This is a genomic window from Williamsia phyllosphaerae (assembly GCF_014635305.1).
In the GTDB taxonomy this organism is placed as follows: Bacteria; Actinomycetota; Actinomycetes; order Mycobacteriales; family Mycobacteriaceae; genus Williamsia_A; species Williamsia_A phyllosphaerae.
Map to the genome: position 1 here is coordinate 1 of NZ_BMCS01000003.1, position 822,799 is coordinate 822,799.

General features: G+C 68.3%; 762 protein-coding genes, 12 tRNA genes, 4 pseudogenes and 3 riboswitches. Of the genes and pseudogenes, 497 read left to right on the forward strand and 281 right to left on the reverse strand.

The features are described 5' to 3' along the window. The first annotated feature begins 138 nt into the window (after window positions 1-138). Window positions 139-1,548, forward strand: a complete 1,410-nt coding sequence (glsA, locus tag IEV93_RS18505; protein ID WP_188493149.1) for a glutaminase A — start codon at window positions 139-141, stop codon at window positions 1,546-1,548. On the opposite strand, the gene IEV93_RS18510 is transcribed toward glsA, so the two are convergent. After that, the gene (locus tag IEV93_RS18510) at window positions 1,523-2,080 is read right to left on the reverse strand and encodes an NUDIX domain-containing protein (RefSeq protein WP_188491798.1); all 558 of its coding nucleotides are present in this window, start codon (window positions 2,078-2,080) and stop codon (window positions 1,523-1,525) included. The genes glsA and IEV93_RS18510 overlap by 26 nt on opposite strands. A 59-nt stretch (window positions 2,081-2,139) precedes the next feature. Between IEV93_RS18510 and nucS the strand changes: the two genes are divergently transcribed. Next, window positions 2,140-2,823: an endonuclease NucS gene (nucS, locus tag IEV93_RS18515; RefSeq protein ID WP_188491800.1), complete on the forward strand. Its 684-nt coding sequence runs from the start codon at window positions 2,140-2,142 to the stop codon at window positions 2,821-2,823. A gap of 7 nt (window positions 2,824-2,830) precedes the next feature. Further along, entirely contained in the window at window positions 2,831-3,121 is a 291-nt protein-coding gene (locus IEV93_RS18520) for an Rv1322 family protein (RefSeq protein ID WP_188491803.1), read from the forward strand. A 7-nt stretch (window positions 3,122-3,128) separates the two neighbouring features. Here IEV93_RS18520 and IEV93_RS18525 read toward each other — a convergent pair whose 3' ends face one another. Both IEV93_RS18525 and mce read right to left on the reverse strand, forming a co-directional pair. Next, on the reverse strand, window positions 3,129-4,241 hold the full coding sequence (locus tag IEV93_RS18525) for a coiled-coil domain-containing protein (protein ID WP_188491805.1): 1,113 nt from the start codon (window positions 4,239-4,241) through the stop codon (window positions 3,129-3,131). 72 nt (window positions 4,242-4,313) lie between these two features. Further along, window positions 4,314-4,808, reverse strand: a complete 495-nt coding sequence (gene mce, locus IEV93_RS18530; RefSeq protein WP_188491808.1) for a methylmalonyl-CoA epimerase — start codon at window positions 4,806-4,808, stop codon at window positions 4,314-4,316. Between the two features lie 95 nt (window positions 4,809-4,903). Here mce and IEV93_RS18535 point away from each other — a divergent pair, with 95 nt between their 5' ends. The 5 genes from IEV93_RS18535 (at window position 4,904) to IEV93_RS18555 (ending at window position 9,113) form a co-directional block, all read left to right on the forward strand. Further along, window positions 4,904-6,091, forward strand: coding sequence for an acetyl-CoA C-acetyltransferase (locus tag IEV93_RS18535; protein WP_188491810.1), 1,188 nt, complete (start codon window positions 4,904-4,906; stop codon window positions 6,089-6,091). 46 nt (window positions 6,092-6,137) lie between these two features. Further along, window positions 6,138-6,530 carry a DUF3817 domain-containing protein gene (locus tag IEV93_RS18540; protein ID WP_371873885.1) on the forward strand — a complete coding sequence of 131 codons (393 nt, stop codon included), beginning with the start codon at window positions 6,138-6,140 and terminating at the stop codon, window positions 6,528-6,530. A gap of 65 nt (window positions 6,531-6,595) precedes the next feature. Beyond that, window positions 6,596-6,901: an MTH1187 family thiamine-binding protein gene (locus IEV93_RS18545; RefSeq protein WP_188491812.1), complete on the forward strand. Its 306-nt coding sequence runs from the start codon at window positions 6,596-6,598 to the stop codon at window positions 6,899-6,901. After that, window positions 6,898-8,142: an MFS transporter gene (locus IEV93_RS18550; RefSeq protein ID WP_188491814.1), complete on the forward strand. Its 1,245-nt coding sequence runs from the start codon at window positions 6,898-6,900 to the stop codon at window positions 8,140-8,142. The genes IEV93_RS18545 and IEV93_RS18550 overlap by 4 nt, the downstream gene beginning before the upstream one ends. Window positions 8,143-8,192: 50 nt before the next feature. After that, entirely contained in the window at window positions 8,193-9,113 is a 921-nt protein-coding gene (locus IEV93_RS18555; RefSeq protein WP_188493153.1) for a tetratricopeptide repeat protein, read from the forward strand. A gap of 39 nt (window positions 9,114-9,152) precedes the next feature. On the opposite strand, the gene glgB is transcribed toward IEV93_RS18555, so the two are convergent. The 4 genes from glgB to IEV93_RS18575 form a co-directional block, all read right to left on the reverse strand. Further along, window positions 9,153-11,363: a 1,4-alpha-glucan branching protein GlgB gene (gene glgB / locus IEV93_RS18560; RefSeq protein ID WP_188491816.1), complete on the reverse strand. Its 2,211-nt coding sequence runs from the start codon at window positions 11,361-11,363 to the stop codon at window positions 9,153-9,155. Next, entirely contained in the window at window positions 11,360-13,378 is a 2,019-nt protein-coding gene (locus tag IEV93_RS18565) for a maltotransferase domain-containing protein (protein WP_188491818.1), read from the reverse strand. Before IEV93_RS18565 ends, glgB begins: the two co-directional genes overlap by 4 nt. 138 nt (window positions 13,379-13,516) lie before the next feature. After that, on the reverse strand, window positions 13,517-15,571 hold the full coding sequence (locus IEV93_RS18570) for an ATP-dependent DNA helicase (protein ID WP_229705327.1): 2,055 nt from the start codon (window positions 15,569-15,571) through the stop codon (window positions 13,517-13,519). Further along, window positions 15,568-16,872, reverse strand: a complete 1,305-nt coding sequence (locus IEV93_RS18575) for a nicotinate phosphoribosyltransferase (RefSeq protein ID WP_188491820.1) — start codon at window positions 16,870-16,872, stop codon at window positions 15,568-15,570. Before IEV93_RS18575 ends, IEV93_RS18570 begins: the two co-directional genes overlap by 4 nt. Before the next feature lie 31 nt (window positions 16,873-16,903). Here IEV93_RS18575 and clpS point away from each other — a divergent pair, with 31 nt between their 5' ends. The 8 genes from clpS to IEV93_RS18615 all read left to right on the forward strand — a co-directional run bounded on the left by clpS (window position 16,904) and on the right by IEV93_RS18615 (window position 22,803). Next, window positions 16,904-17,293, forward strand: a complete 390-nt coding sequence (gene clpS / locus IEV93_RS18580; RefSeq protein WP_371873886.1) for an ATP-dependent Clp protease adapter ClpS — start codon at window positions 16,904-16,906, stop codon at window positions 17,291-17,293. A 4-nt stretch (window positions 17,294-17,297) separates the two neighbouring features. Further along, complete coding sequence (gene aosR, locus IEV93_RS18585) at window positions 17,298-17,879, forward strand: oxidative stress transcriptional regulator AosR (RefSeq protein ID WP_188491824.1); 582 nt, start codon at window positions 17,298-17,300, stop codon at window positions 17,877-17,879. A gap of 5 nt (window positions 17,880-17,884) precedes the next feature. Next, window positions 17,885-18,985, forward strand: coding sequence for a P1 family peptidase (locus IEV93_RS18590; RefSeq protein ID WP_188493155.1), 1,101 nt, complete (start codon window positions 17,885-17,887; stop codon window positions 18,983-18,985). 80 nt (window positions 18,986-19,065) lie between these two features. Further along, complete coding sequence (locus IEV93_RS18595) at window positions 19,066-19,740, forward strand: rhomboid family intramembrane serine protease (RefSeq protein WP_188491826.1); 675 nt, start codon at window positions 19,066-19,068, stop codon at window positions 19,738-19,740. Next, window positions 19,737-20,540, forward strand: coding sequence for a glutamate racemase (gene murI / locus IEV93_RS18600; protein ID WP_188491828.1), 804 nt, complete (start codon window positions 19,737-19,739; stop codon window positions 20,538-20,540). Before IEV93_RS18595 ends, murI begins: the two co-directional genes overlap by 4 nt. Window positions 20,541-20,589: 49 nt before the next feature. Beyond that, entirely contained in the window at window positions 20,590-21,354 is a 765-nt protein-coding gene (locus tag IEV93_RS18605) for a cyclic nucleotide-degrading phosphodiesterase (RefSeq protein WP_188491830.1), read from the forward strand. A gap of 43 nt (window positions 21,355-21,397) precedes the next feature. Beyond that, window positions 21,398-22,159 carry a ribonuclease PH gene (rph, locus tag IEV93_RS18610; protein WP_188491832.1) on the forward strand — a complete coding sequence of 254 codons (762 nt, stop codon included), beginning with the start codon at window positions 21,398-21,400 and terminating at the stop codon, window positions 22,157-22,159. Beyond that, window positions 22,159-22,803: a non-canonical purine NTP pyrophosphatase gene (locus IEV93_RS18615; RefSeq protein WP_188491834.1), complete on the forward strand. Its 645-nt coding sequence runs from the start codon at window positions 22,159-22,161 to the stop codon at window positions 22,801-22,803. The genes rph and IEV93_RS18615 overlap by 1 nt, the downstream gene beginning before the upstream one ends. A gap of 10 nt (window positions 22,804-22,813) precedes the next feature. Here the strand turns inward: IEV93_RS18615 and IEV93_RS18620 are convergent, their stop codons facing one another. Together IEV93_RS18620 and IEV93_RS18625 are read right to left on the reverse strand one after the other, a co-directional pair. Then, a complete protein-coding gene (locus IEV93_RS18620; RefSeq protein ID WP_229705328.1) occupies window positions 22,814-23,170 on the reverse strand; it encodes a DUF3817 domain-containing protein in 357 nt (118 codons plus the stop codon). After that, window positions 23,167-23,583: a transcriptional regulator gene (locus IEV93_RS18625; protein ID WP_188491836.1), complete on the reverse strand. Its 417-nt coding sequence runs from the start codon at window positions 23,581-23,583 to the stop codon at window positions 23,167-23,169. Before IEV93_RS18625 ends, IEV93_RS18620 begins: the two co-directional genes overlap by 4 nt. 61 nt (window positions 23,584-23,644) lie before the next feature. Here IEV93_RS18625 and IEV93_RS18630 point away from each other — a divergent pair. From IEV93_RS18630 to IEV93_RS18640, 3 genes are all read left to right on the forward strand, one after another. Continuing rightward, a tRNA-Leu gene (locus IEV93_RS18630) sits at window positions 23,645-23,727 on the forward strand. Window positions 23,728-23,761: 34 nt separating this feature from the next. Beyond that, window positions 23,762-25,147 carry an NAD(P)/FAD-dependent oxidoreductase gene (locus IEV93_RS18635; RefSeq protein WP_229705329.1) on the forward strand — a complete coding sequence of 462 codons (1,386 nt, stop codon included), beginning with the start codon at window positions 23,762-23,764 and terminating at the stop codon, window positions 25,145-25,147. Between the two features lie 64 nt (window positions 25,148-25,211). Next, entirely contained in the window at window positions 25,212-26,189 is a 978-nt protein-coding gene (locus IEV93_RS18640) for an isopenicillin N synthase family dioxygenase (RefSeq protein ID WP_188491838.1), read from the forward strand. 9 nt (window positions 26,190-26,198) lie between these two features. Here IEV93_RS18640 and IEV93_RS18645 read toward each other — a convergent pair whose 3' ends face one another. From IEV93_RS18645 to IEV93_RS18660, 4 genes are all read right to left on the reverse strand, one after another. Next, window positions 26,199-26,519: a putative quinol monooxygenase gene (locus tag IEV93_RS18645; protein WP_188491840.1), complete on the reverse strand. Its 321-nt coding sequence runs from the start codon at window positions 26,517-26,519 to the stop codon at window positions 26,199-26,201. Window positions 26,520-26,592: 73 nt separating this feature from the next. Beyond that, complete coding sequence (locus tag IEV93_RS18650; protein ID WP_188493158.1) at window positions 26,593-27,618, reverse strand: NAD(P)-dependent alcohol dehydrogenase; 1,026 nt, start codon at window positions 27,616-27,618, stop codon at window positions 26,593-26,595. A gap of 46 nt (window positions 27,619-27,664) precedes the next feature. After that, a complete protein-coding gene (locus IEV93_RS18655; protein WP_188493174.1) occupies window positions 27,665-28,435 on the reverse strand; it encodes a metal-sulfur cluster assembly factor in 771 nt (256 codons plus the stop codon). Window position 28,436: 1 nt separating this feature from the next. Beyond that, window positions 28,437-29,474: an amidohydrolase family protein gene (locus tag IEV93_RS18660; protein ID WP_188491842.1), complete on the reverse strand. Its 1,038-nt coding sequence runs from the start codon at window positions 29,472-29,474 to the stop codon at window positions 28,437-28,439. A gap of 188 nt (window positions 29,475-29,662) precedes the next feature. Between IEV93_RS18660 and IEV93_RS18665 the strand changes: the two genes are divergently transcribed. The 4 genes from IEV93_RS18665 (at window position 29,663) to IEV93_RS18680 (ending at window position 35,072) form a co-directional block, all read left to right on the forward strand. Continuing rightward, complete coding sequence (locus tag IEV93_RS18665) at window positions 29,663-31,141, forward strand: AAA-type ATPase lid domain-containing protein (RefSeq protein ID WP_229705330.1); 1,479 nt, start codon at window positions 29,663-29,665, stop codon at window positions 31,139-31,141. 102 nt (window positions 31,142-31,243) lie between these two features. Beyond that, window positions 31,244-32,569 (forward strand): cytochrome P450, encoded by a 1,326-nt coding sequence (locus tag IEV93_RS18670; RefSeq protein ID WP_188491844.1) that lies wholly within the window; start codon window positions 31,244-31,246, stop codon window positions 32,567-32,569. Window positions 32,570-32,664: 95 nt separating this feature from the next. Then, entirely contained in the window at window positions 32,665-34,158 is a 1,494-nt protein-coding gene (locus IEV93_RS18675; protein WP_188491846.1) for a flavin-containing monooxygenase, read from the forward strand. Between the two features lie 11 nt (window positions 34,159-34,169). Continuing rightward, the gene (locus IEV93_RS18680) at window positions 34,170-35,072 is read left to right on the forward strand and encodes an alpha/beta fold hydrolase (RefSeq protein ID WP_188491847.1); all 903 of its coding nucleotides are present in this window, start codon (window positions 34,170-34,172) and stop codon (window positions 35,070-35,072) included. 8 nt (window positions 35,073-35,080) lie between these two features. On the opposite strand, the gene opgC is transcribed toward IEV93_RS18680, so the two are convergent. Both opgC and IEV93_RS18690 read right to left on the reverse strand, forming a co-directional pair. After that, window positions 35,081-36,190: an OpgC domain-containing protein gene (gene opgC, locus IEV93_RS18685; protein WP_188491849.1), complete on the reverse strand. Its 1,110-nt coding sequence runs from the start codon at window positions 36,188-36,190 to the stop codon at window positions 35,081-35,083. A gap of 13 nt (window positions 36,191-36,203) precedes the next feature. After that, entirely contained in the window at window positions 36,204-38,009 is a 1,806-nt protein-coding gene (locus IEV93_RS18690; RefSeq protein ID WP_188491852.1) for an AMP-dependent synthetase/ligase, read from the reverse strand. Between the two features lie 283 nt (window positions 38,010-38,292). Between IEV93_RS18690 and IEV93_RS18695 the strand changes: the two genes are divergently transcribed. The 3 genes from IEV93_RS18695 (at window position 38,293) to IEV93_RS18705 (ending at window position 44,897) form a co-directional block, all read left to right on the forward strand. Then, on the forward strand, window positions 38,293-40,023 hold the full coding sequence (locus IEV93_RS18695) for a DEAD/DEAH box helicase (protein WP_229705407.1): 1,731 nt from the start codon (window positions 38,293-38,295) through the stop codon (window positions 40,021-40,023). Between the two features lie 167 nt (window positions 40,024-40,190). Continuing rightward, complete coding sequence (locus IEV93_RS18700; RefSeq protein WP_188493178.1) at window positions 40,191-40,526, forward strand: rhodanese-like domain-containing protein; 336 nt, start codon at window positions 40,191-40,193, stop codon at window positions 40,524-40,526. 204 nt (window positions 40,527-40,730) lie between these two features. Beyond that, the gene (locus tag IEV93_RS18705; protein WP_188491856.1) at window positions 40,731-44,897 is read left to right on the forward strand and encodes a PDDEXK-like endonuclease domain-containing protein; all 4,167 of its coding nucleotides are present in this window, start codon (window positions 40,731-40,733) and stop codon (window positions 44,895-44,897) included. 39 nt (window positions 44,898-44,936) lie between these two features. On the opposite strand, the gene IEV93_RS18710 is transcribed toward IEV93_RS18705, so the two are convergent. After that, entirely contained in the window at window positions 44,937-45,359 is a 423-nt protein-coding gene (locus IEV93_RS18710; protein ID WP_188491858.1) for an HIT family protein, read from the reverse strand. A 532-nt stretch (window positions 45,360-45,891) separates the two neighbouring features. On the opposite strand from IEV93_RS18710, the gene IEV93_RS18715 reads away from it, so the two are divergent. Continuing rightward, window positions 45,892-55,140 carry a type I polyketide synthase gene (locus IEV93_RS18715; protein ID WP_188491860.1) on the forward strand — a complete coding sequence of 3,083 codons (9,249 nt, stop codon included), beginning with the start codon at window positions 45,892-45,894 and terminating at the stop codon, window positions 55,138-55,140. Next, window positions 55,137-55,541 carry a holo-ACP synthase AcpS gene (gene acpS / locus IEV93_RS18720; protein ID WP_188491863.1) on the forward strand — a complete coding sequence of 135 codons (405 nt, stop codon included), beginning with the start codon at window positions 55,137-55,139 and terminating at the stop codon, window positions 55,539-55,541. Before IEV93_RS18715 ends, acpS begins: the two co-directional genes overlap by 4 nt. 1 nt (window position 55,542) lies before the next feature. On the opposite strand, the gene IEV93_RS18725 is transcribed toward acpS, so the two are convergent. Beyond that, window positions 55,543-56,220 (reverse strand): TetR/AcrR family transcriptional regulator, encoded by a 678-nt coding sequence (locus tag IEV93_RS18725; RefSeq protein WP_188491865.1) that lies wholly within the window; start codon window positions 56,218-56,220, stop codon window positions 55,543-55,545. A 19-nt stretch (window positions 56,221-56,239) separates the two neighbouring features. Beyond that, complete coding sequence (gene bcp / locus IEV93_RS18730) at window positions 56,240-56,713, reverse strand: thioredoxin-dependent thiol peroxidase (protein ID WP_188491867.1); 474 nt, start codon at window positions 56,711-56,713, stop codon at window positions 56,240-56,242. 120 nt (window positions 56,714-56,833) lie between these two features. On the opposite strand from bcp, the gene IEV93_RS18735 reads away from it, so the two are divergent. Next, on the forward strand, window positions 56,834-57,055 hold the full coding sequence (locus IEV93_RS18735; RefSeq protein ID WP_188491868.1) for a DUF3618 domain-containing protein: 222 nt from the start codon (window positions 56,834-56,836) through the stop codon (window positions 57,053-57,055). 86 nt (window positions 57,056-57,141) lie between these two features. On the opposite strand, the gene IEV93_RS18740 is transcribed toward IEV93_RS18735, so the two are convergent. Further along, window positions 57,142-57,217: transfer RNA gene (locus tag IEV93_RS18740), tRNA-Lys, on the reverse strand. Window positions 57,218-57,503: 286 nt separating this feature from the next. Here IEV93_RS18740 and IEV93_RS18745 point away from each other — a divergent pair. Together IEV93_RS18745 and IEV93_RS18750 are read left to right on the forward strand one after the other, a co-directional pair. Beyond that, window positions 57,504-58,694, forward strand: a complete 1,191-nt coding sequence (locus IEV93_RS18745; RefSeq protein WP_229705331.1) for a L,D-transpeptidase — start codon at window positions 57,504-57,506, stop codon at window positions 58,692-58,694. 145 nt (window positions 58,695-58,839) lie between these two features. Next, window positions 58,840-59,982 (forward strand): acyl-CoA dehydrogenase family protein, encoded by a 1,143-nt coding sequence (locus IEV93_RS18750; RefSeq protein ID WP_188491872.1) that lies wholly within the window; start codon window positions 58,840-58,842, stop codon window positions 59,980-59,982. Between the two features lie 82 nt (window positions 59,983-60,064). Here the strand turns inward: IEV93_RS18750 and IEV93_RS18755 are convergent. Next, window positions 60,065-60,140: transfer RNA gene (locus tag IEV93_RS18755), tRNA-His, on the reverse strand. A 117-nt stretch (window positions 60,141-60,257) separates the two neighbouring features. Further along, on the reverse strand, window positions 60,258-60,857 hold the full coding sequence (orn, locus tag IEV93_RS18760; protein ID WP_188491874.1) for an oligoribonuclease: 600 nt from the start codon (window positions 60,855-60,857) through the stop codon (window positions 60,258-60,260). Window positions 60,858-60,971: 114 nt separating this feature from the next. Between orn and IEV93_RS18765 the strand changes: the two genes are divergently transcribed. After that, window positions 60,972-62,552 carry a helicase HerA-like domain-containing protein gene (locus IEV93_RS18765; protein WP_188491876.1) on the forward strand — a complete coding sequence of 527 codons (1,581 nt, stop codon included), beginning with the start codon at window positions 60,972-60,974 and terminating at the stop codon, window positions 62,550-62,552. Between the two features lie 10 nt (window positions 62,553-62,562). Here IEV93_RS18765 and cmrA read toward each other — a convergent pair whose 3' ends face one another. The 5 genes from cmrA to IEV93_RS18790 all read right to left on the reverse strand — a co-directional run bounded on the left by cmrA (window position 62,563) and on the right by IEV93_RS18790 (window position 68,174). Further along, window positions 62,563-63,366 carry a mycolate reductase gene (gene cmrA, locus IEV93_RS18770; protein ID WP_188491878.1) on the reverse strand — a complete coding sequence of 268 codons (804 nt, stop codon included), beginning with the start codon at window positions 63,364-63,366 and terminating at the stop codon, window positions 62,563-62,565. A 61-nt stretch (window positions 63,367-63,427) separates the two neighbouring features. Continuing rightward, window positions 63,428-65,152, reverse strand: a complete 1,725-nt coding sequence (locus tag IEV93_RS18775) for an HNH endonuclease signature motif containing protein (RefSeq protein WP_188491881.1) — start codon at window positions 65,150-65,152, stop codon at window positions 63,428-63,430. 189 nt (window positions 65,153-65,341) lie between these two features. Further along, window positions 65,342-67,375, reverse strand: a complete 2,034-nt coding sequence (locus IEV93_RS18780; protein WP_188491882.1) for an NADPH-dependent 2,4-dienoyl-CoA reductase — start codon at window positions 67,373-67,375, stop codon at window positions 65,342-65,344. Then, window positions 67,372-67,965 (reverse strand): PadR family transcriptional regulator, encoded by a 594-nt coding sequence (locus IEV93_RS18785; RefSeq protein WP_188491884.1) that lies wholly within the window; start codon window positions 67,963-67,965, stop codon window positions 67,372-67,374. The genes IEV93_RS18780 and IEV93_RS18785 overlap by 4 nt, the downstream gene beginning before the upstream one ends. A 132-nt stretch (window positions 67,966-68,097) precedes the next feature. Continuing rightward, window positions 68,098-68,174: transfer RNA gene (locus tag IEV93_RS18790), tRNA-Arg, on the reverse strand. A 226-nt stretch (window positions 68,175-68,400) separates the two neighbouring features. Between IEV93_RS18790 and IEV93_RS18795 the strand changes: the two genes are divergently transcribed. The 6 genes from IEV93_RS18795 to IEV93_RS18820 all read left to right on the forward strand — a co-directional run bounded on the left by IEV93_RS18795 (window position 68,401) and on the right by IEV93_RS18820 (window position 78,801). Next, window positions 68,401-68,892 carry a cupin domain-containing protein gene (locus tag IEV93_RS18795; protein WP_188491886.1) on the forward strand — a complete coding sequence of 164 codons (492 nt, stop codon included), beginning with the start codon at window positions 68,401-68,403 and terminating at the stop codon, window positions 68,890-68,892. Between the two features lie 57 nt (window positions 68,893-68,949). Beyond that, a complete protein-coding gene (locus IEV93_RS18800; protein ID WP_188491888.1) occupies window positions 68,950-71,037 on the forward strand; it encodes a bifunctional copper resistance protein CopD/cytochrome c oxidase assembly protein in 2,088 nt (695 codons plus the stop codon). A gap of 138 nt (window positions 71,038-71,175) precedes the next feature. Further along, window positions 71,176-72,849 (forward strand): energy-dependent translational throttle protein EttA, encoded by a 1,674-nt coding sequence (gene ettA, locus IEV93_RS18805; protein ID WP_188491891.1) that lies wholly within the window; start codon window positions 71,176-71,178, stop codon window positions 72,847-72,849. Between the two features lie 9 nt (window positions 72,850-72,858). After that, complete coding sequence (locus IEV93_RS18810) at window positions 72,859-77,565, forward strand: NAD-glutamate dehydrogenase (protein WP_188491893.1); 4,707 nt, start codon at window positions 72,859-72,861, stop codon at window positions 77,563-77,565. Between the two features lie 58 nt (window positions 77,566-77,623). Continuing rightward, the gene (locus tag IEV93_RS18815) at window positions 77,624-78,115 is read left to right on the forward strand and encodes an acyl-CoA thioesterase (protein ID WP_188491895.1); all 492 of its coding nucleotides are present in this window, start codon (window positions 77,624-77,626) and stop codon (window positions 78,113-78,115) included. Continuing rightward, a complete protein-coding gene (locus IEV93_RS18820; protein WP_188491897.1) occupies window positions 78,112-78,801 on the forward strand; it encodes a DUF8185 domain-containing protein in 690 nt (229 codons plus the stop codon). The genes IEV93_RS18815 and IEV93_RS18820 overlap by 4 nt, the downstream gene beginning before the upstream one ends. On the opposite strand, the gene IEV93_RS18825 is transcribed toward IEV93_RS18820, so the two are convergent. Then, window positions 78,802-80,544 carry a glycoside hydrolase family 13 protein gene (locus IEV93_RS18825; RefSeq protein WP_188491899.1) on the reverse strand — a complete coding sequence of 581 codons (1,743 nt, stop codon included), beginning with the start codon at window positions 80,542-80,544 and terminating at the stop codon, window positions 78,802-78,804. Between the two features lie 63 nt (window positions 80,545-80,607). After that, window positions 80,608-81,021 carry a globin gene (locus tag IEV93_RS18830; RefSeq protein WP_188491901.1) on the reverse strand — a complete coding sequence of 138 codons (414 nt, stop codon included), beginning with the start codon at window positions 81,019-81,021 and terminating at the stop codon, window positions 80,608-80,610. A 136-nt stretch (window positions 81,022-81,157) separates the two neighbouring features. Here IEV93_RS18830 and IEV93_RS18835 point away from each other — a divergent pair, with 136 nt between their 5' ends. From IEV93_RS18835 to IEV93_RS18845, 3 genes are all read left to right on the forward strand, one after another. After that, window positions 81,158-81,781 carry an HNH endonuclease gene (locus IEV93_RS18835; RefSeq protein WP_188491903.1) on the forward strand — a complete coding sequence of 208 codons (624 nt, stop codon included), beginning with the start codon at window positions 81,158-81,160 and terminating at the stop codon, window positions 81,779-81,781. Between the two features lie 104 nt (window positions 81,782-81,885). After that, window positions 81,886-82,137 carry an aa3-type cytochrome oxidase subunit CtaJ gene (gene ctaJ, locus IEV93_RS18840; protein ID WP_188491905.1) on the forward strand — a complete coding sequence of 84 codons (252 nt, stop codon included), beginning with the start codon at window positions 81,886-81,888 and terminating at the stop codon, window positions 82,135-82,137. Beyond that, window positions 82,124-82,594 (forward strand): DUF5130 domain-containing protein, encoded by a 471-nt coding sequence (locus IEV93_RS18845; protein WP_188491907.1) that lies wholly within the window; start codon window positions 82,124-82,126, stop codon window positions 82,592-82,594. Before ctaJ ends, IEV93_RS18845 begins: the two co-directional genes overlap by 14 nt. Before the next feature lie 90 nt (window positions 82,595-82,684). On the opposite strand, the gene pepN is transcribed toward IEV93_RS18845, so the two are convergent. Further along, window positions 82,685-85,270: an aminopeptidase N gene (pepN, locus tag IEV93_RS18850; RefSeq protein ID WP_188491909.1), complete on the reverse strand. Its 2,586-nt coding sequence runs from the start codon at window positions 85,268-85,270 to the stop codon at window positions 82,685-82,687. A gap of 172 nt (window positions 85,271-85,442) precedes the next feature. On the opposite strand from pepN, the gene IEV93_RS18855 reads away from it, so the two are divergent. From IEV93_RS18855 to sthA, 5 genes are all read left to right on the forward strand, one after another. After that, a complete protein-coding gene (locus IEV93_RS18855) occupies window positions 85,443-86,090 on the forward strand; it encodes a mycothiol-dependent nitroreductase Rv2466c family protein (RefSeq protein ID WP_188491911.1) in 648 nt (215 codons plus the stop codon). Between the two features lie 46 nt (window positions 86,091-86,136). Next, entirely contained in the window at window positions 86,137-86,610 is a 474-nt protein-coding gene (locus IEV93_RS18860) for a ribose-5-phosphate isomerase (RefSeq protein WP_188491914.1), read from the forward strand. A 6-nt stretch (window positions 86,611-86,616) separates the two neighbouring features. Further along, window positions 86,617-87,411, forward strand: a complete 795-nt coding sequence (locus tag IEV93_RS18865; RefSeq protein WP_188491916.1) for an Fpg/Nei family DNA glycosylase — start codon at window positions 86,617-86,619, stop codon at window positions 87,409-87,411. An 80-nt stretch (window positions 87,412-87,491) separates the two neighbouring features. Continuing rightward, a complete protein-coding gene (locus IEV93_RS18870) occupies window positions 87,492-88,358 on the forward strand; it encodes a PE-PPE domain-containing protein (protein ID WP_188491918.1) in 867 nt (288 codons plus the stop codon). Window positions 88,359-88,480: 122 nt separating this feature from the next. After that, window positions 88,481-89,914 carry a Si-specific NAD(P)(+) transhydrogenase gene (gene sthA, locus IEV93_RS18875; RefSeq protein WP_188491920.1) on the forward strand — a complete coding sequence of 478 codons (1,434 nt, stop codon included), beginning with the start codon at window positions 88,481-88,483 and terminating at the stop codon, window positions 89,912-89,914. A 73-nt stretch (window positions 89,915-89,987) separates the two neighbouring features. Here the strand turns inward: sthA and IEV93_RS18880 are convergent, their stop codons facing one another. Together IEV93_RS18880 and IEV93_RS18885 are read right to left on the reverse strand one after the other, a co-directional pair. Next, a complete protein-coding gene (locus IEV93_RS18880; RefSeq protein WP_371873866.1) occupies window positions 89,988-90,686 on the reverse strand; it encodes a L,D-transpeptidase in 699 nt (232 codons plus the stop codon). Between the two features lie 205 nt (window positions 90,687-90,891). After that, a complete protein-coding gene (locus IEV93_RS18885; RefSeq protein WP_188491922.1) occupies window positions 90,892-91,194 on the reverse strand; it encodes a putative quinol monooxygenase in 303 nt (100 codons plus the stop codon). Between the two features lie 291 nt (window positions 91,195-91,485). On the opposite strand from IEV93_RS18885, the gene IEV93_RS18890 reads away from it, so the two are divergent. Then, entirely contained in the window at window positions 91,486-92,685 is a 1,200-nt protein-coding gene (locus IEV93_RS18890; protein WP_188491924.1) for a site-specific integrase, read from the forward strand. Between the two features lie 332 nt (window positions 92,686-93,017). Here the strand turns inward: IEV93_RS18890 and IEV93_RS18895 are convergent, their stop codons facing one another. Further along, window positions 93,018-93,539: a hypothetical protein gene (locus IEV93_RS18895; protein ID WP_188491926.1), complete on the reverse strand. Its 522-nt coding sequence runs from the start codon at window positions 93,537-93,539 to the stop codon at window positions 93,018-93,020. 343 nt (window positions 93,540-93,882) lie between these two features. Between IEV93_RS18895 and IEV93_RS18900 the strand changes: the two genes are divergently transcribed. The 40 genes from IEV93_RS18900 to IEV93_RS19100 all read left to right on the forward strand — a co-directional run bounded on the left by IEV93_RS18900 (window position 93,883) and on the right by IEV93_RS19100 (window position 116,949). Further along, the gene (locus tag IEV93_RS18900; RefSeq protein ID WP_229705409.1) at window positions 93,883-94,083 is read left to right on the forward strand and encodes a helix-turn-helix domain-containing protein; all 201 of its coding nucleotides are present in this window, start codon (window positions 93,883-93,885) and stop codon (window positions 94,081-94,083) included. A gap of 64 nt (window positions 94,084-94,147) precedes the next feature. Further along, window positions 94,148-94,660, forward strand: a complete 513-nt coding sequence (locus IEV93_RS18905) for a hypothetical protein (RefSeq protein ID WP_229705333.1) — start codon at window positions 94,148-94,150, stop codon at window positions 94,658-94,660. 140 nt (window positions 94,661-94,800) lie between these two features. Continuing rightward, the gene (gene tas, locus IEV93_RS18910; protein ID WP_229705334.1) at window positions 94,801-96,018 is read left to right on the forward strand and encodes a TIGR-Tas system RNA-guided endonuclease; all 1,218 of its coding nucleotides are present in this window, start codon (window positions 94,801-94,803) and stop codon (window positions 96,016-96,018) included. 922 nt (window positions 96,019-96,940) lie between these two features. Next, window positions 96,941-97,132 carry a hypothetical protein gene (locus tag IEV93_RS18920; RefSeq protein WP_188491934.1) on the forward strand — a complete coding sequence of 64 codons (192 nt, stop codon included), beginning with the start codon at window positions 96,941-96,943 and terminating at the stop codon, window positions 97,130-97,132. After that, window positions 97,129-97,347, forward strand: coding sequence for a hypothetical protein (locus IEV93_RS18925; protein ID WP_188491936.1), 219 nt, complete (start codon window positions 97,129-97,131; stop codon window positions 97,345-97,347). Before IEV93_RS18920 ends, IEV93_RS18925 begins: the two co-directional genes overlap by 4 nt. Continuing rightward, entirely contained in the window at window positions 97,344-97,604 is a 261-nt protein-coding gene (locus IEV93_RS18930; protein WP_188491937.1) for a hypothetical protein, read from the forward strand. Before IEV93_RS18925 ends, IEV93_RS18930 begins: the two co-directional genes overlap by 4 nt. After that, window positions 97,601-97,813, forward strand: a complete 213-nt coding sequence (locus IEV93_RS18935) for a hypothetical protein (protein WP_188491938.1) — start codon at window positions 97,601-97,603, stop codon at window positions 97,811-97,813. The genes IEV93_RS18930 and IEV93_RS18935 overlap by 4 nt, the downstream gene beginning before the upstream one ends. Before the next feature lie 142 nt (window positions 97,814-97,955). Beyond that, window positions 97,956-98,354 carry a WhiB family transcriptional regulator gene (locus IEV93_RS18940; protein ID WP_188491939.1) on the forward strand — a complete coding sequence of 133 codons (399 nt, stop codon included), beginning with the start codon at window positions 97,956-97,958 and terminating at the stop codon, window positions 98,352-98,354. Window positions 98,355-98,591: 237 nt separating this feature from the next. Then, window positions 98,592-99,272, forward strand: coding sequence for a lambda exonuclease family protein (locus IEV93_RS18945; RefSeq protein ID WP_188491941.1), 681 nt, complete (start codon window positions 98,592-98,594; stop codon window positions 99,270-99,272). Continuing rightward, complete coding sequence (locus IEV93_RS22725; RefSeq protein ID WP_188491942.1) at window positions 99,269-99,814, forward strand: NUMOD4 domain-containing protein; 546 nt, start codon at window positions 99,269-99,271, stop codon at window positions 99,812-99,814. The genes IEV93_RS18945 and IEV93_RS22725 overlap by 4 nt, the downstream gene beginning before the upstream one ends. Further along, window positions 99,811-100,386 (forward strand): hypothetical protein, encoded by a 576-nt coding sequence (locus IEV93_RS18955; RefSeq protein ID WP_188491944.1) that lies wholly within the window; start codon window positions 99,811-99,813, stop codon window positions 100,384-100,386. The genes IEV93_RS22725 and IEV93_RS18955 overlap by 4 nt, the downstream gene beginning before the upstream one ends. Then, window positions 100,383-100,652 carry a hypothetical protein gene (locus IEV93_RS18960; protein ID WP_188491945.1) on the forward strand — a complete coding sequence of 90 codons (270 nt, stop codon included), beginning with the start codon at window positions 100,383-100,385 and terminating at the stop codon, window positions 100,650-100,652. Before IEV93_RS18955 ends, IEV93_RS18960 begins: the two co-directional genes overlap by 4 nt. Continuing rightward, window positions 100,649-101,644, forward strand: coding sequence for a DNA cytosine methyltransferase (locus IEV93_RS22730; protein WP_188491947.1), 996 nt, complete (start codon window positions 100,649-100,651; stop codon window positions 101,642-101,644). The genes IEV93_RS18960 and IEV93_RS22730 overlap by 4 nt, the downstream gene beginning before the upstream one ends. A 503-nt stretch (window positions 101,645-102,147) precedes the next feature. Beyond that, window positions 102,148-102,528, forward strand: a complete 381-nt coding sequence (locus tag IEV93_RS18970; protein WP_188491948.1) for a hypothetical protein — start codon at window positions 102,148-102,150, stop codon at window positions 102,526-102,528. Next, a complete protein-coding gene (locus tag IEV93_RS18975) occupies window positions 102,525-102,821 on the forward strand; it encodes a hypothetical protein (protein ID WP_188491949.1) in 297 nt (98 codons plus the stop codon). Before IEV93_RS18970 ends, IEV93_RS18975 begins: the two co-directional genes overlap by 4 nt. Window positions 102,822-102,847: 26 nt before the next feature. Continuing rightward, window positions 102,848-103,846, forward strand: a complete 999-nt coding sequence (locus tag IEV93_RS18980; protein WP_188491950.1) for a hypothetical protein — start codon at window positions 102,848-102,850, stop codon at window positions 103,844-103,846. Further along, window positions 103,843-104,178, forward strand: coding sequence for a hypothetical protein (locus IEV93_RS18985; RefSeq protein WP_188491953.1), 336 nt, complete (start codon window positions 103,843-103,845; stop codon window positions 104,176-104,178). Before IEV93_RS18980 ends, IEV93_RS18985 begins: the two co-directional genes overlap by 4 nt. Then, entirely contained in the window at window positions 104,175-104,606 is a 432-nt protein-coding gene (locus tag IEV93_RS18990; RefSeq protein ID WP_229705335.1) for a RusA family crossover junction endodeoxyribonuclease, read from the forward strand. The genes IEV93_RS18985 and IEV93_RS18990 overlap by 4 nt, the downstream gene beginning before the upstream one ends. After that, complete coding sequence (locus IEV93_RS18995; RefSeq protein ID WP_188491955.1) at window positions 104,603-104,968, forward strand: hypothetical protein; 366 nt, start codon at window positions 104,603-104,605, stop codon at window positions 104,966-104,968. The genes IEV93_RS18990 and IEV93_RS18995 overlap by 4 nt, the downstream gene beginning before the upstream one ends. Then, window positions 104,968-105,156 (forward strand): hypothetical protein, encoded by a 189-nt coding sequence (locus tag IEV93_RS19000; RefSeq protein ID WP_188491959.1) that lies wholly within the window; start codon window positions 104,968-104,970, stop codon window positions 105,154-105,156. The genes IEV93_RS18995 and IEV93_RS19000 overlap by 1 nt, the downstream gene beginning before the upstream one ends. 172 nt (window positions 105,157-105,328) lie before the next feature. Beyond that, window positions 105,329-105,517 carry a hypothetical protein gene (locus IEV93_RS19005; RefSeq protein ID WP_188491961.1) on the forward strand — a complete coding sequence of 63 codons (189 nt, stop codon included), beginning with the start codon at window positions 105,329-105,331 and terminating at the stop codon, window positions 105,515-105,517. After that, complete coding sequence (locus IEV93_RS19010) at window positions 105,514-105,855, forward strand: hypothetical protein (protein ID WP_188491964.1); 342 nt, start codon at window positions 105,514-105,516, stop codon at window positions 105,853-105,855. The genes IEV93_RS19005 and IEV93_RS19010 overlap by 4 nt, the downstream gene beginning before the upstream one ends. Next, on the forward strand, window positions 105,852-106,523 hold the full coding sequence (locus IEV93_RS19015; protein WP_188491967.1) for a hypothetical protein: 672 nt from the start codon (window positions 105,852-105,854) through the stop codon (window positions 106,521-106,523). The genes IEV93_RS19010 and IEV93_RS19015 overlap by 4 nt, the downstream gene beginning before the upstream one ends. Before the next feature lie 457 nt (window positions 106,524-106,980). Further along, the gene (locus IEV93_RS19020; protein WP_188491970.1) at window positions 106,981-107,199 is read left to right on the forward strand and encodes a hypothetical protein; all 219 of its coding nucleotides are present in this window, start codon (window positions 106,981-106,983) and stop codon (window positions 107,197-107,199) included. Between the two features lie 298 nt (window positions 107,200-107,497). Beyond that, the gene (locus IEV93_RS19025) at window positions 107,498-107,731 is read left to right on the forward strand and encodes a hypothetical protein (protein WP_188491972.1); all 234 of its coding nucleotides are present in this window, start codon (window positions 107,498-107,500) and stop codon (window positions 107,729-107,731) included. A gap of 150 nt (window positions 107,732-107,881) precedes the next feature. Then, complete coding sequence (locus IEV93_RS22735) at window positions 107,882-108,172, forward strand: HNH endonuclease (RefSeq protein WP_188491981.1); 291 nt, start codon at window positions 107,882-107,884, stop codon at window positions 108,170-108,172. A 112-nt stretch (window positions 108,173-108,284) separates the two neighbouring features. Continuing rightward, entirely contained in the window at window positions 108,285-108,590 is a 306-nt protein-coding gene (locus IEV93_RS19035) for a hypothetical protein (protein ID WP_188491983.1), read from the forward strand. A gap of 43 nt (window positions 108,591-108,633) precedes the next feature. Then, window positions 108,634-109,992: a terminase gene (locus IEV93_RS19040; protein ID WP_188491985.1), complete on the forward strand. Its 1,359-nt coding sequence runs from the start codon at window positions 108,634-108,636 to the stop codon at window positions 109,990-109,992. Then, on the forward strand, window positions 109,989-111,443 hold the full coding sequence (locus IEV93_RS19045; protein WP_188491987.1) for a phage portal protein: 1,455 nt from the start codon (window positions 109,989-109,991) through the stop codon (window positions 111,441-111,443). The genes IEV93_RS19040 and IEV93_RS19045 overlap by 4 nt, the downstream gene beginning before the upstream one ends. After that, the gene (locus tag IEV93_RS19050; RefSeq protein ID WP_188491989.1) at window positions 111,424-112,032 is read left to right on the forward strand and encodes a VG15 protein; all 609 of its coding nucleotides are present in this window, start codon (window positions 111,424-111,426) and stop codon (window positions 112,030-112,032) included. Before IEV93_RS19045 ends, IEV93_RS19050 begins: the two co-directional genes overlap by 20 nt. A gap of 55 nt (window positions 112,033-112,087) precedes the next feature. Then, complete coding sequence (locus IEV93_RS19055) at window positions 112,088-112,585, forward strand: hypothetical protein (RefSeq protein ID WP_188491991.1); 498 nt, start codon at window positions 112,088-112,090, stop codon at window positions 112,583-112,585. A gap of 32 nt (window positions 112,586-112,617) precedes the next feature. After that, window positions 112,618-113,541 (forward strand): phage major capsid protein, encoded by a 924-nt coding sequence (locus tag IEV93_RS19060; RefSeq protein WP_188491993.1) that lies wholly within the window; start codon window positions 112,618-112,620, stop codon window positions 113,539-113,541. Between the two features lie 171 nt (window positions 113,542-113,712). After that, window positions 113,713-114,093: a hypothetical protein gene (locus IEV93_RS19065; protein ID WP_188491995.1), complete on the forward strand. Its 381-nt coding sequence runs from the start codon at window positions 113,713-113,715 to the stop codon at window positions 114,091-114,093. After that, complete coding sequence (locus tag IEV93_RS19070; protein ID WP_188491997.1) at window positions 114,090-114,434, forward strand: hypothetical protein; 345 nt, start codon at window positions 114,090-114,092, stop codon at window positions 114,432-114,434. The genes IEV93_RS19065 and IEV93_RS19070 overlap by 4 nt, the downstream gene beginning before the upstream one ends. Window positions 114,435-114,457: 23 nt before the next feature. Continuing rightward, window positions 114,458-114,622, forward strand: coding sequence for a hypothetical protein (locus tag IEV93_RS19075; RefSeq protein WP_188491999.1), 165 nt, complete (start codon window positions 114,458-114,460; stop codon window positions 114,620-114,622). Continuing rightward, the gene (locus IEV93_RS19080) at window positions 114,603-114,863 is read left to right on the forward strand and encodes a hypothetical protein (protein WP_229705336.1); all 261 of its coding nucleotides are present in this window, start codon (window positions 114,603-114,605) and stop codon (window positions 114,861-114,863) included. Before IEV93_RS19075 ends, IEV93_RS19080 begins: the two co-directional genes overlap by 20 nt. Beyond that, window positions 114,863-115,249, forward strand: a complete 387-nt coding sequence (locus IEV93_RS19085) for a hypothetical protein (protein ID WP_188492002.1) — start codon at window positions 114,863-114,865, stop codon at window positions 115,247-115,249. Before IEV93_RS19080 ends, IEV93_RS19085 begins: the two co-directional genes overlap by 1 nt. A 61-nt stretch (window positions 115,250-115,310) precedes the next feature. Next, the gene (locus tag IEV93_RS19090; RefSeq protein WP_188492004.1) at window positions 115,311-115,916 is read left to right on the forward strand and encodes a hypothetical protein; all 606 of its coding nucleotides are present in this window, start codon (window positions 115,311-115,313) and stop codon (window positions 115,914-115,916) included. A 158-nt stretch (window positions 115,917-116,074) separates the two neighbouring features. Then, window positions 116,075-116,542, forward strand: a complete 468-nt coding sequence (locus IEV93_RS19095; RefSeq protein ID WP_188492006.1) for a hypothetical protein — start codon at window positions 116,075-116,077, stop codon at window positions 116,540-116,542. Window positions 116,543-116,676: 134 nt separating this feature from the next. Then, window positions 116,677-116,949, forward strand: a complete 273-nt coding sequence (locus IEV93_RS19100) for a hypothetical protein (protein WP_188492008.1) — start codon at window positions 116,677-116,679, stop codon at window positions 116,947-116,949. Here the strand turns inward: IEV93_RS19100 and IEV93_RS19105 are convergent. Continuing rightward, the gene (locus IEV93_RS19105; RefSeq protein WP_188492010.1) at window positions 116,946-117,377 is read right to left on the reverse strand and encodes an Rv1352/Rv1906c domain-containing protein; all 432 of its coding nucleotides are present in this window, start codon (window positions 117,375-117,377) and stop codon (window positions 116,946-116,948) included. The genes IEV93_RS19100 and IEV93_RS19105 overlap by 4 nt on opposite strands. Window positions 117,378-117,438: 61 nt before the next feature. On the opposite strand from IEV93_RS19105, the gene IEV93_RS19110 reads away from it, so the two are divergent. From IEV93_RS19110 to IEV93_RS19170, 14 genes are all read left to right on the forward strand, one after another. Next, window positions 117,439-122,463: a phage tail tape measure protein gene (locus tag IEV93_RS19110; protein ID WP_188492019.1), complete on the forward strand. Its 5,025-nt coding sequence runs from the start codon at window positions 117,439-117,441 to the stop codon at window positions 122,461-122,463. Window positions 122,464-122,474: 11 nt separating this feature from the next. Further along, window positions 122,475-123,365 (forward strand): hypothetical protein, encoded by an 891-nt coding sequence (locus IEV93_RS19115; protein WP_188492021.1) that lies wholly within the window; start codon window positions 122,475-122,477, stop codon window positions 123,363-123,365. After that, a complete protein-coding gene (locus tag IEV93_RS19120; RefSeq protein WP_229705337.1) occupies window positions 123,362-125,086 on the forward strand; it encodes a Gp37-like protein in 1,725 nt (574 codons plus the stop codon). The genes IEV93_RS19115 and IEV93_RS19120 overlap by 4 nt, the downstream gene beginning before the upstream one ends. A gap of 8 nt (window positions 125,087-125,094) precedes the next feature. Beyond that, window positions 125,095-125,478: a hypothetical protein gene (locus IEV93_RS19125; RefSeq protein ID WP_188492023.1), complete on the forward strand. Its 384-nt coding sequence runs from the start codon at window positions 125,095-125,097 to the stop codon at window positions 125,476-125,478. Between the two features lie 50 nt (window positions 125,479-125,528). After that, complete coding sequence (locus tag IEV93_RS19130) at window positions 125,529-127,763, forward strand: hypothetical protein (RefSeq protein ID WP_188492025.1); 2,235 nt, start codon at window positions 125,529-125,531, stop codon at window positions 127,761-127,763. Window positions 127,764-127,772: 9 nt separating this feature from the next. Further along, the gene (locus tag IEV93_RS19135) at window positions 127,773-127,982 is read left to right on the forward strand and encodes a hypothetical protein (protein ID WP_188492027.1); all 210 of its coding nucleotides are present in this window, start codon (window positions 127,773-127,775) and stop codon (window positions 127,980-127,982) included. A gap of 38 nt (window positions 127,983-128,020) precedes the next feature. Further along, complete coding sequence (locus IEV93_RS19140; protein ID WP_188492029.1) at window positions 128,021-129,046, forward strand: N-acetylmuramoyl-L-alanine amidase; 1,026 nt, start codon at window positions 128,021-128,023, stop codon at window positions 129,044-129,046. Beyond that, window positions 129,043-129,291, forward strand: a complete 249-nt coding sequence (locus IEV93_RS19145) for a holin (RefSeq protein ID WP_229705338.1) — start codon at window positions 129,043-129,045, stop codon at window positions 129,289-129,291. The genes IEV93_RS19140 and IEV93_RS19145 overlap by 4 nt, the downstream gene beginning before the upstream one ends. A gap of 49 nt (window positions 129,292-129,340) precedes the next feature. After that, on the forward strand, window positions 129,341-129,628 hold the full coding sequence (locus IEV93_RS19150; protein WP_188492031.1) for a hypothetical protein: 288 nt from the start codon (window positions 129,341-129,343) through the stop codon (window positions 129,626-129,628). Further along, the gene (locus tag IEV93_RS19155; RefSeq protein ID WP_188492034.1) at window positions 129,612-130,205 is read left to right on the forward strand and encodes a hypothetical protein; all 594 of its coding nucleotides are present in this window, start codon (window positions 129,612-129,614) and stop codon (window positions 130,203-130,205) included. Before IEV93_RS19150 ends, IEV93_RS19155 begins: the two co-directional genes overlap by 17 nt. A 62-nt stretch (window positions 130,206-130,267) precedes the next feature. Next, a complete protein-coding gene (locus tag IEV93_RS19160) occupies window positions 130,268-130,900 on the forward strand; it encodes a hypothetical protein (RefSeq protein WP_188492035.1) in 633 nt (210 codons plus the stop codon). 19 nt (window positions 130,901-130,919) lie between these two features. Next, window positions 130,920-131,267, forward strand: a complete 348-nt coding sequence (locus IEV93_RS19165) for an LtfC-like domain-containing protein (RefSeq protein WP_188492037.1) — start codon at window positions 130,920-130,922, stop codon at window positions 131,265-131,267. Beyond that, a complete protein-coding gene (locus IEV93_RS22625; protein ID WP_268237513.1) occupies window positions 131,264-131,386 on the forward strand; it encodes a hypothetical protein in 123 nt (40 codons plus the stop codon). The genes IEV93_RS19165 and IEV93_RS22625 overlap by 4 nt, the downstream gene beginning before the upstream one ends. 1 nt (window position 131,387) lies before the next feature. Next, window positions 131,388-131,732, forward strand: coding sequence for a phage tail fiber protein (locus tag IEV93_RS19170; RefSeq protein WP_229705339.1), 345 nt, complete (start codon window positions 131,388-131,390; stop codon window positions 131,730-131,732). Here IEV93_RS19170 and IEV93_RS19175 read toward each other — a convergent pair. Then, on the reverse strand, window positions 131,719-132,072 hold the full coding sequence (locus IEV93_RS19175) for a hypothetical protein (RefSeq protein ID WP_188492039.1): 354 nt from the start codon (window positions 132,070-132,072) through the stop codon (window positions 131,719-131,721). The genes IEV93_RS19170 and IEV93_RS19175 overlap by 14 nt on opposite strands. 55 nt (window positions 132,073-132,127) lie before the next feature. On the opposite strand from IEV93_RS19175, the gene IEV93_RS19180 reads away from it, so the two are divergent. Next, the gene (locus IEV93_RS19180) at window positions 132,128-133,357 is read left to right on the forward strand and encodes a hypothetical protein (protein WP_188492041.1); all 1,230 of its coding nucleotides are present in this window, start codon (window positions 132,128-132,130) and stop codon (window positions 133,355-133,357) included. 195 nt (window positions 133,358-133,552) lie between these two features. On the opposite strand, the gene IEV93_RS19185 is transcribed toward IEV93_RS19180, so the two are convergent. Further along, window positions 133,553-133,705 (reverse strand): hypothetical protein, encoded by a 153-nt coding sequence (locus IEV93_RS19185; RefSeq protein ID WP_188492043.1) that lies wholly within the window; start codon window positions 133,703-133,705, stop codon window positions 133,553-133,555. Between the two features lie 162 nt (window positions 133,706-133,867). Continuing rightward, window positions 133,868-134,026, reverse strand: coding sequence for a hypothetical protein (locus tag IEV93_RS19190; protein WP_188492045.1), 159 nt, complete (start codon window positions 134,024-134,026; stop codon window positions 133,868-133,870). Between the two features lie 873 nt (window positions 134,027-134,899). On the opposite strand from IEV93_RS19190, the gene IEV93_RS19195 reads away from it, so the two are divergent. Further along, window positions 134,900-135,382, forward strand: a complete 483-nt coding sequence (locus IEV93_RS19195) for an HNH endonuclease (RefSeq protein ID WP_188492047.1) — start codon at window positions 134,900-134,902, stop codon at window positions 135,380-135,382. Window positions 135,383-135,426: 44 nt separating this feature from the next. On the opposite strand, the gene IEV93_RS19200 is transcribed toward IEV93_RS19195, so the two are convergent. Continuing rightward, window positions 135,427-135,500 (reverse strand) — tRNA-Gly (locus IEV93_RS19200). Between the two features lie 200 nt (window positions 135,501-135,700). Between IEV93_RS19200 and IEV93_RS19205 the strand changes: the two genes are divergently transcribed. From IEV93_RS19205 to IEV93_RS19230, 6 genes are all read left to right on the forward strand, one after another. Beyond that, window positions 135,701-135,777, forward strand: a tRNA-Pro gene (locus IEV93_RS19205). A 90-nt stretch (window positions 135,778-135,867) separates the two neighbouring features. Further along, window positions 135,868-137,295 carry a trigger factor gene (gene tig / locus IEV93_RS19210; protein ID WP_188492049.1) on the forward strand — a complete coding sequence of 476 codons (1,428 nt, stop codon included), beginning with the start codon at window positions 135,868-135,870 and terminating at the stop codon, window positions 137,293-137,295. Between the two features lie 154 nt (window positions 137,296-137,449). Next, window positions 137,450-138,043 (forward strand): ATP-dependent Clp protease proteolytic subunit, encoded by a 594-nt coding sequence (locus IEV93_RS19215; RefSeq protein ID WP_296388031.1) that lies wholly within the window; start codon window positions 137,450-137,452, stop codon window positions 138,041-138,043. Window positions 138,044-138,114: 71 nt separating this feature from the next. Then, window positions 138,115-138,786, forward strand: a complete 672-nt coding sequence (locus IEV93_RS19220) for an ATP-dependent Clp protease proteolytic subunit (RefSeq protein ID WP_229705410.1) — start codon at window positions 138,115-138,117, stop codon at window positions 138,784-138,786. A gap of 254 nt (window positions 138,787-139,040) precedes the next feature. Continuing rightward, complete coding sequence (gene clpX / locus IEV93_RS19225; protein WP_188492053.1) at window positions 139,041-140,321, forward strand: ATP-dependent Clp protease ATP-binding subunit ClpX; 1,281 nt, start codon at window positions 139,041-139,043, stop codon at window positions 140,319-140,321. An 84-nt stretch (window positions 140,322-140,405) separates the two neighbouring features. Further along, window positions 140,406-142,382 carry an alpha/beta fold hydrolase gene (locus tag IEV93_RS19230; RefSeq protein ID WP_188493194.1) on the forward strand — a complete coding sequence of 659 codons (1,977 nt, stop codon included), beginning with the start codon at window positions 140,406-140,408 and terminating at the stop codon, window positions 142,380-142,382. Here IEV93_RS19230 and fdhD read toward each other — a convergent pair. Both fdhD and IEV93_RS19240 read right to left on the reverse strand, forming a co-directional pair. Continuing rightward, complete coding sequence (gene fdhD, locus IEV93_RS19235; protein ID WP_188492055.1) at window positions 142,335-143,222, reverse strand: formate dehydrogenase accessory sulfurtransferase FdhD; 888 nt, start codon at window positions 143,220-143,222, stop codon at window positions 142,335-142,337. The two genes, IEV93_RS19230 and fdhD, sit on opposite strands and share 48 nt — an antisense overlap. Then, entirely contained in the window at window positions 143,222-145,567 is a 2,346-nt protein-coding gene (locus IEV93_RS19240; protein ID WP_188492057.1) for an FdhF/YdeP family oxidoreductase, read from the reverse strand. Before IEV93_RS19240 ends, fdhD begins: the two co-directional genes overlap by 1 nt. 49 nt (window positions 145,568-145,616) lie before the next feature. On the opposite strand from IEV93_RS19240, the gene mobA reads away from it, so the two are divergent. The 11 genes from mobA (at window position 145,617) to proB (ending at window position 159,315) form a co-directional block, all read left to right on the forward strand. After that, the gene (gene mobA, locus IEV93_RS19245) at window positions 145,617-146,270 is read left to right on the forward strand and encodes a molybdenum cofactor guanylyltransferase (protein WP_188492059.1); all 654 of its coding nucleotides are present in this window, start codon (window positions 145,617-145,619) and stop codon (window positions 146,268-146,270) included. A gap of 9 nt (window positions 146,271-146,279) precedes the next feature. After that, the gene (locus IEV93_RS19250) at window positions 146,280-148,943 is read left to right on the forward strand and encodes a valine--tRNA ligase (RefSeq protein ID WP_188492061.1); all 2,664 of its coding nucleotides are present in this window, start codon (window positions 146,280-146,282) and stop codon (window positions 148,941-148,943) included. After that, window positions 148,940-150,367 (forward strand): bifunctional tetrahydrofolate synthase/dihydrofolate synthase, encoded by a 1,428-nt coding sequence (folC, locus tag IEV93_RS19255; protein WP_188492063.1) that lies wholly within the window; start codon window positions 148,940-148,942, stop codon window positions 150,365-150,367. The genes IEV93_RS19250 and folC overlap by 4 nt, the downstream gene beginning before the upstream one ends. Window positions 150,368-150,477: 110 nt before the next feature. After that, window positions 150,478-150,834, forward strand: a complete 357-nt coding sequence (locus tag IEV93_RS19260; protein WP_229705411.1) for a DUF4233 domain-containing protein — start codon at window positions 150,478-150,480, stop codon at window positions 150,832-150,834. Window positions 150,835-150,976: 142 nt separating this feature from the next. Next, the gene (locus IEV93_RS19265) at window positions 150,977-151,393 is read left to right on the forward strand and encodes a hypothetical protein (RefSeq protein ID WP_188493196.1); all 417 of its coding nucleotides are present in this window, start codon (window positions 150,977-150,979) and stop codon (window positions 151,391-151,393) included. Window positions 151,394-151,435: 42 nt separating this feature from the next. Beyond that, the gene (gene ndk, locus IEV93_RS19270; protein ID WP_188492068.1) at window positions 151,436-151,849 is read left to right on the forward strand and encodes a nucleoside-diphosphate kinase; all 414 of its coding nucleotides are present in this window, start codon (window positions 151,436-151,438) and stop codon (window positions 151,847-151,849) included. A 457-nt stretch (window positions 151,850-152,306) separates the two neighbouring features. Beyond that, window positions 152,307-155,651 (forward strand): translation initiation factor IF-2 N-terminal domain-containing protein, encoded by a 3,345-nt coding sequence (locus IEV93_RS19275; protein WP_229705340.1) that lies wholly within the window; start codon window positions 152,307-152,309, stop codon window positions 155,649-155,651. A gap of 257 nt (window positions 155,652-155,908) precedes the next feature. Next, window positions 155,909-156,220 (forward strand): 50S ribosomal protein L21, encoded by a 312-nt coding sequence (rplU, locus tag IEV93_RS19280; RefSeq protein WP_188492070.1) that lies wholly within the window; start codon window positions 155,909-155,911, stop codon window positions 156,218-156,220. A 25-nt stretch (window positions 156,221-156,245) separates the two neighbouring features. Next, a complete protein-coding gene (gene rpmA / locus IEV93_RS19285) occupies window positions 156,246-156,512 on the forward strand; it encodes a 50S ribosomal protein L27 (protein WP_188492072.1) in 267 nt (88 codons plus the stop codon). A 141-nt stretch (window positions 156,513-156,653) separates the two neighbouring features. Further along, on the forward strand, window positions 156,654-158,195 hold the full coding sequence (gene obgE, locus IEV93_RS19290) for a GTPase ObgE (protein WP_188492074.1): 1,542 nt from the start codon (window positions 156,654-156,656) through the stop codon (window positions 158,193-158,195). Further along, window positions 158,185-159,315 (forward strand): glutamate 5-kinase, encoded by a 1,131-nt coding sequence (proB, locus tag IEV93_RS19295; RefSeq protein WP_188492076.1) that lies wholly within the window; start codon window positions 158,185-158,187, stop codon window positions 159,313-159,315. Before obgE ends, proB begins: the two co-directional genes overlap by 11 nt. 51 nt (window positions 159,316-159,366) lie before the next feature. Here the strand turns inward: proB and IEV93_RS19300 are convergent, their stop codons facing one another. Further along, window positions 159,367-160,248: a Sir2 family NAD-dependent protein deacetylase gene (locus tag IEV93_RS19300; protein WP_188492078.1), complete on the reverse strand. Its 882-nt coding sequence runs from the start codon at window positions 160,246-160,248 to the stop codon at window positions 159,367-159,369. A 78-nt stretch (window positions 160,249-160,326) separates the two neighbouring features. Then, window positions 160,327-160,875 (reverse strand): TetR/AcrR family transcriptional regulator, encoded by a 549-nt coding sequence (locus tag IEV93_RS19305; protein ID WP_188492080.1) that lies wholly within the window; start codon window positions 160,873-160,875, stop codon window positions 160,327-160,329. Window positions 160,876-160,977: 102 nt separating this feature from the next. Here IEV93_RS19305 and IEV93_RS19310 point away from each other — a divergent pair, with 102 nt between their 5' ends. After that, window positions 160,978-161,730: an SDR family oxidoreductase gene (locus tag IEV93_RS19310; protein WP_188492082.1), complete on the forward strand. Its 753-nt coding sequence runs from the start codon at window positions 160,978-160,980 to the stop codon at window positions 161,728-161,730. Window positions 161,731-161,743: 13 nt separating this feature from the next. On the opposite strand, the gene IEV93_RS19315 is transcribed toward IEV93_RS19310, so the two are convergent. The 4 genes from IEV93_RS19315 to ectA all read right to left on the reverse strand — a co-directional run bounded on the left by IEV93_RS19315 (window position 161,744) and on the right by ectA (window position 165,031). Next, a complete protein-coding gene (locus IEV93_RS19315; RefSeq protein ID WP_188492084.1) occupies window positions 161,744-162,670 on the reverse strand; it encodes a D-isomer specific 2-hydroxyacid dehydrogenase family protein in 927 nt (308 codons plus the stop codon). Between the two features lie 8 nt (window positions 162,671-162,678). Continuing rightward, window positions 162,679-163,077, reverse strand: a complete 399-nt coding sequence (locus tag IEV93_RS19320; RefSeq protein ID WP_188492086.1) for an ectoine synthase — start codon at window positions 163,075-163,077, stop codon at window positions 162,679-162,681. 53 nt (window positions 163,078-163,130) lie between these two features. After that, window positions 163,131-164,384 carry a diaminobutyrate--2-oxoglutarate transaminase gene (gene ectB, locus IEV93_RS19325; protein WP_188492088.1) on the reverse strand — a complete coding sequence of 418 codons (1,254 nt, stop codon included), beginning with the start codon at window positions 164,382-164,384 and terminating at the stop codon, window positions 163,131-163,133. Between the two features lie 128 nt (window positions 164,385-164,512). Then, window positions 164,513-165,031 (reverse strand): diaminobutyrate acetyltransferase, encoded by a 519-nt coding sequence (ectA, locus tag IEV93_RS19330; RefSeq protein WP_188492090.1) that lies wholly within the window; start codon window positions 165,029-165,031, stop codon window positions 164,513-164,515. A gap of 170 nt (window positions 165,032-165,201) precedes the next feature. Here ectA and rsmD point away from each other — a divergent pair, with 170 nt between their 5' ends. From rsmD to IEV93_RS19480, 30 genes are all read left to right on the forward strand, one after another. After that, on the forward strand, window positions 165,202-165,759 hold the full coding sequence (gene rsmD / locus IEV93_RS19335; protein WP_371873867.1) for a 16S rRNA (guanine(966)-N(2))-methyltransferase RsmD: 558 nt from the start codon (window positions 165,202-165,204) through the stop codon (window positions 165,757-165,759). A 49-nt stretch (window positions 165,760-165,808) separates the two neighbouring features. Beyond that, entirely contained in the window at window positions 165,809-166,285 is a 477-nt protein-coding gene (gene coaD, locus IEV93_RS19340; protein WP_188492094.1) for a pantetheine-phosphate adenylyltransferase, read from the forward strand. Between the two features lie 156 nt (window positions 166,286-166,441). Next, the gene (locus IEV93_RS19345) at window positions 166,442-167,218 is read left to right on the forward strand and encodes a DivIVA domain-containing protein (RefSeq protein WP_188492096.1); all 777 of its coding nucleotides are present in this window, start codon (window positions 166,442-166,444) and stop codon (window positions 167,216-167,218) included. 76 nt (window positions 167,219-167,294) lie between these two features. Then, on the forward strand, window positions 167,295-167,912 hold the full coding sequence (locus tag IEV93_RS19350; protein WP_229705341.1) for a YceD family protein: 618 nt from the start codon (window positions 167,295-167,297) through the stop codon (window positions 167,910-167,912). Window positions 167,913-168,006: 94 nt separating this feature from the next. After that, window positions 168,007-168,714, forward strand: coding sequence for a ribonuclease III (gene rnc / locus IEV93_RS19355; protein ID WP_188493202.1), 708 nt, complete (start codon window positions 168,007-168,009; stop codon window positions 168,712-168,714). Between the two features lie 36 nt (window positions 168,715-168,750). Continuing rightward, a complete protein-coding gene (gene mutM, locus IEV93_RS19360; protein ID WP_188492098.1) occupies window positions 168,751-169,686 on the forward strand; it encodes a bifunctional DNA-formamidopyrimidine glycosylase/DNA-(apurinic or apyrimidinic site) lyase in 936 nt (311 codons plus the stop codon). Between the two features lie 285 nt (window positions 169,687-169,971). After that, window positions 169,972-170,070 carry a potassium-transporting ATPase subunit F gene (locus IEV93_RS19365; protein ID WP_188492100.1) on the forward strand — a complete coding sequence of 33 codons (99 nt, stop codon included), beginning with the start codon at window positions 169,972-169,974 and terminating at the stop codon, window positions 170,068-170,070. Then, entirely contained in the window at window positions 170,070-171,755 is a 1,686-nt protein-coding gene (kdpA, locus tag IEV93_RS19370) for a potassium-transporting ATPase subunit KdpA (RefSeq protein ID WP_188492102.1), read from the forward strand. Before IEV93_RS19365 ends, kdpA begins: the two co-directional genes overlap by 1 nt. Further along, window positions 171,752-173,857 carry a potassium-transporting ATPase subunit KdpB gene (kdpB, locus tag IEV93_RS19375; protein WP_188492104.1) on the forward strand — a complete coding sequence of 702 codons (2,106 nt, stop codon included), beginning with the start codon at window positions 171,752-171,754 and terminating at the stop codon, window positions 173,855-173,857. Before kdpA ends, kdpB begins: the two co-directional genes overlap by 4 nt. 3 nt (window positions 173,858-173,860) lie before the next feature. Then, a complete protein-coding gene (locus IEV93_RS19380) occupies window positions 173,861-174,487 on the forward strand; it encodes a potassium-transporting ATPase subunit C (RefSeq protein ID WP_229705342.1) in 627 nt (208 codons plus the stop codon). A gap of 33 nt (window positions 174,488-174,520) precedes the next feature. Continuing rightward, on the forward strand, window positions 174,521-177,121 hold the full coding sequence (locus tag IEV93_RS19385; protein WP_229705413.1) for a DUF4118 domain-containing protein: 2,601 nt from the start codon (window positions 174,521-174,523) through the stop codon (window positions 177,119-177,121). A gap of 4 nt (window positions 177,122-177,125) precedes the next feature. Then, entirely contained in the window at window positions 177,126-177,806 is a 681-nt protein-coding gene (locus tag IEV93_RS19390; RefSeq protein WP_188493206.1) for a response regulator, read from the forward strand. A gap of 46 nt (window positions 177,807-177,852) precedes the next feature. Beyond that, window positions 177,853-178,341 carry an OsmC family protein gene (locus IEV93_RS19395; protein ID WP_188492108.1) on the forward strand — a complete coding sequence of 163 codons (489 nt, stop codon included), beginning with the start codon at window positions 177,853-177,855 and terminating at the stop codon, window positions 178,339-178,341. Between the two features lie 44 nt (window positions 178,342-178,385). Beyond that, entirely contained in the window at window positions 178,386-178,655 is a 270-nt protein-coding gene (locus IEV93_RS19400; RefSeq protein WP_188492110.1) for an acylphosphatase, read from the forward strand. 85 nt (window positions 178,656-178,740) lie between these two features. After that, on the forward strand, window positions 178,741-182,343 hold the full coding sequence (gene smc / locus IEV93_RS19405; protein ID WP_188492112.1) for a chromosome segregation protein SMC: 3,603 nt from the start codon (window positions 178,741-178,743) through the stop codon (window positions 182,341-182,343). Window positions 182,344-182,355: 12 nt separating this feature from the next. Continuing rightward, window positions 182,356-183,786, forward strand: coding sequence for a signal recognition particle-docking protein FtsY (gene ftsY / locus IEV93_RS19410; protein WP_188492114.1), 1,431 nt, complete (start codon window positions 182,356-182,358; stop codon window positions 183,784-183,786). Between the two features lie 225 nt (window positions 183,787-184,011). Further along, on the forward strand, window positions 184,012-185,394 hold the full coding sequence (locus tag IEV93_RS19415) for an ammonium transporter (protein WP_188493208.1): 1,383 nt from the start codon (window positions 184,012-184,014) through the stop codon (window positions 185,392-185,394). Between the two features lie 4 nt (window positions 185,395-185,398). Beyond that, window positions 185,399-185,737, forward strand: coding sequence for a P-II family nitrogen regulator (locus tag IEV93_RS19420; protein ID WP_188492116.1), 339 nt, complete (start codon window positions 185,399-185,401; stop codon window positions 185,735-185,737). 14 nt (window positions 185,738-185,751) lie between these two features. After that, window positions 185,752-188,352, forward strand: coding sequence for a [protein-PII] uridylyltransferase (locus IEV93_RS19425; RefSeq protein ID WP_188492119.1), 2,601 nt, complete (start codon window positions 185,752-185,754; stop codon window positions 188,350-188,352). Between the two features lie 4 nt (window positions 188,353-188,356). Further along, window positions 188,357-189,904, forward strand: coding sequence for a signal recognition particle protein (ffh, locus tag IEV93_RS19430; protein WP_188492121.1), 1,548 nt, complete (start codon window positions 188,357-188,359; stop codon window positions 189,902-189,904). A 17-nt stretch (window positions 189,905-189,921) separates the two neighbouring features. Beyond that, window positions 189,922-191,010: an amidohydrolase family protein gene (locus IEV93_RS19435; protein WP_188492123.1), complete on the forward strand. Its 1,089-nt coding sequence runs from the start codon at window positions 189,922-189,924 to the stop codon at window positions 191,008-191,010. A gap of 160 nt (window positions 191,011-191,170) precedes the next feature. Further along, entirely contained in the window at window positions 191,171-191,665 is a 495-nt protein-coding gene (gene rpsP, locus IEV93_RS19440) for a 30S ribosomal protein S16 (RefSeq protein WP_188492125.1), read from the forward strand. Continuing rightward, entirely contained in the window at window positions 191,662-191,904 is a 243-nt protein-coding gene (locus IEV93_RS19445; protein WP_188492127.1) for an RNA-binding protein, read from the forward strand. The genes rpsP and IEV93_RS19445 overlap by 4 nt, the downstream gene beginning before the upstream one ends. A gap of 13 nt (window positions 191,905-191,917) precedes the next feature. After that, a complete protein-coding gene (gene rimM / locus IEV93_RS19450; RefSeq protein WP_188492129.1) occupies window positions 191,918-192,433 on the forward strand; it encodes a ribosome maturation factor RimM in 516 nt (171 codons plus the stop codon). A gap of 35 nt (window positions 192,434-192,468) precedes the next feature. Beyond that, window positions 192,469-193,170 (forward strand): tRNA (guanosine(37)-N1)-methyltransferase TrmD, encoded by a 702-nt coding sequence (gene trmD, locus IEV93_RS19455; protein WP_188493210.1) that lies wholly within the window; start codon window positions 192,469-192,471, stop codon window positions 193,168-193,170. Between the two features lie 9 nt (window positions 193,171-193,179). After that, complete coding sequence (locus IEV93_RS19460; RefSeq protein ID WP_188492131.1) at window positions 193,180-194,112, forward strand: hypothetical protein; 933 nt, start codon at window positions 193,180-193,182, stop codon at window positions 194,110-194,112. Between the two features lie 77 nt (window positions 194,113-194,189). Then, entirely contained in the window at window positions 194,190-194,531 is a 342-nt protein-coding gene (rplS, locus tag IEV93_RS19465) for a 50S ribosomal protein L19 (RefSeq protein ID WP_188492134.1), read from the forward strand. Between the two features lie 72 nt (window positions 194,532-194,603). Beyond that, complete coding sequence (lepB, locus tag IEV93_RS19470) at window positions 194,604-195,479, forward strand: signal peptidase I (RefSeq protein ID WP_188492136.1); 876 nt, start codon at window positions 194,604-194,606, stop codon at window positions 195,477-195,479. Between the two features lie 13 nt (window positions 195,480-195,492). Continuing rightward, complete coding sequence (locus IEV93_RS19475) at window positions 195,493-196,203, forward strand: ribonuclease HII (protein ID WP_188492138.1); 711 nt, start codon at window positions 195,493-195,495, stop codon at window positions 196,201-196,203. Window positions 196,204-196,213: 10 nt separating this feature from the next. Continuing rightward, window positions 196,214-196,537: a DUF2469 domain-containing protein gene (locus tag IEV93_RS19480; protein ID WP_188492140.1), complete on the forward strand. Its 324-nt coding sequence runs from the start codon at window positions 196,214-196,216 to the stop codon at window positions 196,535-196,537. A 16-nt stretch (window positions 196,538-196,553) separates the two neighbouring features. On the opposite strand, the gene IEV93_RS19485 is transcribed toward IEV93_RS19480, so the two are convergent. Further along, window positions 196,554-198,446: a DHA2 family efflux MFS transporter permease subunit gene (locus IEV93_RS19485; protein ID WP_229705343.1), complete on the reverse strand. Its 1,893-nt coding sequence runs from the start codon at window positions 198,444-198,446 to the stop codon at window positions 196,554-196,556. Between the two features lie 9 nt (window positions 198,447-198,455). Next, the gene (locus IEV93_RS19490; RefSeq protein ID WP_188492142.1) at window positions 198,456-199,877 is read right to left on the reverse strand and encodes a condensation domain-containing protein; all 1,422 of its coding nucleotides are present in this window, start codon (window positions 199,875-199,877) and stop codon (window positions 198,456-198,458) included. A gap of 493 nt (window positions 199,878-200,370) precedes the next feature. On the opposite strand from IEV93_RS19490, the gene IEV93_RS19495 reads away from it, so the two are divergent. The 9 genes from IEV93_RS19495 (at window position 200,371) to IEV93_RS19535 (ending at window position 209,202) form a co-directional block, all read left to right on the forward strand. Continuing rightward, a complete protein-coding gene (locus IEV93_RS19495; RefSeq protein WP_188493214.1) occupies window positions 200,371-201,342 on the forward strand; it encodes an alpha/beta hydrolase in 972 nt (323 codons plus the stop codon). Then, window positions 201,309-202,268: a glycosyltransferase gene (locus IEV93_RS19500; protein ID WP_188492144.1), complete on the forward strand. Its 960-nt coding sequence runs from the start codon at window positions 201,309-201,311 to the stop codon at window positions 202,266-202,268. The genes IEV93_RS19495 and IEV93_RS19500 overlap by 34 nt, the downstream gene beginning before the upstream one ends. Window positions 202,269-202,386: 118 nt before the next feature. Next, window positions 202,387-202,764 carry a YraN family protein gene (locus IEV93_RS19505; RefSeq protein WP_188492146.1) on the forward strand — a complete coding sequence of 126 codons (378 nt, stop codon included), beginning with the start codon at window positions 202,387-202,389 and terminating at the stop codon, window positions 202,762-202,764. After that, window positions 202,764-204,275 carry a YifB family Mg chelatase-like AAA ATPase gene (locus IEV93_RS19510; protein WP_188492148.1) on the forward strand — a complete coding sequence of 504 codons (1,512 nt, stop codon included), beginning with the start codon at window positions 202,764-202,766 and terminating at the stop codon, window positions 204,273-204,275. Before IEV93_RS19505 ends, IEV93_RS19510 begins: the two co-directional genes overlap by 1 nt. Then, window positions 204,275-205,405 carry a DNA-processing protein DprA gene (dprA, locus tag IEV93_RS19515; RefSeq protein ID WP_188492150.1) on the forward strand — a complete coding sequence of 377 codons (1,131 nt, stop codon included), beginning with the start codon at window positions 204,275-204,277 and terminating at the stop codon, window positions 205,403-205,405. The genes IEV93_RS19510 and dprA overlap by 1 nt, the downstream gene beginning before the upstream one ends. A gap of 74 nt (window positions 205,406-205,479) precedes the next feature. Beyond that, window positions 205,480-205,992 carry a hypothetical protein gene (locus IEV93_RS19520; RefSeq protein WP_188492152.1) on the forward strand — a complete coding sequence of 171 codons (513 nt, stop codon included), beginning with the start codon at window positions 205,480-205,482 and terminating at the stop codon, window positions 205,990-205,992. A gap of 40 nt (window positions 205,993-206,032) precedes the next feature. Further along, complete coding sequence (locus tag IEV93_RS19525) at window positions 206,033-207,313, forward strand: saccharopine dehydrogenase family protein (RefSeq protein WP_188492154.1); 1,281 nt, start codon at window positions 206,033-206,035, stop codon at window positions 207,311-207,313. 52 nt (window positions 207,314-207,365) lie between these two features. After that, window positions 207,366-208,214, forward strand: coding sequence for a siderophore-interacting protein (locus tag IEV93_RS19530; protein WP_188492157.1), 849 nt, complete (start codon window positions 207,366-207,368; stop codon window positions 208,212-208,214). Between the two features lie 88 nt (window positions 208,215-208,302). Further along, window positions 208,303-209,202, forward strand: coding sequence for a tyrosine recombinase XerC (locus tag IEV93_RS19535; protein WP_188492159.1), 900 nt, complete (start codon window positions 208,303-208,305; stop codon window positions 209,200-209,202). A gap of 98 nt (window positions 209,203-209,300) precedes the next feature. Here IEV93_RS19535 and IEV93_RS19540 read toward each other — a convergent pair whose 3' ends face one another. Then, entirely contained in the window at window positions 209,301-209,816 is a 516-nt protein-coding gene (locus IEV93_RS19540; protein WP_371873868.1) for a murein hydrolase activator EnvC family protein, read from the reverse strand. Between the two features lie 314 nt (window positions 209,817-210,130). Here IEV93_RS19540 and rpsB point away from each other — a divergent pair, with 314 nt between their 5' ends. The 5 genes from rpsB to IEV93_RS19565 all read left to right on the forward strand — a co-directional run bounded on the left by rpsB (window position 210,131) and on the right by IEV93_RS19565 (window position 214,492). Beyond that, complete coding sequence (rpsB, locus tag IEV93_RS19545; RefSeq protein WP_188492161.1) at window positions 210,131-211,006, forward strand: 30S ribosomal protein S2; 876 nt, start codon at window positions 210,131-210,133, stop codon at window positions 211,004-211,006. A gap of 202 nt (window positions 211,007-211,208) precedes the next feature. Beyond that, window positions 211,209-212,033, forward strand: coding sequence for a translation elongation factor Ts (gene tsf, locus IEV93_RS19550; RefSeq protein ID WP_188492162.1), 825 nt, complete (start codon window positions 211,209-211,211; stop codon window positions 212,031-212,033). A 207-nt stretch (window positions 212,034-212,240) separates the two neighbouring features. Then, window positions 212,241-212,975 carry a UMP kinase gene (gene pyrH / locus IEV93_RS19555; RefSeq protein ID WP_188493218.1) on the forward strand — a complete coding sequence of 245 codons (735 nt, stop codon included), beginning with the start codon at window positions 212,241-212,243 and terminating at the stop codon, window positions 212,973-212,975. A 13-nt stretch (window positions 212,976-212,988) separates the two neighbouring features. After that, window positions 212,989-213,546, forward strand: a complete 558-nt coding sequence (gene frr / locus IEV93_RS19560) for a ribosome recycling factor (protein WP_188492163.1) — start codon at window positions 212,989-212,991, stop codon at window positions 213,544-213,546. 22 nt (window positions 213,547-213,568) lie between these two features. Next, window positions 213,569-214,492 carry a phosphatidate cytidylyltransferase gene (locus IEV93_RS19565; protein WP_188492164.1) on the forward strand — a complete coding sequence of 308 codons (924 nt, stop codon included), beginning with the start codon at window positions 213,569-213,571 and terminating at the stop codon, window positions 214,490-214,492. A 47-nt stretch (window positions 214,493-214,539) separates the two neighbouring features. On the opposite strand, the gene IEV93_RS19570 is transcribed toward IEV93_RS19565, so the two are convergent. Continuing rightward, window positions 214,540-214,902, reverse strand: coding sequence for a LapA family protein (locus IEV93_RS19570; protein ID WP_188492165.1), 363 nt, complete (start codon window positions 214,900-214,902; stop codon window positions 214,540-214,542). A gap of 98 nt (window positions 214,903-215,000) precedes the next feature. On the opposite strand from IEV93_RS19570, the gene rlmN reads away from it, so the two are divergent. Continuing rightward, a complete protein-coding gene (gene rlmN, locus IEV93_RS19575) occupies window positions 215,001-216,110 on the forward strand; it encodes a dual-specificity RNA methyltransferase RlmN (protein WP_188492166.1) in 1,110 nt (369 codons plus the stop codon). Window positions 216,111-216,128: 18 nt separating this feature from the next. Here rlmN and IEV93_RS19580 read toward each other — a convergent pair whose 3' ends face one another. Next, a complete protein-coding gene (locus IEV93_RS19580) occupies window positions 216,129-216,413 on the reverse strand; it encodes a DUF2631 domain-containing protein (protein WP_188492167.1) in 285 nt (94 codons plus the stop codon). Between the two features lie 168 nt (window positions 216,414-216,581). Here IEV93_RS19580 and puuE point away from each other — a divergent pair, with 168 nt between their 5' ends. From puuE to IEV93_RS19630, 10 genes are all read left to right on the forward strand, one after another. Next, window positions 216,582-217,493: an allantoinase PuuE gene (puuE, locus tag IEV93_RS19585; protein ID WP_188493220.1), complete on the forward strand. Its 912-nt coding sequence runs from the start codon at window positions 216,582-216,584 to the stop codon at window positions 217,491-217,493. Continuing rightward, window positions 217,454-218,656 (forward strand): 1-deoxy-D-xylulose-5-phosphate reductoisomerase, encoded by a 1,203-nt coding sequence (gene dxr / locus IEV93_RS19590; RefSeq protein WP_371873869.1) that lies wholly within the window; start codon window positions 217,454-217,456, stop codon window positions 218,654-218,656. The genes puuE and dxr overlap by 40 nt, the downstream gene beginning before the upstream one ends. 8 nt (window positions 218,657-218,664) lie before the next feature. After that, on the forward strand, window positions 218,665-219,879 hold the full coding sequence (locus IEV93_RS19595; RefSeq protein WP_188493222.1) for a M50 family metallopeptidase: 1,215 nt from the start codon (window positions 218,665-218,667) through the stop codon (window positions 219,877-219,879). 12 nt (window positions 219,880-219,891) lie between these two features. Further along, entirely contained in the window at window positions 219,892-221,079 is a 1,188-nt protein-coding gene (ispG, locus tag IEV93_RS19600; protein ID WP_188492169.1) for a flavodoxin-dependent (E)-4-hydroxy-3-methylbut-2-enyl-diphosphate synthase, read from the forward strand. Window positions 221,080-221,172: 93 nt separating this feature from the next. Beyond that, window positions 221,173-222,009 carry a GNAT family N-acetyltransferase gene (locus IEV93_RS19605; RefSeq protein ID WP_188492170.1) on the forward strand — a complete coding sequence of 279 codons (837 nt, stop codon included), beginning with the start codon at window positions 221,173-221,175 and terminating at the stop codon, window positions 222,007-222,009. Window positions 222,010-222,113: 104 nt separating this feature from the next. Continuing rightward, window positions 222,114-223,940 carry a penicillin-binding transpeptidase domain-containing protein gene (locus IEV93_RS19610; RefSeq protein WP_188492171.1) on the forward strand — a complete coding sequence of 609 codons (1,827 nt, stop codon included), beginning with the start codon at window positions 222,114-222,116 and terminating at the stop codon, window positions 223,938-223,940. A 55-nt stretch (window positions 223,941-223,995) separates the two neighbouring features. Then, window positions 223,996-224,874, forward strand: a complete 879-nt coding sequence (map, locus tag IEV93_RS19615) for a type I methionyl aminopeptidase (RefSeq protein WP_188492172.1) — start codon at window positions 223,996-223,998, stop codon at window positions 224,872-224,874. 6 nt (window positions 224,875-224,880) lie between these two features. Then, complete coding sequence (locus IEV93_RS19620; protein WP_229705345.1) at window positions 224,881-226,437, forward strand: cobyric acid synthase; 1,557 nt, start codon at window positions 224,881-224,883, stop codon at window positions 226,435-226,437. Between the two features lie 10 nt (window positions 226,438-226,447). Further along, the gene (locus tag IEV93_RS19625; protein ID WP_188492173.1) at window positions 226,448-227,272 is read left to right on the forward strand and encodes an alpha/beta fold hydrolase; all 825 of its coding nucleotides are present in this window, start codon (window positions 226,448-226,450) and stop codon (window positions 227,270-227,272) included. A 55-nt stretch (window positions 227,273-227,327) separates the two neighbouring features. Next, on the forward strand, window positions 227,328-227,663 hold the full coding sequence (locus tag IEV93_RS19630) for a PLD nuclease N-terminal domain-containing protein (RefSeq protein ID WP_188492174.1): 336 nt from the start codon (window positions 227,328-227,330) through the stop codon (window positions 227,661-227,663). A 131-nt stretch (window positions 227,664-227,794) separates the two neighbouring features. On the opposite strand, the gene mtr is transcribed toward IEV93_RS19630, so the two are convergent. Together mtr and IEV93_RS19640 are read right to left on the reverse strand one after the other, a co-directional pair. Continuing rightward, window positions 227,795-229,183, reverse strand: a complete 1,389-nt coding sequence (gene mtr, locus IEV93_RS19635; protein ID WP_188492175.1) for a mycothione reductase — start codon at window positions 229,181-229,183, stop codon at window positions 227,795-227,797. Continuing rightward, window positions 229,180-230,301 carry an alpha/beta hydrolase gene (locus IEV93_RS19640; RefSeq protein WP_371873870.1) on the reverse strand — a complete coding sequence of 374 codons (1,122 nt, stop codon included), beginning with the start codon at window positions 230,299-230,301 and terminating at the stop codon, window positions 229,180-229,182. Before IEV93_RS19640 ends, mtr begins: the two co-directional genes overlap by 4 nt. Window positions 230,302-230,433: 132 nt before the next feature. Between IEV93_RS19640 and mqo the strand changes: the two genes are divergently transcribed. The 6 genes from mqo to cobA are packed head-to-tail and all read left to right on the forward strand — an operon-like array spanning window position 230,434 to window position 237,901. Next, on the forward strand, window positions 230,434-231,978 hold the full coding sequence (mqo, locus tag IEV93_RS19645) for a malate dehydrogenase (quinone) (protein ID WP_188492176.1): 1,545 nt from the start codon (window positions 230,434-230,436) through the stop codon (window positions 231,976-231,978). A gap of 13 nt (window positions 231,979-231,991) precedes the next feature. Next, window positions 231,992-232,462, forward strand: a complete 471-nt coding sequence (locus IEV93_RS19650) for a GNAT family N-acetyltransferase (protein ID WP_188492177.1) — start codon at window positions 231,992-231,994, stop codon at window positions 232,460-232,462. Continuing rightward, window positions 232,459-234,492: a VWA domain-containing protein gene (locus IEV93_RS19655; RefSeq protein WP_188492179.1), complete on the forward strand. Its 2,034-nt coding sequence runs from the start codon at window positions 232,459-232,461 to the stop codon at window positions 234,490-234,492. Before IEV93_RS19650 ends, IEV93_RS19655 begins: the two co-directional genes overlap by 4 nt. Window positions 234,493-234,538: 46 nt before the next feature. Continuing rightward, window positions 234,539-235,153, forward strand: a complete 615-nt coding sequence (gene cobO, locus IEV93_RS19660; protein WP_188492181.1) for a cob(I)yrinic acid a,c-diamide adenosyltransferase — start codon at window positions 234,539-234,541, stop codon at window positions 235,151-235,153. Then, window positions 235,147-236,652 carry a cobyrinic acid a,c-diamide synthase CobB gene (locus IEV93_RS19665; protein WP_188492183.1) on the forward strand — a complete coding sequence of 502 codons (1,506 nt, stop codon included), beginning with the start codon at window positions 235,147-235,149 and terminating at the stop codon, window positions 236,650-236,652. Before cobO ends, IEV93_RS19665 begins: the two co-directional genes overlap by 7 nt. Next, window positions 236,633-237,901 carry a uroporphyrinogen-III C-methyltransferase gene (gene cobA / locus IEV93_RS19670; RefSeq protein ID WP_188492185.1) on the forward strand — a complete coding sequence of 423 codons (1,269 nt, stop codon included), beginning with the start codon at window positions 236,633-236,635 and terminating at the stop codon, window positions 237,899-237,901. Before IEV93_RS19665 ends, cobA begins: the two co-directional genes overlap by 20 nt. 27 nt (window positions 237,902-237,928) lie before the next feature. Here cobA and yaaA read toward each other — a convergent pair whose 3' ends face one another. Then, entirely contained in the window at window positions 237,929-238,672 is a 744-nt protein-coding gene (gene yaaA / locus IEV93_RS19675) for a peroxide stress protein YaaA (RefSeq protein ID WP_188492187.1), read from the reverse strand. 90 nt (window positions 238,673-238,762) lie between these two features. On the opposite strand from yaaA, the gene IEV93_RS19680 reads away from it, so the two are divergent. After that, window positions 238,763-240,499: a proline--tRNA ligase gene (locus IEV93_RS19680; RefSeq protein WP_188492189.1), complete on the forward strand. Its 1,737-nt coding sequence runs from the start codon at window positions 238,763-238,765 to the stop codon at window positions 240,497-240,499. Here IEV93_RS19680 and IEV93_RS19685 read toward each other — a convergent pair. Together IEV93_RS19685 and IEV93_RS19690 are read right to left on the reverse strand one after the other, a co-directional pair. Then, complete coding sequence (locus IEV93_RS19685) at window positions 240,476-240,913, reverse strand: ferritin-like domain-containing protein (protein WP_188492191.1); 438 nt, start codon at window positions 240,911-240,913, stop codon at window positions 240,476-240,478. The two genes, IEV93_RS19680 and IEV93_RS19685, sit on opposite strands and share 24 nt — an antisense overlap. Further along, window positions 240,910-241,512, reverse strand: coding sequence for a hypothetical protein (locus IEV93_RS19690; RefSeq protein WP_188492194.1), 603 nt, complete (start codon window positions 241,510-241,512; stop codon window positions 240,910-240,912). The genes IEV93_RS19685 and IEV93_RS19690 overlap by 4 nt, the downstream gene beginning before the upstream one ends. A 207-nt stretch (window positions 241,513-241,719) precedes the next feature. On the opposite strand from IEV93_RS19690, the gene rimP reads away from it, so the two are divergent. The 10 genes from rimP (at window position 241,720) to truB (ending at window position 252,412) form a co-directional block, all read left to right on the forward strand. Further along, entirely contained in the window at window positions 241,720-242,277 is a 558-nt protein-coding gene (rimP, locus tag IEV93_RS19695; protein ID WP_188492196.1) for a ribosome maturation factor RimP, read from the forward strand. Continuing rightward, entirely contained in the window at window positions 242,274-243,302 is a 1,029-nt protein-coding gene (nusA, locus tag IEV93_RS19700) for a transcription termination factor NusA (protein WP_188492198.1), read from the forward strand. Before rimP ends, nusA begins: the two co-directional genes overlap by 4 nt. 76 nt (window positions 243,303-243,378) lie before the next feature. Then, complete coding sequence (locus tag IEV93_RS19705) at window positions 243,379-243,681, forward strand: YlxR family protein (RefSeq protein WP_188492200.1); 303 nt, start codon at window positions 243,379-243,381, stop codon at window positions 243,679-243,681. Between the two features lie 195 nt (window positions 243,682-243,876). After that, window positions 243,877-246,747, forward strand: coding sequence for a translation initiation factor IF-2 (infB, locus tag IEV93_RS19710; protein WP_188492202.1), 2,871 nt, complete (start codon window positions 243,877-243,879; stop codon window positions 246,745-246,747). 119 nt (window positions 246,748-246,866) lie between these two features. Next, window positions 246,867-247,337 carry a 30S ribosome-binding factor RbfA gene (gene rbfA / locus IEV93_RS19715; RefSeq protein ID WP_188492204.1) on the forward strand — a complete coding sequence of 157 codons (471 nt, stop codon included), beginning with the start codon at window positions 246,867-246,869 and terminating at the stop codon, window positions 247,335-247,337. A gap of 66 nt (window positions 247,338-247,403) precedes the next feature. Beyond that, a complete protein-coding gene (locus IEV93_RS19720; protein ID WP_188492206.1) occupies window positions 247,404-248,369 on the forward strand; it encodes a DHH family phosphoesterase in 966 nt (321 codons plus the stop codon). Continuing rightward, a complete protein-coding gene (locus tag IEV93_RS19725) occupies window positions 248,366-249,715 on the forward strand; it encodes an MATE family efflux transporter (RefSeq protein ID WP_229705347.1) in 1,350 nt (449 codons plus the stop codon). Before IEV93_RS19720 ends, IEV93_RS19725 begins: the two co-directional genes overlap by 4 nt. Window positions 249,716-249,822: 107 nt before the next feature. Beyond that, entirely contained in the window at window positions 249,823-250,797 is a 975-nt protein-coding gene (locus tag IEV93_RS19730) for a metallophosphoesterase family protein (protein WP_188492208.1), read from the forward strand. After that, complete coding sequence (locus IEV93_RS19735; protein ID WP_188492210.1) at window positions 250,794-251,447, forward strand: 4'-phosphopantetheinyl transferase family protein; 654 nt, start codon at window positions 250,794-250,796, stop codon at window positions 251,445-251,447. Before IEV93_RS19730 ends, IEV93_RS19735 begins: the two co-directional genes overlap by 4 nt. Before the next feature lie 14 nt (window positions 251,448-251,461). Further along, window positions 251,462-252,412, forward strand: coding sequence for a tRNA pseudouridine(55) synthase TruB (gene truB, locus IEV93_RS19740; protein WP_188493231.1), 951 nt, complete (start codon window positions 251,462-251,464; stop codon window positions 252,410-252,412). A 16-nt stretch (window positions 252,413-252,428) separates the two neighbouring features. On the opposite strand, the gene IEV93_RS19745 is transcribed toward truB, so the two are convergent. Next, window positions 252,429-253,163, reverse strand: a complete 735-nt coding sequence (locus IEV93_RS19745) for a metal-dependent transcriptional regulator (protein ID WP_188492212.1) — start codon at window positions 253,161-253,163, stop codon at window positions 252,429-252,431. Window positions 253,164-253,258: 95 nt separating this feature from the next. On the opposite strand from IEV93_RS19745, the gene IEV93_RS19750 reads away from it, so the two are divergent. The 5 genes from IEV93_RS19750 (at window position 253,259) to IEV93_RS19770 (ending at window position 261,402) form a co-directional block, all read left to right on the forward strand. After that, window positions 253,259-254,251 carry a bifunctional riboflavin kinase/FAD synthetase gene (locus tag IEV93_RS19750; protein WP_188492214.1) on the forward strand — a complete coding sequence of 331 codons (993 nt, stop codon included), beginning with the start codon at window positions 253,259-253,261 and terminating at the stop codon, window positions 254,249-254,251. A 153-nt stretch (window positions 254,252-254,404) separates the two neighbouring features. Further along, complete coding sequence (gene rpsO / locus IEV93_RS19755) at window positions 254,405-254,674, forward strand: 30S ribosomal protein S15 (RefSeq protein WP_188492216.1); 270 nt, start codon at window positions 254,405-254,407, stop codon at window positions 254,672-254,674. A gap of 416 nt (window positions 254,675-255,090) precedes the next feature. Beyond that, on the forward strand, window positions 255,091-257,361 hold the full coding sequence (locus IEV93_RS19760; RefSeq protein ID WP_188492219.1) for a polyribonucleotide nucleotidyltransferase: 2,271 nt from the start codon (window positions 255,091-255,093) through the stop codon (window positions 257,359-257,361). A 20-nt stretch (window positions 257,362-257,381) separates the two neighbouring features. Further along, a complete protein-coding gene (locus tag IEV93_RS19765) occupies window positions 257,382-258,707 on the forward strand; it encodes a M16 family metallopeptidase (protein ID WP_188493233.1) in 1,326 nt (441 codons plus the stop codon). Between the two features lie 106 nt (window positions 258,708-258,813). Beyond that, window positions 258,814-261,402, forward strand: coding sequence for an AMP-binding protein (locus IEV93_RS19770; RefSeq protein WP_188492220.1), 2,589 nt, complete (start codon window positions 258,814-258,816; stop codon window positions 261,400-261,402). 58 nt (window positions 261,403-261,460) lie between these two features. Here IEV93_RS19770 and IEV93_RS19775 read toward each other — a convergent pair whose 3' ends face one another. Then, the gene (locus tag IEV93_RS19775; protein WP_188492222.1) at window positions 261,461-262,957 is read right to left on the reverse strand and encodes an amino acid permease; all 1,497 of its coding nucleotides are present in this window, start codon (window positions 262,955-262,957) and stop codon (window positions 261,461-261,463) included. Between the two features lie 224 nt (window positions 262,958-263,181). Between IEV93_RS19775 and IEV93_RS19780 the strand changes: the two genes are divergently transcribed. After that, the gene (locus tag IEV93_RS19780) at window positions 263,182-265,014 is read left to right on the forward strand and encodes a DUF294 nucleotidyltransferase-like domain-containing protein (RefSeq protein ID WP_188492224.1); all 1,833 of its coding nucleotides are present in this window, start codon (window positions 263,182-263,184) and stop codon (window positions 265,012-265,014) included. Between the two features lie 84 nt (window positions 265,015-265,098). On the opposite strand, the gene ald is transcribed toward IEV93_RS19780, so the two are convergent. Next, a complete protein-coding gene (gene ald / locus IEV93_RS19785; protein ID WP_188492226.1) occupies window positions 265,099-266,208 on the reverse strand; it encodes an alanine dehydrogenase in 1,110 nt (369 codons plus the stop codon). A 137-nt stretch (window positions 266,209-266,345) separates the two neighbouring features. Here ald and IEV93_RS19790 point away from each other — a divergent pair, with 137 nt between their 5' ends. Beyond that, window positions 266,346-266,840 carry an Lrp/AsnC family transcriptional regulator gene (locus tag IEV93_RS19790; protein WP_188492228.1) on the forward strand — a complete coding sequence of 165 codons (495 nt, stop codon included), beginning with the start codon at window positions 266,346-266,348 and terminating at the stop codon, window positions 266,838-266,840. A gap of 25 nt (window positions 266,841-266,865) precedes the next feature. Here the strand turns inward: IEV93_RS19790 and IEV93_RS19795 are convergent, their stop codons facing one another. After that, complete coding sequence (locus tag IEV93_RS19795) at window positions 266,866-268,068, reverse strand: NAD(P)/FAD-dependent oxidoreductase (protein ID WP_188492230.1); 1,203 nt, start codon at window positions 268,066-268,068, stop codon at window positions 266,866-266,868. After that, window positions 268,065-268,445 (reverse strand): bifunctional 3-phenylpropionate/cinnamic acid dioxygenase ferredoxin subunit, encoded by a 381-nt coding sequence (locus tag IEV93_RS19800; RefSeq protein ID WP_371873872.1) that lies wholly within the window; start codon window positions 268,443-268,445, stop codon window positions 268,065-268,067. Before IEV93_RS19800 ends, IEV93_RS19795 begins: the two co-directional genes overlap by 4 nt. 165 nt (window positions 268,446-268,610) lie before the next feature. On the opposite strand from IEV93_RS19800, the gene IEV93_RS19805 reads away from it, so the two are divergent. From IEV93_RS19805 to IEV93_RS19900, 20 genes are all read left to right on the forward strand, one after another. Further along, entirely contained in the window at window positions 268,611-269,417 is an 807-nt protein-coding gene (locus IEV93_RS19805; RefSeq protein ID WP_188492232.1) for an IclR family transcriptional regulator, read from the forward strand. Window positions 269,418-269,562: 145 nt separating this feature from the next. Then, the gene (locus IEV93_RS19810) at window positions 269,563-272,028 is read left to right on the forward strand and encodes a GcvT family protein (RefSeq protein WP_188492234.1); all 2,466 of its coding nucleotides are present in this window, start codon (window positions 269,563-269,565) and stop codon (window positions 272,026-272,028) included. Further along, window positions 272,025-273,197 carry an N-methyl-L-tryptophan oxidase gene (gene solA, locus IEV93_RS19815; protein WP_188492236.1) on the forward strand — a complete coding sequence of 391 codons (1,173 nt, stop codon included), beginning with the start codon at window positions 272,025-272,027 and terminating at the stop codon, window positions 273,195-273,197. The genes IEV93_RS19810 and solA overlap by 4 nt, the downstream gene beginning before the upstream one ends. Next, entirely contained in the window at window positions 273,194-274,363 is a 1,170-nt protein-coding gene (locus IEV93_RS19820) for an aromatic ring-hydroxylating oxygenase subunit alpha (protein ID WP_188492238.1), read from the forward strand. Before solA ends, IEV93_RS19820 begins: the two co-directional genes overlap by 4 nt. Window positions 274,364-274,434: 71 nt before the next feature. After that, window positions 274,435-275,922 (forward strand): aldehyde dehydrogenase family protein, encoded by a 1,488-nt coding sequence (locus IEV93_RS19825; RefSeq protein ID WP_229705349.1) that lies wholly within the window; start codon window positions 274,435-274,437, stop codon window positions 275,920-275,922. A gap of 98 nt (window positions 275,923-276,020) precedes the next feature. Beyond that, window positions 276,021-277,589, forward strand: coding sequence for an APC family permease (locus IEV93_RS19830; protein ID WP_188492240.1), 1,569 nt, complete (start codon window positions 276,021-276,023; stop codon window positions 277,587-277,589). Between the two features lie 7 nt (window positions 277,590-277,596). Further along, window positions 277,597-279,180 (forward strand): GMC family oxidoreductase, encoded by a 1,584-nt coding sequence (locus IEV93_RS19835; RefSeq protein ID WP_188492242.1) that lies wholly within the window; start codon window positions 277,597-277,599, stop codon window positions 279,178-279,180. Between the two features lie 113 nt (window positions 279,181-279,293). Continuing rightward, the gene (gene dapB, locus IEV93_RS19840; protein ID WP_188493239.1) at window positions 279,294-280,046 is read left to right on the forward strand and encodes a 4-hydroxy-tetrahydrodipicolinate reductase; all 753 of its coding nucleotides are present in this window, start codon (window positions 279,294-279,296) and stop codon (window positions 280,044-280,046) included. A 17-nt stretch (window positions 280,047-280,063) separates the two neighbouring features. Further along, complete coding sequence (locus IEV93_RS19845) at window positions 280,064-280,552, forward strand: hypothetical protein (RefSeq protein WP_188492244.1); 489 nt, start codon at window positions 280,064-280,066, stop codon at window positions 280,550-280,552. A gap of 3 nt (window positions 280,553-280,555) precedes the next feature. After that, a complete protein-coding gene (locus IEV93_RS19850; protein ID WP_188492246.1) occupies window positions 280,556-281,008 on the forward strand; it encodes a flavodoxin family protein in 453 nt (150 codons plus the stop codon). Window positions 281,009-281,086: 78 nt separating this feature from the next. Further along, a complete protein-coding gene (locus IEV93_RS19855; protein WP_371873874.1) occupies window positions 281,087-281,905 on the forward strand; it encodes a thymidylate synthase in 819 nt (272 codons plus the stop codon). Then, entirely contained in the window at window positions 281,902-282,408 is a 507-nt protein-coding gene (locus IEV93_RS19860; protein ID WP_188492250.1) for a dihydrofolate reductase, read from the forward strand. Before IEV93_RS19855 ends, IEV93_RS19860 begins: the two co-directional genes overlap by 4 nt. Further along, on the forward strand, window positions 282,408-283,649 hold the full coding sequence (locus tag IEV93_RS19865; protein ID WP_188492252.1) for a winged helix-turn-helix domain-containing protein: 1,242 nt from the start codon (window positions 282,408-282,410) through the stop codon (window positions 283,647-283,649). Before IEV93_RS19860 ends, IEV93_RS19865 begins: the two co-directional genes overlap by 1 nt. Before the next feature lie 206 nt (window positions 283,650-283,855). Next, entirely contained in the window at window positions 283,856-284,347 is a 492-nt protein-coding gene (locus IEV93_RS19870) for a hypothetical protein (RefSeq protein WP_188492254.1), read from the forward strand. Window positions 284,348-284,484: 137 nt separating this feature from the next. Continuing rightward, window positions 284,485-285,237, forward strand: a complete 753-nt coding sequence (gene thyX, locus IEV93_RS19875; protein ID WP_188492256.1) for an FAD-dependent thymidylate synthase — start codon at window positions 284,485-284,487, stop codon at window positions 285,235-285,237. A 37-nt stretch (window positions 285,238-285,274) separates the two neighbouring features. After that, window positions 285,275-286,180 (forward strand): 4-hydroxy-tetrahydrodipicolinate synthase, encoded by a 906-nt coding sequence (gene dapA, locus IEV93_RS19880; protein ID WP_188492258.1) that lies wholly within the window; start codon window positions 285,275-285,277, stop codon window positions 286,178-286,180. Beyond that, on the forward strand, window positions 286,177-288,276 hold the full coding sequence (locus IEV93_RS19885) for a ribonuclease J (RefSeq protein WP_188492260.1): 2,100 nt from the start codon (window positions 286,177-286,179) through the stop codon (window positions 288,274-288,276). Before dapA ends, IEV93_RS19885 begins: the two co-directional genes overlap by 4 nt. A gap of 55 nt (window positions 288,277-288,331) precedes the next feature. Then, complete coding sequence (locus IEV93_RS19890) at window positions 288,332-288,952, forward strand: TIGR03085 family metal-binding protein (protein ID WP_188492263.1); 621 nt, start codon at window positions 288,332-288,334, stop codon at window positions 288,950-288,952. Between the two features lie 85 nt (window positions 288,953-289,037). Next, window positions 289,038-291,878: a DNA translocase FtsK gene (locus tag IEV93_RS19895; RefSeq protein WP_188492264.1), complete on the forward strand. Its 2,841-nt coding sequence runs from the start codon at window positions 289,038-289,040 to the stop codon at window positions 291,876-291,878. 252 nt (window positions 291,879-292,130) lie between these two features. Next, on the forward strand, window positions 292,131-293,135 hold the full coding sequence (locus IEV93_RS19900) for a TerC family protein (RefSeq protein ID WP_188492267.1): 1,005 nt from the start codon (window positions 292,131-292,133) through the stop codon (window positions 293,133-293,135). Between the two features lie 62 nt (window positions 293,136-293,197). Here IEV93_RS19900 and IEV93_RS19905 read toward each other — a convergent pair whose 3' ends face one another. After that, window positions 293,198-293,482, reverse strand: coding sequence for a YciI family protein (locus tag IEV93_RS19905; protein WP_188492269.1), 285 nt, complete (start codon window positions 293,480-293,482; stop codon window positions 293,198-293,200). 46 nt (window positions 293,483-293,528) lie between these two features. Further along, window positions 293,529-294,047, reverse strand: a complete 519-nt coding sequence (locus tag IEV93_RS19910; RefSeq protein WP_188492271.1) for an amino-acid N-acetyltransferase — start codon at window positions 294,045-294,047, stop codon at window positions 293,529-293,531. Between the two features lie 181 nt (window positions 294,048-294,228). On the opposite strand from IEV93_RS19910, the gene pgsA (IEV93_RS19915) reads away from it, so the two are divergent. The 8 genes from pgsA (IEV93_RS19915) (at window position 294,229) to IEV93_RS19950 (ending at window position 300,035) form a co-directional block, all read left to right on the forward strand. Then, a complete protein-coding gene (pgsA, locus tag IEV93_RS19915; protein ID WP_188492273.1) occupies window positions 294,229-294,867 on the forward strand; it encodes a CDP-diacylglycerol--glycerol-3-phosphate 3-phosphatidyltransferase in 639 nt (212 codons plus the stop codon). 153 nt (window positions 294,868-295,020) lie between these two features. Beyond that, on the forward strand, window positions 295,021-295,326 hold the full coding sequence (locus IEV93_RS19920; RefSeq protein ID WP_188492275.1) for a helix-turn-helix domain-containing protein: 306 nt from the start codon (window positions 295,021-295,023) through the stop codon (window positions 295,324-295,326). A gap of 177 nt (window positions 295,327-295,503) precedes the next feature. Further along, window positions 295,504-296,307: a PspA/IM30 family protein gene (locus IEV93_RS19925; protein WP_188492277.1), complete on the forward strand. Its 804-nt coding sequence runs from the start codon at window positions 295,504-295,506 to the stop codon at window positions 296,305-296,307. 138 nt (window positions 296,308-296,445) lie between these two features. Further along, window positions 296,446-296,634, forward strand: a complete 189-nt coding sequence (locus IEV93_RS19930) for a hypothetical protein (protein ID WP_188492279.1) — start codon at window positions 296,446-296,448, stop codon at window positions 296,632-296,634. A 26-nt stretch (window positions 296,635-296,660) separates the two neighbouring features. Continuing rightward, complete coding sequence (locus IEV93_RS19935) at window positions 296,661-297,839, forward strand: glycosyltransferase (RefSeq protein ID WP_188492281.1); 1,179 nt, start codon at window positions 296,661-296,663, stop codon at window positions 297,837-297,839. Between the two features lie 11 nt (window positions 297,840-297,850). Further along, window positions 297,851-298,045 (forward strand): DUF3046 domain-containing protein, encoded by a 195-nt coding sequence (locus IEV93_RS19940; RefSeq protein WP_188492283.1) that lies wholly within the window; start codon window positions 297,851-297,853, stop codon window positions 298,043-298,045. A 311-nt stretch (window positions 298,046-298,356) separates the two neighbouring features. After that, window positions 298,357-299,403, forward strand: a complete 1,047-nt coding sequence (gene recA, locus IEV93_RS19945; protein WP_188492285.1) for a recombinase RecA — start codon at window positions 298,357-298,359, stop codon at window positions 299,401-299,403. A gap of 14 nt (window positions 299,404-299,417) precedes the next feature. Continuing rightward, window positions 299,418-300,035 carry a regulatory protein RecX gene (locus IEV93_RS19950; protein WP_188492288.1) on the forward strand — a complete coding sequence of 206 codons (618 nt, stop codon included), beginning with the start codon at window positions 299,418-299,420 and terminating at the stop codon, window positions 300,033-300,035. Between the two features lie 10 nt (window positions 300,036-300,045). Here IEV93_RS19950 and IEV93_RS19955 read toward each other — a convergent pair whose 3' ends face one another. Genes IEV93_RS19955 through IEV93_RS19970 form a run of 4 tightly spaced genes read right to left on the reverse strand, consistent with a single transcriptional unit; the run spans window position 300,046 to window position 303,360 of the window. Further along, window positions 300,046-300,924, reverse strand: a complete 879-nt coding sequence (locus IEV93_RS19955) for an amino acid ABC transporter permease (protein ID WP_188492290.1) — start codon at window positions 300,922-300,924, stop codon at window positions 300,046-300,048. After that, window positions 300,921-301,604 carry an amino acid ABC transporter permease gene (locus IEV93_RS19960; protein WP_188492292.1) on the reverse strand — a complete coding sequence of 228 codons (684 nt, stop codon included), beginning with the start codon at window positions 301,602-301,604 and terminating at the stop codon, window positions 300,921-300,923. The genes IEV93_RS19955 and IEV93_RS19960 overlap by 4 nt, the downstream gene beginning before the upstream one ends. Further along, a complete protein-coding gene (locus tag IEV93_RS19965; protein WP_188492294.1) occupies window positions 301,601-302,632 on the reverse strand; it encodes a glutamate ABC transporter substrate-binding protein in 1,032 nt (343 codons plus the stop codon). Before IEV93_RS19965 ends, IEV93_RS19960 begins: the two co-directional genes overlap by 4 nt. Then, on the reverse strand, window positions 302,632-303,360 hold the full coding sequence (locus tag IEV93_RS19970) for an amino acid ABC transporter ATP-binding protein (protein ID WP_188493241.1): 729 nt from the start codon (window positions 303,358-303,360) through the stop codon (window positions 302,632-302,634). Before IEV93_RS19970 ends, IEV93_RS19965 begins: the two co-directional genes overlap by 1 nt. A gap of 193 nt (window positions 303,361-303,553) precedes the next feature. Here IEV93_RS19970 and miaB point away from each other — a divergent pair, with 193 nt between their 5' ends. Continuing rightward, on the forward strand, window positions 303,554-305,152 hold the full coding sequence (gene miaB / locus IEV93_RS19975) for a tRNA (N6-isopentenyl adenosine(37)-C2)-methylthiotransferase MiaB (RefSeq protein ID WP_371873888.1): 1,599 nt from the start codon (window positions 303,554-303,556) through the stop codon (window positions 305,150-305,152). Then, window positions 305,149-305,826 carry an Rv2732c family membrane protein gene (locus tag IEV93_RS19980; RefSeq protein ID WP_188492298.1) on the forward strand — a complete coding sequence of 226 codons (678 nt, stop codon included), beginning with the start codon at window positions 305,149-305,151 and terminating at the stop codon, window positions 305,824-305,826. Before miaB ends, IEV93_RS19980 begins: the two co-directional genes overlap by 4 nt. A 17-nt stretch (window positions 305,827-305,843) precedes the next feature. Here the strand turns inward: IEV93_RS19980 and IEV93_RS19985 are convergent, their stop codons facing one another. Then, a complete protein-coding gene (locus IEV93_RS19985; protein ID WP_188492301.1) occupies window positions 305,844-307,232 on the reverse strand; it encodes a DUF349 domain-containing protein in 1,389 nt (462 codons plus the stop codon). Between the two features lie 186 nt (window positions 307,233-307,418). Here IEV93_RS19985 and IEV93_RS19990 point away from each other — a divergent pair, with 186 nt between their 5' ends. The 4 genes from IEV93_RS19990 (at window position 307,419) to hflX (ending at window position 311,647) form a co-directional block, all read left to right on the forward strand. Beyond that, the gene (locus tag IEV93_RS19990) at window positions 307,419-308,147 is read left to right on the forward strand and encodes a class III extradiol ring-cleavage dioxygenase family protein (protein WP_188492303.1); all 729 of its coding nucleotides are present in this window, start codon (window positions 307,419-307,421) and stop codon (window positions 308,145-308,147) included. Continuing rightward, window positions 308,144-309,058: a tRNA (adenosine(37)-N6)-dimethylallyltransferase MiaA gene (miaA, locus tag IEV93_RS19995; RefSeq protein WP_188492305.1), complete on the forward strand. Its 915-nt coding sequence runs from the start codon at window positions 308,144-308,146 to the stop codon at window positions 309,056-309,058. The genes IEV93_RS19990 and miaA overlap by 4 nt, the downstream gene beginning before the upstream one ends. 9 nt (window positions 309,059-309,067) lie before the next feature. Next, on the forward strand, window positions 309,068-309,982 hold the full coding sequence (gene dapF, locus IEV93_RS20000) for a diaminopimelate epimerase (protein WP_229705351.1): 915 nt from the start codon (window positions 309,068-309,070) through the stop codon (window positions 309,980-309,982). A gap of 252 nt (window positions 309,983-310,234) precedes the next feature. Further along, window positions 310,235-311,647, forward strand: a complete 1,413-nt coding sequence (hflX, locus tag IEV93_RS20005) for a GTPase HflX (RefSeq protein ID WP_229705421.1) — start codon at window positions 310,235-310,237, stop codon at window positions 311,645-311,647. An 88-nt stretch (window positions 311,648-311,735) separates the two neighbouring features. On the opposite strand, the gene IEV93_RS20010 is transcribed toward hflX, so the two are convergent. The 4 genes from IEV93_RS20010 to IEV93_RS20025 form a co-directional block, all read right to left on the reverse strand. Then, window positions 311,736-311,996 (reverse strand): HPr family phosphocarrier protein, encoded by a 261-nt coding sequence (locus tag IEV93_RS20010; RefSeq protein ID WP_188492307.1) that lies wholly within the window; start codon window positions 311,994-311,996, stop codon window positions 311,736-311,738. Window positions 311,997-312,038: 42 nt separating this feature from the next. Next, on the reverse strand, window positions 312,039-314,138 hold the full coding sequence (locus tag IEV93_RS20015) for a PTS fructose transporter subunit IIABC (RefSeq protein WP_188492309.1): 2,100 nt from the start codon (window positions 314,136-314,138) through the stop codon (window positions 312,039-312,041). Between the two features lie 73 nt (window positions 314,139-314,211). Beyond that, the gene (locus tag IEV93_RS20020) at window positions 314,212-315,183 is read right to left on the reverse strand and encodes a 1-phosphofructokinase family hexose kinase (protein WP_188492311.1); all 972 of its coding nucleotides are present in this window, start codon (window positions 315,181-315,183) and stop codon (window positions 314,212-314,214) included. Continuing rightward, on the reverse strand, window positions 315,180-315,947 hold the full coding sequence (locus tag IEV93_RS20025; RefSeq protein ID WP_188492313.1) for a DeoR/GlpR family DNA-binding transcription regulator: 768 nt from the start codon (window positions 315,945-315,947) through the stop codon (window positions 315,180-315,182). The genes IEV93_RS20020 and IEV93_RS20025 overlap by 4 nt, the downstream gene beginning before the upstream one ends. 108 nt (window positions 315,948-316,055) lie before the next feature. On the opposite strand from IEV93_RS20025, the gene IEV93_RS20030 reads away from it, so the two are divergent. Together IEV93_RS20030 and IEV93_RS20035 are read left to right on the forward strand one after the other, a co-directional pair. Beyond that, window positions 316,056-317,792, forward strand: coding sequence for a phosphoenolpyruvate--protein phosphotransferase (locus IEV93_RS20030; RefSeq protein ID WP_229705352.1), 1,737 nt, complete (start codon window positions 316,056-316,058; stop codon window positions 317,790-317,792). Between the two features lie 119 nt (window positions 317,793-317,911). After that, complete coding sequence (locus IEV93_RS20035; protein WP_229705353.1) at window positions 317,912-318,550, forward strand: TetR/AcrR family transcriptional regulator; 639 nt, start codon at window positions 317,912-317,914, stop codon at window positions 318,548-318,550. 28 nt (window positions 318,551-318,578) lie between these two features. On the opposite strand, the gene IEV93_RS20040 is transcribed toward IEV93_RS20035, so the two are convergent. Then, on the reverse strand, window positions 318,579-319,448 hold the full coding sequence (locus IEV93_RS20040; protein ID WP_188492318.1) for an SDR family NAD(P)-dependent oxidoreductase: 870 nt from the start codon (window positions 319,446-319,448) through the stop codon (window positions 318,579-318,581). Between the two features lie 58 nt (window positions 319,449-319,506). Then, a complete protein-coding gene (gene lexA, locus IEV93_RS20045; protein ID WP_188492320.1) occupies window positions 319,507-320,184 on the reverse strand; it encodes a transcriptional repressor LexA in 678 nt (225 codons plus the stop codon). A gap of 201 nt (window positions 320,185-320,385) precedes the next feature. Here lexA and IEV93_RS22565 point away from each other — a divergent pair, with 201 nt between their 5' ends. Both IEV93_RS22565 and nrdR read left to right on the forward strand, forming a co-directional pair. Further along, complete coding sequence (locus IEV93_RS22565; RefSeq protein WP_229705354.1) at window positions 320,386-320,907, forward strand: LysM peptidoglycan-binding domain-containing protein; 522 nt, start codon at window positions 320,386-320,388, stop codon at window positions 320,905-320,907. 192 nt (window positions 320,908-321,099) lie between these two features. Continuing rightward, window positions 321,100-321,606, forward strand: coding sequence for a transcriptional regulator NrdR (nrdR, locus tag IEV93_RS20055; protein WP_188493252.1), 507 nt, complete (start codon window positions 321,100-321,102; stop codon window positions 321,604-321,606). On the opposite strand, the gene hrpA is transcribed toward nrdR, so the two are convergent. Further along, a complete protein-coding gene (gene hrpA / locus IEV93_RS20060) occupies window positions 321,577-325,545 on the reverse strand; it encodes an ATP-dependent RNA helicase HrpA (protein WP_188493253.1) in 3,969 nt (1,322 codons plus the stop codon). The genes nrdR and hrpA overlap by 30 nt on opposite strands. A gap of 87 nt (window positions 325,546-325,632) precedes the next feature. On the opposite strand from hrpA, the gene IEV93_RS20065 reads away from it, so the two are divergent. The 3 genes from IEV93_RS20065 to IEV93_RS20075 all read left to right on the forward strand — a co-directional run bounded on the left by IEV93_RS20065 (window position 325,633) and on the right by IEV93_RS20075 (window position 330,686). Beyond that, entirely contained in the window at window positions 325,633-326,871 is a 1,239-nt protein-coding gene (locus IEV93_RS20065) for an aminotransferase family protein (protein ID WP_188492322.1), read from the forward strand. A gap of 32 nt (window positions 326,872-326,903) precedes the next feature. Beyond that, window positions 326,904-328,046, forward strand: a complete 1,143-nt coding sequence (locus IEV93_RS20070; RefSeq protein WP_229705356.1) for a GDSL-type esterase/lipase family protein — start codon at window positions 326,904-326,906, stop codon at window positions 328,044-328,046. A gap of 138 nt (window positions 328,047-328,184) precedes the next feature. Beyond that, window positions 328,185-330,686, forward strand: a complete 2,502-nt coding sequence (locus tag IEV93_RS20075) for an alpha/beta fold hydrolase (RefSeq protein ID WP_188492326.1) — start codon at window positions 328,185-328,187, stop codon at window positions 330,684-330,686. 10 nt (window positions 330,687-330,696) lie between these two features. Here the strand turns inward: IEV93_RS20075 and IEV93_RS20080 are convergent, their stop codons facing one another. Both IEV93_RS20080 and IEV93_RS20085 read right to left on the reverse strand, forming a co-directional pair. Then, window positions 330,697-333,192 (reverse strand): DEAD/DEAH box helicase, encoded by a 2,496-nt coding sequence (locus IEV93_RS20080; protein WP_229705357.1) that lies wholly within the window; start codon window positions 333,190-333,192, stop codon window positions 330,697-330,699. A gap of 3 nt (window positions 333,193-333,195) precedes the next feature. Next, window positions 333,196-334,230 carry a proteasome assembly chaperone family protein gene (locus IEV93_RS20085; protein WP_188492328.1) on the reverse strand — a complete coding sequence of 345 codons (1,035 nt, stop codon included), beginning with the start codon at window positions 334,228-334,230 and terminating at the stop codon, window positions 333,196-333,198. Between the two features lie 261 nt (window positions 334,231-334,491). Between IEV93_RS20085 and IEV93_RS20090 the strand changes: the two genes are divergently transcribed. The 4 genes from IEV93_RS20090 (at window position 334,492) to IEV93_RS20105 (ending at window position 338,159) form a co-directional block, all read left to right on the forward strand. Next, on the forward strand, window positions 334,492-335,580 hold the full coding sequence (locus tag IEV93_RS20090) for an S-(hydroxymethyl)mycothiol dehydrogenase (RefSeq protein WP_188492331.1): 1,089 nt from the start codon (window positions 334,492-334,494) through the stop codon (window positions 335,578-335,580). After that, a complete protein-coding gene (locus IEV93_RS20095) occupies window positions 335,577-336,203 on the forward strand; it encodes an MBL fold metallo-hydrolase (protein WP_188492333.1) in 627 nt (208 codons plus the stop codon). Before IEV93_RS20090 ends, IEV93_RS20095 begins: the two co-directional genes overlap by 4 nt. Window positions 336,204-336,261: 58 nt before the next feature. Next, window positions 336,262-337,002 carry a DUF5642 family protein gene (locus IEV93_RS20100; protein WP_188492334.1) on the forward strand — a complete coding sequence of 247 codons (741 nt, stop codon included), beginning with the start codon at window positions 336,262-336,264 and terminating at the stop codon, window positions 337,000-337,002. Window positions 337,003-337,097: 95 nt separating this feature from the next. Beyond that, entirely contained in the window at window positions 337,098-338,159 is a 1,062-nt protein-coding gene (locus IEV93_RS20105; RefSeq protein WP_188492336.1) for a DUF4192 domain-containing protein, read from the forward strand. 46 nt (window positions 338,160-338,205) lie between these two features. Here the strand turns inward: IEV93_RS20105 and galE are convergent, their stop codons facing one another. Together galE and IEV93_RS20115 are read right to left on the reverse strand one after the other, a co-directional pair. After that, window positions 338,206-339,189, reverse strand: a complete 984-nt coding sequence (gene galE / locus IEV93_RS20110) for a UDP-glucose 4-epimerase GalE (protein ID WP_188492338.1) — start codon at window positions 339,187-339,189, stop codon at window positions 338,206-338,208. Between the two features lie 5 nt (window positions 339,190-339,194). Then, a complete protein-coding gene (locus IEV93_RS20115) occupies window positions 339,195-339,878 on the reverse strand; it encodes an iron-dependent transcriptional repressor DtxR (protein WP_188492340.1) in 684 nt (227 codons plus the stop codon). Window positions 339,879-339,979: 101 nt separating this feature from the next. Between IEV93_RS20115 and IEV93_RS20120 the strand changes: the two genes are divergently transcribed. Together IEV93_RS20120 and IEV93_RS20125 are read left to right on the forward strand one after the other, a co-directional pair. Beyond that, window positions 339,980-341,287, forward strand: a complete 1,308-nt coding sequence (locus IEV93_RS20120; RefSeq protein ID WP_188492342.1) for an acetoin utilization protein AcuC — start codon at window positions 339,980-339,982, stop codon at window positions 341,285-341,287. Continuing rightward, a complete protein-coding gene (locus IEV93_RS20125) occupies window positions 341,280-344,009 on the forward strand; it encodes a bifunctional acetate--CoA ligase family protein/GNAT family N-acetyltransferase (RefSeq protein WP_188492344.1) in 2,730 nt (909 codons plus the stop codon). Before IEV93_RS20120 ends, IEV93_RS20125 begins: the two co-directional genes overlap by 8 nt. 65 nt (window positions 344,010-344,074) lie before the next feature. On the opposite strand, the gene IEV93_RS20130 is transcribed toward IEV93_RS20125, so the two are convergent. The 3 genes from IEV93_RS20130 to IEV93_RS20140 form a co-directional block, all read right to left on the reverse strand. Then, complete coding sequence (locus IEV93_RS20130; RefSeq protein WP_188492346.1) at window positions 344,075-345,067, reverse strand: sigma-70 family RNA polymerase sigma factor; 993 nt, start codon at window positions 345,065-345,067, stop codon at window positions 344,075-344,077. 207 nt (window positions 345,068-345,274) lie between these two features. Beyond that, window positions 345,275-346,786: a DUF7782 domain-containing protein gene (locus IEV93_RS20135; protein WP_188492348.1), complete on the reverse strand. Its 1,512-nt coding sequence runs from the start codon at window positions 346,784-346,786 to the stop codon at window positions 345,275-345,277. 32 nt (window positions 346,787-346,818) lie between these two features. After that, window positions 346,819-347,169, reverse strand: coding sequence for a DUF3099 domain-containing protein (locus IEV93_RS20140; RefSeq protein ID WP_188492350.1), 351 nt, complete (start codon window positions 347,167-347,169; stop codon window positions 346,819-346,821). 83 nt (window positions 347,170-347,252) lie between these two features. Here IEV93_RS20140 and IEV93_RS20145 point away from each other — a divergent pair, with 83 nt between their 5' ends. Beyond that, window positions 347,253-347,489, forward strand: a complete 237-nt coding sequence (locus IEV93_RS20145; RefSeq protein WP_188492352.1) for a DUF3039 domain-containing protein — start codon at window positions 347,253-347,255, stop codon at window positions 347,487-347,489. 13 nt (window positions 347,490-347,502) lie between these two features. On the opposite strand, the gene IEV93_RS20150 is transcribed toward IEV93_RS20145, so the two are convergent. Beyond that, on the reverse strand, window positions 347,503-348,480 hold the full coding sequence (locus IEV93_RS20150) for a YihY/virulence factor BrkB family protein (RefSeq protein ID WP_188492354.1): 978 nt from the start codon (window positions 348,478-348,480) through the stop codon (window positions 347,503-347,505). 240 nt (window positions 348,481-348,720) lie between these two features. On the opposite strand from IEV93_RS20150, the gene IEV93_RS20155 reads away from it, so the two are divergent. Continuing rightward, a complete protein-coding gene (locus IEV93_RS20155; RefSeq protein WP_188492356.1) occupies window positions 348,721-350,415 on the forward strand; it encodes a DEAD/DEAH box helicase in 1,695 nt (564 codons plus the stop codon). Window positions 350,416-350,526: 111 nt separating this feature from the next. Here IEV93_RS20155 and IEV93_RS20160 read toward each other — a convergent pair whose 3' ends face one another. Then, the gene (locus IEV93_RS20160; RefSeq protein WP_188492358.1) at window positions 350,527-350,733 is read right to left on the reverse strand and encodes a DUF7455 domain-containing protein; all 207 of its coding nucleotides are present in this window, start codon (window positions 350,731-350,733) and stop codon (window positions 350,527-350,529) included. Window positions 350,734-350,895: 162 nt separating this feature from the next. On the opposite strand from IEV93_RS20160, the gene IEV93_RS20165 reads away from it, so the two are divergent. Both IEV93_RS20165 and IEV93_RS20170 read left to right on the forward strand, forming a co-directional pair. Then, a complete protein-coding gene (locus IEV93_RS20165) occupies window positions 350,896-351,843 on the forward strand; it encodes an EamA family transporter (RefSeq protein WP_229705359.1) in 948 nt (315 codons plus the stop codon). Window positions 351,844-351,862: 19 nt separating this feature from the next. Continuing rightward, window positions 351,863-352,294, forward strand: a complete 432-nt coding sequence (locus IEV93_RS20170; RefSeq protein ID WP_188492362.1) for a DUF952 domain-containing protein — start codon at window positions 351,863-351,865, stop codon at window positions 352,292-352,294. A 13-nt stretch (window positions 352,295-352,307) separates the two neighbouring features. On the opposite strand, the gene IEV93_RS20175 is transcribed toward IEV93_RS20170, so the two are convergent. After that, complete coding sequence (locus IEV93_RS20175; protein WP_188492364.1) at window positions 352,308-352,955, reverse strand: response regulator; 648 nt, start codon at window positions 352,953-352,955, stop codon at window positions 352,308-352,310. Continuing rightward, window positions 352,952-354,232 carry a sensor histidine kinase gene (locus tag IEV93_RS20180; protein ID WP_188492366.1) on the reverse strand — a complete coding sequence of 427 codons (1,281 nt, stop codon included), beginning with the start codon at window positions 354,230-354,232 and terminating at the stop codon, window positions 352,952-352,954. Before IEV93_RS20180 ends, IEV93_RS20175 begins: the two co-directional genes overlap by 4 nt. 110 nt (window positions 354,233-354,342) lie before the next feature. On the opposite strand from IEV93_RS20180, the gene IEV93_RS20185 reads away from it, so the two are divergent. The 6 genes and pseudogenes from IEV93_RS20185 to IEV93_RS20210 all read left to right on the forward strand — a co-directional run bounded on the left by IEV93_RS20185 (window position 354,343) and on the right by IEV93_RS20210 (window position 358,325). Then, window positions 354,343-354,894 carry a hypothetical protein gene (locus IEV93_RS20185; protein ID WP_188492368.1) on the forward strand — a complete coding sequence of 184 codons (552 nt, stop codon included), beginning with the start codon at window positions 354,343-354,345 and terminating at the stop codon, window positions 354,892-354,894. A gap of 118 nt (window positions 354,895-355,012) precedes the next feature. Continuing rightward, complete coding sequence (locus IEV93_RS20190; protein WP_188492371.1) at window positions 355,013-355,399, forward strand: ArsR/SmtB family transcription factor; 387 nt, start codon at window positions 355,013-355,015, stop codon at window positions 355,397-355,399. Further along, window positions 355,396-356,499, forward strand: a complete 1,104-nt coding sequence (arsB, locus tag IEV93_RS20195; protein WP_188492373.1) for an ACR3 family arsenite efflux transporter — start codon at window positions 355,396-355,398, stop codon at window positions 356,497-356,499. Before IEV93_RS20190 ends, arsB begins: the two co-directional genes overlap by 4 nt. Window positions 356,500-356,665: 166 nt before the next feature. Continuing rightward, window positions 356,666-356,836, forward strand: a pseudogene (locus IEV93_RS20200) (arsenate reductase/protein-tyrosine-phosphatase family protein); the annotation flags it as partial. Window positions 356,837-356,859: 23 nt separating this feature from the next. Then, a complete protein-coding gene (locus IEV93_RS20205) occupies window positions 356,860-357,270 on the forward strand; it encodes an arsenate-mycothiol transferase ArsC (RefSeq protein WP_188492375.1) in 411 nt (136 codons plus the stop codon). Then, window positions 357,267-358,325, forward strand: coding sequence for an ArsO family NAD(P)H-dependent flavin-containing monooxygenase (locus tag IEV93_RS20210; protein WP_188492377.1), 1,059 nt, complete (start codon window positions 357,267-357,269; stop codon window positions 358,323-358,325). Before IEV93_RS20205 ends, IEV93_RS20210 begins: the two co-directional genes overlap by 4 nt. Window positions 358,326-358,463: 138 nt before the next feature. On the opposite strand, the gene IEV93_RS20215 is transcribed toward IEV93_RS20210, so the two are convergent. Together IEV93_RS20215 and ppgK are read right to left on the reverse strand one after the other, a co-directional pair. Next, window positions 358,464-359,834, reverse strand: a complete 1,371-nt coding sequence (locus IEV93_RS20215) for an RNA polymerase sigma factor (RefSeq protein ID WP_229705360.1) — start codon at window positions 359,832-359,834, stop codon at window positions 358,464-358,466. A 185-nt stretch (window positions 359,835-360,019) separates the two neighbouring features. Further along, a complete protein-coding gene (ppgK, locus tag IEV93_RS20220; protein ID WP_188492382.1) occupies window positions 360,020-360,817 on the reverse strand; it encodes a polyphosphate--glucose phosphotransferase in 798 nt (265 codons plus the stop codon). A gap of 159 nt (window positions 360,818-360,976) precedes the next feature. Here ppgK and IEV93_RS20225 point away from each other — a divergent pair, with 159 nt between their 5' ends. Continuing rightward, window positions 360,977-361,825, forward strand: coding sequence for an inositol monophosphatase family protein (locus IEV93_RS20225; protein ID WP_188492384.1), 849 nt, complete (start codon window positions 360,977-360,979; stop codon window positions 361,823-361,825). A 25-nt stretch (window positions 361,826-361,850) separates the two neighbouring features. Here the strand turns inward: IEV93_RS20225 and cei are convergent, their stop codons facing one another. After that, the gene (gene cei, locus IEV93_RS20230; RefSeq protein WP_188492386.1) at window positions 361,851-362,549 is read right to left on the reverse strand and encodes an envelope integrity protein Cei; all 699 of its coding nucleotides are present in this window, start codon (window positions 362,547-362,549) and stop codon (window positions 361,851-361,853) included. 394 nt (window positions 362,550-362,943) lie between these two features. Here cei and IEV93_RS20235 point away from each other — a divergent pair, with 394 nt between their 5' ends. After that, window positions 362,944-363,243 carry a DUF4193 domain-containing protein gene (locus tag IEV93_RS20235; RefSeq protein ID WP_188492388.1) on the forward strand — a complete coding sequence of 100 codons (300 nt, stop codon included), beginning with the start codon at window positions 362,944-362,946 and terminating at the stop codon, window positions 363,241-363,243. A gap of 70 nt (window positions 363,244-363,313) precedes the next feature. On the opposite strand, the gene IEV93_RS20240 is transcribed toward IEV93_RS20235, so the two are convergent. Further along, window positions 363,314-363,829, reverse strand: coding sequence for a DUF3093 domain-containing protein (locus tag IEV93_RS20240; RefSeq protein WP_188492390.1), 516 nt, complete (start codon window positions 363,827-363,829; stop codon window positions 363,314-363,316). Between the two features lie 22 nt (window positions 363,830-363,851). On the opposite strand from IEV93_RS20240, the gene dut reads away from it, so the two are divergent. Beyond that, complete coding sequence (gene dut / locus IEV93_RS20245; RefSeq protein WP_229705361.1) at window positions 363,852-364,352, forward strand: dUTP diphosphatase; 501 nt, start codon at window positions 363,852-363,854, stop codon at window positions 364,350-364,352. Between the two features lie 6 nt (window positions 364,353-364,358). Next, entirely contained in the window at window positions 364,359-365,252 is an 894-nt protein-coding gene (locus IEV93_RS20250) for a DUF3710 domain-containing protein (RefSeq protein WP_188492392.1), read from the forward strand. On the opposite strand, the gene IEV93_RS20255 is transcribed toward IEV93_RS20250, so the two are convergent. Then, on the reverse strand, window positions 365,240-365,998 hold the full coding sequence (locus IEV93_RS20255) for an alpha/beta hydrolase (RefSeq protein WP_188492394.1): 759 nt from the start codon (window positions 365,996-365,998) through the stop codon (window positions 365,240-365,242). The two genes, IEV93_RS20250 and IEV93_RS20255, sit on opposite strands and share 13 nt — an antisense overlap. A gap of 102 nt (window positions 365,999-366,100) precedes the next feature. Between IEV93_RS20255 and IEV93_RS20260 the strand changes: the two genes are divergently transcribed. Then, window positions 366,101-366,472, forward strand: a complete 372-nt coding sequence (locus tag IEV93_RS20260) for an OB-fold nucleic acid binding domain-containing protein (protein WP_188492396.1) — start codon at window positions 366,101-366,103, stop codon at window positions 366,470-366,472. Then, window positions 366,462-367,169 carry a DUF3159 domain-containing protein gene (locus tag IEV93_RS20265; RefSeq protein WP_229705362.1) on the forward strand — a complete coding sequence of 236 codons (708 nt, stop codon included), beginning with the start codon at window positions 366,462-366,464 and terminating at the stop codon, window positions 367,167-367,169. The genes IEV93_RS20260 and IEV93_RS20265 overlap by 11 nt, the downstream gene beginning before the upstream one ends. Here the strand turns inward: IEV93_RS20265 and IEV93_RS20270 are convergent. Both IEV93_RS20270 and IEV93_RS20275 read right to left on the reverse strand, forming a co-directional pair. After that, a complete protein-coding gene (locus IEV93_RS20270; RefSeq protein WP_188492398.1) occupies window positions 367,159-367,818 on the reverse strand; it encodes a potassium channel family protein in 660 nt (219 codons plus the stop codon). The two genes, IEV93_RS20265 and IEV93_RS20270, sit on opposite strands and share 11 nt — an antisense overlap. 82 nt (window positions 367,819-367,900) lie before the next feature. After that, window positions 367,901-368,566: a potassium channel family protein gene (locus IEV93_RS20275; protein ID WP_188492399.1), complete on the reverse strand. Its 666-nt coding sequence runs from the start codon at window positions 368,564-368,566 to the stop codon at window positions 367,901-367,903. 90 nt (window positions 368,567-368,656) lie between these two features. Here IEV93_RS20275 and IEV93_RS20280 point away from each other — a divergent pair, with 90 nt between their 5' ends. The 3 genes from IEV93_RS20280 (at window position 368,657) to dxs (ending at window position 374,081) form a co-directional block, all read left to right on the forward strand. Beyond that, window positions 368,657-370,684, forward strand: a complete 2,028-nt coding sequence (locus tag IEV93_RS20280) for an APC family permease (RefSeq protein WP_188492400.1) — start codon at window positions 368,657-368,659, stop codon at window positions 370,682-370,684. Beyond that, window positions 370,681-372,015, forward strand: coding sequence for a class I SAM-dependent RNA methyltransferase (locus IEV93_RS20285; RefSeq protein WP_188492401.1), 1,335 nt, complete (start codon window positions 370,681-370,683; stop codon window positions 372,013-372,015). Before IEV93_RS20280 ends, IEV93_RS20285 begins: the two co-directional genes overlap by 4 nt. Before the next feature lie 92 nt (window positions 372,016-372,107). Further along, window positions 372,108-374,081 (forward strand): 1-deoxy-D-xylulose-5-phosphate synthase, encoded by a 1,974-nt coding sequence (dxs, locus tag IEV93_RS20290; protein WP_188492402.1) that lies wholly within the window; start codon window positions 372,108-372,110, stop codon window positions 374,079-374,081. Between the two features lie 4 nt (window positions 374,082-374,085). On the opposite strand, the gene IEV93_RS20295 is transcribed toward dxs, so the two are convergent. Together IEV93_RS20295 and IEV93_RS20300 are read right to left on the reverse strand one after the other, a co-directional pair. Beyond that, entirely contained in the window at window positions 374,086-375,387 is a 1,302-nt protein-coding gene (locus IEV93_RS20295; protein ID WP_188492403.1) for an HRDC domain-containing protein, read from the reverse strand. 12 nt (window positions 375,388-375,399) lie between these two features. Further along, a complete protein-coding gene (locus tag IEV93_RS20300; protein ID WP_188492404.1) occupies window positions 375,400-375,993 on the reverse strand; it encodes a DUF3000 domain-containing protein in 594 nt (197 codons plus the stop codon). A gap of 73 nt (window positions 375,994-376,066) precedes the next feature. Between IEV93_RS20300 and hemE the strand changes: the two genes are divergently transcribed. The 3 genes from hemE to hemQ are packed head-to-tail and all read left to right on the forward strand — an operon-like array spanning window position 376,067 to window position 379,233. Then, entirely contained in the window at window positions 376,067-377,107 is a 1,041-nt protein-coding gene (gene hemE / locus IEV93_RS20305; RefSeq protein ID WP_188492406.1) for a uroporphyrinogen decarboxylase, read from the forward strand. A 27-nt stretch (window positions 377,108-377,134) separates the two neighbouring features. Next, window positions 377,135-378,541: an FAD-dependent oxidoreductase gene (locus IEV93_RS20310; RefSeq protein ID WP_188492408.1), complete on the forward strand. Its 1,407-nt coding sequence runs from the start codon at window positions 377,135-377,137 to the stop codon at window positions 378,539-378,541. Continuing rightward, the gene (gene hemQ / locus IEV93_RS20315) at window positions 378,538-379,233 is read left to right on the forward strand and encodes a hydrogen peroxide-dependent heme synthase (RefSeq protein ID WP_188492410.1); all 696 of its coding nucleotides are present in this window, start codon (window positions 378,538-378,540) and stop codon (window positions 379,231-379,233) included. The genes IEV93_RS20310 and hemQ overlap by 4 nt, the downstream gene beginning before the upstream one ends. A gap of 9 nt (window positions 379,234-379,242) precedes the next feature. Here the strand turns inward: hemQ and msrB are convergent, their stop codons facing one another. The 4 genes from msrB to IEV93_RS20335 all read right to left on the reverse strand — a co-directional run bounded on the left by msrB (window position 379,243) and on the right by IEV93_RS20335 (window position 383,254). Continuing rightward, window positions 379,243-379,665 (reverse strand): peptide-methionine (R)-S-oxide reductase MsrB, encoded by a 423-nt coding sequence (gene msrB, locus IEV93_RS20320; protein WP_188492412.1) that lies wholly within the window; start codon window positions 379,663-379,665, stop codon window positions 379,243-379,245. After that, window positions 379,662-380,822 (reverse strand): glycosyltransferase family 87 protein, encoded by a 1,161-nt coding sequence (locus tag IEV93_RS20325; RefSeq protein ID WP_371873877.1) that lies wholly within the window; start codon window positions 380,820-380,822, stop codon window positions 379,662-379,664. Before IEV93_RS20325 ends, msrB begins: the two co-directional genes overlap by 4 nt. Before the next feature lie 84 nt (window positions 380,823-380,906). Then, window positions 380,907-382,481, reverse strand: coding sequence for an alpha/beta hydrolase (locus IEV93_RS20330; protein WP_188492416.1), 1,575 nt, complete (start codon window positions 382,479-382,481; stop codon window positions 380,907-380,909). 50 nt (window positions 382,482-382,531) lie between these two features. After that, window positions 382,532-383,254: a pyrimidine reductase family protein gene (locus tag IEV93_RS20335; protein ID WP_188492418.1), complete on the reverse strand. Its 723-nt coding sequence runs from the start codon at window positions 383,252-383,254 to the stop codon at window positions 382,532-382,534. A 34-nt stretch (window positions 383,255-383,288) separates the two neighbouring features. Between IEV93_RS20335 and zapE the strand changes: the two genes are divergently transcribed. Beyond that, window positions 383,289-384,302, forward strand: a complete 1,014-nt coding sequence (zapE, locus tag IEV93_RS20340; protein WP_188492420.1) for a cell division protein ZapE — start codon at window positions 383,289-383,291, stop codon at window positions 384,300-384,302. Here the strand turns inward: zapE and IEV93_RS20345 are convergent. Then, window positions 384,299-384,847: a GNAT family N-acetyltransferase gene (locus IEV93_RS20345; RefSeq protein WP_308691330.1), complete on the reverse strand. Its 549-nt coding sequence runs from the start codon at window positions 384,845-384,847 to the stop codon at window positions 384,299-384,301. The two genes, zapE and IEV93_RS20345, sit on opposite strands and share 4 nt — an antisense overlap. Before the next feature lie 145 nt (window positions 384,848-384,992). Here IEV93_RS20345 and IEV93_RS20350 point away from each other — a divergent pair, with 145 nt between their 5' ends. After that, complete coding sequence (locus IEV93_RS20350) at window positions 384,993-385,454, forward strand: hypothetical protein (RefSeq protein ID WP_188492424.1); 462 nt, start codon at window positions 384,993-384,995, stop codon at window positions 385,452-385,454. Window positions 385,455-385,472: 18 nt separating this feature from the next. Here IEV93_RS20350 and IEV93_RS20355 read toward each other — a convergent pair whose 3' ends face one another. From IEV93_RS20355 to IEV93_RS20375, 5 genes are all read right to left on the reverse strand, one after another. Continuing rightward, on the reverse strand, window positions 385,473-386,624 hold the full coding sequence (locus IEV93_RS20355) for a GTP-binding protein (RefSeq protein ID WP_188492426.1): 1,152 nt from the start codon (window positions 386,622-386,624) through the stop codon (window positions 385,473-385,475). 49 nt (window positions 386,625-386,673) lie between these two features. After that, entirely contained in the window at window positions 386,674-387,183 is a 510-nt protein-coding gene (locus IEV93_RS20360) for a protein-tyrosine phosphatase family protein (RefSeq protein WP_188492428.1), read from the reverse strand. A 74-nt stretch (window positions 387,184-387,257) separates the two neighbouring features. Then, window positions 387,258-387,332: transfer RNA gene (locus IEV93_RS20365), tRNA-Val, on the reverse strand. A gap of 25 nt (window positions 387,333-387,357) precedes the next feature. Beyond that, window positions 387,358-387,431 (reverse strand) — tRNA-Cys (locus tag IEV93_RS20370). 18 nt (window positions 387,432-387,449) lie between these two features. Beyond that, window positions 387,450-387,522: transfer RNA gene (locus IEV93_RS20375), tRNA-Gly, on the reverse strand. A 232-nt stretch (window positions 387,523-387,754) separates the two neighbouring features. On the opposite strand from IEV93_RS20375, the gene IEV93_RS20380 reads away from it, so the two are divergent. The 13 genes and pseudogenes from IEV93_RS20380 to IEV93_RS20440 all read left to right on the forward strand — a co-directional run bounded on the left by IEV93_RS20380 (window position 387,755) and on the right by IEV93_RS20440 (window position 398,942). Continuing rightward, window positions 387,755-387,826, forward strand: a tRNA-Val gene (locus IEV93_RS20380). Between the two features lie 121 nt (window positions 387,827-387,947). Further along, window positions 387,948-388,412 carry a TIGR02611 family protein gene (locus IEV93_RS20385; protein ID WP_188492430.1) on the forward strand — a complete coding sequence of 155 codons (465 nt, stop codon included), beginning with the start codon at window positions 387,948-387,950 and terminating at the stop codon, window positions 388,410-388,412. Window positions 388,413-388,557: 145 nt separating this feature from the next. After that, the gene (thrS, locus tag IEV93_RS20390) at window positions 388,558-390,642 is read left to right on the forward strand and encodes a threonine--tRNA ligase (RefSeq protein ID WP_188492432.1); all 2,085 of its coding nucleotides are present in this window, start codon (window positions 388,558-388,560) and stop codon (window positions 390,640-390,642) included. Next, window positions 390,639-391,196 (forward strand): ATP adenylyltransferase, encoded by a 558-nt coding sequence (locus tag IEV93_RS20395; protein ID WP_229705363.1) that lies wholly within the window; start codon window positions 390,639-390,641, stop codon window positions 391,194-391,196. Before thrS ends, IEV93_RS20395 begins: the two co-directional genes overlap by 4 nt. A gap of 1 nt (window position 391,197) precedes the next feature. Then, window positions 391,198-391,884, forward strand: a complete 687-nt coding sequence (gene pgsA, locus IEV93_RS20400; RefSeq protein WP_188492436.1) for a phosphatidylinositol phosphate synthase — start codon at window positions 391,198-391,200, stop codon at window positions 391,882-391,884. Beyond that, window positions 391,881-392,792 (forward strand): phosphatidylinositol mannoside acyltransferase, encoded by a 912-nt coding sequence (locus IEV93_RS20405; protein ID WP_188492438.1) that lies wholly within the window; start codon window positions 391,881-391,883, stop codon window positions 392,790-392,792. The genes pgsA (IEV93_RS20400) and IEV93_RS20405 overlap by 4 nt, the downstream gene beginning before the upstream one ends. Next, the gene (locus IEV93_RS20410) at window positions 392,789-393,913 is read left to right on the forward strand and encodes a glycosyltransferase family 4 protein (RefSeq protein ID WP_188492440.1); all 1,125 of its coding nucleotides are present in this window, start codon (window positions 392,789-392,791) and stop codon (window positions 393,911-393,913) included. The genes IEV93_RS20405 and IEV93_RS20410 overlap by 4 nt, the downstream gene beginning before the upstream one ends. A 65-nt stretch (window positions 393,914-393,978) precedes the next feature. Continuing rightward, a pseudogene (locus IEV93_RS20415) lies at window positions 393,979-394,467 on the forward strand (exopolyphosphatase); the annotation flags it as partial. Window positions 394,468-394,665: 198 nt separating this feature from the next. Next, entirely contained in the window at window positions 394,666-395,583 is a 918-nt protein-coding gene (gene pdxS / locus IEV93_RS20420; RefSeq protein ID WP_188492444.1) for a pyridoxal 5'-phosphate synthase lyase subunit PdxS, read from the forward strand. A gap of 75 nt (window positions 395,584-395,658) precedes the next feature. Continuing rightward, window positions 395,659-396,441, forward strand: coding sequence for a PP2C family protein-serine/threonine phosphatase (locus tag IEV93_RS20425; protein WP_188492446.1), 783 nt, complete (start codon window positions 395,659-395,661; stop codon window positions 396,439-396,441). 103 nt (window positions 396,442-396,544) lie between these two features. Continuing rightward, window positions 396,545-397,405 (forward strand): acyl-CoA thioesterase, encoded by an 861-nt coding sequence (locus IEV93_RS20430; protein ID WP_188492449.1) that lies wholly within the window; start codon window positions 396,545-396,547, stop codon window positions 397,403-397,405. Window positions 397,406-397,415: 10 nt separating this feature from the next. After that, entirely contained in the window at window positions 397,416-398,018 is a 603-nt protein-coding gene (gene pdxT / locus IEV93_RS20435) for a pyridoxal 5'-phosphate synthase glutaminase subunit PdxT (RefSeq protein WP_188492451.1), read from the forward strand. A gap of 168 nt (window positions 398,019-398,186) precedes the next feature. Further along, on the forward strand, window positions 398,187-398,942 hold the full coding sequence (locus tag IEV93_RS20440) for a YebC/PmpR family DNA-binding transcriptional regulator (protein ID WP_188492453.1): 756 nt from the start codon (window positions 398,187-398,189) through the stop codon (window positions 398,940-398,942). 80 nt (window positions 398,943-399,022) lie between these two features. Here the strand turns inward: IEV93_RS20440 and IEV93_RS20445 are convergent, their stop codons facing one another. Beyond that, window positions 399,023-399,634, reverse strand: a complete 612-nt coding sequence (locus IEV93_RS20445; protein ID WP_188492455.1) for a nucleoside/nucleotide kinase family protein — start codon at window positions 399,632-399,634, stop codon at window positions 399,023-399,025. Window positions 399,635-399,724: 90 nt separating this feature from the next. On the opposite strand from IEV93_RS20445, the gene ruvC reads away from it, so the two are divergent. The 9 genes from ruvC (at window position 399,725) to IEV93_RS20490 (ending at window position 410,309) form a co-directional block, all read left to right on the forward strand. Then, window positions 399,725-400,306: a crossover junction endodeoxyribonuclease RuvC gene (gene ruvC, locus IEV93_RS20450; protein ID WP_188492457.1), complete on the forward strand. Its 582-nt coding sequence runs from the start codon at window positions 399,725-399,727 to the stop codon at window positions 400,304-400,306. Continuing rightward, window positions 400,303-400,905 carry a Holliday junction branch migration protein RuvA gene (gene ruvA, locus IEV93_RS20455; protein WP_188492459.1) on the forward strand — a complete coding sequence of 201 codons (603 nt, stop codon included), beginning with the start codon at window positions 400,303-400,305 and terminating at the stop codon, window positions 400,903-400,905. The genes ruvC and ruvA overlap by 4 nt, the downstream gene beginning before the upstream one ends. Then, complete coding sequence (gene ruvB, locus IEV93_RS20460) at window positions 400,902-402,014, forward strand: Holliday junction branch migration DNA helicase RuvB (RefSeq protein ID WP_188492461.1); 1,113 nt, start codon at window positions 400,902-400,904, stop codon at window positions 402,012-402,014. Before ruvA ends, ruvB begins: the two co-directional genes overlap by 4 nt. A gap of 152 nt (window positions 402,015-402,166) precedes the next feature. After that, complete coding sequence (gene yajC, locus IEV93_RS20465) at window positions 402,167-402,565, forward strand: preprotein translocase subunit YajC (protein WP_188492463.1); 399 nt, start codon at window positions 402,167-402,169, stop codon at window positions 402,563-402,565. 212 nt (window positions 402,566-402,777) lie between these two features. After that, window positions 402,778-404,310 carry a protein translocase subunit SecD gene (gene secD / locus IEV93_RS20470; RefSeq protein WP_188493261.1) on the forward strand — a complete coding sequence of 511 codons (1,533 nt, stop codon included), beginning with the start codon at window positions 402,778-402,780 and terminating at the stop codon, window positions 404,308-404,310. Next, window positions 404,310-405,536 carry a protein translocase subunit SecF gene (secF, locus tag IEV93_RS20475; protein WP_188492465.1) on the forward strand — a complete coding sequence of 409 codons (1,227 nt, stop codon included), beginning with the start codon at window positions 404,310-404,312 and terminating at the stop codon, window positions 405,534-405,536. Before secD ends, secF begins: the two co-directional genes overlap by 1 nt. A 19-nt stretch (window positions 405,537-405,555) precedes the next feature. Next, window positions 405,556-407,238, forward strand: coding sequence for an ABC transporter substrate-binding protein (locus tag IEV93_RS20480; RefSeq protein WP_188492467.1), 1,683 nt, complete (start codon window positions 405,556-405,558; stop codon window positions 407,236-407,238). A gap of 58 nt (window positions 407,239-407,296) precedes the next feature. Next, window positions 407,297-407,860: an adenine phosphoribosyltransferase gene (locus tag IEV93_RS20485; RefSeq protein ID WP_188492469.1), complete on the forward strand. Its 564-nt coding sequence runs from the start codon at window positions 407,297-407,299 to the stop codon at window positions 407,858-407,860. Between the two features lie 82 nt (window positions 407,861-407,942). Further along, on the forward strand, window positions 407,943-410,309 hold the full coding sequence (locus IEV93_RS20490; protein WP_188492471.1) for a RelA/SpoT family protein: 2,367 nt from the start codon (window positions 407,943-407,945) through the stop codon (window positions 410,307-410,309). Between the two features lie 76 nt (window positions 410,310-410,385). On the opposite strand, the gene IEV93_RS20495 is transcribed toward IEV93_RS20490, so the two are convergent. Then, window positions 410,386-411,408: a peptidylprolyl isomerase gene (locus IEV93_RS20495; RefSeq protein WP_229705364.1), complete on the reverse strand. Its 1,023-nt coding sequence runs from the start codon at window positions 411,406-411,408 to the stop codon at window positions 410,386-410,388. 206 nt (window positions 411,409-411,614) lie between these two features. Between IEV93_RS20495 and IEV93_RS20500 the strand changes: the two genes are divergently transcribed. Further along, complete coding sequence (locus IEV93_RS20500) at window positions 411,615-412,337, forward strand: MBL fold metallo-hydrolase (protein WP_188492473.1); 723 nt, start codon at window positions 411,615-411,617, stop codon at window positions 412,335-412,337. Continuing rightward, a complete protein-coding gene (hisS, locus tag IEV93_RS20505) occupies window positions 412,334-413,602 on the forward strand; it encodes a histidine--tRNA ligase (protein WP_188492476.1) in 1,269 nt (422 codons plus the stop codon). The genes IEV93_RS20500 and hisS overlap by 4 nt, the downstream gene beginning before the upstream one ends. Window positions 413,603-413,605: 3 nt before the next feature. Here hisS and IEV93_RS20510 read toward each other — a convergent pair whose 3' ends face one another. Both IEV93_RS20510 and ypfJ read right to left on the reverse strand, forming a co-directional pair. Beyond that, entirely contained in the window at window positions 413,606-415,270 is a 1,665-nt protein-coding gene (locus tag IEV93_RS20510) for a DUF885 domain-containing protein (RefSeq protein ID WP_188492478.1), read from the reverse strand. A gap of 209 nt (window positions 415,271-415,479) precedes the next feature. Next, the gene (gene ypfJ, locus IEV93_RS20515) at window positions 415,480-416,346 is read right to left on the reverse strand and encodes a KPN_02809 family neutral zinc metallopeptidase (RefSeq protein ID WP_188492481.1); all 867 of its coding nucleotides are present in this window, start codon (window positions 416,344-416,346) and stop codon (window positions 415,480-415,482) included. 130 nt (window positions 416,347-416,476) lie between these two features. Here ypfJ and aspS point away from each other — a divergent pair, with 130 nt between their 5' ends. From aspS to aroB, 15 genes are all read left to right on the forward strand, one after another. Then, window positions 416,477-418,297: an aspartate--tRNA ligase gene (gene aspS / locus IEV93_RS20520; protein ID WP_188492482.1), complete on the forward strand. Its 1,821-nt coding sequence runs from the start codon at window positions 416,477-416,479 to the stop codon at window positions 418,295-418,297. An 8-nt stretch (window positions 418,298-418,305) separates the two neighbouring features. After that, window positions 418,306-419,241, forward strand: a complete 936-nt coding sequence (locus IEV93_RS20525) for a DUF389 domain-containing protein (protein ID WP_188492485.1) — start codon at window positions 418,306-418,308, stop codon at window positions 419,239-419,241. A 57-nt stretch (window positions 419,242-419,298) separates the two neighbouring features. Next, entirely contained in the window at window positions 419,299-422,775 is a 3,477-nt protein-coding gene (locus IEV93_RS20530; protein WP_188493266.1) for a transglutaminase family protein, read from the forward strand. Then, window positions 422,772-425,474: a circularly permuted type 2 ATP-grasp protein gene (locus tag IEV93_RS20535; protein ID WP_229705365.1), complete on the forward strand. Its 2,703-nt coding sequence runs from the start codon at window positions 422,772-422,774 to the stop codon at window positions 425,472-425,474. The genes IEV93_RS20530 and IEV93_RS20535 overlap by 4 nt, the downstream gene beginning before the upstream one ends. Next, window positions 425,471-426,436: a transglutaminase family protein gene (locus IEV93_RS20540; protein WP_188492487.1), complete on the forward strand. Its 966-nt coding sequence runs from the start codon at window positions 425,471-425,473 to the stop codon at window positions 426,434-426,436. Before IEV93_RS20535 ends, IEV93_RS20540 begins: the two co-directional genes overlap by 4 nt. A 166-nt stretch (window positions 426,437-426,602) precedes the next feature. Then, window positions 426,603-427,736, forward strand: coding sequence for a phosphotransferase (locus tag IEV93_RS20545; protein ID WP_188492489.1), 1,134 nt, complete (start codon window positions 426,603-426,605; stop codon window positions 427,734-427,736). Continuing rightward, window positions 427,733-429,133 (forward strand): replication-associated recombination protein A, encoded by a 1,401-nt coding sequence (locus tag IEV93_RS20550; RefSeq protein ID WP_229705366.1) that lies wholly within the window; start codon window positions 427,733-427,735, stop codon window positions 429,131-429,133. The genes IEV93_RS20545 and IEV93_RS20550 overlap by 4 nt, the downstream gene beginning before the upstream one ends. 160 nt (window positions 429,134-429,293) lie before the next feature. Then, on the forward strand, window positions 429,294-431,975 hold the full coding sequence (gene alaS, locus IEV93_RS20555; RefSeq protein WP_188492491.1) for an alanine--tRNA ligase: 2,682 nt from the start codon (window positions 429,294-429,296) through the stop codon (window positions 431,973-431,975). Further along, window positions 431,972-432,439 (forward strand): Holliday junction resolvase RuvX, encoded by a 468-nt coding sequence (gene ruvX / locus IEV93_RS20560; protein WP_188492492.1) that lies wholly within the window; start codon window positions 431,972-431,974, stop codon window positions 432,437-432,439. Before alaS ends, ruvX begins: the two co-directional genes overlap by 4 nt. Then, window positions 432,432-434,132, forward strand: a complete 1,701-nt coding sequence (locus tag IEV93_RS20565; RefSeq protein WP_229705367.1) for an endolytic transglycosylase MltG — start codon at window positions 432,432-432,434, stop codon at window positions 434,130-434,132. The genes ruvX and IEV93_RS20565 overlap by 8 nt, the downstream gene beginning before the upstream one ends. Continuing rightward, window positions 434,123-434,971, forward strand: coding sequence for a shikimate dehydrogenase (locus tag IEV93_RS20570; protein WP_188492494.1), 849 nt, complete (start codon window positions 434,123-434,125; stop codon window positions 434,969-434,971). Before IEV93_RS20565 ends, IEV93_RS20570 begins: the two co-directional genes overlap by 10 nt. A gap of 155 nt (window positions 434,972-435,126) precedes the next feature. After that, complete coding sequence (locus IEV93_RS20575; RefSeq protein WP_188492496.1) at window positions 435,127-435,525, forward strand: A24 family peptidase; 399 nt, start codon at window positions 435,127-435,129, stop codon at window positions 435,523-435,525. Between the two features lie 49 nt (window positions 435,526-435,574). After that, window positions 435,575-436,783, forward strand: a complete 1,209-nt coding sequence (gene aroC, locus IEV93_RS20580) for a chorismate synthase (RefSeq protein ID WP_188492498.1) — start codon at window positions 435,575-435,577, stop codon at window positions 436,781-436,783. Between the two features lie 50 nt (window positions 436,784-436,833). Continuing rightward, a complete protein-coding gene (locus tag IEV93_RS20585; RefSeq protein WP_188493274.1) occupies window positions 436,834-437,370 on the forward strand; it encodes a shikimate kinase in 537 nt (178 codons plus the stop codon). Then, window positions 437,367-438,473, forward strand: a complete 1,107-nt coding sequence (aroB, locus tag IEV93_RS20590; protein WP_188492501.1) for a 3-dehydroquinate synthase — start codon at window positions 437,367-437,369, stop codon at window positions 438,471-438,473. Before IEV93_RS20585 ends, aroB begins: the two co-directional genes overlap by 4 nt. Before the next feature lie 24 nt (window positions 438,474-438,497). Here the strand turns inward: aroB and IEV93_RS20595 are convergent, their stop codons facing one another. Beyond that, a complete protein-coding gene (locus IEV93_RS20595; RefSeq protein ID WP_188492503.1) occupies window positions 438,498-438,974 on the reverse strand; it encodes a B-4DMT family transporter in 477 nt (158 codons plus the stop codon). A 71-nt stretch (window positions 438,975-439,045) separates the two neighbouring features. On the opposite strand from IEV93_RS20595, the gene IEV93_RS20600 reads away from it, so the two are divergent. From IEV93_RS20600 to IEV93_RS20720, 25 genes are all read left to right on the forward strand, one after another. Then, a complete protein-coding gene (locus tag IEV93_RS20600) occupies window positions 439,046-440,173 on the forward strand; it encodes a M24 family metallopeptidase (protein ID WP_188492505.1) in 1,128 nt (375 codons plus the stop codon). Window positions 440,174-440,259: 86 nt separating this feature from the next. Then, entirely contained in the window at window positions 440,260-440,823 is a 564-nt protein-coding gene (gene efp / locus IEV93_RS20605; RefSeq protein ID WP_188492507.1) for an elongation factor P, read from the forward strand. Between the two features lie 58 nt (window positions 440,824-440,881). After that, window positions 440,882-441,358 (forward strand): transcription antitermination factor NusB, encoded by a 477-nt coding sequence (gene nusB, locus IEV93_RS20610; protein WP_188493275.1) that lies wholly within the window; start codon window positions 440,882-440,884, stop codon window positions 441,356-441,358. Window positions 441,359-441,459: 101 nt separating this feature from the next. After that, window positions 441,460-442,041, forward strand: coding sequence for a bifunctional pyr operon transcriptional regulator/uracil phosphoribosyltransferase PyrR (gene pyrR, locus IEV93_RS20615; protein WP_188492509.1), 582 nt, complete (start codon window positions 441,460-441,462; stop codon window positions 442,039-442,041). Further along, the gene (locus IEV93_RS20620) at window positions 442,041-442,991 is read left to right on the forward strand and encodes an aspartate carbamoyltransferase catalytic subunit (RefSeq protein ID WP_188492511.1); all 951 of its coding nucleotides are present in this window, start codon (window positions 442,041-442,043) and stop codon (window positions 442,989-442,991) included. The genes pyrR and IEV93_RS20620 overlap by 1 nt, the downstream gene beginning before the upstream one ends. Further along, window positions 442,988-444,313 carry a dihydroorotase gene (locus tag IEV93_RS20625; RefSeq protein WP_188492513.1) on the forward strand — a complete coding sequence of 442 codons (1,326 nt, stop codon included), beginning with the start codon at window positions 442,988-442,990 and terminating at the stop codon, window positions 444,311-444,313. Before IEV93_RS20620 ends, IEV93_RS20625 begins: the two co-directional genes overlap by 4 nt. Window positions 444,314-444,369: 56 nt before the next feature. Next, window positions 444,370-444,894, forward strand: coding sequence for a PH-like domain-containing protein (locus IEV93_RS20630; RefSeq protein WP_229705427.1), 525 nt, complete (start codon window positions 444,370-444,372; stop codon window positions 444,892-444,894). Then, window positions 444,894-446,015 (forward strand): glutamine-hydrolyzing carbamoyl-phosphate synthase small subunit, encoded by a 1,122-nt coding sequence (gene carA / locus IEV93_RS20635; protein WP_188492515.1) that lies wholly within the window; start codon window positions 444,894-444,896, stop codon window positions 446,013-446,015. The genes IEV93_RS20630 and carA overlap by 1 nt, the downstream gene beginning before the upstream one ends. Next, the gene (gene carB / locus IEV93_RS20640) at window positions 446,015-449,341 is read left to right on the forward strand and encodes a carbamoyl-phosphate synthase large subunit (protein WP_188492517.1); all 3,327 of its coding nucleotides are present in this window, start codon (window positions 446,015-446,017) and stop codon (window positions 449,339-449,341) included. Before carA ends, carB begins: the two co-directional genes overlap by 1 nt. Next, entirely contained in the window at window positions 449,338-450,174 is an 837-nt protein-coding gene (gene pyrF, locus IEV93_RS20645) for an orotidine-5'-phosphate decarboxylase (RefSeq protein ID WP_188492519.1), read from the forward strand. Before carB ends, pyrF begins: the two co-directional genes overlap by 4 nt. A 374-nt stretch (window positions 450,175-450,548) precedes the next feature. Continuing rightward, a complete protein-coding gene (mihF, locus tag IEV93_RS20650; RefSeq protein WP_188492521.1) occupies window positions 450,549-450,866 on the forward strand; it encodes an integration host factor, actinobacterial type in 318 nt (105 codons plus the stop codon). After that, window positions 450,863-451,462 (forward strand): guanylate kinase, encoded by a 600-nt coding sequence (gmk, locus tag IEV93_RS20655; protein WP_229705428.1) that lies wholly within the window; start codon window positions 450,863-450,865, stop codon window positions 451,460-451,462. Before mihF ends, gmk begins: the two co-directional genes overlap by 4 nt. Before the next feature lie 82 nt (window positions 451,463-451,544). After that, window positions 451,545-451,844, forward strand: coding sequence for a DNA-directed RNA polymerase subunit omega (gene rpoZ / locus IEV93_RS20660; RefSeq protein WP_188492523.1), 300 nt, complete (start codon window positions 451,545-451,547; stop codon window positions 451,842-451,844). A 30-nt stretch (window positions 451,845-451,874) separates the two neighbouring features. Beyond that, window positions 451,875-453,131 (forward strand): bifunctional phosphopantothenoylcysteine decarboxylase/phosphopantothenate--cysteine ligase CoaBC, encoded by a 1,257-nt coding sequence (gene coaBC, locus IEV93_RS20665; protein ID WP_188492525.1) that lies wholly within the window; start codon window positions 451,875-451,877, stop codon window positions 453,129-453,131. Between the two features lie 151 nt (window positions 453,132-453,282). Next, a complete protein-coding gene (gene metK / locus IEV93_RS20670) occupies window positions 453,283-454,512 on the forward strand; it encodes a methionine adenosyltransferase (protein ID WP_188492527.1) in 1,230 nt (409 codons plus the stop codon). Window positions 454,513-454,570: 58 nt separating this feature from the next. Next, entirely contained in the window at window positions 454,571-456,613 is a 2,043-nt protein-coding gene (locus IEV93_RS20675) for a primosomal protein N' (RefSeq protein ID WP_188492529.1), read from the forward strand. Window positions 456,614-456,717: 104 nt separating this feature from the next. Then, entirely contained in the window at window positions 456,718-457,308 is a 591-nt protein-coding gene (gene def, locus IEV93_RS20680; protein ID WP_188492531.1) for a peptide deformylase, read from the forward strand. A 52-nt stretch (window positions 457,309-457,360) separates the two neighbouring features. Next, window positions 457,361-458,287, forward strand: a complete 927-nt coding sequence (fmt, locus tag IEV93_RS20685) for a methionyl-tRNA formyltransferase (RefSeq protein WP_188492533.1) — start codon at window positions 457,361-457,363, stop codon at window positions 458,285-458,287. Between the two features lie 55 nt (window positions 458,288-458,342). Next, window positions 458,343-459,722 carry an RsmB/NOP family class I SAM-dependent RNA methyltransferase gene (locus IEV93_RS20690; RefSeq protein ID WP_188492535.1) on the forward strand — a complete coding sequence of 460 codons (1,380 nt, stop codon included), beginning with the start codon at window positions 458,343-458,345 and terminating at the stop codon, window positions 459,720-459,722. A gap of 72 nt (window positions 459,723-459,794) precedes the next feature. After that, entirely contained in the window at window positions 459,795-460,475 is a 681-nt protein-coding gene (gene rpe / locus IEV93_RS20695; protein ID WP_188492537.1) for a ribulose-phosphate 3-epimerase, read from the forward strand. 2 nt (window positions 460,476-460,477) lie between these two features. Then, window positions 460,478-461,500 (forward strand): bifunctional diaminohydroxyphosphoribosylaminopyrimidine deaminase/5-amino-6-(5-phosphoribosylamino)uracil reductase RibD, encoded by a 1,023-nt coding sequence (gene ribD, locus IEV93_RS20700; protein ID WP_229705368.1) that lies wholly within the window; start codon window positions 460,478-460,480, stop codon window positions 461,498-461,500. Between the two features lie 62 nt (window positions 461,501-461,562). Continuing rightward, a riboswitch (FMN riboswitch) is annotated at window positions 461,563-461,727 on the forward strand. Window positions 461,728-461,782: 55 nt separating this feature from the next. Beyond that, complete coding sequence (locus tag IEV93_RS20705) at window positions 461,783-462,433, forward strand: riboflavin synthase (protein WP_188492540.1); 651 nt, start codon at window positions 461,783-461,785, stop codon at window positions 462,431-462,433. Next, a complete protein-coding gene (locus IEV93_RS20710) occupies window positions 462,430-463,704 on the forward strand; it encodes a bifunctional 3,4-dihydroxy-2-butanone-4-phosphate synthase/GTP cyclohydrolase II (protein WP_188492542.1) in 1,275 nt (424 codons plus the stop codon). Before IEV93_RS20705 ends, IEV93_RS20710 begins: the two co-directional genes overlap by 4 nt. Beyond that, window positions 463,701-464,186, forward strand: coding sequence for a 6,7-dimethyl-8-ribityllumazine synthase (ribH, locus tag IEV93_RS20715; protein WP_188492544.1), 486 nt, complete (start codon window positions 463,701-463,703; stop codon window positions 464,184-464,186). The genes IEV93_RS20710 and ribH overlap by 4 nt, the downstream gene beginning before the upstream one ends. Window positions 464,187-464,194: 8 nt before the next feature. Further along, window positions 464,195-464,647, forward strand: coding sequence for a PH domain-containing protein (locus IEV93_RS20720; RefSeq protein WP_188492546.1), 453 nt, complete (start codon window positions 464,195-464,197; stop codon window positions 464,645-464,647). A gap of 30 nt (window positions 464,648-464,677) precedes the next feature. Here the strand turns inward: IEV93_RS20720 and IEV93_RS20725 are convergent, their stop codons facing one another. Continuing rightward, entirely contained in the window at window positions 464,678-466,636 is a 1,959-nt protein-coding gene (locus IEV93_RS20725) for a gamma-glutamyltransferase family protein (RefSeq protein WP_188492548.1), read from the reverse strand. A 52-nt stretch (window positions 466,637-466,688) separates the two neighbouring features. Here IEV93_RS20725 and uvrC point away from each other — a divergent pair, with 52 nt between their 5' ends. The 9 genes from uvrC (at window position 466,689) to ppc (ending at window position 478,320) form a co-directional block, all read left to right on the forward strand. Then, window positions 466,689-468,827 carry an excinuclease ABC subunit UvrC gene (gene uvrC / locus IEV93_RS20730; protein ID WP_188492550.1) on the forward strand — a complete coding sequence of 713 codons (2,139 nt, stop codon included), beginning with the start codon at window positions 466,689-466,691 and terminating at the stop codon, window positions 468,825-468,827. Then, window positions 468,820-469,806, forward strand: coding sequence for an RNase adapter RapZ (gene rapZ, locus IEV93_RS20735; RefSeq protein WP_371873878.1), 987 nt, complete (start codon window positions 468,820-468,822; stop codon window positions 469,804-469,806). Before uvrC ends, rapZ begins: the two co-directional genes overlap by 8 nt. Continuing rightward, the gene (locus IEV93_RS20740; RefSeq protein ID WP_188492552.1) at window positions 469,803-470,831 is read left to right on the forward strand and encodes a gluconeogenesis factor YvcK family protein; all 1,029 of its coding nucleotides are present in this window, start codon (window positions 469,803-469,805) and stop codon (window positions 470,829-470,831) included. The genes rapZ and IEV93_RS20740 overlap by 4 nt, the downstream gene beginning before the upstream one ends. A gap of 135 nt (window positions 470,832-470,966) precedes the next feature. Continuing rightward, complete coding sequence (whiA, locus tag IEV93_RS20745; protein WP_188492554.1) at window positions 470,967-471,944, forward strand: DNA-binding protein WhiA; 978 nt, start codon at window positions 470,967-470,969, stop codon at window positions 471,942-471,944. A gap of 114 nt (window positions 471,945-472,058) precedes the next feature. Beyond that, window positions 472,059-473,078 carry a type I glyceraldehyde-3-phosphate dehydrogenase gene (gene gap / locus IEV93_RS20750; RefSeq protein ID WP_188492556.1) on the forward strand — a complete coding sequence of 340 codons (1,020 nt, stop codon included), beginning with the start codon at window positions 472,059-472,061 and terminating at the stop codon, window positions 473,076-473,078. 20 nt (window positions 473,079-473,098) lie between these two features. Beyond that, a complete protein-coding gene (locus IEV93_RS20755; protein WP_188492558.1) occupies window positions 473,099-474,310 on the forward strand; it encodes a phosphoglycerate kinase in 1,212 nt (403 codons plus the stop codon). 5 nt (window positions 474,311-474,315) lie between these two features. Then, on the forward strand, window positions 474,316-475,104 hold the full coding sequence (tpiA, locus tag IEV93_RS20760) for a triose-phosphate isomerase (RefSeq protein WP_188492560.1): 789 nt from the start codon (window positions 474,316-474,318) through the stop codon (window positions 475,102-475,104). 65 nt (window positions 475,105-475,169) lie between these two features. Then, entirely contained in the window at window positions 475,170-475,403 is a 234-nt protein-coding gene (gene secG / locus IEV93_RS20765) for a preprotein translocase subunit SecG (protein ID WP_188492562.1), read from the forward strand. Between the two features lie 43 nt (window positions 475,404-475,446). Beyond that, window positions 475,447-478,320: a phosphoenolpyruvate carboxylase gene (gene ppc / locus IEV93_RS20770; RefSeq protein ID WP_188492564.1), complete on the forward strand. Its 2,874-nt coding sequence runs from the start codon at window positions 475,447-475,449 to the stop codon at window positions 478,318-478,320. Between the two features lie 24 nt (window positions 478,321-478,344). Here ppc and IEV93_RS20775 read toward each other — a convergent pair whose 3' ends face one another. The 6 genes from IEV93_RS20775 to tkt form a co-directional block, all read right to left on the reverse strand. Continuing rightward, window positions 478,345-478,950, reverse strand: a complete 606-nt coding sequence (locus tag IEV93_RS20775) for a TetR/AcrR family transcriptional regulator (RefSeq protein WP_188492566.1) — start codon at window positions 478,948-478,950, stop codon at window positions 478,345-478,347. A 258-nt stretch (window positions 478,951-479,208) separates the two neighbouring features. Continuing rightward, on the reverse strand, window positions 479,209-479,952 hold the full coding sequence (gene pgl / locus IEV93_RS20780) for a 6-phosphogluconolactonase (RefSeq protein WP_188492568.1): 744 nt from the start codon (window positions 479,950-479,952) through the stop codon (window positions 479,209-479,211). Further along, the gene (opcA, locus tag IEV93_RS20785) at window positions 479,949-480,872 is read right to left on the reverse strand and encodes a glucose-6-phosphate dehydrogenase assembly protein OpcA (RefSeq protein WP_188492570.1); all 924 of its coding nucleotides are present in this window, start codon (window positions 480,870-480,872) and stop codon (window positions 479,949-479,951) included. The genes pgl and opcA overlap by 4 nt, the downstream gene beginning before the upstream one ends. A gap of 48 nt (window positions 480,873-480,920) precedes the next feature. Then, window positions 480,921-482,483 carry a glucose-6-phosphate dehydrogenase gene (zwf, locus tag IEV93_RS20790; RefSeq protein ID WP_188492572.1) on the reverse strand — a complete coding sequence of 521 codons (1,563 nt, stop codon included), beginning with the start codon at window positions 482,481-482,483 and terminating at the stop codon, window positions 480,921-480,923. Window positions 482,484-482,488: 5 nt separating this feature from the next. Beyond that, window positions 482,489-483,610 carry a transaldolase gene (gene tal / locus IEV93_RS20795; RefSeq protein ID WP_188492575.1) on the reverse strand — a complete coding sequence of 374 codons (1,122 nt, stop codon included), beginning with the start codon at window positions 483,608-483,610 and terminating at the stop codon, window positions 482,489-482,491. Between the two features lie 5 nt (window positions 483,611-483,615). Further along, window positions 483,616-485,715, reverse strand: coding sequence for a transketolase (tkt, locus tag IEV93_RS20800; RefSeq protein WP_188492577.1), 2,100 nt, complete (start codon window positions 485,713-485,715; stop codon window positions 483,616-483,618). Between the two features lie 366 nt (window positions 485,716-486,081). Here tkt and IEV93_RS20805 point away from each other — a divergent pair, with 366 nt between their 5' ends. Then, complete coding sequence (locus IEV93_RS20805) at window positions 486,082-487,095, forward strand: heme o synthase (protein WP_188492579.1); 1,014 nt, start codon at window positions 486,082-486,084, stop codon at window positions 487,093-487,095. Between the two features lie 3 nt (window positions 487,096-487,098). Here IEV93_RS20805 and IEV93_RS20810 read toward each other — a convergent pair whose 3' ends face one another. Beyond that, window positions 487,099-488,082: a quinone oxidoreductase family protein gene (locus tag IEV93_RS20810; RefSeq protein ID WP_188492581.1), complete on the reverse strand. Its 984-nt coding sequence runs from the start codon at window positions 488,080-488,082 to the stop codon at window positions 487,099-487,101. Between the two features lie 63 nt (window positions 488,083-488,145). Between IEV93_RS20810 and IEV93_RS20815 the strand changes: the two genes are divergently transcribed. Next, window positions 488,146-488,496 carry a hypothetical protein gene (locus IEV93_RS20815; protein ID WP_188492583.1) on the forward strand — a complete coding sequence of 117 codons (351 nt, stop codon included), beginning with the start codon at window positions 488,146-488,148 and terminating at the stop codon, window positions 488,494-488,496. A 4-nt stretch (window positions 488,497-488,500) separates the two neighbouring features. On the opposite strand, the gene IEV93_RS20820 is transcribed toward IEV93_RS20815, so the two are convergent. From IEV93_RS20820 to mptB, 4 genes are all read right to left on the reverse strand, one after another. Beyond that, window positions 488,501-489,493, reverse strand: coding sequence for a COX15/CtaA family protein (locus tag IEV93_RS20820; protein WP_371873890.1), 993 nt, complete (start codon window positions 489,491-489,493; stop codon window positions 488,501-488,503). A gap of 80 nt (window positions 489,494-489,573) precedes the next feature. Continuing rightward, complete coding sequence (locus IEV93_RS20825) at window positions 489,574-490,368, reverse strand: ABC transporter permease (protein ID WP_188492585.1); 795 nt, start codon at window positions 490,366-490,368, stop codon at window positions 489,574-489,576. Beyond that, window positions 490,365-491,273 carry an ABC transporter ATP-binding protein gene (locus IEV93_RS20830; protein WP_229705430.1) on the reverse strand — a complete coding sequence of 303 codons (909 nt, stop codon included), beginning with the start codon at window positions 491,271-491,273 and terminating at the stop codon, window positions 490,365-490,367. The genes IEV93_RS20825 and IEV93_RS20830 overlap by 4 nt, the downstream gene beginning before the upstream one ends. A gap of 159 nt (window positions 491,274-491,432) precedes the next feature. Continuing rightward, window positions 491,433-493,250 (reverse strand): polyprenol phosphomannose-dependent alpha 1,6 mannosyltransferase MptB, encoded by a 1,818-nt coding sequence (gene mptB, locus IEV93_RS20835; RefSeq protein WP_229705431.1) that lies wholly within the window; start codon window positions 493,248-493,250, stop codon window positions 491,433-491,435. 276 nt (window positions 493,251-493,526) lie between these two features. Here mptB and IEV93_RS20840 point away from each other — a divergent pair, with 276 nt between their 5' ends. The 10 genes from IEV93_RS20840 to IEV93_RS20885 all read left to right on the forward strand — a co-directional run bounded on the left by IEV93_RS20840 (window position 493,527) and on the right by IEV93_RS20885 (window position 501,776). Next, window positions 493,527-494,339, forward strand: a complete 813-nt coding sequence (locus tag IEV93_RS20840; protein ID WP_229705432.1) for a helix-turn-helix transcriptional regulator — start codon at window positions 493,527-493,529, stop codon at window positions 494,337-494,339. Beyond that, entirely contained in the window at window positions 494,336-495,808 is a 1,473-nt protein-coding gene (gene sufB / locus IEV93_RS20845; protein WP_188492591.1) for a Fe-S cluster assembly protein SufB, read from the forward strand. Before IEV93_RS20840 ends, sufB begins: the two co-directional genes overlap by 4 nt. 35 nt (window positions 495,809-495,843) lie before the next feature. After that, a complete protein-coding gene (gene sufD / locus IEV93_RS20850; protein ID WP_229705433.1) occupies window positions 495,844-497,016 on the forward strand; it encodes a Fe-S cluster assembly protein SufD in 1,173 nt (390 codons plus the stop codon). Window positions 497,017-497,088: 72 nt separating this feature from the next. Beyond that, entirely contained in the window at window positions 497,089-497,862 is a 774-nt protein-coding gene (gene sufC, locus IEV93_RS20855; RefSeq protein WP_188492592.1) for a Fe-S cluster assembly ATPase SufC, read from the forward strand. 46 nt (window positions 497,863-497,908) lie between these two features. Beyond that, a complete protein-coding gene (locus IEV93_RS20860; protein WP_188492594.1) occupies window positions 497,909-499,213 on the forward strand; it encodes a SufS family cysteine desulfurase in 1,305 nt (434 codons plus the stop codon). After that, complete coding sequence (gene sufU / locus IEV93_RS20865; protein ID WP_188492596.1) at window positions 499,210-499,671, forward strand: Fe-S cluster assembly sulfur transfer protein SufU; 462 nt, start codon at window positions 499,210-499,212, stop codon at window positions 499,669-499,671. The genes IEV93_RS20860 and sufU overlap by 4 nt, the downstream gene beginning before the upstream one ends. A 1-nt stretch (window position 499,672) precedes the next feature. Then, window positions 499,673-500,029, forward strand: a complete 357-nt coding sequence (locus tag IEV93_RS20870; protein ID WP_188492598.1) for a metal-sulfur cluster assembly factor — start codon at window positions 499,673-499,675, stop codon at window positions 500,027-500,029. A 61-nt stretch (window positions 500,030-500,090) separates the two neighbouring features. Then, window positions 500,091-500,549, forward strand: a complete 459-nt coding sequence (locus IEV93_RS20875; protein ID WP_229705371.1) for a DnaJ family domain-containing protein — start codon at window positions 500,091-500,093, stop codon at window positions 500,547-500,549. 61 nt (window positions 500,550-500,610) lie between these two features. Then, complete coding sequence (locus IEV93_RS20880; protein WP_188492602.1) at window positions 500,611-501,339, forward strand: SDR family oxidoreductase; 729 nt, start codon at window positions 500,611-500,613, stop codon at window positions 501,337-501,339. Continuing rightward, window positions 501,336-501,776: a MarR family winged helix-turn-helix transcriptional regulator gene (locus IEV93_RS20885; protein ID WP_229705372.1), complete on the forward strand. Its 441-nt coding sequence runs from the start codon at window positions 501,336-501,338 to the stop codon at window positions 501,774-501,776. Before IEV93_RS20880 ends, IEV93_RS20885 begins: the two co-directional genes overlap by 4 nt. Window positions 501,777-501,779: 3 nt before the next feature. Here the strand turns inward: IEV93_RS20885 and IEV93_RS20890 are convergent, their stop codons facing one another. Both IEV93_RS20890 and IEV93_RS20895 read right to left on the reverse strand, forming a co-directional pair. Continuing rightward, window positions 501,780-502,925, reverse strand: a complete 1,146-nt coding sequence (locus IEV93_RS20890; RefSeq protein WP_188492604.1) for a lycopene cyclase family protein — start codon at window positions 502,923-502,925, stop codon at window positions 501,780-501,782. 7 nt (window positions 502,926-502,932) lie between these two features. After that, window positions 502,933-503,727, reverse strand: coding sequence for an SDR family oxidoreductase (locus IEV93_RS20895; protein ID WP_188492606.1), 795 nt, complete (start codon window positions 503,725-503,727; stop codon window positions 502,933-502,935). Window positions 503,728-503,813: 86 nt separating this feature from the next. Between IEV93_RS20895 and IEV93_RS20900 the strand changes: the two genes are divergently transcribed. Further along, on the forward strand, window positions 503,814-505,445 hold the full coding sequence (locus tag IEV93_RS20900) for an ABC-F family ATP-binding cassette domain-containing protein (RefSeq protein ID WP_188492608.1): 1,632 nt from the start codon (window positions 503,814-503,816) through the stop codon (window positions 505,443-505,445). Here IEV93_RS20900 and IEV93_RS20905 read toward each other — a convergent pair whose 3' ends face one another. The 4 genes from IEV93_RS20905 to IEV93_RS20920 form a co-directional block, all read right to left on the reverse strand. Beyond that, complete coding sequence (locus IEV93_RS20905) at window positions 505,446-506,972, reverse strand: acyl-CoA synthetase (RefSeq protein WP_188492610.1); 1,527 nt, start codon at window positions 506,970-506,972, stop codon at window positions 505,446-505,448. A gap of 110 nt (window positions 506,973-507,082) precedes the next feature. Continuing rightward, on the reverse strand, window positions 507,083-507,817 hold the full coding sequence (locus IEV93_RS20910) for an aminoglycoside 3'-phosphotransferase (RefSeq protein WP_188492612.1): 735 nt from the start codon (window positions 507,815-507,817) through the stop codon (window positions 507,083-507,085). Continuing rightward, window positions 507,814-508,386, reverse strand: a complete 573-nt coding sequence (locus tag IEV93_RS20915) for a TetR/AcrR family transcriptional regulator (RefSeq protein WP_188492614.1) — start codon at window positions 508,384-508,386, stop codon at window positions 507,814-507,816. The genes IEV93_RS20910 and IEV93_RS20915 overlap by 4 nt, the downstream gene beginning before the upstream one ends. 101 nt (window positions 508,387-508,487) lie before the next feature. After that, complete coding sequence (locus tag IEV93_RS20920; protein ID WP_188492616.1) at window positions 508,488-511,292, reverse strand: aconitate hydratase; 2,805 nt, start codon at window positions 511,290-511,292, stop codon at window positions 508,488-508,490. Between the two features lie 326 nt (window positions 511,293-511,618). Between IEV93_RS20920 and IEV93_RS20925 the strand changes: the two genes are divergently transcribed. From IEV93_RS20925 to IEV93_RS20960, 8 genes are all read left to right on the forward strand, one after another. Continuing rightward, window positions 511,619-512,254, forward strand: a complete 636-nt coding sequence (locus IEV93_RS20925; RefSeq protein ID WP_188492618.1) for an Rv1476 family membrane protein — start codon at window positions 511,619-511,621, stop codon at window positions 512,252-512,254. A 472-nt stretch (window positions 512,255-512,726) separates the two neighbouring features. Then, on the forward strand, window positions 512,727-514,226 hold the full coding sequence (locus IEV93_RS20930; protein WP_229705373.1) for an NlpC/P60 family protein: 1,500 nt from the start codon (window positions 512,727-512,729) through the stop codon (window positions 514,224-514,226). A 150-nt stretch (window positions 514,227-514,376) separates the two neighbouring features. Further along, window positions 514,377-515,609: an AAA family ATPase gene (locus tag IEV93_RS20935; protein WP_229705374.1), complete on the forward strand. Its 1,233-nt coding sequence runs from the start codon at window positions 514,377-514,379 to the stop codon at window positions 515,607-515,609. Beyond that, window positions 515,596-516,537 (forward strand): DUF58 domain-containing protein, encoded by a 942-nt coding sequence (locus IEV93_RS20940; protein ID WP_188492620.1) that lies wholly within the window; start codon window positions 515,596-515,598, stop codon window positions 516,535-516,537. Before IEV93_RS20935 ends, IEV93_RS20940 begins: the two co-directional genes overlap by 14 nt. Window positions 516,538-516,542: 5 nt before the next feature. Continuing rightward, a complete protein-coding gene (locus IEV93_RS20945; protein WP_188492622.1) occupies window positions 516,543-517,517 on the forward strand; it encodes a VWA domain-containing protein in 975 nt (324 codons plus the stop codon). A 94-nt stretch (window positions 517,518-517,611) separates the two neighbouring features. Then, the gene (gene fabG1 / locus IEV93_RS20950) at window positions 517,612-518,367 is read left to right on the forward strand and encodes a 3-oxoacyl-ACP reductase FabG1 (protein WP_188492624.1); all 756 of its coding nucleotides are present in this window, start codon (window positions 517,612-517,614) and stop codon (window positions 518,365-518,367) included. 58 nt (window positions 518,368-518,425) lie between these two features. Beyond that, window positions 518,426-519,262, forward strand: coding sequence for an NADH-dependent enoyl-ACP reductase InhA (inhA, locus tag IEV93_RS20955; RefSeq protein WP_188492626.1), 837 nt, complete (start codon window positions 518,426-518,428; stop codon window positions 519,260-519,262). Next, entirely contained in the window at window positions 519,259-520,329 is a 1,071-nt protein-coding gene (locus IEV93_RS20960) for a ferrochelatase (protein ID WP_188492628.1), read from the forward strand. The genes inhA and IEV93_RS20960 overlap by 4 nt, the downstream gene beginning before the upstream one ends. A gap of 31 nt (window positions 520,330-520,360) precedes the next feature. On the opposite strand, the gene IEV93_RS20965 is transcribed toward IEV93_RS20960, so the two are convergent. Beyond that, window positions 520,361-521,203 (reverse strand): Rv1486c family protein, encoded by an 843-nt coding sequence (locus IEV93_RS20965; RefSeq protein WP_188492629.1) that lies wholly within the window; start codon window positions 521,201-521,203, stop codon window positions 520,361-520,363. Window positions 521,204-521,316: 113 nt separating this feature from the next. Here IEV93_RS20965 and IEV93_RS20970 point away from each other — a divergent pair, with 113 nt between their 5' ends. The 3 genes from IEV93_RS20970 to IEV93_RS20980 are packed head-to-tail and all read left to right on the forward strand — an operon-like array spanning window position 521,317 to window position 523,863. Next, window positions 521,317-522,162, forward strand: a complete 846-nt coding sequence (locus IEV93_RS20970; protein WP_229705375.1) for a DUF3097 domain-containing protein — start codon at window positions 521,317-521,319, stop codon at window positions 522,160-522,162. A 52-nt stretch (window positions 522,163-522,214) separates the two neighbouring features. Next, entirely contained in the window at window positions 522,215-522,643 is a 429-nt protein-coding gene (locus IEV93_RS20975) for an NfeD family protein (protein ID WP_188492634.1), read from the forward strand. A gap of 8 nt (window positions 522,644-522,651) precedes the next feature. Then, complete coding sequence (locus tag IEV93_RS20980; RefSeq protein WP_188492636.1) at window positions 522,652-523,863, forward strand: SPFH domain-containing protein; 1,212 nt, start codon at window positions 522,652-522,654, stop codon at window positions 523,861-523,863. Between the two features lie 33 nt (window positions 523,864-523,896). Here the strand turns inward: IEV93_RS20980 and IEV93_RS20985 are convergent, their stop codons facing one another. From IEV93_RS20985 to IEV93_RS20995, 3 genes are all read right to left on the reverse strand, one after another. Further along, window positions 523,897-524,490 (reverse strand): hypothetical protein, encoded by a 594-nt coding sequence (locus IEV93_RS20985; RefSeq protein ID WP_188492638.1) that lies wholly within the window; start codon window positions 524,488-524,490, stop codon window positions 523,897-523,899. Next, on the reverse strand, window positions 524,487-525,089 hold the full coding sequence (locus tag IEV93_RS20990) for a hypothetical protein (RefSeq protein ID WP_188492641.1): 603 nt from the start codon (window positions 525,087-525,089) through the stop codon (window positions 524,487-524,489). Before IEV93_RS20990 ends, IEV93_RS20985 begins: the two co-directional genes overlap by 4 nt. A 73-nt stretch (window positions 525,090-525,162) precedes the next feature. After that, entirely contained in the window at window positions 525,163-525,897 is a 735-nt protein-coding gene (locus IEV93_RS20995) for a TVP38/TMEM64 family protein (protein WP_229705376.1), read from the reverse strand. Between the two features lie 165 nt (window positions 525,898-526,062). Between IEV93_RS20995 and IEV93_RS21000 the strand changes: the two genes are divergently transcribed. The 12 genes from IEV93_RS21000 to IEV93_RS21055 all read left to right on the forward strand — a co-directional run bounded on the left by IEV93_RS21000 (window position 526,063) and on the right by IEV93_RS21055 (window position 540,618). Then, the gene (locus IEV93_RS21000; protein ID WP_188493295.1) at window positions 526,063-528,027 is read left to right on the forward strand and encodes a methylmalonyl-CoA mutase family protein; all 1,965 of its coding nucleotides are present in this window, start codon (window positions 526,063-526,065) and stop codon (window positions 528,025-528,027) included. A gap of 8 nt (window positions 528,028-528,035) precedes the next feature. Further along, on the forward strand, window positions 528,036-530,288 hold the full coding sequence (gene scpA / locus IEV93_RS21005) for a methylmalonyl-CoA mutase (protein WP_188492643.1): 2,253 nt from the start codon (window positions 528,036-528,038) through the stop codon (window positions 530,286-530,288). A gap of 16 nt (window positions 530,289-530,304) precedes the next feature. After that, window positions 530,305-531,294: a methylmalonyl Co-A mutase-associated GTPase MeaB gene (gene meaB, locus IEV93_RS21010; protein ID WP_188492645.1), complete on the forward strand. Its 990-nt coding sequence runs from the start codon at window positions 530,305-530,307 to the stop codon at window positions 531,292-531,294. A 136-nt stretch (window positions 531,295-531,430) separates the two neighbouring features. Beyond that, entirely contained in the window at window positions 531,431-532,324 is an 894-nt protein-coding gene (locus IEV93_RS21015; protein WP_188492647.1) for a carbon-nitrogen hydrolase family protein, read from the forward strand. Then, window positions 532,317-532,604, forward strand: a complete 288-nt coding sequence (locus IEV93_RS21020; protein ID WP_188492649.1) for an MSMEG_0570 family nitrogen starvation response protein — start codon at window positions 532,317-532,319, stop codon at window positions 532,602-532,604. Before IEV93_RS21015 ends, IEV93_RS21020 begins: the two co-directional genes overlap by 8 nt. A gap of 45 nt (window positions 532,605-532,649) precedes the next feature. Next, on the forward strand, window positions 532,650-533,957 hold the full coding sequence (locus IEV93_RS21025; RefSeq protein WP_188492651.1) for an MSMEG_0569 family flavin-dependent oxidoreductase: 1,308 nt from the start codon (window positions 532,650-532,652) through the stop codon (window positions 533,955-533,957). Window positions 533,958-533,961: 4 nt separating this feature from the next. After that, window positions 533,962-535,437, forward strand: a complete 1,476-nt coding sequence (locus tag IEV93_RS21030) for an AMP-binding protein (protein WP_268237536.1) — start codon at window positions 533,962-533,964, stop codon at window positions 535,435-535,437. 119 nt (window positions 535,438-535,556) lie between these two features. Continuing rightward, window positions 535,557-536,081, forward strand: coding sequence for an MSMEG_0572/Sll0783 family nitrogen starvation response protein (locus IEV93_RS21035; protein WP_188492655.1), 525 nt, complete (start codon window positions 535,557-535,559; stop codon window positions 536,079-536,081). A 9-nt stretch (window positions 536,082-536,090) separates the two neighbouring features. Next, entirely contained in the window at window positions 536,091-537,146 is a 1,056-nt protein-coding gene (locus IEV93_RS21040; protein WP_188492657.1) for an MSMEG_0568 family radical SAM protein, read from the forward strand. 43 nt (window positions 537,147-537,189) lie between these two features. Further along, a complete protein-coding gene (locus tag IEV93_RS21045) occupies window positions 537,190-538,599 on the forward strand; it encodes an MSMEG_0567/sll0787 family protein (protein WP_188493297.1) in 1,410 nt (469 codons plus the stop codon). 56 nt (window positions 538,600-538,655) lie between these two features. Then, entirely contained in the window at window positions 538,656-539,507 is an 852-nt protein-coding gene (locus tag IEV93_RS21050; protein ID WP_188492659.1) for a carbon-nitrogen hydrolase family protein, read from the forward strand. Between the two features lie 10 nt (window positions 539,508-539,517). Continuing rightward, on the forward strand, window positions 539,518-540,618 hold the full coding sequence (locus IEV93_RS21055) for an MSMEG_0565 family glycosyltransferase (RefSeq protein ID WP_188492661.1): 1,101 nt from the start codon (window positions 539,518-539,520) through the stop codon (window positions 540,616-540,618). Between the two features lie 27 nt (window positions 540,619-540,645). Here IEV93_RS21055 and IEV93_RS21060 read toward each other — a convergent pair whose 3' ends face one another. The 4 genes from IEV93_RS21060 to IEV93_RS21075 form a co-directional block, all read right to left on the reverse strand. Next, window positions 540,646-542,052: an HNH endonuclease gene (locus IEV93_RS21060; RefSeq protein ID WP_188492663.1), complete on the reverse strand. Its 1,407-nt coding sequence runs from the start codon at window positions 542,050-542,052 to the stop codon at window positions 540,646-540,648. Between the two features lie 152 nt (window positions 542,053-542,204). Next, complete coding sequence (locus IEV93_RS21065) at window positions 542,205-543,230, reverse strand: nucleoside hydrolase (protein ID WP_188492665.1); 1,026 nt, start codon at window positions 543,228-543,230, stop codon at window positions 542,205-542,207. A 10-nt stretch (window positions 543,231-543,240) separates the two neighbouring features. Next, a complete protein-coding gene (locus tag IEV93_RS21070) occupies window positions 543,241-543,717 on the reverse strand; it encodes a DinB family protein (RefSeq protein WP_229705378.1) in 477 nt (158 codons plus the stop codon). Next, window positions 543,711-545,108: an SDR family NAD(P)-dependent oxidoreductase gene (locus IEV93_RS21075; protein WP_188493301.1), complete on the reverse strand. Its 1,398-nt coding sequence runs from the start codon at window positions 545,106-545,108 to the stop codon at window positions 543,711-543,713. Before IEV93_RS21075 ends, IEV93_RS21070 begins: the two co-directional genes overlap by 7 nt. 90 nt (window positions 545,109-545,198) lie before the next feature. Between IEV93_RS21075 and IEV93_RS21080 the strand changes: the two genes are divergently transcribed. Continuing rightward, on the forward strand, window positions 545,199-545,723 hold the full coding sequence (locus tag IEV93_RS21080; RefSeq protein WP_188492667.1) for a gluconokinase: 525 nt from the start codon (window positions 545,199-545,201) through the stop codon (window positions 545,721-545,723). 27 nt (window positions 545,724-545,750) lie between these two features. Here the strand turns inward: IEV93_RS21080 and IEV93_RS21085 are convergent. Beyond that, window positions 545,751-545,836 (reverse strand) — tRNA-Leu (locus IEV93_RS21085). A 109-nt stretch (window positions 545,837-545,945) separates the two neighbouring features. Here IEV93_RS21085 and IEV93_RS21090 point away from each other — a divergent pair. The 3 genes from IEV93_RS21090 (at window position 545,946) to IEV93_RS21100 (ending at window position 548,586) form a co-directional block, all read left to right on the forward strand. Further along, window positions 545,946-547,286 carry a M20/M25/M40 family metallo-hydrolase gene (locus IEV93_RS21090; RefSeq protein ID WP_229705379.1) on the forward strand — a complete coding sequence of 447 codons (1,341 nt, stop codon included), beginning with the start codon at window positions 545,946-545,948 and terminating at the stop codon, window positions 547,284-547,286. Between the two features lie 118 nt (window positions 547,287-547,404). Then, window positions 547,405-547,926, forward strand: coding sequence for a hypothetical protein (locus IEV93_RS21095; protein ID WP_188492671.1), 522 nt, complete (start codon window positions 547,405-547,407; stop codon window positions 547,924-547,926). Between the two features lie 120 nt (window positions 547,927-548,046). Continuing rightward, on the forward strand, window positions 548,047-548,586 hold the full coding sequence (locus IEV93_RS21100; RefSeq protein WP_188492674.1) for a YbhB/YbcL family Raf kinase inhibitor-like protein: 540 nt from the start codon (window positions 548,047-548,049) through the stop codon (window positions 548,584-548,586). 34 nt (window positions 548,587-548,620) lie between these two features. On the opposite strand, the gene IEV93_RS21105 is transcribed toward IEV93_RS21100, so the two are convergent. The 3 genes from IEV93_RS21105 to IEV93_RS21115 are packed head-to-tail and all read right to left on the reverse strand — an operon-like array spanning window position 548,621 to window position 551,114. After that, on the reverse strand, window positions 548,621-549,748 hold the full coding sequence (locus IEV93_RS21105) for a quinone-dependent dihydroorotate dehydrogenase (RefSeq protein ID WP_188493303.1): 1,128 nt from the start codon (window positions 549,746-549,748) through the stop codon (window positions 548,621-548,623). 38 nt (window positions 549,749-549,786) lie between these two features. Beyond that, the gene (locus tag IEV93_RS21110; protein WP_188492676.1) at window positions 549,787-550,050 is read right to left on the reverse strand and encodes a DUF5703 family protein; all 264 of its coding nucleotides are present in this window, start codon (window positions 550,048-550,050) and stop codon (window positions 549,787-549,789) included. Between the two features lie 23 nt (window positions 550,051-550,073). Then, entirely contained in the window at window positions 550,074-551,114 is a 1,041-nt protein-coding gene (locus IEV93_RS21115; RefSeq protein WP_188492678.1) for an NHL repeat-containing protein, read from the reverse strand. A 91-nt stretch (window positions 551,115-551,205) separates the two neighbouring features. On the opposite strand from IEV93_RS21115, the gene IEV93_RS21120 reads away from it, so the two are divergent. From IEV93_RS21120 to IEV93_RS21145, 6 genes are all read left to right on the forward strand, one after another. Then, window positions 551,206-552,048: an undecaprenyl-diphosphate phosphatase gene (locus IEV93_RS21120; protein ID WP_188492680.1), complete on the forward strand. Its 843-nt coding sequence runs from the start codon at window positions 551,206-551,208 to the stop codon at window positions 552,046-552,048. Window positions 552,049-552,079: 31 nt separating this feature from the next. Further along, window positions 552,080-552,817 carry a histidine phosphatase family protein gene (locus IEV93_RS21125; protein ID WP_188492682.1) on the forward strand — a complete coding sequence of 246 codons (738 nt, stop codon included), beginning with the start codon at window positions 552,080-552,082 and terminating at the stop codon, window positions 552,815-552,817. A 63-nt stretch (window positions 552,818-552,880) separates the two neighbouring features. After that, the gene (locus IEV93_RS21130; RefSeq protein WP_188492684.1) at window positions 552,881-553,564 is read left to right on the forward strand and encodes a DUF3090 domain-containing protein; all 684 of its coding nucleotides are present in this window, start codon (window positions 552,881-552,883) and stop codon (window positions 553,562-553,564) included. Between the two features lie 4 nt (window positions 553,565-553,568). Continuing rightward, window positions 553,569-554,423 (forward strand): SCO1664 family protein, encoded by an 855-nt coding sequence (locus IEV93_RS21135; RefSeq protein ID WP_188492686.1) that lies wholly within the window; start codon window positions 553,569-553,571, stop codon window positions 554,421-554,423. A 76-nt stretch (window positions 554,424-554,499) separates the two neighbouring features. Further along, window positions 554,500-555,738, forward strand: coding sequence for a cysteine--1-D-myo-inosityl 2-amino-2-deoxy-alpha-D-glucopyranoside ligase (mshC, locus tag IEV93_RS21140; protein ID WP_188492688.1), 1,239 nt, complete (start codon window positions 554,500-554,502; stop codon window positions 555,736-555,738). A gap of 75 nt (window positions 555,739-555,813) precedes the next feature. After that, window positions 555,814-556,122, forward strand: coding sequence for a hypothetical protein (locus tag IEV93_RS21145; RefSeq protein ID WP_188492690.1), 309 nt, complete (start codon window positions 555,814-555,816; stop codon window positions 556,120-556,122). 9 nt (window positions 556,123-556,131) lie between these two features. Here the strand turns inward: IEV93_RS21145 and IEV93_RS21150 are convergent, their stop codons facing one another. The 4 genes from IEV93_RS21150 to IEV93_RS21165 form a co-directional block, all read right to left on the reverse strand. Next, window positions 556,132-556,467: a Rieske (2Fe-2S) protein gene (locus IEV93_RS21150; RefSeq protein ID WP_188492692.1), complete on the reverse strand. Its 336-nt coding sequence runs from the start codon at window positions 556,465-556,467 to the stop codon at window positions 556,132-556,134. Further along, the gene (gene nirB, locus IEV93_RS21155; RefSeq protein ID WP_268237523.1) at window positions 556,464-558,992 is read right to left on the reverse strand and encodes a nitrite reductase large subunit NirB; all 2,529 of its coding nucleotides are present in this window, start codon (window positions 558,990-558,992) and stop codon (window positions 556,464-556,466) included. Before nirB ends, IEV93_RS21150 begins: the two co-directional genes overlap by 4 nt. Continuing rightward, window positions 558,989-559,336, reverse strand: coding sequence for a molybdopterin oxidoreductase (locus tag IEV93_RS21160; protein ID WP_188492694.1), 348 nt, complete (start codon window positions 559,334-559,336; stop codon window positions 558,989-558,991). The genes nirB and IEV93_RS21160 overlap by 4 nt, the downstream gene beginning before the upstream one ends. A 94-nt stretch (window positions 559,337-559,430) precedes the next feature. Next, the gene (locus tag IEV93_RS21165; protein WP_188492696.1) at window positions 559,431-560,309 is read right to left on the reverse strand and encodes a PAC2 family protein; all 879 of its coding nucleotides are present in this window, start codon (window positions 560,307-560,309) and stop codon (window positions 559,431-559,433) included. Between the two features lie 51 nt (window positions 560,310-560,360). Here IEV93_RS21165 and metH point away from each other — a divergent pair, with 51 nt between their 5' ends. The 4 genes from metH to hisG are packed head-to-tail and all read left to right on the forward strand — an operon-like array spanning window position 560,361 to window position 565,847. Continuing rightward, window positions 560,361-563,969 carry a methionine synthase gene (gene metH, locus IEV93_RS21170; protein WP_188492698.1) on the forward strand — a complete coding sequence of 1,203 codons (3,609 nt, stop codon included), beginning with the start codon at window positions 560,361-560,363 and terminating at the stop codon, window positions 563,967-563,969. Window positions 563,970-563,975: 6 nt separating this feature from the next. Further along, window positions 563,976-564,713 (forward strand): HAD family hydrolase, encoded by a 738-nt coding sequence (locus IEV93_RS21175; RefSeq protein ID WP_268237524.1) that lies wholly within the window; start codon window positions 563,976-563,978, stop codon window positions 564,711-564,713. 6 nt (window positions 564,714-564,719) lie between these two features. Next, the gene (locus tag IEV93_RS21180) at window positions 564,720-564,983 is read left to right on the forward strand and encodes a phosphoribosyl-ATP diphosphatase (protein ID WP_188492700.1); all 264 of its coding nucleotides are present in this window, start codon (window positions 564,720-564,722) and stop codon (window positions 564,981-564,983) included. Window positions 564,984-565,001: 18 nt separating this feature from the next. Further along, window positions 565,002-565,847 carry an ATP phosphoribosyltransferase gene (gene hisG / locus IEV93_RS21185; RefSeq protein WP_188492702.1) on the forward strand — a complete coding sequence of 282 codons (846 nt, stop codon included), beginning with the start codon at window positions 565,002-565,004 and terminating at the stop codon, window positions 565,845-565,847. A 12-nt stretch (window positions 565,848-565,859) separates the two neighbouring features. On the opposite strand, the gene IEV93_RS21190 is transcribed toward hisG, so the two are convergent. Together IEV93_RS21190 and IEV93_RS21195 are read right to left on the reverse strand one after the other, a co-directional pair. Beyond that, window positions 565,860-566,690, reverse strand: a complete 831-nt coding sequence (locus tag IEV93_RS21190) for a thioesterase family protein (protein WP_229705380.1) — start codon at window positions 566,688-566,690, stop codon at window positions 565,860-565,862. Continuing rightward, on the reverse strand, window positions 566,687-567,574 hold the full coding sequence (locus tag IEV93_RS21195) for a RecB family exonuclease (protein ID WP_371873879.1): 888 nt from the start codon (window positions 567,572-567,574) through the stop codon (window positions 566,687-566,689). Before IEV93_RS21195 ends, IEV93_RS21190 begins: the two co-directional genes overlap by 4 nt. 51 nt (window positions 567,575-567,625) lie before the next feature. Here IEV93_RS21195 and IEV93_RS21200 point away from each other — a divergent pair, with 51 nt between their 5' ends. The 13 genes from IEV93_RS21200 to IEV93_RS22630 all read left to right on the forward strand — a co-directional run bounded on the left by IEV93_RS21200 (window position 567,626) and on the right by IEV93_RS22630 (window position 582,495). Continuing rightward, on the forward strand, window positions 567,626-568,468 hold the full coding sequence (locus IEV93_RS21200; RefSeq protein WP_188492708.1) for a tRNA (adenine-N1)-methyltransferase: 843 nt from the start codon (window positions 567,626-567,628) through the stop codon (window positions 568,466-568,468). A 153-nt stretch (window positions 568,469-568,621) separates the two neighbouring features. Next, window positions 568,622-570,394 (forward strand): proteasome ATPase, encoded by a 1,773-nt coding sequence (arc, locus tag IEV93_RS21205; RefSeq protein ID WP_188492710.1) that lies wholly within the window; start codon window positions 568,622-568,624, stop codon window positions 570,392-570,394. Window positions 570,395-570,460: 66 nt separating this feature from the next. Further along, window positions 570,461-571,960: a depupylase/deamidase Dop gene (gene dop / locus IEV93_RS21210; protein WP_188492712.1), complete on the forward strand. Its 1,500-nt coding sequence runs from the start codon at window positions 570,461-570,463 to the stop codon at window positions 571,958-571,960. Between the two features lie 127 nt (window positions 571,961-572,087). Then, window positions 572,088-572,282, forward strand: a complete 195-nt coding sequence (locus tag IEV93_RS21215; RefSeq protein WP_188492714.1) for a ubiquitin-like protein Pup — start codon at window positions 572,088-572,090, stop codon at window positions 572,280-572,282. After that, a complete protein-coding gene (prcB, locus tag IEV93_RS21220) occupies window positions 572,279-573,127 on the forward strand; it encodes a proteasome subunit beta (protein WP_188492716.1) in 849 nt (282 codons plus the stop codon). The genes IEV93_RS21215 and prcB overlap by 4 nt, the downstream gene beginning before the upstream one ends. After that, window positions 573,124-573,909, forward strand: a complete 786-nt coding sequence (prcA, locus tag IEV93_RS21225) for a proteasome subunit alpha (RefSeq protein WP_188492718.1) — start codon at window positions 573,124-573,126, stop codon at window positions 573,907-573,909. Before prcB ends, prcA begins: the two co-directional genes overlap by 4 nt. Window positions 573,910-573,980: 71 nt before the next feature. Then, entirely contained in the window at window positions 573,981-575,339 is a 1,359-nt protein-coding gene (pafA, locus tag IEV93_RS21230) for a Pup--protein ligase (protein ID WP_188492720.1), read from the forward strand. A 26-nt stretch (window positions 575,340-575,365) separates the two neighbouring features. Then, window positions 575,366-576,361, forward strand: a complete 996-nt coding sequence (locus IEV93_RS21235; RefSeq protein WP_188492722.1) for a helix-turn-helix transcriptional regulator — start codon at window positions 575,366-575,368, stop codon at window positions 576,359-576,361. Beyond that, entirely contained in the window at window positions 576,358-577,368 is a 1,011-nt protein-coding gene (locus IEV93_RS21240; RefSeq protein WP_188492724.1) for a helix-turn-helix transcriptional regulator, read from the forward strand. The genes IEV93_RS21235 and IEV93_RS21240 overlap by 4 nt, the downstream gene beginning before the upstream one ends. 82 nt (window positions 577,369-577,450) lie before the next feature. Continuing rightward, window positions 577,451-577,717 carry a Sec-independent protein translocase subunit TatA gene (gene tatA, locus IEV93_RS21245; protein WP_188492726.1) on the forward strand — a complete coding sequence of 89 codons (267 nt, stop codon included), beginning with the start codon at window positions 577,451-577,453 and terminating at the stop codon, window positions 577,715-577,717. A 54-nt stretch (window positions 577,718-577,771) separates the two neighbouring features. Next, on the forward strand, window positions 577,772-578,731 hold the full coding sequence (gene tatC, locus IEV93_RS21250) for a twin-arginine translocase subunit TatC (RefSeq protein WP_188492728.1): 960 nt from the start codon (window positions 577,772-577,774) through the stop codon (window positions 578,729-578,731). Further along, complete coding sequence (locus IEV93_RS21255; RefSeq protein ID WP_188492730.1) at window positions 578,718-581,546, forward strand: DEAD/DEAH box helicase; 2,829 nt, start codon at window positions 578,718-578,720, stop codon at window positions 581,544-581,546. Before tatC ends, IEV93_RS21255 begins: the two co-directional genes overlap by 14 nt. 124 nt (window positions 581,547-581,670) lie before the next feature. Further along, window positions 581,671-582,495, forward strand: coding sequence for a DUF4333 domain-containing protein (locus tag IEV93_RS22630; RefSeq protein WP_188492732.1), 825 nt, complete (start codon window positions 581,671-581,673; stop codon window positions 582,493-582,495). Window positions 582,496-582,508: 13 nt separating this feature from the next. Here IEV93_RS22630 and IEV93_RS21265 read toward each other — a convergent pair whose 3' ends face one another. Then, the gene (locus IEV93_RS21265) at window positions 582,509-583,447 is read right to left on the reverse strand and encodes a 5'-3' exonuclease (RefSeq protein WP_188493309.1); all 939 of its coding nucleotides are present in this window, start codon (window positions 583,445-583,447) and stop codon (window positions 582,509-582,511) included. A 68-nt stretch (window positions 583,448-583,515) separates the two neighbouring features. Here IEV93_RS21265 and IEV93_RS21270 point away from each other — a divergent pair, with 68 nt between their 5' ends. Then, window positions 583,516-584,631: a M24 family metallopeptidase gene (locus IEV93_RS21270; protein ID WP_188492734.1), complete on the forward strand. Its 1,116-nt coding sequence runs from the start codon at window positions 583,516-583,518 to the stop codon at window positions 584,629-584,631. A 7-nt stretch (window positions 584,632-584,638) separates the two neighbouring features. Here IEV93_RS21270 and IEV93_RS21275 read toward each other — a convergent pair whose 3' ends face one another. Then, window positions 584,639-585,019 carry a hypothetical protein gene (locus IEV93_RS21275; RefSeq protein ID WP_188492736.1) on the reverse strand — a complete coding sequence of 127 codons (381 nt, stop codon included), beginning with the start codon at window positions 585,017-585,019 and terminating at the stop codon, window positions 584,639-584,641. 4 nt (window positions 585,020-585,023) lie between these two features. Then, entirely contained in the window at window positions 585,024-585,434 is a 411-nt protein-coding gene (locus IEV93_RS21280) for a pyridoxamine 5'-phosphate oxidase family protein (RefSeq protein WP_188492738.1), read from the reverse strand. Between the two features lie 300 nt (window positions 585,435-585,734). Here IEV93_RS21280 and dprE2 point away from each other — a divergent pair, with 300 nt between their 5' ends. The 4 genes from dprE2 to IEV93_RS21300 are packed head-to-tail and all read left to right on the forward strand — an operon-like array spanning window position 585,735 to window position 589,258. Next, window positions 585,735-586,523, forward strand: coding sequence for a decaprenylphospho-beta-D-erythro-pentofuranosid-2-ulose 2-reductase (gene dprE2 / locus IEV93_RS21285; protein ID WP_188492741.1), 789 nt, complete (start codon window positions 585,735-585,737; stop codon window positions 586,521-586,523). A 7-nt stretch (window positions 586,524-586,530) separates the two neighbouring features. Further along, complete coding sequence (gene cbiE, locus IEV93_RS21290) at window positions 586,531-587,736, forward strand: precorrin-6y C5,15-methyltransferase (decarboxylating) subunit CbiE (RefSeq protein ID WP_188492743.1); 1,206 nt, start codon at window positions 586,531-586,533, stop codon at window positions 587,734-587,736. Next, a complete protein-coding gene (gene cobM, locus IEV93_RS21295; protein ID WP_188492745.1) occupies window positions 587,733-588,506 on the forward strand; it encodes a precorrin-4 C(11)-methyltransferase in 774 nt (257 codons plus the stop codon). Before cbiE ends, cobM begins: the two co-directional genes overlap by 4 nt. Continuing rightward, a complete protein-coding gene (locus IEV93_RS21300) occupies window positions 588,503-589,258 on the forward strand; it encodes a cobalt-precorrin-6A reductase (protein ID WP_188492747.1) in 756 nt (251 codons plus the stop codon). Before cobM ends, IEV93_RS21300 begins: the two co-directional genes overlap by 4 nt. Here IEV93_RS21300 and cobJ read toward each other — a convergent pair. From cobJ to cobG, 3 genes are read right to left on the reverse strand one after another with little or no spacing between them, the layout of a single operon-like run. Beyond that, window positions 589,224-590,756 (reverse strand): precorrin-3B C(17)-methyltransferase, encoded by a 1,533-nt coding sequence (cobJ, locus tag IEV93_RS21305; RefSeq protein WP_188492750.1) that lies wholly within the window; start codon window positions 590,754-590,756, stop codon window positions 589,224-589,226. The genes IEV93_RS21300 and cobJ overlap by 35 nt on opposite strands. Continuing rightward, window positions 590,753-591,376 (reverse strand): precorrin-8X methylmutase, encoded by a 624-nt coding sequence (locus IEV93_RS21310; protein WP_188493311.1) that lies wholly within the window; start codon window positions 591,374-591,376, stop codon window positions 590,753-590,755. Before IEV93_RS21310 ends, cobJ begins: the two co-directional genes overlap by 4 nt. A gap of 8 nt (window positions 591,377-591,384) precedes the next feature. Continuing rightward, a complete protein-coding gene (gene cobG / locus IEV93_RS21315) occupies window positions 591,385-592,548 on the reverse strand; it encodes a precorrin-3B synthase (RefSeq protein WP_188492752.1) in 1,164 nt (387 codons plus the stop codon). Window positions 592,549-592,735: 187 nt separating this feature from the next. Between cobG and cobN the strand changes: the two genes are divergently transcribed. The 5 genes from cobN to IEV93_RS21340 all read left to right on the forward strand — a co-directional run bounded on the left by cobN (window position 592,736) and on the right by IEV93_RS21340 (window position 601,056). Next, window positions 592,736-596,359 carry a cobaltochelatase subunit CobN gene (cobN, locus tag IEV93_RS21320; protein WP_188492754.1) on the forward strand — a complete coding sequence of 1,208 codons (3,624 nt, stop codon included), beginning with the start codon at window positions 592,736-592,738 and terminating at the stop codon, window positions 596,357-596,359. Window positions 596,360-596,447: 88 nt separating this feature from the next. After that, complete coding sequence (locus IEV93_RS21325; RefSeq protein WP_188492756.1) at window positions 596,448-596,912, forward strand: FxsA family protein; 465 nt, start codon at window positions 596,448-596,450, stop codon at window positions 596,910-596,912. Between the two features lie 73 nt (window positions 596,913-596,985). Continuing rightward, window positions 596,986-598,596 carry an amidohydrolase gene (locus tag IEV93_RS21330; protein WP_188492758.1) on the forward strand — a complete coding sequence of 537 codons (1,611 nt, stop codon included), beginning with the start codon at window positions 596,986-596,988 and terminating at the stop codon, window positions 598,594-598,596. Window positions 598,597-598,676: 80 nt separating this feature from the next. Next, the gene (lnt, locus tag IEV93_RS21335) at window positions 598,677-600,272 is read left to right on the forward strand and encodes an apolipoprotein N-acyltransferase (RefSeq protein ID WP_188493313.1); all 1,596 of its coding nucleotides are present in this window, start codon (window positions 598,677-598,679) and stop codon (window positions 600,270-600,272) included. After that, window positions 600,253-601,056 (forward strand): polyprenol monophosphomannose synthase, encoded by an 804-nt coding sequence (locus tag IEV93_RS21340; protein WP_188492760.1) that lies wholly within the window; start codon window positions 600,253-600,255, stop codon window positions 601,054-601,056. The genes lnt and IEV93_RS21340 overlap by 20 nt, the downstream gene beginning before the upstream one ends. A gap of 74 nt (window positions 601,057-601,130) precedes the next feature. Here IEV93_RS21340 and IEV93_RS21345 read toward each other — a convergent pair whose 3' ends face one another. After that, window positions 601,131-601,475 (reverse strand): RNA polymerase-binding protein RbpA, encoded by a 345-nt coding sequence (locus IEV93_RS21345; protein ID WP_188492762.1) that lies wholly within the window; start codon window positions 601,473-601,475, stop codon window positions 601,131-601,133. A gap of 209 nt (window positions 601,476-601,684) precedes the next feature. Between IEV93_RS21345 and IEV93_RS21350 the strand changes: the two genes are divergently transcribed. Then, window positions 601,685-602,020, forward strand: a complete 336-nt coding sequence (locus IEV93_RS21350; RefSeq protein WP_188492764.1) for a hypothetical protein — start codon at window positions 601,685-601,687, stop codon at window positions 602,018-602,020. Window positions 602,021-602,035: 15 nt separating this feature from the next. Here IEV93_RS21350 and IEV93_RS21355 read toward each other — a convergent pair whose 3' ends face one another. The 6 genes from IEV93_RS21355 to IEV93_RS21380 are packed head-to-tail and all read right to left on the reverse strand — an operon-like array spanning window position 602,036 to window position 609,040. Then, window positions 602,036-603,280, reverse strand: coding sequence for a TerD family protein (locus IEV93_RS21355; protein WP_188492766.1), 1,245 nt, complete (start codon window positions 603,278-603,280; stop codon window positions 602,036-602,038). Window positions 603,281-603,330: 50 nt separating this feature from the next. After that, window positions 603,331-604,188 carry an HAD family hydrolase gene (locus IEV93_RS21360; protein ID WP_188492769.1) on the reverse strand — a complete coding sequence of 286 codons (858 nt, stop codon included), beginning with the start codon at window positions 604,186-604,188 and terminating at the stop codon, window positions 603,331-603,333. Window positions 604,189-604,201: 13 nt separating this feature from the next. Continuing rightward, window positions 604,202-605,317, reverse strand: coding sequence for a cysteine protease StiP family protein (locus tag IEV93_RS21365; protein WP_188492770.1), 1,116 nt, complete (start codon window positions 605,315-605,317; stop codon window positions 604,202-604,204). Next, complete coding sequence (locus tag IEV93_RS21370; RefSeq protein ID WP_229705382.1) at window positions 605,314-606,555, reverse strand: phosphoribosyltransferase family protein; 1,242 nt, start codon at window positions 606,553-606,555, stop codon at window positions 605,314-605,316. The genes IEV93_RS21365 and IEV93_RS21370 overlap by 4 nt, the downstream gene beginning before the upstream one ends. Window positions 606,556-606,605: 50 nt before the next feature. Continuing rightward, window positions 606,606-607,820, reverse strand: coding sequence for an HpcH/HpaI aldolase/citrate lyase family protein (locus tag IEV93_RS21375; protein WP_188492774.1), 1,215 nt, complete (start codon window positions 607,818-607,820; stop codon window positions 606,606-606,608). Further along, on the reverse strand, window positions 607,817-609,040 hold the full coding sequence (locus IEV93_RS21380; protein ID WP_188492776.1) for a hypothetical protein: 1,224 nt from the start codon (window positions 609,038-609,040) through the stop codon (window positions 607,817-607,819). The genes IEV93_RS21375 and IEV93_RS21380 overlap by 4 nt, the downstream gene beginning before the upstream one ends. Window positions 609,041-609,208: 168 nt before the next feature. Here IEV93_RS21380 and IEV93_RS21385 point away from each other — a divergent pair, with 168 nt between their 5' ends. The 4 genes from IEV93_RS21385 (at window position 609,209) to IEV93_RS21400 (ending at window position 613,032) form a co-directional block, all read left to right on the forward strand. Then, window positions 609,209-609,784, forward strand: coding sequence for a TerD family protein (locus tag IEV93_RS21385; RefSeq protein WP_188492778.1), 576 nt, complete (start codon window positions 609,209-609,211; stop codon window positions 609,782-609,784). A gap of 117 nt (window positions 609,785-609,901) precedes the next feature. Continuing rightward, window positions 609,902-611,050 carry a DUF475 domain-containing protein gene (locus IEV93_RS21390; RefSeq protein WP_188492780.1) on the forward strand — a complete coding sequence of 383 codons (1,149 nt, stop codon included), beginning with the start codon at window positions 609,902-609,904 and terminating at the stop codon, window positions 611,048-611,050. Between the two features lie 14 nt (window positions 611,051-611,064). Continuing rightward, window positions 611,065-612,174, forward strand: coding sequence for a ferredoxin reductase (locus IEV93_RS21395; protein ID WP_188492782.1), 1,110 nt, complete (start codon window positions 611,065-611,067; stop codon window positions 612,172-612,174). Between the two features lie 33 nt (window positions 612,175-612,207). Further along, window positions 612,208-613,032 carry an adenylate/guanylate cyclase domain-containing protein gene (locus IEV93_RS21400; protein ID WP_188492784.1) on the forward strand — a complete coding sequence of 275 codons (825 nt, stop codon included), beginning with the start codon at window positions 612,208-612,210 and terminating at the stop codon, window positions 613,030-613,032. 10 nt (window positions 613,033-613,042) lie between these two features. Here the strand turns inward: IEV93_RS21400 and IEV93_RS21405 are convergent, their stop codons facing one another. Then, the gene (locus tag IEV93_RS21405; RefSeq protein ID WP_188492786.1) at window positions 613,043-613,720 is read right to left on the reverse strand and encodes a YoaK family protein; all 678 of its coding nucleotides are present in this window, start codon (window positions 613,718-613,720) and stop codon (window positions 613,043-613,045) included. Between the two features lie 154 nt (window positions 613,721-613,874). On the opposite strand from IEV93_RS21405, the gene IEV93_RS21410 reads away from it, so the two are divergent. Beyond that, on the forward strand, window positions 613,875-614,975 hold the full coding sequence (locus IEV93_RS21410; RefSeq protein WP_188492788.1) for a glycosyltransferase: 1,101 nt from the start codon (window positions 613,875-613,877) through the stop codon (window positions 614,973-614,975). A gap of 1 nt (window position 614,976) precedes the next feature. Here IEV93_RS21410 and IEV93_RS21415 read toward each other — a convergent pair whose 3' ends face one another. After that, entirely contained in the window at window positions 614,977-615,840 is an 864-nt protein-coding gene (locus tag IEV93_RS21415; protein WP_188492790.1) for a cyclopropane mycolic acid synthase family methyltransferase, read from the reverse strand. Between the two features lie 262 nt (window positions 615,841-616,102). Between IEV93_RS21415 and IEV93_RS21420 the strand changes: the two genes are divergently transcribed. The 5 genes from IEV93_RS21420 to IEV93_RS21440 are packed head-to-tail and all read left to right on the forward strand — an operon-like array spanning window position 616,103 to window position 621,445. Continuing rightward, entirely contained in the window at window positions 616,103-616,534 is a 432-nt protein-coding gene (locus IEV93_RS21420) for a type II toxin-antitoxin system Rv0910 family toxin (protein ID WP_188492792.1), read from the forward strand. A 24-nt stretch (window positions 616,535-616,558) separates the two neighbouring features. Beyond that, a complete protein-coding gene (locus tag IEV93_RS21425; protein ID WP_188492794.1) occupies window positions 616,559-618,637 on the forward strand; it encodes an MMPL family transporter in 2,079 nt (692 codons plus the stop codon). Beyond that, complete coding sequence (locus IEV93_RS21430) at window positions 618,634-619,500, forward strand: alpha/beta fold hydrolase (RefSeq protein ID WP_188492796.1); 867 nt, start codon at window positions 618,634-618,636, stop codon at window positions 619,498-619,500. Before IEV93_RS21425 ends, IEV93_RS21430 begins: the two co-directional genes overlap by 4 nt. Before the next feature lie 13 nt (window positions 619,501-619,513). Beyond that, complete coding sequence (locus IEV93_RS21435) at window positions 619,514-619,981, forward strand: nitroreductase family deazaflavin-dependent oxidoreductase (protein WP_188492798.1); 468 nt, start codon at window positions 619,514-619,516, stop codon at window positions 619,979-619,981. A gap of 45 nt (window positions 619,982-620,026) precedes the next feature. After that, window positions 620,027-621,445 carry a glucose-6-phosphate dehydrogenase gene (locus IEV93_RS21440; RefSeq protein WP_188492800.1) on the forward strand — a complete coding sequence of 473 codons (1,419 nt, stop codon included), beginning with the start codon at window positions 620,027-620,029 and terminating at the stop codon, window positions 621,443-621,445. A gap of 19 nt (window positions 621,446-621,464) precedes the next feature. On the opposite strand, the gene cynS is transcribed toward IEV93_RS21440, so the two are convergent. Then, window positions 621,465-621,917 (reverse strand): cyanase, encoded by a 453-nt coding sequence (gene cynS, locus IEV93_RS21445; protein ID WP_188492803.1) that lies wholly within the window; start codon window positions 621,915-621,917, stop codon window positions 621,465-621,467. Between the two features lie 94 nt (window positions 621,918-622,011). On the opposite strand from cynS, the gene IEV93_RS21450 reads away from it, so the two are divergent. Further along, window positions 622,012-622,929, forward strand: a complete 918-nt coding sequence (locus IEV93_RS21450; RefSeq protein ID WP_188492805.1) for an alpha/beta fold hydrolase — start codon at window positions 622,012-622,014, stop codon at window positions 622,927-622,929. 6 nt (window positions 622,930-622,935) lie between these two features. Here IEV93_RS21450 and IEV93_RS21455 read toward each other — a convergent pair whose 3' ends face one another. The 3 genes from IEV93_RS21455 to IEV93_RS21465 are packed head-to-tail and all read right to left on the reverse strand — an operon-like array spanning window position 622,936 to window position 626,616. Then, a complete protein-coding gene (locus IEV93_RS21455) occupies window positions 622,936-624,795 on the reverse strand; it encodes a glycoside hydrolase family 15 protein (RefSeq protein ID WP_188492807.1) in 1,860 nt (619 codons plus the stop codon). A 28-nt stretch (window positions 624,796-624,823) separates the two neighbouring features. After that, window positions 624,824-625,315 carry a CoA-binding protein gene (locus tag IEV93_RS21460; RefSeq protein WP_188492809.1) on the reverse strand — a complete coding sequence of 164 codons (492 nt, stop codon included), beginning with the start codon at window positions 625,313-625,315 and terminating at the stop codon, window positions 624,824-624,826. Then, window positions 625,312-626,616, reverse strand: a complete 1,305-nt coding sequence (locus tag IEV93_RS21465) for an O-acetylhomoserine aminocarboxypropyltransferase/cysteine synthase family protein (protein WP_188492811.1) — start codon at window positions 626,614-626,616, stop codon at window positions 625,312-625,314. The genes IEV93_RS21460 and IEV93_RS21465 overlap by 4 nt, the downstream gene beginning before the upstream one ends. Before the next feature lie 192 nt (window positions 626,617-626,808). Here IEV93_RS21465 and IEV93_RS21470 point away from each other — a divergent pair, with 192 nt between their 5' ends. Then, window positions 626,809-630,942: a bifunctional nitrate reductase/sulfite reductase flavoprotein subunit alpha gene (locus tag IEV93_RS21470; RefSeq protein ID WP_188492813.1), complete on the forward strand. Its 4,134-nt coding sequence runs from the start codon at window positions 626,809-626,811 to the stop codon at window positions 630,940-630,942. Between the two features lie 39 nt (window positions 630,943-630,981). After that, the gene (locus IEV93_RS21475) at window positions 630,982-631,392 is read left to right on the forward strand and encodes a hypothetical protein (protein ID WP_188492815.1); all 411 of its coding nucleotides are present in this window, start codon (window positions 630,982-630,984) and stop codon (window positions 631,390-631,392) included. Window positions 631,393-631,396: 4 nt separating this feature from the next. Here IEV93_RS21475 and IEV93_RS21480 read toward each other — a convergent pair whose 3' ends face one another. Together IEV93_RS21480 and IEV93_RS21485 are read right to left on the reverse strand one after the other, a co-directional pair. Beyond that, a complete protein-coding gene (locus IEV93_RS21480) occupies window positions 631,397-631,876 on the reverse strand; it encodes a carboxymuconolactone decarboxylase family protein (RefSeq protein ID WP_188492817.1) in 480 nt (159 codons plus the stop codon). Next, a complete protein-coding gene (locus tag IEV93_RS21485; protein ID WP_188492819.1) occupies window positions 631,873-632,970 on the reverse strand; it encodes an NAD(P)H-dependent amine dehydrogenase family protein in 1,098 nt (365 codons plus the stop codon). Before IEV93_RS21485 ends, IEV93_RS21480 begins: the two co-directional genes overlap by 4 nt. A gap of 198 nt (window positions 632,971-633,168) precedes the next feature. Here IEV93_RS21485 and IEV93_RS21490 point away from each other — a divergent pair, with 198 nt between their 5' ends. Together IEV93_RS21490 and IEV93_RS21495 are read left to right on the forward strand one after the other, a co-directional pair. After that, the gene (locus IEV93_RS21490) at window positions 633,169-634,149 is read left to right on the forward strand and encodes a sensor domain-containing diguanylate cyclase (RefSeq protein WP_188492821.1); all 981 of its coding nucleotides are present in this window, start codon (window positions 633,169-633,171) and stop codon (window positions 634,147-634,149) included. Window positions 634,150-634,248: 99 nt separating this feature from the next. Then, a complete protein-coding gene (locus IEV93_RS21495) occupies window positions 634,249-634,752 on the forward strand; it encodes a hypothetical protein (protein WP_188492823.1) in 504 nt (167 codons plus the stop codon). 24 nt (window positions 634,753-634,776) lie between these two features. Here IEV93_RS21495 and IEV93_RS21500 read toward each other — a convergent pair whose 3' ends face one another. The 4 genes from IEV93_RS21500 to IEV93_RS21515 form a co-directional block, all read right to left on the reverse strand. Beyond that, window positions 634,777-635,556, reverse strand: a complete 780-nt coding sequence (locus IEV93_RS21500) for a GAF domain-containing protein (protein ID WP_188492825.1) — start codon at window positions 635,554-635,556, stop codon at window positions 634,777-634,779. Between the two features lie 28 nt (window positions 635,557-635,584). Further along, on the reverse strand, window positions 635,585-636,328 hold the full coding sequence (locus IEV93_RS21505; RefSeq protein ID WP_188492827.1) for a GAF and ANTAR domain-containing protein: 744 nt from the start codon (window positions 636,326-636,328) through the stop codon (window positions 635,585-635,587). Window positions 636,329-636,504: 176 nt separating this feature from the next. Next, window positions 636,505-637,812 (reverse strand): cytochrome P450, encoded by a 1,308-nt coding sequence (locus IEV93_RS21510; RefSeq protein ID WP_188493315.1) that lies wholly within the window; start codon window positions 637,810-637,812, stop codon window positions 636,505-636,507. Between the two features lie 52 nt (window positions 637,813-637,864). Further along, window positions 637,865-638,443 carry a TetR/AcrR family transcriptional regulator gene (locus IEV93_RS21515; RefSeq protein WP_188492829.1) on the reverse strand — a complete coding sequence of 193 codons (579 nt, stop codon included), beginning with the start codon at window positions 638,441-638,443 and terminating at the stop codon, window positions 637,865-637,867. Window positions 638,444-638,559: 116 nt separating this feature from the next. Between IEV93_RS21515 and IEV93_RS21520 the strand changes: the two genes are divergently transcribed. Continuing rightward, window positions 638,560-639,603 carry an NAD(P)-dependent alcohol dehydrogenase gene (locus IEV93_RS21520; RefSeq protein WP_188492831.1) on the forward strand — a complete coding sequence of 348 codons (1,044 nt, stop codon included), beginning with the start codon at window positions 638,560-638,562 and terminating at the stop codon, window positions 639,601-639,603. Between the two features lie 39 nt (window positions 639,604-639,642). After that, window positions 639,643-640,266, forward strand: a complete 624-nt coding sequence (locus IEV93_RS21525; protein ID WP_188492833.1) for a luciferase domain-containing protein — start codon at window positions 639,643-639,645, stop codon at window positions 640,264-640,266. 11 nt (window positions 640,267-640,277) lie between these two features. Here the strand turns inward: IEV93_RS21525 and IEV93_RS22745 are convergent. The 3 genes and pseudogenes from IEV93_RS22745 to IEV93_RS21540 all read right to left on the reverse strand — a co-directional run. Continuing rightward, window positions 640,278-640,406 (reverse strand): annotated as a pseudogene (locus tag IEV93_RS22745) (fumarylacetoacetate hydrolase family protein); the annotation flags it as partial. 55 nt (window positions 640,407-640,461) lie between these two features. Next, the gene (locus IEV93_RS21535) at window positions 640,462-641,265 is read right to left on the reverse strand and encodes a fumarylacetoacetate hydrolase family protein (RefSeq protein ID WP_188492835.1); all 804 of its coding nucleotides are present in this window, start codon (window positions 641,263-641,265) and stop codon (window positions 640,462-640,464) included. A gap of 109 nt (window positions 641,266-641,374) precedes the next feature. Beyond that, entirely contained in the window at window positions 641,375-642,250 is an 876-nt protein-coding gene (locus IEV93_RS21540; protein WP_188492837.1) for an aldo/keto reductase family oxidoreductase, read from the reverse strand. 159 nt (window positions 642,251-642,409) lie between these two features. Here IEV93_RS21540 and IEV93_RS21545 point away from each other — a divergent pair, with 159 nt between their 5' ends. Together IEV93_RS21545 and IEV93_RS21550 are read left to right on the forward strand one after the other, a co-directional pair. Further along, entirely contained in the window at window positions 642,410-643,291 is an 882-nt protein-coding gene (locus IEV93_RS21545; protein WP_188492839.1) for a DUF1295 domain-containing protein, read from the forward strand. Further along, window positions 643,288-644,463 carry an FAD-dependent oxidoreductase gene (locus tag IEV93_RS21550; RefSeq protein ID WP_188492841.1) on the forward strand — a complete coding sequence of 392 codons (1,176 nt, stop codon included), beginning with the start codon at window positions 643,288-643,290 and terminating at the stop codon, window positions 644,461-644,463. Before IEV93_RS21545 ends, IEV93_RS21550 begins: the two co-directional genes overlap by 4 nt. Here IEV93_RS21550 and IEV93_RS21555 read toward each other — a convergent pair. After that, window positions 644,426-644,911 (reverse strand): polyketide cyclase, encoded by a 486-nt coding sequence (locus tag IEV93_RS21555; RefSeq protein ID WP_229705384.1) that lies wholly within the window; start codon window positions 644,909-644,911, stop codon window positions 644,426-644,428. The genes IEV93_RS21550 and IEV93_RS21555 overlap by 38 nt on opposite strands. A gap of 164 nt (window positions 644,912-645,075) precedes the next feature. On the opposite strand from IEV93_RS21555, the gene IEV93_RS21560 reads away from it, so the two are divergent. Next, complete coding sequence (locus IEV93_RS21560; protein WP_188492845.1) at window positions 645,076-646,575, forward strand: FAD-binding oxidoreductase; 1,500 nt, start codon at window positions 645,076-645,078, stop codon at window positions 646,573-646,575. Here the strand turns inward: IEV93_RS21560 and IEV93_RS21565 are convergent. From IEV93_RS21565 to IEV93_RS21585, 5 genes are all read right to left on the reverse strand, one after another. Next, window positions 646,503-647,966, reverse strand: coding sequence for a condensation domain-containing protein (locus IEV93_RS21565; protein ID WP_188492847.1), 1,464 nt, complete (start codon window positions 647,964-647,966; stop codon window positions 646,503-646,505). The two genes, IEV93_RS21560 and IEV93_RS21565, sit on opposite strands and share 73 nt — an antisense overlap. Window positions 647,967-648,206: 240 nt before the next feature. Next, entirely contained in the window at window positions 648,207-649,904 is a 1,698-nt protein-coding gene (locus IEV93_RS21570) for an alpha/beta hydrolase (protein WP_188492849.1), read from the reverse strand. Between the two features lie 11 nt (window positions 649,905-649,915). After that, window positions 649,916-650,221 carry a hypothetical protein gene (locus tag IEV93_RS21575; RefSeq protein WP_188492851.1) on the reverse strand — a complete coding sequence of 102 codons (306 nt, stop codon included), beginning with the start codon at window positions 650,219-650,221 and terminating at the stop codon, window positions 649,916-649,918. A gap of 121 nt (window positions 650,222-650,342) precedes the next feature. Then, window positions 650,343-650,897, reverse strand: coding sequence for a YceI family protein (locus IEV93_RS21580; protein WP_188492853.1), 555 nt, complete (start codon window positions 650,895-650,897; stop codon window positions 650,343-650,345). Continuing rightward, window positions 650,894-652,345 (reverse strand): acyltransferase, encoded by a 1,452-nt coding sequence (locus tag IEV93_RS21585; RefSeq protein ID WP_229705385.1) that lies wholly within the window; start codon window positions 652,343-652,345, stop codon window positions 650,894-650,896. The genes IEV93_RS21580 and IEV93_RS21585 overlap by 4 nt, the downstream gene beginning before the upstream one ends. A gap of 308 nt (window positions 652,346-652,653) precedes the next feature. On the opposite strand from IEV93_RS21585, the gene IEV93_RS21590 reads away from it, so the two are divergent. Beyond that, on the forward strand, window positions 652,654-653,061 hold the full coding sequence (locus IEV93_RS21590; RefSeq protein ID WP_188492857.1) for a YciI family protein: 408 nt from the start codon (window positions 652,654-652,656) through the stop codon (window positions 653,059-653,061). 25 nt (window positions 653,062-653,086) lie between these two features. After that, window positions 653,087-654,232, forward strand: a complete 1,146-nt coding sequence (locus IEV93_RS21595; protein WP_188493317.1) for an RNA polymerase sigma factor — start codon at window positions 653,087-653,089, stop codon at window positions 654,230-654,232. A 49-nt stretch (window positions 654,233-654,281) separates the two neighbouring features. Here IEV93_RS21595 and IEV93_RS21600 read toward each other — a convergent pair whose 3' ends face one another. Further along, complete coding sequence (locus IEV93_RS21600) at window positions 654,282-654,947, reverse strand: TetR/AcrR family transcriptional regulator (RefSeq protein WP_229705386.1); 666 nt, start codon at window positions 654,945-654,947, stop codon at window positions 654,282-654,284. Window positions 654,948-655,021: 74 nt separating this feature from the next. On the opposite strand from IEV93_RS21600, the gene IEV93_RS21605 reads away from it, so the two are divergent. Next, the gene (locus IEV93_RS21605) at window positions 655,022-656,167 is read left to right on the forward strand and encodes an FAD-dependent oxidoreductase (RefSeq protein WP_188492861.1); all 1,146 of its coding nucleotides are present in this window, start codon (window positions 655,022-655,024) and stop codon (window positions 656,165-656,167) included. Window positions 656,168-656,172: 5 nt separating this feature from the next. Here IEV93_RS21605 and IEV93_RS21610 read toward each other — a convergent pair whose 3' ends face one another. The 3 genes from IEV93_RS21610 to IEV93_RS21620 all read right to left on the reverse strand — a co-directional run bounded on the left by IEV93_RS21610 (window position 656,173) and on the right by IEV93_RS21620 (window position 658,933). Then, on the reverse strand, window positions 656,173-657,690 hold the full coding sequence (locus IEV93_RS21610; protein WP_188492864.1) for an APC family permease: 1,518 nt from the start codon (window positions 657,688-657,690) through the stop codon (window positions 656,173-656,175). 76 nt (window positions 657,691-657,766) lie between these two features. After that, window positions 657,767-658,123, reverse strand: coding sequence for a hypothetical protein (locus IEV93_RS21615; RefSeq protein ID WP_188492866.1), 357 nt, complete (start codon window positions 658,121-658,123; stop codon window positions 657,767-657,769). Between the two features lie 48 nt (window positions 658,124-658,171). Further along, the gene (locus tag IEV93_RS21620) at window positions 658,172-658,933 is read right to left on the reverse strand and encodes an SDR family NAD(P)-dependent oxidoreductase (RefSeq protein ID WP_188492868.1); all 762 of its coding nucleotides are present in this window, start codon (window positions 658,931-658,933) and stop codon (window positions 658,172-658,174) included. A 116-nt stretch (window positions 658,934-659,049) separates the two neighbouring features. On the opposite strand from IEV93_RS21620, the gene IEV93_RS21625 reads away from it, so the two are divergent. Then, window positions 659,050-659,613 (forward strand): dihydrofolate reductase family protein, encoded by a 564-nt coding sequence (locus IEV93_RS21625; RefSeq protein ID WP_188492870.1) that lies wholly within the window; start codon window positions 659,050-659,052, stop codon window positions 659,611-659,613. Between the two features lie 35 nt (window positions 659,614-659,648). Here IEV93_RS21625 and IEV93_RS21630 read toward each other — a convergent pair whose 3' ends face one another. Then, a complete protein-coding gene (locus tag IEV93_RS21630) occupies window positions 659,649-660,011 on the reverse strand; it encodes a VOC family protein (protein WP_188492872.1) in 363 nt (120 codons plus the stop codon). A 112-nt stretch (window positions 660,012-660,123) separates the two neighbouring features. Between IEV93_RS21630 and IEV93_RS21635 the strand changes: the two genes are divergently transcribed. Next, on the forward strand, window positions 660,124-660,693 hold the full coding sequence (locus IEV93_RS21635) for a pyridoxamine 5'-phosphate oxidase family protein (RefSeq protein ID WP_188492874.1): 570 nt from the start codon (window positions 660,124-660,126) through the stop codon (window positions 660,691-660,693). Here IEV93_RS21635 and IEV93_RS21640 read toward each other — a convergent pair. Next, a complete protein-coding gene (locus IEV93_RS21640) occupies window positions 660,690-661,763 on the reverse strand; it encodes a hypothetical protein (protein ID WP_188492876.1) in 1,074 nt (357 codons plus the stop codon). The genes IEV93_RS21635 and IEV93_RS21640 overlap by 4 nt on opposite strands. A gap of 87 nt (window positions 661,764-661,850) precedes the next feature. Here IEV93_RS21640 and IEV93_RS21645 point away from each other — a divergent pair, with 87 nt between their 5' ends. Both IEV93_RS21645 and IEV93_RS21650 read left to right on the forward strand, forming a co-directional pair. Then, on the forward strand, window positions 661,851-662,381 hold the full coding sequence (locus IEV93_RS21645; RefSeq protein ID WP_188492878.1) for a TetR/AcrR family transcriptional regulator: 531 nt from the start codon (window positions 661,851-661,853) through the stop codon (window positions 662,379-662,381). 4 nt (window positions 662,382-662,385) lie between these two features. After that, window positions 662,386-663,171 (forward strand): sulfite exporter TauE/SafE family protein, encoded by a 786-nt coding sequence (locus tag IEV93_RS21650; protein WP_188492880.1) that lies wholly within the window; start codon window positions 662,386-662,388, stop codon window positions 663,169-663,171. Window positions 663,172-663,242: 71 nt separating this feature from the next. Here the strand turns inward: IEV93_RS21650 and IEV93_RS21655 are convergent, their stop codons facing one another. Continuing rightward, a complete protein-coding gene (locus tag IEV93_RS21655; RefSeq protein WP_188492882.1) occupies window positions 663,243-664,436 on the reverse strand; it encodes a PQQ-dependent sugar dehydrogenase in 1,194 nt (397 codons plus the stop codon). Between the two features lie 153 nt (window positions 664,437-664,589). On the opposite strand from IEV93_RS21655, the gene IEV93_RS21660 reads away from it, so the two are divergent. Beyond that, window positions 664,590-665,486 (forward strand): oxygenase MpaB family protein, encoded by an 897-nt coding sequence (locus IEV93_RS21660; RefSeq protein ID WP_188492884.1) that lies wholly within the window; start codon window positions 664,590-664,592, stop codon window positions 665,484-665,486. 24 nt (window positions 665,487-665,510) lie between these two features. Here the strand turns inward: IEV93_RS21660 and IEV93_RS21665 are convergent, their stop codons facing one another. After that, window positions 665,511-666,116 (reverse strand): TetR family transcriptional regulator, encoded by a 606-nt coding sequence (locus IEV93_RS21665; protein WP_188492886.1) that lies wholly within the window; start codon window positions 666,114-666,116, stop codon window positions 665,511-665,513. A 50-nt stretch (window positions 666,117-666,166) separates the two neighbouring features. On the opposite strand from IEV93_RS21665, the gene IEV93_RS21670 reads away from it, so the two are divergent. From IEV93_RS21670 to IEV93_RS21700, 7 genes and pseudogenes are all read left to right on the forward strand, one after another. Further along, window positions 666,167-667,297: an Rv3169 family protein gene (locus IEV93_RS21670; protein ID WP_188492888.1), complete on the forward strand. Its 1,131-nt coding sequence runs from the start codon at window positions 666,167-666,169 to the stop codon at window positions 667,295-667,297. After that, entirely contained in the window at window positions 667,294-668,292 is a 999-nt protein-coding gene (locus IEV93_RS21675; RefSeq protein ID WP_188492891.1) for a TIGR03617 family F420-dependent LLM class oxidoreductase, read from the forward strand. Before IEV93_RS21670 ends, IEV93_RS21675 begins: the two co-directional genes overlap by 4 nt. Further along, entirely contained in the window at window positions 668,289-670,664 is a 2,376-nt protein-coding gene (locus IEV93_RS21680; protein WP_188492893.1) for a PEP/pyruvate-binding domain-containing protein, read from the forward strand. The genes IEV93_RS21675 and IEV93_RS21680 overlap by 4 nt, the downstream gene beginning before the upstream one ends. A gap of 202 nt (window positions 670,665-670,866) precedes the next feature. Beyond that, window positions 670,867-671,256 carry a DapH/DapD/GlmU-related protein gene (locus IEV93_RS21685; RefSeq protein ID WP_308691331.1) on the forward strand — a complete coding sequence of 130 codons (390 nt, stop codon included), beginning with the start codon at window positions 670,867-670,869 and terminating at the stop codon, window positions 671,254-671,256. 123 nt (window positions 671,257-671,379) lie between these two features. After that, window positions 671,380-671,796 carry a pyridoxamine 5'-phosphate oxidase family protein gene (locus IEV93_RS21690; RefSeq protein ID WP_188492897.1) on the forward strand — a complete coding sequence of 139 codons (417 nt, stop codon included), beginning with the start codon at window positions 671,380-671,382 and terminating at the stop codon, window positions 671,794-671,796. Window positions 671,797-671,883: 87 nt separating this feature from the next. After that, window positions 671,884-672,297, forward strand: a pseudogene (locus IEV93_RS21695) (SDR family NAD(P)-dependent oxidoreductase); the annotation flags it as partial. A 114-nt stretch (window positions 672,298-672,411) separates the two neighbouring features. Beyond that, on the forward strand, window positions 672,412-673,077 hold the full coding sequence (locus tag IEV93_RS21700) for a hypothetical protein (protein WP_229705388.1): 666 nt from the start codon (window positions 672,412-672,414) through the stop codon (window positions 673,075-673,077). Window positions 673,078-673,163: 86 nt separating this feature from the next. On the opposite strand, the gene IEV93_RS21705 is transcribed toward IEV93_RS21700, so the two are convergent. After that, complete coding sequence (locus IEV93_RS21705) at window positions 673,164-673,364, reverse strand: hypothetical protein (protein WP_188492901.1); 201 nt, start codon at window positions 673,362-673,364, stop codon at window positions 673,164-673,166. A gap of 1,087 nt (window positions 673,365-674,451) precedes the next feature. Here IEV93_RS21705 and IEV93_RS21710 point away from each other — a divergent pair. Continuing rightward, window positions 674,452-675,048 carry an ArsR/SmtB family transcription factor gene (locus IEV93_RS21710; protein WP_229705389.1) on the forward strand — a complete coding sequence of 199 codons (597 nt, stop codon included), beginning with the start codon at window positions 674,452-674,454 and terminating at the stop codon, window positions 675,046-675,048. 399 nt (window positions 675,049-675,447) lie between these two features. On the opposite strand, the gene IEV93_RS21715 is transcribed toward IEV93_RS21710, so the two are convergent. The 4 genes from IEV93_RS21715 to IEV93_RS21730 form a co-directional block, all read right to left on the reverse strand. Beyond that, complete coding sequence (locus IEV93_RS21715) at window positions 675,448-675,801, reverse strand: hypothetical protein (protein ID WP_188492903.1); 354 nt, start codon at window positions 675,799-675,801, stop codon at window positions 675,448-675,450. Window positions 675,802-675,929: 128 nt separating this feature from the next. Continuing rightward, window positions 675,930-676,769 (reverse strand): DNA-3-methyladenine glycosylase family protein, encoded by an 840-nt coding sequence (locus IEV93_RS21720; protein ID WP_188492905.1) that lies wholly within the window; start codon window positions 676,767-676,769, stop codon window positions 675,930-675,932. 3 nt (window positions 676,770-676,772) lie between these two features. After that, complete coding sequence (locus tag IEV93_RS21725; RefSeq protein WP_188492907.1) at window positions 676,773-677,459, reverse strand: hypothetical protein; 687 nt, start codon at window positions 677,457-677,459, stop codon at window positions 676,773-676,775. 1 nt (window position 677,460) lies between these two features. Then, entirely contained in the window at window positions 677,461-678,051 is a 591-nt protein-coding gene (locus IEV93_RS21730; RefSeq protein ID WP_188492909.1) for a YceI family protein, read from the reverse strand. A gap of 573 nt (window positions 678,052-678,624) precedes the next feature. Here IEV93_RS21730 and IEV93_RS21735 point away from each other — a divergent pair. Further along, on the forward strand, window positions 678,625-679,029 hold the full coding sequence (locus tag IEV93_RS21735; RefSeq protein WP_188492911.1) for a VOC family protein: 405 nt from the start codon (window positions 678,625-678,627) through the stop codon (window positions 679,027-679,029). A gap of 19 nt (window positions 679,030-679,048) precedes the next feature. Here IEV93_RS21735 and IEV93_RS21740 read toward each other — a convergent pair whose 3' ends face one another. From IEV93_RS21740 to IEV93_RS21755, 4 genes are read right to left on the reverse strand one after another with little or no spacing between them, the layout of a single operon-like run. Next, on the reverse strand, window positions 679,049-679,225 hold the full coding sequence (locus IEV93_RS21740; RefSeq protein WP_188492913.1) for a hypothetical protein: 177 nt from the start codon (window positions 679,223-679,225) through the stop codon (window positions 679,049-679,051). 10 nt (window positions 679,226-679,235) lie between these two features. Beyond that, a complete protein-coding gene (locus IEV93_RS21745) occupies window positions 679,236-680,078 on the reverse strand; it encodes an alpha/beta fold hydrolase (protein ID WP_229705390.1) in 843 nt (280 codons plus the stop codon). A 43-nt stretch (window positions 680,079-680,121) separates the two neighbouring features. Beyond that, entirely contained in the window at window positions 680,122-681,108 is a 987-nt protein-coding gene (locus IEV93_RS21750) for a phytanoyl-CoA dioxygenase family protein (protein WP_188492917.1), read from the reverse strand. Next, window positions 681,099-681,911 carry a class I SAM-dependent methyltransferase gene (locus IEV93_RS21755; RefSeq protein ID WP_188492919.1) on the reverse strand — a complete coding sequence of 271 codons (813 nt, stop codon included), beginning with the start codon at window positions 681,909-681,911 and terminating at the stop codon, window positions 681,099-681,101. The genes IEV93_RS21750 and IEV93_RS21755 overlap by 10 nt, the downstream gene beginning before the upstream one ends. Window positions 681,912-681,980: 69 nt before the next feature. Between IEV93_RS21755 and IEV93_RS21760 the strand changes: the two genes are divergently transcribed. Further along, a complete protein-coding gene (locus IEV93_RS21760) occupies window positions 681,981-682,841 on the forward strand; it encodes a class I SAM-dependent methyltransferase (RefSeq protein WP_188492921.1) in 861 nt (286 codons plus the stop codon). Window positions 682,842-682,865: 24 nt separating this feature from the next. On the opposite strand, the gene IEV93_RS21765 is transcribed toward IEV93_RS21760, so the two are convergent. Next, on the reverse strand, window positions 682,866-684,455 hold the full coding sequence (locus tag IEV93_RS21765; protein ID WP_188492923.1) for a GMC family oxidoreductase: 1,590 nt from the start codon (window positions 684,453-684,455) through the stop codon (window positions 682,866-682,868). A 12-nt stretch (window positions 684,456-684,467) separates the two neighbouring features. Next, window positions 684,468-686,132, reverse strand: coding sequence for an aldehyde dehydrogenase family protein (locus IEV93_RS21770; protein WP_188493321.1), 1,665 nt, complete (start codon window positions 686,130-686,132; stop codon window positions 684,468-684,470). A 199-nt stretch (window positions 686,133-686,331) separates the two neighbouring features. Between IEV93_RS21770 and IEV93_RS21775 the strand changes: the two genes are divergently transcribed. After that, the gene (locus IEV93_RS21775; RefSeq protein WP_188492925.1) at window positions 686,332-686,814 is read left to right on the forward strand and encodes a nucleoside deaminase; all 483 of its coding nucleotides are present in this window, start codon (window positions 686,332-686,334) and stop codon (window positions 686,812-686,814) included. A 22-nt stretch (window positions 686,815-686,836) separates the two neighbouring features. Here the strand turns inward: IEV93_RS21775 and IEV93_RS21780 are convergent, their stop codons facing one another. Next, entirely contained in the window at window positions 686,837-687,814 is a 978-nt protein-coding gene (locus tag IEV93_RS21780; RefSeq protein WP_188492927.1) for a tripartite tricarboxylate transporter substrate binding protein, read from the reverse strand. A 45-nt stretch (window positions 687,815-687,859) separates the two neighbouring features. Between IEV93_RS21780 and IEV93_RS21785 the strand changes: the two genes are divergently transcribed. Then, a complete protein-coding gene (locus IEV93_RS21785; protein ID WP_229705391.1) occupies window positions 687,860-688,555 on the forward strand; it encodes a dienelactone hydrolase family protein in 696 nt (231 codons plus the stop codon). Window positions 688,556-688,772: 217 nt separating this feature from the next. On the opposite strand, the gene IEV93_RS21790 is transcribed toward IEV93_RS21785, so the two are convergent. The 5 genes from IEV93_RS21790 to IEV93_RS21810 all read right to left on the reverse strand — a co-directional run bounded on the left by IEV93_RS21790 (window position 688,773) and on the right by IEV93_RS21810 (window position 692,183). Next, window positions 688,773-689,576: an MBL fold metallo-hydrolase gene (locus IEV93_RS21790; RefSeq protein ID WP_188492929.1), complete on the reverse strand. Its 804-nt coding sequence runs from the start codon at window positions 689,574-689,576 to the stop codon at window positions 688,773-688,775. Between the two features lie 33 nt (window positions 689,577-689,609). Further along, the gene (locus tag IEV93_RS21795; RefSeq protein ID WP_229705392.1) at window positions 689,610-690,158 is read right to left on the reverse strand and encodes a TIGR03086 family metal-binding protein; all 549 of its coding nucleotides are present in this window, start codon (window positions 690,156-690,158) and stop codon (window positions 689,610-689,612) included. Window positions 690,159-690,231: 73 nt separating this feature from the next. Further along, entirely contained in the window at window positions 690,232-690,639 is a 408-nt protein-coding gene (locus IEV93_RS21800; RefSeq protein WP_188492931.1) for a VOC family protein, read from the reverse strand. A gap of 61 nt (window positions 690,640-690,700) precedes the next feature. Beyond that, window positions 690,701-690,916: a hypothetical protein gene (locus IEV93_RS21805; protein WP_229705393.1), complete on the reverse strand. Its 216-nt coding sequence runs from the start codon at window positions 690,914-690,916 to the stop codon at window positions 690,701-690,703. 58 nt (window positions 690,917-690,974) lie between these two features. After that, the gene (locus IEV93_RS21810; protein ID WP_188492935.1) at window positions 690,975-692,183 is read right to left on the reverse strand and encodes a cysteine desulfurase-like protein; all 1,209 of its coding nucleotides are present in this window, start codon (window positions 692,181-692,183) and stop codon (window positions 690,975-690,977) included. Between the two features lie 91 nt (window positions 692,184-692,274). Between IEV93_RS21810 and IEV93_RS21815 the strand changes: the two genes are divergently transcribed. Beyond that, the gene (locus tag IEV93_RS21815; RefSeq protein WP_188492937.1) at window positions 692,275-693,390 is read left to right on the forward strand and encodes an alpha/beta hydrolase; all 1,116 of its coding nucleotides are present in this window, start codon (window positions 692,275-692,277) and stop codon (window positions 693,388-693,390) included. A 22-nt stretch (window positions 693,391-693,412) separates the two neighbouring features. On the opposite strand, the gene IEV93_RS21820 is transcribed toward IEV93_RS21815, so the two are convergent. Both IEV93_RS21820 and IEV93_RS21825 read right to left on the reverse strand, forming a co-directional pair. Then, complete coding sequence (locus IEV93_RS21820; RefSeq protein ID WP_229705394.1) at window positions 693,413-693,787, reverse strand: YidH family protein; 375 nt, start codon at window positions 693,785-693,787, stop codon at window positions 693,413-693,415. A gap of 66 nt (window positions 693,788-693,853) precedes the next feature. After that, complete coding sequence (locus IEV93_RS21825) at window positions 693,854-694,729, reverse strand: TIGR03854 family LLM class F420-dependent oxidoreductase (protein ID WP_188492941.1); 876 nt, start codon at window positions 694,727-694,729, stop codon at window positions 693,854-693,856. A gap of 69 nt (window positions 694,730-694,798) precedes the next feature. On the opposite strand from IEV93_RS21825, the gene IEV93_RS21830 reads away from it, so the two are divergent. Further along, entirely contained in the window at window positions 694,799-695,182 is a 384-nt protein-coding gene (locus IEV93_RS21830; protein ID WP_188492943.1) for a VOC family protein, read from the forward strand. A 6-nt stretch (window positions 695,183-695,188) separates the two neighbouring features. On the opposite strand, the gene IEV93_RS21835 is transcribed toward IEV93_RS21830, so the two are convergent. Next, window positions 695,189-695,707 (reverse strand): Rv2253 family sensor-like surface protein, encoded by a 519-nt coding sequence (locus IEV93_RS21835; protein WP_188492945.1) that lies wholly within the window; start codon window positions 695,705-695,707, stop codon window positions 695,189-695,191. Between the two features lie 40 nt (window positions 695,708-695,747). After that, window positions 695,748-698,132: an ATP-binding cassette domain-containing protein gene (locus IEV93_RS21840; protein WP_188492947.1), complete on the reverse strand. Its 2,385-nt coding sequence runs from the start codon at window positions 698,130-698,132 to the stop codon at window positions 695,748-695,750. A gap of 126 nt (window positions 698,133-698,258) precedes the next feature. Between IEV93_RS21840 and IEV93_RS21845 the strand changes: the two genes are divergently transcribed. The 3 genes from IEV93_RS21845 to IEV93_RS21855 are packed head-to-tail and all read left to right on the forward strand — an operon-like array spanning window position 698,259 to window position 700,016. Beyond that, the gene (locus IEV93_RS21845; protein ID WP_188492949.1) at window positions 698,259-698,621 is read left to right on the forward strand and encodes a UBP-type zinc finger domain-containing protein; all 363 of its coding nucleotides are present in this window, start codon (window positions 698,259-698,261) and stop codon (window positions 698,619-698,621) included. Between the two features lie 54 nt (window positions 698,622-698,675). Then, window positions 698,676-699,275 (forward strand): sulfite oxidase-like oxidoreductase, encoded by a 600-nt coding sequence (locus tag IEV93_RS21850; protein ID WP_188492951.1) that lies wholly within the window; start codon window positions 698,676-698,678, stop codon window positions 699,273-699,275. A gap of 12 nt (window positions 699,276-699,287) precedes the next feature. Next, window positions 699,288-700,016, forward strand: coding sequence for an FAD-binding oxidoreductase (locus IEV93_RS21855; protein ID WP_188492953.1), 729 nt, complete (start codon window positions 699,288-699,290; stop codon window positions 700,014-700,016). An 18-nt stretch (window positions 700,017-700,034) separates the two neighbouring features. On the opposite strand, the gene IEV93_RS21860 is transcribed toward IEV93_RS21855, so the two are convergent. Continuing rightward, window positions 700,035-701,699, reverse strand: a complete 1,665-nt coding sequence (locus IEV93_RS21860; RefSeq protein ID WP_188492955.1) for an FAD-binding dehydrogenase — start codon at window positions 701,697-701,699, stop codon at window positions 700,035-700,037. A 127-nt stretch (window positions 701,700-701,826) separates the two neighbouring features. Between IEV93_RS21860 and IEV93_RS21865 the strand changes: the two genes are divergently transcribed. Beyond that, window positions 701,827-703,041, forward strand: coding sequence for a PucR family transcriptional regulator (locus IEV93_RS21865; protein ID WP_188492957.1), 1,215 nt, complete (start codon window positions 701,827-701,829; stop codon window positions 703,039-703,041). On the opposite strand, the gene IEV93_RS21870 is transcribed toward IEV93_RS21865, so the two are convergent. Continuing rightward, window positions 703,028-703,663, reverse strand: a complete 636-nt coding sequence (locus IEV93_RS21870) for a pyridoxamine 5'-phosphate oxidase family protein (protein ID WP_229705395.1) — start codon at window positions 703,661-703,663, stop codon at window positions 703,028-703,030. The genes IEV93_RS21865 and IEV93_RS21870 overlap by 14 nt on opposite strands. Before the next feature lie 133 nt (window positions 703,664-703,796). On the opposite strand from IEV93_RS21870, the gene IEV93_RS21875 reads away from it, so the two are divergent. Then, window positions 703,797-704,255, forward strand: a complete 459-nt coding sequence (locus IEV93_RS21875) for a VOC family protein (protein WP_188492960.1) — start codon at window positions 703,797-703,799, stop codon at window positions 704,253-704,255. Window positions 704,256-704,266: 11 nt separating this feature from the next. Here the strand turns inward: IEV93_RS21875 and IEV93_RS21880 are convergent, their stop codons facing one another. After that, a complete protein-coding gene (locus IEV93_RS21880; RefSeq protein ID WP_188492962.1) occupies window positions 704,267-705,157 on the reverse strand; it encodes an alpha/beta hydrolase fold domain-containing protein in 891 nt (296 codons plus the stop codon). Between the two features lie 4 nt (window positions 705,158-705,161). Further along, window positions 705,162-706,301 carry an acyl-CoA dehydrogenase family protein gene (locus IEV93_RS21885; RefSeq protein WP_188492964.1) on the reverse strand — a complete coding sequence of 380 codons (1,140 nt, stop codon included), beginning with the start codon at window positions 706,299-706,301 and terminating at the stop codon, window positions 705,162-705,164. 168 nt (window positions 706,302-706,469) lie between these two features. Between IEV93_RS21885 and IEV93_RS21890 the strand changes: the two genes are divergently transcribed. Next, window positions 706,470-707,675: an acyl-CoA dehydrogenase family protein gene (locus IEV93_RS21890; RefSeq protein WP_188492966.1), complete on the forward strand. Its 1,206-nt coding sequence runs from the start codon at window positions 706,470-706,472 to the stop codon at window positions 707,673-707,675. Between the two features lie 9 nt (window positions 707,676-707,684). Here IEV93_RS21890 and IEV93_RS21895 read toward each other — a convergent pair whose 3' ends face one another. Genes IEV93_RS21895 through IEV93_RS21905 form a run of 3 tightly spaced genes read right to left on the reverse strand, consistent with a single transcriptional unit; the run spans window position 707,685 to window position 711,078 of the window. Beyond that, on the reverse strand, window positions 707,685-709,241 hold the full coding sequence (locus IEV93_RS21895; protein ID WP_188492968.1) for an acetolactate synthase large subunit: 1,557 nt from the start codon (window positions 709,239-709,241) through the stop codon (window positions 707,685-707,687). After that, window positions 709,238-710,644 (reverse strand): FAD-binding oxidoreductase, encoded by a 1,407-nt coding sequence (locus IEV93_RS21900; RefSeq protein ID WP_188492970.1) that lies wholly within the window; start codon window positions 710,642-710,644, stop codon window positions 709,238-709,240. The genes IEV93_RS21895 and IEV93_RS21900 overlap by 4 nt, the downstream gene beginning before the upstream one ends. 2 nt (window positions 710,645-710,646) lie before the next feature. Then, entirely contained in the window at window positions 710,647-711,078 is a 432-nt protein-coding gene (locus IEV93_RS21905; protein ID WP_188492972.1) for a VOC family protein, read from the reverse strand. 129 nt (window positions 711,079-711,207) lie between these two features. Here IEV93_RS21905 and IEV93_RS21910 point away from each other — a divergent pair, with 129 nt between their 5' ends. Next, window positions 711,208-712,257, forward strand: a complete 1,050-nt coding sequence (locus IEV93_RS21910) for a YncE family protein (RefSeq protein WP_188492974.1) — start codon at window positions 711,208-711,210, stop codon at window positions 712,255-712,257. A gap of 74 nt (window positions 712,258-712,331) precedes the next feature. Here IEV93_RS21910 and IEV93_RS21915 read toward each other — a convergent pair whose 3' ends face one another. The 4 genes from IEV93_RS21915 to htpG form a co-directional block, all read right to left on the reverse strand. Continuing rightward, a complete protein-coding gene (locus IEV93_RS21915; protein ID WP_188492976.1) occupies window positions 712,332-713,006 on the reverse strand; it encodes an MspA family porin in 675 nt (224 codons plus the stop codon). Between the two features lie 42 nt (window positions 713,007-713,048). Continuing rightward, the gene (locus IEV93_RS21920; RefSeq protein ID WP_188492978.1) at window positions 713,049-713,756 is read right to left on the reverse strand and encodes an MspA family porin; all 708 of its coding nucleotides are present in this window, start codon (window positions 713,754-713,756) and stop codon (window positions 713,049-713,051) included. Between the two features lie 354 nt (window positions 713,757-714,110). After that, window positions 714,111-715,439 carry an ammonium transporter gene (locus IEV93_RS21925; protein ID WP_371873881.1) on the reverse strand — a complete coding sequence of 443 codons (1,329 nt, stop codon included), beginning with the start codon at window positions 715,437-715,439 and terminating at the stop codon, window positions 714,111-714,113. Window positions 715,440-715,514: 75 nt separating this feature from the next. After that, window positions 715,515-717,494 carry a molecular chaperone HtpG gene (gene htpG / locus IEV93_RS21930; protein WP_188492979.1) on the reverse strand — a complete coding sequence of 660 codons (1,980 nt, stop codon included), beginning with the start codon at window positions 717,492-717,494 and terminating at the stop codon, window positions 715,515-715,517. A gap of 197 nt (window positions 717,495-717,691) precedes the next feature. Here htpG and gad point away from each other — a divergent pair, with 197 nt between their 5' ends. Together gad and IEV93_RS21940 are read left to right on the forward strand one after the other, a co-directional pair. Further along, window positions 717,692-719,065 (forward strand): glutamate decarboxylase, encoded by a 1,374-nt coding sequence (gad, locus tag IEV93_RS21935; RefSeq protein WP_229705437.1) that lies wholly within the window; start codon window positions 717,692-717,694, stop codon window positions 719,063-719,065. A 105-nt stretch (window positions 719,066-719,170) separates the two neighbouring features. Further along, window positions 719,171-719,929 carry a PIG-L family deacetylase gene (locus IEV93_RS21940; protein ID WP_188492983.1) on the forward strand — a complete coding sequence of 253 codons (759 nt, stop codon included), beginning with the start codon at window positions 719,171-719,173 and terminating at the stop codon, window positions 719,927-719,929. Window positions 719,930-719,938: 9 nt separating this feature from the next. On the opposite strand, the gene recD is transcribed toward IEV93_RS21940, so the two are convergent. The 7 genes from recD to IEV93_RS21975 all read right to left on the reverse strand — a co-directional run bounded on the left by recD (window position 719,939) and on the right by IEV93_RS21975 (window position 732,269). Beyond that, entirely contained in the window at window positions 719,939-721,822 is a 1,884-nt protein-coding gene (gene recD / locus IEV93_RS21945; RefSeq protein ID WP_188492985.1) for an exodeoxyribonuclease V subunit alpha, read from the reverse strand. Beyond that, on the reverse strand, window positions 721,819-725,148 hold the full coding sequence (locus tag IEV93_RS21950; RefSeq protein ID WP_188492987.1) for a UvrD-helicase domain-containing protein: 3,330 nt from the start codon (window positions 725,146-725,148) through the stop codon (window positions 721,819-721,821). Before IEV93_RS21950 ends, recD begins: the two co-directional genes overlap by 4 nt. After that, window positions 725,145-728,450, reverse strand: coding sequence for an exodeoxyribonuclease V subunit gamma (gene recC, locus IEV93_RS21955; RefSeq protein ID WP_188492989.1), 3,306 nt, complete (start codon window positions 728,448-728,450; stop codon window positions 725,145-725,147). The genes IEV93_RS21950 and recC overlap by 4 nt, the downstream gene beginning before the upstream one ends. A 66-nt stretch (window positions 728,451-728,516) precedes the next feature. Beyond that, window positions 728,517-728,975 carry an acyl-CoA thioesterase gene (locus IEV93_RS21960; RefSeq protein WP_188492991.1) on the reverse strand — a complete coding sequence of 153 codons (459 nt, stop codon included), beginning with the start codon at window positions 728,973-728,975 and terminating at the stop codon, window positions 728,517-728,519. Between the two features lie 43 nt (window positions 728,976-729,018). Continuing rightward, window positions 729,019-730,257: an SAM-dependent methyltransferase gene (locus IEV93_RS21965; protein WP_188492994.1), complete on the reverse strand. Its 1,239-nt coding sequence runs from the start codon at window positions 730,255-730,257 to the stop codon at window positions 729,019-729,021. A 4-nt stretch (window positions 730,258-730,261) separates the two neighbouring features. Further along, the gene (locus IEV93_RS21970) at window positions 730,262-731,023 is read right to left on the reverse strand and encodes a DUF1365 domain-containing protein (RefSeq protein WP_188492996.1); all 762 of its coding nucleotides are present in this window, start codon (window positions 731,021-731,023) and stop codon (window positions 730,262-730,264) included. A gap of 4 nt (window positions 731,024-731,027) precedes the next feature. Continuing rightward, window positions 731,028-732,269 (reverse strand): NAD(P)/FAD-dependent oxidoreductase, encoded by a 1,242-nt coding sequence (locus IEV93_RS21975; RefSeq protein WP_308691332.1) that lies wholly within the window; start codon window positions 732,267-732,269, stop codon window positions 731,028-731,030. A gap of 218 nt (window positions 732,270-732,487) precedes the next feature. On the opposite strand from IEV93_RS21975, the gene IEV93_RS21980 reads away from it, so the two are divergent. From IEV93_RS21980 to IEV93_RS21990, 3 genes are all read left to right on the forward strand, one after another. Then, window positions 732,488-733,831: a TIGR01777 family oxidoreductase gene (locus IEV93_RS21980; protein ID WP_188492999.1), complete on the forward strand. Its 1,344-nt coding sequence runs from the start codon at window positions 732,488-732,490 to the stop codon at window positions 733,829-733,831. 85 nt (window positions 733,832-733,916) lie between these two features. Then, on the forward strand, window positions 733,917-734,513 hold the full coding sequence (locus tag IEV93_RS21985; RefSeq protein ID WP_188493001.1) for a GNAT family N-acetyltransferase: 597 nt from the start codon (window positions 733,917-733,919) through the stop codon (window positions 734,511-734,513). Between the two features lie 150 nt (window positions 734,514-734,663). Next, on the forward strand, window positions 734,664-736,196 hold the full coding sequence (locus IEV93_RS21990; RefSeq protein ID WP_188493003.1) for an NAD(P)/FAD-dependent oxidoreductase: 1,533 nt from the start codon (window positions 734,664-734,666) through the stop codon (window positions 736,194-736,196). Between the two features lies 1 nt (window position 736,197). Here IEV93_RS21990 and IEV93_RS21995 read toward each other — a convergent pair whose 3' ends face one another. The 8 genes from IEV93_RS21995 to IEV93_RS22030 form a co-directional block, all read right to left on the reverse strand. Continuing rightward, on the reverse strand, window positions 736,198-736,872 hold the full coding sequence (locus IEV93_RS21995; protein WP_188493005.1) for an urease accessory protein UreD: 675 nt from the start codon (window positions 736,870-736,872) through the stop codon (window positions 736,198-736,200). A 4-nt stretch (window positions 736,873-736,876) separates the two neighbouring features. Beyond that, the gene (ureG, locus tag IEV93_RS22000) at window positions 736,877-737,566 is read right to left on the reverse strand and encodes an urease accessory protein UreG (protein ID WP_188493007.1); all 690 of its coding nucleotides are present in this window, start codon (window positions 737,564-737,566) and stop codon (window positions 736,877-736,879) included. 23 nt (window positions 737,567-737,589) lie between these two features. Continuing rightward, on the reverse strand, window positions 737,590-738,258 hold the full coding sequence (locus IEV93_RS22005; RefSeq protein ID WP_229705396.1) for an urease accessory protein UreF: 669 nt from the start codon (window positions 738,256-738,258) through the stop codon (window positions 737,590-737,592). Window position 738,259: 1 nt separating this feature from the next. Continuing rightward, window positions 738,260-739,981: an urease subunit alpha gene (locus IEV93_RS22010; protein WP_188493009.1), complete on the reverse strand. Its 1,722-nt coding sequence runs from the start codon at window positions 739,979-739,981 to the stop codon at window positions 738,260-738,262. Between the two features lies 1 nt (window position 739,982). Beyond that, on the reverse strand, window positions 739,983-740,327 hold the full coding sequence (locus IEV93_RS22015) for an urease subunit beta (RefSeq protein ID WP_188493011.1): 345 nt from the start codon (window positions 740,325-740,327) through the stop codon (window positions 739,983-739,985). Then, window positions 740,324-740,626 carry an urease subunit gamma gene (locus IEV93_RS22020; protein WP_188493013.1) on the reverse strand — a complete coding sequence of 101 codons (303 nt, stop codon included), beginning with the start codon at window positions 740,624-740,626 and terminating at the stop codon, window positions 740,324-740,326. The genes IEV93_RS22015 and IEV93_RS22020 overlap by 4 nt, the downstream gene beginning before the upstream one ends. A gap of 83 nt (window positions 740,627-740,709) precedes the next feature. Then, window positions 740,710-741,972, reverse strand: a complete 1,263-nt coding sequence (locus IEV93_RS22025) for a DUF6986 family protein (protein WP_188493015.1) — start codon at window positions 741,970-741,972, stop codon at window positions 740,710-740,712. Between the two features lie 7 nt (window positions 741,973-741,979). Then, entirely contained in the window at window positions 741,980-742,399 is a 420-nt protein-coding gene (locus tag IEV93_RS22030) for a PaaI family thioesterase (RefSeq protein ID WP_229705397.1), read from the reverse strand. A gap of 290 nt (window positions 742,400-742,689) precedes the next feature. Here IEV93_RS22030 and IEV93_RS22035 point away from each other — a divergent pair, with 290 nt between their 5' ends. The 9 genes from IEV93_RS22035 (at window position 742,690) to IEV93_RS22075 (ending at window position 754,092) form a co-directional block, all read left to right on the forward strand. Further along, window positions 742,690-743,079, forward strand: coding sequence for a BlaI/MecI/CopY family transcriptional regulator (locus tag IEV93_RS22035; RefSeq protein ID WP_188493017.1), 390 nt, complete (start codon window positions 742,690-742,692; stop codon window positions 743,077-743,079). A gap of 108 nt (window positions 743,080-743,187) precedes the next feature. Then, a complete protein-coding gene (locus IEV93_RS22040) occupies window positions 743,188-744,138 on the forward strand; it encodes a M56 family metallopeptidase (RefSeq protein ID WP_188493019.1) in 951 nt (316 codons plus the stop codon). 59 nt (window positions 744,139-744,197) lie between these two features. Beyond that, window positions 744,198-745,664, forward strand: a complete 1,467-nt coding sequence (gene gnd, locus IEV93_RS22045; protein WP_188493021.1) for an NADP-dependent phosphogluconate dehydrogenase — start codon at window positions 744,198-744,200, stop codon at window positions 745,662-745,664. Between the two features lie 16 nt (window positions 745,665-745,680). Then, the gene (gene guaB1, locus IEV93_RS22050; RefSeq protein WP_188493023.1) at window positions 745,681-747,123 is read left to right on the forward strand and encodes a GMP reductase; all 1,443 of its coding nucleotides are present in this window, start codon (window positions 745,681-745,683) and stop codon (window positions 747,121-747,123) included. A gap of 158 nt (window positions 747,124-747,281) precedes the next feature. Then, complete coding sequence (locus IEV93_RS22055; RefSeq protein ID WP_188493025.1) at window positions 747,282-748,700, forward strand: hemolysin family protein; 1,419 nt, start codon at window positions 747,282-747,284, stop codon at window positions 748,698-748,700. After that, window positions 748,697-749,773 (forward strand): hemolysin family protein, encoded by a 1,077-nt coding sequence (locus IEV93_RS22060; protein ID WP_188493027.1) that lies wholly within the window; start codon window positions 748,697-748,699, stop codon window positions 749,771-749,773. Before IEV93_RS22055 ends, IEV93_RS22060 begins: the two co-directional genes overlap by 4 nt. Before the next feature lie 20 nt (window positions 749,774-749,793). After that, window positions 749,794-750,663, forward strand: a complete 870-nt coding sequence (locus tag IEV93_RS22065) for a 3-methyladenine DNA glycosylase (protein WP_188493029.1) — start codon at window positions 749,794-749,796, stop codon at window positions 750,661-750,663. Window positions 750,664-750,732: 69 nt separating this feature from the next. Beyond that, window positions 750,733-752,895: a malate synthase G gene (locus IEV93_RS22070; protein WP_188493031.1), complete on the forward strand. Its 2,163-nt coding sequence runs from the start codon at window positions 750,733-750,735 to the stop codon at window positions 752,893-752,895. 24 nt (window positions 752,896-752,919) lie between these two features. Beyond that, window positions 752,920-754,092, forward strand: a complete 1,173-nt coding sequence (locus tag IEV93_RS22075) for a substrate-binding domain-containing protein (protein WP_188493034.1) — start codon at window positions 752,920-752,922, stop codon at window positions 754,090-754,092. Window positions 754,093-754,250: 158 nt separating this feature from the next. Here IEV93_RS22075 and gcvP read toward each other — a convergent pair whose 3' ends face one another. The 8 genes from gcvP to secA2 all read right to left on the reverse strand — a co-directional run bounded on the left by gcvP (window position 754,251) and on the right by secA2 (window position 763,897). Next, entirely contained in the window at window positions 754,251-757,088 is a 2,838-nt protein-coding gene (gene gcvP, locus IEV93_RS22080; RefSeq protein WP_371873882.1) for an aminomethyl-transferring glycine dehydrogenase, read from the reverse strand. A 177-nt stretch (window positions 757,089-757,265) separates the two neighbouring features. After that, window positions 757,266-757,370, reverse strand: a riboswitch (glycine riboswitch). Between the two features lie 13 nt (window positions 757,371-757,383). Then, complete coding sequence (locus IEV93_RS22085; protein ID WP_188493335.1) at window positions 757,384-758,025, reverse strand: MerR family transcriptional regulator; 642 nt, start codon at window positions 758,023-758,025, stop codon at window positions 757,384-757,386. Between the two features lie 264 nt (window positions 758,026-758,289). Further along, window positions 758,290-758,790 carry a bifunctional nuclease family protein gene (locus IEV93_RS22090; RefSeq protein WP_188493038.1) on the reverse strand — a complete coding sequence of 167 codons (501 nt, stop codon included), beginning with the start codon at window positions 758,788-758,790 and terminating at the stop codon, window positions 758,290-758,292. A gap of 127 nt (window positions 758,791-758,917) precedes the next feature. Beyond that, complete coding sequence (gene ftsR / locus IEV93_RS22095) at window positions 758,918-759,640, reverse strand: transcriptional regulator FtsR (protein WP_188493039.1); 723 nt, start codon at window positions 759,638-759,640, stop codon at window positions 758,918-758,920. Between the two features lie 3 nt (window positions 759,641-759,643). Further along, window positions 759,644-760,099: a glycogen accumulation regulator GarA gene (gene garA, locus IEV93_RS22100; RefSeq protein WP_188493041.1), complete on the reverse strand. Its 456-nt coding sequence runs from the start codon at window positions 760,097-760,099 to the stop codon at window positions 759,644-759,646. Between the two features lie 280 nt (window positions 760,100-760,379). Continuing rightward, the gene (gene gcvH / locus IEV93_RS22105) at window positions 760,380-760,784 is read right to left on the reverse strand and encodes a glycine cleavage system protein GcvH (protein WP_188493043.1); all 405 of its coding nucleotides are present in this window, start codon (window positions 760,782-760,784) and stop codon (window positions 760,380-760,382) included. A gap of 10 nt (window positions 760,785-760,794) precedes the next feature. Beyond that, window positions 760,795-761,409 carry a CDP-alcohol phosphatidyltransferase family protein gene (locus IEV93_RS22110; RefSeq protein WP_188493045.1) on the reverse strand — a complete coding sequence of 205 codons (615 nt, stop codon included), beginning with the start codon at window positions 761,407-761,409 and terminating at the stop codon, window positions 760,795-760,797. Window positions 761,410-761,437: 28 nt separating this feature from the next. Next, window positions 761,438-763,897: an accessory Sec system translocase SecA2 gene (gene secA2 / locus IEV93_RS22115; RefSeq protein ID WP_188493047.1), complete on the reverse strand. Its 2,460-nt coding sequence runs from the start codon at window positions 763,895-763,897 to the stop codon at window positions 761,438-761,440. Window positions 763,898-763,963: 66 nt separating this feature from the next. Here secA2 and IEV93_RS22120 point away from each other — a divergent pair, with 66 nt between their 5' ends. Further along, a complete protein-coding gene (locus tag IEV93_RS22120; RefSeq protein ID WP_188493049.1) occupies window positions 763,964-765,457 on the forward strand; it encodes a hypothetical protein in 1,494 nt (497 codons plus the stop codon). A gap of 2 nt (window positions 765,458-765,459) precedes the next feature. On the opposite strand, the gene IEV93_RS22125 is transcribed toward IEV93_RS22120, so the two are convergent. The 4 genes from IEV93_RS22125 to IEV93_RS22140 all read right to left on the reverse strand — a co-directional run bounded on the left by IEV93_RS22125 (window position 765,460) and on the right by IEV93_RS22140 (window position 768,481). Further along, a complete protein-coding gene (locus IEV93_RS22125) occupies window positions 765,460-766,347 on the reverse strand; it encodes a hypothetical protein (protein ID WP_188493051.1) in 888 nt (295 codons plus the stop codon). Window positions 766,348-766,353: 6 nt separating this feature from the next. After that, complete coding sequence (locus IEV93_RS22130; protein WP_188493053.1) at window positions 766,354-767,262, reverse strand: alpha/beta hydrolase; 909 nt, start codon at window positions 767,260-767,262, stop codon at window positions 766,354-766,356. 69 nt (window positions 767,263-767,331) lie between these two features. Next, window positions 767,332-767,889, reverse strand: a complete 558-nt coding sequence (locus IEV93_RS22135) for a DUF1990 domain-containing protein (RefSeq protein ID WP_188493055.1) — start codon at window positions 767,887-767,889, stop codon at window positions 767,332-767,334. Between the two features lie 19 nt (window positions 767,890-767,908). Beyond that, the gene (locus IEV93_RS22140; protein WP_188493057.1) at window positions 767,909-768,481 is read right to left on the reverse strand and encodes a mismatch-specific DNA-glycosylase; all 573 of its coding nucleotides are present in this window, start codon (window positions 768,479-768,481) and stop codon (window positions 767,909-767,911) included. A gap of 33 nt (window positions 768,482-768,514) precedes the next feature. Between IEV93_RS22140 and IEV93_RS22145 the strand changes: the two genes are divergently transcribed. Further along, entirely contained in the window at window positions 768,515-768,946 is a 432-nt protein-coding gene (locus tag IEV93_RS22145; protein ID WP_188493059.1) for a VOC family protein, read from the forward strand. Between the two features lies 1 nt (window position 768,947). On the opposite strand, the gene IEV93_RS22150 is transcribed toward IEV93_RS22145, so the two are convergent. Continuing rightward, window positions 768,948-769,295: a VOC family protein gene (locus IEV93_RS22150; RefSeq protein ID WP_188493061.1), complete on the reverse strand. Its 348-nt coding sequence runs from the start codon at window positions 769,293-769,295 to the stop codon at window positions 768,948-768,950. 11 nt (window positions 769,296-769,306) lie between these two features. Then, on the reverse strand, window positions 769,307-769,795 hold the full coding sequence (locus IEV93_RS22155; RefSeq protein WP_188493062.1) for a phospholipase A2: 489 nt from the start codon (window positions 769,793-769,795) through the stop codon (window positions 769,307-769,309). A gap of 161 nt (window positions 769,796-769,956) precedes the next feature. On the opposite strand from IEV93_RS22155, the gene IEV93_RS22160 reads away from it, so the two are divergent. Continuing rightward, on the forward strand, window positions 769,957-770,781 hold the full coding sequence (locus IEV93_RS22160; protein ID WP_188493064.1) for an SDR family oxidoreductase: 825 nt from the start codon (window positions 769,957-769,959) through the stop codon (window positions 770,779-770,781). 18 nt (window positions 770,782-770,799) lie between these two features. On the opposite strand, the gene IEV93_RS22165 is transcribed toward IEV93_RS22160, so the two are convergent. From IEV93_RS22165 to IEV93_RS22175, 3 genes are read right to left on the reverse strand one after another with little or no spacing between them, the layout of a single operon-like run. Further along, the gene (locus IEV93_RS22165) at window positions 770,800-771,957 is read right to left on the reverse strand and encodes an endonuclease/exonuclease/phosphatase family protein (protein WP_188493066.1); all 1,158 of its coding nucleotides are present in this window, start codon (window positions 771,955-771,957) and stop codon (window positions 770,800-770,802) included. Between the two features lie 5 nt (window positions 771,958-771,962). Continuing rightward, window positions 771,963-772,265: a Dabb family protein gene (locus IEV93_RS22170; RefSeq protein WP_188493068.1), complete on the reverse strand. Its 303-nt coding sequence runs from the start codon at window positions 772,263-772,265 to the stop codon at window positions 771,963-771,965. Window positions 772,266-772,291: 26 nt separating this feature from the next. Further along, a complete protein-coding gene (locus IEV93_RS22175; protein ID WP_188493070.1) occupies window positions 772,292-773,299 on the reverse strand; it encodes an alcohol dehydrogenase catalytic domain-containing protein in 1,008 nt (335 codons plus the stop codon). A gap of 51 nt (window positions 773,300-773,350) precedes the next feature. Here IEV93_RS22175 and IEV93_RS22180 point away from each other — a divergent pair, with 51 nt between their 5' ends. After that, window positions 773,351-773,647 (forward strand): DUF503 domain-containing protein, encoded by a 297-nt coding sequence (locus tag IEV93_RS22180; RefSeq protein ID WP_188493072.1) that lies wholly within the window; start codon window positions 773,351-773,353, stop codon window positions 773,645-773,647. A gap of 15 nt (window positions 773,648-773,662) precedes the next feature. Here the strand turns inward: IEV93_RS22180 and IEV93_RS22185 are convergent, their stop codons facing one another. The 3 genes from IEV93_RS22185 to IEV93_RS22195 all read right to left on the reverse strand — a co-directional run bounded on the left by IEV93_RS22185 (window position 773,663) and on the right by IEV93_RS22195 (window position 779,401). Next, window positions 773,663-777,190, reverse strand: a complete 3,528-nt coding sequence (locus IEV93_RS22185; protein WP_188493075.1) for an ATP-binding cassette domain-containing protein — start codon at window positions 777,188-777,190, stop codon at window positions 773,663-773,665. Window positions 777,191-777,257: 67 nt separating this feature from the next. Next, window positions 777,258-777,731: an OsmC family protein gene (locus IEV93_RS22190; RefSeq protein WP_188493077.1), complete on the reverse strand. Its 474-nt coding sequence runs from the start codon at window positions 777,729-777,731 to the stop codon at window positions 777,258-777,260. A 122-nt stretch (window positions 777,732-777,853) separates the two neighbouring features. Beyond that, window positions 777,854-779,401: a carboxylesterase/lipase family protein gene (locus tag IEV93_RS22195; RefSeq protein ID WP_188493079.1), complete on the reverse strand. Its 1,548-nt coding sequence runs from the start codon at window positions 779,399-779,401 to the stop codon at window positions 777,854-777,856. Between the two features lie 62 nt (window positions 779,402-779,463). Between IEV93_RS22195 and IEV93_RS22200 the strand changes: the two genes are divergently transcribed. Both IEV93_RS22200 and IEV93_RS22205 read left to right on the forward strand, forming a co-directional pair. Further along, window positions 779,464-780,726, forward strand: a complete 1,263-nt coding sequence (locus tag IEV93_RS22200; protein ID WP_188493081.1) for a GNAT family N-acetyltransferase — start codon at window positions 779,464-779,466, stop codon at window positions 780,724-780,726. 102 nt (window positions 780,727-780,828) lie between these two features. Continuing rightward, window positions 780,829-781,824 carry a poly(ethylene terephthalate) hydrolase family protein gene (locus IEV93_RS22205; protein WP_188493083.1) on the forward strand — a complete coding sequence of 332 codons (996 nt, stop codon included), beginning with the start codon at window positions 780,829-780,831 and terminating at the stop codon, window positions 781,822-781,824. A gap of 6 nt (window positions 781,825-781,830) precedes the next feature. Here IEV93_RS22205 and IEV93_RS22210 read toward each other — a convergent pair whose 3' ends face one another. Next, entirely contained in the window at window positions 781,831-782,802 is a 972-nt protein-coding gene (locus IEV93_RS22210; protein WP_188493084.1) for an aldo/keto reductase, read from the reverse strand. A gap of 147 nt (window positions 782,803-782,949) precedes the next feature. Between IEV93_RS22210 and IEV93_RS22215 the strand changes: the two genes are divergently transcribed. After that, complete coding sequence (locus tag IEV93_RS22215; protein WP_188493086.1) at window positions 782,950-784,476, forward strand: SIR2 family protein; 1,527 nt, start codon at window positions 782,950-782,952, stop codon at window positions 784,474-784,476. 15 nt (window positions 784,477-784,491) lie between these two features. On the opposite strand, the gene IEV93_RS22220 is transcribed toward IEV93_RS22215, so the two are convergent. Further along, a complete protein-coding gene (locus IEV93_RS22220) occupies window positions 784,492-785,514 on the reverse strand; it encodes an LLM class flavin-dependent oxidoreductase (protein ID WP_188493088.1) in 1,023 nt (340 codons plus the stop codon). Window positions 785,515-785,543: 29 nt separating this feature from the next. Then, a complete protein-coding gene (locus IEV93_RS22225) occupies window positions 785,544-786,359 on the reverse strand; it encodes a shikimate 5-dehydrogenase (protein ID WP_188493090.1) in 816 nt (271 codons plus the stop codon). Window positions 786,360-786,523: 164 nt separating this feature from the next. Between IEV93_RS22225 and IEV93_RS22230 the strand changes: the two genes are divergently transcribed. The 4 genes from IEV93_RS22230 to IEV93_RS22245 all read left to right on the forward strand — a co-directional run bounded on the left by IEV93_RS22230 (window position 786,524) and on the right by IEV93_RS22245 (window position 791,116). Then, window positions 786,524-787,915 carry an ABC1 kinase family protein gene (locus tag IEV93_RS22230; RefSeq protein WP_188493092.1) on the forward strand — a complete coding sequence of 464 codons (1,392 nt, stop codon included), beginning with the start codon at window positions 786,524-786,526 and terminating at the stop codon, window positions 787,913-787,915. A 38-nt stretch (window positions 787,916-787,953) separates the two neighbouring features. Continuing rightward, window positions 787,954-788,167, forward strand: a riboswitch (cobalamin riboswitch). 137 nt (window positions 788,168-788,304) lie between these two features. Then, window positions 788,305-789,312, forward strand: coding sequence for a FecCD family ABC transporter permease (locus IEV93_RS22235; RefSeq protein ID WP_188493337.1), 1,008 nt, complete (start codon window positions 788,305-788,307; stop codon window positions 789,310-789,312). Further along, window positions 789,309-790,103 carry an ABC transporter ATP-binding protein gene (locus IEV93_RS22240; protein ID WP_188493094.1) on the forward strand — a complete coding sequence of 265 codons (795 nt, stop codon included), beginning with the start codon at window positions 789,309-789,311 and terminating at the stop codon, window positions 790,101-790,103. Before IEV93_RS22235 ends, IEV93_RS22240 begins: the two co-directional genes overlap by 4 nt. Continuing rightward, window positions 790,100-791,116 carry an ABC transporter substrate-binding protein gene (locus IEV93_RS22245; protein WP_188493096.1) on the forward strand — a complete coding sequence of 339 codons (1,017 nt, stop codon included), beginning with the start codon at window positions 790,100-790,102 and terminating at the stop codon, window positions 791,114-791,116. The genes IEV93_RS22240 and IEV93_RS22245 overlap by 4 nt, the downstream gene beginning before the upstream one ends. A gap of 10 nt (window positions 791,117-791,126) precedes the next feature. Here IEV93_RS22245 and IEV93_RS22250 read toward each other — a convergent pair whose 3' ends face one another. Continuing rightward, entirely contained in the window at window positions 791,127-791,537 is a 411-nt protein-coding gene (locus IEV93_RS22250) for a RidA family protein (protein WP_188493098.1), read from the reverse strand. 80 nt (window positions 791,538-791,617) lie between these two features. On the opposite strand from IEV93_RS22250, the gene IEV93_RS22255 reads away from it, so the two are divergent. Beyond that, the gene (locus tag IEV93_RS22255) at window positions 791,618-791,986 is read left to right on the forward strand and encodes a winged helix-turn-helix transcriptional regulator (protein WP_188493100.1); all 369 of its coding nucleotides are present in this window, start codon (window positions 791,618-791,620) and stop codon (window positions 791,984-791,986) included. 47 nt (window positions 791,987-792,033) lie between these two features. On the opposite strand, the gene IEV93_RS22260 is transcribed toward IEV93_RS22255, so the two are convergent. Continuing rightward, on the reverse strand, window positions 792,034-794,406 hold the full coding sequence (locus tag IEV93_RS22260) for a Tex family protein (protein ID WP_188493102.1): 2,373 nt from the start codon (window positions 794,404-794,406) through the stop codon (window positions 792,034-792,036). Next, window positions 794,403-794,960, reverse strand: coding sequence for a hypothetical protein (locus IEV93_RS22265; protein ID WP_188493104.1), 558 nt, complete (start codon window positions 794,958-794,960; stop codon window positions 794,403-794,405). The genes IEV93_RS22260 and IEV93_RS22265 overlap by 4 nt, the downstream gene beginning before the upstream one ends. Before the next feature lie 29 nt (window positions 794,961-794,989). On the opposite strand from IEV93_RS22265, the gene IEV93_RS22270 reads away from it, so the two are divergent. The 3 genes from IEV93_RS22270 (at window position 794,990) to IEV93_RS22280 (ending at window position 797,178) form a co-directional block, all read left to right on the forward strand. Continuing rightward, window positions 794,990-795,571: a TetR/AcrR family transcriptional regulator gene (locus IEV93_RS22270; protein WP_188493106.1), complete on the forward strand. Its 582-nt coding sequence runs from the start codon at window positions 794,990-794,992 to the stop codon at window positions 795,569-795,571. 106 nt (window positions 795,572-795,677) lie between these two features. Next, the gene (locus IEV93_RS22275) at window positions 795,678-796,358 is read left to right on the forward strand and encodes a DedA family protein (RefSeq protein WP_229705399.1); all 681 of its coding nucleotides are present in this window, start codon (window positions 795,678-795,680) and stop codon (window positions 796,356-796,358) included. Window position 796,359: 1 nt separating this feature from the next. Beyond that, window positions 796,360-797,178, forward strand: coding sequence for an Fpg/Nei family DNA glycosylase (locus IEV93_RS22280; RefSeq protein ID WP_188493111.1), 819 nt, complete (start codon window positions 796,360-796,362; stop codon window positions 797,176-797,178). Window positions 797,179-797,188: 10 nt separating this feature from the next. On the opposite strand, the gene IEV93_RS22285 is transcribed toward IEV93_RS22280, so the two are convergent. The 21 genes from IEV93_RS22285 to IEV93_RS22385 all read right to left on the reverse strand — a co-directional run bounded on the left by IEV93_RS22285 (window position 797,189) and on the right by IEV93_RS22385 (window position 820,655). Beyond that, window positions 797,189-798,841: an alpha/beta hydrolase-fold protein gene (locus tag IEV93_RS22285; RefSeq protein WP_188493113.1), complete on the reverse strand. Its 1,653-nt coding sequence runs from the start codon at window positions 798,839-798,841 to the stop codon at window positions 797,189-797,191. Between the two features lie 230 nt (window positions 798,842-799,071). Continuing rightward, window positions 799,072-799,145: transfer RNA gene (locus IEV93_RS22290), tRNA-Pro, on the reverse strand. Between the two features lie 100 nt (window positions 799,146-799,245). Then, window positions 799,246-799,974: an SHOCT domain-containing protein gene (locus tag IEV93_RS22295; RefSeq protein WP_188493115.1), complete on the reverse strand. Its 729-nt coding sequence runs from the start codon at window positions 799,972-799,974 to the stop codon at window positions 799,246-799,248. A gap of 52 nt (window positions 799,975-800,026) precedes the next feature. Then, window positions 800,027-801,508, reverse strand: a complete 1,482-nt coding sequence (gene phoA / locus IEV93_RS22300) for an alkaline phosphatase (protein WP_229705439.1) — start codon at window positions 801,506-801,508, stop codon at window positions 800,027-800,029. A 168-nt stretch (window positions 801,509-801,676) separates the two neighbouring features. Further along, a complete protein-coding gene (gene der / locus IEV93_RS22305) occupies window positions 801,677-803,104 on the reverse strand; it encodes a ribosome biogenesis GTPase Der (protein ID WP_188493120.1) in 1,428 nt (475 codons plus the stop codon). Beyond that, on the reverse strand, window positions 803,101-803,793 hold the full coding sequence (cmk, locus tag IEV93_RS22310; protein WP_188493122.1) for a (d)CMP kinase: 693 nt from the start codon (window positions 803,791-803,793) through the stop codon (window positions 803,101-803,103). Before cmk ends, der begins: the two co-directional genes overlap by 4 nt. Then, a complete protein-coding gene (locus tag IEV93_RS22315; protein WP_188493124.1) occupies window positions 803,790-804,767 on the reverse strand; it encodes a pseudouridine synthase in 978 nt (325 codons plus the stop codon). Before IEV93_RS22315 ends, cmk begins: the two co-directional genes overlap by 4 nt. A 31-nt stretch (window positions 804,768-804,798) precedes the next feature. Next, window positions 804,799-805,554 (reverse strand): SMC-Scp complex subunit ScpB, encoded by a 756-nt coding sequence (gene scpB, locus IEV93_RS22320; protein ID WP_371873891.1) that lies wholly within the window; start codon window positions 805,552-805,554, stop codon window positions 804,799-804,801. Between the two features lie 41 nt (window positions 805,555-805,595). Beyond that, entirely contained in the window at window positions 805,596-806,420 is an 825-nt protein-coding gene (locus IEV93_RS22325; protein WP_188493126.1) for a segregation and condensation protein A, read from the reverse strand. Next, complete coding sequence (locus tag IEV93_RS22330; RefSeq protein ID WP_229705440.1) at window positions 806,417-807,313, reverse strand: ParA family protein; 897 nt, start codon at window positions 807,311-807,313, stop codon at window positions 806,417-806,419. Before IEV93_RS22330 ends, IEV93_RS22325 begins: the two co-directional genes overlap by 4 nt. Window positions 807,314-807,477: 164 nt before the next feature. Continuing rightward, window positions 807,478-808,422, reverse strand: a complete 945-nt coding sequence (gene xerD / locus IEV93_RS22335; protein WP_188493128.1) for a site-specific tyrosine recombinase XerD — start codon at window positions 808,420-808,422, stop codon at window positions 807,478-807,480. Further along, window positions 808,419-809,081, reverse strand: coding sequence for an NUDIX domain-containing protein (locus tag IEV93_RS22340; protein ID WP_229705401.1), 663 nt, complete (start codon window positions 809,079-809,081; stop codon window positions 808,419-808,421). The genes xerD and IEV93_RS22340 overlap by 4 nt, the downstream gene beginning before the upstream one ends. Further along, complete coding sequence (gene pyrG, locus IEV93_RS22345) at window positions 809,078-810,823, reverse strand: CTP synthase (RefSeq protein WP_229705402.1); 1,746 nt, start codon at window positions 810,821-810,823, stop codon at window positions 809,078-809,080. The genes IEV93_RS22340 and pyrG overlap by 4 nt, the downstream gene beginning before the upstream one ends. A gap of 84 nt (window positions 810,824-810,907) precedes the next feature. Beyond that, entirely contained in the window at window positions 810,908-811,819 is a 912-nt protein-coding gene (locus IEV93_RS22350; RefSeq protein ID WP_188493132.1) for a copper transporter, read from the reverse strand. Between the two features lie 3 nt (window positions 811,820-811,822). Then, the gene (steA, locus tag IEV93_RS22355) at window positions 811,823-813,010 is read right to left on the reverse strand and encodes a putative cytokinetic ring protein SteA (RefSeq protein ID WP_188493134.1); all 1,188 of its coding nucleotides are present in this window, start codon (window positions 813,008-813,010) and stop codon (window positions 811,823-811,825) included. An 84-nt stretch (window positions 813,011-813,094) separates the two neighbouring features. After that, complete coding sequence (recN, locus tag IEV93_RS22360) at window positions 813,095-814,858, reverse strand: DNA repair protein RecN (protein WP_188493136.1); 1,764 nt, start codon at window positions 814,856-814,858, stop codon at window positions 813,095-813,097. Window position 814,859: 1 nt separating this feature from the next. Next, the gene (locus IEV93_RS22365; RefSeq protein ID WP_188493346.1) at window positions 814,860-815,831 is read right to left on the reverse strand and encodes an NAD kinase; all 972 of its coding nucleotides are present in this window, start codon (window positions 815,829-815,831) and stop codon (window positions 814,860-814,862) included. 1 nt (window position 815,832) lies between these two features. Beyond that, entirely contained in the window at window positions 815,833-816,735 is a 903-nt protein-coding gene (locus tag IEV93_RS22370) for a TlyA family RNA methyltransferase (RefSeq protein ID WP_188493138.1), read from the reverse strand. A 6-nt stretch (window positions 816,736-816,741) separates the two neighbouring features. Further along, the gene (locus IEV93_RS22375; RefSeq protein ID WP_188493140.1) at window positions 816,742-817,014 is read right to left on the reverse strand and encodes a hypothetical protein; all 273 of its coding nucleotides are present in this window, start codon (window positions 817,012-817,014) and stop codon (window positions 816,742-816,744) included. Then, window positions 817,011-819,230, reverse strand: a complete 2,220-nt coding sequence (locus IEV93_RS22380) for an HAD-IIA family hydrolase (RefSeq protein WP_188493142.1) — start codon at window positions 819,228-819,230, stop codon at window positions 817,011-817,013. Before IEV93_RS22380 ends, IEV93_RS22375 begins: the two co-directional genes overlap by 4 nt. Before the next feature lie 132 nt (window positions 819,231-819,362). Continuing rightward, window positions 819,363-820,655, reverse strand: a complete 1,293-nt coding sequence (locus IEV93_RS22385) for a helix-turn-helix domain-containing protein (protein ID WP_188493144.1) — start codon at window positions 820,653-820,655, stop codon at window positions 819,363-819,365. Between the two features lie 160 nt (window positions 820,656-820,815). Between IEV93_RS22385 and IEV93_RS22390 the strand changes: the two genes are divergently transcribed. After that, window positions 820,816-822,672 carry a flavin-containing monooxygenase gene (locus IEV93_RS22390; RefSeq protein WP_188493146.1) on the forward strand — a complete coding sequence of 619 codons (1,857 nt, stop codon included), beginning with the start codon at window positions 820,816-820,818 and terminating at the stop codon, window positions 822,670-822,672. Window positions 822,673-822,799: the final 127 nt, after the last annotated feature.

Here is an 822,799-nt window from a genome sequence, read left to right on the forward strand (position 1 = left end):
CTCCAGCGCCAATGGTACTGCACCCTAATCAGTGTGGGAGAGTAGGACACCGCCGAACACAACTTACTGAAGCCTCGGAAACCCTCATCGGTTTCCGGGGCTTCAGTCATTTCCGGACCGTCTGCTTTGATGGGCATCATGGTGTCCGTCGTGGTCGACTATCTGCGTCATATCGAGACCGACTGCGTGGTGAACAACGTCGGAGAACTGGCCGACTACATCCCGGAACTCGCGGCGGTTGATCCGGACCGGTTCGCGGTGTCGGTCGCCGTGCACGACGGGCACGTCTACTCGATCGGTGATTCGTCCCTCGAGTTCACCATCCAGTCCATATCGAAGGCCCTCACCTACGCTCTGGCCCTGTCCAGACGGGGTGTCGAGACCGTGGACGCACACATCGGTGTCGAGCCGTCCGGTGAGGCGTTCAACGAGATCAGCGTGGATGCGCGGACGCGCAATCCGAAGAACCCGATGATCAACGCCGGCGCCATCACCGCGGCGGCGCTCCTCCTCGATGCCGGCCATGACGGTGACACCGACACCGGGGACGTCGACGAGGCCTTCACCCGGTTACTGGACTTCTACTCGGGGTGTGCGGGTCGGCGGCTGTCGATGGACGAGGCGGTGTACCGGTCCGAGACGGCCAGCGGGTCACGGAACCGGGCGATCGCCTACATGCTCGAGAGTTACGGCGTCATGCCTGCAGATCCCGAAGACGCGGTGGATCTGTACTTCCGGCAGTGTTCGGTGCGCGTCACCACCGACGATCTCGCGGTGATCGGCTCCACCCTGGCCAACGGCGGCGTGAATCCCCGCACGGGCCGACGGATGTTGGATCAGGTTGTTGTACGACGCGTCCTGAGCGTGATGACCACCTGCGGCATGTACGACGGTGCCGGCGACTGGGTGACGTCGGTGGGCCTACCGGCGAAGAGTGGCGTCGGTGGGGGCATTCTCGCCGTCCTGCCCGGGCAGCTCGGCATCGGCGTCTACTCGCCGCGCCTCGACGAACACGGGAACAGTGTCCGGGGTGTGCGGGCGTGCCGGCATCTGTCGGCGGATCTGGGCCTGCACATGTTCAACGTCGCCCGGGAGAGCAGGGTGACGATCCGCTCCACCTACGACGGTCATGAGCTCGACGTGGGCGCGGACCGCAGCACGGTCGACCAGGTCTACCTCCGTGCCCATCGGGAACGTATCCGGGTACTGGAGCTCCAGGGGGACCTGACCTTCTCCGGAACCGAGAGTGTGGTCCGTCGCGTCGAGTCGATCCGCACTGACGCGGATGTGATCATCGTGGGACTGCAACGGGTCGGCATGATCGACGAGGTGTCCCGACGCATGTTGATCGGGTTACGTCGCTCGCTCCGCGAGGACGGCAAGGAATGGGTGATCGTGGACCCCGACGGCATCCTCGTGGGCAAGAACCGGCGATCCCAGGAGCGACTGCCGTCGAACCCGGCGGAGGCGGCGATCACCTCGACGATGGCCGAGGCGGTCACGGTGGCCGAGGACGTCCTGCTCAAACAGGCCGCGAACCGCGACTGATGACGCAGGCCCAGGCGGCCATCGTCTGAGCGTCGCAGATCTCTCCCGTCTCGATCGCGACGGCGATCTCCGATCGATCCCACCAGCGACCGAGCATGTCCTGCTCCTCGTGCTCTCGGTCCGGTTCACCTTCGATCAGTTCCTCGGCCAGCACGACCGCCGATCGTTGGGCACAGAACCCCGGGGCCACGTCGATGGTGGCGAGATGGGTGAGACTGCGGGCGACGAGTCCGGTCTCCTCCCGCAGTTCGCGGGCGGCGAGTGCGACGGCGTCCAGGGTCACGCCGTCGGGGGCCGTCCCGGCCGGGAACTCCCACCGTCGGGCGCCGACGGGATAGCGGAACTGCTCCACCAGGTAGATCTCCTCGCCACCGGACACGGGGCGCCGAGCGACCACGACGACGCCGAGTGGACGGTCCACGACCCCGTAGATCCCGACACTGCCGTCGGTCCGCCGGATGTCGTCCTCACGTACCGACATCCACGCGTTGCGGTACACGGTTCTCGACGACAGCCGGCTCACATCGGTCACCTGCCCAGCATCGTCGGGTGGGTCCGTCCCGACAACCCGTCGACCCCTAAGGTGGGAGAGTGCGTTTGGTGATCGCGGAGTGCCAGGTGGATTACGTGGGCCGGTTGACGGCTCATCTGCCGATGGCCCGTCGCCTGCTGCTGGTGAAGAACGACGGGTCGGTGAGCGTGCACGCCGACGACCGTGCCTACAAGCCGCTGAACTGGATGAGTCCGCCCTGTTGGCTCACCGAGCAACCGATCCCCGACGGAGCCGCGGGCACGGCCCTGTGGGTGGTGACCAACAAGGCAGGCGAGGAACTCCGCATCCTGCTCGGCGAGGTCGAGCACGACTCCTCGCACGAACTGGGAATCGATCCGGGGTTGGTCAAAGACGGGGTCGAGGCGCATCTGCAGGAACTGTTGGCCGAGCACGTACAGACCCTCGGGCCCGGATACACCCTCGTTCGTCGCGAGTACATGACTGCCATCGGACCGGTCGACCTCCTGTGCCGTGACGCCACCGGTGGGTCGGTCGCGGTCGAGATCAAACGCCGTGGCGAGATCGACGGGGTCGAGCAGCTGACGCGCTACCTCGAACTGATGAACCGCGACACGACGCTGGCCCCGGTCTCTGGTGTGTTCGCGGCGCAGTTGATCAAGCCGCAGGCGCGAACCCTTGCCGAGGACCGCGGGATCCGTTGCCTCATACTCGATTACGATGCGCTGCGGGGAACCGAGAGCACCGAGTTCCGGCTGTTCTGAGGCCGAGATGCCCCGTCACAACAGGCGAGATCGTCCACCGCCGCGAGCGGCGTCGGCCGGACCACTGCACCGGGTGGAGAGCGGACCCGCAGGGTATGAGGTGGACCACCACGTCCGACCCATCTCCGGGACGGCCGCGACCAAGACCTACCTGTGCCCGGGCTGCAACCACTCCATCGTCCCCGGGACCGCGCACGTCGTCGCCTGGCCGGTCGACGATCGTGGCGGCGAGGACCGTCGGCACTGGCACACCGGGTGCTGGCGCGGACGCGCCGGCCGGACCGGATACCGGTCCTGACAAGTCCTCAGCGGTAGGACTGGCTCATCGGCGTCGTGCGGTCCGATGCCTGATCGTCCCGGTCGTCGGCGCCCGACTCGGCAGCGCCGGGGGAGCGTCCGTCGGTCGACCGGGAGATCTTGGCGTGTTCGGCCAGCCCGGAGTTCAGCAGGTCCGTGCTGTCGGTGTCGACGAGTTCTTTCTCCTCCTCCAGTTCGGCGAGCAGGCGGGGCAGGTCGTCGAGCTGGGTACGCACCTCAGTGAGCTGCGCCAACATCCGAGATCGCAACTGACGTGCGCTCTGCACCAACTCCGACGAGCGCGTGACCCGGTCGGTGGCGATCGAATGCGAGTGGGCGAGAAGTCGATCGGACTCGGCGGACGCGTTGTCGATGAGGTCGCGTGCGGTCGCCTCCGAGGACAGCTCGAGTTCCTTGACCGCGGTGACGGCCTTGTCGCGGCGCGCCGCCATCGTGACGTCGAAGTCCTCCTGGACGCGTTCGCGGTTGCGCTGCGCCTGGACGTCGATCTCCTCGGCCTCGGCGCGCGCGTTGGCCACGATCCGCTCGGCCTCCTGCTTGGCGGCAGCCATGGTCCGCTTGTGTTCGGTCTCCATCGCCGCCGTGCGGTCGGCGATGAAGGTCGCGTTGTCGTCCGAGCGCTTCCGGGCGTCGGCCTCCAGGCGGGACGCCTCGGTACGCAGTCGCTGCGACTCCACGTTGGCCGCGGCCAGTGTCGAGGACGCCTCCTCGGCGGCGTCGGCCCGCAGTGCCGCCGCCTCCTGGCGCGCCACCGAGAGCAACTCGGCCGCCTCTGACTGGGCGGTGGCCCGCATCTCGGAGGCCTCGTCGGCCGCGAGCTGCAGCATGCGGGAGATGCGGTCGCTCATGCCCTGGGCGGTGCTGACCGGGACCGACAACGAGTCGACGTCGCGGCGGAGCTGCTCGATCTCGTCGCGCGCGTCGTCGAGGTGCTCGGCGAGCTCGCGCGCATTGGATGCCGCCGCATCGCGATCGGCGGCGATGACCCGCATCTCCGCGTCCGAGCGTTTGAAGAACTCGCTGACCTGTTCTCGGTCGTAGCCACGCATGGCGATGGCGAACGGGAGGCCGGACTGCGAGGCGTGATCGTGTTCGGACATGGCGCAGAGTTTACTCGGTGGAGCCGACTTCACTGAGTCGACTCCACCATCGGACGGACATCCGGGCCGAACTCAGTGGGACGCGGGTTCCACCAGCTCGAGGAGCACGCCACCAGCGTCTTTGGGATGGACGAAGTTGATCCGCGAGTCGGCGGTACCGCGTCGCGCCTCGGGGTAGAGCACGCGCACGCCGTTGGCGGTCAGTCGACGCACGACCTCGTCGACGTCGACAACCCGCACGGCGAGCTGCTGCAGGCCGGGGCCCTTGCGATCGAGGAACTTGGCGATGGTCGAGGAGTCGTCCAGGGGCGCCAGCAGCTGTATCTGCGCGCTGCCGGTGATCTGCGCGTCGGCCGGGCCCACCATCGCCTCGATGACGCCCTGATCGGTGTTGGTCTCCTCGTGCAGGCACACGAACCCGAGGTTGTCGGCGTACCAGGCCTTGGTCGCCTCGAGGTCGCTCACCGCGATGCCCACGTGATCGATCGCGGTGACCAGATCGCCGATGAGCGCAGTGGGGCCGGACGCGGGGTCGGGCGCGGAGGGCGACTCTGCAAACGCTGTCATGTCGGCAACGGTAGCGTTGGGCCCGAAAACGTCGCCACTCGACGGTCGTCGGAGCGCACACCAGCGTCTTCGCCCGTCACACACCGGAGGTCCCCATGTCATCGGTCATCGTCGCCGGAGCCCGCACCCCGATCGGTCGCCTGATGGGGTCCCTCAAGGACGTCAGCGCCGTCGATCTCGGCGCCATCGCGATCCGCGGAGCCCTCGAGAAGGCCGGCGTGCCCGCCTCGGCGGTCGAGTACGTGATCATGGGCCAGGTCCTCACCGCGGGTGCCGGTCAGATGCCGGCGCGCCAGGCCTCGGTGAAAGCCGGGATCGGCTGGGACGTCGCCGCCCTGACCATCAACAAGATGTGTCTGTCCGGCATCGACGCCATCGCACTGGCCGACCAGCTGATCCGTGCGGGCGAGTTCGACTGCATCGTCGCGGGCGGCCAGGAGTCGATGACGCAGGCACCGCACCTGCTGCCCGGCAGCCGCGGCGGCTTCAAATACGGCAACACCGAGCTCGTCGACCACATGGCGTTCGACGGTCTGTACGACCCGTTCACCGATCAGCCGATGGGCGCGCTCACCGAGCAGGAGAACGACCGCGTCTTCTACTCGCGTGAGCAGCAGGACGAGTTCGCCGCCCGCTCGCACCAGCGCGCCGCCGCAGCATGGAAGAACGGGCTGTTCGCCGACGAGGTCGTCCCCGTCTCCATCCCGCAGCGCAAGGGTGACCCGATCGAGTTCACCGAGGACGAGGGGATCCGGGCCGACACGACGGTCGACTCGCTGGGGCGGCTGCGGCCCGCGTTCCGCAAGGACGGCACCGTCACCGCGGGCAACGCCTCGCAGATCTCCGACGGCGCCGCGGCGGTCGTCGTCATGAGCAAGGAGAAGGCGACCGAGCTGGGCCTCGAGTGGCTCGCCGAGATCGGTCCGCACGGTGTGGTGGCCGGGCCCGACTCGACCCTGCAGGCGCAGCCCGCCAACGCCATCGCCAAGGCCTGTGCACGCGCGGGGATCACCCCGACCGACCTGGACCTCATCGAGATCAACGAGGCGTTCTCCGCGGTGGGTCTGGCCTCGACCGAGCAGCTCGGCGTCGATCCGGAGATCGTGAACGTCAACGGCGGGGCCATCGCCGTCGGGCACCCGATCGGCATCTCCGGGGCCCGTATCGCGCTGCATCTGGCGCTCGAACTCGCACGTCGTGGCGGCGGGACCGGCGCGGCCGCACTCTGCGGGGCAGGCGGTCAGGGCGACGCGCTCATCCTCACGGTCCCCAAGCGCGACTGAGAGTCCTACTACACGTAGTAGTAACCCGATGTCGCAGTCGGGCACAATGGTCGCCATGGGCAACTTCTTCGACCTGCGGACCACCGCCAAGCGGTTCCGCTTCATCGCGGTACTCGAGGCCATCACCTGGCTGGCGCTGTTGATCGCCATGTTCTTCAAGTGGGTCCTCGGGCACACCGAGGCCGTGGCCGTCCCCGGCATGGTGCACGGCATCGTGTTCGTCGTGTTCGTGATCGTCTCGATCGTCACCTCGATCGCGCTGAAGTGGCAGACCTCCACACCTCTGACCCTCGGCTCGCGGGAGGTCCGGGTGCCGGTGGTGGTGCTGGCACTGATCTCGAGCATCCCGCCGTTCGGGACGATCGTCTTCGAGCGGTGGGCCGCGCGCAACGGGCACCTGGCCGAGCTCTCCGAGACGACGACCACAAAGCTCGCCTGAGGGCGATCGGCCCGCCGGGGTCGCGTCGGTTGCGGTCGACACCTCGCACGTGTGACCGTTGAAACATGATCGTCGCCTTCAGCGTTGCCCCGTCCGGTGCCGACTCGGTGGACGCCGACGGCGGCATGAGCGAGGCCGTCGCCGCGGCCGTGCGTGTCGTGCGCGAGTCCGGGGTCAGTCATCAGACCACCGCGATGTTCACCTACCTCGAGGGCGAATGGGATGAGGTGATGGCGGTGGTCAAGGCGGCCACCGACGCCGTCGCCGCTCTCGCGCCCCGGGTCTCGCTGGTCCTCAAGGCCGACATCCGGCCGGGATTCGACGATCAGCTGACCGCCAAGGTCGAACGCGTCGACCGACACCTCGAATGACCTCGACCACCACGGCACCACCGGTGACGCGTCGGCTGAGTGGACAACGGATCTCGGCGTCGGCGGTGTTCGGCATCAACGGACTGTTGGCGTCGATGTGGGTGTCACACATCCCGGTCATCTCTGATCGGACCGGCGTCGACCACACCACACTCGGTGGCCTGCTGCTGATCCTCGGCGGCTCGGCGTTCGTGGGTATGCAGCTCTGTGGCCCCCTGATCGACCGGTGGGGCTCACGCGGACTGACCATCGCAGGCGCCCTGCTGCTCGCGGTGGGCACGCTGGGTCCCGTCTTCGCCGACACCGCCCTGCAACTGGCCCTCGCGCTGGCGTTGTTCGGCTTCGGCAACGGTGCACTCGACGTCTCGATGAACTCCCAGGCCGTGGTGATCGAACAGGCCTACGGCCGTCCCGTCATGTCGTCGTTCCACGCCTATTTCTCCGTCGGGGGGATGGTGGGGTCCGGGATCGCGGCGGTCGGCCTGTTCCTCGACGTCCCGGTGGCCGCGACCGTCGCAACGGTCGCGGCGGTGTCCACGATCGCGGTGATCGCCACTCGACCGTTCCTGGTCGCCGGCCGCGCGGGCAACGGCGCCGATCCGGTCCCGTCCGGCGATCCGATCTCGCGCAAACGGTTCCCGCCGGGCCTGCGCGGACGGATCGTGCTGATGGCCCTGGTCGCGTTCGCGTTGATGCTGGCCGAGGGCACCGCCTACGACTGGAGCGCGCTGCACCTCGTCGAGCGATTCGGGACCTCCGACGCCGCGGGGGCCGTCGCGTTCGGGGCCTTCAGCGCCACGATGCTCATCGGTCGGTTCGCCGCCGACGCGGTGACCGCCCGTTTCGGACCGGTCGCAGTCGTCCGCGGAGGTGCCGCCACCGCGGTCGTCGGCATGACCGTGGTGATCTGTGCGCCGGTACCCGCCGTTGCCATCGGCGGGTGGGCGCTGTTCGGTATCGGGGTCGCGGGCGGCGTCCCACAGCTGTTCACCGCGGCGGGCAACGTGACCGCCCAGCCCAGCGGTCGGGTCATATCGACGGTGGTCGGCAGCGGCTATCTGGGCATGCTGGCCGGACCGGCACTGATCGGTCCGATCAGCCACACCTTCACCCTGGGCACAGCCCTGTGGCTCGCCGCCGCGGCCATGGCGTTCGGCGCCGCCGCGGCCGGCGTCGTGCGTACCAGCGGGCGCGCTCCGCGTGGATCCGATGCCACCGCGCGTGCCAAACTGGATGTGTGAGCCGACCCCAGCAACGTCCTCCCGCCGGTGCCGTCGCCCGCGCGGCCGCCATGACCGGCGCAGTTGACCTGTCCGTACTCAAAGAGCGAGCCGATGCGGCGCGCACGCGGCCCGCGGCCCCGTCGCGTCCGGCCGGTGCGGGTCCCACCGACCCCGATGCAGCTGCGACGTCGAGCGTCCCCGCGGTCGTCGAGGTGTCGGAGGCGACCTTCGAGACCGAGGTGCTCGCCCGATCCGAGCAGGTCCTCGTGCTCGTCGACCTCTGGGCGACCTGGTGTGAACCGTGCAAGCAGCTCTCTCCGCTGCTGGAGCGGCTCGCGACCGAGGCGAACGGCTCGTGGATCCTCGCGAAGATCGACATCGACGCCAATCCCCGGATCGCCCAGGCGTTCGGTGTGCAGTCGGTCCCGACCGTGGTCGCGATCGCGCTCGGGCAGCCGGTCGCCGCGTTCCAGGGTGTACAGCCGGCGGCGCAGATCACCGCCTGGGTCGACGAGATCATGACAAAGGTGGGTGATCAGCTCACCGGACTGCCCGCGGCCGAGCCCACCGAACCGGAGGAGGTCGAGGACCCCGGCATGGTCGCGGCCGAGGCACTTCTCGACGACGGTGATCTCGAGGGGGCCGTGGCCGCGTATCGTGCACTCGCCGAAGCGGATCCGAGCAACGTCGAGGCGGCATCCGCGGCGCGCAACGTCGAGTTCGTGATCCGCGCGCAGAGCCACGACCCCGCCGTGGTCGACTCGGCCCAGCCCGGCGACATCGAGGCGCAGTTCGCCGCCGCCGACGTGTTGCTGCTCGCCCAGCGACCCGACGACGCCTTCGACAGGCTCATCGCACTCGTCCGGGCGACCAGCGGCGACGAGCGGTCGCAGGTCCGCACCCGACTGCTGTCGCTGTTCGAGTTGTTCGACCCCGCCGAGACGTACGTGGTCTCGGCGCGGCGCAAACTCGCCAGCGCCCTGTACTGATCGCCCTGTACTGATCGCGCCGCCGGCGGCGAACGTCGTCTAGGTGGCGAGACCCGTCCCCGGGGCGAACCAGATCGCCCCGTTGGCGGGCAGGGTCATCCGCGCGGAGGCGGGACGGCCGTGCCACGGGTCACCGTCGGCCTCGACCGCACCCATGTTGCCCTCGCCCGACCCCGCGTAGTGCGGCGAGTCGGTGTTGAGGACCTCCACCCACGTCCCCGAGACCGGCAGTCCCACACGGTAATCGGTGCGGGTCACGCCCGAGAAGTTGAACAGGCACGCGACGACGCTGCCGTCGGAACCGAACCGCAGGAAGCTGATGATGTTGCCCGCGGTGTCGTTGGCGTCGATCCAGGAGTAGCCGTTGGGTGAGGTGTCCTGGGAGTAGAGGGCCGGGGTCGCCCGGTAGACGCGGTTGAGATCGGCCACCAGGGACTCGATGCCGGTGTGCAGCTCGCCCTCCCAACCGGTGCGCTGATCCCAGTCGAGGCTGCGCTCCTCGGACCACTCGGCGACCTGGCCGAAATCCTGGCCCATGAACAGCAGTTGCTTACCCGGGTGAGCCCACATGTAGGCCAGCGCCACGCGCACGCCCGCGGCCTTGGCGTGCGAGTCCCCGGGCATCCGACTCCACAGCGTCCCCTTGCCGTGCACGACCTCGTCGTGGCTGATCGGCAGGACGAAGTTCTCACTCCACGCGTACATCAACGAGAAGGTGATCTCGTGGTGATGATGGCTGCGGTGCACCTGATCCCGGCCGAGGAAGCCCAACGTGTCGTGCATCCAGCCCATGTTCCACTTCATGGAGAAACCCAGGCCGCCGAGGTTCGTCGTGCGCGTGACGCCGGGCCACGACGTCGACTCCTCGGCCACGGTCACCACGCCGGGGTGGTACTTGTGGACGGTTGCGTTCATCTCCTGGAGGAACTGCACCGCCTCGAGGTTCTCCCGGCCGCCGTAGATGTTGGGCGTCCACCCGCCGTCGGGACGGGAGTAGTCCAGGTAGAGCATCGACGCGACCGCGTCGACCCGCAGACCGTCGATGTGGAACTGGTCGAACCAGAACAGCGCGTTGGCGACGAGGAAGTTGCGCACCTCGCTGCGGCCGAAGTCGAACACGTAGGTGCCCCAGTCGAGTTGCTCACCGCGGGTGGGATCCCCGTGTTCGTAGAGGGGCTGACCGTCGAACCGCGCCAGCGCCCACTCGTCCTTCGGGAAGTGTGCGGGCACCCAGTCGACGAGCACGCCGATCCCGAGCGCGTGCAGGTGATCGACGAAGTGTCGGAAGTCGTCCGGGCTGCCGAAGCGCGACGTCGGTGCGTAGTACGACGTGACCTGATAGCCCCACGACCCGCCGAACGGGAACTCGGCGACCGGCAGCAGCTCGACGTGGGTGTAGCCCATCGCGACGACGTAGTCGCCGAGCTCGACAGCCAGTTGGCGGTAGTCGAGCCCCTGCCGCCAGGACCCGAGATGTACCTCGTAGACGCTCATCGCCTCGTCGGTCGGGTCGAGCTGAGCCCGCGCCTCGATCCACGCGGCGTCGTCCCAGACGTGATCGGTGTCGTCGACGATCGACGCCGTCGCCGGCGGCAGTTCGGTGCGCCGCGCCATCGGGTCGGCCTTCTCCCGGGTCACGCCGTCGCTGCCGTGGATGCGGAACTTGTAGCGGGTCCCCGCTCCGATGTCGGGGACGAAGATCTCCCAGACGCCGCTGGAGCCGAGTGAGCGCATCGGGGTGCTCCGACCCGCCCAGCCGTCGAACGAGCCGATCAGGGTGATGCCCCGGGCGTTGGGCGCCCACACCGCGAACGAGGTGCCGGTGACGGTCCCGTCGGGGGTGTCGTAGCTGCGCAGGTGCGCGCCGAGGATGTCCCAGAGGCGCTCGTGACGGCCCTCGCCGAACAGGTGCAGATCGAGTTCGCCGAGGCTGGGCAGGAACCGGTAGCCGTCGGCGACGACGTAATCGGTGGTGGTGCCGTCGGCGGCCGGATAGCTGACGCGGTAGCGGTAATCGATGAGGTCGGCGTAGGGCACGGCGACGACGAACAACCCGTCGGCCTGCCGTTGCATCGGGTGGTCCTCGCCGCCGATGACCGCGACGACGGCGCTCGCGTCCGGACGCAGGGTCCGCAGGATGGTGTGGCCCGGGACGGGGTGCGCGCCGAGCACCGAATGCGGATCGTGATGGGTGCCGACCCGCAACCGGTGGAGGTCCTGGGCCGGCATGGCCGCGTCGATGGTGCTCATGAGCTCGCTTGCCTCTCGGGGAGTCGGAACGCCAGTCGGGCGGCGGCGTCCGGGGTGATCGGTTGCAACGCGACGATGTGCGCGACCTGGCGCCACGGTTCCAGGCGCACGTAGTTGGCCTGACCCCAGTGGAAGTTCTCCCCGGTCACCTCGTCGACGCCGGAGAACCGGTCGGACCAGTCGTGGCCGATCGCGGGCATGTCGAGCCACAGCGTCGACTCCTCCGCGCCGAACGGATTGAGGTTGACGACGACCACGACGAGATCGCCGGTGGCCGGGTCGAACTTCGAATACGCGATCAGCGCGTCGTTCTCGACGTGGTGGAAGGTGATGTTGCGCAACTGTCGGAGTGCGGGGTGACGGCGCCGGATCGCGTTGAGCGAGGTGATCCACGGTTCGAGTGAATCACCGCGCGAGGACGCCGCCTTGTAGTCGCGGGGTCGCAGCTCGTACTTCTCGGAGTCGAGGTACTCCTCGCTGCCGGGATGGACCGCGTCGCCCTCGAACAGCTCGTACCCGCTGTAGACGCCCCACGTCGGCGACAGCGTCGCCGCGAGAGCTGCACGCAGAGCGAACATCCCGGGCCCGCCGTACTGCAGCGTCTCGTGCAGGATGTCCGGCGTGTTGACGAACAGGTTCGGTCGGGCGACGTCGGCGTGCTCGGCGATCTCGGTCCCGAACTCGGTCAGCTCCCACTTCGCGACGCGCCAGGTGAAGTACGTGTACGACTGCGTGAAGCCGAGCTTGGCCAGTCCGTAGAGTCGGGCCGGGCGGGTGAACGCCTCCGACAGGAACAGCACGTCGCGATCGCGCTTCTTGACCTCGGAGATCAGCCACTCCCAGAAGTCGCCGGGTTTGGTGTGCGGGTTGTCCACGCGGAAGATCTTGACGCCCAACGACACCCAGTGCAGGACCACGCCGAGCACGGCGCGGTAGATGCCCGCGCGATCGTCGTCGAAGTTGAGTGGGTAGATGTCCTGATACTTCTTCGGCGGGTTCTCGGCGAACGCGATCGTGCCGTCGTGCTGCACATAGAACCAATCCGGATGTTCCAGGGCCCACGGGTGATCGGGCGCGCACTGCAGGGCCAGGTCGATGGCCACCTCCATGCCCAGCTCGGCGGCCCGGGACAGGAACCAACCGAAGTCCTCTTCCGTGCCCAACTGCGGGTGGATGGCGTCGTGCCCGCCGTGCGCCGATCCGATGGCCCACGGCGAGCCGGGGTCGTCGGGTCCCGGGGTGAGGGTGTTGTTGGGTCCCTTGCGGTTCATCTCGCCGATGGGGTGGATCGGCGGCAGGTACACGACGTCGAAACCCATGTCGGCGATCCGAGGCAGATCCTGTGCGGCCGTGTGGAATGTGCCGTGCACGGGACGGCCGTCGTTGTCCCAGCCGCCGGTGGAGCGCGGGAACATCTCGTACCAGGACCCGAACAGCGCGCGGGTGCGGTCCACCCACACCCGGAACGAACGGCTCTTCGTGACCAGGTCGCGGACCGGGTACTCGCCGAGCAGTCGCACGACCTCCGGGGCGAGCGCGGGACGGACGCGGACGGCGAGATCGTGGTCGGACCGCAACGCCTGCACCGCGTCGGTGAGCAGTTGCCGGTCGCCGGGAGGAACACCGTCGGCCGCCCGCTCGAGCAGCCGTGCGCCGGACTCGAGGTCGTTGGCCAGTTCGGCCGCGTCCTGACCGGCGTCGAGCTTCTTGGTGACCGCGCTGTTCCACGTCGTGTACGGGTCGCTCCAGGCGTCGATACGAAACGACCAGTAGCCGGGTGCGTCCGGGATGAACGCGCCGTTGTAGGTGTCGGGCTCGTGGGCGGGGAACATCGGCGACTCGAGGACCGAACCGCGCACCGGGCCCTCGACGTGCAGGGTGGCCGCGACCGCGTCGTGCCCCTCGCGCCACACCGTCGCGCTGACCGGGAAATATTCGCCGACAACGGCTTTGGCCGCGAACTGTCCCGCGGATATCACCGGCTCGATGTCATCTATGCCGATGCGCCCAATCACCCGTTCGCCACCCTTCGACTCGCCGTCTGCTGCCCGGTGCCGTCGGCGGGGTCAGCGTCGACCGACTTCGCATCGGCCCCACTCAACCGTAGGGGATGACCGGGACTTTGGCGGGAGGACGGTCGGTTGGGCACCGGGTCAGGCGTTCGAGGCCGACGTGTGCAGCCGGGTCAGCGCGGCGCGGACCACGGCCGGGTCGCTGGTCTGCCAGAACGGTGGCAGCGACGCGCGGAGATATCCGCCGTAGCGGGCGGTCACCAGGCGGGGATCGAGGACGGCGACCACGCCGCGGTCGTCGGTGGCACGCAGCAGTCGGCCCGCGCCCTGCGCGAGGAGCAGCGCGGCGTGGTTGGCGGCCACGGCGAGGAAGCCGTTGCCGCCCCGGGCGGCGACCGCGGCCTGGCGTGCGATGAGCAGCGGGTCGTCGGGGCGTGGAAACGGCACCCGGTCGATCAGTACGAGACTCAACGACGGGCCGGGTACGTCGACGCCCTGCCACAGCGACAATGTCCCGAACAAGCAGGTGGACTCGTCGGCGGCGAACTGCGAGATCAGCGTGCCCGTGGCGTTCTCGCCCTGACACAGCACGGGGTGGTCGATGCGTTCGCGGACCAGTGCGGCGGCCTCCTTGGCGGCGCGGATCGACGAGAACAGCCCGAGGGTGCGTCCGCCCGCGCTCTCGATCAGGTCCACCATCTCGTCGATGGTCGCCGGCGCGATCCCGGCACGCCCCGGCGGGTCGAGGTGAGCGGCGACGTAGAGGATCGCCGAGGTCCGGTAGTTGAACGGCGACCCGACATCGACGCCCTGCCACCGGAACGTGTCGCCGTCGGCGGGCACCGGGGTGCCGGTCGCGGTGAGGTCGGACAGCGGCGCGGTGGTGTCGGCGCCGCGCCCGGAGATCGGCAGTCCCCAGTTGGCGGCCAGGCTGTCGAACGTGCCGCCGATGGTCAGGGTCGCGGAGGTGAGGATCGCGGTGGTCTCGTTGAACAACGACGACCGCAGCAACCCGCCGACCGACAGCGGCGCGATGCGGATGACCGGCCGACGTTCGTCGCGGACGAGGTCCTCGGCGGTCCACACGACGTCCCGGCGCTTCGACTCGTCGGGCTCGTCGAAGGCGCCGAGGAGGCGGACCGCGTTGTCGTGCAGGTCGTCGAGCGCGGTGATGGCGGCCGAGCGGGCGGCCGCGCCGTCGGGATCGGCGTTCCCGCGGGCGGGGCCGATCGCCGATCGTGCGCGCCACAGTCGGTCGCGCAGACCGGCGAAGGTCTCGGCCGCGCCGTCGGGCAGCCGGGTCCAGCGACCGGGCGGCGTCACGTCGAGCAACTGTGCGACGAGCTCACCCGCGCCTGCGATGTCGTCGGCGAGTTCTTCGTCGATCAGCTTCCCGCAGCGGCGCGCGACCCCGGCGACGGTGCCGGGGGAGATCTCCGCGGTCGCCACCGAGGTGATCCGGTCCACCAGCTCGTGTGCCTCGTCGACGATGACCACGTCGTGCTCGGGCAGGACGTTGAATCCGCTCATCGCGTCGATCGCGAGCATCGCGTGGTTGGTGACGACCACGTCGGCCGATCCCGCCTCGGCCCGCGCCAGTTCGGCGAAGCAGTCCGTGCCGTAGGTGCAGTTCGTCGCGCCCAGGCACTCACGGGCGCTGACGCTGATCTGCTTCCAGGAGCGGTCGAGGACGGCGAGTGGGAGTTCGTCCCGATCGCCGCTCTCGGTGTCGCTCACCCATTCACGCAACCGGACCACCTCGCGCCCCACCCGGGACATGGTGAACGCGTCGAACAGCTCGTCGGTCTGTTCCTCGGCCTCGCCGCTGTGCACCTTGTTCAGGCACACGTAGTTCGACCGGCCCTTGAGGATGGCGAAGGTCGGCGCCCGGCCCAGCGGCTTGGTCAGCGCCTTGGCCAGTCGTGGCAGGTCGCGCTCGATGAGCTGGCGCTGCAGGGCGATCGTCGCGGTGGAGACGACCACCGTGGTGCCCGAGTCGACCGCGTGGCGCAGCGCGGGGACCAGGTAGGCCAGCGACTTACCGGTACCGGTTCCGGCCTGGACCGCGAGGTGCTCGCCGGTGTCGATCGCGGTGGACACCGCCGACGCCATCCGCACCTGGCCGTCGCGGTGCGCTCCGCCGAGTGCGGACACGGCGGATTCGAGGAGGGTGGTGACCGGGGGCAGCTGGGTCACGGCAGGGCGAAGCGGGTGGGGATGGCGGGTTCGCCGCGCGAGAGGCCCAATCCCTCCCACGGCAGGCTGACGAGCGCGTCGGCGAGATGGTCGCGGCCCTCGGTGAGGGTGGGCAGGCCGTCGACGGGTTCGCCGTCGCGGACCAGTGGGATCTGCAGGTCGGTCGTGGCCAGACCGCCGGTGTCCGGGACCGCACCGCCCGCCGGGTAGATGATCTCCTCGACGATGGTCCCGGTCGAGCGCGCCGACCGTGCCGCGGCCTTCGCGCCGCCGCGTGACTCCTTGTGGCTGGACCGCTTGGCGACACCGATGCCGTCGACCTCGACCAGTTTGTAGACCATGCCCGCGGTGGGAGCGCCGCTGCCGGTGACCAGCGAGGTCCCGACCCCGTACGCGTCGACGGGCTCCGCGCGCAGTGCGGCGATCGCGTACTCGTCGAGGTCGCCGGAGACCACGATGCGGGTGTCGTGCGCGCCGAGATCGTCGAGTTGCGCGCGCACCTGACGGGCCAGCACCCCGAGATCGCCGGAGTCGATGCGGACACCGCCGAGTCCGGTGCCGGCGACCTCGATCGCGTTGATCACGCCCTGGGTGATGTCGTAGGTGTCCACGAGCAGAGTCGTCCCGACACCGAGCGCGTCAACCTGCGCGGCGAACGCCGCGCGCTCGTCGGGGCCGTCCGGCCCGGTGTGGGCGAGGGTGAACGAATGGGCACTGGTGCCGGCGCCGGGGACCCCGTAGCGTCGCGTCGCCTCGAGGTTCGACGTCGAGGCCATCCCGGCCAGGTACGCCGCGCGTGCGCTCGCCACCGCCGCCGACTCGTGGGTCCGACGTGACCCCATCTCGATGATCGGCCGGTTCCCCGCCGCGGTCACCATGCGGGCCGCGGCCGAGGCGATGGCGCTGTCGTGGTTCAGCACCGACAGCACCAGCGTCTCGAGCAGCACCGCCTCGGCGAAGGTGGATCGGACGCTGAGGATGGGGGAGCCCGGGAAGAACAGCTCGCCCTCGCGATAGCCGTCGATCGAGCCGCCGAAGCGGTAGTCGCGCAACCAGTCGAGGGTGTCGGCATCGACGGAATCGGCCAGCGCGCGCAGTTGCTCGTCGCCGAACCGGAATCCGGCGAGGGCATCGATGACACGGCCGGTACCGGCCACGACGCCGAAACGACGACCGTCGGGGAGGCGGCGGGCGAACACCTCGAACGTGCACGACCGATGAGCGGTGCCGTCCCGTAGGGCGGCCGACACCATCGTCAGTTCATACCGATCGGTGAACATCGCTGTGTTCTCGGCGCTCACAATCACCTACCCTGGGGCCATGCGCGGACTGATGACGACCGCACGCGTACGCACCGCAGCAGGGCCGGTTGATCGCCGGACCGAGGCCAGATCGGAGCGTCGGATCACGCTCGACGGTCAGGATGAGGCTACCCCGGCGGGTACCGCGGTGGCCGAACCCGACACGGCCGATGCCGGCACCGCGATCGACCGTCCGTGGGTCACGATCGTGTGGGACGACCCGGTCAACCTGATGCGCTACGTGACGTTCGTGTTCCAGAAGGTGTTCGGCTACTCCGAGACACGGGCGTCGCAGCTGATGATGCTCGTGCACACCGAGGGCAAGGCGGTGGTCTCCAGCGGGGACCGCGACAAGATGGAGATCGACGTGCGCAAACTCCAGTCCGCCGGCCTGTGGGCGACCATGCAGCGGGACACCTGAGCGGGTGCAGAACTGGAGACGACGGGGCCGCGGCAGCTCGATCCGGATCACCACGCGGCTGGACGCCCACGAGAGTGAGCTCATCGCGTCGTTGGTGACGTCGATGACCGAGCTGCTCGACGAGCGATCCGACAGCGCCCCCACCGATGATCTGTCCGCGATCACCGGTATCGAGACCGGGCACTCGACCCCACCCGACGACGCCACCCTGGGACGGCTGCTGCCGGATTTCCATCGGCCCGATCAGGATCGCGAACTCGGCGCCGACACCGTCAACGGAGATCTCAACGGTGCCCTGCGCAGCGTGCACGAGCCACACATCATCGCCGCCAAATCCGAAGCGGCACAGACGGTCCTGGCGACCCTGCCGCCCGGGGGCGGTGACGTGTCGCTGACTCCGGCGCAGGCCGAGCAGTGGCTGACCGCCGTGAACGACGTGCGCCTGGCCCTCGGCGCCATGCTCGGTGTCACCGAGAACACCCCCGACCAACTCCCGTCCGACGACCCCCAGGCCGCCCACCTCGACGTCTACCACTGGCTGACCGTCGTGCAGGAGCTGCTCGTCGTCGCCCTGATGGGCAAGTGACCTCGATGATCGGGTTCCGCACCAGCCCGACCGACTCGCTCGGGGACGTCGAAGGGATCACCGTCGGGCACGCCGACCGGCTCGACGACGACGTGCGAGTCGCCACCGACGACGTGCCCGGGGTGGGTTGGGCGACCGGTGTCACCGTGGTGTTGCTGCCCACGGGTGCGATCGCCGCGGTGGACGTGCGCGGCGGCGGTCCGGGAACCCGCGAGACCGATCTGCTCGATCCGTCGAACACGGTGCAGACCGCGCACGCGATCGTCCTGTCCGGCGGCAGCGCGTACGGACTGGCGGCGGCCGACGGCGTCATGACCGAACTCGGTTCGGCCGGAGTCGGACTGGCGATGAACCCGTTCGGGGACGTGGTGCCGATCGTGCCCGCCGCGGTCATCTTCGACCTTCCCGTCGGTGCGTGGACGGCACGACCCGACGCCGACTTCGGCGCGCGTGCGGTCCGCGCGGCCGACCGTCGCTTCGCCGTCGGGTCGGTGGGCGCGGGCACCGGTGCGCGCGCCGGGGTCCTCAAAGGCGGTGTCGGGACCGCGGGCGTCGTCCTGGACACGCCGGCCGCCCCGGGCGTGACGGTGTCGGCGCTGATGGTGGCGAACCCGGTGGGTGATGTGCTGGACCCGACGACCGGTCTGCCGTGGGGCGCCACCGACGCCGACCTCGACCACCATCGGTTGCGCAGCCCCGACGACGCCGAGCTCGACGCCTACCGGGCGCTGCGTGCCAAGTCCACGGTCCTCAACACCACCATCGGTGTCGTCGCCACCGACGCCCGTCTCGACGCCGCGTCCACCCGGCGCGTCGCGATGGCCGCGCACGACGGCATCGCCCACGCCATCCGTCCGGCCCACTCGCCGTTGGACGGCGACACCGTCTTCGCGGTCGCCACCGGTGAGCGGGTCGTGCCACCGCGACCCGAGGTCCCGGCGGGCATGAACCCCGACGTCGCGGTGCTCGCGGCCGTGTGTGAGGCCGCCGCGGTGGTGGTCCGTCGCGCCATCGTCGCCGCGGTCCTCGCCGCCGACCCCGTCGCCGCAATACCGTCTCTGGGCACGACGCTGCCCTCGGCCTGCTCTCCATCAGGCCGGATCTGATCGATCGCAGCCGGTACCCTCGAGGAGGCAGAGGCCGCGCCGCAGGGTCGGCTCTGGGCGTGAGGCGAGGAGCCGAGAACATGACCGGATACGACGCACCGACCGTGGACGCGACGGGTCGCCGCCCGCTCTGGATCCGCTCGGCGGTCGTCATGGCCGTCATCATCGCGACGCTGTACGTCGTCGAGGCCATCGACACCGCCATGAACAACCGGCTCGACGCCGACGGGATCGTCTCCCGCGACGCCGACGGACTGGTCGGCATCGTGTTCTCGCCGTTCCTGCACGACGGGTTCGCGCACCTGACCTCGAACGCCGTTCCGGGCGCGGTACTCGGGTTCCTGTTGTTGCTCGCGCGTCGGTTCGTGATCGCGACCGCGGTGGTGTGGATCGTCTCGGGCGTCGGGGTGTGGCTGTTCGGCCCCGCCGGTGCCATCACCATCGGCGCGTCCGGGATCATCTTCGGGTGGCTGGCCTTCCTGCTGGTCCGCGGACTGTTCAACCGTTCGCCGCTGCAGATCCTCCTCGGCGTCCTGCTGTTCCTCGTGTACGGCTCGGTACTGTTGGGTGTGCTCCCGAACAACAACGGCGTGTCCTGGCAGGCACATCTGTTCGGCGCGATCGGTGGGGTCCTGGCGGCTTCACTGCTCGCCGGCCGCGACCGTCGCAGCCGACAGCGTGATCCCGCGGCGGCGTCGACTCAGCTGTTCGGCGGGGACCCGACCACCTCGCCCCGTGGGACACTGCCTCGGTGACCGAGGGAAACATCGACGCACCGATCGGCATCTTCGATTCCGGTGTCGGCGGGCTCACCGTGGCCCGGGCCATCGTCGACCAACTCCCCGACGAGGACATCCTCTACGTCGGCGACACCGGCAACGGGCCCTACGGGCCGCTGACGATCCCCGACATCCGCGCGCACGCGCTGGCGATCGGTGACGACCTCGTCGAGCGAGGGGTCAAGGCGTTGGTGATCGCCTGCAACACAGCGTCATCGGCCTGCCTGCGCGATGCCCGGGAGCGGTATCCGGTGCCGGTGATCGAGGTCATCCTGCCCGCGGTCCGCCGGGCCGTCGCCACCACGAGGTCGGGTCGGATCGGGGTCATCGGAACCTCGGCCACCGTGGCGTCACGCGCCTACGACGACGCCTTCGCCGCCGCCCCCCATGCCGAGATCACCTCGGTCGCGTGTCCGCGGTTCGTCGATTTCGTCGAGCGCGGCATCACGTCGGGACGGCAGATCCTCGGCCTCGCCGAGGGATACCTCGAACCGCTGCAGCAGGCGCGCGTCGACACCGTCGTGCTGGGCTGCACCCACTACCCGCTGCTGTCGGGGGTCATCCAACTGGCGATGGGCGACGAGGTGACGCTCGTGTCCAGCGCCGAGGAGACCGCCAAGGACGTGGTGCGGGTGCTGACCCGCAACGACCTGCTGCACCCGCACACCGACCGCCAGGCGCAGCGCGTGTTCACCGCGACGGGGGACCCGGTGTCGTTCGCGCGTCTGTCCACCCGATTCCTCGGACCGTCCATCGGGCAGATCCAACACGCATAAAGCGCCATCGTCGGTGCTGTGTGGCGCGTCACGTGGCACAGTGAACGACATGCGACTGACCGTCCTGGGGAGCTCCGGCAGTGTTGCCGGGCCGGATTCACCGGCCTCGGGGTACCTCCTCACCGTGCCCGGCGAACAGCCCGTCGTGCTCGATTTCGGGCCCGGCGTACTGGGTGCGCTGCAACAGCACTCCGACCCCAACGCCGTCGCGGTGATGCTCAGTCATCTGCACGCGGATCACTGCCTGGATCTGCCCGGCATGCTGGTCTGGCGCCGCTACCATCCGGTGCCCGCCACCGCCCGCGCGCCGATGTACGGGCCCGGCGGGACCGCGATCCGGATCGGCGCGGCCTCCTCGGAGTTCGCGGGTGCGGTCGACGACATCACCGACACCTTCGACGTCCGTACCTGGGTCGACGGCGAGGCCGTCGAGATCGGCGGCATGACCGTTCTCCCGCGCCGGGTCCTGCACCCGCCGGAGACGTACGGGCTGCGGATCACCGGGCCGGCGGGGGAGGTGCTGGCGTTCAGTGGCGACAGCGCCGTGTGCGACACCCTCGTGACGCTGGCCGCCGACGCCGACGTCTTCCTCTGCGAGGCCTCCTGGACCCACGCACCGTCCGAGCGTCCGCCGGAGCTGCACCTGTCGGGTACCGAGGCCGGCGACATCGCTCGGCGTGCAGGAGTGAAATCGCTGCTGCTGACCCACATCCCGCCGTGGACGAGCACCGAGGACGTGCTCGCCGAGGCCCGCGCCGCGTACTCGGGTCCGGTCAGTGTCGCGCGGCCCGGGCTGGTCGTCGACGTCGCATGACCGAGCCGTCCGGCCACACCGGGGTGTCGTTAGAGTTGATTCCGTGAGCAGACGCGCAGACGGCAGAGCAGACGACGAGATGCGGGCGGTCCGCATCACCCGAGGATTCACCAACCACCCGGCGGGCTCGGTGCTCGTGGAGTTCGGGCAGACGCGGGTGATGTGCACGGCCAGCGTGGAAGAAGGCGTCCCCCGCTGGCGCCGCGGGTCGGGACTGGGTTGGCTGACCGCCGAGTACTCGATGCTGCCCGCCGCCACGCACAGTCGGTCCCAGCGTGAATCGGTCAAGGGCAAGATCGGTGGTCGCACCCACGAGATCAGTCGACTCATCGGCCGGTCGTTGCGTGCCTGCATCGATCTCGCGGCGCTGGGGGAGAACACCATCGCCCTCGACTGCGATGTGCTGCAGGCCGACGGCGGGACCCGGACCGCCGCCATCACCGGTGCCTATGTGGCCCTCGTCGACGCGGTGGCGTTCCTCAACGCCCGCGGCAAACTGGCCGACCCCCAGCCGATCTCGTGCGCCATCGCGGCGGTCAGTGTCGGTGTCGTGGACGGCCGCGTCCGACTCGACCTGCCCTACGAGGAGGACTCGCGCGCCGAGGTCGACATGAACGTCGTCACCACCGACGCGGGGACCCTCGTGGAGATCCAGGGCACCGGCGAGGGCGCGACGTTCGCGCGAGCGACCCTGGACAAGATGCTCGACCTCGCCGCGATCGGCACCGAGCGCCTGTTCGAGGCGCAGCGTGCGGCCCTCGACGCCCCGCGGCCCACGAGCACCGCCGAGCCCGTCGCGGACTGATGCCGACGACCCTGCTGCTGGCCAGCCGCAACGCCAAGAAGCTCGCCGAGCTGAAGCGACTGATGGTGACCGAGGCGATCGAGGGCATCGACGTCGTGGGACTCGACGAGGTGCCGCCGTTCGACGAGGCGCCCGAGATCGGCGCGACGTTCGAGGCCAACGCGCTCGCGAAGGCGGTCGACGGGTGCGCCGCGACCGGGTTGGCGTGCCTGGCCGACGACTCCGGTCTCGAGGTCGACGCCCTGCGCGGGATGCCGGGGGTGCTCTCGGCGCGGTGGTCGGGCCGCCACGGCGACGATCAGGCGAACGTCGACCTGCTTCTCGGTCAGATGACGGACGTGCCGGACGAGCGCAGGGGAGGTGCCTTCGTCTCCGCCTGCGCGGTGGTCACGCCCGACGGTGCACAGACCGTCGTCCGCGGGGAATGGCGCGGGCATGTGGCGCGCGCCCCGCTGGGGGACAACGGATTCGGTTACGACCCGATCTTCGTGCCCGACGACGACGCCGACCGTGGGGCGGGAACCGTCGCCGGCCGTACGGCCGCACAGCTGTCCGCCGCCGAGAAGGACGCGCTCAGTCACCGCTCCCGGGCGCTCGAACAGCTCATCCCGTTGCTGCGGGAGCTCGGATCTCTCGGCGGCTGAACCGCGGCCCTCAGACCGAGAACTGGGACTTGATCTCCCGGGTCCGGACATGCTCGACGTAGAACGACAGGAACGGGATCGTGCCGGCCAGCAGCGTGAACGCAGCCTTGCCGACGGGCCACCGGACCTTGATGGCCAGATCGAGCGCCATGATCAGGTACACGAAGTAGACCCAGCCGTGCACGATGGGCACGAAATCCAACGCGGCGACATCGAATCCGTACTTGAGCACCAACTCGACGACCAGCAGCAGCAGCCACAGACCAGTGATCCACGCCATCACCCGGTAGCGCAGCAGTGCGCTGCGTATCTTGTCCGGGGTGGCGGTCGCCTTCGACGCCAGCGACGGCTCGGGTGATGAGGTCACGGGTTCTCCTGCTGTGCGGGGCCGGGCTCGCTGCTCGCGAGTTCGGACAGATAACGGTTGTACTCGGCCAGGTCGCGGATCTCGGGCGGGGAGTCGTCGTCAGCGGTGACGCGGGCCGCGGTCCCGGGGCGCGGGGGGAGCAGATCGGCGGGTATCTCGGTCGCGCCCTGTGTCCGGGGCGAGAGCTTCGCGACCTCGTCGGGGTCGCTCTCGAGGACCACGAACCGGCGGTACGCGTAGATGAACATGACCCCGAACGCCGGCCACTGCAGCGCGTATCCGAGGTTCTGACCGCTACCCGAGGACGACTCGAACCGGCTCCACTGCCACCAGGCGAGCCCGAGGCAGGCGACGGCCGCGACGACGACCAGCACGATCAGTGCAGGCCTGTGTCGACGTTTCCCTTCTGGCATGGGATCGACGGTACCTGCAGCCCGAATCCGGCAGGTCAACCGGTAACGTGACGATGCACACGCGCGAGTGGCGGAATGGCAGACGCGCTGGATTTAGGTTCCAGTGTCCGACAGGACGTGGGGGTTCAAGTCCCCCCTCGCGCACGGAAGTCCCAGAACCGCGACGTTCGGAGAACCCGTGAGCATCGATGTCGACTATCTCGTGATCGGTGCCGGCGCGATGGGCATGGCCTTCGTCGACGTGATCCTCACCGAGACCGATGCCACCGTCGCTCTCGTCGACCGGTACGACCGCCCGGGCGGACACTGGACGCTCGCGTACCCGTACGTCCGCCTACATCAGCCGTCGGCGTTCTACGGGATCAACTCGCGTCGGCTCGGAGTCGACCGTGTCGACACCGTCGGTCCGAACAGTGGTCACTACGAACTCGCATCGGGCGCCGAGGTGGTCGCCTACTTCGACCAGATCATCAGCCAGCAGTTCCTTCCGACCGGACGTTTCCACTACCTGCCGATGAGCGAGAGCACCGACGACGGCGTCGTCACCTCTGTCCTCACCGGCGCGCGACAGGAGGTCCGGGCGCGAACCGTCGTGGACGCGACCTACAGCCGCGTCACCGTCCCGTCGATGCGTGCGCCCGCGTTCCCGGTGAGCCCGGAGGTGCGCTGGATGGCGCCCAACGAACTCCCCGAGATCACGCGGCCGGCCGACGGGTACGTGGTCGTCGGTGCGGGCAAGACCGGGATCGACGCGTGTCTGTGGCTGCTGGGTCGAGGGGTGGAGCCCGACGACATCCGGTGGGTCGTGCCGCGCGACTCGTGGTTGCTGGACCGCAAGAACATCCAGCCGGTCGAGGGTTTCTTCGACAGCACCGTCGGCGGATACGCGCTGCAACTGGAGGCGTCGGCGGAGGCGGAATCGGTCGACGACCTCTTCGACCGGCTCGAGGCGACCGGACAGCTCCTGCGCGTGGACCCGCAGATCCGCCCGACGATGTACCGCTGCGCGACGGTGTCGGTGGCCGAACTGCACGAACTGCGCCGAATCACCGGGGTGATCCGACTCGGGCGCGTCCGTTCGGTGGACGACGACACGATCCACCTCGACGACGGCGACGTCGAAACCACGGTGAACACGGTCCACATCGACTGCACTGCCGACGGACTGCAGCGCCGCCCCGAGACGCCGGTGTTCGCGGACAACCGCATCACCCTGCAGAGCATCAGGACGTGTCAACAGGTGTTCAGCGCAGCGCTCATCGCGCACATCGAGGCGAGCGGTTCCGACGACGAGCACAAGAACTCGCTCTGCGCGGTGATCGCGCACCCCGACTCCGACATCGACTGGCTGCGAACCACTCTCGCGAACACCCGGTCCCTCACTCGGTGGGCGCGCGAACCCGGACTCGGTGAATGGCTCGAGGCGTCTCGCTTGAACAGCATGCGCATCGGCGACGCGAGCAAGCTCACGCCCGAGCAGATGGAGGTGTCCATGCGCGTGCTGCGGAACTTGGGTCGCGCCATCCGTAACCTCGATCGATTGCTCGAGGGGTCCCCGGCGTAGTGGCCTTGCGTTCTCCGTGAGTCGGAGAGTGGACGATCGGGCTGTCCGCGGCCAGCATGGAGGCATGCTCCCCGTCCTGGACCTGTCGACCGCCGACGCCGACCCGGATGCGTTCCGAACCGCTGTCCGCGAGGCCGCGCACACCCACGGGTTCTTCTATCTCGTCGGCCACGGGTTCGGTTCTGACCGTTTCGACGAGGTGCTCAGCCTGGCCCGGCAGTTCTTCGCGCTGCCTGCCGAGGAGAAGGACGAGATCAGCCAGCTCGAGAGCCCGCACTTCCGGGGCTGGTCGCGACTCGGTGGCGAGCTGACCAACGGCGCGGTGGACTGGCGCGAACAGATCGACATCGGACCGCAGCGTCCGGCCGTCGTCGACGCCGAGGGGTACTGGAACCTGCAGGGTCCCAACCTGTGGCCGACCAACCCACCGGGGTTCCGGCGCGCGTTCGAACGGTGGTCCGACGACCTTGCCGAGGTGGGGATGCGACTGCTGCGCCAGTGGGCCGTGTCCCTGGGTGCCACCGAGGACCACTTCGACGCCGCGTTCGCGGACGCGCCCGCGACCCTGATGAAGGTCGTGCGCTACCCGGGCAGCGCCGAGCACCCACAGGGGGTGGGCGCGCACAAGGACTCCGGGGTGCTGACCCTGCTGCTGGTGGAACCGGGGTCGACCGGTCTTCAGGTGCAGACCGGCGACGACAGATGGATCGACGCCCCGCCGCTGGAGGGGGCGTTCATCGTCAACACCGGTGAGCTGCTCGAGGTGGCGTCCGGCGGCTACCTGCGGGCCACCCGTCATCGGGTCCTCGCGCCCCGGCCGGGCACCGACCGGATCTCGATCCCGTACTTCTTCAACCCGGCCCTCGACGCCGTGATCGACATCATCGATTTGCCCGAAGGACTGGCCGACCTCGCGCACGGCGTCGAGGCGGATCCGGACAACCCGATCTTCTCCACCTACGGGGAGAACGCCTGGAAATCACGCACGCGGGCGCACCCGGATGTCGCGGAACGACATCACGGGATTCCGCCCGCGCGCTGATGACTCGGGTCAGTCGACCTGCATCTCGCCCATCGGACCCCAGCCCTCTGCGCCGATCTTCTCGCTGATGATCTTCGGTGTGTGCGCCAGGTACTGCGGCAGCTCGGAGACGGCCTTCTGGAAATGATCGCTACCGACGTGTGCCTCGGCGGCGTCGTCGGCGAAGCCCTCGGTGAGGACGTATTCGTTCGGGTTGTCGAGGCTGCGCGCCCAGTCGAAGAACAGGTTGCCCTCCTCGCCGCGGGTGTTCGCGGTGAACTCGGCGACCAGCTCGGGCCACCGGTCCGTGAACTCGGGCTTCGTCTCGAATTTCACGACGATCAAAATCATGGATGCGCTCCTGGGATGTGGTGAACGGTTCCCTGCCACGGTACGTGGCGGACTCGATCGGTCGACCGGATCTTCACGGGGTGAGGATGGCGCGACCACGGACGTTGCCGGCGTCGAGATCGTCGATCGCACTCTGGAAGTCGTCGAGCGAGTATTTCGCGGTGTGGAGGTTCACCGCGCCGCGCGCCGCCAGCTGCATCAGGTCGCACAGATCGTTGTACGAGCCGACCAGGTTGCCCACGATGTTCTTCTCGGCCGAGATCAGATCGATGGACGGGACGTCGATGTTCTCGCCGTACCCGACGATGTGATAATCGCCCGCTGGCCGTGTCATCGCCAGACCCTCTGCGGTCGTTCCGTTTTCGCCGACGAAGTCGATCACGACCTCGGCACCGTTCCCGCCCGTCATCTCCAGGATCTGCTCCACCTGGGTGCCGTCGGCCACGATCCCTCGGTCGGCGCCGATGGATTCCGCCAACTTCAGCGCCTGTTCGTTGCGGTCGACGACGATCAGTTCGGCGGGAGTCAGAGCTTTGAGAACCTGGATCCCGATGTGCCCCAGTCCTCCTGCGCCGATCACCACGCATTTGTCGCGAGGGGTGAGCCGCTTCGCGGCCTTGGCCGCCGCGTGGTACGCGGTGAGCCCGGCATCTGCGAGCGCCGCCACATCAGCGGGCTCGAGTGCGTCGTCGATTTTGACGACACTGCGTGCCGAGGTCTTGATGTACTCCGCGTAGCCACCGTTGGTGTCGATCCCGGGGAACTGGTTGACCTCGCAGTGCACGTCGTCGCCGGACCGGCAGGCCCGGCACAGGCCGCACGTGATGAGCGGGTGCAGGATCACCTTGTCGCCCTCGGCCACGTTGGTGACCGCAGAGCCGACCGCTGCGACCCAGCCGGCGTTCTCGTGTCCGATCGTGTACGGGAGCGTCACCTGGGATTTCTCGGCCCACTGGCCCTCGAGGATGTGCAGATCGGTACGGCAGACGCCGGCCCCTCCGATCTTCACCACCACGTCGAACGGTCCGCTCGGGGTGGGGATCGGGAGCTCGGTCATCTCGAGTTTCTGGTGGTAGCCGACCACCTGGACGGCGCGCATCGTGCTCATGGGGTGTTCCTTGTCTTCACAGGTTCGGGTGGGGGAGTCAGGCGGGCATGGTGAGCGCGGACAGCGGGACGAAGGTCCCGGTGTCGGACGGGGTGTCGCCCGCGGTGCGCGGACCGACCGCGTCGTCGCCGTAGCGGGTCCGGAGCAGACCGCGACAGAAGTGTGCGTTGCCGTCGATGGAGATGCGGGTCGAGCGTGCGCGTCGCAGGGCCATCGGAACGGCGTCCGGTGCGTACCCGACGCCGCGGTGATCGACCATCACCAGATCGTCTGCCTCGGTCGACAATCCGATGCTACGACGTCTCCGTAACAACGACTCGGTGATGTCGTCGGCGGGCAGGGCGTCGAGACGCACCGCCCCCAGCTCCGAGACGTCGAACTCGCGATCACACCGCAGGATCGCAGTGAGGCAACGCTCCATCGCGGCGGTGTGTGCCTTGCGGAGAAACGTCTCGCGGAGTTCGGACAGATCGTCGAGGGCCTCGTGCCGAAAGGTACCGCGGTAGCCGGCGTCGGCCGCCAGTCCGGTGTTGATGATGTCGGAGTCGTGGTGATCGTCGAGTTCCACCGTGACCGAGCCCGTCCACTCCAACGCCGTCAGTACGTCTTTGGCGTCCGACGCCATCAGATACGCGAAGTTCGGTGCACAGAACGACGTCGGCAGACGCAGGTGCACCGACACCGCGCCGTCGGCGGAGACCTCGAGGGACCGGACGAACCCGAGGTCGGTGATGGGCTCGTCGAGTTCGGGATCGATCACCACGTCGAGCGCATGCCACGCCGAGTCGCGTCGTTGCTGATCGTCCATCTCACGCACCGACCATCTCGTCGGCGCCCCGCGGTCCGACCGACGTCTCGTCGGCGGCGGCGACCTGCAGTTCGGCAGGCACCGGGATGTCGTACATCGCAGCGGCATTGAGGCCGAGGATCTTCTTCTTCTGATCCGTGGTCAGCTGCGGGTACTCACCCAACTCGTCGGGGATCTGGAAATCGACGAACGACTCGATCAGCCACCGCGGCGTCCAGATGGCGTAGTCGGAGGAGAACTGGATGCGATCCTCTCCGATCCAGTAGAGGAGTTCGCCGAGGATCTGGGCGAAGTACTTCGGTCGGCTGTGGATGAACGGCATCGCGACCGCCAACCCGGCGTGGACGTTCGGTTCCTGGGTGGCGATCCAGCAGAAGTCCTCCAGTCGCGGCAGACCGCAGTGTTCGACCACGAAGTTGAGGTCGGTGAAGTCCGACGCCACGTGGTCGACATCGGCGACATCGAACGCATCGCGGTCGAGCGGTCGGATGGTGGGGCCCTTGTGCACGTGGATGTTGCGGATGCCGAGTTCGCGACAGGCCTGGAAGTAGCGGTAGGCCCACGGGTCGTCGAGCTTGTAGCCGCGGGAGTCGCCGTGCCATTCGGCGGTGTACAGCTTCACGCCCTTGAGGTGGTACTTCTCTGCGTCGAGACGCAGTTGGTCGAGTCCCTGCTCGCCGTTGCGGGGATCGAAGTGGTGGTTGTAGGTCAGCTTGTCGGGGTGCTCGGCGGCGAGCTCGGACGCCTCATCGGTCTGCCCGAAACCCTTGTAGTAGAACTCGCCGAGGTGCGCCGGCTGAAAGATGGCGTGGTCGACGTAGCCGTCGGCGAACAGGTCCTTCATCAGGCGCTCACCGCCCTGGTAGAGGTAGTCGTCGTAGTCCCAGACCTCGCTCTCCGGCGAGAGGTTGCGGTGGTAGTCGTAGAAGCAGTCGATGAACTGCTTGCCGTGGATGTTGCGCTGGTTCTCCTCGCGCGCATCCCAGAGTGCGACGTGCGCGTCGACGATGAAGTACTTCTCGCCGTTCTTCTCGTACATGGGGGTCCCTCCTGGTTTGTGACTGGTGTCACAGGCTGTGGAGTCGACATTAGGAGGCCGATATGGCCGAACCCTGTGGTCGGTGTCTCAATCTGAGACGCGCCACCGCCGTCAGCCGCGGCGTCGCCGTGGTCCCCTCTTGTAACGTGGATCACATCGGGTGATGCGCCCGTGGTGGAGGTGTGGCGGTGTCCGAGAGGTTGCCGGAGCGGGCGAGGCAGGGTGCCGTCGTGTTCGGGTCCGCCGCGGACGTGCCACGTCGTCTGCTCGCGTCGTGGCAGCGCAGCGAGGAGTACGGGGTCTCGCTCGACTCGGTCGAACCGGTGTTCACCGGTACCGACGACCTCGGATCGCTGTTCTTCGAATGTGGCAACGAAGTCCTCATGGACCTGCACCGGACGCTGGCCACCGAGCCGGTCAGCATGATGCTCACCGACGCCGACGGTGTCGTGCTGAGCCGGATGAGTGGCGACCACTCGTTGCTGCGCGCTCTCGACGACGTCCATCTCGCACCGGGTTTCGCCTACTCCGAACGGGAGGTGGGCACGAACGGTCTGGGGCTGGCCCTGGCCGACCGTGTCCCGACCCTGGTCAGGGCCGATCAGCACTACGCGCAGAACCTGTGCTCGTTCACGTGCGCGGCGGTGCCGGTCATCGAACCCGTGTCCGGGCGTCTCGAGGGCAGCGTCAATCTCACGACGTGGTCGAGGTCGTCGAGCGAGCTGCTCCTGGCGTTGGCCCGGTCGGCGGCGAGCACCACCGCGGCGCTGATGCTCGCGCGGACCTCCGGCCGGACATCGCGCCCGACGCCGCGCGGCCGTGTGTTCCGGGTCGAGGTCCCGCGCCTCGAACCCGGTTCGGGAACCGTCCACTCGCTGTCCGACGCGTGGAACGAAGCGGTCTCGGCCGCCGAGGGGGCGATGTCGACGGGCAACGTCGTCGCGGCCATCGGCGAGCCCGGCGCAGGCAGGTCGACAGCGCTCGCACAGGCCGCCCGCCATGTGCACCCCCGGGATCGGATCCTCTCGGCCGAGGCCCCGGCGCCGTCGGATCTGCAGACCTGGCTCGGCCTGTGGACACCCGAACTGGGCAAGTCGCACACCGCGGTCATCGTGCGAGACGTGGACTCGCTGCCCATCTGGGTCGCCGATCAGCTGGCCGAACTCGTTGTGCGATCGCGGACCCAGTCGGTACTGCCGTTCGCGATGAGCGCCGAGCGTTTCGAGGACATCCCGCCACCGCTGGCCGCTCTGGTCGACACGGTGGTCGCGATCCCACCGTTGCGCGAGCGCAGCGCCGACGTGCTTCCGCTGGCGCACCACATGGCGACCAGGGCGCGCGGTCGTGATGTCGTCATCGCGCCCGCGGCGGGGCGGGCCCTGCAGGGCTTCGACTGGCCCGGCAACGTCGCTCAGTTGACGCGGGTGATCTCGCATGCAACGAGTCGTGCCGACGTGATCGACGTGTCGGGCCTGCCGCACGAGGTCCTCGCCGGGTCGGCGCGGCACCTGTCGCGGATCGAGGCGTTCGAACGGGGCGAGATCATCCGGGTCCTCGCCACCGGCAACCCGACCATGGCCGACGCGGCCCACGAACTGGGGATGAGTCGGGCGACCCTCTACCGCAAGGTCGGTCAGTACAACATCCGCGTCGCGCGCGACCGATAAATCGTTCCCGCTCCCGAGAGCAGGTTCCGAAATTCGCTCTTGCCCTCGTCGGTACATGTACGTACCGTGGGCCCGGTACAAACGTGTACCAAGGGAGGCGCGATGAGCACGCGAACGATCGGCGCAGCGGACGACACCGTGGTGCTGCCGCCGGGCACGGCGATGCCCGGTCTCCTGCAGGGGATCTCGGCGCTCCGTGACCGCCGCGCCGCGCTGATGCGATTGCGGGATCGTGTCGGTCCCGACTTCACCATCAAGCTGCCGACCTTCGGGACCGTCGTGGTCATCAGCGAGCCGGACGAGGTCCGCCAGATCTTCAAGACGCGGCCCGAGGATCTCGATCAGATCGAGGCGAATCTCGGCCGCGTCCTGGGCCCGAACTCGTTGTTCGCGCTCGAGGGCCGCCGGCACAAGGATCAGCGCAAGCTGTTGGTCCCGCCCTTCCACGGTCGCCGACTGGCGGGCTACGAATCGGTGATGGTCGACGAGGCGTCGCGGGAGTTCGCGGCCTGGCCGCAGGGTCGCGAGCGCAGCGTCCTCGACCCGATGATGTCGATCACGCTGAACATCATCCTGCGGGCCGTGTTCGGCGCCCAGGGCGCCGAGTTCGCCCGGTTGCGTGCCGTGATCCCGCCGATGGTCGAACTCGGCTCGAAACTGATCGTAATACCCGTGCCCACCTGGGACCTCGGCCGCTTCAGTCCGTGGGGACGGCTGAACCGGTACCGCCGCGAGTACGACGCGATCGTCGACGGACTGATCGCCACGGCCGGCGCCGATCCCGATCTCGCCGATCGCAACGACGTGCTCGCGATGATGGTCCAGAGTCGTTACGACGACGGCTCGGCGATGAGCAACGCCGAGATCTCCGACCAGTTGCTCACCCTGTTGACCGCCGGACACGAGACCACCGCGACCACGCTGGCGTGGGCGATCGAGCGGTTACGACGCCATCCGGCGATCCTCGATCGCCTGGTCGCCGAGGTGGACGCGGGTGTCGACGATCTGCTGACCGCGGTGATCCTCGAGGTGCAACGCACACGTCCGGTCATCGACTCGACGTTTCGCCAGGTGAAGGCCCCGAGCTACGCGCTCGGGCCGTGGGTGTTGCCCCGGGGGCAGAACATCATGGTCGGTATCGACCTGGTCCACACCGACGACGCCGTGTTCGTCGACGCCGCGCGCTTCGACCCCGACCGGTTCCTGGGCTCGCGACCCGACCCGCACGAGTGGATCCCGTTCGGAGGTGGCGTCCGGCGTTGCATAGGCGCCGCGTTCGCGACGATGGAACTGCACACCGTACTGCGCACGCTCCTCACCGGTTGGACCATCGAGCCGACCGCGGCACCGGACGAGAGTTGGCATTCGCGGGGTGTCGCGTTCGCGCCCGGATCGGGCGGGCGGGTCGTGGTCCGCAGACGGACCTGAGCGATCCGGCTGCCCGCCGATGCCAACCGTGCTCAACAGGTGTTGTCAACAGTCACTATTGCGTGGATCACACCGTGTTGGCGACACTTGGTCAGATGACATCGACGCAGCCGGAGTGTGTGGACGTGGTCGTCGTCGGCGCCGGGTTGTCCGGCGTCGGGGCCGCGCACCACGTTCGCGAGGCGTTTCCCGACGGGTCCTGCGTCGTCCTCGAGGCGCGTGAACGCATCGGGGGGACGTGGGATCTGTTCCGCTATCCCGGGGTGCGGTGTGACTCGGACATGCAGAGCCTCAGCTATCGCTTCCGTCCCTGGTCCTCGTCCGACTCGATCGTCTCCGGCGCCGACATCCGTGAGTACATCGAGCAGACCGCTGCCGACGACGGCACCGACGCTCGGATCCGCTTCGGTCACAAGGTGATCCGGGCGGACTTCTGCACCGAGACCGCCACCTGGACGGTCGTGGCCCTGCGCGGTCACACCGCCGTCGAGTTCACCTGCCGGTTCCTCTACCTGTGCACCGGCTATTACGACTACGAGCGCGGGCACACCCCGGAGTTACCCGGTCAGTCCGAGTTCACCGGCCCGGTGGTCCATCCGCAACAGTGGCCCGCCGACCTCGACCACGCGGGTAAGCGGGTGGTGGTGATCGGCAGCGGCGCCACCGCGATCACACTCGTGCCCGCGCTCGCGGAGACCGCCGCACACGTGGTCATGCTCCAACGATCGCCGACGTACGTGATGGCGTTCCCGCGCCGGGACACACTCGACGAGAGGCTCGGTCGCGTCATCGGGCCGCGGCGCGCCGCAGGGCTGACGCGATGGAAGAACATCGCGATCGACACCGCGCTGTACCACTCGTGCAAGCGCTGGCCGACCTACATGCGCTCGGTCATCCGCAAGGAGAACGCCGCCCAACTGCCGTCCGACTTCGACCTCGACCGACACTTCACCCCGCGTTACGACCCATGGGATCAGCGGATGTGCCTCGCCCCCGACGGCGACATCTTCGCCGTATTGTCGGACGGACGCGCCTCGATCGTCACCGACGTGATCGATGAGATCACCTCCGACGGAGTCGCATTGGCCTCGGGTGAGCACCTCGACGCCGACATCCTCGTCACCGCGACCGGATTGCAGATGCTGGCGTTCGGCGCCATCGACATCGCCGTCGACGGTGCGGCGGTGGCTCCGTCGGAGACCCTGACCTACAAGGGGATGATGCTCAGCGGGGTACCGAATCTCGTGTTCACGATCGGCTACACGAACGCCTCCTGGACGCTCAAGGCCGATCTCGTGGGGGAGCACTTCCGGCGGATGGTCGCCCACATGGACGCGCGCGGTTTCGACCATTTCGTCCCCGTCCGCCCGGACGACATGGCCGAGGAACCGTTGCTCGACTGCGAGGCCAACTACATCCTGCGGTCGATCGACACCTTCCCCCGCGCCGGTACCAGGTCGCCGTGGCAGCTGGGGATGAGCTACTTCCACGACATCGTCGCCCTGCGGTACGCCCGTCTCGGGGACCCGGCCATGCGATTCGCACGCAGTGCGCGCGCAAGCGGCCGCATCGGGAGCGTTCCTTCGTAGAATCGGTTCTCGTGACCGACACATCGCCACCGAGAACGCTGCGCATCGAGCTGCCCGAACTCACGATCACCGCCTTGACCTGGGGTCCCGACGACGGTCCGCTGGCCATCGCGCTACACGGTTATCCCGATTCGGCGTGGTCCTGGCGGCATCTCGGGCCCGCGCTGGCCGAACGTGGGTATCGCGTCGTCGCACCGTTCACCCGCGGGTACGCACCCACCGACATACCGGCCGACGGCGACTTCCACATCGGAGCGCTGATGCACGACGCCATCGGCGTGCACCATGCACTGGGCGGGGGAAGGGACGCGGTGCTGATCGGACACGACTGGGGTGCGCTGACGGCCAACGCGATCGGCGCCCACCGGAAGTCACCGTTTCGGGCCGTGGTGTCGATGTCGGTGCCGCCGGTCCCGGCGATGACGAGGTCGGATCTCGATCCGCGCACACGATTCGGTCTCCTACGCCGTCAGGCGCGCATGAGTTGGTACATCTTCTTCAACCAGATCCCGGTCGTGTCCGAGCGTTCCCTGGACCGCTTGATCCCGAAACTGTGGCGGGACTGGTCGCCCGGCCACGATGCCACCGAGGATGTCGCGCACGTGTTCGACGCGCTGCCCACGCTCGAGAACCGCAGGGCGGCACTGCAGTACTACCGGTCGGTGGCAGGCCCCGGCCGTCCCGCGGCCCGGTATCGCGAACTCCACGACTCGTGGCGGCGGGCACCGAGGGTTCCGACGCTGTACCTGCACGGCGCGGACGACGGATGCATGCGGGTCGAGCTCGTCTCGTCGGTGCGCGAGATCCTTCCCGAGGGGAGTCGGGTGGCGATCATCGACGGGGCGGGCCACTTCCTGCAGGTGGAACAGCCCGAGGCCGTGAACGCCGCGATCCTCGACTTCCTGGGCGGCTGAGACGTCCGTCAGCGTGTGACGTCCGACCGGCGGCGGGCCATCCTGACCGCGAGGACGGGCGCGCGATGCAGTTTGTCCAGCCCGACGTGACGTCGGAACTCCGCCCACGCCCAACAGAGGCCGAACACGCCCAGCGCGATACCGGTGGCGACACCGTCGGACCACGGGGCGATGACGATGATCGGTAGCACCATCAGCAGAACCGACTGGAGCACATAGGAATCGAGGCTGCGCGAGCCCACCTGACACAGCGGACGCAGCCAGTCCCGACGCCACCACCCGATCATGATGTGCAGGACGGCATACACCGCGGGGACCATGGTCCACGCCGCGACGGCGCGACCGGGACCGAAGTCGAGTTTGTCGACCAGCAGTGCGTCCGTGGTGGCCGCGGTATCGGCGGTGTGCAGCGCGATCGACACCGCGGCCCCGAGGGCGGCCACGAGCACCACCGGTATGGCTGCGCGGACCAGCAGCGGGCCCAGTTGCCGCTCGTGCCACAGCCATCCGACCACGAGGGCGGGGACGAAGATGATCTGCCACATCGCCCAGTTCTGGATCTCGGGCTGCTCGGCGGTACTCGAGATGTAGAACCACGCAGGCGAATCGACGAGTGCGACCGCGTACAGCGCGAGCGACGCGGCGAGGACCACCGGCCACGCGCCCCGTCGCAGCAGCGGCAGAACCAGAGCCGTGATCGCGATGAGGACCAGGTACAGCACCAGGATGTTGCCGCCGCCAGGGAGATACCGCAGCGTCAGCGCCCACCAGAGTCCCTGCGACCAATCGGCCACGGGCAGAAGGAACGTCAGCTCGGTGTGGCCGCCCAGCGACACCGCGACGGCCGTGAGCGCGAGCAGTACCTGACACAGGTAGATGACCGCGGCGCGGCAGATGATCCGCCGCCATGACTCGCGCAGCGACCCGGTCCGGTCCGACCAACCGCGGTGCACGATCCCCAGCAGCAGCCCCGACAGGAGCACGAAAGCCGACGCACCGTCCGCATAGGGGAACACGTGCGTCGGCTTCGCGAGATCGGTACCGAGCGCGAAATGACCGCTGACCATGCTGAAGATGGCCAGACCGCGCGTGGCGTCGATCGCACGGTCCCGGGTCATCTCGGGTGGAACGTTACCGCTTGGTGTACAGCTCCTCGATCTCGTCCCCGTGCGCCTGATGGATGACGTTGCGCTTCAGCTTCATCGTCGGGGTGATCTCGCCCGACTCGATGGTGAAGTCGGTGTCGAGGATGGTGAACTTCTTGATGGCCTCGGCCTTGGACACCTTGTTGTTCGCCGTCTTCACCGCGCCGTCGATCTCCGCGAGGAGCGTCTCGTTGTGGGTGAGGTCGGCGATCGGGGTGTCGGCGGGCAGGTTGTTGCGCTCGAGCCAGCCGGGCACGGCCTCGGGGTCGAGCGTGACCAGAGCCGCGATGAACGGCTTGTTGTCACCCACCACGAGGCACTGGCTCACCATCGGGTGCGCTCGGATCGAGTCCTCCAGCGGCGCGGGGGAGACGTTCTTGCCACCCGCGGTGACGATGAGTTCCTTCTTGCGGCCGGTGATCGAGAGGTACCCGTCGTCGAGCGCACCGATGTCGCCGGTGCGGAACCATCCGTCGACGATCGCGTCGGCGGTCGCCTCGGGGTTGTGCCAGTAGCCCTCGAACACCATGGGGCCCTTGAGCAACACCTCGCCGTCCTCGGCGATCCGGACCGAGGCCCCCGCGACCGGCCGGCCGACGGTGCCTACCTTCTGCGCGGTGGGAGTGTTCACCGTCACCGCGGCGGCGGTCTCGGACAGGCCGTAGCCCTCGTAGACGGGGATGCCCACGCCACGGAAGAAGTGACCGAGGCGATCACCGAGCGGTGCGCCGCCGGAGATGGCGTCGGTGCACTTGCCGCCGAGCGCGGCGCGGAGCTTGGAGTAGACCAGGACGTCGAACAGCTTGTGCTTGGCCTTGAGGGCGATGCCCGCGGAGCCGGTCTCCTGGCTGCGGCTGTACTCGATCGCGGTGTCGGCGGCGCGATCGAAGATCTTGCCCTTGCCGCCGTCGTAGGCCTTCTGCTTGGCGCTGTTGTAGACCTTCTCGAACACCCGGGGCACCGACAGGATGTAGCTCGGCTGGAATTTCTCGAAGTCGCTGAGCAGGTTCGTGATGTCGTTGGTGTGGCCGAGCACGACGCCGTTCTCCACCGACGCGACCGCCACGACGCGGGCGAAGATGTGGGCGAGCGGCAGGAACAGCAGCGTGGAGCGGCCCTCGGACATCATGTCGCCGATGACCTCTCGGACGCTCTTGCACTCGGCCAGGAAGTTCTCGTGCGTCAGCGCGACGCCCTTGGGGTTGCCCGTGGTACCCGAGGTGTAGACGAGCGTGGCCATGTCCGAGGACTTGATACCGCTGCGTCGTGCGTCGAGCTCGTCGTCGGCGACGTCGGCACCGCGGGCGGCCAGCGCGTCGAGGATGCCGTCCTCGATGACGAGGGTCTCCCGCAGCGACCCCGACGCCGCGTCGATGACGTCGGCGTGGGCGCTGCGCTGCGACTGGTTCTCCACGATGAGCAGCGACGTGCCCGAGTCGGAGAGGATGTACTTCACCTGATCCGACGCCGAGGTCTCGTAGATCGCGACCGTGGACGCACCCGCACGCCAGATCGCGTAGTCGAGCACCGTCCACTCGTAGCGGGTGGACGACAGGATGGCCACGCGGTCACCCGCCGCCACGCCGGCGCCGATGAGGCCCTTGGCCGCGGAATCGATCTGGTCGGCGAACTCGCGAGCCTTGACCGTCGTCCAGGTGTCGCCGGAGCGACGACGGAACAGCTCCAGGTCGGGACGCTCGCTCCGGTAGCGCAGTGGTGCGTCGATGATCGATGCATCGTCGGCGACGACGAACTTCGCGGGAGTGGTCGCTTCCAGCACGGGGGCCTCCATTTTTCCAATCGTGTCCCTGCGTCGAGAATCGGACAATTCCGACTGACGGGACGACTGTGACACAGATTACCTGTGCCACCGGTGAAGGAAACCGTAGCAACGAGCATTGAGACGGTCGTCGGCGCACGCGCCGAGTGGGCATGTTTCTCGAATAACGATCTGCCTCCTCCGGCGGCTAGAGTGCTGTGCAATGACAGATCAATCCCCGCAGCACGACGAGGACCGGGGTACCACCCACGGCCAGGTGCCGGGAAGAGCCGGAGAAGCAGTGAGCGACAGCGGGATGGAGACCACCACATCGGTCTCGTTCGCAGACCTCGACATCGAACCCCGCGTGATGCAGGCGCTCAACGATGTCGGTTACGAGACACCGTCGCCGATCCAGGCGGAGACCATCCCGCCCTTGATGGCGGGTCGCGACGTCGTCGGTTTGGCGCAGACCGGAACCGGCAAGACCGCCGCCTTCGCGATCCCGGTCCTCTCGAAGATCGCCGGTGGTGGCAAGAAGCCCCGCGCCCTCGTCCTCGCGCCGACCCGTGAGCTCGCGCTCCAGGTCGCCGAGGCGTTCGGCAAGTACGCCGCACATCTGCCCGACATCCGCGTCCTGCCGATCTACGGCGGCCAGAGCTACGGCGTCCAGCTCTCCGGTCTCCGTCGTGGTGCGCAGATCGTGGTCGGCACGCCCGGCCGCGTCATCGACCACCTCGACAAGGGCACCCTCGACATCTCCGAGCTCGACTTCCTCGTCCTCGACGAGGCCGACGAGATGCTGACGATGGGTTTCGCCGAGGACGTGGAGCGGATCCTGCGCGACACCCCGGACAGCAAGCAGGTCGCACTGTTCTCGGCGACGATGCCCAAGGCGATCGGTCGGCTGGCGCAGAAGTACCTGAAGAGCCCGGTCGAGATCACCGTCAAGGCCAAGACGCAGACCGCGCAGAACACGACGCAGCGCTACCTGCAGGTCTCGCACCAGCGCAAGCTCGACGCGTTGACGCGCGTGCTCGAGGTCGAGTCGTTCGACGCGATGATCATCTTCGTCCGCACCAAGTCGGCCACCGAGGAACTCGCCGAGAAGCTGCGCTCCCGTGGGTTCTCCGCGGTGGCCATCAACGGCGACATCGTGCAGGCCCAACGTGAGCGGACCATCGCGTCGCTGCGCAGCGGCAGCCTCGACATCCTCGTGGCGACCGACGTCGCCGCCCGTGGTCTCGACGTCGAACGCATCTCGCACGTCGTCAACTACGACATCCCGCACGACACCGAGTCCTACGTCCACCGCATCGGTCGTACCGGTCGCGCAGGTCGGTCGGGCAACGCGCTGCTGTTCATCACCCCGCGCGAGCGGCATCTGCTGCGGTCGATCGAGAAGGCGACCCGTCAGCCGATCACCGAGATCGGTCTGCCGAGCGTCGACGACGTCAACGCCCAGCGCGTGGCCAAGTTCGGTGAGTCGATCACCGAGAACCTGGGTTCGGACAACATCGCGATGTTCCGTCGTCTGATCGAGAACTACGCGCAGGAGAACGACGTCGCGATGGCCGACATCGCCGCGGCGCTCGCACTCGAGACGCGCGACGGTGGCTTCCTGCTCAGCCCCGATCCGCCGGCGAGCGAGCGGTCGAAGGGGCCGGACCGCCCCGAGCGCAAGCAGCGGGACGGCGGCACCAACTTCGCGACGTACCGCATCGCGGTCGGCAAGAAGGACCGTGTCACCCCGGGTGCCATCGTCGGCGCGATCGCCAACGAGGGCGGTCTGACCCGTGGCGACTTCGGGCACATCAGCATCCGTAACGACTACAGCCTCGTCGAGCTGCCCGATGATCTCGGCCGCGAGACGCTGACGCTGTTGCGCGGGACGAAGATCTCCAACGTCCCGATCAACATCACCCGTGATGAGGGCGGACCGCGTGGTCGGTCGGCCGCACGCAACGGCGGAGGGCGCGGCGGACCGCGCGATTTCGGTGGTCGTCGGGGTGCGCAACCTCGTGTCGCCGGTCGCGGCCGGAGCTGAGACCCGACCGAGACTTCCACCCTCGGCCACCGACGAAACTTTCCCGTAACATCTTGGCGTTGCCCGACGACACACCCGTCACGGGAGTCCGCGCAACATCGTGGTCGTTCGAATCGGCTTCCGCGACAGACAAGATCAATTCGGTAACAGGATCGGTGGAATCCCCGGTGTCAGTGGTGGATCGTATCTCGGCTACAGAAGCGGCCGAGCACACGCAGCAAGGCAGTGCAGTGGTGGTGGACATGCGTCCCCAGGTGGTTCGCCATCAGGGGAGCCTGCCCGGAGCGGTGGTCGTCGAGCCCGCTGACCTCACCGCCGCGTTCACCCCGACCTCGCCGCGCCGTGTCGCGTGCATCCACGATCTGAACATCGAGATCGCGATCGTCTCGGTCCAGGCGCAGGCGCGCCGGATCGCCGAACAGATCGCCGCCCTCGGATACACCAACGTCCGCTATGTCGACGGTGGTTTCCCCGCGTTCCGCTCGGCCCTGCTCGCCGGCTGAACCACCCGGGCTCATCCTTCCGGCACCGCGATCTGCGGTCGCCCACACCCCGGCCGGGTTGTCCAATAGTGTGATCACCCATGAATGTGATGGTCACCGCCCGACCGGGTAGCGTTCTTCTCACACAGGTCGCGTGTCGACCTGAGGTAGACGTGCAGAGCACTCCGACCCTCGACCGGCGATCGTGTGGGTGAAAAGGACCTGATGACCGAACCGATGTCCGGCGACGACCGTCGCGCCCGGGTGTTACGACTCCTGCAGTTCCTGCACGAGCTGATCCGGGCGCGGTCCACGGTGGTCCGACACGTCGACGACCACGAGGCGACCGTCTGGTTGGGCGACGATCTCGGCGCCCCGGTACGCACCAAGGCGGCGCCGGGGGAGCGGTGCGTCGAACTGACCGCCACGGGTGGCGCGGCGACCGCGTTCGGGCAGGTCGCGCGCATGCTCGACGACCTCGCCGAGCGACCCGAGTCGCTCGAACTCGTCATCGGTACCGGGTTGCTGACCGTGACGTCGTCCGACGGCACCACCTCGGTCAACGAACACCTCGTCACCCAGGCCGTCGTCGCCGAACACGATCACTCGACCGGCGTCATCACCATCGGTCTCGCGGGTGACTCGGTCCCCGAACTGCAGGACAGTCATCTGCTCACCGGCATCGACGGTTTCGACCTGAGCCGGTCGTCTCCGATCGCCGTCGCGCTGGGCAGCCAGCCGTCCGCGCTCGCCGCGCCGGTGGCCGAGCTCCTCGAGCAGTGGGCGGCGGAGGTACCGGCCGACCCGTCGACGGTGTCGGTGCAACCGCGTCCGGCGCTGATCCTGCGCAACCGCGGCTCGGGTGCGGTGCTGAGTTACTACGAGGCGATGATCTCGGCGCTACGCGACGAGTCGGTCGACATCCCGATCGGGTTGGCACAGCTCGTCGAGCCGATCGAATCCGCGGAGCGCGTCGAGCGTCTCGCCGCGGCCGGCGCGATGTCGGCGGGCGAACTCGTCGAGGACGCGCTCTATCCGCTGCCGTCGAACGTCGAACAGCGCGACATCCTGGCTCAACTCGGACTCGACAGCGGTGTCGTCGTCGAGGGGCCCCCGGGTACCGGTAAGACCCACACCATCGCCAACCTGATGTCGGCGCTGCTGGCCAAGGGTCAGCGCGTCCTCGTGGTGAGCGAGAAGGCCCAGGCGCTGCAGGTCCTTCGCGACAAGCTCCCCCCGGAGCTGCGCGAGTTGGCCGTCGCCATCACCGACGTCACCAAGGACGGCTCGACGTCGCTGGTGGAGAGCGTCGGGTCGATCGCCGCCCGCAAGGGGACCTTTCAGTCGCGCGTGGTGACCTCGGAGATCAAGAACCTCCGATCCAAGCGTGACCAGGCCCGGGCCAAGCGCGAACAGACACTGCGCGAGATCTGGCAGCTGCGCGAGTCGGAGACCGAGAAGCACGAGTGGGTCGCCGCCGGCTACAGCGGGACCGCCGCGCAGATCGTCCGCGCCTGCCGCGAGGTGGAGTCGCGGTACGACTGGCTGCCCGGTCCGTTGGAGTCGGCGCTGCCGCCCCTCGACGGCGACGAGATGGAACGTCTGCTGATCCTGCTGCGCGAACGCGACGACACCTGGGCCAGCCGACTCGCCCAACGTCTACCCGACCTCGACAGCTTCCTGCCCGACTCGGTGGAGATCGATCGCATCTGCGCGCGCATCTCAGAACAGCCCACCGAGAAGATGACCGGCAACGGATCACTGCTGGCGATCCTCGCCGACGTCGACAGCGCGCGACTGCTCGCGATCAAGAACCAGTGCGACCACCTCGGCGGCGCCGTCCGCGAGGTGCGGACGTTCGAACCCCACATGCAGCAGATGGCGCAGCGGCTGTTGTCCGGTGAGGCGGCGTACCTCTGGAACCGGATCACCCAGATCTCGGCGATAATCGACGAGGCCACCCGCCGGGACGCCGACATCGGCACCCACGACGTGGTGGTCGACGGCGCCGCACAGGGCGCCGCATCGGTGTACTCCGAGGCGGCGCAACACCTTCGGTCCGACGGTGTGTGGCGCGGACGGTTCCGCAAGTCGCCGCAGCAGCGTGCGGTCGAGGCGGCCGGCGTGACCGCGACCGTCGACGGTCGCGAGCCCCGGGACGCGGAGACGTTGCAGCTGGTGGCCGACCACCTCTCCGTCCTCGAGGCGGTGGGCCGGGTGCAGACCATCCTGGCCGATGTCGATGTCCCGGTGGACACCTCCGGTTCACGGTCGTCGCAGCTCAACCAGCTGGTGCGTCTCGACGATCAGCTCGGGTGGATCTCGGAACTGCTCACCGGCCGCGACGCGCTGGTGCGACAGCTCGAGTCGATCAGCCCCGGCGGACCCCGTCCCAAGAGCGTCGACGAGGTCGCCGACGTCGCGGAACAGACCGGCGCCATCGCGGCGACCAACGACGGCGTGCTGGCGCGCCGCGAGCTGGACGAGTGCGCGCGGAAGTTGGCGGCCGAGGTCGACGCCGGACCGTCGGCCGAGGGCGAGGCGCTGTTGGCCGCCCTCGTCGCCGCGGACGCCGACGCGGTCAAACTGGCCCGCCGAGGCTGGAATCAGGCTCGCGCACAACGTGATCAGCAGGGATCGTTGGATCTGCTGGAGCTGCGCCTGAAGCAGAAGGCGCCCGAACTGCACCGGGTCCTCCGCGACACCGCCGACGAGCAGGTCTGGGACGCGCGTCTGCGTGAGCTGACCGACGCCTGGTCGTGGCGCCGCGCCTACGCGTGGGCCGAGAACCGCAGCGACCCGGGCCGCGAGTCGCGGCTGGAGTCCGACCTCGACGCGGTCGAGGCCGACATCGCCCACTTCACCGCCGGACTCGCCGCGGCGTGTGCGTGGCGGGAGTGCCTGGAGCACATGACGGTGTCGCAGGTACAGGCGCTGCAGTCCTACCGCGATCACATCACCAACCTCGGCAAGGGCTCGGGCAAGCACGCCGAGCGTTTCCGGCGCGCGGCCCGGTCGGCGATGAACCAGGCGCAGGGCGCGGTGCCCGCGTGGATCATGCCGATCTCGCAGGTGCTGTCGTCGATCGCGCCGGAGCAGAACTCCTTCGACGTGGTGATCGTCGACGAGGCGTCGCAGGCCGACATCACGAGTCTGTTCCTGCTCTGGCTGGCGCCCCGCGTGATCGTGGTGGGTGACGATCGTCAGTGTGCACCGGGTAATTTCGCCGGCGCCGGTCTCGACGACGTCTTCGCCAAGCTCGACACCTACCTCCCCGACATCCCGCAGTACATGCGCGACAGTCTGACCCCGCGCTCGAGTCTCTTCTCGATGCTGCGCACCCGGTTCGGTCATGTCGTCCGGTTGCGGGAGCACTTTCGGTCGATGCCCGAGATCATCGAGTACTCGTCGCGGCAGTTCTATCCCGATTCACCGCTCGTGCCCGTGCGCCAGTTCGGCGCCGACCGCCTGCCGCCACTGCGGACGGTGTTCGTGCCCGACGCGGTGGCCTCCGGCGACAGTTCCGCGCTGACCAACAGCGTCGAGGCGCAGGCCCTCGTCGACGAGGTGGTCCGCTGTGCGTCCGATCCCGCCTACGCGGGGATGACGTTCGGTGTGGTCGTCCTGCAGGGGCAGCGACAGGTCGACCTCATCACGCAGTTGCTCCGGTCCGCCCTCGACGACGAGCAGTGGCACGATCGCGCGCTGCGCATCGGCACACCGCCGGACTTCCAGGGCGACGAGCGCCACGTGGTGTTCCTGTCGATGGTCGTCTCGCGGGACCGTAACCCGGTGTCGCTCACACGAAGTGAGTCGCAGCGCAGGTTCAACGTCGCCGCGTCGCGCGCGATGGAACAGCTGTGGCTGTTCCACTCGGTGTCGTCGGACGACCTCAAGCCCAACGACCTGCGGTTCTCGCTGTTGTCGTACATGGAGCGCACGCAGGGTGCCCTGGTGGCTCCGATGCCGACCGACGTCGGTGTCGCCGAGCGGTGCGAGCCGTTCGAGAGCATCTTCGAACAGCAGATCTTCCTCGACGTCACCGCACGCGGCTTCCACGTCAATCCCAAGGTGCTGGTGAACAACCGGGTCATCGACCTAGTGGTCACCGGATCCGATGCCCGGTTGGCCGTCGAGTGCGACGGCGACGAGTTCACCTCGACGCCGGAGCAGGCCCGTGCCGACATGGAGCGTGAGCGCGAACTGCGTCGGTGCGGATGGCGGTTCTGGCGCGTGCGTGAGTCGGAGTACCTCCTCGACGCCGACCGCGCGCTCGACGGGCTGTGGCGCGAACTCGCGGTCCGTGGCGTGACGCCGGAGTCGGTGGACCCCGATCTGGTGGCGGCCCCGGTGGCCGAATGGGCGCCGATCGATCTTTCCGGCAACGACTGACCCCGGCCGGGCGGATCCGTGCCCGGCCGGACAAGCGGATCAGGTCGGTGCGATCACCTCGCGGATCGCATCCGCCGTCGCGTCGGCCTCGGGATCCCGGCGGACGACGAGTCCCTTGGCGAGCGTGATGCGGTCACCGGTGTGCCGGGGGACCACGTGGACGTGGGTGTGGAACACGGTCTGAAAGGCGGCACGGCCGTCGTTGATCATCACGTTCACGCCGTCGGCGGCGATGCTCGACGCGCGCAGCGCTGCCCCCACCGTGCGCGCGCCGTCGAACAGGCGCGCGCCCACATCGCTGCTCACCCCGGCGAGATCCGGGATGTGCTCCCGCGGGATCACCTGGGTGTGCCCCGGACGTACCGGCCGGATGTCGAGGAACGCGACGACGTGCTCGTCGGAGTAGACGATCCGGGCCGGCGCGGAGCCGGTGACGATCGCGCAGAACACACAGTCGCTCATGACCGACACCCTACGAACCGGGCGTCCGTCACGACGCGCGGCACGGCGCCACGCGCCGGTGTAACGATTCGATAACGAACCGCGGATGTTGTCCCATCGCCCGATGGCGAGTGGAAAACCGCCCGTGACATGCGGTTCGCGACCTCGCGCGGGGGACCGGCGGAGACAGCCGGTTTGTTACCCGCGGGGTTACTGGCGGGTATACCCACGGGTCACCACAGAACATGAGGAAACCCTCATTTTCGTGTGCGAACATGTGTGAGTTGCCTTGAGATGAGGCGTCAGGCGAGTACCACCGACTCGACCCGGACGATCATTGCGCGACAACCGAACTCGACCCGCTCACCGATGAGCTGCGGCCGCCGGGAGTGGACGAGCGTCGTCGATGACGCCGTGACCGCCCCGGTCGCGTAAGCGGTCGTGCGTTCTCGGCGACCCCACCACCTCCGATGGCGATGACGCCACCGATGTTCACGACACAACCACACCAGTGCACCCAGCCATTCGGCTGACACCACGAGGAGACCCATCAGTGACCGTCCATCAGTTCCGCAGTGGCCCCGGCGATTCCACGGCGGCCCGCCGCCCCGACGACACCTTGATCCAGCGTCTGCGCAACGGTGACCCGTACGCGATCAGCTTCGGTGGTCAGGGCGTCCCGTGGTTGCCGGCGCTGGCCGAACTGGTGGTCGACGCAGAACTCGACCGGAGCATCGCGCAGATCGTCGACGCCGCCGAGCGCCTGCTCGCGCCCGTCGCCGACGAACTCGTCGCAGCCCGTCCCGACGGCTTCCATCCGTTGTCCTGGGTGCACGCCCTCGGCGCCGACGAGCCCGTGCCCACCGCACAGACCCTCCAGAGCTCCGCCCAGTCGGTACCCGGCATCCTGCTGACCCAACTCGCCGCGATCGCCGCACTGCGTAAGCAGGGACTCGACACGACCGAACTCGCGCCGACCGCCATCGTCGGACACTCGCAGGGCGTCCTCGCCATCGACGCGGTCACCGGCGACGCGGAGAACTCCACGGGCGGCGACGGGGCGCTGCTCGCGCTCGCGCACCTCATCGGGGCGGCCGGTGCCGTCGTGGGTCGACGCACCGGACTCGTCCCCACCGCCGACGGCACGCCGATGCTGTCGGTCACCAACGTCGACCCCGCGCGTATCGCCGACCTCGTCGCCGAGTTCCGCTCCGCCCTGCAGGGCCCCGACCTGGAGAACGCGCCGGTCGTCGGGATCCGCAACGGGCGGCGGTCGGTCGTCCTGTCCGGATCGCCACGTCACCTGCGGGCGTTCGAACAATTCTGCGACACCGTCTCCGCGGCGGAGACCGCCGCCCGCAAGGACAAGGTCGCAGGCGGCGCCCCGTTCGCGCCGGTCTTCGATCCGCTGGGTGTCGGCATCGCCTTCCATCACGAGGGGCTGAGCAGGGCCCGCGACCTGGTGGGCGAGTGGGCCGGTCGCTGTGGCCTCGACGTCTCCTGGGCCATCGCACGGGCCGACGCCGTTCTCGTCGCCCCGGTCGACTGGGTGGCCGCGCTCGACGGGGTTGCCGAGCAGGGCGCCTCGTGGCTGCTCGACCTCGGTCCCGGTGACGTCGCGACGCGACTGTCGGTACCGGTGCTGCGTGGTCGCGGCGTCGGATGCATCTCGGCCAGCCTGCGCGGCGGCCAGCGGAACCTGTTCGCCCCCGGTGGCATCCCCGAGGTCGGTCGCCCCTGGACCCAGTACGCCCCGACCCTGGCCACACTTCCCAGCGGACGACAGGTCGTCGAGACCTCCTTCACCCGGCTGACCGGCCGCTCACCGATGCTGCTGGCCGGCATGACGCCGACCACGGTCGACCCGGCCATCGTCGCCGCGGCCGCCAACGCCGGCCACTGGGCCGAGCTCGCCGGCGGCGGACAGGTCACCGAGGCGATCTTCGCCGACAACGTCGCGCGACTGACCGAGCTGCTCGAGCCGGGCCGTCAGGCGCAGTTCAACGCCCTGTTCCTCGACCCCTACCTGTGGAAGCTGCAGCTGGGCGGAAAGCGTCTCGTGCAGAAGGCCCGCGCCGCCGGCGCCCCGATCGACGGCGTCGTCGTCTCGGCCGGACTGCCCGAACTCGAGGACGCGGTCGCGCTGGTCGAGGAACTGGCCGAGGCCGGGATCGCCCACGTCTCGTTCAAGCCGGGCACGGTCGAGCAGATCCGCTCCGTCGTCCGCATCGCCGCCGAGGTACCCGGTCACGCGATCATCGTGCACATCGAGGGTGGTCGCGCGGGTGGGCATCACTCGTGGGAGGACCTCGACGACCTGCTCCTCGCGACCTACGCCGAGCTGCGCGCACGGCCCAACGCGGTCATCTGTGTCGGTGGCGGCATCGGCAGCCCCGAGCGCGCCAGCGACTACCTCACCGGGACCTGGGCGCACGCACACGGTTACCCGACGATGCCGGTCGACGGGATCCTGCTGGGAACCGTCACCATGGCCGTGCTGGAGGCGACCACGTCGCCGGACGTCAAGCAGCTGCTCGTCGACACCCCCGGGTGTGACGCCTGGATCGGAGCGGGGCATTCCAGTGACGGAATGGCCTCGGGCCGTAGCCAACTCGGCGCCGACATCCACGAGATCGACAACGCCGCCTCCCGGTGTGGCCGTCTGCTCGACGAGGTCGCCGGCGACGGCGACGCCGTGGCCGACCGCCGCGACGAGATCGTCGCCGCACTCGAGCGCACCGCCAAGCCGTACTTCGGCGACGTCACCACCATGACCTACCGCCAGTGGCTCACGCGATACGCCGACCTCGCCGTGGGCGCGGACGCCGGCGTCGAGGCGCAGTGGGCCGACATCACCTGGCGCGAGCGGTTCGCGGAGATGTTGCAGCGCACCGAGGCCCGGATGAACCCCGCCGACCGTGGCGAGATCGTCACCCTGTTCGGCGAGACGTCGTCCACCGACAACGCACACGCCGCGATCGACGCCCTCGGTGGCGTCTACCCCGAGATCGACTCCGACATCCTGCATCCCGCCGACGTCGCGTTCTTCCTGGGCCTGTGCAAGACCCCCGGCAAGCCGGTGAACTTCGTTCCCGTCGTCGACAAGGACGTGCGTCGGTGGTGGCGCAGCGATTCGCTGTGGCAGGCCCACGATGCGCGCTACAGCGCCGATGAGGTCTGCATCATCCCGGGACCCGTCGCCGTCGCAGGCATCACGCGCGTCGACGAGCCGGTCGGTGATCTGCTCGACCGCTTCGAGGCGCAGGTGGTCACCGACCTGACCGCCCGTGGTGTCGAACCCGTCGAGGTCACCAGCCGCCATCGCGCCGGTCTCGTCGACGGCTCCGGTGTGCTCGTCGACGTCATCGAGTCCGACTCGATCCTGTGGGCCGGTCGCATCGTGGGCAACCCGATCGCGCTTCTCGGCGACCGTGACGCCTGGACCCTGCCGCACGCCGATCGTGCCGAGCACGAGCCGACCGGGTCGGTCCTCGAACGCGACGGCGACACCGTCGTGTTGACCGTCCCCATCGCGGCGTCGGCGGTCTCGATCGCCATGACCGTCGACGCGAGCATCGTCGACGGAGGGTCGCCGAAGGTGACCCTGGACGCCGCGTCGGATGCGATGCGGTCGATCCTCGCCGTCGCCGCGGGCGGATCGACTGCGCAGGTGCTCGACGGTGTCGCCACCAGTTCCGCGACGTGGACCGCCGACCTCGCGGCCGATCACTCCGCGGTCACCGCCTACACGCTCCCGGAACGTCTGAGCGCGACCATCCCGGCCGGGACGACCGGCTTCGCCATTCCCGACACCCTCGTCGGGCTGTGCTGGCCGAGCGTGTTCAGCGTCATCGGCGCCGCGCACACCGCCGACGGCACCCCGGTGGTCGAGGGGTTGCTCGACCTGGTCCACCTCGACCACGCCATCGCGCCGGCCGGTCTGCTCCCACGGACCGACACCGAGTTGTCGATCACCGCGACCCTGGGGGCCGTCCACGACACCGACCTCGGTCGCGTCGTGGAGGTCGACGTGACGATCGACGACGTCGACGGCACCCGCATCGCCACCCTCGCCGAGCGTTTCGCGATCCGCGGCCGCCTCGGAGACGGCGCGCTGGCCGATCCGGTGCGCGCCGGTGGCGCCATCACCGACGAGACCGACGCCACCCGCAAGCTGCTCCGCCAGGCCACCATCACCGCCCCGACCCGGATGCACGGGTTCGCGCTCGTGTCCGGTGACCGCAACCCGATCCACACCGACTCCTGCGCCGCCCGCCTCGCGGGCCTCGGGGAGCCGATCGTGCACGGCATGTGGCTCTCGGCGGCCGCCCAGCACGTGGTGACCGCGACCGACGCCAAGAACCCGATCCCGGCGCCCCGCCCGATCCTGGGCTGGACCACCCGCTTCATGGGCATGGTCCGCACCGGCGACGAGATCACCGTGCGCGCCGACCGGGTCGGACTCGACCACGGCTGCGAGGTCGTCGAGGTGACCTGCAAGGTCGGCGACGACCTGGTCATGACCGCGACCGCTCGCCTGGCCGCGCCCCGCACCGTCTACGCCTTCCCCGGCCAGGGCATCCAGAGCACCGGGATGGGCCTCGACGCCCGGTCGCGTTCCAAGGCCGCCCGCGAGATCTGGGACCGCGCGGACAAGCACACCCGCTCCGCGCTCGGCTTCTCCATCCTGGCCGTGGTCCGGGACAACCCCACGACCCTGGTCGCCCGCGGCACCACCTACCAGCACCCCGACGGCGTGCTGTTCCTCACCCAGTTCACCCAGGTCGCCATGGCCGTCCTCGGGGTGGCGCAGATCGCCGAGCTCAAGGAGTCCGGCGGCTTCGTCGAGAACGCCATCACCTGCGGTCACTCGGTCGGCGAGTACAACGCCCTCGCCGCCTGCGCCGGGGTGTTGCCGCTCGAGGCCGTCCTCGAGGTCGTGTTCCAGCGCGGCGAGGCCATGCACCACCTCGTACCGCGAGATGAGCTGGGTCGCAGCAACTATCGACTCGCCGCCATCCGGCCCAGCCAGTTCGATCTGGCCGACGCCGAGGTCACCGACTTCGTCACCTCCGTCGGCATGGCGTCGGGGGAGTTCCTCGAGGTCGTCAACCTCAACCTGTTGGGGTCGCAGTACGCCATCGCGGGCACCGTCCTCGGACTCGAACACCTCGAGGCCGAGATCGACCGGCGTCGCGCCCTCGTCGGCGGCAAGCGCGCCTTCATCCTGATCCCCGGGATCGACGTCCCGTTCCACTCGACCGTCCTGCGCGACGGCGTCCCGGAGTTCCGGCACCGTCTCGAGGAGCTCCTGCCCGAGTCGTTCGACCCGGCGATCCTCATCGGCCACTACATCCCCAACCTCGTCCCGAGGATGTTCAGCCTCGAGCGCGAGTTCGTCGCCGAGATCGCCGCGCTCGTGCCGTCGGATCCGCTCGACGCCGTGCTCGCCGACTGGGACACCGTCGCCGCCGACCCGGCCCGCCTGGCGCGCATCGTCCTCATCGAGCTCCTCGCATGGCAGTTCGCCAGCCCGGTCCGCTGGATCGAGACGCAGGAACTCCTCTTCGCGACACCGGATCTCGGTGGTCTCGGCATCGAGCGGTTCGTCGAGATCGGCGTGAAGTCGGCGCCGACGCTGTCCGGTCTCGCGACCAACACCCTGAAGCTGGACGGCTACGCCCGCTCGGCGGTGCAGGTGCTCAACCTCGAACGCGACAGCCTGGTCGTCCTCTCGCAGGGCGCCGATGTCGAGATCGACGAGCCCGAGGACGCCACCGCCACGACCGAGACGCCGGCCGCGGACCCCGTGCCCACCGCCGCGGCACCGGCACCGACCGTCGCCGCCGCACCCGCGGGTGGTCCGCGACCCGACGATCTCGCCTTCGCGCCCGCCGACGCAGTGCGTTCGGTGATCGCCCTGTGGACCAAGATGCGCACCGACCAGATCGGTACCGCCGACACCATCGAGGCGCTGTGCGACGGTGTCTCCTCACGTCGTAACCAGTTGCTGCTCGACATCGGCGGCGAGCTCGGACTGGGCGCCATCGACGGCGCCGCCGAGGCCGACATGGCGGCGCTGGCGTCGACGGTCAACAGCCTCGCCCGCGGTTACAAGCCGTTCGGCGCGGTGCTGACCGACGCGATCAACGATCAGATCCGCAAGGTGTTCGGCCCGGTCAACAAGCGGCCGTCCTACATCGGTGACCGACTGTCGTCGGTTTGGCAGCTCGGCCCCGGCTGGGTCCTGCACGCCACCGTCGCCGTCGCCCTGGGCAGCCGTGAGGGTGTCAGCGTGCGCGGGGGAGACCTCGGCGGACTGCTGACCGCCCCGGTGAGCAACGCCGACGGGCTCGACGCACTCATCGACGCCGCGGTCTCCGCGGTCGGTGCCGAGCGAGGCGTCGCGGTGTCGAAGCCGGCGGCCGAGAGTGCCTCCGGTGGAACCGTCGACGTGGCCGCACTCGGTGAGCTGACCGAACAGTTCACCGGCCGGACCGGTGCGCTCGCCAGCGCCGCCCGCGTCATCCTGACCAAGCTGGGACTTGACGACGAGATCGCCGGCATCGCCGCGGCGGAGTCCGACGACACCCAGGCCGTGGTGGACCGCGTCAGCGCCGAACTCGGCGCCGACTGGTTCCGCACCGTGGCCCCGGCGTTCGACGAGCGTCGCACGGTCCTCGTCGACGACCGGTGGGCCACCGCCCGTGAGGATCTCGCGCGGATCTGGGTGGAGGACGAGCACGACCTGCACGATCGTTTCGACCACGTGGCACCCCGCTTCGCGGGGGCGGGCGACACCGTCGCCCATCACGCGACCTGGTGGCAGGGCAAGGCGCTGGCCGCCGGCCACCCGGTGCACGCGCGGACCTACGAGGCCATCGCCCATGCGGCGCAGGATCCGGCCCGCGGGATCTGGGAGTCCGAGGTCGCCGTGGTCACCGGTGCGAGTGCCGGCTCCATCGCGGCTGCGGTCGCCGGACGTCTGCTCGCCGGCGGTGCCACGGTCATCGCGACCAGTTCGCGACTCGACGACACCCGGATCGCGTTCTTCAAGAAGCTCTACCGAGAGAACGCCCGTGCCGGTGCGTCGCTCTGGCTCGCCTCGGCGAACATGAGCTCGTACACCGATGTCGACGACCTCGTCGAGTGGATCGGCGGCGAGCAGACCGAGAATCTCGGTGGCACCACCGGCGTCGTGAAGCCGGCCCTCAAGCCCACTCTGCTGTTCCCGTTCGCCGCTCCGCGGGTCGCCGGTGACCTCACCGACGCGGGCAGTCGCGCCGAGCTGGAGATGAAGGTCCTGCTGTGGTCGGTCGAACGACTGATCGCGGGTCTCGGATCCATCGCGGCCGACCACGATCTGGAGGCACGACTGCACGTGGTCCTGCCCGGGTCGCCCAACCGCGGGATGTTCGGCGGTGACGGTGCCTACGGCGAGAGCAAGGCCGCCCTCGACGCACTCGTCACCCGATGGGGTGCCGAGGACTCGTGGAACAGCACGGTCACCCTCGCCCACGCGTTGATCGGATGGGTTCGCGGAACCGGACTCATGGGCCACAACGACGGCATGGTCGCCGCCGTGGAGGCCGCGGGCGTGCGTACCTGGACCACCGACGAGATGGCCGACGAATTGCTGGGGCTGTGCTCGGCGCAGATGCGCGCCGATGCCCGCATCCGGCCCGTCGACGCCGACTTCACGGCGGGACTCGACCCGGCGACCCTGGATCTCAAGGCGCTCGCCGCGGTCGCGGCCGAGACCGCAGGCGCCGACCTCGACGAGCCGGCCGCGCAGGCAACCGTTGCGGCGCTGCCGTTCCCGGCGCGCCCGGCGGTGACGACCGTGCCGTCCTGGCCGACTCTCGACGTCGCGCCGGAGGACCTCGTGGTCATCGTCGGCACCGGCGAACTGGGACCGTACGGCAGTGCACGTACCCGCTTCGAGATGGAGGTCGACGAGAAGCTCTCGGCGGCGGGCGTTCTCGAGCTCGCGTGGAACACCGGACTGATCCTGTGGGAAGAGACCCCGAAGCCGGGCTGGTACGACGCGGAGACCGGTGACCCGGTCGCCGAGAGCGACATCGCCGATCGGTACCACGACGCGGTGGTCGAACGCTGCGGCATCCGTCGCTACGACGACGCCGGCGCCATGGTCGACAACTCGGCACCGCTGCTGCAGTCGGTGTTCCTCGACGAGGACCTGTCGTTCTCGGTGAACTCCGAGGACGAGGCCCGTGCCTTCGCGGCCGCAGATCCGGAGAAGACGCGCATCGTCGCCAACGCCGAGACCGGGGAGTGGCAGGTGACCCGTCGTGCGGGCACCGAGATCCGCGTACCGCGTCGCTTCGAGCTCACCCGCACGGTCGGTGGGCAGATCCCGACCGGATTCGATCCCACCCGCTGGGGGATCTCGGCCGACATGGCCGAGTCCGTCGACCGGGTCGGACTGTGGAACCTCGTCGCCACGGTGGACGCGTTCCTGTCCTCGGGCTTCGAGCCGTCGGAACTCATGCGCTGGGTGCATCCCGGCCTGGTGGCCAACACCCAGGGCACCGGCATGGGCGGCATGGAATCGATGCGCTCGCTCTACATCGACACCCTCCTCGGCGAGTCCAAGGCGAACGACATTTTGCAGGAAGCGCTCCCGAACGTGATCGCCGCGCACGTGGTGCAGTCCTACATCGGCAGCTACGGCGCGATGATCCATCCGGTCGCGGCCTGCGCCACCGCCGCGGTGTCGGTGGAGGAGGGCGTCGACAAGATCAAGCTCGGCAAGGCGCTGTTCGCCGTGGCCGGCGGTTTCGACGACCTCGGCATCGAGGGGATCGTGGGCTTCGGCGACATGTCGGCCACCGCCGACTCGGCGAAGATGTCCGCCCGCGGAATCGATCCGCGCCGGTTCTCCCGGGCCAACGATCGCCGTCGTGGCGGGTTCGTCGAGTCGCAGGGCGGCGGCACCGTGCTGCTGGCCCGTGGTGACGTGGCCGCCGAGATGGGGCTGCCGGTCCTCGGTGTCGTCGCCTGGGCGCAGAGCTTCGGCGACGGCGTCCACACGTCGATCCCCGCCCCGGGTATCGGTGCGCTGGGTGCGGCACGCGGCAGGCAGGACTCGGGTCTGGCCCGGTCGCTGTCGGCCCTGGGCGTCAGTGCCGACGACGTCGCGCTGGTCTCCAAGCACGACACCTCGACCAAGGCCAACGATCCCAACGAGGCGGACCTGCACGAGCGTCTCGCCGGCGCGCTGGGTCGCAACGACGGAGCACCGCTGTTCGTCGTCTCCCAGAAGTCGCTGACCGGGCACTCCAAGGGCGGTGCGGCCGCGTTCCAGCTCATCGGCCTGTGCCAGATGCTCCGCGACGGGGTCATCCCACCCAACCGCAGCCTGGACTGTGTCGACGAGGTGATGGCCGAACACGAGCACCTGGTGTGGGTCACCGAGCCGCTGCGACTGGGTTCGCGGTTCCCGCTCAAGGCGGGTCTGCTGACCAGTCTCGGGTTCGGCCACGTGTCGGGTCTGATCGCGGTCGTGCACCCGGAAGCCTTTGTGCAGGCTCTCGATCCGGCTGCGCGCGACACCTACCGGAAGGCCGCGGCGGATCGAGCTCGTCTGGGCAACCAGCGGATGCTCGAGGCGATGTGTGGGGGAGCGCCGCTCTACCAGCGCCCGCCGAACCGTCGTCTCGGCGACACCAACACCGACACCGAGCGTGAGGCCGCGCTGCTGCTCGATCCGTCGGCACGTCTCGACCGCGCGGGCAGCTACCCCGCGGTGTCGGCCGACGCCTCGGTCCCGACCGCGTGAGCGTGATCGGTGTGGGCATCGACGTGGTGTCGATCCCGGAGTTCGCCGATCAGCTCAAGGTGCCCGGAACGTCGTTCGCGCAACGGTTCACCGTGGGCGAGCGGCGGGACGCGGCGTCGGGGACGGCCGAGGACGCACGGCATCTCGCGGGGCGGTGGGCCGCGAAAGAGGCCGTCATCAAGGCGTGGTCGGTGAGCCGGTTCGCCCGCTCGCCTGCCCTGCCACTGATCCGCCACAGCGACATCGAGGTCGTCACCGACACCTGGGGGCGGCCGGCGATCCGGTTGGCCGGCGAGATCGGTGAGCACCTGCGTGACGCCACCGTGCACATCTCGCTGACGCACGACGGGGCCATCGCCGCGGCGGTGGCGATCCTCGAGGACGCACCGGCGGCGAGCTGACTCAGTGTGAGCCGAGGTGGTCGGTGTCCTCGAGCATGAGGTAGCCGCCCATCATCCGCTTGAGTTCGGCGACGGTCTCGGGGTGGTTCTGCCCCTCCTGGACCGAGAAGCTAAGCAACGAATAGACGGTGTGCACCAACACCTCCGACATCATCGCCCGTCGTGGACGCTGACTCGGGGTGAGTGGGGCGATGATCCGCGCGACCTGCTCGGCGAGTGCGCGCTCGTGCACCGTCGCGGTCGCCCGGGTGGCCGGCGTCGACTGGACGGCGAGCCACACCGCGCGTCGCGACGGGTCGTCCTGCCATAGCCGCGCGAGGTGATCGATGAACTTCTCGAGCAGTCGTGGCCAGTCCAGCGACGGGATCTCGGCGCCGAACGCGGCGACGGCGTTCTGCACGCCCGCAGCGTCCTGTCGATCGAGTTCGCAGACGATGACGTACTTGTTCGCGAAGTACTGATAAAGCGTGCCGATGGGGACGTCGGCACGGGCGGCGATCTCCTCACACGTCAGTGACTCGAAGCCGACCTCGATGAGCAGTTCCCGCGCCTCGGTGAGCATGGCGTCGAACTTGCGCCTGCTGCGTTCCTGGGTGGGCCGTTTCCGCGGCACCAGCGGTTCGGGCGACGACAGACGCCGCGCGTTCGCGCCGCGCTGGGTGTCGCTCGTGGTTGCCATCGAGTTCGACGACGTCGGATCAGACCGAGAGGTCGCGACGGAGTTTTGCGACGTGGCCGGTCGCCCGCACGTTGTACTGCGCGACGGCGATGGTGCCGTCGGCGTCGACGAGGAAGGTCGATCGGATGACACCGGTGACCGTCTTGCCGTACATGGTCTTCTCGCCGAACGCGGCCCACTCGGTGAGCACGGTCTTCTCGGGGTCCGAGAGCAGCGGGAAGGTGAGGCCCTCGGCGTCGCGGAACTTCGCCAGCTTGGCGGGCTTGTCGGGCGACACCCCGAGGACCGCGATACCCGCTCCGTCGAGTTCGGCCAGGTTGTCGCGGAAGTCGCAGGCCTGCTTGGTGCAGCCCGGTGTGGACGCGGCCGGATAGAAGTAGACGATGACCTGCTTGCCGGCGTAATCGCTCAACGACACCGGGTTGCCGTCGGCGTCGGGAAGGGTGAACGCAGGCGCCCGGTCACCGGGCTCGAGTCGTTTGGTGGTGGTCACCGGAGTCACGGTAGTCGAGGCGATCGGGGTGCACGGCAGGTGTCGCGAGCGTTCTGAACTACCGTGGGGGGCACAACCCGCTGAAAGATCATCTTTCGGTTCGACCCAGATGGAGGACACGTGGCACGGGACACCGACAGCATCGAACGTGACATCGCCCGTGCTCGCGAGGAACTCGCCGCGACGCTGGACAACCTGGCGGTTCGTGCGAACCCGCAACGGCTGGCCGACGACGCGAAGAACGGCCTCCTCGCGACCCTGAACAAGCCAGCGGTGAAGTTTCCGCTGATCGGTGTCGGGGTGTTGGCACTGGCTCTGACGGTGAAGAAGCTCGTCAGCTGAAACACACAGCGAAGCGCCCGGATTCGAGAGAATCCGGGCGTTTTGCGTATCGGCTGTGCCTCGACGAGGCGGAACGTCCAAGCGTGTGGTGCGCCATCAGGGACTCGAACCCCGAACCCGCTGATTAAGAGTCAGCTGCTCTGCCAATTGAGCTAATGGCGCTTGGATCGTGCGAGATGGAACATTAACAGGTCCGCACCGCTGGGCAAAAATCGTCCCCCGGTGGGCCGATCTGCCGCGACATGCCGCAGGGCGCGCGCGGCATTCGGTGCGAAGTGGTGTACGTCTCGTACACTGATGACACCCTCAGGGCTCGACGTGCAGAGCGGCATTCCGACACAGCCCGTGGTGAGTGAACATGCAGTCCGATCAATCGCGCGAGGCGCGCTGAAGTTTTTCTGGGAGCAAAATGGGGTTGGGTCTTCTCGGTCGTCGAACGCGTGGCGCGATGTCACTGGTGGTGACGATCCTCGCGGTGGGAACTCTCGCGGCGTGCTCGGCAGGCACGGCCGCGCCGACGTACAGCGATCAGGTGAACACCAACACCGGATTCGACGATCTGATGCGTCCCTCGGTGTCGATCACCACGTTCAACGGTCAACCGCTGCGTGACCGCGCCGCGGGCATCCAGCCGGGCGCGCCGCTGAAGGTCGTGGCCAGGTCCGGCGAGCTGACCGACGTCCGGATCCCCAAGCAGACCGGCGGGAACATCGCGGGCGCCTACAACTCCGACCGCACCGAGTGGACGAGCACCGAGCCGTTCGGCTTCGACAAGACCTACACGGTCGCCGCCGACGTGCAGGGGATCTCGGGCACCAACTCGAGCAAGATGTCGTTCACCACGCGCGCTCCCAACAACCTCACCGACGCCTACCTGCTGCCGGAGAACAACTCGACCGTCGGTGTCGGACAGCCTGTGGCCATCCGCTTCGACGAGCCGATCACCGACAAGCGCACCGCGCAGAACGCGATCACCGTGACCACCGATCCGCCGGTCGCGGGGGCCTTCTACTGGCTGAGCGACTCCGAGCTGCGGTGGCGTCCCCAGAACTACTGGAAGCCGGGGACCAAGGTCTCGGTCAAGGTGAACACCTACGGCATCGATCTCGGCGGCGGAGTTTTCGGTCAGCAGAACAAGACGCTGAACTTCACCATCGGTCGGTCGTTCATCGCGACCGCCGACGACCGCACCAAGCAGGTCTCGGTGGCCATCGACGGCAAGGTCGTCCGCACCATCCCGACGTCGATGGGCAAGGACTCCACGCCCACCAACCGGGGCACCTACATCGTCGGCGACCGTGTGCCGAGCATCGTGATGGATTCGTCGACCTACGGCGTTCCGGTGAACTCGCCGGAGGGCTACAAGGAGACGGTGTACTTCGACACCCAGATGTCCTACAGCGGCATCTACCTCCACGCCGCCCCGTGGTCGATCTACGCGCAGGGCAACTCCAACGTCAGCAACGGCTGTCTCAACGTCAGCCCCGAGAACGCCGAGTGGTTCATGAACACGGCGCTGCGCGGCGACATCGTCCAGGTCAAGAACACCGTCGGCGACGTGCTGCCGGGCACTGACGGCCTCGGTGACTGGAACATCCCGTGGGACGTGTGGAAGCGCGGTAACGCAGGCAACGCCTGATCCCTGACCCCTGGGCGGCCGGCCCGGCCAGGGGTGCGGGAGGGCCGCCTCGCGACGGAGGGAAGCGATACTGCCATCGTCAAGTGTTACGCTCGACGTTGACAATGTTCGCAGACCTCATCTGTCGAGGAAGGCTCCACTCACCATGACCACTGCTTCCCCCTGGGCGACCGACGACCTGGACGACCTGCGCGGTCTGGTCCGATCGTTCTTCGAGAAGACCGTCGCCCCCAACGTCGACAAGTACATCGACCAGCACCACGTCGACCGCGACCTGTGGAACCAGGCCGGCGAGCTCGGCCTGCTGTGCATGTCGATCCCCGAGGAGTACGGCGGCGGTGGCGGTACCTTCGCCCACGAGTCGGTGCTGATCGAGGAGCAGGCCCGGATCGGTGACTCGTCGTGGGGCGTCAGCCTGCACAACGGCATCATCGCGCACTACCTGCTCGCCTACGGCACCGAGGAGCAGAAGCAGCAGTGGCTCCCCAAGATGGCCTCCGGTGAGGTCGTCGGTGCCATCGCCATGACCGAACCGGGCACCGGATCAGATCTGCAGAGCATCAAGACCAAGGCGATCCGCGACGGCGACGACTACGTCATCGACGGTTCGAAGACGTTCATCACCAACGGTTCTCAGGCCGACCTCATCGTCGTCGTGGTCAAGACCGACACCAAAGAGGGCGCCAAGGGCATCTCGCTGGTCCTCGTCGAGGGTGACCGGGAGGGCTTCCGCCGTGGACGCGTGCTGGACAAGATCGGCCAGCGCGGCCAGGACACCTCGGAACTGTTCTTCGACAGCGTCCGCGTCCCGGTCGCCAACCTCCTCGGCAGCGAGGAGGGGCAGGGTTTCATCCAGCTGATGCAGCAGCTCCCGCAGGAGCGGCTCATCATCGCCGTCGCCTCGGTGGCCGGCATGGAATCGGCTGTGGCGCAGACCATCGCCTACACCAAGGATCGTCAGGCGTTCGGACGTCCGGTCTTCGGTTTCCAGAACACCAAGTTCAAGCTCGCCGAGGCCGCCACCGAGACCCGCATCGCGCGCGTCTTCGTCGACGACTGCATAGTCAAGCACCTCACCGGTGACCTCGACATCCCGACCGTCGCGATGGCCAAGTGGTGGACCACCGACCGCGCGATGGCGGTTCTCGACGAGTGCGTCCAGCTCTTCGGTGGCTACGGATACATGAGCGAGTACCCGATCGGACGCATGTGGGCCGACGGCCGTGTGCAGAAGATCTACGCGGGCACCAACGAGATCATGAAGGAGATCATCGCCCGGTCGCTGTAGCGCGACCCAGGCGCCGACTCCGACAGGCCCAACGACGACCGAAGGCCCACCCGATCGAGATCGGGTGGGCCTTCGGCGTTGCTGGGGTGGATGACGGGACTCGAACCCGCGACAGCCAGGATCACAACCTGGTGCTCTACCAACTGAACTACACCCACCATGTGGTTCTGAACCAACCAGAACCGCAGAGCACACTCTATCTGGTGGCCCGCGCCGAGTGCCAATCGGTTGTTCGATACGCGTGTGACAGCAGGGACGATGCGGTGCCGGGGGAGCTAGGCGTCGCCGAGGTCGGTGACGATCTGCGCGATGGTGTCGGTGTCCGGGCCGGGCTGGGCGACGAACGCCGTCTGGCGGTAGTACTTCAGCTCACGGATCGACTCGCGGATGTCGGCCAGCGCGCGGTGTGCGAGTCCCTTCTCCGGCTGGCCGAAGTAGATCTTCGGATACCAGCGCCTGCTCAGCTCCTTGATGGAGCTCACGTCGATCATCCGGTAGTGCAGGTAGGTGTCGAGCGCGGTCATGTCACGGGCGATGAAGCCGCGGTCGGTGGCGATGGAGTTACCCGCGAGCGGCGCCGCGCCTGCCGACTTCACGTGCTTGCGGACGTAGTCGAGGACCATCTGCTCGGCCTCGGGGACGGTGACCGTCGACGCTCGCACCTCCTCGGTGAGCCCGGAGGCGGCGTGCATCTTCTTCACCACGTCGGGCATCGCCTCGAGGTCGGCGTCGTCGGCGTGGATGACCACGTCGACGCCCTCGCCGAGGATGTTGAGATCGCTGTCGGTGACCAACGCCGCGATCTCGATCAGTTTGTCGGTGTCCAATCGCAGACCGGTCATCTCGCAATCGATCCACACAAGTTTGTCCTGCACCCGACAACCTTAGCCAACGACCCGCGCGGCGCTAATGTGTTGCCGGACGCGCCGGGGGAGCACCGGCGCCACTGACGTGCCGGCGGGGGCCGGCGACGACCGGGAGGACCACACGTGACCGAACCGACGCAAGCCCAGACGCCGGCGCAGCAGATCGCCGCGGGGTACCGATTCGAGGGCCCGGCGCTGGAACTCGGGGCGGTCAGCGTCGACAGTGTGATCGACCCGGCCGCCCAGGTGCGCATCCCGCTGGCGATGATGAACCGCCACGGTCTGGTCGCCGGGGCCACCGGCACCGGGAAGACCAAGACGCTGCAGGTGATCGCCGAACAGCTGTCGGCCGCCGGTGTGCCGGTGGTGCTCGCCGACGTCAAGGGCGATCTGTCCGGACTCAGCTCACCCGGTGTGGCGGGGGACAAGATCGCCAAGCGCGCCACCGAGATCGGCGACACGTGGGCGCCGGCCACCCACCCGTGTGAGTTCGTCTCCCTGGGTACCGAGGGGATCGGCGTCCCGATCCGGGCGACCATCACCTCCTTCGGCCCCATCCTGCTCAGCAAGGTCCTGGGGCTCAACGCAACTCAGGAGTCGACGCTCGGTCTGATCTTCCACTGGGCCGACGGCAGGGGCCTCGCGCTCCTCGATCTCAAGGATCTGCGAGAGGTGATCGCCCACCTGACGAGCGACGAGGGCAAGGCGGACCTCAAGGGCATCGGCGGGGTGTCGTCGGCGACCGCGGGGGTCATCCTGCGAGCACTGTCGAACCTCGAGGCCGAGGGCGGTGACACCTTCTTCGGTGAGCCCGAGATCGAACCCGGCGACCTCATCCGTATCGACCCCAGCGGGGCGGGCATCATCACGCTCTTCGAACTGGGCAAGCAGGCCGCCCGACCCGCGCTGTTCTCCACGTTCCTGATGTGGATCCTGGCCGACCTGTTCGAGTTCCTGCCCGAGGCCGGCGACGTCGACAAGCCCAAGCTGGTGTTCATCTTCGACGAGGCGCATCTGCTGTTCAGCGACTCGTCGAAGGCGTTCGTCGAGCAGGTGGAACAGACGGTCAAGCTGATCCGCTCGAAGGGGGTCGGGGTGTTCTTCTGTTCGCAGTTGCCCACCGACATCCCCAACGAGGTGCTCTCCCAGCTCGGCGCACGCATCCAGCACGCGCTGCGCGCCTTCACCCCGGACGACCAGAAGGCGCTGTCGAAGACGGTGAAGACCTACCCGACCTCGACCGCCTACGACCTGGAGAAGGCGTTGACGTCGTTGGGGATCGGCGAGGCCGTCGTCACGGTCCTCTCGGAGCGGGGCGCCCCGACCCCGGTCGCGTGGACGGTCATCCGTCCGCCGCGGTCGTTGATGGACACCATCGGCGAGGAGGCGATCACCGCGGCCGCGTTGCTGAGCCCGCTGCACCAGAAGTACGGGCAGTCGATCGACCGCGAGTCCGCCTACGAGATCCTGACCGCGAAAGTCGTCGCACCCGAGGCGTCGCCGACGCAGGCGGCACCCCAGTCGGCGCCCGCCCCGACCGCTCCGACACCGCAGGCCCCGGCGCCGAAGGCGAAGGACGAGCCCGGTGTGGTGTCCGAGGTGCTCGGGAACGCCGCGGTGAAGAGCTTCCTGCGCTCGGCGGCGTCGGCGGCCGGTCGGGAGATCACCCGGTCGTTGTTCGGCGCGGGCAAACGACGCCGCTGAGCGGTCTCGGTCAGTCGCCGAGCTTCTTGTAGAAGCCGCCGACGATCGGCGCCACGATGCTGCGCGGCGTGTACCCGCCGGCCACCGACATCGCCTTCGACAGCATGCCGGGGACGACGCGCATCTTGTTGCGTGCCAACGCATCCAGGCTCATCCGTGCGACACCCGCGCTGTCGTCCCACAGGAACCCCGGAACCATCTTGTCGACGATGCTCGCGTCCTCGGGGGACGGATCCTCGGTGCGGACGGGCCCCGGGGCCAGCAGCGTGATGTTGACCCCCTTCGAGGCCACCTCGCCGCGCAGGGACTCGCTGAACGTGTTCACGAACGCCTTCGACGCCGCGTAGGTCGCGTTGTTCGGGATCGGCATGTTGCCCGCGGCCGACCCGACCATGAGGATGCCGCCGGAGCCGCGCTTCACCATCTGCGGCAACACCGCCAGCGTGAGGTCGTGGACCGCGGTGGCGTTGAGTCGGAGCTGAGCGCGTTCGTATTCGTGGTCGAGATCGACGATGGCGCCGAAGGTCGCGATGCCCGCGTTGTTGCACAGGATCGAGATCTCGCGGTCGGCGAGTTCGGCGCACAGCACGTCGAGGGAGCGCAGGTCCGACAGGTCGGTGGGTCGCACCTCGACGGAGATGCCGTGGTCGGCGCGCATCTTCTCGGCGGTGATCTCGAGGATCTCGCCGCGACGGGCCACCAGGATCAGCGAGTGCCCACGCCGGGCGAGCTCCCAGGCGAGCGCCTCGCCGATACCGGAGGAGGCGCCGGTGACGACGGCGCGGGACGTTGCGGTGGGTGCTGGTACGGCCATGCCCCGGATCGTATCGGTGCCACGTCGGACGTGGACGGTGCCCTTGGTACAGAAGCAGGCATCAGGCGGCCCGGTCAGCCGGCCAGGTGACATCGAAGCGCGACGGTAGGGGGTCGCGCTCGAGGATGAGCCGTACCAATCGATGCTCGATGCCGACGTCTGCCGGCGTGTCGACATCCGGCTCGGTCGCGTCGGTGGCGTCGTCCCGGTGGCCGTCGATCGGGTCGGGGTGCTCGACAGGTTCTGTGTTGTCGACGGATTCGGTCCAGGGGTCGTCGGGTGCGGTGTGGAGATCTGCAGGCTCCTCGGGTGGCACGGGCTCACCCCATGGGTCATCGACCGTTACCGTTTCGGCCCGCGCGGTGGATTCGCCCCATGGGCCCAGTGCGGCGCGGCGGTGTCGGTCGATGAGTTCATCGACGAGGTGCAGATGGTTGGTACGGATTTCACCGGGTGGGTCGGTGTTGCGACGCCAGCCGTAGCGGCCTCGATCGGGTCCCTCGGTGATTTTCACCGTTTCCCACTGGTGGGGTTTGGTACCTACGGATCGGTTGTGCGGTCCGCAGGCGGGTGCCATGTGATCGGCGTCGGTCTTTCCGCCATCGGCCCAGTCGGTTTCGGCGTGGTGCATTTCGGTGTGCGCGAATGGTGTGGGGCAGTCGGTGCGGCTGCAGCCGCCGTACTTGGAGAACGCGATGAACCGTTGTGCTCGGGAGGCGAGACGGTGCGCGCGGCCGAGGAACAGGGGTTCGCCGGTGTGCTCGTCGAATACCGCGAGGTGCATCTGTGCCCGTGCCGCCATCTGCAGAACGTCAGAGATGGGGAGGTCGGTGCCGGTGGCGGTGTGGGCGATGCCGGCGCGCTCACGAAGTTTGTCCTCGGTGATGGAGATGATGACGTGCGGCGGTAGTCCGCGGTGCGAGGCACCGTGCAAGCCGCCATCAGCGGCAGCCTGCAGCAGGGCTCTCAACGCATCGTGGTTGCGTTGACCGACCGACCGGGTGTCCCGGTCGGCGGCTTCGCGCAACTGCTCGGGGTCGACGTCGGTGGTGTCACCGCGTGGTGACCGATCGTCGTCAGGGTTGTTCATCCCGGGTGCCGCCCAGACGGCGAGCATCACCTCGAACAAGGCGCGCGTGGTGGGATCCAATGTCGCGAAGACCTTCGACATCAACTGGGTGTCCTGGCAGCTCAACGACAGTCGGCGTTGCCTCGCCCGGTCCCGGTCATCGGTCAGGTGCCCGTCGGGGTCGAGGTGGGCCAGGACCCGGACTCCGGCTTTCGTGATCTCGCGGGGGCTCAACGTTCGGGCGTGCTCGGCCAACAGTTCCTCTGCCGCGGCCCGGTCGTCGGGGCCGACGGCGGCAGGGATCTTACGCATCACATCGAGGATCGCGTCGACGTGATCGGCACCGATCGCACCTGACGCCAACGCGTCAGCCGTGTTGGGGCATGTCGGTGGCAATTTCTCACCGGTCATCGCATGCATCGACTGCAACTGCGCGACTGCCCGTAAACGATTCCTGGGGTTGGTGATCCGCAGTTCGATGCGCAGGAACTCACCCAGCTTCTGACACCCCACCGACCGGTGGGCGTCACGGTCGGAGACATCGAGGATCCTGCGGTTGCCGATCGATTCCATCCGTCGTACGGCCCGTTCATGGCGGATGGCCAGATCGGCGACCACTGCATCAGTGCAGGGGTCTGATGGTGCAGCAGCAATCTTGTCCAGAAGGTGTTCGAGCGCAGCGTAATCCGACTCCAGATCAGACATGGTGTCGGTCATGATGCACTCCTCCCCAGGCGCGGTGACTGAGGCCAGATTAGCACATGTGTTCGAACCGGGCAATCATTCAATATGGTGAATGATGTTGAACGTCAGCAAAGTTCGCTGGATCGTCCTCCGCCGCGATGGCGTGGACCTGCGTGTGGTGGATGGGGGGCTCACGGCCACGGTCGGCGCCGAGGAGTGCTGTCAGAGGGCGGCGGCGACCTCGGTGCCCTGACGGATGGCGCGCTTGGCGTCGAGCTCCTCGGCGATGTCTGCGCCACCGATCACATGGGTGCGGATGCCTGCGACGGTCAACGGGTCGATGAGGTCGCGCACGGACTCCTGGCCTGCGCACACCACGACGGTGTCCACGTCGAGTACCCGCGGCGCGCGGTCGTCGTCGTCGTCGAAGTGCAGGTGCAGACCGGCGTCGTCGATGCGGTCGTAGCGCGCACCCGAGATCTGTTCCACACCTTTCATCTTCACCGACGCGCGGTGGACCCACCCGGTGGTCTTGCCCAGTCCACGGCCCTGCCCGCCGGACTTACGCTGGACGAGATAGACGGTACGGACGGCGGGTGTGGGACGGGGTGTGGTGACAAATCCCGGGATCGAGGTGTCCTCCGAGACGCCCCACTCCTGTTCCCATTCCTTGAGGTCGAGCGTGGGGGAGTCCTCGACGGTGAGGAACTCGGTGATGTCGAATCCGATGCCGCCCGCGCCGATCACGGCGACGGTGGAGCCGATTTCCCGATGTCCGAGAACGGCATCGGCGTAGGTGACCACCTTCGGGTGGTCGATCCCCGGGATGTCGGGGATGCGGGGAACCACGCCGGTCGCGATGATCACCTCGTCGAACTTCTCGGCGATCAGGTGTTCGGCGCCGGCCCAGGTGTTCAGGTGGACGGTCACGCCGCCGACCTCGAGTTGGCGGGTGTAATAGCGGATCGTCTCGGAGAACTCCTCCTTGCCCGGGATCCTGGCAGCGATCGCGAACTGCCCGCCGATCGAGGATCCGGCCTCGAACAGCTCCACGCGGTGACCGCACTCGGCCGCGGCGACCGCGGCGGACAGACCGGCCGGTCCCGCACCGATGACGGCGACGCGTTTGGCGTGCCGGGTCGGGGACAGGGTGAGGACGGTCTCGCGTCCGGCGCGCGGGTTGAGGAGGCAGGACACCTTCTTCCCCACGAACGCGTGATCGAGGCATGCCTGGTTGCAACCGATGCAGGTGTTGATCTCGTCGGCGCGTCCCTGCTGTGCCTTGTTCGGCAGGTCCGGGTCGGCCAACAGCGGCCGCGCCATCGACACCGCGTCGACGCGACCGCATCGCAGGATCTCCTCGGCGATCTCCGGGGTGTTGATGCGGTTCGACGCGATGAGCGGGATGGACACCTCGTCGCGGAGTCGTTCGGTGAACTTCACGAACGCCGCGCGCGGCACCGAGGTGACGATCGTCGGGACCTTGGCCTCGTGCCACCCGATGTCGGTGTTGATCGCGTCGACGCCGTGCGCCTCCAGCGCACGGGACAGCTGGGCGATCTCGTCCCAGGTCTGCCCGCCCTCGACGAGGTCGGCGATGGACTGTCGAATGATGACCAGGAAATCGTCGCCGACGCGCTTGCGGATCCGATCGACGATCTCCAGGACGATGCGCTGACGGTTCTCGGTCGATCCGCCCCAGCGGTCGGTCCGGGTGTTGGTGCGCGGACACAGGAACGTGTTGAGGAGATAGCCCTCGCCGCCCATGATCTCGATGCCGTCGTAGCCGGCCTCCTTCGCGAGCTTCGCGCATCGACCGTAGGAGTAGATGGTCTGACGGATGATCGCCTCGTTCATCCTGATCGGCTGGAACGGGTGGATCGGCGACTTCTCCCGACCGACACTCACTTTCAGCGGCGTGTAGCCGTAGCGACCGGCGTGCAGGATCTGCAGCGCGATCTTGCCGCCCTCGTTGTGCACCGCGTCGGTGAGGACCCGGTGCCGGCGGACGTCGATCTTGTTGGTCAGCTTGCCGCCGAACGGCAGCAGCAGGCCCAGACGGGTCGGGGCGATCCCGCCGGTGATGATCAGTGCCGCACCACCCCGGGCCCGCATCGCGTAGTAGGCCGCCAATTTCTTGGTGTCCCAGGCCCGTTCCTCGAGGCCGGTGTGCATCGACCCCATGATGATCCGGTTGCGCAGGGTGACCGAACCGAGCTCCAGGGGCTCGAACAGGTGGGGATAGGGGGTGTTCATCGCGAGACCTTCTCCTGTGTGGGGGATGTGCCGGGCTGTGCGGGGCTGGTGGACATCTCGTGTTCGAGGGCGGTGACGACCTCGTCGAGCCAGTCGACGAAGCCCTCCTCGATGCGGATCCCGCCGCGGAGCACCAGATACTGGTGCAGACGTCGGCCGGTCGTGGCCGCGGCATCGGGGTGGTCGCGGTCGGCGAAGGCCCGATAGAGAGCGAGCTGTTCGGTGTGGATGTCTCGGTGGCGGCGCATCTCGGCGACCAGGTCGGTGAGGTCGCCGTGTTCGGCCGCCCGCAGTTTCACGCTGAGTTCGTCCCGTAGGCGCGGAACCGGGGCGCGATCGGACACCCATGCGCGCAGGGCATCTCGTCCGGAATCGGACAGCGTGTAGACCTTCTTGTCCGGGCGGGCGTCCTGGGCGACGGACTCGAACGCGACGAGCCCGTCGTCGTGCAGCTTCTTCAACGTGCGATAGATCTGCTGGTGGGTGGCCGACCAGAAGTAACCGATCGACCGGTCGAACTGTCGGCCGATCTCGTAGCCGGTGCCGGGACGCTCCGCCAACGACACCATGATCGCGTGTTCGAGGGCCATGACGGCAGGCTAATACGCAATCACGCACTGTGCAACAAGGTGCATAGGCGGGCATCGCTAGCTGCAGTACCCGCTGAGTTGGAACGTCGGCTATCCGCCGGGAAACGATTGACGGCCGACATCGGCGAATGATGGTGCCCCCGGCAGGACTCGAACCTGCGACCTAGAGATTAGAAGGCTCTTGCTCTATCCACCTGAGCTACGGAGGCGCGCCCGTTCACGGCCGGTGTGTCGGCGGTGAACGATCTGCGCGCGAAGTATATCCGTCACCCGAGCGCCGGTGAGGGACGGTCACGGGCCCGCCGAAACCGGACGGGTGCTGTGAATCCGAACGTACGAATTGCCGCCCGGAGAGTTGCGCCGCCGTTCTCTTTACGTCATCTTTACTTTTGCCCGACGATGTCGGGCTGGGGGTTCGACGAAGGGGAGCGTTGAGTGGACGGCATCAGAACTCTGGACTTCACCGGCGGCGCGGCGGTCGACTCGCCGATCCGGCCGGAATGGGTTGTGGAGGGCGACCCGGTGGCCAGGATTCACGAATGGACGATCAGTTCCGATCTGCTGTCGACCACGGCGATCTGGAGTTGCACCGCGGGCACGTTCCGGTGGTACGCCGAGGCCGAGGAGTTGGTACACATCCTCGAGGGCGCGGTGATCGTGACCGACGAGTCCGGGCAGTCGGTGGAGCTGACCCCGGGCCGGGCCGCGGTGCTGACCGCGGGCGAGTGGACCACCTGGACCATCGACGATCACGTCAAGAAGCACGCCGTCTGGAAGACCGCGGTACCGACGCCGGTGCGCCTGTTCTGGCGTGCGTTGTCGGCTCTGCGCCGTATCGCCCGACGCGCCCGGATCGTCCGTCGGGGATCCACACCCGACGCGCAACCCGCCTCGGCCACCCCGTTCGGAATCCGCACAGCCGCCTGAGCCGCAGCTCATCGCCACACTTTCCCGGCTCCGGCGCGTGTTGCCTAGAGTGCAGTCATGAGCGTGACCACTGCTGATTCGATCGACCTGCGCCGCAGCGCGGCTGCCGGCCTCGGTTGGGTCGTCGCGTGGGTGACCGCAATCGTCGCGATCATCGTCACGGCGATGTCGGCCTCGCAGTTCTCGGAACTGACCGGGATCCCGGATCCGGGATGGATCACCACCTACGGCCTGCCCGCGGTGCAGGGTATCGGCGAGATCGGTGCGGCCATCGCGGTCGGCTCGGCGTTGTTCGCGGCGTTCCTCGTACCGCCGCAGGCCGACGGCGTACTCGATGTCGGTGGCTACCGTGCGGTGCGGTGGGCCGCGGTCGGCGCGTTGGTCTGGGGCATCACGTCGTTGATGATGATCCCGCTGACCCTGTCGAACGTGTCGGGCCGGCCGCTGTCGGAATCGTTGCAGCCGTCGAACCTCGTCACCGCGGTCGATCAGGTGGCCGACGCCCGATCCTGGCTGTGGACCGCACTCTTCGCACTGGTGACCGCGGCGTTTGCCCGGGTCGCGTTGCGCTGGTGGTGGACTGTGGTCATCTTCGGCCTGGCGCTGCTGAGCCTGATGCCGCTCGCCCTGAGTGGGCACTCCTCGGCCGGCGGCAGCCACGATTACGCCACCAACAGCCTCATCCTGCACATCGTGTTCGCGACCGTCTGGCTCGGCGGCCTGTTCGCGGTACTCGTCTATGCCCGTGGACTCGGGACCCACACCGGACTCGCGGTGGCCCGCTTTTCCCGGGTCGCGCTGTGGTGCATCGTCGTCGTCGGCGCCAGCGGTGTGATCAACGCGCTGATCCGCGTCGAGTTGTCCGACCTGTTCACCGACACCTACGGCCGCATCGTGCTGCTCAAGACGGTGGCTCTGATCGTGCTCGGCGGGCTGGGGGCGATCCACCGACGACGTACCGTCACCGCTCTGCAGTCCGACCCCGACGATCGGGCGGCGTTCATCCGGTTCGGTCTCGTCGAGGTCGTGGTCTTCGCGGTGACCTTCGGTCTGGCCGTGGGGCTGTCGCGGACGCCGCCGCCTGCCGAGGACACCTCGAAACTGTCGGTGACCGAGGTCGAACTCGGCTACAACCTGCCCGGTCCGCCCACCGCCCTGCGGATCCTGACCGAGTGGCGTTTCGACCTGCTGTTCGGAACTCTCGCAATCGTTCTCGCCGTGGTCTACCTCCGGGGCATCCTGCGCCTTCGTCGACGTGGCGACGCCTGGCCGGTGGGGCGGACGATCAGCTGGTTCGCCGGGTGCGCGATCCTGCTATTCACCTCGTCGTCGGGTCTGGGCAGCTACTCGCCCGCGATGTTCAGCATGCACATGATCGCGCACATGCTGATGTCGATGCTGATCCCGGTGTTGTTCGTCCTGGGTGGACCGATCACCCTCGCTCTGCGGGCCCTGCGACCCGCCGGCCGTACCGCCCCGCCCGGACCGCGGGAGTGGATCCTCGCGGTACTGCACAGCCCGGTGTCGCGGTTCCTCACCCACCCGGTCGTGGCGTTCGTACTTTTCGTCGGGAGCTTCTACGCGCTCTACCTCGGTGGGCTGTTCGACGCGGTCGCCACCTACCACGCGGGACACGTGCTGATGAACCTGCACTTCCTGCTCAGCGGATACCTCTTCTACTGGGTGGTGATCGGCATCGACCCCGCACCGCGGCAGGTGGCGCCGTTGGCGAAGGTGGGCATGGTCTTCGGTGCCCTGCCGTTCCACGCGTTCTTCGGGGTGGCCCTCATGTCGATGAACTCCGTCATCGCCCTGGACTACTTCCGCGGCCTGAGACTGCCGTTCGGCGTCGATCTCATGTCCGACCAGCGAGTCGGCGGCGGCATCGCCTGGGCGGCCGGCGAGGTCCCACTCGTCATCGTGATGCTGGCCCTGCTGATCCAGTGGACTCGCCAGGACCGGCGCGTCGCCAAGCGGTACGACCGTCGTGAAGATCGCGACAACGACTCCGAACTGGCCGGATACAACGCCATGTTGGCCGAACTGTCCGGGACGGGCGGGACGGACGCTCGTGGGGCGGACAGCGACACATCTGCGGCACCGGATCCCGTCGGCGGGTCCCGTCCGGGTGGCGACGCCTCGTAAATCGGGTCGCCCGGGCAGCTAAGGTTGGTGTCGACCTCGTCCGGCCGGGTCGTCCCGCAGCCGTAGGGCACCAGCCCACATGCGCACCCGCCGGACGCCTCGAGTCGTAGTGCACATGTTGCGTGGAAGGTGATACGAGTGCCCGAATTTATCTACACCATGAAGAAGGTGCGTAAAGCGCACGGCGACAAGGTGATCCTGGACGACGTCACGATGTCGTTCTACCCAGGCGCGAAGATCGGCGTCGTGGGTCCCAACGGCGCGGGTAAGTCGTCGATCCTCAAGATCATGGCCGGCATCGATCAGCCGTCCAACGGCGAGGCGTTCCTCGACCCGGGCGCCTCGGTCGGCATCCTCATGCAGGAGCCCGTGCTCAACGAGGAGAAGACCGTTCGACAGAACGTCGAAGAGGGTATGGGCAAGGTCAAGGAAGACCTCGACCGCTTCAACGAGATCGCCGAGCTCATGGCCACGGAGTACTCCGACGAGCTGATGGACGAGATGGGCAAGCTGCAGGAGGCCCTGGACCACGCCGACGCGTGGGATCTCGACTCCCAGCTCGAGCAGGCGATGGACGCACTGCGCTGCCCGCCGGCCGACGAGCCCGTCACCCACCTCTCCGGTGGTGAGAAGCGCCGCGTCGCGCTGTGCAAGTTGCTGCTGTCCAAGCCCGACCTGCTGCTTCTCGACGAGCCGACGAACCACCTCGACGCCGAGAGTGTGCTGTGGCTCGAGCAGTTCCTGGCCTCGTACGCGGGCGCCGTCCTCGCGGTCACCCACGACCGGTACTTCCTCGATCATGTGGCGCAGTGGATCTGCGAGGTCGACCGCGGCAAGCTGCACCCCTACGAGGGCAACTACTCGACCTACCTGGAGAAGAAGGCCGCGCGCCTCGAGGTCCAGGGCAAGAAGGACCAGAAGCTGCAGCGTCGCCTCAAGGAGGAGCTCGCCTGGGTCCGCTCCGGCTCCAAGGCCCGCCAGACCAAGAACAAGGCGCGTCTGGGGCGCTACGAGGAGATGGCCGCCGAGGCCGACAAGATGCGCAAGCTCGACTTCGAGGAGATCCAGATCCCGACGCCGCCGCGCTTGGGCGACGTGGTGGTCGAGGTCAAGAACCTCGACAAGGGTTTCGACGGTCGCGTGCTGATCAAGGACCTGTCGTTCACGTTGCCGCGCAACGGCATCGTCGGCGTGATCGGTCCCAACGGTGTCGGTAAGACGACCCTGTTCAAGACCATCGTCGGTCTCGAGAACGCCGACTCGGGCACGGTGAAGGTGGGCGACACGGTCAAGCTCAGCTACGTCGACCAGAATCGCGCGAACATCGACCCCAAGAAGAACGTGTGGGAGGTCGTCTCCGAGGGACTCGACTTCATCGAGGTCGGCCAGAACGAGATGCCCTCGCGCGCCTACGTCAGCGCGTTCGGCTTCAAGGGGCCCGATCAGCAGAAGAAGGCTGAGGTCCTCTCCGGTGGTGAGCGCAACCGTCTGAACCTCGCGCTGACCCTCAAGGAGGGTGGCAACCTGATCCTGCTCGACGAGCCCACCAACGACCTCGACGTCGAGACCCTCGGTTCGCTGGAGAACGCGCTCGACACGTTCCCGGGTTGTGCCGTCGTCATTTCTCACGACCGGTGGTTCCTCGACCGCACCTGCACCCACATCCTCGCGTGGGAGGGCAACGTCTCCGAGGGGCAGTGGTTCTGGTTCGAGGGCAACTTCGAGGCCTACGAGGCCAACAAGATCGAACGCCTCGGTGCCGACGCCGCACGGCCGCACTCGGTCACCCACCGCAAGCTCACCAGGGACTGATCCCCACCCATGGGCACGGCATCGTCGACGACACCCACGCCCGCCGCGGTCGCGCGTAGCTACTTCGCGCGACCCGGTCAGGCTTTCTCCGACGATGCCGTGGGGGGCGGTGGCACGGCCGATCTGGACCAGGTCGAACGACATCTGGCTCTCGCCCGTGTCCGTCCGCCCGGGCAACCGGTCGTCGAGGTCGTCGAGACCGACGGCGCCGTGCGGTCGGTCTACATCGTGGTCGACGACCAGGCTCTGCTCGTGGAGGCGGCCGTGGTCGTCGTCGAGCAGGCCGGACTCGCCGTCCGACGCGTCGATCACCCGATCTTCGCTGCCGTCCGCGACGACGCCGGCGTACTGGTCGCACTGACCGCGGCCGGCTCACCCGATGCCGACGCCGCTGCGGTGGCCGAGTCGTGGATCGGTCTGCAGGTCTCACCGGCCCGCGGGTCGATCGACGCCGACGACGTCGGCGCCCGTCTCACCCAGGTCATCGAACGAATCGGCGCGGTCCACGCGGACGCCCACACGATGCTCGCCGAACTGGCCGCGCTCGCCGACGTCGTGCGCGACGGCGGCGGCAACGAACAGGCCGACCTGCTCACCTGGTTGTCCGACGGACACTTCCTCGCCCTGGGGTCGCTGGTGTCCGGTCCCGGGGACACCGGATGGTCCGCCGCCACCGGTGTTTTCGTGCAAGCCTCGGTTCCGCGGCCGGGTGACCCCGCACGCGTCCCCGACACGGCCGTCTCGATCGGACGGGTCCATCTGCCCACCGGGGTCATCCGCACCGAGTACCCGACCGCGGTCCGCGTCGTCGAGCCCGGCCCGGCCGGCCGGACCCACCTGTTCATCGGGATCCTGACGTCGGCGGCGCTGCACACCGACGTCCTGGCGGTCCCCGTCCTGCGGGGGGTCGCGGGGACGGTCCTCGCGCAGGCCGGGGTCGGCGGCGACTCCTACGCCGGTGCCACCCTGCTCGAACTGCTGCAGAACCAGTCACGCGCCGAACTGTTCGGTGCCGCGCCCGAGGATCTCGCCGCGACCCTGATCGACGTGCTCGACGCCATCGCCGGTCGCGAGGTCCGCGTCTACCTGCGTGCCGATCCCGCCTCGGAGATCGTCACCGCCCGCATCTACCTCCCGCGCGACCGGTACACCACTCGTCTGCGGGAACAGATGCAGACGCTCCTCGTCGAGCGTCTCGGCGGCAGGTCACTCGAGTACACCGCCCGCATCAGCGATTCGCCGCTGGCGTTCGTCCACGTGATCATGCGGGTGGACCGCGGCACCTGTGAACTGTTGGCCGGGATGGCCCCCGCCGACCCGCGCCGCGCCGAGATCCAGACCGACATCGCCGCCGCCGCGCGCAGCTGGGACGACGACCTGCGGGCCATCGCAGGCGGTGCCATCGACGCCGACCTCGTCGGTGCCTACGCGGCGGCGATCCCACAGGCCTACAAGAACGAGCGGGATCCGCGCGCAGCGCTGACCGACGTCGTGGTCCTCGCCGGCCTCGCCGACGGCGACCATCACGTCCGACTGCGCCCGCACTCCGCCGAACCCGACGACCGCTGGACCTTCGGCCTCTACCTGTGCGGGCGATCCGCGTCGCTGACGTCGATCCTGCCGATGCTGCAGAGTCTGGGTGTCGACGTCCTCGACGAACACCCCTTCGCGGTCACCCGGCCCGACGGGATCGCCTGCTGGATCTACGAGTTCACCATCGTGCCGGCCGCGGGGGTCGGCGTCGCCCCGGATTCCACGAGCGACCTGCAGACGCGTTTCACCGACGCCTTCTCCCGACTGTGGACCGGGGTCGCCGACGTCGACCCGTTCAACGAGTTGGTGTTGCGATGCGGGTTGAACTGGCGCGAGGTCGTGATGCTCCGCGCCTACTCTCGATACCTCCGACAGTGCGGGTTCTCCTCCGGCGCACGGCATGTGACCGGTGTACTCGGCGACCACCCGGAGATCACCGCGGCACTCGGGGAACTCTTCGCGGTGTCGTTCGACCCCGACCGGGTCGACGACGACGCCAGGGCGGGCGTGATCAACCGACTCGACCTGCTGGCCGCCGACGTGCTCAGCCTGGACGCCGACCGGATCATCTCGGCCTTCGTCTCGGTCGTCAAGGCGACCTCCCGCACGAACTTCTACTCACCGGACGCCGGTGCCGCGCTGGCGTTCAAGCTGCGCCCGCGGGAGATCCCGCAGACCCCGCAACCCCGGCCGCTGCACGAGATCTTCGTGTACTCCCCGCGGGTCGAGGGAGTGCACCTCCGGTTCGGGTCGGTGGCCCGCGGTGGCCTCCGTTGGTCGGATCGCCGGGAGGACTTCCGCACCGAGATCCTCGGGCTGGTCAAGGCGCAGGCGGTCAAGAACGCGGTCATCGTGCCGGTCGGGGCCAAGGGCGGTTTCGTCGTCCGGCAGCCACCGACCCCCACCGGCGATCCGGCGGCCGACCGGGACGCGACCCGCGCGGCGGGAGTCGGGGCATACCGCGAGTTCATCTCGGCGCTGCTCGACCTCACCGACAACCTCGACGTCGGTGACGGCACCGGTACCGCCGAGGTCGTCCCGGCCCCCGGTGTCGTCCGTCGCGACGGCGACGACACCTACCTCGTGGTGGCCGCCGACAAGGGGACCGCCACGTTCTCCGACATCGCCAACTCCGTCGCCGCCGAGTACGGGTTCTGGCTGGGCGACGCATTCGCCTCGGGGGGATCGGTCGGATACGACCACAAGGCCATGGGCATCACCGCTCGCGGCGCGTGGGAGTCGGTGACGCGCCACTTCCGGGAGATGGGCACCGATGTCGCGTCCGACGACTTCACCGTCGTCGGCGTGGGCGACATGAGCGGCGACGTGTTCGGCAACGGGATGCTGCTCTCCGAGCACATCCGTCTGGTGGCGGCGTTCGACCACCGCCACATCTTCGTCGACCCCGATCCCGATGCCGCCGGCTCGTTCTCCGAGCGCCGCCGACTGTTCGACCTGCCGCGGTCGTCGTGGGCCGACTACGACACGACCCTGATCTCTGATGGCGGCGGTGTGTGGTCGCGGGAGAGCAAGTCCATCCCGATCGCCGACAGCGTGCGCGCCGCACTCGGCCTCACGGCGGGCGTCGAGAGCCTCTCACCCCCGGAACTGATGCGCGCGATCCTGCTGGCTCCGGTCGACCTGCTCTGGAACGGCGGCATCGGCACCTACGTCAAGGCCTCCACTGAGAGCCACGCCGATGTGGGCGACAAGGCGAACGACGGTATCCGCGTGGACGGGAACGCCGTGCGCGCGAGGGTGATCGGTGAGGGTGGCAACCTCGGGGTCACCGAACACGGACGGATCGAGTTCGACATGTCCGGCGGTCGTGTCAACACCGATGCCATGGACAACTCGGCCGGGGTGGACTGCTCCGACCACGAGGTGAACATCAAGATCCTGCTGGACTCGCAGGTCGCCTCCGGCGCGCTCGCCCCGGATGACCGCAACCGGCTGCTCGAGTCGATGACCGACGAGGTCGGTCGACTCGTCCTGGCCGACAACATCTCCCAGAACTCCGAGCTGGGCACCTCCCGCGGACTCGCGGCGCAGATGCGCGACGTGCACGCGCGGTTGCTCGGCCGCCTCGCCACCGACCACGGTGTGGACCTCGAGCTCGAGGCCCTGCCGCACCCCGACGACCTGGTGGCGCGTGACCGCGGCGCCGGCCTCACCTCGCCGGAGCTGGCCACGATGATGGCGCACGTCAAGCTGGCACTCAAGGACGATCTGCTCGCCGGCGACCTGCCCGACAACGACGCGTTCGACGATCGTCTCATCGCGTACTTCCCGCAGGCGCTGCAGGATTCGTACCCTGTCGGCATCGCGGCACATCCGCTGCGGCGTCAGATCGTGACCACCACGCTGGTCAATGACCTCGTCGACACCTCGGGGATCGAGCACGTCTTCGCACTCGGCGAGAGCACAGGCGCGTCGTCGACCGACGCCGCCCGGGCCTTCGTGGTGGTGGCCGAGACGTTCGGGCTGTCCGGGTTGCGCTCGAGGATCGTCGCCGCACCGGGGGAGATAACCGCGATCGACGAGATGCTCGTCCACTCGCGACGTCTGCTGTTCCGCGCGTCACGGTGGTTCGTCGCCACCCGACCCCAGCCGATGGCCATCGCCGCCGAGATCACCCGCTACGCCGATCGGGTGGCCGCGCTGGACCAGCACCTTCCGGAATGGTTGGGGGACAGTTCGCGCGCCGACATCGACGCCCACGCGGCGCGGTGGGTCTCCGCCGGGATCCCCGCCGAGATCGCGCACGATGTCGCCGGGTGTCTGCACCGGTTCTGCCTGCTCGACATCATCGACGCGGCGGAGATCTCCGACCGTGACATCGGAGAGGTCGGCGCCCTGTACGGCACGCTCCTCGACCATCTCGGCGTCGAGCAACTCCTCACTGCCGTGTCGGACCTGGAGTCGGGGGACCGGTGGCAGTCGCTGGCCCGACTCGCGTTGCGCGACGACCTGTTCGCGGTCCTGCGGGCGATGACCCTGGCGGTCCTCGAGGTCGGCGAACCGGAGGAGTCGCCGCGCGAGAAGATCGCGGAGTGGGAGTTGCACAACGCATCCCGCCTGTCGCGGGCCCGGGCCACTCTCGACGAGATCGCCCAGTCGGGGCATCGGGACCTCGCGACCCTGTCGGTCGCGGCCCGGCAACTCCGGAGTGTGATCCGCTGAGATCGGTGAGCGCGATCCCCACCGACGACGACCGCAGCACCGAGCAGGGAGGCAGGCCATGTCTGACGCAGGCAACCATCGGGACGAGTCACACCGGGACGACTCACTCGGGGGCGACGACGGCCACCGCGTCGACGCCGGATACCTGGTGACGGTGCCGGTGCGCTGGTCGGACATGGACGTGTTCCAACACATCAACCACGCCCGGATGGTGACCCTCCTCGAAGAGGCCCGCATCCCGTGGTTGTTCTACGACGAGCGGCCCACGGTCGGCCTGCGCAACGGGTGCCTGGTGGCCGACCTGCACGTCAAGTACCAGGGCCAGGTACGCCACGACGAGTCGCCGATCGAGGTCACCATGTTCACCACCCGCGTCCGTGCGGTCGACTTCTTCGTCGGCTACGAGGTGCGCCCCAAAGGTGCCGCGCCCGACAGCCGTCCGGCCGTCGTCGCGTCGACGCAACTCGTGTCGTTCGATGTCGACACCCAGCGCCCGCGCCGGATGACCGCGCAGGAGAAGGACTACCTCACGAGTTTCCTGCGCGCATGATCGGTTTCGCGACGCCCGCCGACCGCAACGACCTCACCGCGTTCGTGATGCGCGCATGCCGTGTCGACGAACTGGCGGTGATCCGACTGCGCCGCCGCGGTGACGGGGCGGTCGGGGCCTGGGTGATGAGCGGGTTCGACGTCCTCGCCGGCCGGGTCATCCGCGCCGAACTCGAAGCATCCGACGTCGTGCACGACGGTTCGCAGCTGTTGGCCGCGTTACGTGCCGATCCGTCCGCGTCGACCGTGGATCCCGGGTTCTCCATCGACAGCGCGTGGCAGGCGGGGGCACTGCCGCCGGAGAGCGGCTTCGGCCACGTCGACGACGTACCCGCCCGCACGATCGTCGAGTTGTCCCGTGAGGGCGCCCGTCTCGCCCGTAGCGAGGCCGGTCCGCTGGGTCCGCCCGCGTCGCTGCTCGAGCAGACCGTGATCGAGGTCGACGACCCGCGAGCGCCCGGTGCCGGTACGGTGGCCGTCCCGATGCGTGCGGTGTTCGCGCTGACCGCGATGGGGTTCGTCCGCACCGTCGACGGCGATCAGGTCACCGAGACCTCGCCGATCGAGGCGATCGCGGCCGACGAACCGGTGCGGATCCGCGCCACCGGGGTGTGGGCACGCCTCGACGCCCGATACGGCTCGGTACATGTCCGACGGACCGCCGCGTTGGCGGTCACGCCGACCTGATCAGACGAGCCAGGCGGCCGCGTTCGGCGGGAGCTTCCCGTCACGTAGCGGCGCACTACTCAGCAGGATCTCGCCTCCGGGCAGCCCCACCGGCTCGTCGCCGGTGTTGACCGCACAGATCAGGCGACCTTCGGACCGTCGATAGGCGATGCAGCCCTCCGGCGCTCCGTACCACTCGATGTCGACGCCGGCGAACTCCGGTCGGGTCTTGCGCAGTTCGATGGCCAACCGGTACAGCGACAGCGTGGAGTCGACGTCCTCGAGCTGGTGCTCGGCCGTGAGGCCCTTCCAGTCGTCGGGCATCGGCAGCCAGGTGTCCGGCGTGCTGCTGAACCCGTAGGGCGGGGTGTCGCCCTGCCACGGCAGCGGGACGCGGCAGCCGTCGCGACCCCGCATGGTGTGCCCGGAGCGTTCCCAGACCGGATCCTGCAGTGCCTCGTCGGGCAGTTCGGTGTTCGGCAGACCGAGCTCGGCGCCGTTGTAGATGAAGATCGTCCCGGGCAGTCCCAGCTCCACGAGCAGCATCGCCCGCGCACGGTCGAGACCGGCGTCGGGGGTGGTGCCCTCGGCGTACCGGGTGACCTCGCGTTCGACGTCGTGGTTGGACAGCGTCCACGTCGGGTTGCCCTGCACCGAGTCGACGGCCTCGAGTGAGTTCTCGATCGCCTCACGGATCGAGTCGGCGGTGAAGTCGGCCTCGGCGAGGCGGAAGTTGAAACCGAGGTGCAACTCGTCGGGGCGGATGTACTCGGCGAACCGTGAGTTCTCGCGAACCCAGATCTCGCCGACGGTGACCGCGTCGGGGTACTCGTTCATCACCGTGCGGATCTTGCGGTGGATCTCGTGCACCCCGGGGTTGTTGAACCGGGGATCGTCGTCGTCGTTGATCAGCAGTCCGGTGCGCATGTCGGTCATGTCCGGCAGGCCCGGTGGCTTGGCCATCCCGTGCGCGACGTCGATGCGGAAGCCGTCGACACCGCGGTCCAGCCAGAACCGGAGGGTGGTGGCGAGATCCTCGAAGACCTCGGGGTTCTCCCAGTTCAGGTCGGGTTGTTCGGGTGCGAAGATGTGCAGGTACCACTGCCCGGGGGAGCCGTCGGCCTCGGTGACGCGCGTCCACGCCGGCCCGCCGAAGATGCTCGGCCAGTTGTTCGGCGGCTGGTCGCCGTCGTCACCGAGCCCGTCGCGGAAGATGTACCGATCCCGTGCCGCGCTGCCCGGCTCGGCGGCCAGCGCCTCGACGAACCAGGCGTGCTGATCGCTGGTGTGGTTGGGGACGAGATCCATCGTCACCTTGATGTCGCGGGCGTGCGCCTCCTCGATCAACGCGTCGAGGGCGCCGATCCCGCCGAACAGCGGATCGATGTCGCGCGGATCGGAGACGTCGTACCCGTGGTCGGCCATCGGTGAACGCATCACCGGGCTGATCCACAACGCGTCGACGCCGAGCAGCTCGAGATAACCGAGTTTGTCGATGACCCCGTTGAGATCACCGACCCCGTCACCGTCGCTGTCGGAGAACGACCGCGGGTAGATCTGATAGAAGATCGCCGAGGTCCACCAGTGCTCGTCCCGGCTGTCCCCGGGGGCGTCCGCCGCGGTCGTCGTGGTCTGCGTGACGTCCCGGTGGGACAGCCGATCGTCCTCCGCGACAACGGTATCGGCTGTCTCGTCCCGATCGGACGGGGTGGGTCGTTCGGCGTCGGTGTTCAGCTCGGCGGCACCTGTTGACTCGTCATTCACAGATCCATCTTGCCTCACGTACCGGAGCGGACGCCCCGTACGCCGCGCCGGGGGTGGCGTCGCTCACATCGGCGCGTTCACCATCGACTGCGCCGCCATCTCCATGTAGCCGACGAGGGCCGCACGGTGCTCGTCGTCGAGTCGGTCGGGACCGATCGAGGCGATCGCGGTGTGCATGCACCGCAGCCAGGCGTCGCGTTCCAGCGGGCCGATCCGGAACGGGTTGTGTCGCATCCGCAGGCGAGGGTGTCCGCGCTCGTCGGAGTACGTCCGCGGGCCGCCCCAGTACTGCTCGAGGAACATCCGCAGGCGCCGTTCCGCGCCTTCGAGGTCGTCCTCGGGGTACAGGGGGCGCAGCACCTCGTCCCTGGCCACCTCGGCGTAGAACCGGCTCGTCAGGTCGTCGAAGGTCTGCGCGCCGCCGACCGCGTCGTAGAAGGTCTGTGCGCCGTCATTCACCCCTCCAGTGTTCCCCATCGCGCGTTGTTCACTTCCACGTCGCCCCGATTCACCCGATGGACCCCGGTCGGGAGCGATTAATGCCGTGCATTCGACGCCATTCCGTGATGCACTGAATCGTTCCCACTCGAGATCAGTAGTGCGGGGAGGCCGGATGGCGCGCATGAGGAAGCAGTCGACCACGGTGACCTCGCTTGCCTCCGTGCCGCCGGATCCGCCGACCGAGGACATCCGCGAGCCCGTCGTCGGGAACTCCGCGGTCTGGGGAAAGCACCGGGTACTGCTGCTCAACGCGACCTACGAGCCGCTCACGGCCATCTCCATCCGTCGCGCCGTGGTCCTGGTCCTGCGCGAGCGCGCCGACATCGTGCACACCGACGAACTCGGTCCGCAGATCCACTCCGCCGACCTCGCGATGCCGCTGCCGTCGGTGATCCGGCTGCGGACCTACGTACGCGTGCCGTATCGGGCCAAGATCCCGATGACCAGGGCCGCCCTCATGCACCGCGACCGGTTCCGCTGCGGGTACTGCGGCGCGAAGGCCAACACGATCGACCATGTCGTGCCCCGTAGTCGCGGGGGAGCCCACAACTGGGAGAACTGTGTGGCCTGCTGCGCGAACTGCAATCACAAGAAGGCCGACCGGCTGCTCTCCGAACTCGGATGGACCCTGCAGGCGTCGCTGACCCCGCCCAAGGGCAGGCACTGGCGACTGCTCGCGACGGTCAAGGAGATCGACCCGGCCTGGTCGCGGTACATCGACGTGGGTGCGGCCTGAGCCGTCGACAACGACAGCGTGTCGTACCCAGGTGTCCACGTCCGGGAGAGTTCGGCTAGATTTTCATCCTGAGCGCAACTCCCGACTGTCGAAGGGTATTTCGGATGGATGGACTCATTGTCGCGATCGGACTGCCCGTCACGATCGTCTGCATCATTGCTGTGGTGGCCTGCGTGGTGTCGATGGCCTGGGCTTTCGGTGCGAAGTACCCCAAGACCGAGAACTACACGCTGAGCAAGCAGTGGAAGCGTGAGCCGCTGCTGCTGAGCGCAACCGAGGTGTCGCCGGTTTCTGCGGCCCATCACGACGCGAGTGTCGACGATCTGATCGGAGGGTCCGCAAGTGGCAAGTGGTGAGATCAAGCACGTCGTCGACCCCGACTCGCTGCCGCTGGGCACCGTCGTCACGACGAGCGGTCGCATCTCGGCGGCCCGGATGCCCGGCTACGCCGCGGACACCCCGCCGTTCGCCCGCGACGAGCTGGTGGCCCTCGACGAGGCCCTGACCTACGCGACCGAACTGGTCAACATCCGTTTCTCGATCTACATCGGTGACCTGGGCGACGATCCGTTCGCCGGTGCGACCGCGGTGCTCCCGACCGTCCCCGAGCCAGCGCACGCCACGGTCATCGCCGTGTCCCCGGACTCGCACGACGTCGTCGTGGTGTCGGGTCGCGCCGTGTCCGACCGTGTCAACGACCGCGTGGCCCAGCTCGGCGTCACCGCCGCGATCGCCAGCTTCCGCAACGGCGACCTGATCGACGGTCTGATCGCCGCGCTGCGGGTCATGGCCACGGCTGTCGCCCGCTCCTAGTACCGACCCGCTCGGGCTCCTCCACCACCACCACGAACGCCGCGCCCCCTCTCGGGGACGCGGCGTTCGTGCGTCGGTGTGTCCGGACGGTCAGGCGTTGCCCGCGTCGAACGCCCGGATCCGCAGGGAGCGCGCGACGGTGTCGCGTCCCTCCAGGATGAGACGCCGCAACGCCGGCGGGTGGTCGCCCTCGAGGAACCGGTCGGCGAGGGCGAGGGACTCCTCGTCCACCGAGAAGCCCGGGTACAGCCCGATGACGACGCTCTGCGCCACCTCGCTGGACCGCCGGCGCCACACATCGGGCACTGCCTCGAAGTAGCGCTCGACGTACGGGGCGAGCAGTTCACCCTGCCCCGGCCGCGCGAAGCCGCCGATGACCGATCGCGCGAAGGTGTTCGACAGCGTGTCGTCCTCGACCGCCTGTTCCCACGCCCACTGCTTCGCCTCGGCGAGCGGACGGGCGGCCTTGGCGCCCGCGGCCTTGCGGGCACCCGCGGAGGTGTTGTCGCGCTTTGCCTCGGCGTCGATGACCGGTGTGGAGTCCGGATCGGTGTCGATCGCCCCGGCGGTGGCCAGTGCGGTGACGATGCTCCACCGCAGGTCGGTGTCCACGACGAGTCCCGACAGGCCGTGCTCGGCCGGGTCATCGCCGTCGAGCAGGGCCTTCAGCGTGGTGACGACGTCGTCGCCGACCGAACCGCCGAGCAGGGCGCCGACGAATGCGAGCTGGTGGTCGGAACCGGGTTCGGCGGCCTGGGCCAACTCCAGCAGGCGCGCGCTGAACCTCGGCCACCCGGTGCTCGCCGCCCACTCGGGGTCGCTGTATCGGTCGACCGCGGTCTGCGCCTGCATCAGCACGCGCTGGACCACGCCGATCTCGGTCTCGGCGCCGATCCCACGTTCGACCAGCTCGACGAAGTCGCGGGCGCGCATGGTCGCGCCGCGGGTCATCTCCCACGCGGCCGACCACACCATGGTCCGGGGGAGTGACTCGGTGATGTCGGCGATGCGCTGCGTCGCCGTGGCCAGCGAGTGATCGTCGAGTGCCACCGTGCAGTAGGTCAGGTCGTCGTCGTTGACGAGGATCAGCGCGCCGCGGTCGACACCGACCAGCTCGCCGACCTCGGTCCGCTCGCCCTCGACGTCGAGCTCGACCCGCTGTACACGGACCAACTTGCCGTCGGCGTCGTCGTCGTAGATGCCGACGGCGATCCGGTGGGTGCGCAGCTCGCCGGCACCCGGGGTGGCCCCCTCCTGGACGACCTCGAACCGGGTGAACTTCCCCGACTCGTCGACGTCGAAGTCGGCGCGCAGGACGTTGATGCCGGTGGTCCGCAGCCACTGATCACCCCAGTCCGACAGGTCGCGACCCGACGACTTCTCCAGCGCCCCCAGCAGATCGGAGAACGTCGCGTTGCCGAACTTGTGGGCGGCGAAGTAGTCGCGGAGGCCGGCGAGGAAGTCCTCCAGACCGACGTAGGCGACGAGCTGCTTGAGCACCGAGGCGCCCTTGGCGTAGGTGATGCCGTCGAAGTTGACCTCGACCGCGGCGATGTCGGGGATGTCCGCGGCGACCGGGTGTGTGGAGGGCAGCTGGTCCTGGCGGTACGCCCACGACTTGTCGACCGTCGCGAACGTGGTCCAGGCGCTCTCGTACTCGGTGGCCTCGGACTGGCACAGGACCGACGCGAACGTCGCGAAGGACTCGTTGAGCCACAGGTCATCCCACCACTTCATGGTGACCAGGTCGCCGAACCACATGTGCGCCATCTCGTGCAGCACCGTCTCGGCGCGACGTTCGTAGAGCGCCTTGGTCACCTTGGACCGGAAGACGTAGTCCTCCAGATAGGTGACGGCACCGGCGTTCTCCATCGCGCCGGCGTTGAACTCGGGGACGAACAGCTGGTCGTACTTGCCGAAGGCGTACGGGACACCGAAGTTCCGGTGATAGAAGTCGAATCCCTGCTTGGTCTCGGTGAACAGACGCTCGGGGTCCATGAACTCACCCAGCGACGCCCGGCAGTAGATGCCGAGGTCGATCGACCCGTGATCGTCGGTGTAGGTGTCGGTCCACTGCGCGTACGGTCCGGCGATCAGCGCGACCAGGTAGGTGCTCAGCAACTCGGTGGTGACGAAGGAATGTCTGCCGTCGGCCCCCGAGTTCTCGTCGGCGGCGCCGTTGGAGATGACCTTCCAGTCGGCGGGCGCGGTGACGGTGACGGTGAAGGTGCCCTTGAGATCCGGCTGGTCGAAGCAGGCGAACATCCGCTTGGCGTCGGCCGTCTCGAACTGCGAATACAGGTACACCGATTCGTCGGTGGGGTCGACGAACCGGTGCAGACCCTCGCCGGTGTTCGAGTAGATGCAGTCGGCGACGACGGTCAGCTCGTTGTGCTCGGCCAGGTCACCGAGCGCGAGTCCGGCCTCCTCGGTGTAATCCGAGACGTCGATGTCGGTGCCGTTGAGCGTCGCCGAGTGGATGGTCCTCGCGATCACGTCGACGAAGGTCGACGCGCCCGGCGTCGCGTCGAAGGTGACCGTGCTGGTCGACCGGAAGGTCTCGACACCGGGTTTCCCGTTGCCGTCGGTCAGATCGAGATCGATTGTGTAGGTGTGGACCGAGATTGTCGCCGATCGTTCGGCGGCCTGGTCGCGGGTCAGATTGGGTGCGCTCACGATGTTTCCCCTGGTCGTGTCTGGTGTCAGCCGTGTCTGGTGTCCCCACACACTTACCGCATCTGATCCGGAGGGGAATTACCGAGGCCGACGTAGGTTGTAACCGGAGAGCAGCGCCCGCCGTCCGCGGTGGGCATCGACAACTCACCATTCGCCGAGCGAGGAGTCATCCATGACCGCGACAGCCGACCAGACCACCACGACCGGGACCGACAGCACACGCGACCGCGTCGACTTCTGGCTCGATCCCCTGTGCCCGTGGTGCTGGATCACCTCGCGATGGATCCTCGAGGTCGAGAAGGTCCGCGACATCGACGTCGAATTCCACATCATGAGCCTGGCCGTTCTCAACGAGGGCAAGGACATCCCGGCCTCGTACGCGGAGAAGCTCAAGGATGCGTGGCGCCCGGTGCGCGTGCTGCAGGCCGCGGTGGACGCCCACGGCCACGAGGTTCTCGACCCGCTGTACACCGCGATGGGCACCCAGATCCACAACAACGGCGTCGAGGACTTCGACGAGGCCATCGCCGCCTCGCTGTCCGAGGCCGGACTGCCCGCCGAGCTGGCGAAGGCCGCGGACTCCACCGAGTTCGACGAGACCATCCGCGCCAGCCACCACGAGGGCATGGACAAGGTCGGCGACGACGTCGGCACCCCGACCATCCACATCAACAACGTCGCGTTCTTCGGACCGGTGCTGTCGCGCATCCCGCGCGGTGACGACGCCGGACGGGTCTGGGACGGCGCGGTGCTGCTCTCGAGCTACCCTCACTTCTACGAGCTCAAGCGCAGCCGCAACGAGAACCCGCAGTTCGACTGAGCACCGCACAGGCCGACGCGCATGACGAGATGACAGAATGGTCGTCATGCGCGTTTACCTGGGTGCCGACCACGCCGGCTTTGAACTCAAGAACCTGATCGCCGACCACCTGAAGGCGGCGGGACACGACGTCACCGACTGTGGTGCCCATGCCTACGACGCACTCGACGACTACCCGGCGTTCTGCGTCGCCGCCGCCGCCGCGACGGTGGCCGATCCCGGCAGCCTGGGAATCGTGTTGGGCGGCAGCGGGAACGGCGAACAGATCGCGGCCAACAAGGTCCCGGGCGCCCGCTGCGCGCTCGCGTGGAGTGTAGAGACCGCGCAACTCGCGCGGCAGCACAACAACGCGCAGCTGATCGGTATCGGCGGGCGGATGCACACCACCGAGCAGGCCCTGGCCATCGTCGACGCGTTCTTGTCGACCGCGTGGTCCGACGAGCCGCGCCACCAGCGCCGCATCGACATCCTCGCCGAGTACGAGCGAACGGGACAGGCCCCCGCCCTGCCCGCGAACTGAGGGCGGATGCCCGAGGGTCACACGATCCACCGACTGGCTCGACTGCACCACCGCCGCTATCGCGGACAGGCGCTGCGCGTCAGCAGTCCCCAGGGTCGTTTCGTCGACGAGGCGAGCGCCCTCGACGGTCAGGTGTTCCGCGCCGCGGAGGCCTGGGGCAAGCATCTGCTGCATCACTACGATTCCGGTGCGATGGTGCACATCCACCTCGGGTTGTACGGCAAGTTCTCCGACGTGAAGGCGCCGATGCCCGCGCCGGTGGGTCAGGTGCGGTTGCGGATCGAGGGCGACGATCACGGCGGTGACCTCCGTGGGCCGACCGCCTGCGAGATGTACACCCCGGAGGATCTCGACGCATTGGTCGCCCGCCTCGGCCCGGACCCGTTGCGCAAAGACGCCGATCCGGACAAGGCCTTTCGGCGGATCCACAAGTCCAAGCGCGCCCTGGGCGCGATGCTCATGGATCAGAAGATCGTCGCCGGGATCGGCAACGTGTACCGCGCCGAGGTCCTCTTCCGCGCGGGAGTGCACCCGATGCGGATCGGCACCGCAGTCGACCACGATGTGTGGCAACGGATGTGGCGCGACACCGTCGAACTGATGGATGTGGGCGTCCGCAAGGGGAAGATCATCACGATCCGCCCGGACGACGACCACGGCGTGCGGGGACCGCGTGGGCGACCGCGAAGCTACGTCTATCGGCGGCGCGGTGAGCCGTGTCGGGTCTGCGGGAACACGATCCTCGGGGAGATCATGGAGGGACGCAATCTCTTCTGGTGTCCCAGCTGCCAACCCGACTGACACCTCCCCGCCGCGGTTTCGCAGAGAATCCTCAGGGTTGCGGCCGTCGATCTCTCAGGTACACGGGCGATGATCGGGCCATGACCACAGTGACCGTTCTGGCCGTCGGCGGGACCGGCGAGTCCTTCCCCGACGACCCCCGCACCGACGTCACCGGTCTGCTCGCCGGTGTGACCGACCGGCTCGACGACCGCTTCTGGAGTCGGTGGGTGGGGTATCCGTCCAGCTACGGCCCGGTGCCCGTACGCCAGGGCATGAGCTTCGCCGCCAGCGTCGCGGTGGGCGCGGCCGAGCTGCTATCGGTGATCGCGGAGACACCGGGACCGATCATGCTGATCGGGTACTCCCAGGGCTGCGTCGTCGTCCGGGAGGCGCTGGACGCGGACGGTGTCGATCCCTCGGACGTCGCCCGGGTGATCGGGATCGGTCTCGTCGCCGACCCGCACCAGCCGCCGGGCGTCGTGGACGGGTGCGCGGGCTCCGGTGTCGCGGGTCCGGGACGAGACCTCCCCGACGGGGTCGCCACGCTGTGGATCGCCGATCCCGCAGACATGATCTGCAATGCCGACGCCGACTCGCTGGTGCGCGACGTCGCCGACCTGACCGGGGCGTTGTCGCTCGGCGACCTCGTCGGATGGCTGCGCCGAACCTGGGAGACCCTGCGACGCAACGCCTTCCAGAACGCCGCCCGTACCTCGATCCGACCCCGGCAGTGGCGGCGCGACCTCACCCGGTTGCGGCGACTGGTGCTCGACGTCCTCGGCTACCTGCCCGCCCTGATCGTGATCGGGGGATTGCGGGTCCGCAACCGCCGCGGCGGCCGTCACACCGCGTACGCGTCCGAACCGCTGGGCGGCCGCGGTGACCACCCCGGCGTGGTCGTACTCGCCAAGTGGCTCCAGGTGCAGGCCACGTTCGCCACCGGTATGACGTCCGACGCCGCCTGAGGGCTGCGGATCGGCGCACTGGCGTATCCGCCGGAATTCACCCGCTCGACATGTGCGCATGTCCGGCGTGGGTGAGACTGATGCCAGTTGCGCCGATGTCGCGCGGGAAGCGGAGTTGAACTGTGGATCATTACGACCTGGTTGTGATCGGTTCGGGCCCGGCCGGGCAGAAAGCGGCCATCGCGGCCGCCAAACTCGGCAAGAGCGCGGCCGTGGTGGAACGACGGGACATGGTGGGCGGGGTGTGCATCAACACCGGCACCGTCCCGTCGAAGACGATGCGCGAGGCCGTGCTCTACCTGACCGGCCTGAGTCAGCGAGAGCTCTACGGTCAGTCCTACCGACTCAAGCACGACATCACCGTCACCGACCTGTCGGCGCGCACCGCGCACGTGGTCAACAAGGAGATCGACGTCATCCAGAGCCAACTCACCCGCAACCGGGTGGCGTTGCTGATCGGTAGCGCCAGATTCACCGGCTCGCACGAGATCTCGATCGACGGTCCGGACGGCGAGCGCAAGGTCATCACCGCCGACCACATCGTGATCGCCGTCGGGACCCGCCCGGCGCGACCGTCCTCGGTGGAGTTCGACGGCGCGACCATCGTCGACTCCGACCAGATCCTGGGGATGAGTCACGTCCCGCAGTCGATGGTGGTCGTGGGCGCCGGCGTCATCGGGATCGAGTACGCGTCGATGTTCGCCGCCCTCGGTACCAAGGTGACCGTGGTCGAGAAGCGCGCGAACATGTTGGAGTTCTGCGACCGTGAGATCGTCGAGGCCCTGCAGTACCAACTGCGCGAACGCGGTGTGACGTTCCGCTTCTCCGAGTCGGTCAAGACCGTGGAGAAACACCCCGGGGGAACCCTCACGATCCTCGAGTCGGGCAAGAAGATCCCGGCCGACACCGTCTTGTATTCCGCAGGCCGACAGGGGGTCACCGACGAACTCGACGTCGCGAAGGCAGGACTGCAGGGCAACGAGCGCGGACGCCTCGAGGTCAACGAGAACTTCCAGACCGAGGTCGAACACATCTACGCCGTCGGCGACGTCATCGGGTTCCCGGCGCTGGCCGCGACATCGATGGAACAGGGCCGCCGCGCTGCCTATCACGCGTTCGGCGAACCCGCGGGCGACGTCGACCCCATCCAGCCCATCGGGATCTACGCGATCCCGGAGGTGAGCTTCGTGGGCAAGACCGAGGACGAGCTGACCGCGGAGAACGTGCCCTTCGAAGTGGGGGTGGCCCGCTATCGGGAGCTCGCTCGGGGCGCCATCATGGGCGACTCGTACGGGATGCTCAAGCTGCTGGTCCACGCCACCGACCGGAGCCTGCTGGGGGTTCACGTGTTCGGCAGCAACGCAGCCGAACTGGTACACATCGGCCAGACCGTGATGGGGTGCGGCGGCACCGTCGACTACCTGGTGGGCGCGGTCTTCAACTACCCGACACTCGCCGAGGGCTACAAGGTCGCCGCCCTGGACGCGGTGAACAAGATGCGCGCGATCTCGCGGGTCACCGGTGCTGGCAACGGACACGACCTGGGGGCCGAGTGACCGGGTAGGGCACAACAAAAATCCGGGCGGACCGCGTGTGCGGCCCGCCCGGATCTTGCTGTGTCAGTAGGGGTCAGCTGCCCTGGACGTACTGGCCGCCGACGGTCCCGCGCACCACGATCGGGGTGCCGGTGGGGAAGTTGTCGAACGCCCACTTGCCGTTCTCGGTGCTCACGTTGATGCAGCCGTGGCTCACGTTGGACTTGCCCTGCTGCGCCACCGACCACGGTGCCGCGTGCAGGAAGATGCCGTCGAAGCTCATCCGGATGGCGTACTCGACGTAGGTGCGGTAGCCCTCCGCGGAGTCGACCGGGACGCCGTACGTGGACGAATCCATGTACATGTCGCGGTACTTCTCCTTGGTGAAGTACGTGCCGTTCGGCGTCGGGTGATCGTTCGACCCCATCGAGATGGGCATCTTGCGCACGATCTTGCCGTTGTGCCAGACGGTCAGCTCTTTGGTGGCGTCGTCGGCCAGGGCGACCCAGCCGGTCTTCGTGGCCACCGGCGGAGCCGGCTCGACCGGGACCGGTACCGGAGCGGGCTCCGGGGTGGTCTTCGGCGCGGGTGCGGGGGGAAGGATGGGCTTGAGGAAGTCCGGGACCGGCACACCCGGCAGGCCGGGGATGGTGGGCTGCGGGGCCACGGGGGCGGCGCTCGCAGCGGACGGGACGGCCACGATGGCGAGCACGACGCCGAACATGACCATGAGAAGACGCGTCATCAGACGCGGACGCCCTGCGGCGCTACGGGTGGACTTGGGAGTCAGCACGAGTTCGTGACCTAACCTTCGCTCAGGGAACAACGGACAGCGCGAGACCCCACGCGCTGTTACATCGTGACACGGGTACGGGGGTGCTCCAAGCCGAATCGTGACCGTTTTGTGGCTCAAGTGTATTTGTGTGGCTGAAGTCACCGTGTGTGGTGCCGGATTGGTACGGCCGGCGGGGAGACCCCGATCACATGAACGGCCGGATCTACAGAGACAGCGGGATCGTCCTCGAGTAGATCGTCTTGACCGGTGCCTCGGTGACGATGTCTCCGAGTCCGCTGCGGCCCTCGGGGGTGAGGCGCCACTGCGCGTAGGCGTCGTGGTCGGCGGTGGTGGACCACTGCTCGACGATGATCACGTGTGCCGGGTCGGCGTCGTCGACGATCGCCTCGAGTCCGAGATTGCCCGGCCATGCCCGCGTCGCGGTCAGGGTCTCGCTGAGGATGTCGGCGATGCGGTCGAGCGCAGCGGGATCGATGTGGAGGTCGAGGAGCACGGTTGTCGTCATGCTCGCCTCAACGCCGGGGACGGGAGGCCATTCCCGCATCGGTCTGTCCGACGAGAAGACCCCGACCGCGCCGGGCGCAATCGGGGTCTTCTCCTCATCGGTGAGCGGGTGACGGGAATCGAACCCGCGTAGCTAGTTTGGAAGATACCCGCAAGTGGTATGCTGAAGCAGGTCAGGAACACAAACCCGCAGGTCAGAACTGCTGGCGTGGAATGGGTCTACACATTCGTGAGTGAGATAGTGTGTACTTATTGTGTGTACTGATTCGCGAACGGTGACCAGGAGGCGGCAATGGCGAAGCGCAGAGCCAAAGGTGAAGGCGGCATCTTTCAACGCGCCAACGGCCTCTGGGTAGGGACCGTCGAACTGGGCTACAAAGACGGCAAGCGGCAGACCAAAACGATCACGTCGATGGACTACAAGACCCTCGTCGAGAAACACCGCACCCTGACCCGTGCGATCGAAGACGGACTCATGCCCGTCACCGACAAGACCACCCTCGATGCGTGGCTCACCCGGTGGTTGGACGAGATCATCAGCCGTGAGGTCAAGCCCGGAACGTTGAAGACCTACCGCACCGTCGTCACCAACCAGATCGTCCCGCACCTCGGCACCAAGAAGCTGAACAAGCTGCAGCCCGCCGACATCCGCGCCATGACCGTCAACATCGTGCAGAAGGACGGCAAGTCCACCGGCACCTCACTGCAGGCATACCGGGTGCTCTCCAAGTCCCTTGTCGACGCGATGCGGGAAGGTCTGATCCGAGACAACCCGTGCGACCGAGTCAAACCGCCCCGCGTTGTCCGTGCTGACCGCGGCTCCCACGACCTCGAGCAAGTGAAGAACGCTTTCGCTCACCTATTGGAATGCAACGACCCGATGTTGTCGCGGTGGGCCATGTCCTGGATGACGGGCGCCCGACAAGCTGAGTGCCTGGGGTTGGAGTGGGACAGGGTCAGCTTCGACACCGACACCATCGACATTTCGTGGAGCTTGCAGTGGCTTCCACTGAAGGACCGCTACCGCCGGCAACCGACCGAGCTGTACCCGAAAGAACTGTTTGCGGTTGATCCCGGCTTTGACTTCCGGCCTATCTGGCGAACGGCGTGTTTGGTGCCGCCGAAGACTGCGCGGTCAACGCGCGTCGTGCCTATGATCCCGCCGCTGCGGGCTGTCATGCTCGCCCGCTGGGAGATGGCGGGACAGCCGACAAGCGGCCTCGTGTGGACACGTGACGGCGGCAAGCCGTACCGCAAGATCGACGACAGTAATGAGTGGCACGCGATGCTGGCTCGAGCCGGAGTTCCCGACCTCACGTTGCACTCTGCCCGCCACACCGTCGCGACGCTGCTGCAGGCCGGTGGTGTTGAAGAACAGGTGCGGATGGCGCTGATGGGCCATTCGTCGGTCGCCGCCCATCGCGGGTACGCGCACGTTGACCAGGCGTTGTCGCGTCAGGCGCTCGGCACGCTCGACCAGCTCATGGGCTGACGATCTCATGGTGAACCGCCACAAACTGGGTTATGTCCAGTCGTGGCGTGGTACATATTTGTGCATGTGAACCCCGCGCTTGAAGTCTCAAACCCCATGTTTGCTCTAACGAATGTACGATTACTGGATGAAAATGTCCGACCCTTCAGGCAACATCGAAGGAGTAACGGCGTCGTAGGGGTCGCGGATACGTTGCGCAACAACAGGTTCCAACTATTCGGGGTATATCTATGTCTATTGCACCATCGCTCGACACCACCCGCGACGAGTGGCTAGAAATGGCCGGCCACCTCATCGGCGGACTACACGCTGACGACCTGTCCACGTCGGACCTAGCTGCCATCGTGTTCTTGCTCGACAGACTTGCCCAGCAACGCGGCCCCTGTCGATGCAGTAATCGCGTCGAACGTCGAAGCCGCAGCACTCTGCGGCTCGTCTAGGTTCTTCTCACCTTCACTCGCTTCGCCCGATGCTGCCGGTTCCGCTTCAGCTTCCACTGCATTGCTCTGCTCCGTAATGGATCGCACGAGGGTCACTATCGCGTCTCGCTGCACCTCGTTCAGCCGGTCCGATGTGGACGGCAACCGTGCGGCGAGGTCGGACTGCGCCCCTCGTTGGACGTTGAGCCCCAGTGACCGCGCCGCGGCGAGCACGACCTCTGCAACGTCGGCGTCAAGCGCCTTAGACATTGCCTCGAGCGTGGCTGGTTCTGGGAACTCTTTGATGCGCACACCCGTCCCGAGTTGCTGCCAGCGTTGCCGCGTGATGACTGCGCCGGCGCGGGTTTCTAGGTCCGCGTAGGAGAAGCCACGCAAGCGTTTCCGCTCGGCTATCAACTCGCTCAGGGTGGGCACTCCTGAAGCGTGGCTGTTTGTCGTCCTGGTCCGCAACGCGTCCCCATCTCATGGTGCCTAGCCCTAAAGCGACCAGGCTGGGCAAATGCCCGCCTACTACTTGGTGCCCGCCATTGTGCAACAAACCTGCAGGCTGCGGAAACACACGCATGTAACTTGCTTGACAGCCGCCTAGTGCTAGGCACATACTTGCCAAGTAATGCTTGACAGATAGGCACCTAGCACGCAGGATGGAGTCAGCCGAATGGCAACCAGGTACAAGCGCCGACCGAAGGGGACGTGGATGAAGCTCCGCAGCCCGCAGCTACTGCGAGCGTTCGTCGGGCCTGAGTCCGACAAGAAGATGAGTGGGCGTCAGCTAGCTCGGTTCGTGGACGTACACCCCAGTTTCATCAATCACTTGACCGCGGGGCGGTCGTCAAGCTGCACGCCCAAAGTTGCTGACCGCATCGCGAGCGCGCTGGGTGTGCCGACCGATGTTCTTTTTGAGGAGCGACTGACAAGTAGTGAGCGCCAGTCCGCCCAGCCCAAGACTGCTGCCTGAACAAAAGAAGAACCCCGCCGCGGCCAGGCGACGGGGTCCGAGAAGGAACTAGTAAGGAGTCCCTTTGAACACCAATCGTACGACACACGCTGAGCTGAGAGCAGCGGTGCGTGAGTTCGCGGCCAACAGCAATCTGTCGGATCCTGCCGAGATTGCGGACGCCATGTTGTTGGGCGTCACAGCCGCTACTCGCAAGGCGTGGCTCGCGGAAGCGTTGCCGGTCGTCGTCTCGCACGTTCTGTCGTCGCAGCGGAACACGGTTCTCAACCAGGCGTTCCGGTCGCCGCGTCGGATGCCATCCAAGTCTGCGAAGGTTGCCGGCGTCCGCGATTGGTGGTCGCAACTGATGGACCAGCGCATCGCCATCGGCGCTGAGTGGAAGCCGCTTGGTGATTGCACTGCCGACAACTTGGTGCAGATCGTGGCGTTGCGGCGTGAGCGAGCCGCTCAGGTCAACTCCCAGGCCGACAAGTACGACACGCTACTCGGCTTGCTGTCGACGTACCGCGTGGCGACTGTCCGCGAACTTCCCGCCGATGCCGTGCAGTCCGCTGGCATTGAGGGGTTGGCGGCATGACCACCACAGAACTTCCCGGGGCCAAAGCAGATTCGGACGCCCATAGTGGGTGTGCCCCGGGATCAAACTTGCCCGCGACCATTGAAGTGGCGCACACCGTAAGAGCATCGTCGCGGGCACCCAAACTTCCAGACACGGCCATGGACGTTGCGCTGAACCAAGCCATTGGCGCCGTGTCTGGATCCAACTTCACCGACAGCCAAGAATGTGGCGCACCCCGAAGTATCAGCGCTGTCGGTGATTCAACCTCCCCACCCACCAAACAGTCCGCGCACAACCAAGTGGCCCCTGCGGGTGGGGACTCAAACTCCGCTGACGACCAATGTTCCGACGGCTTCCAAAGAAGCTGCGTCGACAGCGGCCCAACTTCCGATGCAGCCACGCCACGGGCGAGCGACCAATGTACCACCGCTGCATCGGATTCAACTTCCACCGGGGGCCAAGCCAGCGCCGCTGCGCAAGTCCTTTGTGCCCCCGGTGGGTTCCTTCGCGACCCCGTGATCGGTGTCCTGGCCGACGTACTGGACGACCTCGAGAAGGTGAGGATCGCCAACGCCAACCGCGTTCGCGTTCTCACCAAGACCGAGGCCGACGACGACGGTGAGATGCGCGGGTTCGGTCTCACCGCCGATCACCCCGAGGTCAAGAAACTCATCATGACGGTCGAGGCAATGGGCGCGGCCGAGCACGACGCGATCCTCAACCTGCAACGCGCACTCCGCAAGCACCCGTTCAACGCATTCCAGAAGCGATATCGCGGGCTAGGGGAGAAGCAGTTCGCCCGCCTCATCGCCACCATCGGCGACCCGTACTGGAACGACCTCCACGAACGACCGCGAACCGTGTCCGAACTATGGGCATACACCGGATTCCACGTCGTCAAATCTTCCGGCAGCCATTACGCACTCGGTGCCCACAAAAGCAACGCTGCCGGATCCACGTCCACCCCAGCGGCCACGGATCCTGTGAATCGCCAAAGGAGTTCCGCCGCTGGGGTGGCACCCAAACGTCAACGAGGCCAGCAATCCAACTGGTCCGAAGACGCACGCAAACGCGCCTGGGTGATCGCCGCATCGCTCATCAAGGGCGGGCGCATGGTCGACGACAAACGCGGTCCACAGGATCCGATCGCCGACCACTACCGCGTGGTCTACGACGAGGCCAAGCGGAAGTATGCAGGCTCGCTACATCCCGCCGTATGCGTTCGCTGCGGCCCCGCCGGCAAACCCGCCCAGGTCGGATCACCCAGGTCTGACGCGCACGTGCACGCGATGGCGCTGCGCCTGGTCTCCAAAACCCTCCTCAAGGATTTGTGGCTCGAAGCCCGCGACCTCTACGCACAGAACGGATGGCAATGACTGAGCCGATCAGCTTGACTCTGAAAGACGCTGCAGCCCTTGTGGGTGCAACGCCTAGGCATTTGCTGGACGAGTTCAGATCGTCGCGGATCCTGTTGAAGAACAAGAACCGTTCGGGTACGAAGCCGGCGTATGTCGTGGAGTACGCGGAGTTGAAGCGTTGGGTGGCTGATTTGCCTGACGCTGTGCCGAATCAGCGTGCGTCGTGATGCGCCCCCGTTTGAAGCATGTCGCAGCGGTCGTGTGGGTGTTTGTGTTTGTGGTGTTGGGTTCGTCGTTGGTGGTGGCGTCGTTCATCCCGGGCACGGAGACGATCGCATGAGCGGGGCAGAGACGCCTGAGGAACTGTTCGCAGAACTCAGACGCCTGGGGGTAGTGGCGCAGAAGTTGGAACTATACGACGCCGCGCTTCACATCTCACGTGCTGCGTGTAGCCGCGAGCAGGGTCCACGTCGGATCCCCAACCTGATTCGAAGCGCCTCATGACTCGTCGTCGTCCTTTGCGTCGCCCGTTCAACGTGGACTTGTTGCCGCATACGGGCGCAACCCACGCAGCGAACATTCCGTGCACCCGGTGTTGGCGACAGTCCCCGAACTTGATGGTGCACATCAATTTTGGTGTGTGCGTGAACTGTGCACCCCACCTGTCTATGTCTTCCTGATTGGAGTCTTTTGATGCTTCATTTGTTGCAGAACGTGATCGTGTTGGGGCTGGCCTTGTTGGTCGGTCTGTCGTTGCTCATCTTCGGTCGCGGCTTGTTCCTCGACCTGTCCGATGGGGAGCAGTGATGAGCTTTTTCCCTGCTCCTTCCGTGCGTGATTCGCGTGGTGACGGCGACATTTTCGTGGCGCTGTGGGTCGCGATCCCCGCGTCCATCGCAGTCGAGGTGCTCACTGTACTCGCTGCCTGGTGGTGGATCGCATGAGCGACAAAGCGTTCGCCAAGTACCGCCTCATCGCAGTCGTCCGGTCCTACGAGTTCATCTGTGAATTCGCCACTGGCAAGGCCGCGTTCGAAGCGCTGGACTTGCTTGACAACGAGCCAGGCTTCGGACACCGGATCGTCGCCCTACAGGGTTTCGATCACGAGGTGGGGCAGTGGGTGACGGCATGAGTGAAACCGAAAGCAGCACCCAGATCGAGGACATCGCGGCGCGGCTTTACCTTTCCGACCCTGACCAAGGCATGGGACACGGAGCTTGGGCTAAGCCGGGAATGCTATCCGACGCGATCAAAGAGCACTACCGAACAATGGCTGCAAGATTCCTGCAGCCATGCCCCAAGTGCGGGCCGCTCCAAATCAACGTGCTTGCTGGTGATCAGTCGTGAGCGCCCCGGATCGCACGGTCGCATCCCTCGATGACTACCGCACCGACGCCGGCTCCCTACTACGGCGACTGATGGCCGAGTCACGACGACTGAACCTGATGGTCGAGGTGACGTATGCGCCTGTCTCAGATCGTGTTTGCGTCACCGTCTATGCCGCGTCGATTGATCTGAATACCGAACCCGCGACGGTCTACGTAGACCACCCCGCCGTTGAGGCCGCGATGACCGCAGCCCTCGAAGAAATGGAAATGCTATGAGCGCGGCGTTCATGCAGACCCTCTGCAACTGGCAGCACTTCGTTGAACACGCAGACGACGCCGGCCTCACCTGGTCGCTACTCCACAACAGCGGCTTCTACGAGTTGCGGCTGTTCGACAACACGCACGCCCTCCCATTCGACATGCTCACCGGCACCTACACCGAAGTCGCTGAACAAGCACTGCACGCACTGGCGGTGGGCAGATGACTCGTTGCGCGTGCGGCATGAAACCACCCACCCAACCCACCACTTACGTCGCGAAACGCAGCTACAACAGCGTCCTCCGATGGGAACTCGCATACGCCCTATTCCGCGAGCAGCACACCCACTGCGCACAGGCGGTCGCAGCATGAAAATCATCAACATCTGCAACACCGAACCGTGGACCGAACACGCACCATGCCGCGGCAAACACGAACTGTTCGACCCACGCGGCACCAAACGACGCGCCGAATACGCCGAAGCCCTCGCCATCTGCGCCACCTGCCCATTCACCCAAGAATGCTGGGAGTACGCCAACCGCAACGACACCCGCGGCGGCGTATGGGGTGGCGTCATCTTCAACGAACACCACAAGTTCGAAGGCGGACAAACAGGTAAGGGCCGCGAACCCATCACCCACGGCACACCCAGCGGCTACAAGCAACACACCCGCCGTGGTGAACCAGCCTGCACCGAATGCCGACTCGCGAACAACCGCTACGCCGCCGACAAGCGCAACGCCCGCACGAAAGGGCTCACCGCATGAGCGACGACGAAGCACCGGACCCCGATCCCGAAACCCTGTGCACCGTCTGCGACAACGACACCCCAACCGTGCGGTGCTGCGGACAAGACCTCTCATACGAGCGCCTAGGAGATTACTGATGCAGCAGCAGGAACCCGACTACGAGACCAGACACCAGGACCGAGCAGAGGCGCGGTACTTCCCAACCGCCGAACAACTCGAAGACCGCTACGTGCGAATGCTGGAGAGGGACAACAGATGACACTCAGAACATTTGACCACCTCGAACAAGGCTCCGAGGAATGGTTGGCGGCACGCTGCGGACTCATCACCGCCTCAGTCGTCGGGAAGCTCATCACCGAGAAGACCGTCAAACCAGCCAGCAATCCCGAGTCACGCGGCCTCACAGCCCAGCTCGCAGCCGAACGCATCACCGGCTGGACCGAACCCACCTACGTCAACTTCGACATGCAGCGCGGCCTCGACGACGAACCCGTAGCCCGAGCCAAGTATGCCGAGCACTATGCCCCCGTCACCGAGGTTGGCTTCATGGTCGAGGACAAATGGGGATTCCAGATCGGCTACTCACCCGATGGACTCGTCGGTGATGACGGGCTCATCGAGATCAAGTCGCGCCGTCAGAAGACGCAACTCACCACCGTCCTCAACGACCACCCACCCATCGAGAACATGGCCCAACTGCAGTGCGGGCTACTCGTCACCGGGCGGCAATGGATCGACTACGTGTCGTTCTGCGGGGGACTGCCCCTCTACGTCAAACGGGCCTACCCGCAACCCAACTGGTTCGACGCGATCATCCAAGCCTGCCGCAACTTCGAAGACAACGCCGCCGAGATGATCGCCACCTTCAAAGAGTCCGTCGAAGGACTCCCCACCACCGAACGCAACATCTTCGACCAGGAGATCTCCTTCTCATGAACATCACCGAAGACGACACGGCAGAGGTGTGGCGTCCCATACCCGGCTACGAGAACGCCTACGACGCATCCAACCTTGGCCGAGTCCGGTCCCGTGACCGAGTTACCGACCGCGGTCGGAAGTGGAGTGGGCGCGTTCTCCGTCAGCCGACCATGAAGAACGGCTACCGCATTGTCACTCTGTGGCGAGGTGGCAGCCAGAAGTCCCACCTGGTCCATCGCCTAGTACTTGCAGCGTTTAACGGATGGCCTGAGAGCGGCGCGGAAGGTCGGCACCTCGATGGCGACCAGACCAATAACGCTCTCGCGAACCTGGCCTGGGGAAGCCACTCGGACAACCAGTTCGACCAGGTCGCGCATGGCATGCATTCAAATGCCGCTAAGACTCACTGCCCTCTCGGGCATCCGTACAACGAGATGAACACCTACGTGTACCCAGGCAAGCCGCATCGGATGTGCCGGACATGTCGAACGAATTACCAACGGACGTATCAGCGGAACCTCCGCGCCGCGCGCCGCACAGCTAAGGAGAACGCAGCATGAGCACCCAAGAGGTCGACCTTCTCACGGCCGCAGCAGCCAACTCTGACCAGATCGAAGCCGGAGACTTCCTGACCGGGCCACGGATCGTGACGATCGAATCGGTGAGTCGCGGCTCCGCGGAGCAGCCAGTGAACATCCACCTGGTCGAGTTTCCCGGTCGAGCCTTCCGCCCCTGTAAATCCATGATCCGCGTCCTGCTCGCAGCGTGGGGAGAGAAGGCGCAGACCTACGTCGGTAGACGTATGCAGCTCTACAGGGACCCGAAGGTTGTCTTCGGGGGCAAGGAAGTCGGCGGGGTCCGTATCAGCGCGCTCTCGCACATCGAGAAGTCCTGCACCGTGCAACTGATGGTCACCCGCGGCCGACGTGCCCCCTTCACTGTCGAACCCCTCGCCGAGCAGCCGTCCAAGATCCGCCTCGACGAAGCCAAGATTGCCGCATCCACCCTCGAACAGTGCGGTAAGGCACGCGACTACCTCACCAAGTTCAAGGCCAGCGAACCCGAACGCGCCACGGAACTGCTCGCCCTCGTCGCCAAGCGCGAAACCGAACTCGCAGGGGACACAGCATGAGCAGCAAAGACATGCGTGCCCTCGCTGACAGCATCAGTGCCGCAGCCGACACCATCACCGCCCTCAACGTCAGCAACGGACACGGACGCGACCTCGCCTGGAAATCACGCGACCTCCACAGCCACGCATTCGCACTCCGCATCGAAGCCGACGAACTCGACAACCGCGACGACGAACCCGACAACCCCGAATACGACTGCATCGACTGTGGCGCCCCCGAGTTCGCGCGACACCACCACACATGCCGGCACGGGGCAGACGAATGAGCGGGCCACGTATTGGCTCGCTGTGCTCCGGTTACGGCGGCATCGATCTGGCGGTCGAGCAGTTCTTCGGCGCTAGGACGGCGTGGCATTGCGAGTACGAGCCCGGGCCGTCCAAGATCCTTGCCCACCACTGGGACGTACCCAACCACCATGACCTCACCGCTGTCGACTGGGACACGGTCGAACCCGTCGACATCCTCACCGCAGGCTGGCCGTGCCAGCCCTGGTCTGTCGCCGGCGCACAGAAAGGCATCGAAGATGAGCGAGCAATCTGGCCTGGAGTCGCGGATGCCATTCGCCGTCTACGACCGAGACACGTCGTGCTGGAGAACGTGCCAGCCATCGTTGTTCTCGGAGAGCTTGCCCGAGCAGTCGGCGACCTGGCCTCGCTCGGGTATGACTCGCAGTGGCAATGCCTTCGAGCGTCCGACATCGGGGCACCACACCGGCGTGAGCGGTGCTTCATCCTTGCTAGCGACACCGACAGCCTGGCTAGGGCGGAGGGGGTCACACTCAGTGGGCGATCCGCGGCGATGGGTGAACCCGGAGCGATCCAACGAGTTGTCGGATCAGATGGCGCACATGCTGTTACCGACCCCGAACACCCCTTCGGGTGGACAGGGAATCAGAGACGATGCGGACTGGCGCGGCAACACCCCGTACAGGCCTGGCACCACATCAAAGATTCAAGTGCACCTGGGAGCGATCGACAAGCTGCTGATGTCAACTGGGGGCCTTATCGTGCCGCCATCGAACGCTGGGAGGCAGCCCTCGGTCGACCAGCACCAGCCCCAACTGAACCAGGACGCAACGGACAGCGCCTCTCGCCTCTTCTAGTTGAGTGGATGATGGGGCTGCCCGCCGGCTGGGTCACTGACCCCGCCATTGGGCTGACTCGTAACGAGCAGTTGAAGGCGCTGGGAAATGGAGTCGTGCCGCAGCAAGCGTTGGCGGCGCTGGACTTGCTGTCAGACGTGGAGATCGCAGCATGACCGCGGACCTCGACCCCCTGCAGCCCACCTTGTTCCCCGACCCACCTGTCTTTTGTTGGGTGTGTGCCCGGATGATGGGTGCGCGTCCTGTGGGGTGCGGTTCGTGGTGTGTGGGGGACGAAGCGTGACCCGCGCATGGTCGGGTCCACGCTGCCCCGAATGCCGTTCGCCGGTGAACTCTTGGTCGGTGCGTGCGTGCATGAACTGTGTTGTGGCGCAACAACAAAACGGTGTTGTCGCTGGTAGAATAGACGAAACCGGCCGTGTTGTTGACGCAACCCGACCGGCTTCTAACCGCACCATTTCTGAGTCAACCAGAAAGGAGGGCTAGTGATGAATTCTAGCCCCTGGAAAGTTTTCGGTCCCCGCCCGCTTCACTGCTGGGAGGACAACGACGACAGCACCGCTACGTGCATGTTGTTCGACGCCCATGACGGGCCACACCACTTCGTCCCCGACGCAGACATCTCCGTGTCGTTCGCGCCTGCTGACGAGGCGGACGCATGACACTCACGATCATCTTCGTCGCCGGGGTTGCCACCCCGTTCGCCCTCTATGGTCTCGGGTTGCTGGCCTGGTCCGCATACGACTACCTGACCGCAAAGTGGACCGCATCACGTGACTTCACCACGGCGTCCGCAAGCGCTCGCCGATTCCTGATCATCAACATGGTCGAAGAACTGATGCAGGCATCCCACGCAAGGGCCTTTCGATTCCCCGGCAATCGGGTCTTCCTGATCCGCTCCACGCCTCGGCACGAGTTCGACCCTGTGGCAAACGGATACATCCTCATCACCGGCAAGTACGACAAAACCTCGCGTCTGATGAACGGGGTATTCGACGAGATTGGGTTTGCCGTTCCGGATGAGGTGGAGGAGCCGTGACCAGTAAGCGATTGAGAGTCGCCCCCACGCCGTCAGCGACACCACTGACCGTTGACGAGGTGCAGCAGAACGGGAACGTCCTCGCAAAGAAGATCCGCCGCGACATCCTCAGCGCGCTGTTCCACTCATCGAACGTCGGTGCGGCTGGCGCATTCAATGAGAAGTACACGCCCTACAACATTCGAGCGATCCGCAACGAGGCTCGCCAAGCGATCGATGCCTGGCAAGAAGTCGAGGCCGCAGCAACGGAACTGTTGGATCAGGCCAAGCGTATGCGGTCCGGTGGTGCCTGATGCCTAAGGCAAGAGATCACGCCCGGATGCACACCGACATCTGGGGCAACGACGACTGGCTTGACCTCACCGTCGACGCCCAAAACCTGTACATGATGCTCTACACCAGCCCCGCTCTGTCGCTCTGCGGTGCCGCTGACTGGCATGTTGGCAGGCTCTGCAACCGGGCCGCGGACTGGACGCCGGCGAAGATCGAACGCGCCGCCGAGGAACTGTCCGAACGCCTGTTTCTCATCATCGACACCGAGACGGACGAGTGCCTGCTGCGGTCATGGGTGAAGCATGACGGACTGTGGCGCACCCCCAACATGGCCGTCTCCGTCACCAACGCACGGGCCGATCTCGCATCCCGTACGTTGCGTGGCGTCATCGTCCACGAGGTCCGAAAGTTGCGTGATGCGGAGCCTGAATCGACGTCGTGGGAGAAGGACGCGGTGAAGGGGATGCTGCGTCAAAACGCAGTCGACCCTGAGGAACTGCCCCCGTTTAAGGGTGCTTCTAACCCTGGCTCTAAGGGTGCCTCTAACCCTTACGTTAACCCCGGCTCTAAGGGTGGGCTTGAAGAAGATCTAAGGGATGGGGTTAAGGGTGCCTCCAACGGTGGCCCTACTACCTCTACCTCTATTACTACTACCTCTACCAAAAGCTCTAGTGCACGAGCGCGCCGCGAACCCCACCCAATTCCCGACTCCTGGCAGCCCACCGACATGCATCGCGCGAAGGTCGGGTCGACCGTCAAAGCCGGTGTCGATGTCGACTTCGAAGCCGAGCAATTTCGCAACCACGCAATCGCCAATGACAGACGGCAAGCGAACTGGGATGCCTCGTTCGCGACGTGGCTCGGTAGATCCGAACCACGCAAGCAAGACGCCAGACGGGCACCCGATGGCCGAGAGCTCACCAAACGCGAACGCCAGTTCCTCGACCTCGAGCTCAAGAAAGACAACCCCAACCCTGCCGTCCTCGCGCAGTTCGGCATGACACCCAACAACCACCTCCGAGCAGTCCAGGGCGGCACAGCATGACCAGAGACCAGATCATCGAACTCCTGCAAGTGATCCAAAGCTACGACTCACGCACCATCGACGAGTTGGCCATCCACACGTGGGGCAAAGCGGCTGAGATCGGACGGTGGGCGCCAGAACCCGCCGCGGCAGCAGTTCATGCCCACTACGCCGATACGACGGCCTGGTTGATGCCAGGGCACATCACGCAGGCAATCCGGTCAGCGGCACGACAGCCCGCACCTGTCGACGAGGTGGTGTTCGCGTTGGACAAGCCTGTTGCGTCTCCTGAGCGTCGAGCCGAGTTGATGGCGCAGATCCGGCAGCTCGGCGACAAGAAGGCTGTGCGGTGAGCGACCTAACCACATCGACGACCCTGTTCGTCCCGGGCCATCCAGCCGCGCAAGGTTCGAAGGCGTTCAAGGGGATGCGCAACGGGAAGCCGATCCTGGTGGAGCAGTCGGGTCGCGTTGCCCCGTGGCGGCAATCGGTGGCAACAGCAGCGAGGTTCGTCCACCCCGATCTGGTGACGGGTCCTGTGTCGGTGCGCCTGGAGTTTGTGATGCCGCGCCCGAAGTCAGCTAAGCGCGACGTGGTGGTGCCGGCGACGAAACGCACGGGTGATTTGGACAAACTTTCTAGGGCCGTTTTCGACGCACTCTCCGGATCAGCATTCGTCGATGACGCACAAGTCACCGAACTCCACGCCACCAAACGGGTCGCACTCACCGATGAGGCACCCGGAGTACGCATCACCCTCACCACTAGGGAGCAGCAATGAGCGAGACCGTGCGCGAAGCACTCAACGTTGTCGACGACACCATGTCGTTCTCTAGCCGCGATTGGGGCGCATCAGCCGATCTCGCAATCCTCTGGGCGGTGTTCTGCGGATGGGACGACGAGGACAACCCGACCGAATCCGCCTACCCGGAACTCGCTGAACGGTTCGGTTGGGCGGCTGAGGATGTCGCCAAGTTCCGACAGTTCCACGCAGCGATCCAGTCGGCACGCAGCGAGACCCCCGCTAACCCGTCTGATTCGCTTCGTGCCCGCCTAACAGCCTTCGCCCGCGACTGCACCCTGAACGGCGACATGACACCCGCTGCAGAACGAATGCTGCGGCAGATATTGGAGGAAAGCTGATGAGACTGTTCAATCACACCCGGCCCCCACGCGTACGGATCTTCGACAGCAACGGGCAACAAATCCTGATCGGCACCAACGAACTCGTAGACGTCATCGTCCGAGAAGGCTCCGTGCACAGCTACACCAGCACATCCGACGACGGATCCATTGGCGGCGCATTCATAAACGCGGAAGTGGCGCGATGACGGCACCGCTAATGCCAACCCGGTGCAGGTTCGGGATACACCGCTGGACCGTCTGGTCAATCGGCGGCATCACGACCGTCACCGATGACTGGGGTGGCGTGACCGAGAAGCGCCGCCACTACAAGGACTGCGTCCTTTGCAGAAAATCCAAATGCAAACTCAGGAGGGGCTAATGAGCACCGAACAGCAGAAGTGCCCGCACTGCGGTAACCCGATCGCACGCACATCCCGCAGCAGCAACACCGAGTGGCAAGCGACGCCCAACAGCCTGGTCAAAATCGGGAAGCTGATTTACGGCGGCGGCGGCAAAAGCGGACCCAATGGTGGCACAACCTACTTCGACCCTCCGGAGACCCGATGACTGACACGACCATGCAGTCCCTGCTCGACGTCCACCGCACCGAACTCAACACACGCGACACAACGATCGAGCGGATGAAGTTCGACGCCGAGAAGACGAAGAACTACAACGACATGCGCGTCGGCGAGTTGGAACGCGATCGAGAGAAGCGGGCCGCACGAGCAGCGCAACTCGAACGCGAAAACAAAGAGTTCGTGAAGATCATCGACGACCGTGACGCTCAGATCGCAAAGCTGCAGCAGGCTACCGAATCGCTCAACCAACTCCTCACATCCGAACGGTCCGCGTTCTCCGCATACCGCGACACACACCCAGACACCAACGGAGACGACGCATGACCGACGACCAGTTCTTCATGCCGCGGGATCAGCAGGACGCGCTCGTTGAGTCGCTGCATCAGGTTCCCAAGATTGCCGAGGACATCGCGGTCACGTTGGCTCGCATGGATCGTGTCGCCAAGCAGGAGGGCACATCGAGACGCAGCAAGCGGGGGAGTGTGCCTGATGGCGTGAACATCGCTGCACTCGACGACTGGACGCAGCTGCACGCTGTGCTTGTGTCCTGGGTGCGGATGGTGTGCGAGGAACGTCACCTCATGCCGCCGGCCGATGCGCTGCTGTCGTTGGCGTCGTGGTTGCGGCACCACATCGAAGACCTCGCGATGTGCGAAGGATGCGAGGAGTCGGTTGATGAGGTCGCGAAACTGGTGGACCGTTGCCAGTCATGCATCGATCTGCCCTGGGAAGACCCAACTGTGCGCTCAGACGATCCACGGGTTTTGCTGGCGCGTAGGCAGGCTGAGACGGTGCATGTCACGTACACGACGATCGAAGCCGTGTGCCGCACGATGGATGTGGACCCGATGATCAACGAGCAGCGGATGAAGTACGTGGTTCGGCGGGCCAGCATCGACCACAGCGGCAAGGATCCGGTGACGCGCACCAAGTTCTGGCGGCTGGCGGACATCATCGACGCGGACACGGAGATGCGTAAGGACGCTGCTTGACGTCCGATCGCACGGTGGGCGTGGTACTCTTCGCGTTAGCGAGGACCGTCCCCATCGGACGCCTCGCTTTCGTCGTCTCTACCCCCGTTCTTTCCCGTCGCTAGCCAGCGCAGGGAATCGTCTCCACCCCCGGAGATCGCCGCCTATCGCGGCCACACAACGCAGGGAGCGCGTCTGCGTGTGGGATCCGAGCATCCCGCAGCTCGTCCATTAACCAACGCGCTTCTACTTCCCGAGAGATCAACTTCCCCGGTTACTGCCGCACACCCCCAAGTGCTGCGCTCTCGGGAACCTTCTTCACGGAGGTCCACATGGTCACACGCCAAGCCGTCGAGGACATGTTGCGTGATGCCGTAGTCGACTCACTCGAACCATGCGAACCCCGAGAACGAGCTGCACGGTTCGCTCGCGTCGACACGCTCCGCAACAAACTGGCGACGATGAAGGAGACCGTGGCGTGAGCGACGAGAACGACACGCAGGGAATCGAAACCAGCTACATCACGATCACCCGCACGTTCTACCCCGACCGAGACGCCAACAGTGGCGACGTGATCGACGTTGAAACGTCGGACGGACTACTCATGGTCGAATCACTCGGACTGCTGGAGTTCGCCAAAGCGCACCTCATCGCTCCACTGATCATGGACCCACCGCCCGAGAGCGACGACGAATGATCACAGTCCTCTGCGTGTGGTGCAGCAAGACACGACACGCGCCATGCAGCCAGGTATGCAAGCTCGCCACACAGGCTGTCGCAGTAGACGACAAGCCCACACCCAAACCCACACCTTGACGCAATGCGTGTACTCGCCGCCGTTGTCTGGCCCATCGCAACACTCGACCGCTACCTCACCGACCGGCGTGTACGAGCAGCCGAAACCGAACGCGCATCCTGCCTCGCCATCGCAGCATCAGCACGACGCGGCGAATACTTCCGACAAACCTTGGCTGACGACATGGAACGAGACTGCGATGACTGAAGTCCAGATCACGCACGACCATCCCGAGTACGACAACGTGACCCGCGTCCTCGGCGACCTTGCGCGCTGGGTACCTGACGAGCGCTGCTGGATCATCGACAACGGCATCGAACGACACCTTGAGGTCGAGACATTCGTGCGTGGTGCGGACGGCAACTACGTAGTCAACGAAGCCAATGACGACGTGCTCATCAACGACGAACGCACCATCATCTCGCTCGACTGACATGGATCCTCTCGACCTACTCCTAGCCCGGGCAGCAACCATCGCAGCCAACCAATCACAAGGGCTACCCGCAGCACGCACCCTCGTCAACGAAGCCATGCAAACACAGCAATGGGACTGGATGTACAGGCAGCCGGCACGACACAGGGCATGAGCACAGGCGCTAACCCGCGATACGCCAACGGTTCCAGGCGCAGAGCACTACGGGCACGCATCCTCGCAACCGAGACACACTGCGGCATCTGCGGCGAACCAGTCGACACCACCATCCCAACACCACACCCAGACTCACCCGAGATAGACGAGATCCACCCACTAAGCAAGGGCGGCGATCCACTCTCTCGCAGCAACTGTCAACTGACCCACAGGCGATGCAACAGGGCCAAGAGCGACACAACACCAGGCGATCACCGACAGTTCGAGACCGACAGAACCTGGTGAAACGACGGGGCAGCGGGTATCCCCTCCCCCCAACGGCCCCGGCGACCTAAAGGCATAGCGCCGATCTATCTATTACGTTTTTTGTTTCACCGTGAAGTGAAAGGAGGCCCCGATGGCTGTGAAGCGTTCGCATGTTCGGGTGGTTGCTCCTGGTGAGCAGGCGGTTCCGGCGAAGGTTTTGTCGCTGAATGAGGCGATTGAGTCGGGGGATTACCTCGAGATTCTGCGTGCTCAGCGGCGTGACATTGTGTCGTCTTTGCCTGATGAGCGTGGCCCTGCGAAGGCTGCGTTGCATCGTCAGTTGGCGTTGATCTCGAAGGAGATTCAGGCGTTGGAGGCAAGGGGCGCCCAGGCTGCGAGGGAGGACGCCGAGGGTGTCGCCGTCGATGATGAAGCCTGGGACGCCGAAGCTCTCTGAGGTAGCTCGTAAGGTTTCGGCGCCGACTGGGATCGTTTCGACGATGTGGCCGGCGGTGGAGGAAACCTGTCGGTCGAAGCTGGGGATTTTGTTTGATCCGTGGCAGAACCAGTCTGGTCGGTTGGCGTTGGCTCGTCGTGCTGATGGGCGGATGGCGGCGACTGTCGATGGTGTTGGGATGTCGATTTGTCGGCAGGCCGGTAAGACGCACTGGATGACCGGGTTGATCTTCGGGTTGAGCATTATTCGGCCGGGGACGTCGACGGTGTGGTCGGCGCATCATGCGCGGACTCATGGCGAGACGTTCCTATCGATGGCTGCGTTCGCTGAGCGTCTGCGTGTGGCTCCGTACATCGAGCAGGTGTTCCGCGGTTCGGGTGAGGAAGAGATCCGTTTCGCGAACGGATCTCGGATCTTGTTCGGTGCGCGTGAGCGTGGGTTTGGTCGCGGTATCCCGGGCGTGGATGTGATCGTTGCTGATGAGGCGCAGATCATGTCGGAGAACGCTGTTGATGCGATGACGGCGACCATGAACACGTCGAAGTTTGGTTTGGCGTTCTACATCGGCACTCCGCCGAAGCCTGCTGATCCGAGCGAGGCGTTCACTCGGATGCGGGATGAGGCGTGGGCCGGGACGTTGGCTGACGGTGTGTGGATCGAGTTCGGTGTCGATACTGGTGCGGATCCAAACGCTGCTTCGACGTGGGCGCGCGCTAACCCGTCGTACCCGCATAGGACGCCTGCGGAGTCAATGAAGCGGCTGCAACGGAAGCTGAGCCCCGAGTCGTTCCTGCGTGAAGGCCTGGGCATCTGGGACGTTGGGGGCGGTTCGGCAATCGTGCCGGCGCACCAGTGGACGCAGTTGGTTGCTCCTGGTCCCGCACTCGGTAAGGCTCCGGATTCGTTTGGTGTCGCCGCCCACGACAACCAGTTTTCAGTTGTGGCGTGTTGGGTTGGTGGGGAGTCCCGCCATGTTGAGGAAGTGTTCGCGAATCCTCGCCTCGACCTGGTTGCTGATTTTCTTGCTGCTCGAGCTGGTCGGCGTGCCCCGATCTTGGTGCCGAATTATGGTGCTGCGGCTCCGTTGCAGCCGATGTTGCAGGCGAAGCGTGTGAATGCGCGGTCGGCGTCGACTGGTGATGTTGGTCGTGGCTGCGAGTTGCTGGTTGAGGGGTGTGAGGCGGGTTGGTTGTCGCACGCCGATCAGGTGCAGTTGGCTGATTCGTTGGCTGCGGCGCGGAAAAAGTTTGGTCGTGATGGTGCGGCGTGGACGTTCGATTTGAAGTTGTCGACGTTGAATGCCCCGATCATGGCGACGGTGCTGGCTCTTGCTGGTGCCACGAAAACACGAACCACAAACAGTGGTGAGCGGTCGACTCGGAAGGTGAGGGTGACGAATTGATCCCACGTCTCGCCATTCCTGGCCTCGACGATGCGGACGCGCAGACGTTGGCGACGCTGATGAACCAGTTGGATGCGAAGTCGATCCGGAACGTGTTGCGTACCGACTACTACGAGTCGCGGTACCGCTTCCGGGATTTGATGATTTCGACGCCTCCGCAGCTTCGGGACAAGATCGAGGCGGTGTTGGATTGGCCGGCGAAGTCGGTGGATCTGTTGTCGCAGCGGGTGATGATCGACGGGTTTGTGTCGTCGGATGCGTCGCCTGCCGATCTGGGTGTCGATGAGTTGTGGCGGTCGAACAATCTTGATGTGCGTGCCCCGCAGGCCCACGATTCGGCCCTGATCCATGCGTGCGCGTTTGTGTGTGTGACGTTGGGTGATGTGGCGTCGGGGGAGCCGCCGGTGATCATGTCGCCTGTGTCTGCGTTGAATGGTACGGCGTTGTGGGATGTGCGTCGTCAGCGATTGTCCGCGGCGTTGGAGATTGTGGACCGTGCTGTCGATGGTGGTCAGCCGACTGTGATGGTGATGTATCTGCCGGATCGGGTGGTCACCCTTGAGCAGCAGCGTGTCGGTGGTAATTGGAATGTGACGACCCGCCCGCATCGTTTGGGCCGGGTTCCTGTTGAGCCGATGCCGTATCGCCCGCATCTGGATCGTCCGTTCGGTCGGTCTCGTATTTCGCGGCCGATCATGTCGATCACAGATTCGGCGTTGCGGACGGTTGTGCGTTCGGAGATCGGTGCAGAGTTTTTCGCGGCGCCCCGGTTGGCGGCGTTGAACATGCCGAAGGATGCGTTTGAAGACGGCGGCTGGAATGCGCTGTTGTCGCGCGCCCTGGTGGTTGATGCCCCAGCGCAGGACGACCTTGATGCGGACCCGAACTTTCAGCCCAGCATTCAGCAGTTGCAGCAAATTTCGATGCAGCCGCATGTGGAGCAGTTGCGGATGTTCGCGACCTTGTTTGCGTCTGCGGCGTCGTTGCCGCTGGATGCGGTGGGGATTGTGCAGGACAATCCGTCGTCGGCTGAGGCGATTGAGAAGGCCGAGAAGAATCTGACGTTGGAGGCTGAGCGGACGGGCTCGATGTTCGCGTCGGCGTGGACTCGGGCGATGCAGACGGCGTACATGATGGCGAATGATCGGCCGGATGCGCCGGAGGTTGCGTCGTTGCGTGCGAAGCCGCGTGATCCTCGGATGACGTCGAAGGCTGCTGCGGCGGACACGATGTTGAAGCAGATCGCGGTGATCCCGTGGCTTGCTGAGACTGAGGTTGCGTTGGAGCAGTTGGGTTATGACCGGCCGACGATTGATCGTTTGTTGGCTGAGCGTCGTCGCGCGAATGGCGGTTCGGTTCTTGAGCGTCTTCGTCAGCAGTCTCCTGTGGTGGTGAGTAATGCCAGCAACGACGACGGAGCTACGCAGCCTGTTGATCAGCCTCAGCGATAACGCGGAGGCTGATCTAGCGGCCTTGTGGGCGCAGCTCGACGCGGCATCCGTCCGCGATGGACTGTTCGACGTGCTGCCCGCGCTGGTCGGTGACTACGGGGACGCGGCGGCGACGTTGACGGCCGAGTGGTACGACGAGCACCGCGCCGACCTGAACGTCCGCGGCTCGTTCGTCGCCGACGTTCCCGCGAACTCGCAACTGGGTGTGGAAGCACTCGCCGGTTGGGGATCCTCACTCGCGGCGCAGAACCCAGAGACGGCGCTACAACTGCTGTCCGGTGGCCTCGTGAAGCGTGTGTTCACCGCTAGCCGAGACACCTTGACCATTGCGACAGACCGCGATCCGCAAGCCCGTGGATGGCAGCGCGCCGGCCGCGGGGAGTGCGAATTCTGCCGAATGTTGATCGGGCGCGGCGTTGTCTACACACGCTCGAGCGTCAACTTCGGCGCCCACGACAACTGCAAATGCGTGGCCGTCCCCGCTTTCGGTGGCCGCGAACTTCCGGTCAAACCGTTCCAGGGGACCGAACGCAACATCAGCGACGCCGACCGTGCCCGCGTCCGGGCATGGATCGCCGCGAACCAATAGACCACCTTCCGAGCGTGATGCCCGGAAGGCATACCCCCGCGATGGAGGAACCCCCATGTCCGACGAGAGCACAACCACACCCGATGACGCTCAGGAGACGACCGACACCACGCAGGGCGACCCTGCTGATCTTGGTGACGGCGGCAAGAAGGCGTTGGTGGCTGAACGCCGCCGCGCCAACAGTGCCGAACGTGAACTGAAAGACATCAAGGCGCAGCTCGAACAGATCGAGGCAGCGAAACTGTCCGATCTCGAGAAGGCCCAGAAGCTCGCCGCCGAAGCCCAGGCTGAGGCGGTACAGGTTCGGGCGGAAGCGCTGCGGTACAGGATCGCCGCGAAGCACTCAATCACCGATGAGGACGCTGAACTGTTCCTCACCGGCGGCGACGAGGAGACCCTGACCCGTCAGGCCCTTCGACTCGCTGAGCGCAACGCTGAGACGTCACCCAAAGCGGGTGTGTACGTGCCCCAGTCCGGACAGACACCGAGCGCACCAGCGCTCAACGGAGACGACCTCGAACAGTCGCTCCGCCGAAAACTCGGCATCGGCTAGGGCCGGTTCCACACTCGTAGAAAGGATTTGCAATGGCCCAGTCCAATGCAACCAACACGAGCGACTTTTCCGGATTCCTTCGCCCGGATGTCGCCCAGAACTACTTCGAGCAGGCACGCAAGTCATCTTCGGTGATGCAGCTTGCCCGCCAGATCCCTCTTGGCATCAACGGCCAGGAGATCCCGTACAGCACCAGCAAGGCAACTGCCTCGTGGGTGTCTGAGGGTGGCCTGAAGCCGACCACCGAGTCGGGTATCGCACTGAAGTCGATCAAGCCCCACAAGATCGCTGCGATCTCCGTGGTGTCGGCTGAGGTTGTGCGCGCCAACCCGGGCAACTACATGCAGATCCTGCGTGACGACATCTCCGAGTCGTTCGCCGTCGCTTTCGATGCGGCTGCACTGCACGGAACGTCGACCCCGTTCGGGGCCTACATCGACCAGTCGACCAAGGCTGTCGAGTTGGGGAGCACCGCCAAGGCAAACGGTGGCGTGTTCGGTGACGTTGTCGCCGGCCTCAAGACCCTCACCGACGCGAACAAGAAGCTGACCGGCTTCGCGTTCGACCGCAAGGTTGAGCCGACGTTCCTCGGTGCTGTCGACAACAACGGTCGCCCCCTGTTCGTCGAGACCCCGCTCGCCGAGACCACCAACATGATCACCCCCGGTCGCCTCATCGGCCGTCCCGCGTTCCTCGGTGACGGACTGTCGACCGCAACCGTGTCCGGAACCCCCAACACCGGCGGCATCGTCGGCTACGGCGGCGACTGGAACCAGGTCGTGTGGGGTGCTGTCGGCGGCATCTCCTACAAGGTGTCGACCGAGGCGACCGTCACCATCGGCGGCACCTTGACGTCGCTGTTCGAGCACAACCTCGTCGCGATCCTCGCTGAGGCCGAGTACGGGCTGCTCATCAACGACGTCGATGCGTTCGTCAAGTTCACGGACAACACCTGATGCCTCGCCTGAAGCACCCCGACCTCGGGACTTTGCTCGAGGTGGGTGACGACCTGGCTGATCTGTATGCATCGCGTGGGTTTGTGTCGGCTGACGCGGACGAGAAGCCTCGACGGACTCGCCGCAAGACCGCCGCTGACAGCGACGACGACAACTGAAGTGGGGTGACTCGTGCCGGCAGTAGTGTTCACCGCTGATGATGATTTGAAGCCGTTCGTCTCGATTGATGGGGCGAAGGCGGACATCATGATCAGGGATGCGCTGGCCCTGGCGGCACGAGTCGCGCCCTGCATCCTCGACGACGACTTCCCCAGCCCCGACGCTGCCAAGGCGATCATTCGTGGAGCGATTCTGCGGTGGAACGATGCGGGCTCGGGTTCGGTGACGCAGAAGACTGCGGGACCGTACGGCGTCACTGTCGATTCGGGTCGCAAGTCCATGTTTTGGCCGTCTGAGATCAAGGATCTGCAGCGGTTGTGCCCTGGTTCGTCTACGGGCGGTCGGGGTCGCGCCCACATGGTCGACATGTTCACTGATCCGGATGTCGCATGAGTGACTTCCCCCTCCTGTTCACGGTTGAGCATCTGAGTTATTCGGATGGTGTGGATAACGGTTGGGGTGATCCGACTGAGGGTTGGTCTGATCCGATTGTGAAGCCGGTGTATGGCTGGGGCGCTCCTGGTGGCAATGAGCCGAAGCTTGCTGGTGATGACCGGGTGTTGGTTGATACGGAGTTGTTGGTGCCGCCGGGTTTCGAGTGTTCGCCGCGTGATCGCATGGTTTTGGATGGCGACGAGTTCGAGGTTGTGGGGCCGGTTCAACGGTATGACCACAATCCGTTCGGTTGGAATCCTGGTGGTGTCGTCAGTCTGCGGCGCGTGACTGTCCGGTGAGGACTTTGCATGTTGTCGTCGGCGTGATCGCCGGCGATGAGCAGTGGCACGAGTTCAAGTCGGAACATGCGACGTGGATGACTGAGCCGTCTGGGGTACTCAACATTTTCCGTAAGCCGAACGACCAGTGGGCGTCGTATGCGCCGGGGGAGTGGAAGGCGGTGCGTGATGCCAGCGGTCAGGATTGATTTTGATCGGCAGGAGTTCTACAATATTCGCCGCGATCCGGCGGTTGTGGCGCTCGAGGAACAGGTCGCTCAGGGGATCGCTGATCGTGCGAACGATTGGGGCAAGGGCACGTTCGTCGTTGGGTCTCAGCAGGGCCGCCGTAACCCCCAAGGTCGGTGGCGCACCAGTGTGGTGACGGCCGACGCGAAGGCTATGGCGTCGAATGCGAAACACAACATCCTGATCCGGTCGATGCCCTGATGGCTGTCTCTGTCATCGCCGCCGCCCGTGCTGTCCTCGTGGCTGCATTGCCCGGTGTGAACGTGTCCTACAAGATCCCGGAGCCGTTGACGCAACGGTTCATTCGGATCTCGCGGGCTGGTGGTCCTCGTGGCCGCGACATCGACTCACCCCGGATCATCGTCGAGTGTTACGCCTCCACCGCCGCGAAAGCTGCGGACGGTCCCCGGGCTGAACTCGACGCATACGCCGCGGCCGACGCGCTACGTGTCGCCGCTTCTGGTGGTCCGTGGGCTGGCGGATGGATCACGGGCTGGGAACAGAACAACATCCTCGACTTCCCTGACCCCTCACAAACCCAACACGCCCGGTGGCAGTTCACCGGAACGCTGTACCTCCTCACCTGATCTGTAACTGCACAACCCTTTCTGCGGCTCCTGGTCACAATGCCTGAAAGGGGCACCCATCATGGGAAACGTCAATCATTCGTTCGTTGCGCAGTCCATTCAGGGCGGCGTTGTTTTCGCCGGCCCGTCCGGAGTCCTCACGCTCCCCACCACCGCATCTGATGCGGCGCTGACCACCCAGTGGAAGGCGCTCGACCTCGGCACTCTCGCTGAGGATGGTCTGTCGATCTCGTACCAGCGGTCGTCGACCAAGGTGAAGGACTTCGACGGCACCACCTACCGGAGCCTGCAGGACGACTTCATGGACGGGTTCAAGGCGACGTTCCTCGACGCCGACAACCTGAACCTCGTGAAGTCGGTGTTCGGTTCGGCGAACGTCTCCACCTCGGCTGCGACCTCCACGCATGGCGAGCAGATGACGATCTTCCACGCGCCGGAGCAGCTTCCGTTCCAGCAGGCTGTCGTGGCGGTGAAGTCGGGCACGAAGCGCAAGGTGTACGTCGCCGAGATTTGCCAGGTGTCGGAGATCGCGGAGATCAAGGACGTGTACAACGACGTCACCAAGTACGAGGTGACGTGGGATGTGTACCGCGGCAGCGACGGCTACTTCCTCAAGGAGTACCGCGACAACGGTGTTCTCGTCACTTCCGGCGGCGGCGGCTCGTAACTAGCTCACCCGGGCGGGGTGCCCTCTCACCCCCGCCCGGGTGCTCGACTCGGCCTGGCGATTGGGTGTCCCAATTCCCTGACCAGGAGCCGCGCCTTGATCGCCAGGCCGGGGCTTGCTCCTGATCAAATCAACACAATGAAAGAAGGCTCCTGGTCATGTCTGTTCCCGAGGGTTACGCCCTCGCTCCCACGTCGTCTGATCACCTCGTCAAGATCGCAGTTCCCATTCCGGGGCGTGATCCGATCCTGATCGAGGCGCCGAAGCTGGCGTGGATGCTGCCGTCTGATGTTGAGCAGTACGAGAAGTTCGCGCAAGAGCATGTCGAGGCCGCGAATAAGATCGACGCATGGCACCGCGACAACGATGACCTGCCCGAAGCGGATCGTTCGCCGTACCCGCAGGAGGCAGACGACCTGACGGGCGCGAGCGATTCGGAGCGCAGCCATCAGGTGATGCGGGAACTTCGGTTGCGGTGGATCAAGCCGCACGTGAAGCCGGCGGACTACAAGATCCTGCTGACTTCGAAGAAGGTTCCTGAACGCACCTTGCAGTGGATCATCGACGAGCTGTCGAAGCCTGACACCATCACGGCGGGGGAATCCGTGGCCTCCACCGACTCCTAACCGAGCACGGGGAGGCCGTCGAATACGACCTCATTGAGCGTGGGCTGCGGCTCCGCGATCTCGGTAACCCACGGGCGAATTTCAACTGGACTGATCTGCGGGCGATCGTAAACCGCGCCGAGACGGATCCTTCTATGGAACTGCACCGGCGGATGAATCCTGAGTGGCGGTTCGCGGAACCGAACACTTTCCTTTTGGCCGAGATCGCAAACATTCAGTCGTGGATGCGGTACTTCGAATTGTCGTCGCGCGTGGAGCGTGCCGACGACGTGCCGGTCATGTTTCGGCCCGCCCAGTACGGTCCTGTACGCGAAGATCCAGCACCATCGAAGCCTGCTGACGATCCGGCGGCTGCAGATGCTGCGCGGTCTGTTGCCGCCGATCTCAGAGCTGAACTTGTCGCCTAGGGCTGCAGCGTCCAGTTGCAATTGATGGTCTGTACGACCTGACCATCTGCGACTTCCATGTACCCGGGTCCGAAGAATGTGTTGCCGCCCGTCGCCTCAGTCAACGAGGCGCCGCGACGGGGCAGAAACGTGTAGGCACATCCGGCTGAGGAGTCGGACGGCCCGGTCGTTTGGTACGTGCCAGCCGCCACATCTGTCCCCACCACGAACGTCCCGCTACCCATTGAGGTGGCGATTGCGGGCGTCGAAGACGTCTCCGGTGCAGGTATCGGCTCCGGTGTAGTCGCCACCTGAGTTTCGGTCTCCGTCGAGATGACGGTGACGGTCGAGGGCTCAGCCTTTTCCGTGTCGTTCGATGAGCATCCGGTCGCGACGAAAAGCGCCAGCAATCCGGCGCCAACCATTCCAGCGAGTTTCAACTTTTCCATTGCTTAATCGTAATGCGCCAGGAGGTGTGTCATCGCGGAGTTAGCAACTGCATACATCAGTGTGGTCGCCGAGACGTCGGGCATTCCTCGTCAGATCCGTAGTGCTTTCGGTTCGGCTCAGCGGGACGCCGATAGCGCGGGCCGTAACAGCGGTCGGTCGTTCGCGTCGTCGTTTGGCTCGTCTCTGAAAGGGCTCGGTGCTGCCGCTGGCGTGACCGGCGGAATCGCGGCGGTCGCGGGTGCCATGAAGTCGGCGATCTCGTCGGGCATGGATTTCACGACCAGCTTGAACACGATGCAGGCGGTGGCTGGTGCGTCGGCGGATCAGGTGGCGCGCGTGGGTCAGATGGCCCGCCAGCTCGGTACTGACAACTCCCTCGCTGCGACGTCGAGTGTCGATGCGGCGCAGGCGATGCTTGAACTCGCTAAGGGCGGGTTCACGGTCGATCAGTCGATGCAGGCCGCTCGGGGAACCCTGCAGTTGGCGGCTGCCGCTCAGATCAGTGCCGGTGAGGCGGCGACGATTCAGTCGCAGGCGCTGCAGGCATTCGGGCAGAACGCTTCCTTCGCTGGCACGGCCTCGGACATTTTGGCGAACTCGGCGAACGCTTCGTCGGCTGAGATCACCGACGTTGCGCAGGCGTTGCAGCAGTCGGGCACGGTCGCGAACCAGTTCGGTATTTCGATGAACGATACGGCCGCGGCGATCTCGTTGATGGCGAACTCGGGCATCAAGGGTTCTGACGCCGGCACCCTACTCAAGTCGGCGCTGTTGGCGTTGACCGATCAGGGCAAGCCCGCGCAGTCCGCGATGGAAGAACTTGGGATCACTGCGTATGACGCGCAGGGCAAGTTCGTTGGGTTGTCGTCGCTGTTTGGTCAGTTGCAGACGGCGTCGAAGGGCATGTCGGCTGAGCAGTATCAGGCGGCGACTTCGGTGCTGTTCGGTTCGGACGCTATGCGTATCGCTGGTATCGCGGCGCAGCAGGGTAAGACCGGCTTCGATCAGATGTCGGCGGCTATGGGTCGGCAGGGTGCTGCCGCCGATGTTGCTGCGGCGAAGATGCAGGGTTTGCCGGGTGCGTGGGAGAAGTTGAAGAACGAGGCGCAGGACGCGGGCCTGGCGTTCTACGACTTGGTGAAGGGGCCGTTGACGGCGGCTGCAAACAGTGTGTCGTCGGGTATCGGTGGCGCAGTTGACGCTATCGGGCGTCTTGGTGGCGAGGGGCTGGACAAGCTTCGCGATCTGGGGTTCTTGTCGCAGGCTGGCACAACGTTCGAGAAGTTGCGGGATGCGGTGGTGGCTGCGGCTCCGGGGCTAGGGCAGATCGCGAAGTCGTTGGCGGAGGCTGCTGCAGTTATTGGCGGTGCGACGTGGCTTGCGTTCTCGGGTGCTCTGCAGGTAGCGGCGGGTGCGCTACAGGTGATCGCCCCGCTCCTTGAGTCGGTTGGCGACTTGATGCAGGGCAACCAAACTCTCGTCACCGCACTGCTGGGGGCTTACCTCGCTTTTAAAATCATCCCAGGCATCGTAGGCCGTATCGGGTCTGCGTTCTCGCCGATCACTAGCCGTATATCGGCCACGACCTCATCGGTCGGAAGTTTTAACGACCAAGTTCGTCGACTGCAAACCGTGTCGGCGACCACTGGAACTTCGGTTGGTCGGCTCGGTGCTCAGATGGCAATCCTGGGCAGTAATTCGCCTGCGATCGGTCGTATGCGGCAGGCGTTTGTTGACGCTTCCTCGGCGGCGTCACGTATGCCGCGCACGGTGGGCACAGCGGCTGGTGCACTGTCGGGGCTGCGCACGGGTATCGGCGCGGTGTCGGGTGCTATGGGTGGCCCTTTGGGTATCGCCCTCGCTGCGGGAACTATAGCGATGGGTGTATGGGGCAAGAGCCAGGCAGACGCTGCCAGGGACGCCGCAGAGAATAAGCGGCAGATTGATGAACTGTCGCAAGCGATCAACTTTCAGACAGGTGCGCTTGACGCTCAAGGCAAGAAGAAGGTGTTCGATAAACTCTCGGGCGAGGGCGTATTTGACACCGTTGATAAGAACCCGCAACTCGGGGTATCGGCGGCACAGGTTCAGTCTGCCGCCGAGGGGCAGAAGTCGGCCATAGATACGGTCAACGCGGCTCTTGATCGCCAGGCCGCCAAGTCAATTGAGAACTCGAAGTACTGGCAGACCAACGGCAAGGACTATGCCAAGGCCGGCGTGTCCATGCAAGAACTGACCGCTGCTGTTCGTGGGAACGGTGACGCGCAGGAGGCGGTCAAGAGCAAGCTGCAGGCTGCTGGTTGGGAGAACTACGACTCGGCGGTCGGTCGTGCCCGGAACGGCCTGGATAGTGCCGGTCAGTCTGCCGTCGCCTTGGGCGAGAAGATTGGGTCGACTAACGAGACCCTTGGCAAGTCGCAGGAACGCGCCCGGCAAGAGGCCGAGGCGTTGGGGTTGGTGTCGCAGCGGTTCGAGGAGATTGCGAAGCAGTTCGCGACCCCGGGAACGACGTCGATCCAGGTTGATACCAGCCAGATCGCCGGCGCTGAGGACCGACTGAAGTCTCTCGGGTTCACGACGCGGTCGCTGCCGAACGGCAAGGTTGAGATCACCGCGAACGATGAGGCTGCGCGTGCTCGGCTGCAGTTCGTGTCGACCAACGTCAACCTGTTGAACGCGTTGACGGCGAACCCGAAGATCGGGCTGAACGACGATGCGTTCTCGCTGGGCGATCAGAAGGCGCGCAACACGTTGCGTGATCTGTCGGGTCAGATTGCGGACCCGAAGGCGAAGCTGACGATCACCGATCTAATCAACGGTAAAGCCGTTTCGCTGGCTGAGTTGCAGCAGCTGGATCAGACGATCAGTAACCCGCAGGTGCGTGCGGATGTCACTAAGGCGCTGCAGAACATCGACGCGGTGAACAAGGCGTTGGATCAGGCTGCCCGCACCCGTATAGCGAACATCACTGCCCAGGTGCAGGGTCTCGACTTTGGTGAGCGCACTCAGAGTGGGCGTGTGTTCCGTGGTCCGGGGTTGGCGCAGAACGCTGATGGTTCGATCCGTCAGTATGCGAATGGCGGCATCAACGCGCTCGAGTCGTATGCGAACGGAAAACTCCCTACGCAGGCGGTGATTCAGAAGGCGCAACCGAATTCGTTGGTGCAGTGGGCTGAGCCTGAGACGGGTGGCGAGGCGTTTATCCCGTTGGCGCAGGGTAAGCGTGGCCGGTCTACGAGCATCTTGACGGCGGTTGCTCAGATGTTTGGCTTCGATCTGGTGCCGCAGGGCAATCTTTCGGGGACTGTGTCGGGGATGGCTGGTGCGTTGTCGGGTGGCGCTGTGTCGGGTCTGTTGGCTCGCACTGGTTTGGATCGGATGTACAAGTTCGCGGCTGGTGGTGTGACGGCTGAGGGTTTGAAGGCGTTGGCGCAGGGGACTGGTGCGTCTCGTCCGTTGACTGGTGCCCCGTATGTGTGGGGTGGCACGAACTGGGGTGATTGCTCGGGTGCGATGAGCGCGTTTGCTCGGTTCGCTGCAGGTTTGGATCCGTTCGGTGGCCGGTTCTCGACGGCGACGATGGGCGCCCAGTTGCAGCAGATGGGTTTCTCAATGGGCCGCGGCACGTCGGGTGATCTGCGGTTCGGGTGGCACAACGGTGGTCCGGGTGGCGGTCATACGTCGGGCACATTGCCTGACGGGACTGCTATCGAGATGGGTGGCGGTAACGGCGGCGGCATGTTGGGTGGTGGTGCTGCGAACGCTGATGATCCGCAGCACAACGAGCACGCCTACATGACGATCGGCCCGGCGTACACGGATGCGGGTGCGGATCCTGGCGGGTTTGTGGTGCGTCCTGATGGGACGATCGCGTTCAATCCGGGTAACGGAAACTTTTCGGCCGGCGGTTCGTCGGCGGGCTCGAGTGCGGGTAGCGCTGAGTCGGGTGGCACGTCGTTGTCGACGCGGCTGGGTTCGGCGGCTGGGTCGTTCATTGAGGGCCAGATTGCGTCGATGTTGTCGGTGTTGTCGGTGAATGATTCGCCGGGTGCGTTGGCTGCGATCGCCGAGTATGAGAACCAGGTGAAGTCGTCTAAGAGTGGTTCGGGTTCGGGTTCTGCGGTTGATCCTGCTGCGTTGAAGACTTCGTATGAGACGGCTAAGGCTGAGGCGGACAAGCGGTATGAGGCCGAGGTGTTGCGCCGTAAGCAGGAGTATGAGGCTGAGCGGAAGAAGCTGCAGGATCAGCAGAAGGCGACGAAGGATGTCGCGAAGAAGGCTGAGCTGGATCGTAAGCTCGCTGATCTGAAAACCAAGTATGAGAACGATTCGTTGGCGGCGAAGCAGAAGCATGATGATGCGGCGTTGCAGGCGAAGCAGAAGTTCGATGAGGTCAAGAAGACTGGCGCGTCTGCTAATTCGGCTGCGTCGGCTCAGCAGTCTGCGGTCACTGATCCGGGTTCGACGGTCCCGAAGAAGGGTGAGGATCTGGGTGTCCGGGCTGGTGTGTCCGGTGGCGGGATCAAGGAGGCGTTCAAGTCGGGTCTGCGGGATGCGTGGCGTGTTGGTCAGCCGTGGACCGACTCCGAGTGGATCGTCAACAAGGAGTCGTCGTGGAACCCGGCGGCGAAGAACGGCAAATACTTTGGGCTGATTCAGGCTGGCCCCGAGGTGTATCAGGCGGCGGGTAAGTCGCCGACGACGACGGATCCGCGTGAGCAGGGGCAGGTGTTCGACAAGTATGTCGGGGACCGTTACCAGGATCCGATGCGTGCGCGTGCTCATCATCAGGCGAACAACTGGTACGACCAGGGTGGTGCCGCGATTGGTACGGGGTTGATGGCGAAGAACGTGATCGCCCCCGAGCGCGTCCTGTCGCCACGTCAGACTGCGGCTTTCGAAAGCATGGTGCAGCGCGATTTCCAGGCGGGCGGCGGTACGGGTGCGCTCGAGGAGAAGTTCGACCGCCTCATCGATCTGATGTCGAAGCGTCCACCTTTGATGCCTGTGGTTGTTCCTGACGAGGCTGGTCGTCGTCGTGTCGAGCGGGATAGGACGGTGCAGCGTCACTTGGTGAGCAAATGAGCGTCTATGACATGGCGAAGATTGAACTCGTCGCCGATGACGATTCGGCGGTCATCTCGGGTGGCGGGTTCGATCGACGCGACATCAAACTCAGTGTCGACCCCGACGACCTGTTCTCCGACGAACTTGATCTCAAGATCATCGAGTCGGCATTCGCGCCGGGTGGCATGGCTGGTGCCGAGGAGTACCCGGTACGCACGTTGACGTTGCCGTTCAACCTGTACGACACGGGTGACGGTATCGAGGCAGCGGTGTCGCGGTTCCGCAAACTGTGGCGGTCGGGGCGCACCCTGCAGTGGCAGGTCACGACGGGTGAGTCGGGGCTGCGGTTGCTGTTGTTGCGTCGGTCGCAGGGCATCAAGTTTTCGCCGTCGCAGGACTGGAACCTTGTCGGGTATGCGAAGGCCGTCGTTACCGCGGTAGCGCTGAATCCGTTCTATGAGTCGGCGCCGTTGACGATGACGGTCACGAACCCGACGAGCGGGCAGAACACGTTCTGGTTGCCGGTGACGAACCCAACCGACCGTCGCGGCTGGCCCGAGTTCTCACTCGAACCCAACGGCGCACCAACCATCTTCTCGTTCCCCGATTTCAGTTTCGGCAACGAGCAGGAGATCGACCCGAAGTGGACACCGGGACAGTTCGCGACCCGCATGATCGTCACCCCGTCGATCAGCCAGCGGTGGTCGGTGATGTCGGACCCCCTGATGGACACCTACCTCGCTGCTGACTTGTCGAACGCGAACGGTCAGATGGGTGCGATCGAACCACTGTTTTGGGTGCCGCCCTACACAGGTCTCGATGCCCCGGTGATGTTGCCGGTCGTGATCAATGGGCCGGCGGGGTCGAAGGTGAAGTTCACGATGCGGCGTTGGTGGTCGGCGGAATCGGGTTTGGAGTGACGGCGAACGTCGTTCCGTTCGCGGGGTCGAACCTTGATGACTTCGCGATGTGGGCTCGGGAGATTCGTGAGACGCGGATCGCCAGGATCGCTAAGCCGCCCCGCATCACGTTGTATGACGGGAACTGGAACTACCGCGGTGTGTGCGCGAACTTGATGGCGGATGGTTCGTCGGTTGAGTTGAAGTACAACGACACGGGCGCCATCCACCTTGAGCTGCCGATCAGCCTGGACTCTGCGGAGGCGAAGCGGTCGACGTTTCTGGCGCATTGGGCGTTGGATCAGGAGTCCCGCGGCACCAGCAACATTCACGTCATTGTTGAGAAGGATGGTGCGCGGATCGGTGGGCGGACGGACCCTGAGAAGGGTGTCACGCTCATCCGGTCGAAGGATGGCGACAAGGTTGTTCTCGAGTTTTTGGAGGACACCCAGGAGTTGAAGCACGTCCACATGGCGGCGTCCCCGTTCTTGCCCGTGTCGCTGGTGCAGCAGCCGAAGGAACAGTTCCTGTGGGCGCCCGTCGACTGGGGCGGTTTGTCGACCCTCGGCTGGAACATGCTGCGGGTGCAGGGCACAAACTTTAACGTCAACTTTGACCTGCTGGATCCGTCGACGCATTCGAATGGGTTGTGGGCGCAGACACAGATTGTGCCGATGCCGAAGCCGATCGGTTCGTCGGTGGCTCCAACGACGATCATCACCGGCAACATCAAGCAGTCGTGGTTCGACGTGATGGCGCCGATTCTTGAGGACGCCGAGTTGATGATCAAGACGCGGCGGTTCTTGAAGGGCGACCCGGAGCCGTGGCCTGGTGCGGGCACGAACTGGCGGCAGGGCACCTTGTTCGTCGACATCGTGGACAAGTCGGGGTGGCAGGCGGGTACGTCTCTGGGCGGCAACCTGGCGACGGGTTTGTTGCGGTCGATTGCGAACGTGACCAGCAACTATGTCGAGGACTCGTACGACCTGATTACTGGCGCCCCTGTAGACACGACGGGTTACAAGTTGCCGGGTGTGTTGGGTACGCAGCCGCCGCATCCGTATGTGGTGTACCGCGACGGCGACGTGACCGGCGTCCAGGATTTCCAGTTGACGCGTGGTGCTGGCGGTCCGTGCCGCATCACTGCGGGCGGTCAGTCGATGCCGGGTGTGAATGAACTGTTCGAGGCCGCGATCGGGTATGCGGGTGACGTGATCGGCGACAACATCAACATCGCCGGCTACGGCGTGGGTTCGTTGGGCGGGATCCTGAATGCGTTCCTGATGCCGATCATCAAGAACTCGGTGTTGGCGTACATGAGTGTCCCGTTGATTGGTCGTGCGGCTCAGCAGGGTTGGGGCCACTACATCGAAACGTCGGCGACGAACGTGACGCAGGCATATACCCCGACGGCGATCATGGATCTGCGTAAGCGGCGGCGTGAGACGGACCCGGATACGGCGTTCAGTTTCACGGTGGCGTCGGGGATTCCGTGGCTGATTGGCGATAACGGTCAGGGTCATTGGTGGCTTGGTGACCGCGTGGGTGCGACGACGAAGTATCTGGGTGCGCGTGTGTATGTGACGCGGTGCCGGTCGATGACGTTGCCCATTTCGCGTGAGGAGCCTGCTGTGTGGCAGGCGAAGTTCGGTGATTTGCGCACTCAGCAGGATGCGTTGGAGAAGCTGGTCGGTCTGGTTGGGACGACCGCGACCGCTTTGAACGCGATCGGTATCGGTTAGGAGACTGCATGACTGACAATGAGACGGCGTCGTCTGATCCGGTGAGGGCTGCCCGGGTTGAGCAGTTGACGCAGGCGTTGGTGTTTGCGTTGTTGACGGCGAATGAGCAGCCGTATCCGTTGGCTGTGCCTGCTGCCCGCAAGGTTGCGGAGATGTTGGATGACTGTGGTGTCCGGCAGACGGGTGAGCAGGTCACTGAGATTGAGTTGCCGGGGTGGATGTCTGAGCGGGTGCGTGAGGATGCTGCGCCGACGCCTGTTGAGCCGGATCATTTTGCGGTGCAGGAGACGCGGCATGTGGTGGATGCGCCTGCACCGCCGTCTCGGATCGCGAAGAAGTATCTGGCTGAGCCGTCTGAGGATGCGTCGTTTGGTGGGGTCGTCAGCCTGTGACAACACCTAACCTTCCAATCGGAACTGATCCGGCGAACCTTCCTCAGGGTGTGATCACGCCTACTCAGGCGGGGACGGCGCTGCAGGACCAGACGCAGGGCAAGTACACCAATGTGGCTGCGTCGAAGTTCCCGGACATCGCGTCGAACACTCTGGCGGGGTCGCCGTCTGGCGGCGGGGCGATGGGGTTCGTTGTTGACCAGTTCTCTCGGATCACGTCGAACATCGCAAATGCGGATCCGGCTACGATCAACGGTCCCAACGACATCGTCTCCAGGGCGACCAGCTTCTTCAAGGGCAATTCCGTTCTTGACTCGATCATCAACTTGTTGTTTCACCGTGACACGTCGCTAGCGTCTCGGGTTTCGGCGATCGAGGGGAAGATCGCGACGGGCGCCGAGTTCTTCGACAACTTCAACCGTGGCGACACCTCGAGCGCACTCGGTGGCGGGTGGACGCAGGGCGGCAACGGTCAGCCGCTAGGTATTCACGACCAGGCGGCGCAGATCACGGTCGGTGGCGTGGTTGCAACTCCGGGCCGGCAGTGGGCGAAGGCGCCAACGGATGCGTCGGGGGATGACTTCACCGTCAGCATGGTCACTCATCCGGTGCAGGTGTCGGATACGGCGCCGACGTCGTTGATTGCGCGCGCTAATGCTGCGTTCACCGAGGGTCTGTCGGTCAACATGTTCCGCGGGAAGTGTTACCTGTCGCGGTGGACGCGGTCGGGGAACACGTGGACGTATACCGACATCACCAACAATTTATCTCGGTCGTATAGCGGGTCGGCGACGGTGGAGTTCAAGGGTTCGGGCACGTCGCTGCAGGTGATCATCGATTCGATTGTGGTTATGACCGCTACGGACAGTGCCCACGCGATCGATGCTTCGCACCGCGCTACTGGATTTTCGCTCGTCACGACGACTGCCGCTCTCGGGTTGGCGCCTTCTTACTCGGGCGGGTTGGCGTCGTACAGCGTCAAATCGGTGGCTGCGTTGGCGTCGGTCTCTGAGACGGCGGGTGCGGTTGCGAACGTGATTGTTGCCCCCGTAGCGACGCAGGCGCAAGCTGCATCGACTGCGGCGGCTACAGCGGCGGCAGACGCAGCGACGGCATCCGGCCTGGCAACCACCGCGACGGCACTAGGTGTGGCGGCACAGAACCAGGCGGCATCGTCGGCTGCGGTGCAGAACGCCGGATCGGCGCTCGGCATCTCGGCGTCGGTCCTATTCTCCGGCGCGGACGGCGAGACGTTGTCCACGGTCGACTTCACCGACGACGGGTCGGGGAACCTCGCGATCCGCGCACCACTCGGATACATCGGCATCAAGGTCGGCGCCGCTGACGGGGTCTACGGAACCCGTCTGAACACACCGACCGCGACAGACAACCAGTCGGCGACGATCGTAGTCGGTGACAGCGCCAACCGTGATCAGAAGACTCGACTCCTGCTGCGGTGCGACACGAGCCTCACGCGGGGCGCGTTCCTGGAGTTCGCCGACAACTCGACGATCCGGCTCGGACAGTGGACGCGTTCGGGCGGATCGTGGGACTTCTCCACCGTGTGGTCGTCGGCTGCGGTCGACGTGAACACAGGCCAGCGCGTGGAGTTCCGGGCGGTCGGCTCGACGTACATCGCTTTCGCCGACGGCATCCCGAAGCTGAACTACACCGACACAGGCGGCGCACTCACCGTCGGCGCGGCGTTCCGCTGGGTCGGGTTCGCGATGCAACGGCAGACCATCAACAGCAACAGCGGGTTTCCGTTCTTCACCCCGATCACAACAATTTACGACTCGTACCGGATTGCGTCGCTGGCGATCTCGGACATGAAAGCACCAGGAGCGGTCGTGGGGATTGGCTGGAAGTTCTATCGCGCAGCAGGAACTATGGGGATGTCCACCCTGGGCACCAGCAGTTTCGCCAAGGTTCCGGCGAACCTGTACGACAACACCACCAATTTGTCGCAGGTGACGGTGACCAACCAGGGCCAGGGCGTCGTGACGATCCAACGGTCGGGCTACTACTCGATCGTGGCCGCACACAGCCTGTTCATCAACGGCACTGACCAGTCGGCCGGTGCGCGCTGGTGCGCTTACGTCAACGGCACGCTCCTCGCGACCGGCGCCGTGGCACTGGGCGTTCCGACCTTCGTGTACCTGGCCGAGGGCGACACCATCCAACCCGGGATGTTCATTGGTCGTGATGGCGGAAGCAATCTCAGCGCCAACCAGATCGGCGGGTCGTGCAACTTCGCCGGATATCTGATGCAGACCGCGAACTAGGAGACCCCCATGCCCGAACCCGACTACACCCCCGTCGCCACATTCACGGTCGCCGACATCGAATACACCGTCACCGCAGGCGAACTCCAACTCGCCGACGACCGCGAACTCATCGGCCCCGTCGCCGCCGGACACATCAACATCGTCGGCCGCGAACCCGACGGCACCATCGTCGCCAACACCGGCTGGAACCCCGCACGCCGCACCCCGGACGCCTAACCAACTCCCACTCCCTGCACGACCTCTGGAGAACAAACATGTCTGATCCCACCTGGCTCCCCGAAATACTCCGCGCAGAAGGACTCACCGTCCGCGAAATCGCAGGCTGGCGCGACCGCGGCCACGGCGACTTCGGCAACATCTGGGGCATCGTCTGCCACCACACCGGCAGCAACAACGCCTCCGCCAACAGCATCGCCTTCCATCCCGACCTGGGACTCGCCTCCCAACTCCACCTCTCCCGCGACGGCATCTACACCGTGTGTGGCGCAGGGGTTGCTTGGCATGCAGGGCAAGGGTCGTGGCCCGGCATCCAGACGAACAACGCCAACCAGGTCACCATCGGAATCGAGGCAGCGTCCGCCGGCCAAGACTGGCCCCCCGCGCAGTACAACGCCTACGTGCGTGGAGTCGCAGCGATCCTCCGCAAACTCGGACAGCCCGCCTCCCACGCCATCGGGCACAAGGAGTGGGGCGCCATCCAGGGCAAGTGGGATCCCGGTGCGATCGACATGAACAAGTTCCGCCGCGACGTGCAGGCAGTCATCGACCGCAAAGCGCCCGTCGTCGTGGTCAACGAAATCAACGAGACCGCGAAGCGCGCAACGTGGCTCGGTAAGCGCGGCACCGCAGGCGAAACCTCGGTCGGCAAAGACGGCAAGGGCCGCATGGTGGCGTTCGAGAACGGTCACGTCTACTTCTATCCCGGCCTCGGTGCACACGCCATCCCACACGGTGGACTGTTTGAAGCGTTCGCCGACTACGGATACGAACGCGGCGCACTCGGCTACCCCGTCCGCGACTTCACCAAGCTCGACCACGGTGCAGTGCAAGCGTTCCAGGGCGGCGTCCTTTACCGCCAAGATGGAGCCGCTAAAGGCTTCTACGTGACCGGCGACATCGGTAAACGCTACGCCGACACCGGCTACGAGAAGGGGCCGTGGGGCTATCCGACCTCGAACGAGTTCGTCGACAGCGACGGCAACCGCGTCCAGACCTTTGAGCACACCGTTGCTCGCTGGCATTCAAGCCACGTCGTGGCAACCACCGCAGGGAAGGCATGACCATGTTCACCGTCAAGTTCTGGAAAGACGCAGCAGAGCGTCTGATCAAGACCGCGGCGCAGGCTGCTCTCGGCGTTGTCGTAACGGCCCCGGTCGCTGACCTCGCGGGCATTGACTGGAAGGCGACACTGTCGCTGATCCTGGTCCCGGCCGTCGCGTCCCTGTTGACGTCGGTCATCTCCAGCGGCAAGGGCAACCCCGAGAGCGCATCGCTCGTCCAACCCGCCACCGGCCGCGATCTCTGACCGACAACGGTGTGCCGGACGTGGTGCGCAGTGATGAGAGGCGGGCGAGGTGACACCCGAACCAGACGACGACCACAAGCCGTTGCGGGACTACTACGGGGCCGACAAGGACGAGCCGTCCAGTGGCGGGTTCTCGGTGCCGCAGTGGGTGATCGTGACGCTCGTGTCGATCGTGACCGTTGTGTGGGCGGGGTCGCTGATCCTCGACGCTTTCGTCAAGTCCTACGACCCACCGGCAACGATCAGCCTCGCATTCATGGCAGTCGTGTCGGCGCTGTTGGGGTCGGGCGTCGTGCGATCGCTGCCTCGCAGGAAAGGCCGTGACGATGAAAACTGACCGCCTGTTGACCGTCCTGTACGGCGTCCTTATTGCGTTGGCCGCGATCTCGCTGATCGTCGAGTTCCCCAGGGTGGGAATGTCTGCGATCTCCGTCTCCATCGTCAGCTTCTTCCTCGGGTTCGCTACGAAGGCTGGCTACCTGCGAGTGCAGGGACAGCGCGTGCGAGTCCCCATCATCGAGCGGTCCCGCGTCAGCTTCTCCATGCTCGTGGTGGTGATGCTGTCGCTGTCGCTGGCAACGATTTTCCAGGTGCAGGGCGTCATCAGTTCGTCCGAGGACTGCAACCGCCAGTTCCGCACAGCTCTGACCTACAACGCCGACATCAACACCGAGCAACGCAATTTGGCGAACCGGGCGCAGGACATCTCCGGTGACCGCCGCGTACTTCTCGACGCACTGGTCGCTGAGATCGGTCGCGACATCTCAAAGCCTGGTGCGGTGATGGTGGCGATCGACACCTACAACGCGAAGGCGTCGAAGCTGTCGGCGGAGTACGACGCGCTCATCAAGGAACGCCAGAACATCGACAAGAATCGGAAGCCGTACGCCGCTCCGTCGTGTGGTTCCGAATGACCCGAATCATTCGGGTCCGTGGCATCGGCGAAAACCCGAAAGCGGCGAACATGTTGCGGGGCGTGACGGACATGTGCCCCGGGTTCTACGTCTCGGAGTTGCCGTGGTCCGCGTCCTATGGCGTCGTGCCGCTTCCGTTCGGGCAGTCGTTCGCGGCATCGGTCGCGCAAGGTGAACTGCTGCTTCGTCGCGAACTCGACAACAACGGTCCCGCGATCATCCTCGGATACAGCGGGGGAGCAGCAGTCGCAGGCAACGTCGCCGACCAGGGGCACCGAAACATCATCGCGGTCGGTCTCATCGCCGACCCGTTCCAACCCGAGTCTGTTACCCGCAACGGCAAGTTCGGCGTCGCAGGGTCACGCGAAATCCGCAACACCAAGCACGTCAAGTGGGTGTGGAATCCGCGGGACATGATCTGCCAAGCCGACCGCAACAGCCCGATCCGCACGGTCGCAGATGCCACTGCACGCATGTCGCTGAAGAACCCCGACGAGTGGAAGAACGACCTACTCACTCGGATCACCAAGCGGAAGTGGCAAGAGATTCGACGCCACCCGTTGGACTTTCGTGCGCTTGTGGCCGATGCACTGCAGGCGAAAGAAGACGTCGAAAGCTACCTCGACGGCGCTCAACATCAGACCGCCTACTACAACCGCCGCGCAGACCTCGCCCACTGGGTGATGACGCAATGACCCAACGCAAGGAGACCTGATGCCAGACCTCGGATGGGATCCCATCACCACCGCCTCGGTAATCCTCTCCAAAGGCGCCGACCTCGTATTCAACCTCCCCGCAACCGACGCATCAGGCAACACCGTCACCTGGCCGGTCGGCTCAACCTCCACCATCACCTTCTACAACAAGGCGAAAACAGCGGTCCTCACCAAAGCGGGCGTCGTCACACCCAACCGCATCGACTACATCGTGCAATCCGAAGACCTCGCACCGATCCTGTCGACCGCCTCCACCTTCGACCTACTCATCACGTTGCCGCAGTCCCCGACACAGGAATTCATGCTCTACACCGGCAGCGTCAAACGGAAGGACGGCGCCAAGTGAAGCAGTGGATAGACGACAACGGCACCGTGCATTGGCTCGACACCGACGGCCGCGAACACGTCGAACTCGACGCCACCCAAAACCTCAAACTCACCATCGACCTGACAGAAGGAAACTGACATGGCACTCGCAACCGACACGATGAAGACCGCCCTCCTCAACGCCTACAAAGCGCAGGGCTCGTACCTGTCGCTGCACACCGGCTCCCCGGGATCGACCGGCGCCAACGAATCCACCGGAGGCAGCCCCGCCTACTCCCGTCAGCAAACCACTTGGGGCACCCCGTCCGCCGGCACCCTCACCGGGTCGCAGGTGTCGATTCCCGTCCCCGCATCCACCATCACCGCAGCCGGAGTGTGGACCGCGGCAACCGGCGGCACATTCCTAGACGCACTCGCCGTCACCTCGACCACCGTCTCCGGCAACGCCACCATCCAGGTCACCCCGAGCATCACCATCTCGTGATCCTTTCCGGGACTGTCCCCACTCGAGTCCCGGAACCTTCGACGACACCGACCCGTCTCCCGGGTTCGGCGACCACTGCGACCCGGCTGCCCGGTTCGGTGTCGGTGGTGGTTGTCCAGCCCGGGTCGGCGGTTGTGCCGTCGCGGGTTCCGGGGTCGGTCGCGGTGTCGACTGTCCGGCCTCCAACGACTGAACGCATCCTCGCGATGCAGTCGGTCACGGTGGCCGGGTCTGCGTTGCTGCGGGCGATCATCGCGATCGCTGCTGAGCAGAACACGGTCGGTGTTGGGGCGGCGTGGTTTGCGATGCCGACGTGGGGCAGCAACACCACGTCGGTCACGGGGACTGCCGTCGTCTCCGCCACCTACAGCCGTGGCGCGTCACAAGCTGTCACAGTGACAGGTACCGCGGTCCTCGCTGTCCGCTACACCCGGCCCGCCACCCAAGCATCAACCGTCACCGCGACCGCAACCCTCGCCGTCCGCTACACACTCCCCGCCATACAGGCCATCACCACCACATCGGCGGGTGACGTTCGGGCATCCATCGACACCGACGCCGTCAACGACATCACCACCACAAGCAACGGGGTCAGCCGAGTCGACGGCGGCACCTCCGTCGTCACCGCCTACGGGATCGCAGAGATCAACGGCGCCGCAGCATTGGCCGAGATCCGCACCGCAGCCGCAACCCAGACCACAACCGTGACGGGCAGTGTGTCCGTGACGGGCGTCCTCATCGGCCGCACCGCCACCGGCACAGCGACCGTGACCGGAGCCGCCACACTGCGAGCTTTCTACACCCGCGCCGCCACCCAGGCCATTGCCGTCACCGAGACCGGAGCCGTGGGCGTACGCCTCACTGCCACCAACAGCATCGCGACATCGAGCACCGCCGACGCTCGCGCCGCCTACCCGCTCGCCGCGACCAATAGCATCGGCGTTACAGCTACCGCCGCCGTCAACACCCTGCCCGCTGTCACGGCGACAACCCTGGGCACATCGTCGGGATCACCCATGACGATCACCGTCCCCCCGGGGAACCCCGGTGACACGCTGCTGCTGATCCTGAACCAACGCTCATCCACAACGTTCGCTTCGGCGCTGACCACCCAGCTCGCGGACTGGACCCGTCTGCACGAAAGCATCCGCCAGAACAACTCGAACCGGTTCCTGCTCGCCGCGCTTACGCGTACCAGCGGTACACCATCCAGCTACACCCTGACGATGAACAGCACCAGCACCCACGCGGCGATCATGTTGAACGTGACCAGCCTCAGCGCTGACCTCGCGAACCTGATCGACGTCATGTCGATCGCCGACGGCGGATCGGGCGCCGGCACGACCGCGGTGACGCCGTCTGTCACCACAACCCAGCCGCGTGACCTGATTCTGCGGTACACCTGCATCACCGACACCACCACAACCGCAATACCGACGGCGTCGTTCCCCGGCACCCCGCCGACAATCGTCCAGCAGGGTGGATTGAGTAACCCGGGCTACAACACCGTCATGGCCGCCGCTGACGCCCAGGCAGCCGCGGGAGTGGCAGCGGCGGCCACGGCCACCTGGACCCGATCCGGATATCGGACGTGGGCGACGTTCGCATTGAAGGGTGCGGCGTGACGTAGGACCTCGGAACCGTTCACCCCCGGCCGCCGTCCAACCGCAGTGATCGACACCATCATCTGGACTGTGTTCCTCGTGACCCTGCTCGTGTGGCTCGGGGTGCGTGATCCATAGTTTTAAAACTTATGGTCATCACGCCGGCGTGTGCAGCTCGTTTCATAGCGGCCTCATAACCGTGTGGCTCGGGGTGCGTCAGTCGTTGTAGATGGCGGCGTCGCACACCTTGCAGATCCAGTAGCGGCAGGGAACGTCGCGCGTGTTGCACCATCCCGCAAGAAACTTGCCCTTGCTCCATCTGTGTCCGTTGGGGCACTCATCCGGCACCCACTCCACCAACATCGCCATGTGCATCCTCGACCCGCGACGAGTGGGTTGAGTCTAGAACGCTGCACAGACAAACAGAGCCGCACCCGTGGACCTTCCAAGTCCTCTGGGTGCGGCTCTATTTGTCGTTGCGGATCGGCTTCCCTCCGACCCGCGTTGATCGTAGGGGAGTGGTCCGACAGGTCAGGTGTCGCGCTTGTGGCGCCGCGTGTAATTCACAAGCGCTTTCTTCACCACGTCGGTCACTGTTTCGCCGTTCGCCTCAGCCGCGGCCTTCGCTGGACCATAAACGTCATCCGGTATGCGGAACGTCCGTAGCGGCGTCTTGGGCTTGTTGGGCACAGACGGAACAGTAGCGGGTGTCATTACGCGTCCACCTTGCATCCGCACAGTTCCCCAAACCCAGCAGCGCCAACACCCCACGCGCTGACCTTGACCCCGCAGCCGTGACACCGTTGCTCAAACATGGTTCCGTGTGGGCACGACCAGGCAACCACCTCCACGCAGTCCAAGGCGTAGTCGGCGTGCCACCCCTTCGTCACGCTCCGAAACTCCATGCCGCATTCCCAGCAGTCGGGGCCTTGGTCGCAGCGTTCGTAGAACCATGTTCGCCACGGTCGGCCGCACTTTTGGCAGCGCGTCGGTACGCGTGGTGTTGGTGCGCTCACGACGGATCCCCTCGTATGGCCATTATTGTTGGGCATGGCCACGGACCGTGGCATGAGCACTCGACGAACCCGCACCCATCACCGAGTGGGCAATTGGGATTGCCGCACGTCGGCTGGTGTAGCGCCTCAACCCGCCCGACCGCCTGGTGCATCTCGAGGTGCTTTGCGTGCCCATCCTCTGACGTGAACACCTCCATGCACATGCACTCCACAAACGGCGGGATGGATCTGTAGACCGCGTGCAGACCGGCGATCTCGTCGGGGCTATTCATTCGGCTCGCACCAAGGGTGTTCAGACTCCATCTCTCGCGCGATCTCACGTAGACGCTGCGACGAGTACACGATCAGATGCGGTTTGCATTCGCAGGATTGATGGCGTGAAACGACTTTGAGTGAGTCCAGTACCGCCGCAGCGGCTCGAACCTGATCCGGTGTCATTACACCAGGGTATCACGGTGTCATTACACCAATGATAGACTGAGCGCACGAAAAGGCCCCGCGACGGCTGGAACCATCCGGGGCTGCGACCGACTAACAAGGAGTCGATATGACCAAGCCTACGACCAAGCGCAAGAGACGACCCAAAGGACTCGGCTCGGTCCACATGCGATCCCGCGACAACCTCTGGATCGGGTCGTTCGAGGTGCCGTCGAAAACGGGAGCCAAGCGCGGGCGCAAGAGCGTCACGTCCATGCAGTACTGCCAACTGCAACTCAAGATGCGAGACCTTCGCAACGAACTGGGTATCGGAATGGCGCCAATCGCACACGCTAGACCGCTCACGGCAATCGAGGTGTCGAACGACAAGGGCACGCACACCCGTAAAGAGTGGGTCGACCTCCTGCGCAGCGTTCAGGGCATCTGCCACTACTGCGGCGAGCTTGCTCTACCGCCCACAAAGGACCACATGATCCCGGTAGCCCTCGGCGGCACCAGTGCCATCGAGAACATCGCCGTGTCGTGCGAGCCGTGCAACTGGTCCAAAGGCGCACTCACCGCAGAGCAATTCATGGCTCGCCGAGTGGCTTAGTGTGCCATTGAGTGTGCAGTTTCGTTTGCATACTGTGTCTGACCTGGAGCGGGTGACGGGAATCGAACCCGCGTAGCTAGTTTGGAAGACTAGGGCTCTACCATTGAGCTACACCCGCGAGCACACCGCGCCGAGTGGGATCGCCACCGACGCCGCGTGCGGAAGCGACTGTACCGCGTCGCGGGCACGGACCGAAATCACCACCGACGCCGCCGTGGTCGGCCACCGATTCACGCCGGTCACCACCCGACACGTAGTATTTGCGGCTGGTGTCTGCGTGGGTCGGAAATCGCCCTGCGGTCGTTCGGGTGCCTGGTGCGGGATGTGGCGCAGCTTGGTAGCGCATCCGCTTTGGGAGCGGAGGGTCGCAGGTTCGAATCCTGTCATCCCGACCACGAGGACCGACGGAAATGGCGTTGTCGGTCGCCGACAACCCAGGCCGGCATCAATTCGCTGCCGGTCGTTCTACATAAGGAGTCAAGTTCGTGAAGAGCACCGTCGAGCAGCTCAGCCCGACGCGGGTCAAACTCAATGTCGAGGTCCCGTTCGAGGAACTCGAGAAAGAGTTCGCCCGCGCCTACAAGTCGCTGGCGCAGCAGATCCGTATCCCCGGCTTCCGTCCCGGCAAGGCGCCGGCCAAGTTGATCGAGGCACGCGTCGGTCGTGACTCCGTCCTGGCCCAGGTCGTCAACGACGCGCTGCCCGGCAAGTACAGCGAGGCCGTCGCCGAGACCGAGACCAAGGCCATCGGCCAGCCCGACATCGACCTCGCCGAGCTCGAGTACGGCAAGTCGATCACCTTCACCGCCGAGGTCGACGTCCGTCCCGAGATCACCATCCCCGCGTTCGACACCCTCGCCGTCGAGGTCGAGCCGATCGCGGTCGACGACGACGCGGTCGCCGAGCAGTTCGAGGCGCTACGGGCCCGGTTCGGCACCCTGACCGGTGTCGACCGCCCCGCGAAGGACGGGGACTTCGTGTCCATTGACCTGGCCGCGTCGGTCAACGGCGAAGCGGTCGAGGAGGCCTCGACCACCGGTCTGTCGCACGAGGTCGGTTCCGGCCAGCTGATCGACGGACTCGACGAGGCGCTCGTCGGCATGACCGCCGGCTCCGACAAGACCTTCACCACCACCCTCGTCGCCGGTGCACATGCCGGTGAGGAGGCGGAGGTGGCCGTGACGGTCAACACCGTCAAGGAGCGTGAGCTGCCCGAGCCCGACGACGAGTTCGCGCAGATGGCCAGCGAATTCGACACCATCGACGAGCTCAAGGCCGACCTGCGCGAGCGGGTCGGACAGTCCAAGAAGATGGAGCAGGCGAGCGCGATCCGCGACGCCGTTCTCGAGAAGCTCCTCGAGACCGTGGAGATCCCGCTGCCGCAGGGCATCGTCGACGCCGAGGTCGAGAACCAGGTGCACGAGGTCCTGCACGGCCTCGACCACGACGAGGAGCAGTTCGCGAAGCTGCTCGAGGCGCAGGGCACCACCCGCGAGGAGTTCGAGGGGCAGGCCCGCGAGTCGGCCGAGAAGTCGGTCCGGACCCAGCTGCTCCTCGACGCCATCGCCGAGGACCAGGAGACGGTCGTCAGCCAGGACGAGCTGACCCAGCAGATCCTGTTCCAGGCGCAGCGCTACGGCATGTCGCCGCAGGACTTCATCGGTCAGCTGCAGCAGGCGAACCAGGTCGGCGCCGTGTACGCCGACGTCCGTCGCAGCAAGGCCCTCGCCGGCCTCATCGGTGAGGTCACCGTCACCGACACCACCGGCGCCACCGTCGACACCGCCGAGTTCTTCGGCTCCGGCGAGGACGACGCAGCGCTCGAGGCCCCGGCCGCCGACGACGCGGCCGAGTCGGCCGACGACGCGACCACCGACGACGCGACCACCGAGGACGCGAAGCCGGCCGGCTAGACGATCTGCGACGGCGGACGGGCAATCGTTCCGCTGTCAGCGAATAGAGGCGGCGCCGCGACTGCGGCGGCGCCTCTATTCGTTAGGGTCGAGGACAGGAACATCGCACCGGACCCCTCCAGGGGTCCTCGTAGAGAAGTCGAAGGTAGGAACTGTGACCGAGTCGAACATCCATACACCCGCGATGAGTTCGGGTGTCGCCGGGCTGAATCTGAGCGATTCGGTGTTCGAGCGGCTGCTCCGTGAGCGGATCATCTTCCTGGGCAGCCAGGTCGACGACGACATCGCCAACCGGCTCTGCGCGCAGATCCTGCTGCTGGCCGCCGAGGACAGCAGCAAGGACATCAGCCTCTACATCAACTCGCCGGGTGGTTCGGTGACCGCCGGTATGGCCATCTTCGACACGATGCAGCTCGCACCGTGCGACGTGGCGACCTATGCGATGGGCATGGCGGCCTCGATGGGCCAGTTCCTGCTCGCCGCCGGCGCACCGGGCAAGCGCCACGCGCTGCCGCACGCGCGGATCATGATGCACCAGCCGTCGGCGGGTATCGGTGGCACCGCCGCCGACATCGCCATCCAGGCCGAGCAGTTCGCGCAGACCAAGAAAGAGATGAACCGGCTCAACGCCGAGTTCTCCGGCCAGCCGCTGGAGAAGATCGAGGCCGACGCCGATCGCGACAAGTGGTTCACGGCCGAGGAGGCCAAGGACTACGGCCTCGTCGACCACGTGATCGCCCGCGCCTGAGTCACCCCGCCGATTCCCTCGATCCCATCCGCCGCACGGCGCACACTTTTCGGAGACATCACATGACGAACATGTTCGGATCCACCCCCGGCCAGGCCGGCCCGTCCGGTCTGGCGCCTGCCGGACCGCAGAGCCGGTACATCCTTCCGTCGTTCATCGAGCACACGCCCAACGGGATGCGCGAGTACAACCCGTACGCGAAGCTCTTCGAGGAGCGCATCGTCTTCCTCGGCACCCCGATCGACGAGACCGTGGCCAACGACATCATGGCGCAGCTGCTGGTGCTGGAGTCGCAGGATCCCGACCGCGACATCACCATCTACATCAACTCGCCCGGTGGCAGCGTCACCGCGATGCTCGCGATCTACGACACCATGCAGTACGTCCACTGCGACATCGCCACGATGTGCCCGGGTGAGGCCGCGTCGGCCGCCGCCATCCTGCTGGCCGGCGGTACCCCCGGCAAGCGTGGCGCCCTGCCCAACGCGTCGGTCCTGATCCACCAGCCCCGCACCGGTGGCGCCTACCAGGGTCAGGTCTCCGACCTGGAGATCCAGGCCGCCGAGATCGAGCGCATCCGTCGTCGTCTCGACGAGATCCTCTCTATTCACACCGGTCAGGACGCCGAGAAGATCCGTCGCGACACCGACCGCGACAACATCCTCACCGCCGAGCAGGCGAAGGAATACGGGATCATCGACCAGGTCTTCGAGTACCGCAAGAAGTCGGCCCGCCGGAGCTGATCGGCGCCCCGAACCGGTGTGACGCATCGCGACACGCCGGGGTCGTCGAGATGATCGACGCGACGGTGCGCAGGGGCGATCCTGTAGCCCTGTGACCAGTGTGGGACGAGGGGTTCCACGAGGTCTGACATTGCTTTTATCGGTCGAAGTTCGGCCTGCTCGCGGGTACGGTCAGTAATACTGGCGAGCAGGTCGGTCCGCCCCGTGTGAATCGTGAGTTCGCACAGGTGCACAAGGAAGAGGTACAGCACACGATGGCTCGAATCGGAGACGGCGGCGATCTGCTGAAGTGCTCTTTCTGCGGAAAGAGTCAGAAGCAGGTCAAGAAGCTCATCGCGGGCCCCGGCGTGTACATCTGCGACGAGTGCATCGACCTGTGCAACGAGATCATCGAGGAAGAACTCGCCGAATCGAGCGACGTCAAACTCGACGAGCTGCCCAAGCCGACCGAGATCCGCGACTTCCTCGAGAAGTACGTCATCGGTCAGGACACGGCCAAGCGCACCCTGGCCGTCGCCGTCTACAACCACTACAAGCGCATCCAGGCGGGCGACCGCAAGGACGCCCGCGGTGGCGAGGTCGTCGAGTTGGCCAAGTCCAACATCCTCATGCTCGGCCCCACCGGCTGCGGCAAGACCTACCTCGCCCAGACGCTCGCGAAGATGCTGAACGTCCCGTTCGCCATCGCCGACGCCACCGCGCTGACCGAGGCCGGCTACGTCGGTGAGGACGTCGAGAACATCCTTCTCAAGCTCATCCAGGCCGCCGACTACGACGTCAAGCGCGCCGAGACCGGGATCATCTACATCGACGAGGTCGACAAGATCGCCCGCAAGAGCGAGAACCCGTCGATCACCCGCGACGTCAGCGGCGAGGGTGTGCAGCAGGCGCTGCTGAAGATCCTCGAGGGAACCCAGGCCTCGGTGCCCCCGCAGGGTGGACGCAAGCACCCGCACCAGGAGTTCATCCAGATCGACACCACCAACGTGCTGTTCATCGTCGCGGGTGCGTTCGCGGGGCTCGAGAAGATCGTCTCCGACCGAATCGGCAAGCGCGGCATCGGTTTCGGTACCGAGGTCGCCAGCAAGAACGACGTCGACACCGTCGATCACTTCGCCGAGGTCATGCCCGAGGACCTCATCAAGTTCGGCCTGATCCCCGAGTTCATCGGCCGTCTGCCCATGATCGCCTCGGTCACCAACCTCGACAAGGAGTCATTGGTCTCCATCCTCTCGACTCCGAAGAACGCGCTGGTGAAGCAGTACGTCCGGCTGTTCGACATGGATGGTGTGGAACTCGAGTTCACCGATGAGGCTCTCGAGGCGGTGGCCGACCAGGCCATTCATCGAGGCACCGGCGCCCGCGGACTGCGCGCCATCATGGAGGAAGTCCTCCTCCCGGTGATGTACGACATCCCCAGCCGCGACGATGTCGCCAAGGTCGTCGTGACCGAGGAAACCGTGCGCGACAACGTCTTGCCGACGATCGTCCCGCGCAAGCCGCGTCGCGACGAACGACGCGACAAGACCGCGTAGTCTCGCGGCGTGACGCACGCCGAGAACACCGACTTCCACGACCTCGACCGCTACATCGCGACCCCCCGCGTCAGCGGGTTGGCCATGTCGCCCGACGGTCGTCGGTTGATCACCACGGTGGCCACGCTCGACGAGAAGTCGACCGGCCACACGACCGCGCTGTGGGAGATCGATCCGACAGGTCACCTCCCGGCCGCGCGCCTCACCCAGGGTCCCGACAGCGCGTCCGCCCCGACCTTCGACGGCTCCGGCGCCCTGTGGTTCATCCGAAAATCTGCACCTGGGCCCGACGAGAACCCGACCGCCGCGGTCTGGCGACTGCCGACCGTCGGTGAGGCGCAACGTGTCGTCGCCCGTCCCGGCGGGGTGAACTCGCTCGTCACCGCACGCGCCGCGGACACCGTGCTCGCGCTCGCCGACGTGTTGGGCGGATCGGCAGAGGCCGACCACGCGCTTCGCGCGAAGCGGAAGACCGCGGCCGTCTCGGCGATCCTGCACGACCGCTACCCGGTTCGCCTGTGGGACAGTGACCTCGGCCCCGGCCGGCCGTTCCTCTTCGACCTGGCCCCGTCCGGGGAGCTGGCCGCGGTGGTCGAGAACCCGGGACCGGCGTTACGCGAAGCGGGGGTCGGCGTCGCGCCGGACGGCTCGTTCGCGATCACCACCTGGCGCGTGGGTGCACCGCAGGCCTCGACCCGAACGACGCTGGTGCGCATCGGATTCGGCGACGCCGGCCCGGGGGAGCGCGTCACCCTGCTCGCCGATCCCGACCACGACTTCTTCGCCCCCACCGTCTCGCCGGACGGTCGGCGGGTCGCGTTCCTGCGCGAATCGGTCACCACCCCGACCGACGCACCGGTGATCACCGCCCACACCTACGACCTCGCCAACGGCAGCGTCACCGACTGGGCGACCGGCTGGGACAGGTGGCCCAGCTCGGTCGCGTGGTCGGCGGAGGGCACCGAACTCATCGTCACCGCCGACGACGACGGTCGCGGCCAGGTCTTCGTACTCGGAGACCCCGCCGTCGCGACGTCGAGTGCGGTTCGGGCCGTGACCGCCACCGACCACTGCTACACCGACGTCGCGGTCCACCCGGACGCGGAACACCTGTTCGCACTGCGCAGTTCGCCGGCCGAACCCCCGCACGTCGTCCGGGTGGACCTGCGATCCGGTGAGGTCACCGCGTTGCGCGGACCGGTGGCGCTCCCCGAACTGCCCGGGACCCTCGAGGACCTGCGCACCGAGGCGATCGACGGCACGCCGTTGCGCGCGTGGCTGGCGCTGCCCCACGGTGCCTCCGACAGCTCGCCGGTGCCGCTCCTGCTGTGGGTGCACGGCGGTCCGTTGGGGTCCTGGAACGCGTGGTCGTGGCGCTGGAACCCGTGGATCGCGGTGGCCGCGGGCTATGCGGTCGTACTCCCTGATCCGGCGCTGTCGACCGGATACGGCCAGAATTTCATCCGACGGGGCTGGGGCAGCTGGGGTTTCGAGCCCTACACCGATCTGATGGCGGTGACCGACGCCGCCGAGGCGGATCGGCGCATCGCGTCCGGCCGCACCGCGATCATGGGCGGATCGTTCGGCGGGTACATGGCGAACTGGATCGCCGGGCACACCGACCGGTTCCGCGCCGTCGTCACCCACGCCAGTCTGTGGGCTCTCGACCAGTTCGGACCGACCACCGATGGCGCCGACTACTGGGCGCGGGAGATGTCACCGGAGATGGCCGTGGAGAACTCGCCGCACCTCTACGTCGCCGACATCGTGACACCGATGCTGGTCATCCACGGCGACAAGGATTATCGCGTCCCCATCGGGGAGGGGCTGCGCCTCTGGTACGAGTTGCTCTCGGAGTCGGGCCTGCCCGCCGCCGACGACGGTTCGACGGTGCACCGGTTCCTGTACTTCCCGGACGAGAACCACTGGATCCTCAAGCCGCAGAACGCGATCATCTGGTACCGGGTCGTACTCGCGTTCCTGTCGCAGCACGTGCTCGACCGACCGGCGGAGCTACCCGACATCCTCGGTGACGTGACGATCGCCGCGGCGCAGGACTGACCGGTCTGTCGACCCGGCCGGGTGGCCGACCACGCGTTCGGGGGCGGAGTAGATGTTCATCGACTCGCCGCGCAGGAACCCGATGACGGTCAGTCCCGTCTCGTCGCCGAGCGAGGCGGCCAGCGACGACGGCGCCGACACCGCCGCGAGGATCGGGATGCCGGCCATCACGGCCTTCTGGACCAGTTCGAACGACACCCGACTCGACACCATCAGCACGGTGTCACGCAACGGGATCCGACCCTCGCGGACCGCCCAACCGATCACCTTGTCGACGGCGTTGTGCCGCCCTACGTCCTCGCGCACCACGAGCAGTGTGCCGTCCGTGGAGAACAGGGCGGCGCCGTGCGTGCCGCCGGTGCCCGCGAACGTCTTCTGCTCGGCCCGGAGCCGGTCGGGGAGCGCGATCAACACATCGGTGTCCACCGTCGAGTGGTCGTCGCGTAGGTCGAACCGTGAGGTGGCGCGTAGCTCGTCGATCGACGACTTGCCGCACACCCCGCACGCCGACGTCGTGATGAACGCCCGTCTGGGCGCGGTCAGCGTCACGCCGGGCGCCGAGGCGACGTCGAGGACGTTGTAGGTGTTCTGGCCGTCGGCGTCGACCCCGTCGCAGTACCGGATGGTGTCGATGTCGTCGGCGCCGGCGATGAGGCCCTCCGACAACAGGAACCCGTGCACCAGGTCGATGTCGGCGCCGGGGGTGCGCATCGTCATCGTCAACGGTGCACCGGCGATGCGGATCTCGAGGGGTTCCTCCACCGCCAGGGTGTCCGGTCGGGTGGCGTCGCCGTGCAGTCGTATGCGGCGCACCGGGATCCGTGTGGTGACCCGTCCCATCAGGGAGCTGCGACCAGCCGCACGGTGATCCCCTTCGACACCGGCGTGTTCGACTTCGTCGCCACGTGGTCGAGCGGGACCAGTGGATTGGTCTCGGGGTAGTAGGCCGCGGCGTTGCCGCGCGGGGTCGGATACGACACCACCCGGAAATCATCGATTCGGCGTTCCTCGAGTCCGTCGGCGCCCTCGAACTCCGAGACGATCGAGACCGGCTGATCGTCGACGAGACCCAGCTCGGCCAGATCGTCGGGGTTGACCATGATGATCCGTCGGTTGCCCTTGATGCCGCGGTAACGGTCGTCGTGCCCGTAGATCGTGGTGTTGTACTGGTCGTGACTGCGCAGCGTCTGCAGGATCAGGCGCCCCTGCGGTGTCGGCAGCCACTCGAGGTCGTTGACCGTCAACACGGCTCTGCCGCTCTCGGTGGGGAACTCGCGGCTGTCGCGCGGCGGGTGGGGGAGCAGGAACCCGTCCGGCTGGCGCACCCGGTCGTTGAAGTTCTCGAATCCCGGCACGACGGCCGCGACGTGGTCGCGGATGCGGTCGTAGTCGGAGGCCAGTCCCGACCAGTTCACGGCGTGGTCGGATCCGAGCACCGTCTCGGCCAGCTCGCAGATGATGCCGACCTCGCTGCGCATGCAGTCACTCGACGGTGTGAGCGATCCGCGGGACAGATGGACCGAACCCATCGAGTCCTCGACGGTGACCAGTTGTCGCTTGCCGTCCCGGATGTCGCGGTCGGTGCGGCCCAGGGTGGGCAGGATCAACGCCACGCTGCCCGTCGCGAGATGCGACGCGTTGAGTTTGGTGCTGACCTGCACCGTGAGCCGGCAACGGGCCATCGCCGCCTTGGTGACCTCGGTGTCGGGGGTCGCCGAGACGAAATTGCCGCCCATCGACATGAAGATGCCGATCTTGCCGTCGCGCATCGCGCGCAGCGCGTCGACGACGTCGTAGCCGACCCGACGCGGGCTGGTGATGCCGAACTCGGAATCGACAGCGGCGAGGAAGGATTCGGGCATCTGCTCCCAGATGCCCATCGTGCGGTCGCCCTGCACGTTGGAGTGTCCACGCACAGGGCAGACACCGGCCCCCGGCTTGCCGATCATGCCGCTGAGCAACAGGGTGTTGGTGACCTCCTCGATGGTGGCCACCGCGTGCTTGTGCTGCGTGAGCCCCATGGCCCAGCAGACGATGGTCTTGTCGGAGGAGATCCACAGCCGGGCCAACGTCTCGAGCTCGGCCAGGCGCAGACCGGTGGCCTCGCAGATCTCGTCCATGTCGGTGTCGGCGACCAGGGCGAGGTAGTCCTCGACACCCGAGCAGTAGGTCTCGAGGAAGTCGTGATCGAACACGGTGCCCGGGTCGGCGTTCTCGGCGCGCAGCAGCAGCGCGGCCAGCCCGCGGAACAGGGCCATGTCGCCGCCGAGTCGGACCTGCAGGAACTCGTCGGCCAGTGTGGTGCCCGCGCCGAGGATGTCGCCGGGACGCTGCGGGTCGCGGAACCGCATCAGCCCGGCTTCGGGCAGCGGGTTGATCGCGACGATCTTCGCGCCGTTGCGCTTCGCGTCGCCGAGTATGGAGAGCATCCGCGGGTGGTTGGTCCCCGGGTTCTGGCCGGCGATCAGGATCAGGTCGGCGTTCTCCACGTCGAGGACCGAGACCGACCCCTTGCCGATGCCGATCGTGGTCGACAACGCGTGCCCGGACGACTCGTGGCACATGTTCGAACAGTCGGGCAGGTTGTTGGTGCCGAGGCTGCGGGCGAACAACTGGTAGACGAACGCGGCCTCGTTGCTGGTGCGGCCCGAGGTGTAGAACACCGCGTCGTCGGGGGAGTCGAGAGCGGCGAGTTCGTCGGAGATCAGTCGGTAGGCGTCGGCCCAGTCGATCGGCTCGTAGTGGGTCGCGCCGTCGCGCAACAACATCGGATGGGTGATCCGTCCCTGCTGCGACAGCCAGTACTCCGACCGCTCGCGCAGTTCCGCCACGCTGTGGGTGGCGAAGAAATCCGGGGTCACGCGGCGTCGCGTGGCCTCCTCGGCGACCGCCTTGGCCCCGTTCTCGCAGAACTCGGCGGGCTTGCGTCCGCCGGGCTTCTCCGGCCAGGCGCACCCGGGGCAGTCGAACCCGTGCCGCTGGTTGAGCTCGAGCAACGTCCTCGCGGTACGTACGGGGCCCATCTGGGTGAAACCACGCTTCATGGAGACCGCGACCGCGGGGACTCCCGCCGCGTAGGTCTTGGGGTGCGAGGTGTCGGTCCGTGTCGGTTCGTCGACGGCGGTCTCGGACGCCTCTGGAGAACCGGGCGCAGAGGCGGACCGATCCGATTCGGTGGAAGTCATTCCTCCATAGTGGCCTCGCCGGGGCAGTCCGTCACGCGATACTGGCCCCATGAGCGATGTGGTGGCGGATATGGCGTTGGCGGGCGTGGTTCTGGCGGGAGGCGCATCGAGACGGATGGGCTCGGACAAGGCCGGACTGGACTGGAACGGCCAACCGATGTTGGCACGCATCGTCGGAGAGGTCGGTCGTCGCTGCGATCCCGTCTCGGTGGTGGCGGCCGCCTCGTCGGCCGCCTACCGCACCCTGCAGGGCAGCGGCGGACCCGAGGCGCACTGGGTCACCGACGAGAAGGCGGGCACCGGCCCGCTCGGGGCGCTCGCGGCGGGTCTGGCCGACGCGGCCGCGGCCGGACGTGAGGTCGCCTTCGTCTGCGCCACCGACATGCCGTTGATCAGCACCGACCTGATCGACGAACTGCTGCTCGGCCTCCGGGACAACGACGACGCGGCCATCGCGGTCGACGCGACCAGGGCGCACCCGTTCGCGGCCATCTACCGGACCGCGTGCGCGGGTCGGATCCGCGACCTCGCCGCCACCGGTGAGCGACGCATGTTGGCGGCCATCGACACCCTCGTGGTCAACCGCGTCTCGATCAGCAATCCCGACTGGCTGGTCAACGTCAACGCCCCCGAGGACCTGCATCGGCTCCGCATCACCGCCGGGGGCGTTCCCGGGCAACCCGGGGCGATCACCGTTCCCTAGAATCGAACGGTGACCGAACTCCCAGCACCTGCCGTCTCGCTGCCCAAGTCCTGGGAACCCGCCGCCCACGAGTCCGCGATCTATCAGCGCTGGATCGACGGCGGGTACTTCACCGCCGATGCGGCCGGCGACAAGCCCCCGTTCTCCATCGTCATACCGCCGCCCAACGTCAACGGTTCGTTGCACATGGGCCACGCTTTCGAGCACGTCCTGATGGACACGCTCTCCCGCCGTCGCCGGATGCAGGGCTACGAGGTGCTGTGGCTGCCCGGTATGGACCACGCCGCCATCGCGATGCAGGCCATGGTCGAGAAGCGCCTGGCCGCACAGGGCATCGCCCGCGACGCGCTGGGCCGCGAGGCGTTCATCGACAAGGTGTGGGAGGCCAAGGCCGAGATCAGCGGCGACATCGGCGGCCAGATGCGCCGGCTCGGGGACAGCGTCGACTGGTCCCGTGAACGTTTCACCATGGACGAGGGGCTGTCCCGCGCCGTGCACACGGTGTTCAAGCGCATGTTCGACGACGGCCTGATCTACCGCGCCGAGCGGCTCGTCAACTGGTCGCCGACCCTGCAGACCGCGATCAGCGACATCGAGGTGACCTACGACGACGTCGAGGGCGAGCTCGTCAGCTTCCGGTACGGGGCGATGGACGACGCCGAGCCGCACGTCGTCGTGGCCACCACCCGACTGGAGACGATGCTGGGCGACACCGCGATCGCGGTGCATCCCGACGACGAGCGCTACGCCCACCTGGTGGGCACCGAACTCCCGCACCCGTTCCTCGAGCGGTCCATCCCGGTCGTCGCCGACGACTACGTCGATCCCGAGTTCGGCACCGGCGCGGTCAAGATCACCCCGGCGCACGACCCCAACGACTTCGCGCTCGGCCGGCGTCACGGGTTGGCGATGCCCACGATCATGGACACCTCCGCCCACATCTGCGACACCGGAACACAGTTCGACGGACTCGACCGGTTCGCCGCCCGCGTCGCGGTGCGCGAGGCGCTCGCCGAGCAGGGCCGCATCGTCAAGGAGGTGCGCCCCTACCTGCACAGCGTCGGACACTCCGAGCGCAGCGGCGAGGCCATCGAGCCGCGGCTGAGCATGCAGTGGTGGGTGCGGGTCGAGACGTTGGCGAAATCGGCCGGTGACGCGGTCCGCAACGGGGACACCGTGATCCACCCGGCGTCGATGGAGCCGCGCTGGTTCGGCTGGGTCGACGACATGCACGACTGGTGCATCTCGCGTCAGCTGTGGTGGGGACACCGGATCCCCATCTTCTACGGCCCCGACGGCGATGTGGTCTGCGTCGGGCCGGGGGAGGAGCCGCCCGCCGGGTACGAGCAGGATCCCGACGTCCTCGACACGTGGTTCTCGTCGGGCCTCTGGCCGTTCTCGACGATGGGATGGCCGGACCAGACGGCCGATCTGGCCAAGTTCTATCCGACCAGCGTCCTGGTCACCGGGTACGACATCCTGTTCTTCTGGGTGGCCCGGATGATGATGTTCGGCACCTACGTCGGCGCCACGATGGACGGCGACAACGGCGTCCCGTTCCGGGATCTGTTCCTGCACGGACTGGTCCGCGACGAACACGGCCGCAAGATGTCGAAGTCGAAGGGCAACGGCATCGACCCGCTCGACTGGGTCGACCGGTTCGGCGCCGACGCCCTGCGGTTCACCCTGGCCCGCGGCGCCACCCCCGGCGGCGACCTGTCCGTCGGCGACGACCACGCCGAGGCATCGCGCAACTTCGCCACCAAGATGTTCAACGCCACCAAGTTCGCGCTGATGAACGGAGCGCGTCTGGGCGAGCTACCGGACCGCGCCACGCTGACCGACGCCGACCGGTGGATCCTCGGCCGCCTCGACGAGGTGCTTCGCGACGCCGACGCCGGGTTCGAGTCGTACGAGTTCGCGAAGGCGTGCGAGGCGCTCTACCACTTCGCGCGCGACGAGTTCTGCGACTGGTACGTCGAATTGGCGAAGGTCCAGGTCTACGCGGGCGCCGACGGCGTCGTCGACACCGACCGTGCGCAGGCCACGGCCATCGTGCTCGGCACGGTGCTCGACTCGATCCTGCGGATGCTGCACCCGGTCATGCCGTTCGTCACCGAGGTGCTGTGGACCACGCTGACGGGTGAGGAGACCCTGGTCACCGCGTCGTGGCCCACGGCCATCGGCGACACGGCCGATGCGCAGGCCGCCCAACGCATCTCCGACACCCAGCGACTCGTCACCGAGGTCCGACGGTTCCGCGGCGACCAGGGGATCGCCGACAACAAGCGCGTCCCCACCCGCCTCGACGGCATCGACGCCGCCGGGCTGGGGTCGGTGCGCCCCTACGTCGACTCGCTGGCGAAGCTCTCGGCCGCCGGCGACGACTTCTCGGCGACCGCGACCATCGACGTGCGGTTGAGTTCGGCGACGATCCGGGTCGAACTCGACACCTCCGAGTCGATCGACGTCGACGCCGAGAAGCGCCGGCTGGCCAAGGATCTCGCTGCTGCGGAGAAGGAGCTGGCGCAGACCACCGGCAAGCTCGGCAACGAGCAGTTCCTGGCCAAGGCGCCCGAACCGGTCGTGGAGAAGATCAGGAACCGTCAGCGCATCGCCACCGAGGAGGTCGAGCGCATCCGCGCGAAGCTCGACGAGCTGGGTGGGGCGTGAGCACCCCGCAGAACGCCCTCGGTGTCCCGACCGCCGACGACCTCGCCGAGTTCGCCGAGGTCGAGGCCGAACTCGACGACCGCTGGCCGGAGACGAAGATCGAGCCGTCCCTGACCCGGATGGTCGCACTGATGGACGTCCTCGGCTCGCCGCAGAAGGGGTACGCGTCGATCCACATCGCCGGCACCAACGGCAAGACGTCGGTCACCCGGATGATCGACTCGTTGCTCACCGCGCTGCACCGCCGGACCGGTCGGATCACGAGCCCGCACCTGCAGCTCGCGACCGAACGCATCTCGGTCGACGGGGCACCGATCTCCCCGCGGCTCTACGTCGACACCTACCGCGAACTCGAACCGTTCATCACCATGGTCGACGACTCGTCGATCGCCCAGGGTGGTCCGCGGATGAGCAAGTTCGAGGTGCTCACCGCGATGGCGTACGCGGTGTTCGCCGAGGCGCCGGTGGATGTCGCCGTCGTCGAGACCGGCCTCGGCGGCACCTGGGACGCCACCAACGTCATCGAACCGTCGGTCGCGGTCATCACCCCGATCGCCATGGACCACGCGGACTACCTCGGCGACACGCTCACGGCGATCGCGGGGGAGAAGGCGGGCATCATCAAGCCCGCCAACCCCGACGACATCGTGCCGGTCGATCCCGTCACGATCCTCGCCGCCCAGGACCCCGAGGCCGGCAGTGTCCTCATGGCCCGCGTCGCCGAGGCCGAGACACTGGTCGCGCGGCAGGACTCCGAGTTCCGGGTCCTTGAGCGGCGCACCGCCGTCGGCGGTCAGATGCTCGAACTGCAGGGGCTCGGCGGCGTCTACTCCGAGATCTTCCTGCCGGTCCACGGTGGGCACCAGGCGAACAACGCGGTGCTCGCGCTCGCGGCGGTCGAGGCCTTCTTCGGTGCCGGCGCCGACCGGCAACTCGACATCGACGCCGTTCGCGCGGGATTCGCCGCCGTGACCACCCCCGGGCGCCTCGAGCGCGTACGCACGGCACCGTCGGTGTTCCTCGACGCGGCCCACAACCCCCACGGGGCGGCCGCACTCGCCCGCAGCCTGGTCGAGGAGTTCGACTTCCGTCGTCTCATCGCGGTCGTCGGTGTCATGCGGGACAAGGACGCCGTCGGACTGCTGACCGCCCTGGAACCCGTCGTGGACTCGGTGGTGCTCACCAACAACGGGTCGCCCCGCGCGATGGACACGACCGATCTCGCCGACCTGGCCCTGCCGATCTTCGGCGAGGACCGGGTCGACGTGCGACCGTTCCTGCCCGAGGCGGTCGAGGCCGCGGTGGCCGCCGCAGAGGAGACCGGCGACGAGCTGGATCAGATGTCCGGCGCAGGCGTGGTGATCACCGGCTCGGTGGTGACCGCGGGTGCGGCCCGCACGTTGTTCGGAAAGGACCCCTCATGACATCCGCCACCGGGAGCGATGCGAGCGGGCCGGAGGACATTGGACCCGACGCGGTCGGTGGCCGTTTCACCCCACCGGTGAACGATCCGTGGAAGGGCCTGCGCGGGATCATGGCCGGGACGCTGATCCTCGAGTTCATCGTCGTCCTGCTGGCCCTGCCCATCGTGGCCCGGGTCGGCGGCGGTCTGACGTGGGTGTCGGGCGTCTACCTGGTCGTCCTGGCGCTGCTCATGGTCCTGGGCGCCGGTGTGCAGGGACGTCCGTGGGCCCTGCAGTTCGATCTCGCCCTGCAGGTCCTTCTCATCGTCGGCGTGGTCTTCCACTGGTCGATCGCGGCGGTCGGCATCGTCTTCGGGCTGGTCTGGCTGTACATCGCCTACATCAAGCGCGACGTCCGACTGCGGATCGAGCGGGGACTGCTACCCGGTCAGGAGCCGATCGGGGACGCGGGCGCCGATCCGGCTTGAGCCCCGAGACCCCGGGTCCGTGTCCGATTCGTTATCTTTGCGGCCGCAATTCGGGATGACGTGAGCGCCCCCGACTGACACCATGCGAGGGTCGCCGCGGGCGCCCGCCCGCGATCTCACCCGTCGAAAGGCCCATCACCTCATGCGTCGTCTCAGCACCCGTTCCTCCGTTGCCGTGATCTCGTGCGCACTCGCGGCGGGCATCTCGACGATGGGCGTGGGTGCTGCCTCCGCGGATGAACCCGTCGCCGGCGCGGTCGAGGTGCTGCCCGCGGGCGAGCCGGTACCGGTCTCGCCGTCGGAGTTCGGCTACGTCGCCACGCACGACCTGACCGTGCGTGCCTCGCGGATCGACCTCGCCGAGTTCGTCGCGTCGATCCCGGTGCCCAACCAGTACCGCGCCGCGAATCTGGCGCTGGCCGCGCGTTTCGACGCGACCGTCGCCGAGGCGCTGAAGTCCCCGGGTGGATGTGTCCAGGTCGTCGTCGACCCCCGCGCGACCTCGGGGAACCTGTTCAACTACGGCTTCTTCGCCATCGAGGGCAAGTTCTGCGACTGAGCCGTCCGCGGCGTCGCCACGGGGCATGACTACGCTGTCGTCGTGACCGAACGCACCCTGATCCTGATCAAGCCCGACGGCGTCGCCCGGGCAGTGGTCGGCGAGATCATCAGCCGAATCGAACGCAAGGGCCTGTCCCTGGTGGCCCTCGAACTGCGGACCGCGAGCGACGACGTCGCTCGCGGCCATTACGCCGAGCACGAGGACAAACCGTTCTTCGGATCGCTGCTGGAGTTCATCACCTCCGGGCCACTGGTGGCCGCGGTCGTCGAGGGCCCACGGGCGATCGCCGCGTTCCGGCAACTCGCCGGTGGCACGGACCCGGTCGAGAAGGCCGTCCCCGGCACGATCCGGGGCGACCTCGCGCTGAACACGCAGAACAATCTGGTGCACGGATCCGACTCGCCCGAGTCGGCCGAGCGCGAGATCGCACTCTGGTTCCCCGGACTGTCCTGACCCACCTCGTCCATCGGTGTGCCCGCCCCGGAAACGACCGGGTCGCGCACCCCTCCGGCCCGTCCCGTGCGCCCGCGCACAGGGCGGGCCGTCTTCGTTGCCACCAGCCGAACCGCGGGTGAACCGCAGTGGTGCGCCGTCCCGCGGCGGCCGTGTGGGATACTGCAGGGGTCGCTGCCGACACCGTCGGTGATGACACCCGATGACCCGCCGATTTCCTTCGGTCCCCGCTTGGCGTTGATCACAACAACGCGATGTGTCGATCACAACGACGCACGCGCGGTGTGGACCGCTCGGACTCCGGTGGTGCCATCAGCCCAATGCGTTGCGCGAACACGGCACAACCGCTGTCCGCCGGCGCGAGACCATACAAACTCGGACCGTTCGCGGTCCGACACACAGCACAGCCCTCGCGAGGCCGCGTCGAGACGATGCGCCCGGGGGCCTAGGAGAACACGTGGCCGACAATGGCTCGTCCGAAGACTTGAACACCGCCGACTCGAACGCCGAATCCACCCCGGCGCAGGAGTTCCCACACAAGCTGAGGGTGCACGCGCTCGCCCGGATACTGGGCATCCCCAGCCGGGAGGTGCTCGTACACCTCGCCGAACTCGGCATCGTGGCCCGCAGCCCTCAGTCGAGCATCGATCGCAGTGCCGCGGTGCAGGTCCGCGACCGTATCGCCGAGCCCGCCGCAGCAGACCCCGAGGCCACTCCGGGTGCCCCCGCGCCGGTCGATGTACCCGCGGCCGATCCCGCACCCGAGGCCCCCGTCGAGTCGGCCCGTGCCGCATCGGCACCGGCCGACGTGTCATCGGAGTCGACGACTCCGTCGTTGTTCTCCGCGGTCGAGGCCGTCGAACCCACCACGAAGGCGGACGCCGGCGACTCGTCGCAGGGGCCGCTGTTCCTGCAGCCGCAGGCCCCGGAGCCGAGTACGCGTCGACGCACGCAACGCGCCGACAAGCCCGCTCCGGCCGACGACGTCGCCACCACCCCGTCCGACGATGACGCCACCTCCACCCGCTCCGAGTCCCCGGCCGCCACCGCGGAGGATTCCGACGGCTCCACCGACGGCGCCGACAACGACAGCGGCGGCGACAACGACGGTGACGGCTCCGGCTCGGGCTCCCGCCGCCGGCGTCGCGGACGTCGTGGTCGCGGCCGTGGTCGTGGTGATCAGGTGGCCGGTGAGCAGAACTCCGACCTCGACGACTCCTCGGACGACGAGTCCACCGGCTCGTCCGACGACTCCGGCACCGACAGCGCTGCCGCCGACTCCCGGCCCGATGACGCCGAGCAGTCCGACACGACCACCACCGAGCCCCGTTCGGGCCGCCGCGGTGGCGGACGGCGCGGGTCGGGCGCGAAGAACGCCGACGCGACCGCAGGCAACGCCGACGACACCGCAGGCGAGAAGCCCGACGATCAGAAGTCCGGTCAGAACACCTCCGCCGGGGACAAGTCGGACGGGAAATCGTCCGACGGGGACGACACGTCGACGAAGGACACCGGGTCCGACGAGGCCGACACCCGCGATGACGACTCCGACGACGACGACTCGTCGGCGAACAATCGCCGCCGCCGCCGTCGCCGTCGTCGCAAGGGTGGCGCCGACGGAGACGACCAGCCGAGCGACGATCCGCCGAACACCGTGGTCCACGAGCGCGAGCCACGAGCCAAGTCGCGCTCGTCGTCCTCGTCCTCCACGCGTGACCGCGACGAGGTCCAGGGCATCTCCGGATCCACCCGTCTCGAGGCCAAGCGTCAGCGCCGCCGTGACGGCCGCGACGCCGGCCGCCGCCGTCCGCCGATCCTCACCGAGTCCGAGTTCCTGGCCCGTCGGGAGGCTGTCGACCGGGTGATGGTCGTCCGGGAGCGCTCGGCCAACGTCGGTCTGTCCGACGACTCCGACCAGACGACCGCGCCGACCGAGGACTACACCCAGGTCGCGGTCCTCGAGGACGGCGTGCTCGTCGAACACTTCGTCACGACCTCGACCTCGTCGTCGATGGTCGGCAACATCTTCCTCGGCCGGGTGCAGAACGTCCTGCCCGGCATGGAGGCGGCGTTCGTCGACATCGGCCGGGGACGCAACGGCGTGCTCTACGCCGGTGAGGTCAACTGGGACGCGGCCGGACTCGACGGCGGTAGCCGCAAGATCGAGCAGGCGCTGCGGCCCGGCGACCCGGTTGTCGTCCAGGTCAGCAAGGACCCCGTGGGACACAAGGGTGCGCGACTGACGACCCAGATCTCCCTCGCCGGCCGCTACCTCGTGTACGTGCCCGGTGGTTCGTCGACCGGCATCAGCCGCAAGCTGCCCGACGTCGAACGCAAGCGACTCAAGCAGATCCTCTCGAAGTTGGTCCCGGCCGAGGCCGGCGTGATCATCCGGACGGCGTCCGAGGGCGTCAGCGCCGAGGAACTGTCCGCCGACATCGACCGTCTCAAGGCGCAGTGGGCCCAGATCGAAGAGGCCACCGCGGGAGCGGGCAAGGCCAAGGGTGCCTCGCCGCAGGCGCTCTACGAGGAGCCCGACCTGCTCGTGAAGGTCGTCCGCGACCTGTTCAACGAGGACTTCAAGAAGCTTGTCGTCGACGGCGACTCCGCCTGGGACCATGTCCAGGGTTACGTCGAGTCGGTCGCCCCCGACCTCGCCGACCGGCTCGTGAAGTTCACCAAGCCGCACGCGGACTCACCGGATGCGTTCGTCGTGCACCGCATCGACGAACAACTCGCCAAGGCGCTCGAGCGCAAGGTGTGGCTGCCCTCGGGCGGAACGCTGATCATCGAGCACACCGAGGCGATGACCGTGGTCGACGTCAACACCGGGAAGTTCACCGGTTCCGGTGGAAACCTGGAGGAGACGGTCACCCGGAACAACCTCGAGGCGGCCGAGGAGATCGTCCGCCAGATGCGCCTGCGGGACATCGGCGGGATGATCATCGTCGACTTCATCGACATGGTCCTCGAATCCAATCGCGACCTCGTTCTGCGCCGTCTGACCGAGGCCCTCTCGCGCGACCGCACCCGGCACCAGGTGTCCGAGGTGACGTCCCTCGGACTGGTCCAGATGACCCGTAAGCGGCTGGGAACCGGTCTGCTGGAAGCGTTCTCGTCGACCTGCACCTGCTGCTCCGGTCGTGGGATCATCGTCCACGCCAACCCGGTCGAGGTGACCGGCGCCGGCGACGACGCACCGCGTCAGGAGAGTTCCAAGCGCTCCCGTCGTGGCGGCAAGAAGAAGGCGGACGCCCCGACCGAGGCCAAGCCCGCCCACAACCCGTCCGAGCACCCGATGTTCCGTGCGATGGCGTCGCACCCCGAGGGCGAGGAGCCGTCGGGTCCGGATGTCGAGGACTCGGCCGCCGACGCCGCACCCGCTTCCGACGGTGACCCGACCGCGCCCGACCGTGACAGCGATCCGGTGGAGGTCGCCACCGAGGCGGTCGCCGCCGTCGCGCCCGATCCCGCTCCGGAGGCGTCGGTCGCCGAGGACGTCGTCGAGACCGGACCGGCTGCCGAGCCCCAGCCTGTCGTCGACACCGCAGCCGCCGATCCCGAGCCGCCGCGCAAGCGTCGTCGCGCGGCCCGTCGTCCGGCGGCGGCACCCGCGGCTGCCACCGAGCAGGTCTCGGCCGCCGTGGAGGCACCGCCCGTCGCCACCGTCGCTCCCGCCGACGCCGCACCGGTCACCACCGTGGGCGCGGCGGCAGTGGTCGACGAACCGGTGGTCGCCGCCAAACGGCGGACTCGTCGACGAGCGGCCGGTCGGCCTGCCGGTCCGCCGCAGGAGGACTGATGGCGACGACACCGCAACACGGCGCTGACCACGGTTTGACCCGGCGAGTGACACTCCCGTAACCTCGGTTAGTCGCCTTCAGGCGAGCAAGGTAGCGCTGTGTCCGAAACCAGCGTGTCGCGTCCCTCCACCGGAGACGACGCCCTCGTTCACCGCAGGCAGGTCGGACTCACACGAGACCGACTGAACACGACGTAAGACGGCCCCGCACACCCTGCGGGCGCACCGGACAACAGACAGTAAGAGGTAGTGCTCCGATGGCAACGTACGCGATCGTCAAGACCGGCGGTAAGCAGTACAAGGTCGCTGAAGGCGACCTGGTGAAGGTCGAGAAGATCGACGGACCGGTCGGCTCCACGGTGCCGCTGCCCGTCACCCTCGTCGTCGACGGCTCGACGCTGACCACCGACTCCGACGCGCTGGCCAAGGCCGCCGTCACCGGTGAGGTCGTCGAGCACGTCAAGGGCCCGAAGATCCGCATCCACAAGTTCAAGAACAAGACCGGCTACCACAAGCGCCAGGGCCACCGTCAGAAGCTGACGGTGCTCAAGGTCACCGGTATCAAGTAACGCGTCGTCGAGAAGGAGTTAAGACATGGCACACAAGAAGGGTGCATCCAGCTCGCGCAACGGTCGCGACTCGAATGCACAACGACTCGGCGTCAAGCGATTCGGTGGCCAGGTGGTCAGCGCGGGCGAGATCCTGGTCCGTCAGCGCGGAACCCATTTCCACCCCGGCGTGAACGTCGGACGCGGTGGCGACGACACCCTGTTCGCCCTGTCGGCAGGCGCGGTGGAGTTCGGCCAGAAGCGTGGACGCAAGACGATCAACATCGTCGTCGCGGACACAGTTCAGGTCTGACGCACGACGCCTCGATTTCTCGAGAGCTCCGCGAGGGGCGGGCCAGGGTCTTTCGACACCCGGCCCGCCCCTCGTCTCTTTTCGCATCACCGGGCCCGTCGCACCTGACGAGCCCATCACATCACCGAGAAAGGCTGGGAAATGTCGAGATTCGTCGACCGCGTGACCATTCACGCAACGGCGGGCAACGGCGGTCACGGCTGCTCGTCGGTGCATCGTGAGAAGTTCAAACCGCTCGGCGGACCCGACGGCGGCAACGGGGGCAACGGCGGCAGCGTCACCCTCGTGGTCGACCCACAGGTGCACACGCTGCTCGATTTCCACTTCCGGCCGCACGCCAGCGCCCAGAACGGCCGACCGGGTGCTGGTTCCAACCGCGACGGCGCCGACGGAGACGACCTGATCCTGCCGGTGCCCGACGGAACGGTGGTGCTCGACGCCAACGGCAAGATCGTCGCCGACATGGTCGGCGCGGGAACGACCTACGCCGCCGCGGCCGGCGGCCGTGGCGGGCTCGGCAACGCCTCGTTGGCCTCCCGTGCCCGCAAGGCACCCGGATTCGCCCTCCTCGGCGAGGAGGGTGAGGTCAACGAACTCGTCCTGGAGCTGAAGTCGGTCGCCGACGTCGGTCTGGTGGGTTTCCCGTCGGCGGGCAAGTCCTCGCTGGTGTCGGTCCTCTCGGCGGCCAAGCCGAAGATCGCCGATTACCCGTTCACCACGCTGGTGCCCAATCTCGGTGTCGTGACCGCGGGTTCGGACATCTTCACCATCGCCGACGTGCCGGGCCTGATCCCGGGGGCGTCGGCGGGCAAGGGGCTCGGCCTCGAGTTCCTCCGTCACCTCGAACGGTGTGCCGTCCTCGCCCACGTCGTGGACTGTGCGACCCTCGATCCCGGTCGGGATCCGTTGTCCGACATCGACGCACTCGAGGCGGAACTCGCCGCCTACACGCCTGCGCTGTCGTCCGACCACGGTCTCACCGACCTCGCCGACCGTCCCCGTGTGGTCATTCTCAACAAGATCGACGTCCCCGACGCCGCCGATCTGGCCGAACTGGTGACCGCCGAGGTCGCGGAGCGCGGCTGGCCTGTCTACGCCATCTCGGCGGTCAGCCATGCCGGGCTGACCGAATTGACCTATGCGCTGGCCGAACTCGTACGTCGCCATCGCACGGAGAACCCGCCGCCGGTCCCGCGCCGCGCGGTCATCCGTCCCAAGGCGGTCGACGACACCGGCTTCACCGTCGTGCCCGACCCGGCGACCCCGGGTGGGTTCATCGTCCGCGGTACGCGTCCGGAACGCTGGATCAAGCAGACCCAGTTCGACAACGACGAGGCCGTCGGCTACCTGGCCGACCGGTTGAGTCGCCTGGGCGTGGAGGCCGAACTCACCAAACAGGGTGCGGTGGCCGGTGCCCCCGTGACCATCGGCGACGTCAGCTTCGACTGGGATCCGCAGGTACCCAGCGGCGAGGACGTGCCCATCCAGGGACGCGGCAGCGACGTCCGACTCGATCGCCCCGATCGCATCGGTGCCGCCGACCGCAAGGTCGCGCGCAAGGCGCGCCGCCACCACGCCGACGATTTCGGTTCTGCGCCGGTCGATCTCGGTGCGGAGGCCTTCGCCGACGCCGGGATGTCGGACGACGGGTTGAGCGACGACCTGCACGACGATGACCGCTGAGCTCAGATCACCGGTACGCACCCAGATCTCGGGCGCACGCAGCATCGTCGTGAAGATCGGCTCGTCGGCGCTGGTGAAGTCGTCGCCGACCGACATCTCCGACGGTCTGGACCTCGAGCGCCTCGATGCGTTGGCCGACGCGCTGGAGTCCCGGATGGCGTCGGGGACCGACGTCATCGTCGTCTCGTCGGGTGCGATCGGCGCGGGTATCGGGCCGCTGGGACTGAAGAAGCGACCCACCGACCTGGCCACGAAGCAGGCGGCCGCAAGCGTGGGCCAGCTGGCACTGGCACACGCGTGGGGGACCTCGTTCGCGCGATACGGACGCACCGTCGGTCAGGTTCTCCTGACGGCACACGACATCTCGATGCGCGCCCAGCACGCCAACGCCCAACGGACCCTCGACCGACTCCGCACATTGGGGGCGGTGGCGGTGGTCAACGAGAACGACACCGTCGCCACCGACGAGATCCGGTTCGGTGACAACGACCGTCTCGCCGCGCTCGTCGCGCACCTGGCCGGAGCCGACGCCCTGGTCCTGCTGTCCGACGTCGCCGGTCTCTATGACGGGGACCCGCGCAAGGGCGGTGCCCGGATGATCGCCGAGGTGGCCGGCGCCGCCGACCTCGACGGGGTCATCGCCGGATCCGGTGGGGCGCTGGGCACCGGCGGGATGGCGTCGAAGTTGTCGGCGGCACGCCTGGCCGCCGACGCCGGCGTACCTGTCCTGCTCGCCGCGGCATCCGACGCCGCCGCCGCCCTGGCCGACGCGGGTGTCGGGACCGCGTTCGCGGCCCGGGACACCCGCATGTCGGCCCGGAACTTCTGGGTCCGCCACGCCGCCGAGACACGCGGCCGCATCGTCGTCGACGACGGCGCCGCAGCCGCGATCGCCCGTCGCAAGTCCCTGCTCCCGGCCGGGGTGGTCGGGGTCGAGGGTCGCTTCCTCGGTGGCGACGTCGTCGACGTCGTCGGTGCCGACGGAGCCGTGCGGGCACGTGGGGTCATCGCCTACGAGGCCGCAGAGGTCGCGGAGATGATCGGCCGCTCCACCGCCGACCTACCGCCGGGCCTGCGCCGTCCGGTGGTCCACGCCGACGACCTGGTCCTGCGCTCCTGACCGTCCGGCCGAGGCCGAGCAGCCCCGGCGCCGATGCTGCGCGATGAGGACCTAGCTCTGCTGCGCCAGTCGGGTGAGGACCTCGGCGCAGCGGTGGTCGATCTTGAGGTCGGCGATGTCGTCGCCGCGGGTGTGGCCCCGGTTCACGATCACGACGGTCTTTCCCGTGCGGTGCGCGTGCCGGACGAAGCGCAGTCCGGACATGACCGTGAGCGAAGATCCGAGGACGAGGACGGCATCGGCGTCGTCGATCATCGAATAGCCGCGCGCGACAGTCGGTTTGGGAACACTCTCGCCGAAGTAGACGATGGCCGGTTTGAGCGCACCACCGCACTCGGGACAGTCGATCATCGCGAAGTCCCCGGTGTCGGACACCGCGACGTCGGCGTCGGGGGCGACCTCGATCGCACCCCGACTGCGGATCCGTGCGGAGAAGTCGGCGTTGAGCGGTTCCAGGATCGTCGCGAGTCGGTGGCGGGAGATCTGCCAGCCGCAGTCGACGCAGCAGACGCGGCCGTAACAACCATGCAGTTCGAGCACCGGCGCGTTGCCCGCCTTGATGTGCAGCATGTCGACGTTCTGGGTGATCACGCCCGACACCATCCCCTGACGCTGGAGTTCGGTGATGGCGAGGTGTCCGCGGTTGGGTAGTGCGGCGTCCATGTGTCGCCAGCCGAGGTGGTTGCGGGCCCAGTAGTGCCGACGAAAGTCGGTCGACGACAGGAACATGTCGATGGTCATCGGTGCGCGGGGGACGGCGTTCGGGCTGCGGTAGTCGGGGATACCCGAGTCGGTGGACATCCCGGCCCCGGTCATCGCCACGACACGACGGCCGCTCAGCAGCGCCCGGGCCCGATCGATCCGTTCGTCGAGATCGTCGTCGACCTCGGTGGGTTCGCCGGGAACCCAGGCCAGCTGACTACGAGTGCGCACCACTCCAGGGTAGCGAGATCGTGGCGGGTGCGACGGTGGCGAACCGACGATGGCGAACCGACGGTGGCGCCGACCGGGTCAGTTCGGTGTCCGCAGGCCGTCGAGGACGACACCGAGCAGATGGCGGGCACGCCACTCCCACTCCTCGTCGTCGAGCCGTGTCAGATAACCGATGAGCAGGATCACATCGCGTGCATCGACATCGCGACGGATGGTGCCGTCCGCACGACCGGCGGCGAGCAGGGTCGACACCGCGTCACCGATCGGTCCGATGCTGTGCGCCGACAGGGCACGCCACACGCCCGCCTCGACGGCGGCGAACACCCCGCGCTTGATCTGCGCGTAGTCGGCGACCCGCTCGAACCACAGTGCCAGCGCCTCGATCGGCGGGTGGTCGGCCAGCAGCGTGGGGGCGGCCGCGACGAGGACGTCGACGTCACCGCGGTAGACCTCGGCGAGCAGGTCCTCGCGGGTCGGGAAATGGCGGTACAGGGTGCCCTGGCCGACACCCGCGTCCTTGGCGATGGCGTTGAGTCTGACCTCGTCCGATGCCGCGATCGCCGCCCGTGCCGCGGCGACGATCCGCTCGCGGTTCTCGAGGGCGTCGGCCCGTCGCGGCGTCGTCATCGACCCACCGAGGACCGCGCGGACTGGTCAAGCGGACACGTGTCCGTTACTGTCGGAGGATAAGCGGACATGTGTCCACACTAGACCCCGGAGGTACTGACCATGGCTGACATCCTCGACAAGGTCGTCGCGATCACGGGAGCGAGCAGCGGCATCGGCGAGGCCACCGCGCGAGTACTGGCCGCGCGCGGCGCCGCGGTCGTGCTCGGCGCACGCCGGACCGACCGTCTCGATCAGGTCGCACGCGACATCGTCGACGGCGGCGGTCGGGCGGAGGTCTACGCGACCGACGTGACCCGTCGGGAGGATGTGCAGGGGCTCGTCGACGCGGCCGTGACGCGTTTCGGTCGGCTCGACGTACTGGTGAACAACGCCGGTATCGCGCACCTGGGTCTGATGGACGGTCTCGACGTCGACGGCTGGTCGGCGATGATCGACGTGAACGTCGGTGGAGTGCTCAACGGGATCGCCGCCGCCCTGCCGGTCTTCCGCTCGCAGGGTCACGGCCATCTCGTCACCACCCTGTCCACGTCGGGGCTGAAGATCACCCCGATGCAGGCGGTCTACGCGGGCACCAAGAATGCTGTCCGGACCCTCCTCGAGGGGCTACGCCAGGAGTCGACCGACGGCGTCCTGCGAACCACGTCGATCTCACCGGGCATGGTCCACACGGAGTTCTCCGACCGCATCGCCGAGTCCTGGTCGGACCGGGAGGCGGGCGAGGCGCTCACCGGCGCCGTGGCCGATCTGGGTTTGGACCCCGACGCGGTCGCGCGGGCGATCGCGTTCGCCATCGAACAACCGGCGGACGTGGAGGTCGGGGACATCACCATCCGGCCCACCCGGCAGGGCTGACGCCGCGTCGATCTCAGTAGGTGCTGCCGGGCGTGATGGTGGACAGCAGCGGCCGGCCGGCGCGGAACCGACGAAGGTTCTCCGCGATCCACGGCGCGAGCGTGCGGGTGAGTCCCGACGACGGGTTCGCCACGTGCGGGGTGACGATGATCCGGGGCTCGTCCCAGATCGGGTCGTCGGCGGCCGGGGGCTCGGGATCGGTGACATCGATTGCGGCACCGGCGATCTGACCGTCACGCACGGCGGCCAGCAGTGCGCGTTGGTCGATGAGCGAACCGCGGGCGACGTTGACGATCCAGGCGTGATCAGGGAGCGCGGCCAGCACCGACGCGTCGATCAGATGGCGGGTCTGCGCCGTCGAGGGCGCAGCGACGACGACATGATCACAGCGCGACCACACCTCGCCGACGCGGTCGGCGGGCAGGGTCTCACGGGCGCCGTCGACGGGCCGACCGGACCGGTTGACCGCGATCACCTCGGCGCCGCAGGCGGACAGACGCGGGATCAGCGATCGAGCGATACCGCCCGCCCCGACGATCGCCACGGTCGAGCCGTGCAGTGATCGGATGGAGGTGTCGATGGCGTCCTTGTCCCATCGCGATCGCACGGCCGCGGGGATCTGGCGGAGGCCGGCGAGCAGGAGGGCGAGGGCGTGCTCGGCCACGTTCTCGGCGTAGAACCCGGACGCGTTGGTCCAGATCCGGCGGTCGTCGATCAACCCGGCCGACATGAACTCCTCGATGCCCGCGAGCTTGAGTGCGACCCACTCGATCGAGTCGGGCAGTTCGCGCGGGAAGTCGTCGACACCGCCTGCCCACACCAACACACGCGCGTCGGACAGAGCAACGAGCACCCCACCCGCGGATTCGATCGCCGCGGCGAGGTGCTCGTCGTGTCCGGGCGTCAGGGCAACCGGCGTGCGTTCGTCCTGATCGGCCATCACAGATGTCAGTCGTCGACGGTGACCAGCGGGTAGACGCCGTTCTCGTCATGCGTCTCGTTGCCCACCACCGGCGGGTTGAACACGCAGTACATGCGCAGTTCGGTCTTCGCGGTGACGGTGTGGCGCTCGTGGCCGTTGAGCAGGTACATCGTGTCGGGTCCCAGCGGGTACTCCTGGCCGGTCTCCCGGTCGAGGAGCGTGCCCTCGCCGGAGATCAGCCACACGGCCTCGACGTGGTTCGCGTAGTGGAACTCGTTGACCGACCCGGCCTTGATGACGGTCTCGTGCAACGAGAAACCGACCTTGTCGCCGCCGAGGATGATTCGCTTGGAGCGCCAGTTGCCGTTCTCCGAGACGATGTCGCGATCGGTGTCGGTGATCTCGGTCGTGGTGCGGACGATCATTTTTCGTTCCTCTCGTTGTGCGGTCGTGAGGCGGTTCGGCGTCGAACGGCGGGTCAGCTGACCTGTGCGGTCGCCGTCGCCAGGATGTCGAGACCCTGCTCGAGCTCGTCGTGGGTGATGGTCAGCGGCGGGAGCAGCTTGACCACCTGGTCGGACGGGCCGGCGGTCTCGGTCAGGAGGTGGTTGTCGAACGCGAGCTGGCAGACCTTGCCCGCCTGGCCCGGCGCCTCGAAGACGAGACCCTGGGCCATACCGCGGCCTCGGGTGCTGACGCCCTCGTGCTTGTTCGACAGCTCGGTGAACACCTCGTGGATGCGGTTGCCCTTGGCGATCGTCTCCTTCTCGAAGGCGTCGTCGGACCAGAAATGGTCGACCGCGGCCTTCGCCGTGACGAACGACGGGTTGTTGCCGCGGAAGGTGCCGTTGTGCTCGGCCGGCTCCCAGATGTCGAGGTCACGCCTGAACAGGGTGAGTGCCATCGGCAGGCCGTAGCCACCGATCGACTTCGACAGCGTGACGATGTCGGGGGTGATGCCGGCGATCTCGAACGAGAAGAACGGTCCGGTACGGCCACAGCCCATCTGCACGTCGTCGACGATGAGCAGGATGTCGTGCCGCTTGCACAGGTCGGCGAGACCACGCAGCCACTCGGCGCGGGCGACATTGACGCCACCTTCGCCCTGCACGGTCTCCACGATGACGCCGGCCGGCTTGTTGAAACCGCTGCCGGAGTCCTCGAGCACCCGCTCGAACCAGCCGAAGTCCTGCATCTCGCCGTCGAAGTAGTCGTCGTAGGGCATCGGGGTGGTGTGCACCAGCGGCACACCGGCACCCGCACGCTTGAACGCGTTGCCGGTGACCGACAGGGCGCCGAGCGTCATCCCGTGAAAGGCGTTGGTGAAGTTGATGATCGCCTCGCGGCCGGTCACCTTGCGGGCCAGCTTCAGCGCGGCCTCGACGGTGTTGGTGCCGGTGGGGCCGGGGAACATCACCTTGTAGTCGAGATTGCGCGGCATCAGGATCGTGTCCTGGAACGTTTGCAGGAACTCACCCTTGGCGATGGTCGACATGTCGAGCCCGTGGGTGATGCCGTCGCCCGCCATGTATTCGAGGAGGGCCTCTTTGAGCACCGGGTGGTTGTGCCCGTAGTTCAGGGCTCCGGCGCCTGCGAAGAAGTCGAGGTATTTGTGGCCGTCACGGTCGGTGAGCCACGAACCGGAGGCGGTGGCGAACACGGCCGGCCAGCCGCGGCTGTAACTGCGGACCTCGGACTCGCGCTCGGCGAAGATGCTGTCGGAAAAAGTCATGGTGAATCCCTGGGTCGAGAGGCGGGGGAGCGGCGTTGCGTGCTCGGTCCCGTGGAAGTGTGCGGACGGGTCATGGTCGGCGACGGTGCTCGACGGTGACCGCACACGGGCTGTGACGTACGGAGAGGTCAGGTCCGGGGCGCGATGGTGTACAGATCCTCGGGCTCGTGCGAGTCCGGGAAGACCTCGGGTGCGAAGTAGTCGCGACGGGTGATCGTCATGCCGCGACGCTCGGCGAACCGGGTGAACAGTGCCTGCGACGCGTCGTTGTCGGGGCTGATCGTGGTCTGCATCCGCGTGATCGCGTCGCCCTCGACCCGGTCCATCAGCGCGGTCAACATGCGGCCGGCGAGGCCGAGTCCGCGCTGGTCGGCATCGACGGCGACCTGCCAGACCATCACGGTGTCGGGCGCCTGCGGACGGACGTACCCGGTGACGAAACCGACCACCTTCCCATCGACCTCGGCGACGACCGAGGTGCGCGAGTAATCCTGGCACCACAGCACGTAGGAGTAGCTCGAGTTGAGGTCCAGGACCTCCGAGTCACGGGCGATCTCCCAGAGGCGGACGCCGTCGGAGACGTCGGGCGCACGGAAGGTCACCTCGGGTGAAGGGGTCAGGGTCGCACTCATCTGTGTGGGGGTCATGTCATCAATGAAGTTAACAACGGGTCACAGCGATGTCACCCAGGATCGGATATTTGCAGGTAAAAGCGCTACTAAGGGCCAGTACAACACGTCTTTGTGAGTCCCGTCACCTTTGCGTCCGTCCGGGGCCGCCGACGTGTCCGTGTTCGACACGTACGACAATGACCGGCGTGAGGATCATCGCGGGTCTGGCCGGTGGACGCGTCATCGCCGCACCGCCTGCGGGCACCCGTCCCACGTCGGATCGCGTCCGCGAGTCGCTCTTCGGGATCCTCGACTCCCGGGTCGGGTTGGACGGCCTGCGGGTTCTCGATCTCTACGCGGGTTCGGGTGCTCTCGGTCTCGAGGCGGTGTCCCGAGGGGCCGCGCACGCGACCCTGGTCGAATCCGACGCCCGGGCGGCCTCGACCATCGCCTCGAACGTGACCGCGACCGCGCTGCCGTCCGCGGCGTTCTCCGTCCTGCGGCGTCGGGTCGAGATCGTGGTGGGGTCGCAGGCGCCCGACGCCTTCGACGTCGTGCTGCTCGATCCGCCCTATGCGCTCGACGGCGCGGCGGTCTCGGCGAATCTGTCCGGACTGCTCGCCCACGGGTGGTTGTCGTCGGACGCGGTCGTCGTCGTCGAGCGCTCGGCGCGGTCGGCGCCGACCGAGTGGCCGGCCGGGCTGGAGTCCTATCTGTCCCGGACCTACGGCGAGACCCGGGTCGACATCGCCACCGTCACCTAGCTGACGTCGACGGGTCGGGTCGCCGCCGACCTCCTGCTAGCTTGACCCCATGCCTGGCGCCGTCTGCCCCGGATCGTTCGACCCGCTCACGCGCGGCCACCTCTACGTGATCGAGCGGTGCGCCGCCCGCTTCTCCGAGCTCGTCGTCACGGTGACGATCAACCCCGCGAAGAAGGGGATGTTCAGCATCGACGAGCGGGTCTCGTTGATCGAGGAGTGCACAGCCCATCTGCCCACGGTCCGGGTGGACCGCTGGGAGGGGTTGCTCGTCGACCATCTGCGTGAGAACGACCTCGGCACGATCGTCAAGGGTCTGCGCAGCACGGTCGACTTCTCCTACGAAGTGCCGATGGCCCAGATGAACCGAGATCTGACCGACGTCGAGACCTTCTTCATGTTGACCGATCCGCAGTGGTCGCACGTGTCGAGTTCGCTGGTAAAGGAGGTCGCCCGTCTCGGCGGCGATGTCCAGCCGTTCCTGCCGCCCCCGGTGTACGCCGCGCTGCGCGCCAAGCTCGATTCCTGACCGGCGACGACGCCGAGCCGACCGCGCACGGTCGGCAGCTCCCGACACGCCCGGTGAGATGCCGCGAAAATCGAGTAACAGTGGGCACACTGGTCACAGAAACAACACCAATCACTCGAGTAGGGGTTCAACCCCGAGCGGGAAACAGAGGTAGCTGTGTATCGAGTATTCGAAGCTCTGGACGAACTGGGTGCGATCGTCGAGGAGGCGCGTGGCGTCCCGATGACCGCCGGCTGCGTCGTCCCACGCGGTGACGTGCTGGAACTCCTCGACGACGTGAAGGACTCGATCCCCGCGGAACTCGACGACGCCCAGGACGTCCTCGATCAGCGCGACAAGCTGGTCGGCGACGCCCGTGATCACGCCGAGAGCGCGATCACGGAGGCGACCTCGCAGGCCGACGCCATGGTGTCGCACGCCCGCGCCGAGGCCGACCGGATCCTGTCCGAGGCGAAGTCGCAGGCCGACCGCATGGTCGCCGAGGCACAGGCCCACTCCACCGATGTGGTCTCCGAGGCCAACGCCGACGCCCAGCGCACCGCCGCGGGCGCCGCTCGCGAGTTCGAGGCCGTCACCGGTCGCGCACGCGCCGAGGCCGCTCGCATGATCGAGTCCGGCAACAGCAGCTACGAGAAGTCGGTCGCCGACGGCATCGCCGAGCAGCAGCGACTCGTCTCCGAGACCGAGGTCGTCGCGGCCGCCAAGTCCGAGGCCGACCGCATCATCGACGCCGCCCACGCCGAGTCCGATCGTCTGCGCGGCGAGTGCGACGTCTACGTCGACAACAAGCTGGCCGACTTCGAAGAGGTCCTCACCGGCACGATGCGTTCGGTCAACCGTGGTCGTCAGCAGCTGCGCACGGGTGCGGGTGTACACGACTACAACGAGCACCCGCGCGCCGGGATGGAGTTCCCGACCGGAGTGGCGGTCTGACCGCTCGTCTCGTGTCGAGCACCGACGGATCGGGTGGGTTCGTCTGTCCTGGCCCATCGGCGTACCGTGGTGATTCGTGTCCGATCAGCGTCTTCGTACCCATTCCGCGGTGACCCCCTTCGTGCTCGACATCCGGTCCCTGGGCCGGCGTGCCGGGTCGATGGCGCAGGTGCACCGGACCGTCTCGGTCGATCGTTCCATCGGGCTGGATCTGATCGCGATCCCGTCCGACAGTGACATCGACCTCGACCTGCGTCTCGAGGCCGTCGCCGAGGGCGTGCTCGTCACCGGGACGGTGAGCGGCGACACCGCCGGCCAGTGCGCGCGATGTCTCGAACCGCTCGGCGGCACGGTCAACGTGTTCCTGACCGAGCTGTTCGCCTATCCCGACAGCGTCACCGATCAGACCACCGACGCCGACGACATCCACCGCATCTCCGACGATCAGCTCGATCTCGAGCAGGCGGTCATCGATGCCGTCGGTCTCGACCTCCCGATGGTGCCGCTGTGCCGCGACGACTGTCGCGGACTGTGCCCCGACTGCGGGGTGCGGCTGGACAACGCCGATCCCGAGCACCATCACGAGAAGATCGACCCGCGATGGGCCGCCCTGCAGGATCTCGTGACCGACGGCGACCCTGCCACCGACGGCGACGCGGCCGCCACCGACACCGGCCCGGACACGTCGCGATGACGGGACGGGTGGAGTGACCCGGAATGCTCCCGTGACCGCCGGCGAACCGCGCCCCATCGGCGACGCGCAGTCGGCCCCGGCGCCGGCGGCCCCTGTGCTCGTCGTCGATCCCGCGCCCCTGCTCGAGGCGGTCGGGGTGTCGATCCGGCACGATCTGCTCGTGCTGGCGTTGACCCACCGTTCCTACGCCTACGAGAACGGCGGACTGCCCACCAACGAGCGTCTCGAGTTCCTCGGCGACTCGGTACTCGGTGTGGTCATCACCGAGGAGCTCTACCTCACCCACCCCGATCGTCCCGAGGGGGAGCTGGCCAAGATCCGGGCCAGCGTCGTCAACATGTACGCCCTCGCCGACATCGCGCGGGGGCTGGGCGAGGGTGGCCTCGGACGCCATCTGCTGCTGGGTCGCGGTGAGGAACTCACCGGCGGCCGCGACAAGGCGAGCATCCTGGCCGACGGGATGGAGTCCATCCTGGGTGCGGTCTACCTCGACCACGGCTTCGAGACTGCGCGTCAAGTGGTCTCGGCGTTGTTCGCGGCATCGATGCAGCGCGCGGCGATGATGGGCGCCGGACTGGACTGGAAGACCTCCCTGCAGGAGCTCACCGCGGCTCGCGGACTCGGCGTCCCGACCTACCAGATCACCTCGATCGGGCCCGATCACAGCAAGGAGTTCACCGCCACCGCGCTCGTCGCGGGCGATGCTCTGGGCGTCGGTGTCGGGCGGACGAAGAAAGAAGCCGAGCAGAAGGCGGCCGCCACCTCCTGGCAGGCGATCACCGAGTCGGGTTCTGCCACCTAGTGGTCGTCATCGCCTCCCGCTCCATCGCAGGCGGACATGCCTGAACTTCCCGAGGTCGAGGTCGTACGTCGCGGACTCGACTCGCACGCCGTCGGGCGCACCATCGATTCGGTCACCGTGCTCCACCCCCGCGCGGTCCGCCGTCACCTGCCCGGCGCCGACGACCTGTCCGGGGTGTTGGCCGGCGCCACCATCCGCGCCGCGCGCCGTCGTGGCAAGTATCTGTGGCTCGACCTGCACCGACCGGATGTGGCCCAGAGGGCCTCTGTCCCGGTCGATTCCGCGGTCCCCGACCCGCCCGCCGACTCCTCCGACCTGGCGCTGGTGATCCATCTCGGCATGAGCGGTCAGATGCTGGTGACCTCACCGGACGCCCCGGACCCCGTGCACCTGCGGGTGCGGGCGCAGCTCGGCGACGGGATGGAACTCCGGTTCGTCGACCAACGGACCTTCGGTGGCTGGTTCCTCGACGCCTACTCCGACGACCCGGATCCGGCGCTCGCCGACATCCCGACCACCATCGCCCACATCGGCGCCGATCCCTTCGACCCGCTCTTCGATCCCGCCTCGGTGGTGGCCGCATGGCGGACGAAGCACACCGAGATCAAGCGCGCGCTCCTCGACCAGACCCTGGTCAGTGGCGTCGGCAACATCTATGCCGACGAGGCGTTGTGGCGCAGCAAGATCCATGGCGCACGGATGACCGACGAGCTCGGTCCGCGCAAGCTGCGGTCGCTGCTCGACGCCGCGCGGCAGGTGATGTCGGAGGCGTTGGAGTCGGGGGGCACCTCGTTCGACGCGCTCTACGTCAACGTCAACGGGCAGTCCGGCTACTTCGAACGGTCGCTCAACGCCTACGGGCGTGAGGGGCAGCCGTGTCGGCGGTGCGGTCGGTTGATGCGTCGCGAGCAGTTCATGAACCGCAGCTCGTTCAGTTGCCCGAAGTGTCAGGTTCGTCCCCGAGGGGTGTGATCGCGACGCGCCATGTTTTTCGCATGGCGAACGATACGCGACGATCGGGTTCGTCGGCGTATGGATGTCGTCAAGACCGCAGGTGAGCGCGTCGAGAGCGCGTTAACGCGGCCTGCTGCGCCCGATCGGTGAGACACGATCGGACTCGCGAACCGGACCATCGCGGGTCCGGCGCTCGAGTCGACTGGGAGATCGCGTGACGGACCTGATTTTCGTGCTCATCATCCTCGGGATGTTCGGTGCCTGCGCGCTCGTGCTGCGCGCGGTGTCGAGCCGGGTCTCGCGATGACCGCCTCCGGGACGGTCAACGTCATCCTGCTGGTGATCGCCGTCGTCGTCGCGCTGTACCTGCTCACCGCGCTCGTGTTCCCCGAGAAGTTCTGATGAATCCTGCTCTTGCAGCGGCACTGCAGATCGCGGCGGTGGTGGTCGTCCTGGCGCTGGCCTACGTACCGCTCGGCGATTACATGGCCCGCGTGTTCACCAGCACCCACGATGTCGCGCCGGAACGCTGGTTCTACCGCATCGTGCGGGTCGACCCCGGTCGCAAGCAGACGTGGGTTGCCTATGCCGCCGCGTTGCTCGGCTTCTCACTCGTCAGTGTGCTGTTCCTGTATGTCCTGCAGCGCATCCAAAGTCATCTGCCGATGTCCGGCGGGCGGCCTGCGGTGCCGAGTTCGATGGCGTTCAACACCGCGGTCTCGTTCGTCACCAACACCAACTGGCAGTCCTACTCGCCCGAGGCGGTGATGGGGAACCTGACCCAGGCCGGTGGGCTCGCGGTGCAGAACTTCCTCTCGGCCGCCGTCGGACTCGCGGTCGCCGTCGCCCTGGTGCGCGGCATCGTCTCGAAGGTCAGCACCGGTGAGATCGGCAACTTCTGGGTCGACCTCGTCCGCGGCAGCATCCGGATCCTGTTGCCGCTCAGTGTCCTGTTCGCGATCCTGTTCCTCACCCAGGGGGTCGTGCAGTCGTTCCACTCCGGATTCGACTTCACCGGGCTCGACGGCAACCGGGGTCACGGGGTGCTCGGTCCGTTCGCCTCCCAGGAGGCCATCAAGGAACTCGGCACGAACGGCGGTGGCTCGCTGGCCACCAACTCCGCGCACCCGTTCGAGAACCCGACGCCGTTGAGCAACATCGCCCAGATCATCGCCATCCTGATCATCCCGGTCTGCCTGACCCGCACCTACGCGACGATGGTGGGCGACCGTCGCCAGGGCTTCACCATCCTCGGCGTCATGGCCACACTGTTCGCGATCATCCTGTCGATCACCTGGGCCTTCGAGGAGCGCACCAACGGTGTCGCCGCACGGGCGGCCGGGGCGATGATGGAAGGCAAGGAGCAGCGCTTCGGGATACCTGCCTCGGTGCTCTACGCAGTGGCGACCACCGGTACCTCGACCGGAGCCGTCAACTCCCAGCACGACAGTTTCTCCGCCGCCGGCGGCGGGGCGCTCATCTGGAACATGCTGCTCGGCGAGGTCGCACCCGGCGGAGTGGGCACGGGGCTGTACGGGATGTTGGTGCTGGCCATCATCGCGGTGTTCGTCGGCGGGCTGCTCGTGGGCCGCACCCCGGAATTCCTCGGCAAGAAGATCGGTCAACTCGAGATCACCATGGCCGCACTGTCGATCCTGGTGATGCCCGCACTCGTCCTCGTCGGCACCGCGATCACCGCGATCCTCCCGTCGACCACCTCGTTCCAGGGCAACGGCGGTGACCCGGGTTCCCCGGGCTCGATCCACGGCTACTCGGAGATCCTCTACGCCTTCGCCTCGGCGTCGAACAACAACGGCAGCGCGTTCGGCGGATTGACCGTCACCAGCGACTGGTTCCAGATCGCGCTGGGTGTGGCGATGCTGTTCGGTCGATTCCTGCCGATCATCTTCACTCTCGCGCTGGCCGGACTGCTGGCCCGCCAGAAGGCCAAGCCGATCTCCACGGCCACCCTGCCCACCCACGGCCCGCTGTACGGAGGCCTGCTGACCGGCACCGTCCTGCTGGTCGCCGGACTTACGTTCTTCCCGGCGCTCGCGCTGGGCCCGATCGCGGAGGCGCTCGCATGACCATCACCGATTCCCCGACGCCGGAGACGGCGGTGTCGTCGGCCCCGTCCGACGACATGGCGGGCAGCGGGGCGTTCTCGCCCACCCAACTCGTCCGGGCCGTCCCGGACGCGCTGCGCAAGTTCACCCCGCGCGACCAGGCCCGCAACCCGGTCATGTTCGTGGTCTACCTGGGGGCGATCGTCACCACCGTGCTGGCCGTCGCGGAACCGTCCTGGTTCTCGTGGGCCATCGCGTTCTGGCTCTGGTTCACCTCGCTGTTCGCCAACCTCGCCGAGGCCGTCGCCGAGGGGCGCGGCAAGGCGCAGGCGGCGAGCCTGCGGAAGGTCAAGCAGGACACGACCGCCCGGCGGCTCGGTGCCGACGACGAGATCACCGAGATCTCCGGGGCGGACCTGGTGATCGGCGACCGCATCGTGGTCGAGGCCGGTGAGGTGATCGCCGGCGACGGCGACGTCGTCGAGGGGATCGCGACGGTGGACGAGTCGGCGATCACCGGCGAATCCGCACCGGTGATCCGTGAGTCCGGCGGCGACCGGTGCGCGGTGACCGGTGGGACCGTGGTGCTCTCGGACCGGATCGTCGTGAAGATCACCACCTCACCGGGGGAGTCCTTCGTCGACCGGATGATCGCACTCGTCGAGGGCGCGTCGCGCAAGAAGACACCCAACGAGATCGCCCTGGACATCCTGCTGGCGAGCCTCACGGTCATCTTCCTGCTGGCGGTGGTCGCCGTCGGACCGTTGCAGCAGTACGCCGGTTCGACACCGGATCCGGTGAAGTTGATCGCGCTCCTGGTGTGTCTGATCCCGACCACGATCGGCGCCCTGCTGTCGTCCATCGGCATCGCGGGCATGGACCGGTTGGTGCAACGCAACGTGCTCGCGATGTCGGGTCGTGCCGTGGAGGCGGCCGGCGACATCGACACCCTGCTGATGGACAAGACCGGGACGATCACGTTCGGCAACCGGCGGGCCACCGCGCTGGTCCACGCCCCGGGTGTGTCCGTCGACGAGATCGCCGCCGCGGCATGCCGATCCAGCCTGGGTGACGACACCCCCGAGGGGCGCAGCATCATCGACCTGTGTCGTGAGCGCTATGGCGTCGACGTCGAGTCCGTGCGACCCGCGCCGGGCTCGGCGACCATCGTGCCGTTCACCGCACAGACCCGCATGAGCGGTCTCGACATCCCCGAGGAGGGCGACCTCGCCATCCGCAAGGGGGCCGCCGACGCCGCGATCCGGTGGGCCCGCGAGGGCGGCACCGCCGTCGACGACGCGGTGACCGCAGCGGTGGACGAGATCGCCGCCGGCGGCGGGACCCCGCTGGTCGTGGCCGACCGCCTCGGTGACGCGCCGGTACGCATCCTGGGTGTCATCGCGCTGTCCGACGTCGTCAAACCCGGTATCGCCGAACGCTTCGCGCAACTGCGGGCGATGGGCATCCGGACGGTGATGGTCACCGGTGACAACCCGAGGACCGCGGCTGCCATCGCCGCCGAGGCCGGCGTCGACGACTTCATCTCCGAGGCCACCCCCGAGGACAAGCTCGCGCTGATCAAGACCGAGCAGTCCGGTGGGCGCCTCGTGGCCATGACCGGCGACGGCACCAACGACGCCCCCGCGCTCGCGCAGGCGGATGTGGGGTTGGCGATGAACACCGGCACGTCGGCGGCCAAGGAGGCGGGCAACATGGTCGACCTCGACTCCGACCCGACCAAGTTGATCGACGTCGTCGCGATCGGCAAGCAGCTGTTGATCACGCGTGGTGCGTTGACGACCTTCTCGCTGGCCAACGATCTCGCCAAGTACTTCGCGATCCTGCCCGCACTGTTCAGCGGCATCTATCCGCAGCTCGACGACCTCAACGTGATGCGTCTGCACTCGGCGGCCTCGGCCATCACCTCGGCCGTCATCTTCAACGCGCTGATCATCATCGCGCTGATCCCGCTGTCGTTGAAGGGCGTCCGCTACCGACCGAGTTCGGCGTCGAAGCTGCTGGGCCGCAACCTCGCGGTCTACGGCCTCGGCGGGGTCGTGTCCCCGTTCGTCGGCATCTGGCTCATCGACCTCGTCGTCCGTTTTCTCCCGGGAATGGGGTAGCACGTGCTCATCATCAAACAGGTTCTGCGACAGTCGATCGTCGGTCTCGCCGTGCTCGTGGGACTCACCGTCGTGCTCGGTGCGGCCTATCCCGCGGCGGTGTGGGGCATCTCCCGGATCGGCAGTGCGTCGGCCGAGGGATCGACGGTCACCGACGCCCGCGGGTGCGTCGTCGGTTCGTCGTTGCTCGGCGTCGACCTCACGGCGCCGGCGGGACGCCCGGACCCCTACCTGCACTCACGGGTGGTCGGATCGGCCGATGACCCGTTCGCCCCGGGTGACCCGTCGGCGTCCGCGGCGAGCCAGCAGGGACCCAACAGTGAACTCCTCGCGAAGAACATCGACGCCCGGCGCGATGCCATCGCCGTCCGTGAGGGCGTCGCCCCCTCCGCGGTCCCGGTCGACGCGGTGACGGGGTCGGGTTCCGGTGTCGACCCGGACATCAGCGAGGCCTATGCGGCACTGCAGGTCCCGCGGTTGGCGCGGGTCAACGGCCGGTCGGTCGCCGACGTCGAGGCCATCGTCGCGCGGCACACCTCCGATCGGCAGTTGGGGTTCCTCGGGCAGGCGCGGGTCAACGTCCTCGAGGTCAACATCGACCTCGGCCTGCTGGCACCGAGGTGCGGGTAGCGGGTCGTCGTGGGGCAGGAGAAAGATCAGGTGGTGTCCACCCGATCAACAGATCCGTCGCCACCGGCGGCACGCGGCGCCGGTGAGCCGGCCGAGAAGCGCGGGACGTTGCAGATATTCCTCGGCTGCGCGCCCGGCGTGGGCAAGACCTACGAGATGCTGGCGCAGGCGGCCACGCTGGCGGTCGAGGGCGCCGACGTCGTCGCGGCGATCGTCGAGACCCACGGTCGTAGCGGTACCGCCCGGATGCTCGAGGGCATCGAGACCGTCCCGACCACCCCGGTGCACTACCGCGGCACCGTGCTCGACGAACTCGATCTGCCCGCGGTCCTCGAGCGGGCGCCCGACGTCGTGCTCGTCGACGAACTCGCGCATTCCAACGCCCCCGGCGGCGCCAACGCCAAGCGCTGGGAGGACATCCGCGACATCCTCGACGCGGGGATCGACGTGCTGTCGACGGTCAACATCCAGCATCTCGAGAGTCTGAACGACGTCGTCGCCCAGATCACCGGGGTGACGCAACGCGAGACCGTTCCCGACGACGTGGTCCGGGCCGCCGATCAGGTCGAACTGGTCGACATCGCGCCCGAGGCGCTGCGCCGGCGTCTGTCGGCGGGCAAGGTCTACCCCGGCGAACGCATCCAGGGCGCACTGGTCAACTACTTCCGGCAGGGCAACCTGACGGCGCTGCGCGAACTCGCCCTGCTGTGGCTCGCCGACCGCGTCGACGACTCGCTCGCCGACTACCGCGCCGAGCACGCCATCACCGACACCTGGGAGACCCGCGAACGGGTGGTCGTGGCCGTCACCGGTGGGCCGGAGTCGGCGACCCTGCTGCGGCGGGCCAGCCGCATCGCCTCACGGTCGAGCGCGGAGCTGATCGCGGTGCACGTCATCCGCGGCGACGGCCTGCTCGACCGGTTGTCCGGCGAGCTCCCGTCGCTGTCGGATCTCGCCGCCGGGTTCAACGCCCGGATCCACACCGTGGTCGGCGACTCGATCCCGGAGACCCTCCTGGACTTCGCCCGGGGAGTGAACGCCACCCAGCTCGTGATGGGGACGTCGCGACGATCGCGGTGGCAGCGCCTCGTCGACGAGGGGACCGGTGCGGGCGTGGTGCGGATGTCGGGGAAGATCGACGTCCACATGGTGACCCACGATCAGGAGCGGCAACGCAACCCGCTCGACATCCGAGAGACCCGCTTCCACCGCCCCCTGAGCTGGATGCTGGCGGTGGTGGTGCCGTGCGCGGCCGCCGCGGCGCTGTTCGGGCTCGACCGGTGGCTCGGCTTCGCCAGCGAGACCGCCGTGTTCTTCGTCGTCGTGCTCGCCATCTCGATGCTCGGCGGTGTCGGGCCCGCGGCGCTGACGGCGATCGCGTCGGGGCTGCTGCTCAACTTCTTCTTCACCGATCCGCGCTACACGTTCACCATCGACAGCGTCGAGAACCTCTCCACCATCGTGGTGATGTTGCTGATCGCCATCGCGGTCGCCGCACTCGTCGATTCCGCGACGGTGCGTCGACGTGAGGCCACCCGTGCGGCGGGGGAGGCCGAACTGCTCGCCACGTTCGCGGGCGCGGTGCTCAGCGGACAGAGCCTCGACAAGCTGTTGGAGTTGGTCCGCGAGACCTTCGACCAGCAGTCGGTGTCGGTCGTGCGGATCGACGACGGGTCGTCGGTGCCGGTGGTCGAGAACGCCGTCGGCGTCGACCCCGCCACGACACCGTCCGAGGCCGACACGGTCTGCACGGTGCCGTCCGGCCCCTTCGTCCTGCTGCTGCGGGGGCCCGCGGTCGGTGGACGGGATCGTCGCGTGCTGACCGCTGTGGCCTCGCAGGCCGCCGGCGTCGTCGAACGCAGGCGCCTCGCCGAGGAGGCCTCGAGTGCCAAGGCCCTGGCCGAGACCGACCGGCTGCGTCGCGCACTGTTGTCGGCGGTGAGCCACGACCTGCGGACCCCGCTCGCCGCGGTGAAGGCGGCCGCCTCGAGCCTGCGCAGCACCGACGTCTCGTTCTCCGCCGAGGACACCGCGGAACTGCTCGCCACGATCGAGGAGTCGACCGACCACCTGTCGGCGCTGGTCGGCAACCTGTTGGACTCCTCGCGGCTGGCCGCCGGGGTGGTGCGTCCGCAGATGCGGACGGTCTACCTCGCCGAGGTCGTCGGTCGAGTCCTGGTCGGGATGTCGACGTATGACATCCGCCAGGTCAACCGCGTCGAGATCGGCGTCCGCGACATCGCCGTACACGCCGATTCTGTTCTGCTCGAACGCGTCCTGGCCAACCTCATCGACAACGGTCTGCGCCACGGCGGCGACGGGCCGGTGCAGGTGACCGCGGAGATCACCGCCGCCGACCCCCGGCGCGTCCTGATCGGGGTCGTCGACCACGGCGAGGGGATCCGACCGCACGACCGTGAACAGATCTTCGCGGCCTTCCACCGGCTCGGTGATCAGAACACGAGTTCCGGTGTCGGGCTGGGACTGTCGGTGGCCCAAGGGTTCACCGAGGCCATGGGGGGAGCGCTCGACGCGCACGACACCCCCGGCGGCGGGTTGACCCTGGTGGTCGACCTCCCCGCCGACCCCGATCCCATCGAAGGAGCCGACGGTGTCGCAACCACAGACCGATGAGCACGTGCGGGTTCTCGTCGTCGACGACGAACCGCAGATCCTGCGCGCGCTGCGGATCAATCTCAAGGCCCGCGGTTTCGAGGTGACCACCGCATCGACCGGCGCGGGTGCGCTACGCGCCGCCGCCCAGACCAACCCGCAGGTCGTCGTCCTCGATCTCGGGTTGCCCGACATCGACGGGTTCGAGGTGCTCTCCGGCCTGCGCGGGTGGACCACCGTGCCGGTGATCGTGCTGTCGGCCCGCACCGACGCAGCCGACAAGGTGCAGGCCCTCGACGCCGGTGCCGATGACTACGTCACCAAACCCTTTGGCATGGAGGAACTCCTGGCGCGACTGCGGGCGGCGGTGCGTCGCGCGAGTGCGCCGACGCCGGGCCTGGAGGAGCCTGTCGTCGACGCGGGGTCGTTCGTGGTCGACCTGCGGGCCAAGCGCGTGCGGCGCGACGGTACCGACGTCCACCTCACCCCGACCGAGTGGGGAGTGCTGGAGATGCTGGTCCGCAACGAGGGCAAGCTCGTCGGGCAGCGCGAGCTCCTGCACGAGGTGTGGGGACCGTCCTACGACTCGCAGACCCATTATCTGCGTGTCTATCTCGCCGGACTGCGCCGCAAGCTGGAGTCCGATCCCGCCCACCCGACGCACCTGCTCACCGAGGCGGGCATGGGATACCGCTTCGTCCGCTGAGCGGTACGACGGAATGCGGTCACCGGCCGCGGTGTTCAATCGTCGTATGACGACGAGCCCAGACAGCACCGACCCGACTGCTCCGGACACCGCCGGGGCGACGCGGCTGTGGGTCGAGCGCACCGGCACCCGCCGATACATCGGGCGGAGCTCCCGCGGCGCGGAGGTGCTCGTGGGTTCGGAGGGCGTCGAGGGGGTCTTCACCCCCGGCGAGCTGCTGAAGATCGCGCTCGGTGCGTGCACGGGCATGAGTTCCGACGCCCCCCTGTCGCGCCGCCTCGGCGACGACTACGACGCGACGGTGCGCGTCAGCGGAGCCGCGGACCGCGACAACGAGGTCTACCCCCGTCTCGAGGAGGTCCTCGAACTCGATCTGTCCGCTCTCGACGCCGACACCGCCAAGCGATTGCTGGTGGTGGTCGAACGCGCCGTCGACGCGGCCTGCACGGTGGGTCGCACCCTCAAGGCGGGCACCGAGGTCGGCCTCACGATCGAGCCCGGCTCCTCCGGCATGATCCGGAGGGTCGCCGAGTGAGAATCGAGCGGAGCGAGGATCGGAGCGAGAGCGGGCCCTCCGGCATGTCACGCTTGACGGCCTGGGTGCACGGACACGTCCAAGGCGTCGGCTTCCGGTGGTGGACGCGATCGCGAGCGCTCGAACTCGGACTGGTCGGCTACGCCGCGAACCAGGCGGACGGACGCGTCCTGGTCGTCGCCGAGGGGACCGAGACGAACGTGCACCGCCTGCTCGACCTGCTGCGCTCTGACACCACACCGGGCACGGTCGACCTCGTGGTCGAGGAGTTCGGCGCGCCCGTGGGCGACCTGACGGGGTTTGCGGAACGCTGAGCGACACCGCGGTGAACACCGCGGCAACACCCGCGCGACCACGAGTGATGATGACCGTCGCACCACATGGGTAATCTCTACCGTCGTGCACCTCAAGAGCCTGACGCTGAAGGGATTCAAGTCCTTCGCGTCGGCCACCACCCTGAAGTTCGAACCGGGGATCACCTGTGTCGTCGGACCGAACGGTTCCGGCAAGTCCAACGTGGTGGACGCGCTGAGCTGGGTGATGGGTGAGCAGGGCGCCAAGGCGCTGCGCGGCGGCAAGATGGACGACGTCATCTTCGCAGGCACCTCCGGTCGCCCTCCGCTGGGTCGGGCCGAGGTCACGCTGACCATCGACAACGCCGACGGTGCGCTGCCCATCGACTACTCCGAGGTCTCGGTCACCCGCCGCATGTTCCGCGACGGCGCCGGCGAATACGAGATCAACGGCAGCTCGTGCCGCCTGATGGACGTGCAGGAACTGCTCAGCGACTCCGGTATCGGCCGAGAGATGCACGTCATCGTCGGCCAGGGACGTCTCTCGGCCATCCTCGAGTCCCGTCCCGAGGACCGCCGCGCGTTCATCGAGGAGGCCGCGGGCGTCCTCAAACACCGCAAACGCAAAGAAAAGGCGGTCCGCAAACTCGAGTCGATGCAGGCCAACCTCGCCCGCCTCGGTGACCTCACCGACGAACTCCGCCGCCAGCTCAAACCCCTCGGACGGCAGGCCGAGGTCGCCCGCCGGGCGCAGACGGTCCAGGCCGACCTCCGCGACGCCCGCCTGCGCCTCGCCGCCGACGATCTCGTCACCCTGCGCAGCGCCATGGCCGATCAGAGCGCCGTCGAGGCCGCCATCCGTGAGCAGTCCGACCTCGTGGCCGCCGAGCTCGACACCGCGACCGCGGAGATGAACCGGCACGAGGCCGACGTCGCCGCGATCGTGCCCGCCGCCCAGTCCGCGGCCGCGTCCTGGTTCCGGCTGTCGGCGCTGGCCGAGCGCGTCGACGCCACCCGCCGGGTCGCCGCCGAACGCACCCGACACCTCTCGCAGCCGGTCGTCGGCGGGGACGGGCGCGACCCCGACGAGATGGAGATGCAGGCCGAGGCGGCCGCCGAACAGGAGGCCATGCTCGACGAGGCCGTCGTGACCGCCGACGCAGCCCTCGAGGCCACCCGCGGCGCGCTCGTGGGTGCCGAATCCGCCGCCGCCGCCGCGGAGAAGGCGCACATGGACGCCGTGCGTGCGGTGGCCGACCGACGTGAGGGCCTCGTCCGCCTCGAGGGTCAGGTCACCAATCTCACGACCCGCGCCGAGTCCACCGACGCCGAAGCCGCCCGCCTGTCGGCCGCGATCGCCGACGCCACCCTGCGGGCCGAGGAGGCCCAGGCGGAGTTCGACGCCGTCTCGGCGACCGTCGCCGACCTCGACGCCGGCGAACTCGGCCTCGACGAACACCACGAGCGCAGCGTCACCGCGCTCAACCACGCCAACGAGCGGGTCGCCGAACTGCAGGCCGCCGAACGCACCGGTGAACAACGGGTCGCCTCGCTGACCGCGCGGATCGAGGCACTCACGACGGGGCTGCACCGCAAGGACGGCGGCGCGTGGCTGCTGTCCAACGGTGTCGACGGACTGCTGGGCACGCTGGTCGATCTGCTGCGTGTCGACGCCGGATTCGAGGCCGCCATCGCCGCCGCGCTGGGGCCCGCCGTCGACGCGGTCGCCGCGAAGGACCTCTCGACCGCACGAACGGCGTTGTCGGCGTTGAAGTCCGCCGACGGCGGCCGCGCCGCACTGATGATCGGCGGTCTGACCGCACCCACCCCCGCCGATCGGGACACCCTGCCCCCCGGTGCGCGGTGGGCGTCGCAGGTCCTCTCGGCCCCCGACGACCTGCGTGGCGCGGTGTCGCTGCTGCTCGCCGAGACCGTCGTCGCCGACGACGAGAGGATCGCCGAGGCGGTCGCCCGCGAAGCCCGGGAACGAGGGCGTCGCCTCGACGTGGTCACCCTCGACGGCGATGTCCTGGGCCCGGGGTGGATCAGCGGTGGCTCCGATCGTCGTCCGTCGACCCTCGAGGTGCAGGCCGACATCGACTCGGCGAAAGCCGATCTGGTGATCGAGCAACACAAACGCGAACAGGTCGGGGCCGCGTTGTCGGGGGCGCTCGCCGAGCAGGAGAGCCGACGCCAGTCCGCCGACGACGCGCTGGCCGCCCTGCACGAGTCCGATGCCGCCGTCGGAGCGGTCTACGAACAGCTCGCCCGCCTCGGGCAGACCGCCCGCGCGGCCCACGACGAGGCGACGCGCCTCACCGGTCAACGCGCGGGAGTCGAAGCAGGGCGCGCGGCGACGCTCGCCGAGCTCCAGGAGATGGAGGACCGGCTGCGCGCGGCCCGCGCCCGGCCCGACGACTCCGACGACGGCGACGAGGGCGCCGACACCGAGCGCGTGGCCGCGGCCGCCGCGGTGTCGATGGCCCGCGCGGCCGAGACCGATGCGCGTCTGACCCTGCGGACCGCGGAGGAGCGCCTCGCGTCGGTCCGCGGGCGTGCCGACTCGCTGCGCCGTGCCGCGGCGGCGGAACGCGAATCCCGGGCCCGCGCCGAACGACAGAACCGCGCACGCGCCCACGCCGCCGAGGTCGCCCACGCGGTGGTCGCCGCGGCCGACGAGATCTCCGAACGGCTCGTCGACGCCGTCGCGCAGGCGCAGACCGCCCGCGACGAACTCGAGGCCGCACGCACGCACCGATCGGCCCAGCTCGACGCCGTCCGCAGACAGGTCGCCGAGCTGACCACGACGATGGCCCGCCTGCGTGACGAACTCCACCGCGACGAGGTCGCGGGGGCGCAGGCCGCTCTGCGGGTCGAGCAGCTCGAGGAGCAGATCTCGTCGACCTACGCGATCGGTCTGGAGGACCTGGTCACCGAATACGGTCCGGACGTCGAGATGCCGCCCAGCGACCTCGAGATGACCGAGTACCACCAGGCGGTCGAGCGTGGCGAGATCGTCGTCGCCCCCACACCTCTGCGCTACCACCGAGCCACGCAGGAGGCGCGCGCCAAGCGTGCGCAGCGCGACCTGAACACCCTGGGCAAGGTCAACCCCCTGGCCCTGGAGGAGTTCGCCGCTCTCGAGGAGCGCTACACCTTCCTGTCCACCCAGCTCGAGGACGTCCGCAGCGCCCGTCGGGACCTGCTCGAGGTCGTCGAGGACGTCGACGCGAAGATCCTGCAGGTGTTCAGCGAGGCCTACGCCGACGTCGAGCGTGAGTTCGCGGAGGTCTTCACGACCCTGTTCCCCGGCGGCGAGGGACGGCTGTTCCTGACCGACCCGGCCAACATGCTCACCACCGGCATCGAGGTGGAGGCGCGGCCGCCGGGCAAGAAGGTCAAACGACTGTCGCTGCTCTCCGGAGGCGAGAAGTCGCTGACCGCGGTGGCGATGCTGGTCGCCATCTTCCGGGCCCGGCCGTCACCGTTCTACGTGATGGACGAGGTCGAGGCCGCGCTGGACGACACCAACCTGAGGCGCCTCATCCGGCTGTTCGAGCAGCTGCGGGAGCGGTCGCAGCTGATCGTCATCACCCACCAGAAGCCCACCATGGAGATCGCCGATGCTCTGTACGGCGTGAGCATGCAGGGAGACGGCATCACCACGGTGATCTCGCAGCGGCTGCGAGGCGTCGACGTCACCTCCTGACAGACTGTTGGGGTGAACACCGAAATCATCATCGGCATCGTCGTGGCCGTCGTCGTGGTCGCGCTGCTCGTCCTCGTCGTCGGCCTCGTCCGTGCCCGTCGCAGGCGTATCTCGCTGCGTGACACCGCAGGCGATCCCACACAGACCGGCCCGCGCGAGGTCGACCGGTCCGGCGGCTACACCGCGGGCGGCGGGTTCAGCTTCAGCCAGGGTGGCGGCGCGACGGCGACACCGACCGCACCGGCCCCCGGTGAGAAGCCCACGACCCCCGACCGCGGCGAGTGGGCGGACCTGCCCGAGCGCACCGAGACCGACGGCCAACCCGGTGTCGGTGACGATGCCGCCATCCCACGGGATTCCGCACAGCGCGGCATGACCGACCTGTCGCTGCCCGACCCCGACCTGTACGACCCGCCCGCGACCCCGCAGGACCCCGACACCGAGGTCGACGACGGCACCACCGCGCCCGATGACCTCTCCGGCCTCACCGAGGCGCCGGCACCGGTCCGGATCGACGAGATCGCCCCGGTCGACGGCCGCCTGCACCGCCTACGGGGACGTCTCGCGCGGTCGCAGGGCGTGTTCGGCAAGGGCGTGCTCGGACTGCTCGGTGGTGGCGACCTCGACGAGGACTCGTGGGAGGAGGTGGAGGACACCCTGCTCTCGGCCGACCTCGGCAGCGCGACCACGACCGCCGTCGTCGACCGCCTGCGCGCCGAACTGGCCACCGCGAGCGTCCGCAGCGCGGCCGAGGTCCGCGAACTCCTGCGCTCGGTGCTCGTCGCCGCACTGCTGCCCGACCTGGACCGGTCGGTGCACGCCCTGCCGCACGCCGACACCCCCGCGGTGTTGCTGGTGGTCGGTGTCAACGGCACCGGCAAGACCACCACGGTCGGCAAGCTCGCCCGCGTGTTGGTCGCCGACGGTCGCCGCGTCGTCCTCGGTGCGGCGGACACGTTCCGTGCCGCCGCGGCCGATCAGCTGCAGACCTGGGGCGAACGCGTCGGCGCGACCGTCGTGCGCGGACGCGAGGGTGCCGACCCGGCCTCGGTGGCGTTCGACGCCGTGGCCGCGGGAGTCGCCGACGGCGTCGACGTGGTCGTCATCGACACCGCGGGCCGACTGCACACCAAGACCGGTCTGATGGACGAGCTCGGCAAGGTCAAGCGCGTCATCGAGAAGAAGACGAAGGTCGACGAGGTGTTGCTGGTCCTCGACGCCACCACCGGACAGAACGGCATGGCGCAGGCCAAGGTGTTCGCCGACGTCGTCGACATCACCGGCGTGGTCCTGACGAAGCTCGACGGCACCGCCAAGGGCGGCATCGTCTTCCACGTCCAACACGAGCTCGGTGTGCCGGTGAAACTGGTGGGACTGGGGGAGGGCGCCGACGACCTCGCGCCCTTCGAACCGGGCGCGTTCGTCGACGCCCTGCTGGGCTGAACCCTTCTGTCCGATTCGCCCGGATCATGGTGATTTGCGCTGCGAACGGGTTTTCCCACCTGGGGGGATACGTGGACGAAATATATGAAGCGGTTCCGTTCACGCTCGCGAAACATGTAATCGCCATCGCTGAAACATCCGGATAGGAACCTTCTCGCAGATCGAAGCCGCGGCGCCTCGTCGCGGTGCACACATCGAGGAGGATTTAGGGTGGCTTACCCCGTAATGGGTGTCCCGGATACCGGTGACACCGCCTGGATGCTCGCGAGCGCTGCGCTCGTGTTGCTGATGACCCCGGGACTGGCGTTCTTCTACGGCGGCATGGTCCGCGCGAAGAACGTCCTCAACATGATCATGATGAGCGTCACCGCCATGGGCATCGTGACCGTGCTCTGGGCGCTGTACGGCTTCTCGTTCGCCTTCGGCGACGACAAGGGTGGCGTGATCGGTGATCCCGGACAGTACCTCGGGCTCAAGGGTGTGATCGGCGGGAACGGCGCCGCAGCCGTGGCTGCAGACGCGGCGAGCGGGACCGAGGCGTCGGATGCCGTCAACATCCCGCTGTTCGGCACCCTGCCTCTCTCGGTGTTCGTGGTCTTCCAGCTCATGTTCGCGATCATCACCGTGGCCCTCGTGTCCGGAGCGGTCGCCGACCGCATGAAGTTCAGTGCGTGGGCGGCCTTCACGGTCCTGTGGTCGACCATCGTCTACTTCCCGGTCGCCCACTGGGTCTTCGCCTTCGACGGTTACACGGGCGAGCACGGCGGCTGGATCGCCAACAAGCTCAAAGCGATCGACTTCGCGGGTGGTACCGCGGTCCACATCAATGCCGGTGTCGCCGGCCTGGTGCTCGCGATCATCCTCGGCAAGCGTCGGGGTTGGCCCAAGACGGCGATGCGACCGCACAACCTCCCGTTCGTGATGCTCGGCGCGGGTCTCCTGTGGTTCGGCTGGTACGGCTTCAACGCAGGCTCGGCGACATCGTCCAACGGCACCGCGGGCACCACCTTCCTCACCACCACGGTGGCCACCGCGGCCGCGATGCTCGCCTGGCTGGTCGTCGAGGTCATCCGTGACGGTCACGCGACCTCGCTCGGCGGTGCATCCGGTGTCGTCGCCGGCCTGGTCGCCATCACCCCGTCGTGTTCCTCGGTGAACGTGCTCGGCGCCCTGATCATCGGTGTCGTCGCCGGCGCGATCTGCGCCCTGGCGGTCGGACTGAAGTTCAAGCTCGGCTTCGACGATTCGCTCGACGTCGTCGGCGTCCACCTCGTCGGCGGTCTGATCGGCACGCTGATGGTAGGACTCGTTGCGACACACCAGGCCCCGGCTGCGGTCGACGGCCTGTTCTACGGCGGCGGAGTCGATCAACTGTGGCGCCAGGCGGTCGGTGCTTTCGCCGTGCTCGGCTACTCCGCGGTCGCTACTGCCATAATTGCCTTGATCATCAAGTACACCATCGGTCTCCGTATCGATCCCGAGGGTGAGGCCGAAGGTGCAGACGAGTCGCAACACGCCGAATCCGCTTACGACTTCGCTGCTCTGGGTGGTAGTTCCGGAAGTAGCGCATTGAGCCAGAGCACCGTCGCTGTTGGCAAGGAGGGATGAGCAAGTGAAGCTGATCACAGCAATCGTCAAGCCGTTCACGTTGGAGGACGTCAAGGCCGGGCTCGAGCAGGCCGGTGTCCTCGGTATGACGGTCAGCGAGGTCCAGGGCTACGGCCGGCAGAAGGGCCACACCGAGGTCTACCGCGGTGCGGAGTACTCGGTCGACTTCGTGCCCAAGGTCCGCGTCGAGGTCGTCGTCGACGACGGTGCCGTGGACAAGGTCGTCGACGTGATCGTCGAGGCCGCACGGACCGGCAAGATCGGTGACGGCAAGGTCTGGGTGTCGCCGGTGGACTCGGTCGTCCGCGTCCGTACCGGCGAGCGCGGCTCGGACGCGCTGTAGAGACGAAAGCACCTGTGCCCTTCGTCACCAGCGGGAACGATTCATCCGGTGAATCTCGCAGGGGAGGCCCCGCGTCCGACGCCACGTCGAGCGCGGGGCCTCCGCCGTCCGCGACAACACCGCCGTCCCGAACAACTCCCACGGCCGCAACCGATCTCGTCGCGGCACGGAAACAACTCCTGCGCCGCACCGACGGCGCCAAACGCACCGACGCACCGGCCCTGCGTCAGGTCATGGTCGACCTGCACGACTTCTGGCTGACCACCAAGGGTGCTGAGCTCGGGGTGCGACCCGACAGCGGCTTCGCCATCGTCGCGGTCGGTGGCCTGGGCCGAGGAGAGTTGCTCCCGCACTCCGATCTCGACCTGATCCTGCTGCACGACGACATGGATCCCGCGGTGGTCTCCGAGGTCGCCGACGGTCTCTGGTACCCGCTGTGGGACGCCCACATCAAGCTCGACCACAGCGTGCGCACCGTTCCGCAGGCGCTACAGGTCGCGGCCACCGACATGAGCGCGGCACTCGGCCTGCTCGAGGCGCGTCACATCGCGGGCGACGAATCGCTCACCGAACTGCTCATCACCGGCGTCCGTCGGCAGTGGCGGGCCGACATCCGCAACCGGTTCGTCGAGCTGGTCGATCAGGCGGGGGACCGGTGGCGCCGTGGCGGCGACATCGCGCACCGGGCCGAGCCGGACCTGAAGAACGGTCGGGGCGGACTGCGCGACGTGCAGATGCTCGGTGCGTTGGCGATCGCCCAGCTCACCGACGGCATGGCCAATCTGCGTCCGGACTCGCCGGGCGCCGGTCTGCAGGTCGCCTACACCCGGCTGCTCGACATCCGCACCGAGCTGCACCGCATCGCCGGCCGACCCCGCGAACAACTGCGGGCGCAGGACGCCGACGAGATCGGCGCGGCCCTGCGCATCGGGGACCGTTTCGACCTCGCTCGGGTGATCAGTGACAGCGCCCGCACCATCAGCTACTCCGTCGACGTCGGCCTGCGGACCGCGGGCAACGCCCTGCCGCGGCGGGGCCTGGCCATGCTGCGCCGTCCGCCCGTGCGGCGTCCCCTCGACGAGGGGGTCGTCGAGCACTCCGGCGAGGTGGTGTTGGCGCGCAACGCGATACCGAGCAAGGACCCCGGCCTGATCCTGCGGGTGGCCTCGGCCTCGGCGCGCACGGGCCTGCCGATCAGTGCCTCGACCCTCAGTCGCCTCGCCGACTACGCCCCCGAACTGCGGGAGCCGTGGCCGTCGGAGGCGCTCAGCGATCTGCTCGTGCTGCTGGGCACCGGTCGACACATGGTCGCCCCGATCGAGGCCCTCGACCGCACCGGACTGTGGGGTCGACTCCTGCCCGAGTGGGGAGCGGTCCGCGACCTCCCGCCGCGCGACGCGATCCACACCTGGACCGTCGATCGCCACCTCGTCGAGACCGCGGCCAACGCCTCGCGCATGACCACACGGGTCGCGCGTCCGGACCTGCTGGTGCTCGGTGCCCTGATCCACGACCTGGGCAAGGGGCGCGGCGCCGACCACAGCGTGGTCGGGGCGGAGCTGGCCACGCAGATCGGCAACCGCTTCGGCCTGTGGCCCGACGACGTCGCGACCCTCTCGGCGATGGTCCGTCACCACCTGCTGCTGCCGGCGACCGCAACCCGCCGCGACCTCGACGACCCGGCCACCACCCGCGACGTCGTCGACGCCCTCGGTGGCGACCGGTTGCTGCTGGAGTTGCTGGCCGCGTTGGCCGAGGCCGACTCCCTGGCCACCGGACCCGGCGTGTGGGGCGACTGGAAGGCGTCGCTGATCGGTGAACTCGTCCGTCGCTGCCTGCGCGTCATGGACGGTGAGGAGCTGCCCACCCCCGAACCGCTCACCGACGACCAGCGCGCGCGGGCCGAGGCCGGTGGCGTGTTCGTCGACATCAGACCCACCGAGAACGCGCACACCCACCTGGTCACCATGATCGCCCCCGACTCCGACGGCGCCCTGTCGAAGATGGCCGGGGTGTTGGCGCTCAACGGATTGCGCTGCCACAGCGCCACCGCCCAGTCGCACGCGGGCAGTGTCGTCGACACGTTCATGGTCATCCCCGCGTTCGGTGATCCCCCCGACGCCGGGCTGCTGCGTCAGCAGTTGCTGCAGGCCACCGCGGGCACCATCGACGTCCTCGCGCGGATCGACGCCCGGGAGCGGGAATCGCCCATCCCCACCGCGCCGCCGCCGGTCAACGACCCCGACGGCGCACCCGTGGCGGTGCCGGCACTGTTCGCCCTCGCCCCGCCTCGGGTGCTGTGGATCGACCCCACCCCGTCGCCCTCGCAGGCCGACGGCGCACCGCGCACCGTCCTGGAACTGCGCGCGGCGGACCGCTCGGGACTGCTCAGTCGCGTGTCGGCGGTCATCGAGGCGCACGGCGTGGCCATCGAGTGGGCCACGGTCGCCACCATGGGCGGGACGGTCGTCGACACCTTCGGTCTGCGGTTGACCGAGGACTCCGCCGATCTGCGGTCGCGACTGTCCGACGCCGTCATCGCGGTGGTGCCACCCCCGGAGCCGCCGCGGGAGACCGACGACGAGCAGGGATCGTCCGGCGTGCCGATAGGGTAGGTCCATGTTCGATTCGCTGTCCGACCGGTTGACCGGGGCACTCAAAGACCTACGCGGCAAGGGCAAGCTGTCCGACGCCGACATCGACCGCACCTGCCGGGAGATCCGGCTCGCACTGCTCGACGCCGACGTGTCGCTGCCGGTGGTGCGTGGCTTCATCGCCCGGATCAAAGAGCGTGCCAAGGGTTCGGAGGTGTCGGGGGCACTCAACCCGGCGCAGCAGATCGTCAAGATCGTCAACGAGGAGCTCGTCGGGATCCTCGGTGGCGAGACGCGGCGCATCAACTTCGCCAAGACCCCGCCCACGGTCATCATGCTCGCCGGCCTGCAGGGTGCCGGTAAGACGACTCTCGCGGGCAAGCTGTCGGCGTGGCTCAAGAAGCAGGGACACACCCCGCTGCTGGTGGCCTGCGACCTGCAGCGCCCCGGTGCGGTCAGCCAGCTGCAGATCGTCGGTGAGCGCGCGAACACCCCGGTGTTCGCGCCGCACCCGGGGACGTCCATCGGGGGTGAGGGCGAGCTCGGGGTCAGCGCTGCCGATCCCGTCGAGGTGGCCCGCGCCGGTATCGCCGAGGCCCGCTCGAAGCAGCACGACATCGTCATCGTCGACACCGCAGGCCGTCTCGGCATCGACACCGAGCTGATGGCCCAGGCCGCGGGGATCCGCGACGCCGTGCAGCCCGACGAGATCCTGTTCGTCGTCGACGCGATGATCGGTCAGGACGCCGTCACCACCGCCGAGGCGTTCGCCGAGGGTGTCGGGTTCACCGGCGTCGTGCTGACCAAGCTCGACGGTGACGCGCGCGGTGGTGCCGCGCTGTCGGTCCGCGAGGTCACCGGCCGACCCATCATGTTCGCGTCGTCGGGCGAGAAGCTCGACGAGTTCGACACCTTCCACCCCGACCGCATGGCCAGCCGTATCCTCGGCATGGGCGACGTGCTCTCGCTGATCGAGCAGGCCGAGGAACACTGGGACGTCGCGCAGGCCGAGGCGACCGCGGCCAAGATCACCCAGGGTGAGCTGACCCTCGAGGACTTCCTCGAGCAGATGCTGATGATCCGCAAGATGGGGCCGATCGGGAACCTGCTCGGCATGCTGCCCGGTGCCGGTCAGATGAAGGACGCCCTGTCCCAGGTCGATGACAAACAACTCGACCGGGTCCAGGCGATCATCCGCGGCATGACCCCCGCCGAGCGCGACAACCCCAAGATCATCAACGCCTCACGCCGCCTGCGGATCGCGAACGGTTCCGGTGTCGCGGTCAGCGAGGTCAACCAACTCGTCGACCGGTTCTACGACGCCCGCAAGATGATGTCGCAGATGTCGGGCCGCATGGGCATGCCCGGCGGCAACCGGAACAACCGCAAGAAGGGCAAGAAGGGGAAGAAGGGTGGCCGCGGTCCCACGCCGCCCAAGAACCGCACCGGCATGCCGGGCATGCCCGCGGGCTTCCCGGACCTGTCGAACATGCCCGCCGGACTCGACCAGATCCCGCCCGGTCTCGAGGGGATCGACATCTCGCAGTTCCAGCCGCCGAAGAAGCGCGGCTGAGTCGTCATGCGGCGCCGATGACCTCGGACGTTCTGCACGTCCGGGGGCGGATCCCGGGAGTCGACGGGACCTCCGACGACCGTGAGGTCGACCTGTGGACCGTCGACGGACGAATCGTCGACGGCCCCGTCGCCGACGCGCAGACCGTCACGGGCGGGTGGATCGTCCCTGGGCTCGTCGACGCGCACAACCATGTCGGTATCGCGCCCGGCCTCGGTGTCACCATCGAGCGGGCACGCGGGTTCGCGCACGCCGACGCGAAGGCGGGCGCGCTGCTGATCCGGGAGGTCGGGTCACCGCTGGACACCCACCCGCTCGACAGCGATCCGCGCAGCCCGCAGTTCATCCGGGCGGGACGACACATCGCCCGACCCAAGCGGTACCTCCGCGGCTACGGGGTCGACCTCGACGACCCCGACCACCTGCCCGACGAGGTGCGCAGGCAGGCCCGCGACGGTGACGGCTGGGTCAAGATCGTGGGGGACTGGATCGACCGAGAGGTCGGCGACCTCGCCCCGCTGTGGACCGACCGCCAACTCGCCGACGCCGTGGCCGCCGCGCACGACGAGGGCGCCCGGGTGACCGCGCACGTCTTCGGCACCGACGCCCTGCCCGGGCTGCTCGACGCCGGGGTCGACTGCATCGAACACGGCACCGGTCTCACCGACGAGCTCATCGCGACCATGGCGCAGCGGGGGATCGGTCTGGTGCCGACGCTCATCCAGGTGGACAACTTCCCGGGCATCGCCGAGGGCGCGGACCGCTTCCCGACCTATCAGGCCCACATGCGCGCTCTGCACGACGGCGCCCGCGAGGTGTTCTCCGCCGCCCATGAGGCGGGGGTGCCCATCTTCGCGGGAACCGACGCGGGCGGGTTCGTCGAACACGGCCGCATCGTCGACGAGGTGGTCGCGTTGCAGCGCGTCGGATTCGACGCCGCCGGCGCGCTGGCCGCGGCCACCGACCTACCGCGGGCATGGCTCGGGGCGGGGATCCTGAACGTGGGCGACCGCGCCGATTTCCTGGTCCTCCGGGACGACCCCCGGACCGATCTGGAGACGCTTCGCGATCCGGTCGCGGTCATCTGCGGCGGCATCGTCCTGTAGACGGATTTCGCCGCGGGTTCACCGTCTGGCAGAATGGCCTGCTGGTTCGTCGGACGCGGTCATGGCCGCCCGACGGTCACACCATTCGACATCGCAAAACCGGGCCCACCACACCGGGTGGGTCGCTGAATTGCATCGTGACCACGCAGAAAGAGAACACATGTCTGTCAAGATCAAGCTCACCCGCCTCGGCAAGATCCGCAACCCGCAGTACCGCATCGTCGTCGCCGATGCCCGCACCCGTCGCAACGGTCGTGCGATCGAGACCATCGGCAAGTACCACCCCAAGGAAGAGCCCAGCCTCATCGAGGTCGACTCCGAGCGCGCGCAGTACTGGCTGGGTGTCGGCGCACAGCCGACCGAGCCGGTCGAGGCCATCCTGAAGATCACCGGCGACTGGCAGAAGCACAAGGGCCTGCCGGGCACCGAGGGCACCCTCAAGGTCAAGGAGCCCAAGACCAGCAAGCTCGACCTGTTCAACGCGGCGCTGGCCGCCGCCGACAGCGAGCCGGCCGCCGAGGCCACCACCCCCAAGAAGAAGGCCGCCAAGAAGGCCGACACCGCTGACGACGCGGCCGCCACCGAGGCGCCCGCAGCCGAGGCGACCGACGCTCCCGCAGCCGACGCCGGAGACGCCGCCAAGGCCGACGCGTGAGCGCTGTCGTCGCCGACGCCATCGAGCACCTGGTCCGCGGAATCGTCGCGAACCCGGACGAGGTCCGCGTGGACATGATCACGGGCCGCCGGGGCCGTCTCGTCGAGGTGCACGTGCACCCCGAGGATCTCGGCAAGGTCATCGGCCGCGGCGGACGTACCGCCACGGCTCTGCGCACCCTGGTCACCGGCATCGGTGGACGCGGTCTGCGCCTGGACATCGTCGACACCGATCGCTGATCGCATCCCCTCGATGGATCTCGTCGTCGGCAGGGTCGTCAAGGCCCATGGCGTCCGCGGCGAACTGGTCGTCGACGTCCGCACGGACGATCCCGACGACCGGTTCGCCGACGGCGCCACGTTGCGTGGCCGTCTGCCCAAGGGGCGGGGCGACCGCGACTTCACGGTCACCGGCGCACGCGAGCACTCCGGTCGCCTGCTGCTGACCCTCGACGGGGTCGACGACCGGTCGGCCGCCGACGACCTGCGCGGCGTGCTCTTCCTGATCGACAGCGCCACAGTCGATTCCGGCTCCGACCCCGACGAGTTCTACGATCACGAACTCGAAGGGGTCGGCGTCCGGACCGTCACCGGCGACGACATCGGCATCCTCTCGGAGATCCTGCACCTCCCCGGCGGCGACACCCTCGTGGTCCGCACCCAGGGGGGCCGGGAGATCCTCGTGCCGTTCGTGACCGACATCGTCCCGACCGTCTCGCCCGACGGCATCGAGATCGATCCGCCCGACGGCCTGCTCGACCTGCAGTGACCGGTCCTGCTCGGACGTCCGACACGGCGCCGACGCTGCGCATCGACGTCGTCTCGATCTTTCCCGAATACCTGACGCCGCTGCGCGCGGCCCTGCTCGGACGCGCCATCGACCGGGGCATCATCTCCGTCGACGTCCACGACCTGCGCGACTGGACCCACGACGTCCACCGCGGTGTGGACGACTCGCCCTACGGTGGCGGCCCCGGCATGGTCATGAAGCCCGAGGTGTGGGGTCCGTGCCTCGACGACGTCTGTCCCGACGACGCCCTGCTCGTCGTCCCCACTCCCGCAGGCGTGCCGTTCACCCAGGCGATGGCCGAGGAGTTCAGCCGCGAGCGACACGTGGTGTTCGCGTGTGGACGCTACGAGGGCATCGATCAACGGGTGGTCGACGACGTCGCGCGGCGGACACGCGTGCTCGAGGTGTCCATCGGCGACTTCGTCCTCATCGGCGGCGAGGTCGCGACCATCGCGATGGTCGAGGCCACCGTCCGACTCATCGACGGCGTACTCGGCAACGCCGCGTCGCACCAACAGGATTCGTTCTCCGACGGCCTGCTCGAGGGGCCGAGCTACACCCGCCCCGAGGTCTGGCGCGGACTCGCCGTACCCGCCGTCCTGCGCAGCGGTGACCACGCGCGGATCGAGGCCTGGCGACGCGAGGAGTCACTGCGCCGCACCAGGGAGCGCCGACCCGATCTGCTGGGGACCGACGACCCGGTCGAACCGGACTAGCCTGACACCGTGCATCACTGGTTCACGCACGACATCGTCGACGGTGGCCGACTCCCGCTGTTCCTCTTCTTCATCGGATTCGTCGTCGGGTTCGTCTGTACCCGCGTCAGCGTGCGCCTCATCCGCGCTCAGGTCCGGTGGTGGTTCGGCAACATGAGCACGGGGGAGACCCACGTCCACCACATGGTGTTCGGCGTGGTGCTCGTGCTCGTCTCCGGCGTGGCCCTGATCGCGGTCTCGCTCACCGGGTCGCAGACGACGGCGTCGGTGCTGGCCTGCCTGTTCGGGGTGGGGGCGGCGCTGGTCCTCGACGAGTTCGCGCTGATCTTCTACCTGCGCGATGTGTACTGGGCCGAGGAGGGGCGGGCCTCGGTGGACGCGGTGTGGGCGGTCCTCGGAGCCACCGGGATGGTGTTGCTCGGTTTCCGTCCGCTGGAGCTGTTCCAGACCTCCATCTTCGCCGACGACGCGAGCGTGGCCGAGATCGTCGTGGAACTCGCCGTCGCCGCGGCGAGCCTGGGGCTCGCGGTGATCGTCCTGCTCAAGGGCAAGATCTGGACGGCGCTGATCGGCATCTTCGCGTGGCCGTTGCTGCTCGTCGGTGCCCTCCGGCTCGCCCGTCCCGGATCACCCTGGGCGCGCTGGCGCTACACGCGGCGTCCCAGACGGATGGCGCGGGCGATGAACCGCGAGCGGAAGCTGCGGCGCCCACCCATCCGGGCGAAGATCTACCTCCAGGACCTGATGGCGGGACGTCCGGACGTCCCCCGCGCGTTCTCCGAGGCCGAGTCGGTGCTCGACGAGGTGGTCCACGCCGCGCCGGCGCCGGACCCGGCGACATCGATTTCGTCCCGGCGGGGTCGCTCTGGCACAATGGTCGGGTTGCCGTTCGAGGGTCGCTCGACCATGTCGAGCCCCCGTTCCGGCGATCCACACGACTAGAGCACGAACCGGTCGAACCGCTCACGCGGCCGCCAGGTTCCTCTGCTCCCAGTGAACGCCCATGATTGGACCACCTGATGAACACCTTGGACTTCCTCGACAAGCGGTCGATGCGCGACGACATCCCCGACTTCCGGCCCGGCGACACCCTTGACGTCCACGTCAAGGTCATCGAGGGCTCGAAGGAGCGCGTCCAGGTCTTCAAGGGTGTCGTCATCCGTCGCCAGGGCGGTGGCCTGCAGGAGACGTTCACCGTCCGCAAGGTCTCGTTCGGCGTCGGTGTGGAGCGCACCTTCCCGGTGCACAGCCCCACCTTGGCCAAGGTCGACGTCGTCACCCGTGGTGACGTCCGTCGCGCCAAGCTGTACTACCTCCGCGATCTGCGTGGCAAGGCCGCCAAGATCAAGGAAAAGCGCTGACATCAGCGTTCGGCGGGCCGGTCCCCGACCGGATCCGTCGCCACGCCGTCGCGGTCCACTAGGCTGAGCGGCGTGCCCGATACCCCCCGCCACGGCAGCCCGACCGACGACGATCTCGGTGCCGATCGCCCGGATCGCAACGACTTTCGGGAACCCGAGGCCACCGAGTCGTCGAATCGCCCGTGGCGGTCGCGCGCAGATGCGGCGCCGGCCAAGAAGCGCTCGGTGCTGCGCGAAACCGTCATCATCGTCATCAGCGTTCTCGTCCTGACCTGGATCCTGCAGACCTTCATCGGTCGCCAGTACGTGATCCCGTCGGAGTCGATGGAGAACACGCTGCACGGATGCGCCGGATGCACCAACGACCGCATCGTGATCGACAAGCTGTCCTATCGCTTCGGCGATCCCGAACCCGGCGACGTCGTTGTCTTCAAGGGGCCCACGTCCTCATGGGACGAGGGCTGGACGTCTCCCCGGTCGTCGAACACGGTCGTCCGCGGACTCCAGGACGGACTGTCCTGGTTCGGATTCGCCCCGCCGGACGAGAACGATCTGGTCAAACGCGTCGTCGCCGTCGGCGGTCAGACCGTGCAGTGCCGCAACGCGGACAAGGTCGGCGTCACCGTGAACGGCAAGCCGCTGTCCGAGCCGTACGTGGATCGTTCTCTGCAACAACAGGACACGACCATCAACCCCGGTCTGCTCGACGATCAGGACGGGTCGACGCTGAACAGCTGCCTCGGCGCGGACTTCGGGCCGATCACCATCCCCGAGGGCAACGTCTGGGTGATGGGCGACAACCGCGGCAACTCCGCGGATTCGCGCTTCCACATCACCGACGAACTCCGGGGCACGGTGCCGATCTCCGACATCCGCGGCAAGGTCCGGTTCATCATCTATCCGTTCTCGCGCATAGGTGGGGTCGGCTCCGACAACCCGCAGAAGTAGCGGGCGTGCGTCGATGAGTCGGTGGCCACCCCGTTCGCCGATCCGGCGGGCGGCCAGTCTGCGCACCTACGAGTTCGCATTGCACAACAGCGGTCTCGGCCCCGTGGCCGGTGTCGACGAGGCCGGTCGAGGCGCATGCGCCGGTCCACTCGTGGTCGCGGCGTGCGTCCTCAAACCGACACAGCTGGTGTCGCTGGCCGACCTCGACGACTCGAAGAAGCTCAGCCCGGCCGTCCGGGAGAAGCTCTACCGTTCGGTCGTCAAACACGCACTGAGCTGCAGTGTGGTCATCGTCGACGCAGCCGAGGTCGATCGCATCGGTATTCACGTCGCGAACATCGAGGGGATGCGCCGCGCGGTCGCCACCCTGACCGTCCCGCCCGGCTACGTGCTGTCGGACGGGTTCGTCGTCCCCGGGCTCACCGTGCCGTCGCTGCCGGTGATCGGGGGAGACGGCGCCGCGGCCTGCATCGCGGCCGCGAGCATCCTGGCCAAGGTCACCCGCGACCGGATCATGGTCCAGATGGAGCGCGACCTGCCCGGCTACGCCTTCGACATCCACAAGGGCTACAGCACCGAGCTGCACATGTCGGCGCTCGACCGGCTCGGTCCGTCACCGCAGCATCGGATGTCCTACCGCAATGTCCGTGAGCGGGTGCGGCCCGTCGGCGAACCCGTCGCCCTCGACGCATCCGCTGCGAACCCGGCGTCACGAAACCACTAGGCTGGACCGCATGAGTGCTGAGGATCTCGAGAAGTACGAGACCGAGATGGAACTCTCCCTGTACCGCGAGTACAAGGACGTGGTCGGCCAGTTCACCTACGTCGTGGAGACCGAACGGCGCTTCTACCTCGCGAACTCCGTCGAGATGGTGCCCCGCAACGCCGACGGCGAGGTGTACTTCGAACTCCGGATGTCCGACGCCTGGGTGTGGGACATGTACCGGCCCGCCCGCTTCGTCAAGCAGGTCCGGGTCATCACGTTCAAAGACGTCAACATCGAGGAACTCGAGAAGTCCGAGCTGCGCCTGCCCGAGGACGGCGCGCTGCCCGACTGATCTGCCCCTGGGAGGGTCAGGACCGCAGCCGGTGCCGGCCCGTCGCCGACACCCGGGGATCGTCGTCGGTCACGACCGGGATCTCCGCTGACGTCGCGACCATCTCGGGCGGACGTTTACGCAGCCCGAGGCTCAGCAGCGCCAAACCGAGTGCGGTTCCGGCGATCGTCCACATGATGACGACGAACGCCCCGAGGAACGAGTGTGCGGCGACATCACGACCCGCCTCGCGGATCGCCGGCGCGGCCTGACGGGCGATCGTCGACCGCATGTCGGTCCCGTTCGACGGAGCCGAGGCGGTGCCCGCGCATCCCGGCGGCACCACCTCGGGTCGGGCCGAGGCCAACTGCTCCCGCGCGCACCGGGTGAACTCGTCGACGACGAACTGCTGCACCGATCCCGGTACCTCGGTGGTCGTCAGCCGCTGCGTCAGGACCTGACCGCCGTCGCGCACGGCCGGAACCGACTGGTCGGCGACCTGGTTGAAGAAGAAGATGCCGATCACGGCCAGACCGATCGACGCGCCGACCTGTTGGACGGTCGGGATGGAGCCCGACGCCGAACCGACGGTGGCCGTCGAGGTCCCGGACAGGATCGTGGCCTGCAGCGGCGCCACGAACAAACCCGTCCCCATCCCGCCGATCGCCAACGGGATGAGGACCGAGGCGATGTCGAGGGTCCGGGCCGACGGGTCGATGAGCAGCGCGACCCACCCGACCGACACCGCGAAGAACACCATTCCGACCGCGAGGGTGCGGGCTCCGATGCGGTTGACCAGCAACGGCGAGGTCAGCGACCCGATGGCCGCACCGACGGCGAACGGCAAGGTGATCAGCCCGGTCCGCAACGCGGAGTACCCCAGTCCGAACTGGGTGGTGATCGACACCGCGAAGAAGAACGCCGCGAACACACCGAAGAACAGCAGCGACAGCGTGGCCCCGACGGCGAAGGCCCGGTTGCCGAACAGGTCCAGCCGCAACAGTGGGTTACCGCCGCGTCGGAGCAGACGGCGCTCGTAGATCACGAACGCGACGAGCAGGACGATCGACACCGCCAACAGGCCCAGCAGCCAGGTGGGCCATCCCTGCTCACGACCCACCGCGAGGGGATAGATGAGGGCGAACAACCCCGCCGAGGACAGGATCGCGCCCACCACGTCGAGCGGCTCGTGCTCGGCGGAACGGATCGACGGCAGGTAGCGGAACGCCATCGCGCACGCCACGACGCCCAGCGGCAGATTGACCAGGAAGATGGTGCGCCACCCGAGGCCGAGCACGTCACCCGATATGAGGGCGCCGCCCAGGACCGGACCCAGCATGGCGGCGATACCCGCCGTCGCGCCGTAGAGTCCGAACACCGCGCCGTGCCGAGACCGCGGGAACATCGCCGAGATGATCGCGATCGTCTGCGCCGACGCGCAGGCGGCGGACACGCCCTGCAGACCACGCAACACGATCAACTCGGTTGCGCCCGTTGCAGTCCCGCAGAGCACCGAGGTCACGGTGAAGCCGATCAACGCGCCCAGGAAGACCCGGCGTCGTCCCCACAGCTCGCCCAGTCGCGATGCCGTCATCAGGGTGCACGCGAAGGCCAGGGTGTAGACGGTCAGCACCAGCAACTGGTTCGACGACGTGGCGCCGAGATCGGTGGACAGGCTGGGCAGGGCGATGTTGACGATGGTCGTGTCGACCATCTGCATGAACACCGCGATCAGGCAGGCGCTGAGGGCCAGCCAGCTCCGCGCCGACGGCTCCGCGGTACCCGGTGGATCCGCGAAGGACATGCCGTCGAGCGCGCCGAGGGCACGGATGGCCCGGTGGTCGATGGGTCGGGTGTCGCCGTCGGCGAAGGCCGGCAGACGGATCGGCGAGGTGTCGTCGATCGAGAAGGTCGAATGCCGGCCGGCCATCAGCGGCCCCTACTTCGCGAGCACGGCCACCGAGGGGACGTAGTCACCGGTCGCTGCGATGGTTGAGAAGATCTCGAGCATACGGTCGACGTAGAGCTTGATCGACGTCTCGGCTTCGTCGGTACGTGGGTAGAGGAAGCTCATCTTGGTGCCCTCCGGGAAGCGGTTCACCCAGATGAACACCTCTTCGGAGCTACCGCGGTTGCCGAACACCGAGAAGTTGACCTTGTCGAACATGTCGCCGCCGGGGAGTTTGCGTACGTCGAGGTAGCTGACCATCGGGACCGACCAGCCGGCCGGGATGCTGATGGTCGAGTCCTGCGGCACCAGTTCGAGCACGCGGTGCAGCGACACCTCCGACATGGTCTTGCCCTCGTTGAACGACTGCTGTGTGGCCTCGACGATCGAGGTGAAGCTCGAGCCGTCGGTGATGTCGACGCACACCGGGATCAGGTTGGTGAACCACCCGACGGAGGCGAACTCGCTCGCGGTCGAGCGGGTGTTCTTCGGGGTGAAGCCGAAGTACTTGGTGCGGTTGGTGAACTCGTGACTGACCAGTCCTGCGATGGCCAGGACGCCGGCGGCGAACCCCGCGCCGTTCGCGTGGCAGGCGATGTCGACCCGCTCGGCCTGCTCGGGGGTCATCAGATCGACGGTCGTGAACGCGCTGCGGTTGTAGTCCGCGGTGGACAACCCGAGATCGAGCGGGAAGTGGGGGAGTTCGCCGTCGTTCTCCTCGAGCAGCTCGATCCACTTGCGGACCTGGGGGGTTTCCAGGGTGAGTTCGCGTGAGATGTCCCGTTCGCGGCGGCAGAAGTCGATGTAGCTGCCGACGGGCATGAGTTCCGGTGCGTCGGTGGATATCTCGCGCTGGTAGGCCGACATCAGGTCGACACACGACAGGGCCTGTGAGATGCCGTCGGAGTTGAGGTGATCGGCGGCGAGGTAGACGACGAAACGCCCGTCGTGCTCGATGGTGCCCAGGGTGAAGCAGTCCCAGTTGAACGGGCCGGGCGTCTGCGCCTCGACATGCTCACGGATGTCCTGGCTGCTGGAGATGTAGGTGGAGTCGGTGGGGACGAAGTCGACGATGCTCGGGTCGATGACGTGGCGGGTGATCTCGTCGTCGTCCATCGAGAACCAGCTCAGAAAGGTGTCATGGCGACGGAGGAACACGTTGATCGCGCGGGTCATCGCCTCGACGTCGAGTTCACCCTGGATCTCGAACGCCAGCAGGCACAGACGACCGAAACGAAAGCCTGCGTCCTCGTGGCGCTGAGCGGCGCGGAGATAAGCTTCCTGCTGGTAGGAGGGGCCGACGGGGTGTGTCGGGGCATGTCCGGCCGCGGCGACCGAGGCCAGCGACGCGACCCAACTCGTGACCCTGCCCGGAGACGGTTCCCACTCGTCGATCAAACCGAAGTTGATCATGATTTTTTCTCCCCTCGCGAACCCCTGGCCGTGCACCACGTCGAGTAGCGTTCCCCCGCACCGCGTCGTGATCAGGCTCACTGGTTGTATCACGAGTCGATGTGCATCCGAAAACATCAGCGATCATTGATGACGGCCGAATGCGAGAAGCAGTGTCCGCGTTGAATACTCGCACGGTTCCCCTCCCGTACGATAGTTATGGAGGGTACCGTGGGTGGTTCACAGCGGCAACCGATGCGGTTCGTGACGTGTGACATCCGGGCCACGTCTGTGATGTGTCCCATGTCGCGCGAATCCCGACTGTGGTCCGAGCCAGCGCGCTGCGGCGTGGTCGATCGGTGTGACCCACGTCAACTATTGTGGCCTCAGTCAGGCCGCGAGGGCGTGCCGACTTCTCAAGGGGAGGATTGCCGGGGTGAGAGGTTTTCTCTCTGCGGGTACGCGACGACGAGGTCGTCGGTGGTTGAGTGTGTCGACTCTGGGTGCACTGTCGATGGCGGTCGTGGCGACCGCACCGATGCTGGTGGCGGCGCCCGCGGCGGCGGCACCGCTGTCGATCGGTGGAGCGACGATCACCCGGACCGTGGCTCAGGCCGACGGCGTCCGCGACGTCTACGTCCGATCGACCGCCATGAAGGCGGAGATGCTGGTGAAGGTGCTCCCCTCGCGGGTGAACGCAGCCACGTCACCGACGCTGTACCTGCTCAACGGCGCCGCCGGCGGCTACAACGGCAGCAGCTGGTTCGACCAGACCGACGTCATCAAGTTCTTCGCGGACAAGAACGTCAACCTCGTCGTGCCGGTGGGTGGGGTGGCGAGTTACTTCACCGACTGGCGTCGTGACGACCCCAAGCTCGGTCATCTCAAGTGGTCGACCTACCTCACCAAGGAACTCCCACCGCTGATGGATGCGGCCTACAAGGGCAGCGGCCGCAACGCCATCGCGGGCATCTCGATGGCGGGCACCTCGGTGTTCCAGCTGTCGCTCGACGCCCCCGACCTCTACCAGGGGATCGGCGCCTACAGCGGATGCGCGATGACCAGCGACCCCATCGGGCAGGCGTTCGTGAAGCTGACCGTGGCCCGTGGTGGCGGCAACACGCTGAACATGTGGGGACCGTCGACCGATCCGGAGTGGGTGCGCAAGGACCCCTACGTCAACGCCGAGAAGCTGCGCGGTAAGGCCATCTACGTGGCCGCGGGCACCGGTGTCCCCGGGCAGTACGACAACATCAACGCGCCCGGGATCAAGGGGAACGTGACCGCACTCGCCGAGCGGATCGCGGCAGGCGCGGTCATCGAGAGCGCGACCAACTACTGCACCCAGCGCATGCAGACCCGTCTGCGTTCACTGAACATCCCGGCGACCTTCCGACTCAACTACCCCGGCACGCACAGCTGGCCCTACTGGCAGGACGACCTGCACAATTCGTGGCCGATGTTCTCGACGGCACTGAACCGGTGACCGCAGGCGGCGCGGTCGGCGACGGGTTCGTCGCTGTCGGCCGCCTCGCCGCCAGGTCGTGGGTCCACCCCGACTGGTCGGTGGCCGATCTGGTCGCCGCCAAGGGTGACCGATCGGTGTCGGTGGTCGTGCCGACGCGTGATCACGCCGATGTCGTCGCCGATGCGCTGCACGGCATCCTCCCGCTGGTGGGCACGCTCGTCGACGAGGTGGTCGTGGTGGACGCGGGGTCGACCGACGCCACGATCGACCGCGCGGAGTCCCGTGGGGTGCGGGTCGAGACGTGCACTGCTCGCGACGCAGGAGACAGGTCCGGCCGCGGCGAGGCCATCTGGCGATCGCTCGAGGTCACCGACGGCGACATCCTGGTGTTCGTCGACCCACGACTCGACGCCCCGGTGGCCGCGCTCATCGGACCACTGCTCACCGACGACCGGTTGTCGCTGGTCAAGGGCTTCCGGAGACGGCCCACGCCACGGGTCGGCGAGGTGGACAACGGCGCCGGCCGACTCACCGAACTGCTGATCCGGCCGCTGCTCGCCTCGCTGCGCCCGCAGTTGATCGACATCGTGTCCCCACTCGGCCGCGAATTCGCCGCGTCGCGTGCGCTCCTGACCACGCTGCCGATCGCGCCGGGTCCGTCGGCGGACATCGGGATCCTCCTCGACGCTCTGGGTACCCGGGGGATCGAGTCGATCGCTCAGGTCGGGCTGGAGGAGGCGCAGGAGCACGATCCGGCTCTGACCGAGCTCGGACCCATCGGACGGCAGATCGTCGCAACGCTGATGGATCGGTCCGGTGTCGTCGATTCCGGAGCGCCCCTGACCTCCTATCGCGCGTCCGAGGGAGGATTCGAGGCCCACCGGGCCCATCCCACCCTGCGTGATCTGCCGCCCATGTCGACGACGAATCTGACCGTCCGCTGAGTTCGCGCCCGGCTGCCCGGGGACCGGTTTCTGCACAGATCGGGTCGCCTCCGCAGATCGGTGTCGTGCGGGGCGTCGTCGCGTCGGTGGGGTCGGCCGGTGCGGTCATGGTTGGTCGGTGGCTACAGCGAAGCGGGGGCGCAATCGGCGCCAGGTGATCGGGCAGCGCGGCGAGGATGTCGCGGTCGAGTATCTGTCCGGTGCGGGGTGGTCGGTGCTCGACCGCAATTGGCGGTGTCGGTACGGCGAGATCGATGTGATCGCCGTCGACGGGACCGATCTGGTGATCGTCGAGGTGAAGACGCGTACGGGGTCGTTGTACGCCGACCCGGCCGAGGCGGTGACGTATGAGAAGTACCGCCGCCTGCGTCGTCTGGCCGGGCTGTGGTTGGCCGATCAGGAACGCGGGTGGCCGGTCATCCGGTTCGATGTCATTGCCGTGCAGATCGATTCGGCCGGGACACCGGGTATCCGTCACCTGCGTGGGGTGTTCTGATGTCGCTGGGGTGTGTGCGCTCGGTTGCGATCAGCGGGGTCGAGGGTGTGATGGTGGAGATCGAGGCGTTCATCGGTCAGGGGTTGCCGGGGGTGCAGCTGGTGGGTCTGGCCGACGCGTCGCTCAAGGAGTCGAAGGATCGGGTCCGGGCGGCGATCACCAACAGCGGGAAGAAGTGGCCCGATGGTCGGATCACCTTGAGTCTGTCGCCGGCCACGCTGCCCAAGTCGGGGTCGAATTACGATGTGGCGCTTGCGTTGGCGGTGTTGGCGGCGAAGGATCTGGTGCCGACGCACCATCTGGAGAAGACGGTCTTCATCGGGGAGTTGGCGCTCGACGGTCGGATCCGGGGAGTGCGTGGGGTGTTGCCCGCGGTGGTCGCGGCACGGCGGGCGGGGTTCACCCATGTGGTGGTGCCGTTGGCGAACGTGGCGGAGGCGGCGTTGGTGTCGGGGATCGATGTCGGTGGGGCTGGTCATCTGTCGGATGTGTTGGGGTGGTTGTCCGGTGAGCGGGTGCTCGACACCGTCGGTGACGAGGCGGGTGCGGTGGAGTCGGCGCCGGTTCCCGATCTGGCCGATGTGGTGGGGCAGGAGGAGGCGCGCTACGCGCTCGAGATCGCCGCGGCCGGGGCCCATCACCTGTTCATGACCGGTCCGCCGGGGATCGGCAAGACGATGTTGGCCCGGCGACTGCCGGGGATCCTGCCGCCGCTGACCGAGCTGGAGTCGTTGGAGGTCACCGCGATCCACTCGATCGCCGGGACGCTGCCCGCGGGGCGGCCGTTGGTGACCGAGCCGCCGTTCATCGCGCCGCATCACTCGGCGTCGTCGACCGCGCTGGTCGGCGGCGGTACCGGGATGGCCCGACCCGGTGCGGCCTCCCGCGCACACCGCGGAGTCCTGTTCCTCGACGAGTGCGCGGAGCTCGGCGTCAAGGCGCTGGAGTCGCTGCGCACCCCGCTCGAGGACGGTGAGACCCGGGTCATGCGCCGCGACGGGGTCGCGGTGATGCCGGCCCGATTCCAGCTGATCCTCTCGGCAAACCCGTGCCCGTGTGCACCCGCCAACGACGTCGACTGTGTGTGCTCGGCGCAGGTCCGGCGCCGCTATCTCGGCAAGCTGTCGGGTCCGCTGATGGATCGGGTCGACATCCGCGTCCGGATGGACCCACCCGGTAACGCCGCACTGATGAACCCGTCCGGTGAGAACAGCGCCGATGTCCGTGCACGGGTGACCTTCGCGAGGGAGGCGGCGCGGGCCCGGTGGGCGGAACGGGGGTGGCAGACGAACAGTGAGGTCCCGGGATCGGCCCTGCGACAGGACTTTCGTCTCCCGGCAGCGGTCACCCGTCCGATCGAGTTGTTCCTCCGCGACGGCCGGGTCACCGCCCGGGGTGCCGACCGCGCGTTGCGGCTCGCGTGGACACTGACCGATCTGCGAGGCGGGGTGTCGCCGACCGAGGACGAGGTGGCGCAGGCGTTGCTGTTCCGCGATCGGGGGTATGCGTGATGGATGCTCGCGAGAGACTCGCCTGGGCCTACCTGGCCGCGGTGTCCGAACCCCCGTCGGCCGCGGTGATCCGACTTGTCGACGCCGTGGGCGTCGTCGACGCCGCGCAGGCCGTCGCCACCCGATGCGTGCCGGAGGGGCATCAGGGCGTTCTTCGCCCGACGGCCGCACGATACGAGAAGGACACCGCACGAACCGATCTCGAGACCGCCGAGCGGATGAACGGTCGGTTGGTGACGCCCGTCGACGACGAGTGGCCGGGGTGGGCGTTACACGCGTTGACGATGTCGGACACGGCGCCACGCGGCGGTCCGCCGTTGGCGCTGTGGGTCCGTGGTGGCGGGCGACTCGACGCCATCACCGACCGCGCGGTCGCCGTGGTGGGGTCGCGCGCATCGACCGGATACGGCCAACACATCACGTCGAAGATGGTCACCGGACTCATCGGATCGGGCCGCGGCGTCGTCTCCGGCGGGGCGTACGGCATCGACGGCAGCGCGCACCGCGCCGCGCTTGCCTCCGACGGGCTGACCGCGGCGGTCCTGGCGTGCGGTTTCGACATCGACTACCCGACCGGCCACACGCAGCTGTTCGCCGGCATCGTCGCCGACGGCGTGGTGGTCAGCGAGTACCCACCGGGCACATCGGCCGGACGACACCGGTTCCTGACCCGCAACCGGCTGGTGGCGGCACTGTCCAAGGCGGTTGTCGTGATGGAGGCGGGCCGACGAAGTGGGTCGCTGAACACCGCGGCGTGGGCGGTGAAGTGCGGTGTGCCGGTGGGCGCCGTGCCGGGGCCGGTGACGTCGGCCATGTCGGTGGGATGTCACCGGATGATCCGCGACGGCCAGGCCCAGCTGGTCATGGACGCCGACGACATCGAGCACCTCATCACCCCGGACGGTGTGGACGACGCGGCGGGAACCACGCGCCGTCCGGATGAGCGGACCCTCGACGACGTCCAGAGCAGGGTCCGCGACGCGATACCCGGCCGTGGTTCGGCCACCATCGCCGAGATCGCCTTCGCGGCGGGGATCGAGGTCGCGCGGACCCGGTCCGCGCTGGCAATGCTCGAGACCTACGGCTTGGTCGCCTCCGACGGATCGGGCTGGCGCCTGCCGGCGCGCTGATGTCGGGCGACACCGATACCGTCGAGTCGACAGCACTGCGCGTCGTCGATTTACGCGGGGAGGAGGACGAGACCATGGAGGCAGCCGGAGACGGCCCGCTCGACGCCGCGGCACACGCCGCGTTCGAGGTGTTCTTCTCCGACCTCGACGCGGGGACGTTGACCCGGGACGAGGCGATCGACGGCTTCACCGCGTTGATGTCGATCACGGCGTCGCCCTCGGACGAGCCGACGCTACCACCGGACTCCGACCTCGAGATCCTGCGCAACACCCCTCGAGACGCGGTGCTCGTGGCGTTGCTGCCGATCGGCGGTTGGGTCGTGCCCGACATCGATTCGCCGGACGGTTTCGTCGGACGGATCAGCGTGGAACTCAGCGAGCTCTCCGGAATCGTCCGCGACTTCCGACACCACATCGTGGTGGCCGGGCTGGCCGACCCGGGTGAGCTCGTCGGTCACTTTCTCATCGTGCGCACCGCACGCGGCGAGACCGTGGTGCGCGAGTTCGCGACCGGTGTGATGCTCGACGACGCCTACCGGAACACCGCTGCGGTCTGGGCGAGTGGCCGCTCCGGACCGGTGCTCTAGAACCGACGCCTGCCGCCGATGCGCTGACTAGGCTGGCCCGATGCGCATCCTGCTGATCGGTGCCGGTGGTGTCGGCGACGCCATCGCGAAAATCGCCGCCCGCCGCGATTTCTTCGAACTCTGCGTGGTGGCGGACTTCGACCCGGCGCGCGCCGAGCGGACGGTGGCGGCGATCGCGGAGCGCACCGGAGCGGAGTCCGCGCGCCGTTTCGCCGCCGCGCAGATCGACGCCTCGGACGCCGACGCGGTGACGGCGTTGGCACTCGAGCACCGCGTCACCCACGTGATGAACGCCGTCGAACCGTCGTTCGTACCGACGGTGTTCGCCGGCGCGTTCGCGGCCGGGGCCGACTATCTCGACATGGCTATGAGTCTGAGCTCGCCCCATCCGACCGATCCCTACGCGCAGACCGGTGTGATGTTGGGGGAGCAGCAGTTCGCCGCGCACGACGAGTGGGAGTCGGCCTCTCGGCTCGCGCTCGTCGGCATGGGCGTGGAGCCGGGCCTGTCGGATGTGTTCGCGCGCTACGCCTGTGACGAACTCTTCGACACCGTCGACGAGCTCGGGACGCGGGACGGTGCCAACCTCGTCGTCCGCGACGAGTCCGGGAACGAGATCTTCGCGCCGTCGTTCAGCATCTGGACCACGATCGAGGAGTGTCTGAACCCGCCGGTGATCTACGAGTCCGGCCGCGGGTGGTTCACCACCCCGCCGTTCTCCGAGCCCGAGGTCTTCGACTTCCCCGACGGCATCGGCGAGGTCGAGTGCGTCAACGTCGAACACGAAGAGGTGCTGCTCATGCCGCGCTGGCTCGACGCGCAGCGGGTGACGTTCAAGTACGGCCTCGGCGCCGAGTTCATCGGGGTGCTCAAGACGCTGCACACGCTGGGCCTCGACTCCACCGCACCCATCCGTGTCCGATCGGCCGATGGTCCGGTGTCGGTCGCACCGCGCGATGTGGTCGCGGCCGCGCTGCCCGATCCCGCCGGGATCGGACCGATCATGACCGGTAAGACCTGCGCCGGGATGTATGTCACCGGCACCAAGGACGGCGCTCCTCGTGCGGTGTACCTCTACCACGTCAGCGACAACGAATGGACGATGCGTGAGTACGGGACCCAGTGCGTGGTGTGGCAGACCGCTCTGGGACCCGTTGTCGCGCTGGAACTCCTGGCCGCCGGGACGTGGACGGGTGCCGGGGTGCTCGGTCCCGAGGCGTTCCCGGCCGGTCCGTTCCTCGAGCTGATGGCGCGTCCCGAGGCCGACGGCGGCTTCGGGCAGACGTGGGGGCTGCGCGAGGAGACGCCGGCGACAACTTAGGGTGCCCTTTGCTGGCGTGTACGCTCGGGAACGACAGCAAGGAGAAACACCTGTGGCCAGGAAGCTCAACACGATGGTCGTCACCCGCACCGAGTGGATCACCGCGCACATGGTTCGCGTGCACCTCGGCGGACCCGGGTTCGCCGAGTTCGACGCCAGCGACGACACCGATTCCTACATCAAGATCATCTTCGGCCGACCGGGGGTCGACTACCCGGAGCCGTTCGACCTCGAGCGCATCCGTAGCGAGTTCGCGGCCGATGACCAACCCGCCGTCCGCACCTACACGGTGCGGTCGGTCGACACCGAACGGCAAGAAATCGCAGTCGATTTCGTCGTGCACGGAGAATCCGGCATCGCCGGCCCGTGGGCCGCGTCCGCCCGGCCCGGCGACGTCGTGCGGTTCAACGGGCCGGGCAGCGGGTACCGACCCGACCCCGCCGCGCCCTGGCATCTGATGGCCTCCGACGAGGCGGGTCTCCCCGCACTCGCGTCGGCGCTGGAGGCATTGCCCGACACCGCGATCGCCAAGGTGTTCATCGAGGTCGCCGGCCCTGACGACGAGCTGACGCTGGTGGCTCCCTCCGGCGCGGACATCACCTGGATCCACCGCGGCGCCGGATCGGACGAGGCCGACGACGCCGTGGCCGGGGACAACGCACCGGTCATCGCAGCCGTGCGCGCCGCGGAATGGCTCGATGGCGAACCACAGGTCTTCATCCACGGTGAGGCGCAGGCGGTCATGCACAACCTGCGGCGCTACGTCCGCAGAGAGCGCGGTGTCTCGGCCAAGAACGCGTCGATCTCGGGGTACTGGCGTCGCGGACGCACCGAGGACGGTTTCCGTCAGTGGAAGGCGGAGTTGCGCAAGGAAGAAGAGAAGGCGGGCAGCGCCCTGTAGGACGATCTCTGCTCGTCGCCCGGGCACGCTTTGGTCACGGAGTGCGTGTGGGCTTGCCCCGTCGGCGGTTTCCACGTGAGGTGACGACGTGACCACTTCCACCCGGCTCGGTGAGTTCGAGGACTTCCTGCGCTACGAGCGCGGGAGCAGCGAGAACACCATCCGTGCCTATGTGGGCGACGTCCGTGCGTTGATCTCGTTCGCCGGTGTCCGCAAGCGTGCGATCACCGACCTCGACCTCGCCCTGCTGCGGGCCTGGCTGGGGGAGTCGACCCGTCGCGGCGCCGCCCGCACGACCATCGCCCGGCAGGTGTCCTCGGTCAAGACGTTCTGCGCCTGGGCAACGCGCGAGGGCCTGTTGGGTTCGGACGTGTCGATCCGCCTGCAGGCCCCGCGGGCGCACCGCACCCTCCCGCCCGTGCTGACCGCCGATCAGGCCCGCCGGGTCGTCGACGACCCGGTGCGCTCGGACAGTGACGCCCCCATGGCCATCCGCGACCGGGTGATCGTCGAGCTGTTGTACGCCACCGGCATTCGTGTCGGCGAGCTGTGTGGACTGGATGTCGGCGACGTCGACGACAACCGCCGCGTCCTGCGCGTCATCGGCAAGGGGGACAAGGAACGGACGGTCCCGTTCGGGGTCCCGGCGGCGCAGGCCGTGGACCGGTGGTTGCGCCTCGGGCGGCCCGCGCTCGCGACGCCGCGATCCGGAGCGGCCCTGCTGCTGGGAGCCAAGGGCGGCCGACTCGATCCGCGGATGGCACGAAGCGTCGTGCACGCCGCGACGCAGTCGGTCGAGGGGGCGCCCGATCTCGGTCCCCACGGTCTACGCCACTCCGCAGCCACCCACCTGCTCGAGGGCGGGGCGGATCTCCGCGTCGTCCAGGAGTTGCTGGGCCATTCCTCGCTGGCGACCACGCAGCTCTACACCCATGTCGGTGTCGAACGGCTGCGCGCGGTCCACCGCCAGGCGCATCCGCGCGCCTGACCGAGCCCGACCCGGGCAAACGAGGGCCCAACCCGCGTCGACGAAGGCCCAACGCGACGAACAACGGCCCAACCGCGGTGAGCGAGGGCGCGACACGGTCAGGCGTCGCCGGGCTGGAGGGGTTTGAGCCGGACACGGACAACCCCGAGGAGCGCCAGGGGATCGAGGTAACGGGCGGCCGATCCCGCACCGCGGCGCGCACCCCAGTGCAGACACACACCGACGCAGCCGGCGTGACCGGCGACGAGTGTCCCGAGCGGGTCGCCGCGCGACACCGCCTGACCGGCCGTCACCTGGGGCTCCACCGGTTCGTAGGTGGTGAGGATGCCGTCGGGATGGCGCACCGACACCACCTGTTTGCCGGCCACCTCGCCCGCGAAGTTCACGACGCCGCCACCCGCCGACCGGACCACCGCCCCGACGGTGGACGCCAGGTCGACCCCGCGATGACCGGGCATCCACCGCTGTTCGGGCGGATCGAACCCGCGGACCACCGATGGCCGCGGCGCCAACGGCCAGCCGTACTCGCCGGTGGCCGCCGACCCGTCGGAGGTGGTGAGGCCCGTCCCCACGAGCCCCACCACCACCGACGCCGTGATCAGACGCGTCGCCACACGGTGAAACCTCCCGCGACGGCGCCTGTCCACAGTGCTCAGACGTGCCCCGTGACCTCGTGGTTCCACCTCGTCGCGACGGATTTCGCCTGCACCCGTCGGCGTGCGTAGACTGGCCGATGCGCTTCACCCGGTGGGTGGAGTGACTTCGCACGCCTGCGAAACCGTCTGCACCCCGTCATCGGGGATCGCGGCCGGTGCCACCGACCAGGCGGTCCCGAACTCAGATGAGTCCGGGTTCTGGTCGGCGTCAGGCGTCAGGGTCGGTCGCACCTGCGGCCGACGAGAAACTGCACACAGGAGAGAACACACACATGGCAGTCGTGACCATGAAGCAGCTGCTCGACAGCGGCGCTCATTTCGGGCATCAGACCCGTCGTTGGAATCCCAAGATGAAGCGATTCATCTTCACCGATCGCAACGGCATCTACATCATCGATCTGCAGCAGACGCTGACCTACATCGACAAGGCCTACGAGTTCGTCAAGGAGACCGTCGCCCACGGCGGCACCGTTCTCTTCGTCGGCACCAAGAAGCAGGCGCAGGAGTCCATCGCGTCCGAGGCGCTGCGCGTCGGGATGCCGTACGTGAACCAGCGCTGGCTCGGTGGCATGCTCACCAACTTCTCCACCGTCCACAAGCGTCTCCAGCGCCTCAAGGAGCTCGAGACCATGGAGCAGACCGGTGGCTTCGAGGGTCGGACCAAGAAGGAAATCCTCATGCTCACGCGTGAGATGACCAAGCTCGACCGCACCCTCGGTGGTATCCGAGACATGGCCCGCGTGCCATCTGCCGTGTGGATCGTGGACACCAACAAAGAGCACATTGCTGTCGGTGAGGCCCGCAAACTGAACATCCCGGTCATCGCGATCCTGGACACCAACTGCGATCCCGACCTGGTCGACTACCCGATCCCGGGCAACGACGACGCGATCCGCAGCGCTGCGCTGCTGACCCGCGTGGTCGCGTCGGCCGTCGCCGAGGGCGTCCAGGCACGTGCCGGTTCCAACACCGACAGCGACACCAAGCCCGAGGCGGGCGCCGGTGAGCCGCTGGCGGAGTGGGAGCAGGAGCTGCTGACGCAGGCCACCGCCCCCACCGGCACCGAGGCTGCCGCCCCGGCTGCCGAAGCCGCACCGGCGGAGGCCCCGGCCACCGCGACCGAGGCACCCGCGGCCCCGCAGGCCTGACCACCTGTCGACGAGCCCACCCGCTCGTCGTCATCGACGCGTACGCCGTCGCCGAGGTGACCACCTCGGCGGCGCGCACGCCGGGACTCGACTCGCGAGGCGTTCTCCCACATCGCCGCCCGCGACATCCGACACGGCGGTGTGCCGCGCGGTCACCCGCGTTGTCCATCGCCCACCGAAGATCTAAGGAGGCTCGCCACCGATGGCGAACTACACTGCCGCTGACGTGAAGCGGCTCCGCGAACTGACCGGCTCGGGAATGCTCGACTGCAAGAACGCGCTGGCCGACAACGACGGCGATTTCGACAAGGCCGTCGAGCAGCTCCGCATCAAGGGCGCCAAGGACGTCGGCAAGCGTGCCGAGCGGTCCACCGCGGAGGGCCTCGTGGCCACCCGCGACGGCGTGATGATCGAGATCAACTGCGAGACCGACTTCGTCGCCAAGAACGAGGAGTTCCAGAAGCTCGCCGACCGCATCGTCACCGTGGCCGCCGAGCAGAAGACCGCCGACCTCGACGCCCTGGGCGCCGCGAAGCTCGACGACAAGACCGTCGCCGACGCCGTCGCGGAACTCTCGGCCAAGATCGGCGAGAAGCTCGAACTGCGTCGCGTCGTGTCCTACGACGGACCGGTTGCGAGCTACCTCCACAAGCGCGCCTCGGACCTGCCGCCCGCCGTTGGTGTGCTGGTGTCCTACACCGGTGACGGCCCCGAGGCGGCCGAGGCCGCTCGCGGTGCCGCCATGCAGGTCGCCGCGCTCAAGGCGAAGTACGCGACGCGCGACGAGGTCCCCGCCGACGTCATCGAGAGCGAGCGTCGCATCGCCGAGCAGACCGCTCGCGAGGAGGGCAAGCCCGAACAGGCCCTCACCAAGATCGTCGAGGGCCGCGTGACCGGCTACTACAAGGACGTCGTCCTCATCGACCAGGCGTCGGTGCAGGACTCGAAGAAGACGGTGAAGTCCGTGCTCGACGCCGCAGGCGTCACGGTCGTGGCGTTCACCCGCTTCGAGGTCGGCCAGGCCTGATCGCACACACTGACAACCCCGGTGAGCATGAAGTCGCTCGCCGGGGTTGTTCGTGTCCGGGCGCAATCGTCGATCCCGCCCGGGTGGTGCACCGGGGATTGCGATCGCGATGCCCGGCACCGCATAGGATCACCGAGGGCGAACCTCTGCGTCTCGCTCCGGCGTGGGACAGATGCGAGGACAACGAAAGGTGTCGCAGTGACCGAAGTGGGTGACCCGGGATCCACCGGTGACCGTCCGGGCTTTCGTCGAGTGGTTCTCAAGCTCGGTGGCGAGATGTTCGGTGGCGGCAAGGTCGGACTCGACCCCGATGTCGTGGCCACCGTCGCCGCCCAGATCGCCGAGGTCGTCCGCAGTGGCGTCGAGATCGCGGTGGTCATCGGTGGCGGCAACTTCTTCCGCGGTGCCGAACTCCAGCAGCGCGGTCTCGAGCGGTCCCGCTCGGACTACATGGGCATGCTCGGAACCGTGATGAACTGCCTTGCCCTGCAGGACTTCCTGGAGAAGCTGGGTATCGTCACCCGCGTGCAGACCGCCATCACCATGGGCCAGGTCGCCGAGCCGTACATCCCGTTGCGCGCCCAGCGCCACCTCGAGAAGGGGCGCGTGGTCATCTTCGGTGCCGGCATGGGCATGCCGTACTTCTCCACCGACACCACCGCCGCGCAGCGCGCCCTGGAGATCAAGGCCGAGGCCGTGTTGATGGCCAAGGGAGTCGACGGCGTCTACTCCGCCGACCCCCGCATCGACCCGAACGCGACGCTCTACCGCGAGATCACCCACCGCGAGGTGATCGAGAAGGGGTTGGCCGTGGCCGACTCCACCGCGTTCAGCCTCTGCATGGACAACAAGATGCCGATGCTGGTGTTCAACCTCCTGGTGGAGGGCAACATCGCCCGAGCGGTCGCGGGTGAGAAAATCGGAACCCTGGTGACCACGTGATGGAGGAGAAGTCGTGATCGACGAAGCAATGTTCGACGCCGAGGAAAAGATGGAGAAGGCGGTCAGCGTCGCCAAGGACGACATGGGCGGTATCCGTACCGGTCGTGCGAATCCCTCGATGTTCAACCGCATCGTCATCGACTACTACGGTGCGACCACACCCATCACGCAGGTCTCGTCGATCAGCACCCCCGAGCCGCGCATGGTCATCATCAAGCCGTACGAGGCGGGCACGCTCAACGACATCGAGACGGCCATCCGCAACTCCGACCTCGGCGTCAACCCGACCAACGACGGCAACATCATCCGGGTCTCGATCCCGCAGCTCACCGAGGAGCGTCGACGCGAGCTGGTCAAGCAGGTGAAGTCGAAGGGCGAGGACGCCAAGATCTCGATCCGCAACGTCCGCCGTAAGGCCGTCGACGAGCTCAAGCGCATCCAGAAGGACGGCGAGGCGGGGGAGGACGAGGTCGGTCGCGCCGAGAAGGATCTCGACAAGACCACCGCGGGCTACGTTCATCAGATCGACGAACTCGTCAAGCACAAGGAGGGCGAGCTCCTCGAGGTGTGAGACCCCGGGCGACTCGATACGAATGGACAGACAGGACCGACCAGTGACGGACACGGACCCGACGGCAGGAACGCCGTCGTCACCCCCGGTGGCGACCGGCGGTGATGCCGCGGCCCCGGAGCCCAAGCGCTCCCGCGCCGGTCGTGACCTCCCGGCCGCGATCGCGGTCGGTGGGTCGCTGGGCGTCGGGGTCATCCTGGTCCTGGTCTTCATCCCCAAGGTCTGGATCGGCGTGGTCGCGGTCTCGCTCGCGGTCGCCATGTGGGAGGTCATCAAGCGGCTGCGTGCGGGCGGTTATGACGTCGGCGTGATCCCGCTGCTCGTCGGCGGCCAGGCCATCATGTGGACCAGCTGGCCCTACGGCACCAACGGCGCGCTCGTGTCGTTCGTCGCCACGGTTCTCGTCGCGATGATCTGGAAGTTGTTGTCCCAGGGCGTCACCGACCCGCCGGTGAACTACCTCCGCGATCTCGCGGTGACCGTCCTGGTGCTCGCGTGGCTCCCGTTGCTCGCGTCGTTCGCGATCATGATGGTGCTGCAGAGCCATGGGTGGGCACGCGTGCTGACCCTGATGATCGTCGTCGTGTGTTCCGACATCGGCGGGTACGCCGCCGGGGTGCTCTTCGGCCGACACCCCATGGTCCCCGCCATCAGTCCCAAGAAGTCATGGGAGGGGATGGCCGGCTCGTTGGTCTTCGGCACCGTCGGCGCCGTACTCGTGGTCACCTACCTGGTCGACGCGCACTGGTGGATCGGACTGGTCCTCGGACCCGTCCTGGTCGTCTGCGCGACCCTCGGAGACCTCGTCGAGTCGCAGGTGAAACGCGATCTCGGCATCAAGGACATGGGCACACTGCTGCCCGGCCACGGCGGCATCATGGACCGACTCGACTCGATCCTGCCGTGTGCGTTCGTGGTGTGGGCGATCCTGGGCGCCCTGCTCTAGCCGCCACGTCGCCGGTGAGCGGGCCGCGCGGCCCGCCCACCGATGGGTCAGGCCTTGCGGACGGCCCGACGGATCTGGAACATCCGCGCCCCGCCGACCACCGCGGTGATCAACGCGCCCGCGATGGCCGCGATCAGCAGACTCACGCCCTGGGGGAGGTTGACCTCCCAGAAGAACAACTGGATCGACCGGCTGTCGAGGTTCTGCACGATGAAGACCAGCAGCAGGATCAGGATGATCGCCCCGACGATCACGCCGACCCACGCCGACTTGGTCCGCGTGTGCTGGACGTCGCTGAGCGCCTGTTTGACCGAATCGCGGTGATCGGCCGCGGGCAAACCCGCGTCGCTGGAGCCGCTGGTCTCGACCGGCTGTGGATCCCTGCCCGCCACGGGTTCTTGGTTCGTCATGGACACATCATCGTCGATGTGGCGTCCGGAGAGGGAACGATTCCTCGCGCGTCGGGAGTCGATTGGATTTCCGTCCCGAACTGCGAGACCGTTGACCCATGCCTGGTCCCGACCTCCCGTTGGTGTTCGACGCCCCCAAGCGGGGGCGTCCGCCGACCCACCTCGCGGACCTCGACCGCGCGCAGCGCACCGAGGCCGTGCGCAAGCTCGGTCTGCCCGCGTTCCGCGCCGACCAACTCGCGCGCCAGTACTACGGCCGGCTCGAGGCCGACCCCACCGCGATGACCGACCTGCCCGCGGCGGTCCGCGCGACGGTGGGGCAGGAACTGTTCCCGACCCTGATGACGCCCATCCGGCACATCGCCTGCGACGACGGGACCACCCGCAAGACACTGTGGCGTCTGCACGACGGCACCATGCTCGAGTCGGTTCTGATGGGCTACCGCGACCGCACCACGGTGTGCGTCTCGAGTCAGGCCGGGTGCGGCATGGCGTGCCCGTTCTGTGCGACCGGGCAGGGTGGTCTGGACCGCAACCTGTCGACCGCCGAGATCGTCGACCAGGTCCGTGCGGCCGCACGCGCGGTGGCCGACGGTCAGCTCCCCGGCGCCCGGCGTCTGTCCAACGTGGTCTTCATGGGGATGGGTGAGCCGCTGGCGAACTACAACCGCGTCCGGGACGCGGTGCTGCGCATAACCTCACCGGCGCCCGAGGGCCTCGGTATCTCCCAGCGCTCGGTGACCGTGTCCACGGTGGGTCTCGCGCCGGCGATCCGTCGGCTCGCCGACGAGAAGATGCAGGTCCGCCTGGCGGTGTCGCTGCACACTCCCGACGACGAACTGCGCGACACCCTGGTCCCGGTCAACAACCGGTGGTCGGTGGAGGAAGTGCTCTCTGCCGCACGGTATTACGCGGACGTGTCCGGTCGGCGTGTGTCGATCGAGTACGCGCTCATCCGCGACATCAACGACCAGCCGTGGCGTGCGGACCTGCTGGCGAAACGACTCCGCCAGCACCTCGGGCACCTGGCGCACGTGAACGTGATCCCGCTGAACCCGACACCGGGCAGCGAGTGGGACGCCGCGCCCAAGCCGGTCGAGCGCGAGTTCGTCCGCCGGGTCAACGAGGGTGGGGTGCCGTGCACCGTCCGCGACACCCGTGGTTCGGAGATCGCCGCGGCCTGCGGTCAGCTCGCGGCCGAGGGCTGAACGCGAAGGGTCGAGAGCTCAGTTCTTCCACTTGCGGCGACCGAGGTACAGGTCGCGCAGAAGGATGAACCACAGTGCCGCGGTGAAACCGATCAGGTAGAGATCCTCGACGCGGCTCTCGTGGTTGCCGATGATCATGGCCAGCAGCAGGATCCCGCTGAGCCATCCACCGATCCGCATCGCGGTCTTCGATTCCCCGTGCCACCCGAAACGGGCCGACGGTGCATCGGCGGGCTCGTGGGCCCATCCGGTGGCGACGACCTCGGAGTGGGACTTCGAGTGCTCGACCTCGCTGCTTGCCACTGGCGTTCTCCTCATTTCCGACGTCGCGCCGCTCGCGTGGGCGTCAACGATGGCGCGTAGTAGGCACAGCATATCGCCGTCGTGTCGGGGGCTGCAGCCGAGGATGGCCGGTGTGAGAATGGCCGGGTGTCGTTGTCGAGATATCGGTCCGAGAACTATCCCCGCGACATGGTCGGGTACGGCCAGCACCCACCCGACCCGAAGTGGCCCGACGGTGCCGCGATCGCGGTGCAGTTCGTCCTCAACTACGAGGAGGGGTCGGAGAACAACGTCCTCGAGGGCGACCGGGGGAGTGAGACGTTTCTCTCCGAGATGTCGGGCGCGGCGTCCTATCCGAACCGGCACCTGAGCATGGAATCGCTCTACGAGTACGGCTCCCGCGCCGGTGTGTGGCGTCTGCTGCGGGTGTTCGAGCGCCGGGGGATACCGCTGACCGTGTTCGCCGTCGCCCAGGCCATGGCCCGTAACCCCGAGGTCGTCGCGGCGTTCGCCGAGCGCGGCGACGAGATCGCCGCGCACGGTTTTCGCTGGCTGAACTACCAGCTGATAAACCCGACCGTCGAGCGCGCGCACATGACCGAGGCGATCGACCTGCTCACCGAGATCACCGGTCACCGACCGCTGGGGTGGTACACCGGTCGCGATTCCCCCAACACGCGTCGCCTGGTCGTCGAGCAGGGCGGATTCGCCTACGACGCCGACAGCTACGCCGACGACCTCCCGTATTGGGTGTCGGTCCCCGACGGTCGTGGCACCGACGTCGATCACCTGGTCGTGCCGTACACCCTCGACACCAACGACATGAAGTTCGCCTCGCCCATCGGTTTCGCGACCGGCGACGATTTCCACACCTACATCCGGGACGCGTTCGACGTCCTCTACGCCGAAGGCGTCGCGGGTGCGCCGAAGATGCTGTCGATCGGCCTGCACTGCCGCCTCGTCGGTCGTCCCGCCCGCATCGCCGCCCTGGAACGGTTGTGTGATCACATCCAGTCCCACGAGCGGGTGTGGATCACCCGGCGCATCGACATAGCCCGGCATTGGCACGCCCATCACCCGCCGACCACAATGGACGGGTGACCATCCGCGTACTGATCCTCGGTTCCACCGGGTCCATCGGAGTCCAGGCCCTCGAGGTCATCGCCGAGCACCCGGACCGATTCGAGGTGGTCGGCCTCGGAGCGGGTGGCTCGAACATCGACGCCCTCGCACAGCAGATCACCGCGTTCGGGATCGCGTCGTCGGCGGTGGCCGTCGCCGATCCGGCCGGTGCGGAGGAACTCGAGCGGGTCCTCGACATCGGCGGGGTCCTGCGGGGTGACGACGCGATGTGCGCCCTCATCGAATCGGTCGAGGCCGACGTCGTGCTCAACGCCGTCGTCGGGTCGTTGGGCCTGCGGCCCACCCTGGCCGCGTTGAAGTCGGGCGCCCGACTGGCCCTGGCGAACAAGGAGTCCCTTGTCGCCGGTGGTCCGCTCGTGCTCGCCGCGGCGGCGCCGGGGCAGCTCGTGCCGGTCGACTCGGAGCACTCGGCCATCGCGCAGTGCCTGCGCGGGGGTAGCGCCGCCGAGGTCGACCGTCTCGTGCTGACGGCCTCGGGCGGCCCCTTCCGAGGACGGACCGCCGCCGAACTCGTCGACGTCACGCCCGAGCAGGCGGGCAAACACCCCACGTGGGCGATGGGGCCGATGATCACCCTGAACTCGGCGACATTGGTCAACAAGGCCCTCGAGGTCATCGAGGCGCACCTGCTCTTCGACGTCGCCTACGACCACATCGACGTCACCGTGCACCCGCAGTCGATCGTGCACTCGATGGTCACCTTCGTCGACGGTGCCACCATCGCCAAGGCGTCGCCCCCGTCGATGAAGCTCCCCATCGCGCTGGCCCTGGGATGGCCCGACCGGGTCCCGGGCGCATCGAGCGCCTGCGACTTCTCCACGGCGTCGGCGTGGACGTTCGAACCGGTCGACAACGACGTGTTCCCGGCGATCGACCTCGCCCGCGCGGCCGGAACCCGAGGCGGATCGCTGACCGCGGTGTTCAACGCGGCCAACGAGGCCGCGGCCGACGGCTTCTTCGCCGGGGCGATCACGTTCCCGCGCATCGTGGGCATCATCGGTGACGTCCTCGCGCAGGCGGACGAGTGGGCCGCGACCCCGGGTACCGTGGAGGAGGTTCTCGCCGCCGACGACTGGGCTCGTCGGCGGGCCGCTGAACTCGTCATTCGGTCAGAGAGGTAATGGCTCCGGTGGTCTTCGTTGTCGGTGTGCTGCTGTTCGCGCTGGGATTGTTGCTGTCCATCGCGTGGCATGAGTGTGGTCACATGTGGGCTGCGCAACGTACCGGCATGCTCGTGCGGCGGTACTTCATCGGTTTCGGCCCCACCATCTGGTCGTTCCGACGCGGCGAGACCGAGTACGGCATCAAGGCGCTGCCACTGGGCGGTTTCTGCGACATCGCCGGCATGACCACCTACGACGAGATCGCGCCGGAGCAGGCCCATCGGGCGATGTACCTCCAGAAGGCGTGGAAGCGCTTCGTGGTGATGATCGCCGGACCGATGCAGAACTTCATCCTCGGGTTCGTGCTGATCGTGATCATGGCGCTGAGCGTGGGCCTGCCCGACCTCAGTCCGCCGCCCACACCATCGAGGGTCGGTGGCACCGACTGCGTGAGCGCCACCATCGCATCCGACGGCACCTCGTCGCCGTGTACCGGAACCGGTCCCGCTGCGGCCGCCGGCCTGCGGGCCGGTGACGAGATCGTCGCCGTCGGCGGTCAACCGGTGAGCACCGCGTCCGAGCTGAGCCCGGTCATCCAGAAGAGCACCGGTCCGGTCGTGCTGACCGTGCTGCGTGACGGTGCCCGCTTCGACGTCACGGTCACCCCGCAGCCGGTGACCGTCCCGGACACCGAGGCCGGTGCGGGTGCGACGAAAACGGTGAACCAGATCGGCATCGCGTACCCGCGCACGTCGGGCTACACCCAGTACTCGGTGCTCGGTGCCGTCCCCGGCGCGGTGATGTTCACCGGTTCGCTCGCCCACGCCACGTGGGACTCGTTGCTGTCGCTGCCGTCGAAGGTCGGTGCGCTGTGGACCTCGGTCACCGGTGGTGAACGTGCCGCCGACACCCCGGTCAGCGTCTACGGTGCCAGCGTCATCGGCGGCGACCTGGCCGAGCGGGGTCAGTGGGCCGCGGTCCTCCTGCTGCTGATCAGCATCAATTTCTTCCTCGGTCTGTTCAACCTGGTCCCGCTGCTGCCGCTCGACGGCGGCCACATCGCGATCATCGGATACGAGAAGGCCCGCAACACGATCCGTGCCCGCCTGGGCAAGGTGGCCAAAGGCCCGGTCGATTACATCAAGCTGATGCCGGCGACGTACGTGGTGCTCGCGATCATGGGCAGCTACATGGTCCTGACCCTCACCGCCGACATCATCAACCCGATCAAACTCTTCTAGGAAGCGACAGCCATGAGCAGCGACTCCACATCCGGCCCGATGTCGATCGGCCTCGGCATGCCCGCGGCACCGCCGCCGGTGCTCGCACCCCGACGCAAGACCCGCCAGATCCAGGTCGGAAAGGTCGGTGTCGGCAGCGACCACCCGATCTCGGTGCAGTCGATGACCACCACCAAGACCCACGACATCAACGCCACGCTCCAGCAGATCGCCGAGCTGACCGCCTCGGGCTGCGACATCGTGCGGGTGGCCTGCCCGCGGCAGGAGGACGCCGACGCGCTCGCGATCATCGCCAAGAAGAGTCAGATCCCGGTCATCGCCGACATCCACTTCCAGCCGCGCTACATCTTCGCTGCCATCGACGCCGGGTGCGCCGCCGTGCGCGTCAACCCCGGCAACATCAAGGAGTTCGACGGACGCGTCAAGGACGTGGCCCTGGCCGCCAAGGACGCGAACATCCCGATCCGCATCGGCGTCAACGCCGGATCGCTCGACCCACGACTGCTCGCCAAGTACGGCAAGGCGACCCCGGAGGCTCTCGTCGAGTCCGCGCTGTGGGAGGCCGGCCTGTTCGAGGAGCACGGCTTCGGTGACATCAAGATCTCGGTCAAGCACAACGACCCGGTGATCATGGTCGAGGCCTACCGGCAGCTCGCCGCGCAGTCGGACTACCCGTTGCACCTCGGTGTCACCGAGGCCGGCCCGGCGTTCCAGGGCACGATCAAGTCCGCCGTCGCCTTCGGGGCGCTGCTGTCGGAGGGCATCGGCGACACCATCCGCGTGTCGCTGTCCGCGCCGCCCGCCGAAGAGATCAAGGTCGGCGACCAGATCCTGCAGTCGTTCAACCTGCGGCCGCGCAAGCTCGAGATCGTGTCCTGCCCGTCGTGTGGTCGCGCACAGGTCGACGTCTACAAGCTCGCCGACGCGGTGAGCGCGGGTCTCGAGGGCATGGAGGTCCCGCTGCGCGTCGCGGTCATGGGATGTGTCGTCAACGGACCCGGTGAGGCACGCGAGGCCGACCTCGGTGTCGCGTCGGGCAACGGCCGCGGACAGATCTTCGTCAAGGGCGAGGTCATCAAGACGGTGCCCGAGGCCGAGATCGTCGAGACCCTGATCGAAGAAGCGCTACGCATTGCGGCCGAATCGGGGGAGACTGGGCCTGAGGCAACCACCGGATCGCCGGTCGTCAGCGTCGGGTGACCGTCCGCTGCACCGGACGGGACCCGGTGAGCGTCCACCGCGGCTCGTCGCCCGACGGGTTGCGCCACCTCCTCTGAGGAGCCAGGAGCAATCGTGCTGAAGCTGCTGGGCGACAAGCCACTCGGCGCTCGAGACGCCGAGGCGGTCGCACATGCGCTCGAACTCGACCCGGTCGGGATGTGCATGGTGGCCGCGCGTGTCGAGGAACAGGGGATCAACCCCCGGATGCTCGGCGGCGAGCTCTGGAGCAACGGCGATCCCGCGTCCGCGTTGTGCTTCTCCGGCGCGAACCTGATCCCCATGCTCGGCGACGAGGAGGACATCGCGGCGTTCGCCGCACGCGCGGTGCGTAATCCGCGCCTGTGTTCGTCGGTGGTCGGGCGCGCGCAGCACGTCATCCCGTTCTGGGAACTGGCCACCGTCCACTGGGGTCCCGCCCGCGAGATCCGGGACGACCAGCCGCTGCTGGCGATGTCGGGGCCACCGGAGCTGCGCCCCGACCCCCTCGTCCGACGTGTCCGCATCGAGGAGCTCGACGCATACCTGCCCGCGGCGATCGAGATGTTCGTCGGCGAGGTGGGTGTCGACCCGTGCGCCGGCGACGGCGGCCGGTCCTACCGACGGCGGATCGCCGCTCTGATCAGCACCGGCCGCGCCTTCGCCCGCTTCGAGGACGGCGTGGTCGTGTTCAAGGCCGAGATCGGGTCGATGTCGCGGAGGGTCGGCCAGATCCAGGGGGTCTGGGTCTCGCCCGAACGACGTGGCCACGGCCTGGGGGCCGCGGGCACCGCCGCGGTGGTCGCCGCCATCGCCGCCGACGGGCGTATGTCGAGCCTCTACGTCAACGGCTTCAACCACCCCGCGCGCCAGGCCTACGAGCGGGTCGGTTTCCGCGAGGTCGGCCGCTTCGCCACCATCCTGGTGGACTGAGACACCCCAGCCCGATCACGCCGCGGATTCCTCGGCGAATTCTCAGGCAGACGCGCTGCGTGGCGCGGCAGCCGTGCGGGTGCGCCGACCTAGTATCGGACCCGATGAGAGTGGACCCGAAGGCGACGCGACACCTGGTGTCCCTCGCGATCGTAGGAGTCGTCGTCGTGGCCGGGACGGCCTGCACCGGTGGCGGCGACGACGGACCGCGCGCCGCGGCAGGCAACTTCCTCTCCGTGTTCGGCGCCCACCGCACCGACGAGGCCGCGCGCCGCACCGACTCCCCGCAGCGCGCCGCCACCGACATCGACGCCGCGTTCTCCGGCCTGCGGGCAACCGGTATGACCGCGACGACGGGCCGGTCCCAGGTGACCGGCGACACCGCCACCGTGGACGTGACCTACCAGTGGGCCCTGCCGCGCAAGCAGACGTGGCGCTACGACGCGAAGCTGGCCATGTCACGCACCGACGCCGGGTGGCAGGTCCGGTGGGATTCCACTGACATCCACCCCGAACTCGGTGCGACACAGCGGATGTCGTTGCAGGACGTCCCCGCTCCGGTCGGCTCGGTCAACGAGAGCGACGGCTCGACGGTGCTCGAGCCGGGCACCGTGATGCGGGTCGGGCTCGACGCGACGACCGCGGCGAGAACCGGCTCGGTCTCCGACGCCGCCACGCGGCTCGCGGAGATACTCGGACGGTTCACCCCCGGACTCAGCGCGCAGGCCATCGCCGAGGGCGCGACCGCGGTCTCGGGCAACTACGTCATCGCCACCATCAACCGGGGCCAGTACGACCAGGTCAGCGATCTCCTCGCGGCCGTGCCCGGCGCGACGACGTCGGATCAGGCAGATCTGGTGCCCACCGACCCGACGTTCGCGCCCGACCTGGTCGGTCAGGTCAAGAAGCAGGTGGCGACCGATCTCGAGGGCAAGGCCGGGTGGCGGGTGCTCTCCCTCAACCCCAACGGTGCCACCGCCGGCGTCCTCGCGGAGGTCGACCCCGCACCCTCGCCGTCGGTCGACATCAGCCTGTCCCGCAGTGTGCAGGAGGCCGCTCAGCGCGCGGTCAACGCGGCGTCGCGTTTCCAGACCATGATGGTGGTCATCCAGCCCTCGACCGGCCGTCTGCTCGCCGTCGCCCAGAACGCGTTGGCCGACAAGGTCGGTCCGCTCGCCACGACGGGTCTCTACCCGCCCGGGTCGACGTTCAAGATGGTCACCTCGGCCGCGGCCATCGGGACCGGCCTGGCCAAGCCGTCGACCCAGGTCGGGTGTCCCGGCGAGGTCACGATCGGTGAACGAACGATCCCGAACTACAACAACTTCTCCCTCGGAGAGGTGTCGATGCAGAAGGCGTTCGCGCGATCCTGCAACACCACGTTCGCCAAACTCGCCAGCGAGATGGGTCCGTCCGACCTCGCCTCGGCCGCTGCCTCGATGGGCATCGGCACCGATTTCGACGTCCCCGGCATCCCCGTCGACTCGGGCTCGGTGCCGATCGAGCCGGCGCTGATCGCCCGCACGGAGGACGGCTTCGGACAGGGCAAGGTCCTCACCAGTCCGTTCGGGCTCGCCATGGTCGCGGCCACCGTCGCCCACGGATCGACGCCGGTCCCGCAACTCATCCTGGATCGGGCCACGACGGTGTCGGGACCGCACCCCGACATCGACCCGGCTGTCGTCCGGCAGCTGCGGCCGATGATGCGGGAGGTGATCGTCGACGGCACCGCCGACCGGATCAAGGATCAGGGCGAGGTGTTCGGCAAGACCGGTGAGGCCGAGGTCCCGGGCGGATCGCACGCCTGGTTCGCGGGCTACCGCGGCGACCTCGCGTTCGCGACCCTCGTCGTGCTCGGCGCGAGTTCGGACAATGCCGTCGGCGTGACCCGTGACTTCTTCACGGCGTTGCCGCCGGACTTCCTCGACTGATCGCCGCCGTCCCGCGGGCGACGGACCCGCCACCGTGAGCGGATATGGTGGATGGATGTCTGTACGTACAGCTCTGGAGCCGGGTGTCGTCTCGCCGACGTTGGCCGTCCCGTCGTCGATCGAGCGCCCGGAATACGTCTGGAAGCCCAGCGCGAACGAGGGGCACGAACCCTGGGTGCAGACGCCGGAGACCATCGAGAAGATGCGCGTCGCCGGCCGGATCGCGGCCGACGCCCTCGCCGAGGCGGGCAAGGCGGTCCAACCCGGTGTCACCACCGACGCGCTCGACCGGATCGCGCACGAGTACATGATCGATCACGGCGCCTACCCCTCGACGCTCGGATACCGCGGGTTCCCCAAGTCGTGCTGCACCTCGCTGAACGAGGTGATCTGCCACGGGATCCCGGACTCGACGGTGATCGCCGACGGCGACATCGTCAACATCGACGTCACCGCCTACATCGACGGCGTGCACGGCGACACCAACGCCACCTTCCTCGCGGGCGACGTCTCGCAGGAGGTGGCCGACCTGGTCGAGCGCACCCACACCGCGACCATGCGGGCGATCAAGGCGGTACGGGCCGGACGTGAGCTCAACGTCGTCGGTCGTGTCATCGAGGCCTACGCGAATCGGTTCGGCTACAGCGTGGTCCGCGACTTCACCGGCCACGGGATCGGCGAGACGTTCCACAACGGACTCGTGGTCCTGCACTACGACCAGCCGAACGTCGACACCGTCCTCGAACCCGGGATGGTGTTCACCATCGAACCGATGATCAACCTCGGCGGACTCGCCTACGACGTGTGGGATGACGGCTGGACCGTCGTGACCCGCGACCGCAGGTGGACCGCCCAGTTCGAGCACACCCTCGTCGTCACTGACGACGGCGTCGAGGTCCTGACCCTTCCTCCCGCCTCTGCCGCGGCGCAGTAGACCGGCGTGCGAGGCGCGCTGCTGATCGGCGGCACGAGCTCAGACGCGGGCAAGAGCCTGCTGGTCGCCGGCCTGTGCCGCGCACTGCACCGGCGGGGGGTCGCGGTGGCGCCCTTCAAGGCGCAGAACATGTCCAACAACTCGGTGGTCACCGTCGACGGCGGCGAGATCGGCCGGGCGCAGGGCATGCAGGCGCTGGCGTGTGGACTCGAACCGTCCACACGGTTCAACCCGGTCCTGCTCAAGCCCGGTTCCGACCGTCGCTCGCAGGTCGTGGTGCGCGGTCGGCCCGACGGGTGGATCTCCGCGACCGACTACCACAGCCGTCGCGTGGCCCTCGCGGAGATCGTCGACGCCGAATTGGCCTCGCTACGTGCGGATTTCGACGTGGTCATCTGCGAGGGCGCCGGGTCGATCGCGGAGATCAACCTCCGGGAATCCGACATCGCGAACATGGGGCTGGCCGAGGCGGCCGACATCCCCGTCCTCGTGGTCGGTGACATCGACCGCGGGGGAGTGCTGGCGCATCTGCTCGGGACCGTCGCGGCGCTCGGTGCGCAGGACCAATCCCGGGTGGCGGGGTTCGTGGTCAACAAGTTCCGTGGGGCGCAGTCGATCCTCGACCCGGGACTCGAGCAACTCCGGGTCCTGTCCGGCCGGCCCACGTTGGGCGTCGTGCCCTACGAGCCCGATCTGTGGCTCGACGCCGAGGACTCGCTGTCGTCGCCCATCGGACGCACCCTGGGACTGTCGACGCCGGGGATCGGGACCGATCGTCTGTCCGTCGCCGCCATCCGACTCCCGCGGTTGTCCAACTCGACCGACCTCGAGGCATTGGCCTGTGAACCGGGTGTCGACGTGCGCTGGGTCGCCGACATCGCCAGTGTCGCCGGCGCCGACCTCGTCGTCCTGCCGGGCACCCGGGCCACCGTCTCCGATCTCGCCTGGTTGCGGGAACGGGGACTCGACCGTGCGCTGGTCGAGCGCGCCGGGCGCGGCCAGGCCATCATCGGCGTCTGCGGGGGTTACCAGATGCTCGGCACCTCGATCCTCGACGAGGTCGAATCGACGTCGGGGGAGTCCGGTCCGGTCGAGGGACTGGGGATCCTGGACCTGCGGGTCGAGTTCGCGGTCGCGAAGACGGTGCGCCCGGTCCGCGGCAGCTGCGGGGGGCAGCGGGCGCAGGGGTACGAGATCCACCACGGCCAGGTGGTCGCGACGGCGGCCGACCCGTGGGTCGTCGACGACGATCACGGACCCGAGGGGACGGTCGCGGGTGCGATCCGCGGTACCCACTGGCACGGATTGCTCGCGAACGACGCCGTCCGCCGGGATGTCCTGGGCGACGTGGCGCGTGCGGCGGGAAAGACCGGTTTCGTGGTCGCACCCGACACCGATTTCACCGCCATCCGGATGGCGCAGATCGATCGGATGGCCGACCTCGTCGACGGACATCTCGACATGGCCTCGATCATCGCGCTGATCGAGTCGGGCGCCCCTGGTGATCTGCCCACGGTGGGCATCACCCTCGAAGCCGGTGGCCGGGGCGGAGCGCGCACGTAAGCTGGTGTTAATGAATGTCGACACCACGACCGTCGCCGTCGGCGACCTCGAGTTCACCGTACGGGTAGGCGGTCCCGAGAACGGTCCCGTCGTCCTGCTGTTGCACGGATTCCCCAGCAGCGGAACCTGCTTCGACGAGATCGTCCCCCGGCTGCACGAGTCCGGGCTGCGGACCGTGGTACCCGATCAGCGCGGGTACTCGCCGGGCGCGCGCCCGCCGAACGTCGAGGACTACCGCATCGAGCACCTGGTGTCCGACGCGGTCGGGATCCTCGACGGGCTCGGCATCAACTATGCGTTGGTCGTCGGCCACGACTGGGGTGCCATCGTGGCGTGGCATCTGGCCGGCCGACACCCCGGCCGCCTGACCGGGCTCGTCGCCGTCAGCGTGGGGCACCCGTCGGCGATCGCCGGGGCGCTGTCGCAGAGCACGGACCAACGCGAACGGTCGTCGTACATCCCGATGCTGATCGATCCGGCCTCGGAGGACCGACTGCTCGCCGACGACGCCGCGTTCCTGCGCGGGCTGCTGCCCGACGACTCGTGCGCCCCGCTGCTCGAACGGGCCGGACTCACCGGTGCGACCAACTGGTACCGCGCGAACTTCAGCGGTGACATCGCGGCCAACATGGCCTGCGCGCCCGTGGAGGTCCCGACCACGATGGTGTGGAGTGACGGCGACACCGCACTGGGCCGTGAACAGGCCGAGGCCAGTTCACGCTTCGTCTACGCCGACTACCGCTTCTGCGAGTTGCCCGGCGTCGACCACTGGATCCCGCAGAACGCGGCGCCCGCGCTCGCGAGTGAGATCGCGTTGCGATCCGCGGTGTTCTGATCCGTGGAGTTCTGATCCACAGCTTTCCCGTACCGATCGACGAGAGGAGACCACGATGCCGTTTCTGGCCGTGATCTACGTCCTCATCATCGTGGTCGTCCTGGTCGACATCGTGTTCACCGACGGCCGCACGGTGCGCGGCGTCCCGAAACCGGTGTGGGCGTTGCTGTCGATGGCGCTACCGCTGGTCGGGCCCATCGCGTGGCTCGCCCTCGGGCGGCCCCAAAAAGATGACGCAGAGACCGATGCTGCGCCGACCGAGAAGCCTCGTGTGACACCGGGTTCGGCCCCGTCGACGGACGCCGACACGCAGGCCGCCCTGTTCGCCGCCCAGGTGCGTGAACGGGCCGAACAGCAACGCCGCATCGCCCGCGAGCAACGCGACCACTAGACGGGACGCTGCGCCGCCGGGGCGTTCAGGCGCACGACCAGATCATCCACCCGCGCTGCGGTGTCGTCGCGGACCAGACTTCAGTCTGTGTTGATGGTCGTCGAATCACCCGTCGAACCCGGCGCGGTCCCTCAGATGTCGAGACCCAGCAGCGCGTTCTCCAGGACCTCGGGCATACCCGGGTGAATCCAGTACTGGCCCGTGGCCATCGACCTCGCGTCGAGCCCGAAGTGCAGGGCCTGGATGACCGGTTGGATGACCGTCGGCGCCTGCGGGCCGATGATGTGGGCTCCGAGGAGTCGGCCGGTCCCGCGTTCGGCGACGATCTTGCAGAGCCCGGTCTTGTCCTCCATGGCCCAGCCGTAGGCGACGTCGCCGTAGTCCTGCACCTTCACCGTGATGTCGAGGCCCTGCTCGCGTGCCTCCGACTCGGTGAGACCCACCGACGCGATCTGCGGGTGGGTGAAGACCGCGGCCGGGACGAAGCGGTGGTCGAACGCCTCGAGTTCGTCGGAGTCCCACGCGCGCAGGAGGTTCGCCTGAACCTTGCGGGCCTCGTGGTTCGCGACGTGCTTGAGCTGGTACGGCGAGCTGACGTCGCCGAGCGTCCAGACGTTCTCGGCTGCCGTGCGTCCGAACTCGTCGCACTCGACGCGGCCCTGGTCGTCGAGCGACACCCCGATGGTGTCGAGATCGAGCCCGTCGCCGTTCGGTTTACGGCCGGTGGCGACCAGCAGGGCGTCGCCGACGAGGGTCGTCCCGTCGGACAACTCGAGTTCGACGGTGCCGCCGGTGCCGGTACGTGCCGCGGTCACCGACGCGCTCAGACGCACGTCCCACGTGTTCTGCGCGATCTCGGTGAACCGATCCGAGATGTCGCTGTCGAGGTGGCGCAGCAGGTGATCGCCGCGCGCGACGATGGTGACCTCGCTGCCGAGGGAGCCGAAGACGTGCGCGAACTCCGCCGCGATGTACCCGCCGCCCACGATCAGCAACCGACGCGGCAGCTCCGCGAGTCGCATCACGTCGTCGTTGGTGTGGAACGGCACGCCGGCGTCGGAGATGGCCTCGGGGATCACCGGTCGCGAGCCCGCCGCGATGACGACCTTGGCCGCGGTGACCTCGTCACCGTCGTCGGTCCGGAGTCGGTAGCGGCCGTCCTCGGTGCGTCCGGTGAAACGGACGTGCGAGTGGTAGACGGTGATGTTGTCGCACTTGTCCTCCCGGTAGGACAGGCCGCCCGCCGAGATCGGATCGATCCGACCGAAGATGCGGCCGACGACATCACGCCACCGCACGTCGTCGATGTGGCTGTCGACGCCGTACTGCACGGACTCCGTGATCGTCTTCGCCACCTCGGCGGCGTAGACGAACATCTTGGTCGGGATGCACCCGACGTTGAGGCAGGTGCCGCCGTAGACGCCCTTCTCGAACATCGCGATGCTCATGTCGTCGAAACGATCGTCGGGAATCGAGTTCCCGCTGCCGGATCCGATGATGGCCAGGTCTACGTCGGTCATGTACGTGCTCCTCGTGCCGGGACGGTGCCCGGGTTCGGTGGGTGGATCTCACGGCGGGTGGACAGCGTGGGGGTGTTCTCCGACAGCCATCGGGACAGTTCGGCGTAGGCGGCGGCGCGGGGCTGCGCACGCGACAGGAACACGTCATGGCGTGCGCCCTCGATCGGGACCGCGGTGACCCGGTTGCCGAGGCACCCGCTCCAGCGGGCGATCTGTGCGGTGTCGAGGACGTTGTCGGCGGTGTCGACGGCCGGTCGGTACGGACCGCCGAGAGCGCTGCGCGCCGACCGCAGCACCAGCGACGGCACGCCGACGTCGAGTCCTCGGTGCAGACGGGCGTGTCCGCGGCGTACGGCGGAGAGGAACCCGAAGGTCACCGGGAACCCCGAGAGGGGTTTGAGTCGCAGGTCGTAATCCCATTCGCCGTGGGCGGAGCTGTGCAGACTCTGCCCGTACCCGCCGGGCAGTGTGCGCGGGATCACCCGCAGGCCGCCCAGTTTCGCGACGGCGTTGACGAACACCGTTCCGTACGACCGCAATCCGGGTGGGCCCTGGAGGTCGAACCACGGACTGTTGAGGACCAGGCCGGTGACCCGGTTGTGCCGCTGCGGATCGCGGGTCCGGAGGCGGTCGAGCCACAGCGGGGTGATCAGACCGCCGGTCGAGTGTGCAGCCACCACGATCGGTGTCCCCGGGTGCGCGGCGTCGATGACGTCGAGCGCGGCGTCGAGTTCGGCGTCGTAGAGCGCGAGGTCGGAGATGTAGTGCGGCGTGTGCCCGTCGCGTAATGACCGGCCGCATTTGCGCAGGTCCAGCGCATGGAAGTCGTATCCGGCCGCGGCGAAGGCGTCGGCGAGCGCGACCTGGAAGAAGTAGTCGGTGAAGCCGTGGACATAGAGGACGGACGGTCGCACGCCCACGGTGTCGTCGGGTTCGCTGGTCCGGCGGTGTCGGACCAGCGTGGCGTCGATCGGGGCCTGTCCGTCCGGGTCGTCGCCGAGGTCGATCGTCAGCGCCTCGAAACCGTCGCCGAGCAGATCTGGACCCCACCGCGCGGACCCCGCCGCGAGGGATGTGTCAGAGGTGGGGGGCACGGGTGTGTGCGGGGTGGAAGCCACCGCCCAACTGTACTGAGCGGCCGGTGCGCTTTCCCACACCGACGTTTCGATCGGTGCTCTGATGGGGGACAATGAACAAGAGATGTTCCCGGACCAATCGGCCCGGAGTACGACAAGGGAGTTGAGCGTCAAGTGTCTTCATCGTCTGCGGTCGTCAAAACCGACGTCGTCCTGGTCGGAGCGGGAATCATGAGCGCCACCCTGGGTGTGCTCATCCGATCGCTGCAGCCGGACTGGTCGGTCAGTGTCTTCGAGCGCCTCGACGCGGCGGCCGCCGAGAGCAGCGACCCGTGGAACAACGCGGGCACCGGGCACTCCGCTCTGTGTGAGCTGAACTACACCCCGCAGACGGCGGACGGTGGTGTCGACATCACCAAGGCGATCACCATCAACGAGCAGTTCCAGGTGTCGCGGCAGTTCTGGGCGCACGCCATCGAGAACGGCATCCTCAACAACCCCAGCGAGTTCATCAACCCGATCCCGCACGTGAGCTTCACCCACGGCGCGGACGGGGTGGACTACCTGCGCAAGCGCTACGACGCGCTCGCCGGGCATCCCCTCTTCAAGGGCATGGAGTACATCGACGACCCGTCCGAGTTCACCAAGCGGCTGCCGCTGATGTCGACCGGCCGTGACTTCTCCGACCCGGTGGCGCTGAACTGGTTCGAAGGTGGCACCGACGTCGACTTCGGCGCCCTGACCCAGAAGCTGCTCAACACCGTCGCCGACGGCGGCAACGTCAACTTCGGACACTCGGTCACCGACCTGAAGAAGCAGTCCGACGGCAGCTGGATGGTCAAGGTCGTCAACCTGCGGACCAAGCAGAAGACCACCGTGCACGCCGGCTTCGTTTTCGTCGGCGCCGGCGGTGGCGCCATCCACCTGCTGCAGAAGTCCGGCATCAAGGAAGCCCGTCAGTTCGGTGGGTTCCCGGTCAGTGGTGCGTTCTTCCGCTGCACGAACGCCGAACTGATCGACGAGCACCACGCGAAGGTCTACGGACGCGCCGCGGTGGGTGCGCCGCCGATGTCGGTGCCGCACCTCGACACCCGCGTCATCAACCACAAGCCGGGCCTGCTCTTCGGCCCGTACGCGGGCTGGTCGCCGAAGTTCCTCAAGGAGGGCAGCAACCTCGACCTGCTCAAGTCGGTGACGCCCTTCAATGCGTTCCCGATCGCGAGCATCGCCCCCAAGGAGTTCGGGCTGCTGAAGTACCTCATCAGCGAGCTAGCGGCCAACTCGAACGACCGGGTGAAGACCCTGCAGGAGTTCGTCCCGCGGGCACTCGGCGCCGACTGGGAGCTCATCACCGCCGGGCAGCGTGTCCAGGTCATCCGCAAGAACGGCGCCATGAGCGGTGCCCTCGAGTTCGGTACCGCCGTGGTCAATTCCGAGGACGGCACCATGGCCGGCCTGCTGGGCGCATCGCCCGGCGCGTCGACCGCCGTGCCCGCGATGCTCGACGTCCTCGAGCGTTGTTTCCCGCGGCATTTCGAGGCCTGGAAGCCGGCGCTCGCCGAGATGATCCCGTCCTTCGGGCACAAGCTGTCCGAGAACGAGACGCTGTTCGGTGAGGTGTGGGACTGGACGTCGAAGGTGCTCGAACTGTCGAGCACCCCCGCCGACGACTCGGTCGCCGACGACGAGCGCCGCGTGGCAGCTCCCACCCCCGTGTGATAGTCACAACCACATGACTGCCACCGCGACGTTGCACCGGAGTTGGGCCCAGGACCTCGACACCGCTCTGATGTACAAGATCCTGAAGTTGCGGGTGGACGTGTTCGTCGTCGAGCAGTCCTGCCCCTACGCAGAACTCGACGGGCGCGACCTCGACCAGGACACGCGGCACCTCTGGTTGCAGCAGGAGGGCGAGATCGTCTGCACGCTGCGTCTGCTCGAGGAGCACGACGACGGCAAGTCGTTCCGCATCGGGCGGTTGTGCACCGAACGCGGTCACCGCGGACAGGGACACACCACGCGCCTGCTGCGGACCGCGCTGGCCGAGGTCGGGTCACACGCGTGCCGCATCGACGCGCAGACCTACCTGGTGGACATGTACGCCAAGCACGGTTTCGCACCCGAGGGTCCCGAGTACCTGCTCGACGGCATCCCGCACGTGCCGATGCGTCGTGGCGGCGGGGAGCCCTGGCAGGCCTCGTGACCCACTCCTCCCACCCCGATCCCGACCCCACCGACCGTCCTCTCGCCCCGTACCCGTTCACCGCGGTGGTGGGTCAGGACGCGCTCAAGCTCGCTCTCATCCTCTGCGCGATCGCACCGTCGATCGGTGGGGTGCTGATCCGCGGCGAGAAGGGCACGGCCAAGTCGACGATCGTGCGCGCCCTCGCGCCGCTGCTGCCGGCCGAGGTCCACACCGGCGCGGCCGGACGCGTCGTCGAACTGCCGATCGGTGCCACCGAGGACCGGGTCGTCGGATCACTCGACGTGCAGAAGGTCCTGCGCGACGGCGACGCGTCGTTCACGCCGGGACTGCTCGCGGCGGCCGACGGGGGCGTGCTCTACATCGACGAGGTGAACCTGCTCGCCGACCACCTCGTCGACGTACTCCTCGACGCCGCCGCGATGGGACGGGTGACCGTCGAGCGCGACTCGGTGTCGCGCAGCTATGCCTCCCGTTTCGTCCTCGTGGGCACCATGAATCCCGAAGAGGGAGAACTGCGTCCGCAGCTGCTCGACCGGTTCGGCCTGACCGTCGCGGTCACCGCACCCCGCGACGTCGACGACCGGGTCGAGGTCATCACCCGCCGGATGGACTACGACGCCGACCCGACGGTGTTCGCCGACCGCTGGCGCGCCGCCGATGAATCGATCGCGGCATCGATCGCCACCGCGCGGGCCGCGGTCGGATCGGTCCGGCTGCCCACCTCGGAGATGCGTCGTATCGCCGCCATCTGCACCCAGCTCGACGTCGACGGTCTCCGCGGCGACATCGTCGTCGCCCGGACCGCCCGCGCCCATGCCGCCTGGCGGGGGGCCGACGAGGTCGACGAGACCGACGTGCGGGCCGCCGCGGAGCTCGCGTTGCCGCACCGTCGCCGCCGGGACCCCTTCGACGACACCGACATGAGCCGCGACGACCTCGACTCGGCCATGGACTCCGCTGCCGAATCGGCGCAGCAGGACTCCGACCGCGACAACGGTGACGGCGACGCCGACGGACCGACCGATCCCACCGACGGCGGGGGCGATCCCGACCGGGACCCGACCGATCCCGGGCCCGACGACGACCCGGGATCGGGGTCGCCCGCCCCGGACTCATCGCCGCCCACCGGCGGACCCGCCGAGTCGAGCGATCCGTCGCCCACCGACACCGATGACGCGACACCGCGGCGCGATCCGATCCCGGTCGGGCCACCGCCGTCGAACCTCGCTCTCTCGCAGACCGCCTCGGTCACCCGCACGCTGCGGGTCGCCGGTGTCGGCGACGGCGACCCCGGCCGGCGATCGCCGGCGCGCAGCAGGCGCGGACACACGGTCGGATCGACCACGACGGTCGACGGATCCGGCCTGCACCTGCACGCCACCGTGTTGGCGGCGGCGGCCGGTCACGGCGAGCGCGGCGGAGGGCCACGACTCCAGGTCACACCCGCGGACCTGCGGGGAGCGGTACGCATCGGTCGCGAGGGAAACCTCGTCGTGTTCACCGTCGACCTGTCCGGATCGATGACCGCACGCCGACGGCTCGACGCGGTCAGCGGCGCTTGCGCGGCGCTGCTGCGCGACTCCTACCAGCGCCGCGACCGCGTCGCGGTGGTCGTGCTGCGCGGATCGAGCGCCACCGTCGTCGTCCCACCGACCCGATCGGTGAGCATCGCGTTGCGCGGTCTGTCCGGGGTGTCCATCGGCGGCCGCACACCACTCGCCGAGGGACTGATCGAGGCCACCGCCCTGGTCGAACGCGCACGACACACCGACCCACGCCGCCGACCGTTGGTCGTGGTCCTCACCGACGGCCGCGCCACCAGCGGTCCCGACGCGGTCGGACGCTCCGCATCCGCCGCCGCCCGACTGCGTACCCGCGGCGTCGACAGCGTGGTGGTGGACTGCGAACAGGGCATGATCCGTCTGGGGCTGGCCCGTACGCTGGCCGGACACCTCGGTGGCGGCTACGTGGCGATCGACGAGATCACCGCCGACGCCGTGACCGGCGCAGTCCGAGCCGCAGCCTGATCACACCGCAGTTCACGACCGGACACCGATCGAGAGGAGTGCGACTGTGCCGCAAGGAGTCCCCGCCGTCGTACCCGACGACGGCCTGACCACCCGCCAGCGTCGCAACAGCGCGCTGCTGGCCGTCCACACCGGCGACGGCAAGGGGAAGTCGACCGCCGCGTTCGGCATGGCGATGCGCGCCTGGAACGCCGGTCTCGACATCGGCGTGTTCCAGTTCGTCAAGAACGCCAAGTGGAAGGTCGGCGAGGAGACCGCGATGACCGCGCTCGGCGAACTGCACGACCGGACCGGACAGGGTGGCCCGGTGCAGTGGCACAAGATGGGTTCGGGCTGGTCGTGGATCCGGCACGGTGACGCCGAGACCGATCATGCCGCGCAGGCCCGGGAGGGGTGGACCGAGATCGCCCGCCGACTGCGCGAGGAGACACACGACTTCTACGTCCTCGACGAGTTCACCTACCCGCTCGGCTGGGGCTGGATCGAACTCGACGAGGTGCTCGACGCCCTCGCCGAGCGCCCTGGCAAGCAACACGTCGTCATCACCGGTCGCCGAGCGCCCGAGGGCCTCGTGGCCGCCGCGGATCTCGTCACCGACATGACCAAGACCAAGCATCCGATGGACGCAGGACGCAAGGGACAGAAGGGAATCGAATGGTGAACCCCGCGATCCCCACCGTGGTCATCGCCGCGCCCTCGTCGGGCAGCGGCAAGACCACCGTCGCGACCGGACTGATCGGGGCGCTGACGGGTGCCGGGCACCGGGTGGCCCCGTTCAAGGTGGGCCCCGACTTCATCGACCCCGGCTACCACGCGGTCGCGGCCGGCCGGCCGGGACGCAATCTCGATCCCAACCTCGTCGGCCCCGATCGCGTCGCACCGTTGTTCGCCGCCGGGTGCGCCGGTGCCGACTTCGCCGTCGTCGAGGGCGTCATGGGTCTGTTCGACGGGCGCATAACCGACGACGACCTGCAGGGCGGCGGTCCCGGCGGCGGTGGCTTCGACGGCAGTGGTCCGGCCATGGGCTCCACCGCGCACGTGGCCGCGCTCATCGGCGCCCCCGTCATCGTCGTCGTCGACGCATCCGGGCACAGCCAGACGCTCGCCGCGATCCTGCACGGTCTGCGCAGCTTCGACCCGTCGGTCGACATCTGCGGCGTCATCCTCAACCGTGTGGGCTCACCCCGTCACGAACACGTCCTGCGGCAGGCGTGCGACCGCGTCGGTCTGCCGGTCTTCGCCGTACTGGGCCGCGCCACCGAACTCGTCGTGCCCTCACGCCACCTCGGGCTGATCCCGGCCGTCGAACACGGGGGAGCGGCGCGGACCGCCGTCGAGGCGATGGCGCAACTGGTCTCCGCGACCGCGGATCTCGGCGCCGTGGTGGCCGCGGGTCGCACCCGCCGCGCGATGTCGGGGCCGGTGTGGTCGGCCGCCGAGGAGGTCGCCGTCGCGCGGGCGCGCGCCGACGTCCGTGCACCGAAGCGACCCATGCGGGTCGCGGTCGCCGGGGGCGCCGCGTTCACCTTCAGCTACGCCGAGCACGCCGAACTCCTGGCCGCCGCCGGGGCCGAGGTCGTCTCCTTCGATCCGCTGCAGGACCCTCTGCCCGAGGCCTCGGATGCGGTCATCGTCGGTGGGGGTTTCCCCGAGGAGCACGTGCACACCCTCGCCGCCAATGTCGAACTGCTCGACCAGCTCCGGGCGCACGCGGATGCGGGCCGACCGATCCACGCCGAGTGCGCGGGACTGCTCTATCTGGCCCGCGACCTCGACGGCCACACCATGGCCGACGTGCTCCCGGTACGCGGCCACTTCGGTCCGTCCCTGACGCTGGGCTACCGCGACGCGGTCGCGCTCGCGGACTCCTCGGTGTTCACCGCGGGCACCCGGATCACCGGCCACGAGTTCCACCGCAGCACCGTCGAACCGATCGGGTCCGCGCAGGCCGCCTGGGGATGGCGACGGGTCGGCACCTCGCTGACCGACGGCGTCATCGCCGGGTCGGTGCACGCCTCCTACCTGCACACCCACCCGGCAGGTGCGCCCGAGTCCGTTGTCCGACTGGTCGATTCCGCCGCAGCGGCGACCGCCGATGCGGAATTGGTACCCGGACACACCTCGTCGGTACGGTCTACGCATGTCCGCACCCACCCCTGACGACCCGGCCGTGGCCGATGGGTCCGGCGACGACCACTATCTGGTCGGCCTCGACCTGCGCGGGCGACGCGTCGTGCTCATCGGCGGGGGATCGGTCGTCACCCGCCGACTCGGCACCCTCTCGGCCAGCGGCGCCGACATCCACGTCATCGCGATCGACCCGACACCGACCGTCGAGTCGTTCCCCGGCATCACCGTGGAGCGTCGCGCCTACCGCGACGGCGATCTCGACGGCGCCTGGTACGCGCTCGCCTGCACCGACGACGCCGAGGTGAACGCCGCGGTGGTCGCCGAGGCCGAGCGCCGACGGATCTTCTGTGTGCGCGCCGACGACGCCCGCCACGGCAGCGCCGTCACCCCGGCGTCGATCCAGCACGACCGCCTGAACATCGGGGTGCTCGCATCGGGTGATCACCGCCGGTCGGCCCGTATCCGGTCGGAGATCGGCCAGGGGCTCATCGACGGGACCCTGGGCACCGCGGTCCCGGGCACCTATCCGGCCGGTGTCGCCCTCGTCGGCGGCGGTCCGGGTGACCCGGAACTGATCACCGTCCGCGGCCGCCGGCTCCTCGCCGCGGCCGACGTGGTCGTCGCCGACCGCCTCGCCCCGCCCGCCCTGCTCGCCGAGCTGGCGCCGTGGGTGGAGATCATCGACGCGGCCAAGGTGCCCTACGGCCGCGCCATGAAGCAGGAGGCGATCAACCAGGCGTTGATCGACCACGCGCGCGCCGGGAAGTTCGTGGTCCGCCTCAAGGGCGGTGACCCCTACGTCTACGGCCGCGGTTTCGAGGAACTGGCGGCGTGCGTGCAGGCCGGTGTCGCGGTGACGGTGGTGCCCGGCATCACCAGCGCCATCGCCGCCCCCGCCGCCGCAGGTATCCCGGTCACCCATCGCGGGGTCACCCACGAGGTCGTCATCGTCTCCGGTCACCTCCGGCCCGGACACCCCGACTCGCTCATCGACTGGCCCGCCCTGGCACGACTGCGGGGCACCATCGTGCTCATGATGGCCGTCGAACGACTCGAGGAGTTCACCACCGCGCTCGTCGAGGGTGGTCGAGACCCGCAGACCCCGGTCGCGATCATCGAACACGCCTCGATGCCCACCCAGCGCAGCGTCACCGCCGACCTCGCCACGGCGGGCGAGGTCGCCCGGGCGCAGGATATCCGCCCGCCGGCGATCGTCGTGATCGGCGAGGTCGCCGCGTTCGACGCACTCACCGGATCGCTGGGACGGGTCACGGCCTGATCGTCGCCGGCGGCGGCCACACCGACCTCAGTCGGTGAGGATGATCAGTTCGGTCGCCGACGCGATCTCGGTGCGCTGCCCACCGTCGGACACCACCGCGGCGAGCGAGTCGATGTCGCGCACCCGCTTGCGGGTCGTCACCAACGACCGCGCCATCACACCCTTGTGGTGCTTGTTGAAATGGCTGACCACGCTGCGTGATCCGTCCGCGGCCTCGGTCAGCACCGTCACGTCCATCGCGCCGGCGATCGGCCCCAACGCGCGGTAGCCACCCGACCGCAGATCGACGACCACCTCGTCGTCGAGTCCGGTCAGCGCATCGGTCAGGTCGGGCTTCCACTGCGCGGCCAGCGTCCCCATGCCGGGCAGCTTCGATCCCGACGAGAGGCGGTAGGCCGGGATCTGGTCGCGGGCGCGCACGACCCCGAACAGCGCGGATCCCACCGCCAGCCTCTCGTCGGCCTTGGTGCGCGACGCCCGGGTCAGGTCACCGACGCCGAGGGCGTCGTAGAGCACCCCGGTGTACCGCTCGATGGCCGGTCGGGTCGGTGAGGTCCACAGCGCCGCGTTGCGGTCGACCTCGGCGAGTTGCCGCTGACCGAGACCCAGGACCGTCGCGCTGCGGGCCGGGTCGGCGGCCAACTCCACCAGTGCCGTCGCGATGCGCTCGCGCACCGCGGTCAGTGACGGGAACGACAGCGTCGCCAGGTCCAGCGGGGCGCCACGCCCGCCGTCGGACTTGGTCTCCGAGGGCGGCAGAACGATGAGCACAGACGTTGACGGTAATGCGCCCGTCCCCACGGCCCCCACCCGAGGGACGGCGGGGGACGACAGGGCAGCCGACCACTAGGGTTGGCGTTCGTGATCACCCGCATGTCGAACCTGTTCGTCCGCACCCTCCGTGACGATCCCGCGGACGCCGAGCTGCCCAGTCACAAGCTGTTGGTGCGCGCCGGCTACATCCGCCGCGTCGCCCCCGGCGTCTACAGCTGGTTGCCGCTGGGACTCAAGGTGTTGCGTCGTGTCGAGGCGGTGGTGCGCGAGGAGATGGACGCCATGGGCGGCCAGGAGATCTCGCTGCCCGCACTGCTCCCGCGTGATCCGTACGAGGTGACCCATCGGTGGTCGGACTACGGCGACGACCTGTTCCGCCTCAAGGACCGTCGCGGCGTGGACATGCTGCTCGGGCCCACCCACGAGGAGCTGTTCGCCCTGTTGGTCAAGGGGGAGTACACCTCCTACAAGGACCTGCCCGTCACGCTGTATCAGATCCAGAACAAGTACCGGGACGAGGCGCGGCCCCGCGCCGGCATCCTGCGTGGTCGCGAGTTCCTCATGAAGGACTCCTATTCGTTCGACCTCGACGAGGCCGGCGCCAAGGTGTCCTACGCGAGCCACCGCGACGCCTACCAGCGCATCTTCGCCCGCCTGGGTATCCGCTACGTCATCGTCGCGGCGACGTCGGGTGCGATGGGCGGCAGCGCGTCCGAGGAGTTCCTGGCCGAGAGCAGCAACGGCGAGGACACCTACGTCCGGTCCACCGAGTCGGGTTACGCGGCCAACGTGGAGGCGGTCCTGACTCCCGCGCCTGCGCCCGTGCCGACTGACGGACTGCCCGCCGCCACCGTGCACGAGACGGGAGCGACACCCACCATCGCGACGCTCGTCGACTGGGCGAACTCCGCGCTCGACCACCCGGTCACCGCCGCCGACACCCTGAAGAACATCCTGGTCAAGGTGCACCACCCGGCGGGGGAGACCGAGATCGTCGGGATCGGGATCCCCGGTGACCGCGACGTCGACATGAAGCGCCTCGAGGCCTCCTTCGAACCCGCCACCGTCGAGCTGCTCGAGCAGGCCGACTTCGACGCCAACCCGTTCCTCGTCAAGGGCTACATCGGTCCGAACGGGTTGTTGCACAACGGCGCCCGCTACCTCGTCGACCCGCGCGTGGCCGACGGCACCACGTGGATCACCGGCGCCGACGAGGCGGGCAAGCACGTGGTCGGTCTGGTCGCGGGCCGCGACTTCGTCGCCGACGGCACCATCGAGGCCGCCGAGGTCCGCGACGGCGATCCCTCACCCGACGGCAAGGGCACCCTGGTGGCCGCCCGCGGCATCGAGATCGGTCACATCTTCGCCCTCGGTACCAAGTACACCGACGCGTTCGGCGTCGACGTCCTCGGCGAGAACGGGAAACCGGTCCGACTGATCCAGGGGTCCTACGGCGTCGGGGTGTCCCGACTGGTCGGTGTCATCGCCGAGCAGACCCTCGACGACAAGGGGTTGGCGTGGCCGAGGTCGGTCGCCCCGTTCGATGTCCACGTCGTCATCGCGAACAAGGACGCAGGCGCCGCCGACGGTGCGCTGGAGATCGCGCAGGACCTCGACGCGTCCGGCCTGGCGGTGCTGCTCGACGACCGCAAGGCGTCACCGGGGGTGAAGTTCAAGGACTCCGAACTGCTGGGCATGCCCACCGTGGTCGTCGTGGGCCGCGGCTTCGCCGACGGACTGGTCGAGGTGCGCGACCGCGCCACCGGTGAGGTGACCGAGGTCGCACTCGACGCCGTCGGATCAGCGATTGCCGGTACCCGGTAGCGCCACGGTGGACGGGGAGACCCGCAGCACCAGCCGCCACGACGCCGCCCGACGCGCGCTGTCGGTGAGCCCGCCGAGCCCGGCCCGCCGCTGTGCGTCGGAGTCGGCCCGCTCGAGCAACGAGCGGTAGGCCCGGGCGCAGTCCTCCTCGGCGACCAGTACGGCCCGGATCGCGGTGACCGCGTCGGTGACCGCCACCGGGATGACGTACCCCGGTGCGGGTGCGGGGGCGGTACCGTCGGCCGCGACGATCAGCCCCTCGAGTTCGTCACGCCGCGAACGGTGTTCGGCGGTGAAATCGTCGATGTCGGAACGCCGCGTAGTCGATGCGTAGGCCACGGCCACGCCGTAGACGAACACGGCGGCGTTCTCGGAGTCGATCGCGGCACCCAGACCGTCGGTGGCGGTGCTCATCCGAGCTGCACCTGCACCTGGGCGTTGCACGCGGCGGCGATGGAGCCGAGCATCCCGGCGCGATAGCCGCTCATGCTCACGGCCAGGTCCCCGGTCGACGACGCGGTCGAGGCCAACCGCTCACGCAACTGCTCGACCGTGGTCACCGTGGGTGCGGCGGGCGCACCGGAGGTCGGCGGCGCGCCGGACGGCTGCGCGGACGGCGCCGCGACCCCGGATGACGTGCTCGGTCGCGCGAGATCGGGAGCAAGACGGGCGATCTCGTCGTTGATGGTCGTGGCGTGCGTCTCACGTTCGGTGGCGATCACGGCCAGAGCCGCGGCCCTGTCGGGATTGCGCGCGCGCAGCGTGCGTGCCGCGACCGCGTCGTCGGAGGCGGCGAGCGACAGGGGGGCGAGTTGTTCGGCGATGCGGGTCGACTCGCTGATCCCGGCGTCGCCGCCACAGGCCGCGAGCACCGTGCCGGTCGCGGCGACACCACCGGTCACGGCCACGGTGCGCACCAGCATCGACCGGCGACTGATGGGTCGCGCGAGGAGGGGGCCGCGACGGGGATGGGCCGCGGCGGTGGGCCCGGGGCGTGGCTGCGCGATGGTCACAGGCGCAATAGTGCCACCGCGCGCCTGCGTCGTTCGCGTCAGGCGACATCGTTGTCGCGTCGTGGCCGGTCGCCGATGGCGGAATCGGGTTCGCGCGGGGGGTAAACTCACTCGCGCACCGCAGCAGCCCGCGGCGAGGGAGATCCGATCCGATCGGGTCGTCCACGCGGCGAGCACCGTGAGACAACTACAGACGAGGAGGCCCAGATGTCCGGCGACACCGAGGCGATCACCGTCCTGATCTCACCCGTCGTCGCAGCACAGGGTTTCGACCTCGAAGAGGTCATCGTCCACCGATCCGGCGACCGCAGTGTGGTCCGCATCCTGGTCGACCGGGACAACGGAGCCGAACTGGACGTCCTGGCCGACCTGAGTCGCGAGATCTCCGACGTCGTCGACAACGCGCCCGAGCCGATCCTGGGGGCGCTGGCCTACACCCTCGAGGTCACCTCGCCGGGAGTGGACCGTCCGTTGACCGCACCCCGGCACTGGCGACGGGCCCACGGCCGCAAGGTCATCGTCCAGATCGCCGCAGCCGGGTCGCCCGATGCCCCGACCGAGAAGGTCGCCGGTCGTATCGGCCGACTGAACGACGACGAGACGAGCGTCGACGTGGTCCTCACCCACGGTGGACGCAGCGATGTCCGCCCGGTGGAACTGGCCGACGTCGCGTCGGCGGTGGTGCAGGTGGACTTCGGAGGGCCCAGTGCCGACGAACGCGAGCTGTGCGGACTGCCCGAGAAGAACGTGAGAGGAAACACATGAACATCGACATCGCCGCACTGCGGATGATCGAGGCCGACAAGGGCATCCCGGCCGACACGGTCATCACGGCGATCGAGACCGCCCTGATCACCGCCTACCGCCACACCGACGGCTACGCGCCGCATGCGCGGATCGACGTCAACCGCAAGTCGGGGGAGGTGCGCGTGATGGCGCAGTCCCGCGACGAGAACGACCAGCTCATCTCCGAATGGGACGACACCCCCGAGGGCTTCGGACGCATCGCCGCCACCACCGCCCGCCAGGTCATCCTGCAGCGGCTGCGGGACGCGGAGAACGAGAAGAACTTCGGCGACTTCGTCACCCACGAGGGCGAGATCGTGGGCGGTGTGGTGCAGCAGGATTCGCGCGCCAACGCCCGCGGCCTGATCATCGTCCGCATCGGCAGCGAGGCGACCGGCACCGAAGGGGTGCTCCCGTCGGCCGAGCAGGTCCCGGGGGAGCGCTACGTCCACGGCGATCGGATCAAGTGCTACGTCGTCGGTGTCGCACGAGGCGCCCGCGGTCCGCAGATCACACTCTCGCGCACGCACCCGAACCTGGTGCGCAAGCTGTTCTCGCTGGAGGTCCCCGAGATCGAGGACGGCTCGGTCGAGATCGTCGCGGTCGCCCGCGAGGCCGGGCACCGGTCGAAGATCGCGGTGCACACGCGGGTGTCCGGACTGAACGCCAAGGGTGCGTGCATCGGCCCGATGGGTCAGCGGGTCCGCAACGTGATGCGCGAACTCAGCGACGAGAAGATCGACATCATCGACTACGCCCCGGACCCCGCGGTGTTCGTCGGCAACGCGCTGTCGCCGTCGAAGGTGGTCTCGGTGACGGTCATCGATCCCGTCGCCAAGGCCGCGCGCGTCGTCGTCCCCGACTACCAGCTGTCGCTCGCGATCGGCAAGGAAGGGCAGAACGCCCGGCTGGCGGCGCGACTGACCGGCTGGCGGATCGACATCCGGTCCGACGCCGAGGCCCCGGTGGACGCATCCGCCGACGCGGCGGAGAGTCCCTCCTGAACCGGCGGCACCGTGGGGCGACACGGCCCGGCAGAGTCTTGTCGTCGGCGATTTGCGGTGGGCGGTAGACTCTCCGATGGTAGAAAAAGCGCTGACGACCACCGGTCCCGTGCGAACGTGCATCGGCTGTCGGCAACGTGCCGCGATCGCAGATCTCGTGCGGGTCGCGGCGGCAGCAGAGCACGGTGCGACGGTCGCCACGATCGACCGCACCTCGACCATGCCGGGTCGGGGCGCCTGGCTGCATCACGACCCCGATTGTCTGCGGGCCGCGATGCGGCGGAAGGCGTTCGGTCCGGCGCTCAGGGTGCCAGGACTCGTGGTGGACGCCGACGATCTCGAACGTGAGATGTCGGACGGACATCCTCCGGGCGCGTAGGAAACCGATCGCGATGCGATCGGAGTGTGAGCCGGTCACAGACGTGACCGGTCGAGAGCGGGGGACTTATGAGTCCCTCCGCAGAACGGGTGGCAGAAGACATGAGCACACCGTGAAGTTCCCACGATGAGCACGTTTCTAACGTAATCCGAGGTCGCAGCGGGCAGCCCGCTCGACCTCCAAGTGAGGAGAGCAGTGGCAGGCAAGGCCCGCGTGCACGAGTTGGCAAAAGAACTCGGCGTCACGAGCAAAGAAGTCCTGGCTCGATTGAGCGAGCAAGGCGAATTCGTCAAGTCGGCATCGTCGACGGTGGAGGCCCCGGTCGCACGACGACTGCGTGAGTCCTACCCCGCCGAGAAGGCCGCCGCACCCGCGTCGGCATCGCCGGCACCCGCATCCAACGGTTCGACCGCCGCGGCGCCCACCCCGGGTGGCCCGCGTCCGACGTCGGCCAAACCCGGTGCGCGCAAGCCCGCGGCACCGGCGGCACCGACCCCGGCTGCGCCCACACCGAGCGCACCGACCCCGGCCGCACCCGCGGCCCCCGCCCCGTCGGCTCCGACCCCGGCGGCCGCCGAGTCGGCCCCCGCACCGGCGCCGAGCGCTCCCGCGCCGACGCCCGCACCGGCCACTCCGGCCCCGCAGGCACCTGCGGCCTCGGCGGATGCACCGGCCGCGCCCACCCCGGGTGCAGCCCGTCCCGGCCCCGCCGGTCCGAAGCCGGGTCCCAAGCCGCCCCGCGTGGGCAACAACCCGTACTCGTCGGCGCCCGCGCCCCGTCCTGCTGCCCGACCCGCTCCGGGCCAGGGTGCCGCCCCGGCGCGACCGGGTACCGGCCGCCCGGCCGCAGGCCCCGGCGGTCCGCGTCCGGCCCCCGGTGCCGGCGGACCCCGTCCCAGCCCGGGCAGCATGCCTCCCCGCCCCAACCCCGGTGCGATGCCGTCGCGTTCGGCTCGTCCCGCACCCGGTGCGGGCGGTCCCGGTCGCCCCGGCGCCCGCGGTGGCCCCGGCGGTGCCGGTGGTGGCCGTCCCGGTGGCGGTGGCGGCGGATACCGCGGTGGCGGTGCCCCCGGCGGCGCCCCCACGGGTGGTCCTCCCGGTGGTTTCCGTGGCCGTCCCGGTGGCGGCGGAGTCCGTCGCGGTGGCGGTGCCGCGGGTGCGTTCGGTCGCCCCGGTGGTGCTCCCCGCAAGGGCCGCAAGTCCAAGCGCCAGAAGCGCCAGGAATACGACTCGATGCAGGCGCCCGCCGTCGGCGGCGTCCGGTTGCCCCACGGCGACGGTCAGACGATCCGACTGGCGCGCGGTGCGTCGCTGGTCGACTTCGCCGACAAGATCGACGCCAACCCGGCCGCCCTGGTCCAGGCCCTGTTCAACCTCGGCGAGATGGTCACGGCCACCGAGTCGGTGAACGACGAGACGCTGGAACTGCTCGGCGGCGAGATGAACTACGTCGTCCAGGTCGTCAGCCCGGAGGACGAGGACCGCGAGCTGCTCGACAGCTTCGACCTCACCTACGGCGAGGACGAGGGTGGCGAGGACGATCTCGAGCAGCGTCCGCCGGTGGTGACCGTCATGGGTCACGTCGATCACGGTAAGACCCGACTGCTCGACTCGATCCGTAACGCCACCGTCCGTGAGGGCGAGGCCGGCGGCATCACGCAGCACATCGGTGCCTACCAGGTGCTCACCGAGCTCGACGGCAACGAGCGTCTGGTCACGTTCATCGACACCCCCGGTCACGAGGCGTTCACCGCCATGCGTGCCCGTGGTGCGAAGGCCACCGACATCGCGATCCTGGTGGTCGCGGCCGACGACGGCGTCATGCCGCAGACGGTGGAGGCCATCAACCACGCGCAGGCGGCCGACGTGCCGATCGTCGTGGCGGTCAACAAGATCGACAAGGAGGGTGCGGATCCGCAGAAGATCCGTGCTCAGCTGACCGAGTACGGCCTGGTGGCCGAGGACTTCGGTGGCGAGACCATGTTCGTCGACATCTCCGCCAAGCAGGGCACGAACATCAACGCCCTACTCGAGGCGGTGCTGCTGACCGCGGACGCGGCGCTCGATCTGCGTGCCAACCCCGACATGGACGCCCAGGGTGTCGCCATCGAGGCGCACCTCGACCGCGGCCGTGGCCCGGTGGCCACCGTGCTGGTGCAGCGCGGAACGCTGCGGGTCGGCGACTCGATCGTCGCGGGCGACGCCTACGGGCGCGTCCGACGCATGGTCGACGAGCACGGTGCCGACGTCACCGAGGGCCTGCCCTCGCGTCCGGTCCAGGTCATCGGTTTCACCTCGGTGCCCGGTGCCGGCGACAACCTGTTGGTCGTCGACGAGGACCGGATCGCCCGTCAGATCGCCGATCGACGCAACGCCCGCAAGCGCAACGCGCTCGCCGCGCGCAGCCGCAAGCGGATCAGCCTCGAGGATCTCGATTCGGCTCTGAAGGAGACCTCGCAGCTGAACCTCATCCTCAAGGGTGACAACTCCGGAACCGTGGAGGCCCTGGAGGAGGCGCTGATCAACATCGACATCGGCGACGAGGTGACGCTGCGCGTCATCGACCGCGGTGTCGGTGGCGTGACCGAGACCAACGTCAACCTGGCGTCGGCGTCGAACGCGATCATCATCGGGTTCAACGTCCGCGCCGAGGGCAAGGCCACCGAGCTCGCCAACCGCGAGGGTGTCGACATCCGGTACTACTCGGTGATCTACCAGGCGATCGACGAGATCGAGAAGGCCCTCAAGGGCATGCTCAAGCCGATCTACGAAGAGGTCGAGCTGGGCCGCGCGGACATCCGTGCGATCTTCCGGTCGTCCAAGGTCGGCAACATCGCCGGTTGCCTGGTCACGTCGGGCATCATGCGACGCAACGCCAAGGCGCGTCTGCTGCGTGACAACGTCGTGGTCGCCGAGAACCTCACGATCTCGTCGCTCAAGCGCGAGAAGGACGATGCGACCGAGGTGCGCGACGGCTACGAATGTGGTCTGACCATCACCTACGGTGACATCAAGGTCGACGACGTCATCGAGACGTACGAACTGGTCGAGAAGGCGCGTAGCTGATCCACCCGTTCGACAGCCCGACGCCCGACCGCCCCGGTTCACCCGGGCCGGTCGGGTGTTTGGTTCACCCAGTGTTCTCGGACAGGAGTCCGGGGCCGACGAGAGACAGGTGGTTTGCGATGGCAGATCCAGCACGTGCACAACGGTTGGCCAAGCGGATCTCGGCGATCGTCGCGTCTGCCATCGCCACCGATATCAAGGACCCGCGGCTCAACGGGGTCACGATCACCGACACCCGGGTGACCGGCGACCTGCACGACGCGACGGTCTTCTACACGGTGATGGGGGAGTCGCTCTCGGTCCCACCGGACTACGTGGCCGCGGCCGCAGGGCTGCATCGCGCGACCGGGATCCTGCGGTCGAAGGTCGGTGCGGGAACCGGTGTCCGGTTCACGCCGACCCTGGCGTTCCAGCTCGACACCGTCCTCGACACCGCCCGCGACATGGAGGAGCTCCTCGAACGGACCCGTCTGGCCGACGAGGCGTTGGCCCAGCAGGCCCGCGACGCCGTGCCCGCGGGTGACCCCGACCCCTACAAGGAGCCCGAGTCGCGCGGTCACGATGACCACGGATCCACCGGAGAACGCTGACGCCGTGCCAGGATTCGGAGATGAGTGGCGTGGAGCACACCCCGTGAGCGCGAACGGGGCTCGTCGATGAGTCGGGCCGTGGCGGGTCCACGGGCGCAGGTCGCGAAGATCCTGCGTGCGGCGGATGCGGTCACCGTCCTGTGTCATGTGCGTCCCGACGCCGACACCATCGGCAGCGGATTGGCGCTCGCGTTGGCGCTGGACCGCGCCGGTGTCGAGGTGGAGGTCGGGTTCCCCGGGCCGTGGTCCCTGCCGGATGCGCTCGGCGCGCTCCCGGGCGCGAAGCTGATCGTCGATCCCGCCGATCTGGTGGGTCATCGTGTCGCGATCGCCATGGACTGCGCCTCGACGTCGCGGCTGGGTGATCTCGCCGAGCTGATCGAACGCGCCGACCACGGCGTCGTCATCGACCACCACGCCTCCAACCGTGGCTTCGGTGACATCAACGTCATCGACCCGTCGGCGGACTGCACCGCCGAACTCGTACTGGAGTTGCTCGACGAACTCGAACTGCCCATCGACAGCGACATCGCCACCTGTCTGTTCGCCGGCCTCGTCACCGACACCGGGTCGTTCCGCTGGGCGCGCGCGGGTGCGCACGAGGTGGCCGCACGGCTGCTCGAGACCGGTGTCGACGGCCCTGCGTGGACCCGTCTGCTCCTCGACACCCACCAGTTCGGCTGGCTGACGATGGTGTCCGAGGCGCTGCAGTCGGCGGTGCTCGTCCCCGAGGCGTTCTCGGGTGCGGGCCTCGTCTACGCACTGGTCGGCCACGAGTGTTCCAGACAGATCGACTGGGCCGAGGCGGAGAGTGTCATCGACCTCGTCCGTACGGTCGGCGACGCCGAGGTGGCGGTCGTGTTCAAGGAGTCCGAGCCCGGGGAGTGGACGGTGTCGATGCGGTCGCGCTCCGACGTCGACCTCGTCCCACTGGCCCGGACACAGGGCGGTGGCGGACACCGGCACGCCGCCGGGTTCAGCATCACCGGCTCGGCCACCGAGGTCGTCGAGAAGCTGCTCGCCTCGGTGTGAGCAGCCCCGCGACCGACGAGAGCATCGATCCGTCGGCGGTCCCGAGCGTGCGGACCATCCTGCACCTGTCCGTCTCGGCGCTGGCGGTCCTGGTCGCCGAACCGCTGTACCTCATGGAGGATCTCGCGGTCGTCGGCCGCCTCGGTGCCGTCGCGCTGGCCGCACTCGGTGTCGGTTCGCTGATCCTCGGCGTGGTCAGCACCCAGCTCACCTTCCTCTCCTACGGGACGACGGCCCGCTCGTCCCGACTGTTCGGGCGCGGCGACCGTACGGGTGCGGTCGCCGAGGGGATCGCGGCCAGCTGGATCGCCGTCGTCGTCGGACTCGTGATCGTCGGCGTCATGCAGGTCATCGCGCCCTGGGTGGTCGGGGTCATCGCGCCGTCCGGCGGGGTGTCGGGGGAGGCGACCGGCTGGGTGCGGATCGCGGTGTGCGGTGTCCCGCTGATCCTGTTGTCGATGGCGGGCAACGGCTGGATGCGCGGCGTGCAGGACACGCGACGTCCGGTCGTCTACGTCGCGGTCGGACTCGGCGTCAGCGCCGTCATCTGCCCACTGCTGGTGCACGGGCTGCTCGGCTTCCCGGACATGGGGCTACACGGCAGTGCGGTGGCCAACCTCGTCGGCCAGTCCATCAGCGGTCTGCTCTTCGCACAGCGCCTCCTCGCCGAGAGGAGTTCGACCGGTCTGCGGCCGCGCTGGGCGACCATCCGCGCGCAGCTCGCCCTCGCCCGAGACCTCATCGTGCGCAGCCTGTCGTTCCAGGTCTGCTTCCTCTCCGCCGCCGCGGTGGCCGCGCGATTCGGCGTCGCGTCGCTCGCCGCGCACCAGCTGGTCCTGCAGCTGTGGAACTTCGTGTCGTTGCTGCTCGACTCGCTGGCCATCGCGGCGCAGTCGCTGGTCGGTGCCGCGCTGGGCGCGAAGGCGATCCCCGGCGCGATCGGTGTGGCCCGCAGGGTGACGGTGCTGTCGGTCGCCGCATCCCTGGGGCTGGTGGCGCTCTTCGCGGCCGGGCAGCCCGTACTCGCCCGGATCTTCACCGACGACCGTGACGTGCTCGACGCCGTGGTCACGCCGTGGTGGTTCTTCGTCGCCATGTTGCCGGTAGCCGGTGTGGTGTTCGCCCTCGACGGGGTCCTGTTGGGTGGTGGGGACGCGGCCTATCTGCGGACCACCACCGTCGTGTGTGCGCTGGTCGGCTTCCTGCCGATGATCTGGGCGTCGCTGGCGTTCGACTGGGGACTCGCGGGCATCTGGACCGGCCTGTGCCTGTTCATGCTGTTCCGGCTCGTCGCTCTCGTCGCGCGCATGTCCACCGGCCGGTGGACGGCGATCGAACTGCGCTGAGGCCGTGCGCGTGCCGGGGCGGTCGGCCCCGCCCGGACCGGCCGATACAGTTGACGCCGACGGTGACGGCCCATCCGGGTCGGCCGGCACGGCTGGGAAGGAGACCGGTGGCCACGCTCTGGGCGATCAGCGACCTGCATGTCGGGCATCGCGGGAACGAGGCGATCCTCGACAAGATCCGACCGGAGGGCGACGACGACTGGCTCATCGTGGCCGGTGACGTCGCCGAGCGCACCGACGAGATCGCCGAGACCCTGCGGCGGCTCAAGCAGCGTTTCTCCACCGTCATCTGGACGCCCGGTAACCACGAGCTCTACACCACCGCGAAGGACCCGCTGCAGATCCACGGTGTCGCCCGCTACGACTACCTCGTCGCGAGCTGCCGCGAACTGCACGTCATCACCCCGGAGGACATCTATCCGCTGTTCGATCCCGGTGACGGCACACCGCCGGTCCGGGTCGTCCCGATGTTCCTGCTCTACGACTACACCTTCCGGCCGGCCGGGACGACGAACAAGATCCAGGCGCTCGCGGTGGCGCGGGAGAACAACGTGGTCGCGACCGACGAGTTCCTGCTCTCACCCGAACCCTTCGGGACGCGCGACGCGTGGGGTCGTGACCGGGTCGAGCGGACCCGTAGACGACTCCACGCCCTCGACCCGAGTGAGCAGACAGTCCTGATCAACCACTGGCCGCTGCGTCGTGAGCCCACCGACACGCTGATGTACCCCGAGTTCGCGCTGTGGTGCGGCACCGAGCTCACCCACGACTGGCACACCCGCTACAACGCGGCCTGCTGTGTCTACGGCCACCTCCACATCCCGCGAACCACCTGGTACGACGACGTCCGGTTCGAAGAGGTCTCCGTCGGCTATCCGCGCGAGTGGCAACGCCGCGGACTCCCGGATCCGTTGCTGCGCAGGATCACCCCGGACCAGGGCCTGCGTCCCGACGACCTGCCCGAACACGGCGCGCGCTTCGAGCTCCCGCCCGACTACCGCGAACGCGCGGCGGAGTTCAAGGCGAACATCGAGGCGAAACGAGCCGAGGCGAAGGCCAAGCGGGACGGCGGTTCCCGATGATCGAGCAGGTCCTCCCGAGTGCGGTGGTGGCGGCCGAGGCGTTCGGCGACGAGGCCGACGGCGCACTGTTGCCCGCCGAGGAGTCGTTGGTCGCCCGAGCGGTCGACAAGCGGCGGTCGGAGTTCACCACCGCCCGGACGCTGGCGCGTCGCGCACTCGGTGAACTGGGGGTCGAGCCGGTGCCGATCCTGCGTGGTGACAAGGGCCAACCGTTGTGGCCGCGCGGTGTCGTCGGGAGCCTGACCCACTGCGACGGGTATCGGGCCGCGGTGGTGGCCCACAAGCTCGCGCAACGTTCCCTGGGAATCGACGCCGAGCCACACGGCGACCTCCCCGAGGGGGTCCTCGACCACGTCAGCCTGCCCGCCGAGCGGGACGTGCTCGCGACCCGACCCGACGGCCTGCACTGGGACCGACTGTTGTTCTGCGCCAAGGAGGCCACCTACAAGGCCTGGTTCCCGCTCACCGAGCGGTGGCTGGGATTCGAGGACGCGCACATCACCTTCACCCCGACCGGTCCGGACTCCGGGACGTTCCGCTCGCAGATCCTGATCGACGGCTCGGTCATCGACGGCGGCCCACCGCTTTCGATGCTCGACGGGCGGTGGCGGGTCGAGCGCGGTCTCGTCGTCACCACCATCAGCCTGTGAACGAGCGCGCGGAGATGGACGCCGACAACACCAGCACCGACCACACGAGCACCCAGAACACGGGCGGCGAGAACCGCAGCATCGCGACGGCCGGACTCGTCGTGGTCGACAAACCCGGGGGCATCACCAGCCACGACGTCGTCGCCCGATGCCGAAAGGCGTTCAAGACCCGACGCATCGGCCACGCGGGAACCCTGGATCCGATGGCCACCGGGGTGCTCGTGCTCGGGGTCGAGCGTGCCACCAAACTCCTCGGCCTCCTGTCGCTGACCACGAAGTCGTACGAGGCCACGATCCGGCTCGGAGCGTCGTCCGACACCGACGACGCCGAGGGCGTGGTCTCCGGGCGTGCCGACATCACCGGCCTGACCCCGGAGCAGGTGACCGACGCGATCGGCGCGTTCGTCGGCGAGATCGATCAGGTCCCGGCCACGGTCAGCGCGATCAAGGTCGACGGACAGCGTGCGCACGCGCTGGCGCGGCAGGGGACCGAGTTCGAACTGAACTCCCGTCGGGTGACGGTGACCCGATTCGATGTCGTCGACCACCGGATCGCCGACGGATGGTTCGACCTCGACGTGGTCGTCGACTGCTCGTCGGGCACCTACATCCGTTCGCTCGCACGGGATCTCGGGTCGTCGCTCGGTGTCGGTGGGCACCTCACCGCACTGCGGCGCACCGCGGTCGGACCGTTCGACCTCGACCAGGCCACCCCGCTCGAGCAGATCGAGCAGCACGGTGAGCTGACCTTCGACATCGACCGGGCGGTCGCGGTGGCGTTCCCGCACCGCGTCATCGGCCCCGACGAATCCGAGGCCATCAGCCAGGGCCGTTGGCTCGAACCGGTCGGCATCAAGGGGGTCCACGCCGCCATCGACGAGAACGGCCGCGCGATCGCGCTGCTGCAGGAGAAGGGCAAGCGGGCCGGATCGGTGATGGTGGTCCGGCCGGCGACGCTGCGCTGAGCTGACGGGGTCGCGGTCAGGCGCTGTGGCCGGCGACCGGATCGAGCCAGATGGCGCGGGTGGCGATATCGCCGAGGTCGATGGGTTCGGCGCCCTCCACCGCGACGGCGACGGTGCCCGCGAACGGACGCTGCTCGACCACCTCGATGTGGCGGTCGAGCGCGATGCCGACGGAGTCGAAGTAGCGCAACATGTCCGGGTCGGTGTCGGCGATGCGAGCGACCCGACCGAGAGCGCCGGGACCGAAGTCCGCGAGCTGACGGGCACTGGACTCGGGGACCGTCCCGTGCAGGTCGGGGATGGGATCGCCGTGCGGGTCACGGGTCGGGTTGCCCAGTTTGGTGTCGAGGCGTTCCATCAGGCGTTCGGAGACCGCGTGCTCGAGGACCTCGGCCTCGTCGTGCACCTCGTCCCAGCCGTATCCGAGTTCACGGACGAGGAACGTCTCTATCAAGCGGTGTCGGCGGACCATCAGCACCGCGGCCGACCGGCCGATCTCGGTGAGCGTCACCGACCCGTACCGCTCGTGCGACACCAGCCCCTGATCGGCGAGTTTGCGGACGGCCTCCGACACCGTCGACGGTGAGACCGCGAGCTTCTCGGCCAGGAGTTTCGTGGTCACCTTCGTCTCCGACCACTCCTGCGCCGTCCAGATGACCTTCAGATAGTCCTGTGCGACAGCGGACAGTTCGGCGACCGGGATCGTTGCCGCCGGTGCATGAGTGCTCGGCGCGCCGTCGGGGGAAGGCATTGTCTGAGCTTAGGTCAGCCTGGCCGTTCCCCGAAGTACCGGTGCTGACACGGGGAGGTCTGGTCCGGTTCACCGCGCACCCGTAGGCTTGCCCCGTGTTGCGATGGCGAGGGTTGGAGGATATCCCCGCGGGTTGGGGCCGATGTGTCGTCACCATCGGGGTGTTCGACGGCGTGCACCGCGGTCACGCGCAGTTGATCAAGACCGCGACCTCGGCCGCGGCCGAGCGCGGTGTCCCCGCGGTGCTCATGACCTTCGACCCGCATCCCGCCGAGGTCGTCCGACCGGGTAGCCACCCGCCGCAGCTGTCGACGCTGACCCGACGCGCGGAGCTCGCCGAGGAACTCGGCATCGACGTGTTCTGCGTGATGCCGTTCACCCCGGTGCTGGCGGCGCAGAGCCCCAAGGACTTCGCCCACGGGGTGCTGGTCGAGGGACTGCACGCCGCCGACGTGGTCGTCGGCGCGAACTTCACCTTCGGCAAGAAGGCGGCGGGCACGGTCGAGGTGCTGACCGACCTCGGCCGCAAATTCGGTTTCGACGTGCAGGCGGTGTCGTTGCTCGGGGAGGACGGCGCCGACGGATCGACCAAGTCCACCGTCACCTTCTCCTCCACCTACATCCGGTCCTGCGTCGCCGCCGGCGACGTCGAGGCCGCGGCCGAGGCGCTGGGCCGGCCCCACCGTGTCGAGGGTGTCGTCGTCCGGGGTGACGGGCGCGGACGTGAGCTCGGGTACCCGACCGCCAACGTGGCCCCGCCGATGTACTCGGCCATCCCGTCCGACGGCGTGTACGCCGCCTGGTTCACCGTGCTCGGTGCCGGGCCGGTCGTGGGACAGGTCGTGCCGGGGGAGAGCTACCGTGCGGCGGTGTCGGTGGGGTCCAACCCCACGTTCTCCGGACGGACCCGCACGGTCGAGGCGTTCGTGCTCGACACCAAGGCCGACCTGTACGGCCAGCACGTGGCCGTCGACTTCGTCGGGCGTGTCCGCGGCATGGAGAAGTTCGACTCGGTCGACGCTCTGATCGAGCAGATGGACGACGACGTCGTCGCGACGCGCGCGGTGTTGGCCGACCCCGTCGTCTGACCTGCGCCCGCTGATTTGGGTGGGTTCGCTCTGCGCTGGTAGATTCGTCGGTTGGCGCGCGCTGCGGTTCGCGGTGGCCACGCCCGGGACGTCCGACCATGTCGGTCGGCGTCATCCATCAGGACGCGAACATCATCACCAGGAGAATCACACGTGGCACTGACCGTCGACCAGAAGAAGACGATCCTCTCCGAGTACGGCCTCCACGAGACCGACACCGGATCCCCCGAGGCGCAGATCGCGATGCTCACCAAGCGCATCAGCGACCTGACCGAGCACCTCAAGACCCACAAGCACGATCACCACAGCCGTCGCGGACTGCTGCTGATGGTCGGCCGTCGTCGTCGCCTGCTCAAGTACGTCGCGAAGGTCGACGTCGCACGCTACCGCGCCCTGATCGAGCGCCTGGGCCTGCGTCGCTGACCTCGTCGCACCGGCTCGACCCATGTTCTTCACCGCGGACCGCGGCACTCCTCGAGTGTCGCGGTCCGCGTCGTTCGCCCCGCGTGCCGCGCGGCGATCAGGTCCTCCGATGCCCAGGTGATACCCTCGGCGACGGACTAGATGCCACGAGATGACGATCTCCGCACGCGTGCCCTGCGTTCGCGATCGGTCTTCGGTAGTGGCTGCCGGAACCCATGGGTTTGCCCACACGGTTCCGACCGCTTCGATCGACGGCCGTCGCCGAACCTCCTCCGCCTCCTCTGCGCGGACATTCGCACCTGCGGCGATTTCATTCCTCGGGCATCGACCCACAGCTCCCGTCCACCTGGACAGGCGCTGATACACCGATGCGCAGCGATCACTCGCGCGCATCGAACGAGAGGAATCATCCACACATGACCGATGTGACAAACGCGCCCGCAGAAGCGGACTTCGACGACGACGTCACCGAAGCCACCGCCGTCATCGACAACGGCAGTTTCGGCACGCGCACCATCCGCTTCGAGACCGGACGTCTCGCGCAGCAGGCCGCCGGCGCCGTCGTCGCCTACCTCGACGACGAGAACATGCTGCTCTCGGCGACCAGCGCCGGGAAGCACCCCAAGGACAACTTCGACTTCTTCCCCCTCACGATCGACGTCGAGGAGCGGATGTACGCCGCCGGCCGCATCCCCGGATCGTTCTTCCGTCGCGAGGGCCGCCCCTCGACCGACGCGATCCTGACCTGCCGCCTGATCGACCGGCCGCTGCGCCCGTCCTTCGTCGACGGACTCCGCAACGAGATCCAGGTCGTCATCACCGTCCTGTCGCTCGACCCCAACGACCTCTACGACGTCGTCGCCATCAACGCCGCCTCGGCGTCCACCCAGCTCGCCGGCCTGCCGTTCTCCGGCCCGGTCGGTGGCGTGCGCGTCGCACTCATCCCGACCGAGTCCAACCGCGCGGGCCAGTGGGTCGCGTTCCCGACCGTCGAGCAGCTCGAGGGTGCGGTGTTCGACATGGTCGTCGCCGGTCGCATCGTCGGCGAGGGTGACACCGCCGACGTCGCGATCATGATGGTCGAGGCCGAGGCCACCGACAACGTCATCGAGCTCATCGACGGCGGTGCGCAGGCCCCCACCGAGGCGATCGTCGCCGAGGGCCTCGAGGCCGCCAAGCCGTTCATCGCCGCGCTGTGTGAGGCGCAGAAGAGCCTCGCCGCCCAGGCTGCCAAGGCCACCGGCGAGTTCCCCCTGTTCCCGGCCTACCAGGACGACGTCTACTCCGCCGTCGAGTCGTCGGGCAAGGATCGTCTCTCGGAGATCCTGACCATCGCAGGCAAGACCGAGCGCGATGACAAGACCGACGAGCTCAAGGCCGACATCCTCGCCTCGCTCGGCGAGCAGTTCGCCGGACGTGAGAAGGAGATCGGCGCGGCGTACCGCTCGCTGACCAAGAAGCTCGTGCGTCAGCGCATCCTGACCGACCACTTCCGCATCGACGGTCGCGGCATCACCGACATCCGGTCGCTCTCGGCCGAGGTCGCGCTGATCCCGCGTGCCCACGGCAGCGCGTTGTTCGAGCGTGGCGAGACCCAGATCATGGGCGTCACCACCCTGGACATGGTCAAGATGGCCCAGCAGATCGACTCGCTGGGACCCGAGACGTCCAAGCGCTACATGCATCACTACAACTTCCCGCCGTACTCGACCGGTGAGACCGGTCGCGTCGGTTCGCCCAAGCGCCGCGAGATCGGCCACGGAGCGCTCGCCGAGCGCGCGCTCATGCCGGTCCTGCCCAGCGTCGAGGAGTTCCCGTACGCGATCCGCCAGGTCTCCGAGGCGTTGAGCTCCAACGGCTCGACCTCGATGGGTTCGGTTTGTGCCTCGACGATGTCGCTGCTCAACGCCGGTGTGCCGCTGAAGGCCCCGGTCGCCGGTATCGCCATGGGTCTGGTCTCCGACCAGGTCGACGGTGAGACCCGCTATGTCGCGCTGACCGACATCCTCGGCGCCGAGGACGCGTTCGGCGACATGGACTTCAAGGTCGCGGGCACCAAGGACTTCGTGACCGCCCTGCAGCTCGACACCAAGCTCGACGGCATCCCGTCGGCCGTGTTGGCCGGTGCGCTCGCGCAGGCCAAGGACGCCCGGACCACCATCCTCGAGGTGATGGCCGAGGCGATCGACGAGCCCGACGAGATGAGCCCCTTCGCTCCTCGCGTCACCACCGTCAAGGTGCCGATCGACAAGATCGGTGAGCTGATCGGGCCCAAGGGCAAGAACATCAACGCCATCACCGAGGAGACCGGCGCCAACATCTCCATCGAGGACGACGGCACCGTGTTCGTCGGTGCCACCGATGGCGTCAAGGCGCAGGCCGCGATCGATCGCATCAACGCGATCGCGAACCCGCAGCTGCCCAAGGTCGGCGAGCGTTTCCTCGGAACCGTCGTCAAGACAACGGCATTCGGCGCGTTCGTCTCGCTGCTGCCGGGCCGTGACGGTCTGGTCCACATCTCCAAGCTGGGCCAGGGCAAGCGCGTCAACAAGGTCGAGGACGTGGTCAACGTCGGCAGCAAGCTCCGTGTGGAGATCGCCGACATCGACGATCGCGGCAAGATCAGCCTCGTGCCGGTCGCCGACACCGAGTCCGACGACGCGGCCCCGGCCACGGTCGACGCGTAACCACGCAGGTAACGAACACACTGAGTAAGAACTCCGTACGCACGCAGCCCACCGGGACCACGGACGCCGTCAGGCGATCGGTCCTCCCCGGTGGGCTGCGTGTCGTCACCGAGCAGGTTCCCGGTGTCCGGTCGGTGTCGGTCGGTCTGTGGGTCGGCGTCGGCTCCCGTGACGAGAAGCCGTCGGTCGCCGGTGCCGCGCACTTCCTCGAACACCTGCTGTTCAAGGCGACACCGACCCGCACCGCCGCGTCGATCGCGCAGGACATGGACGCCGTCGGCGGCGAACTCAACGCCTTCACCTCGAAGGAACACACCTGCTTCTACGCGCATGTGCTCGACGAGCATGCCGACATGGCGATCGACATGCTCGCCGACGTCGTGTTGCGCGGTCGTTGCGCGACCTCCGACGTCGACACCGAGCGCGATGTCGTGCTCGAGGAGATCGCGATGCGCGACGACGACCACGAGGACCTGCTGGCCGACGCGTTCATGACCGCCATGTTCGGCGATCATCCCATCGGCCGACCGGTCATCGGTTCGGCCGAGTCGATCACGGCCATGTCACGCAGGCAGATCCACTCGTTCCACACGCGTCGGTACACCCCGGACACGATGGTGCTCGCGGTGGCGGGCAACATCACCCACGCGGCGGTGCTGGCGCAGGTGCGCACCTCGTTCGGCGCCCATCTACAGCAGGGCATCCCGGCCGCCGGCGTCCGTTCCTCGGGCACCGCACCCCGTGCGGGAGCCGGGCTCGAGTTCATCCATCGCGACACCGAGCAGACCCATCTGTTGTTCGGCATGCCCAGCCCGGGCGTCGGCCACCCCGACCGCTTCGCGCTGTCGGTGCTCAACGCCGCCATCGGTGGCGGTCTGAGTTCCCGCCTGTTCCAACAGATCCGAGAGGAACGTGGATTGGCCTACTCGGTCTACTCGTCGGTCGACAGCTTCAGTGACGTGGGTACGTTCTCCGTCTACGCGGGCTGTTCACCCGATCGCGTGGCCGACGTCGCCGAGGTCGCGATGAGCGTCCTGCGCGACGTCGCCGAGAACGGGATCACCGACGCCGAGTGCACCCGCGCCCAGGGGGCATTGCGCGGTTCGCTGCTCCTGGGCCTCGAGGACACCCAGTCCCGGATGCACCGACTCGGCAGCGCCGAACTCGATTTCGGTCGGCGCCGTCCGGTGAGCCGGTCGCTGACCCAGATCGAGGCGGTCCGTCCCTCGCAGGTGCGTGCCGTCGCCCGCCGGGTCCTCGGGCAGCGACCCGCGGTGGCGGTGGTGGGCCCGTACCGACGTGCTCGCGACCTTCCGAGATCGGTACGGGCCCTGACCGACGGGTGATCGACCCGCGCCCACGTGGGTGCTTGCTAGTGTCGAAGAGAGGCCGGGGGGCCTCATGTCATGCTCAGTTCTTCCGGGGGGTCCGGTGTCCGATTCAGTTTCTGCCGTGTCAGTGTCACGCTCGTTCCATGAACGGCGGTCGCCCGATCGTCTCGACGCCTGGAGATTCGAGTCCCTGGCCCAGGCGATCGCGATGCATGCGTTCGTCCGTCCACACGATGTCGCGGTGGCGACGGAGTCGTCCTCGATCACTTCCGAGGAACTGTATGCGCAGGTCGTACGGCTGCTGCCGGCGATCGGTGACCTGGGTGGACCGGACCGACGGCCTCTCGCGGTCGAGATGGACGGCTCTGTCGAGTCGGTGATCATGGCGATCGCGGTCCTGGCGTCCTCGGTGCCACTCGTCCCGGTGGACCGGCACCAACCGGATGCGCGTCGGACCCTGATCTCGGAACTGACGGGTGCGACGGTCGTCGACCACCACTCATTGCTCGCGGCGTCCGCACCGACCACGACGCTCCGGACGCCTCCCGGTCCGAGCCCCATTGCCGATCCGGACCCCGACGACGTGGCGATGATCCTCATGACATCCGGGTCGACGGGGACGCCGAAGGGTGTGCTGCTCAGCCATCGGATGTGTCTCGGCAAGGCCTACGACGTGATCGGTCCGCTGGTCCTGACACCGGCCGACCGGCTGGGCAACGTCCTGCCATTGGGATTCGGGGCCGGGATGAACACACTGATCGCCGGACTGCTGGCGGGCGTGCCGGTGCTGAATCGGGACCCGCGCTCGACAGACCCGGCGGCATTGCGACACTGGCTGCGCGACAACGGTGCCACGACTTTGCACTGTTCGGCGGCACTGGGGCGCGCGTTGACCACCACCGGAGTCGTCGCGACCGATTCGATCGAACTCCCGGGTCTGCGAGTGGTGGTCTACTACGGGGAGGCGCTGCAGGGTTCGGACCTGCGGACGATGCGGGCCGGGCTGGCACCGCGCGCGACCGTCGTGAACTGGTACGCGTGCACCGAATGCGGGGTGGTCGCGTTCCGCTCCTTCGCGCCTGATGAGGCGGTGCCCGACGGCCGTCTGGCGGCCGGACGGGCCGTGCGGGGACGCCGGATCATGATCGTCGACGATCGGCGTCGTCCGGTGGAGGCCGGGGAAGTCGGTGAGATCTGGATCCGCGGTGGCGATTTCGCGGCGGGGTATCTCGGGGGAGCGACCCTGCCGACCACGCGGACCGCCGACGGCGAGCAGTGGTACCAGACCGGAGACCGTGGACGTGTCGACGACGATCGCGTCGTACACGTCGTCGGTCGGGTCGGCTCGTCGGTCAAGATCCGCGGATATTTCGTGGAACCTGCGGAGGTGGAGTCGGCGCTGCGACGGGTGTCCGGTGTGGTCGACGCCCACGTCGCGGGAGTCGAGGTCGAGGGACAGACCGAACTGCTGGCGCACGTCGAGACCGACGACTCCGAGAACGCACCGGCCGCCGATGCGCGCTCGGTGCGCGCACTCGTTCGGCGCGACCTACCGGATTGGATGGTCCCGCGATTCATCGAGATCTATGACCGGATCCCGCGCACCGATCGGGGCAAGATCGATCGAGAGCGACTCCGCGCGCCCGGCGACCTCGTCGCCGGATCCGCAGCGGCGCTGCGTACCTCCGACCTCACGGTGCTGGGAGTGGCCGAGATGGTTCGAACGGTCATGGGGCGTGATGACATCGGTGTCGATGACGACCTGATCGAACTGGGGGCCGACTCCCTCGCGCTCACCACCATCCTGGCCCGTGTCACCGCAAATTTTCACGTGCGCGTCGAGGTCGCGCGAGTCGCGGCCGACCCGACCATCGCGACCATCGCCGCGCTCGCACGCGTCGAGGTCGCGGCCGACGCGCGTACGCGAGAGGGGCTGTCGGTGCTGGTGCCCCTGCGCGACGGCGGCGACCGGACCCCACTGTTCGTCGTCGCGGGTGCAGGCGCCCCGGCGGTGTCGCTGATCCCCACGTCCCGGCACCTCGCCCCCGACCGCCCGGTCTTCGGACTCCAGGCGTGGGGTCTGGAGAACCGTGGACGGCCGGATCGGTCGGTGGCGGCCGCGGCACGGCGGAACATCGCCGCCGTCGTCGGCGTCGCGCCGCGTGGACCCCTTCTGCTCGCGGGTCACTCCATGGGCGCACACGTCGCCTGGGAGATGGCGGCCCAGTTGAGAGAATCCGGACGCGAGGTGGCGGCGGTCATCCTGATCGACCCCCATCTGACCGAGGACATGCTGACCGATCTGCGCGGCGGCACCGCGATCGTGGGGGCGGAGGTGGAGGAGGCAACCCGGTCGGAACTGCACACCGGTGCGGCGTTGGACATCGGGTTACGCCGCCTGATCGCGGTGCGATTGAAGATGGCGGTTGCCGGTCTGATCCAGTTCGATCCGCTCACGCAGTGGCTGCTGTTCTACAACCTGGGGATGGCGACCCTGCGCAAGCATCGTCCCCGCCCGCTCGACGTCCCGGCCGCGGTCCTGCGCACGGCGGACAACCTGCACGGACAGGTGCACTGGTCTCTGATGGCGCGTGGACCCCTCCACATCGAGGACGTCCCCGGTGGCCACACCGATCTGCTCCGCGAGCCCAACGTGTCCTCGGTCGCCGCGGCGATCGACACCTCGATCAGGATGCTCGACGCGGAATGACGAGCGCGGCGCCGCGCACACGGAGGTGTGCTCGGCGCCGCGAGTCGTGCGTGTCCGCCTAGTCGGTCGTGGCGGTGTGCTCGCGTTCCTTGGCCGCCCACGCCGATTCGATCTTGCCGTTGGTGTTGGTCTTCACGTCGTCGCGGATGAGGAACCATCCGCCGACGAGTAGCGCGGCGATGAACGGTATCCCGATGACGACGACGTAGAAGTCGACGCGGCCGCCCTCCTTGTCCAGCCACCCCGACACCCCGAGACCGACGATGACCGCGACGAGGAACACCAGTCCGAATATCGACGTGTAGGGATGCCCCGGCGCCTGGAACTTGCTCTTCGGGATGATGCCCTTGTTCACCAGGGATCTCAGTTTGAGCTGACACGCGAAGATCGTGCCCCAGGTGAACACGATGCCCAGCGACGCGGCCTCCAGGGCGATGTCGAACGCGCGCCCGGGCACCAGGACGTTGAGGATCACGCCCATCACGTAGACGACGGTGGTCATGGCGATACCGGCCCAGGGCACACCTCCGTTGCTCATCCTGGTCGTGAAACCCGGTGCCTGCTTGCTCATCCCGAGACTGCGCAGCACGCGACCGGTGGAGTAGAGCCCGGAGTTCAGACTCGACATGGCGGCGACGATGAGGACCACCTGGATGACGTCACCCATCCATCCGAATCCGAGCTTGTTGAACACCGTGACGAACGGGGAGGTCCCGGAGGTGTACGACGTGGTCGGCAGCATCGCGCACAGCAGCAGGATCGAACCGATGTAGAACACGGCGATGCGGAAGATGACCGCGTTCACCGCGCGGGGGACCTCCTTGTCGGAGTCCTCCATCTCGCCGGCGGCGACACCGACCATCTCGATGGCGGCGTAGGCGAAGACGACGCCCGACATCACCAGGATGGGGCCGTACCAGTTGTAGGCACCGCTGGTGGGCCAGAAACCGCCCGGGTTGTCCCAGAGGTTGGAGAACCCGGCCTGGTGGTCGCCGACGTGGACAGCGCCGACGACGACCACGAGCCCGACGATGAGGAACAGCACGATCGCGCCGACCTTGAGGATCGAGGCCCAGAACTCGAACTCGCCGAAAGCCTTGGCGCTGAGCAGGTTCACGGCGAGGACCACGACGAGCGCGATCAGTGCCGACGCCCAGTTGGGCATGGACGGGAAGTTGTTGTTGACGTACACGCCGACCGCCGACAGCTCGGCGATGCCGGTCAGGGCCCAGTTCAGCCAGTACATCCAGCCGGTCACGTAGGCGGCCTTCTCGCCGAAGAACTCGCGCATGTAGGAGACGAACGCACCGCTGGTGGACCGGTGCAGGACGAGTTCGCCGAGAGCGCGCATCAGGAAGTAGGCGACCAGACCGGCGATGGCGTAACTGATCAGGAGGGCGGGACCGTTGGCGTTGAGTCGCGAGGCCGACCCGAGGAACAATCCGGTACCGATGGCGCCGCCGATGGCGATCATCTGCACCTGACGACGACCGAGTGACTGCTTGTAGCCGACCTGCTCGGCGTCGAGGTGTGAGGTGTCCGGTGGTGCTGTCATGTCTGCTCCAAAGTGCCGAAGGTGCCGCGGTGATCGTTTGGTTTCCGGATCCCACAGTCGCCGCAATGTCTTTGGGGCCTGCCCGGAATTGGCCAGTATCTCGGCGATTCGTTGCGCTCGTATTACGTTTGGCCATACCAATATTTCGCAAAGCCGTAAAGCGGACAAAGGCCCCCACCGATGGCGACGTGGCGCATACGGAGCCGACTTGCGAAGATGATCCGATGACCGCGGTCGCGCAGTTCCTGGGGCTCCATCCGCCGTTCGATGCCCTCGATCCCGCGGCGCTCGAGCGATTGGCCGCCCGGGCCACGGTCGGTGAGTTCGCCGCGGGAGCCGAGATCTTCGACGGCTTCCGCGACACCGTCGAGGAGTTGGCCGTGGTGATCACCGGTGAGGTGGGTCTGTGGAGTCTCCCCGACCATCTCGACGGTGAACCCGACGAGATCCTCGGCCCGGGCGGCGTGTTCGGCTATTTCTCGTTGTTGACCAATGCCGCTCGTGGCCCACGCGCGGTCGCCATGGCGGTGAGCACGATCTGCCGAATCCCCAGTGACTCGGTCCACGCGGTCTTCTCCAGCATGGCCGGTGCGCGCTTTCTCGCGGGGCAGTTGCGGCTGCCTCGACGGACGGAGTCCGTGCGACCGCGCGGGGGCATCGTCGACGAGCTGATCCGGACCGCGCCGGTCACGGGTACACCGTCGATGTCGGTGAGCGAGGCGGCGCGATTGATGACGGCACGATCGCGTGACTACGTGGTGATCCCGGCGGGCGACGGAACCGTCGGGGTCCTGACCGATTCCGACATCCGGTCGCGTGTGGTCGCGGCGGGCGAGTCCGGTGACATCCCGGTGAGCCGCGTGGTCACTCCGCGTGCGCGCACCGTGGTCACCGGTACCCCCGCAGCCGACGCTCTCCTGCAGATCCTCGAGCACGGATTGGGTTGTCTCCCCGTCGTCGACCCCGGGGGACGTGTGATCGGTGTCGTCGGTCCCGGCGACTTCGTCTCCGCCCCAGGCGGTGCGAGCGTGTCCCTTCGACACCAGATCGGCCGCGCCCGGTCGGTGGAGACCCTCTCCGAACAAGCGCAACGGATGCCCTACGTGGTCGCCGACCTCGTCCGACAGGGGCAGCCCTCACACGAGGTGACCGCGATGTTGTCGCTGGTCCACGACGCCGTCGTCCGGCGGGCCCTGGAACTGGTTCTCGAGCGTCACGACGAGGTGGATCCCGACAAGCTGACCTGGCTCTCCCTGGGCAGCAACGCTCGTCGTGAGGCCGTGTTGAGTTCCGATGTCGACAGCGCGGTGGCGCTGGACGAATCGGTGTCGACGCCCGAACAGATCGCTGTCTACCGGGTTGCGTTCGCGGAGGTGGACGAGATCCTGCGCCGATGCGGACTGGCCATCGACACCAACGGCGCGGTCGCCTCCTCGACGTTGTTCACCCGGACCCATACGCAGTGGCGGACCGCTGCGGATCAGTGGTTGGCGGCACCGTTGGAGAACAAGGGCATGATCATGACGTCGCTGATGCTCGACGGGCGACCGATCTGGGGCGACCGTGGGCTGTCCGGTGTCGCCGAGGTGTTCGGCGACCTGCGGTCCCATCCGGGGACCCTGCGCCTGCTGTTGGCGGAATCGCTGTCGACCAAGGCGCGTATCCGTTCGATGCGCGACGTGCTCGCCCGTCGGGGTGGGACGTTCGACATCAAGGCGCATGCGCTCACCCCGCTCGTCAACATCGCACGATGGGCGTCGCTGAGCGTCGAGTCCCTCGAACTCGACACCCGGTCGCGTCTGCGGGTGGCGGCGGGCAGTCCGATGCTGACCGAGGACAACGCCCGGGTGCTCATCGAGGTGTTCGACGTGTTGCAGAAGATCCGGATCGACCATCAGGTGGCGCAACTCGATCAGCGCGAGGCGGCGAGCGACGTCCTCACGATGCGCCGACTCTCGCCGCTCGATCGCAGCCTGGTCGCCCAGGGAGTGCGCGAGGTGTCGGCCATCCAGCGGCGCATGGCCAACCTCTCGCACTACACACCGGTCGGGGAGTGAACCGCTGCGCGGACATGACGCGAGCCCTCACCGACGTGGGGGCGGTGAGGGCTCGTGTCGTCTCGGGGAGGACCGGATCGGGCCTCAGTGCAGCGGTGAGCGACCCAGCGGGAGGTCGAGAGCGGTCGCGACGGTGGGGCAGAGCAGCTCGCCCGCATGGGTGCTGAGACCGGCCGCGAGGCTGGGGTCGGCCTGGCAGGCGGCCTGGAAGCCCTTGTCGGCCAACGCGACGACGTAGGGCAGCGTCGCACCGGTGAGTGCGGAGGTGGAGGTCCGGGCCACCGATCCGGGCATGTTCGCGACGCAGTAGAAGACCGAGTCGTGGACGGTGAAGATCGGGTCGTCGTGCGTGGTGGGACGTGAGTCCTCGAAGCAGCCGCCCTGGTCGATCGCGATGTCGACGAGCACCGAGCCCGGCTTCATCTGTGCGACGAGGTTGTTGGAGACGACGATCGGGGCCTTGGCACCCGGTACGAGCACCGCACCGATGACGAGGTCGGCTCGTTTGACGGCCTCCTCGAGCGCGAGGGCGGTGCTGTAGCGGGTGTGCACTCGGCCGCCGAAACGGGCGTCGATGGCCCTGAGCTTGGTGATGTCGAGGTCGAAGACGGTGACCTGCGCGCCCATGCCCATCGCGATGGTCGCGGCGTTGACACCGCTGACGCCACCGCCGATGACCACGACGTCGGCCGGTTCGGTCCCGGGGACGCCGCCCATCAGGACACCGCGCCCGCCGGCCGACCGCATGAGGTGGTAGGCGCCGACCTGAGGTGCGAGACGCCCGGCGACCTCGCTCATCGGTGCCAGCAGCGGCAGCGAGCGATCCGGCGCCTGGACGGTCTCGTACGCGATGGAGGTGATCCCGGACGCGAGGAGGGCGTCGGTGCACGCGCGGCTGGCGGCGAGGTGCAGGTAGGTGAACAGCGTCTGCCCGTCGCGCATCCGGTGGTACTCGTCGGCGATGGGCTCCTTCACCTTGAGAACGAGGTCGGCCTGCTGCCACACCTGGTCGGCGGTGGAGAGGATCTGCGCGCCTGCGGCCTTGAAGTCGTTGTCCTCGATCGACGAACCGAGGCCGGCACCGGCCTCGATGACGACCTCGTGGCCGCGTCGGCTCAGTTCGGAGACACCGGCGGGGGTGATCGCGACCCGGAACTCGTTGTTCTTGATCTCGCGGGGGATTCCGATGCGCATGAGATGTCCAATCGTGGTCGTCGGGTGGGCTCGGCGTTGGTCCAAGCGTGAACACCATTCGGTCGGTCCGCAAGATCGATGAAGATAATTCTCTCAGCTGCACAATTTGTGATGTTCATACGAGATACGGTGTCGGGATGACCACTGAGTCGAAGATCGTTCGGACGCCGCCGGCGTCATCGGGGCTCGACGACATCGATGCCGCGCTGTTGCGTCTTCTGCAGACCGATGCGCGCATGCCCAACCGTGAGCTCGCCGATCGTGTGGGCATCGCGGCCTCGACCTGTCACGGACGGGTCCGACGCCTCATCGATCTCGGTGTCATCCGGGGCTTCTTCGCCGACATCGACCCGGCCACGGTCGGTCGGACGCTACGCGCCATGGTCGCGGTCAGTCTGCAATCGGACGCACGGGGACAGATCCGGCACTTCGTCGGTCAGATCGGAGTCCGCGACGAGATCATCGACGTGTTCTTCCTCGCCGGTACCGACGACTACCTCCTGCACGTGGCGGTGGCCGACACCGAGGAACTCCGGGGGTTCGTCGAGATGCTCAACGCGCGTCCCGAGGTGGCGGGGACCACGACGTCGCTGGTGTTCGAGCACGTCCGTGGGTCGGCCCCGATCTACTGAGACCGGTTCACGCCGACGGTGTCGATCAGGAGTCGGCGAACGCGGCACGCTCGCGGGAGAACGCGGCGTCCATCGCCTTGCGTGCGCGCATGAACGTGCGGGGACTGTCCACCGCGGCGACGGCCACCGGGTCGGCCGGATCGCCGAAGACGGCCACGAAACGATCCTGTGCGACATCGCCGTCGACCACGGTGGGGGACAGGCCGACCGGGATCTCGCCGCAGACCTGGATCCGGTGCCCGTACTGGTCGCTCCAGAAGTAGCGTGCCCGCAGCGCGGGCGCGGGTACGCCCATGATGCGGTGGGCCGCGCGCCGCCCCTGATCGACCGCTGCGCTCCAGTGTTGATGTCGCACATGCAGTCCGGTGCGCACGTCGAGCGGTCGGGCGCAGTCCCCGATGGCGTAGACGTCGGGCATCGAGGTGGCGCCGTCGGCGTCGGCGACGAACCCGTCGTCGATGGCGATTCCGGAATCCGCGGCCCACTCGGTGTTCGGGACCGAGCCGATGCCGATGATCACGAGGTCGGCGGGCAGCACCGTGCCGTCGCCGAGGGTTACCGACGCGACGTGGTCGTCGCCGTCGATGGTGTCGACCGCGGCACCGGTGATCAGGTCCACCCCGGCGCGGCTGTGCAGCGTGGCCGCCCACCGCGCGATGTCGGGGCCGAGGGTGTTCGCGGCCGGGACCGCGGCCGCCTCGACGATGGTGACGTGCTTACCCAGAGCGATTGCGGTCGAGGCGATCTCGGCCCCGATGAACCCCGCGCCGATGATCACGACGGTGCGCGCGGTGGTGAGGGTGGAACGTACTGCCCTGGTGTGGTCGACGGTGCGCAGCACGTGGACACCGTCGAGGTGGTCACCGATCAACGATCGTGGTCGGGCGCCGGTGGCGACGATCAGCTGATCGGCTGCGGGGAGATCGATCCCGGGGCTGGTGTGCACGCGATACCCGTCCGCGGCCGATTGCAGGCCATGGGCCCGGACCCCGAGGTGCCAGGAGAAGTTCTGGTCCTCGCCCTCGGTCAGCAGCCCCGTCGTGCCCGCGTGCGGAGCGATCGCCGACCCGACGGTCTCGTCGGTCAGCGCGTCCTTCGACAGCGGCGGGCGGTCATACGGAAACCACGGTTCCTCACCGATCAGCGTGATCTCGACGTCCGACCCCAGCGACCTCAGCTCACGGGCTGCGGTCAGACCCGCGAGCGAGGCGCCGACGATGGTGATCACGCGGCATCGGTGGCGTCCTGCGCAGAGGGATTCGACACCGACGCACCACGGGCGAGCAGCACGTAGACGAGACCGTCGACCACCGACACCGGGTGGGTGGCGACCGCACGGGTCGCGGGCGGCCCCTGGGGGATCCCGGTACGCAGGTCGAAGCAGGTCTCGTGCAGTGGGCACTCGATGGCGCAGTTCTCCACCCATCCGTCGGACAGCGACGTGTCCTGGTGGGTGCAGGTGTCGTCGATGGCGAACACGCCGTCGTCGGTACGCACCACGGTGATGGCGGGGTGGTGCTCGGGTGCGCAGCGCACCGGGGTGTCGAGTTCCATCTCGGACAGGACGGAGACGAAGTAGGACGTCGTGTCGGACAGCGTGGTCATGGGTCACCTCGGGAGAGAACGGGCGTCGTCGAGTCACATCGCTTCGTTGCGTTCAGTGCAACACTGTGCGACTTGCGCAACAGAGTGACATCCGTGGCGGGTCACGTCAAGCGTGCGCGTCGGTGCGCCGACGACACGGTTGTGGACAACTAAGCTGAACGGGATATGGACATCAACGACAACGTGGCCGATGACCGACCCGACGGCGGTCGAGCGCGGACCGCGTCCATCCAGTCCGTCGACCGCGCACTCGAGGTCCTCGAGATCCTGGCCCGTCACGGTGAGGGCGGAGTCTCCGACATCGCCGACACCCTCGGGGTCCACAAATCGACGATCTCGCGGCTGGTCTCGGTCCTGGAGCGTCGTGGGTTCGTCGAACAGGTCGCCGATCGCGGCAAGTACCGACTCGGTTTCACCATCGTGCGTCTGGCCGGCGCGACCATGGCGACCCGCGATCTGGCGCGGGAGAGCCGTGACATCTGTCAGCCGCTGGCCGACGAGGTCGGCGAGACGGTCAACCTCGCCGTTCTCGACAACGGCCGGGCCGTGAACGTGACCGAGGCCAGCGGGTCGGCCGGTATCGGTTTGCGGACGTGGGTCGGGCAGAGCTGTCCGGCGCACGCCACCTCCAGTGGCAAGGTGTTGCTCGCCGGTCTGCCCAAGGACGACCTCGAGCCCTACGTCGCCACGCCGCTCGACCGCTTCACCGACGACACGATCACCGAACCGGATCTCGTCCGCGCCGAACTCGACGACATCCGAGGCCGCGGATGGGCGCTGGCCCGACAGGAACTCGAAGAGGGGCTCAACGCCGTCGCGGCGCCGGTGCGCGACCAGACCGGTGAGGTCGTCGCCGCGCTCAGTGTGTCCGGCCCGACCTTCCGTCTCGACGACGACCGCATGCGTGAACTCGTCGGCCGCGTCACCGATGCCGCCGACCGCATCAGCATGCGACTGGGCCACTCCGGCTGACCCGCCCCGGGGCAGCCGCTCTCCGTACATCCCTCCCTGCCGCGCCGCTGCGCGCGCCGAGTTGACTCTGCGCGCCCAACGTCCCACGATGTGTTGCACATGCGACATCACGTTGCATAAAGCGCAACAAAGTCAGGAGCGGCGGATGACCAACCCGCGCGTCGTGATCATCGGTGCCGGCATCGTCGGCACCTCCCTCGCGGACGAACTCGCACTGCGCGGTTGGACCGACGTCACCGTCGTCGATCGCGGACCGTTGCCCGCCACCGGCGGATCGAGCTCGCACGCCCCCGGCCTCGTCTTCGCGACCAACGCCTGCGAGACCCTGTCGGGATTCGCGCAGTACACCATCGACAAGCTGGTCTCGCTGTCGACGCCGGATCGGTTGTGCTTCAACCAGGTCGGTGGTCTCGAGGTCGCCGTGACGCAGGCCCGGATGGACGATCTGCACCGGAAGGCGGGGTGGGCCCGCGCCTGGGGAGTCGCCGCGGAGGTCGTCGACGCCAAGCGGTGCGCGCAGCTGCATCCACTGATCGACGCGTCGCGGATCCTCGGCGGACTGCACACCCCGGACGACGGTCTCGCCGACGCCCAGGCCACCTGCGACAGCCAGCGCGAGCGGGCGGCGGCGGCGGGGGTGGTGTTCCGGGGGAACGAACAGGTCCTGGGCATCGAGACACTCGGCGACCGGGTGACCGGGGTCCGCACCGCGACCGGGACGCTACCCGCCGAGATCGTCGTGTCCTGCGCCGGGTTCTGGGGTGTCGAGGTGGGGGCCATGGTCGGGCTGGCCGTACCGCTAGTGGCGATGGGCCACCAGTACGTCACGACCGGCGCCGTCGACGACATGGGCGGTTTCGTCGACGAGCGGCCGGGCAAGGCCGCGGCGGCGCTGCCGATCCTGCGTCATCAGGACGCGGATCTGTACTACCGCCAACACGGGGAGCGGATCGGCATCGGCTACTACGGTCACCGCGCCATGCCCGTCGCGATGGACGACCTCTACCGCGACACCGCCGGACAGCCGATGCCCTCGATGCTCCCGTTCACGCCCGACGATTTCGATCCTGCGTGGACCGAGTCCACGCGACTGTTGCCCGCGCTCAACCGAACCCACGTCACCGAGGGCTTCAACGGGATCTTCTCGTTCACCCCGGACGGCAGTCCGCTGCTCGGCGCGCACCCGGGACTCGACGGGTTCTGGATCGCCGAGGCGGTGTGGGTGACACAGTCCGCGGGCGTCGGTCGGACGATGGCGCAGTGGATCACCACCGGTACGCCCGACGTCGACGTGTCCGGGTGCGACATCACCCGGTTCTCCGTCCACGAGGTCGAGCGCGACCACGTCGACGTGCTCAGCGCGCGCGCCTTCGACGAGGTGTACGACATCTCCCACCCCCGGGAGCAGCACACCGTCGCGCGCGACCGACTGATCAGCCCGATGCACGCCGGTCACCTCGCCCGAGGAGCGCACTTCGTCACCTCGCACGGGTGGGAACGCCCCGCGTGGTTCGACGCGAACGACGTTGTCCCGACCGGGGATCGAGATGATGGCCCGGGCGACGACTGGTTCCGCCGACACTGGTCTCCGACCGTCCTCGACGAGGCGACCGCGACCCGTTCGGCGGTGGGTCTCTACGACATGACCTCGCTGATGCGTGTCGAGGTCACCGGGGCCGACGCCGCGGCGTTCCTCGCCCCGATGCTGACCCGTAACCCCGACCGGCCCGTCGGCACGGTGCTCTACGCGTTGATCCTCGATGACACCGGTGGGATCCGCAGCGACGTGACCGTCGCTCGTACCGCCACCGACCGCTTCCAGATCGGCGTGAACGGTCCGATCGACATCGCGTGGTTGACCGCGCACGCGCGCCGTGCGCGGGCCGACGGCATGTCGGTGTCGGTACACGAGACCACCACCGAGACGAGTTGTCTGGGCGTGTGGGGTCCGTGTGCCGAGTCCGTCGTCGCGCCGCTGACGTCGACGGCCGTCGACGCGGCGTCCCTGCCCTTCTATCGGTGCGCGCCGGCGACGGTGGCCGGGGTCGAGGTGTTGCTGATGCGGGTGTCCTACGTCGGCGAGTTCGGGTGGGAGATCTACGCCGACGGCGCCGACGGCGCGGAACTCGCCGACCGGATCACCGAGGCCGCGCAACCCCTCGGGGGAGTGTGGGCCGGCCGAGGTGCTCTGGACTGTCTGCGGATCGAGAAGGGCTTCCGGTCGTGGGGGACCGACATGAGCGCCGTCGACTCGCCCGACGAGGCCGGACTGGCGTTCGCGGTGGCCAAGAACCACGAGTTCACCGGCCGCACAGCGATGCTCGAGCGACCGGTGCGGCGTCGACTGCACACCGTGATCGCCGATGACCCCGCCACCGTGCTGATGGGATCGGAACCGGTGTCCACCGCGGACGGCCCCGTCGGACACATCACGTCGGCGGCGTTCTCCCCGACGATCGGACGGACGATCGCCTACGCCTGGGGACCCGCGGACCTGCGTACCGGTGACCGGGTCGACGTCGACTGGTTCGACACGACGGCGTCGTTCACCGTCTCGCCGACCACCACCGTGGACCCGGAGAACGCTCGGATCAAGGGAAGGTACCGATGAGCTCATCGCAGCGATACGACGTCATCGTCGTCGGACTCGGGGGCATGGGTTCGGCCGCGGCCTACCACCTCGCGACGCGCGGACAGCGCGTCCTGGGTCTCGAGCGGTTCACACCGGCGCACGACCGGGGGTCCTCGCACGGGGGGTCGCGGATCATCCGCCAGTCGTACTTCGAGGACCCGGCCTATGTGCCCCTCCTGCTGCGCGCCTACGAGCTGTGGGAGCAACTCGCCCGCGACTCGGGTCGCGACGTCTACCGCATCACCGGCGGCCTGTTCGTGGGTCCACCGACCTGCGCGACGGTGTCGGGGTCGCGCCACGCGGCGCAACTGTGGGGGCTGCCGCACGAGGTGCTCACCGCCGAGGAGGTCCGCGAGCGGTTCCCTGCGTTCGCGCCCGCGCCGGGGCAGGTGGCGGTCTACGAGCCGATGGCCGGGTTCGCCCGGCCCGAGGAGACGGTCTCCGCGCACATCGAGCTCGCCGACCGTGCCGGCGCCGACCTGCGTTTCGGCGAGACCGTCACGGGGTGGACGGATTCCGACGACGGCGTCGAGGTGACCACCACCTCGGGGGTCTTCGCCGCCGACCGTCTCGTGGTCTGTCCCGGGGCGTGGGCCCCGGAGATGCTCGCCGACCTCGGTGTGCCCATCGAGATCGAACGACAGGTCATGTACTGGTTCGAGACCGAACCGGCCCCCGACGTCGGCGGTGTCCCGATGGACGACATCCCGATCTACATCCACGAGACCGACGCGGTCGAACAGATCTACGGGTTCCCGGCCATCGACGGGCCCGGCGGTGGCGTCAAGGTGGCCTTCTTCCGTAAGGGTCAGACGTGTTCGCCCGACACCATCGACCGCGTGGTGGGACAGGACGAGACCGCGCAGATGCTCGATCGCGTCCGACAGCTGCTCCCCGGTGTGCGCGGACCGGCACTGGACGCGGCGACCTGCATGTACTCGACCACGCGCGACCACAACTTCGTCATCGCCGAACACCCCGCCCAGCGCAATGTGGTGGTGGCGTGCGGCTTCTCCGGCCACGGGTTCAAGTTCGTGCCGGTGGTCGGGGAGATCCTCGCCGATCTCGTGATCGACGGCTCGACCCGGCACCCGATCGACATCTTCGATCCACGCCGGGCCTCGGTGACCACGGTCGACGCACGATGACGGCCATCGATCCGGACACCCGGCCGTCGAACACCGAGACGGTGGTCGCGGGCGACCTGCCGCCGACCCTGCTGCGCACCCTGCCCGGCAGCAGCTACACCGATCCCGGGTTCTTCGCGACCGAACAGGCGCGGATCCTGGAGCGGCGCTGGATGTGTGCCGTGCGCGTCGCCGACCACCCGAACGCCGGACAGTTCGCCACCGTGCACGTCGGTCGGGAGAGCGTGCTGGTGGTGCGCGGTCGCGACGGGGGACTGCGGGCGTTCCTCAACAGCTGCCGCCATCGCGGCGCACTGATCTGCACCGAGGACACCGGCGCGGTCCGGCGGAACCTGCAGTGCCCCTACCACGCCTGGACCTACGGCCTCGACGGGAAGCTGGTGGCCGCGCCCAATCTGAGCAGCCTCGGCGACATCGACCGCAGCGCCTACGGGCTCATCCCGGTGGCCTCCCGGGAGTGGCTCGGATACCTCTGGGTCTGCCTCGACGACGACCCGCCGTCGTTCGACGACACCGTGATCGGCGCGGTCGTCGAGCGCCTGGGCGACGCCGCGATGATCGACAACTACCGGGTCGGTGACCTCGCGCTGGCGCACCGGGAGACCTATCGGGTCGCGGCGAACTGGAAGCTCATCGTGGAGAACTTCATGGAGTGCTACCACTGCGCCACCATCCACCCCGAGCTCACCGAGGTGCTGCCGGAATTCGCCGACGGCCTCGCCGCGCAGTACTACGTCGGCCACGGTGCCGAATTCGCGACGGAGGCGAGCGGATTCACCGTCGACGGGTCGGCGGGTTTCGACCGGCTGCCCGAGCTCGCCCCCGAGCAGGACCGCCGGTACTACGCCATCACGGTCAACCCGACCGTGTTCATCAACCTGGTGCCCGACCACGTCATCGTCCACCGGATGTTCCCGGTGTCGGTCGACGAGACCCTCGTGGTCTGCGACTGGTTGTTCCATCCCGACGTCGTCGCGGCCGGCGCCGACGTCGGGGCCGGGGTCGAGCTGTTCCACCGCGTGAACCAGCAGGACTTCGAGGCGTGCGAACGCACCCAGCCGGCGATGGGTTCGCGGGCCTATCGCCGGGGTGGGGTCCTCGTCCCGGCCGAGCACCACATCACCACGTTCCACGATTGGATCACCGAAATGTGCTCCGAGGGGTAAGGATGGGACCGTGCAGAGCGACGCCGTGAGGTCGTCGTCCGTGTTCGACGATCCGTGAGACGAGGGTGCCGGTGACCGCTGACCTGTTCATCGACGGCAGCTGGACCGATTCGTCCACCGGCGCACGACGCGACTGCATCGACCCGGCCGACGGCACCGTGATCCGCTCGGTGTCCGAGGCGTCACCCGACGATGCGCTCGCCGCGGTGGCCGCGGCCCGTGCGGCGTTCGACCGCGCGGAATGGCGGGAGACCACCATCGCCGACCGCTCCGATCTCCTGCGCCGCGTCGCCGACCTGCTGATGCGCGATCGCGAGGAGATCGCACTCATCGAGACCCGGGACACCGGGAAGACCCTGGTGGAGAGCCGGATCGACATCGACGACGTGGTGTCGGTGTTCCGGTACTACGCCGACCTCGCGACCACCACCGCCGATCGTCTCGTCGATGTCGGCAACCCGGCGGTCATCAGCCGCGTCGTCGCCGAACCCATCGGGGTCTGCGTGATGATCGCCCCGTGGAACTACCCGCTGCTGCAGATCTCGTGGAAGATCGCCCCCGCCCTGGCCGCGGGCGCCACGATGGTGCTCAAACCCAGTGAGGTGACGCCGCTCTCGACGATCGCGTTGACCGAGCTCCTGATCGAGGCAGGGGTGCCGCGCGGCGTGGTCAACCTGCTGCTGGGCAGCGGGGCCGATCTCGGCCCGGCGCTCACCGACAATCCCGACGTCGACCTGATCTCGTTCACCGGCGGCCTCGCCACCGGCAGGATCATCGCCGAGACCGCGGCCAAGCACGTCACCCGCGTCCTCGTCGAACTCGGCGGCAAGAACCCGCATGTCGTGTTCGCCGATGCCTGCAGCACGACCGAGTCGTTCGACGCCACTGTCGACCAGGTCCTCACCGGCGTGTTCCTGCACTCGGGTCAGGTCTGTTCGGCGGGTACGCGTCTGATCGTCGAGGAATCGGTCGCCGATGACGTCGTCGCCGCCCTGGCCGACCGGGCCGGTCGCATCGTGATGGGGCCCGGCACCGACCCGGCCAGCCTGACCGGTCCACTCGTGTCGGCGGCGCAGCTGTCCAAGATCACCGACTACGTCGCACTGGGCGTCGACGAGGGCGCCGAACTGGTGGTCGGCGGGGAGCAGCCGTCCGATCCCGATCTCGCCGACGGCTACTTCTTCCTACCCACGATCTTCGATCGGTGCGACCGCTCGATGCGGATCGTCATCGACGAGACCTTCGGACCGATCCTTACCGTCGAACGTTTCGACACCGAGGCGCTGGCGCTGGAGTTGGCCAACGACACCGACTACGGGCTCGCCGCCGGCGTCCGTACCTCCGACGCGGCGGTCGCCGAACGGATGGCGCGGGGACTGCGACACGGCACCGTCTGGATCAACGACTTCGGGTACTACACACCGGCGGCCGAGTGGGGTGGTTTCGGCCGGTCCGGCAACGGCCGAGAGCTCGGACCCTCGGGACTCGCCGAATACCAGGAGCAGAAGCACATCTGGAACAACACCGCCGCACCACCGGCGGGGTGGTTCCCGCCCTGAGCGGAGCGCGGGACCGTTCCACCGCGTCACGAGTTCGTCGAATCTCACCGTAGAGAGCAGTCGTCGCCACATCTGTCACACCATTGCCAGGAGCCCACATGACCATCGAGAAGAGCGCCGATCCCGACAACGGGATGGAACACTTCGGCTACAAGGAGAGTCTCGATCGCAGCATCGGGAAATTCGCCAGCTTCGCCGCGGGCGTCAGCTACATATCCATCCTGACCGGCACGTTCCAGCTGTTCTACTTCGGCTTCGGCACCGCGGGTGCGGCTTATCTGTGGTCGTGGCCGATCGTGTTCATCGGACAGTTCGCGGTGGCACTGTGCTTCATGGAACTCGCCGCGAAATACCCGATCGCCGGGTCGGTCTACAACTGGGCGAAGATCCTGGGCAACAAGGTCGTCGGCTGGTTCTCCGGCTGGATGATGCTCACCGCATCGATCGTCACGATGTCGGCGGTGGTGCTCGCCATCGACTCGACGCTGCCCAAGATATGGGGTGGCTTCCGCCTCATCGGGTCCGAGGATCTGGCCGTGGTCTCACCGTCGAACGCCGTTCTGCTGGGGTCGATCCTGGTGGTGGTCACCACGGCGATCAATGCCTTCGGCGTCCGCCTGATGTCCATCATCAACAGCACCGGGGTGTTCATCGAACTCATCGCCGCGGTCCTCATCGCGGTGATCCTCGCCTTCAACATCGAGCGCACGCCCGCGGTGTTCTTCTCGACCAACGGATACGGGGCGGGCGAGAGCGGCGGGTACCTCAGTGCCTTCCTGATCGCATCTCTCGCATCGGGTTACGTCATGTACGGCTTCGACACCGCCTCGTCGCTCGGTGAGGAGACGGTCAACCCGCGCAAGACCGCGCCGACGGCGATCCTGCGCGCCATCCTGGCGTCGTTCGTCATCGGCGGCGCCATCCTCGTCTTCGCCATCCTGGCCGCACCCAACCTGTCCGATCCGGCTCTGGGCGTGCAGGGTGGGTTGCAGCAGATCGTCCTCGACGTGATGTACGGCCCGGTCGGCAAGATCTTCCTGATGTGCATCGTCGTCGCGGTGTTCGTGTGCACGCTCGCCGTGCACACCGCGGCCATCCGCCTGACGTTCGCGATGGCGCGTGACAACGCACTGCCGTTCGGCGAGTCACTCGCCAAGGTGCACCCGAAGACCCAGGCACCGGTCATCCCGGCCGTCCTGATCGGTGTGCTGTCGATCCTCATCCTGGTCATCAACATCAACCAGCCGACGATCTTCCTGCTGCTGACCTCGGTGGCGATCATCATGATCTACATCGCCTACCTGATGATCACCGGACCGCTGCTCCTCAAGCGACTCAAGGGCGAGTGGCCGCCCAAGGACCTGAAGGAGGGCGGCTACTTCACGATGGGTCGGTGGGGCCTGCCGGTGAACATCGTCGCCGTGGTGTGGGGCATCGGGATGGCGCTGAACCTCGCCTGGCCGCGCACCGAGGTCTACGGATTCGGTTGGTACAACACCTGGGCGGCGTTCCTCTACATCGGCGTCATCGGAGGCGTCGGGTTGCTCTGGTACCTCGTCAAGGGCAGCCGCGGCATGGGTACGCTGAAATCCCATGCGTCGGAATCGAAAGCAGACGCAGCCGCGGCCGACGCGGCGCGACCGTCCCCGGGACCCGAAGGAGTCTGAAGAGCCCATGGCAGATCCGTTGCGCGACGACGCAGTGACCGCAGGAACGTTCGACTACGTCATCGTCGGCGGTGGGACCGCGGGGTGCGCACTGGCGGCTCGGCTCACCGAGGACCCGGAGGTGACCGTCTGCGTCCTCGAGGCCGGCCCCACCGACGTCGGCAACGACGACATCCTGGTGCTCAGCGAGTGGATGCACCTGCTCGACTCCGGGTACGACTGGGACTACCCGATCGAGCCGCAGGAACGCGGTAACGACTTCATGCGGCACGCCCGCGCCAAGGTGCTCGGCGGATGTTCCTCGCACAACTCCTGTATCGCCTTCTGGCCGCCCGCGGAGTACCTCGACGAGTGGGAACGATCCGGACTCACCGGGTGGGGTGCGGCCGACATCCATCCCCTGACCCGCCGGTTGGAGAACAACGACGCCCCCGGCGACCACGGGCACGACGGCCCGGTGCGCCTTCGCGACGTCCCGCCGCTCGATCCCTGTGGCGCAGCGATTCTCGAGGCCGCCGCCGCGGCCGGACTCCCGACGGTCGGCTTCAACCGCGGCGAGACGGTCCGCAACGGCGCCGGCTGGTTCCAGATCAACGCGGGTGAGGACGGCCTGCGCATGTCGACCTCGCACGCCTATCTGCACCCGATCATCGGGCAACGACCCAACCTCGAGGTCCGGACCGGGTGCTGGGCGCAGGGCATCACGTTCGACGGCGTCACCGCGACCGGCGCGCGATACCAACGCCCCGATCTGACCGGCTTCGACGTCGTCGGTGCACGCCGCGAGGTCATCGTGACCGCCGGTGCGATCGACACCCCGAAGTTGTTGATGCTGTCCGGGATCGGACCGGCCGCACAGCTGCGCGAGTTCGGGATCGATGTCCGGGTCGACCTGCCCGGTGTCGGGGAGAACCTCGACGACCACGTCGAGGGGCTGGTGTTCTGGGAGGCCGCGCAGCCCATGGTCACCGAGTCGAGCCAGTGGTGGGAGATCGGCGTGTTCGCCACCACGAAGGACGGCCTCGAGATCCCGGACGTGATGATGCACTTCGGGAGCGTCCCGTTCGACATGAACACCCTGCGGTGGGGATATCCGACCACCGACAACGGCTTCTGCCTCACGCCCAACGTCACCCAGGGGCTCTCGAGGGGCACGGTGAAACTCCGGAGCCCGGACTTCCGCGACCGCCCGCGCGTCGACCCGCGGTACTTCACCGACCCCGACCACCACGACGAGACCACCATGCTCGCGGGGCTCCGCCTGGCCCGCGACATCGCCGCGCAGACGCCGATGAAGCCCTGGGTGGCAGCCGAACTCGCCCCCGGACCCGACGCGGTGACCGACGACGAGTTGATCGACTACATGCACAAGACGCACAACACCGTCTATCACCCGGCCGCGACGGCGAAGATGGGTGTCGACTCCGACCCGATGGCGGTGCTCGATCCGCAACTGCGGGTCCGCGGCGCACAGCGTCTCCGGGTCGTCGACGCCTCGGCCATGCCCAAGCTGCCGTCGGTCAACCCCAACATCACGGTCATGACGATGGCCGAGAAGTGTGCCGATCTGCTCAAGGCGACCTACGCCTGAGGCCGACCGCGCCCGCCGGCGTCGCCGACCCGCACCGATAGAATCGCCTGACGTCCTCGGCGGTTGCCGCGGGACCTTCGACGACGAGGAGTCTGTGCGTGAGCAACGGCACTGTGGGTGACCGGATCCGGGTCGGCGTACTCGGCAGCGGCGGCAAGGTCGGGCAGGCCATCGTCGATGCGGTGTCCGCCTCCGACGACCTCGAGTTCACCGTCGGGATCGACAAGGACGACGACCGTGCCGCACTCGTCGACGCCGGCACGCAGGTCGTCGTGGACTTCACCCATCCGTCGGTCGTCATGGGCAACCTCGAGTTCCTGATCGCCAACGGGATCCACGCCGTGGTCGGCACCACCGGGTTCGACGACGACCGCCTCGACACCGTGCGCGGATGGTTGGGCGAGCAGCCGGGCGTCGGCGTCCTCATCGCCCCCAACTTCGCGATCGGTGCCGTGCTGAGCATGCGGTTCGCCGCGGCGGCCGCGCGTTTCTACGACTCGGTCGAGGTCGTCGAGCTGCACCACCCGCACAAGGCCGACGCCCCCTCGGGCACCGCGTTCCGGACCGCACGGCTGATCGCCGAGTCCCGGGCGCAGGCCGGATGTGCGCCGATGCCCGACGCCACCACCAGCTCGCTCGACGGTGCCCGCGGCGCCGACGTCGAGGGTGTCCGGGTGCACTCGGTACGACTCGCAGGCCTGGTCGCCCACCAGGAGGTGCTGCTCGGGACCGAGGGGGAGACCCTGACCATCCGCCACGACTCACTCGACCGCACCTCGTTCGCACCGGGTGTACTGCTCGGCGTGCGCCAGATCGCCGGTCGCCCCGGCCTGACGGTGGGGCTCGACGAGCTCCTGGACCTCTAGGCCGAGATGGACCTGCGATGAGCGGCGGCAAGCGCGACTTCTACACCCGCGACTCCCGACCGATCGTGCTGGTGATCGTGTTGATCGTCATCGCGCTGATCTTCTACATCGGGCTCCTCGGCTACCGCGGCATCGAACTGATCCAGGACGGATCGGTGGTCGGCATCGGACTAGGGGTCGGTGTCCTGCTGCTCCCGCTGTTGGGCATCTGGATGCTGGTCGCGACCCTGCGGGCCGGGATCACCCACCAGCGCCTCGGTCGTCGTATGCGGGAGGAGGGGCGGGAACTCGATGTCTCCTCGCTGCCTCGGCGTCCGTCCGGGCGGCTCGAACGCGACGCCGCCGACGAGCTCTTCGCCACCGTGCGCACCGAATGGGAAGCCGACCCGGACAACTGGCGCAACACCTACCGGATCTCGCGGGCCTACGACTACGCCGGCGACCGCACCCGTGCTCGCGCGATGATGAAACGTGCTGTCGCCCAGGAGAAAGCCGAGAGCTCCTGAGACATGGCCACCCTGCTGATCGTGCACCACACGCCGTCGCCGCACTGCCATGAGATGTTCTCCGCCGTCGTCGCCGGCGCGACCGACCCCGATATCGAGGGGGTCGACGTGCTGCGGCGGCCTGCGTTGACCGTCTCGCCCGCGGAGATGCTCGCCGCGGACGGGTATCTGCTCGGTACCCCGGCCAACCTCGGCTACATCAGCGGCGCGTTGAAGCACGCGTTCGACACCGCCTACTACCAGCTCCTCGACTCGACGCGGGGACGTCCGTTCGGGCTGTACCTGCACGGCAACGAGGGCACCGAGGGCGCACAGCGCGCGGTCGACTCGATCACCACCGGGCTCGGCTGGACCCGCGGCGCCGCCGACGTTATCGTCTCGGGCAGACCGACCAAGGACGATCTCGAGGCCTGCTGGAACCTCGGTGCCACGGTGGCGGCGGCGTTGATGTCCTGAGTCGTCCACGGCGGCGCCGGCGACATGTCCGCCGAGTCGCGACACCGGTCGACGCACCGCGGTTCTAGACTCTCAGGCGTGACCGTGTCCCACAGCGCAGCCGTCCCCACCCCGTACGAGGACCTGCTCGCGCTGGTCCTGCGTGACGGGGTCGCGAAGTCCGACCGCACCGGAACCGGCACGCGAAGCCTGTTCGGCCACCAGCTCCGGTACGACCTCAACGACGGCTTCCCACTGATCACCACCAAGCGCGTGCACCTCAAGTCGATCCTGTACGAGCTGCTGTGGTTCCTGCGGGGCGACTCCAACGTGCGGTGGCTGCAGGAGCGGGGCGTGACGATCTGGGACGAGTGGGCGGACGAGGCCGGTGAACTGGGCCCCGTCTACGGCGTCCAGTGGCGCAGTTGGCCGACACCGTCCGGCGACCACATCGACCAGATCTCGAACGCGCTCGCCCTGCTGAAGTCCGACCCGGACTCGCGACGCAACATCGTCTCCGCCTGGAACGTGGGGGAGATCCCGCAGATGGCGCTGCCGCCCTGCCATGCGTTCTTCCAGTTCTACGTCGCCGATGGCAAACTGTCGTGTCAGCTGTACCAGCGCAGCGCCGACCTGTTCCTCGGCGTCCCGTTCAACATCGCGTCCTACGCGCTGCTCACCCACATGATGGCCGCACAGGCTGGGCTGCAGGTCGGTGAGTTCGTCTGGACCGGCGGCGACTGCCACATCTACGACAACCACGTCGAGCAGGTCGAACTCCAGCTGTCCCGCGAGCCGTACCCCTATCCGACGCTGCGGCTCGCCGAGCGGTCCTCACTGTTCGATTACGAGTTCACCGACATCGAGGTCGTCGACTACCAGCACCACCCGGGTATCAAGGCGCCCGTCGCGGTATGACCGTCGCGCTCATCTGGGCACAGGGCAACGACAGGGTCATCGGGCGGGACAACACCATCCCCTGGCGCGTCCCCGAGGACGCCCGCCACTTCCGTGAACGCACCACCGGACATCCGGTGGTGATGGGTCGCCGGACCTGGGACTCGCTGCCGGATCGGTTCCGACCTCTCCCGAACCGGATGAACGTGGTGCTGACGACCGACGAGTCGTGGACCGCCGAGGGTGCGGTCGTCGCGCATGACCTCACCGACGCACTGCGTCGTGCCGTCGCCGCGGACCCGGAACTGACCGTCGTCATGGGAGGCGCGCAGATCTACGCCGCGGCGATGCCGTCGGCCGATCTGCTGATCGTCACCGAGATCGACGTCGACGTACCCGGCGGGGATGCGTTCGCCCCCGAGATCGACCCCTCGGTGTGGCAGCCGGACGACCTGGGCCAGTGGACGACGTCGGAGAAGGGGCCGCGTTACCGGTTCTGCGATTACCGCAGGATCGGTCGCTGATGGCCCGGATCGGTGAACGGCTGTCCATCGAGCGCGCGCGACGGATCGCTTTGGCTGCACAGGGTTTCACCGACCCACTCCCGTCCGGCCCCGCCACCCGTCGTCATCTGCAGCGGGTGCTCGCACGCACGCAGTTCCTACAGATGGACTCGGTCAGCATCGCCGTCCGTGCGCACTACATGCCGTTGTTCAGCCGACTCGGGCCCTACGATCGCACCCTGCTCGACCGGGCCGCCGGTGAGTCGACGGTGCGGGCGCCGCGACTGTTGGCCGAGTACTGGGCGCACGAGGCCGCACTGATACCGGTGGATGACTGGCCACTGTTCGGGTGGCGGATGGCCGATTACCGGTTCGGCCGCTACGGCTCGGCCGTCGACGAACCGCCCGAACGCACCGCGCTGCGTGTCGAGATCGCCAGGGCCATCGATGATCTGGGTCCGTCCACGGGCGGCGAGTTGGAGGAGTACCTCGGACGCCGCCGACAGGGACCGCGCCGCGGGACCTGGTGGGATCGCAGCGAGGTCAAGCATGTCTGCGAGGTGATGCTGGCCGCGGGGGAGCTCTCGGCCATCCGCCGCGGCGGCTTCAACCGTCATTACGACCTGGCCGCGAACATCGTGGGTCCGGAGATCGCGGCGACCGTGATCGACCGTTACGTGGCCATCCGCGCGCTGGTGGGCAAGGCCGCCGGCGCCCTCGGCGTCGCCACCGAGACCGATCTGCGCGACTACTACCGGCTCCCGGTCTCCGACGCCCGGTCGGCCGTCGCCGACCTCGTCGACTCCGGGGACCTCGTGCCGGTGGAGGTCGACGGCTGGGACCGACCGGCCTTCGTCGATCCGGGTGCGCGGGTTCCCCGACGGGTGGAGCGATCGGCGTTGCTGGCGCCCTTCGACCCGCTGGTGTTCTTCCGTCCCCGCCTGCTGCGTCTGTTCGACACCCACTACCGCATCGAGATCTACGTCCCCGAACACAAGCGGGTCCACGGGTATTACGTGTTCCCGTACCTGCTCGACGAGACCATCTGCGCCCGTGTCGATCTCAAGGCCGAACGCGCCGACGGGGTGCTGGCCGTCCTCGGCGCGTTCGCCGAGGAGGGGGTCGATCGCGGACACGTCGCGTCGTGTCTGGCCGCAGATCTCGTGTCGATGGCGACGTGGCTGGGCCTCGACGGTGTGCGCGTCGGGACCCGGGGTGATCTCGCAGCCGGGTTGCGCGCGGCCCTGCGCAGCCTCAATTGAGCCCGGGGTGGAGGCCATCCCCGCGATCGGGCGGTCCTCGCCGATTAGCTCGTGACATTCACTAACTGTTTGCCATCCGTATTCCCCTGCGCCCCATCGGAGATGGCGCGAGTTGCTACTGGCGCAACGCCGGTGTCGTAGGGCACAATCATCGCGTTGGTACTGCAGGGGACCAGGGAGTACCACGGAAGACCAGGGGGAAACACATGCGTTTTGTGCCGGCGGCTTCGCGTCGCACCACACCCGTTCCGGCCGCGACACCGGCCACCCACACCGGCGAGACCCGCGAGGCACTCATCGCGCACGCTGCCGCACACGGATGGGATGTCGTGGGGCACCGGTGGCTGCGGATGACCCGGGGCACCGTCGTCGTCGAGGTGTGGTTCGCCGACATCTCGTCGCGAGTCGTCCGCGCGCGCCACACGATCGGCGACGTACAGATCCGCGAGATCGACATCGTCCACAACCGTGAGTACCGGATGTCGCTGGGCGCCCTGGTCATGCAGTGGCTCGGGGTCCGCGATCCGGAGACCAGCCCGGCCCGCCCCTCGTCGCGGCGCGGCCCGGCCGCGCAGTCGTCGGAGTTCGAGGCCATCAGCGCGACCCTGGCCGGTCGGCCCGGCGCGTCGGCGCCCGTGATCCGCGGGCTCGCGCCGCGCGCCTCGAACTGGGTGCGCACCGACCTCAGCCCCGCCTGAACGACTCCACGGCGGACGCGGACCCGGGGGCGGCGACAGCCGGTCGCGGTCGGCGCGGGACAATCGACTCCTGCGCCGTGTGGCTGTGCTCGGTGAGCGCGGCGGCGGTGCCGCCGATCTGATCCGAGGAGTCGAAGGTGTCGCAGTTGGTCCCGTTGCAGGTGCACATGATCGCGCACACGCAGTTCCACGCCCCGGCGGAGGTCGACTGGTCGACCGATGTCGACGGCGGCGAGGCGCTCGTCGAGTTCGCCGGACGGGCCTGCTATCAGAGTTGGGACAAGCCGAACCCCCGCACCGCGACCAACGCCGCCTACCTCCGCCACATCCTCGAGGTCGGGCATCTGTCGCTCCTCGAACACGCGTCGGTGACGTTCTACATCACCGGGATCTCCCGATCCTGCACGCACGAGCTGATCCGTCACCGCCACTTCTCGTACTCGCAGCTGTCACAACGCTTCGTACCCGAGCATGATTCGAACGTGGTGTGCCCACCGGCAATTCGGGGCGACGAGGAACTCGAGGCACTGTTCGTCACGGCCACCGACGCCGCCCGCGCCGCCTACGTCGAGCTGCTGGCCGCGTTGGAGGCCAAGTTCGCCGATGTGCCCAACGCGATCCTGCGCCGCAAGCAGGCCCGCCAGGCCGCCCGCTCGGTCCTGCCCAACGCCACCGAGACGAAGATCGTCGTGTCGGGCAACTACCGGGCGTGGCGCCACTTCGTCGGTATGCGCGCGACCGAGCATGCCGACGTCGAGATCCGGCAGCTCGCAATCGAATGTCTGCGTCAGTTGTCGACTCTGGCACCCACGGTTTTCGGCGATTTCGAGATCGGGACGCTCGCCGACGGCACCGAGGTCGCGACTTCTCCGTTCGTCATCGAGGGTTGAGGGGGATGCGATGTCGTCGGACGGTAGCCTGACCACCATGAACAGCGGCCATACGCAGCACGGGCTGCATCCGTTCGGAACCGTGGGTGTCGCGATGGTGACCCCGTTCGCGCCGGACGGCAGCCTCGACATCGGCAAGGCCGTCGAACTCGCGACGCACCTCGTCGATCGCGGAGTCGACGGGCTCGTCGTGTCCGGTACGACCGGCGAGTCGCCGACGACCACCGTCGACGAGAAGCTCGACCTGCTCAGCGCGGTGCTCGACGCAGTGGGCGATCGTGCCCGCATCACCCAGGGCGCGGGTAGTTACGACACCGCCGAGAGCGTCCGCTTCGCGATCGAGGCCGCCGCGCGGGGGGCCCACGGTCTGCTCGTGGTCACGCCGTACTACTCACGGCCGCCGCAGACCGGGTTGCTCGCGCATTTCACCGCGATCGCCGACGCCACCGAGCTCCCGGTGCTGCTCTACGACATCCCGCCCCGGTCGGTCGTGCCCATCGAGCACCGCACGCTGCTCGAGCTCGCACGCCACCGTCACATCGTCGGCGTCAAGGACGCCAAGGGAGACCTCAACTCGGCCGCCGCACTGATGGCCGACGCGGGTCTGGAATATCTGTCCGGTGAGGACGCCCTCAACCTGCCATGGTTGGCGGTCGGCGCATCCGGATTCGTCTCGGTGATCGGCCATCTCGTGCCCGATCGCCTTCGTGAGCTGCTCGAATCGGTCGACAAAGGCGACATGGTCCGAGCCCGCGAGATCAACCTGTCACTGATCCCTCTCGTGAATGCGATGGGTCGCCTCGGAGGAGTCACCATGGTCAAGGCCGCACTGCGCATCATCGGACTGGACGTGGGTGATCCGCGGTTGCCGCAGATGCCTGCGACCGGACCGCAGATCGAAGCTCTCATCGCCGATTTGCGTGCAGCGCAGGTTCTTTCGTGACCGAGACCCCGAACGCCGGACGCCGCCCCCGACGCGCTGCCACTCGTCGCAGCGGCCCGCCCGAACCCACCCCCGAGGTCACCGAGACCGCGGCGCCGGCCGCGAAGGCCGAGCCGGTGGTCGCCGATGCACCGGTGGAGACTCAGTCGTCGTCCTCGGCCCCGGCCGAGCAGTCCTCGGCCCCGTCGAGGTCACGGCGTCAGAAGTCCGCGTCGGCGAAGACCGCGCCCGAGAAGTCGGCGCCCGGTAAGTCGGCGCCCGCGAAGGGATCCGGTGACCGGGCCCCGGCGAAGTCGTCGCGATCGGACAACCGCAAGGGCGGCGGCAACCGCCGGTCCGAGCCCGGCCGCGACCGCTCACCCCGCGCGGCGTCGCAGCCGATCGGTGACGCCACCGACCGCCTCGGTCTGCCGAACAAGCTGCCGCGCGGCGGCCTGCGCGTGGTCGCGCTCGGTGGCATCGGTGAGATCGGCCGGAACATGACCGTCTTCGAGTTCGACGGCAAACTGCTCATCGTCGACTGCGGCGTGCTGTTCCCCGAGGACCAGCAGCCCGGCGTGGACCTGATCCTGCCCGACTTCCGCTACATCGAGGACCGGATGGACGACGTCGTCGCCATCGTCCTCACCCACGGTCACGAGGACCACATCGGTGCGGTCCCGTTCCTGCTCCGCCTACGCGCCGACATCCCGGTGATCGGCTCGCGCTTCACCCTCGCCCTGCTCGCCGCCAAGTGCCGCGAGCACCGCCAGCGTCCGAAGCTGGTGCAGGTCACCGAGGGTGAGACGTCGAAGTACGGGCCGTTCGCGCTCGAGTACTTCGCGGTCAACCACTCCATCCCGGACGCACTCGCGATCGCCATCCGCACCCCGGCCGGCCTCGTCCTGCACACCGGCGACATCAAGCTCGACCAGCTGCCCCTCGACGGCCGGTTGACCGACCTCGCCGGCTTCAGTCGCCTCGGCGACGAGGGCGTGGACCTGTTCCTGGTGGACTCCACCAACGCCGAGGTCCCCGGGTTCGTCACCCCCGAGCGCAACATCGGCACCGTTCTGGACCAGGTCATCGGCAAGGCCAAGCAGCGCGTGATCGTCGCGTCGTTCGCCAGCCACGTGCACCGCATCCAGCAGGTCGTCGACGTCGCGGCGGCCCACGACCGCAAGGTCTGCTTCGTCGGGCGGTCGATGGTGCGCAACATGCAGATCGCCCAGGAACTCGACTACCTCCGCGTGCCCGACGGCGTGGTCGTCGAGATGGACGCCGCGGCATCGCTTCCCGACCACCGGGTCGTGTTGGTCTCCACCGGCTCCCAGGGCGAGCCGCTCTCGGCCCTGTCGCGGATGGCGCGCGGCGAACACCGCCAGATCAACATCCGGGCCGACGATCTCGTCGTGCTCGCGTCGTCGCTGATCCCCGGCAACGAGAACTCGGTCTTCGCGGTCGTCAACGGTCTCGCCAAGCGCGGTGCCACCGTGGTCACCCAGCAGAGCGCCAAGGTGCACGTCTCCGGACACGCATCGGCCGGCGAGCTGCTCTACCTCTACAACGCGGTCCGCCCGTCCAACGCGATGCCGGTACACGGCGAATGGCGCCACCTGCGTGCCAATGCCGCGCTGGCCGAGGCCACCGGCGTCGACCCGGATCGGGTCGTGCTCGCCGAGGACGGCGTCGTCGTCGACCTGGTCGACGGCCGCGCGAGCATCGTCGGACGGGTTCCGGTCGGGTTCGTCTTCGTCGACGGCCTGTCGGTCGGCGACGTGGGGGAGTCGACCCTGTCGGAGCGTCTGGTCCTCGGCGAGGGCGGCTTCATCGCCATCACCGTGGTGATCGACGCCGCGGACGGAACGCTGGTCAGCACCCCCGAGGTCTCCGGCCGCGGCTTCTCCGACGATCCGGCGGCGCTGAAGGAGGCCTCCGACATGATCCACACGTCGCTGTCGGAACTCGCGGCCGAGGGCGTCACCGACACCCACCGCATCGCGCAGATGATCCGACGCTCGGTGGGTCGTTGGGTGGCCGACACCTACCGCCGTCGCCCGATGATCGTGCCCACCGTGCTGTCGGTCAACACCGATCCGGCCAAGAAGAAGCGCTGAGACGACCGCACGGTTCGCCCGATGGGACGGGCCGTGCGGACGTTAGGGTCGACAGATGACCGCTGCACGCGCCGAACGCGCCGCTCTCGTCGAGACCCTGCGCCTGTCCGGGCCGGACGCACCCACCCTGTGTGAGGGGTGGGCCACCCGGGACATCACCGCGCACATGGTGATCCGCGAGGCACGGCTCGACGCCGCCCCGGGGATCCTCCTGCCGCCGTTGGCGGGATACACCGAACGGGTCCAGAAGGGGTACGCCCGGCGAGACTGGACCGGTCTGGTCGACCAGCTCGCGGCGGGACCGCCCTGGTACTCGCCGCTGCGTCCGCTGGACCGATTCGTCAACGCCGCGGAGATGTTCGTCCACCACGAGGACGTCCGCCGGGCGGTCGCCGGCTGGACGGTCCGACCGTTGGACCCCGACCTGACCGCCGCCCTGCGACGTCCCCTGCCGTTGATCGCGAGGAAGAGCCTGGGTTCGGCGCCCGCACGGGTGGAGTTGCGCACCCCAGACGGCGCCACGGTCACCACGGTGGGTTCCGGCCCGACGGTCACCGTCACCGGGGAGCCGGGTGAGTTGTTGCTGTTCGCATTCGGTCGCGACGAGGTCGCCTGCGAATTCGCCGGGGACGAGGACGCGATCGCCGCGGTGAAGGCCTCCGACCGCAGTGCCTAGTGTCCGGGTCACAAAAGGGACACGCCCCCGGTAACCAGTGAGGCGCACGAGGCTTATGTGACGGATGCGGTTTATCCTGAGCGGCATGAGCCCCAAGTCCTCGGCCCGCGGTTCCACTGCGGCCGCGAAACGCACCTCGTCGGGGTCGTCGACTCGCCGCGCCGCCGGAAAGCCCAGTTCAACTGCTTCGTCGACCCGTGCACGGTCGGCCTCTGCGGCCGGTAGCCGATCCTCCGGTTCCCGCGGGGCCGCCACACGCGCAACCGGGCGTACCGCTGCGAAGCGGGCACCGGCATCGACCCGTCCCACCGGCAGGTCCCAGACCGCCCGCACGGCCGCGATCGCGCCGACCGACGAGGCCCCTCGCGGCTCGGTCGTCCGATCGGTCGGTCGCGGTGTCGGAGCCGGGTGGCTGATGATGGCCCGCGGCGTGGGCGGCATGGCCCGGGTCGGATCCGCTCCGCGCAGCGGGCGACCGACGAGCCGTGCCGACGTCGACGACCGGTACGACGACCTCGAGATCCCCGATCTCGACTTCGACGACGACGATCTCGCCCCCGATGTCGCGACGCCGTCACCCGAACACACCCACCGTCGCGACGGGGTCGCGCTGGCGCTGATCGCCGCCGCCATCCTGATCGGTGCCGGAGTCTGGTTCCACGCCGCCGGTCCGATCGGTGCCTTCGTCGACACCGCCGTCCGCTCGATCGTCGGGCAGGCCGCGTTGCTGGTGCCGGTGGCGGCCGCGGGTCTGGGCGTCGCGCTGATGCGTCGCGGTCCCAATCCGGAACAGCGCGGACGCCGCATCGGCACCGCACTGCTGATCGGTCTCCCCGTGTTGGGCCTCTGGCATCTGGTGGCCGGTGCGCCCGTGGCGTTCGACGGGCGTCTGCAGGCCGGTGGCTTCCTCGGTTTCGCCGCCGCGGGACCGCTCACGAGCGGGCTGACCGTCTGGGTGTCGATCCCGATCCTGCTGCTGTGCATCGTGTTCGGCGTGCTGCTCGGGCTGCGGCTGACCGTGCGCGAGGCGGTCGACCGTTCGCGGGACTACCTGGGGATCGGTCGTCTGCGTGACGACCTCGACGACCTCGACGAGCTGGGGCCGGAGCGTTACGACGACGACCGGCACGACGATCTCGCCGAGGCCCCCTACGGCGGGGACCCGTACGCCAACTACCCACCGGACGACACGGTCGACGACATCGCGCCGACCACGCGGTTGCGTCGACGCAGCGGCGTCACCGCCGGCGACGCCCTGACCGAACCGCTCATCGACGACGGTGTCCGCGCCGCGCCGCCCGCGGAGGCCGCGCAGCCCACCGAGGCGGTCACCCGTCGACCCAGGCGTGCCGCCGCCGCCCCGAAGAAGGCGGCCCCGGCACCGGTCGTGCCGGCCGCCGACGAGATGGAGGAACTCGTCGAGCGCGCCGTCGAGGGCGACTACCGGTTGCCGCCCGCGTCGCTGCTGATCGACGGTGACCCGCCGAAGATGGGCAGCGCCGCCAACGACGACATGATCGACCGGATCACCGCGGTGCTCGAACAGTTCAAGATCGATGCCGCGGTCACCGGCTTCACCCGGGGCCCCACGGTCACCCGGTACGAGGTCGAGCTCGGCCCCGGTGTGAAGGTCGAGAAGATCACCGCGCTGGCCCGCAACATCGCCTACGCGGCGGCCACCGACAACGTCCGTCTGTTGGCCCCGATCCCGGGCAAGTCGGCCGTGGGCATCGAGGTCCCCAACAGCGACCGCGAGATGGTCCGTCTCGCCGACGTGCTCAAGGACCCCTCAACCCGCAAGGACTCGCACCCGCTGGTCATCGGTCTGGGCAAGAACATCGAGGGCGAGTTCGTCAGCGCCAACCTGGCGAAGATGCCGCACCTGCTGGTGGCCGGTTCGACAGGCTCGGGCAAGTCCAGCTTCGTGAACTCGATGTTGGTGTCGCTGCTGACCCGTGCGACACCCGACGACGTCCGGATGATCCTCATCGACCCCAAGATGGTGGAACTGACGCCCTACGAGGGCATCCCGCACCTGATCACGCCCATCATCACCGAGCCGAAGAAGGCCGCCGCCGCACTGGCCTGGCTGGTGGAGGAGATGGAGCAGCGCTACCAGGACATGAAGGCCTCACGGGTCCGCCACATCGACGACTTCAACTCCAAGGTGCGCTCCGGCGAGATCAGCACGCCGTTGGGATCGGAGCGGGTCTACCGTCCCTACCCCTACATCCTCGCGATCGTCGACGAGCTCGCCGACCTGATGATGACCGCACCCAAGGACGTCGAGGACGCGATCGTCCGCATCACCCAGAAGGCCCGCGCCGCGGGCATCCACCTCGTGTTGGCCACGCAGCGACCATCGGTCGACGTCGTCACCGGTCTGATCAAGACCAACGTCCCCTCGCGTCTGGCGTTCGCGACCTCGTCGCTGACCGACTCGCGCGTCATCCTCGACCAGCCGGGCGCGGAGAAGCTGATCGGCATGGGTGACGGGCTGTTCATCCCGATGGGCGCCAACCGTGCGATCCGTATGCAGGGTGCGTTCATCACCGACGAGGAGATCTCCGCGGTCGTGGAGTTCGCCAAGGAACAGGGCGACCCGCAGTACCAGGAGGGCGTCACGGCACAGAAGGTCGCCGACTCCAAGGACATCGACGGCGACATCGGAGGCGACCTCGACGATCTGCTGCAGGCCATCGAACTCGTCGTGAGCAGCCAGTTCGGATCGACGTCCATGCTGCAGCGCAAACTGCGGGTCGGATTCGCCAAGGCGGGCCGGCTGATGGACCTGATGGAGACCCGCGGGGTCGTCGGCCCGAGCGAGGGATCGAAGGCGCGCGAGGTGTTGGTGAAGCCGGAGGATCTCGCCGGTGTCATCGCCTCGATCAACGGTGGCGTGGCGGGCGGCGGCGACGCCGACTGATCACCCCGTGACGGATTTGCCCGAACCCGAAAGCCTCTGACCTGTGCATGTGGCAGCACCGTCGGGCCAAAGGTAAAGTAAATTTTGCTTTCGAGGGGAGTATCCCTGTCGCGGCGATCTCGTCAATACGTTCGTCACCGGACCGGTGCCATCACCGGCTCCATGTGACGTTCCGGGACGTCGGCCGAGTGGTCAACCACCGGCGGGAGAGACCTCTGGCACCCGTGTTCGGTCAGCTGGAGGAATTTCTGTATGAACGTGTCCGCAACAACCTGGATCATCACCCTCGTGGTGATCCTCGGGTTGTTCATCTTCGACTTCTTCGCCCACGTACGCACGCCACACGCCCCGTCGCTCAAGGAGTCCGGAGCGTGGTCGGCGGTCTACATCACCATTGCCCTGATCTTCGGTGGCTTCGTCTGGTGGCAGTGGGGTGGGACCTACGGCGGTGAGTACTACGCCGGATTCATCACCGAGAAGGCGCTGTCGGTCGACAACCTGTTCGTGTTCGTCATCATCATGGCGAAGTTCGCGGTCCCCCGTGAGTACCAGCAGAAGGTGTTGCTCCTCGGCATCGTGATGGCCCTGGTCATGCGTGGTGGCTTCATCGCCGTCGGTGCCGCCGCCATCAACGCCTACAGCTGGGTCTTCTACCTGTTCGGTGCGTTCCTCATCTACACCGCCGTCAAGCTGATCCGTGAGGCCACGGCGTCCGAGGACGACGAGGAGGAAGGCGACAGCGCGATCATGCGCTTCGTCAAGCGGTACCTGCGCACCACCGACGAGTACAACAGCGACAAGCTGTTCACCAAGGTCAACGGCAAGCGCCTGGCGACCCCGATGCTCATGGTCCTCATCGTCATCGGCTTCACCGACGTGCTCTTCGCGCTGGACTCGATCCCCGCGATCTACGGCCTGACCACCGAGCCGTACATCGTCTTCACCGCGAACGCGTTCGCCCTGATGGGTCTGCGTCAGCTGTTCTTCCTGCTCGACGGACTGCTCGATCGCCTGGTGTACCTGTCGTGGGGCCTGTCGATCATCCTCGGCTTCATCGGTGTGAAGCTCGTGCTGCACGCGCTGCACGAGAACACGCTGCCGTTCCTCAACGGTGGCGAGCACATCAAGGTGCCGGAGATCTCGACCGGACTGTCGCTGAGCATCATCGTCGGCGTCCTGGTGATCACCACGGTGGCCAGCCTCATCAAGGCCAAGTCGAACGACAAGAAAGAACAACAGGAGGTCTCGAGCACCTGATCTGGTGCCCGGATCGCCCCGCGGACCCCGCCCACCTCACGGTGGCGCGGGGTTCGCCCGTTTCAGGAGGCGAGCGGTCCGAACAGCGGCTTCCACTCGGTGACCCGTGTGCCCGAGATGGCGTCGACGCCGTGGAAGGGGTCCCGGGTCAGGATCGTCGCGAGCGCATCGGCGTCGTCGGCGCGGAAGATCAACAGGGCGCCGCTGCCGTCGGGATAGGGGCCGGACTCGAGGACGGTGCCCTCGTCGACGAGCCGGGCCAGCCACGCGCGGTGGTCGGCGCGGTGCTCGTCGCGCAGGTCGGTGGTGCTCTCGGAGTATCGGTACTCCACTGCGAACACGGTCATCGTGGTCTCCGTTCCCCGGCGGTGGCCGGTGGTTGGGCCGAGAGGGTCAGAGCGCGGCGATCATGCGGGTGTTGCCGAGGGTGTTGGGCTTGACGTAGCTCAGGTCGAGGAACTCCGCGACGCCGGCGTCGTACGAGCGGCACATCTCCTCGTAGACCTCGGAGGTCACCGGGGTGCCGTCGATCTCGGTGAACCCGTGCCGGGCGAAGAAGTGTGTCTCGAACGTCAACACGAAGACCCGGGTCAGTTGCAGTTCGCGCGCCACGTCCATCAGTCGGGCGACGAGTCGGTGTCCGATGCCGCGGCCGGCGTAGGAGGTGTCCACGGCCACGGTGCGCACCTCGCCGAGGTCGGACCACAACACGTGCAGCGCACCGCATCCCACGATCCGACCGTCGATCTCGGCGACCCAGAACTCCTGAACGGCCTCGTACAACGTGACGAGGTTCTTCTCCAACAGGATCCGACCCGCGTACTGGTCGATGACCTCTTTGATGCGCGGGACGTCGGAGGTACGAGCCCGCCGGATCACCATGTGGGTACCGGCGGAGTCATCGTCTGCCATGCGAGCACAGTAGTACGGTCGCACCGGTCACAGACACGTGACCACGCGCAGGTGGACCTGCGCGGTCGGGCGGGGCGCCACACCGATATTCTGACCGGGTGGGTGATCTGCGACGCATGGACGCGCGACCGCGATGTCGTGACGCCGCGGCATCGGTGGCTCCCGACGGCAGGTGCCCGCGATGACCGATCGCCTGCGGAACTCGATGAAACCGACCGAGCCGGACCCGATCGCCGATCCGGTCAGCAACGTCCCGATCGTGAACATCGCCAACATCCTCACCGTCTTCCGCATCGTGCTGGTGCCGGTCTTTTTGGCGGCGCTGTTCGCCGACGGCGGGCACAACCCGTGGTGGCGGGTGGCGGCGTGGGCCGTGTTCGCACTGGCGGCGATCACCGATCGCTACGACGGGCGGATCGCCCGGCAACGGGGCCTGATCACCGACTTCGGCAAGATGGCCGACCCCATCGCGGACAAGGCCCTCATCGGCTCGGCCCTGGTGGCGTTGTCGCTGCTGGGTGATCTGAACTGGTGGATCACGGCGGTGATCATCGCCCGCGAGGTCGGGGTGACGCTGCTGCGGTTCTGGGTATTGCGCCACGGGGTGATCCCGGCCAGCCGCGGCGGCAAGCTCAAGACGCTGCTGCAGGTGGTGGCGATCGGGCTCTACATCCTGCCGCTGCCCGGTCCGCTGCACTGGGTGGCCGTCGCGGTGATGGTGGCGGCGATCGTGGCCACGGTCATCACCGGCTTCGACTACGTCTGGCGCGCGATCCGACTGCGGGCCGAGGGCTCCGCAAGGGCACGACGCGACCGATGAGCGCGGTCGGCCGCGGCGAACCTCCGGTCGCGCCCATCCGGGCGACCCCGCCGACATTCCACTAATCTCGGCAGCACCGAGTGAGCCGGACGGGGATCGGGAACTGTATCGACCGCCGCCGCGTTGAACCCGGAGTACGTGAGGAGGACTCAAATGGCCGTGCTACTTCGTGAGGCTCTGGGTGGCAGTCTGCGCCGGGTCCGGACGGATCAGGGGCGCACGCTGCGCGAGGTGTCCAGCAACGCCCGGGTGAGCCTCGGGTATCTCTCCGAGATCGAGCGTGGACAGAAGGAGGCGTCGAGCGAACTGCTCGCCGCCATCTGCGACGCGCTCGACGTGGAGATCGCCGAGGTGCTGCTCGACGTCGGCAACTCGCTCAAGCTGCGCACGACCATCGCCGAGGACACGCGCGTCGTGATCCCGGCCCCCACCGACTCCTCCACCCTCACCGCGGCCTGACGGCTGCGGGACGGCACCGCCGGAGATCGCCGTACCCCGAGTCCGTTCGCGGGTGCGTGCGTGCGTGTGTCGGTCACGGCCACGCCCGGGTGACGAGCGGCTAGATTGGTGCCAAGCAGATCCGTCCGTGGATCGGGGCGGGGCCTCCGATCCGGTAATCGAGAGATCGAGGAACCAATGGCAAACCCATTCGTGAAGGCCTGGCGGTACATGATGGCGTACGGCAACGCCACGATCGACGAGAAGGCCGACCCCAAGATCCAGATCCAGCAGGCCATCGAGGACGCGCAGCGCCAGCACCAGGCCCTGTCGCAGCAGGCCGCCGCCGTGATCGGCAACCAGCGCCAGCTCGAGATGAAGCTGAACCGGCAGCTGGGCGAGGTCGAGAAGCTCGGTGCCAACACCCGTCAGGCCATCACGCTGGCCGATCAGGCGACCGCCAACGGCGACACCGCCAAGTCACTCGAGTACAGCAACGCCGCCGAGGCGTTCGCCGCGCAGCTGGTGACCGCCGAGCAGAGCGTCGAGGATCTCAAGAACCTGCACGATCAGTCCCTGCAGGCGGCGACGCAGGCGAAGAAGGCCGTCGAGCAGAACTCGATGATGTTGCAGCAGAAGCTCGCCGAGCGCACCAAGCTCCTCAGTCAGCTCGAGCAGGCGAAGATGCAGGAGCAGGTGTCGTCCTCGCTGCAGCAGATGAGTGAGCTCTCGGCTCCGGGCAACACCCCGAATCTCGAGCAGGTCCGCGAGAAGATCGAGCGACGCTACGCGACTGCCCTCGGGTCGGCGGAGTTGTCGCGCAACACCGTCGGTGGCCGGATGATGGAGGTCCAGCAGGCGACGGTTCAGATGGCGGGGCACTCGCGGCTCGAGGAGATCCGCGCGAAGATGGCGAACGAGGCGATCGCGGGTCCGAGTGCCTCGACCCCGGCCGTCGAGCAGGGCAACCCGGATCTGCGCAAGCGCCCCGAGCAGGCCTGACGCACCTCGTCGACCCCCGTCAGGGTCATCCCTGATCTTTCCCCCGTCTTCGCCGCGCAGCGGTGACGCGGTGCGTCTGCGCTGTCACGCTGGATGCATCGGGCCGGTATCGGATCGGCGCGGGCAAGGAGAGATGTCATGTGGTGGAAGATCGCACTCGCAATCCTGGTGCTGTGGTTGTTCTTCGGGCTCATCGTGGCGGCGGTGAAGGGTGTCGTCGCGATCGCGGTCGTCGGCCTGATCGCCGTCGGCGCGTTCACCGTGGTGAAGTGGTTCGGTCGGTCGACGCAGTCGTCCGACACGGTGTCGGGGCCGCCGACGATCTAGCGGGACCTCTCGGAAGGAACGCATCGGTGCGGATCGCGATCGTCGCAGGACCTGATGCGGGCCATGCCATCCCGGCGATCGCGCTGGCCGAACGCCTCGTCGCGGCAGGGGAGACGGTCACGGTGTTCACGGGGACGGCCTGGCTCCCCGGCGCCGGACCGACGCGGCCGATCCCGGACGGCGTCACGATGGCCGAACTACCCGGCCTCGACGTCCTCGACTCCGAGGACGACTCCGATGCCGGCGAGAAGCTCAGTGTCCGCGCGGCACGGATGTGCACCGAGCTCATCCCGGTCCTGCGGGCCGATCCGGTCGACCTGGTGGTCTGCGACGTCATCACCGTCTGCGGTGGGTGGGCCGCCGAGCATCTCGGCATCCCGTGGATCGAGTTGTCCCCCCACCCGCTCTACGAACCGTCGGTCGGTCTGCCGCCGATCGGCAGCGGTCTGACCCCGGGGACCGGACTGTCGGGCCGACTCCGGGATCGCCTCATGCGTGCGGCGACGACGCGCTCACGGGCACAGGGGGATCGCCAGCGGGGATCGGCCCGCGCATCGATAGGTCTGCCCGCCGCGTCCCCCGGACCGGCGGCGCGACTCGTCGCCACACTCCCCGCGCTCGAGGTGCCACGCCCGGACTGGCCCGCCGGCGCACACGTCGTCGGACCGCTGCTGTGGGAGCCGACCCGGGAGGTGTTCACCCCGCCGGCGGGATCGGGCCCGGTGGTCGTCGTCGCGCCGTCCACCGCCACGACCGGGGTCGCCGACCTCGTCGACACCGCACTCGAGGCCCTCGATCCCGCCCGCACCGGAACCGACGTCCGCGTGGTCGTCTCCGCGCTGCGACATCGCAGTCGGACGCTGCCGCCCTGGGCGGTCGCCGGGACGGGCCGCCAGGACGACCTCCTCGCGCACGCCGATCTCGTCGTCTGTGGTGGGGGACACGGGATGCTGGCCAAGTCGTTGCTCGCCGGCGTTCCGGTGGTGACCGTCCCGGGCGGCGGCGACCAGTGGGAGCTCGCCAACCGGGTGGTCCGCCAGGGCAGCGGCGTGCTCGTCCGACCGTTGGGCGTCGAGGCACTGCGGGCGTCGTGCCTGGCCGTCCTGGCCGATCCCGGCTTCGCGACCGCGGCGCGCCGTGCCGCCGACGGGGCGGCCGATCTCGCCGACCCGGTCGCGGTGTGCCGATCGACGGTCGGCGACTAGCCTCGACGGCGATGCGTCTCACCGAGTTCTCCGAGCTGATGCAGACCGAGTTCGGCAACCTCACCGCCGACTCGATGCTGCGCGACCACGTCCTGATCGACTTCGGCGGCCGCACGGGTGCCGAGGCACTCGAGGCCGGCATCGATCCCAAGCAGGTCTGGATCGCCCTGTGCCGGGAGTTCGACGTTCCCCGCGAACGCTGGTGACGACCGCCGGCCGTCCCTCGTCGGTCGGATCGCCGACCGACCGGCGTGTCACGGCGCCACGTGCTTGCATCGAACAGATGTTCGCCTAGTCTGGGGTTTGTTCGAACACGTGACCTCCACCGAGGTGACCGCCGGATCTCTCCACAGATGCTGTTCATCCACAGCACGGCGTGAGGATTTTCCGCCGCTGTCGGTGGTCCGGTTTAGCGTGACGCACACCGACGATCGCAGTGGCGATCCGCAGGCCACCTCATGCCGATGACCATCGGTGGAGAACAACCACCGATGAACCGATGATCAGGAGACACCCCATGGCAGGATCGCAGGATCGCGAGAAGGCGCTGGATCTGGCGCTGGCGCAGATCGACAAGAACTTCGGCAAGGGCTCGGTCATGCGCCTCGGCGACGAGGTCCGTGCGCCGATCGAGGTGATCCCCACGGGGTCGATCGCCCTCGACGTCGCGCTGGGCATCGGCGGGCTGCCCCGCGGCCGTGTCGTGGAGATCTACGGCCCGGAGTCCTCGGGTAAGACCACCGTCGCGCTGCACGCGGTGGCCAACGCGCAGGCCAACGGCGGCATCGCCGCCTTCATCGACGCCGAGCACGCGCTCGACCCCGACTACGCGCAGAAGCTCGGTGTCGACACCGACGCACTGCTGGTGTCACAGCCCGACACCGGTGAGCAGGCCCTCGAGATCGCCGACATGCTGATCCGTTCCGGCGCGCTGGACATCCTGGTCATCGACTCCGTCGCGGCGCTCGTGCCCCGCGCCGAGATCGAGGGCGAGATGGGCGACAGCCATGTCGGCCTGCAGGCACGTCTGATGAGCCAGGCGCTGCGCAAGATCACCGGCGCCATGAGCAATTCCGGCACCACGGTGATCTTCATCAACCAGCTGCGCGAGAAGATCGGCGTCATGTTCGGTTCGCCGGAGACCACCACGGGCGGTAAGGCGTTGAAGTTCTACGCGTCGGTGCGTCTGGACATCCGTCGTATCGAGACCCTCAAGGACGGCACCGACGCCGTGGGCAACCGCACCCGCGTCAAGGTCGTCAAGAACAAGGTGTCGCCGCCGTTCAAGCAGGCCGAGTTCGACATCCTGTACGGGCACGGGATCAGCAAGGAGGGCTCGCTGATCGATCTCGGCGTCACCGAGGGATTCATCCGCAAGTCCGGCTCGTGGTTCACCTATGAGGGGGACCAGCTCGGACAGGGCAAGGAGAACGCCCGCAAGTTCTTGCTCGAGAACATCGACGTCCGTGACGAGATCGAGAAGAAGATCAAGGAGAAGCTGGGAATCGGCGCGGTCCTGACCGCAGACGACACGGTCCCGGCTCCTGCGCCCATCGACTTCTGATCCTGGGCCACACCATGACGGACCCGGATGTCCGAGCGCGTCTCGACGACGCGACCCGCGAGATCCTCGCCCGTACCGAGCAGACCCCCCTGCCGACGACGCCGAGCCCGGCGCCGTCGGCAGGGCCGTCTCCCGGTGCGCAGACCGGCGGAGCGACCGCCTACGACAGCGCCCTGCGGTTGCTCGGTGTGCGGGCCCGTAGTCGGCACGAGCTCCGAACCCGACTGATCGGCAAGGACTTCGAGCCCACCGAAGTCGACTCGGTGCTCGATCGGCTCGCCGGTGTCGGTCTCGTCGACGACCGCGAGTTCGCCCACCAGTGGGTGCGGGCCCGGCACACCTACAGCGCCAAGGGGCGAACGGCTCTGAGCCACGAACTACGCACCAAGGGAGTCGATCCCGGCATCATCGCCGACGCGGTCGGCACCATCGACGACGAGGACGAGCGCAGCCGCGCCGCGGAGTTGCTCGACAAGAAGATCGGCCGCGTTCCGGTCGACGCACTCGACGATCCAGCCGAGCGCGACAAGCATCTCCGGCGACTCGTCGGCATGCTCGCCCGACGCGGTTACGGTCCGGGCATCTCGGTCGAGTTGGTCCGCACCGCGCTCGACGAGCGCCGCCGTAGCTGAGGGTCGCCCCTCACTTCTCGATGGCCACACCCGGTATCGCCGACTGGTCGGCGGGCTGGTCCTCGGACTTGGCCCGCTTGCCCTCGCGGAGTCGGCGTTCGACGTTCGTGGCCAGCGTCGAGAGGGTGAAGTTGATGATGATCATCACGATTGCCACCACGACCAGCGCCGGCAGGTAGTTGCCGTAGTACGACGCCGACTGGATGCCGGACCGGACCACCTCGATATAGCCGATGGCGTACCCCAGGGCGCTGTCCTTCAACGCGATGACCATCTGCGAGATGAGCGCGGGCAGCATCGCGGTGACGGCCTGGGGGAGAAGGATCAGACGCATCAGCTGTGACTTGCGCAGACCCAACGAGTTCGCGGCCTCGGCCTGTCCCGAGGGCAGCGAGTTGATACCCGACCGGATGATCTCGGCGATGACCGAACCGTTGTAGAGCGTGAGGCCTGTGACCACGGCGGCGAGCGCCAATTGCTCCGACGGGAACACCGCGTACTGGGCGAACAGGTAATAGGCGAAGATCATCAGGATCAGCACGGGGATGGCCCGGAAGAACTCCACGACACCGCCGGAGAGCAATCGCACGCCCCGATGGTCGGACAGTCGACCGATACCGAGCACGGCTCCGAGGATCAGCGCGAACACGATCGACAGGGCCGCCGCCTTGAGAGTGCCCCAGAGTCCGGGCAGCAGGTAGGTCGTCCAGGTGTTGGCCTCGACGAACGGCTTCCACTTCTCCGAGGTCAGCTGGTCGTTGCTCGCCAGGGTGATGATGACGAACGAGAGGACCGCGAGGATGACGACACCGAAGACCACCGCGATACCGAGGTTTCGCCGTCGGGCGCGGGGCCCGGGCGCGTCGTAGAGAACCGTTGCGCCGCTCATCGTTTCACTGCCAATCTCTTCGCCAGGTAGCCGAAGACGTAGCCCTCGAGCAGGGTGATGATCATGAACCCGATCGCGATGATGATGAAGATCGCGACGATCTGATCAGCGTGGTTCTCGATCTGTTCCTTCATCAACAGCGAGGCCTCGGCCACACCGATGGCCGAGGCGATCGTCGTGTTCTTGGTGAGTGCGATCAGCACGCTGCCCATCGGGCCGATCACCGATCGCGTCGCCTGGGGCAGGACGATGGTGCCGAACACCCGGCTGAAGCCCAGCCCCAACGAGCGGGCGGCCTCGGCCTGTCCGAGCGGGACGGTGTTGAAGCCGGACCGCAACGTCTCGCAGACGAAGGTGGACGTGTAGATCACGAAGCCCAACACCGCGAGCCAGAAGTTGTTGTTCTCGATGAAGTTCTCGTTCTCCGGCGCAAGCGTGAGACCGAGGTTCTGGTACAGCCCGATCGAGCAGAAGATGATGATCAGGGTCAGCGGGGTGTTGCGGACGACGTTGACATACGACGTACCGAACAGCCGCATCACCGGTACCGGGGACACGCGCATACCGGCGAGGATCGTGCCCCACACCAGCGAGCCGATCGCGGCGAAGAACGTCAGCTTGATCGTCACCCAGTAGGCGGGCCACAACTCCGGACCGATGTCGTTCCACAGTTCGTTCATGACAGACCCGCCGGGCACGGGGTCGACTTCGAGTCGAGGAACGACAGATCGCCGGGCTTGGGGGTGAACGTGAACGGCGAGTCCGGCGCATCGGCGCGCTTCATCAGCGTCTCGACCTCCTCGGCACCGACCGACTCGCGCAGTGCGCGCTCCCACGGCGACGACCCCGAACCGTCCGGGGTGAGCATCTTGTCCAGCGCCTTGTTGGCGGCGGTGACGTTGGCCGGATAGTTCTTGGGCATGCCGATGCCGTATCGCTCGGTGGAGAACGGCGCGCCCTCCTTGCGGAGCACCTTCTTGCCGGAGGAGGTGACGCACGCGTCCTTCGGGTACGTCATGTCGACGATCTTGAACTGGTCGTCGTAGATGTCGAAGTTCGCGAATCCGGCGAGGATGACCTCGTCGGTGGTCAGCGCGTCGATCTTCTTCAACCTCAGCGCCTCCACACAACCGGAGTAGGAGTCGTACTCCTGCAGCTGGATACGGGGGAGTTGCGCCTTGACGTTCTGCGCCGACGTCGACCCGGTCACCGAGCAGAGCTTCTTGCCCTTGTCGAGGTCGGTGAGGGTGCTGATGCTGTCGTCGTCCTGGCGGACCAGCAGGCCCTGGTAGTTCACCAGGTAGGGACCGGCGAAGGAGACGCGCTCCGAGCGCGCGGCGTTGATGGAGTAGGTGGCGGCGATCATGTCGACCTCGCCGTTCTCGATGAGCGTCTCGCGCTGGGCGGACGGTGTCTCGCGCCACGTGATCTCCGGGTGCTTGACGCCGAGGTCGTCCGCGATCGAGTCGACCACGTATCGCGAGACGAGCGTGTCGAAGCCGGTGAAGTCCCGGTCGGGTTCACGGAGTCCGAGCCCGGGCTGGTCGTATTTGGTGCCGAGGATGACCGACCCGCTCTTGATGGAGCTGATCAGATCCCGCGGGTTGGTGTTGCCACAGGCGGTCAGCGATGCCGCGGTGACGGCGAGCGTCATGGTCAGGATCCCGAAGGTCGACCATCGACGCCGGCGAGGATGTCTCGTCGTCATCAGTGGCCCAGGATCTTGCCGAGGAAGTCACGGGCGCGGTCCGACTCGGGCCGGGTGAAGAAGCTCTCCGGATCAGTGTCCTCGACGACCGCACCGTCGGCCATGAAGATGACGCGATCGGCGGCCTTGCGGGCGAAGCCCATCTCGTGGGTCACCACCACCATCGTCATGCCCTCCTTGGCCAACGAGACCATGACGTCGAGCACCTCGTTGACCATCTCCGGGTCGAGCGCGGAGGTGGGCTCGTCGAACAGCATCACCTTCGGGTCCATGGCCAGCGACCGCGCGATGGCGACGCGTTGCTGCTGACCGCCGGACAGCTGCGCGGGGTACTTGTCCTTCTGGGTGGCGATACCGACACGCTCGAGCAGCTCCATCGCACGCGTGCGGGCGTCGTCCTTGCTCTTGCGACGCACCTTGATCGGCGCCAGCGTGACGTTGTCGAGGATCGTCTTGTGGGCGAAGAGGTTGAACGACTGGAAGACCATGCCGACCTCGGCGCGCAGCGCGGCGAGGCCTTTGCCCTCGGACGGGAGCAGTTCACCGTCGATGCGGATCTCGCCGTTGTCGATCGGCTCGAGCCGGTTGATGGTGCGACACAGGGTCGATTTGCCCGATCCCGACGGACCCAGCACCACGATCACCTGGCCGGCGGGTACCTCCAGGTTGATGTCCTTGAGAACATGGAGTTCGCCGAAGTGCTTGTCGACTCCCCGCAGCGAGATCATCGGCGGTCTGTCGGTCTGCGGCGCCGGCGCGGCGGATCCGGGTTGCGAAGCGGTCATGGGTGGCAACCTTACGTTTGCGAGTACCGGAATCGGCGCACAATCAGCGCCTTGGGTAACGAAAACTTTACTGTGTCGCCCCCGATCCCGCCGGGCTGCGCGCCCGTCAACGCCCACCTCCGATCCGCTGAGTACCCTGGTCACGATGAGTGCCACCGCCACACACAGCCCTCGCGGCGCCGAACGCCCGGCGCCGGCGACCGGTGTCGCCGGATCCCCGCGCAGCTACCAGGTCCGCACCTACGGCTGCCAGATGAACGTGCATGATTCCGAGCGCATCTCGGGTCTGCTCGAGGACGCCGGATACGTCCGTGCGACCGACGGATCCGACGCCGACCTGGTGGTCTTCAACACCTGCGCGGTCCGCGAGAACGCCGACAACAAGCTCTACGGCAACCTCTCGCATCTGGCGCCGATCAAGGAACAACGTCCGGACATGCAGATCGCCGTCGGTGGCTGCCTCGCGCAGAAGGACCGCGCGACGGTCGTGGACAAGGCGCCGTGGGTCGACGTGGTGTTCGGCACCCACAATCTCGGGTCCCTGCCCGCCCTGCTCGACCGGGCACGGCACAACGAGACCGCCCAGGTGGAGATCCTCGAGTCGCTACAGGAGTTCCCGTCCACGCTCCCCGCACGACGGGAGTCGTCCTACGCCGGATGGGTGTCGGTCTCGGTGGGCTGCAACAACACCTGCACGTTCTGCATCGTGCCCGCGCTGCGCGGCAAGGAGGTCGACCGACGTCCCGGTGACGTGTTGGCCGAGGTCAAGGCCCTCGTGGACCAGGGTGTCGTCGAGGTCACCCTGCTCGGTCAGAACGTCAACGCCTACGGCATGTCGTTCGCCGACCCCGAGCTGGGGCGCTCCCGCTCGGCGTTCGCCGACCTGCTGCGCGCGTGCGGCGACATCGACGGCCTCGAGCGGGTGCGGTTCACCTCGCCGCACCCCGCGGAGTTCACCACCGACGTCATCGACGCAATGGTCGAGACGCCCAACGTCTGCCCGCAGCTGCACATGCCACTGCAGTCCGGGTCCGACCGGATCCTCAAGTCGATGCGCCGCAGCTACCGCCGCACGAAGTTCCTCGCCATCCTCGACGAGGTGCGCGATCGTCTGCCCGACGCCGCCATCACCACCGACATCATCGTCGGGTTCCCGGGGGAGACCGAGGAGGACTTCGAGCAGACCCTCGACCTCGTCGCGCGTGCCCGGTTCACCTCCGCGTTCACGTTCCAGTACTCGCCCCGCCCCGGTACACCCGCCGCGACGATGGCCGACCAGGTGCCGAAAGCGGTTGTCACCGAACGGTATCTGCGGCTGACCGCCCTGCAGGACGAGATCTGCCTCGAGGAGAACCGTCGCCGGATCGGCTCGACGGTGGAGTTGCTCGTCGTCGCCGACACCGACGGCAAGAACGGTGGTCGCAAGAACTCCGAGACCAACCGGATCTCCGGTCGGGCCAGGGACGGGCGGCTCGTGCACTTCGTGGGCGACCGTGCGCAGGTCCGGGCAGGCGATGTCGTCGAGACCGTGGTCACCGGAGCCCTGCCGCACTACCTGCTCGCCGACGGCCCGCTGCGATCGCACCGCCGTACCCGCGCCGGGGACGAGTCGCAGGCGGGTCGCACCGCCCAGACACCGCCGATCGGTGTCGGGCTGGGCATGCCGACGATCGGCCGAATCGATCCGCAGGCCGCAGTCGCGGTCGGCGGCTGTGCAGGAGGATGTGACGTATGACCGAAGGAACGAACCGATCGTCGGCGGACGGTGCCGACGGGTTCTCCCAGTTCGAGGGTGATCTGCGCCGTGCCGAGCGCAAGGTGGCCGGCGAGATCGACCCGGGTGCGCGGGCGGTGGTGGTCGCGGCCGCCGTGCTCGTCGCGATCCTGTCGATGATTCTGCCGCACACCGGATCCGCCAACGGGATCGATGTCCTGACCTTCGCTGCCGACGCGTCGACCGAACGGGTGACCATCACCTCGCGTGTCTTCGTGTTCCTCGTGGTGATCTTCGGGATCGGGTTCTCCATGCTCGCGCTGGTGACCCGCCGGTGGTTCCTGGCCTGGATCGCGTTGTGCGGCAGTGCCGTCGGATGCGTCGCGGGAATGCTGGCCTGGTGGTCGCGCAACACCCCCGGCGTCGACGGGATCGCGCCGCCGCACGGTGTCGGGGTCGGCCTCGGTCTGGGCTGGCTGGCGATGTTCGTCATCACCTTCCACTGGGCACGGGTCGTGTGGGCGCGCACCAACTACCAGCTCGCCCTCGAGGAGCGCCGCCGGGAGGACGCCGCGGCCGCCGAGGACCGGGCCCGTGCGCTGCAGCGCAAGGTCACCCGCACCGCAGCCGACTCTCGCCCCGCTCCCGAGGCCCGATCTGCTCCCGACGATCTGGCCGGACCGGCTTCCTCGTGAGCTGAGCGGGTGGGGGACTAGCGGTCGGAGACGGCGCTCGCCGCCGCCTGCGCCCACTCCCGCCACTGCTGGGCCTGTGCCCGTAGATCGGCCGCCTCACGGTCCCGGCCGCGCGCGTCGGCCTTGTCGGCCTGCTCCTCGAGCTGCGCCACACGGGCCTCGAACTGCTTCGCGCGGGCGATGACCTCGGGATCGGTGGAGCGCCAGTGCTTCTCCTCCGCGTCGGAGATCCGCTTCTCGATGGCGCGCATGCGCTTCTCGAGGCTCTGCATGTGCTCACGGGGCACCTTGCCGATGGCGTCCCACTGCTCGCGGATGGTGCGGAACTCGCGACGGGCGGCCTCCAGATCGGTGGCCGGGTCGACCGTCTTCTCGGCCGTGACCAGCAGCTCGCGCTTGGCGGCGGCATTGGCGTCGAACTCGGCGTCGCGTTCGCTGCCCGCGGCGTTGCGCGCGGCGAAGAAGACGTCCTGGGCGCCCTTGAACCGTTCCCACAGTGCGTCGTCCTGATCGCGCGGGGCGCGTCCGGCCGCCTTCCAGTCGGTCAGCAGATCCCGGAACTTCCCGGCGGTCGGGCCCCAGTCGGTCGATCCCGACAGCGCCTCGGCGGCCGCGATCAGTTCCTCCTTGCGGGACTTGGCCCCCGCGCGTTCACGGTCGAGGTCGGCGAAGTGCGCCCCGCGCCGACGGTTGAAGGCGTCGCGTGCCTTCGCGTAGCGCTTCCACAGGACGTCGTCGGTCTTGCGGTCGACCCCTTTGATGGTCTTCCACTCGTCGAGGATCGCGCGGAGGCGGTCGCCCGCGGACTTCCACTGCGTGGTCTCCGCACCGATCTGTTCGGCCTCGGCGGCGAGTTCCTCCTTGCGGGCGATCGCCGCGGCGCGCGAGGCGTCACGCTCGCGGGTGCGCTTCTCGGCCACCGAGTCCGCGTCGTCGATGATCGCGGTCAGCCGTGCCTCGAGTGCGGTTACGTCGCCGAGGACGGCGGCGGTGGGCAGGGTCTCGCGCAGCGCCACGGCGGCGGTCTTGGTCTTTCGCGGGTCGCCGGTGCCCGCGGCGAGACGCTCCTCGAGGATCTCGACCTCGGTCGCCATGTCGTCGAACCGGCGCCCGAAATGGGCCAGGCCCTCCTCGGGCGCGCCGGCCTGCCAGGAACCGACCTGCCGTCGGATCTCCCCGACCTCCAACCACACCGCGCCGTCGGCATCGATGTGGCCGAACCTGCTCGGATCGGTCTGCGGCTGGTGATGCGCGTGCACGACGACCTCGGGGGCCGCAGGCGCATGTGGTCGCGGTCCCGGGCGGGGACCGGGCTTGGGCGGGCCCGGCGTGGGTCGCGGCGGCGCCGGAACCTCGGATGCGGTGGGCTCGACGGCCTGCGCGTCGTGCGGTGTCGGATCGGTCATGTGGGTGTCCTCGTCCCTGCCGCGCGTCACGGCTGCCGTGTGCTCCTGAGCGGATGCGCCCGACCCGAGGGCCGGTTGCGGTGTCCATTCAAACAGGTGGGCGCAGTTTTCGTGTGCACTCGTCACAGGACGCGGTGGCGTCCCGCGGGCATCGGGGGACCACACGGTCGGCTAGCGTTGCGAACTGTGTTGACCGCAGCCGCTTTCGTGCCCGGAGCCCCACTGGTGGTGCCGGCCCTGGCGGGCCCCGGTGCCACCGACGTCGCCGATCTGCGTACCGCGGTCCTCGAGGTGACCCGGCGCCTGTCGGACACGGCGCACCGGTGGGTCGCGATCGGGGTGGGCGATCCCGGCACCGCCGACCTCACCCGGGGCACGTTCGCCGGCTTCGGCGTCGACGAGACCGTCTCGTTGCGACCCGGTGGCGGCGACGAGCCCGCGTCGGCCGTGATGGCCACCCCGATGCTCGTCGCCGGCTGGCTGCGGGGACAGATCGCCCCCTCGGTGTCGGTGTGCCCGTCGCTGGTGGACGCCTCGACCAGCCCACGGGACTGCGCCCGGATCGGCACCGAACTGGGTGCCCGCATCGCCGACACCGACGAGGCCGTCGGTCTGCTCGTGGTGGCGGACGGTTCTTTCGGTCTGTCACCCACGGCGCCCGGCGGGGAGATCGTCGGCGCCGGAGCCGTCCAGGATCGCCTCGACGCGGCCGTCGCAGCCGGCGATCTCGACGCCATCGAGGCGTTCGGCGTCACCGAGGCGGCCGAGGCGGGGATCGTCGGCCGTGCCGCGTGGCAGGTGGCCGTGGCGGTGTGGCGTGCCGCGGCCCCCGGCGACTTCTCGACCGAATCCCCCTACTGCGCCGCACCGTTCGGCGTCGGCTACCAGGTGGCCTGGTGGGGTCGACGCGCGTGAGGACGCCGGTCGCGGTGATCGGGCCCACCGGGACCGGGAAATCCGACCTCGCGCTCGATCTGGCCGAGCGATTCGACGGCGAGATCGTCAACGTCGACGCCATGGCGCAGTACCGCGGGATGGACATCGGCACCGCGAAACCCCCACCGGCACAGCGTCGCGGGATCCCGCACCACCAGCTCGACGTCCTCGACGTGTCGGAGACGGCGACCGTGGCCCGCTATCAGCAGGCGGCGCGCGCCGACGTGGAGAACGTGCTCGCCGCAGGGCGCCTTCCGGTCATCGTCGGGGGCTCCATGATGTACATCCAGTCGCTGCTCGACGACTGGAACTTCCCGGCGACCGACGCGGGCGTGCGGGCGCGTCTCGAGGCGGAGCTCGCCGACGTCGGGGTCACCGAGATGCACCGGCGTCTCGGTGCGGTGGACCCGGCGGCGGCAACGACCATCCTCGACACCGACGGCCGCCGGATCGTCCGTGCGCTGGAGGTCGTGGAGCTGACCGGCGAGCCGTTCGCCGCGTCGGCGCCGCAGAAGGGGACCCCTCGATGGTCGACCGCGATCGTCGCGCTCGACCGGGAGACCGACGTGCTGGACGACCGTCTGCGCGCCCGGACCGACGCGATGTTCGACGCCGGACTGGTGGACGAGGTCATCGGACTGATCGACCGCGGCCTCCGCGACGGACTGACCGCGTCCCGTGCGATCGGCTACGCGCAGGTGCTCGAGGTCATCGACGGCGACCTCGACCTCGACACCGCCCGCGAGCTGACGTTCACCGGGACCCGCCGCTACGTCCGCAGGCAACGTTCGTGGTTCCGGCGCGACGATCGCATCCGCTGGTTCGACGCCGCGCAGGACCGACTGCTCGACCGCGTCACGGCCCACCTTCGCGACGTCGATGTCCGGTAACCTGGGCGGATGCGCAGCAGTGGGCGGTCGGTAACCGAGTCCCTCGATGCCGCCGGGATCGAGTTCCTCAAGGGGCACGGGACGCAGAACGACTTCGTGCTGCTCCCCGATCCCACCGCGTCGATCGATCTGACCGCGGAACTCGTGCAGGCTCTCTGCGACCGGCAGCGCGGCATCGGCGCCGACGGCGTCCTCCGTGTCGCGCGGGCCGACGCGTTGTGCGCCACCGGCGTGCTGTCGGAACTGCCCGCCGGGGTCCGTACCACCGACTGGTTCATGGACTACCGCAACGCCGACGGCTCCGTGGCCGAGATGTGCGGCAACGGTGTCCGCGTGTTCGCGCACTTCCTCGCATCCTCCGGCGCGGTCTCGGAACCGGGGTTCACCGTGGGCAGCCGGGCGGGTGGCCGGCGCGTCGAGGTCCACCACGCCGACGAGACCACCGCCGACGTCAGCGTCGAGATGGGCGCGGTGACCACCGGGGTGGAGAGCAAGGCCGTCCTCGGTGACACCACGGTCGCCGGACTCGCCGTCGACGTCGGCAATCCCCACCTCGCCTGTGTCGTCGGGGGTCTGGATGTGGCGGCGCTGGCCGGTTTCGACCTCGCCCACGGCGCTGACTTCGACCCCGCCGTGTTCCCGGACGGTGTGAACATCGAGATCATCACGCCGATGGCCAACGGATCGGTCGACATGCGGGTGCTCGAACGCGGTGTCGGTGAGACACGCAGCTGCGGCACCGGTACCGTCGCCGCGGCCGCGGCCGCACTGCGCGCGAGCACGGGCACCCAGGTGGGCACAGTCGATGTCCGCGTTCCCGGCGGTCGCGTCACGGTGCGCATCGACGAGAGCGGTGCGGTGCTGCGCGGGCCGTCGGTCCTGGTGGCCTCGGGCACCCTGCGCGCCGGCTGGAACACCCCGTGAACGGGACGCCGACGGAAATACACATGCGCGGTACACGGTTTGCATGAGATACATGAGTGAGACCCCGCGAGGCCCCGGCACCAGCCGGTGAGTGCTCTCGAGACAGATCAGGAGAACACCTTCATCTTCGATACACACACCTCAGATGACGCGACCGCCACCGACCTGACCGACGCGTTCCCCGACACCGACGCGATCGATTCCGACGCACTGGACCCCGGGGCGCTCGACGACGACGAACTCGACACCGACGTGCCGGTCGCCCGGGTGCCGTGGCGTTCCCCGACCACCGGCGAGTTCCAACTCGACGAGCGGTCGTCCCTGCAGCGTGTGCCCGGTCTGTCCACCGAGCTCGAGGACGTCACCGAGGTCGAGTACCGCCAGCTGCGGCTCGAGCGGGTAGTCCTCGTCGGCGTCTCACTCGACGCCTCGGTGACGACCGCGAACGCCCGGATGGCCGAACTGGCCGCGCTGGCCGAGACCGCGGGGTCGGAGATCCTCGACGCCGTGATGCAGCGTCGCGACAAGCCCGACCCGGCGACCTACATCGGCTCGGGCAAGGCCCACGAGCTGCGTGAGGTCGTCCTGGCGACCGGGGCCGACACCGTCATCTGCGACGGCGAGCTCACACCCGCGCAGCTCAACGCGCTGGAGAAGGTCGTCAAGGTCAAGGTCATCGACCGCACGGCGCTGATCCTCGACATCTTCGCCCAGCATGCCACCTCCCGCGAGGGCAAGGCGCAGGTCGCGCTGGCACAGATGGAGTACATGATCCCCCGGCTACGCGGCTGGGGTGAGTCGATGTCCCGGCAGGCCGGTGGTCGCGCGGGCAGCAACGGCGGTGTGGGTCTGCGCGGTCCCGGTGAGACGAAGATCGAGACCGACCGACGGCGTATCCGCGAGCGGATGGCCAAGCTCCGTCGCGAGATCCGACAGATGAAGACCTCGCGGAACACCAAGCGCAGCAGGCGTCGCGACTCGTCGGTGCCGTCGGTGACCATCGCCGGCTACACCAACGCGGGCAAGTCCAGCCTCATCAACGCCATGACCGGCGCGGGTGTGCTGGTCCAGAACGCGCTGTTCGCCACGTTGGACCCGACCACCCGCCGCGCCACCCTCGACGACGGTCGCGAACTCGTGCTGACCGACACCGTGGGATTCGTCCGACACCTGCCGACCCAGCTCGTCGAGGCGTTCCGCTCGACGCTCGAGGAGGTGGTCGACGCCGACCTCGTGCTGCACGTGGTCGACGCATCGGATCCGCTTCCCATGGAGCAGATCTCGACCGTGCGGACCGTGATCGACGACGTCGTCCGCGCCGAGAACGCCACGGCGCCGCCGGAGGTGTTGGTGATCAACAAGATCGACGCCGCCGACCCGACCACGTTGACCGCGCTGCGCAGCGAGTTCCCCGACGCGGTGTTCGTCTCCGCGCTCACCGGGGCCGGACTCGAGGAGTTGTTCGACCGCGTTCGTGACGTGGTCGGTCGCGATGACGTCGAGCTGTCCGTCGAGGTGCCGTACTCACGCGGGGATCTGGTGTCGCGCATCCACGCCCAGGGTGACGTGTTGTCCACCGAACACCGGACCGAGGGGACGTTCATGCGCGTCAAGGTGCCCGCGGCACTGGCCGGGGAGCTGGCCGGACTCGCGCACAGCGGCTGACCGAGGGCGCCGAGACCGCAGGCGCCACCACAGCGACGAACGCCCCGGGGACATCGTCCCCGGGGCGTTCGTCGTGCTCGATCAATGCCTACTCGGCGTCGAGATCCTTCGCGACGAGACCCGCGATGGAGTCCAAGGTCTCCTGATCGTCGGCGCTGACCACGACCGCGGTGCCCTTCTCGGCACCGAGGGTCATGATCATCAGGGCCGAACCGGCGTCGACCGGCTCGCCGCCCTCGACGGCGAGGGTGACCGCTGATCCGGCGGCGGCGACCGCCTCGGCGATGATGGTCGCCGGTCGGGCGTGCAGGCCGACCGCGGATCCGACGGCGATGGTGGTGCTGGGCATATCAATTCCTCCTGGTTGTGGGGTCTGGTGGTACGAGCTTGATCAGGCTGCGACCGGCTGGGCCGCGACGGTCGCCGAGGTGGCGACGACGGGCTTGCTGCGCAGCTGCTTGGCGGCGACCACCAGAACCGCTCCGACCACTGTGCCCGCCGCGAGCGCGATCAGGAAGCCCAACACGTTGGTCATCGCGAAGAACACGAAGATGCCGCCGTGCGGGGCGCGCAGCCCCACGTCGAAGGCCATCGTCAGGGCGCCGGTCACGGCGCCGCCGGCCATCATCGAGGGGATGACCCGCAGGGGGTCGGCCGCCGCGAACGGGATGGCGCCCTCGGAGATGAACGACGCTCCCAGCAGCCAGGCCGCCTTGCCGTTCTCCCGCTCGGGCTCGGTGAAGAGCTTCGGGCGGATGGTGGTGGCCAGGGCCATCGCCAGCGGTGGGACCATGCCCGCGCACATCACGGTGGCCATGATGCGCAGGTCCGCGGACCCGCCGATCGCCAGTCCCTGGACCGCGAAGGCGTAGGCCGCCTTGTTGACCGGGCCGCCGAGGTCGAAGCACATCATCAGGCCGAGGATGACGCCGAGGATGATCACCGAACTGCCCGACATCGACGACAGGGCGTCCTGCAGCGAGGTGGTGATCCACTTGAGGGGACGACCGAGCACCATGAGCATCAATGCGCCGGTGATGAGGGTGGCCAGCAGCGGGATGATCACCACCGGCATCAGGCCACGTGCCCACTGCGGGAGCGGGATACGGCTGATCCAGAGGGCGACGAAACCGGCGATCAGACCACCGACGAGGCCGCCGATGAAGCCCGCGCCCACAACCGAGGCGATGTAGCCGGCGGTGAAACCGGGAGCCAGACCGGGCCGGTCGGCGATCGCGAAGGCGATGTAGCCGGCGAGGGCGGGAACCAGGAAGAAGAAGGCGAGCGAACCGATCTCGAAGAACACGCCACCGAGGTATTGCATGAAGCCGCCCGAGGGCAGATTGGTCAGGCTGTTGGTGAGCGCGATGGTGGCGCCGAGCGGGTCGGTGGCGCCGTTGGGCTTGAGCGCCATCTCGTAGCCGCCGAACAGGAAGCCCAGCGCGATCAGCAGACCGCCCGCCGCGACGAACGGGATCATGTAGCTGACGCCGGTCAGCAGGATCTGCCGTGTCCGGACGCCCCAGCCGAGCTCGCTCGAGCCCGACGACGCGTCGGTCGCCGTCGACGCCGATCCGCCGACCTTCTTGGCGTTCGGGTTCTTCGACGCCGCAACGGCTTCGGAGATCATCACGTCCGGCTCGTTGATGGCGCGCTTGGTGCCCGACTCGATCACGGGCTTGCCCGCGAACCGCTCGCGGCCCTTGACGCCCACGTCGGTGGCGAAGATGACCGCACCCGCCCGGGCGATGACGGCCGGATCGATCGGGGTGGTCTTCGACGATCCCTGGGTCTCGACGACGAAATCGACATCGGCGCGCTCGGCGGCGTAGGTGAGCGAGTCCGCGGCCATGTAGGTGTGCGCGATCCCGGTGGGGCAGGCGGTGATCGCCACCACGGTCGGACGCTCGGCGGCCGTCGTGTCCGCGACCGGCGGCGGGGTCACCGCGTCGGTGGTGGCCGCGGGTGCGCTGGGCGCTGCCGGAGCCGGTGAGACGACGCCCTGCACCAGTTCGACGATGGTCGCCGCGTCCTTCGCCGAGCGCAACTGCGCGACGAAGTCGGGGCGGACCAGCGCGCGGGCCAGGGAGCTGAGCAGCTTCATGTGCTCGGAGCCGCCGGATGCCGGTGCGGCGATGAGGAAGACGATGTCGGCCGGTGCGTCCTTGGCGCCGAAGTCGACCTTGGGGGACAGGCGCGCGAAGGCGAGGCTGGCGCGCTGGGCGGCCTCGGCACGGCAATGCGGGATCGCGATCCCACCGGGGAGTCCGGTGGCCGACTGCGCCTCGCGGGCCATCGCGGGTGTGACGAGACCCTCGACGTCGGTGGCCCGACCCGCGGCGACGAGCCGCTGGGCGAGGTAGGTGATGACGGCCTGGTTGTCGCGGCCGGCGTCGACGTCGAGTGCGACCGTGTCGACCTCGATGATCTGGGTGGGATCCGGATCCTGCGCACCCCCGTGCGCGGTGCCGGCGGTATGTGTATCGGACATCGTTGTGCCTTTTTTCGATGGATGGATGACGCTGTGGAGAGTTCTGGGTGGGGAAGACGAGCGCGGGTGGCGCTCAGACCGCGTGGGTCGCGACCTCGCTCACGTGCACCGCGGCGAGTGCGAGGTCCGAGGGAGTCGGTGGTTGCGTCCCGGCCAGCGCCGCTGCGGCCGATCCGTAGGCGACCGCGCGGCGCAGACGCTCCGCCGGTGTCGCCTCGTCGAGGGTGGCGAGCAGGTAGCCCGCCAGGGTTGCGTCGCCCGCGCCGACCGTGCTGACCGGGACGATGGGGGGTGGCGTCGCGAGCCACCCGCCCTCGGCGGTCACCAGCAGCGCACCGGCGGCGCCGAGCGTCGCCAGCACCGCGCACCCGGCGAGCTGCTGCAGGGAGCGGGCGGTGTCGAGTGTGGGCCCGAAGTCGCCGGCATCCGCGGACCGTTCCAGCAGATCGAGGTCGGCGCCGGTCATCTCGCACAGCTCCTCGACGTTGGGCTTGATCACGTCGACGGCCACATCGGGCATCGCGGCGCGGATCGCGGTCAGCGGGGCGCCGGAGGTGTCCACGGCCACCCGGCAGCTCAACGGTGCGAGCAGGGACGCCAGGTCCGCATACCAGGAGTCGGGCACGCCCGGCGGCAGGGATCCGCACAGGGCCACCCAGGTCGCCGTGGCGGCCGATTCGACGATCAGCGCGGTCAGCGCAGACAGATCGGCGGGGCTCATCGGGTTGCCGGGCAGGTTGAGCTTGGTGGTGGTGCCGTCCGGCTCGGTGACGGTGAGGTTGCTGCGCACATCGGCGGTGACGTCGACGGTGCGGTAACGCAGTCCGACGGCGTCGAGTCCGGTCAGCAGGGGGTCGCCGGAACGGGCGGGCAACAGCGCGGTGGTGGGCATCCCGGCCATCTGCACGGCGCGGGAGACGTTGACGCCCTTGCCGCCGGGCTCGGCGCGCGAGGCGAGCGCGCGGGTGACCGATCCGCGGACCAGTGGCCCGGGCAGGGTGACGGTGCGGTCGACACTCGGGTTGGCGGTGACGGTGACGATCATGCGATCACCACCTCCACCCCGCGCGCGGAGAGCCGCGCGGAGAAGCCGGCGTCGATGCCGCCGTCGGTGATCAACACGTCGATGCGGGACAGATCGGCGAAACCGGTCATGTCTTCCTTTCCGAGCTTCGAGGAATCCGCCAGGACGACAACGCGATTGGCGGCACTGATCATGGCCGACTTCATCGCGCCCTCGTCGGGGTCCGGCGTGGACAGTCCGTGGCGTTCGGTGATCCCGTTGGTGCCGATGAACGCGACATCGACCCGGTAGTTGGACAGGGCCGCGATCGGCGCGGCCCCGACGGAGGCCTGGGTGAGACCGCGGATGCGGCCACCGAGGAAGTGCAGGTGCGCGCTCGGGTGGTCGGCGACGGTCGACGCCACGGGCAGCGAGTTGGTGAACACGGTGATGGTCCGGTCGCGGGGGAGGCAGGCCGCGGCCTGGATGGTGGTGGTACCGGCGTCGATGACGAGGCTGCCTCCCTCGGAGGGGACGAAGCGGCAGGCCGCCATGCCGATGCGGATCTTCTCGTCCGGACGAGCGGTCGCGCGCTCGGCGACGCCGAGCTCGGTCACCCGCACCGCGTCGACGGGTACCGCGCCACCGTGTACCCGTCGGAGGAACCCGGCGCGTTCGAGGAAGGCGAGGTCGCGACGCACGGTCTCGCTGGTGACGTCGAACTCCTCGGCCAGCGCGGCCACCGACGCGCGACCGTGCTGGTGCACCTGGTCTGCGATGGCCTGCTGGCGCTCTTCGGCGTACATGGGAGAACGTCCCCGTTTCGGTTGGAATGTGTTGCTTTTGATGTTGATATGAGTCTGTTTACGCCCGGATGTGTTGACAAGTCAAGCTTTTCTTGTAATTTGGATCACATGCCACCGCAGAATGACGTTCAGCTCGCTCACCGCACCCCGTCGACGGACACGTCGTCCGAGTCGACGTCCGTGCTGTCCGGGACCCCGGTCGTCGCCGGCGTCGCCTACGCGCCGGTGATGTGGCCCGGCCCGCGACCCGAACTGCCCGGTCCGGGCGAGCCGCCCGCCGACGTCGAGGCCGAGTGCGACCGCTTCGCCGCGGCGACGGTGATCGTGGCCGATCGACTGCGGGTGCGGGCCTCGGCCGGTACCGGCGTCGCCTCGGAGGTGTTGTCGGCGACCGCCGCACTCGCCGAGGACCGCGGCTGGGTCGGCGCCGCGCAGAAGCTGATCCGGGCCGGCTCGCCCGCCCCGAACGCGGCGGTCGACGCCACCGAGCAGTTCGCCGCGGTCTTCACCAAGCTCGGCGGATTGATGGCCGAGCGCGTCACCGACCTCATGGACGTCCGCGACCGCGTGCTCGCCGAACTCGCCGGTGATCCCGAGCCCGGGCTGGCACAACCGACGTCGGAGGTGATCCTCTTCGCCGACGATCTCGCCCCCGCCGACACCTCCGGCCTCGACCCGTCGATGGTGCGGGGCCTGGCCACCCGTTTCGGTGGACCCACCAGCCACACCGCGATCATCGCCCGTCAGCTGGGCATCCCGTGTGTGGTCGCCGTCGCCGATCTCACGGCGGTGCCCGCGGGTACCCCGGTGATGCTCGACGGCACCGCCGGCACGGTGACCCTCGGGTGTGACGCCGACGACGCACGCGCGCAGGTCGCCGAGTCACTCCGGCAGTCCGAACTGGTGTCGCGATGGACCGGCCCCGGACGGACCGCCGACGGCGTCGAGGTCTCGATCCTCGCCAACGTCCAGGACGGCGCGTCGGCTCGCACCGCGACCGATTTCCCCGTGGCCGGCATCGGGCTGTTCCGTACCGAGCTCGCGTTCCTCGATCGCGCCGCGGAACCGACGGTCGCCGAACAGACCACCCTCTACCGGGAGGTCGTCGACGCCTTCGCCTCGGACTCGGGTGCCCACACCGCGAAGGTCGTCATCCGCACCCTGGACGCGGGCTCGGACAAGCCGTTGCTGTTCGCCGATCAGGGGACCGAGGCGAATCCTGCGCTCGGCGTCCGAGGTCTTCGCATCGCCTTCGCCGACCCCGGCCTGCTCGACCGTCAGCTCGACGCGATCGCGCTGGCCGCCCAGGCGACCGGGGGCTCACCCTGGGTGATGGCGCCGATGGTGGCGACCGCGGCCGAGGCGAGGGGCTTCGCGGCCAAGGTGCGTGAACGCGGTCTGACCGCGGGCGTGATGATCGAGATCCCCTCGGCGGCGCTGCTGGCGCCCGCGATCCTGGCCGAGGTGGACTTCGTGTCCATCGGCACCAACGACCTGACCCAGTACACGATGGCCGCCGACCGGATGTCGTCGGAGTTGGCCGGTCTGACCGACCCGTGGCAGCCCGCGGTCCTGACCCTCATCGACCGCGTCGCGTCCTCCGGTGCGCAGGTGGGCAAGTCGGTGGGGGTCTGCGGTGAGGCCGCCGCCGACCCGCTGCTGTCGTGTGTCCTGGTGGGCATGGGGGTCACCTCGCTCTCGAGCGCACCCGCCGCGGCCGCAGGGGTGGGCGCCGCCCTCGCCGACGTCACGCTCGCGCAGTGTCAGGCCGCCGCCCGCGCGGCCCTGGCCACGGCCGATCCGGCCGCTGCGCGTCTCGCGGCCGCAGAGGCGTTGCACGCCTGACGTTCTCGACGCGAACCGTGTGACATCGCCGGTCCCGGCTGCTGCGCTCACCGAGGCGCGAGGGGGATCTCGCCACATGGGCACTACAGTCGTGGGGCGAGTGCGAGGAGGATGTCGAGGTGGCCGAGGAGACAGGCCGGCGCTACGCCGGGCGGGACCCGGCGACTCGTCGTGCGGCGCGGCGTGACCAGTTGATGGCCGCCGGTCTCGAACTGTTCGCCACCCAGGGCTACACGCGGGTGTCGGTCAAGCAGGTGTGCGACTCCGCGAAGCTGACCCAGCGCTACTTCTACGAATCGTTCGTCGACCGCGAGGATCTCCTTCTCGGTGTGTACGACGCCGTCGTCGCCGAGACCCGCCATCAGGTCGATCGTGCGCTCGCCCAGAGTGCCACCGACGTGGTCGATCTCGCGCAGTCGGCCCTCGGGGCCTTCATCGGACACCTCACCGACGACCCGCGGCTCGCCCGCATCATGCTGCTCGAGGTCGTCGGGGTCAGCCCGCGACTCGAGGATCGCCGCTATCGCGTCATCCACGACTTCGCCGACCTCATCCTGGCCGCCGGGATGACGTCGTCGCAGATCGAGGACACCTCGGCGCCGGAGTTCCGCCTGGTGGCGGTCGGGCTCGTGGGTGCTGTCAACCAGTTGCTGGTCGACTGGGTCCTGGGCAACGGCTCGCACGATCCCGACGCGATCCTGTCGGTGTGCACCGGTCTGTTCGCCGCATCGTTCGAACGGTTCTACGACCGCGCCTGATCGGGGTCCGGTCGAACTCGACTGCGCGTCAGCGCAATCGACGGCCCGACCGCGTCTCGACCTGTCGGACGAGATCGATCAGCGTCGTATCGCGACGCAGTGAGCGGTCCAGCAACGGGTTGATGATGCCCCGCAGCGTCGCGACCGGGATCCAGCGGCGCGGGATCTGTACGCGCGCGGCACGTCGTTCGATGCCGGCGGCGACCGCACGCCCCACCCGCTCCGGGGCGATGGGGGTGCGCAGCGGGGCCGGGAACGCCCGGGCCACCAGTGCGGTCGCGAGGTCGTCCTTGCCGAAGGCGACGTCGGCGATCGGTGTCGCCACCCACCCCGGGTACAGGACGCCCGCGGAGGCGCCGTGTGCCGCCAGCTCGACGCGCAGCGCACGGCCGATCTGTTCGACCGCGGCCTTGGTCGCCGCGTAGGGCGCGTTGACCATGCCGTTGAGGTACGCGTACGTCGAGGACGTGATCAGCACGTGCCCCTGCGACTCGACGATGTGCGGGAGGGCGGCACGGACGGTGTTCCACACCCCGGCGAGGTTCACCGCGATCACGCGTTCGAAGGTGCCGTCGGCGACGCTGAGCACCGTGTCGGCGGACTCCCCGCTGGAGATGCCTGCGTTCGCGTGCACCACGTCGATGCGGCCGAAACGAGCGGCGGCGGTGTCCATCACGTGACGCAGATCGTCGGGGGAGGTGACGTCGGCCCGCAGGGCCAGCGTCCGTGCGGGGCCGAGTTCGCCGGCCACCGCATCGACCGAGGCCTGGTCCAGATCGACCAGGACGACGATCCCGCCCCGGGCGTGCAGTTCGCGCGCCACCGCCCGACCGATCCCGCCTGCGGCCCCGGTGATGACGACGACCGCACCGGACAGGTCGATCTTCTTCTCGCTCATGGGGTCATTGTGACACGCCGTCGGGTCAGATCGGCGGGTCGAGGTCGGCCGTGACGCCTCAGATGCGCCGCATGACGGTGACGACCTTGCCCAGGATCGCGGCCTCGTCACCGGGGATGGGGTCGAACAGCGGGTTGTGCGGCATCAGCCACACCGTGCCGTTCGTGCGTTTGAACGTCTTGACCGTGGCCTCACCGTCGATCATCGCGGCCACGATGTCGCCGTTGTCGGCGACGTTCTGCTGACGCACGACGACCCAGTCGCCGTCGCAGATGGCGGCGTCGATCATGGACTCACCCACCACCTTGAGCATGAACAGGGCGCCGTCTCCGACCAGCTCACGGGGGAGTGGGAACACCTCCTCGACGGCCTGCTCGGCGAGGATCGGACCACCCGCGGCGATCCGTCCGAGGACCGGCACGTAGGTCGGTGTCGGCAGGGCGTCGGTCTCCGGCGTGATGTCGGCGGGATCCTGGTCCTGGACGTTGACCGCGCGAGGGCGGTTGTGGTCGCGCTTGAGGAAGCCCTTGCGCTCGAGTGTGCGCAACTGGTGGGCGACCGACGACGTGGACGTGAGGCCGACGGCATCGCCGATCTCGCGGATGCTCGGTGGGTAACCGCGCTCGCGAACCGACGCGCGGATGACCTCGAGGACCTTCGCCTGCCGTGAGGTCAGATCGGCCTCACTGATGGGTCCCTCGGCGGCCTCGGTGGTGCTGACGGTGGTGTCGGACACGGTGTCCCTCCTGTCGCGGCCCGCCGTCGACGGGCCTGTGGGGCCTGTTCGAGAAGCGCGCGGACCTGCTGTCACCTGGGACAGTAGAGGACTTGATAACAACTTTCAAACATTTGTTCGATCGTGTCGGGACTTTGTCGGACCCCCGTGTTCTAATCGAACATACGTTCATTCGAACGTCTGGTCGATGAGGAGAACGTCATGAATCAGACTCTCACGCGTCACACGAGCACCACGGTCACTGCGCCGGTCCGTACGTCTGACACCGTCCGCCGAACCGCGGTGCACGGCGCTCCCGCGCGTCGTCGCGCCACCACCGGCGGTCTGCGCCCCGACGTCCGCCGTCCCGCGGGTCGCCGTCCGGAGGTCGCCCGCCCGCGGACCGGCGCGGCGTGCGGAGACGCCCGGCGGCAGGCCCCGCCGGCGCTGCGGCCCGCCCCGATCGGTTGGGCGGTAGCCGTCGTCGTGGGCATCGGGCTCGCGATCGTGATGTGGATGATGGTCGTCAGCGGTTCGGTGTTCGCCGACTCCACCGCGCCTGCGGTCAGTGGTACCGAGCTGGTGCACGTGCGCGGAGGCGAGTCACTGGGTGAGTTGGCCGGGCGGGTCGCGCCGGATCAGCCGATGTCGTCGGTCGTCGCCACCATCAAGGACCTCAATCACCTGAGCGGATCGGCGATCACCGCCGGCCAGCCGCTGCTCGCCCCGACCTACCTGCGCTGAGTCGTCCCGGTGATGTTCGAGGACAGTCGGCGGGTGCGTCGACCACCCGAGGTCACCGCGACCGTTCACGCCGTGTCCGGGCTCGGATACGCACCGGTATCCTGGTCACCAGGGGTTCGTCTCGGACTCCGCGTCGACGCCGAGGGTGTGCCCCCGTCGTCGCGCCCACGGATCCGGCTCGAGGACACACCGATGCATTGCCCCTTCTGCAAGAACGAGGACACCCGCGTGGTCGACTCGCGTGTTGCCGACGAGGGCCAGGCGATCCGCCGGCGCCGCTCCTGTTCGGAGTGTGGTCGCCGCTTCACGACGGTCGAGAGTGCGGTGCTCGCGGTGGTGAAGCGAAACGGCGTCACCGAACCCTTCAGTCGCGAGAAGGTCATGCTGGGCGTTCGACGGGCGTGCCAGGGCCGTCAGGTCGACGAGGACAGTCTGAGACAACTCGCCCAGCAGGTCGAGGACTCGGTGCGGGCGTCGGGATCGGCCGAGATCCCCAGCAACGAGGTGGGTTTGGCGATCCTGCAGCCCCTTCGTGAACTGGACGAGGTCGCGTACCTTCGTTTCGCGTCGGTCTACCGTTCGTTCGAGTCGGTCGAGGACTTCCAGCGCGAGATCGACGATCTCCGTGCGCTCCCGTCACGCGCCGCGAACGCCCACGCGACGGCCGGTTCAGCCGCGGAGGGCGTCGATCGCCCGTAGTATCCGTTTCTCCGACACCGGGTATGCCGTTCCGATCCGCTCGGCGAACAGCCCGATCCGGAGTTCCTCGACCATCCAGTGGATCTGCTCGTTGATCGCCGCCTGCCGTGCGGGTGTGGCCCGGGCGACCGCGGAATTCCATCGTGCGGTCACGGTGTCGACGGCGCTCATGGCGCGCGCGTCCTGTGCCAAGGCCGCGGGAAGTTTTCCCAGCCGTACGACGATGGCGTCGAGGTAGGCAGGTAGTCGCAGCAGGTGGTCGAATCCCGTGTCGGCGATGAACCCCTGGTAGACGAGGTGGTCGAGTTGCTCGGTGATGTCGTCGAACACCGGGCCGGGACCGACTCGGTCCAGTTCTGTTCGGATCGGTGCCATCCGTGTCATCGCGTCTCCGACGGCGGCGAGCACGCGTCGCGCCGACTGCGGGACGTCACGGGCCACCTGCGCCCGCAGGGCCGCGTACCGGGCGCTGTCGGTGACGTCGTCGGTGGGTCCGAGCGCGCCGCGGATCGCCGCGCCGGTGCAGTCCCGCAGCAGCGCCTCGGTGCTCGCGTACGGGCTCTGGGACAACGCGATCCGGTCGCCGACGGGCAGTTGTGCCACGGCACTGGGTTTGAGCTGTGGGATGGACAACTCGAGCAGCGCGATGATGCCCTGACGCGTCTGGGCGCGTGCCTGCGCCGGCGACGACGCCATGTCGAGGACCACACCATTCGGTACCGCGCGCAGTGACGGGTGGCTGGTGACCCGTTGGCCGGCGATGGTGTCGACGACCGAGTCGGCCAGGGTTCCGATGGTGGTCGGTGTCCACTCTGTCACCGGTGTCGAGATCGGCTGCGGCGCAACGCGATCAGCGCTCGGTACGGTTCTCGAGCCGCGCGGGGACGTCCGTCGGTTCGTCGCGGGTTCGACGGCGGCCATGCGCGGTCGGTCGACGGCCGCGACAGCCGTGACGAGTTCGGTCAGCGACGACGCGTCCGCGACGGTTGTACCGTCGTCGGTCTCGGCGACGTAGGTCATCCGCAGGTGATCGGGTAGACCGGTCGGGTCGAAGTCGGTGGGTGCGATCACCACTCCGGTCCGACGGGTCAGTTCGCGCGCGAGGCCGGTCGCGATGGGCTCGCTGCGGGGGGTGAGCGCCGCGAGTGCGGGACCCGCGGCGTCCGCGGCCGGCGGCAGCCGACGACGGATCGCCTTGGGCAGGGTCCGGACCAAGGCGACCGCGAGTTCGGCACGCAATCCCGGTACCAGCCAGTCGAAGCCGGACGGTCGTACGCGGGGGAGCAGGGCCACGGGGATGTGCACGGTGACACCGTCGCGGTCGGTACCGGGTCGGAACTCGTACGTCAGGGCCAACCGGGCCTCGCCCTGCTGCCAGTGGTCGGGGTACTCGGTCGCCGAGATCGCGTCGGGGTCGGCGACGGCGTCGGCCGTCAGATCGAGGAGGTCGGGATCGGCGGCGCGTGCGGTCTTCCACCAGGTGTCGAAGTGCGCACCGGAGACCACCTCCTCCCCGATGCGTTCGTCGTAGAAATCGAACAGCTGGTCGTCGTCGATGACGAGATCACCGCGCCGGGCGCGGTGTTCGAGATCGCGGGCGTCGTCGAGCAATGCCCGGTTGCGTTCGAAGAACGGGTGACGGGTCCGCCACTCGCCTTCGACGAGGGCGTGGCGGATGAACAGCTCCCGAGACACCTCGGGGTCGATCCGCCCGAACGGGACCGGCCGGTTGACCACGAGTGGTACCCCGTAGAGCGTGACCCGCTCGTAGGCCATGGCGCACGCGCGCTTGATGGACCAGTGCGGTTCGCTGTACTGGCGTTTGGCCAGGGGCCCGGCGATCTTCTCCGCCCACTCGGGTTCGATCCCCGCGGCGGTACGCGCGAACAGCCGTGAGGTCTCGACGATCTCGGCGGCCATCACGAACCGAGGCGGCTTCTTCGCCAGGGGCGACCCGGGGAACACGACGAATCGGGTACCGCGGGCGCCGAGGAACTCCCGTGCCTCGCCCTCCCGGATCCCGAGGTGTCCCAGCAGGCCGGCGAGCAGCGACTGGTGTACCGACGCGGGCGCCGCCGCCGTGGAGTTCGGCGACCACCCCTTGTCGGCGGTGATGCGCTCGAGCTGACGATGCAGTTCGCGCCACTCGCGGATCCGCAGCCAGTGCAGGAACTCCCGCTCGCACTGCCGACGGAACTGGTTGTTCGACAGGTCGCGGCGGGCCTCCTCGAGGTGATCCCACAGCGCGAGGATCGACAGGAAGTCCGATCCGGCGACCGAGTACTTCTTGTGTGCCTCGTCGGCGGCCTGACGGTGCTCGGCCGGACGCTCACGGACATCGGGCAGCGACAGCGCGGAGACGATGACGAGTACCTCGGCCAGTGCACCGTTGTCGCGGGCGGCCACCAGCATCCGCGCCCACCGGGGATCGACCGGCAGGTCGGAGAGGTCGCGGCCGACGGGGGTCAACGTCCGTTGCGCACCCTGGCCCTGCACGGCGCCGAGCTCGTCGAGGAGTCCGACGCCGTCCCGGATCGAGCGCGCGTCCGGGGCCTCGACGAACGGGAACGCGGCGATGTCGCCGAGTCCGAGTGCGGTCATCGTGAGGATCACCGAGGCGAGGTTGGTGCGCAGGATCTCCGGTTCGGTGAACTCCGGGCGTGCGTCGAAGTCGTCCTCGCCGTAGAGCCGGATGCAGATACCGTCGGCGACACGGCCGCAACGCCCGGCCCGCTGTCGGGCACTCGCCTGCGAGACGGGTTCGATCGGTAGTCGCTGGACCTTGGTGCGCAGCGAGTACCGGGAGATCCGGGCGGTGCCGACGTCGACGACGTAGCGGATGCCGGGCACCGTCAGCGAGGTCTCGGCGATGTTGGTGGACAGGATGATCCGTCGCTGAGTCGACGTGGTGAAGACCTCGTGTTGAGCCGCGGTCGACAGACGCGAAAACAGCTGGAGGATCTTCACGCCCGAATCGGCGAGGCCCCGCAGGGCGTCGGCGGTGTCGCGGATCTCGCGTTCGGTCGCGAGGAAGACCAGGATGTCGCCCGGGCCGTCCCGGCTGAGCTCGTCGATCGCCGCGCGGATCGCTTGGATCTGGTCGAGGTCCTCGTGATCGTGTTCCGGGTCGTCGGAGTCGGCCGACAACGGGCGGTACCTGACCTCGACCGGATAGGTGCGACCGGATACCGCGATGATCGGCACCGGGTTCCCGGGCGTCGCGAAGTGCTCGGCGAAGCGTCCGGGATCGATGGTCGCCGAGGTGATGACGACCTTGAGATCGGGGCGGCGGGGGAGCAGCTGCTTGAGGAAGCCGAGGATGAAGTCGATGTTGAGGCTCCGCTCGTGGGCCTCGTCGACGATGATCGTGTCGTAGGCACGCAGCAGCGGGTCGCGTCCGATCTCGCGGAGCAGGATGCCGTCGGTCATCACCTTGACCAGCGTGTCGTCGCCGGACTTGTCGTCGAAGCGGACCGAGAACCCCACGGTGTGGCCGAGTTCGGTGTCGGTCTCCTCGGCGATGCGGGCGGCGACCGCGCGGGCGGCGATGCGCCGGGGCTGGGTGTGCCCGATCGTCCCGCGGACCCCGCGCCCGAGTTCGAGGCAGATCTTGGGCAGCTGGGTCGTCTTGCCCGACCCGGTCTCCCCGGCGACGACGATCACCTGGTGGTCGGCCAGTGCCGTGGCGATCTCCTCCCGCGCGCCCGAGATGGGCAGTTCGGGCGGATAGTCCAGGGTCGGGACGGACTCCCGACGGCGGACGAGGCGTGCCTGCGCGGACCGCAGGGCGCCGGTGAAACGATTCCGGTCGGTGTCCGTGCGCAGGCGCGACCGGCGGCGTCGCAGCCGGTATTCGTCGGCGATCGAGACCTCGTCCCAGGCGATCGCCGCGCCGTCGGGGTCGGCGCTCGGACGGGGCCGACGGGTCTGGTTGGACATGATGCTCCCCAGGATATTCGTCATCGACCGGACGGTGCCGGTGGCGTCGGAATCGGCGGGTGCCGACCGACAGGCATGATGTGTGCCATGACATCGACGTTGTGGCATGGATTCGCCGACATGGGCGCAGTGAGCGCGAACGGCCCGTTCGCCATCGCACGGGGCGAGGGCGTCCACATCTGGGACACCGAGGGCAAGCAATACCTCGACTCCACCGCGGGACTCTGGTTCACCAACGTCGGACACGGCCGGACCGAGATCGGCGACGCCGTCGGACGCCAGCTCGGCACGCTCGCGCACTACTCGGGCTTCGGCGACATCGCCCCGGCGATCACCATCGAGCTCGCGGAGCGTCTCGGTGAGATCGCCCCGGTGCCCGGCAGCAAGGTGTTCTTCACCTCCGGCGGCAGCGACTCCATCGACACCGCCGCCAAGCTGGCCCGACGGTATTGGCACGAGAAGGGCCTGCCCGACAAGAAGCTGATCGTCGGCCGGACCAAGGCGTATCACGGGATGCACGTCGCGGGCACCGCGTTGTCCGGGCTGCCGCCGAACCGCGACGGGTACGGCGAGCTGATGGCCGACGCCGCCACGATCGACTGGGACGACGCCAAGAGTCTGCTCGGCCTCATCGAGCGTGTGGGCGCCGATTCGGTGGCCGCATTCTTCTGCGAGCCGGTGATCGGTGCGGGCGGCGTCTACCTCCCGCCGGATGGATACCTCTCCGAGATACGCCAGATCTGCCGTGACCACGATGTCCTGTTCGTGGCCGACGAGGTCGTCACCGGATTCGGTCGGATCGGTGGGTCCTGGTTCGCATCACAGCGATTCGATCTCGCGCCGGACATGGTGACCACGGCCAAGGGCCTGACGTCGGGGTACGTCCCGATGGGCGCGGTGTTCATCGCGCCACACATCGCCGAGCCGTTCTACTCCGGTGGCGTCTGGTGGCGCCACGGCTACACCTACGGCGGTCACGCCGGCGCCGCGGCGGCGGCCATGGCCAACCTCGACATCATCGAGCGCGAGGGCCTCGTCGGTGAGGCGAAGCGCATCGAGTCCGATCTGCACACCGCACTCGCACCGTTGGCCGACCACGCCGCGGTCTCCGAGATCCGCAGTGGCATCGGCGCGATCGCCGCGGTCCAGCTCGCCGACCCCGCCACGGCGCCCGCCGCGGTCGCCGCTCTGCGCGCCCACGGGGTCAGTGGTCGTGCCGCCGGCCAGGGGGCACTGCAGATCTCGCCGGCGTTCGTGATGACGACCGAGCAGGTCCACGAGCTGGCTCAGCGCATCGGTGATGCGCTCGATCACCTGGTCTCCTGACGCCCGGGGTGAGCGGCTGGTTCGACATACCGGTGTCAGAGCGGACCGTCCGCGGAGCCATCGAGCTCGAGGAGACCGATTCCGGGACACTGCCGCACCGACTACCGCGGTGGGCCCTCGAGCAGGTCGGCGACGACCGTCTGAGCATGTCCGAGACCCAACCCGCCGGGGTGCGGATCGCGTTCCGTTCGGCCGCCACGGCCGTCGAGGTCGACGTCCGGGCGACCAGGGTCGTCTACCCGGGTCTTCCACCGCGGCCGGTGGGGCTCCACGATCTGCTCGTCGACGGTCGGCTCGTGGCACAGGCGAGTGCGGGAACGGCCACGACGATGTCGGTCGACATGGCCACCGGGAGGGTGGACACCGAGGCGGGTGAGATGGCCACGCTGCGGTTCGACGGGCTACCCGGGCGTGCCGAGGACATCGAGGTCTGGTTGCCGCACAACGAGACCACCGAGATCGTCGCGATCCGCGCAGACGCCGCGATCGAACCCGTGGACCTCTCCGGCCGCCGCAGGTGGCTCCACCACGGCAGCTCCATCAGTCAGGGATCGAACGCCGGCAGCCCGTCGCTGACGTGGCCCGCCCGCACCGCCACCGCCACCGGCGTCGAGCTGACCAACCTCGGCTTCGGCGGCAACGCGTTGCTCGACCCGTGCGTCGCCCGGGTCATGCGCGACACCCCGGCCGACCTGATCAGCGTCGAGATCGGTATCAACCTGGTCAACGCCGACCTGATGCGCCTGCGCGCGTTCGGTCCGGCCGTCCACGGATTCCTCGACACCATCCGCGACGGACACCCCGACACCCCGCTGACGGTCGTGTCGTCGATCTGTTGTCCGATCCACGAACAGACCCCGGGCCCCGGTGCGTTCGATCTCGCCGCACTGGCCGTCGGGGAGGTCCGGTTCCGGGCGACCGGCGATCCCGCCGAGACCAGCGCGGGAAAGCTGACGCTGCAGGTGATCCGGGATCGTCTGGCCGACATCGTCGCGCAACGCCGCCGCCACGACCCGGCACTGCACCACGTGAACGGTCTCGACCTCTACGGTCCCGCGGACGTCGCCGAACTCCCGTTGCCGGATGCGTTGCACCCGGATGCGGCGGGTCACCGACGGATCGCCGAGCGCTTCGGTGCGCTGGCCTTCGGTCCCGGCGGGCCGTTCGCGGGATGATCGGATCGGTCGTCCACCAGGACGGCGGTCACACGTTCGGTTGACGTCGGAGGCCCGGTCTCGCTCCGCGCTGCGAGGTCCGGCGAGGTCTGGCGAGGTCTGGTTAAATCCCGGCAAATGCGGCAGAGACTCGATTCGGTGCGTACAGCGGAGAGCGTGGACACGGTCGGCGATCTCCTCGAGCGCGCGGCGCGTTCGGTTCCGGAGACTGTCGCGGTCGTCACCGTGACCGGTCGGATGAGCTACCACGACCTGCACACGGCCGCAGACGGGTACGCCCGCCTGCTGCGTCGCGGGGACGAGCGGTCGCCGGTGGTCGTCGGACAGGACGGGACCGTCGATGCGGTGGCGCGATCGCTCGGCGTGATGATGTCAGGCCGCGCACTGGTCGCGATCGACACGGGCCTGCCCGCCGACCGGGTCACCCGCATCGTGAACGCGTGCGGGGCGTCGACCATGACGCCGAACGTGACACCCGCCCCGGCGGTCCGCGACGTCGAAACCGGCGACCCGGTGGATCCCGACGGGATCGCGATGATCTGCTACACGTCGGGGTCGACGGGAGATCCCAAGGGGGTCATGCTCGCTCACCGAACCGTGGTGGCGAAGGTGCGCGACATCGTCGACGGCCAGCAGCTGCGTCCTGACGATCGACTCGCCGATCTGCTGCCGCTCGGTTTCAGTGCGGGCATGAACACCGTGCTCGCCGGGATCGCCTGCGGCGCAACGGTTGTATGTACCGATCCCCGTGACACCGATCTGGATTCACTCGCCACCTGGCTGCGATCGGAGTCCGTGACGACCCTGCACAGCTCGGTCGTGGCGGCCCGGGCACTCGGTGCGGCCGTGGGGTCGCGGACTGTCGGTCCCATCCCGACGGTTCGCCAGGTCGCCTACTACGGCGAGGCCGCCACCGGATCCGATGTGGCACAGACGCGTCACATCGCGACCCCGGCACCGACCATCGTGAACTGGTACGCCGCCACCGAGGTGGGGATGGTCGGCCACTGGGTCCTCACCGCTCGTGACGAGCCGCCGGTCGGGCGGATCCCCGCGGGGCACCCGCCCTCGGGCCGCACCGTCCACATCGTCGACGAGCACGGGGACCGGGTCGGCGACGGCTCGATCGGCGAGGTGGTCGTCGTCGGAGGCCCGGTCGCCGACGGATATCTCGGGCGGTCGTCGTCGCGCTTCTTCACCGACGACACCGGGGTCGGCGGATACCGCACCGGCGATCGTGGGCATCTCGACGCCGACGGGACCCTGCACCTGGCCGGACGGATGGACGACGCGGTCAAGATCCGGGGCTATCTTGTCGAACCCAGCGAGGTGGAATCGGCGCTGCACATACACACCGGTGTGCACGAGGCCGCTGTCTGCGCCACCGACGCCGATGGCGACATCCACCTGGTCGCCTACATCAGCGGCCCGATCACCTCGGAGGCCGACACCGATCGCCGCATCCGCGATCACCTACGTTCGACGCTGCCCGAATGGATGGTGCCGCGACACGTCGTCGGCCTGGCGGCGCTGCCGAGAACCGAACGCGGCAAACTCGATCGGGCCGCACTGCCCGCTCCCGGCGTCCGCGACACCGCACGCAGGCGTCGGCAGGCCCCCGACATCGTCGAATCGGTCGCTCGCTTCGCGGTCACGCTGGCGATGGGTGTCGACGACATCGACTCCGATCAGGACCTGATGGCACTGGGGGCCGATTCGTTGGCCCTCGCGCGGATTGCGACGACGGTTCGTCAACGCATCAACGGCGACATCGATTTCGCCGAGTTCACCACCACCCCCACGATCGCGACGTTGGCGGCGAGCATCCGCGACCACTATCGCAACGGCGGCGGAATACGTACGGGCAACGGCGTCCTCGTTCCGATCCGCGCCGCGTCACCCGAGACGACGCAGGCGACCCCGCTCTTCGTGGTCGCCGGCGCCGGTGGCCCGGCGTCGTCGCTCATGGCGATGGCCCGACACCTCGCACCCGGCCGGGCGGTCCACGGCCTGCAGGCACTCGGACTCGAGCGGACCGGACGGCCGGATCGCAGTGTCACCGCGATGGCGCGCCGCTACGTGGAGCTGATCACCACCGTGCAGCCGCACGGGCCGTATCTGCTGGCCGGACACTCGATGGGTGGCGTCGTGGCCCTGGAGATGTCGGCGCAGCTCGCCGACCGGGGTGAGCAGACCCGACACCTCATCGCGATCGACACGTCCCTGTCGGAGAACCTGATCGCCGATCTCGACCCCGACGACCCTGCGGCCGCAGAGCCGGGCGAGACCGACGAACCCGATGTGCCGTATCAACCCGACGTGTCGGTATCGAAGCGACAACTGGTGGCGTTGGTGGCCAAGATCCCGTTGGCCGGACGGGTGATCTTCGATCCGGTGACGCAGTGGATCATCTTCTACCGCCTCGGCGGACGCCTCACCGACCGACACCGACTCCGTCGGGTCGACACCCCGATCACCGTTCTCGCCGCGCCCGGTACCCGGCATCGTCGTCACTGGTGGCAGGCCGTGACTCGCGGCGAGGTCGACATCCGACCGGTGCGTGGCGGACACGTCGAACTGCTGCACGAGCCGCACGTGGCCGAGGTGGCGGGGATCGTCGACGACGTGCTCGGCACCTGACGTCGGTGGGTCAGCCGGGGTGGATCTCCATGTCCGTCATACGGATTCGGTCGGACTCGTCGACGTCCGGGTCGGTTTCGATCTGCACCTGCGCGGTCAACGACCACCCGTGGTCGCCCTGCGGGTCGTCGAAGGTCTGCCGGACCCGCCACACATCGTCGCTCCCGTCGAGGGCGAACAGCTGCGGACTGCGGGCCTGCGGGCCGGCGTCGAGATCGCCGTACTCGTCGAAGTACTCGGCGAGTTCCTCGCTCCACGCGACGTCGGGGTGGGTCCGGTACAGCGTGGGCCAGTCGCGCCGTGAGATCGCGCTGATCATCGCGAACATGTGATTGCGCACCTGCACGCGGCACGCTCGCAGGTTGGGTCCGGTGGTCGGTGGGCGCGCGTCGGTGGGTGCACCGTCCTCGGGGTGGGTGAGCTGCTCCCACTCGTCGATCAGGCTCGAGTCCACCCGGCGCACGAGGTCGCCCAGCCACTCGATCAGGTCGTCGAGTTCGGGGGTGTGCTGGGCGGTCGGCAGCCCATGGCGGGCCGAGCGGTAGACGTCGGTCAGGTAGCGCAGGACCACGCCCTCGCTGCGGGCGAGTTTGTAGCGGGCCACGAAGTCGTTGAACCCCATGGCCTGTTCGACCATCTCGCGGACGATCGACTTCGGTGACGGGGGAGTGCCGGAGACCCACGGATGTCCGCGACGGTAGATGTCGAACGAGCCCTCCAGGAGGTCGAAGAGCGGCATGGGCCACGTGATCTCCTCCAGCAGCTCCATCCGCTCGTCGTATTCGATGCCGTCGGACTTCATCTCCGCGATGGCGACATCGCGTGCGGCGCTGCGTTGGGCACGCAGGATCGGGCGGGGGTCCTCGATGGTCGACTCGATGACCGACAGCGCATCGAGCGCGTAGCCGGGATCCTCGGTGTCGAGGATCTCGCACGCCGCGATCGCGAACGAGGACAACGGGTTCGACAACGCGAAGTTCGCCGGGAGGTCGGTGGTCAGCCGTACGGCCTTGCCGGAGGCGTCCGGCTCCATCGATTCGACGAGTCCTGCGGTGCGCAGTCCCCGGTAGATCTCGATCGCCCGCAGGATGTGCTTCCGCTGCCGCTCGCGCGGTTCGTGGTTGTCCTCGAGGAGATGGCGCATCGAGGTGAAACAGTTGGCGGGGCGGGCGATCACGTCGATCACCATGGAGGTGGTGACCTTGAAGTGTGACCGCAGAGGCTCGGGCGGCGCCGCGATGAGTCGTTCGAAGGTCGGCTCGCCCCACGAGACGAAACCCTCCGGCGCCTTCTTGCGTTGGATCTTCTTGAGCTTCTTCGGATCGTCGCCGGCTTTCGCGGTCGCCCGCGCGTTCTCGACGTCGTGTTCGGGCGCCTGGGCGACGACGAAACCGCGGGTGTCGTAGCCCGCCCGGCCGGCACGACCGACGATCTGGTGGAACTCGCGTGCCTGCAGATGGCGCGTCTTGACGCCGTCGTATTTGGTCAGGCCGGTGAGCAGCACCGTGCGGATCGGGACGTTGATCCCGACGCCGAGGGTGTCGGTACCGGCCACCACCTTGAGGAGTCCCTGCTGCGCAAGGCGTTCGACGAGTCGTCGGTAGCGGGGGAGCATGCCGGCGTGGTGCACGCCGATCCCGGCGCGGACCAGTTTCGACAGCGTGTTGCCGAACCCGGAGGTGAACCGGAAGTCGCCGATCGCGACCGCGATCGCGTCACGCTGCTCCCGGCTGCAGATGTTCGCGCTCAGCAGGGCCTGGGCGCGTTCGACCGCGGAGGCCTGCGTGAAGTGCACGACGTAGACCGGTGCCCGGTCGGCCTCGATCAACCGCTCGATGGTGTCGTGCACCGAGGTCAGGACGTAGGAGTAGTCGAGGGGGACCGGCCGTTGGGTGCCGGTGATCGACGCGGTCTCCCGGCCGGTGCGGCGCCGGAGGTCGTCGGCGAAGAAGGTGACGTCACCGAGGGTGGCTGACATCAGCAGGAACTGCGCGCGCGGCAGTTCGACGATCGGGACCTGCCAGGCCCAGCCGCGTTCGGTGTCGCCGTAGTAGTGGAACTCGTCCATGACGATCAGTCCCACGTCGGCGTCGGCGCCGGTGCGCAACGCGAGGTTGGCGAGCACCTCGGCGGTCGCGCAGATGATCGGTGCACCGGCGTTGACGGTGGCGTCGCCGGTCATCATGCCGACCGAGTCGGCGCCGAACTGCGCGCACAGGTCGAAGAACTTCTCGCTGACCAGCGCCTTGATGGGCGCGGTGTAGAAGGTGCGCTGACCGCGTCCCAGGGCGAACGACGTCGCGCCCGCCGCGACCAGGGACTTACCCGACCCGGTGGGGGTGGACAGGATCACGTTGGCCCCGGAGACCAACTCGATCAGGGCCTCTTCCTGCGCGGGGTAGAAGGTCAGTCCCCGCGACTCCGCCCAGCGGGAGAACTCGTCGTACAGCTCGTCGGGGTCCGACGTCCCCGAGGGGATGAAGGTGGCCGGTGCGTCACCGCTCACGCATCACCCGGCTGAACCCGGCTGCGCATCGTCGTCGGAGTCGTCGTCGGAGGTCTGGTCAGCCCGCTCTGCCGACGTGTCGGACTGATCGGTCGTCGACATGTCGGGCTGATCGGCCGTCGACGTGTCGACCTGATCAGCGAGGAAGCGTTCGAGCTCGGCGCCGAGTTCGTCCGGGGACGGCAGCGCCTCCTCGGCGGCGAGGAGCGAGGCCTTCTCGGTCTGCGCGGTGTTGAACGCGTCGTACTGGTTCTCCAGCGCCGAGACGACCGACTCGACCTCGGAGTTGCCCGAGACCTCTGCGTCGACCTGTGTGCGCACCTTCGCCGCAGCGTTCTCGAGTGCTGCCACCGGCAGGTCCAGCCCGGTGACCTGGGCCAGCGACTGGATCAAGGTGGCCGATGCGCCCGGGTACTGAGCCTGTGAGAGGTAGTGCGGTACGTGCACCGACAGCCCCGCGGTGTCGTACCCGCTCTGGGCCATCCGCAGCTCGACGAGCATCGAGGCGCTGGCCGGGATCTTCAGTTCGCTGCCCCACCGCGGCAGGTCGCCGAGCATCTCCTGGTCGGATCCGTGCGCGGTGATCGACGACGGGCGGGTGTGCGGGATGGCCATGGGGATCGCGTTCAGGCCGACCACCGACGACACCTGGAAGTGATCGGACAGTCGTCGCACGGCCTCGACGAAACGCTCCCATCGCAGATCGGGTTCGGCGCCCGCGAGCAGGAGGAACGGTCGACCGGCGTTGTCGCGGATCGCGTGGATCGTCAGGGTGGGCATCTCGACGTCGGTGAATTCCTGGCCGGAGAACTCCATGGTCGGACGACGCGATCGGTAGTCGATCAGCTCGTCGGTGGAGAACGTGGCGACGAGCTCGGACTCGAGGCTGTCGCGGAGATGCTCGGCTGCCAACGCCACCGCGTGCCCCGCGTCGGCGAAACCCTCCATGGCGTGGACCAGAACAGGGCCATTGCCCTCGTCGCCGGTCACCTGGGGTACGGGAAACTCCAGCTCGTACAACGTGGATTTCTCGTCCATCGTGGCCTCCTTGTCGGCGCAATTGTCGCCCACCGCCGTGTCGACGGCCAAATGCTCCGCGGCCGGGGCCGAGAGGACTCGTGTGGGGACGTTCGCCTCTGTGCAACGACCGCGACGGGGTCGGGTGTTCCCCGCGACTCAGGTATGCCCGTTCGCGCATGACAAACTCGGAGATGCACGACACACTGGTCGCGAGACGTTCTGGACAGGTGTCCATCGACCGGATGTGCCCGACAGATGTCACGAAAGGGCGGAAAACGCATGCCACAGCAGGTTCGCGGGGTTGTCTCGATGAGCAAGGGGGCGCCGACCGAGGTGGTCACGATCACCCTGCCCGATCCCGGCCCGCGCGACGTGATCGTCGACATCGCCGCATGCGGGGTCTGTCACACCGACCTCGCCTACCGCGAGGGCGGGATCAACGACGAGTACCCGTTCCTGCTGGGCCATGAGGCGGCCGGCGTCGTCGAGCAGGTCGGTGATGAGGTCACCCACGTCGCGGTCGGGGACTTCGTCGTCCTCAACTGGCGCGCGGTGTGCGGCCAGTGTCGAGCGTGCAAGCGTGGTCGTCCCTGGTACTGCTTCGACACGTTCAACGCCAGCGTTCCCATGACCCTGGAGGACGGAACAGAACTCACCCCGGCGCTGGGGATCGGCGCGTTCGCCGACAAGACACTCGTCCACGAGGGGCAGTGCACCAAGGTCGCCCCGGACGCCGACCCCGCCGTGGTCGGTCTGCTCGGGTGCGGAGTGATGGCCGGACTCGGCGCCGCGATGAACACCGGTGAGGTGGGTCGCGGCGACAGCGTCGCGGTCATCGGGTGCGGTGGTGTCGGCGACGCGGCGATCGCGGGTGCGCGCCTGGCCGGTGCGACGACGATCATCGCCGTCGACCGGGATCAGCGGAAACTGGACTGGGCCACCGACCTCGGGGCCACCCACACCATCGACGGGTCGCAGGTCGACGACGTCGTCGCCGCGATCCAGGAACTCACCGACGGCAACGGCGCCGACGTGGTCATCGACGCGGTCGGTCGTCCCGAGACCTACGAGACCGCGTTCTACGCGCGCGACCTCGCCGGTGTCGTGGTGCTGGTCGGGGTGCCGACCCCGGAGATGAAGCTCGAGTTGCCGCTGGTCGACTTCTTCTCCCGCGGAGGCGCGCTGAAGTCGTCCTGGTACGGCGACTGCCTGCCCGAACGCGACTTCCCGATGCTGGTCGACCTGTATCAACAGGGTCGACTGCCGCTGGAGAAGTTCGTCACCGAACGGATCGGGCTCGACGACATCGAGTCGGCGTTCCACAAGATGGAGGCCGGCGAGGTCCTGCGTTCGGTGGTCCTGCTGTGAGCCTGCGCATCGACCACGTCGTCACCTCCGGCACATTCGAACTCGACGGCGGTAGCTGGGACGTCGACAACAACATCTGGATCGTCGGTGACGACCACGAGGTCGTCATCATCGACGCGGCGCACTCCGCGGACCCGATCGTGGAGGCCGTGGCCGGGCGGACGGTGCGCGCGATCGTCGCGACGCACGGCCACAACGACCACATCACCGTCGCCCCGGAACTGCGCGACCGCCTCGACGCGCCGATCCTGCTGCACCCCGGTGACGACATGCTGTGGCGCGACACCCATCCCGACGTCGACCACGGCGACATCGAAGACGGCCAGCGGATCTCGGTCGCGGGCACCGAGCTGATCCTGATCAACACGCCGGGTCACTCGCCTGGATCGTGCTGTCTCTACGCGCCCGAGGCGGGTGTCCTGTTCAGCGGCGACACGCTGTTCTCCGGCGGGCCGGGGGCCACGGGGCGGTCGTTCTCGAGCTTCCCGACCATCATCGAGTCGATCCGCGACAAGATCTTCACCCTCGATCCGGAGACGTCGGTGCGTACCGGGCACGGCGATTCCACGTCGGTGTCGGAGGAGGCCCCGCACCTCGAGGAATGGATCGCGCGCGGGAACTGATTGTCGCGTGATCGTGTCGGTCACGTCCCGGACCGTGCTCCGGTGGCACAGTGGCGGCGTGACATCCGTGCCTCGCCGCCCCGGCGTCCGTCCTCCCCGACGGTCGTGGGTGCGGTCGTCGGCGACTGTCGGCGCCCTGGCGCTGTGTGTGCTGCTGACGGTGGCCGGATGCGCCGACGGCGTCGACGGCGACCCGGTGGCCGCATCCGGCGCCCCGTCGGGATCGGACGGTTCATCGGCTCGACTCGACCGGGTGTCGTTGAGCCCGTCGGACTTCCCGGCGTCCTACCCCGCCACCCGGTTGCGCAGCGAACAGGCCGGTCAGGCGCTCGCCGACCTCAGCGGCCACGCCCCGGGCATGACGGTGACCCCGTCGGAGTGCGAGCCCCCGCAGATCCCGTCGGGCGACGGCGAATCGGTGGTACTGGTCGGCATGTCCGACACCGGTGGCGCACTGACCGTCGTGACCACGACCTCGCAGACACCGTTGTCGGACCTCGCCGATCAGATCCGCCGGTGCGGGTCGTACTCCACCGACATCGGTGGTGTCACCGCTCAGGTGAGTGCAGAGGTGCTGCCGCCGTCACCCATCGAGTCGCAGGAGTCGCTGGCCTACCGCCGGGTCGTGCGCTCCGGTCAGTCGCCGGTCACCCTGACCCAGTCGACGACCGTCCTCGCGGCCCAGAACGACGGGGTGCGGGTGTTCGCGAGCTATCTCTCGTTCTCCGGCTCACGACCCGACGGGGCCGCGCTCGACGCGATCTTCACCAAGGCCGTGCAGAAGTCCCGTTCGGGCTGACTGAATCTGTGGGTGTCGGCCGTCATGTGCACAACGTGACCGTCGTGCCCTTCCGTGGCCCGGCGGTGTCGCTGTCGGGACGCACAGTGGCTTACATGACCACAGACCCGCGCACCGTCACCTTCCGCGACCCCGGTGACCTCATCGCCGCCGTTCCCGCCATGGTGGGCTTCATCCCCGAACGATCCCTGGTCCTGCTGGTGTTCGACGCGAGCGGCACCAGGATCGGCGTGACCATGCGACACGATCTCGACCTCGACTCCGACGGCATCGCCACCGAGGCGATGGAGGTTATGGTCGCTCACCTGTGCGAGATATGTCTACGCGACAACACATCCGGGGTCATCGCCCTCGTCATCGACGATCGTTTCGACATCGGCGCCCCGTGCTGGGATCACCTCTTCGCCCTGATCGACTCCGGTCTCGAGGACGTGGGTCTGTACACCGGGTTCGTGGTCGCGGACATGGCTCTGGGCCAACCATGGCTGAATCGGTGGGGTGCGATGGGCACCCACGGTGACCGAGGCATCCTCGACGATCCGCGGTCGAGCGCGATGGCCGTGGCGCATGCGGTCACCACCGGCCGCGTCGTGCTCCGATCACGCGGCGAGATGGTCGACTCGACGGCCCGCACGACGCATTGCGCCGACCCCGTGTGCACCTACGCCGTCGACTCACGAACGAAAACCGCGGCCATCGGTGTCGACGACAGCGAATTGCTGCGACGAGTGCTCGACGTCGTCCTACACGGGCTGGACACCCACGTCGACTGCACGCAACTGCGGATCCTGGAGGCGGCGATCCGCCGACCACCGGTGCGCGATGCGCTGCTGGCCCTGGCGGTCTCCGACGTCGCCGACGCGGCCGAGGCGGTGTGGGCCGAGCTGACCCGCCGGTTTCGCGGGGGCGGCCGGGCCTGTGCAGCAACGCTGTTGGGTCATCTGCACTATGTGCGCGGAGACGGGGCGATGGCGGGCGTCGCCCTCGACTGTGCACTCGACTCCGACGTGGGCTGTTCGCTCGCAGCGCTTCTCGACCGGTCGCTGCGGGCGGGACTGCGGCCGTCGACCCTCCACGAACTGCTCCCGACCAGCTACGCCGCCGCGGACAAACTCGGCGTCATCATGCCCGCACCCGCCGAGCGCGTGGCCGGCTGAGGCGATCGGACGGGGGATCGGGCCGAGCGGATCAGGCGGGGGCGGATCAGGCGGGGGCGGAGTGTGCGCGGTCGCCGAGGGCGCGGGTGTACTCCCAGGCGTCGGCCACGATGGTGGGCAGCGCGGTGTTGGTCGGCTCCCAACCGAGGTCGCCGATGGCCTTGTCGCTCGAGGCGATCAGCACGGCCGGATCGCCCGCACGGCGAGGCGCGTGCACGACCGGGATGTCGAGACCGGTCACCTCCGCACACGTGTCGATGACCTGACGTACGGAGAACCCGGAGCCACTGCCGAGGTTGTAGATCGCGTGACGACCGCTGATCGCGGCCTCGAGCGCCAGGGCGTGGGCACGAGCCAGGTCGTAGACGTGGATGTAGTCGCGGACCGCGGTGCCGTCGTCGGTGTGGTAGTCGGTGCCGAAGATCTTCACCGACTCGCGGTGCCCCATGGCCGCCTGCAGCACGATAGGGATGAGATGCGTCTCGACCCGGCGGTTCTCGCCGGCTCCGCCGTAGGCGCCGGCGACGTTGAAGTACCGCAGGCTGATCGCAGCCAGTCCGTGTGCGGTCGCGTACGAGGTGATGGCGTGGTCGATGGCCAACTTGGTCGCGCCGTACGGATTCGTCGGCCGGGTCGGTGACGACTCCACGATGGGCACCGCGTCGGGCTCGCCGTAGGTGGCGGCGGTCGAGGAGAACACGAGTCGGGGGGTGCCGGTGGTGCGGATCGCCTCGAGCAGCTTCAACGACTCGACGACGTTGCCCTGCCAGTACTTCTCGGGCTGTTCGACCGACTCGCCGACCAACGACTGCGCCGCGAAGTGCAGCACTCCGTCGAAGGACGCACCGTCGAGGATCTCCGGTGCGAGCGCGCCCACGTCCCCCTCGACGAAGGCGGCGGCCTCGGGCACCGCATCGCGGTTGCCGGTGGTCAGGTTGTCGACGACGGTGACGTCGTGCCCGGCGTCGATCATGACGCGGGCACAGACGCTTCCGACGTAACCGGCGCCGCCGGTCACCAGGAGCTTCACTCTTCTCAGACCTTCTCGACGTGCACCGAGTGGGCCATCTCCGACGACAGTCGCAGTCCGGCGTGTCCGGGGGTGTTGATCGTCACCGACCCCGGATCGCTGGTCACGGTCACGCGCGCGTTCGGGACCACCCCGGCCTCACGGAGTGCCGCGATCAGGGTCGGGTCGTCCTGGGCGTGCTCGGAGAGTCGGCGGATGATCACCGCGACCGGTTCACCCTCGGGGAGGTCGGACAGCCGCGTGGCGTCGCCGACCGCCGGGCCGCTCTCGACACCGAGCAGTTCGAGGCCGGGGATCGGGTTGCCGTAGGGCGAGGTCGTGGGGTGCTCGAGGACCTCGATCAGTCGGCGCTCGACGTTCTCGCTCATCACGTGCTCCCAGCGGCACGCCTCGGCGTGTACGTCCTCCCAGGGCATCCCGATCACGTCGACGAGGAGGCGTTCGGCGAGCCGGTGCTTGCGCATCACCGAGATGGCCAGGGTGCGGCCGTGCTCGGTGAGCTCGAGCTGCCGGTCACCCGCGACGCGGAGCAGGCCGTCCCGCTCCATCCGCGCGACCGTCTGCGACACCGTCGGCCCGCTCTGGTCGAGACGCTCGGCGATCCGCGCGCGCAGGGGGACGATGCCCTCTTCTTCCAGGTCATAGATCGTGCGTAGGTACATCTCGGTGGTGTCCACCAGATCGTTCACAGTGCCAACCCTCCGTCATCCGGCCTGTCCATCGAGCCGGTGACCAGATTACCCGTATCCGACCCACATCTTTCACAGCCGCGGACCACTACGTTGGGGCCATGAGTTCTGACACGGTCGCGAGCACCGGCAGCGGTCCCGCGGCGGAGGACTCGCTCATCGTGTGGAGCGAGGACTTCCTGCGCTACCGGTGGGGGGAGGCGCACCCGATGAACCCGATCCGACTGGCGCTGACCATGTCCCTGGCGCACGGTCTCGGGGTCCTCGACGGCGTCGAGATGCGGGCACCCGTCGCGGCCGACGACGCCCTGCTCGAGACCGTGCACCGGCGGGAGTACATCGCCGCGGTGCGGGCGGCGGGGGAGATGGCCGCAGGCGGATCGGTGGCGGGCTTCTCGCCGGCGCTGGCCGAACGGATCTTCGGGCTCGGCAGTGTCGACAACCCGGTGTTCCCCGGGATGCACGAGGCCTCGGCCCTGCTCGTGGGGGGCACGGTGGCGGCTGCGGACGCGATCGCGACCGGGGCGGTGCGCCGCGCGGTCAACATCGGCGGTGGGATGCACCACGCCCTGCCGGCACGCGCATCGGGGTTCTGCGTCTACAACGACTGCGCCGTGGCGATCGCGCACCTGCTGGACAGCGGATTCGACCGGATCGCCTACATCGACATCGACGCCCATCACGGTGACGGCGTCCAGAACCGGTTCTCCGGTGACCCGCGGGTGCTGACGGTGTCGGTCCACCAGCACCCGGCGACACTCTGGCCGGGCACCGGGTACCCCGAGGACATCGGACCGGACACCGGACACGGGACCACCGTGAACCTCGCACTGCCCCCGCACACACCGGATCGGTTGTGGCTGCGAGCCTTCCACGCCGTGGTGCCGTCGCTGGTGGGGAGTTTCCGACCCCAGGTGATCGTCAGCCAGTGCGGTGCCGACAGTCACCGCGCCGATCCGCTCACCGACCTCGGGCTCACCATCGACGGCCAACGGGCCGCCATCCTCGCCATGCGCGACCTCGCCGACACCCATTGCGACGGACGGTGGCTCGCGGTCGGCGGCGGCGGGTACGGCGTCGCCGACGTGGTGCCCCGCATCTGGACCCACCTGATGGCCGCAGCCCTGGGACGCGACGTCGACCCCTCGACCCCGACCGGCGACGACTGGTGCGACACCGCCGCCCTCGCCGCGCGCACCGTGCACCCCGACTTCGTCACCGAGGTCCCCGCACACACCATGTCCGACGGTGGGGACACCGGATTCCACGCGTGGGAGGGCAACTGGGGCCAGGAGGCCCCCGACGGGATCTCGGCACACCTGCACCAGTCCACCGACGCAGCCATCCTCGCCACCCGGTCCGCGGTGTTCCCGCTGCACGGACTCGACCCGGCCGATCCCCGTGACTGACGGCGATCCGGACGCGGGCGCGGTCGAGTCGGCGGTCACCGGTCCGATCGAGACCGGTGGCGGCCCATGGGACTTCCCCCGGCACTGGATCGCCGACGTGCTCGCCTCCGACGGAGGTGCCGTGCACCTGCGACCGATCGTCCCGGCCGACGCCGACCGCATCGTCGCATTCCACTCGAAGCTCTCCGAGCGCACGCGCTACATGCGCTATTTCGGCCCCTACCCGGTCATGTCGCCCCGCGACGTCGTCCACATGACCACCCTCGATCACCGCACCCGCGTCGCGCTCGTCGCGCTGCTCGGCGGGGAGATCATCGCGGTCGGCATCTACGAGGGACTCGCCAGTCTGGGGCGTCCGGAGTCGGCCGAGGTGGCGTTCGTCGTCGCCGACGACCACCAGGGTCGCGGTCTGGGCACCGTGCTGCTCGAACACCTCGCCGGCGCGGCCGCGGAGAACGACTTCACCCGGTTCGAGGCCGAGGTCCTCACCGAGAACCGCGCCATGCTGTCGGTGTTCCGCGACGCCGGCTATCAACTGACCCGCAGCTTCGACGGGTCGACGGTGCACGTCGAGTTCCTCATCGACCCGACCGACGCCCTGCGCACCGTGCGCAACGCCCGCGAGCTCGGTTCGGAATCACGCAGTGTCGCGAACCTGCTGCGACCGTCGTCGGTGGCGATCATCGGTGCCTCGACCGACCCGAGCAAGGTCGGGAACGCGTTGTTGGCCAACGTGATCAGCGGGGGGTTCACCGGACCGGTGTTCCCGGTCAACGCCGAGGCCCGTGCGGTCCGCGGGATCCGCGCCTATCCCTCGGTCCGCGACATCCCCGACCCCGTCGACCTCGCGATCGTCGCGGTGCCCGCCGACACTGTCGGCGACGTCCTGCAGGACTGTCTGACCAAGCGGGTCAAGACGATGGTCGTGGTGTCGGCCGGGTTCGCCGAGTCCGGCGACGTCGGTGCCCTCGCCGAGCGGACGTTGGTCCACGAGATCCGCGCCCACGGGATGCGCCTGGTCGGACCCAACGCGTTGGGCGTGATCAACACCAGCCCCGACGTCGCGTTGAACGCGACCCTGGCACCGCGGGTCCCGGGCCGCGGCCGTATCGGGTTCTTCTGCCAGTCCGGTGCCCTCGGGATCGCGATCCTCGACACCGCCGCACGCCGACAACTGGGCCTGTCGACGTTCGTCTCCGCGGGCAACCGCGCCGACCTGTCGGGCAACGACCTGTTGCAGTACTGGGACACCGACCCCCAGACCGACGTCATCCTGCTGTATCTGGAGAGCTTCGGTAATCCCCGCAAGTTCTCCCGGCTCGCGCGGCGGGTGTCGCGCAACAAGCCCATCGTCGCGGTGAAGTCGGGACGATCCTCGGTGGCGCCGTCGCAGGTGCGCCGAGACTCCACCCTCGACGACGCGAGCGCGCGGGCGGTGCTCGAACAGTCCGGCGTCATCCAGGTCGACACGATCGCCGACCTCTTCGACTGCGCCACCGTGCTCGCCTATCAACCCCTCCCGCGCGGTCCCCGCGTCGGGATCGTCGGCAACTCCACGGTGCTCGGGGTCCTCGCGGCCACCGCGGGGGAGCGTTTCGGTCTGCGCGTGGTCGAACAGATCGATCTGGGCGCGTCCGCCGGCGCCGACGAGTTCGCGCAGGCGCTGCACCGCGTGATCGCCGATGACGGCGTCGACGCGGTCATCGCGGTGTTCGTCCCGCCGGTCGCGGTCGCCGCCGACACCTACGCGCGGGCGTTGACCGAGGCGACCGCCGGCGCCGACAAGACCGTGGTGTCGACGTTCCTCGCCGTCGAGGGCATCCCGGACAACCTGACCGTGCGCGACGAGTCCGGGGTGCCGACGTGGGGGTCGATCCCGTCGTATCCCGCGCCCGAACGGGCCGCGTCCGCGCTGGGCCAGGCGTGGCGGTACGCCCGATGGCGGGCCACACCGGAATCGGAGGTCATCCGCCCGGCCGACGTCGACCCCGACACCGCGCGCGAGATGGTGCGATCCGCGATCGTCTCGACTCGGGTGGGGACCGACGAGACGCTGGCCTTCGACGAGGCGGACTCGGCGCGGCTGCTGGCGCGTTACGGCGTGCACGTCACCGACTTCGCCGAGGTGTCCGACGCCGACGCGGCCGCCGACGCCGCGCAGTCCCTCGGCTTCCCGGTCGCGGTCAAGGCGGTCTCGTCGCGCTGGCGGGGTCGCCTCGACGGGGAGGGCGCCCGTCTCGACCTGTCGGGACCGGGCACCGTCCGGGCGGCGTTCGACGAGCTCGTTGCGCTGACCGGGGACCGACGCCTGCACGTGCAGCGCATGGCCCCGCGCGGTGTCGCGACGGTGATCCGGGTGCGCGACGACCCGTCGTTCGGGTCGCTGATCGCGTTCGGTCTGGCCGGGGCGACATTCGATCTGCTGGGCGATCACGCCTACCGGGCCATCCCGCTCACCGAGGCCGACGCCCGCGATCTCGTGGCCGCGCCACGGTCGGCGCCGTTGCTGGCCGGCTACCGGGGCGAACCCGCAGTGGACACCGACGCCCTGGTGGATCTGTTGGTGCGGGTCTCGACGCTCGTCGACGACATCCCCGAGGTGCGTGAACTGGTGCTCGATCCCGTGCTGGCGTCGGGCTCGGGTGCCGTCGTGCTCTCCGGCCGCGTCCGGGTCGGTCCGGTGCCGTCGCGCCGCGATGCGGGACCGCGCCGACTGAGCTGACCGGCTGTCACACGACGACGGCCCCCGATCTGGTGATCGGGGGCCGTCGTGTCGGAACTCAGAACTCAGCTGGCGTAGGCGCGCAACCGCTCGGCGCGATCGCCCTGACGCAGCTTGGCCATCACCTCGCGCTCGATCTGGCGGACGCGCTCACGGGACAGCCCGAAGAGTCGGCCGATCTGATCGAGGGTGCGCGGCTGACCGTCGTCGAGACCGAAACGCAGGCGGATGACCTGCTGCTCGCGCTCGTCGAGGGTCGAGAGCACGCTGCGGACGTCGGTGTGCAGCAGACCGGCGATGACGGCGCTCTCGGCCGAGGTGGCCTCGGCGTCCTCGATGAAGTCGCCCAGGGGCGCCTCCTCGTCGCTGCCCACCGGCATGTCCAGGCTCACCGGGTCGCGGCTGTGATCGAGCAGATCGGCGATCTTCTCCGCCGGGATGCCGGACTCGGCGGCCAGTTCGTCGTCGGTCGCCTCCCGCCCGAGCTGCTGATGCAGCTCACGCTTGATGCGGGCGAGCTTGTTGACCTGCTCCACGAGATGGACGGGGAGACGGATGGTGCGGCTCTGATCGGCCATGCCACGGGTGATCGCCTGACGGATCCACCAGGTCGCGTAGGTCGAGAACTTGAAGCCCTTGGCGTAGTCGAACTTCTCCATCGCGCGGATCAGACCGAGGTTGCCCTCCTGGATCAGGTCCAGCAGCGGCATGCCGCGACCGGTGTAGCGCTTGGCCAGCGAGACGACGAGACGCAGGTTTGCCTCGAGCAGATGCGACCGCGCGGACTCGCCCTCGCGGATGAGCTGCGCGAGGTCACGCTTCTTCGTCGGTGACAGCCGCTTCTTGGTGGCCAACACGTGCTTGGCGTACAGGCCGACCTCGATTGCCTTCGCGAGCTCGACCTCCTGCTCGGCGTTGAGGAGAGCGGTGCGACCGATCCCGTTGAGGTACACCCGGACAAGGTCTGCAGCCGGGCTCTGGGCATCGAGATCCGCATCGGTCATCTGCGGCCGCACGGTGTCTGCGGGCCTTGTCGTGGTGGCGGTGGTGATGGTCATATCGGCCTCCTCGCGAGCGTGTGTCTTCATAGGGTCCAACGGTTCGCCGTCCGCGAATAGTTCCTTCGCCCGTTCCCCCGGTACCCGTGCTGACCTGCGCGGATGCGTTATGCGTTCTGAGAAGATGCTGAGAACCCGTGAGACACCCCCATATCGGGAACCAGAGAGACGCCCGTCACGCCCGCAGGAGGGGGTTCGTGCCCGGTCTCAGCGGGCAGGCCGGAGCAGTCCGTGGCGGACCAGGGCCGCGACGAAATCGTCGATGGCACCGGGTTCGGGTTCTCCGGTCGCGGCGGACAACAATTCGGTCACGTCACCCAGCGTCAGCCCGTCGGAGCGCAGGCCGGCGACCAGCGACCGACCCCAGGAGTCGATCTCGTGGGTCCACCGCGGGCCGTCGGTGCGGTGTAGGCGCGCGACGACCTCGCCCCAGCCCACGCCGTCGGCGGCCGATCCCGCGGACAGGGTCGAGATCTGCTCCAGCGCAACACCGTCGGCGGCGGAGAACCGGGACGCCTGCAGGTCGGCCGTGCGCAGCCACCCGACCCGGTCGAGGTAGTCCGACGCCTCGCGACCGAGTGGGTCGTCGAGGGCATGGCTGAGTTCCTCGGCCAGCAGGTCGGTGGGTTCGCCGGTGGAGCGGAGGAACACGAAGCCGAAACCGATGCCCTCGACGCCGGATCGTTCGAAATGCGCCAGCCACTCGTCGGCGAGTGCAGCCCCGGCACCGGAGCGCGGGTCGTACCCGGCATCGCGCAGCCAGGTGCCGACGTAGAGCGCCGGATCGGCGACATCGCGCTGCACGACCCACGCGTCGACACCGTGGTCGGGGATCCACGACGCGACCCGGTCGCGCCAGTCGCCGCCGGTGATGACCCAGGAGGCGAGCATGCACGCGGTCCCACCGTCGGCCAGGTGTTCGGCCGCACCGGACACCACGAGTTCGCTGGCGCCGTCGAGGTCCAGTCCGGAGTCGCGATAACTGTGCGTCACGGTCGGTGGTCCCACCACGAACGGCGGGTTGGCCACGATTCGGTCGAACCGCTGTGATCCGGCCGGCGCGAACCAGGGACCGGACCGCAGGTCGTACCGGTCGGGCGAGATGCCGTTGATCGCCAGTCCCGCCCGGGTCATCGCCAGCGACCGCGCCGTGATGTCGGTGGCGGTGACGTGGTCGGCCGACGACAGCGCGTGGACCGCCTGCACCCCGCACCCGGTTCCCAGATCCAGGACGCGCCCGGCCGGTTCGACCGTCGCCCGTAGCAGCGACAGCGACGCCTGCCCGACCCCGAGGACGTGGTCGGGAGCGATCGTCGTCGGCCGCATCGCGCCGTCGAGGTCGGAGAACAGCCAGCGGGTGCCGTGACCGGAGTCGAGCGGACGGACGTCGATCGCGGCGCGGACGTCGTCGCCGTCGGAGTGCAGCAGACCCACCGCGACGGCCGCGTCGAGGTCCACCGTCGCCAGTGCCGCGGCCACCTCGGACCGTGGGCACGGGTCGTCGAGAAGCAGCAGTCGGATCAGGGTGCCGAGCTCGCCCGCGTCGCGGCAGGCGCGCCGGACCGGGACCGGTTCGGCCCGTCCGAGTGCGGCGTGGGCGTCGGCCCCGAGGAGGTCGAGCACCCCGTCCGCGTCGTAGCGGTGCGCCTCGAAGGCCTCACGGAGGCCGGGGGTGATGGTGTGCAGGTCATCGACCGGGGTGATCGGCGGTGAGGTCATGGGGGATCAGGGTGCCACGGATGGCCACGAGATCAGCCGTCGTGACCCTTCAGCTGTCGGAAATGGGTCGCCTCGACCGCGGGAGGGTTGGCGTCGCCGGACCACTTGTACCGGGGGATCTCGCCCTTCTCGCGGGGCGGCCGGTCGTTGGCGATCAGCACCGCGACCCACGGGATCGGGATCGACAGGGCGATGACCGCCAGCGCGAGCAGACCCGAACCCGTCATCCCGTAGACGATCCCGGCGAGGACGAGCGCGGGCACACGGAAGGCCATCAGCGTCAGATATCGCCGCACCCGGGCCTTGTGCTGGTCGTCCTGGGAGACCTGCGCCTGGGTGATGAGAATCGCTTCACGTGCCTCTTCATGTGCCACGTCCTCCACTGTTGCACTTTTTGTTCAGTAATGCATCGGTGCAGCTCAGATGAACGTGTTGGGACCCTGAGACATCGGGCACAATGACTGCCATGGACACCCAGACGATCGAGCGCCCCGACGTCGACACCGATGAGACGACCGACGACGACACACCCAAGTTCTTCCACTACGTCAAGAAACACAAGATCGCCGAGAGTGCCGTCATGGGCAGTCACGTGGTGGCGTTGTGCGGCGAGGTCTTCCCGGTGACCCGGTCGCCGAAACCGGGTTCGCCGGTGTGCCCCAAGTGCAAGAAGATCTACGAGAAGATGAAGAAGGACGAGTGAGCGCGACCGCAGGTCACTGCGGCGGGCGGGTCTGCTTGCGGATGGGTCCGGTCTGCATGCGCTTGGGCATCGACTTCAACTGATCGGTGAGGTCGGTGGTCTGCTGGGAGACCCAGTCCTTGACCTGCTCGACGTGGGTCGGCGCGAGACTGGGCCAGGTCGCCTGGATGGCGGCGTTGAACTGGGCGCCGATCACGATGGCGAACCCCAGGAAGAACGTGAACAGCAGGAACGCGATGGGTGTGGCGAGCGCGCCGTAGGAGTAGCCCGTCTTGGTGATCGTCCCGAGGTAGACGCGCAGCACCGCGCTGGCGCACCAGAACACCACCGCGGCCAGCACCGCGCCCGCGACCAGTCGGTGCCACGGCAGCGGCTTGGGCAGCGAGATCCGGTAGAGCGTGGTGAGCGCGACGATCAGCAGCACGCCCACGGCGGGGTAGTAGCCGAAATCGATCAGGTTCGTGCTCACGGGGTGCCACGAGTCCGGGATGATGTCGTTGATGTAGGTCGGTCCGAGCGCGACCAACGGCAACATGAAGATCGAGACGACCAGGAACGCGATGTAGAGGTTGAGCGCGAACACGCGCTGCCACACCGCGTTTCGCACGTCGTGCTGATCGTGGGCCTTGTTGATCGAGTCGACGAAGCTCGACATCGCCGATGATCCCGACCACAGCGACAGCAGGAATCCCAGTGAGATCAACTCGCCGCGGCCCCGCGCCAGGACGTCGTTGACCGTCGGCGTGATGATCTCGTCGACGACGTTGTCGCTGAAAACCCCGCCCGCGAACTCGATGATCCCGCTGCGGATCGTCTCGAGGGTGTCGGGGCCGAACCATCCGCCGACGTAGCCGAGGCTGCCGAGCAGGCCCAGCAACAACGGCGGCAGCGACAGCGTCTGCCAGAACGCGGCCTGGGCCGACATTCCGAAAATCGAGTCGTCCCAGGCCTTGACGATGGTGCGCCAGAACAATCGGGGCAGGCTGCGCATCACGGGCGGACCGCTCCGGGACGTGGAACGCCCAGGACCCGTCTCGTCAACATCACCGGTGGCATCGATGTCATCAGCATCCCCGATCGGGTCCGCGGATGGGCGACCCGGGCCACTCGCGTGTCGGTGGGACCTCGCCCGGGCGGGGTACGATCATGCACGGCCCACGAGCCGCCGAAGCGGCCGTTTCACGCCTGTCACAAGCCGCTGTACGTCGAGGAGTTGTCGATTTCCGAGGTTATGGTTCCGGGCGCGTCCGCGTCGCTCCGGACATGGCAACGCCGCGCTCTGACGAAGTACCTGGCCACCGCGCCGAGGGACTTCCTCGCCGTTGCGACGCCGGGCGCAGGCAAGACGACCTTCGGCCTACGGATCGCCAGCGAGCTCATCCGCGACCGCACCGTCGAGCAGATCACCGTGGTCGCGCCCACCGAACACCTCAAGTACCAGTGGGCGCAGGCCGCGGCGCGGGTCGGTATCGCGCTCGACGCGCGGTTCAGCAACTCCGCCGGCGCCACCAGCGCCGACTACGACGGTGTCGTGGTCACCTACGCGCAGGTCGCGGCCCACCCCTTCCGGCACCGCGTGCGTACCGAGAACCGCAAGACCCTCGTGATCATGGACGAGATCCACCACGGCGGCGACGCCAAGAGCTGGGGCGACGGCATCGCCGAGGCGTTCTCCGACGCGACGCGTCGGGTGGCGCTCACCGGGACACCGTTCCGCTCCGACGACTCCCAGATCCCGTTCGTCACCTACGAGCCCGACGGTGACGGCGCGCTGCGCTCGAAGCCCGACCACAGCTACGGCTACGCCGACGCCCTCGCCGACGGTGTGGTGCGCCCCGTGGTCTTCCTGGCCTACTCGGGGCAGGCGAGCTGGCGGACCAACGCGGGCGAGGAGTTCTCCGCCCGTCTCGGCGAGCCGTTGTCGGCCGAGCACACCGCCCGCGCCTGGCGCACCGCTCTGGATCCGCACGGCGACTGGATCCCGGCGGTGCTCACCGCGGCCAACACCCGCCTCGGTCAGCTCCGCGCAGGCGGGGTGCCCGACGCCGGAGGTCTGGTCATCGCAACGGATCAGAAGACCGCCCGCGACTACGCCGAGCTGCTCGAGGAGATCTCGGGATCGCCGGTCACCCTCGTGCTGTCCGACGATCCGAGCTCGTCGTCACGGATCGACGAGTTCGGTGCGTCCGACGACCGGTGGATGGTCGCGGTCCGCATGGTCTCCGAGGGCGTCGACGTGCCGCGTCTCGCGGTGGGCGTCTACGCCACCTCCGCCTCGACCCCGCTGTACTTCGCGCAGGCCATCGGCCGCTTCGTGCGATCGCGGCGGGCGGGGGAGACGGCCAGCGTGTTCCTGCCGTCGGTGCCGGTGCTGCTGCGTCTCGCCAGCGAACTCGAGGCGCAGCGCGACCATGTGCTGGGCAAGCCACACCGCGAGCAGGAGGGTTTCGACGATCAGCTGCTCGCGGAGGCCAACAAGGTCGCCGACGAGCCGGGCGACGACGAGCCGGCCTTCATCTCGCTGCACGCCGACGCCGAACTCGATCAGGTGATCTACGACGGCTCCTCGTTCGGCACCGCGACGTTCGCGGGCAGCGACGAGGAATCGGACTATCTGGGTCTGCCCGGACTGCTCGACGCCGACCAGGTCCGGGATCTGCTGCGCAAGCGCCAGACCCAGCAGGTCGCGGCACGATCGGCGGAACCGGTCGCCCCCACGCCCCGGCCCGATGTGGGCACGGGTCCACAGCTGGCGGCGCTACGCCGGGAACTCAACGGACTGGTCGCCATGCACCACCATCGGACCGGCAAACCTCACGGTCTGGTGCACAACGAACTGCGATCACGACTCGGTGGGCCGCCGACGGCGATGGCCACCGTCGAGCAGCTCAAGGAACGCATCAGCGCGCTCCGTCAGTGGAAATGACGCGAGGTCTCCGCGTCACCGGATCCGGATCGGACGCGACGAACCGAGCGGCCCCGGATAGCACTGACCTCCGGCACCCGTGAGGGACACCGGAGGTCAGTGGGTATCAGGTCAGACCAGTTCTTCTTCGGAACGGGTCACTGTGGCACCGAGGTCCGCCAGGCGCGCCTCGTGCTCGTTGTAGTGGTGACGGCAGAACAACAGTTCGCCGCCCGCGGGAAGGTTGGCGCGTACGCGTGCTGCTGCCCCGCAACGGTCACAACGGTCGGCAGCGGTGAGGGGCATGGAGATCGAGGTGGTGGTGATGACATCTGACATGGTTCCTCCGTCCCGGGCGAGCGCGAACGCTTCCCTTCGCGAGCTGACCCACCAGGAATGGTGGGCTTCTCTCACTCTCTCAGACGATTCGCGTCCCCGTATTGTTCCCGCGCCCGGGGAGTCGTCGCGTCATGCACACGTAACACGTGGTCGGACCGCGTGGTGAGAGCGCTCACGTCCCGCACCGGTCGGCGGCCTGGGGGTGATCCGGTCCGGTTCGTCTGGGTGCTCTTCGTCGTCAGTGCGGTGTGTCAGTACCTCGGTGCGGGCATCGCGGTGCCCCTGTTCGACCACACCGATCCGGCGGTCATCGCGTGGCTGCGCACCGTCACCGGAGGGATCGTGCTCGTCGCCATCACCCGACCGGTCTGGGTGGTGCGTGACCGACGACGACTGCTGCGCGCGACGATGTTCGGTCTGGTCACCACCGGGATGAACGTCGCGTTCTACGTGGCCATTTCCGACATCGATCTGGGCGTGGCGGTGGCCATCGAGTTCATCGGGCCGACCGCCGTCGCGGCTGTGTCGACCCGTGGACCACGCGGTGTCGCGGCGATCGTCGCGGTGGTGGCCGGCGTCGTCCTGGCCAGTGGTGCGTCGCCGAGCGGGTCGGTGTTCGGGGTGTCGTTCGCGATCCTGGCCGGCGTCCTGTGGGCGGGCTACATCGTCCTCGGCGCGCGGGTGTCGGGCGCGACGGCGACCGAGCTCGGCGGTCCGAGACGGTGGCGGACCGGGGTGGAGGACCTCGGCGTGGGACTCGCGGTCGCCGGCCTGGTGAGCGCACCCGTGGTCCTCGGCGTGAGCGAGATCACAGGGTCGGCCGGTCTCTCGATCGGTGTGGTGGCTGCGGTCGCAGCCGTCGGAGTGCTCTCCAGCGTCATCCCCTACGTCCTCGACCAGGTGGTGCTCACCCGAATCGGGCGCGGGCGTTTCGCGCTCATGCTGGCCTTGCTGCCCGCCACCGCGGTGCTCGTCGGGGCGGTCGTGCTGGCGCAGGTCCCCACGATCACCGAACTCGCGGGCATCGCGCTGGTCATCGTCGCGATCACCCTGTCCGCGGGCTCCGACCGCGCCGACGGGACGGGTTCTGCGCCCGCGGTGCCGGGCTGATGTGGCACCGTGGACGGTGATGACCGATCCCACCCGATCTCCCGCCGACCCGTCACCCTCGTCCGCGTCGCCGTCGTCGCAGTCGCACCCGGAGACGCCGCTGGTGCACCTGTGCGCCAAGCCGGACTGGGTTCGGGCGCACGCGTACGGACGGCTCGCACCCGACTCCCTCGATCAGGTGGGTTTCATCCACCTGTCGGCACTCGAGCAGGTGCACATCCCCGCCAACGCGATATTCCGGGACCGCACCGATCTGGTGCTGCTCGAGATCGATCCGGCGCGGGTGCCCGCCGACATCGTGTGGGAGGACGGCGATCCGCCGCACCCCGACGGGATCCAGTTCCCGCACCTGTACGGCCCGCTCCCGGTCACCGCGGTGTCCCGGGTACACGACTACCTCCCCGAGTCGGACGGCACCTTCGCGGCACGCACGACGTTTCACCACCCCTGACCCGGCGCCGACGTCACCGGGACTCCCGCGCGAGGATCGCCGCCTGCACCCGCGACTGCAGGTCGAGCTTGGTCAGGATGTGCGACACGTGTGTCTTCACCGTGGTCTGCGAGATGAACAGGGCCCGGGCGATCTCGGCGTTCGACAGACCTTCGCCGAGGCAGTCGAGGACGCCGCGCTCGCGGTCGGTGAGCACCGCGAGATCGACGCTCGGTGAGGGTGTGGGTCGACGGGGTGTGGCCGACTCGGACACCCGGGCGATGACCCGGCGCGTCACCTCCGGAGCGAGTACCGCGTCGCCGCGGGACACGGCACGGATGGCGTCGATGATGTCCTCGGTCTCCGCGGTCTTGAGCAGGAAGCCGCTCGCCCCCGCGCGCAGCGCGTCGAAGACGTTGTCGTCCACGTCGAACGAGGTGAGGACGAGTACGGCGGCGGCGCCCGCGCGGGTGATCGCCGCGGTCGCGGCGATTCCGTCGGTGCCGGGCATGCGGATGTCCATGAGAACCACGTCCGGCCGCAGTCTGGCGACCGTCTCGATCGCCTCGTCGCCGTCACAGGCCTGACCGACGATCTCGATGTCGTCGATCTGCCCGAGCAGCAGCGCGAGGCCGGAACGGATGGCCGCGTGATCGTCGGCGATCACCAGGCTGATGCTCACAGTGATCCGCCCGGGGCGTCGACGACCTGCGCGGGACTCGCAGGTGCGCGTTCGGGTCGCAGGGGGAGCGACGCATCGACCACCCAGTGGTCGCCGCACGGTGCTCCCGAGCAGTCACCGCCGACCGACTCGGCCCGCAGCGCCATGTTCGCCAGCCCGTGCGACCCCCGCCCGTCGCCGGGTGGATGGTGCCCGGCGGGGAGTGGGTTGCGCACCGTCACGGTCAGGTCGGTGTCGGTCGCGCCGAGGCGGATCGAGATCGGTTCCGCGGGCGCGTGTCTGGTCGCGTTGGTGAGCGCCTCGGCCACGATCCGGTAGGCGCAGACGTCGACCGACGGAGGGAGCTCGGGAGGTGCCTCGCCGCTCACGGTCACCGGTGACCCCGCGGTGCGCGCGGTGGTCACCAGGCGGTCCAGGCGGCGCAGGGACGCCGTGCGACGGCTCTGCTCCTGATTCCCGGTCCCGGTCTCGGTGTCTGTGCCGCCGAGGACCTCGATCATGGTCCTCATCTCACCCAACGCCTCCACGCTGTTGCTGCGCACCGAGGCGAGCACCTCGGCGGTGATGGGCGAGCCGGGCCCGGCCCGCAGTGCCGCGGCCGACTGCAGCGCGATACCGGAGAGGTGTCCCGCGACGATGTCGTGCAGATCGCGGGCCAGTCGGCGGCGTTCGTCGGCGACGGCGTCGGCGCGATCACGCGCGGCGAGCTGCGCCACGGCCAGCGACCGTTCTCGCTCACTCTGCGCGGCCAACCGGTGCTCGGCGATGGCTCGCCCGTACCCGATGGGGGAGATGACCAACGCCAGCAGCCACAGCAGGATCAGCAGCACCGAACGCCAGCTGCCGTCGACGGCGATCACCGACGCGACCGCGAGGACGGTGATGGCCACGACCGTCGCGTACATCACGTGCACGGTGCGGCGGCCGGCGTACAGCGCGACCGCATAGGCGACGTCGGACAACACCAACCACACCGAGATCGACTGTGCCACCGCGACATCGACACCGACGACGACCAGACACAGGGCGAACGACAACCCGGGCGCGGTGGACCGCAACGACTGGACCGCGCACGCGGTGACCAGGGTGACCAGGGCGAACCAGCGCGGCAGGTCGAACGGTGATCCGGAATTGCCGCCGATGACGGTCAGATCGGCGGCGTAGAGGACGAGACCGAGCGCGAGGAACGCGAGGCACACGGCGACGTCGCGCAGACGCGGCCGTTCGGCCACCCGACTCCACATCCTCGCCGCCTCCTTCTCGTCGGACCGACTCATCACACCACGCGCGACACCGTCGGCGGATCGTCCGAAGTGATGACGGGGCCGATGTGATCTCGTGCTCGCGGCCGATGTGGGCGCCGGTTGCTCGGAGAAGTCTGAGGGGCATGGAATCCCCCGTGCTCCTCGTCATCATCGGTTGTGAGATCGGCTTCTGGGTCGTCGTGTTCGCCGGACTCGCGGTGCGGTACGGCCTCCGGGCTCCCCGCGCGTCGACGATCATCCTGCGCATGGTGCCGGTGGTCGATGTGGTGCTGCTCGTGGCGGTCGCCCTCGACCTGCATTCCGGCGCGGCGGTGGAACAGATCCACCGGATCGCGGGCGTCTATCTCGGGGTGACGGTCGCGTTCGGGCACTCGATGATCCGGTGGGCCGATGTGCGATGTGCGCACTGGTTCTTCGGTGGGCCCGCGCCGACGCCGCGACCGAAGCGCGGTCCGGAGGCGGTGCGTCAGGAGGTGATCGGCTTCGCGCGGTGGCTGCTCGCCGCCGGTGTGGCCGGAGCCGCCATCCTGGGCCTGGCCGTCACGGTCGCCGACTCCGACCAGGCTCACGACCTGTACGGCATCTTCCCGCTGTTGGGGATCATCACCGTGATCTGGTTCGCCACCGGCCCGGCGTGGGCGTGGTTCGACCAGGGGAGCCGCGTGCGCTCGTGACCGGTCCACGCGACGACGCAGCCGGCTGTGGGTGCCCGCTCGGTGTGGTGGCCAGGTGCCGGCATGGTCGCGCCCTGTTCACTTGACGGTGTGATTAGGCGCCGGTCAATATAGACGTATGTCGAAACAGGGCCTGCACGTCGAGGCCGCGGGCGAGTGCTGCTCGCCGTTGATCCGGGAACCGTTGAGCGCTGATCGGGCGGGCGATCTGGCCCACATGTTCAAGGCAATCGGGGATCCGGTCCGACTGCGGTTGTTGAGTCTGGTGGCGAGCCACGAGAACGGTGAAGCGTGTGTCTGCGACATCTCCGATGGGTTCGCCTTGTCGCAGCCGACCATCTCGCATCACCTCAAGGTGCTGCGCAGTGCTGGTCTGCTCGACTGCGAACGCCGCGGGACCTGGGTGTACTACTGGGTGATTCCAGCTGCGTTGCAGCAGTTGTCGGCGGTGTTGAGTAGCGCGGATTCATCCGCAGCTGACGCCGCGATGGCGGTGAACGCATGAGCACCTCGACAGATAGGGCGGATGCCCCCGCAGTGGTGGGCAAGCTGTCGACGCTCGACCGGTTCCTGCCGGTATGGATCGGCGTCGCGATGGTTGCCGGCTTGCTGCTCGGCCGCGGGATCCCCGGCCTCGATGACGCACTGTCGAAGATCTCGGTCGACGGGGTTTCCCTGCCGATCGCGATCGGACTGCTGATCATGATGTACCCGGTACTGGCGAAGGTCCGCTACGACCGGCTCGACTCGGTCACCGGCGACAAGAAGCTCCTTCTCGGGTCTTTGGCCCTGAACTGGATTCTCGGTCCTGCGTTGATGTTCGCCCTCGCGTGGCTGTTCCTGCCCGACCTGCCCGAATACCGCACCGGCCTGATCATCGTCGGCCTCGCACGGTGCATCGCGATGGTGATCATCTGGAACGACCTCGCCTGCGGCGACCGAGAGGCGGCCGCCGTGCTGGTGGCGATCAACTCGGTCTTCCAGGTCGTGATGTTCGCTGTCCTGGGCTGGTTCTACCTGTCGGTCCTCCCGGGCTGGCTGGGGCTCGAGCAGGCCGAGATCTCCACTTCGGCATGGCAGATCGCGAAGTCGGTCCTGATCTTCCTCGGCATCCCGCTCGTCGCGGGATACCTGTCGCGCCGGTTCGGCGAGAAGGCCAAGGGCCGCGACTGGTACGAGAGCACGTTCATTCCCCGCATCGGGCCGTGGGCGCTCTACGGGCTGCTGTTCACCATCGTGATTCTCTTCGCGTTGCAGGGCGATCAGATAACTTCCAGGCCGCTCGACGTCGTGCGGATCGCGCTGCCGCTGCTGGTGTACTTCGCCGTCATGTGGGGCGGCGGGTACGCATTCGGTGCCGCGATGGGACTCGGCTACGAGCGGACGACGACGCTGGCGTTCACCGCTGCGGGCAACAACTTCGAACTCGCCATCGCCGTCGCGATCGCCACCTACGGGGCGACGTCCGGGCAGGCACTGGCCGGGGTCGTCGGGCCGTTGATCGAGGTCCCGGTGCTTGTCGGGCTGGTCTACGTATCGCTGGCGTTGCGGAAGCGGTTCAGTGCCCGAACGCCCGCCGCGGCGGTCTCGAGTATCAAGGGGTAGCGATGGCCGAGACGCACCGTCGGCGTTCGTGAACGCATCGGGCAACGCGACGGCCGATGGCGTGATGTGCAGATGATCGCGCGCCGCAGCACGACGGTTGGCACCTGAGAAAAGGATTTGCCATCCTCCAGTTCCCGCACGCTTCTAGTCAGAAGGGTTTCCCCAGATGTCTGACACACCCAGTGTCCTGTTCGTGTGCGTCCACAACGCCGGCCGATCCCAGATGGCTGCCGGGTTCCTCACCACACTCGCCGGGGATTCGATTGAGGTCCGCTCCGCGGGCAGCGCACCCGCCGCCTCCGTCAACTCCGCGGCGGTGGAGGCGATGGCCGAGCTCCTGCCGGTGCAGGCGGGCCCCCGATGAGTACGCCGAGTGTGTTGTTCGTGTGCGTGAAGAACGGTGGCAAATCTCAGATGGCTGCCGGCCTCATGGCCAAGGAGGCCGGTGACACCGTCGAGGTGCATTCCGCGGGAACGAAACCCGGCACCGCGGTCAACGCACAGTCGGCGGAGTCGCTACTCGAGGTCGGCGTCGACATCACCACAGAGCAGCCGAAGCCGATAGATCCGGAGCTGTTGGCACGAATGGACTACGTGATCACCCTCGGTCGCGAAGCCCGGGTCGAGGAGGTCGCTGGACCGGTCTACGAGAACTGGGACACCGATGAGCCCTCGAACCGGGGGATCGAGGGGATGGAGCGGATGCGGCTGGTCCGCGACGACATCGCCACCCGGGTCCGCGACCTGCACGCTCGCCTCACCGCCGGGTGAGCAGCAACGCCACCCATTCGGCTGACGTCGTGGTCATCGGCGGCGGCCAGGCGGGCCTGGCCGCCGGTTACTACCTACGTAGAACCGGTCTCGATTTCGTCATCCTCGACGACAACCCCTACCCGGGCGGCTCGTGGCAGCACTACTGGCAGTCGCTGACCCTGTTCTCGCCCGCCGAGTACTCGTCGCTGCCCGGGTGGCCGATGCCGCCCTACCCCAACGGGTTTCCACCGGCGACGCACGTCGTGGACTACCTGACCCGATACGAACATCGTTATGAGCTGCCCATCCGGCGCCCCGTATCCGTCACCGAGGTCACGCGCACAGATCACGGTTTCCACGTCCACAGCGACGACGGTGGTTGGGATGCGCGGCGGGTCATCAATGCCACCGGCTCATGGCGGCAACCTTTCTGGCCGCTGTACCCCGGCATCAGCGAGTTCGCCGGGCGTCAGCTCCACACCGTTGACTACCGCTCTCCCGAGCCGTTCGCCGGGCAACGGGTGGCGGTGGTGGGGGGCGGTAACTCCGCCGCCCAGATCGTCGCGGACCTTTCCGCTGTGGCGGAGCCCCTGTGGTGCACGCCCCGCCCGCCCCGGTACCTGCCCGACGACGTCGACGGCCGGGTGTTGTTCACCGTGGCCTCCGAGCACGCCGCTGCGGTCGCCGCCGGCCGGCCATCGGACGGGGGTGTCGGTGGGCTGGGTGACATCGTGGCCGTGCCGTCGGTGCGCGCTGCCCGCGACCGCGGCCAGCTCACCGCCCATCCGATGTTCACCCACCTCACCGCCGGCGGCGTCGTCATCGACGGCGTCGAGGAACAGGTCGATGCGATCATCTGGTGCACCGGGTTCCGGCCCGCCCTGCGACACCTCCACGGGCTGGTCCGAACGAGGGGCGATCACCATCCGGTCGTCGACAACCATCTGGTCGATGACCCCGCGATGATGTTCCTCGGGTACGGCGACTGGACCGGACCGGCCTCGGCCACCCTCATCGGGGTCGGGCGCACCGCTCGCTCCCTGCTTGCCCCAGCCCGGCGCAGGCCGCGCTAGGTCGCACGTGCACACTTCGCCGGCCTCGGTCGAGATCGGGACCACCTGCTGCGTCGCCACCCTTGAGAGCCTCGCCGAACAACAACGCAGCCGCCCCGGAGGATCTCCGGGGCGGCTGCGTCGTCTGGACGGGTGTGACTAGTCGAGGTAGTCGCGCAGCACCTGCGAGCGCGACGGGTGGCGCAGCTTCGACATCGTCTTCGACTCGATCTGACGGATGCGCTCACGCGTCACGCCGTAGACCTGGCCGATCTCGTCGAGCGTGCGCGGCTGGCCGTCGGTGAGACCGAACCGCAGACGCACCACGCCCGCCTCGCGCTCGGACAGCGTCTCGAGCACCGACTGCAGCTGATCCTGCAGCAGGGTGAACGACACGGCGTCGACGGCCACGACGGCCTCGGAGTCCTCGATGAAGTCACCGAGCTGGCTGTCGCCCTCGTCGCCGATGGTCTGATCGAGCGAGATGGGCTCACGCGCGTACTGCTGGATCTCCAGCACCTTCTCGGGCGTGATGTCCATCTCCTTGGCGAGCTCCTCGGGGGTGGGCTCGCGGCCCAGGTCCTGGAGGAGTTCGCGCTGGATGCGACCGAGCTTGTTGATGACCTCGACCATGTGCACCGGGATGCGGATGGTGCGGGCCTGGTCGGCCATGGCGCGGGTGATGGCCTGACGGATCCACCAGGTGGCGTACGTCGAGAACTTGTACCCCTTGGTGTAGTCGAACTTCTCGACCGCGCGGATCAGACCGAGGTTGCCCTCCTGGATGAGGTCCAGGAACGCCATGCCGCGACCGGTGTAGCGCTTGGCCAGCGACACCACGAGTCGCAGGTTGGCCTCGAGCAGGTGGTTCTTGGCGCGGTTGCCGTCACGGGAGATCCAGGACAGATCGCGACGCTGGGCCACGGTCAGCTTCTCGCCGGCGTCGGCGATGCGACGCATCCGCTCGGTGGCGAAGAGTCCGGCCTCGATGCGCTTGGCGAGTTCGACCTCCTCCTCGGCGTTGAGGAGGGCGACCTTGCCGATCTGCTTCAGGTAGGCGCGGACCGAGTCGGCCGAGGCGGTGAGCTCGGCGTCCTTGCGCGCCTGGCGCAGGGCCTCGGACTCGTCCTCGTCCCAGACGAAGTCGCCGGACTTCTTGTCTTCCTCGGTCGGCTCCTCGATCTCCTCGGCGTCGGCCTTCGCGGCCGGCTTCACCTTGGCGGTCGCGGTGTCGTCGTCGTCATCGACCTCGACATCGTCGACGACGATCTCTTCGGCATCGATCTCACCCTCGGGTGCGTCGATGTCGTCGATGGTCGAGGCGTCGGCCTCGTCGGGCGCCGAGCCGTCGGCCGCCTTGGCGGGCGCCTTCTTCGCGACGGCCTTGCGCGCGGCCTTCTTGGCCGGGGCCTTCTTCGCGGGTGCCTTCTTGGCGGCGACCTTGCGGGCCGAGGTCTTCTTCGCCGGCACCGGTGCGGTCACGTCCTGTGACTCGCTCTCGGTTTCCTGGCGAGTTTTGGTGGCTGCCACGTACGACCTTTCACAGACTTCAAACATGTGGCTTCACACCGAGCGATCACCTCGGCGGAGCGGGGACTTGAGGGCCGGCAACGGGTGCCGACTGACACATTGTAACGATTCCCGGGCCACTCGGTCTCCACACCACGCCCGCCGACCCCGGCCGACGCCGTCGACCTGCGTGGATCGGGTGAGGGTCAGACCCTCAGGCGGGCGTTGACGGCCATCGCGGCACCGACGATCCCAGCGGTGTTCTGCAGCGTGGCCGGCACCACCGGGGTGCGGTTCGACAGGTGCGGGATCCACTTGTGGGCCTTGCGGCTGATGCCGCCGCCCGCGATGAACAGATCAGGCCAGAATAGGTTCTCGTAGGCCGTGAGCACCGTCGACACGTGCCCGGCCCACTTCTCGTAGGACCAGTCGTTGTCCTCTTTGATCTTCGACGACGCCTGGTGCTCGGCCTCCTTGCCGCCGACCTCCATGTGTCCGAGTTCGGTGTTGGGCAGCAGCTTGCCGTGGAACAGGATCGCCGAACCGATGCCGGTCCCGAAGGTCAGCAGCATGACCATGCCCTTGGCGTCTTTGCCCGCGCCGTAGGCGTCCTCGGCCATGCCGGCGGCGTCGGCGTCGTTGAGGACCGCGAGCGGACGGTCGCCGAGCACACCGGCCAGCAGGGCGTAGGGGTCGCTGTCGATCCAGCCCTTGTCGATGTTCGCGGCGGTCTTCACGACACCCCCGGACACGACGCTGGGCAGCGTGACCCCGACCGGGCCGTCCCAGGAGAAGTGGTCGACGACCTCCTTGATGCCGCCGGCGACCGCGGCCGGGGTGGACGGCTGTGGGGTGAGCACCTTGAACCGGTCACCGACGAGTTCACCGGTGTCGAGATCGACGATGCCGCCCTTGATGCCGGACCCGCCCACGTCCACGCCGAAGGCGCGTCCGAGCGTGTCGGTGATGGGTGCGTCCGCACCCGGACTGGCGGCTTGCGACATGACGTGGGTCCTCCATGCGATCGTCCGACTCCGGTACGCGCTCAAGGCTAGTCATGCCGTCGGCGCACCGCTCGCTGTCGGCGATACGGCCCACCCGCAGCGGACGGTCCGCACCGGGCGGCGGCGACACCGCGGTGCATCGTGTGTTGAGGTTGTCCGGTGACATCCGCCGCGGAACTGACCGCCATCGCCATCGAGATCGCCGAGACCGCCGCCGACCACGCCCGCGTCCGCCGGGGCGAGTTGTTCGACGACGCCGGGGCCCCGCCACAGTCGTCGTCGGTGAGCACCAAGAGCACCCCGACCGACCCGGTCACCGTGGCCGACACAGAGACCGAGACCCTGATCCGCGCGGCGCTGACCCGCCTGCGACCCGACGACACCGTCCTGGGCGAGGAGGACGGCGGCACGCTGGAGGTGCCCGAGGGGGTGCGCTGGGTGGTCGACCCTATCGACGGCACGGTCAACTTCCTCTACGGGATCCCTGCGTATGCGGTGTCGGTGGGCGCGCAGGTCGACGGCGTCTCGGTCGCCGGTGCCGTGGTCGACGTGGCCCGTCGGGTCACCTACTCGGCGACGCGGGGTGCGGGTGCGTTCCGCGACGACGGATCGGGACCGACCCGGTTGCGCTGCACCGACGTCTCCTCGGTGGCACTGGCGTTGGTGGCGACCGGGTTCGGCTATGACGAGGATCGTCGGCGCGCGCAGGGTGCGGTCATCGCCGAACTGCTCCCACGGGTTCGCGACCTGCGGCGTGTCGGATCCGCCGCACTCGACCTGTGCATGGTTGCGTCGGGGTCGGTGGACGCGCACTTCGAACACGGACTCAACCCGTGGGACTGGGCCGCCGGCGCGCTGATCGCCGAGGAGGCGGGGGCCGTCGTGACGGTGCCCGGGCCCGAGACGAGGGGATACGACGGTGCGGTGACCATGGCGGTCGCACCCGGCATCGCCACCGAGTTCACCGACCTGCTCGAACGTATCGGCGCGCTGGGCTCGCTGCCCTGAACCGCGTCGTGGGACGACGCCGTGGTCAGCAGGACGAGTTGTGCACCGCGCGCACCAGGGCCGGATCGGCGCCGGTCTTGGGGTTCTTGGGGTCGGCCGACCGCAGCGACTCGAGGGCGGCCTGGGCGTCCTGAGACTGTTCCTTGCTGGTGAACCCGGTGCCGAGCACCAGATCGACGACCGCGCCGCTGCGACCGTCGTCGATCAGCTCGGCGCACGGTTCGGCCAGCCACAGCGCGGCGGCGGCGGCACGACTGGCCTGCCCGAAGCGGATCTGTCCCACACACGCGAGGTTCTGGTCGTAGACCGTGTCGTCGGCGTACGGGGTGTCGGTGGCGGGGGTGAACCCCTGCGAGGTGAGGTCGTCGAGCACGGTTCGTGCCTGACCCCGCTGTGCCGACGCGTTGAGCACCCGCACCTGGAAGGTGGACAGCGCACCGGGGGCCACGTCGATCAGGTCGGCCGCAGGGACGGTCGTCAGTGACGGGGCGGCGGCCGCGGAGCTCGGGGCCCCCGACGCCGAGGGTGCGGCCGAGGGTGCCGGCGGCTGATTGCAGGCGGTGATCACCGACGAGTCGTCCCCGTCGGCCAGCGCGCTCGCCCAGATGATGATGCCCGCGACGAGCAGCACGACCGTCGCGATGGCGAACGGTATGTAGCGGCGACGTCGGAACGGCCGTCCGTGATCGTCGGTGGGGAATCCGGTGGTGATCTGCGAAACCACGGGTCTGACATCCTTCCGGAAGAGTCGGCCGCGCCCGCGACGTCGTCGTGGCCGACATCGTCGTGTCGACACCTTCCGGGGCAGCGCATCACACTCTAAACGCCACGTGCTCCGCACCACCCTGCGACTCGCTGTTGACCCTGCGAATCCATTGCGCTACGCTTCGCCCGCTCCCCGGGTTCCAGCCACAGAAACACGGTTTCGCCGGGTGTGGCAGACATCACTGAAGTTCCGCTCCGCCGGGGCAACAAAATGCCCATAACCGTCGTTGTGTTGGGGCAGAGCGGCCGACTCGAAGAAACCGGGTCGACGGCAGTGATGGCGCCGTCGGACGCGAAGCGAATTGTCCGAGCGGCAGCGCGAGTCGGAAGTATTGAAGTTAAGGCGGAAACCCATGGCAACTGATTACGACGCCCCACGTCGCACCGAGACCGAGGACCTCAGCGAGGACTCCCTCGAGGAATTGAAGGCACGTCGCAGCGAGGCTCAGGCCGCGTCGGTCGACGTCGACGAAGCCGACACCGCCGAGTCGTTCGAACTGCCGGGAGCAGATCTCTCCGGCGAAGAACTCTCGGTGCGTGTCGTCCCCAAGCAGGCCGACGAGTTCACCTGTACGAGTTGCTTTCTCGTGTACCACCGCAGCCGTCTGGCTCGGGAGAACGGCAACTCACGCATCTGCGTCGACTGCGCCTGATCGACTCACCGGTGATGCGCCGATCCGCCCACGGGCGGGTCGGCGCATCGTCGTTTCCGCGGGTCGGACGTCAGGCCTCGTCGGTCGCCGCGGCGTCGGGCATCCCGAGCGCGGCGATGAGTTCGCCCGGGCGACGGGTGCTGACCAGCCAGTAGGGGGTCGGGTCGTCCGGGTCGTCGAGGACGAGCAGGACCATTGTCTTCACCCACGCGCGATGCATCATGAACGCGGCCGGGTCGAGCTGCCGTCCGAGCGCCGAACTCTTGGCGGTCGCCGGGATGGTGGCCGCCCGCGTGATCACCGTGGCGGGCAGATGCGCCTTGTGCGCGAACAGTTCACCGTCCGGGCTCACCCGGATCTGCGCCCGTCCCATCGACCACAGCATCCAGGCGCCGAGCACGGCCAGGATCACGTAGACGACGGCACTCCACGACGCCTTGTGCAGCGAGAGTTGCAACTCGTACCCGAACACGCCGACGACGACGGCCCCGGCCAACCACCACCACCACGGGACACGCAGACGCTCGTTGAAACGGTCGGTGACCGGCGGGGAATTCCTCGCGTCGGTCGATGAAAACGAAGCCACCGCTCCAGCGTAGTCTGCGTTCGTGGCAGTCGATGTGCAGGTGGGGACGGTTGCGTTCAGGCGACTCGATCCCACGATCCCCGTCCCCGTGCGCGCCCATCCCGGTGATGCGGGTGTCGACCTGTGCAGTGCCGTCGACACCGTCCTGGCGCCGGGAACTCGTGCGTTGGTGCCCACGGGCATCGCGATCTCGCTGCCGGCGGGGACGGTCGGACTGATTCATCCCCGCTCCGGTCTCGCGGCCCGCGCGGGACTGTCGATCGTGAACACCCCGGGGACCGTGGACGCCGGCTACCGGGGCGAGATCAAGGTGTGTCTGATCAATCTCGACCCGAGCGAGCCGATCTCGATCGCCCGAGGCGACCGGATCGCGCAGCTGCTCGTGCAGCGGGTCGAGTTACCGGAATTCGTCGAGGTGGATTCACTCGACGAGACCAGCAGGGGAGCAGGCGGTTACGGTTCCAGTGGCGGACATGCGCTGCTGTCGGGGACCGACCGACCCGCCCCGGACGAAGAAGGCTGAGGAGATATGGCCGCGCGACGCGGATCCCGTTCCAAGGACACCACCGACGTCGAGCCCGCTGCGGGTTCGGCTTCCGGACCCGCCGAGGAGATCGGCGCCGGACGCGGTCCCTACGACATCGAGGACCTCGCGTCCGAGATCGACCTGGGCAACTCCCATCTCGATCTGGGGTCCGTGCTCGTCCCGGTGGTCGAGGGCGGACAGGTGACCGTGGAGATGACCGCAGACCACCAGCCGCAGGCGGTGTACCTCGTGACGCCGCACGGACGGATCAGCGTCGCCGCCTTCGCCGCACCACGGTCGCCGGGCATGTGGCGTGAGGTCGTGGGTGAACTCGTCGAGTCGCTGCGGACCGAAGGGGCCGAGACCGCGATCGAGGACGGGCACTGGGGCCGCGAGGTCGTCGCGGCCGTCCCCGGGGCGGTGCACCGCTTCATCGGAGTCGACGGACCACGGTGGATGGTGCGCTGCGTGTGCAGCGGTCCGCCCGAGTCCGCCGACGACCTGGCCCCGGTCGCCCGTGCCGTTCTCAGCGAGTCGGTCGTGCGCCGCGGCTCCGACCCGCACCCCCCGCGCGACGCGTTGCCGGTCATCCTGCCTCCGGTGTTGGCCGAGCAGGTGGCCGCGGCCCAGGAGCACATGGCCGGCGAGACCGACGACTCCTCGGCGGAGGCGTCGGGCGTGGAGGAGCCGACGCCCGCCGACGAGCTGGTCATCGATTCGCTGACCGAGGGTGAGGGTGCGCGTGAGCAGATCGCCCGCGCCCAGGTGATCGCCGAGCCCGATCCGGACGCCGAGCCCGTCGCGGAGGTCGAGCCGGAACCCGAACCCGATCCGGAGCCGACTCGTCGCTCCTCCGGATCGGCTCTTCAGCGCCTGCGTCGTCGTCAGGGGCGCTGAGGCCGCGGGGCGCTCGAGCCCTCGGTGACGGCGAGCCACCCCAGGACGCTCTCGCGTCCGAGGATCGACGCGTCGGCACCCCACTGCTCGAGGGTCACCGACCGCAGCACCGCATTCGGCGCATGATGCGCCCACCGCCGGGCCACCGCGATCGGGTGCACCGGGTCGTCGGCGGCTGCGGTGACGATCAACGGCACCCGCAGCGCGGCGATCCGGTCGCGGGTCGGGATGGTCAGGCCCGCGGCCTCGTCGAGGTGGGCGCGTAACGCCGGGCCGATCGCCGACCACGACCGACCCAGTTCCGCACCGAGCCATGCGGGACTGCCCGCCACCATGTGGGCGATCGCACCGTCGAGGCCGAGGCGGTCGATGAGCTCGGCGGTGACCCGCGCGCTGTGTGACGCCGGGGCGCCGCGAGCGGAGTCCAGCCACGGTGGCAGCGCCGCGAACACACCCACGCATCGGTCGTCGTCGACGGCCCAGTCCAGCGCCACGCACGCCCCGATCGACACCCCGCCGACCAGTAGGTGTCGGTGCTGCGCGGCCGCGGTGTCGAGTGCGCGCCGGTACCCCGCCTCGATGCCGTCGGCCGCCGGGTCCACCGCGATCAACTCGACCCCGAGCGACTGCGCGGCCGGCGCGAAGGCCCGCCGGGCATAGTCGGCGTCGGATCCCGTCCCCGGCAGCGCGACCAGGGCAGATGGCCTCGGACCGGTGGCCGCGGACACGGTGTCGGAGTCGGTCATACCGCGATCCTGCCCCGCAGGTGGTGGGTTGCGTGGGCGGGGGTTACGCTGGCGCAAGAGGGGCACCGCAGCCCCAGTGCCGAAGGCACCGAAAGGGTGGAGATGACCGCAGCCGGATACCTCAAACGCCTCACCAAGAGGCTCACCGAGGATCTCGAGCAGCTCGACGCCGAGAAGATCTCCGAGGAGTCGCAGGCGACCGGAGCCCAGCGTGCGTGTGACTGCGCGCGCGGTGAAGAGGTCAGCATGCTCGGCGAGCTCCGTTCCGTGCAGACCTGTTCCAAGGCAGCCAAGACCGGTGTGGTCGCCGAGTTCTTCGACGGCACCGACGTGGTGAACCTCAAATGGATCGGGCGCAACCGCATCCCGGGCATCGAGCCCGGCCGCAAGCTCACCGTGCGCGGTCGTCTGGGCGAGAAGGACGGCGCGAAGGTGATCTACAACCCGTACTACGAGCTTCTCGGTGACGACTGATCCCGAGCCCGACCCGACGGTGACGACGGAGGTCGAACGGGTCGCCCCGACCCTGCTCGAACAGATGGGCGGCATCGCCGGTCTGATCTACTCGACGGTTCCGATCGTCGTGTTCGTCACGGTCAACTCGATCTTCGATCTCACCCCGGCCATCGTTGCGGCCGTCGCGGTTGCCGTCGTGGTCCTCGCGTTCCGACTAGTCCGTCGGGAGCCGATCCAACCGGCGGTGTCCGGACTCTTCGGTGTCGCGATCTGTGTGTTCATCGCGCATCGCACCGGCGATGCCAAGGGCTTCTTCCTGTTCGGCATCTGGACGTCGCTGCTGTACGCGGGTGTGTTCGTCGTGTCCATCGTGGTGCGGTGGCCGTTGGTCGGCGTGATCTGGAACGTGGTGAACGCCAACGGCACCGCCTGGCGCAAGCACCGCCGGACGCTGATCGCCTACGACATCGCGACCGCCATCTGGGCCGCGTTGTTCGGGGTGCGGTACCTGGTCCAGTCCTTCCTCTACGACTCGGACCAGACCGGCCTACTCGCCGCGGCGCGCATCGGGATGGGCTGGCCGCTGACCGCGTTGGCGGCACTGGCGACGGTGCTACTGGTGCGCCGGGCCGAACGCATCGAGGAGTCGGTGCGCGCCCCCGAGGCCATCGACGCCGATTCCGAGCCGAGCGGCGAGATCGCCTCTAGAGATTGAGGATCGCCTCGCGCAGGGCTTCCTCGACGTCGGCGGGCGCGATGAACACGAGCTCGTCGTTCCCCTCGACCGGATCGTCGGACTGCGGCACGATCACGCGTCCGCCCCGCAGAATCGCCACCAGGGCGGCGTCCCGCGGGAGGTCCAACTTGCGCACGGGTTTGCCCGCGAACGGCGTGTTGGGCGGCAGCGTCATCTCGACCAGGTTGGCCTGACCCTGTCGGAAGGTCATCAGCCGCACCAGGTCACCCACCGACACCGCCTCCTCGACGAGTGACGCCAGGATGCGGGGGGTGGACACCGCTACGTCGACGCCCCAGGCCTCGTCGAAGAGCCACTCGTTGCGGGGGTCGTTGACGCGGGCCACCACGCGTCCCACGGCGAACTCGGTCTTGGCCAGCAGGCTGACGACGAGGTTCGCCTTGTCGTCACCGGTCGCGGCGACCATCACGTCGTAGGTCTGCAGCTGTGCCTGTTCGAGGTTGTCGAGCTCGCACGCGTCGGCGTTGACCCAACTCGCACCCGGAACGGCCGAGGGGTCGATGTGGTCGAGCTGACGCTCGAGGAGCATCACCTCGTGGGAGTTGCTCAGCAGTTCGCGGGCGATCGAGCGTCCGACCGCTCCGGCTCCGGCGATGGCCACCTTCATCGACGTGTTCTTTCGGTTGGGGCGTTGCCGCGTACGGACGGACGGATCGACCGGGTGCCGCGCACCCGGGTCTCACAGATGTTCACGCGCCGGCGTCCCGCTGCGCGCCTGCGATCGCCGAGGCGTTGTCGCGGTTGTCGCGCAGCACCGCGACGAAGACGTTGTCGTCCTGCTGCAACACCGTGCGGGGCTCGGGGAGCAGGGCGTTGCCGAGCCGGTTGATGAAGGCCACCCGGGCGCCGGTCTCCTCCTGGAAGGCCTTGACCGTCTGGCCGATCCAGGACTCGTGGAAGGCCATCAGTGTGACGATCACCGAGCCCGACGGGTCCTTCCACGCGTTGGCGGGGCTGCCCTCGCCGAGGGCGGCGACGAACCGCTGGGTGGTCCAGGGGACGGTGGCGACGGTCGGGATGCCCAGACGCTCATAGACCGCGGCGCGCTTGGCGTCGTAGATCCGGGCGACGACCTTCTCGACACCGAAGGTCTCGCGGGCCACCCGCGCGGCGATGATGTTCGAGTTGTCGCCGGAGGAGACCGCGGCGAACGCGTCGGCCTCGGCGATGCCCGCCGACCGGAGGATGTCCTGGTCGAAGCCCACCCCACGCACCGTCGTCCCGCGAAACCCGGGACCGAGACGACGGAACGCCGACTCGTCACGATCGACGACGGCGATCGAATGTCCCTTGTCCTCGAGAGCGAGGGCCAGTGACGATCCGACCCGCCCGCACCCCATGATCACAACCCGCACCTGCGGCCTCCTCGGTAGGCGCTTCGACCTGCGCATCGAACCGTACCGCCCCGCGTCGCCCGGGGACTCACCACGCCCTATGGTTGCCACGTGTCCCGAATGTCGAAGGTGTCCGTCGCAACGAAGCGGATGGTTCTGGGTACCCCGTTCCGCAGCGACAAACTCGGACACACGCTGTTGCCGAAGCGCATCGCGCTACCGGTGTTCGCCTCGGACGCGATGTCCTCGGTGGCCTACGCGCCGCAGGAGATCTTCCTGGTCCTCTCGGTCGCGGGACTCTCGGCCTACACCTACACGCCGTGGATCGGTCTGGCCGTCGCGGTGGTGATGGTCGTCGTGGTCGCCAGCTATCGGCAGAACGTGCACGCCTACCCCTCGGGCGGCGGTGACTACGAGGTCGCGACAGTCAACCTCGGGCCCCGAGCCGGCCTGACCGTGGGCAGTGCCCTGCTGGTGGATTACATTCTCACCGTTGCGGTCTCGATCTCCTCGGCCGCGGAGAACATCGGTTCGGCGATCCCGTTCGTCGAGCAGCACCGCGTGCTGTTCTGCATCGCGGCCATCGTGTTGATCACGAGCATCAACCTGCGTGGCATCCGCGAGTCGGGCACCGCGTTCGCCATCCCCACCTACGCGTTCATCGCAGGCATGGTGGTCATGCTCATCTGGGGCTTCGTCCAGATCTTCATCCTGGGCACCGACGTGTCCTCCGACACCGCCGATTTCGGCGTGAAGGCCGAGAACTCCCACCTCGTCGGCATCGCGTTCGTGTTCCTGATCGCACGTGCCTTCTCGTCCGGATGTGCGGCACTGACCGGTGTCGAGGCCATCAGCAACGGCGTCCCCGCCTTCGAGAAGCCCAAGTCGCGCAACGCCGCGACCACCCTGCTGCTGCTCGGTGGGATCGCCGTCGTCCTGCTGATGGGCATCATCGTGCTCGCACAGAAGATCGGTGCGAAGTACGTGGAGAACCCGGCCAAGGACCTGACCGGTGCGCCAGCCGACTACCAACAGAAGTCGCTCGTGGCGCAGCTCGCGCACGCCGTGTTCCGCGATTTCACGCCCGGCTTCTACTTCATCACCATCGTCACCGCCCTCATCCTCGTGCTCGCCGCGAACACCGCGTTCAACGGTTTCCCGGTCCTCGGCTCGGTGCTGGCGCAGGACCGCTACCTGCCGCGCCAGCTGCACACCCGCGGCGACCGGCTGGCGTTCAGCAACGGCATCCTGTTCCTCGCCATCGCGGCCATCATCTTCGTCGCGGCCTTCGGAGCCCAGGTCACCGCGCTGATCCAGCTCTACATCGTGGGCGTGTTCGTGTCGTTCACCCTCAGCCAGATCGGCATGGTCCGGCACTGGACCCGACACCTGCGCACCGAGACCGACCCGAGCGCGCGCAACCGCATGCAGCGATCAAGGGTCATCAACTCGATTGGTCTGATGATGACCGGCACGGTGCTGATCATCGTGCTCATCACCAAGTTCCTGGCCGGTGCGTGGATCGCGATCGTCACGATGGTCGCCATCTACATCCTGATGCAGCTCATCCACCGGCACTACGCGTCGGTGCAGACCGAGCTCGACAACACCGACTTCGAGACAATCCTGCCCAGCCGGACGCACTCGGTGGTGCTGGTGTCCAAGCTGCACCTACCGACCAAGCGGGCCCTGGCCTACGCGCGGGCGACCCGTCCGGACAATCTCGAGGCCATCACCGTCAACGTCGACGACCGGGACACCCGGCGTCTGGTCGCCGAGTGGGAGGGCAGCGACATCTCCATCCCGCTCAAGGTGATCGCCTCGCCGTACCGCGAGATCACCCGTCCGGTCATCGATTACGTGCGTCGCCTACGGCGTGAATCGCCCCGCGACGTCATCACCGTGTTCATCCCCGAGTACGTCGTCGGCCACTGGTGGGAGCAGATCCTGCACAACCAGTCGGCGCTGCGACTCAAGGGCCGGTTGCTGTTCGAGCCGGGCGTGATGGTGACCTCGGTGCCGTGGCAGCTCAGTTCGTCGGACCGTCGCAAGAACCGTGATCGCGTCTACAACGCACCCGGCGACACCCGCCGCGGAGTGGTTCCCGGCGACCGTCCCTCCGGACCGGCCGACACATGAGCGAGCAGCGGCCGCAGGCAACGGTCACCGCGGGGGACCGGTTCGAGATCGACGGCCTGCGCGCGGCGCACGGCGGCGTGGTGGTCGGACGCCACGACGGACGCGCGGTGTTCGTGCGCAACGCACTCCCGGACGAGCGTGTGCTCGTCGAGGTGACTGACGCGCGCAAACCGTCCTTCTGCCACGCCCGCGTGATCGAGATCCTCGATCCCTCACCCCACCGCATCGATCCGCTCTGTCCCGCCGCCGCCGCCGGCGCGGGGTGCTGCGACCTGTCGTTCGTCGACGACACCCACGCCCGGTCGATGAAGAGCCTTGTCGTCGGTGATCTGCTCGAACGCGTCGGCGGATTCGAGACCGGGCAGTTCGAGGTCCCGGTCCGCTCGCTCGGCGCACCCTCCGGGTGGCGCACCCGGGTCCGGATGGGCGTCGACGCCACCGGCACCCCCGGCACGCACGTGCACGCCTCCGACGCGATCGTCGTCGGCGTCGACTGCGCGCAACCGGTCGACGGGCTGCTCGCCGACCTCACCGCCCACCGGTACCGTCCCGGCTCCGAGCTCGTCGTCGTCCTCGACGCCGATGGGGCGCGGCATCTCACCGAGATCACCGCGTCGGGGCCGCCCGAGCCCACCGACCGTCGGTCTCGCGACCGTCAGGGACGTCGACGCAGCAACCGGTCCTACAGCGGCGATCGCGGCCGCGCCCAACGCTCGCGTGCGGTGCGACCCCGCAGCGTCGAGACGGTCATCGCCGGTGACGCGATGGCCGTGCACCGTGTGGGCGACCGGCGCTGGGATCTGCCGGTCACCGCGTTCTGGCAGGCCCACCGCGAGGCACCCACCCGGTACGGGGCCACCGTCGTCTCGATGGCGCAGGCCTACGCGCCGTCCGCGCGCGTCGCCTGGGATCTCTACGGCGGTGTCGGTGTGTTCGCCGGGCAGCTCGTCGACGAACTCGACGGTCTCGATCGGGTCCTGGTCGTCGAGGCCGACACGGCCGCGGTGACCGCGGCCGAGGCCACGTTCGCCGGCGACGACCGGGTGCGGATCGTCCGGGCACCCGTCGCCGACGCCCTCGACACCCTCGACGCGCCCGACATCGTCGTGGTCGACCCGCCGCGCTCGGGCGCCGGGCGCGGGGTCGTCGGCACCATCTGTGCCGCGGAGCCCGAACTGGTCGTCCACATCGGCTGCGACGCCGCCACCTTCGCCCGCGACCTCGGTACCTATCGCGAGCTCGGGTACCGACCGGTCGAGATCGAGGGCTTCGACGCCTTCCCCATGACCCATCACGTCGAGGCGATCGCGGCACTCGTCCCGGTGCGGTGAACTCCGCCACGGTGGGCCACGACACGTGACGGCGGAGCCGCGGGGACCCCTGCTTTCCGTAGACTGGGCAGACGCACGTGGAAGGAGCGTCGATGGGTGTGTTGGATCGGATCGATTCGCCGCAGGACCTCAAGGACCTGTCGGCCGCTGAGTGCGTCGATCTGGCCGGCGAGATCCGCGCGTTTCTCATCGACAAGGTCGCGGCCACCGGGGGACACCTCGGCCCGAACCTCGGTGTGGTCGAGCTGACTCTCGCGATCCACCGGATCTTCGAGTCCCCGTCGGACGCAGTCATCTTCGACACCGGTCATCAGTCGTACGTGCACAAGATCGTCACCGGCCGACGTGACCAGTTCGACACGTTGCGCCAGCGTGGCGGTCTGACCGGCTACCAGGAGCGCGCCGAGAGCGAGCACGACTGGGTCGAGTCGTCGCACGCGTCGGCGTCGCTGTCCTACGCCGACGGACTGTCCAAGGCGTTCGAGCTCCGCGACGAGCAGCGGCATGTCGTCGCGGTGGTCGGCGACGGCGCGCTCACCGGTGGCATGTGCTGGGAGGCGCTCAACAACATCGCCGCCGGCGATCGTCCGCTGGTCGTCGTGGTCAACGACAACGGCCGCTCCTACGCCCCGACGATCGGTGGCCTAGCCAGCCACCTGGCCGGTCTGCGTCTGCAGCCGGGTTACGAGAAGCTCCTCGACGACGGCCGCCGCATGCTGACCGGGGTGCCGATGGTCGGGTCGCTGGCCTATGCGGTGCTGCACAGCATGAAGAGCGGCATCAAAGATTTCCTGGCCCCGCAGGCCATGTTCACCGACCTCGGCGTCAAGTACGTCGGACCCGTCGACGGCCACGACCTCGAGGCGCTCGAGACCGCCCTCGCCCACGCCAAGTCGTTCGGCGGACCGGTCATCGTGCACACCGTGACCCGCAAGGGCATGGGGTACGCCCCCGCCGAGGCCGACGTGGCCGACCAGATGCACGCCATCGGTATCAGCGACCCGCTCACCGGGCGCGCCACCAGCGTCCCGCCCCAGGACTGGACGTCGGTGTTCTCCGCCGCACTGGTCGAGGCGGGTGCGCGCCGCGACGACATCGTCGCGATCACCGCGGCCATGGCCGGTCCCACCGGGCTGGCGCCGTTCGGCGAGCGTTTCCCGGATCGTCTGTTCGACGTCGGCATCGCCGAGCAGCACGCGCTGACCTCGGCCGCGGGCCTGGCGCTGGGTGGCATGCATCCCGTCGTCGCCATCTACTCGACGTTCCTCAACCGCGCCTTCGACCAGTTGCTCATGGACGTCGCACTGCTGAAGCAGCCGGTGACCCTGGTGCTCGACCGCGCGGGCGTGACCGGGCCGGACGGCCCGAGTCACCACGGCATGTGGGACCTGTCGCTGATGGCGTTGGTCCCCGGACTCCGGGTCGCCGCACCCCGCGACGCGGTCCGCTTGCGCGAGGAACTCGGCGAGGCACTCGACACCGACACCGGTCCCACCGCCCTGCGCTACTCCAAAGGCGCCGTGCCCGAGGACATCCGCTCGGTCGAACGGCTCGCCGACGGAACCGACATCCTCTACCGCTCGAGCCCGCAGGCCGCCGACGTCCTCATCGTCGGCGTCGGGGCGTTCTGTGCCCTGGCCGTCGACACCGCCGAGCGTCTCGCCCGGCAGGGGATCGAGTCCACGGTCGTCGACCCGCGCTGGGTGCTCCCGGTCGCCGACTCGATCGTCGACGTCGCCCGGAACCACCGACTGGTGGTCACGGTCGAGGACAGCGGTGTGCACGGTGGTGTCGGATCGGCCATCGGCGACCGGCTGCGCACCGCCGGGCTGGACGTGCCGGTCCACAATCTCGGCATCGCGCAGGAGTTCCTGACCCACGGCAGTCGTGGCGAGCTGCTCGGTGATCTGGGTCTGACCGCGCAGGACATAGCTCGGACCATCACCTCGACGGTCTCGACGATGCAGTCGTCGTCGCCGGTCGACGACGTGACCGACCCGAAGCCCGCCGATTCCCGACCCGCCGACCCGCAGCGCACCGCCCGCCGCCGCGCCGAACAGCAGTAGTCGCTCAGGCCTCCGAGGAGGAGTCTTCCTCGGGTGGTGCGGTGAATGCGGCCAGCAGCAGCGGCGTGCACAGTTCGCGTTGCCACGGCCGGGCGCCGCCCAGCGCGAGTCGCTCGTCGATCGCCTCGGCCGTGATGGGCTCGGCCACGCCGTCCCAGCAGATCTGTCGCAGCAGGTCGGGCTGCAGCAGGTTCTCCACCGGGGTCCCCACCCGATCCGATGTCTCGGCGAGCGCGGTGCGCACCGCCGAGAGGCGTTGCGCAGCTTCGGGATTGCGTCCGGCCCACCGGTTCACCGCAGGCAGACCCACACCGCCGGCCGAGCGCGGTGGGAGCTCGGAATCCGGCAACCGTCGGGCACGCTCGAGCGCGTCGAGCCAGCGTCGCGCCTGACGGCGCTGTCGGTGCCCGCCGAACACCGGGAGAGCGGTCAGGTCGTCGACGCTGCGCGGAGCGGCCAGCGCCGCGGCGACGATCGCCGAATCGGGTAGCACCCGACCCGGCGCGATGTCGCGGCTGACCGCGATCTCCTCACGCGCGGTCCACAACTCACGAACCGCGGCGAGCGCACGTATCGACTTCACCGTGTGCAACGACGACGTCCGACGCCACCGATCCACCCGTGGCGCGGGATCGGGCTTGGTCCGCACGTGGTCGAACTCCTGCGCGGCCCAGGTGTCCTTGCCCGTCGCGACGAGCTCGGCGGCCACCGCGTCGCGCAGTTCCACCAGCACCTCGACGTCGAGCGCGGCATAGTTCAGCCAGTCGTCGGGCAGCGGGCGGCGGGACCAGTCGGCGGCCCCGTGGCCCTTGGCCAGCCCGAGTCCGAGGTGGTGGGCCACCATCGCCGCCAGGTTCACGCGCGGGATGCCGAGCAGGCGACCGCCGAGTTCGGTGTCGAAGAGGTCGGCACAGACGAACCCGAGTTCGCGCAGACACGGCAGGTCCTGGTCGGCGGCGTGCAGGACCCACTGCGGGCCGTCGAGCGCCTCGATGACCGGGCCGAGGGCGTCGGGGTGGTCGATCGGGTCGATCAACAGCGACCCGGTGCCGCGTCGTCGGATCTGGATCAGGTAGGCCCGACCGGAGTAGCGGAAACCCGAGGCCCGCTCGGTGTCCAGGGCGATGGGGCCCTCACCGGCCGCGAGGCGGGCACCGGCGTCGGCGAACTCCGCGGGCGTGCTCAGTACGGGCGGGACACCCTCGGCCGGTTCGGTGAGCGGCGTGATCTCTGGTTCCGCGACGTCGGGCGTCGCGAGATCGGAAGTGGGGTCGTCGGAGTCGACGGGGGGACCGGGTTCGGTCATCGGGTGCCTTGTCTACGGGGCGGTGGTGCCGACGCCGAGGTTGGTGACCCCGGTCGGCGGAAGCCCCGCTGCGGACGAGAGGACCTCACAGAATGCCTCGACATGTCCGGCGAGGGCGATTCCGGTGGCCGTCCACGACGCGCGGAGTTCGAGTTGATGCGCGCGGGGCGGACCGGAGATGTCGCCGTACCGGACCGAGGTGGTCGATGTGACGGTACCCCCGAGCGCGGTGATCTCGGTGTCGGCGAGGGCCTCGGCCAGCCAACTCCACGCCACCTCGGGCAGCAGCGGATCGGTGGCCAGCGCGGCCTCGACCTCGGCCTGGACGAAGGCCACGAGACGCATCGTCCCGTTCCAGGCCTCGTGGCCGTCGGGATCGTGCAGCAAGATCAGGCGGCCGAAGGCGCTGCCCTCGGAATCGGTGGGCACCTCACCGTCGGGTTCGGGCTGGCGGACCTCGGCGCCGAGCGCATGGCTGTAGGGGGCCAGGCGCTGCGGCGGTCGGATGCTGCCGACCTCGATCTCCGGACGGATACGGGCCTGATGCATCGAGTCGACAGCGCTACGGAAATCGACAGGCTCCGCGCAAGCCCCGGGTGAGGTCACACGAGCGACCGTAGGCGGCGCGGACGGCCGGAGGTAGGAGGCGCGCCGCAGCCGTGGCAGCATTGAGACCGTGATGACCCAGCTCCGGAAGCCGTTGATCGCCGCCGCCACCGGAGAGCGACCCAGTCGTCGCCCGGTGTGGTTCATGAGGCAGGCGGGACGTTCGTTGCCCGAATACCGCGCCCTGCGGTCCGGTCGCGGGATGCTGGAGTCCTGCTTCGACCCCGACCTGGTGGCCGAGATCACGATGCAGCCGGTCCGCAGGCACGACGTCGACGCGGCCATCCTGTTCTCCGACATCGTCGTCCCCCTCAAGGCTGCGGGTATCGACCTCGACATCGTGACCGGCACCGGACCGGTCATCGCCGAACCGATCCGTGACCGCGCCGCAGTGCGCGCGTTGCCGCGGTTGGTCCCGGAGGCCGTGGGGTCCATCGGTCACGCGATCGGTGCCATCCGCGAGCAGCTCGACGACGAATGTGCGCTCATCGGCTTCGCCGGCGCGCCGTTCACCCTCGCGTCGTATCTCGTCGAGGGTGGTCCGAGCCGCAACTACGAGCGCACCAAGGCACTGATGCACGGCGAGCCCGACACCTGGCACGAGCTGGTCGGTGCGCTGGCCGACATCACGATCACCTTCCTGCGCGTGCAGCTCGAGGCCGGTGTGGACGCGGTGCAGCTGTTCGACTCCTGGGCGGGCATGCTGTCGCTGGCCGACTACGAGCACTTCGTGGCCCCGCACAGCAGGCGGGTGCTCGCCGAGGTGGCCGACTTCGGTCGTCCGCGCATCCACTTCGGGGTCGGGACCGGTGAGCTGCTCCACGCCATGGGTGACGTCGGCGCCGACGTGGTCGGTGTCGACTGGCGGATCCCGCTCGACGTGGCCGGTCGTCGCGTCGGTGGCGGGAAGGCGTTGCAGGGCAATCTCGATCCCGCGATGCTCAATGCCTCCTGGGACACCGTCGCCGCGTCGGTGCGCCGCATCGTCGCCGAGGGGGACCGGGCGGTCGCCGCCGGTGCCGGAGGGCACATCTTCAACCTCGGCCACGGTGTCCTGCCGGCCACCGATCCCGATGTCCTGACCAAGATCGTCGAGCTGGTCCACTCCCTGTGATCTCGTGTCCCGTGATCCCCGTGCGCGATGAGTGAGTCCGATCCGCGGGTCGCGGTGATCGGCGGTGGGGTGTCCGGGCTGGTCGCCGCGCTGCGTCTGCGACAGCGTCTGGGGTCGCGGGCGGTCATCGATGTCTTCGAGGCATCGTCGGCACCCGGCGGGCTGCTCGCGTCGCAGCGGGTCGACGGTCTACTGCTGGACTCCGGCGCCGAGTCGTTCATCGTGCGCAGACCGGAGGCGGTCGCTCTCATCGACGAGCTGGGTCTGACCGATCACGTGGTCACGCCCACGACCCGTCGGCCCGCGGTGCTGGCCGGAGGCCGACTCCATCCACTGCCCCGGCCCACCCTGATGGGTATTCCCGCCGACGTGTCGTCGGTGGGCGAGCTCATCGTCCCGACCGATCGGGAGCTCATGCTCGGCGAGGCGTCCCGCCCGTTGGACTGGTCGTCCGAGGGTGACGTCTCGATCGGGGAGTTCGTGGCCGACCGTTTCGGTCGCTCGGTCGTCGACCGCAGCGTGGACCCCATGCTGTCAGGGGTGTACTCCAGCCGATCCGACGACATCGGTCTGCGGGCGGCGCTGCCGCAATTGGCCGCGCGGCTCGACGCCGGCGCGGGCAGCCTCGGCGCCGCGGTCACGTCGCTGCTGCCGCCGTCCTCGAGCGCACCGGTGTTCGGCGCCCTGGACGGGGGATACCGGCTTCTCGTCGACCGCCTCATCGAGAGATCGGGGGCGCGTGTACATCTGGACCACCCGGTCGGCACGCTGGCCCCGGACGGTCGTGGATGGGCCGTCGACGAGGAGTTCTTCGATGCGGTGGTCGTGGCGTTGCCCGCCCCGGCGGCGGCCGGCCTGCTCGCCGACGGTGCGCCCGCACTCGCGGAACCGCTGCGACGCATCGAGACCGCGAGCTCGGCCCTGGTCCTGCTGGCCATCGCGCCCGGTGTCGAACTGCCCGACCATTCCGGGGTGCTCGTGGCCACCGGTGAGGCGACCACGGCGAAGGCCATCACCCTGTCGTCGCGCAAGTGGTCGCACCTGTCGGCCGGACCCGGACTCGTGCGGGCATCGTTCGGTCGGTTCGGCGATCCCGTGGACGACACGTCCGATCAGGCCCTCGTCGACGCGGCGATCACCGATCTGGGCGCCGTCGTCGAACTGAGTGGCTCAGAAGTGGCGTTGACGCCGGGCGATGTGATCGACGCCGCCGTTCAACGCTGGCCGGTCGGCCTGCCGCGCTATGCCCCCGGCCACCGCACCCTTGTCGCCGAGTTGGCCGCGCACCGCCCGACGGGGCTGGCCCTGTGTGGGTCGGCCTACGACGGGGTCGGGGTCCCGGCCTGCATCGCGCGGGCCGGGGTGGCCGTCGGACAGGTGGTGACCGATCTCGCGATCACGGGCGCGGGTCCCGATGGCACGATGGAGCCATGACCCGCCTCGACTACGCCGAACTCAACTCGACGGTCCGCTACCTGATGTTCTCGGTTTTCTCGGTTCGCCCCGGCGAGCTGCCGGAGCAGCGCGACGACCTGATCGCCGACACCCGCACGTTCTTCGAGAAGCTCGAGACCACCGGCGTGGTCGTCCGCGGCCTCTACGACATCGCCGGACTGCGGGCCGACGCCGACTTCATGATCTGGTGGCACGCCGAGGACGTGGAGGATCTCCAGCGCGCGTACGCGGATTTCCGACGCACCACCGCCCTCGGTCGGGCGAGCAACGCCGTGTGGAGCAACGTCGCCCTGCATCGTCCCGCCGAGTTCAACAAGAGCCACCTGCCTGCCTTCATCACGGGCGAGGAACCGGGCCGATACATCTGCGTCTACCCGTTCGTCCGCTCCTACGAGTGGTATCTGCTGCCCGACGCCGACCGCCGCAAGATGCTCGCCGACCACGGCATGGCCGCCCGCGAGTACAAGGACGTCCGCGCCAACACGGTGTCGTCGTTCGCCCTGGGCGACTACGAGTGGTTGCTGGCCTTCGAGGCGCCGGAACTGCACCGAATCGTCGACCTCATGCGCGATCTGCGCGCGACCGAGGCGCGGATGCATGTCCGCGAGGAGACGCCGTTCTTCACCGGACCGCGGGTCGAGGTCGAGCAGCTGGTCAGCGCGCTGCCCTGACCGGGTGCGTCAGGCCTCTTCGAGCCGCATGGAGACGGAGTTGATGCAGTACCGCAGGTCGGTGGGGGTGTCGTAGCCCTCGCCCTCGAAGACGTGTCCGAGGTGGCTGCCGCAGTTCGCGCACAGCACCTCGGTGCGCTTCATGCCCATCGAGCGGTCGACCTTCTCGATGATCGCCTCACCGGCGAGCGGGCTGAAGAACGACGGCCATCCGCAGTGCGATTCGAACTTCTGGTCGCTGCGGAACAGCTCGGCGTCACACGCACGGCAGCGGTAGACGCCGGTGGTCGTGGTGTCGGTGTACTCGCCGACGAAGGGCGCCTCGGTGCCCGCCTGCCGCAGGACGCGGTACTCCTCGGGGGTCAGCTTCTCGCGCCACTGCTCGTCGGTCAGTTCGGTCCCGGTCTTGCCCGCTTCGGACTCTGTGCTCATACCTCTACGGTAGCGCGCTCGCGCCGCAGGTCCAGATACCGGAAGAGCAGCACGCAGAACACGACGATCATCAACAGCGACCAGCCCCAGGTCACCTTGTTGTATTCGAGAGCACGCCCGAACGCCGCCCAGCGCGTGGAGTAGAAGGCGTCGAAAGTCATGCAGCCGTACACGCCGAGCCACGCGGGCCAGTTGCGCATCACCGATCCGGGACGCACCACCGTCATCAGGAGCGGGAACAGCAACATCGAGTAGTAGCCCTGGCCGAGTCCGAGGACCAGGAACGACGTCCCGAGCAGGACGCCCGACGACGTCGCCATCCAGAGCAGCTCATCGACTTTGCGGTAGTGCTTGTGGAGGAACCAGAGGCTGAAGACGGCCATCAGCACGAACGCGATGCGCAGGACGTAGATCAGCCACGACTGCACCCCGAAGTAGGCACCGTTGCCCGCGATCGAGCTGTTGTAGTAGTCGCGCGCCTCGGTCAGGTAGGGCACGGTCCGCTTGACGAACGACATCGGGTCGACGCTCAACGGCCACGCCAGCGCGGTCAGCACCAGGGGGACCCCGACGGCGCCGACGAAGACCTTCCACTGACGGTTCAGCAGCGGCAGCAGGAGCAGCACCGCGAGTACGGGTTTGACCGCGAACGTGATGCCCAGTGGGACACCGGCCCACAGGTCGCGTCGGCGCAGGGCCAGCAACATGAACGCCAACTCGCCGACCAACACGAACGAGTTGAAGTTGGTGAAGATCAGCGTGTGCGCGACCGTCTCGGTGCTGAAGAAGAAGAACAGCACGGCCGGGAACGCCACCGACGACACCGCGAAACCGAAGAGCTTCACCAACAACCACGCCGAGACGATCAGGGCGACGACCGAGACCCCGATGAACAGCCATCGGGCTCGCTCGGGGTCGATGTAGGCGAACGGCGCCATGAGCAGCGTGCCCGAGGGTGGATACAGGTAGTGCGGATCGACGGTGTTGTAGTTCTCGGCGTACACCGGCTGATCGCGCAGGAACCGCAGCGCGGCGTTGTAGACCGGGGTGAAGTCATCGGTCCGATCGCCGTTGACCCCGAGAATGATCGACCGCTGGAGGATCAGGAGTACGGAGATCGGCCACAGGACCACGGACGCGATCCGTGATACGTCCATGGTCGGGAACAGACGTCTGTCGGCAACCGGCACCCGCGAACCGTACTACGGCCCGCGCCCGATCTGCCCGCGGCACCCCGAGGATCAGGAGGGGCAGGCGCCGGTGTCCGGCACGGTTCCGGTGTTCGCGTAGCGCCCGACGATGTCGGCCGCGCAGTCGGAATGTGCGGCGACCGAATACCCCAGGCCGTCCCAGGTGACGGTGCTCGAGGTTCCCCTGGCCGCGAGGATGAGCGGCTCGACCGCGCCGACGCCGGTGGCGCCGTTGATCGTGTCGGTGCCGCCGTTGAGGACGAGCACGGCGACATCGAACCCGGCGGGTCGCGGCGCGGCCGGTCCGGCGGGCCAGCCGTTGCAGCGAAGAAGTGACAGGGCGGTGTCCGCCCCGGTCAGCGGGTACTGCTGTGTCCACGACGTCACCAGATCGCCGATCTCGTTCTGACCCACCGGTTGCGAGGTGTCGTTGCAGCGTGACAGGAGCTGGCCGTCGCTGCCGCGGATCGCCCGGGCGCGTGCGACCGCCGCGGTCAGCGGGGCCACGTCACCGGTGATGGCCGACTGCAGCAGGGTCGCGACGCGCGTCACGGTCGCGGCGCGGTCGGCGGTGGTCAGGGCCAGCTCGGTGGTGAGGGCACTGAGCACGTCGGCGTCCGACAGCGTCGCCAGGCGCCCCTGCGCGGCCTGGTCGATCAGGCCGTCGATGGCGCGGCGCGGGTCCGATCCCAGCGCGCAGCGCGCGGCGGCACAAAGGGTGGCGAACTGGGCCAGTGCTGCGTCGGTACCCGCGGCGAGTTGCTGCCCGCGTACCCGGGCCGAGGCCAGGTAGGGGGTGGGGGTGTCGAGGACGATGCGACCCACGCGATTGCGGTAGAGGCCGGAGTAGGCGAGCGCGACATCGGCCCCGGATCCGACGCCGAGCAACCCGATCCGATCGACCTTCCAGATGGTGCGGAGCCGTTCGATGTCGCTCGCGGCGTTCGCGGCGGTGAACGCCACCTGGTACGGACTGATCGTCTCCGAGCACCCGTCGGCGGCCTCGGCTGCGGTCGAGATCAGGCGCTGCTGGCGGGACGCGGTACCGCCGGCGACATCACTGCTGTCGAATCCGTTGTCGAGCAGCGCGTTGCGCTCACGAACGGTGAGACAGTCCAGCGGCGAGCTCTCCCCGATCCCGCGGCGATCGACGGCGACGATCGGGTGGTCGGCGAGCAGCGAGCGACCGGGCGCGGACGCGAGCAGCATCGCGGTCAACGCCGACGGCACATCGGTGCCGGAGGTCAGCACCAGAGGCGCGGCCGTGGCGGGGGTCGCGGCGAGCCGCACACGGACGGCGGAGACGACGACCGCGTCGACGGTGGCCACGCCCGGGGTGATGCTCGACTGGTAGTCGGCGCAGTCGACCAGTACCCCCGCGGGTACCGCGGGCAGACCGAAACGCGCGGTGACCGGGCTCGCGCACGGTTTCCAGGCCAGGTCTGCGTTCGGTGCGGTCAGTTGCGGCGGCGGGGGAGGGCCCGCACTCGAGGCCGGTCCGTCGCCGTCGTTGCCGTTGTCGATGACCAGCGCCGGTCCGGTGTCCGGGCCGACGGCACATCCGGTGGCCAGCGCCGCGACCACCGACAGTGCGCACAGCAGTCGAACCGGCAAGACAGAGCGCATGCCGCGAGCCTAGTGGCTCGGTCGCCGGTGCCGGCGGGGGCGCACGTGCACTACGCGCGGACCCATTTCGTGAACAGGTAGCCCTCGTCGTCGGCGAGCACGTGGGCTCGGCGCATCTGTCGGGCCGGTGCACCGTCGGGACCGTGCGTGATGCGGCCGGCAGAGCCGCCGACGACGGCCGGCCCGATGGTGACGCAGAGCGAGTCGACCAGGTCGGCGGCGTACAGGTTCGCCAGGAGGCCCGGCCCGCCTTCGCACAGCACCCGGGTGCGGCCCCGGTCGGCGAGTGCGGACAGGACCAGGGGCAGTTCGACCTCGGTCTCGCCGCAGTCGACGAGCGTCGCACCGGCGTCGAGCAGGCGACGACGGTTCTCCTCGGGGGCCGACGCGCAGGTCATGATCACGGTCGTGGGTGCGGCCACGCTGCCCTGGGCCGGGTCGATGCTCAACGACCCCGACACCATGGCCAGCCGGGGTGCGGTGTCGGTGTCGGAATCACCGCCGATCGGTCCGTAGTCCTCGCCGATGACGGTGCCCGACCCCACCAACACCACATCGCACAGTTCGCGCAGCAGTTCGAAGATCTCGTGGTCACCGTCGCCGCCGAGCGCCCCCGAGACCCCGCCGACCATGGCGGCACCGTCGAGGGAGGTCACCATGTTCGCGACGAGGTGGCACCGCCCGTCGAGGCCCGGGGCCGGCGGGTACGCATAGAGGTCGGTCAGCGTCGAGCGGTCGACTGTGAGCTGGGTCGCTTTATCCAAGAGGTACACGAGATCATTCTTACGGCCTGGCTACTGTCGGGACATGACGGCACGGTTGAGCGATCGCACTCCCCAGGTGCCGCCCGAGGCGCTGGTCGACGAGATGGTCCCGCCATCGATGTTCGACGAGGTCAGCTTCGAGAGCTACATCCCCGACCCGAACGAACCGAGCCAGGCCGCCGCGGTCGACGCCGGGCGCGAGTTCGTGACCAAGGCGCGCAAGGCGCGTGAGGGCAAACGCAGCATGCTCGGCAAGCGCAGCCCCAGCCAGGGCGTCGGCATCTACCTCGACGGCGGCTTCGGTGTGGGTAAGACCCACCTGCTGGCCTCGATCTACCACCTCATGCCCGAGCCGAAGGCGTTCGCGACGTTCGTCGAGGTGACACATGTCGTCGGGGCACTCGGGTTCACCGCGTCCGTCGAGCGGCTGTCGAAGCACAGCGTGATCTGTATCGACGAGTTCGAGCTCGACGATCCCGGCGACACCATGCTGGTGTCGCGACTGCTGACCGAGCTCACCGCGCAGGGCGTGTCGATCGCGGCCACGTCGAACACGCTGCCCGGGCAGCTCGGCGAGGGACGTTTCGCCGCGCAGGACTTCCTCCGCGAGATCCGCAAGCTCTCCGGTGTGTTCGACACGATCCGGGTCGACGGACCCGACTACCGCCACCGCGACCTCCCGCCGGCACCCGACCCGGCCTCTGAGGAGGAGCTGCGCGCGTTGGCCGAGAAGACCGAGGGTGCGACGCTCGACGATTTCGACGAGCTGTGTGCCCATCTCGCCAAGCTGCATCCGTCGAAGTACAAGGCACTCGTCGACGGGGTCACGCTGGTGTGTGTGTCCAACGTGCACCCGGCGTCGGATCAGACCGTCGCATTGCGGATGGTCGTCCTCGCCGACCGGCTCTACGACGCGGGCATCCCGCTGATGGTCTCCGGGTGCAAGCTCGACGAGATCTTCACCGAGGAGATGCTGGCCGGCGGATACCGTAAGAAGTACCTGCGCGCCACGTCACGGTTGCTGGCGCTGTCCCGGTTCGCCGAGAAGGCCAATTAATCCATCGGTCGAAGCATGACGAAGTCGCGCTGCTCGTCGCCGTTGAGCCAGAACGATTTGTGGCCCACCTGGGTGAACCCCATCTTGGAGTAGAACCGCTGGGCGCGCAGGTTCACGTTGCTGACGCCCAACCACGTTGCGACACTGCCGTGTTCGCGCGCCGATCTCAGGGACTCGGCCATCAACGCGTGCGACGCGCCGGTGCCGTGGGCCTGGGGCAGCACATACATCTTCGACACCTCCGAGACCGGACTCGCGGTCACCAGGGCGCACACCTCGGGGTCGGTGGGCTCTGCGTGCACGACGAGCGCATATCCGACCAGGACCCCGTCGATGCGTGCGGCGAGGACGTCGTGGTCCGGCGAGGCGAGGTACTCACGGAACCGTGCGGCGGTCAGGTGTCGGGCGATGTGTTCGGCCGTGTCGGCCTCGGTGGTGCCGGGCGGACACGCCAGCGGGAACGTGACCGCGGCGACCGCGGCGAAGTCGTCGGCGAGGTCGGCGTCGGTGTCGATGGTGACGATCAGGTCTGCGGGCACGGTCACTGATTTCAGCACATGTGTGCCGGCGATCGCCCAACGGTCGATCTCACATCGCATCCGGGGTGGATGTCAAACGCTCTGTCCACAGGAAAGCTGCCTGTGGACAACATCTTTGGCCTATCGGCGCCATCGGAGCACAGTGCTCGGCATGACATCACAGCCCACACCCACGTCCGATCCCATCCCGAACATCGCCACGGCCTCGGAGGCCTTCCACTCCGGCGACGAACTGCGCGAGCGGTGGCGGGCCCTGATGGGGCCGCTGGGGTTCTCCGAGAGGCTGCTGTGGTTCGCGTTCGTCGACACGAGCGGACACATCCTGCCCGCGCTGAACCAGTTGCCACTCGACGGACCGCCCGAGCCCTACCTGGCCGATCTGCTGATGTATCGCCTGTCCGACGTGATCGACGGACGCGATGTGGTGAGTGTCGCGATGCTGATCACCCGACCCGGGGCCGACGCGATCACTCCGTGGGATCGCGGATGGGCCCGTCTGCTCACCACGGCCGCCGACCTCTCCGGGGTGAGGATCGAGCCGATCTTCCGGGCGAATTCCGTCGACCTCGTCGAGGTACGGGACAGCCGCTCCGCCGGCCGGTCGGTCGCCTGACACCGAGGTGGGGCCGCGTCAGTGATGATGCGGCATGGGGCCCCAGGCGGGCAGGGGATCGTCGTAGCCGCGCCAGGCGGCCTCACCCGCGGCGACCTCGTCGTCGGTCAGCAGCGCGGGATCGAGCAGGTCTGCGATCGCACCCGGTTCGAGATGGACGCCGATGAACACGATCTCCTGGCCGGGGGACTCGTCGGGGACGGCCGACCACAGGGCGGCGGGCTCGATGACCAGGTTCGGTCCCGCCTGCGACCAGATCGCGACCACGTCGGCGCGCGAGGCCACCCAGCAGAAGCCCTTGCTGCGCAGGACGCCCCGCAGCTCGCCGAGCGCCGCCGCGAGACGGGCGGGGTGGAACGGGCGGCCGGCCCGGTAGGTGATCGACGAGATGCCGTATTCCTCGGTCTCGGGTGTGTGGCCGCCCGCGAGTTCGGTTGCCCAGTCCGGATGGTCCGCGGCGAGGTCGGGGTCGTAGAGCCCCGTCTCGAGGACCCGGTCCAGCTCGACCACGCCGCTTCGGGCTCGGATGAGCTGCGCTCGCGGGTTCAGTCGCCGCAGGGTCGCCTCGACCGCGCCCACGACGGCATCGCCGACCAGATCGATCTTGTTCACGACGATGACGTCGGCGAACTCGACCTGATCGACGAGCAGGTCGGAGATCGTCCGTTCATCGCCGTCGGCGGCCTGCAGGGATCGGCGTTCCAGGGTGTCGCCGGCGGCGATCTCGCGCAGAATCGTCGATGCATCGACCAGGGTCACCATCGTGTCGAGTCGGGCGATGTCGCCGAGGCGGGTGCCGTTCTCGAACTCCCAGTCGAAGGTGGCCGCGACGGGCATCGGCTCGGAGATCCCGGTGGACTCGATGATCAGCTGGTCGAACCGCCCCTGCGCGGCAAGGGCTCCCACCGACTCGACGAGATCTGAGCGCAGGGTGCAGCAGATGCATCCGTTGGTCAGCTCGACGAGTTTCTCCTCGGTGCGGTCGAGGTGGCTTTTTCCGCGCGGACCGTCGATGAGCGCGGCGTCGATGTTGACCTCGCTCATGTCGTTGACGATGACGGCCACGCGGCGTCCCTCTCGGTTCGCCAGGACGTGGTTGAGCAGTGTCGTCTTCCCGGCGCCGAGGAAGCCGGACAGGACCGTGACGGGAAGGAGAGGGGCTGTGGTCATCGCTAGATGATAACCATTGTCATTAAGCAGGGTGCCGCGCCCTGGCGGATCAGCGCGACGTGTCGAACCGGGTCTCGACCAACCGACGCTGGACGCCGGTCTCCAGGCACCGTCGGTGGCTTTTGCGCGTACCCGACCGCAGTTCGTCGATGCGGTCCAGGGTGCTCTGCAGATCGAGCCCCTGTGTCCCGAGCCAACACGCGACGACGGTGCTCGTCCGCCCCACGCCTCCCCAGCAGTGCACGTAGACCCGTCCGCCGCGGTCGATCTCGTCGCCGATGTGCGCCAGGATCGCGTCGTAACCGGCATTGTCGATCACCCCAAGATCCGGGATGGGGAACGACGTGTGGGCGATGCTGTCGGGCAGGTGCTCGGCGTAGGGGAGCAGGGGGTCGTCCGGTGTCGTCAGGTCGACGATCGCGGTGATCCCCGCATCGGAGAGCAGATCGATCTTGGCGCGTGCGGCGTCGGATCTCGTGTCGCCGGGGTATTCACCGGCGAGCAGATTCGGTGAGACCCACCATGCGTGCAGTGTGCGGTCGTGCGGCCATCTGTCCACACCGACGATGATCGGCCCACCGACCAGGGAAAACAAGAAAGGCACCCGAGTCGGGTGCCTGACCTGTTGAAACCTGGTGCGCGATACTGGGATTGAACCAGTGACCTCTTCCGTGTCAGGGAAGCGCTCTCCCACTGAGCTAATCGCGCGGGTATGTAGTTGGAAAACAGTTCGTGGAGGCGGCGACGGGAATCGAACCCGTGTGCACGGCTTTGCAGGCCGTTGCCTCACCACTCGGCCACACCGCCACGGTGACATCTTCTCCGAGCGGACGACGGGATTCGAACCCGCGACCCCAACCTTGGCAAGGTTGTGCGCTACCAGCTGCGCCACGTCCGCGTGCTCCGCGCTGCCGTAAACGGCTTCGCGGTGCGATGTGGAACATTATCCGAATCGATGGCTACCCAACAAATCCGCAGGTCACAAGCGAAGCTGAGGTGAAAGTCCGGTGAATCCGTCGTCGCGGGTCGAGGACGTCGCCCTCGCGCTCGCCCCGGAGGCGATTTGGGGCGTGGGTGCACTCGCGTGATAATGTTCGGCGGTCGTCGGCGCGTTGGTATTTCGCCGCAACGGTCCCGTGGCTCAGTGGAAGAGCGTCCCGTTCACACCGGGAAGGTCGCTGGTTCGATCCCAGCCGGGACCACCGCCTCGCACCGCGAGTTCCATCTTCCGAACGATTCCTGCCGGTGACCGCTGACCGTAGGGTTGAACTCGACATATCCGCCGCACGTGCGGATCGGCACCGAGTGAGGACCACGCCTGCGATGACTGACCAATCGGAGTCCACCGCCCGTCCCGATGCCGACTCACCGTCCGACGATCCCGGTGGCCTGCTGCCCGACGCGCTGCAGCGCCGACGGGACAAGATCGCCGAGAAGCCCACGCTCAACCTGGTCTACCGGATCGGCGTCGGCGTCATCGGTACCGCAGTACTCGTCGTCGGCATCATCGCGATCCCTTATCCGGGCCCCGGCTGGCTGATCGTCTTCGCCGGCCTCGGCATTCTCGCGACCGAGTTCTCCTGGGCGCACCGGCTGCTGATCTTCGCCCGCGCCAAGTACGACGCGTTCGCCGACTGGCTCAAGAAGCAGCACTGGTCGGTGCAGCTGCTCTTCGGTGTGTTCACCTTCGCGATCGTCGTCGCGACCCTGTGGCTCCTGGGCGCTCTGAAGCTCGCCGGGGGTTGGGTCGGCATCGAGTGGAGTTGGCTCCAGAGCCCCATCTTCTGATCCGCGACACCCGACCGGGGTCGGCGCGCGCGGAAAGCGGTGGCCGGGGCCGATACCATCATGGGGTTGATTGCCGCGGCCGGTCGCCGCGGTGGTCGATTTTGTCTGTGATCACCGAGGTCACCACATCTGAGGAGCTGTCACCGTGCCCGAGAATTCCGTAGTCGCCAGTCCAGCCACGATTCGTGTGCCGGCCGGGACCACGGCGGGCACCGCGCTACGCGAGGCCGGCGCCGAGAACAAGGGGCCGGGCGCGGTCGTGGTCGTCCGTGATCCCGACGGCGCGCTGCGCGACCTCTCGTGGACCCCGGACGCCGACGTCGACGTCGAACCGGTGATCGCGGCCAGCGACGCGGGTCGCAGCGTCATCCGGCACTCGGCGGCGCACGTGCTGGCCCAGGCCGTCCAGGAACTGTTCCCCGACGCCAAGCTCGGCATCGGGCCGCCCATCACCGACGGCTTCTACTACGACTTCGACGTGAAGGACCCGTTCACGCCGGACGATCTCGTCGCGCTCGAGAAGAAGATGAAGCAGATCATCAAGTCGGGCCAGCGGTTCTCCCGACGGGTCTACGACTCACTCGACGCGGCCAAGGCCGAACTGTCCGACGAGCCGTACAAGCTCGAACTCGTCGACGACAAGGGGTCGGCGGACGACCCCGAGGTGATGGAGGTCGGGGGCGGTGAGCTCACCGCATACGACAACCTCAATCCCCGTACCGGCGAACTGATCTGGTGCGACCTGTGTCGCGGACCGCACGTCCCGACCACCAAGTACATCGCCGCGTTCAAGATCACCCGAAGCTCCGCCGCCTACTGGCGCGGCGATCAGTCGAACGCAGGCCTGCAGCGCATCTACGGCACGGCGTGGGAGTCGACCGAGGCGCAGGACGCCTACCTCGAGTTGCTCGCCGAGGCCGAGCGCCGCGATCATCGTCGCCTCGGTGTGGAACTGGACCTGTTCAGCTTCCCCGACGAGCTCGGCTCCGGACTGCCGGTGTTCCACCCCAAGGGCGGGATCATCCGCAAGGAGCTCGAGGACTACTCGCGGGCCCGCCACTCCGCGGCCGGCTACGAGTTCGTCAACACCCCGCACATCACCAAGGGACACCTGTTCGAGGTCTCCGGGCACTTGGACTGGTACCGGGACGGCATGTTCCCGGCGATGCACGTCGACGAGGAGTTGAACGACGACGGGACCATCCGCAAGCCCGGCCAGGACTACTTCCTCAAGCCGATGAACTGCCCGATGCACAACCTGATCTTCCGGGCACGCGGACGCTCCTACCGCGAACTGCCGTTGCGGCTCTTCGAGTTCGGGTCGGTCTACCGGTACGAGAAGTCCGGCGTCATCCACGGCTTGACCCGCGTCCGAGGCATGACCCAGGACGACGCGCACATCTACTGCACCCGCGACCAGATGGCGGGGGAGCTGACCTCACTGCTCACCTTCGTCCTCGACCTGCTCAAGGACTACGGACTCGACGACTTCTACCTCGAGTTGTCCACCCGCAACCCGGAGAAGTCGGTCGGTTCCGACGAGGTCTGGGAAGAGGCGACCGCGACGCTCGCGGCGGTCGCGGCCGACTCGGGTCTGACGCTCGTACCCGATCCCGGGGGCGCGGCGTTCTACGGGCCGAAGATCTCGGTGCAGGTCAAAGACGCGCTGGGTCGCTACTGGCAGATGTCGACCATCCAGCTCGACTTCAACCTGCCCGACCGCTTCGAGCTCGAGTACACCGGCAACGACGGTGCCAAGCACCGACCGGTGATGATCCACCGCGCGCTGTTCGGGTCGATCGAACGCTTCTTCGGAGTGCTCACCGAGCACTACGCCGGTGCGTTCCCGGCCTGGCTGTCCCCGGTCCAGGTCGTCGGCATCCCGGTCGCCGAGGACTACGCCGCGCACCTGCAGGGCGTCGTCGAGAAGCTGCGCACCGCCGGTATCCGCGCCGAGGTGGACCACTCCGAGGACCGCATGCAGAAGAAGATCCGCAACCACACGACCGGTAAGGTCCCGTTCATGATGCTCGCCGGCGACCGCGATCTGCAGGCCGACGCCGTCAGTTTCCGCTTCCGGGACGGCACCCAGGTCAACGGTGTGCCCTTCGACCGGGCGGTCGCCGCGGTGACCGAATGGGTGTCGGCGCGACGCAACGAGTCGCCGACCGCGGAGTTCTTCTCCCACCTGGCCGACACCGAGACCACGAGCGGCGCCGGAGCACAGTGACCGAGGAGCAGATCCGCGACAGCGGCGCCGGCGAACCCGACCGGCTCTCGCGGCTGTGGAGTCCGCACCGGATGTCCTACATCACCTCCGCGGTCAAGGGGTCCGACTCCGGGTCGGCGGCGTCGACCCATCCGTTCCTCGACATCCCCCGACTGTCCGACGAGGACGGTCTCGTCGTGGCGCGCGGGGAGTCGGTGTACGCAGTGCTCAACCTGTACCCCTACAACCCGGGGCACTCGATGATCGTGCCGTATCGGCAGGTCGCCGACCTGGAGGATCTGACGCCGGCGGAGAGCGCCGAGTTGATGGCCTTCACCCAGAGGCTGATCCGGGCCATCAAGACGGTGTCGCGGCCGCACGCGTTCAACGTAGGACTGAACCTGGGGACCGCAGCGGGCGGGTCGCTCGCCGAACACCTGCATCAACACGTCGTCCCGCGGTGGGGCGGCGACGCCAATTTCATCACGGTGATCAGCGAGACCAAGGTGATGCCGCAGTTGCTGCGCGACACCCGGGCGCTGCTCGCCGACGCGTGGACGGCACTCGGGGACTGACATGGCACGTTTTCTGAGCATCACCGGTCGGGCAGGGATGTCCAAGATCACCGTTCCCATCGCACGGAGCCTCCTCAAGATCGGGCTGACCCCGGACGCCATGACGATCATCGGCACCGTGGCGTCGGTCGCGGCCGCGGTCACCCTGTTCCCGATGGGCTATCTGCTGGCCGGTGCGCTGGTCATCTGGCTGTTCGTCATGTTCGACATGATCGACGGCGCCATGGCCCGCGCCCGGGGTGGCGGAACGCGTTTCGGCGCCGTGCTCGACGCCACCTGCGACCGCATCGCCGACGGGGCCATCTTCGCCGGACTCGGCTGGTGGGCGGTCGTGCACTCCGACCACAAGATCCTGTTCATCGGGCTGATGATCTGCCTGGTGACCTCGCAGGTGATCTCCTACGCCAAGGCCAGGGCCGAGGCGAGCGGGCTCGACGGCAACGGCGGACTCATCGAGCGGCCCGAGCGGCTCATCATCATCCTGGTCGGCGCCGGACTCAGCGAACTCGGCATGCCGTGGCTGGTCCACGTCGCGGTGTGGGCGCTCGCCGCGGGCAGCGTCGTCACCGTCGGCCAACGCATGCTGTCGATCTCCAACTCCCCGGGAGCCCGCGACCTGCTGCCGATCGAGACGAAGCCGGATCAGACCGCCACCGAGCAGACCAGCGAATCCGAGCCGCCCAGGTGAGTCTCGGCGGACGGGTGGCCGATTGGGGCTACGGCGCAGGGTGGTCGATGGTGCGTCGCCTCCCGGAACGGACCGCACGTCGCGCGTTCGACACCGTCGGGGCGCGCGTCGGGTCACGCGGCGGCCCGGACCAACTGCGACGCAACCTCTCCCGAGTGTTGGGTGTCGCGCCCGACGAGGTCCCGACCGATCTGATGCGCGACGCCATGCGGTCCTACGCCCGCTACTGGTGCGAGGCGTTCCGACTGCCCGCCATGGACTTCGCGACCGCGGCGTCGCGGGTGTACGTGGCACCGCCCGACCTCGCGAACTTCGAGACCGCCTACGCCAAGGGCAAAGGCGTGGTGTTCGCGCTGCCGCACAGCGGCAACTGGGACATGGCCGGAGTGTGGCTGGTCCAACAGACCGGACAGTTCGCGACGGTGGCCGAGCGACTCGAGCCCGAGTCGCTGTTCCGCAAGTTCGTCGCCTTCCGCGAGAGCCTGGGGTTCGAGATCTTCCCGCTCTCCGGCGGCGAACGCCCACCGTATGAGCAACTGGCGCAACGGCTCCGCGACGGCGGTGTGGTCTGCCTGCTCGGCGAACGAGACCTCGCCAAACACGGTGTCCCGGTGGAGTTCTTCGGCGAGCCGACGCGCATGCCCGCAGGCGCGGCCAAACTGGCCATCGACACCGGCGCCGCCCTGATGCCGGTCCACCACTTCTTCACCGACGGCCCGAACTCGCAGATCCTGTGCGACCCGCCGATCGACGTCTCGGTCGGTGTCGGGCCGGCCACCCAGGCCGTCGCCGACGCCTTCGCCCGCAACATCGCCGCGCACCCCCAGGACTGGCACATGCTCCAGCCGTTGTGGGAGGCGGACTGGTCCGACGAACGACGTGCCCGTCTCGGGGGTACCGGCCGATGAGGATCGGGATGATCTGCCCCTACTCGTTCGACACCCCGGGCGGGGTCCAGGCGCACGTCGTCGAACTCGCCCAGGTGTTCATCGAACGCGGGCACACGGTGAGCGTCCTCGCGCCCGCGAGCGACGACACGACGCTGCCGGACTACGTCGTGTCGGTGGGCCCGGCGTTGGCCGTCCCCTACAACGGGTCGATCTCCCGGGTGAACTTCGGACCCAAGGCCTACGCCCGTACCCGGGAGTGGTTGCGCGACGGGGAGTTCGATGTCCTGCACGTACACGAACCGAACGCCCCGAGCATCTCGATGCTGTCGTTGATGGTGGCCCAGGGGCCCATCGTGGCCACCTTCCACACGTCGACGACGAAATCATGGTGGCTGAGCACCTTCCAGGGCATCCTGCGGCCGTACCACGAACGGATCGTCGGCAAGATCGCCGTCTCCGAGCTCGCCCGCCGCTGGCAGATGGAGTCGCTGGGGTCGGACGCGGTCGAGATCCCCAACGGCATCCACGTGTCCGCCTTCGCCGAGGCGACCCCGCTCGAGGGGTTCCCACGCGACGGGCGGACGGTGCTGTTCCTCGGCCGATACGACGAGCCCCGCAAGGGCATCGACGTGTTGATGCGCGCACTACCTGCGATCGTCGCGCGGTTCCCCGACATCACCGTCCTCGTCGTCGGCGGCGGCAACGAGTGGGCGCTGCGACGACGCGCGGGCACGCTCGCCGATCACCTGGTCATCCTCGGTCAGGTCGACGACGCGATGAAGGCGCGCGCGCTGGCGTCGGCCGACGTGTACTGCGCGCCCAACCTCGGTGGCGAGAGCTTCGGGATCGTGCTGGTGGAGGCCATGGCCGCGGGGGCTGCCATCGTCGCCAGCGAACTCGACGCATTTCGTCGTGTCCTCGACGACGGCCGGTCGGGACGTCTGGTCACCACCGGCAACGGGCAGGCTCTCGCGGCGGGCGTCATCGACCTCCTCTCCGACGACGCCGCCCGCTCCGAGCTCACCGCCCGGGCGTTCGAACGCGCCCAGCGCTTCGACTGGTCGCGCATCGCCGACCAGATCCTGCAGGTCTACGAGACCGTCACCGTGGGCGCGGACCCGGTGTTCGTGAGCGACTGACCTCGTACACCGACTTCTGCGCGACCTGATCGAAGAACCGACGAGACCGGCCAAGGGAAGAGAAGATGACTGTTTCGGCCTTGACGATCCTCATCATCGGCATCGTCGTCCTGGTGGCGGTGATCGTCCTCGGATGGATGTACAAGACCGCGAACCGACTCGACCGACTGCACGTCCGCGTCGACCTGGCCTGGCAGTCCCTCGACGCCGCGCTGGCGCGTCGCGCCGTGGTGGCCCGGACGATCGGTTCCGGACTCGGCGCCGACGGGCGAGAACTGATCAGCGCGGCCGACCGTGCCGAACGGGCCGACCGGACCGCCCGGGAGTCCGCGGAGAACCAGGTGTCGTCACATCTCGCGCAGGTCGACACCTCCACGTTGCGCGCACAGGTGGTCGCCGAGCTCGCCGACGCCGACGCCCGGGTGATGATCTCGCGACGCTTCTACAACGACGCGGTGCGTGACACCCTCGCGCTGCGCGGCCGTCGCCCGGTGCGGTGGCTGCAGCTCGGCGGGACCGCGGAGATGCCGCGATACCTGGAGATCGTCGAACGCGTTGTGATCTGAGTCATCCCGGGGAGAACCCGCGTTGGGAGACCTCATCGAACGACGCGGCCCTGCGCAGGTCAGCCGTTGCCGGGGGCCTAGAATCGAGGCGACACCCGGTGTTGTCCGGCCACGCAGCGGTCGAACATCGGAGAACACGGCAAGTAGATCGTCGCGCCTGTGGGCGTGCGTCAGGAGAACATGACAATGAGCAACAGCCTCGAGAACGAGACCTCCCAGCCGACCGGTCCGGGCACAGCCCGGGTCAAGCGTGGCATGGCGGAGATGCTCAAGGGTGGCGTGATCATGGACGTGGTCACCGCCGAACAGGCCAAGATCGCCGAGGACGCGGGTGCGGTCGCGGTGATGGCGCTCGAGCGGGTCCCCGCCGACATCCGCGCCGAGGGCGGCGTGTCGCGGATGAGCGATCCCGACATGATCGACTCGATCATCGCGTCCGTCTCGATCCCGGTCATGGCGAAAGCTCGCATCGGCCACTTCGTCGAGGCGCAGATCATCCAGAGCCTGGGCGTCGACTACATCGACGAGTCCGAAGTCCTCACCCCCGCCGACTACAGCCACCACATCGACAAGTGGAAGTTCACCGTGCCGTTCGTGTGCGGAGCCACCAACCTGGGCGAGGCGCTGCGGCGTATCTCCGAGGGGGCGGCGATGATCCGCTCCAAGGGTGAGGCCGGCACCGGCGACGTCTCCAACGCCACCACCCACATGCGGACCATCGGCGGGGAGATCCGTCGACTCACGTCGCTCTCGCCCGACGAGCTCTACGTCGCGGCCAAGGAACTGCAGGCGCCGTACGACCTCGTCGTCGAGGTGGCTCGACTCGGCCGCCTGCCCGTCACCCTGTTCACCGCAGGCGGCATCGCCACCCCGGCCGACGCGGCGATGATGATGCAGCTCGGAGCGGACGGCGTGTTCGTCGGCTCGGGCATCTTCAAGTCCGGCAACCCGGCCGAGCGCGCCGTCGCGATCGTGCAGGCCACCACCTTCCACGACGACCCCGACGTGCTGGCCAAGGTGTCGCGCGGTCTCGGCGAGGCCATGGTCGGCATCAACGTCGAACAGCTCCCGGTGGATCACCGCCTGTCCGAGCGCGGCTGGTAACGGCGACATGGGGCGGGGGCCTGTGAACGTGCGTGTGATCTCGACGGTCGTCTCCGATCGGACGGGGAAGCGGCGATGACCGGCGAACCGTCGGCGACGGTGCGCAACGCGTCGACCTCGGGGACACACGATTTCGTCGGCCGACAGATCGCTTGGGCCGCGGTCAGCGATCGGGGCCTGGTACGTGAGGCCAACGAGGACGCCGCCCTGGTGACGAACCTGTCGTATCTGCTCGCCGACGGCATGGGCGGGCACGACGCGGGCGAGATCGCCAGCGAGGCAGCGCTGCACGCCCTCGGTGCGGTGCATCCCACCGACCGGTCGAGCACAAGAGCGGCGGTGCTCGACGCCCTCGTCACCGCCCGCCGCGACATCGAGGACATCGATTCCAGCCACGGCCGTCGTGCCGGCACCACGGTGAGCGGCGCGCTGCTGGTGACCTTCGACGACCAACCCCACTGGTTGGTCCTCAACATCGGCGACTCGCGCACCTACCGCTGGTCGGAGTCGGAGATCGAACAGGTCACCACCGACCACTCGCAGGTCCAGGAGCTGATCGACGCCGGCCACCTGACCCCCGAGGCGGCCCGTGTCGACCCGCGGCGCAACGTGATCACCCGCGCGCTGGGCGCCGGGATGGACGCCGACGCCGACTTCTTCACCTTCCCGGTCGTCTCCGGCGACGTGGTCCTGGTGTGCTCGGACGGCCTCACCGGCGAGCTCCCGGACGCCGAGATCGCGCAGATCATCGCCGACACCACGCCGGACGCGGGCGCGATCGCGGCCGAGCTCGTCTCGGCGGCGTTGTCGCTGGGCGCGCGGGACAACGTGACCGTCGTCGTCGCCGTCGTGCACTGAGATCGGGTATGGCGGACATCACCGCATCCGTCGGGTGACACACTGGGCCGTTGAAAAGCCACGTGACCATCCGCGTGCGCGTGCATGAGGAGGAGTCACACCCATGGCGACCATCGAGGAGATCCTGCAACTCGAGACGATCGATGCGGACATCTATCGCGGCGGCGCACACGCGAGTCAGCTGCAGCGCACGTTCGGCGGACAGGTCGCGGGACAGGCGCTCGTGTCGGCGACCCACACCGTCGACCCGTCCTACCGGGTCCATTCGTTGCACGGATACTTCCTCCGCCCGGGCAACCCCGATCAGCCGACGATCTTCCTGGTCGACCGTGTCCGCGACGGACGGTCGTTCTGCACGCGACGCGTCACCGGCATGCAGGGCGGTGAGGCCATCTTCTCGATGTCGGCGTCGTTCGGCATCCCGTCGGACGGGCTGGTGCACCAGGACGAGATGCCGCCCGCTCCGGACCCGGAGAGCATCGCCGATCCGTTCCTCGCCCGGACCGAGGCCCAGAAGTCGGTGTTCCGGGAGTGGGAGAACTTCGACATCCGGATCGTGCCGCACGAGCAGATGGTCCGCTACGAGCGGTTCGCCGCGCAGCAGCGTGTGTGGTTCCGCTACCGGCACCGCCTGCCCGACGACCAGGTCTTCCACGTCTGCACCCTCGCCTACATGAGCGACATGACGTTGCTCGGTTCGGCGAAGGTCGCCCACCCCGACGCCAACCCGCAGAGCGCCTCGCTCGATCACGCGATGTGGTTCCTCCGGCCGTTCCGCGCCGACGAGTGGTTGCTCTACGACCAGACCTCACCCTCGGCGGCCGACGGACGCGCCCTGACCCAGGGCCGCATCTTCGACGCCGACGGCCGCATGGTGGCGGCGGTGACCCAGGAGGGTCTCGCGCGCGTCGGGCGCGAGATGCCCGTCGACCAGCACGCCAAGCGCGATCAGGACACGAAATGACCGACGCACGGTGACACCGACCGTCGGCGTGCTCGCCCTGCAGGGCGACGTGCGCGAACACATCGCTGCCCTCGACGAGGTGGGTGCGCGTGGGGTCCTGGTCCGTCGCCCCGCCGAACTCGCTGCGGTCGACGGCATCGTCATCCCCGGCGGCGAGTCCACCACGATGAGCCGACTCCTCGAACTGCTCGAACTCCTCGACCCCCTGCGCGCACAGTTGGCGCAGGGACTGCCCGCCTACGGATCCTGTGCGGGGATGATCCTGCTCGCGTCGACCGTCCTCGACACCCGTCCCGATGCCCATCACCTCGATGCCCTCGACATCACGGTGCGGCGCAACGCATTCGGGCGTCAGGTGCAGTCGTTCGAGACCGATCTGGAGCTGTCCGGGATCGCGGGCGGGCCGATGCGGGCGGTCTTCATCCGCGCGCCGTGGGTGGAGGAGACCGGCGAGGGGGTCGAGATCCTGGCGCGGGTACCGAACGGCCCGGCCGCCGGACGCGTGGTCGCGGTGCGCCAGGGACAGGTGCTGGCCACCTCGTTCCATCCCGAGGTGACCGGCGACCGGCGCGTCCACCGTCACTTCGTGGAGATGATCACCCGGTCGGCGTGACGGGAGTGAATGCGTGGTGGCGCAGGGGTGTCCGGGTAGGATCGCTTCGGCACCGACGCCCCTGCGCGCCCCGATGACGACGGGCGCGGTGTGGTCGCGGCGATGCGAGACGACGCGAAGAAACCCCGACACGCCGCGGCGTGATCGGGTGAGAAAGGGGCACCTGCGATGAGCGGCCATTCCAAGTGGGCCACCACCAAGCACAAGAAGGCGGTGGTGGACGCCAAGCGCAGCAAGATGTTCGCGAAGCTGGTGAAGAACATCGAGGTCGCGGCGCGGACCGGCGGCGGCGACCCCGTCGGCAACCCGACCCTGTTCGACGCGATCCAGAAGGCCAAGAAGTCCTCGGTGCCCAACGAGAACATCGAGCGGGCCCGCAAACGGGGCGGCGGCGAAGAGGCCGGCGGCGCCGACTGGCAGAACATCACCTACGAGGGCTACGGGCCCAACGGCGTCGCGCTGCTCATCGAGTGCCTCACCGACAACCGCAACCGCGCCGCCGGCGAGGTCCGCACCGCGATGACCCGCAACGGCGGCAACATGGCCGATCCCGGATCGGTCGCCTACCTGTTCACCCGCAAGGGCGTGGTGACGTTGGAGAAGTCGGATCAGTCCGAGGACGACGTGCTCGACGCGGTCCTCGAGGCCGGCGCCGAGGAGATCACCGACCTCGGCGACTCCTTCGAGATCATCAGCGAGCCGACCGATCTCGTCGCGGTCCGCTCCGCCCTGCAGAGCTCCGGCATCGACTACGACTCGGCCGAGGCCAGCTTCCGCGCATCGGTGGAGGTGCCGGTGGACGCCGACGGCGCCCGCAAGGTGTTCAAGCTGATCGACGCACTCGAGGACTCCGACGACGTGCAGAACGTCTACAGCAATGTCGACATCAGCGACGATGTACTCGCGGAACTCGACGAGGACTGACGAACCGCTCGCGCGAACGTGACGTGTCGATTCCCGCGACTCGATGTCACTGCAGAGCTCGACGAGGACTGAGGGCGCGCCTACCCGGCTGTCCTGATCGCCGGCCGATCCGCGTGCTCGTAGCGCACCGTCACATCGGACTCGGCGGCAGTTCGAGCATGGTCGACGACGGCGTCCACGGTCCACGCGGCGTCGGTCGGGGTGGTCCGTCGTAACGCGGCCTCGCTCATCGTCAGTGTGACGGTCGGGGAGAGGTCCAACCCACGCCCCGACAGCATCGGGCCCGCCACGATCACGACCTGATCGGGTGCTGCCGAGACCGGTCGGTCGCGCGGGGAGCGATCGGTGCGCTCGTCCCAGAGTCGGGGGAGCCACACGCCGGTGTCCCGGAGCGCGGTGACCACCTCCCGGTCGAGGGCGTCGTAGTCGAACCACGCCGTCCGGTAGCTCTCGGTGTCGGTGCGGCCGAACTCCATCCGCACCGAGGCGGGTCGGATGTAGTCGACGACGCGTACGACCGCGGCCGGTCGTCCGGAGGCCCGCAACGCCGCCGCCACGTCGTCGGCGAGCCGGTCGGGATGCGCCGCGTCCGCACCCTCTATCCCCCCGACGACCCGGCCGGGGCGCTCGGCGAACACCGCGACACACGCCTCCACGAGTCCGGCAGGGGTGGTCGGTCGGTACGTAGGCATCGGTGCCGATTCTCCCGTGTTGCTGCCGGGCCGCTGTCACGGACCCCGCTAGACTCTCGAACAACTGTTCGCTTCTCCCCGGAGGTACGAGTGCGCGTCATGGGTGTCGACCCCGGTCTGACCAGGTGCGGTATCGCACTGGTCGAGTCCGGATCCGGACGGTCGGTGACCGCACTCGACGTCGACGTGGTGCGGACGCCCGCAGACATGGACCTCGCCGAGCGGCTCCTCGCGATCCACACCGCGGCCGTGCACTGGCTCGACACCCACCTCCCCGACGTCGTCGCCGTGGAGCGGGTGTTCGCGCAGAACCAGGTGAGCACCGCGATGGGCACCGCCCAGGCCGCGGGCGTCATCGCGCTCGCGGCCGCACAGCGGGGCGTACCCGTCCGATTCCACACCCCCAGTGAGGTGAAGGCCGCCGTGACCGGCAGTGGACGTGCAGACAAGGCCCAGGTCACCACCATGATCACCCGCATCTTGGGGATGCAGGAGAAGCCCAAACCCGCAGACGCCGCCGATGCACTGGCCTTGGCGATCTGTCACTGCTGGCGCGGTCCCGCCGCCGAACGCCTCGCGCAGGCCGAGGCGCGCGCCGCCGCGATCACCGCGTCGCGACTCGCCGCGGCGAAGGCCGCGGGCACGCCCGTCCGGGCACGGGTGCGCCGATGATCGCGTCGCTGCGAGGCCCGGTGTTGCACATCGCGCTCGACCACCTGGTCATCGAGTGTGCCGGCGTGGGCTACCGCGTCCTGGCGACGCCGTCGACGCTGGCCGCTGTCAACCGCGACTCGGAGACGACGCTGCTCACGACGATGATCGTCCGCGAGGACTCGATGACCCTCTACGGGTTCACCGAGCCCGACGCGCGGGAGTTGTTCGCGCTGCTGCAGACGGTGACGGGCGTGGGCCCGCGCCTGGCGATGGCGACCCTGGCCGTTCTCGAACCCGACTCGCTACGGATGGCGTTGGCCGACTCCGACATCAAGGCCCTGTGCACGGTTCCGGGAATCGGTAAACGTGTCGCCGAGCGGCTCGCGGTCGAGTTGCGCGACAAGGTCGACCGCCCGCACGCGGGACCGCGTGCGCACGAGGGCGCCGGCGCACCGATGGGCGTCGGTGACCAGGTCGTCGAGGCCCTCACCGGACTCGGGTTCGGGCTGCCCGCGGCCGAACGGGCGGTGGCGAGTGTGCTCGCCGACGAACCGGACGCGGATTCGGCGAGGGCGCTGCGGGCGAGTCTCGCCCTGCTCGGGAAGGGCACGCGATGACCGACGGCGCTGATCAGTACCCCGGTACCGATGCATTCGACGAGCCCGACGACCGCGACGTGAGTCCGTTCTCGGTGACCGGTGACGGTGACTTCGACACCAACCTGCGGCCGCGGAGCCTGGGTGACTTCATCGGCCAGCCCCGGGTGTGCGAGCAACTCGAACTCGTCCTGGCCGGGGCCCGCGGTCGTGGCGGCACGCCCGACCACATTCTGCTGTCCGGTCCGCCCGGACTCGGCAAGACCTCGCTGGCGATGATCATCGCCGGTGAGATGGGGGCGGCGATCCGCGTGACGTCGGGCCCTGCGCTCGAGCGGGCCGGCGACCTCGCGGCGATGCTCTCCAACCTCGTCGAGGGCGATGTGCTGTTCATCGACGAGATCCACCGGATCGCCCGCCCGGCCGAGGAGATGCTGTACCTCGCCATGGAGGACTACCGCGTCGACGTCGTCGTCGGCAAGGGGCCGGGTGCGACATCGATCCCACTGGACGTGGCCCCGTTCACCCTGGTCGGGGCGACCACGCGCTCGGGCTCGCTCACCGGTCCGCTCCGCGACCGTTTCGGGTTCACCGCCCACATGGAGTTCTACGAGGCGTCGGAACTGCTGCAGGTCATCACCCGTTCAGCCGGGATCCTGGGCATCTCGATGAACCACGATGCCGGCGCCGAGATCGCCGGTCGGTCGCGGGGGACACCCCGCATCGCCAACCGACTGCTGCGCCGCGTCCGCGACTACGCCGAGGTCCGCGGCGACGGCGTGGTCACCCTCGACGTCGCCCGGGCCGCGTTGCGCGTCTACGACGTCGACGAACTCGGCTTCGACCGCCTCGATCGTGCGGTGCTCAACGCCCTGGTCCGGGGTTTCGGCGGGGGACCGGTCGGCGTGTCGACGATCGCCGTGGCGGTCGGTGAGGAACCGGCCACCGTCGAGGAGGTGTGCGAACCGTTCCTGGTCCGGGCCGGGATGATCGCGCGCACGCCGCGCGGCCGGATCGCGACCGCCGCGGCGTGGCACCACCTCGACCTGACCCCGCCCGCAGGCGCCCTCAACGCGTCGTTCGGGGTCCGCGTGCGCGACGACGACACCCTGTTCGGCCCCGACCTCTAGACGCGATCGTGCGAGGTCACCCGGCGGATTCTGGACGTGCCGCGAGAAGGTGGCACACTGGTACCTCAGCGTGACCCATGTCGCGTTCTTTCGATGCACCACCCGAGACGACCGCATTTCCCAGACAACCCTGACGAGGACTGAACGACACCATGGAATTCCTGTTCCCGATCCTGCTGATCTTCCTGGTCGGCTTCATGTTCCTGTCCGTTCGGCGCCAGAAGAAGGCCGCCACCGCCGCGCAGGAGATGCAGGATTCCCTGCAGCCGGGCGCGCGGGTCCAGACCACCTCGGGCACCTACGCGACCGTGGTCGGACTCGCCGACGGCGTCGTCGACCTGGAACTGGCCCCCGGCGTGGTCTCCCGCTGGAACCGGTTGGCCGTCCGTGAGGTCGTGCACGCCGACGACCTCGCCGCGTCGTTCCCCGGTGCATCCACCGATCACTTCGACGCCGACGACGAGCTCGAGGCGCACGACGATTTCGCACCGGCCGATCACGACGCCGACGACACCGTGACCCTCGACAAGAGGGCCGACAGCGACAAGTGACGCAGTGGCCGCGACCATCGGTGTCGCGGCCATCGCCACGTCCGACAGGGCTACGTACCCGGTTCGCGAGACCGGGCACGTAGCCTGTCGTGCGGGCCGACGACTCTTCATCCGTCGTCGGTGAGTGGATCCAGCCCGGGTCGGCACTTCAGTTCATACGAGGAGACGTAAGCAGCGTGGCATCGTCCAATCGCGAGATCCCGCCCGTGCGGATGTTGACCATCTTCTTCCTGTTGATGGCCATCGTGTTCGGGCTGGTGTTCTTCACCGGCGGCGGCAAACCGGAACCGAAGCTCGGCATCGACCTGCAGGGCGGCACCCGGGTGACGCTCACCGCGCGCACCCCGGACGGGAGCGCGCCGGCCAAGGACCAGCTCGACAAGGCCAAGCAGATCATCGAGCAGCGTGTCAACGGGCTCGGCGTCGGCGGGTCCGAGGTCATCACCGACGGTAACAACCTCGTGATCACCGTTCCGGGTACCGACGGACGGCAGGCCCGCTCGCTCGGTCAGACCGCGCGTCTCTACGTCCGCCCGGTCGAGACCGTGCAGCCGGCCACGCCGCAGCAACCGACCACCCCGCCCGCGGATCAGACCGCGGCCCAGGCGATCGCCGCGGCGAAAGCTGTGCGTCAGGCCCCGGCCGGTGACGCCGCGACGAATCAGGCGGCGGTCGCGAAACTGACCCCGCAGCTGGCCAAGACCGACTGCAGCGCCGGTGCCACCGACCCGCTGCAGGGCAACGACGACCCCTCCCAGTACCTCGTGTCGTGCAGCCAGGACGGTACCCAGGTCTACCTGCTCGGCCCGCAGATCATCGACGGCCGCGACATCGCCGACGCGAGCGCCACCACCAGCTCGCAGGGTGGTGCGTGGATCGTCAACGTCGAGTTCCGCAACCGGGCCAAGGACTTCTGGCCGCAGTACACCGGCGCCAACATCGGCAAGCAGACCGCGTTCACCCTCGACTCCCGTGTCGTCAGCGCCCCCCAGATCCAGGGCGCCATCAACACCCCGAGCACCGAGATCAGCGGAAACTTCAACCAGTCCGGTGCCAAGGACCTCGCGAACGTGCTCAAGTACGGGTCGCTGCCACTGTCGTTCAGCTCGTCTGATGCCGAGACCGTCTCCGCCACACTGGGACTGGCCTCGCTGCGAGCCGGACTGATCGCCGGCGCGATCGGACTCATCGCCGTCCTCGCCTACGCGCTGCTGTACTACCGCATGCTCGGCTTCCTCACGATGCTGTCGCTGATCGTGGCCGGGATGATGGTCTACGGGATCATGGTGCTGCTCGGCCGCTACATCGGCTTCACCCTCGACCTGTCCGGCATCGCCGGTCTGATCATCGGTATCGGCATGACCGCCGACTCGTTCGTCGTCTACTTCGAACGAATAAAGGACGAGATGCGCGAGGGCCGAAGTTTCCGGTCCGCGGTGCCCAGGGGCTGGGTGCGGGCGCGGAGAACGATCTGGTCGGGCAACGCGGTCAGTTTCATCGCTGCCGCTGCGATCTACTTCCTGGCCATCGGTGAGGTCCGCGGCTTCGCGTTCACCCTCGGCCTGACCACCATCCTCGACATCGTCGTGGTGTTCCTCGTGACCCATCCTCTGGTGGCGCTCGCGAGCCGGTCGTCGTTCCTGTCCAAGCCCTCGGTCAACGGCCTCGGTGCCGTCACCGACGTGGCCAAGGAACGCCGTCAGGCGGCCGCCGACGCGGCCTCGTTGCAGAAGGAGACCGTCTGATGGCCAGAGAGACCTCAGGGCGCGACGACTCGGGTCGCGAGGACACCGGGCGCACCGTCCGCGACGAGACCCCTGTCTTCGATCAGACCACCGAGGACCGTAACCGCGCCGTCGCGCAGAAGCACTCGCTGCTGTCGCGCCTCTACACCGGGACCGGTGCCTTCGAGATCGTCGGCAAACGGAAGATGTGGTACCTCGTCAGCGCGGTGATCATCGCGATCTGCCTTATCAGCATCGCCGTCCGCGGCTTCACCCTCGGCATCGACTTCGAGGGCGGCACCCAGATCTCGTTCAAGTCCACCAGCCAGACCTCGGTCTCGGCGGTGGAGGACACGTTCTCCGAGGCCATGGGCGACGACCCGCAGACGGTGCAGACCGCCGGGTCGGGATCGTCGAAGACCGTCCAGATCCGCACCGAGACACTCAACCAGGCCGAGACGGAGAAGATCACCGCGGCACTGGCGCAGCGATTCGGTCCGGAGCTCACCCCCAACGACATCAATTCCTCCGACGTCAGCTCCACGTGGGGCGGCGAGATCACCGAGAAGGCGCTCCTCGCGTTGGCCGTGTTCCTGGTGATCGTCCTGATCTACATCGCGGTGCGCTTCGACAAGGAGATGTCGGTCGCGGCGATGGCGTCGCTGATCTTCGACATCGTCTGTACCGCGGGTGTGTACTCGCTGGTCGGTTTCGAGGTCACCCCGGCCACGGTCATCGGACTGCTCACGATCCTGGGCTTCTCGCTCTACGACACCGTCGTCGTCTTCGACAAGGTCGAGGAGAACGTCCGTGCCGTGTTGCACACGACCCGAAGAACCTACGGCGAGCAGGCCAACCTCGCCATCAACCAGACGCTGATGCGGTCGATCAACACGACCATCATCTCGGTGTTGCCGATCATCGCCCTGATGATCATCGCGGTCTGGTTGCTCGGTGTGGGCACACTCAAGGACCTCGGGCTGATCCAGCTCGTCGGTGTCGTGGTCGGTGCGTACTCGTCGATCTTCTTCGCGACGCCGCTGCTGGTCACGCTCAAGGAGCGTCGCTCCGACATCAAGAAGCACACGGCGAAGGTGCTGGCCCGCCGCTCCGGGTCTGACGTCGAACCGGTCCCGGCCGGCGTCGGCGCGGGCTCGGGAACGCGTCGCTCGGCCGCGGTGGACACCACCAAGCGATCCACCGCCGACGACGTGCGTCCGTCCGGCAAACGCCGCCGCAGCAACTGACCCGCGCCGCACGGTGGGCATGGTGACCCCGATCCGACTCGCACGACGTCCCGTCGTCGTCGCGATCCTCGTCATCGCGGGCCTGATCGCCACCCTGACCGCGTGCTCGGGGGCGAAGGAACCCGACGGGATCGACTACGTCACCGACGCCACCCTGAGCACCTACAACCCCGCGACCGTGGCGGGCTCGTCCGGCGGCGCCCTGATGGCGTTCACCCGGACCCTCGGCGGGTTCAGCTATCTCGGCCCGGACGGGCGCGTCGTACCCGATACCGACGTCGGCACAGCCACCGTGGTGCCGGGCGACACCGACCGACTCGTGGTGCGCTACGAGTTCAACCCCGCCGCGACCTTCTCCGACGGCTCGGCGCTCGACTGCGACGACCTCGTGCTGACGTGGGCGGCGAACAGCGGGCGGTTCCCCGGGTTCGCGCCGGCCACGACCGCCGGCTATCGCGACATCGACACCGTGGACTGCGCCGACGGGCAGCGCTCGGCGACGGTGACCTTCGCCGCGGATCGCCCCTATCGCGACTGGGCCGCCCTGTTCGGCATGGGCACGTTGATGCCCGCGCACGTCGCCGCCCGTGCGGCCGGGGTCGGCTCGGTCATCGCGCCCATCCGCGCCCGGTCGAGTGGCCCGCTCGGTGCGATCGCCCGATTCTGGAACACCGGATGGGACCTCAAGGCGGGCTCGGTCGACGAGAAAGTGTTCCCCTCGGTGGGGCCCTATCGGTTGACGTCGGTGAACAGCGACGGAGCGGTGCGTCTCGAGGCGAACCCGCGGTGGTGGGGCGAGGCGCCCCAGGAGGATTCCATCACGGTCTGGCCGCGTGGTTCGGCCGGAGCGTCGGTGTTGACCGACGACGACGCCGAGGTCGTCGACGTGGCCACCGGTACCTACGAGACCACCGAGGGCGCGTCCGGGCCGACGGCGCAACCGACCGTGGGTCGCCCACCCACGCAACAGGATCCGGGACCCGCGGTCGACCAACTCGTGTTCGCGACCACCGGGGTGTTCGCGGATCCGGCCACCCGGCGGGCCGTGGCGGCCTGCGTGCCCCGCGACCGGCTCGCCGCCGACTTCGGGTACGGCGCGGACCCGTGGAACCTGCATCTGATCGGACCGGGCGATGTCGCGGCCGCGGAACTCAACACGCAGTACGGTTCCGACTTCGCCCGCGTCGACATCCCCCGGGCCCGCGGTGCCCTCGGCCGGGAGATCACGGTGCGCATCGGCTTCGTCGAACCCGACGCCCGCCGCGGCGCGATGATCGCCGCCATCGCCGAGTCGTGTTCGGCGGCAGGAGTGCGGGTGCAGGCGGTCCCGCAGGCCCGACCCACGTTCGACCGGGGCACCGATGCGCTCATCCTGACCACCGGATCGTCGACCGCGGCGTCGGGTGCCCTGGACCCGACGCGCGACAGCTACGCCTTCGTCGCCGGCGACCCCGCCGACATCGACCGGTTCGTCGATCCACAGGTGTCGGCGGCGATCAGCCGCCTCGCGGTCAGCGACGACGAGGAGCTGCGGCTCAACCTCGTTCGGTCGGTCGAGAACGCCCTGTGGACCAAGCTGCCCGCGCTCCCGCTGTTCGCCACCCCGCGCACCCGGGGTGGCAGCGCCGCGATGACGGCCGTGGTGCCGGGCGTCGCGCGCAGCGGTACCGGCTGGAACATGGACCGGTGGAGCCGCAACTGATGCGCCCGTACCCCGACACCCGACCGATTCCCCCACCCACCGCATCACCGGAGGCCTGATGACCGACACCCAGATCACCGACGCCGCCGACCGGGCCCGGGCGGCCATCGCCCGACACACCCGCCTCGTCCCGGACTTCCCGAGTCCGGGCATCGCGTTCAAGGACCTCACCCCGGTCCTCGCCGACGCCGAGGGCCTGTCCGCGGTGACGACTGCGCTCGCCCAGGCCGGCGGTGACATCGACCTCGTCGCGGGCATCGACGCGCGCGGGTTCCTGCTCGGCGGCGCGATCGCCCTGCAACTCGGCGTCGGGGTGCTGGCCATCCGCAAGGCCGGCAAACTGCCGCCGCCGGTGCGCAGCGCCGACTACGACCTCGAATACGGCACCGCCAGCCTCGAGGTGCCCGCGGACGGAGTCGATCTGCACGGCCGGCGGGTGCTGGTCGTCGACGACGTGCTCGCCACCGGCGGAACACTCAACGCAGCCATCGGGTTGCTGGAGGCGGCGGGTGCGGTGGTGCCCACCGCCGTGGTGGTCATGGAGATCGACGGACTGCCGGGGCGCGACGCGGTCGAGTCCGCGCACCGCGACCTCGTCCTGACCAGTCTCGCGGCTGGGTGAGGACTACGATCGCGAGGAAGTCCGACAGTCCGGTCCGGCCCGACCGACGAGCAGTTCACGACCCCGTGGCGAGGAGGTGCGCATGACCGAGCCCCCGACGGTCCGCGAATCGAACGAGTCGTCGCCGACCGAGGCGTCCGGCGAGAACGGGACCGCCGAGTCGTCCGGCCTGCGATCGACGGTCGCGTCGTCGTCCTCGACCTCGCGCCGGGTACGGGCCCGCCTGGCCCGGCGGATGACCGCCACCCGCAACCCGATCCGGCCGGTTCTCGAGCCGCTCGTCGCCCTGCACCGCGACCTCTACCCCAAGGCCGACGTGGTGGTGCTCCAGCGCGCCTACGACGTCGCCGACCAGTACCACGAGGGTCAGTTCCGCAAGTCCGGTGACCCCTACATCACCCACCCGCTGGCCGTCGCGTCGATCCTCGCCGATCTCGGCATGGACACCACGACGCTGACCGCGGCCCTGCTGCACGACACCGTCGAGGACACCGGATACAGCCTCGACGCCCTGGCCGCCGACTTCGGCGACGAGGTGGCCCATCTCGTCGACGGTGTCACCAAGCTCGACAAGGTCGCGTTGGGCAACGCGGCCGAGGCCGAGACCATCCGCAAGATGATCATCGCGATGGCCCGCGATCCCCGTGTGCTGGTGATCAAGGTCGCCGACCGGCTGCACAACATGCGGACGATGCGCTTCCTGCCGCCGGAGAAGCAGGCCCGCAAGGCCCGCGAGACACTGGAAGTGATTGCGCCGCTGGCCCATCGGTTGGGTATGGCCACGGTCAAGTGGGAGCTCGAGGACCTGTCGTTCGCGATCCTGCACCCCAAGCGCTACGAGGAGATCGTGCGCCTGGTGGCCGATCGGGCGCCGTCGCGCGACACCTATCTCGCCAAGGTGCGCACCGAGATCACCAAGGCGCTCGACGGGTCCCGGATCGACGCCACCGTCGAGGGTCGTCCCAAGCACTACTGGTCGATCTATCAGAAGATGATCGTCAAGGGCCGCGAGTTCGACGACATCCACGATCTGGTCGGCATGCGGATCCTGTGTGAGCAGATCCGCGACTGCTACGCCGCGGTCGGCGTCGTGCACTCGCTGTGGCAGCCCATGGCCGGCCGGTTCAAGGACTACATCGCCCAGCCGCGTTTCGGCGTCTACCAGTCACTCCACACCACCGTCATCGGACCCGAGGGCAAGCCGCTCGAGGTGCAGATCCGCACCCGTGACATGCACCGCACCGCCGAGTTCGGGATCGCCGCGCACTGGCGATACAAGGAGACGCGGGGTCGCAACGGCGGCAAGACCGACGACGCCAACGAGATCGACGACATGGCCTGGATGCGACAGCTGCTCGACTGGCAGCGGGAGGCCGCCGACCCGGGGGAGTTCCTCGAGTCGCTGCGCTACGACCTCGCGGTCAAGGAGATCTTCGCGTTCACCCCCAAGGGCGACGTCATCACGCTGCCTGCGGGTTCCACGCCCGTGGACTTCGCCTACGCCGTGCACACCGAGGTCGGACACCGGTGCATCGGTGCCCGGGTCAACGGTCGACTGGTCGCCCTCGAACGCACGTTGGAGAACGGCGAGGTGGTCGAGGTGTTCACCTCCAAGGCCCCCAACGCCGGGCCGTCACGCGACTGGGCGACGTTCGTGGTGTCACCGCGGGCCAAGACCAAGATCCGTCAGTGGTTCGCCAAGGAGCGTCGCGAGGAGGCGCTGGAGAACGGCAAGGACGCGATCACCAAGGAGGTCCGCCGAGGCGGACTACCGTTGCAGCGCTTGATGAGTGCCGAATCCATGGGTTCCATCGCCACCGAGCTGCGTTACGCCGACGTGTCCGCGCTCTACACCGCGATCGGTGAGGGACACGTCTCCGCCCGCCACGTCGTGGGCCGGTTGGTCGCCGCACTGGGCGGACTGGAGGACGCCGAAGAGGAACTGGCCGAACGGTCGACGCCGTCGACGATGCCGACCCGTCCCCGTCAGACCGGTGACGCCGGTGTCGTGATCCCGGGGGCCGACGGGGTGCTGGCCAAGTTGGCGAAGTGCTGCACACCGGTGCCCGGGGACGAGATCCTCGGGTTCGTCACCCGCGGCGGCGGCATCAGCGTGCACCGCACCGACTGCACCAATGCCGATGCGCTACAGGAACAGTCCGAACGCATCATCGAGGTCAAGTGGGCCCCGTCGCCGTCGTCGGTGTTCCTCGTGGCCATCCAGGTCGAGGCCCTCGACCGTTCCCGGCTGCTCTCGGATGTGACGCGGGTGCTGGCCGACGAACGGGTGAACATCCTCTCGGCGTCGGTGACGACGAGCCGGGACCGGGTGGCCATCAGCAAGTTCACCTTCGAGATGGGCGACCCCAAGCATCTCGGTCACGTACTGAACGTGGTGCGCAACGTCGAGGGCGTCTACGACGTCTATCGGGTCACGTCGGCGTCCTGACCGGACCCGGGGAAATTCGGGAGAGACCGGCCACCGGCCCGACCGCACCGGATCGGTGCGGCCGGGCCGATCGGCGTCAGCTGACGGTGGCCGTCTTGATCTCGACGGGCAGTTTCGGCGCCCCGTCACCCGGGGTGGGTGCGTAGGTCACGGCGCCGGTGTTCGGGTCCTGGCTCGGACGGACGCCGGGGTCGATACCGCCCTTGTAGACGGTGTCGAGCACTTTGAGGCTGTTCTCGTCGACCTTGCCCACGACGCTGTAGTTCGGCGGGAGCTCACTGTCGTTGATCACCAGGAACATCTGCGCCGAACCGGTGTTCGTGCCGCTGGCCTGCCCACCCTGTCCGGGCTGGTAGCTGTTGGCGATGGCGACCGTCCCCCGCGGATAGATCGCCGAGTTGGGCAGTCCCATCGCGGCGAGCTGCTGACTCTGCGGGATCACCTTGAGGTCGGTGGGGAACTCGTCGGGGCTGCTCCATCCCGGAGCGCCCGCACCGGTCCCGGTGGGATCACCGCACTGCAGGACCGCGATCTTGCCCGTTCCGCCCTCGGTCATGCGGTGACACGTGGTGTTGTCGTAGTACTTCTGCCTGATCAGCGTGGCCACCGCGGCCACGTTGCAGGGGGCCGAGGACCGGTCGAGGGTCATGGTGATCGGGCCCTGGCTGGTGGTGAACTCGGCGGTGAGTTCGCCCTTCTTCAGTTCACGGTCGGCGGGGATCTCCGCGGTGCGCTGCTTGGACTTGCCCGCGGTGAAGTTGTCGACGAACTCCTTGGCCAGCACCTGCTGGGCGGGGGGAAGGTTCGGCGGGACCTGCGGCGCCTGGGCGAACGGGTTCGCGTCCGCGGGGGTCGGCGTGTACGCGCAGGCGGTGTAGCGGGCCTTCTCGCGGTCGTCGAGCACCTTGTTGACCACCAGGGTGGTCACCGCCGCGGCGACGACCAACACCACGATCACCGACGACGACACGATGATGATCTTGCGCTTGCGCGCGGCGGCCTGTTGCGTCTCCAGACGCTGTTCGAGCTTGCGTTTCGCGTCCTGGCGCCGCTGCTCGTTCGTGGGCTGGTCGTTGCTGGGTTGCTCGTTGCTGGGCAAGCCGCGATCCCTCCATCGACAGATGCGGAACGCATCGCGCATTCCGATCGTCGAACTCGTAGATGAGGCGCCGGTGGCACCACTGCCGGTGAAAGTGTGCCAGGACACCCTGTGAACATCCTCAGTGGGCACCGGCGGGTCGCCCCGGACGGCACCGCCACGAATGTTTGCGATGATGTACCCCGACCAACCCGAAGGAGCGCTCGATGCTGATCACCGGTTTCGCCGCCGGCATGTTCGCGACCAACTGCTACGTGGTCGCCGAGCAGCCGGGCTCCGAAGCCGTCATCATCGATCCCGGACAGGATTCGGCCGCCCAGGTGCGGTCGATCCTCGCCGAGCACTCGCTGACGCCGGTTGCGGTTCTGCTGACCCACGGTCATCTCGATCACACCTGGGACGCCGCGGATCTGTGTGACGAGTACTCGATCCCGGTCTACATCCATCCCGAGGACCGCCCGATGCTCGCCGATCCCGCCTCCGGGATCGGGCCCGCCCTGGGATCGGTCATCGGCGGCATGGTGTTCCGCGAACCGGAGAAGGTCGTCGACTTCGTCGACGGCGAGGACGTCGAACTCGGCGGCATCGGCTTCGACGTGACCGCGGCTCCCGGACACTCACGCGGATCGGTCCTGCTGACCATCGACGTCGCCACCGAGGACGCGACACTGCCGGTGTGCTTCTCCGGCGACGTGTTGTTCGCCGGCTCGATCGGACGGACCGACCTGCCCGGTGGCGACCACGAACAACTCCTGACCAGCATCGCCACCACGCTGCTGCGACGTACCGACGACACCCAGGTGCTGCCCGGCCACGGTCCGCAGACGACGGTCGGACAGGAGCGGGCCACGAACCCGTTCCTCGTCGGACTCCCCGGGGTCTCCGACGCCGCGGCCTCCTCACCCACGAAAGGACGTCACGGACTGTGACTGCGCAATTCCAGGCGCCCCGAGGGATTCCCGACTACATCCCGCCGTCGTCGTCGCGATTCGTCGCCGTCCGAGACGAACTGACACGTGCGGCGCGACTGGCCGGTTACGCGCACATCGAGCTGCCGATCTTCGAGGACACCGCGCTGTTCGCGCGTGGGGTCGGGGAGTCGACCGACGTCGTCTCGAAGGAGATGTACACCTTCGCCGACCGCGGTGACCGCTCGGTCACCCTGCGGCCCGAGGGGACCGCAGGCGTCATGCGCGCGGTCTTGCAGCACGGACTCGATCGCGGCGCGCTGCCGGTGAAGCTGAGCTACGCGGGCCCGTTCTTCCGGTACGAGAAGCCGCAGACCGGTCGTTACCGGCAGCTCCAGCAGGTCGGTGTCGAGGCCATCGGTGTCGACGACCCCGCACTCGACGCGGAGGTCATCGCCATCGCCGACGAGGGATTCCGTCGGTGCGGACTGACCGGCTACCGCCTGGAGATCACCACCCTGGGCGACGACACCTGCCGCCCGGCCTACCGGGAGGCTCTGCAGGCGTTCCTGTTCGGTCTCGACCTCGACGACGAGACCCGGCGACGCGCCGAGATCAACCCGCTGCGCGTCCTCGACGACAAACGACCGGAGATCAAGGCCGCCACCGCCGACGCGCCGCTGATGATCGACTTCCTGTCGGACTCGGTCCGCGAGAACTTCGAGTCCGTCCGCGGACACCTCGACCGACTGGGCGTCGCCTACGAGGTCAACCCGCGCCTGGTCCGTGGGCTCGACTATTACACCAAGACCACGTTCGAGTTCGTCCACGACGGACTCGGTGCCCAGTCCGGCATCGGTGGCGGTGGTCGCTACGACGGGCTGATGAGTCAGCTCGGCGGCAAACAGGAACTGTCCGGCATCGGTTTCGGACTAGGCGTCGACCGCACCGTCCTCGCGCTCGAGGCCGAGGAGGTCGCCGATCTCGGGGCGGCCCGCTGCCAGGTCTACGGGGTGCCGATGGGTGCCGCGGCCCTCGACCGTCTGGTGGTCCTCGCCGGCGAACTGCGCGCGCAGGGTGTCAGCACCGACCTCGCCTACGGCGGTAGGGGACTCAAGGGCGCCATGAAGGGCGCCGACCGGTCCGGGGCTCGGTTCGCCCTGGTCCTCGGTGACCGCGAGCTCGATGCCGGTCAGATCGAGGTCAAAGATCTGGCCGACGGGTCGCAACGCACGGTCGCGCTCGACGCGGTCGTCGCCGACGTCGCGGCCGCCCTGCACGGGTAGCGCTCACGTCCTCGAGATCAGCTCCCCGCGCAACACGTCGAGGCTGACGCCGCCCAGGCGCAGCGCCCGGGAGTGGAAGTCCTTGAGGTCGTTGCCCGGGTGGGTACGCAGGAACTCCGCGCGCGCCTGCTCCCAGACCCGTTGTCCGAGCGCGTACGACGGCGCCTGCCCGGGCCATCCGAGGTAGCGGTTGAGCTCGAAGCGCAGCACCGACCGGTCCATCGCGACCGCGTCACACAGGAACGTCCAGGCCTTGTCCGCATCCCAGGTCCCGCCACCGACGGAGTCGGGGGCGCGCAGACCGCAGTGCACGCCGATGTCGACGACGACGCGCGCGGCCCGGAGTCGTTGTGAGTCCAGCATTCCCATCCGGTCACCGATGTCGTCGAGCCAACCGAGTTCGGACATCAGCCGCTCGGCGTAGAGCGCCCAGCCCTCGCCGTGACCGGAGGTGAACGACGCGAGTTTGCGCCACCGGTTCAGTTCCGGACTGGTCATCGCCTGCCCGAGCTGCAGGTGATGTCCGGGCACGCCCTCGTGGAAGACCGTGGTGGTCTCCTGCCAGGTGTGGAAGACCGTCTGCTCCGGCGGCACCGACCACCACATGCGGCCGGGACGGCTCAGGTCCTCGCTGGGCATCGTGTAGTAGATGGTCCCGGTCGCCGAGGGTGCGAGCCGGCACTCGATGCTGGTCAGGGCGGCGGGGATGTCGAAGTGGGTGCCTGCGAGTCCGGTCGTCGCCCGGTCGGACAGCTCCTGCATCCAGGCGACGAAGGCGTCCCGGTCGGTCATCTGGTAGCGGGGGTCGGCGTCGAGAGCGGCCAGCGCACCGGCCACGCCCGCTCCCGGCGCGATCTGTTCGGCCAGGGTCGTCTGCTCAGCCACGATCGACTCGAGGTGGTCGAGGCCCCACGAATAGGCCTCGTCCGGGTCGATGTCGGTACCGACGAACTCCGCCGAGTGCAGTCGGTAGCGGTCGCGTCCCACCCCGTCGGCCTCGGTCGCCGACGGCAGCACCTCGTCGGTGAGCACGGCGCGCAGTCGGTCGAATGCGGCGCCCGCACGGCTGTGGCCGGCGGCGAAGTCACTCGAATACGTCGAGTCGGTGTCGAGGGCGCGGTCGATGTTGCTCAGCAGCGCGTCCGCTGCGTCCGCTGCCTGGGCGGCCACCAGCTCGACCTGGCGGCGCGCGGGTGCCGGCCCGGCGGTGATCCGGTGCCGCAGGCCCTCGATGATCGAGTCCACGCTCTCGGGGACGGCACGGACCCGGGCGAGCATCGTCGAACGATCCTCGTCGGTGTCGGTGGGCATGAGATCGAACACATCCCGGATCGCCTGCAGCGGGGACTCGATCACGTTGACCTCGCCGGTCCGGAGACCGGCCTCGTCCACGGCGAGTCCGCGACCGAGCTGGTCGGTCATCGTCGCCACGGTGACGCGGTCGACGTCGTCGGTAGGGGTGGCGGAGGCCAACGCGCGCAGGGTGTCCCGGGTCAGAGCGGCGCGGTCGTCGATGGCGCCGGGGGAGTAGTCGGTCAGCGCGTGGTCGTTGCCGCTCACCCCGGTCAGCGTCGAGAACACCGGATCGGCGACACACGCCCGGGTGAGGAAGTCGTCGGCGATCGCGTCGATGGCGGTGGGGGTACGCGCGGGGTCAGGACCGGTCATGGATCCATGCAATCAGATGGTCATGCCGGATGCATCGCCGATCGCCGTCGCGCGGTGGGCCCTGGCGTTCGCATGCTGGGCCCTCGTTCCCGCGTGTTGGGCTCTTGTTGTCGTGTACTGGGCTGCGGCGTCCAACACAGCGAAACAATGGCCCAACCCGGAGCAACGACGGCCCAACCCGGCGAGACGATGGTCCAACAGCGGGAGGGTCAAAGGCGATTGGTGGAAAAGGTGTCGCAACTCGCGGGGTCGCCGGACCGGTAGCCGGTGGTGAACCACCTCGTGCGCTGCGCCGCCGACCCGTGCGTCCACCCCTCGGAATCGTTCTTGCCCGACAGGGTGTCGTCACCGATGGCCTTCGCGGTGGTGATCACGTCGCCGATCTGCTGTTGGGTCAGCGGTTCGAGCATCGCGTCCGGTCCCTTGTCGGCGTGCTCGGCCCAGACGCCGGCGTAGCAGTCGGCCTGCAGCTCGAGGCGCACCGATCCCGATGTCGCGCCGCGCGATCCGAGCTTCTGCGCCTTGTCCATCGTGCCCATCAGGTTCTGCACGTGGTGGCCGAACTCGTGGGCCACCACGTACTCCTGCGCCAGCGGTGCGTCGCTGCCGCCGAGCTGATCGGCCAGCGTCGTGAAGAAGGTCGGGTCGAAGTAGGCCGTCTGGTCGCCCGGGCAGTAGAACGGCCCGACCGATGATGTCGCCGAGCCGCACCCGCCGGTGTCGATCGCGTCGGCGAAGATGACGGTCTTCGGTTTGGTGTAGTCCGGCATCAGGGTGGGCCACACCTTGTCGAGGCTGTTCGTCGTGGCGACGATGCGACAGACGGTGTCGGTGTTGGCCTTCGCGATGGTGCAGCTGTCGATCTGCGACTGGATCGCGCTGTTGGGCGCACCGGCGTTCGACCCCGACGTGCCGCCGTCGCCGCCGAGGATGTCGCCGGGGTTGACCCCGAACAGGATCGCCACGATCGCGACCACGAGACCGGCGCCACCGCCGAGCGCCATCCGCCCGCGGCCGCCTCCGCCGCCCCCGGAGACACCGCTGGTGTCCAACGGCCCGTTGCCCTGGAACGTCATGACTCTCCTGTTCGACGACAACGCATTCGTGATGGGTTCCTCATGCTACGTAGGATGACCCTCGTCCCGTACCCAAGACCCAAGCATTCACATCGGCGATCGCCACGGCGACGCCATCGGAAGGACTCTCGTGCTGCGCACCCATTTCGCCGGATCACTGCGAGCCGACAACGCCGGTGACACCGTCACCGTCGTCGGCTGGGTGGCGCGTCGCCGTGATCACGGCGGGGTGATCTTCATCGACCTGCGCGACAGCTCGGGTCTGCTGCAGGTGGTCTTCCGCGACGAGCAGGTCGCGCAGGCGGCCCACCGACTGCGCGCCGAGTACTGCGTGCAGGTGACCGGCACGATCGAGGCACGTCCCGAGGGCAGCGAGAACCCGAACCTGGAGTCGGGTTCGGTCGAGCTGAACGCCGGGGACCTGGTGGTGCTCAACGAGTCCGCGCCCCTGCCCTTCCAGCTCGACGAGAAGCCGGGCGAGGAGGCGCGCCTGCGCTACCGCTACCTCGACCTGCGACGTGAGGGCCCGGGCAAGGCCCTGCGCCTGCGCTCGAAGGCGAACGCGGCCGCACGGTCGGTGCTCGCCGGCCACGACTTCGTCGAGGTCGAGACCCCGACGCTGACCCGGTCGACCCCCGAGGGTGCCCGTGACTTCCTCGTCCCCGCCCGCCTCCGACCCGGGTCGTTCTACGCGCTGCCGCAGAGTCCGCAGCTGTTCAAGCAGCTGCTGATGGTCGGTGGGCTCGAGCGGTACTACCAGATCGCCCGCTGCTACCGCGACGAGGACTTCCGCGCCGATCGACAGCCCGAGTTCACCCAGCTCGACGTGGAGATGAGCTTCGTCGACCAGGACGACATCATCGCCCTCGCCGAGCAGATCCTCGTGGCCCTGTGGGACCTCGTCGGCTACCAGGTGCCCACGCCGCTACCGCGGATCACCTACGCCGAGGCGATGCGTCGTTACGGCAGCGACAAACCCGACCTGCGCTTCGACCTCGAACTCGTCGAGTGCACCGAGTTCTTCGCCGACACCCCGTTCCGCGTGTTCCAGGCCGACTACGTCGGCGCCGTCGTCATGCCCGGCGGGGCGAGCCAGCCCCGACGCCAGCTCGACGCCTGGCAGGAATGGGCCAAGCAGCGCGGCGCCCGCGGTCTCGCCTACGTCCTGGTGCAGGAGGACGGTTCCCTCGGCGGCCCGGTGGCCAAGAACCTGTCCGACGCCGAACGCGACGGACTCGTCGCCCACGTCGGCGCCGCTCCCGGTGACTGTGTGTTCTTCGCCGCGGGCCCGGTCAAGGCACAGCGCGCGCTGCTCGGCGCCGCACGCGGCGAGATCGCCGCGCGACTGGGCCTCATCGACGAGAACGCCTGGGCCTTCACCTGGGTCGTCGACGCCCCGCTGTTCGAGCCGGTGGCCGATGCGACCGCGGGTGGCGACATCGCCGTCGGGTCGGGCGCCTGGACCGCGGTGCACCACGCATTCACCGCACCCAAGCCGGAGTCCCTCGACACGCTGGAGTCCGATCCCGGGTCGGCGCTGGCCTTCGCCTACGACATCGTCTGCAACGGCAACGAGATCGGCGGCGGCAGCATCCGTATCCACCGTCGCGACGTGCAGGAGCGGGTGTTCGCGATCATGGGCATCGACAACGCCGAGGCGCAGGAGAAGTTCGGCTTCCTGCTCGACGCGTTCGCCTTCGGTGCACCGCCGCACGGCGGCATCGCCTTCGGCTGGGACCGCATCACCGCCCTGCTCGCGGGTGAGGGTTCGATCCGAGAGGTCATCGCGTTCCCCAAGTCCGGCGGCGGCGTCGACCCGCTGACCGACGCGCCCGCTCCCATCACCCCGGCGCAGCGCAAGGAGTCCGGTATCGACGCAGTGGCCAAAACGGGTCCCGCAGACCGGTCGCCGACACCGGAGGCCGTCGCCGGCTCGACTCCGGAGGCCTGACCGCCCAGGTGTTGCACCTCCGGATCGTCGCACCCACCGAGCGGGGGACCGCGGTGGTCGACCTGCTCCGTGAGGCGGTCGGTGTCACCCACCTCATCGTGCATCCCGGCGCCGCACTCGAACCCGCCGGTGATCTCGTGGAGGCCGACATCACCCGTGAGGCGGTCAACGACGTTCTCGCCGGCCTCCTCGCCCTCGGTCTCGTCCACGACGGTGCCATCACCATGGAGCCGCTCGACACGGTCATCTCCGACGCCGCGGTGCGAGCCGAGAAGGATGCGCCCGGCGACCCCGACGACTCCATCGTCTGGGAGGAACTCACACGTCGAACACGTGAGGACGCGACGCTGAGCATCACGTTCGTCACATTCCTGGTCCTGGCGTGTCTGCTCGCCGCGGTCGGCGTGATCACCGACTCCCCGGTCACCGTGGTCGGCGCGATGGTGGTCGGCCCCGAGTTCGGGCCGCTCGCGGGGATCGCGGTCGGACTGGTGCGGCGTCGGTTCGACCTCGCGCGCAGGTCGGTGTACGCGTTGATCATCGGGTTCCCGACGGCAATGGTGGTCACCGGTGTCGCCGCCGTCCTCGGAGAGGCCACCGGGACCGTCGACATCACCGACGTCACCGCGGCCGACCAGGTGGATTTCATCTATCAGGTGGGCCCGTTCTCCCTCGTGGTCGCGGTCCTGGCCGGGGCCGCGGGCATGCTGTCGCTGGTGTCGGCCAAGTCGGCGGCGCTGGTCGGTGTGTTCATCTCGGTGACGACCGTGCCCGCGGCCGGATACGCGGTGGTGGCCGCGACCCTGGGCCAGTGGCAGGTGGCGGCGGAGTCGACGGCGCAGCTCGCGGTGAACATGGTCGGCATCGTGGTGTCCGGCGTCGGTGTCCTCGCCGTGCACCGGCTGCTCGCCCGTCGGCGCGCGGCGACCCCCGCCCATCTGTGATGGGATCGGTGGGCGTCCGATCGTGGCGTGTCAGGCGATGAACAGGGGTACGTGGCGTTGACCATCAAGGTGGCACTGGAACACCGGACCAGCTATTCCTTCGACCGCCCGGTCAAGGTGTACCCACACGTCGTCCGGCTCCGGCCGGCCCCGCACTCGCGGACCCCGATCGAGGCGTACACGCTCACCGTCGAGCCGTCGGGCCACTTCGTCAACTGGCAGCAGGACGCGTTCAGCAACTACCAGGCACGCCTTGTGTTCCCGGAACCGACGACGTCGCTGTCGATCACCGTCGGCCTCGTCGCCGACCTCACCTCGATCAACCCGTTCGACTTCTTCATCGAGGACTGGGCCGAGAACTACGGTTTCGCCTACCCCGAGCAGATGCGCACCGACCTCGAGGCCTACCTGCGACCGATCGGGGGTGAGGGCGGCGGCCGGCACTCGTCCGGCGAGGAGGACGACAGCTCGCTCGTCGCCGACTGGGTCGAGCGCCATCGTCCCGCCCACGGCGCCCGCATCATCGACACCCTGGTGGCACTGAACCAGGCGGTCCGGGACGACGTCGGCTACACCGTCCGTCTCGAGGCCGGTGTCCAGTCGCCCGAGTACACGCTGTCGAGTGCGATCGGCTCGTGTCGTGACTCGGCGTGGTTGCTCGTCGCCATCCTGCGCAGGCTCGGGCTCGCCGCCCGGTTCGTCTCGGGGTACCTGGTGCAACTGACCTCCGACGTCGCCTCGCTCGACGGTCCGTCGGGACCGTCGGCGGACTTCACCGACCTCCACGCCTGGACCGAGGTGTTCCTCCCCGGCGCCGGCTGGGTCGGCATGGATCCCACCTCGGGCCTGTTCGCCGGGGAAGGACACATCCCGCTGGCCGCGACTCCACAGCCGGGTGGCGCGGCGCCGATCACCGGCGCGACCGGTCCGTGTCACGCGACCATGGACTTCTCCAACACCGTCACCCGTTTCCACGAGGACCCGCGAGTGACGTTGCCCTACACCGACAGCCAGTGGTCGGAGGTCGTCGATCTCGGTGCCCTGGTGGATCGTCGGATGGCCGAGCGTGACGTCCGACTGACCATGGGTGGTGAACCCACGTTCGTCTCGATCGACAACCAGACCGCGCCGGAGTGGTCGACCACCGCCGACGGCGGCCACAAACGCCGACTGGCCTCGACGCTCGCCGAACGTCTGCGCACCATCTACGCGCCGTCGGGTCTGGTGCAGCGCAGCCAGGGCAAGTGGTACCCCGGGGAACCGTTGCCGCGCTGGCAGATCGGTCTGTTGTGGCGCGTCGACGGCGAAGCCCTGTGGCAGCGTCCGGAACTGTTGGCCGATCCCTGGGCCGACGACGCGAGCGCCGCTGCGTCCATGGACACCCCGTCGGCGGTGGCGACCGCCGACTCCGCGGCCCGCAGCGCCGCGTTCCTCACCGCGTTCGCCGGCGCACTGGGTCTGCCGTCCACGACCGTCACCCCGGCCTACGAGGACCCGGTGCTCCGGTTGGCCGAACTGTTGCGCTCACCGCCGGGGGAGCCGACCGCCGAATCCACCCCGGACGTCGACGACGAGGACGATCCCACCGCGGGCCGACGCGGTCGCGGCCCGGACCTGACACCCGAACAGGACACGGTGGCGGCGCGCAAGGCGTTGCTGGCGCGACTCGACGAACCGGTCACCGACGCGACCGCGCACGTGCTGCCGGTCAGCCGCACCGACGACGACACCGCGTGGCGCAGCGTCGGATGGTTCACCCGCCGTGGGCGTCTCGTCCTGACCGCGGGCACGTCTCCAGCGGGGCTCCGGCTGCCACTGGACTCGCTGTCCTGGGGGCCCGCTCCGGTGGTCCACGAGACCGACCCCACCGCCTCCACCCGGCCGTTGCGCGCCCCACTGGCCGCCGTCCCCGGCCCCGATGACGCGACCGACACCCGGGAGCCGGACACCGAGGGGGAGGCCACCGAACTGTTCGACGGCCCGGTTCCACGCACCGCCGTGGTCGCCGAGGTGCGCGCCGACATCCTGCACGTGTTCCTGCCGCCGACCGAGCGACTCGAGGACTACGTCGAACTCGTCGAGACCACCGAGGCGGCCGCGGCCGCCGTGGGCACGGCGGTCATCGTCGAAGGCTATGGGCCGCCCGCGGATTCGCGCCTGCAGTCGCTCACGGTGACACCCGACCCCGGCGTCATCGAGGTCAACATCCAGCCGACGGCCTCGTTCGCCGAGCAGTCCGATCTGCTCGAGACGCTCTACCACGAGGCCCGCGTCGCACGTCTGGGCACCGAGTCGTTCGACCTCGACGGCAGCCACGGCGGTACCGGCGGCGGCAATCACATCACCCTCGGCGGCATCACGCCGTCGGAGTCACCAATGCTGCGCCGACCCGACCTGCTCGTGTCGATGCTGAGCTACTGGCAGCGACACCCGTCCCTGTCGTACCTGTTCTCCGGGCGCTTCATCGGGACGACCTCGCAGGCCCCCCGCGCCGACGAAGGACGCGAGAGCGCCCTCTACGAACTCGAGATCGCGTTCGCCGAGATCGACCGACTCTCGGCCGAGGGGGCCGAGGCCGGCCCGTGGATGATCGACCGTGCACTGCGCCACTTGCTCACCGACATCACCGGGAACACCCACCGCGCCGAGTTCTGCATCGACAAGCTCTACAGCCCGGGGGCGGCCCGCGGGCGGCTCGGCATCCTCGAACTCCGGGCGTTCGAGATGCCGCCGCACCACCGGATGGCGATGGTGCAGTCGCTGCTCGTGCGCAGTCTGGTGTCGTGGTTCTGGGACAAGCCCTTCCGCGGACGGCTGCTGCGTCACGGCGCGGATCTCCACGGCAAACACCTGCTGCCGCACCACGTCATCAACGACATCGCCGAGGTGGCCGAGGATCTGCGCGAGGCCGGATATGACTTCGACACCGCCTGGCTCGACCCGTTCACCGAGTTCCGGTTCCCGCGTCTGGGCACCGTGGCCATCCGGGACCAGGAGATCGAACTGCGCGGCGCCATCGAGCCGTGGAACGTGCTGGGGGAGGAGTCCACCGCCGGCGGTACCGCCCGCTACGTCGACTCATCGATCGAGCGCGTACAGGTACGGGTGCAGGGCAGCGACGACGATCGATACCTGTTGACCTGCAACGGGTATCCGCTACCCCTGACGCCGACCGGCCGCCCCGGGGAACGGGTCGCGGGCATCCGGTTCCGGGCCTGGCAGCCCCCGAGCGCCCTGCACCCGTCGATCGGTATCGACTCCCCGCTGGTGTTCGACATGGTCGACACCGCCAACGGCCGATCGGTCGGCGGGGCGACCTACCACGTCGTGCATCCCGGCGGCCGCGCCTACGAGCGGCCCCCGGTCAACGCCGTCGAGGCCGAATCGCGACGCAACGGCCGGTTCGAGGCCATCGGTCACACCCCCGGCGTCGTCGACGTCGCGGGACTGCGGGAGATGCAGGCCCGGCTGGCGACAGACCTCGGGGTGCCGACGATCCTCGACCTACGGCGGGCACGTACGGTTCTTCGGTGACGTCGCCCACCCCCACACCTGCGGAGACGCCGTCCGCGGTGGTGGACCGGTATCGGTCGGATCGCTTCGCGCTGTTCGACATCGACGGTCCGCAGGCGGCCTCGCCGCGCTACGACGAGATGATCGACGCCGACGGTGCCATCCGTCCCCAGTGGGCCGACCTGGTGGCCGGGTACGCCCGCGCCGGGACGGTCGGGATGGCCCGCACGGCCATGCGCCTGCGGACGATGATCGCCGACGAGGGCATCACCTACAACCTGACCGGTGACCGCGTCGCGAGCGGTGACGCGGAGGTCGCCGACACCACGCGCCTGTGGGAGCTCGACAGTGTCCCGCTGGTGGTCGACGGCGACGCCTGGGCGGCGGTGGAGGCCGGCATCGCACAACGGTGTCTGCTCCTCGACGCCCTGCTCGTCGACCTCTACGGGGAGCGCCGCACGATCACCGAGGGCCTGGTCCCGCCCGAGATGGTCTACGGCCATCCCGGATACGTGCGCAAGGCGGGCGGGATGGGCATCGCCGGACCGCACGCCCTCTTCTGTCACGCCGCCGACATCGGCCGCACCGCCGACGGTCACTTCGCCCTGTGGGGTGACTCCACCCAGGCGCCGTCGGGCATCGGATACGCCATCGCCGACCGACGCCTGACCTCGCGTGCGGCGTCCGCGCTCTTCGGTGCGGTCGGTCCGCGCCCGATGACGACGTTCGCGGGCACCCTGCGACTGGCCCTGTTCGACTACGCACCCCCCGGCGCCGACGACCCGACGGTGGTGGTCCTGAGTCCGGGCAACCTGTCGGAGACCGCGTTCGACCAGGCCTACCTCGCGTCGGTCCTCGGCTTCCCGCTCGTCGAATCCGCCGACCTGCTCGTCCGCGACGGCGCGGTGTACATGCGCTCCCTGGGTAGTTTCAAACGGGTCGACGTCATCCTGCGGCGGGTCGATGCGGCGTTCTGCGACCCGCTCGACCTGCGTTCGGACTCCCGGCTCGGGGTGGCCGGTCTGGTGGAGGCCGTCGCGCGGGGCGCGGTCACCGTCGTCAACACCCTCGGTAGCGGTGTCATCGAGAACCCGGCGCTGCACACCGTCGCGGCGCGGCTCGCGCCCGCACTGATCGACGAGGAGTTGGCGCTACCGACGGTCGAGACCTACTGGGGCGGTGCGGACTCCGAGCGCACCAAGATCGTCGCCGACCTCGCCGGACTGGTTCTCGACAACTTCCGGACCGGCGAACAGTTCATCGGGGCCACGCTCTCGCGGGCTGACCTCGAGACGCTGCGTCGACGTGTCGAGACCGACCCGTGGCAGTGGGTGGGTCGGCGTCCGGGACAGTTCTCCCTCGCCCCGTCGATGACGCCCGCCCACGCGGGTGCGGCGGCCCGGTTGCGTGCGGCGCCGGTCGGTATCCGTACGTTCGCCGTCGCCCAGGGAGCGGCCTACGCCGTGATGCCCGGCGGCATGGGGCAGGTCCTCGCCACCGGCGCCGAGGGGGCGGCGATGGGTGCGATCGCCGCGAAGGACGTCTGGGTGGCGAACACCGAGGCGGTCGGCGACACCACCCGCGTGGCGGAGTCGGTCTCGTCGTTCGTCTCACCCACGCTCAGCGCGTCCGATCGGTCGGCCGCGTCGCCGCGCGTGTTGGCCGACCTGTTCTGGCTCGGTCGCCACGGTGAGCGCGCCGAACTGACCGTCCGGATGGTGAAGGTCGCCCGCGAGCGCTACCAGGACCGCGACCGACTGTGGATGTCGGGAACCGGCTCGCTACCGCTGTTCCTCGCCGGCATCGCCGCGACCACGGCCACGACCGACCACGTGGGCGTACTGCCCGACGCCGCGACCGCCGACAACGGCGCCGCGGTGGCGCTCGCGGCCATCGGTCGGCTGACGATGTCGCGGTCGGTGCCCGGGACCGTGGCCCACTCGGTCGATCGACTGGTCGCCTCGGCCCGCGCGGTGCGCGACCAGATGTCGACGAGCACCTGGATGGTGTTGGGCACCATCGAGCGCGCCTTCGCCGACCTCGCCCACACCGTCGCCGAGTCCGCCCCGGACACCGGTCCGCGGGCCGGGGCGAACGCGGCCGTCGACACCGTCGACGTCGACGAACTCGCCCGGGCGCACGAGTCGATCCTGCGCGGACTGCTCGCGCTGGCCGGCCTGCAGGCCGAATCGATGGTGCACGACCCGGCCTGGCTGTTCATGGACGTCGGCCGTCGGATCGAGCGGGCGGTCATGCTCGCCGACCTGACCCGTTCGGTCCTCGTCGATCGCCACGAACTCGACGTCGAACAGGGGCTCATCGAGGCCTACCTGGTGGCGAACGAGTCCGCGGTCATCTACCGCCGCCGCAACCGCGGACTACATCGACTGCGCCCGGTGATCATGCTGGCCATGTTCGACGAGACCAACCCGCGGTCGATGATCTACCAGCTGGCGCGTCTGCGCTCGGATCTGTCGGCCATGCCCGACGAGATCCGTTCCGCCGCCGCCGAACGCGTCGTCGAGGAGATGATCGCCGAGCTGCGCCGCGTCGATCCGACCGACCTGACCACCGTCGGCGACACCGACCGCCGCGACGAGCTCGCCGAGTTGATGACCACCCTGGCGACCGGTGCGCGCGAGGTCTCGGATGTGTTGGGGCGGACCCGTTTCGCGCCACCGCGCGACATACAACCGCTGTGGGGCGGTGGCAGCCGATGACCGGCGGCACCGCGACCGACGTGGCCACCACGCGTCGCTACCGCGTCACCCATCGCACCACCTACGACTACGACGACGTCGTGAGCGCGTCGTTCGGTCGATGCTTCCTCACGCCGAGAGACCTACCGGGGCAACGTGTCTCCGAAGCCGCGATCGTCGTCGACCCGGAACCGGCCGACCGGTCCACCGGCACCGACATCTTCGGCAACACCGACACCTACTTCCATGTCCGGACGCCGCATCACCGTCTCGAGGTGACCGGGACGTCGTTGGTCGACGTCGATCCTCTCGACCCCGGTCTCCTCACCTGCGCTGCGGCGACCGCGCCGTGGGAGGCTGCCCGCCCGTCGCGACCGGCCGACGCCCGCGAGGTCGAGTACGTGCTCGATCTCTACCCACCGGAGATCACCGAGGCGGTCCGTGAGTACGCCGCAACCGTTTTCCGACCCGGTGTCGCGCTGCTCGACGTGATCGTCGAGCTGACGACGCGCATCCACACCGATTTCACCTACCGATCCGGGTCGACCGCGATCAGCACCAGGGTCGACACGGTCATGTCGCGGCGCGAGGGCGTCTGCCAGGATTTCGCGCGTGTCGCGATCGCGTGCCTCCGGTCCCAGGGTCTCGCGGCGCGGTACGTGTCGGGGTACCTCGCGACCGAGCCTCCGCCCGGTCGCGAGCGCGTGATCGGCGCCGATGCGTCGCACGCATGGGCCGCGGTGTGGCTCCCGGGCAATCGGTGGCTGCCGTTCGACCCCACCAACGACAAGCTGGTGGACGAGAGGCACGTCACACTGGCCTGGGGACGTGACTATGATGATGTACCGCCGCTACGTGGAGTCATCTACACCGAATCGACCACGAGCAAGATCACCGTCTCCGTCGACGTGGCGCCGCAGGAACTGCCGACCGTGTCGCAAGAAGTGCCGATCACGTCGAACGAGTCCGCACCGGGCTCGTGAGTCGCCGCAGTTCATCGTAGGGATCGCCCCGACCGGCGTAACAGCGTGCCGGCCGCGCGACCTGCATGAATGTCCTCCGGGACGTCGCCCGCGCACGACTCGCATCGCGATCGGACCGGGCGTGACACGTGCCACCTGTGGGTGGCGTTGGGTAGGTTTACACGTAATGACTGTCATCGCCGAGAACCGCATGTCGGGTGCGGTCCGGGCCGCCGAGCAGGTTCTGTCCTCTCGTGCGGGCGCCCGGGTGACCCTGGCCGACCCGGTGGAGTTGGGTGGCAGCGGCCGCACCGACGTCGTGCGGGCACGGGTTGCCCAGAACCCGCTGTCGTTGGACCGGAGTCTGGTCATCAAGGTGGTCCCCACCGACGAGCCGGCCGACGCGTTCGCCCGCGAGCTGGCGTCCTACAAGTACGCGAACGCGCTGCCGATGCACTCCCGGCCCGGTCCGCAGCTCATCGCCTTCGACAACACCGCCCGACTCATCGTCCTGAGCGACCTCGGTCACGGTCGCTCGATGAGTGATCTGCTCGGCAGTCCCGAGTGGGCCGACCCGAGCCACGCGATCAGCGCGTGGGGACAGGCCCTGGGCCGGATGCACGCAGCCACCGTCGGCGGGGAGGGCGATTTCGACGCCCTGCTGCGTCGCGGTCCCGGGGGCGGCTCGGTCGAGGTGCTCCCCGCGCAGGCGCGCATGGCCGTCGACCTCGCCCCCGAGGTGATGACCCGGTACCTCGGTCTGCCCGTACACGACGAGTTCCTCGCTCTGCTGCGTCGCGGCGAGGCGTTGTTCGCCGAGGGTGATCACCGCGCCTTCAGCCCGTCCGACGTCGGTCCGCCCAACATCCTCATCAATGACGATGGCGTGCAGTTCATGGACTACGAGTGGGGTGGTTTCCGCGACGCCTCCCTCGACATCGCCTACGCGATCGTCACCTTCACCCCCGACCTCGCCCCGCGCTGGACCGACCGCCGCACCGACCTCGAGACCGCGCTGGTCGACGGGTGGCGCTCGGAGATCCAGGCCATCTGGCCCGCCCTCGGGCACGACGGTGAACTCCACCGCAAGGTCCTGACCGCCCGTGCGCTGTGGGTGTGGATGAGCACCGTGTGGATGTTGCCGGTCGATCTCGAGGTCGACCCGCAGTCACACGGCCTGGCGCTGCACACCACCGATCCCACGATCGTTGTCGGGCGGTGGACCGACCTCGCCGCCGCGGCCACCCGCGCCGGACTGACCGACATCGCGGACTTCGGCGTCGCCGCCGCATCGGCGCTGGACGCGGCCTGGCTGCGGTGACCTTCGCGCCCGGCGGGGACGGGCTGTTCGATCCGCCGGCCCCACCCCCGACGTCGGGGTCGTTCACCCAGACGCAGACACGGTCGGCCACCTCCGGGCCGCTGGCGGTCCGCATGCGACCGCGCAGCCTCGACGAGATCGTCGGCCAGCAACACCTGCTGGCCGCCGGTTCACCGCTGCGCCGACTCATCGAGGGCTCCGGAGCGGCGTCGGTGATGCTCTACGGCCCACCCGGCACCGGCAAGACGACGATGGCGTCACTGATCTCGACCGCCACCGGGGGTCGGTTCGAGGCCCTCTCGGCGTTGTCGTCCGGCGTCAAGGAGGTGCGGTCGGTCATCGAGGTCGCCCGACGCGCCCTCATCGACGGCAGGCAGACCGTGTTGTTCATCGACGAGGTGCACCGGTTCTCCAAGACGCAGCAGGACGCGTTGCTCGACGCCGTGGAGAACCGCATCGTGCTGCTGGTCGCCGCGACCACCGAGAACCCGTCCTTCTCGGTGGTGTCGCCGCTGCTGTCGCGATCGCTGGTGCTGCAGTTGCAGCCGCTGTCCGACGACGACATCCGCGAGGTGCTCACCCGAGCGGTGGTCGACGACCGTGGACTCGCAGGGTCGGTCGAGATCGCCGACGAGGCCCTCGACCACATCGTCGCGTTGTCCGGCGGCGACGCACGTCGCGGCCTGACAGCGCTCGAGGTGGCCGCCGGAGCCGCACTGGGTCGCGACGGCGACCCGACGACATCGGTGCCGACGATCGGGTTGACCGACGTCGAGTCGGCGGTCAACCGCGCGGCGGTCCGCTACGACCGCGACGGGGACCAGCACTACGACGTCATCAGTGCGTTCATCAAATCCATCCGCGGGTCGGACGTGGACGCCGCGGTGCACTACCTCGCCCGGATGATCACCGCGGGGGAGGACCCCCGGTTCATCGCGCGTCGACTGATGATCCACGCCAGCGAGGACGTCGGCATGGCCGACCCGACGGCGATCGGTGTCGCGGTCGCGGCGGCTCAGGTGGTGGCTCTCGTCGGGATGCCCGAGGCCAGACTGGCCCTCACGCAGGCCACCATCCACCTCGCCAGCGCACCCAAGTCCGGTGCGGTCGTCGCGGCGATCGGTGCGGCCATGGCCGACGTGGCCGCGGGCAAGGCCGGAGCCGTCCCGCCCCATCTGCGTGACGGGCACTACCCGGGCGCGGCCGCCCTCGGCAACGCCCAGGGATACCGGTATCCGCACGACGACCCCGACGGTGTCGTCACCCAGCAGTACCCGCCCGACGAACTGGTCGGCACCGACTACTACGAACCGACCGACCACGGCCACGAGCGCGAGATCTCGGCCCGTCTCGGGAGGCTGCGCTCCATCGTCCGCAGGGCCACCGCCCGACGCTGATCGCCCACGGCGTCGCCTGCCCGGAGCCATCGCACCCACCCGGTAGGGTGGACTCGCCCCGACCCGGCCAGGCGCACCCCCTGGTGCGCGCGTCGCGACGAGGTGGACCAGGGTGCTGTCAGGCCATGACAGTTTCCGCGAATCGGCGTGAGGACATCAGGTGCAGACCCATGAGATCAGGAAGCGATTCCTCGATCACTTCATCCGTGCCGGTCACACCGAGATCCCCAGCGCGTCGCTGATCCTCGACGATCCGAACCTGCTGTTCGTGAACGCGGGGATGGTCCCGTTCAAGCCGTACTTCCTCGGTGAGCAGACACCGCCGTCCGAGCGCGCCACCAGCATCCAGAAATGTGTCCGCACCCTCGACATCGAGGAGGTGGGCATCACCACTCGTCACAACACCTTCTTCCAGATGGCGGGCAACTTCTCCTTCGGCGACTACTTCAAGCGCGAGGCCATCGGCTTCGCGTGGTCGCTGCTCACCGACTCGGTCGACGACGGCGGGTTCGGGATCGAACCGACCCGCCTGTGGCCGACGGTGTACCTCGACGACGACGAGGCCGAGGCCATCTGGCGCGACGAGATCGGTGTCCCCGCCGAGCGCATCCAGCGCCGCGGGATGGCCGACAACTACTGGTCGATGGGTGTCCCCGGGCCCTGCGGCCCCTGCTCGGAGATCTTCTACGACCGCGGACCCGACTACGGCGTCGAAGGCGGACCCGAAGCCGACGAGGACCGCTACATCGAGATCTGGAATCTCGTCTTCATGCAGAACCAGCGCGGACCGGGTATCGGCAAGGACAACTACGAGATCCTCGGCCCGCTGCCGCGTCAGAACATCGACACCGGCATGGGCATCGAGCGCGTCGCCTGCATCCTCCAGGACGTCGACAACGTCTACGAGACCGATCTCCTCAAGCCGGTCATCGACGTCGCCGCCCGCCTGACCGGCCGCTCCTACAACTCCTCGGCCGCCGACGACGTGCGGTTCCGCGTCATCGCCGACCACACCCGGACCGCGGTCATGCTCATCTCCGACGGTGTGCTGCCGGGCAACGACGGCCGGGGTTACGTGTTGCGCCGCCTGCTGCGCCGCATCGTGCGGTCGGCCCGCCTGCTCGGTGCCACCGAGGCCACCATGGGCGAGTTCGTGGACACGGTGCTCGCGACGATGGCGCAGTCCTACCCGGTGCTGACCGACGACGCCGATCGCATCCGGGCGGTCGCGGTGCGCGAGGAGGACGCCTTCCTCGCCACCCTGTCGGCCGGATCGAAACTGTTCGACGACGCGGCCGCGTCGACCGCGGGTGCCGGGCGGACCCAGATCTCCGGGCGTGACGCCTTCGCGCTGCACGACACCTACGGGTTCCCGATCGACCTGACGCTCGAGATGGCCGCCGAGGCCGGACTGTCGGTCGACGAGCAGGGCTTCGCCGACCTCATGGCCGAGCAGCGACAGCGGGCCAAGGCCGACGCGAACGCCAACAAGAAGTCGCACGCCGACCTCTCCGTGTACCGGGAGTTCCTCGACCGCGGCCCCACCGAGTTCACCGGATTCGACGAACTGGTGTCCGAGGCACGTGTTCTCGGGATCGTCGACGGCGGGGTGAGTCTGCCCGTGGCCGGTGTCGGACGCGACGTGGAGATCATCCTCGACCGCAGCCCGCTCTACGCCGAATCGGGTGGACAGACCGCCGACGTCGGGGCCATCACCACGAGCTCGGGAATGCGTGCGCGGGTCACCGATGTGCAGAAGATCGCCAAATCCGTGTGGAGCCATGCCGTCACGATCGAGTCCGGGGAGATCACCGTCGGCGACGACGTGATCGCCCAGGTCGACTCGCAGTGGCGACGCGGCGCCACCCAGGGACACTCCGGCACCCACCTCGTCGGTGCCGCACTGCGTCAGGTCCTCGGATCCGATGCGACACAGGCCGGTTCGCTCAACCGCCCCGGCTACCTCCGGTTCGACTTCCGCGCGCAGGGCCCGGTCACCGACTCCCAGCGCGACGAGATCGAGGAGATCGCCAACACCGCGGTCGAGTCCGACTTCCCCGTCCACACCTTCGAGACCGGTCTCGACGAGGCCAGGGCGATGGGTGCGATGGCGCTGTTCGGAGAGAACTACGGCGACATCGTCCGCGTAGTGGAGATCGGCGGACCGTTCTCGATGGAACTGTGCGGCGGAACGCATGTCGGTTCGTCGGCGCAGGTCGGGCCGGTCACCCTGCTCGGTGAGTCGTCGGTCGGGTCGGGGATCCGCCGTGTCGAGGCCTACGTCGGTCTCGACTCCTACCGGTACCTCGCCAAGGAGCGGGCGCTGCTCGGGGCGTTGTCGTCGTCGCTGAAGGTGCCCAGCGACCAGGTGCCCGACCGCGTCGCCAACATCGTCGAACGACTGCGTGACGCCGAGAAGCAGATCGAGAGGATGCGGGCCGAGTCGGCACGTGCATCGGCGGCGTCGCTGATCGATGACGCGCAGCGGATCGGCGCGGTCCTCGTGGTCGCGGCCCGCCTCCCGGACGGCCTGGCCGCGGGCGATCTGCGTGCCCTGGCCACCGATCTGCGTGGTCGTGTCGCGGCCGAACCGGCGCTCGTCGCACTGTTCTCGGTCGCCGACGACAAGGTGCCGTTCGTCGTCGCCGTGACCGACGCGGCCCGCCACGCCGGTGTCGCGGCGGGGGCCGTCGTGAAGGAGATCGCACCCCTGGTCGGGGGTCGCGGCGGTGGCAAACCCGATCTCGCCCAGGGCTCGGGCAGCGACGCAGCCGGCATCGAGGCAGCACTCGCCCGGATCCGCGAGCTCGCCGCCGTCACCCGAGCCGGGGCAGGCGGGTGAGCGGGCTCGTCCCGCGCGGCCGTCGACTCGCCGTCGATGTCGGGAGCGTGCGGATCGGCGTCGCCTCGTGTGATCCTGACGGCATGCTGGCCACCCCCGTCGAGACCGTCGCGCGTGCCTCTGACGGCCGGGACATCACCCGCATCGCCGACTTGGTCGCCGAGTACGAGGCGATCGAGGTGATCGTCGGACTGCCGACCACGCTGCGCGGCGAGCACGGTGCCGCCGCCGACGCGGCCACCGGTTTCGGTGCCCGGATCGCCAAGCGCATCGACCCGGTGCCCGTGGTCTTCCACGACGAGAGGCTGACCACCGTCGCCGCCACGCAGATGTTGCGCGCGAGCGGACGGTCCACGCGCACCCACAAGTCGGTCATCGATCAGGCGGCCGCCGTCGCCATCCTGCAGTCGTGGTTGGACCGACGCGCCCGGCAGCACTCGGTCAGTGGGTCCGCCGGTGAGTGACCAACCGAATCGGCATCGTCGCCGAGCCCCGGGAGAGGACCAGACCCCGGAGGAGGCAGACCGCCTGCGTCGACTCCTCGAGAACGGTGGCGGAGCACCACAACGGCATCGCCGCGCCGGCCGCGGACGACCCGACGACTCCGGCGTGCTCCCGCGGATTCCCCGCGACGCCCCCCGTCCCGGCGGCGACAGCGCGTGGCAGGAACCCGATCGCCGCGCGCGCCCGCGCGTCATCCCGCCCGCCGCACCCGGACAGGTGCCACCCGGTCCGCCCGCCCCGCCGTCGGCCGGTGACACCCGACGGGACCCGTACCCGGGCGAGAACCCGCCGCCCGCGCCGCGTCGGCTGCCACCCGACCCCCGTCGATACGAGACGCCCCCGGCGCCGTCGTACGTCGACCCGCCGCTCTCGCCGCCCGCCGAGGAACAGACCACGTTCATCGCGCGTCCGGAACCCACGACCGACCCGGATGCCGGTCCCGACGAGCGCCGCACGCGGCGCACCGCTCCCGGACGCGCACGCGGATCGCGGTCGAGCGCCCACATGACCCGACGCAAGCGACGGCGGCGTATCACCCTCGCCTTCGTCCTGGTATTCATGGTCGCGGTCGTGGGTGCGCTCGGTTACACCGGGCTGCGGATGACCGGCTACTTCGTCAACGACGACAACTACTCGAACGCATCGGGTACCGGTGACGTCCTCGTCCAGATACCGCAGGACTCGTCGCTGACCCAGTTCGGGCAGATCCTGCAGGAGAAGGGCGTCGTCGCGAGCGTGCGTGCGTTCACCGACGCAGCGGGCAACGCGCCGATCTCGGCCGGCTTCTACAAACTGCGTACCGGCATCCCGGCCTCGACGGCGGTGTCGATGCTCGGCGGCGACAGCAATCGGGTGGGGCGGCTCGTGATCCCCCCGGGCCGTCAGCTCGACACCAAGCAGACCGCCGACGGGTCCCCGAGCATCGGCATCTTCGAGATGTTGGCGCAGGCGACCACCGTGACCATCAACGGACAGCGCGACGGCGTCACCGCCGAGGAACTCGCGCAGGCTGCGGCCACTGCCTCGCCGGCCGACCTGGGTGTCCCGTCCTGGGCGACCGACGCCGTCTCGGCGCTCGACGGGGACCATCGACGCATCGAGGGACTCATCGCGCCGGTGGCCTGGGAGGCCATCGACCCATCGCTCACCCCGGTACAGATGCTGCGCTACCTGATCTCCGGGAGTGCCGACATGTTCTCGCAGTGGGGTCTGACCGAGCCCAACCAGACCGGCCTCACCCCGTATCAGACGCTGGTCTCGGCGTCGGTGGTCGAGAAGGAGGTCGCCGATCCCGGCGACTACGGCAAGGTGGCCCGGGTCATCGTGAACCGGTTGGGCAAGAACCAACGACTCGAGATGGACTCGACCGCCAACTACACCGCGGCCGTGGTCAACATCGACGTCTCCGGGGACGCCTACACCGCGCCGACCAAGTGGAACACCTACCAGGTCCGCGGTCTGCCGGTGACGCCGATCGGATCGGTGGGCAAGGAGCCGCTCATCGCCACCGAGGCGCCGCCGGAGGGCAACTGGATCTACTTCGTCGCCGTCGACTCCCAGGGCACGACGCTGTTCACCGACAACTACGAGGAGCATCTGCGCAACCGGCAGAAGGCCTGCGACAACAAGGTCCTCGCGGTCGGATGTCGTTGACGGCGGACCCTCGGTCCGCGCAGATTCGCCGCGCCGCGGTCCTCGGGTCACCGATCGGGCACTCCCGCTCACCGGATCTGCACCTCGCCGCCTATCGCGCGCTCGGTCTCGAGCACTGGACCTACGAGCGGATCGAGTGCACCGCGGAGACCCTGCCCGCGCTCGTCGACGGTCTCGACGAGAGCTACATCGGACTCTCGGTCACGATGCCCGCCAAGGTGGCCGCGCTGCGGCACGCCACCACGGTCACCGATCGTGCCCGTCTCGTCGGCTCGGCGAACACGTTGGTGCGCACCGACTCCGGTCGCTGGCACGCCGACTGCACCGACATCGACGGCGTGACCGGCGCCCTGGCCGAACTCGACGCCGACGACCTGGCGGGGGAGTCGGTCGTGCTGATCGGGGCCGGTGGCACCGCCCGACCGGCCCTGGCCGCGTTGGCGTCCGCCGGGGCCGGTGCGGTCACGGTCGTCGTCCGAGACGCCTCCCGAGCCGACGGGTTGCGCCGGCTCGCAGCCGAACTGCGCATCGACCTGGACACCCGCGCATTCGAGTCGTCGGCGGACCTCACCGCGGTCTGCGCGCGCTCCTCGGTCGTCGTCAGCACGGTCCCGGCCGAGGCGGCCGGTCGTCTCGCCGCGTCGATCGCGGCCGCCCCCCGACTCCTCGACGCGATCTATCACCCGTGGCCCACGCCGGCCGCCGCTGCGGTCGCCGACGCCGGCGGACGCGTGATCGGTGGTCTGGTGATGTTGCTCAACCAGGCCGTCACCCAGGTCGAGTCGTTCACCGGACTGTCCGCGCCGCGCGCGCAGATGGCCGCCGCCCTCGCCGACTGAGCGGCGCACACCTACGCCGTCGGCGACCCGGTGTCACCCGGGCCGGCCGCGGGATGGGGACAACCCGCCGAGATCGCTGCGGTCCTCGTTTTTCTGCACAGGTCGTTCGTGGGCAGTCGCGTGCGGCGCCGACGGACGACCACGATGGTTCGGTGATGATCGTCTCGTTCGCGGTGGTGTCCTGGTTGATCGTCCTGTGCGTACACGATCTACGTGCCCATGTCCTGCCGAACCGGCTGACGGTGCCCGCCGGGGCGGCTGCAGTGGCGATGGGCGTCACCGATCCGCACGTCGGGTTCTCGATTGTGGTCCTGGCCGCGCCGTATCTCGTCGGCGTGAGCCTCGGAGCCTGTGGCGGAGGTGATCTGAAGCTCGCCGTCGGTCTCGGCGGGGTGGTCGCGGATCCGGTGCTCTCACTCCTGGTCGTCGTGGCGGCCGCGCTGACGACGCTCGCGGTGGCCACGGTGCGGGGTCGGCGGACGCGGGGAGCGGGTGTGGCGCACGGTCCCGCGCTCGCGGGTGCGGCCGTCGCGCTCGGTGGTGTCTGGGTCTGAGGCGCCGCGCGTTCGGGGCACGGTGCACCACGTGGAAGAATAGGAACTCGTGTTGCGCTGGATAACTGCCGGAGAATCCCACGGCCCCGCCCTGGTCGCCCTCGTCGAAGGGATGATCGCCGGGGTCGAGGTCACGACGGACGACATATCGTCCCAACTCGCACGTCGCCGCCTCGGCTACGGGCGCGGTGCGCGGATGAAATTCGAGGCCGACAAGGTCACCGTGCTCGGCGGCGTCCGGCACGGCCGCACGCAGGGCGGACCGGTCGCGATCGAGATCGCGAACACCGAGTGGCCCAAGTGGGAGACCGTCATGTCGGCCGACCCGGTGGACCCCGCCGAACTCGCCGACGTCGCGCGCAACGCGCCGCTGACCCGCCCCCGCCCCGGCCACGCCGACTACTCCGGGATGCTCAAGTACGACTTCGACGACGCACGTCCGGTGCTCGAGCGCGCCAGTGCCCGCGAGACCGCGGCCCGCGTCGCCGCCGCGACCGTGGCGCGCAACTTCCTCGCCCAGGTGCTCGACGCGCACGTGGTGTCCCACGTGATCTCCATCGGCGCATCCGAACCCTTCGACGGCGCCACTCCCGGCCCCGACGACCTCGACCGCATCGACGCCAGCCCCGTACGGGCGGCGTCGGCCGAGGCCGAGGCGTCGATGATCGCCGAGATCGAGGCGGCCAAGAAGGCGGGCGACACCCTCGGCGGAGTCGTCGAGGTCGTCGTGACCGGCCTGCCCGTGGGCCTCGGGTCCCACGTCAGCGGCGAGACCCGTCTCGACGCACGCCTGGCCGGTGCCCTGATGGGCATCCAGGCGATGAAGGGCGTGGAGATCGGCGACGGCTTCCTCACCGCACGGCGGCGCGGGAGCCAGGCCCACGACGAGATGGTCCCCGGACCCGACGGCGTCCTGCGTTCGACCAACCGCGCGGGCGGACTCGAGGGCGGCATGACCAATGGTGAGGCCCTGCGCGTGCGGGTGGCCATGAAGCCGATCTCGACGGTGCCCAAGGCGCTCTCGACCGTGGACATGTCCACCGGCGAACAGGCCAGTGCCATCCACCAGCGTTCCGACGTCTGCGCGGTGCCCGCAGCAGGCGTCGTGGCCGAGGCCATGGTCGCGCTCGTCGTCGCGCAGGCCGCACTCGACAAGTTCGGCGGGGACTCGGTCACCGAGACCGCCGACAACGTGCGCCGGTACCGCGAGCGTGCCGCCGCGCGACTCCCCGGCGCGGACCACACCGCGACACCGTGACCGTCGAGCCCGTGTCGGATCACGCCCCGGTGGCCGTCCTCATCGGGTTCATGGGCGCGGGCAAGTCGACCGTCGGTGTCGCGTTGGCCGACCTGTTGGGCGTCGGGTTCTGCGACACCGACCACGAGATCGAGGCCCGCGCCGGCCGCAGTGTCGCCGAGATCTTCGCCGACGAGGGCGAGCAGTTCTTCCGCACGATGGAGGCGCAGGTGGTGGCCGACGTGCTCGCGACCCACCTCGGGGTGATCGCGCTCGGCGGCGGAGCAGTCATGACCCCCGCGGTACGGGCGAGCCTCGCCGGGCACCGCGTGGTCCATCTCGCGGTCACACCCGAGGCGGGCTTCGCGCGCGTCCGATCCTCGCAACGCCCCCTGCTGCGTCCGGGGCCGGTCGCCGGAACCGCCGAGGCCACCCCCGAGGACCGATACCGCGCGCTGCTCACCGAGCGCGCCACGACCTATCACCAGGTCGCCGACATCACCACCGACACCACCGGCCGTGCCCCCGCGGTACTGGCCGACGAGATCGCGCGTGTGCTCGGGGTACGCCCCGCGTCGGCGCCCCGAGACGAAGGACTCCCGCAATGACCGAGCCCATCCGCATCCACGTCGCCACCGAGCGTCCCTACGACGTCGTCATCGGGCGGGGACTGCTCACCGACGTCGTCGAGGCAGCCGCGGGCGCCGACTCGATCGCGATCCTCTATCAGCCGCCGCTGATGGCCACGGCCGAGGCGGTCCGCGAGGCCCTCGCCGCCGCCGGGTTCGACGCGCACCGCATCGAGATCCCCGACGCAGAGGCAGGCAAGGACCTCTCGGTCGCCGCCTTCTGCTGGGAGGTGTTCGGGCGGATCGGCATGAAACGCAACGACATCGTCATCGGCCTGGGCGGGGGAGCGGCCACCGACCTCGCCGGGTTCGTCGCGGCGACCTGGATGCGCGGGGTGCCGGTGATCAACATCCCGACCACCCTGCTCGGCATGGTCGACGCAGCCGTCGGCGGCAAGACGGGCATCAACACCGATGCGGGCAAGAACCTCGTCGGGTCGTTCCACGAGCCCCGCGCGGTGCTCATCGACACCGCGACGCTGGAGACGGTCCCGCCCAACGAGATCATCGCCGGACTCGCCGAGGTCATCAAGACCGGTTTCATCGCCGACCCCGAGATCCTGACGCTCATCGAGGCCGATCCGGCCGCCGCCCGCGACCCCCTCGGCGCGGTGCTCCCCGAACTGATCCGCCGCTCGGTGCAGGTCAAGGCCGACGTCGTAGCCGCGGACCTGCGGGAGTCGTCACTGCGGGAGATCCTGAACTACGGCCACACGCTGGCCCACGCCATCGAGCGACGTGAACAGTACCGCTGGCGTCACGGCGCGGCGGTGTCGGTGGGATTGGTCTACGCCGCCGAACTGGGACGGCTGGCGGGACGGCTCGACGACGCGACCGCGGATCGGCACCGGGAGATCCTGGAGTCGGTCGGCCTGCCCACCGGCTACGACGACGACGCGTTCGGCGACCTGCTCAAGACGATGTCGGGGGACAAGAAGAACCGGTCGGGGGTACTGCGATTCGTCGTCCTCGACGGACTGGCGAAGCCCGGACGACTCGAAGGACCCGACCCGAGCCTGCTGGTCGCGGCGTACGGGGCCATCGCGCGAACCGCGTCGCCGTCGGGCCCCATCCTGCTCTGACCCCAGGGGGTCCGGAGCAGTCGATCAGGCGGTCTGGTGCTCGCGGGTGTCGTCCTGCGCGTTGCGTGCGTCCTTGCGGGACTGGCGATGGGCCAGGAAACGGCCGACCCCCACGCCTGCGAGGGCGGGCACGAAGATCAGCAGCGCGGTGAACGAACCGCCGGCGAAGAGCTCGACGAAAAAGCTGTTCTGCCCCATGCCGCCGAACACGTAGTTGCTCAGCGCCCACGACACGATGCCGGACACCACACCGGCGAGGACACCGGCCTTGAGCCACATGACGGTGAGGTCGGCGTAGTCATCGGGATCGTCGTGCGCGCGTCCGTCGATGATGCCGTCGACGCCACCCCAGATGAGGGCGAGCAACACGACCGCGGCGACCGCAGCCGTCTTCCACAACGTCCCGTGCAACGGGGAGTGAACGATCGCCATACCGAGCAGAACTCGGGCGACGATGTGCACGGCCGACATGGACAGACCGCGAAGCAACCACGAAACCATGGGCGAAGCGTACCCAACGGGCGCTCGGACATGTGCGCCAACACACACTTGGCGACGGTAGCGTGGTCCCGATGACCGCACTGACGCCTTCGGTGACCGATCCACACGCCGCCCACCAGGCACGACGCGACCTTCTGCGCGTGCACATCGCGACACTCGGGGCCGACGCCGCGGTGATCGGCGACCTCGTCAACGTGCGCTATCTGACCGGTTTCACCGGATCCAACGCCGCGCTGCTCGTCTCGGCGTCGGCCGAGGGCGACCGGATCTGCACCGACGGTCGCTACGTGACCCAGGTCGGCGAGCAGGTCCCCGATGTCGAGGCCGTGATCGGGCGCGACTGTCCGGGCACCCTGCTCGACCTCGTCGCGCCGTCGGGCCCCACGGTCGCCGTCGAGGAACACGCGCTCACGGTCACCGCGTGGCGGGCCCTGACCGAGCGCACCGAGGGAGCGCAGCCGCCGGTCCGGCTCGTCGCGCTCGGGCGGGCGGTGGAGAACCTGCGGATGGTGAAGGACGACGGCGAGGTCGAACTGCTGCGCCAGGCCTGCCAGGCCGCCGACGTCGCGCTCGCCACGATCATCGAGCGGGGTGTCATCGCCCCCGGACAGACCGAGCGGCAGGTGGCGCGCAGCCTCGAGTGGGAGATGTACGCGTGCGGCGCCGACGACATCTCGTTCGAGACGATCGTCGCGGCCGGCGCGAACTCGGCCGTCCCGCATCACCGCCCCACCGATGCGATCCTCGCCACCGGCGACTTCGTCAAGATCGACTTCGGTGCCGTCGTCGGGGGGTACCACTCCGACATGACCCGCACCTACGTGCTGGGGTCGGCCGCGGACTGGCAGCACGAGATCTACGAACTCGTCGCCGCCGCCCAGGCGGCCGGGCGGGCCGCGCTGAGCCCCGACGCCCCGGTGGTGGAGGTGGACGCCGCGGCGCGATCGGTGATCGACGACGCCGGCTACGGGGAGAACTACGTGCACGGACTCGGCCACGGCGTCGGTCTGGAGATCCACGAAGCGCCGGGAATCGGCAAGTTGGGGACGGGTACACTGCCATGCGGTGCGGCAGTCACCGTCGAACCCGGTGTCTATCTGCCCGGCAGAGGCGGCGTCCGTATCGAGGACACGCTGGTGGTCCGTGCCGGCGCTCCCGAGCTCCTGACCACCACCGACAAGACATTTTCTGTCATCTAGGCGCGCCCCGGCGCGCCTGGTCGACTTCAAGACGCGCTCGCGCGCGGACCGTGCGCCCGATGTTCGGGTGAGAGGAAGAGACACACGTGGCAAGCACCGCAGATTTCAAGAACGGCCTCGTTCTCCGGATGGACGACCAGCTGTGGCAGATCCAGGAGTTCCAGCACGTCAAGCCCGGCAAGGGGCCGGCCTTCGTGCGCACCAAGATCAAGAACGTGCTCTCGGGCAAGACCGTCGACAAGACGTTCAACGCCGGCGTGAAGGTGGAGACCGCGACGGTCGACCGTCGCGACATGACCTACCTGTACAACGACGGCAGCGACTTCGTCTTCATGGACGCCGAGAACTACGAGCAGGTCTCGATCTCGCCGCAGACCATGGGTGAGGAGTCCCGGTTCCTGCTCGAGGAGATGCGGGTGCAGGTCGCCATGCACGAGGGCAACCCGCTCTACGTCGAGCTGCCGGTCACCGTCGAGCTGCTCGTCTCGCACACCGATCCCGGCGTCCAGGGTGACCGCTCCACCGGCGGCACCAAGCCGGCGACGCTGGAGACCGGCGCGGAGATCGCGGTGCCGCTGTTCATCAACACCGGCGACAAGCTCAAGGTCGACTCGCGCGACGGCAACTATCTGGGGCGCGTGAACTCGTGACCGGTGCGGCAACCCCGGGGTGGGTGCGACCGGTGCGCTGCGCCCGACCCGTGATCCGGTGAAGCAGCCCGGAACACGGCACAAGGCACGCCAGCGCGCCGTCGACCTGCTGTTCGAGGCGGAGGCGAAAAACGTCGCCGCGCTCGATCTCGTCGCGCAGCGGCGCGAGCTCGTCGTCGACGACGAGAGCATCGGGATGATCCACCCGTACACCGCGCGCGTCATCGAGGGCCTGGCCACCGACCGCGCGCAGATCGACGCGGTGCTCGAGTCCCACCTGCGTGAGTGGACGCTGCCACGGCTGCCCGCCGTGGACCGCGCGATCCTGCGACTGGCCGCGTGGGAACTGTTCAACACCCACGACGTGCCGCCGGTCGTGGTGGTCGACGAGGCCGTGGAGCTGGCCAAGGAGCTGTCCACCGACGAGTCGCCCGCGTTCGTCAACGGCGTCCTCGGCCGCATCGTCGAGCTCGCGCCGCAGGTGCGCGCCGCGGCCCAGGCCACCGCGCCCGCCGCCGATCCCGACCGGGAGTGATCCACCTCGCACGATCCGGGCTCCACACGGCCCGACTGCTAGGGTTCTCGGCGACAGACATCCTTTAACGATCCGTCCAGTGAGGCGGAGAAGGAGGTCGGTTGGTGACACCGACTGACGGCGCTCCCAGCACCTCTCGAGTTCTGCTCGACGCCGGGGACGTGACCCGAACCATCGCTCGCATGGCGCATCAGGTGATCGAGAAGACCGCCGTCGACGCCCCCGACGCCCCGCGGGTCATCCTCATCGGGATCCCCACCCGCGGAACCAGTCTCGCGCGGCGCCTCGCGGCCCGTGTCCAGGAGTTCTCCGGAGTCGACATCCCGGTCGGATTCCTCGACATCACCCTCTACCGCGACGACCTGCGGGCCAAGCCGCACCGTCCACTCGAGCGGACGTCGGTCCCGCCGGGCGGCGTCGACTCCGCGCTGGTCATCCTGGTCGACGACGTCCTCTACTCCGGCCGCACCATCCGCGCCGCCCTCGACGCGCTCCGCGACCTCGGTCGTCCCGCCGCGGTGCAACTGGCCGTGCTCATCGACCGCGGACACCGCGAACTGCCGTTCCGGGCCGACTACGTCGGCAAGAACATCCCGACCTCCCGCTCGGAGGACGTGTCGGTGCAGCTCGACGAACACGACGGCATCGATCAGGTCGTCCTGGCCGAACGGCAGGGCGTCTGATGCGCCACCTGCTGTCGGTCACCGACCTCGACGTGTCCGAGGCCGTCGGTCTGCTCGACGAGGCCGAGCGTTTCGAACAGGCCCTCGTCGGCCGCGAGGTCCGCAAGCTGCCCACCCTGCGCGGACGCACCGTGATGACCATGTTCTACGAGAACTCCACCCGCACCCGGGTGTCGTTCGAGGTCGCAGGCAAGTGGATGAGCGCCGACGTGATCAACGTCAGCGCGTCGACGTCGTCGGTGGGCAAGGGGGAGTCGCTGCGTGACACGGCCAAGACCCTGCACGCCGCGGGCGCCGACGCACTGATCATCCGACACCCCGCCTCGGGCGCGGCCCATCAGATCGCCCGATGGACCGACACCGACGGGGACGGTCCGGCCGTCATCAACGCGGGTGACGGGACGCACGAACACCCGACCCAGGCCCTGCTCGACGCGCTCACGCTGCGCCAACGACTCGGATCGCTCGACGGCGCGCGCGTGGCCATCGTCGGGGACATCCTCCACTCGCGGGTCGCGCGGTCCAACGCGCACCTGCTCGCGATGCTCGGCGTGCACGTGGTGCTCGTCGCGCCGCCCACCCTGCTGCCGGTCGGGGTCGAGACGTGGCCGGTCGAGGTGTCGCATCATCTCGACGCCGTGCTGCCCGGACTCGACGCGGTCATGGTGCTGCGGGTGCAGGCCGAACGCATGAACGGTGGGTTCTTCCCGTCGGCCCGCGAGTACTCGATCCGCTACGGACTCAGCGACAAACGGATGGCGATGCTCGACGACCACGCGGTGGTGCTGCATCCCGGACCGATGTTGCGCGGCATGGAGATCGGGTACTCGGTGGCCGATTCACCGCGCGCCACGGTGCTGCAACAGGTGAGCAACGGCGTGCACATGCGGATGGCGGTGCTGTTCCGACTCCTCGTCGGGACCGATGATTCAGGAGGTGGCGGGATATGACGCGCGCGACGGGTGCCGCGAGCAGCTCGCTGCTCATCACCGACGTCCGGCTCTACGGCGAGGGCGATCCGGTCGACGTCCGCGTCGTGGGCGGCGACATCGCCGAGATCGGCGCGGGTCTCGCCGCTGCCGACGAGACCACACAGACCGTCGACGGTCGCGGCGGCGTGCTGCTGCCCGGCTTCGTCGACCTGCACACCCACCTGCGCGAACCCGGTCGTGAGGACACCGAGACCATCGAGACGGGTTCGGCCGCAGCAGCTCTCGGCGGGTACACCGCCGTGTTCGCGATGGCCAACACCGATCCGGTCGCCGACACCGCGGTGCTCACCGACCACGTCTGGCGGCGCGGTCAGGCCGTCGGACTGGTCGATGTGCACCCGGTGGGCGCGGTGACCGTCGGACTGCAGGGCACCCAGCTCGCCGAGCTCGGGGCCATGGCCGACGGCGACGCACACGTGAAGATGTTCAGCGACGACGGCAAATGCGTGCACGACCCGCTGCTGATGCGTCGTGCCCTGGAGTACGCACGCGGGCTCGGTGTCCTGATCGCCCAGCACGCCGAGGAACCCCGCCTGACCGTGGGCGCGATCGCCCACGAGGGGCCGAACGCGGCACGGCTCGGATTGGCCGGCTGGCCCCGCTCGGCCGAGGAGTCCATCGTCGCCCGGGACGCGATCCTGGCCCGCGATGCCGGTGGTCGGGTGCACATCTGCCACGCCTCCACGGCAGGCACGGTGGAGTTGCTGCGGTGGGCCAAGGCGCAGGGCATCGCCATCACCGCCGAGGTCACCCCTCACCACCTGCTGCTCGACGACTCGCGACTGCAGACCTACGACGCCGTGAACAAGGTCAACCCACCGCTGCGCGAGGACTCCGACTGCGTCGCCCTGCGGGCTGCGCTGGCCGAGGGTGTCATCGACTGCGTCGCCACCGACCACGCGCCGCACGCCGAACAGGAGAAGTGCTGCGAGTTCGCCGCCGCGCGCCCGGGCATGCTCGGTCTGCAGACGGCGCTGTCGGTGATCGCGGCGACCATGGTCGCCGACGGCGCCCTCGACTGGCGTGGCGTCGCCCGCGTCATGAGCGAACGGCCCGCCGAGATCGTCGGACTGCCCGACCAGGGCCGCCCGATCGCGATCGGCGAACCCGCCAACCTGACCGTCGTCGACCCGGACGCCACCTGGACGGTGGACGCGTCGGCACTGGCGAGCCGCTCGGCGAACACGCCGTTCGACTCGATGACCCTGCCCGCGCGGGTGGTCGCGACCGTTCTCCGCGGACGGGTCACCGCGATCGACGGAGAGGTGCGTGCCCTGTGAACTCCATCGTGATCATCGCGATCGTGATCGTGGCGTGGGGCGGCATCGTCGGTCTGATGCTGCTCGGTTGGCGTAACCGCGGACGACGCCAGCAGGATGTCATCGGCGCCTTCCCGGACGTCCCGACCGACCCGGGTGCCCTCCTGCTCGGCCCCGACACCGGCGTCTACGTCGGGTCGACGGTCGCACCGAGCTGGCAGGACCGTGTCGCGGTCGGTGACTACGGCGACCGTGCGTCGGCGGAGTTCTCGAACTTCGAACTCGGCATCCTGATCAGCCGGTCCGGAGCGAACCCCATCTGGATCCCACGCGAGTCCATCACCGCGATCCGCACCGAACGCGGGCTCGCAGGCAAGGTGATGACCGCCGACGGCGTGCTCGTCATCCGCTGGACACTGCCCTCGGGCACCGAGATCGACTCGGGTCTGCGGGGCGACAACAAACTGCGTTACCCAGACTGGACGGCGCTCGACCCCCGCGCGGCGGAGGTCCCGGGCGCGACGCCCACCGAATCCGACATCCCCACAACCGGCGACGCGGCCGCCCCGACCGCCGACGAGACACCGAAGGACGACCACTGATGACCTCCGCCCTACTGATCCTGGAGAACGGGCAGGTGTTCACCGGGCAGGCCTACGGTGCCACCGGTCAGACCCTGGGTGAGGCCGTGTTCTGCACCGCGATGACCGGGTACCAGGAGACGCTGACCGATCCCAGCTACCACCGCCAGATCGTGGTCGCGACCGCACCGCAGATCGGCAACACCGGCTGGAACACCGACGACGACGAGAGCCGCGGCGGCAAGATCTGGGTCGCCGGATACGCCGTGCGCAACCCGACCCGTCGCGTGTCGAGCTGGCGCGCCACCAGCACCCTCGACGAGGAGCTGGTGCGGCAGGAGATCGTCGGGATCTCCGGCATCGACACCCGCGCGCTGACCCGGGTGCTGCGTGACCACGGTTCGATGCGGGCCGGTGTCTTCTCCGGGGATGCCCTCGCCGAGACCGACGTCCTGCTCGAGCGGGTCCGCACGGCGCCGTCGATGGCCGGCGCCGATCTCGCCGGCGAGGTCAGCACCGACGCCGACTACGTCGTCGAGCCCGAGGGTGAGCACCGGTTCACCGTCGCCGCCATCGACCTCGGCATCAAGACCAACACCCCGCGGATGTTCGCCCAGCGCGGCATCCGGGTGCACGTGTTCCCCTCGACCGTCGACCCGCAGGCCGTCATCGACCTCGCGCCGGACGGGGTGTTCCTGTCCAACGGACCGGGGGACCCGGCTACCGCCGACGGCGCCGTCGCCCTGACCCGCAGTGTCCTCGAGCAGCGGATCCCGTTGCTGGGCATCTGTTTCGGCAACCAGATCCTCGGCCGAGCGCTCGGCCGAGGGACGTACAAGATGAAATTCGGTCACCGCGGCATCAACATCCCGGTCATCGACCACACCACCGGTCTGGTCTCGATCACCGCGCAGAACCACGGCTTCGCCCTCGAGGGCGAGGCGGGCGAGGAGTTCGACACCGACTTCGGGCGCGCCCGCGTGAGCCACACCTGCGCCAACGACGGCACCGTGGAGGGCGTGGAACTCCTCGACGGGCAGGCGTTCTCGGTGCAGTACCACCCCGAGGCCGCGGCCGGTCCGCATGACGCCGCCTACCTCTTCGACCGTTTCTCCACCGTGATGCAAGGAGCCCGTGCCTGATGCCCCGCCGCACCGACATCTCCCACGTCCTGGTGATCGGGTCGGGTCCGATCGTCATCGGACAGGCCTGCGAGTTCGACTACTCCGGCACCCAGGCGTGCCGCGTCCTGCGCGCCGAGGGGCTGCGCGTCAGCCTGGTGAACTCGAACCCGGCCACGATCATGACCGACCCAGAGTTCGCCGACGCCACCTACATCGAGCCGATCACCGCCGAGTACGTCGAGAAGGTGATCACCACCGAGCGTGACGCCGGCCATCCCATCGACGCCGTCCTGGCCACCCTCGGCGGACAGACCGCGCTGAACTGCGCTGTCGCACTGCATGAGCAGGGCATCCTCGAGCGCTACGACATCGAGCTCATCGGCGCCGACTTCGAGGCCATCCAGCGCGGCGAGGACCGGCAGAAGTTCAAGGACATCGTCGCCAAGGTCGGCGGCGAGAGCGCCCGTTCGCGGGTCTGTTTCACCATGGCCGAGTGCCACGACACCGTCGCCGAACTCGGCTACCCCGTCGTGGTCCGGCCGTCATTCACCATGGGCGGTCTGGGGTCGGGCATGGCCTATGACGCGGCCGACCTCGAGCGCATCGCGGGCGGCGGACTCGCCGCGTCTCCGACGGCCAACGTGCTGATCGAGGAGTCCATCCTCGGGTGGAAGGAATACGAGCTCGAGCTGATGCGCGACGGCAAGGACAACGTCGTCGTGGTCTGCTCCATCGAGAACGTCGACCCGGTCGGCGTGCACACCGGCGACTCGGTGACCGTCGCGCCCGCGATGACGCTGACCGACCGCGAGTACCAGATCATGCGTGACCTCTCCATCGACATCCTGCGGGAGGTCGGGGTCGACACCGGCGGCTGCAACATCCAGTTCGCCATGGACCCCGCCGACGGCCGACTCGTCGTCATCGAGATGAACCCGCGCGTCTCCCGGTCGTCGGCGCTCGCGTCGAAGGCGACCGGCTTCCCGATCGCGAAGATCGCCGCGAAGCTCGCCGTCGGTTACCGACTCGACGAGATCGTCAACGACATCACCGGCGAGACCCCCGCGTGTTTCGAGCCCACGTTGGACTACGTCGTCGTCAAGGCGCCGCGGTTCGCGTTCGAGAAGTTCCCCGGCGCCGACGACACGCTGACCACCACCATGAAGTCGGTGGGCGAGGGGATGTCGTTGGGCCGCAGCTTCGCCGAGGCACTCGGCAAGGTCATGCGGTCGATGGAGACCAAGGCGGGCGGGTTCTGGACCGACGCGGGCACCGACGACTCCCTCGAGGAGATCCTCACCGACATCGCCACCCCGCGCGACGGCCGGCTCTACAAGATCATGGCCGCGTTCGATCTGGGCGCAACCGTCGAGCAGCTCTTCGACGCGACCAAGATCGACCCGTGGTTCCTGGCCGAGATCGAGGCCGTCGGCGAACTCGGACGTCGCGTCCGCGCGGCCGACTCCCTCGACGCCGAGTTGCTGCGCGAGGCGAAGTCCACCGGACTGTCCGATCGTCAGATCGCGGCGCTGCGCGGCGATTTCGCCGACGACGCGGCCGTGGCCGCGCACCGGCGCGCACTCGGTGTCCGGCCGGTCTACAAGACGGTCGACACCTGCGCGGCCGAGTTCGAGGCGAAGACGCCGTACCACTACTCGACCTATGAGATCGATCCCGCGGCGACCAGTGAGATCGCACCGCAGACCGAGCGGGGCAAGGTCCTGATCCTCGGATCCGGCCCCAACCGCATCGGTCAGGGCATCGAGTTCGACTACTCGTGCGTGCACGCCGCGACGACGCTGTCGGAGGCCGGGTACGAGACCGTGATGGTCAACTGCAACCCCGAGACCGTCTCGACCGACTACGACACCGCCGACCGCCTGTACTTCGAGCCGCTGACCTTCGAGGACGTCGTCGAGGTCTACGACGCCGAGAGCGCATCGGGAACCGTGGTGGGCGTCATCGTCCAGCTGGGCGGCCAGACCCCGCTCGGGTTGGCGCGCCGCCTCGAGGAGGCCGGCATCCCGATCGTCGGGACGAGCCCGGCGGCCATCGACCTCGCCGAGGACCGCGGCGAGTTCGGCAAGGTGCTCGACGCGGCCGGGTTGCCCGCCGCGAAGTACGGCATGGCCACGACATTCCCCGAGGCCCGCGCGATCGCGGCCGACATCGGCTACCCGGTGCTGGTCCGACCGTCCTACGTCCTCGGTGGACGCGGCATGGAGATCGTCTACGACGAGCCGTCGCTGGAGGGCTACATCTCGCGGGCGACCGAACTCACCGCAGAGCACCCGGTGCTCGTGGACCGTTTCCTCGAGGACGCGGTCGAGATCGACGTCGACGCGCTGTGCGACGGCACCGAGGTCTACATCGGCGGCGTCATGGAACACATCGAGGAGGCCGGTATCCACTCCGGCGACTCGGCGTGCGCCCTGCCGCCGGTGGCCCTGGGCCGTGCCGACGTCGCCGCTGTGCGCCGCTCCACCGAGGCGCTGGCCAAGGGGATCGGCGTCAAGGGACTGCTCAACGTCCAGTACGCGCTCAAGGACGACATCCTCTACGTGCTCGAGGCCAACCCGCGCGCGAGCCGCACCGTGCCGTTCGTGTCGAAGGCGACCGCGGTGCCGCTGGCCAAGGCGTGTGCCCGGGTGATGCTGGGGGAGACGATCGCCGAACTGCGCGAGCAGGGACTGTTGCCCGCCACCGGCGACGGTGGCGATCTACCGGTGGGTGCGCCCATCGCGGTCAAGGAGGCGGTGCTGCCGTTCAACCGGTTCCGCCGTGCCGACGGCAGCGGGGTCGACTCGCTGCTGAGCCCGGAGATGAAGTCCACCGGCGAGGTCATGGGGATCGACGCCGACTTCGGCCGGTCCTTCGCCAAGTCGCAGACCGCGGCGTACGGCTCCCTGCCCACCTCCGGCGCGATCTTCGTCTCGGTGGCCAACAAGGACAAGCGCGCGCTCATCTTCCCGGTGAAGCGGCTCGCGGCACTCGGGTTCGAGGTGCTCGCGACCGAGGGCACCGCCGATGTGTTGCGCCGCAACGGAATCGCGTGCACGCAGGTGTACAAGCACTCGGACACCGGGTTGCCCGAGGGGGCGCGCACGATCGTCGAGACCATCCGCGCCGGGGAGGTGTCGATGGTCATCAACACCCCGTTCGGCAACTCCGGTCCCCGCATCGACGGCTATGAGATCCGCAGCGCCGCGGTGTCGGTGAACATCCCGTGCATCACCACCGTGCAGGGTGCCAGCGCGGCCGTGCAGGGCATCGAGGCCGCCATCGAAGGCGACATCGGCGTCATGTCGCTGCAGGAACGTCACCGCGCCATGCGCACCCCGTGAGCGCCGACGCGCCCACCGACTTCGCGTCCCGCCACCGGGCCGCGGTCGCCGACCGGGGTCGACTGTGCGTCGGGATCGACCCGCATCCGGGTCTTCTCGACGCCTGGGGGCTGACCGACGACGTCGACGGGCTGCGCCGGTTCGCCGAGATCGCCGTCGCGGCCCTCGCGCCGGTCGCCGCGTCGATCAAGCCGCAGGTGGCGTTGTTCGAACGGTTCGGCTCGGCGGGGTTCGCGGTGCTCGAGCAGACCATCGCGGGCATCGGCGCGGGCGGATCGTTGGTCGTGGCCGACGCCAAGCGCGGTGACATCGGATCCACGATGGACGCGTACGCGAGCGCGTGGCTCCGTGACGGCTCACCGCTGTGCTCGGACTCGGTGACGGTCTCGCCCTACCTCGGGTTCGGATCGCTCGACCCGGCCGTACGGGCCGCCCAGGACAGTGGACGTGGGGTGTTCGTCCTCGCACGGACGTCCAACCCCGAGGGCGCCGCGCTCCAGACCGCGCACGCCGACGGCAGCAGCGTCGCGCAGGCGATCGTCGACGCCGCCGCCGAGACCAACCGCACCGGCCCGTCCGCGGTGGGTCTGGTCGTCGGGGCCACCCGTGCCCACGGACTCGACCTCGGGGCCGTCGGGGGCCCGATCCTCGCGCCGGGGGTGGGGGCACAGGGGGGCACCGCCGCCGATGTCGCCGCGATCTTCGCCGGTGTGCACGAATGGGTGCTGCCCGCCGTGTCGCGGGAGATCCTCCGCCACGGCCCCGACCGCACCGCGCTGTCCGACGCGGTGGCCCGCATGCGCGACGACATCGAGTCCCACCTGCGCGGGTGAACCGGGGGCTCTCGCCCTCCGACGCAGCTCAGCACGTCAAACGACACGCTCGACGGCACGACGAGAATCCCTGGGGTGGGTCGCGGCACACCCGTCACATGCGTCACGTCAGCACCCTGCGCGGGTCACCACCGCGGTGCCGACCGCCGAAGCGGTGTTCCCCTGTCGCACAAAGTCTCTCGTGGTGATATCGGCAGATCCGGGTGCGGGGCCCGAAAAATTCGTCCCGTCGCGGCCCGTGCACGTACAACACCGTCCGTACTGCACAAATGCCGGGGTGGGACTCGCAAATCCCTGTTCACGTCGGTACGGTCGCAGACGCTGCGGAAACGCAGCTCCGACAAGACTCATGTTCTACGAATACGGAGGAACCCGTGGCCCTTCCCCAGTTGACCCCTGAACAGCGCGCTGCTGCTCTGGAGAAGGCGGCTGCCGCTCGCCGTGTGCGCGCGGAGCTCAAGGAGCGGCTCAAGCGTGGCGGCACCGATCTGCAGCAGGTGCTCAAGGACGCAGAGTCCGACGAGATCCTGGGCAAGATGAAGGTGTCTGCCCTGCTCGAGGCCCTGCCCAAGGTCGGCAAGGTCAAGGCTCAGGAGATCATGACCGAGCTCGAGATCGCACCGACCCGCCGCCTGCGCGGCCTGGGCGACCGTCAGCGCAAGGCGCTGCTCGCCAAGTTCGACCAGGGCTGAACGCCCTGAGCTCAGACGTTCGGAGGGGTCGACTGGTTGTTTTGGTCGGCCCCTCCGCCGTCGGCAAGTCCAGCGTCGTGCGACGTCTCCGCGAGCTGATGCCCGATCTCGTGTTCAGCGTCTCGGCCACCACCCGCGCCCCGCGCGCCGGCGAGGTCGACGGTCGCGACTACGACTTCGTCGGCGCCGATCGCTTCGCCGAGATGATCGCCGACGGAGACCTGCTGGAGTGGGCCGAGATCCACGGCGGCCTGCAGCGGTCGGGGACACCCGCGCGACCGGTGTTCGACGCCCTCGAGGCCGGCTCATCCGTCCTGGTCGAGGTCGACATCGCGGGTGCGCGCGCCGTTCAGGCCCGACTCGCCGACGCCATCACGGTGTTCCTGACCCCGCCCAGCTGGGAGGTCCTGGTCGAACGCCTGACCGGACGGGGCACCGAGACCGCCGAGGTCATCGAACGCCGACTCGAGACCGCACGGGCCGAACTGGCCATCGCCCACGAGTTCGACCACGTCATCGTCAACGACGATGTCGACCGGGTGGCGCAAAACTTGGTAAGCTTGCTGGTCGGGCGTGAGGATTCCCGGACGCCGTGATCGGCGACCGTCGTGTACACCCGCCTGAACAGTGCGTTTCGACCGACGAGATGTCACAGACAGTACGAAGTGAGGACTTTGCGTGAGCAGTCAGACCAGCGTCGAACCGACCGACATCGCCGACGCCCCGGCCTACGACACCCCGTTGGGCATCACCAACCCGCCCATCGATGAGTTGCTCGAGCGTGCCTCCTCGAAGTACGCCCTGGTGATCTACGCGGCCAAGCGCGCCCGGCAGATCAACGACTACTACAACCAGCTCGGCGACGGCATCCTCGAATACGTGGGTCCCCTGGTCGAGCCGGGCATGCAGGAGAAGCCGCTCTCGATCGCCATGCGCGAGATCCACGCCGATCTGCTCGAGCACACCGAAGGCGAGTAGTCCCATTCGCGGTGAGCGGGACGAGGCGGCGTGAGCGGTAGCGGCACGTCGCGGCGAGTCGTCGTCGGGATAGGCGGCGGGATCGCCGCCTACAAGACCTGTTCGGTCATCCGCCACTTCACCGAGGCGGGGCACGACGTCCGGGTCATCCCGACGCGTTCCGCGCTCGAGTTCATCGGGGCCGCCACGCTCGAGGCGCTGAGCGGCAACCCGGTCAGCGCCGAGGTGTTCGACGACGTCGAGCACGTCCCGCACGTCCGCATCGGCCAACAGGCCGACCTGGTGATCGTGGCGCCGGCGACCGCGGACCTGATGGCCCGCACGGCCACCGGCCGTGCCGACGACCTCCTCAGCGCAACCCTGCTCACCGCCCGGTGCCCGGTGCTCTACGCCCCGGCGATGCACACCGAGATGTGGGAGCACCCGGCCACCCAGCACAACGTCGAGACGATCCGTTCGCGGGGAGGCGTCGTGATGACCCCGGCGTCGGGACGACTCACCGGCAAGGACACCGGCGCCGGGCGACTGCCCGACCCGTCGGAGATCGCCCTGATGGGCGAGGTGCTGCTCAGTGACCCGGACGCCTTGACCTACGACCTGCGTGGCACGCGGGTCCTGATCACCGCCGGCGGCACCCGCGAACCGTTGGACCCGGTCCGCTACCTCGGCAACCGCAGCTCCGGCAAGCAGGGGTTCGCGCTCGCCCGCGCGGCGTCGCACCGCGGCGCCACGGTGACGTTGATCGCGGGCGCCACGGCTGAACTGGCCGTCCCGTCCGGCGTCGAGCTGATCCCGGTGGTGACCGCGGCGCAGATGTCCGAGGAGATCGCCAAGCGATCCGACGAGGCCGACGTCGTCATCATGGCGGCCGCGGTCGCCGACTTCCGTCCGGTCAGCGTCGCGGACTCCAAGATCAAGAAGGGTTCGGCCGGTCCGGCCCCGATCGAACTCACCACCAATCCCGACATCCTGCGCTCGCTCGTCGCCGCTCGCACCGCGGGTGAGGTCGCCGCGTCGACCGTCATCGTCGGGTTCGCCGCCGAGACCGGCGACGCCACCGGGGGAGTGCTCGACCACGGCCGGGAGAAGTTGGCGCGCAAGGGATGTGACCTGCTGGTGGTGAACGCGGTCGGTGACGGAAAGGCGTTCGGCACCGACGACAACACCGGCTGGTTGCTCGCGGCGACCGGAACCGAGACCGCGTTGCCGCTCGGATCGAAAACACTCATGGCGAGCCGAATACTGGACGCCGTCACCGATCTACTACCCGTGGATCGATGTAGCTGAGGAACGCAGTCACACCGGCTGGCCAGGTCACCGATCGACCGCCGGTATGTGTACCTTGAGAAATCGTTACTCGGGGGACACACGAACACCTGCGGGTACACACCTGCCGTCTCCACCACTGACCACTCCCGTGCAATCTCGAGAGGAAATGATGACCAGTTCTGGCCACCGTCTCACCGGAGCCTCCCGGCTCTTCACCAGCGAATCGGTCACCGAGGGCCATCCGGACAAGATCTGCGATGCCATCAGTGACTCGATCCTCGACGCGCTGCTCGAGCAGGACAAGCACTCCCGCGTCGCCGTGGAGACGCTGGTCACCACCGGCCAGGTCCACGTCGCCGGTGAGGTCACCACCTCGGCCTACGCCGACATCCCGAAGATCGTGCGCGACAAGGTGCTCGAGATCGGCTACGACTCGTCCTCCAAGGGCTTCGACGGCGCCTCGTGCGGCGTCAACGTCGCGATCGGCGCGCAGTCGCCCGACATCGCGCAGGGTGTCGACAACGCCTACGAGGCGCGGGTCGACGGCGAGACCGACGAGATCGACAAGCAGGGCGCCGGCGACCAGGGCCTGATGTTCGGCTACGCCACCGTCGAGACCCCCGAGTACATGCCGGTCCCGATCGCGCTGGCCCACCGCCTGTCGCGTCGCCTCACCGAGGTCCGCAAGAACGGCACGCTGCCGTACCTGCGTCCCGACGGCAAGACCCAGGTCACCATCGAGTACAACGGCGACCAGCCGGTCCGTCTCGACACCGTCGTCCTGTCGACCCAGCACGCGGCCGACATCGACCTCATCAAGATGCTCACCCCCGACATCAAGACCCACGTCGTCGACACCGTGCTGGCCGATCTGGACCTGCCGACGCTCGACACCTCCGACGTGCGTCTGCTGGTCAACCCGACCGGCAAGTTCGTGCTCGGTGGACCCATGGGCGACGCCGGGCTCACCGGCCGCAAGATCATCGTCGACACCTACGGCGGCATGGCCCGCCACGGTGGCGGCGCGTTCTCCGGCAAGGACCCGTCGAAGGTCGACCGCAGCGCGGCGTACGCGATGCGGTGGGTGGCCAAGAACGCCGTCGCCGCCGGCCTCGCACAGCGCATCGAGGTCCAGGTCGCCTACGCCATCGGCAAGGCCGCCCCGGTCGGTCTGTTCGTCGAGACGTTCGGCACCGAGACCGTCGACCCGTCCAAGATCCAGGCCGCGATCGCCGAGGTCTTCGACCTGCGTCCCGGCGCGATCATCCGCGACCTCGACCTGCTGCGGCCGATCTACGCGCCGACCGCGGCCTACGGTCACTTCGGCCGCACCGACGTCGACCTCCCGTGGGAGAACACCGACCGCGCCGACAAGCTGAAGGCGGCCGCCGGCCTGTGACGACCCGGACCGTCACGACGGTCCGTCTGAGCACCATCCACACAGACGCCACCGATCGATGAGCGCACGCGCTGCCACACGCACGCCCGCTGCTCATCGGCCGGTGGCGTCCGTGTTGCCCATGTTGGGTCTCGCCCACCTCGATCGGCCGTTCGACTACCAGGTCGACGCCGATCAGGACGAGGCCGCCGTCCCCGGCGCCCGCGTACGAGTCCGGTTCTCCGGGCGCCTCGTCGACGGTTTCGTCCTCGACCGCCTCGAGGCGAGTGAGCACCCGGGCAAGTTGGGGTGGCTCGATCGGGTGGTCTCGCCCGAACCCGTACTGACCCCCGAGGTCGCGGCCCTCTGCCGCGCGGTCGCCGACCGGTACGCGGGCACCATGACCGACGTCCTGCGTCTGGCCATCCCCCCGCGGCACGGCCGGACCGAACAGGCTCCCGACACCACCACGGACACCACGGTGGCACCCGAGACGATCCCCGATGCGCCCGATCCCGCCGGGTGGGCCCGCTACCGCAACGCCGAGTCCTTCACCGGTGTGGTCGGTGCCGGCGGGCCCGGCCGAGCCGCCTGGCAGGCCCTGCCGGGCGAGGACTGGTCGCTGCGACTGGCCGAGCTGGCCACCCACGCGGTGCGCTCCGGGCACGGCGTCCTGATCGTGGTCCCCGACCAACGCGACCTCGACCGCGTCGAGCGGGCATGCCGCGAGGTCCTCGGCGACACCGTCGTCGCACTGTCGGCCGGTCTCGGGCCCGCCGCGCGCTACCGCCGGTGGTTGCGGGTGCTGCGCGGGACGGCCATGGTCGTCGTCGGCACCCGCAGCACCGCCTTCGCCCCCGTCCACCGCCTCGGGCTGATGGTCGTCTGGGACGACGGCGACGACAGCCTCACCGAACCCCGCGCGCCCTACCCGCACCCGCGGGAGGTGGCCGTCCTGCGCGCCGCGGAGAGCGGGTGCGCACTCGTGATCGGCGGTCTGACCCGTACCGCCGAGACACAGACCCTCGTCGACTCCGGCTGGATGCACGACCTCGTCGCCGACCGGGCGACGGTCCGCGCCCATGCGCCGCGGATACTCGCGATCAGCGACGAGGACCGCCGCGTCGCCCGCGACCCCAACGCCCGGATCGTGCGCATCCCGGAGATCGCCTTCGACGCCGCCCGTGCCGCGCTGGCCGCGCAGACGCCGGTGCTGATCAGTGTGCCGCGACGCGGCTATCACCCGTCGCTGGCCTGCGAACGCTGCCGCACCCGCGTCCGCTGTCGGCGCTGCCGCGGACCGATGTACGCCGACGGTCCCACCGCCCGCGGCGAACCCGTGCGTATCACCTGCCGATGGTGCGGACATCACGAGTCGTCCTTCCGGTGTGCCGAGTGCGGCGACACCCACCTGCGCGCCCTCACCTCCGGTTCGCGACGCACCGCCGAGGAACTGGGCAAGGCGTTCTCGGGTGTGCCGGTGATCACCTCCGGTGGCGACCACATGGTCGACACCGTCCCCGCCGGTGCGCGCGTGGTCGTCTCGACCCCGGGGGCCGAACCGGTCGCCGAGGGCGGGTACGGCGCCGCGGTGCTGCTCGACACCTGGGCGCAGATGGACCGGCCCGATCTCCGTGCCGGCGAGCAGACCCTGCGCCGCTGGTTCGCCGCGATCACCCTGGTCCGTTCGGCGGCCGACAGCGGGACCGCAGTCATCGTGGCCGACGCCGGGATCCCGGTGGTGCAGGCCGCCATCAGGTTCGACGCGGTCGGTTTCGCGAAGGACGAGGTCGCACAGCGCGCCGAGCTCGGACTGCCCCCCGCGGTGACGATGGCGTCGGTGGACGGAACGGCGACGTCGATCGCCGCGTTCGCGGACTCGGTGGCCCTGCCCACGACCGGCGAGGTGCTCGGACCGGTCGACCTCCCGCCCGACGCCCGGCCACCGGCGGGCAGCGACCGCGCAGGCGACGGTGGTGACATCGCGCGGATCCTGTTACGCGTCAACCGTTCCGAGGGGCGGGAGCTGGTCCGTGCGCTGCGGGACGCGCAGATCGCGCGCACCACCCACCACGATGCCGGGGCGTTACGGGTGCAGGTCGACCCGCCGACGATCGGCTGACGTCGGCAGCGGGACGATCGGCGTCGATCCGCGGCCGGACGAGCCCATAGACTCGTACGCGCCCCGGTGCACCACGGTGCCGGGCAGGACGAGAGGACGCAGACGTGTCGGTGGTGCCCATCCGGTTGTTCGGTGATCCGGTGCTGCGCACCCGCGCGGCTGAGGTCACCGACTTCGGTCCCGAGCTCGGTCGCCTGATCGACGACATGTTCGAGACCATGGACCGGCACAACGGTGCGGGCCTCGCCGCGACGCAGATCGGTGTCGAGTCCCGGGTCTTCGTCTTCAACTGCGGGGGGATGCGCGGACACATCGTCAACCCGGTCTTCACGGTCGAGGGCGACGACACCCAGACCGGTCCGGAGGGCTGCCTGTCGATCCCGGGGATCCAGGCGTCCTGCACCCGTGCGGCGGTCGTGACGGTCAGCGGCGTCAACCGCGACGGCGTCCCGCTGCACTTCACCGCCGAGGACATCGTCGCCCGCGCGATCCAGCACGAGACCGACCATCTCGACGGTGTGCTCTTCCTGCAGCGCCTCGAGCCCACGATCCGCAAGGGCGCGATGCGCGCGGTCCGGGAATCGGAGTGGTTCGCCGCGGGTGTCACCAGCAGCGACGACCCCGGCGCGTACCCGACGACGTGGGTACACGAGCCCGACGAGGCCGGTATGACGCCCAGCAGGGTCGCCGAGTGAGAATCGAGCGGAGCGAGGCTCGGAGCGAGAGCGGGCCCTGCGAGATGACACTGTGAGGATCGTGTTCGCCGGGACGCCGGAACCTGCGGTGGCATCGCTGCGGCGTCTGATCGACTCACCCGATCACGAGGTCGTCGGTGTCATCACCCGCCCCGACGCCGAGTCCGGCCGTGGTCGCAAGGTCCTGCGGTCACCGGTGGGAACGTTGGCCGACGGGGCGGGCGTCGAGGTGATCACGCCACGTCGGCTGTCCGAGCCGGAGGCGGTCGCGACGCTGACCGCATGGGCGCCGGACTGCTGCGCGGTCGTCGCCTACGGTGCGTTGGTACCGAAGGCGCTGCTCGACCTGCCGCAGCACGGATGGATCAACCTGCACTTCTCGCTGCTGCCGGCCTGGCGCGGCGCCGCCCCGGTCCAGGCGGCCATCGCCGCGGGCGACGAGATCACCGGCGCCAGCACCTTTCAGATCGAGGCCGGCCTCGACACCGGCCCGGTGTTCGGCACGCTCACCGAACGGATCCGACCCACCGACACCAGTGGTGATCTCCTCGATCGACTGGCCGAACACGGATCGCACCTGCTGGTCTCGACCCTCGACGGGATCGAGCGCGGTGAGCTCGTCGGGGTGCCGCAGCCCTCGGACGGGGTCAGCCTCGCCCCCAAGGTCGATGTCGCCGACGCGCGCGTCCGCTGGGATCGTCCCGCACACATCGTCGACCGCCAGATTCGTTCGGCCACACCGGCTCCCGGAAGCTGGACCGAGTTGGGAGAAGTCCGTTTGAAGATCGGCCCGGTCACCATGACCGACGATGAACCGCTGCCCGCGGGCGAGCTCGCGGTGTCGAAGAAGTCTGTCCTGGTGGGGACCGGTTCCGCGCCGGTCCGGCTGAGCACGGTGCAACCCCCCGGGAAGAAGCCGATGGCCGCAGCCGACTGGGCCCGCGGCGCACATCTCGACACCGGCGCGGTGCTCTCATGATTTACCACGACTGTGCGTTCGCTCTGCAGTCCGGACCGGTCGGCGGTGGGGTCCGATGACTCGCCCGGCACACATTCGGGACAAGGCCGTCGACCCGGTCCGCAAGGCTGCGCGCGACGTGCTGCGCGCGGTGCGCGAGCGGGATTCCTACGCGAACCTCGTGCTGCCCAAACTTCTCCGCGAGCGGGGCATCACCGGCCGCGACGCCGCGCTGGCCACCGAACTCGCCTACGGCACGTGCCGGGCGACCGGGGTGCTCGACGCGATCATCGCGTCGGCGGCAGGTCGGGCGGTCGACGAGATCGACGGGCCGGTACTCGACGTCCTCCGGCTCGGCGCGTATCAGCTGCTGCGCACCCGCATCGGCGCCCACGCGGCGGTGTCGACCTCGGTCGACCTGATCCGCAGCGAGGCGGGTCAGGGCCCGGCCGGGTTCTGCAACGCGGTGCTGCGCAAGATCTCCCAGCGCGACGAGGAACTCTGGACCGACGAACTCGCACCGTCGATGGCCGACGACGTGGTCGGTCACCTGGCCTTCCGGTACGCCCACCCGCGCTGGATCGCCCAGGTGTTCGCCGACGCCCTGGCCGGTCCGGACGGTGGGGTCCGCGCCGGTGAGCTGCAGTCGGCGCTCGCGGCCGACGACGAACGACCGATCGTGCACCTCGCCGCACGTCCGGGTCTGATCAGCGCCGAAGAACTCGCGCTGGCGACCGGGGGAGAGGTCGGGGCGTTCTCGCCGTACTGCGTCTACCTGCCCGGCGGCGACCCCGGCAAGCTCGACGCCGTCCGCGACGGGATGGCAGGCGTCCAGGACGAGGGCAGCCAACTGGTGGCCCGCGCGGTCACCGTCGCGCCCCTGGAGGGGGACGACACCGGGCGCTGGCTCGACCTGTGTGCCGGTCCCGGCGGCAAGGCCGCCATGATGGGCGCCCTCGCCGAGATCGACGCCGCCGCCCTCGACGCCGTCGAACCCTCCGAGCACCGTGCCGAACTGGTCCGGACATCGGTGAAGGGTCTGCCGGTCACCGTGCACGTCGCCGACGGCCGCGACAGCGGCCTGAGCACCGGATACGACCGTGTCCTCGTCGACGCCCCGTGCACCGGACTGGGCTCGCTGCGTCGACGCCCGGAGGCCCGCTGGCGACGCACGCCGTCCGACGTTCCCGAACTCGTGGCGCTGCAACGCCAACTGCTCGTCGCCGCACTGGAACTCGTGCGGCCCGGTGGTGTGGTCGTCTACTCGACCTGCTCACCGCACCCGGCCGAGACCGTCGGCGTAGTCGAGTCGGTGGTCGCCGACGGACTGGCTCGCACCCTCGATGCTCGGCCCCTGGTGCCGGTCGACGACCTCGGAGACGGTCCCTACGTGCAGCTCTGGCCGCACGTCCACGGCACCGACGCGATGTTCCTGGCGGCGCTGACCCGACCGTGACACAGCGGGGGGACACGGCGCGGACACGCGGGGGTGGGCTTCGGCGCGGGGTCGATGCATAGACTTCCCGCCATGTCTTCCGACCGTCCGGCCCAGCCGATGATCGCGCCGTCCATCCTCTCCGCCGACTTCGCCAACCTGGCCGCCGAGGCCAACTCGGTCGGCGACTCCGACTGGCTGCACGTCGACGTGATGGACGCGCACTTCGTCCCGAACCTCACCCTGGGGCTGCCCGTGGTGCAGAGCCTGCTCAAGGCCACCGAGATCCCGATCGACTGCCACCTCATGATCGAGGACCCGGCTCGGTGGGCGCCGCCGTACGCCGAGGCCGGCGCCCACAACGTCACCTTCCACGCCGAGGCCACCGACGATCCGATCGCCGTCGCCAAGGACATCCGCGCCGCTGGGGCGAAGGCGGGTCTGAGTCTCAAGCCGGGTACCGACCTCGAGCCGTACCTGGAGATCCTCGCCGAGTTCGACACGCTGCTGGTGATGAGTGTGGAGCCCGGCTTCGGTGGTCAGTCCTTCATGCCCGAGGTGCTCGAGAAGGTCCGCACCATCCGCCGTCGGATCGACTCCGGTGCCCTGCGACTGCTCGTGGAGATCGACGGCGGCATCAACGCGGACACCATCGAACAGGCCGCCGAGGCCGGGGTCGACTGCTTCGTGGCCGGTTCCGCGGTCTACGGCGCCGCCGATCCCGCTCTCGCGGTGTCGAAACTGCGCGCGCAGGCGCTCGCGGCGCGCGGCTGAGGATGACCACCGGCGGGCCACGACGCCACGAGGCGGCGATGCGCGAGGCCATCGCCGAATCACTGCGGGCGCGGGGACACAGCTCACCCAATCCGCCGGTCGGAGCGGTCATCGTCGACGACGCGGGCCAACTGGTCGGACGTGGACACACCCAACCCGTCGGCGGACCGCACGCCGAGGTCATGGCCCTGCGCGACGCGGGCGACCGCGCCCGGGGCGCCACGGCGGTGGTGACCCTCGAGCCGTGCGATCACACCGGACGCACCGGTCCGTGTACGCGGGCGCTGCTCGCCGCGGGCGTGACGCGCGTCGTCTACGCGGTGGACGACCCGAATCCCGGTGCGGGCGGGGGAGCGACGACACTGCGCGGCGCCGGGGTGCAGGTCGAGGCGGGGTTGCTGGACGATGACGTCTCGCGTGGCCCGTTGCGGGAGTGGCTGTTCCGGCAGCGGATGGGCCGACCGCACGTGACGGCCAAGATCGCGGCGACCCTGGACGGGCGCATCGCGGCACCGGACGGGACCAGTCAGTGGATCACCGGCTCCGAGGCACGCAAGCGAGTCCATGTCGATCGCGGCGAACTCGACGCGATCGTGGTGGGCACCGGCACGGTCCTGCGCGACGACCCGACGCTGACCGCGCGATTACCCGACGGAACTCTGCGCGATCACCAGCCGGTCCGGGTGGTCCTGGGCGACCGGCCCATCCCGCCCGGCGCGCGCATTTTGGGCCCCGACGCTCCGACCGTCATCGTCCCCGGTCATGATCCCGCAGCGGTCCTTCGGGCCCTCGACGACGCACTGCACGTGCAGGTCGAGGGAGGGCCGACCATCCTGGGCGCGTTCTTCGCCGCGGGTCTCGTCGACCGCGTCCAGGTCTATCTCGCGCCGACCATCCTGGGGGCCGGGGCCGCCGCGGTCGACGACCGATCGGTGCAGACGTTGACCGACGCGCACCGTTTCGTCCGTTCCGGCGTGGAGATCCTGGGTGATGACGTTCTGCTCACCCTGACCTCAACCCCCTGACCGGCGTTTTCGCCGGTCGAGGGCGCGCGGTGCGCAGTGCGCGCTGTGCTAGCGTCGATATCAGAAGTTCTCAGGGCGGGGTGTGATTCCCCACCGGCGGTGACGACGAGAAATCGGCGAAGCCCGCGAGCGCCCGGACCACCGACCGACCGGTCGGAGGGACGGGGTCAGCAGATCCGGTGTGACTCCGGAGCCGACGGTCATAGTCCGGATGAGAGAGAACGCACCGCGGTGGATTCCGCGTTCGTATCGCCCTGAGTCGTGACGACTCGAGGAGCATTGGTGTTCACCGGAATTGTCGAAGAGCGCGGGACCGTCGTCGCGCGCGAAGACCTCGTGGATGCGGCGCGATTCACCGTGCGCGGCCCCCTGGTCACCAGCGACGCCGGACACGGGGACTCGATCTCCGTCAACGGCGTGTGCCTGACCGTGGTCGACCAGCCCACCCCCGACGACTTCACCGTCGACGTGATGGCCGAGACCCTGCGCCGCAGCAGCCTCGCGTCGCTGGATGCCGGTGCGCCAGTCAACCTGGAGCGGGCCATGGCCGCGGGCGGGCGATTCGGCGGTCACATCGTGCAGGGCCACGTCGACGGCGTCGGTCATGTGGTGTCGGTCGACCCGTCGGAGAACTGGACGGTCATCCGCATCGGCATCGACGCCGCCACCTCTCGCTACATCGTGGAGAAGGGATCGATCACCGTCGACGGTGTCTCCCTGACCGTCTCGGGCATATCCGAGCCCGGAGCGGAGTTGTCGTGGTTCGAGATCTCGCTGATCCCGACCACCCTGTCGATGACCACGCTCGGCACCGTGACCGTCGACACCGTGGTGAACCTCGAGGTCGACGTGATCGCCAAATACGTCGAGCGGCTCACGGCGACCCAGAACCACTCCACCGACCCCCACCAGAACGACGAGGTTGCATCGTGACGATCTTCGACACCGTCGAGCGCGCAGTCGCCGACATCGCAGCGGGCAAGGCCGTCGTCGTGGTCGACGACGAGGACCGCGAGAACGAGGGCGATCTGATCTTCGCCGCCGAGAAGGCGACCCCCGAACTGGTCGCGTTCATGGTCCGGTACACCTCGGGTTATCTGTGTGTGCCGCTCGACGGTGCCGACTGCGACCGCCTCGGCCTGCCGCCGATGTACTCGGTCAACCAGGACAAGCACGGGACCGCCTACACCGTCACCGTCGACGCCCGCGAAGGCATCGGCACCGGCATCAGCGCCTCGGACCGGGCCGCGACCATGCGTCTGCTCGCCTCGTCGGAGAGCACCGCGGGCGACTTCACCCGACCCGGCCACGTCGTCCCGTTGCGCGCCAAGGAGGGCGGGGTGCTGCGGCGTCCCGGCCACACCGAGGCCGCGGTCGACCTCGCCCGGATGGCCGACCTGGCGCCCGCGGGCGTCATCTGCGAGATCGTCAGCCAGAAGGACGTCGGCGCGATGGCCCAGACCGACGAACTGCGGGTCTTCGCCGACGAACACGACCTCGCGCTGATCTCGATCGCCGACCTCATCTCGTGGCGGCGGCGACACGAGAAGCACGTCGTGCGGGTGGCCGACGCGCGTATCCCGACCGGGCACGGCACCTTCCGCGCCGTCGGCTACACCAGCATCTACGACGAGGTCGAGCACATCGCGCTCGTCCTCGGCGACATCCCCGGACCCGACGGCGAGGGCAACGACGTCCTGGTGCGCGTGCACTCGGAGTGTCTGACCGGTGACGTCTTCGGCTCGCTGCGGTGCGATTGTGGGCCGCAGCTCGATGCGGCGATGGAGATGGTGGCCGCCGAGGGTCGCGGCATCGTGCTCTACATGCGTGGACACGAGGGCCGTGGGATCGGCCTGCTGCACAAGCTGCAGGCCTACCAGCTCCAGGACAGCGGGTCGGACACGGTCGACGCGAACCTCGAGCTCGGTCTGCCCGCCGACGCCCGCGACTACGGACTCGGCGCGCAGATCCTCGTCGATCTCGGCGTCAGCTCCATGCGCCTGCTCACCAACAACCCGGCCAAGCGGGTCGGGCTCGACGGATACGGACTCCACATCACCGAGCGGGTCCCGATGCCGGTCCGTCCCAACGCCGAGAACCTGCGATACCTGCGCACGAAGCGTGACCGGATGGGCCATGACCTCGTCGGCCTCGACGATCTCGGATCGGGTTCGGCCGCCAACGCCGGCGGGACGTCGGCGTGAGCGGGGCGGGCGAACCGACCGTCGAGCTCGCCGCCGCGTCGGATCTGACGCTGGCGATCGTGGCGTCGCAGTGGCACGCCACCATCTGCACCGCGTTGCTCGACGGTGCCCTGCGCGTCGCCGAGACGGCCCAGATCGCGTCGCCGACGGTGGTGCGGGTGGCCGGGGCGATCGAGCTCCCGGTCGTGGTCCAGGCCCTGGCCCGGACGCACGACGCGGTGGTGGCCCTCGGTGTCGTCATCCGTGGTGAGACTCCGCATTTCGAGTACGTCTGTGACGCGGTGACCGCGGGACTGACCCGGGTCTCGCTCGACGAGAGCACCCCGGTGGGCAACGGCGTGCTCACCACGCTCAACGAACAGCAGGCGCTCGACCGGGCCGGTCTGCCGGACTCATTCGAGGACAAGGGCGCGCAGGCGGCCACTGCGGCGCTGGCCTCGGCCATCACCCTCGGTGAGCTGGCGAAGCTCGCACCCCGGTGACCCGCCCGATGGATGCCTCGACCTCGACCGAATGGGACTTCGTCTATCGGAGTCGGCGCACCGCGCGCTACGCGACGTTCGTGGCGGCGTTGTTCGTCATCGCGCATGTGGCCGTGGGGATCCTGTTGCGTGTGTCCGACACCGGCGTCCGCTTCCGAATTACCGATCAGATCGGTCTGGCGATGATCGGGGTCGTGCTCGGCGGCGCCATCATGACCCTGACGTTGCCCCGGATCCGGGTCGGCCGCTCGGGCGTGGCGGTGCGGAACATCCTGGGGGAGCGTGTTTTCGACTGGGCCGACGTCGAGGGCATCTGGTATCCCGATTCGGGGCACTGGGCCCGACTCGAACTGCCTGCCTACGAAAACGTCCCGGTGATGGCCATCCAGGCCAACGACGGCCTGCGCGCCGTCGAGGCCATGGACACCGTTCGTGAACTCCTCGAGAGATATCGCGCCTAGAGGGCTCCGTGGAGCCACGCCGGGTGTGTCTCAGCGGGTGTCGCCCATGACCTCGCCTTCGCGGCGGGGGTCGGCTCCACCGATCCACCCGTCGCCGTCCCGGACGACCGCGGCCAGTCCGGACGACTGGTCGGCGACCGACACCTGATGCCCCATCTTCCGTAGCGCGGCGACCAACGGATCGCGGTCACCGTTGTCGGTCGGGTCGATGTCGGGGTGCTCTCCGCCGACGTTCGTGGTCGGGGTGTTGGCCGCGCCGAAGTCGACGCCTGACACCGCCTGTTGCGGATCGAGGCCCCAGTCGAGGATCCCGACCAGGGTCTTGATGACGAACTGGATGATCACCGACCCACCGGGCGAGCCCACCGCGGCCGTCAGATCCCCGCGGCCGCCGTCGGCGGTGTCGAAGACCAGGGTCGGCGACATCGAGCTCCGCGGTCGCTTGCCCGGCGCCACCCGGTTGGCCACCGGCGCACCGGATTCGTCGACCGGGGTGGCGGAGAAGTCGGTGAGCTGGTTGTTCAGGATGAACCCGTCGACCATGTGGAACGACCCGAACGCGGACTCGACCGTCGTCGTCATCGACGCCGCGTCCCCCTTCTTGTCGATGATCACGATCTGGCTGGTCCCGTGCTCCGGGGTCGGCACCACGCCCGCCGGCACCGGCCCGAAGTCGCCTGCCTGCGCCTCGCCCATCGAGCGGTTCGGATCGATGAGTGAGGCACGCTTCTTCAGATAGGCGGGGTCGGTGAGCGCCGCGGGTGAACCGCCCGGCAGGGGAACGAAATCGGTGTCGGCGACGTACTTGTCGCGATCGGCGTAGGCGAGCCGCTCGGCCTCGGAGATCAGGTGCACCGCCTGTGCGCTCGGCACGCCGCCGTTGCGGTCCTTCTCACGCGGACCCATCGAGGCCAGGTCGAAGTTCGACAGGATGCCCATGGCCGAGGCGACGGTGATGCCGCCGGACGACGGTGGCGGCATGCCGCACAGGACGTGACTGCGGTAGGTGGTGCACAGCGACTCCCGTTTGCGGGCGCGGTAGCCGGCCAGGTCGTCGAGGGTGGTCAGTCCGGGCGTCATCCCGCCGGCGGTCGAACCGACCTTCGCGACGATGTCGCGGGCGATCGCACCGGTGTAGAACGCGTCGGGTCCCTCGCTCGCGATCGCGCCGAGCGATTTGGCGTACGCCGGGTTGTTCAGCGTCGTGCCCTCGGCCTTCGGGGTCCCGTCCGGGTTGAGGAAGTAGGCCTTCGCCTCCGGATCGGCCTGGAGATCGGTACTGCTGTCGGCGATCGCGGCCGCCATGCGCGGGCTGATGGCGAACCCGTCGTCGGCCAACCGCACCGCGGGGGAGAACAGATCACCCCACTTCTTCACGCCGTGATCCGACTGCGCCATCTCCAGCATCCGCAGCACGCCCGGCGTGCCGATGGACCGCCCGCTCGCGCGCGCCGAGGGGACGGGTTCGGTGCGATCGGTGTCGCTGACGTAGCGGAGATAGTCGCCGGTCGCCGCGGCCGGTGCGGTCTCGCGACCGTCGTAGGCCTGCACCGATCTCGACGCCGCGTCGTAGTAGACGAGGAACGCGCCTCCGCCGATCCCGGTGGCCTGCGGCTCCACCAGGCCGAGCACGGCCTGCGCGGCGACGAGCCCGTCCGCGGCGCTGCCACCGTCGCGGACGACATCGCAGGCGGCCTTCGTCGCGAGGGGGTTCGCGGTCACCACTGAGTACGACCCGGTACGTACCGGTGTCATCAGCGTCCGATAGCCGGTGGCGACTTCGGGATTGGTGGCGATGTCGCGGCTCGCCGGGGACCCCGAGGTCGCCGACGCCGCCGCGACCGGTGTCCCGTTGGCCACATTCGTACACGTCCCCGAATCGGGCCCGGCGGCGGTGGAACCGTCGTCGCCGCATGCGGCCGAGGTCAGGGCGATGGCGGCGACGGCGAGGACGGCCACGCTGCGGACGGGGCGGGGGTGCAGCTGCATCCGCCGACGCTAACAAGTCGGGCCCGTCTGTGGGCCGTACTAACCTGGACGCGTGCCCGATCCGACCACGTACCGCCCGGCGCCGGGGAGCATTCCGGTCCATCCCGGCGTCTACAAGTTCCGGGACACCTATGGCCGCGTCATCTACGTCGGCAAGGCGAAGAACCTCCGATCGCGACTCACCTCGTACTTCGCCGATCTGTCCACGCTGCACCCGCGGACCCGGCGGATGGTCACCACCGCCGCATCCGTCGAGTGGACTGTGGTCGGTACCGAGGTCGAGGCGCTGCAGCTCGAATACAACTGGATCAAGGAGTTCGACCCGCGGTTCAACGTCCGCTACCGCGACGACAAGACCTACCCGATGCTCGCGGTCACGCTGAACGAGGAGTACCCGCGGCTGTTCGTCTACCGCGGACCGCGGCGCAAGGGGGTGCGCTATTTCGGCCCGTACTCGCACGCCTGGGCCATCCGCGAGACCCTGGATCTGTTGACCCGCGTGTTCCCGGCCCGGACGTGCTCGGCCGGTGTCTTCAAACGCCACCGGCAGATCGACCGGCCGTGTCTGCTGGGCTACATCGACAAGTGCGCCGCACCGTGTGTGGGACGGGTCGACGCGGTCGAACACCGCGAGATCGTCCAGGACTTCTGCGACTTCCTCGCCGGCCGAACCGACCGGATGATCAAGCACCTCGACAATCAGATGGCCGCTGCGGCAGCCGATCTCGACTTCGAGCGCGCCGCACGTCTGCGCGATGACGTCGGCGCGCTTCGTCGCGCACTGGAGAAGCAGGCGGTCGTCCTCGGCGACGGCACCGACGCCGACGTGGTCGCCATGGTGGCCGATCAGCTCGAGGTGTCGGTCCAGATCTTCCACGTCCGCGGCGGTCGCGTCCGCGGTGAGCGCGGGTGGGTGGTCGAACGTACCGACGTGCTCAACGCGACCACCGATTCCGACGACGACACCCCCGACCTCGCCGAGCAGGTGGGACAATTCCTCACCCAGTTCTACGGCGCCCAGGTCGACCAGGACGCGACGATCAGCGTCGACTCCGACCACGAGGGCGCCGAGCCGGTACCCCGCGAGGTCCTGGTTCCGGTGCTGCCGCCGGACGCGCCCGAGTTCACGCGGTGGCTGTCGGGGCTGCGCGGATCGAACGTCGATCTGCGCGTGCCGCAGCGCGGCGACAAGAAGGCGTTGTTCGAGACCGTCGAGCGCAACGCGGGCGAGGCGCTGACCCAGCACAAACTGCGGCGGGCAGGCGACCTCACGACCCGATCGGCGGCCCTCACCGAGATCCAGGAGACCCTCGGACTCGACATCGCGCCGCTGCGAATCGAGTGCATCGACATCTCGCACGTGCAGGGCACCGACGTCGTCGCGTCGCTGGTCGTCTTCGAGGACGGTCTGCCCCGTAAGTCCGACTACCGGCACTACGCGATCAAAGAGGCTGCGGGTGACGGACGTTCGGACGACGTCGCATCGATCGCCGAGGTGACCCGGCGCCGGTTCCTGCGCTATCGCTCCGACGCGGAGCCGGACCCCGGCGTGGTGCTCCAGAGTGGTCCGGTACCCGCGCCCGGCGCGTCCGACGACAACGGCGGCGACCTCGCACCCGAGGCGTCGATCGATCCCGCGACCGGCCGACCCCGCCGCTTCGCGTACCCCCCGAACCTGTTCGTCGTCGACGGTGGCGGCCCGCAGGTCCGGGCCGCGGCACAGGTGTTGTCCGAGCTCGGCGTCACCGATGTCGCGGTGATCGGGTTGGCCAAACGCCTCGAGGAGGTCTGGGTCCCCGACGACGACGACCCGGTCATCTTCCCGCGCACCAGCGAGGCGTTGTTCCTCCTGCAGCGGGTCCGCGACGAGGCACACCGGTTCGCGATCACCTTCCACCGCAGCAAGCGCAGCAAGCGGATGACGGCGTCGGTTCTCGACGGCGTACCCGGGCTCGGCCAGACCCGCCGGGCGGCACTGGTGTCGCACTTCGGTTCGGTCGCCCGGCTGCGGGACGCGTCGATCGAGGAGATCGCGACCGTGCCGGGGATCGGACAGTCCACCGCGAAGGCCGTGCAGATGGCCCTGGCCGGTCCGGTCGTCGAGGCCTCGTCCGATGCGCCGGAGCCGCACGGGGCAGGATCGACCGAACGGACACACGATCCGCGAACAGATGGGAACAGCGATGGCTGACCGGGATCCCGCGACCGACACCGACATGGTGCCCGGTGCGACGACCGGACGACAGATCGACGTCCTGCTCGTCACCGGGATGTCCGGAGCCGGTCGCGGCACGGTGGCGAAGCTGCTCGAGGACCTCGGCTGGTACGTCGCCGACAACGTCCCGGCGTCGCTGATCACCAGCATGGTCGGAGTGGCGCAGAGCGATGACCCGTCGATCACCCGGCTGGCGATGGTCATGCGGGCGGGCGCCGAGTCGTTCAGTGCCGAGGTGTCCGAGGTCCGAGAGGAGCTCGAGGCCCTCGGGCAGCACCCGCGGTTGCTGTTCCTCGACGCCGGCGACGCCGCGCTGGTGCGTCGTTTCGAGCAGGTACGACGCTCACATCCCCTGCAGGACAACGGGACCCTGATCGAGGCGATCGCCCGAGAGCGCGCCGTGCTCGCGAAGGTGTCGGAGACGGCCGATCTGGTCGTCGACACCTCCGACCTGTCGGTCACCGCGTTGCGACGGATTGTCGACAACGCCTTCGCCCAGCCGTCGACCACCGAGGTGCGGATCGCGTTCCAGTCGTTCGGTTTCAAGTACGGCCTGCCGATCGACGCCGATCTCGTCGCCGATGTCCGTTTCCTGCCCAACCCGTACTGGGTGCCTGAGCTGCGCGATCACAACGGCCTGGAGTCGCCGGTCTCGGACTACGTCCTCGGTCAGCCCGGTGCATCGGACTACCTCGACGCGTTCGAACGCGTGATCCGTCTCACGGCACGGGGGTACGAGCGAGAGGGCAAGCGCTACATGACCGTCGCCGTCGGCTGCACCGGCGGCAAGCACCGCAGCGTGGCGATGGCCGAACAGCTTCGGGCGCGGCTCTCGGTCGCCACCGCGGACGCCGCGGACGGCCCGGACGCCGACGCGGGGACCGATGTCCCCGACACCGCAGAGGGCCGTGCGTTCGCCGTCCGGGTGGTCCACCGCGACCTGGGGCGCGAATGAGCCGCGGGGTCGGCAAGATCGTCGCACTCGGCGGCGGACACGGTCTACACGCGACCCTGACGGCCATGCGTCGACTCAGCGACGAGGTGACCGCGGTGGTCACGGTCGCCGACGACGGCGGGTCGTCGGGCCGACTGCGCTCGGAACTCGGGGTCATCCCGCCCGGCGATCTGCGGATGGCGATCGCCGCGCTGATGTCAGCAGGTGGCGAGCACGAGCCGGCCGGTGGCCGGGACCGTTGGGTGACGCTGCTGCAGCACCGTTTCGGTGGACGCGGCGCGCTGGCCGGACACCCGGTGGGCAACCTGCTGCTCGCGGGCCTCACCGAGGAACTCGGTGACCCGGTCGCAGCGCTCGACGCCGTGATGGAGCTGTTCGGCGTTCCCGGTCGGGTGCTGCCCATGTCGGCGGTACCGCTGAACATCGAGGCCGAGGTCTCCGGGCTCGAGGCCGACCCGCGGATCAGCCGGAGCATCGCCGGGCAGGTGGCCGTCGCCACGACCCCGGGTACCGTCCGCCGGGTCCGCCTCCTCCCGCCCGATCCACCCGCCTGCCCCGAGGCGCTCGACGCGATCGCCGCCGCGGATCTCGTGGTGCTCGGACCCGGATCGTGGTTCTCCAGCGTCATCCCGCACGTGCTCGTGCCCGAACAGCTCGCCGCCCTCAAGTCGACCGCCGCCCGGCGGATGCTGTTCGTCAACCTGGCGCCGGAACCCGGTGAGACAAGCGGTTTCTCGGTCGAACGGCACCTGCACGTGCTGCACGCCCACGCAGACGACTTCCGCATCGACGACGTCATCGTCGACGCCGGTTCGGCCCCGGCGGGGCGGGAACGCGACCACGTCGAGCGTGCCGCGGGGCTCTTCGGCGCCCGATTGCACGTGGGTGACCTCGCGCAGCCGGGCACCCATGTACACGATCCGGAGAAATTGGCCTCCATGGTGCTTACGCTGTGCGAGGAACAGGGCGATGGCTACGCTGTCGGGGCAGTCGACAGACCGCCGTCGGCAGACCGGCTCGGGTAGCCCCGCCGCCGCGAGCACGACGGGCGATGTCGTCGACACCCGCGATCACGGGGGAGCAGCGACGAGTCGGCGGAGCGCCGAGGAAACTACGCGTCTGGGGGGCGACCCCCGGCAGGAGGACAGCAACCGGTGGCGATGACAGCAGCCGTCAAGGACGAGCTGAGTCGGCTCGTGGTGACTCAGACGAGTTGCCGCAAGGCCGAGGTGTCGGCGTTACTGCGCTTCGCGGGCGGCCTGCACATCGTCGCCGGACGCGTCGTCGTCGAGGCCGAGGTCGACCTCGGCAACGTCGCCCGCCGACTCCGCAAGGAGATCTTCGACCTCTACGGCTACAACTCCGAGGTCCATGTCCTGCGCAGCGGAGGGATCCGCAAGAGCGCCCGCTACATCGTCCGCGTCACCAAGGACGGTGAGGCCCTGGCCCGCCAGACCGGTCTGCTGGACATGCGGGGTCGTCCGGTGCGCGGCCTGCCCGCGCAGGTCGTCGGCGGCGGTGTCGCCGACGCCGAAGCCGCCTGGCGTGGAGCCTTTCTCGCGCACGGGTCACTCACCGAACCGGGTCGCTCGTCGGCCCTGGAGGTCAGTTGCCCTGGCCCCGAGGCCGCGCTGGCGTTGGTCGGTGCCGCGCGGCGACTGGGGGTCTCGGCCAAGGCCAGGGAGGTCCGTGGGGCCGACCGCGTCGTCATCCGCGATGGTGAGGCCATCGGCGCCCTGCTGACCCGCATGGGCGCACAGGACACCCGCCTCACGTGGGAGGAACGCCGGATGCGCCGCGAGGTGCGGGCCACGGCGAACCGGCTCGCCAACTTCGACGACGCGAACCTGCGCCGCTCGGCGCGGGCCGCGGTGGCCGCGGCCGCCCGGGTGGAGCGCGCCCTCGACATCCTCGGCGACACCGTCCCCGACCACCTGGTCGCGGCCGGGCGGCTGCGGGTGACCCACCGTCAGGCGTCGTTGGAGGAGCTGGGACAGCTCGCCGATCCGCCGATGACCAAGGACGCGGTCGCCGGCCGGATCCGCCGATTGCTGTCGATGGCGGACAAGAAGGCCCGCACCGACGGCATCCCGGACACCGAGTCGGCGGTCACCTCCGAACTGCTCGACGAGGCCTGAGCACACGCTGCACGTACTGCGGCGAAGGCGTCGCCTTCACCTGCGGGAGCCCGGCAGATTAGGCTGGCCGTACCGCGACAGATCGATCCACACCCCACAGCTGAGGAGCTCATTGTGACCGTTCGGGTAGGCGTCAACGGATTCGGCCGGATCGGCCGCAACTTCTTCCGTGCCGTCGAGGCGCAGAAAGCGCTGGGCACCACCGACATCGAGATCGTCGCCGTCAACGACCTGACCGACAACGCGGCCCTCGCGCACCTGCTGAAGTTCGACTCGATCCTGGGTCGTCTGGATGCGGATGTGTCGCTCGAGGGTGACGACACCATCGTCATCGGTGACCACAAGCTCAAGAGCCTGTCGATCAAGCAGGGCCCCGCCGCACTCCCGTGGGGCGACCTGGGTGTCGACGTCGTCGTCGAGTCGACGGGCATCTTCACCAAGCGGGACAAGGCGCAGGGCCACCTCGACGCCGGCGCCAAGAAGGTCATCATCTCCGCCCCCGCCTCCGACGAGGACATCACCATCGTGATGGGCGTGAACCACGACAAGTACGACGGCAGCCAGAACATCATCTCCAACGCGTCGTGCACCACGAACTGCCTCGGCCCGATCGCCAAGGTCCTCAACGACGAGTTCGGCATCGTCAAGGGCCTGATGACGACGGTCCACGCCTACACCCAGGACCAGAACCTGCAGGACGGGCCGCACTCCGATCTGCGCCGCGCCCGCGCCGCCGCGATCAACGTGGTCCCGACCTCGACCGGTGCCGCCAAGGCCATCGGCCTGGTGATGCCCGAACTGAAGGGCAAGCTGGACGGTTACGCCCTGCGCGTGCCGATCCCGACCGGCTCGGTCACCGACCTCACCGCGCACCTGCGCAAGGCCGCCACGGTCGAGGAGATCAACGCCGCCATGAAGGCCGCCGCCGAGGGACCGCTCAAGGGCATCCTCAAGTACTACGACGCGCCGATCGTCTCGTCCGACATCGTCACCGACCCGCACAGCTCGCTGTTCGACGCCGGCCTGACCAAGGTGATCGACGACCAGGCCAAGATCGTCTCCTGGTACGACAACGAGTGGGGCTACTCGAACCGCCTCGTGGACCTCATCGGTCTCGTCGGCAAGTCGCTGTAAAGGGCGGTCGATCTCCTCTCATGGCACTTGCATCGCTGAAAGACCTGCTCGACACGGGAGTGTCCGGTCGCATCGTCCTGGTGCGTTCGGACCTCAACGTCCCCCTGGACGGCGAGACCATCACCGACGCCGGGCGGATCATCGCCTCGGCGCCCACCATCGCGGCCCTGGCCGACGCGGGCGCCTCGGTGATCGTCACCGCGCATCTCGGACGCCCCAAGGGTGAGCCGGACCCGAAGTTCTCCCTGGCTCCGGTCGCGGCCCGCCTCGGCGAGGAGCTCGGACGCAACGTCCAGCTCGCGTCCGACGTCGTCGGCACCGACGCGCTCGCACGCGCCGAGGGACTGACCGACGGTGACGTCCTGCTCCTGGAGAACATCCGGTTCGACCCGCGGGAGACCTCGAAGGACTCGTCTGAGCGCGAGGCGCTGGCCAAGGCCCTCGTCGAGCTCGTCGGTGACGACGGTGCGTTCGTATCCGACGGTTTCGGCGTGGTCCACCGAGAGCAGGCGTCGGTCTACGACGTGGCGAAGTTGTTGCCGCACTACGCCGGTGGGCTCGTCGAGTCCGAGGTGAAGGTCCTGCAGAAGCTGACCGCCGACGTCGCACGGCCGTATGCGGTCGTGCTCGGCGGGTCGAAGGTGTCCGACAAGCTCGGCGTCATCGAGGCCCTCGCCCCGAAGGTCGACACGCTCGTCATCGGCGGCGGCATGGCGTTCACCTTCCTCGTCGCCCAGGGGTTGTCCGTCGGCACGTCGCTCTTGCAGGACGATCAGGTCGCGGTCTGCAAGGACCTGCTCGATCGGTTCGGCGACGTCATCCATCTGCCGGTCGACGTGGTCGTCGCCGACTCGTTCTCCGCCGACGCCGCCACCCAGACCGTCTCGGTGCGCGACATCCCGGACGGGTGGATGGGACTCGACATCGGCCCGGAATCGGTGAAGCGATTCGCCGCCGTGCTGGCCGAGGCGCAGACCATCTTCTGGAACGGCCCGGCCGGTGTGTTCGAGTTCGACGCCTTCGCGGCGGGCACCAAGGGGGTGGCCGAGGCCATCGCCGGTGCCACCGCATCGGGTGCGTTCAGTGTCGTCGGTGGCGGTGACTCCGCCGCGGCGGTGCGCCACCTCGGTCTGTCCGACGACGCGTTCTCGCACATCTCCACCGGTGGTGGCGCCTCGCTGGAATACCTCGAGGGCAAAGAGCTCCCGGGGCTGAAGGTCCTGGAGGACTGAGAACCGTGGCAAACCGCAAGCCGCTGATCGCGGGCAACTGGAAGTGCAACCTCAATCATCTCGAGGCCATCGCACTCGTCCAGAAGATCGCTTTCGCGCTCCCCGCGAAGTACTTCGACAAGGTCGACGTGACGGTGATCCCGCCGTTCACCGACATCCGCAGCGTCCAGACCGTCATCGACGGCGACAAGCTCTTGGTGACCTATGGCGCGCAGGACCTCTCCGAGCACGATTCAGGTGCCTACACCGGTGAGATCAGCGGGGCGTTCCTCGCCAAGCTGGGCTGCACCTTCGTCGTGGTCGGGCACTCCGAGCGCCGGACCCTGCACGCCGAGACCGACGAGGTCGTGCTCGGCAAGACGACAGCGGCACTGCGGCACGGGCTGACGCCCATCGTCTGCATCGGCGAGGGACTCGAGGTCCGTGAGGCGGGGGATCACGTCGCCTACAACGTCGCGCAGCTCAAGGGCTCGCTCGCCGGACTGTCGTCCGACGAGATCGCGAAGATCGTCATCGCCTACGAGCCCGTCTGGGCGATCGGCACCGGTCGGGTCGCGAGTGCGGCCGACGCCCAGGAGGTCTGCGCAGCGATCCGTGCGACGCTGGCCGAACTGGCCGACGCCTCGGTCGCCGCGTCCGTGCGGGTCCTCTACGGCGGCTCGGTGAGCTCGAAGAACGTCGGCGAGATCGTCGGTCAGACCGACGTCGACGGCGCCCTGGTGGGCGGCGCGTCGCTCAAGTCCGACGAGTTCGCGACCCTGTCCGCGATCGCCGCTGGTGGACCGCTGCCCTGACCGAGGGGTGGACCACGTAGACTCGCCGGGAGTTTGCGTCGCGACAACGAAAAGGATCACCGTCAGTGAAGTTCGTCTTGGACATCGGATTGGTCATCACCAGCGTTCTGATGGTGATCCTCGTGCTGCTGCATCGCGGTAAGGGCGGTGGCCTGTCCTCGCTGTTCGGTGGTGGCGTCCAGTCGAGCCTGTCCGGGTCCAGCGTCGTCGAGCGCAACCTCGACCGACTGACCATCTTCGTCGGCGTCATCTGGTTCATCTTCATCCTCGGTATCGGTCTGGACATCAAGCTGTCCTGACGCCCGAGATGCCGCCGGTCGCATTGGGCGGGATACTGGACCGATGACGGAACAGTCCACGGCAGCAAGCAGTCCCGCGTCCGATCACTCCACCTCCGGCCACGGTGCGGACGAGAGCTTCGTCGCTCCCTCGGACGTCCGGGTCACCTCGACCGCCACCGGCAGGCAGGCGACCGAACCCCTCCGTGAGGACATCCGTCTCCTCGGCGGCCTGCTCGGCGACATCGTCCGCGAACACGCGGGCGAGGAGATCTTCGACCTGGTCGAACGGGCGCGGGTCGAGTCCTTCCGGGTACGTCGCTCCGAGATCGACCGCGGCGAGCTCGCCGAGACCCTCGCCGGCCTGGGCGTGGCGCAGGCAACCCCCGTCATCCGGGCCTTCAGCCACTTCGCGCTGCTGGCCAACCTGGCCGAGGACATCCACCGCGAACGCCGACGCGCAATTCATGTCCGGGCGGGCGACCCGCCCGTGGACTCCAGCCTGACCGCGACCTACGCCAAACTCGCCGCGGCCGGTCTGTCCGACGACGAGGTGGGTCGGGCACTCGAAGACGCCGTGGTCGTCCCGGTGATCACCGCCCATCCCACCGAGACGCGCCGCCGCACCGTCTTCGAGGCGCAACGCCGCATCACCGACCTCATGCGCTTCCGCGGGCGGACCGAGCTGACCCCCGACGAGGACGCCGACGTCACCGCCGCCCTGCGCAGGCAGGTGCTGACGCTGTGGCAGACCGCGTTGATCCGCCTCGAGCGTCTGCGCATCGAGGACGAGATCGAGGTGGGGCTGCGCTACTACGACGCCGCGTTCTTCTCGGTCATCCCCACCATCAACGCTGCCCTGCGGGACCAGCTGCGCGAGCAGTACCCCGACGCAGGGTTGACCGACGAGCCGATCCTGCGGATGGGGTCGTGGATCGGTGGCGACCGCGACGGCAATCCGTTCGTCACCGACGAGATCGTCGCCATGGCCACCGGGCGGGCCGCGCAGACCGCGGTGACCCACCATCTCGAACAGCTCACCGTGCTGGCCCAGGAGCTGAGCATGTCCTCGCGGTTGGTCACCGTCAGCGACGAGCTCGTCGCACTCGGTGGGGTCGACGATCCCGAGGACACCGCGAACGACGAACCGTACCGGCTCGCGTTGCGGCACATCCGTTCGCGACTGATGTCGACCGCCCACGACCGCTTCGGACCCCAGACGCAGGCGTTGGTCGACGCGTTCGTCGACACCGAGGCACAGCCGTACGCGACCGCCGCGGAACTGCTCGCCGACCTCGATGTCGTCGATGCGTCGCTACGCGCGAACCACGACGGTCCACTGGCCGACGACCGCCTGCTCACGCTGCGCGAGGCGGTCCGGGCCTTCGGGTTCCATCTGTCCGGCCTCGACATGCGGCAGAACTCCGACGTGCACGAGGAGGTCGTCGCCGAGCTGCTCGCGTGGTCGGGGGTGCACGACGACTACTGCTCGCTCGACGAGGCCGACCGGGTGGCGTTGCTGACCCGCGAGCTCGCCGACCGCCGACCGCTGGTGCGTCCGGGCGCACAGCTCGGGGAGCTGGCCGCGAAAGAGCTCGCGATCGTGACCGCCGGCGCCCGCGCCGTCGCCGACTACGGTCCGGAATCGGTCCCGAACTACATCATCAGCATGTGCACCTCGGTCAGCGACATGCTCGAGGCGTTGATCATGCTCAAGGAGGCCGAACTCTTCGATCCCGGTTCGGCGCAAGAGGACCCGCGCTGCACGGTGCGCGTCGTACCGCTGTTCGAGACCATCGAAGACCTGCAGCAGGGTGCCGCGACGCTGCTGGCCGCGCTCGATGTCCCGCTGTACCGAGCGCTGGTGTCGGCGCAGGGCGACATCCAGGAGGTCATGCTCGGCTACTCCGACTCCAACAAGGACGGCGGCTACCTCGCGGCGAACTGGGCTCTCTACCGCGCCGAACTCGACCTGGTCGAGGCGTCGGAGAAAGCCGGGATCCGTCTGCGGTTGTTCCACGGTCGTGGCGGAACCGTCGGTCGCGGAGGCGGCCCCTCCTACGACGCGATCCTGGCCCAGCCCCCGGGCGCCGTGCAGGGATCGCTGCGCATCACCGAACAGGGTGAGGTCATCGCGGCGAAGTACGCCGAACCGGTGCTCGCCCGGCGCAACCTGGAGACGCTGCTGGCCGCCACCATCGAGTCGACCCTGCTCGACACCGAGGGCCTCGGCGACGAGGCCGAGGCCGCGTACGTCGTGCTCGACGAGCTCGCCGCCCTGGCCCGCGGCGCCTACAGCGCGCTGGTCCACGACACCCCGGGATTCGTGGAGTACTTCACCTCGTCGACACCGCTGTCGGAGATCGGCGCCCTCAACATCGGCAGCCGACCGGCGTCGCGCAAGCAGACCGAGAAGATCTCCGACCTCCGTGCCATCCCGTGGGTGCTCTCGTGGACGCAGTCGCGGGTGATGTTGCCGGGTTGGTACGGCACCGGGTCGGCGTTCGAGAAGTGGATCGACGGTGATCCCGAGCGGCTGGAGACGTTGCGCGGCTACTACCGCAGCTGGCCGTTCTTCCGGACCGTGATGTCGAACATGGCCCAGGTGATGGCCAAGTCGGATCTCGGACTGGCTGAGCGGTACTCGCGCCTGGTCACCGACGAGTCGTTGCGCGAGCGTGTGTTCGGGATGATCACCGACGAGCACCGTCGCACGGTGCAGATGTACTTCGACATCACCGAGAGCACCGATCTGCTCGCCGACAACGCGTCGCTGGCGAGGTCGGTGTTCAACCGGTTCCCCTACCTCGAGCCGCTCAACCTGCTGCAACTCGAACTGCTCAAGCGCTTCCGTTCCGGCGACGACTCGCCGCAGGTGCGGCGCGGCATCCAGCTGACCATGAACGGACTGGCCACCGCGCTGCGCAACAGCGGGTAGGCGCGGGCGGTCGGAGGCCGGCGATCAGATGTCGGGGCGCACGGTGATGATCCGGAACATCGACCGGATCTCCTGCGGGGTGGGCGTGTCGAGACTGTCGCGCGCATGCATGAACCCGATGCCCGCGTAGACGAGGGCGCCGGCGCGAAGGCGCGCCTCGGCCGGGTCGAAACCCAACTCCAACAGGGCTTCCTGGACGACGGAGAACACCAACCGGTCGAGGCGTCGGACGGTGTCGGCGACGATCACATTGGTGCGGGCCCATTCGCGGATCGCGTTCTCCACCGCCGGGGAGTGGTCGCCGACGAGCGCGGCGGTCATCGTGTCGAGACGTTCGCGCGGCGCCATCGAGCCGAGTTCGACCAGCGCGCGCATCGAGTCGTTCTGGGTGTCACACCAGTGGTCGGCCACCGCCTCCAGCAGCCCGTTGATGTCGGTGAAGTGCCAGTAGAAGCTGCCCTTGGTGACGTGCAGTTCCTCGCACAGTCGCGAGATGCGGACCGCCGCGACGCCGTCGCGGACGAGGAGGTCCAGTGCAGCGCGCACCCAGGCGTCGACGGACAACCGCCCGGTGCGCCGTCGGGTCTCGAACTCCTCCGGCGGCGTCGGGCTCGCTTCGCTGATGGTCATGGCGTGACGCCGCACGCAGGGGGTGCGGGGGCGGGGTGCGCTGCGTGGGTGGACAAGATGGATCCGCAATCCTCGTGACGAGTGCCGGTGATGGCCGACGAGCGCGCCCGTGCGGCGTCTCGACGGTGATGCGATGACCCGGTCCGACCACCCGACGTCGGACTGTTGACCCACCGTCCACACTACCGAGGTCTGTGAGAGTTCACAGATCCATCGCGGAATTCATGGCGATGTCACATCACGTGACACGCTCGGACGTCACAACGCGGCGGCTGCTCCACGGTCGACGAACCACACCGTCGCCGCCGACCCGTGCGCGCCCGCGCACGGCCATTCGACGGGGTCGCCGCCGGTGACCCCGGCGGCCACGGCGTCGGCCTTGTCCTCGCCGGCCACCAGGAACCACACCTGCGCGGAGCGGTTGACCGCGGGCAGCGTCAGGGTGATGCGACGGGGCGGGGGCTTGGGGGAGTCCGTGACGGCAACGACAGCCGCGGTTTGTTCGGCTCGGGCGTCAGTGTGCGGGAAGAGCGAGTTGATGTGGCCCTCACCGCCCATCCCGAGCAGGTGCACGTCGAAGACGGGACTGTCCGCGCCGTCGGCGTGTTCACGCAGGATCCGGGCGTAGTCGGCGGCGGCGGCGTCGATGTCGTCGCCGAAACGCCCGTCGGACGGCTCCATGACGAACACCCGTGCGGGGTCGAGGTCGACGTGGTCGAGCAGTGCCCGAGCGGCCTGGCCGTGATTGCGCTCGTCGTCGTCGCGCGGGACGAAACGGTCGTCTCCGAAGTAGACGTCGACCGCACGCCAGTCGACGTCCTCGGAGTGGGCGCGCAGCCATTCGAGGATCGCGATGCCGTTGCTGCCACCGGTCAGGACGATCGAGGCCGCGCCGCGGTCACGCTGCGCTGACACGATGACGTAGACGAGACGTTGTCCTGCCTGCGCGATCAGTGCGGTGGTGTCGTCGGCGACGACGATCTCCGGTTCCGGTGTGCTCACGACTGTGCCTCCGCGGTGGGTCGGGTGATGCGTGACGCCCCCTGCAGGGCGAGGTGGTAGATCTCGTCGGGGTCGAGGCGGCGCAACTCCTCGGCGATGCAGTCGCGGACGCCACGAGCGCTCATCGCGACCTTGCCGTCGGGCTTGCCGGGGTTGCTGAGCACGGCGTTGTTGTTCTGGTCGACAGCGAGCACCAGCGGACCGGTCGTGCGCTCGAGCCGGACCTCGAAACTGCCCGAGTGTCGTTCGGTGGGGACGCCCAGCTGTGCCTGCAGCCAGCCGGCCAGCAGATCGATCGACGGCGACCGCCCCGGCCCGGTCACGACGACCCGGTCGACGGGTTCGAACGGGGGACGGTCCAGGGCCGCGGTCAGGATCGCACGCCAGTAGGTGATCTGGGCCCACGCGAGGTCGGAATCGCCGGGCGCATAGGTGGCCAGACGGTGCGCGAGCGCCTCGTCGGGATCGGCAGCCCTCGTCGAGTCGGTGATGCGTCGGGTTCCCAGGCGCCCGACGGGATCCTGCGCCGGGTTCTCCGGAGCCTCGCCGGGCCACCAGGTCACCACCGGGGTGTCGGGGAGCAGGAACGGGACCACGACGCTCTCGGCATGACCGGCGAGTTCGCCGTAGAGCCGCAGCACCACGACCTCGGATGCGCCGGCGTCACCGCCCACCCGTATCTGGGCGTCGAGTCGGGACGCCGCCGCGCTGTTGCCCAGCGACACCACGATGACGCGACACGGGTGTTCGCGGCTGGCCTCGTTGGCCGCCTCGATCGCACCCTCGGTGGGTTCGCCCTCGTCGGCGCAGACCACCAGGGTCAGCACCCGACCGAGGGTCACCGCGCCGCCCGACTCGCGCATCTTGACGAGTTTCTTGCTGACCTTCTCGGTCGTGGTGGCGGGCAGATCCAAGATCATCGGAGACGTTCCTTCGCTGGGGGAGCAGGGGTCACGGTCGGCATCCGGTCACGGACGGCGCCACACCCGCCCGACGCGGGTCATCATGTCCTCGGCCGACCGCGGTCCCCACATCCCGGACTCGTAGGTGTCGGGCCTGCCCTCGGCGGCCCACGCCTGCAGTACGGGATCGAGTATGCGCCAAGACAATTCGACCTCTGCGTTGACCGGGAACAGTGACGGTTCGCCGAGCAGCACGTCGAGGATGAGCCGTTCGTAGGCCTCCGGGGACGACTCGGTGAAGGCCTGGCCGTAGCTGAAGTCCATGTTGACGTCGCGGACCTGCATGCTCGAGCCGGGCACCTTGGAACCGAACCGGAGCGTGATGCCCTCGTCCGGCTGGACCCGGATCACCAGCGCGTTCTCGCCCAGTTCCTCGGTCATCGTCTTGTCGAACGGCAGATGCGGTGCCTTCTTGAACACCAGGGCGATCTCGGTGACGCGCCGACCCAGGCGCTTGCCGGTGCGGAGATAAAACGGCACACCGGCCCACCGGCGGCTGTCGACCTCCACCGCGATCGCGGCGAACGTCTCGGTCGTCGAGTCCGCGGAGAAGCCTTCCTCGTCGACCAGACCGGGAACCGGGTGACTGCCCTGCCACCCCGGGCCGTACTGGCCGCGGGCGGTGTTGAGGTCCAGCGGCAGGATGTTGCGCGTCGCCGAGAGGACCTTGATCTTCTCCGCCTGCAGTTCCCGGGGCTCGAAGGAGACGGGTTCCTCCATCGCCACCAGTGCGAGCAGCTGCAGCAGGTGGTTCTGGATGACGTCGCGTGCCGCCCCGATCCCGTCGTAGTACCCCGCCCGACCGCCGAGACCGATGTCCTCGGCCATGGTGATCTGCACGTGGTCGACGTAGTGCGAACTCCACAGCGGATCGAACAGCTGGTTCGCGAACCGCAGGGCGAGGATGTTCTGGACGGTCTCCTTGCCCAGATAGTGGTCGATGCGGAACACCGAGTCCTCGGGGAAGACCCCGTTGACGACCGCGTTGAGCTCCTTGGCACTCGCGAGGTCGTGTCCGAAGGGCTTCTCGATGACCACCCGGCGCCACCGCTCCGCGGGCAGCCCATCGCCGTCCCCGCCCGGGACAGCGAGACCGGACCGCTGCAACTGCTCGCAGACGGTCGGGAACGCTCCCGGCGGGATCGACAGGTAGAACGCGTGGTTGCCGTCGGTGCCGCGCTCGGCGTCGAGCTCGGCCAGCGTGGTGCGCAGCTGATCGAACGCGGCGTCGTCGTCGAAGGCGCCCTGCACGAAGCGGAACCCCTCGGCCAGCCGTTCCCACACGTCCTCGCGGAACGGGGTGCGGGAGTGCTCGCGCACCGCGTCGTGGACGACCTGACCGAAGTCCTGGTCGTCCCAGTCGCGGCGGGCGAACCCCACCAGGGCGAAGCTCGGCGGGAGCAGACCACGGTTGGCGAGGTCGTACACCGCAGGCATCAGCTTGCGCTTGGCGAGGTCACCGGTGACGCCGAAAATCACCAGGCTGCAGGGACCCGCGATCCGGGGCAGCCGCTTGTCACGGCTGTCCCGGAGCGGGTTGATCCACGTCGTGTCGGCGGCGGCCGTCACGCGCCTCAGCCCTTGGACGCTGCGTCGAGCTGCTTCTGCGTCGCGTCGAGCAACTCGCCCCACGACGCCTCGAACTTGTCGACACCCTCGTTCTCGAGGGTGAGGAACACCTCGTCGAGGTCGATGCCGATGTCGGACAACGCCGTGAAGACCTCTTCGGACTCGGGTCCGCGACCCACCAGCGACGCGGTGTCGGCGGTGCCGTGATCGGCGAAGGCGTCCATCGTCTTCTCCGGCATGGTGTTCACCGTGTTCGGCGCCACCAGGTCCGAGACGTAGAGCGTGTCCGAGTAATCGGGGTTCTTGACGCCGGTCGAAGCCCACAGCGGACGCTGCGGAAGTGCGCCGTCGGACACCAGGCCCTGGAAGCGCGACTCGACCTCGAAGACCTGCTGGTAGGCGACGTACGCCAGACGCGCGTTGGCCAGCGCGGCCTTGCCCTTGAGGGCGGTGGCGTCCGGGGTGCCGATGGCGTCGAGCCGCTTGTCGATCTCGGTGTCGACGCGGGAGACGAAGAACGACGCCACCGAGTGGATCTTCGAGATGTCGTGGCCGGCGGCCTTGGCCGCCTCGATGCCGTCGAGGTAGGCGCCCATCACCAGTCGGTAGCGCTCGACCGAGAAGATCAGGGTCACGTTGACGCTGATGCCCTCGGCCAGGGTCTTGGCGATCGCGGGCAGACCGTCCTCGGTCGCCGGGATCTTGATGAGCAGGTTCGGACGGTCGACGATCTTCCACAGCTCGATCGCCTGCGCCGCGGTCTTGTCCGCGTCGTGGGCCAGTCGGGGATCGACCTCGATCGACACCCGCCCGTCGACGCCGTTGCTGGCCTCCCACACCGGGGTGAAGATGTCGCACGCGTTGCGGACGTCGTCGGTGGTCACCGTGCGGATGGTGGCGTCGACGTCGGCGCCCTGGGCGGCGAGTTCGCGGACCTGCGGGTCGTAGCTGTCCCCGGCAGACAGTGCGGCCTGGAAGATCGACGGGTTCGTGGTGACACCGACGACCGACTTCGTCTCGATCAGCTCGGCGAGGTTGCCCGAAGAGATGCGCTCGCGCGACAGGTCGTCGAGCCAGACCGATACGCCGGCCTCGGACAGGTTCTGGAGATTCTTGTTCTGGGTCATGCTGGTCATCCCTTCGCGTTCGTGATGGAGCGCTGAGCAGCCGCGACGACGGCGTCGGCGGTGAAGCCGTACTCGCGGAACAGGGTCTCGGCGTCTGCGGACTCGCCGAAGTGCTCCAGCGAGATGATCTCGCCGGCGTCGCCGACGATCTTGTACCAGGGCATCGCGATGCCGGCCTCGATGGACACGCGGGCCTTCACGGTCGGCGGGATCACCTGGTCGCGGTAGTTCTGGTCCTGGTCTTCGAACCACTCCACACAGGGCATGGACACGACGCGCGCGGCGATCCCCTGCTCCTCGAGCTTCTTTCGACCCTCGACGGCGTACTGCACCTCGGACCCGGTGGCGATGATGACCACCTCCGGCGCCCTGTTCGCCGCGTCGGCCAGGATGTACCCGCCCTTCGCGACGCCCTCGGCGCTGGTGCCCTCGAGGATCGGGACACCCTGTCGGGTGAGGGCGAGGCCGACCGGACCGCTGCTCGACGAGCGCGCGATCACCGACTTCCAGGCAAAGGCGGTCTCGTTGGCGTCACCGGGGCGCACCACCGACAGGTTGGGGATCGCACGCAGTGCCGCGAGGTGCTCGACCGGCTGATGCGTCGGACCGTCCTCGCCGAGGCCGATCGAGTCGTGGGTCCACACATAGATCGGGTCGATGTCCATCAGCGACGCGATCCGGACCGCGGGCCGCATGTAGTCGGCGAACTGCATGAACGTACCGCCGTAGACGCGGGTCGGACCGTGCAGCACGATGCCGTTGAGGATCGACCCCATCGCGTGCTCGCGGATGCCGAAATGCAGTGTGCGACCGTAGGGTTCGGCATCCCAGTCGTCGGTGGAGATCGACTTCGGGCCGAAGGACTTCTCGCCGTCCATGGTGGTGTTGTTCGATCCGGCGAGGTCGGCCGACCCACCCCACAGCTCGGGCAGCACCGGGGCGAGTGCGGTGAGCACCTTGCCGGAGGCGGCGCGCGTGGCCGGACCCTTGTCGCCGACCTCCCACGTCGGCAGGACGTCGGCCCAGCCGTCGGGGAGCTCGTCGGCGGTGAGCCGATCCAGCAGCTTCTTGCGCTCGGGGTTGGCGGTCGCCCAGGCGTCGAAGTCCTTGCTCCACTGCGCGTGGTCGTCGCGACCACGCGCGACGAGCTCGCGGGTGTGGGCGATCACGTCGTCGGCGACGTCGAACGTCTTCTCGGGATCGAACCCGAGGATCTTCTTGGTCGCGGCGACCTCGTCGCTGCCCAGGGCCGAACCGTGTACGCCGCCGGTGTTCATCTTGGTCGGTGCGGGGAACCCGATGATCGTGCGCAACAGGATGATCGACGGCTTGTCGGTCACGGCTTTCGCCTCGGTGACCGCCTTCTCGATACCCGCGACGTTCTCGCCGCTCTCGACGACCTGCACGTGCCAGCCGTAGGCCTCGTACCGCTTGGCGGTGTCCTCCGACAGGGCGATGTCGGTGTTGTGCTCGATGGAGATCTTGTTCTCGTCGTAGAACAGGATCAGGTTGCCCAGCTGTTGGGTGCCTGCGAGCGAGGAGGCCTCCGAGGTGACGCCCTCCTCGATGTCGCCGTCGGAGGCGACGCAGTAGATGTGGTGGTCGAAGATGCTCTCGCCGATCGCGGGCTCGGGATCGAAGAGTCCCCGTTCGCGGCGCGCGGCCATCGCCATGCCGACCGCCGACGCCAGGCCCTGGCCGAGCGGGCCGGTGGTGATCTCGACGCCACGGGTGTGGCGGAACTCCGGATGCCCCGGGGTCTTGGACTTGAAGGTGCGCAGCGCCTCGAGGTCGGCGATCTCTAGGCCGAAGCCTCCGAGGTACAGCTGGATGTAGAGGGTGAGGCTCGAGTGGCCACACGAGAGGACGAAGCGGTCGCGGCCGAGCCACGCCGTGTCCTCGGGGTCGTGACGCATCACACGCTGGAAGAGGGTGTAGGCGAGCGGGGCCAGGCTCATGGCGGTGCCGGGGTGGCCGGATCCGCACTTCTCGACGGCATCGGCGGCGAGGACGCGCACCGTGTCGACGGCTCTGGTGTCGAGATCGCTCCAGTCGTCGGGGTAGGACGCCTTGGTGAGGGACTGGATCTCATCTGTAACTGCCACGATGGGGAATTCTCCTGTGTCGGTCGCATCGAGCGGGGAAGAGTCGGTCGGTGTCCCGACGGTGCGCGCCCGGTGTCGATCGTGACGGTTCGACCCGATCGCCGGCAGCTCGCATCATCCGACTCCTGGCCCCAACCCTAGTCGGCCCGCACGGCGCCGGGGCGCATCGGTAAATGATCCGATAGGCGCAGTTCCTCCGGGGCGCGCGAGACGTCCAATTGTCGATCGGTGGGCCCCGCCGTCTACCATGCCCTGTAGTAGATGTCGGCGTTCTCGACGACGGTCTCGACGAGGTGTCACCTCGCGGCCACCGCAACCCGTATCCCGTTCAGCGCCTCGGGACACGACACGCGACGACACGACACGATGAGTGCAGCGGAATCAGGAGAGCACGTGGAGATCGGGCACAGCGGTGGGGGACACGGAGCCGCCACGACCCGTCCCGTGCGGTCCCCCGACGAGACCCCGGGAACCTCCGGCGCGAGCCGTCTGCGGACCACCGTCCTCGCCTACATCGCGCTGACCAAGCCGCGTGTCATCGAGCTGCTGCTCGTGGCCACCGTGCCCGTGATGCTGCTGGCCGACCGCGGGTCGGTCGACATCGGCCTGATCGCGATCACCCTGGTCGGCGGATGGCTGGGTGCGGCGAGCGCCAACACGCTGAACATGGTCATCGACCACGACATCGACCAGAAGATGAAGCGCACCGAACGGCGCCCTCTGGCCCGTCATGCGGTGTCGCGTCTCAATGCCCTGATCTTCGGTCTCGTCCTCGGCGCCGCCTCGTTCGCGGTCCTGTGGAGCTTCGCCAACCTGCTCAGTGCCCTGCTCGTGATGGCCACGATCGCGTTCTACGTACTCGTCTACACGATGGTCCTCAAGCGTCGGACCTGGCAGAACGTCGTGTGGGGCGGCGCCGCGGGATGCATGCCGACCCTCGTCGGCTGGGCCGCGGTCACGGGGTCGATCAGCTGGCAGCCGGTGGTGCTGTTCCTGATCATCTTCTTCTGGACGCCGCCGCACACCTGGGCGCTGGCGATGCGCTACAAGGAGGACTACCGGGCCGCCGGCGTCCCGATGCTGCCGGTGATCGCCACCGAGGTACAGGTCGCACGACAGATGGTTTTCTATACCTGGGCCACCGTTCTCGCGACGCTCGCGTTGATCGCCGCCACCGGCTGGATCTACGCCGTGGTCGCCGTCGGCGCCGGCGCGTGGTTCCTGCGGGCCGTGCACAAGCTGCTCACCACGACCCGCAACGGCGGCGAGATCGCCCCCCTCAAGGTGTTCCTGCAGTCCAACGAGTACCTGGCCATCGTGTTCTGCGGCCTCGCCGTCGACTCCGTCGTCCACTTGCCGACGGTCGCCAGCCTCTTCTGAGCCCTACGGGACCAGCACGATCGAACCCGTGGTCGCACGCGCCTCGAGGTCGCGGTGCGCCTGCTCGGCGTCGGCCAACGCGTAGCTGTTGCCCACCCGGACCTCGACCCGCCCCTGCGCCACCGCTGACATGACCTCGGAGCTACGCCAGGCGAACTCGGCAGGATCGGAGACGAAATCGGCCAGCGTCGGACGGGTCACGCTCAGCGATCCGAGTCCGTTGAGCCGCTGCAGGTCGAACGGCGGTACCGGACCGCTGGCGGCACCGAAGAGCACGACCGTGCCGCGCACGCGCGTGCTCCGCAGACTCTGTTCGAACGTGTCGGCCCCGACACCGTCATAGACCACCGCGACACCCACGCCGTCGGTGAGTTCGCGCACCTTCTCGGCGACGTGGCCGCCGTAGCGCAGCACCTCCGATGCCCCCGCGGCACGGGAGAGCGCCTCCTTGGCGTCGGTGGACACCGTCGTGATCACCCGGATGCCCCGTGCGGCCGCCATCTGGGTCAGCACCAGCCCGACACCGCCGGCCCCCGCGTGCACCAGGATCGTGTCGCCGGGAGTGTCGTCGCCGGGTCCCTGGGGGTGGGCGCTGCCGTCGAGCAGATAGTGCGCGGTCAGTCCCTGCAGCAGGGCACTGGCGGCGACCGGGTCGTCGACCCCGTCCGGAACCGGCACCGCGCGGGCGGCGGTGACCAGCGCGATCTCGGCGTAGCTGCCGGGCGCGTCCGACCATGCGACCCGCGATCCGACGAGCTCGGCGTCGACGCCGTCGCCGACCGCGATGACGGTGCCCGCGCCCTCGGACCCCGGGACGTAGGGGGTCTGCGACGGGTAGAGCCCCGAGCGCAGGTAGGTGTCGATGAAGTTGATCCCGACCGCGCCCACCCGCACGGCCAGCTGACCGGGCCCCGGGGTCGGATCGTCGATCTCGACGCTGCGGAGTACTTCGGGTCCGCCGTGAGCGGTGACGTGGATGGCCTTCATGCCCACCGTTGTACCGCGAGCCGTCCGATCGCACATCGCAGGCCCACCGATATGCTTGCGTTCATGGCCGATACCTCCGAAGACCAGGGCGCCGTCGAGCAGGACGAGAACGCTCGGTCGATCCGCATCCCGCGCGGCACGCTCGCCGCGGTCACCCGTTTCGTCCGCAGCAACGGCGGCTCCGCCAGCGCCGTCATCGAGCCGGTGGGCACGTCCGGTGTGCGGGTGCTGATGGTCGGCTCAGAGAACGGCGTGCTGGGTGATCAGGTCGTCGCCGACGTGGAGACCGCGAAGGCTCTCGTGGGCGCCGTGGACGGTCTCGAACTCGCCGAGTGGGACCGCGAACTGAGTGCCGCCGCGACGCCGCGACCCGGCCACTGGGCCAAGATGGCCGGGTGGGTCGCGCGCACCTGATCTCTCAGGCGCGCAGACCCGGCGCCTCGGTCGGCGAGGCCACCTCGTCGGCCGCCGTCACCGACATCGCCTGACGGGGTCGCATCGCGACCCACAGGGCCGCGGTCGCCGCGACACACGCCCCGGCGCCGGCCACGTGCATGACCACCAACACCTCGGGGACCCCGGTGAGGTACTGCGTGAGCCCGATGAGTCCCTGGGCCAGCACGAGTGCGACCAGGACGTAGAGACGGCGTCGCAGGCGTGCCGGTGCACCGACCGCCGCGAGCCCGAATCCCAGTGCGACCACCAGGGCCAGGTACGCGATCATCAACTCGGCGTGCGCGTGGACCAGCGTGGTGATCTCGATCGCCAGCCGGGGGACCGGCTTCTCGACGCTCTTGTCGCCGGCGTGGGGCCCGGCTCCGGTGACCATCGTCCCGGCCACCAGGAGAGCACTCATCACCGCGGCACTGAGCGCGGTCAGCCAGCGCAGCGGATCGGGCACTTGCCTGAGCGCCTCGCCGTCGTCGGGTTCACGGACCTTCTCCAGCAGCAGCACCGACAACCAGACCATGCCCATCGACACCAGCAGGTGGATCGCCACCGTCCACCACAGCAGACCGGTCAACACCGTCAGCCCGCCGAGCACGGCCTGCAGGACCGTCGACAGCGGCATCAGCCAGGCGTAGAACCGCACCTCGCGACGACGCCCGGCGCGGGTGACCGCGAGAACGATCAGGGCCGCGGTGAGCACCACCGCGAACGTCAGCAACCGGTTGCCGAACTCAACGGCGGTGTGGATGGCGGCCACCGACGCGTGCGGCTCGGGGGTGAAACTCCCCGGGAAGCACTGCGGCCAGGTGGGGCAGCCGAGACCCGACGACGTGACCCGCACGATCGACCCGGTGACGGCAATGCCCGCCTGCGAGAGCATCACCGCGATGGCGATGCCGACCTGCACGCGTCGGGAGGGGAGGGGGAGGTGATTCACCAGCCGGACGAAACCGCGATACAACACGACTCCGATGCTATAGACCCCGGTGAGAGCGGATCGCCAACCCGTCGGTGTGCTCACGTGATCCTGGCCACGCGGCCTCAGATGAAGCGGAAGTACCGCACCGCCGCGGCCCCGGCGACGACGCCCCAGACGATCAGCACACCGAAACCGACGTAGTCGACGGACTGCTCACCCGCGCGGTGCAGGACCTCGCTGAGCGCTCCGGACGGCGTGCATCGAGCGATCCAGCGGACGGCGTCGGGGACGCCGTCACCGATCACGACGAGGCTGCCGACGCCGATGAGCACGAACCAGATCACGTTGGCCAGTGCGAGCACGATCTCGGCGCGCAACGTACCGCCCAGCAGCAATCCCAGCGCGGAGAACGCCATGGTGCCGATGGCGATGGCCACGGCGCCGAGGAGCAGCCCCGACACCGACCAGTTCCACCCGAACGCGACACCGATCAGGCCGATGATGACGGCCTGCAGGACCACGACTATCGCGACGGCGATCGATTTGCCCGCGATCACACCCCAGCGCGGCAGCGGGGTCGCGCCGAGTCGCTTGAGCGCGCCGTAGCGGCGGTCGAAGCCGACCGCGATCGCCTGCCCGGTGAACGCGGTCGACATCACCGCGACGGTCATGATCGCAGGGACGAACCGATCGGCGCGGTTCTCCTCGAAGGTGCCGATCGGCAGCAGACAGAGCCCGATCAACAGGGTGACCGGGATGAAGAGCGTGAGCAGCAGCTGCTCGCCGTTGCGCAGCAGCAGGATCAGCTCGATCCGGGACTGCGCGAGCAACATCCGCAGCACCGGAGCCGGGCGCGGATCGGGGGTGAACTGGCCCGGGGTGAAGTGCGAGGCCTGTGCGGCGGCGGGGGTGGTCATCCGCGCAACTCCCGTCCGGTCAGGTCGAGGAATACGTCCTCGAGGCTGCGTGTCTCCACGCGGAGGTCGGTGGCGAGCACGTTGATCTTCGCGCACCACCCGGTCACGGCGGCGAGCACCTGAGGGGTCACCTCGCCCGCCACGAGGTAGGTGCCGGGATTGACCTCGGACACCCGGTACCCCTCGGCGAGGATGGACACCAGCAGGGTCAGATCGAGCCCGCGGGGCGCGCGGAACCGCAGCTCATTCTCGGCACCGCGACTGGTGACCTCGGCGGGCGTCCCGTGTGCGACGACGCGCCCCTTGTCGATGATGATCAGGTCGTCGGCGAGCTGTTCGGCCTCGTCCATCAGGTGGGTGGTCAGCAGCACCGACACCCCGTCGGCCCGCAGCCGATCGATCAACTCCCACACCAGGATCCGCGCCGCCGCGTCCAGGCCCGCGGTCGGTTCGTCGAGGAACACCAGTTCCGGGCGTCCGACGATGGCACACGCCAGGGCCAGTCGCTGCTGCTGTCCGCCGGAAAGGCGACGGTAGGAGGTACGCGCGGCGTCGACGAGCCCGAGGGTGCGCAGCAGCCAGTCGGGGTCGATCGGGTTGGCCGAGTAGGCGGCGCACAGCCGCAGCATCTCGCCGGCGCGGGCGCCGGGGTAGGCGCCGCCGCCCTGGAGCATGACCCCGATGCGGGTGCGCAGGTGATCGTTGTCGGCGACCGGGTCGAGACCCAGCACGCGGACCTCGCCGGCGTCGGGGACGCCGAACCCCTCACAGATCTCCACCGTGGTTGTCTTGCCCGCACCGTTGGGACCGAGCAGGGCGAGAACCTGTCCGCGCTGCAGGTCGAGGTCGAGACCGTCGACCGCGGTGAGGTCGCCATATCGTTTGACCAGCCCGCGGATCTGCAATGCGGGTGCCTCGGACCCAGGGCCGGAGCGCGCGGGATCGCTCCCGTCGGCGGGCGGCGCGGCGGCCGGGCGACCGAGGGGACTCTTCACAGCTCCCAACACTATTCGTCGGCGCCCTCGAGTCGCCAAACGGACCTGCGTGGACGACGGTCTCGCCGATCAGTCCCGGGAGGTCGCGGCCGCCGGCTCGCGGGACGGCGCGGGCTCGGTGGGCTCGGACGGCGGTGGTGCGTCGTCGTCGCGTTCGGCGGCCTGCGGGTGGTCACCGGCCCTCTGCCAGGGCATCTTCTCGAAGAACACGGCGGTCAGCACGGCGGTCAGGAAGATCGACGCGACGATCGCCTCCGCGAGCTGGAAGCCGCGGGTGCCCGCACCTGTGGGCAACACCACCACGGCGATGATCGCCGAGACGGCGATCGCGACGAGACGGAACCACCGGCCGGTCGCCCACGCCGCGAGCGGGATGACCGCCCAGAGCAGGTACCAGGCCTGCACGAACGGGAACAGCAGCACGAACGTCGCCATCGCGATACCGAGGGCGCCGAGTGGGTGGAGCCGGCCCGCCAGGGCGGCGAGCAGCCAGCGGACGATGAACAGGCCGGCGATGACCTGGCCGATGGGGCGCGCCACGTCGAGCATCGCCTGGGTGTGATCACCCAGCCCCATGAACACACCGACGCGACCGCCGGTCACCGACAGCAGCGTGGGCATCGACATCCAGGACCGGACGACGCCGCCCGTGCTCAGCGTCGACGTCCAACCGAAGCCCAGGCCGGTACCGAGGCAGATCGACACCACCACGACGACGAGGACGGTGAGCAGCACCCCGGCGGACGCGGCCAGCGCGAACACCGACTGCCGCGACCGTGCCCACCACTGTGACCGCGGTGCGTGACGCAGCGCGGGCAGCGTGGCTCCCCAGCGCAGGGCGAGGGCGATGCCGACGAAACCGAGGGCCAGCAGCGAACTGATCTTGACCATCGCCGAGGCGGCGATGATCGCCGTCCCCGCGATCAGCAACCAGCCGCTGGGACTCGGCAGGATCGTGCCCGTCCGCCGCAGTCGGTGTGTGCCGTAGATCGCCCGGAAGCACAGTTCGAGCCCGGCGAGCATGAGCCCCAGCATCAGGGCCTCGTTGTGGATACCGCCGACCAGATGCAGGATCAGCAGCGGGTTCAGGGCACCGAGCCAGAGGGCGGCGGTCGGCGACACCCCGCAGCGCCGGGCCAGGCGGGGCAGCGCCCAGACGATGAGTGCGACACCCACCAGCGCGAGTACCCGGTGCAGCAGGATCGCGGTGGTGAGGTTGTCGCCCGTGATGGCGGTGATGTTCTTGCCCAACCACAGGAACAGCGGCCCGTACGGCGCGGGGGTGTCGCGCCATAGGTTGGGTACCGATCGCGTCAGCACATCACCGACGCCCAGTCCGCGGACCGGGCTGACCTTGTACGGGTCCATCCCGCGGTACGCGATCGCGCTCTGCGCCAGATACGAGTAGATGTCCTTGCTCAGCAGCGGCGGCGCCAGGATGATCGGCGTGATCCACAGCAGCAGCGTGCGGTCGGCCTGCCGCTGCGACATACGGCGTCGCGGTGTGGTGCCGCCCCTGACCTCGACGTTGAGCCGACCGACCGCGAAGCGCCCGAGCAACAGCCAGGCGAGCACCAGGATGAGGGTGCCGCCGATCGACAGCGTCAACGCGACCGGCCACATCCGCGAGGGCAGGGAGAGCAGCCGCACCCCGGCGATGGGATTCTGCAGCACCGGGACGGCGCCGGTGCCCAGGGAACCGATCAGGATCAGGATCGACCCGACGGCGCCGAAGATGCGGACCCGGTTGAGTCGGCGGTTCTCGTCCGGCTCGAGGTCACCGACCTCGGGCTCGTCGCCGTGCAGACGGGCCATGGTGACGCCGTAGTCGCCGGTGTCGTCGACCGCGCGCGTCGTCGACCGCCGCCGTAACCCCAGGTAGGTCAGCGCGGCGCGGACGCGGCCCCGGGCGCCGGTGGCGGCGTCGGGATCGACGGTGTCGACGTCCCCTGCGTGCACAGGGAGCTCCGCGCTGGGTGTGGGATCGGGCACAAGACAAGACTGTAATGGTCTTCGGTGTCGTGGGTGGTCGGGCGCGTGTGCAGGTCTTTCCGCGGTGATCGGCCGACACTGGTCGTGGGCTCCCGACCGTGGTCAGAGCAGGATAGGTAACCCTTGCTGGCATGCGGTGTCCAATTAGGTGACACTTGTGTTGTGAAATCCATCCAGGACGGTTCTGCCGTGTCCGCCGACGCCGGTGTCCCACCGGTGTCGGTGTCGCACGACGGTCAGACCCGCACCGCGGTGGTGGCCTTTCTCGTCGAGCACGGACCGGCCACCGCCGGTGACATCGGCGAGGAGCTGGGCATGAGCGCGGCCGGCGTGCGCAGGCACCTCGATGCTCTCATCGCCGGCGGCGAGATCCGGGCGTCGGCGGTGTCGGCGCGCTACGCGCGTCGCGGCCGAGGCCGTCCGGCCAAGCAGTTCCAGCTCACCGCCGTCGGACGCGGCAAGCTGCACCACGCCTACGACGATCTCGCCGGAGCAGCGATGCGTCGGCTGCGTGACGTCGCGGGCGACCAGGCGGTCCGCGACTTCGCGGCCGACCGGATCGACGCGATCGTCGCCGACGTACCCGCCAACACCGAGGGCGATTCCGATCCCGACGCGGTGATCCAGACCGCCGACCGGATCGCGGTCGCACTGACCGCCGCCGGGTTCTCCGCCAACACCCGTCGTGTCGGCGCCGGCGTGCAGATCTGCCAACACCACTGCCCGGTCGCCCACGTGGCCACCGAGTTCCCCGAACTGTGCGAGGCCGAGACCGCCCGGTTCACCGACCTCCTCGGCACGCACGTGCAGCGCCTGGCGACCATCGCCAACGGTGACTGTGCCTGCACCACCCACGTGCCGCTCGCGGTGGCGTCGCCGGTCCAACCGGCCGACGACGACTCCCGCAGCACGATCGACAGCCCGTCGGGGTCCGATGCACAGCTCGCATCGGCCACCGGCACCAAACGAGAGGATTCTCGATGACAGTCACCGATCCCCAGACCGCCGCGACGGCGACGACCGTGCTGCCCACCGGCACCCCGGCGCTGACGCAGGAGGAGACGATCGACTCGTTCGGCTCCTACGGGTACGGCTGGTCCGACTCCGACGTCGCGGGTGCGAGCGCCAAGCGCGGCATCAACGAGGCCGTCGTCGCCGACATCTCGGCCCGCAAGAGCGAGCCCGAGTGGATGCTGGCCGCCCGCCTGAAGGCCCTGCAGACCTTCGGCAAGAAGCCCATGCCCACCTGGGGTTCGAACCTCGACGGCATCGACTTCGACAACATCAAGTACTTCGTGCGCTCCAGCGAGAAGCAGGCCGCCACGTGGGACGACCTGCCCGCCGACATCAAGAACACCTACGACAAGCTCGGCATCCCCGAGGCCGAGAAGCAGCGGCTCGTCTCCGGAGTCGCAGCGCAGTACGAGTCCGAGGTCGTCTACCACTCGATCCGCGAGGATCTCGAGGCCCAGGGCGTGTTGTTCCTCGACACCGACACCGCGCTGAAGGAGCAGCCCGAGCTGTTCCGCGAGTACTTCGGCACCGTCATCCCCGCCGGTGACAACAAGTTCTCCGCGCTGAACACCGCCGTGTGGTCGGGTGGCTCGTTCATCTACGTCCCGCCGGGTGTCCACGTCGACATCCCGCTGCAGGCGTACTTCCGCATCAACACCGAGAACATGGGTCAGTTCGAGCGGACACTGATCATCGTCGACGAGGGTGCCTACGTGCACTACGTCGAGGGCTGCACCGCCCCGATCTACAAGACCGACTCGCTGCATTCCGCGGTCGTCGAGATCATCGTGAAGAAGGGTGGTCGCTGCCGCTACACAACCATCCAGAACTGGTCGAACAACGTCTACAACCTGGTCACCAAGCGCGCCAAGGCCGAGGCCGGCGCGACCATGGAGTGGGTCGACGGCAACATCGGTTCCAAGGTCACCATGAAGTACCCCGCGGTGTGGATGACCGGTGAGCACGCCAAGGGCGAGGTGCTCTCGGTCGCGTTCGCCGGCCCCGGCCAGCACCAGGACACCGGCTCGAAGATGGTCCACCTCGCGCCCAACACGTCGAGCAACATCGTCTCGAAGTCGGTCGCCCGCGGTGGCGGTCGCGCGTCATACCGCGGCCTGGTCCAGATCAACAAGGGTGCCCACGGGTCACGCTCGACGGTCAAGTGTGACGCCCTGCTGGTCGACCAGATCAGCCGCAGCGACACCTACCCCTACGTCGACATCCGTGAGGACGACGTGACGATGGGCCACGAGGCCACCGTCTCCAAGGTCAGCGACGAGCAGCTGTTCTACCTGATGAGCCGCGGACTGACCGAGGACGAGGCCATGGCCATGGTGGTCCGCGGGTTCGTCGAGCCGATCGCCAAGGAACTGCCGATGGAGTACGCCCTCGAGCTGAACCGGCTCATCGAGCTGCAGATGGAAGGATCCGTCGGTTGAGTTCCGAGAAGATCATCTCCGACGACGCGACCGGCGTGGTCGCCGCCGTCACCGGCGAGAACGTCCACCCCGTCGCCAACAAGGGTGAGCTGTTCACCTCGTTCGACGTCGACGCCTTCGAGGTCCCCGGATCCCGCGACGAGGCATGGCGTTTCACGCCGTTCCGCCGGCTGCGAGGTCTGCACAACGGTGAGGCGACCGCGAGCGGTACCGCCGACGTCACGGTCGAGGGTGTCTCCGACGGCGTGACCGTCGAGACCGTCGGCCGTGACGACACGCGGCTCGGCGACGGCGGCGTCCCGTTCGACCGGATCGCCGCGCAGGCGTTCTCCTCGTTCACCGAGGCGACCGTGATCACCGTCGCCCGCGAGGTGGAGGTGGCCGATCCGGTCACCGTCACCATCACGGGTCCCGGTGAGGGCCAGGTCGCCTTCGGCCACACCCAGATCCGAGTCGAGAGGTTCGGCCGGGCCGTGGTCGTCATCGATCAGGCAGGCAGCGGGACCTACGCCGAGAACATCGAGTTCGTGGTCGCCGACGGCGCGCACCTGACCGTCGTCAACCTGCACGACTGGGCCGACGACACCGTGCACGTCGCCGCGCACCACGTCCGGCTCGGACGCGACGCGACCATCCGGCACTTCGCGGTCAGCCTCGGCGGCGACCTCATCCGTCTGTCCCCGCTGGTGCACTACGACGGTCCGGGCGGCGACGCCGAGATGTGGGGCCTGTACTTCGCCGACGCCGGACAGCATCTCGAGCAGCGTCTGCTGGTGGACCACTCGCAGCCCAACTGCAAGTCCAACGTCGTCTACAAGGGCGCGCTGCAGGGTGACGCGAGCAACCGTGCCCGCGAGGCACACACGGTGTGGGTCGGCGACGTGCTGATCCGCGCGGAGGCCGAGGGCACCGAGACGTTCGAGGTCAACCGGAACCTGCTGCTCACCGACGGCGCGCGCGCCGACTCGGTGCCGAACCTGGAGATCGAGACCGGCGAGATCGTCGGTGCCGGCCATGCCAGCGCGACAGGACGTTTCGACGACGAGCAGCTGTTCTACCTGCAGGCTCGGGGCATCCCCGAGGATCAGGCACGACGACTGGTGGTGCGTGGCTTCTTCGGCGAGGTCATCGCCAAGATCGGCGTGCCCGAGATCCGCGAACGACTCGAGGCGGCCGTCGAGGCCGAACTCCAGATCGCCGGTGCCTGAGATGCATCGGGCCTGACGGGTTCCGCGCCCGCACACACTTCGTACGACTACGACCAAGAGGACTGAAATACCGTGGCAACACTCGAAATCCGTGACCTGCACGTCAACGTCACGCCCAAGGACTCCGACGCGGAGCCCATCGTCATCCTCAAGGGTGTCGACCTGACCGTCGAGTCCGGTCAGACCCACGCGATCATGGGGCCCAACGGCTCCGGCAAGTCGACGCTGTCGTACGCGATCGCCGGTCACCCGAAATACCAGGTGACCCAGGGCACGATCACCCTCGACGGTGAGGACGTCCTGGCGATGACCGTCGACGAGCGTGCGCGCGCCGGACTGTTCCTGGCCATGCAATACCCGGTCGAGGTCCCCGGGGTCTCCATGTCGAACTTCCTGCGCACCGCGGCCACCGCGGTCCGCGGCGAGGCGCCGAAGCTGCGCCACTGGGTCAAAGAGGTCAAGGAATCCCTGAACGAATTGGAGATCGATCCCTCGTTCGTCGAGCGGTCGGTCAACGAGGGCTTCTCCGGCGGCGAGAAGAAGCGTCACGAGATCCTGCAGCTGGGCATGCTCAAGCCGAAGATCGCGATCCTCGACGAGACCGACTCCGGCCTCGATGTCGACGCGCTGCGGGTCGTCTCGCAGGGTGTCAACAACTACCGGGAGCGCGAGAACGGCGGCGTGCTGCTGATCACGCACTACACGCGGATCCTGCGCTACATCAAGCCCGAGTTCGTCCACGTGTTCGTCAACGGCCGTGTCGTCGAGTCCGGCGGCCCCGAACTCGCCGACGAGCTCGAGGAGAACGGCTACGTCAAGTTCACCAGCGCGGCCGCGGGCGCCTGAGCGGCTCGCCCCACGGACCGCTCGCATTTTCTCGGGAGGTGATCGCATGACCACAACCGTCACGACCCAGTCGCCGGTCGATGCCCTCGACGTGGAGCGCCTCCGGGCCGACTTCCCGATCCTGGCGCGGACCGTGCGTGACTCGAAGCCCCTGGTCTACCTCGACTCCGGGGCGACCTCGCAGCGTCCGCTGCAGGTGCTCGACGCCGAGCGGGAATTCCTGACCACCTGCAACGCGGCCGTGCACCGGGGGGCCCACCAGCTGGCCGAGGAGGCCACCGATGCCTACGAGGACGCCCGCGAGATCATCGCCGGTTTCGTGGGTGCCGAGACCGACGAGATCGTGTTCACCAAGAACGCGACCGAGTCGCTCAACCTCGTCGCCTACACCCTCGGCGACGATCGGTCGGGTGCCCTGTTCGGCGGGAGGCCCCTCGGACCCGGTGACACCATCGTCGTCACCGAACTCGAGCACCACGCCAATCTCGTCCCGTGGCAGGAACTGTGCCGCCGAACCGGGGCGACCCTGCGCTGGTACGGGGTCACCGGCGACGGTCGCATCGATCTGACCTCGCTCGACCTCGACGACTCGGTCAAGGTCCTGGCCTTCACCCATCAGTCCAACGTGACCGGCGCGGTCGCCGACGTCGCGGAGATGGTGCGTCGTGCCCGCGCGGTCGGTGCGCTCGTCGTGCTCGATGCGTGCCAGTCGGTCCCGCACATGCCGGTCGACTTCGCCGCCTCCGACGTCGATTTCGCCGCGTTCTCCGGGCACAAGATGTTCGGCCCCTCGGGTGTCGGTGTGCTGTACGGCAAGCGTGCGCTGCTGGCGGAGCTGCCTCCCTTCATCACCGGTGGATCGATGATCGAGACGGTGTCGATGGAGGTGTCGACCTACGCCGACCCGCCACAGCGCTTCGAGGCCGGCGTGCCGATGACGTCGCAGGTCGTCGGGCTCGGCGCGGCCGTCCGATATCTGCAGGCCATCGGCATGGAGGCCATCGCCGAGCACGAGCGCGTACTCGTCGGACACGCACTGGCGGTACTCGGGGCCATCCCGGGCGTCCGGATCATCGGTCCCACCGACACCACCGATCGTGGGGGAGCGGTCGCGTTCGGAGTGGACGGCCTCCACGCCCACGATCTCGGTCAGGTTCTCGACGACGAGGGTGTCGCCATCCGCGTCGGGCATCACTGCGCGTGGCCGCTGCACAAGCGTCTCGGCGTGGCCGCCAGTGCGCGTGCGTCATTCGCCGCCTACAACACGACGGCCGAGGTCGACGCGCTCGCCGCGGCGATCGTCACCGCGCAGGAGTTCTTCGGTGTGGCTGCGGGAACGGAGCAGCGGTGAGAATGGAACAGATGTACCAGGAGGTGATCCTGGATCACTACAAGCACCCGCACGGTCGCGGTCTTCGTGAGCCCTTCGGCGCCGAGGTGCATCACGTCAACCCCACGTGCGGTGACGAGATCACCCTGCGCGTCACGCTCTCCGACGACGGGTCGGCGGTCACCGACATCTCCTACGACGGTCAGGGATGCTCGATCTCGCAGGCCTCGACGTCGGTGCTCTACGACCAGGTGGTCGGCATGGGCATCGCCGATGCGTTGGCCACGGTCGCGTCGTTCAACGACATGATGACCTCACGCGGGAAGGACGAGGGCGACGAGAACGTCGTGGGTGACGGCATCGCCTTCGTCGGTGTCAGCAAGTACCCGGCCCGCGTCAAGTGCGCGCTGCTGGGCTGGCTGGCCTTCAAAGACGCTCTCGCACAGACCGTTGCACTGCAGTCCGCGGAAAGGAACTGACATGAGTGAGACAACAACACCGACCGGCGAGGTCACGACCTCCCTGCCGAGCCTCGACGACGTCGAGGAGGCCATGCGCGACGTGGTCGACCCCGAGCTGGGCATCAATGTCGTCGACCTCGGCCTGATCTACGGCATCGATGTCGACGCCGAGGCCGTGGCGAAGATCGACATGACCCTGACCTCGGCGGCCTGCCCGCTGACCGACGTCATCGAGGACCAGTCGCGTGCCGCGGTCGTCGGGAGCGGGCTGTGCACCGAACTGGTGATCAACTGGGTCTGGCTGCCGCCGTGGGGGCCGGACAAGATCACCGACGACGGACGCGAACAGCTCCGCGCGCTGGGCTTCACCGTCTGAACCTCGTCGATCGGCGATGGATCCACACACCGGCCCCGAGCGGCCGGTCCATTCTGACGAGGTGTCGGAGCCTGATGCGGCGCCGGATCTCGACAGCAGGCGTGCGCGCCGCCGTCGACGCTGGCAGCAGCCGCCGGTGCCGGAAACCCGCGTCGACCGACTGATCCGGGAGGCTCGCGAGCGCGGCGATTTCGACGACCTGCCCGGCCTCGGCCAACCGCTCGATCTGCGCGGTCTCGACGACCCCGAGTGGTGGGCCAAGAAGAAGATCCGCGACGAGGGGCTCGACTCGTCGGCGTTGCTGCCGGCCACGTTGCAGTTGCGACGCGAACGACAGGAGTACCCGGAGTCGCTGCGCGACATACGCAGTGAGGAGTCGGTCCGCCGAATTCTCGTCGATTTCAACCGCCGGGTGAAGCGGGAACGGCTGGCGCCGTCCCTCGGTCCGGCCTCGCGCATCGTCGTGCCCACCATCGACATCGAAGACATGGTCGAGCGTTGGCGGGCACTACCGCGTTAGACCCTGCAGCAGCCCGTCCCATCCTGGCGCGATATCAGTTGTAGAGACTACAATGGTTGTTATGACTACAACTGTTGAACGCGAAGACGCATTCGAACGATCCCTCGACCGTGTCCTGCTGATCGGGGCCTCGCGCGGTCTCGGCCTCGCCCTGGCCGACGAATGGTCCGGACTCGGCAGACAGGTGGTGGCCACCGTGCGCGGTTCTTCTCGGACGCCGCTGCACGACCTCGCCGACCACGATGGCCGGGAGATCGAGATCGAGACCGTCGACATCACCGAGCCCGACCAGATCGCCGCACTCCGCGAGCGGTTGGACGGCCGCACCTTCGACCTGTTGTTCGTCAACGCGGGCGTGACCAACGAACCCGAGGGGACAGTCGCCGAGACCAGCGACGAGGAGTTCACCCGGGTGATGATCACCAACGCGCTGAGCCCGTTGCGCGTCATCGAGGCGCTGGCGGATCTCGTGGAACCCGATGGCACCATCGGGGTGATGTCGTCGGGGCAGGGGAGTGTCGCCAACAATGTGAACGGCGGCCACGAGGTGTACCGCGGGAGCAAGGCAGCACTGAACACGTACGTGCGGAGCTACGCAGCGCGGCATGCAGGCGGCCGACGCTCGCTGGTGCTGATGGCGCCGGGGTGGGTGCAGACCGATCTCGGTGGCAGCGAGGCACGTCTGACCGTCGACGACTCCATCCCGAACGTCGTCACGACGCTGGACTCCCTCTCCGGATCCACCGATCTGCGATACGTCGACTACCTCGGACGTACGGTGCCCTGGTGAGCGACCCCACCCGCCAGGATCACGGTGCCTGGGAACGGATGTACCGCTACGTCGAGGCGCAGAACCGCCGGGGCGAACTCGCCGACGCCCTCGGGTTCCGCCTCGGTGGTGGGCGGGGCAAGGTCCTGTTCCAGCTGCGCGATCGACCGATGACGTTGCGCGAACTCGCCGAGGCCAACAACGTCGACGCACCGTACGCGACGCTGATCGTCGACAAACTAGAAGCGCATGGACTCGTCGAGCGTCGCCCGCACCCCGACGACAGACGCCGCAAGCTGGTCACACTCACCTCAGAGGGTCACGACGCCATCGCGACGGCCGACGCCATCCTCCTGCGGCCGCCGCCGTCGGTGTCCGCGCTCACCGACGACGAACTCCGGACGCTGGCCGAACTCCTGGGCCGCATGCTCGACGCGGACGACACCGCCGGAGGCTGACGGTCACCAGCGGGTCGGCGCCGCCGCTCCGCGAGCCACCGCGATCCCGACCCCCGGGTCGGCGACCCGCATCATCGTGAGCATCGCCGCCATCACCCCGCGTGGATCATCTCGGCCCGAGAGGTAGGCGCGCTGACGGTCGGGCGGCAGGGTGAAGAAGGCGTCGAAGAACTCGACGGTCGTCTCGGCGTCGAGGCCCAGCAGCGCGTTGAGTCCTCGCCGACGCAGGGTGTGCACGAGTCGCGCTCGTGCCGTCCACAGGGCCGAACCGGGATCGCCGTTGCGCTCGATCGCCGCGACTACGTCGTCGGCGCACCGCATCGAGGTGGCGACGCTGTAGCCGGTCGCCGGGTGCATGAGACCGCCGGCCGCGCCGAACGTCGTGGGGCGCGACGTCCACGGACGTCCGCCACCCCCGGTCACCGCGAAATGGACCCGCTCGATGTCGTCGCCGTCGACGTCGATCGCATGACCGAGACGATTCATCCTGGTGCGCAGGCGTTCTCGTAGCGTGCCGACCGACAGTGCCGGGTGCCCGACCAGGCAGGTCTCCTCGACGAGTACGCGATCGGGCGACACCGGGACCGTGTACAGAAAGCTCGGGACGCGTGGTTGCCGGTCGGAGCCGTCGAACGTTCGCCAGTCCATCAGGACGGCCGGGTCGTCACCCAGGATCGGGGTGGCTGATTCGGCGGGGACGAACACGCCGTACGCGGTCTGCGCCGGACCGGTCGTCGAGATCGACCCGCGTGCGTCGACGACGACCTGTGCGTGCACGGTGGTGCCGGTGCTCACCGACACCGACCGCGCGTCAGCGGTCATGGCCGTCCCGCCGACCACGCGGACCCCGTCCAGATTCAGGCTGCGCTGCAGGGTCGGGGTGTCGAGCACCGTGTAGCCACGGCGCAGGGTGTGCTGCCCGGGGGAGTACACCGCCACCGAATCGACCTGGTGCGCGATGGCGGTCGCGTCGACCCACGACGGGAGTTCGTCGGTCCAGGTGGCGTAGGTCGAGCGCCACACCCGATCGGGGTCGCGGTCGACGAGCACGACGTCGATGCCGGCCACCGCGGCTCGGTGGGCCAGCGACCGCCCGGCCGGTCCCGCTCCGACGACGGCCAGGGTGCACCGGAGGTCGGTGTCGACCACGGTGGTCCTAGCTGCCGGCGGCGAGCATGCCGCCGTCGATTCGGATCGTCTCGCCGGTGATCCAGCTGGACTCGTCACCGGCGAGGAAGGCCACCACCTGCGCGACATCGGTCGGCACGCCCACCCGCTTGAGCGGATAGCGCGACGCCACGACGTCCTCGCCGGCGGTGAGCAGTCCCTCGGCGAACTGTGTCTTCACCACGGCGGGGGCGACCGCGTTCACCCGGATGCCGGGCCCGAGCTCGGCCGCGAGCTCCTCGGTCAACCGGATCAGCGCGGCCTTCGACGCACCGTAGGCGGCGATGACCCCGGTGGACGACAGTCCGGCCACGCTGGCGATGTTGACGACGGTCCCGCCGTGGGACCCCATGCCGGCGCGATGGCACTCCTGGATGAACCCGAGTGCGGCGACGACGTTGACGTCGAAGATCTTGCGGACGGCATCGAGGTCGGCCGACATCAGCGGCCCGAAGATCGGATTGATCCCGGTGTTGTTGACGAGGATGTCGACGGTGCCGGTCGACGCGGCCGCGGTGGCGACCGCGCGGGCGCGGTCCTCGGGCGATCCCGCGTTGCCGGGTTCGGCCGCGACGACGGCACCCGGGACGGCAGCTCGGATGGACTCCGCGGCCTGCTCCAACGGCTCCGGTTTGCGCGCGGTGATGGTGACGGCCGCACCGCGACGGGCGAGCTCGGTGGCGATCGACAGGCCGATGCCCCGGCTCGCGCCGGTCACCAGGGCCGAGCGTCCGGCGAGCGATCGGAGGTCGGATCCGGCGGGTGCGTCTGTTGGTTCGGTCACATCCTGCACCGTAACGAAGCACCTCCGGCGCCCGCCGCGCGGTCATGGCGAAAAGCAATGGTCATGAGCGCGTAAACTCAAGCGTCGTGATCACGGCAACCGACCTCGAGGTGCGCGCAGGCGTCCGCACCCTTCTCAATGTTCCGGGGCCGGGTATCCGCATTCAGCCCGGCGACCGGATCGGACTGGTCGGCCGTAACGGTGCCGGCAAGACGACCACCCTGCGCATCCTGGCCGGTGAGGGCGAGCCGTACGCCGGCTCCGTCAGCACCATCGGCGAGGTCGGGTACCTCCCGCAGGACCCCAAAGAGGGCGATCTGAACGTCCTCGCCAAGGACCGGGTGCTCTCCGCGCGAGGTCTCGACACCCTGCTGCGCGACCTGGAGAAGCAGCAGGCGCTGATGGCCGAGGTCGCCGATCCGGTGGCCCAGGACAAGGCGGTCCGCCGCTACGGAGAACTGGAGGACCGTTTCTCCTCGCTCGGCGGGTACGTCGCCGAGTCCGAGGCCGCCCGCATCTGCAACAGCCTGAGCCTGCCCGACCGTGTTCTCGAGCAACCACTCAAGACGCTCTCGGGCGGTCAGCGCCGTCGCATCGAGCTGGCCCGGATCCTGTTCGCCGCGGCCGACGGCAGCGGCGGCAAGTCCAACACCACCCTGTTGCTCGACGAACCCACCAACCACCTCGACGCCGACTCCATCGGCTGGCTGCGCGCGTTCCTGCACAACCACGACGGCGGCCTCGTCGTGATCAGCCACGACGTGGATCTGCTGGCCGACGTCGTCAACCGCGTCTGGTTCCTCGACGCCGTCCGCAGCGAGGTCGACGTCTACAACATGACGTGGAAGAAGTACCTCGACGCCCGCGCCAGCGACGAGCAGCGCCGCAAACGGGAACGCGCCAACGCCGAGAAGAAGGCGGGTGCGCTGCGCGTGCAGGCCGCGAAGATGGGCGCCAAGGCCACCAAGGCCGTCGCAGCGCAGAACATGCTCAAACGGGCCGATCGGATGCTGGACGAACTCGACGCCGAGCGGGTCTCCGACAAGACCGCCAAGATCCGTTTCCCCGAGCCCGCATCGTGTGGCAAGACGCCGTTGATGGCGTCCAACCTCACCAAGATGTACGGCTCGCTGGAGATCTTCACCGGCGTCGACCTCGCCATCGACAAGGGCAGTCGGGTGGTGATCCTCGGGCTCAACGGCGCGGGTAAGACCACGCTGCTGCGCCTGCTCGCCGGTGTGGAGAAGCCCGACACCGGAACCCTCGAACCCGGGTTCGGGCTGAAGGTGGGGTACTTCGCGCAGGAACACGACACCCTCGACGACCGCGCCTCGGTGTGGGAGAACATCCGCCACGCCGCACCCGATGCGGGCGAGCAGGACCTCCGCGGTCTCCTGGGTGCGTTCATGTTCACCGGGCCGCAACTCGAGCAGCCGGCCGGGACGCTGTCCGGCGGTGAGAAGACCCGCCTCGCATTGGCCGGTCTGGTGTCGTCGGCGGCGAACGTCCTGCTGCTCGACGAGCCGACCAACAACCTGGACCCCATCTCCCGCGAGCAGGTGCTCGACGCGCTGCGCACCTACTCCGGTGCCGTCGTGCTGGTCACGCACGATCCGGGTGCCGCCGCCGCGTTGGAGCCCGAGCGGGTCATCCTCCTGCCCGACGGTACCGAGGACCACTGGAGCGACGAGTATCAGGAGCTCATCGAGCTCGCCTGATCACCGATACTGCTTCTGCAGTTGACCTTTCACCAGCTTGCCGGTGGCGGTCCGGGGTAGTTCGTCGACGAAGTCGACGGTGCACGGAACCTTGTAGGCGGCGAGCGCCTCGCGGGTGAACGCGATGAGTTCGGCGGCGAGTTCCTCGGACGCCGAGGCGCCGGCCTCGAGCTGCACGCAGGCCTTGACCTCCTCGCCCAGTTCGTCGTTCGGCACCCCGATCACCGCGACGTCGAACACGGCGGGGTGACCGATCAGGATGTTCTCGGCCTCCTGCGGGTAGATGTTCACGCCACCGGAGATGATCATGAAGGCCTTGCGGTCGGTCAGGTAGAGGAAGCCGTCGTCGTCGACGTGCCCGATGTCGCCGGTGGTGGCCCATAGGGGATGGTCGGGATGCTGTGCGGCACGGGTCTTCTCAGGGTCGTTGTGATAAGAGAAGGTCTGCGCCTCACGCTCGAAGAACACGGTCCCGGTCTCGCCGGTGGCCAACTCGGTCCCGTCGTCGTCGCAGACGTGGATGACCCCGAGCAGCGGCTTGCCGACCGACCCCGGATGCGCGAGAGCCTCCTCGCTGTTGATGAAGGTGGCCCCGACCGCCTCGGTCGACGAGTAGTACTCCTGGATGACCGGACCCCACCACTCGATCATCGCGCGTTTGACGTGCACCGGACACGGTGCTGCGGCGTGGATGGCGACCTTCATCGACGAGACGTCGTAGGAGTCGCGGGTCTGCGCGGGGAGCTTGAGCATGCGGATGAACATGGTGGGCACCCACTGGCTGTGCGTGGCCCCGTACTTCTCGATCAGTCGCAACGCCTCCTCCGCGTCGAACCGGTCCATCATCACCACGGTTCCGCCCACCGACTGGGTCATGCCGCAATACCTCAGCGGCGCAGCGTGATACAGCGGGGCGGGCGAGAGGTAGACGGTGTTCTCGTCGAACCCGTACATGGGCGCGAAGATCGCCGTGTAGACGTCCGGGATCTCGTCGACCTGCCCCTCGGGCAGAGCCGGTTTGATCCCCTTGGGGCGTCCGGTCGTCCCCGACGAGTAGAGCATGTCGTGCCCGCGTGGTTGGGTCGCCGGACGTAGCGGTGACGCCTCGGCGAGGGCCGCGTCGTAGGAGTCGAACCCGCCGATGCCCGCGCCCCAGGCGAAGCGACGTTCGATGGTCGGGACCTCATCGCTGGCCGAGACCGCATCGGCGGAGGCGGTGCTGGCGAACAGGACGCGCGCACCACAATCACCGAGGATGAAGTTCGTCTCCGCAGCGGTCAGATGATAGTTGACCGGTGTGATGTACAACCCCGAACGCAGTGCGGCCCAGTAGACCTCGAACATCCGGAGGTCGTTGGTCGACACGAGTGCGATGCAGTCGCCTCGGCGTAATCCCAGTTCGTGCAGCAGATTCGCCAGGCGGGTCGATCGCTCGTCGAGTTCGCGGTAGGTGAGTTGCTCACCGGTGGCGGGCGAGATCGCGGCCGGCTTGTCGGGCGTCGTCGCCGCGAACACTCCTGGGAACATGTGTGTGGCCGAACCTTCCGCTGACGTCATCGCGTGTGGGTCCGATGCTATCGATCGAGAACGATCCCGGAGGGCGAATAACTCAACTTACGGCGGCGGCCGGGAAGTCGTCAGGTGTTGTCCCACAGGCGCTGGTAGTAGTCCATCCGAACTGCATCCGGCGCCACCCCATAGGCGGCGAGGAGATGGTCCGACCAGCCCGGACCGTAGTTCCACAGGGTGCTCATGGCCGCCACCGTGATGTCCGCCCAGCGATCGGCGACGCCGAGCGACCCCAGATCGACGTGCCCGGCCACGTTCCCGTCGTCGCCGAGAAGGGTGTTGGGGCAGCAGGGGTCGCCGTGGCACACCACTAGTCGGTCGACGCTCGGTGCGCTCTCGAGATCGGCGGGTACCCGGATTCCGCGATCCCGCGCCTGCTCGATCCGTTCGGCGGGTGCCCACGACCATGGGCACTGCGCCACCGGCAGCGCCTCGTGAAGTGCGCGCAGGCCCCGTCCCACCGCCGCGACGGCGACGGCCGGTCGGGCGATCCATTCGTCGGCAACCGCACTGCGCGCCGGGATGGCCGTGGTCACCAGCCACTGTCCGTCCGTATCCGATCCGTGGGACACGACCTCTGGCACGGTGAGAAAGCCGACCGCCCATCGCATTCGGATGGCTTCGTCGCGCAGCGATATCTCCGCGGAGTGCGGTTGCCACTTGACGAAGCGGGGTGAGCGGGCATCGTCGACGACGTAGGTGACGCCGCCGGCGTCGTTGAGCCAGACGGGTGTCACGGTGGCGCCGGATGCCTCCGCAAGAACGACCGGTGGGATCGGTCCCGGGGGCACCGCCGCGGTCATCGCGACCGGGGACGCCGCACCGACTCCTCGACGAGGTCGAGGACGGCGTGCAGGTCGCCGCTTCGATGACCCGACGCGAGCCGGGTGATCATGCCGTCGAGGACCAGGTCCAGGTACTGCACGATGACCGCGGTCGGGATGTCGTCGCGCAGGCGGCCTGCGCTGCGCTGGCGCTCCAGTCGGGCCAGGGTCGCGGTCTCGAGATCGACCGACCGCGCCAACCACTCGGTGCGGAACGCGGCGTCGGTGCGCAGTTTGCGCGCGATCTCCAGGCGGGTCCCAAGCCAGTCGAAATCCTCGGGGTGGTCGAGCATGTCGCGCATGACCTGGACGAGCCCCTGTTCGGCGGCGACGTCGGCCATCCGTTCGGCGTCCTCGTGGGCCAGGGCCAGGAACAACGCTTCCTTGTCCCGGAAGTGGTGGAAGATCGCGCCGCGGGAGAGTTCGGTCGCCTCCTCGAGGCGACGGACGGTGGCACCGTCGTAGCCGTACTCGGCGAAGCACCGCCGTGCCCCGTCGAGGATCTCGCGACGACGCGCGGCGAGATGGTCCTCGCTGACCTTGGGCACGGTGTTGACCTCTGATTCATGGCGTGCTCACCCACGGTGGACCCGGGAACGGGTCCACCGTGGGATGAACGACTTCGGTACTGCGGTACTGCGGTACTGCGTCAGTCCTTGATCATGTTGCGCAGCACGTACTGCAGGATGCCGCCGTTGCGGTAGTAGTCCGCCTCACCGGGGGTGTCGATGCGCACGACCGCGTCGAACTCGACGGTGGAGCCGTCGGTCTTGGTCGCGACGACCTTCACGGTCGACGGGACACCACCGTTGTTGAGCTCCTCGATACCGCTGATGTCGAACGTCTCGGTGCCGTCGAGCTTCAGCGACCCGTGCGACTCGCCCTCGGGGAACTGCAGCGGGATGACGCCCATGCCGATGAGGTTCGAGCGGTGGATGCGCTCGAAGCTCTCGGTGATGACGGCCTTGACGCCCAGCAGGCTGGTGCCCTTCGCGGCCCAGTCGCGCGACGACCCGGTGCCGTACTCCTTGCCACCGAGCACCACGAGCGGGGTGCCCGCCGCGGCGTAGTTCTGCGCGGCGTCGTAGATGAACGACTGCGGCGCATCATCCTGGGTGAAGTCGCGGGTGTATCCACCCGAGACACCGTCGAGCAGCTGGTTCTGCAACCGGATGTTGCCGAACGTCGACCGGATCATCACCTCGTGGTTGCCGCGACGGGCACCCAGCGAGTTGTAGTCCTTGCGCTCCACACCGTTGGCGTCGAGGTACTGCGCGGCGGGGGTACCCGGCTTGATCGTCGAGGCGGGGGAGATGTGGTCGGTCGTGACCGAGTCACCCAGCTTCGCGAGGACGCGCGCGCCGGTGATGTCCTTCACCGGAGCCGGCTCACGCTGCATGCCCTCGAAGTACGGGGGCTTGCGCACGTAGGTGGACTTCTCGTCCCACTCGAACGTCTTGCCGTCCGGGGTGGGCAGTCCGCGCCAGCGCTCGTCGCCCTTGAACACGTCGGCGTAGTCGGCCGCGTACTGCTCCGGCGAGATCGACTCCGAGATCGTCTTCTCGATCTCCTCACCCGACGGCCAGATGTCCTTCAGGAAGACGTCGTTGCCGTCGGTGTCCTGGCCCAGCGGGTCGGACTCGAAGTCGAAGTCCATGGTGCCTGCGAGGGCGTAGGCGATGACCAGCGGCGGCGAGGCCAGGTAGTTCATCTTCACATCGGGGTTGATGCGTCCCTCGAAGTTGCGGTTGCCCGAGAGCACCGCGGTCGCGGTCAGGTCGTGCTCGTTGATCGCCTTGGAGATCTCCTCCGGCAGCGGGCCCGAGTTGCCGATGCAGGTGGTGCAGCCGTACCCGACAAGGAAGAAGCCCAGCTTCTCCAGGTACGGCCACAGGCCGGCCTTCTCGTAGTAGCCGGTGACGACCTGCGAACCGGGGGCCATCGAGGTCTTCACCCACGGCTTGGAGGTCAGGCCGCGGTCGACGGCGTTGCGGGCCAACAGTCCGGCGCCGATCATGACCGACGGGTTGGAGGTGTTGGTGCAGCTGGTGATCGACGCGATCGAGACGATGCCGTGGTCGAGGATCATCGAGCCGAGCTCGTCGGAGTCGACACGGACCGGCTTGGTCGGGCGACCGGTCGCGTTGCGCGCGGCGGAGTGCAGCGGTGCGGCGTCGTCGTCGGCGAAGGACAGAGCGGCCGGATCCGAGGCCGGGAAGGTGTCCTCGACGGCGTCGTCGAGCTTGGTGTGCTCGGCGGAGTTGCCATTCTCCACGTAGTTGTGGATGTCCTTGCGGAACGCGTTCTTCGCGTCCCACAGCTCGATGCGGTCCTGCGGACGCTTCGGTCCGGCGATCGAGGGGACGACCTGGGCCAGGTCGAGCTCGAGGTACTCGGAGTACACCGACTCCTTTTCGCCGTCGTGCCACATGCCCTGCTCTTTGGCGTAGGCCTCGACCAGCGCGAGCTGCTCCTCGCTGCGACCGGTCAGACGGAGGTACTTCACCGTCTCCTCGTCGATGGGGAACATCGCGCAGGTGGAACCGAACTCGGGGCTCATGTTGCCGATGGTCGCGCGGTTGGCCAGCGGCACCGCCGCCACGCCCTTGCCGTAGAACTCGACGAACTTGCCGACGACGCCGTGCTTGCGCAGCATCTCGGTGATGGTGAGGACCACGTCAGTCGCGGTCACGCCCGCCTTGGTCTCGCCGGACAGCTTGAAGCCGACGACGCGGGGGATGAGCATCGAGATCGGCTGGCCGAGCATCGCGGCCTCGGCCTCGATGCCGCCGACGCCCCAGCCCAGGACACCCAGACCGTTCTCCATCGTGGTGTGCGAGTCGGTGCCGACGCAGGTGTCGGGGTAGGCCTGTCCGTCGCGGACCATGATCGACCGGGCGAGGTGCTCGATGTTGACCTGGTGGACGATGCCGGTGCCCGGGGGGACGACCTTGAAGTCGTCGAACGCGCCCTGGCCCCAACGGAGGAACTGGTAACGCTCCTCGTTGCGCTGGTACTCGATGTCGACGTTGCGCTCGAACGCCTGGGCGTTGCCGAAGGCCTCGATGATGACCGAGTGGTCGATGACCATCTCGGCGGGCGCCAGCGGGTTGACCTTGTCCGGGTCGCCGCCGAGCTCCTGCACGGCCTCACGCATCGTGGCGAGGTCGACGATGCAGGGCACGCCGGTGAAGTCCTGCATGATCACGCGCGCAGGCGTGAACTGGATCTCGATGCTCGGATCCGCGGACGGGTCCCAGTCGGCGATCGCGCGGATGTGGTCGGCGGTGATGTTCGCGCCGTCCTCGGTGCGCAGCAGGTTCTCGGCGAGAACCTTCAGCGCGTAGGGAAGCTTGTCGGCACCCTCGACTGCGCTGAGACGGAAGATCTCGTACGAGTTCTCGCCGACCTCCAACGTCCCCTTGGCACCATATGTATCGATACTCGAGCTCACAGAACACTCCACTCTCGCTGTGTCGACGGGGCGGCGCCGACGTTTGTCACCGGCGGGCTGGCCGGCGCTGTTGCGGGCACCCGAGGCAGATCGGATGCGTGGGACAAGTCTAGCAGTACGCGCGTACTGGTTAAATCACCACCGGGTGACGGGGTGTCGCGCACACGGTGAACATCGCGTGTCCCCGACCCGCGCGAGCGGGCCGCGACATCGCGGTTCGATCACCGCGGGTCAATTGTGTCGTACTGTGCCTGTGGATGTGACCCCTATGGAGGGTCTTGGCGGGGGTGAGTCATCGACCCCGGACCGGAAGGCAGCGACACGACATGGCCCCCACCGCGAGCACCTGGGTGCAGAGTCCGGCGATGTCGATCATCCCCGCGAACGTCGACCTGACGGCGATAGAGGCCGATCTGGCCGACGACCACGTCGCCGCACCCGCCGACATCGCGCCGCGCCTGACCTCGGTGGTGTCGCAGGCCAGGGACAAGGGTCACGACATGTACTTCGTGGTGCTGTCGGAATCGCAGCCGAAGTTCACCTACTTCCGCGACATCGCCACCGCGCTGCAGGAGGAGACCGGGGGAACGGTCGTCGTGTTCGGCCCCGGGACCGTCGGTTCGGCGTCCGACGACTTCAGCCGGGTGCAGCTCGAGCAGGCACAGGACAATCTGTCGACCAGCAATCCGCCGGTCGCCGCGCAGCAGCTGCTCGACCGGATGACCGATCAGACGCAGGTCCCGTGGACCGTCGTCACCATCGCGTTGATCGTCGTGGTGGCCCTGGGTGCGGTCGCGGCCCGGATCCTGGGACGTCGCCGCGCCGGCGCCGCCACCTCGACCAACCCGACGGAATCGGCCTCGGTCGTACCGACGGAGTCGGCCTCGGTCATACCGACGGAGTCCGAGGAGACCAGCGGGTCCGTATCCGGCGACGGCGAGCAGGACCGCTCGATCCGCTAGAGCGCGTCGGCAAATCCGCCGTTTGCCACCTTTAATGAATTACCTCCGTGTCATTCACGAGATATATCCGTGATGACGCGCAGTTCACCGCATAAATGCAGGTAATCACCCCTTTGTAATTTGTGACTCATGTTTCGCTCGGGGCATTTGTGGCGTACGGTTCGACATGTCATTGGTGGTGTTGATGGGGAAGTTGACACCTGCCGGGACACAAGTTGGCGGTGGTGATCAGTGATCGTGTCGTATCCGGCGGTGTCGGAATCGACCGGATTGCGGTGTCGCCGGACGATCGGGCGTCCACCAGCCGCACGTCAGTTCTGCGAGGGAGTCATCAGTGCGACGTATCGTTCCCGTCGGCCGAGCACGCGCAGCGCGCGGTTCGCACCGTCGGCCACACGCCGCTCCGGGTCAACACGATCCGGGTCGAAACCACCACACCGAATCACCCGGGACCCGCGACCGCGGGCCTCGGATGACTGCGGTCGCCACGATGGCCCTGGTGGTGATCATCGCCATGCTGGGCATGGGCGCAGGCCCGTCCGTAGCGGCCCCGTCCGCGGGTGATTCGCCGCGGAGTCCCGGCGGCATCGCCGAGCTGATCAACCAGATCGCCGGTACCGACCAACATCTGGCCGATCTCGACAACACCGTCGCGCTCAAGCGGGAGTCGGTGAACCGCACTCTCGTCGACCTGCAGAACGCCCGCGATCAGGAACGCCTCGCGTCCATCGCGATGAAGGGGTCGCAGGACGCGCTCGGCAAGGCCACCGCGGCCATCAGCACGGCGCAGCGCGGCTTCGACGACTTCGTGCGCAACCTCTATCGCCAGGGCAGCTCGCAGAGTTCGATGACGAACTACCTGTCCACCTCCGACCCGGGTGCGGTTCTCGACCGCGCCGGGATCCTGGATCGGCTCACCAAGGAACAGAAGGCCTCGATCGATCGACTGAAGGTCGCCCGCAACGAGCAGGCGAACCGGGTCGCGACCGCAGCGGTCACCCGGAAGCAGGCGTCGTTCGCCACGAAGTCGGCGGCGGCGCGCAAGAATGATGCGCTGCAAGCGATTCAGGACGCGATGGCCGCGGTCCGGACCGAATCGGCGCGACGCGTCGAACTGACCGCCGCCCGTGATCAGGCGCAGGCCCAGCTCGACGCACTGCGTGGCCGCGCCGCGGCGGCTGCGGCCGCTGTGGTCCCGGGTCAGGTGCAGGCCGCCGCTCCGGCTCAGGCCCCGGCTGCCGGCGCGCCTGCGGGTCAGGCACCGGCAGCCCAGGCTCCGTCGGCGCAGGCTCCGGCCATCCCCGGACGCGTTCCGGCCGCCGCACCGGTCAACCCGATGCAGAATGCGATCGCCACCGCCGCGCAGTCGGCGCTGAAGGTCGCCGCGGAGGCTGCCGCGAAGCTCGCGGTCGACGCGGCGCAGCAGGTGTTGGCGTCGGTCGTCGCATCGATCCAGCGTCCGCACACCGATCTCAACGGGACCGATCAGGGCACCACCGCCACCCCGGGGACCGGCGGTTCCACCTCGGTCACACCCGGCGTCACCGGATCGGCTGCGGTGGAGATCGTGGTCAACCGTGCCCTCTCGCAGCTCGGCGTCACCTACGCGTGGGGCGGTGGCAACGCCAACGGACCCACCAAGGGCATCCGGGACGGCGGCGTCGCCGACAGCTACGGCGACTACAACAAGTCCGGTTTCGACTGCTCGGGTCTGATGATCTACGCGTTCGCCGGCATCGGGATCTCGTTGCCGCACTACACCGGCTACCAGTACACCTCCGGTAAGAAGGTCCCGCTGTCGCAGATGCAGCGCGGCGACATGATCTTCTACGGCCCCAACGCGAGCGAGCACGTCGCGCTCGTCCTGGGCAACAACCAGATGGTGGAGGCACCGCAGTCCGGGTCGGTCGTCAAGATCTCGCCCCTGCGGACCAGCGGCGCCATGCCGTACGTCATCCGCCTCACGGGGTAGCCACCCGGTTTCGTCAGTCGGCGACCTCGACACCTTCGGCGTCGCCGGTGAGCAGCGCGTTCGCACGCATCCGACCCTCGGGTGCGTGCGACCGCTACTCTCGGTGAGGTCAAGTCCCCCCACTACCGGCTCTCAATCGGAGGATCACGCGTGTCCGCAACGCACGACGGCAATGACCAGGGCGGCGAGTTCGCACTCACCGACGCGGACGTGAAGCTCCTGGAGCGCGCGATGTTCGAGGTCAAGCGCGTCATCGTCGGGCAGGATCAGCTCATCGAGCGGATCCTGGTCGGTCTGCTGGCGCGCGGCCACATCCTCCTCGAAGGTGTCCCCGGGGTCGCCAAGACCCTCGCGGTCGAGACCTACGCGCACGTCATCGGCGGCAGCTTCTCGCGTGTGCAGTTCACGCCCGACCTCGTGCCCACCGACCTCATCGGCACCCGCATCTACCGGCAGGGCCGCGAGGAGTTCGACACCGAACTCGGGCCGGTCGTGGCCAACTTCCTGCTCGCCGACGAGATCAACCGCGCGCCGGCCAAGGTGCAGTCGGCGTTGCTCGAGGTGATGGCCGAGCGCCATCTCTCCATCGGTGGGACGACCTATCCGATGCCCGATCCGTTCCTGGTCATGGCGACGCAGAACCCGATCGAGAACGAGGGTGTCTACCCGCTGCCCGAGGCGCAGCGCGACCGCTTCCTGTTCAAGATCCTCGTCGACTACCCCTCGGTGGAGGAGGAGCGCGAGATCGTCTACCGCATGGGCACCCGGGTCCCGACCGCGGGCCAGATCCTCGACCCCGAGTCGACGGTCCGTCTGCAGAAGGTCGCCGCGAACGTCTTCGTCCACCATGCGCTGGTGGACTACGTGGTCCGGGTGATCACCGCGACCCGCCGCCCGGCCGACTTCGGCATGAACGACGTCGCGAGCTGGCTGTCCTACGGCGCGTCTCCGCGCGCCACGCTGGGTATCGTCGCGGCCGCCCGTGCGCTCGCCCTGGTCCGAGGTCGCGACTACGTGATCCCCTCCGACGTCGTCGAGATAATCCCTGACGTCCTGCGTCATCGTCTGGTGCTCAGCTACGACGCGCTCGCCGACGAGATCGACGCGGACCAGGTGATCACCCGCGTGCTGCAGACCGTGGGACTGCCCCAGGTCAGTGCCCAGCCGATCCAGGGCGGGCCCGCACCGCAGTCCGCACCGGCCGGGCCCCAGCAGGGTGCACCTCAGCAGGGCGTACCTCAGCACGGTGTGCCCCAGCCCCCCAACGGCGCGCCGGTGGGCATGGCCAAGCCCCAGCAGTCGGCTCCCGGCCAGGCACCGGATCCGCGCGTCGCCGGCGCCCACCCGGCGCCGACGCACGGCCGCATCGATGGCGGACGCTGACCGCCTGCCGTCGTTCGGCGCGGGCACCCTCGACGACCCGACGCTGACCGCGGCACTGAAGACGCTCGAGATCACGGTGCGCCGCAAGCTCGACGGCGTCCTGCAGGGTGATCACATGGGACTGATCCCCGGTCCCGGCTCCGAGCCCGGTGAGGCTCGTATGTACCAACCGGGCGACGACGTGCGTCGGATGGACTGGTCGGTCACCGCACGGACGACCCATGCCCACGTCCGCCAGATGGTCGCCGACCGCGAGCTCGAGACCTGGCTGGTCGTGGACATGTCGGCGAGTCTGGACTTCGGCACGGTCAACGGGACCAAGCGCGATCTGTCGGTCGCCGCGTGCGCCGCGATCACTCATCTCACCCTCGGCGGCGGCAACCGGATCGGCGCGATCGTCGCCACCGGCGACACCATCGTGCGGATCCCCGCCCGCAGCGGGCGGGCGCACGCGCTGAACCTCCTCAAGACCATCGCGACGACCCGTCGCAGTTCCGACGGGGTCCGCGGAGACCTCAACGCCGGCATCGACGCGTTGCGCCGCCCCGAGCGCCGCCGCGGACTCGCCGTGGTCGTCAGCGACTTCCTCGGTCCCATCGACTGGGACCGCCCACTGCGTGCCGTCGGTGGCCACCACGAACTCCTCGGCGTCGAGGTCCTCGATCCCCGGGACATGGCCCTGCCCGACGTCGGGGAAGTGGTCCTGCGTGACGCCGAGAGTGGTCAGGTCCGTGAGATCACCGTGACCGACCGTGTCCGCGACGACTTCGCGCGCGCGGCGCGAGCCCATCAGTCCGACGTCCATCGGACGTTGCGCACGTGTGGCGCACCTACTCTGACGTTGAGCACCGACCGTGACTGGATCTCCGACGTGGTGCGTTTCGTGGTGCGTCGCCGCCGCGGTCTCGGCGCCGGATCGGGACGGTAGCGGCCATGTTCGATCTCGCGACCCCCTGGTGGCTGCTGATCCTGCTGCTCGTCGTCGGACTCGGCGTCGGCTACGTCTACATGCAGAGGCGCAGGCACAACCGCGCACTGAGATTCGCCAATCTGGAGCTGCTGAACTCCGTCGTCCCGACCCAGCGCAACCGGTTTCGCCACGTGCCGATCGCGGTCATGCTGGTCGGCCTGATCCTGCTGACCGTGGCGTTGGCCGGCCCGCAGGCCGACCGCCGCATCCCGCGGAACAAGGCGACGGTCATCCTGGTGATCGACGTGTCCCGGTCGATGAACGCGACCGACGTCGCACCCTCGCGCATCAAGGCTGCTCAGCAGGCGGCCAAGAAGTTCGCCGACGACCTCACCGACGGAATCAACCTCGGTCTGATCTCCTACGCGGGCACCGCCGCGACCCTGGTCTCGCCGACCCCGGACCACAACGCGACCAAGGTCGCCGTCGACAAACTCCAACTCGAGGACAAGACGGCCACCGGCGAGGGCATCTTCGCGGCCATCCAGCAGATCAAGACCCTCAACGCCGTACTCGGCGGGGACAAAGGCGCGCCGCCCGCCCGGATCGTGCTCGAGTCTGACGGCAAAGAGACGGTGCCCGACGACCCGGACGATCCCCGCGGCGCGTTCACCGCGGCCCGCAAGGCCAAAGAGGAACGCATCCCGGTCAACACCATCTCGTTCGGTACCTCGACGGGGTCGGTGGACCTCGAGGGCGACCGGATCCCGGTGCCGGTCGACGACGAGTCGCTGAACAAGATCGCCAGCCTGTCCGGCGGCGAGTTCTTCACCGCGTCGAGCCTCGACGAGCTCACCAAGGTCTACGACACCCTGCAACAACAGATCGGGTACGAGACACGCAAGGGCGACAACTCACGTCCGTGGTTGATCGCGGGCACGATCCTGGTGCTGCTGGCCGCTGTGGGTGCCGTGGCACTCAATCGGCGCCTACCGTGACCCGTCACAACACCGGATCGCCGAGCCGCCCACTGCCCACCCGGGATTCGACCTGCTCCACGTCGCGCCACGCGCGGACGATAGGTTGACCTCCATGGCAGACACCACGACATCGACAGACGAGTCCACAGCCGCGGGGGGCCGGATCTCCCGCTCGGTACTGGTGACCGGCGGCAACCGCGGTATCGGACTGGCCATCGCACAGCGCCTGGCCGCCGACGGACACAAGGTCGCGGTGACCCACCGCGGCTCCGGCGTGCCCGACGGTCTGTTCGGCGTCGTGTGCGACGTGACCGACGCCGAGTCCATCACCACGGCCTTCGCCGAGGTCGAGAAGCATCAGGGCCCCGTCGAGGTCCTGGTCTCCAACGCGGGCGTCACCGACGACACGCTGCTGATGCGGATGAGCGAGGAGCAGTTCTCCAAGGTCATCGACGCCAACCTCACCGGATCGTTCCGCGTCGCCAAGGCCGCGTGTCGATCGATGCTGCGCAAGCGATTCGGGCGGTTCATCTTCATCGGCTCGGTGGTCGCCACCATGGGTACCCCCGGCCAGATCAACTACGCCTCGTCCAAGGCCGGTCTGATCGGCATGGCGCGGTCGCTGACCCGCGAGCTCGGGTCGCGCTCGATCACCGCCAACGTCGTCGCCCCCGGCTTCATCGACACCGAGATGACCGCTGCGCTGCCCGAGAACTACCAGGAGCAGGCGCTGCAGTTGATCCCGGCGCAGCGCATGGGCCGGACCGACGAGGTCGCGGCGGTCGTCAGTTGGCTCGCCTCGGACGATTCGTCGTACGTGTCGGGGGCGGTCATCCCCGTCGACGGCGGCCTCGGCATGGGCCACTGAGGCACACCACATCACCCGCACGACCACCACAGCAACAGCCACAGCCAGGAGGACACACGTGAGCGGACTGCTCGAGGGCAAGACCATCTTGATCACCGGCATCATCACCGATTCGTCGATCGCGTTCCACGCCGCGGCGATGGCGCAGAACGAGGGCGCCAAGGTCATCATCACCGGCATCCCCGAGCGTCTGCGCTTGATCGACCGCATCGCGCGCCGACTCCCGACCGAGGTCCCGGCGGCCATCGGTCTCGATGTCACCAACGAGGAGAACCTCGGCGAACTCGCCGACAAGGTTCGTGAGCTGGCCCCCGAGGGGGTCGACGGCGTCCTGCACTCGATCGCGATGGCACCCAAGAACCTGATGGGTCCCGATGCGGTGCCGTTCCTCGACGCCCCCGGACCCGATGCGGCCAAGTCGTTCGAGATCTCCGCCTGGAGCTACGCCGCGCTGGCCCGCGCCGTGCTGCCTGCGATGAACGAGGGTGGCTCCATCGTGGGCATGGACTTCGACCCGCGTACCGCCATGCCGTACTACAACTGGATGGGTGTGGCCAAGGCCGCACTCGAGTCGGTGAACCGTTACGTGGCACGGGAAGTCGGTGCCGCCAAGCGGATCCGGTCCAACCTCGTCGCCGCCGGGCCGATCAAGACGCTCGCTGCCAAGGCGATCGCGGGTACCGCGACCGACGACGCCAAACAGCTCAACATGCTCAACGAGTACTGGGACGGTGCGTCGCCGATCGGGTGGAATGTCGACGACCCCACCGTGGTCGCGAAGTCGATCTGTGCGCTGCTCTCGGACTGGTTGCCCGGCACCACCGGGTCGATCGTCTACGTCGACGGTGGCGCGAGCCACAACACCTGGTTCCCCGAGGGTTTCACCGGTTCATGAGCACTTCCTTCGACTCCATCCTGGTGCTGTCGTTCGGTGGTCCCGACGGGCCCGACGACGTCCGTCCGTTCCTGGAGAACGTCACGCGGGGTCGAGGGGTGCCACCGGAGCGGCTCGACGAGGTCGCCGAGCACTACCTGCACTTCGGTGGTGTCTCGCCGATCAACCGCCTCAATCTGGACATCATCGACCACCTCCGGGCCGGCCTGGACGCGGCCGGGATCGACCTCCCGGTGTACTTCGGGAACCGGAACTGGCATCCGATGATCGAGGACACGGTGTCGGCGATGTACGACGACGAACGCCGCCACGCCCTGGTGTTCCCGACCTCGGCGTGGGGTGGGTACTCCGGCTGCGCGCAGTACCACGAGGACATCCGACGGGCTCTGGATGCCTTGTCGGACAAGCATGGTCAGCCCGGCACGGATCTGATGGACCTGCGCAAGCTGCCGCACTACTGGGACCGTCCGGAGATGACGGCGGCCTGCGCCGACGCCATCACCGCGGCCCGTGACAGACTCCCGGCCGATCGTCGTGGCGACGCCCGCCTCGTGTTCACCGCGCACTCGATCCCGTCCGCGGCCGACAAGGCCGCAGGTCCACCGGCGCAGGGCGGGCATCTCTACAGCCGTCAGGTGGCCGCTGCGTCCGAACGTGCCGCCGCTGCGGCCGGTTTCGCCGCCCACGACCTGGTGTGGCAGTCGCGATCGGGACCGCCGCAGATCCCGTGGCTCGAGCCCGACATCTGCGATCACCTCGAAACCCTTGCCGCACAGAACCTCGACCCGGTGATCGTGTGCCCGATCGGATTCGTCTCCGACCACCTCGAGGTGGTCTGGGATCTCGACACCGAGGCGGTGGAGGTCGCCGAACGACTCGACCTGCCGATGGAACGCGCCGGCACGGTGGGTGTCGATCCGCGGTTCACCGACATGATCGTGTCGCTGATCTCGGCGCAGCTCCAGGGACTCGACACCGACGCCGCGGGGATGGGGTGTACCGAGAACGGCGCCCGCTGCGCGGTGGGATGCTGTGTCTCGCAGCGCCCCTCACGCCCGGCCGCCTGAGTCGGCCGCCGGGACGAACCACCGGGTCGCGTTACCGCAGGCTCTGCTCGGACTCGCTGATGATCGTGTTGACCGCGGTCATCCGCGCCAGTCGCGTCAGCGACCGCAATCTCTCCACCGCGTGGTCGCCGCTCGACTGGGTCCCCGAGGTCAGTCCGAACGCCGGGCTCCGCTCGAGCACCAGATCGACGATCGCCGCCACCTGGGTCGCCTGGTCGATCACGCGGATGACGCGTTCGGAGGTGTGCGGCGGTAGATCGATGTGCGAGCGCGCGGTGAGTTCGGTGAGCCGCGTGCGCAGATCGGGCGCACCCGCGGCGGTCGACGGCGCATCCATCGACCCCAACTGTGTGAACAGTTCGGCGGCCGATCGGATGCCCTGTCGCAGCTCGTATTCGACGGTGGCGAGGCTCTCCACCGGTCGGGGGGTGACCCGGCCGAGGTGATGTGCGGTCCAGGTGACGGTGTCCGTCGCGACCGTGCGCGCGACGAGTCCGTAGGCGTCGTCACTGCCGGGGTCGGACGCTGTCGGCCACAGCACCAGGATCTCCCCGGTGTCGAGAGCGCCGCGCAGAGCAGGGGACGCCACGATGCCGCAGGTGTCGCCCGGCGACGGCATCAGCAGTCGGATGCACCGGGAGTTGCGGATCATCCGCAGCAGGCTCCCGGTGCCGGTCTCCGCGGCGCCCAGCGACAACGCCTGCGCCGCCGCGGGGTCGGCGGCGGTGATGCGGTGGCTGTCGGCGGCGTCGGACAGCGCGTCGACGATGTCGTCGGGTGCGCACTGCCCGCTGCGCCACCGCGCACCCCACGTGGCGAGGCTGGTGAGGGCGCGGAGGCTGCCGGTCGGTGGTTGGTGGGTGGTCTCGGTCATCGATCGCCACGATAGCGGTCCGCCCCGACCCGCATCGGATTCACCGTCGCCGCACCGACCCACCTCGGCGTGGCTCCGCGACGGGCCCCACGCCGATCCCTACGGTGGTCGGAGTGAGCGCATTCTCCGGCACCGATCCTTACGGAACCGACATCCTCGCCGGTGGCGGCCACCGACGCCGCCCGGTCGTTCCCGAGGTGCCCGCCGACCCCGGCACGGTGGTCGAGGACGCCGCAACCGGTTTCTGCGGCGCGGTCGTCGGGTTCGAGAAGGGCTACGACGGCGACTACGTCCGCCTCGAGGACCGCAGGGGAGCCACCCGGATCTTCGGGATGCGACCGTCGGCCTTCCTCATCGACGGCGCCACGGTGACCCTGACCAAGCCGGTGGCCCCGGCCGCAGGCCGCACGCTGACCGCCTCGGGATCCGTCGCGGCGCCCACCCGGCGGGCACGGACTGCACGGGCCAGCCGGATCTTCGTCGAGGGCGTGCACGACGCGGCGCTCGTCGAGCGTGTCTGGGGCGACGACCTGCGCGCCGAGGGTGTGGTGGTGGAGAGCCTCGACGGACTCGACAACCTCGACGCCGTCCTCGACGAGTTCGCACCGGCCCCGCATCGTCGGGCCGGCGTACTCGTCGATCACCTCGTCGCGAACTCGAAGGAGTCGCGCCTCACCGCCGAGGTCGGGCCGGACGTCCTCGTCTGCGGACATCCCTTCATCGATGTCTGGGAGGCGGTCAAACCGGAGCGGATGGGGATCGCGCACTGGCCGCGGGTGCCGCGCGGAGAAGAGTGGAAGGCCGGCGTGTGCCGCCGGTTGGGCTGGGGCACACCGAAAGACGGGTGGCGACGGATCTACGGCCAGGTGCACGACTACCGCGACATCCGTGTCGAACTGATGCGCAGCGTCGAGGAACTCATCGATTTCGTCACCGCAGGCGAGGACGGACAGGCCTGAGGTTCCTGTACGGATCAACCGGCAGGATGCCGAATTCTGGCACTATGGACCCATGGCGGCTCTGGTGTGGTTGGCCGCGGCGCTCGTACTCCTGGGCGTCGAGGCACTCAGTGGTGAACTGATCCTGCTCATGTTGGCGGGTGGCGCACTCGCCGCGTCCGGGAGCGCATTCTTCTTCGATCTGCCGATCGTCATCGACGGCGTCATCTTCGCCGTGACATCGGTTCTCCTGTTGACCGCGGCTCGTCCCGTGGCCAAGCGACATCTCATGCGCCGCCCTGCTCTGGCCACCAATGCCGAAGCGTTACAAGGAAAAACCGCCGTGGTGACCGCCGAGGTCACCGGGCGGGGCGGGCAGGTCCGACTCGACGGGGACACCTGGTCGGCGCGGGCCATGCACGACGCCGACGTGTACGAGACAGGCCAGGACGTGATGGTCATGGCGATCGACGGAGCTACCGCGGTCGTGTGGAAGGGGTAGGTGCGCTGATGATTGCCGGACTCGTCGTGGTGGTGGTGCTGGTTCTGCTGGCGTCGATCATCCTGTTCCGATCGGTTGCGTTGATACCGCAGGCCGAGGCCGCCGTTATCGAACGACTGGGGCGCTACACGAAGACGGTGTCGGGGCAGCTCACCCTGCTCATCCCGTTCGTCGATCGCATCCGTGCCCGCGTCGACCTCCGCGAGCAGGTCGTCTCCTTCCCGCCCCAGCCGGTCATCACCGAGGACAACCTGACCCTGTCCATCGACACCGTCGTGTACTTCCAGGTGACGGTGCCGCAGTCGGCGGTCTACGAGATCAACGACTACATCATCGGTGTCGAGCAGCTCGCGACCACGACACTGCGCAACGTGGTCGGCGGCATGACGCTCGAGGAGACCCTGACCTCGCGTGACTCCATCAACGCCCAGCTGCGTGGCGTTCTCGACGAGGCCACCGGACGGTGGGGACTCCGTGTCGCCCGCGTCGAGCTCAAGAGCATCATGCCGCCGCCGTCGATCCAGGAGTCGATGGAGAAGCAGATGAAGGCCGACCGCGAGAAGCGCGCCATGATCCTCACCGCGGAAGGCCAGCGGGAGTCGTCGATCAAGACCGCCGAGGGCAACAAGCAGAGTCAGATCCTCTCCGCCGAGGGCGCCAAGCAGGCCGCCATCCTCGCCGCCGAGGCCGACCGGCAGTCGCGGATCCTCAGCGCGCAGGGTGAGCGCGCGGCGCAGTACCTGTACGCGCAGGGTGAGGCCAAGTCGATCGAGAAGGTGTTCGCCGCGATCAAGGCGGGCAAGCCGACACCGGAGCTCCTGGCCTACCAGTACCTGCAGAAACTGCCGGAAATGGCCGCAGGCGAGGGGAACTCGGTGTGGGTCGTGCCGTCGGACTTCGGGTCGGCGCTCCAGGGCTTCGCGAAGTCGTTCGGCGCGCAGGGGGACGACGGCGTGTTCCGCTACGAGTCCTCCGACCACGACGTGCCGCCCACGGTCGACGATTCCGATGTCGAGGACTGGTTCGACCTCGCGTCGGACCCGAAGGTCGCACAGGCGGTCGCCGAGGCCGAGGCCGTCGCCCGCAAGCCGGTGGCCGAGCCGCTCACGTCGCGATCGCAGTCGTCGGCTCCGGAGACGGTGCTCGGTGGCCGCGACCGCGGGTACCCCGATGCCGATCAGGGCGAGATCTCACCGGGCGAGGACACCGACCGCACCTGAGTTCGCCGGCGGCCGCCCATCGCGGGCAGGCAGTCAACTGACGATGAGGTGTGCGGTGCCCGCCACGGCGACGGCGTAGAGCACCGAACCGAACGTGCCGATGATGAACTGCTCACCGGCGTGCGCCTCGCGGAGTTCGGGATACCGGGCCAGTCCCTTCACGGCGAGGATGATCGCGAGCCCCTCCGGCCAGCCGAGGATGAGGGTCACCGCGACCGCCCCGCGCTCGAGGAAGCCGATGACGCGGCCACCGCGCAGTGGCGGTGCGGCAAGCGGCTCGGCCGAGTCGGGGTCATCGGGTGTTGCCGAGACCGGGGACATCGACTCGTCGGTCGACATCGGGGTGTCCGACCGCCAGGGGTCGACACCACCGAGGATCAGGACCGATCGGACCACCGCGCCACCGCCGGTCATCGCGGCGATGACCGCCGCGCACTGGGCGATCCGGGCGCCCACACCGTCGGCCGGTCCGGCGATGCCGGCGACGACAGCGGTCACCGCGAGCAGCACCAGCGTCACCGATGCCGCGAACAGCACCGGGGTCACGCGGTGTGTGCGGGCGATCGGGTGCAGTGCTGCGGGCAGTACCGCGAGTGCCACGAGCAGTGAGACGGCGGTGATCGTCATCCGATGGGCTCCTGTTCCGGGGTCTGCGCTCGTCTCAGCATCTCGGTGACCAGAGCGTGGGTGTCGGCGTCGATGTCCCAGCGCGCGCTGCGGAGTCGTTGCGACATCGCCTGTGGGGTGATCCCGAGTGTGGCAGCAGCCTCTGACTGACTGGGCGCCGCACGCATCGCGTCGACCGCGGCGGCCCCGGGTTCGCTGCGCCCGAGCACGAGGTCCCCGAGCAGTCGGGCCGCGGTCTGCGCGAGTCGACATCCGTCGTCGTCGGGACCGCGAACGGCCACCGGGACACGTGATCGTTTGGCCCCGTCCACCGCCTCGCGTGCGTACTCGAACGCGGGCCCACGTCCGGCCCGGGTGGTACGCGGCAGCGGGGTGTCGACCGGACCGGTTCCCACGCCGACACTCCAGTGGCCGGTCCGTACGAGTTCGGCGATCAGGCGGGTGACCTCGGCGGGATCGTCGAGGACACCTTGGATCTCGTCGCCTGCCGTGCGTTCGAAAGGGCGGACGGTGATCGCGCCCGCGAGCACGTCGAGGACGAACCCGACACGGTCGACGTCGCGGCGACTGTTCCGCTGGTCGACAGTCATCACGAACACGGCAACCTCCGTAAGGCTTCTGACTTGATTCAACAAAATCAAGTATGGACCCTTTACTGAGAAGAATCCAGTCTCACGACTTGATGACGGGGGAGGAGTGATCCGCGGTGGACTCGGACGGGACCACCCGGTCGCGTCGGTCCAATGCGATGTCGGCGGCCAGGCCACCGATCCCCACCAGGAAGAACGTGGCGCTGAACGCCAGTGTGATCGGGTTCAACCGGCCGGTGAGCGCATCCCCGACGAACACGATGGACGCGGTTCCGGGCGCCATGCCGACCACCGAACCGAGCAGGTACGACCGCAGCGGCACCGATGACAGGCCCGAACAGTAGTTGACGACCGAGAACGGGCAGGCCGCGATCAGACGCAGGGAACCCACCGCCAACCATCCGCGGCGACGCAACCGGTGTTCGATGCTCGCGACGATCGGACGGTCCACGAACCGCTGGACGCGTCGTCGGCCGAGTCGACGCGCCAGGAGAAAGGCGAGCGCCGCGGCGACGGTGGAGGCGACCATCGCGCCGACGAAGCCGACCATCGGTCCGAACAGCAGACCCGACGAGACGGTGAACGCCGTACGCGGGATGGGGCCGACGGTGACGAGCGCGTAGGCGCAGAAGAACAGGGCCACGAACCCCGGACCGACCGAGTCGGCCCAGGTCCGCAGATATCCCACCGACGGGAGCGGGACCACATAGGCCAGCGCGATCACCGCGATGACGACCAGTCCGGCCAGCGCCGCGGTCACCAGGGTGCGCACCGGAGAGCGCTCGACCGCGTCGTCGGGTCGTTCGGGTGCGGTCACCCGTCGAGCATACGAACCCGATCACGATGTGGCGTGGATCGCACTGCCGGGGTGACGGCCCGAGCGATCGATCGGCTAGTGTCGGTTCACCGATGGACCGCCGGGCAGATCGCCCTCGAATACGTCCTCACGCTGCGGCGGGTTCGGGCGAGGAAGGCAGGCGCGATGTCCGACGGTGACACCTCGAATGCGGACACCACGACTGCAGACGACCCCACGACCGCGGCCTCCGGCTCGGCATTGCACGACACGTACGAGCAGTGGTCGCGCTCGGCCGCCGCGGTTCTCGCGAAGTCGCGCCGGGTGTCGGTCGACGAACTGCCGGGCACTCCCGAGGAGCTCCTGGCCACGGATCTCCCGGGGTCGCTGACCGTCAAGCCGCTCTACACCCGACGCGACGAACTCCCGGAGTCCTCGTTGCCGGGTCAGTTCCCGTTCGTACGGGGCAGCGACGCCGACCGGGACCCGATCATGGGGTGGCGCGTCACCGAACGGTTCGGGGATCCGAGTTCGCCGAACGACCCCGGCGCGATCAACGACGCCATCATCGATGCTCTGGAGAACGGTGCCAGCGGCCTGTGGTTGTCGGTCGGCGCCGACGGGATCGCGCTCGACGACCTCGCCGCGGCCCTCGACGGCGTCCTGTTCGACCTGGTGCCGGTCACGATCGACGCCGGAGTCGACGGCATCGCCGCGGCGCAGACACTGCTCGATCTGCTGCCCGACGATCACCGACCGAGCGTGTCGACCGTCATCAACCTCGGACTCGCCCCGCTCACCTCGGCCTATTCGACGCGTCCCGACGTCGACCTCGCGGCCGCGGTGGACATCGCCCACCGGGCCGGGACCCGCGCCCGCGCGCTGCGCGTCGACGGCACCGATTTCGCCGCGGCGGGCGCCACCGACGTCGCGGAATTGGCGTTCTCTGTCGCCGCCGGAGTCGACTACCTGCGCGCCCTCACCGACTCCGGGCTGTCGCCCGAGCAGGCACTGGGTCAACTCACCTTCGCCCTCGGCGCGTCCGACGACCAGTTCCTCTCGATCGCGAAATTCCGTGCGCTGCGCCGACTCTGGGCGCGTGTCGCCGACGTGGTCGGTGCGCCGAACGCCGGCGGCGCCGTCACTCACGCCGTCACCACGATCGGGATGTTCTCCCAGCGCGACGCGTGGGTGAACATGCTGCGGTCGACAGTGGCCGCGTTCGGGGCCGGGGTGGGCGGAGCCGACCAGGTGACCGTGCTCGGTTTCGACGCCGCCCTCCCGCTCGAGGCACGCACCTCGAGTCCCGCCTTCTCCCGCCGCATGGCCCGCAACACCCAGCTCCTCCTGCTGGAGGAGTCGAATCTGGGTCGCGTTCTCGACCCCGCGGGCGGCTCGTGGTTCGTCGAGTCGCTCACCGACGACGTCGCGCATGCGGCGTGGGCCCTGTTCCAGACGGTGGAGGGACACGGCGGTTACCGGGCCGCGCTCGAGAGCGGGTTCATCGCCGACCAGATCGCCGAGTCGCTGGCCGAGCGGGACCGCGCCGTCGCCCACCGCACCGTCCCGCTGACCGGGATCAGCGAGTTCCCGAACCTCGACGAGAGGCCACTCGTCGAGTCCGGGTCCGCCACGTCGGCGAACACGCCGGTCGCGCCGGCGCCACCCAACCTGGTCCGTACGGCACACCAGTTCGAGGAACTGCGTGACGCCTCCGACCGTGCACTGGCCGAGTCCGGCGCACGACCCACGATCGTGCTGATCCCGCTGGGTCCTGTCGCCGAGCACAACGGCCGCACCACCTTCGTCGCGAACCTGCTGGCCGCGGGCGGCATCGCCGCGATCAACCCCGGTCCGCTGCGCCCCGAGCAGATCGCCGATGCGGTGGCCGCGGCCGGTGACCCGTCCGTCGCGGTCCTGTGTGCCGCGAACCCCCGCTATCGCGAGGAGGGCGCCGCGGCACTCGACGCAGTGCGCGGCGCCGGGGTGCGGACGGTCCACGTCGCCGGTCCGGCCTCGGCGTGGCCCTCGGAGGCGCCCGCCCCCGACGATTTCGTCGGCATCGGTGTCGATGCGATCGACACGTTGACGTCCCTGCAGCAACTCCTCGGTGTCGGTGCCCGTTCGGGCTCCGGGGCCGCCAACCGATAGGACGCGCGGTGACCACCACCCGATCCACGATCGCCACCTTCGCCGACGTCGCGCTCGACCCCGAGACACCGTCGGAGACGACCCCGACGGCACCCGTCGCCGCATCGGCCCAGCCCGAGGCGGCCTGGACCACGCCCGAGCAGATCGACGTGGCACCGGTCTTCGGACGGGCCGACCGCGACGCGGTCGCCGACGACGCCGGTGAGCATCCCTACCCGCTCGACTCGGTTCCCGGGGCGGCACCGTTCCTGCGGGGCCCGTACCCGACGATGTACGTCAACCAGCCGTGGACCATCCGGCAGTACGCCGGGTTCTCCACTGCCGCCGAGTCGAACGCCTTCTACCGCCGCAACCTCGCGGCCGGGCAGAAGGGGCTGTCGGTCGCCTTCGATCTCGCGACCCACCGCGGCTACGACTCCGACCACCCGCGGGTGCAGGGCGACGTCGGCATGGCCGGTGTCGCGATCGACTCGATCCTCGACATGCGCCAACTCTTCGACGGCATCGATCTGGGGTCGGTGTCGGTGTCGATGACCATGAACGGCGCCGTGCTGCCGATCCTGGCGCTCTACGTGGCCGCCGCCGAGGAGCAGGGCGTCGGACCGGAGAAGCTGGCCGGGACGATCCAGAACGACATCCTCAAAGAGTTCATGGTCCGCAACACCTACATCTATCCGCCGAAGCCGTCGATGCGGATCATCTCCGACATCTTCGCCTACACCAGCGAGCGGATGCCGCGGTACAACTCGATCTCGATCTCCGGCTATCACATCCAGGAAGCCGGTGCCACAGCCGATCTCGAGCTGGCCTACACCCTCGCCGACGGGGTCGAGTACATCCGCGCAGGACTGGCCGCGGGCATGGACATCGACTCGTTCGCGCCCCGGCTGTCCTTCTTCTGGGGCATCGGGATGAACTTCTTCATGGAGGTCGCCAAACTGCGTGCGGCCCGACTCATCTGGAGCGAGCTCGTCGCCCAGTTCGAACCGAAGAACCCGAAATCGCGCTCGCTGCGCACACATTCGCAGACCTCGGGATGGTCACTCACCGCACAGGACCCGTTCAACAACGTCGCCCGCACCTGTATCGAGGCGATGGCCGCCACCCAGGGGCACACCCAGTCCCTGCACACCAACGCCCTCGACGAGGCCCTCGCACTGCCCACCGACTTCTCCGCCCGCATCGCACGCAACACACAGCTGTTGCTGCAGCAGGAGTCGGGCACCACGCGACCCATCGACCCCTGGGGCGGTTCGTACTACGTGGAATGGTTGACCCACCAGCTCGCCCAGCGCACCCGCGAGCACATCGCCGAGGTCGAGGAGGCCGGCGGCATGGCGCAGGCCATCAACGAGGGCATCCCGAAGCTGCGTATCGAGGAGGCCGCGGCCCGCACCCAGGCCCGGATCGACTCGGGGCGCCAACCCGTCATCGGCATCAACAAGTACCGCGTCGACTCCGACCAGGAGGTCGAGGTCCTCAAGGTCGAGAACAGTCGCGTGCAGTCCGAGCAGCTCGAGAAGCTGGCCTCGCTGCGGGCCTCGCGCGACACTGCGAAGGTCGAGGCGGCCCTGGCCGATCTGACCCGCGCCGCGGCCGACATCTCCGGCGGGATGGGCAACAACCTGATGGCACTGGCCATCGAGGCCGCCCGCCACCAGGCGACGGTCGGGGAGATCTCCGAGGCGATGGAGAAGGTCTACGGTCGGCATCAGGCCGAGATCAAGACCATCAGCGGGGTGTATCGGGATGAGGCGGGACAGGTGAGCAACATCGACGCCGCGATCGAGATCGTGCATCAGTTCGCCGAGGCGGAGGGACGTCGTCCCCGCGTGCTCGTCGCGAAGATGGGTCAGGACGGCCACGACCGCGGGCAGAAGGTCATCGCGACCGCCTTCGCCGACCTCGGTTTCGACGTGGACGTGGGCCCGCTGTTCCAGACCCCGGACGAGGTGGCGCAGCAGGCGGCGGACAACGACGTGCACGTGGTGGGCGTGAGCTCACTCGCCGCCGGTCACCTCACACTGGTGCCCGCACTCAGGGCGGCACTGGCCGCGGTCGGCCGCGAGGACATCATGATCGTGGTCGGCGGCGTCATCCCGCCCGGCGACTTCGACGAGTTGTACGCCGCGGGTGCGGCCGCGATCTTCCCGCCGGGCACCGTGATCGCCGACAGCGCGGTGGAACTCATCACCAAGCTGGCCGCCGAACTGGGCCACGACCTGTCGGGTGCAGTCCCCGCGGACCCGGCAGTGCAGTGAGTCCGACCCTCATCTGATGCCACGTCAACCCATCGACCCGCAGGCCCTGGCCGAGGCGGTCCGATCCGACAGCCGACCGCAGCTCGCGCGGGCGATCACCCTGATCGAGTCGACGCGCGCCGACCACCGTGCGCTGGCGCAGGAGTTGCTGCTCGACCTCACCCCCGACTCAGGGCGCTCGTACCGTGTCGGCATCACCGGCGTCCCCGGCGTGGGCAAGTCCACCGCCATCGAGGCGCTGGGGATGTACCTCATCGAGCAGGGTCACAAGGTCGCGGTGCTCGCGGTCGATCCGTCGTCGACGCGTACCGGGGGCTCGATCCTGGGGGACAAGACCCGCATGGGACGGCTGTCGGTCGCACCGCAGGCCTACATCCGGCCGTCGCCGACGTCGGGCACGCTCGGGGGAGTCGCAAAGGCCACCCGCGAGACCATCGTGCTGCTCGAGGCCGCCGGTTTCGACGTCGTCCTCGTCGAGACCGTCGGCGTCGGGCAGTCCGAGGTCACCGTCGCCAACATGGTCGACAGCTTCTGCTTCCTCACCCTCGCGCGCACCGGCGACTCGTTGCAGGGCATCAAGAAGGGTGTCCTCGAACTCGCCGACATCGTCGTGGTAAACAAGGCCGACGGCAAGCACGAACGCGAGGCCCGCTCGGCCGCACGCGAACTCGGTGGTGCGATCCGACTGCTCTACCCGCACGACGCGCTGTGGCTGCCCCCGGTGCTGACGATGAGCGCACTGGAGAACGTCGGCGTGGACGATTTCTGGCAGACGGTGCTGCGGCACAAGAAGGTGCTCGCCGACGCGGGTCGATTCGAGTCACGGCGCGCCCAGCAACAGGTCGACTGGATGTGGGCGATGGTCAACGACCAGCTCATGCATCGTCTCGACACCGACCCGACCGTGCGGTCCACCCGCAGGCGGGTCGAGCAGGAGGTTCGCGCGGGAACGCTGACGCCGGCCCTCGCCGCCACCGCCATCGTCGAGGCGTTCGACCAGAGCTGATCGCGCACTGCACATTTCGATCGTGTGAACCGCGTGAGGGCAATGACCCATGTCATTGTTCTCCGCGTAACCATCGGGAAACACCTCGGGAGTCAACTGGGTCACAGGAGAAATCGACCCCACCGAAGGACAACCGATGACAACCATCGCAGCGGTCGCCGCCAACTTCACCCGCGACCTCGAGCAGAATTATGCACTGATCCAGACGCTCACCACGCAGGCCCGCGAGAAGGGCGTCGAGTTCCTCGTCTTCCCCGAGGCGGCGATCGGCGGCTACCTGTCGTCGCTGGGCAACCACGGCGACACGGTCAAGAACACCGATCGCTCACTGCCGCCGGCGATCTCCCTCGACGGTCCGGAGATCCGCCGGGTCCAGCAGATCGTCGGCGATCTCGTCGTCGCCATCGGATTCTGTGAGCTGGACCGCGACGGTGAGACCCGGTACAACGCCGCGGCCGTGCTCGACGGCCACCGCATCTACGGCAGTTACCGCAAGGTGCATCAGCCGCTCGGCGAGAACATGTCGTACTCCGCCGGCTCGGAGTACCCGGTCTTCGACACCCCGGTCGGCCGCGTCGGTCTCCAGATCTGTTACGACAAGGCCTTTCCCGAGGCCGCGCGGTCGATGGCACTCGACGGCGCCGAGATCATCGCCAGCCTGTCGGCGTGGCCGGCCGCGCGGACCGCGACCGCGACCGACCTGCAGGAGGACCGCTGGACCTACCGGTTCAACCTGTTCGACATGGCCCGGGCGTTGGACAACCAGGTGTTCTGGGTGGCGTCCAACCAGTCGGGCACCTTCGGGTCGCTCAACTACGTGGGCAACGCGAAAGTGGTCGATCCCGGCGGGAACGTCCTGGCCACCACGCTCCTGGGCAGCGGGATGGCGGTCGCCGACATCGACATCGAGGGCACCTTCCGCGCGATGCGCGGCGGCATGTTCCATCTCCGCGATCGCCGTCCCGACGTCTACGGCGCGCTCACCGACGCCGATCACACCGCCGCGTGGAACGGGTTGGCCCGTGCCTGAGATGACGTTCGAGGTGCGGTGGCCCGACGGCGCCGTGGAGAACTGCTACTCACCGAGCCTGGTGATGCACGACCATCTCACCGTCGGCGGCAGCTACACCGTCGCGGAGTTCATCGACCGTTCCACCACCGCGCTGTCCGAGGCCAGTGATCGTGTGCGCGCGAAGTACGGCTTCGCATGCACGTCGGCCGCCGCGACGACGCACCAGATCACCACGAGCGCAGCGCGTTACCCGGCGGACGCGCACGTCGACATCGTGTCCATGCATCCGCCGCTGTAGCACCCACCGTCCGCGAACCACTCCTCCCAGCGAGTAGAGAACCCCATGAGCACAACAGCTCCCGTCCACTCGGACGACACCACCCACATCCCCGTCATCGTCATCGGCGGCGGCCAGGCCGGCCTGTCGGTCAGCTGGTACCTCGGCGCAGCCGACATCGACCACCTCGTCGTCGAGGCGGGCACCCCGATGCACCAGTGGGCCGACACCCGCTGGGACAACTTCACCCTCGTCACCCCCAACTGGCACTGCCGACTGCCGGGATACGTCTACTCCGGGGATGACCCGGACGGCTTCATGACCCGCGACGAGGTCGTCGACTGGTTGAGCGGCTGGCTCGACACGTTCTCCCCACCGCTGCGCACCGGCACCCGGGTGACACGCCTGTCGCACGGCGAACACGGTGGCTACGAGCTCATGACCGAGGGGGAGCAGGGCCCGGAGATCCTGACCTGCGACGAGGTGGTCGTCGCGACCGGCGGATACCCCGTCCCGGTCGTCCCGGGCTTCGCCCCGACCCTGGATCCCTCGATCCATCAGCTGCACTCCGAGGAGTACCGCAACGCCGATCAACTCGCCGACGGCGCCGTGCTCGTCGTCGGGTCGGGTCAGTCCGGAGCGCAGATCGCCGAGGACCTGCACCTCGACGGACGAGCGGTACACCTGGCCATCGGCACCGCACCGCGGGTGGCCCGCTTCTACCGCGGCCGCGACTGCATGACCTGGCTCGCCGACATGGGTCTCTACGAGACCCCGGCCAGGCAGTATCCGGGCGGCAAGGCCGCCCGCGAGAAGACGAACCACTACGTCACGGGTCGCGATGGCGGGCGCGACGTCGACCTGCGCGCCTTCGCGCTCGAGGGGATGTCGCTCTACGGAACGCTCACCGACGGTCGCGACACCGGTCTCACCTTCGCCCCGACCCTGACCAGCTCGCTGGACAAGGCCGACTCGGTCTACAACTCCATCTGCGCCGACATCGACGCCCACATCGCCCGCGAGGGGATCGACGCCCCGCCGGCGTCCCGGTACGAGCCGGTGTGGCGTCCGACGACCGACCCCGAGACGCTGGATCTGGCCGCCGCGGGCATCACCACCATCATCTGGGCCATCGGGTACCGACCGGACTACCGGTGGATCGAGGCGAGCGCCTTCGACGGTGGCGGCCGACCGATGCAGACCCGTGGTGTCACCGGTGTCTCCGGTCTGTCGTTCATCGGTCTGCCGTGGATGCACACCTGGGGTTCCGGGCGTTTCCTCGGCATCGACGACGACGCGCGACACATCGCCGAGACGATCGTCGACCGAAGGCGCGGCACCGGTGGCGGACTCCGTCTCGCGGTCGGCAGCTGACCCGGTGGCCCGGCAGTCGATCTCACGCCTGATCTCCGCGCGGGCGAGGGCGGAGCCACACCGTCGACTGGTGAGCACCGATGACGGCCAGTGCGTCCTCACCGCCGAGCAGCTCGACCGGGCAGGCAACCGTCTGGCCCGCGACTACCGGGCCCGCGGTGTCCGCGCGGACGATCTCGTGACGATCGCGCTGCCCACCTCCGTGGAGTTCGTCGTCGCATGCACGGCCGTCTGGAAGCTCGGTGCCACTCCGCAACCGATGGACCCGGACATCGCACGATCGGAACGGGCCGCGCTCGAGCGACTCGACCGTCCCGCCCTGGCCGTCGGCGCCCGTCCCGCCGACACCACGATCGCGTGGCTGCCCGCGGGACACCGACCCGACGACACGGTGTCCGACTCCGCACTGCCCGACGCGTCGTCGGCGTGCTGGAAGGCGTCCACCTCGTCGGGCAGCACGGGCCGGCCCAAGGTCATCCGCAGCACCGCGCCCGCCCGGTTCGACCCCGACGCCGATGTCGCCCCGTTCCTGCCGAACCGCGCGGTCCAGTTGATCTGCGGTCCGCTGTGGCATTCGGCGACGTTCACCTACGCGTTCCGTGGGCTGATGACCGATCACCGGTTGGTGCTGGCCGACGGCTTCGACGAGCACGCGTTCACCGACATCGTCGCGCGCGAACGGATCAGCTGGGCACTGTTGTCGCCGGCCATGATCCACCGCCTCGTCCGGCTTCCCGCCGCTGTGCTCGCCGCCGCCGACACCTCGTCGATCCGGTCGGTGCTGCACCTGGGTGCCCCGTGTCCCGAGGACGACAAACGCGCCCTGATCGACTGGCTCGGCGCGCCGCGGGTACACGAGGTCTATGCCGGCAGCGAGTCCAACGGGCTGACCATGATCGACGGGTCGGACTGGCTGACCCATCCGGGCAGTGTCGGCCGGCCCATCGGCGGCACCGAGCTGTCTATTCGCGCCGACGACGGATCAGTCGTTCGGCCGGGGGTCATCGGCCAGATCTGGATGCGTCGCGCGGGTGGCGCCCGGTACACCTACGTGGGTCACCGGTCCGAACGCACAGACGACGGCTGGGACACGTTGGGCGACATGGGTACCGTCGACGACGACGGCTTCCTCACCGTCGTCGACCGCCGAACGGACACCATCCGGTGCGGTCAGAGGACCATCTACCCCGCGCGGATGGAGCAGGCGATCATCGCCCACCCCGCGATCCGCGACGCGGTCGTCTACGCCGTGCACGACGAGACCGGTGCGCAGACCGTGTCCGCGGTCCTCGACATCGCCGATTCCGACGCCGACCCTGACGAGATCGAACACTTCGCGCTCGGACACCTCGCCGCCGTCTGCCGACCCGGGCGGGTCCGCGTCGCCCGGCGCCCACTGCGCAACGCGGCCGGGAAGGTGCGGCGCAGCTCGTTCGCCACGGCCGGCGCCGGGATCGTCCCGGGCGCACGGGAAACCTGACCGCAACACCACCGCGATTGCGTAACCGCGCGTTATTCCGTCAACAACCACAACGCAATTCGGCACCGATGTAATCGATACAACCACTCAGACAGACCACCTACGAGAGGACCCTACCCATGACCGAGATCGACGACACCATCGCCGAGAACATCAAGAAATCCCTCGCCGAGATCCCGCACCCGTCCCTGCCCAAGGGCTCGAACATCTACGGCGGCACCAAGCTGTTCCCCGACTACCAGGCCGAGGACGGCGAGACGTACTTCACGTTGGTGCACGGCATCGCGCACGAGTCGTCGGTGAGCTTCGTCGCCGTCCTGCAGGCCACCCGTGCGCTACGCAAGGGTTTCGAGTCGGCGCTGTACTTCTACGGACCTGGTGCGATCAACTGCCTGGCCACACGCGGCTTCCCGACCACCGGTGACTCCGGGTTCCCGGGTGAACAGAACATCAACGACTCGCTCGCCACGTTCATCGGTGAGGGCGGCACGGTGTACTGCTGCCGGTTCGGCCTGGCGCTGCACGGTGGTCGCGAGGAGGACCTCATCGAGGGCGTCATCCCCGCCCACCCCCTCGACGTGCAGGACGCGCTGATCCACTACGCACGCAAGGGAGCCATCATCAACTCCACGTACATGGTCTAGGAGAACCCCATGTCGGTATCCACCCGAGTCGACCTCGCGCTGCTGGGTGTTCGGGGTCGCCCGCCGGTCACACGCACCGCCGGCGCGGGTCCCAGCGACGACGGTCATCTGGTCATCGACGGTCTCAATGCCGCGATTCCCCGGAACCCGCTCAGTCCCTACGTCTTCGACGGTGATCGCGTCCTGCTCGACGGCGTCGACACCGGACTCGACGTCGAGGCGGTCGACCGTCCTCGGTTCTACGACCTGATGACGCACGACGGGGTGCGATACGAGAAGTTGGCCAAGCTCCACGGCCGTGACGTGCTGGCCACCACGGTGGTGCAGACCTGCATCCGATACGACGCCGACCAGCGGTGCCGGTTCTGCTCCATCGAGGAATCACTGCGCTCGGGGGCCACGGTGGCGGTGAAGAAACCGGCGGAGCTGGCCGAGGTCGCCGAGGCGGCGGTGCGTCTCGACGGTGTCACACAGATGGTGATGACCACCGGTACGTCGGCGGGCAAGGACCGGGGTGCGCGACATCTCGCGCGCTGCGTGGCCGCCGTGAGAGCCGTCGTCCCCGATCTGCCCATCCAGGTGCAGTGTGAACCGCCCGCAGACCTGGCGACCATCACCGAGCTGTACGACGCGGGCGCCCGGTCGATCGGTATCCACGTCGAATCCCTCGACGACGACGTCCGTCGTCGGTGGATGCCCGGCAAGTCCACGGTGCCACTGGACGACTACCGCGCGGCCTGGCGCGAGGCGGTACGGGTCTTCGGGCGCAACCAGGTGTCGACCTACCTGTTGATCGGGCTCGGCGAGGACCCCGACGACGTGGTCGACGGCGCACGGGAGTTGATCGACATGGGCGTCTACCCCTTCGTGGTCCCGTTCCGACCGCACCCCGGCTCGCTCGCGGTCGACGTCGACTCGGCGCGGGCCCCGGATCCGGCTGTGGTGGAGAAGGTCTCTCGTCGAGTTGCCGAGCACCTGCAGCTGGCGGGCATGGCCGGCGCCGACCAGAACGCCGGATGTGCGGCCTGTGGCGCCTGCAGCGTGCTGCAGAACGTCGGGGGGTGACGCGGTGGACCCCACGCTGACCCTGCGGACCTCGACCGCCGAGATGTCCATCCTGTCCGGGCACCGGCGCGGTGATGCCGACCGACAACCATCGTTCATCATCCGGCCCGCCGACTCGCCCGCCGACCTCGACGCCTATCACCGGCTGCGCAGGTCGACGTTCGTCGACGACCAACGCATCTTCGCCTCCACCGATCGCGACGATGTCGACGACGACCCGAGAACCGTGGTGCTGCTGGCCCACTCGCTCGACGGCGGTGTCCTGGGCGGCGTCCGGCTCGCACCGCTCGGCGACACCGACATCGGGTGGTGGGCAGGCAGCAGGCTCGTGGTCGACACCGCTGCCCACAGCGCAGGGATCGGTCCGGCACTGGTCCGGGCCGCGTGCGCCCACGCCCAGTCGCACGGCGTACTGCGTTTCGACGCCACCGTGCAGGAGCGACACCGACCGATGTTCACCCGGTTGGGGTGGGAGAGCCACGGATCGACCCTCGTCGGCGGGACCCCGCATCAGTCGATGCGCTGGCCGCTGCACGGCATCCAGGACGTCGCCGACGCCACCAAGTCGTTTCTCGCCGAGATCCTCGATCCGCTCCGCGCACAGTCGGGTGGACTGGGCCCCGACGGCTTCCGCGGGGACGACGGCGTACCGGTTCCCGGAAGCGACATCATCGCGGCCTGCGATGCGATCATCCCGTCGATGGTCGAACGTGACCCGGAATGGGCCGGGTGGTGCTCGGTCCTGGTCAACATCAACGACCTCAGCGCCATGGGGGCCGTGCCCAGCGGCCTGCTCGACGCCGTGGGCGCACCGACACGGTCGCTGCTGACCCGGGTCGTCCGGGGGATCGCACAGGCGTCGCAGGCGTGGGGCGTCCCGGTTCTCGGCGGGCACACCCAGGTCGGGGTCCCGGCATCCCTGGCGGTCACCGCCTTCGGCACCACACGCACCCCGGTTCGGGCCGGAGGAGCGTCGGCGGGCGACGCCATCCGCCTGACCGCCGACCTCACCGGTTCGTGGCGCCCCGGCCACCACGGTCGCCAATGGGATTCGACGAGCACCCGCAGTGCACCGGACCTCCGCTCGATGACCGGTCTGGTCGCCGCCATGTCGCCACGCGCCGCCAAGGACGTCAGCATGGCCGGCATCGCCGGGACCACCGGGATGATGGCCGAGGCCTGCGGCGCCGGGGCCGAACTCGACGTCGCATCCATCCCGCGTCCCGTGTCGGCCGAGATGGGTTCGTGGCTCACGTGTTTCCCCGGGTTCGCGATGCTCACCGCCGACGCGCCGGACCGGCGCGATCCCCTTGCGGGGCGCCCCGTCCCCGACGGGGTCGTTGCCGCACGCTGCGGCCGTCTCACCGCCGATCCCGGGGTGCGCCTGCGGTGGCCGGACGGGATCACCACGGTCGCCGTGACCGCCGGCGTCACCGGTCTCGGACGAGCGTGACGGGCGACTCGGATGCACGGCAACGACTTTGACCGACCCCGGTAGGGTCTTCTGACATGGCACCGATCACCGTGGGCGCGGTCGCGGCACACTTCGGTCGTGACGTCGATCGTGCCGTCGCCAAGGCGATCGGCATCATCGAGGCGGCTGCACGCGACGGGGTCGACCTCCTGGTGTTCCCCGACGCGTCCCTCGGTGGGTACATCGGAGACCTGAACGCACCCGACACCGCCGAGCTGCCGTCGGCACTCGACGCCGACGGCCCCGAGATCGCGGCCGTCATCGCCGCCGCAGGCGCCATGACGGTCTGCGTCGGATACGCCGAGGCGTCGGACGGACTGACCTACAACTCGGCCATCTGTGTGAGCGGCGACGGCGTACACGGCAGCCACCGCAAGGTCCACCAACCGGCGGGGGAGGCCCTGGCCTACGCCGCCGGTGACTCGTTCCGTGCCTTCGACAGTCCGGTCGGGCGGATGGGGATGCTGATCGACTACGACAAGACGTTCCCCGAGGCCGCCCGCACCATCGCACTGGACGGCGCACACATCATCGCCGCCCTGTCCGCCTGGCCGGCCAGCGTCACCGACCGCGCCTCCCGCCTGCCCGCCGACCGCCAGTCCCGACTCTTCGACCTCTACGACGCCGCCCGGGCCGCCGAGAACCAGGTCGTCCTCGTGTCGTCGAACCAGACCGGGGTGATGGGCTCGCTACGGTTCCTCGGACAGGCGAAGGTCGTCGGCCCCGGTGGCGAGATCCTGGCGACCACCCGCTCCAAGGGCGGGCTGGCGACGGTGACACTCGACGTGGAGGCCGAGATCACCCGTGCCCGCCGGGTCCTCGACCATCTCGGGGAACGTCGCAGCGAGACCTACGTCCTCGACCCGGTCCCGGTCGTCGAGCAGTGAGGGGCACACCGTGCGCGTCGCGCTGATCACCTACTCGACCAAACCCCGCGGCGGGGTGGTCCACACCCTGGCGTTGGCCGAGGCCCTCGCCGACGCCGGGGCCGACGTCACGGTGTGGTCCCTCGCGCGTGGGGACGACAGTGGCTTCTTCCGCACCGTGGACTCCCGGGTCCGACTGCGGCTCATCGAGTTCCCGACGATGGAGGACGAGACCGTCACCGACCGGATCGTCCGCTCGATCGAGACCATGCGCCGCGCGTTCGACCGACGCGAGTACGACATCGTGCACGCGCAGGACTGCATCAGCGCCAACGCCGTCGGACCGTGCATCCGTACCGTGCATCACCTCGACGAGTTCACCACCCCGGTACTCGCCGAGTGTCACGAGAAGGCGATCGTCGAGCCCTACGCGCGGATCTGCGTCTCCCGCGCCGTGGCGGCCGAGGTCGTCGACGGGTGGGGTCTGCATCCCACGGTGATCCCGAACGGTGTTGCGGCACAGCGTTTCGTCGATGCCGCCGCCGACACCGTCGAGGCGATCGCCGCACGGGAGCGTTGGCGCTCGCAGCTGGGCACCTATGTGCTCGCCGTCGGCGGTATCGAACCCCGCAAGGGGAGCATCGACCTGCTCGACGCGTACGCACTGCTCCAGGCCACACATCCGGGGTTGTCGCTGGTGTTCGCCGGGGGCGAGACACTGTTCGACTATCGGGACTACCGCGCCGAGTTCGACCGTCGGCGTGGCGAACTCGATGTCGAGCCCGCGGTGTTGGGCACCGTCGACGACGACGAGCTACCCGCTCTCGTCTCGGCATCGGCGGTCTTCGCGTTCCCGTCCACCAAGGAGGGGTTCGGTCTCGCCGCCATGGAGGCACTCGCCGCCGGGCGTCCGGTGGTCGCGCGCGACCTACCGGTGTTGCGGGAGGTCTTCGGTGAATGCGTCTCGTACGCGGCCGATGTGCCGCAGCTCGCGGATGCGCTGGCCGGTGCCCTCGGGACCGGTACGGACCGCAGTACGGCCGGTCGCGACCTCGCCGAGTCGATGACCTGGGCCGCCGCCGCGCAGGCGCACCTGCGTTTCTACGCCGATCACCCGATGCCGACGAATTGACCGGGGCATTGTCACGCTGGGTCGCGGTCAGTACTCGAGGTGCCGCGGGTAGGTGGTGAATTGTTCGCCGGTTGTGGTGTTGGTCCAGGTGATCGAGCGGTCGTCGTGCATGACGGCTCGCCACAGTCCAGTCGTCTTGGCGTGGTGGTGCAGTCGGCACAGAAGACCCAGGTTGATCCGCACGGTCGGGCCACCCGCGGACGGGTTGGTGTGATCGAAGGGGATGGTGTGGTCGATGTCGCAGGTCTCGCCGGGGTGATCGCAGCCGACGAATCGGCACGTGCCGTCAGCCCAGATGATCCACTCCCGCATCGATGGTGATGGTTGGTATCTCAATGCTGCTGCCGGTGGCCCGGGCGGCGGGTGATGGCCATCGTTGGTGTCGAAGCCATCGCGGATGATCCCGGCGGCGCGGGTCTTCCCGCGTCGGAACCCGGTCGCGCAGGCATCGGTGGTGCGGGTAGGGGCGGTGGCGTCGTCGAACAGTCCCTGCCATGTCGCGTCGGTGGCGAGGAGGCGGGCGTAGTCGGGATCGATCGGTCCCTGGCCCTCGATGTAGGGAACCATCGCGCCGGTCAGGCCGGCCAGGGTTGCGGCATCGACATGGACCATCACCTGCGGGGTGCCCGGCAGGAGGTCGGTGCACGGTTCGGTGGTCATGTCAGGTCCGGTTGCATCGGGGCACTGGTCGCGTCCGCAGTGGCATGCCAGCGAGTCTTCGCGGCGGGTCATCGCCCGCACCGCGGCGACCCGACGTTGCCCTGGTGTGCGGGGATCGGCGTCGCACAGTCGGTTGGTGAGCCCGGTGATGGCGGCTTCGAGCTCTGCACCGAGATCGGCGGGGACGCAGCCGTCGATGGTGGAATGCCCGTGGCGGTCGGGGCGGATCTTCACGTTCTGGTGGCGTTCGAAGTCGGTGCGTTCTGCTGCGGCCAGTTCCGGGTCGATCTCGATCAGCAGCGAGTCGAGTCGATCGCGCATCTCGCGTGTCGACATGGCCTGTTCTGCCATGGTCAGCCCGGCCGACTCCATGAGCTTGCGTGGCAGATCGTCGAGATGGGCGGTGGTGTCGGCGATCGTGCGGACCCGGGCGAGGTCGAGGTCGCCGCGGTAGAACGCGGCCCGTAGGTCCGGCAACCGATCGAGTTGCAGCGCCAACTCGATCCACGCTGACGCGACACCGGTCGAGACCTTCAATGCGGTCGCGACCTCGATGGTGGCGCCCTTGTCGCCGATGTGGCCGAACACCGCACCGTGGCGCTGCATCGCGATCTCACTGCGCCTCAGTTCGAACAGCCGACGAGCGGCGAACACTTTCGCTGCTGCACAACGAAACTCAGAACGCTCCGCCTCCTGGAGGAGGAGCACCGCGTCGGAGGCACACGACGACGTCAACTGGTCGTCGACCATGCTGACATCCACCCCCGCGAACATGAGTCGACCCTAGCGACCCGGTCTGACAATTCGACTGCGCCGGAGTCGAATTCCCGAGTTGTCCACAGTTAGGGGCAGACGCACCGGAGAGGAAGGAACGAGCCTGACCGTCGAATTGTTCGATGTCGTGAGCGCACTGTGGTCCGGTGCGGTCAGAGCCGCGCGGCGAGGCCGGCGACCCGGTCGATCAGCTCGTCGAAGAACAGATCCGGATCCGTTGCGGTGGCGATAGCGGCGTTGGGTTCCCGGCCCCACATGCCGCGCTCGTCGGCGACCGTCGTCCCGCGCGTCAACGTCCCGGCGAGTTCCACGTCTACGCAGGCCGGGCGGGTCGTGGTGATGGTCGGGTCGAGTGCGACGGCGGCGGCGAACGGGTCGTGCATGTGGGCGATGTAGCCCTCGTCGTGGTCGGCGTGGAACTCGAAGTAGAAGCGGATGGCGTCGACGAGGTGTCGGACGACCGCCCGGCTCGCGACCGACCGTGTCCCGCGCTCGTCGACCGGCGTCGGCTGCTCGACCGGTGTGCTGCCCGCCGACGCGGCCAGACGACCGAGGTGGTCGGGCGTCATGACGATGGTCTCGGTCAGGTCGAGCGGGCAGATGATCGGGGCGGGTGCCCCCGAGTGACCGAAGGCGGCAAAAACCCGTTGTGCCGCTTCAGGATCCACGGCGATGTTCCATTCCGAGGTGGGTGTGGTGTTGCCCGGGTGGTGGAACGACCCGCCCATGACGACCAGGCGGCGCAGCCGGGCGGGCAGTCCGGGGTCGCGCTCGATCGCGATCGCGAGGTTGGTCAGGGGTCCGGTGACCAGACCGATGATCTCGCCGGGGCGCTCGGTGGTCAGATCGATCCAGGCGTCGGCGGCGTCGCGGTGCGACGGCGGTGTGGGGGCGGGAGGGAGCTCGGCGTATCCGATCCCCAGAGGGCCGTGCGTGTCCTCGGTCGTCATCAACTCGGCGACCAGCGGCGCGGTGGCGCCGAGACACACTTCGACGTCGTCGCGGCCGCAGAGGGCCAGCCAGGCGAGGTTGTTGGCGCACACCACATCGGTGGGCACGTTGCCCGCGGTCGAGAGGACGGCGAGCAGCTCCGCGTCGGGGTGGGCCAGCAGGTAGAGCAGGGCCAGCGAGTCGTCGATGCCGGTGTCGCAGTCGAACACGAGGGGATGGGCGGCCACGTGCGCCACCCTAACCGACGTCGTCGACCAGGATGTCTCTGCTCAGCTCGAGCTGGCCGAGGTGCTGCGACAGCTCGCGGATGACGTGTAACAGGATCCATTCCGGTGTCGCATCGGCGATGTCGGAGGTCCGCGTGGACCCCGACACCTCGCGGTCGCGGACGCCCTCGGTCAAAGCGATGTGTACCCAGTCGTCGACGCGCGCGGCCACGTCGTCGATCGCCGACTCGAGTGCGGCGACGCTCCCGGTCGCGGTGAACTCCGCGGCGCGGTCGCGGGGGATCCGCTCACCGCCGATGACACTGCCGCACCAGAACTTCAGCATCTCGGTGCAGTGGAAGACGATCGCGTACGGGGAGTTGGCCCCGGGCAGGTCGGGAACCGCGTTCACCCGCTCGTCGCCGAGCTCGACGACGATGGCTCGCATCGCCGCGAGGTTCTCCTCGACAAGCACCTCGACCGCTGCGCGCAACGGCGGGTTCACCACGGGTACGGCTCGAAATCCTTGAGGAAGCACCCGTACAGGTCGATCCCGTTCTCCCCGTCCACGACCGGGTGATAGACACGCGCGGCGCCGTCGACGAGGTCGAGCGGTGCCCTGAACCCCTCCTCGGCCAGACGCATCTTCGAGTCGTGGGGGCGTTCGTCGGTGATCCAACCGGTGTCGACCGCGGTGACGAGGATGCCGTCATCGAACAGTTCACCCGCGCTGGTGCGGGTCAACATGTTGAGGGCGGCTTTGGCCATGTTGGTGTGCGGGTGCCCTGGGCCCTTGTAGCCGCGCGAGAAGATGCCCTCCATCGCCGAGACGTTCACGACGTACTTGCGGCGGGCGGTCGACGCGCGCAGGGCCGGCGTGAGACGTGAGAGCAGGATGAACGGCGCGACGCTGTTGCAGAGCTGCACCTCGAGCAGTTCGAGCGGGTCGACGTGGTCGACCGAGGCCACCCAGCTGTTCGAGCTGACGAGGTCGGGGAGTAGTCCGCCTGCGTCCACGGCGGTCCCGTCGGCGATCCGTGCTGGCGAGGCCGATCCCGCCGTCATCGCCAGTGCCACCAGCGATTCCGCGGCCGCATCGGAGTCGGATCCACCGGCGAGCGCGTTGGGGTGCAGTTCGCTGCTGTCGCCCATGGTCAGAGTCGGGATCTGTGCGGCACGTCCGGACAGGGGCGCGTTCTCGGCGTCGGTCAGCGACCGGTAGGAACCGGGGGAGCGGCGCACGGTCTGTGCGGCGTTGTTGATCAGGATGTCGAGGCTGCCCTTCGCGGCGACCGCGTCGGCCAGCGCCACCACCTGCGCCGGATCGCGCAGGTCGATGCCGACGATGTCGAGCCGGTGCAACCAGTCGGCTGAATCATCCTGACGTGCAAAGCGTCTGGCTGCGTCGCGGGGGAACCGGGTGGTGATGGTCAGCTCCGCGCCGTCGCGCAGCAACATCAGGGCGATGTACATGCCGATCTTGGCCCGACCACCGGTGAGCAGCGCCCGACGACCGGTCAGGTCGGTGCGCTGGTCGCGACGGGCGCGGTTGGTCCGCACACAGTCCGGGCAGAGCTGATGGTGGAACGCGTTGACCTCGGTGTACTCGCGCTTGCAGATGTAGCAGGCCTGGGGCCGGATCAGATGCCCCGCGACACCGGTCGCGTCGCCCGACAGGCCGATCCCCGCGGTCTCGTCGTCGATGCGGTCCGCCGAGCCGGTCGCCGTGGCGGCGAGTACGGCACGGTCGGAGTCGAGCCGCGCACGGTGCTTGGCCCGCCTGTGGGTGCGCTTGGCCACTTTGAACATGCGCGCGACCGCACGTTGCACCGCCACCGAGTCCGGATGCCCGTCGTCGAGCAACGCGGCCTGCTCGAGAACCCGACGCATCGTCGCCATGTCCTCGGGGTCGATCTGCTCGGTCACCCGACCAGTGTAGAAGGGTCCGCAGACCGCGTCCGGTCGGGACGGATTGTGCTACAAGGAACTATGAGCAAGCCTGCGATCGGCCGGGACGTACACATCTGTGTGATGGGCGTGAGCGGGGTCGGGAAATCCACCGTCGGGGCCGAACTCGCTGCGCGATCGGGCCGTTCGTTCGGCGACGCCGACGATCTGCATCCCCGGTCCAACGTCGAGGCGATGGCCGCGGGCACCCCGCTCACCGACACCGAACGCGGCCCGTGGCTCGACGCCGTCGTGGCGTGGCTCGACGAGCGTTCCGAGGACACCGGTGGGGTGGTCTTCGCGTGCTCGGCGCTCAAGAGGCGTTACCGCGATCGGCTCGCCGAGGCGAGCGCGCCGGTCTTCTTCCTGCACCTGACCGCGGACACCGACGAACTGCGCCGCCGCATGACCGAGCGGAAAGGGCATTTCATGCACGTGGACATGCTCGAATCGCAATTGGCCGATCTGGAGCCGATCGAGGCGGACGAGAACGGACTGGAGATCCCGACCAGCGGTTCGGTGACCGAGACGGTCGATGCGATCCTGGCCCGAATCCGAGCCGTGTGAGTGTCGCGATCGAAGCCGCGACCAGTGTGTCCGGAGGGGGACTTGAACCCCCACGCCCGTTAATAGGGCACTAGCACCTCAAGCTAGCGCGTCTGCCATTCCGCCACCCGGACATGCACGGTTTTGCTCCCGTACGAGTGCCGGACAACATTAACCGACCGCTTGACCGGAACCCAAATCACCAGCACCTCCGATGGTGTGACCAGTGATAGGAATGGGAACGTGACCGACAACTCCGCACCCCGCGCCACCGACGAGGTCGTCGACCTCGTCAGCGCCCTCATCCAGTTCGACACCACCAACACCGGCGAACTCGAGACCACCGTGGGCGAGGAGGAATGCGCCCGCTGGGTGGCGGCCCAGCTCGAGGAGGTCGGGTACGAGACCGAATACGTCGAGTCCGGACAGCCCGGCCGCGGCAACGTGTTCGCCCGCCTGCGCGGATCCGATCCCGAGCGTGGCACGTTGCTGCTGCACACGCATCTCGACGTCGTACCCGCCCGACCCGAGGACTGGAGCGTCCACCCGTTCTCCGGTTCGGTGAAGGACGGCTATGTGTGGGGTCGCGGCGCGATCGACATGAAGGACATGGTCGGGATGGCCCTCGCGCTCGCCCGCCAGTTCCGCCGCGACGGCACCATCCCGCCCCGCGACATCGTGTTCGCCTTCCTCGCCGACGAGGAGGCGGGCGGCAAGTGGGGTTCGCACTGGCTCGTCGAGAACCGCCCCGACCTCTTCGAGGGCATCACCGAGGCGGTCGGAGAGGTCGGTGGCTACTCGCTGACCGTCGACACCCCCGACGGGTCGACCAAGCGTCTGTATCTCGTGGAGACGGCCGAGAAGGGCATCGCGTGGATGCGACTCACCGCTTCGGCGACCGCGGGCCACGGTTCGTTCCTGCACGAGAACAACGCGGTGACCATCCTGGCCGAGGCCGTCGCGAAGCTCGGACGGCACACCTTCCCCCTCGTGATGACCGATTCGGTGGCCGAGTTCCTCGGTGCCGTCAGCGCCGAGTCCACCCTCGAGTTGTCGCCCGACTCGCCGGATCTCGAGACCACGCTGCACAAACTGGGATCCATCGCGCGGATCATCGGCGCCACACTGCGCGACACGGCGAACCCGACGATGCTCAACGCCGGCTACAAGGCGAACGTGATCCCGCAGACCGCGACCGCTGTCGTCGACTGCCGCGTACTGCCCGGTCGGCAGGCCGCGTTCGAGGCCGAGGTCGACGCGATCATCGGACCCGACGTGACCCGGGAATGGGTCACCAAGCTGGACTCGTACGAGACCACCTTCGACGGGGCGCTCGTGGACGCCATGAACGACGCGATCCTGGCCTTCGACCCGGACGGTCGCACGGTGCCGTACATGCTGTCCGGCGGCACCGACGCGAAGGCGTTCGCGAAACTCGGCATCCGGTGCTTCGGTTTCGCACCCCTGCGGCTGCCTCCAGAACTCGACTTCGCCGCGCTGTTCCACGGGATCGACGAGCGGGTCCCGGTCGACGGCCTGCTGTTCGGCACCGAGGTGCTCGAGCATTTCCTGCTGCACAGCTGAGCGGCGATGCGAAAGCGTTACCAATTCATCGCCGCTAACTAGTAACGCAAACGATCGGTACTCCGAAGTACCCGGTGATTCGGTTGTCGCCGAACCCACCCGGACCCAAGGAGCCCACATGTTCGTCTCGACTCGTTCGTCTCGCACCTCCAACCGACCATCTCGCGTCGTGCTCGGCGTCGCCGCCATGACGATGGCCCTGTCCGGCACCCTCCTGGCCACCGGCGCAGCCTCGGCCGCGCCGACGCTCTCACACGGATCCGTCCCCTACACGCCGACCATCACGAAGACCCCGGGTGCCGGGTGCTCGGCGGTCATCGGGGCGACCAAGCTCCCGCAGACCCGGCCGATGGACTACCGCGTGAAGGTCGACATCAAGCGATTCGGTCGAAACTGCGGGTCCTTCCTGCTGGCGGTGAAGTGGACGAACACGACGACCGGTGGCACGGGCGGGCAGTACCAGACCGTTCTGCCCGACGGCAGCGTCGAAGGCTTCAGCGACAACATCCTCGACGGATTCGGATTCGCGCCGGGTGCCGGGCGGATCACCTCGACCATCACCACCTACAGCAAGTCCGACGAGGAGGGAGAGATCGCCCTGCCGAACATCCCGGGCCGGTCCATCTTCACCCTGTACTGAACCCGCTGCGTCACAACGACGTTCGACGCCCGGGAACACGCCTGTCGTTTCCGGGCGTTGAATGGTGACACGGCGTGCCCGACCGGCACGCACCACGTCGAAAGGATGTGCACCGCACTCATGTCGAGCTACAACCCGTACGACGCACTGCCGGATCTGCCCTCGTTCACCGTCACATCGGAGAGCTTCGCCGACGGTGAAGCCCTGAAGAAGCCGCAGGTCAGCGGTATCATGGGGGCCGGCGGCGAGGATTCGTCTCCCCAGGTCAGCTGGTCAGGCTTCCCCGCCGAGACCAAGAGTTTCGCGGTCACCGTGTACGACCCCGATGCCCCCACGGCGTCCGGCTTCTGGCATTGGGCCGTCGCCGACATCCCGGTCTCGACGACGTCGTTGCCCGAGGGGGCAGGTGACGAGAGCGGGAGCGCGCTCCCGTCGGGAGCGGTCACGTTGGCCGGCGACGCCTCGGCCAAGCGGTTCATCGGTGCCGCGCCTCCGCCCGGGCACGGACCCCACCGGTACTTTTTGGTGGTGCACGCCGTGGACGTCGAGACCCTGGAACTGCCCGACGGCGCGACACCGGCGTTCCTCGGTTTCAACCTGTTCAGTCACGCGATCGCGCGAGCGGTGATCCACGGGACGTACGAGCAGCCCGCCGAATGAGCTGACGCATCACGCGACGAACGCCGTCGGGGCCTCAGGCCCCGGCGGCGTTCTCGTCGCGATGAGTGTGTTCAGAGCCGACCGCAGCCGCCAGGGAAGCGAAGCCGCCGGCACGCAACCGGTCGGCGATGCCGTCGTGGATGTCCTTGATCCACATGGGGCCGCCGTAGATGAAGCCGGTGTAACCCTGGATCAGCGACGCGCCCGCGCAGATACGCTCCCACGCCTGCTCGGGGGTCTCGATCCCGCCGACCGAGATGAGCTCGAGTCGGCCGCCCACGCGTCGGTACAACCGGCGCAACACCTCGAGGGACCGGTCCGCCAACGGCGCGCCGGACAGACCGCCCGCGCCGATGTCGCGGATGGTCGAATCATCGGTGCGCAGTCCGTCGCGACCGATGGTCGTGTTCGTGCAGACGATCCCGGCCAGCCCGAGCTCGACGGCCAGATCCGCGATGTCGTCGATGTCGGGGTCGCTGAGGTCTGGGGCGATCTTGACCAGTACCGGCGTGGTGGTGGCCCCGATGACGGCCGACAGCAGGGGGCGCAGGGAGGCGACGGCCTGCAGGTCCCGCAGGCCCGGGGTGTTCGGTGAGCTGACGTTGACCACGACGAGATCCGACAGCGGACCGAGCAACCGCGCGCTGATCAGGTAGTCGGCGACCGCGTCGGCGGGCTCGACGAGCTTCGTCTTGCCGATGTTGGCCGCCACCGGTACCGACCGGGAATCCCGTCGGCGCCCGGCCAGTCGCCGGGCCGCGGCGGACGCGCCGTGGTTGTTGAACCCCATCCGGTTGATCAGCGCGCGGTCGGCGGGCAGTCGGAACAGCCGCGGCGTGGGGTTCCCGGGCTGAGCCACCCCCGTGACCGTGCCGATCTCGGCGAACCCGAATCCGAGTGACCCCCAGGCGTTCACGGCCTCGGCGTTCTTGTCGAAACCGGCCGCCAGTCCCATCGGGGCGGGAAAGTCGATGCCGAAGACCGTGGTCCGCAGGATGGGGTCGTGGCGGGCGAACAACCGCGCGGACAGCGTCGTCACGACGCGGGTCGAACCGACCGTGGCCAGGGCCCGCGAGACGAGGGTGTGGATCCGCTCCGCGGGCAGCAGGAACATCGCACGCAGGAGGACGGGGTACAGGATCCGGTTGACGGGGCGCAGCAGCGAGCCGGATCGTGCTGACCTCACCGGGGGAGCATCGCTCACCGGTCGACCTCGGCGCTGTTGCGTTCGGCTCGTGTCTTCTTGCGTTTGAGCAGCACCTTGCGGGTGCCGTCGGAGTAGAGCCGGACGCGGGAGATCTCCCAGCCGCCGAACTCGGCCTCGATCGACAGCCGCATCGATGCGGTCACCCGGGTGACGTCCGGGGGCAGCCGGAGCGGGGTGTACTCGTAGTCGTCGCTGCCGGCCGTTGTCCACTCGCGGGGGAACCCGGGGCCGCGACCACCTGCTGTCGTGCGTCGCATGTCGCCTCCCATGGTCGTTGTCCTCACCGGATGATCTGGAGCCCCTCGCCGCGGGCGGAGAGCAGGTAGACGGTGCCGGTGGCGCTGTCGACCGCCAGCGAGTCCACCTGACCCACAGTGGCCAACCGTCGACGCTCCACCGGAATTCCGGTGGACAGATCGTAGGCCACGACCTGGTTGTTCCCGGTGGTCGCGACCCACGCCAGGTTCTTCGTGTCGTCGTAGCCTACGGCGTACGGGCCCGCCGCCACCGGATAGCGGAACTTCGCCACCAGTGGGTTCCCGTCGAATCCGAGGAACTCGTTGCCACGGGTGTCGGTGGTCAGGAACCGACCGTAGTGATCGACGGTGATGCTGGTCGCGCCGTCTCCGGCACGGAGTGCGGCCCCGAGCGACCCGTCGGTGACGTCGACCGTCGTGACCGACGACTGCGCCCGGTCCAGGGCCACCACCTGGCCGTCCCCGCGATCGGGGTCCGCCGAGGCCACCGCGATGCCGTCGACGCGGACGAATCCGGTGATGGTCCGCTCGATCGTGCCGTCGGCGCGGACCCGCAGGATCGACCCCGAGCCCGTCCCGACGAGCAGCGAGCCGTCGGTGAATTTCGCCAGGCTCAGCGGGTCGGGGGCCGGGATGCTCTGTTTCGACACCGCCCCGGTCCTCGTGTTCACCCGCACCACCGCATCGGGGGCGATCGCCGCGACAGCACCGTCGCCGACGGTCGCGATCGCGGTCACGGCCGTGGGCAACGTCACCCGACGCGGCGCCGGGTCCGCACCGGTTCCCGCGGTCGAGTAGATCTCCAGCGAGGCGCGATCGGCCCCGAGGACGGCGAGCGTCGAGGTCGACGGGTCGAGCGCCATCGACTGCGACGCCGGTGCGGGGATGACGGTCCCCGCGGCCGCGGCCGCGGTGGGAGGCGCGCTGATCGGCGTCTGAGGTGTGGTGGTGGGGACATTCGGGCTGCCCGACGAGCTGTTGCCGCAGGCGCCGACGGTCGAGATCACGAGCGCGCTCAGTGCGACGGCGAGGGCGGTCGAGGTGCGACGCGGCAGTACGGGCATGCGGTCCATAGTGCTGCACGCGCGCACCCACATCCGATCGCACCCGCGCGAGGGCGTGCCCCGCCCGTGCCCTGCCGTAGTGTCTGACGCCGTGACTGATGCGATGACGTGGACCCAGACTGTCGTGCTCGGGGCAGTGCAGGGACTGACCGAGTTCCTGCCGGTCTCGTCGTCGGGGCACCTCCGGATCGTGTCCGGGGTGTTCTTCGGTGACGACGCGGGCGCATCGTTCACCGCGGTCACCCAGCTCGGCACCGAGGCGGCCGTCCTCATCTACTTCCTGCGCGACATCATCCGCATCGTCGGCGCGTGGTTCCGCGGACTGTTCTCCGCCGACGAGCGCGGTCTCGACTACCGCATCGGGTGGTACGTGATCTTCGCCACCATCCCGATCGGTCTGCTCGGATTCGTGTTCAAGGACCAGATCCGCACCGGCGCGCGCAATCTGTGGCTCATCGCAACCATGCTGATCGTCTTCTCGCTCGTGATCTTCCTGGCCGAGCGGTACGGCACCCGGAAACGTCCCATCGAGCAGCTGACGCTGCGTGACGGTGTCACGATGGGCCTCGCGCAGTGCCTCGCCCTGGTCCCCGGGGTGTCCCGTTCGGGCGCGACCGCCAGCGCCGGGTTGTTCCTCGGTCTGCAACGCGAGGCGGCGGTGCGGTTCTCCTTCCTGTTGGCGATCCCTGCGGTGACCGCCTCGGGGTTGTTCAGCCTGCCGGACGCGTTCTCTCCCAGCGGCGAGGGACTCGAGGCGAGTGGCGTGCAACTGCTGGTCGCGACGCTCATCGCGTTCGTCATCGGCTACGCCTCGATCGCCTGGTTGCTGCGTTTCGTGGCCAAGCACTCGTTGAACTGGTTTGTCGGATATCGGGTCGTCGTCGGCCTGATCGTCCTCGGACTGCTGGCGGGCGGGGTGGTCAGCGCGACCTGATCGCCCCCGAGCGGACGCATAAGGTGAACGTGTGACTGTCATCCTGCTCCGCCACGGACGCTCGACCGCGAACACCTCGGGCGTGCTCGCCGGTCGCAGCATCGGGGTCGACCTCGACGACACCGGGCGTACGCAGGCACAGTCCCTGATCGACCGACTGTCCGAGGTCGCGACATTGGCCGCCGTGGTCCGCTCACCGCTGCAACGCTGCGAGCAGACCGTCGCGCCGCTGGTCGCCGACCGCGGACTCACCGAGATCGTCGACGACCGCCTCGTCGAGGTGGACTACGGGCAGTGGACCGGTCGCCCGATCAAGGACCTGCTGGGTGAGGACATGTGGAAGACGGTGCAGCAGCAACCGTCCGCCGCGATCTTCCCCGACGGTGAGGGCCTGGCCCACGTGCAGAGTCGCGCCGTGGCCGCCATCCGCGAACTCGACGCCGTGTACGGCGGGCCGGACGGCAGTGGTGTCTGGGTGGCCTGCTCGCACGGCGACGTCATCAAATCGATCCTCGCCGACGCCATGGGAATGCACCTGGACTCGTTCCAGCGGATAGTGGTGGAACCCGCCTCGATCAGCATCATCAGGTACAGCCCGTCCCGGCCGTACGTGCACACGGTGAACTCGACGGGTGTGAAGCCGTCCTTCCCCGCCCCACCGCCCCCGACCACGGACGCCTCGGCGGATCAGGGCTCGTCCGACGACGCGGTCATCGGCGGGTCGACCGGGGCGCCCGCCGCACCGACGGGCGGACACGCACCGCACTGACCACACCGGTCGGGTCTTTCGACCCATCGGGCAGTATTGAGACAACAGCTTGGAGGAGGTGCCATGCCCAGAGCGATACACGTGTTCCGCAGCCCGGATCGATTCGTCGCGGGGACCGTCGGCGCACCCGGCGACCGGACGTTCTATCTGCAGGCCACCCATGAGGCCCGCATCGTCAGCGTGATGTTGGAGAAGCAGCAGGTCCAGATCCTGGCCGACCGCATCGGCGCGCTGCTCGAGGAGATCCACCGCCGGTTCGGCACGCCGTTGCCGCCGGAGACCGATCGGGTCGAGGATCTCAGCCCGTTGCAGATGCCGGTCGACGCCGAGTTCCGGGTCGGGACCATGGGGTTGGGCTGGGACGCCGAGGCCGAGGCCGTCGTGGTGGAGCTGTTGGCCATCACCGAGGGCGAGTTCGACGAGAGCGTCGTCCTCGACGACACCGACGAGGGCCCCGACGCGGTGCGCGTCTTCCTGAGCACCGCGGCCGCACGGGAGTTCGCCGCCCGGTCGACCCGTGTCATCTCCGCGGGCCGTGAGCCGTGTCCGCTGTGCGCCGAACCGCTCGATCCGGCGGGCCACGTGTGTGTGCGCACCAACGGCTACAAGCGCGACGTCGCGATCGACAAGTCCATCGAGTTCGTCGACCCGATCGTCTTCGACGACCCCACGCTGCGCGCCGCGTTGGAGGACGCCGAGGACGACGACCCCTCCGACGACGACGATCCCGACTCCGATCGGTCCTGACCCGATGCCGCCCAGCGCTTCCGCGTCGGAGTCGCCCGAACCCGGGCGGGCTGTGGAGGTCGCGGAGATCCTGAGCGCCGGGGAACTCGAGCTCATCGGTCAGGTCCGCGGCGCGAGCAACGCCACGCTGGTCTGCGAGGCCGTCCTCGGTGACGACACCGTCCGCTGCGTCTACAAGCCGGTCCGCGGTGAGCAACCCCTGTGGGACTTCCCGGACGGCACCCTCGCCGGTCGCGAGATCTCGTCGTTCCTGGTCTCCGATGCGCTCGGATGGTCGGTCATCCCGGTCACGGTGCTGCGTGACGGTCAGTTCGGTCCGGGCATGGTGCAGCGTTGGATCGACACGCCCGAACCGAGCGACAGCGTCCCCGAGCACCTCGACCTCGTCGACCTCTGTCCCAGTGGCGCCATCCCGGACAACTTTCGCCGGATCATCGACGCGTACGACGCGCTCGGCGAAGAGGTGACACTGGTGCACGCCGACGACCCCCGCCTGCAGCGGATGGCGGTGCTCGACCTGCTGATCAACAACGCCGACCGCAAGGGCGGACACGTCCTGGAGGGCTGCGACGGCGAGGTGTACGGCGTCGACCACGGGATCTGCATGCACACCGAGGACAAGCTGCGCACCGTCCTGTGGGGGTGGGCCGGGGAGGCCATCCCCGCGCACCTCGTCGCCGACATCGACACCCTGCTGAGCACCCTGACCACGCCCACCTCGGTGCTGTCGGAGACGTTGCCGTCGCTGATCACGCCCGCGGAGATCGTCGCACTGCACGATCGGGCGCGCGACCTGGTCCGCAAGCCGGTCATGCCGACACCCGCGCGGTCGCGGCCGATACCGTGGCCGGCCTTCTAGACCCGACCCGTTCGGGGACGTCGCAGGTGAGGGGGCGGATGCTCGCCCCCGACCACCTCGCCCATATGGTGGACCGATGCAGTCGTGGTCAGATGTCGCGGTCCCTCCGCTCGCCGGGCAGGGCCCGCAACTCAGGCTCTACGACACCTCCGATCAACAGGTTCGGCCGGTCACACCCGGCCCGGTCGCGACGATGTACGTCTGCGGCATCACCCCGTACGACGCAACCCATCTGGGCCACGCCGCGACCTACGTGACGTTCGATCTGGTCAACCGGATCTGGCGCGACCTGGGCCACGAGGTCAACTACGTGCAGAACGTCACCGACGTCGACGACCCGCTGTTCGAGCGGGCCGACCGCGACGGTATCGACTGGCGCGATCTGGGACGCCGTGAGACGCAGCTGTTCTGCGACGACATGGCGGCGCTGCGGGTGCTGCCGCCGCGCGACTACATCGGCGCCGTGGAATCGATCGACGAGGTCGTCGAGGTCGTCGGCAAGCTCCTCGACTCCGGCGCGGCCTACATCGTCGACGACGCAACCCATCCCGACATCTACTTCCGCGCCGACGCCACCGAGCAGTTCGGCTACGAGTCGAACTACGACCGCGCGACGATGGATGAGTTCTTCGCCGAGCGCGGCGGCGACCCCGACCGGGCGGGTAAACGAGATCCGCTCGACGCCCTGATCTGGAGGGCGGCCCGCGACGGCGAACCGTCCTGGCCGTCGCCGCACGGCCCCGGACGTCCGGGATGGCACATCGAGTGCGCCGCAATCGCTCTCAACCGCCTGGGTGCGCCGTTCGACGTACAGGGTGGTGGCAGCGACCTGATCTTCCCGCACCACGAGTTCTCGGCCGCCCACGGCGAGGCGTTGACCGGCGAGCGCCGGTTCGCCAACCACTACGTCCACACCGGGATGATCGGCCTGGACGGCGAGAAGATGTCCAAGAGCCGGGGCAACCTGGTGTTCGTCTCGAAATTGCGGGCCGCCGGGGTCGACCCGAACGCGATCCGTCTGGCCCTGATCGCGGAGCACTACCGATCCGACCGGATGTGGACCGACACCACCCTCGACGAGGCGAGCGCGCGTCTGGCCCGGTGGCGGGACGCGATCGGCCGCGCCACCGCTCCCGATGCCACCGACACCATCGCCCGGGTCCGTCAGCACCTGGCCGACGACCTCGACACCCCGAAAGCGATTGCCGCGCTCGATGCCTGGGCGTCGGACGCCATCGGTGGCCTGGGGTCGGCAACCGACGCCGGCGCCGACATCGCGACCGCAGTCGACAGCCTGCTCGGCATCGTCCTGTAGACGCTGGCCGCCCGTCCCCGACCGATCCGGTGGTGAGCGTGCCTCACGTCCGGATGCGTGGGTAGAGTTCCCGCTGTGGCGAACACGCAGGAGATCGAGCCCGACACCACCGACGGCGTCTGGACGGTGGTCACCCGGACGTCCACCTACCTCCTCGATTTCGAGGAGATGACCCTGCTCCGCGCTCCGGGTGTGGGCGGGAGCACCGACGACACGTGGGCGGTGAGTCAACTGCGCCGCGATTCCGAGGACATCCCCCTGCTCGGCGTGAAGTCGTGTCGGGTCGGGGAATCGGCGCAGTTCTGGGTCCGCGCCGCCGACGATCCCGATGTCCGGACCTGGCGCATCACCACCCCGGTCGTCTCGATCGAGCGGATCAGCTGACCCGACCGGTCAGCTCCCGACGGCGACCTCGATGGTCCCGTCGACGACCCGGGCCGGGTACACCGGCAACGTTCCGATCGACGGGTCGTTGCACGCACCGTCGGCGAACGAGTAGGCGTACTGGTGCAGCGGGCACATGACCTTGGTGTCGTCGCTCTGTCCGTCGGCGATCGGACCGCCGCGGTGCGGACAGACCGCGGCGGTGGCCCGCACCGTGCCGTCGCCGAGGAGGAAGACCGCGACCTGTGCACCGTCCACGGCGTAGGCGCGACCCTCACCTCGGGTGAGGTCGGTGACCGATCCGACCGGTGTGAAGGCGACCTCGGTGGCGGCCTCGGTGGTCATCGGACCGGCACCCGGGGGAGCGGCAACAGCGGCAACGCCGAGACGAACTGTGCGGGCGATCGTGGTTCGGTGCGCTCCTCCCACGGGTCGCGGTACTGGCCGACGGCCGTGGTCACCCGCTCGTGCAGACCGTCGACGAGACCGTCGCGGTCGTCGACGAGGACGGCCCGCAGCTCGTCGATCCCGACACGGGGAACCCACGCATACGTGCGTTCGAGCCACTTGGCCTGCTCGCGGTAGTACTGGATGAAGATGCCGCACAGTCGGATCACCTCGGCACTCGAATCCACCGTCGCCAGCAGGTCGCCCTTGCGGATGTGTGCGCCCGCGGCCCCGCCGACGTAGATCTCCCACCGATCCGACGCCCCACCGTCGGCACCGACGGCGACCACACCGAAGTCCTTGCACAGCGACTCGGCACAGTTCCGGGGGCACCCGGTGACGGCCAGCTTGAGTTTCGCGGGCGCTTCGAGCCCCTGGAATCGCTGTTCGATGGCGATGCCCAGCGCGGTCGAGTCACCGAGGCCGAACCGGCAGTAGTCGGTGCCCACGCAGGTCTTCACGGTCCGGAAGCTCTTGCCGTAGGCGAAACCCGACGGCATGTCGAGGTCGCCCCACACCTTGGGTAGATCCTCCTTCGTGACGCCCAGCAGATCGATGCGCTGTCCGCCGGTGATCTTCACCATCGGGATCGAGTACTTGTCGGCCACGTCGGCGATCCGGCGCAACTGTGCGGCAGTGGTGACGCCGCCCTTGATCTGCGGGACCACCGAGAACGTGCCGTCCCGTTGGATGTTGGCGTGCACCCTGTCGTTGATGAACAGCGCGCCGCGCTCGTCGGTCCACTCCGGGCCCCAGATGACCCGCAGCAGCGAGGCCAGCGGCATCTTGGCCGCGGCGTCCTCGCCGGCGGGGGCCAGCTTCTCGAACACCTCCGAGACCGAACGGATCCCGCTCGCGCGGATGGCCCCGATCAGCTCCGGCTTGGTCATCGGGATGGCGGGTACGTACCAGTCGGCGGAGACGTCGACGGCCAGATCGTCGCCCGCGGCGAACGCCACGATGTCGGAGACGAGTCCCTTGCAGGATCCGCAGCCCTTGCCCGCACGGGTCGCCGCGACCACCTCAACGAGACTCGTCGCGCCACCGCGGACACATCCCACGATCTGGCCCTTGGTGACGCCGTTGCAGTTGCAGACCTGGGTCTCGTCGGACAACTCGGCCGCGCCGGTCTCGGCCGACGGCGTCCCCATGTCGAAGAGCATGCTGATGCGCTCGTCGGGGAGCGCGACCTTCTCGTCGAAGGCCTGCGTCAGGAAGGCGGCCTTGCTGATGTCGCCGAGCAGCATCGCGCCGATCAGTCTGTTGTCACGGACGACCACCGATTTGTATGTGCCGCTGCGGGGTTCGTAGAACTGGACGAACTCGTCGTCGTCCCGCTCGGGTCCCTTGACACCCATTGCGGCGACATCGACACCGGCCACCTTGAGCTTCGTCGTCAGTCGTGAGCCGTGGTACGCGGCCTTCGGATCAGCGCCGGTGAGCACGTCGGCGAGGACCGCGGCCTGCTCCCAGAGCGGGGCGACGAGACCGTAGACCTCGCCGCGGTGCTGGCAGCACTCACCGACGGCGTAGATCGATCCCTCGTCCTCGCAGCGCATCTGGTCGTCGACGACGATGCCGCGTTCGATGACCAGCCCGGCACCACGGGCGATCTCGACGTTCGGCCGGATGCCCGCGGTGACCACGATCATGTCGGCGGGCAGGGTGGTGTCGTCGTTGAAGCCGACGCCGGTGACCACTCCGTCGGGGTCGCGCAGCACCGAGGTCGTCCGCTTCGACGTGTGCACACCGACCCCGAGTGACTCGATCTTGGTGCGCAGCACGCGCCCACCGCGTTCGTCGAGTTGCTGGTTCATCAGGTGACCGGGGGAGTGCACGACGTCGACATCGAGACCCTGCGTGCGCAATCCGTATGCGGCCTCCAGTCCCAACAGCCCGCCGCCGATGACCACCGCGCGCACGTCGTCGGCCGCCTGCGCCATCTGCAGCATCCCGTTGGTGTCGGCGATGGTGCGGAACCCGAACACCCCGCGGGCCAGTCGGCCGTCGGGTTCGCGCAGACCGTCCATGTTGGGGAAGAAGGTGGTGCTGCCGGTGGCGATGATCAGCACGTCGTAGTCGACGATCCGATCGCTCTCGCAGGTCACGTTTTTCGCGAACCGGTCGATGCGTCGGACGCGGTCGCCCGCGTGCAGGGTGACGCCGTTCTCCCGGTACCAGGCCATGGGATTGAGCATCAGGTCGTCGTCGTCGATGGTGTTGTCGCCGGAGAGCACGTGCGACAACATGATCCGGTTGTAGTTGCCGTAGGGCTCGTCGCCGACCATCGTGATGTCGAACATCTCGGCACCGCCCCGCGAGAGGATCTCCTCGACGGTCCGTGCACCGGCCATCCCGTTGCCGACCACCACCAGCCGACGGCGGGCCGGCCCCGACGTGGCGGTCGCGGTCTCCTCGCTCAAAAGATCACGAGCCCGAAGTCGACGACGATCTCTCCACTGGCGCCCTGCGGCGCCGCGAACACCAACTCGAGCACCGAATCCGGGTCGACGTCCTCGACGACCCGCAGCGGCACGTTCACCGACGCCTTCGCGCCGATCGGGAACATCCGCATGGACGCGCCATCGCGCGTGAGGGTGACGTAGACCAGTTCGTCGGAGCTGTTGCCGCCGCGGAAGTACAGCGGTTGGGCGGTCATCCCGGCCGGGACGAGGAAGGTGAGGGACGGGTCCAGCGGTGCGGGCTTGGTGAGGCCGGTACCGGTGAAACCGAACACACCCTGCAGGAACTTCGGAGTGGTCGACATGAGCGCCAGTGTTCGTGGCCGGGGTCAACCCGCATTTGCGCCCGCGTTACGACTCGATTGTCAGGTGCTCACGGTCGCGGCGACGGGCCGGTGATCACGCCCCGAACGAACCGGGACCGCGTCTGCGCAGGTACTTCTCGAACTCGGCGGCGAGGGCGTCGCCGTCGATCTTCGACATCGCGTCGTCCACGGAGACCTCCGCGTCGCCGCGCTCCTCGAGTCCGCGGACGTACTCGGCGATCTCCTCGTCGTCCTCGGTCATCTCGGTGACGGCCTGTTCCCACTCCTCGGCCTGCCCCGGGAGGTCACCGAGCGGGACCTCGATGTCGAGGACCTCCTCGACCTGGCTCAGCAACGCGACCGTCGCCTTCGGGTTGGGCGGGGTGGACACGTAGTGCGGAACTGCGGCCCAGAACGACACCGCCGGGATACCCGCGTTGACGCACTGGTCCTGCAACACGCCGGTGATGCCGGTGGGTCCTTCGTACCGGCTCTCCTGCAGGTTGTAGGCCAGTGCGGAGTCGGTGCTGTACGCGGTACCGGTGACCGGTACCGGTCGGGTGTGCGGCGAGTCGGCCAACAGCGCACCCAGGATGACCATGGTCTGGACGTTCAACGCCCGCGCAAGGTCCAGGATCTCCGCGCAGAAACCCCGCCAGCGCATGTTGGGTTCGATGCCGCGCAGCAGAACGATGTCGCGGTCGGATCCGGGCGGGCTGCACCACGAGATCGACGTGGTCGGCCAGTCAATACGTCGTGTGACACCATCGATCTGCTTTACGATGGGACGGTTGACCTGGAAGTCGTAGTAGTCATCGGAGTCGATGTCGACGAGCGGCTGCGCGTCCCAGATCAATGCCAGATGTTCGACCGCACCGCTCGCTGCATCGCCCGCGTCATTCCAGCCCTCGAAGGCCGCTACCAGGATCGGCGTCCGCAGGGTGGGAAGATCTCCGGTCGCATCAGCGTTCACTGAACCAGCCTACGACCGAACACCGATAGGGAGCGAACTACCCTGAACACCATGTCTGCACCCACACGAAGCGCCTCGTACGACTCGGCCTTCCTCGATGCCATGGCCAAACGGGTCCTGATCGGCGACGGAGCCATGGGCACCATGCTGCAGGCGGCCGACCTGACGCTGGACGACTTCCTCGGTCTCGAGGGCTGTAACGAGATCCTCAACGACACCCGCCCCGAGGTGCTGGCCGCGATTCATCGCGCGTACTTCGAGGCCGGCGCCGATGCGGTCGAGACCAACACCTTCGGCTGCAACCTGTCCAACCTCGGCGACTACGACATCGCCGACCGCATCCGTGAGCTCGCCCGCAAGGGTGTGGCGATCGCGAAGGGCGTGGCCGACGAGATGGGTCCGTCCTCGGACGGCACACCGCGTTTCGTCCTCGGGTCGATCGGTCCGGGCACCAAGCTGCCCAGCCTCGGCCACACCACGTTCGAGGTCATCCGGGACGCGTACCAGGAGTGCGCGATGGGAATGCTCGAGGGCGGCGCCGACGCCATCCTCATCGAGACCTCGCAGGACCTGCTCCAGGTGAAGGCGGCCGTGCTGGCCTCCAAGCGCGCGATGGTCGACCTCGGTCGACGGATCCCGATCATCTCCCACGTCACGGTCGAGACGACCGGGACGATGCTGCTGGGCTCGGAGATCGGTGCGGCCCTGGCCGCGATCGAGCCGCTCGGCGTCGACCTCATCGGCCTGAACTGTGCGACCGGTCCGGCCGAGATGAGCGAGCACCTTCGCTACCTCTCCAAGCACGCCCGCATCCCGGTGTCGGTCATGCCGAACGCCGGTCTGCCGCAGCTCGGGCCGAAGGGCGCCGAGTACCCCCTGATGCCGGATGAGCTCGCAGAGGCCGTCAGCGGCTTCGTGTCCGACTACGGCCTGTCGTTCGTCGGCGGTTGCTGCGGCACCACCCCCGAGCACATCGCGCAGTTGGCGGAGGCCGTGCGCGGCTCGACCAAGGGCACGCGGACCGTGGAGCACGAGCCCGAGGTCTCGTCGCTGTATGCGTCGGTGCCGTTCGAGCAGGAGAACAGCTTCATGATGGTCGGGGAGCGGACCAACTCCAACGGCTCCAAGGCGTTCCGCGAGGCCATGCTCTCCGGCGATTACCAGAAGTGCCTGGACATCGCGAAGGACCAGACCCGCGACGGTGCGCACATGCTCGACCTCAACGTCGACTACGTGGGCCGTAACGGTGCCGATGACATGACCGCGCTCGCCACCCGACTCGCCACCGCGTCGACGCTGCCGATCATGTTGGACTCCACCGAGCCCGCCGTCATCAAGGCCGGCCTGGAGGCGCTCGGTGGCCGCTGCGCGGTGAACTCGGTCAACTACGAGGACGGCGACGGCCCCGAGTCGCGGTTCACGAAGATCATGGAGATGGCCGTCGAGCACGGTGCCGCCGTGGTCGCGTTGACGATCGACGAGGAAGGGCAGGCACGTACTGCCGACACGAAGACCGCGATCGCCGAGCGGCTCATCACCGACATCACCACCAACTGGGGCCTCGGCGAGGAAGACATCATCATCGATGCCCTCACCTTCCCGGTGTCCACCGGTCAGGAAGAGACCCGGATGGACGGAATCGAGACGATCGAGGCCATCCGCCGGATCAAGGAAGCCCACCCGGCTGTCCACTTCACCCTGGGTATCTCCAACATCTCGTTCGGTCTGAACCCGGCCGCACGTCAGGTTCTCAACTCGGTGTTCCTGCACGAGTGCGCTCAGGTCGGTCTCGACACCGCGATCGTGCACGCATCGAAGATCGTGCCGATGGCCCGCATCCCCGACGACCAGCGTGAGGTCGCGCTGGACCTCGTCTACAACCGTCGCGGCGTGGAGGGAACACGCAGCGAGGGCAACTCCGACTACGACCCGCTGCAGACCCTGATGGGTCTGTTCGAGGGAGTCTCGGCTGCCTCGGCACGGGAGAGCCGCGCCGAGGAGATGGCGAAGCTGCCGTTGTTCGAGCGCCTCGAGCGCCGCATCGTCGACGGGGAGCGCAACGGTCTCGAGTCCGATCTCGACGACGCGATGAAAGAGGTCCCGCCGCTCAAGATCATCAACGAGACGTTGCTCTCCGGCATGAAGACGGTCGGCGAGCTGTTCGGATCGGGTCAGATGCAGTTGCCGTTCGTGCTGCAGTCGGCCGAGGTCATGAAGATGTCGGTCGCGCATCTCGAGCCGCACATGGAGGCCACCGGCGAGGACGGCAAGGGCCGCATCGTGCTGGCCACGGTGAAGGGCGACGTCCACGACATCGGCAAGAACCTGGTCGACATCATCCTGTCCAACAACGGCTACGAGGTCGTCAACATCGGCATCAAGCAGCCGATCGCGACGATCCTCGAGGTCGCCGAGGACAAGCGTGCCGACGTGATCGGCATGTCCGGACTGCTGGTCAAGTCCACGGTCGTCATGAAGGAGAACCTGCAGGAGATCAACTCCCGCGGGCTCGCCGAGAAGTACCAGGTCCTCCTCGGTGGTGCCGCGCTGACCCGCGGTTACGTCGAGAACGACCTCAGCGAGACCTACGAGGGCGACGTGCACTATGCGCGTGACGCGTTCGAGGGTCTGCGTCTGATGGACGACATCATGTCGGCCAAGCGCGGCGGCGGATCCACGCAGGACCCCGCGGTGAAGGCAGCGGCGGAGGCGAAGACCGCCGAGCGCAAGGCCCGCCACGAGAAGTCGGCGCGGATCGCGGCCAAGCGCAAGGCCGAGGCGGCACCCGTCGAGGTGCCTGCACGCTCGGACGTCGCCGCCGACAACCCGATCCCGGTCCCACCGTTCTGGGGATCGCGGATCATCAAGGGCATCCCGATCGCGGACTACCGCAACCTGCTCGACGAGCGTGCGCTGTTCCTGGGCCAGTGGGGTCTGCGTGAGACCCGTACCGGTGACGGGCCGTCGTACGAGGAACTGGTGGAGACCGAGGGTCGGCCGCGTCTGCGCGAGTGGATCGCCCGGCTCTCGACCGAGAACATCCTGCAGCACGCGGCGGTCGTCTACGGCTACTACCCGGCGGTCAGTGAGGGCGACACGATCCACGTGTTGGCCGAGCCGACGCCGGACGCCGAGACGGTCTTCAGCTTCGAGTTCCCGCGCCAGCAGCGCAGTCGGTTCCTGTGCATCTCCGACTTCATCGCCTCGCGTGAACGGGCCCGGGAACTGAATCAGGTCGACGTGCTGCCGTTCCAGCTGGTCACGATGGGACAACCCATCGCCGACTTCGCCAACGAGCTGTTCGCCAAGGACGCCTACCGCGACTACCTCGAGGTGCACGGTATCGGCGTGCAGCTGACCGAGGCGCTGGCGGAGTACTGGCATCAGCGGGTGCGGTCGGAACTGACGTTCGGCGACTCCTCGGCCGCTTCTGACGATCCGGACTCGCCGCAGGGCTTCTTCGACCTGAAGTACCGGGGCGCGCGGTACTCCTTCGGGTACGGGGCCTGCCCCGACCTCGAGGACCGCGCGAAGATGGTCGCGCTGCTCGAGCCGGAGCGGATCGGTGTGGAGCTGTCCGAGGAGTTGCAGCTGCATCCCGAGCAGTCCACCGACGCCTTCGTCCTGCACCACCCCGAGGCCAAGTACTTCAACACGTAAGGCACCGTGAACCGATCTGATCTGCCGGTACCCGATCTCGGCCGGCAGGAGTTCGAGTTGCCGCGTGCCGTCCTGTGGGACATGGACGGCACGCTGCTCGACTCCGAGAAGCTGTGGGACGTCGCGATGGCCGAGCTCGCGGAGCGACTCGGCGTCACGATGACCGTCGAGCTGCGCCAGTCGACCCTCGGCAACTCGATGCAGGGGGCGATGACCAAGCTCTACGTCGCCGCGGGCACACCCGAGGCCGACCGTGACCTCGATGCGCAGGCGGAGTGGATCCGTGGCCGGGTGGCCGAGCTGTTCGCCGGCGGCATCCCGTGGCGTCCGGGCGCCGACGCGGCCCTCGACACCGTCGCGTCGCTGGGGATCCCGATGGTGTTGGTGACCAACACCGAGCGTGGCCTGACCGAACGTGCGCTGCCCACGATCGGCAAGCACCGCTTCGCGCACACGTTGTGCGGCGACGAGGTCGCCGAGGGCAAACCCGCCCCCGACCTGTATCTCGCGGCCGCCGCGGCGGTCGGTGCGACCCCGGCCCAGTGCCTGGCCGTGGAGGACTCACCGACCGGTACCGAGGCCGCGACGGCGGCGGGCTGCCCGGTGCTGGTCGTCCCGTCCGACGCCGAGGTCCCGCCGGGACCGGGCCGTACCTTCCGGGACGGGCTCGTGGGTCTCGACATCGCCGACGTCGTCACCGCCTGGCGCCCGATCGGGTCGTCCGGCGACGCCGTGGGACACTGATCCCTCGTGAAGACCTTCGACGAACTCTTTATCGAGCTCACCGACCGCGCCGCGACCCGCCCCGAGGGCAGTGGGACCGTCGCCGCACTCGACTCTGGGGTGCACACGCTGGGCAAGAAGATCATCGAGGAGGCCGGTGAGGTGTGGCTGGCCGCCGAGCACGAGCCCGACGAGTCACTCGCCGAGGAGATATCTCAATTGCTCTATTGGCTCCAGGTGATGATGATCAAGCGTGGCCTGACCCCGGCCGATGTGTACAAGCACCTCTGACCCTAAGGACCGATCCCCATGCTGCGGGTAGCTGTACCCAACAAAGGCGCGCTGTCCGACTCGGCCGCCGCGATGCTCGCCGAGGCGGGCTATCGACGTCGGACCGACGCCAAGGACCTGACCGTGCTCGACGCGGCCAACGACGTCGAGTTCTTCTTCCTCCGTCCCAAGGACATCGCGATCTACGTGGGCTCGGGTGAGCTCGACCTCGGCATCACCGGCCGCGACCTCGCCCTGGACTCCCTGGCCCCGGTTGTCGAACAGCTGTCCCTGGGCTTCGGAGGATCCACCTTCCGCTACGCCGGTCCGGCCGACCGCGAGATGTCGGCCGCCGACCTGGCCGGGTCGCGCATCGCCACCTCGTTCGCGAACATCGTGCGCGCCGACCTCGACTCCCGCGGCATCGACGCCGAGATCATCCGGCTCGACGGTGCGGTGGAGATCTCCATCCAGCTCGGCCTGGCCGACGCGATCGCCGACGTGGTCGGCTCGGGACGCACGCTGCGCCAACACAACCTGAAGGCGTTCGGCGATGTCATGTGCGCATCGGAGGCGGTTCTGGTCAGCGGCGCCGATGTCGAGCCGTCCCGTGCCGCCAAGCAGCTCATCGCCCGTGTGCAGGGCGTCGTGGTCGGTCAGCAGTACGTGATGATGGACTACGACTGCCGCAAGGACCTGCTCGATCGAGCGGTTGCCATCACCCCCGGTCTGGAGTCGCCGACGGTGGCGCCGATGGCCGACGACGACTGGGTGGCTGTGCGTGCGATGGTCCCGCGCAGCGGCCACCAGAACGTCATGGACGACCTGTCGGAGATGGGCGCCAAGGCGATCCTCGCCAGCGACATCCGGTCCTGCCGCTTCTGACCCCGGTCGAGCTCAGAGTCGGTTGAGCAACACCGTCTGGCTGGAGCGGCCGACCGGACCGGACTCGTCGAACAGATCGGCGGCGGTGTAGCCGAAGCCGGACGCTCCCACGGTGAGTTCCGCATCCACACCGAACCAGTCGCCGGTGGGCACGCGGTGCAGGTGGATCGTGGTGTCGGTGTTCATCCACGTCCACTCACGCGGCGAGAGCGTGCTGCCGAGCCCGTTGGCGATGTCGACGACGCAGCAGAACCGCGACAGCGGCGACGCGGTCTCGCCCTCGACGATGTCGATGCGGGGGCGCAGCCAGGTGAGTCCGGGTCGGCCTGCCGCCGGATCCGAGCGCTCGAAGTCAACCGATGCGATGAACCCGCTGCCCGCCCACCCCGTGGAGGTCCAGTCCGGCAGTTCGCCACCGCCACCGCCGTCGGCCGGGGTCGGTGGGGAGATCGACTCCCCGGCGAGCTCGGCGGTGTCCGACGTCGCGAGCAACCACGCGGTGGCACGCGCCGCCGTCCGATACCGGCCATCGGGTCCGAGGACGTCGAGCTCGGCCTGGATCTGCGAGATCTGCCTGCCCGGTCGGATCGTGATCGCGCGAGTCCTGTTCTCCGACAACCCGATCGCTCCCAGAATGTCGATCGTCACGCGGGACATGGACAGTCCGGGCGCGTGATCGACCGATTCGAGTGCGCGCATCAGCAGCGCCGACGGCGGGCCGCCGTGTTGGATCGTGTCGGTCCAGACACTCTCCGTGGCCGTGGCCGGGGCGAAGTGCTCGTATCCGTCGGTGGCACCGAGAGGCACGTAATAAGCCGCGCCGGTGGGCTCGGTCGAGCTCACGAGGCGAGGTAGTCCGCGGCGGAATCCTCGGCGGGCCGGCCGGGCCATCCCGGGTAGGCCGGGATCTCGCCGCCGAACTCCGGGCACCGGGCCTTGTGGTCGCACCACTGGCACATACGCGACTTCTTCGGCCGGAAATCCCCGGTGGCGCCGGCCTCGGTGATGGCCCGCCAGATCGCGGTGAGGGTGCCCGCGAATCGCTCGAGCTCGTCGCGGTCGGGTGTGTACCGGAGTTGCTGGCCGTCGGCCAGGTACATCAGCTGCAGGCGGGCCGGCACCACGCCGCGCAGTCGCAGGATGGCCAGCGCGTAGAACTTCATCTGGAACAGCGCGCGCGCCTCGAACAATTCGCTGGGGGAGCGACCGGTCTTGTAGTCGACCACCCGGACCTCACCCGTGGGTGCGACGTCGATCCGATCCACGAAGCCCCGCAATGCGACGTCGTCGGCCAGATCGACCTCGATGCGCAGCTCGCAGGACTCCGCCTCGAACGCGGTCGGATCCTCCATCTCGTAGTAGGTGGTGAGCAGCCGATGCGCCTCGGCGAGGAACGCCGGGACGTCGGTGTCGGGTACCAGCGCGCGCAGCGCGGGCTCCTTCTCACACAGCGTGTCCCACGCCGCGTCGACCAACACGTCGGCGGTGTCGGGGGTGCGCAGGTGCGCGGGCATGTCGAACAGGTTCTCCAGCGCGGAGTGCACGACGGTGCCCTTGACCTGCGCGGTGGTCGACGTCTCGGGAAATTTGTCGATGGCGCGGTATCGATAGAGCAGCGGACACTGCTTGAAATCGGCTGCGCGCGACGGCGACAGCGCGGGGCGTCGCGGTCCCTCCGGAACCGGATCGACCAGCGATGCGGGGTTGTTCTCGAACGTCGTACTCACACCTGGCAGGGTATGGCAGATGTACGACAGACCCGCGCAGGACGCGACCCGATGACCGTCTCCGCGAGTTTCGAACCCGGTGACCGTGTGCAGCTCACCGACACCAAGGGCCGCAAGTTCACCGTCCACCTCGAGGTGGGCAAGAGCTTCCACACCCATCACGGCGCCATCGCGCACGACGACCTGATCGGCGCGGACGAGGGCAGCATCGTCACCTCGACCGGCAACGCCCAGTACCTGGCGCTGCGCCCGCTGCTCACCGACTACGTCCTGTCGATGCCCCGTGGCGCACAGGTGATCTACCCCAAGGACGCCGCGCAGATCGTCGCGGAGGGCGATGTCCACCCCGGTGCGGTGGTGCTCGAGGCCGGCGCCGGTTCCGGCGCGCTGACCTGTTCCCTGCTGCGCGCGGTCGGTCCGACCGGTCGGGTGATCTCCTACGAGGTGCGCGACGACCATGCCGAACACGCGGTGCGCAACGTCGAGACGTTCTTCGGCGGACGCCCGGACAACTGGGACCTCGTCCTGGGCGACATCGTCGACTACGGCGCGACCGAGAACTCCCGCGCATCGGTGGACCGGGTGATCCTGGACATGCTCTCGCCCTGGGAGACCCTCGAGACCGTGTCCGCGGTGTTGCGCCCCGGCGGGGTCCTGATCGTCTATGTGGCGACCGTCACACAGTTGTCGCGCGTCGTCGAGGCCCTGCGTGAACTGCAGTGCTGGACCGAACCGCGCTCCTGGGAGTCACTGGTCCGAGAGTGGAACGTGGTCGGTCTCGCCGTCCGGCCGTCACACAAGATGCAAGGTCACACCGCGTTTCTGGTCTCCGCCCGCCGGCTCGCCGACGGCACCGTCACCCTGCGACCCCAGCGCAGGCCCAGCAAGGGTTGACGGTCGCCGACGCCGAAGCATCCGCCAGGGAACGGGCCGGTTGACGAGACGTCGACACCGAACGTCGCGCGGTGTGGGGCACAACGGCCGACACGCCGGTAACGTGAGGGAACGGTGAAACCATTGGTGTTCCGCCGGGGAGAGGAGTCAGCAATGACCGAATCTGACCGAGACAATGCCCGGGACGCGTCCGAGACCAGTACGCGTTCCACCGACTCGGGTGAGACCCCCGTGCCCGACACCGGCGGGCGAGGCCCGTTCGGACGCCCCGGCGACACGCCCGGGAGCAACGATTCACAGGCGCGCATCGACACCCTGACGGCGCGCAACACGAAGCTGTTGGAAACCCTCAAGGAGGCGCGGCAACAGCTCCTCGTGTTGCGCGAGGAGGTCGATCGACTCGGCCAGCCGCCGAGCGGCTACGGCGTGCTGCTGTCGACGTACGAGGACTCCACCGTCGACGTGTTCACCTCCGGCCGCAAGATGCGCCTGACGGTCTCGCCGAACATCGAGGTCGACTCCCTCAAGCGTGGGCAGACGGTGCGCCTCAACGAGGCCCTGACCATCGTCGAGGCTTGCGACTACGACCTTGTCGGTGAGATCAGCACCCTGCGCGAGGTTCTCGGGAACGGCGACCGCGCCCTGGTGGTCGGTCACGCCGACGAGGAGCGCGTCGTCTGGTTGGCCGAGCCGCTGACGGGTGAGGTCGACGGCGAGGACGGCAAACGTCGCAAGCTGCGGCCCGGCGACTCGTTGCTCGTCGACACCAAGGCCGGGTTCGCCTTCGAGCGTGTGCCCAAGGCCGAGGTCGAGGATCTCGTGCTCGAGGAGGTGCCCGACGTCGGGTACGAGGACATCGGTGGTCTCGGCCGCCAGATCGAGCAGATCCGCGATGCGGTCGAGCTCCCGTTCCTGCACAAGGACCTCTTCCGCGATTACGACCTGCGTCCGCCCAAGGGTGTCCTGCTCTACGGTCCTCCCGGCTGCGGCAAGACGCTGATCGCCAAGGCGGTCGCGAACTCGCTGGCCAAGAAGATCGCGTTGGCCCGCGGCGACGACGCCCGCGAGGCGAAGTCGTACTTCCTCAACATCAAGGGTCCCGAGCTGCTCAACAAGTTCGTCGGCGAGACCGAGCGGCACATCCGCCTGATCTTCCAACGAGCCCGTGAGAAGGCCTCCGAGGGCACCCCGGTGATCGTGTTCTTCGACGAGATGGACTCGATCTTCCGCACCCGCGGATCGGGTGTCTCCTCCGATGTGGAGACCACGGTCGTCCCGCAGCTGCTCAGCGAGATCGACGGCGTCGAGGGACTCGAGAACGTCATCGTCATCGGTGCGTCCAACCGCGAGGACATGATCGACCCCGCGATCCTGCGTCCCGGCCGTCTCGACGTGAAGATCAAGATCGAGCGTCCCGACGCCGAGTCGGCGATCGACATCTTCTCGAAGTACCTCGTCGACACCCTGCCGATCCACACCGACGACATCGACGAGTTCGGTGGTGATCGCGCCGCGTGCGTCGCGGGGATGATCGAGCGCGTGGTGGAGAAGATGTACGCCGAGAACGAGGACAACCGGTTCCTGGAGGTCACCTACGCCAACGGCGACAAGGAGATCATGTACTTCAAGGACTTCAACTCCGGTGCGATGATCCAGAACGTCGTCGACCGGTCGAAGAAGTACGCGATCAAGTCGCAGCTCGAGACCGGCACACCGGGCCTGCGGGTGCAGCATCTCTTCGACTCCATCCTCGACGAGTTCGCCGAGAACGAAGATCTGCCCAACACCACCAATCCCGATGACTGGGCCCGTATCTCGGGCAAGAAGGGCGAGCGGATCGTGTACATCCGTACGCTTGTCACCGGCAAGAGCGCAGGCGCGAGCCGCGCCATCGACACCGAGACGAACACCGGCCAGTATCTGTAGCCGCCGTCGTGTCCGCCACCGAGTGGGTCGTGAAGGCCCACTCGGTGGTGGCACTAGGCTTTGGTGATGCAGCGAATCATCGGCACCGAGGTCGAGTACGGGATCTCCGCGCCCAACGATCCGAGCGCCAACCCGATCATGACGTCCACGCAGGCCGTGCTGGCCTACGCGGCCGCCGCGGGCGTCCCGCGGGCCAAGCGCACCCGGTGGGATTACGAGGTCGAGTCACCCCTGCGTGATGCCCGCGGGTTCGACTTCAGCCGTGGGTCCGGACCGGCGCCGATCATCGACGCCGACGAGGTCGGTGCGGCGAACATGATCCTGACCAACGGGGCCCGTCTGTACGTCGACCACGCCCACCCCGAGTATTCCGCGCCCGAGGTCACCGATCCGATGGACGCGGTGATCTGGGACAAGGCGGGCGAGCGCGTGATGGAGGCGGCCGCACGACACGTGGCGAGCGTCCCCGGAGCCCCGAAACTCCAGCTCTACAAGAACAACATCGACGGCAAGGGCGCCTCCTACGGCACCCACGAGAACTACCTGATGGCCCGGGAGACCCCGTTCGCGTCGGTCATCACCGGTCTCACACCGTTTTTCGCGTCCCGGCAGGTGTTCACCGGTTCCGGTCGGGTGGGTATCGGCCAGTCCGGTGACGAGCCCGGTTTCCAGCTGTCGCAGCGAGCGGACTACATCGAGGTCGAGGTCGGCCTCGAGACCACCCTCAAGCGCGGCATCATCAACACGCGCGACGAGCCGCACGCCGACCCCGACCGCTACCGGCGTCTGCACGTCATCATCGGTGACGCGAACCTGGCCGAGACCTCGACCTACCTCAAGGTCGGCACCACCTCGTTGGTGCTCGACCTGATCGAGGCCGGTGTCGACCTGTCCGACCTCGAACTGGCCCGTCCGGTACACGCGGTCCACGTCATCAGCCACGATCCCGGGCTGACCGCGACCGTGGCGCTCGCCGACGGTCGTGAGATGACCGCCATTGCGCTGCAACGGATCTACCACGAGAGGTGTGCCCGCTTCCACGCCGAGAACCACGGCGACGACGCCCGCGCCAAGCATGTGCTCGACACCTGGGCCGACATCCTGGACCGTCTCGACCGCGACCCGATGGAGTGCTCGGACCTGCTCGACTGGCCGGCCAAGCTGCGGCTGCTCGAGGGCTTCCGGCAACGCGAGAACCTGGGCTGGTCGGCACCGCGTCTGCAGCTGGTCGACCTGCAGTACTCCGACGTCCGCCTCGACAAGGGTCTGTACAACCGTCTCGTCGCGCGCGGTTCGATGCAGCGTCTGACCACCGAGGCCCAGGTCATGGAGGCCGTCGGCACCCCGCCGGAGAACACTCGTGCGTACTTCCGCGGCGAGTGCCTGCGCCGCTTCGGTGCCGACATCGCGGCGGCGAGTTGGGACTCGGTGATCTTCGATCTGGGCGGCGACTCGCTGGTGCGGATCCCCACCCTCGAGCCGCTGCGTGGCAGTCGCGCCCACGTCGGCGCTCTCCTCGATTCGGTCAACTCGGCCGCCGAACTCGTCGACCAACTGACCAACTGAGGTCGTATCCGACACCCTCGACCGGCGCCACGGTGCGCGACCCGTTCACAACCCCGTCCCGGTAGGGTGTTCATACGGAGCTCCTGCTGTTGCACCAGTGGGGGATCGCAGGCTCAAGGAGGCAGCAATGGCGCAGGAACAGACACGGCGAAGTGGCGGCGGGGACGACGATTCCGGTTCGGGCCCCGACTCGGGTGCCGGTCAGGAACGTCGCGAGAAGCTGGCCGACGACACCGATGACCTGCTCGACGAGATCGACGACGTGCTCGAGGAGAATGCCGAGGACTTCGTGCGCGCGTACGTGCAGAAAGGCGGCCAGTGAGCGACCAGGTCAACTCGCTCGGCCGGGACCTCTCGTCGTTCTCGGACTATCTCCGACAGAACGCTCCGGAGTTGTTGCCGGACAAGGCATTCGCCAACGTGACGGGTAGCGATTCCATCCCGCACGGCACCACCATCGTCGCGGTGAACTACCCCGGCGGAGTTCTCATCGCCGGTGACCGTCGCGCCACCGCAGGCAACATGATCGCCAGCCGGGACATCCGCAAGGTGTTCGTCACCGACGAGTACTCGGCCGCGGGCATCGCGGGGACCGCAGGCATCGCCGTCGAGATGGTCCGACTGTTCGCGGTGGAGCTGGAGCACTACGAGAAGCTCGAGGGCGTCCCGCTCACGCTGGACGGCAAGGTCAACCGGCTCGCCGGCATGGTCCGGGCCAACCTCGGAGCGGCCATGCAGGGACTGGCCGCCATCCCCATGCTCGTGGGGTACGACCACGACGGCGCCGACCCGGACCGCAGCGGTCGAATCTTCTCGTTCGACGTCGCCGGCGACCGGCACGAAGAGTTCGGCGGCTTCCAGGCCATCGGCTCCGGTTCGGTCTTCGCCAAGTCCGCACTCAAGAAGCTGTACCGACCCGACCTCGACGCGACGTCCGCGTTGGGCATCGCGGTCGAGTCCCTCTGGGACGCGGCCGACGACGACTCCGCCACCGGCGGTCCGGACATGGTCCGCCGTATCTACCCCACGGCGGTCACCATCGGCGCCGACGGTGCGATCGAGGTCGACCGTTCCGAGATCGAGACCGCCGCCCGTGCGGTCATCGACGCCCGTTCCGCGCAGTATCAGGACAACCGGGGCGACACCGCACCAGGAGCGCACGCATGACGTTTCCGTACTACGCCAGTGCCGAGCAGATCATGCGCGACCGGTCGGACCTGGCGCGCAAGGGAATCGCCCGCGGACGCAGCGTCATCGTGCTGACCTACCCGGGCGGCGTGCTGTTCGTCGCCGAGAACCCGTCGAACACCCTGCGCAAGGTCAGTGAGATCTACGACCGCATCGGTTTCGCGGCCGTCGGCAAGTACAACGAATTCGAGAACCTGCGCAAGGCCGGGATCCAGCACGCCGACATGCGGGGGTACAGCTACGACCGCGCCGACGTCAGCGGGTTGTCGCTGGCCAACGCCTACGCGGGCACGCTGGGCGCGGTGTTCACCGAGCAGCCCAAGCCCTACGAGGTGGAGTTGTGCGTCGCCGAGGTGGCCCGCGCCGGCAGCTCGAAGAGTTCGCAGCTCTACCGCATCACCTACGACGGCTCGATCAACGACGAGACCCGATTCCTGGTCATGGGCGGTGCCAACGAGTCCATCTCCACCGCGATGAAGGAGAGCTACGACCCCGAGGCCGATCTGGGCAGTGCCCTGGCCGGCGCGGTGGCTGCTCTGGGAACTCCGGCGGCACCGGCGAACGGCACCGCGACGACGTCGACACCGGCCGAGCCGCGGGTTCTGACGCCGGGTGATCTCGAGGTCGCTGTGCTCGATCGTGAGCGACCGCGACGGGCGTTCCGGCGGCTCAGCGCGGAGGTCGTGGCGAGCTACCTGCCCGCACCGGATCCGTCCGTCGTGGAGCCGACCGCCGAGGGCGACGCACACAGCACCGACTGATCGTCGGTTCACCTCGTCCGCGCGGCGGCGCTTGCCGACCGCGATCCGCCCACACCGGTAGGGTCGATGAGGTGGAACGACGAATCATGGGCATCGAAACCGAGTTCGGGGTGACCTGCACCTTTCACGGACACCGGCGCCTGAGTCCCGACGAAGTCGCGCGCTATCTGTTCCGGCGGGTGGTGTCGTGGGGTCGATCATCGAATGTGTTCCTGCAGAACGGGGCACGGCTCTACCTCGACGTCGGATCGCACCCGGAGTACGCGACCGCCGAGTGCGACAGCCTCGTGCAGCTGATCAACCACGACCGCGCGGGCGAGCTCGTGTTGGAGGAGCTGTTGATCGACGCCGAGCGGCGTCTCGCCGACGAGGGCATCGGCGGTGACATCTACCTGTTCAAGAACAACACCGACTCCGCGGGCAACTCCTACGGCTGCCACGAGAACTACCTCGTCGTGCGGGCGGGGGAGTTCTCCCGGATCTCCGACGTGCTGCTGCCGTTCCTCGTCACACGCCAGCTGATCTGCGGTGCGGGCAAGGTGCTGCAGACCCCGAAGGCCGCCACCTACTGCCTGTCGCAGCGCGCCGAGCACATCTGGGAGGGCGTCTCCTCCGCGACCACCCGGTCGCGGCCGATCATCAACACCCGCGACGAGCCGCACGCCGACGCCGAGAAGTACCGGCGTCTGCACGTCATCGTCGGCGACTCGAACATGGCCGAGACCACCACCATGCTCAAGGTGGGCACCGCGGCCCTGGTCCTCGAGATGATCGAGGCCGGTGTCGCGTTCCGGGACTTCGCCCTCGACAACCCGATCCGCGCGATCCGCGAGGTCAGCCACGACACCACCGGGCGCCGTCCGGTGCGCCTGGCCGGCGGCAGGCAGGCCAGCGCCCTCGACATCCAGCGCGAGTACCACGCACGCGCCGTCGAGCACCTGCGCAATCGCAAGCCCGACCCGGAGATGGACCGTGTGGTCGACCTGTGGGGCCGCACCCTCGACGCGGTCGAGTCCCAGAACTTCTCCGACGTGGACACCGAGATCGACTGGGTCATCAAGCGCAAGCTCTTCCAGCGCTACATCGACCGGTACGACATGGACATGTCGGATCCGAAGATCGCGCAGCTCGACCTGGCGTTCCATGACATCAAACGCGGACGCGGCGTCTTCGACCTGCTCTCCCGGAAGGGACTCGTTGCGCGCGTCACGACCGACGAGGCGATCGCGGCCGCGGTCGACGAGCCGCCGCAGACCACCCGCGCGAAACTGCGCGGGGATTTCATCTCGGCCGCACAGAAGGCCGGTCGAGACTTCACCGTCGACTGGGTGCACCTCAAGCTGAACGATCAGGCGCAGCGCACCGTGCTGTGCAAGGACCCCTTCCGCAACGTCGATGAGCGCGTCGATCGCCTGATCGCCTCGATGTAGCCCCTCGACCACTAGGCTTCTCCTCCGTGGCAACCTCCAAAGTCGAACGGCTGATGAACCTCGTCATCTGCCTGCTGTCGACACGGCAGTTCCTGTCCGCCGAGCAGATCCGCAAGAGCGTGGCCGGCTACAGCGACTCACCGTCCGACGACGCCTTCAACCGGATGTTCGAGCGTGACAAGGGCGAACTCCGCGACCTCGGCATCCCGTTGGAGACCGGACGCGCGTCGGGGATGGTCCCGGTGGACGGCTACCGGATCAACCGGGACGCCTACGAGCTGCCCGACATCGATCTCGATCAGGCCGAGGCGGCAGCGGTCACCATGGCCGCCGCGCTGTGGGACACCCCCGAGCTGGCCGCGACGGCGCACACCGCGCTGCTCAAGCTGCGCGCCGGTGGCGTCGACCTCGCGTCGGACTCCGAACTCGACGTCGGGGTGCACACCGCCACCCCACGATCGATGGGTTCGGAGTCGGTTCTGGGCTCGGTGTTGGCCGCGGTCGATCACGGCCGGGCGGTGACGTTCGGGTACCGGCCCACCCCGATCCGCCCGTTCACCCCGCGCAGCCTGGAGCCGTGGGGCGTCGTGACGTTCCGAGGCCGGTGGTACGTGGTCGGACACGACCGGGACCGGGACGACGTGCGCACCTTCCGTCTGTCGCGCATCGGCGGCGACGTCCGGGAGTTCGACGTCGACACCCCGGCGCAGCGACCCGCCGACCTCGACCTCCAGCAGATCGTCGCCAACGCTGTCGGGTACGTCGACTCCCCGGACTCGGCGCAGAGTGCGAAGGTCTGGATCGCCGAGGGCCGGGCCGAGGGGCTGCGTCGCAGCGCCCGCACGCTCACCGACCACGAGCGAGACGGACGCCGCGGTTCGATCGCGGAGTTCTCGCAGTGGTCCGTCGACGGGCTGGCCCGTCGGGTGCTGGGGGCCGGGGCCGACGCCGTGGTGCTCGAACCCGATGAACTCCGCGACCGCGTCATCGGCGAACTCCGCGCGTTGGCGGTCCCGAGATGACCGGCCCGGCCGGGTCGAAGGCACCGGCGAGCTCGGGGGTCCCGTCCCGACTGAGTCGACTCCTCGCGATGGTCCCGTATTTCCTGGCCCATCCCGGGATCAGTGCGGCCGACGCGGCCGCCGACCTGGGCACCACCCCCGCCCAGGTGATGACCGACCTCAACCAGCTGTGGATGTGTGGGCTGCCGGGGTACTCGCCCGGTGACCTCATCGACCTCGCGTTCACCGAGGAGAGCATCGAGGTGACGTTCTCGGCCGGGATGGATCGCCCGTTGCGACTCACCGCGACCGAGGCGTCGGTGCTGTTGGTGGCGCTGCGGGCGCTGATCGACATGCAGGGACTGTTGGACACCGCCGCCGCCCAGCGCGCGATCGCCAAGGTCGAGAAGGCGGTCGGGACGAGCATCGCGATCACCGACGAGCCCGCACCACCTGAGCCCGCCGACGCGTCGGCCGGCCCGATGTCGACCGTGCGCGACGCGGTGCGCCTGACGCGGGCGGTCTCGATCCGCTACTACTCGGCGTCCCGGGATGCGGTCTCCGAGCGGGTCGTGGACCCGGTGCGGATACAGGTCGTCGACGGGGCGAGCTATCTCGAGGGCTGGTGCCGCGAGAGCGAGGGCATCCGACTGTTCCGGCTCGACCGGATCGACGACGCGCGCCTGCTCGACGAGAAGGCCGTGGTTCCCGCCTCGCCGGATTCCGGCGCGACCCTCGCGCTGTTCAACGCCGACCCGCAGCTGCCGACGGCCGAGATCGAGATCGACCCGTCCCTGGCCTGGGTGATGGAGTACTACCTGATCGATCCGGTGGCCGATCCCGAACATGCCTCGCCTGATCCGGACGCCCCCATCGCGGCGACGATGACCTACGGCTCGCCGGACTGGTTCACGCGGTTCCTGCTCGGTTTCGGAGGTCGCATCCGGCTGCAGAACGAGCCCGACGTCGCCCGAGACGTGGCCGACCGGGCACGGGCCGCGCTGAGGGCCTACGGCGACGACGTCTGACCCTGCGTGGCGCCGTGACGCCACACCGGCGGCCCGAACGGGTCCGGTAGCATCGAGACCAGTCAACTTCGGAGGTACGACAATGGGCGCCATCCAGCCGTGGCACATCATCATCGTGGTGATCGTGTTCCTGGTCCTGTTCGGATCGAAGAAACTTCCCGACGCGGCCCGCGGTCTCGGTCGGTCGATGCGCATCTTCAAGAGTGAGGTCAAGGAGATGCAGAACGACGGCAAGAAGACCGACGCCGACACCAAGGACGAGACCGACGATCCGGCGTCCCGTCAGATCTCGGCGCCCACCCCCACGGACGCCGCGCACGTCACCGACAACGAACGTCGCAGCGCCTGACCCTCGCGGCACCCCGCCGATCCACACCTCGCGTGAGGAACCGAGAACCACACTGTGCGCATACCCCTTGATCCGCGCCGCCGGCGGCAGAAAGCCAACCCCGACGGCACGATGTCGCTCGTCGAGCATCTCTTCGAACTCCGGCGTCGCCTGCTGATCTCCGTCGTCGGCATTCTGTTCACCACCATCATCGGTTTCGTCTGGTACTCGTACGGGTTCTTTCACGTCGAGTCGCTGGGCAACCTGCTCCGGGGTCCGTATTGCGACCTACCGCAGAGTTCCCGCGCGACGCTGACCCCCGGCGACGAGTGTCGACTCCTCGCGACCGGTCCGTTCGACCAGTTCACGCTGCGCCTCAAGGTCGCGGTCACCGCGGGAGTCGTGATGGCGTGCCCCATCTGGTTCTTCCAGATCTGGCAGTTCATCACCCCGGGTCTGCACCAGAACGAGCGCAAGTACGGTGTCTCGTTCGTCGCGGCCGCGGCGTCACTCTTCGTCGCGGGCAGCATCCTCGCCTACCTGGTGGTCGCGAAGGCGTTCCACTTCCTGCTCACCGTCGGTGACAACGTGCAGGTGACCGCCCTCGACGGCGGGCAGTACTTCAGCTTCATCCTGCATCTGCTGGTCATCTTCGGCGTGAGCTTCGAGGTGCCGCTGATCATCGTGGCGCTCAACCTGATCGGGGTGCTCAGCTACGCACGACTCAAGGCGTGGCGCCGTGGACTGATATTCGGTCTCTTCGTTTTCGCCGCGGTCGTGACCCCCGGTTCGGACCCGTTCACCATGTTGGCCCTGGCCCTCGCGCTGACGGTCCTGTTCGAGTTCGCGGTGCAGTTCTCCCGGATCCACGACAGGCGCAAGGCGCGCCGCCTCGGTGAGAACTGGGAGCACCTGTCCGACGACGAGGCGTCGCCGATCGAGCACCGCCCCGAGACGGTGAGCGCGTCGACCTCGGTCAGTGCATCGAGCGGGCCGCTCACGACCCGTGTCGGCGAGTTCGATGACATCCTCTGAGGCCGCGCCGACGACGACGCCCATCGACCGACCCGCGTTGCGGGAGTTCACTGATCGACTCGAGTTCGCCCTCGACCCGTTCCAGATCGAGTCGTGCGCAGCACTCGAGGACGGCCACGGCGTGTTGGTGTGCGCGCCCACCGGTGCCGGCAAGACGATCGTCGGGGAGTTCGCGGTGCATCTCGCGCTCGCGGCCGGGACCAAGTGCTTCTACACCACCCCGATCAAGGCGTTGAGCAACCAGAAGTTCTCCGATCTGGTCGCCGTGCACGGTGCCGAGAACATCGGTCTGCTCACCGGAGACAGTTCGATCAACCCGTCCGCGCCGGTGGTCGTGATGACCACAGAGGTGGTCCGCAACATGATCTACGCGAACTCGCCTGCGTTGAACGGCCTGTCGCACGTGGTGATGGACGAGGTGCACTTTCTCGCCGACCGGTTCCGCGGCGCGGTGTGGGAGGAGGTCATCCTGCACCTCGAGCCGTCGGTCAAGGTGGTGAGCCTGTCGGCGACGGTCAGCAACGCCGAGGAGTTCGGCGACTGGATCAAGACCGTGCGTGGCGACACCACGGTGGTCGTCGACGATCACCGTCCGATCCCGCTGTGGCAGCACATGATGGTCGGCAACCGGATCTTCGACCTGTTCGAGCGCACGCCCCGCAACGGCGAACGCCCTCAGGTCAACTCGGAACTGACGCGCTACATCAAGCAGCGCGAGATGGTCAGCGACCACGAGAGCCCGCACGGTCGTCGTGGGCGTGGCGGTCCGCCGCGTCGCGGACGTCCGGCCGGAACCATCTCCCGGCCCGATCTCATCGCCCGCCTGGACCGCGACGGGCTGTTGCCCGCCATCGGCTTCATCTTCTCCCGCGCCGGGTGCGAAGCAGCACTCGACCAGTGTGTGCGGTCCGGACTCAGTCTTCTGCAGCCCGCCCAAGCCGCGCAGGTCGAGGAGGTGGTCAACCGATACGTCGGCGACCTCACCGAAGCCGATCAGGACGTGCTCAACGTCGACACCTGGCGCGCCGGACTGATGCGCGGGCTCGCGGCCCACCACGCCGGGATGCTGCCCGCGTTCCGCCACGCGGTCGAGGAGCTGTTCGTACGCGGCCTCGTCCGTGCCGTCTTCGCCACCGAGACCCTCGCCCTCGGCATCAACATGCCTGCGCGGTCGGTGGTGCTCGAGCGCCTCGTGAAATACAACGGCGAAGCCCACGTCGATCTGACCCCCGGCGAGTTCACCCAGCTCACCGGACGGGCCGGTCGGCGGGGGATCGATGTCGAGGGCCATGCCGTCGTCGTCTGGATGCCCGAGCTCGACCCGACTCGTGTCGCCGGGCTCGCCGGAGCCCGCACATTTCCGCTGCGCAGCTCGTTCGCGCCGGAGTACAACATGGCGATCAACCTGATCGGTCGCCTCGGGTTGGACGGCGCGAAGAACCTGCTCGAACGCTCCTTCGCGCAGTTCCAGACCGACCGTTCCGTCGTCGGCCAGCACCGCAAGATCGACACCGCTCGACGGACGCTGGGCAAGATCGACGTGGAGCTCGCGGGCCGGGCGTCGAGCGTCGGTGTCGAGCCGGGCGATCTGGCGACCACGGAGGACGCCGCAGCGGACGACCACACGCCCACCGACGACTACGACGGCTTCCTCGGTTACATGCGACTGCGCGAGGTCATCCGGACCCGCGAACGGGAACTGAAGTTCGAGAAGCGGATGACCGCGCAGGCCAACACCGTCGACGAACTGTCCGCGCTCAAGCGTGGGCATGTCATCGCCCTGCACGGCGGTCGGCACCGCGGGCTGGCCGTGGTCATCGAACCCGCCACCGAACGACGCGACCCCAAGCCGATGGTGCTCTGCGAGGACGCCTGGTGTGGTCGCGTGGGAACCGCGGACTTCCTGAACCCACCCGAGGTGCTCGGCAACATGCGTTTGCCGCGTCAGGTGGACCGGCGTACGGGTCGCGGTCGTCGCGATCTCGCATCGTCGTTGCGGGCCACCGGGATCGACGTTCCCCGCGGGCGGCAGTCACGACGATCACCCGCCGCCGACGATCGCGAACTCGGTCTGCTGCGGTCACGTCTGCGCGCGCATCCGGCGCACCAGCTGCCTGCCGGCGACGAGCTGTTCCGCCTCGCAGAGCGGCGCAACCGCGTCGAACGGGAGGTCCTCGCGCTCACCGAGTCGGTCAGCACCCGCACGTCCACGCTGAGCATCACCTTCGACCGGATAGTCGGGGTGCTCACCGAACTCGGATATCTCGTCGACGGTCCCGACGGTGTCGTGGTCACCGACTCGGGTCGGACACTCAGTCGCGTCTACAGCGAGAGCGATCTGCTCATCTGTGAGTGCATCCGCGCGCAGGTCTGGGATGCGCTGACCCCACCCGAACTCGCGGCGGTGGTCTCGGCCGTGGTGTACGAGTCCCGACGCGATTCGTACTCCGGACCGGATCTGGTCACCGGGCACCGCGAGGTGCGCGACGCCCTGCAGGACACCCACCGGGCCTGGCGGACGCTCGCCCATCTCGAGAGCCGACACAACGTCGGCGTCACCCGCGAACCCGACGCCGGGTTCGCCACCGCGATGTACACGTGGGCGTCGGGCCGCTCGCTGGCCGAGGCGCTGGCCGCGGCCGGTGAACGTGGTCGGCCGTTGCCCGCGGGCGATTTCGTGCGCTGGAGCCGCCAGGTGATCGACCTGCTGGAACAGATCCGCATGAGTGCCGGGGGAGAGGGCCGGCTGGCCCGCTCGGCGAAGTCGGCCGTCGGGTGCATCAAACGGGGTGTGGTCGCGGTCGAACTGGGCTGACAACGCCGTGAAGGACACGGCCCTGACGACACCGATCACCCCCGGTGCCGTGCGGTATGTTCGGTCTCGACAGCGGGCCGCAGCGCGGACGCGCACGGCCATGTTCTGATCAGCGGAGGGAACCATGAGCGACCCCCACAACCCCGACGATCCTCGCCAGCAGGGGGACCAGGGCGCTCCCGCCGGTGGCCCGGATGCCGGCAGTCCGTGGTCGGGTGGATACCAGCAGCCCGACCCGAACCAACCGCGATACGACCAGGGCCAGCCGCAGTACGGACAGACTCCCTACGGCCAGCCTCAATACGGCCAGCCCCAATATGGTCAGCCCCAGTACGGACAATCACCCGCCTACGGGCAGCCGCCGACGGGTGCATCCCCGTACGGACAGCCCGGTGCCGAGCAGCCGGGCCCGTACACGGGTCCGAGCCAGCCGCAATACGGACAGCAGTCCTACGGCGATCCCCAGTACGGACAGCCGTACGGCCAGCCCGGTCAGGAGCAGCAGCCCTACGGTCAGCCCGCCTACGGGGCGCCGGGGCAGCAGCAGTACGCCCAGACGTCTGCCGGTGCGCCCACCGCGCCAGGCCAGGACCAGTTCGCCGGGATGAACCGTCCGCTGCGGGACCGGAAACCGTTCCGGATCGCGGTCGTCGGTGGCGTGGTGGCGATCGTGGTCATCGTGCTCGCCATCACCGCGTTCGTCGCCCCGGGCTTCGCGGTGAACAAGGAACTCAACCAGTCCGCGGTGCAGGACGGCGTCAAGTCGATCCTCGAGAAGGACTACCAGGCAACCGAGGTGGGCGGCGTCAGCTGCCCGGACGGGCAGAAGGTGGAGAAGGGCAAGTCATTCGACTGCACCGCCACCGTCGCCGGCGCACAGCAGAAGGTGACCATCACCTTCCTCGACGACAACGGTCGTTACGAGGTCGGTCGACCCACCGCGAACTGATCCGCGCGGTCGGTCACCAGCGTTCGCTCCACCCCAGCGCCGTGGCCAACCGGTTCACCGACGAACCGATCCCGAGTTCGGCGACGAGCGCGGTGATCCGGTCCGGGTCGGCAGGCACCGCCGGGATGATGCCCTCTCCGTCGCCCTCGATCTCGGCGTCGGTGCGCACGAAGACCACGGTCCGGGCGGCCTGCAGGTAATCCGCCGCGTCGACGATCGATGACCGGATGCGGGGCGAGATCGACTTGTCGCCGGATCGTGCCGCGGCCTCGATGTCGTCGAGGGTTCCGAACTGCGCCAACAGCTTTGCCGCGGTCTTCTCACCGACCCCGGTCACGCCGGGTAGTCCGTCGGACGGATCGCCACGCAGCATCGCCAACTCGGCGTAGGCGGTACCGGGGCGGGCCGGCGGCACGTCGTATCGTTCGGCGACCTCCTCGGGACCGAACATCTCGGCGCGGTTGACGCCTTTGCCGACATACAGCACCCGTACCTCGACGGGATCGTCGACGACCACCTGCAGCAGATCGCGGTCACCGCTGACGACGACCACGGGATCCTCTGTCTCGGAGTCGGCGAGGGTGCCGATGACATCGTCGGCCTCGCATCCGTGCGCCCCGGCGCTAGCAAGACCGGCGGCGGCCAGGAAGTCGGCGATCATGTCGACCTGCGGGGTGAGGGTGTCGGGCACCTCTTCCACGGAGTTGCCGTCCGCGACCACCTCCGCGACGCGGTGCGCCTTGTACGACGGGATCAGATCGGTGCGGAACTTCGGACGCCAGTCGTAGTCGAGGCAGACGACCAAGCGGCGAGGGTGTTCGCGGTTGACCAGTACCGCGATCATGTCGACGAATCCGCGGATCGCGTTGACCGGACGACCGTCGGGCGCGGTGATCTTCTCGGGGATCCCGTGGAAGGCGCGGAACCAGAGGCTCGCGCCATCGAGCAACATCACCGGAGCTGTCATAGCTGATCACTGTGCCAGATGCCCCGGGGGACCGATCGCCTACGGTGGAAGCCATGACTGAGCAACGGTTTTCGAGTCAGGTGTACGCCGATCGTCTCGCCCGGGCGGCTGCGGTCGCCGGCGAGGCGCAGGTCGAGGCGTTGATCATCGGCCCCGGACCCGACCTCGAGTACCTCACCGGGTCGACGGCGAGCACGTTCGAGCGACTGACCGCACTGGTTGTGCCCGCGTCCGGCCCACCGTGGGTGGTCGTCCCGCGTCTCGAACTCGCCGCGCTGCGGGCGTCTGCGGTCGGCGATCTCGGTATCGACACCCGCGACTGGGTGGACGGCGAAGACCCCTACTCGCTGGCCCTGGACGGGATCGCCGCCGGTGCGGTGGTGGCCGTGTCGGACGCGTTGCCCGCCCTGCACCTCATCCCGTTGGCCGACCGGCTGGGATCTGCGCCGATCCTGGCGACCCCGGTGCTGAGTCGCTTGCGAATGATCAAGGACCCCGCCGAGATCGACGCCCTGCGGCGGGCCGGCGCAGCGATCGACCGGGTGCACGCCCGGATGGGTGAGTTCCTGATCGCGGGTCGGACCGAACGTCAGGTCGCCGACGACATCACCGCCGCTATCATCGCCGAGGGTCACACCGAGGCGGCGTTCGTCATCGTCGGGTCAGGACCGAACGGCGCCGACCCGCACCACGAGGTCTCCGACCGCGTTATCTCCTCGGGGGACATCGTCGTCATCGACATAGGCGGACCCGTTGCGCCGGGGTACAACTCGGACTCCACCCGGACCTACGCCGTCGGGGCGCCCTCAGCCGACATCGCGTCGCAGGTCGCCATCCTTGAGCGTGCCCAGCAGGCGGCGGTCGACGCGGTGCGCCCCGGAGCCCGGGCGCACGACGTCGACGCGGCCGCACGCGACGTCCTCGTCGACGCCGGACTCGGCGAGCAGTTCATCCATCGGACCGGTCACGGCATCGGGCTGTCGGTCCACGAGGAGCCCTACATCGTCGCCGGCAGCGACGTCACACTCGAGGCCGGTATGGCGTTCAGCATCGAGCCGGGTATCTACTTCGGTGGGCGGTGGGGTGCGCGCATCGAGGACATCGTGGTCGTGACCGACGACGGCTGCGAGCCCGTCAACACCAGGCCGCACGGACTGACCACCCTCTAGGAGAGGATCACAGATCCGGGCGCGCGGTGACCTCGTCGACGAGGTCGGCAGCGTCCTTGAGGTTCAGCCCGGGGTGCTGTTCGCGCAGCCTTCGAACCGCCTTGATGCGCCCGTCGGTGGTCTCCAGTGCATGGATGACGTCGTCGAAGGGGACCGTCGCCGGATTCTTGCGCGGGTAGGAGATCGACGGCCGCTCGCGACCGGTGACCGTGCGATAGGCCGTCCACAGGATGCTGAGGGTCAGCAAGACCGCTACGACCGCAACAGTTATCCGATACGCCGACGGGCGATTGAACGCTTCTGCCACGTAGAAGACCGTGAGAACCAGAACACAGGTGTTCATGACACGACCGGCCCAGGTCTCGAGCTTCTTCCTGCGCTGGGACACGTCGTCAGGCCTCGGTCGAGAGCAGACTCTGCGACCCCAGGATCCGGGTGACGCTGATCTCGATGACCACGCGGCGCGGGTTCACCTTGGGCTGGCGGTAGCGCAGGGCGTAGCGGCGAACCGCCTCGGCGATGTCGTCGGCGTCGCGACTGATGCGCGCAGGCCCTTCCAGGGTGAGCCACCGGGGACCGTCGACGTGGGTCACCGACGCGTACTGACCGCGGTCGGTGTTGCGGACCTTCTGGCTGCCCTCGAAGGTGATGACGCGCGCCAATTGGCGTTCGGGATCGTAGGTGACGCCGACCGCGACCGAGTGCGGGGTGTTGTCGGCGCGCAGCGTGGTGAGGCTCGCGAGATGTCGGTCGGTGAGGAACTCCAGGGCGGCAGGGGTCAGATCACTCGCGGTACGGGGCACGCACCCAGCGTATCCGCGCTCCGCGGAGCGCGGCCCCACCCCTGCCGAGCGGGCCCTGACCACCCGCCGACCGTGCCCAAATCACCCGCCGAGCGGGCCCTTACTACCCGCCGACCGTGCCCAAATCACCCGCCGACTGTGCCGTAGGTGCCCATCGAGTGGGCCGATAATGGCGTCGTCTCGCTCAGATGCGTCTGCCGCCGTCGGTTGGGGCACCGTCGATGCGTCGTTTCGGCCCGCTCGGCGGGTCGGTTCGGCACGTTCGGCGGGGTGTTCGGGCCCGCTCGGCGGGATGGGACAATGACCTTCGTGACCAGAGCCGGACGATCGACGACTCCCGACGGTGTGATCCTCCTGTTGGGTGGACGCAGCGAGATCGGCCTGGACGTCGCGCGCCGCCTCGCCGACGGAGGGGTCGTCATCCTCGCCGCCCGACGCCACGACGATCTCGACGGGCAGGTCCGACTGATTCGTGACGCGGGGGCAAGCGCCGTGCACACGGCCGAGTTCGATGCAGACGACATCGCGAGCCACACCCCATTCATCGAGTCGGTCGTCGCCGAACACGGTGCCATCGGGGTCGCGGTCGTGGCGTTCGGGATCCTCGGTGACCAGCAGCGCGCCGAGACCGACGTGGCGCACGCCCTGCAGATCGCCCACACCGACTACGTCGCCCAGATCAGCGTCATCACCCCGCTGGCGCAGGTGATGCGCGCCGCCGACGCCGGGGCGATCATCGTCTTCTCGTCGGTGGCCGGCATCCGCGTGCGGCAGGCCAACTACGTCTACGGCTCGACCAAGGCCGGACTCGACGGGTTCGCGTCCGGTCTCGCCGACTCCCTGCACCACACCGGCGTCCAGGTCCTCATCGCCCGACCCGGTTTCGTCATCGGAGCGATGACCAAGGACCTGATGGACTCCGGCGTCGCACCCGCGCCCATGTCGAGCACGCCGGAGCAGGTCGCGGCCGCCGTCGTCAGAGCCTTGCACCGCGGCAAACGCACCGTCTGGATTCCCTGGGCCATCCGCCCGGCGATGTTCGGAATGCGTCTGCTTCCGCAGGCCGTGTGGCGCAAGATCCCCCGGTGACGCGGGCGTGAACGAAGCGGACATCGTCGTCGTCGGCGTTGGCGCGGATGGCTGGAACGGGCTCGGCGACACCGCCCGCGACGAACTACGCCGGGCGACGCTCATCGCGGGGTCCACCCGGCAGTTGGACCTGCTTCCCGAACTCGCCGCACGACGTCACGCGTGGAGCTCACCGATGGTCGATGACCTCCACGCGGTCCTCGACGCAGCACCACAGACGCCCGTGCACATCCTCGCCAGCGGCGACCCGATGTTCCACGGCGTCGGGACGACGATCATCCGCCATGTCGGCGCCGACCGTGTGCGGGTCATCCCCGCCGTGTCGAGCGCCTCACTGGCCGCCGCACGACTCGGATGGGACCTCACCGACACCCGCATCGTCAGCCTGGTCAGCGCACCCGTTTCCTCGCTAGCCCGCGACATCAGTGACGGGGTGCGGCTGCTGATTCTCAGCCGCGACGCCACCACACCCGAGGCGGTCGCCGCCCACCTCACCCGCTCTGGGCACGGGGAGTCGCCCGTGACGGTGCTCGAACAACTCGGCGGCACCGACGAGGCGATCGCCCAGGGGACCGCGAACACCTGGAGCCGACCGGCCGGAGACCGGCTCAACATCGTCGCGGTGGAGTGTGTCGGTCCGGCGTCGTCGCGCCAATCCGGCCTGCCCGACACCGATTTCGACAACGACGGGCAGCTGACCAAGACTGCCGTCCGAGCACTGACGATCGCCGCGTTGCGACCCGCGCCCGGTCAGCTGCTGTGGGACATCGGCGGCGGCGCCGGATCGGTCGCCATCGAGTGGTCGCGCACCGAGAGCAATTGCCGCGCTGTGGTGTTCGAGACGAACGCCACGCGTCGCGAGCGAATCGTCGGAAACGCCGACCGTCTCGGCGTCGGCACCACGATCACCGTGGCCGGCGAGGCCCCGCAGGCCCTGCACGGCGCCCCGACCCCCGACGCGATCTTCATCGGGGGCGGTCTGTGTACCGACGACATGGTCGAGGTCTGCTGGTCGGCGCTGCGAGCAGGCGGGATCATCGTTGCCAACGCGGTGACCATCGAATCGGAAGCCGCGGTGCTGCAATGGCATCGGACACACGGTGGCGAACTGAGGCGTGTCCATCTCGAGCACGCCGCCCCACTGGGGTCCATGACGACGTGGCGCCCCGTTCTGCCGGTCACACAGTGGATCGCCACCAAGGAGCACTCATGACCGTCCACTTCATCGGCGCGGGTCCCGGCGCCGCCGACCTGATCACCCTGCGGGGTGCGCAGACCCTGGCGCGGTGCCGGACCTGCCTCTACGCCGGGTCTCTCGTCCCGGACGAGATGCTCGAGCACTGCCCGCCGGATGCGGTGATGATCGACACCGCGCGGATGCCGCTCGACGAGATCATCGGCCACATGCGGACCGCACACGCAGCCGGGCACGACATCGCGCGGCTGCATTCTGGTGACCCGTCGCTGTACTCGGCGGTCGCCGAACAGATCCGGGCCCTCGACGCCGTCGGGATCGATCACGCCATCGTCCCCGGTGTGCCCGCCTTCTCCGCCGCCGCGGCGGCGCTCGGACGGGAGCTCACGGTCCCGGGGATCGGACAGTCCCTGCTGATCACGCGGGTCTCGACACTGTCGACGGACATGCCGGCGGGGGAGACGCTGGCCGAGTTGGCCGCGACCGGCGTCACCCTCGCGCTGCATCTTGCGGCCCGTCGCATCGAGCAGGTGCAGGCTGACCTCATGGAGCACTACGGTCCGCGTTGTCCCTGTGCGGTCGTCGCTTTCGCCAGCCGCGACAACGAACAGATCCTCCGGTGCACACTCGATCGACTCGCCGCCGAGACCACGGCCGCCGGAATCGTGCGGACCGCCGTGATCTTCGTCGGCCCGGTACTGGCGGCCAGCGGTTTCCCCGACAGCTACCTGTACTCGCAGGCCCGGATGACCAAGGTCGCCGGCGAGAACGGCTCCGCGCCGGCATGACCGGTCAGGGACCGGTACTGATCCTCGGCGGGACGGCCGAGGCGCGTGCTCTCGCGGCCGAGCTGCACGAGCTCGCCGTGCCCTACCTCTCGTCACTCGCGGGGCGGGTCCAACAGCCGCGGCTGCCGGTCGGCGAGGTGCGGATCGGCGGTTTCGGCGGGGCCACGGCGCTGCGCGCATGGATCACCGACCACGACTGCCGGGCCGTCATCGACGCAACCCACCCCTTCGCGCAACAGATCTCACGCAACGCAGCGGAGGCGACGGCGCCGATACCGGTGCCGCTCATCGCGTTCCGACGCCCGGAGTGGGTCCCCACGGCCGACGACGAGTGGACGGTCGTCGACGACATCACCGCGGCCGCGTCCGCGGTGTCCGCTGTGGGCAGCAGGATCCTGGTCACCACCGGACGACAGGACGTGACGGCGTTCGCCGGGGACGACTCCGCCTTCTATGCGATCCGCGTCGTCGACCCACCCACCGGTGACCTACCCCGGCACCACAAGATCATTCGGAGCCGCGGGCCCTACGATCTCGAATCCGAGCTGGCGCTGTTGCGCGACAACGACATCGACACGCTGGTGACGAAGAACAGCGGCGGGGAACACACCCGGGCGAAACTGGTCGCCGCACGAGAACTCGGGGTGAGGGTGGTGATGGTGGCACAACCGCCGTCGCCGTCCGGGGTCGATGTCGTCGACACCCTCGACGAGGTGATCAGTCGACTGCGGGACCGTAACGCCGCGAGGTGAACACGGCCGCTCCGCCGACCCGGTCGACCACCCGGGTGGTCGACGATCCGACGATGATCAGTGTGCGCATGTCGACCTGAGCCGGCACCAGCGCGCCCGCGCTCGTCACCGACACCGCCTCGTCCGGCCCACCGACGTCGCGGCCGAGGACGACGGGCCGATCGGCACCGACGATCTCGAGCAGAATCTTCTGTAGGGCCTCGACCTGCCATGTCCGACTGGCCGATCCCGGGTTGTAGATGGCGATCACCAGGTCCGCCTCGAGCGCAGCGCGGATGCGCCGTTCGATGGTCTCCCACGGCTTGAGCCGATCCGACAGCGAGATGACGGCGTAGTCGTGCCCGAGCGGCGCTCCCACCGCCGCGGCCACCGCGTTGGCCGCGGTGACACCCGGGACCACCCGCACACCGACGTGCTCCCAGGCGGGTTCGGCCGCCATCTCCACGACCGCCGACGCCATCGCGAACACCCCGGGGTCGCCCGACGAGACGACCACGACACGCGCACCGCGGGCAGCGAGATCGAGTGCCATGCAGGCCCGTTCGGACTCCACCTTGTTGTCGCTGGCGTGCATCCGCTGACCGGTGCGCGGCGAGACGCGCGCCAGGTAGGTCTTGTATCCGACGATGTCGGTCGCCCGCGCCAGTTCCGCCGCGACCTCGGGTGTGGTCCACCGGTCGGCACCGGGACCGAGACCGACCACGACCACTTCTCCGACCGGGACATCGGCCTCGGTGTCGCCGCCGGAGACGGAGTCGTCCACGGGTCGATTGAGTGCGCCGGGGACGACGACCATCGAGAAGTAGGGGACCGACGTCGGGTCGACCTCGCGGACCGGGATCACCCGCTGGGTGCCGGTCGACGCACGTTCGACGTACCAGGCCACGTCCGCGAGGCCCGCGGTCTCCAGCGCGTCGAGCACCCGCGGGAACGTCCGCCCCAACTTCATGATCGCCACGGCATCGCTGTCACGCAGCCTGCGGACCAGTTCGTCGTCGGCCATCGTGCCCGGCAACACCGTCGTGGTCTCGTCGGCCTCCACCCACGGGATACCCATCGCCGCGGTGCTCGCGCTGACCGACGTGACACCGGGGATGATCTCGGCGTCGAACTCGCCCGACAGACGTTTGTGCATGTGCATGTAGCTGCTGTAGAACAGCGGATCGCCCTCGGCGAGCAGCGCCACCGAGCGGCCGGCCCGCAGATGTGTGCCCAGTCTCTGTGCCGCCTCGCTGTAGAACTCCTCCAGCGCCCCCCGATATCCACCGGGGTGATCGGTGGTCTCCGTGGTGACCGGGTACATCAGTTCCTCGAGGACCTGTTCGCCCTCGCGTACATACGGTTTCGCGATGCCCAGCGCCACGCTGCGGCCGTGTCGCGCACAGTGGTAGGCGATCACGTCGGCCTCGCCGATCACGCGAGCGGCCTTGACGGTGACGAGCTCGCTGTCACCGGGGCCGATGCCGACACCCCAGAGTTTCCCGGCCACGTCGCTCATTCCACCGGGCTCGCCAGCGCGTTCACCGCGGCGGCGGTGATGGCCGACCCGCCGCGTCGGCCCAGCACGGTGATGAACTCCAGATCGGTGCGTTCGGCCAGTGCCGCACAGGATTCCGCCGCGCCGATGAATCCGACCGGTGCCCCGACGACGGCCGCGGGACGGGGACCCCCGGCGTCGATCTGTTCGAGCAACGCGAACAGCGCGGTGGGTGCGTTGCCGATGGCGACAACGGCACCCTCGAGCATCGGTTCCCACAGGTGCACGGCGGCAGCGGTTCTCGTGGTGTGCAGTTGCTCGGCCAACTCCGGGGTGCGGGGATCACCGAGCAGACACAGGACGTCGTTGTCGACGGGCAGACGACGCCGGGTCACCCCGGAGGCGACCATGGTCGCGTCGCAGAGGATCGGTGCGCCCCCCTCGAGCGCCGACCGTGCCGCGCGGACGAGGCCCGGCGTCGCGACGACGTCGGCGGGGAGGTCGGTCTGGCCGCACGCATGGATCATGCGGACGACGACCCGTTCGACATCGTCGTCGTAGGACGACAGGTCGGACTCGGCCCGGATGGTTGCGAAGGACTGCCGGTAGATCTCGGCGCCGTCGTGGATGTAGGAGTACATATCGGAACTCACGATAGCGGCGAATCGCCGATGCTCTGACGCTCGTATCCGTCGCCGACGGCCAGCACCTGCACATGCGGGGTGTGTGGGGTCCCACACGCCCGCTCACAACCGACCCAGTGCTGACGCTCACCGGCGGTGACCTCGCCGTCATCGACGGCGCGCTCCAGATCGGCCCGCACGTCGGCGTGGGACTTGGCGCAGCCGGGGGATCCGACACACGAGGTGGCGCTCGCCCAGGGCGAGTTGGCGTCGAAGATCAGACCCATCGGGGCGAGGACGCGGACCACGGCCTCCGCCTCGCCCTCGGTCAGGTCGACCAGCACGATCGAGCGCCACGGGGTCACGATCACCGGCACGCCCACCGCCACGATGATCTCGGCGGTTCGGGCGGGCAACAGTCCGTGGGCCAGGACCGCTCCGAGGGCGACGCGACCGTCGGCCTGGTCGAACCACCCCACCGGCGCCGAGCCGACCACGGCGAAGTCGACCTTCTCCGCGGTGGGCTCGCGACCGATGTGCGACAACACTGCGTCGACCCCGCCCGGGATCTCGGCGATCCGCCACTGCGTGGTCCGTTCACGACCGAAGCCGCGGGCGACGTCGATCATCGTGTCCACGGCGTCGGCGGGCGGGACCCGCACGCCGCTGTCCGCACCGGCCACAACCAGCGCGAACTCGTCGCCGGTGGCGTGCACCCCGATGTCGGCGTCGAGCCCGGTGACGTCACCGCGCCCGTCGTCGACGGTGAACAGGATGCGTCCGGGCAGGTCGGCGAGGTCGGGATCAGCACGCAGCGCCTCGTCGAGTCCGGTCACGATCTCCGACACGTCCGGCCCGTCACCGACACGACCGGCCAACGGCGACGCCAGGATGTTCCGGACCCGCTCGTGGGTCTCCGACGGCAGCAGGCCGGCCGCGGCAAGGCGTGCCGCGAGGTCGTCGGGATCGGTCACGGCGCGGAACTGCACGTTGCCACGACTGGTGAGTTCGAGATCTCCGGTGGACAGTTCCCGCGACGCGGTGGCCAGCACCGACAGCTGCTCGGGGGTGAGCATGCCGCCCGGCAGACGTACCCGCGCGAGCGCGCCGTCGGAGGCCTGATGCAGCTGCAGGGCGCCCGGGCATGCATCGGCCCGCGTCCTGCGGGACTCCTCCGGCGACGTATCCACGCGCTCCAGGTTACGACCGGAGGGCGTCGGCCCCGTACGATCGCACCTGAGCGGTGCGGAAACCGGTGTGAATCCGGTGCGGTCGCGCCACTGTGACCTGCGGCGACGCGGGAAGTCAGACCCGATCCGCTCGCTGCGCACGTCCACCGAACCACCGGGGCGCGAAACCCCAAGGGAGGCACCACCCGTGATCCTGTTGCTGTCCACATCGGACACCGATCTCTCGAGTGCGCGTGCCAGCGGCGGCGACTACCGCTACGCCAACTGCAACCGGATCCTGGTCTCCGAGGACCTCCCGACGATGCTCGACGGCGTCGACCTGGTCATCGTGCGCATCCTCGGTGGCCGGCAGATGTGGGACAACGGCGTCGACGCGGTCCTGAGGTCCGGGCTGCCCGTGGTGATGCTCGGCGGCGAGATGGCCCCCGACGCCGCACTGATGGAGCTCTCCACGGTGCCCGCGAACGTCGCCTCGCAGGCCCACACGTACTTCGCCGAGGGCGGACCGGAGAACCTGCTGCAACTGAGCTGGTTCCTGTCCGACACGGTGCTGCTCACCGGGCACGGTTTCGATCCACCCTTCCACGCCCCGACGTGGGGCGTCCTGGACCGACCCGCCCTCGACACCGACGACGGTCCGACCGTCGCCGTCCTCTACTACCGAGCCCAGCACCTCTCCGGCAACACCGGCTACATCCACGCGCTGTGCGACGCCATCGAGACCGCGGGCGCCCGACCGCTCCCGATCTACTGCGCGTCGTTGCGCTCGGCCCCGCCCGAACTCCTCGAGGCTCTGCGTCAGGCCGACTCGATGGTCGTGACGGTCCTCGCGGCCGGCGGGACCAAACCGGCCGGGGCGACCGCCGGTGGCGACGACGAGTCGTGGAACGTCGCCGAGCTCGCCGCGCTCGACGTCCCGATCCTGCAGGGCCTGTGCCTGACGAGCAGCCGCGCGACGTGGGCCGACGGCGACGACGGCATGACCCCGCTGGACGTCGCGACGCAGGTCGCCGTCCCCGAGTTCGACGGACGCATCATCACGGTCCCGTTCTCGTTCAAGGAGATCGACTCCGACGGTCTGAGCACCTACGTCCCCGACCTCGAGCGCTGTGCCCGGGTCGCTGGCATCGCCACCCGGCACGCGCGCCTGCGCCACATCGAGCCCGCGGACAAGCGTGTCGTGCTGATGCTCTCGGCGTACCCCACCAAGCACGCCCGCATCGGTAACGCCGTGGGTCTGGACACCCCGGCCAGCACCATCCGCATCCTCACCGCGATGCGCGCCGCCGGGTACGAGATGGGACCGGAGGAGGGGGAGCACGCCATCCCCGGACTCGCGGCCCGCGACGGCGACGCGCTCATCCACGCTCTCATCGAGGCCGGCGGCCAGGATCCGGACTGGCTGACCGCAGAACAGCTCGAACGGAACCCGATCCGCATCTCGGCGGCGCTGTACCGCGAATGGTTCGACACCCTGCCCGAGGATTTCCGCGCGCAGGTCGTCGACCACTGGGGCCCGCCTCCCGGTGAGCTCTACGTGGACCGCTCGTCGGATCCGGACGGCGAGATCGTCATCGCCGCACTGCAGTTCGCCAACGTGCTGCTGATGGTCCAGCCGCCGCGCGGGTTCGGCGAGAACCCCATCGCGATCTATCACGACCCGAACCTCCCGCCGAGCCACCACTACCTCGCGGCGTACCGCTGGGTCGCCGCGCCGCGGGAGCGGGGCGGATTCGGCGCCGACGCGATCGTGCACATCGGCAAGCACGGCAACCTCGAGTGGCTGCCCGGCAAGACGCTTGCCATGTCGGCGTCGTGCGGCACCGACGCCGCGCTCGGGGACCTGCCGCTGATCTATCCGTTCCTCGTCAACGACCCGGGGGAGGGCACGCAGGCCAAGCGCCGGGCGCACGCCACCCTCGTCGACCACCTGATCCCGCCGATGGCCCGGGCCGAGAGCTACGGCGACATCACCCGCCTCGAGCAGTTGCTCGACGAGCACTCGAACATCACCACCCTCGACCCGGTGAAGCTGCCCGCGATCCGTCAGCAGATCTGGACGCTGATGACCGCCGCGCAGATGCACACCGACCTCGGTCTCGAGGAGCGACCGGCCGAAGAGGTCTTCGACGACATGCTGCTGCACGTCGACGGATGGCTGTGCGAGATCAAGGACGTCCAGATCCGCGACGGTCTGCACATCCTGGGCGAGGCACCCGCCGGCGAGTCCGAGATCGACATGGTGCTCGCGATGTTGCGCGCACGGCAGATGTGGGGCGGCGAGCGCAGTGTGCCCGGACTGCGGGAGGCACTCGGCCTGTCCGAGGACGGCGACGAGGTCCGCGACCGCGTCGACGAGATCGAGGTGCGCGCCCGCGGCCTGATCGCGGCGATGGCCGAGCACGACTGGTCGGTCGACGCGGTCGGCGCGGTGACCGCCGACATCGCGGTGGACGAACAGCGGGAGACCGTCGCCCGCATCCTCGAGTTCGCGGCGACTGAGGTCGTGCCGCGGCTGCGTCAGACCAACGGCGAGGTGGACCGCATCCTCCACGCGCTGAACGGCGGGTTCATCCCGTCGGGCCCCAGCGGCTCCCCGTTGCGCGGGCTGATCAACGTGCTGCCGACCGGGCGTAACTTCTACTCCGTCGACCCCAAGGCCATCCCGTCGCGTCTGGCGTGGGAGACGGGTCAGCTGATGGCCGAATCGCTCATCGAGCGCTATCAGAAGGACCACGGTGAGTACCCGCAGTCGGTGGGGTTGTCGATCTGGGGGACCAGCGCGATGCGGACCTCCGGCGACGACATCGCCGAGGTGTTCGCCCTGCTCGGCGTCCTCCCGGTGTGGGACGAGGGATCGCGGCGCGTGGTCCGACTCGAGGCCATCGGCCTGGAGGAACTCGGTCGGCCGCGCATCGACGTGACCGTCCGCATCAGCGGCTTCTTCCGCGACGCGTTCCCGCACGTGCTCGCCATGCTCGACGACGCCGTACGGCTGGTCGCCGATCTCGACGAGCCGTACGAGTCCAACTTCGTGCGCGCCCACGCACAGGCCGATCTCGCCGACCACGGCGACGAACGGCGCGCCACCACCCGCATCTTCGGGTCCAAGCCCGGCTCGTACGGCGCCGGGTTGCTGCAGCTGATCGACAGCAAGAGCTGGCGCAGCGACGAGGACCTGGCCGAGGTCTACACGACGTGGGGTGGGTTCGCCTACGGACGTGGCCTCGACGGGATCCCGGCGGCCGACGACATGCGCACCGCGTACCGGCGAATCGCGGTGGCGGCGAAGAACACCGACACCCGCGAGCACGACATCGCCGATTCCGACGACTACTTCCAGTACCACGGCGGCATGGTCGCGACGGTGCGATCCCTGACCGGGAAGTCACCCGAGGCCTACATCGGCGACAGCACCCGTCCGGAGTCGGTGCGCACCCGCACCCTTTCCGAGGAGACGGCACGCGTGTTCCGCGCCCGCGTCATCAACCCTCGCTGGCTCGACGCGATGCGCCGCCACGGATACAAGGGCGCCTTCGAGATGGCGGCGACCGTGGACTACCTGTTCGGCTACGACGCCACCACCGGCGTGGTGCAGGACTGGATGTACGAGAAGCTCACCGAGACCTACGTACTCGACGAGACGAACCGCAAGTTCATGAACGAGTCCAACCCCTGGGCTCTGCACGGCATCGCCGAACGCCTTCTCGAGGCCGCGGGCCGCGACCTCTGGCACGAACCGTCACCGGAACTGCTCGCGCAGCTGCAGCAGGTGTTCCTCGAGACCGAGGGCGACATCGAGGGCGGCTGATCCGTCCCGTCGGCCGGCCTCGGGAGAAATTCGGGCACCTCGTTCGTTGACCCGGTGAACGCAACGAGACCGACAAGGACTGATGGCCATGAAACTGCTGATATTCGCCGCTTACCCGCTCGTCGAGATCGGGGCGTTCATCGGACTGGTCTACGGCATCGGGTTCTGGTGGACGCTGCTGGCGACGTTCGCCGCGGTGGTCGTGGGGTTCGTCATGCTGCGACGGCGCGGTGCCCGGGTGTTCGCCGAACTGCGTACCGCGGCCGAGGGAACCGGCGACACCGCCCGTCCGCTGGCCGACAGCGCGCTGTTGGCCGGCTCGACCCTGCTGCTGTTCATCCCCGGCCTCGTCACCACCCTGCTGGGGATCCTGTTGATGCTCAGCCCGGTTCGCGCCGCCGCACGTCCACTCGTGGCCGCGATGGGCACCCGTCGGGTCGTCGCCCGGATGAACACGTTCTCCCGGGCCGGTCGTCCGGTCACGGTGGTCGACGGCGAGGTGGTCGAACCGGGCGGGCCCGCTCCCGCTCCCGGGTGGCGCTCGATCAACTGAGCTCCCGAGACGAGTTCCGCGGCACCGACTCCGCCGACGGTCCCGACGCACTGACAAGGCAGACTGATCCGTCGTGGGAACTCAACTCTTCGTCGGCGGTCATGTGCACTCCTCGACCACGCCCGATTCCACCGCCATCGCGGTCACCGACGGCGTCGTCGCCTGGGTCGGTTCCGATCACGTCGGACACGCACTGCATCCCACCGCTCAGGTCGAGGACCTCGACGGCGCATTCGTCGCGCCGGCGTTCGTCGACTCGCACGTCCACCTGACCTCCACGGGGTTGTCGTTGGGCGGGTTGGACCTGTCCGACGCGACGAGCCGCGAGGACTGCCTCGCCCGGCTGCGCAGGCACGCCGCCGACGTACCGCGTGGTGACCTCATCTGGGGGCTGGGGTGGGACGACTCGGCGTGGGCCGACCACGGCAGCCCGACCACCGACGAGGTCGACGCGATCGTCGGCGACCGTCCGGTGTACCTCGCCCGCATCGACGAGCACTCCGCGGTGGCGTCCTCGGCACTCCGGGTGATCGCCGGGCACGCCGCCGAGGCCGCCGGATTCGACCCCCAACAGCCGCTCACCGCCGAGGCCCACCACCTCGTCCGGGGAGCCGCACGCGGCCTGCTCAGCTCGACCCAGCGCAAGCAGGCCCAGATCCGGGCGCTCGACGAGGCCGCCGCCCACGGTGTGGTGTCGGTGCACGAGAACGGCGGCCCGGACATCAGCGGCCTCAACGACTTCGCCTCGATCGCCGATCTCGACCATCCCGTCGGGGTCCGGCGGTACTGGGGCCAGGCCGCCGCGACGGCCGACGACGCGCGCAACCTCATCGCCGCGACCGGTGCCGACGGTCTCGCCGGCGACCTGTTCATCGACGGGGCCATCGGCTCACACACCGCGTGGCTGTGCCATCCGTACTCCGACGACCCGGAGAACACCGGCGTCACCTACCTCGACGAGGACACCGTGCTAGCGCATCTACGCGCCTGCACCGAGGCGGGGATCCAGGCCGGGTTCCACCTGATCGGCGACGGCGCCACCGCGTGCGTCGTGCGCGCCTTCACGACGTTGGTCGCCGAGTTCGGCAGCGCCGCGGTCGCCCGCTGCGGACACCGCATCGAACACGCCGAGATGGTCGACGCCGCCGCCGCACAGGTGTTGGCAGGCGCCGGTGTCACCGCGAGCATGCAACCGGTCTTCGACGCCCTGTGGGGCGGCCCGGGCCAGCTGTACGAACAGCGTCTCGGTCTCGGCCGCGGCACCTCGCTGAACAACTTCGCCGCGCTGGCGCGGGCCGGCGTGACCCTGGCGTTCAGCTCGGACGCGCCGGTCACGTCGATCGATCCCTGGCAGCAGATCCGAGCCGCGGTCCACCACCACAACGCCGACAGCGCCGTGTCGCCCCGTGCCGCGTTCGCCGCGTGCACCCGCGGTGGCTGGCGGGCCTCGGGTGTCGTCGACAGCGCGTTGGGCACGTTGAGCCCGGGAGCACCGGCCGATTTCGCGATCTGGCGCGCCGACTCCCTGGTCACCGCCGGCTCATCTGATCGTGTGCAGCGGTGGTCGACCGATCCACGGGCGCGGGTCCCCGCGCTTCCTGACGTGTCGCCGGGTGTCGAACTCCCGACGTGCCTGCGCACGGTGCGCGGGGGAGAAGTCATCTACTCCGGGCCGTCCGCGTGAGCCGACTCCCATCGGTCCGAGACGTGACGCGAAGTCATGTCGCCGCGCGGACGGTCGTGTCGGTCCTCGGTGGTGTCGCCATGTGGGGTTCGTTCCCGCCCCGCAGTCTGTGGTTCCTCGGCGTCGTCTCCCTGGCGCTGCTCGCCGGGGCACTCGGGGTCGGCAGCCCGTCTGTGAAGGTCGGCGCCTGGTGCGGGCTCGTCTACGGCCTCGCGTTCTGGTTGCCGCTGCTGCCGTGGATCGGTGTCTACGTCGGGCCGTTGCCGTGGGTTGCGCTGTCGGTCGTGCTGTCGATCTACCTGGTCCTGTTCGGGGTGGTCGCCACCGTCACCATGCGACTGCCGGTGGCGCCGCTGTGGTTCGCCCTGTCCTGGGTCACCGTCGAATGGGCGCGATCATCGTTCCCGTTCGGCGGATTCCCCTGGGGTACAGCCGCGTTCGGACAGGTGAACAGCCCGTTGATCTCGGTGGCCGCGCTCGGCGGCGTGCCGACCCTGTCGTTCGCGGTGGCGCTGATGGGCGGGGCACTCGCCGGTCTGGTCGTGCTCGTGATCACCGCGGTGCGATCCCCGCGCGCGCAGCGACCCGTCGCGGCGATCGCCGGAGCGCTCGCGCTCGTCCTGGTCGCCCCGATCTGCGCGGCGGCGATGTGGCCGTCGGTCGACGCCGCCACCGACATCGGCGACCGCCCGGGCAACAGCGTCACGATCGCGGCGATCCAGGGCAACGTGCCCCGGCTCGGACTGGACTTCAACTCCCAACGGCGTGCGGTGCTCGACAACCACGTCCGGGAGACGTTGCGTCTCGCCGACGAGATCCGCGCGGGGCGCCAACCCCGACCCGACGTGGTGCTCTGGCCGGAGAACGCCTCCGACATCGACCCGCTGGCCAACTCCGACGCGTCCGCGGAGATCACGGCCGCCTCCCGGGCGGTCGGCGCCCCGATCCTGGTCGGCACCCTGGTGGAGAACCCCGACGGCCGCCCCACCAACACCGTCCTGGTGTGGGACGGGTCGAACGGCCCCATCGGGCGCTACGACAAGCACATCATCCAACCGTTCGGTGAGTACCTGCCGTGGCGATCGTTCTTCCGCAAGTTCTCCTCGTACGCCGATCAGGCGGGCAACTTCCGCCCGGGCAGCGGCAGCAGCGTGCTGCAGGTCCCCACCGCCGCGGACACCACGGTGGCGATCGGGGTGTCGACGTGCTGGGAGGTCGCCTTCGACCGCTCGGCGCGGGCGGCCGTGCGTGACGGCGCACAGATGATCTACGTGCCCACCAACAACGCCACCTTCGGTCGCACCGAGATGACCTATCAGCAGCTGGCGATGTCGCAGGTCCGGGCGGTGGAACACGGCCGCAGTGTGGCGGTCGCCGCGACCAGCGGCATCAGCGCGATAGTCGCCCCCGACGGCTCCCTGGTGTCGCAGACCGGGTTCTTCGAACCGGGGATGCTGGTCGAGCGCATCCCTCTGCACACCACGCAGACGCTCGCCACCCGGGTCGGTGCGATCCCTCAGGTCATCGCGATCATCGTCACGCTGATCGGATTTTTGGTCGCACTCGCCCTACGTATTAGGTTTGATCGACGTTTGCGTGACTCGCCGACGACATCCGAGAACGCAGCAGCCCAGCCCACCCAGTCGAAGGAGACCGATGGCACCGCGGAGACCTGAGGCCTTCGGCAGGTCCGACGGCGATCCGTCGCAGCCGGTGGGACCCGCCGGCGAGGGCACCCTCGTCATCATCCCCACCTACGACGAGCGCGAGAACCTGCCGCTCATCATCGGTCGCCTCCACGCCGCGCTGGGATCGGCGCACGTCCTCGTCGTCGACGACGGCAGCCCCGACGGCACCGGTGAACTCGCCGACGAATTGGCAGCCGCCGACGACCGCATCCACGTCATGCACCGGGCCGAGAAGAGCGGCCTGGGTGGTGCCTACATCGCCGGTTTCGGGTGGGGTCTGGAGCGCGACTACGCCGTCCTGGTCGAGATGGACGCCGACGGATCACACGCCCCCGAGCAGCTCCACCGACTCCTCGACGGGATCAACGCCGGATCCGACCTGGTGATCGGGTCGCGGTACGTGGCAGGCGGATCCCTGGTGAACTGGCCCAAGCGGCGCAAATACCTGTCCCAGGGGGCCAACACCTACTCACGGTTGGCGCTCGGGGTGAAGATCCGCGACATCACCGCCGGCTACCGGGCCTACCGCCGCGCTATCCTCGAGAAGATCGACCTCGGATCGATCGACTCGCACGGTTACTGCTTCCAGATCGATCTCGCCTGGCGGTCGATCCAGGCCGGGTTCATCGTCTCCGAGGTCCCGATCACGTTCACCGAACGCCAGATCGGTGAGTCCAAGATGAGCGGCGACGTGATCGGTGAGGCGTTCTTCAAGGTCGCCGAATGGGGCATGCGCCACCGACTCGACCGGCTCGGGCTCCGCACGCGCTGAGGGTACGAAAAAGGCACCGCGTGCATCGATGATCCGATGCACGCGGTGCCGACCCCTCGGGGTTGTGACCAGTTCTAGGTGCTGACGCCGCGACGCTTCTGCTTGAGCAGGTCGAGCCGCTCGGTCAGCAGGTCCTCCAGCTCGGACTCGCTGCGACGCTCCAGCAGCATGTCCCAGTGGGTGCGCGGGGGCTTGACCTTCTTCTCGTCGGGCTCGGCGCCCTCGAGGATGGTGCCCTCCATGCCGTTCTTGCACGGCCACTTCGACGGGATCTCCGCGTCGTCGGCGAAGGGGACGTCGAAGAGCTCGCCGTTGTCGGTCCGGTACTGCACGATCCGCCGCGGGGCGAGGTCGTGGTCACGATCGGTCTCGTAGCTGACGGCGCCGAGACGGCTTCCTCGTAGTACACGATCTGCCATGGTGTGTCCTCTCTGCTGTGTGCTCGTCGTACCCGCCCGCACATCGGAGCGTCCGGGGTGGGGACCGGCGGATTCCCTGTTCAGGGCATGCGCTGCCGATCGTTGTCGAGCCAGAACGTGTCCATGCTACTCGTGTCGGGCGATGTGGTCATCCCACGTTCGCGGCCCGGTCATGTCGAGCCTCGCGGCGACGGCGGTAACCTGCGTCGATGGAGTCCGCACGCCGACGACGGCCGTATGCGTGCGCGTGGTGCGGCAGGTCGATCGTCGATTCCGAGACCGGTCGACGTCGCAAGTACTGCAAACAGGCCTGCCGACAGCGCGCATACGAGCAACGATCACAGGTCAGCGGGACCTCGGTCCCCGCCGACGCGGTCATCCTGAGCACCGCAGAGGCGGAGCAGCTCGTGGACCGGCTGTTCGAACTGCGGTGCGCGGCCGAGGACGTCGCCACCGCCGTGGCGGAGAAGGCATCGCACGACGAACTGACCGGACTGTGTCGGCGACTCCTCGAGCAGGCCGCCGACGCCGACCGACTGCGCTGATCGGCGTCAGAGCGGTTACAGGAAGCGGTCGACCTGCTTGGCGGCCTCGCCGGGATGGCGGGCGTTCATGCCCTCGCCCATCGCCTGCAGCTTCCAGCCGGACCCTTCGCGGAACACCTTGGCCATCACGATCCCGGTGAACGGCATGCCGCCCGCGAGTGTGTAGCGCGCGAGCTCGGCGCGGTTGGTCTGGTCGATGAGCCGACAGAAGGCGTTGTCCACCTGCTCGAACGTCTGACCCTGATACGAGGTGACGATGAACAGCACCTGGGTGATGTTCGGCGGGATGCGGGTCAGGTCGACGTTGATGACCTCGTCGTCGCCGTCGCCCTCACCGGTCAGGTTGTCGCCCTCGTGGTGGATGGAGCCGTCTTTGCTCTTGAGCTGACCGTAGTAGGCGAGGTCGGCGAGCTGCTTGCCTGCGAACATCATGGCCGAGGCGTCGAGGTCGATGTTCGATCCACCGCCGCCGCCGAACAGTCCGCGCTTCTTGGTCACGACCGGGTCCCAGCCCAGCCCCATGGTGATGCGGGTCAGAGCGACACCACCGTCCTTCTTCAACGACACCTGCTGACCCTTGGTGAGGCTGACCGGGCGGTCCTTGCTCAGGCTGACCTCGCCGGTCGAGGCCGTCGGCCACGACGATGCGCTCGGTGCCGGGGTGGGTGCGGGCGGCGCCTGCGGTGCGGGCCGTTGGTACGACGGAGCCGCGGCCGGGGGAGTCTGCGGGGGTGTGGGAGTCGCGGCAGGCGTGGGAGTCGGGGCAGGCGCGTCGTCGACCGACACACCGTGATCGGTGACCAGGGCGGCGAAACCACCGGCGTAGCCCTGCCCGACCGCGCGGACCTTCCAGTCGGTCCCGCGCCGGTAGACCTCGATCGCGATCACGATGGACTCCGAGGACAGCCCGTCGATCGGGTAGTCGTAGGCGTTCTGTCCACCCACGCGCACGTGGGCCACGGGTGCGGCGATCGGACCGAATGTGCCGTTCTCCAGGGTGATGATCGCGCGGATCTGGGCGATGTCGGCCGGGACCGCTCCCAGGCTCAGCGCCAGGGTGCCGATGCCGGCACCGGTCGTCAGAGTGACGCCGGGACCGGACGGCTGGTTGAAGAAGACGAAATCGGCGTCGGTGCGGACCTTCCCGGAATCGGTGACGAGGAGTGCGGACAGATCACCCGCCGCAGCCAGGTCCACCGAGATCTCCACGTCGGTTCCTGCGAGGGGGCCGTTCTGTCCCTTGGTCAGCGTCGTCGCCATCAGTCACGTTCCTCAGTCGGTCGTTGTGTTCGTATTCAGGTCGGTCGTGCTCACGGTCGTGGGACCACCGCGGTCTCGCGAGACCAGATCAGCAGACAATCCAGGATCTCCTCGGCTGCGGCGATGCCCGAAGCGCTCGTAACGGACAACGTCGGATGGTGCCACGAGAGTTCCTGCAATTCGCCGTGTCGGGGTCGGATCGCCCGGTCGGCCGACATCAGCAGCGGTCGGTCCAGTACGCCGTCACCCGCGGCGAACAGACGGTCGGTGGGGTGCGGGACGTAGTGCTCCCGGACCGCGGCGACGGCCGCTGACTTGGTCACCGGGTCGGGCATCACGTAGATCTTGCGGCCCTGACGGGACACGTTCCATCCGCGCGGTCGGGCCCATTCCCGCCATCGGTCGACCAGATCGGGCGGCAGCGTGTCCAGTTCGACGACGGCGTAGCAGAACAGACCGTCGGCGATGCGTAGCGACCGCAGCCAGGCGGGGTCGGCGTCGGCGGCGAGGTGGTCGTGCACGTCCGACACGGAGGCACACGCCGCGGCCAGCCGCCGCTCGACCTCGGCTCGCCACGCGGGGTCGGGCACCCCGTCGACGAGGATCTCGCCGCCGTTCGCGGCCACGGCGAATCGGGGACGCGACGGATCCGGGGTGAACGGCAGCTCGACGCGCCGGAACTGTTCGACGCTGCGGGTGGTCACCGGGACGACGGTCGCGACGTGGTCGAGTTCGTCGAGCAGGTCGACCGCCCGGTGCGACATGAACGACTGTGGTCGGCCCTGGTAGATCTCGACGCACCGCAGGGTGGCCGCGCACGCGTAGTCGTCCGCCTCGACGCCGAGTTCGGCCGCGGCGGTCGAGTAGATGAGGGTCCGATCGAGATCGGTGGCGACGAGCGCGGTCATTGCTGCCTTTCGATCACTCGAGTTCCCTGATGAGCCCCATGCACGAGTACGCCAGATCGTCGACGACCTCCACCGGCACGCCCCGACTCTCGGCGAGGGCGTGGATGTGGTGCAGTTCGGGGGCATCGGGGTCCCGCACCAGGATCCGCCACGGGACCCGGCGCAGCAGCACGCGCGTGGTCTCACCGACGCCGGGCTTGACGAAGTTGGCCGTGGTGATGCCGTACCGAGCGCGGATGTCCTCCACCGATCGCCACCCACTCCAGGTCGGTGTCCGATCGGTGGCGACGAGGTCGGCAACGGTGTCGTCGACACCGCCCGCGACGTCGCCGAAGGCCGCGGACACCGTGTCGAGCAGGCGGTTGGAGACGTCGGCGCCGGACAGTTCGCGGTAGAACTTCGCACCGTGAAAATCGTTCGGGCCGATCAGATCTGCGTTCAGGACCGTCCGTGACACCAGACCCGACACCGTGGAGTTCAGGCAGGCCGAGGCGATGAGGAAATCGTCACGGGTGCCGTAGGTGCGGACGCAGTGCCCGGGATCGGCCAGGACGGCGAGGTCGGGGTTGAATCGTGGTCCCCCGGCGGCCGCGGTCTCGTCCAATGCCGCGGTCAGTTCCCTGGCAATCGCACCCTTGCCGGTCCAGCCGTCGACGAAGACCACCGACGCCGGGTCGTGGTGTGCGGCGAGGTGGTCCATCGCGGTCCGGTCGATGCCGCGATCGCGGACGATCGACACCGCGTAGTGGGGGAGTTCGATTCCGTGCCGGTATCGCGCCCACCGACGCATGAGGATGCCGACCGGGGTGCCCGCCCGTGCCAGTGACGCCAACACCACGTTCTCGCCACGTTCGGCGATCACCAGTTCGGTGACGGCCGCGACGGCTGCGGCCAACGTGCCGGCGGTCTCGGCGAGCACGGTGTCGAACAGCGCCCGGTAGCGCTCGTCGGGCTGGAACTCGATGGGCAGCGACTCGGCGTAGTGCGCCGTACCGGCCTGGATCGCGCGTTCGCGGATCTCGATGTCGGCCTCGAGGTCGACGTCGGACAGGTCGGTGAGCAGCCAGGCGACCTCGTCGGGGGAGTAGCTGCCGAAATCGGGCCCGTAGAGCGGCGTGGGCGCGTTCATTGGCGGACACCCCGGGCGACGGCCAGGGTTCCGAACCGGGTGTCCCCGACGACCAGCAGCACCAGATCGCGCCCGGACCCGGTCAGCGCGGCGACGACCGAGTCGTCGGCGACGAGGGCGTCGGTGTCGGCGGCTGCGTCGACGATGAGCACGCGCTGCGTACGGGGGTCGGCCTCGGCCGCGTTGTAGAGATACCGCAGCGGGGCATCCGGCGACGTGCGCACCTCCGGCGCGGTGAAGACGAATCCGTGCCGGAGCGGATAGCCGTCCTCGTCGCGCACGTGGGCCGGGGAGCGGGTGGTCGTCTGCGACAGCACGACTCGACCGGGGCTCTCCAACGCAGCCGCGATCCGCATCGGCAGGTACATCAGTTCCTCGTGCCCGATCACGACCACCGGGCGTCCCGGGTCGAGGTGGGGCGCGAGCGCGTTCGCCGCGGCGTCGACGAGCGCGGTGAACGCCGGCTCGTCGGTGGAGAGGAATCCGTGTCGGCCGCCGTCGGGGACATGGTGCGGCCACGCGACGTCGATGCGGACGACCTCACCGTCGTCGACGGTGTCGCGCGGATGCGCACCGGAGGGTTGCGGGTCGGGAAGAGCCGCGACGCGGGTGGCGAGGTCGGTGGGCACGGTCGCGACCCCGCGCGCCAGACTGACGAACTCGACGGTGACATCGGCGGCAGCCGCGGCGGCGTCGCAGCCCGCGACGTCGGCGTCGGATCGCATGTCGACGAGGGCCGCCACGACGTAGCGACGCCGGGGTGCGAGCTGGTGCAGCGATCGGATCGCGTCGAGTGCGGTGGCCCCGGTGGAGATCTCGTCGTCGACGAGCACCAGTGTGTCCCCGCTGCTCACCAGTTCCGGTGACGACGGCTGGATGAGATGGTCGGTGGCGTGTGAATGTCCTTCGGAGAACCGCGCCCACGTGGCGCCGGGAGCGCCGGGGCGTCGGGTGGAGTGCAGGTAGACCGCCGCGCCGAGGCGTCGGGCCACGATGTGACCCAGACCCGTTGCTGTCTCGGCGAACCCGAACACGACCACCGATTGCGCGTCGGGCAGTTCCACCAGGTCGGCGAGGTCGGAGCCGGCGCGGATAATGGTCGACGGCGCCACCGGGATGTGTTTGCCGAGCACTCGCGACACCCAGAGGTGTGCGCGCTTGGGGTTGCGTCGCAGACCCGGTTCGATCAGCGCGTCGATCGTCCACCCGGCGACGCCGTCGACATGGGAGGCCGTCAATCCGAGATCCGTTCCGGCCCAGGGTGTCACGGCGGGTGTGGGGTGCGTCGTCACCGATCGACCACCGTGGTCAGCAGTTCGATCACCGCGACGTCGGGACGGGTGACCCCGAACACGGTGGCGCGCGTCAGTGTGCGCTCGGCCCAGGCGCGATGCGGGCGACGCTCGTTCATCTTGTTGCGGTACTCCGACGGGAGCACGCCGCCGACGTCCCCGGTCGCCTCCGGCCCGGTGTGTTCGTCGTCGACCCCGAGTACCGCGAGCGCGTCGACGTACTCCTCGTGCGAGACCGTGCACATCGAGTGGACCACGTTGACGTGCGTCGGGTGGATGACGGTCTTGCCCTGCAATCCGTTCGCGCGGTCGAGCACCAACTCTCGCAGCAGACCGTCGAGGTCACGGCTGACGAGGTGCGTGCGGAACCGGACGGCGTCGATCTCCTTGAACGGCGTGTTGCGCAACAGCGGTCGGAACATCCGCTCGTGCGCGTTGTAGTACTCCCACACCGGCCCGGTGATCACGAAACCGGTTCCGTCGCGACGCCCCAGGATGTTCACCACCGCCGCGATCACCGAGGCGACCGGGTGGACGTCGTAGATCGTCAGGTCGGGATCACGTCGGATACCGAACGCGCCGCACAGGTCGGTCGCACCGATACGCACGGCCAGGACGGTGTCGCGGAACTCGGCGAGCAGGGCCGCGATGGACGTCAGCTCGCCGTCGCGCGTCTCGAGGGCCAGCACGTCGGGCGTCTCGATGATCGGCATCGCGTAGAGCCGACGTCCGATGACACCGGAGGCCCGGTTGATCCGGGTCAGGTAGTCGCGTCCACAGGACGAGCCGAACTTGGGGATCGCGAAGCCGGCGAGGATGTCGGCCCCCGTGGTCATCTCGGCGATCAGCGCGTCGATCTGGTCGGCGGAGCGGACGCGGACGAACAGCAGGGGACCGCCGCGGGAGGCGAGCGTGTCGAGCGCCGCCACGACCGCGTGCAACCCCGCGGCGACCGCGTCGTCGGGAACGGCGTCCTCGAGATCGATGACGATCGACACCGACCCCGCCGCGGCGGCGCGTTCGATCAGCGACACCAACCCGTCGCGGATCGCCGGGATGTAGAGCGTGGCGCCCAGCGCGGTGGCGAGGAGTTCACGCTCGGCGTCGACCGGGATCGGCTGGGGTCGCCGATAGAACAGACGACCGAGCTCGCGCTCGTCGAGCATCGGGAAATGTGTCACCGTCCGACCCGTGGTCGCGGTGGGAGTCATCTCCGTCTGCCCTGACCTTTCATCTTCCCGACGACATCGGCGACGAACGCGGCGATGTCGTTCAGCTCGGTCACGTAGCCCCAATAGTCCGGGTGGGTCCCGGTCAGGCCGGCGGTGGCCCGATCCGCTCGGGCCGCAGCCGCGTCGAGGACCGTTCCCCACTGCGGTACCAGGCCCCGGTCGACGGCGAGCAACTGCGCGTCACGAATCTGAAATCGGACTCTACCCTCGACGGCCTGCGGGTCGGCTCGAACGTCGCGCAGCGTGGTGAGGCGGTCGGTCACCCCGTCGACGAAGTGTTCCGCGTCGGCCAGCGCGGACCTGGCCGCGCCGACCTCGGCACCGGCCTGGTCCGGATCTGCGCCCAGCAGTCGTGCCGCGGAGTCGATGTGTCCCGATGCCGCCCGCAGGGCCTCGTCGCCACGCCGGTCGTGCCCGATCAGATCCTCTGAGCAGGCGGCCGAGAACTCACGTAGCAGCGCCGAATAGGTCTCCGGTAGGCGCTCGGCGCGGGTGCGCACCGCCGACAATCGCGTCCGGACCGACGACAGTGCCCGCTCCACCTCCACGGAACGGTGCGGGGCGGCCTCGACCGCCGCGGTCAGTTCTTCAGCGGCAGCGGTCAATTCGGCCGTCGCGGTGTTGAGTTCGGCTGTCGCGACGCCGTCGGCCGCGTCACGGGCGCGGTCGAAGTCGGACCGCACACGGGCGAGATGGTCCAGCCCGGATCGCACCGAGGTGTAGACCGACAGCTCGGCGGGCAGGGCGTCGACCGCCGTGATGGCCGCGTCCGATGCGCTCATGGCGGCCCCTGCGCGGTCGGGGACCGCCGCGCGCATCGTGCGGGCGCCCTCGATGGCCGTCGAGTGCTCGGAGTAGAACCGATCGAGCGCCGAGATGGACTCGTGAATGTCGCGTGAACACTGTTCGTACTCGGCCTGACGGTTACCCGGCGTCGCCGTAGGGGTGTCCGGTGAGTCGCTCAGCGACAGGTATCGGTCGATGCTGACGTAGACCCGGGTGCGCACCGGCTCGAAGGCCTGCGCCAGCGAACGGTCCCCGCCCAGCGCCGTGGCGGCGTCGACACCGTCGGCGATGATGGAAAGCCGCTGGTCGAGCTGGAGGAAGTCGCGGACCATGGCTTCCCGGGCAGCGTCGAGTGGCCCGGTCGGGGTGCGTGACCCCGAACGGGGACCGCGTCCGAACCAGCCAGTGACCACCTGCGCAATCGTACTGGGGAACCTTTGGACCGGTCGCGGCAGTTGTTCGGGGGCAGCCGGTCGGACACCTCGATCGCTCGCACCGGATGTCGGACTTCACGTACGGTGGCTGCAATGTATTCAGACTGGGTTGACCAGCTCTGACGGGCAACAACGGAAAGGACTGACATGGGCGTCAGCTTGAGCAAGGGCGGCAACGTTTCTCTGACGAAGGAGGCCCCGAACCTCACCGCGGTGGCCGTCGGCCTCGGCTGGGACATCCGTTCCACCACCGGGACCGACTTCGACCTCGATGCCAGCGCCATCGGCACCGGCACCGACAAGAAGGCGTTGTCGGACAAGCACTTCGTCTTCTTCAACAACCTGACCTCGCCGGACGGCTCCATCGAACACACCGGTGACAACACCACCGGTGAGGGCGAGGGCGACGACGAGGTCATCAAGGTGAACCTGGCCGCGGTGCCGCCGGAGGTCGACTCGATCGTCTTCCCCGTCTCGATCTACGACGCCGACGCGCGCTCGCAGTCGTTCGGACAGGTCCGCAACGCGTTCATCCGCGTCGTCGACCAGGCCAACAACGCCGAACTCGCCCGCTACGACCTCACCGAGGACGCGTCGACCGAGACCGCCATGGTCTTCGGCGAGCTCTACCGCAACGGCGCGGAGTGGAAGTTCCGCGCAGTGGGCCAGGGCTACGCGTCCGGCCTCGCCGGGATCGCACGGGACTTCGGCGTCAACGTCTGACCCCCTGCGTGCAGTAGCGTCATACTGCCCATCCACGTGACCAGCACTCGGGAGTCGTGGCCGCCGACGTCGGTGGTGCGACTCCCGAACTGCGTCCTCTAGCGAAAGGCCACATCAGTGGTTGTTCGGACCTTCGGGATCTCGGTCCTGGTCACCATCGCCTCGCTGGTCGTCGCGTTCATCTACGGCAGCTGGGAAGCGGTCGCACTGTGCGCCATCCTCGGCGTGCTCGAGGTGTCCCTGTCCTTCGACAACGCCGTCATCAACGCCACCGTGCTCGAGAAGATGAGCGAGTTCTGGCAGAAGATGTTCCTGACGGTCGGCATCATCATCGCCGTCTTCGGCATGCGCCTGCTGTTCCCGCTGGTCGTCGTCTGGGTCACCGCGGGCCTCAACCCGGTCCAGGCGTTCGACCTGGCGCTCAACCCGCCCGCCGAGGGATCCGGGCAGGAGTCCTACGAGCAGATCCTCACCGACGCCCATCCGCAGATCGCGGCGTTCGGCGGCATGTTCCTGTTCATGCTGTTCCTGAACTTCATCCTCGCCGAGCGCGAGACCAAGTGGCTGTCGTGGTTCGAGAAGCCCCTGGCCACCATCGGCAAGCTCGACCAGCTGGCGGTCATCATCGCCGGGCTCAGCCTCACCCTCGTCGCGGAGTTCCTCGCCGACGACCAGCATCGCGCGACCATCATGATCGCCGGCGTGCTCGGCATGATCACCTACATCGCGGTCGACGGACTCGGGTCGCTGTTCCACACCGAGCAGCTCGAGGAGGACCACGAGCGCGATGTCGCCTCGCGCGCTGCCGGCGGACCGTCCACCCTCGTCAAGGCCACCGGCAAGGCCGCGTTCTTCCTGTTCCTCTACCTAGAGGTCCTCGACGCGTCCTTCTCGTTCGACGGTGTCATCGGCGCCTTCGCCATCACCGCCGACCCGATCATCATCGCCCTGGGACTCGGCTTCATCGGTGCGATGTTCGTCCGTTCGATCACCGTCTACCTGGTGCGCCAGGGCACGCTGTCGGACTACCGCTACCTCGAGCACGGTGCGCACTGGGCCATCGGCGCCCTGTCGGTGATCCTGTTCATCTCGATCGAGTACCACATCAACGAGATCATCACGGGCCTCGTCGGGGTCGCCTTCATCGGCGCCGCCTTCCTCAGCAGCGTGGTCGCCAACCGTCGCGAGGAACGTTCCGACGGGGATTCCACGCCGAAGTCGGGTGGCGGAGAGTCTCCATCCGAGATGGCCACCGCGACCGACTGATTCGGAGACCCGAAGTGGATCTGCTCAAGTGGAGTAAACAGCCCGCGAAAGATGTCGAGGCGGCGAGACCGCAGGTCAACATCGTGCGCGGACTGATTGCTCGGGCGACGACCCCGCTGCTGCCCGATGACTATCTGCACCTGCTCAACCCGCTGTGGTCGGCGCGAGAGCTGCGTGGCCGGATCGTGTCGGTCACCAAGGAGACCGCCGACACCGCCACCGTGGAGATCGAGACCGGGTGGGGCTTCTCGCACAGCTACGCGCCGGGGCAGTACGTCGGCATCGGGCTGCAGGTCGAGGGCCGTTGGCACTGGCGCTCGTACTCGCTCACCTCGATCGGTGAGTCGCGACGCAAGCGCATCACCGTCACGGTCAAAGCCAATCCCGACGGGTTCCTCTCGACCCACCTCGTCGACGGGGTGCAGCCGGGCACCGTCATCCGACTGGCCTCGCCGCAGGGTGACTTCACCCTGCCGAACCCGGCCCCGGAGAAGCTGTTGTTCATCACCGCGGGCAGCGGCATCACGCCCGTCATCTCCATGCTGCGGGGACTACGCGCCCGCGGCGACCATCCCGACATCGTGCACGTGCACTCGGCGCCCACCCGCGACGACGTCATCTTCCTCGACGAGCTCGAGGAACTCAGTGCGTCCGAGCACTATGTCCTCGACCTGCAGCTGACCCGCGAGATGGGCAAGATCGACGTCGCCGATCTCGGCGCCCGGGTACCCGACTGGCGGGACCGCTCGGCGTGGGCGTGCGGGCCGGTGGCCATGCTCGACCAGGTCGAGACGGTGTGGGCGCACCACGGCATCGAGGACAACCTGCACATCGAGCGGTTCGCGATCGCGCGCACCGACAAAGGCGGTGAGGGCGGCACCGTGACGTTCGCGAGGTCGGACAAGACCGCCGAGATCGACGGGGCCACGACGCTGCTCGAAGCGGGCGAGAAACTGGGCGTCCAGATGCCGTTCGGGTGCCGTATGGGCATCTGCCAGACGTGCGTGGTGCCGTTGAGCGAGGGATACGTCCGAGACCTGCGCTCCGGCGACGAACACCGTGAGGGCGACCGCGTCCAGACCTGCATCAGCACCGTCTCGGGTCGATGCACACTGGACCTGTGACGACGAGATCGCCACGGATGAGACCTCCGGACAATGGCTGATCCCGACGACATCCGACACCCCCGCGGACGCGCGTTCCTCGACGGAGTGAACCGCGTGCGAGCGTGGGCCGCCCGGGTGAACCGGACGGACTCGGTGGTCGAGGCGGCCCGGTCGGCTCGCAAGGTGGCACCGGGGGATCTGCCGATCCTGGAGGTGTCGAGCAATCCGACCCGCAACAGCGATCGCATCGCCCGACTCATCGGCGAGGCGGGATCGGCGCAACCCACCGCCCTGCGTGAACTCGGCCTGACCGCGGTACAGCTGTGGCAGGCACTGGTCGCGCGCAGACCGGCGGTGTCGGAACCCAGCGAGTACGTGACGATCCTGTTCACCGATCTGGTCGGTTTCTCGACGTGGGCGCTGCGGGCCGGTGACGACAAGGTGCTCACGCTGTTGCGTCAGGTCAACGCCGCGACCACCGACGTCGTCACGCGCCGCAACGGTCGCGTGGTGAAGTCGCTGGGGGACGGTGTGATGGCGGTGTTCGTCGACGGCGCCGACGCCATCGAAGCGGCACACGAGGCCGGACTCGCGGTCAGCGCGATCACCATCGACGGCTACCGTCCCGCACTCCGTGCGGGACTGCACACGGGCAAGCCCCGCCGCGACGGTGACGACTATCTCGGCGTGGACGTGAACATCGCCGCGCGGGTGGCCGATGCGGCCTCCGGTGGGGAGGTCCTGGCGACGAGTTCCACTCTCGACGTCACCGACGCCGACAAGTACATCAAGCGGCGCAGGCGATTCCGGGCCAAGGGCGCCCCGAAGGACCTGATCGTCTATGCCGTTGTCCCCAAATATGATTCGGGACCGTGACAGGACTCGATCAGCCGAGCACCCCGGCACGGTCGGCCACGGTGTAGGTGTAGGTGGCGACCACGGCACTGATCACGGTGGCGGTGAACAGCATCTGCGGATTGCTCACCACCAAGCTCATGAGTCCACCGATCAGTGCGCCGCCGACGAACGAGAAGTACAGCAGGAAGTAGCCGAGCCAGTCCGACGCCTTCCCGCCGCTGATGTGGCGTTCGATTCCCTGGCCCATCTTCACGAGCGTGCCGGTCACGTAGCTCAGCGGGATGGACACCTCGCCGTCCTTGCAGAACGATGTGTTGAGGGCGCCGATTCCGAAGGCCACGAACAGGATCGGGACGAACTCGACCTGCGGCGCGTTCCATCCGGCCATGATCAGATCGACCACCGACGCGACGATGAGAGCCCCCGTCGTCAGGACGGTGGCCCCATGCGGGTGGTTCACCCACAGGTGGCGCCGACACAACGACGCGACCACGACACCACCGACGAAACTCAACGTGATGAAGATCGCGGCGCGCGCGAGAGTCGGTTGATCGGTGAAGAACCCGAGAACTGCGCGCTCGGCGTTGCCGGTCATGAAGGTTACGAAATATCCACCGGTGACGGTGAATGCGGCGGCGCCGACCAACCCCGCCAGGCCTGCGAGCACCCAGGACAACCGGGCTTCGCTGTCTGCGATCACGTCCATGCGGCCGAGGTTAGCGAAAGTTCTCCGACCGCGCCGTGACGGATCCGACCGATGTGCCGGAACACAACACCGACAGCACTCTGTTGTGCGATCGTTGTGCCGCTGTACATCTCACCGACAACGACCGGTGTGATGCCCGCCTCATACTGCGGCGATGCACATCGTTCAGGTCGCGAATTTCTATGGGCCGCGCTCGGGTGGTCTGCGCACCGCGGTCGATCAACTCGGGCAGGGATACAGCGATCGCGGACACACCGTGTCGGTGATCGTCCCCGGGGCTCGAGCCCGCGAGGAGGTCCTGGCGTCGGGGGTGTGTCGCATCACCGTTCCGGCACTGCAGATCCCGTTCACCGGCGGTTATCGGGTGGCCGATCCCCATCGCGTCACCGACGTCTTGCGCGGGTTGCGGCCCGACGCGATCGAGGTGTCCGACCGACTCACCCTGCGTGGCCTCGGTCCGTGGGCACGACGCCGTGACATCGCCGCGGTGATGATCTCGCACGAACGTCTCGATCGACTGCTCGGACAGATGATGCCGACGCGATTCGCCCGTGCCGCAGCCGATCTCGCCAACTCGCGGACCGCCGCCGGGTACGACGCGGTCGTCTGCACCACCGAGTTCGCGCGCGCGGAGTTCGACCGGATCGGGGCGTCGAACGTCCACCGCGTGCCGTTCGGCGTCGACCTCGACCTGTTCCACCCGCGGCGTCGGGATCCCGAGGCCGTGCGGACGTGGCGCGGATCGGCCCGGCACCTGATGGTGCACTGCGGTCGGCTGTCGGTGGAGAAGCACGTCGAGCGCAGTATCGACTCGTGCGCGCACCTCGTGCGATCGGGCGTCGACACCCACCTCGTCATCGCAGGCGACGGGCCCCGACGCGCCGCACTGACCCGACGTGCAGCGGGTTTGCCGGTGACGTTCACCGGGTTCCTCGACAGCCGGACCGCGGTGGCCGGACTGCTCGCGGCCGCCGACGTCGCCATGGCCCCCGGCCCCCACGAGACGTTCTGTCTCTCGGCACTCGAGGCACTGGCGGCGGGGACGCCGGTCGTCGCCTCACGCACCTCCGCCGTCGCCGAGATGCTCACCGATCGGTGCGGCGCGGTGGTCCACAACACCGCGGAGTCGTTCGCCGAGGGCGTGCAGACGGTGTTCGGTCTCCCCGAGGGCGGCCGCACCGATGCCCGGCGACGTGCCGAGGTGTTCGGTTGGCCGTCCTCGGTGGACGGGATGCTCGACGTGCTGAGCGCGTGACCTACTTGGCCAGCGTGAACTGCATGACGTCGATGTAGCCGTTACGGAAGTAGTCGGCGCATCCGGTCAGGTAGTGGATGTAGGTGTTGTAGACGTCCTCGGATGCGATCCGGATCGCGTCGTCGCGACGCTTCTCGAGGGCGGCGGCCCAGATGTCGAGCGTGCGGGCGTAGTGCTGCTGCAGCGGCTGGATCTTCTCGACCGTGAAGCCGGCGGCGGTCGACTCGCGTTCGACGTCGTGCGGCTCGGGCAGCTGACCACCGGGGAAGATCTCGTTGGCGATGAACCGCGCGAACTGCAGCACGTCGCGTGTGATCGGCAGTCCTTTCTCGCGGATGACGTGGCGGTTGAACGCGACGATCGTGTGCAGCAGCATGCGCCCGTCCGCGGGCAGCAGGTCGTACGTCTTGGCGAAGAACTGCGGGTACCGCTCCGCGCGGAAGTGCTCGAAGGCCCCGATGCTGACGATGCGGTCGACGGGCTGGTCGAACTCCTCCCACCCCTGCAGCCGGACCTCGGCGGTGCGACCCTCGGGGGTCGCCTCGGCCAATGAGGCGTTGACCAGCTCGTACTGGTTCTTGCTCAGCGTCAGGCCGATCACGTTGACGTCGTATTTCTCCATCGCACGCTTGATCGTGGTGCCCCACCCGCAGCCGACGTCGAGCAGCGTCATGCCGGGCTCTAGTCCGAGCTTGCCCAGGGAGAGGTCGATCTTCGCGTACTGCGCCTGCTCCAACGTGTAGTCGTCCTGCTCGAAGTACGCACAGCTGTACATCCGCGACGGGTCGAGGAAGAGGTCGAAGAAGTCGTTGGAGAGGTCGTAGTGGGCCTGAACGTCCTCGTAGAACGGGTCGAGATCGGTCATGGGTGAGAGTTACCTTCCGTAGATGTCCCCCCGGACCGGCGTGGCCGGGGCCGCGGGCGCCCGGGTGACCCGGGTCACCACTTCAACAGCGGCGTCGGGCCACGATACCGCGCACGCCGACCGGTACCGGTAGCGTCACGTCGAGCACTGTGGAACCCAGTGCGGCCGGCCCGGCGACCACCGGTGACGTCGCACATGCGGTGCACACGACACCAGAAACCCAGACATGCACCCCGGAGGGTGCAGCAGGAGGAATCACCCGGTGGCAAGTGTGACTGTGACCGTCCGCTCCGACCTCGAGCCAGCGGCCGCGTGGGCGTTGGCGTCAGATCTGCAGCGGTTCGACGAATGGCTGACCATCTTCGCCGGATGGAAGTCCGACGTACCCACGACCATCGCTAAAGGCACGAAGGCCTCGTCGCTGATCAAGGTGAAGGGTTTTCGTAACACGATCAACTGGACCGTCACCGAATACGACGAGCCGAAACGGATCGGTCTGAAGGGCACCGGTCGCGGTGGGGTGAAGATCGATCTGTCGATGACCGTGTCACCCGACGGCAAAGGCTCCGCCTTCGACCTCACGGCCGACCTCAGCGGCGGGCTCCTCAGCGGTCCGGTCGGCAGGTTGGTCGCCCGGGTGATCGAGTCCGACGTACGGTCCTCGGTGGACAACCTGGCGGCGCTGACCGCCTGATCCGCGACGCGGCAAGGAACCACGATGGAGCGACTCGCACGCCTGGTCATCGCGCACCGTCGGTGGGTGCTGGCCGCGTGGCTGTTGTTGGCGGTGGTGGGCGGGTACGCCGCGCCGCAGGCCACCTCGGCCCTGAGCTACGACTTCAGCCTGCCCGGACAACCCGGATACGAGTCGAACCTCGACATCATCGAGCAGTTCGGCAACGGCGGCGGCAACCCACCGATCCTGGTGGTGGTGGGTGATAGCAGCCGACAGGTCCCCATCGCCGCCGGCGAGACGGTCGGTCGGCTCGCCGCGCAGGCGGCGCCCGGGGCCCGCGTCGCGTCGTTCGCCGACCAACCCGCGCTCCTCTCGAAGGACAAGACGGTCGGGGTCGTGGCCGTCTACCCACGACCGCTGCCGGGATCCGAGGTCTACGGCGCGGCTCTACCCGCCCTCAAATCGGTTGCCGCGCAGGTGCAGGAGTCGACCGGGGTGCCGGTGGCGGTCACCGGCCAGGACGAACTGGCCAGCGGCGGCGGTGGGGGAGGCGTCGACATCCTCGCCGAGACACTGTTCGGCGGCGTCGGGGCCCTGGTCGTCCTCGCACTGGTCTTCGGATCGTTCCTGGCGATCATGCCGCTCCTCATCGCCGCGGCGTCGATCCTGACGACGTTCCTCATCGTCTGGGGCCTCACCGCGGTCACCGACGTGTCGTTCATCGTGCAGTACCTGCTCGCCCTGATCGGTCTCGGCGTCGCCATCGACTACGCATTGCTGCTGGTGACCCGCTGGCGCGAGGAACGCGGCCACGGTGCCGACAACGCCGAGGCGGTGCATCGGGCGATGCTCACCGCCGGGCGGTCGGTGCTGTTCTCGGGTATCACCGTCGCGGTCAGCCTCGCCGCGCTGATCGCACTGCCCGTCCCGTTCCTGCGCAGCATCGGTTTCACCGGTCTGCTCATCCCGGTGGTCAGTGTCGTCGCGGCGCTGACGTTGCTCCCCGCGTTGCTGCTCACCGTGGGCCCACGACTGGCGTGGCCGCACCGCCGGTCACCCGAACCCGACAGCCGACTGTGGCATCGGGTGGGTGTCATCGTCGTCCGGCATCGCTGGTGGTCGGCACTCGCCGCGATCGTCGTGCTGCTCGCCATGGCCGCCCCGCTGGTCGGCCTGCAACTCGGTCAGCCGACCAACGACTCACTCGCATCCACCGGCGGCCCGGCCGGCACCGCGATCACCCACGTCGAGGAGTCCGGTCTCGGCGCCGGACTGACCGCGCCGGTCGAGATCGTCACCACCGATCCCCAGCGGGTCGTCGCCGCGGTTTCTGACGTCGACGGGGTCGCCGCCGTCATCGCCCCGGGGTCATGGACCACCGGCGGGCGATCTGTCGTGGACGCGTGGACCACGGACGACGCGTCCAGCGGGACCGGGGCCGACGCCGCGGCCGCGATCCGGACCGCCGCGGAGAAGACCGGCGCCGACGTGGGCGGAGCACCCGCGCAGAACGCCGACTTCATCGACGCCGTCTACGGCAACGCCTGGTGGATCATCCTCATCATCGTGATCGTGACGTTCGCGTTGCTCGTGCGCGCGCTGCGATCGATCGTGCTGCCGCTGAAGGCGTTGGTGCTCAACGTGATCTCGCTGGCCGCCGCATACGGGATCACGGTGCTGGTCTGGCAGGACGGTGTCGGTACGCAGCTGCTGTTCGACCAGGACTCCTCCGGCGCCATCACGGTGTGGATCCCGATCGCGGTGTTCGCCTTCCTCTTCGGGCTGTCCATGGACTACGAGGTGTTCCTGCTCAGCCGCATCCGGGAGGAGTACGACGCGACCGGCGACACCGACGAGGCGACCGTGGTCGGGGTGGCCCGCACCGGTCGGCTCGTCACCTGCGCCGCCCTGGTCCTGTTCCTCGCGTTCATCTCGCTGTCCCGTGTGCCCGCCACCGACGTCAAGATCCTGGCGACGGCACTGGCGCTCGGGATCATCATCGACGCCACGATCGTGCGGGGCGTCCTCGCTCCCGCGTTGGTGGCGGCACTCGGACCGATCAACTGGTGGCTACCCCGCCGGCTACGGCCGTCGGCCCCACACGAAGGCGGAACCCCATGACCGGCATCACCCACACCCGCATCCACGGGGAACGCGTCGCCTACCGCGACGCGGGCACCGGCGACGCGATCCTGCTGATCCACGGCATGGCGGGCAACTCGACCACCTGGCGGGGGGTGATGCCGTCGCTGGCCACCCGATACCGGGTGATCGCACCCGACCTGCCCGGTCACGGCGAATCGGGCAAGCCGCGCGGCGACTACTCGCTGGGATCGTTCGCCGCCTGGCTGCGAGATCTGCTCGACGAACTCGAGATCGACCGCGTCACCGTCGTGGGTCAGTCCCTGGGTGGTGGCGTGGCCATGCAGTTCACCTACCAACATCCCGAATACTGCGAACGGCTCTCCCTGATCGGCAGCGGCGGACTCGGACCGGACGTCAGCTGGACCCTACGACTGCTGGCCGCACCCGGGGCGGAACTGTTGATGCCGGTCATCGCGTCGAAGCCGATCATCACCGCGGGCACAGCCGTGCACTCCTGGCTCACGGCCCGCGGACTCCGGGCCCCGCGGGCCAACGAGATGTGGCAGGCCCACGCCTCGCTCGGGGACCGTGAGACCCGTCAGGCCTTCCTCCGGACGCTGCGATCGGTGGTCGATCACCGCGGCCAGGCCGTCAGTGCCCTGAGCCGGCTCTACCTCAACACCGGTCTTCCGACGCTGCTGATCTGGGGCGACGACGACGCCATCATCCCCGTCGAGCACGGGTACGCCGCCCACGAGGCGATGCCGGACAGCCGCCTCGAGGTCCTGCCCGGCGTGGGGCACTTCCCACAGGTCGAGGCGCCCGAGACCGTCGCCCGACTCCTCGGCGAGTTCATGACCCAGGCGCCGGGGTCGCTGCGCACCGGCGATCACCGCTGACTACCGTCGACACATGGAACTGCTCACACCGCTCGCCGTCAAGATCGGCGCCATCTCCTGGATGCCGAAAGCGCTACCCCAGATCGAGAAGTGGGACAGCCGTCTGCAGCGGATCACCTCCGGACGACTCAGCGCCCTCGACATCGCCGGTCTGCCCAACCTCATGCTGCGCGTGCCCGGGCGAAAGAGTGGCGCCATCCGGTCGACGCCACTGCTGTGCGTTCCACACGAGGGCGGATGGCTGATCGCCGGTTCGTATTTCGGCGCCCAGAAGATGCCCGTCTGGGTGCTCAATCTCCGGGCCACCGACCAGGCCGAGATCATCGTCGACCGCGAGACGGTGTCGGTGGTGTGGCGGGAGGTCTCCGGGGCCGAACGTGCGCGGCTGTGGGACGTGATGGTCGGCACCTGGCCCAACTTCACGCTCTACGAGAAGCGCACCGATCGCGAGATCCCGGTGTTCGTCCTGACGCGGCGGTGACGGCTCGCCGCGCCGAGCACACCGGGCGGCAGGCATAGTGGTGTCATGGCTGACGACACCCCCACGGTCTTCGTTCTCTTCGGATCGACCGGAGACCTCGCGAAGCGAATGGTCTTGCCCGCGTTCTTCGAACTCGCACACCGCGATCTCCTGCCCGCGCGCTGGCGACTGATCGGCAACGGTCGCGGGCAGCGGACCGACGACGAGTTCCGGGACCACGTCAAGGACGCGCTCGACGAATTCGGGACCGGTACCGACAACGACACCTGGAGGACCTTCGCCGAGAACCTCCGGTTCGCCGGTGGCGGCTTCACCGCCGACGACCCGGGAGCGCTGCCCGACGTCATCGACGAGGTGCGCAACGACGATGACTTCGACGGCGACGACGTCCAGCTCGTGCACTACATCGCCCTGCCGCCCGCGACCTTCACCGACTACACCAGGGCGCTGGGCGAACACGGCCTCGCCGAGGGATCACGTGTGGTGTACGAGAAGCCCTTCGGCACATCGCAGAAGGCGTTCGAGCAACTCGACGCGGCGGTCCACGAGGTCTTCGACGAGCAGCAGGTCTATCGGATCGACCACTTCCTCGGCAAGGAGAGCACCCAGAACCTGCACATCCTGCGTTTCGCCAACGGGATGTTCGCCGGGTTGTGGAACCGCGAGCACGTCGAGCAGGTCCAGATCGACGTTCCCGAGACGCTCGACATCGACGACCGCGCCGAGTTCTACGACGCCACCGGCGCCGTCCTCGACATGCTCGTCACCCACCTGTTCCAGGTCGCGGCCGAGGTCGCCATGGAACCGCCGATCAGCCTGGGCGCCGATGATCTCCAGAGTGCCCGTGAATCGGTCATCGCCGCGTTCCGGCCCATCGACACCGACGAGGTCGTTCTCGGTCAGTACCGCGGATACCGCGAGACCGAGGGCATCGCAGACGATTCCACCACCGACACCTACGTCGCGGCCCGCATGTGGGTGGACACCGATCGCTGGCGCGACGTGCCGTTCGTGATGCGCACCGGCAAGATGCTCGGCGCCTCCGCGCAGCGGGTGACGCTGGTGTTCCGCCGGCCCGACGACGGTCCCATCAAGCACCTGCCCGCCAACGGTGCCGCCCTGACGTTCGACCTCTCCGGCGACGGTGCGATCGACGTGACGTTGACGGTGAAGAAGCCCGGACCGGGTGAGGACCTCACCGTCGGCCACCTCGAGCTGCCGCTCGAGACCGTCGCGACGTCCGACGGTGGTGGGCTGTCCCCGTACTCACGGTTGCTCTACGACGTCCTCGACGGCGACCGATCGTTGTTCACCCGGCCCGACGGTCTCGCGCACGTGTGGGAGGTCGCGGCCCCGTTGCTCGACAACCCGCCTGCCATCGCGCCGTACGAGGCGGGATCCATGGGCCCCGGAGCGGCCGACGATCTCGCCGCACCGGTCGGGTGGTTCACCACGACGTCCTGAACAGGGCTGTGCGACCGGGTCAGTCGGCACTGACCCAGTCGTAGGGCAGGAATTTGCCGTCGAGGGTGATCACGACGCGATCTCCGTTCGGGTGCGTCTTCTTGTCGATGTCGATGCTGAAGTTGATGGCGCTCATGATGCCGTCGCCGAAGTTCTCGTGGATCAGTTCCTTGAGGGCGGGGCCGTACACTGCCAGCGCCTCGTAGAGGCGGTAGATGGTCGGGTCCGACATCGCGACGTCGCGGTCGGTGCCGCGCACCGGAACCGTGCCGAGCAGCGGGATGACGCCGACGTCGAGGCCCAGTTTCTCGACCAGGATCTCCGCTTCCGGGCGGGGGATCGGGTGCTGCCCCAGCAGGGCCGCGGTCGTCCACACCACCGGCCGGTCGATCGCATCGGCGAGCTCCTGCCAGGTCAGGCCGCTGCTGATCCGGCGTTGCGCGATCAGTTCGGTGAGGTCGGTTCTGTTCATCGGCATCCTCTGGTCGTTGCGGTAGCGGTGCCTCACCAGATCTACCTGACGGCGCCGTGGCGCGCGCGTCGGACTCAGTAGCTACGCTCACGACATGTCCGACACGTACTTCCTCGATCCGAACATCGGGCGGAGCAGCAGCGTCGGTTCATTTCGCAGCGCGGTCGGCTTCGGGCGGTTCGCCGCCGCCTACCGCGACGGGATGTCGCTGCTGCCCCGCCCGGACGACGTCGTCGCAATTCCGACATCGTTCGGGCGTGTTCGCGCTTATCGATGGGGCACACGCGGCGGCGAGCCGCTCGTGCTGCTGGCCGGCCGCCAGTCGTCGACACCGTTGTGGCGGGCCAACATCGAACCGCTTCTCGGTTCGCGTGACGTCTGGTCCATCGACTCGATCGGCGAGCCCGGTGCGAGCACCCAGACCGCGCCGCTCACCGACACCGAGGATCAGGTGGCGTGGGTCGACGAGGCGCTCGCCGGACTGACGTCTGATCGCGTACATCTGATGGGGGTCAGTATCGGTGGTTGGCTGACCGCACAGTGCGCGATCCACAGGCCCGGTCGCCTCGCATCGGCCATCCTGCTCGATCCCGCGAACACCTTCGCGCCGTTGACCGCGAAGATGATCGCGGTGTCGATGGGCTCCGTCCTGCCCGGTCTCCCACAGAGGCTGCGACACAAGCTACTCGGCATGACCGCGGGCGGCGCATCGGTGTCCGACCAGGTACCGGAGGGGCGACTCATCGCGTCGGGGATGCGGGACTTCGCGCAATCCGTTCCGCAACCGGCACGCCCGTCGGCCGCCGAGCTCGCGGCGATCTCGCTCCCCGTTCTCACGATCATCGCGGGCGCGAGCATCGTGCACGACCCGCGTCGCGCGGCAGCCGCAGCGCGGTCCATACCCGGCGCCGAGGTCGAATTGTGGCCGGGAGCAACGCATGCGATCAACGGTGAACGTCCCGACGAGATCGCCGAACGCGTGACCCGGTTCATCGCCGAGCAGATGAACTGACCTCGGTCAGGCGCCGAGTTCGCGATCCAGGTTGAACGCGGCGGAGATCAGCGCCAGGTGCGTGAAGGCCTGGGGGAAGTTGCCGAGCTGTTCGCCGGTCAGACCGACCTGCTCGGCGTAGAGACCCAGATGGTTGGCGTGGGTGAACATCTTCTCCAACGCCAGCCGCGCGTCGGCTCGTCGCCCGACGCGCGTCAACGCCTCGACGTACCAGAACGAGCACAGCGAGAAGGTGCCCTCGGTGCCGCTGAGTCCGTCGTCGTGGTCACTGGAGTCATACCGGAAAACCAAAGAGTCGCTGACCAACTGGCCCTCGATGGCGTCCAGGGTCGACAGGAACCGGGGGTCGGTGGGGGACAGCAGCTTCACCGCCGGGATCAGCAGCAGCGACGCGTCGAGGTGATCGGACTCGAAGGTCTGGGTGAACGCCTCACGCTTGTCGCTCCAGCCCTTGTCCATGATCTGGTGGAAGATCTCGTCGCGTGTCGCCATCCAGGTTCCGACGTCGCCGGGCAGTCCGCGTTGCCTGCTCATCCGGATCATCCGCTCGAAGGCAACCCAGCACATCAGGCGGGAGTAGACGAAGTTCTGGGACTCCGAGCGCACCTCCCAGATGCTCTCGTCGGACTGATCCCAGTTGTCGACCAGCCAGGACATGACCTCGCACAATTGATTCCACGAGTTGTAGGAGATACCCGCGCCGTACTTGTTGAACAGGTAGACCGAGTCGATCAGTTCTCCGTAGATGTCGAGCTGCAGTTGATTGGTGGCGCCGTTGCCCACGTTGACCGGCTTCGATCCCCGATACCCCTCCCAGTGCTCCAGCGAGTGCTCATCGGGCGGGGTCTCACCGTCGATCGTGTACATCAGGCGCAGCGGGCGGCCGTCCTCGTCGCCTCCGTCGCTGAACCGGTCGGTGAGCCAGCTCATGAAAGCCGCGGCCTCGTCGTTGAATCCCAGACGCAGCAACCCGTAGAGGGAGAAAGCCGCGTCGCGGATCCACACATACCGGTAGTCCCAGTTGCGCTCGCCGCCGATCTCCTCGGGGAGCGCCGTGGTGACCGACGCGACGATGGCCCCGGTGGGCTCGTGCGTCATCAACTTCAACGCGAGCGCCGAGCGGTGCACCATCTCGCGCCAGCGCCCCTTGTAGTTCGACTGCGCGAGCCATGACTGCCAGAACCGCACCGTCGCATGGACGATGTGCCCGGATGCGTCCGAATCGACCTCGTCGTCCGGTATCTCGTCGACCCCGAGTGAGAACGTGGCCGTCTCGCCGACCCCGAGTTGCACCGTCGCGGTCACGGTGTCGTCGTCGGCGACCTCCAGTGGGACGTCGGCGGCGAGGTGCAGCGTGAGGTCACCGCCGGACAGGGTCACCCGACGGTCGCCGTCCGCCTCGACGGTGCGTTCGGCGCGGCCGTAGTCGAACTGCGGATCGAGGCGGGTCGACATGGTCACACGTCCGCGGACGCACTCGATGCGGCGGACGATCCGGGTGCGGTGGTCGGGATCCTTGGGCGTGGTCAGTGGCATCAGGTCCTGGACCTCGGCGACACCGTCCTCGCTCATGAAGCGCGTGACGAGGACGTTCGAGTCCGGGAGGTAGAACTGCTTCGTCGACACCAGCCCGTCGACCATCGCGACGTCCCACGAACCACCCTTCCCGGAGTCGAGCAGCGCACCGAACACGCTGGGGGAGTCGAAGCGGGGGCAGCAGAACCAGTCGATCCGACCGTTCATGCCGACCAGTGCGGCCGTCCGGAGGTCGCCGATGACGCCGTGGTCGGCGATGGGGAGATATCCGTCGGTCGAGTCGTCGGTGGTCGGGGTCGTGGTGGCGTCGTTGCGGGTCACACTCCCCATACTGACAGTCGGTCGCGGATCGCCCGGTCTACAGACCCGATCGGCGGCGCGAGTCGATCACACCGGTGTCGAAACCGGCGAGGTGGAGCCCGCCGTGGAACCGTGCGTGTTCGATCTTGATGCAGCGGTCCATGACGACCGTCAGCCCCGCCTCCTCGGCCCTGCGCGCAACGTCCTCGTGCCACAGTCCCAGCTGCAGCCAGATGGCCCGGGCACCGACCGCGATGGTCTCGTCCAGCACCGAGGGCAGGTCGTCGTGTCGACGGAACACGTCGACCAGGTCGGGGGTCTCGGGCAGATCGGCGAGGGTCGGGTAGACCGGCGTGCCGTCGACGTTGTCGATGGTCGGGTTCACCAGATAGATGGTGTAGTCCGAGGTCGACGACAGGTAGCGGTTGACGAAGTAGCTCGCCCTCGCCGGGTTGGCCGAGGCTCCGACGATCGCTATCGACCTGGTGTCGAGCAACAGTTCGCGTCGGCCTTGCGCCGAGGGACCCTGCCAGTTGCGCTGCGCGGTCACGCGTCGACCCCCGACTGCGAGGTCGCCTGCGTCAGGGCCTGATCGAGATCCCAGATGATGTCGGCCGGGTCCTCGATGCCGACGCTGATACGGATCAGTTCGGGACCTACCCCGGCTCCCTCGAGCTGGGCGTCGGTGAGCTGACGATGTGTGGTGCTCGCCGGGTGGATGACCAGGGTGCGGACATCGCCGATGTTGGCGACGTGGCTGGCGAGCCGCACACTCTCGACGAACTTCTGACCGGCGACGCGGCCACCCTCGATGCCGAACGCGAAGACCGCGCCCGGTCCGGCGGGGAGGTACTTCGCGGCGCGTTCGGCGTGCGGGTGGTCCGGCAGACCGGCCCAGCGCACGTAGGAGACGCGAGGATCGGCGTCGAGCCATTGCGCGACGGCGCGGGTGTTCGCGATGTGTGCGTCCATCCGCTGGGGGAGTGTCTCGATGCCCTGGATCAGCTGGAACGCCGAGGTGGGCGCGAGGCTCGCTCCGAGGTCGCGGACCTGCTCGCTGCGGACCTTGGTCAGGAACCCGTACTCGCCGAAGTTGCCCCACCAGCTCAGCCCGCCGTACGCCGCGACCGGGTCGGTCATGGCGGGGAAACGCCCGGAGCCCCAGTCGAAGCGGCCGGACTCGATGATGACCCCGCCGAGGGTGGTGCCGTGACCGCCGAGGAACTTGGTGGCCGAGTGCACGACGATGTCGGCACCGAACTCCAGTGGGCGGCACAGCCAGGGTGTCGCCATGGTGGAGTCGACGACCAGCGGTAGCCCGTGGTCGTGGGCGACGCCGGCCAGCCCTTCGAGGTCGGCGATCTCACCGGACGGGTTGCTGATCACCTCGGCGTAGATCAGCTTCGTCGATTCGGTGATGGCCGCGGCGTAGTCGGCCGGGTCGGTGCCGACCACGAACGTGGTGTCGACGCCGAACCGGCGCAGGGTGACGTCGAGCTGGGTGACGGTGCCGCCGTAGAGGCCGGCCGCGGCGACGATGTGGTCGCCCGCGCCCGCCAGGGTCGCGAAGACCGCGAACTCCGCCGACAGGCCGCTCGCGGTGGCCACCGCTCCGATACCGCCCTCGAGGCTGGCCATCCGCTCCTCGAACGCGGCGACGGTGGGATTGCCGATGCGGCTGTAGATGTTGCCGTACTTCTGCAGGGCGAAAAGATCGCCCGCGTCGGCGGCATCGGCGAAGACATAACTCGCCGTCTGATAGATCGGGACGGCGCGCGCACCTGTGTGCGGATCGGGTCGGGCACCTGCGTGAATCGCTTTCGTGCGCAACCCGAATTCGTGTTCGGTCACCCACGCGAGACTATCTGATCTCGAGGCAGGCGTGGACAGGCGTGGGTGCGTCGACGCCGTCGTCGCGTTCTCTCCGGTTCGAAGTGTCCCGACCGGGTCTCACGACGTGCGACACCCTTCGGTGAGCAGATCGTCACGTCGGACACACAGTCGTGTAATCGCACAGATCCGCGGGCCCGACACAGTGGGGCCATGGTCAGATCGGTGTGCGCGTACTGCGGCGTTGGCTGCGGCATGCTGCTGCAGATCGGGTCGGCGCCGTCCGGCGCGCCGAGCATCACCAGGACGGTCGGCGACCGGGATCACCCGAGCAACTTCGGCCGACTGTGCACCAAGGGCAGCACCACCGCGGACATGCTGGCGGCACCGGGCCGACTCGACTCGGCTCGCACCCGCACCGACCGCGCCGCGCCCCTCGAGCGGGCCGACACCGCCGCCACGATCCGCGCGACCGCCGGGCGTCTGCGCGCCATCATCGACGAACACGGTCCCGACGCCGTCGCGCTCTACGTCTCCGGTCAGATGTCGATGGAGGCGCAGTACCTGGCCAACAAACTCGCCAAGGGTTTCATCGGGACCAACCAGATCGAGTCGAACTCGCGACTGTGCATGGCGAGCGCGGGGACCGGTTACAAGCAATCGCTCGGGGCGGACGGGCCTCCCGGGTCCTACGAGGACTTCGACCAAGCCGACGTCTTCTTCGTGACCGGCGCCAACATGGCCGACTGTCATCCGATCCTGCATCTACGGATGCTCGACCGCGTGCGACAGGGCGCCAAGCTCATCGTCGTCGATCCCCGCCGCACCGCCACCGCCGACAAAGCGGACCTGTTCCTGCAGATCGCCCCCGGCACCGACCTGTGGCTGATGAACGGGATCCTGCATCTGCTCGTGGCGCACGATCACATCGACCGCGCATTCATCGGCGAGTTCACCGATGGTTGGGACGAGATGGCGGCGTTCCTCGACGACTACGGCCCGGCCGAGGTCAGCGCCGCGTGCGGGATCGCCGAAGCCGATCTACGCACTGCCGCGCGATGGATCGGCGAGGCCGACGACTGGATGAGCTGCTGGACGATGGGACTGAACCAGTCCACACACGGCACCTGGAACACCAACGCCCTGTGCAACCTGCATCTCGCCACCGGCGCGATCTGCCGCACCGGTAGCGGGCCGTTCTCGCTCACCGGGCAGCCGAACGCGATGGGTGGTCGCGAGATGGGATACATGGGCCCGGGACTGCCCGGGCAGCGCGCGGCCACCGTCGACGCCGATCGCGCCTTCGTCGAGCAGCAGTGGGGGGTGGCGCCGGGAACGATCCGCACCGAGGTCGGGGGCGGGACCATCGACATGTTCACCCGGATGGCCGACGGTCAGATCAGGGCGTGCTGGATCATCTGCACCAATCCCGTTGCCAGCGTTGCCAATCGCTCCACCGTCATCGCCGGCCTGGAACGGGCCGAGTTGGTGATCACCCAGGACGCGTTCACCGACACCGAGACAAATGCCTTCGCCGACGTCGTACTGCCCGCCGCGCTGTGGACCGAGTTCGACGGTGTGATGGTCAACTCGGAGCGCACGGTGACGTTGTGCCAACCGGCGGTCGACGCCCCCGGCGAAGCCCTGCCGGACTGGGAGATCATCGCCACGATGGCCCGCGAACTCGGGTACACCGACGCGTTCGACTACTCCTGCGCCGAGGAGATCTTCACCGAGATCACCGGGTTCGCCAATCCCCGCACCGGATACGATCTGCGCGGCATCACCTATGAACGGTTGCGGCAGAACGCGATCCAGTGGCCGTGCCCACCGGGTTCGGAGACCACCCGGCATCCGATCCGCTACCTCAACGACGGTGTGAGCCAGACCCTGAGGGTCGCCGACGACGGCACCACGCCGCGGTTGTCGTTCCCCACCCCGAGCGGACGCGCCCAGTTCCTCGCACGACCGGCCATGACCCCTGCCGAGATGCCCGACGACGACTTCCCGTTCGTGCTGAACACCGGCCGACTCCCGCACCAGTGGCACACGATGACCAAGACCGGGAAGGTCACGAAACTCAATCGACTCAACCCCGGGCCGTTCGTCGAGATGCACCCCGACGACGCCGCCGAACGCGGCATCGCGGCCGGCGATCCGGTGGAGGTCGCCTCTCGTCGGGGGCGCGCCGTGGTGCCCGCCCAGATCAGCGATCGCGTCCGACGCGGCAACTGCTTCGCCCCGTTCCACTGGAACGACGTGTTCGGTGCCGACCTCGCCATCAACGCCGTGACCTCCGACGCGATCGATCCGGACTCGCAACAGCCGGGGTTCAAGGCGTGTGCCGTGCGGTTGGTGCGCGCCGCGACCGCAGGCGTGGACTCCGACTCCGACATCCATTCCGGTGCACCGCCCGCTCGGACCGAGACGCCCGACCGGGTCGACGCACTCGCCGGCGCGTTGGGGGTGAGCACCGGGGCGGTGGAGCTGACCGCAACCGAACAGCACTGGGTCGCCGGGCTCGTCACCGGTCTGCGCGCAGCGGCTGCCGAGGGGATCACCGGCATCCCGACCGCGCCCACCTCCGCACCCCTGCGCCCCGAGGCGCGCGCCTGGGTCGACGGGGTCCTCGCCGGGATGTTCGCACGTGCCGACCTCGCCCGTGTCGACGGTGCCGCGCCCGCCATCGGAGACGAGTCAGACACCCCCACCCGCACCGCGGTGGTCCTGTGCGCGTCGCAGACCGGCACCGCGGAGGAGTTCGCCGAGGCAGCCGCCGACCGTCTCCGGACCACCGGCGTCGGGGTGTCGATGCACACGATGGACGAGTTCCCGGTGGCCGAGCTCGCCGAACACGATGCCGCACTTCTGATCACGAGTACCACCGGCGACGGCGACGCCCCCGACAACGGCGGCGGGTTCTGGGAACAGGTCAGCTCATCGGACGCCCCACCCCTGACCGGCGTGCGGTTCTCGGTGTTGGCGTTCGGCGACTCGAACTACGCCGACTTCTGCGGACACGGCCGCAAGCTCGACGAGCGCATGGCCGAACTCGGCGCCGACCGCATCATCGAGCGCGCAGATTGCGAGCCGGACTACGAGGAGACCGCGAACGCCTGGCTCGACTCGGTGAGCGCGCATCTCGGTGACGGCCCGGTCGGCACGCCGGCCGACCGCCCCGTCGGGGCCACCACCCGGCTCGTCGACCGCGCGTCGGCTGCCACCGTCGAGTACGGGAAGAAGACCCCGCTTATCACGTCACTCGTGCGCAACACGCCGCTCAACGCGGCGGGATCGAGCAAGGACGTCCGACAGTTCGGCTTCCACCTGCCGGAGAACACCCTGACCTACTCGGCCGGCGACGCGTTGGGGGTGTGGCCCCGCAACAGCCCGCACCTGGTCGACGAATGGCTCGACGTCACACGTCTCGACGGCGACACCGTCGTCGAGATCGGCGACGGGGGCGCTCGTCCTCTACGTCAGGCGCTGCGTGACGACCTCGAGATCGCCCGGATCACGCCGGACCTGCTGCGGTTCGTCGTCAAGCGCACCGCCGACGTCGATCTCGAGGCGATGATGCTGCCGGAGAACCGCGAGACCCTCGCCGACTGGACCTGGGGACGACAGTCGGTGGACCTGCTCGGGATGCACCCGGTCCACGCCTCGGTCGACGAGTGGCTCCGTGTGCTCAAGCCGATGCAACCCCGGCTCTACTCCATCTCGTCGAGTCCGCGGTGCAGCCCCGACGAGGTTCAGCTGACGGTGGCCGCAGTGCGATACAACGTGCACGGCGTCGCCCGACGAGGAGTGTGCTCGACCTACCTCGCCGATCACGCCGACGGCGACGACATCGGAATCTTCGTGCAGCCCTCGTCGCATTTCCGTCCGCCCGCGGATCCGGAGACGCCGATGATCATGGTCGGGCCCGGGACGGGCGTCGCACCGTTCCGGGCGTTCCTGCAGGAAAGACGAGCGCTGAGCCACACGGGCCCGAACTGGTTGTTCTTCGGTGAGCAACACGTCACCAGCGACTTCTACTACCGGGACGAACTCGAGGACCTGCTCGACGAGGGTCACCTGTCGCGACTGGACGTGGCGTTTTCGCGCGACCGGTCCGAGAAGGTCTACGTGCAGGATCGGATGCGCGAGCACGGCGCCGAACTGTGGGACTGGCTCAACCGCGGGGCGTCGTTCTACGTGTGCGGGGACGCCACGCGAATGGCCAAGGATGTCGACGCGGCCCTCAAGGGAGTCGTCGCACAGTTCGGCAGACTCGCCCCGAGCAGTGCCGACGCTTACGTCAAGGCGCTCGCAGCCGACAAGCGGTATCTGCGCGACGTCTACTGAACGGTCCGTTGCGGTCGCTGCGACGGCTAGCCTGGACCGGTGACAGTGATGAGCACCGTGTTCTTTGCTGTCGGCGACTCGATTGTGGTCGCCGGATGGATCTGGTCGCTGATGCGGGCCTGGCGAGCCGGACACGATCCGGACCTGGAACTGGCCATCGAGGCGGCTCGGCACGACCCGAAGGAATCGACGGCTCAGTTGCGTCGTGACGCCGTCGACTGGAAACACCGTCTGGAGAACCGGGCGTCGTACCCGGCCTTCGCCTCGGCCGTCGTCAGCGGCATCACGCTGGGGTTCAGTGGCAACGCGGTCGGCCGCGGTACCGGATACACCGACACCTGGATCATCAGCGCCGCTCTGTTGATCGCATCTCTTGCGGTCGCCTTCTCGGCGCGATTGATCACGGCCAAACGCATCCAGCGGCGCCTGCCCGAGCTACTTGGTCGATAAGTGTCTAGTGCGTCGGCAGCACGCACGCGGTGTCGAGGCCCAGGACCCGGTTGAGTCGACCGAACGCGAGCCAGGAACCCAGGCACATGCTCAACTCGACGATCTCGTTCTGGGAGTAGTGCGTCTTCATCCGCGCCCAGAAGTCGTCGTCGATGCCGTGATGGTCGGTCGCGTATCGCTCGGCGTACTCCGCGGCCAGACGCGTGCGGGCGTCGAAGGCGTCGGTGGTCCGCCACTGCGCCACCGACTCGTCGAAGCCCACCTCGACCGTGCGCCCGTCCCGGTCGGTGCGCCAGTCCTGACAGAAGACGCATCCGTTGATCTGTGCGATGCGCAGTCGCGCGGCCTCGAACTCGCGGAGCCCCAGGGTCGTGTCGGAGTAGACCTTCAACGACAGGGTCGCCGCGGCCGGCCCGATGCCGGGCACCATCTCGCCCCAGACGTAGGTGATGGGGTCCTTGCCCTCGGGTACGTCCACGATCATGCCGGTGCCTTCCGTGAGAGTTTTCCCACCGCCGGGGACAGCGGGATGTCGAGGGCGTCGTAGAGACCCGGTGGTGCATCGCGCAACCACGGCAGCGCGTTGACCAGACGTCCGACCGCGGTCGCGTTCCCACCGGCCGCACGGTTGCCGTCCTCGTCGGTCGCCTCCACGGTGATCGCGATCCGCGGACGGCCCTCGACGATGACGATGTGCGCACCGTCGCCGCCGTCCGGGGGAGTGGGCCAGTCCGGCGCGCACGAGGGGTGGATGCGGGTGACGTGTTCGATGACGATCAACGGTTCGCCGTCGACGATCCCCTGCACCTCGAAACGCAACGCGCCCTGCGTTCCCCGCTCGAAGGTGCCCATCCGGACCGTCTCGATGGTGTCGTCGAGGGCACGGCGATCGAGGGTCTCGCGGATCTCGTCGATCTCCACACCGAGCGCCCGGGCGATCAGACGGATCTGACCGCCCCACACCATGGTCGGGACCGTGGCCGCCACCATCGGCGGGTCATAGTCCATCGGCTGCCCCATGCCGATGAGGTACCGGACCGAGTCCGGCTGGTCATAGGTCGTGTAGTCGAAGATCTCCTGGCAGCGGACCTCGTCGACAGCCGAGGCGAGACCCGTCGCGAGGACGGGCAGGATGTCGTTTCCCCATCCGGGATCGACGCCGGAGACAAAGAGGCTGCCGCCTCCCGCGGTGATCGCCGCGTCGACCGGTCCGCGGATCTCCGGCGGCGCAGACGCCGGATCGTAGAGGGCGTAGAGCGACGGGGTGACCACGATCAGGCCGCGCGCCAGCGCGCCGACGATGTCGGCGAGGGCGTCGTCGGGACGGATGTCGCCGGACGCCGCGTAGACCACCGCGGTGGCGGTCGCGAGCGTGGCGTCGACCTCATCGGTGGCGATCACTCCCAGCGACCGTCCGAGATCCGCCAGGTCGCCGGCATCGCGTCCGACCTTCGCTGCGCTGTGCACGATCACGCCGACCAGCTCGAGATCGGGATGCGCCTCGACCGCGCGTATCGAGGCTCGCCCCACGTTCCCCGTACCCCAGACCACGGTCGGGATCGTCGGCTTCGTACTCATGTCCGAACTGTATAGAACACGTTCTAGTTTTGGGTATGATCGGTCGATTCCAGCCGGTCAGCCGAGCGTCTCGACGCCGACACACGGTGTGACGGATCACATGGCCGGACGGTAACGGCAATTCACGGATCAGCGATATCAAATCGAACCACCCGGCCCGACCCTGGCGCGGGAACCCAGCGACGGGAGAGGACGCCGATGACCGACGTCCAGACCGCGCCCCCACGCTTCGACGAGGCCTCCGCCGACGTCCTCACCTACCTCCGTCAGGCAATCCCCATCGGGACCTGGACGGTCACCCGGTTCGACGGCGAGCGTCAGATCTACCTGTCGGTGGACGACACCGACCTGGGCCTGTCCTCGGGCGACTCGGTGGCATGGTCGGACTCGATGTGCCAGTACTCGGTGACCCGCACCCGGCCGACCTTCGTCGACAACCCGCACGCCGTCGCCCGGTACGCCGCGATCATCGAGAAGTCCGGACTCGACGTGGAGTCCTACGTCGGTTACCCGCTGACGACCTCCGACGGGAAGCTGTTCGGCACGCTGTGCGGATTCGGTCGTCACCGTCTTCCCGAGACCGCGGAGAGCAACGAGGACCTGATCGTGTTGCTCGCCTCGCTGCTCGCGCGCATCCTCGAGGCCGATCTCCAGGCCACCGCAGTCGCCCGGGCGTTGGAGGCCGCTCGACGCAACGCCGACACCGACGCGTTGACCGGTCTCGTCAGTCGCAGCGGGTGGCAACGCCTCCTCGAGGACGAGGAGGCGCGGTTCCGTCGGTTCGGCGATCCCGGCGCGGTCGTGATCATCGACCTCGACGACCTCAAGGAGGTCAACGATCTGCAGGGCCATCACGCCGGAGACGACCACCTGCGATCGATCGCCACGATCCTGACCGACGTGGTCGTCGAACCCGGGATCATCGCCCGGATCGGCGGCGACGAGTTCGCGATCCTGCTCACCGACGCCACCGCGACGATCGTCGACGACGTGGTGGCGCGTCTCCGGCGGGCGATCACGACACGTCACGTGTCCGCGTCGATGGGATTCGGCCTCTACTCGATCACCGAGGGACTCGACGGCGCCTGGCGTGCGGCCGACGCCGCCATGTACATCGACAAGATGTCCAAGCGGCCGTTCCGGGAGAACACCGGAGACCGCGCCGCCGTCGTCGACTGAAGGGTCATCGCGGGTGACCCGTTTGTGTTTCGCGTCCGGACTTCGACACAGTTGTGCCGTGAGAACAGAACCGACACCTTGCACCGGAGGCGCACACGCATGGGGACACTGATCATCGTGGTGACCGCCGTACTCGCCGTCTTCGTTCTCCTCGGCGGCGCGTGGTTCGCGATCGATTCGACGATGCGTGTCCGGCGGTTCGCCCGATCGACCGACCTGGTCCCCGGGCGCCCTGGACGAGCGCCTGCGGAGTGGACGACCTCGGATTCTCCCGAGGCCGTCGCGCACCGCCGGATCCGCTATGCGATCGCCACCGTGCACGAGAACCCGACCCTGACGTCCACACCGTCGGTGACCGCTGCCCTCACACGACTCGACGACGAGGTGTTCGCCCTCGACGACCGCCTGATCGCCGCCGCGCACCCGGAGAACGCAGATGCGCTGCGACGCATCGGTTTCGCCGTCGACGAGCTCGAGTCATTGGCCGGCCGGCTGGCCTATGCCTCGCCGCAGGCGGCCGAGCCCGTCATCGATGCGGCGATCGCGTACCTCCGCGACCCCGTGGAGCGGCCGGACGTCGACGCCGACAGCGACAACGACTGACCGGGACGGTGCGTCCGGACGAGATCAGCTGGTGAAGTACCGCGGCGGATCCGGCACGGCCGGCGGGATCAACGTGCCGCCCGCGGTCGGGTCCCCGGGCGCCGAGTCGTGACCGGCCACGATCGCCGTCGCGTGTTCGGTGGTCGTCACATCGTGGGCTCGGGCCAGACGGGTCAGTTCCTGCCGCGCGGCGTCGGGGTCGATGCCGCGCGCCGCGGCGATGATGCCGATCGCGAAGGCCATCGACGCGCTACCCTCCAACACCCGACCGACCGCGGTCGATGCGTGGTCGCGGCGCTCACGAGCGGTGCCCACCGTGAGCGCGAGAGCGGTCAGATCGGCGAGCAACTGTCCGAGTCCGTTGGGACGCCCGACACCCCACGGCTCCGAGGTGTGGATCACGACCGATCCGAGGACGACCGACAGCGCGTTGATCGGATAGGCGCGAACCGATCGCATCCCCAGCAGCGCGGCGCGTTCCCGGTAGGCCGGCCACCGGGTGTCGTCGGCGATCTCGGCCATCATCGTCGTCGCCCCACCCAGGGCGCTCTCCAGTCCCGGGCCGGTCGAGTTCAGCATCTGGTCGGCCTCCCGCCGATCGGCCACGGACTCGGCCACGATGTGTGCGGCGCGCGACGGCGCGCCGAGGACGTACGGGTCGACCAGGACCACCGTGGCGGAATACGCCGTCAAGCCCTCGCGGGCGTACCGAGCCACCGTCTGCATCACCACCGGCAGATCGAAATCGCCGGTCAGCGTGCTCGCCAGGTCGGCGATCGCCACCCGCGACTGTTCGTCGGTCACCGTGGCCGCCCGCGCACGTCGTCGGATCTCATCGGATCTCCTCGGTGCCGTCGAACGTGCCGCGCGTGTCGAGTCTGCGGGCGACGATGTCGTCGGCGACGTCCTTGATCGAACGACCGGTCTGGAACGCGTGCGCGCGCAGACGCGCCATGGCCTCGATGGTGGGAACATGTAGCTGCACGGCGACCATCCCCGAGGCCAGATAGACCTGGGCCCGCGAATTCGCCCCCTGCGCAACGACTTCGTCGGCAGCGAGCCATTCGGCCACGCGGGCGGCGTCGCTACCGGGACCGAGGTGGGCGATGACGGCGTCCCAGTTCTGCGCGATGGTCGTCGCCACGGTCTGAGCGCACAGTGCCGCCACGCGTGATTCGTCCTCGGCCAGTGGGCCCGCGGACCGTCGGTACAGTTCGAGCACACCCAGGGGCCGTGTGCCCGCGTTGACGGCGAAGGCGAAGACCGCCCGCACACCGACCGCGCGCGCCTCGGCGGTGAACATCGGCCACCGTCGACTCGCGACGTCGGCACCCATGTCGGGGACGAGCTGCGGACTGCCCGCCGGGGAGAAGACATCCAGACACGGCCCCTCGCCGAGGGTGAACTGCAGCTCGTCGAGGTGATACGACATCGCGTCGGTGGCACGGACCAGATCGCGGACCCCGGTCGACTCGGTGAGCAGGGCTATCGCCGCGCCGTCGACGCCGGTCAGACGCGCCGCTGTCCGGCTGAGATCTCCCAGACCCGAGAACAGGCTCCGGTCGGCCGTCGGCATCGGGCCAGGAGTTCCGGAACCGGCGTCATCGGGTTCGCGGCGATCGAACTGATGCGGGCGATCGACCATGCGAGCCCCCGACATCGTCGTCATACTCGCGAAACCCGCACGATCCGGCGGGATCGGGTCAGCCTAACACCGGCGCCGGTCGGTATCGGTCGAGACGAGAGTCCGGCTCAGGCGCGGCTGGTGTGTTGCCGGGCACCGAGTTCGACGGGCAGGTGCGCCCACCCGTTGAGCACCCGTGTGTCGCGCTTGGTACCGACACCGGCGGGGCGCAGGTCCGGGAAGCGATCGAACAGCGAGCGCAGTCCCACCTCGGTCTCGGCCCTGGCCAGTGCGGCCCCGAGGCAGAAGTGCCGACCACCCGAGAAGGACAGGTGCTTACCGGCGTTCACGCGTGTCACGTCGAACCGGTCGGGGTCGTCGAACACCTTCGGATCGCGGTTCGCGCCGGCGAGCACGAGGATCGCGAGATCACCCTGATCCATCCGGACACCGGCGACCTCGACCGGGGACTTGGCGACACGGGCGGTCATCTGCACGGGCGCCTCGAGACGCAACATCTCGTCGACGGCGTTGGGCCACAGGGACGGATCCTCGTGCAGGGCGTCGAGCTGGTCCGGGTTGCGCAGGAGGAGGTCGATACCGCTGCCGAGGATGTTGACCGTGGTCTCGAACCCCGCTGCGAGCACGAGTCCGGCGACTCCGAGCAGTTCGGTGTCGGTCAACGACACCCCGTCGTCGGAAGCCCGGATCAGTTGGCTGAACAGGTCGTCGCCGGGAGAGCGGCGCAGCGCGGCCAGATGATCGGACAGCCAGGCGTTGAATCCGACGAGCCCGGTCTCCACCTCGGAGAACTGCGTCCACGTCAGACCGATGTCGAGGCTGGGCGCGGCGAGTTCGCCGAACTCCAGGACACGCATCCGATCGGCATCGGGGACGCCGAGGATGTCGCTGATGACGGCGACCGGCAGCAGAGCGCAGTACCGCTCGACGATGTCGACGGGCGCGGTGGTCTCGGCGAGGTCGTCGAGCAGGGCGTCGGCGGTCTCCTGGACACCCGCCCGCATCGCCTCGACGGCCCGGGCGGTGAACACCGACGACACCAGCCGGCGGTACCGCGTGTGATCCGGCGGCTCGACGGCGAGCAACGACGGGGGCCGCAGCGGGTGCAGAGCGTCTGACCGGGTGTGTTTTTCGATCCATCTCAGGGGCGCGGGCAGCCGGGACCCGAGGATGATGGTGCGGAAGTCGTCGGAGCGCAGTGTCTCGAACACGACGGAGTGATCGACGGTGATGGCGGCCAGCGCGGTCTCGACGAGCGGTCCCTTGGCACGGATCTCGGCGTAGACCCCCGACGCATCGGCACGTGTCGCCGGATCGGCGATCAGCTTGGCCTGTGGATCACCGGCCGCGGCTGCCCGTTTGGCGAGAAAGCGGATGAACCCGTGCATGGCGACCCACCTGGCCGCCGATCGCATCGACATCGTGCCCATGATTCGCGATCGGGTGGCGCAGCGCAATGATCGGAGTTCAGTACACCTGCACGCAGAAGGCTCGCGAGACCGCGGTCGCCAGTGCCGTCCGGCGCCGACGGTGCAGGGCGGGATCCTCGGACTCGGTGGCGGTGTGCACGATCGCCGACTGAGCCCAGGTCGCGGCCATCGCGATCAGCATCGACCACAGGTCTGCCGGGTCGATGTCGTCGACCACCACCCGCCGGCGCTGCGCATCGGCGATGTCGGCGAGGACGTCGACATCATGGTCGGGTACGTCGGCGAACAGCGCCCCGTGCGGGGTCCGCTCCAGTCGCGCCCAGGTCAACAGTCGGACCAGGTGAGGGTCGCCGAGATACATGTCGTAGTAGCGCGCCGCGTATCCGGGGAGATCATCGGCGTCGAACGGAGTCCTCCCGACATCCGACTCGACGCTCGACGTGAAGACCACGTCGAACAGCTCGTCCTTGTTGCCGAAGTAGCTGTAGATGAGCGACTTGTTGGCCTGCGCGCGTGCGGCGATCCGATCCACCCGCGCACCGGCGATGCCGTGGTCGGCGAACTCGACGGTTGCTGCGGCGAGGATGCGCTCGCGAGTGGCTGCGGAATCTCCCATGCCGGGGATTCTAGCCGTATCCAACCGGTTGGTTGCGTAACACCCGATTCCGGTCTAGCGTAATTCCAACCAGTTGGTTGGGAAATTCTCAGACCGTCACGATCCGAGGAGAATGCGTGCGTTCCACGACCGGATACCGAGCCACCGCGCCGGATCAACCGTTGCGCCGATGGGATTTCGAGCGTCGCGACCTTCGACCCGACGACGTCGCGGTGCGGGTGACCCACTGCGGTGTCTGCCACACCGATCTGCACGCCCGACTCGCGGTCACCGCGGGGGACGAGGCGAGCGCCGTCGTTCCCGGCCATGAATTCGTCGGAACGGTCAGCGAGGTGGGGACGGCGGTGACCGACTTCTCGGTCGGTGACGCAGTCGCGGTCGGCAACATCGTCGACTCCTGCGACGTGTGCGACATGTGTCGGGCCGGGCAGGAGAACTTCTGCCGGGAGTTCCCCACCCTCACCTACGGGGGCACCGACCGCCAGGACGGGTCGACGACCCGAGGTGCTTTTGCCGAGGAATACGTCGTACGGGACCGTTTCGTCTATCGCCGACCGGCAAATCTCGATCCCGCAGCGGTCGCACCGCTGATGTGTGCGGGCATCACCGTGTGGGAGCCGATGCGCCGGTGGAACGTCGGCCCCGGCGTACGCGTGGGGGTGGCAGGCATCGGCGGGCTGGGGCATCTGGCCGTGAAGTTCGCGCATGCACTCGGCGCGTCGGTCACCGTGTTCACCACCTCGGCCACCAAGGTCGCCGAGGCGTCGGCTCTGGGAGCGGACGCGGTGGTCGTCTCGACCGACGACTCCGCGATGGCTGCTCAGGTCGGTGCACTGGACCTGATCGTCGACTGTGTCCCGGTCGAACACGACCTCGCGCCGTACCTGCGGTGTCTGGCCCTGGACGGGACGCTGTGCTCACTGGGCCACCTCGGTCCGGCGTCGGTGGACGTCGTGGACCTGTTGATCGGGCGGAAGAGTCTGAGTTCGGCGGGAAGCGGAGGTCGGCGACACACCCAGGACATGTTGGATTTCTGTGGTGAGCACGGCATCACCGCCGACGTCGAGACCCTGCCGTCGGCACAGGTCGACACCGCGCTCGATCGATTGTCGCGCAACGACGTACGGTACAGGTTCGTGTTGGACATGTCCGACCTCTAGATCAGCGGACCGGGGTCTGACGCACAGCGGAGGCACACCATGACGGCGGTACTCGAGGACTATCGACGATGGCGGGCCCTCGGGGAGGGCGGCCTACCGGCGAATCCGGTCGGCTGGTTGGTGGCCAGGATGTTGCGGCCGTGGGGACGGGACACGATCGCCGTCGACGCGCCGACCGACGCCTCCCCACGCGACTTCACGCTGCCTCAGCGCAGCGGGGATCGGCCGACGATCGCACCGTATCCGATCCCGCATCGAGAGCTGCACGACGTCACCACGCCCGACCGGATTCGGGCCCTGGCCGAGCACGTGGCCGCGTTCGCCGCAGGCGACCGTAGTCCGATGATCAACGCCACGAGCAGGTTCGAGCGACATGGCGATGCGTTGTTCGTGCGCGACGCCACCACGGCCGCCCCCTGGATCGCGCAGTCGCGGGGTGAGGTCGCCCATGTCCACGGCACTCAGGGGTCGCTGCACGTCGTGGCCGATCCAGCGGACGTTTCCGAGATCATCACGCGCGGGTGGGGAGAACGACACCCGCTGGCCGGGCGCCCGATCATCGGGCTGCCTGATTCCTACCTGTTCCTCTACGCGCCCCGGGACGAGAGCGATCTCGAACAACTGGAACGGATCATCGACCGGGTGGTCGCGACCGCGCGGTGACGCCGGTCGGCTCACCCTCTCTCCGGGGCCCCGACCGTGTTCGTGACCGAACCGATGCCCTCGATGTCGAGGGTCACCGCGTTGCCGGGCCGTATCCACCGGTCGAGTTCGAGTCCGCATCCGGACGGGAGGGTTCCGGACGCGAGAAGCTCACCGGCGTAGAGGTTCTCGCCCTTGCTCGCGTAGGCAACGGTCTCACCGGGGGGAGTAGCGGAGTCCCGCGGTGCTCGTCGTCGACCAGGTCTCGTCGTCGACGACCACCGAGGCGGTCAACGCATCGATCCGGGGCAGGATCTCGTCGGCGGTGACGACCACCGAGCCCATCGAGCTGGCGAAGGTCTTGGTCTTGACCACCGGTCCGAAGGATCCGTTGCGCTGTTCGTCCCACTGGACGTCGCGGGCGCTGACGTCGTTGAAGACGACGAACCCGCCGATGGCGTCGGCTCCCTGGACTTCGGTCGCGTTGCGCACCGGACGGTCCACGATCATGGCGAACTCGAGTTCGAAGTCGAGCGCATCGGTGTAGGAGGGCCACGGCAACGAGGCGCCGTCGGCGACGATGCTCAGATGATTGCCGGTGTAGTAGAGCGGATGTCGGCCGAAGGATGCGCCGGGCCGAAGGGCGGGGAAATCCCGTCGGGTGAGCGTCTCGTAGGCGCGGATGGCGGGCATCGCGACTGGCAGATTGCGTTTCACGAGTTGGTGGGCGGCCTGACTCCAGTGTTGCTCCCAACCGAGGAAGCACCGTAGCGAGAGGGGCTGGTACGGCAACGACCCCGCAGGGTCGTCGACGATGCCGACCCCCTCGGCGATCGCGACGTCCATCAGGCGCATCGCCATGTCGCGCCCGCGCTCGCGGGACGCGAGGAAGGTGAGCAGATCGGTGGTCGACCGACCGCGGACGTCCGGCTCGAAAGCCGCCGCGGCGACATCGATGTCGATCCACGCACCGGAGCTCTCGTGTCGGGTCGCGAGAACGTCGGTGGTTCCAGTGGACACGCGCCTGATCTTCATGGATCCCCCGATGACATGCGAACGCAGACGGACAGTCGGCGAATTGCAGACGAATCTACATCGTCTGTCGGCGCACCGTCTCCGCCGCGACGGTTCAGTTCGGTGCGGCGATGCCGTCCAGTACGGCGATCTCATCCTCCGGCAGGACGAGCCCGGCGTTGGCGATGTTGTCACGCAGATGAGCCACCGACGAGGTACCGGGGATCAGCAGGATGTTGGGCGAGCGTTGCAGCAACCAGGACAGGGCGACCGCCATCGGCGTCGTGTCGAGCCGGCGCGCGACACCCGCGAGTTCCTCGGACTGCAGCGGCGAGAACCCACCGAGCGGGAAATACGGAACGTAGGCGATGCCCTGCGCGGCAAGCGAATCCACCAGTTCGTCGTCGACGCGATGCGCGATGTTGTAGAAGTTCTGCACGCAGACGACCGGGGCGATCGACTGTGCCTCGGCGACCTGCTCCGCGTTGACCGTACTGACGCCCAGATGCTTGATCAGGCCTTCCTGCTGAAGCTCGGCGAGCACCGTGAACGGTTCGGCGATGGAACCGGCCGCAGGACTGTCGAAGTCGCCGACGCGCAGGTTGACGACATCGATCGCGTCGAGACCGAGACGTTCGAGGTTGTCGTGCACGGCTTTGCGCAGTTGATCCGGTTCGCGTGCCGGCGGCCACCCACCCTTGTCGTCACGCAGTGATCCGACCTTGGTCACCAGGTGCAGCTCGTCGGGGTACGGGCGCAACGCCTCGGCGATGATCTCGTTGGTGACGTGGGGACCGTAGAAGTCACTCGTGTCGATGTGGTTGATCCCCGCTGCGATGACCTCCTGGAGGACCTCGATCGCGGCGGCCCGATCGGCCGGGGGGCCGAACACGTGCGGCCCGGCCAACTGCATCGCGCCGTAGCCCATCCGTGTGACCGTGAGGTCGGGTGCCATCGTGAAGGTTCCACCGGGAAGTGTCGTCGTTGCCATGACCTCAGCCTCCACCATTTCCGGCCGGCGTGACAGGACCCGCCGGTCCAAGGATGGGCGGGGCATGGGTCTGTCGGGTGTGGGTGTCGGGATCGGTGGTGGCTGCACAACCACCGTTCGGCGACGCCGCACCGTGGCGAACTGGCACCATCGGGACCTGTGAGCAGAACCGCCTCGTTCGTCCGCGTCGGTGTGGCCTACGTGATCGCCATCGCCGTGGCCGCGGCGTGGCTGGTGGTCGGCCCCACCACCGACCTCCTGTGGCTCGACGCCCTCATCGCCGACGTCCTGGGCACGTTGGTGATCTTCGTGTTCAGCCGCGTCCACCACAATTCGAGTTTCTACGACGCCTACTGGAGTGTCGTCCCACCGCTGCTGTTGATCTACTGGTGGGCCGAAGGCGGGCTCGGCATCGACTCGCCGAGAGCGTGGCTGGTGTTCGCCGTGGTGCTCCTGTGGGCGGTCCGCCTCACCGCGAACTGGGCCAACGGCTTCCCGGGTCTGCACCACGAGGACTGGCGATACGGGCTGCTGCGCGGGAACGCCGGCCGTTGGGAGTTCGTCACCGACCTGGTCGCGATCCATCTCATCCCCACGGGCCAGGTCTTTCTCGGCATGCTGCCCGTCTACGTCGCCGTGACGCACACCGGTGACGACCTGCTCTGGCTCACCGCGATCGCGACCGTTCTCGGTGTCGCGGCAGTCGTCCTCGAGTTCGTCGCCGACCGACAGATGCTGCTCTTCGTTCGCACCCGCACCCCCGGGCAGGTGATGAACCGCGGCCTCTGGAGTTGGTCTCGCCACCCCAACTACTTCGGCGAGTTCGGATTCTGGTTCGCGCTGGCGCTCTTCGGGGTCGCGGCCGCACCCGCCGACGCGTGGTGGTTGTTCATCGGCGCGCTCGCGATGTTGGCGATGTTCCTCGGTGCGAGCATCCCCATGATGGAGACGCGCAGCCTCGAGCGCAGGCCGGAGTACGGCGAGGTCACCGCCCACGTGTCGCGGTTCGTTCCCCGTCCACCACGTCGGGTGTCGGTGTGAATCGCCCCCGGGTGCTCGTCGCCGGTCTCGGCGACACCGGTGTACTGACCGCGATCCACCTCGCGCGGCATGTCGACGTCGTCGGCATCTCGGCGAAGCCGGCGCTGGTCAGCGGACAGGAGCTCGGCCGCAGGCTGGCCCACCCCGATGACTGGGCGCGCGACTACCGGATCGGGTTCGATCGGTTCCGCGGTCTCGATCGCATCCGGACCGTGCACGGGTCGATGACCGGTGTGGATCTGGATGAGCGAGCGGTCAGTGTTGTGCTCGCCGACGGGTCATCGGGTATCGAGCCCTACGACGCACTGGTCATCTCGACGGGGGTCACCAACGGCTTCTGGCGCCGACCGACCCTTCAGTCGACCGCCGAGGTGGACAGCGGTCTCCGGGCCGCACACGACCGGCTGGCGTCCGCCGGATCGGTGGCCGTTCTCGGCGGGGGCGCGGCGGCGGTCAGCACTGCGGCCAACCTCGCCGCGGCGGAGCCGGGTCGCACGATCGACCTCTACTACCCGGGTGAGCGCGCGCTCCCCGCGCACCACCGACGGACCTGGTCGAGGGTCGAACGACGCCTGCGCAGCCTCGGGGTCGGCCTCCACCCCGGGCATCGGGCGGTCGTACCGGAGGGCTTCTCCTGTGACCGCATCACCGACTCCGCCGTCGAATGGAGCACGGGGCAGTCGCCGGCGCATGCGGACGCGGTCGTCTGGGCCATCGGCCGGGTGCGCCCGAACACCGAATGGCTGCCCGCGGAGCTGCTCGACGACGACGGGTTCGTCCGGGTCGGCCCCGATCTGTCGGTGCCGGATCGTCCCGGGGTCTTCGCCGTGGGCGACGTCGCCGCCACCGACCCACTGCGCGGGTCGGCGCGCAACCGGGCCGATCGCCTGCTCGCGCGCAACGTGCGGGCCCACCTCGCAGGTCGCCCGCTCCGTCGCTACCGCCCCCGGAGCCGGAGGTGGGGTTCGGTCCTCGGGGCACAGGCCGACGGACTCGAGGTGTTCACGCCGTCGGGCCACGGCGTCCGGTTCCCGCTGTGGTCGGTCGAGCGCATCCTGCAGCCCTGGATAGTGCAACGCGCGATCTACGGAGGCGTTCGGCGGCCCTCGGCGGCCCTCGTCACGGACCCGCAGGTCAGCGACCGCGCGCGCCCCGCTCGGCGAGACGCTTGAAGTTCAGCAGTTGCCTCCGGGCCATCACTAGATCGCCGATGCTGATCACGGGGCGCGTGACACCACCCCCGGACATCACGACCTTCAGCAGCAACCGGGTGGTGTGTTCGTCCACGGCCACCAGGTCGTAGGACATGACCGCCCCGAGGATCCGGCCGGTCAGACTCGTCCCCGGCGTGACGGCGAGGATTGTTCCGCACGGACGCGTCGCGGCCCTCGTGAAATGTTCTCCGACAACCGGTTCCGGCATCGACACCAGGTCCCGCGGCGATGTGCGACCCAGGTTGTCGATCCAGTCGTACGAGTACGGAGCGAGCCGGATCTGGGACACCCACGGCCACAACCGCGTCCGCGCGACGTCCACCGTGACACCGCGCCACGCCTGCAGCGCCGGCGCCGTGACGATGTCGTCACACGGGTAGTGCCGGGCGACCTCCTCGTCGCTCACGTTCCAGCGGTCGCCGATCACGGGGAGCCCCGGTGCATCTCGTGCGACATCGACGAAGCATACGACGCCCCTCTCGGCGTGGCCGCCGGATCATCGCTCTCGATGCGCGGGGACCCCACTGCGGCGATAATCAGGCGAGTTCGTGTGGGTGAGGAGGCATCAGGGTGGGAGACGACCTCGGGACGGACGGTGTTCGGCTGCCGCGGCGGACCTTTCTGCGGTACGCCGTCGGTGCCGGCGCCGCGGCGGGCGCGACCGCGGCGATCACGCCGGCGAACGCAGCCCCGGCCGGCCCCGACTGGGCAGCACTACGCACCCGACAGGACTCGGTCGTCACCGCGTCCGACGGGGCACGATTCTCCGAGGCCACCGCCGTCTTCAACACCCGATACGACTCGACCGTCCCCGCCGCCGTCGTGCGACCGCGCACGACCGGTGAGGTCGCCCGCGCAGTGTCCTTCGCGTCCCGACGGCGGATACCGGTCTCGGCTCGCGGCGGCGGACACTCCTACATCGGCGCGTCGGCGGCCGACGGTGCACTCGTCATCGACATGCGATCGTTGTCGTCGCCCATCGCCTACGACGAGACCACGCAGACGGTCTCCGTGACCCCGGCCACGACACTGTTCGATCTGCAGACGTTCCTGCACCGGTCCGGGCGGGCACTGCCGGTGGGCACGTGCCCGACGGTGGGGATCGGCGGCCTGACACTGGGCGGCGGAATCGGTGTCGACACCCGCGAACACGGTGTGACCTGCGACCGGCTCGTCGCCGCCACCGTCGTCCTCCCCGATGGCCGGATCGTGTCGGTGTCGCGGCAACGTCACGCGGACCTGCTGTGGGCGTTGCGCGGTGGCGGAGGCGGGTCGGTCGGGCTGGTCACCTCGATGACCTTCCGTACCCACGCGGCGACCGGGAAGGATCTCGTTCTGCTCGGGTTCGCCGAGGAGGAAACGGCCGATGTCATCGCCGCGTGGGCGTCATGGCTGCCCACGGTGGAGCCCACGGCCTGGGTGGGCGTGAACGTCGAGTCCGATCGTGCCGGTGGTCTCCGATGTGGCGTTCTGATCGCCGCCCCGACGGGGGCAGGCCCCGACCTCGCGGCGCGGTTCGCCGCCGCGGTCGGTGTCACGCCGATCTCCACCGCGGCGGAGACCCTGGACGCCGACGGGGTGTTGCTGCGACTGGCCGGCGGCAGCCCGACGACGCCCCGCCACGGGTTCACCGCGGGTTCTGACGTCGTGGCCACCATCCCCGCTGCCACAGCGCGTGCGATTGTCGCGGTTGTGCGGTCCCGATCAGCTTCGGGCGCAGCTGGTTCGGTGATCATCGACCCCATCGACGGCGCCGTGGGATCGGTCCGACCGGGCGCCTCGGCGTTCCCGTGGCGTCGTCACCTCGCAATCGTGCAGTGGTTCGTCGACGTCGCTCCGGGTGGGTCCTATGAGTCCGCGACCTCATGGATCGCCGACGCGCACGAGGCGGTGCGACCGGCCTCGGCCGGCGCGTACGTCAACTACGTCGAGCCAGGAGATGAGCCGAGTCGCTACTTCGGGGCCAACCTCCCACGTCTGCGAGCGACGCGCGCCTTCTACGACCCGACCAGGGTGGTGCGATCCTCCACCGAGGCAGGGACGGTGTCGGCCTCGCCGCCGGGCGCGTAGTCGCCGGTGGCGGCGACGGAGGAGAAGATCTGCAGGATCTTGTCGACGTAGCGACCGATCGACTCGTCGGCCTCCACCGTGCCGGGATACATGAGGGTCATCACCGTGTACTCGGGGAAGCGATTGATCCACAGGAACACTTCTTCGGAGCTGCCGCGGTTGCCGAACACGCCGCCGTTGATGTGATCGAACATCTGGGCACCGGGCAGCTTGCGGACGTCGATGTAACTCACCATCGGGACGACCCACCCCTTCCCGACCTGCACCGGCGAATCGGCCGGGATCAGTTCGACGATCCGATGCAGTGACACCTCCGAGAGCGCCTTGCCGCGTTCGTAGGACGACTGCGTGTCGGCGACCACGCTGGTGAACGTCGAGTCGTCGGTGATGTCGACGGGTACCGGGATGAGGTTGGTGAACCACCCCACCGCGTTGAACTCCGCGGGGGAGGTCCTGGTGCTCTTCGGCGTCATACCGAAGTACGAGTCCGAGCCGGTGAACTCGTGGGCCGCCAGGCCGGCGACGGCCAGGACCGCCGAGTTGAATCCGGCACCCAGACCCCGACAGACGTCCTCGATCCGCTGTGCGGATTCCTCGTCCATGATCCGCACCGTGCGCAGGGCGCTGCGCGTGTATCCCTCGCTGTCCACCCCGAGATCCAGGGGAAAGGTCGGCAGGCGTCCGCCGTTCTGCGCGAGCAGTTCGATCCACTGGCTGACCTGGGGGTCGTCGACGGTCAATGCCTCCGTACCCGCCCGCTCCCGTCGGCAGTAGTCGACGTAGCTGCCCGCCTGCTGAAGCCCGTGCGGGTTGCCGCTCACGTGTGAGCCGTACAGAGCGATCAGATCGACGCACGCCAGGGCCTGTGAGATCCCGTCGGAATTCAGATGGTCGACGGCGAAGTAGACCGTGAAGTTCCCTTCGCGCTCGATGGTCCCGAAGGTCAGGCAGTCCCAGTGGAACGGTCCCGGCGTCTTGGCCTGGACATGGTCCCGGATGGATCCGCTGTCGCCGAAGTGTCCGTACCGGGTCGGGGTGAAGTCCACGACGTCGGCGTCGACGACATGGCGGGCGATCCGCTCGTCCGGTTCCACCGAGAACCAACTGAGGAAGGTGTCGTGCCTACCGACGAACTCGTTGATCGTGCGGGTCATGGCATCGACGTCGAGGGGCCCCTCCAGGTCGAACGAGATCAGGCACAGACGCGAGAACCGGAACCCCGCGTCCTCGTTGCGCCGTGCCGCGCGGAGATACTCCTCCTGCTGGTGCGACGGGGGAGCCGGGTGCACGGGGGCCTTGCTTGCCGTGGCGGTCGAGGCGGCGGACGCCGACCAGGTGGTGACGTGACCTGCGCTGGGAGCCCATTCGTCGATGAGGCCGAAATTGATCATTGCGTGACGGTTCCTTCGGATCGCACGAGGCAGAGCTTCGTGAAATGCGCTGTGTCGCACGACAAGACGAACATCCGACGGTGATCGTGCCCGCGCATCACTGATGAGACCCCTGGATGGTATCGCGCAGGGCAGATGCGGCCACCGCGATCAGCGTTGTGACAGTTCTCAGTCCGATCACTGCGAGCCTGGGACTTGTCCGAACCGGTTCTCTCACCAGCGGATACATCGGATCGCCGATCAGCGCAGACCATCACCGCGATCGACGATGATCATCCCCATCCCGGTCAACGACCGGTTCATCCGCCCGTCGGAGTCGATGTCCCAGTACTCACTGTGCGCCGAGCCCGAGAGGGATGAACCGGGATCGGAGGCGAAGACACGGCCCCCGAAATCGGTGTCGGCCGGACTCCTACCGTGGATGCCCTCGGTGATGCCGATGGGATCGCGCGCCGCGGTCGTCGCGTAGACGTGGTCGTCCATGTCCTCGGGTGCGATGCCGGTGAGCCTCAGCTCCGCCGGGGAATCCGGGCCGCCGACGCCGGGGCTGCCGACGAAGACCAGGTCGTCGGCGTCGAGAGCACGCCCCTGCGAGGCCGCCTCGCCGACGACCACCGTGCCGTAGCTGTGTCCGATCACCGTGTTGTGGGAGGGCTCGTCGCCTTCGTGAGTGGCGCGGAGCCCGGACGCGAACGTCTCGAGTGGACCCGCCGCGTGCGCCGCCGATGCAGGTCCCGCTGCCGACGCGAGGCCGGTGGGGGCGTCGTAGGCGTACCAGGCGATCACCGACGTCGCGGTCGTCGGATCAGCCCGCTCGGCCGCGGTCACCATCGCCGCTGCTCGATCTAATCCTCCCCGCACGTTGCCCGCGCCGGAACCCGTACCCGGGACGAAGGTGGCCACGTTGCGCGCGGTGTCGGGGTTGTTGACACCGATGGCCACCCGACCGCGTCCGTCGAGGTGCAGCAGCAGTCGGGGAGTCGACACGGTCGGGTCCTCGAGCGTCTCTTCTATCCCGTTCAGCGCGAGCTGCATTCGGATGACGTCGCCATACTCCCGCCGACGTCTTGTCTCGGTGACGTAGCCGCCGGGCCCCGGGGAGCGAGGGATCTGTCCGTCGACGATGTGCGGATGCGCCCGGAGGTATCGGGCGACCTTTCTGCTCTCCTCGCGCTGCAACTCGACCAGATGGCGTCGGTTGAAGTGATCGCGGTCGGCGGCCGGTATCCCGTCACGGTTGCCGATGGACCGATCGGAGTTCCACAGTTCGGCCTTCTCCACGGCGCTGAGCGTGTCCCAGAACCGGTTGAGTTCGAACGGATCACGGGGGAGCGCGGATCGTCGATCGACGATACGACGCACCTCGGGACGGATGGCGACCGGATGGGTCGCTCGCATCGACGCCTCCGCCAGCGTCTCGATCGCTCCCTTCAGGTGGGCTGCAAGGTCGGCGTCGGCGACACCGACCTCTGCGAGCACCGACGTCAAACGGCGCTGGTGCTCCGACGTCGACCGGGACGCGTCGGCGGTGACACTTGCGTCGGCCGGGATGCTCCCGCCTGGGACGGGCGGCGGATGGACCACACCGTCGTCACCGATGAGATATCCGAGCGACCGGATCGATTCCGCGGTGTCGCGGGCGGATTGGCACGCCCGGGTGAATGCCGGCCCGAGCCGGTTGATGCCGTCGGCGATGTCGAGGATCGCGATACCGAGTCGGTTCCCGAACCGGCGCTCCGAGGCCGTCGCCATCGCCGACGCGTCGGCCGAGTCGCCGCGCCACCACTCGCGAACTGCTTCGACATCCCTGGCGAGGACGTTCATCTCGTGATCGAAATCGTCGACGGCGCGATCAATCCCGACAGCCGCGACCGACAGCGACCCGCTGCCCTCGGCCCATTGACAGACCTGCGGCAGGGTCGGTGTCGGTGTCGTCACGGCGAGACCCCTCAGGCGGCGTCGGTCAGGGCACGGATGAGTGACGAATGATCGGCGTCGACGGCCCCCAGGATGTCGGCGGCTCGCCGGTTGGTCTCGGCGAGGGACTCGACCCGTGCGGCGACCACCGCGATCGCCGACTCCACCGCCGTACCCGCACGACCGCACAGCACTGCCGTCTGCGACCCGGCCAGGGCCCGATGGGCCTCGCGCAGAACGGATTGCAGATCGATGTCGCGAAGCGTTGTCGCCGAGCGGCGCTGCTTCTCGGCAAGTGATCGCAGCGAATCGAGGTCGGCCGAGAGGATGTGGTCCATGCCCGGGGACGCTACGGTCAGGTCCCGCCGGGGACAGGCGATGTCCTCGTGAATCGCGTCCCGCCCGTGCAGGTGTCCACAGTTCGCGTGCTGTCACCACCGGTTGTCGGTGGCCCCGTCGTCAGTCCCGCTTGGGGCGCTGGGCCGCGAAACCGACGGTGACGTCGTCGACGACCTTCATGGCGCCCATCAACTGCGAGTAGGGCTTGATCCCGAAGTCGCTCTGGCGCACCACGGTCTCGGCCGACAGGCCCCAGGAACCACCGAGATCCTCGACGATGAGATCAACGGTGTGCTCACGGCTGACACCGTGGATCTCCAGGGTCCCGCTCAGTCGGTAGCCGTCATCGGTCTCGTCCACCGCATGGGTTCGGAAACCGATGTGCGGGAATCGGTCTGCGTCGAAGGTCTTGAGGGCGTTGGAGCGCGCGATCGCCTTCTCCGGTCCGAGCAGCGGGGTGACGCCGCCCTCCCCGCCGACGACGTCGATCGAGTCGACCTCGGCGCTCAGTTCGACACCGGCCGGACGGTCACCGGACCACTCGACCTCCGCACGCCACCTGGTCACGGCGATGGTGAGTCGGTGCCCCATCTTGGAGGCTTTGCCGGTGACGCCGGTGTGCAGCTGCAACCGGCAGTCGTCCGACGGGGTGAAGGTGTAGCCCGATCCGGTCATACACGGACGGATTCAGTCGACTCGGCGGACTCGACCGCCGAGCGCTGACGCCAGAACACGAGCGCTGCGCTCGCGATGAGGAGCGCACCGGTGAACGAGATGATGTCGCCGACGAGGAGACCGAAGCCGCCGCGGACGATCACCCCGACTGCGATGGCGACGACGCCGACCACGATCGAGCGCACGGGGGTCTGGTCCCTCCACGAGACCATGTTGCGGCCGGTGGTCATGAGACTGATCGGGCTGCGCCGCAGCACCTCGACGATGAACACGGTCAGCGCAACGGTTGCCAGGTAGCCGATCAGCGCAACGAGCCAGGTCGGGTCGGCCCGGTGGTCGTCGATGGTGGGCTGTAGTTCGTTCAGCGCCAGCGCGTGCGCCAGATAGATCCCGAACGACCGGTCCGCCGCGGTCCGGAGGAAGGTGTCCGCTCGCGAACCGGGCCGACGCCGCTCCTTCCACATCGACCCCAGGCCGTACAGCATCGCGATGGTCGCGACGTAGGCGAAGGCGTTGTGCGGCATGAAGACGTTGGTCGCGCGGAACATCTCCTCGCCGACGTCGACCTTGTGTGCGAAGTAGACGAGCGTTGCGGCCAGAACGATGAGTCCGATGGAGAAGATGACCTTGCGCCACCGCACGGTGAAGGCGTGGGCCTTCTCGAAATGCAGTGCTGCGACGATGCCGGCGAGGACGAAGAACTGGTACGGCAGGATCGTGATGATCAGATGTGTCCAGACGACACCCTGGGGTCCCTCCAGGATGAACCCGCTCTGCGGTCGGACCATGAAGTACAACAACGTCATGTGCGCGGCGAAGCTGATCGCCAGCAGGTAGCGGTGATACCCCCAGGTCTTCTTGAGGACCATGAGCACGAGTGGGAACACCAGGTAGATCTGCATGCTCACGAACAGGAAGTACAGGTGATACCAGGCATTGCCGGTGACGAGGTCGTACGCGAGGCTCTTGAGTGAGAGCACGATGTGGTCGGCGCTGTTGACGGTGTCCCGGAGCGAATCGGAACCGCCCCCGCGGTAGCGCGAATAGATCCAGTAGAAGATCGTCCACGTCACGTACGGGATGCCGATGAGTTTGAACCGGCGTCGCCAGAACTCGATGGGTTTGAGGTCGCGGTTGCGGTACTGATAGCCGAGGACGAATCCGGTGAGGAAGAAGAAGCCGTATCGCGAGTAGCGCACCGTCAGTTCGACGCCACCGGCGACGGCGTTGGCGGGGTTCGACGCGCCCATGACGACGTGGTCGAGGATGACCGCACCGAAGGTGATCAGGCGGACCAGATCGAGTTGATAGAGGTGTTTGTCGCGCCCGACCTTCGAGGAGTCGACGGTGGTGACGACCGCAGGCGTGTCGTCTGCCTTGGTGTCACCGATGATGGTCGGTGCCGGGGAGGACTTCGTCTCCCGTGTCGGGATGTCCAACTCGTCCACGCTCCGTTCCCACCGACGCGCGCATCCACGGTCGGCCACAATCGTCACCGGAAGTCGGTTTTGCCGCATATCCGCAGCACCCGGGCCTGTGGAACGCTAGCAGCTCCCGGTCTCAACAGGCGTCCGGCGAGGCGCCTGCGGACCTGTGAGGTTCCTGCGGATCGTGAGTTCGGTCAGACGACACCCCTGCGCGGACCGATTTGAGAAAATTTGGACAAAGGGGCCGATGGGATGTCGAGACCACGTCCCCGGCTCCGTCCCAGGTGCGGATGCAGCCACCGGGGCGGCACCGACAAGGAGGAATCATCATGGCCAAGTACCTGCTGCTGAAGCACTACCGCGGAGCCCCCGAGGCACCGAACGGCGTTCCGATGGACCAGTGGACGCCGGCCGAAATAGACGCCCACATCCAGTACATGAACGACTTCGCCGAACGCCTGGAGGGCACCGGGGAGTTCGTCGACAGTCAGGCGCTGTCCGCGCAGGGCACGTTCGTCCGGTCGGACGGTCCGGGACGGCCGCCGGTGACCGACGGGCCGTTCGCCGAGACCAAGGACCTCATCGCCGGCTGGATGGTCATCGACGTCGACAGCTACGACCGTGCCCTGGCCCTGGCGGGCGAGCTGTCGGCCGCCCCCGGTGCAGGCGGGGAGCCGATCCACGAATGGCTCGAGCTGCGCCCGTTCATGGGGGTACCGACCACGGTCGACGAGTGATGTCGCGACGCGGATCGGCTCGATGATCGACGAGGCGCTCCTCCGGGAGCTGACGCCTGCGGTGATCGGCGTCCTCGTGCGTCGCGGAGCGGATTTCGCGACGGCCGAGGACGCCGTGCAGGAGGCGCACGTCCAGGCGGCACTGACCTGGCCGCACGACAGACCCGATGACCCGAAGGCCTGGCTGATCACGGTGGCCTGGCGGAGGTTCGTCGACGCACACCGATCGGAGGTGGCCCGTCGTGAGAGGGAGGGGCGGGCGGAGGCGCAGCCGGCCCCTGGCCCCACGGAGGCAGCGGACGACACCCTGCACCTGTTGTTCCTGTGCGCACACCCGTTGCTGACGCCGACATCGGCGGTCGCGTTGACGTTGCGGGCGGTCGGTGGGTTGACCACGCGCCAGATCGCCGAGGCGTACCTGGTTCCCGAGGCCACCATGGCGCAGCGGATCAGCCGGGCCAAGCGGACCGTGTCCGGGGTGCGCTTCACCGACGTCGGTGATCCGGCGACGGTGCGTCGCGTCCTCTACCTGGTGTTCAACGAGGGATACACGGGCGATGTCGATCTCGCGGCGGAGGCGATCCGGCTGACCCGACAACTGGCGTCGACGACGGACGACGAAGAGACCGCGGGACTGCTGGCGTTGATGTTGCTGCATCACGCGCGACGGCCGGCCCGGGCCCGTCCCGACGGCAGCCTGGTCCCGTTGGGTGAGCAGGACCGATCGCTGTGGGACACCGATCTGATCATCGACGGAATCGGACTGCTTCGCACCGCGCTCGCCCGGGATCGACTCGGTGAGTTCCAGGCACAGGCGGCGATCGCCGCACTACACGCCGACGCGCAGTCTGCCGAGGAGACCGACTGGGTACAGATCGTGGAGTGGTACGACGAGTTGTACCTCCTCACGGACAGCCCGATCGTCGCTTTGAACCGCGCGGTGGCGGTCGGTGAGGCCCACGGTGCCGCCGCCGGGTTGGCGGCGTTGGCGGCGATCGATCCGTCGGTCCCGCGGCGCTCGGCCGCCGAGGCCCACCTGTGCGAGAAGGCCGGAGATCTCCGCAACGCCGCGGCGCTCTACGCGCAGGCAGCCCACGAGGCGACGAATCTGTCCGAACGCGAGCACCTGACCCGGCAGTCCGCGCGTCTGGGTGACGCCGGACGCGGCTGAATCGGACGCCGCACCACGTCGATCGCCCCACCACATGGCGGTCTGGCCCTCACCGTGCGGCGGCGACACCGGCGAGGAAGATGTCGACACCGGCCAGGAACTGCTCACGATCATCGTGATCTCGCACCCGGGTCGACAGGTACCGGACGAAGGGGAAGTCGTCGTCCAACGCGGCCCATCGGTCCGCGACAGCGCCGAGGATGACGGATCGATCGGTCACGTCGCCGAAGTCCCGGCGGGCGTTGGCCGCGTTCTGCCCGGCGACGCCCAGGACGTAGCTCACGATCGCTGACGCGGCGTCGAAGCGTTGATGCTCGGGCACCCCCAGGGCGGGGAGTCGGCCGCCCAGAGCCTCCCAGATCCGCAGCATCGCGGTCTGCCAGGGCTCACGTGACAGGTGGGTACCGACCCAAGGATGTGCGTCGATGGCGTCGAACACCCCCAGCGAGATCTCGCGTATCGCTTCGGCGGGCCGGTCGGAAGCAGTGTCGGTGACGACGTCGGTGATCACGTGTTCGGTTGCTGCCGAGAGCAATTCCGTCTTGTTGGCCACGTGGTGATAGATCGCTCCCGCTCCGGTCGACAATCGGGCGGCCAGGGTGCGGAACGTCAAGCCGGCCTCGCCCTCGGCATCGAGGATCAGCACCGCCTCCGCGACGATGCGCTCCGTCGACAGTGCCTCTGCACGTCTCTCGTTCCGTCGACCAGGTGCCATGCGGACCATCTTGACATATTTGGAACGGCGTTCCAATATGTTGGAACAACGTTCCAACACGACGGGAGAACGGGATGACCTCATCGGTCACGATCATCGGCGCCGGCCTGGGCGGACTGGTTCTGGCGCGCGTCCTGCACGTGCACGGCATCGCCGCCACGGTCTACGAGGCCGACGCATCGACGGGCGCACGGACCCAGGGCGGGCAACTCGACATCCACGAACACGACGGGCAGGTCGCTCTCGAGGCGGCGGGGCTGACCGCTGCGTTCCGCGCGATCGTCCACGAGGGCGGCGAGGCAACCCGCGTCCTGCGGCCTGACGGCGGGGTGTTGCTCGACGAGCCCGACGAGGGTGACGGCGCACGCCCGGAAGTCCTCCGCGGCGACCTGCGACGCGTACTGCTCGAATCGCTTCCCGCGAACACCGTCCGGTGGGGACACAAGGTGACGTCAGTCCACGCGCTCGGGGACGGGCGACACGAGATCGGATTCACGAACGGCGCCACCGCCGTCAGCGACGTGCTCGTCGGCGCGGACGGTTCGTGGTCGAGGGTCCGTCCGCTGCTCTCCGACGCCACGCCGTCCTATGTCGGCACGGTGTTCGTCGAGACCTACCTCCATGACGTCGACAACGAACACCCCGACGCTGCGCGAGCCGTCGGCGGGGGCGCGATGTTCGCCCTCACGCCGGGCAAGGGGATCTCCGTGCACCGTGAGGCCGGCGACGTGTTGCACACCTACGTCCAGCTCAACAGGTCCGACGACTGGGTCGCGGCAATCGATTTCGAGGACGCCGAGGCGGCCAGGGCGACTGTCGCAGCGGAATTCGACGGGTGGGCACCGGAACTGACCGCCCTGATCACCGACGGCGAGACCGCGCCGGTACCGCGCAAGATCTTCACCCTCCCCAACGACCACCGCTGGGATCGCACGCCCGGCATCACCCTGCTCGGTGATGCCGCACACCTGATGCCGCCGTCCGGCGACGGCGCGAACCTGGCGATGCTCGACGGCGCCGAATTGGGTCGGGCGATCGCGGATCATCCCGACGACGTCGAGGCGGCCCTGGCGGTCTACGAGGAGGCGATGTTCACCCGTAGCTCGGCGGTGGCAGTCGAGGCACACGAGACGTTGGAGCTATGTCTCGGCGAGACGTCGCCGTTCGGGCTCATCGACCTCATCACCGGTGTTGCGGTGGGGGAGCGGGCCGGGCGCTGACTGCCTCACCTGTCGATGTCGGGCACGGGGACGGGGGCGACGTCGGGGTCTGGGTCGAGACGCACCGCGCCCCCACCGCCGGGTTCGCTGTCCAACACCGCTCGGTCGAACAGCATCATCTTCGCGAAGTACAGACCGCCGGTGGCGATCAGCCCGACGACGATGAGCGATGGGACCCGGGCGTCGTCGGGGGTGACGAGCACAAAGATCGCTCCCACCACCCAGATCATCGCCACGACCGCGACCGGGAGTTCGAACCGGCCCAGGCTGAAACCTCCCTCCCTGCTCTCGAGCCGCCGACGGACCACGAGGTACAGGACGATGGCCGCTCCGTAGATGAGGGCGGGCAGAACCGTACCGCCCAGGATCAGCTGCAAGAGCGCATCGCCGGGCAACGCGACCATGAGTACGACGCCGATGACGAGCACGAGGACGGTGGCGGCAACCGGGGTGCGGGTCGCCGGGTTCACCCGCGCGAGAACGCGGTGTCCCGGGAACCGCTCGTCGCGTGCCATGGCGAACACCTGGCGGGCACAGGCGGCCATGACGACCATCCCGGCACCGAACATGGCGAACGCGATACACGCCAGCAGGATTCGCTCCATAACGGGCCCGAGCTGCTCGCGGATGATCGCCGCGACCGGCGAGCCGCTCGCGCTGACAGCATCGATGTCCTTGATCGAGACGGTCAGGGCGAGCAGGAACAGGAAGCCGGCGACACCCGCGGCGACCACGGACGCCACGATCGCGCGCGGCACGCTGCGGAAGGGATCCTTGGCCTCCTCGGCGAGATTCGCCGCTGAGTCGAATCCCACGAGGGTCGTCAGACCCATGAGCATTCCCGCCATCAACCCGCCTCCGATGGCGTAATAGTTGGCGCTGCCCTCCGTCACCCCGCGGGAGCCGAGGTTCGCGACATCACCGCTGCCGGTGAACACCACGACCGCCGCGAGCGCGATGATGATGACCGCCACTATCGCGATCTCGATCCCCACGGCAGCGGAGGTGACCACGCCCAGCAGTCGGGTCGACGCGATAACGAGAACGACCTGGATGAGAATGATTGCCACCGTGAGGATCCGAGCCATGTCCTCGTCAGGCTGCATCCCGACCAGCGGCATGAAGGCCTGACTGGCCAGGGCGTTGTCCATCGCGACGGTCGCCGTGGCCAGATACCAGAACGTCAGCCAACCGAACAGCCAGCCGACCTTGGGGTTCGCGAGACGTGACGCCCACTGGTACGACGACCCCGAGAGCGCTATCCGGGCCGCGAACTGCGCGACGACGAGAGCCACCAGCGTTTGTCCGATCGCGGCGATGATCCACAACCAGATCCCGACCGGCCCCGCCGTGGTCAGTACCTGCCCGTAGGTGGCGAAGATGCCCACCGCGACGGAGATGAAAGCGAAGGAGATCGCGAACACCTGAAAGGATCCGAGCGAGCGCTTCAGTTCCGGGCCGGATGACCCGTCAGGCCCGACGTCGCCCGTGCCGACAATGCCCGCCGTCTTCTCTGCCGTCATCGCGAGTCCGATCGTCGAGCCGATGATCAGCACACGATAGATCAGGAACTGCGCTGGTCAGCGGCAAATTTTGGAATCAACGATCGCTACTGCCGATTTCGGTCAGTTCCGCGCCGGGAGGGAAATCGAGCGTGAACTCGTCACCGACATCCCCGATCGCGTCCGACACCGCCGTGGTGACGACCACGCCATCGTCGGAGATCTGGCGGATGCGTACCCGACGGCCGTGGTGGTCGAACCAGTTCAGCAGGAACCGCAGCCCGATCTCCTCCAGGACCTCCTCCGCGAGAGGCGATTCCGACACCGCGACGCGCGGTCGTCCCAATCTGTCGATCGGGATCAGATCCGGTGCCGCGGTCTCGAGATCGATCCAGCCGATCACCTCACCGTCCTCACGGCGGTGCGGTATCCAGTGCTCGGGAATCGCGGACATGACGGTGAGAGTACCGAGATGGACGGTCATCCACCGCTGCATTTTTCGTCAGCGATGGGTGAGACCGCCGTCGACGGCGTACTGCGCAGCCGTCACATACGACGCGTCCTCGGACAACAGGAACGCGGCGGCCTCGCCGGGTGTACCGACACGCCCCAACGGAACGTTGCCGAGGACCGCTCTCTCGAAACCGGCGCGGGTGTCGGGGTGCATGAAGTCACGGAAGCCGGTGTCGATCGGACCGGGGACCAGGGTGTTGACGCGGATACCGCGGTCGGCGAGCTCGGAGGCCCAGGTCTGCGCCGCGGCGATCAGTGCGGCCTTGCCCGCGGCGTAGACCGCTGTCGTGGGCCCCGCCTCGTACGCGGACGTCGACGACGTCACCAGAACCGAGGCAGAGGTGTTCAATCGTGCTGCGAGAGCTGCCAACTGGAGAAACGGTCCGCGGACGTTGGTGGCCATCAACGCATCGAAGGACTCGGCGTCGACCTCGGCCAGCGGCTCAGTCGCGGCGAATCCCGCGTTGAGCCAGAGTCCGTCGATGCCCCTCGGACCGACAGCATCGAGGAGGTCGGAACCCGTCGTGGGCGACGACGCATCGTTGGCGACGACGACTGCGTCCGGGAACATCGCGCGGAGATCATCGAGTCGGCCCGGATCGGTCCCGGTCAGCACGAGGTCGGCACCCTCCGCCGCGAGACGTTCTGCCCCGGCTCGGCCGATACCTCTGGTCGCCCCGGTGATCACGACACGCTTTCCAACGAAGCGGCCAGTGGGTGCAGGGGACCGATCGGCTGAGGTGTCAGACATGCCCCTCACGGTTTCACGGGTGGGGTGTCGTGTCGAGGCAGAGCGAGGTGGTCTGGCCGGGAAATCCGTGGCTCCGATCGAGCCGCTGACGATCTCGTCGCGAGTAATCTGATGCGATGCAACCGCTTCGGTACTCCATCAACGTCACGCTCGATGGGTGTTGCGACCACCGCGAGATGGTCCCGGACGCATCCCTGCACCGGCACGCAGCACAGATCCTCGCCGACGCCGACGCGCTGCTGTTCGGGCGGGTGACCTACGAGATGATGGAGTCCGCGTGGCGACCACCGGCCGACGGATCGAGACCCGAGTGGACGGAACCCTTCGCCCGAACCATCGGCGCGGCAAAGAAGTACGTCGTGTCGCGCACCCTCGAACAGGTGGACTGGAACTCCGAACTCATCACGGGCGACGTGGGGGAGTCGGTCCGGGCGCTCAAGCAGCAATCGGGACGCGGAATCTACGTCGGCGGCGTGCAGCTACCGATGGCGCTGGCCGAGCTCGGCCTGATCGACGAGTACGAATTCGTCGTGCACCCCCGAGTGGTCGGACACGGTCGACGACTCTTCGAAGGACTGTCGGTGCCGCTGGACCTCACGCTGGTGGACCGGGAAGAACTCGAGTCCGGTGCGGTCGCTATGCGGTACGAACCGAAACGCCCGGGCACGCCCGCTTCCTGACACTGCGACACGGCGGCGCAACCGGCCGCGGGTGATCACTTCTTCACGAGGCAGAACGGGTGCCCCGCGGGGTCGAGGTACACCCGGAACCCCTCGAACGCCTGCCCGGGAACCGCGGTCGCCCCGGCCGCGAGAAGTTCGCGCTCGGCCGCATCGAAATCGGTGACCTGGACATCGAGATGGAACTGCTGGCTTGCGTGCGGATCAGGAAACGTCGGAGGTCGATGCTCCGGGGACGGCTGGAACACGAGGTTGGCTCCGCCGAGTCCACAGTCGAGCTTCACCCACGACGGGTCGGCGGCGTCGAGTTGCCCGCCCAGCACTCGCTGATAGAACGTGGCCAACGCGACCGTGTCCGGGCAGTCCAGGATCACGGCGTTGACGAATCCGATTGCCATGTCGTCACCTCTCATACGTGTGCGATGTCCTCGAACCGTAACCAACCATGCATGCCCCCGCAGGGGGGAACCGCGAGAGAAGCGGTGATCGCTCCCAACTATGGTGAGCGCCATGGGCAAGGTCTTCGACTCGATCGACAGCTCGCTGCGCACATGGATCGACGCGCAACCCATGTGGTTCGTCGCGACCGCCCCACTCGCGGATGATGGCCACGTGAATGTGTCGCCGCGGGGCCACGACTCGTTCTCGGTGCTCGACGAACACCGTGTCGCGTGGGTCGACTACACCGGCAGCGGCGTGGAGACCATCGCGCATCTCCGCGAGAACGGCCGCATCTGCATCATGTTCACGGCGTTCGACGGCCGTCCACGCATCGTTCGTCTGCACGGACGTGGAACGGTGTCGCTCCCCGGCGAGTCCGCCTTCGACGAGGTGGTGGCGCGCCACCCTGCGAACCCGAGTACTCGTGCCGTCGTGACCGTCGAGGTCACTCGGATCAGCGACTCCTGCGGCTGGGGCGTCCCCGTGATGGAGATGGTCGACGAACGGGACCTCATCCGGCTGCACGCGGAGAAGAAGGGGGTCGACGGGATGATCGACTATCGCGCGCAGAAGAACGCGCGGAGCATCGACGGGCTCCCCGGACTCGACGGGCACACACACCACGAGGAACTCCGCTAGGGGCGGACGGCCGCGCGACGGTCCAGCACCGCGCACGCACCGCCGGCGAGCACGACGAATCCTGCCGCGGCGGCCAGCAGTACCGCCTCGGGATGACCGCGCACCACCACTGCTCCGACCGCCGCGCCCACCATCCCGGCGATCGCGGCAACAGCGAACTGGGGCAACAGCTGTCGGTTCCATCCCCGCCACAACGCGACACCGACGAGCACTACACCGAACACCATCGACAACGGCGCGAGTCCGAAGTTCACCCCGTATCGCACGGCGAGCGCGGGCACGGCGAACACGACCAGGAACCACCCCAGCGACCGCGCGGCCGACGCGGAGACGGGCCGCGGCGGGAGCTCGCGGCGTGCCCACAGGCGCGCGCCGAGCAGAGCGATCACAGCAATCGCGATCAGCGGAAGCCACGAGATGGCGTGCCCCAGGTTGTACAGCGTCGCCACGTCGTACACCGCCAGGACGACGCAGCCCAGTGCGGCGGCCGACACCGCGAAAGGCACCACCGCCGGCGGTCCGGCCCGACCAGCCGACAACGCCGGCAGGAACATCGGTGTCACAACGCCTGCGACCACCCGAATGATGATGTCGACCACGGTGTACGGGTTGTGCAGGTCCCACTCGATGAGGCAGAACGTCGCGGTGAACGACGCCGAGATCAGCCATCGTGCGGCGACCACACGCCCGAACACATCTGCACTGAACCATCGACAGACCAGCAGGTAGGCGGTCATCACGAACGGCAGCTCCAGCGCGGCCTGCACGTGCAGTACGGTCCACGGCCATGCGGGCAGGACGTCGACCACCGGACCGAGATCGGCCATGTCGAACCAGCCGGCCGGAAGATAGACGGCCACCGGTGACGGATCGCCGTTCCACACCTGGTCGACGAACGCGGTGAACAGGGCCTGGTTGACGAACATCGCCGCCACGACGACGCCCAGCCACGTTCCGGGATGCCGGAGCACGCCACCGCCGCGGCGGGAACCCGACCGGAGTCGAGGCACCCACAGCACTCCGACTGCGCAGGACACGATGATCACAGCAGCGAGCACCAGTTCTCCCACACCGTGAGACTAGGTGCTCGGCCCCGGGCACCCACGGGTCGCACGCGGGGACCGCGACCGCGAAGGGCGACCAATTAGGGTGGGGGGATGCCTGCCAATCGTCGTCCGCGAGCGCGGGAGGAGAAGCGGGACGAGATCGTCACCTCCGCCCGCCGACTCTTCGTCGACCACGGTTACGACGACACCTCGCTGAGCAGGATCGCCGCCGACGCAGGGGTGACCACGAACACCGTCTACTGGTACTTCACCGACAAGGACCACCTGCTGGTCGCGGTCCTCGAAGGCCTGCTGGCCGAGGCGATGTCGCGGTACGAACCCATCGCGGAACGTCCGTTGGCGGACAAGATCATGTTCGCCGTCGACGAGCTGTCCGCGATGCGCAATCTCGTCGACACCGTGCACTCGCGACGATCGGCGTCACCGGTGATCGATCAGTGGCACGACACCTTCCACGGGGTGGCCGACGCGCTCACGCGGGGCGACCTGCCGCCCGAGAACGCCGAGCCGGCGAGCCACATCATCGCGTTCGTTGTCGAGGGTCTGCTGACCCATCCTGGCGGCAAGGCCGAACGGCGCGCCATCGTCGATCTGCTCGTCGACCGCATCGCCGCGCCCTGACCCGGTGTCGATCTGGGAAGCGATCGCGATCCTCGTCGCCGGTGTCGGGGCCGGGGCCATCAACGCCGTCGTCGGCAGCGGCACGCTCATCACGTTCCCGACCCTCGTCGCGTTCGGCTTTCCACCGGTGACCGCCACGATGACCAACGCCGTGGGTCTCGTGGCCGGCGGGGTGTCGGGTACGTGGGGCTATCGTCGCGAACTGGCCGGACAGTGGCCGCGCCTGCGGTGGCAGATCCCGGCGTCGTTGGTCGGTGCGGGGATCGGCAGCTGGCTGCTGTTGCATCTGCCGGAGAAGGCTTTCGAGACCATCGTCCCCGTGTTGCTGGTCCTGGCCCTCGTACTGGTGATCTTCCAGCCCCGCCTCCAGCGATGGACCGCGTCGCGCGCCACCGGCGTGCCCGACGATGCACACGACACCGCCCTGCAGCCGAGTCGCCTAGCGCTGCTCGTCGTGTCGACGTTCGCGGTGGGGATCTACGGCGGTTATTTCACGGCCGCGCAGGGAATCCTGCTGATGGGGGCCATGGGCGTGATCGTCACCGACAGCCTCCAGCGTCTCAACGCCACCAAGAACCTGCTGTCCCTCATCGTCAATGTCGTTGCGGCGTTGACCTACACCGTCGTCGCGTTCGATCGGATCCACTGGGCGGCGGCCGGGATCATCGCGGTCGGCTCGTTGGTCGGGGGAGTGGTCGGCGCCCGGTACGGACGCAACCTGTCGCCCGCCGCTCTGCGGGGGGTGATCGTCGTGGTCGGGATCATCGGTCTGTGGCGATTGGTGGCCTGACACCCCTACGCCATATAGTCAGCAGTCTTTCCCGCTGAGCGGGAAAGACTGCTGACTTTTTCCGCCCGCCGTCAGCTCGCCGGGCGGACCCGCAGGATGCGATCGTTGCCGCCGTTGTCGGTGCTCACCAAGAGCGAGCCGTCCCGGTCGACCTTCAGGGCACGCAGACGGCCGTAGGTGTCACGCAGACCGTCGGTGGTGCTGACCGTCTCGCGGCCGTTCTCCGTCAGCGTGATGAACACCAACCGCTTGCCCTGTTGCGCCGAGATGACCGCCGTGCCACCGAGAGCACCCCATCCGCTGCTGGGCAGGAACTCGAGCGCGGGTGTCGCGATGGTCGGCGCCCCTGACGACCAGACTGCTCCGATGGCCCCGGGTACGCGCGCAGGGTCGGTCATCGGCACCGACTCGTCGTAGATCAGAGGCGCACGGTCGGGGCGGTAGCCGTAGTTGCCGCCTGCCTGCAGGAGGTTCAGTTCGTCGTCGCGGCTGGTGCCCTGCTCGATGGAATAGACGCGTCCGGTCCCGGGCTGGATCGTGACGCCCTGGACGTTGCGGTGTCCGAGGGAGTAGATCGGGGTACCGGGGATCGTCCCGCCGGCGGGTGCACCGCCGATGGTGATGTGCAGGACCTTGCCGCCCAACGACGTTCGGCTCTGCGGGTACGACCGCACGGCGTTGTCGCCGGTGCCCACCCAGAGGGTGCCGTCCGGTGCGGCGGTCAGGCCGCACCCGGCGTGCCGCCCGCCGGAGTTGACCGGGATGTTCGACAGCACCGTGCGTGTCCGCGTGAACGACGACCAGTCGTCCGCGACACGCCACGCGACGACGTTGATGACCTGTCCGGAGTTGGGGAAGGGGATCGGCAGCGACCCGGCCGATCCCGTGCCGAACGCTGTGGGCGAGGTCTTCTCCGCCTGGCACGAATACAGGGTGCGGTTCGACGCGAAGCCTCGGTCGACCGCGAGCCCCATCAGACCGGCCTCGTTGGTGACGAAGAGTTTCGATTGATCTGCGCGGACGGTCTGCGCTGTTCCACCCGGACGTATCGCGACGAACCGACCACCGCGCTCACCGGTGATGAGGGTGCCGTCGGGGGCGATCTCGATGTCCCAGGGTTTGTCGAGGCCGGCGGCCACCGTGCTGACCGACAGCGGCGGCGCGGCCTGTGCGGGCGTGACGGCGGTCAGCAGCCCGACGCCCAGCGCGCTGATCACGCCGAGTGTGGTGAGCAGTGAACGGTGAGGGACGCAACGTCTGGTCACTTTGCCACCGTAATGCCGCTCTTTACGATCAGGCAGCTGATTCGCCGGACTTCGCCCACCCACCACCCTGTCCGCAAAGCCTCATACGCCCGCGACGGATCCACATCACCCGCACTGACCAGCACTGACGTCGAAGAGGCGCACAGTGGAGGGATGAACCCGTTCAGTTCGGTCCAACAGGCCGTCGGCGAGATGATCTTCGCGCGCGTCGCAGGGGACGAGGGGCCTGCGCGGCGCGATCGGATCCACCTGTCGACGGGCCCGCGGCGCTACGGCCCGGACTCCGCTATCTACCGGGTGCACGGCGACGCGTCGATGTTCGTCGGTGGCATGCGCGCACTCCTGCTGCAGTCGCTGCACCCTCTCGCCATGGCGGCGGTCGACCAGCACTCGGGTTACCGCGGCGACCCGTGGGGGCGGCTACAACGCACGAGTACGTTCCTGGCCGAGACGACGTTCGGCACCATCGAGGACGCGGACCGGGCCATCCGGATCGTTCGGGCCGTGCACAAGCAGATCACCGGTACCGCACCGGACGGACGGCCTTACGCCGCCTCCGATCCGCACCTCATCCGCTGGGTTCATGTTGCGGAGATCGACAGTTTCCTCCGTGCCCACGATCGTTACGGTGCGCGTCCCCTCGACGCTGCCGGCCGCGATGATTACGTCCGCGAGACCGCGTTCGTCGCGCGTGGTCTCGGTGCCGTCGACGTCCCGGAGACCACCGCCGAACTCGACGAACTCCTCGCGCTGTATCGACCCGAACTCAAGAGCACGGCCGCCGCGCGGCGTACGGCGCGGTTCATCCTGTTGAACCCGCCCATCCCGCTGCCCGTGCGCCCGGCCTACGGTCTGCTGTCGTCGGTCGCCGTCTCGATGATGCCGTGGTGGACCCGTCTTCCCCTGCGGTTGCCGTACCTACCCGTCACCGAGGCAACGGCGGTGCGGGGGAGTGGGATCGCGATCACCTCGGCGATTCGGTGGGCACTCGGTCCCGCTGCCACACAGAACAATCGGGGCGACGGGGCGGTCACCGCGGCGCGAGCCTGATCGGGCGTTCGAGGTCGACAGCGCTCAACCGTCCTGCTGCGGCCACCGGTCGGTGATCACCTCGGTCATCTCGTCGACCCACGTGCTGTCGAGAGCGGCGTCCCGCCGGATCAGGATGCGAAAGATCGCGGTACCCGCGACAACCTCGGCGAGCATGGGTAGCTGGTCCTCGCCGCGGCGTCCCTGACCGAAGCGGGATTCGAACACGGTCAGATTCCCGGCCAGTCGGCCGATCATCATGGCGTGCAGGTCGGGATCGGCCACCGTGTCGGCGATGAGACCCGGCAGCGCGAGCCGCACCTCCGGACGGTCGAAGATCACCCGGACCGTCTCGACCAGGGCCCGAATCTCGTCGCGCATGTCGCCTGGACGGTCGATCGCGGGAACGGATTCGGCGAACAGCACCGCCTCGTGGACGAGTTGGGCCTTGCCCGACCACCGCCGGTAGATCGCAGCCGTGGTGGTGTTGGCGCGCGCAGCGATGGCCGACAACGACAGTCGGGGATAGCCGGTCTCGAGGATCAGTTCACGGGTCGCCGCGACGATTGCTGCGTCGATTCTGCTGTCGCGAGGCCGACCCGGCGCCGACTGACCGGACCTATTGCCATCCGTGGCGCTTTCTGGTGACATGACGTCATCGTAGATGCAATACGACCTGCATCGTATTTGAGGGAGTGTTCGTGGACCTGAGCCCGCTCGACGAGTATCCGATCCATCAGGCGCCGGTGCCGGTGACGTGGCCGGCCGGTTCGGATCGAAACTTCTACGACCGGTCGTACTTCAACGTGCTCGACCGGGCCGGCCGCTTCATGGCGCTCACGGGGATCGGCTATTACCCCCGCCTGGGCGTCAAGGACGCCTACTTCGTCGTCCGCCGCGACGACACGCAGACCGCGATACATCTCAGTGACGCCATCGACGACGACCGACTCCATCAGAACGTCAACGGATACCGTCTCGACGTCGTCGAACCGCTCCAGGAGATGCATCTGAGCCTGGCGCCGACGGAGGGGATCTCTGCCGATCTCACCTGGCGCGGGCTGTTTCCCGCGGCTCTGGAGAGGCCGCACGAGATGCTCACCGACCGTCGAGTCACGTTGCAGGCGAGTCGCTTCGCTCAGGTCGGTTCCTGGGAGGGCTGGATCGACGTCGACGGGGAGCGGTTGGAGGTCACCCACGACACCAGTGTGGCGAGTCGCGACCGATCGTGGGGGATCCGACCGGTCGGCGAGGCGGAACCCGCGGGACGACCGGACACGGCGTTCCGCGGAATGTGGTGGCTGTACCTACCTCTGGTGTTCGATGACTTCCAGCTTTTCCTGATCATGCAGGAGGACCCGGACGGTCACCGCAGCCTCTACGACTGCACCCGCCGACGCCGGGACGGCAGCGTCGAACAACTCGACGGTGTGCGCACCGACATCGACTACACGCCCGGAACTCGCATTCCGAGAGGCGCACACGTCGAGTTCATGAATCGCGCAGGGGATCGAACCCGGCTCGACATCGAGTCGAAGCTGTTCGCGCCCATCGCTTTCGGATCCGGATACGGCGGTGACTCCTCCTGGTCGCACGGTAGTTGGAAGGGTGGTCCCTTCGTCGAACGGATCACCTTCGACCTCACCGACGCCGATGTCATGGCCCGAGCACCGTTCAGCCTCATCGACCATGTGGCACGTGCCGTGTGCACCGAGGCAGACGGGACGGTGCACGAAGGTGCCGGATTGTTCGAGCACGGCGTGATCGGTCCTCACCATCCGTCGGGGTTCTTCGACTGGACCGACGTGGGGGAGAAGGCGCCGAGCGCATGAAGGTGATGACCGCGCTGTTCGGGCCCACCGACGCCGTCGAGCGTGCGCATGTCCTCAAAGAAGCCGGCGCGTCGGGCGTGTTCACCTTCGAGGGGCCGTTCGACGTGTTCACCCCACTGGTGCTGGCGTCGTCGGTGACGGGACTCGACGTGATGTCGAACGTCGCCATCGCGTTCCCCCGCAACCCGATTCAGCTCGCACACCAGGCCAACGACCTGCAGTTGCTCAGCGAGGGCCGCTTTATCCTGGGACTCGGAACGCAGGTTCGCGCGCAGATCGAGAAGCGCTACGGAACCGAGTTCGACCGGCCGGTGGCCCGGATGAAGGAGATGGTCGGAGCGCTGCGTGCGATCTTCGCGACGTGGAACACGGGGGAGCGGTTGGACTTCCGCGGCGAGTACTACCGCCACACCCTCATGACGCCGACCTTCGTTCCCGGGCCGAACCCGTTCGGGCCGCCACCGATCTACCTCGGGGCCCTGGGGCCACGACTGACCGCGGCCACCGCCGAGGTCGCCGACGGCCTGTTGGTGATGCCGTTCGGGACCAAGCGATTCCTGCACGGGACGACGATGCCTGCCGTGCGCGCGGGTCTGACGGCTGCGGGCCGTAGTGAGGGCGACTTCGAGGTGGTGCCCGAGGTCATCGTCTCGGTCGGCACCGGTCGCGACGACGACCATGCGTCGACCCGCATGTTGCTCGCGTTCTACGGGTCCACTCCGGCGTATCGGCCGGTGCTCGACGCGCACGGCTGGGGCGATCTACAGCCCGAGCTCAACGCGATGTCGAAGCAGGGGCGCTGGACGGAGATGGCCGCACTCATCGACGACGACATTTTGCACACGATCGCCGCGTGCGGGACGCCGGCTGAGGTGGCGGCGCATGTGCGTGACCGCGTCGACGGGGTGTCGGACCGGGTGTGCCTCTATCAGACCGGCCCCATCGAGGCCCAGGCACTCGCTGAGATCGTCGACGCCCTCGCTGGGTCGGCGTGACTGCGTCGACGGTCGAGTTCGACCAGATCACCGACGACACCTTCGGCGGCAAAGCGGCTGGGCTCGCGGAGTTGCGGCGCCTCGGCCTCGACGTGCCGGCGGGATTCGTGATCGCCGATGCCTCCGAGCAGGTCACCGTCGACGAGGCACGCGAGTGGTTCTCCCGCATGGCTGCCGCCACCACCACCCCGGTGGCAGTGCGATCGTCGGCGGTCGGGGAGGACGGCGACGACCAGTCGTTCGCCGGGCAGTACGACACCGTGCTGGGTGTCGACTCGGTCGAGGACTTCGCTGCAGCGGTCCGGACGTGCGCAGCCTCAGTGCACTCGCGTCGGGCGTCGGCCTACAGCGAGTTGCCACCGGCCACCATGCATGTGGTCGTCCAACACATGGTAGACGCACGGGCAGCCGGGGTGGCGTTCACCGCGGATCCGGCCACCGGGCGACGCGACCTGATGGTCATCGATGCCGTCGACGGACTCGGCGAAGCGCTGGTCGACGGCTCGGCGTCGTCGGACCACCTCGTCATCGACGCCGTCGGTGGGGTCGCGGTTGCCGACGTCGGTGCCGCTCCGGTCCTCTCGACCGACGATGTCACCGACATCCGGGCTGGTGCTCTACGGGCAGCACGGCATTGGGGCACGCCCATGGATCTCGAGTGGGCGATCGATCGCGACGGAACGTTGTGGTGGCTGCAGGCCCGACCGATCACCACGCTTCCCGGTGACCTGGCCGAGATGGATTCACCCCTGGCCGGTGCCGATCATGTGTACACGCGATGCAACATCGGCGAGATGATGCCGGGGGCGTTCTGTCCACTGACCGCATCGGTGTCGGGTTTTGCCATCGACTACGCGATGCAGATGACGCAGGTGGTTGCACGGGCGCAGCCGAGGTACGAGAAGCCGTGGCTGCAGGTCGGCTACTTCCAGGGCCACATGTTTCTCAACATGACCGAGGGAACGGGCCTGAGCTCGGGTCTTCTCGGTAATTCGTTGGAGCAGTTCTCCATCTCCATCTGCGGTCGGATGATCGACGAGCTCGAACCCAAGCCGCCGAAGCCGTTTTTCCGCAAGCTGATCAACACGGTTCGACTCAGCTCCTATGCGTTGTCGGCCGGCCCGGCGATCCGGCGACTCGAAGAGCAAATCAACGGCTTCGAGATCCCGACCGGCGATGACCCACGGGTCGTGCTGCGGCAGTTGGAGTCCGGTGTGCAGCTGTACTGCGATGTGACGTTGACGCATGTCCGGTCGTCGTCACGCGCCGCGGTCGCGGCCAACATCCTGGAGAGCGTCCTGATGCGGCAGGCCCTGAAAGAGGGGCGCAGCGAGGACGACGGGCGCGCCGAGGCCACCCGACTGATGGCCGGCGCAGCCGACGTCGAGAGCGCCCTCATGCTCGCGGAGCTCGACGCAGTCGTTCACACCATCGCGGCCGACGACGTTGTCGCGGAACAGTTCACGGCGGAGGAGCCTGATGCAGCGGTCGACCAGCTGCGCGCATCTGTGGGCGCCGCCGGAGTGGCGTTGCGGCAGTTCCTGGCTCGACATGGCCACCGCGGCTACCGCGAGCTGTGCATGCGCGACCCGTCCTGGGCCGAGGACCCGGAGGGGCTGGGCGCGATGATGCAGGTGATGGTGCGATCGGTGCTCGATCCCGCTGCTCGCGCAGCGGCCTCGAGTGGTGTCGCGGCACCCAACTCACGCGTCATCCGATCTCTCGCTCGGTTGGCGCAGGGCGGTGCACGGGGGCGCGAGGAGACGAAGTCGAAGATGGCGCGGATGGCCCATTCGCTGAAGCTGGGCTACCGACACCTCGGCGAGGTCCTGGCTGCGGCGGGCCGGCTGCCTGACGCGGATCTGGTGTTCTTCTTCGACCGCGCCGAGTTGGAGCGCATCGTCGGGACAGGGGACATCACCGAATTGGTGCGGCGCGCAGTCAAGCGTCGGGAGGCACTGGCGTTCCAGAGTGCCCTCGAGTTCGACGACGTGTCCGTCGGCCGACCGGTCCCGCGCATCGCCCGACCACAGCAGGGTCTCACCGACGGCGAGATCGTCGGCCGACCCGCCAGCCGCGGAACTGTGGAAGGCGTGGTGCGGGTGGTCAAGTCGATCGTCGAGGCGCGTGACCTGCAGCGGGGAGAGATCCTGGTGACCCCGGTGACCGACGTCGGGTGGACGCCCTACTTCACCGTCATCGCGGCGCTCGTCACCGACATCGGCAGCTCGGTCTCCCACGGTGCCGTGGTGGCCCGCGAGTACGGATTGCCCTGCGTCGTGAACACTCTGACCGCCACGCAGTCACTCGTGACCGGTGATCGGGTGCGCGTCGACGGTGATCGCGGTGTGGTGACACGGTTGCATCGCTGACGGACCCTGCCACTATTGAGACGTGGGAGAACAGGCAGAGCGGCTGGCCAACGGTGAGTGGTACCTCGACGATGACGATCTCCGAGAGCGTCGCCGTGTCTGCTGGCGTCGGCTCGACGTCTTCAACTCGGTCGCGGGTGACGACGATTCCGCGCGCGCGAACGCAATGTCAGAATTGGCAGGATCGGTGGGGGAGTACGTCGTGGTCATTCCGCGATTCACCTGCACTTTCGGCACCAACATTCATTTGGGCGACCACGCATTTGTCAACGGGAACGCATTTTTCATGGACGATGCGCCGATCGCTGTGGGGGCGCACGTACGAATCGGGCCGGGCGCCCAACTCATGACCGCCCTCCACCCGGTCGACGACCATGCCCGTCGTCGCGAAGGGTGGGAACGCGCAGCGCCCATCGTCATCGGCGAGAACTCTTGGCTGGGCGCCTCAGTCACGGTCGGGGCCGGCGTCACGATCGGCCGGAATGTGGTGGTCGGTGCGGGCAGTGTGGTTCTCCATGACATCCCGGATCATGTCGTCGCGGCGGGCACACCCGCTCGGGTCATCCGAAGCACCCCGGTCGAAGCTCCCTGATAACGCGGCAGTCAATCGTCAGCTCGCCGATCGGAACGATTTCAGGTACCAAGGCCACAGTTTTGATCCAGAGCCGAAACCACGGCCCAAATCGGGTAAACAGGTTTCTGAGACAATGGATCCATGTCTGATACACCGTTGCCTGAATCCGCCCTGGCCATTGTGCGAAAGCCCAACCCGGCCGTCATGGCGACGGTCACCTCGAAGGGCCGTCCCGTATCAGTGGCAACCTGGTACCTCATCGAAGACGACGGGCTTCTCATGCTGTGCATGAACTCCGACCGCGCCCGGCTGAAGCATCTTCAGAGCAACGGCCACGTGTCGCTGACCGTGCTCGCAGCAGACGATTTCGGTACTCACATATCGATCCAGGGGCACGTCGTCTCGATCAAGCCCGATGAGGGGCTCGCCGACATCGATCGTCTTTCCAGGCACTTCCTCGGCAAGGAATACCCGGCCAGGGATAGCCCGCTGGTGACGGTCCACATCGAGATCGATCGGTGGTTCGGTTGGTCAGGGGGCCGCCCTCTTCAGTACTAGCGAGCAGGGTCCAGGTGTCCGGGGACCACGAGGTGGCGGGCTCGAAGGCGGGACTGGTCGCGGCGTAGACGCGAACACCGTGGGCCCGCACCCGGATTCGGGTACTACAGCGCAACGAAGTTCGCCCTTGAAGCCGTCACCGAGACGCTACGGGACGAGGTCGCAGCACTGGGCGTCTCCGTACTGGCGGTCGAACCGGGAGCGACTCGCACCAATGCTTACGCCGGTTTCGCCCGGGAGCAAGTGTCGGAGCCGATTCCCGAGTACCACGCGATGCTCTAGCAGGTCCGTGGAGCGTTCGCAGACATGGACGGCGTGCAACCCGGCGATCCGCGCCGCGGTGCCCGTGCAGTGATCGCGGCGATGGCCCAGGATCCACCGCCCCGACGACTGTTACTGGGCCACGGCGGTTTTGACGCCGTGACCACCACACTGGAGGCCGCACTGGCAGACATCCGCTCAAACAAAACCCTCTCACGTACAACTGACTTTCCCGCCTAGACCGCCTAACCTCCGACAACGTCGGAGATTGACTATCCACTGGATAGGATTCGTAACAGATTTGGACTAACTACAGGACAGCTGCTGTGGAGACGAATGGGTACAGAACAAGCGGTGATCGTGTTCTACATTGCGATCTGGGTCGGAGTGTCGGCGCTCGCGGTGATGGTCGGCAAACGGGGAGCGCTGTCATGGGTCGCCGCGGTTGCCTGGACCCTCCCCGCCGCCTGGCTGACGCTCATCGGGGCATGGATACTTCCGGACCGAAGTGTGTACGAGCCTGCGGCCTCGATCGCACCGTCTGAGCTGTGGCCGGTCCACCTCGCATTGGCCGTGTGGGTGACGCCATTCGCGGTCGTGGCTGTGTGGCTGCGAAGCGGGGGAGCGGTTCGTAACGCATGCATCGTTTGCGGGATCGCCGCTGCGGCGGGCGTAGCAGTGACACTGTTTCTGATGACCAACCCGGACGACCTGATCTTTCTGACGACCCGGAGCGACCGACCGTTTGTCTATCTGACCTTCGGGATTGCCCTCGCCGTTATCGGACTCGTTCTCGTCGCAAGCGTCGGCCGACAACCGGGAGCACGTCACGTCAACCGGCTTGTCGCCTGCGCGGTCGTATTCGGGGGTGCGGGCGTGACCATCTCGATGGGCGGTCTGCTCTGGCTCAGCTGGCTGTGCGTTGCCGCCGCAACAATCGCTCTGGTCATGGCAGCGATTCGCGCTGATCGTCGACGCCAGATGTCTCGTCGTCAGGTGCAATGCGCCAGCGGAATCTAGACAGGGTGGTTGCGAGCGGTCGGCGTGATCGATAGGGCGGCGGCTTTGTGGTGTCCTGGTCTCAGCACGCGTCGCCATTGGGGTCATCAGTTGGCGCGCTGGGCGGTCCGGCCCTGGATCGCAGACACGACTGCTGCCGTCAACAGCACTGCAACGACGCGGGTACCGGTCTGTTCGATGGTGAGGTCCCCGCTGGCAGCGAAGACCACGATCGCGGCGAGGGCGATGAGGAGCCATGGAGTGTAGGTGCGTACCAAGGGAGTCCCTATCGAGGTGGTGGCGGACACTCGGGCACGGTCGGTGCACGGTGTAGGTGCCTCGATAGTGCCCGAGTGCCACCACGAGTCAATACACCGATGGTCAATTCGACGTTCTCAATCACATTGAGACGCATAAACAGTGCACTTCTACTGCATGAGCTTTACCAATTCAGACCGCATCACCGCAGTGCGTGACCAATGACCCGCAGAGATTCACAGGTGCCGCGCGAGTCCGCTGGACAATTCAGTAGAAGGCGCACCACGCCGTATCTAGGCTGTTGCAGATGACCAGTCACGGCATCATCCGATCGTGGGACTTCGACGACGGCCAAGGGGTGATCGACTCCGTCGACACCCCCGGCGGCTGTCGCGTGACGACGGCAGACGTTCTCGTCGAGGGTGCCGTTCTGGCAACTGGGAACCATCTCTCGGAGATCGGTTTGCCGGCCGGTGAGGCGGTCGATTTCGAGTTCGGAACCGACGACTACGACGACACCGACTTCGCTCACCAGGCGGTTGCGGTGTGGCCGTCGCGGTGTCCCGCTCCCACGCACATTCCGAGAGGAGCATTCCGCGACGCACTATGGTTTGTCGACAACGGTGACGATGGTCTGCGCGTTGCTCGGCAAGCTGATCCTGCCGATCTACCACCGGCCCCGCCGCGCGACCCGCTCCCGCGCACCACGGGAACCGTCCGATCCTGGAATCCCAACGAAGGATGGGGTGTCATCGACTCGGCGGAGACACCCGGCGGCGCCTGGGCATTCTTCAGTGAAATTCGCGGGTCTCCGGATACCGCTCCGCGGCGGTGGGCGCAACTGTCGAGTTCGCGTGGGAGACCGCCAACCAGGATGGCTTTCAGTACCGAGCCAACGACATCGACATCGTCGAATAGACACCATCCGGGGGGTCCTCACGTTCGTGCTGCACCGCGGCCATCAGATGACGCGCCGCACGTAGACCAGAAATGCTCGCCGACAGACGTAGTTAGTTAGTTACGGATGCGTCCCGTTGCGCCCGGGAGGCTCACGGTGGACATCAGACGGCGCCCGCCGCCACGGCCGGTCGACCAAGCGCGAAGGAATTATTGCGCAAGATTCGTTGCGGATATAGGATGACGTCCGTGAGCGAGAATCGAAAGACACGTGACGACATCAAACGGGTATCGACCCTGCCCGAGCTCAAAGCTCTGTCACACCCCACGCGGCTGCGCCTGCTCTACGCACTCAAGGCTCACGACTCGCTGACGGCGACTCAACTCGGAGAAATTGTCGAGGAATCACCAGCGTCGGTCAGCTACCACCTCAATCAACTGGCCTCGAGTGGATTTGTCGAGGAGACCGACAACGCGAGCGGGGACGGTCGGCAGCGGTGGTGGCGTGCAGCGCACGGAATTTCATGGTTTCCGACCGACTTCAGCGACTCGCCCCACGGTGCCACCGCAGCGGAGGCGGCCAAAGCCGTAATGCTCGAACACCAATGGTCACGATTGATGGAATACGGCCGCACCGCTACATCCTGGGGACCTGATTGGACCGACGCGACGTTCAGCGCCGACAACGTTCTACGCTTGACCCCATCTCAGACCGACGCCCTGGGTGTCGAGTTGCTCGAGGTCGTTGAGCGGTACCGCTCCGTCGCCGCCGACGAGGAATCGCAAGACGCAGCAGTGGTGATGGTCCTGCTACACGGATTCCCGACCCAGATGTGAGGCCACAAGCACACACTCGACTGGTGGAGCGCGATTGCGAGCAGGCTAACGTCAAGTTGACATAATGTATCTTATCGGCACGCGATTGCCATGGTGCCCAACAGCGGGCGGTGCGGTCATCCAATACCGCCCGACCGTGCATCTCGAGAACCGGCGACACCCTGCCGCGCCGATCACCGACCTGCTTAGTTATCGCATTCTCGTCCACGACGTTGATGTCTCCAGGCCTTTGCCCAGATCCTGACCATTCAATCTCGAAGCAGCCATCTTCGGTCGGACGCTTGTCTCTTATCGTGCCAAGGCTTGTCTCTTATCGTGCCAAGGCTCCCACAGGCAACCGCGATCCTTCGAATCGTCACAGTGACGAAATCTCTCGGACGTGCAACGCAATCGCGAGATCTAACTGGTGCCCGCCGCCGTCGGTTCAAACTCGGAGCACAAGGCTCCGTGGTTGCTACCGGCTTCATACTGGACTACGCCGTCCAGGGTTGCCTTACACCACGACTTCGCCGCCCGACCGTCGAGGAATGGCAACACCTGGAGGAAGATGCTTTCCGGGATTTCATCTCCGGTCAGGATGACTCTGGTCTGTCCTCGTTCGAAGTCGTGGTTTCCGGAGGAATCGCTGTAGGTGGCGAATTCATAGTCGCCCCCGATCTCCAGCACGAGCGTCGGATCGCCGGGGTCGTTTGAACATCCGGCGTGAAGGAACAGAGCACCGCCGGCCACTAGCCCGACCACCAATCTCCGCATGCGCGGACGATACCGGACGAAGTGGCGATCGACTCTCCGCACACCAAAACCCATTCCGCGTCAATCAGACGAAAATCAGGTCGCAATCACCAGGCTGCCGGACGTGTCCACCCTGACCGTTGTAGCTTTCACTCCTCGAGCGCCTTTAGCGCGCGCAGGTGCACCGCTGCCCACGAGCGGAACGGCTTCCACGCCTCAGTGATCTCGTCGATCGAGCGATCAACGCCGTAGCGCTTGGTGATCTCGTCGCTCAGTCGGCCCTCGTTACGCGGCAGCACATCAGGGAAGTTCGCCCCGCGGATCACCACGAGCTCGGCCGAGAACGGTCCCATCCCCAGGATGCCCTTCACCTCGACGAACGCCTCGGCCGACGGCAACGAGCGCAGATAGGAACCGCCGAGCCGGCCGTCGAGAGCGGCCTCGGCGACCGCATCCAGGTACTCCGCCTTGCGTCCGGGCAGATCGAGTGATGCCGCACGCAGAGTGGCCGGAGACGGAAACGCTCCGTCATCGCCGAGCTGCGCCGTCAGCCGTGTCTTGATCGCCACCGCCTGCCGTATCTGCAGGCGTTGGGTCAGCACCGACCACACGGCCGCCTCGTAGGGCGAGAAGAACCCGCACGGCCGGAACCCACGGAGCCGAGACTGCGCATCGGCAATGACCTCATCGCGCGCCGCGACATCGGGCCACCCGCGCCCGTCGATGTCTATCGACAGCAGCCGCCGAACCTGCTCGGTCGCGGCATCCAACTCCCCCGGACCCTCGACCACGATGCGGACAGACGGCCCGTCCTGGGTGATGACGGCATCCACCCGCTCCCAGTCGGTATCGCAGAGAAAGGCGGTGTGGATGCCCGCAGCCTGCGTCTGAGACGCGAGTCTCCCGGGGGCGAAACCCTCCCAGAATCGCTTGCTGGTGGCGAGCGACCAGGGCCCGACAATCTCGTGAACCGTCTCGAGTCGAGTCATGGATCAGGCCTTGTCCTGCAGAGTGATGCCGAATAGGAGCGCTTCGCCTTCAGAGTAGTGACTGTTCACGCTCATGTGCTCGGCAAATCGCGCGTCGTCGAACGCTGCGGTCAAGTTGGCGGCTGAGCGCCACTGCACGTACTCGACGATTCGATCGCTCCGGAGGTCGCGAAAGAAGCTCGTTGAGACGAAGCCCTCGAGATGTTTGATGTGGTCGCGTGTTTCACTCTCGTTGTACTCGCCGATCCACCCTTGTTTGCCACTCACGGGTGTCATTCGGATGATCTCGTGGGCCAGGTCCGACCCGGTACGCGAGGGGTCGACCTGGGTCACGTCGTCCGGCTTTGCAGTCACCGTGGCGCTGTACTGATAGATACCGTCGTCGACGACGAGGTCGTCGACAAACTGATCATCATGTTGTGCACGAGTGAGTTCCGCGGCAAACGTCTCGGCGTCTCCGGTGCTGCGCCAGAAAACCAGCCCCATGAGGTGTTCGGTGTCGGGGGTGGTGAGCGGGCCGAGCCCCCGGCCCTGCGCCAGCCAGATTGCCCCGCCATTTCCTGGCCGCGGCCGCGCAATCGCCTCGACGGATGTCACGAGGCCGCTCCATCCGCCCTCTGCGTGGCAAGGGTCGGCCTCTGCAGTGACCACAACGACGAAAGGGGACTCATCAAAGTTGTCGTCGCCCATGTCAATTGCCTCCGGCTTTGTTCGAGACGACATCATCGTCATGATTGTCGAGCAGACGAGCGCTGACGTCGAGTTCGATGTCGACCCGGTTGCCCGCCAAGATCCCCTGTCGATCCAGCGGAACGGCGAAGCGGACCCCGAAGTCCTGACGATTCACCTGCCCCGTCGCACGGAATCGGACGTCGCGACGTCCGTTGGCGTCGCGCTCGAACCGAATCTGGTTCACCGCCAGCACCACCGGGCGGGTGACGCCGCGAATGGTGAGAGTGCCGTCAACTCGAACCCCTTTGTTGCTCAGTGTGATCGCGGTCGACCCGTAGGTGATGGCTGGGTGGTTCTCTGCGTCGAACGGGTCCTTGGCGAGCGTTCTCTCATCGCGTCGAGCATTGTGGGTATCCATCGAACTCACTTGAACGCTCGCCTTGACAGACGATTCGGTGACGTCGGGACTAGTCACGATCTGGCCGTCGAACTCGGTGAAGACCCCCGGCACTTTCATGAAGATCAAGTGGCTGATCGAGAACTTCACCGCACTTTCCTGTGGATCCACCACCCACGTGCCCGCGATGTACTCATCGGATATTCGTGCCATCGGTCTCGGCCTCCAGGTCGCTCGACAACTGCTGCTCTGTTCATCCGGACCGCACACGCGGCCCTGCGTCACTCCTACACACGGTAACCATCTTCGTACTGGCTACGAATCACCGTTGTGGCCGCATCTACGCTGGTCACAGGGTTGCGAAACCGGAAAATGTGTGAGCTAACGGCGATCAGACACTTCGAGAACAGTCGATCTCTGCGAGTTTATGATCGCTGCAGCACAACGCAATTGACTTCAACAGCGTGGTCATGATCGCCCATCGACCCACCTGTCCGGTTCGACGCTCAATCGGCGAATTCTGCCCTGTTGCTCACAAGAAGGGCTGTCTGTCCTGCTTTTCGAGCGCGATAGATGTCATAGCACCGACACCCGCGGATGGGTCATTCCACCCTAGTTCCGCGGCAACAGACGAGCGCTTCGACCAAGCGCCATCAAAACCGGCAGCGACCAATTCCGCTCCCCCGGTCGCACTGCACACCGTTCCTGTGCCCCCAGCACTGAATAAGCAATAATCGGTTCGCCGACACCTCGGCGACCAGAGGAGCACCAGGAGGAAAATCGCTGATGCGCATCGCATTGACCTCGATCTTCGTCGACAGCCAGGAGTCAGCGGAAGCGTTCTACACCGACGTCCTTGGCTTCGAGCTCCGGCACAAGGTCCCGATCGGGGCCGACTTCTGGCTGACGGTGGCCGCTCCGGAAGACCCGGCAGGCCCCGAGCTGCTGCTCGAGCCTGCGGGTCACCCTGCTGCGCAGTCGTTTCGCGCGGCCATGGTGGCTGACGGTATCCCCGTCGCGCAGTTCGCAGTGACGGACATCCACAGCGAGTACGAGAGGCTTGTCGGCCTTGGGGTCAGGTTCACACAATCCCCGGTCGAAATGGGGCCGGCGGTCACTGCGGTGTTCGACGACACCTGCGGGAACCTCATCCAGTTACTGCAACCGACCGAGGTCCGCAACGCCCGCTGACAAGTCGTCGGCGGCCGGTTCATTCGATCCGGAATGTCCCGACCGGTCGATACTGCGAATCCATCAGATCGTGGGACACGTTCTGATCCAACGACAGTTGTGCTGTTGCACCGGCCCAGTAGCGCAGGATGCGCCCCACTTCTGCGGCCGGGTCACCCTCGAGGGCATCGAGATCCACGTCCAGAATCAATCTCATACCGCGGAGCCTAGTCAGGTCGCGAGACAACAGCCTCGTCGATCATCGCGCCGACCGCGGCAGCACCTACCGGCGTCATGACTGTCCCGGCATGATCGAGCCCCACCATCGGGCTTATCGCTGTCAGGTCCAGCGCGTCGATGTCCTGCGCCGAATACATCGGCGCAGAATCTGCCCCAACGCTCCACTGTGCGTGCAGGAATCGAATCGGCATGGTCAGTTCGCGGAAGCGCGAGTCGCCGAAGAACACGTCCGTGGCGTCCGCGACAACCGCTGCGGACGACAGCCGGGGCGATCCGTCGGCCAGGTCATGCTCGGCGTACTTCCGCAGCAGCGGGTCGGCTCGGTCGAGTAGCGGCATCGACGTCGACACCAAGAAGTCAACGTAGTCGTCCACGTCGTTCCACCGCCGCTGTGATTGAGCAACCTTGTCTGCGAACACAGCCGCCACGTTGTCGCGGGTGAGGCCGGCGGGTGGTCCTACCGGCACGCCACCGTCGACGAGGACGAGGCTCTTCACCCTGGACGGATACCGGGCCGCGAACTCCACCGACACGAATGCACCCATCGACATTCCGCACACGTGCACGGCGTCGAGTCCCAGCGCGTCGAGGACGGCGTCCAGATCCTGCGCGTGCCGGCCCAGCGATGACGGACCCGTGACGTCCACGCTGTCACCCCGCCCGCGTAGGTCCGGTGCGACGAGGGTCAGGTGCGGGGCCTGCTCGCGCAGCCAGCCCCACAGCATGCGCTGGCTGGAGACCCCGTGAACGACGAGAATCGGGGCGGACGTCCCACTGTTGATCTCGACGGCGATGTCTCCGCCAGGAACCGGTACTCGATCGACTGTCATGTTCGCCAATGGTATTGAAAAGGCTCGTCCGAGTGGTGAGCGCTCAGCCGCGGCGACCGACCACGGGGTTGAGATCCGAGGCTGCCAGTCCCCCGGGCTCGATGCCGGGGAGGAACTCGCGCCAGGTGCCACTGATGAGTGTCGGTGACTCCACGACCCGAGCCCCGTCGGCGAAGTAGGTGGTGGCCAGCGCGCGACGCGGCTGCGTGGTCAGGTTCGGACCAGCGGTGTGGAAGCACAGCGCCGAGTGGAACGACACGTCGCCCACCGCGAACGGGCCCGATTCGACCGCGACGTCACGTTCGACGAATCGCTTGGTGACGGCCTCGTCGTAGGACGTCCCGATCTTGTCGAACTCCAGGTCCGACACCTCCCCCAGGACCTCGCGCCCGCGGGCGAACGAGAGCGGACCCATCCGGCCGGGAATCGCCGACATCGGCATCCACGCCGTGACCGCCTGAACCGTCTGCAGCGGGAAGTGCTCGGCGTCGTGGTGCCAGGGCGTACGACCGCAGCCGGGCTCCTTAGACAGCGCGTTGTCGTGATAGAGCCGAACGCCGGGCTCGTCGAGCAGGGCCGCAGCCAGACCACCGATACGGGGCGACAGCGCCACAGCGCGCATCAGGTCGTCGTGCAGCCACATCTGCTCCAGCGCAGTGAACCGGCCGGCGACGTCGTCGCCATGCTCGGCACGGAGGAGTTCCTCGAGGCGTTCGGCAAGACGTCGTACGACCGCCGGCGACAGCACCGCGGGAAGCCGAACGAAGGCCTCGCGCGCAAATGATTCGATCGCAGCGGGGTCGAGGTCGTAGGGCTCGGCCAGCTCGCACTCGACCTGCTCATCGGTAGCCGCCGCGACGTCCGGCAACCCCGGGCCGTCGACCAGTTCGGTCGGCACGTTCTCGTTGGCGGCGAGGGTGACGTACCAGTCCCACCAATCCTGGTCGTTGCCCGCCCAGTCCTGTTCGATGCCACCGTCCCGGTTCTCTTCGGGAAGTCGGTCGTTGGTCGTCGTGTTGCTCAGAGCCACAGCAGGGCCGCCTCGTGGGAGAAGGTGTAGGAACCGGACACGTCGCGGCAGGAGGCGAGGTAGTCGCCCAACACGGGCGCCGCCTCCATCTCGTCCAGTGACACGGAGTCGTCGAATGCGCAGCGCTGCAGGAAGCCTTCGGCGACGCCACGATCGGACGTGCCGGTGGTGTAGGTGATGCGCTGATCACGCACGTCCGCACCGGCCCGCACCAGAGCGTCGCGCACCTGTTCGGCCGTTGTGTACGGGGTCGCCTCGCGCACACCGGCGCGGAAGGCGTCGTAGAAGGCGAGGTAGTGGGAGGCCGCGGTGGCCTGAGCGATCAGACCCAGGCCGCCCGGGGCGAGTGCGGCGACGAAACGCTCGGCCGCTGCGTCCAGCTCCGCCGGCGGCAGCGCGTAGAGCGCATGCGTGGCCCACACGACGTCGTAACCGGAGTACTCGACGGGCAGATCCTGCAGGGTCATCACGAGGTCGTGGCGGGCGGCAAAAGGCGCCCCTAGAACGCCTCGGGCCTCGGCGACGGAGAACGCCGACGGGTCGAGCAGGTCGTAGGCCAACTCGGGTACCGCGGACAGGTCGGTGTGGCGGCGCAGCGCAGTGGGGAACTTCCCGCTGCCGCAGGCCACGTCCAGCAGCGACCATCCGCCGTGCGCGCGGTCGGCGAGCAGGGCAGGCCAGTCGGCGGCCAGCGCGAGCTGGCGGTAGTCCTCGGTGGCCAGGGCGTAGAACGCCTCCATGCCTGTACGGCCGGCCTCACTCCAGTGCTCGAGACTCCGCTCGGCTGTGTCTTTGCTGCTCACGCCACTCCCCGTCTGCTCATCAGCACAACCGCGGGCACCGGAAGGAACCGTCGTGGTTGACTCGATCTAATGACGAGCCTAGTCCCGACCCCGACGAGCACCGCTGCCGCCGATCTTCTCGACGACCTGCGCACCCTCCGGCAGGGTGTTGCCGCTCTGCCCGCCCTGGAGCCCGACTCCTACGCGCGCGACCACGCCGCGTTCGAGTTGCTCTCCGACCAACGCGGCCTGATCGCCGACCACCTCGCCGACCGGATGGCGGAGCTGGGAGACGGACCTATCTCGGTCCTCTCGGTCGGCTGTGGTGACGGCTCGCTGGACGTGCGGCTCGCCGAGGGGCTGGTGCGGGCGGTGCCCGGCAGGCCGGTGCGTTACGTCGGCATCGAACCCTGGTCCGGGAGCGCTGCACTCTTCACGGCCGAGATGGCCGCATTGGAGGCCCGGGAGCTGACCGTCGAGGCACACGTCTCGTCGTTCGCCGACGCCTCGGTGGACGAGACCTTCGACGTCGTCGTGTTCGTGCATTCGATCTACTACGTCGTCGATCTCCGGGAGACGCTGCGCAGCGCCCTGGACCTGGTGCGACCCGGTGGGCAACTGTGGGTGCTCAACGCACCGCGTGCCGCGCTCAACGAGCTGGTCGATGTGCTCGCCCCGCCTTTGGAGGATCACCGGCAGTGGTTCAGCGCCGACGTCGAGGAGGCCTTCGCCGCCGAGGGGATCACGCTCGACGACGCGGTCACTCTGAACGCGCTCGTCGACCTTGCCTCGTCGAGCGACGAGGTACTCGATTTCGCGGTGCAGGCACGGCTGACCCCCGAGCTACGCGGCCCGGTGCGGGCCTACCTCGCCGCCGTCTCGGTACCTGGACCCGACGGCGAGGCCCGGGTGCCGCACCCGGTCGACGTGTTCAGCACGACCCGTCACTGATCGGCCCGGGCCCTCGGTGCGGGTCTAGTTCGCGCCGAGGATGAGGTCGGCGGCCTTCTCGCCGATGACCACGCTCGGGGCGTGGGTGTGCCCTCGGATGATGGTCGGCATGATCGACGCGTCGGCGACGCGCAACCTGTCGACACCGCGCACCCGCAACTGCGGATCGACGACACTGGTTGCGTCGCTGCCCATCCGGCAGGTGCTGACCGGGTGGTACAGCGTGTGGGCGTTGCGTTCGAGGGCTTCGGTCAGGAGGTCCTCGGTGGAGATGTCGGCCGCGACCTTCGGGCGGACGACGTCTCCGAGGAACTCCTTCAGCGACGGCTGGGTCGCGATGTTCATGCAGGCGCGCAGGCCCTCGATCATGGCGCGTCGGTCGACGCCGCCGGCGTCGGACAGGTAGCGCGGATCGACGATGGGCTTGGCGGTCGGGTCGGCCGAGCGCAGTGTGATCTCTCCCCGACTCTCGGGCTTGAGCAACACGGCCCCGATGACCGCGGCGTGCGCATCAGGCGCGATGAGGCCCTCATCGAAGAAGGGGGCGGGGGCGTAGATGAGTTCCACGTCCGGGAACGGCACCTCGTCACGGGTCTTGATGAAGCCGTAGGCCTCGGCGACATTCGACGTCAGCATGCCGCGACGACGGGTCAGGTAGTTCACCAACTCGGGGATCTTCTCGGCATGGAACAGCGAGTCCGACTCGGTCTGCCAGCCGATCAGGGAGCACAGGTGGTCCATCAGGTTCTTGCCTACCTCGGGGGCGTGATGCCGCACGCCGATCCCGTGCTCGGCCAACTCCGACTGGTCGCCGATGCCCGAGAGCATCAGCAGTTGCGGTGAATTGACCGCACCGCCGGCGAGAATCACCTCGGTCCCGGCACGCACGGTGTGCAGCGTGCCGTCCTTCAGGTACTCCACCCCGACCGCCGCCGAGCCCTCGAACACCACTCGTGTCGCCTGGGCCTCGGTGACGATCGTGAGGTTGGGGCGCTTGCGGATCGGCTTGAGGTAGGCGTCGGCCGTGCTCCACCGCGCGCCGCGCTTCTGATTGACCATGGTCTGCGAGAAACCCTTGGGCTCGGCCAGATTCGCCTGCTCCACCGGGTAGCCGGCCTCGCGAACGGCCTCGAGGAACGAGGCGGTCAGCCGGCGTGGGCTGCGCTGGTTCGACACCACGAGGGGTCCGGTGGTTCCCGCGTCGAGCGCGGTGGTCTCCTCGATGCTCTCGATCTTCTGGAAGTACGGGACCACGTTGTCGAACGACCACGTCGAGTCGGACAGCGATGCCCACTCGTCGTAGTCGGCGGCGAAACCGCGGACCCACATCATCGCGTTCATCGACGACGAGCCGCCGAGCATTTTTCCGCGCGGCCAGAAGATGGTGCGGTCACGCAACTCCGGCTGCGCCTCGGTGTCGTAGTTCCAGTCGACGTCGCTGCGGAACAGCTTGGAGAACGCCGCGGGGATGTGGGCGAATTTGTTCTTGTCCTCCGGGCCGGCTTCGAGCACGACGACGGAGTTGTTGGGATCCGCACTGAGCCGGTTGGCGAGAACGGCGCCCGAGGAGCCGGCGCCGACGACGACGTAATCAGCGGACAGGGTGTTCGGCATGGGTTTCCTTGTCTATCCGCGCAGAGCGGAGGCGAAGATGGCGGGCAGCTTGGTCCAGGACGGCTTGGCGGCGAACGCCGTGAGCAGCCGCCCGGTGGTGGCTGCGGTCCGGTTGGTGACGAACCATGGCGGCTTGGGCGAGATGGCCCATTCACGGTTGATGATCGACCGCGGCGACGGGCGGAACGGGCCGCGGACCACGGTGCGCTCGGCGTCGTCGATGAGCAACGCGTTGTGCACGATGCCCATCCCGCTCTGGATGTCGTCGATGGTGTGGCCGGGGAACGCGCCCCAGGTGGCGCCCGCGGTCAGGAACCCGACGCCGGTCCACGCGTTGACGGCGACAGTCCCATAGTTCAACTCGGCCACCAACTCGTCGAACCTCGAACCCAACCCGCGGATCGTCTTGGGGTGGGCCACGATGTTGATGCCGAGCGTTCCCACGAAGTCGGAGTTGACCGTCCGCACAGCCTCGCCGGCGAACTGCTCACCGCCGTAGGGCAACTCGATGACGCCGAGTACCGGCGCGAAGTACTCCGTCTGCAGCAGGTCGACCTCCTGGCCGGGGTCGATGTCGTGGATGAGCACTCGCCCGCTCTCGAGCCGGTCGGCGGCGGGGTAACTCGTCATTGCCGCGCCGACGCGGTTGTCACTGCCCGGGTAGTACGGGGCGCGGCCGGGGGCCTTGTCCAGTGCGGTGCGCAACGCCGCGACGAACTGGTCGCGCTGCTTCCACTCCGACGACAGCACGACGACCTGCGATGCGACGCAGTTGTAGCCGCCGTTGTGCAGGCGCTGTGTGGCAACGTGTTCGGCCTGGTACTCGATGTCGGCCTTGCTCCACTCGCCGGGGAGAATAATCGTAGGCGACACACCACCGAGTTCGCTGGTCATGGGCTTGTTCAGCAGGGGTTCGTTCGCGGCGCGGCGGGCCGCACCTTTCTCGCCGGGCCCGAAGACGATGGTGTCGTGGGTGATCGAGCTGCCGGTCATGTGGACGTGGTCGACGGCGTCGTGATTGACGAGGTACGTGCCCAGTTCCGCCCCGCCGGTCAGTAGCCGCACCGCACCGACATCGATGAGCGGTGCGAGGACTTTGGTGAGTACCGGGAGCATCGGATCGGTGATCGGGTTCAGCTTAAGGGCGACCACACGGTTGTGGGCGAACAGCTCGTAGAGCGTGTCGAGCGGGGCGATCGACATGATGTTGCCCGCACCCAGCACGACGCCGATGCCGTGGGTGTGCGTGGGGTCGAGTTGCGCGAGACCGGCGGCCTGCTTGGCCCGGGCGGGATCGACGCCCGGCTGCAGCCACACGTCGGCGCTGAAACCGTTGAGCAACAACGAGTCGAAGATGCCCAGAGGTAGTACGCGCACCGTGGTGCGACCGCCCGGTGCGGACCCGAAGGTGGCTCCGGCGATCGGGCTGGAACCGGACTCGAGCGCGGTGAGGCTGTGCGCCAGTGTGGCCGCGCCGCCGGCGAATGCGTAGGGACCCGAGATCCACTCCTCTCCGACCAGTGGCGACCCGGGATCGAGCTTCTTGATCGTCGTCGCGGCGGCGACCCATTCCTTCGCATGGCGCGCGGTGAGATCGCGAACCTGCTCGAGCAGAGCCCGGCGATCGGACAGGGTCAGCGACCCCCAGGCCTTCTCGCCCGCGCCCAGGTCCACCAGGGCCCGGTCGACGGTGACGTGCCCGGTGGAGTCGGGGCTGTTCGCGACGTCTACGCCGGAACCGGTTGTCTCTGACACTGGGATCACTCGTCTCTGAGTCGATGATGGGGAATCTGCGGATCTCCTCGTCACTGTATCTGTGATCGCCGTCACCGACGGCCCGCGCACCCCTCGCCGCCGCGTTGCCTATTCTTCGGCGATGGCGGTATCCGGCAACGACATCATTCATCTGCAGCGCTGTGTCGAGTTGGCGCGCGAGGCGCTCACGGCGGGTGACGAACCCTTCGGCTCCGTCCTCGTGGACAGCGCGGGCCGTCGACTCGTCGAGGATCGCAACCGGATCAGTGGCGGTGACAGCACCCGACATCCGGAGCTGACGATCGTGGAATGGGCGGTGCAGCACCTCTCCCCCGACGAACGTGCGACCGCGTCGGTGTACACCTCCGGTGAGCACTGCCCGATGTGTGCGGCCGCGCACGCCTGGGTGGGTTTGGGACGAATTGTCTATGCGGTGTCGTCGGCCCAGCTCGGAACGTGGCGGTCGGAATGGGACGCCCCGGACTCACCGGTGGCAGGGCTGCCGATCAACGCCGTCGCCCCCGGGGTTCAGGTGGAGGGTCCTGTCGAAACCTTCGTCGACGAGATGAAAGCGCTGCACCGTTCCAGTGTCGGTGGGGTCTGACCAGCGGCACCGGCCGTCATCGTCACTTTTGCGCGTCCAGCGCCGTCTTCACGTCGGACTGGGTGTTCGCCAGGAACTTCTGCAAGTCGTCACCCGTGGAGAACGTGGTGGTGAACTGACTGCGCTGCGCGATCGCGATCCACGCGGGAGATTTCACCATGTCGCCGAGCGCGTTGCGCCAGTAGTCGACCGCGGAGGCGGGCATGTCCGGCGGTCCGTACAGGCCCCGCCAGTTCGAGAGCGTCACATCGAGACCCTGCTCGCGCGCTGTGGGCGCATCGAGACCGGGCACACGGTTCTCGGCGAGCACGCCCAGCGCACGAAGCGTTCGATCGCGCACCGCACCGGCGAATTCGCTGACGCCACCGATAGCGACATCGACGGTGTCGTTGCGTAGTGCAGCGGTCTGATCGGCACCGCCCTCGACGTCGATGTATCGGACTTTCGACGGGTCGCCCCCGGTAGCGGACACCAGCAGGTCGAACGGTGCCTGGTCATCGGCCGCGGCACCGACGCGCACGCTCGACGGATCCGCCTTGATCGCCGCCATCACCTCGCCGAGATTCGCCGACGGCGACGCCGACCCGGTGACGACGACGAAGTACTCGGTCATCAGACGCGCGATCATGGTGACGTCGGCGTAGCCGTACGGAGATCTGCCCTCGAGTTGGTTGAGCATCATCGACAGCGACGTCACCGCGATCTGGTCGTCGGCACCGCGGTGATCGCGGACCATGGTCGCGAGCAGATCAGCTCCGGCGCCGCCGGGCTTGTTCTGCACGGGCAAACCGACGGTCACGATCTTGTCGGCGCGCAGGGCGTCGACCACCGCACGGATCGTCAGGTCGAAACCACTGCCGGGTCCGGCGCCGGCGGACATGGTCACCGGGCCGCTCGGGTACGCAGTCGCAGAGTCGGGCTGCCTGGAGTCGGAGTCGGCACACCCCGCCATGACCAGGACCGTGGCCGCCAGTGCGGCCAGTGCCGTCGTCAACCTCATGTGATGCCTCTTCTCCCGGGGTGTACCTGCTCATCAAACAAGACCGTGGCCGTCGAGGCCTCAGAAACCCGGAACGGGCGAGGTGTCGAATCAGGACCGTTGTCGTCCGCAATTCGGGAGATGCTCTTGATGCACGGAGCAACGGGCTCCGGCATCGAGGGAGTAGCCATGGCCGAGGTCGCAGTTTTCCATTCAGTTCTGGGCATCCGCCGCGGGATCGACGATGCCGCGCAACGCCTGCGCGACACCGGCCACGACGTGAGCGTGGTCGACCAGTACGACGGCCGGTCGTTCGACGACTACGAGATCGCCGGCGCCTTCGTCGCGGACATCGGTTTTCCCGAGCTGATGCGGCGTGCGCTCGACGGCGTGGAGGGACTGTCCGACGGTTTTGTGGCGCTGGGGTTCTCGAACGGCGGTGGGATGGCCACCCACGTCGCACTGCACCGTCGGGTCAGCCGGGCAATCCTCTGTTCGGGGGCACTTCCGCTCGAGATGCTGGGCGCAGATCATTGGCCGGATCGTGTGCCGGTGCAGATTCACTACTCGGACGACGATCCGTTCAAGAAGGACGGCTCCGTGGAATCGGTGATGCGATCGGTCACCGATGCGGGCGCCTCTGCCGAGTACTTCCGATACCCGGGCCGCGGACACCTGTTCACCGATGTCGATCTCGTGGATGAGTTCGATCCTGTTGCCGCCGAACAGTTGTGGCAGCATGTCGACAGATTCATCGGCTGACTGTCGGAGCCGGTCCGCCGCCTGGACGGCCGTGGTCGGCAATCGCCGAACACAGTGAGAGGACCAGAGCCGCGGCAGCTGTCCCCGGATGCGGCACCTGCAGGTGCCGCGGACCAGAACGACTGCCGCGGATCGGTGTGACCCGCGGGGTGCACGGTTCGCGTCAACCCGCGATCGCCCGCGACCCGCGCGATCTTGGCGGCGTGGCCCGTTGCGGCTACCGCGCCGAGTCGGCCAACGCCCTGAACTGAACAGGATCGTGGGCACAGAAGATCTGGGGCCCTGCGGTTCGTGCGGCCAGGTCCGCAAGCCTTCGTTGGTTCTCGCGCAGTTGCCGTCGATCGTCAGCCAGAGCAGTTTCCACCATCGAGATCGACCGACCCGATGACTGACCGGTGATGGCCCGACGGTGATGGAACGCGTCACCGGCGTGGAGCAACCATCCACGCTGCGGATCGTCGATCGCGATGGCACAGTGGCCGGCGGTGTGTCCGGGCATCGGTATGGCGCAGACGGAGTCGTGCACCATGTGCCCGGCGAACCCGAACAGTTCGTCCGGGAAATCGGAGTACCCCGAGGTCCGGTTCTTGACCGCCCTCAGTTGCGGCGCGCGGTACCGGACCTTGGCCGCGGCGTCGGTCCGGGTCGTGGCCGAGGATTGTTCGACGGCCGACGTGTGCACGGTCGCCGAGGGGAAATCAGCTGCGCCACCAAGGTGGTCGAGGTCCATGTGCGTCAGCACGATGTGCGCGACGTCGGCGGCCGAGAAGCCCATGGCGTCGAGTTGGGTGACAGCCGCCTCGGCGGGATCGAGCGTGGGCAGAAGGAGTCGGAATCCGACGCCGAGCCTCGAGTTCGCGTGGGCGACATCGTCGGTTCCCAGCCCGCTGTCGATCAGGGCCAGCCCGTGCTCGAACTCGCAGACGACGACATGGCTGACCAACGCGGGCCCTCCGAGTCGCGCCCGGAACGTCCCACAGTTGAGGTGACGAACCCGCCGCAACGATCCCAGTGCACGCATTCCCACATCTTCACACCTTCGACGCGCGCCGGATCAGGTCCAGCGCGGATTGCGCCCGGTCCTGGCGATGACGTGGTCGAGCCGGTCGGCATCCTCGGGCGCCGCGGCGACAGGGCCGAACGGCCCCTCGTCCGAGTTCGCGTCCGGGGAGAACAGTACGAAGAACTGCTCGACCCGATCCAGGGTCGAGTCCTCGACGTTCAAGGTCTGGCCGGTGGCGCGGGACAGATCCCATGCGTGGACGGTCAGTTCCTCGATCGCGACGATCGCGTTGTCCGCAGCCGACATCTCGATGCCCCCCGCCGAGACCTGCCCATCCCACGCGCTCGGTTCGCGCCAGCCCGCGGCGAGATCATCGAGCGCGCCGGGGATCGCAACCCGCCAGTCATCGACGAGATGGTCCGGAGGCCGGATGGTGTTCTTACGCGCGTTGTCGGCGAAAACGCTCGTGAACTGGTGGACATGGGCGAGCAACTCCCCCACCGTCCAGTCCTCACAGGGGGTCGGACGGTCGAGTTGGCCGTTCTGCACCCCTTCGATCAATCGAGCCATCTCCACTGTCGCCGGTCCGAGATCGAACACGGGTCACCTCTTCTCCTGGTGGGCTGTCACGGGTATGACCACGACGGAGCCGAGAACTGAGCGGTGACGCGGACTATCCGGTCGGGATGAGCACCTCACCCTCGAGTCCGTCCGGGTCGCGGAAGAACATGCTGAGCACGCCTCCGAAGTCGTTGACCGCCCCGTCGCTCGCCCCGTGTTCGACGAGTCGCCCGCGGATCGTCTCGAATGCATCCCGGGACGCGGCCTGCAATCCGAGATGATCGAGCCGTCCACGTCCCCACATGGGCGTCTGCCGGTCGGCCTGATCGTTGCCCTCGATGGTGAACACATTGAGCTCGGTGTGCGGCCCGATCCTGATCACCGTCATCGTCTCCCCGCCGTCGTCGCCGTGCGGCGTCGTCGGACCGACCTCTGCCTCGAACACCTCGCGATAGAACGAACCGAGCTTGTCGACGTCCCCCGAGATCAGCGCGACATGATTGATTCCGTCCAACAGCATCGGGACTGCCCTCCATTGCCTCGTCAGCGGTCCGGTTGCACCACCGTATCCGTCTGGGCCCCTAAGGGATCCCGATGTCCACGGTCGATTTTGCCTGGCGACGCTCGTCATAGGTCAACGCCGCGACGTCGACCTGTACCGCGCGTTCCCACCGGCGGTGCACGGGACACCTCTGGAACCGCGCCGACCCGAAGCGGATCGCTTTGAAGGAGACCAGCGGTATCCAGATCGTCGAGTAGAACGCACCCGAGTCACATCTGACGATCGTCCGTTCCATAGCGTCGATCATTCGCCGAGGTAACCACCTTCGCAAGGGTGCCGCGCATATCGCCGCTTCAGTTTGCCCGTAGGTATTCGTCTACGCCGGTGAGAAGCCGATCGATGTCCGTGTCGTCGTTGTAGGCCGCCAGTCCCACTCGCAGGCCGGTGTCGGTGCCGGTGTTCAACGCGCGGATCGCTTCGTGTGCATAGAAGCTGCCTGCCGGCGCCAGGACATGGCGCGCGGCGAGGAATCGGTAGACCTCCGTGGCATCGACGCCATCGAAGGTGAAGAAGAGCGTGGGTGTCCGCTCCTCCGCCACCGAGTGACACCTGACGCGATCTCCGAAGCGGGCGAAGCCGTCCTCGACGCGCCCTCGCAACCGGACCTCGTGCTCGTCGATGAGATGGTGGGCGGCAATGAGTCGCTCGCGCCGCGAGCCGGCGTCCGTTCCGATGCCGGCGATGAAGTCCACCGCCGCGGTCGCACCCGCCATGATCTCGTACGGGAGGGTGCCGAGTTCGAACCGTTCGGGAACGCGGTTCGTCGACGGGATCAACTTGTCCGGGTGCAGGGACTCGAGCAACTCCGGATCTGCGGCCAGGACACCGCAGTGTGGCCCGAAGAACTTGTAGGGCGAGCAGGTGAAGAAATCGGCGCCCAGCGCCCCGACATCGACCGACGAGTGCGCCGCGTGATGGACGCCGTCGACGTAGACAAGAGCACCGACCGCGTGAGCCCGTCGGGCGATGCGCGCAACGGGCGGCTTGGTGCCCAGCAGGTTCGACGCCGCCGTGACCGCGACGAGGCGGGTCCGGTCGGTGATGACGGAGTCGAGGCCCGACAGGTCGAGACCCGCGGTGGCCGCGTCGAGCGGGAGCCAGACGATCCTCGCCCCGACCGCCTCGGCCGCCTGCACCCACGGCCGGACGTTGGAGTCGTGGTCGAGTCGGCTCACGACGATCTCGTCGCCGGGACCCCACGACTTCGCCAACATGCGGGAGACGTCGTAGGCGATCTGGGTTGCACTGCGTCCGATGACGATTCCACGAGGCGACACTCCCAGCAGATCGGAGAACGCGAGACGAAACTCCTCGACGACCTTCTCGGCGTTGCGCTCACTGGCGACCAACGGACCCCGGTTGGACAACGGCGCCAACAGGGTGCGGGTGATGGCGTCGGCCACCACCGACGGTGTCTGAGTGCCGCCCGGACCGTCGAAATGCGCGATACCTGACTTCAGGGCGGGAAACTGCTCACGAACAGCGACGACGTCGAAGGCCATGATCCATGGTCACACGTGCGGCGACCGCCTCGTTTCCGACGGGGTGCTCGCCGGGCCGACCGGGACGACGACGGCACCTAGGATCGAGGACATGGTGATGGCTGATCGACCCGAAGTGGAGACCGCATCCGCGCCCCTGACGGCACTGGCGATGGTCGGACTGGCCGAGAGCATGCTCAACGGTCTGGCGCGGGTGCCGTTCCGTCGTCCGTGGCAGGGCCCGAGCGGTCTGCTCGACAACATCGGACAATCCGTCACCCGCCAGGCCATCCGATCGTTCATGGGCTACTCGATGGGATTGCCGATCGAGGAGTTCCGCTCGATGGAGAAGATCCTCGACGACATCTGTCGCGTCGTGATGCCGCCGTTCATCGGACTCGTCGACGGTGTGGAACTGACCAAGGACATCATCGGCGGTGTCGAGGGTCTGTGGTGTCGCGCCAAGGCCAGCTCAGACGAGTTCGTCGACGACCCCGATGACAAGGAGACTATCGCGGCCACCGTGCTCTACCTGCACGGCGGCGGATACATCGGCACCTCGCCCATCATGTACTCCGCGTTCGCGGCGTCGCTGGTGCGGATCACGGGCTACGAGATATTCATCGCCGACTACCGGATGGCCCCGGAGTTCCCGTTCCCGGCCGGTGTGCACGACGCCGCCGACGTCTACGAGGGACTGCTCGAGCGCGGCATCGACGCCGACCATCTCATCGTGGCCGGCGATTCCGGCGGCGGTGGACTGGCCACCTCGCTGGTCTCCTACCTCCACGATCACGACATGCCACGCCCGGCCGCGGTGATGCTGTTCTCACCCGAGGTCGATCTCGACCTCAACCACCCGTCGATCACCACCAACGCCCAGCACGACATCCTGCCGTGGAACGTGCCGGTCAGCCCGTACCTGCAAGGTGTCCAGCCCAACGACGAGCGGGTCTCGGCCATCTACGCCAAGCCACAACCGGAGTGGTTCCCGCCGACGTTCGTCTGCTGGGGCGAGGACGAGATGTTCCGCGACGGCATCCGCCAGTTCGTCGACGCCCTGACGACCGCGGGGGTGACCGTGTACGCGATGGAGGAACGCGGCATGTTCCATGTCTTCCCGATCCTCATGCCGTGGGCGGAGTCGTCGAAGCGGGTGTTCCGCGCGCTGCGGGAACTCTCCCGCCGCCACGTCAGCTCCGACCCCGAGGCCGCGCCTACGCACTGACAGTTCCGACGCGGGGACGGAGTCAGCCCGATGCGCCGATCAGACTGATCACGGCGAATGCGGCCGCGATCACCACGATCGCGGTGATCACCACCCACACACCGCCGCCGCCGGGCATGTCGCCACCACTACGCAACGCAATGGACGTCCGACGCCACCGCCACCCACCCAGCACCGCGGTCAGTGCGCCCACGGCGATCAACGTGACGCCCAGCGCCTGCCGGGTCCCGGGTTCGCCGAACCGGTCGATGACGTGCAATACCGCGACACCTGCTGCGATCAGACCCAACGACGTCCGGATCCAGGCCAACACGGTGCGCTCGGCGGCGAGGGTGAATCGTGCGTCGACCGATCCGACTGGGCGGTCGTCGGGTTCGGGTGTGTCGTGTGGGGTCACGACGACGATCATCCCGTGCGCACCGCCTCGGAACAACGCCGGTTGGCCGAAGTCGACTGCTCGAGGTCAGGTCTGGCGCGGGAGGAGTTCGTCGACGAAGCGGTCCACGAAGGACGTCATGCCGCCTGAGGCGGGAATGATCACGAACTTGCTCAGTCCGGCCTGGATGTAGTCGTCGATCATCCGATGCAGCGCAGGCCATCCGGTCGCAACCAGCTCCCGCGCGTCGACCTCGGGCCGTCTGCTGCCTGCCCGAGCCGTCAGTTCGTCGGGATCGGCACCGTCGGCCACCAAGATGGTGATGCCGAAGTGGTCGTCGTCGATCTGCCGTCCCGATGCGGCGGCCGCGGCGTTGATCTCAGCGACCCCGGCCGCGGCCTCGGCGGGCGTGACGAAGCTACCGAGCCACCCATCGCCGAGAGCCCCGATCCGCCGGTAGGCCGCGGGCACCCGGCCGCCGAGCCAGACGTCCACCGAACCTGAGTGACCCTGCCGGACAGCAGCGCCGGTCACATCGAAATGGTCACCCGCGAAGTCGATGTCGTCGTCGGCCAGCACCGCACGCAGCAGCCGCAGGGACTCGTCGAACACCTCGCCGCGCCGCCCGTTCACGGGAAAGAGCTCACGCTCCTTCGGGTTGCCGGCCTGCAGACCGAACACCGGTAGCACCCGTCTCGGGGCGAGCGCGGCCAGCGAGAGCAACTGCTTCGCGACCAGGACCGGATGACGTCCGGGCAGGATTGCCACCGACGTCCCCACCTTCAACTTCTCCGTGCGTGATGCCGCGTAGGCCATACCGACGAACGGGTCGACCGCCCGCGAGTAGACGAGCTCGGAGAACCACAGGGAGTCGACACCGTCGGCCTCGAGTCGATCCACCAGACCCGGCAGATCAGCGGGGTCGAGGTCTGCGCCGGTTCCGATTCCGAATCGAATGCTCATCGCTTCTTCCTACACTTGCCAACGACACCCGACACGTCGACGATTCATCGAACGGACGAGGAGCTGCACATGCCGGTGCTGGGAGTGGGCGGCATCTTCTTTCGAGCGCAGGATCCCGATGCGTTGACCGTCTGGTATCGCGATCTCCTGGGCGTCGGCGCCGGTTGCGTCGCCGATGGCGGAGGCCCGCCGGACGAGTGGTCGTGGCAGGTGACAGGCGGTCCGCTGGTCTTTGCGCCGTTCGGCTCGACCACCGACTACTGGGCTTCGGACAAACAGTTCATGATCAATCTCCGCGTCAGCGACCTCGACGACCTGCTGGTGCACCTGTCCGACGCCGGTGTCGCGATCATCGAAGACCCCGAGTGGAACTCACCCGAGACCGGCCGGTTCGCACGCGTCCATGATCCCGAGGGCAACGCGATCGAGCTCTGGGAGCCTCCCGCGAGCTGAGCGAGCTCAGCTACCGAAACGAACCGGCGTCTGATCGACCGGGTACGCCGCCACCCGCATCTCCACGTAGCCGTCGCACGGACCGCCGTCGATGTCGGTGCGCCACACTCCCGCATAGCTGCCGTCGGCCTGTTTCGTGTAGGTCGCCACCGACCTCGCGGGCGCCCAGACCTTGGCCCGATCCGGGCCCTGATAGCAATCCCACTCCCAGTCGTAGACGTGAACCCAGCTCGTGCCGTTGAACACATACCTGGCCGGCTGCGGCAACGTCGGGTTCTTCGGAGCCGGGCCACCGCTGACCGTCGACACACACGGCGTGCCGGACCTGCACTCCGTGGTGAACGTGTAGACGTCGGAGAAGTCGGGCTCGCCCTGCCGGGCCGCCAGACTCGTCCCGTACTTCGAGGCGGCGAACCGCTTCAACGAGTACTGGCCGTCCCAGGACGGCTGCGCTGCACTCGCAGGCACCGCCCCGGAGACCAGCCACGCCGCGACCAGGACGACCACCACGAGCATCTTGCGCATACCGGAAGTCAACCATGTGCAGCGCCCGATCGGGGATCGTTCAGCCGTCGACGTAGGTCGCCAGGTGTTCGCCGGTGAGCGTCGACCGGGCCCGCACCAGGTCGGCCGGCGTGCCCTCGAAGACCACCTGTCCGCCGTCGTGACCGGCCCCGGGACCGAGGTCGATGATCCAGTCCGCGTGGGCCATCACCGCCTGGTGGTGCTCGATGACGATCACCGACTTACCGGAGTCGACCAGGCGGTCGAGCAGTCCGAGGAGGTTCTCCACATCGGCGAGGTGCAGGCCGGTCGTCGGCTCGTCCAACACGTAGACCTCGCCCTTGCCCGCCATCTGGGTGGCCAGCTTGATGCGCTGGCGTTCCCCGCCGGACAACGCCGTGAGGGGCTGACCCAGCTTGATGTAGCCGAGGCCGACGTCGACGAGGCGCTCCAGTATCTTGTGCGCCGCCGGCAGGGGCGCCGGACCGTCGCCGAAGAACACCTCGGCCTCGGCGGCCGACATCCCCAGGACCTCGCTGATGTTGCTGCCGCCCAACGTGTATTCGAGCACCGAGGCCTGGAATCGCTTGCCCTCGCACACCTCGCACGGCGTGGCGACGCCGGCCATCATCGCGAGGTCGGAGTAGATGACGCCGTTGCCGTTGCACGTCGGGCAGGCCCCTTCCGAATTGGCGCTGAACAGTGCCGGTTTGACGCCGTTCTCTTTCGCGAACGCCTTGCGGATGGGTTCGAGCAGTCCGGTGTAGGTCGCGGGGTTGCTGCGTCGGGACCCCTTGATGGGGGTCTGGTCGACCGCGATCACGCCGTCGAGTCCGGTGACCGACCCGTGGATCAGCGAACTCTTTCCCGAGCCCGCCACGCCGGTCAGGACCACCAGGACGCCCAGGGGGATGTCGACGTCGACGTCGCGCAGGTTGTGGGAGTCGGCGCCGCGCACCTCGAGGACCGTGGTCGCCGTGCGCAGCGTCGACTTCAGGGTCGCCCGATCGTCGAGATGCGTTCCGGTCAGCGTGCCGCTGGCCCGGAGGCCCTCGACGGTGCCCTCGAACATCACCTGTCCGCCGTCGGATCCCGCACGCGGTCCCAGGTCGACGATGTGATCGGCGATGACGATGGCCTCGGGCTTGTGCTCGACGACGAGCACGGTGTTGCCCTTGTCGCGCAGACGCAACAGCAGGTCGTTCATCCGCGCGATGTCGTGCGGGTGGAGTCCGATGGTCGGTTCGTCGAAGACATAGGTGACGTCGGTCAGCGACGATCCGAGATGACGGATCATCTTGGTGCGCTGCGCCTCGCCGCCGGACAGCGTTCCCGACGGGCGGTCGAGCGACAGGTACCCCAGCCCGATCTCGACGAACGAGTCCAGGGTCTGCCGCAGGGTGGTGAGCAGCGGCGCCACCGACGGTTCGTCGAGTCCACGCACCCACTCGGCGAGGTCGTTGATCTGCATCGCGCAGGCGTCCGCGATGTTGATGCCGTTGATCTTCGACGATCGAGCGCCCTCCGTGAGGCGTGTCCCGTCGCAGTCCGGACAGGTCTGAAAGTTCGTGGCACGCTCCACGAACGCGCGGATATGCGGTTGCAGGGACTCGACGTCCTTCGACAGCATCGACTTCTGGATCTTCGGGATCAGCCCCTCGTAGGTCAGGTTGATGCCCTCGACCTTGATCTTCGTCGGTTCCTTGTGGAGGAGGTCGTCGAGCTGTCTCTTGGTGAAGTCCTTGATCGGCTTGTCGGGGTCGAAGAACCCGCACCCGCTGAAGATCCGTCCGTACCAACCGTCCATCGTGTAGCCGGGAATCGTCAGGGCACCGTCGTTGAGCGACTTCTCGGCGTCGTAGAGCTGGGTGAGATCGATGTCGCTGACCGATCCGCGGCCCTCACATCGGGGACACATTCCACCGGTGATGGTGAACGTCTTGCGTACCTTGACGTCGCGGCCTCCCTTCGAGACGGTCGCGGCACCTGCGCCACTGGCAGACCCGACGTTGAACGAGAAGGCCTGAGCGGAACCGATATACGGCGTCCCGAGACGGCTGAACAGGATGCGCAGCAAAGAGTTGGCGTCGGTGGCCGTGCCGACCGTCGACCGCGGATCACCACCCATCCGCTGCTGGTCGACGATGATAGCCGTCGTCAGCCCGTCCATCAGATCGACCTCGGGTCGCGCGAGGGTGGGCATGAAGCCCTGCAGGAAGGCGCTGTAGGTCTCGTTGATCATGCGCTGCGACTCGGCGGCGATGGTGCTGAACACGAGCGAACTCTTACCCGACCCCGACACCCCGGTGAACACCGTCAGACGGCGTTTGGGGATCTCGACGCTGATGTCCTTGAGGTTGTTGACGCGTGCACCGTGCACTCGGATCAGGTCGTGGGTGTCGGCGACGTGGGGATCGGGCGTGGTCCTAGCCGTTCGCGTGGCCATGGTCTGAGGTTCTCCGTCTCGTCGATGCAGATCGTCTGGTGCAGTCAGGGTTCAGGCCGTCGATTCGGACATAATAGTGGCTCGTACGTCGCTCATCACGAGACTTCCTGTGCCACGATCGACGTCATGACCGACATGGACGGCATCGACGCGCAGGTCGCCCCGAGCGGAACCGGGTGCCTGGACTGTGAGACCGACGGCAGCTGGTGGTTCCATCTGCGGCGGTGCGCGCTGTGCGGCCACATCGGTTGTTGCGACGACTCGCTCAACGGGCATGCCACCGCACACGCGACGAGCACGGGCCATCCGATAGTGCAGAGCTTCGAACCCGGGGAGAGCTGGTTCTTCGACTACCGGACCGACGGCATGTTCACCGGACCGGTGCTGGCCCCACCGCATGAACACCCGAGCGCGCAGCCGACGCCGGGACCGGGCGATCGCGTGCCGGGCGATTGGCAGCAACTCCTCCTCGACCACCGCTCCCGCTAGACGATCGGTCGCCTCGGCTGCGCGTCGAGGTCACCGGCGGTCGATAATGGGCCGATGGGTGTCATCAACAGTCGGTTCCGGGGCAAACGTCGCGACGGGCCGCCCCTTCCTCCGGGCCAGTACCTGACCACCGACTTCCCGGTGCTCGCCACCGGCGCCACCCCTCGGGTGGTCACCGACCGGTGGTCGTTCTCCCTCACCACACCGGATGGGCAGGGCCACCGGTGGACGTGGCCGGAGTTCATTGCGCTACCCCAGCAGAAGATCGTGGTGGACATCCACTGCGTCACCCGGTGGTCGAAGCTCGGCACGGCGTGGACCGGCGTCTCCATCGACACCCTCCTCGACGCCGCAGGCGCCGACCTGTCATCCGTCAGCCATGTGATGGCGCACGCCTACGGCGGGTATACGACGAACGTTCCGTTGGCCGACCTCGTCGACGGTAAGGCGATGATCGCCCACACCTTCGACGGAAAACCTCTACATCCCGAACACGGCGGGCCCGCACGACTTCTCGTGCCGCACCTGTATTTCTGGAAGAGCGCGAAATGGGTCAACGAGCTGCACCTGCTGACCCAGGACGAGCCCGGCTTCTGGGAGGCCAACGGCTATCACATGTACGGCGACCCCTGGCAGGAGCAGCGCTATGCGTGAGGGGTTCGGTCGGTGACGACGTGGCAGGTGGCCACGGTGACGGCCGCCATCATGGAGACCCCCACCGCACGGTCGCTGTGGTTGTCGATCCCGGGCTTTCCCGGCGCGCAGGCGGGTCAGCACATCGACATCAGATTGACCGCACCCGACGGCTACTCGGCGTCGCGGTCGTATTCGCTGTCCGACGTCCGCGAGGGTGACACCGTCGCGGTCAGCGTCGAGGAACTCGACGACGGCGAGGTGTCGCCGTTCCTGGTGCGCGATCTCGAGGTCGGGGAGCAAGTCGAGATCGCCGGGCCGATCGGTGGGCACTTCGTGTGGTCGCCGCCGACGCCCGGCGCCGCACGGCCGATCCAGTTGGTGGCGGGTGGTTCCGGCATCGCCCCGTTGATGGCGATGGTGCGCCTGCGGGAGACCGCGGCCCCGGACGCCACGTTCCGTCTGCTGTACACGGCCCGTTCTCCCGAACACGTCTACTACCGCGACGAGTTCGCCGCGCTCACCGCACACCGACGGCTGCCGATCGACTGGTTCTACACGCGATCGGCTCCAGCCGACTCGGCCCGGCCGGCGGGCCGGATCACCCACGACGAGTTCCTGGCCTCGGTGATCCCGGTGGAGAGTCGTCCCCTGATCTACCTGTGCGGCGCCGAGGAATTCGTCGAGATGCTCGGTGAGTGGCTCGTCGACGCCGGCTACCCGACGAACTCGATCAGGATCGAGCGCTATCTCGCCGCGTGACGAGCGCACGTCCGTGACTCACACCTCTGCGGCCAGAGCCCGTCCGGCCTGTCGTCCGCCGAACAGGCAACCACCGAGGAATGTCCCCTCAAGCGATCGGTAGCCGTGCACCCCGCCACCACCGAAACCGGCGATCTCACCGGCGGCCCACAGGCCGGGAACCGCGGACTGCTCTGCGTTCTGCACCCGACCGGCCAGGTCGGTCTGGAGTCCGCCGAGCGTCTTGCGGGTGACGATGTTGAGTCGAACCGCGATCAACGGACCGGCCTTGGGGTCGAGGATCTTGTGCGGAGCCGCCGTCCGCGCGATCCGCTCCCCCCGTGACCGACGCGAGTTGTGGATCGCCGAGATCTGCAGGTCCTTGGTGAACGGGTTGTCGATCTCGCGGTCCCTGGCCACGATCTGGCGGCGGAGGTCGTCGTGGACGATCAGCTCGGTCCCGGTGATCCGGTTCATGCCGTCGACGAGCTCGGTCAGCGTGTCGGCGACGACGAAGTCCTCGCCGTGCTCCTTGAACGCCTCGACGGGTCCGCTCGCACCCGGCAGCACTCGACTCAGGACCAGCTTGAGGTCCTTGCCGGTGATGTCGGGGTTCTGCTCCGACCCCGACAACGCGAACTCCTTCTCCACGATCTTCTGCGTGAGGACGAACCACGAGTAGTCGAACCCGGTGTCCTGGATGGCTTTCAACGTCCCGAGAGTGTCGAAGCCGGGGAAGTTGGGCACCGGAAACCGTTGCCCGCGGGCGTCGAACCACATCGACGACGGTCCCGGGATGATGCGGATCCCGTGGTTCGCCCAGATCGGATCCCAGTTCTTGATGCCCTCGGTGTAGTGCCACATGCGGTCACGGTTGACCAGCCGGGCGCCCGCGGTGGCGCTGATCCCGAGCATGCGACCGTCGACGTGTTCGGGCACCCCGGAGATCATCGACGCCGGCGCCGTCCCGAGACGCTCGGGCCAGTTGGCACGCACCAGTTCGTGATTCGCACCGATTCCGCCGGCCGTCACGAGCACGGCCGACGCCGACAGGTCGAAGTCCCCGGTGACCACGCGTGAGCTCCTGCTCCCGCGGACGGCACCGCTGGGCTCGAGCACCGCGCCGCGCACGCCGGTCACCGCGCCGCCGGACACGACGAGCTCGTCCACACGGTGGCGGAAGGCGAAGGTCACGAGCCCGCGGTCGGCCGCCGCACGCACCCGCCGTTCGAAGGGCGCGACGACACCCGGCCCGGTCCCCCACGTGAGATGGAAACGCGGAACCGAGTTGCCGTGCCCCTCGGCCAGATAACCGCCGCGCTCGGCCCATCCCACGATCGGTACCCACCGCACGCCCTGGGCGTGCAACCACGAGCGTTTCTCGCCGGCGGCGAAGTGCACGTAGGCCTCGGCCCACCGACAGCCCCAGTAGTCCTCGCCGGACGGGTCGTCGATGCCGCGATCGAAGGTCGCACTGCCGAGCCAGTCCTGCCAGGCGAGTTCGGGCGAGTCCTTGATGCCCATGCGTCGCTGCTCCGGGGTGTCGATCATGAACAGCCCGCCGAGGGACCAGAACGCCTGACCGCCCAGGTTCGCGGCCGGCTCCTGATCGAGGAGCAGCACTCGCTTGCCCGCATCGGCCAACTCGGCGGTGGCGACCAGACCCGCCAGACCCGCACCGACCACGATCACATCTGCGTTCACGTTCTCTCCTTATCGCGACTTCGACCTCTCGTGAGAGAGTGTCGTGGATGACAACCTGACGCAATGATCAGCGCGTTCTCCACCATCCGGTTTGTCACCCGGTGATGAATCCGAGACGGGAACGACGATGAGCACCGCACGTGGACGCACCGTCACACGACTAAAGGACGAACTGCCCGTGCTCGTCGCCCGGTCGGTCGATGCCGTGCGGGAGGCGATTCCCGCCTATCGCGACCTGCGGGGTCCACAACTCGACGAGGTCGAGAACATCGCGAGGGCATCCCTGCACCGGTTGCTCGAACTGTGGATCGATGACGGCGACATCGAACGGGACCGTCCCGCGTTCCGCGCGATAGGCACCGCTCGCGCCGCCGACGGACGGCCGCTGACCGACATCCTGCGCGCCTATCGCGTCGCGGCCGACGTGTTCGTGCGGCACGTCGTCGACCACCACCTCGACGAGCTGGAACCGGCCGACGTCGCCGACCTCAGCCTGCTGGTGCTCCGCACCCTCGACGCGGTCTCCGAGGCGATCATCGACGCCTACACCGCGTACCGCGATCGTCTGACCTCTGATCGCGGACAGGCGCAGGCCGCGTTCCTCGACGATCTCCTCGCCGGTCGACAGAACTCGTCCGGTGCGATCGCCGACCGTAGTCGGCAACTCGATCTCGTCCTCGCCGGACGCCCACGGCTGCTGATCGTCGCCGCAACCGACCCTGCGGATTCGGTGTCCGACGACGACCTCGACACGATCCTCCGAGCGCTCGGCGCGTCGCCGCACACCGACCAATCCGACCCCGCGCCGCGCGCCCACCTGTGCACGAGGCGCGGGACCCGGGGAATCCTGCTGCTGTCCGGCCCGGTCGACCGCGCCGTTCTCGACACCGTCTGCGCCGCATCCGATCTGCGTGGCTGCCTGATGCCGGGACGGCCGATCGCCGACGTCGCCGCCACCTACCGGTTGGCCTGCGACGGACTCGACACCGCACCGGGACACGCGTTCGCGGACCGGGAGTTGCTCGACGACGGGGACTGTCAGCTGCTCGTGCTCCTGACCGCGCGCGCGACGGCCGACACCGATGCGGTCGTGTCATCGGTGCTCGGCCCGCTGCGCGATCCTTCCAACTCGCACCTGCTCGACGGTGTGCGGGCGTTCATCTCGACCGGCACCGCGACGGCGGCCGCCGCGGAGCTGCACGTGCACCCGCAGACGTTGCGGTACCGACTACGTCGCGCCCGGGAGTTGACCGGCCGCGATCCGCGACACGCCTGGCATCGCCTCGCCCTGGACACGGCCATCCAGTTGCGACAACTGGACGGAGCCCTCAGGACTCGGTGATCTGTCGCTCGAGGTCGGCGATCCGGGAGCGCAACTCGGCCGTCTCGGCGGCGTGCGCCTGGTTGAGGTCACGCACGTAGTCGCGGTCGTACTGCGGGACCAGGCTTCGCGAACAGTTCCAGTCGAACGCCTCGATCGTGATGATGATGCTGCGCTCGGCCCGGGCCGCGATCCGGCTGTCACCGACAGTCATCAGCCGCTCCAACAGATCCGGGTCATCCGCCGCGTCGACGACCCGCGCGCGACCGAACAGTTTGAGTCGGATCTTGCGGGGGTAGTCCGCCACGAACATCGCGATCCGGCCGTTGTCGTCGATGTTGCCGACCGACACGAACTGGGCGTTGCCGTGGAAGTCGGCGAAGCCGATGGTGTTGTCGCCCAGATGGTGCAGGAACCCGCGCGGACCACTGCGGTACTGGATGTACGGGTGGCCGCCGGCCGTGACCGTCGCCAGATGGAACTGGAACACGCCGACCAGCAGCGCGATCTCCCGCTCGTCGAGATGATCCGGCCCGTCGTCGTCACGTTCGGTGGTCGCCCCGTACACCTCGTAGCTGCCGTCGACCCTTTGCCGCTCGAGTGCGCCGTGACCGAACATGAGGCGCGCATAGCGGTTCGACACGACCACCCGCCTTCCCGTCGATCAGTCATGAGCCGACACCTCGGAGAGCACCTGCTCACCGAAAGGTACTCGGTCGGCTCCACCGCGGTGATAGACACATACCTCGGGACGTTCACTGCGAGAGGCGGATGACATGGCGATCCAATCGTGGTCACACATCGGGATCTGCTGCTCCGATCTCGACCGATCGACGGCGTTCTACGTCAACGTGCTCGGCTTCCGTGAGCTCTTCACGATGGACCTCGGCCCCGAGTTCGCCGCGACGATGGAGATCGACGGCCAGTTCACCTCGCGGATGCTGGCGCGTCCGGACATGCGGCTGGAACTGGTGCGTTGGACCGCGCCAGAGGGCATGGGCGAGCGCGAACGGCGCCCGATGAACCAGTTCGGTTTCACCCATCTCGCCTTCCGCGTGGAGGCGATCGACGATCTGTGGGAACTCGCCGAAGAGCACGGCGGAACTGCGCAGCGTCACACCGTCTCGCGAATGGAGGGCGCCGGCGGATCGGTCACCGGCGCGGTCTATCTGACCGATCCGGACGGTGTGCGCATCGAGTGCATGGCGGGCGTCCCGGATCTGTCCACCCTCTGATCAGAGCCCGCTCAGCGCCGGCTCGGATCGACGATCGAAGCCACTATCTCGCGGGTGGCGACCTTTCCCTCGGGGGTCGGCAGGACCGGGTAGACGTGGATGGCTCCCTCGCACTGTGTCAGTCGCGCCTGTCCCCCGCCGTCGACAATCATGCGCGTCAGGGCGAGTACGTCGGGCAGGAACAGATCGCGGGTACCGCACCAGATGTCGATCGGTGGGAGCCCGCGCAGCGGCCCGCGGATGGGACTGACCCGCGGGTCGTCGAGCGGCAGGTCACCGGCCCACGCACGCGCCGCCTCCCGCAGCCCGACGGAGCTGAGCCACGGGTCGCGTTCCTCGACCGCGGCGATCTCCGGATTGGACAACGTCGCGTCGAGCCACGGCGACACGAGCACGACCTGTGCCGGAAGGGGCAGGTCCGGTATCGGCAACTGTTGGACAAAACCCAGCGCGAGGCCGGCGCCCGCCGAATCGCCCATCAGCGTGATCTGCGAGGGGTCCGCGTCGGTGAGCAACCGCCGGTACACCGACCCGACGAGGTCGTAGGCCTGCACCGCGGTGTGCTGCGGCGCCAGACCGTAGATCGGGACGTCGACGCGGACCCCGGCGTCGACCAGCCTGCTGATGAAACCGTAGTGCTGCGGGGCGATCTCGGAGATGTAGGCGCCGCCGTGCAGGTACAGCACCGACCTGCTCCACCGACCGTCCTTCGGCACGATGCGATGGACGTCGAAGTTCGATTCCCGATAGTGCGTGACGGTGTGACGGCTGCGGATCGCTGCCGTCGGCTCGGCCGAGCCCTTCGGGCCGTGGATACGTCGTTGCGCGCGAGCGGGCGTCGACATCTGGAGTTTGCGGGTCAGCCGCATGACACCCGCGACCAGCCGCATCTGAAGGCTCATCTCCTCAGCCGGCCAGCGATCGACTGATCACGAGCCGTTGGATCTGATTGGTCCCCTCGAAGATCTGGGTGACCTTGGCGTCACGCATGTACCGCTCGACCCGGAAGTCCCTGGTGTACCCGTACCCACCGAGGACCTGAACGGCGTCGGTGGTCACATTCATCGCGGCGTCGGTCGCGATGAGTTTTGCGACCGACGCGTTGCGCGAGTAGGGCAGGCCCGCATCACGCCGCCGGGCGGCGTCGAGGTACGTCGCCCGCGCGGAGTCGACGGCGGCGGCCATGTCGGCGAGCACGAACCCGAGACCCTGATGGTCGATGATCTTGCGGCCGAACGTCGAACGTTCCTTCGCGTACGCGACCGCGTCGTCGAGAGCGGCCTGCGCGATACCGACCGCGACCGCCGCGATCCCCAGGCGCCCCGAGTCGAGCGCCGAGAACGCGATCTGCAGGCCCTGTCCCTCCGCGCCGATCAGTCGGTCGGCGTCGACGTGGGCGCCGTCGTAGTGCGCGGAGGTGGTGGGGATCGCGTGCAGGCCCATCTTCTCCTCGGGCCTGCCGAAGGTCAGGTTCGGTGTGTCGGACGGGACGAGGAAGCAGGAGATCCCCTTCGAGCCCTCACCGGTGCGGGCGAAGAGGTTGTAGAAGTCAGCGACCCCGCCGTGGGTGATCCACGCCTTGGCGCCGTCGATGACGTAGTGGTCCCCGGCCGCGACAGCTCGACACGTCAGCGCGGCGGCGTCGGAGCCGGCCTGCGGTTCGGACAGGCTGTAGGCGCCGATGGTGCCGCCGCCGAGCATGTCGGGCAGCCATCGCGACTTCTGCTCGTCGCTGCCGAAGGCGCTCACCGGGTAGCAGGCCAGCCCGTGCACGCTCGCCGCGACCGCGACCGCGGCCCACGACGCGGCGAGTTCCTCGAGCACCTGGAGGTAGACCTCGTACGGCTGACCGCCGCCACCCCACTCCTCGGGATACGGCAGACTCAGCAATCCGGCCTCACCCAGCGTCGCGAACACACCGTCGGGGTACTGCTCCCGTTTCTCGTGGTCGTCGACGATGGGGTCGAGCGTCTTGGCCGCGATGTCCCTGGTCAACTGGATCAGCTCGCGTGCCTCGTCGGTGGGCAACAATCGGTCAACGGCCACAACCAGCTCCTCGGTGTTCGGCGACCGGCCTGTCGACCGACGCACGGTCGATGTAACCACGCAGTCCCACCGGTCCTCCTCGTCCGCCCCATTACGATCGTCAATGGAGTCGTAGACACGTGCAGACATCGCGAATGCGGCCCGCCCGCCCGCGGAGAGGACTCACCGATGAGCTCGCATGAACCGATGGAACCGCTGTCCCCCAGCTACCTGGCGTCCGACCTGTTCGGTTACCAGGCCGCGCTGACCGACGAGGAGAGCGAGATCATCCTCCGGGTGCGACGCTTCCTCGCCGAGGAGGTGGCGCCGCGGGCGAACGAGTTCTGGGAGAAGGGCGAGTCGCCTCGGCACCTGCTGCCGCGCCTGGCCGAGCTCGACATCGTCGGACTCGGTTACGAGTTCGACGGGCGCAAACCGCACCGCAAGGTGCTCACCGGATGGCTCGGTCTGGAGTTCGCGCGGGTCGACCCGTCCACCGGGACGATGTTCGGCGTGCACAGCGGCCTCGCGATGAGCAGCATCTCGATCCTGGGATCGGCCGAGCAGCGCGACCGCTGGCTCCCCGCGATGCGCCGCATGGAACTCGTCGGCGCATTCGGGCTCTCCGAGCCCGACGGTGGTTCCGATGTTGCCGGCGGACTGTCGACCACCGCCCGTCGCGACGGCGACGACTGGATCCTGAACGGCAGCAAGCGATGGATCGGTAACGCCACCTTCGCCGACCTCGTGATCGTCTACGCGAAGGACGAGGAGGACGGCGAGGTCAAGGGTTTCGTCGTGGAGAAGGACTTCGACGGATTCCGGGCGGAGAAGATCGAACACAAGTACTCGCTGCGCGCCGTCGAGAACGCCGACCTCTACTTCGAGGACTGCCGGGTGCCCGGCGCCAACAAGCTCGAGAACGCCAACTCCTTCGCCGACACCGGCAAGGTCCTCCGCCTCACCCGCGGTGGCGTCGCGTGGAGTGCCGTCGGCGTGATGATCGGCGCCTACGAGAAGGCGGTGGCGTATGCGCAGGAGCGTGAGCAGTTCGGCAAGCCCATCGCGTCGTTCCAGCTGATCTCCGACCTGATCGCCCGGATGGCCGGCAACGTCACCGCGTGTCTGGGCCTGGCGATGCAGGTGTCGCAACTCCAGGATCAGGGCATCTACCGCGACGAGCACGCCGCGCTGTGCAAGACCTACTGCACGACGCGGTTGCGCGAGGTGGTGGGCTGGGCTCGAGAGATCATGGGCGGCAACGGGATCCTTCTGGACTACGACGTCATCAGGTACTTCGTCGACGCGGAGGCGCTCTACTCCTACGAGGGCACCTCGCAGATGAACAACCTCATCGTCGGTCGCGGCGTGACCGGATTCAGCGCGTTCGTCTAGAGCACGCCCCTAGAGCAGGGGCGGGATCATCGCCTCGATGAGGTGCGGTCCCTCCTCTGCGAACGCGCGGGTCAGTTCGGTGGCAAGAGCTTCGGCGGTGGTCACCCGGACCGCGGGGACCCCGAATCCCTGCGAGATGGCGACGAAGTCCATGTCGGGACGGGACAGGTCGAGCAGCGAGTTGGCCTTCTCGCCACCGCTCTGCGCGCCGACGCGCTGCAATTCCATCCGCAGGATGGCGTAGGCGCTGTTGTTGAGCAGGACGGTCGTGACGTTCAGGTTCTCGCGAGCCATCGTCCACAGCGCCGAGATCGTGTACAGCGCACTGCCGTCGGACTGCAGCGCGAGCACCGGTCGGTCGGGGGCCGCGATCGCGGCGCCGACCGCGACGGGCAGTCCCTGGCCGATGGCACCCCCGGTCAGCGTGAGCACCCGATGCCGGGGTGCGCCGGCGGTCGCGGCGGGCAGCATGAGACCCGACGTGTTCGCCTCATCGGAGATGATGGTGTTCTCCGGCAGGACGGCACCGACGACCTGGACCCAGTTCGCCAACGTCAGGTCACCGGTCGGCACATCGACCTCGACCCGGTCCTGCACCGTCGCGGTGTGCTCGGCGGCCACCTTCCCGGCCAGCGCGGTCACCGCACCGAGGACGTCGTCGCGGATGTCGACCAGGGTGTGCACCTGCGCGCCCTCGGGCACGAGGTCGCTCGCCTTGTCGGGGTAGGCGAAGAACGACACCGGCGAGCGTGTGCCGATGAGGACGAGGTGCTCGGTCCCCTCGAGTTGCGCCTGGGCCGCCTCGGCGAGGTAACCGAGCCGATCGAAGCCAGGGACGCCGGCACCCCGGTCGAGGGCGGCGGGGAACGTCTCGACGAGAACGGTTGCGCCGGTGGCGTTCGCGATGCGACTGACCGCAAGGAGGCCGTCGACCCGTGTCGCGTCGGCGCCGATCAGGATCACCGTCTTCGCCCCCGACGTCAGGACATCGGCGACCTCGGCGATCACCTGACCGTCGGGCACGACACGCGGCACCGGTGGCACCGCGGTCCCGACTGTTCCTCCCGAGGTCCAGGAGATGTCGGCGGGAAGGATGACGGTGGCGATCTGACCGGCCCCGTCCGTCGACGCGGCCACCGCGTCGACGACGTCCTGCCCCACCGTCTCGGTCGAGGTCGCGGTGCGCGTCCACCCCTGCAGCCACGACCCGAGGGTGGCGATGTCGGATTCCAGCGGTGCGTCGTAGCGGTGGTGGTGGGTGGCGTGGTCGCCGACGATGTTGACCACGGGAGTGTGGGCGCGGCGCGCGTTGTGCAGGTTGGCCAGGCCGTTGGCCATTCCCGGACCGAGGTGCAGCAGCGTCGCGGCCGGGCGATCGGCGACCCGGGCGTAGCCGTCGGCGGCGCCGGTGACGACCCCCTCGAACAGACAGAGGACGGCGCGCATCTGTGGGACGGCGTCGAGCGCGGCGACGAAGTGCATCTCCGAGGTCCCGGGGTTGCCGAAACACACCTGCACCCCGGATTCGACGAGCGAGTTGATCACCGCGTTGGCGCCGTTGGTCATCCTGGTTCCCCTTCACCGAACAGAACGCCGGGGTTGAGTATCCCGGCCGGGTCGAATCCTCGTTTGATCTCGCGCATCACCGCGATCACCGCGGGGTCGGTCAGTTCGGCGAAGTGCGCCGACTTGGACCGTCCCACACCGTGCTCGCCGGAGATGGCGCCACCCATACCCATCCCGAGGGCGAAGATGTCGCGGAGCAGTCCGCGGCGGGCCTCGGCGTCGGGACAGAAGATCGCGAGGTGGACGTTGCCGTCGCCGGCATGCCCACAACCGATGGCCGCTCCGCCGGCGGCCGTGGCGAGTTCACGTGAGCGCGAGAGGAACGCGGGCATGGCCGTGCGTGGCACCACCATGTCGATGATGTCGTCGGCGCCGGCGGCCTTGGCGGTCCAGAACGCCTTCTCGCGCGCACTGATCAGCGCGCGGGCCGAGCCGCCGTCGAGTACGAACGACTCGAGTGCACCGCGCTGCGCCACCAGTGATCCGAGCAGTTCGATGTCCCCGTCGAGGCGGTCGCGGTCGCGGTTCTCCAGCGATACGACCAGATAGGCTTGCGCGGTGTCGCGGAGCGCGTCGGGGATACCGAGTGACAGGTTCTGCGAGTAGGTGATCGAGGCCATCGTCATCGCGTCGATGTACTCGACGATGACCGGCGCGCAGCCGGTGGCGATGACGGCCGGGACGATGCCCACGACCTCGTCCACGGTGGCGAACGGCGCCAGCAGGGTGGCCGAATACGCCAGTCGCGGATGCAGTTTGACCGTGACCTCGGTGGCCAGCGCGAGAGTGCCCTCCGAGCCGATGATGAGCTGCGTCAGGTCGTACCCGGTCGACACCTTCGCGATGGCGCCACCGGTCCGGATCAGGGCGCCGGTGGCGAGTGCGGCCTGCAGACCCAGCACGTTGTGGCGCGTCACGCCGTACTTCACCGCCCGCATGCCGCCGGCGTTCGTCCCGACCGTCCCGCCGATGCTCGCGCTGAGCTCTCCCGGGTACACCGAGTACATGAGGCCGACCCGGCCGGCGGCCTCGTCCAACTCGGCGAGTCCGACGCCGGGTTGTAGGACGGCGACCTGGTCGTCGACGTCGATCTCGATGATCTCGGCCATGTTCTCGAAGGAGATGACCATGCCGTCGGCGAGCGGGCGCGCGGCGCCCGACAGTCCGGTGCCCGAGCCACGTGCGGTGACCGGGATCGCGTGCTCACTCGCGTAGCGGAGCAGCGTCGCCACCTGCTCGGGTGTCGACGGCCGGACGACGAACATCGGCGTGACCGGGGCGACGTGCAGGGCCTCGTCGTGGCCGTAGTCGTCTCCGACGTCGTCAGAGTGGAACACGTCGCGCGCCCCGACGATCTCGGCGAGGTCCGCCGAGACCGCCTGGACGCGCGTGCTGATGGTCATGCTCAGCTGTTGGGGCTGGTGATCTCCAGGGCGATGTTGTCGGGATCGCGGAACTCGAGGATCGCGATGCCCGCGTCGCCGAGATCCTTGACGCCCTCATGGGCGATGCCGAGCTCGTCCAGGGTCGCGGCCGCATCGTGCAGATCCGACAGGCCGGCGACGGAGAAGCTCAGGTGGTCGAGCCCGGACCGGTCCTCGGTGAACGAATCGTCACCCGGTGCGACCGGGCGCAGCCCGAGCAGTCCGCCACCGAACTGGTAGATGACCCCGCCGAACAGGAACGACAGAGCCTCCTTGGTCGCCTCGTCGGCGTCGGCCGGCGGCGCCTCGAAGGCGACATCGAATCCGAACACGTCGTCGTAGAACTTACGGGACGTGGCGATGTCCCGGACGGTCAACCGAACGTGGTGGTAGTCGGTCGCTTTGATCGTCACTTAGATGACTCCTCTTCCGCGACCGGGTGGTCGCATAAACGTGTGTGCATCTGCCCCGACCGACCCTACGCGGGGTGCGGGTGCGAGAAGTGACGCTCGGGTGAACGCCGGTGCAGGCACACTGGTGTCATGAGGTCTCTTGTCGCCACCACTGCGGTGGCTCTGTCGGTCGTGTTGGTGGCGGGTTGTTCCACGGATTCGGATTCGGGTGATGCCCCCGCGTCGTCATCGTCGTCCACCCCGGTCGCGGCCGAACCCGCGGTCGCCCCGGCGCCGACGGTGACGCCGGCGGGCCGGGTGATCGAGGTGGGCAACGAACCCGAGGGCGTGGTCATCGGCACGTCCGGTATCGCGGCGGTGGGAGTACGACGGCCCGACGCGATCACGTTGGTCAACGTGCGCTCCGGCGAGGTCGTACGCAGCATCCCGACCGACGGCGCCCCGCGGCACCTCGAACTCGCGGGCCCCGACGGCCCGGTGATCCTCCCGCTGGAGACCACGAACACGATCACCGAGTTGTCGTTCGACGGAACCTTCGGACCGATCGCCACCGGCATCGGCGACCTGCCCCACGACGCGGTCCGGACATCGGACGGCACGATCGTCGGCACCAATGAGCACGGCGGCGGCGCGCTGTTCATCCGGGACGGCAAACTCGTCAAATCACTACCCGCCGGCCCGCCGCAGCCCGGTGGGGTCGCGGCCGTCGGGAAGTACGCCGCGATGGCCGACGTCCAGGGCAACGGGGTGTTCGTCTACGACGCCACCACGATGACCGAGGTCGCGAGCAAGCGCATCGGGACCCGGCTGACCCACGCCCACGCCCTCGGCGACGGGTTGGTGGCGTTCGCCGACACCGACGGAGGCGCGGTGCTCGTCGAACGGATCACCCCGCAGGTCGTCGACGTGGCCCGCATCGAGGCACCCGGCAAGCCCTACGGGCTCAGCTACGACGCGCGCACCAAGACGCTGCTGGTCACTTTGGGGTCGTCCAACAAGCTCCGACTGGTGGACATGACCGATCCCGCCAAGCCGCGTATCAAGGGTGACGTTCCCACGGTGCAGCAGGCGAATTCGGTGGCGATGGACCCGGTGACGGGCATCGTCGCGGTCACCGGTAGCGCTCCCGGCGAGGCGAGTTCCCTCCAGATCATCCCGGCGGACCAGTTGCCCAGCTGAGCGGTCCGCCGACGCAGCGACGAATGCCCCCGACCAGAAGGTCGGGGGCATTCGTCTCGTGAGAGGAGTTCAGATCAGCCGATCGAGAACGGCTTGCCGTAGAACGTGACCTGCTTGTCGACGTTCGACGTGCGCACACGCACGATCGCGACCGAGCGGGCCTGGGCGTAACCGGCGCAGCCGGTCAGCTGGAGCTGCGAACCCGTGTAGCTGAGCTTGAGCTTGGAGCCCTCGTAGTCGACGTTGTTCGTGTACTGCTGGCTGCCGAAGTCATCGGCCTTCTCCACCGAGTTGATGAAGTACTGGGTGGCCTGGCCGGGCCCGAGGGTGAGCGACTGGTTGGCGCCGCCGCCGGTGTTGGTGCTCGTCCCGGCGAGGTTCTCGGTGGTGGTGCCGGTGCCACCGGAGGTGGTGGACGAGATGTTGACCTGGCAGCCGACGATGTATCCGGCCTGGATTCGCAGCTTGGCCTTCTTGCTGGAGGTCACCTGGTAGCGCGCGGACACCTGTGCGGCGCGGTGCAGCGGCGTCCCGCCGAGCGACGGCGCGATGGTCGCGGTCTCGCCCGTGCGGGTGATCGACACCTTGGTGCCGTCCTGCAGGGTGGTGCTCTGCGCCTGGTTGGGCAGCTTGACGAAGACGTCGGCGTTGGCCGATCCCTGCGCCAGGAGTGCTGCGGCGGCGACCAGCGCGGCGCTGGTCCCGGCAAGCCCCGCGGCACGGCGGGTTGCTTTGTACGAGTTGTTCATCGAATCCCTTGTCTGGTGATGTGGTTCGTGGGTGTGAGGGGATCAGCCGATGGAGAACGGCTTGCCGTACAGGGTGACCTTCTGCTGGCTCTCGCCGGTGGTCTCGACCACCGTGAACGCGCGGGCCTGGGCGTAACCGCCACATCCCTGGATCTGCAGCTGGGCGCGATCGTAGGAGATGTAGTAGGTCCCCTTCTTCTCGATGTTCTTCGAGTTGACGATCACGAAGGAGACCGCACCCGGCGTGAGGGGCAGCGAGAACGACCCGTTGACCGTCGCGGTGGGCAGCGCCGCGCCGATGTTGCTGACCGTCGCGCCTCCGCCCAGCGTCAGGTTCCCGACCGCGACCTGGCAGCCCACGATGTACCCGGTCGACAGGGTGGCGGCAGCGCCGTTCGTCTCGGTCGAGTTCGTGCCGAGGGTGCCCGACGTCGAGCTGCTCTCGCTCTGCGCACCACGGTTCGGTCCGGCCTTCTTGGACTTGAGGTTCGGCGCGGACAGCTTGATGTCCGCGGACACCCATGCGGTCCGACCGGCGCCGTTGGCCGCCAGCGACGGCGAGAGCTGGGCCCGCTCGTTGGAGCGGGTGAGGGCGATGCCGTCGTCACCGCGGATGGCCCCGTTGGGGAGCTTGACGAAGGTGTCGGCGTTGGCCGCACCCGGAGCGACGAGACCGACTGCGGCAGCGCCGACCATGGTCATCGCTCCGAGCGATGCCGCCCGCCGCAACGCGGTGGAGTTCTTGCTCATTGTTCCTCTTTCGGACAATCGGGACCCGGAGCGCGCTCACGGATCACATTCACTTCAATGGGTGTCGATCGAGCTGACTGGTGGAGAGCTGACTCTCTCGATCGGCAGAAGCCTGATGGAGTGAAAAGAACACGCGGTGAACGAGTTCCCGCGTTTCGGTGACAACGACGCCCCCATGGTGTGAACGCGGGCCGATTTCGATCACAGAACCGGTCAAATCGTAATGCGAAGCCCACCAAACGATTTGGACGCCCCGATTGGCCATCTGATGTTCACGTGAACCGAGGGGGTGACGTGCGGAGGCGCGAGATCACGGACGGTGCGTCGATCCCGGTGACTCCTCCGGATCAGTCGCTATATGTCGACGCGACCACCGCGCGAGGCGGCCATGTCGTACGCGGTCTCGGCGTGCTCGGCGTCGTCGATGCCGTCGGCCTCGTCCTGCGGATGTGCACGGACGCCGATGGTCGCCTTGAGCACGAGTGCGATGACGGCGGTCACCGCCATCGCGTATCCGCCGACGGCCAGGACGGCCACCAACTGCCGCCAGAGCTGATCGAACCCGCCTCCGTAGAACAGCCCGTCGACGCCTGCGGGCGACGCACTGCTCGCGACGAGGCCGATCATGAGCGTGCCGACGACGCCGCCCACGAGGTGCACACCGACGACGTCGAGCGAGTCGTCGTATCCCAGCTTGTATTTCAGCTCGATCGCCAGGGAGCTGACCGCACCGGTGACGATACCGATGGCCAGCGCGCCTATCGGGGTCACCGAAGCGCAGGCGGGGGTGATCGCGACCAGCCCGGCGACGACACCCGAAGCGGCGCCGAACGAGGTCGGTTTGCCCTGTCGGATACGTTCGACGAGGAGCCAGCTCATCATCGACACCGCCCCGGCCCCGAGCGTGTTGGCCAGGGCCAGGGCCGCGGTGCCGTCGGCCGCGAGAGCGGAACCGGCGTTGAAGCCGAACCACCCGAGCCACAGCAAACCCGCGCCGAGCATGACCGCGGGCAGGTTGTGCGGACGCATCGGGTCGCGCGGCCACCCACGTCGGGTCCCGACGACCAGGGCGAGCACGAGAGCGGATGCACCCGAATTGATCTCGACGGCGGTTCCACCGGCGAAGTCGATCGCCCGCAGGTGGTTGACGATCCATCCGCCCTTCTCGGCGGCCAGTCCGTCCAGGGCGAACACCCAGTGCGCCACCGGGAAGTACACCAGCGTCGCCCACAGCGCGGCGAACAGCAGCCACGCGGTGAACTTCATCCGGTCGGCGACCGCACCGGCGATCAACGCCACGGTCACCATCGCGAACCCGGCCTGGAACATCACGAAGACCATGGCCGGGATGGTGCCGACCAGTGGGATGGCGGCCGACGCCGGCTCACCCGGCGCGTAGTCGCCACCGAAGAGATGTCTCAGCCCGGCGAACTGGGTGGGGTCACCGATCACTCCCCCGATGTCGTCGCCGAACGCCAACGAGTACCCGAAAACCAGCCACAGCACCCACACGACTCCGACGGCCGAGAAGCACATCATCATCATGTTCAGGACGCTCTTCGCGCGCACCATACCGCCGTAGAAGAAGGCGAGCGCCGGGGTCATCACGAGGACGAGAGCCGCACTTGCCATCACCCAGGCGGTGTTCGCCGCGTCGGGCGCACCGATGATCGGGTAGGTCACCACAGCTCCTTTGCTTCTCTGCAGTCGAACGACGGTCAAATTAGCAGTAGGTGACCCACCCGATGCGTCCGCACGTCAGATGGTGGCGGCCAACCGATCTGCTAGCAACCGGCTGAAGCGTGCCGAATCGGACAGCTCGCCGCCCTCGGCGATGACGGCCATCCCGTAGATCAGCTCGGCGGTGTCGGCCAGCGACGGATCGTCGGCCTTGGTGTCGCGGGCCGACTGCAGCGCCGTGATGAGCGGATGGTCGGGATTGAGCTCGAGGATCCGCTTGGTCGGCGGCAGCATCTGGCCCGATGCACGGTAGAGCTTCTCCATCTGCGGCGAGAAGCTGAACGTGTCGCCGACCAGGCAGGCCGGGGAATCGGTGAGACGCGTCGACAGTCGGGTCTCCTTGACGTGGTCGGCGAGAGCCTCGGTCAGCCAGCCGGTGAGGTCGGCGAACTTCGCCTCGCGCTCCTCCCGCTCGGTGGCCGCCTCCTTCTTCTCGTCGTCGGACTTGCCCGCGTCGTCGTCGAGATCGACCTCACCCTTCGCGATCGACCGCAGGGCCTTGCCGTCGAACTCGGGGACCGAGCCGACCCACATCTCGTCCACCGGGTCGCCGAGCAGCAGCACCTCGATGCCCTTCGCACGAAAGGCCTCGATGTGCGGCGAGTTCTCCATGGCCTGGCGCGATTCGCCGGTGAGGTAATAGATCTCGTCCTGCCCGACCTTCATCCGACCGACGTAGTCCGCGAGGGTGGTCATCGTGTCCGGGTCGTTGGTCGACTCGAACGACGAGATCGCGAGCAGGGCGTCCTTGTTGTCCTGGTCGTTGATCAGGCCCTCCTTGATCGCGCGCCCGAACTGCGACCACAGCGTGGTGTAGTCCTCGGGGCGCGAGGTCTGGATGTCCTTGATCGTCGAGAGGACCTTCTTGGTGAGCCGACGCCTGATGGCACGGATCTGGCGGTCCTGCTGCAGGATCTCCCGAGAGACGTTGAGCGACAGGTCCGCCGCGTCCACCACACCCTTGACGAAGCGCAGGTACTCGGGGATCAGTTCCTCGCAGTCGTCCATGATGAACACCCGCTTGACGTAGAGCGAGATGCCGCCGTTGCGTTCGCGCATGAACAGGTCGAACGGCGCCTGGGTCGGGATGAACAGCAGCGCCTGGTACTCGAACGTGCCCTCCGCGCGCAGCGCGATCGTCTCGAGCGGCTCGTCCCAGGCGTGGGAGACGTGGCGGTAGAACTCGGTGTACTCCTCCGGCTCCACCTCGTCCTTGGACTTCGACCACAGCGCCTTCATCGAGTTCAACTGCTGGCTCTCGACGACCGTTCGGGTGACCGGCTCGGCGTCGGTCGCCTCGTCGGTGTCGTCATCGGTCTCCGGCGTGACGGTCTCGGTGCGCTCGACGTCCATGCGGATGGGCCAGGCGATGAAGTCCGAGTACTTCTTGACCAGCTCGCGGATCTTCGCGTCGTCGGCGTAGTCGTGCAGAGCGTCGTCGGTGTCGGCGGGCTTGAGGTGCAACGTGACCGACGTACCCTGCGGCGCATCCGGGACGGACTCGATGGTGTAAGTCCCGGCCCCGGTGGACTCCCACTTGGTGCCCTCGGTCTCCCCCGCCTTGCGGGTGAGCAGCGTGACGGTGTCGGCCACCATGAAGGTCGAGTAGAAACCGATACCGAACTGGCCGATCAGGTCCTGGGAGGCCGCCGAGTCCTTGGCCTCGGCCAACTTCTTGCGCAACTCGGCGGTGCCCGACCGGGCGAGCGTGCCGATCAGACCGACGACGTCGTCACGGGACATGCCGATGCCGTTGTCCCGGATGGTGAGGACCCGCGCCTCGGGGTCGCGCTCGATGGTGATGTGCAGATCCGACGTGTCGACGTCGAGATCTTTGTTCTGGTAGGCCTCGAGGCGCAGCTTGTCGAGGGCATCGGAGGCGTTCGACACCAACTCGCGCAGAAAGCTGTCCTTGTTCGAGTAGACGGAATGGACCATGAGGTCGAGCAATTGGCGGGTCTCGGCCTGGAATTCACGTTCTTCGACAGGTGTGCTCACTGTTGATCTCTTCTCCTGTGTCGTGATCGAGTCGGCACTCGATGTTACCGACCGTGCGATCGGCCCACCCCGCCGCCCGCGGTGGTGTATCCCGGAGGGGCCGGTCCCCACCGGAGCCCGCCGTCATCGTTCATCGGAAGAGGTCAGTCGTGTCCCCATCACCCGAGCCCAGTAGCGCCGCGTCGAGCCCCAGGAGCATCCCCACCGACACCCACCTGTCGCCCGCCTACACCGGACGGTTGTCGACGCAGAAGATCCCGGCGCTGCGGATGCCCGCGGAGTCGATGGACCCCGACGCGGCGTACCGGTTCATCCACGACGAGATGATGTTCGACGGGGTGTCGCGGCTGAACCTGGCCACCTTCGTCACCACCTGGATGGATCCACAGGCCGAGAAACTCATGGCCGAGACCTTCGACAAGAACATGATCGACAAGGACGAGTACCCGGCCACGTCGGCGATCGAGTCCCGGTGCGTGTCGATGGTCGCCGACCTCTTCAACGCCCCCGACCTCGATCCGACCGACCCGTCCAGCGCCGTCGGCGTCAGCACGATCGGCTCCAGCGAGGCCGTGATGTTGGCCGGCCTGGCGATGAAGTGGCGATGGCGGGCACGTCGGCGCGAGGCCGGCGCCGACACGCACCGCCCCAACCTCGTTCTCGGCTCGAACGTGCAGGTGGTCTGGGAGAAGTTCTGTCGGTACTTCGACGTCGACGCCGTCTACCTGCCGGTGGAGCCGGGCCGCTACGTGATCACCCCCGACCAGGTCACCGCCGCGATCGACGAGAACACCATCGGTGTCGTGGCCATCCTGGGGACGACATTCACCGGTGAACTGGAACCGGTGGCCGAGATCGTCGCGGCCCTCGACGAGGTCGCGGCCAATGGCGGGGTCGACGTGCCGGTCCACGTCGACGCGGCGAGCGGCGGGTTCGTGGTCCCCTTCACCGATCCCGGACTGGAGTGGGACTTCCGTCTGGAGCGGGTCGTGTCGATCAACGCCAGCGGCCACAAGTACGGACTGACCTACCCCGGCATCGGCTTCGCGGTGTGGCGCGGCAAGGAGTTCCTCCCCGAGGAGCTGGTGTTCCACGTCAACTACCTCGGCGGCGACATGCCGACCTTCACCCTCAACTTCTCGCGCCCGGGCAACCAGGTGATCGGCCAGTACTACAACTTCCTGCGCCTCGGGTTCGAGGGATACCGGTCGATCATGACCTGCCTGACCGAGACGGCGCAGTGGCTCGCGAAGCAGCTCGGTGCGATGTCGGAGTTCGAGATCATCTCCGATGGGTCCGCCATCCCGGTGGTGACGTTCGCGACCACCGGCGACCCGGGTTTCTCGGTGTTCGACCTGTCCCGAGCGCTGGCCGCGTTCGGGTGGCAGGTCCCGGCGTACACGATGCCGGACAACGCCACCGACGTCGCGGTGCTGCGCATCGTCGTCCGTGAGGGCTTCTCCGCCGACATGGCGCGCGTCCTGTGCGAGAACATCACCACCACCATCGCCGGGCTGCGCCAGGTGCGCGCCTCGGGCGAGCTCCCCCACCGCAATCACTTCAAGCACTGACCGCCGGGGCGCCGACCGCGGGGCACTAGTCTTCAGATGACCGCGTACCGGCGCTGAACGTCACGGCGTCGCGACGATCGAGGTGAGAACCGGGGAGGGAGAGTCGTGGGGGCTCCGAGCGTTCTGTTCGTCCACGCGCACCCGGACGACGAGTCGCTGTGGACCGGCGGGACCATCGCTCGGATCGTCGAGGCGGGATCGGCGACGTCGGTCCTCACCTGCACGTGGGAGTCCGGCACACCCCGTCACACCGAGCTCACGAGCGCTCTGCGCATCCTCGGGGTCGACGCCCCCATCGCACTCGGCTACGCCGACGGCGGTTTCCCCGAGTCCGCGCCGCAGTCGGCGGCGTTGTGCGAGTGCCGGTTCGACGACGCCGTCCGCCAGATCGTCGAACACATCCGGATCCTGAGGCCCGACATCGTCGTCACCTACGACGCGTACGGGATCTACGGTCATCCCGACCACATCCAGACGCACCGCCTCGCGCTGGCGGCGGTCGAGGCCGCGGCGTGTGGGCCGCTCTACCCCGAGGCCGGTCCCGCCTGGCAGGCACGGTCGCTGTACCTGTCGACCGTGCCGACCCGGGTGATGCACCGGATACGACACCAGGTCAGCGCCGGCCCGCCGGCGGCCGGCGCGGTCAGCCCGGGCACGCCGGAGGCCGCCATCGACCTCGAGCTCGACGTGTCGGCGTGGGTGGAACAGAAGTGGTCGGCCATCGGCGCACACCGGTCGGAGATGGACCGTAGCCCTGCCCTGGTGGAACTCGCCGCCCTCGATGTCGCTCGGCGCAACGCACTGCTGGGCACCGAGTGGTACCTCCGCCGCGATCTCGTCGCGGGCGGCGCCGACCTCGTGTGAGCCGAGCGTTCACACGTCGATGATCGACGAGCGCAACCCGCTCGCGCGGAGCACTTTTCGTTCGACACCGGCGCGCAGTCCCTCTGCCGTCCCGATCAGACGTACCGAGTCGGTGGCCCGGGTGATCGCGGTGTAGAGCAGTTCCCGACTCAACAGCGCGGAGTCCGCGGGTGGGATCACCACGGCGACGGCACGGTACTGGCTGCCCTGACTGCGGTGGATCGTCATGGCGTAGGCCGAGGCCACTCCTCGGAGGCGGCCCGGGTGCACCAGCCGCAGGTCACTGCCGCGGCCGAATGCCGCCATCAGCCGGTCGTCGTCGGCGACGACGATGCCGGTGTCGCCGTTGAACAGTCGGGCGCGGTGGTCGGTCTCGGTGAGCAGGAGCGGCCGTCCCGGATACCAGGGGCGCTCGGCGTCGGCGAACGGCGCACCACCGCCGCTCCCCCATGCGGTGACCCGCTGTGCCCATTGCCGCACACCCGCGGGTCCCTCGCGATGGGCACACAGGACACGGTGTCCGCCGAGCGCGGCCAATGCGGCCTCGGCATCGCCACGGTCGGCGGCCGCGGCCATGGCCTGCACCCACGCCGCGACCTCCCCGCGGGCGATGTGTGCCTCCTCGGCGGGCTCGAGAGTGAGGTCCGGCATCCCGGCATCGAGGATCGACAGCGCCTCGTCGGCGTCGCCAGCCCGGACGGCGTCGGCGAGCCGACCGATCCGCGCACCGAATCGGCGACGACGACGGAGACGGACGACGCCGTCGGCCATCTCCGACCGCTCCGGTGCGGCAACCGTCGCATCGATGTCGGTCGGGGCGGCCGCGGTGTCGGCCGGTCCGGTGTCGGTGCCGACGAGCTCGGCGAGCGGTCCGGCGAGTTCTCCGGTGTGCGAGCGATGGACGAGATCGGCCAGCACCGCGCCGGCGTCGACCGACGCCAGTTGATCGGGATCGCCGATCATCACCAACCGTGTGGTCGGACGCAGCGCCTCGAGCAGGTGGTACATCAGCGTCAGCGACACCATCGACGCCTCGTCGACGATGATCACGTCGTGCGGCAGGCGGTTCGTCGCATGGTGCCGGAACCGGTTTCCGCCGCCGGGACGTGGGCCGAGCAGACGGTGGATGGTCACGGCCTCCGCGTCGGGCAGTGCGATCTGCGCGGACTGGGCGGCCACGGCGTCCTGTAGCGACGCTGCGGCCCGACCGGTGGGAGCGCACAGACCGACGCGGAGTCCGGAGCCGTGCAGCGCGTGGAGCAACGCGATGATCCGGGCGGCGGTGTGCGTCTTGCCGGTTCCCGGCCCGCCGGCCAGGACGGTGGTCCACCGGGTGGCCGCCACCGCGGCCGCCATGCGTTGACGGTCGGGGCCGGGTGCGTCCGGGTCCGGCGGGAACAGGGCGCCGAGTTCGGCGGCCACGCGGGCCACATCGACCGCGGGTTCGCCGGCGGCGCGTTCGGCCAGGATGGCCCGGACGCGTTGTTCCTCGAGGAAATAGCGGTCCAGGTAGAGCAGGGACGCACCGTCGTCGGTGGTCACGACCCGCAGCGGTTGCAGGGGCGAGTCGGGCGAAGTCGTGGCCAGCGCGCTGGCCCTGACCTTGCCGGGCAGGGTGAGTGGGTCGGGCCACGGCAACTCGGCCGGGTCGGTGCCGGTGTCGGAATCCGGCGGGATGTCGCGCAGACGCGCGAGGTCGATACACACCGACCCGGCGCGGACCGCGCGGACGGTGAGAGCCACGGCGAGAACCACATCGGGGTCGACCTCGGCCCGGCGGATCGTGACCAGACGGTGGGCGACGTGCACATCGGCCGGTCCGAGAACTCCCGCACGGTTGAAGTCGGCCAGCACTCCCTGCGCGCGCAACGCGATCCGGTGGTCGTCGTTCATGATCGGTTCCCCGTCGTCTGTCCGCCCAGCAGTTCCGACAGCGCCTCCACGAGGGCGGGCGGCACGTCCCACCCGAACACCCCACGGTCGGGCGGGGTGTCCGGCCCGACCATGGCCCGGACGAACAGGTACAGCACCCGCCCGAGATGACGGTCGGGGCGGTACCCGGGGAGACGCCATCGCAGGTATCGATGCAGCGCAACCGAATAGAGCATGGCCTGCAGTGGATAGTGCGACCGCATCATCTCCGCGGCCATGGCGCCCTCGTCGTAGTCCTCGACGGTCAGGTCACCGAAGCCGAGTCGGTTGGTCTTGTAGTCGACGATCACGAAACGCTCGTCCGCGGTGCGCAGGACGCCGTCGATGCTGCCGGTGAGAAACCCGTCGAGGGCCGCGCCCGGGATCAGTCGGAGGCGTTCGGGGTACTCCCGCAACGGGTCGTCGGCAGGTAGGTGGTCGTCCATCAGGTCGGCGATCGCGGCGAGGGTCGAGCCACGGGTGGCCGACGCCAGCGGGAACTCGAAATCCATCTCGGCCAGTCGGTCCGACATCGCCACGCCGGCAAGATCGGATACCCCGGAAGCGAGTCCGAGCGGGGTGCGTAGGACGGAGTCCATGGCGTGGGCGAGTACGTCGACGTCGACCTGCAGACCCGACGCGAGTGCGGCACGGGCGCACCGATCCCGTACCTCAGCGCTCAGGTCGGCGGCATCGGTGTCGACGTTCTCGAGCACCGAGTGGACGAGCAGACCGAACGTGGCGCCGGCCGGGAGTCCGTTCATCAGCGACGACGCACCCCCGTCTGCGGTCGTGTCGGTCACCACCGCGTCCTCGGGTTCGTCGGTCAGGACCGCGGCGACGTCGGCCTCGATAGCCGTTCCGACCGCGACGTGCTGATCGGCGACCAGCGCCGAGTACGAGGTGCGGCGCCAGCCGTGGTCGATGACACGGTCGAAGTCCGCGGCGCGCAGGGTGATCTGCTCGCCGTACGAGCTCGGGGTCGGTGGCGACGAGGTCGATCCCCCGCCCGCGTGTTCGACCGAGACGAGTGCGCTTGCAGGTCCCGCCCACGCGGAGAGATCGGACGCGATCGATGCGTCCGCGGGCACACGCGCGCTCGGCCCGGGATCGGGCGCCGCCGTGTCGGCGCCGGTCGGGGTGCGCGCGAACAACAGTCGGTGCAGCGGCGCCGACCGCGCTGATGATCCGGCGGCCCACCAGAGGACGACCTGACACCGGGCCCGGGTCACGGCGACGTAGAACAGTCGCAGCTCCTCGCCGACGTCCTCGGCTTCAGCCGTTCGGCGGTTGCGGGCGAACTCGGCCGAGCGGGAACCGCCGACGTCGAGGATGCGGTCGCCGGATTCGTGCAGGACGAGCGTCGGCGGGTAAGGGTTTCGGGCCGCGTCCCACCCGAACGGCACGTAGACGATCGGGAACTCGAGGCCTTTGCTGCCGTGGACGGTCATGATGGACACGGCCTGCGCATCTCGGTCCAGGCGCCGACTCTGCTCGGTCTGATCGCCCACGCGGGGATCGTCGAGGCGGTCGACGAACCACCGCAACAACCCGGCGATCCCCCGCGACTCGGTGACCACGTAGCGGTTGCACAGCGACGCGAGGTGCGCGATGTCGGTCATCACGCGCTCTCCGTCGACACCGGAGAGAATGCGCGACTCCAACCCGGTCCGGATCGAGAGGCGTTCGTACATCGCGGCGAACCCCGCCTGCGCCATGGTCTGCGCCAGGTCGATCAGCAGGTCACCTGCGTCGGCCAACGCGTCGCCACCGGCGGCGTCGATCTCTCCCGCGCTCCGACCGATCAACGGCGTGAGCGCGGCCAGCGTCACGCGATCGGAGCGGTTCGGCTGCTCGAGGGCCCGCAGCACGTGAAACCAGTCGCGGGCGCTCGCGGTGGCGAAGACACTCGATCCCGCCCCGACCACCGAGGCCACCCCGGCGTCGCGCAACGCCCGCTGCACCGGCGCGATGGTCGAGCGGGTGCGCAACAGGATCACCACGTCCGAGGGACGGACCGGCCGGGTGGTCCCGTCCGGGTCGGTCAGTTCGGGTGCGTCGGCAAGCAGCGTCGCCACATCCCGTGCGACGTCGTCGACGACCGCCGACCGCACCGCGGACAGCGGCGGGAACCCGTTGTCCCCCAACGGACCGAGCCCGGCGCGACCGAGATGGCGTAGCCGCAGCGGCGGTCGGCCGGACAGGCGTGAGGAGGTGTGGGTCGCGTCGACGGGCCGCACCACGATGTCGGGGTGTCCCAGCGCCGCACCGCCGTAGAGGTGGTGCAGTGCCTGCACCAGTCCGGCATCGCTACGCCAGTTCGTGCCGAGGGCCTGGTGGTTGTCGGCACTGTTCGCGGCGTCGAGATAGCTCAGGACCTCCGCGCCGCGGAACGCGTAGATCGACTGCTTCGGGTCACCGACCAGGATGAGATCGGAATGGCCGTGGAAGCAGCGGCGCAGGATCTCCCACTGGATCGGATCGGTGTCCTGGAACTCGTCGACCAGGACCACGGAGAAGAAGTCGCGGATCCGGGCGCAGGCCGCCTCACCGTGCACCGGGTCGGTGATGACGTCGCGGAGCAACGACTGCAGTTCGTCGTAGTCGCGTATCCGCATCATCCGCTTGCGGCGCAGCACCTCTCGGCGCACCGCGGTCACGAAATCGGTACGGGCGCGCGCCGGGGTGCCCTCCGGCGCATCGCGCGGCACCAGGGTGGCGTGTGACTGTCGGACCCCGTCGCGGGCGATCGCCACCGCGTCGCGGAAGTCGAACGGCGGTTCGTCGAGGCCGCTGTACCACTTGAGGAACACGTCTCCGGCGACCTCGGCGACCAGATCGTCGACCTCTTCGACGAGGGTCAGACCGTGTTCGCTCTCTCCGGCGATGCCCAGCGCGTCGAGCATCCGGGAACAGAACGTGTGTGTGGTGCTGACCGTGGCCGCGTCGAAGTCCGACAACGCCGCGCTGATCCGCGCACGACGCGACGCCACCTCGTCGGCGGGCGCGTCCGCCAGGGCGGTGACCAACGAATCCGACCGCGCACTCGCCGGATCGGCCAGCCCGGCGGCCAGGGTCGTCAACCGCTCACGCGTGCGTTCCCGCAGTTCGGCGGTGGCCATCCGGCTGAACGTCACCAGCAGCAGCGCACCGACGTCGACGCCCTCGGCGATGTAGCGGGCCGCCAGTCCGACGATGGCGTGGGTCTTGCCGGTCCCCGCGCTCGCCTCGAGCACCGTCGTGCCGGTGGGCAGCGGCGCGAGGAGGTCGAACGTTGAGCGCGCGACGTGCGGTCGGGGCGCGGTCATCGGACCACCACCTGCTCGGCGTCCAGCATCGGATGCCAGATCGACTCCGCCGACGCGATGAACTCGTCGGTCGCGCCCGGATCGGCCGCGATGCCTGCGAACCCGGTGGGGAAGACCAGTTTCAGATAGCGGTCGGCGTGCTCGCCGAAGGTGGCGTCGAAGGCGGCCCGGGCCGCCTCGAGCGCGTCCGCCACCGAATCCCCGCCGTGGCGACGCACGGCGTATTCGGCGCCGGCCGCCGCGGGGAGGGCCAACGGATGGGTGAGTCCGAGGTCGCGCAGCCGCACCAGGTCGGCCAGGATCTGCGCCGGTGCGGCGGGAAGGGCGAGTTGGGCGCGGGCCAACCGCGTCCCCTTGCCGAATCGGCCGATCGTGAGACCCGTCATGGCGCCGTCGGTACGGGCGGCCGCGGCGGCGAGCATCGCGATCCACGTGGAGAGCCGGTGTTTGGGGGCGAGTTTGGAGTAGTGCGCCCGGAACACCACGTCGCCGTGCACCCCGTCCACCGTGCCGATCAGTCGTCTGCCGTCACCGAGGTCGACATCGACGTCCACCGACGTGCGTTCGGTGGCAACGGTCGCCGAGGCGGCATCCCACAGCCGTTCCACGTCGTCGAGCACCGGCTCGAGCGCTTGACGGCCCAGTTCGAACGGGGGCAGCGTCCCGCGACGCAGTTCGGCTCCCCGCAGGGCCTCGATCGTGTCGCCCTGGAGTCGATGTCGCAACAACCGGTCACCGATCCCCCAGCGGTCCAACGGATCGAGGCCCGGATCGAGCTCGTCGTCGAGCACCTCTGCGGTGTCGGGCACGGCGAATCCGAGTCGTTGCCTGCAGAACCCGCGGACGGGGTGCTCGAAGAACGCGATCAGTTCGGACACGTCGACCGCCGACGCCGCGGCACCGGTGGAGGTGACGGGCGGCAGCGGGGTGCGATCGAACTCGATGGTGTGGGTGGGCGGCGCGATCAGTGCACGCGCCCCGGCCAGGGCGGAGCGGTCGAAACCGAACGGCGACGCGGCGTCGAAGTTCGCCGGGTCGAAGGCGTGCAGCGGATGTCTGCGGACCACGCGGTCGGCCTGGGTCGGCGTGACCAGCGCGGTGAGGGCGTCGACCACCTCGCTCACCGGGACCGACGGTGGGCGGCGCAACCCGGTGACCGGATCGGCGCCGGTGTAGGCGATGACCAGTTTCTCCTGCGCCGACATGATCGTGTCGAGCAGGAGTTGACGGTCCTCGCTGCGCGGATCACGTTCACCGACACAGGGGTTGCGGTCGAGAACGTCGTCGCCGTCCTCCCGGGACACCCGCGGGTAGACGTCGTCGTCGAGACCGATGAGCACCACCACACGGTGGGGCACGGCGCGCATGGGCACCATCGAACAGACGGTCAGCTCACCGGTCCGGAAGTTCGCTCGCGTGGGTCGGGCGGCGACCACGTCGTCGAGCAGGGCGACGACATCGGCGCGGCGCAGGTCCACCTCGCCGCAGTGTTCGGTGGCCCGGGTGATCTCGTCGACCGCCTGCGCTCGCTGCCACGAGTCGGCGGGCGCGACGTCGAGCAGGTCGTCGATCACCCGCACCATCGCCTCGGTCCAGTCCCGGGCCGAGCGGACCCCCGTGAGCGCACCCACACACGCGTCGAGACGGTCCACGAACTCCGCGAAGCGACCGACCAGATCGATGTCGGCGCTGTCGATGTCGTCGAGGGGCAACGCCCGATGAATCCACTGCAGACCCGCTTCGTGCGCGACGACACCCAGGACGATCCGGTCGAGTCCCGTCTCCATCGTGTTCTGTTCGAACCCCTTGAGCCCGAACGCGGTCCGCTGAGCTGCTCCCAGTCCCCAGCGGACGCCCGCCTCGGCCATCCATCGGCCGATGAGCTCGAGGTCGTCGTCGGTGAAACCGAATCGGGTCCGCACCGGCGCCCGACCGGCCAGGTCGGCGATGTCGCCGGCCGTGACGCGGGCCCCGGCGAGCGCCACGACGACCACGACGGATTCGAGGACGGTGTTGGTCGCGCTCATCGAACGATCGGCGAGACGGACGCGGAGTCGATGCGCGGGATGGCCGTCGACATCCGGGCCGCGTCCGTCGAACCTGCGCGAGTCGAACGCCGCGCGGATCAAGGGGGCGAACGCCTCGATGTCCGGGCACATGACGATGACGTCGCGGGGCATCAGTGTCGGGTCGTCGGTGAACAACCGGGCCAGTACGTCCCGGATCACCTCGACCTGACGGGTCGGGCCGTGGCACGAGTGCACGCCGACCGAGTCGTCCATCGGCCCCGGCGTCAGATCGGTCACCGCGACGTCGTCACGAATCGTCTGTTGCAGACGGGCGAGCAGTGTCGTCGGCTTGGCGATCGGCCCGGCGTGGTGGACGTCGTGGGTGACGTGGCGCGACAACCGGAGCTGGGTCTCGCGGATCTCCCGGGACAGACTGGCCAGCAACGGGTTCGACACCCCGCCGCGAACGAGGTCGCGGCGCCGGACCGGCTCGCCTGCGGCGGCGGTGGCCTGCCACAGCCGGTCGCTGGGGTGCGGCAGGAAGATGTGGACGTCGCGGGCGGAGCCCACCGCGGAGAGCACCGCGAGCGCCTCGGTGGTCAGACGGGTGGGTCCGAACAGCGAGAGGCGACGGGGTAGGTCGAGTGCGGCGGGCTCGGATGTGATCTGTGCGCACAGGGATTCGAGTCGCTCGGCCGGCCCGGGGAAACCGATCCGTTCCCGCAACCGTCGCCACACATGAGCCTGCCATCGTTGGTCGGTGGGCAGTTCGCCGCCGATGCCGTCGGTGTCGTGACCGGCAGCCCAGTCGGAGAGCATCTGTGGGCGTTGTGCCGCGTACGACCGGAACGTGCGGGTCAGACCGACCGCCGTGCTCCACCGCCGCCCGGCGCGATGGCCGTCGACCGATCCGTCGGGACGGACACCCAGGTGCCGGGCCAGCACCTCGCAACCGGGATCGTGCACGGCGGTGTCGAGCACCCCCAGCAGCGTCCAGCGCATCCGCGCGGGCGACCACGGGTCGTCGGCGCGGTGGTACCCGCGGATCGAGCCGAGCACACGGTCGACGAGGTCGGTCGGCGACCGGAAGTCGATGTTGGCGGCGATGCCGTCGGCCCCGGCGTCGGAGGTGCCCAGCCGTGCGGACAGCCGCTGTCCCAACCACCGCTCGACCCCCTTGGCGGGGACGGCGACGATCTCCGGGGTCAACGCGTCGGCGAGCGGGTCGAGCAGGATGTCGGCCAGGGCGTCGGCGAGTGTGTCGGTGCGCTCGGCGCGGTGCAGCGTCAGCATGGTGCCCCTCCCCTCGCCCCGATACGTCGCCGGACAGGTCTATCAGCGGGCACCGACATCACGGTGTCAGGCCCGCCGACGCAACGCCACCGGTTCGTCGAGACGGTCCCGCATGGCCGCCGCCAGGTTCTCGGGCATCGGTGTGGGCGCCCCTCCGGGATCCACGCAGACCAGGGTGGTCTCGGCCTGCACGAACCGCCGACCGGAGGTGTCCGCGAGAGTCGAGCCGAACTCGAAGGACGAGCGACCCACGTGACTGAGCCAGACCGAGGCCACGATGTCGTCCTCGGTGTAGGGGATGGTGGCCAGGAACTCGACCTCCTGCCGCACCACGACCAGGCCGGTGCCGGTCGCGGTGGCGTCGTCGGTCCTCGGTGCCGCGGTGTCGGCCGCGATCAGTCGGGGCATCGCCCGCACGCGCGACTCCTCGAGGAGGCGGGCTATCGCTACGTTGTTGATGTGGCTGTTGATGTCCATGTCGCCCCAGCGCAGCTGCAGGCCGATGGTCACCGCATGATCGGACATGGCCGTCATCGTATCGTCGGCGTCCGCACCCGCCGCGGCGCGATCAGGGACGGGTGAACTGCAGCTGACTGACCTGCAGGTACCCCGACGCGAAGCCGGCCTCGCAGTAGGCCAGGTAGTACTCCCACATGCGCCGGAACGTCTCGTCGAACCCCTTGTGCTGCACGATGTCCCACGACGCGTTGAACCGGTGGCGCCAGCGACGCAGCGTCTCGGCGTAGTGCTGGCCGAGGTCGATGCGATCCGACCGGACCAGTCCGGTGTGGTCGGCGATCGTGGCGTCGATGGCCTCCATCGACGGGATCAGACCGCCGGGGAAGATGTACTTCTGGATCCAGCCGAACGAGCGGCGGGTCGCCAGCATCCGGTTGTGCGGCATGAGGATCGCCTGGATGGAGACCTTGCCGCCCGGGGCGAGCAGTTCGTCGATCTTGCCGAAGTAGGTCGGCCAGTACTCCTCGCCGACTGCTTCGATCATCTCGACGCTGACGATCGCGTCGAACCGACCCTCGACGTCCCGATAGTCCTGGAGGCGGATGTCGATGCGGTCGGAGAGTCCGGCGTCGGCGATCCGGTGCAGCGCCAGCTCACGCTGCTCCTGCGACAGGGTCACCGTGGTCACCTCGGCACCGCGTTGTGCGGCGCGGATGGCCAGCGCACCCCATCCGCTGCCGATCTCCAGCACCCGCGTACCGACACCGACACCGGCCATGTCCAGGACCGAATCGATCTTGCGGTACTGCGCCGCCTCGAGATCCTGAGTCGCGAAGTCACCTGCCTCGTCGAACATGGCCGAGCTGTAGGACATCGTGGGGTCGAGGAACGAGGCGAACATCTCGTTGCTGAGGTCGTAGTGGGCGCCGATGTTCCGCTTGGATCCCTCGACCGAGTTCCGCTGGTGCTCGGGGATCCGTTTGTCGACGACGGCACGCAGCTTCCAGATCGGCTCCGGCACCAGGCTGGTCATCCGTTCGGCGAACGGTGTCAGGGCTCGCCCGAGGTCGCTGCCCTCGGCCGCGCGCCAGTCGCCCGCCATGTACGCCTCGCCGAGTCCGATCTTGGGATTGTGGCCCAGTCGGTCGTAGAAGACCCTGGGGCGCACGATCTCGAGCGTCTCGCTGTCGGGGGCGCCGTTCCCCCGGATCTCGCCGCCCGGGAAGAGGACGTTGACCGGCGCCTTGCTCAGCGCGTAGTCGACCAGGCGGCGGGTGATCGGGGTCTTGAACCATGTGCCTGCGAGGACGGGCCTGCGCACGGCGAAGGGATCAGCGACGTTGGTCATGGGTTCAGACCTCCTGTGGGGGCGTGTGAGTGGGGCGCGCCACGACGGGCAGGCGACGGAGCCAGAGCCAGATACCGTGGACTGCGATCAGTCCGGTGACCCGCTGGGGCATCAGCGGCATGGTCAGGATCGACCGCAGCACGGCACGTTTCGTGGCCGGGCGCGGAACCCCCGTGAACGTCGCGCTGAACGGCGGCATCTCGGGGCGGTCGAGTGTGATGGTGACGGTGACCCGCTCGGCGTCGAGCCGGAACACCATGCGGTAGTGGCCCGAGACGTCGTTGAACGGGGAGACATAGAAGTGCTTGTCGACCTCTGCACGCCCGTTCTCGTCGGGGCGGAGCAGGTAGGCGGTGCGTTCACCGTAGGTGTTGTGCACCTCGGCGATCAGGCAGCGGAGCTCACCGTCGGCGGCGAAGCACCAGTAGACCGACAGCGGGTCGAACACGTAGCCGAGCACTCGCGCGTTGGCGAGCATGACGACGCGTGCGCCCGCGCCTAGGTCGATGTCGTTGGCGCGGAGGTAGGTCTCGACGTTGGCCTTGATCGCGGCCGCGGAGTCTGAATCGATCGCGCCGAGATGGTCCCGGGCGCTGAAACGCGCGAAGGGAGCGAGTGGTCGCGGCAGCTGCGGCGGCGCGTCGAGATCGATCAGCCACTGGTACACGCGATGTCGGAACCGATGCGCCTTCTGCCCACGCCGGACGTGCGAGACGTCCCCGGTCACGATCGCCGGCAGCGACGGCAGGTCGACCACCGCCGTCATCGCGTCACCACCGGGCACCGAGGTGTTCCGCCGCGGCGACACCCGATCGGGCGCCGTCCTCGTGGAAACCCCAACCGTGGTAGGCGCCCGCGAACGCGGTAACCGATGAATTCAGTTCGCTCAGAAGCGTTTGCGCGGCGACGGCGGCCGGCGTGTAGGTCGGGTGGGCATAATCCATCACCGCGATGATCGTCGACGGGTCGATCAGGTCCCGCGCATTGAGCGTCACCAGGTAGTCGGTCGGGCTGTCGAGTGCCTGCAGTCGGTTCATCCAGTAGGTGACCACCGGCGGTTCGTCCGATCCGCCGTCACCGTCGGGCGTCAGATAGTTCCACGACGCGCGCGCACGCCGCGCCGACGGCAACAGGGAGGAATCGGTGTGCAGGACAGCCTGGTTGGGCGAGTAGTGGAAGGCCGACAGGACGGTGCGCTCGGACTCCGTCGGATTCGCCAGCATCGCCAGTGCCTGCTCGGGATGGGTGGCGACGACGACCTTGTCGAATCGGTCGCGGGCGCCGGTGCGGTCGGTGATCGTGACGCCGTCGGCATCGCGCACGATCTCGGTGACACCGCTGGACAACCGGACATCGGCGATGCCCTCGGCGATCTTGCGGACGTACTCCTGCGATCCGCCGGTGACGGTGTACCACTGCGGCGAACCGGTGACGGTGAGCATGCCGTGGTTGCGCAGGAAGGCGAACAGGTAACGCGCTGGGTAGTCCAGCGACGCCGCCGGGCCCGACGACCACACGCAGGACACGAGCGGCACCGCGTAGTGGCGACGGAAGAACGCACCGAAGTCGTGTCCGTCGAGGAACTGTCCGTAGGTGGTCAGATCGTCGTCGGTCGCCGAGTCGAGGAAGGCACCCGCGGCGCGGTGGAACTGTTTGATCTGCAGCAGCATCCCGAGAAACCGGGGATCGGCCAACCGGCGCGGCTGGGCGAGGATGCCGCCGACACCGCGGCCGCCCGCGTATTCGAACCCGCTGACGCGGTCGACGATGCTCATGGACATCTCGGTGGGCTGGGTGGCCACCCCGAGCTCGGCGAACAGTCGGCGCAGGATCGGGTACGTCTCGTCGTTGTGCACGATGAACCCCGAGTCGATCCCGAGTCGGCGGTCGCCGTCGGGGACCTGATGGGTGTGGGCGTGGCCACCCAGACGATCGTCTGCCTCGTACAACGTCACCGCATGGGTGCTACCCAGCAGGTGCGCGGCGGTGAGTCCGGACACGCCTGATCCCACGACCGCGACGGTCGGCGATTGCGCATTCGGGGACCCACTCGTCATCACCTGCACCACTGTCTCTCACCTGGAAAAGCCGACTTCGGACCACAAGGGTCTCACTGAGCGTTCGGACCCCCCGCACCACCGGATGGGCGTCGGCGGTTCGCTGTGGGTGAAACCGGACATGGGGCAATCGGGGAATCGGACATCCCCGGAACGCGCATAGGCTCGCAGACATGAGCATCACTCGTTCGTCCGTGGTCGATGATTCGATCGACGAGGTCTTCGCCTGGCACAAACGCCCCGGGGCGTTTCACCGCCTCTCCCCCGGCTTCGCGCCGATGTCGCTGCGGTCGGAGGCCACCTCCATCGAGGACGGCAAAGCCATCCTGGTGCTCCCCGGCGGTCTGACCTGGACCGCCTCCCATCAGCCGGACGGTTTTCGACCGCCGAATCAGTTCGTGGACAAGCTCACGTCCTTCCCGCTCCGCTATGTCACCCCGTGGACGCACACGCACAACTTCGACGCCGTGGACGCCGACCACACGCGGGTCACCGACAACGTCGACACCCGGGTGCCCGGGTTCGCGCTGTCGTCGATGTTCGACTTCCGTCACCGGCAGCTCGCCGACGACATCATCACGCAGAAGTGGGCTCGATCACTGCAGCCGACGCCGCTGACCATCGGGATGACGGGCGTGTCGGGCACGATCGGGACCGCGCTGGCCGCCCTGGCCACCACCGGCGGTCACCGGGTCGTGTCGCTGGTGCGTCGGGCACCGGTCGGCGACGACGAACGCCGCTGGGACCCCGACAATCCCGCCGCCGATCTGCTCGACGGCCTCGATGTCGTCATCCATCTCGCGGGCTCGTCCATCGCCGGACGGTTCACCGACGCGCACGTCTCCCGCGTCCGCCACAGCCGGGTCGAGCCGTCGCACGCGTTGGCCCGGGTGGCCGCCGCCGCTGCTGCCGACGGACGCGGCCCCCGCGTCTTCGTCGGGGCGTCGGCCATCGGGTTCTACGGCGCGGACCGCGGCGACGAGGAACTCACCGAGACCAGCACCCCCGGTGACGGCGTCATCGCAGACATCGTGCGCGACTGGGAGTCGGCCTACGCACCGGCCGCCGAGGCCGGACTGCGGGTGGTGACCGTGCGCACCGGCGTGGTGCAGGCGTCGGCCGGCGGCATGCTCAAGGTGCTGAAACCGGTGTTCGGCGCAGGGCTGGGCGGCCCCATCGGCGACGGCACCCAGTGGTTGTCCTGGATCGGCCTGGAGGACGTGTGCGACGTGTTCTACCGCGCCGCACTGGACGAGCGCCTGTCGGGACCGGTCAACGCGGTCTCCCCCGAACCCGTCCGCAACAGCGAGTTCACCGACACCATGGGAACGGTGCTGCACCGTCCCACCGTGCTGCGCGTGCCGGAGTTCGCGCCCAAGCTGGTGCTCACCGAGAGCGGTGCGGGATCGCTCGCGTTGGCGAGCCAACGAGTGCTCCCGGAGGCGCTGGCGGGAATCGGGCACGATTTCCGGATGCCCGCCCTGGCCGACACCCTGCGACACCAGTGCGGACGGTGACCATCGGGCACGGTGCCGTAGGCCAGTAGGACGACACGTTCGGCGAAACCGCTGATGCGCTGCGGCTACGTCCTATATTAATGCGGTGATCATCGAGACTGCGCACCTGGTGCTCCGGCCGATCACCCGTGACGACGCCGCGGCCCTGGTGGAACTCGACAGTGATCCCGTGGTCATGCGGTACGTCTCGGGTGGCCGCCCGACGCCTCGCAGCATGATCGAGGACTGGGTGATCCCGCGCGCCATCACCGAGATGTCGATGCGACGGGGCGTGGGCATGTTCGCCGCGATGGACCGGCACCGCGGCGGGTTCCTCGGCTGGTTCTCGTTGCGGGCCCCGCGTCACAGCAACCGGGCCGAACTCGAACTCACCTACCGACTGCGTCGCGATGCGTGGGGGTACGGGATCGCCACCGAGGGATCACGCGCGCTGGTGCAGGTCGCGTTCGACCGCCTAGCGACCGACCGTCTGTTCGCCGGGACGATGGCGGTCAACGCCCCGTCTCGACGTGTGATGGAGAAATCCGGCATGCGCCTGGCCGCCCTCCACCAGGCCGACGATGCCGCCGTCGACGGGTACGAGCGCGGCGAGGTCGAGTACGAGATCCTCAGATCTCAGTGGGAGACCGCACATTTTCCGTGGGCGAGATCGGCTCGGGCGGCCGCACATCTGATCGCCTGACCGGCTCGCGCGCGTCGACCGACAACCCGGTGTCCACCGTGGGCGCGTGGGAATCGACTCGATTGACTACCGTTGAGGTCGAGCGGGCGTGTACTCGACCTGAGACCGGCCTGCGCAGACGCACTCCACGACCACAGACAGGAGAAGCCCATGAGCCTCAATCGGCTTGATGGACAGCACCCCCATCGCGTGGTGGTCATCGGATCGGGATTCGGCGGGTTGTTCGGCACCCAACGGCTGAAGAAAGCCGACGTCGATGTCACCTTGATCGCACGCACCACTCATCACCTGTTCCAGCCCATGCTCTACCAGGTCGCGACGGGGATCGTCTCGGAGGGCGAGATCGCTCCCGCCACCCGGGTGATCCTGCGGAACCAGGACAACGCACAGGTTCTGCTCGGCGACGTCGAGTCGATCGACCTCGAGCGCAAGGTCGTCCGGTCGCGCCTGCTGACCCGCATCACCGAGACCCCGTTCGACAGCCTGATCATCGCCGCCGGCGCGGCGCAGTCCTACTTCGGCAACGACCAGTTCGCCGAGTTCGCGCCCGGCATGAAGACCATCGACGATGCTCTTGAACTGCGTGGTCGAATCCTCGGCGCGTTCGAGCAGGCCGAGCTGTCCGAGGATCCCGACGAGCGCGCACGTCTGCTCACCTTCGTCGTCGTCGGGGCGGGCCCGACCGGCGTGGAGTTGGCCGGTCAGATCGCCGAGATGTCGGACAAGACGCTCAAGGACACCTTCCGCAACATCGACCCGACCAGCGCCCGCGTGATCCTGCTGGACGCCGCGCCCGCCGTGCTGCCGCCGATGGGCGAGAAGCTCGGCACCAAGGCCGCCAAGCGGCTCGAGGGCATGGGCGTGGAGATCCAGCTCAACGCGATGGTCGTCGACCTCGACTACAACGGGCTGACCGTCAAGGACAAGGACGGGACCACCCGTCGCATCGAATCCCAGTGCAAGGTGTGGTCGGCCGGTGTGGCCGCCAGCCCGCTGGGCAAGCAGCTCGCCGAGCAGAGCGGTGTCGAACTCGATCGCGCCGGGCGCGTGAAGGTGCAGCCGGACCTGTCGATCCCGGGGCACCCGAATGTCTTCGTCGTCGGCGACATGATGTCGATCGACGACGTCCCCGGCATGGCGCAGGGCGCCATCCAGGGCGGTCGCTACGCGGCGGATGCGATCAAGGCGAGCCTGTCGGGCCAGAAGCCCGAGGAGCGCAGCCCGTTCAAGTACCACGACAAGGGGTCGATGGCGACCGTCTCGCGGTTCAGTGCCGTGATGAGCGTCCCGATCCCGTTCACCTCGAAGCGTTTCGAGACCGAGGGTTTCTTCGCGTGGCTCGGGTGGCTGGCTCTGCACCTGGTCTACATCGTCGGGTTCCGCAGCCGTCTGAGCACGATCATCGACTGGACGGTGTCGTTCACGACCCGCAGCCGTTCGCAGCTCACGGTCACCGAACAGCAGGTGTACGCACGGACCGCCATGGATCACCTGCACCACCTGGAGTCGGAGAACAAGACGTCGGAGTCGTCCGGGATCCCGGCGGCGGCGGCACCCACACCTCCTGCGGCGACGTCGACCCCTCCGTCGGAGGATTCCGAGGTGCAGGGCACGACCGACAGCAAGGCGGCCGAGGACACCGGGACCAAGGGCAAGCAGCCCGCCGAGGCCGACGCCGGCTGAGTCAGCTCAGGTCGGCCACGCCCGTCTCGACACGCGTCAGTGACGGCCCCAGCACCGTGGTCAGCGATCCGCCGCATTCGAGCCGTAGGCGGGCCGCGACCATGTGCGCCGACACCGCGGCCGGTTCGGTGTCCGGGTAGCGGAACGTGCTGATGAGCGCGCGCTGTTCGACGGCGCCCGGAGACCGGTCCGAGTCGAGCACCAGGCGGTGTCGCAGGGCGGGGCAGTCGGCGAGGTCGACATGTAATCGACCGGTCCATCGTCCGCCGTCCTCGCCGTGGCGACCGAGTTGTACCCGTTCGTCTATGAGCACCGACGATGTCGGGTCCGCGCGGACCGTCGTCGAGGTGACGAGGTCGGCATCGGCGGCGACGATCGTCGGCAGTGGCGTGATCGCGAGATCTGCGCCCGCTCCGACCAGCACCGTCCAGTCCATGGTCGAGGTCCGCTCGGTTCGGGACGGCAGTGCGATCGTCGCGGCGACGCTGCTCAGTCGGAGACGGGCTCCGTCCTCGACCTCGACGGTGATGTCGACGTGGTCACCACCGAGCGGGGTCGCGGCCGTCGAGATCAGGTGCAGTGCATCGGGACCGGTCTGACGTACGGCGAGTCCGCCGCTCGCCCGGATCCGAGGTGAGCGCCCGGCCCGGGCGACGATGTGCACATCGGTGCGCATCCCCTCAGGCCTGCGTGCTGACCCCTGCGCCCAACTCCGAACGCACCCAGGACAGCACCTCGCTCGCCGCGGGGTCGTCGGTGAGGGAGATCAGTGCCGTCGGCCGGCCTTCGCGGACCCGGGCCGCGTCGGTGGCCATCACGGTCAGATCGGCTCCCACGAGCGGGGCGAGATCGGTCTTGTTGATCACCAACAGATCCGAGAACGTCACGCCCGGTCCGCCCTTGCGCGGGACCTTGTCGCCGCCGGCCACGTCGATGACGAAGATCTGGACGTCGATGAGACCGGTCGAGAACGTCGCGGTCAGGTTGTCGCCACCGGATTCCACCAGGATCAGGTCCAGCGGCGGGTTCGCGGCGACCAGATCGTCGATGGCGTCGAGGTTGGCGGTGATGTCGTCGCGGATCGCGGTGTGCGGACACCCGCCGGTCTGCACGGCGGTGATCCGCTCGTCGGGGAGGACCGCGTTGCGACGCAGGAAGTCGGCGTCCTCGGTCGTGTAGATGTCGTTGGTCAGCACGGCGACCGAGAGTTCTTCACGCAGTTGCCGACACAGCGCGGCGACCAACGCGGTCTTCCCCGACCCCACGGGCCCACCGATGCCGACGCGCAGTGCCTCCCCGGGTTGACGGACACGGCGCGGCCGGTCGTGGGTGTGCGAGTGGGGTTCGCCGTCGATCAGATGCGGAGGCATGTCACCATCTTTCGGGTTGTCGATCAGGAAGCGAACAGCGGCATGCCGCGTCGCTCGTGGCGTTCGGCGAGAACGTCGAACAGGGGGTCGGACAGGTCGGCCAGGCCGGACGCGGCCTGCTCGGCGATGTCCTGACACAGGGGTGCGAGGTCCATCGTGATGATCGCGACATCGGCCGGGTCCAGGGCGAGGAGTCGTTGTCCGGCGGTCGCGGCACCGGTCATCGCGGTGTAGACGTGCACGAGCGCCGTCCGCTGCCCGGACACGCCGCAGAGTCGACCGACCCGGCCGGCGATGACCGGCAGGTGTGATCGCGGGACGTGGTCGGAGAAGTCGTGATCGGGCCACCGTCGACGCGCCAGACGGACCATCCCCCGGCCCTGACCCAGCGACGCAGCACGCGCCGCCGACGAGGGTGTGCGGGCGTCGGTCTCCCGCTGGGCGGCCACGTCGGCCAGTCGGGCATCGGCCACCGCGGCGGCGATCGACGCGGCCACGAGGGCGCCGGTGGCGATCCGCCGTTCGAGGTACTGCCGCAACCCGGCCGCGTCGACGATCACGCGGTCGGCGATGGCCTGCTCGACGCCACCGGAGTGGACGTGTCCGCCGACCGGCAGTCGGGAGTCGGCCAGCGTGAGCATCATCGCCAGGGCGTGGTCGCCCGATGCGAATTCGTGTGCGTCGGTGGGCATCTCAGAACAGGAAGTACCGCTGGGCCATCGGCAATGACGTTGCGGGCTGCTCGGCCCACACCTCGCCGTCGATCCGGACGGTGAAGGTGTCCGGGTCCACCACGATCTCGGGCTGGGCGTCGTTGAGCGGCATGTCCTTCTTGCCCACCGACCGGACGTTCTTGACCGGAGCCAGCCGGCGTCGGAGCCCGACCCGGTCGGCGAGGCCGCCGTCGAGAGCCTGCTGCGCGACGAACGTGAGCGAGGTGTCGGCGGCGACCGGGGGCGCGGCGCCGAACATGGGTCGCGGTAACACCGGTTGCGGGGTCGGGATGGACGCGTTCGCGTCGCCCATCGCCGCCCAGGCGATGGCGCCGCCCTTGATGACGACATGCGGTCGGATGCCGAAGAACGCGGGCTCCCACAGCACGAGGTCGGCGAGCTTTCCCACCTCGACCGAGCCGATCTCGTCGTCGAGTCCGTGGGCGATCGCAGGGCAGATCGTGTACTTCGCGATGTATCGGCGGGCGCGGTTGTTGTCGGCGGTGGTGTCGCCCGCGAGCGACCCGCGCCGGTTCTTCATCACGTGGGCCGTCTGCCAGGTGCGCAACACCACCTCGCCGACGCGGCCCATCGCCTGGGCGTCGGAGCCGATCATCGAGATCGCGCCCAGGTCATGGAGCAGGTCCTCGGCGGCGATCGTCGATGGCCGGATGCGACTCTCGGCGAACGCGAGATCCTCGGGCACGCTCGGATTGAGGTGGTGGCAGACCATCAACATGTCGAGGTGCTCGTCGAGGGTGTTGACGGTGTGCGGGCGGGTCGGGTTGGTCGAACTGGGTAGGACGTTGGGAAGGCTTGCGACGGTGATGATGTCGGGCGCATGCCCGCCGCCCGCACCCTCGGTGTGGTACGCGTGGATGCCACGTCCGGCGATGGCGCCGATCGTCTGCTCGACGAAGCCGGCCTCGTTGAGGGTGTCGGAGTGCAAAGCGACCTGAACCCCGAACTCGTCGGCCACGCGGAGGCTGGCGTCGATCGCCGCGGGGGTGCTCCCCCAGTCCTCGTGCACCTTGAACCCGGATGCGCCGGCCAGGATCTGCTCGCGCATCGACTCGACGCCGACGGTGTTGCCCTTGCCGAGCAGCACGATGTTCATCGGCCAGTGATCGGTCGCGGCCATCATCGACGCGAGATGCCAGGCGCCCGGGGTCACCGTGGTCGCCTTGCTGCCCTCGGCCGGCCCGGTACCGCCACCGACCAGGGTGGTGACGCCGTTGCCCAACGCCTCCTCCATGATCTGCGGTGCGATGAAGTGGACGTGGCAGTCGATACCACCCGCCGTGACGATCTTGCCGTTGCCCGCGATCACCTCCGTGGACGGCCCGATGACGAGCTGCGGGTGGATCCCGTCCATGGTGTCGGGGTTACCCGCCTTGCCGAGTGCGACGATCCGTCCGTCCCGGATCCCGAGGTCGGCCTTGATGATCCCCCAGTGATCGAGGACCACCACCCCGGTGATGACGGTGTCGGGGCTGCCCTCGGCGCGGGTGGCCCTCGACTGCCCCATCGATTCACGGATGACCTTGCCACCGCCGAACACCGCCTCCTCGCCGGCCAACCCCGGACCGCCACAACGGTCCTCGGTCACCTCGATCAACAGATCGGTGTCGGCCAACCGGATCCGATCACCGACGGTGGGGCCGTACAGTTCCGCGTACCGCGCTCTGCTCAGGGAAGCCATGTCAGTCCAACTCTCCGGGAGGGTCGAGCGACAGTCCGGGAACCACCCGCGCCCCGCCGATCTCGACGAGCTCGACCTGCATCTCGATACCCGGCTCGAAGCGCACCGCGGTGCCGGCCGGGATGTTCAGTCGCCGACCGTGCGCGTCGGCGCGCGGGAAGTCGAGCGCGGCGTTGGCCTGGGGGAAGTGGTAGTGACTGCCCACCTGGACCGGCCGGTCCCCGCGGTTCACCACGGTCACGGTGATGACGTCGGCGCCGGCGTTGATCTCGATCTCGCCCTCGGCACACAGGATCTCGCCGGGGATCACGGCGACACCCGCGAAATCGGCCTCGGTCCCGGTCATGAGATCGGGTCGTGGACGGTCACCAGTTTGGTGCCGTCGGGGAAGGTGGCCTCGACCTGGACGTCGTGCAGCATCTCCGGCACCCCGGACATCACCTCGGCACGGCTGAGCACCTCGCGACCGGTCGACATCAGCTCGGCCACCGACCGTCCGTCACGGGCCCCCTCGAGCACATGGTCGGTGATGAGCGCAACAGCCTCAGGGTGATTGAGCAGCAGACCCCGACCCTGACGTCGCCGGGCGAGCTCGGCCGCATACGAGATCATCAGCCGTTCCTGTTCGTGCAGGGACAGTCGCATGACGCCTCGCCTCCGTTCTCTCCCGTGGAATGGGCGCTCTCATAGTGCCACGCAGCACGCCGCTCGGCGCGGCGTGCGATGGGTCATCCGCCGGCCAGCGGGGCGACGCGTTCGGGTGTACACAGCGGACCGATCGCGGTCACGTGCGCGGGTTCGAACGCGTCCACACCCCACCCGCGGACCAGGACGCCGGCCAGCGCTCGGGCGGTCGCCGGTTCGTCCATCACCCCGCCGTCCGTCGCGTCGGTGGTGCCGTCGCCCACGGTGCGTTCGAGGTAGCGCTGCAGACGCGCGGCCGCCGCGGGCATCGCGTCGGCAAAGAACGTCTGCACCGCCAACCACCGCGTGACGAGGTGCCCTGGGTGCATGTCCCACCCCTGATAGAAGCCGCGTTCCAGCGAACGCCGGACGAGACGATGGTGTCGTCGCAGGGCGGCGTCGACCTGCGCGGCGTCTCCGGTGGGAATGATCTGGGTGGACCCGTCGCACACCCAGACGCCGGTCTGCGCGGCCGACGCGAGCATGACGGCCTTGGCGTGGTCGGCGACCGGGTGTTCCAGCGACTGATACGCCGAGACGATTCCGCAGGCCGCGCTGTAGTCGTAGGTGCCGTAATGCAATCCGCTCAGACGCGGACCCGATCGGTGGATCGCCTGCGCAACGGTCGCCGCACCCGACGCACCGACCACCGCCTGTGGGCTCTCGATCTGCAATTCGAAGCGCACGGTCATCGGCGCCAGTCCGTGCGCGCGTTCGATCTCCTCGCACAATGCGATGACCGCGTCCACCTGGGCCACCGCCCGCAGCTTCGGAACCGTGAAGACGAAACCGTCGGGCACACCTCCCGCACCGTCGAGGACCGCCTCCATCGTGCGCAGGCCGCGATTCCGCTCGACGGGTCCGAGTCCCTTGCATCGGACGCCGGAACTCAGACGCGGCCCGGACCCCGTCGCGCTCCACTGCGCCAACACGGCGCCGGCCGCCCGGGCGTGACGGTCCTCGACGGCGTCGTCGCGCCAGCCGTATCCGTCCTCGAGGTCGATCCGCAGATCCTCGATCGGGGCGGTCCGCAGGCGGGTGAGAGCCGTGTCGACGGCGCTCTCCGACGAGAGTTCGACCAGCGTGGGTCGCGCCGACTCGGCCAGTTCGACTGCGCGGGCACCCCATTCGTCGAGGGTGTCGGGGCCCACGGCGTCGGCCGGGACGTAGACGGTGTGTACGGGCTGGGTCTCGGCTCGCGAATCCGGATACCCGGCGGCGAGTTCGGCGTCGACCTCGCGCAGCAGATCATCCATCCGGGCCTGCGCACGGGCACGCAGGCCTGTGGTGTCGGTGCCGTCCGTCATCGGCCGGTCAGGACGGACGGTTGTCGAGGTTCTGCAGCCGGACCCGTCCCTGCGCGAGGAGGCGGTCGTCGGCATCGGTCACGTCGACCTGCCACAGCTGCGACGACCGACCGCGGTGGATCGGCAGCGCGCGACCGGTCACGACCCCCGAGCGGACCGACTTGAGGAAATCGGTGGAGTTGTTCACCCCGACGACCGTGGGGGGAAGACCTTTCTCCTGCAGCCACATCGCGGCCGAGACGCTGGCCAGCGACTCGACGAGTGCGCAGTAGGTACCGCCGTGGACGATCCCGTAGGGCTGATGGTGCACGGAGCCCGCATCGAACGTGGCGACCGATCCGTCGCCGCTCATCGTCTGGTACTCGAAACCCAGTGTCGCGTCGAGCCCCGAGGGCTCGGTGCCGATGGACAACGGTTCGTCTGCCACGGGGGCTCCTTCACGGTCGGTGTGCCTGCGACCCTATGTCACCGTTTGCGACGACCCTCCCCCGGAAAACCGGCAAGCCCCACACCCTGGGGGCGTGGGGCCTGCCGTGGCGTGGACCGGGGGTCTCTGCAGCCCTCAGGACACTCACTCGGTCCGACGTTGACCTAAAGATAGGCTACCCTTATTCCTGTGTCAACAGCGGCCCGTCCGGGTCGCTGTGGGGGAACCCGAACGGACCACCCACCCCTGCGGTGGCTCCGTGAACGGACTTCATCGGTAAACTCCGGAGGATGAGCGGCTTGGGCGATCTGGAACGTGCGGTCATGGACAACCTGTGGTCCAGTGACACCCCTCAAACGGTGCGGCAGGTCCACGCGGCGTTGTCGCGCGACCGCGAACTGGCCTACACGACGGTGATGACCGTCCTGCAGCGTCTCGCGAAGAAAGACCTGGTCACCCAGATCCGCGATGACCGTGCCCATCAGTACTCCCCCACGCACCCGCGCGAACACCTGGTCGCAAGCCTGATGGTCGACGCCCTGAGCGAGGCCGACGAGTCCACGTCGCGCCACGCCGCACTCGTGTCGTTCGTCGGCCGGGTCGGAGCCGACGAGGCCGACGCCCTGCGCCGTGCCCTCGACGAACTCGAGGCCGCGCAGTCCGAGACGCGGAACCGCTGAACGAGTCCACTGATCGCTCGTGGGCACTCCCGCCACACAGGTAGAATCGGCTGATCGGCCACCGTGCCCGGTCCGTCGGACACGCACCAACAGCCGTAGGAATCGTCGATGACCGCCCTCCTGTTCGGGATCCTCGCCGTGGCACTGACAGGTCCCGTGGCGGAGTGGCTCTCACGGGCGCAGTGGCCGCTGCACGCGCCGCGCGCCGCGATGGCGCTGTGGCAGTCGATCGCGCTGGCCGCCGTTCTCTCGGCCTTCAGCTGTGGGCTCGCGATCGCGGCAAACCTGCTCGTCCCCGGCCCGGACGGTCGTCCGACCACCAACCCGTTCGACGAGATCAAGTCACTCGGCATAGTGCTGTGGTTGATCTACGTCGGCGTCTTCGCGCTCACCCTGCTGATCGGCGCCCGACTGATGTACACCACGGTGCGCGTCGGTGTCCGCACCCGCGCACGTCGGTCGGCCCACCGCCAGCTCATCGATCTCCTGGACCGGGTCGACCGCAGCCGCTCCGACCACCGATTCCTCGCCCGCGACGTCCGCATGCTCGAGGTGGAACAGCCCATCGCCTACTGCCTCCCCGGGCTGCGCCAGCGCGTCGTCCTCAGCGAGGGCGTGATCTCCCGGCTGACCCGCGACGAGCTCGAGGCGGTCATCACCCATGAGCGGGCACATCTGCGGGCACGCCACGACCTCATCCTGGAGGCGTTCATCGCGGTGCACGCCGCATTCCCGCGCTTCATCCGTAGCCGCTCCGCGCTGGGCGCGGTGCAGTTGTTGGTCGAGGTTCTCGCCGACGATCACGCCGTTCGCGCCACCGGCCCCACCCCGCTCGGACGGGCGCTCGTCGCCTGCGCCGACTCGGTCGCGCCACGCGGCGCCCTGGCGGTCGGCGGTCCGACGACCCTGACGCGCGTGCAGCGACTCAGCCATGATCGGCCGGCGCGTCTGGCCGGATTGGTCGCATATGTCGCGGCCGCGGGAATCCTGGTCCTGCCGACGCTCGCCGTCGCCATCCCGTGGCTCACCGAGCTGAGCAGGCTCGTCACCGCCGGGTGACACCCCCCCATTCGGAGTCCGCCGCATGGCATCTGCGCGGAGGCAATAGGCTGGGGGACATGACACAGACTGACTCAGGCGCCGACTCCACCAGCACTGCTCGCGCACAGATCGGCGTCACCGGTCTGGCCGTCATGGGCTCGAACATCGCGCGTAACTTCGCCCGTCACGGGCACACGGTCGCACTGCACAACCGCAGCATCGCCAAGACCGACGCACTCATCGACAAGCACGGTTCCGAGGGCGACTTCGTGCGGACCGAGACCATCGAGGAGTTCATCGCCGCGCTGGAGAAGCCGCGTCGCGTGCTCATCATGGTCAAGGCAGGCGACGCGACCGACGCCGTCATCAACGAGCTCGCCGACGCCATGGAGGAGGGCGACGTCATCATCGATGGCGGCAACTCGCTCTACACCGACACCATCCGTCGCGAGAAGGAGATGAGCGACCGCGGACTCAACTTCGTCGGCGCCGGCATCTCCGGTGGCGAGGTGGGTGCGCTCGAGGGCCCGTCGATCATGCCCGGCGGCCCCAAGGAGGCCTACGAGTCGCTGGGTCCGCTGCTGGAGTCGATCTCCGCGCACGTCGACGGAACGCCCTGCTGCACCCACATCGGACCCGACGGGTCCGGACACTTCGTGAAGATGGTGCACAACGGCATCGAGTACGCCGACATGCAGCTCATCGGTGAGGCCTACGACCTGCTGCGCAAGGCGCTCGACCTGCCGGTCGACAAGATCGCCGACGTTTTCCGCGACTGGAATTCCAGCGACCTCGAGAGCTACCTGATCGAGATCACCGCCGAGGTCCTCTCGCAGACCGACGCCGAGACCGGCAAGCCGCTCGTCGACGTGATCGTCGACGCCGCCGGCCAGAAGGGCACCGGTCGCTGGACCGTGAAGTCGGCCCTCGACCTCGGCGTCCCGACCACCGGAATCGGCGAGGCCGTGTTCTCGCGCGCTCTGTCGAGTGCACTCGACCAGCGCAAGTCCGCCAACGGGCTGGAGTCCGGCGCGCTCGGCGAGGCCCCGACCGACACCGAGCAGTTCATCGACGACATCCGCTCGGCGCTCTATGCATCGAAGGTCGTCGCCTACGCGCAGGGATTCGACCAGATCGCCGCGGGCAGCAAGGAGTACGACTGGGACCTGCATCCCGGCGCGATGGCCACGATCTGGCGCGGCGGCTGCATCATCCGGGCGCAGTTCCTCAACCGCATCGTCGAGGCCTACGACGAGAACGCCGACCTCCCCAGCCTGCTGCTGGCACCGTACTTCCGCGACGCGGTGGAGAAGGCCGTCGACAGCTGGCGTCGGGTCGTGGTGACCGCCACCCAGATGGGGATCCCCGTCCCGGCGTTCGCCTCGTCGCTGTCCTACTACGACGCCCTGCGGGCCGACCGACTCCCCGCCGCCCTCACCCAGGGACTGCGCGACTACTTCGGCGCACACACCTACCAGCGCATCGACAAGGAGGGCACGTTCCACACGCTGTGGAGCGAAGGCCGTACCGAGGTCGAGGCCTGAGCCGGAGGGCGACACAGTGCGTTTCATCGACGGCCACACCCCGGCCAACGATCTGACCTACGACGACGTGTTCGTCGTACCCGGCCGCAGTGACGTCGCGTCGCGGTTCGACGTTGACCTCTCCTCACGAGACGGTTCGGGCACCACCATCCCGATCGTCGTCGCGAACATGACCGCGGTGGCGGGCAAGCGGATGGCCGAGACCGTCGCCCGCCGCGGCGGAGTCGTGGTCCTCCCCCAGGACCTCCCGGCCGAGGCCGCCGCCGATTCCATCGCATTCGTGAAGAGTCGTGGCCTCGTCGCCGACACCCCCGTGATCCTGGCCGCGGGTGACTCCGTCTCCGACGCGTTGGCGCTGCTCCCCAAGCGCGCACACCGGGCCGCGGTGGTCGTACACCCCGAGACCGGCGCGCCGCAGGGCATCGTCACCGAGGCCATGTGTGCCGATGTCGACCGCTTCGCGCGCCTGTCGGAGGTGCTCGACCCGAACTTCGTGTCGATGCCTGTGGACTCCGCACCCCGCGCGGTGTTCGACGCGCTCACCGACCAGCACCTGGGGGTCGCCGTGCTGACCCACCCGGACGGGTCGATGGCCGGGGTGTTGACCCGCACGGGCGCGTTGCGCACCGGGATCTACCAGCCCAACGTCGACGCCGACAGTCGGCTCCGTGTCGCCGCGGCCGTCGGTATCAACGGTGACGTGGTGGGTAAGGCGCGGGCGCTCGTCGAGGCCGGCGCCGACCTTCTCGTCGCCGACACCGCGCACGGTCACCAGGAGAAGATGCTCGCCGCCGTCACCGCCCTCGCGGCGGCCGATCTGGGCGTCCCGATCGCGGCAGGCAATGTCGTCTCCGCGCAGGGCACCACCGACCTCATCGACGCCGGGGCGTCGATCGTGAAGGTCGGCGTCGGGCCCGGCGCGATGTGCACGACCCGGATGATGACCGGAGTCGGTCGACCCCAGTTCTCAGCCGTCACCGAGTGTTCGGCGGTCGCGCGGGCACGCGGCGCCCATGTGTGGGCCGACGGCGGGGTCCGCCATCCGCGCGATGTCGCACTGGCGATCGCCGCCGGGGCGTCGAACGTGATGATCGGTTCCTGGTTCGCGGGCACCTTCGAATCGCCGGGTGATCTCAAGACCGACCCGTCGGGACGTTCGTACAAGGAGAGCTTCGGGATGGCGTCCAAGCGTGCGGTCGCCGCGCGCACCGCCACCGACAGCGCCTTCGACCGCGCGCGCAAGGGACTGTTCGAAGAGGGCATCTCCAGCTCACGGATCCTGCTCGACCCGGATCGCCCCGGCGTGGAGGATCTGATCGACCACATCTGCTCGGGGGTTCGCAGCACGGCGACCTACGTGGGTGCCCGCACGCTCGACGAGCTGCACGAGAAGGTGATCCTCGGGGTGCAGTCGGCCGCCGGTTTCGCGGAGGGACGCCCCCTGCCCAGCGGTTGGTGAGGCCGGTCACCCGATACGATGGGGGTCTTGCTCATCGATTCGACACCGCGCCTTCTCGGATTCGCTCCCCGGCGCCTCATGGAGGACACCTTGGTGCCCACGGCACCCGTGCTCGCGCACAGTCACAACACCCCGACATCTGAGCCGGGTCGCTGAGCATGCAGGCACTCATCCTCATCGGCAGTCTGTTGGGTTTCATCGCTCTGACGCTGGGTACCGCGCTGTTCGTCGCGGCCGAGTTCTCGCTCACCGCACTGGAACGCTCGACCATCGAGGCCGACCGCCGCCAACGGGACGATCGCCGCTCCCGGCAGGTCAGCCACGCCCACAAGACGCTCTCGTTCCAGCTGTCCGGCGCGCAGCTGGGCATCACCATCACCACCCTGGTGACCGGTTACATCGCCGAACCGGTGCTGGCGCAACTGTTCTCGCCGGTGTTCGACGCGATCGGCGCGTCGGAACAGGTGACGTCGGTCGTGTCGATCCTGCTCGCCCTGGTCATCGCGACCTCGCTGTCGATGATCCTGGGCGAACTCATCCCCAAGAACTACGCCATCGCCCGTCCGCTACCGACCGCGCGCGGCACGGCCGGACCGATGACGGTGTTCTCGACCGCCTTCGGTTGGGCCATCAACGGCCTCAACGGAGCAGCGAATTGGTTGGTCCGGCGCCTGGGTATCGAACCGGCGGAGGAGTTGCGATCGGCGCGCTCGCCGCAGGAACTCGGGTCCCTGGTGCGCAACTCGGCGCGCGAGGGGTCACTCGATCAGGGCACCGCGATCCTGGTGAACCGCTCGCTGCGTTTCGGTGAACGCACCGCAGAAGAATTGATGACGCCACGGGTGACCGTGGACGCCGTCGATGAGGACGCGAATGTCCGCGACCTCATCGTCGCGGCGTCGGAGACCGGGTTCTCTCGTTTCCCGGTGGTCGTCGACGGCGACCTCGACAACATCCGCGGGTTCGTCCACATCAAGCAGGCGTTCACCGTTCCCCTGTCGGAACGCCGCACCACGCGTCTCGGCGACCTCGCCCGCCCGGTGCCGGTGGTGCCCGCGAGCCTCGACGGAGACGCTCTGATGAGCCGGATCCGAGCCGACGGCATGCAGGTGGCGGTGGTCATCGACGAATACGGCGGCACCGCGGGGATCGTCACCACCGAGGACCTCATCGAGGAGATCGTCGGCGACGTGACCGACGAACACGACGACGAACAGGCCGACGTACAGAAAGACGGCGAGGGCTACCTCTGTGCCGGCCTGCTACGTATCGACGAACTGCTGGATGCGACCGGGTACAAGGCTCCCGAGGGCGATTACGACACCCTCGGCGGGCTGGTCATGCACACCCTGGGCCGACTGGCCGCAGAAGGCGACGTCGTCGACCTCCCGGAACGCGCGGGGTCCGACGACGACGAGAGCGGCAACGACCCCATGCCCGTGGTGCCGAAATGGCGCGCGAAGGTTGTCCGGATGGACGGACGCCGCATCGACATGGTGTCCATCGAACCCATCCCCGAGGACGAGCAGGGCCCCGACGGCTCCGACACCGACACCGACGAGGAGGTCACGTCGTGAACGATCTCTTCGGCGTGCTGCTTGCCGTGCTCCTGCTCGCGGGCAACGCCTTCTTCGTCGGCGCGGAGTTCTCACTGATCTCCGCCCGCCGCGATCGACTCGAGGCCCTGGCCGACGAGGGTAAACGCCGAGCGCTGACGGTCATCCGTGCCGGACAGCAACTCTCGCTCATGCTCGCCGGTGCGCAGCTGGGCATCACCATCTGCTCGATTCTGCTGGGCCGTGTCGGTGAGCCCGCGGTGGCGCATCTGATCGAGAAGCCGATGGACCTGCTCGGTGTGCCCGAGAGCTTCCTGCACCCGATCGGGTTCGCGATCGCGTTGGCTCTGGTCGTCGTGTTGCACATCCTGTTGGGCGAGATGGTGCCCAAGAACATCGCGCTGGCCGGTCCGGAGAAATCAGCGATGCTGCTGGTGCCCGCGCACCTGGCGTTCATCAAACTGGCCCGCCCGCTCATCTCCTTCTACAACATCGCCGCCAACCTGTCGTTGCGTGTCATGCGGGTCGAACCCAAGGACGAACTGGATGCGACGGTGTCGGCGGGTGAACTCGCCGCGATGATCGGTGAGTCCCGCGAGGAGGGGCTGATCGACGCCGAGGAGCACGACCGCCTCACCCGCGCCCTGCAGACCACCGGTCGGACGGTCGTCGAGGTGGCGATCGGACTCGACGAGCTGCGCAGCGTGCGGGTCACCGCCGATCCGGTGACCGGACGCTCCGGCCCCACTCTCGGATCCATCGAGCGAGCCGTCTCCGACACCGGCTTCTCGCGGTTCCCGGTGCGCGGTTCCGACGGCGCCTACACCGGCTACCTACACCTCAAGGACGTCCTGGACGAGATCCTTGACGACGACATCGGGCAGGACTCGATCATCGGCGTCGACAAGATCCGTCCGCTGCCGGTCATCTCCGGCGACACCTCGCTCGACGAGGCCACCGCGGCACTGCGGCGCACCAGTGCGCATCTCGGCGCCGTCGTCGACATCAACGGGCGCACGGTCGGCATCGTCGCGCTCGAGGACCTCGTCGAGGAGTTCGTCGGGACCGTGCGGGACGAGACGCACCGGATCTGATGGCGGACCAGGGACTTCGCGTGCGTCTGCGTGCGACCGACACCGCCGACCGAACCGAGCGCCACCGTCGTCGGGTGGGTCGTCTTCTCGACGACCATCCGGTACGGACCCCCGACGGATCACCGCACCCGGTATGGGACTTCCTGTTCCGCTACTACAGCCACAAGCCCGCCCTGCTGATGCGCTGGCACCCCGGGTACGGCGTCGACATCGACACCCCGACCGAGCACGCCGACTACCCGCACTACGTTCCGACCGCCGACGGTGACGCCGTCACCGTCGACCCGGCGTATCTCCAGACCCGGTCGCGGACCGTCGGGTTCGTCGACGGCCTGCTGCGGGCCACCGCCGATCGACCGCCCCGTCTGAACTGCTTCGGGATGCACGAGTGGGCGATGGTCTACCGCGCGCCCTCCTCCGACATCCGACACGGCACCCCGCTGCGGTTGTCGCCTGCCGACACCGATGCCGCCGTCGAGGCCAGTGACCTGCGCTGCACGCATTTCGATGCGTTCCGGTTCTTCACCGAGCCGGCTGGCCCGCGCAACCTGATGCCGCTGACCCGCCAGACCCAGGTCGACTCCGAGCAGCCCGGCTGCGTGCACGCGGGGATGGATCTCTACAAGTGGGCCTACAAGCTGAGCCCCCTGATCGGTTCCGACCTCGTCGTCGACGCGCTCGAGGTCGCCTTCGGCCTCCGCGAGTTGGACATGCGGGCGAGCCCGTACGACTTCGCGTCGCTCGGTCTCGCACCCATCGCGGTGGAGACGCCCGCCGGGCGTGCGGAATACGTCCGACTGCAGGTGACGTTGACCGATCACGCGGCGCTCATCCGGCGTCGATTGATCGACAGTTGCGCCGGTCTGATCGACCGACAACCTCCCTGCTGACGGCTTGTTACTCCCGAGTAGCCTGGCAGTGTTATTTCCGCTGTTTCGACGACGAGAAGTGAGGCAACCATGTCCGAGCGCGTCACGGTGAACGGGGTGCAGGTCGCATCCGTTCTCTACGACTTCATCAACTCCGAGGCCCTTCCCGGAACCGGTGTGGATCAGGACGCTTTCTGGACCGGTGCCGCCGCCGTGATCACCGATCTCGCGCCGCGTAACCGCGAACTGCTCGAGATCCGCGAGTCCCTGCAGGCGAAGATCGACGCCTGGCACCACGACAACACCTTCGAGCCGGCCGCCTACAAGGAGTTCCTCACCGAGATCGGCTACCTCGCGCCGGTGCCCGAGGACTTCCAGATCACGACCGACAATGTCGACACCGAGATCACCAGCACCGCGGGACCCCAGCTGGTGGTCCCCGTCCTCAACGCCCGATTCGCGCTGAACGCGTCGAACGCGCGGTGGGGTTCGCTCTACGACGCGCTCTACGGCACCGACGCCATCTCCGAGGCCGACGGTGCCGAGATGGGCACGTCGTACAACAAGGTCCGCGGCGACAAGGTGATCGCCTACGCCAAGAACGTCCTCGACTACGCCGCCGCGCTCGAAGACGGTTCCTGGACGTCGGTGACCGCGTTGCACGTCGACGGATCCGCTCTCGTCGTGACCCTCGACGGCGGCAGCACGACGTCGCTCGCCGACCCGAACGCGTTCGCCGGATACCTCGGTGACGCCGCGGCTCCCACCGGTGTCCTGGTGCGTCACAACGGACTTCACCTCGAGGTCCAGATCGATGCGGATTCCCCGATCGGTTCGACCGATCCGGCGGGCATCAAGGACGTCCTCGTCGAGTCCGCGATCACCACGATCATGGACTTCGAGGACTCCGTCGCCGCGGTCGACGCCGACGACAAGGTGCTCGGCTACCGCAACTGGCTCGGCCTGAACCGCGGCGACCTGTCCGAGGAGGTCTCCAAGGGCGGCAAGACCTTCACCCGCGTGCTCAACCCCGACCGCGTCTACACCGCGCCCGACGGTGGCGAGCTGTCGCTGCCGGGTCGTTCGTTGCTGTTCGTCCGCAACGTCGGTCACCTGATGACCAACGATGCGATCGTCGACGCCGACGGCAACGAGGTCGGCGAGGGCATCCTCGACGCGTTGTTCACCTCCCTGATCGGCGTCCACGGTATGAGCGCCGACGGTCTGCAGAACTCGCGCACCGGATCGATCTACATCGTGAAGCCGAAGATGCACGGCCCCGACGAGGTCGCGTTCACCGCCGAGCTGTTCGGTCGCGTCGAGAAGGTGCTCGGGCTGCCGGAGAACACCATCAAGGTCGGGATCATGGACGAGGAGCGCCGCACCACGGTCAACCTCAAGGCCTGCATCGCCGCGGCCTCCGAGCGCGTCGTGTTCATCAACACCGGCTTCCTCGACCGCACCGGCGACGAGATCCACACCTCGATGGAGGCGGGCGCCGTCGTGCGCAAGGCGGAGATGAAGTCGCAGACCTGGATCAAGGCCTACGAGGACTTCAACGTCGACACCGGACTGCACGCGGGTCTGCAGCACCGCGCGCAGATCGGCAAGGGGATGTGGGCCATGCCGGATCTCATGGCCGACATGCTCGAGCAGAAGATCGGCCATCCCAAGGCCGGTGCGAACACCGCGTGGGTGCCGTCTCCGACCGCAGCCACCCTGCACGCGTTGCACTACCACCAGATCGACGTGTTCGAGCGGCAGGACGAGATCGCCAAGCGTGACCCGGCATCGGTCGACGACATCCTGACCATCCCGCTCGCTCCGAAGACCGACTGGTCGGACGAGGAGAAGCAGCAGGAGCTCGACAACAACTGCCAGTCGATCCTCGGCTACGTGGTCCGGTGGATCGACGCCGGTGTCGGTTGTTCGAAGGTTCCCGACATCCACGACGTCGCACTCATGGAGGACCGTGCGACGCTGCGGATCTCGAGCCAGCTGCTGGCCAACTGGATCCGGCACGGCGTCGTCTCCGAGGCCGACGTGGTCGCATCGCTCGAGCGGATGGCGCCGGTGGTCGACCGACAGAACGCGTCGGACCCCACCTACCGGCCGCTGGCACCGGACTTCGACTCCAACATCGCCTTCCAGGCGGCGAAGGAGCTGATCGTGTCCGGGACCACGCAGCCCAGCGGCTACACCGAGCCGATCCTGCATCGGCGTCGCCGCGAGTACAAGGCCGCGAACGCCTGACCGGGCCGACTATCCTCGCCTGTCATGGGCCAACATCGCACCGACGACACACGACGCCGCGGCATCAGCCGCGGCGTCGTGTTCGGTTTTCTGGCGATCGTGGTGGTCGCGGTGCTGGTGGTCGTGTGGGTCTCGCTGGGCAACCGGATCACCGCCGACGGAGACGACGCGGCGAAGGCGTGCGTCGAGGGTCCGGCGACGGTGACCGTCCTGGCCGATCCCGCCCTCGCAACGCCGCTGAACACCATCGCCGGCGCCTACAACGCGACGAAGCCGGTGGTGCGTGACCAGTGCATCACGGTCACCGTGGCGCCACAGGACGCGAAGGTCACGCTCGACGGTCTCACCGGCACCTGGGACCCCGAGTCGATGGGTCCCTATCCGGCGGCGTGGGTGCCGGCGTCGTCGGTGTGGAGCGCGCAGTTGCTCACCGCACGTTCGGCGGTCGTCGACGGCAACCCGGAATCGCTGGTCACCTCGCCGGTCGTCCTCGCGGTGGCCCCCGAACTGGCCCGCGCGGCCGGCTCGGATGTGGGTTGGCTCGACATCCCCACGTTGGCGCGCCGCGACAACAGCCTCGCCGACCTCGGTCTGCGCGGATGGGGGTCGTTGAAGATGGCGCTCGCCGCCGGGCCCGGAAGCGATGCGAGTGTGCTCGCAGCCGAGGCCATCGCCACCCAGGTGTCGCGGACGACGACCGGCGGACTCACCGCCGCCGACGCCGACTCGGCGATGGTCACCTCGACACTGACCGATCTGCGCAGACGTGCCCCGACACCCACCGACGGGGTCGCCACCGGGGCGTTGCCCACGATCGCGAACTCCGGCAACCCGGCGGCCGCGTCGATCCACGCCATCCCGATCACCGAGCAGGCGTTGTACGACGCCACCCGGACCGACACCTCTCCCGGCGTCGTCGAACTGCTGCCCGACGGCCCGACTCCCCTGGCCGACTATCCCGTCATCGACCTGACCGGTGAGCAGGTCAGCGCGGCGCAGGCCGAGGCGGTCACCCGGTTCTTCGACTTCGTCCGAACGCCGGAGCAGTTGAAGTCCGTCACCGCTCTCGGATTCCGCGGCAATGCACCCCTGCCCGCGGCCACGGCGGCGGTGACGTTCCCCGTGACGAACAACCCCATGCCCGCCCCGGAACCGGCGGCGGCCACAGCCATCGCCAAGATCATCCTCGGTGGCTGAGCGACACCCCGCAGCGACTCGCCCGCCACCGCCGGCCAAGCCCCGCCACAACCGTCACCACTGAGACCTCATCCGGACGCAGCACACAGATCAGTCGTCATCGGTGACGGTTGTGGACATCCGACCACCTACTACGACCGAAATCCGCTCTCGTGAGCTCAGGCTTCGACGGGCTCGCTGAACGCTTCGATGGGCGGGCAGCTGCAGACAAGGTTGCGGTCGCCGTAGACACCGTCGATACGACGGACCGACGGCCACACCTTGTCCCGTGCCCCGGACGACGGGCGGCCGTTCGGGAACGCGGCGACCTCGCGTGAGTACGGGTGATCCCACTCGTCGGCAACGAGGCATTCCGCGGTGTGCGGCGCTCCGCGCAACGGGTTGTCGTCGACCGACCAGGTGCCGTCGGCGACCCGGTCGATCTCGGCCTTGATCTCGACCATCGCATCGCAGAACGCGTCGATCTCGTCGAGGTTCTCGCTCTCGGTCGGCTCCACCATGAGCGTGCCGGAGACCGGGAAGCTCATCGTCGGTGCGTGGAATCCGTAGTCGGCCAACCGCTTGGCGACATCGTCGACGGTGACGCCGGTGGCCTTCGTGATCGGACGCAGGTCGAGGATGCACTCGTGCGCGACCGTGCCGTCGTGACCGGTGTAGAGGACCGGGTAGTGGTCTCCGAGCCGCTTGGCGATGTAGTTGGCCGACGCGATCGCGGTGAGCGTCGCCCGACGCAGGCCCTCGGCCCCCATCATGAGGATGTAGGCGTAGGTGATCGGCAGGATCGACGCCGATCCGTACGGCGCCCCCGAGATCGTCAGCGCGCCCGGCAGGTCGTCGTCGAGCGGGTGTCCGGGCAGGAACTCGGCGAGGTGCTCGCGCACCCCGATCGGTCCGACACCGGGTCCACCACCGCCGTGCGGGATGCAGAAGGTCTTGTGCAGGTTGAGGTGGCTGACGTCGCCGCCGAATCGACCCGGGCGGGCGACACCGACCAGGGCGTTGAGGTTCGCGCCGTCGACGTAGACCTGGCCACCGGCATCGTGCACGGCCGAGCAGATCTCACGGACCTCGTGCTCGAAGACGCCGTGGGTCGACGGGTAGGTGATCATGATCGCCGCCAACGACTCGGCGTGGGTGGAGATCTTCTCCTTGAGGTCGGCGGTGTCGACGTCACCGTTGGCCCGGCACGCGACCACGACGACCCGCATCCCGGCCATCACCGCGGACGCGGCATTGGTGCCGTGCGCGCTCGACGGGATCAGGCAGATGTCGCGGGCCTCGTCGCCCCGGCTGAGGTGGTACTTGCGGATGGCGAGCAGTCCGGCGTACTCGCCCTGCGATCCGGCGTTGGGCTGCAGGCTGACCCGGTCGTACCCGGTGATCTGCGACAGCCAGTTCTCCAGCCGCGAGATCATCGTGTGCATCCCGACCACGTCCGATTTCGGCGCGAACGGGTGCAGGTTGGCGATCTCGGGCCAGGTGATCGGCTCCATCTCGGCGGCCGCGTTGAGCTTCATGGTGCACGACCCGAGCGGGATCATGCTGCGGTCGAGTGCGATGTCCTTGTCGGACAGTCGACGCAGGTAACGCAGCATCGCGGTCTCGGTGTGGTACCGACCGAACGCCGGATGGGTGAGGAATTCGGTGGTGCGGGAGCCGAACTCGGCGTCACGCGGTTCGACGGCCGAGACACCGAAGGCCTCGATGACGGCGTCGACGTGGGCGTCGATGGTGGTCTCGTCACACGCGATGCCGACGTGGTCGGCGTCGACGAGCCGCAGGTTGACGCCACTGCTCTTGGCCGCGGCGACCACCTCGGACGCGCGGCCGGGAACCTGCGCCAGCACGGTGTCGAAGAACGTGTCGTGGACGACCGCATCGCCAAGGGCCGCCGCGATTCGCGCGGCGTGGGCGTGGGTGCGGCGCGCGATGGCCGTCAACCCCTTGGGGCCGTGGTAGCTCGCGTACATCGCGGCCAGGACGGCGAGCAGGACCTGTGCGGTGCAGATGTTGCTGGTCGCCTTCTCGCGACGGATGTGCTGCTCACGGGTCTGCAACGACAATCGGTAGGCCAGGTTTCCATCGGCGTCCTTCGACACCCCGACGAGGCGGCCCGGCAACTGGCGGGCGTGTGCACTGCGCACCGAGAGGTATCCGGCGTGGGGTCCGCCGAAGCCCATCGGCACACCGAAACGCTGGGTGGTCCCGAAGCAGACGTCGGCGCCCTGCTCACCGGGAGGGGTGATGACGGTCAGGGCGAGCAGATCGGCGCCGACGGCGACGAGGGCGCCGCGCTCGTGGGCCTCCGCGATGATCGGGGCGGCGTCGACGATCGCGCCGGAGGCGGCGGGCACCTGCAGCAGCACACCGTAGAAGTCGCCGTCGGGCAGTCCGGCGGTGAGATCGGCACGGACGACCTCGATGCCCAGCGGCTCGGCGCGGGTCTCGATGACGGCCAGGGTCTGGGGGAACAGGTCGGTGTCGACGACGAATCGCGGCGACTTGCTCTTGTTCGCGCGACGCAGCAGGGTCATCGCCTCGGCGGCGGCGGTCGACTCGTCGAGCATCGACGCGTTCGCCACGTCCATGCCGGTCAGGTCGGAGACCATCGTCTGGAAGTTCAGCAGCGCCTCGAGACGTCCCTGACTGATCTCGGGCTGGTACGGCGTGTACGCGGTGTACCAGGCGGGGTTCTCGATGAGGGAGCGGCGCAGGACGGCCGGCGTGTGCGTGCCGTAGTAGCCCAGGCCGATCATCGAGGTGGCGACGGTGTTCTGCGACGCGAGAGCGGCGAGTTCGGCCAGCGCCTCGACCTCGGTGGCGGCGGGCGGCAGCACCTCGAGGCCGTTGTCGTCGGCGGGATCGGCGATCGAGGCGGGGACCACCGCGGACGCGAGATCCTCCAGCGAGGACACATCGAGGAGCGAGAGGATGCGCGCGAGGTCGTCGGAATCGGGGCCGACATGACGATCGGCGAAGACATCGGAGTGTTGCACCACAGGAGAACCTTTGCGCCGAGTCCGACATCACGCCGGACGGGGTGGGTCCTCCCCCTCTGTCCTGCTCTCGTCCGACCTCGCGGTCGGACTCAGGCGCCTGAGAGATTCAGCTGCGCGGAACGCGGCCTTTCACCGTGGGCGGGCGACCGGGGTCACCACTTTCCAGAGACGTCGTAGCGCACCACGGTCCTGGATGCCTGAGAGATTGACGGAGAGGTGTTGCTCCTTCGGCGGCCGGGGCCAGACGCTGCTGACCCGACGCTCTCCCATGGTGCGGCGACGTAGGAGAAGTCTAGCCCGTCTTGCGCGTGCGGGTCTTCCGGCGAGCCGCCAACTCGTCCTCGGGTGCGGTCTCGCTCACACCGCCGTCGGCGCGTTCACCCGGGAAGTCGGCGATGGTGCCGGACAGTTCCCGCATCGCGCCGCTCACGGCGATGCCGAAGACACCCTGACCGCCCTGCAGCAGGTCGACGACCTCTTCGGCCGAGGTGCACTCGTAGACCGTGGTTCCGTCGGAGAACAGGGTGATGCGTGCCAGGTCCTCGACGCCCCGCTTGCGCAGGTGGTCGACGGCGACGCGGATGTTCTGCAGCGAGATGCCGGTGTCGAGCAGTCGCTTGACGATCTTCAGGACGAGGATGTCCTTGAAGGAGTACAGCCGCTGGCTGCCGCTGCCCGCGGCGCTCCGGATCGACGGGACCACGAGCGACGTTCGTGCCCAGTAGTCGAGTTGCCGATAGGTGATGCCGGCGATCTGGCATGCGCTCGGAACGCGGTATCCGACGAGCTCATCGGGAACGGTGTCGTTCGGGAAGAGTCCCGGCGCCACGTCGTCGAGGGTTCCCTGGGTGGGGCGCGCAGAAGCGGCCACCGGTGCCGTCGCGACTTCGTCGACGCTGGTCACGTCGTCGCGGTTGTTCGGCTCATCGCCCACTGCGTACTCCTGAATGCTCACCGGGCGTCCCCGGCAACCCGAGGACGACGACGAAAACACCATCGTTGCAACTCAGATTACGCCGTCCGACCCGACCCTGGTTGGCGTCCCGCTCGATCGCGGGATCTGAGGGCAACGCTATGGCTGCGCGGGGGTGGTTTCAATGCGACTCGCGGGCCACATCACCCTCAACGTGAGGTTGAGGGTGAACCGTGACCCCGCGGTTGCACAACCGTGATGTCGACCCGAGGTCTCGACGTCCGGTCAGGATCCGCCGGTGGCCTTGAAGTCGTCCGGGGAGATGGTGTCGAGGAACTCCTTGAACTTCTCCACCTCGTCCTCCTTGACCTCCTCGGAGTCGGCGGACTCCTCGTCCGGGATCAGCAGGCCCGCCTCGGCGAGCACACCCTCCTCGGCGATGATCGGGACCTCGGCGCGCATGGCGATGGCGACCGAGTCCGACGGGCGGGCGGACACGCGCAAGTCACCGGCGAAGACCATCTCGGCGTAGAAGGTGCCCTCCTGCATGTCGACGATGCGCACCTCGATCAGTTCCTGACCGAACGCGGCGACGAGGTTGACGATCAGATCGTGGGTCAGCGGCCGGGGCGGCTCGACACCCTTCTGGCGCAGCGCGATCGACGCGGCCTCGCTCTGTCCGATCCAGATCGGCAGATACCGTTCGCCGTCCACCTCGCGCAGGAGCAGCACCGGTTGGCCCTGCGGCGGTTCCACGCGAATCCCGACCACCTGCATCTCACCCATGTCGCACCGCACCCATCGAGTGTTCTCCCAACCTGCTGTCGACAACCGCACGAAGGCGCGGTCGGCCACCACCAATGTTATGACACGAACACGACCGCGCTCGATATGAATTCGACGCTACTCCCGCTCAGTCGAGCGCGTCGCGCACCGCGGCTTTGACCAGTTGGGTGTGCAGCGTGACCGAGAGTGCCGCGACCTCGCGGATCAGCTCCTCGGCGCGATCTCGGGCGCCGGCGCCCTTGCTCTTGGCGATCGGGTTGGCGATCTGCGCGACGAGACCGGCCTCGCGGTCGGCGGAGACCTTGAACGCCCGCAGGTGCCGGGCCTCGAGACCGAAATCGGCGAGCGCCGCGGCCGCCTCGACCAGACGGACGGCGTCCTCGTCGAAGAATCCACCGGGTCCCGCCGTCAGGAGGCCGCTGCGCTGGAGCTCGGCGACAAACGCCGCGTCGGCGCCGGTGCGCTCGAGCAGGGTCTCGCGTGAGATCCGACCACCCGACCGCTCGAAGTCGATGGCGGGCGCCACCCAGGATCGAGCCGAGGACAACAGCCGCGGCGTACCGGGGTCGACGCGCTCACCGCGGTCAATGGCCTCGAGTTGTTCCTTGATGACCTTGAGCGGCAGGTAACGATCGCGCTGGGCGGTGAGCACGAACCGCAACCGCTCACAATCGGCGTGGCTGAAACGTCGGTAGCCCGACGGTGAACGCTCCGGGGTGATCAGCCCCTCCGCCTCGAGGAAACGGATCTTCGAGATGGTGACGTCGGGGAAGTCGCCCCGCAGACGATCGAGGACCGATCCGATGGACATCGATCCTTCGTGTCGACCACCCGAGGACGGTGCGGTCATCGGTTAACCGGCGGCCTGGGATCCGTCGTCGTGCGGTCCGCTGAGGAAGACCAGACGGAACTTGCCGATCTGGACCTCGTCACCGTTCGCCAGCACAGCGGAATCGACCGGCTCGCGGTTGACGTAGGTGCCGTTGAGGCTGCCCACGTCGACGACCTGGAACTCGTTGTCGCCCAGACGGAACTCCGCGTGGCGACGGCTGACGGTGACGTCGTCGAGGAAGATGTCGCTGTCGGGGTGGCGACCGGCCGACGTGGTGGCCTGGTCCAGGAGAAAGCGCGAACCCGCGTTGGGGCCACGCTTTACCACGAGGAGAGCGGTTCCGGCCGAGAGGCGTTCGGCGCCGGTCTCGGAGGTCTCGGTCGAGCCTCCGTTGGCGTCGAGCTCCTTGATGAAGTCGGCGCGGAAGACCGAGGTCGTCTCCACCGGTGCCTGGAGGTCCTTGTCGTTGTCGCTCACCAATTCTCCTTAAGTGTTCCGTGCCCATCCGATGGTCTCGGGGTGGGACGCGATGGCCGGACTGCCGTGACGTGCCGACAGATCGTGACCATGGTGTTCGGGGTCGGTCTTGACTCTTCGATGTGGTGCTGTGGTCGCCGACGCCCAGCGGTCGTTGTCGGATCTCGCCGCGCCCCGACCGCTCGGTTCCACTGACCGTACCCTGCCCTGCCGGGCGGAGACACCGCCGATCCTAACCGCTGACTGATGCGAAACATCGGCGGTCGCGGGACTCGGTGGATCAGCCCTCGATGACCGCGCGGTACGCGTCGGCGTCGAGCATGTCCTCGAGGACGACACCGAGATCGGTGCCCTCGGGAACGGCGATCTCGACCAGCCATCCGGCGCCGTACGGGTCGGAGTTGACCAGTTCGGGCGTGGCGTCGAGGTCGTCGTTGACGGCCGCGATGGATCCGTCGATGGGACCGAAGATGTCCGAGACGCTCTTGGTCGACTCGACCTCGGCGAACGACTCACCCTTGTCCACTGCGTCGTCGACGGCGGGCAGCTGCACGAACACCACGTCGCCGAGCTGATCCTGCGCGTAGGCGGTGATGCCGATCCGGACCACGCCCGGCGCGGTCTGCTCGATCCACTCGTGTTCGACGGTGTAGCGCAGGTTTTCGGGCACCTCGATCTCAGTCACGCGGAGAACCTTAGCGCGAATCGACCGTCGACATCCCACCGCCCGGTGGCATCTTCTGCATCACCAGGACGGTCTGTACCCAGTACTGCAGGAACGACCAGACGTACATGCCGGTACCCCAGATCAGGAACGCCCAACCGATGGGTCGGAAGATGTCGCCGAGCACGCCGTCGAGCTGTCCACCGAGTATCAACGGGAATCCGTACATGAGGGCGAAGGTCGCGGCCTTGCCCACGTATGTCGACGGCAACGCGGTCAGTCCCCTGGTCCGCAGCAGCGGGACGCTAAGCAGTAGCAGGAGATCTCGGCCGATGAGGATCCCGATCAACCACCACGGGATGATCTCGCGCACTCCGAGCCCGATCGGGACGATGATCATGTAGATCCGGTCGGCCGCGGGGTCGAGGAGGGCACCGAGTTTCGACGACTGGTTCAGGAGTCTGGCCAGTTTCCCGTCGGCGTAGTCGGAGAACCCGGACACGAGCAGGACCACGAAGGCCCACCCGTCGGCCTTCTCCACCAGCAGGAGCCAGAGGAAGACCGGCACCAGCACCAGACGCAGGAAACTGAGTGCGTTGGGGATCGTCAGGACCCGGTCGGCGGACTGTTGCGCCTCTGCACTCATGCGCTCAGCCTGTCACAAGGGTCCGGTGTCAGCGGAAGATGCCGATGATGCCCTGCAGCGTCTTGGCGCCACCGCCCGCGAACGGGTTGTCGTGGACCATGTAGGTCCACGTGGTGGTGGTGCGACGCAGGTCGGCGCCCTCGAGGTCGACACCGTCGGCGGTGATCGTCGCCTCGCGGAACGTGGTGCGCGCGTTGTCCACCGCCTCCCCGGGCAGACGACCGAACTCGTCGAGGATCAGCTTGTGGAATTCGTCGAGCGGGCTCTGCCTGCCGATGGACCGCAGGTGGATGCTGGCGCGGACGTCGGCGACGAAGGCCAGGTGGTCGGCCCACGCACGGTCGAGGTGGTAGAGCACGATCTCGCGCGCCGCCTGGACCAGGACATCGTGCGGCACCGGCCCGGCCGGGGCCTTGTCCTCGGTGGCCACCGCGGACTTGGTGATGGTCATCTCGGCGGCGTCGCCCGAGTCGGGGTCGGTCGCCGACGTCGCGTCGTCCGGCGCATCGGTGTCGGCGGCGCCCGCCGCCTTCTCGACGGAGGTGCCGGTCAGCTCCGCGTACCGCTCCGACTCGCTCGCCTTCAGTTCGTCGAGCGCGATCTCCGTGGTCAGTACCTCCATCCGGCGCTTGACCACGATGTCGCGCTGCTGGTTGACCAGCTTGTTGTAGCGCCAGGTGTTCGCGTGCAGTTCGAGCATGATGCCCTCGGCGACGCGCTGGGCCTGCTCAATCAGCTCGATCCCCTTCGCGCCCATCGAACCGTCCTCGGACTCGGACTCCGGGTCGCGCTTGAACGACAGGTTCCGGGTGACCACCGGGTCCTCGAGGCTGGAGAAGAACACCGAGCGGCCGGGGTCGCCCTGACGGCCCGCGCGGCCGCGCAGCTGGTTGTCGAGGCGTTCGGTGTCGTGACGTCCGGTGCCGACGACGCACAGTCCGCCGAGCTCGACGATCTGGTCACGGGCGCCGGTGGACTTGCCGTCCTTCTCGCCGCGCGAACCGCCGAGCTTGATGTCGGTGCCGCGACCGGCCATCTGTGTCGACACGGTGACGGCGTCGAGCGCACCGGCCTCGGCGATGATGGACGCCTCCTCGGCGTCGTTCTTCGCGTTCAGCACAACCGCTTTCACGCCGGCGCGGTCGAGCAGATACTCGAGCTCCTCGGATTCGGCGACGTCGTGGGTACCGATGAGCACGGGCTGACCGGTCTCGTGGATCTCCTTGACGAACGCCACGACGGCCTCGGCCTTGTTGGCCTTGGTGTCGTAGACCCGGTCGGCCTCGTCGATGCGGATGTTGTCGGTGTTCTGCGGGATCTGCGAGACCGCGAGTTCGTAGAACTGGCGGAACTGTTCGCCGGCCGCGAGCGCGGTGCCGGTCATGCCGCACACCGTCGGGTAGCGGCCGATCAGCGCCTGGACGGTCATCGTATCGATGACCTCGCCGGAATCGGTCTGCGCCAGACCTTCTTTGAGCTCGACCGCGGCCTGCAGACCGTCGGGCCAGCGCTGCAGCTGGGCGACGCGGCCCCGTGAGGCGTTGATCAGGTGCACGCCGCCGTCACGGACGATGTAGTGCACGTCGCGCTCGGTGAGGATGTGCGCGTGCATCGCGATGTTGACGTGCACGAGGGTGGTGCCGACGTGCTCCTCGTCGTAGAGGTTGATGCCGCCGAGCTCGGCCTCGATGAACTCCGCACCCTCGTCGGTGAGGAAGACGTTGCGGCCGTCGGTGTCGATCTCGTAGTGGTTGCGCTTGAGTTTGCCGACGGCGTCGTGGATCGGCTTGTCGGGCACCTCACCGGTGGTGGCGCCGGCCAGGATCAGCGGGACCAACGCCTCGTCGACGAGCACGGAATCCGCCTCGTCGATGATCGCGACATCGGGTCGGGGCGAGACGAGCTCGTCGGAGTGGGTGACGAGTTGGTCGCGCAGGACGTCGAAGCCGACCTCGTTGACCGAGCCGTAGGTGATGTCGGCGTCGTAGGCGGCCTTGCGTTCGGCGCGGGTCGACGCCTCGGAGACGAATCCGGTGGTGATGTCGAACAGCGTGAACAACGGCTTCATCTGGTTGGCGTCGCGGGTCGCGAGATAGTCGTTGACCGAGATGACGTGCACGCGGTGGCCCTGCAGCACGTAGCCGATCGCGGCGATCGCCCCGGCGAGCGTCTTGCCCTCACCGGTGGCCATCTCCACGACGTCGGCCTCGAGCAGGCGGAGGGCTCCCTGCAGCTGCACGTCGAACGGGCGCATGTCGAGGGTGCGTTCGCCTGCCTCGCGGGCGAGCGCCAGGAACTTCGCGCGGTCGGTGCCCGCAGGATCGGTGATGTCGAGCTTCTCGGCGGCGGCCGCGAACTCGGAGTCGGCCAGACCGGCGGCCCACGTGTCGTGCTCGGTCGATTCCTTGATCAAGGTGATCGATTTCGACTGATTCCGCGACGATTGCGCTCCCAGAGCGCGCCACATCCTGTTCGAGAGCTTTCCCACCGCGCCGAACTCCTCACTGTCGTCGAACCGGCGTGTCCGCCGGTCAGCGTGATCTACCGTACGCGGATGAGTCGGCGGACAATCTTCGTCCTCCGCGCTGTTGGCGCGGGCGCCCTCGTGGCGTGCGGGATCGGACTCGGTGCGAACAACGGCTGGCTGATGGCGCTGATCGTCGGGGTGCCCCTGATCGTCAGCGGGTTCGTCGTCGCGCCCCGTCCGAGTCGGGTCAGCGAACTGCCGGTGTGGTCGCAGGCCAGACCAGGGGTCGAGGCGCAGGTGGGAGCGCTCACACGAAGCACGCTCGGCGATGTCGACCGCCAGCCCTGCCTGATCACCGCGACGGTGTCGCCCGCCGACGACATCCCGTACGAGGCTCGCTGGCTCGCCTCCATGACGCGGTCGGACGTGACCGCTCTGCTCGACGCACCGCACGTCGAGCTCCCCGACTCCGTGGTCCCGCCCCGCGAACCGACCACCCCCGAGTTCGACGACGTGCCCGGCCGACGTGCGCTGATGTACCCGGCGGCCACGGTCGCGGTACTGATCGCGCTTCTCGTCCTCGTGCCCGCGTCGATGTGGCGCGTCGACGTCTCGGCGGACTCCAGCTCGAGATCGGGCGGCGGTTCGACCGGGAGGGTGTCCACCGGACAACTGGCGTCGGCGATGGAGCACGCAAGGACCCTGTCCCCGACCGCGGCCGGGAACATCCTGCAGATCAGTCTCGCCGCGGGGGGTAGCGACCGGATCAACGTGTTCCTACCGGACACGGGCCAGATCGTGTCGGCCTACCGGAGCTCCGGCTCGTGGCGCGATCAACCGCCCGCCGAGACTCGATTGCGTGGCGCGGACGCGTTCCCGCTCACTGATCTGGATCCGTTCGACCTGGACGCGGTGTCCGCGGCGATGACCGGTGACGGGGAGCGTCTCCTGAACCTGGAGATCAAGCGCACGGCTCCCGAGGAGATCCCGCTGGCAACCGCGAAGGTCGGTCCTGACGTGTTCGATCAGCGGACCGTGCAGGCACGCCTGACCGGCGAGGTGGCCGAGTCGTTCGATCCCGGTGATCTCGCGGTATCGATGCGGATCGCCGCCGACGCGATCCGCGCGGCGAAGCTCCCGACCAGCGCACCGGTCCTCACCCGCTTCGAGATCCGCGGCACCCGAGAGGGGACGCCGATCATGCGCGCCGGATCCATCCAGAACTCCGGTGGAGTGCTGATCGAGTACTCGACCGAGACGACCACCGGTTCGGTCGTCGTCCGGCCCGGCGAGTTCCCCTCGATGCCCAGCCCGCCGTACGAGAACAAGGCGGGCCGGCTGCCCCGGGGCGCCGCGGCGTTCGACCAACTCTCCGCGGCGACCTTCGCCCGCATCCGCGACGACGCGATGCGTCGGGGCGGTGTCGCGGCGTTCGACCGGACCGCCGTCGACCTCCAGGTCACCCAGGGCCGGTCGGATGACGACTACGGCCCCGTCGTCTACGCGGCGGTCGGCCCGTCCCCGGGATCCGAGGGCACCTACGGCCTCGACGGCGCCTTCCTGCGCGCTCAGCTGTACTGAGATCAGTCGGCGGTGTCGGTGAGGCACCGCTGCCACGCCTCGCGGAGCGCGAAGACCGATCGTTGGTATCGGTCCGCGTAGTCGCGGTCGTCGGGAAACCTGTCGGTGCGCAATGCCTCGGCGGCGTCCATGGCCTCCTGGAACCGCGCGACGGCGGGACGGGTCACGTCGGTGACGGTCGGTGACCGCAGCGCGAGGTCGGTGTCGAGTTCGTACGGCGCGTACTCCGACATCACCGCGTCGTGCATGCGGGTCGCGGCCTCCCAGAGGCGTTCCGCGGCGTCGTCGGTACCCGCGTCCGCGACACGGGCGATCCGCGGACCCGACGCCGCGGTGGGCGTGTCGACGACGATGTGCCGACGCGGCACGAGCGCGACGAGTCGGGCGGCGACCTCCTGCGCGGCGGGATCGGATCCCATGACCGCCACCTGCCACCGATCCACCACCTCGTCCGCGTCGGGCGCGGTGTCGAGACGGGCGACCTCGAGCTGGAGATAGCCACAGCCCTTCACCGTCAGCCGCCGGGCCGATGAGCCGCGCATCGATGAGGTCGACGTGGCGACCGCGCCGCCCGGGGCGACCGATCGCAGGCGAGCGACCGCGATCTCCTCGATGGTGACGTCCTCGTTGCCGAGGTAGATCCACTCGTCATCGACGGTGAGGATCACTGCACCGCGGCTCAGTTGCCGTCCGACCGCCGCGACCGCGATGCTGCCCACGACCGCACCCGCCACGACGCCGACCACCAGTGACGAGTCGACACGCAGGGCCCGCAGGATCACCAGTGCGCCCAGGCCGACGGCGAGCAACGCCACCGCGACCGCCGCGGCGACCCGATGTCCCACACCCAGATACTCGGTGCGTGCGGTGACCGGGATCGACGCGGACACGGCGAGTCAGACCGCGAGTTGCTCGTCGAGGAAGTCGACGTAGTCGGCGATGGCCTGCTCGAACGGCTCGCCGACGTAGATGTCGAAATGCCCGACCGGGTAACGCTTCACGGTCCCGCGGCGGGCCTGCGCGGCGTACTTCAGTGTCGGTCCGGCCGGCGCGACGGTGTCGTTGTCACACACCCCGAACAGCACGGGGGCGGTGATGTCGCGCACGCGACGTCCGGGACGTTCGAGCGGGACCGAGAGGCCGAAGCTCGCCGTCACCGCGTTGGAGAACTCCATGCCGTCGGGGACGATGCCCAGGTAACCGTCCATCACGTCCGGCGCGTTCATCAGGGCGGTCTCGCCGGGATGGCCCGCGAGCGGGACCAGCACGCGCGACCGATGGGTGACCGCCGCGACCAGATCGCGGACCGCCAACACGCTCAGCCGCATCGACGCCCCAAGCCCCTGGATCTTCGACGACGCGATGCCGTCGGTGAACGGGCACTGGGAGATCACCGCGGCGATGCGATGGTCCTCCGCGGCGACGGCTAGCACGTGCCCCCCACCGAAAGACGACCCGAAGATCGCGACCCGGTCGGGGTCGATGCCGGGCAGCGACCGCGCGTGGTCGATCGCTGCGTGCCAGTCGGCGCGTTGCTTCTTGATGTCGAGGAGTTGCCGCGGCGACCCCTCGCTGGCCCCGAAATGCCGGTAGTCGAAGACCAGGGCCGCATACCCGGCGTCCACGAATCGCTCGGCGAACGCATCGAGCCGCATCTCCTTCACGGCTCCGAGGCCATGGCCGAGCACCACGATGGGCCGGTCGGAAGCAGTGTCGGTGGTCTCGTCGGCGTCGGGGCGATACAGCCACGCCGCGCAGCGATCCGTCCCCGAAGTGAATCCGACATCCTCACGCGTATGTGTCATGCGGGCAATTATGCGGGTCGACCCGTCACCCAGTGACGGTTCCCACGGCAGAGGGCCACCGCCATCGGCTCACGGCTGCGGCAGCGAGGCCATCCCGCGCAGGTAGCGCCCGGCGACGAACTTCTGCGCCAGTGGTCCGAGTGGGCCGGCCACAGTGGTCAACCGACTGCCCGACCGGGAGAACGCCGCGACGCCGAACACGACTGTGTCGTCGTCTCGGTGCTCGACGGCGAACAATTCCTCGCCCAGCTCCGGATGGCCCGGCAGGGTCCCGTAGGCGAACCCGGCATGGCGCGGCTCGTCGACCACGTAGACCACCCGGGCCGGGGCGTGGATGCGGACGGGCCCGACGCCGATGGCCAGTCGCGCGACAGTGCCCTCGACCACCGTTGCGTCCGTGGTCGCGACGGCGATGCCTGCGCGCAGTTGCACCTGCCAGGTCATGATGGCGCGGGCGCACTGGACGAACCGGTCGTGGCCGGTACCGATCGCGGTCTCGCGTCGCTGGTGGTGGTAGCCCGACGGCATCTCGCCGCGGGTCGCACCGACCTCGAAATAGGTGTAGCCGCTCGCGCGCAGCTGCGACGCCGTGGTCGGATCGAGCGGGGTGACGGCATCGGTGCGCATACCCCCGACGGTAGCGCCGTCACCCGGCCTCGACGATCCCCGCCGCCTGTCCGACCCTGCGGTAGGCGGCGGCCAGCGAGTCGACGGTGTCGTGGGCGTTGAGTCCGCTGGGGTTGGGGACAATCCACAGCGGTGTACCGGCGAGCTGTTCGTCCTGCTCCCCCGTGACGGCCTTGGGTCGACGAAAGGCGGTGCGGTAGGCCGTGATCCCGGCGACCGCGACCACCTTCGGCGCGACGGTACGCACGGTGTCGAGGAGCCGCCGGGTCCCATCCCGCAGTTCGTCCGACGTCAGTTCGTCGGCGCGGGCGGTCGCCCTCGGGGCGAGGTTTGTGATCCCGATGCCCCGCCGCAGCAACATCTCCCGATCGGCGGCGGTGTATCCACCCGACGCATCGATCAGACGGTCGAGGATGCCCGCCCGGTGCAGAGCGGGGTAGAACCGGTTGCCGGGTCGCGCGAAATGCGCGCCTGTGGCCGCCGTCCAGAGGCTCGGGTTGATCCCCACGAACAGCAGTCGACAGTCGTCGCCGATCAGGTCGTCGACCACGGAGTCGCGGTAGGCCGCCAGCTCGGTCTGCGTGAACCTCATCGATGGAGTAGATCAGCTCGTAGACTCCTCCCGATGAGGCAGCAGGCCAGTTTCATCACCTTCGCCACCCCTGACCTCGACGCCGCGCGGGCCTTCTACTGCAGCGGATTGGGGTGGGAACCGCTTCTCGACGTCCCGGGCGAGATCTTGTTCTTCCAGGTCGCGCCCGGACTGCTCCTGGGGTTGTTCGACGCCGACAGCTTCGACTCCGATCTCGCGGGGGCGGGAAACGGGTCGACCGTGTCCGGGGTGACGATCGCCAACAACGTCGACAGCCGCGACGAGGTGATCGCCGTCGTCGATCAGATGACCGCGGCCGGCGCCACCGTCCTCAAGCCTCCTCAGGACGGTGCCTTCGGCGGCATCTTCCACGCCCACGTCGCCGACCCCAACGGCGTGATCTGGGAGATCGCGCACAATCCCGGATGGCGCGTGGAGGCCGACGGAACGGTGGTCTTCGGTTGACCTACAGGTGCGTCAGCACGTTCACGACGGTTCCCGCGCTGTCGCGGTAGAAGAACCGGCGCACGCCCCACTCCTCATCGCTCAGCGGATGCACGATCTCCAGTGACGCGTCGATGGCCGCATGGTATCTCGCATCGACGTCGGACACCTCGATAGACACCGCCGGGTTGCACGGCGCGGTCTGGTCGACGGTCATGAGGCTCAGCTGAACCCGATGGTCCGCGTCGGCGAGGGTCGCGATCCAGCCGTGGTCCATCACCACCTCCAGGCCCAGGACCGCCCGGTGCTCCGCTATCGCGGCGGCCAGATCGGTGACGGTGACGACCGGCATCACACGGGTGACTGTCATGGGCTACAGGATCACAGGTGTGCAGCGGTCACCGCAGCCCAGTAGATGTCGGCGGTGGCGTTGCAGGTGGTCAGCGCGGTCCCGGCGCCGTAGGCGTAGGCGCAGTTGGTCTTGAGGTCGGTGCGCAGGGCCGAATTGCACGCCGTGTAACTGCTACCCGAGGCGTCGGCGCGGTCGTAGCAGAGGTCATGGCGTGCGCACGGACCGCGGAAGTCGGCCGCGAAGTAGCTGTCCGGCGACGACGTGCAGTAGTCGTGGCGGGCCACGGGAGCCAGGTTCGTGTTGTAGACGTAGTTGCTCGGGATGCCGACGAACGCCGCCGCAGAGGTGGACCGCGACTGCACCGAGACAGGCGGTCCGGGGTAGACCTGCGACGCCGCCTGCGCGGCGGGGTCGATCGGGTACTGCTCGGTCGGCGTGGCCGATGCGGTGGCCTGGTCACCAAGAACGGCGATCACCAGCAGGGCGAAGGTCACGACGGCGGCGCGAATTCGATTCATTACCGGAGGTAATCACCTGCCCGTGACGCCGGCTCCCGAATTGGGCGAATTTCGTGTGAATTGCGAAAGACGTGATCGCGTTCGGGAATGACGCCGCGGGCGCACCCCGTTGCAGCGGGGGTGTGCCGCTTCTCGGCATCACCGAACGAAAGGTCGCGATCATGAGTGGAAAAGTGTGGTTCATCACCGGTACGTCCCGCGGATTCGGACGCGAGTGGGCAATCGCCGCACTCGAGCGAGGCGACAAGGTCGCGGCCACCGCGCGTGACACGTCGAAGCTCGACGACCTCGCCGCGAAGTACGGCGACGCACTGCTGCCGATCGAACTCGACGTCACCGATCGCGATGCCGACTTCGCCGCGGTCAAGAAGGCGCACGACACGTTCGGTCGTCTCGACATCGTCATCAACAATGCCGGCTACGGCCTGTTCGGATTCGTCGAAGAGGTCAGCGAGGCCGAGGCGCGCGACCAGTTGGAGACGAACGTCTTCGGCGCCCTGTGGATCACCCAGGCGGCGCTGCCCATCATGCGCGAGCAGCGCAGCGGACACATCCTGCAGGTGTCGTCCATCGGCGGCATCAGCGCGTTCCCGCTGGTCGGTCTCTACCACGCGTCGAAGTGGGCGCTGGAGGGCTTCTCCCAGTCGCTGGCCCAGGAGGTCGAGGACTTCGGCATCCACGTCACGCTCATCGAACCGGGCGGGTTCAGCACCGACTGGAGCGGACCGTCGGCCAAGCACGCGACCGAGCTCGACGCCTACGCCGATGCGCACAAGGCCGCGCAGGAGGGCCGCAAGAAGCGCAGCGGCACGCCGGGCGACCCGACCGCGTCGGCCCGTGCTCTGCTCAAGGTGATCGACGCCGAGAAGCCGCCGCTGCGTGTGTTCTTCGGTGAGGCGCCGCTCGGTATCGCCAAGGCGGACTACGAGAGCCGCATCAAGAACTGGGAGCAGTGGCAGGACGTGGCCCTCGAGGCCCAGGGCTGAGACAGCCCACCGGACGCCTCAGCGCAGGCGGAGTTCGACGACCACCGGCGAGTGATCACTCGCCGGTGGTTCGCCGTTGAGAGGCGGCAACTTCTGCGGTCGCATCGCGTCGAAATGTGCGGACGCGTAGATCCGGTCGCTGTTGGGCGGTGCACCGGCGGTCGCCTCCGACAGCCCCACGTCGGTGCACATCTCGTGCTCGCGGTCGAACTCGGCGGAGCCGTCGCGCACGTTGAAGTCGGCCCCGAGGATCGTCGGTCCGACCCACGTCGGGACGGTGTCGAGGATCGGCGCGACCTGGCGGGCAGGCTCGTCGACGCCGTCGTGTGGCGAGCTGAAATGTCCGGACAGCACCCTGATCCGATTGCCGGTCGGCGTGCAGATCACGGCATCTGTGGCGGCACGCGGCTGGTACTCGGTGCTGGCGGCGAACACGCGAGCGCGACGGCCGAACCACCCCGAGACGATGCCCGACCACATCGCCGCCGCGGAGCGAAAACGTCGAGAGGTCTTGTCGCCGAATGCGTCCGAGATGCGCAGACCTCGCGCGTCGCTGATCGTGATGCCGCTGAAGGTCAGGACTCCCGTGCCCTCCCGACGCCCGTAGACCTTCTCCGCGGCCGGGGTCATGACCGCACCCGTGGGATGCAGGCGCTTGACCAGCTGCCCGAGTGTGTCGGTCATCGTCGAGCGCAACGCGAAGTCGTCGAGCTCCTGCAGCAGGACGATGTCGGCCTCGGCGGCCCGGATCGTCGCCGCCAGATGGTCGAGGGTGCGCGGTGTCGCGAGAAACTTCCCGGGGCCGCCCATGCCCCCGTGCACGTTGTACTCCAGCACCCGCAGGGTCTCGCCGATCACCTCCGGGGTCTCGACGTGGTCGGGGCGGTAGGGGCCCAGGCTCAGCCCGATCATCTGCGACCGGACCATGCCCACCGCGAATCCGGCTGCCGCTCCGAGCAACGCCGCCGCGACGACGCCCGCGGAGGTGAACGCGCCGATCACGGCGCCGATCACGCCGCCCACCAGGAGCCACCACCCGCGATCACGGATCGTCGAGCCGATCAGGTCGATCAATCCCGGACGGTGGTCATCGAGGTCGAGCCTCGGCAGCATCGACCCGCCCGTGAGCGGGAGTCGACGGATGGTGTGGACGGTGACGTCGACGGCGAGGGTCATCGGCGTCAGATCTCGAACTGCACGCGGGCGACCTGCTCGCAGACGTCGACGATCCGTTTCCGGTGCGCGTTGTGCTCCGGGTCGTTGTCGTAGCCGCGGTAGGCGTCGATGTCCTGCCAGTCGTTGGTGATGGCGAAATCCCAGCCACCATCGCGCAGTCCGGCGTCGAGACCGGCGTGATTGGCGAGCAGTCCCGGCAGGGTCAGCGCAGCGATTCCGGCCAGGCCCGCCTCGAGCTCGACGCGGTCGTCCGCTCGTCCGTCGGGACCGCGGTCGCGAAGGCGACCCATCACCACATTGCGAATCATGTCGTCGATCATCCCGCAGTCCGTTTTCAGGGATGGACGACGGTGACCCCTCCGACGCCGGCGCCGGGTTCACCCAGCGCCATCAGCCGTGCCGGCGCATCGTCGAGGTCGACGGCGTCGCGGAGCAGGGCCTGCGGCGCCAGGGTTCCCGCGGCGATCTCGGCGAGCATCGCCGGATAGGTGTGCGCGGCCATACCGTGACTGCCCAGCAGTTGCAGTTCGCGTGCGATGACGAGTCCCATCGGGACGGCCGGTGCGACGTCGTCGCCGAGCAGTCCGACCTGTACGTGGCGTCCGCGGGGTCGCAGGCACGCGATGGACGCCCGCATGGTCGTGGCGGCACCGAACGCGTCGATGGACACGTCCATGTCCCGCAGATCGTCGGCCGACTGTGCGCTACGCGTCGCACCCAGAGACATCGCCAGGTCGCGGCTCACCGGTGACGGGTCGATCGCGACGACCGTCGCGCCGCGGGCGGCCGCGATCATCACCGCCGACAGTCCGACGCCGCCGCAGCCGTGCACGGCGACCGACTCCCCCGCCTGCACGTCCGCCACCTGGGTCACCGCCCGGTAGGCGGTCGCGAAACGACAGCCCAGGCCGGCGGCGGTGTCGAAGTCGACGTCGTCGGGCAACGCCACCAGGTTCACGTCCGCATGGTCGAGTGCGACGCGCTCGGCGAACGAGCCCTGATGGGTGAACCCGGGTTGGGTCTGGCGTTCGCACACCTGCTGATCGCCGCGGCGACATGGTCCGCAGTCGCCGCAGGCGCAGACGAAGGGCACGGTCACGCGCGCACCGATCCCCCACTCGCGGACGTCGGCCCCGACCTCGACGACGGTCCCGGCCAGTTCGTGGCCCGGCACATTCGGCAGCGGGATGTCGGGATCGTGCCCCTGCCAGCCATGCCAGTCGCTGCGACACAGACCGGTCGCGGCCACGGCCACCACCACCCCGTGCGCAGGGCAGGAGGGCTCGGCGATGTCGCGCACCGACATCGCCGCACCGAACGTCTCGTACACCACGGCTCGCACCGACTCATTGTGCTCTGTGTCGCCGACCGACCTGCACGTAGGATTGCCGCGATGTGGATTGGGTGGATCGAGTTCGACTTCCTGTTGGGAGACGTGCACTCGCTGAAAGAGAAACGTTCCCTGGTGCGGCCGATCGTCTCGGAGATGAGCCGAAAGTTCTCCGTCTCGGCCGCGGAGGTCGATCACACCGATCTGCACCGCCGTGCCGGAATCGGCGCGTCGGTCGTCAGCGCCGACCGCGTGCACGTCACCGAGGTGATCGATCGTCTCGAACGGCACGGCGCCAGCCGACCCGAGGTGCACCTGGTCTCGGTGCGTCGACGGATCATCCGCGCGGACGAGGTCTGATCCGGTCGCACGAGGTCAGCCCGCCAGGTGTCCCCACTCGTCGGAGAGCCGGGTCCACGGTCCGGTCGCGACGATCGCACCGTCGACCAGGACGACGACCCGGTCGGCCTGGGCCAGGGCCGCACGCTTGGACGTTGACCCCAGCACCGTGATGCCCCGGTCGCGCAGTGCGGCCCACAGCTCGACCTCGGTGGTGGCATCGAGCGCACTCGAGACGTCATCGGCCAGAAGCAGTTCCGGCTCGATCGCCAGCGCGCGGGCCAGCGCCAGTCGCTGCACCTGACCGCCGGACAGTCGGACACCGCGGTGCCCGACGACCGAGTCGACACCGCCGGCCGCGGCGACATCGGGCTCGAGACGGGCGTCGGCCACCGCACGGTCGATCGGCCGGTCGTGGTCGAGGCGGACGTTGTCGGCGAACGTCCCCGACAGCACCCGGGGAACCTGCGCCACATGCGCGACCTGCCCCGGCCGGAGGAACGTCTGGGCGTCAACGATGTCCGCGTCGTTCCACCGGATGACGCCGGTGTGGCCCACCAGCCCGCACAGGCTCGCGAGGAGGCTGGACTTCCCCGAACCCACCTGGCCGAGGAGCAACACGAGCTCCCCCGCCTCGACCGTGAGGTCGACGCCGGAGACACCGCGGGTGCCGTCGTCGTGCACCGCGGACACGTCGCGCAGTTCGAGGCGCCGCAGCGGGGTGCGCTGGGTCGGGGCCGGGCGAGGCGCCGTCCCGGCCCACAGGTCGACGCCCGGCGGGATGTCCATGAGGTCGGCGCCGCCGGCGAAGCGGCTCGTCGCCTTCTGCCAGGACCGGGTTCCCGGCGCCTCGGTGATGACCGCTCCGGCGACCCGCCCGAAGTAGTCGAAGCCACCGACCGCACCCGACACCAGTAGCGCCGTCGCCAGATCCCAGCCGTCGAGCAGGTAGACCACCCACGCGGCGACGACACCGAGTTGGACCATGACGACCGGCACCCCGATGAGTACCGACTGCACACGGTGTTCACGGACCGCGGCGTCGACGCGTCCGCCGTCGACGCCGCGCAGGTGTGCGTGGACGTCGTCGGTGGCGGCGGCGAGCTTGACGGTGCGCACGCTCTCCAACGACGACACCAGCGACCGCCCGAAGTGGGCGCGGGTGGCCGATGCGGCCGCGGCCGACCGACCCGCGATCGGGCGCCCGACCACCGACGCCGCGGCCGCGGCGATCATGACCGCGAGCAGGATCGCACCGGCCAGGACGCTGCCGCCGAGGACGGCGGCGGTCACGACGACGAACAGTCCGTTGGTGACGTCGATCCACCGGTCGGAGTAGCGCAGGAAACGGTCGGAGTCGAGTACCCGCGACATCACCTCGCCGGGCGGTGTCCGCGGCAACCCGTGTTGCCGGGTCTGCGCCTCGAGCACGGTCATCCGGATCCGCAGCGACGCCGCGCTCCACCACGGCAGGAATCGTCGGATCGCCGCCGCGAGGGTGATCGGGTTGGCCAGCAGGACGATCACCAGGGAGACGGTCAGCGTGACCGGCGTCTCACCGCGCTGCAGGTTCTGCACGACGTGACCCCAGACGTAGCCGGTCAGCGCACCGGTCGCCCCGAGGATCGCGTTCACGGCGAACAACGCACATCCGAGAAGTCCCCACGTCGGGTGGACTCGGATGATGTGGGCGATCCCGCGCGTCAGGCTCGGTCCGTCACCGACATCGACGATCTCGGGCGGCGGGCCTTGACGTCGCACACCGCCGATGGCACCCGCATCGGCGCCGGTCGGTTCCTTGTGCAGTGCGGGCCGTTCGACCGCGTCGGTACCGGCGGCGTCGAGGAGTCTCCGGAACGGTCCGGGTCGGGACTCGAGTTCGGTGCGCGGGCCCTGGTCGATGATGTGGCCGCGTTCGAGCACCGCGACCTGGTCGGCGCGGGTCACGGTGGAGAGCCGGTGCGCGATGAGGATGCCGGTGCGGTCGGCGAGAAGCCGGTCGGCGGCGCGGACCACGCGCGCCTCGGTGAGCGGGTCCATCCGCGCGGTCGCCTCGTCGAGGATCACCACGCGCACGTCGCGGACGAGCAACCGCGCGAACGCGACGAGTTGCTCCTCGCCCGCCGACAACGTCGTCCCGCCGGGTCCGAGAACCGTGTCGAGTCCGTCGGGCAGGCCGTCCACCCACGCGGTGAGGTCCAGTTCGTCGACCGCCCCCTGCAGACGGTTTCGCGGCAACGCCGCGAACAGTGCGATGTTGTCCGCCAGGGTCCCCGCGAGGATCTCGGTCCGTTGGGTCACCACGCCGACCGACGACCGCAGCTGGTGCAGGTCGAGATCGAGGACGTCGACCCCGCCGACGAACAACGACCCGGGCTCGGGATCGACCGCGCGCGAGACCAGCGAAGCGAGCGTCGACTTGCCCGATCCGGTCCGTCCGACGAGCGCGCATGTGCTGCCCGCCGGCACGGTCAGGTCGATGCCGTCGAGGGCGAACACCCCCTCGGCATAGGCGAAGCGCAGGTCACGCAGCACGATGTCGACGGGCCCGTCGGGGATGGGTTGCCCACCAACGGGTTCGGGATCAGTACCCACCAGCTGTCGGAGCCGGATGATCGCACCCATGCCCGCCTGCAGTTCGGGGAGGTGACGTGCGAGTTGGTTGATCTGACCGATGAGGCCGGAGCTGACGAGGAAGAGCGTGACCAGGCTCGCGACGTCGAGGTCGTTGTCGGCCACGAGCGCCACCCCCGCGACGACGACTCCGCCGAGCAGCGCGTGCAGCAGTCCTCCACAACGGATGGCGATGCGCGACTCCACGGCGATGACGGCCCGGAAACGATCCTGGATGGTGCCGGAGATCTCCGCGACCCGACGCAACAGGTACGCCTGGCCCATGCTGGTGCGCATGTCGTCCCGGGCGGCGATGCCCTCCTCCATCGCCGCAGCGTGGTCGGTCCAGGCGATCTCCTCGGCGACCTTGCGGTCCCGCAGTTCACGCAGAAGTGGACGGATCACCAGGATCGCGATCGGCCCCAGGACGGGGAAGATGATCCAGGCCGGCCACCACGTCAGGCCCGCGACGATCCACATCGGCAGCGTCGAGAAGACGGTGCGCATGGCGTCCCACACCTGCAGACGCACCAGCGTCCCGACCTCGTGGGTGTCGTCGTCGACCCGGTCGAGCACCTCCCCGACGGCCTGCTCGGACAACCGTTCCAACGGCTGGTGCAGTGCAGCGGTGAGGAGGTCGTCGCGGAGCCGACCCTCGGCACGGTCGGCGATCGCGGCCCAGACGGTGCGGCCGGCGGTGTCGAGGACGGCGTAGCCGACCAGGCAGGAGGCCAGCAGCGCGATGGCGGCGCCGGTCGGGTTGGCTGCGACGCGACCGATGATCACCGTGCCGATCGACTGCAGGATCGCGGCGATCGCCAACGCGACGAGCGCGACGTACGCCGCCGGTCTGCGCAACCGACGCCAGTCCACGGTCGGCGCGGGCACGACGACAGCGCCCACGCGGGGCGTGGGCGCTGTCGTGGACGGTCGCGATGTCGTGGCGGTCATTGTTAGAAACGCTACGCACCACCACTGACAACGGCACCTGCTTTTTGCCGGGTGCCGCTGTGGCGGGTCAGGCCAGCGAGTTCTGCTTCCAGTTGTTGTGGAACTCGAGGCCGCTGCGCACGAACAGCTGGGTCACGGGGCAGCGACGCTCGACCTCGGAGACGAACGTCGTGAACTGCTCCTCGGTGGCGTCGGTCTCGACGGTGGCATCGACCGAGACCTTCTCGAAGTTGGAGTTGCCCTCCTCGCCCTTGACCAGCACAAGGGTGTCGAGGTCGCCCTGGATGGTGAAGGTGAACTTGCCCAGCGTGATGCCCAGGTCCTTGGCGACCAACGCGGCGGTCACCTGGTTGCACGACGTGAGCGCACCGAGCGCGTAGAACAGCGGGCTCGGCGCCTCGTCCTTGCCACCGAACGCGGGGTAGGCGTCGGTGTGGAACTCGTGCTTGTTGTCACCCTGGGAGACGAGCGTCTGGGCCACTCCGGTGCCCTCCGCCTCGATCACGAACGGGACGACGCTTGCACGGATGGTCGATGTCACAACGGACTCCTCATGTCGATTAGGGATACGTAATCAGTGTCCCGGGTGCAGGGCGGCGACGCACCATTGCGTTCACCCCGATCCGAACCGTGCAGGTCGGAATACCGGCGAGGCGATCGTGGTCAGGGGAAGCTGAGAACGTCGTCGCCCCAGGCCTTCCGCAGGTCGTGGTCGAGGTCGTGCACCGCGCGATCGTTCCGATCGATGACGAGACTCGCGCGGTCGCCGGAGTCGTAGGGCCGCCACACCGGGGCATCCGGCACGCCGTTGGGATCACCGCTCACCGCGAAGTTCAACCACCGACGCTGCATGCGCGCCGACACGGCCTTGCCCGCCGACAGGCCGCCGAGCTTGAACGTGATGTCCTTGCGCCCGCTGACCAGATTGCCGAAGACGTACGGCAGTTCGGTCGCATGGGTCGCGCCGACACGAAGGAGTCGGAACAGCGGCGTCGCCCAGTCGAATCGGTAGAGGAAGACCGGCGCGATCGCACTGTGCCCCTCGGCCAACCAGACCGTGGGCATCCGGAAGCCGATGTCCCGGGCGACCGCCATCCCCTTGCCCTTTTTTCGGACGCCGGCGTATGCCGCGAGGATGTCCGCCTCGTGTGGGATGGCGAGTTCGGGTCGTTCGACCGCGATCTGCGCGAACATCGCCCGGATGGCGTCGGGCGTGATGGGGATGAGCGGCGACTTCATCAGTTTGAACAGTGCCGCCTCGTCCTTGTTGGTGCCGATCAGCAGCGGCACCGGGAGCGCCTTTCCCGCGCGGAACACCTCCAGCGGGTAGTCGGGCACCAGGTCGCGGTCCACGACCGGCGCGAACGCGAGTGTCCCCGGAGCGCTCGTCGGGATGTCGTCGAACAGTCGGAACGTGGCCTTGGCGACGGCGTCGGTGGGCACGCCGCGCAAGCGACCGATGTCGGCGGGCGCGATGCCGATGTCATCGAGGAACATCTCGGCGATGCGGGTGGCGCGCGCACCGTCGTAGACCGACGTCGCGGGCGAGCTCTGCGCGATCGCGCGGTGGAACAACCCCGCCGCCGACGGGACGGTCATGAGGGTGGTGACCATGCCGCCACCGGCGGACTCCCCGAACACGGTGACCTGAGCCGGGTCGCCGCCGAACGCACTGATGTTGTCGCGTACCCACTGCAGGGCCGAGATCACGTCGCGCAGTGCGAGGTTGGAGTCGAAGGGGTGCTCGTCGGTGCCGAAAGCGGACAGGTCGAGGAACCCGAATGCCCCCAACCGGTAGTTCACCGTGACGACGACGACGTCCCCACGCTCGACCATCGCCGCGGCGTCGTAGAGGGGTTGGGTGGTCGATCCGAGGATGTAGGCACCCCCGTGGATCCAGACCATGACCGGCTTGGGGTCGTCGACGGTCGTCGCCGAAGCGGCGGTGACGTTGAGGGTCAGGCAGTCCTCGTCCTTCGTGACATCCGGACCGAGGTCGATGACGGGGATGTCGGGCTGCGGCGCGACGGCACCGAATCGGGTGGCGTCGGCGACGTCGGTCCACGGCTCGGGTGGCACCGGTGCGCGCCAGCGCAGTTCGCCTGTCGGCGGGGCCGCATAGCGGATCCCCTTCCACACACGGGTCCGTCCGTCATCGGTTCCGCGTACCGGTCCGTTGCTGGTGTCGACCACAGCTCGATCCGACGTCATCGGTCCATACTGCCTCCTAAACCTGTGGCGTCCGACGTTGACGACGCCTTAACGTCGGCACGATGACGACCGAACTGCGAACCCATCAAGCCCGGTCGCGCGCGATCGCCGACGAGGAACGGACGGTCGCGTGGATCCGAGCGGTGGTGTTCGGCTTCAACGAACCGGAGTACAGCGACGAGGGCATCGGTCGATGGCTCGGCGCATTCATCGACCAGGACGCGCGGATGCGAGGCGTTCATGACCTGCGGACTGGCGGGCTGCGGGACGACAGGGTGCCGGTGGCGACGCTGGGGAGCTGGGACACGACCGTCAACGTCGGCGGAACCCTGCTGCCCGCGAACGCGATCAGCGACGTCACCACCCGCACCTCGCACCGCAGGCGCGGTCTGCTTCGGCAGATGATGACGGCCGACCTGACCGAGGCAGCCCAACGCGGTATGCCGCTGGCCGCGCTGACGGTCAGCGAGTCGGGCATCTACCGCCGGTTCGGATTCGGTCCCGCGGTGCAGAAAAACCAGATCCGCGTGCGGACCGACGCGTCGTTCCGGGTCACGACACCGTCGACCGGTCGGATCGAGATGGTTGATCGTGGCGTCTATCTCGACCGCGTAAGGGCACTGTTCGACGACTACCACCAGCGCACACCCGGGTCGGTCGACCGTGGCCCGGCTGCAGACGACGTGCTTGCCGGCCTGGACCAGCCGACCGGAAAGCCGCAGCCGGGCTTCAGGTACGCCCTGCACCTCGATGACGACAACCGGTGTGATGGCGCGGTCGCATACAAGCTCCTCGAGGAGGACAGCAGCGCCGAGGTCCGCGACCTCGTCGCACCGAACCCCGCGGTGGGCGTGGCGCTGTGGGATTTCCTCGGCCACTCCGACCTCATCCGGACCATCACTCAGCGCCGCGCCCGGGTAGACGACCCGCTGCGCTACGCCCTGGCCGAACCCGATGTCTACACCGTCGAGAACCGCCGCGACTTCCTGTGGTTGCGCGTGCTCGATGTCGCTGCGGTGCTGACCGCCCGCAGTTACCTGACCGACGGCGAGATCACGCTGAGCGTGCACGACGAGCAGGATTTCGCAGAGGGCACCTACCGACTCGTGGCGAGCAACGGCAGGGGTGAGGTCGAGCGGATCGGCGATGACACCGACATCAATGCTGACGTCACACTGGATGTCGCCGCACTGGGATCGGTCCTGCTCGGCGGAATCGGCGTGCGGACCATTGCGGCCGCCGGGCACATCCGTGGACAGCGCGTCGAGGACTTCGCCCGGCTGATGGTGTGCACCGGCGCCCCCGCGTCCATCACCCCGTTCTGATCGCTGCTCGCTCGAGTTTCGGGTTCACCAACCTGGACGTACGGTTGCCGAAAGAAAATCGACGATCGGGACGGGAGTGTGGGTGCGGTGGTGGCCAGGGTGATGGCTGTGGTGTTCGCGGTGGCTCTGATCTCGACCGGTGTCGCGGCGACAGCCGCAGCCGCCCCGACCCCTCGTGCCGGCAGCGCACTGAACACGAATCTCAGCGGACCGGGCCCCTTCTCGGTGGCGGCGACCGCGCGGGTTGCACCGTGCGTCGGACCGGAGGCGGACGCACAGAACGCGGACGCACGCAGACAGGGGGCGTATACCCCGCTGCAGTGCACGTCGGCGGCGCCGATCGGACGCGGTCCCGACACCGGCGTCGACTTCTACTACCCGACCACCGGTGGTGAGCGACCCCTCGTGGAGTTCGTTCCGGGCAGCCGCGCCAACCCCGGGTACTTCGCGCCGCTCGCACGGCACTGGGCGAGTTACGGATTCGTGGTCGCGGTCTCCTACAAGGGCACTGAGATAGCACCGGAGAGCGGGTTCCTTGGCCTTCGCCGGGCGGTCGCCGAGAACGGCGACCGCACCTCACCTCTGTTCGGCCGGATCGACCTGAAAAAGACTGTGCTGGCCGGGCATTCGTCGGGCGCGACCAAGGCCATCGAGGTGGCCGGGATCGCCAACGCGTCGAACGGTGTTCCGGTGCCGGCGACGTTCACCGTCCCGTCGGCGGTGCGTCTGGTCGGCGTGCTGGCCTTGGCGCCCGACGTCTACACCGTGCCCACCCCGGTGCGGGCGCCCACGCTGATCGCCACCGGCACCGCGGACAAGGCGTCGAACGCCGCCCGGATCCAGCCGCTCGTCTACGGCCCGATCACTGGAGCGTCGGCGTGGTTCGTCGTCGCCAGGGGCGCGCCGCACCTCGATGTGGTCAACCCGCTGAGCAGGTATCCACTGACCGGTGTCGCGGTGCAGTTCCTGCGGTTCGTCACCGGGGATCCCACCGCCTGCCGCAGCTTCGTCGGCCCGTCGTGGACCCTGCCCGGCGACGGCGCGTTCGCACGGGTCGTCCGCAACGCGCCGGCCCGCGCGAGTGGCTGCCCCGCCTGATCTCGACTACGCGAAGCCGACGATCGGCCGTGGCCGGTAGTGCTTCTCGAGGGTCTGCACCTCGTCATCGGTGAGCGTCACCGAGGTGGCGGCGACCGCGTCGTCGATGTGACCGACCTTGCTCGCGCCGATGATCGGTGCGGTGACGATCGGCTTGTTCAGCACCCAGGACAGCGCGATCTGCGCGCGCGGGACACCGTGTGCCTCGGCGATCTCGGTGACGGCCTCGACGGTGCGACGGTCACCGTCGTCGTACAGGGTGGCGCCGAACTTGTCGGTGTCGCTGCGCTTGGTGGTCGTGTCCCAGTCGCGGGTCAGACGACCGCGGGCCAGCGGACTCCACGGGATGACCCCGACACCCTGGTCGGCGCACAGCGGATGCATCTCACGCTCTTCCTCGCGGTAGAGCAGGTTGTAGTGGTCCTGCATCGAGATGAACTTTGTCCAACCATAGGCCTCGGCGGTGTACTGCGCCTTGGAGAACTGCCACGCGTACATCGACGACGCGCCGATGTAGCGGACCTTTCCCGCCTTGACCACGTCGTGCAACGCCTCCATCGTCTCCGCGATCGGGGTCGTGTGGTCCCACCGGTGCGTTTGGTACAGGTCGATGTAGTCGGTGCCGAGTCGCTGCAGGCTGGCGTCGACCTCGGCCATGATCGCCTTGCGCGACAGGCCGACCTCGTATGGCGACGGGCGGCCGTTGTGGAACACCTTGGTGGCGATGACGACGTCGTCGCGGTTGACGAAACTCTTCAGCGCCCGACCGACGATCTCCTCGCTCGACCCGGCGGAGTACGAGTTGGCGGTGTCGAAGAAGTTGATGCCCGCGTCGATCGCGTGCTTGATGATCGGCCGCGAGTCGTCCTCGGTGAGCGTCCACTCGTGCGCTCCGCGATCGGGCTGGCCGAAGGTCATGCAGCCCAGGCAGATCTGCGAGACACGCAGTCCGCTCGACCCCAGGTTCACGTACTCCATCGAAAATTCCCCTCGTCACGGCAGCCGGTGATCGATCCGGCGCACACCAGTCGACGGTAGCGCCGCCGGTGTACGGCGTGACGGTCACATGCCTGCGCGGTCGGCGACACACCAGCACGAAGGGTCTGGTTCGGGTTGACTACAGACGTGAACGGACACTTCTTCGTACTTCGAGGCGACCTCACCCAGTTGAAATGCGACGCCATTCTCGTGCCGTGCGACGGCGCGTGGAATGTGGTCTGGGACCACTGGTCTGCTCTGTTGCAGGAGCACGAATTCGACTTCAGCATGAGCGGGGCCCGTCTGCGGAACGCGACCTCCGCCGATCACTTTTGCGACGTATCGCCCAGCGAAGGACGAACCATACGGCTCGTGATGACAACCTTCGGCACCCGCGGCCATCAATCAGTCGCGAAGAGCGTCGCTGACGCCATCAGATCCCTTGCACAAGATCGCACTTTCCAACCCGGTCGGGTGAAGCCGCTGATCGCGCTGCCATTGGTCGGCACTGGGTTCGGCGGACTACAGCACCGTCGGGGCGAGCTGATCAAGGCGTTGCTGCCCGCTCTCGCCGAGGTCGCAGAGGAGGCGGACGCAGATGTGGCTCTGGTCTTGTTCGACAGCCGCGACCATGCCGCGGTGCAGAGTCAGCGACCAGAAGAGCATTGGGATGGATTCGACCCCGCCCACCTGGAGATCGCAGACAACCTCGGTCGAAGAGCAGCACACAAGGAGCTTTCCCTGTTCCTGGGATCCGGGGTCAGTGTCCCACTCGGACTCCCCGACTGGCGAGGTTTGTTGTCCGAGGTCAGCGGCAGGCAGCCCAAACGATTTTCGCCCACAGAGGCTCCGGAAATCGCGCAGGAGATCGCAGACGAACTGGGCCACGTCGAGTTTCACAAGACAGTTGCCGAGAGGCTGGAGACGATGGGAGTCGCTCCGGCACACCTACTCCTTGCCGGACTCGGCGTACGCCAGGCCGTGACAACAAATTACGACACCGCTTATGAAGCTGCGCTGACCACGACGTTGGGCGTCGATCGTTTCCAAGTTCTGACTCGTGAGCTGGCCGCCCAACCCAAACCCTGGCTTCTGAAAATCCACGGCGATGTCGCCGACCCCGCAACGATTGTCATCACGTCCGACGACTACACAGTTCTCACAGAGCAACGTGGGGCACTGCACGCGGTGGTCGAGTCGTTGTTGATGACCAGCCACCTGATGTTCGTGGGCTACAGCATGGGGGATCCCGATTTCGTCGAGTCGGCCGACCGAGTTCGGACCGTTCGCGAACTGGCGTCACACGAGACGAAGAATGACTTCGCCACCATCCTCGCCCTACATCCCGGTGCAGTCTCCACGCATCCGGACTTTCGCACAGTCGCGATGTCGCCCGGCCAGAACGACAAAGACGCTGCGCGAACCTTGGAGATCTTCCTCGACCGGATCTCGTGGGCCGCGTCGCAACACAGCGACGGATCACACTCCTACTTGCTGGACCCGAACTACGAGGACCTACTCGCTGAAGACCCTGACAACACGCGGCTACGCGACCTGTTGGCCGAGTTGGTGGCCCTCCCAGCCAACGACCCTGCCCGCCGGAGTACCGGGTGGAAATTTGTTCAGAACCTCATCACCGAACTCGGTGGCCCCACACCCCACGAGGCGGGCTGACTGCACAAGGCTTGGTCATGCACTCGGTGTCCAGCCGAGGGCAGGCCCGAGGTGGGTCGCCATGTCGGAGATGATCTGGACGTAGTCGGCCGGTTCGAACGAGAACGGCAGTGCGAAGGCGACTTCCGAGGCGCGTTGGAAGCCGGCGTGGGCGTAGAGCTTCTCGGCGAGTTCGTCGGACGGTCCGACAAGATCGGGCGCGAAGAGCATCTTGCGCGGACCCTGCGGGGTGAGGGTCCGTTCGAAACGCGACTCGGCGTAGTCCTGGTAGCGCCGGATCTGATCGGGCGTCGCGGTGTCGGTGGGGATGACGACCAATCCCTGCGAGACGCGGGCGCGGGCCGGGTCCGGGTGGCTGGCGAGGTAGGCGTCGATTTGCTCGCCCTGGATGGTCGCGAAATCCGCGGAATCACTTCCCTCGCTGGTCACCACCGACGACGTCAGATAGTTCAGCTGCTGCTGCCCGGCCCAGATCGCCGAGCTCAGACCACCGCCGTACCAGACGCGGTCGACGAGACCGGGCGAGTGCGGCTGCACGCGACGGGAGAAGTTCTCGATGCCGACCGTTCCCTCGAAGGGACTGACCGGATCGCCCCGCAGGCAGTGCAGCAACCGCAGGACGCGTTCCTTCGAAAAATCCTCCACGTCATGGGTGTCGGGGTACAGCGCCGCCTTGTAGTCGTCGTACCGCATCGGTGTCCCCACCGAGACGCCTGGGTTGACGCGGCCGTCGGACAGGAGATCCACCGTCGCCAGGTCCTCTGCGAGTCGGAAGGGGTTCTCCAGACCCAGCGGGATGACCGCCGTACCCAGCTCGATCCGACTGGTCTTCATCGCCGCAGCGGCCATCACCGCCACCGGGGAGGAGATCCCGAACTGCAGGTGCCGGTCACGCAGCCACACGCTGTCGAAACCGAGGTCCTCGGCCCGTTGGATCACTTCGATGGTCTCGAGATGCCCCTCGCGCGGCGACGCCTCGTCGAACCGTCCGATGGTCAGGAAGCCGAGCTTGGTCAGCGGCTCACCTCTACGCGGCATGGTTGATCCTCTCTGTCGTCGTCACCCGATCACTCCCACCGCGAGAAATCGGACGCTCGCGCGATCTGATCCGGGGTGATCGACACACCCGTGTAGCGCTCGAATTGCCGGGCGGCCTGCAAGGCGATCACGTCGGCACCGGTGATCACGGGTTTGCGCGCGGCGCGCGCCTCACGGATCAGGGGTGTCTCGGGCGGGAACGCGACGACGTCGAACACGACGTCGGCGGCACGAACGTGTTCGGTGGAGAACGACAGTTCGTCGGCTTCGGGGCCGTTCATACCCACGGGCGTGACGTTGACGATCACGCCGGGACCGGGAGCCGGGTCGTCTGCGACCCACCGGTAGCCGTATTTGTCCGCGAGAGCCGAACCGGCGGCCTCGTTGCGGGCCAGCAAGGTGAGGTCGTCGAAGCCGGCGTGCCGGAACGCCGCGACGACGGCTTTGGCCATCCCACCCGATCCGCGGACCAGCACGGGCAGCGCAGTGTCCAGCTCGTGGTCGTCGATGAGGGTCGCGACCGCCTCGAAGTCGGTGTTCGACGCCGTGAGCCGACCGCCGTCGTTGACGATGGTGTTCACCGACTCGATCGCCGCCGCCGACGGCTCGATGTCGTCGACGAGAGCGATAACCTCCTCCTTGAACGGCATCGACACCGAGCAACCGCGGAACCCGAGAGCCCGTACCCCACGGATCGCGCCCTCGATGTCGTCGGTGGCGAACGCCTTGTAGACGAAATCCAGGCCCAGTTCCTCGTAGAGGAAGTTGTGGAATCGGGTCCCGATGTTCGAGGGCCTGCCCGACAGCGAGATGCACACGGTCGTGTCCTTGTTCAGAATCGGCATACGGGCCATCTTTCCTGTGTCGGATCCTTCACGGGTCGGTGAGTCGCTCGAATCGATCACAAAAGTCGCCGAGCCGTTTGACGGATGCTGCGTTCAACGGAACCATCGGTCGATGCGTCCGTACGATCGGACGACCCCATCTGTCCCCGATGCGACCCGAGAAAATGACCTCACCGTTGCCCGAACCCGTTCCCACCAGCGCCGACACCGACACAAGCGCGATCGAGGTGGCACACGGCACACTCGCCGAGCCGTCCCGGTTGCCACACGTGTCACCGGTGGCCGAGGTCCGACGCGTGGGCGCGACCGCCTTCCAGATCGCACGCGGGGTCACCGAGTTCGCGGTCGGCTACCGACCGTCACAGTCCGTGGCGCCCCGCGCGGCGCGTGAGGTGCGCGATGTCTTCGAGCGCCTCGGGCCTACCTACGTGAAGCTCGGACAGCTCATCGCATCGAGCCCCGGTGTCTTCACCCCGACCCTCTCGCGCGAGTTCGAGACCCTCCTCGACCGGGTCGCACCCGCCGCACCCGAGGTGATCGATGCCGTCCTCACCGCCGCACTCGGCGCCTCCCCGTCGACCGTGTTCGCCGACTTCGACCCGGCGCCCATCGCGTCCGCCTCCATCGCGCAGGTCCATACCGCGACGCTGCACACCGGCGAGCGCGTCGTGGTCAAGGTGCAGCGCCCCGGGATCACAACGCGACTGGCCGCCGATGTCGCCATCCTCGAACGGGTCGCCCAGCTCGTCGAGCTCTCGCCGTACGGCCGCATGCTCAGTGCGTCGGACGTCGTCGACGACTTCGCCACCGGTCTGGCCGCGGAGGTCGATTTCCGCAACGAGGCCCAGGCAATGGACGACTTCGTCGCCGGTCTTGCGGGCACACCTCTGGCCGACCGGGTCCGCGTGCCGAAGGTCCATCACGAGTTCACCACCCGCGAGGTGCTCACGATGGAGTACGTCGACGCGCTGCGCATCGACGACGCCCGCGCAATCCGCGCCGCCGGACATGACGGCACCGACATCGTCCGCACGCTGTTGCTGTCGTTTCTGGAGTCCGCGTTCCACGGCGGCACCTTCCACGGAGACCTCCACGCGGGCAACGTCCTCGTCGACGAGAAAGGTCGACTGGTCCTGATCGACTTCGGCATCGTGGGTCGCTTCGATCCGCGCACCCGACGCATCATGCGGCGCCTCGTCGGAGACCTGTTCCTGCGCAACGACTACGAAGCAGCCGGTCGAGCCCTGTTCACCCTCGGCGCGGTGCGCAAACCCGGTGGCACCCGCGAGGGCGCCAAGGACATGCGTCGATTCACCGCTCCCCTCGCCGGCAAGGACCTCGGCGGGATGTCCTACACCGCGCTCGGCAGCCAGCTCGCCGCGCTGGCCAAGGCGTACGACCTCAAGCTCCCCCGAGAGCTCGTGCTGGTCGGCAAGCAGCTGCTCTACGTCGAGAAGTACATGAAACTGCTTGCCCCGCAATGGCGTGCTCTCACCGACAAGGAGCTGTTCATGTTCATGAAGAACATGCTCAACGAGGACACCCCCACACGCTGACGCAACCCACGACGCCGAGCGTGCCCGGTTCGTGATGTAGGTTCACTCCCGACGTCGGCGTGCTCTGGTCGGAAGTTCGATCGGAGCGCCGTAAGAGGGAATCCGGTGACAGTCCGGAACTGCCCCGCAGCGGTGATCGGGAACGACGCGACAACACGCACTGGCCCTGGGCCGGGAAGCAGTCGCTGGTAGGTGGCATCACACGATGCCGTGCCCGAGAGTCCGAAGACCTGCCGCCGTTGGTCGTGTCGACCGACACGACCGCTCATCGACCTCGTGGGACATGGTCGGTGCGGCGCGTGAGTGACTCATGGCTGCCCGCACCCCTTTTCCGCGTTCGACGGAAAGGGCCCGCGGTGCAGACGCAGCGACGCCGCCTTGCCGTCTTCATGGCGCTCGCTCTGTTCGCGCTGGTCGGCGCATCTGTTCTCGGTCTGGTCGTCGGCAGCGTGCACATCGCCCCGTCGGCGACCCTGCGCTACCTGTGGGCCGAGCTGTCCGGCGGCGTCATCACCGGCGCGGACGCCCCGGACTATCGCATCGTGGTCGATTCACGACTCCCCCGGGTGCTCACGTCCATCGTCGTCGGCGCCGGACTGAGCACGGTCGGCGTGATCGTGCAGGCCGTCGTGCGCAACGCCCTGGCCGACCCCTACATCCTCGGGATCTCCTCGGGTGCGTCGGTCGGCGCCACCGCGGTCGTGCTGTTCGGTGCTCTGGGCGGATTGGGGCTCTACGCACTGCCCTCGGCGGCGTTCCTGGGCGCACTGCTCGCCACCGTCATCGTGTTCATGCTGGCCCGGACCTCATCCGGACTCGAACCACTGCGCCTCGTCCTCATGGGCACCGCACTGGGATACGGCTTCTCGGCCGTCACGACCGTCCTGGTGTTCCTCGCGCCGGCCGGTGACGCGGCCCGCAGCGTGATGTTCTGGTTGCTCGGCAGCCTCGCCGCCGCCAGTTGGCATTCGGTCTGGTTGGTCGGCGTGGTCTCCGTCGTGGGCGTGGTGCTCGCTGTCGCCGTGGCCCGCCACCTCGACGCACTGTCGATGGGCGACGATGTGTCGGCGAGCCTCGGCATCGACGCCGGACGGTTCCGTCTCGGACTGTTCGTGGCGTCGGCGATCATCGTCGGCGTGATCGTCTCGGTTTGCGGCGCAATCGGATTCGTCGGGCTGATCATGCCGCACGTCACCCGGTTGCTGGTCGGCGCCGACCACCGGCGGGTCCTGGTGCTCTGCCCGCTGCTCGGAGCGTTGTTCGTCGTGGTCGCCGACATCATCTCGCGCACCCTGGTCCCGCCCTACGAGCTGCCCATCGGCGCGATCACCGCCGCGGTCGGTGTGCCGACGTTCATCCTGCTGATGCGCAGGCGGACCCGGACGGTGTCGCCATGAGCGGTCCCGACTACCGATCCGCAATTGACTACTCCGAAGTATCGGTGCGCCTGGGCGGCACCCAGATCGTGCACGACCTGACGATGTCGGTGGAGACGGGACGCTTCTTCGGTTTCATCGGACCCAACGGCAGCGGCAAGTCGACGGTGCTGCGATGTCTGTACCGGGCGTTGAAGCCAACGAGCGGCGACGTCACGATCAACGGCCGGCGGGTGGGCGCGAGCTCCCTTCGGGAGAACGCTCGTCAGGTCGCCGCGCTGACACAGTCCTCGACGATGTTCCTCGATTTCACCGTCGCCGAGGTCATCCGCACCGGCCGGCTCCCCCACGTGCGCCTGCTGCAGTCGATGTCGACCGAGGACGAGCTGATCTGCGCCCGCGCGGAGGAGGACGCCGGGGCCACCGATCTACGTCACCGGCTGTTCAGCGAGCTGTCCGGCGGTGAGGCGCAGCGTGTCCTCGTGGCGCGGGCGTTCGCGCAACAGACGCCGATCCTGGTGCTCGACGAGCCGACCAACCACCTCGACGTGAAGCATCAGTACGCCGTGATGCGTGCGGCACGCGACCGTGGTGTCACCGTCATCGCGGCCCTGCACGACCTGAACGTCGCCGCCCAGTTCTGTACCGATCTCGCCGTCGTCTTCGACGGTCGGATCGTGCTGCAGGGCACACCGGCCGAGGTGTTGACCGTCGCCGCCATCGAGAAATGGTTCGGGATCGGCGCTCACGTCGTCCCCCATCCGCGCACTTCAGTTCCTCAGATCATCTTCGACGAAGGGTTCCACCCATGAAGACATCCACATTCGGCGGCGTGGTGTGCGCCGTGGCGGCGGCGTTGGTGATCAGCGGCTGCGGTGCCGAGGTCGAGAACGCCTCGCCGTCGTCCGGTGCGGACGCGAAGGTCGAGGTCTCGAATTGCTCGGGGCCGCTGTCGGTGCCGTCGAATCCGAGCCGTGCGCTGACCAACGACACCGGCATCACCGAGATGATGTTCGCTCTCGGCCTGCAGGATCGGATGGTCGGCTACACCACCTACGAGGGCAAGGACCGCGATCTCGCGACGTCGCCGTGGCGCCAGGAGTTCGAGACCACCCGATCGCTCGGCACCGCGTTCACCCGTGAGGTGATCCAGAATGCCGATCCCGATTTCGTGTTCGCCGGATGGAACTACGGGTTCAAGGAGTCCACCGGCGTGACACCCGACTGGATCCGCGCCATCGGCGCGACGCCGTATCAGCTGACCGAGGCATGTCGGCAGCCCGGCACCACCAAGCGCGGCATCAAGCGTCCACTCGACGCGTTGTACGACGACATCGACAACCTGGGAACGATTTTCGGCGTCCGGGACCGTGCCGCCTCCCTCGTCAAGAGCTATCGCGACGAGGTGTCCGCCGCGTCGGCGAAGGCGCCGGCTGCCGATCGCCGCGCCCGCGTCCTGCTCTTCGACAGCGCCGATCCCGCACCCTTCACCGCCGGTCGCAACGCCGCGCCGGACCAGATCATCTCCGAGGCGGGCGGCACCAATGTGTTCGACGATCTCAACGATTCGTGGACGTCGGTCTCGTGGGAGGCGGCCGCCCAGAACGATCCGCAGGTGATCGTCGTCGTCGACTACGGCGCCGGCCCGGCCAACACCGTCCAGGCGAAGATCGCCCAACTACGAGCCCAGCCACTGATGGCCGGCACCACTGCGGTCCGGGAGGGCAACTTCATCTCGTTCCCGTATGCCGCACTGGTCGAGAGCCCGCGCAACCCAGCCACCATCACCGCGTTGGCGAGTTACCTCCGCGGTAAGGGGTACTGACCGGACGGGGTCAATCGACTATCGCGGTTGCCTCGACCTCCACAAGGACATCGGGCTCGAAGAGGATCGACACCCCGATGAGGGAGGCCGGGGGCATGGGCGACGACAGCCCGATCTCGGTAGCCACCTGTTCGACACCGGCCATGAAGTCCCCCATCTTCTCCGGCGTCCAATCGGTGACGTAGAAGGTGAGCCGAACCACATCGGTGAACGAGGCGCCGGCGCCCGTCAATCCGATCGCGGTGTTGCGGAGCGCCTGCGCCACCTGTCCGGCGAGGTCGCCGGGAGCCACCGGAGTTCCGTCCGAGAGGCGTGCAATCTGCCCGGCGACATGCACATGGCGGGTGCCGGTCGCCACCGCCACGTGGTGGTAAGGAACGGGTTGCGTCATCCCGGTGGGACTCAAGAAAGTCACTGACATGTCTGGTCTCCTCAATTCCTCGAAGTAGGTATGTTCTTGATACCTAGTAGACGCAGGACACTTCAACGAGACCAGGTTTCATGCCGGATACCACCGACCGCAACGAACTCGCGATCAGCGCTCCTCACCGCGAGCTGCTCGATCACGTACTCGACAAATGGTCGCTTCACGTCCTCAACGAGCTCTGCGAACGACCGTGCCGGTTCAACGAGCTGCGTCGGGCCATCCCCGATGTCACGCAGAAGTCCCTGACCGGCACACTGCGGCGCCTCGAGAGAAACGGAATCGTCGAGCGAGTGGTGATCAGCTCGCGTCCCGTCGCCGTGGAGTACCGGATCACACCCTTGGGCAAGACCCTTCGACATCCGGTCGACGTCCTCCTCGAATGGGCGTCTTCTCACATCGACGACATCGAGCGTGCGCGACGGGACTTCGACGCCGAGGCGTGACGCGGACCACGCTCCGCGGAGCGCGGTTCGACAAACTGCCGGTGAAGCTACTTGCCGAACCCCGCGTTGCGCAGTGCGTCGGCCATGGAACCGGTGGGCGCGGGCGTCGGACGGCGGTCGTTGCTCTTGTTCTGAGCGGGCTTGCCGCGACCGGTATCACCGGTGCGCTGCGGCGGCCGACCACCCTGCCTGCGTTCCTGTTTCGGTGCGCCCGGCTTCTTTGCGCCCGGACCGACCTCGTCGTTCAGTCGCAGCGTCAACCCGATGCGCTGGCGGTCGGTGTCCACCTCGAGCACCTTGACCTTGACCACCTGACCGGAGCGCACCACCTCGTGCGGGTCGGAGACGTACTTGTCCGACATCGCTGACACGTGGACCAGACCGTCCTGGTGCACACCCACATCGATGAACGCACCGAACGCCGCGACGTTCGTGACGACACCTTCGAGAACCATGCCGGGCGTGAGGTCGGCAACCTTCTCGACACCGGCCGCGAACGTCGCGGTGGTGAACGCGGGACGCGGGTCGCGACCGGGCTTCTCCAGTTCGGCCAGGATGTCGGTCACCGTCGGGACGCCGAAGCGGTCGTCGGCGAAGTCGACGGGACGCAGCGTGCGCAGCGACCGTGTGTCGCCGATCAACTCGGCGAGTGCGACACCGGAGCGGTCGAGGATCTTGCGGACGATGGGGTAGGCCTCGGGGTGGACCCCCGACGCGTCGAGCGGATCGGCGCCGTCGGTGATCCGCAGGAACCCCGCGCACTGCTCGAACGCCTTGGGCCCCAACCGCGGTACGTCGAGCAGGGCCTTGCGGGTCTGGAAGCGGCCGGTCGCGTCGCGATGGGCGACGATCGATTCCGCGAGCGTCGTCGACACACCGGACACCCGGGCCAGCAGCGGCACCGACGCAGTGTTCAGGTCGACACCCACGGCGTTGACCGCGTCCTCGACGACCGCGTCGAGGCTGCGCGCAAGCGTGCCGGGGTTGACGTCGTGCTGGTACTGGCCGACGCCGATCGACTTCGGCTCGATCTTGACCAGTTCGGCCAGCGGGTCCTGCAGGCGGCGCGCGATCGACACCGCTCCGCGGAGCGTCACGTCGAGCTGCGGGAGTTCGTAGCTGGCGTACTCCGACGCCGAGTACACCGATGCGCCGGCCTCGCTGACCATCGCCTTGGCGGGGGCGGCGCTACCGGACGAGCGGATCTCGGCCAGCAGTTCGGTTGCCAGCGCGTCGGTTTCGCGGGAGGCGGTACCGTTGCCGATCGCGATCAGATCGACACCGTGCCGCGCGACCAGGGCCGCGAGCGTCGCCTTGGCGGTGTCCCACTGCTTCTGGGGCTGGTGGGGGTAGATCGCGCAGGTGTCGAGAACCTTGCCTGTCCCGTCGACGACGGCCACCTTCACACCGGTACGGAAGCCGGGATCGAGACCCAGCGTGGTGCGGGCGCCGGCCGGAGCGGCCAGCAACAAGTCGTTGAGGTTCTGGGCGAACACTGCGACCGCGTCGTCCTCCGCCTGCTTGCGCAGTCGTAGGCGCGCATCGGTCTCCGCGGTCAGGTGCAGCTTCACCTTCCACGCCCAGCGGACGCAGGTCGCCAGCCAGGCCGTCGCGGGACCGGGATGCGACAGGTCGATTCCCAGCGATGCCGCGGCCAGCGCCTGGTAGGCCTCGTCCTCACCGCCGTCGAACGTCAGCGACAGGACATCCTCCTTCTCGCCACGCAGGGCGGCGAGCACTCGGTGCGACGGCATCTTGTGCAGCGGCTCGGAGTAGTCGAAGTAGTCACGGAACTTCTGTCCTGCAGGGGTGTTCACCACCGAGTCCGACTTCGGCGCGGTACGGAGTGCACCGTCGTTCCAGAACTTCTCGCGGGTGGCGCCGACGAGATCGGCGTCCTCGGCCGCACGCTCGATCACGATGAACCGCGCGCCGTCGAGGGCAGCGGCCGCGTCGTCGAATCCCTCGGTCACGAACTCGGCCGCGACAGCCTCGGGTACCAGCGACGGGTCGGCGAGCAGCCGGTCGGCGAGAGGCTCGAGCCCGGCCTCGCGAGCGATCTGCGCCTTCGTGCGGCGCTTGGTCTTGAACGGGAGGTAGATGTCCTCGACGCGGGACTTCGTCTCGGCAGCCTCCAACGCGACCCGCAGGTCGTCGGTCAGCTTGCCCTGCTCCTCGATCGACTTGATGATCGCGGTCCGTCGCTCGTCGAGTTCACGTAGATAACGCAGACGCTCGTCGATGGTGCGGAGCTGCGCGTCGTCGAGACTGCCGGTGACTTCCTTGCGGTAGCGGGCGATGAACGGCACGGTCGAGCCCTCGTCGAGCAGCCGCACCGCCGCCGCGACCTGGTGCTCTCCCACCGCCAGTTCCTCGGCGATGCGGGCGTTCACGGACTTGCGCACAGCACTCGAATTCACCCGCCGGACACTACCTGCCTCCGCTGACCGTGCAGCTGCGGCGCGGGCACGGTGGCGCGACGGCGCCGCCAGTACCCGTAGGTCGCCAACAGTTCCAGCGGTCCCCACAGAACGATCGGTGCGTAGCAGGCCACCATCAGCACGAGGGCTGTCCCGTGTGTGTGCCCGGCGTCGGGACGATGACCCGTCAGAATCTGTGTGGTCATCGAGACGGTGAACAACCACGTGACGGCCAGCCCGCCCAGCGTCGCGACCATGATCACGGGCAGTCGCGGCACTCGACGGTTCATCAGCTCCACGCCCCAACGACTGGCGAGACCGACCGTCAGGAACGAGGTCGCCAGCTGGACGACGCTGAGTCCGAACACGTAGGCGTAGCCGACGAGGTGATCGTCGGCGAGTTCGAACTCACGCAGCTCCGCAGTCCCCGGCATGAGGCCCACGATCATCAACACGCGCCAGACCGCCGACGGAACGGTGACCGCGAACGCTGCCCACGCGACCCACCTCAGCCATCGCGACGCGGGTTTTAGAGCCTCAGTTCTAGTTGGCATGTTCGCAAACTACCCCTAGAGTTTCGTGGGTGGCAAGACCCCAGAAGTTCTCCGTCGACCAGATCCTCGACGCGGCCGGACAGGCGTGCGTCGAGCACTGGCGCGACACGACCATCACCCACGTCGCTGCCATCGTCGGGGCACCAACGGGGTCGATCTATCACCGCTTCTCCTCCCGTGACGCGCTGTTCGGAGCGCTGTGGGTGCGATCGATCAATCGTTTTCACCAGGGCCTGCTGGTCGCGTCGACCATCGACGACCCGCGTGCGGCCATGGCTGCGCTGGCGCGACACATCCCGCAGTTCTGTCGCGACAACCCACACGACGCGAAAGCCATGACCCTGTATCGGCGCGTCGACCTGATCGATCTGGTCCCCGACTCGATGCGCGACGACGTGGCAACGGTCAACGACGCCATCGACGTCGCACTGCGCGACGTCGTGAAGCGGCGATACGGACGTCTGACCGATCGTCGCCACCGGCTCGCGCTGCTCGCGACCCGGCAGGGTCCGTACGGGCTGATCCGGCCACTCGTCGGCGACGAGATACCCCACGAATTCGACACCATCTGCGTCGCGTCGGCGGAGGGAATCCTCGCCCTCGGCGACTGATGACGCTGTGGCGTCCCCCACGTCGACCCGGTGAAGTGTCCGTTTTTCTGGATGATGGTTGGGAACGCGGCGAGAGGGCCGCATGAACACCAGGAGGTCGGCGGCGTTGAGCACCGCGACAGTGACAGCGGCAGGCGAGCACGGATTCACCGGACTGACCGGCTTCGCGGCAGACGTTCTCGAGCGCATGGGCGACGCCGGAATCGGACTGCTGATCTTCCTGGAGACGATCTTCCCGCCGATCCCCAGTGAAGTGGTGTTGCCCTTCGCGGGATACCTGAGCCGCAGCGGGGACCTGTCCTTCGTGGGACTGCTGTTGTGGAGCACCGCGGGCGCCTGGATCGGGGCGCTGGTGCTGTATCTGCTCGGACGGCTGGTCGGGCTCGACCGCACCGTGAACGCCGCCGTCTGGACCCGCATCGTGAGCCGCCGCGACGCCGAACGTGGCGCGCACTGGTTCCAGCGATTCGGGACGTGGTCGGTGTTGCTCGGTCGGATGATCCCCGGGGTGCGATCGATCATCTCGCTGCCCGCCGGCGCCGGGGCGATGAACCTCGCGGTCTTCAGTGCACTGACCATCGCCGGCTCCGCGGTCTGGAACGGCCTGCTGCTCGGTGTCGGGGTCGCGCTGGGGACGCAGCACGAACGTTTCCACGACTATCTCGGCTACTTCGACTACGTCGTCTACACGATTCTCGCCGTCGCCGTGGCCATCCTGGTCGTCCGTCGACGCCGCCATGTTCGCGAGGACGACGCAGCCCCGGTCGAGGAGCAGGTATACCGGTAGGGTGCCTGAACTTCCCGAGGTCGAGAACGCGCGACAGGTCGTCGAGAAAGCGTTGGACCGCACCATCACCGAGATCGACGACCACGACGAATACGAATGCCGCCCGCACCGGCCCGGCGAGATAGCCGACGCTCTCGTCGGGGGGCGACTCACCACGGCGAATCGACGCGGCAAAGCGATGTGGTGCGAGACCGAGACCGCGGACGGCACGCCCGGTCCCTCGCTCGGAGTCCATCTCGGCATGGGTGGTCGCATCATCGTCACCGCCCCGGACGGCGAGAACTCGTCGAACTACGGCGGCGGTAACGCGAAAGTCGGAGTGCGGGAGAAGGACAAGCCGGAGTGGACGCGGTTCTCGATGACCTTCGACGACGGCGGACAGTTGCGACTGTTCGACAAGCGGCGCCTCGGTCGGGTCCGGCTGGAGCCGGACATCGACGCCCTGGGCACCGACGCCGCCGAGATGGATCGCGACGAGTTCCGCACCATGATCGCCGCCAGCGCCGCCCCGCTCAAAGCCAGGCTGCTCGACCAGAACGCGATCTCCGGCATCGGCAACCTGTTGGCCGACGAGGTGCTGTGGCAGTCGGCCATCTCACCGTCGCGACGGGCCAAGACGCTCGACGTCGACGAGGCCGACGAGCTCCGTCGCGTGCTGCGACGGTGCACCCGGGCGGCGATCCGCAAGGGCGGCGTCCACACAGGCGAGATCATCCCGTTCCGGCACGCGGACGCGTCCTGCCCCCGATGCGGCGCGCCGATGAAGCGCGGCACAGTCGGCGGCAGGACCACCTGGTGGTGCTCGAAAGAGCAGTCCTAGCGCGACGACGTCACTTCGCCGACGACGCCGCCGATGTCGAGTCGCTCTTCGATGTCGACGCGCTCTTGGAAGTCGACTCGCTCGTGGATGTCGAATCCGTCTGCGTCGCCGCCGATCCTGAACCTGTCGCAGACGTCGTGGCCGACGACGTCGGCGTCGTCTCCGACGCCGTCACCGGAGCCTGGGACGACTCCACCGGAGCCGTTGACGTCGATTCGGGACTCGTCGACGTCGGCGTGGTCGAGGACCCCGTGCCGGAGGCAGACGAGCCGCTCGACGAGAAGGTCGCCACCGGGGCGACCGGCGTGGTCACACTGGACGCAGGGACCGTGACAGACGTCGTGGCGACCGGCGCGGTCGCGACACCCGTGGACGTGGGGCTCGCGGTGGATCCGACGCTCGTGAGAGATCGTGCGGCCGTCGAGTCGGCCCCGGTCACAGCACCCGAGTTCGAGATCTCCTGAACAGCAGCGGCATTGATCGTCGAGACCTTGTCAGTGCTCGAGGCGGTCTTGTTCGCCGCGTCCAGCTTCGCCTGCGCGTCTGCGAGTGCCTTCTCGATCGCCGCCGCATCTGACGGAGCGGACTTGGCCCACGAGTAGAAGTCGTGGCTACCGAAGTTGTACTGGAAGCGGACCGGCGCGCCGGTCATGACGGCCTGCGCGTTCAACATGGTGGTCGAGATCAGCGATCCCATCTCGATCGCCACGCCTGTCGCGATGGCCACACCCGCCGCGGGGATGCCCAGGAGGCCACCCTGCGCGATGAGCGCCAGCACGGTCTTCAGCGGCGGGACACCGTTCCCGACGGAGATGATGGCGATCTGGCCGTTGGCCTTGAGCTCACCGAGTCGCTTGCTGACATCGTTTGCCGCCCAGGTGTTGCCGGGCATGGTCGGATCGCCCCACATCGCGATTCCGCCGTTGCTGATTCCGGCACGATCGTTCTGGATGTACGGGATCGCCTGATAGCCGAGCGCATTGTCGGTCTGATAGAAGCCGGAGAACGCACGGACCACCGAGAAGACATCGGGATGGTTCAGGGCGAGGATGATGGCCGGTCCCGCTGACATCGAGACACCGACGATGGCGTTGTTCTGCTTCTGAATCGAGAAGTTCTTGTCCAGGTAGTCGGGCAGTTCGGTGCTGAGGAAGTCATCCCACTGCGGCGCCGGAACCTTCTGACCGTTCTGAATGGGGTTGGTCTGCCAGTTGGTCGCCCACTCGCCGGCACCGCCCGCGGGCAGGACCAGGTTGACGCCCGTGCTGTACGCGTCGACCTCACCCACATCCGGGTTGGCCCAGGTGTTGTAGTCGTTGTTCGCCCCGAGACCGTCGAGGAAGTAGATCCCGTTCTCGGTACCACCCGCGGCCTGATCAGACGCACGGACCTCCACGGCGACCTCGCGACCGAGAGAGTTCGAGAAGAACTTGCACGTCTGGATGTTGCGTTGCTGATCGGCAGTGGTGTTCCAGGAACAGTTCTCGCGGAGCTGAGCCGGTGCGACCGCCATCGCCGGTGCCGCCATGCCGAGCGTGACCGCCGCAGCGGTGGCTCCGGACGTCGCCAGAAGAAGCTGCGCTCTGCGCTTCGACGGCGACGACGTGCGTGTCGGTGCTGCGTGCTTGGTCTGGGCGCGATGGCGCCCCTGTGAATTCCCCACCGTGATTCCTTCTCCCTGTGAAAAAAATGTTTTCACTCCCCGGTGTGAACATACAGTTCACGAACCGTCGCCGTCGACTAGGGATCAAGAAACCGGCGTGTCGCCGTGAAACGCCCGAGCTGGAGGGCGACGACGCACAGGGTGTTTGAGATCGGCTGAACGAGTTGAAAGTTCGCCGTGCGGTGAACGGGACTTCGACAGAGCAGGGGTGATCACTGCTGCTTTATGTGTCGGGCTGACAGGATTTGAACCTGCGACCACTTGACCCCCAGTCAAGTGCGCTACCAAGCTGCGCCACAGCCCGTGGCTGCCCCGTGAGGGGCATCGCCGCCCCGTGAGGAGCAGCCTGAACAGGTTATCCGACCGGCCTGCCTTCGTGCCAATCGCCTGGCCTGCGACGCCCGTCAGAGCCGAGCGAGCAGCTCCGCCTTCTTCGCGGCGAACTCGTCGTCGGTGAGGATGCCGCGCTGATGCAGGTCGGCCAGCGACTCGATCGTCGCCAGGATGTCCTCGGAATCGCTCGTCCCGCCCGTGGACGACGCCGGTGCGGAATCCGTCGCCGGCGCCTCCGGAGAGCCGTCACCCTCGACCTCGGGGAGGCTGGACACGTCGAAGGTCCCCAGTTGACTGGTAAAGCGCACCGACCCGGGTCCGACACCCTGCTGCTGGGAGACGCCACCGATGTGGTGTTCCCCGGTGTCGAAAACCGTTGTCACGCCCCCTACCTGGATCGCCAGGCGCCGGGTCGCGGGAAAGATCGCGTACCGCGCATCGTTCTGCCCCCCGAACGAGCTGGGCACACCGAGGTCACCGGGCCACCACCTGGACGACGTCACCCCGACCTGGCTGTCGTCCGGGAACACCGCCGAGGTGGTCACGAGCTCCGACAGCTCCGAGCACAACGCGTCGACGCGGGCCTTGAGCGCGTGGTCGAACATTGCGCCCACCATGGTCATCCCGCCGCGGATCCACTGCCCCGATCCGCCGAGCTCGGGGATCGAGAACTGGGCCATCGTGCCGCCGCCCCGACTGACCGCGAGCAGCATGGCCAGCACGGCGTCGTGCGAGACCTCGTGACGCTGCGCGATGTCGGCGACGGCGCGTTGAACTTCCGGGCTGACCGTTGTTCCCATGGGACGATTCTAGGTGTCGAGCCACTCCCGAGACCGACGCATGGGATTCCGTCTACTTCAGGTCCAGTGCCCTCGCCACCGTGAAGAACAGGTCGGTCTGATCGGTCAGGCCCACCACGTCCGCCGCATTCGGACCGTAAGCCGCGATCCGCAACTGGGATCCGGTGTGGCCCTGGTCGTAGGCGTCGAGGTTGTCCGAGGTGCCGTAGGACACCGTCATCGGAGCGCCGTCCTTGGTGGTCAGCACCCGTGTCAGTCCGGGGTAGATCGCCTCACGCACAGCCTGTTCGGGGAGCTTCGCCTCCTCCGCCGCGGCCGCGACGTCCTCGGCAGTCGTGGTCTCGACGACCTGGCTGCTGTGGGCGTGATCCGCCGTGACGATGACCAGCGTGTCCTTGGACTCCTTCGCGTAGGCGAGCGCCACCTGGGTGGCGTCGTCGAGATCGACGGTCTCCCCGATCTGGCCGCACGGGTTCGCAGCATGGTCCTGCTTGTCGATCGACGCGCCCTCCACCTGGAGGAAGAAGCCCTTGTCGTTGCCCTTGAGCAGGTCGATCGACTTCTTCGTCATGTCGGCGAGCTTGGGGACATCGGCGCCCCGCTCGGGGTTGTCGGTGCACGTCGCGGCCGGCTCCAGGTAGCCACCCTTCGTGGCGACGGGGCCCTGCATGCGCACCGGCATGTTGCCGTCGGCGAAGAGTCCGAGCACAGGTGCGTCCTGGTTTGCCTTGTCGAGTTTGTTCACGTCGTCGGCCGTGCGGACGATGTTGTAGCCACGCTCCTGGGCCTGGACCTCGAGCGTCTTGCCCCGGTAGTCACCGGCCTTGGCGACCTGTTGGAAACTCTCGGCGCCACCACCCATCACGATGTCGGCGCGCGAGGTGAGGATCTGCTCGGAGATGGATCCGAGTCCGCCCTTCTCCAATGCATTGTCCGGGCACTTCGCTTTGGTGTCGTCGGGTCCGTAGCACTTGCGCGCGCTCACGTGCGCGAGCTGCACCGCTGGGGTCGCGTCCTGGATCTCAGCAGTGCTGATGTCGCCGGTCGCCTTGCCGGATTCCTTGGCCTTCTGCAGCAGCGTCTTCTGTGGCGCTCCCTTGATGTCGACCGAGATCGCGCCGTTGTAGGTCTTGGTGCCGGTCGCCCAGGCCGACCCGCTCGCCGCGGAATCGGTGACATAACTGGGCTTACCGTCCTTGCCCACCGAGTAGTGGGTGTACTGCCCGGTGAGCGGCAGCGCGTCGATGCCCGGGAATGCACCTGCGGCGCCCTCGGCGTAGTTGCGCGCCACGGTGATCTCCGAGTCGCCCATTCCGTCACCGATCAGCAGGATGACGTTCTTGGCGCCGGTGCTGCGGATCGAGTCCTCGATGAGCTGACGCCGGTCATCACCCGAGCGGCGGGCACCGCCGTGCTCGGAGATGGAGCCGGTGGCCGCGGGGGTGAGCATCGGCAGCGCCGTGTCCGCCCTATTGTCGCCGTCGTCGGAACCACATGCGGCGACCACCGCTACCATGCACACCGCCGCAGACATCGCCGCGTACCGCTTCGGGTTCGACCGCACTGTTCGTCCTCTTCTCGTCTGTGTCCCGGGCGCCGATGGCCCGCGATGCATAGTGGAGTCCGCATATGAACGGACACTGTCGAGAAGACGACGAAACACCCAACTGCGGCACAAGCCGCGAAGTATCGATACCCGGTTTTACTTGCGGCGCTCGCGCTTTTCGCGGACTCGGACGTTGATCCGCACCGGCGACCCGTCGAACCCGAACTGTTCACGCAGCTTGCGCTCCAGGAAGCGGCGATAACCGGCCTCGAGGAATCCGGTGGTGAACAGCACGAACGTCGGTGGCCGTGTGGCGGCCTGGGTCGCGAACATGACGCGGGGCTGACGACCACCACGCACCGGCGGTGGCGTCGCGGCGATGATGTCCTTGAGCCAGCCGTTGAGCTGACCGGTGGAGATCCGCTTGTCCCACGACTCCAGTGCGCCGTCGAGCGCGGGCACCAGCTTCTGCACCGATCGACCGGTGGCGGCGGAGATGTTGACCCGACGCGCCCACGGCACCCGGGACAGGTCGCGGTCGATCTCCTTGTCGAGACGTTCACGCCGGTCCTCGTCGACGAGGTCCCACTTGTTGAACGCGATGACCAGCGCGCGACCGGCCTCGATCACCGACGTCAGCACACGCTGATCCTGCTCGGTGATCGGCTCGGACGCGTCGATCAGCAGTACGACGACCTCGGAGGCGTCGATGGCCGCCCGGGTGCGCAGCGAGGCGTAGTACTCGTGGCCGCTGGCGGTGTTGACGCGCTTGCGCAGGCCGGCGGTGTCGACGAAGTTCCACAGCCGTCCACCGAGTTCGACGAGTTCGTCGACCGGGTCGACGGTGGTGCCGGCGACGTTGTCGACGACCGCACGATCGGAGTCGGTCAGCTTGTTGAGAAGCGAACTCTTGCCGACATTGGGCTTGCCGACGAGGGCCACGCGGCGCGGCCCGCCGTAGACGTCGGTCTCCCGGGGCGTCTCCGGCAGGATGTCGAGGATCGCGTCGAGCAGATCACCCGCTCCCCGACCATGCGCCGCCGACACCGACCACGGCTGACCGAGACCGAGCGACCACAGTGCAGCCGCCTCCGACTCGACGCGCTCGTCGTCGACCTTGTTGGCCGCGAGCAACACCGGCGTCTTCGACCGGCGCAGGACCTTCGCCACGGCCTCGTCGGTGCTGGTGGCCCCGACAGTGGCGTCGACGACGAGGACCACGGCGTCCGCGGTCTTCATGGCGTGCTCGGCCTGTCGGGCGATCGACTGCTGCATGCCCTTGGCGTCGGGCTCCCAGCCGCCGGTGTCCTGCACCAGGAATCGCCGACCCGACCAGTTGGCCGAGTAGGAGACGCGGTCACGGGTGACGCCAGGGATGTCCTCGACGACGGCCTCGCGGCGGCCGAGGATGCGGTTGACGAGTGTGGACTTGCCGACGTTGGGTCGTCCGACGATCGCGATGGTCGGCATCGGGACCGCGAAGCCCTCGACACCGTCGCCGTCGGGGTCGACGACCTGCCAGTCGCCTTCGTCCGACCAGACGCCGTCGACGACACCGAGATCGATGTCGGTGGGTTCGGTCATGACAACACTCCGATTCGCTGGTTCGACAGTTCGACCAGTCGGTCGATGACCTGGTCGATGTCGAGGTTGCTGGTGTCCACCTCGACCGCGTCGTCGGCCGGACGCAGCGGCGAGTGCTCACGTGTCGAGTCGAGATGGTCGCGGCGCTGCACGTCGGCCAACACCCCGGCGAGGTCGCTGGTGCGACCCTGCGCGAGGTTCTGGTCGTGGCGACGCTCGGCGCGCGCCTCCGCGGTGGCGGTGAGATAGATCTTGAGGGTGGCGTCGGGGAAGACGACCGTCCCGATGTCGCGGCCCTCCACGACGGCGAACTCACCGGCGACGAGTTCGCGCTGCAGCGCGACCATCTTCTCGCGTACCGCCTTGACCGCGGAGACGGCCGACACGGCCTGTGTGACCGCATCGGTGCGGATCTCGTCGGACACGTCCTCTCCGGCGAGGGTGACCGCGTGCGAGGACGGGTCGTTGCTCAGCGTCATCACGACGTCGGCGACGGCGTCGATGATCTCCTGCTCGACGGTGACATCGGCGCCGGCGCGCAGCGCGGCCAACGTGGCTACGCGGTACATCGCACCGGTGTCGAGGTAGCGCGCACCGACACGATCGGCCAGTCGTCGCGAGACGCTCGACTTGCCGGTGCCCGCGGGCCCGTCGATGGTGATGATCGTGGTGTTCGGGGTGGCACTCACATCCCCACCGCCTTGTAGAGCTCGCCGATCTCCTTGCGGCCCAACACCCGAAGGCTGCCGGGACGCTGGTTGCCGAGGTTCACGGTGCCGATCTCGGTGCGCACGAGCCCCAGCACCGGGAAGCCGACGAAGTCCATCATGCGACGCACGATGCGCTTACGGCCTTCGTGCAGTACGAGTTTCACCAGAGTCTGACCCTCGTTGATCTCCAGGACGCTGAACCCGTCGACCTCGGCCGGGCCGTCATCGAGCTCGATGCCCGCCTTCAGTGTGCGGCCGAGACCACGCGGGACGACACCCTTGACGGTCGCCAGGTAGGTCTTGGGCACCTCGTAGGACGGGTGCATCAGGCGGTGCGCGAGCTCGCCGTCGTTGGTCAACAGCAGCAGGCCCTCGGTGTCGGCGTCGAGCCGTCCGACGTGGAACAGGCGCTGGCCGGACATGACGCGCTCGGCCACTATGTCGCCGACGCAGGGACGCCCCTGGTCGTCGGACATGGTCGACTGCCAGCCCTTGGGTTTGTTGAGCACGAGGTACTGCATGTCCTCGTCCATGACGACGCGCGCGCCGTCCACACGGACGACCGCGGTCGCGGGATCGATGCGCATGCCCTGCTCGGTGACGATCTCGCCATCGACGTCGACACGTCCGGCGGCGATCAGTTCCTCGGCACCGCGGCGGGAGGCGACACCGGCCTGTGCGAGGACCTTCTGAAGGCGGACGCCGTCGGCGACATAGTTCGCGCCCTCGCCGTCGACGGGGTCGACGTTCTGGAAGCGGGCGGGTTTGGCGTTGTTGATGCGGGCCTCACCGCGCGCAACGCTGGGACTCGAGGAGCCCTTGCGATGCGTGCGCTTGGGTCCGATGCGCGATCCGGGGGCGGGTCGCCCACTCTTCTCAGCGCTCTTCTTGTTGGTGTTCGATGCAGCGTTCTTGCTGCGATCCGGTCTGCCGTCTCGGCTAGCGGGTGCCATGGTGAATCCAGTTTCTATTCAGGTTTTGATTTCAGTCGTCCAACTCCGCGGTGGCCGCGGAAATTTCCGACGCCCCCGAGTCTGACGGGTGCGAGCCCATCTTGGCGAATCGCGGATCGCTGATGATCTCGTCACCGATCTCGTCGATGACGTCGACATCGGGTAGCAGCGGAGCCAGATCCGGGAGTTCGCTCAGCGACGCCAGACCGAGTCGTTCCAGGAACAGCTCGGTGGTCGCGTAGAGCGTTCCACCGGTCTCCGGGTCGGTCCCCGCCTCGGTGATCAGCCCGCGGGCCAGCAACGTCCGCATGACCCCGTCGACGTTGACGCCACGCACTGCGCTGACCCGGGTGCGGCTGACGGGCTGCCGGTAGGCCACCACCGACAGCGTCTCGAGCGCGGCGCGGGTCAGCTTCGACCGCGCCCCGTCGAGCAGCAGTTTCTCGACGTAGGGCGCGTAGTCGTTGCGGGTGTAGAACCGCCAGCCGTCGCCGGCGAAGCGCAGGTCGATACCGCTCGACCGGGCGCTGAGCTCGGCGTCCATCGCGCGCAGCGCCGCGTCGATCCGCGTGGCCGGCTCCCCCGTCGCCGACGCCAGCTGTTCGGTGGTGACCGGGGAGTCCACCACCAGCAACACCGCCTCGAGGGCCGAGCGCAGTTCGTCGTCGTCGAGTGGGTCGGCGAGTTCATCGGCCGGGTCGACGGCGCGTCCGGGTTCGTCGAACAGACCGTCGGACGCTGTGTCGGAACTCTCGTCGGGCCCGCTCGGCTCCCCGCCGTCGGTCATCTCGTTGTCGGTCATCTCGTTGTCGGTCACCCCGCCGTCGTTCATCCGTAGTCCTCCACGCTGGTCACGCTGATCTCCTCGGTCTCGCGCTCACCGCTCCACATGACGTGCAGCGTCCCGAGCGCCTCGCTCTGCTCGAATTCCACGGCGCGTTGCCGGAACAGGTCGAGCAACGCCAGGAAGCGGGCGACGACCTCCAGGCCGTTGGCGCACTCCGACGCCAGCGTGCCGAAGTCGACCCACTTACCCGCTCCCGCGATCCGCAGGAGCTCGGTCACGCGGATGACCTGCTCGGGCACCGACACCGCGTCCACGTCGTGCAGGTGGGCCAGACCGACGCGAGGAACCGGCTTGGGTGTCATCGCGGCCGCCGCGACCTGCGCGAACTGCCAGGCGTCGACGCCCAGTGTCACCTCGGGCAGCAGCTGCTCGTAGCGCGGCTCCAACGACACCGCCCGCGGATACCGTTGCAGTGCTGCGGCTTCCAACTCGGCGAACAGAGCGGCCACCTGCTTGTAGGCGCGGTACTGCAGCAGCCGGGCGAACAGTAGGTCCCGCGCCTCCAGCAACGCGAGGTCGTCGGCGTCCTCGACCTCACCCGCGGGCAGCAGTCGCGCGGCCTTGAGGTCGAGCAGCGTCGCCGCCACCACCAGGAACTCGGTGGTCTGGTCGAGGCTGACGTCGTCGGTGAGGTTGCGGGTGTAGGCGATGAAGTCGTCGGTGACCAGGTGCAGCGCGACCTCGGTGACGTCGAGGCGGCGGTTGCTGATCAGTTCGAGCAACAGGTCGAACGGGCCCTCGAAGTTGGCGAGGTTGACCTGGAAGCCGACCGGCGCGGCCTGCTCGACGGTGTCGCTCTCGGTCACGACGTGCCGGTGCGGTACAACACCTCACGCGCCAGAGCCCGATACGCCTTGGCGCCACCGGATTTCGGAGCCCACGACGTGATCGGTTCGCCGGCGACACTGGTCTCCGGGAAACGTACGGTGCGTGCGATGACGGTGTCGTAGACCGCGTCGCCGAACACCTCGACCACCCGGTTCATCACCTCACGGGAATGCAGGGTGCGGGCGTCGAACATCGTCATGAGGATGCCGCCGAGGTGCAGCCTCGGGTTGAGCCGGTCGCGCACCTTGTCGATGGTGTCGTTGAGCAACGCCAGCCCGCGCAGCGCGAAGTACTCCGACTCCATGGGGATCAGCACGGTGTCGGCGCACGCGAGGGCGTTGACGGTCAGCAGTCCCAGCGACGGCTGGCAGTCGATGAGCACGTAGTCGTAGCGGTCGAGGATCGGGTGCAGCGCACGGGCCAGGGTGTGTTCGCGACCGACTTCGTTGACGAGTTGGATCTCGGCGGCCGAGAGGTCGATGTTGCTGGGCAGCAGGTCCAGGCCGTCGACCCGGGTCGAGTGCAGCACCTCGTCCACCGACACCTGTGGTGGGACCAGGACGTTGTGCACGGTCAGCTCGAGTTCGTGGTGCGGGACACCCAAGCCCGCCGACAGCGCACCCTGTGGATCCAGATCGACGAGCAGCACGCGCCGTCCGTACTCGGCCAGCGCGGCACCGAGATTGATCGTCGACGTCGTCTTGCCGACGCCGCCCTTCTGGTTGCAGACCGCGATGACGATGGCCGGACCGTGCTTGTCCACCGGCTTCGGCTCGGGCACCTCACGCGTCTGCCGACCCGTCGGACCCAGCCCCTCGGCGTCCGCGGCCGAGACGTCCGACTCGGCCGGGCCGCGCGACGGCGTGTCGATGGTCAGGCTGTACTGGGCGTCGTGCGGGTCTGCATCGCGAACGGGGGCACCCGGAACCGGTGGCTGCGGTGCGCTCACGTCGTCGATGCTCCCGTCGTACGTGGTGGGGATGGAATGCAGATCAGCCTAGTGCGTCGGCGGCGCGTTGCCGTGACGCATCGCCGTCAGCGCGCACGGGGATGGGCCGTGGCGTACACCTCACGCATCGCCGACACCGTGACCAGCGTGTACACCTGCGTCGTGGTCACCGAGGCGTGTCCCAGCAACTCCTGCACGACGCGGACATCGGCCCCTCCGTCGAGCAGGTGGGTGGCGAAGCTGTGGCGCAGCGTGTGTGGGGACACCGACTTGTCGAGGCCGGCGCGTCCGGCCGAGTCGACGAGCACCTGCCAGGCGCTCTGCCGCGACAGGCGCCCGCCGCGGGAGTTCAGGAACATCGCCGGGTTGAACTTCGACACCAGCGCCGGCCGGCCGCGGACCAGGTAGGCCTCGATCGCCGCGATCGCCGGCCCACCCACGGGGACCATCCGCTCCTTGCCGCCCTTGCCGCGCAGCAGGATCGCGCCGGTCTCGGCGACGAAGTCCTCGATGTCGAGTGAGACCGCCTCGGAGATGCGTGCGCCACAGCTGTAGAGCAACTCCATCAGGGCACGGTCACGCAGGCTGCGCGGTGTCTCCGACGGTCCGCTGCCGCCGGAGGCCTCGAGGATCGCGACGACCTCGTCGATCGCGAGTGACTTCGGCAGCCGACGAGCCGGCTTCGGGGGTCGGACGGCGTGCGCCGGGTCGGTGGCCGTCATCCCCTCGGCGAGGGCGAACTTGTGCAGACCCCTCGTCGCGACCAGGGTGCGCGCGACCGAACTGTCGGCCAGCGGCACCTCGTCCCGGTCGGGATCGCCGCGCCGCAGGGCGACGAGGAACTCGCGCACGTCCTCCTCGGTCACCTCGGCGAGATCGGTGATCGACCGCGACGTCAGGTAGTGCTCGTACCGGGTCAGGTCCCGGCCGTAGGAGCTCAGCGTGTTCTTCGCGGCACCCCGTTCGACGGCGAGATGGTCGAGATACCGGTGGATCTGGCTCTCGAGCTCTCCGCCTGCGCCCGACGTCACGCGCCGCCGGAGTCCCGGCGCGCGTGTCGCTGATCGAGGGCGGTGGGCTGATCGACCCACTCCGAGTCGGGGCCGCGCAGGTCCGCACCGGTGCGCTCGGTGTGGGCCAGCGCCAGGATCCCGGCGACACTGGTGACGTTGACGATCTCGCCGGAGAACACCATCGCGACCGCGTCGTCGAGGGGGATCCAGTCGATGGCCATGTCGGCCTCTTCGTCGTGCGCCTCGGGGCGGTCGACGTCGCGCAGATCGGTCGCACGGAACACGCGCAGCGCCTCGTCGGTGAACCCGGGCGAGGTGGCGACGTCGACGAGGGTCGCCCAGGTGTCGGCCTCGACGCCGACCTCCTCGACGAGCTCGCGCTGCGCGGCCTGCAGCGGCGACTCGTCTCCGCCGGAATCCATCAGTCCCGCAGGCAGTTCGCGCAGTCGGCGCCCGACCGGGTGCCGGTACTGGGTCACCGTGGCGATGGCACCGGAGTCGTCGAGCGCCACGATCGCCACCGCGCCGTGGTGCTCGACGACCTCGCGCTTGGCCGAGCCGTCGCCGGGCATGGTGACCTCGTCGACCCGCAGTGCCAGGATCGCGCCGTCGTAGACGGTCCGCGAATCCGTCACCGCGAACTCGTGACGCCCGGTGGTGTCGTCGGATGCGCTCACACGCCGGCCTCCGTGGCCCCGGGCTCGACGACGGGTGCGGTGACCACGCGCTCGTCACCGTGGACGTCGACCTCGAGCCGCTCGGCGGCCTTGTACCGCAGCGCCGCGGCGACGAACGCGATGAACAGCGGGTGCGGTCGGGTGGGCCTGCTCTTGAGTTCGGGATGTGCCTGAGTCGCCACCAGGAAGGGGTGGATCTCCTTGGGGTACTCCACGAACTCGACCAGGTGGCCGTCCGGCGAGGTCCCGGAGAACACCAGTCCGGTGCTCGCGACCTGCTCACGGTAGGTGTTGTTGACCTCGTAGCGGTGTCGGTGTCGCTCGGACACCTCGGTCGCGCCGTAGGCGCTGGCCACGATCGATCCGCGCTGCAGCACAGCGGGATACGCGCCAAGGCGCATGGTGCCACCCAGGTCGGCCTCGCCTGCGACGGCGAGCTCCTGATCGGCCATGGTGGAGATCACCGGGTACGGGGTCTCCGGGTCGAACTCGGCCGAGCTCGCGTCGTCGAGTCCCGCCGCGCGCGCGGCCTCGATGACGATGCACTGCAGTCCGAGGCAGAGTCCGAGCAGCGGGATGCCGCGGCGGCGGGCGTACCGCACGGCGCCGACCTTGCCCTCGATACCGCGGATGCCGAAGCCGCCGGGGATGAGGATCGCGTCGACGTCGCCGAGATGTCTCTGCGCACCCAGGTCGGTGGCGCACTCGTCGGACTGGACCCATCGGATCTCGACCTTGGCCCGAGCGGCGAACCCACCGGCCCGGATCGCCTCGGTCACCGACAGATATGCGTCGGGCAGGTCGACGTACTTGCCCACCAGCGCGACGGTCACCGATTCACGCGGCTCGTGGACGCGCTTGAGCAGTTCGCCCCACACGGTCCAGTCCACGTCGCGGAACGGCAGTCCGAGCTTGCGGACGACGTAGGTGTCGAGCTGCTCGTTGTGCAGCACCTTGGGGATGTCGTAGATCGACGGTGCGTCCGGGGTGGAGATGACACCCTCGATGTCGACGTCGCACATCAGCGCGATCTTGTTCTTCAGCGACTCCGGGACATCACGGTCACACCGCAGGATCAGCGCGTCGGGCTGGATACCGATGTTGCGCAGCGCGGCCACCGAGTGCTGGGTCGGCTTGGTCTTCAGCTCGCCCGACGGCGCGAGGTACGGGACCAGCGACACGTGGAGGAAGAAGACGTTGTCGCGACCGACGTCGTGGCGGATCTGCCGCGCCGCCTCGATGAACGGCTGCGACTCGATGTCGCCGACGGTGCCGCCGATCTCTGTGATCACCAGATCGGGCTCGTTGCCATCGGCATCGGCCGCACGCATCGCGAGGATGCGGTTCTTGATCTCGTCGGTGATGTGCGGGATGACCTGGACGGTGTCGCCGAGGTACTCGCCGCGTCGTTCCTTGGCGATGACGGTCGAATAGACCTGTCCGGTGGTCACATTCGCCGATTGCGACAGGTTCCGGTCGAGGAATCGTTCGTAGTGACCGACGTCGAGGTCGGTCTCGGCCCCGTCCTCGGTGACGAAGACCTCACCGTGCTGGAACGGGTTCATCGTTCCCGGATCCACGTTGAGGTAGGGGTCGAGCTTCTGCATGGTCACCCGCAGACCGCGAGCGGTCAGCAGTTGTCCGAGGCTGGAAGCCGTGAGTCCTTTGCCGAGCGACGACGCGACGCCGCCGGTGACAAAGATGTGTTTGGTGCCCGAATGAGCATGACGCAGTGGTCGCAAGGCTTCTCCCGATTGGCCGGAGCAGGTCATCTGACCTGCTCGCCTACGGGATTCAACCGTAACACCTCTCGGGGTGTTCGGGCGTCAGGTGGTCGGTGCGATCGCGCTCGCGCCGGGTCCGGTACCGAATGCGCCGACCCGGCTGCGGGCCGCGTTCGCCAGCGCGAGGGCCGTCACGATGCGTCCGGTGCTGGCCTCGACGTCGTCGACCGACGACACACCGCGCGACAGCGAGGCGTCCGAACGCAACACCGCGATGGGTGAGCCGCCCTCGGCCGACCCCGTCCGACCGGCGAGTACCGTCCCGGATCCGCGTGCGCCGAGCGCAGCGGCGAACCGGGCGATCACCTGCCCACGCGCTCCGGCGTCGTCGGCGAACTTGTCGCCGGTGATGACCACCGCGAGTTGTGCGGGGCCCACGGCATTGTCGACGTAGGTGATGAACCCACCCTGTCGCAGCGCCGCGAGTCCGGACCCGATGTCGGAGTCCGACGCCGGCGCGGCGTCGCCCTTGCGCTGCAACAGCGCGCCGAGCAGATCCCCGACACGACCGCCGGAGTCGGTGAGCTCGGGTCGCAGTGTCGTGCCTGCCGGGATGCTCTGGTCGACGATGCTGGTCAGTTTCTCCGCCGAGCCGTCGCCGATGAGCGCATCGGTGAGCCCGACCTGACCGGCGAACCGTGCGCCGGACTGGTTGAGCACCTGTTTGACGCCCGAGATGTCACCCTCACTCGCGCCGGGCACGGTGACCAGCAGCACCGATCGGTTGGCCAGCAGCCCGTCGAGGAGTCGGGGCGCCACCGCGGTGTTGAACGCATCGGCGGCGTTCACCTGCCCGCTGAGGGCGTCGTTCTCCGAACGCAGTCCGGAGACCGTCGAGTCGTCGTTCGACGACCCGACACGGTCACCGAGGAAGCCCGATCCGAGGGCGAGGCCCACGGCGAGCGCGAGGAACACCGCGATCAGCGAGATCGCGTGTTGGCGGAGAGAGATCACGTGCTATCGGTTCCAGACGTCCCTGGCCCACGAGTAGACCCGATCCCACTCGGCCAGGATCCAGTCCACGATCTCGCCACCGGTGTTCGACGCGACCACCGCGACGATGACCGCGGCCAGGGCGGCGAGGATGAGCAGCGCGATGGCGGCACCCGACACGCGGCTGCGGTACAGCGTGGCAACAGCTTTCGCGTCCACGAGCTTCGGACCGACCTTCAGGCGGGTCAGGAACGTCGACGGGTTGCTCTCCCGGCGGCTGCGATCGAAGAAGTCGTCGAGAGTGGCCGAGGTGCCGACCGTGACGATCAGCGAGGCGCCGTGGAAGTCGGCGAGCAGCAGTGCGAGGTCGGACGCCGAGCCGGCGGCCGGGAAGGTCATCGCGCCGACACCGAGGTCCTGGATGCGCTCGAGTCCGGTGGCGTGGCCGTCCGGGTCGGCCGGGAGGACGACCTGCGCACCGCATTTGAGCGTCGCGGCGCGGATGCCCTCCGGGTCGCCGACGATCAGGTCGGGTCGGTAGCCGGCGCGCATCAGGGCGTCCGCACCGCCGTCGACACCGATCATGACCGGCGCGTACTCCTTGATGAACGGCTTGAGCTTCTTGAGGTCGATCTCGTGCTCGGGTCCGTCGGCGACGACCACCACGTGGCGGTTCTTCAGCGTGACCTCGACCTCGGGCACACCGACACCGTCGATCAGCAGTGGCGACTCGCTGCGGATGAACTCGATGGTGTTGCCGGAGAACGCCTCGAGGTGATCGACCAGACCGGACTTGGCCTCGATCATCATCGAGGCGACCTCGCGCTCACCGATCTCGGTGCCGCGTGCCAGCCGGTTGTGACCGACGTAGACCTCGCCGTCGTCGATGCGGATCTTGGCGCCGTCCTTGATGCGGCGGAAGACCTCCGGGCCGGCGTCGTCGATCAGGGTGATGCCCGACGCGACCAGCACCTCGGGACCGAGGTTCGGGTAGCGACCCGAGATCGACGGCGAGGCGTTGATCACCGCGGTGACGTCGGCCTCGACGAGACGGTCGGCGATGACCCGGTCGAGATCGAGTTCGTCGAGGATCACGATGTCCCCGTGTCCCACCCGTTCGAGCAGACGGGCGGTGTTCTTGTCGACCCTGGCGATTCCACTGAATCCAGGCAGGGTGTCGTCGGTGCGGGACAGCAACGCTGGCATCTTCATGCCGCTCATGATTGCTCCGGCCGCGCCGACGGACGCGGAGGCGCGCCGTAACATTTGCCACTTTTGTCACACGAGTAACACCAGTTACGCGGTCGCCTTCTCGCTTTCCGCGGTGGCCAGCAGTTCCTCGGCGTGGGCGCGGCCGGTGTCGGAGTCGCCCAGACCGGCGAGCATCCGGGCCAGTTCGGCGATCCGGCCGTCATGATCGAGCGTGGTCACCGAGCTGGTCACCGAACTCGCGCGGGTGCTCTTACCGATGAGCAGGTGGTTGTCGGCGAAGGCCGCCACCTGAGGCAGGTGCGTGACGACGATGACCTGATGGCTGCGGGCCAGAGCGGCGAGTCGCTTGCCGATCTCGACCGCGGCCCGACCACCCACACCGGCGTCGACCTCGTCGAACACCATGGTCGATCCCCCACCGGGTCCGGCGAGGACCACCTCGAGGGCCAACATGACGCGCGACAGTTCGCCGCCGGACGCGGATTTGGTGATCGCCAGCGGTACAGCACCCGAGTGCGCGGCGAGGGTGAACTCGACGCGATCGACTCCGCCGGATCCGGCGTGCAGCCGGGCGCCGTCGACGACCAGACTCCGGGGGTCGGACTCCCCCGACTCGTCCGGCACCACCGCGACACCGAGTTTGGCGTCCTTCATGGCGAGGCCGGCGAGTTCCTTGGTCACCTTCGTCGCCAGCGACCCCGCCGCCTTCGTCCGTGCCGCGGTCAGCGCACTCGCCGCGGAAACCAGCGCATCGGTGGCCTCGGTCGCCGCGACCTCGAGCGCCTCGATCGAGACCGACGAGTCGTCGATCTCGGCGAGTCGACGCGTCGCGTCGTCGCGCCAGGCGATGACGCCGTCGATGTCGGGGGCGTACTTGCGGATCAGGTTCTTCAACTCGGCCTGACGGGCCAGGACCTTCTCGAGCTCCGAGGCGTCGGCGGGCAGACCGTTGAGGAACGATCCGAGTTCCTCGCCGATGTCGCCTACGAGGGACAACGCCTCCTCGACCCGCGGCCGCAGCTCACGCAGCGTGGGTTCCGACGTCGTCTCCAGCAGGTTGCGGACCTGACCGAGGGAGTCGAGCGCCGACCCCGCGTCGGTGTCGGTGTCGGCCATGTCGGCCTGCCCGGTCAGGGCTACGTGGGCGCCGACCGCGACCGAACGGACCGCCTCCAGATCGCCGAGTCGGTTGACCGTGGCCGCGAGCTCCGCGTCCTCACCGGGGGTCGGTTCCACGGCACCGATCTCGTCGAGCGCGTAGCGCAGCCGGTCGGCCTCCTGGGCCAGCTGCCGCGAGTTGGCTCGACGCAGTTCGAGCTGGTCGACGGCCTGGGTCCACGCCTCGCGTGCGCGGCTGTACTCGGCGAACGTCTTCGCGACGGGTTTGCCGCCGAAACGGTCGAGGGCGTCGCGCTGGTGTTCGGGTTTGAGCAATCGCAGCTGGTCGTTCTGACCGTGGATGGTGAGAAGGCTGGTCGTGAACTGCCCGAGCACACCGACCGGCACCGAGCGACCACCGAGGTGGGCCCGCGACCGGCCGTCCGAACCGACCGAGCGAGCGGCGATGACGGTGTCGTCGTCGTCGCGTTGCGCGCCGGCGGAGTCGAGGATCTCGGCCACGCCGGTGTCGGACGGGTCGAGTCGGAAACGCCCTTCGACCATGGCGCGGTCGGTACCCGCGCGCACCCGGTCGCCGTCGCCACGCACACCGGAGAGCAGGTGCAGGCTGGTGACCACCATCGTCTTGCCTGCACCGGTCTCGCCGGTGAGCACGGTGAACCCGTCGTGGAACTCCGCGGCGGCGTCCTCGATCACGCCCAGCCCGCTGATCGCTATCTCTTCGAGCACGTCACACCTGCCTACCCCGCCACCCGGTGACGGGGAGATCGAATTTCGTCACCAACCGGTCGGCGAACGGATCGGAGTCGATCCGGACCCACCGCACCGGTTGCTTTCCACGAACCGCCTCGACCCGGGCCCCCGCGGGGACCTGCAGCGTCCGACGTCCGTCGCACGCGACTATGGCATGCTGCCCCGACCGTTCGACCTCGATGGCGATGACGGAATTGGGACTTGTCACCAGGGGGCGGGTGAACAATGCGTGCGCGTTGGACGGGACGACGAGGATTGCCTCGAGGTCCGGCCACATCACCGGACCGCCCGCGGAGAACGCGTACGCGGTGGATCCGGTGGGGGTCGAGATGAGCATGCCGTCGGCTCCGAACGCCGCGACCGGCCGACCGTCGACCTCGGCCACCATCTCCAACACACCCTGACTGCGGGGGTTCTGGATGCTCGCCTCGTTGAGCGCCCAGCTGCGATCGAGCACGGTGCCGTCGAGGGTGATCGCGATGTCGAGGGTCATACGGTCCTCGACCCGGTAGTCGCCGGAGATGAGCTGTTCCATGACGGCGTCGACCCGTTCGGCCTCGGCCTCGGCCAGGAACCCGATCCGTCCCAGGTTGATCCCGAGCACGGGAACCGCAGTGGGATAGGCGAGCTCGGCGGCCCGCAGGAACGTCCCGTCACCACCGAGGACGATCACGACCTCGCATCCGGCCGCCGAATCCTCGTCGCCGGAGGTGATCGCGACGTCGGCCCCCATGCTGCGCAGCTCGACCGGGTCGACGGGATGGATGTTGGGCACCCCGGATCCGGATCCGGGGTGGGCACCGCGCATGTCGTGATCGACGATACGCAGGCCGATGCCGGCGTCGCCGCAGTGTCGGGCGATCGCGGCCAGGGTGTCGGTGACGATCTCCCGCCCCGTGTGAGCGACCACCAGGAACTCACGGTCCTGTGTCACTGTGCACCCGCGCAGCTCATTGAGGCCCCTTCTCGATTGCTGTCGTTATCGCAGCGAGCGTCTCGTCGTCGAGCTCACTGCTGCGGTCGGCGTGCTCGTCCGGGACACCGCCGAGCAGGATGTCCTCTGCTTCTACGTCGGGAACCGAAACGGTTCCCTCCTTGCGCAGCCACAAGAAGTATTCAACATTTCCCGACGGGCCCGGCAGCGGGCTGGCCACCACCCCCATCGTGCGTAGTCCCAGTGCCTGTGCACGGGCCGCCACCGCGCTGACCGCCCCGGCCCGCAGCGCCGGATCGCGGACCACGCCGCCGGTCCCCACGCGTTCCTTCCCCACCTCGAACTGGGGTTTGACCATCGGCAGCAGATCGCCGCCGGGCGCGATGCACCGCGCGAAGGCGGGCAGGACCAGACGCAACGAGATGAACGACAGGTCCGCGACGATCAGCTCGACCGGGCCACCGATGTCGTCGGCGGTGAGGTGGCGGACGTTGACGCGATCGCGGACATCGACCCGTTCGTCGGACTGCAGCCGCCACACCAGCTGTCCGTAGCCGACATCGGCGGCGACCACCTGCGCCGCACCACGTCGCAGCAGGACGTCGGTGAAACCTCCGGTGGACGCGCCGGCGTCCAGACAGCGTCGTCCCTCGACCCGCACTCCGCCCGATCCCGAGGCATCGGGGGCGAACGCGTCGAGCGCACCGATGATCTTGTGCGCACCGCGCGACGCCCATTTCTCGGTGTCGTTGTCGGTCAACAGGATCGGGGTGTCGCGGGAGACGTTGGTGGCCGGCTTGGAGGCCCGCACACCGTTGACGCTGACCTGTCCGTCGGTGATCAGATCACGGGCCTGCTCACGCGAGCGCGCCAGACCGCGACGGACGAGCTCGGCGTCGAGACGGGCCCGGGGTGCCACTACCGCTCACACACGGTCGAGTTGCTCCAGGGTCGCGGTGAGCACGTCGTGCGCGCGTTCGAGGAGCTCGGCCTGCGTGTCCAACGTCGACAGGTCGGCGCCCGGTTCGGTGTCACCGCCGAGATCGTGGCGGTCCTGCGCCGCACGTCGCACCTCGTCGACCTGCGCGGTGTACTCGCGCACATCCCGCTGGATCTGCGACGGATCGATGGCGGAGCGCTCGACGACCGGCGACGGAGTCGGCGGTCCGGGCCTCGGGCCCGGGATCGGTTGGTTCATCGAGACCCAACGCTATCGGAGTCCAGCCCGTACCGGCGCAGCGCCGCAGAGGCGGTGTCGTCGGTCGCGGTGAACGAGATGTCGCCGGGTTCGCGGTCGGCGAGGGTGTCGGATCCCCAGGCCGCGCTCAACAGTGCGGGCAGCAGGGAGTCGGCGTCGGCGCCGTCGGTCGATCCGACGGTGATCGGTGACGCGGACACGTCCACCGTCCACCCGGAGGCGGACGCGATCGCACTGGCGGAGACCGGGGCGCGCAGCGCGGCCAGGTCGGGCGCGATGTGGGTCGGACGGTGATCGGGGGCGGCGCACATGGCGTCGGCCACGGTCGCCACACCGGTCAGCACGAGCAGGCTGTCGGCGCCGATGGTGTTGGCGCCGGCGATGTCGGTGTCGAGACGGTCGCCGATCACCAATGGATGCGACGCACCGCTGCGGTCGAGCGCGTCGCGCATCAGCGGGGCGGCCGGCTTCCCGGCGACGAGCGGGGTCTTCTGTGTCGCGTTGGCGACGGCGGCGACCATCGATCCGTTGCCCAGCATGAATCCCCGCTCGGACGGCAGCGTCGGGTCGATGTTGCAGGCGATCCACAGGGCGCCGGCGTTGATCGCCAGGACGGCCTCGGACAGTTGCGCCCACCCGGTCTCGGTCGAATGTCCCTGCACCACCGCGGCGGGTCGGTCGTCGGCGCTGCGGGTCACACCGATCCCCACCTCCCGGATCTCCTGTGCGAGGCCGTCGGTGCCGATGACCAGTGCTCGCGAGCCGGGCTCGAGGTGTTCGGCGAGCAACCGGGCGGCGGTCTGCGCACTGGTGACCACCTGATCGGCGTCGGCGTCGAAACCGAGGTCGGTGAGATGTTCGGCGACCTCGGGGGCCCGGCGACTGGCGTTGTTCGTGACGAAGTAGATCGGCTGGGTGGCCGCGCCCAAGGCGTCGGTCGCCCCGTCTATCGGGCGGCTGCCTGCGAACAACGTGCCGTCGAGGTCGAAGAGCAGAGCGTCGTAGCCGTCAGCCAATCCGTCGGGGCGGGGGGCAGCGTCGTTCACGGTGTCCTCGTCGGTCGTGGCCGGCGTCTGCGGCGCGGTGTCGTGTATCTCGGTCACGGGTTCCGGCTCGGCTGCGACCACGGGGGCGGCCACGGTGTCCTCGACCGCGGTCGGCGTGGGGTCCGGTTCCGGAGCGGGCTCCGGTTCGGGGGTTGCCGCGGGTTCGGGAGTCGACTCGGGTTCGGGAGTGGGCTCCGGGGTGGGCGTGCGCGTCGGCTCGGGACTCGGCTCCGGTTCGGGCGACGCGGCGGCCTCGGCGAACTCTGCTTCCTCCTGCGCCATCTCGGCCGCGAATCGCTCGGGATCGGTGAGCTCGGTCAGTCGCAATTCGGCGTCGGTCACATCGTCGAGGTCGGCCGCGGCCGCGTTCATGAACCAGGTGATCGCGTCGTCTTCCCGTCCGGCCGCCTGCAGGGCCGTGCCGTACGCATAGAACAACCGGGCGGGGCCCGTTCCGCTCTGCCCCGGGTCGAGGCCCGCGGACTGCAGAGTCACCACGGCCTTGTCGAACTCACCGAGATCGATCCGCGCCCCGGACTCGACGATCTTCATCTCGATGGCCTCGTCGCCGGTGAGGGTGCGGCCCTCGTCGCTGCGCGCGACGTCGATGGCGCGATCCGGACGCCCCAGTCCACGTTCGCAATCGGCGATCAGGGGCAGCAGGCTGGTGCCGCCGGACATGCGTCGGGCCGCGCGGAGTTCCGACAGCGCCTCGGTCCACTCCTGGGCGTTGTAGGCGGCGATGCCCGCCGTCTCGCGGACGACGGCGATGCGGCCGGCGCGCTGACGCGCCGCTCGCGCGTGCTCGAGGGCGAGGAGCGGGTCCTCCTCGAGCAGCTGGGAGGTCATGATGAGGTGTCGCGCGACGGTGTCGGCGTTGGTGCGATCCAGCGTCAGCAGATCACGGCGGACGGCCGGGTCGAGATCCTGCGGGACGACGTTCTCGGGCAGCGGCGGCTCCGGCGGGCGGTTCGCGGATCCCCCGCGACGCTGCTCGCCACGGTCGCGGTCCCGCGGCGGGCGACCGTCACGGTCACGAGCCGGGCGTGCGTCGCGACCTGCGCGCGGATCCCGGTCGGAGCGGCCTCGTCGGTCCGACGGCGCTCCGCGGCCCTGTCCACGATCGTCGGAGCTGTGTGCACGGGAAGGTCGGTTGTCCCGATCGGTCATGGCGGTCCTCTGGTCTCGACGATCCGCAAGCCGGATCCACGCTGTGAAGTTTGTCGGCTCAGCATATCGGGGGGCCGTCCGACCGACCGAATCGTGCGCGCACAGCCGCTCCCGCCACCGCGGGGGCGTCGATCAGGCGATGCGGGCGCGGCGGATGGCCGGGGCGGTCGACTGCGGCAGCAGACGCGCGCGATCAACCGGTAGCAGCAGATCGACCTGGGCGTCCTCGGGGTACCGGTAGGGGTTGCCCAGCACGATGCCCGCGAGCTGACGGCGCAGACGCGACATCTCGGCGCGCACGGTGATCGCCTTGCCGTCGTCCCCGAACAACGCCTCGGCCATCTGCGGTGCCGTCTGCCCGGACCGATGCGTCGCCAGGAGGTAGAGGATCTCGGCGTGACGCGGCGTCGGTTCGTGGGTCCAGGCGCCGGCCCGGCCGGCGACCTGCAGCATCGGACGCAGCGGGTCCCGCAGATCGACGTCGATCTGCGTGGTACCGGCATCGCGTGGGTCGCTCGCGTCGTCGAAGACCCGGACGAGCCAGCCGCCCGGCAACGGTTCCAGATCGCAGGCTCCGAGCGCGGGCACCCACATCCGTCCCGACGCCGCGGTCTCGGGCAGCAGGACACGGGTGTGCGGAGCCAGCGAATCCACCGCGGCCACCCACCCGTGCCCGTCGACGGCCATGGCCGGTCCGGTCATCCGCGCCAACATCGGTGCCGCCACCGAGCGCAGACGGTCCAGCGTGCGGCGGTGCAGCTCTCGCAGGTGCGACTCGGCCAGCTTGGCCACCACATCGACCAGGGCGACCGTCGTCGGGTGGATGGTCGAGGCCGGGCCGCTCACGTCCACAGCGCCGATGACGTCACCGGTCCGGGGATCGTGGATGGGCGCGCCTGCGCAGGTCCACGGGTGGTGGCTGCGCGAGTAGTGCTCGGCCGAGAAGATCTGTACCGCCCGTCGCGACACCAGCGCGGTGCCGATGGCGTTCGTACCCACCGAGTTCTCCGCCCAGTCGGCGCCCTCGACGAACCCGAGGCGATCGGCCTTGCTCAACACCTGGGTCGACCCACTGCGCCACAGCACACGACCGCTGCGGTCGGCGACCACGAGGATGTTGTCACCGTCGGTGATGACCGTGTCGAGTCCACGGGCGAGGTCGTCGATGACCTCGGTCAGCCCCGATTCGTGTCGGTGCATCTCGAGATCGCCCGCTGCCACCGGCGAACCGGTGTCGGGCTGTTGATCGGGACTGATGCCGAGCGACATGAGGCGTTCCCACGATTCCCCGATGAGCGTGCGCGGCCGGGCCGGGGACTTGTCGCCCGCCATCGTCGCGTCGTAGACCGCGGTCAGGATCTCTGCGTACTTGCGCGGGTCATCGCCGGGTAGCACTGCGGGTTCGGGAGCGGCTGGCGATGTCATCGTCGGTCCAGTGTGCTCCCGGTCACACGTGGCTCGCAATCCACCGGCCGTGTCGTGGGCGATGCAACGCACTGCAACTCTTGTCCCCCGAGCGTCTCGGGGCTGTGCTGTGGGTCACAGGTCGGTTTGTGTGACCGGCCGTGTCCACGAAGGAGTGATGATGACCCAGACCATCGAACCGCAGACTGCGCAGCAGTCGGGGACGGCCGCGGTGATGGATCCGCAGGCGCGTGTCGACGCCTGGCTCGACGCATTCGAGACCGCGTTGTCCACCCGCGACATCGAGCGAGCGGCCGGCATGTTCGCCACCGACAGCTTCTGGCGCGACCTGGTGACCTTCACCTGGAACCTGACCACCGTCGAGGGCCGCGACGGGATCTCCGACATGCTGACCGAGTGCCTGATGACGACCGACCCGTCGGGCTTCCACACCACCGAGACGCCGGAGCACGCCGACGGCGTGATCTCGGCGTGGATTGCGTTCGAGACGTCGACGAGCCGCGGCAAAGGACATCTCCGCCTCCGCGTCGACCCCGACGGTGGACCGGACCTCGGATGGACGCTGCTCACCACGATGCAGGAACTGAAGGGCTTCGAGGAACGGCAGGGCCCGACTCGTGTCCAGGGTGCCGTGCACGGGTCGAACGCTGACGCACAGACGTGGGCCGAGCAACGGGCCGCCGAGGAGAAGGACCTGGGTTACTCGACGCAGCCCTACGTGTTGATCGTGGGCGGTGGACAGGGCGGGATCGTCATGGGTGCGCGCCTACGCCAACTCGGGGTCCCCGCACTGGTGGTCGACCGTGCACAGCGCCCCGGTGATCAGTGGCGCGGCCGGTACAAGTCGCTGTGTCTGCACGACCCGGTCTGGTACGACCACCTGCCCTACCTACCGTTCCCGGCGAACTGGCCCGTCTTCGCCCCCAAGGACAAGATCGCGGACTGGCTCGAGATGTACACCAAGGTGATGGAGGTGCCGTACTGGACGTCGACCACCGCGGAGTCGGCCGAATACGACGACGAGAGCGGCACCTGGACGGTGGTCGTCGACCGGGACGGCGAGAAGGTCGAGCTGCATCCGGAGCATCTGGTGATGGCAACCGGTATGTCGGGCAAGGCCAACATCCCGCAGTTCCCCGGGATGGACGAGTTCGAGGGCGAACAGCACCATTCGAGCCGGCACCCCGGACCCGACGGGTTCGTCGGGAAGAAGGTCGTCGTCGTCGGATCGAACAACTCCGCTCACGACATCTGTAAGGCGCTCTACGAGACCGGCGTCGATGTCACCATGCTGCAGAGGTCGTCGACTCACATCGTGAAGTCGGATTCGCTCTGCGAGATCGCGCTGGGCGATCTCTATTCCGAGCGTGCGGTGAACAGCGGCATGACCACGCAGAAGGCGGACCTGACGTTTGCCTCGTTGCCGTACCGGATCATGCACGAGTTCCAGATCCCCGTGTACCAACAGATCGCGGAGCAGGACAAGGATTTCTACGACCGTCTCGAGGCCGCCGGCTTCAAACACGACTTCGGAGACGACGGCTCAGGCCTGTTCATGAAGTACCTGCGCCGCGGTTCGGGCTACTACATCGATGTCGGTGCGGCCGAGCTGGTGGCCGACGGCAAGATCACATTGGTGGGCGGTCAGGTGGAGCGTCTGACGAAGAACTCCGTCGTCCTGTCCGACGGGACCGAACTGCCGGCGGATGTCGTCGTCTACGCGACCGGATACGGATCGATGAACGGATGGGTTGCGGATCTGATCGATCAGGAGACCGCCGACAAGGTCGGTAAATGTTGGGGCCTGGGTTCCGCCACGACCAAGGATCCGGGGCCCTGGGAGGGCGAGCAGCGCAACATGTGGAAGCCGACCCAACAGGATCATCTGTGGTTCCACGGTGGAAATCTCCACCAGTCGCGGCACTACTCGCTGTACCTCGCTCTGCAGATCAAGGCGCGCTACGAAGGCCTGCCGACCCCGGTCTACGGCATGCAGGAAGTGCATCACCTGAGCTGATGTCCGCCGGCTGACAGACAAAAGAAATGAGGCCCCCTGACCGAAGTCAGGGGGCCTCATTCAAGTTGTGTTCGGCGGTGTCCTACTCTCCCACACTGATTAGGGTGCAGTACCATTGGCGCTGGAG

Coding starts and splice junctions, on each gene's coding strand:
- glsA (WP_188493149.1), top strand. CDS start 139: ATGGTGTCCGTCGTGGTCGACTATCTGCGTCATATCGAGACCGACTGC.
- IEV93_RS18520 (WP_188491803.1), top strand. CDS start 2,831: ATGCCCCGTCACAACAGGCGAGATCGTCCACCGCCGCGAGCGGCGTCG.
- IEV93_RS18525 (WP_188491805.1), bottom strand. CDS start 4,241: ATGTCCGAACACGATCACGCCTCGCAGTCCGGCCTCCCGTTCGCCATC.
- mce (WP_188491808.1), bottom strand. CDS start 4,808: ATGACAGCGTTTGCAGAGTCGCCCTCCGCGCCCGACCCCGCGTCCGGC.
- IEV93_RS18535 (WP_188491810.1), top strand. CDS start 4,904: ATGTCATCGGTCATCGTCGCCGGAGCCCGCACCCCGATCGGTCGCCTG.
- IEV93_RS18540 (WP_371873885.1), top strand. CDS start 6,138: ATGGTCGCCATGGGCAACTTCTTCGACCTGCGGACCACCGCCAAGCGG.
- IEV93_RS18545 (WP_188491812.1), top strand. CDS start 6,596: ATGATCGTCGCCTTCAGCGTTGCCCCGTCCGGTGCCGACTCGGTGGAC.
- IEV93_RS18550 (WP_188491814.1), top strand. CDS start 6,898: ATGACCTCGACCACCACGGCACCACCGGTGACGCGTCGGCTGAGTGGA.
- IEV93_RS18555 (WP_188493153.1), top strand. CDS start 8,193: ATGACCGGCGCAGTTGACCTGTCCGTACTCAAAGAGCGAGCCGATGCG.
- glgB (WP_188491816.1), bottom strand. CDS start 11,363: ATGAGCACCATCGACGCGGCCATGCCGGCCCAGGACCTCCACCGGTTG.
- clpS (WP_371873886.1), top strand. CDS start 16,904: ATGACGACCGCACGCGTACGCACCGCAGCAGGGCCGGTTGATCGCCGG.
- IEV93_RS18590 (WP_188493155.1), top strand. CDS start 17,885: ATGATCGGGTTCCGCACCAGCCCGACCGACTCGCTCGGGGACGTCGAA.
- IEV93_RS18595 (WP_188491826.1), top strand. CDS start 19,066: ATGACCGGATACGACGCACCGACCGTGGACGCGACGGGTCGCCGCCCG.
- IEV93_RS18605 (WP_188491830.1), top strand. CDS start 20,590: ATGCGACTGACCGTCCTGGGGAGCTCCGGCAGTGTTGCCGGGCCGGAT.
- IEV93_RS18615 (WP_188491834.1), top strand. CDS start 22,159: ATGCCGACGACCCTGCTGCTGGCCAGCCGCAACGCCAAGAAGCTCGCC.
- IEV93_RS18625 (WP_188491836.1), bottom strand. CDS start 23,583: ATGCCAGAAGGGAAACGTCGACACAGGCCTGCACTGATCGTGCTGGTC.
- IEV93_RS18640 (WP_188491838.1), top strand. CDS start 25,212: ATGCTCCCCGTCCTGGACCTGTCGACCGCCGACGCCGACCCGGATGCG.
- IEV93_RS18645 (WP_188491840.1), bottom strand. CDS start 26,519: ATGATTTTGATCGTCGTGAAATTCGAGACGAAGCCCGAGTTCACGGAC.
- IEV93_RS18650 (WP_188493158.1), bottom strand. CDS start 27,618: ATGCGCGCCGTCCAGGTGGTCGGCTACCACCAGAAACTCGAGATGACC.
- IEV93_RS18655 (WP_188493174.1), bottom strand. CDS start 28,435: ATGGACGATCAGCAACGACGCGACTCGGCGTGGCATGCGCTCGACGTG.
- IEV93_RS18660 (WP_188491842.1), bottom strand. CDS start 29,474: ATGTACGAGAAGAACGGCGAGAAGTACTTCATCGTCGACGCGCACGTC.
- IEV93_RS18670 (WP_188491844.1), top strand. CDS start 31,244: ATGAGCACGCGAACGATCGGCGCAGCGGACGACACCGTGGTGCTGCCG.
- IEV93_RS18675 (WP_188491846.1), top strand. CDS start 32,665: ATGACATCGACGCAGCCGGAGTGTGTGGACGTGGTCGTCGTCGGCGCC.
- opgC (WP_188491849.1), bottom strand. CDS start 36,190: ATGACCCGGGACCGTGCGATCGACGCCACGCGCGGTCTGGCCATCTTC.
- IEV93_RS18690 (WP_188491852.1), bottom strand. CDS start 38,009: ATGGAGGCCCCCGTGCTGGAAGCGACCACTCCCGCGAAGTTCGTCGTC.
- IEV93_RS18695 (WP_229705407.1), top strand. CDS start 38,293: ATGGAGACCACCACATCGGTCTCGTTCGCAGACCTCGACATCGAACCC.
- IEV93_RS18705 (WP_188491856.1), top strand. CDS start 40,731: ATGACCGAACCGATGTCCGGCGACGACCGTCGCGCCCGGGTGTTACGA.
- IEV93_RS18710 (WP_188491858.1), bottom strand. CDS start 45,359: ATGAGCGACTGTGTGTTCTGCGCGATCGTCACCGGCTCCGCGCCGGCC.
- IEV93_RS18725 (WP_188491865.1), bottom strand. CDS start 56,220: ATGGCAACCACGAGCGACACCCAGCGCGGCGCGAACGCGCGGCGTCTG.
- IEV93_RS18745 (WP_229705331.1), top strand. CDS start 57,504: ATGTCACTGGTGGTGACGATCCTCGCGGTGGGAACTCTCGCGGCGTGC.
- IEV93_RS18750 (WP_188491872.1), top strand. CDS start 58,840: ATGACCACTGCTTCCCCCTGGGCGACCGACGACCTGGACGACCTGCGC.
- cmrA (WP_188491878.1), bottom strand. CDS start 63,366: ATGGCCGTACCAGCACCCACCGCAACGTCCCGCGCCGTCGTCACCGGC.
- IEV93_RS18775 (WP_188491881.1), bottom strand. CDS start 65,152: ATGACCGACACCATGTCTGATCTGGAGTCGGATTACGCTGCGCTCGAA.
- IEV93_RS18780 (WP_188491882.1), bottom strand. CDS start 67,375: ATGAACACCCCCTATCCCCACCTGTTCGAGCCCCTGGAGCTCGGTTCG.
- IEV93_RS18785 (WP_188491884.1), bottom strand. CDS start 67,965: ATGGCCCTCGAACACGCGATCATGGTGTCGTTGGCGGAGCGTCCCGGC.
- IEV93_RS18800 (WP_188491888.1), top strand. CDS start 68,950: ATGAGCGTGACCACTGCTGATTCGATCGACCTGCGCCGCAGCGCGGCT.
- IEV93_RS18810 (WP_188491893.1), top strand. CDS start 72,859: ATGGGCACGGCATCGTCGACGACACCCACGCCCGCCGCGGTCGCGCGT.
- IEV93_RS18815 (WP_188491895.1), top strand. CDS start 77,624: ATGTCTGACGCAGGCAACCATCGGGACGAGTCACACCGGGACGACTCA.
- IEV93_RS18820 (WP_188491897.1), top strand. CDS start 78,112: ATGATCGGTTTCGCGACGCCCGCCGACCGCAACGACCTCACCGCGTTC.
- IEV93_RS18830 (WP_188491901.1), bottom strand. CDS start 81,021: ATGGGGAACACTGGAGGGGTGAATGACGGCGCACAGACCTTCTACGAC.
- IEV93_RS18835 (WP_188491903.1), top strand. CDS start 81,158: ATGGCGCGCATGAGGAAGCAGTCGACCACGGTGACCTCGCTTGCCTCC.
- ctaJ (WP_188491905.1), top strand. CDS start 81,886: ATGGATGGACTCATTGTCGCGATCGGACTGCCCGTCACGATCGTCTGC.
- IEV93_RS18855 (WP_188491911.1), top strand. CDS start 85,443: ATGACCGCGACAGCCGACCAGACCACCACGACCGGGACCGACAGCACA.
- IEV93_RS18860 (WP_188491914.1), top strand. CDS start 86,137: ATGCGCGTTTACCTGGGTGCCGACCACGCCGGCTTTGAACTCAAGAAC.
- IEV93_RS18865 (WP_188491916.1), top strand. CDS start 86,617: ATGCCCGAGGGTCACACGATCCACCGACTGGCTCGACTGCACCACCGC.
- IEV93_RS18870 (WP_188491918.1), top strand. CDS start 87,492: ATGACCACAGTGACCGTTCTGGCCGTCGGCGGGACCGGCGAGTCCTTC.
- IEV93_RS18885 (WP_188491922.1), bottom strand. CDS start 91,194: ATGACGACAACCGTGCTCCTCGACCTCCACATCGATCCCGCTGCGCTC.
- IEV93_RS18890 (WP_188491924.1), top strand. CDS start 91,486: ATGGCGAAGCGCAGAGCCAAAGGTGAAGGCGGCATCTTTCAACGCGCC.
- IEV93_RS18900 (WP_229705409.1), top strand. CDS start 93,883: ATGAGTGGGCGTCAGCTAGCTCGGTTCGTGGACGTACACCCCAGTTTC.
- tas (WP_229705334.1), top strand. CDS start 94,801: ATGGACGTTGCGCTGAACCAAGCCATTGGCGCCGTGTCTGGATCCAAC.
- IEV93_RS18920 (WP_188491934.1), top strand. CDS start 96,941: ATGAGCGACAAAGCGTTCGCCAAGTACCGCCTCATCGCAGTCGTCCGG.
- IEV93_RS18925 (WP_188491936.1), top strand. CDS start 97,129: ATGAGTGAAACCGAAAGCAGCACCCAGATCGAGGACATCGCGGCGCGG.
- IEV93_RS18935 (WP_188491938.1), top strand. CDS start 97,601: ATGAGCGCGGCGTTCATGCAGACCCTCTGCAACTGGCAGCACTTCGTT.
- IEV93_RS18940 (WP_188491939.1), top strand. CDS start 97,956: ATGAAAATCATCAACATCTGCAACACCGAACCGTGGACCGAACACGCA.
- IEV93_RS18945 (WP_188491941.1), top strand. CDS start 98,592: ATGACACTCAGAACATTTGACCACCTCGAACAAGGCTCCGAGGAATGG.
- IEV93_RS22725 (WP_188491942.1), top strand. CDS start 99,269: ATGAACATCACCGAAGACGACACGGCAGAGGTGTGGCGTCCCATACCC.
- IEV93_RS18955 (WP_188491944.1), top strand. CDS start 99,811: ATGAGCACCCAAGAGGTCGACCTTCTCACGGCCGCAGCAGCCAACTCT.
- IEV93_RS18960 (WP_188491945.1), top strand. CDS start 100,383: ATGAGCAGCAAAGACATGCGTGCCCTCGCTGACAGCATCAGTGCCGCA.
- IEV93_RS22730 (WP_188491947.1), top strand. CDS start 100,649: ATGAGCGGGCCACGTATTGGCTCGCTGTGCTCCGGTTACGGCGGCATC.
- IEV93_RS18970 (WP_188491948.1), top strand. CDS start 102,148: ATGACACTCACGATCATCTTCGTCGCCGGGGTTGCCACCCCGTTCGCC.
- IEV93_RS18980 (WP_188491950.1), top strand. CDS start 102,848: ATGCACACCGACATCTGGGGCAACGACGACTGGCTTGACCTCACCGTC.
- IEV93_RS18985 (WP_188491953.1), top strand. CDS start 103,843: ATGACCAGAGACCAGATCATCGAACTCCTGCAAGTGATCCAAAGCTAC.
- IEV93_RS18995 (WP_188491955.1), top strand. CDS start 104,603: ATGAGCGAGACCGTGCGCGAAGCACTCAACGTTGTCGACGACACCATG.
- IEV93_RS19000 (WP_188491959.1), top strand. CDS start 104,968: ATGAGACTGTTCAATCACACCCGGCCCCCACGCGTACGGATCTTCGAC.
- IEV93_RS19005 (WP_188491961.1), top strand. CDS start 105,329: ATGAGCACCGAACAGCAGAAGTGCCCGCACTGCGGTAACCCGATCGCA.
- IEV93_RS19010 (WP_188491964.1), top strand. CDS start 105,514: ATGACTGACACGACCATGCAGTCCCTGCTCGACGTCCACCGCACCGAA.
- IEV93_RS19015 (WP_188491967.1), top strand. CDS start 105,852: ATGACCGACGACCAGTTCTTCATGCCGCGGGATCAGCAGGACGCGCTC.
- IEV93_RS19025 (WP_188491972.1), top strand. CDS start 107,498: ATGACTGAAGTCCAGATCACGCACGACCATCCCGAGTACGACAACGTG.
- IEV93_RS22735 (WP_188491981.1), top strand. CDS start 107,882: ATGAGCACAGGCGCTAACCCGCGATACGCCAACGGTTCCAGGCGCAGA.
- IEV93_RS19035 (WP_188491983.1), top strand. CDS start 108,285: ATGGCTGTGAAGCGTTCGCATGTTCGGGTGGTTGCTCCTGGTGAGCAG.
- IEV93_RS19040 (WP_188491985.1), top strand. CDS start 108,634: ATGTGGCCGGCGGTGGAGGAAACCTGTCGGTCGAAGCTGGGGATTTTG.
- IEV93_RS19055 (WP_188491991.1), top strand. CDS start 112,088: ATGTCCGACGAGAGCACAACCACACCCGATGACGCTCAGGAGACGACC.
- IEV93_RS19060 (WP_188491993.1), top strand. CDS start 112,618: ATGGCCCAGTCCAATGCAACCAACACGAGCGACTTTTCCGGATTCCTT.
- IEV93_RS19070 (WP_188491997.1), top strand. CDS start 114,090: ATGAGTGACTTCCCCCTCCTGTTCACGGTTGAGCATCTGAGTTATTCG.
- IEV93_RS19080 (WP_229705336.1), top strand. CDS start 114,603: ATGCCAGCGGTCAGGATTGATTTTGATCGGCAGGAGTTCTACAATATT.
- IEV93_RS19085 (WP_188492002.1), top strand. CDS start 114,863: ATGGCTGTCTCTGTCATCGCCGCCGCCCGTGCTGTCCTCGTGGCTGCA.
- IEV93_RS19090 (WP_188492004.1), top strand. CDS start 115,311: ATGGGAAACGTCAATCATTCGTTCGTTGCGCAGTCCATTCAGGGCGGC.
- IEV93_RS19095 (WP_188492006.1), top strand. CDS start 116,075: ATGTCTGTTCCCGAGGGTTACGCCCTCGCTCCCACGTCGTCTGATCAC.
- IEV93_RS19100 (WP_188492008.1), top strand. CDS start 116,677: ATGGAACTGCACCGGCGGATGAATCCTGAGTGGCGGTTCGCGGAACCG.
- IEV93_RS19105 (WP_188492010.1), bottom strand. CDS start 117,377: ATGGAAAAGTTGAAACTCGCTGGAATGGTTGGCGCCGGATTGCTGGCG.
- IEV93_RS19115 (WP_188492021.1), top strand. CDS start 122,475: ATGGCGAAGATTGAACTCGTCGCCGATGACGATTCGGCGGTCATCTCG.
- IEV93_RS19125 (WP_188492023.1), top strand. CDS start 125,095: ATGACTGACAATGAGACGGCGTCGTCTGATCCGGTGAGGGCTGCCCGG.
- IEV93_RS19135 (WP_188492027.1), top strand. CDS start 127,773: ATGCCCGAACCCGACTACACCCCCGTCGCCACATTCACGGTCGCCGAC.
- IEV93_RS19140 (WP_188492029.1), top strand. CDS start 128,021: ATGTCTGATCCCACCTGGCTCCCCGAAATACTCCGCGCAGAAGGACTC.
- IEV93_RS19145 (WP_229705338.1), top strand. CDS start 129,043: ATGACCATGTTCACCGTCAAGTTCTGGAAAGACGCAGCAGAGCGTCTG.
- IEV93_RS19165 (WP_188492037.1), top strand. CDS start 130,920: ATGCCAGACCTCGGATGGGATCCCATCACCACCGCCTCGGTAATCCTC.
- IEV93_RS19170 (WP_229705339.1), top strand. CDS start 131,388: ATGGCACTCGCAACCGACACGATGAAGACCGCCCTCCTCAACGCCTAC.
- IEV93_RS19185 (WP_188492043.1), bottom strand. CDS start 133,705: ATGGCGATGTTGGTGGAGTGGGTGCCGGATGAGTGCCCCAACGGACAC.
- IEV93_RS19195 (WP_188492047.1), top strand. CDS start 134,900: ATGACCAAGCCTACGACCAAGCGCAAGAGACGACCCAAAGGACTCGGC.
- IEV93_RS19220 (WP_229705410.1), top strand. CDS start 138,115: ATGTTCGGATCCACCCCCGGCCAGGCCGGCCCGTCCGGTCTGGCGCCT.
- clpX (WP_188492053.1), top strand. CDS start 139,041: ATGGCTCGAATCGGAGACGGCGGCGATCTGCTGAAGTGCTCTTTCTGC.
- IEV93_RS19230 (WP_188493194.1), top strand. CDS start 140,406: ATGTCGCCCGACGGTCGTCGGTTGATCACCACGGTGGCCACGCTCGAC.
- fdhD (WP_188492055.1), bottom strand. CDS start 143,222: ATGGGACGGGTCACCACACGGATCCCGGTGCGCCGCATACGACTGCAC.
- IEV93_RS19240 (WP_188492057.1), bottom strand. CDS start 145,567: ATGACTTCCACCGAATCGGATCGGTCCGCCTCTGCGCCCGGTTCTCCA.
- mobA (WP_188492059.1), top strand. CDS start 145,617: ATGAGCGATGTGGTGGCGGATATGGCGTTGGCGGGCGTGGTTCTGGCG.
- IEV93_RS19260 (WP_229705411.1), top strand. CDS start 150,478: ATGGCCGGGACGCTGATCCTCGAGTTCATCGTCGTCCTGCTGGCCCTG.
- IEV93_RS19265 (WP_188493196.1), top strand. CDS start 150,977: ATGCGTCGTCTCAGCACCCGTTCCTCCGTTGCCGTGATCTCGTGCGCA.
- rplU (WP_188492070.1), top strand. CDS start 155,909: ATGGCAACGTACGCGATCGTCAAGACCGGCGGTAAGCAGTACAAGGTC.
- rpmA (WP_188492072.1), top strand. CDS start 156,246: ATGGCACACAAGAAGGGTGCATCCAGCTCGCGCAACGGTCGCGACTCG.
- obgE (WP_188492074.1), top strand. CDS start 156,654: ATGTCGAGATTCGTCGACCGCGTGACCATTCACGCAACGGCGGGCAAC.
- proB (WP_188492076.1), top strand. CDS start 158,185: ATGACCGCTGAGCTCAGATCACCGGTACGCACCCAGATCTCGGGCGCA.
- IEV93_RS19305 (WP_188492080.1), bottom strand. CDS start 160,875: ATGACGACGCCGCGACGGGCCGACGCCCTCGAGAACCGCGAGCGGATC.
- IEV93_RS19310 (WP_188492082.1), top strand. CDS start 160,978: ATGGCTGACATCCTCGACAAGGTCGTCGCGATCACGGGAGCGAGCAGC.
- IEV93_RS19315 (WP_188492084.1), bottom strand. CDS start 162,670: ATGGCCGATCAGGACGAACGCACGCCGGTTGCCCTGACGCCCGGACAC.
- IEV93_RS19320 (WP_188492086.1), bottom strand. CDS start 163,077: ATGATCGTCCGCACCACGACCGAGATCACCGACACCGATCGCGACATC.
- ectB (WP_188492088.1), bottom strand. CDS start 164,384: ATGACTTTTTCCGACAGCATCTTCGCCGAGCGCGAGTCCGAGGTCCGC.
- ectA (WP_188492090.1), bottom strand. CDS start 165,031: ATGACCCCCACACAGATGAGTGCGACCCTGACCCCTTCACCCGAGGTG.
- coaD (WP_188492094.1), top strand. CDS start 165,809: ATGCCTGGCGCCGTCTGCCCCGGATCGTTCGACCCGCTCACGCGCGGC.
- mutM (WP_188492098.1), top strand. CDS start 168,751: ATGCCTGAACTTCCCGAGGTCGAGGTCGTACGTCGCGGACTCGACTCG.
- IEV93_RS19365 (WP_188492100.1), top strand. CDS start 169,972: ATGACCGCCTCCGGGACGGTCAACGTCATCCTGCTGGTGATCGCCGTC.
- kdpA (WP_188492102.1), top strand. CDS start 170,070: ATGAATCCTGCTCTTGCAGCGGCACTGCAGATCGCGGCGGTGGTGGTC.
- kdpB (WP_188492104.1), top strand. CDS start 171,752: ATGACCATCACCGATTCCCCGACGCCGGAGACGGCGGTGTCGTCGGCC.
- IEV93_RS19395 (WP_188492108.1), top strand. CDS start 177,853: ATGACGACGAGCCCAGACAGCACCGACCCGACTGCTCCGGACACCGCC.
- IEV93_RS19400 (WP_188492110.1), top strand. CDS start 178,386: ATGTCACGCTTGACGGCCTGGGTGCACGGACACGTCCAAGGCGTCGGC.
- IEV93_RS19415 (WP_188493208.1), top strand. CDS start 184,012: ATGGGTGTCCCGGATACCGGTGACACCGCCTGGATGCTCGCGAGCGCT.
- ffh (WP_188492121.1), top strand. CDS start 188,357: ATGTTCGATTCGCTGTCCGACCGGTTGACCGGGGCACTCAAAGACCTA.
- IEV93_RS19435 (WP_188492123.1), top strand. CDS start 189,922: ATGACCTCGGACGTTCTGCACGTCCGGGGGCGGATCCCGGGAGTCGAC.
- rpsP (WP_188492125.1), top strand. CDS start 191,171: ATGTCTGTCAAGATCAAGCTCACCCGCCTCGGCAAGATCCGCAACCCG.
- rimM (WP_188492129.1), top strand. CDS start 191,918: ATGGATCTCGTCGTCGGCAGGGTCGTCAAGGCCCATGGCGTCCGCGGC.
- rplS (WP_188492134.1), top strand. CDS start 194,190: ATGAACACCTTGGACTTCCTCGACAAGCGGTCGATGCGCGACGACATC.
- IEV93_RS19475 (WP_188492138.1), top strand. CDS start 195,493: ATGAGTCGGTGGCCACCCCGTTCGCCGATCCGGCGGGCGGCCAGTCTG.
- IEV93_RS19480 (WP_188492140.1), top strand. CDS start 196,214: ATGAGTGCTGAGGATCTCGAGAAGTACGAGACCGAGATGGAACTCTCC.
- IEV93_RS19485 (WP_229705343.1), bottom strand. CDS start 198,446: ATGGCCGGCCGGCATTCGACCTTCTCGATCGACGACACCTCGCCGATC.
- IEV93_RS19490 (WP_188492142.1), bottom strand. CDS start 199,877: ATGATCAACTTCGGTTTGATCGACGAGTGGGAACCGTCTCCGGGCAGG.
- IEV93_RS19495 (WP_188493214.1), top strand. CDS start 200,371: ATGGCGGTCGTGGCGACCGCACCGATGCTGGTGGCGGCGCCCGCGGCG.
- IEV93_RS19510 (WP_188492148.1), top strand. CDS start 202,764: ATGTCGCTGGGGTGTGTGCGCTCGGTTGCGATCAGCGGGGTCGAGGGT.
- dprA (WP_188492150.1), top strand. CDS start 204,275: ATGGATGCTCGCGAGAGACTCGCCTGGGCCTACCTGGCCGCGGTGTCC.
- IEV93_RS19520 (WP_188492152.1), top strand. CDS start 205,480: ATGGAGGCAGCCGGAGACGGCCCGCTCGACGCCGCGGCACACGCCGCG.
- IEV93_RS19525 (WP_188492154.1), top strand. CDS start 206,033: ATGCGCATCCTGCTGATCGGTGCCGGTGGTGTCGGCGACGCCATCGCG.
- rpsB (WP_188492161.1), top strand. CDS start 210,131: ATGGCAGTCGTGACCATGAAGCAGCTGCTCGACAGCGGCGCTCATTTC.
- tsf (WP_188492162.1), top strand. CDS start 211,209: ATGGCGAACTACACTGCCGCTGACGTGAAGCGGCTCCGCGAACTGACC.
- IEV93_RS19565 (WP_188492164.1), top strand. CDS start 213,569: ATGGACAGACAGGACCGACCAGTGACGGACACGGACCCGACGGCAGGA.
- IEV93_RS19570 (WP_188492165.1), bottom strand. CDS start 214,902: ATGACGAACCAAGAACCCGTGGCGGGCAGGGATCCACAGCCGGTCGAG.
- rlmN (WP_188492166.1), top strand. CDS start 215,001: ATGCCTGGTCCCGACCTCCCGTTGGTGTTCGACGCCCCCAAGCGGGGG.
- puuE (WP_188493220.1), top strand. CDS start 216,582: ATGGTCGGGTACGGCCAGCACCCACCCGACCCGAAGTGGCCCGACGGT.
- ispG (WP_188492169.1), top strand. CDS start 219,892: ATGAGCAGCGACTCCACATCCGGCCCGATGTCGATCGGCCTCGGCATG.
- IEV93_RS19610 (WP_188492171.1), top strand. CDS start 222,114: ATGAGAGTGGACCCGAAGGCGACGCGACACCTGGTGTCCCTCGCGATC.
- map (WP_188492172.1), top strand. CDS start 223,996: ATGTCTGTACGTACAGCTCTGGAGCCGGGTGTCGTCTCGCCGACGTTG.
- IEV93_RS19625 (WP_188492173.1), top strand. CDS start 226,448: ATGAATGTCGACACCACGACCGTCGCCGTCGGCGACCTCGAGTTCACC.
- IEV93_RS19630 (WP_188492174.1), top strand. CDS start 227,328: ATGCCGTTTCTGGCCGTGATCTACGTCCTCATCATCGTGGTCGTCCTG.
- mtr (WP_188492175.1), bottom strand. CDS start 229,183: ATGACCGACGTAGACCTGGCCATCATCGGATCCGGCAGCGGGAACTCG.
- IEV93_RS19650 (WP_188492177.1), top strand. CDS start 231,992: ATGACTGCCACCGCGACGTTGCACCGGAGTTGGGCCCAGGACCTCGAC.
- IEV93_RS19665 (WP_188492183.1), top strand. CDS start 235,147: ATGGTGAACCCCGCGATCCCCACCGTGGTCATCGCCGCGCCCTCGTCG.
- cobA (WP_188492185.1), top strand. CDS start 236,633: ATGTCCGCACCCACCCCTGACGACCCGGCCGTGGCCGATGGGTCCGGC.
- IEV93_RS19685 (WP_188492191.1), bottom strand. CDS start 240,913: ATGAGCACCGCCACCGACGGTCTGGGTGCCGCGATCGACTCCGAGAAC.
- rimP (WP_188492196.1), top strand. CDS start 241,720: ATGTCCGGCGACACCGAGGCGATCACCGTCCTGATCTCACCCGTCGTC.
- nusA (WP_188492198.1), top strand. CDS start 242,274: ATGAACATCGACATCGCCGCACTGCGGATGATCGAGGCCGACAAGGGC.
- IEV93_RS19705 (WP_188492200.1), top strand. CDS start 243,379: ATGGTAGAAAAAGCGCTGACGACCACCGGTCCCGTGCGAACGTGCATC.
- rbfA (WP_188492204.1), top strand. CDS start 246,867: ATGGCAGATCCAGCACGTGCACAACGGTTGGCCAAGCGGATCTCGGCG.
- IEV93_RS19720 (WP_188492206.1), top strand. CDS start 247,404: ATGAGTCGGGCCGTGGCGGGTCCACGGGCGCAGGTCGCGAAGATCCTG.
- IEV93_RS19735 (WP_188492210.1), top strand. CDS start 250,794: ATGATCGAGCAGGTCCTCCCGAGTGCGGTGGTGGCGGCCGAGGCGTTC.
- truB (WP_188493231.1), top strand. CDS start 251,462: ATGGACGCCGACAACACCAGCACCGACCACACGAGCACCCAGAACACG.
- IEV93_RS19745 (WP_188492212.1), bottom strand. CDS start 253,163: ATGCCTTCCCCCGACGGCGCGCCGAGCACTCATGCACCGGCGGCAACG.
- IEV93_RS19760 (WP_188492219.1), top strand. CDS start 255,091: ATGACCGATGTGACAAACGCGCCCGCAGAAGCGGACTTCGACGACGAC.
- IEV93_RS19775 (WP_188492222.1), bottom strand. CDS start 262,957: ATGACAGCACCACCGGACACCTCACACCTCGACGCCGAGCAGGTCGGC.
- IEV93_RS19780 (WP_188492224.1), top strand. CDS start 263,182: ATGACCGCGGTCGCGCAGTTCCTGGGGCTCCATCCGCCGTTCGATGCC.
- ald (WP_188492226.1), bottom strand. CDS start 266,208: ATGCGCATCGGAATCCCCCGCGAGATCAAGAACAACGAGTTCCGGGTC.
- IEV93_RS19790 (WP_188492228.1), top strand. CDS start 266,346: ATGACCACTGAGTCGAAGATCGTTCGGACGCCGCCGGCGTCATCGGGG.
- IEV93_RS19800 (WP_371873872.1), bottom strand. CDS start 268,445: ATGACCACGCTGTCCGACACGACGTCCTACTTCGTCTCCGTCCTGTCC.
- IEV93_RS19805 (WP_188492232.1), top strand. CDS start 268,611: ATGGACATCAACGACAACGTGGCCGATGACCGACCCGACGGCGGTCGA.
- IEV93_RS19810 (WP_188492234.1), top strand. CDS start 269,563: ATGACCAACCCGCGCGTCGTGATCATCGGTGCCGGCATCGTCGGCACC.
- solA (WP_188492236.1), top strand. CDS start 272,025: ATGAGCTCATCGCAGCGATACGACGTCATCGTCGTCGGACTCGGGGGC.
- IEV93_RS19820 (WP_188492238.1), top strand. CDS start 273,194: ATGACGGCCATCGATCCGGACACCCGGCCGTCGAACACCGAGACGGTG.
- IEV93_RS19830 (WP_188492240.1), top strand. CDS start 276,021: ATGACCATCGAGAAGAGCGCCGATCCCGACAACGGGATGGAACACTTC.
- IEV93_RS19835 (WP_188492242.1), top strand. CDS start 277,597: ATGGCAGATCCGTTGCGCGACGACGCAGTGACCGCAGGAACGTTCGAC.
- IEV93_RS19845 (WP_188492244.1), top strand. CDS start 280,064: ATGAGCGGCGGCAAGCGCGACTTCTACACCCGCGACTCCCGACCGATC.
- IEV93_RS19850 (WP_188492246.1), top strand. CDS start 280,556: ATGGCCACCCTGCTGATCGTGCACCACACGCCGTCGCCGCACTGCCAT.
- IEV93_RS19860 (WP_188492250.1), top strand. CDS start 281,902: ATGACCGTCGCGCTCATCTGGGCACAGGGCAACGACAGGGTCATCGGG.
- IEV93_RS19865 (WP_188492252.1), top strand. CDS start 282,408: ATGGCCCGGATCGGTGAACGGCTGTCCATCGAGCGCGCGCGACGGATC.
- IEV93_RS19870 (WP_188492254.1), top strand. CDS start 283,856: ATGCGTTTTGTGCCGGCGGCTTCGCGTCGCACCACACCCGTTCCGGCC.
- dapA (WP_188492258.1), top strand. CDS start 285,275: ATGAACAGCGGCCATACGCAGCACGGGCTGCATCCGTTCGGAACCGTG.
- IEV93_RS19890 (WP_188492263.1), top strand. CDS start 288,332: ATGACCGCTGCACGCGCCGAACGCGCCGCTCTCGTCGAGACCCTGCGC.
- IEV93_RS19895 (WP_188492264.1), top strand. CDS start 289,038: ATGAGCCCCAAGTCCTCGGCCCGCGGTTCCACTGCGGCCGCGAAACGC.
- IEV93_RS19900 (WP_188492267.1), top strand. CDS start 292,131: ATGAACGTGTCCGCAACAACCTGGATCATCACCCTCGTGGTGATCCTC.
- IEV93_RS19905 (WP_188492269.1), bottom strand. CDS start 293,482: ATGACCGTGTTCGCAGTGGAGTACCGATACTCCGAGAGCACCACCGAC.
- IEV93_RS19910 (WP_188492271.1), bottom strand. CDS start 294,047: ATGGCAGACGATGACTCCGCCGGTACCCACATGGTGATCCGGCGGGCT.
- pgsA (WP_188492273.1), top strand. CDS start 294,229: ATGACCGATCGCCTGCGGAACTCGATGAAACCGACCGAGCCGGACCCG.
- IEV93_RS19920 (WP_188492275.1), top strand. CDS start 295,021: ATGGCCGTGCTACTTCGTGAGGCTCTGGGTGGCAGTCTGCGCCGGGTC.
- IEV93_RS19925 (WP_188492277.1), top strand. CDS start 295,504: ATGGCAAACCCATTCGTGAAGGCCTGGCGGTACATGATGGCGTACGGC.
- IEV93_RS19930 (WP_188492279.1), top strand. CDS start 296,446: ATGTGGTGGAAGATCGCACTCGCAATCCTGGTGCTGTGGTTGTTCTTC.
- IEV93_RS19940 (WP_188492283.1), top strand. CDS start 297,851: ATGCGTCTCACCGAGTTCTCCGAGCTGATGCAGACCGAGTTCGGCAAC.
- recA (WP_188492285.1), top strand. CDS start 298,357: ATGGCAGGATCGCAGGATCGCGAGAAGGCGCTGGATCTGGCGCTGGCG.
- IEV93_RS19950 (WP_188492288.1), top strand. CDS start 299,418: ATGACGGACCCGGATGTCCGAGCGCGTCTCGACGACGCGACCCGCGAG.
- IEV93_RS19955 (WP_188492290.1), bottom strand. CDS start 300,924: ATGAGCGGCGCAACGGTTCTCTACGACGCGCCCGGGCCCCGCGCCCGA.
- IEV93_RS19960 (WP_188492292.1), bottom strand. CDS start 301,604: ATGAACGAACTGTGGAACGACATCGGTCCGGAGTTGTGGCCCGCCTAC.
- IEV93_RS19965 (WP_188492294.1), bottom strand. CDS start 302,632: ATGACGACGAGACATCCTCGCCGGCGTCGATGGTCGACCTTCGGGATC.
- IEV93_RS19970 (WP_188493241.1), bottom strand. CDS start 303,360: ATGATCTCGCTGCGGGGAGTCGACAAGCACTTCGGCGAACTCCATGTT.
- IEV93_RS19980 (WP_188492298.1), top strand. CDS start 305,149: ATGACCGAAGGAACGAACCGATCGTCGGCGGACGGTGCCGACGGGTTC.
- IEV93_RS19985 (WP_188492301.1), bottom strand. CDS start 307,232: ATGACCGATCCGACACCGCACGACGCGCAGGCCGTCGAGCCCACCGCA.
- dapF (WP_229705351.1), top strand. CDS start 309,068: ATGCGCAGCAGTGGGCGGTCGGTAACCGAGTCCCTCGATGCCGCCGGG.
- IEV93_RS20010 (WP_188492307.1), bottom strand. CDS start 311,996: ATGCCCAGCACCACCATCGCCGTCGGATCCGCGGTCGGCCTGCACGCC.
- IEV93_RS20015 (WP_188492309.1), bottom strand. CDS start 314,138: ATGTCCGATACACATACCGCCGGCACCGCGCACGGGGGTGCGCAGGAT.
- IEV93_RS20020 (WP_188492311.1), bottom strand. CDS start 315,183: ATGATCGTCACCGTCACCGCCAACCCGAGTGTCGACCGCACCGTCACC.
- IEV93_RS20025 (WP_188492313.1), bottom strand. CDS start 315,947: ATGTACGCCGAAGAGCGCCAGCAGGCCATCGCAGACCAGGTGCACCAG.
- IEV93_RS20030 (WP_229705352.1), top strand. CDS start 316,056: ATGCCACCGCAGAATGACGTTCAGCTCGCTCACCGCACCCCGTCGACG.
- IEV93_RS20040 (WP_188492318.1), bottom strand. CDS start 319,448: ATGAGCGAGAAGAAGATCGACCTGTCCGGTGCGGTCGTCGTCATCACC.
- IEV93_RS22565 (WP_229705354.1), top strand. CDS start 320,386: ATGAATCAGACTCTCACGCGTCACACGAGCACCACGGTCACTGCGCCG.
- nrdR (WP_188493252.1), top strand. CDS start 321,100: ATGCATTGCCCCTTCTGCAAGAACGAGGACACCCGCGTGGTCGACTCG.
- hrpA (WP_188493253.1), bottom strand. CDS start 325,545: ATGTCCAACCAGACCCGTCGGCCCCGTCCGAGCGCCGACCCCGACGGC.
- IEV93_RS20065 (WP_188492322.1), top strand. CDS start 325,633: ATGACATCGACGTTGTGGCATGGATTCGCCGACATGGGCGCAGTGAGC.
- IEV93_RS20085 (WP_188492328.1), bottom strand. CDS start 334,230: ATGGACGAGAAATCCACGTTGTACGAGCTGGAGTTTCCCGTACCCCAG.
- IEV93_RS20090 (WP_188492331.1), top strand. CDS start 334,492: ATGCCACAGCAGGTTCGCGGGGTTGTCTCGATGAGCAAGGGGGCGCCG.
- IEV93_RS20105 (WP_188492336.1), top strand. CDS start 337,098: ATGACCACAGACCCGCGCACCGTCACCTTCCGCGACCCCGGTGACCTC.
- IEV93_RS20120 (WP_188492342.1), top strand. CDS start 339,980: ATGAGTTCTGACACGGTCGCGAGCACCGGCAGCGGTCCCGCGGCGGAG.
- IEV93_RS20130 (WP_188492346.1), bottom strand. CDS start 345,067: ATGACCATCACCACCGCCACCACGACAAGGCCCGCAGACACCGTGCGG.
- IEV93_RS20135 (WP_188492348.1), bottom strand. CDS start 346,786: ATGACCTCACCGCCGATCACCCCGGTCGATGACCTGCACACCATCACC.
- IEV93_RS20145 (WP_188492352.1), top strand. CDS start 347,253: ATGGACACCCAGACGATCGAGCGCCCCGACGTCGACACCGATGAGACG.
- IEV93_RS20150 (WP_188492354.1), bottom strand. CDS start 348,480: ATGCGCAGCCTGCCCCGATTGTTCTGGCGCACCATCGTCAAGGCCTGG.
- IEV93_RS20155 (WP_188492356.1), top strand. CDS start 348,721: ATGGTTCCGGGCGCGTCCGCGTCGCTCCGGACATGGCAACGCCGCGCT.
- IEV93_RS20160 (WP_188492358.1), bottom strand. CDS start 350,733: ATGTCAGATGTCATCACCACCACCTCGATCTCCATGCCCCTCACCGCT.
- IEV93_RS20170 (WP_188492362.1), top strand. CDS start 351,863: ATGACCGATCCCACCCGATCTCCCGCCGACCCGTCACCCTCGTCCGCG.
- IEV93_RS20180 (WP_188492366.1), bottom strand. CDS start 354,232: ATGAGTCGGTCCGACGAGAAGGAGGCGGCGAGGATGTGGAGTCGGGTG.
- IEV93_RS20185 (WP_188492368.1), top strand. CDS start 354,343: ATGGAATCCCCCGTGCTCCTCGTCATCATCGGTTGTGAGATCGGCTTC.
- IEV93_RS20190 (WP_188492371.1), top strand. CDS start 355,013: ATGTCGAAACAGGGCCTGCACGTCGAGGCCGCGGGCGAGTGCTGCTCG.
- arsB (WP_188492373.1), top strand. CDS start 355,396: ATGAGCACCTCGACAGATAGGGCGGATGCCCCCGCAGTGGTGGGCAAG.
- IEV93_RS20205 (WP_188492375.1), top strand. CDS start 356,860: ATGAGTACGCCGAGTGTGTTGTTCGTGTGCGTGAAGAACGGTGGCAAA.
- ppgK (WP_188492382.1), bottom strand. CDS start 360,817: ATGTCGCAAGCCGCCAGTCCGGGTGCGGACGCACCCATCACCGACACG.
- IEV93_RS20235 (WP_188492388.1), top strand. CDS start 362,944: ATGGCAACTGATTACGACGCCCCACGTCGCACCGAGACCGAGGACCTC.
- IEV93_RS20250 (WP_188492392.1), top strand. CDS start 364,359: ATGGCCGCGCGACGCGGATCCCGTTCCAAGGACACCACCGACGTCGAG.
- IEV93_RS20255 (WP_188492394.1), bottom strand. CDS start 365,998: ATGACCGACTCCGACACCGTGTCCGCGGCCACCGGTCCGAGGCCATCT.
- IEV93_RS20260 (WP_188492396.1), top strand. CDS start 366,101: ATGACCGCAGCCGGATACCTCAAACGCCTCACCAAGAGGCTCACCGAG.
- IEV93_RS20270 (WP_188492398.1), bottom strand. CDS start 367,818: ATGAAGGTGGCCATCGCCGGAGCCGGAGCGGTCGGACGCTCGATCGCC.
- IEV93_RS20285 (WP_188492401.1), top strand. CDS start 370,681: ATGAGCGAGCAGCGGCCGCAGGCAACGGTCACCGCGGGGGACCGGTTC.
- dxs (WP_188492402.1), top strand. CDS start 372,108: ATGGGTGTGTTGGATCGGATCGATTCGCCGCAGGACCTCAAGGACCTG.
- IEV93_RS20295 (WP_188492403.1), bottom strand. CDS start 375,387: ATGACCGAACCCGGTCCCCCCGTCGACTCCGACGACCCCACTTCCGAT.
- hemE (WP_188492406.1), top strand. CDS start 376,067: ATGACCCAGCTCCGGAAGCCGTTGATCGCCGCCGCCACCGGAGAGCGA.
- IEV93_RS20310 (WP_188492408.1), top strand. CDS start 377,135: ATGAGTGAGTCCGATCCGCGGGTCGCGGTGATCGGCGGTGGGGTGTCC.
- hemQ (WP_188492410.1), top strand. CDS start 378,538: ATGACCCGCCTCGACTACGCCGAACTCAACTCGACGGTCCGCTACCTG.
- msrB (WP_188492412.1), bottom strand. CDS start 379,665: ATGAGCACAGAGTCCGAAGCGGGCAAGACCGGGACCGAACTGACCGAC.
- IEV93_RS20325 (WP_371873877.1), bottom strand. CDS start 380,822: ATGGACGTATCACGGATCGCGTCCGTGGTCCTGTGGCCGATCTCCGTA.
- IEV93_RS20330 (WP_188492416.1), bottom strand. CDS start 382,481: ATGCGCTCTGTCTTGCCGGTTCGACTGCTGTGCGCACTGTCGGTGGTC.
- zapE (WP_188492420.1), top strand. CDS start 383,289: ATGACGGCACGGTTGAGCGATCGCACTCCCCAGGTGCCGCCCGAGGCG.
- IEV93_RS20350 (WP_188492424.1), top strand. CDS start 384,993: ATGACATCACAGCCCACACCCACGTCCGATCCCATCCCGAACATCGCC.
- IEV93_RS20355 (WP_188492426.1), bottom strand. CDS start 386,624: ATGACCACAGCCCCTCTCCTTCCCGTCACGGTCCTGTCCGGCTTCCTC.
- IEV93_RS20385 (WP_188492430.1), top strand. CDS start 387,948: ATGACTGACCAATCGGAGTCCACCGCCCGTCCCGATGCCGACTCACCG.
- pgsA (WP_188492436.1), top strand. CDS start 391,198: ATGGCACGTTTTCTGAGCATCACCGGTCGGGCAGGGATGTCCAAGATC.
- IEV93_RS20410 (WP_188492440.1), top strand. CDS start 392,789: ATGAGGATCGGGATGATCTGCCCCTACTCGTTCGACACCCCGGGCGGG.
- pdxS (WP_188492444.1), top strand. CDS start 394,666: ATGAGCAACAGCCTCGAGAACGAGACCTCCCAGCCGACCGGTCCGGGC.
- IEV93_RS20425 (WP_188492446.1), top strand. CDS start 395,659: ATGACCGGCGAACCGTCGGCGACGGTGCGCAACGCGTCGACCTCGGGG.
- IEV93_RS20430 (WP_188492449.1), top strand. CDS start 396,545: ATGGCGACCATCGAGGAGATCCTGCAACTCGAGACGATCGATGCGGAC.
- IEV93_RS20440 (WP_188492453.1), top strand. CDS start 398,187: ATGAGCGGCCATTCCAAGTGGGCCACCACCAAGCACAAGAAGGCGGTG.
- IEV93_RS20445 (WP_188492455.1), bottom strand. CDS start 399,634: ATGCCTACGTACCGACCGACCACCCCTGCCGGACTCGTGGAGGCGTGT.
- ruvA (WP_188492459.1), top strand. CDS start 400,303: ATGATCGCGTCGCTGCGAGGCCCGGTGTTGCACATCGCGCTCGACCAC.
- ruvB (WP_188492461.1), top strand. CDS start 400,902: ATGACCGACGGCGCTGATCAGTACCCCGGTACCGATGCATTCGACGAG.
- yajC (WP_188492463.1), top strand. CDS start 402,167: ATGGAATTCCTGTTCCCGATCCTGCTGATCTTCCTGGTCGGCTTCATG.
- secD (WP_188493261.1), top strand. CDS start 402,778: ATGTTGACCATCTTCTTCCTGTTGATGGCCATCGTGTTCGGGCTGGTG.
- secF (WP_188492465.1), top strand. CDS start 404,310: ATGGCCAGAGAGACCTCAGGGCGCGACGACTCGGGTCGCGAGGACACC.
- IEV93_RS20480 (WP_188492467.1), top strand. CDS start 405,556: ATGGTGACCCCGATCCGACTCGCACGACGTCCCGTCGTCGTCGCGATC.
- IEV93_RS20485 (WP_188492469.1), top strand. CDS start 407,297: ATGACCGACACCCAGATCACCGACGCCGCCGACCGGGCCCGGGCGGCC.
- IEV93_RS20490 (WP_188492471.1), top strand. CDS start 407,943: ATGACCGAGCCCCCGACGGTCCGCGAATCGAACGAGTCGTCGCCGACC.
- IEV93_RS20500 (WP_188492473.1), top strand. CDS start 411,615: ATGCTGATCACCGGTTTCGCCGCCGGCATGTTCGCGACCAACTGCTAC.
- IEV93_RS20510 (WP_188492478.1), bottom strand. CDS start 415,270: ATGACCGGTCCTGACCCCGCGCGTACCCCCACCGCCATCGACGCGATC.
- ypfJ (WP_188492481.1), bottom strand. CDS start 416,346: ATGACGTTCCAGGGCAACGGGCCGTTGGACACCAGCGGTGTCTCCGGG.
- IEV93_RS20540 (WP_188492487.1), top strand. CDS start 425,471: ATGACCGGCGGCACCGCGACCGACGTGGCCACCACGCGTCGCTACCGC.
- IEV93_RS20545 (WP_188492489.1), top strand. CDS start 426,603: ATGACTGTCATCGCCGAGAACCGCATGTCGGGTGCGGTCCGGGCCGCC.
- IEV93_RS20570 (WP_188492494.1), top strand. CDS start 434,123: ATGTCGTTGACGGCGGACCCTCGGTCCGCGCAGATTCGCCGCGCCGCG.
- IEV93_RS20575 (WP_188492496.1), top strand. CDS start 435,127: ATGATCGTCTCGTTCGCGGTGGTGTCCTGGTTGATCGTCCTGTGCGTA.
- IEV93_RS20585 (WP_188493274.1), top strand. CDS start 436,834: ATGGGCGCGGGCAAGTCGACCGTCGGTGTCGCGTTGGCCGACCTGTTG.
- aroB (WP_188492501.1), top strand. CDS start 437,367: ATGACCGAGCCCATCCGCATCCACGTCGCCACCGAGCGTCCCTACGAC.
- IEV93_RS20595 (WP_188492503.1), bottom strand. CDS start 438,974: ATGGTTTCGTGGTTGCTTCGCGGTCTGTCCATGTCGGCCGTGCACATC.
- IEV93_RS20600 (WP_188492505.1), top strand. CDS start 439,046: ATGACCGCACTGACGCCTTCGGTGACCGATCCACACGCCGCCCACCAG.
- IEV93_RS20620 (WP_188492511.1), top strand. CDS start 442,041: ATGCGCCACCTGCTGTCGGTCACCGACCTCGACGTGTCCGAGGCCGTC.
- IEV93_RS20625 (WP_188492513.1), top strand. CDS start 442,988: ATGACGCGCGCGACGGGTGCCGCGAGCAGCTCGCTGCTCATCACCGAC.
- IEV93_RS20630 (WP_229705427.1), top strand. CDS start 444,370: ATGCTGCTCGGTTGGCGTAACCGCGGACGACGCCAGCAGGATGTCATC.
- carA (WP_188492515.1), top strand. CDS start 444,894: ATGACCTCCGCCCTACTGATCCTGGAGAACGGGCAGGTGTTCACCGGG.
- carB (WP_188492517.1), top strand. CDS start 446,015: ATGCCCCGCCGCACCGACATCTCCCACGTCCTGGTGATCGGGTCGGGT.
- metK (WP_188492527.1), top strand. CDS start 453,283: ATGACCAGTTCTGGCCACCGTCTCACCGGAGCCTCCCGGCTCTTCACC.
- IEV93_RS20675 (WP_188492529.1), top strand. CDS start 454,571: ATGAGCGCACGCGCTGCCACACGCACGCCCGCTGCTCATCGGCCGGTG.
- IEV93_RS20690 (WP_188492535.1), top strand. CDS start 458,343: ATGACTCGCCCGGCACACATTCGGGACAAGGCCGTCGACCCGGTCCGC.
- rpe (WP_188492537.1), top strand. CDS start 459,795: ATGTCTTCCGACCGTCCGGCCCAGCCGATGATCGCGCCGTCCATCCTC.
- ribD (WP_229705368.1), top strand. CDS start 460,478: ATGACCACCGGCGGGCCACGACGCCACGAGGCGGCGATGCGCGAGGCC.
- IEV93_RS20720 (WP_188492546.1), top strand. CDS start 464,195: ATGGATGCCTCGACCTCGACCGAATGGGACTTCGTCTATCGGAGTCGG.
- IEV93_RS20725 (WP_188492548.1), bottom strand. CDS start 466,636: ATGCAGCTGCACCCCCGCCCCGTCCGCAGCGTGGCCGTCCTCGCCGTC.
- rapZ (WP_371873878.1), top strand. CDS start 468,820: ATGGCTGACCGGGATCCCGCGACCGACACCGACATGGTGCCCGGTGCG.
- IEV93_RS20740 (WP_188492552.1), top strand. CDS start 469,803: ATGAGCCGCGGGGTCGGCAAGATCGTCGCACTCGGCGGCGGACACGGT.
- whiA (WP_188492554.1), top strand. CDS start 470,967: ATGACAGCAGCCGTCAAGGACGAGCTGAGTCGGCTCGTGGTGACTCAG.
- IEV93_RS20755 (WP_188492558.1), top strand. CDS start 473,099: ATGGCACTTGCATCGCTGAAAGACCTGCTCGACACGGGAGTGTCCGGT.
- ppc (WP_188492564.1), top strand. CDS start 475,447: ATGACGGAACAGTCCACGGCAGCAAGCAGTCCCGCGTCCGATCACTCC.
- IEV93_RS20775 (WP_188492566.1), bottom strand. CDS start 478,950: ATGACCATCAGCGAAGCGAGCCCGACGCCGCCGGAGGAGTTCGAGACC.
- opcA (WP_188492570.1), bottom strand. CDS start 480,872: ATGATCTTGGATCTGCCCGCCACCACGACCGAGAAGGTCAGCAAGAAA.
- tal (WP_188492575.1), bottom strand. CDS start 483,610: ATGACCCAGAACAAGAATCTCCAGAACCTGTCCGAGGCCGGCGTATCG.
- IEV93_RS20805 (WP_188492579.1), top strand. CDS start 486,082: ATGAGTGCAGCGGAATCAGGAGAGCACGTGGAGATCGGGCACAGCGGT.
- IEV93_RS20810 (WP_188492581.1), bottom strand. CDS start 488,082: ATGAAGGCCATCCACGTCACCGCTCACGGCGGACCCGAAGTACTCCGC.
- IEV93_RS20815 (WP_188492583.1), top strand. CDS start 488,146: ATGGCCGATACCTCCGAAGACCAGGGCGCCGTCGAGCAGGACGAGAAC.
- IEV93_RS20825 (WP_188492585.1), bottom strand. CDS start 490,368: ATGACCACCCCCGCCGCCGCACAGGCCTCGCACTTCACCCCGGGCCAG.
- sufB (WP_188492591.1), top strand. CDS start 494,336: ATGACAGTCACCGATCCCCAGACCGCCGCGACGGCGACGACCGTGCTG.
- IEV93_RS20860 (WP_188492594.1), top strand. CDS start 497,909: ATGACCACAACCGTCACGACCCAGTCGCCGGTCGATGCCCTCGACGTG.
- IEV93_RS20870 (WP_188492598.1), top strand. CDS start 499,673: ATGAGTGAGACAACAACACCGACCGGCGAGGTCACGACCTCCCTGCCG.
- IEV93_RS20880 (WP_188492602.1), top strand. CDS start 500,611: ATGACTACAACTGTTGAACGCGAAGACGCATTCGAACGATCCCTCGAC.
- IEV93_RS20905 (WP_188492610.1), bottom strand. CDS start 506,972: ATGTTCCCAGGAGTGTTCGCGGCGACGACGCCCGACAAGCCGGCCGCG.
- IEV93_RS20910 (WP_188492612.1), bottom strand. CDS start 507,817: ATGACCGCGGCGGTGCCCCCGGGACCGATCCCACCGGTCGTTCTTGCG.
- IEV93_RS20925 (WP_188492618.1), top strand. CDS start 511,619: ATGGCCCCCACCGCGAGCACCTGGGTGCAGAGTCCGGCGATGTCGATC.
- IEV93_RS20930 (WP_229705373.1), top strand. CDS start 512,727: ATGACTGCGGTCGCCACGATGGCCCTGGTGGTGATCATCGCCATGCTG.
- IEV93_RS20940 (WP_188492620.1), top strand. CDS start 515,596: ATGGCGGACGCTGACCGCCTGCCGTCGTTCGGCGCGGGCACCCTCGAC.
- IEV93_RS20945 (WP_188492622.1), top strand. CDS start 516,543: ATGTTCGATCTCGCGACCCCCTGGTGGCTGCTGATCCTGCTGCTCGTC.
- fabG1 (WP_188492624.1), top strand. CDS start 517,612: ATGGCAGACACCACGACATCGACAGACGAGTCCACAGCCGCGGGGGGC.
- IEV93_RS20960 (WP_188492628.1), top strand. CDS start 519,259: ATGAGCACTTCCTTCGACTCCATCCTGGTGCTGTCGTTCGGTGGTCCC.
- IEV93_RS20965 (WP_188492629.1), bottom strand. CDS start 521,203: ATGACCGAGACCACCCACCAACCACCGACCGGCAGCCTCCGCGCCCTC.
- IEV93_RS20975 (WP_188492634.1), top strand. CDS start 522,215: ATGGCGGCTCTGGTGTGGTTGGCCGCGGCGCTCGTACTCCTGGGCGTC.
- IEV93_RS20980 (WP_188492636.1), top strand. CDS start 522,652: ATGATTGCCGGACTCGTCGTGGTGGTGGTGCTGGTTCTGCTGGCGTCG.
- IEV93_RS20985 (WP_188492638.1), bottom strand. CDS start 524,490: ATGACGATCACCGCCGTCTCACTGCTCGTGGCACTCGCGGTACTGCCC.
- IEV93_RS21000 (WP_188493295.1), top strand. CDS start 526,063: ATGTCCGACGGTGACACCTCGAATGCGGACACCACGACTGCAGACGAC.
- meaB (WP_188492645.1), top strand. CDS start 530,305: ATGCCACGTCAACCCATCGACCCGCAGGCCCTGGCCGAGGCGGTCCGA.
- IEV93_RS21015 (WP_188492647.1), top strand. CDS start 531,431: ATGACAACCATCGCAGCGGTCGCCGCCAACTTCACCCGCGACCTCGAG.
- IEV93_RS21025 (WP_188492651.1), top strand. CDS start 532,650: ATGAGCACAACAGCTCCCGTCCACTCGGACGACACCACCCACATCCCC.
- IEV93_RS21035 (WP_188492655.1), top strand. CDS start 535,557: ATGACCGAGATCGACGACACCATCGCCGAGAACATCAAGAAATCCCTC.
- IEV93_RS21040 (WP_188492657.1), top strand. CDS start 536,091: ATGTCGGTATCCACCCGAGTCGACCTCGCGCTGCTGGGTGTTCGGGGT.
- IEV93_RS21045 (WP_188493297.1), top strand. CDS start 537,190: ATGTCCATCCTGTCCGGGCACCGGCGCGGTGATGCCGACCGACAACCA.
- IEV93_RS21050 (WP_188492659.1), top strand. CDS start 538,656: ATGGCACCGATCACCGTGGGCGCGGTCGCGGCACACTTCGGTCGTGAC.
- IEV93_RS21060 (WP_188492663.1), bottom strand. CDS start 542,052: ATGTTCGCGGGGGTGGATGTCAGCATGGTCGACGACCAGTTGACGTCG.
- IEV93_RS21075 (WP_188493301.1), bottom strand. CDS start 545,108: ATGGCGACGATGCGTCGGGTTCTCGAGCAGGCCGCGTTGCTCGACGAC.
- IEV93_RS21080 (WP_188492667.1), top strand. CDS start 545,199: ATGAGCAAGCCTGCGATCGGCCGGGACGTACACATCTGTGTGATGGGC.
- IEV93_RS21095 (WP_188492671.1), top strand. CDS start 547,405: ATGTTCGTCTCGACTCGTTCGTCTCGCACCTCCAACCGACCATCTCGC.
- IEV93_RS21100 (WP_188492674.1), top strand. CDS start 548,047: ATGTCGAGCTACAACCCGTACGACGCACTGCCGGATCTGCCCTCGTTC.
- IEV93_RS21110 (WP_188492676.1), bottom strand. CDS start 550,050: ATGCGACGCACGACAGCAGGTGGTCGCGGCCCCGGGTTCCCCCGCGAG.
- IEV93_RS21115 (WP_188492678.1), bottom strand. CDS start 551,114: ATGCCCGTACTGCCGCGTCGCACCTCGACCGCCCTCGCCGTCGCACTG.
- IEV93_RS21130 (WP_188492684.1), top strand. CDS start 552,881: ATGCCCAGAGCGATACACGTGTTCCGCAGCCCGGATCGATTCGTCGCG.
- IEV93_RS21135 (WP_188492686.1), top strand. CDS start 553,569: ATGCCGCCCAGCGCTTCCGCGTCGGAGTCGCCCGAACCCGGGCGGGCT.
- mshC (WP_188492688.1), top strand. CDS start 554,500: ATGCAGTCGTGGTCAGATGTCGCGGTCCCTCCGCTCGCCGGGCAGGGC.
- IEV93_RS21150 (WP_188492692.1), bottom strand. CDS start 556,467: ATGACCACCGAGGCCGCCACCGAGGTCGCCTTCACACCGGTCGGATCG.
- IEV93_RS21160 (WP_188492694.1), bottom strand. CDS start 559,336: ATGTCGACCACTCCGAAGTTCCTGCAGGGTGTGTTCGGTTTCACCGGT.
- metH (WP_188492698.1), top strand. CDS start 560,361: ATGTCTGCACCCACACGAAGCGCCTCGTACGACTCGGCCTTCCTCGAT.
- hisG (WP_188492702.1), top strand. CDS start 565,002: ATGCTGCGGGTAGCTGTACCCAACAAAGGCGCGCTGTCCGACTCGGCC.
- IEV93_RS21200 (WP_188492708.1), top strand. CDS start 567,626: ATGACCGTCTCCGCGAGTTTCGAACCCGGTGACCGTGTGCAGCTCACC.
- arc (WP_188492710.1), top strand. CDS start 568,622: ATGACCGAATCTGACCGAGACAATGCCCGGGACGCGTCCGAGACCAGT.
- dop (WP_188492712.1), top strand. CDS start 570,461: ATGCAGCGAATCATCGGCACCGAGGTCGAGTACGGGATCTCCGCGCCC.
- IEV93_RS21215 (WP_188492714.1), top strand. CDS start 572,088: ATGGCGCAGGAACAGACACGGCGAAGTGGCGGCGGGGACGACGATTCC.
- prcA (WP_188492718.1), top strand. CDS start 573,124: ATGACGTTTCCGTACTACGCCAGTGCCGAGCAGATCATGCGCGACCGG.
- IEV93_RS21240 (WP_188492724.1), top strand. CDS start 576,358: ATGACCGGCCCGGCCGGGTCGAAGGCACCGGCGAGCTCGGGGGTCCCG.
- tatA (WP_188492726.1), top strand. CDS start 577,451: ATGGGCGCCATCCAGCCGTGGCACATCATCATCGTGGTGATCGTGTTC.
- IEV93_RS21255 (WP_188492730.1), top strand. CDS start 578,718: ATGACATCCTCTGAGGCCGCGCCGACGACGACGCCCATCGACCGACCC.
- IEV93_RS22630 (WP_188492732.1), top strand. CDS start 581,671: ATGAGCGACCCCCACAACCCCGACGATCCTCGCCAGCAGGGGGACCAG.
- IEV93_RS21265 (WP_188493309.1), bottom strand. CDS start 583,447: ATGTTGCTCGATGGCGCGAGCCTCTGGTTCCGCGCCTTCCACGGGATC.
- IEV93_RS21270 (WP_188492734.1), top strand. CDS start 583,516: ATGACTGAGCAACGGTTTTCGAGTCAGGTGTACGCCGATCGTCTCGCC.
- dprE2 (WP_188492741.1), top strand. CDS start 585,735: ATGACCTTCGTGACCAGAGCCGGACGATCGACGACTCCCGACGGTGTG.
- cobM (WP_188492745.1), top strand. CDS start 587,733: ATGACCGTCCACTTCATCGGCGCGGGTCCCGGCGCCGCCGACCTGATC.
- IEV93_RS21300 (WP_188492747.1), top strand. CDS start 588,503: ATGACCGGTCAGGGACCGGTACTGATCCTCGGCGGGACGGCCGAGGCG.
- cobJ (WP_188492750.1), bottom strand. CDS start 590,756: ATGAGCGACGTGGCCGGGAAACTCTGGGGTGTCGGCATCGGCCCCGGT.
- IEV93_RS21310 (WP_188493311.1), bottom strand. CDS start 591,376: ATGTACTCCTACATCCACGACGGCGCCGAGATCTACCGGCAGTCCTTC.
- IEV93_RS21325 (WP_188492756.1), top strand. CDS start 596,448: ATGAAACTGCTGATATTCGCCGCTTACCCGCTCGTCGAGATCGGGGCG.
- lnt (WP_188493313.1), top strand. CDS start 598,677: ATGTGGGGTTCGTTCCCGCCCCGCAGTCTGTGGTTCCTCGGCGTCGTC.
- IEV93_RS21340 (WP_188492760.1), top strand. CDS start 600,253: ATGGCACCGCGGAGACCTGAGGCCTTCGGCAGGTCCGACGGCGATCCG.
- IEV93_RS21345 (WP_188492762.1), bottom strand. CDS start 601,475: ATGGCAGATCGTGTACTACGAGGAAGCCGTCTCGGCGCCGTCAGCTAC.
- IEV93_RS21350 (WP_188492764.1), top strand. CDS start 601,685: ATGGAGTCCGCACGCCGACGACGGCCGTATGCGTGCGCGTGGTGCGGC.
- IEV93_RS21355 (WP_188492766.1), bottom strand. CDS start 603,280: ATGGCGACGACGCTGACCAAGGGACAGAACGGCCCCCTCGCAGGAACC.
- IEV93_RS21360 (WP_188492769.1), bottom strand. CDS start 604,188: ATGACCGCGCTCGTCGCCACCGATCTCGATCGGACCCTCATCTACTCG.
- IEV93_RS21365 (WP_188492770.1), bottom strand. CDS start 605,317: ATGAACGCGCCCACGCCGCTCTACGGGCCCGATTTCGGCAGCTACTCC.
- IEV93_RS21375 (WP_188492774.1), bottom strand. CDS start 607,820: ATGACTCCCACCGCGACCACGGGTCGGACGGTGACACATTTCCCGATG.
- IEV93_RS21385 (WP_188492778.1), top strand. CDS start 609,209: ATGGGCGTCAGCTTGAGCAAGGGCGGCAACGTTTCTCTGACGAAGGAG.
- IEV93_RS21400 (WP_188492784.1), top strand. CDS start 612,208: ATGGCTGATCCCGACGACATCCGACACCCCCGCGGACGCGCGTTCCTC.
- IEV93_RS21405 (WP_188492786.1), bottom strand. CDS start 613,720: ATGGACGTGATCGCAGACAGCGAAGCCCGGTTGTCCTGGGTGCTCGCA.
- IEV93_RS21410 (WP_188492788.1), top strand. CDS start 613,875: ATGCACATCGTTCAGGTCGCGAATTTCTATGGGCCGCGCTCGGGTGGT.
- IEV93_RS21415 (WP_188492790.1), bottom strand. CDS start 615,840: ATGACCGATCTCGACCCGTTCTACGAGGACGTTCAGGCCCACTACGAC.
- IEV93_RS21425 (WP_188492794.1), top strand. CDS start 616,559: ATGGAGCGACTCGCACGCCTGGTCATCGCGCACCGTCGGTGGGTGCTG.
- IEV93_RS21430 (WP_188492796.1), top strand. CDS start 618,634: ATGACCGGCATCACCCACACCCGCATCCACGGGGAACGCGTCGCCTAC.
- IEV93_RS21435 (WP_188492798.1), top strand. CDS start 619,514: ATGGAACTGCTCACACCGCTCGCCGTCAAGATCGGCGCCATCTCCTGG.
- IEV93_RS21440 (WP_188492800.1), top strand. CDS start 620,027: ATGGCTGACGACACCCCCACGGTCTTCGTTCTCTTCGGATCGACCGGA.
- cynS (WP_188492803.1), bottom strand. CDS start 621,917: ATGAACAGAACCGACCTCACCGAACTGATCGCGCAACGCCGGATCAGC.
- IEV93_RS21450 (WP_188492805.1), top strand. CDS start 622,012: ATGTCCGACACGTACTTCCTCGATCCGAACATCGGGCGGAGCAGCAGC.
- IEV93_RS21455 (WP_188492807.1), bottom strand. CDS start 624,795: ATGGGGAGTGTGACCCGCAACGACGCCACCACGACCCCGACCACCGAC.
- IEV93_RS21470 (WP_188492813.1), top strand. CDS start 626,809: ATGGTCAGATCGGTGTGCGCGTACTGCGGCGTTGGCTGCGGCATGCTG.
- IEV93_RS21480 (WP_188492817.1), bottom strand. CDS start 631,876: ATGATCGTGGACGTACCCGAGGGCAAGGACCCCATCACCTACGTCTGG.
- IEV93_RS21485 (WP_188492819.1), bottom strand. CDS start 632,970: ATGAGTACGAAGCCGACGATCCCGACCGTGGTCTGGGGTACGGGGAAC.
- IEV93_RS21490 (WP_188492821.1), top strand. CDS start 633,169: ATGACCGACGTCCAGACCGCGCCCCCACGCTTCGACGAGGCCTCCGCC.
- IEV93_RS21495 (WP_188492823.1), top strand. CDS start 634,249: ATGGGGACACTGATCATCGTGGTGACCGCCGTACTCGCCGTCTTCGTT.
- IEV93_RS21505 (WP_188492827.1), bottom strand. CDS start 636,328: ATGCCGACGGCCGACCGGAGCCTGTTCTCGGGTCTGGGAGATCTCAGC.
- IEV93_RS21510 (WP_188493315.1), bottom strand. CDS start 637,812: ATGCGATCGGCGGCCAGGTGGGTCGCCATGCACGGGTTCATCCGCTTT.
- IEV93_RS21515 (WP_188492829.1), bottom strand. CDS start 638,443: ATGGGAGATTCCGCAGCCACTCGCGAGCGCATCCTCGCCGCAGCAACC.
- IEV93_RS21525 (WP_188492833.1), top strand. CDS start 639,643: ATGACGGCGGTACTCGAGGACTATCGACGATGGCGGGCCCTCGGGGAG.
- IEV93_RS21540 (WP_188492837.1), bottom strand. CDS start 642,250: ATGGCAACGACGACACTTCCCGGTGGAACCTTCACGATGGCACCCGAC.
- IEV93_RS21565 (WP_188492847.1), bottom strand. CDS start 647,966: ATGATCAATTTCGGCCTCATCGACGAATGGGCTCCCAGCGCAGGTCAC.
- IEV93_RS21575 (WP_188492851.1), bottom strand. CDS start 650,221: ATGGACCACATCCTCTCGGCCGACCTCGATTCGCTGCGATCACTTGCC.
- IEV93_RS21580 (WP_188492853.1), bottom strand. CDS start 650,897: ATGACCGGATCGGGCTACACCTTCACCCCGTCGGACGACTGCCGGTTG.
- IEV93_RS21590 (WP_188492857.1), top strand. CDS start 652,654: ATGGCCAAGTACCTGCTGCTGAAGCACTACCGCGGAGCCCCCGAGGCA.
- IEV93_RS21600 (WP_229705386.1), bottom strand. CDS start 654,947: ATGGCACCTGGTCGACGGAACGAGAGACGTGCAGAGGCACTGTCGACG.
- IEV93_RS21605 (WP_188492861.1), top strand. CDS start 655,022: ATGACCTCATCGGTCACGATCATCGGCGCCGGCCTGGGCGGACTGGTT.
- IEV93_RS21610 (WP_188492864.1), bottom strand. CDS start 657,690: ATGACGGCAGAGAAGACGGCGGGCATTGTCGGCACGGGCGACGTCGGG.
- IEV93_RS21615 (WP_188492866.1), bottom strand. CDS start 658,123: ATGTCCGCGATTCCCGAGCACTGGATACCGCACCGCCGTGAGGACGGT.
- IEV93_RS21620 (WP_188492868.1), bottom strand. CDS start 658,933: ATGTCTGACACCTCAGCCGATCGGTCCCCTGCACCCACTGGCCGCTTC.
- IEV93_RS21625 (WP_188492870.1), top strand. CDS start 659,050: ATGCAACCGCTTCGGTACTCCATCAACGTCACGCTCGATGGGTGTTGC.
- IEV93_RS21630 (WP_188492872.1), bottom strand. CDS start 660,011: ATGGCAATCGGATTCGTCAACGCCGTGATCCTGGACTGCCCGGACACG.
- IEV93_RS21635 (WP_188492874.1), top strand. CDS start 660,124: ATGGGCAAGGTCTTCGACTCGATCGACAGCTCGCTGCGCACATGGATC.
- IEV93_RS21645 (WP_188492878.1), top strand. CDS start 661,851: ATGCCTGCCAATCGTCGTCCGCGAGCGCGGGAGGAGAAGCGGGACGAG.
- IEV93_RS21660 (WP_188492884.1), top strand. CDS start 664,590: ATGAACCCGTTCAGTTCGGTCCAACAGGCCGTCGGCGAGATGATCTTC.
- IEV93_RS21665 (WP_188492886.1), bottom strand. CDS start 666,116: ATGTCACCAGAAAGCGCCACGGATGGCAATAGGTCCGGTCAGTCGGCG.
- IEV93_RS21675 (WP_188492891.1), top strand. CDS start 667,294: ATGAAGGTGATGACCGCGCTGTTCGGGCCCACCGACGCCGTCGAGCGT.
- IEV93_RS21690 (WP_188492897.1), top strand. CDS start 671,380: ATGTCTGATACACCGTTGCCTGAATCCGCCCTGGCCATTGTGCGAAAG.
- IEV93_RS21710 (WP_229705389.1), top strand. CDS start 674,452: ATGACGTCCGTGAGCGAGAATCGAAAGACACGTGACGACATCAAACGG.
- IEV93_RS21715 (WP_188492903.1), bottom strand. CDS start 675,801: ATGCGGAGATTGGTGGTCGGGCTAGTGGCCGGCGGTGCTCTGTTCCTT.
- IEV93_RS21720 (WP_188492905.1), bottom strand. CDS start 676,769: ATGACTCGACTCGAGACGGTTCACGAGATTGTCGGGCCCTGGTCGCTC.
- IEV93_RS21725 (WP_188492907.1), bottom strand. CDS start 677,459: ATGGGCGACGACAACTTTGATGAGTCCCCTTTCGTCGTTGTGGTCACT.
- IEV93_RS21730 (WP_188492909.1), bottom strand. CDS start 678,051: ATGGCACGAATATCCGATGAGTACATCGCGGGCACGTGGGTGGTGGAT.
- IEV93_RS21735 (WP_188492911.1), top strand. CDS start 678,625: ATGCGCATCGCATTGACCTCGATCTTCGTCGACAGCCAGGAGTCAGCG.
- IEV93_RS21740 (WP_188492913.1), bottom strand. CDS start 679,225: ATGAGATTGATTCTGGACGTGGATCTCGATGCCCTCGAGGGTGACCCG.
- IEV93_RS21745 (WP_229705390.1), bottom strand. CDS start 680,078: ATGACAGTCGATCGAGTACCGGTTCCTGGCGGAGACATCGCCGTCGAG.
- IEV93_RS21760 (WP_188492921.1), top strand. CDS start 681,981: ATGACGAGCCTAGTCCCGACCCCGACGAGCACCGCTGCCGCCGATCTT.
- IEV93_RS21765 (WP_188492923.1), bottom strand. CDS start 684,455: ATGCCGAACACCCTGTCCGCTGATTACGTCGTCGTCGGCGCCGGCTCC.
- IEV93_RS21775 (WP_188492925.1), top strand. CDS start 686,332: ATGGCGGTATCCGGCAACGACATCATTCATCTGCAGCGCTGTGTCGAG.
- IEV93_RS21780 (WP_188492927.1), bottom strand. CDS start 687,814: ATGAGGTTGACGACGGCACTGGCCGCACTGGCGGCCACGGTCCTGGTC.
- IEV93_RS21790 (WP_188492929.1), bottom strand. CDS start 689,576: ATGCGTGCACTGGGATCGTTGCGGCGGGTTCGTCACCTCAACTGTGGG.
- IEV93_RS21800 (WP_188492931.1), bottom strand. CDS start 690,639: ATGCTGTTGGACGGAATCAATCATGTCGCGCTGATCTCGGGGGACGTC.
- IEV93_RS21805 (WP_229705393.1), bottom strand. CDS start 690,916: ATGGAACGGACGATCGTCAGATGTGACTCGGGTGCGTTCTACTCGACG.
- IEV93_RS21810 (WP_188492935.1), bottom strand. CDS start 692,183: ATGGCCTTCGACGTCGTCGCTGTTCGTGAGCAGTTTCCCGCCCTGAAG.
- IEV93_RS21815 (WP_188492937.1), top strand. CDS start 692,275: ATGGTGATGGCTGATCGACCCGAAGTGGAGACCGCATCCGCGCCCCTG.
- IEV93_RS21825 (WP_188492941.1), bottom strand. CDS start 694,729: ATGAGCATTCGATTCGGAATCGGAACCGGCGCAGACCTCGACCCCGCT.
- IEV93_RS21830 (WP_188492943.1), top strand. CDS start 694,799: ATGCCGGTGCTGGGAGTGGGCGGCATCTTCTTTCGAGCGCAGGATCCC.
- IEV93_RS21835 (WP_188492945.1), bottom strand. CDS start 695,707: ATGCGCAAGATGCTCGTGGTGGTCGTCCTGGTCGCGGCGTGGCTGGTC.
- IEV93_RS21840 (WP_188492947.1), bottom strand. CDS start 698,132: ATGGCCACGCGAACGGCTAGGACCACGCCCGATCCCCACGTCGCCGAC.
- IEV93_RS21845 (WP_188492949.1), top strand. CDS start 698,259: ATGACCGACATGGACGGCATCGACGCGCAGGTCGCCCCGAGCGGAACC.
- IEV93_RS21850 (WP_188492951.1), top strand. CDS start 698,676: ATGGGTGTCATCAACAGTCGGTTCCGGGGCAAACGTCGCGACGGGCCG.
- IEV93_RS21865 (WP_188492957.1), top strand. CDS start 701,827: ATGAGCACCGCACGTGGACGCACCGTCACACGACTAAAGGACGAACTG.
- IEV93_RS21875 (WP_188492960.1), top strand. CDS start 703,797: ATGGCGATCCAATCGTGGTCACACATCGGGATCTGCTGCTCCGATCTC.
- IEV93_RS21880 (WP_188492962.1), bottom strand. CDS start 705,157: ATGAGCCTTCAGATGCGGCTGGTCGCGGGTGTCATGCGGCTGACCCGC.
- IEV93_RS21890 (WP_188492966.1), top strand. CDS start 706,470: ATGAGCTCGCATGAACCGATGGAACCGCTGTCCCCCAGCTACCTGGCG.
- IEV93_RS21895 (WP_188492968.1), bottom strand. CDS start 709,241: ATGACCAACGGCGCCAACGCGGTGATCAACTCGCTCGTCGAATCCGGG.
- IEV93_RS21900 (WP_188492970.1), bottom strand. CDS start 710,644: ATGACCATCAGCACGCGCGTCCAGGCGGTCTCGGCGGACCTCGCCGAG.
- IEV93_RS21910 (WP_188492974.1), top strand. CDS start 711,208: ATGAGGTCTCTTGTCGCCACCACTGCGGTGGCTCTGTCGGTCGTGTTG.
- IEV93_RS21915 (WP_188492976.1), bottom strand. CDS start 713,006: ATGAACAACTCGTACAAAGCAACCCGCCGTGCCGCGGGGCTTGCCGGG.
- IEV93_RS21920 (WP_188492978.1), bottom strand. CDS start 713,756: ATGAGCAAGAACTCCACCGCGTTGCGGCGGGCGGCATCGCTCGGAGCG.
- recD (WP_188492985.1), bottom strand. CDS start 721,822: ATGAACGACGACCACCGGATCGCGTTGCGCGCGCAGGGAGTGCTGGCC.
- IEV93_RS21950 (WP_188492987.1), bottom strand. CDS start 725,148: ATGACCGCGCCCCGACCGCACGTCGCGCGCTCAACGTTCGACCTCCTC.
- recC (WP_188492989.1), bottom strand. CDS start 728,450: ATGCTGACGCTGCACCGCGCCGAGCGCACCGACACACTCGCCGACGCC.
- IEV93_RS21960 (WP_188492991.1), bottom strand. CDS start 728,975: ATGTCCGATCATGCGGTGACCATCGGCCTGCAGCTGCGCTGGGGCGAC.
- IEV93_RS21965 (WP_188492994.1), bottom strand. CDS start 730,257: ATGACCAACGTCGCTGATCCCTTCGCCGTGCGCAGGCCCGTCCTCGCA.
- IEV93_RS21970 (WP_188492996.1), bottom strand. CDS start 731,023: ATGACGGCGGTGGTCGACCTGCCGTCGCTGCCGGCGATCGTGACCGGG.
- IEV93_RS21980 (WP_188492999.1), top strand. CDS start 732,488: ATGAGCATCACTCGTTCGTCCGTGGTCGATGATTCGATCGACGAGGTC.
- IEV93_RS21990 (WP_188493003.1), top strand. CDS start 734,664: ATGAGCCTCAATCGGCTTGATGGACAGCACCCCCATCGCGTGGTGGTC.
- IEV93_RS21995 (WP_188493005.1), bottom strand. CDS start 736,872: ATGCGCACCGATGTGCACATCGTCGCCCGGGCCGGGCGCTCACCTCGG.
- ureG (WP_188493007.1), bottom strand. CDS start 737,566: ATGCCTCCGCATCTGATCGACGGCGAACCCCACTCGCACACCCACGAC.
- IEV93_RS22005 (WP_229705396.1), bottom strand. CDS start 738,258: ATGCCCACCGACGCACACGAATTCGCATCGGGCGACCACGCCCTGGCG.
- IEV93_RS22010 (WP_188493009.1), bottom strand. CDS start 739,981: ATGGCTTCCCTGAGCAGAGCGCGGTACGCGGAACTGTACGGCCCCACC.
- IEV93_RS22015 (WP_188493011.1), bottom strand. CDS start 740,327: ATGACCGGGACCGAGGCCGATTTCGCGGGTGTCGCCGTGATCCCCGGC.
- IEV93_RS22020 (WP_188493013.1), bottom strand. CDS start 740,626: ATGCGACTGTCCCTGCACGAACAGGAACGGCTGATGATCTCGTATGCG.
- IEV93_RS22025 (WP_188493015.1), bottom strand. CDS start 741,972: ATGACGGACGGCACCGACACCACAGGCCTGCGTGCCCGTGCGCAGGCC.
- IEV93_RS22035 (WP_188493017.1), top strand. CDS start 742,690: ATGAGCGGCTTGGGCGATCTGGAACGTGCGGTCATGGACAACCTGTGG.
- IEV93_RS22040 (WP_188493019.1), top strand. CDS start 743,188: ATGACCGCCCTCCTGTTCGGGATCCTCGCCGTGGCACTGACAGGTCCC.
- gnd (WP_188493021.1), top strand. CDS start 744,198: ATGACACAGACTGACTCAGGCGCCGACTCCACCAGCACTGCTCGCGCA.
- IEV93_RS22055 (WP_188493025.1), top strand. CDS start 747,282: ATGCAGGCACTCATCCTCATCGGCAGTCTGTTGGGTTTCATCGCTCTG.
- IEV93_RS22070 (WP_188493031.1), top strand. CDS start 750,733: ATGTCCGAGCGCGTCACGGTGAACGGGGTGCAGGTCGCATCCGTTCTC.
- IEV93_RS22075 (WP_188493034.1), top strand. CDS start 752,920: ATGGGCCAACATCGCACCGACGACACACGACGCCGCGGCATCAGCCGC.
- IEV93_RS22090 (WP_188493038.1), bottom strand. CDS start 758,790: ATGGGTGAGATGCAGGTGGTCGGGATTCGCGTGGAACCGCCGCAGGGC.
- ftsR (WP_188493039.1), bottom strand. CDS start 759,640: ATGACCGCACCGTCCTCGGGTGGTCGACACGAAGGATCGATGTCCATC.
- IEV93_RS22110 (WP_188493045.1), bottom strand. CDS start 761,409: ATGAGTGCAGAGGCGCAACAGTCCGCCGACCGGGTCCTGACGATCCCC.
- IEV93_RS22120 (WP_188493049.1), top strand. CDS start 763,964: ATGAGTCGGCGGACAATCTTCGTCCTCCGCGCTGTTGGCGCGGGCGCC.
- IEV93_RS22130 (WP_188493053.1), bottom strand. CDS start 767,262: ATGACACATACGCGTGAGGATGTCGGATTCACTTCGGGGACGGATCGC.
- IEV93_RS22135 (WP_188493055.1), bottom strand. CDS start 767,889: ATGCGCACCGATGCCGTCACCCCGCTCGATCCGACCACGGCGTCGCAG.
- IEV93_RS22140 (WP_188493057.1), bottom strand. CDS start 768,481: ATGAGGTTCACGCAGACCGAGCTGGCGGCCTACCGCGACTCCGTGGTC.
- IEV93_RS22145 (WP_188493059.1), top strand. CDS start 768,515: ATGAGGCAGCAGGCCAGTTTCATCACCTTCGCCACCCCTGACCTCGAC.
- IEV93_RS22150 (WP_188493061.1), bottom strand. CDS start 769,295: ATGACAGTCACCCGTGTGATGCCGGTCGTCACCGTCACCGATCTGGCC.
- IEV93_RS22155 (WP_188493062.1), bottom strand. CDS start 769,795: ATGAATCGAATTCGCGCCGCCGTCGTGACCTTCGCCCTGCTGGTGATC.
- IEV93_RS22160 (WP_188493064.1), top strand. CDS start 769,957: ATGAGTGGAAAAGTGTGGTTCATCACCGGTACGTCCCGCGGATTCGGA.
- IEV93_RS22165 (WP_188493066.1), bottom strand. CDS start 771,957: ATGACCCTCGCCGTCGACGTCACCGTCCACACCATCCGTCGACTCCCG.
- IEV93_RS22170 (WP_188493068.1), bottom strand. CDS start 772,265: ATGATTCGCAATGTGGTGATGGGTCGCCTTCGCGACCGCGGTCCCGAC.
- IEV93_RS22180 (WP_188493072.1), top strand. CDS start 773,351: ATGTGGATTGGGTGGATCGAGTTCGACTTCCTGTTGGGAGACGTGCAC.
- IEV93_RS22185 (WP_188493075.1), bottom strand. CDS start 777,190: ATGACCGCCACGACATCGCGACCGTCCACGACAGCGCCCACGCCCCGC.
- IEV93_RS22195 (WP_188493079.1), bottom strand. CDS start 779,401: ATGACGTCGGATCGAGCTGTGGTCGACACCAGCAACGGACCGGTACGC.
- IEV93_RS22200 (WP_188493081.1), top strand. CDS start 779,464: ATGACGACCGAACTGCGAACCCATCAAGCCCGGTCGCGCGCGATCGCC.
- IEV93_RS22205 (WP_188493083.1), top strand. CDS start 780,829: ATGGCTGTGGTGTTCGCGGTGGCTCTGATCTCGACCGGTGTCGCGGCG.
- IEV93_RS22210 (WP_188493084.1), bottom strand. CDS start 782,802: ATGGAGTACGTGAACCTGGGGTCGAGCGGACTGCGTGTCTCGCAGATC.
- IEV93_RS22220 (WP_188493088.1), bottom strand. CDS start 785,514: ATGCCGCGTAGAGGTGAGCCGCTGACCAAGCTCGGCTTCCTGACCATC.
- IEV93_RS22225 (WP_188493090.1), bottom strand. CDS start 786,359: ATGCCGATTCTGAACAAGGACACGACCGTGTGCATCTCGCTGTCGGGC.
- IEV93_RS22230 (WP_188493092.1), top strand. CDS start 786,524: ATGACCTCACCGTTGCCCGAACCCGTTCCCACCAGCGCCGACACCGAC.
- IEV93_RS22235 (WP_188493337.1), top strand. CDS start 788,305: ATGGCGCTCGCTCTGTTCGCGCTGGTCGGCGCATCTGTTCTCGGTCTG.
- IEV93_RS22240 (WP_188493094.1), top strand. CDS start 789,309: ATGAGCGGTCCCGACTACCGATCCGCAATTGACTACTCCGAAGTATCG.
- IEV93_RS22245 (WP_188493096.1), top strand. CDS start 790,100: ATGAAGACATCCACATTCGGCGGCGTGGTGTGCGCCGTGGCGGCGGCG.
- IEV93_RS22250 (WP_188493098.1), bottom strand. CDS start 791,537: ATGTCAGTGACTTTCTTGAGTCCCACCGGGATGACGCAACCCGTTCCT.
- IEV93_RS22255 (WP_188493100.1), top strand. CDS start 791,618: ATGCCGGATACCACCGACCGCAACGAACTCGCGATCAGCGCTCCTCAC.
- IEV93_RS22265 (WP_188493104.1), bottom strand. CDS start 794,960: ATGCCAACTAGAACTGAGGCTCTAAAACCCGCGTCGCGATGGCTGAGG.
- IEV93_RS22295 (WP_188493115.1), bottom strand. CDS start 799,974: ATGGGAACAACGGTCAGCCCGGAAGTTCAACGCGCCGTCGCCGACATC.
- phoA (WP_229705439.1), bottom strand. CDS start 801,508: ATGTCTGCGGCGGTGTGCATGGTAGCGGTGGTCGCCGCATGTGGTTCC.
- der (WP_188493120.1), bottom strand. CDS start 803,104: ATGACCGAACCCACCGACATCGATCTCGGTGTCGTCGACGGCGTCTGG.
- IEV93_RS22315 (WP_188493124.1), bottom strand. CDS start 804,767: ATGGCACCCGCTAGCCGAGACGGCAGACCGGATCGCAGCAAGAACGCT.
- scpB (WP_371873891.1), bottom strand. CDS start 805,554: ATGACCGACGGCGGGGAGCCGAGCGGGCCCGACGAGAGTTCCGACACA.
- steA (WP_188493134.1), bottom strand. CDS start 813,010: ATGAAGATGCCAGCGTTGCTGTCCCGCACCGACGACACCCTGCCTGGA.
- IEV93_RS22375 (WP_188493140.1), bottom strand. CDS start 817,014: ATGAACCAACCGATCCCGGGCCCGAGGCCCGGACCGCCGACTCCGTCG.
- IEV93_RS22380 (WP_188493142.1), bottom strand. CDS start 819,230: ATGACCGATCGGGACAACCGACCTTCCCGTGCACACAGCTCCGACGAT.
- IEV93_RS22385 (WP_188493144.1), bottom strand. CDS start 820,655: ATGACATCGCCAGCCGCTCCCGAACCCGCAGTGCTACCCGGCGATGAC.
- IEV93_RS22390 (WP_188493146.1), top strand. CDS start 820,816: ATGACCCAGACCATCGAACCGCAGACTGCGCAGCAGTCGGGGACGGCC.